Source organism: Paraburkholderia pallida, from assembly GCF_004524855.1.
GTDB classification, from domain to species: Bacteria; Pseudomonadota; Gammaproteobacteria; order Burkholderiales; family Burkholderiaceae; genus Paraburkholderia; species Paraburkholderia oxyphila.
The window spans coordinates 571417-1489046 of record NZ_CP038148.1; the positions used below are offsets into that span (position 1 = coordinate 571417).

Annotated in this window: 815 protein-coding genes, 17 tRNA genes, 6 rRNA genes, 13 pseudogenes and 6 riboswitches (2 of these 857 only partly in view); of the genes and pseudogenes, 500 read left to right on the forward strand and 351 right to left on the reverse strand. The window is 65.0% G+C overall.

Annotation, left to right across the window (positions count from 1 at the left end; genetic code table 11):
- The 4 genes from E1956_RS02505 to gatC form a co-directional block, all read right to left on the reverse strand.
- Positions 1 to 289: the beginning of a PPK2 family polyphosphate kinase gene (locus E1956_RS02505; RefSeq protein WP_134747115.1), read on the reverse strand. 548 nt of this gene lie to the left of the window's left edge; only the first 289 of its 837 coding nucleotides appear in the window; its start codon is at positions 287 to 289; its stop codon lies off the left edge, out of view.
- A 251-nt stretch (positions 290 to 540) separates the two neighbouring features.
- Entirely contained in the window at positions 541 to 2016 is a 1476-nt protein-coding gene (gatB, locus tag E1956_RS02510; RefSeq protein ID WP_134747117.1) for an Asp-tRNA(Asn)/Glu-tRNA(Gln) amidotransferase subunit GatB, read from the reverse strand.
- A gap of 3 nt (positions 2017 to 2019) precedes the next feature.
- A complete protein-coding gene (gatA, locus tag E1956_RS02515; RefSeq protein WP_134747119.1) occupies positions 2020 to 3510 on the reverse strand; it encodes an Asp-tRNA(Asn)/Glu-tRNA(Gln) amidotransferase subunit GatA in 1491 nt (496 codons plus the stop codon).
- A 169-nt stretch (positions 3511 to 3679) separates the two neighbouring features.
- On the reverse strand, positions 3680 to 3979 hold the full coding sequence (gene gatC, locus E1956_RS02520) for an Asp-tRNA(Asn)/Glu-tRNA(Gln) amidotransferase subunit GatC (protein ID WP_028217261.1): 300 nt from the start codon (positions 3977 to 3979) through the stop codon (positions 3680 to 3682).
- Between the two features lie 381 nt (positions 3980 to 4360).
- Here gatC and E1956_RS02525 point away from each other — a divergent pair, with 381 nt between their 5' ends.
- The 6 genes from E1956_RS02525 to E1956_RS02550 all read left to right on the forward strand — a co-directional run bounded on the left by E1956_RS02525 (position 4361) and on the right by E1956_RS02550 (position 12036).
- On the forward strand, positions 4361 to 5404 hold the full coding sequence (locus E1956_RS02525) for a rod shape-determining protein (protein ID WP_004189550.1): 1044 nt from the start codon (positions 4361 to 4363) through the stop codon (positions 5402 to 5404).
- Between the two features lie 169 nt (positions 5405 to 5573).
- A complete protein-coding gene (mreC, locus tag E1956_RS02530; protein ID WP_134747121.1) occupies positions 5574 to 6653 on the forward strand; it encodes a rod shape-determining protein MreC in 1080 nt (359 codons plus the stop codon).
- Positions 6653 to 7165: a rod shape-determining protein MreD gene (gene mreD / locus E1956_RS02535; RefSeq protein WP_134747122.1), complete on the forward strand. Its 513-nt coding sequence runs from the start codon at positions 6653 to 6655 to the stop codon at positions 7163 to 7165. The genes mreC and mreD overlap by 1 nt, the downstream gene beginning before the upstream one ends.
- Before the next feature lie 105 nt (positions 7166 to 7270).
- A complete protein-coding gene (gene mrdA, locus E1956_RS02540; RefSeq protein ID WP_134747124.1) occupies positions 7271 to 9754 on the forward strand; it encodes a penicillin-binding protein 2 in 2484 nt (827 codons plus the stop codon).
- Positions 9755 to 9763: 9 nt separating this feature from the next.
- Entirely contained in the window at positions 9764 to 10930 is a 1167-nt protein-coding gene (rodA, locus tag E1956_RS02545; protein ID WP_134747126.1) for a rod shape-determining protein RodA, read from the forward strand.
- A gap of 581 nt (positions 10931 to 11511) precedes the next feature.
- Positions 11512 to 12036, forward strand: coding sequence for a hypothetical protein (locus E1956_RS02550; protein ID WP_134747128.1), 525 nt, complete (start codon positions 11512 to 11514; stop codon positions 12034 to 12036).
- A 118-nt stretch (positions 12037 to 12154) separates the two neighbouring features.
- Here the strand turns inward: E1956_RS02550 and E1956_RS02555 are convergent, their stop codons facing one another.
- The 14 genes from E1956_RS02555 to def form a co-directional block, all read right to left on the reverse strand.
- On the reverse strand, positions 12155 to 12868 hold the full coding sequence (locus tag E1956_RS02555) for a tetratricopeptide repeat protein (protein WP_134750285.1): 714 nt from the start codon (positions 12866 to 12868) through the stop codon (positions 12155 to 12157).
- 41 nt (positions 12869 to 12909) lie between these two features.
- Positions 12910 to 13692, reverse strand: coding sequence for an HpcH/HpaI aldolase family protein (locus tag E1956_RS02560; protein WP_028223621.1), 783 nt, complete (start codon positions 13690 to 13692; stop codon positions 12910 to 12912).
- 198 nt (positions 13693 to 13890) lie between these two features.
- On the reverse strand, positions 13891 to 14334 hold the full coding sequence (gene queD, locus E1956_RS02565; RefSeq protein ID WP_134750288.1) for a 6-carboxytetrahydropterin synthase QueD: 444 nt from the start codon (positions 14332 to 14334) through the stop codon (positions 13891 to 13893).
- 23 nt (positions 14335 to 14357) lie between these two features.
- Positions 14358 to 14990, reverse strand: coding sequence for a 7-carboxy-7-deazaguanine synthase (gene queE, locus E1956_RS02570; RefSeq protein ID WP_134747130.1), 633 nt, complete (start codon positions 14988 to 14990; stop codon positions 14358 to 14360).
- Positions 14991 to 15149: 159 nt separating this feature from the next.
- Entirely contained in the window at positions 15150 to 15884 is a 735-nt protein-coding gene (queC, locus tag E1956_RS02575) for a 7-cyano-7-deazaguanine synthase QueC (RefSeq protein WP_167759961.1), read from the reverse strand.
- Between the two features lie 284 nt (positions 15885 to 16168).
- Positions 16169 to 16244, reverse strand: a tRNA-Phe gene (locus E1956_RS02580).
- Positions 16245 to 16309: 65 nt separating this feature from the next.
- Positions 16310 to 17005: a response regulator transcription factor EsaR gene (gene esaR, locus E1956_RS02585; protein WP_134747134.1), complete on the reverse strand. Its 696-nt coding sequence runs from the start codon at positions 17003 to 17005 to the stop codon at positions 16310 to 16312.
- Positions 17006 to 19441 (reverse strand): sensor histidine kinase, encoded by a 2436-nt coding sequence (locus E1956_RS02590; protein ID WP_134747136.1) that lies wholly within the window; start codon positions 19439 to 19441, stop codon positions 17006 to 17008. It abuts the gene before it with no gap.
- Positions 19431 to 20021 carry a DUF4390 domain-containing protein gene (locus E1956_RS02595; protein ID WP_134747138.1) on the reverse strand — a complete coding sequence of 197 codons (591 nt, stop codon included), beginning with the start codon at positions 20019 to 20021 and terminating at the stop codon, positions 19431 to 19433. Before E1956_RS02595 ends, E1956_RS02590 begins: the two co-directional genes overlap by 11 nt.
- A complete protein-coding gene (gene rsmB, locus E1956_RS02600) occupies positions 20018 to 21595 on the reverse strand; it encodes a 16S rRNA (cytosine(967)-C(5))-methyltransferase RsmB (RefSeq protein ID WP_134747140.1) in 1578 nt (525 codons plus the stop codon). Before rsmB ends, E1956_RS02595 begins: the two co-directional genes overlap by 4 nt.
- A gap of 228 nt (positions 21596 to 21823) precedes the next feature.
- Complete coding sequence (gene htpX / locus E1956_RS02605; RefSeq protein ID WP_134747142.1) at positions 21824 to 22681, reverse strand: zinc metalloprotease HtpX; 858 nt, start codon at positions 22679 to 22681, stop codon at positions 21824 to 21826.
- A 134-nt stretch (positions 22682 to 22815) separates the two neighbouring features.
- A complete protein-coding gene (locus tag E1956_RS02610) occupies positions 22816 to 23469 on the reverse strand; it encodes a LysE family translocator (protein WP_134747144.1) in 654 nt (217 codons plus the stop codon).
- Between the two features lie 160 nt (positions 23470 to 23629).
- The gene (fmt, locus tag E1956_RS02615) at positions 23630 to 24628 is read right to left on the reverse strand and encodes a methionyl-tRNA formyltransferase (RefSeq protein WP_134747147.1); all 999 of its coding nucleotides are present in this window, start codon (positions 24626 to 24628) and stop codon (positions 23630 to 23632) included.
- Between the two features lie 51 nt (positions 24629 to 24679).
- Positions 24680 to 25183, reverse strand: coding sequence for a peptide deformylase (def, locus tag E1956_RS02620; protein WP_028221529.1), 504 nt, complete (start codon positions 25181 to 25183; stop codon positions 24680 to 24682).
- Between the two features lie 349 nt (positions 25184 to 25532).
- Here def and dprA point away from each other — a divergent pair, with 349 nt between their 5' ends.
- From dprA to E1956_RS02635, 3 genes are all read left to right on the forward strand, one after another.
- Complete coding sequence (dprA, locus tag E1956_RS02625) at positions 25533 to 26774, forward strand: DNA-processing protein DprA (RefSeq protein ID WP_134747149.1); 1242 nt, start codon at positions 25533 to 25535, stop codon at positions 26772 to 26774.
- A 76-nt stretch (positions 26775 to 26850) separates the two neighbouring features.
- The gene (locus tag E1956_RS02630; RefSeq protein WP_134747151.1) at positions 26851 to 27228 is read left to right on the forward strand and encodes a thioredoxin family protein; all 378 of its coding nucleotides are present in this window, start codon (positions 26851 to 26853) and stop codon (positions 27226 to 27228) included.
- Positions 27229 to 27474: 246 nt separating this feature from the next.
- Entirely contained in the window at positions 27475 to 30126 is a 2652-nt protein-coding gene (locus tag E1956_RS02635; protein ID WP_134747153.1) for a DNA topoisomerase III, read from the forward strand.
- 127 nt (positions 30127 to 30253) lie between these two features.
- Here the strand turns inward: E1956_RS02635 and E1956_RS02640 are convergent, their stop codons facing one another.
- Together E1956_RS02640 and E1956_RS02645 are read right to left on the reverse strand one after the other, a co-directional pair.
- The gene (locus E1956_RS02640) at positions 30254 to 31357 is read right to left on the reverse strand and encodes a LysR family transcriptional regulator (protein WP_134747155.1); all 1104 of its coding nucleotides are present in this window, start codon (positions 31355 to 31357) and stop codon (positions 30254 to 30256) included.
- A 366-nt stretch (positions 31358 to 31723) separates the two neighbouring features.
- The gene (locus E1956_RS02645; protein ID WP_134747157.1) at positions 31724 to 33574 is read right to left on the reverse strand and encodes a phosphoenolpyruvate carboxykinase (GTP); all 1851 of its coding nucleotides are present in this window, start codon (positions 33572 to 33574) and stop codon (positions 31724 to 31726) included.
- A gap of 386 nt (positions 33575 to 33960) precedes the next feature.
- Between E1956_RS02645 and E1956_RS02650 the strand changes: the two genes are divergently transcribed.
- Positions 33961 to 34974 (forward strand): D-2-hydroxyacid dehydrogenase family protein, encoded by a 1014-nt coding sequence (locus E1956_RS02650; protein ID WP_028221535.1) that lies wholly within the window; start codon positions 33961 to 33963, stop codon positions 34972 to 34974.
- A gap of 73 nt (positions 34975 to 35047) precedes the next feature.
- Here E1956_RS02650 and E1956_RS02655 read toward each other — a convergent pair whose 3' ends face one another.
- Positions 35048 to 35968: a patatin-like phospholipase family protein gene (locus tag E1956_RS02655; RefSeq protein WP_134747159.1), complete on the reverse strand. Its 921-nt coding sequence runs from the start codon at positions 35966 to 35968 to the stop codon at positions 35048 to 35050.
- Positions 35969 to 36007: 39 nt separating this feature from the next.
- Positions 36008 to 36412: a PaaI family thioesterase gene (locus tag E1956_RS02660; RefSeq protein WP_134747160.1), complete on the reverse strand. Its 405-nt coding sequence runs from the start codon at positions 36410 to 36412 to the stop codon at positions 36008 to 36010.
- Between the two features lie 307 nt (positions 36413 to 36719).
- Between E1956_RS02660 and E1956_RS02665 the strand changes: the two genes are divergently transcribed.
- Together E1956_RS02665 and E1956_RS02670 are read left to right on the forward strand one after the other, a co-directional pair.
- Positions 36720 to 36795: transfer RNA gene (locus tag E1956_RS02665), tRNA-Lys, on the forward strand.
- A gap of 656 nt (positions 36796 to 37451) precedes the next feature.
- On the forward strand, positions 37452 to 37766 hold the full coding sequence (locus E1956_RS02670) for a DUF4148 domain-containing protein (RefSeq protein WP_134747163.1): 315 nt from the start codon (positions 37452 to 37454) through the stop codon (positions 37764 to 37766).
- Between the two features lie 387 nt (positions 37767 to 38153).
- Here E1956_RS02670 and E1956_RS02675 read toward each other — a convergent pair whose 3' ends face one another.
- On the reverse strand, positions 38154 to 38435 hold the full coding sequence (locus E1956_RS02675; protein WP_197732806.1) for a hypothetical protein: 282 nt from the start codon (positions 38433 to 38435) through the stop codon (positions 38154 to 38156).
- Positions 38436 to 38674: 239 nt separating this feature from the next.
- On the opposite strand from E1956_RS02675, the gene E1956_RS02680 reads away from it, so the two are divergent.
- Positions 38675 to 38992 carry a hypothetical protein gene (locus E1956_RS02680; RefSeq protein WP_134747165.1) on the forward strand — a complete coding sequence of 106 codons (318 nt, stop codon included), beginning with the start codon at positions 38675 to 38677 and terminating at the stop codon, positions 38990 to 38992.
- A 24-nt stretch (positions 38993 to 39016) separates the two neighbouring features.
- Here E1956_RS02680 and E1956_RS02685 read toward each other — a convergent pair whose 3' ends face one another.
- Positions 39017 to 39211 carry a hypothetical protein gene (locus tag E1956_RS02685; RefSeq protein ID WP_028221539.1) on the reverse strand — a complete coding sequence of 65 codons (195 nt, stop codon included), beginning with the start codon at positions 39209 to 39211 and terminating at the stop codon, positions 39017 to 39019.
- Between the two features lie 415 nt (positions 39212 to 39626).
- Here E1956_RS02685 and adh point away from each other — a divergent pair, with 415 nt between their 5' ends.
- The 3 genes from adh (at position 39627) to E1956_RS02700 (ending at position 42313) form a co-directional block, all read left to right on the forward strand.
- Positions 39627 to 41147: an aldehyde dehydrogenase gene (adh, locus tag E1956_RS02690; RefSeq protein ID WP_134747167.1), complete on the forward strand. Its 1521-nt coding sequence runs from the start codon at positions 39627 to 39629 to the stop codon at positions 41145 to 41147.
- 153 nt (positions 41148 to 41300) lie between these two features.
- Complete coding sequence (locus E1956_RS02695) at positions 41301 to 41681, forward strand: DUF779 domain-containing protein (RefSeq protein ID WP_043287849.1); 381 nt, start codon at positions 41301 to 41303, stop codon at positions 41679 to 41681.
- 152 nt (positions 41682 to 41833) lie between these two features.
- Positions 41834 to 42313, forward strand: coding sequence for an AraC family transcriptional regulator (locus E1956_RS02700; protein WP_134747169.1), 480 nt, complete (start codon positions 41834 to 41836; stop codon positions 42311 to 42313).
- Between the two features lie 344 nt (positions 42314 to 42657).
- On the opposite strand, the gene E1956_RS02705 is transcribed toward E1956_RS02700, so the two are convergent.
- Together E1956_RS02705 and E1956_RS02710 are read right to left on the reverse strand one after the other, a co-directional pair.
- Complete coding sequence (locus E1956_RS02705) at positions 42658 to 43071, reverse strand: hypothetical protein (RefSeq protein WP_134747171.1); 414 nt, start codon at positions 43069 to 43071, stop codon at positions 42658 to 42660.
- Positions 43072 to 43533: 462 nt separating this feature from the next.
- Positions 43534 to 43929, reverse strand: a complete 396-nt coding sequence (locus E1956_RS02710; protein ID WP_134747173.1) for a helix-turn-helix domain-containing protein — start codon at positions 43927 to 43929, stop codon at positions 43534 to 43536.
- Positions 43930 to 44027: 98 nt separating this feature from the next.
- Between E1956_RS02710 and E1956_RS02715 the strand changes: the two genes are divergently transcribed.
- The 4 genes and pseudogenes from E1956_RS02715 to E1956_RS02730 all read left to right on the forward strand — a co-directional run bounded on the left by E1956_RS02715 (position 44028) and on the right by E1956_RS02730 (position 47833).
- Positions 44028 to 44471 (forward strand): hypothetical protein, encoded by a 444-nt coding sequence (locus E1956_RS02715; protein ID WP_134747175.1) that lies wholly within the window; start codon positions 44028 to 44030, stop codon positions 44469 to 44471.
- Positions 44472 to 44638: 167 nt separating this feature from the next.
- Positions 44639 to 46204: a recombinase family protein gene (locus E1956_RS02720; RefSeq protein WP_134747177.1), complete on the forward strand. Its 1566-nt coding sequence runs from the start codon at positions 44639 to 44641 to the stop codon at positions 46202 to 46204.
- Positions 46205 to 46233: 29 nt separating this feature from the next.
- A pseudogene (locus E1956_RS02725) lies at positions 46234 to 46509 on the forward strand (ParB N-terminal domain-containing protein); the annotation flags it as partial.
- A gap of 1 nt (position 46510) precedes the next feature.
- Positions 46511 to 47833: a hypothetical protein gene (locus tag E1956_RS02730; RefSeq protein ID WP_197732807.1), complete on the forward strand. Its 1323-nt coding sequence runs from the start codon at positions 46511 to 46513 to the stop codon at positions 47831 to 47833.
- Positions 47834 to 48008: 175 nt separating this feature from the next.
- On the opposite strand, the gene gyrB is transcribed toward E1956_RS02730, so the two are convergent.
- The 3 genes from gyrB to dnaA all read right to left on the reverse strand — a co-directional run bounded on the left by gyrB (position 48009) and on the right by dnaA (position 53714).
- Positions 48009 to 50480: a DNA topoisomerase (ATP-hydrolyzing) subunit B gene (gyrB, locus tag E1956_RS02735; protein ID WP_134747179.1), complete on the reverse strand. Its 2472-nt coding sequence runs from the start codon at positions 50478 to 50480 to the stop codon at positions 48009 to 48011.
- 113 nt (positions 50481 to 50593) lie between these two features.
- Complete coding sequence (dnaN, locus tag E1956_RS02745; RefSeq protein ID WP_134747181.1) at positions 50594 to 51697, reverse strand: DNA polymerase III subunit beta; 1104 nt, start codon at positions 51695 to 51697, stop codon at positions 50594 to 50596.
- Between the two features lie 343 nt (positions 51698 to 52040).
- Positions 52041 to 53714, reverse strand: a complete 1674-nt coding sequence (gene dnaA / locus E1956_RS02750; RefSeq protein WP_232071234.1) for a chromosomal replication initiator protein DnaA — start codon at positions 53712 to 53714, stop codon at positions 52041 to 52043.
- Between the two features lie 422 nt (positions 53715 to 54136).
- Between dnaA and rpmH the strand changes: the two genes are divergently transcribed.
- The 4 genes from rpmH to yidC all read left to right on the forward strand — a co-directional run bounded on the left by rpmH (position 54137) and on the right by yidC (position 56858).
- On the forward strand, positions 54137 to 54271 hold the full coding sequence (gene rpmH / locus E1956_RS02755) for a 50S ribosomal protein L34 (RefSeq protein ID WP_004198824.1): 135 nt from the start codon (positions 54137 to 54139) through the stop codon (positions 54269 to 54271).
- Between the two features lie 65 nt (positions 54272 to 54336).
- Positions 54337 to 54804, forward strand: coding sequence for a ribonuclease P protein component (gene rnpA / locus E1956_RS02760; protein ID WP_232071236.1), 468 nt, complete (start codon positions 54337 to 54339; stop codon positions 54802 to 54804).
- A gap of 98 nt (positions 54805 to 54902) precedes the next feature.
- The gene (yidD, locus tag E1956_RS02765; RefSeq protein WP_043287862.1) at positions 54903 to 55133 is read left to right on the forward strand and encodes a membrane protein insertion efficiency factor YidD; all 231 of its coding nucleotides are present in this window, start codon (positions 54903 to 54905) and stop codon (positions 55131 to 55133) included.
- Between the two features lie 30 nt (positions 55134 to 55163).
- Entirely contained in the window at positions 55164 to 56858 is a 1695-nt protein-coding gene (gene yidC / locus E1956_RS02770) for a membrane protein insertase YidC (protein WP_134747183.1), read from the forward strand.
- Positions 56859 to 57025: 167 nt separating this feature from the next.
- Here the strand turns inward: yidC and E1956_RS02775 are convergent, their stop codons facing one another.
- Entirely contained in the window at positions 57026 to 57445 is a 420-nt protein-coding gene (locus E1956_RS02775; RefSeq protein WP_028221548.1) for a transcriptional regulator, read from the reverse strand.
- Between the two features lie 477 nt (positions 57446 to 57922).
- On the opposite strand from E1956_RS02775, the gene mnmE reads away from it, so the two are divergent.
- Both mnmE and E1956_RS02785 read left to right on the forward strand, forming a co-directional pair.
- Entirely contained in the window at positions 57923 to 59332 is a 1410-nt protein-coding gene (gene mnmE, locus E1956_RS02780) for a tRNA uridine-5-carboxymethylaminomethyl(34) synthesis GTPase MnmE (protein ID WP_134750296.1), read from the forward strand.
- Positions 59333 to 59504: 172 nt separating this feature from the next.
- Positions 59505 to 59819, forward strand: coding sequence for a DUF4148 domain-containing protein (locus E1956_RS02785; RefSeq protein WP_134747185.1), 315 nt, complete (start codon positions 59505 to 59507; stop codon positions 59817 to 59819).
- Positions 59820 to 60155: 336 nt separating this feature from the next.
- On the opposite strand, the gene E1956_RS02790 is transcribed toward E1956_RS02785, so the two are convergent.
- Positions 60156 to 61364, reverse strand: coding sequence for a Fic family protein (locus E1956_RS02790; RefSeq protein WP_134747187.1), 1209 nt, complete (start codon positions 61362 to 61364; stop codon positions 60156 to 60158).
- 466 nt (positions 61365 to 61830) lie between these two features.
- Here E1956_RS02790 and E1956_RS02795 point away from each other — a divergent pair, with 466 nt between their 5' ends.
- Positions 61831 to 62166 carry a hypothetical protein gene (locus E1956_RS02795; RefSeq protein WP_232071238.1) on the forward strand — a complete coding sequence of 112 codons (336 nt, stop codon included), beginning with the start codon at positions 61831 to 61833 and terminating at the stop codon, positions 62164 to 62166.
- 45 nt (positions 62167 to 62211) lie between these two features.
- Here the strand turns inward: E1956_RS02795 and E1956_RS02800 are convergent, their stop codons facing one another.
- On the reverse strand, positions 62212 to 62904 hold the full coding sequence (locus E1956_RS02800; protein ID WP_134747191.1) for a phosphatase PAP2 family protein: 693 nt from the start codon (positions 62902 to 62904) through the stop codon (positions 62212 to 62214).
- A 298-nt stretch (positions 62905 to 63202) separates the two neighbouring features.
- On the opposite strand from E1956_RS02800, the gene E1956_RS02805 reads away from it, so the two are divergent.
- The 3 genes from E1956_RS02805 to E1956_RS02815 all read left to right on the forward strand — a co-directional run bounded on the left by E1956_RS02805 (position 63203) and on the right by E1956_RS02815 (position 65296).
- Positions 63203 to 63403 carry a hypothetical protein gene (locus tag E1956_RS02805; RefSeq protein ID WP_134747192.1) on the forward strand — a complete coding sequence of 67 codons (201 nt, stop codon included), beginning with the start codon at positions 63203 to 63205 and terminating at the stop codon, positions 63401 to 63403.
- Between the two features lie 216 nt (positions 63404 to 63619).
- Positions 63620 to 63835: a hypothetical protein gene (locus E1956_RS02810; protein ID WP_134747194.1), complete on the forward strand. Its 216-nt coding sequence runs from the start codon at positions 63620 to 63622 to the stop codon at positions 63833 to 63835.
- Between the two features lie 432 nt (positions 63836 to 64267).
- The gene (locus tag E1956_RS02815; RefSeq protein ID WP_134747196.1) at positions 64268 to 65296 is read left to right on the forward strand and encodes a S1C family serine protease; all 1029 of its coding nucleotides are present in this window, start codon (positions 64268 to 64270) and stop codon (positions 65294 to 65296) included.
- A gap of 97 nt (positions 65297 to 65393) precedes the next feature.
- On the opposite strand, the gene E1956_RS02820 is transcribed toward E1956_RS02815, so the two are convergent.
- From E1956_RS02820 to E1956_RS02830, 4 genes are all read right to left on the reverse strand, one after another.
- Positions 65394 to 65771, reverse strand: a complete 378-nt coding sequence (locus tag E1956_RS02820) for an ecotin precursor (protein WP_134747199.1) — start codon at positions 65769 to 65771, stop codon at positions 65394 to 65396.
- A gap of 162 nt (positions 65772 to 65933) precedes the next feature.
- Positions 65934 to 66158, reverse strand: a complete 225-nt coding sequence (locus tag E1956_RS02825; RefSeq protein ID WP_134747201.1) for a hypothetical protein — start codon at positions 66156 to 66158, stop codon at positions 65934 to 65936.
- 91 nt (positions 66159 to 66249) lie between these two features.
- Positions 66250 to 66411, reverse strand: a complete 162-nt coding sequence (locus E1956_RS46020; protein WP_165976530.1) for a hypothetical protein — start codon at positions 66409 to 66411, stop codon at positions 66250 to 66252.
- A 279-nt stretch (positions 66412 to 66690) separates the two neighbouring features.
- Positions 66691 to 67317 carry a LysE family translocator gene (locus tag E1956_RS02830; RefSeq protein WP_134747203.1) on the reverse strand — a complete coding sequence of 209 codons (627 nt, stop codon included), beginning with the start codon at positions 67315 to 67317 and terminating at the stop codon, positions 66691 to 66693.
- Positions 67318 to 67871: 554 nt separating this feature from the next.
- On the opposite strand from E1956_RS02830, the gene sap1 reads away from it, so the two are divergent.
- Positions 67872 to 68213 carry a surface attachment protein Sap1 gene (gene sap1 / locus E1956_RS02835; protein ID WP_197732808.1) on the forward strand — a complete coding sequence of 114 codons (342 nt, stop codon included), beginning with the start codon at positions 67872 to 67874 and terminating at the stop codon, positions 68211 to 68213.
- A gap of 349 nt (positions 68214 to 68562) precedes the next feature.
- Positions 68563 to 69117, forward strand: a complete 555-nt coding sequence (locus tag E1956_RS02840) for a YaeQ family protein (protein ID WP_134747205.1) — start codon at positions 68563 to 68565, stop codon at positions 69115 to 69117.
- Between the two features lie 92 nt (positions 69118 to 69209).
- On the opposite strand, the gene E1956_RS02845 is transcribed toward E1956_RS02840, so the two are convergent.
- Positions 69210 to 69620: a VOC family protein gene (locus E1956_RS02845; RefSeq protein WP_134747207.1), complete on the reverse strand. Its 411-nt coding sequence runs from the start codon at positions 69618 to 69620 to the stop codon at positions 69210 to 69212.
- A 451-nt stretch (positions 69621 to 70071) separates the two neighbouring features.
- Here E1956_RS02845 and ada point away from each other — a divergent pair, with 451 nt between their 5' ends.
- From ada to E1956_RS02870, 5 genes are all read left to right on the forward strand, one after another.
- Positions 70072 to 71286 carry a bifunctional DNA-binding transcriptional regulator/O6-methylguanine-DNA methyltransferase Ada gene (ada, locus tag E1956_RS02850; RefSeq protein ID WP_134747209.1) on the forward strand — a complete coding sequence of 405 codons (1215 nt, stop codon included), beginning with the start codon at positions 70072 to 70074 and terminating at the stop codon, positions 71284 to 71286.
- 101 nt (positions 71287 to 71387) lie between these two features.
- The gene (locus E1956_RS02855; protein ID WP_134750300.1) at positions 71388 to 72320 is read left to right on the forward strand and encodes a DNA-3-methyladenine glycosylase family protein; all 933 of its coding nucleotides are present in this window, start codon (positions 71388 to 71390) and stop codon (positions 72318 to 72320) included.
- Between the two features lie 255 nt (positions 72321 to 72575).
- On the forward strand, positions 72576 to 74198 hold the full coding sequence (gene gshA / locus E1956_RS02860; RefSeq protein ID WP_134747211.1) for a glutamate--cysteine ligase: 1623 nt from the start codon (positions 72576 to 72578) through the stop codon (positions 74196 to 74198).
- 252 nt (positions 74199 to 74450) lie between these two features.
- Positions 74451 to 74957 carry a DUF859 domain-containing protein gene (locus E1956_RS02865; RefSeq protein WP_232071240.1) on the forward strand — a complete coding sequence of 169 codons (507 nt, stop codon included), beginning with the start codon at positions 74451 to 74453 and terminating at the stop codon, positions 74955 to 74957.
- A gap of 230 nt (positions 74958 to 75187) precedes the next feature.
- A complete protein-coding gene (locus tag E1956_RS02870) occupies positions 75188 to 75907 on the forward strand; it encodes an OmpA family protein (RefSeq protein WP_134747213.1) in 720 nt (239 codons plus the stop codon).
- 79 nt (positions 75908 to 75986) lie between these two features.
- Here the strand turns inward: E1956_RS02870 and E1956_RS02875 are convergent, their stop codons facing one another.
- Positions 75987 to 77555 (reverse strand): DHA2 family efflux MFS transporter permease subunit, encoded by a 1569-nt coding sequence (locus tag E1956_RS02875; RefSeq protein ID WP_134747215.1) that lies wholly within the window; start codon positions 77553 to 77555, stop codon positions 75987 to 75989.
- A gap of 192 nt (positions 77556 to 77747) precedes the next feature.
- Entirely contained in the window at positions 77748 to 78278 is a 531-nt protein-coding gene (locus E1956_RS02880; protein WP_134747217.1) for a MarR family winged helix-turn-helix transcriptional regulator, read from the reverse strand.
- Between the two features lie 233 nt (positions 78279 to 78511).
- On the opposite strand from E1956_RS02880, the gene E1956_RS02885 reads away from it, so the two are divergent.
- Positions 78512 to 78940 carry a hypothetical protein gene (locus E1956_RS02885; protein ID WP_134747219.1) on the forward strand — a complete coding sequence of 143 codons (429 nt, stop codon included), beginning with the start codon at positions 78512 to 78514 and terminating at the stop codon, positions 78938 to 78940.
- A 254-nt stretch (positions 78941 to 79194) separates the two neighbouring features.
- A complete protein-coding gene (locus E1956_RS02890; RefSeq protein WP_134747221.1) occupies positions 79195 to 80853 on the forward strand; it encodes an efflux transporter outer membrane subunit in 1659 nt (552 codons plus the stop codon).
- Between the two features lie 93 nt (positions 80854 to 80946).
- Here E1956_RS02890 and E1956_RS02895 read toward each other — a convergent pair whose 3' ends face one another.
- The 8 genes from E1956_RS02895 to gspG form a co-directional block, all read right to left on the reverse strand.
- Positions 80947 to 81726, reverse strand: coding sequence for a type II secretion system protein N (locus tag E1956_RS02895; RefSeq protein WP_134747223.1), 780 nt, complete (start codon positions 81724 to 81726; stop codon positions 80947 to 80949).
- 170 nt (positions 81727 to 81896) lie between these two features.
- Entirely contained in the window at positions 81897 to 82427 is a 531-nt protein-coding gene (locus E1956_RS02900; RefSeq protein ID WP_418789242.1) for a type II secretion system protein M, read from the reverse strand.
- The gene (gspL, locus tag E1956_RS02905) at positions 82424 to 83833 is read right to left on the reverse strand and encodes a type II secretion system protein GspL (RefSeq protein WP_134747227.1); all 1410 of its coding nucleotides are present in this window, start codon (positions 83831 to 83833) and stop codon (positions 82424 to 82426) included. The genes E1956_RS02900 and gspL overlap by 4 nt, the downstream gene beginning before the upstream one ends.
- A 34-nt stretch (positions 83834 to 83867) precedes the next feature.
- Positions 83868 to 84974 carry a type II secretion system minor pseudopilin GspK gene (gene gspK / locus E1956_RS02910; protein WP_134747229.1) on the reverse strand — a complete coding sequence of 369 codons (1107 nt, stop codon included), beginning with the start codon at positions 84972 to 84974 and terminating at the stop codon, positions 83868 to 83870.
- Positions 84971 to 85693 (reverse strand): PulJ/GspJ family protein, encoded by a 723-nt coding sequence (locus tag E1956_RS02915; RefSeq protein ID WP_134747231.1) that lies wholly within the window; start codon positions 85691 to 85693, stop codon positions 84971 to 84973. The genes gspK and E1956_RS02915 overlap by 4 nt, the downstream gene beginning before the upstream one ends.
- Positions 85694 to 85700: 7 nt before the next feature.
- Positions 85701 to 86069 (reverse strand): type II secretion system minor pseudopilin GspI, encoded by a 369-nt coding sequence (gene gspI / locus E1956_RS02920; RefSeq protein ID WP_134750302.1) that lies wholly within the window; start codon positions 86067 to 86069, stop codon positions 85701 to 85703.
- A 79-nt stretch (positions 86070 to 86148) separates the two neighbouring features.
- Entirely contained in the window at positions 86149 to 86631 is a 483-nt protein-coding gene (locus E1956_RS02925; RefSeq protein WP_232071352.1) for a GspH/FimT family pseudopilin, read from the reverse strand.
- Positions 86632 to 86803: 172 nt separating this feature from the next.
- Entirely contained in the window at positions 86804 to 87283 is a 480-nt protein-coding gene (gene gspG / locus E1956_RS02930) for a type II secretion system major pseudopilin GspG (protein WP_134747235.1), read from the reverse strand.
- Positions 87284 to 87487: 204 nt separating this feature from the next.
- Between gspG and E1956_RS02935 the strand changes: the two genes are divergently transcribed.
- On the forward strand, positions 87488 to 87901 hold the full coding sequence (locus tag E1956_RS02935) for a general secretion pathway protein GspC (protein ID WP_028220076.1): 414 nt from the start codon (positions 87488 to 87490) through the stop codon (positions 87899 to 87901).
- Between the two features lie 64 nt (positions 87902 to 87965).
- Here the strand turns inward: E1956_RS02935 and gspF are convergent, their stop codons facing one another.
- Genes gspF through gspD form a run of 3 tightly spaced genes read right to left on the reverse strand, consistent with a single transcriptional unit; the run spans position 87966 to position 93127 of the window.
- Positions 87966 to 89183: a type II secretion system inner membrane protein GspF gene (gene gspF, locus E1956_RS02940; RefSeq protein ID WP_134747237.1), complete on the reverse strand. Its 1218-nt coding sequence runs from the start codon at positions 89181 to 89183 to the stop codon at positions 87966 to 87968.
- Between the two features lie 18 nt (positions 89184 to 89201).
- Positions 89202 to 90710 (reverse strand): type II secretion system ATPase GspE, encoded by a 1509-nt coding sequence (gene gspE, locus E1956_RS02945; protein WP_134747239.1) that lies wholly within the window; start codon positions 90708 to 90710, stop codon positions 89202 to 89204.
- A 2-nt stretch (positions 90711 to 90712) separates the two neighbouring features.
- Positions 90713 to 93127: a type II secretion system secretin GspD gene (gene gspD / locus E1956_RS02950; protein WP_134747241.1), complete on the reverse strand. Its 2415-nt coding sequence runs from the start codon at positions 93125 to 93127 to the stop codon at positions 90713 to 90715.
- Positions 93128 to 93660: 533 nt separating this feature from the next.
- Between gspD and E1956_RS02955 the strand changes: the two genes are divergently transcribed.
- Positions 93661 to 94107, forward strand: a complete 447-nt coding sequence (locus E1956_RS02955; RefSeq protein WP_134747243.1) for a lytic transglycosylase domain-containing protein — start codon at positions 93661 to 93663, stop codon at positions 94105 to 94107.
- Positions 94108 to 94351: 244 nt separating this feature from the next.
- Positions 94352 to 95656, forward strand: coding sequence for a GTP-binding protein (locus tag E1956_RS02960; protein WP_134747246.1), 1305 nt, complete (start codon positions 94352 to 94354; stop codon positions 95654 to 95656).
- Positions 95657 to 95770: 114 nt separating this feature from the next.
- Here E1956_RS02960 and E1956_RS02965 read toward each other — a convergent pair whose 3' ends face one another.
- The gene (locus tag E1956_RS02965) at positions 95771 to 96049 is read right to left on the reverse strand and encodes an HU family DNA-binding protein (protein WP_006050811.1); all 279 of its coding nucleotides are present in this window, start codon (positions 96047 to 96049) and stop codon (positions 95771 to 95773) included.
- A 421-nt stretch (positions 96050 to 96470) separates the two neighbouring features.
- Here E1956_RS02965 and mnmC point away from each other — a divergent pair, with 421 nt between their 5' ends.
- The 7 genes from mnmC (at position 96471) to E1956_RS03000 (ending at position 106418) form a co-directional block, all read left to right on the forward strand.
- Positions 96471 to 98516, forward strand: coding sequence for a bifunctional tRNA (5-methylaminomethyl-2-thiouridine)(34)-methyltransferase MnmC2/FAD-dependent 5-carboxymethylaminomethyl-2-thiouridine(34) oxidoreductase MnmC1 (mnmC, locus tag E1956_RS02970; protein ID WP_134747248.1), 2046 nt, complete (start codon positions 96471 to 96473; stop codon positions 98514 to 98516).
- A gap of 1203 nt (positions 98517 to 99719) precedes the next feature.
- Positions 99720 to 100925, forward strand: coding sequence for a cation:proton antiporter (locus tag E1956_RS02975; RefSeq protein ID WP_134747250.1), 1206 nt, complete (start codon positions 99720 to 99722; stop codon positions 100923 to 100925).
- A 98-nt stretch (positions 100926 to 101023) separates the two neighbouring features.
- Positions 101024 to 102139 (forward strand): YbdK family carboxylate-amine ligase, encoded by a 1116-nt coding sequence (locus E1956_RS02980; RefSeq protein ID WP_134747252.1) that lies wholly within the window; start codon positions 101024 to 101026, stop codon positions 102137 to 102139.
- Positions 102140 to 102860: 721 nt separating this feature from the next.
- A complete protein-coding gene (locus E1956_RS02985; RefSeq protein ID WP_028220068.1) occupies positions 102861 to 103499 on the forward strand; it encodes a MarR family winged helix-turn-helix transcriptional regulator in 639 nt (212 codons plus the stop codon).
- 223 nt (positions 103500 to 103722) lie between these two features.
- A complete protein-coding gene (locus tag E1956_RS02990) occupies positions 103723 to 104460 on the forward strand; it encodes a glutamine amidotransferase (RefSeq protein ID WP_134747254.1) in 738 nt (245 codons plus the stop codon).
- A gap of 193 nt (positions 104461 to 104653) precedes the next feature.
- Complete coding sequence (locus E1956_RS02995) at positions 104654 to 105766, forward strand: NADH:flavin oxidoreductase/NADH oxidase (protein WP_134747256.1); 1113 nt, start codon at positions 104654 to 104656, stop codon at positions 105764 to 105766.
- A 160-nt stretch (positions 105767 to 105926) separates the two neighbouring features.
- Positions 105927 to 106418 (forward strand): SET domain-containing protein, encoded by a 492-nt coding sequence (locus tag E1956_RS03000; RefSeq protein WP_134747258.1) that lies wholly within the window; start codon positions 105927 to 105929, stop codon positions 106416 to 106418.
- Between the two features lie 126 nt (positions 106419 to 106544).
- On the opposite strand, the gene E1956_RS03005 is transcribed toward E1956_RS03000, so the two are convergent.
- On the reverse strand, positions 106545 to 108155 hold the full coding sequence (locus E1956_RS03005) for a sensor histidine kinase (protein WP_134747260.1): 1611 nt from the start codon (positions 108153 to 108155) through the stop codon (positions 106545 to 106547).
- 389 nt (positions 108156 to 108544) lie between these two features.
- Positions 108545 to 109231, reverse strand: a complete 687-nt coding sequence (locus tag E1956_RS03010) for a response regulator transcription factor (protein ID WP_027815974.1) — start codon at positions 109229 to 109231, stop codon at positions 108545 to 108547.
- Positions 109232 to 109234: 3 nt separating this feature from the next.
- On the opposite strand from E1956_RS03010, the gene E1956_RS03015 reads away from it, so the two are divergent.
- Positions 109235 to 109465, forward strand: a complete 231-nt coding sequence (locus E1956_RS03015) for a DUF3717 domain-containing protein (protein WP_134750304.1) — start codon at positions 109235 to 109237, stop codon at positions 109463 to 109465.
- Between the two features lie 124 nt (positions 109466 to 109589).
- Here E1956_RS03015 and E1956_RS03020 read toward each other — a convergent pair whose 3' ends face one another.
- Positions 109590 to 109964 (reverse strand): 4a-hydroxytetrahydrobiopterin dehydratase, encoded by a 375-nt coding sequence (locus E1956_RS03020; protein ID WP_256377758.1) that lies wholly within the window; start codon positions 109962 to 109964, stop codon positions 109590 to 109592.
- A gap of 145 nt (positions 109965 to 110109) precedes the next feature.
- Positions 110110 to 111018, reverse strand: a complete 909-nt coding sequence (gene phhA / locus E1956_RS03025; protein WP_134747265.1) for a phenylalanine 4-monooxygenase — start codon at positions 111016 to 111018, stop codon at positions 110110 to 110112.
- Positions 111019 to 111159: 141 nt separating this feature from the next.
- Here phhA and E1956_RS03030 point away from each other — a divergent pair, with 141 nt between their 5' ends.
- Positions 111160 to 111651: an Lrp/AsnC family transcriptional regulator gene (locus E1956_RS03030; RefSeq protein WP_134747279.1), complete on the forward strand. Its 492-nt coding sequence runs from the start codon at positions 111160 to 111162 to the stop codon at positions 111649 to 111651.
- An 80-nt stretch (positions 111652 to 111731) separates the two neighbouring features.
- Here the strand turns inward: E1956_RS03030 and E1956_RS03035 are convergent, their stop codons facing one another.
- Positions 111732 to 112259, reverse strand: a complete 528-nt coding sequence (locus E1956_RS03035; protein WP_028220061.1) for a class IV adenylate cyclase — start codon at positions 112257 to 112259, stop codon at positions 111732 to 111734.
- A gap of 215 nt (positions 112260 to 112474) precedes the next feature.
- Complete coding sequence (locus E1956_RS03040) at positions 112475 to 113362, reverse strand: LysR family transcriptional regulator (protein ID WP_134747282.1); 888 nt, start codon at positions 113360 to 113362, stop codon at positions 112475 to 112477.
- A 177-nt stretch (positions 113363 to 113539) separates the two neighbouring features.
- Between E1956_RS03040 and E1956_RS03045 the strand changes: the two genes are divergently transcribed.
- Positions 113540 to 115246, forward strand: coding sequence for a GMC family oxidoreductase (locus tag E1956_RS03045; RefSeq protein ID WP_134747285.1), 1707 nt, complete (start codon positions 113540 to 113542; stop codon positions 115244 to 115246).
- Between the two features lie 138 nt (positions 115247 to 115384).
- Here the strand turns inward: E1956_RS03045 and E1956_RS03050 are convergent, their stop codons facing one another.
- Entirely contained in the window at positions 115385 to 115627 is a 243-nt protein-coding gene (locus E1956_RS03050) for a hypothetical protein (protein WP_134747288.1), read from the reverse strand.
- A gap of 52 nt (positions 115628 to 115679) precedes the next feature.
- Between E1956_RS03050 and E1956_RS03055 the strand changes: the two genes are divergently transcribed.
- From E1956_RS03055 to E1956_RS03170, 24 genes are all read left to right on the forward strand, one after another.
- The gene (locus E1956_RS03055) at positions 115680 to 116459 is read left to right on the forward strand and encodes an ABC transporter ATP-binding protein (protein ID WP_028220058.1); all 780 of its coding nucleotides are present in this window, start codon (positions 115680 to 115682) and stop codon (positions 116457 to 116459) included.
- On the forward strand, positions 116456 to 117226 hold the full coding sequence (locus E1956_RS03060; RefSeq protein WP_134747291.1) for an ABC transporter ATP-binding protein: 771 nt from the start codon (positions 116456 to 116458) through the stop codon (positions 117224 to 117226). Before E1956_RS03055 ends, E1956_RS03060 begins: the two co-directional genes overlap by 4 nt.
- Positions 117227 to 117337: 111 nt before the next feature.
- Entirely contained in the window at positions 117338 to 118555 is a 1218-nt protein-coding gene (locus E1956_RS03065) for an ABC transporter substrate-binding protein (protein WP_134747293.1), read from the forward strand.
- Between the two features lie 129 nt (positions 118556 to 118684).
- Entirely contained in the window at positions 118685 to 119569 is an 885-nt protein-coding gene (locus tag E1956_RS03070; protein ID WP_134747295.1) for a branched-chain amino acid ABC transporter permease, read from the forward strand.
- Positions 119569 to 120540: a branched-chain amino acid ABC transporter permease gene (locus E1956_RS03075; RefSeq protein WP_134747298.1), complete on the forward strand. Its 972-nt coding sequence runs from the start codon at positions 119569 to 119571 to the stop codon at positions 120538 to 120540. The genes E1956_RS03070 and E1956_RS03075 overlap by 1 nt, the downstream gene beginning before the upstream one ends.
- 732 nt (positions 120541 to 121272) lie before the next feature.
- Complete coding sequence (locus tag E1956_RS03080) at positions 121273 to 122418, forward strand: ABC transporter substrate-binding protein (RefSeq protein WP_418789243.1); 1146 nt, start codon at positions 121273 to 121275, stop codon at positions 122416 to 122418.
- Between the two features lie 313 nt (positions 122419 to 122731).
- The gene (locus E1956_RS03085; protein WP_134747305.1) at positions 122732 to 123901 is read left to right on the forward strand and encodes an ABC transporter substrate-binding protein; all 1170 of its coding nucleotides are present in this window, start codon (positions 122732 to 122734) and stop codon (positions 123899 to 123901) included.
- Positions 123902 to 124146: 245 nt separating this feature from the next.
- Positions 124147 to 125202: a branched-chain amino acid ABC transporter permease gene (locus E1956_RS03090; RefSeq protein WP_134747308.1), complete on the forward strand. Its 1056-nt coding sequence runs from the start codon at positions 124147 to 124149 to the stop codon at positions 125200 to 125202.
- A gap of 4 nt (positions 125203 to 125206) precedes the next feature.
- Positions 125207 to 126994: a branched-chain amino acid ABC transporter ATP-binding protein/permease gene (locus E1956_RS03095; RefSeq protein WP_134747310.1), complete on the forward strand. Its 1788-nt coding sequence runs from the start codon at positions 125207 to 125209 to the stop codon at positions 126992 to 126994.
- Positions 126991 to 127740, forward strand: coding sequence for an ABC transporter ATP-binding protein (locus tag E1956_RS03100; RefSeq protein WP_167759963.1), 750 nt, complete (start codon positions 126991 to 126993; stop codon positions 127738 to 127740). Before E1956_RS03095 ends, E1956_RS03100 begins: the two co-directional genes overlap by 4 nt.
- Before the next feature lie 272 nt (positions 127741 to 128012).
- On the forward strand, positions 128013 to 129971 hold the full coding sequence (gene mnmG / locus E1956_RS03105; protein ID WP_134747313.1) for a tRNA uridine-5-carboxymethylaminomethyl(34) synthesis enzyme MnmG: 1959 nt from the start codon (positions 128013 to 128015) through the stop codon (positions 129969 to 129971).
- A complete protein-coding gene (gene rsmG / locus E1956_RS03110) occupies positions 129968 to 130666 on the forward strand; it encodes a 16S rRNA (guanine(527)-N(7))-methyltransferase RsmG (protein WP_134747315.1) in 699 nt (232 codons plus the stop codon). The genes mnmG and rsmG overlap by 4 nt, the downstream gene beginning before the upstream one ends.
- A gap of 156 nt (positions 130667 to 130822) precedes the next feature.
- Positions 130823 to 131593, forward strand: coding sequence for a ParA family protein (locus E1956_RS03115; protein ID WP_134747319.1), 771 nt, complete (start codon positions 130823 to 130825; stop codon positions 131591 to 131593).
- A gap of 19 nt (positions 131594 to 131612) precedes the next feature.
- Entirely contained in the window at positions 131613 to 132500 is an 888-nt protein-coding gene (locus E1956_RS03120) for a ParB/RepB/Spo0J family partition protein (RefSeq protein WP_134747321.1), read from the forward strand.
- Between the two features lie 101 nt (positions 132501 to 132601).
- Positions 132602 to 133690: an SLC13 family permease gene (locus tag E1956_RS03125; RefSeq protein WP_134747325.1), complete on the forward strand. Its 1089-nt coding sequence runs from the start codon at positions 132602 to 132604 to the stop codon at positions 133688 to 133690.
- A 285-nt stretch (positions 133691 to 133975) separates the two neighbouring features.
- Positions 133976 to 134620, forward strand: coding sequence for an ATP synthase subunit I (locus E1956_RS03130; protein ID WP_232071242.1), 645 nt, complete (start codon positions 133976 to 133978; stop codon positions 134618 to 134620).
- 187 nt (positions 134621 to 134807) lie between these two features.
- Entirely contained in the window at positions 134808 to 135659 is an 852-nt protein-coding gene (gene atpB, locus E1956_RS03135; protein ID WP_134747328.1) for a F0F1 ATP synthase subunit A, read from the forward strand.
- 68 nt (positions 135660 to 135727) lie between these two features.
- Entirely contained in the window at positions 135728 to 135997 is a 270-nt protein-coding gene (atpE, locus tag E1956_RS03140) for a F0F1 ATP synthase subunit C (RefSeq protein ID WP_028203308.1), read from the forward strand.
- A gap of 142 nt (positions 135998 to 136139) precedes the next feature.
- Positions 136140 to 136610 (forward strand): F0F1 ATP synthase subunit B, encoded by a 471-nt coding sequence (locus E1956_RS03145; RefSeq protein WP_133194826.1) that lies wholly within the window; start codon positions 136140 to 136142, stop codon positions 136608 to 136610.
- Positions 136611 to 136612: 2 nt separating this feature from the next.
- On the forward strand, positions 136613 to 137152 hold the full coding sequence (locus E1956_RS03150; protein ID WP_134747330.1) for a F0F1 ATP synthase subunit delta: 540 nt from the start codon (positions 136613 to 136615) through the stop codon (positions 137150 to 137152).
- Positions 137153 to 137211: 59 nt separating this feature from the next.
- Entirely contained in the window at positions 137212 to 138753 is a 1542-nt protein-coding gene (atpA, locus tag E1956_RS03155; protein ID WP_134747333.1) for a F0F1 ATP synthase subunit alpha, read from the forward strand.
- Positions 138754 to 138838: 85 nt separating this feature from the next.
- On the forward strand, positions 138839 to 139720 hold the full coding sequence (gene atpG, locus E1956_RS03160) for a F0F1 ATP synthase subunit gamma (protein ID WP_134747336.1): 882 nt from the start codon (positions 138839 to 138841) through the stop codon (positions 139718 to 139720).
- Between the two features lie 80 nt (positions 139721 to 139800).
- Positions 139801 to 141195, forward strand: coding sequence for a F0F1 ATP synthase subunit beta (gene atpD / locus E1956_RS03165; RefSeq protein ID WP_134747339.1), 1395 nt, complete (start codon positions 139801 to 139803; stop codon positions 141193 to 141195).
- Between the two features lie 109 nt (positions 141196 to 141304).
- A complete protein-coding gene (locus E1956_RS03170) occupies positions 141305 to 141730 on the forward strand; it encodes a F0F1 ATP synthase subunit epsilon (RefSeq protein WP_134747342.1) in 426 nt (141 codons plus the stop codon).
- A gap of 102 nt (positions 141731 to 141832) precedes the next feature.
- Here the strand turns inward: E1956_RS03170 and E1956_RS03175 are convergent, their stop codons facing one another.
- Positions 141833 to 142822 carry a hypothetical protein gene (locus E1956_RS03175; RefSeq protein ID WP_134747345.1) on the reverse strand — a complete coding sequence of 330 codons (990 nt, stop codon included), beginning with the start codon at positions 142820 to 142822 and terminating at the stop codon, positions 141833 to 141835.
- A 433-nt stretch (positions 142823 to 143255) separates the two neighbouring features.
- On the opposite strand from E1956_RS03175, the gene E1956_RS03180 reads away from it, so the two are divergent.
- A complete protein-coding gene (locus E1956_RS03180; protein WP_134747348.1) occupies positions 143256 to 144998 on the forward strand; it encodes an AMP-binding protein in 1743 nt (580 codons plus the stop codon).
- 860 nt (positions 144999 to 145858) lie between these two features.
- Here E1956_RS03180 and E1956_RS03190 read toward each other — a convergent pair.
- Positions 145859 to 146698, reverse strand: a complete 840-nt coding sequence (locus E1956_RS03190) for a transporter substrate-binding domain-containing protein (protein ID WP_232071244.1) — start codon at positions 146696 to 146698, stop codon at positions 145859 to 145861.
- A gap of 259 nt (positions 146699 to 146957) precedes the next feature.
- Between E1956_RS03190 and hemE the strand changes: the two genes are divergently transcribed.
- Together hemE and E1956_RS03200 are read left to right on the forward strand one after the other, a co-directional pair.
- Entirely contained in the window at positions 146958 to 148049 is a 1092-nt protein-coding gene (gene hemE / locus E1956_RS03195) for a uroporphyrinogen decarboxylase (protein ID WP_134747352.1), read from the forward strand.
- Between the two features lie 425 nt (positions 148050 to 148474).
- Complete coding sequence (locus E1956_RS03200) at positions 148475 to 150787, forward strand: primosomal protein N' (protein ID WP_134747355.1); 2313 nt, start codon at positions 148475 to 148477, stop codon at positions 150785 to 150787.
- On the opposite strand, the gene E1956_RS46025 is transcribed toward E1956_RS03200, so the two are convergent.
- A complete protein-coding gene (locus tag E1956_RS46025) occupies positions 150788 to 150937 on the reverse strand; it encodes a hypothetical protein (protein WP_167759964.1) in 150 nt (49 codons plus the stop codon). It abuts the gene before it with no gap.
- A 288-nt stretch (positions 150938 to 151225) separates the two neighbouring features.
- On the opposite strand from E1956_RS46025, the gene putA reads away from it, so the two are divergent.
- On the forward strand, positions 151226 to 155176 hold the full coding sequence (gene putA, locus E1956_RS03205) for a trifunctional transcriptional regulator/proline dehydrogenase/L-glutamate gamma-semialdehyde dehydrogenase (protein ID WP_134747358.1): 3951 nt from the start codon (positions 151226 to 151228) through the stop codon (positions 155174 to 155176).
- Positions 155177 to 155268: 92 nt separating this feature from the next.
- The gene (locus E1956_RS03210) at positions 155269 to 156417 is read left to right on the forward strand and encodes a branched-chain amino acid ABC transporter substrate-binding protein (protein ID WP_134747361.1); all 1149 of its coding nucleotides are present in this window, start codon (positions 155269 to 155271) and stop codon (positions 156415 to 156417) included.
- A gap of 121 nt (positions 156418 to 156538) precedes the next feature.
- Here E1956_RS03210 and E1956_RS03215 read toward each other — a convergent pair whose 3' ends face one another.
- The 8 genes from E1956_RS03215 to E1956_RS03250 all read right to left on the reverse strand — a co-directional run bounded on the left by E1956_RS03215 (position 156539) and on the right by E1956_RS03250 (position 168156).
- On the reverse strand, positions 156539 to 158263 hold the full coding sequence (locus tag E1956_RS03215; protein ID WP_134747364.1) for a thiamine pyrophosphate-binding protein: 1725 nt from the start codon (positions 158261 to 158263) through the stop codon (positions 156539 to 156541).
- 204 nt (positions 158264 to 158467) lie between these two features.
- On the reverse strand, positions 158468 to 159856 hold the full coding sequence (locus E1956_RS03220; RefSeq protein ID WP_134747366.1) for an L-serine ammonia-lyase: 1389 nt from the start codon (positions 159854 to 159856) through the stop codon (positions 158468 to 158470).
- 98 nt (positions 159857 to 159954) lie between these two features.
- Positions 159955 to 161001: an alginate lyase family protein gene (locus E1956_RS03225; protein WP_134750312.1), complete on the reverse strand. Its 1047-nt coding sequence runs from the start codon at positions 160999 to 161001 to the stop codon at positions 159955 to 159957.
- Positions 161002 to 161369: 368 nt separating this feature from the next.
- Positions 161370 to 164345, reverse strand: a complete 2976-nt coding sequence (gene gcvP / locus E1956_RS03230; protein ID WP_134747369.1) for an aminomethyl-transferring glycine dehydrogenase — start codon at positions 164343 to 164345, stop codon at positions 161370 to 161372.
- A 79-nt stretch (positions 164346 to 164424) separates the two neighbouring features.
- Entirely contained in the window at positions 164425 to 164805 is a 381-nt protein-coding gene (gcvH, locus tag E1956_RS03235; protein ID WP_134747373.1) for a glycine cleavage system protein GcvH, read from the reverse strand.
- Between the two features lie 70 nt (positions 164806 to 164875).
- Positions 164876 to 165994, reverse strand: coding sequence for a glycine cleavage system aminomethyltransferase GcvT (gene gcvT / locus E1956_RS03240; protein ID WP_134747376.1), 1119 nt, complete (start codon positions 165992 to 165994; stop codon positions 164876 to 164878).
- Positions 165995 to 166083: 89 nt separating this feature from the next.
- Positions 166084 to 166224: riboswitch (glycine riboswitch) on the reverse strand.
- A gap of 48 nt (positions 166225 to 166272) precedes the next feature.
- A riboswitch (glycine riboswitch) is annotated at positions 166273 to 166386 on the reverse strand.
- 99 nt (positions 166387 to 166485) lie between these two features.
- Positions 166486 to 166851 carry a hypothetical protein gene (locus E1956_RS03245; protein WP_167760022.1) on the reverse strand — a complete coding sequence of 122 codons (366 nt, stop codon included), beginning with the start codon at positions 166849 to 166851 and terminating at the stop codon, positions 166486 to 166488.
- Between the two features lie 255 nt (positions 166852 to 167106).
- Positions 167107 to 168156: an oxidoreductase gene (locus E1956_RS03250; protein WP_134747382.1), complete on the reverse strand. Its 1050-nt coding sequence runs from the start codon at positions 168154 to 168156 to the stop codon at positions 167107 to 167109.
- 465 nt (positions 168157 to 168621) lie between these two features.
- Here E1956_RS03250 and E1956_RS03255 point away from each other — a divergent pair, with 465 nt between their 5' ends.
- Complete coding sequence (locus E1956_RS03255) at positions 168622 to 170712, forward strand: UvrD-helicase domain-containing protein (RefSeq protein WP_134747384.1); 2091 nt, start codon at positions 168622 to 168624, stop codon at positions 170710 to 170712.
- Between the two features lie 114 nt (positions 170713 to 170826).
- Here E1956_RS03255 and E1956_RS03260 read toward each other — a convergent pair whose 3' ends face one another.
- A complete protein-coding gene (locus E1956_RS03260) occupies positions 170827 to 171726 on the reverse strand; it encodes a c-type cytochrome (protein WP_134747386.1) in 900 nt (299 codons plus the stop codon).
- Positions 171727 to 172079: 353 nt separating this feature from the next.
- Between E1956_RS03260 and E1956_RS03265 the strand changes: the two genes are divergently transcribed.
- Together E1956_RS03265 and E1956_RS46030 are read left to right on the forward strand one after the other, a co-directional pair.
- Positions 172080 to 172155, forward strand: a tRNA-Arg gene (locus tag E1956_RS03265).
- A gap of 146 nt (positions 172156 to 172301) precedes the next feature.
- Positions 172302 to 172586, forward strand: a complete 285-nt coding sequence (locus tag E1956_RS46030; RefSeq protein ID WP_167759965.1) for a pyocin activator PrtN family protein — start codon at positions 172302 to 172304, stop codon at positions 172584 to 172586.
- A 530-nt stretch (positions 172587 to 173116) separates the two neighbouring features.
- On the opposite strand, the gene E1956_RS03275 is transcribed toward E1956_RS46030, so the two are convergent.
- The 19 genes from E1956_RS03275 to E1956_RS03360 form a co-directional block, all read right to left on the reverse strand.
- The gene (locus E1956_RS03275; protein ID WP_134747390.1) at positions 173117 to 173455 is read right to left on the reverse strand and encodes a YggL 50S ribosome-binding family protein; all 339 of its coding nucleotides are present in this window, start codon (positions 173453 to 173455) and stop codon (positions 173117 to 173119) included.
- Positions 173456 to 173720: 265 nt separating this feature from the next.
- Entirely contained in the window at positions 173721 to 174188 is a 468-nt protein-coding gene (locus tag E1956_RS47660; RefSeq protein WP_134747392.1) for a discoidin domain-containing protein, read from the reverse strand.
- Positions 174185 to 175108 carry a hypothetical protein gene (locus E1956_RS03285; RefSeq protein ID WP_134747394.1) on the reverse strand — a complete coding sequence of 308 codons (924 nt, stop codon included), beginning with the start codon at positions 175106 to 175108 and terminating at the stop codon, positions 174185 to 174187. Before E1956_RS03285 ends, E1956_RS47660 begins: the two co-directional genes overlap by 4 nt.
- Positions 175109 to 175707: 599 nt before the next feature.
- Positions 175708 to 179133 carry a phage tail tape measure protein gene (locus E1956_RS03290; protein WP_134747396.1) on the reverse strand — a complete coding sequence of 1142 codons (3426 nt, stop codon included), beginning with the start codon at positions 179131 to 179133 and terminating at the stop codon, positions 175708 to 175710.
- Entirely contained in the window at positions 179130 to 179327 is a 198-nt protein-coding gene (locus tag E1956_RS03295) for a hypothetical protein (protein WP_134747399.1), read from the reverse strand. Before E1956_RS03295 ends, E1956_RS03290 begins: the two co-directional genes overlap by 4 nt.
- A gap of 7 nt (positions 179328 to 179334) precedes the next feature.
- On the reverse strand, positions 179335 to 180048 hold the full coding sequence (locus E1956_RS03300) for a S49 family peptidase (protein WP_167759966.1): 714 nt from the start codon (positions 180046 to 180048) through the stop codon (positions 179335 to 179337).
- 227 nt (positions 180049 to 180275) lie between these two features.
- Positions 180276 to 181226, reverse strand: a complete 951-nt coding sequence (locus tag E1956_RS03305; RefSeq protein ID WP_134747403.1) for a hypothetical protein — start codon at positions 181224 to 181226, stop codon at positions 180276 to 180278.
- 55 nt (positions 181227 to 181281) lie between these two features.
- Positions 181282 to 181563, reverse strand: coding sequence for a hypothetical protein (locus E1956_RS03310; protein ID WP_134747405.1), 282 nt, complete (start codon positions 181561 to 181563; stop codon positions 181282 to 181284).
- A 51-nt stretch (positions 181564 to 181614) separates the two neighbouring features.
- Positions 181615 to 182115: a hypothetical protein gene (locus E1956_RS03315; protein ID WP_134747407.1), complete on the reverse strand. Its 501-nt coding sequence runs from the start codon at positions 182113 to 182115 to the stop codon at positions 181615 to 181617.
- A complete protein-coding gene (locus E1956_RS03320; protein WP_134747409.1) occupies positions 182112 to 182687 on the reverse strand; it encodes a hypothetical protein in 576 nt (191 codons plus the stop codon). Before E1956_RS03320 ends, E1956_RS03315 begins: the two co-directional genes overlap by 4 nt.
- The gene (locus tag E1956_RS03325; RefSeq protein ID WP_167759967.1) at positions 182684 to 184351 is read right to left on the reverse strand and encodes a YfjI family protein; all 1668 of its coding nucleotides are present in this window, start codon (positions 184349 to 184351) and stop codon (positions 182684 to 182686) included. The genes E1956_RS03320 and E1956_RS03325 overlap by 4 nt, the downstream gene beginning before the upstream one ends.
- Positions 184315 to 184512 carry a hypothetical protein gene (locus tag E1956_RS46035; protein ID WP_167759968.1) on the reverse strand — a complete coding sequence of 66 codons (198 nt, stop codon included), beginning with the start codon at positions 184510 to 184512 and terminating at the stop codon, positions 184315 to 184317. Before E1956_RS46035 ends, E1956_RS03325 begins: the two co-directional genes overlap by 37 nt.
- Complete coding sequence (locus tag E1956_RS03330; RefSeq protein ID WP_134747413.1) at positions 184505 to 184807, reverse strand: hypothetical protein; 303 nt, start codon at positions 184805 to 184807, stop codon at positions 184505 to 184507. The genes E1956_RS46035 and E1956_RS03330 overlap by 8 nt, the downstream gene beginning before the upstream one ends.
- Positions 184804 to 185064, reverse strand: a complete 261-nt coding sequence (locus tag E1956_RS03335; protein ID WP_134747415.1) for a hypothetical protein — start codon at positions 185062 to 185064, stop codon at positions 184804 to 184806. Before E1956_RS03335 ends, E1956_RS03330 begins: the two co-directional genes overlap by 4 nt.
- 166 nt (positions 185065 to 185230) lie before the next feature.
- Positions 185231 to 185503 carry an XRE family transcriptional regulator gene (locus E1956_RS03340; RefSeq protein WP_134750314.1) on the reverse strand — a complete coding sequence of 91 codons (273 nt, stop codon included), beginning with the start codon at positions 185501 to 185503 and terminating at the stop codon, positions 185231 to 185233.
- 147 nt (positions 185504 to 185650) lie between these two features.
- Positions 185651 to 185962 (reverse strand): transcriptional coactivator p15/PC4 family protein, encoded by a 312-nt coding sequence (locus E1956_RS03345; RefSeq protein ID WP_232071246.1) that lies wholly within the window; start codon positions 185960 to 185962, stop codon positions 185651 to 185653.
- 10 nt (positions 185963 to 185972) lie between these two features.
- Positions 185973 to 186182 carry a hypothetical protein gene (locus tag E1956_RS03350; protein ID WP_134747417.1) on the reverse strand — a complete coding sequence of 70 codons (210 nt, stop codon included), beginning with the start codon at positions 186180 to 186182 and terminating at the stop codon, positions 185973 to 185975.
- A 109-nt stretch (positions 186183 to 186291) separates the two neighbouring features.
- Positions 186292 to 186999 (reverse strand): hypothetical protein, encoded by a 708-nt coding sequence (locus tag E1956_RS03355; RefSeq protein WP_134747419.1) that lies wholly within the window; start codon positions 186997 to 186999, stop codon positions 186292 to 186294.
- Positions 186996 to 188282: a site-specific integrase gene (locus tag E1956_RS03360; protein WP_134747421.1), complete on the reverse strand. Its 1287-nt coding sequence runs from the start codon at positions 188280 to 188282 to the stop codon at positions 186996 to 186998. Before E1956_RS03360 ends, E1956_RS03355 begins: the two co-directional genes overlap by 4 nt.
- 446 nt (positions 188283 to 188728) lie before the next feature.
- Between E1956_RS03360 and E1956_RS03365 the strand changes: the two genes are divergently transcribed.
- Positions 188729 to 189706, forward strand: a complete 978-nt coding sequence (locus tag E1956_RS03365; RefSeq protein ID WP_134747423.1) for a hypothetical protein — start codon at positions 188729 to 188731, stop codon at positions 189704 to 189706.
- A gap of 103 nt (positions 189707 to 189809) precedes the next feature.
- Here the strand turns inward: E1956_RS03365 and E1956_RS03370 are convergent, their stop codons facing one another.
- The gene (locus E1956_RS03370) at positions 189810 to 190718 is read right to left on the reverse strand and encodes a LysR family transcriptional regulator (RefSeq protein ID WP_134747424.1); all 909 of its coding nucleotides are present in this window, start codon (positions 190716 to 190718) and stop codon (positions 189810 to 189812) included.
- 255 nt (positions 190719 to 190973) lie between these two features.
- Between E1956_RS03370 and E1956_RS03375 the strand changes: the two genes are divergently transcribed.
- Positions 190974 to 191234 (forward strand): hypothetical protein, encoded by a 261-nt coding sequence (locus E1956_RS03375; RefSeq protein ID WP_134747426.1) that lies wholly within the window; start codon positions 190974 to 190976, stop codon positions 191232 to 191234.
- Between the two features lie 44 nt (positions 191235 to 191278).
- Positions 191279 to 193444, forward strand: a complete 2166-nt coding sequence (locus E1956_RS03380; protein WP_134747428.1) for a phosphocholine-specific phospholipase C — start codon at positions 191279 to 191281, stop codon at positions 193442 to 193444.
- Positions 193445 to 193668: 224 nt separating this feature from the next.
- Here E1956_RS03380 and fliT read toward each other — a convergent pair whose 3' ends face one another.
- The 4 genes and pseudogenes from fliT to E1956_RS47950 form a co-directional block, all read right to left on the reverse strand.
- Entirely contained in the window at positions 193669 to 193968 is a 300-nt protein-coding gene (gene fliT / locus E1956_RS03385) for a flagellar protein FliT (RefSeq protein ID WP_134747429.1), read from the reverse strand.
- 20 nt (positions 193969 to 193988) lie between these two features.
- Entirely contained in the window at positions 193989 to 195578 is a 1590-nt protein-coding gene (fliD, locus tag E1956_RS03390; RefSeq protein WP_134747430.1) for a flagellar filament capping protein FliD, read from the reverse strand.
- Between the two features lie 144 nt (positions 195579 to 195722).
- Positions 195723 to 196631 carry a flagellin gene (locus E1956_RS47945; RefSeq protein WP_472802075.1) on the reverse strand — a complete coding sequence of 303 codons (909 nt, stop codon included), beginning with the start codon at positions 196629 to 196631 and terminating at the stop codon, positions 195723 to 195725.
- Between the two features lie 204 nt (positions 196632 to 196835).
- A pseudogene (locus E1956_RS47950) lies at positions 196836 to 197411 on the reverse strand (flagellin N-terminal helical domain-containing protein); the annotation flags it as partial.
- Between the two features lie 347 nt (positions 197412 to 197758).
- Here E1956_RS47950 and E1956_RS03400 point away from each other — a divergent pair.
- Both E1956_RS03400 and rpsU read left to right on the forward strand, forming a co-directional pair.
- A complete protein-coding gene (locus tag E1956_RS03400) occupies positions 197759 to 198700 on the forward strand; it encodes an aldo/keto reductase (protein ID WP_134747432.1) in 942 nt (313 codons plus the stop codon).
- Between the two features lie 406 nt (positions 198701 to 199106).
- Positions 199107 to 199319, forward strand: coding sequence for a 30S ribosomal protein S21 (gene rpsU / locus E1956_RS03405; RefSeq protein WP_006401410.1), 213 nt, complete (start codon positions 199107 to 199109; stop codon positions 199317 to 199319).
- A gap of 118 nt (positions 199320 to 199437) precedes the next feature.
- Here the strand turns inward: rpsU and E1956_RS03410 are convergent, their stop codons facing one another.
- A complete protein-coding gene (locus E1956_RS03410) occupies positions 199438 to 199884 on the reverse strand; it encodes a hypothetical protein (RefSeq protein ID WP_134747433.1) in 447 nt (148 codons plus the stop codon).
- A gap of 288 nt (positions 199885 to 200172) precedes the next feature.
- Entirely contained in the window at positions 200173 to 200796 is a 624-nt protein-coding gene (locus E1956_RS03415; protein ID WP_134750318.1) for a DNA-3-methyladenine glycosylase I, read from the reverse strand.
- A 192-nt stretch (positions 200797 to 200988) separates the two neighbouring features.
- On the opposite strand from E1956_RS03415, the gene E1956_RS03420 reads away from it, so the two are divergent.
- A complete protein-coding gene (locus E1956_RS03420; protein ID WP_134747434.1) occupies positions 200989 to 201873 on the forward strand; it encodes a glucosamine kinase nucleotide-binding domain-containing protein in 885 nt (294 codons plus the stop codon).
- Positions 201874 to 201933: 60 nt separating this feature from the next.
- Positions 201934 to 202758, forward strand: coding sequence for a Cof-type HAD-IIB family hydrolase (locus E1956_RS03425; protein WP_134747435.1), 825 nt, complete (start codon positions 201934 to 201936; stop codon positions 202756 to 202758).
- Positions 202759 to 202899: 141 nt separating this feature from the next.
- Here the strand turns inward: E1956_RS03425 and E1956_RS03430 are convergent, their stop codons facing one another.
- A complete protein-coding gene (locus tag E1956_RS03430) occupies positions 202900 to 203625 on the reverse strand; it encodes a histidine phosphatase family protein (RefSeq protein ID WP_232071248.1) in 726 nt (241 codons plus the stop codon).
- 170 nt (positions 203626 to 203795) lie between these two features.
- Positions 203796 to 204542 (reverse strand): aquaporin Z, encoded by a 747-nt coding sequence (gene aqpZ / locus E1956_RS03435; protein ID WP_134747436.1) that lies wholly within the window; start codon positions 204540 to 204542, stop codon positions 203796 to 203798.
- 285 nt (positions 204543 to 204827) lie between these two features.
- On the opposite strand from aqpZ, the gene E1956_RS03440 reads away from it, so the two are divergent.
- Positions 204828 to 205124, forward strand: coding sequence for an H-NS histone family protein (locus tag E1956_RS03440; RefSeq protein WP_134747437.1), 297 nt, complete (start codon positions 204828 to 204830; stop codon positions 205122 to 205124).
- Positions 205125 to 205328: 204 nt separating this feature from the next.
- Here E1956_RS03440 and E1956_RS03445 read toward each other — a convergent pair whose 3' ends face one another.
- A complete protein-coding gene (locus E1956_RS03445) occupies positions 205329 to 206396 on the reverse strand; it encodes a glycosyltransferase family 4 protein (protein WP_134747438.1) in 1068 nt (355 codons plus the stop codon).
- A 609-nt stretch (positions 206397 to 207005) separates the two neighbouring features.
- Here E1956_RS03445 and flhD point away from each other — a divergent pair.
- The 17 genes and pseudogenes from flhD (at position 207006) to flhA (ending at position 226150) form a co-directional block, all read left to right on the forward strand.
- Entirely contained in the window at positions 207006 to 207323 is a 318-nt protein-coding gene (flhD, locus tag E1956_RS03450) for a flagellar transcriptional regulator FlhD (protein ID WP_134747439.1), read from the forward strand.
- Between the two features lie 422 nt (positions 207324 to 207745).
- Entirely contained in the window at positions 207746 to 208606 is an 861-nt protein-coding gene (gene motA / locus E1956_RS03455; protein ID WP_133194793.1) for a flagellar motor stator protein MotA, read from the forward strand.
- Positions 208607 to 208694: 88 nt separating this feature from the next.
- A complete protein-coding gene (gene motB / locus E1956_RS03460; RefSeq protein WP_134747440.1) occupies positions 208695 to 209813 on the forward strand; it encodes a flagellar motor protein MotB in 1119 nt (372 codons plus the stop codon).
- Between the two features lie 78 nt (positions 209814 to 209891).
- Positions 209892 to 210266, forward strand: a complete 375-nt coding sequence (locus E1956_RS03465; protein ID WP_028220575.1) for a response regulator — start codon at positions 209892 to 209894, stop codon at positions 210264 to 210266.
- Between the two features lie 54 nt (positions 210267 to 210320).
- The gene (cheA, locus tag E1956_RS03470) at positions 210321 to 212687 is read left to right on the forward strand and encodes a chemotaxis protein CheA (RefSeq protein ID WP_134747441.1); all 2367 of its coding nucleotides are present in this window, start codon (positions 210321 to 210323) and stop codon (positions 212685 to 212687) included.
- Positions 212688 to 212808: 121 nt separating this feature from the next.
- Complete coding sequence (gene cheW / locus E1956_RS03475; RefSeq protein WP_134747442.1) at positions 212809 to 213348, forward strand: chemotaxis protein CheW; 540 nt, start codon at positions 212809 to 212811, stop codon at positions 213346 to 213348.
- A 209-nt stretch (positions 213349 to 213557) separates the two neighbouring features.
- Positions 213558 to 215426 (forward strand): methyl-accepting chemotaxis protein, encoded by a 1869-nt coding sequence (locus E1956_RS03480; RefSeq protein ID WP_134747443.1) that lies wholly within the window; start codon positions 213558 to 213560, stop codon positions 215424 to 215426.
- A 75-nt stretch (positions 215427 to 215501) separates the two neighbouring features.
- Positions 215502 to 215696, forward strand: coding sequence for a hypothetical protein (locus tag E1956_RS03485; RefSeq protein ID WP_134747444.1), 195 nt, complete (start codon positions 215502 to 215504; stop codon positions 215694 to 215696).
- Positions 215693 to 216667, forward strand: a complete 975-nt coding sequence (locus E1956_RS03490) for a CheR family methyltransferase (RefSeq protein ID WP_134747445.1) — start codon at positions 215693 to 215695, stop codon at positions 216665 to 216667. The genes E1956_RS03485 and E1956_RS03490 overlap by 4 nt, the downstream gene beginning before the upstream one ends.
- Positions 216664 to 217485 carry a chemoreceptor glutamine deamidase CheD gene (cheD, locus tag E1956_RS03495; RefSeq protein ID WP_134747446.1) on the forward strand — a complete coding sequence of 274 codons (822 nt, stop codon included), beginning with the start codon at positions 216664 to 216666 and terminating at the stop codon, positions 217483 to 217485. The genes E1956_RS03490 and cheD overlap by 4 nt, the downstream gene beginning before the upstream one ends.
- Positions 217482 to 218648: a protein-glutamate methylesterase/protein-glutamine glutaminase gene (locus E1956_RS03500; protein WP_134747447.1), complete on the forward strand. Its 1167-nt coding sequence runs from the start codon at positions 217482 to 217484 to the stop codon at positions 218646 to 218648. The genes cheD and E1956_RS03500 overlap by 4 nt, the downstream gene beginning before the upstream one ends.
- A gap of 189 nt (positions 218649 to 218837) precedes the next feature.
- Entirely contained in the window at positions 218838 to 219233 is a 396-nt protein-coding gene (gene cheY / locus E1956_RS03505) for a chemotaxis response regulator CheY (protein ID WP_134747448.1), read from the forward strand.
- A 19-nt stretch (positions 219234 to 219252) separates the two neighbouring features.
- On the forward strand, positions 219253 to 219957 hold the full coding sequence (gene cheZ / locus E1956_RS03510; protein WP_232071355.1) for a protein phosphatase CheZ: 705 nt from the start codon (positions 219253 to 219255) through the stop codon (positions 219955 to 219957).
- 570 nt (positions 219958 to 220527) lie between these two features.
- Positions 220528 to 221034 (forward strand): DUF2844 domain-containing protein, encoded by a 507-nt coding sequence (locus tag E1956_RS03515; RefSeq protein WP_134747450.1) that lies wholly within the window; start codon positions 220528 to 220530, stop codon positions 221032 to 221034.
- Between the two features lie 56 nt (positions 221035 to 221090).
- Entirely contained in the window at positions 221091 to 222383 is a 1293-nt protein-coding gene (locus tag E1956_RS03520) for a DUF3443 domain-containing protein (protein ID WP_232071357.1), read from the forward strand.
- Between the two features lie 342 nt (positions 222384 to 222725).
- Positions 222726 to 223928 (forward strand): annotated as a pseudogene (gene flhB, locus E1956_RS03525) (flagellar biosynthesis protein FlhB); the annotation flags it as partial.
- A 122-nt stretch (positions 223929 to 224050) separates the two neighbouring features.
- On the forward strand, positions 224051 to 226150 hold the full coding sequence (gene flhA / locus E1956_RS03530; protein ID WP_134747453.1) for a flagellar biosynthesis protein FlhA: 2100 nt from the start codon (positions 224051 to 224053) through the stop codon (positions 226148 to 226150).
- Positions 226151 to 226219: 69 nt separating this feature from the next.
- Here flhA and E1956_RS03535 read toward each other — a convergent pair whose 3' ends face one another.
- Positions 226220 to 226462: a type II toxin-antitoxin system prevent-host-death family antitoxin gene (locus E1956_RS03535; protein WP_134747454.1), complete on the reverse strand. Its 243-nt coding sequence runs from the start codon at positions 226460 to 226462 to the stop codon at positions 226220 to 226222.
- 358 nt (positions 226463 to 226820) lie between these two features.
- Here E1956_RS03535 and flhF point away from each other — a divergent pair, with 358 nt between their 5' ends.
- The 5 genes from flhF (at position 226821) to E1956_RS03560 (ending at position 231733) form a co-directional block, all read left to right on the forward strand.
- A complete protein-coding gene (flhF, locus tag E1956_RS03540) occupies positions 226821 to 228950 on the forward strand; it encodes a flagellar biosynthesis protein FlhF (protein ID WP_134747455.1) in 2130 nt (709 codons plus the stop codon).
- Entirely contained in the window at positions 228943 to 229914 is a 972-nt protein-coding gene (locus tag E1956_RS03545; RefSeq protein ID WP_134747456.1) for a MinD/ParA family ATP-binding protein, read from the forward strand. Before flhF ends, E1956_RS03545 begins: the two co-directional genes overlap by 8 nt.
- An 18-nt stretch (positions 229915 to 229932) precedes the next feature.
- Positions 229933 to 230664, forward strand: coding sequence for an RNA polymerase sigma factor FliA (locus tag E1956_RS03550; protein WP_134747457.1), 732 nt, complete (start codon positions 229933 to 229935; stop codon positions 230662 to 230664).
- Between the two features lie 288 nt (positions 230665 to 230952).
- Complete coding sequence (locus E1956_RS03555; protein WP_134747458.1) at positions 230953 to 231273, forward strand: type II toxin-antitoxin system TacA family antitoxin; 321 nt, start codon at positions 230953 to 230955, stop codon at positions 231271 to 231273.
- On the forward strand, positions 231248 to 231733 hold the full coding sequence (locus tag E1956_RS03560; RefSeq protein ID WP_232071250.1) for a GNAT family N-acetyltransferase: 486 nt from the start codon (positions 231248 to 231250) through the stop codon (positions 231731 to 231733). The genes E1956_RS03555 and E1956_RS03560 overlap by 26 nt, the downstream gene beginning before the upstream one ends.
- Positions 231734 to 231835: 102 nt before the next feature.
- Here the strand turns inward: E1956_RS03560 and E1956_RS03565 are convergent, their stop codons facing one another.
- From E1956_RS03565 to flgA, 3 genes are all read right to left on the reverse strand, one after another.
- Positions 231836 to 232282: a flagella synthesis protein FlgN gene (locus E1956_RS03565; RefSeq protein WP_134747459.1), complete on the reverse strand. Its 447-nt coding sequence runs from the start codon at positions 232280 to 232282 to the stop codon at positions 231836 to 231838.
- 61 nt (positions 232283 to 232343) lie between these two features.
- The gene (flgM, locus tag E1956_RS03570; protein ID WP_134747460.1) at positions 232344 to 232718 is read right to left on the reverse strand and encodes a flagellar biosynthesis anti-sigma factor FlgM; all 375 of its coding nucleotides are present in this window, start codon (positions 232716 to 232718) and stop codon (positions 232344 to 232346) included.
- Positions 232719 to 232861: 143 nt separating this feature from the next.
- Complete coding sequence (flgA, locus tag E1956_RS03575) at positions 232862 to 234319, reverse strand: flagellar basal body P-ring formation chaperone FlgA (protein ID WP_197732811.1); 1458 nt, start codon at positions 234317 to 234319, stop codon at positions 232862 to 232864.
- A 227-nt stretch (positions 234320 to 234546) separates the two neighbouring features.
- Here flgA and E1956_RS03580 point away from each other — a divergent pair, with 227 nt between their 5' ends.
- From E1956_RS03580 to E1956_RS03650, 15 genes are all read left to right on the forward strand, one after another.
- Positions 234547 to 235122 carry a flagellar basal body protein gene (locus E1956_RS03580; RefSeq protein ID WP_134747461.1) on the forward strand — a complete coding sequence of 192 codons (576 nt, stop codon included), beginning with the start codon at positions 234547 to 234549 and terminating at the stop codon, positions 235120 to 235122.
- 142 nt (positions 235123 to 235264) lie between these two features.
- Positions 235265 to 235690 (forward strand): flagellar basal body rod protein FlgC, encoded by a 426-nt coding sequence (flgC, locus tag E1956_RS03585; RefSeq protein ID WP_134747462.1) that lies wholly within the window; start codon positions 235265 to 235267, stop codon positions 235688 to 235690.
- 163 nt (positions 235691 to 235853) lie between these two features.
- Positions 235854 to 236504, forward strand: a complete 651-nt coding sequence (locus E1956_RS03590) for a flagellar hook assembly protein FlgD (protein ID WP_134750324.1) — start codon at positions 235854 to 235856, stop codon at positions 236502 to 236504.
- A 35-nt stretch (positions 236505 to 236539) separates the two neighbouring features.
- A complete protein-coding gene (gene flgE, locus E1956_RS03595) occupies positions 236540 to 237799 on the forward strand; it encodes a flagellar hook protein FlgE (protein WP_134747463.1) in 1260 nt (419 codons plus the stop codon).
- A gap of 35 nt (positions 237800 to 237834) precedes the next feature.
- Entirely contained in the window at positions 237835 to 238593 is a 759-nt protein-coding gene (flgF, locus tag E1956_RS03600; protein WP_134747464.1) for a flagellar basal-body rod protein FlgF, read from the forward strand.
- A 44-nt stretch (positions 238594 to 238637) separates the two neighbouring features.
- A complete protein-coding gene (flgG, locus tag E1956_RS03605) occupies positions 238638 to 239426 on the forward strand; it encodes a flagellar basal-body rod protein FlgG (RefSeq protein ID WP_134747465.1) in 789 nt (262 codons plus the stop codon).
- Between the two features lie 197 nt (positions 239427 to 239623).
- Positions 239624 to 240253, forward strand: a complete 630-nt coding sequence (locus E1956_RS03610; RefSeq protein WP_232071359.1) for a flagellar basal body L-ring protein FlgH — start codon at positions 239624 to 239626, stop codon at positions 240251 to 240253.
- Complete coding sequence (locus E1956_RS03615) at positions 240247 to 241446, forward strand: flagellar basal body P-ring protein FlgI (protein WP_134747467.1); 1200 nt, start codon at positions 240247 to 240249, stop codon at positions 241444 to 241446. The genes E1956_RS03610 and E1956_RS03615 overlap by 7 nt, the downstream gene beginning before the upstream one ends.
- 9 nt (positions 241447 to 241455) lie before the next feature.
- Complete coding sequence (gene flgJ, locus E1956_RS03620) at positions 241456 to 242442, forward strand: flagellar assembly peptidoglycan hydrolase FlgJ (protein ID WP_134747468.1); 987 nt, start codon at positions 241456 to 241458, stop codon at positions 242440 to 242442.
- 250 nt (positions 242443 to 242692) lie between these two features.
- On the forward strand, positions 242693 to 243448 hold the full coding sequence (locus E1956_RS03625) for a flagellar brake protein (protein ID WP_134747469.1): 756 nt from the start codon (positions 242693 to 242695) through the stop codon (positions 243446 to 243448).
- 219 nt (positions 243449 to 243667) lie between these two features.
- Positions 243668 to 245686: a flagellar hook-associated protein FlgK gene (gene flgK, locus E1956_RS03630; RefSeq protein WP_134747470.1), complete on the forward strand. Its 2019-nt coding sequence runs from the start codon at positions 243668 to 243670 to the stop codon at positions 245684 to 245686.
- Positions 245687 to 245697: 11 nt separating this feature from the next.
- On the forward strand, positions 245698 to 246957 hold the full coding sequence (gene flgL / locus E1956_RS03635) for a flagellar hook-associated protein FlgL (protein WP_134747471.1): 1260 nt from the start codon (positions 245698 to 245700) through the stop codon (positions 246955 to 246957).
- A 187-nt stretch (positions 246958 to 247144) separates the two neighbouring features.
- Positions 247145 to 247537 (forward strand): hypothetical protein, encoded by a 393-nt coding sequence (locus E1956_RS03640; RefSeq protein WP_134747472.1) that lies wholly within the window; start codon positions 247145 to 247147, stop codon positions 247535 to 247537.
- Positions 247538 to 247874: 337 nt separating this feature from the next.
- The gene (locus E1956_RS03645; protein ID WP_167759971.1) at positions 247875 to 251654 is read left to right on the forward strand and encodes a beta strand repeat-containing protein; all 3780 of its coding nucleotides are present in this window, start codon (positions 247875 to 247877) and stop codon (positions 251652 to 251654) included.
- A 325-nt stretch (positions 251655 to 251979) separates the two neighbouring features.
- The gene (locus E1956_RS03650; protein WP_232071252.1) at positions 251980 to 253650 is read left to right on the forward strand and encodes a ShlB/FhaC/HecB family hemolysin secretion/activation protein; all 1671 of its coding nucleotides are present in this window, start codon (positions 251980 to 251982) and stop codon (positions 253648 to 253650) included.
- Between the two features lie 30 nt (positions 253651 to 253680).
- Here the strand turns inward: E1956_RS03650 and fliR are convergent, their stop codons facing one another.
- The 13 genes from fliR to fliF all read right to left on the reverse strand — a co-directional run bounded on the left by fliR (position 253681) and on the right by fliF (position 265845).
- Positions 253681 to 254472 (reverse strand): flagellar biosynthetic protein FliR, encoded by a 792-nt coding sequence (gene fliR / locus E1956_RS03655; RefSeq protein WP_134747474.1) that lies wholly within the window; start codon positions 254470 to 254472, stop codon positions 253681 to 253683.
- Between the two features lie 41 nt (positions 254473 to 254513).
- On the reverse strand, positions 254514 to 254783 hold the full coding sequence (gene fliQ / locus E1956_RS03660; RefSeq protein ID WP_028221867.1) for a flagellar biosynthesis protein FliQ: 270 nt from the start codon (positions 254781 to 254783) through the stop codon (positions 254514 to 254516).
- A gap of 10 nt (positions 254784 to 254793) precedes the next feature.
- The gene (gene fliP, locus E1956_RS03665) at positions 254794 to 255636 is read right to left on the reverse strand and encodes a flagellar type III secretion system pore protein FliP (RefSeq protein WP_134747475.1); all 843 of its coding nucleotides are present in this window, start codon (positions 255634 to 255636) and stop codon (positions 254794 to 254796) included.
- Positions 255637 to 256200, reverse strand: a complete 564-nt coding sequence (fliO, locus tag E1956_RS03670; RefSeq protein WP_134747476.1) for a flagellar biosynthetic protein FliO — start codon at positions 256198 to 256200, stop codon at positions 255637 to 255639. It lies immediately after the preceding gene.
- Positions 256197 to 256658: a flagellar motor switch protein FliN gene (gene fliN / locus E1956_RS03675; RefSeq protein WP_134747477.1), complete on the reverse strand. Its 462-nt coding sequence runs from the start codon at positions 256656 to 256658 to the stop codon at positions 256197 to 256199. The genes fliO and fliN overlap by 4 nt, the downstream gene beginning before the upstream one ends.
- Complete coding sequence (gene fliM / locus E1956_RS03680) at positions 256651 to 257649, reverse strand: flagellar motor switch protein FliM (RefSeq protein ID WP_134750329.1); 999 nt, start codon at positions 257647 to 257649, stop codon at positions 256651 to 256653. The genes fliN and fliM overlap by 8 nt, the downstream gene beginning before the upstream one ends.
- 96 nt (positions 257650 to 257745) lie before the next feature.
- Positions 257746 to 258255, reverse strand: a complete 510-nt coding sequence (gene fliL, locus E1956_RS03685) for a flagellar basal body-associated protein FliL (RefSeq protein ID WP_134747478.1) — start codon at positions 258253 to 258255, stop codon at positions 257746 to 257748.
- Positions 258256 to 258602: 347 nt separating this feature from the next.
- Positions 258603 to 260075: a flagellar hook-length control protein FliK gene (locus E1956_RS03690; protein WP_134747479.1), complete on the reverse strand. Its 1473-nt coding sequence runs from the start codon at positions 260073 to 260075 to the stop codon at positions 258603 to 258605.
- 109 nt (positions 260076 to 260184) lie between these two features.
- Complete coding sequence (gene fliJ / locus E1956_RS03695; RefSeq protein ID WP_134747480.1) at positions 260185 to 260634, reverse strand: flagellar export protein FliJ; 450 nt, start codon at positions 260632 to 260634, stop codon at positions 260185 to 260187.
- A complete protein-coding gene (fliI, locus tag E1956_RS03700; protein ID WP_134747481.1) occupies positions 260631 to 262397 on the reverse strand; it encodes a flagellar protein export ATPase FliI in 1767 nt (588 codons plus the stop codon). The genes fliJ and fliI overlap by 4 nt, the downstream gene beginning before the upstream one ends.
- Positions 262391 to 263071, reverse strand: coding sequence for a flagellar assembly protein FliH (fliH, locus tag E1956_RS03705; RefSeq protein ID WP_134747482.1), 681 nt, complete (start codon positions 263069 to 263071; stop codon positions 262391 to 262393). The genes fliI and fliH overlap by 7 nt, the downstream gene beginning before the upstream one ends.
- Positions 263064 to 264059, reverse strand: coding sequence for a flagellar motor switch protein FliG (gene fliG, locus E1956_RS03710; RefSeq protein ID WP_134747483.1), 996 nt, complete (start codon positions 264057 to 264059; stop codon positions 263064 to 263066). The genes fliH and fliG overlap by 8 nt, the downstream gene beginning before the upstream one ends.
- Complete coding sequence (fliF, locus tag E1956_RS03715) at positions 264049 to 265845, reverse strand: flagellar basal-body MS-ring/collar protein FliF (RefSeq protein WP_134747484.1); 1797 nt, start codon at positions 265843 to 265845, stop codon at positions 264049 to 264051. Before fliF ends, fliG begins: the two co-directional genes overlap by 11 nt.
- 260 nt (positions 265846 to 266105) lie before the next feature.
- Between fliF and fliE the strand changes: the two genes are divergently transcribed.
- The 5 genes from fliE to E1956_RS03740 all read left to right on the forward strand — a co-directional run bounded on the left by fliE (position 266106) and on the right by E1956_RS03740 (position 269563).
- Positions 266106 to 266441 carry a flagellar hook-basal body complex protein FliE gene (gene fliE / locus E1956_RS03720; protein WP_133199098.1) on the forward strand — a complete coding sequence of 112 codons (336 nt, stop codon included), beginning with the start codon at positions 266106 to 266108 and terminating at the stop codon, positions 266439 to 266441.
- Positions 266442 to 266626: 185 nt separating this feature from the next.
- Positions 266627 to 267073, forward strand: a complete 447-nt coding sequence (gene fliS, locus E1956_RS03725; protein WP_134747485.1) for a flagellar export chaperone FliS — start codon at positions 266627 to 266629, stop codon at positions 267071 to 267073.
- Complete coding sequence (locus E1956_RS03730; RefSeq protein ID WP_134747486.1) at positions 267070 to 267402, forward strand: flagellar protein FliT; 333 nt, start codon at positions 267070 to 267072, stop codon at positions 267400 to 267402. The genes fliS and E1956_RS03730 overlap by 4 nt, the downstream gene beginning before the upstream one ends.
- 212 nt (positions 267403 to 267614) lie before the next feature.
- Entirely contained in the window at positions 267615 to 269171 is a 1557-nt protein-coding gene (gene fliK, locus E1956_RS03735; protein WP_134747487.1) for a flagellar hook-length control protein FliK, read from the forward strand.
- Positions 269168 to 269563: an EscU/YscU/HrcU family type III secretion system export apparatus switch protein gene (locus tag E1956_RS03740; protein WP_134747488.1), complete on the forward strand. Its 396-nt coding sequence runs from the start codon at positions 269168 to 269170 to the stop codon at positions 269561 to 269563. Before fliK ends, E1956_RS03740 begins: the two co-directional genes overlap by 4 nt.
- A gap of 84 nt (positions 269564 to 269647) precedes the next feature.
- On the opposite strand, the gene E1956_RS47360 is transcribed toward E1956_RS03740, so the two are convergent.
- Positions 269648 to 269770 (reverse strand): hypothetical protein, encoded by a 123-nt coding sequence (locus E1956_RS47360; protein WP_256377760.1) that lies wholly within the window; start codon positions 269768 to 269770, stop codon positions 269648 to 269650.
- A gap of 393 nt (positions 269771 to 270163) precedes the next feature.
- Between E1956_RS47360 and E1956_RS46640 the strand changes: the two genes are divergently transcribed.
- The 3 genes from E1956_RS46640 to E1956_RS03755 all read left to right on the forward strand — a co-directional run bounded on the left by E1956_RS46640 (position 270164) and on the right by E1956_RS03755 (position 271815).
- On the forward strand, positions 270164 to 270700 hold the full coding sequence (locus tag E1956_RS46640; RefSeq protein WP_197732812.1) for a PAAR domain-containing protein: 537 nt from the start codon (positions 270164 to 270166) through the stop codon (positions 270698 to 270700).
- Positions 270693 to 271397, forward strand: coding sequence for a M35 family metalloendopeptidase (locus tag E1956_RS03750; RefSeq protein ID WP_134747489.1), 705 nt, complete (start codon positions 270693 to 270695; stop codon positions 271395 to 271397). The genes E1956_RS46640 and E1956_RS03750 overlap by 8 nt, the downstream gene beginning before the upstream one ends.
- Before the next feature lie 67 nt (positions 271398 to 271464).
- A complete protein-coding gene (locus E1956_RS03755; RefSeq protein ID WP_167759972.1) occupies positions 271465 to 271815 on the forward strand; it encodes an OmpA family protein in 351 nt (116 codons plus the stop codon).
- Positions 271816 to 272070: 255 nt separating this feature from the next.
- Here E1956_RS03755 and E1956_RS03760 read toward each other — a convergent pair whose 3' ends face one another.
- Both E1956_RS03760 and E1956_RS03765 read right to left on the reverse strand, forming a co-directional pair.
- On the reverse strand, positions 272071 to 273588 hold the full coding sequence (locus tag E1956_RS03760) for a coniferyl aldehyde dehydrogenase (RefSeq protein ID WP_134747491.1): 1518 nt from the start codon (positions 273586 to 273588) through the stop codon (positions 272071 to 272073).
- A gap of 35 nt (positions 273589 to 273623) precedes the next feature.
- A complete protein-coding gene (locus E1956_RS03765; protein WP_232071254.1) occupies positions 273624 to 275510 on the reverse strand; it encodes an isovaleryl-CoA dehydrogenase in 1887 nt (628 codons plus the stop codon).
- Between the two features lie 287 nt (positions 275511 to 275797).
- On the opposite strand from E1956_RS03765, the gene E1956_RS03770 reads away from it, so the two are divergent.
- Both E1956_RS03770 and E1956_RS03775 read left to right on the forward strand, forming a co-directional pair.
- Positions 275798 to 277441, forward strand: coding sequence for a GMC family oxidoreductase (locus tag E1956_RS03770; RefSeq protein ID WP_134747492.1), 1644 nt, complete (start codon positions 275798 to 275800; stop codon positions 277439 to 277441).
- A gap of 247 nt (positions 277442 to 277688) precedes the next feature.
- The gene (locus E1956_RS03775) at positions 277689 to 279425 is read left to right on the forward strand and encodes an OmpA family protein (protein ID WP_134747493.1); all 1737 of its coding nucleotides are present in this window, start codon (positions 277689 to 277691) and stop codon (positions 279423 to 279425) included.
- 124 nt (positions 279426 to 279549) lie between these two features.
- Here E1956_RS03775 and E1956_RS03780 read toward each other — a convergent pair whose 3' ends face one another.
- Positions 279550 to 280497, reverse strand: coding sequence for a LysR family transcriptional regulator (locus E1956_RS03780; protein ID WP_134747494.1), 948 nt, complete (start codon positions 280495 to 280497; stop codon positions 279550 to 279552).
- Positions 280498 to 280629: 132 nt separating this feature from the next.
- Between E1956_RS03780 and E1956_RS03785 the strand changes: the two genes are divergently transcribed.
- From E1956_RS03785 to E1956_RS03845, 14 genes and pseudogenes are all read left to right on the forward strand, one after another.
- Complete coding sequence (locus E1956_RS03785; RefSeq protein WP_134747495.1) at positions 280630 to 281091, forward strand: CidA/LrgA family protein; 462 nt, start codon at positions 280630 to 280632, stop codon at positions 281089 to 281091.
- 20 nt (positions 281092 to 281111) lie between these two features.
- Positions 281112 to 281834 carry an LrgB family protein gene (locus E1956_RS03790; protein WP_134747496.1) on the forward strand — a complete coding sequence of 241 codons (723 nt, stop codon included), beginning with the start codon at positions 281112 to 281114 and terminating at the stop codon, positions 281832 to 281834.
- A 326-nt stretch (positions 281835 to 282160) separates the two neighbouring features.
- Complete coding sequence (locus tag E1956_RS03795) at positions 282161 to 282931, forward strand: glycosyltransferase family 2 protein (RefSeq protein WP_134747497.1); 771 nt, start codon at positions 282161 to 282163, stop codon at positions 282929 to 282931.
- An 83-nt stretch (positions 282932 to 283014) separates the two neighbouring features.
- Positions 283015 to 283122, forward strand: a riboswitch (S-adenosyl-L-homocysteine riboswitch).
- Positions 283123 to 283155: 33 nt separating this feature from the next.
- Positions 283156 to 284574, forward strand: coding sequence for an adenosylhomocysteinase (gene ahcY, locus E1956_RS03800; protein ID WP_134747498.1), 1419 nt, complete (start codon positions 283156 to 283158; stop codon positions 284572 to 284574).
- Positions 284575 to 284727: 153 nt separating this feature from the next.
- The gene (locus E1956_RS03805) at positions 284728 to 285081 is read left to right on the forward strand and encodes a phage holin family protein (protein ID WP_028221843.1); all 354 of its coding nucleotides are present in this window, start codon (positions 284728 to 284730) and stop codon (positions 285079 to 285081) included.
- Between the two features lie 53 nt (positions 285082 to 285134).
- Positions 285135 to 285965 (forward strand): methylenetetrahydrofolate reductase [NAD(P)H], encoded by an 831-nt coding sequence (gene metF, locus E1956_RS03810; RefSeq protein WP_134747499.1) that lies wholly within the window; start codon positions 285135 to 285137, stop codon positions 285963 to 285965.
- Between the two features lie 225 nt (positions 285966 to 286190).
- Positions 286191 to 287687 (forward strand): annotated as a pseudogene (locus tag E1956_RS47665) (O-linked N-acetylglucosamine transferase, SPINDLY family protein); the annotation flags it as partial.
- A 307-nt stretch (positions 287688 to 287994) separates the two neighbouring features.
- The gene (locus E1956_RS47670) at positions 287995 to 288408 is read left to right on the forward strand and encodes an O-linked N-acetylglucosamine transferase family protein (protein ID WP_418789244.1); all 414 of its coding nucleotides are present in this window, start codon (positions 287995 to 287997) and stop codon (positions 288406 to 288408) included.
- 434 nt (positions 288409 to 288842) lie between these two features.
- Positions 288843 to 290479 (forward strand): annotated as a pseudogene (locus E1956_RS03820) (ABC transporter substrate-binding protein).
- 148 nt (positions 290480 to 290627) lie between these two features.
- A pseudogene (locus E1956_RS03825) lies at positions 290628 to 291639 on the forward strand (ABC transporter permease subunit).
- A 54-nt stretch (positions 291640 to 291693) separates the two neighbouring features.
- Positions 291694 to 292611 carry an ABC transporter permease subunit gene (locus E1956_RS03830; protein WP_134750333.1) on the forward strand — a complete coding sequence of 306 codons (918 nt, stop codon included), beginning with the start codon at positions 291694 to 291696 and terminating at the stop codon, positions 292609 to 292611.
- A 2-nt stretch (positions 292612 to 292613) separates the two neighbouring features.
- Positions 292614 to 293612, forward strand: coding sequence for an ABC transporter ATP-binding protein (locus tag E1956_RS03835; protein WP_134747501.1), 999 nt, complete (start codon positions 292614 to 292616; stop codon positions 293610 to 293612).
- On the forward strand, positions 293609 to 294610 hold the full coding sequence (locus tag E1956_RS03840) for a peptide ABC transporter ATP-binding protein (protein WP_134747502.1): 1002 nt from the start codon (positions 293609 to 293611) through the stop codon (positions 294608 to 294610). Before E1956_RS03835 ends, E1956_RS03840 begins: the two co-directional genes overlap by 4 nt.
- Before the next feature lies 1 nt (position 294611).
- Complete coding sequence (locus tag E1956_RS03845; RefSeq protein WP_232071256.1) at positions 294612 to 295934, forward strand: TraB/GumN family protein; 1323 nt, start codon at positions 294612 to 294614, stop codon at positions 295932 to 295934.
- A 9-nt stretch (positions 295935 to 295943) separates the two neighbouring features.
- On the opposite strand, the gene E1956_RS03850 is transcribed toward E1956_RS03845, so the two are convergent.
- Positions 295944 to 298055 carry a tetratricopeptide repeat protein gene (locus E1956_RS03850; protein ID WP_167759973.1) on the reverse strand — a complete coding sequence of 704 codons (2112 nt, stop codon included), beginning with the start codon at positions 298053 to 298055 and terminating at the stop codon, positions 295944 to 295946.
- Between the two features lie 238 nt (positions 298056 to 298293).
- Here E1956_RS03850 and E1956_RS03855 point away from each other — a divergent pair, with 238 nt between their 5' ends.
- Positions 298294 to 299103 carry a glycosyltransferase family 2 protein gene (locus tag E1956_RS03855; protein WP_134747504.1) on the forward strand — a complete coding sequence of 270 codons (810 nt, stop codon included), beginning with the start codon at positions 298294 to 298296 and terminating at the stop codon, positions 299101 to 299103.
- Between the two features lie 63 nt (positions 299104 to 299166).
- Here E1956_RS03855 and E1956_RS03860 read toward each other — a convergent pair whose 3' ends face one another.
- The 5 genes from E1956_RS03860 to pxpB form a co-directional block, all read right to left on the reverse strand.
- Positions 299167 to 300120, reverse strand: a complete 954-nt coding sequence (locus tag E1956_RS03860) for a DUF979 domain-containing protein (protein WP_134747505.1) — start codon at positions 300118 to 300120, stop codon at positions 299167 to 299169.
- The gene (locus E1956_RS03865; RefSeq protein WP_134747506.1) at positions 300117 to 300908 is read right to left on the reverse strand and encodes a DUF969 domain-containing protein; all 792 of its coding nucleotides are present in this window, start codon (positions 300906 to 300908) and stop codon (positions 300117 to 300119) included. Before E1956_RS03865 ends, E1956_RS03860 begins: the two co-directional genes overlap by 4 nt.
- A gap of 273 nt (positions 300909 to 301181) precedes the next feature.
- Complete coding sequence (gene pxpA, locus E1956_RS03870; protein ID WP_028223607.1) at positions 301182 to 301937, reverse strand: 5-oxoprolinase subunit PxpA; 756 nt, start codon at positions 301935 to 301937, stop codon at positions 301182 to 301184.
- A 202-nt stretch (positions 301938 to 302139) separates the two neighbouring features.
- Positions 302140 to 303219, reverse strand: coding sequence for a 5-oxoprolinase subunit C family protein (locus tag E1956_RS03875; protein ID WP_134747507.1), 1080 nt, complete (start codon positions 303217 to 303219; stop codon positions 302140 to 302142).
- Positions 303216 to 303908, reverse strand: coding sequence for a 5-oxoprolinase subunit PxpB (gene pxpB / locus E1956_RS03880; RefSeq protein ID WP_134747508.1), 693 nt, complete (start codon positions 303906 to 303908; stop codon positions 303216 to 303218). The genes E1956_RS03875 and pxpB overlap by 4 nt, the downstream gene beginning before the upstream one ends.
- A 145-nt stretch (positions 303909 to 304053) precedes the next feature.
- Here pxpB and E1956_RS03885 point away from each other — a divergent pair, with 145 nt between their 5' ends.
- Positions 304054 to 304566: a winged helix DNA-binding protein gene (locus E1956_RS03885; protein WP_134747509.1), complete on the forward strand. Its 513-nt coding sequence runs from the start codon at positions 304054 to 304056 to the stop codon at positions 304564 to 304566.
- A 60-nt stretch (positions 304567 to 304626) separates the two neighbouring features.
- On the opposite strand, the gene E1956_RS03890 is transcribed toward E1956_RS03885, so the two are convergent.
- Entirely contained in the window at positions 304627 to 305253 is a 627-nt protein-coding gene (locus E1956_RS03890) for a 5-formyltetrahydrofolate cyclo-ligase (RefSeq protein ID WP_418789245.1), read from the reverse strand.
- Between the two features lie 8 nt (positions 305254 to 305261).
- Between E1956_RS03890 and E1956_RS03895 the strand changes: the two genes are divergently transcribed.
- From E1956_RS03895 to E1956_RS03910, 4 genes are all read left to right on the forward strand, one after another.
- Positions 305262 to 307241 (forward strand): lytic transglycosylase domain-containing protein, encoded by a 1980-nt coding sequence (locus E1956_RS03895; RefSeq protein ID WP_134747511.1) that lies wholly within the window; start codon positions 305262 to 305264, stop codon positions 307239 to 307241.
- 111 nt (positions 307242 to 307352) lie between these two features.
- A complete protein-coding gene (locus E1956_RS03900; RefSeq protein WP_134747512.1) occupies positions 307353 to 308309 on the forward strand; it encodes a complex I NDUFA9 subunit family protein in 957 nt (318 codons plus the stop codon).
- Between the two features lie 121 nt (positions 308310 to 308430).
- Positions 308431 to 309078: a glutathione S-transferase family protein gene (locus tag E1956_RS03905; protein WP_134747513.1), complete on the forward strand. Its 648-nt coding sequence runs from the start codon at positions 308431 to 308433 to the stop codon at positions 309076 to 309078.
- A complete protein-coding gene (locus tag E1956_RS03910; RefSeq protein WP_134747514.1) occupies positions 309075 to 310331 on the forward strand; it encodes a multifunctional CCA addition/repair protein in 1257 nt (418 codons plus the stop codon). Before E1956_RS03905 ends, E1956_RS03910 begins: the two co-directional genes overlap by 4 nt.
- 98 nt (positions 310332 to 310429) lie before the next feature.
- On the opposite strand, the gene E1956_RS03915 is transcribed toward E1956_RS03910, so the two are convergent.
- Positions 310430 to 310624 carry a DUF2905 domain-containing protein gene (locus tag E1956_RS03915; protein WP_069264258.1) on the reverse strand — a complete coding sequence of 65 codons (195 nt, stop codon included), beginning with the start codon at positions 310622 to 310624 and terminating at the stop codon, positions 310430 to 310432.
- Between the two features lie 27 nt (positions 310625 to 310651).
- On the reverse strand, positions 310652 to 311908 hold the full coding sequence (locus tag E1956_RS03920) for a class I SAM-dependent methyltransferase (RefSeq protein WP_418789232.1): 1257 nt from the start codon (positions 311906 to 311908) through the stop codon (positions 310652 to 310654).
- Between E1956_RS03920 and E1956_RS03925 the strand changes: the two genes are divergently transcribed.
- From E1956_RS03925 to glmS, 5 genes are all read left to right on the forward strand, one after another.
- Positions 311880 to 312818, forward strand: coding sequence for an SDR family oxidoreductase (locus E1956_RS03925; RefSeq protein WP_134747516.1), 939 nt, complete (start codon positions 311880 to 311882; stop codon positions 312816 to 312818). The genes E1956_RS03920 and E1956_RS03925 overlap by 29 nt on opposite strands.
- 375 nt (positions 312819 to 313193) lie before the next feature.
- Positions 313194 to 313589, forward strand: coding sequence for a dihydroneopterin aldolase (locus E1956_RS03930; protein ID WP_028221681.1), 396 nt, complete (start codon positions 313194 to 313196; stop codon positions 313587 to 313589).
- A 3-nt stretch (positions 313590 to 313592) separates the two neighbouring features.
- A complete protein-coding gene (gene ttcA, locus E1956_RS03935) occupies positions 313593 to 314612 on the forward strand; it encodes a tRNA 2-thiocytidine(32) synthetase TtcA (protein ID WP_134747517.1) in 1020 nt (339 codons plus the stop codon).
- 206 nt (positions 314613 to 314818) lie between these two features.
- A complete protein-coding gene (glmU, locus tag E1956_RS03940) occupies positions 314819 to 316201 on the forward strand; it encodes a bifunctional UDP-N-acetylglucosamine diphosphorylase/glucosamine-1-phosphate N-acetyltransferase GlmU (RefSeq protein ID WP_134747518.1) in 1383 nt (460 codons plus the stop codon).
- 95 nt (positions 316202 to 316296) lie between these two features.
- Entirely contained in the window at positions 316297 to 318114 is a 1818-nt protein-coding gene (gene glmS / locus E1956_RS03945; RefSeq protein ID WP_134747519.1) for a glutamine--fructose-6-phosphate transaminase (isomerizing), read from the forward strand.
- A 108-nt stretch (positions 318115 to 318222) separates the two neighbouring features.
- Here the strand turns inward: glmS and E1956_RS03950 are convergent, their stop codons facing one another.
- A complete protein-coding gene (locus E1956_RS03950; protein WP_134747520.1) occupies positions 318223 to 318537 on the reverse strand; it encodes a hypothetical protein in 315 nt (104 codons plus the stop codon).
- A gap of 285 nt (positions 318538 to 318822) precedes the next feature.
- Between E1956_RS03950 and E1956_RS03955 the strand changes: the two genes are divergently transcribed.
- Positions 318823 to 319545, forward strand: coding sequence for an SIR2 family NAD-dependent protein deacylase (locus E1956_RS03955; protein WP_232071261.1), 723 nt, complete (start codon positions 318823 to 318825; stop codon positions 319543 to 319545).
- A 99-nt stretch (positions 319546 to 319644) separates the two neighbouring features.
- Positions 319645 to 320157, forward strand: coding sequence for a CinA family protein (locus E1956_RS03960; RefSeq protein ID WP_134747522.1), 513 nt, complete (start codon positions 319645 to 319647; stop codon positions 320155 to 320157).
- Positions 320158 to 320621: 464 nt separating this feature from the next.
- Here E1956_RS03960 and E1956_RS03965 read toward each other — a convergent pair whose 3' ends face one another.
- On the reverse strand, positions 320622 to 321533 hold the full coding sequence (locus tag E1956_RS03965) for a DMT family transporter (RefSeq protein ID WP_134750337.1): 912 nt from the start codon (positions 321531 to 321533) through the stop codon (positions 320622 to 320624).
- 305 nt (positions 321534 to 321838) lie between these two features.
- Between E1956_RS03965 and E1956_RS03970 the strand changes: the two genes are divergently transcribed.
- Positions 321839 to 322060: a hypothetical protein gene (locus E1956_RS03970; RefSeq protein ID WP_134747523.1), complete on the forward strand. Its 222-nt coding sequence runs from the start codon at positions 321839 to 321841 to the stop codon at positions 322058 to 322060.
- 213 nt (positions 322061 to 322273) lie between these two features.
- Here E1956_RS03970 and E1956_RS03975 read toward each other — a convergent pair whose 3' ends face one another.
- Together E1956_RS03975 and E1956_RS03980 are read right to left on the reverse strand one after the other, a co-directional pair.
- Entirely contained in the window at positions 322274 to 322558 is a 285-nt protein-coding gene (locus E1956_RS03975; RefSeq protein WP_134747524.1) for a hypothetical protein, read from the reverse strand.
- 75 nt (positions 322559 to 322633) lie between these two features.
- Complete coding sequence (locus tag E1956_RS03980; RefSeq protein ID WP_134747525.1) at positions 322634 to 323473, reverse strand: Mut7-C RNAse domain-containing protein; 840 nt, start codon at positions 323471 to 323473, stop codon at positions 322634 to 322636.
- A gap of 116 nt (positions 323474 to 323589) precedes the next feature.
- On the opposite strand from E1956_RS03980, the gene E1956_RS03985 reads away from it, so the two are divergent.
- A complete protein-coding gene (locus E1956_RS03985; protein ID WP_256377770.1) occupies positions 323590 to 324501 on the forward strand; it encodes an NAD(P)-dependent oxidoreductase in 912 nt (303 codons plus the stop codon).
- Between the two features lie 233 nt (positions 324502 to 324734).
- The gene (locus tag E1956_RS03990) at positions 324735 to 325103 is read left to right on the forward strand and encodes a response regulator (RefSeq protein WP_134747527.1); all 369 of its coding nucleotides are present in this window, start codon (positions 324735 to 324737) and stop codon (positions 325101 to 325103) included.
- A 380-nt stretch (positions 325104 to 325483) separates the two neighbouring features.
- Here the strand turns inward: E1956_RS03990 and argC are convergent, their stop codons facing one another.
- From argC to E1956_RS04005, 3 genes are all read right to left on the reverse strand, one after another.
- Entirely contained in the window at positions 325484 to 326431 is a 948-nt protein-coding gene (gene argC / locus E1956_RS03995) for an N-acetyl-gamma-glutamyl-phosphate reductase (RefSeq protein ID WP_134747528.1), read from the reverse strand.
- A gap of 254 nt (positions 326432 to 326685) precedes the next feature.
- Positions 326686 to 327267, reverse strand: coding sequence for a flavodoxin family protein (locus tag E1956_RS04000; protein ID WP_134747529.1), 582 nt, complete (start codon positions 327265 to 327267; stop codon positions 326686 to 326688).
- Positions 327268 to 327354: 87 nt separating this feature from the next.
- Positions 327355 to 327942, reverse strand: a complete 588-nt coding sequence (locus tag E1956_RS04005; protein WP_232071263.1) for a YbhB/YbcL family Raf kinase inhibitor-like protein — start codon at positions 327940 to 327942, stop codon at positions 327355 to 327357.
- Between the two features lie 312 nt (positions 327943 to 328254).
- On the opposite strand from E1956_RS04005, the gene E1956_RS04010 reads away from it, so the two are divergent.
- Entirely contained in the window at positions 328255 to 328956 is a 702-nt protein-coding gene (locus tag E1956_RS04010) for a response regulator (RefSeq protein ID WP_134747531.1), read from the forward strand.
- Between the two features lie 126 nt (positions 328957 to 329082).
- Here E1956_RS04010 and E1956_RS04015 read toward each other — a convergent pair whose 3' ends face one another.
- Positions 329083 to 329769 (reverse strand): orotate phosphoribosyltransferase, encoded by a 687-nt coding sequence (locus E1956_RS04015; protein ID WP_134747532.1) that lies wholly within the window; start codon positions 329767 to 329769, stop codon positions 329083 to 329085.
- Positions 329770 to 330199: 430 nt separating this feature from the next.
- Here E1956_RS04015 and E1956_RS04020 point away from each other — a divergent pair, with 430 nt between their 5' ends.
- Together E1956_RS04020 and E1956_RS04025 are read left to right on the forward strand one after the other, a co-directional pair.
- Entirely contained in the window at positions 330200 to 331558 is a 1359-nt protein-coding gene (locus E1956_RS04020; RefSeq protein WP_134747533.1) for an MFS transporter, read from the forward strand.
- A 347-nt stretch (positions 331559 to 331905) separates the two neighbouring features.
- Positions 331906 to 334191, forward strand: a complete 2286-nt coding sequence (locus E1956_RS04025) for an NADP-dependent malic enzyme (protein ID WP_134747534.1) — start codon at positions 331906 to 331908, stop codon at positions 334189 to 334191.
- Between the two features lie 137 nt (positions 334192 to 334328).
- On the opposite strand, the gene E1956_RS04030 is transcribed toward E1956_RS04025, so the two are convergent.
- Entirely contained in the window at positions 334329 to 337928 is a 3600-nt protein-coding gene (locus tag E1956_RS04030; protein ID WP_134747535.1) for an indolepyruvate ferredoxin oxidoreductase family protein, read from the reverse strand.
- A 410-nt stretch (positions 337929 to 338338) separates the two neighbouring features.
- Here E1956_RS04030 and E1956_RS04035 point away from each other — a divergent pair, with 410 nt between their 5' ends.
- Positions 338339 to 338536: a hypothetical protein gene (locus E1956_RS04035; RefSeq protein ID WP_134747536.1), complete on the forward strand. Its 198-nt coding sequence runs from the start codon at positions 338339 to 338341 to the stop codon at positions 338534 to 338536.
- A 145-nt stretch (positions 338537 to 338681) separates the two neighbouring features.
- Here E1956_RS04035 and hppD read toward each other — a convergent pair whose 3' ends face one another.
- Positions 338682 to 339779: a 4-hydroxyphenylpyruvate dioxygenase gene (hppD, locus tag E1956_RS04040; RefSeq protein ID WP_134747537.1), complete on the reverse strand. Its 1098-nt coding sequence runs from the start codon at positions 339777 to 339779 to the stop codon at positions 338682 to 338684.
- Between the two features lie 143 nt (positions 339780 to 339922).
- Between hppD and E1956_RS04045 the strand changes: the two genes are divergently transcribed.
- Positions 339923 to 340417: an Lrp/AsnC family transcriptional regulator gene (locus tag E1956_RS04045; protein ID WP_134747538.1), complete on the forward strand. Its 495-nt coding sequence runs from the start codon at positions 339923 to 339925 to the stop codon at positions 340415 to 340417.
- Positions 340418 to 340525: 108 nt separating this feature from the next.
- Here E1956_RS04045 and E1956_RS04050 read toward each other — a convergent pair whose 3' ends face one another.
- The 8 genes from E1956_RS04050 to paaA form a co-directional block, all read right to left on the reverse strand.
- Complete coding sequence (locus tag E1956_RS04050; RefSeq protein WP_134747539.1) at positions 340526 to 341191, reverse strand: GNAT family N-acetyltransferase; 666 nt, start codon at positions 341189 to 341191, stop codon at positions 340526 to 340528.
- A gap of 233 nt (positions 341192 to 341424) precedes the next feature.
- A complete protein-coding gene (locus E1956_RS04055) occupies positions 341425 to 342045 on the reverse strand; it encodes a TetR/AcrR family transcriptional regulator (RefSeq protein WP_134747540.1) in 621 nt (206 codons plus the stop codon).
- A 6-nt stretch (positions 342046 to 342051) separates the two neighbouring features.
- Complete coding sequence (locus tag E1956_RS04060; RefSeq protein WP_134747541.1) at positions 342052 to 342966, reverse strand: DUF1835 domain-containing protein; 915 nt, start codon at positions 342964 to 342966, stop codon at positions 342052 to 342054.
- 226 nt (positions 342967 to 343192) lie between these two features.
- On the reverse strand, positions 343193 to 344281 hold the full coding sequence (gene paaE / locus E1956_RS04065; RefSeq protein WP_134747542.1) for a 1,2-phenylacetyl-CoA epoxidase subunit PaaE: 1089 nt from the start codon (positions 344279 to 344281) through the stop codon (positions 343193 to 343195).
- 1 nt (position 344282) lies between these two features.
- Positions 344283 to 344810: a 1,2-phenylacetyl-CoA epoxidase subunit PaaD gene (gene paaD, locus E1956_RS04070; RefSeq protein ID WP_134747543.1), complete on the reverse strand. Its 528-nt coding sequence runs from the start codon at positions 344808 to 344810 to the stop codon at positions 344283 to 344285.
- Positions 344811 to 344863: 53 nt separating this feature from the next.
- Complete coding sequence (paaC, locus tag E1956_RS04075) at positions 344864 to 345670, reverse strand: 1,2-phenylacetyl-CoA epoxidase subunit PaaC (protein WP_134747544.1); 807 nt, start codon at positions 345668 to 345670, stop codon at positions 344864 to 344866.
- A gap of 10 nt (positions 345671 to 345680) precedes the next feature.
- On the reverse strand, positions 345681 to 345965 hold the full coding sequence (paaB, locus tag E1956_RS04080; RefSeq protein WP_134747545.1) for a 1,2-phenylacetyl-CoA epoxidase subunit PaaB: 285 nt from the start codon (positions 345963 to 345965) through the stop codon (positions 345681 to 345683).
- Between the two features lie 30 nt (positions 345966 to 345995).
- Positions 345996 to 346994 (reverse strand): 1,2-phenylacetyl-CoA epoxidase subunit PaaA, encoded by a 999-nt coding sequence (gene paaA / locus E1956_RS04085; protein WP_134747546.1) that lies wholly within the window; start codon positions 346992 to 346994, stop codon positions 345996 to 345998.
- 266 nt (positions 346995 to 347260) lie between these two features.
- On the opposite strand from paaA, the gene E1956_RS04090 reads away from it, so the two are divergent.
- From E1956_RS04090 to dsbD, 72 genes are all read left to right on the forward strand, one after another.
- On the forward strand, positions 347261 to 348520 hold the full coding sequence (locus E1956_RS04090; RefSeq protein ID WP_134747547.1) for an SGNH/GDSL hydrolase family protein: 1260 nt from the start codon (positions 347261 to 347263) through the stop codon (positions 348518 to 348520).
- Positions 348521 to 348974: 454 nt separating this feature from the next.
- A 16S ribosomal RNA gene (locus E1956_RS04100) occupies positions 348975 to 350502 on the forward strand.
- Between the two features lie 66 nt (positions 350503 to 350568).
- Positions 350569 to 350644, forward strand: a tRNA-Ile gene (locus E1956_RS04105).
- Between the two features lie 48 nt (positions 350645 to 350692).
- Positions 350693 to 350768 (forward strand) — tRNA-Ala (locus tag E1956_RS04110).
- A gap of 304 nt (positions 350769 to 351072) precedes the next feature.
- A 23S ribosomal RNA gene (locus E1956_RS04115) occupies positions 351073 to 353955 on the forward strand.
- A 193-nt stretch (positions 353956 to 354148) separates the two neighbouring features.
- Positions 354149 to 354262, forward strand: a 5S ribosomal RNA gene (gene rrf / locus E1956_RS04120).
- The 16S, 23S and 5S rRNA genes sit together here with 5 tRNA genes alongside, the layout of an rRNA operon.
- A 141-nt stretch (positions 354263 to 354403) precedes the next feature.
- A tRNA-Tyr gene (locus tag E1956_RS04125) sits at positions 354404 to 354489 on the forward strand.
- A 52-nt stretch (positions 354490 to 354541) separates the two neighbouring features.
- Positions 354542 to 354615: transfer RNA gene (locus tag E1956_RS04130), tRNA-Gly, on the forward strand.
- A gap of 16 nt (positions 354616 to 354631) precedes the next feature.
- Positions 354632 to 354706: transfer RNA gene (locus tag E1956_RS04135), tRNA-Thr, on the forward strand.
- A 108-nt stretch (positions 354707 to 354814) separates the two neighbouring features.
- Positions 354815 to 356005, forward strand: a complete 1191-nt coding sequence (gene tuf, locus E1956_RS04140; RefSeq protein WP_028371383.1) for an elongation factor Tu — start codon at positions 354815 to 354817, stop codon at positions 356003 to 356005.
- Between the two features lie 69 nt (positions 356006 to 356074).
- A tRNA-Trp gene (locus E1956_RS04145) sits at positions 356075 to 356150 on the forward strand.
- 38 nt (positions 356151 to 356188) lie between these two features.
- Positions 356189 to 356569 carry a preprotein translocase subunit SecE gene (gene secE, locus E1956_RS04150; protein ID WP_028222169.1) on the forward strand — a complete coding sequence of 127 codons (381 nt, stop codon included), beginning with the start codon at positions 356189 to 356191 and terminating at the stop codon, positions 356567 to 356569.
- Between the two features lies 1 nt (position 356570).
- The gene (gene nusG / locus E1956_RS04155) at positions 356571 to 357128 is read left to right on the forward strand and encodes a transcription termination/antitermination protein NusG (protein ID WP_028208939.1); all 558 of its coding nucleotides are present in this window, start codon (positions 356571 to 356573) and stop codon (positions 357126 to 357128) included.
- 179 nt (positions 357129 to 357307) lie between these two features.
- Positions 357308 to 357739 (forward strand): 50S ribosomal protein L11, encoded by a 432-nt coding sequence (gene rplK / locus E1956_RS04160; protein ID WP_028222170.1) that lies wholly within the window; start codon positions 357308 to 357310, stop codon positions 357737 to 357739.
- A complete protein-coding gene (gene rplA / locus E1956_RS04165; RefSeq protein WP_028222171.1) occupies positions 357740 to 358435 on the forward strand; it encodes a 50S ribosomal protein L1 in 696 nt (231 codons plus the stop codon).
- Between the two features lie 332 nt (positions 358436 to 358767).
- Entirely contained in the window at positions 358768 to 359265 is a 498-nt protein-coding gene (gene rplJ, locus E1956_RS04170; RefSeq protein WP_028222172.1) for a 50S ribosomal protein L10, read from the forward strand.
- A gap of 78 nt (positions 359266 to 359343) precedes the next feature.
- A complete protein-coding gene (gene rplL / locus E1956_RS04175) occupies positions 359344 to 359718 on the forward strand; it encodes a 50S ribosomal protein L7/L12 (protein ID WP_027821097.1) in 375 nt (124 codons plus the stop codon).
- A 369-nt stretch (positions 359719 to 360087) separates the two neighbouring features.
- Positions 360088 to 364194 (forward strand): DNA-directed RNA polymerase subunit beta, encoded by a 4107-nt coding sequence (gene rpoB / locus E1956_RS04180; RefSeq protein WP_134747548.1) that lies wholly within the window; start codon positions 360088 to 360090, stop codon positions 364192 to 364194.
- 21 nt (positions 364195 to 364215) lie between these two features.
- Positions 364216 to 368469: a DNA-directed RNA polymerase subunit beta' gene (rpoC, locus tag E1956_RS04185; RefSeq protein WP_134747549.1), complete on the forward strand. Its 4254-nt coding sequence runs from the start codon at positions 364216 to 364218 to the stop codon at positions 368467 to 368469.
- 242 nt (positions 368470 to 368711) lie between these two features.
- The gene (locus tag E1956_RS04190; protein WP_134747550.1) at positions 368712 to 369011 is read left to right on the forward strand and encodes a hypothetical protein; all 300 of its coding nucleotides are present in this window, start codon (positions 368712 to 368714) and stop codon (positions 369009 to 369011) included.
- Between the two features lie 578 nt (positions 369012 to 369589).
- Entirely contained in the window at positions 369590 to 369955 is a 366-nt protein-coding gene (gene acpS / locus E1956_RS04195; protein ID WP_134747551.1) for a holo-ACP synthase, read from the forward strand.
- Complete coding sequence (fabG, locus tag E1956_RS04200; protein ID WP_197732813.1) at positions 369916 to 370734, forward strand: 3-oxoacyl-ACP reductase FabG; 819 nt, start codon at positions 369916 to 369918, stop codon at positions 370732 to 370734. Before acpS ends, fabG begins: the two co-directional genes overlap by 40 nt.
- A gap of 15 nt (positions 370735 to 370749) precedes the next feature.
- On the forward strand, positions 370750 to 371346 hold the full coding sequence (locus tag E1956_RS04205; protein ID WP_043288434.1) for a hotdog family protein: 597 nt from the start codon (positions 370750 to 370752) through the stop codon (positions 371344 to 371346).
- Between the two features lie 12 nt (positions 371347 to 371358).
- Positions 371359 to 371664 carry an acyl carrier protein gene (locus E1956_RS04210; protein WP_134747552.1) on the forward strand — a complete coding sequence of 102 codons (306 nt, stop codon included), beginning with the start codon at positions 371359 to 371361 and terminating at the stop codon, positions 371662 to 371664.
- Positions 371665 to 371705: 41 nt separating this feature from the next.
- Positions 371706 to 372905 (forward strand): aminomethyltransferase family protein, encoded by a 1200-nt coding sequence (locus E1956_RS04215; RefSeq protein ID WP_134747553.1) that lies wholly within the window; start codon positions 371706 to 371708, stop codon positions 372903 to 372905.
- Between the two features lie 203 nt (positions 372906 to 373108).
- On the forward strand, positions 373109 to 375667 hold the full coding sequence (locus tag E1956_RS04220; protein ID WP_134747554.1) for a beta-ketoacyl-[acyl-carrier-protein] synthase family protein: 2559 nt from the start codon (positions 373109 to 373111) through the stop codon (positions 375665 to 375667).
- On the forward strand, positions 375667 to 376941 hold the full coding sequence (locus E1956_RS04225) for a beta-ketoacyl synthase N-terminal-like domain-containing protein (protein WP_134747555.1): 1275 nt from the start codon (positions 375667 to 375669) through the stop codon (positions 376939 to 376941). The genes E1956_RS04220 and E1956_RS04225 overlap by 1 nt, the downstream gene beginning before the upstream one ends.
- On the forward strand, positions 376922 to 378007 hold the full coding sequence (locus tag E1956_RS04230; protein WP_134747556.1) for a hypothetical protein: 1086 nt from the start codon (positions 376922 to 376924) through the stop codon (positions 378005 to 378007). The genes E1956_RS04225 and E1956_RS04230 overlap by 20 nt, the downstream gene beginning before the upstream one ends.
- A gap of 88 nt (positions 378008 to 378095) precedes the next feature.
- The gene (locus E1956_RS04235) at positions 378096 to 378803 is read left to right on the forward strand and encodes an ABC transporter ATP-binding protein (RefSeq protein ID WP_028222183.1); all 708 of its coding nucleotides are present in this window, start codon (positions 378096 to 378098) and stop codon (positions 378801 to 378803) included.
- Positions 378787 to 379473, forward strand: a complete 687-nt coding sequence (locus E1956_RS04240) for a hypothetical protein (RefSeq protein ID WP_134747557.1) — start codon at positions 378787 to 378789, stop codon at positions 379471 to 379473. The genes E1956_RS04235 and E1956_RS04240 overlap by 17 nt, the downstream gene beginning before the upstream one ends.
- Positions 379470 to 380798 carry an ABC transporter permease gene (locus tag E1956_RS04245; protein WP_134747558.1) on the forward strand — a complete coding sequence of 443 codons (1329 nt, stop codon included), beginning with the start codon at positions 379470 to 379472 and terminating at the stop codon, positions 380796 to 380798. The genes E1956_RS04240 and E1956_RS04245 overlap by 4 nt, the downstream gene beginning before the upstream one ends.
- Positions 380799 to 380838: 40 nt before the next feature.
- Positions 380839 to 381597, forward strand: a complete 759-nt coding sequence (locus tag E1956_RS04250) for an SDR family oxidoreductase (RefSeq protein WP_134747559.1) — start codon at positions 380839 to 380841, stop codon at positions 381595 to 381597.
- Positions 381598 to 381607: 10 nt separating this feature from the next.
- A complete protein-coding gene (locus tag E1956_RS04255) occupies positions 381608 to 382462 on the forward strand; it encodes an outer membrane lipoprotein-sorting protein (RefSeq protein ID WP_134747560.1) in 855 nt (284 codons plus the stop codon).
- Positions 382463 to 382543: 81 nt separating this feature from the next.
- A complete protein-coding gene (locus E1956_RS04260) occupies positions 382544 to 383935 on the forward strand; it encodes a lysozyme inhibitor LprI family protein (RefSeq protein ID WP_134747561.1) in 1392 nt (463 codons plus the stop codon).
- Positions 383904 to 384884, forward strand: coding sequence for an ACP S-malonyltransferase (locus E1956_RS04265; protein ID WP_134747562.1), 981 nt, complete (start codon positions 383904 to 383906; stop codon positions 384882 to 384884). Before E1956_RS04260 ends, E1956_RS04265 begins: the two co-directional genes overlap by 32 nt.
- 11 nt (positions 384885 to 384895) lie before the next feature.
- Positions 384896 to 385957, forward strand: a complete 1062-nt coding sequence (locus tag E1956_RS04270; protein ID WP_134747563.1) for a hypothetical protein — start codon at positions 384896 to 384898, stop codon at positions 385955 to 385957.
- A gap of 144 nt (positions 385958 to 386101) precedes the next feature.
- Positions 386102 to 387949: a DNA helicase RecQ gene (gene recQ / locus E1956_RS04275; protein WP_134747564.1), complete on the forward strand. Its 1848-nt coding sequence runs from the start codon at positions 386102 to 386104 to the stop codon at positions 387947 to 387949.
- A 289-nt stretch (positions 387950 to 388238) separates the two neighbouring features.
- Positions 388239 to 388619, forward strand: coding sequence for a 30S ribosomal protein S12 (gene rpsL, locus E1956_RS04285; RefSeq protein ID WP_027797953.1), 381 nt, complete (start codon positions 388239 to 388241; stop codon positions 388617 to 388619).
- Between the two features lie 187 nt (positions 388620 to 388806).
- A complete protein-coding gene (rpsG, locus tag E1956_RS04290) occupies positions 388807 to 389277 on the forward strand; it encodes a 30S ribosomal protein S7 (protein ID WP_134747566.1) in 471 nt (156 codons plus the stop codon).
- A 165-nt stretch (positions 389278 to 389442) separates the two neighbouring features.
- On the forward strand, positions 389443 to 391545 hold the full coding sequence (gene fusA / locus E1956_RS04295) for an elongation factor G (protein ID WP_134747567.1): 2103 nt from the start codon (positions 389443 to 389445) through the stop codon (positions 391543 to 391545).
- Between the two features lie 86 nt (positions 391546 to 391631).
- Positions 391632 to 392822, forward strand: a complete 1191-nt coding sequence (gene tuf / locus E1956_RS04300; RefSeq protein WP_028371383.1) for an elongation factor Tu — start codon at positions 391632 to 391634, stop codon at positions 392820 to 392822.
- 137 nt (positions 392823 to 392959) lie between these two features.
- Positions 392960 to 393271, forward strand: coding sequence for a 30S ribosomal protein S10 (gene rpsJ, locus E1956_RS04305; RefSeq protein WP_017777154.1), 312 nt, complete (start codon positions 392960 to 392962; stop codon positions 393269 to 393271).
- A 200-nt stretch (positions 393272 to 393471) separates the two neighbouring features.
- Positions 393472 to 394131, forward strand: coding sequence for a 50S ribosomal protein L3 (gene rplC / locus E1956_RS04310; protein ID WP_028222628.1), 660 nt, complete (start codon positions 393472 to 393474; stop codon positions 394129 to 394131).
- Positions 394131 to 394751: a 50S ribosomal protein L4 gene (rplD, locus tag E1956_RS04315; protein ID WP_028222627.1), complete on the forward strand. Its 621-nt coding sequence runs from the start codon at positions 394131 to 394133 to the stop codon at positions 394749 to 394751. The genes rplC and rplD overlap by 1 nt, the downstream gene beginning before the upstream one ends.
- Positions 394748 to 395062, forward strand: a complete 315-nt coding sequence (gene rplW, locus E1956_RS04320; RefSeq protein WP_028206513.1) for a 50S ribosomal protein L23 — start codon at positions 394748 to 394750, stop codon at positions 395060 to 395062. The genes rplD and rplW overlap by 4 nt, the downstream gene beginning before the upstream one ends.
- A 2-nt stretch (positions 395063 to 395064) precedes the next feature.
- Positions 395065 to 395892 (forward strand): 50S ribosomal protein L2, encoded by an 828-nt coding sequence (gene rplB / locus E1956_RS04325; RefSeq protein ID WP_028222626.1) that lies wholly within the window; start codon positions 395065 to 395067, stop codon positions 395890 to 395892.
- Between the two features lie 10 nt (positions 395893 to 395902).
- Positions 395903 to 396178, forward strand: coding sequence for a 30S ribosomal protein S19 (gene rpsS, locus E1956_RS04330; RefSeq protein ID WP_027797286.1), 276 nt, complete (start codon positions 395903 to 395905; stop codon positions 396176 to 396178).
- 12 nt (positions 396179 to 396190) lie between these two features.
- Positions 396191 to 396520: a 50S ribosomal protein L22 gene (gene rplV, locus E1956_RS04335; protein ID WP_004199272.1), complete on the forward strand. Its 330-nt coding sequence runs from the start codon at positions 396191 to 396193 to the stop codon at positions 396518 to 396520.
- Between the two features lie 11 nt (positions 396521 to 396531).
- Positions 396532 to 397317, forward strand: coding sequence for a 30S ribosomal protein S3 (gene rpsC, locus E1956_RS04340; protein WP_028222625.1), 786 nt, complete (start codon positions 396532 to 396534; stop codon positions 397315 to 397317).
- Positions 397318 to 397319: 2 nt separating this feature from the next.
- A complete protein-coding gene (gene rplP, locus E1956_RS04345) occupies positions 397320 to 397736 on the forward strand; it encodes a 50S ribosomal protein L16 (RefSeq protein WP_028222624.1) in 417 nt (138 codons plus the stop codon).
- Between the two features lie 10 nt (positions 397737 to 397746).
- Entirely contained in the window at positions 397747 to 397941 is a 195-nt protein-coding gene (rpmC, locus tag E1956_RS04350) for a 50S ribosomal protein L29 (protein ID WP_027819350.1), read from the forward strand.
- Positions 397938 to 398210, forward strand: a complete 273-nt coding sequence (gene rpsQ, locus E1956_RS04355; RefSeq protein ID WP_028222623.1) for a 30S ribosomal protein S17 — start codon at positions 397938 to 397940, stop codon at positions 398208 to 398210. The genes rpmC and rpsQ overlap by 4 nt, the downstream gene beginning before the upstream one ends.
- A 346-nt stretch (positions 398211 to 398556) precedes the next feature.
- Complete coding sequence (rplN, locus tag E1956_RS04360; RefSeq protein ID WP_028213345.1) at positions 398557 to 398925, forward strand: 50S ribosomal protein L14; 369 nt, start codon at positions 398557 to 398559, stop codon at positions 398923 to 398925.
- A gap of 9 nt (positions 398926 to 398934) precedes the next feature.
- Positions 398935 to 399243 carry a 50S ribosomal protein L24 gene (gene rplX, locus E1956_RS04365; protein WP_134747568.1) on the forward strand — a complete coding sequence of 103 codons (309 nt, stop codon included), beginning with the start codon at positions 398935 to 398937 and terminating at the stop codon, positions 399241 to 399243.
- Between the two features lie 16 nt (positions 399244 to 399259).
- Entirely contained in the window at positions 399260 to 399799 is a 540-nt protein-coding gene (gene rplE, locus E1956_RS04370) for a 50S ribosomal protein L5 (RefSeq protein ID WP_134747569.1), read from the forward strand.
- Positions 399800 to 399806: 7 nt separating this feature from the next.
- Positions 399807 to 400112, forward strand: coding sequence for a 30S ribosomal protein S14 (gene rpsN / locus E1956_RS04375; protein ID WP_027819346.1), 306 nt, complete (start codon positions 399807 to 399809; stop codon positions 400110 to 400112).
- A gap of 14 nt (positions 400113 to 400126) precedes the next feature.
- Positions 400127 to 400522 carry a 30S ribosomal protein S8 gene (gene rpsH, locus E1956_RS04380; RefSeq protein ID WP_124152991.1) on the forward strand — a complete coding sequence of 132 codons (396 nt, stop codon included), beginning with the start codon at positions 400127 to 400129 and terminating at the stop codon, positions 400520 to 400522.
- Between the two features lie 18 nt (positions 400523 to 400540).
- On the forward strand, positions 400541 to 401071 hold the full coding sequence (gene rplF, locus E1956_RS04385) for a 50S ribosomal protein L6 (RefSeq protein WP_133198512.1): 531 nt from the start codon (positions 400541 to 400543) through the stop codon (positions 401069 to 401071).
- A gap of 12 nt (positions 401072 to 401083) precedes the next feature.
- Positions 401084 to 401449, forward strand: a complete 366-nt coding sequence (gene rplR, locus E1956_RS04390; RefSeq protein ID WP_027819343.1) for a 50S ribosomal protein L18 — start codon at positions 401084 to 401086, stop codon at positions 401447 to 401449.
- 14 nt (positions 401450 to 401463) lie between these two features.
- A complete protein-coding gene (rpsE, locus tag E1956_RS04395; protein ID WP_028206522.1) occupies positions 401464 to 401982 on the forward strand; it encodes a 30S ribosomal protein S5 in 519 nt (172 codons plus the stop codon).
- An 11-nt stretch (positions 401983 to 401993) separates the two neighbouring features.
- Positions 401994 to 402176, forward strand: coding sequence for a 50S ribosomal protein L30 (gene rpmD, locus E1956_RS04400; RefSeq protein ID WP_007730608.1), 183 nt, complete (start codon positions 401994 to 401996; stop codon positions 402174 to 402176).
- Between the two features lie 31 nt (positions 402177 to 402207).
- Positions 402208 to 402642: a 50S ribosomal protein L15 gene (gene rplO / locus E1956_RS04405; protein ID WP_028222618.1), complete on the forward strand. Its 435-nt coding sequence runs from the start codon at positions 402208 to 402210 to the stop codon at positions 402640 to 402642.
- Between the two features lie 59 nt (positions 402643 to 402701).
- Positions 402702 to 404048 (forward strand): preprotein translocase subunit SecY, encoded by a 1347-nt coding sequence (gene secY / locus E1956_RS04410; RefSeq protein ID WP_028222617.1) that lies wholly within the window; start codon positions 402702 to 402704, stop codon positions 404046 to 404048.
- Positions 404049 to 404054: 6 nt separating this feature from the next.
- On the forward strand, positions 404055 to 404273 hold the full coding sequence (gene infA / locus E1956_RS04415) for a translation initiation factor IF-1 (protein WP_004521905.1): 219 nt from the start codon (positions 404055 to 404057) through the stop codon (positions 404271 to 404273).
- A gap of 20 nt (positions 404274 to 404293) precedes the next feature.
- Positions 404294 to 404410: a 50S ribosomal protein L36 gene (rpmJ, locus tag E1956_RS04420; RefSeq protein ID WP_027819338.1), complete on the forward strand. Its 117-nt coding sequence runs from the start codon at positions 404294 to 404296 to the stop codon at positions 404408 to 404410.
- A 35-nt stretch (positions 404411 to 404445) separates the two neighbouring features.
- Positions 404446 to 404811 carry a 30S ribosomal protein S13 gene (rpsM, locus tag E1956_RS04425; RefSeq protein WP_028222616.1) on the forward strand — a complete coding sequence of 122 codons (366 nt, stop codon included), beginning with the start codon at positions 404446 to 404448 and terminating at the stop codon, positions 404809 to 404811.
- 28 nt (positions 404812 to 404839) lie between these two features.
- Entirely contained in the window at positions 404840 to 405244 is a 405-nt protein-coding gene (gene rpsK / locus E1956_RS04430) for a 30S ribosomal protein S11 (RefSeq protein WP_006052224.1), read from the forward strand.
- Between the two features lie 153 nt (positions 405245 to 405397).
- A complete protein-coding gene (gene rpsD, locus E1956_RS04435) occupies positions 405398 to 406021 on the forward strand; it encodes a 30S ribosomal protein S4 (protein WP_028213336.1) in 624 nt (207 codons plus the stop codon).
- Between the two features lie 125 nt (positions 406022 to 406146).
- Entirely contained in the window at positions 406147 to 407124 is a 978-nt protein-coding gene (locus E1956_RS04440) for a DNA-directed RNA polymerase subunit alpha (protein WP_028222614.1), read from the forward strand.
- Between the two features lie 124 nt (positions 407125 to 407248).
- Entirely contained in the window at positions 407249 to 407641 is a 393-nt protein-coding gene (gene rplQ / locus E1956_RS04445; protein ID WP_124153000.1) for a 50S ribosomal protein L17, read from the forward strand.
- 220 nt (positions 407642 to 407861) lie between these two features.
- Positions 407862 to 408209 (forward strand): divalent-cation tolerance protein CutA, encoded by a 348-nt coding sequence (gene cutA / locus E1956_RS04450; protein WP_197732814.1) that lies wholly within the window; start codon positions 407862 to 407864, stop codon positions 408207 to 408209.
- A complete protein-coding gene (gene dsbD, locus E1956_RS04455; RefSeq protein ID WP_134747571.1) occupies positions 408202 to 410193 on the forward strand; it encodes a protein-disulfide reductase DsbD in 1992 nt (663 codons plus the stop codon). Before cutA ends, dsbD begins: the two co-directional genes overlap by 8 nt.
- A 111-nt stretch (positions 410194 to 410304) precedes the next feature.
- On the opposite strand, the gene hemB is transcribed toward dsbD, so the two are convergent.
- Together hemB and yihA are read right to left on the reverse strand one after the other, a co-directional pair.
- Positions 410305 to 411303 carry a porphobilinogen synthase gene (gene hemB, locus E1956_RS04460; protein ID WP_134747572.1) on the reverse strand — a complete coding sequence of 333 codons (999 nt, stop codon included), beginning with the start codon at positions 411301 to 411303 and terminating at the stop codon, positions 410305 to 410307.
- A gap of 395 nt (positions 411304 to 411698) precedes the next feature.
- Positions 411699 to 412364 carry a ribosome biogenesis GTP-binding protein YihA/YsxC gene (gene yihA / locus E1956_RS04465; RefSeq protein ID WP_134747573.1) on the reverse strand — a complete coding sequence of 222 codons (666 nt, stop codon included), beginning with the start codon at positions 412362 to 412364 and terminating at the stop codon, positions 411699 to 411701.
- 234 nt (positions 412365 to 412598) lie between these two features.
- On the opposite strand from yihA, the gene E1956_RS04470 reads away from it, so the two are divergent.
- The 5 genes from E1956_RS04470 to msrQ all read left to right on the forward strand — a co-directional run bounded on the left by E1956_RS04470 (position 412599) and on the right by msrQ (position 418848).
- Positions 412599 to 413270, forward strand: a complete 672-nt coding sequence (locus E1956_RS04470) for a c-type cytochrome (protein ID WP_134747574.1) — start codon at positions 412599 to 412601, stop codon at positions 413268 to 413270.
- A 125-nt stretch (positions 413271 to 413395) separates the two neighbouring features.
- Positions 413396 to 415609: a cytochrome c biogenesis protein ResB gene (locus E1956_RS04475; RefSeq protein ID WP_134747575.1), complete on the forward strand. Its 2214-nt coding sequence runs from the start codon at positions 413396 to 413398 to the stop codon at positions 415607 to 415609.
- Between the two features lie 63 nt (positions 415610 to 415672).
- Complete coding sequence (ccsB, locus tag E1956_RS04480; protein WP_134747576.1) at positions 415673 to 416908, forward strand: c-type cytochrome biogenesis protein CcsB; 1236 nt, start codon at positions 415673 to 415675, stop codon at positions 416906 to 416908.
- Positions 416909 to 417110: 202 nt separating this feature from the next.
- The gene (gene msrP, locus E1956_RS04485; RefSeq protein WP_134747577.1) at positions 417111 to 418112 is read left to right on the forward strand and encodes a protein-methionine-sulfoxide reductase catalytic subunit MsrP; all 1002 of its coding nucleotides are present in this window, start codon (positions 417111 to 417113) and stop codon (positions 418110 to 418112) included.
- Positions 418113 to 418137: 25 nt separating this feature from the next.
- The gene (gene msrQ, locus E1956_RS04490; RefSeq protein WP_134747578.1) at positions 418138 to 418848 is read left to right on the forward strand and encodes a protein-methionine-sulfoxide reductase heme-binding subunit MsrQ; all 711 of its coding nucleotides are present in this window, start codon (positions 418138 to 418140) and stop codon (positions 418846 to 418848) included.
- A 141-nt stretch (positions 418849 to 418989) separates the two neighbouring features.
- Here the strand turns inward: msrQ and lysA are convergent, their stop codons facing one another.
- On the reverse strand, positions 418990 to 420261 hold the full coding sequence (gene lysA / locus E1956_RS04495) for a diaminopimelate decarboxylase (RefSeq protein WP_134747579.1): 1272 nt from the start codon (positions 420259 to 420261) through the stop codon (positions 418990 to 418992).
- 46 nt (positions 420262 to 420307) lie between these two features.
- Positions 420308 to 420649 carry an LPS translocon maturation chaperone LptM gene (gene lptM, locus E1956_RS04500; protein WP_232071265.1) on the reverse strand — a complete coding sequence of 114 codons (342 nt, stop codon included), beginning with the start codon at positions 420647 to 420649 and terminating at the stop codon, positions 420308 to 420310.
- A 53-nt stretch (positions 420650 to 420702) separates the two neighbouring features.
- On the opposite strand from lptM, the gene cyaY reads away from it, so the two are divergent.
- The gene (gene cyaY, locus E1956_RS04505) at positions 420703 to 421020 is read left to right on the forward strand and encodes an iron donor protein CyaY (RefSeq protein WP_134747581.1); all 318 of its coding nucleotides are present in this window, start codon (positions 420703 to 420705) and stop codon (positions 421018 to 421020) included.
- 725 nt (positions 421021 to 421745) lie between these two features.
- On the opposite strand, the gene E1956_RS04510 is transcribed toward cyaY, so the two are convergent.
- Positions 421746 to 424202: a penicillin-binding protein 1A gene (locus E1956_RS04510; RefSeq protein WP_134747582.1), complete on the reverse strand. Its 2457-nt coding sequence runs from the start codon at positions 424200 to 424202 to the stop codon at positions 421746 to 421748.
- Between the two features lie 294 nt (positions 424203 to 424496).
- Between E1956_RS04510 and pilM the strand changes: the two genes are divergently transcribed.
- The 8 genes and pseudogenes from pilM (at position 424497) to ugpQ (ending at position 432846) form a co-directional block, all read left to right on the forward strand.
- Positions 424497 to 425510 (forward strand): type IV pilus biogenesis protein PilM, encoded by a 1014-nt coding sequence (gene pilM, locus E1956_RS04515; RefSeq protein ID WP_134747583.1) that lies wholly within the window; start codon positions 424497 to 424499, stop codon positions 425508 to 425510.
- Positions 425507 to 426202, forward strand: a complete 696-nt coding sequence (locus E1956_RS04520; RefSeq protein WP_134747584.1) for a fimbrial assembly protein — start codon at positions 425507 to 425509, stop codon at positions 426200 to 426202. The genes pilM and E1956_RS04520 overlap by 4 nt, the downstream gene beginning before the upstream one ends.
- Entirely contained in the window at positions 426199 to 427092 is an 894-nt protein-coding gene (locus E1956_RS04525) for a hypothetical protein (protein ID WP_134747585.1), read from the forward strand. Before E1956_RS04520 ends, E1956_RS04525 begins: the two co-directional genes overlap by 4 nt.
- Positions 427089 to 428793: pseudogene (locus tag E1956_RS04530) on the forward strand (type IV pilus secretin PilQ). The gene E1956_RS04525 and the pseudogene E1956_RS04530 overlap by 4 nt, the downstream one beginning before the upstream one ends.
- Positions 428794 to 428955: 162 nt before the next feature.
- On the forward strand, positions 428956 to 429510 hold the full coding sequence (gene aroK / locus E1956_RS04535; RefSeq protein ID WP_134747586.1) for a shikimate kinase AroK: 555 nt from the start codon (positions 428956 to 428958) through the stop codon (positions 429508 to 429510).
- Positions 429511 to 429552: 42 nt separating this feature from the next.
- Positions 429553 to 430635, forward strand: a complete 1083-nt coding sequence (aroB, locus tag E1956_RS04540; protein WP_472802074.1) for a 3-dehydroquinate synthase — start codon at positions 429553 to 429555, stop codon at positions 430633 to 430635.
- A 171-nt stretch (positions 430636 to 430806) separates the two neighbouring features.
- Positions 430807 to 431946: pseudogene (locus E1956_RS04545) on the forward strand (deoxyguanosinetriphosphate triphosphohydrolase); the annotation flags it as partial.
- A gap of 138 nt (positions 431947 to 432084) precedes the next feature.
- On the forward strand, positions 432085 to 432846 hold the full coding sequence (gene ugpQ, locus E1956_RS04550; protein ID WP_134747588.1) for a glycerophosphodiester phosphodiesterase: 762 nt from the start codon (positions 432085 to 432087) through the stop codon (positions 432844 to 432846).
- 118 nt (positions 432847 to 432964) lie between these two features.
- Here the strand turns inward: ugpQ and E1956_RS04555 are convergent, their stop codons facing one another.
- Positions 432965 to 433342, reverse strand: a complete 378-nt coding sequence (locus E1956_RS04555; protein WP_134747589.1) for an ElaB/YgaM/YqjD family protein — start codon at positions 433340 to 433342, stop codon at positions 432965 to 432967.
- 516 nt (positions 433343 to 433858) lie between these two features.
- Positions 433859 to 434578, reverse strand: coding sequence for an OmpW/AlkL family protein (locus E1956_RS04560; RefSeq protein WP_134747590.1), 720 nt, complete (start codon positions 434576 to 434578; stop codon positions 433859 to 433861).
- A gap of 188 nt (positions 434579 to 434766) precedes the next feature.
- On the opposite strand from E1956_RS04560, the pseudogene E1956_RS04565 reads away from it, so the two are divergent.
- The 6 genes and pseudogenes from E1956_RS04565 to E1956_RS04590 all read left to right on the forward strand — a co-directional run.
- Positions 434767 to 435456 (forward strand): annotated as a pseudogene (locus E1956_RS04565) (transposase); the annotation flags it as partial.
- Positions 435457 to 436112: 656 nt separating this feature from the next.
- Positions 436113 to 440813 (forward strand): glutamate synthase-related protein, encoded by a 4701-nt coding sequence (locus E1956_RS04570; RefSeq protein WP_134747591.1) that lies wholly within the window; start codon positions 436113 to 436115, stop codon positions 440811 to 440813.
- A gap of 128 nt (positions 440814 to 440941) precedes the next feature.
- Positions 440942 to 442408 (forward strand): glutamate synthase subunit beta, encoded by a 1467-nt coding sequence (locus E1956_RS04575; protein WP_134747592.1) that lies wholly within the window; start codon positions 440942 to 440944, stop codon positions 442406 to 442408.
- A gap of 270 nt (positions 442409 to 442678) precedes the next feature.
- Positions 442679 to 443227, forward strand: coding sequence for an RNA 2',3'-cyclic phosphodiesterase (thpR, locus tag E1956_RS04580; RefSeq protein WP_134747593.1), 549 nt, complete (start codon positions 442679 to 442681; stop codon positions 443225 to 443227).
- A gap of 251 nt (positions 443228 to 443478) precedes the next feature.
- On the forward strand, positions 443479 to 443904 hold the full coding sequence (locus E1956_RS04585) for a type VI secretion system amidase effector protein Tae4 (RefSeq protein WP_232071268.1): 426 nt from the start codon (positions 443479 to 443481) through the stop codon (positions 443902 to 443904).
- Complete coding sequence (locus E1956_RS04590) at positions 443901 to 444371, forward strand: type VI secretion system amidase immunity protein Tai4 (RefSeq protein ID WP_418789233.1); 471 nt, start codon at positions 443901 to 443903, stop codon at positions 444369 to 444371. The genes E1956_RS04585 and E1956_RS04590 overlap by 4 nt, the downstream gene beginning before the upstream one ends.
- Positions 444372 to 444420: 49 nt before the next feature.
- Here the strand turns inward: E1956_RS04590 and E1956_RS04595 are convergent, their stop codons facing one another.
- The 4 genes from E1956_RS04595 to E1956_RS04610 all read right to left on the reverse strand — a co-directional run bounded on the left by E1956_RS04595 (position 444421) and on the right by E1956_RS04610 (position 450067).
- Positions 444421 to 445809, reverse strand: coding sequence for a D-amino acid dehydrogenase (locus tag E1956_RS04595; RefSeq protein WP_134747595.1), 1389 nt, complete (start codon positions 445807 to 445809; stop codon positions 444421 to 444423).
- A 52-nt stretch (positions 445810 to 445861) separates the two neighbouring features.
- Positions 445862 to 447169 carry an MFS transporter gene (locus E1956_RS04600; protein WP_134747596.1) on the reverse strand — a complete coding sequence of 436 codons (1308 nt, stop codon included), beginning with the start codon at positions 447167 to 447169 and terminating at the stop codon, positions 445862 to 445864.
- 361 nt (positions 447170 to 447530) lie between these two features.
- The gene (locus E1956_RS04605) at positions 447531 to 448313 is read right to left on the reverse strand and encodes an SDR family NAD(P)-dependent oxidoreductase (RefSeq protein WP_134747597.1); all 783 of its coding nucleotides are present in this window, start codon (positions 448311 to 448313) and stop codon (positions 447531 to 447533) included.
- A complete protein-coding gene (locus E1956_RS04610; RefSeq protein ID WP_134747598.1) occupies positions 448310 to 450067 on the reverse strand; it encodes an ABC transporter ATP-binding protein/permease in 1758 nt (585 codons plus the stop codon). Before E1956_RS04610 ends, E1956_RS04605 begins: the two co-directional genes overlap by 4 nt.
- Before the next feature lie 288 nt (positions 450068 to 450355).
- Positions 450356 to 450469: riboswitch (TPP riboswitch) on the forward strand.
- Positions 450470 to 450640: 171 nt separating this feature from the next.
- Between E1956_RS04610 and E1956_RS04615 the strand changes: the two genes are divergently transcribed.
- The 28 genes from E1956_RS04615 (at position 450641) to tatC (ending at position 472853) form a co-directional block, all read left to right on the forward strand.
- Positions 450641 to 451858, forward strand: coding sequence for an FAD-dependent oxidoreductase (locus E1956_RS04615; protein ID WP_134747599.1), 1218 nt, complete (start codon positions 450641 to 450643; stop codon positions 451856 to 451858).
- A 131-nt stretch (positions 451859 to 451989) separates the two neighbouring features.
- Positions 451990 to 452187, forward strand: coding sequence for a sulfur carrier protein ThiS (thiS, locus tag E1956_RS04620; RefSeq protein ID WP_028218467.1), 198 nt, complete (start codon positions 451990 to 451992; stop codon positions 452185 to 452187).
- 94 nt (positions 452188 to 452281) lie between these two features.
- Positions 452282 to 453097, forward strand: coding sequence for a thiazole synthase (locus tag E1956_RS04625; RefSeq protein WP_134747600.1), 816 nt, complete (start codon positions 452282 to 452284; stop codon positions 453095 to 453097).
- Positions 453094 to 454203, forward strand: coding sequence for a thiamine phosphate synthase (gene thiE, locus E1956_RS04630; RefSeq protein WP_134747601.1), 1110 nt, complete (start codon positions 453094 to 453096; stop codon positions 454201 to 454203). Before E1956_RS04625 ends, thiE begins: the two co-directional genes overlap by 4 nt.
- Before the next feature lie 170 nt (positions 454204 to 454373).
- On the forward strand, positions 454374 to 455198 hold the full coding sequence (locus E1956_RS04635; RefSeq protein ID WP_133198478.1) for an ABC transporter ATP-binding protein: 825 nt from the start codon (positions 454374 to 454376) through the stop codon (positions 455196 to 455198).
- The gene (mlaE, locus tag E1956_RS04640) at positions 455195 to 455971 is read left to right on the forward strand and encodes a lipid asymmetry maintenance ABC transporter permease subunit MlaE (RefSeq protein ID WP_134747602.1); all 777 of its coding nucleotides are present in this window, start codon (positions 455195 to 455197) and stop codon (positions 455969 to 455971) included. Before E1956_RS04635 ends, mlaE begins: the two co-directional genes overlap by 4 nt.
- A gap of 93 nt (positions 455972 to 456064) precedes the next feature.
- Complete coding sequence (gene mlaD, locus E1956_RS04645) at positions 456065 to 456670, forward strand: outer membrane lipid asymmetry maintenance protein MlaD (protein WP_134747603.1); 606 nt, start codon at positions 456065 to 456067, stop codon at positions 456668 to 456670.
- Between the two features lie 12 nt (positions 456671 to 456682).
- Positions 456683 to 457681, forward strand: a complete 999-nt coding sequence (locus E1956_RS04650) for an MlaA family lipoprotein (RefSeq protein WP_134747604.1) — start codon at positions 456683 to 456685, stop codon at positions 457679 to 457681.
- A 178-nt stretch (positions 457682 to 457859) separates the two neighbouring features.
- Positions 457860 to 458492 (forward strand): MlaC/ttg2D family ABC transporter substrate-binding protein, encoded by a 633-nt coding sequence (locus E1956_RS04655; protein ID WP_134747605.1) that lies wholly within the window; start codon positions 457860 to 457862, stop codon positions 458490 to 458492.
- On the forward strand, positions 458489 to 458761 hold the full coding sequence (locus E1956_RS04660) for an STAS domain-containing protein (RefSeq protein ID WP_028218459.1): 273 nt from the start codon (positions 458489 to 458491) through the stop codon (positions 458759 to 458761). Before E1956_RS04655 ends, E1956_RS04660 begins: the two co-directional genes overlap by 4 nt.
- Before the next feature lie 258 nt (positions 458762 to 459019).
- Positions 459020 to 459946: an ABC transporter ATP-binding protein gene (locus E1956_RS04665; protein WP_134747606.1), complete on the forward strand. Its 927-nt coding sequence runs from the start codon at positions 459020 to 459022 to the stop codon at positions 459944 to 459946.
- The gene (locus tag E1956_RS04670; RefSeq protein WP_134747607.1) at positions 459943 to 460698 is read left to right on the forward strand and encodes an ABC transporter permease; all 756 of its coding nucleotides are present in this window, start codon (positions 459943 to 459945) and stop codon (positions 460696 to 460698) included. The genes E1956_RS04665 and E1956_RS04670 overlap by 4 nt, the downstream gene beginning before the upstream one ends.
- Before the next feature lie 27 nt (positions 460699 to 460725).
- On the forward strand, positions 460726 to 460965 hold the full coding sequence (locus E1956_RS04675; protein ID WP_028218456.1) for a BolA family protein: 240 nt from the start codon (positions 460726 to 460728) through the stop codon (positions 460963 to 460965).
- A gap of 108 nt (positions 460966 to 461073) precedes the next feature.
- The gene (murA, locus tag E1956_RS04680) at positions 461074 to 462336 is read left to right on the forward strand and encodes a UDP-N-acetylglucosamine 1-carboxyvinyltransferase (RefSeq protein ID WP_134747608.1); all 1263 of its coding nucleotides are present in this window, start codon (positions 461074 to 461076) and stop codon (positions 462334 to 462336) included.
- Positions 462333 to 463031: an ATP phosphoribosyltransferase gene (gene hisG, locus E1956_RS04685; protein ID WP_134747609.1), complete on the forward strand. Its 699-nt coding sequence runs from the start codon at positions 462333 to 462335 to the stop codon at positions 463029 to 463031. The genes murA and hisG overlap by 4 nt, the downstream gene beginning before the upstream one ends.
- 168 nt (positions 463032 to 463199) lie before the next feature.
- Positions 463200 to 464519 (forward strand): histidinol dehydrogenase, encoded by a 1320-nt coding sequence (gene hisD, locus E1956_RS04690; protein WP_028218453.1) that lies wholly within the window; start codon positions 463200 to 463202, stop codon positions 464517 to 464519.
- A 236-nt stretch (positions 464520 to 464755) separates the two neighbouring features.
- Positions 464756 to 465832: a histidinol-phosphate transaminase gene (gene hisC / locus E1956_RS04695; protein ID WP_134747610.1), complete on the forward strand. Its 1077-nt coding sequence runs from the start codon at positions 464756 to 464758 to the stop codon at positions 465830 to 465832.
- Between the two features lie 85 nt (positions 465833 to 465917).
- A complete protein-coding gene (hisB, locus tag E1956_RS04700; protein WP_028218451.1) occupies positions 465918 to 466505 on the forward strand; it encodes an imidazoleglycerol-phosphate dehydratase HisB in 588 nt (195 codons plus the stop codon).
- Positions 466506 to 466517: 12 nt separating this feature from the next.
- Positions 466518 to 467159: an imidazole glycerol phosphate synthase subunit HisH gene (gene hisH, locus E1956_RS04705; RefSeq protein ID WP_134747611.1), complete on the forward strand. Its 642-nt coding sequence runs from the start codon at positions 466518 to 466520 to the stop codon at positions 467157 to 467159.
- A 189-nt stretch (positions 467160 to 467348) separates the two neighbouring features.
- On the forward strand, positions 467349 to 468101 hold the full coding sequence (hisA, locus tag E1956_RS04710) for a 1-(5-phosphoribosyl)-5-[(5-phosphoribosylamino)methylideneamino]imidazole-4-carboxamide isomerase (RefSeq protein ID WP_028218449.1): 753 nt from the start codon (positions 467349 to 467351) through the stop codon (positions 468099 to 468101).
- Between the two features lie 261 nt (positions 468102 to 468362).
- Positions 468363 to 469136, forward strand: a complete 774-nt coding sequence (gene hisF, locus E1956_RS04715; RefSeq protein ID WP_134747612.1) for an imidazole glycerol phosphate synthase subunit HisF — start codon at positions 468363 to 468365, stop codon at positions 469134 to 469136.
- Positions 469137 to 469140: 4 nt separating this feature from the next.
- Positions 469141 to 469566, forward strand: coding sequence for a phosphoribosyl-AMP cyclohydrolase (hisI, locus tag E1956_RS04720; RefSeq protein ID WP_134747613.1), 426 nt, complete (start codon positions 469141 to 469143; stop codon positions 469564 to 469566).
- Positions 469563 to 469931, forward strand: a complete 369-nt coding sequence (locus tag E1956_RS04725; protein WP_028218446.1) for a phosphoribosyl-ATP diphosphatase — start codon at positions 469563 to 469565, stop codon at positions 469929 to 469931. The genes hisI and E1956_RS04725 overlap by 4 nt, the downstream gene beginning before the upstream one ends.
- A 111-nt stretch (positions 469932 to 470042) precedes the next feature.
- Positions 470043 to 470462 carry a DUF4870 family protein gene (locus tag E1956_RS04730; protein WP_418789246.1) on the forward strand — a complete coding sequence of 140 codons (420 nt, stop codon included), beginning with the start codon at positions 470043 to 470045 and terminating at the stop codon, positions 470460 to 470462.
- Positions 470463 to 470532: 70 nt separating this feature from the next.
- Positions 470533 to 470901 (forward strand): histidine triad nucleotide-binding protein, encoded by a 369-nt coding sequence (locus tag E1956_RS04735; protein WP_134747615.1) that lies wholly within the window; start codon positions 470533 to 470535, stop codon positions 470899 to 470901.
- A 250-nt stretch (positions 470902 to 471151) separates the two neighbouring features.
- Positions 471152 to 471394, forward strand: coding sequence for a Sec-independent protein translocase subunit TatA (tatA, locus tag E1956_RS04740; protein ID WP_134747616.1), 243 nt, complete (start codon positions 471152 to 471154; stop codon positions 471392 to 471394).
- A gap of 49 nt (positions 471395 to 471443) precedes the next feature.
- Positions 471444 to 472013 carry a Sec-independent protein translocase protein TatB gene (tatB, locus tag E1956_RS04745; protein WP_134747617.1) on the forward strand — a complete coding sequence of 190 codons (570 nt, stop codon included), beginning with the start codon at positions 471444 to 471446 and terminating at the stop codon, positions 472011 to 472013.
- 57 nt (positions 472014 to 472070) lie between these two features.
- A complete protein-coding gene (gene tatC / locus E1956_RS04750; RefSeq protein WP_134747618.1) occupies positions 472071 to 472853 on the forward strand; it encodes a twin-arginine translocase subunit TatC in 783 nt (260 codons plus the stop codon).
- 196 nt (positions 472854 to 473049) lie between these two features.
- On the opposite strand, the gene E1956_RS04755 is transcribed toward tatC, so the two are convergent.
- Complete coding sequence (locus tag E1956_RS04755) at positions 473050 to 474267, reverse strand: Do family serine endopeptidase (RefSeq protein ID WP_028218440.1); 1218 nt, start codon at positions 474265 to 474267, stop codon at positions 473050 to 473052.
- 19 nt (positions 474268 to 474286) lie between these two features.
- Between E1956_RS04755 and E1956_RS04760 the strand changes: the two genes are divergently transcribed.
- The 7 genes from E1956_RS04760 (at position 474287) to E1956_RS04790 (ending at position 479532) form a co-directional block, all read left to right on the forward strand.
- Positions 474287 to 475033: a Nif3-like dinuclear metal center hexameric protein gene (locus tag E1956_RS04760; protein ID WP_134747619.1), complete on the forward strand. Its 747-nt coding sequence runs from the start codon at positions 474287 to 474289 to the stop codon at positions 475031 to 475033.
- A gap of 284 nt (positions 475034 to 475317) precedes the next feature.
- A complete protein-coding gene (gene petA / locus E1956_RS04765; RefSeq protein WP_134747620.1) occupies positions 475318 to 475938 on the forward strand; it encodes a ubiquinol-cytochrome c reductase iron-sulfur subunit in 621 nt (206 codons plus the stop codon).
- Entirely contained in the window at positions 475938 to 477335 is a 1398-nt protein-coding gene (locus tag E1956_RS04770) for a cytochrome b (RefSeq protein ID WP_134747621.1), read from the forward strand. The genes petA and E1956_RS04770 overlap by 1 nt, the downstream gene beginning before the upstream one ends.
- Positions 477336 to 477359: 24 nt before the next feature.
- Positions 477360 to 478142, forward strand: a complete 783-nt coding sequence (locus E1956_RS04775) for a cytochrome c1 (RefSeq protein WP_134750345.1) — start codon at positions 477360 to 477362, stop codon at positions 478140 to 478142.
- 114 nt (positions 478143 to 478256) lie between these two features.
- The gene (locus E1956_RS04780) at positions 478257 to 478868 is read left to right on the forward strand and encodes a glutathione S-transferase N-terminal domain-containing protein (protein WP_027797364.1); all 612 of its coding nucleotides are present in this window, start codon (positions 478257 to 478259) and stop codon (positions 478866 to 478868) included.
- A 72-nt stretch (positions 478869 to 478940) separates the two neighbouring features.
- Positions 478941 to 479438 carry a ClpXP protease specificity-enhancing factor gene (locus tag E1956_RS04785; RefSeq protein ID WP_134747622.1) on the forward strand — a complete coding sequence of 166 codons (498 nt, stop codon included), beginning with the start codon at positions 478941 to 478943 and terminating at the stop codon, positions 479436 to 479438.
- Between the two features lie 18 nt (positions 479439 to 479456).
- Positions 479457 to 479532, forward strand: a tRNA-Thr gene (locus E1956_RS04790).
- Positions 479533 to 479600: 68 nt separating this feature from the next.
- On the opposite strand, the gene E1956_RS04795 is transcribed toward E1956_RS04790, so the two are convergent.
- The gene (locus E1956_RS04795) at positions 479601 to 482252 is read right to left on the reverse strand and encodes a type IIG restriction enzyme/methyltransferase (protein ID WP_134747623.1); all 2652 of its coding nucleotides are present in this window, start codon (positions 482250 to 482252) and stop codon (positions 479601 to 479603) included.
- A 311-nt stretch (positions 482253 to 482563) separates the two neighbouring features.
- Between E1956_RS04795 and E1956_RS04800 the strand changes: the two genes are divergently transcribed.
- Entirely contained in the window at positions 482564 to 483718 is a 1155-nt protein-coding gene (locus tag E1956_RS04800) for a methyltransferase (protein WP_134747624.1), read from the forward strand.
- 194 nt (positions 483719 to 483912) lie between these two features.
- Here the strand turns inward: E1956_RS04800 and E1956_RS04805 are convergent, their stop codons facing one another.
- Positions 483913 to 484233: a hypothetical protein gene (locus E1956_RS04805; protein WP_028218417.1), complete on the reverse strand. Its 321-nt coding sequence runs from the start codon at positions 484231 to 484233 to the stop codon at positions 483913 to 483915.
- Between the two features lie 387 nt (positions 484234 to 484620).
- Between E1956_RS04805 and E1956_RS04810 the strand changes: the two genes are divergently transcribed.
- Positions 484621 to 485490: a class I SAM-dependent methyltransferase gene (locus E1956_RS04810; protein ID WP_134747625.1), complete on the forward strand. Its 870-nt coding sequence runs from the start codon at positions 484621 to 484623 to the stop codon at positions 485488 to 485490.
- Positions 485491 to 485555: 65 nt separating this feature from the next.
- Here E1956_RS04810 and E1956_RS04815 read toward each other — a convergent pair whose 3' ends face one another.
- Together E1956_RS04815 and E1956_RS04820 are read right to left on the reverse strand one after the other, a co-directional pair.
- Positions 485556 to 486146 (reverse strand): DUF1415 domain-containing protein, encoded by a 591-nt coding sequence (locus E1956_RS04815; RefSeq protein WP_134747626.1) that lies wholly within the window; start codon positions 486144 to 486146, stop codon positions 485556 to 485558.
- Positions 486143 to 486841 carry a TetR/AcrR family transcriptional regulator gene (locus tag E1956_RS04820; protein ID WP_134747627.1) on the reverse strand — a complete coding sequence of 233 codons (699 nt, stop codon included), beginning with the start codon at positions 486839 to 486841 and terminating at the stop codon, positions 486143 to 486145. Before E1956_RS04820 ends, E1956_RS04815 begins: the two co-directional genes overlap by 4 nt.
- A 162-nt stretch (positions 486842 to 487003) precedes the next feature.
- On the opposite strand from E1956_RS04820, the gene E1956_RS04825 reads away from it, so the two are divergent.
- The 3 genes from E1956_RS04825 to E1956_RS04835 all read left to right on the forward strand — a co-directional run bounded on the left by E1956_RS04825 (position 487004) and on the right by E1956_RS04835 (position 490567).
- Complete coding sequence (locus tag E1956_RS04825; RefSeq protein ID WP_134747628.1) at positions 487004 to 488287, forward strand: MFS transporter; 1284 nt, start codon at positions 487004 to 487006, stop codon at positions 488285 to 488287.
- A 178-nt stretch (positions 488288 to 488465) separates the two neighbouring features.
- On the forward strand, positions 488466 to 489068 hold the full coding sequence (locus E1956_RS04830) for a nitroreductase family protein (protein WP_134747629.1): 603 nt from the start codon (positions 488466 to 488468) through the stop codon (positions 489066 to 489068).
- A gap of 236 nt (positions 489069 to 489304) precedes the next feature.
- A complete protein-coding gene (locus E1956_RS04835; protein ID WP_134747630.1) occupies positions 489305 to 490567 on the forward strand; it encodes an Hsp70 family protein in 1263 nt (420 codons plus the stop codon).
- A gap of 141 nt (positions 490568 to 490708) precedes the next feature.
- Here the strand turns inward: E1956_RS04835 and E1956_RS04840 are convergent, their stop codons facing one another.
- A complete protein-coding gene (locus tag E1956_RS04840) occupies positions 490709 to 490912 on the reverse strand; it encodes a cold-shock protein (protein WP_027797379.1) in 204 nt (67 codons plus the stop codon).
- Between the two features lie 431 nt (positions 490913 to 491343).
- Between E1956_RS04840 and E1956_RS04845 the strand changes: the two genes are divergently transcribed.
- Positions 491344 to 492939 (forward strand): APC family permease, encoded by a 1596-nt coding sequence (locus E1956_RS04845; protein WP_134747631.1) that lies wholly within the window; start codon positions 491344 to 491346, stop codon positions 492937 to 492939.
- Positions 492940 to 493044: 105 nt separating this feature from the next.
- On the opposite strand, the gene E1956_RS04850 is transcribed toward E1956_RS04845, so the two are convergent.
- The 7 genes and pseudogenes from E1956_RS04850 to E1956_RS04880 form a co-directional block, all read right to left on the reverse strand.
- Positions 493045 to 493839: a DODA-type extradiol aromatic ring-opening family dioxygenase gene (locus E1956_RS04850; RefSeq protein ID WP_134747632.1), complete on the reverse strand. Its 795-nt coding sequence runs from the start codon at positions 493837 to 493839 to the stop codon at positions 493045 to 493047.
- A gap of 160 nt (positions 493840 to 493999) precedes the next feature.
- Positions 494000 to 494623 carry a UbiX family flavin prenyltransferase gene (locus tag E1956_RS04855; RefSeq protein ID WP_043285054.1) on the reverse strand — a complete coding sequence of 208 codons (624 nt, stop codon included), beginning with the start codon at positions 494621 to 494623 and terminating at the stop codon, positions 494000 to 494002.
- A gap of 142 nt (positions 494624 to 494765) precedes the next feature.
- Complete coding sequence (grxD, locus tag E1956_RS04860) at positions 494766 to 495077, reverse strand: Grx4 family monothiol glutaredoxin (RefSeq protein WP_134747633.1); 312 nt, start codon at positions 495075 to 495077, stop codon at positions 494766 to 494768.
- A gap of 144 nt (positions 495078 to 495221) precedes the next feature.
- Positions 495222 to 496070 (reverse strand): peptide chain release factor N(5)-glutamine methyltransferase, encoded by an 849-nt coding sequence (gene prmC / locus E1956_RS04865; RefSeq protein WP_232071270.1) that lies wholly within the window; start codon positions 496068 to 496070, stop codon positions 495222 to 495224.
- Between the two features lie 42 nt (positions 496071 to 496112).
- Complete coding sequence (gene prfA / locus E1956_RS04870) at positions 496113 to 497195, reverse strand: peptide chain release factor 1 (protein WP_134747634.1); 1083 nt, start codon at positions 497193 to 497195, stop codon at positions 496113 to 496115.
- Between the two features lie 249 nt (positions 497196 to 497444).
- Positions 497445 to 498713 (reverse strand): annotated as a pseudogene (gene hemA, locus E1956_RS04875) (glutamyl-tRNA reductase); the annotation flags it as partial.
- Positions 498714 to 498740: 27 nt separating this feature from the next.
- Positions 498741 to 499487, reverse strand: coding sequence for a response regulator transcription factor (locus tag E1956_RS04880; RefSeq protein ID WP_134747636.1), 747 nt, complete (start codon positions 499485 to 499487; stop codon positions 498741 to 498743).
- A gap of 195 nt (positions 499488 to 499682) precedes the next feature.
- On the opposite strand from E1956_RS04880, the gene E1956_RS04885 reads away from it, so the two are divergent.
- The 3 genes from E1956_RS04885 to E1956_RS04895 all read left to right on the forward strand — a co-directional run bounded on the left by E1956_RS04885 (position 499683) and on the right by E1956_RS04895 (position 502557).
- Positions 499683 to 499946 carry a hypothetical protein gene (locus tag E1956_RS04885; RefSeq protein ID WP_134747637.1) on the forward strand — a complete coding sequence of 88 codons (264 nt, stop codon included), beginning with the start codon at positions 499683 to 499685 and terminating at the stop codon, positions 499944 to 499946.
- 69 nt (positions 499947 to 500015) lie between these two features.
- Entirely contained in the window at positions 500016 to 501830 is a 1815-nt protein-coding gene (locus E1956_RS04890; RefSeq protein ID WP_134747638.1) for an aminopeptidase P family protein, read from the forward strand.
- A 103-nt stretch (positions 501831 to 501933) separates the two neighbouring features.
- Positions 501934 to 502557 (forward strand): HAD family hydrolase, encoded by a 624-nt coding sequence (locus E1956_RS04895; protein WP_134747639.1) that lies wholly within the window; start codon positions 501934 to 501936, stop codon positions 502555 to 502557.
- Between the two features lie 91 nt (positions 502558 to 502648).
- Here E1956_RS04895 and E1956_RS04900 read toward each other — a convergent pair whose 3' ends face one another.
- The 4 genes from E1956_RS04900 to hmpA all read right to left on the reverse strand — a co-directional run bounded on the left by E1956_RS04900 (position 502649) and on the right by hmpA (position 508344).
- A complete protein-coding gene (locus E1956_RS04900) occupies positions 502649 to 503830 on the reverse strand; it encodes a DUF748 domain-containing protein (protein WP_134747640.1) in 1182 nt (393 codons plus the stop codon).
- Positions 503831 to 504004: 174 nt separating this feature from the next.
- Positions 504005 to 505669 carry an energy-dependent translational throttle protein EttA gene (ettA, locus tag E1956_RS04905; RefSeq protein ID WP_134747641.1) on the reverse strand — a complete coding sequence of 555 codons (1665 nt, stop codon included), beginning with the start codon at positions 505667 to 505669 and terminating at the stop codon, positions 504005 to 504007.
- Between the two features lie 39 nt (positions 505670 to 505708).
- Positions 505709 to 506803 carry a redox-regulated ATPase YchF gene (gene ychF / locus E1956_RS04910; protein WP_134747642.1) on the reverse strand — a complete coding sequence of 365 codons (1095 nt, stop codon included), beginning with the start codon at positions 506801 to 506803 and terminating at the stop codon, positions 505709 to 505711.
- 329 nt (positions 506804 to 507132) lie between these two features.
- A complete protein-coding gene (gene hmpA, locus E1956_RS04915) occupies positions 507133 to 508344 on the reverse strand; it encodes an NO-inducible flavohemoprotein (RefSeq protein WP_134747643.1) in 1212 nt (403 codons plus the stop codon).
- Positions 508345 to 508568: 224 nt separating this feature from the next.
- Here hmpA and E1956_RS04920 point away from each other — a divergent pair, with 224 nt between their 5' ends.
- From E1956_RS04920 to E1956_RS04935, 4 genes are all read left to right on the forward strand, one after another.
- Entirely contained in the window at positions 508569 to 509741 is a 1173-nt protein-coding gene (locus tag E1956_RS04920; protein ID WP_134747644.1) for a UbiH/UbiF family hydroxylase, read from the forward strand.
- A gap of 315 nt (positions 509742 to 510056) precedes the next feature.
- Positions 510057 to 510788 (forward strand): DsbC family protein, encoded by a 732-nt coding sequence (locus tag E1956_RS04925; protein ID WP_134747645.1) that lies wholly within the window; start codon positions 510057 to 510059, stop codon positions 510786 to 510788.
- 167 nt (positions 510789 to 510955) lie between these two features.
- A complete protein-coding gene (locus E1956_RS04930) occupies positions 510956 to 512746 on the forward strand; it encodes a M61 family metallopeptidase (RefSeq protein WP_134747646.1) in 1791 nt (596 codons plus the stop codon).
- A gap of 215 nt (positions 512747 to 512961) precedes the next feature.
- Positions 512962 to 513558 (forward strand): FMN-dependent NADH-azoreductase, encoded by a 597-nt coding sequence (locus E1956_RS04935; protein WP_134747647.1) that lies wholly within the window; start codon positions 512962 to 512964, stop codon positions 513556 to 513558.
- 115 nt (positions 513559 to 513673) lie between these two features.
- Here E1956_RS04935 and E1956_RS04940 read toward each other — a convergent pair whose 3' ends face one another.
- From E1956_RS04940 to rpe, 8 genes are all read right to left on the reverse strand, one after another.
- Positions 513674 to 514666 (reverse strand): uracil-DNA glycosylase, encoded by a 993-nt coding sequence (locus tag E1956_RS04940; protein ID WP_134747648.1) that lies wholly within the window; start codon positions 514664 to 514666, stop codon positions 513674 to 513676.
- An 80-nt stretch (positions 514667 to 514746) separates the two neighbouring features.
- On the reverse strand, positions 514747 to 515373 hold the full coding sequence (locus E1956_RS04945) for a CYTH domain-containing protein (RefSeq protein WP_134747649.1): 627 nt from the start codon (positions 515371 to 515373) through the stop codon (positions 514747 to 514749).
- 23 nt (positions 515374 to 515396) lie between these two features.
- Entirely contained in the window at positions 515397 to 516182 is a 786-nt protein-coding gene (gene trpC / locus E1956_RS04950) for an indole-3-glycerol phosphate synthase TrpC (RefSeq protein ID WP_134747650.1), read from the reverse strand.
- Between the two features lie 46 nt (positions 516183 to 516228).
- A complete protein-coding gene (trpD, locus tag E1956_RS04955; RefSeq protein WP_134747651.1) occupies positions 516229 to 517260 on the reverse strand; it encodes an anthranilate phosphoribosyltransferase in 1032 nt (343 codons plus the stop codon).
- 15 nt (positions 517261 to 517275) lie between these two features.
- Positions 517276 to 517857 carry an aminodeoxychorismate/anthranilate synthase component II gene (locus E1956_RS04960; protein WP_028218391.1) on the reverse strand — a complete coding sequence of 194 codons (582 nt, stop codon included), beginning with the start codon at positions 517855 to 517857 and terminating at the stop codon, positions 517276 to 517278.
- 14 nt (positions 517858 to 517871) lie between these two features.
- Complete coding sequence (gene trpE, locus E1956_RS04965; RefSeq protein WP_134747652.1) at positions 517872 to 519365, reverse strand: anthranilate synthase component I; 1494 nt, start codon at positions 519363 to 519365, stop codon at positions 517872 to 517874.
- Positions 519366 to 519882: 517 nt separating this feature from the next.
- Complete coding sequence (locus E1956_RS04970) at positions 519883 to 520590, reverse strand: phosphoglycolate phosphatase (protein WP_134747653.1); 708 nt, start codon at positions 520588 to 520590, stop codon at positions 519883 to 519885.
- Positions 520587 to 521288 carry a ribulose-phosphate 3-epimerase gene (rpe, locus tag E1956_RS04975; protein WP_134747654.1) on the reverse strand — a complete coding sequence of 234 codons (702 nt, stop codon included), beginning with the start codon at positions 521286 to 521288 and terminating at the stop codon, positions 520587 to 520589. The genes E1956_RS04970 and rpe overlap by 4 nt, the downstream gene beginning before the upstream one ends.
- Before the next feature lie 402 nt (positions 521289 to 521690).
- Between rpe and apaG the strand changes: the two genes are divergently transcribed.
- Positions 521691 to 522065 (forward strand): Co2+/Mg2+ efflux protein ApaG, encoded by a 375-nt coding sequence (gene apaG, locus E1956_RS04980; RefSeq protein ID WP_028208771.1) that lies wholly within the window; start codon positions 521691 to 521693, stop codon positions 522063 to 522065.
- A gap of 34 nt (positions 522066 to 522099) precedes the next feature.
- On the opposite strand, the gene E1956_RS46040 is transcribed toward apaG, so the two are convergent.
- Entirely contained in the window at positions 522100 to 522237 is a 138-nt protein-coding gene (locus E1956_RS46040; protein WP_028218387.1) for a hypothetical protein, read from the reverse strand.
- A gap of 208 nt (positions 522238 to 522445) precedes the next feature.
- On the opposite strand from E1956_RS46040, the gene mltA reads away from it, so the two are divergent.
- Positions 522446 to 523582: a murein transglycosylase A gene (gene mltA / locus E1956_RS04985; RefSeq protein WP_134750349.1), complete on the forward strand. Its 1137-nt coding sequence runs from the start codon at positions 522446 to 522448 to the stop codon at positions 523580 to 523582.
- Positions 523583 to 523760: 178 nt separating this feature from the next.
- On the opposite strand, the gene paaK is transcribed toward mltA, so the two are convergent.
- From paaK to paaN, 5 genes are all read right to left on the reverse strand, one after another.
- The gene (gene paaK, locus E1956_RS04990) at positions 523761 to 525059 is read right to left on the reverse strand and encodes a phenylacetate--CoA ligase PaaK (RefSeq protein ID WP_134747655.1); all 1299 of its coding nucleotides are present in this window, start codon (positions 525057 to 525059) and stop codon (positions 523761 to 523763) included.
- Positions 525060 to 525119: 60 nt separating this feature from the next.
- Positions 525120 to 525581 carry a hydroxyphenylacetyl-CoA thioesterase PaaI gene (paaI, locus tag E1956_RS04995; RefSeq protein WP_134747656.1) on the reverse strand — a complete coding sequence of 154 codons (462 nt, stop codon included), beginning with the start codon at positions 525579 to 525581 and terminating at the stop codon, positions 525120 to 525122.
- Positions 525582 to 525594: 13 nt separating this feature from the next.
- Entirely contained in the window at positions 525595 to 526386 is a 792-nt protein-coding gene (gene paaG / locus E1956_RS05000; RefSeq protein ID WP_134747657.1) for a 2-(1,2-epoxy-1,2-dihydrophenyl)acetyl-CoA isomerase PaaG, read from the reverse strand.
- Between the two features lie 325 nt (positions 526387 to 526711).
- Entirely contained in the window at positions 526712 to 527914 is a 1203-nt protein-coding gene (gene pcaF / locus E1956_RS05005; RefSeq protein ID WP_134747658.1) for a 3-oxoadipyl-CoA thiolase, read from the reverse strand.
- A 97-nt stretch (positions 527915 to 528011) separates the two neighbouring features.
- Complete coding sequence (gene paaN, locus E1956_RS05010) at positions 528012 to 529712, reverse strand: phenylacetic acid degradation protein PaaN (RefSeq protein ID WP_134747659.1); 1701 nt, start codon at positions 529710 to 529712, stop codon at positions 528012 to 528014.
- A 138-nt stretch (positions 529713 to 529850) separates the two neighbouring features.
- Between paaN and E1956_RS05015 the strand changes: the two genes are divergently transcribed.
- The 6 genes from E1956_RS05015 to rrf (E1956_RS05045) all read left to right on the forward strand — a co-directional run bounded on the left by E1956_RS05015 (position 529851) and on the right by rrf (E1956_RS05045) (position 536421).
- The gene (locus E1956_RS05015; protein ID WP_134747660.1) at positions 529851 to 530627 is read left to right on the forward strand and encodes an enoyl-CoA hydratase; all 777 of its coding nucleotides are present in this window, start codon (positions 529851 to 529853) and stop codon (positions 530625 to 530627) included.
- Between the two features lie 509 nt (positions 530628 to 531136).
- A 16S ribosomal RNA gene (locus tag E1956_RS05025) occupies positions 531137 to 532665 on the forward strand.
- 66 nt (positions 532666 to 532731) lie between these two features.
- A tRNA-Ile gene (locus E1956_RS05030) sits at positions 532732 to 532808 on the forward strand.
- Positions 532809 to 532856: 48 nt separating this feature from the next.
- Positions 532857 to 532932, forward strand: a tRNA-Ala gene (locus E1956_RS05035).
- A 304-nt stretch (positions 532933 to 533236) separates the two neighbouring features.
- A 23S ribosomal RNA gene (locus E1956_RS05040) occupies positions 533237 to 536114 on the forward strand.
- A gap of 193 nt (positions 536115 to 536307) precedes the next feature.
- Positions 536308 to 536421, forward strand: a 5S ribosomal RNA gene (gene rrf, locus E1956_RS05045).
- 162 nt (positions 536422 to 536583) lie between these two features.
- Here the strand turns inward: rrf (E1956_RS05045) and E1956_RS05050 are convergent.
- Positions 536584 to 537777, reverse strand: coding sequence for a M20 aminoacylase family protein (locus E1956_RS05050; RefSeq protein ID WP_134747661.1), 1194 nt, complete (start codon positions 537775 to 537777; stop codon positions 536584 to 536586).
- Between the two features lie 173 nt (positions 537778 to 537950).
- On the opposite strand from E1956_RS05050, the gene E1956_RS05055 reads away from it, so the two are divergent.
- Together E1956_RS05055 and E1956_RS05060 are read left to right on the forward strand one after the other, a co-directional pair.
- A complete protein-coding gene (locus tag E1956_RS05055) occupies positions 537951 to 540029 on the forward strand; it encodes a molybdopterin-containing oxidoreductase family protein (RefSeq protein WP_134747662.1) in 2079 nt (692 codons plus the stop codon).
- A 156-nt stretch (positions 540030 to 540185) separates the two neighbouring features.
- Positions 540186 to 541862 carry a long-chain fatty acid--CoA ligase gene (locus tag E1956_RS05060; protein ID WP_134747663.1) on the forward strand — a complete coding sequence of 559 codons (1677 nt, stop codon included), beginning with the start codon at positions 540186 to 540188 and terminating at the stop codon, positions 541860 to 541862.
- A gap of 145 nt (positions 541863 to 542007) precedes the next feature.
- On the opposite strand, the gene E1956_RS05065 is transcribed toward E1956_RS05060, so the two are convergent.
- A complete protein-coding gene (locus E1956_RS05065) occupies positions 542008 to 543201 on the reverse strand; it encodes a porin (protein ID WP_134747664.1) in 1194 nt (397 codons plus the stop codon).
- A gap of 312 nt (positions 543202 to 543513) precedes the next feature.
- On the opposite strand from E1956_RS05065, the gene coq7 reads away from it, so the two are divergent.
- The 18 genes from coq7 to lpxC all read left to right on the forward strand — a co-directional run bounded on the left by coq7 (position 543514) and on the right by lpxC (position 564118).
- A complete protein-coding gene (gene coq7, locus E1956_RS05070) occupies positions 543514 to 544218 on the forward strand; it encodes a 2-polyprenyl-3-methyl-6-methoxy-1,4-benzoquinone monooxygenase (protein WP_134747665.1) in 705 nt (234 codons plus the stop codon).
- 389 nt (positions 544219 to 544607) lie between these two features.
- Positions 544608 to 545036 (forward strand): division/cell wall cluster transcriptional repressor MraZ, encoded by a 429-nt coding sequence (gene mraZ, locus E1956_RS05075; protein ID WP_027818006.1) that lies wholly within the window; start codon positions 544608 to 544610, stop codon positions 545034 to 545036.
- A 17-nt stretch (positions 545037 to 545053) separates the two neighbouring features.
- Positions 545054 to 546007 (forward strand): 16S rRNA (cytosine(1402)-N(4))-methyltransferase RsmH, encoded by a 954-nt coding sequence (gene rsmH / locus E1956_RS05080; protein WP_134747666.1) that lies wholly within the window; start codon positions 545054 to 545056, stop codon positions 546005 to 546007.
- Complete coding sequence (ftsL, locus tag E1956_RS05085) at positions 546004 to 546366, forward strand: cell division protein FtsL (RefSeq protein WP_028220099.1); 363 nt, start codon at positions 546004 to 546006, stop codon at positions 546364 to 546366. Before rsmH ends, ftsL begins: the two co-directional genes overlap by 4 nt.
- Positions 546363 to 548267 (forward strand): peptidoglycan D,D-transpeptidase FtsI family protein, encoded by a 1905-nt coding sequence (locus E1956_RS05090; protein ID WP_134747667.1) that lies wholly within the window; start codon positions 546363 to 546365, stop codon positions 548265 to 548267. The genes ftsL and E1956_RS05090 overlap by 4 nt, the downstream gene beginning before the upstream one ends.
- Positions 548264 to 549829, forward strand: a complete 1566-nt coding sequence (locus tag E1956_RS05095) for a UDP-N-acetylmuramoyl-L-alanyl-D-glutamate--2,6-diaminopimelate ligase (protein WP_134747668.1) — start codon at positions 548264 to 548266, stop codon at positions 549827 to 549829. Before E1956_RS05090 ends, E1956_RS05095 begins: the two co-directional genes overlap by 4 nt.
- Positions 549826 to 551262 carry a UDP-N-acetylmuramoyl-tripeptide--D-alanyl-D-alanine ligase gene (locus E1956_RS05100; protein WP_134747669.1) on the forward strand — a complete coding sequence of 479 codons (1437 nt, stop codon included), beginning with the start codon at positions 549826 to 549828 and terminating at the stop codon, positions 551260 to 551262. The genes E1956_RS05095 and E1956_RS05100 overlap by 4 nt, the downstream gene beginning before the upstream one ends.
- A 20-nt stretch (positions 551263 to 551282) precedes the next feature.
- Complete coding sequence (gene mraY, locus E1956_RS05105; RefSeq protein ID WP_028220103.1) at positions 551283 to 552452, forward strand: phospho-N-acetylmuramoyl-pentapeptide-transferase; 1170 nt, start codon at positions 551283 to 551285, stop codon at positions 552450 to 552452.
- Between the two features lie 42 nt (positions 552453 to 552494).
- Entirely contained in the window at positions 552495 to 554012 is a 1518-nt protein-coding gene (murD, locus tag E1956_RS05110; protein ID WP_134747670.1) for a UDP-N-acetylmuramoyl-L-alanine--D-glutamate ligase, read from the forward strand.
- On the forward strand, positions 554009 to 555277 hold the full coding sequence (ftsW, locus tag E1956_RS05115; protein ID WP_134747671.1) for a putative lipid II flippase FtsW: 1269 nt from the start codon (positions 554009 to 554011) through the stop codon (positions 555275 to 555277). The genes murD and ftsW overlap by 4 nt, the downstream gene beginning before the upstream one ends.
- Positions 555274 to 556377 carry an undecaprenyldiphospho-muramoylpentapeptide beta-N-acetylglucosaminyltransferase gene (gene murG, locus E1956_RS05120; protein ID WP_134747672.1) on the forward strand — a complete coding sequence of 368 codons (1104 nt, stop codon included), beginning with the start codon at positions 555274 to 555276 and terminating at the stop codon, positions 556375 to 556377. Before ftsW ends, murG begins: the two co-directional genes overlap by 4 nt.
- Positions 556374 to 557768, forward strand: a complete 1395-nt coding sequence (gene murC, locus E1956_RS05125) for a UDP-N-acetylmuramate--L-alanine ligase (RefSeq protein WP_134747673.1) — start codon at positions 556374 to 556376, stop codon at positions 557766 to 557768. The genes murG and murC overlap by 4 nt, the downstream gene beginning before the upstream one ends.
- A gap of 5 nt (positions 557769 to 557773) precedes the next feature.
- A complete protein-coding gene (locus E1956_RS05130) occupies positions 557774 to 558727 on the forward strand; it encodes a D-alanine--D-alanine ligase (RefSeq protein ID WP_134747674.1) in 954 nt (317 codons plus the stop codon).
- 60 nt (positions 558728 to 558787) lie between these two features.
- Entirely contained in the window at positions 558788 to 559543 is a 756-nt protein-coding gene (locus E1956_RS05135) for a cell division protein FtsQ/DivIB (protein WP_028220109.1), read from the forward strand.
- Positions 559544 to 559570: 27 nt separating this feature from the next.
- Positions 559571 to 560803: a cell division protein FtsA gene (ftsA, locus tag E1956_RS05140; RefSeq protein ID WP_028220110.1), complete on the forward strand. Its 1233-nt coding sequence runs from the start codon at positions 559571 to 559573 to the stop codon at positions 560801 to 560803.
- A gap of 138 nt (positions 560804 to 560941) precedes the next feature.
- Positions 560942 to 562135, forward strand: coding sequence for a cell division protein FtsZ (ftsZ, locus tag E1956_RS05145; protein WP_133199161.1), 1194 nt, complete (start codon positions 560942 to 560944; stop codon positions 562133 to 562135).
- Between the two features lie 300 nt (positions 562136 to 562435).
- Positions 562436 to 562945, forward strand: coding sequence for a peroxiredoxin (locus tag E1956_RS05150; RefSeq protein WP_134747675.1), 510 nt, complete (start codon positions 562436 to 562438; stop codon positions 562943 to 562945).
- Between the two features lie 255 nt (positions 562946 to 563200).
- Complete coding sequence (gene lpxC / locus E1956_RS05155; protein ID WP_134747676.1) at positions 563201 to 564118, forward strand: UDP-3-O-acyl-N-acetylglucosamine deacetylase; 918 nt, start codon at positions 563201 to 563203, stop codon at positions 564116 to 564118.
- Positions 564119 to 564233: 115 nt separating this feature from the next.
- Here lpxC and E1956_RS05160 read toward each other — a convergent pair whose 3' ends face one another.
- The gene (locus tag E1956_RS05160) at positions 564234 to 564725 is read right to left on the reverse strand and encodes a DciA family protein (RefSeq protein WP_232071272.1); all 492 of its coding nucleotides are present in this window, start codon (positions 564723 to 564725) and stop codon (positions 564234 to 564236) included.
- Between the two features lie 489 nt (positions 564726 to 565214).
- Between E1956_RS05160 and secA the strand changes: the two genes are divergently transcribed.
- The 4 genes from secA (at position 565215) to E1956_RS05180 (ending at position 570800) form a co-directional block, all read left to right on the forward strand.
- Complete coding sequence (gene secA, locus E1956_RS05165) at positions 565215 to 568013, forward strand: preprotein translocase subunit SecA (RefSeq protein WP_134747677.1); 2799 nt, start codon at positions 565215 to 565217, stop codon at positions 568011 to 568013.
- A 174-nt stretch (positions 568014 to 568187) separates the two neighbouring features.
- On the forward strand, positions 568188 to 569429 hold the full coding sequence (argJ, locus tag E1956_RS05170; protein ID WP_134747678.1) for a bifunctional glutamate N-acetyltransferase/amino-acid acetyltransferase ArgJ: 1242 nt from the start codon (positions 568188 to 568190) through the stop codon (positions 569427 to 569429).
- A 79-nt stretch (positions 569430 to 569508) separates the two neighbouring features.
- Positions 569509 to 570381 carry an ATP-binding protein gene (locus tag E1956_RS05175; RefSeq protein WP_028220116.1) on the forward strand — a complete coding sequence of 291 codons (873 nt, stop codon included), beginning with the start codon at positions 569509 to 569511 and terminating at the stop codon, positions 570379 to 570381.
- Positions 570378 to 570800 carry an NUDIX domain-containing protein gene (locus E1956_RS05180; RefSeq protein WP_134747679.1) on the forward strand — a complete coding sequence of 141 codons (423 nt, stop codon included), beginning with the start codon at positions 570378 to 570380 and terminating at the stop codon, positions 570798 to 570800. The genes E1956_RS05175 and E1956_RS05180 overlap by 4 nt, the downstream gene beginning before the upstream one ends.
- Positions 570801 to 570908: 108 nt before the next feature.
- Here E1956_RS05180 and yacG read toward each other — a convergent pair whose 3' ends face one another.
- The 9 genes from yacG to E1956_RS05225 form a co-directional block, all read right to left on the reverse strand.
- Complete coding sequence (gene yacG, locus E1956_RS05185; RefSeq protein WP_134747680.1) at positions 570909 to 571106, reverse strand: DNA gyrase inhibitor YacG; 198 nt, start codon at positions 571104 to 571106, stop codon at positions 570909 to 570911.
- Between the two features lie 142 nt (positions 571107 to 571248).
- On the reverse strand, positions 571249 to 572004 hold the full coding sequence (zapD, locus tag E1956_RS05190; RefSeq protein ID WP_028220119.1) for a cell division protein ZapD: 756 nt from the start codon (positions 572002 to 572004) through the stop codon (positions 571249 to 571251).
- Between the two features lie 200 nt (positions 572005 to 572204).
- Positions 572205 to 572807, reverse strand: a complete 603-nt coding sequence (gene coaE, locus E1956_RS05195) for a dephospho-CoA kinase (protein ID WP_134747681.1) — start codon at positions 572805 to 572807, stop codon at positions 572205 to 572207.
- Positions 572808 to 572810: 3 nt separating this feature from the next.
- Complete coding sequence (locus tag E1956_RS05200) at positions 572811 to 573785, reverse strand: prepilin peptidase (RefSeq protein WP_197732816.1); 975 nt, start codon at positions 573783 to 573785, stop codon at positions 572811 to 572813.
- Between the two features lie 77 nt (positions 573786 to 573862).
- Positions 573863 to 575074, reverse strand: coding sequence for a type II secretion system F family protein (locus E1956_RS05205; protein ID WP_232071274.1), 1212 nt, complete (start codon positions 575072 to 575074; stop codon positions 573863 to 573865).
- On the reverse strand, positions 575071 to 576450 hold the full coding sequence (locus tag E1956_RS05210; RefSeq protein WP_232071276.1) for a GspE/PulE family protein: 1380 nt from the start codon (positions 576448 to 576450) through the stop codon (positions 575071 to 575073). The genes E1956_RS05205 and E1956_RS05210 overlap by 4 nt, the downstream gene beginning before the upstream one ends.
- Positions 576451 to 576516: 66 nt before the next feature.
- On the reverse strand, positions 576517 to 577842 hold the full coding sequence (locus E1956_RS05215) for an HlyC/CorC family transporter (RefSeq protein ID WP_134747683.1): 1326 nt from the start codon (positions 577840 to 577842) through the stop codon (positions 576517 to 576519).
- A 185-nt stretch (positions 577843 to 578027) separates the two neighbouring features.
- Positions 578028 to 578104, reverse strand: a tRNA-Pro gene (locus E1956_RS05220).
- A gap of 37 nt (positions 578105 to 578141) precedes the next feature.
- Positions 578142 to 579134 (reverse strand): polyprenyl synthetase family protein, encoded by a 993-nt coding sequence (locus tag E1956_RS05225; protein ID WP_134747684.1) that lies wholly within the window; start codon positions 579132 to 579134, stop codon positions 578142 to 578144.
- 299 nt (positions 579135 to 579433) lie between these two features.
- On the opposite strand from E1956_RS05225, the gene rplU reads away from it, so the two are divergent.
- The 4 genes from rplU (at position 579434) to proB (ending at position 582557) form a co-directional block, all read left to right on the forward strand.
- The gene (rplU, locus tag E1956_RS05230) at positions 579434 to 579745 is read left to right on the forward strand and encodes a 50S ribosomal protein L21 (RefSeq protein WP_007180329.1); all 312 of its coding nucleotides are present in this window, start codon (positions 579434 to 579436) and stop codon (positions 579743 to 579745) included.
- A 26-nt stretch (positions 579746 to 579771) separates the two neighbouring features.
- A complete protein-coding gene (gene rpmA, locus E1956_RS05235; protein ID WP_028220126.1) occupies positions 579772 to 580035 on the forward strand; it encodes a 50S ribosomal protein L27 in 264 nt (87 codons plus the stop codon).
- A 201-nt stretch (positions 580036 to 580236) separates the two neighbouring features.
- Positions 580237 to 581352, forward strand: a complete 1116-nt coding sequence (gene cgtA, locus E1956_RS05240; protein WP_134747685.1) for an Obg family GTPase CgtA — start codon at positions 580237 to 580239, stop codon at positions 581350 to 581352.
- An 86-nt stretch (positions 581353 to 581438) separates the two neighbouring features.
- Positions 581439 to 582557 carry a glutamate 5-kinase gene (gene proB / locus E1956_RS05245; protein ID WP_134747686.1) on the forward strand — a complete coding sequence of 373 codons (1119 nt, stop codon included), beginning with the start codon at positions 581439 to 581441 and terminating at the stop codon, positions 582555 to 582557.
- A gap of 128 nt (positions 582558 to 582685) precedes the next feature.
- Here proB and E1956_RS05250 read toward each other — a convergent pair whose 3' ends face one another.
- Together E1956_RS05250 and E1956_RS05255 are read right to left on the reverse strand one after the other, a co-directional pair.
- Positions 582686 to 583249, reverse strand: coding sequence for a CNP1-like family protein (locus E1956_RS05250; RefSeq protein ID WP_134747687.1), 564 nt, complete (start codon positions 583247 to 583249; stop codon positions 582686 to 582688).
- Between the two features lie 149 nt (positions 583250 to 583398).
- Positions 583399 to 584067 carry an RNA pyrophosphohydrolase gene (locus E1956_RS05255; protein ID WP_134747688.1) on the reverse strand — a complete coding sequence of 223 codons (669 nt, stop codon included), beginning with the start codon at positions 584065 to 584067 and terminating at the stop codon, positions 583399 to 583401.
- 263 nt (positions 584068 to 584330) lie between these two features.
- Between E1956_RS05255 and E1956_RS05260 the strand changes: the two genes are divergently transcribed.
- Positions 584331 to 586067, forward strand: a complete 1737-nt coding sequence (locus E1956_RS05260; RefSeq protein ID WP_134747689.1) for a proline--tRNA ligase — start codon at positions 584331 to 584333, stop codon at positions 586065 to 586067.
- A gap of 50 nt (positions 586068 to 586117) precedes the next feature.
- Positions 586118 to 586717: a MarC family protein gene (locus E1956_RS05265; RefSeq protein ID WP_134747690.1), complete on the forward strand. Its 600-nt coding sequence runs from the start codon at positions 586118 to 586120 to the stop codon at positions 586715 to 586717.
- A gap of 84 nt (positions 586718 to 586801) precedes the next feature.
- Here E1956_RS05265 and E1956_RS05270 read toward each other — a convergent pair whose 3' ends face one another.
- Both E1956_RS05270 and ffh read right to left on the reverse strand, forming a co-directional pair.
- Positions 586802 to 587353, reverse strand: coding sequence for a hypoxanthine-guanine phosphoribosyltransferase (locus E1956_RS05270; RefSeq protein WP_134747691.1), 552 nt, complete (start codon positions 587351 to 587353; stop codon positions 586802 to 586804).
- A gap of 176 nt (positions 587354 to 587529) precedes the next feature.
- Complete coding sequence (gene ffh, locus E1956_RS05275; protein WP_134747692.1) at positions 587530 to 588897, reverse strand: signal recognition particle protein; 1368 nt, start codon at positions 588895 to 588897, stop codon at positions 587530 to 587532.
- Positions 588898 to 589002: 105 nt separating this feature from the next.
- Between ffh and E1956_RS05280 the strand changes: the two genes are divergently transcribed.
- The 7 genes from E1956_RS05280 (at position 589003) to E1956_RS05310 (ending at position 597358) form a co-directional block, all read left to right on the forward strand.
- Positions 589003 to 590004: a cytochrome C assembly family protein gene (locus E1956_RS05280; RefSeq protein WP_134747693.1), complete on the forward strand. Its 1002-nt coding sequence runs from the start codon at positions 589003 to 589005 to the stop codon at positions 590002 to 590004.
- A 54-nt stretch (positions 590005 to 590058) separates the two neighbouring features.
- The gene (locus tag E1956_RS05285; RefSeq protein WP_134747694.1) at positions 590059 to 590427 is read left to right on the forward strand and encodes a PP0621 family protein; all 369 of its coding nucleotides are present in this window, start codon (positions 590059 to 590061) and stop codon (positions 590425 to 590427) included.
- Positions 590424 to 591062, forward strand: coding sequence for a 1,6-anhydro-N-acetylmuramyl-L-alanine amidase AmpD (gene ampD / locus E1956_RS05290; RefSeq protein WP_134747695.1), 639 nt, complete (start codon positions 590424 to 590426; stop codon positions 591060 to 591062). The genes E1956_RS05285 and ampD overlap by 4 nt, the downstream gene beginning before the upstream one ends.
- 543 nt (positions 591063 to 591605) lie before the next feature.
- Positions 591606 to 594590 carry a ribonucleoside-diphosphate reductase subunit alpha gene (locus E1956_RS05295; RefSeq protein WP_134747696.1) on the forward strand — a complete coding sequence of 995 codons (2985 nt, stop codon included), beginning with the start codon at positions 591606 to 591608 and terminating at the stop codon, positions 594588 to 594590.
- Positions 594591 to 595105: 515 nt separating this feature from the next.
- Positions 595106 to 596329, forward strand: a complete 1224-nt coding sequence (locus E1956_RS05300; protein ID WP_134747697.1) for a ribonucleotide-diphosphate reductase subunit beta — start codon at positions 595106 to 595108, stop codon at positions 596327 to 596329.
- Positions 596330 to 596423: 94 nt separating this feature from the next.
- Positions 596424 to 596741 carry a hypothetical protein gene (locus E1956_RS46790; protein WP_134747698.1) on the forward strand — a complete coding sequence of 106 codons (318 nt, stop codon included), beginning with the start codon at positions 596424 to 596426 and terminating at the stop codon, positions 596739 to 596741.
- Between the two features lie 29 nt (positions 596742 to 596770).
- The gene (locus E1956_RS05310) at positions 596771 to 597358 is read left to right on the forward strand and encodes a histone H1-like DNA-binding protein (protein WP_028220140.1); all 588 of its coding nucleotides are present in this window, start codon (positions 596771 to 596773) and stop codon (positions 597356 to 597358) included.
- Between the two features lie 317 nt (positions 597359 to 597675).
- Here the strand turns inward: E1956_RS05310 and E1956_RS05315 are convergent, their stop codons facing one another.
- The 10 genes from E1956_RS05315 to E1956_RS05360 form a co-directional block, all read right to left on the reverse strand.
- Complete coding sequence (locus E1956_RS05315; protein ID WP_028220141.1) at positions 597676 to 598152, reverse strand: outer membrane lipoprotein; 477 nt, start codon at positions 598150 to 598152, stop codon at positions 597676 to 597678.
- A 53-nt stretch (positions 598153 to 598205) separates the two neighbouring features.
- The gene (locus tag E1956_RS05320) at positions 598206 to 599147 is read right to left on the reverse strand and encodes a carbohydrate kinase family protein (RefSeq protein WP_134747699.1); all 942 of its coding nucleotides are present in this window, start codon (positions 599145 to 599147) and stop codon (positions 598206 to 598208) included.
- Between the two features lie 131 nt (positions 599148 to 599278).
- On the reverse strand, positions 599279 to 599779 hold the full coding sequence (gene tpx / locus E1956_RS05325; RefSeq protein ID WP_134747700.1) for a thiol peroxidase: 501 nt from the start codon (positions 599777 to 599779) through the stop codon (positions 599279 to 599281).
- Between the two features lie 102 nt (positions 599780 to 599881).
- Positions 599882 to 601057: a zinc-ribbon and DUF3426 domain-containing protein gene (locus E1956_RS05330; protein ID WP_134747701.1), complete on the reverse strand. Its 1176-nt coding sequence runs from the start codon at positions 601055 to 601057 to the stop codon at positions 599882 to 599884.
- A 112-nt stretch (positions 601058 to 601169) separates the two neighbouring features.
- Positions 601170 to 602066 (reverse strand): 50S ribosomal protein L11 methyltransferase, encoded by an 897-nt coding sequence (gene prmA / locus E1956_RS05335; RefSeq protein WP_134747702.1) that lies wholly within the window; start codon positions 602064 to 602066, stop codon positions 601170 to 601172.
- Positions 602067 to 602069: 3 nt separating this feature from the next.
- A complete protein-coding gene (gene accC, locus E1956_RS05340) occupies positions 602070 to 603437 on the reverse strand; it encodes an acetyl-CoA carboxylase biotin carboxylase subunit (protein WP_134747703.1) in 1368 nt (455 codons plus the stop codon).
- 148 nt (positions 603438 to 603585) lie between these two features.
- Positions 603586 to 604056: an acetyl-CoA carboxylase biotin carboxyl carrier protein gene (gene accB, locus E1956_RS05345; RefSeq protein ID WP_134747704.1), complete on the reverse strand. Its 471-nt coding sequence runs from the start codon at positions 604054 to 604056 to the stop codon at positions 603586 to 603588.
- A 103-nt stretch (positions 604057 to 604159) separates the two neighbouring features.
- On the reverse strand, positions 604160 to 604612 hold the full coding sequence (aroQ, locus tag E1956_RS05350) for a type II 3-dehydroquinate dehydratase (RefSeq protein WP_028220148.1): 453 nt from the start codon (positions 604610 to 604612) through the stop codon (positions 604160 to 604162).
- A 205-nt stretch (positions 604613 to 604817) separates the two neighbouring features.
- Positions 604818 to 605369: a TlpA family protein disulfide reductase gene (locus E1956_RS05355; RefSeq protein ID WP_134747705.1), complete on the reverse strand. Its 552-nt coding sequence runs from the start codon at positions 605367 to 605369 to the stop codon at positions 604818 to 604820.
- Positions 605370 to 605393: 24 nt separating this feature from the next.
- Complete coding sequence (locus E1956_RS05360; protein WP_134747706.1) at positions 605394 to 606038, reverse strand: UDP-N-acetylmuramate--alanine ligase; 645 nt, start codon at positions 606036 to 606038, stop codon at positions 605394 to 605396.
- 221 nt (positions 606039 to 606259) lie between these two features.
- On the opposite strand from E1956_RS05360, the gene mpl reads away from it, so the two are divergent.
- From mpl to mtgA, 5 genes are all read left to right on the forward strand, one after another.
- Entirely contained in the window at positions 606260 to 607651 is a 1392-nt protein-coding gene (gene mpl, locus E1956_RS05365; protein WP_134747707.1) for a UDP-N-acetylmuramate:L-alanyl-gamma-D-glutamyl-meso-diaminopimelate ligase, read from the forward strand.
- Entirely contained in the window at positions 607648 to 608268 is a 621-nt protein-coding gene (locus tag E1956_RS05370) for a YqiA/YcfP family alpha/beta fold hydrolase (protein WP_134747708.1), read from the forward strand. Before mpl ends, E1956_RS05370 begins: the two co-directional genes overlap by 4 nt.
- A gap of 105 nt (positions 608269 to 608373) precedes the next feature.
- A complete protein-coding gene (locus E1956_RS05375) occupies positions 608374 to 610539 on the forward strand; it encodes a ribonuclease catalytic domain-containing protein (protein WP_134747709.1) in 2166 nt (721 codons plus the stop codon).
- A complete protein-coding gene (gene aroE / locus E1956_RS05380) occupies positions 610536 to 611396 on the forward strand; it encodes a shikimate dehydrogenase (RefSeq protein ID WP_134747710.1) in 861 nt (286 codons plus the stop codon). Before E1956_RS05375 ends, aroE begins: the two co-directional genes overlap by 4 nt.
- A gap of 60 nt (positions 611397 to 611456) precedes the next feature.
- Entirely contained in the window at positions 611457 to 612272 is an 816-nt protein-coding gene (gene mtgA / locus E1956_RS05385) for a monofunctional biosynthetic peptidoglycan transglycosylase (protein ID WP_134747711.1), read from the forward strand.
- Between the two features lie 89 nt (positions 612273 to 612361).
- Here mtgA and queF read toward each other — a convergent pair whose 3' ends face one another.
- From queF to ilvA, 3 genes and pseudogenes are all read right to left on the reverse strand, one after another.
- Positions 612362 to 613186 carry an NADPH-dependent 7-cyano-7-deazaguanine reductase QueF gene (queF, locus tag E1956_RS05390; RefSeq protein ID WP_134747712.1) on the reverse strand — a complete coding sequence of 275 codons (825 nt, stop codon included), beginning with the start codon at positions 613184 to 613186 and terminating at the stop codon, positions 612362 to 612364.
- Positions 613187 to 613296: 110 nt separating this feature from the next.
- Positions 613297 to 614190 (reverse strand): annotated as a pseudogene (locus tag E1956_RS05395) (5'-nucleotidase); the annotation flags it as partial.
- A gap of 12 nt (positions 614191 to 614202) precedes the next feature.
- A complete protein-coding gene (ilvA, locus tag E1956_RS05400; RefSeq protein WP_232071278.1) occupies positions 614203 to 615729 on the reverse strand; it encodes a threonine ammonia-lyase, biosynthetic in 1527 nt (508 codons plus the stop codon).
- 562 nt (positions 615730 to 616291) lie between these two features.
- Here ilvA and E1956_RS05405 point away from each other — a divergent pair.
- The 18 genes from E1956_RS05405 (at position 616292) to E1956_RS05490 (ending at position 639110) form a co-directional block, all read left to right on the forward strand.
- The gene (locus tag E1956_RS05405; RefSeq protein ID WP_134747715.1) at positions 616292 to 620338 is read left to right on the forward strand and encodes a DUF3683 domain-containing protein; all 4047 of its coding nucleotides are present in this window, start codon (positions 616292 to 616294) and stop codon (positions 620336 to 620338) included.
- Positions 620339 to 620380: 42 nt separating this feature from the next.
- Complete coding sequence (locus E1956_RS05410) at positions 620381 to 620812, forward strand: HIT family protein (RefSeq protein ID WP_134747716.1); 432 nt, start codon at positions 620381 to 620383, stop codon at positions 620810 to 620812.
- A gap of 89 nt (positions 620813 to 620901) precedes the next feature.
- Positions 620902 to 621324 (forward strand): gamma-butyrobetaine hydroxylase family protein, encoded by a 423-nt coding sequence (locus E1956_RS05415; RefSeq protein WP_134747717.1) that lies wholly within the window; start codon positions 620902 to 620904, stop codon positions 621322 to 621324.
- 100 nt (positions 621325 to 621424) lie between these two features.
- A complete protein-coding gene (gene ubiE / locus E1956_RS05420) occupies positions 621425 to 622156 on the forward strand; it encodes a bifunctional demethylmenaquinone methyltransferase/2-methoxy-6-polyprenyl-1,4-benzoquinol methylase UbiE (protein ID WP_134747718.1) in 732 nt (243 codons plus the stop codon).
- A 36-nt stretch (positions 622157 to 622192) separates the two neighbouring features.
- A complete protein-coding gene (locus E1956_RS05425; RefSeq protein ID WP_134747719.1) occupies positions 622193 to 623203 on the forward strand; it encodes a Tim44 domain-containing protein in 1011 nt (336 codons plus the stop codon).
- Positions 623204 to 623324: 121 nt separating this feature from the next.
- Entirely contained in the window at positions 623325 to 623996 is a 672-nt protein-coding gene (locus E1956_RS05430) for a ubiquinone biosynthesis accessory factor UbiJ (RefSeq protein ID WP_134747720.1), read from the forward strand.
- A 3-nt stretch (positions 623997 to 623999) separates the two neighbouring features.
- Complete coding sequence (gene ubiB, locus E1956_RS05435; RefSeq protein WP_134747721.1) at positions 624000 to 625577, forward strand: ubiquinone biosynthesis regulatory protein kinase UbiB; 1578 nt, start codon at positions 624000 to 624002, stop codon at positions 625575 to 625577.
- 117 nt (positions 625578 to 625694) lie between these two features.
- A complete protein-coding gene (locus tag E1956_RS05440) occupies positions 625695 to 626354 on the forward strand; it encodes a methyltransferase domain-containing protein (RefSeq protein ID WP_134747722.1) in 660 nt (219 codons plus the stop codon).
- A gap of 192 nt (positions 626355 to 626546) precedes the next feature.
- On the forward strand, positions 626547 to 626900 hold the full coding sequence (locus tag E1956_RS05445; RefSeq protein WP_134747723.1) for an FmdB family zinc ribbon protein: 354 nt from the start codon (positions 626547 to 626549) through the stop codon (positions 626898 to 626900).
- 75 nt (positions 626901 to 626975) lie between these two features.
- A complete protein-coding gene (locus E1956_RS05450; protein ID WP_134747724.1) occupies positions 626976 to 627611 on the forward strand; it encodes a DUF502 domain-containing protein in 636 nt (211 codons plus the stop codon).
- 77 nt (positions 627612 to 627688) lie between these two features.
- Complete coding sequence (aspS, locus tag E1956_RS05455) at positions 627689 to 629494, forward strand: aspartate--tRNA ligase (protein WP_134747725.1); 1806 nt, start codon at positions 627689 to 627691, stop codon at positions 629492 to 629494.
- Between the two features lie 179 nt (positions 629495 to 629673).
- Complete coding sequence (gene nudB / locus E1956_RS05460) at positions 629674 to 630159, forward strand: dihydroneopterin triphosphate diphosphatase (protein WP_028217896.1); 486 nt, start codon at positions 629674 to 629676, stop codon at positions 630157 to 630159.
- A gap of 104 nt (positions 630160 to 630263) precedes the next feature.
- Positions 630264 to 631610: a cardiolipin synthase ClsB gene (gene clsB / locus E1956_RS05465; protein ID WP_167760023.1), complete on the forward strand. Its 1347-nt coding sequence runs from the start codon at positions 630264 to 630266 to the stop codon at positions 631608 to 631610.
- A 274-nt stretch (positions 631611 to 631884) separates the two neighbouring features.
- A complete protein-coding gene (locus E1956_RS05470) occupies positions 631885 to 632484 on the forward strand; it encodes a TetR/AcrR family transcriptional regulator (protein WP_028217894.1) in 600 nt (199 codons plus the stop codon).
- 85 nt (positions 632485 to 632569) lie between these two features.
- Positions 632570 to 634357 carry an acyl-CoA dehydrogenase C-terminal domain-containing protein gene (locus E1956_RS05475; protein WP_134747726.1) on the forward strand — a complete coding sequence of 596 codons (1788 nt, stop codon included), beginning with the start codon at positions 632570 to 632572 and terminating at the stop codon, positions 634355 to 634357.
- A 168-nt stretch (positions 634358 to 634525) separates the two neighbouring features.
- Complete coding sequence (locus tag E1956_RS05480; RefSeq protein WP_134747727.1) at positions 634526 to 636967, forward strand: 3-hydroxyacyl-CoA dehydrogenase/enoyl-CoA hydratase family protein; 2442 nt, start codon at positions 634526 to 634528, stop codon at positions 636965 to 636967.
- A gap of 34 nt (positions 636968 to 637001) precedes the next feature.
- Positions 637002 to 638201, forward strand: coding sequence for an acetyl-CoA C-acyltransferase (locus E1956_RS05485; protein WP_134747728.1), 1200 nt, complete (start codon positions 637002 to 637004; stop codon positions 638199 to 638201).
- A gap of 138 nt (positions 638202 to 638339) precedes the next feature.
- A complete protein-coding gene (locus E1956_RS05490) occupies positions 638340 to 639110 on the forward strand; it encodes an enoyl-CoA hydratase (protein WP_134747729.1) in 771 nt (256 codons plus the stop codon).
- A gap of 51 nt (positions 639111 to 639161) precedes the next feature.
- Here the strand turns inward: E1956_RS05490 and fdhD are convergent, their stop codons facing one another.
- Complete coding sequence (fdhD, locus tag E1956_RS05495; RefSeq protein WP_134750359.1) at positions 639162 to 640052, reverse strand: formate dehydrogenase accessory sulfurtransferase FdhD; 891 nt, start codon at positions 640050 to 640052, stop codon at positions 639162 to 639164.
- Positions 640053 to 640330: 278 nt separating this feature from the next.
- On the opposite strand from fdhD, the gene E1956_RS05500 reads away from it, so the two are divergent.
- Both E1956_RS05500 and E1956_RS05505 read left to right on the forward strand, forming a co-directional pair.
- On the forward strand, positions 640331 to 640825 hold the full coding sequence (locus E1956_RS05500) for a nitrate reductase associated protein (RefSeq protein WP_134747730.1): 495 nt from the start codon (positions 640331 to 640333) through the stop codon (positions 640823 to 640825).
- 189 nt (positions 640826 to 641014) lie between these two features.
- A complete protein-coding gene (locus tag E1956_RS05505; RefSeq protein ID WP_232071282.1) occupies positions 641015 to 644938 on the forward strand; it encodes an EAL domain-containing protein in 3924 nt (1307 codons plus the stop codon).
- Positions 644939 to 645069: 131 nt separating this feature from the next.
- Here E1956_RS05505 and E1956_RS05510 read toward each other — a convergent pair whose 3' ends face one another.
- On the reverse strand, positions 645070 to 645465 hold the full coding sequence (locus tag E1956_RS05510; RefSeq protein ID WP_134747731.1) for an acyl-CoA thioesterase: 396 nt from the start codon (positions 645463 to 645465) through the stop codon (positions 645070 to 645072).
- A 364-nt stretch (positions 645466 to 645829) separates the two neighbouring features.
- Here E1956_RS05510 and E1956_RS05515 point away from each other — a divergent pair, with 364 nt between their 5' ends.
- Positions 645830 to 647728, forward strand: coding sequence for an ABCB family ABC transporter ATP-binding protein/permease (locus E1956_RS05515; protein ID WP_134747732.1), 1899 nt, complete (start codon positions 645830 to 645832; stop codon positions 647726 to 647728).
- A 29-nt stretch (positions 647729 to 647757) separates the two neighbouring features.
- Here the strand turns inward: E1956_RS05515 and murU are convergent, their stop codons facing one another.
- Together murU and E1956_RS05525 are read right to left on the reverse strand one after the other, a co-directional pair.
- Entirely contained in the window at positions 647758 to 648483 is a 726-nt protein-coding gene (gene murU, locus E1956_RS05520; RefSeq protein ID WP_167760024.1) for an N-acetylmuramate alpha-1-phosphate uridylyltransferase MurU, read from the reverse strand.
- Between the two features lie 63 nt (positions 648484 to 648546).
- Entirely contained in the window at positions 648547 to 649596 is a 1050-nt protein-coding gene (locus tag E1956_RS05525; protein WP_134747733.1) for an aminoglycoside phosphotransferase family protein, read from the reverse strand.
- A 285-nt stretch (positions 649597 to 649881) separates the two neighbouring features.
- On the opposite strand from E1956_RS05525, the gene E1956_RS05530 reads away from it, so the two are divergent.
- The 4 genes from E1956_RS05530 (at position 649882) to rsmA (ending at position 655621) form a co-directional block, all read left to right on the forward strand.
- Positions 649882 to 652257: an LPS-assembly protein LptD gene (locus tag E1956_RS05530; RefSeq protein ID WP_134747734.1), complete on the forward strand. Its 2376-nt coding sequence runs from the start codon at positions 649882 to 649884 to the stop codon at positions 652255 to 652257.
- 102 nt (positions 652258 to 652359) lie between these two features.
- Positions 652360 to 653733, forward strand: a complete 1374-nt coding sequence (locus E1956_RS05535; RefSeq protein ID WP_232071284.1) for a peptidylprolyl isomerase — start codon at positions 652360 to 652362, stop codon at positions 653731 to 653733.
- Between the two features lie 23 nt (positions 653734 to 653756).
- On the forward strand, positions 653757 to 654779 hold the full coding sequence (pdxA, locus tag E1956_RS05540; protein WP_134747736.1) for a 4-hydroxythreonine-4-phosphate dehydrogenase PdxA: 1023 nt from the start codon (positions 653757 to 653759) through the stop codon (positions 654777 to 654779).
- 14 nt (positions 654780 to 654793) lie between these two features.
- A complete protein-coding gene (gene rsmA / locus E1956_RS05545; protein ID WP_134747737.1) occupies positions 654794 to 655621 on the forward strand; it encodes a 16S rRNA (adenine(1518)-N(6)/adenine(1519)-N(6))-dimethyltransferase RsmA in 828 nt (275 codons plus the stop codon).
- Positions 655622 to 655711: 90 nt separating this feature from the next.
- Here the strand turns inward: rsmA and panE are convergent, their stop codons facing one another.
- A complete protein-coding gene (gene panE, locus E1956_RS05550) occupies positions 655712 to 656665 on the reverse strand; it encodes a 2-dehydropantoate 2-reductase (protein WP_134747738.1) in 954 nt (317 codons plus the stop codon).
- Between the two features lie 207 nt (positions 656666 to 656872).
- On the opposite strand from panE, the gene gloA reads away from it, so the two are divergent.
- The 13 genes from gloA (at position 656873) to E1956_RS05615 (ending at position 673038) form a co-directional block, all read left to right on the forward strand.
- Complete coding sequence (gloA, locus tag E1956_RS05555) at positions 656873 to 657256, forward strand: lactoylglutathione lyase (protein WP_134750365.1); 384 nt, start codon at positions 656873 to 656875, stop codon at positions 657254 to 657256.
- A 582-nt stretch (positions 657257 to 657838) separates the two neighbouring features.
- Positions 657839 to 659248, forward strand: a complete 1410-nt coding sequence (locus E1956_RS05560) for an undecaprenyl-phosphate glucose phosphotransferase (RefSeq protein ID WP_197732817.1) — start codon at positions 657839 to 657841, stop codon at positions 659246 to 659248.
- A 148-nt stretch (positions 659249 to 659396) separates the two neighbouring features.
- Positions 659397 to 660485, forward strand: a complete 1089-nt coding sequence (locus E1956_RS05565) for a glycosyltransferase (protein ID WP_167759975.1) — start codon at positions 659397 to 659399, stop codon at positions 660483 to 660485.
- A gap of 144 nt (positions 660486 to 660629) precedes the next feature.
- A complete protein-coding gene (locus E1956_RS05570; protein WP_232071286.1) occupies positions 660630 to 661700 on the forward strand; it encodes a polysaccharide biosynthesis/export family protein in 1071 nt (356 codons plus the stop codon).
- On the forward strand, positions 661700 to 662137 hold the full coding sequence (locus E1956_RS05575; protein ID WP_134747741.1) for a low molecular weight protein-tyrosine-phosphatase: 438 nt from the start codon (positions 661700 to 661702) through the stop codon (positions 662135 to 662137). Before E1956_RS05570 ends, E1956_RS05575 begins: the two co-directional genes overlap by 1 nt.
- Before the next feature lie 96 nt (positions 662138 to 662233).
- Positions 662234 to 664477 carry a polysaccharide biosynthesis tyrosine autokinase gene (locus E1956_RS05580; protein WP_134747742.1) on the forward strand — a complete coding sequence of 748 codons (2244 nt, stop codon included), beginning with the start codon at positions 662234 to 662236 and terminating at the stop codon, positions 664475 to 664477.
- A 100-nt stretch (positions 664478 to 664577) separates the two neighbouring features.
- Positions 664578 to 665708, forward strand: coding sequence for a hypothetical protein (locus E1956_RS05585; protein ID WP_134747743.1), 1131 nt, complete (start codon positions 664578 to 664580; stop codon positions 665706 to 665708).
- Between the two features lie 207 nt (positions 665709 to 665915).
- Positions 665916 to 666944 (forward strand): glycosyltransferase family 4 protein, encoded by a 1029-nt coding sequence (locus E1956_RS05590; protein WP_167759976.1) that lies wholly within the window; start codon positions 665916 to 665918, stop codon positions 666942 to 666944.
- Positions 666941 to 668059, forward strand: a complete 1119-nt coding sequence (locus E1956_RS05595) for a glycosyltransferase (RefSeq protein WP_134747745.1) — start codon at positions 666941 to 666943, stop codon at positions 668057 to 668059. Before E1956_RS05590 ends, E1956_RS05595 begins: the two co-directional genes overlap by 4 nt.
- 144 nt (positions 668060 to 668203) lie before the next feature.
- Positions 668204 to 669145, forward strand: coding sequence for a glycosyltransferase (locus tag E1956_RS05600; RefSeq protein ID WP_134747746.1), 942 nt, complete (start codon positions 668204 to 668206; stop codon positions 669143 to 669145).
- Positions 669142 to 670542, forward strand: coding sequence for a UDP-glucose dehydrogenase family protein (locus E1956_RS05605; RefSeq protein WP_134747747.1), 1401 nt, complete (start codon positions 669142 to 669144; stop codon positions 670540 to 670542). The genes E1956_RS05600 and E1956_RS05605 overlap by 4 nt, the downstream gene beginning before the upstream one ends.
- A 4-nt stretch (positions 670543 to 670546) precedes the next feature.
- The gene (locus tag E1956_RS05610; RefSeq protein WP_167759977.1) at positions 670547 to 672004 is read left to right on the forward strand and encodes a lipopolysaccharide biosynthesis protein; all 1458 of its coding nucleotides are present in this window, start codon (positions 670547 to 670549) and stop codon (positions 672002 to 672004) included.
- 182 nt (positions 672005 to 672186) lie between these two features.
- Positions 672187 to 673038: a glycosyltransferase family 2 protein gene (locus E1956_RS05615; RefSeq protein WP_134747749.1), complete on the forward strand. Its 852-nt coding sequence runs from the start codon at positions 672187 to 672189 to the stop codon at positions 673036 to 673038.
- Positions 673039 to 673126: 88 nt separating this feature from the next.
- Here E1956_RS05615 and E1956_RS05620 read toward each other — a convergent pair whose 3' ends face one another.
- The 7 genes from E1956_RS05620 to E1956_RS05650 all read right to left on the reverse strand — a co-directional run bounded on the left by E1956_RS05620 (position 673127) and on the right by E1956_RS05650 (position 681776).
- Positions 673127 to 674023: a M48 family metallopeptidase gene (locus tag E1956_RS05620; RefSeq protein ID WP_134747750.1), complete on the reverse strand. Its 897-nt coding sequence runs from the start codon at positions 674021 to 674023 to the stop codon at positions 673127 to 673129.
- A 59-nt stretch (positions 674024 to 674082) separates the two neighbouring features.
- On the reverse strand, positions 674083 to 674844 hold the full coding sequence (locus E1956_RS05625) for a lysophospholipid acyltransferase family protein (RefSeq protein ID WP_134750369.1): 762 nt from the start codon (positions 674842 to 674844) through the stop codon (positions 674083 to 674085).
- A 47-nt stretch (positions 674845 to 674891) separates the two neighbouring features.
- Entirely contained in the window at positions 674892 to 675455 is a 564-nt protein-coding gene (gene gmhB / locus E1956_RS05630; RefSeq protein ID WP_134747751.1) for a D-glycero-beta-D-manno-heptose 1,7-bisphosphate 7-phosphatase, read from the reverse strand.
- A 33-nt stretch (positions 675456 to 675488) separates the two neighbouring features.
- Entirely contained in the window at positions 675489 to 677588 is a 2100-nt protein-coding gene (gene glyS, locus E1956_RS05635) for a glycine--tRNA ligase subunit beta (RefSeq protein WP_134747752.1), read from the reverse strand.
- Between the two features lie 16 nt (positions 677589 to 677604).
- The gene (glyQ, locus tag E1956_RS05640) at positions 677605 to 678612 is read right to left on the reverse strand and encodes a glycine--tRNA ligase subunit alpha (RefSeq protein WP_134747753.1); all 1008 of its coding nucleotides are present in this window, start codon (positions 678610 to 678612) and stop codon (positions 677605 to 677607) included.
- 299 nt (positions 678613 to 678911) lie between these two features.
- On the reverse strand, positions 678912 to 680618 hold the full coding sequence (gene lnt / locus E1956_RS05645) for an apolipoprotein N-acyltransferase (RefSeq protein WP_134747754.1): 1707 nt from the start codon (positions 680616 to 680618) through the stop codon (positions 678912 to 678914).
- A gap of 264 nt (positions 680619 to 680882) precedes the next feature.
- Positions 680883 to 681776: an HlyC/CorC family transporter gene (locus E1956_RS05650; RefSeq protein ID WP_028217873.1), complete on the reverse strand. Its 894-nt coding sequence runs from the start codon at positions 681774 to 681776 to the stop codon at positions 680883 to 680885.
- A 464-nt stretch (positions 681777 to 682240) separates the two neighbouring features.
- Here E1956_RS05650 and E1956_RS05655 point away from each other — a divergent pair, with 464 nt between their 5' ends.
- The 3 genes from E1956_RS05655 to E1956_RS05665 are packed head-to-tail and all read left to right on the forward strand — an operon-like array spanning position 682241 to position 683992.
- Positions 682241 to 682885: a CsgG/HfaB family protein gene (locus E1956_RS05655; protein WP_232071363.1), complete on the forward strand. Its 645-nt coding sequence runs from the start codon at positions 682241 to 682243 to the stop codon at positions 682883 to 682885.
- 44 nt (positions 682886 to 682929) lie between these two features.
- Positions 682930 to 683307, forward strand: coding sequence for a DUF4810 domain-containing protein (locus E1956_RS05660; RefSeq protein WP_134750371.1), 378 nt, complete (start codon positions 682930 to 682932; stop codon positions 683305 to 683307).
- Between the two features lie 10 nt (positions 683308 to 683317).
- Entirely contained in the window at positions 683318 to 683992 is a 675-nt protein-coding gene (locus E1956_RS05665) for a DUF799 domain-containing protein (RefSeq protein ID WP_134747756.1), read from the forward strand.
- 85 nt (positions 683993 to 684077) lie between these two features.
- On the opposite strand, the gene E1956_RS05670 is transcribed toward E1956_RS05665, so the two are convergent.
- From E1956_RS05670 to E1956_RS05690, 5 genes are all read right to left on the reverse strand, one after another.
- Entirely contained in the window at positions 684078 to 684866 is a 789-nt protein-coding gene (locus tag E1956_RS05670; protein ID WP_232071288.1) for a gamma-glutamylcyclotransferase, read from the reverse strand.
- Positions 684867 to 684903: 37 nt separating this feature from the next.
- Positions 684904 to 685365 (reverse strand): rRNA maturation RNase YbeY, encoded by a 462-nt coding sequence (ybeY, locus tag E1956_RS05675; RefSeq protein ID WP_134747757.1) that lies wholly within the window; start codon positions 685363 to 685365, stop codon positions 684904 to 684906.
- 34 nt (positions 685366 to 685399) lie between these two features.
- On the reverse strand, positions 685400 to 686515 hold the full coding sequence (locus tag E1956_RS05680; protein WP_134747758.1) for a PhoH family protein: 1116 nt from the start codon (positions 686513 to 686515) through the stop codon (positions 685400 to 685402).
- A 29-nt stretch (positions 686516 to 686544) separates the two neighbouring features.
- A complete protein-coding gene (miaB, locus tag E1956_RS05685; protein WP_134747759.1) occupies positions 686545 to 687918 on the reverse strand; it encodes a tRNA (N6-isopentenyl adenosine(37)-C2)-methylthiotransferase MiaB in 1374 nt (457 codons plus the stop codon).
- 212 nt (positions 687919 to 688130) lie between these two features.
- Positions 688131 to 689144, reverse strand: a complete 1014-nt coding sequence (locus tag E1956_RS05690) for a LysR family transcriptional regulator (RefSeq protein WP_134747760.1) — start codon at positions 689142 to 689144, stop codon at positions 688131 to 688133.
- Between the two features lie 177 nt (positions 689145 to 689321).
- On the opposite strand from E1956_RS05690, the gene E1956_RS05695 reads away from it, so the two are divergent.
- The 3 genes from E1956_RS05695 to ribB all read left to right on the forward strand — a co-directional run bounded on the left by E1956_RS05695 (position 689322) and on the right by ribB (position 692817).
- Positions 689322 to 690512 (forward strand): MFS transporter, encoded by a 1191-nt coding sequence (locus E1956_RS05695; RefSeq protein ID WP_134747761.1) that lies wholly within the window; start codon positions 689322 to 689324, stop codon positions 690510 to 690512.
- A gap of 237 nt (positions 690513 to 690749) precedes the next feature.
- Complete coding sequence (locus E1956_RS05700; protein ID WP_232071291.1) at positions 690750 to 691568, forward strand: helix-turn-helix domain-containing protein; 819 nt, start codon at positions 690750 to 690752, stop codon at positions 691566 to 691568.
- Positions 691569 to 691759: 191 nt separating this feature from the next.
- Positions 691760 to 691926, forward strand: a riboswitch (FMN riboswitch).
- A 171-nt stretch (positions 691927 to 692097) separates the two neighbouring features.
- Entirely contained in the window at positions 692098 to 692817 is a 720-nt protein-coding gene (gene ribB / locus E1956_RS05705) for a 3,4-dihydroxy-2-butanone-4-phosphate synthase (protein ID WP_134747762.1), read from the forward strand.
- Positions 692818 to 693199: 382 nt separating this feature from the next.
- On the opposite strand, the gene E1956_RS05710 is transcribed toward ribB, so the two are convergent.
- A complete protein-coding gene (locus E1956_RS05710; protein WP_134747763.1) occupies positions 693200 to 693886 on the reverse strand; it encodes an HAD family hydrolase in 687 nt (228 codons plus the stop codon).
- A gap of 322 nt (positions 693887 to 694208) precedes the next feature.
- On the opposite strand from E1956_RS05710, the gene E1956_RS05715 reads away from it, so the two are divergent.
- Entirely contained in the window at positions 694209 to 694574 is a 366-nt protein-coding gene (locus tag E1956_RS05715) for a hypothetical protein (protein ID WP_418789247.1), read from the forward strand.
- Positions 694575 to 694888: 314 nt separating this feature from the next.
- On the opposite strand, the gene E1956_RS05720 is transcribed toward E1956_RS05715, so the two are convergent.
- Entirely contained in the window at positions 694889 to 695086 is a 198-nt protein-coding gene (locus E1956_RS05720) for a hypothetical protein (protein ID WP_028217863.1), read from the reverse strand.
- An 885-nt stretch (positions 695087 to 695971) separates the two neighbouring features.
- Here E1956_RS05720 and E1956_RS05730 point away from each other — a divergent pair.
- Positions 695972 to 696805, forward strand: coding sequence for a ferritin-like domain-containing protein (locus E1956_RS05730; protein WP_134747765.1), 834 nt, complete (start codon positions 695972 to 695974; stop codon positions 696803 to 696805).
- Between the two features lie 123 nt (positions 696806 to 696928).
- Here E1956_RS05730 and E1956_RS05735 read toward each other — a convergent pair whose 3' ends face one another.
- The 4 genes from E1956_RS05735 to E1956_RS05750 form a co-directional block, all read right to left on the reverse strand.
- Complete coding sequence (locus tag E1956_RS05735) at positions 696929 to 698560, reverse strand: DEAD/DEAH box helicase (protein WP_134747766.1); 1632 nt, start codon at positions 698558 to 698560, stop codon at positions 696929 to 696931.
- A gap of 300 nt (positions 698561 to 698860) precedes the next feature.
- Positions 698861 to 699481 (reverse strand): PAQR family membrane homeostasis protein TrhA, encoded by a 621-nt coding sequence (gene trhA, locus E1956_RS05740; RefSeq protein WP_134747767.1) that lies wholly within the window; start codon positions 699479 to 699481, stop codon positions 698861 to 698863.
- A 211-nt stretch (positions 699482 to 699692) separates the two neighbouring features.
- Positions 699693 to 700988 (reverse strand): c-type cytochrome, encoded by a 1296-nt coding sequence (locus tag E1956_RS05745; RefSeq protein ID WP_134747768.1) that lies wholly within the window; start codon positions 700986 to 700988, stop codon positions 699693 to 699695.
- Between the two features lie 21 nt (positions 700989 to 701009).
- Complete coding sequence (locus tag E1956_RS05750; RefSeq protein WP_134747769.1) at positions 701010 to 701765, reverse strand: c-type cytochrome; 756 nt, start codon at positions 701763 to 701765, stop codon at positions 701010 to 701012.
- Between the two features lie 586 nt (positions 701766 to 702351).
- Here E1956_RS05750 and E1956_RS05755 point away from each other — a divergent pair.
- Positions 702352 to 703278 carry a copper resistance D family protein gene (locus tag E1956_RS05755; RefSeq protein ID WP_134747770.1) on the forward strand — a complete coding sequence of 309 codons (927 nt, stop codon included), beginning with the start codon at positions 702352 to 702354 and terminating at the stop codon, positions 703276 to 703278.
- Between the two features lie 104 nt (positions 703279 to 703382).
- On the opposite strand, the gene E1956_RS05760 is transcribed toward E1956_RS05755, so the two are convergent.
- Together E1956_RS05760 and dgoD are read right to left on the reverse strand one after the other, a co-directional pair.
- Positions 703383 to 703682, reverse strand: a complete 300-nt coding sequence (locus E1956_RS05760; RefSeq protein WP_134747771.1) for a hypothetical protein — start codon at positions 703680 to 703682, stop codon at positions 703383 to 703385.
- 367 nt (positions 703683 to 704049) lie between these two features.
- The gene (gene dgoD / locus E1956_RS05765; RefSeq protein WP_134747772.1) at positions 704050 to 705198 is read right to left on the reverse strand and encodes a galactonate dehydratase; all 1149 of its coding nucleotides are present in this window, start codon (positions 705196 to 705198) and stop codon (positions 704050 to 704052) included.
- Positions 705199 to 705319: 121 nt separating this feature from the next.
- Between dgoD and E1956_RS05770 the strand changes: the two genes are divergently transcribed.
- On the forward strand, positions 705320 to 706030 hold the full coding sequence (locus E1956_RS05770; protein ID WP_232071365.1) for a FadR/GntR family transcriptional regulator: 711 nt from the start codon (positions 705320 to 705322) through the stop codon (positions 706028 to 706030).
- A 131-nt stretch (positions 706031 to 706161) separates the two neighbouring features.
- Entirely contained in the window at positions 706162 to 707181 is a 1020-nt protein-coding gene (locus tag E1956_RS05775) for a sensor domain-containing diguanylate cyclase (protein ID WP_134747773.1), read from the forward strand.
- Between the two features lie 98 nt (positions 707182 to 707279).
- Here the strand turns inward: E1956_RS05775 and E1956_RS05780 are convergent, their stop codons facing one another.
- The 6 genes from E1956_RS05780 to E1956_RS05805 form a co-directional block, all read right to left on the reverse strand.
- A complete protein-coding gene (locus E1956_RS05780; protein WP_134747774.1) occupies positions 707280 to 708020 on the reverse strand; it encodes a class I SAM-dependent methyltransferase in 741 nt (246 codons plus the stop codon).
- Between the two features lie 228 nt (positions 708021 to 708248).
- Complete coding sequence (locus E1956_RS05785) at positions 708249 to 709643, reverse strand: MFS family transporter (protein WP_134747775.1); 1395 nt, start codon at positions 709641 to 709643, stop codon at positions 708249 to 708251.
- A gap of 316 nt (positions 709644 to 709959) precedes the next feature.
- Positions 709960 to 710036: transfer RNA gene (locus tag E1956_RS05790), tRNA-Met, on the reverse strand.
- A gap of 145 nt (positions 710037 to 710181) precedes the next feature.
- Complete coding sequence (locus tag E1956_RS05795) at positions 710182 to 711840, reverse strand: MFS transporter (RefSeq protein ID WP_134747776.1); 1659 nt, start codon at positions 711838 to 711840, stop codon at positions 710182 to 710184.
- Between the two features lie 294 nt (positions 711841 to 712134).
- Complete coding sequence (locus tag E1956_RS05800; protein ID WP_134747777.1) at positions 712135 to 713769, reverse strand: sensor histidine kinase; 1635 nt, start codon at positions 713767 to 713769, stop codon at positions 712135 to 712137.
- Positions 713770 to 713781: 12 nt separating this feature from the next.
- Positions 713782 to 714588, reverse strand: a complete 807-nt coding sequence (locus tag E1956_RS05805) for a response regulator transcription factor (RefSeq protein WP_134747778.1) — start codon at positions 714586 to 714588, stop codon at positions 713782 to 713784.
- 285 nt (positions 714589 to 714873) lie between these two features.
- On the opposite strand from E1956_RS05805, the gene recA reads away from it, so the two are divergent.
- The 8 genes from recA to E1956_RS05845 all read left to right on the forward strand — a co-directional run bounded on the left by recA (position 714874) and on the right by E1956_RS05845 (position 723866).
- A complete protein-coding gene (recA, locus tag E1956_RS05810) occupies positions 714874 to 715953 on the forward strand; it encodes a recombinase RecA (protein WP_028217845.1) in 1080 nt (359 codons plus the stop codon).
- A gap of 245 nt (positions 715954 to 716198) precedes the next feature.
- Positions 716199 to 716909 carry a recombination regulator RecX gene (gene recX, locus E1956_RS05815; protein ID WP_232071295.1) on the forward strand — a complete coding sequence of 237 codons (711 nt, stop codon included), beginning with the start codon at positions 716199 to 716201 and terminating at the stop codon, positions 716907 to 716909.
- 119 nt (positions 716910 to 717028) lie between these two features.
- Positions 717029 to 717721, forward strand: coding sequence for a DUF2889 domain-containing protein (locus tag E1956_RS05820; protein ID WP_134747780.1), 693 nt, complete (start codon positions 717029 to 717031; stop codon positions 717719 to 717721).
- A gap of 50 nt (positions 717722 to 717771) precedes the next feature.
- Positions 717772 to 718938, forward strand: a complete 1167-nt coding sequence (gene sucC, locus E1956_RS05825; RefSeq protein WP_134747781.1) for an ADP-forming succinate--CoA ligase subunit beta — start codon at positions 717772 to 717774, stop codon at positions 718936 to 718938.
- A gap of 98 nt (positions 718939 to 719036) precedes the next feature.
- Positions 719037 to 719918: a succinate--CoA ligase subunit alpha gene (sucD, locus tag E1956_RS05830; protein ID WP_134747782.1), complete on the forward strand. Its 882-nt coding sequence runs from the start codon at positions 719037 to 719039 to the stop codon at positions 719916 to 719918.
- A gap of 196 nt (positions 719919 to 720114) precedes the next feature.
- Positions 720115 to 720825, forward strand: coding sequence for a TerC family protein (locus tag E1956_RS05835; RefSeq protein WP_134747783.1), 711 nt, complete (start codon positions 720115 to 720117; stop codon positions 720823 to 720825).
- A 383-nt stretch (positions 720826 to 721208) separates the two neighbouring features.
- Complete coding sequence (locus tag E1956_RS05840) at positions 721209 to 721745, forward strand: pilin (RefSeq protein ID WP_256377771.1); 537 nt, start codon at positions 721209 to 721211, stop codon at positions 721743 to 721745.
- Between the two features lie 300 nt (positions 721746 to 722045).
- Positions 722046 to 723866, forward strand: a complete 1821-nt coding sequence (locus E1956_RS05845) for a PglL family O-oligosaccharyltransferase (RefSeq protein WP_134747784.1) — start codon at positions 722046 to 722048, stop codon at positions 723864 to 723866.
- 72 nt (positions 723867 to 723938) lie between these two features.
- Here E1956_RS05845 and moaC read toward each other — a convergent pair whose 3' ends face one another.
- Positions 723939 to 724418 (reverse strand): cyclic pyranopterin monophosphate synthase MoaC, encoded by a 480-nt coding sequence (gene moaC / locus E1956_RS05850; protein ID WP_134747785.1) that lies wholly within the window; start codon positions 724416 to 724418, stop codon positions 723939 to 723941.
- A gap of 181 nt (positions 724419 to 724599) precedes the next feature.
- Here moaC and E1956_RS05855 point away from each other — a divergent pair, with 181 nt between their 5' ends.
- Positions 724600 to 726477: a M48 family metalloprotease gene (locus tag E1956_RS05855; protein WP_134747786.1), complete on the forward strand. Its 1878-nt coding sequence runs from the start codon at positions 724600 to 724602 to the stop codon at positions 726475 to 726477.
- A gap of 46 nt (positions 726478 to 726523) precedes the next feature.
- Here E1956_RS05855 and E1956_RS05860 read toward each other — a convergent pair whose 3' ends face one another.
- The 5 genes from E1956_RS05860 to E1956_RS05880 form a co-directional block, all read right to left on the reverse strand.
- Positions 726524 to 727165: a DUF2946 family protein gene (locus tag E1956_RS05860; RefSeq protein ID WP_134747787.1), complete on the reverse strand. Its 642-nt coding sequence runs from the start codon at positions 727163 to 727165 to the stop codon at positions 726524 to 726526.
- Positions 727158 to 728276: a hydrolase gene (locus tag E1956_RS05865; protein ID WP_134747788.1), complete on the reverse strand. Its 1119-nt coding sequence runs from the start codon at positions 728274 to 728276 to the stop codon at positions 727158 to 727160. The genes E1956_RS05860 and E1956_RS05865 overlap by 8 nt, the downstream gene beginning before the upstream one ends.
- A 192-nt stretch (positions 728277 to 728468) precedes the next feature.
- Positions 728469 to 728915 (reverse strand): nuclear transport factor 2 family protein, encoded by a 447-nt coding sequence (locus E1956_RS05870; protein ID WP_134747789.1) that lies wholly within the window; start codon positions 728913 to 728915, stop codon positions 728469 to 728471.
- A gap of 313 nt (positions 728916 to 729228) precedes the next feature.
- Complete coding sequence (gene waaF, locus E1956_RS05875; protein WP_028217834.1) at positions 729229 to 730254, reverse strand: lipopolysaccharide heptosyltransferase II; 1026 nt, start codon at positions 730252 to 730254, stop codon at positions 729229 to 729231.
- A 240-nt stretch (positions 730255 to 730494) separates the two neighbouring features.
- A complete protein-coding gene (locus tag E1956_RS05880) occupies positions 730495 to 730689 on the reverse strand; it encodes a zinc-finger domain-containing protein (protein WP_028217833.1) in 195 nt (64 codons plus the stop codon).
- A gap of 545 nt (positions 730690 to 731234) precedes the next feature.
- On the opposite strand from E1956_RS05880, the gene E1956_RS05885 reads away from it, so the two are divergent.
- The gene (locus E1956_RS05885) at positions 731235 to 732434 is read left to right on the forward strand and encodes a phosphoglycerate kinase (protein WP_134747790.1); all 1200 of its coding nucleotides are present in this window, start codon (positions 731235 to 731237) and stop codon (positions 732432 to 732434) included.
- On the opposite strand, the gene E1956_RS05890 is transcribed toward E1956_RS05885, so the two are convergent.
- Complete coding sequence (locus tag E1956_RS05890) at positions 732431 to 732838, reverse strand: hypothetical protein (protein ID WP_134747791.1); 408 nt, start codon at positions 732836 to 732838, stop codon at positions 732431 to 732433. The genes E1956_RS05885 and E1956_RS05890 overlap by 4 nt on opposite strands.
- Between E1956_RS05890 and pyk the strand changes: the two genes are divergently transcribed.
- From pyk to E1956_RS05920, 6 genes are all read left to right on the forward strand, one after another.
- A complete protein-coding gene (pyk, locus tag E1956_RS05895; RefSeq protein ID WP_134747792.1) occupies positions 732837 to 734273 on the forward strand; it encodes a pyruvate kinase in 1437 nt (478 codons plus the stop codon). The two genes, E1956_RS05890 and pyk, sit on opposite strands and share 2 nt — an antisense overlap.
- A gap of 407 nt (positions 734274 to 734680) precedes the next feature.
- Complete coding sequence (gene fba, locus E1956_RS05900; protein WP_028217828.1) at positions 734681 to 735745, forward strand: class II fructose-bisphosphate aldolase; 1065 nt, start codon at positions 734681 to 734683, stop codon at positions 735743 to 735745.
- 301 nt (positions 735746 to 736046) lie between these two features.
- The gene (locus E1956_RS05905; RefSeq protein WP_134747793.1) at positions 736047 to 736937 is read left to right on the forward strand and encodes a phosphoribosylaminoimidazolesuccinocarboxamide synthase; all 891 of its coding nucleotides are present in this window, start codon (positions 736047 to 736049) and stop codon (positions 736935 to 736937) included.
- 45 nt (positions 736938 to 736982) lie between these two features.
- Positions 736983 to 737501, forward strand: a complete 519-nt coding sequence (gene purE / locus E1956_RS05910) for a 5-(carboxyamino)imidazole ribonucleotide mutase (RefSeq protein ID WP_133194364.1) — start codon at positions 736983 to 736985, stop codon at positions 737499 to 737501.
- Between the two features lie 152 nt (positions 737502 to 737653).
- Complete coding sequence (locus tag E1956_RS05915) at positions 737654 to 738871, forward strand: 5-(carboxyamino)imidazole ribonucleotide synthase (protein ID WP_134747794.1); 1218 nt, start codon at positions 737654 to 737656, stop codon at positions 738869 to 738871.
- Positions 738872 to 738884: 13 nt separating this feature from the next.
- Positions 738885 to 739934 (forward strand): L-threonylcarbamoyladenylate synthase, encoded by a 1050-nt coding sequence (locus E1956_RS05920; RefSeq protein ID WP_134747795.1) that lies wholly within the window; start codon positions 738885 to 738887, stop codon positions 739932 to 739934.
- Positions 739935 to 740022: 88 nt separating this feature from the next.
- Here the strand turns inward: E1956_RS05920 and E1956_RS05925 are convergent, their stop codons facing one another.
- The 3 genes from E1956_RS05925 to dacB form a co-directional block, all read right to left on the reverse strand.
- On the reverse strand, positions 740023 to 741405 hold the full coding sequence (locus tag E1956_RS05925; RefSeq protein ID WP_134747796.1) for an SGNH/GDSL hydrolase family protein: 1383 nt from the start codon (positions 741403 to 741405) through the stop codon (positions 740023 to 740025).
- A 165-nt stretch (positions 741406 to 741570) separates the two neighbouring features.
- Positions 741571 to 742506 (reverse strand): sterol desaturase family protein, encoded by a 936-nt coding sequence (locus tag E1956_RS05930; protein WP_134747797.1) that lies wholly within the window; start codon positions 742504 to 742506, stop codon positions 741571 to 741573.
- 558 nt (positions 742507 to 743064) lie between these two features.
- Complete coding sequence (gene dacB / locus E1956_RS05935; protein WP_134747798.1) at positions 743065 to 744828, reverse strand: D-alanyl-D-alanine carboxypeptidase/D-alanyl-D-alanine endopeptidase; 1764 nt, start codon at positions 744826 to 744828, stop codon at positions 743065 to 743067.
- 387 nt (positions 744829 to 745215) lie between these two features.
- Between dacB and E1956_RS05940 the strand changes: the two genes are divergently transcribed.
- The 6 genes from E1956_RS05940 (at position 745216) to E1956_RS05965 (ending at position 751231) form a co-directional block, all read left to right on the forward strand.
- Positions 745216 to 745878, forward strand: coding sequence for a response regulator (locus E1956_RS05940; RefSeq protein ID WP_028217821.1), 663 nt, complete (start codon positions 745216 to 745218; stop codon positions 745876 to 745878).
- Positions 745879 to 745894: 16 nt separating this feature from the next.
- On the forward strand, positions 745895 to 747196 hold the full coding sequence (locus E1956_RS05945; RefSeq protein ID WP_134747799.1) for an ATP-binding protein: 1302 nt from the start codon (positions 745895 to 745897) through the stop codon (positions 747194 to 747196).
- A gap of 211 nt (positions 747197 to 747407) precedes the next feature.
- Positions 747408 to 748919, forward strand: a complete 1512-nt coding sequence (locus tag E1956_RS05950; protein ID WP_134747800.1) for a DegQ family serine endoprotease — start codon at positions 747408 to 747410, stop codon at positions 748917 to 748919.
- A 455-nt stretch (positions 748920 to 749374) separates the two neighbouring features.
- Entirely contained in the window at positions 749375 to 749815 is a 441-nt protein-coding gene (locus tag E1956_RS05955; RefSeq protein WP_134750383.1) for a carboxypeptidase regulatory-like domain-containing protein, read from the forward strand.
- Positions 749816 to 749939: 124 nt separating this feature from the next.
- Positions 749940 to 750305 (forward strand): DUF427 domain-containing protein, encoded by a 366-nt coding sequence (locus E1956_RS05960; RefSeq protein ID WP_134747801.1) that lies wholly within the window; start codon positions 749940 to 749942, stop codon positions 750303 to 750305.
- Positions 750306 to 750502: 197 nt separating this feature from the next.
- Positions 750503 to 751231 carry a CoxG family protein gene (locus E1956_RS05965; RefSeq protein WP_134747802.1) on the forward strand — a complete coding sequence of 243 codons (729 nt, stop codon included), beginning with the start codon at positions 750503 to 750505 and terminating at the stop codon, positions 751229 to 751231.
- 12 nt (positions 751232 to 751243) lie between these two features.
- Here the strand turns inward: E1956_RS05965 and E1956_RS05970 are convergent, their stop codons facing one another.
- The gene (locus E1956_RS05970) at positions 751244 to 752305 is read right to left on the reverse strand and encodes a helix-turn-helix domain-containing protein (protein ID WP_134747803.1); all 1062 of its coding nucleotides are present in this window, start codon (positions 752303 to 752305) and stop codon (positions 751244 to 751246) included.
- A 213-nt stretch (positions 752306 to 752518) separates the two neighbouring features.
- Between E1956_RS05970 and E1956_RS05975 the strand changes: the two genes are divergently transcribed.
- Positions 752519 to 753154, forward strand: a complete 636-nt coding sequence (locus tag E1956_RS05975) for a cysteine hydrolase family protein (RefSeq protein WP_134747804.1) — start codon at positions 752519 to 752521, stop codon at positions 753152 to 753154.
- An 82-nt stretch (positions 753155 to 753236) separates the two neighbouring features.
- Here E1956_RS05975 and E1956_RS05980 read toward each other — a convergent pair whose 3' ends face one another.
- Complete coding sequence (locus tag E1956_RS05980) at positions 753237 to 753887, reverse strand: TetR family transcriptional regulator (protein WP_134747805.1); 651 nt, start codon at positions 753885 to 753887, stop codon at positions 753237 to 753239.
- 434 nt (positions 753888 to 754321) lie between these two features.
- Between E1956_RS05980 and E1956_RS05985 the strand changes: the two genes are divergently transcribed.
- The 3 genes from E1956_RS05985 to E1956_RS05995 are packed head-to-tail and all read left to right on the forward strand — an operon-like array spanning position 754322 to position 760421.
- Complete coding sequence (locus E1956_RS05985; RefSeq protein WP_134747806.1) at positions 754322 to 755584, forward strand: efflux RND transporter periplasmic adaptor subunit; 1263 nt, start codon at positions 754322 to 754324, stop codon at positions 755582 to 755584.
- Between the two features lie 15 nt (positions 755585 to 755599).
- Positions 755600 to 758875 carry an efflux RND transporter permease subunit gene (locus E1956_RS05990; protein ID WP_134747807.1) on the forward strand — a complete coding sequence of 1092 codons (3276 nt, stop codon included), beginning with the start codon at positions 755600 to 755602 and terminating at the stop codon, positions 758873 to 758875.
- 1 nt (position 758876) lies between these two features.
- Positions 758877 to 760421, forward strand: a complete 1545-nt coding sequence (locus E1956_RS05995) for an efflux transporter outer membrane subunit (protein WP_134747808.1) — start codon at positions 758877 to 758879, stop codon at positions 760419 to 760421.
- 194 nt (positions 760422 to 760615) lie between these two features.
- Here E1956_RS05995 and E1956_RS06000 read toward each other — a convergent pair whose 3' ends face one another.
- Complete coding sequence (locus E1956_RS06000) at positions 760616 to 762073, reverse strand: nucleobase:cation symporter-2 family protein (protein WP_134747809.1); 1458 nt, start codon at positions 762071 to 762073, stop codon at positions 760616 to 760618.
- 662 nt (positions 762074 to 762735) lie between these two features.
- Here E1956_RS06000 and E1956_RS06005 point away from each other — a divergent pair.
- The 6 genes and pseudogenes from E1956_RS06005 (at position 762736) to E1956_RS06025 (ending at position 767414) form a co-directional block, all read left to right on the forward strand.
- Positions 762736 to 764241 carry a xylulokinase gene (locus E1956_RS06005; RefSeq protein ID WP_134747810.1) on the forward strand — a complete coding sequence of 502 codons (1506 nt, stop codon included), beginning with the start codon at positions 762736 to 762738 and terminating at the stop codon, positions 764239 to 764241.
- Between the two features lie 25 nt (positions 764242 to 764266).
- Positions 764267 to 764437, forward strand: a pseudogene (locus tag E1956_RS46045) (S-(hydroxymethyl)glutathione dehydrogenase); the annotation flags it as partial.
- Positions 764438 to 764449: 12 nt separating this feature from the next.
- A complete protein-coding gene (fghA, locus tag E1956_RS06010; RefSeq protein ID WP_134747811.1) occupies positions 764450 to 765295 on the forward strand; it encodes an S-formylglutathione hydrolase in 846 nt (281 codons plus the stop codon).
- A gap of 150 nt (positions 765296 to 765445) precedes the next feature.
- The gene (locus E1956_RS06015) at positions 765446 to 765829 is read left to right on the forward strand and encodes a hypothetical protein (RefSeq protein WP_134747812.1); all 384 of its coding nucleotides are present in this window, start codon (positions 765446 to 765448) and stop codon (positions 765827 to 765829) included.
- 99 nt (positions 765830 to 765928) lie between these two features.
- Complete coding sequence (locus E1956_RS06020) at positions 765929 to 766372, forward strand: PIN domain-containing protein (RefSeq protein WP_134747813.1); 444 nt, start codon at positions 765929 to 765931, stop codon at positions 766370 to 766372.
- 4 nt (positions 766373 to 766376) lie between these two features.
- On the forward strand, positions 766377 to 767414 hold the full coding sequence (locus E1956_RS06025) for a patatin-like phospholipase family protein (RefSeq protein WP_134747814.1): 1038 nt from the start codon (positions 766377 to 766379) through the stop codon (positions 767412 to 767414).
- A 113-nt stretch (positions 767415 to 767527) separates the two neighbouring features.
- Here the strand turns inward: E1956_RS06025 and E1956_RS06030 are convergent, their stop codons facing one another.
- The 3 genes from E1956_RS06030 to E1956_RS06040 are packed head-to-tail and all read right to left on the reverse strand — an operon-like array spanning position 767528 to position 770272.
- Positions 767528 to 768310, reverse strand: coding sequence for a metal ABC transporter permease (locus tag E1956_RS06030; protein WP_134750385.1), 783 nt, complete (start codon positions 768308 to 768310; stop codon positions 767528 to 767530).
- Positions 768303 to 769292: an ABC transporter ATP-binding protein gene (locus tag E1956_RS06035; protein ID WP_418789235.1), complete on the reverse strand. Its 990-nt coding sequence runs from the start codon at positions 769290 to 769292 to the stop codon at positions 768303 to 768305. Before E1956_RS06035 ends, E1956_RS06030 begins: the two co-directional genes overlap by 8 nt.
- Before the next feature lie 11 nt (positions 769293 to 769303).
- Positions 769304 to 770272, reverse strand: a complete 969-nt coding sequence (locus E1956_RS06040; protein WP_134747815.1) for a metal ABC transporter solute-binding protein — start codon at positions 770270 to 770272, stop codon at positions 769304 to 769306.
- A gap of 425 nt (positions 770273 to 770697) precedes the next feature.
- Here E1956_RS06040 and E1956_RS06045 point away from each other — a divergent pair, with 425 nt between their 5' ends.
- From E1956_RS06045 to E1956_RS06070, 6 genes are all read left to right on the forward strand, one after another.
- A complete protein-coding gene (locus tag E1956_RS06045; RefSeq protein ID WP_232071297.1) occupies positions 770698 to 771510 on the forward strand; it encodes an L-iditol 2-dehydrogenase in 813 nt (270 codons plus the stop codon).
- Between the two features lie 79 nt (positions 771511 to 771589).
- Positions 771590 to 772924 carry an ABC transporter substrate-binding protein gene (locus E1956_RS06050; RefSeq protein ID WP_134747817.1) on the forward strand — a complete coding sequence of 445 codons (1335 nt, stop codon included), beginning with the start codon at positions 771590 to 771592 and terminating at the stop codon, positions 772922 to 772924.
- A gap of 170 nt (positions 772925 to 773094) precedes the next feature.
- A complete protein-coding gene (locus E1956_RS06055; RefSeq protein WP_407669939.1) occupies positions 773095 to 774015 on the forward strand; it encodes a carbohydrate ABC transporter permease in 921 nt (306 codons plus the stop codon).
- A complete protein-coding gene (locus E1956_RS06060; RefSeq protein WP_134747818.1) occupies positions 774012 to 774890 on the forward strand; it encodes a carbohydrate ABC transporter permease in 879 nt (292 codons plus the stop codon). The genes E1956_RS06055 and E1956_RS06060 overlap by 4 nt, the downstream gene beginning before the upstream one ends.
- Before the next feature lie 35 nt (positions 774891 to 774925).
- Positions 774926 to 775612: an HAD family hydrolase gene (locus E1956_RS06065; RefSeq protein ID WP_134747819.1), complete on the forward strand. Its 687-nt coding sequence runs from the start codon at positions 774926 to 774928 to the stop codon at positions 775610 to 775612.
- A gap of 99 nt (positions 775613 to 775711) precedes the next feature.
- A complete protein-coding gene (locus E1956_RS06070) occupies positions 775712 to 776821 on the forward strand; it encodes an ABC transporter ATP-binding protein (protein WP_134747820.1) in 1110 nt (369 codons plus the stop codon).
- 148 nt (positions 776822 to 776969) lie between these two features.
- Here the strand turns inward: E1956_RS06070 and E1956_RS06075 are convergent, their stop codons facing one another.
- The 5 genes from E1956_RS06075 to mutL all read right to left on the reverse strand — a co-directional run bounded on the left by E1956_RS06075 (position 776970) and on the right by mutL (position 784567).
- Entirely contained in the window at positions 776970 to 777923 is a 954-nt protein-coding gene (locus E1956_RS06075) for a sugar-binding transcriptional regulator (protein ID WP_134747821.1), read from the reverse strand.
- A gap of 103 nt (positions 777924 to 778026) precedes the next feature.
- A complete protein-coding gene (gene xylB, locus E1956_RS06080) occupies positions 778027 to 779508 on the reverse strand; it encodes a xylulokinase (RefSeq protein ID WP_134747822.1) in 1482 nt (493 codons plus the stop codon).
- A 163-nt stretch (positions 779509 to 779671) separates the two neighbouring features.
- Entirely contained in the window at positions 779672 to 781078 is a 1407-nt protein-coding gene (gene dalD / locus E1956_RS06085) for a D-arabinitol 4-dehydrogenase (protein ID WP_134747823.1), read from the reverse strand.
- A 359-nt stretch (positions 781079 to 781437) separates the two neighbouring features.
- A complete protein-coding gene (gene miaA, locus E1956_RS06090; protein ID WP_134747824.1) occupies positions 781438 to 782427 on the reverse strand; it encodes a tRNA (adenosine(37)-N6)-dimethylallyltransferase MiaA in 990 nt (329 codons plus the stop codon).
- Positions 782428 to 782434: 7 nt separating this feature from the next.
- Positions 782435 to 784567, reverse strand: coding sequence for a DNA mismatch repair endonuclease MutL (gene mutL / locus E1956_RS06095; protein ID WP_134750389.1), 2133 nt, complete (start codon positions 784565 to 784567; stop codon positions 782435 to 782437).
- A 354-nt stretch (positions 784568 to 784921) separates the two neighbouring features.
- On the opposite strand from mutL, the gene E1956_RS06100 reads away from it, so the two are divergent.
- Complete coding sequence (locus E1956_RS06100) at positions 784922 to 785614, forward strand: DedA family protein (protein ID WP_134747825.1); 693 nt, start codon at positions 784922 to 784924, stop codon at positions 785612 to 785614.
- A 157-nt stretch (positions 785615 to 785771) separates the two neighbouring features.
- On the opposite strand, the gene E1956_RS06105 is transcribed toward E1956_RS06100, so the two are convergent.
- Positions 785772 to 786584, reverse strand: a complete 813-nt coding sequence (locus E1956_RS06105) for a mechanosensitive ion channel family protein (protein WP_134747826.1) — start codon at positions 786582 to 786584, stop codon at positions 785772 to 785774.
- 358 nt (positions 786585 to 786942) lie between these two features.
- Between E1956_RS06105 and E1956_RS06110 the strand changes: the two are divergent.
- A pseudogene (locus E1956_RS06110) lies at positions 786943 to 787560 on the forward strand (ParB-like protein); the annotation flags it as partial.
- 108 nt (positions 787561 to 787668) lie between these two features.
- Here the strand turns inward: E1956_RS06110 and E1956_RS06115 are convergent.
- Positions 787669 to 788043, reverse strand: a complete 375-nt coding sequence (locus E1956_RS06115; protein ID WP_134747828.1) for a hypothetical protein — start codon at positions 788041 to 788043, stop codon at positions 787669 to 787671.
- Between the two features lie 413 nt (positions 788044 to 788456).
- Positions 788457 to 789374: a LysR family transcriptional regulator gene (locus E1956_RS06120; RefSeq protein ID WP_134747829.1), complete on the reverse strand. Its 918-nt coding sequence runs from the start codon at positions 789372 to 789374 to the stop codon at positions 788457 to 788459.
- A 106-nt stretch (positions 789375 to 789480) separates the two neighbouring features.
- Between E1956_RS06120 and E1956_RS06125 the strand changes: the two genes are divergently transcribed.
- From E1956_RS06125 to E1956_RS06135, 3 genes are all read left to right on the forward strand, one after another.
- Positions 789481 to 790044, forward strand: a complete 564-nt coding sequence (locus E1956_RS06125; RefSeq protein WP_197732818.1) for a cytochrome b — start codon at positions 789481 to 789483, stop codon at positions 790042 to 790044.
- 83 nt (positions 790045 to 790127) lie between these two features.
- Positions 790128 to 790715, forward strand: coding sequence for a YceI family protein (locus tag E1956_RS06130; protein WP_028223063.1), 588 nt, complete (start codon positions 790128 to 790130; stop codon positions 790713 to 790715).
- Between the two features lie 108 nt (positions 790716 to 790823).
- Positions 790824 to 791405, forward strand: coding sequence for a YceI family protein (locus tag E1956_RS06135; RefSeq protein WP_134747831.1), 582 nt, complete (start codon positions 790824 to 790826; stop codon positions 791403 to 791405).
- A gap of 215 nt (positions 791406 to 791620) precedes the next feature.
- Here the strand turns inward: E1956_RS06135 and E1956_RS06140 are convergent, their stop codons facing one another.
- The 10 genes from E1956_RS06140 to ydfG form a co-directional block, all read right to left on the reverse strand.
- Positions 791621 to 792067 (reverse strand): BspC domain-containing protein, encoded by a 447-nt coding sequence (locus E1956_RS06140; protein ID WP_134747832.1) that lies wholly within the window; start codon positions 792065 to 792067, stop codon positions 791621 to 791623.
- Positions 792068 to 792219: 152 nt separating this feature from the next.
- Positions 792220 to 792295, reverse strand: a tRNA-Lys gene (locus E1956_RS06145).
- A 119-nt stretch (positions 792296 to 792414) separates the two neighbouring features.
- Positions 792415 to 793164, reverse strand: a complete 750-nt coding sequence (gene ybgF, locus E1956_RS06150) for a tol-pal system protein YbgF (protein WP_134747833.1) — start codon at positions 793162 to 793164, stop codon at positions 792415 to 792417.
- A 23-nt stretch (positions 793165 to 793187) separates the two neighbouring features.
- The gene (pal, locus tag E1956_RS06155; RefSeq protein ID WP_134747834.1) at positions 793188 to 793697 is read right to left on the reverse strand and encodes a peptidoglycan-associated lipoprotein Pal; all 510 of its coding nucleotides are present in this window, start codon (positions 793695 to 793697) and stop codon (positions 793188 to 793190) included.
- A gap of 18 nt (positions 793698 to 793715) precedes the next feature.
- Complete coding sequence (gene tolB / locus E1956_RS06160) at positions 793716 to 795008, reverse strand: Tol-Pal system beta propeller repeat protein TolB (protein WP_134747835.1); 1293 nt, start codon at positions 795006 to 795008, stop codon at positions 793716 to 793718.
- Positions 795009 to 795132: 124 nt separating this feature from the next.
- Positions 795133 to 796140, reverse strand: a complete 1008-nt coding sequence (gene tolA, locus E1956_RS06165; RefSeq protein WP_134747836.1) for a cell envelope integrity protein TolA — start codon at positions 796138 to 796140, stop codon at positions 795133 to 795135.
- On the reverse strand, positions 796137 to 796583 hold the full coding sequence (gene tolR, locus E1956_RS06170; RefSeq protein ID WP_134747837.1) for a protein TolR: 447 nt from the start codon (positions 796581 to 796583) through the stop codon (positions 796137 to 796139). Before tolR ends, tolA begins: the two co-directional genes overlap by 4 nt.
- 27 nt (positions 796584 to 796610) lie before the next feature.
- The gene (gene tolQ / locus E1956_RS06175; RefSeq protein WP_028223071.1) at positions 796611 to 797288 is read right to left on the reverse strand and encodes a protein TolQ; all 678 of its coding nucleotides are present in this window, start codon (positions 797286 to 797288) and stop codon (positions 796611 to 796613) included.
- A gap of 154 nt (positions 797289 to 797442) precedes the next feature.
- A complete protein-coding gene (ybgC, locus tag E1956_RS06180) occupies positions 797443 to 797937 on the reverse strand; it encodes a tol-pal system-associated acyl-CoA thioesterase (RefSeq protein WP_028223072.1) in 495 nt (164 codons plus the stop codon).
- A gap of 65 nt (positions 797938 to 798002) precedes the next feature.
- A complete protein-coding gene (ydfG, locus tag E1956_RS06185; protein WP_134747838.1) occupies positions 798003 to 798749 on the reverse strand; it encodes a bifunctional NADP-dependent 3-hydroxy acid dehydrogenase/3-hydroxypropionate dehydrogenase YdfG in 747 nt (248 codons plus the stop codon).
- 245 nt (positions 798750 to 798994) lie between these two features.
- Positions 798995 to 799150: riboswitch (ZMP/ZTP riboswitch) on the forward strand.
- Between the two features lie 175 nt (positions 799151 to 799325).
- On the opposite strand from ydfG, the gene glyA reads away from it, so the two are divergent.
- The 7 genes from glyA to E1956_RS06220 all read left to right on the forward strand — a co-directional run bounded on the left by glyA (position 799326) and on the right by E1956_RS06220 (position 804046).
- Entirely contained in the window at positions 799326 to 800573 is a 1248-nt protein-coding gene (gene glyA, locus E1956_RS06190) for a serine hydroxymethyltransferase (protein ID WP_134747839.1), read from the forward strand.
- 18 nt (positions 800574 to 800591) lie between these two features.
- Complete coding sequence (gene nrdR, locus E1956_RS06195; RefSeq protein WP_028220157.1) at positions 800592 to 801074, forward strand: transcriptional regulator NrdR; 483 nt, start codon at positions 800592 to 800594, stop codon at positions 801072 to 801074.
- Between the two features lie 210 nt (positions 801075 to 801284).
- Entirely contained in the window at positions 801285 to 801821 is a 537-nt protein-coding gene (locus tag E1956_RS06200; protein WP_134747840.1) for a GspH/FimT family pseudopilin, read from the forward strand.
- Entirely contained in the window at positions 801818 to 802267 is a 450-nt protein-coding gene (locus tag E1956_RS06205) for a hypothetical protein (RefSeq protein ID WP_134747841.1), read from the forward strand. Before E1956_RS06200 ends, E1956_RS06205 begins: the two co-directional genes overlap by 4 nt.
- Complete coding sequence (locus E1956_RS06210) at positions 802264 to 803061, forward strand: PilW family protein (protein WP_134747842.1); 798 nt, start codon at positions 802264 to 802266, stop codon at positions 803059 to 803061. Before E1956_RS06205 ends, E1956_RS06210 begins: the two co-directional genes overlap by 4 nt.
- Complete coding sequence (locus E1956_RS06215) at positions 803058 to 803582, forward strand: pilus assembly PilX family protein (RefSeq protein ID WP_232071299.1); 525 nt, start codon at positions 803058 to 803060, stop codon at positions 803580 to 803582. Before E1956_RS06210 ends, E1956_RS06215 begins: the two co-directional genes overlap by 4 nt.
- Before the next feature lie 20 nt (positions 803583 to 803602).
- Entirely contained in the window at positions 803603 to 804046 is a 444-nt protein-coding gene (locus E1956_RS06220) for a type IV pilin protein (protein WP_134747843.1), read from the forward strand.
- A 32-nt stretch (positions 804047 to 804078) separates the two neighbouring features.
- Here the strand turns inward: E1956_RS06220 and E1956_RS06225 are convergent, their stop codons facing one another.
- The 3 genes from E1956_RS06225 to E1956_RS06235 form a co-directional block, all read right to left on the reverse strand.
- Complete coding sequence (locus E1956_RS06225; protein ID WP_134747844.1) at positions 804079 to 804555, reverse strand: DUF3318 domain-containing protein; 477 nt, start codon at positions 804553 to 804555, stop codon at positions 804079 to 804081.
- Between the two features lie 48 nt (positions 804556 to 804603).
- Positions 804604 to 804990, reverse strand: coding sequence for a phage holin family protein (locus tag E1956_RS06230; RefSeq protein WP_028220164.1), 387 nt, complete (start codon positions 804988 to 804990; stop codon positions 804604 to 804606).
- Positions 804991 to 805246: 256 nt separating this feature from the next.
- Positions 805247 to 805549, reverse strand: a complete 303-nt coding sequence (locus E1956_RS06235; RefSeq protein ID WP_028220165.1) for an ElaB/YgaM/YqjD family protein — start codon at positions 805547 to 805549, stop codon at positions 805247 to 805249.
- A 378-nt stretch (positions 805550 to 805927) separates the two neighbouring features.
- On the opposite strand from E1956_RS06235, the gene E1956_RS06240 reads away from it, so the two are divergent.
- Positions 805928 to 806566 (forward strand): peroxiredoxin, encoded by a 639-nt coding sequence (locus tag E1956_RS06240; RefSeq protein WP_134747845.1) that lies wholly within the window; start codon positions 805928 to 805930, stop codon positions 806564 to 806566.
- A gap of 125 nt (positions 806567 to 806691) precedes the next feature.
- On the opposite strand, the gene E1956_RS06245 is transcribed toward E1956_RS06240, so the two are convergent.
- A complete protein-coding gene (locus tag E1956_RS06245) occupies positions 806692 to 807882 on the reverse strand; it encodes an acyl-CoA dehydrogenase (protein ID WP_028220167.1) in 1191 nt (396 codons plus the stop codon).
- Between the two features lie 225 nt (positions 807883 to 808107).
- Here E1956_RS06245 and E1956_RS06250 point away from each other — a divergent pair, with 225 nt between their 5' ends.
- On the forward strand, positions 808108 to 808908 hold the full coding sequence (locus tag E1956_RS06250) for an IclR family transcriptional regulator (protein WP_134747846.1): 801 nt from the start codon (positions 808108 to 808110) through the stop codon (positions 808906 to 808908).
- 68 nt (positions 808909 to 808976) lie between these two features.
- Here E1956_RS06250 and argF read toward each other — a convergent pair whose 3' ends face one another.
- Positions 808977 to 809906, reverse strand: a complete 930-nt coding sequence (gene argF, locus E1956_RS06255; RefSeq protein ID WP_134747847.1) for an ornithine carbamoyltransferase — start codon at positions 809904 to 809906, stop codon at positions 808977 to 808979.
- Between the two features lie 535 nt (positions 809907 to 810441).
- On the opposite strand from argF, the gene E1956_RS06260 reads away from it, so the two are divergent.
- Entirely contained in the window at positions 810442 to 810789 is a 348-nt protein-coding gene (locus tag E1956_RS06260) for a DUF3579 domain-containing protein (RefSeq protein WP_134747848.1), read from the forward strand.
- A gap of 245 nt (positions 810790 to 811034) precedes the next feature.
- Here the strand turns inward: E1956_RS06260 and rpsT are convergent, their stop codons facing one another.
- A complete protein-coding gene (rpsT, locus tag E1956_RS06265; protein ID WP_134747849.1) occupies positions 811035 to 811307 on the reverse strand; it encodes a 30S ribosomal protein S20 in 273 nt (90 codons plus the stop codon).
- Positions 811308 to 811689: 382 nt separating this feature from the next.
- Here rpsT and murJ point away from each other — a divergent pair, with 382 nt between their 5' ends.
- Both murJ and E1956_RS06275 read left to right on the forward strand, forming a co-directional pair.
- Complete coding sequence (gene murJ, locus E1956_RS06270; RefSeq protein ID WP_134747850.1) at positions 811690 to 813240, forward strand: murein biosynthesis integral membrane protein MurJ; 1551 nt, start codon at positions 811690 to 811692, stop codon at positions 813238 to 813240.
- A gap of 5 nt (positions 813241 to 813245) precedes the next feature.
- Positions 813246 to 814085: a SirB1 family protein gene (locus tag E1956_RS06275; RefSeq protein ID WP_134750393.1), complete on the forward strand. Its 840-nt coding sequence runs from the start codon at positions 813246 to 813248 to the stop codon at positions 814083 to 814085.
- 98 nt (positions 814086 to 814183) lie between these two features.
- Here the strand turns inward: E1956_RS06275 and E1956_RS06280 are convergent, their stop codons facing one another.
- The 5 genes from E1956_RS06280 to lpxK form a co-directional block, all read right to left on the reverse strand.
- Entirely contained in the window at positions 814184 to 814942 is a 759-nt protein-coding gene (locus tag E1956_RS06280; protein WP_134747851.1) for a 3-hydroxyacyl-CoA dehydrogenase, read from the reverse strand.
- A gap of 169 nt (positions 814943 to 815111) precedes the next feature.
- Positions 815112 to 815774, reverse strand: a complete 663-nt coding sequence (adk, locus tag E1956_RS06285) for an adenylate kinase (RefSeq protein ID WP_134747852.1) — start codon at positions 815772 to 815774, stop codon at positions 815112 to 815114.
- 181 nt (positions 815775 to 815955) lie between these two features.
- Entirely contained in the window at positions 815956 to 816759 is an 804-nt protein-coding gene (gene kdsB, locus E1956_RS06290) for a 3-deoxy-manno-octulosonate cytidylyltransferase (RefSeq protein WP_134747853.1), read from the reverse strand.
- Between the two features lie 2 nt (positions 816760 to 816761).
- On the reverse strand, positions 816762 to 816965 hold the full coding sequence (locus tag E1956_RS06295; protein ID WP_133194435.1) for a Trm112 family protein: 204 nt from the start codon (positions 816963 to 816965) through the stop codon (positions 816762 to 816764).
- On the reverse strand, positions 816946 to 817998 hold the full coding sequence (gene lpxK / locus E1956_RS06300) for a tetraacyldisaccharide 4'-kinase (protein ID WP_134747854.1): 1053 nt from the start codon (positions 817996 to 817998) through the stop codon (positions 816946 to 816948). Before lpxK ends, E1956_RS06295 begins: the two co-directional genes overlap by 20 nt.
- A 573-nt stretch (positions 817999 to 818571) precedes the next feature.
- On the opposite strand from lpxK, the gene xseA reads away from it, so the two are divergent.
- Complete coding sequence (gene xseA, locus E1956_RS06305; RefSeq protein WP_134747855.1) at positions 818572 to 819942, forward strand: exodeoxyribonuclease VII large subunit; 1371 nt, start codon at positions 818572 to 818574, stop codon at positions 819940 to 819942.
- Positions 819943 to 820208: 266 nt separating this feature from the next.
- Complete coding sequence (gene sodB, locus E1956_RS06310; RefSeq protein WP_134747856.1) at positions 820209 to 820787, forward strand: superoxide dismutase [Fe]; 579 nt, start codon at positions 820209 to 820211, stop codon at positions 820785 to 820787.
- Between the two features lie 114 nt (positions 820788 to 820901).
- Here sodB and E1956_RS06315 read toward each other — a convergent pair whose 3' ends face one another.
- A complete protein-coding gene (locus E1956_RS06315) occupies positions 820902 to 821477 on the reverse strand; it encodes a hydrolase (RefSeq protein WP_134747857.1) in 576 nt (191 codons plus the stop codon).
- 62 nt (positions 821478 to 821539) lie between these two features.
- Here E1956_RS06315 and E1956_RS06320 point away from each other — a divergent pair, with 62 nt between their 5' ends.
- Positions 821540 to 822181 carry a TetR/AcrR family transcriptional regulator gene (locus E1956_RS06320; RefSeq protein WP_134747858.1) on the forward strand — a complete coding sequence of 214 codons (642 nt, stop codon included), beginning with the start codon at positions 821540 to 821542 and terminating at the stop codon, positions 822179 to 822181.
- A 4-nt stretch (positions 822182 to 822185) separates the two neighbouring features.
- On the opposite strand, the gene clpP is transcribed toward E1956_RS06320, so the two are convergent.
- Positions 822186 to 822830: an ATP-dependent Clp endopeptidase proteolytic subunit ClpP gene (clpP, locus tag E1956_RS06325; RefSeq protein ID WP_134747859.1), complete on the reverse strand. Its 645-nt coding sequence runs from the start codon at positions 822828 to 822830 to the stop codon at positions 822186 to 822188.
- Positions 822831 to 823042: 212 nt separating this feature from the next.
- Here clpP and E1956_RS06330 point away from each other — a divergent pair, with 212 nt between their 5' ends.
- Entirely contained in the window at positions 823043 to 824185 is a 1143-nt protein-coding gene (locus E1956_RS06330; protein ID WP_134747860.1) for a sigma-70 family RNA polymerase sigma factor, read from the forward strand.
- 10 nt (positions 824186 to 824195) lie between these two features.
- Here the strand turns inward: E1956_RS06330 and E1956_RS06335 are convergent, their stop codons facing one another.
- From E1956_RS06335 to E1956_RS06345, 3 genes are all read right to left on the reverse strand, one after another.
- Positions 824196 to 825464, reverse strand: a complete 1269-nt coding sequence (locus tag E1956_RS06335) for an EAL domain-containing protein (protein WP_134747861.1) — start codon at positions 825462 to 825464, stop codon at positions 824196 to 824198.
- 343 nt (positions 825465 to 825807) lie between these two features.
- Positions 825808 to 827256: a multidrug transporter subunit MdtD gene (mdtD, locus tag E1956_RS06340; RefSeq protein ID WP_134747862.1), complete on the reverse strand. Its 1449-nt coding sequence runs from the start codon at positions 827254 to 827256 to the stop codon at positions 825808 to 825810.
- A gap of 163 nt (positions 827257 to 827419) precedes the next feature.
- Positions 827420 to 828862, reverse strand: coding sequence for an aminotransferase-like domain-containing protein (locus E1956_RS06345; protein WP_134747863.1), 1443 nt, complete (start codon positions 828860 to 828862; stop codon positions 827420 to 827422).
- A gap of 252 nt (positions 828863 to 829114) precedes the next feature.
- Between E1956_RS06345 and E1956_RS06350 the strand changes: the two genes are divergently transcribed.
- Entirely contained in the window at positions 829115 to 829483 is a 369-nt protein-coding gene (locus E1956_RS06350) for a DUF2917 domain-containing protein (RefSeq protein WP_134747864.1), read from the forward strand.
- Positions 829484 to 829505: 22 nt separating this feature from the next.
- On the opposite strand, the gene E1956_RS06355 is transcribed toward E1956_RS06350, so the two are convergent.
- Positions 829506 to 830750, reverse strand: a complete 1245-nt coding sequence (locus E1956_RS06355; RefSeq protein ID WP_134747865.1) for a citrate synthase — start codon at positions 830748 to 830750, stop codon at positions 829506 to 829508.
- 122 nt (positions 830751 to 830872) lie between these two features.
- Between E1956_RS06355 and E1956_RS06360 the strand changes: the two genes are divergently transcribed.
- Positions 830873 to 832366 (forward strand): CoA transferase, encoded by a 1494-nt coding sequence (locus E1956_RS06360; RefSeq protein WP_134747866.1) that lies wholly within the window; start codon positions 830873 to 830875, stop codon positions 832364 to 832366.
- A 55-nt stretch (positions 832367 to 832421) separates the two neighbouring features.
- Here E1956_RS06360 and E1956_RS06365 read toward each other — a convergent pair whose 3' ends face one another.
- Positions 832422 to 833168: a GntR family transcriptional regulator gene (locus E1956_RS06365; protein ID WP_028220189.1), complete on the reverse strand. Its 747-nt coding sequence runs from the start codon at positions 833166 to 833168 to the stop codon at positions 832422 to 832424.
- A 156-nt stretch (positions 833169 to 833324) separates the two neighbouring features.
- On the opposite strand from E1956_RS06365, the gene E1956_RS06370 reads away from it, so the two are divergent.
- Positions 833325 to 834170, forward strand: a complete 846-nt coding sequence (locus E1956_RS06370) for an aldo/keto reductase (protein WP_134747867.1) — start codon at positions 833325 to 833327, stop codon at positions 834168 to 834170.
- 256 nt (positions 834171 to 834426) lie between these two features.
- Here E1956_RS06370 and E1956_RS46050 read toward each other — a convergent pair whose 3' ends face one another.
- The 11 genes from E1956_RS46050 to E1956_RS06430 all read right to left on the reverse strand — a co-directional run bounded on the left by E1956_RS46050 (position 834427) and on the right by E1956_RS06430 (position 848444).
- A complete protein-coding gene (locus E1956_RS46050; RefSeq protein WP_167759979.1) occupies positions 834427 to 835455 on the reverse strand; it encodes a hypothetical protein in 1029 nt (342 codons plus the stop codon).
- Between the two features lie 543 nt (positions 835456 to 835998).
- Positions 835999 to 838251, reverse strand: coding sequence for a dipeptide ABC transporter ATP-binding protein (locus E1956_RS06385; protein ID WP_134747869.1), 2253 nt, complete (start codon positions 838249 to 838251; stop codon positions 835999 to 836001).
- Entirely contained in the window at positions 838248 to 839114 is an 867-nt protein-coding gene (locus E1956_RS06390; protein ID WP_134750395.1) for an ABC transporter permease, read from the reverse strand. Before E1956_RS06390 ends, E1956_RS06385 begins: the two co-directional genes overlap by 4 nt.
- Before the next feature lie 43 nt (positions 839115 to 839157).
- Positions 839158 to 840198: an ABC transporter permease gene (locus E1956_RS06395; protein WP_134747870.1), complete on the reverse strand. Its 1041-nt coding sequence runs from the start codon at positions 840196 to 840198 to the stop codon at positions 839158 to 839160.
- Between the two features lie 29 nt (positions 840199 to 840227).
- A complete protein-coding gene (locus tag E1956_RS06400; protein ID WP_197732829.1) occupies positions 840228 to 841868 on the reverse strand; it encodes an ABC transporter substrate-binding protein in 1641 nt (546 codons plus the stop codon).
- Positions 841869 to 842274: 406 nt separating this feature from the next.
- Positions 842275 to 843336 (reverse strand): HoxN/HupN/NixA family nickel/cobalt transporter, encoded by a 1062-nt coding sequence (locus E1956_RS06405; protein ID WP_134747872.1) that lies wholly within the window; start codon positions 843334 to 843336, stop codon positions 842275 to 842277.
- A 23-nt stretch (positions 843337 to 843359) separates the two neighbouring features.
- Positions 843360 to 843869, reverse strand: coding sequence for a cupin domain-containing protein (locus tag E1956_RS06410; RefSeq protein ID WP_134747873.1), 510 nt, complete (start codon positions 843867 to 843869; stop codon positions 843360 to 843362).
- A gap of 202 nt (positions 843870 to 844071) precedes the next feature.
- The gene (gene fusA / locus E1956_RS06415; protein ID WP_134747874.1) at positions 844072 to 846180 is read right to left on the reverse strand and encodes an elongation factor G; all 2109 of its coding nucleotides are present in this window, start codon (positions 846178 to 846180) and stop codon (positions 844072 to 844074) included.
- A 325-nt stretch (positions 846181 to 846505) separates the two neighbouring features.
- Entirely contained in the window at positions 846506 to 847024 is a 519-nt protein-coding gene (locus tag E1956_RS06420; RefSeq protein ID WP_134747875.1) for a DUF192 domain-containing protein, read from the reverse strand.
- A gap of 248 nt (positions 847025 to 847272) precedes the next feature.
- Positions 847273 to 847491, reverse strand: coding sequence for a hypothetical protein (locus tag E1956_RS06425; RefSeq protein ID WP_084688206.1), 219 nt, complete (start codon positions 847489 to 847491; stop codon positions 847273 to 847275).
- Between the two features lie 356 nt (positions 847492 to 847847).
- Positions 847848 to 848444: a pseudouridine synthase gene (locus tag E1956_RS06430; protein WP_134747876.1), complete on the reverse strand. Its 597-nt coding sequence runs from the start codon at positions 848442 to 848444 to the stop codon at positions 847848 to 847850.
- A 499-nt stretch (positions 848445 to 848943) separates the two neighbouring features.
- Here E1956_RS06430 and icd point away from each other — a divergent pair, with 499 nt between their 5' ends.
- The gene (gene icd, locus E1956_RS06435) at positions 848944 to 850200 is read left to right on the forward strand and encodes an NADP-dependent isocitrate dehydrogenase (RefSeq protein WP_134747877.1); all 1257 of its coding nucleotides are present in this window, start codon (positions 848944 to 848946) and stop codon (positions 850198 to 850200) included.
- Between the two features lie 186 nt (positions 850201 to 850386).
- Here the strand turns inward: icd and E1956_RS06440 are convergent, their stop codons facing one another.
- Positions 850387 to 850968: a lipid-binding SYLF domain-containing protein gene (locus tag E1956_RS06440; protein WP_134747878.1), complete on the reverse strand. Its 582-nt coding sequence runs from the start codon at positions 850966 to 850968 to the stop codon at positions 850387 to 850389.
- Positions 850969 to 851691: 723 nt separating this feature from the next.
- Here E1956_RS06440 and E1956_RS06445 point away from each other — a divergent pair.
- Positions 851692 to 853311 (forward strand): multicopper oxidase family protein, encoded by a 1620-nt coding sequence (locus E1956_RS06445; protein WP_134747879.1) that lies wholly within the window; start codon positions 851692 to 851694, stop codon positions 853309 to 853311.
- Between the two features lie 134 nt (positions 853312 to 853445).
- Here E1956_RS06445 and cspD read toward each other — a convergent pair whose 3' ends face one another.
- Entirely contained in the window at positions 853446 to 853652 is a 207-nt protein-coding gene (cspD, locus tag E1956_RS06450; RefSeq protein ID WP_017776809.1) for a cold shock domain-containing protein CspD, read from the reverse strand.
- Between the two features lie 661 nt (positions 853653 to 854313).
- Here cspD and clpS point away from each other — a divergent pair.
- The 3 genes from clpS to E1956_RS06465 all read left to right on the forward strand — a co-directional run bounded on the left by clpS (position 854314) and on the right by E1956_RS06465 (position 858566).
- Positions 854314 to 854628 carry an ATP-dependent Clp protease adapter ClpS gene (clpS, locus tag E1956_RS06455; protein WP_028205276.1) on the forward strand — a complete coding sequence of 105 codons (315 nt, stop codon included), beginning with the start codon at positions 854314 to 854316 and terminating at the stop codon, positions 854626 to 854628.
- Complete coding sequence (clpA, locus tag E1956_RS06460; protein ID WP_028220202.1) at positions 854625 to 856916, forward strand: ATP-dependent Clp protease ATP-binding subunit ClpA; 2292 nt, start codon at positions 854625 to 854627, stop codon at positions 856914 to 856916. The genes clpS and clpA overlap by 4 nt, the downstream gene beginning before the upstream one ends.
- A 237-nt stretch (positions 856917 to 857153) precedes the next feature.
- Positions 857154 to 858566, forward strand: a complete 1413-nt coding sequence (locus tag E1956_RS06465) for an amino acid permease (RefSeq protein WP_232071305.1) — start codon at positions 857154 to 857156, stop codon at positions 858564 to 858566.
- Positions 858567 to 858633: 67 nt separating this feature from the next.
- Here the strand turns inward: E1956_RS06465 and dut are convergent, their stop codons facing one another.
- The 6 genes from dut to E1956_RS06495 all read right to left on the reverse strand — a co-directional run bounded on the left by dut (position 858634) and on the right by E1956_RS06495 (position 865994).
- Positions 858634 to 859080: a dUTP diphosphatase gene (dut, locus tag E1956_RS06470; RefSeq protein WP_134747880.1), complete on the reverse strand. Its 447-nt coding sequence runs from the start codon at positions 859078 to 859080 to the stop codon at positions 858634 to 858636.
- A gap of 32 nt (positions 859081 to 859112) precedes the next feature.
- Positions 859113 to 860117 carry an LLM class flavin-dependent oxidoreductase gene (locus E1956_RS06475; RefSeq protein ID WP_134747881.1) on the reverse strand — a complete coding sequence of 335 codons (1005 nt, stop codon included), beginning with the start codon at positions 860115 to 860117 and terminating at the stop codon, positions 859113 to 859115.
- Between the two features lie 67 nt (positions 860118 to 860184).
- Positions 860185 to 861414 (reverse strand): bifunctional phosphopantothenoylcysteine decarboxylase/phosphopantothenate--cysteine ligase CoaBC, encoded by a 1230-nt coding sequence (gene coaBC / locus E1956_RS06480; protein ID WP_256377763.1) that lies wholly within the window; start codon positions 861412 to 861414, stop codon positions 860185 to 860187.
- A gap of 40 nt (positions 861415 to 861454) precedes the next feature.
- Positions 861455 to 861982, reverse strand: coding sequence for a signal peptidase II (gene lspA / locus E1956_RS06485; RefSeq protein ID WP_134747882.1), 528 nt, complete (start codon positions 861980 to 861982; stop codon positions 861455 to 861457).
- On the reverse strand, positions 861982 to 864834 hold the full coding sequence (gene ileS / locus E1956_RS06490) for an isoleucine--tRNA ligase (protein WP_134747883.1): 2853 nt from the start codon (positions 864832 to 864834) through the stop codon (positions 861982 to 861984). Before ileS ends, lspA begins: the two co-directional genes overlap by 1 nt.
- A gap of 164 nt (positions 864835 to 864998) precedes the next feature.
- A complete protein-coding gene (locus tag E1956_RS06495; protein WP_028220209.1) occupies positions 864999 to 865994 on the reverse strand; it encodes a bifunctional riboflavin kinase/FAD synthetase in 996 nt (331 codons plus the stop codon).
- Between the two features lie 176 nt (positions 865995 to 866170).
- Between E1956_RS06495 and purN the strand changes: the two genes are divergently transcribed.
- The 5 genes from purN (at position 866171) to nadC (ending at position 872124) form a co-directional block, all read left to right on the forward strand.
- On the forward strand, positions 866171 to 866842 hold the full coding sequence (gene purN / locus E1956_RS06500; protein WP_134747884.1) for a phosphoribosylglycinamide formyltransferase: 672 nt from the start codon (positions 866171 to 866173) through the stop codon (positions 866840 to 866842).
- Positions 866839 to 868230, forward strand: coding sequence for an RsmB/NOP family class I SAM-dependent RNA methyltransferase (locus E1956_RS06505; protein WP_134747885.1), 1392 nt, complete (start codon positions 866839 to 866841; stop codon positions 868228 to 868230). The genes purN and E1956_RS06505 overlap by 4 nt, the downstream gene beginning before the upstream one ends.
- Before the next feature lie 420 nt (positions 868231 to 868650).
- A complete protein-coding gene (locus E1956_RS06510; protein ID WP_134747886.1) occupies positions 868651 to 869847 on the forward strand; it encodes a DesA family fatty acid desaturase in 1197 nt (398 codons plus the stop codon).
- Between the two features lie 232 nt (positions 869848 to 870079).
- Entirely contained in the window at positions 870080 to 871210 is a 1131-nt protein-coding gene (nadA, locus tag E1956_RS06515; protein WP_134747887.1) for a quinolinate synthase NadA, read from the forward strand.
- A complete protein-coding gene (gene nadC, locus E1956_RS06520; RefSeq protein WP_134747888.1) occupies positions 871210 to 872124 on the forward strand; it encodes a carboxylating nicotinate-nucleotide diphosphorylase in 915 nt (304 codons plus the stop codon). Before nadA ends, nadC begins: the two co-directional genes overlap by 1 nt.
- A 124-nt stretch (positions 872125 to 872248) precedes the next feature.
- On the opposite strand, the gene nadB is transcribed toward nadC, so the two are convergent.
- The 4 genes from nadB to radC all read right to left on the reverse strand — a co-directional run bounded on the left by nadB (position 872249) and on the right by radC (position 875555).
- Entirely contained in the window at positions 872249 to 873850 is a 1602-nt protein-coding gene (nadB, locus tag E1956_RS06525; RefSeq protein ID WP_134747889.1) for an L-aspartate oxidase, read from the reverse strand.
- Between the two features lie 215 nt (positions 873851 to 874065).
- On the reverse strand, positions 874066 to 874233 hold the full coding sequence (gene rpmG / locus E1956_RS06530; protein WP_027817504.1) for a 50S ribosomal protein L33: 168 nt from the start codon (positions 874231 to 874233) through the stop codon (positions 874066 to 874068).
- A gap of 10 nt (positions 874234 to 874243) precedes the next feature.
- The gene (rpmB, locus tag E1956_RS06535; protein ID WP_027817503.1) at positions 874244 to 874477 is read right to left on the reverse strand and encodes a 50S ribosomal protein L28; all 234 of its coding nucleotides are present in this window, start codon (positions 874475 to 874477) and stop codon (positions 874244 to 874246) included.
- 277 nt (positions 874478 to 874754) lie between these two features.
- The gene (gene radC, locus E1956_RS06540) at positions 874755 to 875555 is read right to left on the reverse strand and encodes a RadC family protein (RefSeq protein WP_167759980.1); all 801 of its coding nucleotides are present in this window, start codon (positions 875553 to 875555) and stop codon (positions 874755 to 874757) included.
- A gap of 171 nt (positions 875556 to 875726) precedes the next feature.
- On the opposite strand from radC, the gene E1956_RS06545 reads away from it, so the two are divergent.
- The 6 genes from E1956_RS06545 to E1956_RS06570 all read left to right on the forward strand — a co-directional run bounded on the left by E1956_RS06545 (position 875727) and on the right by E1956_RS06570 (position 881965).
- Positions 875727 to 876182 carry an FKBP-type peptidyl-prolyl cis-trans isomerase gene (locus tag E1956_RS06545; RefSeq protein ID WP_133194477.1) on the forward strand — a complete coding sequence of 152 codons (456 nt, stop codon included), beginning with the start codon at positions 875727 to 875729 and terminating at the stop codon, positions 876180 to 876182.
- A 5-nt stretch (positions 876183 to 876187) separates the two neighbouring features.
- Positions 876188 to 877147 (forward strand): 4-hydroxy-3-methylbut-2-enyl diphosphate reductase, encoded by a 960-nt coding sequence (gene ispH, locus E1956_RS06550; RefSeq protein ID WP_134747890.1) that lies wholly within the window; start codon positions 876188 to 876190, stop codon positions 877145 to 877147.
- A 1164-nt stretch (positions 877148 to 878311) separates the two neighbouring features.
- Positions 878312 to 879262, forward strand: a complete 951-nt coding sequence (locus E1956_RS06555; RefSeq protein ID WP_134747891.1) for a branched-chain amino acid ABC transporter permease — start codon at positions 878312 to 878314, stop codon at positions 879260 to 879262.
- Between the two features lie 16 nt (positions 879263 to 879278).
- Positions 879279 to 880448, forward strand: a complete 1170-nt coding sequence (locus E1956_RS06560; RefSeq protein WP_134747892.1) for an ABC transporter permease subunit — start codon at positions 879279 to 879281, stop codon at positions 880446 to 880448.
- 24 nt (positions 880449 to 880472) lie between these two features.
- Positions 880473 to 881249, forward strand: a complete 777-nt coding sequence (locus E1956_RS06565) for an ABC transporter ATP-binding protein (protein WP_028215777.1) — start codon at positions 880473 to 880475, stop codon at positions 881247 to 881249.
- Entirely contained in the window at positions 881249 to 881965 is a 717-nt protein-coding gene (locus tag E1956_RS06570; RefSeq protein ID WP_134747893.1) for an ABC transporter ATP-binding protein, read from the forward strand. The genes E1956_RS06565 and E1956_RS06570 overlap by 1 nt, the downstream gene beginning before the upstream one ends.
- A 96-nt stretch (positions 881966 to 882061) precedes the next feature.
- Here the strand turns inward: E1956_RS06570 and E1956_RS06575 are convergent, their stop codons facing one another.
- The 3 genes from E1956_RS06575 to E1956_RS06585 all read right to left on the reverse strand — a co-directional run bounded on the left by E1956_RS06575 (position 882062) and on the right by E1956_RS06585 (position 885178).
- The gene (locus E1956_RS06575; protein ID WP_134747894.1) at positions 882062 to 882532 is read right to left on the reverse strand and encodes a GNAT family acetyltransferase; all 471 of its coding nucleotides are present in this window, start codon (positions 882530 to 882532) and stop codon (positions 882062 to 882064) included.
- 19 nt (positions 882533 to 882551) lie between these two features.
- On the reverse strand, positions 882552 to 883736 hold the full coding sequence (locus E1956_RS06580) for an acetylornithine transaminase (RefSeq protein WP_134747895.1): 1185 nt from the start codon (positions 883734 to 883736) through the stop codon (positions 882552 to 882554).
- A gap of 410 nt (positions 883737 to 884146) precedes the next feature.
- Positions 884147 to 885178 carry a CDP-6-deoxy-delta-3,4-glucoseen reductase gene (locus E1956_RS06585; RefSeq protein ID WP_134747896.1) on the reverse strand — a complete coding sequence of 344 codons (1032 nt, stop codon included), beginning with the start codon at positions 885176 to 885178 and terminating at the stop codon, positions 884147 to 884149.
- A 148-nt stretch (positions 885179 to 885326) separates the two neighbouring features.
- Between E1956_RS06585 and E1956_RS06590 the strand changes: the two genes are divergently transcribed.
- Positions 885327 to 886400 carry an NAD-dependent epimerase/dehydratase family protein gene (locus E1956_RS06590; RefSeq protein ID WP_134747897.1) on the forward strand — a complete coding sequence of 358 codons (1074 nt, stop codon included), beginning with the start codon at positions 885327 to 885329 and terminating at the stop codon, positions 886398 to 886400.
- 33 nt (positions 886401 to 886433) lie between these two features.
- Here the strand turns inward: E1956_RS06590 and E1956_RS06595 are convergent, their stop codons facing one another.
- Positions 886434 to 886622 (reverse strand): hypothetical protein, encoded by a 189-nt coding sequence (locus E1956_RS06595; RefSeq protein ID WP_028215783.1) that lies wholly within the window; start codon positions 886620 to 886622, stop codon positions 886434 to 886436.
- A gap of 155 nt (positions 886623 to 886777) precedes the next feature.
- On the reverse strand, positions 886778 to 887485 hold the full coding sequence (locus E1956_RS06600) for a pseudouridine synthase (RefSeq protein ID WP_134747898.1): 708 nt from the start codon (positions 887483 to 887485) through the stop codon (positions 886778 to 886780).
- A 244-nt stretch (positions 887486 to 887729) separates the two neighbouring features.
- Here E1956_RS06600 and poxB point away from each other — a divergent pair, with 244 nt between their 5' ends.
- The 3 genes from poxB to E1956_RS06615 all read left to right on the forward strand — a co-directional run bounded on the left by poxB (position 887730) and on the right by E1956_RS06615 (position 890193).
- On the forward strand, positions 887730 to 889448 hold the full coding sequence (gene poxB / locus E1956_RS06605; protein ID WP_134747899.1) for a ubiquinone-dependent pyruvate dehydrogenase: 1719 nt from the start codon (positions 887730 to 887732) through the stop codon (positions 889446 to 889448).
- A gap of 316 nt (positions 889449 to 889764) precedes the next feature.
- Positions 889765 to 889998 (forward strand): DUF1902 domain-containing protein, encoded by a 234-nt coding sequence (locus E1956_RS06610; RefSeq protein WP_134747900.1) that lies wholly within the window; start codon positions 889765 to 889767, stop codon positions 889996 to 889998.
- Positions 889999 to 890193, forward strand: coding sequence for a type II toxin-antitoxin system HicA family toxin (locus E1956_RS06615; RefSeq protein WP_134747901.1), 195 nt, complete (start codon positions 889999 to 890001; stop codon positions 890191 to 890193).
- 267 nt (positions 890194 to 890460) lie between these two features.
- On the opposite strand, the gene E1956_RS06620 is transcribed toward E1956_RS06615, so the two are convergent.
- The 10 genes from E1956_RS06620 to hemN all read right to left on the reverse strand — a co-directional run bounded on the left by E1956_RS06620 (position 890461) and on the right by hemN (position 902753).
- Positions 890461 to 891171, reverse strand: a complete 711-nt coding sequence (locus E1956_RS06620; protein WP_134747902.1) for a hypothetical protein — start codon at positions 891169 to 891171, stop codon at positions 890461 to 890463.
- Positions 891172 to 891832: 661 nt separating this feature from the next.
- A complete protein-coding gene (locus E1956_RS06625) occupies positions 891833 to 892351 on the reverse strand; it encodes a hypothetical protein (protein ID WP_134747903.1) in 519 nt (172 codons plus the stop codon).
- A 511-nt stretch (positions 892352 to 892862) separates the two neighbouring features.
- Positions 892863 to 894419 (reverse strand): DUF1254 domain-containing protein, encoded by a 1557-nt coding sequence (locus E1956_RS06630; protein WP_134747904.1) that lies wholly within the window; start codon positions 894417 to 894419, stop codon positions 892863 to 892865.
- Positions 894420 to 894589: 170 nt separating this feature from the next.
- The gene (locus E1956_RS06635) at positions 894590 to 896065 is read right to left on the reverse strand and encodes a DUF1254 domain-containing protein (protein WP_197732819.1); all 1476 of its coding nucleotides are present in this window, start codon (positions 896063 to 896065) and stop codon (positions 894590 to 894592) included.
- A gap of 889 nt (positions 896066 to 896954) precedes the next feature.
- Positions 896955 to 898754: a DUF927 domain-containing protein gene (locus tag E1956_RS06640; protein WP_134747906.1), complete on the reverse strand. Its 1800-nt coding sequence runs from the start codon at positions 898752 to 898754 to the stop codon at positions 896955 to 896957.
- Positions 898751 to 899140 (reverse strand): hypothetical protein, encoded by a 390-nt coding sequence (locus tag E1956_RS06645; RefSeq protein WP_134747907.1) that lies wholly within the window; start codon positions 899138 to 899140, stop codon positions 898751 to 898753. The genes E1956_RS06640 and E1956_RS06645 overlap by 4 nt, the downstream gene beginning before the upstream one ends.
- A gap of 3 nt (positions 899141 to 899143) precedes the next feature.
- Positions 899144 to 899461, reverse strand: coding sequence for a helix-turn-helix transcriptional regulator (locus tag E1956_RS47520; protein ID WP_134747908.1), 318 nt, complete (start codon positions 899459 to 899461; stop codon positions 899144 to 899146).
- A gap of 319 nt (positions 899462 to 899780) precedes the next feature.
- Positions 899781 to 900995 (reverse strand): tyrosine-type recombinase/integrase, encoded by a 1215-nt coding sequence (locus tag E1956_RS06655; RefSeq protein WP_134747909.1) that lies wholly within the window; start codon positions 900993 to 900995, stop codon positions 899781 to 899783.
- A gap of 185 nt (positions 900996 to 901180) precedes the next feature.
- Positions 901181 to 901265, reverse strand: a tRNA-Leu gene (locus E1956_RS06660).
- Positions 901266 to 901367: 102 nt separating this feature from the next.
- A complete protein-coding gene (gene hemN, locus E1956_RS06665) occupies positions 901368 to 902753 on the reverse strand; it encodes an oxygen-independent coproporphyrinogen III oxidase (protein ID WP_134747910.1) in 1386 nt (461 codons plus the stop codon).
- Positions 902754 to 902983: 230 nt separating this feature from the next.
- Here hemN and E1956_RS06670 point away from each other — a divergent pair, with 230 nt between their 5' ends.
- The 3 genes from E1956_RS06670 (at position 902984) to E1956_RS06680 (ending at position 904910) form a co-directional block, all read left to right on the forward strand.
- Complete coding sequence (locus E1956_RS06670; RefSeq protein ID WP_134747911.1) at positions 902984 to 903274, forward strand: YkgJ family cysteine cluster protein; 291 nt, start codon at positions 902984 to 902986, stop codon at positions 903272 to 903274.
- Positions 903275 to 903336: 62 nt separating this feature from the next.
- Positions 903337 to 903960: a DUF1439 domain-containing protein gene (locus tag E1956_RS06675; protein WP_134747912.1), complete on the forward strand. Its 624-nt coding sequence runs from the start codon at positions 903337 to 903339 to the stop codon at positions 903958 to 903960.
- Between the two features lie 95 nt (positions 903961 to 904055).
- Positions 904056 to 904910 carry an undecaprenyl-diphosphate phosphatase gene (locus E1956_RS06680; protein ID WP_134747913.1) on the forward strand — a complete coding sequence of 285 codons (855 nt, stop codon included), beginning with the start codon at positions 904056 to 904058 and terminating at the stop codon, positions 904908 to 904910.
- A 109-nt stretch (positions 904911 to 905019) separates the two neighbouring features.
- On the opposite strand, the gene trmB is transcribed toward E1956_RS06680, so the two are convergent.
- The 5 genes from trmB to E1956_RS06705 all read right to left on the reverse strand — a co-directional run bounded on the left by trmB (position 905020) and on the right by E1956_RS06705 (position 907793).
- Positions 905020 to 905844 carry a tRNA (guanosine(46)-N7)-methyltransferase TrmB gene (gene trmB, locus E1956_RS06685; protein WP_134747914.1) on the reverse strand — a complete coding sequence of 275 codons (825 nt, stop codon included), beginning with the start codon at positions 905842 to 905844 and terminating at the stop codon, positions 905020 to 905022.
- Positions 905845 to 906161: 317 nt separating this feature from the next.
- A complete protein-coding gene (locus tag E1956_RS06690) occupies positions 906162 to 906371 on the reverse strand; it encodes a hypothetical protein (RefSeq protein ID WP_134747915.1) in 210 nt (69 codons plus the stop codon).
- A gap of 302 nt (positions 906372 to 906673) precedes the next feature.
- A tRNA-Gly gene (locus E1956_RS06695) sits at positions 906674 to 906748 on the reverse strand.
- Positions 906749 to 906828: 80 nt separating this feature from the next.
- Positions 906829 to 907392 carry a YggT family protein gene (locus E1956_RS06700; RefSeq protein WP_134747916.1) on the reverse strand — a complete coding sequence of 188 codons (564 nt, stop codon included), beginning with the start codon at positions 907390 to 907392 and terminating at the stop codon, positions 906829 to 906831.
- An 80-nt stretch (positions 907393 to 907472) separates the two neighbouring features.
- A complete protein-coding gene (locus tag E1956_RS06705; protein WP_134747917.1) occupies positions 907473 to 907793 on the reverse strand; it encodes an EthD family reductase in 321 nt (106 codons plus the stop codon).
- A gap of 1087 nt (positions 907794 to 908880) precedes the next feature.
- Here E1956_RS06705 and E1956_RS06710 point away from each other — a divergent pair.
- Positions 908881 to 909186 carry a hypothetical protein gene (locus E1956_RS06710; RefSeq protein WP_134747918.1) on the forward strand — a complete coding sequence of 102 codons (306 nt, stop codon included), beginning with the start codon at positions 908881 to 908883 and terminating at the stop codon, positions 909184 to 909186.
- A 107-nt stretch (positions 909187 to 909293) separates the two neighbouring features.
- On the opposite strand, the gene E1956_RS06715 is transcribed toward E1956_RS06710, so the two are convergent.
- The 3 genes from E1956_RS06715 to E1956_RS06725 form a co-directional block, all read right to left on the reverse strand.
- Positions 909294 to 909968: a LysE family translocator gene (locus E1956_RS06715; RefSeq protein WP_134747919.1), complete on the reverse strand. Its 675-nt coding sequence runs from the start codon at positions 909966 to 909968 to the stop codon at positions 909294 to 909296.
- 147 nt (positions 909969 to 910115) lie between these two features.
- Positions 910116 to 911591, reverse strand: coding sequence for an NAD-dependent succinate-semialdehyde dehydrogenase (locus E1956_RS06720; RefSeq protein ID WP_232071307.1), 1476 nt, complete (start codon positions 911589 to 911591; stop codon positions 910116 to 910118).
- A 128-nt stretch (positions 911592 to 911719) separates the two neighbouring features.
- Positions 911720 to 913309, reverse strand: coding sequence for a UbiD family decarboxylase (locus E1956_RS06725; RefSeq protein ID WP_134747920.1), 1590 nt, complete (start codon positions 913307 to 913309; stop codon positions 911720 to 911722).
- 557 nt (positions 913310 to 913866) lie between these two features.
- On the opposite strand from E1956_RS06725, the gene E1956_RS06730 reads away from it, so the two are divergent.
- Positions 913867 to 915084, forward strand: a complete 1218-nt coding sequence (locus E1956_RS06730; RefSeq protein ID WP_134747921.1) for a transglycosylase SLT domain-containing protein — start codon at positions 913867 to 913869, stop codon at positions 915082 to 915084.
- A 90-nt stretch (positions 915085 to 915174) separates the two neighbouring features.
- On the opposite strand, the gene E1956_RS06735 is transcribed toward E1956_RS06730, so the two are convergent.
- The 4 genes from E1956_RS06735 to ribBA all read right to left on the reverse strand — a co-directional run.
- Positions 915175 to 916368, reverse strand: a complete 1194-nt coding sequence (locus tag E1956_RS06735; RefSeq protein ID WP_134747922.1) for a pyridoxal phosphate-dependent aminotransferase — start codon at positions 916366 to 916368, stop codon at positions 915175 to 915177.
- Between the two features lie 83 nt (positions 916369 to 916451).
- Positions 916452 to 916886: a transcription antitermination factor NusB gene (gene nusB / locus E1956_RS06740; protein WP_028215801.1), complete on the reverse strand. Its 435-nt coding sequence runs from the start codon at positions 916884 to 916886 to the stop codon at positions 916452 to 916454.
- Complete coding sequence (ribH, locus tag E1956_RS06745) at positions 916883 to 917398, reverse strand: 6,7-dimethyl-8-ribityllumazine synthase (RefSeq protein ID WP_134747923.1); 516 nt, start codon at positions 917396 to 917398, stop codon at positions 916883 to 916885. The genes nusB and ribH overlap by 4 nt, the downstream gene beginning before the upstream one ends.
- Positions 917399 to 917452: 54 nt before the next feature.
- A protein-coding gene (gene ribBA, locus E1956_RS06750) for a bifunctional 3,4-dihydroxy-2-butanone-4-phosphate synthase/GTP cyclohydrolase II (RefSeq protein ID WP_134747924.1) crosses the window boundary here: on the reverse strand, positions 917453 to 917630 show its final stretch. 983 nt of this gene lie beyond the right edge of the window; the window shows 178 of its 1161 coding nt (coding positions 984-1161); the start codon falls outside the window, past its right edge — the gene reads right to left on this strand; it ends in the stop codon at positions 917453 to 917455.

Below are 917630 nucleotides of genomic sequence, written 5' to 3' on the forward strand. Positions count from 1 at the left end.
GGCCGAGCGGATCGACCTCGTGGAACACGCCGCGGATGGTGCCGTCCTTGCCGCTCGTGTCCATGCCCTGGAGCACCAGCAGCACGCGATGGTGGCTCTGCGCGTGCAGGCGCTCCTGCAGCACGTCGAGCTTGTCGCCGATTTCCGTGAGGCGCTCGCGGTCGCCGTCCTTGCTGCCGGTCGAGAACGGCTTCGCAGCCGGGTCGATCGCCTCGGGGGAGAAATCGTTCGCCTTCTTGTCGCCGAAATACGGCACGCGGAAATCGTCGAGACTCGGGGACTTTGCCATGCGTTGGACTCCTGTCGACCAGAGTTAGCGCTTTAGCTGTCGGCAGGAGTTAGTGCTTCAGCACTTACTCCTGCCCCATGCAAAGCTCTTACTCTGGTCCCATACAAGGTTCGTGGTTCGTGCTTGCCGCTTGCGGTACCGACACGCGCGTCGCTGCCGCCGCACCCAAAAACAAAGCGGCGTCGCACACATGGCGCGCCGCCGCCCTGGCGCGCGAACAGCCTTGAGCCGCCCGCTTCATCACAAGACTATCAGCCCAGCTTCTTTTTCAGCAGCTCATTGACCTGCTGCGGGTTGGCCTTGCCCTTGGTGGCTTTCATGGCCTGGCCGATCAGCGCGTTGAACGCCTTTTCCTTGCCGGCGCGGAACTCCTCGACCGACTTCGGGTTCGCCGCGAGCACCTCGTCGATGATCGCTTCGAGCGCGCCGGTGTCCGAAATCTGCTTGAGGCCCTTCGCTTCGATGATGCGGTCCACCGCACCTTCGTCGGCCGCCTTCTCGTCCCACATCGCCTGGAACACTTCCTTGGCGATCTTGTTCGAGATCGTGCCGTCGGCGATGCGCTGGATCAGCAGCGCGAACTGCGCGGCCGACACCGGCGAGGCGTCGATATCGAGGCCTTCGCGGTTCAACTGCGAGGACACTTCGCCCATCAGCCAGTTCGCGGCAGCCTTTGCCTGCGCGGCACCCGTCTTCGCGACGACCGCTTCGAAGTACGCCGCCATCGCCTTGCTCGACGTGAGCACGTTCGCATCGTACGGCGTCACGCCGTACTGCTCGACGAAGCGCGTCTGCATCGTCGCGGGCAGTTCGGGCATCTCGCCCTTCACGCGCGCGATCCACGCCGCGTCGATCACGAGCGGCATGAGGTCCGGGTCCGGGAAATAGCGGTAATCGTGCGCGTCTTCCTTGCTGCGCATCGAGCGCGTCTCGCGCTTGTCCGGGTCGTACAGGCGCGTTTCCTGCACGACGGTGCCGCCGTCTTCGATCAGCTCGATCTGGCGGCGCACTTCGTACTGGATCGCCTCTTCGAGGAAGCGGAACGAGTTCAGGTTCTTGATCTCGGCGCGCGTGCCGAATTCCTTCTGGCCGACCGGGCGCACCGAAACGTTCGCGTCACAGCGGAACGAGCCTTCCTGCATGTTGCCGTCGCAAATGCCGAGCCAGACGACGAGCGTGTGCAGCGACTTTGCATACGCAACGGCTTCCGCCGCGCTGCGCATTTCAGGTTCCGTGACAATTTCGAGCAGCGGCGTGCCGGCACGGTTCAGGTCGATGCCGGTCATGCCCGCGAAGTCTTCGTGCAGCGACTTGCCCGCGTCTTCTTCGAGGTGCGCGCGCGTGAGATTGATGGTCTTCTCGTACGCGTCCTTGCCGGCCTTCTCATTGGCCGGCACCTGGATCGTGATCTGCCCGCCCTGCACGACCGGAATCTCGTACTGGCTGATCTGATAGCCCTTCGGCAGATCCGGATAGAAGTAATTCTTGCGCGCGAAGATGCTGCGCGGCGCGACCGTGGCGTCGATCGCGAGACCGAAGCGGATCGCGCGCTCGACGGCGCCGCGGTTCATCACCGGCAGCACGCCCGGCAACGCGAGATCGACGGGGCAGGCCTGCGTGTTGGGCGCTGCACCGAACTGCGTCGAGGCGCCCGAGAAGATCTTCGACGCCGTCGACAGCTGCGCGTGCGTCTCGAGACCGATAACGACTTCCCATTGCGTAGTCATGCTTTACACCCCTGCCGGCGCCTTGCGATGCCAGTCGGTCGCGCGCTGGAAAGCGTCGGCGACCTGCAGCATGCGGGCCTCGTTGAAATAGTTGCCGACGATCTGCAGACCGACGGGCCGCTGCGCGTTCGCGCCCGCGCCGAAGCCGCACGGCACGCTCATGCCGGGCAGGCCCGCGAGGCTCGTGGAGAGCGTGTAGATGTCCGCGAGATACATCTGCAGCGGATCGTCGCCCTTCGCGCCGATGTCCCAGGCCACGCTCGGCGCGACCGGTCCCATGATGACGTCGCACTGCTTGAACGCTTCCTGGAAGTCCTGCGCGATGATGCGGCGGATCTTCTGCGCCTGCAGGTAGTAGGCGTCGTAGTAGCCGTGCGAGAGCACGTAGGCGCCCACGAGAATGCGGCGCTTCACCTCGGGGCCGAAGCCCTCGGCGCGTGACTTCTTGTACATGTCGAGCAGGTCGGTGTACTCGGCCGCGCGATGGCCGTAGCGCACGCCGTCGAAGCGCGAGAGGTTCGACGAGGCTTCCGCCGGCGCGATCACGTAGTAGACGGGGATCGAAAGCTCGGTCTTCGGCAGCGTGACTTCCACCAGCGTGGCGCCGAGCGATTCGTAGACCTTCAGGGCGGCGTCGATGGCGGCGCGCACGTCGTCGGCGAGGCCCGCGCCGAAGTATTCCTTCGGCAAGCCGATGCGCAGGCCCGCGAGCGGCTTGTCAGCGGTGGCGCTCGCGCTCCACGTCTGACCCAGGTGGCGCGCATAGTCTTCATCGTCGCGCGTGAGGCTCGTGGAGTCGCGCTCGTCGAAGCCCGCCATCGCGTTCAGGAGCAGCGCGCAGTCGGCGGCGCTTTGCGCCATCGGGCCGCCCTGGTCGAGCGACGAGGCGAACGCGATCATGCCGTAGCGCGAGACGCGACCGTAGGTGGGCTTGATGCCGGTGATGCCCGAGAACGAGGCGGGCTGACGGATCGAGCCGCCCGTGTCGGTGCCGGTCGCGGCGGGCGCGAGGCGCGCGGCCACGGCCGCGGCCGAGCCGCCCGACGAGCCGCCCGGCACCGCCTGCTTGTCCCACGGGTTCTTCACGGCGCCGAAGTGCGAGTTCTCGTTGGACGAGCCCATCGCGAATTCGTCCATGTTGGTCTTGCCGAGGCAGACCATGCCCGCGCGTTCGAGGCGCGCCACGACGGTGGCGTCGAACGGGCTCACATAGTTCGCGAGCATCTTCGAGCCGGCAGTCGAGCGCCAGCCGCGCGTGACGAACACGTCCTTGTGCGCGAGCGGGATGCCAGCGAGCGGGCCCGCGTTGCCGCTCGCGAGGAGCGCGTCGGCGGCCTTGGCCTGCGCGAGCGTCAATTCGGGATTGACGTCGACGAAGGCGTTCAAATCTTGATGCGCCTCAATCCGACCCAAATAATGCTGGGCCAGTTCGACGGCGGAGCATGCCTTCGCGGCCAGTGCGGCGCGCAGTTCGGTCAAGCTTTTGTCATGCATTGCGTGATTCCTGGAAGAACGTAACGGCGCGCCCACCACATCGTGCGCCGCCGGGAGCGCCTCGCGCGCGATTGCGGGCCGCGCCGCGCCGGATTCGGGTTTCCGCATTCCGGAAGTTAAGGTTATCTAACTCGAACTTCATCGAAAATGACGGGAAATGCGTGCGTGTTTACTCAATTACGCGCGGCACGAGGTAAAGTCCGTCCTGTACCGCGGGCGCGGGACGCTGAAAGGCGTCGCGGTCCACGGTTTCGGTCACCGCGTCCTCGCGCAGTCGCAGCGCGACGTCTTCGATCTGCTCGATCGGATGCGCGAGCGGCGCGATGCCCGTGGTGTCCACGGCCTGCATCTGCTCGACGAGCCCGAAGAAGTTATTCAGGCGCTCGAGCGTATTGCCGGCTTCGGCTTCGGCCAGTTCGAGGCGCGCGAGATGCGCGATGCGCTTCACATCGGTCAGGGTCAGGGCCATGCGGTCACCGGAAAAAATTGAGGCTGGGGCAGCGCGGAAAAAACGGTGCTGCAACAGCGATTTATCGCTCCGGATCCGGGGATGGAGGAAAGCCTCGACGAAGTCAAAAACTGCCATCCGGATCCTGCAAAACAGGCAAAATTATAAGGTATCATTACGCGTTCGACTCAAACCCGGACCGCCTTGCGCCCGCCTTTCACCCCTGATCGCAGCAATGTGCGCTCAGATGGCACTCAGCGTGGCCGACTCCGGTAACCATTCCCGCAGTTTCAGGCTCCTCGCGGCGGCGCTTTCCGCCCGTCCTGAGGCTGTTATTTTTTCCGCTGCCGCCCCGTGACCCGCTCGTCCCATGGTCGGCCACCAGCGAGACAGGATTTTTGAATGTTCGGTTTTCTTCGTAGCTATTTCTCCAACGATCTCGCGATCGACCTCGGCACCGCCAACACCCTGATCTACATGCGCGGCAAGGGCATCGTCCTCGACGAACCCTCGGTCGTCTCCATCCGCCAGGAAGGCGGCCCGAACGGCAAGAAGACGATCCAGGCAGTCGGCAAGGAAGCCAAGCAGATGCTCGGCAAGGTGCCGGGCAACATCGAAGCCATCCGCCCGATGAAGGACGGCGTGATCGCCGACTTCACCGTGACGGAACAGATGATCAAGCAGTTCATCAAGACTGCACACGAATCGCGCATGTTCTCGCCGTCGCCGCGCATCATCATCTGCGTGCCGTGCGGCTCCACCCAGGTCGAGCGCCGCGCGATCAAGGAAGCCGCGCACGGCGCCGGCGCCTCGCAGGTCTATCTGATCGAAGAACCCATGGCCGCCGCCATCGGCGCGGGCCTGCCGGTCTCGGAAGCCACCGGCTCGATGGTCGTCGACATCGGCGGCGGCACGACCGAAGTGGGCGTGATCTCGCTCGGCGGCATCGTCTACAAGGGCTCGGTGCGCGTGGGCGGCGACAAGTTCGACGAGGCCATCGTCAACTACATCCGCCGCAACTACGGCATGCTGATCGGCGAGCAAACCGCCGAAGCCATCAAGAAGGAAATCGGCTCGGCGTTCCCCGGCTCCGAAGTCAAGGAAATGGAAGTCAAGGGCCGCAACCTCTCGGAAGGCATTCCGCGCAGCTTCACCATTTCCAGCAACGAAATCCTCGAAGCGCTCACCGACCCACTGAACCAGATCGTCTCGTCGGTGAAGATCGCCCTCGAGCAAACCCCGCCGGAACTGGGCGCCGACATCGCCGAGCGCGGCATGATGCTCACGGGCGGCGGCGCGCTGCTGCGCGACCTCGACCGCCTGCTGGCCGAAGAAACCGGCCTGCCGGTGCTGGTGGCCGAAGATCCGCTCACCTGCGTCGTGCGCGGTTCGGGCATGGCGCTCGAGCGCATGGACAAGCTCGGCAGCATCTTCTCGTACGAGTAAGTGCACCGTGCCGCGCTGCGCGCAAGGGCAACGCAATTGACGCACACTTGGCGGCGGCGGCACGCCCGCTGCCGCACGGTCCGCAATGCGGCGCCCATCCCGGCGCCGCTGTTGCATTTCACGTTTCATCGTTAGTTTCACCGAACCGCATACGCGCCCGGCGCCGACCATGGAATACAGTCCGCCGCCTCTATTCAAGCAAGGCCCTTCGGCACTCGCACGGCTCATCTTCTTCGTCGTTCTGTCGCTCGCGCTGCTCGTCTCCGACGCCCGCTTCAAGACGCTCGAAGTCGTGCGCGGCGTGCTAGGCGCAGGTCTCTATCCGCTGCAACGCGCCGCCCTCGTGCCGCGCGACCTCTTCATGGGCGCAGCCGACCTCGCCGTCACGAGCGCCTCGTTGCGCCAGGACAACGCAAAACTGCACGCGCGCAACCTCCAGCTCTCGCAGCAAGCCAATGAGGCCGCCTCGCTCGCGGCCGAAAACGCGCATCTGCGCTCGCTGCTGCAACTTTCGCAACGCATCGGCGCGCAGACCACGCCCGCCGAGATCCAGTACGACACGCGCGACCCGTTCACGCAGAAGGTCGTGATCGGCGGCGGCTCGCAACAAGGCGTGCAGAACGGCTCGCCTGTGCTGAGCGAAGACGGCGTGATCGGCCAGGTCACGCGCGTGTTCCCGATGCAGTCCGAAGTCACGCTCGTGACCGACAAGGACCAGGCCGTACCGGTCGAGATCGTGCGCACCGGGCTGCGCAGCGTGATCTACGGCACGCCAAAGGGCGACTTGCTCGATCTGCGCTTCGTGCCGATCAGCGCCGACGTGCAAGTTGGCGACGAGCTCGTGACGAGCGGCCTCGACGGTATTTATCCGCAAGGGCTGCCGGTCGCGAAGGTGCTGCGCATCGACAAGCAGGCCGACACGGCGTTCGCACGCGTGATCTGCGTGCCGCTCGCGGCGGTGCGCGGTGCGCGCGAGGTGCTGGTGCTGCATTTCGTGGCGCAAGTGCCGCCGAATCCGGTCGAGGCTGCCGAAGCCGCTTCCGCCGCTGCGGCCGCCGACGCCAAGGACGCGAAGAAGAAAAAGCCCGCCAAGGCTGCGGCTGCGGACAAGAAGGCCGACGACAAATCGAAGTCTGCCGCTGCCAAGCCGGCTGCGAACGCGCCGGCCAATGCCGCAGCGAAGGCCCCGGCCAACACCGCGGCGAAGGCCCCGGCCGCCGCGCCCGCCAAGCCGCAGGGGGGCCACTGATGACGCGTCCGCAATACATCCTGCAGCCGGTCAATCCGTATTTCATCGCGTTCAGCCTCGCGGCAGCGTTTTTGCTGAACCTGCTGCCGTGGGGCAAGCTGCCGGGCATTCCGGACTTCGTCGCGCTCGTGCTGCTGTTCTGGAACATCCATCAGCCGCGCAAGGTCGGCATGGGCATCGCGTTCTGCCTCGGCCTCCTGATGGACGTGCACAACGCCAACCTGCTCGGCGAGCACGCGCTCGCCTACACGATGCTCTCGTATGGCGCGATCACGATTCACCGCCGCGTGCTGTGGATGTCGCTCGGCGTGCAGATGTTCGCCGTCACGCCGATGCTCGTCGGCGCGCAGGTCGTGCCGTTCGTGGTTCGCCTGTTGATGGGCGCGCCGTTCCCCGGCTGGGGCTATCTGGTCAGCGGCTTCGTGGAAGCCGTGCTCTGGCCGATCACCAGCATTGTGCTGCTGCTGCCGCAGCGCCGCCCCGTCGACCCCGACGACACCCGGCCCATCTGAGCGGCCGCGCGCCGCTCACCGTTGAAAGACGCAACCGATGACCCTCCCTTTCTACCGGCCCGCCGCAGCGCCTGAGCGAGGCGCGGGCCCCGGTGCTCTCCCCGCATGACCGAATTCAAGGACACCCAGCAGCAGCTCACGAAGTTCCGCCTGCGCGTCGCGGCGGCGGGACTGTTCGTGTTCGTCTGCTTCGGGCTGATCGCGTTCCGGTTCCTCTTTCTGCAGGTCTGGAACCACAGCAAATACTCGCTGCAAGCCGACGAAAACCGCATCTCGGTCGCGCCAATCGTGCCGAACCGCGGCATCATCACCGACCGCAACGGCGTCGTGCTCGCGAAGAACTACTCGGCGTACACGCTCGAAATCACGCCCTCGAAGCTCACCGACACGCTTGACAACACGATCGACCAGCTCTCGACGGTGATCCCGATCGATCAGCGCGACCGCCGCCGCTTCAAGAAGCTGCTCGAGGACTCGAAGAACTTCGAGAGCCTGCCGATCCGCACGCGCCTGACCGACGACGAAGTCGCGCGCTTCACCGCGCAGCGCTTTCGCTTCCCCGGCGTGGAGGTGCGCGCGCGCCTGTTCCGCCAGTACCCGCTCGGCACCACGGCCGCGCACGTGATCGGCTATATCGGCCGCATCTCGCAGCGCGACCAGGATCGCATCGACGACGAAAGCGACAAGAACGAGAGCGATCCCGAGCATTACGATCCGCGCCTCGATGCAAACAACTACAAGGGCACCGACTACATCGGCAAGATCGGCGTCGAGCAGAGCTACGAAACCGAGCTGCACGGCCTGACCGGCTTCGAGGAAGTCGAAGTGACGGCGGGCGGGCGCCCCGTGCGCACGCTCAAGCGCACCCAGGCCACGCCCGGCAACAATCTCGTGCTCTCGCTCGACATCGGCCTGCAGCAGGTGGCCGAGCAGGCCTTCGCGGGCAAGCGCGGCGCGCTCGTGGCGATCGAGCCCTCGACGGGCGACATTCTCGCGTTCGTCTCGGCGCCGAGCTTCGACCCGAACTCTTTCGTGGACGGCATCGACCAGCAGACCTGGGACGCGCTGAACAATTCGCCCGATCACCCGCTGCTGAACCGGCCGCTGCACGGCACCTATCCGCCGGGCTCGACCTACAAGCCGTTCATGGCGCTCGCCGCGCTCACGCTGCACAAGCGCACGCCGAGCTGGGGCTTCTCCGACCCCGGCTACTACATGTTCGGCGGCCACCGCTTCAACAACGACGTGCGCTCCGGCCAGGGCTGGATCGACATGAACAAGGCGATCATGGTGTCGAACGACACCTACTTCTTCATGCTCGCGCACGACCTGGGCGTGGACAACATCGCGAACTTCATGAAGCCGCTCGGCTTCGGTCAGCTCACCGGCATCGACATTGCGGGCGAGGCGCGCGGCATCCTGCCGTCCACCGAGTGGAAGCGCAAGGCCTATCGCAAGCCCGAGCAGCAGAAGTGGTACGAGGGCGAGACGATCAGTCTCGGCATCGGCCAGGGCTACAACTCGTTCACGATCCTGCAGCTCGCGCACGCCACGGCCACGCTCGCCGATAACGGCATTCTCATGAAGCCGCACCTCGTGAAGGAAATCGAGAATCCGATCACGAAGGCGCAGCAGCTCACCGTGCCGAGCGAAAGCGGGCGCCTGAACGTGAAGCAGTCCGATATCGACGTCGTGAAGCGCGGCATGGAAAACGTGACGATGAATCCATCGGGCACGGCGTACCAGGTGTTCCGCAACGCGCCCTACACCTCGGCGGGCAAGACCGGCACGGCGCAGGTGTTCTCGCTGCAGGGCGCCAAGTATCAGGCGCACGCGCTGGCCGAGCATCTGCGCGACCACGCCCTCTTCATCGCGTTCGCGCCCGCCGACAAGCCGCAGATCGCTGTCGCGCTGGTCGTCGAGAACGGCGGCTGGGGCGCGCAGGCGGCCGGCCCGATCGCACGCCGCGTGCTCGACTACTGGCTCATCGACCGCCTGAAGCCCGGCGTCGAGCAGGCAGCCGTGGCCCAGGCGGCCTCGGCCACGCAGGACGCTTCGACGCCCACGATCGGCGGTGCGCCGCAGGCCGCCTCGCAGGCCGCCTCGGAAAGCACCGCGACGCTGCCGGTCAAGGTTGCCGCGGGCTTCACCCCGCTGCCGATACCGGGCGCGGCTTCGGCCGCTGAAGCCGCTTCGGCTGCTGCCGCGGCATCGGCGGCTGAAGCAGCTTCGGCGGCATCGGCGACTTCGGGCGCTCCCGCCATGTCGGCACCGGGCAAGGTGCCGGCCGCTGCCGCTACCGCTGCGGCCAAATCCGCCAGCGCCGGCGCAAAAACGCGTCAGGCGCCCGCGCAACCGGTCACGCCCGAAGCGCCCAAGGGCACCGATGCCGTGAACGGCGGCACGTCGGCCAGCGCATCGGACGCCGCGGCCACCGACGGTGACGCGCCGGCGCAGCGGCCCGCCGCGACCGCGCTGCAACGCCATTTCGGCCCCGGTCCGCATCGCCCGCGCCGCCCCGCCAGCGCGCCCGAAGCGGCCACGCTCGCGCCGCCGCCCAAGCCCGCCACGGGCGGCATCGACGAGTAAGGAATTCCCATGCCTTTCTTCCAGTTCGACAAGATCGACAAGCGCGCCGCCCTCGAGGCGCTGCGCAAGATGTTCAAGGGCTTCGACCGCCCGCTCGCGCTCGCGGTGTTCCTGCTGTTGTGCGTGGGCATCGTCACGCTCTACAGCGCGACCCTCGACATGCCGGGCCGCGTCGAAGACCAGCTGCGCAACATCATGCTCACCTTCGTGCTGATGTGGGCGCTCGCCAACGTGCCGCCCACCACGCTGATGCGCTTCGCCGTGCCGGTCTACACGTTCGGCATCGCGATGCTGATAGCGGTCGCGCTATTCGGCCTCACGCGCAAGGGCGCCAAGCGCTGGATCAACGTGGGTGTCGTGATCCAGCCCTCCGAGATTCTCAAGATCGCCACGCCGCTGATGCTCGCGTGGTACTACCAGCGCCGCGAAGGCGTGATGCGCTGGTACGACTTCGTGGTCGGCTTCGTAATCCTGCTCGTGCCGGTGGCCCTGATCGCCAAGCAGCCGGACCTCGGTACCGCCGTGCTCGTGTTCGCCGCGGGCTTTTTCGTGATCTATTTCGCGGGGCTCTCGTTCAAGCTGATCGTGCCCGTGCTGATTGCCTGCGTCATCGCCGTGGCGTCGATCGCCGCGTTCCAGGACAGGATTTGCCAGCCGCAGGTGAACTGGCCGCTCATGCACGACTACCAGAAGCACCGCATCTGCACGCTGCTCGACCCCACCTCCGACCCGCTCGGCAAGGGCTTCCACACGATTCAGGCGGTGATCGCGATCGGCTCGGGCGGCCCGCTCGGCAAGGGCTGGCTCAAGGGCACGCAATCGCATCTGGAGTTCATCCCCGAAAAGCACACCGACTTCATTTTCGCGGTGTTCTCGGAGGAGTTCGGCATGGCCGGCGGGATCGTGCTGCTCACGCTCTACATGTGCCTGATCGCGCGCGGACTCTATATCGCCGCCAACGGCGCGACACTGTTCGGGCGATTATTGGCCGGCTCGCTCACGATGGCGTTCTTCACCTACGCGTTCGTGAACATCGGCATGGTGAGCGGCATCCTGCCCGTGGTGGGCGTGCCGCTGCCGTTCATGAGCTATGGCGGCACCGCGCTCACGACGCTCGGCGTCGCCATCGGGCTGATCATGAGCGTCGGGCGGCAAAAGCGGCTCATGCAGAGCTAGGCAATAACCCCTGCGCGTCCTGCGCGCACCGCCAAAGCGAGAGAATTTCGACGACTGCCAGCGTATGGCCTATGCATCGCATAGGCAGCTGATAATGTTTGTTGATGGTCGCCACTTCAATTCGGCTGGAATCGCGTAGCTTCCATGCCCGACAGAGAATCGTCAATTTTGTCTGTAGGACGATAAATTTGAAGAAATGAGTGGTAGGATTTCCCGTCAAGAGCTGAGCGATATTCAGTCATCGCACGATTGACTTGATTTGCGGAGTGTTGCGAGATAAGGCGGTTGCTACTATTCGCAGCATTGTAACTGAGCCGCAAGTCAAATCGAGGATGTTATGGCGTATGGCGCGACAATGGGCACGCAGCGATCCGGCTTGTAGATTTTGCTAGTGATAAACCGCTTGAGTTCATTCTAACCATGTCGGTGACTATCGCAGCGGCAGTTCTCATGTTGGCAATAATTTCAAGATGCATAATTTCGCCACTTGACCGTCTTAAGGATGCGTTTACGCTGGAGAGGCGGGAGTCACGAGAAAAGCCGCTGACGGAGGACGCACAACCTAGAGTGGAGGATGCAAAATGAGCGAAGCACTCAGGATTTTGCTCTGGACCAGTTCGATACTGATGCTGGTTGCGACATATCTTTTCTTTGTATTGCGCCTGGCAATAGCGGTACAGCCATACAGATTGAAGCTTGCGAGAGAAGGCGAGAGACTATCCATGTCGCCCGGGTTGACGGTATTTGATCGCGAGTATATTCGCTTTTGCCTGGATAATGCATATAACGGAGCTCTGGTATTTTCCGCCATCTTTGTTTTACCGCTATCAGGCATTCGCTTGATGATATCGAGGAATAGCAAAAAAACGGCTACCGAAATTGATGAAATCGAATTGCCCAGATCACATCATTTCGATCAGATATCGCGATTATTTTACTGTTCCGTTATCGCCGCCAATCCAGTTTGCGCACTGATTGTCGCCATCGAATTAGTCGCAATAGTATTTTTTGGCGTGTTGTGCGCAGGGAATCTCGAATTTCTTCGCCGAATTGCGGCAAGCGCTATTGCTTCAGAGTATGCCTCTGAAAAATTGATGCACACGTGACCGCAAGACATGGCGTGTGCTGCCTCGCAAAGCTCCCGATGAAATGCGCCGTCTTACACGGCGCATTTACATTTCCGGGATCGCTATGTGAAATCGATGATCGTCGTGTCCACTATGTCTATTGCGGCGCCGACTTCATCAGTTGCGTGCTCAACTGCTGATACTTGAGCCGCGCAACCGGATCGCCCTGCGCAGCCGCTGCCGCATAGTAGGCGCGCGCGACGTTCAGGTTCTTCGGCACGCCGTCGCCGCCGCGCTCGTAGAACGAGCCGGTCACGTACTGCGCCGTCATGTCGCCGCCTTCCGCGGCCTTCTTGTACCAGTAGAACGCCTGCTTGTTGTCGCGCGACGTGCCGCGTCCGTCGAGATACTGGTTCGCGAGCGCAAGCTCGGCCTGCACGTGGCCCTGCTTCGCGGCCTTCAGGAACCACTGATGCGCCTCTGCGGGATCCCGCTCGACGAAGTCGCCGTCGTCGTACATCTTGCCGTACACGTACTGCGCGTGTGACATGTTCGCGTCGGCGGCCTTGCGCAGCCATTTGCGGCCCTCGCCCACGTCGGCGGCGCCGCCTTCGCCGTTGACCAGCATCATCGCGTAGTTGAACTCCGCCAGCCGGTTGCCGCGTGCGGCGGCGGCCTGGAATCCGGCGCGCGCAGCGGCAAGGTTGCCGGCGTTGTAGTCGGCCACGGCATTGGCCGTCTGCGGATCGGACTTCGCATCCGCAACGGGCGTGGGCGCGGTGGCCGGCGCGGCGCTGGCCGCCCCAGCGGCGCCTGCCGCAGCCGCGAAACCGCTCGCGCCAAGCGCCGCGCCGGCGACACAAGCCGTCATCGCCACGCGGGCAAGTTGCGCCAGCAACACTTTCGGACGCCTCATGACCTTGCCTCCTGCAGCGCCTGGCGGGTCGCACGCATGAGCCAGATGACATCGGCGGCCAGCGCAACGAAGTTAAAGCCCATCTCGCGATACTGCTTCGCCTGCGCGGCATCCATCGCAAAGATGCCTGCCGCCACGCCCGCCGCGCGCGCGGCGGCAACGATGCGCGTCATCGCGGCAGCGACATCGGGGTGCTTCGAATCGCCGAGATGGCCGAGGCTCGCGGCCAGATCGGCGGGCCCGACGAAGAGGCAATCGACGCCCGGCACGGCCGCGATCTTCTCGACCTCGGCCAGCGCCGCCGCCGATTCGATCTGCACGATCGAGGCGATTTGCGCGTTCGCGCCATGCAGATAATCGCGCCGCATGCCATAGGCGGCCGCGCGCACCACACCCGCAACGCCGCGCTGGCCGTTCGGCATATTCGCATCGGGATATTGGGTGTAGCTCACCGCGCGGGCGGCTTCGTCGGCGGACGCCACGTTGGGGAACATCACCGTGCGCACGCCCGCGTCGAGCACGCGCTTGACGAACCACGGCTCGTTGGCCGGCAGGCGCACGACGGGCTCGGTCGGCAAATGTGCCGCCGCGATGGCGCGCAGTTGCGCGATGACGTCGCCGCTGTCGTTGGGCGTGTGCTCCATGTCGATCAGCAGCCAGTCGAAACCGGCATGCGCGAGCGCCTCGGCGGCGGTCTCGCTGCCCATCGAAAGCCACAGGCCATAGAGCGGCTCGGCTTCCTTGAGGCGTTCCTTGAGGGGATTGGTGAAGGTGCTCATCGCCGTGCTCCCGGCGAGGCTGCGGGACGCGCGCGTCCCGCGCGGGCCTGGCGGCCCGGCAGCGCCGCATCCGGCATGTCTCGCTCCGTTGTGTTATTGGGCCGCGCGTCGGATGCGTGGCCTTGCCGGAGCGATCATACCGCGACAAAAGTTCGCAGGCCGGGTGGAAAACCCGGGCTTGCGGGGCGCGATCGAACCTCAGTCGCGCGTGACTTCGGCCCAGCAGTTCGGCGTCTCGTACAGACGCACCTTGTGCAGCTGCAGATTCACGCCGTAATGCGCGTCGTAGACGTTCGCAAGAATCTCGAACGCGATGGCCGCGAGGTTCTCCACGGTCGGGATGCGGTCGATCACGACCGTCTTGTGGCCCGGCAGCGTTTCGAGGAAACCGCGCACCTGCGTGTCGCCTTCGAAGACGACGAACGCGTGATCCCAGAGATCGACGAGATGCTGGTTCGCGAGCGCCTTCACGTCGGCGAAGTCCATCACCATGCCACGGTCGGGCGCGCCTTCCGTCTCGACGGTGTCGCCTTGCAGCGTGATTTCGAGCACGTAGCGATGCCCGTGCAGGTTGCGGCACTGGCTGCGGTGGTCGGGGATGCGGTGGCCCGCGTCGAATTCGAGTTTTCGGGTGATCGTCAGCACGGCACTATTCGGAGCAAAAATCAGGGAATGTTCAGGTACTTGTGAGTCTGCATCGAAAGGCGCCATTGCGGATGGCGCTTGCACCAGTCGATGGCGAGTTTCGTGTTCAGGTCGCGCGACGGGCCGTCCATCGGCTGGACGAGGAAATACTCGAAATCGAGCTTCGCATAGTCGGCGAGGCGCTGGTTGTCCTGCGGGACCACGACCTTCAGCTCGTTGCCCTTGGTGACGACGAGCGGCGCGTCGGCCTTCGGGCTCACGCAGATCCAGTCGATCGTTTCCAGCACCGGCAGCGAGCCGTTCGTCTCGATGGCGATCTCGAAGCCGGCGGCGTGCAGCGCGTCGACGAACGGCTGGTCGATCTGCAGCATCGGCTCGCCGCCCGTGCAGACGACGAAGCGGTTGCCTTCGCCTTCGGGCCAGAGCGACGCGATCATCGCGACGAGCTCCTCGGGCGTGCGGTACTTGCCGCCGTTCTCGCCATCGGTGCCCACGAAATCGGTGTCGCAAAAACGGCAGACCGCCGCTTCACGATCTTCTTCGCGGCCCGACCACAAGTTGCAGCCGGCGAACCGGCAAAACACGGCCGGACGCCCGGCATTTGCGCCTTCGCCCTGCAACGTGTAGAAAATTTCCTTTACCGCGTAAGTCATGCTGACTGCCTGATCGTTTTCCCCGCGTGTCGACGCATGGGGAGCGGGTTATTTCGGGCGCTGATCGTCTGTTCGCGAGGCGCGCCGCCCGTGCGCGGCCCCGCTCGTACCGTCACGCGGCATCGCTGCCATTGCGTGCGGCTCGCACCCGTCATGGCTTCAGACCGGCGCTTCCGTCACCTTCTCGCCCGCCAGGTACGCTTCGTAGCCGCGCTTGCGCAGCTTGCACGCCGGGCACTCGCCGCAGCCGAAGCCCCACTCGTGAAGCTCGGCGCGCTCGCCCACGTAGCACGTATGCGTTTCCACGCGCACCAGCTCGACGAGTGCTTCGCCGCCGAGCGTTTCTGCAAGGCGCCATGTGTCGGCCTTGTCGAGCCACATGAGCGGCGTTTCGATCACGAAGCGGCTGTCCATGCCCAGATTGAGCGTGACTTGCAGCGCCTTCATGGTGTCGTCGCGGCAGTCGGGATAGCCCGAGAAGTCAGTCTCGCACATGCCGCCCACGAGGAACTTGAGCCCGCGCCGGTAGGCGATCGCCGCGGCGATCTGCATGAACATCAGGTTGCGGCCCGGCACGAAGGTGTTCGGCAAGCCGCTTGCCGCCGTTTCGATCTCGATTTCGCGCGTCATGGCCGTGTCGCTGATCGAGCCGAGCACGGCGAGATCGATCATGTGATCGTCGCCGAGACGCTCGCCCCACGCGGGGAACGCCTGCGCGATGGCCGCGCGAAAGCCGTCACGGCATTCCAGTTCGACGCGATGACGCTGGCCATAATCGAAGCCGAGCGTCTCGACGGTGTCGTAGCGGTCGAGCGCCCATGCAAGGCACGTAGCCGAGTCCTGGCCGCCGGAAAACAGCACGAGTGCGCCGTTCCTGGGTTCTGTTCGAGTCACCGTGAAACTCCGTGTTGAGAGGTTCCGCGCGGTCGCAAGCCCTGGAAACCCGCCGCACGGACCGGCCTGATCTGACATTTGCCGGCCAATGCAGTATAGGGCGCAGCTTTTTTGTGGATATCGGCGCCACTTTATACCGCTGATATCCCGACCGCATGGGTCGCGCCTGGCGCTCGACTGCATCTTCACTGCGAACGATGCCCGAACAGGGGACAACAACACCGCGAAACCAACCAGACAACGAAAAAGCCCCAGGAATCGTACGATCTCCTGGGGCTGCATTCTGGTGGCCTGGGGCGGAATCGAACCACCGACACGCGGATTTTCAATCCGCTGCTCTACCAACTGAGCTACCGGGCCAACGAAGAAAGAGGAGTATAGCGGGCCTGACGGAGCCGCGCAAGGGCTTTCGCAAAAAAGTTACTTCATTCGCCCTTGCTCTTGCCGAGGTCCACGCCGAGTTGCTTGAGCTTGCGGTACAGGTGCGTGCGCTCGAGGCCGGTCTTCTCGGCCACGCGCGTCATGCTGCCGTTCTCGCGTGCGAGGTGGTACTCGAAGTAGGCACGCTCGAACGCGTCGCGCGCGTCGCGCAGCGGGATGTCGAACGAGATCGACGCCACCCCTGCCGCAGTTGCCCCGCCCTGCGCGCCGTCGGCGCCCAGCACCGGTAGCGCCGCCGCCGACGCCACCACGGCCGGCCCGCCTGCCGAAGGCTTCGCGCCACCGGGCGCGCCGCCTGCCGGCACCGGCGCGGCGGTGCCGCGCGCGAGCCCCTGCTCGACCGCCTTAAGAAGCTTTTGCAGCGCGATCGGTTTTTCGAGGAAGTTGAGCGCGCCGATCTTGGTCGCCTCAACGGCCGTGTCGATGGTCGCATGCCCCGACATCATGATGACGGGCATCGTCAGTTCGCCCTGCGCGGCCCATTCCTTGAGCAGCGTGACGCCATCGGTGTCCGGCATCCAGATATCGAGCAGCACCAGGTCCGGCACCTGACGCTGACGGAACGCGCGCGCTTCCTGCGCGTCTTCCGCGAGCTCCACGACGTGTCCTTCGTCGCTGAGGATCTCCGAGAGCAATTCCCGGATGCCCATTTCATCGTCTACCACCAGGATGGTTGCCATTTACGCTGCCCTTGTCTGCACTGTTGCTTTTGATCCTTGCTCCGTTGCCGCGCGGCCCGCCGAGCCATGACCGCGTGTCGCGGCGGTGGCGTTCGGGCTGGTGTCGTCCGCCAGCTGGAGAAAGAGAATCGAGATCTGCGCGCCTTCGATCACATCGCCCGCTTTCATGCGATTGCGAATGTCGATGCGCGCGCCGTGCTCGTCGATGATCTTCTTGACCATCGCAAGCCCGAGTCCTGTTCCTTTGGACTTGGTCGTCACGTAGGGTTCGAACGCGCGCGTGAGAATGCGCGCCGGGAACCCGGACCCGTTGTCCGACACCGTGAGACGCACCGCCACGCGCGTGTGACCGTCCGCGTCCGGATCGCCGTATTCTACGGCCCGCGTCTCCAGCGTTACGCGTGGCGTCTCGACGTCGGCCACCGCGTCCTGCGCATTCTGCAAGAGGTTGTGAATGACCTGGCGCAGCTGCGTCGCATCGCCCCGGATGACCGGCAGCGTGGAGAGCTCGACCTTGATCGTGCTCTTGCCTTCCTCCGCGCCGTAGAGCGTGAGCACCTCGCTCACGAGGTCGTTCAACTGCAGGCTCGCGAGCACCGCCGGCGGCGTGCGCGCGTAATCACGGAAGTTGTCGACCATCTGCTTCATCGCCGCGACCTGATTGACGATGGTGGTCGCACCGCGCTTGAGCACTTCGGCGTCCGAGGGCGCGAGCTTGTCGGTGAGCTTCATCTGCAGGCGCTCGGCGGACAGCTGAATCGGCGTGAGCGGATTCTTGATCTCGTGCGCGAGACGCCGTGCGACTTCGCCCCACGCGACCGAGCGCTGCGCCGAGATCACGTCGGAGATGTCGTCGAACACGACCACGTAGCCCGAGGTCTGCATGTCACCGGCGTCGCGGCCCGTGTCGGAGACGAGGCGCGCGCCGCGCACGAGCAGCGTGAGTGGGTCGGTTTCGCCCGCCACCGGCACCGAGAACTGCTGCTGCCAGTGGCCATGGTCCACCTCGCCGCTATCGCGATCCGTGCGCGAGGCCTCCTGGTCGGCGAACGCCTTGCGCACCATCGCCGCGAAATCGCCGAGCGCCGCCACGTGATCGATCGGCAGGCCGAGCTGCGTTTGGAACGGGTGGCGGAAGATGCGCTCGGCGCCCGGGTTGGCCGTCGTCAGCCGGAACTGGCGATCGAACACGAACACGCCGGCCGTGAGGTTCGCGAGAATGCTCTCGAGATACGCCTTCGAATGTTCGAGCGCGACGCGGTTCTTCTCCACGGCCTGGCGCGCTTCGGAGAGCTGGCGCGTCATCGCGTTGAACGACTGCGTGAGGAAGCCCAGCTCGTCGCGCGACTTGATCTCTCGCTTGGGCGTGTAGTCGCCCTCGGTCACTTCCTTCGTGCCCTGCGCGAGCAGGAACAGGGGCCTCGCCAACTGGTTGCCGAGCGCGAGCGCCAGCATCATCGCGACGAAGGTCGCGAGAAACAGCGCGAGCGTGAGCGTGCCGATGTACATCTTGCGCAAGCCCGTGCGGCCCAGCGCTTTCTCCTGATACTCGCGGTAGGCGCGCTGCACGGCGTCGGCGTTGCGCGCGAGCGCGGCCGGCACCGGCTGTTCCAGTTGCAGGAAGCGTTCGGCGGGCTGCAGGTCGGTTGTGTTCGCATCGGGAATGCGCGTGACGACACGCAGGCGCAGCGCCCCCTTCGGGCCATGCAGATGCGGGTCCCCGTCGACTTCGCCTTCGATCGCCGCGTAGCCGCGCCCGCGCGCCTGATCGATCATCAGCGGCGTCGGCAGATCGGCCGGCATCAGCGAGGAGAAGTTGCTCGACGCCTGCGCGACCACGTGCATGTCCGGCGCCGCGCCCGACATGCTGCGCACCGGCTCGACGATGGTGGCGTCCTGCACGCCGAACTGGTCGCGCGCGCGCAAGAGCGTGAGCGTGGTGCCCGCGGCCTCGCCGTTCGCAATCTGCTCGGCCATCAGGCGGGCCTTGGTTTGCAGGTCGGAAAGCGAAGCGTCGAGCATGCCGCGCCCGAGATTCAGACCTGCCGTGAGCGCGGTCTCCACGTTCACGTCGAACCACGACTCGATCGAGCGCGAGACGAACTGATACGAGACGATGTAGATGATGCCGCCCGGCACCACGCCCACGAGCGCGAAGAAGAACGCGAGCTTGGCCAGCAAGCGCGTGCCGAACTTGCCGCGCCGCAGCCGCACGACAATCACGATCACGAGCGCCGTCACCACCGAGAGGAAGATCAGCGCGACGACGATGTTGGCCGCATAGAGCCAGCCGTAGTAGCGGTCGAAGAACTCGGTATTCGCGCTCGCGGCGGCAAGCAGCACGAGCAGCAGCGTCGCGGTGAACGCGACGGTGGAAACGAGCAGCCTGACGACGATGCTGCTGACACTGGTGGCGCGGCGCACTTTATTTAGCACGTTCGGTCACCGTGAAGTTAAAGCGCTTCCAGTCGGAAGCGAGGTTCCAGTCGCGGTTGTTGACCGCGTCGATCTGGAAGGGCTTGGGCATGAGCGCGACGTCGAGCTGCATGCGCACGGACGCCGTATAGGTCTCGCCCGGATGCACCTCCTTGCCATCGATCACGTGCCACGACGTGACGTGCTTGATGACGGCGAGCGCATCCGCGAGCGTCGAGAAGCCGAGCTGCAGCCCGCCGCTCGACACGCGATACTCGCGCGTAAGCGGCTGGAACGAGAGGCGGATGCTTTGCGAGACGCTCACGGGCTGCTCGTCGAACCAGTACCAGCGCGGGCGCGTGAGCTCGAAGTCGGTGGTGAAGTAGAGCGGAATGCCCTTGTTGACCGCGTCTTCCAGGCTGCTGTTCAGGTCGAAGTCGAAGCGGGCGTCGAGGCTCCAGCCCGAGCCGTCCGCCTGCAGCGAGGCCCGCTGCACCGAGATCGAATCGGCGCGCGCCGGCGTGACGGCCATGAAGCCGAAAGCCAGCGCGATCCAGATCAGGACCGCGAAGCGTAGCGGGAAGAAGCGTTTGATGGTCACCGTTTCTGAAAGCGCGCGTAGAAGAAGCCGTCGTGATCTGCGGTGCGATCGGGAACGGGGCGGGCGTCGTGCTGCACATCGGCATCCGGCCGCGCCACGCTGGCTGCGCCGTAGTCAGGCCCCCCGGCCGGCGCGCCGTCGGCCGCGGGCAACAGTTGCCCCGGCGCGTCCAATCGTACCGCATCCGCGTGGGTGCTTTCAAACCAGCTCGCCTGCGCCTCGCCTTCTTCGGGGAAGATCGAGCACGTCACGTAAAGCAGCTCGCCGCCTGGCTTCACGAGCGCCCACAGCGCATCGACGATGCGGCGCTGTTCCTGCACCAGGGCCTCGATATCGGTTTGACGGCGCAGCCAGCGAATGTCGGGATGACGGCGCACGATGCCCGAGGCCGAGCACGGCACGTCCGCGAGGATGCGGTCGAACAGCTCGCCTTCGAACCAGCTCTCAGGCGCACCCGCGTCGCCGATCACGACGCGCGCATGCCGCGCGGGATGCTGCGCTTCGTCATCCACTTGATCGGCCGCAAAGCCGAGACGCTCGAAGTTCTCGCCGATGCGCGCTGCGCGCGTGGCATCGCTTTCCAGCGCGATCAGGTCGATGTCGGCGAGTTCGAGCAGATGGCCGCTCTTGCCGCCGGGCGCCGCGCACGCGTCGAGCACGCGCATGCCGTCGCGCACGCCCATGATTTGCGCCGCGATTTGCGCGCCCGCGTCCTGCACCGAGACATCGCCGGCCATGAAGCCCGGAATGCGATCAACGGGCAGCGGCGCGGCGAGTCGCACGGCGTGCTCGCCGATCTGCGTCGCGGCGATGTGTTCCTCGCCCAGGCGCTGCAGATAGTCGGCGACGTTCGTGCGGCGCGCGTTCACGCGCAGCGTGAGCGGCCCCTGGGTGTTGCCCACTTCGAGAATCGCCTGCCAGCGATCGGGCCACGCGCGGCGAACCGCGTCGATCCACCATTGCGGATAGTTCCAGCGCGCGACCTCATTGGCCTGCGCAGCGGCGAGCGCACTCTCGCGCTCGCGCAGGAAGCCGCGCAGCACCGCGTTCACGAGGCCCTTCGCAAAGGCCACGTCGCGGCGCGCACCGATCGCGCGCACGGCCTGGTCGACGACGGTAAACGGCGTGTAGGCGGCGTGCGCCTCGTCGTCGACGAGCAGCGCCAGCGCGCACGCGAGCAGGTTCGTCACGGGCGGCGGCGGGGCCTTGCTCACGCGCTGCTTGATCAGCCAGTCCACGATGCCGAGGCGCCGCATCGTGCGATACGCGATGTCCTGCACGGCGCCTCGCGCCGTTGCCGCCATTTCGTGCGGAAGCGCGGCGAAAGCACTCGTGAGCGCCGCCGGCAGCGCCGCGCCCGCGCGCACCGCGGCCACGGCATGCGCCGCCTGGTCGAGCGCGAAGCCGAGCGAGTCGGGGGCCAGATGGACGGCCTGGTGTTGCGCGCTCTGATGCTGCCCCGTCTGACGCGGCCCAGCCCGGCGCGCCGCCGATGCGGGTTGCCCTGCACGCCTGGTGCGAGGCTGACCGGAAGAGGATGCGCCGGACGGGCGGCGGGAGGAGCTCGATGTCATGGAAAAACCGGAAGCGGGCCGCGGCAAGGCGCGGCGTATCGTACAAACGCGCGTACAAAAACGGATGCAAAAGCAAACCACAAGCGAGCCATTGTAGCGTGGCGTGGGCGCAACGCTGCTCGCCCGGCGCAATCGACGCGCGCTGACGGCGCCCGCATCTCACCTGGCTCGCGCCAATAAAAAAGGGCAAACCCGCAGGTCTGCCCTTCGCATGCGTGCCGCGCTGCTTCAGTCGAAGCGGCCAGTGCGCGCCATCTCCATAAGACGCGCGATGCGCTCTTCGGTGGCGGGGTGCGTCGAGAAGAGGTTCGCGATCCCGCCGCCCGCGAGCGGATTCATGATCATCATCTGCGCCGTGGCCGGATGCTGCTCGGCGGCCGGGAACGGAATGCCCTGCGCGTAGCGATGGATCTTGTCGAGCGCCGAAGCCAGCGCCTGCGGATCGCCCGAAATCTGCGCGCCGCCGCGATCGGCCTCGAACTCGCGCGAGCGCGAGATGGCCATCTGGATCAGCGCGCCGGCGATCGGTGCGAGCAGCGCCACGGCAATGCTGGCGATGAGGTTGGCGGGGCGGCCGTTCTCGTCGCGGCCGCCGAAGAACATCGCGAAATTGGCGAGCGCCGAGATCGCGCCGGCCATGGTGGCCGAGATCGTCGAAATGAGGATGTCGCGGTGCTTCACGTGCGCGAGCTCGTGGGCCATCACGCCTCGCATCTCGCGCTCGGAGAGCACGCGCAGGATGCCCGTGGTGGCCGCCACCGCCGCGTGCTCGGGGTTGCGGCCCGTGGCGAACGCGTTCGGTGCGTCTTCGTTGATCAGGTAGACGCGCGGCATCGGAATGTTCGCGCGCGTGGCCAGCTCGCGGACCATGCGGTAGAACTGCGGCGCCGTGGTCTCGTCCACTTCCTGCGCGTTGTACATGCGCAAGACCATCTTGTCCGAGAACCAGTACGAGAAGAAGTTCATGGCGAGCGCGAACATCAGCGCCAGCATCATGCCGCGATGCCCGCCGATCATGCCGCCAATCACGATGAAAAGGGCCGTAATCGCGGCCATCAACATCGCGGTCTTGACCCAGTTGAACATGTGCTGTGCTCCTTCACCCATCAGGGATCAAATCGTTGAACGCCCGCCACGGGCCCCGGCCATCATTGAGCGGTGGGGCGGCGAGCGCATTGTAAGCGATTTGTTAGATACGGACGGATCTGAAAAATTCAATCTCAGCGCGTGGCGGTGGCCAACCTCACGCCAAGGCCGACGAACGCCGAGCCCACCGTGCGGTCGAGCCATTTCTTGATGCCCGGCTTGCCGGAGAAGCGCTGCGTCACGCTCCCTGCAATCCACGCGACGAAGCTGTTCCAGATCGTGCTCATGACGACGAACACGACACCGAGCGCGAGAAACGCGAACACCTTGTGCGGGCTCGTCACGCTCACGAACTGCGGGAAGAACGACACGAAGAACAGTACGACTTTCGGGTTGAGCACGTTGGTCCAGAAACCCGAGAGGAAGAGCTGGCGCAACGGGCGCGGCGCGCTGGCGCGCGCGGCGGATTCCGCCGTCTCGGCTGCACTGGCCTGGGCTTGTTGTTTCGCGAAGATCAGGCGCACGCCGAGGTACACGAGGTAGCACGCGCCCACGAGCTTGATGACCGTGAACGCCGTGGCCGAGGCCGCGAGCAGCGCGGTCAGCCCGAACGCGCAGGCCAGCGCGTGCACACAGCAGCCCGCGGAAATGCCCAGCGCGGACACGAGCCCGGCACTGCGGCCTTGCGCGACACTGCGGCCGACGATATAGGCCGTATCGGGGCCCGGCGTGACGTTCAGGAGAAAGACGGCGACGAGAAAGAAGCCGAAATGAGTGATGCCAAGCATGACGTTTCCTGCAAAAGCGACTCGGAAAAAGGGATCGAGCCGCCCTGTGCAGCCGCCTCGCCGAATCCTCCAAATTCTAACGCGCGCAGCGGTATGTGCGTTGCCTCGCCGCGAGGCTGGATGCTCGACAGGCGAGGCCAGGAATCGCCTGATGCGGTGCTTATGCTGCGCCGGCGTCGGTCAGCGTGAAGCGCTGGCCGGCCGTGAGCGGCATGCCAGCGAGGAATTCGCGCGCCGGCAGACGCTTGCCGCCGGGCTTCTGCAGTTGCGTCACGCGCAAGGCGCCCTCGCCGCACGCCACCACGACGCCCGCGGGCGAGACGTCGAGAATCTGGCCCGGCGCAGCGTCAGCGGACACGTTCACGCCATCGGCCGGTTCGGCGGACCACAGCTTGAGCAGCGCGCCGTCCAGCGTGGCCGCGCCGCCCGGGAACGGGTCGAACGCGCGAACCTGCCGTGCGAGCGCCACAGCGGAACGGCGGAAGTCGAGCGCGGCCTCCTGCTTGCCGATCTTCTCGGCATAGGTGACGCCGTCGGCGGGCTGCGGCGTGACAGGCAACGCGCCGTCGCGCTCGAGCTGGGTCAGCCCCTCCACCACGAGCTGCGCGCCCAGCGCCGCGAGGCGGTCGTGCAGCGTCGCGGTCGTGTCCGTGGACGCGATGGGCGTGCGCACTTCCGAGATCATCGGGCCGGTGTCGAGGCCCGCGTCCATCTGCATGAGCGTGATGCCGGTCTCGGCATCGCCGGCCTCGATCGCCCGGTGGATAGGCGCCGCGCCGCGCCAGCGCGGCAGAATCGACCCGTGGATGTTGATACAGCCGTGCGGCGGAATGTCGAGCACTTCCTGCGGAAGGATCAGGCCGTAGGCGGCAACCACCATCACATCGTGCGGCGTCGCGCGCAGCAGGTCCAGCGCCGCCGCCGCCTCTTCCGGATACTTGCCCGCGCGCCGCAGCGAAGGCGGCTGCGCCACGGCAATGCCGTGCTCCTGCGCGTAGCGCTTGACCGGGCTCGCCTGGAGCTTCATCCCGCGTCCGGCGGGACGGTCGGGCTGGGTCAGCACGAGCGGCACGGCAAATCCCGCCTCGTGGATCGCGGCGAGCGCCGCGGCGGCGAATTCCGGCGTACCGGCAAAAATCACGCGAAGAGAATGGCTCATGGGCGCTAAAAGATCGGCAAGTGAAGAAGGGAGCGACGCGGCGCGCGAGACTTACATCGCGTGCTCGAGCTTCTTCATCTTGCTCTTGATGCGAGTCTGCTTGAGCGGCGAGAGGTACTCGACAAACACCTTGCCCATCAGGTGATCCATTTCGTGCTGGATGCAGACGGCGAGCAGCCCTTCGCAGTCCACCTCGTAAGTCTCGCCCTTCTCGTTGAGCGCCCGCACGCGCACCTTCTCCGCGCGCTCGACGTTGTCGTAGATGCCCGGCACCGAGAGGCAGCCCTCTTCGTGCACTTCGCGTTCGTTGCTCGCCCAGACGATTTCCGGGTTGATGAACACGCGCAGTTCGTCGTGCGCGTCGGAGACGTCGATCACCACGACACGCTCGTGCACGTCGATCTGGGTCGCGGCAAGGCCCACGCCGGGCGCCGCGTACATGGTCTCGGCCATGTCGGCGACGAGCTTGCGGATGCGGTCGTTGACCACCTCGACGGGCTTGGCGACCTTGTGCAGGCGCTTGTCCGGGTAATGAAGAATGTTCAGTAGAGCCATGGTTTGTCAGGTTCCTGGTTGGGCGCCGCGGACCGCGCGACAAAGGCAGCAAGCGCGGCAAGCGCGCGAACTGGCCGTTCGGCCAACTGGTGCGCCCCTTGCGGAATACAGAAGATAGTCGGACAGATACGAACGAAATGACCGGAATCAACACGCCGTCGGCGTCGGCCTCGCAAGCACTGCTCGCGCCCGTTCTGCCACTGCGCGAACGGAATCGGCACGAAATCCCGCAAAAGGCGCGACGCCCGCAGCACGCCGTGACGATGCGTCACAGCGTCGCAAATGAATTTCGGATGGTGAAAATTTTAACACGACGGGCCACGGTTCGCCCGTCGATGGAGAATCGCCGATGCACGCCACCTTGCCGCTCGGGGCCGACGAACTCAGCGCCTGGCTGCGCCTCGCGAACGCGCGGGGCCTGAAGCCGGCAGCGCTGCGCGCCCTGCTAGGCGCCTTCGGGTTGCCGCAGCATGTGCTCGCGCAGCCGTTCGAGTCGCTCGCGGCCGCTGCGGGCTACGAAGCGGCCCACGCCGTGCTGGCGCCGCCCGCAGCGAACTTTGCGCAGCAAGTCGCGGCCGTGGCCGCCTGGTGCGCGCTGCCCGGCAACGCGCTCGTCACGCTCGCCGATCCCGCCTATCCGCCGCGCCTCCTGACCATGCCCGACCCGCCGCCGCTTCTCTACGTGAAAGGGCGGCTCGATCTGCTGCATGCGCGCAGCGTCGCCGTGGTGGGCAGCCGCAGCGCCACGCCGCAAGCGCTCGAAGACGCCACGCGCTTCGCTCGCACGCTCGCCTCGGCTGGCGTGACAGTCGTCTCGGGCCTCGCACTCGGCGTGGATGGCGCGGCGCACCGGGGCGCGCTGGACGAACCCGGCGGCACCGTCGCCATCACGGGCACGGGCGCCGACCTCGTCTATCCCGCCGCGCATCACGCGCTCGCGACCCAGATCGCCGCGCGCGGCGTGCTCGCCACCGAATGGCCGCTCGGCACGCCCGCGCGCTCGGCGAATTTCCCGCAGCGCAACCGTGTGATCGCGGCGCTCGTGGAGGGGGTCATCGTGGTCGAGGCCGCCATGCGCTCGGGCTCGCTCATCACCGCGCGGCTCGCCAACGAAATGGGACGCGATGTGTTCGCCCTGCCCGGTTCGGTCCACGCGCCGCTTTCGCGCGGGTGCCATCGGCTGATCAAAGAAGGGGCGCAACTGGTCGAGACGCCGGAGGAAGTGCTCGAGGCGCTGCGGTTCACGCAGCCGGCACCGCGTGCGCGGCGTCCCGCTGCGCCCCGTGAGCGAAGTCCGGCATGCGCAATGACGCTTCCGCTCGAATTCGAAGCGCCGCCTCCCCGCCTGGCACAAGATGCCGCCCAGCCACGGCCGCCAGGCGAAGCGAGGCGCGCACCCGCCGCGCCGCTCGGGCCCGATGCCCGCGCACTGCTTGCCGCACTCGGCCACGCCCCCGCCACGCTTGAAATCCTCGCGCAACGCACCGACATGACCGAAGCGGTTCTGCAGGCCACGCTGCTGCGGCTCGAGCTGGCCGGACACGTGAGCGCGCTGCCCGGCGGGCGGTTTACGCGGGCGTCTCACGACTAGTCCGCCGCCGTGTTACATTCGCGCCAAACACCCGCCATACGCCCACACTATATATAAGAGAACGCAAGGAACGATCATGCCCGCGCTTGACCTCGACACCGACGCCGACCAGATCGCCGAGCGCGTCACCGACCGCGACACGCTGTTCGTCGCCTGTCTGTGCGCTCAGTGGTGCGGCACCTGTCGCGACTATCGGGCGACGTTCGACCGTATCGCCGAAGCTCATCCCGAGATCTGCTTCGCGTGGATCGACATCGAAACGCACGCCGACCGCTTCGACGACCTCGACGTGGAGAATTTCCCCACCATCCTGATCGAAGACGGTAAAGCGACCCGCTTTTTCGGCACGGTGCTGCCGCACGGCGCCGTGGTCGAGCGCATGCTCGCGGATCTCACCGCGCTGCCGGGCGTCGCCGATGCACCGAAGCTGCGGCCCGTGCTGGCCGAGGCGTAGCGCGCTGCAGCCGATCCCGGAGCGCCCCGCGAACGCCTTGCGAAGCGCAGGCAAGCAAGGTCACCGCGAGCGCAAGGCGGCACACATCCGATGACACGAAAATTGCCCTCGCTGCGCCATGTGCTATAAAGCGGTCGTTAAGCGAGAGGCGAAACGCGCCGCGCCGGCCCCGAAGCAAACTCAGACGGCATAGCCGCGGGGCGCGAACCCTATTCAAAGCCCGGAATCACCCACACACGACCAGTCATGTCCAAAGCCCTGATCATCGCCGAGAAGCCATCCGTCGCGAACGATATCGCGCGCGCTTTGGGCGGATTTACCAAGCATGACGAGTACTACGAAAGCGACGACTACGTGCTTTCGTCGGCGGTTGGCCACTTGCTGGAAATCGCTGCGCCCGAGGAGTACGAAGTCAAGCGAGGCAAATGGAGCTTCGCGCATCTGCCGGTCATCCCGCCGCATTTCGACCTGAACCCGATCGCCAAGAGCGAATCGCGGCTCAAGGTGCTCACCAGGCTGCTCAAGCGCAAGGACGTCACGCAACTGATCAACGCCTGCGACGCGGGGCGCGAAGGCGAGCTGATTTTCCGCCTGATCGCGCAGCACGCGAAGGCCAAGCAGCCGGTCCAGCGCCTGTGGCTCCAGTCGATGACGCCGCAGGCGATCCGCGAAGGCTTCACGAACCTGCGCAGCGACCACGACATGCTGCCGCTCGCCGACGCGGCCCGCTGCCGCTCGGAAGCCGACTGGCTCGTGGGCATCAACGGCACGCGCGCGATGACGGCCTTCAACAGCAAGGGCGGCGGCTTCTTCCTCACCACGGTCGGCCGCGTTCAGACGCCAACTTTATCGATTGTCGTCGAACGTGAGGAGAAAATTCGCCGTTTCGTCCCGCGTGACTATTGGGAAGTGCGCGCGGAGTTCGTCTGCGCCAAGGGCTTCTATGAAGGCCGTTGGTTCGACCCGAAATTCAAGAAAGACGAGTTCGATCCGGAAAAGCGCGACTCGCGTCTCTGGAGCCTGCCGGCCGCCGAGACCATCGTGGCCGCCTGCCATGGCCGCGAAGGCACGGTCACCGAGGAATCGAAGCCGTCCACTCAGCTCTCGCCCGCGCTCTTCGACCTGACGAGCCTGCAGCGCGAAGCCAACGGCCGCTTCGGCTTTTCGGCCAAGAACACGCTCGGCCTCGCCCAGGCGCTGTACGAAAAGCACAAGGTGCTCACCTACCCGCGTACCGACTCTCGCGCGCTGCCGGAGGATTACCTCGGCACCGTGAAAGAGACGCTCGAGATGCTCAAGGAGAGCAACAACTACCTGCCGCACGCGAAGCAGGTGCTCGACAAGGGCTGGGTGAAGCCGAACAAGCGCATCTTCGACAACTCGAAGATCAGCGACCACTTCGCCATCATCCCCACGCTGCAGGCGCCGAAGTCGCTTTCCGAGCCCGAGCAGAAGCTCTATGACCTCGTCGTGAAGCGCTTCCTCGCCGTGTTCTTCCCGGCGGCGGAGTACCGCGTGACCACGCGTATCACCGAAGTGGCCGGCCATCACTTCAAGACCGAAGGCAAGGTGCTGGTCGAGCCGGGCTGGCTGCAGGTCTACGGCCGCGACGCGGGCGGCGAGGACGCCAACCTCGTGCCGGTGCAGAAGGACGAGAAGGTCAAGACCGACAAGATCGCGGCGCATCAGCTCGTGACCAAGCCGCCTGCGCGCTACAACGAAGCGACGCTGCTCTCGGCGATGGAAGGCGCGGGCAAGCTCGTCGACGACGAAGAACTGCGCGAGGCGATGGCCGCCAAGGGCTTGGGCACGCCGGCCACGCGCGCGGCGATCATCGAAGGCCTGCTCGGCGAAAAATATCTGGTGCGCGAAGGCCGCGAGCTGATTCCGACGGCCAAGGCGTTCCAGCTCATGACGCTCCTGCGCGGCCTCGGCGTCGAGGAACTCACCGCGCCGGAACTCACCGGCGAATGGGAATACAAGCTTTCGCAGATGGAGCGCGGCAAGCTTCCGCGCGACGCGTTCATGCAGGAAATCGCCCGCATGACGCAGACCATCGTGAAGCGCGCGAAGGAATACGACTCCGACACCATTCCCGGCGACTACGCGACGCTGGAAACGCCGTGCCCGAACTGCGGCGGCCAGGTGAAGGAAAACTATCGCCGCTTCGCGTGCACGAAGTGCGAGTTCTCGATCTCGAAGATCCCGGGCGGTCGCCAGTTCGAAATTCCGGAAGTGGAAGAGCTGTTGCAGAACAAGACAATCGGCCCGCTCTCGGGCTTCCGCAGCAAGATGGGCCGGCCGTTCTCGGCCATCCTGAAGCTCTCCTTCGACGACGAGATCAAGAACTTCAAGCTCGAATTCGACTTCGGCCAGGACACGGGCGGCGAGGACGGCGAAGCGCCGGACTTCTCTCAGCAGGAGCCGGTGGGCGCGTGCCCGAAGTGCAAGGGCCGCGTGTTCGAGCACGGCATGAGCTACGTCTGCGAGCATTCGGTCGCGAATCCGAAGACCTGCGACTTCCGCTCGGGCAAGGTGATCCTGCAACAGGAGATCGCGCGCGAGCAAATGGCGAAGCTGCTTTCCGAAGGCCGCACCGACCTGCTGACGAACTTCAAGTCGTCGCGCACGGGGCGCAACTTCAAGGCGTTCCTCGTCAAGCAAAGCGACGGCAAGATTGGCTTCGAGTTCGAGAAGAAGGAGCCGAGCGCGAAGACTGCGGCCAAGACTGCAGCGAAGAAGACGACGGCCGCGGCTGCCACGGCGGAAACGGACGAAGCCGCGAACGACGCCGCCGAAACGAGCACGAAACCGGCGCGCAAGACGGCTGCCGCCAAGACCGCGCCCGCGAAAAAGACCGCTGCCCGCAAAACGCCGGCACGCAAGACCGGCTCGTAATCGGGTCCGTTTCGCGCACCGTTCAGCCGCCGCTCCCGGCGGCGTGCGCAAACAAAAAGCGCAGCTTCTCGCGAAGCTGCGCTTTTTTTATTGCCGTCCTGCCCCGCGCGCGAGGCGCCGCAACACCTTACAGCGGTGACAGCGCCGACGTACGCGCGCGCCCAGCAGCCACGCGTGGCGCCTTCGTCGCGCGCTCGCCTGGCGTGCTGTGGTGATCGTCGTCGAGCAAGCCGGAAACCGGCTCCAGGCCGTCGAACGCCTCGGGCACCGCCGGGTGCGCGGCACCGTTTGCCGGACGCGCAAGCCCGTCTTTGACCCACTGCTCGCCGAGCTGGCTGTTCGGCGTCTGGCTGAAGTGCTCGACGAGGTGGTCGATGAACGTGCGCACCTTCGCCGGCAAGTGGCGGCGGCTCGGATACGCGACGTTGATCTCGACCTGCGGCAGCCGATAGTCGCCGAGCAGGCGCACGAGGCGCCCGCGCGTCATGTCGCGCCCGATCAGGTAGCTCGGCAGGATCGAAATGCCCATGCCGAGCAGCACGAACTGGCGCAGCATCTCGGTGTTGTTCGCGACAATCACGTTGGTCGGGCGCACACGCACCTCGCCATCCGGCCCCGTGAAGACGCGCTCGTCGCCCCAGTACTCCGAGGGCAGCGAAAGCGACGGATGCTCCATCAGATGCTCGGGGCGCGTGGGCGTGCCGTGCTTCTCGAGATAGGCCGGCGTGGCGCACACGGTCATGCAGCCCGTCGTGAGACGGCGCGTGACGATGCTCGCGCTGCGCATCTGGCGCGCGGTCACGACGCCCAGATCGAAACCTTCTTCGACGAGATCCACCTGGCGGTCGACCAGCGTCACGTCGGGAACGACTTGCGGGTAGCGCTGCGTATAGGTCTGCAGCACGGGCGCGAGGTTATGCAGCCCGAAGACCACCGGCGCGACGATGCGCAGCGTGCCGACCGGCTCATGGTTGCGCGCCACCACCATCTGCTCGACATCTTCGAGCTCGTCGAGAATCTGGCGGGCGCGTTCGAGGTAGACCTGCCCGGATTCGGTAAGGGAAAGGCTGCGGGTCGTGCGATTGAGCAAACGCGTGCCAAGCCGCCCTTCAAGGTCGGCGACGTGACGCGTTGCAACCGCATTGGAGATATCCATCGCGGAAGCGGCCCGGGCAAAACTGCCGAGGTCGGCCACTTTGACGAATACTCGCATCGACTGCAAATGATCCATGTGACAACTCCTGCCTGTTACGGTCCGCCGAAAAACGGCGGCGGAAACCGCGAATTCTCCTACGACATGAGAAATCGTGCAGAAGTTGCCTAAGAATGCCGGAAATTCTTTGTAATTTTCGCGACTGTCACTCAAGACGCACTGTCAGATCGGCGATTGTTTCCCAAGCCGAAACAATTTTGCGCACTGCAGCGAAATATCCCGACGCCCGATGAACAGCGGCCGTACCGGGCTGGATCGGCGTGGCGCCTGGTGATCGGACCTCGAAAACGAAAAGCCGCCCGAAGGCGGCTCGTGTTTCCTGGTCTGGCCAGAAGGGCAGTGCACCAATGTTAGTGAGCACTCACCTTCATTTCACGCCGGCGCTCAAAAACGCGCTTCGAGTGCCTTGCGCGCATCGCTGAGCGCCTTCGGCAAGCCGTGTGCGAGCTTCTCGAAGAGTTCCGAGTGCAGCGCGAGCTCCTCGCGCCACGCATCGGCATCGACCGAGATCACCTGCTCGAACTGCGCCGGCGTGAAGTCCATGCCGCCCCAGTTCAGGTCGTCGTAACGCGGCGAAACGCCGAACGCATGGTCTTCGCCCTTGGCCTCACCCTCGATGCGGCGCACCATCCATTCGAGCACGCGCATGTTCTCGCCGAAACCCGGCCAGACGAACTTGCCGTCCGGACCCTTGCGGAACCAGTTCACGCAGAAGATGCGCGGCTGCGTTGCGCCCAGCTTCGAGAGGCGCTCGCCCACCTTGAGCCAGTGGCCGAAGTAGTCGGCCATGTTGTAGCCGCAGAACGGCAGCATCGCGAACGGGTCGCGGCGCACCACGCCCTGCTGCCCGGCCGCTGCCGCAGTGGTCTCGGAGCCCATGGTCGCGGCCATGTAGACGCCCTGCGTCCAGTCGCGCGCCTCGGTCACGAGCGGCACCGTGGTCGAGCGGCGGCCGCCGAACAGGAAGGCGTCGATCGCCACGCCCTTCGGATCTTCCCAGGCAGGATCGATCGACGGGCATTGCGAAGCGGGCGCCGTGAAGCGCGCGTTCGGATGCGCAGCCTTGCGGCCCGTTTCCTTGGCCGTAGCCGGCGTCCAGTCGTTGCCCTGCCAGTCGATCAGGTGCGCGGGCGGCTCGTCGGTCATGCCTTCCCACCAGACATCGCCGTCGTCGGTGAGCGCGACGTTCGTGAAGATCACGTTCTCCTTGAGCGTCGCCATGGCGTTGTAGTTGGTCTTTTCGCTCGTGCCCGGCGCCACGCCGAAATAGCCGGCTTCCGGGTTGATCGCGTAGAGGCGGCCGTCCGCACCGGGCTTGATCCAGGCGATATCGTCGCCGATCGTGCTGATTTCCCAGCCGTTCATGGCAGCCGGCGGGATCAGCATGGCGAAATTGGTCTTGCCGCACGCCGACGGGAACGCCGCCGCGACGTGATACTTGCGCCCTTGCGGGGAGCGCACGCCAAGAATCAGCATGTGCTCGGCGAGCCAGCCTTCGTCGCGGCCCATCGTCGAGGCGATGCGCAACGCAAAGCACTTCTTGCCGAGCAGCGCGTTGCCGCCATAACCCGAGCCATAGCTCCAGATCTCGCGCGATTCCGGGAAATGGACGATGTACTTCGTCTTGTTGCACGGCCACGGCACATCCTGCTCGCCCGCCGCCAGCGGCGCGCCCACGGTATGCACGCACGGCACGAACGCACCGTCCTCGCCGAGCACGTCGTACACGGCGCGGCCCATGCGCGTCATGATCCGCATGTTCACGGCCACGTACGGGCTATCGGAAAGCTCGACGCCGATATGCGCAATGGGCGAGCCGAGCGGGCCCATCGAGAACGGCACGACGTACATCGTGCGGCCGCGCATCGAGCCGGCGAAGAGGCCGTCCAGCGTCGAGCGCATCTCGGCGGGCGCCATCCAGTTGTTGGTCGGGCCGGCATCTTCCTTCTTTTCACAGCAGATGAAGGTGCGGTCCTCCACGCGCGCCACGTCCGAAGGATCGGAGCAGGCGAGATACGAGTTCGGGCGTTTCTGGGGATTGAGACGGCGCATCGTACCGGCGTCGACCATCTGCTGGCACAGGCGGTCGTACTCTTCCTGCGAGCCATCACACCAGACGATGCGCTCGGGCTGCGTGTGCGCCGCGATCTTCTGAACCCACTCAATCAGTTTCCGGTGCCGGACCCAGGCCGGCGCCTGGGCGGCTGCCTGAGCGGGGAAGTCGGGATGATTCATCGATATGTCTCCGTGAGGGCTGATAAAAATTCGAGTCGGGCCCTTTTCGACACTGCGTGCGAGAGGCACAACCGGTGCGAACGCATACCGCCGTTCGCGCAGTCGGGCAGGCCGTCAAGACCCTGTCAGCGAGGGTTCGCAACCGTCTGTAAAGCGGCTTGCGTCGTGACCCTTCAAGCTGATAAAAGGGGGGGAAATTCTCATTCAAATTGTGTCTGGCCGTATTGAGCGCCATCGCATAGAACAGCAATTGCAGTGCCCAGCTGTTCCGTGCACCGGAAGGCACCCTTGTATTCATACCAGCCTTCCGCGCGCTGCATAGTGGGATAACCACCAGATGAACACGAGTCGCACCGAGATGTGCGCCACCCCTCACCCAAGCTGCCATGAAAATTGCCATCCTTGACGACTACCAGGACGCCGTCCGCAAGCTCGACTGCTTTCAATTGCTTGCCGATCACGAGGTCAAGGTCTTCAACAACACCGTGCGCGGTCTCGGCCAGCTCGCAAGCCGGCTCGCCGAAGTCGACGCACTCGTGCTGATCCGCGAACGCACCCGCATCTCCTCGCAACTGCTCGACAAGCTCCCGCATCTGCGCATGATCAGCCAGACGGGCAAAGCCGGCCCGCACATCGACATGGCTGCCTGCAGCGAACGCGGCATTGCCGTGCTCGAAGGCACCGGCTCGCCGGTCGCGCCCGCCGAGCTCACGTGGGCGCTCATTATGGCGGCGCAGCGGCGCATTCCGCAGTACGTGGCCAACCTCAAGCAGGGCGCGTGGCAGCAATCGGGGCTCAAGACCTCGGCCATGCCGCCCAATTTCGGTCTGGGCCAGGTCCTGCGCGGCCAGACGCTCGGCATCTGGGGCTACGGCAAGATCGGACGCCTCGTGGCCGGCTACGGCAAGGCGTTCGGCATGCGCGTGATCGTCTGGGGCCGCGAGCACTCGCTCGAAGCGGCGCGCGCCGACGGCTATGAAGCGGCCGCCAGCCGCGAGGCGCTCTTCGAAGAGAGCGACATCCTCTCGCTGCATCTGCGCCTGCACGACGACACGCGCGGCATCGTCAAGCAGGAAGACCTGTTGCGCATGAAACCGACTTCGCTGCTCGTCAATACGAGCCGCGCGGAGCTGCTCGAAGAAAACGCGCTGCTTGGCGCGCTGTCGCACAACCGGCCGGGCATGGTCGCCATCGACGTGTTCGAGAGCGAGCCGATCCTGCAAGGCTACAGCCTGCTGCGCATGGAGAACGTGATCTGCACGCCGCACATCGGCTATGTCGAGCGCGAGAGCTACGAGCTCTACTTCGGCGCGGCGTTCCGCAACATCCTCGCTTTCGATGCCGGCGATCAATCGCACGTGGCGAATCCCGAAGCGCTGCAAGGCGGGCGCCGCCGCTAGGCGCGAGGCGCCGAAAGGACGAAAAAGGCGGCTCGGGCCGCCTTTTTTCATGTGCGTACGCAACGAGCCGCCATCACGCGTGCTCCGCCGCTGCGAATACCTCAGGCAGACGCTCGAGGAAGCGCTCGCCGTCCTGGGCACCGAGGTTGTAGGCGTGCTGCATTTGCAGCGGGCTCGTGTAGTCCCAGCTCGAAATCGGCACCTTGGCCGAGGGCTGCACATACAGACGCTGCTGCACGCCGGCCGCTTCGCCACCTGATCCGCCACCTGATCCGCCGCCGGCCGCACCCGTGCGGTGCTGCACGACGAACATCTGCGGACGCGGATAAAGTCGCGTCACCATCACGAGCACGCGGCCCGGCGTGTCGTCGAGCGCGCCCACGGGCACGTTGTCGACCATGCCGCCATCGAGCACCGGCCGCCCGTTGCGGCGCAGGACCGGCGTGAAAGGCGGCGTGCATGAGGACTGCAAGACGAGGTCAGCGAGATCGTCGACGCGCTCGCAATCCTGCGCGGTGACGAATTCCGGATGAAAGCCGAGCTTGCGCCCGAGCGTGGGATGCAGCGTCTTGCGGACGTGCTTTTCGATGTTGTACGCGATGAGCCCCGCCGCGACGGCGCTGCGCGCGCCCAGCCAGCGCGGCAGATGCGACACGCCGATGCGGATCTCGGGCGCGTCCTGCAGCCTGGTGAACTGCGGGCCGTAGATGTCGAGCAGCGCCTGGCGGTAGATGCGGTAGTGCGGAAAGACGGCTTCGCCGCGCAGCAGATTGCCCCAATAGGCGTTGCGCTTGTTGTGCTTGAGCGCTTCCTCGTAATAGCGCATGACCCACTGCGAGTCGCGCATGTAGAGCATGCAGGCGGTGGCCGCGCCCGCCGAGATGCCCGTGATCACGCGCGGGCGTATCTGCAGCTGCGGCTGGACGACGTCCCAGAACCCCGCCTGCCACCAGCAACGATTGCCGCCGCCGGCAAAGACAACCTGATCGAACATGCGCCCTCTAGCTCTCGATAACGTCCTGAAGGCAAGAGCTTAATCGAGCAGCGCGTAGGTCGAGGTCGCGTGGACGGCCATTCGGCCGTCTTCGTCGTAGAGTTCTATTTCACCGAACACCAGATTGCGGCCCATGCGGAGCACGCGGGCCGTGATCGTCACGTCGCCCTTGCGCACGGCGCGCATGAAGTTGGTGTTCAGCGCCACCGTGGTCATGGGCTTGAACTCGCCGAGCGCCGCGACAATGGCGACGATCATCGCCGTGTCCGCTGCCGCCATGAACACCTGGCCGCAGATCGAACCGCCCGAGTGACGCAGTTCGCCGGAAAACGGCAGACGCATCGTGGCGCTCTCCTCCGTGACTTCGACCGGCTTCAGCCCGAGCGCCTTGACCCACGGCGCCAGCACGCGCTCGAGGAGCGCGTCGATTGCCTTTTCGTCCATCGTCTTATGCCTTCTTGTCTGGAATTCACGCCGCACGGCGACGCCGCCTGACCCGGCGCATCGAATCGATCGGGCAGCGGATTTGGGAAGCACTACGCGGCTTGCCGGCTGGGAATCAGCGCGGTGTGGCGACATCATACCGGGACGCATCGCCGACGGCTCAACACGCCACTATGTCAAAGCGATGGCCGAAGCTCACCTGCCCTTCCGCCGTTGCGGGCCGCTACCGGCCGACAAGTATTTTTAGGAAATTTGCGAAAAGGTCTTGCCAACTCTCAAAAAGCCGGGCATAATCTTTCTTCTGTTGGGGGCGTTAGCTCAGTTGGTAGAGCAGCGGACTCTTAATCCGTAGGTCGAGTGTTCGAGTCACTCACGCCCCACCAGCAAATTCAAAGGGTTGCACGCGAAAGCGTCGCAGCCCTTTTTCGTTTTTCGGCTCATGTAATCAGCGTGTAGCCGCTTTGGGTGAATGCGCTCTCACGCCGCGCGGACGCGGCTACGCAAATCGTAACTGGGCGCGACAGAGACTCTACGGGCGAGGCAACCTCTCCATGTTCCCGCAACGCCTCATAGAACACGTGCTGTAAGCGGGTATTCAGTCCCAAAGATCGCTTTCGCGTTCTCTATTGCCGCCCTGATGACCCGCAGGGAGACATTGTGATTTCGGGATACCTTCACGATTCTCCGTTCAAGTAGATCCCGAAAGCCGATGACCTTCTGATCGAGCCCCGACAGTTGGGTCGTCCAAAGTGGCGGCCTCGCACGGTCCTTAGACGTATAGCCGACGGCCACCGGCTCCCCGCCGACGGACCTCTGGCGGCCGCAATCCGGGTTATATCCTCACCCGGCTTGCGGCCCGCAGTAACCCCATCGCCTTGCTGGACGGGCGTTTGCGCGGACGTGCCAAGATTCTGCTACCTGGCGGAAAGATGTCTTCGAATACTAGGCGTTAACCCTTAAACATGATCCTCCTAGACTTTGCTCATCGGATGCAGACAAGTTGTCGCACCGCCCACAAAAGTTATCGGAGGTAGTAATCATGAAATCCCTGATCCAGGCTGTTGCAGTTGCCGCTGCTCTTATCGTCCCCGTTGCTTCGTTCGCCCAGTCGAATGGCCCCGTGACCCGCGCCCAGGTGCGTGCGGAACTCGTTCAGCTCGAGCAGGCGGGCTATCGCCCTGGTGATGGCGATAATGCAACCTACCCGAAGCAGATCCAGGCCGCCGAAGTGAAGGTGGCTGCGCAGCAAGGCGCTGCAAGCAGTGGCTACGGCGGCGTCGCGAGCGGGTCGTCGGACGCAGGTCGTCCGGCTATGTCGAAGGCCGACTGGAACGCGATGTACAACCACCCGTAATCTGGTGGTATTGAACGTTTGAGCGAGTGCGGGCGGCGTTCACGCTGTCCGCACGAACGCGCGCTTTGACGAGGAGCGTTGCACGCTGTCGATTTCGCCGGGCGTCTTCCGCAATCCATGTCGTGTCGCGGGTTTCCGGCGCTCCGTGCAGCGTCTCTTTGGTCCGAATACCTCCGCCATCGGCCGCGCAACCCACCGACTATCGATTAACACCTTGCTTCGTCTGGCTCAATCAGGCACGCGAGATTTAACCTCGGCTCTCTCCGTAGATCGAGTGTTCGAGTCACTCACGCCGCACCAGCGAATTCATGTAAAAAGCCCGGTCATCGCGACCGGGCTTTTTGCTTTTCCGCGTCTGCCTTGCGCGGACCCGTGGAACAAGCCGATTCAAACCGCCGCCATGGCGCGGCTATCTCTCATGCGCACAGGCAGCCGCGCGACCTTGTTCGGCTCCGGCAGCCAGCGGCCGAGCGACTCAAAGCCGTCGAGCTGACGCAAAAGCGTGTCGACGGTAGCCAGCTGAACGTGGGTCAGGTGATTCTGCTTGAGCAGGGTGTGCAGCCGTTTGCGCCAGTAATCGACGCCCATGACCGGCTCTTCGAAGTCGCTCGCGAGCGAGAGCGGCATCACGCGCGCGATATGCGCGATTTCTTGTTCAACGAACGTCATGGCACACCCCGTAATGTCCGACAGTGTTTCTTATCGTATGACGGTACTGTAGGACGCCGGGACGGCGACGCCAGCCTACTCGAACGGATAGGTGCAAATCTGGCGCAAAAACCGAAGGCTGGCACGCGCTATGCTTTGCGCCCGACCAGACCGCGCCTGTGTTTTAAGACTGCTCCGATGGGGTTTTTCTGACATACATCAGATGATGGTGCCACTGAAAACACTCTGAGGAAGTTGTCATGCACGGGCATCCCACTGACAAACTCGTCGCCGGCGCAATCATGGGCGCCATCCTCACCGCGCTTCTCGTTGTGCTGCTAGTCTGGCTCGATTTTCCGTCGGACCGCCATTACAGCGCAGTCGTCCGGCTAGCCGTGCCGGCCCTGATATCCGCCTGCCTGCTGTTCCCGCGCCCGCTGCTGCACCGCACCGTACTGCGCGAGCGCCGCGACGCCGGCATGCTCGACGAAGACCTGAATCTGCTGCTCGTCGGCCGCGCGCTCGGTCTGATCGGCGGCCTGATCTTCGGTATCTCGCTCGCTTCCGAAATTCTCTAACGAACCGCCGGGCGCGCGCCCGGCTTAGAGGAACGGCTTGCCGTCCACCTGCTCGTAGACGACATTGCCCTCGTCGTCTTCGAACTGCTCGAGGTAATTGCGGGCACCGCACAGTGGGCAACGGAACAGCGGGCCCTGGCCCTCGTTCTTGATCACCACGTCACTCTGCTCCCACGGGGTGCCGCACGACTGATTGCGGCAGACGAATGTGCTCGACATGCAAACTCTCCTTGCTGTTACGGGTGCAAAGCCTACAGCATGCGCGCTCTGCGCGCCGCATTTTTCCCTCGCGGCACGGCGCTTTCTGCCTGCGCGCGCCCTCGCCAGCTCGCTGCCTTCGTATTGCGTGATGCTCGGCGCAGTGTTCCAAGCACCGTTCGCCGCCTGTTCCTTTTCTGAGCAGCCTCGTGGCGTGCTGCTCCGCCGCGGCACAGCGGGCACAGGCCGCTTCGTGCGCTCAGGCCAAGCCCGACGCCCGTCTTTCGATCCGATGATCCCGCAAACGCCCGCCGCACCGCGAATGCGTGCTCGCTGGCACGCTTCTGGCGTAACAGCGCTCCGGTTGCGCGGCCGTCAGCAGCATCGTGGCCTCCGCGCCCATCCATATCGACAGAGATCAGTGAGGAGCACGTAGATGAATCACGCGGACATGCAGTTTCTGAACACCGAGTTCCCCTACAAGAAGCAGTACGGCAATTTCATCGGCGGCGAATGGGTGGCGCCGCTTGGCGGCGAGTATTTCGAAGACATCTCGCCCATCACCGGCCATCCGTTCACCTCGATTCCCCGTTCGCGCGAAGCCGACGTCGAGCTCGCGCTCGACGCCGCGCACAAGGCCAAGGACGCGTGGGGCAAGACTTCGTCGACCGAGCGCGCCAACATCCTCAACCGCATCGCCGACCGCCTCGAGCAGAACCTGCACAAGCTCGCCGTGGCCGAAACCATCGACAACGGCAAGCCGCTGCGCGAGACGCTCGCCGCCGACATCCCGCTCGCCATCGATCATTTCCGCTACTTCGCGAGCTGCGTGCGCGCGCAGGAAGGCGGCATCTCGGAGATCGATCACGACACGGTCGCCTATCACTTCCACGAGCCGCTCGGCGTGGTCGGCCAGATCATTCCGTGGAACTTCCCGATCCTGATGGCCGCCTGGAAAGTCGCGCCCGCGCTGGCCGCCGGCAACTGCGTGGTGCTCAAGCCCGCCGAGCAGACGCCCGCCTCGCTGCTCGTGCTCGTCGAGCTGATTCAGGACCTGCTGCCGCCGGGCGTGCTCAACGTCGTGAACGGCTTTGGCCTCGAAGCCGGCAAGCCGCTCGCCTCGAGCCGCCGCATCGCCAAGATCGCTTTCACCGGCGAGACCACCACGGGCCGCCTGATCATGCAGTACGCGAGCCAGAACATCATCCCCGTGACGCTGGAGCTCGGCGGCAAGAGCCCGAACATCTTCTTCGCCGACGTGCTCGACCACGACGACAGCTACTTCGACAAGGCGCTCGAAGGCTTCGCGATGTTCGCGCTCAACCAGGGCGAGGTGTGCACCTGCCCGTCGCGCGTGCTGATCGACGAGAAGATCTACGACCGTTTCATGGAGCGCGCGATCAAGCGCGTGGCCGCGATCCAGCAAGGCCACCCGCTCGACCCGAAGACGATGATCGGCGCACAGGCCTCGCAGGAGCAGCTCGAGAAGATCCTTTCGTACATCGACCTCGGCAAGCAGGAAGGCGCGCAATGCCTGATCGGCGGCGAGCGCAACACGCTGGCCGGCGAGCTCGGTGACGGCTACTACGTGAAGCCCACGGTCTTCCGCGGCCACAACAAGATGCGCATCTTCCAGGAAGAGATCTTCGGACCGGTCGTTTCCGTGACGACCTTCAAGACCGAAGAGGAAGCGCTGGAAATCGCCAACGACACGCTCTATGGCCTCGGCGCCGGCGTCTGGACGCGCGACGGCACGCGCGCATACCGCTTCGGCCGGGCAATCCAGGCCGGACGCGTGTGGACCAACTGCTATCACGCGTATCCGGCGCACGCGGCGTTCGGTGGCTACAAGCAGTCGGGCATCGGCCGCGAGAATCACAAGATGATGCTCGACCACTATCAGCAGACGAAGAACCTGCTCGTCAGCTATAGCGAGAAGCCGCTTGGCTTCTTCTGATCGAGACGTCTGAGCGGCCGGGGCGAGCGGGCCGAGCGAATTGCCCGATCGCCCTGGCGCAGACGCATCGCGTGGCGCGCAAGTGGCGCACTCGAGCGTGCTTGCGCTGCTTCGCCCCCGCCGGCCCGACTACGAAGTCTGGAGAACCGCCTCATGGTTGCACGCGTTACCGCTACGCCGGCCGCGCTCGCACTGATCGAGCAGCTTGCGCGCGAGCACGGCCCCTTGCTCTTCCACCAATCGGGCGGCTGCTGCGACGGCAGCGCGCCCATGTGCTTTCCCGCCGGCGAGTTCATGGTCGGCAACGCCGACGTGCAGCTCGGCGAGATCGGCGGGATGCCGTTCTATATGACCGAGGCTCAGTTTGAATACTGGCAGCATACGCAGCTCATCATCGACGCGGTGCCGGGCAACGGCGGCATGTTTTCGCTGGAGCGGCCCACGGGGCTGCGCTTTCTCACGCGCTCGCGGCTTTACGACGACGAAGAAAGCGCGTGGCTTCAGGCGCATCCGGTGACGCGGGTCAGCCTGTAAGCGCTCGAGCGGCGCGTGTTGTACCCGCAGTGCACGAGGTACGGTAGAGAACGTCTCCCGAAGCGCGGTGCTATCTTGAAGCGCATGAACCTGCGCGTTCAAGCATCCGAACCTGCGCGGCCCGCGCGGCCGTCGAACCTGGAGACGCCACCATGCAACTCAGCGATGTAAAGCTCCTCGCCCTCGAACCGATGGACCTGCTAGCCGTCGGCCACGTGGGACCGTACATGAAGATCAGCGACGCGTTCTACACGCTCGCGCAGTGGCTCGGCGAGCGTCAGGTGCGCACGTCGGGCGCGCGCATGGTCGGCATTTTCTACGACGATCCCACCCAGGTCGAAGAATCGAAACTGCGTTCGAAAGCGGCGATTCATCTGCAGCAGGAAACGGACGTCGAAGTCATTTCGCCCGTCGAGAAGATCCATCTACGCGGCGGCGACCACGCGATGCTGCTGCACAAGGGTCCGTATGAGGGTCTCGGAGCCTCGTGGATGTGGCTCTACAACGAGTGGCTGCCGAAGTCGGGGCGCAAGGCCGATTTTTCGATGCCTTCGTTCGAGGTCTATTTGAATACGCCCGATGAAGCGGCGCCTGAAGACCTGCGCACGGAGTTGTATATCCGGCTGATTTGATGCTGCTTCATGCCGCCGGCGAAGGCGGATCCGGCGGCTCGAGGCGCAAGCGGCACGAGGGTTCTAGGGTTTTCTTAATTTATGTATACGTAAACGTAGTAGTAGTTAACAAGCCCCTGGGTTTCCTGTGGATAAGCGGGAAAAACCATTGAGTAAACAAGGCTGTGGATAATTCATAACTCTGCGGGCGTTAACGGGACAACACCAGGCTGCTGCTGGTAACTTTTCGGCCGTTTTCGCGGCGCCGAAGTTATCCCCGATTCGTGCACAGCGATTTCCAGGGGTTTTTCGCGCGTTATCCGCAGGCTTCTGTGGATAGCTTTGCGCCGGGTTTGCCGCGCCGCTCAACGATTGATCGGCTCGCAAAACGGCACCGCGTCGTCGAGCAGTTTGCCGTCGCCGGCGTGACCCATCGCTGTGTGAAGACGCACGGTTTTTACCTCGGTCGTGGTCGCCTTTTTCGGCTTGAGGCCAGGCCAGTGCGTCTCGTTCCACGTCGCCACCCAGTCGTAGCGATCCGGCGAGTCGGAGGGCACGAAGCGCAGATGAAGCACGCCATCGAAGTCCTCGCTGCAATGCGGGGAATGCTGGTATTCCTGCTCCGAAAAACAGGCGCGGATGCTCTTCCCGCAACTGAAGGGGACGCCCGCTACGCTCGCCTCTTCTGCATGCTTGCTGCCGGGCTTGAGCTCCACGAAATCGGCGTATTGCCATGAGCCGCCACCGCCCGAATAGGCCTCGTGCCATTGCGAGAGCACCGCGACCGCCGAGCGTCCCGGGCCGAGCGGATAGAGCGCGGGATAATGTGTGTGGTGTTCATCGGTTGGATGGCGGTTCTTTTGTTTTCAGAAACGACAAAGCCGGCACATGGCCGGCTTTGTCGTTCAAACGGAGTTACAACGTGTAGCGAGACTCAAAACGTGAGATTTCTAGGCCCGTCAAACAAGGCTCTGCGGATTGTGGGACGCATCCGTTGAGATTTGGCGAAGCATCGCGTGAGATTTTTTGCCACGCAACTAGGCCCGCATGAGAACGGCGTACCTTCCTTGCGAAGTTCTCCCATCACCATCTCCCATAGGGCCGTCGTGCCCGAATCACTGCATGCAGCGGATGCGTAATGCGCGACGAAGTTTCAAGCCGATTGCAAAGATGGATGTAACAGGGCGCCATTCCGGTGTCGATGTCGGGCTCAAAGTGCTTCGTAGCGCGCGACGGCCAGGTCATTCCTCGTCGGACGTCGATGCGTTATAGGCCTCTACTGCGGCCTCGCGGGTCGCCCGATACTCCAGCACCGATGCCTTCGTGACGAATCGGTCGCTCCCCTTTTCATGATGGAGCTCCAGTTTCCCTTGCTCCAGCAGCTTTGAGATGTGCGGGCGGGACGCGAATAGCAGGGTCGCCGCCTCGGCGATGGACAGGAAGTCGTCGGTATCATGCCGCCATACGGGATGCCGGCTCAGAACGTCAACGAGTATTGCCTCCACGCCGGCGGAGAGCTCGCGCCGAACGTCGGAAGGCAAACTGGCCCCAACACGCCTGAACATCTCGTCCATACGTACGCGCGCGAGCTGCACCGCGTCGGCAATTGATGGCGAAATTTTCCCGTCAGTCGACATATTGGCTCCCGGGCGGGGGTAGAAATTGAGTGTAGCCCCTTTGCGAAGACACCGAAATGCCCCAGCTGCGCCCGTCGCAATCCGAACTGGAGGGGCCCATGAAATCGACCCGCCTTTGTCTTGCTTGCGGCAACGCGTTCTTGCCGCTGCTGCATGTTCCCCGTCAGCGATATTGCTCCTCGAAAACGTGCCAGCGCGCCCGTCGACGCGACTGGCAGAACAGCCGGCTCCGTAACGACAGCGACTATCGCGACAACCAGGCCCGTGCGCAGGCGAAATGGCGCGCAGGTCACTCGAGCTACTGGCGCGAATATCGAGCTGCGCATCCGGCGTATTGCGAGCGCAACCGCAGTATGCAGAGGTTGCGCAATGCACGACGGAGTTTCAGGCCAATTGCAAAGATGGATGCCATCAGGCTCCCCCGGCCGCTGGGCTCCGGCTTCTACCTGCTGTCTCACGCGGATGATGCCAGCGTTGCAAAAATGAACGCGTGGACGGTCCACATAGCCGTGCTGTCTGCGCCGACAGCGCCACCGCCATGATTGCAAAGAGATGACTTGATACACATTGGTGTCGGGCCTGCTACCTTTACCTTGTCACCGTTCGCTTTCGAACGCGGCCTCCTGATGTGAAGCCGCGACGCTCGCATCCGACGCTCACTTGCGTCCGGTGCCTGCCGCGCGTTCGTGTCTGAGTTGCGGGGTGGAGCATGTCATTCAATAACGCGGATGCACCGGTCGTAGCGAATTCGCCTGCCGGGCGCGCAGCGGAGTACGTCCGCATGTCGACCGAACATCAGCAGTATTCGACCGAGAATCAGCGCGACAGGATTCGAGACTACGCAGCCCGCCGCGGATTCGAAATTGTCCGCACATATGCCGATGAGGGTAAAAGCGGTCTTCGAATCGACGGTCGGCAGGCACTTCAAAATCTCATTGCCGATGTGGTCAATGGCAACGCCGACTTCAGCGTCATCCTTGTCTACGACGTGAGCAGATGGGGACGATTCCAGGATGCTGACGAGAGTGCCTATTACGAGTACATCTGCCGCCGCGCTGGCATCCAGGTGGCGTACTGCGCCGAGCAGTTCGAGAACGACGGGTCACCTGTCTCGACTATTGTTAAAGGGGTAAAGCGGGCAATGGCCGGCGAATACAGCCGGGAGCTGTCGGCGAAGGTGTTCGCCGGCCAGTGCCGATTGATTGAGATGGGCTTCCGGCAAGGAGGGCCAGCTGGCTATGGACTGCGCCGCGTGTTGGTCGACGACCACGGTCTCATGAAAACAGAGTTGCGCCGCGGCGAACATAAAAGCCTGCAGACAGACCGGGTAATTCTCATGCCAGGACCGGAAAGCGAAGTGCGAACGGTCAACCTAATCTACGACTGGTTTATCGACGGGTCGCTCGATGAATACGAAATTGCCGCGCGTCTGAACGGTATGCACGTGCGGACTGACCTTGACCGGGAATGGACTCGAGCTACGGTACGGGAGGTCTTGACCAACGAGAAATACATCGGCAACAACGTGTACAACCGTGTGTCGTTCAAGCTGAAAAAAATGCGCGTGACCAACACACCTGACATGTGGATTCGAAAAGAAGGCGCATTTCAGGCAATTGTGCCAAGCGAGACGTTCTACACCGCTCAGGGCATCATGAGAGCGCGAGCGCGTCGTTATTCAAGCGAGGAGCTAATCGAACGACTGCGTAACCTGTACCGAAGTCGCGGGTTTCTGTCGGGTGTTGTGATTGATGAAACCGCCGGCATGCCGTCTACGTCGGTTTACGTGTACCGATTCGGAAGCCTGATTCGGGCCTACCAGGCAGTCGGTTTTACGCCTGGCCGAGACTATCGTTACATCGAAACCAACCGCTTCCTGCGGCAACTGCATCCAGAAATCGTCGCGCAAACGGAGACGAAAATCGCGGATTTGGGTGGCACGGTGATACGCGACCCGGCGACCGACCTGCTGACGGTCAATGACGAGTTCACAGCCTGCATCGTGCTCGCGCGCTGTCAGGCGCATGACAATGGCCGCAATCACTGGAAGGTGCGCTTTGATACCAGCCTTCTGCCGGACATCACGGTTGCCGTGCGGCTTGACCAGAAGAATGAATCAACCCTCGACTACTACCTGTTGCCACATCTGGATTTTTGCCAACCTCGCATTCACCTCGCCGACCGGAATCCAATCGAGTTTGAGAGCTATCGCTTCGATACGCTGGACTACCTCTATGGCATGGCCGAACGCGCCCGTCTCAGGAGAGTAGCGTGAATTCGCGGCAGCAGCTCGGAGAAATCCGGATGGTCCCCGTCGCCCAGATTGAAGTTATCAATCCGCGAGAACGGAACAGTCGGGTTTTCAAGGAAATCGTCGACAACATCAAGACCATCGGCCTTAAAAAACCTATCGTGGTCACGCCACGAGCCACAGCAGGCGGCATCGAAAAATATCTGCTCGTGTGTGGCGAGGGGCGATTGAAGGCATTCCGCACGCTCGGCGAAGCGACTATTCCCGCACTTGTGGTGAGCGTCAGCGATGAGGACGCGTTGGTCATGAGCCTGACGGAAAACATTGCGGTTGAACTCAGTGTTCTGCCTGTTGCCGCATTTCGACAAGAAGACGGCGGAGTCGGTTGTCGATGCCTTGATGAAGGGCGGAGATGACGAGACTCAAGCCAGCTTTGCCCGCGTGCTGGTTAATCCGCGGGAAATGGAGCCCAATCCGGACGTAACAGATGAGGTATGGGAAAAGTTCGAGTCGCTTCCTTCTCAGACTCGTCCGCAGAAGGGTGCCAAGCCGGCCAAGCGACTGACGGCACTGGCCCACGAGCTGGCTGTTGACGGATTGTTGCCAGCGGCGGGCAAAAAGGCCCACGCGGCCATGCACGAGGTGCTCGACGCCGCCCAAGAGAAGTTCAAGGACGACGTTATCGCTAGACGTCAGTCAGTCGTGACGGTTGACGGTACGACACTCCACGCCAATCTGCAGGACAAGAAAAAGTCGTTTGATGAATTCCACGAGGCTGCTGATATGGCCGTTATCGACGATTTCTTCCGTCGTGCCGCCCGTGTCTTCAGTCCACCTATCGCGCATTCATACGCGCAATTTCTGGCCGAGAAGACGGCTGACCTAGATGACCCAGACTCGCTTCTAGATGCGCTTGATGACGCACGGACCGACATCGCCGCACTGGGTCTAGTGTCCAATGTGCACCCCTTCTTCGATGTCGCTGCCGACAAGCAGGCCAAGGCCTGGCTGGAAGAATATCGGGCCGCCATCAAGAAGCTGTCGGACGACCGCCAGGAATCGTATCGCCAGATTCGAGAGATGAGCACCGAACCGCAAGATGTCGACTTGGTTCGGCCGGAAACGAAGGACGAGATGACTCAGGAGCGACTCGGCGATAAGAGCAAGAACCTAGATACATATGAGGACCATCTTCTCTGCGATGAGAATGGCAACTACCCCGCGAAATTGAATGACTGGGAAAAGGTTGTCCTCGGAAAGGAACGTAAGCGGAGTGGCTTCAAGTTCTGGTATCGGAATCCACAGCAGCCGAGTCAGTCGTCTTTGGGCATAGCGTACCTAAACGATGGCGAATACAGGATTGTTCGGCCGGACTTTATTTTCTTTGCCATTCTGGATGACGGTACAGTGGTGGCCGACCTAGTTGACCCGCATGGCACGCAGTACAGCGACGCGGTGCCAAAGCTGCGCGGCCTGGTGCAATACGCGGCAACTCATCCGACGGTGTTCCGGCGGATTGAATCCGTCGCGCAGGTGAACGAGAAATGGCGGGTGTTGGACCTGACCCGAGAGGATGTTCGTCAGGCTATCGCTACGACTACGTCGTCTGCGGCCGCGTTGTTCGAAAGCGAGATTGCCGACGACTATAGCTAACCCGAGTCTGGGAGTCTCACTGAAAAAACGGCCACCTCATAAAGGTGGCCGTTTTTCCTTCCGGAACAGCGCTTGGCTGGGTGCCATCAGTTGAGCTATCGGGACGCTTCATTCAATAAAAGTCTCAATGGATGCATCCCAAAATCTCACATTATGGTTCCCGCTACACAACGCCTCAAACGTCAATATTCCCCGCCCGCAGCGCATTGTTCTCGATAAACGCGCGACGCGGCTCCACATCGTCGCCCATGAGCGTCGTGAAGATGCCATCGGCGGCAATCGCGTCCTCGATCTGCACGCGCAGCAAACGCCGCACGGTCGGATCCATCGTCGTTTCCCAGAGCTGCCCGGGGTTCATCTCACCGAGCCCCTTGTAACGCTGCTTCGAGACATTGCGCTCGGCATCCGCGATCAGCCACTTCATCGCGCTCTTGAAGTTGGTCACCGCCATGCTGCGCTCGCCGCGCTTGATGAGGGCGTTCTTGCCGATCAAGCCCTTGAACGTATTGGCCGTATTCACGAGCTGCTGATAGTCGGCGGTGAGCTGGAACTCCTCGTCGATCACCGAGACCTTCACGTTGCCGTGATGACGGCGCTCCACGCGCAGCGAGCGCTGCTCGCGCACTGCGTCGTACATCGGCACGACCGTCACTTCGGGCTTCAGCGGATCGTCGCGCAACTGCGCTTCGAGCGCACGTGCCGAAGTCTCCGTGGAAGCTTCGCTCGACAGGTCGATCGACACGCCGTCCATGATCGCTTCGAGCGCACGCTCGTCATACAAACGCGAAAGACGATCCACCACGCCGCGCGCGAGCTGGTACGAACGCGCGAGCTCGCCCAGCGCGTCGCCGGAAATCGGCGTCGCGCCTTCGTTCGGCACGAGCTCCGAGCCCTGCAGCGCGAGGCGCAGCATATGCGCGTTCAGCTCCGTCTCGTCCTTCAGATAGCGCTCGTCCTTGCCCGCCTTGAGCTTGTACAGCGGCGGCTGCGCGATATACACATAGCCGCGTTCGATCATGTCCGGCATCTGCCGATAGAAGAACGTGAGCAGCAGCGTGCGGATGTGCGCGCCGTCCACGTCCGCGTCGGTCATGATGATGATGCGGTGGTAGCGCAGCTTCTCGAGGTTGTAGTCGTCCTTGCCGATGCCGCAGCCAAGCGCCGTGATCAGCGTGACGATCTGCTCGCTCGAAAGCAGCTTGTCGTAGCGCGCTTTCTCGACGTTCAGCACCTTGCCGCGCAGCGGCAGGATTGCCTGGAACTTGCGGTCGCGGCCCTGCTTGGCCGAGCCGCCTGCCGAGTCGCCCTCGACGATGTACACCTCGGACTTGGCCGGGTCCTTTTCCTGGCAGTCCGCGAGCTTGCCCGGCAGGCCCACGCCGTCGAGCACGCCCTTGCGGCGCGTCATCTCGCGCGCCTTGCGCGCGGCGTCGCGCGCACGCGCGGCATCGACGATCTTGCCGCAAATGGTCTTGGCGTCGTTCGGCGTTTCCAGCAGGAACTCTTCCAGCGCCTTCGCCACGACTTCCTCGACCGGCGCACGCACCTCCGAAGAAACCAGCTTGTCCTTGGTCTGCGAGCTGAACTTCGGCTCCGGCACCTTCACGGAGAGCACGCACGACAGGCCTTCGCGCATGTCGTCGCCCGAGGTCTCGACCTTGGCCTTCTTCGCGATTTCGTTATCGGCGATGTACTTGTTGATCACACGCGTCATCGCCGCGCGCAGGCCGGTCAAGTGCGTGCCGCCGTCGCGCTGCGGGATGTTGTTCGTGAAGCACAGCACGCTTTCGTTGTAGCTGTCGTTCCACTGCATCGCCACTTCGACGCCCACGCCGTCCTTCTCGCTCGACACGTAGAAGATGTTCGGGTGCAGGACCTGCTTCGCCTTGTTGATGTACTCGACAAAGCCCTTCACGCCGCCCGCGAAGGCGAAATCGTCTTCCTTGCCGGTGCGCTGGTCGGTCAGGCGGATGCGCACGCCGTTGTTCAGGAACGAGAGTTCGCGAATGCGCTTGGCGAGAATGTCGTAGTGGTACTCGACGCTGCCGAAGATGGTTTCGTCGGCCATGAAGTGCACTTCGGTGCCGCGGTTTTCCGTGTCGCCGAGCAGTTGCATCGGCGAGACCATGTGGCCGTCGCGCTCTTCGAGGATGCGGTTCTGCGGCACGCCACGGTGGAATTCCATGAAGTGCTTCTTGCCGTCGCGGCGCACGGTGAGGCGCAGAAAGCTCGAGAGCGCGTTCACGCACGAGACGCCCACGCCGTGCAGGCCGCCCGAGACCTTGTAGCTGTTCTGGTCGAACTTGCCGCCCGCGTGCAGCTCGGTCATCACGATTTCGGCGGCGCTGCGCTTCGGATCGTGCTTGTCGTCCATCTTCACGCCCGTGGGAATGCCGCGGCCGTTGTCGGTGATCGAGATCGAGTTGTCCGCGTGGATCACCACGTGGATGTCGTTGCAGTAGCCGGCGAGGGCTTCGTCGATCGAGTTGTCGAGCACTTCGAAGACGAGATGGTGCAGACCGGTGCCGTCCGACGTGTCGCCGATGTACATCCCGGGCCGCTTGCGCACCGCCTCCAGTCCTTCGAGGATCTGGATCGACGAGGCGCCGTAGCTGTTGTCGGGTTGCGAGTTGTTCGTATCAGTCATGGAATTTTCCGGTTCTGCGTACTGCCTGTGTTACTGCTCGAGACTTTTTCGAAAAGCCATAAAAACGCCAAAGGGGCGCAGCGCCCCCTGGTGTTCTTCTTCTGTCGCGCTTTTTAGATGCGCATTGGCATCACCACGTACTTGAATTCCTCGTTCTCGGGAATCGTGATGAGCGCGCTGGAGCTGGCGTCGCCGAGGCTCACTTCCAGCGTGTCGACCTTCAGGTTCGCGAGGACGTCGAGCAGATACGTGACGTTGAACCCGATGTCGATGGTGTCGCCCTGGTAGGCGATTTCCAGCTCTTCCTGCGCCTCTTCCTGGTCGGCGTTGGTCGACATGATCTTGAGCTGGCCCGGCTCGATGATGCAGCGCACGCCCTTGAACTTGTCGGACGTGAGAATCGCCGCACGTTGCAGCGAGCGTTGCAGCTCTTCACGGCCGATCTGGAAAGTGTTCTTGTGCGCCTTCGGAATCACGCGCTGGAAGTCGGGGAATTTGCCTTCCACGAGCTTCGAGACCAGTTCGACCTGGCCGAACGTGAACTTCACCTGCGTGGAGCCGATGTCGATCTGCAGCGAATCGTCGATGTCTTCCAGCAGGCGCTGGAGTTCGAGAATGGTCTTGCGCGGGATGATGACTTCCTGGCGCGCGAACGAGCCTTCGATCTTCATCGACGAGAACGCGAGGCGGTGGCCGTCGGTGGCCACGGCCATGAGCTGGTCGCCGTCCACGACGAGCAGCATGCCGTTCAGGTAGTAGCGGATGTCCTGCTGCGCCATCGCGAAGTAGACCATGCCGAGCAACTGGCGGAAGGTCTTCTGCGGCACGGAGAGGTTTGCGCCGAAGTCCTTCGCCTGGGCCACCGTGGGGAACTCGTCCGCGGCGAGCGTCTGCAGGGCGAAGCGGCTCTTGCCCGACTGCACCGTGAGGCGTTTGTCGGCGAGCGTGAGCGTGACCTGGCCGTCGGGCATCGCGCGCAGGATGTCGAGCAGCTTGCGCGCCGCGACCGTCGTGGCGACCTGGTCGTTGCCGACGCCGAAGTCGGCGGTCGTGGTGATCTGCAACTCGAGGTCGGTCGACAGGAACGAGACGTCGGAACCGGTTTTGGTGATCAGCAGATTGGCGAGGATCGGCAACGTGTGGCGGCGTTCGACAATGCCGCTCACCGTTTGCAGCGGCCTCAGCAGGTTATCGCGTTCGGTCTTGACCAGTTGCATAGAGTTCCTTCGTTGATGTGACGGTCTGCGCACCCCGTCCAGGGCTAGCGCCAGCATTGAGCCCAGCGCCACAAACCCTGGAGCCGCCCTGCAGCGCAGGCCGCGGCGTGAAATCCGCGCGGCAGCCTGGCCGCAGCGCGGTTAAACCCATATTGTGCCTGAAAACGGACCGCTTCCCTAAATTGGGGGCGATCCGCGCAAGAAACAGGTGGGCCGCGAGGACCCCGGCAGCCTGGCTGACGGGGCACCCGCGTTGTTCCAGACTTCTGTTCCGCGTGACTCGCTGCTTAACAGCCGCTTAGAGCCGGTTAGAGTCTCGGCTCTAACCGGCGCTCGCGAGGCGTCAGCCCTTGAGCGTCTGCTCGAGGACGTGCAGCTCGTGGTTGAGCTGGGCGTCCTTGGTGCGCTCGTCGGCAATCTTGCGCACGGCATGCAGCACGGTCGTGTGGTCGCGGCCGCCGAACAGCTCGCCGATTTCCGGCAGGCTCTTCTGCGTGAGCTCCTTGGCGAGATACATCGCGATCTGGCGCGGCCGCGCGATGTTCGCGGGGCGCTTTTTCGAGTACATGTCGGCGACCTTGATGCTGTAGAAGTCGGCCACCGTCTTCTGGATGTTTTCCACCGAAATCTGGCGGTTCTGCACCGTCAGCAGGTCTTTGAGCGCTTCCTTGGTCAGCTCGATGGAAATGTCGCGGCCATGGAACTTCGAGTACGCGAGGATCTTGCGCAGCGCGCCTTCGAGCTCGCGCACGTTCGAGCGCAGGTGCTTGGCGACGAAGAACGCCACGTCCTCGTTCAGGCTCACGCCTTCCGATTGCGCCTTGCGCATCAGAATGGCCACGCGCATTTCCAGCTCGGGCGGCTCGATCGCCACGGTCAGGCCCGAGTCGAAGCGCGAGATCAGGCGGTCGTCGATACCCGAAATTTCCTTCGGATACGTATCGCTCGTGATGATCACCTGCGCCTTGTTGGCCACCAGCGCCTCGAACGCGTAGAAGAACTCTTCCTGCGTGCGCGACTTGCCCGAGAAGAACTGAATATCGTCGATCAGCAGCAGGTCGAGCGAGTGGTAGTAGCGCTTGAAGTCGTCGAACGCCTTGCGCTGGTACGCCTTCACCACGTCGGACACGTACTGCTCCGCGTGGATGTAGCGGATGCGCGCACCCGGCTTGTCGATCAACAGCTGATTGCCGATCGCGTGGATCAAGTGGGTCTTGCCGAGGCCCACGCCGCCGTAGAGAAACAGCGGGTTGTACGAGATGCCGGGGTTGTCGGCCACCTGGATGGCCGCGGCGCGCGCGAGCTGGTTCGCCTTGCCGGTCACGAAGTTGTCGAACGTGAGCACCGGGTTGAGCTTCGAGCGCTCGTAGGTCGGGTCGGGCTCGCCGCTCGAGGCGGCCGCAGCCGCACCCTGCCCCGGCCGCCAGCCGCGGCGGCCTGCGGCGGCTTCGTTGGCGTCGAGGCTCGGCAGGTCGAGGTCGGCGGCGTCTTCGGCCGCCTGCGCGGCAGCAGCGTTTTGCGCCGCCGCGTGCGTCATGGCGGCAAGCGCCGCGGCGCCAGGGCTCGTGTAGGACGTGCCCGCCTGGGGCATGCCCGGGCGGGTCATCCCTGCTTGAGACATGCCCGTATGGGACATGCCCGTATGGGACAAAGCTGCCTGGTGTGTCAGATGTTGCGCCTGGGCCGCGGCGTGCGCGGTTTCTGCCGGCGCAGCGGCCAGCGGTGCGCGCGGCGCGGGCGCCGGTGCGACGTGCGGCGCACGCATGCCGGCCTTCGGGTCGAGGACGAACTGCACGTCGACAGGCGTCTGCCAGAAGTCGCGCGCCAGATCAGTGATCCGGCCCGAGAACTGGCTCTTGACCCAATCGAGCTTGAAGCGGTTGGGGGCGGCGATCTGCAGCGTGTTCGCCGCAGCATCGAAGGCAACCGGGGCCAACGGTTTAATCCACGTCACGTACTGCTGGGGCGTCAGCTCACGCTCCAGTAGTGCGGAACAGTGTTGCCAAAATTCGTTCATCGAGTTGCTGTGGTCGTTTTGTTTGCATGCATTGCGGTCGCGCCGCTTGTGTCGCACAAATGCAACGAGGCCCTGACGGGACGACGGCAAATGCTCCGGACGCCCGCGCGGCAAGGGTTTTGCGGCAAGCAGGCGGGCCAGAGCGGCATGCAGGATTCTTGGGATAGGCGAGATTCTAACGCCGAAATCCCTTCACCAGGAAGTTATCCACAGGGACGGATCAGCGCGGCGCACCCTGCTTCGCACATGTGGGGACAGGACCGCACCAGGGTCGATCCTGCTGTTGCGATGCTCTAACCTATTGACGGCCAACGAAAAACGGGATTAAATAGCGGGTTCCGCGAAAACCAATCCCTTGTACCACCGGCCATTGCTTTTTCCGCGATGCTCGCCGCGGTCAATTCTCAACAAGTGAGAGCAACATGAAACGTACTTACCAACCTTCCGTTACCCGTCGCAAGCGTACCCATGGCTTCCGCGTGCGTATGAAGACCGCCGGTGGCCGCAAAGTGATCAACGCACGCCGTGCGAAGGGTCGCAAGCGCCTCGCCATCTAAGCGCGCCGCTTGCCAGTTTTGTCGATAGCTTCGCTATCTGCACAATCAACGATAGCGGGCCTGACGTGAAACTGTCGGAAGAAGCGGACGACGCGCGCACTACCCTGTTGCGAACGCAGGCCGCTTTCCCGAAAGCCGCAAGGCTACTGAAAACGGATGAGTTCTCATCCGTTTTTCGTTTGCGCCCCTGGCGCCGCACCGAGCACTTCGTCGTGTATGGGCGGCCCACCGGCAAGGATGCGCGGCTTGGGCTCGTGATTGGCAAGAAGTACGCGCCGCGCGCGGTCACGCGCAACCTGGTGCGCCGCATGGCCCGCGAGGCGTTTCGCGTGCGCCGCGCGCAGTTCGAAGGCTTCGACCTGCTGCTGCGCCTGCACACGAAATTTGACCGCAAGGCCATGCCGGGTGCCTCGTCGCCACCGCTGAAGGCGTTGTGCCGCGCCGAAATCGAGACCTTGCTCGAGAAGGCGGCTCGCGAGGCCGGCAAGCGCCGCATGCATGAGTCTGGGCCGCAAGCGCCCGCCAGCTCATGACGAGCGCGCGCGAACCCGGCGTTCGCGCTGTGCGGGCCGCGCCCGACGGCACGGCTCGAGGTTCGTATTTCGATGCGGCGCAGTCCGGCCGCCACGCCATGCAAACGGTACTGATCGCGTTACTGCGTTTCTACAAGCTTGCCGTGAGTCCTCTGCTCGGCAACCGGTGCCGCTTTTATCCTTCTTGTTCCGATTACGCGCGCGAGGCAATCCAGTATCATGGCGCCGCGCGTGGGACTTACCTTGCCGCGAAGCGGTTGTGCCGCTGCCACCCGTTTTCGGCGGGCGGCGTCGACCTGGTCCCCCCTGCACCCCCGAAAAAGCGCTGACGCGCCACTCCATCGACACTGAGACAACGCATGGATATCAAACGCACCGTCCTATGGGTCATCTTCTTCATGTCAGCGGTCATGCTGTACGACAACTGGCAGCGCGACCATGGACGTCAGTCGATGTTCTTCCCGAGCGCGACGCAAACCCAGCAGGGCGCCGCCAGCGGCGCAGTGCCCACGAGTTCGGCGAACGCGGCTAACGCCGCGGCCGACCTGCCGGCCACCAGCGCGGGCCAGGCGCCCGCGACCACGGGCCAGCCCGCCGAAGCGGCCGCGCAGCTCGTGCACTTCCGCACCGATGTCTATGACGGTGAGATCGACACGCGCGGCGGCACGCTCGTGAAGCTCTCGCTCGTGAAGGAAGAGGACGGCAAGGCCAATCAGTACATCACGCTGTTCGACCACACCAGGGACCATACGTACCTCGCGCGTACGGGTCTGCTCGGCGGCGACTTCCCGAACCACACCGATGTGTACACGGCGGCCAACGGCCCGCGCGAGCTGAGCGGCGACGCCAATTCGTTCCAGATCAGCCTCGAGTCGCCCGAAAAGGGCGGCGTGAAGGTCACCAAGACCTACACGTTCACGAAGGGCAGCTATGTGATCGGCGTGGACACGAAGGTGCAGAACGTCGGCAGCACGCCGGTCTCGCCCACGCTCTACATGGAGCTCGTGCGCGACAGCCAGCCGGTGGAAACGCCGCGCTTCTCGCATACCTTCATCGGCCCGGCGGTGTACTCGAACGAGCATCACTTCCAGAAGATCTCGTTCAGCGACATCGACAAGAACAAGGCCGACTACGTGAACCAGGCCAACAACGGCTGGATCGCGATGGTGCAGCACTACTTCGCGACGGCGTGGATTCCGCAGCAAGGCGTGAAGCGTGACATCTACGTCGAGAAGTTCGACAACTCGCTCTACCGCGTGGGCGTGAAGCAGCCGCTCGGCACGATCGCGCCGGGCGCGACCGACAACGTGCAGGCGCAACTGTTCGCCGGTCCGGAAGAAGAGCGCATGCTCGAAGGCATCGCGCCGGGTCTGGAGCTCGTGAAGGACTATGGCTGGGTGACGATCATCGCCAAGCCGCTGTTCTGGCTGCTCGAGAAGATCCACAGCTATGTGGGCAACTGGGGCTGGGCGATCGTGCTGCTCACGCTGCTCATCAAGGCCGTGTTCTTCCCGCTCTCGGCTGCGAGCTACAAGTCGATGGCGCGCATGAAGGCGATCACGCCGCGCATGCAGGCGTTGCGCGAGCGCTTCAAGAGCGACCCGCAGAAGATGAACGCGGCGCTCATGGAGCTCTACAAGACCGAGAAGGTGAATCCGTTCGGCGGCTGTCTGCCGGTGGTGATCCAGATCCCGGTGTTCATCTCGCTGTACTGGGTGCTGCTCTCGTCGGTGGAAATGCGCGGCGCGCCGTGGATTCTCTGGATTCACGACCTCTCGCAGCAGGATCCGTTCTACATCCTGCCGGTGCTGATGGCCGTCTCGATGTTCATGCAGACCAAGCTGAACCCGACGCCGCCGGACCCGGTCCAGGCCAAGATGATGATGTTCATGCCGATCGCGTTCTCGGTCATGTTCTTCTTCTTCCCGGCGGGCCTCGTGCTGTACTACGTCGTGAACAACGTGCTGTCGATCGCGCAGCAGTACTACATCACGCGCATGATGGGCAAAGGCAAGACGAAGAAAGACGCCTCGCCCAAGAAGGACGCTGCCTGAGCGCGAGGGCGGCGCGAGACGCCGCCCTCGCCTCGCAACGAGGCGCACCAAAAATGAAGCCGCCCGGCAAAGCGCCGGGCGGCTTTTTATTTCCTGCGCGGGCGCTGCCTCGTGTGCGGCGTTTTGTCTGCTTGCCGTGCCAAAGCGCGGCCAGGCGATACTGCCCGCTAGAGCTTCTTGCCGCCGCCGTAGAACTGTGAGACCAGTTCTTCAACGAGGTAGCGGTGATGCACGCTCAGTGCCTCGATCTTCGAGGCCAGCTCGAGTGTTTCCTCGGAAAGTGGATATTTTTCGTCCGGCTTGCGTGGCTGGGGAGCGGCCAGTGCGTTGCCCGGCGACGGTCCATAGTGGAGCCAATGCACGTCTACGTCGAACCATTGCGCCAGTGTTTCCAGCTTGTCGTTGGTGGGAATGGTGCGGCCGCTCAGCCACTTGTGGGCAGTCTGTGGAGACACCGGCTGATCGCCGTGATGGCGCAGGTTGAACTTGTTCGCGAGGTCGGTGCTGCCACGCAGCTTTTCCGGGGCGCGCTTCATCGCGAACTTCAGACGTTCGGAGAAGGCGGCTTTTTCTTCGATGGTTGGCATGTTTTAAATTGTGCAGCCAGCATTCACCGAAGTTAGCAACCAATTGAGCGATATATAGCTTATGAAGGCTACATATCACCTGAAGTTGTCAGTAGCACAAGTACAGCGTGGTCCGGCGAGATGCCCCACCAGATCGGAGTTTTGCCCGATCGACAGGGTGTTTATTCCCAGAAATGCCAATTCATCTAGAGACTAATCTTATCTAAATTGAGATAAAGTCGGATGAGTCTCGATGGAAGTTTCGGGGGAAGCACGGGCACGCATCGCGTTACAATCCACGCACTTTCGCGGGCGCGGCCAGAGGATGTCGGCACGCTGCGTTTGGCCGCAGCACGCAGTCCACGCTTCGCCAACTGCACCTGGCCGGTTGCACATCATCGGCCGCACCTCGCCGGCCGCACCTCGCCGGCCACACCTCGCCGGCCGCACCTCGCCGGCCACACCTAACCTCGTCGAATCACGTTGATCCAGTCCACCATGCTCGCCACCGATACCGATCCCATTGTCGCCATTGCCACAGCGCCCGGACGCGGTGGCATCGGCGTGGTGCGAGTCTCGGCTGGCCGCGCGGGCGCCGCCGCCGCCGAGGTGCTGATGCAGGCGCTGACCGGCCAGACGCTGAGCGCGCGCCATGCCAGCTACGTGCCGTTCCTCGACGGCGCCGGCACCGTGCTCGACCGCGGCATTGCGCTCTACTTCCCGGCGCCGCACTCGTACACCGGTGAGCACGTATTCGAACTGCAGGGCCATGGCGGCCCGATCGTGCTGCAGCTCGTCCTGCAGCGCTGTATCGAGGCGGGCCGCGCGTTCGGCCTGCGCCTTGCCGAGCCAGGCGAGTTCACGCGCCGCGCCTTTCTCAACGACAAGCTCGACCTCGCGCAGGCCGAGGCTGTCGCCGATCTGATCGAAGCCAGCACGGAAGCGGCCGCGCGCTCGGCGGGCCGCTCGCTCGATGGCGCGTTCTCGCGCGACATCCACGCGCTCGTGGACGACGTCGTGACGCTGCGCATGCTCGTGGAAGCCACACTCGACTTCCCCGAGGAAGAGATCGACTTCCTCGAGGCGGCCGACGCACGCGGCAAGTTGTCGAACATTCGGGCGCAACTCGATCACGTGCTTTCGGAGGCGCGTCAGGGTGCGCTGTTGCGCGAAGGGCTCGCGGTCGTGCTCGCCGGACAGCCGAACGTGGGCAAGTCGTCGCTGCTCAATGCGCTTGCAGGCGCCGAGCTTGCGATCGTTACGCCCGTAGCCGGTACGACGCGCGACAAGATTTCGCAGACGATCCAGATCGAAGGCATACCGCTGCACGTGATCGACACGGCGGGCTTGCGCGACACCGAGGACGAAGTCGAGAAGATCGGCATCGAGCGCACCTGGAGCGAGATCGGTCGCGCCGACGTAGTGCTGCATCTGCTCGATGCGCGTACCGGCATGACCGCCGAGGACGAAGCGATCGCGGCGCGCTTTCCAGCGGGCGTGCCGGTCGTGCGCGTGCTCAACAAAACCGATCTGACCGGCGTGGCGCCCGAGGTGGCCAGGCGCCCGGCGGGCGAGGCGGGTGATGGTGCCGAAGTGTGCGAGGTGCGGTTATCGGCGAAGCAAGGCGACGGCGTTGCGCTCCTGCGTGCCGAGCTGCTGCGCATCGCGGGCTGGCAGGCGCACGGGCAGAGCATCTACCTCGCACGCGAGCGCCATCTCATTGCGCTGCGCACGGCGCGCGAGCATCTCGCGCAGGCGGCAGCGCACGCGGACCAGAACGCTCAAGCGCTCGACCTCTTTGCTGAAGAGCTGAGACTCGCGCAGGAGTCGCTCAATTCGATCACGGGCGAGTTCACGTCCGATGATTTGCTTGGGGTGATTTTTAGCCGGTTTTGTATCGGTAAATGACCCGTTGCCAAGCGTTGGCGACTTACGGGCACATGCCAGGATTCTGCTACCAGTTGGAAAGATGTCTTCGATTGCTAGGGGTTAACCCTCGACGGCGATCCTCCTAGACTTTGGGTCATCGGATGCAGACAAGTTGTCGCACCGCCCACAAAAGTCATCGGAGGTAGTAATCATGAAATCCCTGATCCAGGCTGTTGCTGTTGCCGCTGCTCTTATCGTCCCCGTTGCTTCGTTCGCCCAGTCGAATGGCCCCGTGACCCGCGCCCAGGTGCGAGCCGAACTCGTTCAGCTCGAGCAAGCGGGCTATCGCCCGGGTGATGGCGATAAAACGACCTACCCGCAGCAGATTCAGGCCGCCGAAGCGAAGGTCGCTGCGCAGCAAGGCGCGGCAAACAGCGGGTACGGCGGTGTCGCGAGCGGCTCGTCGGACGCAGGTCGTCCGGCTGTGCCGAAGGCCGACTGGAACGCGATGTACAACCACCCGTAATGCATTGATTTTGGACGCACAGGTGGGACGCCAAAAGTATCTGGCCTGAACATCGCAGTCTGAGCGCGCAGCACCCCAGCGCGTTCCTGTTTAAAGAACTGGCTCGCTAAGCGCGGCATTGTCCGGCAGCGGGCCAGCTGCATTTCGAATACCTCCGCCATTGGGCTTCCGATGGCTTCGCTCGGGCCTGATGGCCTGGGCGCTTTTTCAGATGAACCTCGCAATTGGACATCGTTCGATCGGATCGAATTGCCTCCGTCCAGTGGTGCGTGCCCATCATGCGACGGTTTTGTGCACTATCCGGTCAACTGTCGTATCCGGCTGAGTGACCATTAATTACTCTTCGGCTCTCTCTACGGACTCGAAATCGATCGACGCCTGATGAGCGGTCGGCCGTTCAAGCGGTGCCGGAATGAATCCGTGCTGCGCCAGGGATCTCATCACTCCACGAATCAGGTAGCTGTTTGCGAAACAGGCGACGTACGTCCTCGCGCCCTGCTCGATCGGCTGCAACATATTCCGCTCCACGAGCTTCTTGACCTGATACGTGCGTTGGTTCGGTGTTTGCCCCGCCAAGATGTCGGAAAAGTCAGCCGCCTTGACGGACTGGGCATTGATTGCCCGCCCGAGCATGGCCGCTTCGACCTTGGTTAGGAGTTGCCGCTCCTCTGCATACTCAAGCGCGGGGCCCAAAATGTTCTCTCGCAGGTACGCAAAACTCGTTAGCTGGTCGACCTTTCTTATCTCAACCAGAATCCCCTGGAGAACGTAGATGCACCACTCCTCCAGTCCTTCGTTAGTTCCCTGATCAGCCCGTCCGAGCATCTCATAGTATTTTTCACGGTCGTTGCAGAACACTGCGACCGGATTCAGTACCCAGCCGCCTTCCTTGACGTTGAATCCATACTTGATGAGTAGCGCGTAAGTCAGCAGGCGCACCACACGCCCATTTCCATTGCTGAACGGGTGAATCCAGCCAAACCGATGATGCGCCAAAGCGACTTTCATCAACCCATACTTGGGCTGATGCTGCTCGTTAATGAAGCCGACCAACGCCTGCATGTACTCAGGCACGAGGACAGCCTCCGGGGGCAAATGCGCGGATTGATTGATCCGGACTGCCCGCGTCCTGTAGGCGCCTGGAGTACGGTCGCCTTCGCGCGTGAGGTCCTTGACCGTCAGGGCATGAAGCTCGCGTATAAAGTGGTCCGTAATCGTGTCGCCGGGCTTCATCGCGTCGTCGATGTAGCTCATCGCCGCCTCGATATTCGCGATCTCGCGGAGCGGGTCGCTCTCTTCCTGCCGACCCTCGACCTTGCTCTCGATGTAGTCAGCCAGAGTTGTATGATTGCCCTCGATGCGAGCTGACCCCAAGCTTTCCAGGGTGTGGAAGATGCTTTTGAGCTGGAAGAAAATATTGGGAGGGGCGTCTCCCTGCAACTTGAGCCGGCGGAGGTGTTCAAGTTCCGTCAGCACATCGACCAATGGCGAGTCAAACGATGGGTTGAGGAGGCGTAGCTCGTGATGTTTGAACAGCGGGTCCATGATCTTGAATCGCCACGTGCAGGAACTTGAATTCTATTCGCTAACTCCTTGCTATATAAGAATTTTTCTAGTTGTCTCGCAGAATTTTTCTTGAATTGGCGTTGCGCGCAACTTGAAGCTATCTTGCCCGGATCTTGACGGGGGCGGACCAACCAGGGGAGCTGCAGGTTTTCAATGATGTAAAAGGGACAACAGCCAACGTTTCCGCCAGAGGCTCGATGCGCCGCTCGTCACAACTTCTGGCGAGGTTGCGGGACGTGCTTTGGGTACACATTCAGGTACACAAAATCCCTCAGAATTGATAACAGCCTTACTCAGCAAGCCTCAGCGGTTAGTCGCAAGGTTTTGTATTGAAATGACCGGACGCCTCACGTTACTCGAAGTCGACCCAATGAAACACCGCCCCATGACCCCCATCGTCGTATCGCTACTTTCAGCAGCCCTCGCTACCACGAGCGCGCTTGCAATGGCCGAGACACCCCCGGCCGGCAACACATCGAACGAATCGTGCGCCATCGGCTACGTCACCGGCGTGGGCGGTTCGGCGCAAAGCTTTCGCGAATACCAGTCGAGCGACAACAAATATCGCTACCTGGCCGACAACCCCATCCAGTGCCAGGTTTCCGAGGAAGGACGTGCGTCCAGCTGCGTTGGCGTCGTCAGTTTGCGCAACGAGCGAGTGAGCGTGTATGACGACAGCGGCGACACGACGATGTCGGTCGTCACGCGCGTGGAGCTCGAGCACGGCACTTATCCGGTGATCATCGTCGTACGCAAGCAGGACGTTCGCTGCGAGGAGTAAGCGCAGCGCAGGCGCTCCCACGCCCCTCCCCGCTGCTCACACCACTCAGACCACTTTCGAGACCGAATGCGCGAGCCGCAACAGGTCGTCGAACTGCGTGATCAGTTCGAAACACACGAGAAATGCGAGCACCGAAGCGGGTCCCGGAAAGCGCATCGTCAAGTGCAAAACCGGAGCGGCGGTGCGCGCGCGGACGGAGTCGCGCGTCAAGATCCAGGTAATGACGATGCCGATCGCGGCGCCCGCGAGCAGGTCAGTCGGGTAGTGAAAACCCAGATAGGCGCGCGGCAAGCAAATAAAGATCGCCGTATAAGCAAGCGCCAGCACACCTACTGCCCGCCAAACCAGAAATATCCCCATGGCAATCGCCGCCCATAGCATGGCGTGATCGCTTGGAAAGGAACTGAAGCCGGTTAATCCGCTATCTCTCAGCGATTCCATTGCAAAGTGCAAATGCAGATCCGGATTGAAGATCGGCCGCACCCTGAACGGCAGAAAATGCGCGAGAAAACGGCCGACAGCAAGCGCGATCAGGCCGCTCGCCACCGTTGCGATCACCATCTCGCGCCGCCAGTCGCGGCGCTCGCCGGGCTGAAACCACATCCACCACAGCAATGGAATCAGCAAAAAGCCTTTGAAGGTATAAAGGCCCGCGACCACCCTTACTGCACGGTCGGCGATTGGCGGGAGATGTATTTGTGTGAGGAAAGTCAGAATGACTGTGTCAAAAGCGTTCATTGATAATGGGCCATTCCGCTGATTTATTCATATGAAAAGCGGTCTGGCGCCAAAATCCAGACACACTATTTCGCCCCAAAGCTGCAAAGGGAACAGCGCATCGTAAATTCCGCCAAAATCCACAAAGGTAAGGAATCGAAAGCAAGTGTAAGTAGCGCGCGCCGCCGTGCGCTAGGCTGCGAAACCGTCTGGCCACGGCTCATGCCTCACCGGTCCTGCGGAGTCGTAAACTCTCGTCACATATCGTTTCGTTTTCCCGCGAAGTGCATGCCAACAATAGGTGCATTGGGAGAAAACGATGAAGACAATCCGACTCTGCTGCGCAATTGCGCTAGCCACAGGGCTTGCGAGCCTCGCAGGCTGCGTCGTCGCCCCGCCTTATGCCTATGCGCCGGCACCGGCCTACGGTTATGGCTATGCACCGGGCTACTATGCGGCGCCGTCCGTCGATATTGGGGTCGGCTTTGGCGGCTACTACGGCCATGGCTGGCGACGCTAAGTGCAACGGCACAACACCAGGATATGCCCCAATTCGAGCCTGCCTGGCGCGCAGTGGCAAGGCTTGACACGCCTGGTGACAAGGGTCTGGCGCCTGGGGCGCGCCGCCCTCCTCGCCCCCTATCTATTGTGATAGCTGTACACGCTTTTCCGGCGCACTAGAGTGGCAGAACGACGTATCCAACAATGAGATCTGGACACTTCCTCGGGGCGCACAGTGAAATTCATCGATCAAGAAATCGCGCACATCATGCGCGTCATGGTGCCATCGCTGCGCCCGGAGGGCACGATCCCCATTCTTTCGTTCGACTATTGGCACCGGCGCCTTTCGAATCTGCTCGATACCGCACAGCTCTCGCACGCCCAGTTTTGTACGATTGACTCGCTCATGACGCAACTCGAGCGCCTCCAGACAAGGCGCGCTGCGGCTTGAACGCACGACCGACCTGCCCGCCGCCTTCGTAGCGGCACAGCACAACCGATTGTCCTCGCCATGTAACCCGAGCATGGATTAGCCCGCCAATGAGCGGGCTTCTTTCTTTTCGGGCACCCCCCGCGATCGCGCCGGCGATGCCTTCAGATCCATTCGCAGACAAAAAAATGCCGCGGCAGGGGCCGCGGCCAAGAGCTTGCCACTACTAACTACGCGGCGCGAGGGGACGTCGCCGCCAAATCATTGTCGCGGCTCGCTTCTTGACCATCAATGGCCGAGCCGTCGATATGACAATCGTTAACCTTTGTGGCGACAAAGCTTCCGACCCTCGATGCGGGGCCTCCCGCAGCCTGTTTGTGCCATCGGCGAGCCCCTTGAAATTGCCGCGTGATCCCTGCATGTAGGGCTCACATTTATCGGAGAATTCTGATCGTGGGAAGCCGACCCTCCTTCATCGACGATCTCGCTCGCGACCTTTCGTCTGATGGCGCACGCCCTCGCGCTGAGGACGACGGCGCCCTCCTCGACGCCTATTCGCGAACCGTCATCGGGGCACTCGAACGTGTCCAGCAATCAGTCGCCCATATTGCCGTCGAGCGCAGAACGCCTGGCAACGCCGCCGTGCGCGGTGGCACCGGTTCGGGTTTTCTGTTTACGCCCGATGGCTATCTGCTCACCAATAGCCACGTCGTTCACGGCGCAAGCGCGTTGCGCGTCACGCTTGCCGACGGCTCGACCTATGACGCCGACCTTATCGGCGACGACCCGAGCACCGATCTCGCCGTGTTGCGCATCGGCGCAAGCGAGGTTCTGGCGCACGCCGAACTCGGCGAATCCGCGAAGCTGCGCGTCGGACAGATCGCGATTGCGGTAGGCAGTCCGCTCGGCCTCGCGCAAACCGTCACCGCAGGCGTGGTCTCCGCGCTCGGCCGTTCGCTGCGCTCGACCTCCGGGCGCATGATCTACGACGTGATCCAGACCGACGCCGCGCTCAATCCCGGCAATTCCGGCGGTCCGCTCGTGAATTCGGCGGGCCAGGTGATCGGCGTGAATACGGCGATCATCCCTGGCGCGCAAGCCATCTGCTTCGCCACGGCCATCGACACGGCGAAATGGGTCATCACGCAACTCTTCACTCACGGACGCGTGCGGCGTGCGCACGTCGGCATTGCCGGCACAACTGTGCCGGTCGCGCGCAAGGTGCAGCGTTATTTCGAACTCCAAACGACTAGCGGCGTGCGCGTGATGGAGATCGTCAAGGGAAGCCCGGCCGCGCTCGGTGGTCTGCGCGTGGACGATACGATCGTTGCGATCGACGGCCTGGCCGTCGATGGAATCGATGCGCTGCAGCGTTTGCTCGACGCTTCGCGCATCGGGCGCACGGTGGAGTTCACCGTGGTCCGGCTCACGCAAAAGCTGAATTTGCAGATCACGCCCGTAGAACAGGCGCTTCTGATCTAGGCGATGAGCGCGCTCACAGCTGCCTTCCGGTTTCCGGAAGGCAGCTGTGTGTCAGTGCGATCAATCCAAAATTGATTTGCACATCGAACTATCGGGTTTACCAACCGGCGGGCTGTCCGTAGCCGTCATCATACTGTGCGGGCGGCGGCGGTGGCGCAAGTTGTGCCGGCGCACACTGCACGTAGCGGCCAGAGTATTGGTCGTAGCAACCGCCTGGCGCCGGTGCGGGCGCGGCGACGTAGACGGGAGCCTGTTCCGCATAGACCGGAGCCACCGGCGCCGGCTCGGCATAGACCGGGGGCGGCGCCTGATAAACCACCGCTGGGGCGCTGTTGATCGCGGCACCCACTACCGCACCGATCAGCGCGCCGCCGACCAGCGCACCCACCACATCGCCGCCATGATCATGCGCGCTGGCCGGGCCAGCCGCCATCACGCATCCCGCCGTCAACAGTACGGCTGCAATCTTTCGCATGTTGTTCTCCTCGAGAACCGTTCGAATACATGCGTGGGATTGTGGGTGCGAAGCCCGGATACAGGTGCTGCAAGTAGTAACGACGAATTACGCGCGCAATGAATGACGTGGATGCCGGCCCAGTGCGTGGAAATTGACGGCAGGCACAGGCGCGCGCAACGATCATGCATCATCGCCAGGATGAGCAGGCAAGGTGCTGCGATCGGCTGTTTGCGACGCGCTGTGCGCGGCTTCCCCGGCAGAGTCGGATGCATCGGGGCCGCGCTCGTGCGCAACGCCGTCCTCACGCTTGCCGGCGCCAGGACAGAGCAGGGTAAGCGCTATGGAGCACACCATCAGCGCGAACAGCGAGAGGAAATACGCCATCCAGGAGAACTCGAATTCCACGAGTGCCTCCCACGCTCAAGCGCGTCCCCCCGCGTGGCGCGCGGGCCATTGGCCCGGGAATCAGCCCGGGCTGCAATCCTGCCACTGGAGCTCAGTGGTGCAGGATGCTACGCAGCGGATGACGCCAGTCGATATGAGGAGCCCCCGCTTGCACGCGCTGCCTATGCTCCTCGAGGATTTCGTCGGAAAACAGGAAGACGACGATGACGAGGGGTATAACCAGAAACGCGCCCAGTATTACGTGTTCGATCACGATAACCTCCTGGTTGTCAAGCGGTGCGATTCCATTGTAGCCGGAAAGCTACAGTGCGTGCGACAGGTGATTACCTGGTCTTGCGAGCGAAGGTGGGCCGCCGCACGCACACTGTGCCGCAGCGTGCGTGCCCGGGCGGTAATGGCCGAGCATGAGCGGGCCGGCGGACCCGGCCAGGCGCAGGCGCACGGCGCAAGACGAAGCCGCTGCACGGGTACGAGCCGCGCCAACCAGGTGCAAGCAGGGATTGCGAACCGGCGGGCCAAGGAGTAGGCCCGCTCAGGCCGCTGACTTCTTCCACACGGCGGCGAAAAGCCCCGCGCCGATCAACAGCGAACCGCCGGTGCGATTGACGAGACGCTGCACACGCGGGCTGCGCACCGCCTTGCGTGCGGCCGCCGCGAGCAACGCGTAGCCGAACGCATTGAGCGTGGCGAGGGTAAGGAACGTGGCCTCGAACACAACAATCTGGGACAGCGCGGCTGCATGTGGATCGATGAACTGCGGCACGAAGGCGACGAAGAAAATGATGCTCTTCGGATTGAGCGCGGTGACGGCGTAGGCGTGCGCGAAGATCCGGCCGGTACGGGTTTCGGAGGTATCGGGCGCATCTGCGGTGCTCACGGGCGCGCGCCAGAGCTTGATGCCCAGATAAATCAGATACGCGGCGCCCACCCACTTGAGCATCGAAAAGAGCGCTGCGGAGGCGGCCAGGATCACGCCGAGGCCGAGCATGGATGCCGTCATCGCGGTGAAGTCGCCAAGCGCGACGCCTGCGGTCGTCGCCAGCGCGTAGCGGCGGCCATGGCCAAGCGCATAGGACACGACGAGCAGGACCGTGGGTCCGGGAATGGCGACGAGAATGGCCGACGCGATCGCGAACGGCAGCCAGTGGGCGAGGGTCATGGGTTTCTCCAGTGAGGAAGCCCGATTTATCCACGAAGATTGCAGCCGCGCAAGTGAAGATGAAAGCGTATTTCACGCTTCGAGCGCCAGGCAGAACGACACCCCGGTGCGTGCCTGGCATTGTTTTTATTCTGCATTCGGTGACTAACTGGCGCGGCGCTCGAGCTGCCGAGCTTCGACTTGATGTGCACCGCGTCAAACGCACGGCCAATGTATTAAAGCACTTCATCCGCACGCTTTTGCGCGTGCACCCGAGCGGCATCTGCCTTGTCTCGCTAGGATGAGCGCCGGGCTTGATGGCATTCACACTCCAGCCAATCGCACGGGAACACAATCTGGGCACGTTTTAACGGCCCCTAAGCCCACTGTGGCAACGCATGGCTGCTGCACTCGCACACAAGTTCTTCTTGCACTCCTCTTGCCGTCTTCTAGATTAAAAAAGTTGGGTCGTGAGTGGAAGTTAAATACATAGCTAACCTGAGTATAAGCCCGCAGCTCTATCCGGGATCGGAGTAAGCCGTAAAGTGCCAGCTCTGATAAGACAGGAGGCAATCATGAAAATGCTATTCGCGATGACCGCATTCACCGCCGGTCTCTTTTGCGCCGTTTCCGCTCAGGCGCAGGATTTCGTCGTGAAACCCCAGCAAACCGTGCAGCTCAAGGCCGGTTCGTATGGCTGCCTCTCGAAGGACAAGCTCGACGCGGTCTCGATGCACGAGCAAGCCGGCGAGCAGCAGCAGGTGCAGGAATATTTCGCCGATTATCGTTGCCTCTCGACGCCTGAGAATCAGTCGTTCCGCGTCGTGCGTGTAGTGGGCCACGACGTCGAGTTCGTCAACGCGGCGAACGCAGACGATCAAGGCCTCTGGACCACCGACCGCTTCATCAAGCAGTAACGCCACGCAAGCTGGAGCCCGGCGCGCCTGGCAGCCGCCGGTCTCTACGCATCCCGCGCGGGCCATGCCGCTCGCGCAACGCCCGTTGTGCCAACGTTCCAATGGCGCGTGCCGCAAGCGCGTCGGGTCCATTCCACGCCGCCCGCCATGAGCGGCCGGCGCGCCCTGATCGGGTCTTCAATCGGCCCGTCCGCCTTGATCCCGTCATTGCACCGTCATTTTCGCGACCGACTATCCTGATGGCCCGGCGCACCGCTGTCCGATGATTACGGCACAGGATGTGCTGGAAACTCGCTATCATGTGCGGCTTTTGCGCGGCGCGAGACTCGCGCTGGACCCGGTACCCGGTATGGCACTCAAATCGACCATCTACAAGACAGAACTGCAGATCGCTGACATGGACCGGCATTACTACGCCGACCATGCGCTCACGATCGCGTGTCATCCGTCCGAAACCGACGAGCGGATGATGGTGCGCATCGCCGCATTCGCGCTTTTCGCGAGCGAGCGACTGGAATTCTGCAAGGGCCTGTCGGACGCCGACGAGCCCGACCTCTGGAGCAAGGACTACACGGGCGCAGTGCAGACCTGGATCGAAGTGGGGCAGCCCGACGAGCGCCGGATCGCCAAAGCGAGCTCGCGCGCCGAGGAGGTGATCGTGATCGCCTACGGCGGACGCACCTCGGAGATCTGGTGGCAGGGCGTGCGCGGCAAGGTGGAACGGCTGCGCAACGTGACCGTCTGGTCGCTGGGCGAGGGCGTGGCGGCGTCCCTCGGCGCCCTGGCGGAGCGCACGATGCGCCTGCAATGCACGGTGCAGGACCATGCCGCCTGGATCGGCAATACCGTGAGCGAGCCGGTCGCGGTCGAATGGACCGTCTTCAAGGCGCCTGAGAACGTTTAATTGCACAGCGGGGGCCGCGCGGGTCCCGCGCGAGGCGTCACATGAAGCTGGCCAGAGCCGAAGGGCTGCTACCGGCCGGCCAGACGAAGCCATCAACGCGCAGGCGGCCCTTTCAGTTCGACCATGTTGCCCTCAGGGTCGAACAGGTATAGCGACGGTCCAATTCCTTCTGCGCCGTTGCGGTCGACCACCTCACCCGGGCGCGCGCCCATCTGCGTGAGCCAGGCCGTGAGCGCCTCGCCATCGAAGGGCTCCACACGCAGGCACAGATGATCCATGTTGCCGGCCACGCTCGACGGCGCTGTGCCGCCATCGCGGTCGAGCGGTCCGCCGACTGCGGCGAGATCGACCAGCGAGCGGCCTGCGCGCAACTGCACGAGCCCTAATTTTTTATCCTCGCGCTCGACGCGGCAGCCCAGGACGTCGCAGTAGAAGCGCGTCATGGCAGCAAGATCCGCCGCGCGGATCACAACGTGGTCGATTTCGCGAATCTGGATTTGCATGACTCTTCCCGAAGTGACGCGTCTACACAGTGTAGGGGAGGGAGATCAGGCGGAAAATGGCGATGCGCGGTCACGGTGGCCCGGCCGGCCGTGCGATGGAATCGCTGGACGAAAAAAAGCCCGCTGCTGTGAGCGGGCTTAATCCATATCAGGAGGAGACATGGAGGAGACAGGAACAACTATACACAGCGGTCTGACGCGACGCAACAAGTTTTTAAGGGAAAACCCGCAATCGTGCCAAATTGCCGCACTTGATGTCGCACCCCTGTGGTAGTCGGGCAGCAGTGAAGTATCGGCGGCGTCTTGGCGGTGCCAGATCAGCCATCCGACCACACCTGGCCGGCCGTATCTCGTCCATAGCGTCTGAACGACAGCGCAAGATCCGGCAGGCCGTCATGCGTACAAGCCGCTACAGTGGGACCATCGAATCCGCCATTTCCGGAGTCACGAAATGAACGCCATCCCGACCGCCGCTCGCGGCGAATCCACTGCCGACTTCGACAGCGTGCATGCCTCGGGGTCTGCCACCGCATTTGCCACCGACAGCGAGCGCTGGGCCGCCATCGCAGCGCGCGACGCACGCGCCGACGGCCAGTTCTTCTACGGTGTGCGCACGACCGGTGTGTTTTGCCGCCCGTCCTGCGCGTCGCGCCTGCCGCGCCGCGAGAACGTCGAGTTGTTCGCCGATGCCGACGCCGCGCGCGCCGCCGGCTACCGCGAATGCAAGCGTTGCCGCCCCGGCGGCCTGCCGCGCGAGCTCGAGATCGTGCGCCGCGCCTGCGCCGCCCTCGACGCCGATCCGCAGGCGCGCCTCACGCTCGCGCAGCTCGGCGAGGCCGTGCATCTGAGCCCGTTCCATCTGCAGCGTCTCTTCAAGCGCGTGCTGGGCGTCTCGCCGCGCCAATACCAGGCCGCGCGCCGCGGCGCCGTGCTGCGCGACGCGCTCGCGCATGGCGCCGACGTCACGCGCGCGAGCGCCGACGCCGGCTTCAACTCGTCGTCGCGGCTCTACGAGAGCGTGGCGGGCGAGCTGGGCATGGCGCCGTCGGCGTTCCGCCGCAAGGGCGCGGGACTCACCATCCGCTATGCGAACGCGGCCACGCCGCTCGGCCGCGTGCTCGTCGCGGCCACGGAGAAAGGCATCTGCCGGATCGCATTCGGCGACGATCCGGGCGAGCTGAGCGCGAGCCTCGCCGCCGACTTCGCGAACGCGCGCTGCATCGAGGACACGGCGGGGCTCGCGCCGTTCGTCGCGCAAATCGACGCCTATCTGCACGGCCGGCGCGAGCGCATCGAGCTGCCGCTCGACATTGCCGCGACGGCGTTCCAGCAACGTGTCTGGGACGCGCTCCAGCGCATTCCGTACGGCGAGACGCGCAGCTACACGCAGATCGCCGAAACGCTCGGTGCGCCGCGCTCGGTGCGCGCCGTAGCGAGCGCATGCGCGTCAAACCCGGTGGCGCTGGCGATTCCGTGCCACCGTGTCGTGCAGAAGGGCGGCGCGCTCGCGGGCTACCGTTGGGGGCTCGCGCGCAAGGCGGCGCTCATCGATGCCGAGGCGCGGGCGGGCGAAGTACACGTAGCCGAACCAGGACTTGCCGATGATCCACCGGCGCGGGGCTCGAAGCGCGCCCGCGCCACCACCACGCCGGAAACCACCGCTTGAGCGCCGTCCTGCCGAACGAGCCGCGGCAGTCGCGAAACGCCGGCCCGCAGCCGGATGCCACCCTCGAGCTGCCGTTTCTCGCGCCGTACGACTGGCCGCGCATGCTGCGCTTTCTGGCGGGGCGGGCCACGCCCGGCGTCGAGACCGTGGAGGACGGTGCGTGGCTGCGCGCGATCGATTTCCAGGGCGCGAGCGGCACGCTGGCCGTGCGCCGGCATGCGCGAAAGCGCTGCCTCGTCGTCGAAATCGACGGGCCGGTGAGTGCTCATGCAGCCGCGCTTGCCGCGCCGCTCGCCCGCATCTTCGACGTAGCGGCGGATCCGGCTGCGATCGGTGCGGGACTCGCCACCGATCCGTGGTTCGCGCCGCTCGTGGCCGCGGCGCCCGGGCTGCGCGTGCCGGGCGCGTGGTCGGGCTTCGAGCTCGTGGTGCGCGCGATCGTCGGCCAGCAGGTCAGCGTGAAAGCCGCGACGACCATCGTGGGCCGCCTCGTCGAGCGCGTGGGCAAGCGCATCGACGGCCACGCGCACACCCGCACCGCATGGCGCTTTCCAACGCCGGCCGCGCTGGCCGCCGCCGACCTCGCTGGCATCGGCATGCCAGGCAAGCGCGTGGCCGCGCTACAGGGCTTCGCAGCGGCGGTGGCAAACGGTGAGCTCGCCATCGAGCGTGCGCTGGCGCAAGACGCCGCGCCTCGCGTGGCTAGCAAGCGCCGCAATCGTCCCGACGAGCCCAGCGCCGACACGGCCGCCGAGCGCGCCACACTCGACGCCATGCGCGCCGGACTGCTCGCACTGCCTGGCATCGGCCCCTGGACGGTCGAGTACGTGGCCATGCGCGCGTGGCGCGACGCCGACGCATGGCCCGCCACCGACCTCGTGCTCATGCAGGCCATCGCCGCGCGCGACCCCGCACTCGTGCGTGCGACGCAGCAGCGCGCGCGCACCGACGCGTGGCGGCCGTGGCGCGCCTATGCCGCGATGCATCTCTGGAATGAGATTGCCGATCGCGCTGGCGCGGCGCGCGGCGGCTAACGGTCTCGCGACACCCATCCGATAGCGGCGCTCGCGCGAGCGCGCGAACCGCTCGCCGATCCGCACACACGATCACGTCGGGCAATCGGGGCCAATGGCGGGCCATCGCGCGCACCGCCGGATCAGCCGCAAAACCCCGCCCGAAGGGGCCTCAAGCAGGTCTTCCGGCGAGATGTTAAAGTGCCCGCTACCGAAAATCCCTTGTCGGCGGCGTGCGCAGCACGGCGTCGCCGGCCAGAGCCCGACCTGCCTTCAATGCCAGATACGACCTCTACACGCACGAACGACGTTCTCACGCAGCGCCTTTCCGTGCTGAGCGCCGGGCCGCATCGCGACGCGCTCACGCGCGGCCTGCGCGGCATCGAAAAGGAAAGCCTGCGGGTGACGCGCGACGGCCATCTCGCCATGACGCCGCATGCAGCGGCGCTTGGCTCGGCCCTCACGCATCCGTCGCTCACGACCGACTACTCGGAAGCGCTGATCGAGATCATCACGCCCGCCGAACACGACGCGTCCATCACGCTCGCGAAGCTCGACGAGCTCCATCGCTATGTCTACGGCGTGCTCGCGCGCGATGGCGAGATGCTGTGGAACGAATCGATGCCGGGCCTCTTGCCCGACACCGACGACGGCATTCCCATCGCACGCTACGGCAACTCGAACATCGGCCGCCTCAAGTACGTCTACCGCATGGGGCTCGCGCTGCGTTACGGCCGCACCATGCAGTGCATCGCGGGCATCCATTACAACTATTCGCTTAACGAAGACGTGTGGCGCGCGCTGCACGCGCACGAGCAGTCCACCGCCACCGAGACGGACTATCAGTCGGAGCGCTACCTCGCGCTGATCCGCAACTTCCGCCGCACAAACTGGCTGCTGATGTATCTGTTCGGCGCGTCGCCGGCACTCGACGGGCGCTTTTTGCGCGGCCACGCGCATTCGCTCGACACCTTCGACGCGGACACGCTCTATCTGCCCTACGCGACGAGCCTGCGCATGAGCGACCTCGGCTACTCGAACACCACGGGCCAGTCCGCGCTGTGCGCCGACTACAACACGCTGCCGGGCTACCTCGACGCGCTCGCGCAGGCGGTGAGCCAACCGTATCCGCCGTACGAGGCGATCGGCACGCACCGCGACGGCGAGTGGGTGCAGATCAACACCAACGTGCTGCAGATCGAAAACGAGTTCTATTCGACGATCCGTCCCAAGCGCGTCACGTACCCCGGCGAACGGCCGCTGCACGCGCTCGCCGCGCGCGGCGTGCAATACGTCGAGGTGCGCTGCATGGACATCGATCCGTTCGAGCCCACCGGCATCTCGCTCGAGACGGCGCGTTTTCTCGACGCCTATCTGCTTGCTTGCGCGCTCGACGAGAGCCCGCTCCTGCCCGCGGCTGAATACGAGCAGGCGAACGAGAACTTCGGCCTCGTCACGAAAGAAGGGCGACGCCCGGGCCTCGAACTCAAGCGCGGCAACGAGACGATCTCGCTGCAGGATTGGGCGGCCGAGCTGTTCGCGAAGATCGAGCACAGTGCAGCCGTACTGGACGCGCTGCACGGTGGCGACGCGCATGCGCGCTCGCTCGCGACACAGCGCGCGAAACTCGCCGATGCGTCGCTCACGCCTTCCGCGCGCGTGCTGCAAACGATGCGCGAGAACCAGCAATCGTTCCTGCAATTTGCGCTCGCGCAAAGCGAGCGTCATGCGGCGCATTTCCTCTCGCGTCCGCTCGACACGCAAGCGATAGCACAATTCGAAGCGCTCGCGCGCGCGTCGCTGGATGAACAGGCGAAGCTCGAGCGCGAGGAAGTCGGCTCGTTCGACGCCTTCGTGACCGCGTATCGCGCCTACACGCTCAACCGCTACAGCGTTTGACCCGTTGCCATGCAGCGTTTTGCGCCGCATTTCGCGCGGCGCAAAACGCCATTGGCTGGCGCGTGACGGCAGCGCGCTGCGCCGCCCGATTCGGGCATCCCATTTGCTTGAAACACGGACGCGCGTACGCGGTCCAATGTTTTATGGGCATTGCGCGCCGAAACACGCGGATACATGCCGATGCCCCGCATGCCAATGACAAGACGACCGGGCCGCGCGCGACGCGTGCCCATTCAGGGAGGAACTCACGCGATGAAACGAACTCTGCCGATCCTGCTTTGCGCGGCGCTTGCGGCCTGCGCGCCGCGCGGCCAGGTAAATCCCGACGTCATGCAGATTGCCACTGCGCCGCTCACCTGCAGCGACAAGCCCCAGTGCGACATCTGGTGGCAGCGCGCCCAGGACTGGGTGCGCGGTCATTCGAAATACGAAGTGCAAACGGTCACCGACACGCTGATCCAGACCGCCGGCCCCGGTGGCGGCAAGCGCGCGCTCGCCTACGAAATCACGCGGACCCACAATAACGACGGCACGACCACCATCGGCTTCGCGGCGCATTGCGACAGCTCGCTCGGCTGCAAGCCCGACCCGTGGGCTGCGGGCGCGGCATTCAAGCAATACGTGCGCACCGGCATCGAGCAGCCAATCCAGGGCGCGGACAACGACCCCGCCGACACGAGCGCAGCTCCCGCTCAGGCGCCTGCTCAGGCGTCCGCATCGGCGGTGCCGGGCGCGGCCCCCACGGCCTCCTCGCCTTGAATCTGCGTGATGAATCTGTGCCCTGACGACGCACCGCGTCTGTCAGGGCCAGCGCCGCGAAGGAGACAAAGCGGCCCGCTCATCGCGATCGCGCGGAGTCCGAATCGAATCACTTCGATTGTGCATTTAAGCATTATCTGATTGGGTGACGTGTCGAGGGATCGTATCGTGGCACTGCTTCGGCGTGCGCCGGACGACAGTACATTCCTCTTCCATCATTCGAATCGAAAATGAAAATGCGACTTCTGCCAGCCAGCGCACTGGCTGCCCTTATCGTCGTCGCGGCTGGTTGCACGACCGCGTCAGGCCCGACCTACAACCTCGACATCGTGACGCTCGCCAACGGCACGCAAGCCTATCGCGTACAGTGTCTCGGCCTGCTCGAAAGCTCCAAGGCCTGTATGGCGAAGGTCACCGAGATTTGCGGCGACAAGGAGCCGCTGCGCGTCTCGTCCACGGATCGCGCCGTGTCGGGCTTCAAGCCCGAGAACGACCCGCGCGAGATCATGTTCATTTGCCAGGCGCCGCAGCCCGTTGTCCAGACGCCGCCGCCTCCGCCGCCCCCGGCGCAGCCGCAGGTCAACACGACGCCGCAAACCATCACGTTGAGCGCGGACGCCAACTTCGCCATCAACAAGTACGATCTGCTGCCGGCAGGCAAGCAGGCACTCGACAAGTTCATCGCAGACAGCGACGGCGTGAACATCGGCACGGTCGTGATCGACGGCCATACCGACTCCACGGGCTCGACCGCGCTGAACGACCGCCTCTCGCTGCGCCGCGCGCAAACCGTGCGCAACTACCTGCAGTCGCATGGCCTGCATGTCGGCCAGTATGAAGTGCACGGCTACGGCAAGACGCGGCCGATCGCATCGAACGCCACGGTCGAAGGCCGCGCGCAAAACCGCCGCGTCGAAATCAAGACCAGCGGCATCACGGCACGCCAATAAGCACGCGTCGTCACGCCTGCAACAGCGCACACCGCCCGCGCATCTCGCGCGGGCGGTCGCCGGGACCGTCAGCAGGCCATCAATGGCCCATTGCCGGTCCCGCTCCTTTTCTGGGCTTCGTGATCCAGACCAGCGCCGCAAGCACGATGAACACCGCGCACGAAATGCGGAAGAAGTCGTTGGTCGCCATCATGTAGCCCTGCGCCGTCACCACTTCATTGAGCTTCGCGGTCAGGCTCGCCCCCGCATAGCCCATGTTCTGCAACGCGTCGCTGTACGCATTCGTGTTTTGCGAATACACGCTCACCGACTCCGATAGCACCGCGTGATGATAGATCGCGGCGTTTTCCCAGAACGTCGTGCTCGCCGCCGTGCCAATCGCGCCCGAGAGCGTGCGCAGGAAATTGGACAGCCCCGAGGCGCTCGCTAGGCGTTCGTCGGAGATGCTCGATAGCGTGATGGTCGTCATCGGCACGAAGAAGCACGCCACGCCTATGCCCTGCACGAGGCGCGGCAGGATCACCGTGCTGAACGGCACGTCGAGCGTGAAGGTGGAGTTCCATAGCGATACGAACGCAAACACGATGAACGCGAGGCACGCCACCATGCGCAGATCGAGCCGGTGCATGTTGCGTCCGATCAGCGGCGAGAGCACGAGCGCGAGCAGTCCCACCGGCGCAGTCGCGAGGCCCGCGATTCCGGCCGTGTAGCCCATCACCGTCTGCAGCCAGAGCGGGAAGATTACGACCGAGCCGAAGAACGCCATGAAGCCGAACGAAATGATCAGTGCGCCGAGCGCGAAATTGCGGTCCCGAAAGAGCGAAAGATCGACGACAGGCTCCTTCTCCGTGGCTTCCCACGCGAGCATGAACGCCAGCGACACGGCCGCGATGATCGCGAGCGCGACGATGAACTTCGAGTTGAACCAGTCGCGGTCCTTGCCGAGGTCGAGCATCATCTGCAGGCACGACACGCCGATCACGAGCAGCGCGAGGCCCACGGCGTCGATGCGCTGCTTCGTGGTTTTCGTCTCGCGCCCGCGCAGCAGCAGGTACGCGCACGCGCCCGAGAAGAGGCCAATCGGCACGTTGATGTAGAAGATCCACGGCCATGTGTAGTTGTCCGTGATCCAGCCGCCCATGACCGGGCCGAAGATGGGCGCGACGATCACGGTCATGGCCCAGAGCCCCAGCGCGAGCCCCCGTTTCTCGGGCGGATAGGAGCGCATCAGGATCGTCTGCGACAGCGGCACCATGGGGCCGGAGACAAGGCCTTGCACGAGACGGCAGGCGATGAGCGTCTCGAAATTGGAGGCGAAGCCGCAGGCCGCCGAGGCGAACGTAAACAGGATCACCGAGAGCGTGAAGAGCCGCACTTCGCCCACCCGCCGCGCGAGCCAGCCGGTGAGCGGCACGGCGATCGCCGAGGCGACCGAGTACGAGGAGATCACCCACGTGCCTTCGCTATTGGCAACGCCGAGATTGCCGGAGATGGTGGGCACGGCGACGTTGGCGATCGAGGTGTCGAGCACCTCCATGAAGGTGCCGAGCGCGAGGCCCACGGTCAGCAGGGCGAGCGTGGCGCCGGAAAACGGTGCGGGCTGCGCGCTGGCAGGCGCGGGGGAAGGCGCGGCGGTGGAAGCGTCCATCTTCGGGGTCCTTGCTCAGCTTCGTCACTGATGTTTCTGGTTCAGGCGGACCATTGCTGCTGCAATGAGCTGCCCATAGGCGGCGGTCCGCAATTTCATGTCAAGGCATTGTCTGCCCAGACAGTAATCTATCCGCAATACGACGTGGTCGAGGCGATGTCTATTCAGCGCAAAGGTGCTGCGAAATCCGCCCTATATCTCGTCGCGATCTTCGCTGGATGCCCGGGATGGCCCATCCGTAGGGCTTTGCGCATGGCCGCACACCATCGTCGAATCGACGTCGTTCGCGATGAAACGTTGCAAAAGATGGACGAGCATCGTGACTTCGTCGGCGGAAAAGCCGCGCAACTGGTCGCTCATCACCGAGGCGACCCGATCCGGCAATTGCTGCGCCGCGTCGCGCCCAAGTGGCGTGAGCGCGAGCTCGACCACGCGGCGGTCGGCATGACTGCGCTGGCGCACGAGAAAGCCCTTCTTTTCCAGCCGGTCGAGCATGCGTGTCATCGAGCCGGTGTCGTACGACAGCACGCGCGACATCTCGTTGGGCGTGCTGGCACGCTCGAACCACAGCAGCAAAATCACGCCGATCTGCGACGACGTCAGCCCGAGCGGCGCAACGGCGCGGTCCATCCGCGCGGCCAGCACGTTGCGCGCCGTCGACAGGAAATAGCCGAGGCTCGGCTCGACACCGACCTTGTCTGGCACGTACGAGCCGTCGCTCATGGGGAAGTCGTTCTCATGCATCTCGAAGACAGGCGAATTCTAGCCCGTTATATGTCTGCCTGGGCAGGCAAATTGAGTGACGCATCGGTCATGGATTCGTCGCTATCGCAGCGTAAAAACAACAGCACAATTGATGCGATGCAAAGTATGTTGTGGTTTGATTGCATAGTCAATATTATGACAGGCAAGCACTTCGACTCCCGGTAATCCCTAATTCTCCTGTTCATTGCGCCATGCTGTACCTCAAAAACGCGCTCGGCGGCATCGGCCGCTCGGTCTCCTGCACTGCCCGTCTTGCCTTCGCGCAAACCGGCGGCGCGGCGCGTTGGCGCAAGCTCGCGGTCTACGCAGCGATGTTCGTCTTGCCCGGCGGCTCGATTGCCGTCGTGCTGATGATGTGGGCCGACCGCCGCCGCGCTCAGCGAGGCGAGGCCGCCGCCGCGGCCACCGGCGCCGTGATGCCCCGGGCAGCGGATTCGGCCGTGGTTACCGCGGCCATGAGCGCAGCGGCGGCCACCACGGCGGCAGCAAAAGCCGCCTGCTCCGGTGTCCAGGTAGCGTGCCGCCGGGCCAGCACCACGCGTGGCGCGCGTACGCGCGCGGGCACGGCAGCCCTTCACGCCGTCCATGCGCTGCGCCACTGGCGCCGTAACGACGCGTAATTTGCGGCCGGCGCGCCGTAACACATCCTCAGACACTTCCGGCTTACCCTTGCCGGTTCCGCGCTGCGCGCGGCGTGTACGCTACCATTGCCGCAATTTGCTGGCCCCTCGACTCGACTCGAGCCGGGCCGGGCGTAGCTCCGCACACAATGACAATGGCGCGCACCGCTGCGTGCTTGCGCGCGCTGGCCATTCGCGATTTTCGCCCTGGGCTTTTGCCTTGGTCGCCAGCCGCTTCGACAGGAATTCCTTGCATGTCTTGCCGTTTCGTCCATCCCGACCGCCATCTTCAAACGCCGAGCCGCCTGCGCGAAGGCACGCTCGCCGATGACGCCGCGCATGTCAGCCGCAGCGTGCGTCGCGCACCGAGGCTCGCCCTGCTATGCGCGGTGGCGGCGCTTGCGTTTCAGCTGAGCGGTTGCGCCGTGGGTCCCAACTATCACAAGCCGGCCGCCGCGGTGCCTGCGTCCTACAAGGAAGCCCCGGAAGGCTGGAAAGTGGCACAGCCGGGCGATACCACCGATCGCGGTCCCTGGTGGCTCATCTACGACGACGCGCAGCTCAACGGGCTGATGGATCAGCTCAACGCCAACAACCAGACCGTCGCGCAATACGCCGCCGCTTACCGCCAGGCGCGCGCGCTGGTGGGCGAGGCGCGCGCGGCGTATTTCCCGGTGGTAAGCGCCTCGTTCTCGGGTTCGCGCTCGCGCACCCCGTCTCGTGTGTCGAGTTCGAACAGCGGCTTTACGGGCGGCAGCTCGATCTCGAACAACGTCAATCTGGGCCTGGACGCCACCTGGGAGCCGGATCTCTGGGGCAAGGTGAGCCGCACGGTGAGCGCACAGGAAGCCGGCCAGCAGGGCGCCGCCGCCGACCTGGCGAACGCGCGCCTTTCCGCACAGGCCACGCTCGCGCAGACGTACTTCACGCTGCGCTCGCTCGACGCGCAGCAAAAGCTGCTCGACGACACCGTCGTGGCGTATCAGAAGTCGCTGCAGCTCACGCAAAACCAGTACGCGCAGGGTGTGGCGGGCCGTGCCGATGTGATTCAGGCGCAAACGCAGCTGCAGTCGGCACAGGCCGCCGCCATCGACAACGGCGTCGCCCGCGCGCAGGACGAGCACGCGCTCGCCGTGCTGGTTGGCCAGCCGGCCTCGACGTTCTCGGTTCCGCCGTCGCCGCTGACGGCCACGCCGCCCATCGTGCCGGTCACGATGCCCTCGGCGCTGCTCGAACGGCGCCCCGACATCGCCTCGGCCGAGCGCAAGGCCGCGGCGGCGAACGAGCAGATCGGCGTGGCGATCTCCGCGTTCTTTCCCACGCTGACCCTCTCGGCCAGCGGTGGCTTCGAAAGCTCGGTGCTCTCGCAGCTGCTCTCCATGCCGTCGCGCTTCTGGACGCTCGGGCCGTCGCTCGCGGGCACGGTGTTCGACGCGGGCTTGCGCAGCGCACAGACCGAAGCGGCGCGCGCGGCCTACGACCAGCAGGTCGCGGTCTACCGCCAGACCGTGCTGGCCGCGTTCCAGGACGTCGAGGACAATCTCGCGTCGCAGCGCATCCTCGCGCAGGAAATCGTGGTGCAGCAGCAGGCCGTGGAGTCGGCGCAGCACGCGCTGCAGATCGTCACGAACGAATACAAGGCGGGTACGACCGATTACCAGAACGTGCTGTCTTCCCAGACCACGGCATTCACGGCGCAGCAGAAGCTGGCGAGCATCGCGGGGCAGCGCATGGTGTCGTCGGTGGGCCTCGTGAAGGCGCTCGGCGGCGGCTGGGACGTCGCCCAGATGGATCGGGAAACGGGCGCTGTTGGAGCGCCCGCGCCTGTCGCGGCATCGGGCGTGCAAGGCTCGGTGCCATCCACGCACGGTGCAACGCAGGACGCGGCAGCGCAAGGCACCCGGTTGGAGTAAGCCCGCAGACGCACGTGGCGCCACGGGCTGTTCCGTGCTGATTTGTGCTGCTTCTGGCCGCCTTGCGCGGCTCGAGCTTGTGAACTACGAACCTCAGCGCAGGAAGGTCAACGCCACGGTTCCTTCCCCAGTGGGCCGTCCAATCAGGTTCAGCAATCCCGCCAGATTCTCTCGCTGATCGGGCGTTGCGCTCGCGGTGCCGTTGAACGACGCCGACGTGCGCGAGAATGTGCCGTGCCCATCGAGCAGCAACGGCCCCTTCTGCGTGCTCAGATCGAGCGTGGATGATGCCCCCTGCGCCTGGAGCACCGCCTCATACGACCCTAGCGGCTTCACCAGCGAGACGCGCGAGCTCATCTCTCCAAGCGTGACGGTGAGGCGCCCGAACGCATCGGTGCCGAATACGCGCCAGGGGCTCCACGCGAGGCGCACGTTGCCATCGAGATCGAGCGTGTTGAACGGCGCGCCGAGCCCCGCGAGCAGCGACGCGGGCACCGCGATCGCGCCTGGCGTGACGGTGGCGCCGCGCAACGTCGCTTCGACGTCGACGGGGTCGGGCATGGCCTCGGTCTGGCGCATCTGCATGCGCACGCGGCCCGTGAGGAGCGCCCAGAACGACGTGCGCCATTCGATACGGCCAGGCAGGAGCGTCGCCCCCTGCACGTCGTGGCCGGCGGCGAGCATGAGCGTGGCCGAGCCGCGCCAGAGCGAGCCTTGCGGATCGACGAGATTGATGTGGCCTTGGGTCGCGCGCGCGAACTGCGGCGCGATCCATGCGGCGGGCAGGCGTACAAGCAGCACCACGCCAACGGACAACACGGCTACGAAGAGCCATGGCAATACGGCGCTAGCGCGCCGCATCCAGTAAGACATGCTAAGGATCTCCTGTCGGCCGCACTTGGCGCTTTAGCTGTCGACCAGAGTTCGCGCGTTAGCGCGTTACTCTGGTCCCATGCAAAGCTCTTAGTGCGGTCCCATGCTTCGCGGTCGATCGGACTTGGAGCACAGCTCTTAGTCCAATCCCATGCAAAGCCGGCCCGCGCTCAACGCGCGTTCGCCGGCTGCAGCGACGCAGTCAAATCAACCTGACCGTCGGCCTTGAGCGCCGTGATGTGCGCCTCGACCACCTGCACCTTGTACTGCTTGCGCACGTCGTCGAGCCAGGCCGACCAGGCCGGGAACGATGCATTCTTCATCTCCACCTGCGCCGTCGTGCCGATCAGCTGCACTTGCGCGCCCGGCATGCCGTGGTCGGAGAGCGAAGCGGTGAGCGCGTCCTTCAGCGCCTGGCCGCCCGGCGCCACGCTCGCCGCCGCGCCCGCGAGCGCGCGGGCTTCGTCGGCCTGCGCGGTCATCTGCGCGAGCCCGCGCTGCAGCCCGGGCAGGCTCTCGCGCAAGCGCGCGCGACCGTCCGACGCCGGCTGCCACAGCACCGAATAGCCGATCGCCACAGCCAGCAACGCGCCACCCCACGTCAGGAGCCCTTGTTCGCGCGCCGTGCGCGCCTCCCAGAAGTTGCTCCACTGCTCGCTCAAGGCCTGAGCCCACGCGCCGTTCGAATCCGATGTCTTCACGATGCGCTCCTGATCGTCCATTTGCCGCTGCTGCTGTCCTGCGTGCCCGCAAGGCCATTGCGCGCGAGGCGCTTGTTGAGGTCGGCGTCGACATTGACGCCCGGCTTGAAGGTCACGTCGAGACGCCGGTCGTGGTAGTCGAGCGCCGCAATCCCGTTCAGAGGCACGGGCCCGAGCGAGCGTGCGAGGCCGTCGGCGAGCACGAGGAAATCGTCGGGCGAGGGCTCGCCCGCGGCGACGCGCAGCTGCGAGAGCTGGCGCGACATCTGCCCGGCGGGGTCGAGCACCACGGTGGTCTTCGGGAAGGCGTTGAGCAGCAATTCCGTCATCTGCGTGTTGATGGCGTCGCGTTGACGCGCAAGCATCAGCCACTGCACGTTCGCGCCGACGATCGCCACCACCAGCGAGGCCACCACCAGCGCGATGGGCACGCGCAGCCGGCGCAGCGTCGCGCGGTCGAGACGCCACGGCTGCACCGCGAACTCGAACTGGCAGAGGTCGAATTTGCAGGCGAGCGAGCGCTTCGCGAGCGTCTCGAAGCCGAGCGGCTGTGCGCCGGGCAGCGTAGCGGCGAGCGCGGCTTTCTCGGCGGCGCTCGAGGGCTCGCCCGGCACGCCGGTCAGCACGTAGCGCGTGACGCTCGCGTCGCCGGCCAGCGCCTCGACGGTCGCGGCGAGACTCGTCGCCGGCACCGCAAAGCCTTCCGCCGACGGGCCGCGCACGATCGTGAGCTCGAGCAGCGCGCCCAGCGCCGTTGCAGCGGCGCTGGCCGTGGACGTTGCCATGTCCGGCAGCAGCGCGGGCGCCGTCGACATGACCGGGCCGAATACGCAAGCCGTCACCGGAACGCTGGCGCTACCGGCCGCTTCTGCCGGTGCGGCGGACTCGCCCGCATGCGCGTCGGCGGTAGCCGCTCCGGGCTGCGTGGCGGCTGCCGGCGCGGCGCCGGCTTCCCCCTGGACGACGGGAACAGGCAGGCAGCACGCCACCGGCACCGCGCGCAGGTTGCGGTGCCCCGTGCCTGTAAAGGCCTCGACGAGGAAGCGGAACCAGCCGCGGTCCATGGCCGCGACGGTCTGCTTCCCGTCGGGCAGGCGCGCGGGATCCAGCGCGAGATGGCAAGTCTGCGGATCCTGGATCAGATGATCCTCGACGACGTTCGGCAGCGCCTGGCGCAGCCGCGGCCCTTTGAGCGGCGGCACCGTGGCGGCGACCGTGAGCAGGTCGCGCGCGGCGATCAGCAGCACGGTGGCGGAGGCCTTCGGCAAGAGGCCGAGCGCCGCGCGGCCCGCGCGCTGCGTCTGGCCCGCCTTGTCGAGCAGCACGAACGGCAACTCCGGCAACTGCCATTCCTGCGAGTGGACCGCCGGATCGCGCGGCGGCATCAGGACGATCAGCGTGCTCAAACGCACCTCTTTTCGATGTTGGACGGGTACGGTTTCATGGTTCGTCGCGCACGCGCACGATGCGCGTCGTATGGGTGAGCGGGTCGCGCCACACGAGCGTCTGGCGGTCCACGACGGCGCGCTCGTGCTGCACGCGCCCATGGACCAGAAAATAGCTCGTATTGACGTCGCAGAGCGTCGAATCGACGCTGCTCTGCGGGGCGCCGGCGCCTTGCAGCGCGAGCTGCACGTCGGCGAGGTTATGGAAAAACACCGTCTGGCGCCGCGCCACGAAGGCCTGCGCACTCGAGAGGCTCATGCCCGGCACGATCGCCGCAATCACCTCGGCGCTGGCCGTGTTCATGTTCACGGGCGTCGTGGTGGGCAGGATCGTCACGAAGGGGCGCAGACGCGCGACGGCGTCGGGCGTGAAACCCGGCACGTCGAGCAGCGCATCGACGCTCGTCATGAGCAGCGGCGCGACGGCGCTGTTGGTATCGGTGTCGGAGAGGCCGGGGTTGTCGGTGAAGTTCTCGCCGCCACCCGCGCCGCCCACGAGCTGTTGCGTGCTCGACGTGGTCGAGGCCGTGGTGCCGGTCTGAAAGCGCGTGATCGAATGGGCGAGCCCCGAGCGCAGATAAACGGCGGTGTTCTTCGCGAGCTGGCCGTTGAGGCCGAGCAGCTGCAAGAGCCGCGCGAACGCCTCGATCTGCGTGAGATTGAGCTGCAGCGCGCCGGGCGCGGCCGCCGACACGAGATTGCGCAGATTGAAGCGCGCCTGGGCGTCTTCGATGGAGCCGGAGAGCCAGGTGTCGGCGCCCTGTTGCTCGCGCGTCTCGCCGATCTGGCCGAGAAAGTCCGAAAGGCGCGTCTTCGCGACCGGCATCCCCCACGCACCGCCCAGGTACGTGATGCCCGGCGCGGTATCGGCTTCGGAGCGCAGCACGAGGCGCGTCCAGTCGAGCGCGGCGCGTGCAATCCATTGCCCTTGCGCGAGCAGCCGCTGATTCTCGATGCGGCGCACCTGCACCTGCTGGCGCCACAGCATGCCCGAGACGAGAATCGCGGCAAGCGCGACCACCAGCAGTGCGCTGATGATCGCGGCGCCACGAGCGGCCGGGCGAGCAAGGGAGCGGGAATGTCGATGCCGGTGCACGCTCATTCCCCCACGAGAAAGACGCGCGTGACCGGCCGGGCCAGTGAGCGGGCGCCGACGCGCACCTCGAGCCCCGTCACCACGCGCGGCACGGGGGCGTTGCCGAGTTGCGGCACCTTCACGCTGTTGGCGTTCGCCGCGATCTGTTGGCGCACCTCGTCCATGTTCGAGGTCCATCCTTCCTTCGGCAGGTAGAGCCGTGCGTCGATGGCGCCCACGCCCTGCATCATCGGCAAGGCGCTCCATGTGCCGCTTTCGCCGCCGCGCAAGGCGCGCTGCAGCTCCCCGAAGTTGGCGAGCGGTGGCGACGCGTAGCGCACGACCTGGCCGTTGCTCACGCGGTAGCGCACCACCTGCAGACGCGGCGGCGCGCCGGGCGGCACTGCGAACGCGCGCACGATCTGCAGCGCGCCGCCGTCGACGGAGACGGCGGGCGCGCCCGCTTCGTCGTCGCTGACGGCCTCGCGCGCGTCGATGCGCATCTGGTCGAACATCTGCGCGAACACGCGCTCTTCGGCCATCGAGCGCGTGACGACGTCGCGGCCGCGCACGATCTGGTCGAGGCCGCGCCACGACAAGATCGCGACCACGGCGAGAATCGCGATGGCGACGAGCAGCTCGATCAGCGTGAAGCCGGCGGCGCGGTGCGCGCGCACTGCGCCGGACACCGCGTGCCGGGCGTAGCGCGCAGGCGGCCGCGCGAGGGGCACGCGCTTTCGGCTCATCGAAACCTCACAGCGACCGGTTCGTCTCATTGCCGAGCACCGTGACGAGTTGCGCGAGATTGCCGTTGCGGCCCGGCATCGTCACCGAGACCTCCACGCGGCGGAAGACGGGATTGGGCGTGGCCGTGACGTGCTGCGTGCAGACGAGCTGCAGGTTGCCCTGCGAGCAGTCGAAGGTTTGCTCGCCGAGCTCGGGCCACGCATGCGCGAGACGCAGCTGCGCGAGCGCGTTGTCGGCGCTCCAGCCCGCGAGCAGGCGCTCATGCAGCTCGGCCTCGCTCGCCGCGAGGCTGCCCACCGCGCGCAGCGAAGCCGCGAGCGCGATCGCCACGATGGCGAGCGCAACCAGCACCTCGATCATGGTGAAGCCGCGCATCGCGGCGCGGCGCGGCGGCTGCCGGCGCGCAAGGCGCCAGGCCTGGGGGCGGGCGCCGCAACGGGGAACGATGCGCATCTCAGCGGACCTCATACCGGCCCGTGCCGGTCCCGACGATGGTGGCACGGCCCGCCGCGGAGAACAGCGTGATCTCGACCGGCTGCTCGACAGCCTCGGTGCCGAACACGACGCGGTTCGCATGGAGGTCGTCGTCGCCGCCGGGGTAGGTGATCGATACGCCCGTCACGCCGCCTTCCCACTTGCGCGGGCCGAGCAGGTCGTCGCGCAGCGGGCGCCAGCCGTCCTCGGTATGCACGTCGAAGCGAAATCCACCCTCGACGGGCTGCCATGCGATGGGGCGCGCACGCACCTGCGCCTCGTCGCCGGCGGATTCGAACAGCAGGGCGAGGCGCTGCGCTTCTTCGTTCAGATCGGTGCGCGGATTGCGCGTGAGCGAGAGCGAGGCGAGCGACACCAGCAGCCCCGCGATCATCAGCACGACCAGCATTTCCAGCAGCGTGAAGCCCGCCGAACGCGCGCGCGCCGCTTGCGCGGTGCGCATCGGCGTACGGTCGCGATAGCGGAAGGGGCGGGCGGGCATGGGGGTGAGGAACGCGAAGCAGGAGATGAACGGGAAACGAGGAGCGGGCGGCTCAAACAGGCATGGGCCGGGCACACAGGGCCGCCGTTTCACGCGGCGGCCGGCCCAATCAGTCCCGGTTCTCCTCAGTGCGCTATTGCCAGGACCCGATGTCGGCGTCGTTGCCTTCGCCGCCCGGCTTGCCGTCGGCGCCATAGCTGAAGACGTCGATCTCGCCGTGCACGCCCGGGTTCAGATACTGATACGGATTGCCCCACGGATCGTTGGGCAGGCGCTCCAGATAGCCGCCGTCCTTCCAGTTGTTCGGCACAGGGTCGGTGGTGGGCTTTTGCACCAGCGCCTGCAGGCCCTGATCCTGGCTCGGGTAGCGGCCGTTGTCGAGGCGGTAGAGCTTCATCGCCTGCATGATCGTGCCGATGTCCTGGCGCGCGGCGACGCGGCGGGCTTCATCGGGACGGCTCATGATCTTCGGCACGATCAGCGCCGCGAGAATGCCGAGGATCGCAATCACGACCATGATTTCGATCAGCGTGAAACCGCGCTGGCGACGTGCGCGCAGACGCTCGATTTCGGTGCGGCTGCGTAGCTCACGACTGTTGGCCCATATGGACATGAGTTCTTTCCCTCCTGGCGAATGATCGTTGCGGCGCACCGGTGTGCGCCCTGCATCGTCGTGCGCGCGAAACCCATGTTCGCGCTCACATGACGGGTCATTGTAATGTCACACGATGACGCGCCTGAGTACCGGGTCCAGACCCGAGTCGCTTACCCAATGTGCGCCATCAAAACGCCCCCAATACTTCGTACAATGGAGCGCATGAACCCACTGCAAATCCGCCTTCTGTCACTCGCCGCGTTCGCGGTGTTCTGCGCCACGGCCGCGTGGTGGACGCTCGAAATCGCCGCCTCGCGCGCCGCGCCCGTGCAGGCCGCCGCCGCCCAGGCGCCCGTCTCGGTCGCCGAGGCCGGCACGCTCTTTGGCGGCAAGCTCGAGCACAACGTCGTGCAGGACATCCACCTCTTCGGCATCCTCGCGCTCCAGCAGGGCGCGGCGGCCATCGTGAGCGTGGGCGGCGACCCGGCGCGAGCCATTTCGCTCGGCGGCCCCATCGGCCAGGATGCGACGCTCGCCGAAGTGCGCGCCCGCTCGATCGTCATCGACCGCCACGGCGTGCACTCCGAAATCTTCCTGCCGGCCAACGCCGCCGGCCCCACCATTTACGTGCGCTGATCCGCCCCGCGCGGCGCGGCGTCACGAGCCGCCGCGCGATTCGCTGCACAGCACTCCGCTGCGCTCACTGCACGAGGTTGTTCAGCTCGATGATCGGCAGCATCACCGCGAGCACGATCACCAGCACCACGCCGCCCATCGCCAGAATCAGCAGCGGCTCGAGCAGGCTCGTGAGAAACATCGTGCGCCGCTCGAGCTCGCGCGCCTCGCCTTCGGCGGCGCGGTCGAGCATGGTGGTGACGTCGCCGGTCGCCTCGCCCGAGCGGATCAGGTGCACCAGCACGGGCGGAAACGTCTTCGTATTGCCTAGCGCGCGCGAGAGCGACGTGCCTTCGCGCACGCGCACGATGGCGTCGTCCACGTTCGTGCGCATGGCGCGGTTCGAGAGCGTCTCGCCCGCCGCCTGCAGCGCGCGCAGGATCGGCACGCCCGCCGCGCTCAGAATGCCGAGCGTGCTCGCAAAACGCACCGTGTTGTAGCCGCGCACGAGCTTGCCTGCGAGCGGCGCCGTGAGCAGCCACCGGTCGAACGCGAGGCGCGGCCCGGGCCGGCGCAAGATCCCGCGCACGATCCACGCGACGATCGCCACCGCGATCAGCACGGCCCACCACCATTGCCGCACGAATGCCGAGAGCGCCATCATCACGATGGTCAGAAACGGCAACTGCTGCTTCGTGCTCGCGAACACGTTCACGACCTGCGGCACCACATAGCTGAGCAAGAACGTGACGATGCCGAACGCGATGATCGTGACGATCGTCGGATAGGTGAAGGCCAGCACGATCTTCTGCTTGAGCGCGTTGCGCTGCTCGATGTAGTCGGCCAGACGCGAGAGCACGATGCCGAGCTTGCCCGTGTGCTCGCCGGCCGCCACGAGCGCGCGGTAAATATCGGGAAAATCGCGCGGATGCTGCGAGAGCGCGTTGGCGAGCGAATGGCCGCCCAGCACTTCGGCGCGGATCGCGGCCATCAGCTCGCGGATGTAGTCGCGCTCGGCCTGCTCGGTGAGCACCGCGAGCGCCTCGCCAAGCGGCAACCCCGCCACCAGCAGGCTCGCGAGCTGGCGCGTGAGAATCGCCTGCTCGCGCTGCGAGAGGCGCCGCCCGAGCGCGAGGCGCTGGGCACGCGCGCCGCGCGTGCGGGTCGCCGCCGGCTCGACCACGAGCGGCGTGAGGCCCTGACCGCGCAACTGTGCACGCGCGCCGCGCGCGCTGTCCGCGTCGAGCACGCCTTTTTGCGCCTTGCCCGCGGCGTCGATCGCTTCGAAACGGAATGCCGGCATCGTGCTGATCGCCCCCGGTCAGGTGCCGCCGGTCACGCGCAGCACCTCTTCGAGCGAGCTCGTGCCCGCGTCGAGCCAGCGCTCGCCGTCTTCGCGCAGCGTGCGCATGCCCTGCGCGCGGCCCGCGGTGAAGATCTCGGCGTCGGCGGCGTTGCGGTGAATGAGGTTGCGGATCGGCTCGTCAATGAGCAACAGCTCGTACACACCGCGACGGCCCGAGTAGCCCGAATGCCCGCAACGGTCGCAGCCGACCGGATGCCAGCGCTTGCGCCCGTCGTCCTCCACGCGCTCTTCCTTGCACACGGGGCACAACTGGCGCACGAGACGCTGCGCGAGCACGCCGAGCAACGACGAAGCGAGCAGATAAGGCTCCACGCCCATGTCGGTCAGACGCGTGACGGCCGAAGCGGCGTCGTTGGTGTGCAGCGTGGCGAGCACGAGGTGACCCGTGAGCGAGGCCTGCACCGCGATCTGCGCGGTTTCCAGGTCGCGGATTTCGCCGATCATGATGATGTCCGGGTCCTGACGCAGGATCGAGCGCAGCGCGCGCGCAAACGTCATGCCGATGCGCTCGTTCACCTGGGTCTGGCCGATGCCCGCGAGGTCGTACTCGATCGGGTCCTCGACGGTCATGATGTTGGTCGTGGTGGTTTCGAGCCGCGACATCGACGCATACAGCGTGGTGGTCTTGCCCGAGCCGGTCGGCCCCGTCACGAGCACGATGCCGTGCGGCTTGGCGATCAGCCGGTCGAACTGCTTGAGCGTGTCGGCGGCCATGCCGAGCGCTTCGAGATTCAGGCGCTGCGCGTCCTTTTCCAGCAGACGCAGCACCGCGCGCTCGCCGTGGCCCGTGGGCAGCGTCGAGACGCGCACGTCCACGGGGCGTCCGCCTACGCGCAGCGTGATGCGGCCGTCCTGCGGCAGGCGTTTTTCGGCGATGTCGAGCTGCGCCATGATCTTGATGCGCGAGATCAGCGCGCCGTGCAGCGCCTTCTTCGGGCGCACCACGTCGCGCAGCGTGCCGTCCACGCGAAAACGCACCACCGAGGCATTCTCGAACGGCTCGATGTGAATATCCGAGGCCTGCTCGCGCGCGGCCTGCGTAAGCAGCGCGTTGATCATGCGGATGATCGGCGCGTCGTCTTCGGACTCGAGCAGATCCTCCACCTCGGGAATGTCCTGCATCAGGCGCGAAAGATCGACTTCGCCTTCCACCTCGCCCACCACCTGCGCCGCGCTGCCGTCCTGGCGTGCGTACGCCTGGTTGATCGCCTGCGCGAGCTCGTCCGCGGGCACGCGCACGAGCGAGATCGCCCCGAAATTGCGCGCGACTTCGGCGATCGCCGCGCCCGTGGTGCGCTCGCTGATCCACACCTCGAGCCCGTCGGCGTGCTGCTGCGCGACGAGGATCTGCCCGCTGCGCGCGAAGCCATACGGCACGAGCCGCGCCGCGACGGGCGAGGGCGCCTCGCGAGGCGCCGCGATCTCGCGCGCAGCCGCGCTGGACGGGCGGGGCGTGTCGGCCATGCTCAAGGCTGCACCCTCGGCTGGGCGGTGAGCGGTTGCTGCGCGGGCGGATATTGCGCAGGCGCCGTTGAAGGATAAGCCGGCTGCATCTGCGTGGCGTTTGTGGACGGCACCGCGTAGCTGGTGACACCAGGCGTCGCGGCCGGTGCTGCGCCAGCGCCGTTCGCGGGCGCGCCGGCAGGCGCCGCGGGCAGCGACCGTACCGCCTGCTCGCGCCGCATCTTGTCGAGATCGAACAGGTTCATTGTCGATCCGCCTTCATTCGGGCCAACCGGCATCGGCGGCACCACCGGGTCGTCGTTGTCCTTGATCAGGTTGTTATCGGACTTGTATGCGCCCGTCATGCCCTGGATATAGTCGTAGCGGTTCGAGGTCACCGCTTGCGCCGTGCTGCGGTCGTTGATGATCACCGGACGCAGGAACACCATCAGGTTGGTCTTCGCGCGCGTCTTGTTTTCCGAACGGAAAAGCTGGCCAATCCAGGGAATGTCGCCGAGCAGCGGCACCTTGCTGTTGCTGACCTGGTAGTTGTCCTGCATGAGGCCGCCAAGGACGATGATCTCGCCGTTATCGGCCAGCACGGTCGACTGGATCGAACGCTTGGTGAACTCGGGGCCGGCCGGGTTGGTCGACACATTGGTCGTGCCGTTGACGATGGCCGAGTCCTCTGTGTACAGCTGCAGCTTCAGGACGCCGCCGTCGGTGATCTGCGGCTTGATGTGCAGCGTCAGACCCACATCGACGCGATCGTAGGTGTTGAACGCCGAGCTCGTCGAGCCGCTCGTCAGATTCGAATACGAGCCCGTCTGGATCGGCACGTTCGTGCCGACGACGATCTTCGCCTCCTGGTTGTCGAGCGTGATGAGGTTAGGCGTGGACAGCACGTTGGCGTCGGCCGTTTGCGACAGCGCCTGCAGCAACGCGCCGAGCCCCTGCACGCCGAAGATGTTGTGGACCCAGCCCACATTCAGGCCCTGCTGGATGCCGCCGTTGGCGGCGAGCGCGCCCGCGAGGCCGCCGGTGGCGGCGCTGGCGGCCGCGGCCGCCGTCAGGTTGATGATGCTGTTGCCGCCGCCGGTGGCCAGATTGGTGCCGGCCAACACCGCGCCGGTGCCGATCTGCCACTGGATGCCGAGGTTGGCATTCGTGTTCGAGTTCAGCTCGACGATCAGCGCTTCGATATAGACCTGGGCGCGCCGCGCATCGAGCTGGTCGATCACGGAGCGCAGGTTCCGGTACACCGCATCCGGCGCCGTGATGATCAGCGAGTTGGTTGCCGCGTCGGCCTGGATCATGCCGCCCGGCTGATTGTCGTCGCCTTTGTCTTTGTCGCCGCCCAGAAACGGAGCTTCGTTGCTGCCGCCGCTGCCGCCCGACGCGCCGCCCGTCAGCGAGCTGCCTGACGACGTCCCGCCGCCGAACGAACTGGGCAGCGGCGGCGTGCCCGAAAGGCCCGTCGAGGTGCTGCCGCCGCCACCGCCGCCGCCACTGCTGCCGTAGCCGCCCGAGCTCTGGTTGAACCCGTTCGCGCTGTTGCCCGACGACGAGTCGTTGCCGCCTTTTCCCAGCATCCCGCGCAGGGTCTTGGCGAGCTGCACGGCGTCGGCGTTACGCAGCGTGACGACGTGCATGTTGCCCGGCATGCTCGTGGGCGCGTCGAGTTGCTTCGCCAGCTGGACCGCGGCGGACAGGCGCTGCGCATTCGACGCGCGCAGCATCAGCGAGTTGGTGCGCGGGTCGGCGACGACCGAAACCTTCAGCGACGGGTCCGATGCACCGATGGCGCCCGGATCGAGCATCTTCCCAATCTGCGGCGCGATGTCGAGCGCATTGGCGTTCCTCAGCGGCACCACCTGCACCTGCTGGCCCGCAGCCGTGTCCACGCCGGCAATGATCGCGGCGATACGGCGCACGTTGTCCGCGTAATCGGTCACGACGAGCGTGTTGTTGCCCGGATAGGCGGCGATGGTGTTGTTCGGCGAGATGAGCGGACGCAGCACGGGCAGCAGGTTGTTCGCCGACTCGTTCCTCAGCGTGAACACCTGCGTGACCACCTGGTCGCCGCGCGCCGAGGGCGAGTTGCCGACATAGGTGGGCACGCCCTGCAGCTTGGCGTCGGCCTCGGGCACCACCTTGAGCACGCCATGATCCTGCACGAGCGCGAAGCCCTGCATGCGCAGCGCCGATTGCAGCGTCTTGAGCGCCTGGTCCTCGGGCACGGGGTTCTCGGAGACGAGATTGAGCTGCCCCTTCACGCGCGGATCGACAATGATCGTCTTGCCGGTGGCCGCGCCGATTGCCTTCGCCACCTGATCGATGTCGGCGTTGACGAAGTTGAGCGTGACCTGGGCGTGCGCAACTTGCGCCGCCATGAGTCCGCTCACGAGCAGCGCCGTGGCAACGCGACGCAAAGCCATACGATTTATTCTCATGGGTGTCATATCGAAGCCGGGGACGGACGCCGCCGGCCGGTCGTACTTATCGTGCTCAACGTGCTCAAAGTGATCGTCGCGGCTTGTCAGGCCAGGCAGCCCGCGGAACACGCTCGCAAGGACCGGCTTGATCGGCCCATCGGCGCCGCTCCTCCCGGCACCGGACGACCATCAAAAAATGCAACAGTAGCAGCTTTTCGTGTCGAATTTGTCACAAAGAAATAACGTCTGGGGATTTCCTCTAACTTGCGACAACGCGCCGAGGCATTTTGTAAGGATTGGGAACGGCATCGGTCCGAAGTCACAGCGCTTGCGCGCCGGCGGTCTGCGCCTTCCCCGCGCGGCGGCGGCTCGCGTGCCGTTTGGCCGGCTTGACGCGACTTCGTCTGCCGGTATGATACGGGCGGTCCACTGAGCGCAATGCTCAGCGCAGAGTACGCAGGGCAGGCACGGGTTTTCCCCATATCGGGCGGAGCAGGCCGCCGGCCTCGCGTAGGGCAACGTCCTTCTGCCATCCCATGAAAAAGGTTGCATCCGCCACGATTGTCGCTGCCCTCACGCTCGCCGCTGTCTGTGCGAGCGCGCCGGCACGCGCCGACTGTTTCGACGAGGCGGCCCGCTACCAGAAGGTCAATCCGCTCATTCTGCGCGCCATCGCCTGGCAGGAATCGCACAACACGCCTGACGCATTGCACAGGAATGCGAACGGTTCGGTTGACTACGGTGTGATGCAAATCAACTCGGTTCATCTGCCAACGCTTGCGCAATACGGCATTTCGTCGAGCACGCTCATGCAGCCGTGCAAGAACGTCTATATCGCCGCCTGGCATTTGCGTCAGAAGATGAACAAGTACGGCAACACCTGGGCTGCCGTGGGTGCATACCACTCCGAAACACCGGCATTGCGCGATCAATATGCGCAGCAAATCGCCGCCATCCTGCGCAAATGGAAATTGATGCCCTGAGCGGTGCGGCGCTGGCCGTCGTGCCGCGAGAGCGCTAGCGCGGCCAGGCCGCCGCGCTGGGCGCAGGTCCTAAGCGCAGCCGCGCCAAGCCCGGGCCGGGCGCGCACCGACCACGATCCGTCAGCGCGCCGCGCGCGCATGGTGCAAAATGCAGGCTTGCGCCGCCCTGGCCGCCTCCGGCATCCGCCGCACGCCTGGCCGGTCCGCGCGGCCCGACTTCCCGCCTTTCTTATCGCACATTGCAATGAATCAGCCGCCACTGCCCGTCACCGTGCTCTCCGGTTTTCTGGGCGCGGGCAAGACCACGTTGCTCAACCACGTCCTCGCCAACCGCGCCGGCCTGCGGGTGGCCGTGATCGTCAACGATCTGGCCGCCGTCAACATCGACGCCACACTCGTGCGCGACGCCGCTGCACTCTTGCACGTCGAGGAACGGCTCGTCGAGCTGTCCAACGGCTGCATCTGCTGCACGCTGCGCGACGACCTGCTCGCCGAGATCCGTCGCCTTGCCGATCCGGCGCTAGCCGGACAGCGTTTCGACGCCATCCTGATCGAGTCGACCGGCATCGCCGAGCCCATGCCTATCGCCGAAACCTTCACCTTCGCGGATGAAGACGGCGCCACGCTCGCCGACATCGCGCGCCTCGACACGATGGTGACCGTCGTGGACGCCTTCAACTTCCTGCGCGACTACGCGAGCGCCGACCCGCTCGCCGAGCGCGGCGTCGCGGCGAGCGACAACGACGACCGCACGATCGTCGAATTGCTGATCGAGCAGGTGGAGTTCTGCGACGTGCTCGTGCTGAACAAAGCCGATCTCGTGAGCGCCGACGAACTCGCGCGCCTGCAGCGCATTCTCGCGCGCATCAATCCGCGCGCCGTGCAGGTGGTGAGCCGCTTTGGCGAAGTGCCGCTTGCCGAAGTGCTCAATACGGGCCGCTTCGACTTCGACGCTGCAGCGAGCGCGCCCGGCTGGCTCGCCTCGCTGCACGAGCATGAGCATGGCGACGACGACGCCGCGCACGCGCACCACAGCGAAGCCGACGAGTACGGCATCGGCAACTTCGTCTATCGCGCGCGCAAGCCGTTCCATCCCGAGCGTCTGTGGGCGCTGCTCAACCAGGAGTGGAAGGGCGTGCTGCGCTCGAAGGGCTTCTTCTGGCTCGCCACGCGCAACGACGTGGCCGGCTCGCTCTCGCAGGCGGGCGGCGTGTGCCGCCACGGTCCGGCGGGCACCTGGTGGGCCGCGCAACCGCGCGAGGATTGGCCGCAGGACACCGAGCTGGAAAAGGAGATCGCGGCCGACTGGTTCGGCGACGCGAACGATACGCGCATCGGCGACCGGCGCCAGGAACTCGTGATGATCGGCGTCGATCTCGACCGCGAGGCGTGGCAGGCGAAGCTCGAGGCGTGCCTCGTGACCGACGCGGAATTCGCCGCGGGCCCCGACGCCTGGCAGGCGTATGCCGATCCGTTCCCGTGCTGGGATTTCGAGGACGACGATCACGACCACGGCGGCGAAGGCGAAATCGTCCATGGCCACGACTGAGTCACCATGCTGCGAATCCGTGCATCCGGATTCGCGGCCGCCCGCTGCATGCCTGAATCCGGCGGGCGAAAAAAAACCCGCCAGGGGCGGGTGTCAACTTAAAGCGGCAATGCCTTAGCGCTTGTTGACGGCGTCCTTGAACGCCTTGCCAGCCGTGAACTTGACGGTCTTGGCTGCGGGAATCTTGATGGTTTCGCCCGTCTTCGGGTTGCGGCCCGTGCGTGCCGCGCGCTTGCCCGAGCCGAAGCTGCCGAAGCCGATCAGTTGAACGGCGTCGCCCTTCGACACCGACTTCTTGATCACTTCGAGGAGCGTGTCCAGCGTCTCACCGGTTTGTGCCTTGCTAGCGCCCGTCTGTCCTGCGACGGCGTCGATCAGTTCCTGTTTATTCATTGAGATGTTCCTTTCTGTGTTTAGGTTGACACGAACAGCGCGAACGCGCCGATTATACGGTCGCGTGCCGCGCCGTCGAGCAGCATCGGATCCGGGGCACCCCGGCGATTTTCGTTGCGGCGGCCAGCTTCGCCACGACGTCCGTGCTGCCGCTTCCCTGGGCGGCGCTTGCTATGATAGCGCAGCGCAAACCCAATAACGACAAGGGTTTCGAAGATTTAGAGGGGTTCGCGCGGGTTTTACGCGCCGCTCGCGGGTTTTTGACGGGCGGCGCATGGCAAAAGCACACCGCCGTGCGCAGATTTAACCTTCCCGGCGTTGCGCAGCGCCAACGCTTTGTGCCCGCAAACCCAATGCCCACGGGGCTTTGCCGCCGCAGTTCCCGCTTCGAAACCCACCGTTTCCAGCCAACGCGCAAGTCATGACTGCCACACTGATCCCCGCCACGCTCGCCTTCCGCGAAGACGGCACGCCGTATTCGCCACGCTTTGACGACGTCTATCACAGCACTTTCGGCGCCTTCGAACAGGCCGAATACGTGTTTTTGCGCGGCAACAACCTGCCCGAACGCTGGCAGAACCGGCGCATTTTCACCGTGCTCGAGACGGGTTTCGGCATGGGTGTGAACTTCCTCGCGACGTGGGCGGCGTGGCGCAATGCGTCCGCGCGCTGCGAGCGCCTGCATTTCGTCTCGGTGGAAATGCATCCGTTTTCGCGCGACGATTTGCGCGCGGCACTCGACGCGGTGGTTGCGCACGCACCGCATTCGTCGGGCACAGAGGGCACATCAGGCACGTCGATCGCGCGTCTTGCGCACGAGCTCGTCGACGCCTGGCCGATGCTCGTGCCCGGCACGCACCGGCTCGAGTTCGAAGGCGGACGCGTCACGCTCACGCTCGCTTTTGGCGACGCGCTCGAGATGCTTCCCAAAATGTGGTTACGCGCCGATGCGATTTATCTCGACGGTTTCGCCCCGGCGAAGAATCCCGAGCTCTGGTCGCCGGCGATCTTCAAGGCGCTCGCGCGCGTCGCGGGCGAGGAGGCCACCTTCTCGACCTGGAGCAGCGCAGGAGACGTGAAGCGCGCGCTCGAGCAGAACGGCTTCGAATACCGCAAGACGACCGGCTTCGGCACGAAATGGACGATGCTGGTCGGCCGCTTTGCGCCGCGCTGGCGCGTGCGGCGCTACGAGCCGCCGCTGCCGCTAGCGCTCACCGAACGGCATGCGCTGGTGATCGGCGCGGGGCTCGCGGGTAGCGCGCTGGTCGAGCGGCTCGCGGCGCGCGGCTGGCGCGTCACGCTCGTCGAACGGCACGCGGCGCCCGCGCGCGAAGCCTCGGGCAATCCCGCGGGCGTGTTCCACCCGCTCGTCTCACGCGACGACAGCAGCGCATCGCGCATCACGCGCGCGGGGTTTCTCTACGCGCTGCGGCGCTGGGCCGCGCTCGATGGCGCGGCGCAAAGATCCGCGCATGGCGCAATCGAGGCGCCGGTGCGCTCACATGCAGGACTCCTGCATCTTGCTACGGATGACGAATCACAGGCCGTCGCTGCGGCGCTCGCATCATTTGGCTATCCCGAGGAATTCGTGCGCGGCGTCGACCGCGCAGAGGCCGAGTCGATTGCCGGCGTCGCGCTCGCGCAGGGCGGCTGGTTCTATCCGCGTGGCGGCGCGATCGATCCGGCCTCGCTGTGCCGCGCGCAAATTGCCGCGGCGTGTGCGCTCCCGGATGCGCAAGTCGACGTCCGTTACGGCGTGCAAATCGAGCGCATCGAGCGCGCGGGCGACACCTGGCAAGTCTTCGATGAAAGCGGCACGCTCGTCGCCCAAGCGGGCGTGGTGATTTTCGCCAACGCGCACGACGCCGCACGGGCCGCCGCGCTCGACTTCGCCCCCACGCGCAGCGTGCGCGGTCAGCTCACGCTGCTGGACGAGAGCCCGCTCGCGTCCCTGCGCGTACCCGTGATCGGCGACGGCTATGCGGTGCCGCTGCCCGGTGACGTGACGCTCGCGGGCGCCACCTACGAAGTCGACGACACCGATATCGCCCTGCGCGAAGCCGGGCACGTGGAGAACCTCGAGCGCGTCGCGCAGATGCTGCCGGGCCTGCAAGTCGCCGCCGCGAATGCGGCGGCCGGCGCACATCCGCGCGTCTGGCAAGGCCGCGTGGCCTTGCGCTGCGTCACGAGCGACCGTCTGCCGATGCTGGGCCAGCTCGGCGACGAGGCCGCTGCACGGCGCGACGCACAACGGCTCTCCGGCGCGTGGCCGCTCGACTTGCCGCGCGCCCAGGGGCTCTACGGCGCGTTCGCCTTCGGCTCGCGCGGGCTCGTGTGGGCCGCGCTCGGCGCCGAGCTCATCGCCTCGCAGCTCGAGGGCGAGCCGTGGCCCATCGAACGCGAGCTTGCCGAACAGGTCGATCCCGCGCGCTTCCTGCAACGCGCCTTGCGCCAGCGCAGTCTCTAGTCAGCCGCGCCAGCGGCGCCCCACGCACGCAATGCGTGCACGCCATTTTCCATACGAATACCAGCACGGTTGTCCACGCCAGCCTGTGGATAACCGCGCGGATTGCGGGCAAATCCAATGTGGACGCGATGTGGACGTAAACGGGGTAACTCGACGCCCTGGTCTCGCGGCCCAAAAGTTACTCTCCGATGCCAGCCCGACTCTCACACGCTACGCATGCGGTTGTGCGAATGCCAAGCCGATGATTCACATAGGTATACAGGGGTTATCCACAGAAAAACCCCGCCTTTGTTAACTTCTACTACGTATACATACGGTAAACCGTAAACCCGAAGCTGACGCCATCGCCGTCGGCCACAAAGGCGCCCAAGGTGCGGCTGCGCCCGCTCGAAAACCGTTCGCCACCGAACAGGCGCAACGGTCATTTTTTCCTTATCGTCGGAAAAGGTCGTCGAACACGGACGCATTTACCGGCTTTGCCAACTTTGCCGGCAGATCGGGACAACTGCAAAAAAGCTATGGCACAATCGCCGTTCTTTTCCGCGTCATGCGCCACAACAGATGGCCGACGTGTCCAAGGAACGGATGCCGCTTGTCCTGAATCTGAGTGCTCAGGAGAGTCGGCAGCGTTCGTTCACCCAACGCGGGCGCTGACAAACCACAAGAAAGCGCCCGTACCGGCTGTTCGCCGCGCGAGCGGCGCCGGTGCAGAGCTTTCCCGCTGTTGTCCGTCGTGTCTGGCCGCCACCTGATCGGGTTGCGAGCCTGGGCGCCCCGTCTGTCAGCGCTTGCAGCGTCAAGAGCGTGGCATGGCGCACGGGGCCTGGCGCCCGACGCGATAACGCGGGCGCAACCGTAGCGCGAGGCGCCTCGCGCGGTTGCGTCGCCCGCGCTGCGCCGGTCCGGCACGCGGCTTGCCTGTGTGCCGGGCGCGAGATGTCAGGTGTAGTGATGTCGAGCCGGACAGCCGGACTGTCTTCTGTGTCGACCAGCGTGGTCGCTTTGGCTGCTGGCCGGAGTGCGTGCTTCAGCACTGATTCCGGCCCCATGCAAAGCGCTTGCTCTGGTCCCATGCAGAGCTGTCGATCGGACCCGGGGCTTCGGCCCTGGACCACAGTAAGTGCTTCAGCACATGCTGCGTGTCCCGCGAAGCGCCGGGGGCCGATCCCATGCAAGATGTTCTGCCAAGGAGAAGCCATTACGATGAAGTCGGCGTTTTCGTTCTTTCCGAGCTGGCCGCTGCAGCCAGACGGCATATTCTGGGCGGGGCTCGCGCTGCTCGCCGCCGGTCTCGTCGGCGAGCTGTGTTATCGCGCCTGGCGGCTGCCGCGTATTTCGGGCTACGCGATCATCGGGCTGATTGCCGGCTCGGCGGGCTTTGGCGTGATCGGCCTGGAAACGGCCGACGCCGCGCGGCCGCTGCTCGATGTCGCGCTCGGCCTGCTGCTGTTCGAACTCGGCAGCCGGCTCGACTTGCGCTGGATCCGCCGCAACCCGTGGCTCATCCTCTCGAGCCTCGCCGAAGCCACGCTGACCTTCGTGCTCGTGCTCGTCGTGCTGCTGTTCCTCTCGGTGCCGGCGATGGTCGCCATCGTCGTGGCCTCGATCGCCATGGCGACTTCACCGGCGATGGTGATCCAGCTCAAGACCGAGCTGCGCGCCGAAGGCCAGGTCACGCAACGCCTGCTCACGCTCACAGCGCTCAACAGCATGTATGCGGTCGTGATCGAAAAGCTCGCGTCGGGATGGTTGCACCAGGAGATCTATGGCAACGTTTTCGCCACCATCCTGCAGCCGCTCTACCTGCTGGTCGGCTCGATCGTGGTCGCCTATATCCTCGCGCGTGCCTGCACCTTGTTCTACCGGCACCTGAGCCCGCAGGACGAGCATTCGTTCGTCGCGCTGTTCGGCCTCGTGCTGCTGGCGATCGCCGTGGCGCACCTGCTCAAGCTCTCGACCATCCTGAGCCTGCTGGCCGCGGGCATCATCGTGAAGAATCTCGAGGCGCGGCCGCAATTGTGGCCACAGCATTTCGGCACCGCCGGGTGGCTGCTCACCGTGATCCTGTTCGTGCTCACGATGACCACCTTCGAATGGCACGACATTCTCGTCGGCGGCGTGGCCGCGGCGGGGCTTATCGTCGCGCGGTTCGTGGCGAAACTCGTCGGTGTGCTGATCTTCGCCAGGCCGAGCGGACTCGAATGGAAGCAGGGCGTCGCGCTCGGGATTGCGCTCACGCCCATGTCCGCGCTGGCGCTCCTGCTCGTGGAGGACACCTACGATCTTTACCCGTCGTTCGATCCGCGCCTGCGCGCGATCATGATGTGCGCCATCGTCGTGCTGCAGCTGATCGGGCCGTGGCTTGTCTACCGCGCGCTTGCGCTCGTCGGCGAACGCGGCGAAAAGTGAATGCGGCGGCCCCCGGCCGCCTGGTAACACCGCCCGCCGCCCGGCGCGCCGACATGACAATCGGCATCCCGGGCGGCGCGGCCGAAAGAGGGGATGTCATGTCACTGGAAACTTTTGTCGATTCGAAGCCGTTCACGTTCGGCGTCGAACTCGAAATGCAGGTCGTCAACACGCACGATTACGATCTGACCAAGGCCGGCAGCGACCTCATGCGCCTCATCAAGGATCAGGAGATCCCGGGCAACATCACGCCCGAGATCACCGAAAGCATGATCGAGCTCTCCACGGGCATCTGCACGCACCATGAGCAGGCCGTGGCCGATCTGCGCAAGATCCGCGACGTGCTGGTCGCCGCCGCCGACCGTCTGAACGTCGGTCTGTGCGGCGGCGGCACGCATGCGTTCCAGCAGTGGAGCGACCGGCGCATCGTCGATACGCCGCGCTTTCAGTACCTTTCGGAGCTGTACGGCTACCTCGCGAAGCAGTTCACGGTGTTCGGCCAGCACGTGCATATCGGCTGTCCGGACGCCGACAGCGCGCTGTTCCTGCTGCATTCGCTCTCGCGCTTCATTCCGCACTTCATCGCGCTGTCGGCATCGTCGCCGTACGTGCAGGGCGTGGACACCGGATTTCATTCGGCACGGCTGAATTCCGTGTTCGCGTTTCCGCTGTCGGGCCGCGCGCCGTTCGTGCTCAGCTGGGAGGAGTTCAAGGAGTACTTCTCGAAGATGGTGCATACGGGCGTTGTCAACAGCATGAAAGACTTCTACTGGGACATCCGCCCGAAGCCGGGCTTCGGCACGATCGAGGTGCGCGTGATGGACACGCCGCTCTCGGTCGAGCGCGCGGCCGCGATCGCCTGCTATATCCAGACGCTCGCGCGCCATCTGCTGATCGACCGGCCGATCCAGCCGCTCGAGGACGATTACCTCGTCTACACGTTCAACCGCTTCCAGGCATGCCGTTTTGGCCTCGCCGGCACCTGCGTCGATCCGCAGACGGGCGAGCGCCGCACGATTTCCGAAGACATTCTGGCCACGCTCGACAAGATCGCGCCGCACGGCGAGGCGCTCGGCTCAACGCGCGCGCTGGCCGAAATCGGCACGATCGCGCGCGCCCAGACCAACGATGCGACCTGGTTGCGCGGTGTGGTCGCCGAGGAAAAATCGCTGCACGAGGCGGTGCGGCAACAATGTTTGCGCTGGCGCGCCTGAGCGCGCGGGCTGGCCATCCGGCCAGGGCGGCGCGGGCCCGGCCGCGGGATGAGCAGGCCAGGTGTGCCATCCGGGCAACGTCGTAACGAGGGAAAGCGCACGAAAAAAGAGGGCAGCCCGCGGGCTGCCCTTGCATTTTTAGAGCGGTTCGCGGAATCTTGTGCTGGATGAAAAAAAGATTTTTTTGTCCCAGGCAAGATACCAGGGGGTTCTTATTTTTTTGATGTTCGCGTATACAGAGTCAATCGTTGCTGGCCTGATGGACCCCATCCTGTGGGTAACCTTCAAAATGCCTGAAAACTCAATGGCCTGCGTGCGCGGCTCACGGGTAGACTTCAGTTGCGCGAGCAGAAAAAATGAGGGATAACCAGGTAACGGTGGACGCCGATATTGAGCATCATCAAGATTTAGTCCACATACCAATGGTGTACTTACCAACTGGTTATCCACAATTCGCATTGGATAAGTTAGCTGTGCGATTCGCCACTCTCGCATAGAATATCGGTTTGCTGAGCAGGCGCGAGGTTGGGAAGGACACTTTGGGCCTGCAGGCGAGACGAAATGACTGTGCGCAGCGTGCGTTTCTTGCGCCGGCGAAGCAGGAATTTTTTGAGATGGTGCGGCCGATTTCCTGGAATCGGGCGCGAACTTTCCCACAAGGCCGTCGCCCGGTGCGGCGGCTGACGATGCAGCGCAAGCTGCCAATAACCAGCGAAAGACTATGAGCGAAGGCGTATACGGAGAGCAGGCAGCCGGGCGGGTGACCCATAGCCTGTTGCGACTTAGCACGGCAATGCGGAGCCAGGCGTGGGACTGGGCCGAAGGGGCAGGACTCACGCCGACCCAGGGCGAAATTCTCGTGCTGCTGATGCAGCGCAAGGGGCCGATGCGCCTCGGCGAGATCGCCCGTGAGACGGCGCTGACTGCCGCCACGACCAGCGATGCGGTGAGCACGCTCGAAACCAAGGGTCTCGTCGAAAAGCGCCGTGCGCTCGACGACGGCCGCGCGCTCGCGGTGCGCCTCACCGCGCGTGGCCGTACGGCCGCGAAGAAGGCCGCGCAATGGCCTGACTTCCTCTCGAAGGCCGTCGGCACGCTGCGCGCCGACGAGCAGTCGGCGGTCTACCGCACGCTGCTCAAGACGGTCTACGTGCTGGAGTCGCAGGAAGCCATGCCGCAGCATCGCATGTGCCTCACCTGCTCGCACTTCGAGCCGAGCAAGAACCCGAAGAAGACGCCGCATCGCTGCGGGCTGCTGAAGATCGACATGTCCGACACCGACCTGCGTCTCGATTGCTCGGTGTACGAACAGGCCGACGCGACGACGCAGAAGAAGAACTGGAAGATCTTCGCGGCGTAATGCTCCAGCGGGTCTGGCGGCCGTTCTCGGCTGCGTGACCCGCTCGCCCGAAGGATCCGGTTCTCGTCCGGTTTGGCCGTGCACGCGGCGCGTTTGCGCCGGCGTGCTTATCGTTGCACGCACGTGCGTGCTCCAGCGTGTGCTTTTCGTGTGATTCCGGCATGCATTCCGCATGCTGCTCGCGCGAGGCGTTGCATTGTGTAGCTGACCCAGGGATTTGCCGATGAATCGCGAAGTATTGGCCATTCGCCACGTATATTTCGAGGACCTCGGCAGTTTCGAGCGCGTGCTCGGCGAGCGCGGGCGTCCGGTGCGCTATGTCGATGTCGGCTTTGCGCGCGTCGGCGCGCTCAATCCGGTTTCCGCTTCATTGATGGTGATCCTCGGCGGTCCCATCAATGCCTGCGACGATGCACGCTACCCCACTCTTGGACCCATCGCCGGGCTGATCGAAAAGCGGATCGCCGCCGGTCTGCCCACGCTCGGCATTTGTCTAGGGGCCCAGCTCATCGCGCGGGTGCTCGGTGCGCGTGTCTATGCCGCCGGGCATCAGGAAATCGGCTGGACGCCGCTCACGCTGACCGAAGCGGGCCACGCGTCGGCGCTGCGGCACGTCGATGGTGCATCCTCCTCGATGCTGCACTGGCATGGCGACACGTTCGATCTGCCGCAAGGCGCGACGCGTCTCGCGTCCACGCCGCTGTGCGAGAACCAGGCGTTCTCGTGGGGCTCGCATGTGCTCGGGCTGCAATGTCATCCCGAAGTGCGCGCCGACCGCTTCGAGCCCTGGCTGATCGGCCATGCCGCCGAGATCGACGCGGCGGGCATCGACGTCAACGCACTGCGTGCGCAGACTGCCCACCACGGTCCGCGTCTCGAAGCGCAGGCGAGCCGCATGTTCGGCGAATGGCTCGACGCCGTCGACAACGCGAATACCAGCGTACCCGCGAAGTCGCCCTGAGGCTTCGGCCTCTTCTCCCTTTTCCAGCGCGCGCACGCTGGCTGCTGCGCGTCTTGCCCATGGCGTGCTTTGCGCTCGCTTTGCAGCGGGTTTGCGGCTGTTCTACTCCTGCGTCGCGCCTGTGAGCGTTGCCAGCGCCTCTCAAAGGCGCGTGCTATTCTCGAACGCTCCCACCACCGTTCGCACTCCTCCCATGAGCAAGCTCTTCACTCCGCTCGAGCTGCGTGGCGTGACGCTCGCCAATCGCATTGTCGTATCGCCGATGTGTCAATACTCGGCGGTGCGAGGTGAGGCCACCGACTGGCACATGATCCACCTCGGCCATCTCGCGCTTTCGGGCGCGGCGATGCTGTGCATCGAAGCGACGGCTGTCGAGCCGGACGGCCGCATCACGCCCGGCGACCTCGGCCTCTGGGACGACGTGACCGAAGCCGCACTCGAACCGGTGATCGCCGCCATACGGCGCTATTCGCCGATTCGCATCGCCATGCAGATCTCGCACGCGGGACGCAAGGCGTCGAGCCACGTGCCCTGGGAGGGCGGCCAGCTGATTTCCGTGGCCGACGGCGGCTGGTTGCCGCACGCGCCCTCCGCGCTGCCGCACAAGGCCGATGAAACGCCGCCGCTTGCGCTCGATACGGCCGGCCTGAACCGCGTGCGCAATGCGTTTGCAGCGACGGCGCGACGGGCCGCGCGGCTTGGCATCGATGCGCTCGAAGTCCACGCGGCGCATGGCTATCTGCTGCATCAATTTCTCTCGCCGATCGCCAATCAACGCACCGACGAATATGGCGGCTCGCTCGAAAACCGCATGCGCTTTCCGCTCGAAGTGTTCGACGCGGTGCGCGCGGAATTTCCGGACGATCGTCCGGTTGGCGTGCGGGTATCGGCAACCGATTGGGTCGAAGGCGGCTGGACGCCCGAAGACACGGTCGTGTTCGCGCAGGCGCTCAAGGCGCGCGGGGCGGACTGGGTCGACGTGTCGTCGGGCGGTGTTTCGCCGTTGCAGAAGATTCCACTCGAGCCCGGATATCAGGTGCCGTTCGCGCGCAAGGTGAAGCAGGAGACCGGCGTGAATACGGTCGCGGTGGGTCTCATCACCGATCCATTGCAGGCCAATCAAATCCTCGAAGACGGCGAGGCCGACATGATCGCGATGGCGCGCGCGATGCTCTACGATCCGCGTTGGCCATGGCATGCCGCCGCACAACTCGGCGCGAGTGTGAACGCGCCGCCGCAGTACTGGCGCTCGCAGCCTCGCGAGCACAAGGCGCTCTTCGGCGAGACGACGCTCGGCCAGCGCTGAACCGGTAGCGCCCGCGAGTGGCGCGCGAGTTGAACGGAAGAGGGGCTAACGTGTACGATGCCGGTTGCGGTGCGCGTCTCGATTGAACGCGTGCTCATGAGCGCGGCGCCGACAAGGCGCCGCGTTTGCATCGAAAGCTGACTTCACAAGGATTCATTCAATGAGTGTACGCAGGATCGTCGTGCGCCAGTCGGGCGTACACGGCAAGGGCGTATTTGCGGCCGGAGCGATCGAGGCTGGCGAGCGCCTGATCGAATACAAGGGCGAACGCATCTCGTGGAAGGAAGCATTGCGGCGTCATCCGCATAATCCCGACGAACCGAATCACACCTTCTATTTCGCCCTCGACGACGGCGACGTGATCGACGGCAAGGTGAGCGGCAACAGTGCGCGCTGGATCAATCATTCGTGCGCGCCGAATTGCGAAGCCGAAGAGATCGACGGTCATGTGTACATTCACGCGCTGCGCGATATCGCCGAAGGCGAGGAGCTCTTTTACGACTACGGCCTCGTGATCGACGCGAAGCAGACCAAGAAGCTCAAGCGCGAATACGAATGCCGCTGCGGCGCGCGCAAGTGCCGCGGCACGATGCTCGCCCCGCCCGAGGAGGGCAAGGGCGGCAAGGCGAAGAAGGGCAAGAAAAAGAAGTGAGCATGGCGGCCGGCGGGGCCGTGCATGCGTGTTGTCATTACCGCTGAAATGAATATGGGCCGCAAAAGTTGCGGCCCATATTTTTTCTGGATGCTGGACGCTGGACGTGAAGCGAATCGCGCCGCGTCAGTTATCGACCGGCGCCTGGTGCGTTGGCTTTTTCGCGGGCCATTGGGTCGATCGTGCAGATTGTGCGTCGGGAGTCGCTTGACGATCGTCGGCGTGCGGCGCACTCATGCCCAGCGCGTGATCGCCCGCCACCGTCTCCTTCGTGCGCTTTATCTGCTTGCCGTCTTTCGCTTCGAGTGCGGGACGGTTCGTGAGTGGCACGCGCACGATGAAACGCGCACCGCCTTCCGGCGCGTCTTCGTAGTGCACGCTGCCACGATGCAGCGTCATGATGTCGTGCACGATCGCGAGGCCGAGGCCCGCGCCGCTGTCCACGCCACTCTCGGTTTGACCGTCGCCGCGGAAGAAGCGCTTGAAGAGATCGGCCTGCTGCATTTGCGGCACGCCGCGGCCGTTGTCTTCGACGACGATCTCCGCCATCGGCACGCCATCGGCGAGCGTCTCGGTCACGGTGACGGTGATGCGCCCACCCTCGACGCGCGCGGGCGGCAAATACTTCAGCGCGTTGTCGAGCAGATTGGCGATGACTTCGCGCAGCAGCACGGGGTTGCCGCGCACCATCAGCGGCGTGTCGTTCTCGGGGTCGTCGAGGCGCTGGAAGCCGAGGTCGACGTGGCTCGCGAGCGCGCGCGGCACCCACTCGGCGCCGGTCTCGAATGCCAGCGCGGCCATGTCGATGTCGACGAAGCGCGCCGCCTGCTCGCCTGGCTCGGCGCGCGCGAGCGAGAGCAGCTGATTCGACAGACGCACCGCGCGGTCGGCGGCGGCGCGCAGCTCGCGCACGGCGTCGCTGACCTTCTGCGGCTCGCGTGCGTTGACCGCTTGCTCGGCATGCAGCTTGACGGCCGTGAGCGGCGTGCGCAACTGATGCGCGGCGTCGGCGATGAATTTGCGCTGGGCGTCGAGCGCGGTCTTCAGACGCCCGAGCAGTGCGTTGAGCGCACCGGTGAGCGGACGAATCTCGACCGGCACGAAGGTCTCGTCGACGGGTTCGAGGGAGGTGTGCGTCTGTCGATTGAGCGAGTCGGCGAGATCGGTGAGCGGGTTGAGCTGCTGGTTCACCACGCGCCAGACGATCGCCCAGCCGGCGAGCAGGAGCAGCAAGAGCGGCATCATGATCGCCACGAGGAATTCGGCGGCGATGCGCGCGCGGTGATGCACGGGCTGGCCCACCTCCACGACGATGGGATTGCCTTTGGCCTGCGGCACGCGCACCTGCGCGACGCGCACGCTCACGCCCTTGTAGACGGTCTCGAACACGAACGCATAGTGCATGCGGCGCACGTTGGTGCCTTGCAGCGGCAGGTCGTGGTCGCCGGCGATTTCGGTTTCACCGTCGCTGATGCGGTAGACGAGGTGCTCGACGGGGTCGGAGAACATCGCCTGGGCGAGCGGCGGCACAGTGATGGGCGCCTCGGGACCGGCGATCTGGATCTGTTTGGAAATGGCGGTGGCGAGGTCGGCGAGCGAACGGTCGACCACGTGCTGTGTGTATTGCCACGCGAGCCAATAGGCAATCAGGCCGCTCATCAGTGCGAGCAGCGAAAGGGGAGCGGCGAGGCGCCGCAATAGCGTGCGCCGCAGGCTCGTTGCGGCCGGTAGGGACATGGTCGGTTCGGGCGATGTAGGGGTCACGGGCGCGGCGCAGCGTCTTCGGGGCTGCGTGCCGCGCGGGCTCGGACCCATTTTACGCGGGTGGACGGGCGCGCGGCAGACCGGCGCTGGCCAGGGCGTCGCCGTGGCGCTTCGAGGTGTCTTCCGGGGGGCTGTTTGTGTGGCCGTATGCGTGGCCGCGCGACGCTCAGGCGTGCTGCGAGGCTGCCTGGCGGGCGCCACGGGCTTCAGCCTGGCGCGTGGCCAGGCTGGAAGCTCGAGCGGGGCGTGTGGGAGCGCATGCGGACATGCACTCCTGATCTGGCGCCTGACGGCGCGCGAGGGGGCTTGTGCGGCCCAAGCGGCCTTGGGTGCCTTGAGGGGCCGGAGGGGCCGGAGGGGCCTTAAGCGGCCTGGCGGATTTCCTGCAGCAGATAGCCGAAGCCACGCACCGTGACGATCTCGACACGGCAGTTCTCGAGCTTCTTGCGCACGCGGTGCACGTAGACTTCGATCGCGGTGTCGCCGAGATCGCCGCCGAAGTGCGTGAGGTGGTCCTGCAGTTGTGCCTTGCTCACGACGCGGCCATGACGCAGCAGCAGCATTTCGAGCACAGCGAACTCGCGCGGCGAAAGCTCGAGCGGCTTGTCGTCGTTGAAGATGCGGCGGTCGACGCCCGACAGGCGCACGCCGCCGAGCGAGACTTCGGGACGCGGCACGTCGCCGTGCGGGCCGCTGCGGCGCATCACGGCGCGAATACGCGCTTCGAGCTCGGCCGGTTCGAACGGCTTGAGCATGTAGTCGTCGGCGCCCGAATTGAGGCCCTGGACGCGGTCGTTCAGTTCGTCACGTGCGGTGAGCACGATGACGGGCGTGTGCCGGTTGCTCTGACGAAAGCGCGAGAGCAGCGTCATGCCGTCGATGCCGGGCAGGCCGAGGTCGAGAATCACGAGCTCATGCCGGTTCTGCGTCAGTGCCTGTTCGGCGAAGATGCCGTCGTGGACCATGTCGACCGTGAAGCCGGCTTGTTCGAGGCTGGACTGGATGCCGCGTGCGATGGGGCGGTCGTCTTCGATCAGAAGGAGTCGCATGGAATTCGCTCAAGTACAAATGGGTTTAGCAGTCAGGCATGCGCGATCAACTTCTGGCGCAACCGCTCGCCCTCGAGTGGCGATGAACTTGCGTTGTGCCAGGAGACGCGCTCCAGGCCCTATGCGCTGCTGATTGTACAGCGTCAGAACGTCATCTCACCGGAACGTTTGGACCCCATTGAAAGGGCTGCCTGGGAGTCTTACGTATCCTTCAAGAATGGCCTTCAAAGCTGAAGGTTTGGACGCCTGATACCCTGCATTATGCTTTCATTGCAGCGCGTTTGCGTGCTGCGCGCCGTACGGGCTTCTACCTGGCGCACGACGCACGATGCACGCAAAGCGCTTGCACGTTTTTTATTCAGGCAGAGGCCGTGAGCGGGCCGGGCGCGATCGAGTCGATGAAGCGCGCGAGTTCGATGTCGCGCGCCGTGAGGCCGTCGGCCTCATGGGTCGAAAGGGTGATTTCCACGCGGTTGTAGACGTTGAACCACTCGGGATGGTGGTTCATTTCCTGCGCCTTGATCGCCACGCGCGTCATGAAGCCGAAGGCTTCGTTGAAATCGGCGAAACGGAAATGGCGCTGAATGGCGTCGCGGCCCGCGACGGCGTCCCAGCCGCGCAGTTCGGCGAGTTGCGTGGCGCGCTCTTCGGATGTGAGTCGGTTGATCATCGTGGCACCTGTATGCGTTATGTCTGTTTCGGGCCCGGCAAACGCGCCAGGCCGATGAGCCATTTTTTCACGGATGTGCGCCACGCGCGAGCGCACCCGGCGGCGCTGCGGCAATTCGCGGCCGGCGGTCGGTCAGGTCGCTGGCGTGGCGCGTGCATGGCGTACGGGAAGCGCCGCCGGCCGTGCTGAGGCTCGCGGCGCCCGCCGCTCAGACGTCGCCGCCTTCGAGCCAGCCTTCGCCTGTGCCGCGGGTGTACACCGTGTCGCTATCCAGCACGTCGCCGGCGGTGTAGGGCTCCACCGCGATGAGCGGCGCGGGATCGGCGAGATGCGCGGCCATGCCGGCGCCAAGCGCGTCGAACAACTGCGCGAACGAGTCGATCACGAAGTAGGTCTTCTGGAACGTGTCGATGCGATAACGCGTGCGCAGCACGCGCTCGAGGTCGAAGGCCAGCCGGTTGGGCGCGGCGCTTTCCACGCTATAGAGCGACTCGCCCTTGCTCGACACGATGCCCGCGCCATAGATCTTCACGCCTTGTGTCGTGCTTGTATCGCCGCTTGTGTCACGCATCAGGCCGAATTCCACCGTGTACCAGTAGAGGCGCGCGAGCAGCGGCAGCGCGCGTTCGTCCACGGCAAGCGCGGCACGGCCGTAGGCGTGGATCGCATCGGCGAACACGGGGTCGGTGAGGAGCGGCACGTGGCCGAACAGGTCGTGAAAGCAGTCCGGCTCCTGCAGGTAATCGAGCTGATCGGGACGGCGCATCCACCACGTCACCGGAAAGCGGCGGTGAGCCAGGTGCTCGAAGAAGATGCGATCGGGCACGAGCCCCGGCACCGCCACGATGCGCCAGCCCGTGGCGGCCATCAGGCGCTCGCTCACGGCCTCGAAGTCGGGCACGTGCGCGACGTTCAGCCCGATCCGCTGCGCGCCTTCGATGAACGCCTCGCACGCGCGGCCTTCGAGCAGCGCCATCTGTCGCCGGTAGAGCTGGTCCCAGACCGCGTGATCGACCGCGCCATAGCGCTCGAGCGGCTGGTCGATGGTGAAGTCAGGGCGGGTTTCCAGGCCCGCGTCGAACTGCTCCTGCAGTTTCGCGGTGGCGGCGATGGCCATGTTCGTAACGCTCCAATAAAAGCACTTGCTGATACGCAAGTCTAGAGCGGTTCGAGCGCGGGATGCGCGCATTCTGGGTGGATATTGGCTTGTGTATGCAATAATCGAGCATCAATAAGTCAATCAATGCAGGATTTTTTCATGCTCGAACTCGATCACTTCGATCTCGCGCTGCTCGACGTTTTGCAGCGCTTCGGCCGCGCCACGCATCAGCAACTCGGCGAGCAGGTGCCGCTCTCGCCCTCGCAGATCGGCAGGCGGTTGCAGCGGCTGGAGGCTTCGGGCGTGATCGACGGCTATCGCGTCGTGCTGCGGCCCGAAAAGCTCGGCCTTGGCGTGACCGCGTTCACGAGCCTGAAATTGAAGCACCACGGGGATTCGATCATCGAGCAATTCCAGCAGCAGATCGACGTGCTGCCGGAAGTGCTCGAATGCCATGCCGTGGTGGGCGACGCCGACTATCTGCTGCGTATCGTGGCGCCGGATCTGAACGCGCTGTCGTCGTTCGTGATGAAGAAACTGATGCGGGTGCCCGGCGTGGACAGCGTGCGCTCGAACATCGTGCTCACGACCTTCAAGCGCAACGGCCCGCTGCCGCTCGGGCATCTGGAGCCGGGTGCGCCGGCGCCTTGATGCAAGCGCGGTGCGCCGCCGGGTGCCCCTGGGTCTCGTGAACGAGATCTGGTCACCGTCAGCGGGCGCTCATCGGATACTCAAGCCGCGGCGGCCGGCGTGTTGAGCAAATCGACGTAGGCTACGGCCACCAGATCGCTCTCATCCACGCCGAGCTGCCGGAACATGGCGTGCGCTTCGGCTTCGCCGCCTTGTTCGTCGTCCTCGGGCCCGAGCACCACTTCGAGCTCGACGAAGTCACCCAGCCCGTCCACGCGATCCAGATGGATGCGCGTGCGGCCGGCCAGATATACGTGGCGTTCCTTCGAGACGATGCCGCGCGTCGTGAGCGCCGTGGCGAGCAGCGAATGCATCGCCTCGGCATTGGTGACGGGACTGCGCGTGTAGTACGAGGCCTTCGGGCCGTCGCGGTCGTCGCGCTGGTAGAAGATCAGCTCGGGCGGCGTGCCGTCGTCGAACTGGCGCAGCTTCAGGCGTCCGCGCGGCACGTCGTAGAAGAAGTCCTGCTGGCGAAAGATCAGCGGTGCATCGGATGCGAGCTGGGCGGCACGCTCGCGCAGGGCGTCGAAATGACGGGCGCGGGCTTTGATTTCGATGTTGCGGGCCATGCAAGGCTCCTGTGGAACGGGGGAACGATAGGCGGGGGCGCGGAACGCTCCGCGCCTGGATGCCTGTGCTCGCATGAGTCAGGCGTGTGAAAAACGCGGAGCGAATAGCGAATCTAGCAAAACTTGTGTGACCGCGCTGTTACACCGACGAACAGCGCGCGTCGCGATAGATCAGACAAACACTGCGCCATGCGCCGCGCGTTCATGAGCGCGGCTCATATCGCCCACTGCGTCTCGATGACCTTGAGTGCAGCCGCGATGGTGGGCTCGTCGCGCCGCGCGGCCAGCGTGATGAAGGTGAGCTCGGTGGGCACCGTCACGCCTTCGACGATGGTGAGCGCATGGGCATGCGCCTCGGCGAGCGCGGTCGCGTCGCGCGCGAGCGAGAGACCCACGCCCGATTTCACGAGGTCGATCATCGAGGGCTCCTGGTCCACCTCGGCGACTTTCACGGGCTTCGCGTGCGCGGCTTCGAAGCGCACCGAGAGCAGCCGGTTGTGCGCCGATGCGGGCGGCGTCCAGATCCATGGCAGCGCTGCGAGCGCGCGCCAGTCGTGCGCACCCTTGACGCGGTCCTTCCAGCCGGCGGGCGCGAGCACGCGGTATTGAAAGCGCGTGAGCGTGATCGTGTGGAAGATGTCGGGGTCGGGGCTGGGCTGGCCGATGTAATAGCCCACGTCCAGTTCGCGCGCGCGCACCTGGTCGAGCACCCAGCCCGACATGCCGTGACGCAGTGCCGTCTCGATCTGCGGCCAGGTTTCCACGAGCTGATGCAGGAAGCCGCCGAGCCGCAGAAACGTGGGGTCGAGAATGGTGCCGATGCGCAGCCGCCCGCGCACCTCGTGGCGCAGCGCGGCGGCGGCGCGTTGCACGTCGCCGGCGGCGGTGAGCGCGCGCTCGGCGTGCGGCAGCAGCGCCTGTCCGTCGCGCGTGAGCACGAGGCCATGCGAGGTGCGGGTGAACAGCGTGACGCCCAGTGTCTCCTGCAGGTGCTTGATCTGCAGGCTCACGGCCGGCTGCGTCAGATGCAGGTGCGTTGCCGCGCGCGTGAGATTGCCCTCGCGCGCGACCGTCACGAACGCGCGTAACAAGGTCAGGTCCATGCGCTGATATTAACGCGCCTTATATCTCAGTTGAGGATTAATCATTGGATCGACGATACCTCGCGCGATTACGCTAATCGGTATCCATCGAGCGTTCGTTGTCTGTCGTTGCGCATGGCAACACGCAAAACAAGCATAAGCGCGGCATAAGCCGCCATGGCTCACAGGAGACACATCATGCCCGCACTGAGCGATGCATCGGCAGGGCGCCGCCTCGAAGGCGAATTCGACTACGTGATCGTCGGCGCCGGCACGGCGGGCTGCGTCCTCGCCAACCGCCTGACGCAAGACCCCGACGTCTCTGTTCTGTTGATCGAAGCGGGCGGCAAGGACGACTATCACTGGATCCACATTCCGGTCGGCTACCTGTATTGCATCGGCAATCCGCGCACGGACTGGCTGTACAAGACCGCGGCGGAGAAGGGCCTCAATGGCCGCGCGCTCTCGTATCCGCGCGGGCGCGTGCTCGGTGGATCGTCGTCGATCAACGGCATGATTTATATGCGCGGCCAGCGCGAAGACTACGACGCGTGGGCGCGTGTGACCGGCGACTCGGGCTGGTCGTGGGATGCGGTGCTGCCCGTGTTCCGCGGCAGCGAGGACTATCACGGCGGCGCGAACGCGTATCACGGCGCGGGCGGTGAATGGCGCGTCGAGAAACAGCGCCTGAAGTGGAAGATTCTCGAATCGTTCGCGCGGGCCGCCCAGGAACAGGGCATTCCCGCCACCGACGATTTCAATCGCGGCGACAGCGGCGGCCCGAACGGCGGCGTGGGCTACTTCGACGTGAACCAGAAGCGCGGCATACGCTGGAATACGTCGAAGGCGTTTTTGCGCGCCGCCATGAAACGGCCCAATCTCACTGTCGTCACGGGGGCGCTCACCGAGCGTGTGATCTTCGAGGGCACGCGCTGCGTGGGCGTGGAATATCGCGGCGACGTTGCGTATGTCGCGCGGGCGCGCTGCGAAGTCATCCTGAGCGCGGGCGCGGTGAACTCGCCGCAACTGCTCGAGCGCTCCGGCGTCGGCGATGCCGCGCGGCTTGCGCGGCTCGGTGTCGGTGTCGTGCAGGACTTGCGCGGCGTGGGCGAGAACCTCCAGGACCATCTGCAACTGCGCATGGCGTTTCGCGTGAACGGCGTGCGCACGCTCAACACGGCTTCCGCGCACTGGTGGGGCAAGCTGATGATTGGGATGGAGTACGCGCTGTTTCAGAGCGGCCCGATGTCGATGGCGCCTTCGCAACTCGGCGCGTTCGCCAAATCGGATGCGAATATGGCGCGCCCCGACTTGCAGTATCACGTGCAGCCGCTCTCGCTCGATCGCTTCGGCGAGCCGCTGCATCGCTTCAACGCATTCACGGCGTCGGTCTGCAATCTGCGGCCCACGTCGCGCGGCAGCATTCATGCGGTGTCGGCCGACCCCAAGGACGCGCCCGTGATTGCGCCGAACTATCTGTCGACCGAGGAGGACTTGCGCGTGGCCGCCAATGCCATGCGTCTCACGCGGCGCATTGCGGCTTCGCCCGCGCTCGCGCGCTATCGGCCCGAAGAGATTTTGCCGGGGCCCGCTTTCGAGAGCGAGGCGCAGTTGCGCGAGGCGGCCGGCAACGTGGGCACGACGATCTTCCATCCGGTGGGCACCTGCCGCATGGGCCGCGCCGACGATGCCGACGCCGTGGTCGATGCGCGTCTGCGCGTGCGCGGCGTGCAGGGTTTGCGTGTCGTGGACGCATCGGTGATGCCGTTCATCACCTCGGGCAACACCAATTCGCCCACGCTGATGATCGCCGAGCGCGCCGCACAGATGCTGCGCGAAGACCGTCGTGCGGGCGCGTCCACGAACGTGCGCAACGATGCCGCGGCATCGGCGACGCCTGCGTGAAGCGCACGCTTAACATCGGAGACCGGCACGTGAGCGAGCCAGGCGAGCATCGGACCTGAGCAGGATCGGGGCGCCGTCATTCACAACGGGCCTCAACAGGACGCGCGTTTCTGACCAGTATCCAGGACATGCGCCGCGTTAGCGGCGCATGCGCATGCGCACGTTTTGCGTGAAATTGTGATGCGTCGAACGCGTCGTCATCGCGGCGTCATCATGCTGCCATTTGTCGTCAAATAACGCGTCGTAGGCGCGTGGATATTGCCTCTCACCCGTAAGTGCAAATCCCAATGATTGCGCTGCATCATTGGCGAGACAATGGCGCGGAATGACAGAGCGGGCAAGCGCGCGCCCAAACATGGCGCGCCGTGCAAAGTCGTGCACAGCCCTGCACGAACGATCGAAGTGTTACGCCTTACTTCGCGTGGAAGGGGACATGATTCTCGGCGACACGATTCTGGAGACACGCGGCCTCACGAAACAGTTCAAGGGTTTCACGGCCGTCAACGGGGTGAACCTGCGCGTATGCCGCGGTTCGATTCACGCGCTCATTGGACCGAATGGCGCGGGCAAGACCACATGCTTCAATCTCCTAACCAAATTTCTCGTCCCGAGTGCGGGGCGCATTGTCTTTAACGGCATCGACATCACGCATGAGCGGCCCGCGCAGATCGCGCGGCGCGGCATTATCCGCTCGTTTCAGATTTCGGCGGTGTTTCCGCATTTGAGCGCGTTGCAGAACGTGCGCATCGGCCTGCAACGCCAGCTCGGCACCGCGTATCACTTCTGGAAGAGCGAGCGCTCGCTCGCCGAGCTCAACGACCGCGCCATGGACCTGCTCACCCAGGTGGGCCTCACCGATTTCGCCGACGTGCCGACCGTCGAGCTTGCCTATGGGCGCAAGCGCGCGCTCGAGATCGCGACGACGCTCGCCATGGAGCCCGAGCTCATGCTGCTCGACGAGCCGACGCAGGGCATGGGCCACGAGGACGTGGACCGCGTCACCGCGCTCATCAAGAAAGTGTCGAGCGGCCGCACGATCCTGATGGTCGAGCACAACATGAACGTGATCGCCGGCATTTCCGACACCATCACGGTCCTGCAGCGCGGCGAGGTGCTGGCCGAGGGCAGCTACGCGGAAGTGTCGAAGAACCCGCTCGTGGCCGAAGCCTATATGGGCAGCGCCGATGCGGCGCTCGCGGGGGCGCACGCATGAGCACTGTGACGGAGCGGGGGAACGAAGCGGCAGCCGATGCCGCGCCGGGCGAGAGCGCGCTCGAAATCGCGGGCCTGCAGACGTGGTACGGCGAGTCGCATATCCTGCATGGCGTCGATTTGTCCGTGAAGCGCGGCGAAGTCGTCACGCTGCTCGGACGCAACGGCGCGGGGCGCACCACCACGCTGCGCGCGATCATGGGCCTCACGGGCCGGCGCACGGGTTCGATCCGCATTGGCGGGCGCGAGACGATCCAGATGCCGACCTATCGCATCGCGCATTGCGGAGTGGGGTATTGCCCCGAGGAGCGCGGCATCTTCGCGAGCCTTTCATGCGAGGAAAACCTGCTGCTGCCGCCGGCGATCGGCATGAAGGGCACAAAAGGCGCGGGGGGGATGTCGCTCGACGAGATCTACGCGATGTTTCCGAATCTCGCGGAGCGCCGCAACAGCCAGGGCACGCGGCTCTCGGGCGGCGAGCAGCAGATGCTCGCCGTGGCGCGCATCCTGCGCACGGGCGCGAACCTGCTGCTGCTCGACGAGATCTCCGAAGGCCTCGCGCCGGTGATCGTGCAGACGCTCGCCCGCATGATCCTCACGCTGAAGTCGCGCGGCTACACGATCGTGATGGTCGAGCAGAACTTCCGCTTCGCGGCGCCGCTCGCCGACCGCTTCTATGTGATGGAGCACGGGCGCATCGTCGAGCGCTTCGGCATTGCCGAGCTCGAAGGCAAGATGCCGGTGCTGCACGACCTCCTCGGCGTCTAGATTTCATTTTTGCCTCGCGCGCGGCGGTGGACCGCGCCGCGCGAATTGTTTTGCCTCCGCTTGTTCATGGAGTGTTCCTGAATAACAACGTAACCAATGAAGGAGACTGCAATGAAGAAAACCACGTTCGCGCGGCTTGCGGGCCTGTTTGCTGCCTCGGCTGCCGTGATGGCGTTCAGCGCGGGGAGCGCGCAGGCCGCCAACGACGCGGTGAAGATCGGCTTCATCACCGACATGTCGGGCCTCTATGCGGATGATGACGGCCCCGGCGGCCTCGTGGCGATCAAGATGGCGGTGGCGGACTTCGGCGGCAAGGTGCTGGGCAAGCCGATCCAGATCGAGTACGCGGATCACCAGAACAAGGCGGACATTGCCGCGTCGAAGGCGCGCGAGTGGATGGACCGTGACGGTCTGGACCTGCTGCTCGGCGGCACGAACTCGGCCACCGCGCTCGCGATGAACCAGGTCGCGCAGGAGAAGAAGCGCGTGTACATCAACACCGGCGCGGGCACCGATGCGCTGACGAATGAGCAATGCACGCCGTACACGGTCCACTACGGCTACGACACGGTCGCGCTCGCGAAGGGCACGGGCCTCGCGGTGCTCAAGCAGGGCGGCAAGACCTGGTTCTTCCTGACCGCCGACTACGCGTTCGGCAAGTCGCTCGAGAAGAACACCGCGGACGTCGTGAAGGCGAACGGCGGCCAGGTGCTCGGCGAGGTGCGCCATCCGCTCTCGGCATCGGACTTCTCGTCGTTCCTGCTGCAGGCGCAGGCTTCGAAGGCGCAGATTCTCGGCCTCGCGAACGCGGGCGGCGACACGGTCAATGCGATCAAGGCCGCGAAGGAGTTCGGTATCAACAAGACGATGAAGACCGCGGCGCTGCTGATGTTCCTGCCTGACGTTCACAGCCTCGGGCTCGAGACGACGCAGGGCCTCGTGCTCACGACCGGATGGTACTGGGACCAGAACGACGCGACCCGCAAGTGGGCGCAGCGCTACTACGACCAGACCAAGAAGATGCCGTCCGAGCTGCAGGCGGCCGACTATTCGGCGGTGACGTCGTATCTGAAGGCGGTGCAGGCGGCCGGCACGACCGATGCCGACAAGGTCATGGAGCAACTGAAGAAGACCAAGATCGACGACATGTACACGAAGGGCGGCTATATCCGCGCGGATGGCGTGCTGATCCACGACATGTATCTGGTCGAGGTGAAGAAGCCGTCCGAGTCGAAGAAGCCGTGGGACTACTACAAGGTGCTGCAGACCATTCCGGGCGAGCAGGCGTACACGACCAAGCAGGAGTCGCGCTGCGCGCTCTGGAAGTAATTACCCCACGGCTTGCAGGATCCGAAGGGTAATGGCTGTGTGTCAGGCAGGCGGCACGCGTCGCGGCGAGGAGCCCGCGCCGCGTGCCGCGTGTGTGCGTAACCGTTGTTGGCATTCATGGCGGCTTTCATGACGATCTTTGGCATTCCGCTTCCGGCAATGCTGAGCCAGTTGTTGCTCGGGCTCGTGAACGGTTCGTTCTATGCGATCCTGAGCTTGGGCCTCGCGGTGATTTTCGGCATGCTCAACGTGATCAACTTCACGCACGGCGCGTTGTTCATGCTGGGCGCGATGCTCACGTGGATGGGTCTCGCTTACTTCAACCTGCCATACTGGGTGATGATCTTCGTCGCGCCCATCGTGGTGGGTCTCATCGGCATGGTGATCGAGCGCACGATGCTGCGGTGGATCTATCGGCTCGATCATTTGTACGGACTCCTGCTGACCTTCGGGCTCACGCTTGTGGTGGAAGGGGTGTTCCGCTCCATTTACGGCTCTTCCGGGCAGCCGTACGACGTGCCCGATGCGCTTTCGGGCGCGACCAATCTCGGTTTCATGTATCTGCCCAACTATCGCGCGTGGGTCGTGGTCGCCTCGCTTGCCGTGTGCTTCGCCACGTGGTTCGTGATCGAGAAGACACGCCTTGGCGCCTATCTGCGCGCGGGCACGGAGAATCCCAAGCTCGTCGAGGCGTTTGGCATCAACGTGCCGCTCATGATCACGCTCACCTACGGCTTCGGCGTCGCGCTCGCCGCGTTCGCGGGCGTGCTGGCCGCGCCGGTCATCCAGGTCTCGCCGCTCATGGGCCAGTCGATGATCATCACGGTGTTCGCCGTGGTCGTGATCGGCGGGATGGGCTCGATCATGGGGTCGATCATCACAGGCCTCCTGCTCGGCGTGATCGAAGGCTTCACGCGCGTGTTCTGGCCCGAGGCGTCCGCGACCGTGGTGTTCGTGATCATGGCGATCGTGCTGCTGATTCGCCCCGCTGGTCTCTTCGGCAAGGAACGGTGATGCAAAGAAAAGTGCTTTATGGCCTGCTGCTGATCGGTCTGATCGCGGCGCCTTTCATTGGCGCGTACCCGCTCTTCGTGATGAAGGTGCTGTGCTTCGCGCTGTTCGCCGCCGCGTTCAATCTGCTGATCGGCTACACCGGGCTGCTTTCGTTCGGGCATGCGATGTTCCTTGCGTCGGCGGGCTATACCACCGGCTACGCGATCCAGTCGCTCGGCTTCACGCCCGAGCTGGGCGTGCTGGCCGGCACGGCTGCCGCTACGCTGCTGGGGGCAATCGTGGGCATGTTCGCGATCCGCCGCCAGGGGATCTACTTCGCGATGGTCACGCTCGCGCTCGCGCAGATGGTCTACTTCGTGTTTCTGCAGGCGCCCTTCACCCACGGCGAGGACGGCTTGCAGGGCGTGCCGCGCGGCAAGCTGTTTGGGCTCGTCTCGCTCGACTCCGATCTCGCGCTGTATTACGTCGTGCTCGTGGTGATGGTGATTGCGTTCCTGTTGATCGTGCGGATCGTGCATTCGCCGTTCGGGCAGGTGCTGGGCGCGATCAAGGAGAACGAGCCGCGTGCCATTTCGCTCGGCTATGACACCGACCGCTTCAAGCTGCTCGCATTCGTGCTCTCGGCGGGTCTCGCGGGCCTTGCCGGGTCGCTCAAGGTCCTCGTGCTCGGTTTCGAGACGCTCGGCGACGCCTACTGGACCATGTCCGGGCTCGTGATCCTGATGACGCTCGTGGGCGGCATGGGCACGCTTTTTGGACCGCTGCTGGGCGCGGCGCTGATCGTCGCGCTCGAAGACCGGCTCGGCGACATCGGCACGGCGCTCGCCCATCTGACGGGCGTGGACTGGTTCCGCTCGCTCGGCGAGTCGGCGACGATCGTCACCGGCCTCATCTTCATTGCCTGCGTGCTGGCGTTCCGGCGCGGCATCGTCGGCGAGATCGTCGCGCGCGTGCGGCCGCTGCGCGCTTGAAGAGGGCGGCACGCGTGGTCTTTTGTTGCAGTCGGTGAGACAATCGGCGTTGGAGCGCCCCATTTGGGTGCCGCACTGCACCACTAGGGTAAATGCTAGTTGCCCGGAAGGGGCCTGAAGTTTAAAGTTCACCCAGTTCTGATGCACCGAATTTGCAGGTGGAGAACGAGGAGACAACTGAGGCACAAAGTGCCCGGACAAGGAAGCGCTGTTGGATGAGAGTCCAACAGCGCTTTTTATTTGTGCGTTAGTTTTGTGAGATGCGCACGCCTCGTTCTCCGGATTATCTTTTCCCCCTCCGCAGTTTCTTTTTTCCACTCGCATTACGCCCGCCTGGCGTCTGCCCGTTGTTCGCCCGCCGTTTGCCAATAATCGGCAGTTCCGCGCGAGTTTTTCCTCTCTTCGAATTACGCCAATTTCTCCGCAGAGCACAGAATTCCCGTCTCGCATGGCTCCGGACGTTACGCATTGCACTCGGCTTTGCACGTGCGTTGCGTTCGTGTTGTAAGCAATTGGAAAGCACTTGCCGCGCCAAACATCACTCCGTTACACTCGCCATTCGCCGACCATGCGGTCAGCATTATCTGCTGGCCGGGTTTCGCGATTCGGCGGTCAGTGAATCGCGCGTGAGCACACGAACGCTGCTAGTTTGAAATCCGGCAGCGCCGAAAATCCGGGGCAATAAAGAAAACGATTATCGAAGGAGTGGAGATGCAGTGGGTTTGGCGTTGGATGAGCGCGGCATGCGTCGCGACCGGGGTACTCGCGGCTACAGCAGGTGTGGCGCAGGCAGACGTGAAGATCGGCGTAACGCTGTCAGCCACGGGGCCCGCCGCCTCGCTGGGCATTCCCGAACGGAACACCATCGGCTTGTTGCCGAAGGAAATCGCGGGTCAGAAGATCGATTACATCGTGCTCGACGACGCCACCGATTCCACTCAGGCGGTGAAGAACGCGCGCAAGCTCACGAGCGAAGACCACGTGGACGCGCTGATCGGCTCTACCGTGGTGCCGAACTCGCTCGCGATGATCGACGTCGCCGCCGAAACGGCCACGCCGATGATCTCCATGGCCGCCGCCGCCTCGATCGTCGAGCCGATGGACGCGAAGCGCGCCTGGGTCTTCAAGACGCCGCAAAACGATCAGCTGATGGCCGGCGCCATCGCGCAGCACATGGCGGCGCACGGCGTGAAGACGGTGGCCTTCATCGGCTTCTCGGATGCCTACGGCGAGAGCTGGTACAAGGCGTTCGGCGCGGCGGCCGCGAAGCAGAACATCAAGGTCGTGGCGAGCGAGCGCTTCGCGCGCAACGACGCTTCCGTCACGGGCCAGGTGCTCAAGATGATCTCGCAGCATCCCGACGCCGTGCTGATCGCCGGCGCGGGCACGCCGGCCGCGCTGCCGCAGAAGACGCTCAAGGAGCGTGGATACGCGGGCAAGATCTATCAGACGCATGGCGTGGCGAACAACGACTTCCTGCGCGTCTGCGGCAAGGATTGCGAGGGCACGTATCTGCCTGCCGGCCCGCTGCTCGTGGCCGACCAGTTGCCGGCCACGAACCCCGTCAAGCAATCGGCGCTCGCGTACACGGCGGCCTACGAAAAGGCTTGGGGTGCAGGCTCGATCTCGACGTTCGGCGGCCACGCGTGGGACGCGGGTCTGCTGCTGCAGCGCGCGATTCCGGTCGCGCTGAAGGCGGGCCAGCCGGGGACGAAGGCGTTTCGCGAGGCGCTGCGCAAAGCGCTTGAAGAGTCGCATGACGTCGCGGGCGCGCATGGCATCTTCGACATGAGCGCGACCGATCACGCGGGCCTCGATCAACGCGCGCGCGTGATGGTGCAGATCACTGGCGGCAAGTGGAAGCTGGCCGGCGACTGAGTTTCACGAGGAACGCGCAGGCACATCAAGCAAGAAACCAAGAAAGGCACGCTCGAACGAGGTGCCTTTTTTGTTGCCGATGCAACGACGCCGTGCAACACGGCGCGGGTATGGAGCAGGGTGGTGCAGTAGACAAAACGGAACGCGCACCGTGCGCGCGGCGGCAAGTGCCGCGCTAGCGGGCAGGGAAAACCATGCATCACACGCGCGATCCCGATTACTACACTCAGAGGCCAGCGCCGGTTTACGAAGATCGTAGCAATCGGCGCGGGATGACTCGATAACACGCAGACAAAGCGTTTGGAGACGCGCAATGAAAACGAAGAAGTGGGTTTTGAGGTCGATTAGCGCGGGACTCGCAGCCGCGCTGATGGGCGTGGCAGGCGTAGCCGCCGCGCAGGTGAAGATCGGCGTGACGCTGTCGGCAACGGGGCCGGCTGCGTCGCTCGGCATTCCGGAGAAGAACACCATCGCGCTGCTGCCCAAGGAGATCGCGGGCAAGAGCGTGCAGTACATCGTGCTCGACGACGCCTCCGACACGAGCAAGGCCGTGCAGAACACGCACAAGCTGATCGACGAGGATCACGTGGATGCGATCATTGGCTCGTCGGTGACGCCGAATTCGCTGGCGATGCTCGACGTCGTCGCGCAAGGCAAGACGCCGATGATCTCGCTCGCGGCGTCGGCGGCCATCGTGCATCCGATGGACGACAAGCGCAAATGGGCCTTCAAGACGCCGCAGAACGACAGCCTGATGGCCGATGCGCTCGCGGGCTATATGGAGAAGCACGGCGTGAAGACGGTGGGCTTCATCGGCTTCACCGATGCCTACGGCGACAGCTGGTACAAGGAGTTCAGCGCGGCGGCGGCGAAGCATAACCTCAAGATCGTCGCGAACGAACGCTATAACCGCACGGATTCGTCGGTCACGGGCCAGGCGCTCAAGCTGATGTCGGCGAACCCCGACGCCGTGCTGATCGCCGGCTCCGGCACGCCCGCGGCGCTGCCCGCGACCACGCTCAAGGACCGCGGCTACAAGGGCAAGATCTATCAGACGCACGGCGTGGCGAACAACGACTTCCTGCGCGTGTGCGGCAAGGACTGCGAAGGCGAGCTGCTGCCCGCCGGCCCGATTCTCGTCGCCGATCAGCTGCCCGACTCGAACCCGGTGAAGCAGTCGGCGCTCGCCTATAAGGCGGCGTACGAGAAGGCCTATGGCGCAGGCTCCGTGGCGACCTTCGGCGGCCATGCCTGGGACGCGGGCCAGATGCTCCAGCGCGCGATTCCGGTCGCGCTCAAGACGGCGCAGCCCGGTACCGAGGCGTTCCGCGTGGCGCTGCGCGACGCGCTCGAGAACGTCAAGGAGCTGCCGCTCTCGCACGGCATCATGAACACCACGCCCACCGATCACAACGGCCTCGACGACCGCGCCCGCGTGATCGTGGAAGTCGTCAACGGCAAGTGGAAGCTGCAGAGCGAGTGAAGGGAGCGTAGCAACGTCATGACGTGACGCTGCGCGGGCGCGTAGTGTCACGTGAAACGCACTCGACACTCACAACACTCACGCTTCATTTCGGCCACCGACAATGGCCGCGCATCGCGGCCTCGCGGTGCGCTCCCGCAGTGCATCCTTGAACGCGGCGCAGCCTGTGTAGCTGCGCCGCGCGTTTTTCCCGCATCGCATCTTTTCCGACGGACCTGGTTTCACGCGCTACAGAAAGAGGGGTTATGGATTTATCGATCGCCGCGATCCTCGCGCAGGACGGCATCACCACCGGAGCGATCTACGCGCTGCTCGCGCTCGCCCTGGTGCTGGTGTTCTCCGTGACGCGGGTGATCTTCATTCCGCAGGGCGAGTTCGTCTCGTATGGCGCGCTGACGCTCGCCGCGCTGCAATCGCAGAAGTTTCCCGCCACCTGCTGGCTGCTCGTCGCGCTAGGCGCCGCGTGCTTCGTCGTCGAGACGGCGGGGCTCGTGCGGCATGCCGAGCGGCGCAAGCATGCGCCGCGCACGCTCGTGACGCTCGCGGGCAAGTATCTGCTCTTTCCCATTGCGCTCTACGTGCTCACGCGCGGCCTGGCCAGTCAGCAACTGCCCATGCTCGTGCAGATCGCGCTCACGCTAGCGATCGTCGTGCCGATGGGGCCATTCATTTACCGGCTCGCGTATGAGCCGATCGCCGAGGCGACCACGCTCCTGTTGCTGATCGTGGCGGTGGCGGTGCACTTCGCGATGGTCGGGCTCGGGCTCGTGATGTTCGGCGCGGAAGGTTCGCGCACGAACGCGTTCACCGATGCCACGTTCAACGTCGGGAGCCTCTCGATCTCGGGGCAGAGCCTATGGGTGATCGGCACGGCGGCGGTGCTGATCGTCGCGCTGTACGTCTATTTCGATCGCACGATCTCGGGCAAGGCGCTGCGCGCGACCTCGGTGAACCGGCTGGGCGCGCGCCTCGTGGGCATCGGCACGACTCAGGCCGGGCGGCTCGCGTTCACGCTCGCAGCAGGGCTCGGTGCGCTGTGCGGCGTGCTGGTGGCGCCGCTCACCACCATCTACTACGACTCGGGCTTCCTGATCGGCCTGAAGGGCTTCGTGGGCGCCATCATCGGCGGTCTGGTGAGCTATCCGCTGGCCGCCGCGGGCTCCGTGCTCGTGGGCCTGCTGGAGTCGTACTCGTCGTTCTGGGCGAGCGCCTACAAGGAAGTCATCGTGTTCACGCTGATCATCCCCGTGCTGCTGTGGCGCAGCCTCTCCACGCCGCATGCCGAAGAGGAAGAGGAGTGACGCGATGAAACGACTTGTTCTGCATAACCGCTTCTTCTGGCTGTTCCTCGTGGTCATGTTTGCGCTGCCGGTGCTGCCGCACCCCGTGCATGTGCCCGAATACTGGATCACGCTGCTCAACTACATCGGCCTTTATTCGATCGTCGCGATCGGGCTCGTGCTGCTCACCGGCATCGGCGGGATGACGAGCTTCGGGCAGGCCGCGTTCGTCGGCCTCGGCGCCTATGCGACCGCGTATCTGACCACGCAGTACGGCGTCTCGCCGTGGCTCGCGCTGATCGTCGGCGTCGTCATCACGGCGCTCGTTGCGCTCGTGCTGGGGCTCGTCACCATGCGGCTCTCGGGGCACTTCCTGCCGCTCGGCACCATCGCCTGGGGGCTCGCGCTGTTCTTCCTGTTCGGCAATCTCGACATGCTGGGCAAGTACGACGGGATCAACGGCATCCCGGTGCTCAACGTACTCGGCATCGACCTCGAATCGGGGCGCCATATCTATTACCTGATCTGGGTGGTCGTGCTGGCGTCAGTCATATCGGTTCAGAATCTGCTTAATAGCCGTACGGGCCGCGCCATCCGCGCGTTGCGCGGCGGCGGGCAGATGGCCGAGGCAATGGGTGTGAACACGGCATGGATGCGCGTCGTGATCTTCGTCTACGCGGCCGTGCTCGCGGCGGTGTCGGGCTTCCTCTATGCCCATCTGCAGCGCGCGGTGAACCCCACGCCGTTCGGCCTGAACCACGGCATCGAATACCTGTTCATGGCCGTGGTGGGCGGCGTGGCGCACGTTTGGGGCGCGGTGCTGGGCGCGGCGATCCTCACCGTTCTGCAAGATTGGCTGCAGACGCTGCTGCCGAAGCTGCTGGGCGAGAACGGCAATTTCGAGATCATCGTGTTCGGCATTCTGATGGTCTTGCTGCTGCAATACGCGCGGCGCGGCGTGTGGCCGTTCGTGGCGCGCTTCTTTCCTCGCGGGCCGCAGGCGCACGTGCCCGAGCACGCCGAACCCTTGCCGCAGCGCAGCAAGCCCGCCACGGGCGAATTGCTGCTGACCGTCGACAAGGCGCGCAAGCAGTTCGGCGGGCTCGTGGCCGTCAATGACGTGAGCTTCGAGGTGAGGGCGGGGCAGATCATCGGCTTGATCGGACCGAACGGCGCGGGCAAGTCGACGACCTTCAATCTCGTGACAGGCGTGCTGCAGCCGACCGGCGGCGCAATCACGTTCCGCGGCGAGCGCATCGACCGCCTGACTTCACGTGAAATCGTCGCGCGTGGCATCGGGCGCACGTTCCAGCACGTCAAGCTGCTGCCGACGATGACCGTGCTGGAGAATGTCGCGATCGGTGCGCATCTGCGTGGCCATTCGGGTGTGCTGCGCAGCGTCGTGAAGCTCAACGTCGCGGAGGAGGGCAGGCTGATGAGCGAGGCCGCCAGGCAGCTTCGCCGCGTGGGCCTCGAGCAGCACATGTACGACGAGGCCGGCAGCCTCGCGCTCGGACAGCAACGCATTCTGGAGATTGCGCGGGCGCTTTGCTGCGATCCGACCCTGCTGCTGCTCGACGAGCCTGCGGCCGGCCTGCGTTATCAGGAGAAACAACAGCTGGCCGGCTTGCTGCGCAGGCTGAGAGAAGAGGGGATGAGCGTGCTGCTGGTCGAACACGACATGGACTTCGTGATGAATCTCACCGACCGCCTGGTCGTGATGGAATTCGGTACGCGGATCGCGGAAGGATTGCCGGAAGAGGTGCAGCAGGACCCGGCGGTGCTCGAGGCTTATCTGGGCGGGGTGGAATGATGAGCGCTCCTGTACTCGAAGTCACCGGACTCGCCGTGCGCTACGGCAAGATCGAGGCGCTGCACAAGGCGGCAATCAAAGTGGGTGCGGGGCAGATCGTCTCCGTAATCGGCCCGAACGGCGCAGGCAAGTCCACGCTGCTCAATGCCATCATGGGCGCGCTGCCCGTCACGGGCCACGCCAGTGGCCGGATTGCCTATCTGGGCGAGGACATCGGCACGCTGCCCATCGAGCGACGCGTCGCACGCGGCATGTGCCTGGTGCCGGAGAAGCGCGAGCTGTTTGCTTCGATGACCGTTGAGGACAACCTCGTGCTCGGCGCCTACCGCCGCAAGCGGGCCGGCGAGCGCAACTTCCTCGACCAGCTCGAGCACGTGTTTCAGCTCTTTCCGCGGCTCAAGGAGCGGCGCGCCCAGGCTGCGGGCACGCTCTCCGGCGGCGAGCGCCAGATGCTTGCAGTCGGACGTGCGCTGATGGGCAAGCCGGATCTGCTGATGCTCGACGAGCCCAGCCTCGGGCTGGCGCCGCTGATCGTGAAAGAGATCTTCCATATCATCAGCGCGCTGCGGCAGACGGGCGTGGCGACACTGTTGATCGAGCAGAATGCGCGCGCTGCACTGCAGATCTCCGATTATGGCTACGTGCTGGAGACGGGCGATCTCGCGCTGGAAGGGCCGGCGGGCGAACTGGCGCAGAATCCACGGGTGATCGAGACTTACCTCGGCTTGGCCAAGAAACCGGTCTGATCTCGTCAACCTCTGCAGAAATAGGCGGCGTGTTTCACGTGAAACACGCCGCTTTTTAGAGTGGCGGCGCTCTGCGCGCGACCAGAGTAAGTGCTCTGCATGGGCCCGGAGTAGGCGCTGAAGCGCCAACTCCGGCCGACAGCGAAAGCGCTAACTCTGGTCGCGAAATTCGGGAGTGAACGGCCCAAAACCCGAAACCGTTATAATTCGCGCATACCACTTTTTTCTGAGAAGGCTCACGCGGTCCATTCGTCCGTGCGTGAGGTCCCGCCATGCTTTTTCCTACAGAATTTGACGTAATTGTCGTCGGCGGCGGTCACGCCGGCACCGAGGCTGCGCTCGCCTCCGCCCGCATGGGCGTCAAGACGCTCCTGCTCACGCACAATATCGAAACGCTCGGCCAGATGAGCTGCAATCCGTCGATCGGCGGCATTGGCAAGGGCCATCTGGTCAAGGAAGTCGATGCGCTGGGCGGCGCAATGGCCGCTGCCACCGACGAGGGTGGCATCCAGTTCCGCATCCTCAATTCGTCCAAGGGCCCGGCCGTCCGTGCGACGCGCGCCCAGGCCGACCGCATCCTGTACAAGGCGGCGATCCGTCGACGCCTCGAGAATCAGCCGAATCTCTGGCTGTTCCAGCAGGCGGTTGAGGACTTGATGGTCGAGGGCGACCGTGTGGTGGGGGCCGTGACGCAGGTGGGCATCCGCTTCCGGGCGCGTGCCGTGGTGCTGACGGCGGGGACGTTCCTCGACGGCAAGATTCACGTGGGCCTGAATAACTACACAGGCGGGCGCGCCGGCGATCCGGCGGCCGTGACGCTCTCGGCGCGTCTGAAGGAGCTCAAGCTGCCGCAAGGCCGCCTCAAGACGGGCACGCCGCCGCGCATCGACGGCCGATCGATCGACTTTTCGGTGCTCGAAGAGCAGCCGGGCGACCTCGATCCGGTGCCGGTCTTCTCGTTCCTCGGCAGGGCAGAGCAGCATCCGCAGCAGATTCCTTGCTGGGTGACGCACACCAACGAGCGTACGCACGACATTATTCGCGGCGGACTAGACCGCTCGCCTATGTATACGGGCGTGATCGAAGGGGTGGGGCCGCGCTATTGCCCGTCGATTGAAGACAAGATTCACCGCTTCGCCTCGAAGGAGTCGCATCAGATCTTTCTGGAACCGGAAGGCCTGACCACCAACGAGTTCTACCCGAACGGGATCTCGACGAGCCTGCCGTTCGACGTTCAGCTCGAGCTCGTGCATTCGATGCGCGGGCTGGAGCATGCCCACATCCTGCGCCCTGGCTATGCGATCGAGTACGACTACTTCGATCCGCGCGGTCTGAAGGCCTCGCTGGAGACGAAGGTTATCAATGGCCTGTTTTTCGCGGGCCAGATTAACGGTACGACGGGCTATGAAGAGGCGGCGGCGCAAGGCCTGCTCGCGGGTATCAATGCCGGCCTGCAGGTGCAGGGCAAGGACGCGTGGTGTCCGCGTCGCGATCAGGCATACCTTGGCGTGCTGGTCGACGATCTGGTGACGCGCGGTGTTTCGGAGCCGTACCGCATGTTTACGAGCCGTGCCGAATACCGTCTGAGCCTGCGTGAGGACAACGCCGACATGCGCCTGACGGAAATCGGCCGCGAGCTCGGTGTCGTCGACGACATCCGCTGGGACGCATTCAGCCGCAAGCGCGATGCTGTTTCACGTGAAACAGAGCGCCTGAAGTCGACGTGGGTGAATCCGAAGACGCTTGGTGCGGAAGAGGCGACCGCCCTCCTGGGCAAGCCAATCGATCGCGAGTACAACCTGGCGGATCTGCTTCGTCGTCCTGGCGTGAGCTATGACGGCGTGTGCGGTCTGCGCGAGGGTGCCTGCGCGCCGGAAGCACCGCTTGCCGACGACGAGGTCCTGCTCGCCCAGATCAAGGAGCAGATCGAGATCGGCATCAAATATCAGGGCTATATCGACCGCCAAGCCGACGAGATCGAGCGCAATGGCGCACAGGAGAATACGCGTCTGCCCGAAGGCATCGACTATGCCGAAGTGCGCGGCTTGTCGTTCGAAGCGCGCCAGAAGCTGAATCAATTCCGTCCCGAAACGATCGGCCAGGCGTCGCGCATCTCGGGCATCACGCCTGCCGCAATCTCGCTGCTGATGGTTCACCTCAAGCGCGGTCTCGGTCGCCGCCGTCAGAGTCCGTCCGATCAGGGCACCGACAACACGCCGGTGGCCCAATGACGGGCCGCGCACGGCAACCCGGCATCGCGGACCGCGACGCACTCGCGCAACTGCTGAAGGAGGGCGCGCAAGCGCTCTCCCTCGACTTGAGCGAGCGGCAGCACGAACAACTGTTGGCCTATGTCGCATTGCTGGCGAAGTGGAATGCCGTCTACAACCTGACGGCAATCCGCGATCCGCGCCAGATGCTGATTCAGCACATCCTCGATTCACTTTCGATCCTGCCGCACTTGCCCGCGCGTGCCGATGCCGCCGTGCTCGACGTTGGCTCGGGCGGTGGTTTGCCGGGCATCGTGCTGGCGATTGCGCGACCGGACTGGCAAGTGACATTGAACGACATCGTGCAGAAGAAGTCGGCGTTCCAGTCGCAGGCCAAGGCGGAATTGGGACTCACGAATCTGTCGGTAGTGACGGGGCGGGTCGAAACGCTGCGTCCCGGAGTCGAAGTAGCGAAAAAATTCGATTTGATCGTCTCGCGGGCATTCGCGGAACTCGCCGATTTCGTTACACTGGCCCGTCACCTCGTTGCGGACGGCGGAGCGATCTGGGCGATGAAGGGTGTACGGCCCGAAGGCGAGATCGAACGATTGCCGGCTGGCGCTCGCGCGGTGCAAACAATCCGCCTCACGGTGCCGATGCTCGACGCGGAGCGGCATCTGACCGAGGTGCTGGTCGAACCGGCAGCAGCGGTCTGATCGCTGACACAGTAGCGTGATTCACTGGCCGTGATGGCTTTGGCCTGGATGGCCCAGGCCAAATGGCCCAGGCCGAAAAGCCGAATAGCGCATCCGACAGAGGATGCGCTATAACGTAAGCAAACTTTTTAAGGCAGTAAAAGGGACACACGAAAGATGGCAAAAATCTTCTGCGTTGCGAACCAGAAGGGCGGCGTCGGCAAGACGACGACAACGGTCAATCTCGCCGCGAGCCTCGCATCGCAGGGACAACGTGTCCTTCTCATCGATCTCGACCCGCAGGGCAATGCCACGATGGGCAGCGGCATCGACAAGGCGGCGTGCGAGAACACGGTTTATGAAGTCCTCGTCGACGGCGTGACGGTGCCGCAAGCACGCACGCGGCCGGAGCAGGTGGGCTACGACGTGCTGCCTGCCAACCGCGAGCTGGCCGGCGCCGAAGTGGAGCTGGTGTCTGTCGAGCAGCGCGAGCGCCGCCTGCGGGCCGCGCTCGCACAAGTCGACGACGAATACGATTTCGTGCTGATCGATTGCCCGCCGGCGTTGTCCTTGCTCACGCTCAACGGTCTGTGCGCGGCGCACGGTGTCGTGATTCCGATGCAGTGCGAGTACTTCGCGCTCGAGGGCCTGTCGGACCTCGTCAATACGATCAAGCAGGTGCACGCGAACATGAATCGCGACCTGAAGGTGATCGGTCTTTTGCGCGTGATGTTCGATCCGCGCATCACGTTGCAGCAACAGGTCTCGGAGCAATTGAAGGAGCACTTTGGCGACAAGGTGTTCGACGCGGTGATTCCGCGCAACGTCCGCCTTGCGGAAGCGCCCAGCTACGGCTTGCCGGGTGTGGTGTTCGACCGCGCGTCGCGTGGTGCGCAGGCTTATGTGCAATTCGGCGCGGAAATGATCGAGCGCGTACGCGCACTCTGACGCAGACTGGAGAAGCACGATGAACGCAGTAGCACGGAAGAAGGGGCTGGGTCGAGGACTGGAAGCATTGCTCGGCGGCAGCGCGGACATCACCGAAGCGGTGAAGATCGATGGCGCGCCCAATACGCTTGCGCTCACGCAGATGCAGGCCGGCAAGTACCAGCCGCGTACGCGCATGGACGAAGGCGCGCTGCAGGAGCTTGCGGCGAGCATTCGTGCACAGGGGCTGATGCAGCCGATCCTCGTGCGTCCGGTCGGACCCGAGCGCTACGAGATCATCGCGGGCGAGCGGCGCTTCCGCGCGGCGCACATTGCCGGACTCAAGGAAGTGCCGGTGCTCGTGAAGGACGTGCCCGACCAGGCCGCCGCCGCGATGGCGCTGATCGAGAACATTCAGCGCGAAGACCTGAATCCGCTCGAAGAGGCACAGGGTATCCAGCGTCTGCTCGATGAATTCAGTTTCACGCACGAGCAGGCCGCCGAGTCGGTGGGGCGTTCGCGCAGCGCGGTGTCGAACCTGCTGCGCCTCCTGAATCTTGCCGCGCCGGTGCAGACCATGCTGCTCGCAGGCGATCTCGACATGGGCCACGCGCGCGCGTTGCTCGCGGTCGACGCGGCCACGCAGATCGTGCTCGCGAATCAGGTGGTCAACAAGCGCATGTCGGTGCGTGAAACCGAGAAGCTCGTTTCGACCACGACCAAAGCTGCGCCTGCGGTGAAGGCCAAGGCAGCGCACGACGGCGGCCGCGACACGCGTCGCCTTGAAGAGGAACTGTCTGATTTGCTGGCCGCAGCGGTCAGGATCAAGCTCGGCCGGCGAGGGCGCGGTCAGCTCACGGTCGACTTCGGCGACCTCGATGCACTCGACGGCATTCTCCTGCGCCTGCGTGGCGAGACTGCTGTTTGATTTGATGCACGTCCTGCACGTCCTGCACGTCCTTATTCCCGGTGCGTGAATCCGATGCTGCCACGCGCGGCCCGCTAAGCCTGCTTTGTCGGTTCGGCGCGATGGCACTCGCCGAGCCGGTTTTGTCGATACTCGTCGCCGCGCTCGTGGTGCTGCAAATTTGCGCGCCGCGCGCGTGGTCTACGCTTCCCGCGCTAGTCGACTGGCAAACGGTGATGACGCTCGCCGGCTTGCTGATTCTCACCAAGGCGCTCGAATATTCAGGATTCCTGACTTGGGCGGCGCATCGGCTCGTGCACCGGATTCGCTCCGAGCGAGCCCTTGCGTTCCTGCTTGTCGCGTTCGCGGCGGCGCTCTCGATGGTGGTGACGAACGATGTCGCGCTGTTCGTCGTCGTGCCGCTCGTGCTTTCACTGCACCAGCTCTCGCCGCTGCCACTAAAGCGATTTGTAATCGTGATCGCACTCGCCGTGAACGCGGGCTCGGTGCTCACGCCCCTGGGCAACCCGCAAAACCTGTTTCTCTGGCAACTGAGTGGTGCGTCATTTGGTCGCTTCGTTGCGGCGCTCGCGCCGCTGTGCGCGCTGCTGATGGTGCTGTTGTTCGCGCTTGCGGCGCTGCTTTTCCGGCCGAGGCCACTCGATTTGACGAAGGACGTGCAAATGCATCCCGTCGATCGCCCATTGGCTGGCGTCGCCGCATTGCTTTTCGTTGCATTCGTGCTGCTCGCCGATACGCATCGCGCGGGCATTGCGCTGGCCGGCGTCGGCGTGGGCTTCCTCATCTGGCGTACGCGCATCGTCCTGAAGATCGACTGGCTGCTGCTGTTGATCTTCATCCTGATGTTCATCGTATTGCGCAGCGCCGCCGCGCTACCGTGGATCCATCACGCCCTTGCGAGCCTCGAGTTGCAGGCCCCGCTACGCACCTACGCCGCGGGGGCCGTACTCTCACAGGCCATCAGCAATGTGCCCGCTGCCATCGTGCTGGCCGGCTTCACGCACGATTGGCGCGCGCTGGCGTTCGGTGTGAGCGTCGGCGGCTTCGGGCTCGCTATCGGTTCGCTGGCGAATCTCATCGCCGTGCGCCTCTCAGGCGAGCGTGGCGTATGGCTGCCATTTCATTTGATCGCGATCCCGTTCTGGGTGATCGCCGTATTCGGCGGCGGACTGGTGTTGTTTTTTCTCTGACGGAAAAACGACAAAGTAGCGTCACATTCGCCGTTCCAGGGTAAAATCGCGCCCCGTTTTGCTTGGCTCTCCTGACGGTCCCGCGCTTCCTTACAATTTGCGTTACCTGCGGCGTAATGGTGAGTTTTCCGCATGATGAAGTAGCATTTCATACGTGTTATTGAACGGCCTAAAGTCTTGAATTGGCTGCAACTATCGCTTACAATCGCCCGGATTTATTTGGTTGGCGGCGGCGTAAGCACGTTGCAAGAAATTAGGCGGAAGCCAAATATCCGGAATAACGCAATGGTGGGTCAGAGGCCAGACGAAGCGCCAGAGGCGCATGAAGGGCCCGATGGTCCACAACGCGGAACCGAAGCATCCAGCGAGAAGCAGGGTGCAGGTCCGGAGAAAGGAAAAGCCGCTACTGCGCGTCACGATCTCAATGCGGAGCCCAGCGCTGATCGCACCTCGGATCACAACGCGCGGTGGGATGAGTTGGACGCCGACCAGCAAGATAACAAAGACATCGTTCCGCTCACCCGGACCGAAGCCGAACAGCTCTTCGGCTCACAGGTGAGCCGCCCGTCGCGCGTCACGCCGTTTCGTGTCGTGGCAGCGCAAGTGGCTTTGTCCCTGGTTGCTGCGTTGTTGTGGTGGCTGTTCTATAAGCCATCGGGGGTGACTGCGCCGGGCGCCGTGGTGCTGTCCGCGCTCTTGGGCGGAGCGATCTGCTGGATACCCGGTGCGCTGTTCGCGGCGCGCCTGAAGCAGTTGAGCAAGGCCGGCACCGTGTTTAACTGGATGCTCGGCGAAGCATTCAAGATGGGGGCGACGATTGCGATGTTCGTCGCCATCGCGTTCTGGTACCGCGACGTGCAGTGGATCCCGTTGCTCGTCACGTACCTGATCGCATTGAAGACATACTGGATCGCGCTCGCGTGGCGCTGACCCGTCGCTGACATCGCGCCGCCTTTCGTGTGAAAGGCGTCGAGGCGATCGAAGCGGCAAGCGGTTGGCACATGTTGGAGTGAGACTCGATCCGAGGCGGTGCGTTCCCGCAATAGAGCATTGCGCGGGAGCGGCCTGGGCCAACTGGCCAGAACCGATTTTCGACAATTTGGGTGGTTTTAACGATATGGCAGCCAGCGAAGGAACGAGCGCTCCGGGTCCGTCCGAGTACATTGCGCACCACTTGCAGAACTTTGCCACCGCGCACCAGACGTCGATCGTCGACTTCCATGTATGGAACATGGATACGCTGTTCTGGTCGATTCTTTGTGGCCTTGTGACGATCCTCATCCTGCGCCTCGCCGCGCGCAAAGCGACCCCGGGCGTGCCGGGCCGCTTCCAGTGCGCCGTCGAGATGCTGGTCGAGATGGTCGAAGACCAGTCGAAGTCCATCATCCACGGCAATCGTGCCTTCATCGCACCGCTCGCGCTGACCGTGTTCGTCTGGGTCGCGCTCATGAACTCGCTCGACTTCATTCCCGTCGACCTGCCCACGCGCGTGATCGGCTGGCTCGGCCTGTCTGAAGTGTTCCCGCATCAGCGCATCGTCCCGACCGCCGACCTGAACGGTACGTTCGGCATCGCGCTCGGCGTGTTCGTGTTGATGATCTATTACAACCTCAAAATCAAGGGCGCAGGCGGCTTCGTGCACGAGTTGCTGTCGGCCCCGTTCGGCTCGCATCCGCTGCTCTGGATCCCGAACCTTGCACTGAACATCATCGAGTTCGTCGCCAAGACGGTTTCGCTCGCCCTGCGGTTGTTCGGCAACATGTATGCAGGCGAACTGCTGTTCCTGCTGATCGCGCTGCTGGGCGGTCTGTGGAGCTTCGGCGCGGACACGACGGTGCTTGGCTTCATCGGCCACGTGATTGCGGGCAGCGTCTGGGCGATCTTCCACATCCTGATCGTTCTGCTGCAGGCGTTCATTTTCATGATGCTGACGCTGGTGTACATCGGCCAGGCACACGACAAGCACTAAGTGCTCGTCAAACCAGATTTGCAGTTCTATAAATCCCCAGTTCCAGAAAATCTCACAAAGGAGTGATCATGCAAGCTTTCATCGCCAACATCCAGGGTTTCACGGCCATCGGTATCGGCATCATCATCGGCCTGGGTGCAATCGGCGCCTGTATCGGTATCGGCCTGATGGGCGGCAAGTACATCGAAGCCTGCGCGCGTCAGCCTGAACTGATGAACCCGCTGCAGACGAAGATGTTCCTGCTGGCTGGTCTGATCGACGCGGCGTTCCTGATTGGCGTGGGTGTTGCAATGCTGTTCGCGTTCGCCAACCCGCTGCTCTCGAAGCTCGCGGGCTAAGTTCCCTGGAAGGTTGCGCCCGACCTATAACGATAGATGCGGGCGCAGAGCGGAACGGGTGACGAGGCGCTGATCGAGTTTCACAACCGATGAGCGCCTTGCCGTTTCAACTCCCCGGAATAGCAACGTAAAAGGAAACACCGTGAATCTCAACGCAACCCTGTTTGCGCAAATGGTCGTGTTCCTGATCCTCGCGTGGTTCACGATGAAATTCGTGTGGCCGCCGTTGGTCAACGCCCTCGACGAGCGCTCGAAGAAAATCGCGGACGGCCTCGCCGCCGCGGAAAAGGGCAAGGCGGAACTCGAAGCTGCGCACAAGCGCGTCGGCGAAGAACTCGCTACGGCCCGTAACGAGGGCCAAAGCCGTATCGCAGACGCTGAGAAGCGCGCACAGGCCGTCGCAGAAGAAATCAAGGCCCAGGCCCATGCCGAAGCGGCACGCATCATCGCTCAAGCCAAGGCCGACGCCGACCAGCAGGTCGTGAAGGCACGCGAAGCACTGCGTGGCCAGGTCGCGGCACTTGCCGTGCAAGGCGCCGAACAGATTCTGAAGCGCGAAGTCGACCAGACGGCACATGCCGAACTGCTGAATCAACTGAAAGCCGAGCTCTGATCATGGCCGAACTTGCAACCATCGCCCGCCCGTACGCAGAAGCTTTGTTTGGTGTGGCCGAAGCTGGTGACATCGCCGCCTGGTCCACGCTCGTCGCGGAGCTGGCACAGGTTGCGGCTTTGCCCGAGGTGCTGTCGGTCGCGACGAGCCCGAAAGTGAGCCATGCACAGATCGTCGAGCTGCTGCTCGCGGCGGTGAAGTCCCCGCTGAAGGATGCGCCCGAGGCGAAGAACTTCGTGCAGATGCTGGTCGCGAATCATCGTCTGGAACTGCTGCCGGAAATCCACACGCAGTTCGAAGCGCTCAAGAACGCCAAGGCAGGCGCCGCAGACGCGCTGATCGTCAGCGCGTTCCCGCTTGAAGGCGCCCAGTTGAACGAGCTCGTCGCCAGCCTCGAACGCAAGTTCAAATGCAAGCTGAAGCCGGCTGTTGAAGTCGACAAGTCGCTCATCGGCGGCGTGCGCGTCACGGTCGGCGACGAAGTGCTCGATACCTCGGTCCGCGCGCGGCTCGCCAGCATGCAGGTGGCACTGACCGCCTGAGCGCCCATGCGTGGGCGCGGCGGCTGGCACGCAACAGAATTGAACATCAGGAGCGAATAATGCAACTCAATCCCTCTGAGATCAGCGAGCTGATCAAGAGCCGGATCCAGGGCCTCGAAGCGAGCACGGACGTTCGCAATCAAGGCACCGTGATCTCCGTGACCGACGGTATCGTGCGTATCCACGGCCTGTCGGACGTGATGCAGGGCGAAATGCTCGAATTCCCGGGCAACACCTTCGGCCTCGCGCTGAACCTCGAGCGCGACTCGGTCGGCGCCGTGATTCTGGGCGAGTACGAGCACATCTCGGAAGGCGACATCGTCAAGACGACGGGCCGCATTCTCGAAGTGCCGGTCGGCCCGGAACTGATCGGCCGCGTGGTCGATCCGCTCGGCAACCCGATCGACGGCAAGGGCCCGGTCAACGCCAAGCTCACCGACGCCATCGAAAAGATCGCCCCGGGCGTGATCTGGCGTGAAGGCGTGTCGCAGCCGGTGCAGACCGGTCTGAAGTCGATCGACGCGATGGTGCCGATCGGCCGTGGCCAGCGTGAGCTGATCATCGGCGACCGTCAGTGCGGCAAGACCGCGGTGGCCGTCGACACGATCATCAACCAGAAGGGCAAGGATCTCATCTGTATCTACGTCGCGATCGGCCAGAAGGCTTCGTCGATCCAGAATGTGGTGCGCAAGCTCGAAGAAACGGGCGCGATCGAGTACACGATCGTCGTTGCCGCTTCGGCTTCGGAATCGGCCGCGCTGCAGTACCTCGCGCCGTACGCCGGCTGCACGATGGGCGAATACTTCCGCGACCGCGGTCAAGACGCCCTGATCATCTATGACGACTTGACCAAGCAAGCCTGGGCATACCGTCAGATCTCGCTCCTGCTGCGCCGTCCGCCGGGCCGTGAAGCTTACCCCGGCGACGTGTTCTATCTCCACTCGCGTCTGCTCGAGCGCGCGGCACGCGTGTCGGCCGACTACGTCGAGAAGTTCACGAACGGCGAAGTGAAGGGCAAGACGGGTTCGCTCACCGCGCTGCCGATCATCGAAACGCAGGCAGGTGACGTCACGGCATTCGTCCCGACGAACGTGATCTCGATTACCGACGGCCAGATCTTCCTGGAAACCGACCTCTTCAACGCAGGCATCCGCCCGGCTATTAACGCCGGCGTGTCGGTCTCGCGTGTGGGTGGTGCGGCACAGACCAAGGTCGTGAAGAAGCTGTCGGGCGGTATCCGTACCGACCTCGCGCAGTACCGTGAACTCGCAGCGTTCGCGCAGTTCGCATCGGACCTCGACGAAGCGACCCGCAAGCAGCTCGAGCGCGGCCGCCGCGTGACGGAACTGCTGAAGCAGCCGCAATACCAGCCGCTGCAAGTGTGGGAACTGGCTGTCGCGCTGTTCTCGGCGAACAACGGCTACCTCGACGACATCGAAGTCAAGGACGTCCTGCCGTTCGAGAAGGGCCTGCGCGAATACCTGAAGTCGAAGCACGCCGACCTGATCGGCCGCATCGAGGACAAGAAGGACCTGTCGAAGGACGACGAGAACGCGCTCCACGCGGCTCTCAAGGACTTCAAGAAGTCCGGCGCATATTGATCCGTCCGGGAATCATTCACGATAAACGGACTGGGACCCGGGTCAGCGCTTCGGCGGTGACCCGGGTCGACAAAGGAGCAAAGCAATGGCTGGAATGAAGGAAATTCGCGGCAAGATCAAGAGCGTGCAAAACACGCGCAAGATCACCAAGGCGATGGAAATGGTCGCGGCGTCGAAGATGCGCCGCGCCCAGGAGCGCATGCGCGCTGCCCGCCCGTATGCCGACAAGGTCCGCGACATCGCTGCGCACATGAGCCGTGCGAATCCCGAGTATCGTCATCCGTTCATGACGGAAAACAACGATGCGAAGGCCGCCGGCGTGATTCTCGTCACGACCGACAAGGGTCTGTGCGGCGGGATGAACACCAACGTGCTGCGCGCGACGCTGCAGAAGTTCAAGGATCTGGAAGCATCCGGCAAGACGGTCGAAGCAACGGCGATCGGCAGCAAGGGCCTCGGTTTCCTGAATCGTCTGCGCGCGAAGGTCGTCTCGAACGTCGTGCACCTCGGCGACACGCCCCACCTCGAAAAGCTGATCGGCGCCATCAAGGTACAGCTCGACCAGTACTCGGAAGGCAAGCTCTCGGCGGTGTACCTGGCGTACACGCGCTTCGTCAACACGATGAAGCAGGAGCCCGTCATCGAGCAGCTGCTGCCGCTGTCGAACGAGCGCCTCGAAGGCCATGACGATGGCGCGACGCCGAAGTCGCAGTGGGACTACATCTACGAGCCGGACGCGCAAACCGTCGTGGACGAACTGCTGGTCCGTTATGTCGAAGCACTGGTCTATCAGGCCGTGGCGGAAAACATGGCGTCGGAGCAGTCGGCCCGTATGGTCGCGATGAAGGCAGCGTCGGACAACGCGAAGACGGTCATCAACGAACTGCAGCTCTCGTACAACAAGAGCCGCCAGGCCGCGATTACGAAGGAACTTTCGGAAATCGTCGGCGGCGCAGCAGCCGTCTGATAGTCGCGAACCGATTGCGAAACCGCGCCGGTGTTGAACCGGTGAGCGAGTGAAGAATTCAGGTATCTAAAGGAAAATCGATGAGTACAACTGCTTTGCCGGAAGGCAAGATCGTACAGTGCATCGGCGCGGTGATCGACGTGGAATTCCCGCGTGAGCACATGCCGAAGATCTACGACGCGCTCATTCTCGACGGGTCGGAACTGACCCTCGAAGTGCAGCAGCAGCTCGGCGACGGCGTCGTGCGCACCATCTGTCTGGGTGCGTCGGACGGCCTGCGCCGCGGCACCGTGGTCAAGAACACGGGCGAGCCCATCAGCGTGCCGGTCGGCAAGCCGACGCTCGGCCGCATCATGGACGTGCTCGGCCGTCCGATCGACGAAGCCGGTCCGATCGTCAGCGAAAACAAGCGCGCGATCCACCAGAAGGCTCCGGCGTTCGACGAGCTCTCGCCGTCGGCTGAACTGCTCGAAACCGGCATCAAGGTGATCGACCTGATCTGCCCGTTCGCAAAGGGCGGCAAGGTCGGTCTGTTCGGCGGTGCAGGCGTGGGCAAGACCGTCAACATGATGGAGCTCATCAACAACATCGCGAAGGAACACGGCGGCTTCTCCGTGTTCGCGGGCGTGGGCGAGCGTACCCGTGAGGGCAACGACTTCTACCACGAAATGAAGGACTCGAACGTTCTGGACAAGGTCGCGCTGGTGTACGGCCAGATGAACGAGCCGCCGGGCAACCGTCTGCGCGTCGCGCTGACCGGTCTGACGATGGCCGAGTACTTCCGTGACGAAGGCCTGGACGTTCTCTTCTTCGTCGACAACATCTACCGTTTCACGCTGGCTGGCACGGAAGTGTCGGCACTGCTCGGCCGTATGCCTTCGGCAGTGGGCTATCAGCCGACGCTGGCTGAGGAAATGGGCAAGCTGCAAGAGCGCATCACGTCCACGAAGAAGGGCTCGATTACGTCGGTTCAGGCCGTGTACGTCCCTGCGGACGACTTGACCGACCCGTCGCCGGCTACGACCTTCGGTCACCTGGACGCAACCGTCGTGCTGTCGCGTGACATCGCCTCGCTGGGTATCTACCCGGCAGTCGACCCGCTCGACTCGACCTCGCGCCAGATCGACCCGAACGTGATTGGTGAAGAGCACTACTCGATCACGCGCCGCGTGCAGCAGACGCTCCAGCGCTACAAGGAACTGCGCGACATTATCGCGATTCTGGGCATGGACGAACTGTCGCCGGAAGACAAGCTGTCGGTCGCCCGCGCACGGAAGATCCAGCGTTTCCTCTCGCAGCCGTTCCACGTCGCGGAAGTCTTCACGGGCTCGCCGGGCAAGTACGTGCCGCTGAAGGAAACCATCCGTGGCTTCAAGATGATCGTCGACGGTGAGTGCGATCACCTGCCGGAGCAGGCGTTCTACATGGTCGGCACGATCGACGAAGCCTTCGAAAAGGCCAAGAAGATCCAGTAAGGGTCGGGTGTCACGCGAAGGGCGCCGCGACGCAAGTTGAGGCGCCCCTGCAAGCACCTATCGGATAACCCCGCGTGAGCGGGGATGGACCCCCAAGGAGTCGACACATATGGCAGCAACCATCAAGGTAGACGTCGTCAGCGCCGAAGAGAGCATCTATGACGGCCAGGCGAAGTTCGTCGCGCTTCCGGGCGAAGCGGGCGAGCTGGGCATTCTGCCGGGCCACACGCCGCTCATCACGCGGATTCGTCCGGGTGCGGTGCGTATCGTGGGCGCGGACGGTGATGAAGAGTTCGTGTTCGTCGCGGGCGGCATTCTCGAAGTGCAGCCGGGCGCCGTGACGGTGCTCGCCGACACCGCGATCCGCGGCAAGGATCTCGACGAGGCGAAGGCCGCCGAGGCGCGCAAGCGCGCCGAAGAGGCGCTGCAGAACGCCGGCTCGAACCTCGAGTACGCAACGGCGCAGGCGGAGCTCGCCTACGCAGTCGCGCAGCTCGCGGCGATCCAGCGCCTGCGCAAGATGAATCAGCACTGATTTCGGCTCGTGCGCCTCGCGGCGCACAGCAGACGAAAGCGAAAGGGCTCCCCAAACGGGGAGCCCTTTTTCATGGGCTGTTCAGAACCTGGCAACGCAGGTTCAGCCGCGGCCGCTGCCGTTGAGCACGTCCACGCGCAGCACGCCCTGGCGTTCGGCGAAGTACCGCGTATTGGAGAACAGGTAGTCGCCTACCTGCACGTGCTTGAGGATCAGGTCGCGGCCGGCCGCCGTGAGCTTGGGGTCGGCGAGCAGGGCGTCGAGATCGGCCTCGGTGATGCAGTGCTGGTTCTCGTCGTCGCGCCAGTTTTCGCCTTGGCGCAGCGGGCCCTGCAGCTTGAAGTCCGAGGTGAACCAGGGCGAGCCGTCCAGCCGGTAGACGGTCATGCCGAGCGGCCAGATGCCCGCATCGTAGGTGTACTGCGGAATGATCTCGTGGATGAACACGTTGTTGCCCGACGTGAAGCCGTCGAGCCGCACTTTGCCGCCCGGACCCGTGACGCCAAGACGGATGATTGCGCGGTCGTTGGCGTTATCGGCGCGCGGCAACACGCCCAGATATGAACTCGTGGCAAGGAACAGAATGCCTTCCTTCTCCCTTTCGTCTGCGCCGCGCGTGAAGAGCTTGTTGATCTCGACGCTGAGCGACTTGTTGATGCCCACCACGTCGAACTCGGTCGTTTTTTCGCCGATCTCGAATGCGATGGCACCGTCGGCGTCGTCGAAGGGCCCGCGGCGCTCGCCGTCGAAGAGGGCTGTGAAGTCCCAGCCGGTGCGCTGGAAGTAGCGCAGCGAGACGCCGTCGCTCGCGCGCGCGATCACGAATTCGTAGAGCCAGTATTTGCCGGGTGCGCGTTGCAGCTCGACGGTGTTCGCGCCCACGACCATCAGCACGCCGCCGATCAGCTTGCTGGTATCGACGGCGCCTTGCGCATCGGCGAGATCGTTGTAGTGCCTGCCCTCGGGCACGACGCCGAACGCGTACTGAATGGTATCGGCGGGATCGGAATAGCCGTTGGCGTCGGAGCCGGGCACGCCGGCCCAGATTTTTTTGGATAAGCGGATGCGGCTGGAGGCGGCGCTGGTATTCATCGTTGCTCCTTGCTGGGGATGTCCTACGCTGGAAATTAATTTGGACTACATATGAATAAGGGGAAATAAAAGCATCGTCATAGATTGCCGAGACAAGCTTGAACGACATGACGATTTGAAAGCAAAGTAGATCGAACGGTCGTGCAAAAAAGGGGCAAATCCTCCGTTTGAACAAACCCGCGACGGCGCGCCACCGGGTGGCGGGATCCGCCCCGTCACGGAAAAGTCTCGCGGCGATGGTACAAACTACTTGACGTTTACGGAAAGGTAATGCGAAATCATGCCTTCGTGCCTGGCGACGACACGGTCGCAGGCGTCGGCCGCAGCCTATGCGCTGCGGGTAAAACTTGATGCTGCTGGCCGCGTGCGCAGTGGCACAATGGTTTTCAAATCCATTTCAATCGGGAGCGAGACTCCCGGGGAGACAGCCATCATGGCCATCGACGCAGCAGGTGCGCGCGAAGCGCTCATCGCGCCGAAAGACGGGCTTTCCTACGTGCGTGGAGCGGCCGATACGCCGCTTTCCGACGCTACCATCGGCACTTTCCTGCGGGAAACCACACAGCGCTTTCCTGAGCGTCCTGCGGTGGTGTTTCGCGAACAGGACATCCGCTGGACCTGGCGCGAGTTTGCCGAGGAAGTGGACGTGGTCGCAGCCGGCTTCCTCTCGCTCGGCGTTGCGCCGGGCGACCGGGTCGGCATCTGGTCTCCCAATCGCTTCGAGTGGCTGCTCACGCAGTTCGCCACGGCGCGCATCGGCGCGGTGTTGGTCAACATCAATCCCGCCTACCGTCTCGCCGAGCTCGAGTACGCGCTGAACAAGGTGGGCTGCAAGGCGATCGTCGCGGCGGAAAGCTTCAAGACCTCGAAGTACGTCGAGATGCTGCAGGCGCTCGCGCCCGAGCTCGCGAACGCGACGCCGGGCGACCTGCACGCGGCGAAGCTACCCGAGCTGCGCGCGGTGATCCGCATGTGCGACGCCGAGACGCCCGGCATGCTGAACTTCGGCGAGCTGATCGAGCGGGGCCGCGAGCGGCTCGAGCGCGACGGCACAGGAGAACTCGATGCGATCGACGCGACGCTCGTCGCCGACGATCCCATCAACATCCAGTTCACGAGCGGCACGACGGGCAACCCGAAGGGGGCCACGCTCACGCACCGCAACGTGGTCAACAACGGGCGCTTCATCGCCATGGCGATGCGGCTCAGCGAAGAAGATTCGCTCTGCATTCCGGTGCCGCTCTATCACTGCTTCGGCATGGTGCTTGCGGTGCTCGCGTGCGTCTCGGTGGGCGCGGCCATGGTGTTTCCGGGTGAGGCCTTCGATCCGCGCGCGACGCTCGAAGCGGTGGCCGAGGAGCGCTGCACGGCGCTGCACGGGGTGCCGACGATGTTCATCGCCGAGCTCGATCATCCCGACTTCGCGCGCTTCGATCTGTCGCGGCTGCGCACGGGCATCATGGCGGGCTCGCCGTGCCCGATCGAAACGATGAAACGCGTGGTGTCGAAAATGCATCTCGCGGAGATCACGATCGCCTACGGCATGACCGAGACGAGCCCGGTGTCGTTCCAGAGCTCGACGACCGACCCGCTCGACAAGCGCACGACCACGGTGGGACGCATCCAGCCCCACCTCGAGGTGAAGATCGTCGATGCACTCGGCAATATCGTGCCGGTGGGCGAGACGGGCGAGCTCTGCACGAAGGGCTACTCGGTGATGCGCGGCTACTGGGGCGACGAAGCGAAGACTGCCGAATCGATCATCGATGGCTGGATGCACACGGGCGACCTCGCGACGATCGACGCCGAGGGCTACTGCAATATCGTCGGGCGCTTGAAGGACATGCTGATCCGCGGCGGCGAGAACATCTACCCGCGCGAGATCGAGGAGTTCCTGTTCCGCCATCCCAAGGTGCAGTCGGTGCAGGTGTTCGGCGTGCCCGATGCGAAGTACGGCGAAGAGGTGTGCGCGTGGATCGTCCTGCGTCCCGGCGAGGTGGCCACGCCTGAAGAGATTCAGGCGTTCTGCCAGGGGCAGATTGCACACTACAAGATCCCGAAGTACATCCGCTTCGTCGACGAAATGCCGATGACGGTGACGGGCAAGGTGCAGAAGTTCGTAATGCGCTCGCGCATGATCGACGAGCTGAAAATCAGCGAGCAGAAGACCGCTTGAGTGTGCTTGATGCTGATGTTTCGCCGCGGCGCTAACGTGCCGCCGCGGCGAAACAACTCACGCGGATGAAACGCCAGTTGCTTTGCATGCCGAATGAACGGAGTGGCAATGGGCACAGCCGCGAATTAGCGATGGCGGGTTAACCCGGCAAGCGGCCAGATTACGAATTCCGGTGGTGGAGGTTTGTGCGCGCGATTATTCTTGCCATCACAACAACGGGTGGCAAAAAGCGCTAAACAGAGGGAATAGACGAAAAAAAAGCGGGCCTGGAGCCCGCTAAAAACCACACGCTACGGGGTTAGCGCGAGGAGACCAAATGAGGAGCCGGGTCTTGGTACGTTAAAACGCCGGTTACGGCTCCAGCAAGGATGCCCCCGGAAAGGGCTTCGGCTGACGCCGACCGGCTGGTGTATCGTGTCCGCTCACACTTGCACCGAGCCACATCCGTGTTGAAACCGTTGAAGGCATTGTGGGCGAATTAATGAACCTTGGCGGTAACAAAGTGTTTCAGGTTGTAACGCCCGTCAGATAAGGCTCTGCGGGATTTTTTGCCATCCTGAGCGTTTTTCGAAAGTCATTTTTACCTGCATTTTTTATTGCTGTCAGACGACGCGAAGACGTGAATTCGATGCGTCATTCTTTGTGCATGAAAAAAGTCCCGCCGTATGGGCATTGCACGAAATACCCCGCGTAAAAACGCAAATCGCGTACGCACATGCAGCATGGATTCCTGATTGAATCCGTGCGTGAAATGCAAGGATGGCGCATGCCGCACTGCAACGTGTGGTTGCAACTCCTCATACGAACTAGCGAATGACGTGGCGCCGGGTGAGCCCCGGCGCCGCTAATGCGCTGTCACATTACTTGAGCCATTTGTCCGAGATCGCCTGATACTCGCCGCTCGCGCGCGCGAGGTGCAGCCACTGATCGACGTACTGCTGGAACACCACGTCGCCGCGCGGCACCATCCATGCCTTCTCGCCATACTGGAACGGCTTGTCGGGATGCACCGAGCACAGCCCCGGGTTGAGCTTTTGCTGCAGTAGCGTTTCGGATGCGTCGGTGACCATCACGTCCGCCTTGCCCGCGAGGATCTGCTTGAAGATCGTCACGTTGTCTGGATAGACGGTGAGGTTCGCGTGCGGAAAAAACTGCTTCGCGAAGCGTTCGTTCGTGCCGCCCGGGTTCACGATCACGCGCGTGGAGGGCTGGTCGATCTGCGCGACCGTCTGATACTTGCTCACATCGTCGCAGCGCACGATGGGCGTCTTGCCGTCGACCTGATACGGCTCGGTGAAGAATGCGCGCTTCTGCCGTTCCAGCGTGGTCGACACGCCGCCCACCGCGACGTCGCATTTCGCGAGGAAGTCGTTCATCAGGTTCGACCATGTCGTCTTGACGAACTCGGCCTTCACGCCCAGCGACTTCGCGAGCGACTCGGTCATGTCGATGTCGATGCCTTCGAACGTGCCGTCCTGCTTGTAGAACGAGTAGGGCTTGTAGTCGCCGGTCGTGCATGCGCGCAGCGTGCCGCGCGACAACACATCATCGAGCCGCGAAGGCGTGGCGACGCCCGACGTAGCGACGCCCGACGTGGCCGCGCTTTGAGCAAATGCCTCGGGCGTGACGGCAACGCCGGCAATGCCGGCAACAAGCGCGGCGATCAATGAGCATGCGGCGGCGGCCTTCTTCTTGTTCATGCGGCGTGTCTCCTCTCTTATGGATGTTTCGATGTAATGGATCGGAAAGGCATCCGATCATAGCCCGCGCGCAGGCACGCGTTAAGCATGGACTGACCTGGTTGGCGCGCCTGCAAAGGGCGCCCGGATGCCCATGAGGTTTGCATGCGTCTCGCGCGGCGTGCGCTGCTTATCCCGGCCATCAGCGTCATGCCGTGGCGGCGGCTCCGGTAGAATGGCCGTCTGCTTTCGAATCTCGCGCGTCAAGCGCCTCCCGCCCGTGGCTCACACTCTTCTGAACGACACCTTCCTGCGCGCGCTGCTGCGTCAGCCGACCGAATACACGCCGATCTGGCTGATGCGCCAGGCGGGCCGCTATCTGCCGGAGTACAACGCCACGCGTAGCCGCGCAGGCAGCTTTCTCGGCCTTGCCAAGAACCCGGACTACGCGACCGAAGTGACGCTGCAGCCGCTCGAGCGCTATCCGCTCGATGCCGCGATCCTGTTCTCGGACATCCTCACGATTCCCGACGCGATGGGTCTCGGTCTCTCGTTCCAGGTGGGCGAAGGGCCGAAGTTCGCGCATCCGGTGCGCAGCGAAGAGGACGTCGCGAAGCTCGCGGTGCCCGACATCGGCGCGACGCTCGGCTATGTGACCGACGCCGTGCGCGAGATCCGCCGCGCGCTGACCGACGCGCAAGGGCGCCAGCGCGTGCCGCTCATCGGCTTCTCGGGCAGCCCGTGGACGCTCGCCTGCTATATGGTCGAGGGCGGCGGCTCGGACGATTTTCGCACCGTCAAGTTGATGCTCTATGCACGCCCCGATTTGATGGAGCGCATTCTCGAGATCAATGCGCAGGCGGTGGCCGCGTATCTGAATGCGCAGATTGAAGCCGGCGCGCAAGCCGTCATGATCTTCGACACCTGGGGCGGCGCGCTCGCGGACGGCATCTATCAGCGCTTCTCGCTTGCCTGGATCAAGCGCGTGGTGGCCCAGCTCAAGCGCGAGCACGATGGCGAGCGCGTGCCCGTCATCACCTTCACGAAGGGCGGCGGCTTGTGGCTCGACGAGATCGCCGAGACGGGCGTCGATGCGGTCGGACTCGACTGGACCGTGAACCTTGGCCGCGCGCGCGAACGCGTGTGCGATCGCGTGGCGCTCCAGGGCAACCTCGACCCGACGGTGCTGTTCGCCTCGCCGGCGGCAATCCGCGAGCAGGCGCGTGCGGTACTCGACAGCTTCGGTGCCCACCCGGGCCACGTGTTCAATCTCGGACACGGCATCTCGCAATTCACGCCGCCTGAAAACGTCGCCGAACTCGTCGACGAAGTGCATCGCCACAGCCGGGCTTTGCGCGCCGCGGCGGCGTGATTTTTTGTTGCGTCGCAACGAACTGGGCTCTGGGCACCAGGGTCTAGCCTCGCTCAAGAACCCATCTAGATGCCGTTGCGCCGCTGTCAAGACTTGACTTATACACACTTACCTCGTTGCGGCGCGCAAGAGGGAAAAATTGCCGCATGGCAGTAGCGATGCCTGTGAGCAATCATTCAGGCCCTTGACAGATAAGGGTTTCGGCGCTCCACGGCGATTTGTGCGGTGTCCCACATAATGACCCTGGAACCTTGTCGGCGGCGCGGGGCGGTCAAGTTCTTAACAAAGTTATCCACAGGCACGGCGCCGGGAGCGTGTTTGTTCTGCGGAATCCAAAACTTAGCGCGGAAAGTGAAGTTCTACTTTAACTTCGGGCGTCGGTGCGGCAGCGCACGGTGCGAGCGCCGTGTCCATCGGGGTTGCGCATGACGCCATGCTTCGTGCGCGTGGCGCTCGACCATCCGCTGCCCGTCCTCTACGACTACCGCTATCCGCCGGACGCTCCGCAGCCGCAGCCCGGCATGCTCGTGCGCGTGCCGTTCGGCCGTCGTGAGGCGGTGGGGCTGATCTGCGAAGTGAGCGCTCACAGTGACGTGCCGGCCAACAAGCTGCGCGACGTGAGCGCCGTGTGCGCGGAGTGCCCGCCGCTTTCGGCCCAATGGCTCGCCCTCGCGGGCTTCGCCGCCGACTACTATCAGCGCGGGCTCGGTGAAGTCGCGCTGCCGGCGCTGCCGCAGGCGCTGCGCGATCCGGCGCGCTGGCCGCGTCTGATGGCGCCCGAGGAGCGTTACCGGCTGCTGCCGGCGGGGCGCGAGGCCTTGCCCGAGGCGCTGCCCGCGCGCGCCCAGGCATTGCGGCGGCTTGCGCAGGCCCTGGTGGACGCGGGTGAGCTCGATCTTGCCGACGCGCGTGCGTTGCACCCGAAGGCCGCGGCCACGCTCGAATCGTGGCGCGAGGCGGGCTGGGTCGAGTACGAGTGCGTGGCGTTTGGCGCCGCGGGGCATTCGTCCGCCGGGAACGGGGGCGAAAACGAAAACCCTGCCGATGGTGCCAGAAACCCCGGCAGCGCCACCGAAGGCGCCGTTGCGGCCGCCGCGTTGCATCAGCTCAGTGCCGAGCAGGCCGTCGCCGTCGAGGCGATCCTCGAGGCGCGCGGTTTCGCGCCGTTCCTGTTGCACGGCGTCACCGGCAGCGGCAAGACCGAGGTCTATCTACGGGCGCTGTCAGGCCTGCTCGAACGCGAGCCCGATGCTCAGGCGCTCGTGCTCGTTCCGGAAATCAACCTCACCCCGCAGTTCGAGGCAGCGTTCCGCACGCGCTTTGCGGGCGTGTTGCCCGACGATGCCATCGTCACGCTCCACAGCGGCCTCGCCGAAGGCGAGCGCGCGCACCACTGGCTCGCGGCCCATACGGGCCGTGCGCGCATCGTGCTGGGCACGCGCCTCGCCGTGCTGGCCTCGCTGCCGCGTCTGGCGATGCTGGTGGTGGACGAAGAGCACGACCCTGCCTACAAGCAGCAGGAAGGGCTGCGCTATTCGGCGCGTGATCTGGCCATCTGGCGCGCCAAGCAGCTTGGCGTGCCCGTCGTGCTGGGCTCGGCCACGCCGTCGCTCGAAAGCTGGTGGCAGGCCGAGCAGGGCCGCTACACGCGCCTCACGCTGTCGCGCCGGGCCATCGCCGAGGCGGTGCTGCCGAGCGTCAAGCTGATCGATCTGGAAGAAGAGCGCCGGCGCGGCCGCGCCTCGTTCGAGGGCCTCTCAGGCCCGCTCGTCGCGGCGATGAAGGCGCGCCTCGAGCGCGGCGAGCAAAGCCTCGTGTTCCTGAACCGGCGCGGCTACGCGCCGGTCCTCTCGTGCGACGCCTGCGGCTGGGTGGCGGGCTGCCCGCGCTGCAGCGCTTACGTGGTGCTGCACAAGCCCGAGCGCGCGCTGCGCTGTCACCATTGCGGCTGGGAATCGCGCATCCCGCATTCTTGTCCGGACTGCGGCAACGTCGATATCGCGCCGATGGGCCGCGGCACGCAGCGCATCGAGGAGGCGCTCGCGAGCGCGGTGCCGGGTGCGCGGGTGCTGCGCATCGATGCCGACAGCACGCGCCGCAAGGGCAGCGCGCAGGCGCTGTTCTCCGACGTCCATGCCGGCGATGTCGACATCCTCGTGGGTACGCAGATGATCGCCAAGGGGCACGACTTCCAGCGCGTCTCGCTGGTGGGTGTGCTCAATGCCGATAACGCGCTCTTCTCGCACGATTTCCGGGCGAGCGAGCGCCTTTTCGCGCAACTGATGCAGGTGAGCGGCCGGGCGGGGCGCGCGGGCTTGCCCGGCGAGGTGATCGTGCAGACGCGCTATCCGCGCCATGCGATCTATCACGCGCTGGCGCGCCACGATTACGTGGGCTTTGCGAATTCGCAGATCGTCGAGCGTCGCGACGCGCATCTGCCGCCGTTCGTCTATCAGGCGCTGCTACGCGCCGAAGGACGCACGCTCGAGGCGGCGCTGGCCTTTCTCGCCGAAGCCGCGCAGGCGCTCACGGCGATCCCTGCCGCAGAGCGCGTCACCGCTTACGACGCCGTGCCGCTCACGATCGTAAAGGTCATGAACGTGCATCGCGCGCAATTGCTCGTGGAGAGCCAGTCGCGCGCCGCGCTGCAGGCGACGCTGCGGGCGTGGCAACCGGCGCTGCGCGCCTTGCGGGGCGTGCTGCGCTGGAACCTCGAAGTCGATCCGCTCGATATCTGATCAGCGCTTCATCGCGTGCGGCGAGTCGCCACGCCGGTCCCGCGTCACGCGCACTTTGCGCACGGCGGGCGCGGTCGCACCCCGAATGAACAACACCGCGCACAGCGCGCACATGCTCCAGACACCCGCTACTACCAGCCACTTTTCCATTTTTTGGTCCTCGCGCCAGATTCTTTGATCGGCCCCCGTTGATGTTTGTATAACGGCGCGGCGGCGGAATCGATTAGGGTTCACCTGATTGTTGTTGGCCAGGGAAAATACCGAGTGCAACGCGCCAGCCAATGCCGGCGGGCGTTGGCCGCAAACCCACGCCCCATAAGGCTCCGCGCGTGGTGCAACCAAGCCAGCCGGGTGGTTGCACCTTTTTATTGAGAGGGGTACGATTCGCGAACTTTTTGGTCTTTCGCCGGTGCGGGTCAGCCGGCATACGAAGGAAACATGGCTAGCACTACCCTTGGCGTCAAGGTCGACGACCTGCTCCGCTCGCGGCTCAAAGAGGCCGCCACGCGCCTCGAGCGCACCCCGCACTGGCTCATCAAGCAAGCCATCTTTGCCTACCTCGAGAAGATCGAGCACGGCCAGTTGCCCCCCGAACTGAATGGCCACGTGGGCGCCGCCGAGTTTGGCGAGGGCGCAACCGGCGAGAGCGACGAAGAAGCGGCGTCGCACCCGTTCCTCGAGTTCGCCCAGAACGTGCAACCGCAGTCGGTGCTGCGCGCGGCCATCACCGCCGCGTATCGCCGCCCTGAGCCGGAGTGCGTGCCGTTCCTGATCGGCGAGGCGCGCCTGCCCGCCAACCTGACCGGTGACGTCACGAAGCTCGCGACCAAGCTCGTCGAGGCGCTGCGCGCCAAGGGCACGGGCGGCGGCGTCGAAGGCCTGATCCACGAGTTCTCGCTGTCGAGCCAGGAAGGCGTCGCGCTGATGTGCCTCGCCGAGGCGCTGCTGCGTATTCCCGACCGCGCCACGCGCGATGCGCTCATTCGCGACAAGATCAGCAAGGGCGATTGGAAATCGCACGTGGGCCACGCGCCTTCGCTGTTCGTGAACGCCGCCACCTGGGGCCTCATGATCACCGGCAAGCTGGTGACGACCAACAGCGAGACGGGGCTGTCCTCGGCGCTCACGCGCATGATCGGCAAGGGCGGCGAGCCGCTGATCCGCAAGGGCGTGGACATGGCGATGCGCCTGATGGGCGAGCAGTTCGTCACGGGCGAGAACATCTCCGAAGCGCTTGCCAACAGCCGCAAGTTCGAAGCGCGCGGCTTCCGCTACTCGTACGACATGCTCGGCGAAGCGGCCACGACCGAAGCCGATGCGCAGCGCTACTACGCCTCCTATGAGCAGGCGATCCACGCGATCGGCAAGGCAGCGGGCGGCCGCGGCATCTACGAAGGCCCCGGCATTTCGATCAAGCTCTCCGCGCTGCATCCGCGCTACTCGCGCGCGCAGCAGGAGCGCACGATGAGCGAGCTGCTGCCGCGCGTGCGCGCGCTTGCCGTGCTCGCGCGCCGCTACGACATCGGCCTCAATATCGACGCCGAAGAAGCCGACCGCCTCGAGCTCTCGCTCGACCTGCTCGAAGCGCTGTGCTTCGACCCGGAGCTGCAGGGCTGGAACGGCATCGGCTTCGTGGTGCAGGCTTACCAGAAGCGCTGCCCGTTCGTGATCGACTACATCGTCGATCTCGCACGCCGCAGCCGACACCGCATCATGGTGCGGCTCGTGAAGGGCGCGTACTGGGATACGGAAATCAAGCGTGCGCAGGTGGACGGCCTCGAAGGCTATCCGGTCTACACGCGCAAGATCTACACCGACGTCTCGTACATCGCCTGCGCGAAGCGGCTGCTCGGCGCGCCCGATGCGGTGTATCCGCAGTTCGCCACGCACAACGCGTACACGCTTTCGGCGATCTATCACCTCGCGGGCCAGAACTACTATCCCGGCCAGTACGAGTTCCAGTGCCTGCACGGCATGGGCGAGCCGCTGTACGAGGAAGTCACGGGCCCGGTCTCGCAGGGCAAGCTGAACCGTCCGTGCCGCGTCTACGCGCCGGTCGGCACGCATGAGACGCTGCTCGCGTATCTCGTGCGCCGCCTGCTCGAGAACGGCGCGAACACCTCGTTCGTGAACCGCATCGCCGATGAAACCGTGCCGGTGAGCGAGCTGGTCGCGAACCCTAACGATGAAGCCGCGAAGGTCGTGCCGCTGGGCGCACCGCACGCGAAGATTCCGCTGCCGCGCAACCTCTTTGGCGGCGAGCGCCAGAATTCGATGGGCCTCGACCTCTCGAACGAGCATCGCCTGGCATCACTGTCTTCGGCGCTGCTCGCGAGCGCGCATCATCCGTGGCGCGCCGCGCCGATGCTCGCCGACGTCGATGCAGCCGTCGGCGCCGCGCGCGACGTACGCAATCCCGCCGATCATCGCGATCTCGTGGGCACCGTTGTGGAAGCAACGAGCGAGCACGTGAGCGCCGCGCTCTCGCACGCCGTGGTCACTGCGCCGATCTGGCAGGCGACGCCCGTGGAAGCGCGCGCCGACTGCCTCGCCCGCGCCGCCGACCTGCTCGAAGCGCAGATGCATACGCTGATGGGCCTGATCGTGCGCGAAGCGGGCAAGTCGCTGCCGAACGCCGTGGCGGAAATCCGCGAGGCCATCGACTTCCTGCGCTACTACTCCACGCAGATCCGCGAAGAGTTTTCGAACGACACGCATCGGCCGCTGGGCCCGGTGGTCTGCATCAGCCCGTGGAACTTCCCGCTGGCGATCTTCATGGGCCAGGTGGCCGCCGCGCTCGCGGCGGGCAACACGGTGCTCGCGAAGCCCGCGGAGCAGACGCCGCTGATCGCCGCCCAGGCCGTGCGCATCCTGCGCGAAGCGGGCGTGCCCGCAGGCGCCGTGCAACTGCTGCCGGGCGACGGCGAAACCGTGGGCGCGGCGCTCGTCGCCGATGCGCGCACGCGCGCCGTGATGTTCACGGGCTCGACCGAAGTCGCGCGCCTCATCAACAAGACGCTGTCGCAGCGTCTCGATTCGGATGGCCGTCCGATTCCGCTGATCGCCGAAACGGGCGGGCAGAACGCGATGATCGTCGATTCGTCGGCGCTCGCGGAGCAGGTCGTGGCCGACGTGCTGCAAAGCGCGTTCGACTCGGCCGGCCAGCGCTGCTCGGCGCTGCGCGTGCTGTGCCTGCAGGACGACGTGGCGGAACGCACGCTCGAAATGCTCACGGGCGCGATGAAGGAACTCGCGGTGGGCAACCCCGACCGCCTCTCGGCCGACGTGGGCCCGGTGATCGACACCGACGCGAAGCGCGGCATCGACACGCATATCGGCGCGATGCGCGAGAAAGGCCGCAAGGTCACGCAGATGCCCACGCCCGATAGCTGCGCGCAGGGCACCTTCGTGCCGCCGACGCTCATCGAAATCGACAGCCTCGACGAGCTCAAGCGCGAAGTGTTCGGGCCGGTGCTGCACGTGATCCGTTATCGCCGCAGCCAGCTCGACAAGCTGCTCGAGCAGATTCGCGCGACGGGCTACGGCCTCACGCTCGGCATCCATACGCGTATCGATGAAACGATCGCGCATGTGGTCGGCCGCGCGCATGTCGGCAATATCTACGTGAACCGCAACGTGATCGGCGCGGTGGTGGGCGTGCAGCCGTTCGGCGGCGAAGGGCTCTCGGGCACGGGGCCGAAGGCGGGTGGAGCGCTGTATCTCTCGCGCCTGCTGTCAAAGCGTCCGGCCGGTCTGCCGCAGTCGCTCTCGAAGGCGCTCGTGGTGGATGCGCCGCAGGAAGAGGCCGCGGACAAGCGCGCGCCGCTCTCGACGCACGCGACGCTCACCGCGTTGCGCGACTGGCTCATCGCCGAGCGCGAGCCGGCGCTCGCCGCGCGCTGCGACGGCTATCTGCAATACGTGCTTGCGGGCGCAACGGCTGTGCTGCCGGGACCGACGGGCGAGCGCAATACCTACACGCTTTCGGCGCGCGGCACGGTGCTGTGCGTGGCCTCCACGCCGACGGGCGCGCGTGCGCAGCTCGCCGTCGTGCTGGCCACGGGCAACCGCGCATTGTTCCAGGGCGCGGCGGGCGAGGCGCTCGTGAACGCGCTGCCGGCGGCGCTCAAGGCGCACGTCGCGGTGAAGAAGAGCGCCGATGCCGAGTTCGACGCCGTGCTCTTCGAAGGCGACAGCGACGAGCTGCTCGGCCTCGTGAAGGAAGTGGCCAAGCGTGGCGGCCCGATCGTCTCGGTGCAGGGCGTGGCAGCGCATGCGCTTGCCAATGGCGATGAAGACTACGCACTCGAACGTCTGCTCACGGAGCGTTCGGTCAGCGTGAACACCGCCGCGGCAGGCGGCAATGCAAACCTGATGACGATCGGCTGACCACAAGCCATACTGTCGACCGTCTCAGGACAAGGAAGCGGCAAGTCACGAGCTCAAGCCGCTCATTCGATACCAGGTACCAAGGAGAAAACATGCAACACACGATGAAACAGCTGGCAGGCGCGACGCTGGTTGCCGCCCTGTCGCTGGCGGGGACTGCACAAGCGCAGCAGGCAGAGGACGTCAAGATTGGTTTCGCCGGCCCGATGACGGGTGCACAGGCGCACTACGGCAAGGACTTCCAGAACGGCATCACGCTCGCGGTCGAAGACATGAACGCGACCAAGCCGGTGATCGGCGGCAAGCCGGTGCACTTCGTGCTGGATGCAGCCGACGACCAGGCCGACCCGCGCACGGGCACGACGGTCGCGCAAAAGCTCGTGGACGACGGCATCAAGGGCATGCTCGGCCACTTCAACTCGGGCACGACGATCCCGGCTTCGCGCATCTACGCGAACGCGGGCATCCCCCAGATCGCAATGGCGACGGCGCCGGAATACACGCAGCAAGGCTTCAAGACGACGTTCCGCATGATGACCTCGGACACGCAGCAAGGTTCGGTCGCGGGCACGTTCGCGGTGAAGAGCCTGGGCATGAAGAAGATCGCGGTGGTTGACGACCGCACGGCCTACGGCCAGGGTCTCGCCGACCAGTTCGCGAAGGCCGCGAAGGACGCGGGCGGCACGATCATCGACCGCGAGTACACGAACGACAAGGCCGTGGACTTCAAGTCGATCCTGACCAAGCTGAAGGCGCAGAAGCCGGACCTGATCTACTACGGCGGCGCGGATTCGCAAGCCGGTCCGATGGTCAAGCAGATGAAGTCGCTCGGCATCACGGCACCGCTGATGGGCGGCGAAATGGTGCACACGCCGACCTTCCTGAAGATCGCGGGTGACTCGGCGAACGGCACGGTGGCTTCGCTCGCGGGCCTGCCGATGGACGAAATGCCGGGCGGCAAGGACTACGTCGCGAAGTACAAGAAGCGCTTTGGCGAAGACGTCCAGACCTACTCGCCGTACGCCTACGACGGCGCGATGGCGATGTTCGCGGCCATGAAGGCGGCAAACTCGACGGACCCGGCGAAGTACCTGCCGTTCCTCGCGAAGACCAGCATGCCGGCCGTGACGACGAAGGATCTCGCGTACGACTCGAAGGGCGACCTGAAGAACGGCGGCATCACGCTGTACAAGGTGGTCGACGGCAAGTGGACGACGCTGCAGAGCGTGGGCGGCAAGTAAGCGCCTCGTTCGCGGTTGATCCGCGGTTGATGTGAAAAAGCCCCGCAGGCCTTAAAAACCTGCGGGGCTTTTGTTTGGATGCTCAACTTCGAAGGTGAGCCTGGTCAGGACTACTCGCGACTCACTGGCCGCGCGCCTTGCGACCCTGCTCGCGAATCTGCTCGAGCGTGGAGGCCGGCGTGCTCGCCTCCTTTGTCACGCGAATTTCGATGAGCGCCGGCTTGCCCGCATTGAGCGCGCGCTCGAGCGCCGGCGCGAATTGCGCCGTTGCCGTCACGACTTCGCCGTGCGCGCCGAACGACTGCGCAAATGCCGCGAAGTCGGGGTTCGTCAGCTGCGTGCCGTGCACGCGCTCCGGATAGTTGCGCTCCTGGTGCATGCGGATCGTGCCGTAATGCCCGTTGTTCACGACGATGAACACGACCGCGAGACCGTATTGCATCGCCGTCGCCAGCTCGGGCGCGGACATCATGAAGCAGCCGTCGCCGGCGAGCGCGACCACCGCGCGCTCCGGATACAGCGACTTCGCCGCAATCGCGGCAGGCACGCCGTAGCCCATCGCGCCGCTGGTGGGCGCGAGCTGCGAGCGGAAATTGCGGTACGAAAAGTGGCGATGCAGCCACGTTGCGTAATTGCCCGCGCCGTTCGTGACGATCGCGTCGTCGGGCAGGCGCGCGCGCAACTGCTGCATGACTTCGCCCAGTTGCACGTCGCCGGGCATCGGACGCGGCTCGCGCCACGAAAGATACGCATCGTGCGCGGCCTGAGCGGAGCCCGCCCACGCGGGCGCGGCGGGCGCGGGCAGGGCCGCGAGTTGCGCCGCGATCTCGGGCAGGCCCGAGACGATCGGCAGATCGGCGGCATAGACGCGGCCCAGTTCCTCCGCGCCCTGATGCACGTGGATGAGCGTCTGCTTCGTCTTCGGGATGTCGAGCAGCGCGTAGCCGCCCGTCGTGGCTTCGCCGAGGCGCGGCCCGAGCGCGAGCAGCACGTCGGCCTCGCGGATGCGCGCGGCCAGCGCCGGATTGATACCGAGGCCCACGTCGCCCGCATAGTTCGGATGATCGTTGCTGAGCGTGTCCTGGAAGCGGAACGCGAGACCCACCGGCAACTGCCAGTTCTCGATGAAGCGCTGCAGGTCCGCGCAGGCCTCGCGCGTCCAGCCGTGGCCGCCCGCGATCACGAAGGGCTTTTTCGCATTCGCGAGCAGCGTGCGCAGCTGTTCGATCTGCGCCGCCGAGGGCGAGGCCTGCACGCGCTGCGCCGCGGGCGCCGTGTGCTGGGCCTCCAATGCGGGAATCGCGCCGCTCAGCATGTCCTCGGGCAGCGCGAGCACGACCGGGCCGGGGCGCCCCGAGGTCGCGATATGGAACGCGTGGCTCAGATACTCGGGCACGCGGCGCGCGTCGTCGATCTGCGCGACCCACTTCGCCATCTGCCCGAACATGCGCCGATAGTCGATTTCCTGGAACGCCTCGCGGTCCATCTGATCGCGCGCGACCTGGCCGATCAGCAGGATCATCGGCGAGGAGTCCTGAAAAGCCGTGTGCACGCCGATCGCCGCGTGTGTCGCGCCCGGTCCGCGCGTGACGAGCGCGATGCCGGGCTTGCCCGTGAGTTTGCCGACCGCTTCCGCCATATTGGCCGCCGCGGCTTCATGGCGACACACGATGGTGTCGATGCGCGCGGTCTCGTCCGAGAGCGAATCGAGCACGGCGAGATAGCTCTCGCCGGGCACGCAGAACACGCGCTCGACGCCGTTGGCGACGAGCGCGTCCACGACGAGGCGCGCGCCGGTTACGGTCGCGGAATCAGAAACGCGGGCTGAATCGTTCGGCTGATGCATGACGGTCAAGTCTCCTTCGTTCGTTACGTGAATACGTTCGATCCAGATCCGATTGATCGGTGCGACACAAGCGAAACAAACTGCACAAACAGAACCGCCCGCGCGGCGCGAGGCGCGCATTCAGCGAGGCGCGCTCAGCGGCGCGCGGCCAGCGAGGCGCGCTCAGCGTCGCGCGGCCGGCGTCACGCGCTCAGCGCGCGAACATCAGCACTCGACGATGTTCACCGCGAGGCCGCCGCGCGACGTCTCCTTGTACTTCGTCTTCATGTCGGCGCCGGTTTCGCGCATCGTCTTGATGACGGAGTCGAGCGAGACGTAGTGCGCACCGTCGCCGCGCAGCGCCATGCGCGCGGCGTTCACGGCCTTCACCGAGGCCATGGCGTTGCGCTCGATGCAGGGGATCTGCACCATGCCGCCCACCGGGTCGCAGGTGAGGCCGAGGTTGTGCTCCATGCCGATTTCGGCGGCGTTCTCCACCTGATGCGGCGTGCCGCCCAGCACGGCGGCGAGCGCGCCCGCGGCCATCGAGCAGGCCACGCCCACTTCGCCCTGGCAGCCCACTTCGGCGCCCGAGATCGACGCGTTGAGCTTGTAGAGAATGCCGATGGCGGCGGCCGTGAGCAGGAAGTCGATCACGCCCTGCTCGTTGGCGCCCGGCGTGAAGCGCACGTAGTAGTGCAGCACGGCGGGGATGATGCCGGCGGCGCCGTTGGTGGGCGCGGTCACGACGCGGCCGCCCGCGGCGTTCTCCTCGTTCACGGCGATCGCGTAGAGGTTGATCCAGTCGATCATCGAGAGCGGGTCCTGTAGCGCGCGCTCGGGGTTGCCAGTGAGCGCGCGATAGAGCTGCGCGGCGCGGCGCTTCACCTGGAACGGTCCGGGCAGCGTGCCCTCGGCGTCGGGGTTGTTGATGCCGCAGCCGCGCGAGACGCACGACTGCATCACTTCCCAGATGCGCAGGAGCCCCGAGTGGATTTGGTCGTCGCTGTGCCAGACACGCTCGTTTTCGAGCATCAGCTGCGCGATGCTCTTGCCCGTCGATTCGCACAGCGCGAGCATTTCGGCGCCCGTACGGAACGGGTGCGGCAATTGCTGCACGGCGCCCAGCACCTTGGAGTTGGCCGCGCCCGCGGTGACCACGAAGCCGCCGCCCACGGACAGATAGGTGCTTTCGCGCAACGTCGCGCCGGCGGCGTCGAGCGCGCGCAGCTTCATGCCGTTCGGATGCTCGGGCAGCGCCTGGCGATAGAAGGCGATGTGCTCCTTCTGCACGAACGGGATCGGGTGTTTGCCGAGCAGCGCGAGCTGGCGCGAGTCGCGCACGGCTTCGAGGCGCTCGGAGATGGTGTCGGGGTTGACGGTGTCGGGCGCGTCGCCCATCAGGCCGAGCATCACGCCGCGGTCGGTGCCGTGGCCCTTGCCGGTGGCGCCGAGCGAGCCGTACAGCTCGACCTTGACGGACGCGGTGGACGCGAGCAGTCCGTCGCGCTCGAGTCCTTCGGCGAACATCAGCGCCGCGCGCATCGGCCCTACCGTGTGCGAGCTCGACGGCCCGATGCCGATTTTGAAGAGATCGAAAACGCTTACTGCCATGGGTACTGCTCCTGCTTCGTCTAGTCGGTTTCAGTGGGTGCCGTGCGCTGTGCTTCCTGTTCCGCCGCCGCCCCTTTCACCTGCACCTTGCGCGCTTTTCAGCGCGCCGGCAACGGCAGACAGACGGCCAGCCACGCCGGCGGCGTGGGCGCGAGACGCAGCGCGATCGGCATATAGCGGCCGTCCAGTCGGGCGGCCAGGTGATACAGCTCGGCGGCGTTCTTCGGGTCCCAGTCGCCGCTGTAGCCGGGCAACCCGGCTTCGCGGCGCTTGGCGTCGAACGGCACGCTCGAATGCACGAATTCCTCGTGCGTTTTTTCGCCCATCGCATAGGGCGTGAGCCAGTTCAGCGCGCTCGCGAGCGTGGCGCCATTGGCCGCCCGCTCGGGCAGCCAGTTGCGGTTGTGGCGGCGCGCGGCGAGCGCGGCCGTCACGAGCGGCTGCAGGTCGTAGGTCACGTAGTGCAGCGCGTCGCGCTCGGTGAAGTCGAGCGTCGAGCCGTCGGGCGCGACGTTGTCGCCGATATGCTCGATGAACAATCGCTGCGCCGCCGCAATCATCTTGCGGTTGTCGAGCGTGAACGCCGTCATCGCTATCAGTTTGACCCGATGGCTCTGCCAGTTGTTCGCGAAAGTGCCCTTGAGCGGACGCGGTTGCGCATCGACGTCGTTGATGTAGCCGTTCGCGAACTTGTTCAGGAACACCATCGTGGCGTTGCGCGTCTTCACGGGCAGCGCGCTCGCGGTCATGTCGTAGGCGAGGATCAGCCCTTCGAAGCGCGTTTCGTCGATCGGGTTGAAGCTCGGCTGATACGTCGTGACCCAGGCGAACAGAAAGCGGTCGACGAGCTTCAGATAGCGGTCGTCGCTCGTGGCGCGCCAGGCGAGCGCCGCGTTGCGCATCAGGTCGAGCTCTTTCTCGGCCTCCACGCTCTGGTCGTAGATGCCCTCGTGCGGGAGCGTGCCTTCCGTATGCAGCTTCGCAAGCGGATGCGGCACGTCGTTCACGTGCGCCTGCACGTCGGCCACGAGCGCTTTCACGCCCGGGTCGGCATTGATGCGCTCGCTCGACTGCAGGGCGGGAGCGGCGCAGAAGTTCATGGCCGCATGGGCTTGATTCGCCGTGCCCAGACCCGCAAGGCCCATGCCGACGAGCCAGGCCGTGGCGAGCGCGCGAGCGCTGCCGCGCCGCCGCGCGGAAACTGGCCCGGATGCCACTTCGAATACGCGTGCGCCGCCGCGCGTGTGCTGGCCCGAGGCACTCAATGCACCTGATGCAACTGAAGCCTTCGTGGCCTGCGTTGCCGCCGGGCCATGCCCAGCCAAGGCCGTTCCCACCATCCGCGCCATGCGCGACTCCCTGATTCAAGGCTGACAGGTGTGTGATGTTAACGGTTTGGCGAGGGTTTGCGGCGGCAAATGTGCTGCGCGCAAAAGCCGCCGCGGCTCCTCGCGGAGCGCGCGGCGGCTGTGCGGGCGGGTTTGGCCGGGTTGGCCGATCGATCGGGCGCGTTTTATTCGCCTTGTTGAGCGGACTCATCCGCGTATTCGCCGATCGGCACGCACGAGCAGAACAGGTTGCGGTCGCCGTAGACGTTGTCGGCGCGGCCGACCGGCGGCCAGTACTTCTGCGCGACGAGCGACGCCACCGGATACGCGGCCTGCTCGCGCGAGTACGCGTGCTTCCAGTCGTTCGCGACCACGACCGCCGCCGTGTGCGGCGCATGACGCAGCGGGTTGTCTTCCTTGTCCGCGCGGCCGTCTTCCACGGCGCGGATTTCTTCACGGATTGCAACCATCGCGTCGACGAAGCGGTCGAGCTCGTCCTTCGACTCCGACTCGGTCGGCTCGACCATCAGCGTGCCCGGCACCGGGAAGCTCATGGTGGGCGCGTGGAAGCCGTAGTCCATCAGGCGCTTGGCGACGTCGTCCACGGTGATGCCGCTCGAATCCTTGATGGGACGCAGGTCGAGAATGCACTCGTGCGCGACGAGCCCGCCCGGGCCGCTGTAGAGCACCGGGAAGTGGGGCGCCAGCTTCTTCGCGACGTAGTTCGCGTTGAGGATCGCGGTTTCCGTGGCGGCGGTGAGGTTGGCCGCGCCCATCATCGCGATGTACATCCACGAGATCGGCAGGATCGAGGCCGAGCCGTAAGGCGCCGAGCTGACGGCGCCAATGCCGTTGCCCAGATCGGACGAGCGCTTGTAGCCCGACGAAAGCTGGTTCGGCAGGAACTGCGCGAGGTGCGCGCCCACCGCCACCGGGCCGACGCCCGGCCCGCCGCCGCCGTGCGGAATGCAGAAGGTCTTGTGCAGGTTCAGGTGCGAGACGTCGCCGCCGAACTGGCCGGGGGCCGCGAGACCCACCATCGCGTTCATGTTGGCGCCATCCACGTAGACCTGGCCGCCGTGTGCGTGCACGATCTCGCAAACTTCGCGCACGTTGCTTTCGAACACGCCGTGCGTCGAGGGATACGTGATCATGATCGCCGCGAGCTTGGCCGCGTGCTGCTCGGCCTTGGCCTTGAGGTCGACGAGGTCGATGTTGCCTTGCGCGTCGCAAGCGACCACCACGACCTGCATGCCGGCCATCTGCGCCGAAGCCGGGTTGGTGCCGTGCGCCGAAGCGGGAATCAGGCAGACGTTGCGGTGGCCTTCGCCGCGCGACTCATGGTAGGCGTGGATGATGAGCAGGCCCGCGTACTCGCCTTGCGAGCCCGCGTTCGGCTGCAGCGAGACGGCGGCGTAGCCCGTGGCCGCCACCAGCATCTGCTCGAGCTGGTCGACCATCTCGCGATAGCCGACGGTCTGCTCGGCGGGCGCGAACGGGTGAATGCCGCCGAACTCGGGCCACGTGACCGGCAGCATCTCCGAGGTGGCGTTGAGCTTCATCGTGCACGAGCCGAGCGGGATCATCGAGCGGTCGAGCGCGAGGTCCTTGTCGGCGAGGCTGCGCAGGTAGCGCAGCATTTCCGTTTCCGAATGGTGGCGGTTGAAGATCGGATGCGTGAGGTACGCGCTTTCGCGCACGAGCGCGGCCGGGAACGTCACCGCTTGCTGCGCAGCGAGGGCGGCGTCGAGCGCATCGACCGACGGCGCTTCGCTCGCAAACGCGGCTTGCGCGAACACGGCGAGCAGATCGGCCAGATCGCCACGCGTGGTGGTTTCGTCGACGGACACGCCCACGCGCGTCTCGCTCACGCGGCGCAGGTTCATGCCGCGCGCGAGCGCTGCGTCATGCAGCGCCTGGGTGCGCGCGCCGGCTTCGAACGTGAGCGTGTCGAAGAACGACTCGTTCACGAGCGTGTAGCCGAGCTGCTTCGCGCCCGCGGCCAGGATCGCGGCCACGCGGTTCACGCGCTGCGCGATGCGCTTCAGGCCCTGCGGGCCGTGATAGACGGCGTACATGCTCGCCATGATGGCCAGCAGCGCCTGCGCCGTGCAGACGTTCGAGGTGGCCTTTTCGCGGCGGATGTGCTGCTCGCGCGTTTGCAGCGCGAGGCGCAGTGCCGGGTTGCCCTGGGCGTCGACGGTCACGCCGACGAGACGGCCCGGCATCTGGCGCTTGAATTCGTCCTTCACCGCGAGGTACGCGGCGTGCGGGCCGCCGAAGCCCATCGGCACGCCGAAGCGCTGCGAGTTGCCCACGGCCACATCGGCGCCCCATTCGCCCGGCGGCGTGAGCATCGTGAGCGCAAGCAGGTCAGCGGCGGCGATCACCGCGCCGCCCGCGGCGTGGATGGCTTGCGCCAGTTCGCGATAGTCGCGCACGTCGCCGTTCACGCCCGGATATTGCAGCAGCACGCCGAACGCGCCTGCGTTGGCGGCTTCAGCGGCGGGGCCGACCTTCACCTCGATGCCGATCGGCTTCGCGCGCGTCTTCACGACTTCGAGCGTTTGCGGCAGCACGTCGTCGGCGACGAAGAACACGTTCGACTTCGACTTGCCCACGCGCTGCACGAGCGTCATCGCTTCGGCGGCGGCGGTGGCCTCGTCGAGCAGCGACGCGTTTGAGATCGCGAGACCCGTCAGGTCGACGATCATCTGCTGGAAGTTGAGCAGGGCTTCGAGGCGGCCCTGCGAGATTTCCGGCTGGTACGGTGTGTAGGCCGTGTACCAGGCCGGGTTTTCGAGCACGTTGCGCAGGATCACGGCCGGCGTGTGCGTGTCGTAGTAGCCCTGCCCGATGTAGGAGCGGAACACCTGGTTCTTGTCTGCGAGCGCGCGCAGCGCGGCGATCGCTTCGGCTTCCGAGCGCGGCTCGCCGAAGGGGCCGAGCGGCAGCGCGTCCTTGCGGCGGATCGCGGCCGGAATGACCGCGTCGATCAGCGCGGCGCGCGAGGCGAAGCCGAGCGTGTCGAGCATCGCCTGCTGGTCGGCCGGGTCGGGCCCGATGTGGCGGGCGGCGAAGGCGTCGTGCGCTTCGAGTGCGGCGAGCGAAAGGGCCGAGAGCGGCGTGTTCATCAGACGATCCGGGTGTTCGAGCTTCATAGGGTTTCCTGCGGGCGCGGGCGGCGTGGGCAATGCGCGCGCCGCCGCGCCGTCTGGTTAAGGCGACTTCGCCTGCGTGTTAAGCGCCGATGGCCTTTTCGTAGGCGGCGGCGTCGATCAGCGCGTCGAGCTTGGCGTCGGCGGCCGGCTTGATCTTGAAGAGCCACGACTCGTACGGCGCGCCGTTCACCTGATCCGGCGTGTCGACGAGCGCGGTGTTCGATTCGACGATCTCGCCCGCGACCGGTGCGTAGATGTCCGAGGCGGCCTTGACCGACTCGATCACGGCAACGGCGTCGCCGGCGGCGACGGCGCGGCCCGCATCAGGCAGCTCGAGGAAGACGATGTCGCCGAGCGCTTCTTGTGCGTGGTCCGTGATGCCGATGGTCAGCGTGCCGTCGGCTTCGGTGCGGATCCATTCGTGCGATTCGGTGTATTTCAGATCGGCCGGGATGCTCATGGGTTGCTCCAGTGCGTGGTTCGTTATGACTTGAAAGAGGGGGGGCGTGCGCGGCTCGAATCCTTGCGGATCAGGCGACGAGCACCTTGCCGTTGCGCACGAAGGGCAGTTTTACCACGCTTGCAGGCAGGGCCTTGTCACGGATCTGCACCTGCACGACGTCGCCCGGCTGCACGCCCTGGGGCACGCGCGCAAAGGCGATCGATTCCTGCATCGTCGGCGAGAACGTGCCGCTCGTGATTTCGCCTTCACCGTGCGGCGTGAGCACCTTCTGGTGCGCGCGCAGCACGCCGCCGGCCTTGCCGTTTTCCTTCTGCAGAATCAGGCCGACGAAGGCCATGCGCGAGCCGTTTGCCTCGAGCACGGGGCGGCCGACGAACTCGCGCGGCTCCTTCATGTCGACGGTCCAGGCGAGGCCCGCGTCGAGCGGCGAGACGCTGTCGTCCATGTCCTGGCCGTAGAGGTTCATGCCCGCTTCGAGGCGCAGCGTGTCGCGCGCGCCGAGACCGCAGGGCTTCACGCCCTGGCGCTGCAGGGCGTCCCAGAATTCGCAGACGGCAGCGGCGGGCAGCACGATTTCGAAGCCGTCTTCGCCGGTGTAGCCCGTGCGCGCGACCATCAGCTCGCCGAACGGCGACGCTTCGATCTTCGCGGCGTTAAAGGGTTTGAGGAGTTCGGTGGCGCTGCGCGAGGAGGGCGCGACTTGCCAGACCTTTTCGCGCGCGCTCGGACCCTGCACGGCGACGATTGCGAGATCGCGGCGCGGAGTGATGGTGAGGCCAAAGCCGCCTTCGGCGTTGAGCTTCTCGAACCAGGCGATGTCTTTTTCGGCGGTGCCCGCGTTGACCACGGTGCGGAATTCGTCGTCGGCGAAGTAGTAGACGATCAGGTCGTCGATCACGCCGCCTTCGGGGTTCAGCATGCACGAGTAGAGCGCCTTGCCCGGCGTCGTGAGCTTGGCGACGTTGTTGGCGAGCGCGCGGGAGAAGAACTCGCGCGCCTTCGCGCCCGAGAAGTCGACCACGCACATGTGCGAGACGTCGAACATGCCGGCGTCGGTCCGCACCGCGCGATGCTCGTCGATCTGCGAGCCGTAGTTGACGGGCATGTCCCAGCCGCCGAAGTCGACCATGCGGGCATTGAGCGCGCGGTGCGAGTCGTTCAGCGGGGTGCGTTTGAGTTCGGTCATGGGGCCTCAGGCGGTCGCGAAAAATCGCGCGAAAACGAAAAAGGCCATGCAGGAAACGCCACAGGCACTATGCCTGGGGTCGGTTCTTGCATGGCCCCTCTGTCCTCGATACCTGAGAGATTGCGCCGTGTTGAATGCTGCTGGATGGCGCGCGCCCCTTCGGTGGGCAGCCTGAACGCCCGGGGCTCATTTGCCCAGCCGTTCTACTGCCGCTCTCCAGAGTTTCGGACTCGAAAGTCACACGCGGCGCACAGGCGCGCGCGAGCGATTCGGAGGTCCGGCGCGCACGGTCCTTTTGCCTGAGAGTTTGTGGGTTGCCCCTTCGGCGGCGCCGCGTTGCACCTGCCTGGTGGCGGGGTGCGACAAACGGCGCGCTCTCCCGGCGCGCGCAGCGATTGTGCGCGACGCTTGGCGGGTGTGTCAATGCGGAAAAAAACGGGGGCGGGGTGGCTCCCGGGATTGCCGACGGGGTTGCCGCCGGGGTTGCCGCTTTACTCGCCGATGGCGCGCGCCGCCGTGTCGAGCTCCTGGTTCAGCACGTGCTGCTCGTCGCCGGAGATGCCGCCGCCGTGCTGGGCCGCCATGTCGTGCGCTTCGCCGCGGATCGTGTCGAGGCGGTGATGGAACGCGGCGCCCTGGGGCGGCGGGTAGTAGCCCTGATTCACGCGCATGTCGATGCGGCGGCTCAGATTGTCGATGCGGCCGTCGACCTCGTGCAGGCGGTCCACCGCCACTTCATGCGGATTCGGGCCGGGGTTCACAACCACGGGACGCGGCGGCGGGGGCGGGTTGACCACGCAAGCGGCGAGCGTCGAGACGAGCGCGCCGACGGCGGCGTAGCGGATGGCACGGTTCAAACGGGTCATTGAGACTCTCCTTTTGGTCGCAGCTTTTAGTCGTTGTTGCTCGGTTTTTTTGCGTTGTATGTCGGCAAACGTGCCGCGCGCGCCACCCGATGACCGCGGCGCTGCATGCACTTGTAACGATTTGTTCACACCTTTCAATTGCGTCGGGCAAATGCAAGGTGCATGGGGTGCCGGCACGCGGGCGCTGAACGCCGGGCGAAGCGCCCGCGACCGCGCCAACGCGCGGTTTTGCGCGCGGGTCCGTTATCAAGCCGTGGGCGTGAACGCGATCGTGCGGCCTTCGGCGGCGCTCTGCGTGGCGATCTCGATGATCCTCATCACGTCGACGGCGTCCTGCGGGCTCACCGGGAAAGGCTCGCCATCGCGGATCGCGGCGGCGAGCGCGCGATAGAGATCCGCGTAATTGCCGGCGGCGTTGGGCACTTCGAGTTCGGTTTCCGTGCCGTCATCAGCCAGCATGTGCAGGCGGCCCGGCTCGTTGCCGTCGCCGAAACCGGGCTGGCCCGGGCGCAACCCCGCCTTGAGCTGATCTTCCTGCGTATCGAGCCCGTTCTTCAGATAGCTGCCGCGCGTGCCATGGATGACGAAGCGCGGCGCGAACGCGGCCAGTGCGCTTGCATGCAGCACGGCGTCGTGGCCCGGGTAGCGCAGCACGAGGTGCACGTAGTCGGGCGCGGTGGCGTGGTCGCGGCGCGTGTGGACGAACGCCGTGACCGACTCGGGCGCGCCGAAGAGCGCGAGCGTCTGGTCGATCAGATGTGGCCCGAGGTCATAGAGCAGGCCGCCGCCGCGTGTCGCGTCCTCGCGCCAGCGCTGGCGCACCTGCGGACGGAAGCGGTCGAAATGCGATTCGTAGTGCGTGACGCGGCCGAGCTCGCCGTTCGCGAGCAAATCGCGCACGGTGAGGAAATCGCCGTCCCAGCGGCGGTTGTGGAACGGCGCGAACACGAGGCCGCGCTGCTTCGCAATGGCGGCGAGCGTGCTTGCTTCCTCGGCGGTGAGCGTGACCGGCTTGTCGACCAGCACGTGCTTGCCGCGCTCCAGCGTGCGGCGCGCGAGCTCGTAGTGCGTGTCGTTGGGCGTGGCGATCACCACGCATTCGATGGCGTCGAGCGAGAGCAGGGCGTCGAGGTCGGGGACGATCGCGGCATCGGGATAGTCGGCCTGTGCGCGCTCGGCCTGGCTCGTCGCGATGGCGGCAAGCGTGGCCGCGCCGCTATGGGCGATCACGGGTGCGTGGAAGGTCTGGCCGGCGAAGCCATAGCCCATCAGGCCGATTTGCAGCGGTGCAGTCATGAAGCGCGTCCTCTTTCCAGCAATGAGGCGGCGCGGCGCGAGCCGTCGCCGCGGGTGGCGGGAGCCCGCCAAGGGGGCCTGCCATTGTGGCACGCGTGGCTGGCGCGTTGCACGGGCCAGGCGTGGCGAAAGTCTGGGGACGGATGGCGTGGGCGCAGGCGTGATGCGGCGGGCCGCCGTGGTTCAGTGCCGTGTGAGTGGGGCGAGTCGGTGGATGACGTCGGGGCCGCATCGGCGCGCAGCCGCCTCGTGTTAACATCGCAGCTCTCGCGTGAGAGGCCGCCGCGTTGTTACGCGCGCCTCGCGCCATGCGGTTTGCCGTGCTTCGCGCGCTCTCGTGCGCGGGCGCCGCGCCACGCAAGGATGAGCGCCCCCGGCCGGCCGCCTCCAGCTCGGCCCCCCGGCTGGGCGCCCCGCGCGCACGCCTCCCAGCTACACCACCCGTTTTTCTCCAATCCAGCAACGATGTCCGCAGGCCTGAATCCCGCCCAAAGCGAAGCGGTGCGCTACCTCGACGGTCCCTGTCTCGTGCTCGCCGGCGCGGGCAGCGGCAAGACGCGTGTGATCACGCAGAAGATCGCGCACCTGATCGAAGCGAAAGGCTTCGAGCCGCGCCATATCGCGGCCGTCACCTTCACCAACAAGGCCGCCGCCGAAATGCGCGAGCGCGTGGGCAAGCTGCTCGAAGGCAAGACGCTCACCACGCCCGGCAAGGAAGGCCGCAAGGTGCCGACCAACCAGCTCACGGTCTGCACGTTCCACTCGCTGGGCGTGCAGATCCTGCGCCAGGAAGCCGAGCACCTGGGCTTGAAGCCCCAGTTCTCGATCATGGACTCCGACGACTGCTTCGCCATGATCCAGGAGCAGGTGGGCTCGACCGACAAGGGCTTCATCCGCAAGATCCAGTCGATCATCTCGCTCTGGAAGAACGGCCTCGTGATGCCCGAAGAGGCGCTCGCGACCGCTTCGAACGAGGACGAGCATCAGGCCGCGATCGTCTACCGCAACTACATGGCGACGCTGCACGCCTATCAGGCGGTGGACTTCGACGACCTGATCCGCCTGCCCGCCGAGCTGTTCGCGAAGAACGAGCCCGTGCGCGAGCGCTGGCAGAACAAGCTGCGCTACCTGCTGGTCGACGAGTACCAGGACACCAACACCTGCCAGTACGAGCTGCTCAAGCTGCTGGCGGGCCCGCGCGCCGCGTTCACGGCCGTGGGCGACGACGACCAGGCCATCTACGGCTGGCGCGGCGCCACGATCGAAAATCTCGCGCAGCTCGGCAAGGACTATCCGAAGCTGCATGTGATCAAGCTCGAGCAGAACTACCGCTCGACGGTGCGCATCCTCACGGCGGCGAACAACGTCATCGCCAACAACCCGAAGCTCTTCGAGAAGAAGCTCTGGTCCGAGCACGGCATGGGCGACACCATCACCGTCACGCCCTGCAACGACGAAGAGCACGAGGCCGAGTCGGTGGTGTTCCGCCTCTCCTCGCACAAGTTCGAGCGTCGCGCGCAGTTCCGCGATTACGCGATTCTTTATCGCGGCAACTTCCAGGCGCGCATCTTCGAGCAGGTGCTGCGCCGCGAGCGCATTCCCTATGTACTCTCGGGCGGCCAGTCGTTCTTCGACAAGGCCGAGATCAAGGACATCTGCGCGTACCTGCGCCTGATCGCCAACCACGACGATGATCCCGCGTTCATCCGCGCGATCACCACGCCGCGCCGCGGGGTGGGCAATACCACGCTCGAAGCGCTTGGCTCGTTCGCGGGGCAGGCGAAGGTTTCGCTGTTCGAAGCGGTTTATATGGGCGGCATTGAGGCACGGCTCTCGGCGCGCCAGGTCGAGCCGATGCGCGTGTTCTGCGACTTCATGCAGCGGCTCGCCGAGCGCGCACACAAGGACCCGGCAACGGTCGTCCTCGACGACCTCATGGAAGCGATCCACTACGAGGCGTATCTGTACGACGCCTTCGACGAGCGCCAGGCGCAGTCGAAGTGGCAGAACGTGCTGGAGTTCCTCGAATGGCTCAAGCGCAAGGGGACGAAGCCTGAACAGGAAATCGGCGAAGACAGCGAAGCCACCGGCTACGACAACGCCGACGGCCTCGCCGACACCGGCAAGAACCTGATGGGCCTGATCCAGACGGTCGCGCTGATGTCGATGCTCGAAGGCAAGGACGAAGACCCGGACGCGGTGCGCCTTTCGACCGTGCACGCCTCGAAGGGCCTCGAGTATCCGCACGTGTTCCTGGTGGGCGTGGAGGAGGGGATCATGCCCCACCGCGGCGGCTCGGAAGACGACGTGATCGACGACGCGCGCATCGAGGAAGAGCGCCGGCTCATGTACGTGGCGATCACGCGCGCACAGCGCAGCCTGCATCTGAACTGGTGCAAGAAGCGCAAGCGGGCGCGCGAGACGGTGGTGTGCGAGGCGTCGCGCTTCATCCCCGAGATGGGACTGGACGATGCGCCGCCGCCGACGCCCGAAGAAGCGCCGATGTCGCCGAAGGACCGTCTCGCGAGCCTGAAGGCGTTGCTGCAGAAGGGCTGAGCGCACGCGCGGCAGGGATCGCTGCGTGGCAAATAAAAGGGCTGCATCTCGCGATGCAGCCCTTTGTCTTTTGTGTCTTGTGCCGTTGTCGCCCTTCGGCAAGTGAGCGTGGGCTTACTTCGCTGCGCTCACCATGTAGTCGACGGCGGCCTTCACGTCGGCGTCGGAGGCGCTCGAACCGCCTTTGGGCGGCATCTGGCCCTTGCCGTGCAGTGCGTAGTTGTAGATCTTGTCCATCGGATCTTTCAGGCGTGGCGCCCAGTCGTCCTTGTTGCCGAACTTCGGCGCGCCGAGCACGCCCGCAGCATGGCAGGCCTGGCAGACCTGCTCGTAGAGCGCCTTGCCCGCCTGCGAGGCGTCGGCGCTCTGGGTGGCGCCGCCTGCCGCCGGCGCGGACGCCTGCGGAAGCGCGGCGATGGCAGCGGCTGCGGCCTGCGCGCTGGCGGATGCGTCGGCGCCCGAAGCGGGCGCAGCGCCCGCCGCTGCCGACGCGCCTTGTGCGGCGCCCGGCGCGGGCTGGGGCGGGTCCTGGAAGCTCGCGCCGCCATGGTCGGCCATGTAGACGACCGCGCGGCGGATTTCGTAGTCGCTGTAGTCGTCGGGGCTCGTGCCGCCGCGCGGGGGCATCGCGCCCTTGCCGGAGAGCGCCGTTTTCCAGAGCGTGTCGAAGCCCTGGGAGATGCGCGGCGCCCAGTCGCCGGAATTGCCGAACTTGGGCGCGCCCGCGGCGCCGCTCGCGTGACACGCGGAGCAGACGGCCTGATAGACCTGCTCGCCCGTCTTGTAGACGCGCGGCGCGTTGGCGTCGCGCACCGACACCTGGGCTATGGGCGCGATGCGCTCGGTGATCTGCTGCGCGGAGAGTTCTTCGGTGCCTGCGCCCGTGCGCGTCGTGTTGTTGACGTAGTTGGCGAGCAGAATACAGCAGATGATGGGGACGGCAAACCCGGCGATGACAGCGGCGATCAGCTGGCCGGGCGTTTTGATCGGGGCTCCGTGGGGTGCTTCGCTCATGCTTGTCTCGTCTCCCGTTGGTATTGTGGTGAGCGGTACAGCAGGACGGCAACAGCCTTGCGATAGATCACGGACGATTATAGACGCAAGGTTTCGCGCCCGGTTGCCGCGCGCGGGGGCTCTTCAGCGGGCGTTTACCCGAGGTGGTGCGGCGCAGCGGCGGGTGTAGTCGTAAATGGTGGCGGATCGAGTGGTGTGTCGGTTGATCGCGCGCTGGCGGTAGTTGGCGCCGGGTGCGCCGGCAAGGGCCGCGCGGTGGACGCCGTCATCGAAACCGGGTATTCTCTCGGTCTCACTGCGATGATGCTGCTTCCCTGTTTTCTCGGGGTTGGCGGCAGTGTCCGCTTCTCAACGCGCCCGTAGCTCAATGGATAGAGTACTGCCCTCCGAAGGCAGGGGTTGCTGGTTCGATCCCAGCCGGGCGCGCCAAGTCTGACAAGGGTTTCCGCCCGATTCTCTCCCTCCCGAATTACTTCCGCTGGCCTGTTAGGGCACCAGTAGGGCAAATTCTGCGCAAGGAAAAGCACTCGTCGGGTTACCGGTGGCCTTGGCGGAACACTCTTCAGATTTTTGCCGTGTCTACTCTCGAACGACTTGAATCCCAGTTCAACGCAGCGCTCCTGCCAATAGAGGTGGTGCGCACGAATTTTTTCCCGCACCTCTCTGAGGACACTTTCAGCCGGCGCGCACGGGCCAATGACTTCGGGTTTCCCGTGATCCGCTCCGACCGGTCGCAGAAGGCCGCCATGTTCGTCCATATCGAGGACCTGGCAACCTATCTGGATGCGCGGCGTACCGTTGCAGCGCGCGAGCACGCCAACCTGGTCGATGCTCGGCCATCGTTGGCTTGCATTCCGTAGGTAGATTGCCCGAGTGAATTCCTCTGCCAAAAACCTATGCTGTTTGGGCGGCCCAGGCGACACTCCGAGCCGCGTGTGTGAATTGGAAAGCCGCAGATTCGCTCTGCGGTTTTTTTTGCACGGTAACTCCGGGCTATCGAATGAAAAGGCCCCGGCGCCTTCGCGTCGGGGCTGAAATTCCTGCTACGCCTACGGGGGAAGGTAGCAGGTGGCCGGGCACGAGGTGCCCAGCGAGTCAATTATGTGCCATGGGCCGCTGGCACATTCGCGCGAGTGAAAATGCTCGGTGGGTTAGGCCACAGATTGGTGGGCGCCGCGCCTAGATCTGAGGCTGCGCTTGCGCTGCGCGTGACGGCGCACACTGCGGTTATGCGGGGATATCAAATATCAACGCAGCAATCAGGAGCATGATCGAAAGGGCGAACACGACCGCCCCAAAAATAATCAGCAGATGGTGGTTCATCGCCAACGATTCGAATTTTCGGTGGCTGCAATCGTACAGCCAATGATCTGAAGTGATACTTAAGACCCTATTTTTCTACAGGATGCCAAGCGTCGGACAGTTCGCCTACTTCGATGCCTGCGAGCTCCGAGCGGCCATCAAGCCACTGTCGCACGAGTTGACGATGATCCTCTGTCGGCGACCCGCGAGCGGCGCTTGAGATCAGATACGCATCGAACTTATCGCTGGTCGACGCGGCAGTCATCATGCCGTTTGCCTCGACGAATTCCAGAAAGGAGTCGAGCAACGCGTCCAGCTGATCAACACTCGGCTCGAGTGTGAATCGTGCGGAAGCGGTAAATCCGAACTCCTGGAACTCCCCGAGGTGCAGTTTCTTGCGCTGTCGACGGTTGTGTCGTTTTGCCATTCGTCGATCCTCACGTTTTTGTCCATGCCGCCCTCATTGTCCTCCTTTCGAGTATGACAATGAAAAGCCCCGGCGGATCAGGCCGGGGCTGTGGGATTGCGCCGCTCGGCTCAGTCCGTGCACTGTGGCTCGAGCCGTTCCTCGATGGGTACCCGTCGACCGTATCTCTGGCACCGGATTTGGCCTGCATCCGGCGCTGGGGCGCGCACCCCCAGTCATACGCCGGCTCCGTTCGGGAATTCATTCAGACCTCCGCGGCCTGCTTTTATGAGAATGTGCGCGTCTGGCCGGCCGTCCACGACGGAATGCTGGATACGCTCCAGGCATTCGTCCACGTAGTGCCGTTGTCCGAATAATCCACGTAAAGCGATGCGGGATCCTCGCGGTAGGTATCGGGTCGCACCGTGTACACAACCTCCGCCACTGTGACCGCCGCCCCAGAGCCGAAGTCGCAAGCCAGCCAGTGGCCGCCGCTCGGCGGCGCAGTGCCGCCTGTGGTCCAGAAGGTGGATGGATTGCCGTCGACTGCGTTGGACGTGGGGTATCCGCTAATCGTTGCAGACGCAGTCATTGTTGACGACGGCGTGAGCATGTTCGACCCACCGATTGTCGCGTGCATAGCCAGCTCGGCGCAGGCCATGTAGTTCCCGGATTCATAGGTTGTGGGGCATCGGACGCGCCAGTATCGATGGCCACTACTTGAGCGGCGGTGCTTGGTGTATGCCGGAATCATGTCATGTCTCCGCCGAGGATCCACGTATTGGCCGCGATCTGCGTGAGCACGAGCGACGAGTACTGCGCTCGAGCCGTGAGCGAACTAGGGTTATTGACGGTCACGCCAGACCCTCCCGAAACAGTGGTCTGGCCCGCGCCAAGCTGCACGACCTGAATCTGTGTGCCGACGGGAAACGACACCGATGAATTAGGCGGCACGGTTAGCGTGTTCGCACCGGCATTGTTCATCGTGACGATGCCCTGATAGCCGTTGGCCGAGGGCGCGTCAGTGGCCGCGAGCGTGTACGAGGTGCCAGTCTGCGCGTTGACAGGAAGAACCGGTGGGGAGCTTCCGCCTCCGCTCGGCACGGCCCACGTAGCGTCCTCTCGCAGGTAGCGCGTACTGCCCGCCGTGGCGCCGGGGTCGGGCGCGGCGCCCGAGGCGTGGCCGCCGCCGGATGCGCCCATAACCGGCAGGTCTGCAGGCACCAATGCACGGAAGCCGGGCGCGGCGGCTGCGCCGCTGGATGGCCCCGCGTACACCTCGTTCGCTGGCTGCGTGCCGGCAGTGGATAGTTGGCTTATGGGCGCGTAGCTGCGCAAGTCTGTCCAGCTCGTGGTCGTCGTGGCGTTGGTGACAACTTGATAAAGCGGAATCTTGCCGGATGGGATGCCGGTCGTATTTACACTGACTGCGCCGGTCGTAGGATCCGCGAAGATGTAATTCGTGGCGCTGGGCGCCAGCGTCAATGTCCCGTTAGCGACGGCGCTATTGCCGTAGTAGCCGCCGTAGTAGCCCCATGTCAGCAGGCTGGTCGTGCTGTCATGACGTCCCCAAATCATCCCGGGACTGGCGGCATCAAATAATGCGTTGGCAACTGCCTCCTTGAAGGCCTGCGTCGCGCTGATCTGATCTAGTTGCGTAGTTGAGTTTGACATGCAGTTATCTCGCCAATTGAATTTTCATTGCTTCGTGTCGGCGCCCTGGCGAGCGCCATCCGAGCCATGCACACGATCTGATGTTTGATTTCCCTCGCTGTTGATTTCCGATATTGGCTTTTCCTTTGGCTTCCGACCTGCTCCCGGCCGAACCCCCCCGCGGTTACTGTGCTTCGCGGCCGTTTGATTACCGTCCGGTTTGATTGCTTTGATTTCCGCCGGCTTTTGCTTGGGTTTTCGACCCGCTCCCGGGCGCGAACCCCCGTGGGTATTGCGTTTTGCGGTCATCTGATTTCGCTCCTGTTCGATTTCCCGGCAAGTTTGATTTTTCGCATCCGCCATCAACATTCAAACAATCTAAAACCCTTTCCGGATAAGGCTTTTAGATTGTTTCGATTGATTAACAAAAACCAAAAAGGGGAATTTTTTCTCTGCGTGCGGGAACGCGCGGTGTCCCGCACTGCACAACGCTAGAGATTCGACCCGCCCTCCCCGCTGCCGATGGCGCTGCCAGCGACGACAATGCTGCTGCGCGCCGCTCGCGCGATGCGGTCGACGTCAGGCGTAATAAAGCGCGCGCCGGCGATGCAGCCGCGCCATCAGCCGTTCCTCCGCATTGCGATTTGCGCGTGCTCCATGACGGCGCGCGCCTGTTGGTTGGCGGTCGCCCGCGTAGTCCCCGGGGGAACAGTGATATTCATATTGAACATCTGCGACATGCCTGGCGTACCCTGTTGAGATGTTCCGCCGCCATTGACGGTCAGCGCGTGATTCGGGATGATCCTGCCGGATTGACTTGGCACAAAAACCTCCGGACCCTTCTCGCCGACGAGATACGGTGTCCCGGCATCGGTGGGACCGCCTGTGGCGAGCGCGCCGCCCAACCCCAAGAGTGCGGTCAGGCCAGTTGACCCGCTATCCGCCATGGCACCTGCAGTCACGGCATCCACCGACCCCGTCAGGGCCGCATCGGTGAACCCGAAGGCCCCCGCCATATCGCCACCGCCCAAGCTGCTGAGGATGCTGCCGAGTGTGTCGCTCCCATCTGTACTGAACGCGCCAATCAAGGTTCCAACCGTCATCGTCGCCACAGTTGCGTTGGCAGCGTTCAACGACGCCGTGTTCTGCGCGGCAGCACCGAATCCACCGAGCGCTTTCGGGATAGCCGGCTCGGCCATCGTCCCGAAACCCTTCGTCAGTTTCATCATGTTGTCGAGCGCATCGCCCGGCAGCGCGCTCGCCGTCGTCGCGGCGACACCTGGATGTGACGCGAAGAGTCCACCACCAATCGAGCCGCCGAACGAGGACAGATTCTCGAAAAACGACGACATCACGCCGTGAGTGGCCATCCGCGTGAGATCGGCTAGCATCCCGTCGACGAGGCCAGTAAAGCTGACCTTCCCTGTCGTCACGAATTTCACGACAGCATCTTCCATGCTCTTCATGCCCTGAGTTACCGCGTTCTGGGCTTGTGCCGAGGCGTCATGCGCGGAGTCAATATAGTTCGCGAAGGCAGTCGCCGTTCCGTTGGTCCAGTCATCCTGCTTTTGCTTCAGCGCAGCATAGTAGTCGTCGAAATCCTTGAGCGAGTCGTTCAGACCATCCTGAATTTTTTGCTTTTCCGCGAGGTACTGGTCTGAGCCGAGACTCCCGCTTTTCGCAGCCGCCTTGTCGAGCTCATCAAAATAGCGCTGATACTCACGGGAAATCGCGTTGATCGCCTGCACCTGCTTTTGCGCATCAGCTCCCATACCAAACGCATCGAGCTCGCGCCCATAGCCTTCGCGATTGCGCTCCTGGAAGCTCTCGATCTGCGCATTGATCTGCGTAGACTTCTCGGCGAGCTTCTGAATGTCATCGCGACGCTGGATCTCCTTATCGAGCTCAACGTTCATCTGCAATTGAGCGCGAATCGCATCCTGGTGAGCGATGAGACTCTTCTGATCGGCCGTAAGGGTCTTCTCCTTCCAGTCGGCAATCTGCTGATTGAACTTGACGAGCTCCTTCTGGGCCTCTGTCAGCTTGTCGGTCGTCGAGAGCTGGAGTTGCAGCTCTGCGCCCTGATCGTGAAGTTGCTGGATGAAGCGCGCCGCAGCGTCGTCGTGAAACGCCTTCGGAGTCGGGGTTTTGTGGTCCTTGTATTTGTCGTCGATCTTCGCTTCGTCCGCCAATTGCTGCTCGGGGCTAAGGTTGAGCGGTGTAGCGATCGTATCAAGGTAGGTCTGCATGTCCTTGGCACGCTTTTGCGCTGGCGTGGCAAATTGCTGATTCCAGGTGTCATACGCGTGCTTCGCGTCGATCAGCGCCTGTTGCTGGCGATCGGCACGCGCTTTTTCCTGAGCCTGCTTAATTGCGGCGTCCGCTCTAGCGTGAGCCGCAACGCGCTCAGCCTCGTCCTGATCCGACCATTGGCCAATGGGCGCGCGGGCGGCCTTATTGGCATCCATTCGCGCGGCGATCTCTCCGGGCGTCGCAGCGGCACCGAACGAGCCAATTGCTTCTACCGCACCGTCGATCATTGACTTGATATCGCGCCATCCCTTTAGGATGATGCCTTCGTTGGAGGCGATTTCTTTCGTCCGCTCGTCCATTGCTTTCGAGAATGCCTCGACGGCAACCTGCGCAGCGCCGGTGGCGTCGCCTTGTTTCTCGAGCGCGACAATCTGATCGTACGTGGCTTCAGTCAGATAGTGATATTGGTCGTTCAGTTTGACGGACGCCTTCACCGGCTCGTCGGCGAGTTTCGTGAACTCATCGACCATCTGCTTTACCGACACGCTCGTATAGGTCGCGGCGTCCGCGGCAGTCTTGCCCAGGTTCGCAATCTCTTCGCCCGTCAGTCGCCCCCTCGAGGCCAGCTCGGTGACAGCCTCCGCTGCCGTATTGAACGTCGCACCATTGGCCGTCGCTGCCGTCGCCATGTTACGCAGCTGGTCGGACGTCACACCCGCATAGTTGCCCGTCATGACGAGCGCTTCATTCATCTTCTCATTCTGCTCGGCGACGTACAGCATCGAGCCGCCGATCGCCGCGATCGAAATCGATAGCGGATTGAGCAGCAGATCCAGCGCGCCGGCCAGCGACAGAAATCGGGTGAACGAACCGGCAAGACGCGAGAAGTTACCCCTCGATGCCTCCCGTCCCATCACCATAATTTCGGACGTGATCTGGGATGTCGCTCCGTGCGCACCCCTCGCTGCCGCGGCTTCGGTCGCATATGCCGCAGCCATTTCCTCGCCAAGCGCAATCTGCTGCTTGCGCATCTCGATTTCCTTGGCGATCGCGCCGATCTGTGCAACCTCCGTCTCGGTATAGCCGGCCATCTGGGCGTCATAGACGGCCATCTGAGCCTCGGTGGCGGTCAGCGCCGTCAGTTGCCGGCCGAGCGCCTCCGTGACCTTCGCGGCGCCGTCGCTAATGACAGTCGATGCGACGGCCGCTCGAGCCGCAACCGAGGCCTGCGCCGTCGCGACGGCCTCGGACGATGCGGCGAACCGTTCGTTAGCGCGCTCGGCTGCCGTAGCCGCCGCAGCCACGTCCTCGACGCTTGCGGCGTACGCTGCGGCGGCTTCGCTTTGGTCCGTCATCGCCGCCGTGGCGGCGAGCGATGCCTTGACCATCTCGGAGATGCGCGCGGTGGCCTGCACCTCGGTTTCGCTCATTGCAACCGCGGCGCTGCCCGCTCCGCGCATTGCGACTTCCATTTCCTTGATGCGATCAACATAAGGGCGAGCCGCATCAGCTACGCCCATCTCCGCAGCTTTGAGTTCCAGCATTTGCCCGCGCGACAAGCCAATCGTCTCGGCCTGCTTGGTGAGGGCCTGCATGAACGTATTGATTTGCCGAACGCTTGCCTGACTACCGTTGGCGACGGCTTCATCAACCGCCTTTTGCGCGGAAACTGTGCGCGTGGCGGCGGCCTCCTGCGAGGCAAGGAAGGCCTCCGCACTGCGCTTGGCCCGCGCCATGCCAGCTTCATAGCCGGACGCGTCCACTGAAACACGGATAATTGTTTCATTGCTCACGAATTCACTCCATCGTCGTCAGATTTCGGGTTGGCCGAGTGCTCCCAGCCAGCGAGATATGCAGCGAGCAGCGTCAACACGATGAGTATGGCGCCGGCGACTGCGATGCCCCAGCCCGGATGGATGACAATGCCGCCAGCGAGAACCATCAGCCATCCCAGCAAAAGGCATACGTTGAAAATTTTGATATTCATGGCGGATTCAGAGGCTAAGCAGGTCGATTTCTCGGGCGTTGCGCATCGCCTGGGCTGAACGGCCCGAGCGGCCGCCGCGCGCGCTGCCTTGCATGCGACGGACGAGATCCTCGAACGGCATGACGCCGTCGATCATGCGCTGAGAGAGGGCATCGCGAGCGCCGAGCACGCGGCCCTGGCCCATTCCGTTGCGCACTGTATCGACCGTGACATTGCGCCCCTTGGCAACCGCTCGCGTGAACATTGCGTAATAATCCTGCGCGCGCTGCTCCTGATAGGCGACAGCCGCCGGCGTGAGGCCTTCGCTGAATGGGCTCATCTCTGTCTTGTATTTGCCTGCGCTGAACAACTGGATATCGACGCCGGCTATCTCCATCGCCTTCGCGATGTTCTGATATCCGGAATAGACGCCGATGCTGCCGACCTCGCCGCCGGGCGAACAATACGCCTCGGAGCATTGCGACAGCAGCCAATAGCCCGCCGATGCTGCGAGGCTCTGCGCGATGCCGACAACCGGCTTCGAGGCCTTTACGCGGTTGATCACGTCGCCGAGCTCGGCCGTACCATACACGCTGCCGCCCGGCGTGTTGAACACCATCAACACTTGCGAGACGCTATCGTCGTTCTCTGCATCGATGAGTTGCTGGCTGACCACGCGTGAGCTCGTTCCGCCGTCGCATACATCGATGTCGCCGGGCCACTCAACCAGCGCGCCAAACACGTTGACGACGGCGATGTTGCCGGCGCGGTTCGAATTTCTGCGCGACGCCGACGTCACTGCGGCGGCCGCCGCCGGCGCGGAAGACAGTCCGCCAGCAGTGTGCGACGCGAGCACGCCGGCGTATGCGGCCATGCGTTCCGGCATCATTGCCCACGGATGGGATAACGCCCATGCGATAAGGTGCGCATTCTTCATGAGAAATCTCCAAGGTTCACGAATGCGATTTGTTACTCGAGGTCGTCGAGTTCCTGGCTATGAAGTTGCCCTTGGGCAGAATGCCTCGTGCTGCCGCTCGCACGCGATCCCCGAACTCGACGCGGGCCCAAATCGCCGATAGTCGGAGCGCCGTTCGCGAATCTGCCGATTTCTGATTTATTGCGAGCGTGCCTTCTCTCATTCGCATCCTGAACCGGGGGGGTGTCATCGTTCGTCGCGGCGCCGGCCGCCTCCAATGCGTAGTAGCTGCGCAGGCGGGGACTGCTCAATTCCACATCGCCGTCAGCGTTGAGGATCGGGTAGGGCTGGGAAAACTGATCAAGCGTCGGGCGGATTTCGCGAGAGATGGCTTTCAACTGGTCATCGATCTCGGAACGCGACAGAGGCAGAAGCACCATTTCTTCAAGCTTCTTCTGCGCCTCTCTGAGGAGGCTCATAGCGGCCAGCACCTCCTTGTTGTTGGACTCCATCCTGATGTTGGGCTTGCCGGTTATCACGTTCCAGAAGCCCGTGTGCACAGGCGTTGCCTTCGCAAAATGATTGATCATGCTCAGCGCGTTGCCGATGTGCACGAAATATTCGTCCGTGCGGAGATCGCGAGACGCCTGGAGCTCAAGTCTGATGTCGAAATACTCTTTGTTTTTTGCTTGCTCAAGCGCGCTCACGGCCGCCACGGCCAGAGCATTCGCTTTTTCCGCTTCGCGGATCTGCAACTGAGAGCGCTCACGAAGCTCCTTCAGATTGCGATCAGCTTCCCAGCGTTTGGCGGCCGCCGCGTCGATCGCTGCATCGTGCGTGGCGTTCAGAGAATCGAGCCGCTTCTTGAGCTCGGCGCGACGCTCGACCCTGTACTTGTCGGCTTCCTCGAGCTTTCGCTGTCCCTCTGGGGAGTGGATCAGATCATTAAGCTTGCGCGCATCAGCTTCGCTGAACTGAGCCCGGCCGAAGTTGAGTAGTTTCATGTGATGTTCCAAAAATGAAGGGGACCGTTGAAATTGCGCTGGAGTGCGTGGCTCGCTATTGAGCAAGCACCCAGCCGGTGACGCCGAAGATGCGCCGCGGGCCCGGCTCAGGCGTCATCCAACAGTCAGCACCTTGGCTATCGACGCTGTATCGCGCCGGAACATATCGACCGATGTTCAGAACGCCAATGCACTGTGCGTGCGGAGCGCCATTGGCGCCGGGCGCGTCCGTGAGTTGGACCAGGCAGTTGCTCACTCCGCCAGCCGAATCGAAAAGCGGGCTGAGCTGCGCGTTTGCCGTGCTCGGCGCGTTCCAGGAAATAGGTGTTGCGGCCATGAGGACTCCTTAAATGTGTGATGAATTAACATATTGCCGCGATGCTCCTGGTTAGCCTGCTATTCGAAGCCTCTCAGACCCATCGCCCATCAATTCCTTGAAGCGAGTCTTGGCGGTGCTCTGTCTGGGATGCGGCAGTGGTGCGCCAGCATCGACCGCAGCTCGATAGGCGGCCATGGCTGTAGTGCACGTTCGACGCCTCACGATCTCGTCGAAGATCTCCCAGAATCCGTCGAATCGCACTGCAGAATTCGACCGATGCGCCCGGGCCGCGGCTCGCGTGAAATCGATCTCGAGTCGAAGGAGCCGCGTCTCGAGTTCATCAACGGATCTGAACGTGCGCGCCGCTACCGCCGGCACGAGATCGAGCGCGTTCCTATACGCCCTTTGATCGAGACTTCGGCTGAATTTACCCAACTCCGGGAGCGCGGCGCGTTGCGCACCGATCCGCCGAAGGAGTTCGTATGCGGTGGCGTTATCGCTGCGCTCGAGCTTTTCCATCATGGATTTCAGCTCCGCCGAGCTGTCGAACAGGTGTGGTGGTTTTTTCACGAACGCCCCCGATCCGCCAGCCTGCCATCCGTTGCGTTCCACGAGCGCCCGCGGATCGCTCGCGAGGCCTCACGCTCAGCTACGGCCGCGTTCAGACGTTCGCGAAAATGCGCCAAGTTCGGCAGTAGGTCGCTCAACGGGGCGCGCACCGCGCGGGCGATCACGTCATCGAGCAGCTCGCGTGGCCAGTACTCCGTGTCTGCCAGACGCTCGATCGTGTCGACCAGCTCGGCGCGCAGCCGTGCCACGTCGCCGGCGGCGAGGTATGGCGCCCACGGCCAGAATGCAGCCTCCCCGAATTTCTCCATGCGGCTATCCGGCGTAGGTTCAAAAGGTTCGGAAGGTTCAAGGGGATTGCCCGGGTCACGGTGCGCAGAATCATCAATGCGCTTACCAGACGCAGGTTCAAAAGGTTCAGAAGGTTGAGCGGCATTCCCCGGTGCTCGGCGCGCTGAATCCTCAATGCGCCCACTCACCATAGGTTCAAAAGGTTCATAACTGGTTTTCGAACCTTTTGAACCCTCACCCGGGGGCTGTTTCTCAGATTTGATCAGCTGCAGATACTTGTTCACGGGAGAACCTCCGGGTTAATCCGGTACACGGTTTTGCGGCGGCCGCCGGTGTCGAGCGTCTCCGGTAGGAGATACCCGAATTCGATGAGTACAGAGATCGCCTTGCCGACCGACTCAGCGTTCTCGAGGCGCGCCCAATGTTTGGCGTGGTAGACGTCGCGCGCAGCGAAGGCGTCGCCGATATCTCCGGCCTTGATGCGTTTCAGGAGAGCCTTCGCGCCCTCCATCTCCGCCAGCAATACCGATCCGTAAGCGCGTTCCGCGTGGCTGCGCAGATAAACACTCCATGCGAGCGCGCGCGCCATTGGCTCGACAGCAATGGGCCCAGCCCCGCCGTCTGCGAGGTGAAATATCAGTGCGAGCGATGGGATGAGCTTCCGGTATTTCGCGAGATGCGACTCCATTGCCGGATGCAGATCGCCGGCGCGGAGCTCGTTTTCCAGCTCGGTGCGCCATTCCACGAACATCGACGCTGCCTCGTCGCCGAGTCGCAGAAAGGGAGGGTTGCCGTCCGGTTCGCCGTTTGGCCCAGTGGGAACTTCCGCCAGCCAGGTCTCCACTGGGTCGGCATCGATCAGCCGCTGGAACACAGCGTGCGCGGTGTGTTTTGCCTCTGCGTCTGGCCAGCAATCGACGTTCTCCCACGTCTGGCGTGGTACATCGGGCCAGACGAGCACACCGAAACGCTGCACGAGACCATCGTCCGCCGCGCCGCCGGCGACCGCGCTGCGCAGATATTCCGATAGGCGCCCGGGCTGCGTCGAGCCGATCAGCGATAGGCAAACGGCCTCGATGCGCTGGTGCCCGCGCATGATCCGGTCCACGACATAGCCGTCGTTTCCGTTCCAGCCCGTCAGATAGAAGCCGCGGGCGCTTTCCTGCCCGTCGCGGTCGAGGCCCTTGAGCAGGCTCACCAGCTCGTCGCGAAAGACGCCGACGCCCTGAGGATTGTCCGCGCAGATCTCGCCCAGTTTCTCGACGGTCGCGTCATTGACAAGGTATCGGGTCAACTTTGGCGGCTCCAGCGCCTCGGCCTCATGAAGGTTGACCACGGCGTCCGGGTTCTTTTTGAGAGTCGCCATTGCCTTCTTCTCTGCAGCGTCCTGGCGCATCTTGCGGACTTTCGCTTCAGACTCGTGCAACGCGAGCTCATTCTCGAAGCGCTGGCTCGCCTCGAGATCGATCCGTTTCACGGGCGCGAGCACGGCGTTCATCGCCGGCGACTTCAGCACGCCCGGGCGGCCGACCAGCTTGACCCACTGATTGCCGTACTCAGTCCAGTCGTCGCGCAGCTTCGGACGCACGCCGACGCGTCGACCAATAACGATGCCGAGTGCGCCAATGATGGTCGCGCCGATGAAGTCCGGAGGGCATTGGACGCGATTCGCGATGTCCTGCGCCCACGGCTGGAGACTCCCGGGGAGGAGCGCCATATCGAATGGCTCTACCGGCTTCAGCGAGTCTGGTAGCGGCTCGGGCTTTGCCCATCCATTTCCCGTTTCCGCATGACCCGGCCCGCGCTGATAGAACGCGTCGCGGGCCGCATCCACTTCCGCGCGTTTTTTGGCGGCCTCATTCGCGGCTGCCGCGGCCTTAAAATCGAATGCTTTTAGGTAGTCGGTAACGGTCACAATGCCCCCTTCGATGCCTGATGCGCGAGCCATTCCTTCGCGCTCGTCACCACAAGATCCGTTACCCATTCCTGGTGCTTTGCCCATTCTTTCTGTCCCATCCTTTCGGCGCAGCGCCGCAACTCGCGTTCGATTGCCCGGTTCAGTCTGGCCTTGATCGCTAGGGGATCTGTCAATGATGTGGTCTTAGCCACGTTTCGCCCCCTTAACTTGTAAGCAATCCTCAATGCTATGAAGACGACAAGGCGCGTCGGCGGCGCGGAGATCAGCGACGGCCCTGTGAAGGTCGCGCTTCAGCAGCTTTTCGGCCAGATCGGCAAGCCCGTAAATAACCCCGAATGCGCCTTCGTCGGCCACCTGGTGTGCACCGTCGGGGTCGAGGCCTCTGGCCGCAGTGTGTAAGATTGCGCGAATGAGGCTCAGCACCTCGTGCTCTGAGGTATCGAACCGGCTGTATGCCTCTTTTGCTTTGATATTGGGATTGCTCATTGCGAAATCTCCCCCGCGTCTTTGATTGCCGCCTCGAGCAGATCCTGCAGCTCGGCCGTTTTGTCATTGAGCTCGTTCGTGAGCCACTCTAGGTAGAAGCGCCCAAGCTCGGCGATGCTGCGAGACGGGGCATCCGATGCGATGCGCTTGATAGCGTCGAATGCGTCTTCTGCGACGTTGAGGTCTTGGGCGAGCGCCGAGCGTAACGATTCGAGTCGGCCTTGTGCGGCGCGCAAATTGGTTTCGAGGCGGTTCATGCGCTCACCTCGTTGCGGGTGAGCTCGGCGAGGCGCAGCAGGGCGGCGCCAGTGATGTCGAGTGCGTCTTGGTAGGTGGGGGCGAGCGCAGCAGCGCGCAGTGCTTCGCGGACGATTGAGGAGGTGAGATCTTTCGGGAGGGCGGCCGCGAGCGTGCCGCCAGCAGTTACGACTTGTCCAACTCGATTTCCGCGCCGGCTGCTCTCATGCGATTCAGCACGCGCTCCAGCGTTTCCGGATCGAGCTCCAGCCGTGCCATCGCGAAGAACAGCATGTGCATGCTCATTCCACGCGAGTTGTTCGGATCTTCCGAAAGATAGCGACGCCACTGCCTGCCGTTGGCCAGTCCGAATAATTCGGCCATCTCGCCGCTGCTCTTGCCAAGCTCCGTCTTCGTGCGTTCGAGATCCTCTGCTGTCGGGGGAGTGTATTGGGTCATTTTGGGAATGCGCGCGCGCGAGCGCACGAAGGGTGATCTTCATGGGACGTTCCTTTCGGAGTAGCGAACCACACAGGGCGTGCGGCTCTATAAGCCCCAATCTAATACCCATTGGGTACTTCGTCAAGGGATTCGCGAGTCGGGTCATCAGATCGCTCCCTTGGGATCGACGGCACGCGCCGCCAGCATCAGTGCCTGGACAACTTCACCGATCTGCTCGGGGCGCAGCGACACGCCGGCGCGGCTGGGCTTGAACTCACCCGATTCGGTCGAGTACCAAACTCTCAAGTCGATGAGCACGCGGCCGCGATACTCGCTGACCGTCACGCGCAGGCGCTCGGAATCGGAGCGACGGATGTCGAGGAACTCGATCGGCGCCGCCGCTGTATCATCGAGGCGGGTCGTCGGGGTCGCGCTCTTGCCGGAGTCGCGGCCCTTTTTCATTTGTCGGGTCGTCATGGCATGCACCTCAAGCGATTGCGGTGCACTTGCTGCCATCGGCCTGCTGTTCAGACAGCATCCGGCTCTCCCAGGCCTCGGCGGCTCGCCGCGTAATGATGACGCGGCGCCCGAGGCGCATCTCCTGTGGGGCTTTGCCCTGCTGCTTCAGGGTGTAGTAGTGGACGCGGCTGATGTGGTAAGCCGCGCAGAACTGCGCAAGGGTGTAACTCGCTTCCATCGTTGATCCTCGCTAGTGGATACAAGGGATTGCTCTGATGAACAATCTGGAATCGAGTCTATGGAGCGGCCCCTTTGCCCGGTCCTAATTGGGATTGGCGCTTACCAAATTAGGATTTTTGTACTTCTTTCAACTTCGATGCGATTGTCTCAACGCTGACGGATTGCCCAGCCTGCTCGATATGGTTGGCGATCACCTCAGCTGCCTTGTATGGCGCGTTGGTATCCAGACCGTTTGCCGTGCACAGAGCGTTGATTATTTTGAGAAGCGTGTTTTTCTCTCGCGACGAAAGTGGCTTGTCGGAGTCGCTGTCTGGTACACCGTCATCGCAGAAGGAGCGTTCAAAAGCTTCCAGTGCGATCGCCCTTATAACAAGGCTGTTTTTCGGCGGAAAGTGTAGAAAGTCGTCGCTGCCGAACGGCTCATACAGTTCCCACAGCGTGCCGTTCTCATCTCGGACTAACGGGCCGCACAGATCGCCACTTTCGCCGCCCTTTCCGACGAAGGTCAGAATCCACCAAGCCCACGACGGGCATAGGTCGATCGGCAAATCGAAACCGCCAGCCATCGAACTACCCGGCTCGTCGGGCAGAGGCTCGGAGTAGACGTCCAAATGCGCGCCGCGGGGAAATGGGCAATAGACCGCCACTTTTCGCCCAAAGAAGGATCCGTCCATCATCCAGGAGACGCCAAGGTGCCCCTCCGCGACGAGTTGAATAACGTCCTCCTCCGAAACTGGTTCTTCAAGCGTGAGCGTCAAGCGGTCGGCGGCTTCTTTGAGGGAGTACCAGCTCTTGAGCCGATAGATTTTCCTCATGCTTGGCGCTCCGTTCCCACTGAGGTAGCTGGTCTATTCAATTTCGCGACGGCTGCCGATAAATGTTCGGGCGCGAGGTGCGCGTAGCGCAGCGTCATCGTCAGATCGGCATGGCCGAGCAGCTCACGTACCGTGTTGAGGTCCACGCCCGCCATGACGAGCCGGGATGCGAAATGATGGCGCATGTCGTGCCATCGAAAATTGGTGATTTCGGCGTCCTTCAGCAGCTTTTGCCAAGCCGTCTTGACGTCCACCCGCACGCTGCCGTCCGCGCTCGCAAACACGACAGCGTGACTGCACTGCTCGCGCCACGCCTTGAGCGTCGCAAGCGCCTCGTCGTTGAGCGGAATGTGCCGCTGCTTGCCCGACTTGGCAGAGGCATCGACTACCGTGAGGATCGCGCGGTCGAGGTCAACGTGTTGCCAGTCGAGCTTGAGCAGCTCGCCTTGTCGCAGGCCGGTGTTGATCGAGATCAGCACCGCGGGTTTGAGGTGATCGACAAACGCGACGCCGCGCAGATCCGGCATAAGTTCGTATCCGCGCCTCGCGCGCCAGGCGTTCGCGCTCTCGCGGGCTGCCCGTTCGCGCTCCTGGCGGGCGTCGAGTGCCGTGCGCAGGCGGGTTTCTTCGTCGTCTGAGAGCCAGCGCACCTTCCCGCTGGGCGCTTGCAATGCCTTGACCGTCCGCATGGGGTGTTCAGCTATCACGCCCCATTCGAGAGCGCGCGAGAACAGACCGCGCAGTGCCGACAGATCGCGATTGACGGTGGATGCACCAATTCCCGCCTTGAGGCGGCCGGAACGCCATTTCTCGATGATCCACGCATTGAAGTCCCCGAGCGGCTTGTCGAGATGCTCGGAGAACGATTTGCGCAGGCGCGCGAGCGTCGCGTCGCTGCTCCGTGTATTGGCCGTCAGCCAGTCGGCGTAACGGTCATCAATGAATTTCGCGAGGGTTGGCGTGCCGACGATTTTTTCGGCCTCTACCTTGCGTCGGCGCCGCTCGAGGACTTCCGCAACCGTATCGCCCTTCTTTTCCACATCGAGCAGTGACTTCTTCGCGAGCTCGCGCGCCTCCTTCGGGGTTAGATTCGGCCAATACCCAATCACGCGGCGCCCCTGCGAGCCGTCAGGCTTCGTCCAGCGGATAGTGAATGAGACGCTGCCCGCGGGCGTCACCTTGACGACGAAGCCGCCGAGGTCGGCGTCCACGTATTCCTGATATTTGCCGGTCGGTTTGATCGCGCGCAGGAAATCTCGGTCGATTTTGAATCTCTGCCCCATGCCCTAACCCCTGCCAGTTGGGCAAAAGTATAGCCTAGGGCAAAGTTAGGGCAAATCCTGCGCCGAACAGCCATTTATCATACTGAACGTGGGTGAGCTATCCATTTGATTTTTAAGGAGTTGGAAAACAGCCGCTTACCTCTAAAAACACGTTTTTTGACACTCCGAAGGCAGGGGTTGCTGGTTCGATCCCAGCCGGGCGCGCCACAAGATTCACGTAGATCCCCACAAAACACCGCCCTCCGGCAGATTGAATGCCAGGCGCATATTCTGTCGCCGCGCTCCGCTTACGCGTTGAGTTTCGCCCGGATTTGAACTAATTTCCCCAACGGACTCGCGTCGAAATTCGATACACCGTCCACGGCGTTCCGCTCTTGCAGCAGGCGACGCGACAGTGACCGACGCGGGATTCTCATGGGGAACAATTCGATTCCGGAGACCACACCATGCCGCGGCTAGTGATCCTGAATTTGGCAGACCCAGGGCAGATGGGGCCCGTAACGAGAGTGAAACGGGGGCTGGAGGCAAAAATCCAGGCCGGGCCCAGGACCGTGCTCGTTGGCGAGGATGTCGTTCCGATCCACGATCTATTCGACGAGCTCAAGGACTTGCAGGATGGAACGCCACTGGGGGACAAGCTAAAAGCGGCGCGCGACGACTGCGACGTCGCCGAAAAAATCTACCTGTGCACGCACGGCTTGGCGAACGATACCGAGCACGCCTTCGCGAAGGCTTCGGGTGGGGAAGCGCTAGGCACGTGGAAGGATTTCGGCAGACTGATCCGCAAGGTGCTGCCCAAGAGGAGCAAGCATTACAAAGTCGCCCTCGTCATGTGTTACGGCGCCCGAACCGACGAATATTACGCGAGAGACCTCGATCATCAGGGGATGATCCCGCTAACGCTGCTCAACACGAGTTTCGCGTACAAGATGTTCCACTATCTATGCAGCGACCATGGGCGCACGATGACCATGACCGCGAGAACCGGGGCGGTGGGCTTCGACGATACGACGGGTAAATCGAGCGTCGAGCAAGAAGCGGCGATCGATATCGCGCTCGAGAAAGAGGAATTTCTGCGCAGCCCGAAGATCGACCGGGTCATGAAGCAATGGGCAGCCTATAGACGCGCCATCGATAGCGACAAGGCGGCGCAAGAATGGCTCAAAATAGACAATAAATATAGAGACGACCCCAAGGCTTACGCGAACCCCTTTAACAAAAAGGCTGTCGCGGGCAAGGCATATCATCAGGCGCTCGCGCGCAAGATTGCGCTCGAGACGCAAAAGAGCGCATACCAGGACCTCCAGAAGTACGGGAAGCTGGTTTATACGCATATAGGCGGTACTCTGACGATCGTGAACAAATACGGCAACAACGGCGGGATAGGGCCGCAAACCGTTCTCTATACGGGTCCCTTTCTTTGATCGTTGGCGTTCCGGGGAACGGGACTCCCTGCTCCCTCTGAACCCCACCCGCCCCACACTGCGCGGACCGTGACGGTCCGCTCGCATTCCGCGAGCGCTCCCCTCAACACCCCACCGACGCCTCGCGCATTCGCTTCGACTGCTCGCCTCTGTCACCCCCCGGCGCGATGCACGCGAGAAACGCATCGATCGCCGGACTCTGGCGGCGCGCTTTCAGGAAATAGATATATTCGTCGATCGTCGTGTCGACGTCGCGCAGCGCGATCACGCGCAGATCCGGATGCCGCTCCGCTTCGCCGAGCGGAAAAATGCTCCCGCCCACGCCGTGCAGAATGGCTTCGCGAATCGCCTCGCGGCTGCCGATCTCCGCAAGCGAGGCCGGTGCGACGCCGGCCTTCGCGAGAATCTCCTCGGTGCAACTGCGCGTGACCGAGCCGGTTTCGCGGATCAGGAGACGCACGTCAGCGAGGCGCGCCGCGTCGATCGCCTCGAAGCGCGCAAGCGGGTGGCTGTGATGCACGACGAGCACGAGCGGATCGGTCGAGATCACGCGCCGCTCGAGCCCATCTGCATCACTGCGATGCGACGACACCGCGAGGTCGATTCGAAACTCGTGCAGCGCGTTGAGGATGTCTTCCGAATTGCCGATCCGGCAAGTGAGCGCGATGGCCGGATGCGCCTTCGAAAAGCGGCCGATCGCGTCCATGATGTAGTAGGGCCCCGTCGCGCCGATCCTCAATTGACCTTCGAACAGGCCGCCGACGTTGCGCAGCATGATATCGGCCTGAGCCTCGAAGTCGATCATCTGCTCGACGAGCGGCAAGAGCGCGATGCCGGTCTCGGTGACCGCGAGGCGGCGGCCGCTGCGATAGAACAGCTCGACGCCGTATAGCTGCTCGATCTGGCGAATTTGCGCGGCGATGGTTGGCTGACTCACGCCGAGGTGCCGCGCCGCACGCGTGATGCTGCCCTGGCGGACCGTCGCGTGGAACGCCTTCAACTGATCGAACAAAATCCTGTCCTCTTCTCCTCCGCACCCGCGCGACAGCGTAGCGTGCCGATGTGTCCGCCGCGTGACGCGCGCACGCTCCGGAAGATGCCGCGCTCGCGTGCAGTTGCGCACTCACCGGTCGATAGAGACGATTTTTCAGCAAGGCCTCAAACAAAAAAGCTGAGGTACACCGCAAGAAAGCTGGTGGAACCGGTCACTGCCGGGACATTCGCCAATGCGTTAATGGCCGCATTCGTCATCAACGGACTGCTTCTCATGCGTCGATTCGATATGCGTGCCCTCTGCGCCGCGCTGCTGTTTTCTCTCGTGCTCGCCGCGTGCGGCGGCGGCGACAGCGATGGCTCTTCGGCTTCGCCGAGCGGGAGCAACCCGCAAAGCAGCCAGCAGAACGCCCTGCAAAACAGCCAGCAGATGGCGGGCGCCGGCACGAATGCGGACGCGAGCGGCGAAGGCAACGCGCCGGGCGCCCCCGACATGCATTGGGCGCCCGACTCCAACGCGAGCGGCGCGCACTGATTCGCAGGACACCTCCACTTTTCCCCCCAATAACAGGATTTCCCATGTCGTCGAAAAACAGACGCGATTTCCTGCGCCTTGCTACCCAGTCGGCAGGCGCGATGGCTGCTTATGCGGCCTTTCCGCCCGCGATCCGCAAGGCGCTCGCCATGCCCGCCGCGACGCGCACCGGCACGATTCAGGACGTCGAGCACGTCGTGATCTTCATGCAGGAGAACCGCTCGTTCGACCATTACTTCGGCGGCTTGCGCGGCGTGCGCGGCTTCAACGATCCGCGTCCGCACCTGCTGCCCAGCGGCGCGCCGGTCTGGCAGCAGCCGCCCGCTTCGGTGCAGACGTCGCACTACCAGGCGCGCGGCCTGAGCCCGTCGGCGCCGTATGTGCTGCCGTTCTATCTCGATCCGCAGCAGACGACCGAATACCAGCCGGGCACGAACCACGGCTGGAGCACAGGCCACCTCGCGTGGAACGACGGCCAGTGGGACCAGTGGGTGAACCAGAAGCAGGACGTGCTGACGATGGGCTATCTGAAGCGCGCCGATGTGATGTACCACTACGCGCTCGCCGATGCGTTCACGATCTGCGACGCCTACCATTGCTCCGTCCACGCCGATACCGCGCCGAACCGCATCTACCTGTGGACCGGCACGATCGACTCGCGCAACATCTACGGCAATCCGCCGAACGGCCCGGGCATCGGCGAGCGCGATAACACGAACGGCTATACCTGGACGACGTATGCCGAGCGTCTCGAGAACGCGAACATCAGCTGGAAGGTGTACCAGGGCGGCACCGGCATCCCGGGCGACCCGACCGACAACTACACCGACAACTCGCTGATGTTCTTCAAGAAGTTCCAGGTGCAGGAAGGCGCGAGCGGGCCGCTCGTCGACAAGGGTGCGTCGAACCACACGCTCGCCGAGCTCAAGGCCGACGTGCAGGCGAACCAGCTGCCGCAGGTGTCGTGGATCGTTGCGCCGTACAAGTACAGCGAGCATCCGTCCGCGTCGCCGACCGACGGCGCGTTCTACATCAACATGGTCCTCGAGGCGCTGACGTCGAACCCAGACGTGTGGGCGAAGACCGTGTTCATCCTCAACTACGACGAGAACGACGGCCTGTTCGATCACGTCGTGCCGCCGGTGCCACCGCTCTCGAGCGGGCTGAACGGCGCGGGGATGATGTCGTCGAGCCTGCTTTCGAATATCGGCGATGAATACCTCGATCTCGGCAAGTATCCGCAGGAGATGGGACCGCTGATCCCGGGCGCCGATCCGGGTGGGATCCAGCCGATCGGCCTCGGCCCGCGCGTGCCGCTGATCGTGATCTCGCCGTGGTCCAAGGGCGGCTGGGTGTGCTCGGAGACGTTCGATCACACGTCGGTGCTGCGCTTCCTCGAGGCGCGCTTCGGCGTGCAGGAGCCGCTCATCAGCGAGTGGCGCCGCTCGGTTTGCGGCGACCTGACTTCCGCGTTCGACTTCTCGGGCAAGCCGGATACGTCTGCGGTGAGCTTCACGGTCCCACAGCACATTCAGACGGCCGGGCAGGCGTACCAGGTGCCCACGCCGCAGACGATGCCGACGCAGGAGCCCGGCACGCGGCCGGCGCGCGCGCTGCCGTACGAAGTGTTCGTTCACAGCCGGGTGAGCGGGCACGACGGCAATCTGTGGCTCGATTTCGCGAATTCAGGCAGAGCGGGTGCGGCGTTCTACGTCTATGACCGCCTGAATCCGACCAATCCGCCGCGTCGCTATACGGTCGCCGCGCGGGATAACTTCGCCGATTACTGGAGCACGACGGCTGCGCAGGGTGCGTACCATCTGGCGGTCTATGGGCCGAACGGCTACGTGTGCGAATTCCAGGGCAACGTGCAAGTCGCGGTTGATGGCCATCACGCGAATCCGGAAGCGCGTATTGGCTATGACGTGCGTAATCGACATGTGTATCTCGAGCTGCGCAATAGCGGTGGTGCTGCGTGCAGCGTCATTGTCGACAACGCGTATAGCAGCGCCAACTCGCGGCATTACACGCTGCGGCCCGGGCAGACGATGCAGGACCACTGGGAGCTCAGCTCGAGCCATGGGTGGTATGACCTGAACATCGCAGCGTCGACGGTCGGCGGCGCGTCGGATAAGGTCGTGCGGCGCTTCGCGGGCCACGTGGAGACGGGGCGGCCGAGCCAGAGCGATCCGGGGCCGGTGAAGGGGTGATCTGAAGGGGTAATAGGCGCGTTACGCGAGGGGTGCCGCGTGGCCGGTGTGTGATGCCGGCCACGCGGCTTTTGCGTTGCGATCCAGCGCGCCCGCTCGCCGCAGAACTTGCGTACGCGAAAAAAAGCCCGCGCGAGGCGGGCTGAGATGAACGAGCGCATCTGTCAGGACGCGATGAATTGTTGTTGTTCGGTGCGTATGGCGCGGATCGCCGCCTTTTGCGTTTAGAACTGTGCGACGCGTTGATACAGATTCGCGTTGCGGGTGGCCTGCATGGCGGCCTGGTATTCGGTGGTCAGTTCGTTTCTGGCGTTGTGCGCGGCTTGCGCAATTTGTGCATCGATGGCGTGGACCTGTTTCAGGACGTCGAGTGCGGCAGGCGTTTGCGTCGCACCGAGCGACATGAGCAGCGGCGAGCGCTCGCTCGCGAGCTGCGATGCCTGTTCCCATTCGCCCACGGCCGCCGCCTGTTCGATGGCCTTGGTGATTTGCCAGATACGGTCGATGTCGGCCGGTGCTTGCATGATGTGTGCCCTCGATCCCGTCAGCTCTTGTTGGTGGCCAGCGCGCCTGCACTGTTGGTGCCGCCGAACAGCTGCGTGAGGTATTGCTGATTGCTGTTCATCGTCGCCATCAGCGTGTTGAGCGCGGTGAACTGCGCGTTGTACATGCTGGTGAGCTGCGTCTGATAGCTCGTGAGCGACGTCTGTTGCGTCGTGAGGTTCGTCAGGTCCGTGTTGATCGCGTTGGTGCGCGTCTGGATGGCACCCGTGGTAGACAGATAGCCCGTAATGTTGTTGTTCAACTGCGCGGCAACGCCGTTGGTCGAACTGAACAGTGTGGCGATGGTCGACTGGTTGTTTTGCAGCGCGGTGTTCAGCGTGGCGTTATTGATCGAAAGCGAGCCATCCTGATTCAGCGTAATGCCGATCGCCGCCAGGCTCGTCGACGTGTTGCCGTTCTTCACGCCGTTCGCGACGATCGTGGCCAACTGGTTCTGCACCATGTTCAGCGTCGAGTCGCCGAGCAGCGGGCCCTGCGACGAGGCCGTCGAACTGTATGACGTGAGCGTGCTCATCGTCGTCACGAGCGTGTTGTAGAGCGTAACGAACTGGTTGATCGTGTTCGACTGCGAAGTCGTGTCCTGGGCGACGGTGAGCGTCTGTGGTGACTTGCCCGTGGTGTCGACCGACGCGGCGCTCAGGCTCAGCGTCACACCGGCAATCGCGGAGGTGACCGAGTTCGTCGAACTGGTGACGCCGGTGTTGTCGACCGTGAAGTAGGCGTCCTGTGCAGCCGTGGTCTGTGTCCAGTTGGGCGTGGCCGGGTTCCCCGACGACTGGACATTGCTGAGCGTCGACTGGTTGGCCTGGAGCTGCGCACTGGTCGCGCTTGCATTGCCGGTCAGCGAAGTGCCCGTGTTGCCCGTTACCGCAAGGCCGTTCAGTGCATCGCCCGTGGCCGTATCGCTGATCTGGACGCTGATGGCGTTCTGGGAGCCGGTCGAGTTCGCGTGCAAGACCAGGTGGGCACCATCGGCGCCGTTGACGACCGTGGCCGTCACACCCGGGTTGTTGCTCGCGCTGTTGATGGCTGCCGCGATGCCGGAAACCGTGCTGTTGGAGCTGTTCAGCGAAATCGTGGTGCTCGCGCCGCCGATGGACAGGGTCATCGTGGCCGGGCCCGAGGCAAGCGCCTGCGTTGCGGAATAGCCTTTCGACGTGAGCACCTGCGCGGTCGCGATCTGGGCGACATCGAGCGAATACGTGCCGGCGACGGCGCCACTGGCTGCGGTGGCCGTGATGCCGGTGCCGCTGGTGGTCGCGGTGAAAGCGTTGACAGTCGTGCCGTTCGAGAGGTTTGTGAGCCCGGCCTGCAATGCCGAAAGCGCGGCGGAGAGCGTGCCGTATGCGGAGATTTGCGTGTTGTCCAGCGACTGTTGCGCGGCTAGCGTTGCAGCCTGCCCTGCAATCTTGCTGTTGACGAGCGCCGTGACGAGCGAGTTCACGTCCATCGACGAATTGCCGGTCGAGCCGCTGATGATCGACTGTGCGGCTTCCTGCAGCGCCTGGTTGGTCGCTGCGGTGTTGGCCGCGACGGTATTCGTGACTGAGTTACCGGATACGGTGGACATGAAGAGGCTCCGTGCTTCGGCGATGCCGGGTGAATCGGTTCAGGTCTGAAAAACGCCAAACGGGAGACGAGGCTCCCGGTTGGCTGGCGTTCCGCGCACCGGGTATGGCGGGCGGGGCGCGGAACGCGTACTACATGAAGCGCATTACTGCAGGAGCTTCAGGATCTGCTGCGGCTGCGAGTTCGCTTGCGCGAGCACCGAGATACCGGCTTGTTGCAGAACCTGCGCCTTGCTCAGGTTCGCCGTTTCCTGTGCGAAGTCGGCATCCTGGATCGACGACTGAGCCGACGACAGGTCGGTCGATTGGGCTTGCTGCGTCGTGGTGATGGCCGTGAAGCGGTTTTGCGCCGCGCCGAGCGTTGCCTGCAGGTTGTTGACGGTGTTCAGCGCGTTGTCGATCGATTCCATTGCAGCCGACGCACCAGCTTGCGTGGAGATGTTGATATTCGAAACCGAGCCAACGTTGTTCAGCGCGTCGATGGAGCTACCAACGTTCAAGTTAGCCGTTGCAGCAGCAGCCGTAGCCGGATTCGACGTGCTTTCGCCCGTGGCCGTGTTGATATCGGCAGCGATGGTTGCACCGCCATGGGCAAACGTGTAGCTGGTTACGCCCGACGAATTGGTGGTCGCGGTTGCGTTACCGAAGATTTGCGCCATTGCGCTGCTGCTGAGCGCAACATTGTTTTGATCGGTGAACGTGAAGCCACCATTGCCGTCGGACTGCACGTTGATGCTGGTAAGCGCTGCGGTCGTGGTCTGAGTCGCCGAGTATTGACCACCCGACGATGCGTCGAGTGTCAGGTTCGACACCTTCGTGCCGCCAGTCAGCGCGCCACCGTTAGCCGCCATTGCTGCGGCGACGATAGCCGCGCCTGCCGTGGTTCCCGTATTGACCGTGTTACCGTTCTGGTCGGTATAGACCGGGGCAGCGGTAGTGCCAGTGTTGGTCAACGACGTGATTTCCGCCGTCGAGCCGTTGCTGTTCAGCGACAGGCCCGTCTGCGAAACGCTGCTGCCGTTCAGGGTCTGGGCCGCCACCGCATTCGTAGCCATGGACGTGCCGCCCGATGCGGCCTTATAGACAGCCTGAGCCTGAAGAACAACAGCATTCGTCGAGGGCGTGTTTGCAGCGATGGAAGCTGCGCTGTCGGTTTCCAGAACGGTTCCGTTCTGATCCTTGTACGTGACGTCACCGGCCGCGTCAGCCGTTGCCGTCACCGTCGTCGTCGGCGCTGCCGACGCGCCAGCGAATGCCGTACCGTTGGCGTTGAGGCTCAGGCCCGTGAACGAACCGAGCGTGTTACCAGCCTGGACGTTGCCCGTACCAATCTGCGCTGCCGACATGTTTTGCGTCAGGTTCAGGCTGATCGACTGGCCGACGTTGGCGCCGACCTGGAAGCTGACATTGCCCAGCGAACCGTTCAGCACGTTCATGCCGTTGTACGTCGTTTGCGACGCGATACGGTTCACTTCCTGGATCTGCTGCGCGACTTCCTGCTGCAGTGCCTGGCGGTCGGTATCGGTCATGCTGCCGTCCGAGGCTTGGGTCGCAAGCTGACGAATGGTCTGGAGACTCGAAGTCAGCGACGACAGGCCCGACGATGCCGTTTGCACCATCGACACGCCGTTGTTCGCGTTCGACACGCCCTGGTTCAGACCGTTGATCTGGGTCTGCATGATGTTCGAAATCGCGAGACCTGCTGCATCGTCAGCTGCGCTGTTGATGCGCTTGCCCGACGAGAGGCGCGTAATCGCTTGCGAGAGCGCGCTGCCCGAGCTGGTCAGGTTCTGCTGCGCGACGAGCGAGTTGATGTTGCTGTTAATTCCGAGCATGGAAATTCTCCTGGACGGGCGCTAAGCCCATTACACGCCACATTGGCTGCGGCGGTAGCACTCGTTCATTGCTGGCCGCCTCAGTGAAGGTTGACGGCGTGGGTAAAAAAAACTTGAGGGGCTCGCGCAAACAATTGCGACCTAATTTGCGTGGCGCATAAAAGAGGAGATTGGGAGGAGTTCGCGCTTCGATCCGCGGAGGCACACGTTTGCGCGTGAGTGATGCGGTGTAGTGCTTCGCGAAGCCTTGGCAAGCGCCTGCGAGCCTGCCTGGCCGCCTGCACCATCGCGCCAGCGGGCGTATCCTCAACCCTTTCTGCTCTCGTGCTCCCGAGGAGACTTCAATCATGGAACTACGCAGGATCGGCACTTCGGCCTTGCAGGTCGCGCCGCTCATGTTCGGCGGCAACGTGTTCGGCTGGACCGCCGACGAGGCCACCTCCTTCTCGATCCTCGACGCCTTCACCGACGCCGGCCTCAATTTCATCGACACCGCGGACGTCTACTCTGCCTGGGTGCCCGGCAACCAGGGCGGCGAATCGGAGACGATCATCGGCAAATGGCTCGCCAGGAGCGGCAAGCGCGAAAAGGTGGTGATCGCAACGAAAGTGGCTAAAGACCCGCGCCGCCCCGGCCTCTCGGCCGCGAACATCCAGGCAGCCGTGGAAGACTCGCTGCGCCGCCTGCAGACCGACTACCTCGACGTCTACTTCTCGCACGAGGACGACCAGAAGGTCCCGCTCGAGGAGACGCTCGGCGCCTATCAGCGCCTGATCGAAGCGGGCAAGGTGCGCGTGGTGGGCGCCTCGAACTACACGGGCGCGCGCATCGAGGAAGCGCTCGCGGTCGCGCACAAGAACGGGCTGCCCGCGTACCAGATCGTCCAGCCCGAATACAACCTGTACGATCGCGCGGCCTACGAGGCCGACATCGAGCCCGTGGCGCTCGCGCAGAAACTCGCGGTCGTGCCCTATTACAGCCTCGCGAGCGGCTTTTTGTCGGGCAAATACCGTTCGCGCGAAGACCTCGCGAAGAGCACGCGCGGTTCGCGCGTCGAGCGCTATCTCGACCATCGCGGGGTGCGCATCCTCGCGGCGCTCGATTTCGTTGCCGGGCGCCACAACAGCTCGCTGGCGGCCGTGGCGCTCGCGTGGCTGATCGCGCGGCCGAGCATCACGGCGCCGATCGCGAGCGCGACGTCGCTCGAGCAGCTCGATAGCCTCGTGGCCGCGGTGCGCCTGAAGCTCGATCCGGCGGACATCCAGGCGCTCAACGACGCGAGCGCCTGAACCCGGGACGCGCCCTTGCGAGGGGCGGAACGCGTTCATCCAGGAGTCCTGAAGGTGCGTGGCGGGCCCGCCGGACGGCGTTCGCCACGCAAGTGTCTGAGTAGAATCAAGAAAGTGTGGCTGGCAAGGTTTTTTCCTGATATGATTGGGAGTGAATTGAGATCTTTGCCTGTTTTGTTGCCGTGTTCGTTACTGTTGGCGGCCGCAAACCGGCGGTCAGGTGTGTTGCAGCAAGGTCTACCTGATCGCGTTCCGCTGTGAACCCCCTACTTCTCTTTTCCGGCCTCCGTGGCCGCCTTGCCTTTCGTTACGCCCCCATCGTGGCGAACGACCGGAGGGCCGGTGCGTGAATGGTGGTTGCCATTCGCGCCTTTGAACCGTATCAAGCGATTGAGTTAGGAAATACATGACGACGATTCTTCTGAAGGAAAACGAGCCGTTCGAAGTGGCCATCCGCCGCTTCCGCCGTGCAATCGAAAAGAATGGCCTGATCGCCGAGCTGCGTGAGCGTCAGTCTTACGAGAAGCCGACGGCCGTGCGCAAGCGCAAGAAGGCTGCTGCTGTGAAGCGCCTGCACAAGCGTCTGCGCAGCCAGATGCTGCCGAAGAAGCTCCACTAAGAGCCGCTTCAGCTTCCGCCAGACGGCGGCGCATGCTTCGCAAGAAGCTGCGCCGCCGTTTGCATTTCTGGCGCTGGTTTTTGGATTTCGGTTGCGCGACCGCGCGCCGCCCGGAGGCTCAGGCGGCGTCCAGAAGGCGCTGCGGCGAAAGCCCGAACTGCGCGGCGATCGACAGTAGCCGATCGTGCCACTCCCAGACGCCGAACACGTCGTGGACGTTCTGCAGGCAGCTCAGCAGATTCACGGTGTTGGGGTCGTAGATGTTGATGTGGGCGCGCAGAAGCGCCTTTTTCAGCGCGGCGACGCCGACGTCCATCCATGCGGGCACCTCGTTCGCCTCACGCGCGAGATAGCGCACGGGGATGCCTTCCATTGCGCTGATGTAGTCGCGCGCACGGATGAAACTGCCGACCGGACAGCCGCCGTAGTTGCGCGCGCCGCTGCTGTAACCGTTCCGATATGCTCCGCCGCCGCAAGGCAGAAGCGCTGCGCGCCCTTGTCCATGGAGGTGCGCCACGGCGCGGTCGAAAATCTCCTGATGAGTCAGGAAGTGCACGTTTTTCATTTCAGCCCCCTGCGCGACGCACAGCGGTAAGGCTCTGCAAATGCGCCGCTGCGTGCCTTGCGGCGCGCGCTCCCCGCGGCGGGCGGTCCCTTGTTGCGCCTGCTACCGGTGCAGCAAACCCGGACGCGCCGATCTCAGTTATAACGGCGCGCCACGAGAAAACCGTTAGGCCGCGCACCAAGGCAGGTGGAAATCGCGCAGATCCACAATTCGTACAACCCTGTAGCTGGGCCGCCCCGCTAGGCCATAGCCGATCCGGGGCTGTTTCAGGGCCGGCTAATCGCCGAGTCAGGCTCCGGCTGACGTGCGCGTCTTCGCGGCTGCGGGCTTGCCTTTGGACTTGGCCTTTAATTTGACGCCGCCAAGCGCTGCGCAGGTTTTGCGGCAGAAGCAGTCCCGTTCATGGTCGTTGACCATGCCCACCGCCTGCATGAACGCGTAGCAGATCGTGGTGCCGACGAACTTGCAGCCATACTTCTTGAGCGCCTTGCTGAGCGCGTCGGAGACTTCGGTGGATGTGGGCGCGTCGCGATACGAAGCAAGGTCGTTCTGGATGGGCGTGTCCTCGACGAACGACCAGACGAATGCCGCAAGCGAGCCGTGCTCGGCCTGGATTTGCTGTACGGCGCGCGCATTCAGAATGGCGGCCTCGATCTTGGCGCGGTTGCGCACGATCGAGGCATCCTGCATGAGCGCTTCGACGTGCTTTGGCGTGAAGCGCGCGACCTTTTCGACCTCGAAGTTGGCGAACGCGCGGCGATAGCCCTCGCGCTTGTTGAGGATCGTGGACCATGACAGCCCCGCCTGCGCGCCTTCGAGCACGAGCATCTCGTAGAGGTGCTGGTCGTCGCGCGAGGGCACGCCCCACTCCTCGTCGTGATATTGCACATACTGCGGCGACGCGCCGGCCATTACCCAGTTGCAGCGGTGTGTCACGTTGAGTTCTCCTTGCGAGTAGCCCGGCAAGGATAGCGGATTGGTCGTGCGCCGCCACCTGGCCGTCCGGCCAATTGTGCGAAAGGCGCTGAGCCGTTAGTCTCTGCGGCACGATTCAATGCTCGATAATCCTCAACTCACCGGCTCGCGCACGGCGCGGCAAACATCATGCAGAAATATTCCTGGTTGATCGGCGTGGATGGCGGCGGCACCGGCACGCGCGTCGCGCTGGGCGACGCTCAGGGCGCCGAGCTCGCGCGTGCGTCCGCGGGCCCGTCGGGGCTCGGGCTTGGCATCGCGCGCGCCTGGCAGTCGATCGAAGAAGGCGCGCGCGCCGCCTTTGCGCAAGCCGGGCTGGCGTTCGACTGGTCGCACTGCATGCTCGGCTGCGGCCTCGCGGGCGTGAACAATCCCGACTGGCTCGCCGCGTTTCGCGCCGCGGCGCCGCCCGTTGCAGGCCTCGCGGTCGAGAGCGACGCCTACACGACGCTGCTGGGCGCGCACGGCGGCGAGCCAGGCGTGGTCGTGGCGCTCGGCACAGGCAGCATCGCCGCCGCGCTCGACGCGCACGGCGTCTGCCGTATTGCGGGGGGCTTCGGCTTCCCGTCGGGCGATGAAGCTAGCGGCGCATGGTTTGGCCTGCGCGCGATCGTATGGGCACAGCAGTCGCTCGATGGCCGCGTCGTGCCCGATGCGCTTTCGCGCGCGTTGCTCGCCCATATCGGCGCGGTCGACCGCGAGAGCCTGATCGTCTGGCAATGCGCGGCCAACCAGACTGCTTATGCGAGCCTCGCGCCCGTGGTGCTCGCGCACCGCGATCACCCGTTCGTGGCGAAGTTGCTGGCCGAGGCTGGCGAGGCCGTGGCGCGCCTGATCGAGGCGCTCGATCCCGAAGCCGCGTTGCCAGTGTCGCTCGCCGGCGGGCTCGGCTTGCCGCTCACCGACTGGGTGCCGCAAGCCGTGCGCGAGCGGCTGCGCGCGCCGCTCGCCGACTCCACCTCTGGCGCCTTGCGGCTCGCGCATCGCGAGGCCGAGCGGCTTGGCGGCGCTTAGCGCCTGCGCTCCCCTTCAGGTGCTAGGATTGAGGGTTTCCCCCAGTCTCCCCGGATAGCCATGTACAAGGTCATCGCAACCGATCTCGACGGAACGCTGCTTAACGCCGACCATCAGCTGGATCCGTTCACGGTTGCCACGTTCAACAAGCTCCACGCGCAAGGGCTGCAGTTCATCATCGCGACTGGCCGTCATTATTGCGATGTGGCGAGCATCCGCGGCTTGCTCGGCATTCCCGCGTACCTGATCACGTCGAACGGCGCGCGCGTGCACGGCCCGGACGACGCGCTGATCCACGCGCGCAACGTGCCCGAGGCGGTCGTGCGCCGCCTGGTCGCCCCGGACACCGTGGGCGCGCATGGCCGCGTGATCGTGAGCCTCTTTACCGACAAGGAATGGTTCATCGACCGCGATGCGCCCGAGCTGCTCGCCTATCACCAGGATTCGGGCTTCACGTATCGCGTCGCTGGGGATCTCGGCGCGCTCGGCGGCGCGGGTGTCGCCAAGGCGCTCTATATCGGCGATCCGGCCGATCTTGCGCATGTTCAACGCAACCTCGAGCGCGAATTCGGCGACGCGCTCTATATCACCTACTCCCTGCCCGATTGCCTGGAAGTGATGGTCGCGGGCGTCTCCAAAGGGCGCGCGTTGAATGTCGTGCTCGAGCGTCTGAATGTGGATGCTGCGCGTTGCGTGGCGTTCGGCGACAACATGAACGACATCGACCTGCTCGAAACGGCCGGTCATCCGTTCATGATGAATAACGCGAATCCCGATCTGATCGCGCGTCTGCCCCAGGTGCCGCGCATCGGCAATAACTTCGAGGCGGGCGTCGCTCATCACCTGCGCAAGCTCTTTGCGCTGGATGACGAACTGGCGCGCTAAGCAGCACTAACCTGGCTGCGCTGCGTATCGGACATCGCGTGGCGCATATCGCGTGGCGCGGACGTGGCTATGGCTGTGTCGCGGACGCGAGTATGGCGCCTCAGTATGGGCGCTGGCCCTTTCGTCTGCCTCAGGCCTCGCCTATTGCGAGGCAGGAAGCGCCGCACACGGGCATTCGTCCGACCGTCCGTCGAGGCCCTCGCGGTCGTGGCTGAAGCGTGCGCTCGGCGTGGCGCCGCTCCAGTCGATGCGCACGACGTAGATGCTGTCGAAGTCGGCGCTCTTCCATTTGGGCACGTCGGACGCCTGTCCGCCATGCTCGGCCACGATCTTGCGCACCAGCGTCTCGATTTCACGGTGCTCCCATCCGACCAGCACCGTGCGGTTGCGCCACGCCGGATCGAGCAGCGCTTTTTCGAGGGCGTCGGTTTGGGCGTAGCCATAGGGCGTCTGAATCGGCAGGCCGAACTGGATGGCCGTGGGCTCGACGGTCGCTAGCGGGCGCACATAGTAATAGGTCTGTCCGCCGTCGTCCTTGCGTCCGCTTGGGTCCGGCGCATAGATCGCATCGGGCTTGCCGTACTTCGCCGCAATCACGGCGGGCAGCGCGAGCGCCCGGTTCAATCCCTTGCAATCGAGCTGCCCGAGTCCTGCGGCGGGCTTTTCGCCGTGACGCACGAAGACCAGTGTTTCGATGTCCTGTGTGCCTGCGGCGTGCGCCGTGCCCGCACTCGCGAGTGCGCCGCCGGTGGCCGCCGCGAGCAGCGTCACCAGAATCGCAGCACTACGCGCCACGGGGCGAAGCGCCTGAGCGTCGAGTCTCATCGCAACGGCGAAGCGGCCCAGTGGATGTCGTGAACGCTTCATGCTGTGCGCCTTGAGTTCGAATGAATGGGTCGCCCGATTCTAGCAGCGCCGCCGCAGCCACCTTGCGTGATTAGACATCTCGCTGGCGCGCGAAAAGGTCCGCAAAAAAAGCGAAAGTGAAAACAAAAACGGGCGCCGAAGCGCCCGCGTATCGAATCGCGTGAGGCTCGTTATGCCTGCACGCGTGCCTGCAGTTCCGCCACAGCTTCACGGCGACCCGCAATCATCGGATAGACCACGCCGGCGATCGCTGCGCCGATGATTGGCGCGACCCAGAACAGCCACAGCTGCGAGATCGCCTCGCCGCCTACGAAGAGCGCCGGGCCGGTCGAGCGCGCAGGGTTCACGGACGTATTCGTGACCGGGATCGAGATCAGGTGGATGAGCGTGAGGCACAGGCCGATGGCGATCGGCGCGAAGCCTGCGGGCGCGCGCTTGTCGGTCGCGCCGAGGATCACGAAGAGGAAGAACGCGGTCATCACGACTTCGCAGACGAATGCCGCGGCCAGCGTGTAGTGGCCCGGCGACTGATCGCCGTAGCCGTTGGTGGCGAAGCCGCTCGCGACGAGGTCGAAGCCCGGCTTGCCGGTGGCGATGCAGGCGAGCGTGGCCGCGCCGAGCACCGCGCCGACCACTTGGGCGACGACGTACGGCACGAGGTCACGCGCCGGAAAGCGGCCGGCGACCATGAGACCGACGCTCACCGCGGGATTCAGATGGCAGCCGGAAATATGGCCGATGGCGAATGCCATGGTGAGCACCGTCAGGCCGAATGCGAATGCGACGCCCACGAAGCCGATGCCGAGCCCCTGCACCGGGCCGTCGAAATGGGCGGCGAGCACGGCGCTGCCGCAACCGCCGAGCACGAGCCAGAATGTGCCGAAAAGCTCGGCGAGAAGTCGTTTGGATAAGTGCATTTCGTGATGCCTCAAAAAGGTATTTGACGGGCTTCCGGTAAAGTGTCGGCGCCAGGAAATGCCAGATTCTAGGGATTCACGAAAAGCGTGGGTGTGAAGGATTGTCAATTTCGCAGTAATTGCTCTCATTATTGCGGTAGATGCGTTCCGAGTGTGGCTTCGCGCACGCAATCGTTAAATGTCGCAATATCCCGATAAAGCAGTATTAGCCTCGATTGCTAATTCTCTTATTTACGTCTAATCTGCGTTCGAGTCAGTTAGATCGACAATGAAGGGGGGGAGGAAATGTCTCAATATTCAGATCTCAAGGCCCAGATCGCCAAACTTCAGGCGCAGGCCGACGAAGCGCGGCGCACGGAAATCGCCGATGTCATCACCATGATCCGCGAGAAGATCGTCGAGTACGGCCTATCGGCCCAGGACCTCGGCTTTGCGGCGGCCGCCAAGCGCGGACGCCCGCCCAAGAAGGCGCCGCTACCCGCGCGCTATCAGGATCCGAAGACGGGCGCGACCTGGAGCGGGCGCGGCAAGCCGCCCAAATGGATTGCGGGCAAGAATCGCGAGCGTTATTTGATCGCCTGATTGCCGTTATCTAAATGTCAGGTCGCGCGGTTCGGGGCGAGCGTCCCGGAACCGCACCGGTGCATTCGGTTATCCAAATAAAAAGAGCCGCATGAAACATGCGGCTCTTTTTTAGCTGTGGGCAATCGGGCTATTACGCTGTGCGCAAACGATTCACGCTGCCTTTTTTTGCCTTTTTATCTCAAAGTGAGGCATGCCGCGCATTCAGCCCGCAGCTGCAACACGGCGAAGCACAGGACGTCGCGTGGCTTCGATCAGCGCCGAATAGCTTTCGACGTAATTGCTGGCCATGGTGTGCGAGGTGAAGCGGCGCTCGAACTGCGCACGAATGGCTTCGCGCGAAAGCGTGTCGATGTTTTGCAACGCCGCCACGGCGCCCTGCACGTCCTCGCAGATATAGCCGGTCAGGCCAGGATCGATCACTTCGGGCACCGAGCCGCGGTTGAAGGCGACCACGGGCGTGCCGCACGCCATCGCCTCGATCATGACGAGGCCGAACGGCTCGGACCAGTCGATCGGGAACAGCAGCGCCTTGGCGCCCGAGAGGAACTCGGGTTTCTGCGCTTCGTTGATCTCGCCGACGAACTCCACGTGCGCCTGCGAAAGCAGCGGCTCGATCTCGGTCTTGAAGTAGTCCTGGTCGACCTTGTCCACCTTGGCCGCGATCTTCAGCGGCAGGCCGGAGAGCGCGGCGATCTTGATGGCGGTGTCCACGCGCTTTTCCGGGCAGATGCGGCCGAGGAACGCGAGATATTCGGGCTTGCGGCTGGTTTGCGGCGTGAGCAGGTTCTTCGGCAGGCCGTGGTAGATCGTGTTCAGCCAGTTGGCCTGCTCGAGAGGCTGGCGCTGCGAATCCGAAATCGAGATGACGGGCGCCTCGGAGAACGAGTCGAACACCGGCTGCAGCTCGGGCAGATCGAGGCGGCCGTGCAGCGTCGTCACGAACGGCGTGTCGAGCGTCGAGAACAGCGGGAACGGCAGATAGTCGAGGTGAAAGTGCAGCACGTCGAACTCGTGCGCCATTTGGCGTACACGCTCGAGCAGGACGATGTGCGGGGCGAGCGCGTCGCGGACTGTCGGGTCGAGGCGCAGCGCGCGCGGCCAGGCGGCCTCGAGTTTGGCCGATGTGACCGAATCGCCGCTGGCGAACAGCGTCACGTCGTGGCCGAGGTCCACCAGCGCTTCGGTCAGGTAGGACACGACACGCTCGGTGCCGCCATAGAGTTTCGGCGGAACGGCTTCGTAAAGTGGCGCAATTTGTGCGATTCGCATTGGCTAGATCTCCTTGGGCAGTTGCCGCGTGTCGTGCGACTGACAGCAAAAAGTGCTCGATCAGGCGCAATTGGCTGAGACGGGCACTGCGATATCGGGTTATCCCTGAGCTCGATTATCAACATTTGAATGCGCGAGACGAGTTGTTTTGCAATCACTTAATGTTGTTACAGCGGGAAACACCCGCTGTAAGCAGGCAATGCAAAGCGCGACGCCCGGGAGCGGGCCTATGCGCAATTGATGTGCCTGAACACGGCAATATGTTCAGACCCTGCGTACACATTTGAGACGCATCAATGAAAACGCTTTTATAATCGACAGACGATTAGGAAAATATGCCATGAGCATCATTTGGGCAGCTTTCCACCTCTCTTTTTTCCGGCTTGTCAGAAAAATTCCTACATAAAAAGGGAAATTTTTCTCGCAACGCGTCGCGGCATCCGTCCAATTTCCAATTGCGAGCACCCTCGCCACAATGCGTGGACGACCACTAAACGGGCCGTTCGCCTTGCCGCGCGCCAAATGCGCGCCTGATAGCGCCAGGACGAACGAGCAAACGTTTCCGTTACAGGCCTGACCAGCCGCTACGTTTCGAATTCGGGGGAATCCATGAGCGCGACGACGCCAAGCGACATGCTCAGCGAGATCAATGAAGTCAATTTGTCGTACCTGTTGCTCGCGCAACGGCTGCTGCGCGAAGACCGGCCGGCCGGGATGTTCCGCATGGGCCTCTCCGAGCAACTGGCCGACGCGCTGACCCGGCTCACCGCCGCGCAGACCGCGCGCCTCGCCGCATCCAGCCAGCTGCTGTGCCGCTTCCGCTTCGATGAGCATGCGATCCTGAGCGCGCTTGCCGAGAAGGGCAAAGCCGCGCAGATCCACGCCGCCATGCTCATGGCCGGCCAGGGCGTCGAGCAGGTCGGCTGAGCCGTCGGCCTGTGCCGTTGCGGCTGCGGCGCCTCGTGGGCGCAGGTCGGTCCGAGCCTCCCCACACCCGCCGTCCCACTCCCGCCGATCCCATTCCCGCATCCAACTCCCAACGATCCAACCCCGCCGCTTCAACTCCAGTCGCTTCAACCCATTTCGCACTCGCGGCCGTCCTGGCCGGGCATCGGCGGTCAAAAAAATAGCGACAGATTGCTGCCGGTGACCCCTCCGTGGGCATCCGCTCCGGCCACCCGCCACCCTCTCCGTGCGACGCGCCTTTCCGACCCGGCCCTCAAACGTTTGCCCCTGCGGTAAACACGCGCCCGCCCGGTCTCAAAGTTTTCCGCGCCGGTGCCGTAAACCCAATCAAGGGCGCGGGCCGATGGGGGCACGCGTCGCAATCTTCCAGTGAGGACCCGGCTGTGCTGATTATCGTGGGAACACTCGTGACGATCGTCTGCGTCTTCGGCGGCTACGCGCTGGAGGGCGGCCATCTGGGCGCCCTCATGCAGCCGATGGAGCTGTTGATGATCGGCGGCGCGGGCGTCGGTGCGTTCATCCTCGGCAACGGCATCAAGACGATCAAGGCCACGCTGCGCATCATTCCGTCGCTCTTCAAGGGCGCCAAATACAACAAGGACGTGTACATGGAGCTGCTCGCGCTGCTCTATGTCCTGCTCGCGAAGGCGCGCAAGGAAGGCACGCTCACGCTCGAAGCCGATATCGACGATCCGCAGAAAAGCCCGATCTTCACGCAGTACCCGAAGATCCTGTCCGACCATCACATCGTCGAATTTCTCACCGACTACCTGCGGCTCATGGTGGGCGGCAACATGAACGCCTTCGAGATCGAAAGCCTCATGGACGAGGAGATCGAGACGCACCACGCCGAGGGCGAGGCGCCCGCGCATGCGCTCTCGAAGGTGGGCGACGCGATGCCGGCGTTCGGCATCGTCGCGGCGGTGATGGGCGTCGTGCACACGATGGCGTCCGCCGACAAGCCGCCCGCGGTCCTCGGCGAGATGATCGCCCAGGCGCTGGTGGGCACCTTCCTCGGCATTCTGCTTTCGTATGGCCTGATCGGCCCGCTCGCGAGCCTCGCGGAGCAGCGCGTGACCGAGTCGACCAAGATGTTCCAGTGCATCAAGGTGACGATCCTCGCGAGCCTGAACGGCTATGCGCCCGCCATTGCCGTCGAGTTCGGCCGCAAGGTGCTGTTCTCGACCGAGCGCCCGTCGTTCACGGAGCTCGAAGAGCACGTGCGCCGCGTGAAGGCGAAGTAAGCGCAATAACGCGTATTGAGGCGAGGACGGCGACGATCATGAAGCACGAGAAGCTCGAGATGCAGGCAATGAAGACGGGGAGCGGCCGATGAGCGGCAACAAAGACCGCGCCATCGTGGTGAAGCGCGCCGCGCCGAAGAAGGGCGGCCATCACGGCGGCGCATGGAAGCTCGCGTACGCGGATTTCATGACCGCGATGATGGCGTTCTTCCTGCTGATGTGGCTGCTTTCGTCGGCGTCGACGGTGCAATTGCGCGGCATTGCCGACTACTTCAACCAGCCGCTCAAGATCACGCTCTGGGGTGGCGATCGCAGCGCCACGGAATCGAGCATCGTGAAGGGCGGCGGGCGCGACATCACCTCGGAGGAGGAGGGCATCACGCGCCGCAGCGACGGCATGAAGGCGCATGCGGACCAAACCGTCGCGCATGCCGACGACCAGTCGCAGAGCAAGCAGGAAGGCTCGCTCGAGCGCATGGAGCAGGTGCGCCTGCACGATCTGCAGGTCAAGCTGATGGCGGCCATCGAGGCCAATCCGGTGCTGCGCCAGTTCCGGCAGCAGATCCGCATCGACTCCACGCTGCAGGGCCTGCGCATCGAGATCGTCGATTCGCAGAAGCGGCCGATGTTCGCGACGGCGCGCGACGTGGTCGAGCCGTACATGCGCGACATCCTGCAGGCGATCGGCAAGACGCTGAACGACGTGCCCAACCGCATCGTCGTGCAGGGCCACACCGACGCCGTGCCCTATGCGGGCGGCGAGAAGGGCTATAGCAACTGGGAGCTTTCGGCGGACCGCGCGAACGCGTCGCGCCGCGAGCTGATCGCGGGCGGCATGGACGAATCGAAGGTGCTGCGCGTGCTCGGGCTCGCCTCGACGCAGAACCTGAACAAGGCCGATCCGCTCGATCCGGAGAACCGCCGCATCAGCATCATCGTGCTCAACAAGAAGTCCGAGGACGCCATGATGCACGACGACACCACGACCACCACGCTCTCCGACGACGCGGCGGGCTCGGGCAAGACGCTGCTGCCGGGCCAGGTGCCGGGGCTCGCGCCTGGCGCAGACAGTGCGCAAAAGGTGCCGCCGGCGCAGTTGCCCGGCACCGCGCCGGCGGGCATGAAGCTCACGCCCGTGGTTCAGTCCGTCGCGCCGGCGCTGGCTCCCGCGGCGCCCGGCATGCCGGGCAAGCCGCTCGAGCCGTGAGGCGCGGCGAACGGCAACGGTGCAGCGAACAGGCGAATCAGCGAGGGCGCGAAGTCAAGGCGCGCGAACGAGGAAGGAATGATCAGAAATATTCTGGCGATCGACGATTCGGCGTCCATGCGGGAGATCCTGCGTGCGGCGTTCGGATCGGCGGGATACGAAGTGACGGTGGCCAACGACGGCGAAGACGGGCTCGAGCACGCGCTCGCGCAGCGCTTCGATCTCGTGCTCACCGACCTGTACATGCCGCGCATGGGCGGGCTCGACCTGATCAAGCGCTTGCGCGCGAATCCGTCCTACCTGGAAACGCCGATCCTCGTGCTGACCACGGAATCGGACGAAGGCTTCAAGGCGGCGGTGCGCGATGCAGGCGCGACGGGATGGATCGAAAAACCGGTGGACCCGGAGCTGCTCGTCGATCTGGCGAGCGCGCTGGGCGAAACGAATACATGAGGCGCGCGGGCCAGCGTCCTACGCCGGCCACGCAATTATCGCGGTGAAAGAGCAATGACTCTCGATATCACTCAGTTTTATCAGACGTTTTTCGACGAGGCGGACGAGCTGCTCGCGCAGATGGAGCAGCTGCTCCTGAACCTGAACGTCGGCCAGCCGGATCCCGAGGATCTGGCGGCGATCTTCCGCGCGGCGCACTCGATCAAGGGCGGCGCGGCGACGTTCGGCTTCACGGCGCTCACCGAGACGACCCATATCCTGGAGTCGCTGCTCGACCGCGCGCGCAACAACGAGCTCGTGCTGCGCAAGGACATGATCGATACGTTCCTCGAGACGAAGGACGTGCTCTCCGACCAGCTCGGGGCCTACCGCGCGAGCGCCGAACCCGACGCGTCGGCCGCTGCCGCCGTGCGCGCCAAGCTCGAGCGGCTCTACGCGGAAAGCCGCGGCCTGGCCGCGCCCGCGCCGGTTGCCGCTGCACCCATTCCTGCGCCTGCTGTCGCACCGGTTGTGGCTACGCCGCGCGTCGCTACGCCGGGCGTCGCTACGGCCGCGTTTGCCTCCGCGTCCGAAGTCGATTCCGAAGAGGATCTCGAAGCCGCATTCGAAGCCAACCTGCCCGCCGCGATGGCCGCGCGCGCACCCGTAGCGCCTGGCGCGGCGACGGCCAGTGTCCCCGAGCACGTGGTGGATGAGGCGATCGCCGCCGGCCCGGCTGGCGGCGCGGCGGCCGGTGGGGCCGAGGGCCCGCACCTGCGCATCACGTTGCGCAGCGTGGGCGCGAAGGATCAGGAACTGCTCGCCGAAGAGCTCGGCAATCTGGGCCGCATTCTCGGCCAGATGAAGAACGGCGACGACCTCACGCTGTGGCTCGAAACCGACGTGCCCGCCGACGACATCGTCGCGGTGTGCTGCTTCGTGATCGACGAAAGCCAGATCGTGATCGGCCGCGGTGCCGCGCCGCAAGGCGAGGCCAGCTCAGCGCCTGTCGCGCAGGCGAGCGCCGTTGCTGCACCCGCAGCCGTGGCCGCGGTCGAGTCCATGATGCAGGTCGCGCCGACTGTCGCGGCAGCGCCTGCCGTTGCCTCCGCGCCCGCATCGCAAGTGCAGCCCGAAGCGATCGCTCCCGCAGCGCCCGCACCGGCAGCCGCGGACCACGACCGCAAGCCGCGCGCGGCGGCGGCCGCATCGTCCGAAGGCAGCTCGATTCGCGTGGGCGTGGAGAAGGTCGATCAGCTCATCAATCTCGTGGGCGAGCTCGTCATCACCCAGGCGATGCTGGCGGAAACCACCAGCAGCTTCGACCCGGCCCTGCACGACCGCCTCTTCAACGGCATGGCGCAGCTCGAGCGCAACGCGCGCGATCTGCAGGAAGCCGTCATGTCGATCCGCATGATGCCGATGGACTACGTGTTCAGCCGCTTCCCGCGTCTCGTGCGCGATCTCGCCGCGAAGCTCGGCAAGGAAGTGGAGCTGGTCACCTTCGGCCAGGCGACCGAGCTCGACAAGAGTCTCATCGAGCGCATCATCGACCCGCTCACGCACCTCGTGCGCAACTCGCTCGATCACGGCATCGAAACCGTGGAAGCGCGCCGCGCCGCCGGCAAGGACGGCACGGGCCAGCTCGTGCTCTCGGCCGCGCACCACGGCGGCAACATCGTGATCGAGGTGAGCGACGACGGCGCAGGCCTGCGCCGCGACAAGATCCTCGCCAAGGCGATCAAGCAAGGCATGCAGGTCAGCGAAACGATGACCGACGAAGAGGTCTGGAACCTCATCTTCATGCCGGGCTTCTCGACGGCCGAGCAGGTGACCGACGTCTCGGGCCGCGGCGTGGGCATGGACGTCGTGAAGCGCAACATCCAGTCGATGGGCGGCCACGTGGAGATCACCTCGCACGCGGGCAAGGGCACCACGACGCGCATCGTGCTGCCGCTCACGCTGGCGATTCTCGACGGCATGTCGGTGAAGGTCGGCAACGAGATCTTCATCCTGCCGCTGAACTTCGTCATGGAGTCGCTGCAGCCGCGCCACGAAGACATCTACACCGTCACCAACGGCGACCGCGTGGTGCGCGTGCGCGGCGAATATCTGCCGCTCGTGGCGCTGCACCAGGTGTTCAGCGTGGCGGACGCGCGCACGGACCCCACGCAGGGCATCGTCACCATCATGGAGACCGAGGGCCGGCGCTTCGCGATGCTCATCGACGAGCTCGTGGGCCAGCAGCAAGTGGTGGTGAAGAACCTCGAAACGAACTATCGCAAGGTGCACGGCATCTCGGCGGCGACCATTCTCGGCGACGGCAGCGTCGCGCTGATCGTCGACGTGGCCGCGCTGAACCGCGAGACGCGCGCTTCGCACGGCGTGAGCATGGGCGCTCATGCCGGTGCGAACGCGGGGGCGTTTGCCGAATTCGCGTAAGCGCGCATGCCGGCAAAAAGGCCGTGCGTGAAGGCGCACGGCAGATTGAGCAGCAGTACGAACAGCAGCAAGAGCAGCAGCACGGATCAACCAGGCATTACCCAACCGTTCAGGGGCTAACGTGGCAGAAGTCCAATCCATTCAGGGTTACGGCGCGCAGGGCGCCGTAGCTGGCGCGCACCGCCGCGACGCGCAACAAGCCGATGCAGGCGGCCAGGAGTTCCTCGTCTTTACGCTCGGCGCGGAAGAGTACGGCATCGACATTCTCAAGGTCCAGGAGATCCGCGGCTACGAGAGCGTGACGCGCATCGCGAACGCGCCCGAGTTCATCAAGGGCGTGATCAATCTGCGCGGCATCATCGTGCCGATCGTGGACATGCGCATCAAGTTCCATCTGGGCCGCGTCGAGTACGACCACCAGACCGTCGTGATCATCCTGAACGTCGCGCATCGCGTGGTGGGCATGGTGGTGGACGGCGTGTCCGACGTGCTCACGCTGCAGCAGGACCAGATCATGCCCGCGCCCGAGTTCGGCGCGACGCTCACGACCGAGTACCTCACCGGGCTCGGCACCGTGGACGGCCGCATGCTGATCCTGATGGACATCGAAAAGCTCATGACGAGCCGCGAGATGGCGCTGATCGACGCGCTCGGCGCATGAGCGCCGGTTTCGTCGGCTGAAACTCATCGGCTGAAATTCGGCAGGCAAAGGCAAGAAGCAAGGTTGCCACGGGGGGCGGGCCGCGAGGCCCGCAATAAATGAAGAGCGGAAAGCCGCCGGCGCGGGCAGTCATCAGCGCGGGAGAGAGCGGCGCACCGCCATGCCTTTCGGGCGTCATGCAACCGCCGCACAAGACAGGAGCAAACGAGATGTTGCACAGGTGGTCGATCCGCACGACGCTCACGGGCGTCGGAGTCATTCTGTTGGCGCTGACGGGGCTCGTCGGCGCGCTCGGGCTCGTCGCGCTCGGCAATGCGAGCGACTCGCTCTACACGATCGCGCGTGGCGACATTGTCGCGACGCACGCGCTCAGCGATTCGTCGTCGTATCTGCTGCGCGCGCGCGTCTCGCTCGACCGCGTGAACGCGCTGTACGCGGCAGGCCAGAACGACGAGGCCAAGAAGGTCATCGACCGCGCCGACTTTCTGCTCGGCAAGTCCAACGACGCGTGGAAGACGTTCCAGGCCGCGCCCAAGCAGGGCATCGATGCCGCGGCGCTCGACATGCTCAACACGAAGCGCGCGAGCTTGCTGCAAGACGGCGTGCAGCCCGAATTCGCGGCGCTGCGCGCAAACGATCAAGCGGCATACCACGCGATCGCCGACACGAAGATCAGCCCGATGTTCGTCGACTACGACGACTCGGCCGCGCCGATCGCCCAGCAGCTGCAGGACGGCGCGCAGGCGCGCGAGGAAAGCGCGCGCTCGGAAATCGCGGTGTTTCGCATGCTGATTGGCGCGGCGATCGCGGTGGCGCTCGTGATCGTGGTGGCGATCCGCTTCGCGTTGCGCGGCCTCATCGTGCAGCCGCTCGAAGACGCCGTGCAGTCGTTCGAGCGCATCGCGCAGGGCGACCTCACCGAGCGCATCGAGGTGTACAGCAGGAACGAGATGGGACGTCTGTTCGCGGGCGTCAAGCGCATGCAGGAGAGCCTCGTGACGCTGGTCACCGCCGTGCATACGGGGGCGGGCTCGATCGACGTGGGCGCGCGCGAGATCGCCATGGGCAACACCGACCTCTCGCAGCGCACCGAGCAGCAGGCCGCGTCGCTGCAGGAGACGGCGTCGAGCATGGAGCAGCTCACCGGCACCGTGCGCCAGAACGCCGAGAACGCGCGCCAGGCGAGCCAGCTCGCCGTCAACGCGTCGGACATCGCGACGCGCGGCGGCGTGGTGGTGGGCGAAGTCGTCGACACGATGCAGGACATCGCCGCGAGCTCGGCGAAGGTCGTGGACATCATCAGCGTGATCGAAGGCATCGCATTCCAGACCAACATTCTCGCGCTCAACGCGGCCGTGGAAGCGGCGCGCGCGGGCGAGCAGGGCCGTGGCTTCGCGGTGGTCGCGGGCGAGGTCCGGAGCCTCGCGCAGCGCAGCGCGAGTGCGGCCAAGGAAATCAAGGAGCTCATCAACGATTCGGCGCATAAGGTGCAAAGCGGATCGGAGCTGGTGGGCCGCGCAGGCACGACGATGGAGGAAATCCTTCAGGCCGTGCGCCGCGTGACCGACATCATGGGTGAGATCAGTGCGGCTTCGGTGGAGCAGTCGGGCGGCATCGAGCAGGTGAATCGCGCCGTCACGCAGATGGACACCGTCACGCAGCAGAACGCGGCGCTCGTTGAAGAGGCGGCTGCGGCCGCGGCTTCGCTCGAAGAGCAGACGCGCAATCTGCAAACCGTGCTGGCGACGTGGCGCACGAATGGCGGCGACCACAGTGCCCATAGCGGAGAAACGCGCGCGGTGCGTGCGGCGGGCTCGGTGGGGTCGGCGTCCTTGTCCATCGCGGCGGCGAACGCGCATGCCGTGAAGTCCGAGATCAAGGCGGCGCCGGCTGCAAAGCGCACATTGCCTTCTGCGGCCGTGAGCGCGAAGCCTGCGGCGACGGCTGACGCCGGCGCGGGGGCGAGCGCGATCGCGGCGAGGCCAAAGCAACGGCCGGCCGCCGCGGCGCGCGTGGAGCCGCAAGTGGCTAGCGCGGCGGCGCCCGTGAAGGACGATGGCGACTGGGAAACGTTCTGAGTAACCCGACCCGGCCCGAGCGGGCTGGCACATGCAAAAACTGACGCGACAACAAGCACGGTAACGAGCACGGCAATGCACATCAGCGCACAAGGACGGCAGGAAACGCACCGCAACGCAGCCCACGCGGCGGCGCAGGCGCTGCACGCCGCGCACGCATTGCAGGCGGGCGGCAATGCGGCGTGTTCCGGCGCGGCGCTGGCGGTGGCGGCAAGTGCAACGGCGCACGCGCAGGCAGGACGTGCGCGGCGCGCAGGAGCGGCGTCATGAAGGCGCTGCGCTTTTCCCGCACCGCCCGCACGGAATCGGCCGGGCGCGGCGACGCCTCGCGTTCGCCCGCGCCCGCCGCGGCGGCCTCGCTGGGCGACGGCGGCGCGCGCGATTTCGATTTCACGCCGGCGGACTTCGAGCGCATCCGCGCGCTGATCCACCGCCGCGCGGGCATCTCGCTCTCGGACCACAAGCGCGACATGGCGTACAGCCGTCTCGCACGGCGCCTGCGCGCGCTCGGGCACGACAGCTTCCGCGCCTATCTCGACGAGCTCGAGCAGCGCAACGACGCAGGCGAGTGGGAGGCGTTCACCAACGCGCTCACCACCAACCTCACGGCGTTCTTTCGCGAGGCGCATCACTTTCCGATCCTCGCCGAGTTCGTCAAGCGCCGCTCGCAAGTCTCGGTGTGGTGCTCGGCGGCGTCGACGGGCGAGGAGCCGTACTCGATCGCGATGACGCTGATCGAGGCGCTCGGCGAACGCGCCGCGCGCGAGGCGCGCGTGCTCGCAACCGATCTCGACACCCAGGTGCTCGCGAAAGCGGACGCCGGCGTCTATGCCTTCGACCAGGTCAAGCATCTCTCGCAGGAGCGTCTGAAGCGCTTCTTCCTGAAGGGCACGGGTGCGCACGCGGGCCTCGTGAAGGTGCGCCCGGAGCTGCGCCAGATGATCCGCTTCGAGCAACTGAATCTCACCGACGCGGACTACGGCTTGCGCACGACCTTCGACGCCATCTTCTGCCGCAACGTGATGATCTACTTCGACAAGCCGACCCAGGCCCAGGTGCTCACGCGCTTCGAGCCGCTGATGAAGCCGGACGGCTTGCTGTTCGCGGGTCATTCGGAGAACTTCACGTATGTGACGCAGGCGTTCCGCCTGCGCGGCCAGACCGTGTACGAGCGCGCGCAGGGTGGGGTAGCGGCGTCGAAGCAAGGCGCGAAGGCCGAACCGATGGGAGCGACCGCATGAGTGCCAGTCTTCCCATCGCGACCAACCGCTATTTCGACTCGCACTTCCAGCGCCCCGGCGTGAAGCTGCTGCCCAACGAGTTTTTCACCACGAACGACGACATGGTGCTCGTCACCGTGCTCGGCTCGTGCGTGGCCGCCTGCATTCAGGACCGCACGGCGGGCATCGGCGGCATGAATCACTTCATGCTGCCCGACGACGGCGCCGATGCGAACAACACGCTGCCCGCCGCCTCCGACGCGATGCGCTACGGCGCCTACGCGATGGAAGTGCTGATCAACGAGCTGATCAAGGCCGGCGGCCGGCGCGAGCGCTTCGAGGCGAAGGTGTTCGGCGGCGCGGCCGTGCTTGCAGGCATGACGACCATGAACATCGGCGATCGCAACGCCGCGTTCGTGCGCCGCTATCTGGCGACGGAAAGCATCCGCATCGTCGCCGAGGACTTGCAGGGCTCGCATCCGCGCAAGGTGGCGTTCCTGCCGCGCACGGGCCAGGTCATGGTCAAGAAGCTGCGCTTGCAGGAGGCGAGCGTGGCCGAGCGCGAGCAGCAACTCGCGCGGCAAACGCCCGAAGCGCGCGCCGAGCGGCTCGCGCGAGCCCGCGCGCGCGTGGAGCTGTTCGGCCTCGGCAGCGCGGCGCCTGGCGTCGGCAAGGCCGGCACGGGCGCGGGCAGCAGCGCCGCCAACGCCACCAGCAACGCATTTGCATCATCCGCGCCGCAGCCGGCGCGCTCGCGCATCGAGTTGTTCGGTGCGGGTTCGTCCGCGGCTCTGCGGCCATCCGGTCAAGACAACGCCAGGACAGTAGAGGAGGCGTGAACGCTGTGCAGAAAATCAAGGTTCTATGCGTCGACGATTCGGCGCTGATCCGCAGCCTGATGACGGAGATCATCAACGGGCAGCCGGACATGACCGTCGTCGCTACCGCGCCCGACCCGCTCGTGGCGCGCGAGCTCATCAAGCAGCACAACCCCGACGTGCTCACGCTCGACGTCGAAATGCCGCGCATGGATGGGCTCGACTTTCTCGAGAAGCTCATGCGCCTGCGGCCGATGCCGGTCGTGATGGTCTCCTCGCTCACCGAGCGCGGCAACGAAATCACGCTGCGCGCGCTGGAGCTGGGCGCCGTCGACTTCGTGACGAAGCCGAAAGTGGGGATTCGCGACGGCATGCTCGAGTACGCCGAAAAACTCGCCGACAAGGTGCGCGCGGCATCGCGCGCCCGCGTGCGGCCGGCCGCGCGTGCGGCAGCGCCGGCTGCTGCAGTGACGGCCAGCGCGGGCGCCGCCGCGCATGCGGCGCACCCCGCCGGCACGCCCGGCGCGCACGGCAGCCACGCGCCAGCGCCGGTGCACGCCGCGCCGATGCTCAACAATCCGCTCGTCTCGACCGAGAAGCTCGTGATCGTCGGGGCATCGACGGGCGGCACCGAGGCGATCCGCGAAGTGTTGCAGCCGCTGCCGCCCGACGCACCGGCCGTGCTCATCGCGCAGCACATGCCGCCCGGCTTCACGAAGTCGTTCGCGCAGCGCCTGAACGGGCTGTGCCGCATCACCGTGAAGGAAGCGGAGCACGGCGAGCGCGTGCTGCCGGGACACGCCTATATCGCGCCGGGCCACGCGCATCTGTTGCTGGCGAGAAGCGGCGCGAACTACATCGCCCATCTGTCCGACGAAGCGCCGGTGAACCGGCACCGGCCGTCGGTGGACGTGCTGTTCCGCTCGGCGGCGCTGCACGCGGGCAAGAACGCGATCGGCGTGATTCTCACGGGCATGGGCCGCGACGGCGCGGCGGGCCTGCTGGAGATGCGCCGCGCGGGCGCGTTCACGCTCGCGCAGGACGAGGCGAGCTGCATCGTGTTCGGCATGCCGCGCGAGGCCATCGCGATGGGCGCCGCCGACGAGATCGCGCCGCTCGCCGACATGAGCCGCCGCGTGATGACGCGCCTCGCCAGCATGGGCGAGCGCGTGCAGCGCGTGTAGCGAACGGCGCAGGCTGGACAAACGGCGCGGCGGCACGCAAGCTGCTGGGCCGCTTGAGGACGAAGCTTTGGCTGAGAGAGCGTGTGGCCATGCAAGGCGCACACGATCGATGACGATGAATCGATCCGGATGGGCGTTGGGCTCGTCTGGATCATTGCCCGGGTTTTGGCCTGGAGGAATGGAACCGAGATGGATAAGGGAATGAAGATTCTGGTGGTGGACGACTTTCCGACGATGCGCCGGATCGTCCGCAACCTGCTCAAGGAGCTGGGCTACTCGAACGTCGACGAAGCCGAAGACGGCGCCGCGGGCCTCGCGCGCCTGCGCGGCGGCAGCTACGACTTCGTGATTTCCGACTGGAACATGCCGAACCTCGACGGCCTCGCGATGCTCAAGGCGATCCGCGCCGACGCGACGCTCTCGCATCTGCCGGTGCTGATGGTGACGGCGGAGTCGAAGAAGGAAAACATCATTGCCGCGGCGCAGGCGGGCGCGAGCGGCTATGTCGTGAAGCCGTTCACGGCGGCGACGCTCGACGAGAAGCTCAACAAGATTCTCGAAAAGATGGCGAAGGCCGGGAGCTGACGTGAACGAGTTCACCGACGTGCAGCCCGCCGGGGCATTCGATGGCGCCGGCGCCGAAGCGGGCGAGTTCGCTTCGGACCGCATCCTCGCGCGCATCGGCCAGCTCACGCGCACGCTGCGCGACTCCATGCGCGAGCTCGGCCTCGACAAGCACGTGGAGCGCGCGGCCGAAGCGGTGCCCGACGCGCGCGACCGGCTGCGCTACGTCGCGAACATGACGGAGCAGGCGGCCGAGCGCGTGCTTTCCGCGATCGAGGTGGCCAAGCCGATGCAGGTCCAGCTCGAAAGCGACGCGAAGGCGCTCTCGGCGCGCTGGTCGACGTGGTACGACGCGCCGATCGGCCGCGAGGAAGTGCGCGCGCTGATGGACGACACGCGCCAGTTTCTGGAAGGCGTGCCGCAGTCCACGGGGGCGACCAACCAGCAGTTGCTCGAAATCATGCTTGCGCAGGATTTCCAGGACCTGACCGGTCAGGTGATCAAAAAGATCATGGACGTGGTCTACCTGATCGAGCAGCAACTGCTGACGGTGCTGGTCGAGAACATCGCACCGGAGCGGCGCGAGCAGTTCGCGGCGACGGCCGCGCTGCTCGCGGAGACGGCCGGCGCCACGGGCAGTCCCGAGACCCTGCTGAACGGCCCGCAGATCGATCCCGAAGGCAAGGCCGATGTGATGCAGGATCAGGCGCAAGTGGACGATCTGCTCGCGAGCCTCGGGTTCTAGCGCAGCGGCTTCTGACCACCCGGGACGGCTGTCGCGGCCGCTCGGGCAGACCACACAGTTAGTCCGCTCGGCCCGCCTGCTCGGGCAGTCCAACATGCTCCCCACTCAAGCAGCCGGTTCTTGCAGTCCCCGCCGGCCGCTTCCTCATGTTCAGGCCGCTGCTCATCTGCACGGCCTTGCTGCGCGCTTGATGGTCAGCAGGCCTGGCCGTGCGGCTAGCTCCCGAATGTCATGGCGCACAGGCATACTAGAGGCCGTTCGTTCATCACCGTCGTGGCGCGCGCCGCGGCGGTGCATCGCAGCGCTGCCAGCCGTTCCCCGTCAAGACGCCGTCCGTAGCCGCCAGTCGCAAGGCGCGGGCGCCGCGCGGAGGAGCGAGACCGAGAGAGGGGGAGGGTCATCTTGTATCCGCACACATCGATCGTTGTGTCTGCCGCGTCCCGCGCGTCTCACTGTGCCGGCCTGTCCGGCGCGCCGGACTCGTCCAGTTCGTCTTCCGTTTCGCTTTCAGCGCAGTCCCCGGTTTTCCGAGGCGCGGCATGGCGCCTCGCTGCTGCGCTCGTATGCGCAATGGGTACATGGGGAATCGCGCAGCCGGCCAGCGCCGCGCTGGGCGGCGCGCCCATGGCCACGCCCCCGGGCGCGAGCGTCAGCCTTCCAAATACCGCGATTGGCGCGGCGGGCCAGGGCGCGGCCTCCACGGTCATGCGCCAGGCGGCCCAGGCCAGTCAGTCAGCCAGTGCGTCCGCTTCCGGCGGCGCGGCCGCGTATACCGTGAAGCAGACCACGCTCGCGAACGGCACCGCCGTGCGCGAGTACGTTTCGCAGGCGGGCACCGTATTCGGCGTGGCCTGGAACGGGCCGCAGCCCCCCGATCTCTCCGCGCTGCTCGGCAGCTATTTCCCGCAGTACGTCGCAGGCGTGGAGGCCAATCGCGCCAGAGGCGTGCGCGGAATCGGCGCGATCGACAACAGCGGTCTCGTCGTGCACGCGGGCGGCCACATGGGCGCCTTCTCCGGACAGGCATGGCTGCCGCAGGCGTTGCCGGCCGGCGTCAGCACGTCCGATATCCAATAACGAACGGGAGGCGACGCGTGTCCAACTACGGAATCCCCAACGCCCTCGTTCGCGCCCTGCGTGAGCCGCGCTCCTTCCTCCTCGCCGTGCTGCTCGCGCTCGCGGCAGGCCTTGCCGCTTGCGGCGGCGGTGGCGGCAGCTCCAGCTCAGGCTCCAGTTCCGGCGGCTCCGGTGGCTCGAGCAGCTCCGGCGGCAACGGCACCGCTTCGCTGCCCGCCGGTCCCCAGCAGCAGCCCATTGCCGCCACGGCCGCGAACACCGTGCCGGTGACCGTGAACAGCGGCATCAACAGCAACTTCCCCAATATCCCCACCGTCACCGTGACGGTCTGCGTGCCAGGCACCGGCAACTGCCAGACCATCACCAACGTTCAGGTCGACACGGCCTCGTTCGGCCTGCGCCTGGTTGCTTCCGCACTGGGCAGTTTCAACAACACGTTGCCCACGACCACCAGCAACGGCAGCACGCTCGCCGAATGCACGGCGTTCGCCGACGGCTATACATGGGGCACGGTGCGAAGCGCCGACGTGAAAGTCGGCGGCGAGACGGCCAGCAACATTCCGATCCAGGTGATCGGCGACCTCGCGACCTCCACGGTGCCGCAGGCCTGCGCGAGCTTCGGGCCCTCGCAGAATTCGACCCAGGCGATCGGTGCGAACGGCATTCTCGGTATCGGCGTCTCGCCGTGGGACTGCGGCGCGAACTGTGCGAATAGCGCCTCCACGAGCACCTACTACGCGTGCCCGAGCGGCGGCAACTGCACTAACACGGCCGTCGCGCTGACGAGCCAGGTGACGAACCCCGTCTCGAAGTTCGCGGTCGACAACAATGGCGTGATCCTGCAGATGCCGCCCATCTCCAACAACGGGCAGGCTTCGGCTACGGGCACGCTGGTGTTCGGCATCGGCACGCAGTCGAACAACGCGATACCGACCTCGGTGCAGCGCTTTGCGACCAGCCAGTGGGGCGACATGACCGGCTCGTACAACGGGCAGGCGCTGCGAGAGACGTTCCTCGACTCGGGCTCGAACGGGATCTTCTTCAACGATAGCGCCATCGCGCAGTGCGGCGGCAATCTCGGCACGTTCTACTGCCCAGCCACGCCGCTCACGCTCAACGCGACGCTCACCGATGTCAACAACGCCTCGGGCACCGTGAGCTTCAACGTGGTGAGCGCATCCGTGCTGCTCAACGGCGGCACTAACTTCGCGTTGAACGATCTCGCCGGGCAGTTCGGCTCGAGCACGAGCCTCGACCTCGGCCTGCCGTTCTTCTACGGGCGCTACGTGTATTACGGGCAGGACCAGGCGATCAACGGCGGGACTCAGACGCCGTACGTGGCCTTCTGACGCGCTGTGCCGCCGCGCGTCCGCCGCAGTAGCGGCGGGCGCGCACCCCTTGCATCCCCGCCCGGCGCGCGCCGGGCACTTCCGATCGCTTTCGCCCCCCATTTCCCGCGCGGCTGCCTCGCCGGCCACCCGCCAGAGCTTCGGCTCGGCCTCGCGCCACGGCATCCCCACGCCGCCAGGGCAAAGCCTGCAGCGATCCCATCCCGCGAAATACCCCGGTTTCCCTGCCTTACTCCGCCGATCACCGCTTGCGCCGCGCGGCAATAATCGCTCTCACTGAAAAAGGGCGTGCGCCGTCACCGCAGGGGTGGCGGGCCGCGTGCGCCGCCGACCGGAGCATCCGTGGCAGAGGACAGCGACCTCGAAAAAACCGAATCAGCCACTCCCAAGCGCCTCGAAAAGGCGCGTGAGGAGGGGCAGGTTGCGCGTTCGCGGGAGCTTTCCACGTTCGCGCTGCTTTCGGCGGGCTGTTTTGGCGCGTGGCTGCTCTCGGGCACCATCGGCGAGCATCTGCAGACCATGCTGCGCGGCGCGCTCACGTTCAACCACGCGGGCGCCTTCGAGACGAAGCGCATGCTCACGGGCGCCGGTGTGGCCGCACGCGAAGGCCTGTTCGCGCTCCTGCCCGTGCTCGCGCTGACCGGCGCCGCCGCGCTGCTCGCGCCCATGGCGCTGGGCGGGTGGCTCTTCTCGACCCAGGCGCTGCAAGTGAAGTTCAGCCGCCTCAATCCGGTGTCGGGGCTCGGGCGCATCTTTTCGGTGAACGGGCCGATCCAGCTCGGCATGTCGCTCGCGAAGACGCTCGTGGTGGGCGTCATCGGCGGCTCGGCGCTGTGGATGCGGCGCGAAGAGGTCCTCGGCCTCGCCATGCAGCCGCCGCCGCGCGCATTTGCCGACGCGTTCCATCTGATCGCCGTGTGCAGCGCCACGACCGTCGCCGGCATGTTCGTGGTGGCCGCCATCGACGTGCCGTACCAGCTCTGGTCGTATCACCGCAAGCTGCGCATGACCAAGGAAGAAGTGAAGCGCGAGCACCGCGAGAACGAGGGCGATCCGCACGTGAAGGGCCGTATTCGCCAGCAGCAGCGCGCCATGGCGCGCCGCCGCATGATGACGCAGGTGCCCAAGGCCGACGTCGTGGTGACGAACCCGACGCACTTCGCCGTCGCGCTGAAATACGCCGATGGCGAAATGCGCGCGCCGAAGGTGGTCGCCAAGGGCGTGAACCTCGTGGCGGCGCGCATCCGCGAGCTGGCCACCGAACACAACGTGCCGCTGCTCGAAGCGCCGCCGCTCGCCCGCGCGCTTTACTACAACGTCGACATCAACCGCGAGATTCCCGGCCCGCTCTACGGCGCGGTCGCGCAGGTGCTCGCGTGGGTCTATCAGCTCAAGCGCTTTCGCGAGCACGGCGGCGACGTGCCGATGGCGCCCACCGACCTCGACGTGCCGCCCGAGCTCGACAAGGGCGCGGTGAGCGACGAAGACGCAGCCGAGGAAGCCGACGAGGCGCTCGCGCCCGGCGGCAACGCGCCGGGTGGCGCATCGGACGCGGCATCCGGCACCGCATCAAGCACCGCATCGAACACCGCCCGCAGCGCAAATCCCGGCGCGAACCGTAACGAAACGCGCAACGAAGCACGCGGCGCGAATGAAGGAGCAACAGAATGAACGCCCGCACCGGTTTCCTCGCGCGGCGCCCGGACGTGCTGCAAGGCACGAATCTGCGCGCACTCGCCGGACCGATCCTGATCTGCATGATCCTCGGCATGATGATCCTGCCGTTGCCGCCGTTCCTGCTCGATCTGCTGTTCACCTTCAACATCGCGCTTTCGGTGATGGTGCTGCTCGTCAGCATGTACACCATGAAGCCGCTCGACTTCGCGGCGTTCCCGAGCGTGCTGCTGTTCTCCACGCTCTTGCGCCTCTCGCTGAACGTGGCCTCCACGCGCGTCGTGCTGCTCGAAGGCCACACCGGCCCCGACGCGGCCGGCAAGGTGATCGAGTCGTTCGGTCACTTCCTCGTGGGCGGCAACTTCGCCGTGGGTATCGTCGTGTTCGTGATCCTGATGGTGATCAACTTCATGGTGATCACGAAGGGCGCGGGCCGGATCGCGGAAGTGTCGGCGCGCTTCACGCTCGACGCCATGCCCGGCAAGCAGATGGCGATCGACGCCGATCTCAACGCAGGCCTCATCAACGAGGAAGCCGCGCGCAAGCGCCGCACCGAGATCGCCCAGGAAGCCGAGTTCTACGGCTCGATGGACGGCGCGAGCAAGTTCGTGCGCGGCGACGCCATCGCGGGCCTGCTCATCATGGCGATCAACATCATCGGCGGCCTGATCGTGGGCGTCGTGCAGCACGGCATGCCGTTCGCCTCGGCGGGCGAGACCTACACGCTGCTCACGATCGGTGACGGCCTCGTCGCGCAGATTCCGTCGCTCGTGATTTCGACGGCCGCCGGCGTGATCGTCTCGCGTGTGGCGACCAACGAAGACATCGGCACGCAGCTCACCGGCCAGCTCTTCACGAACCCGCGCGTGATGATGATCACCGGCACGATCATCCTCATGATGGGCCTGATCCCGGGCATGCCGCACTTCGCGTTCTTGCTGCTGGGCGGCGGCGCGATCCAGCTCGGCCGCGTGCTCAAGAAGAGCGCCGAGGCGAAAAAGGCCAGCGCCGTGCTCGCGGACGTCCTGCCGGCCGCCGCCGCGCCGGTCGAGAACGCGGAGGCGAGCTGGGACGACGTGGCGCTCATCGACACGCTCGGGCTCGAAGTGGGCTACCGCATCATTCCGCTCGTCGACAAGAACACCGACGGCGAGCTGCTCAAGCGCATCAAGAGCATCCGCAAGAAGTTCGCGCAGGAAATTGGCTTCCTGCCGCCGGTCATTCACATTCGCGACAACCTGGAGCTGCGCCCGAACGCCTACCGCATCGCGCTAAAGGGCGTGGAAGTGGGCTCGGGCGAGGCGTTCCCGGGCCAGTGGCTCGCGATCAATCCGGGGCAGGTGAGCGCGGTCGTGCCCGGCACGCCGACCACCGACCCCGCGTTCGGGCTGCCCGCGATCTGGATCGACTCGAACATGCGCGAGCAGGCGCAGGTGTTCGGCTATACGGTGGTCGATTCGAGCACCGTGGTGGCGACGCACCTCAACCACCTCGTGGTGATGCACGCGGCCGAGCTGCTCGGCCGCCGCGAAGTGCAGGCGCTCATCGAGCGCGTGCAGAAGGACACGCCCTCGCTCGTGGACGACCTCGTGCCGAAGGTGATGGCGGTCACGACGCTGCAGAAGGTGCTGCAGAACCTGCTGGAAGAAGGCGTGCCGATCCGCGACATGCGCACGATCATGGAGTCGCTCGCGGAGCACGCGCCGCGCATGCCCGACGCGCACGACCTCACGGCGGCGGTGCGCATCTCGCTGGGCCGCGCGATCACGCAGCAGTGGTTCCCGGGCAACGGCGACATGCAGGTGATGGGGCTCGACGCCAATCTCGAACGCGTGCTCTCGCAGACGCTCACCTCCGGGCCGAACCCGGGGCTGGAGCCGGGTCTCGCGCACACGCTGCTCACGCAGACGGAGCTGGCGATGGGGCGTCAGCAGGCGCTGGGGCTAGCGCCCGTGCTGCTCGTGCAGCATGCGCTGCGGCCGATGCTCTCGCGCTTCCTGCGCCGCAGCCTGCCGCAATTGAAGGTGCTGTCGTATGCCGAGGTGCCGGATACGCGCAATGTGAGGGTGGTGAATGTGGTGGGGGCGGGGTGAGGGGGCTGAGGTCCGCGCTGCCCGAACTGGAAAAGGGCCCGCTCGATGCGGGCCTTGCCGCTTTTCAACTCACAGTTCGCTCAGCCTCACCGCGACCACGGGTTCTCCTTGGCGAGCTTTGACGAGGCGGCATAGCTCGATGTCTTCGAGCGTCTCGCATAGCGCGTCCCACAGTCCAACCGGCACGAGGAGCGCCACGGGCTTGCTGTCTTGCATTACGGTCACCGGACGATCTGCCGACGCGACGATTGCTTCAAGGCGGGTTTTCAGGTCTTCGATCTCGACTGATGCTTGCGGGATGAGCGTTTCCATCGTGCGGATTCTCCGTGGTGGAAGTGAGGGGGCTGGCGCCGGATCAACATGGCGCGGGTGTGCAACCTGGCGTGAAGACGCCACTCTATGAGCCACCCGCCGGCCTGTGCCTTGCGCCGAATCAAGCTCCGCGGTAGCCGTCGATCGACCTGCGCCGCCGCGCCGCGCGCAAGCACGCAGGCTTCCCCCATCCCCCGAATTACCCAGATTTCCCCGTCCTGATCCACCGATCGTCGAGGGCTCACCTTCGAAATAATTCCAACATCGGAGAAGGGCCCGCGAGAGCGCGCCAGGCTCGCAGCAATCCAGACGCAATCGACGGGCGGCACAGGCCGCTCACCTCAATCAGGGGCATAGCTTGAACATTCGCAAATTCATCGGTGGCACCAGCCGCGACGCTCTGCGCCTCGTGCGCGAAGCGCTGGGTGCGGACGCCGTTGTGCTGTCGAACCGCACGCTCGACGACGGCAATGTCGAAATCGTCGCGCTCGCGGACAGCGACCTCGCGGCCATCGCGCCGGCGGATGGTGGAGCGCCCTTCGGCGGAGCGCCCTCTGGCGGAGCGCCCTCTGGCGGTGCGCCCGCTGGTGGCGCGTCGTTCGGCAACGCCCAGGCACAAGGTATCGCGGGCTCGGCGGCAAAGTCACCGCGCGCAGCTCTGGGTGCACAGCCTGGCGCGAGCGTCGCGACGCCCGGCGTAGCGACGCCCGTGGGCAACCCCTACGCAAGCGGCGGCATGCCCGACGTGTTCTCGTCGGTGTTCGGCGCGAGCCCGGAAGTGGGCGCCGAGCGCGACGCGGCGGGGGCAAACGCCGACGCACACGACGAAGCCGACGGCAGCGACGACGCCACCGTCTCGTTCGCCCAGGCCACCCAGGCGAAGCTCAGCGCCGAAGCCCCCGAAGGCGCGGCGCAGCGGTTCGCGGCCTCGCGTGCCGCGGCTGGCCAGACCGCGCAGCAGTCGACGATGCCGCCGACCTCGCAGACGATGCAAGCCGCCCAGCCGTTCGGCGCCGCGAAGACCGCAGGCGCCGTGGGCCGCGAAGCCGCCGGGCGGCTCGAACAGGCCGCCATGCAGCCGTCTGCCGATCCGTCCGGCGCGCCGCGCACGATGGCCGAATCGAATCCCTGGCTGATCGACCACGCGCGCCGCATCGCGAGCCAGCAAGCGGGTCAGCAGGAGCCGGCGCTGCCGGCCGGCATCACGCCCGCGGCCGCCATGGCCAAGGGTCTCGGCGTGGCCGCCGATCCCATGCATCGCGCCGATGTCGAGGCGAGCACGCCCGACTGGGCCCGCCAGGCCGCGCACGTTGCGGCGCGCCGCGCCGCGCGCAGCATCGGCCAGAGCCCGGACGCAGCCGGCCCGGCGCCCGTAGCCCAGAACACCACGCATACCGCGCAGCCCGCACAGGCCACGCAGGCCGCACAGACCCCGGCCCCCGCCGCCGCCGCCGCGCCCAACACGGCGCAGACGGTGAGCGAAGCGATTCGCGCGCGCATCGAGCAAGTCGTCAACGAGACCGTGATGCACGAGCTCGCCTCCATGCGCGGCATGATGGAAGAGCAGTTCGCGGGCCTGCTGTGGGGCGAGCGCCAGCGCCGCAATCCGGTGCAGGGCACGCTCACGAAGCAGCTGTTCGCGGCGGGTTTCTCGGCGCAGCTCGTGAAGATGGTGGTCGACCGCCTGCCCGAGGTGGAAAGCGAGGAAGCCGCCATGCAATGGGCCCAGTCGGTGCTCGAATCGAACCTGCCCGTGCTCGAGGACGAAGAAGCGCTCATGGAGCACGGCGGCGTGTTCGCGCTGATGGGGCCGACCGGCGTGGGCAAGACCACGACCACGGCGAAGCTCGCCGCGCGCTGCGTGATGCGCTTCGGCGCGAGCAAGGTCGCGCTGCTCACCACCGACAGCTACCGTATCGGCGGTCACGAGCAGCTGCGCATCTTCGGCAAGATCCTCGGCGTCTCGGTGCACGCGGTGCGTGACGGTGCGGATCTGCAACTCGCGCTCACGGAGCTCAAGAACAAGCACATCGTGCTGATCGACACGATCGGCATGAGCCAGCGCGACCGCGCCGTGGCCGACCAGATCGCCATGCTGTGCAGCGCGGGCCGCCCGGTGCAGCGCCTGTTGCTCCTTTCGGCGACGAGCCACGGCGACACGCTCAACGAAGTCGTGCAGGCCTACCAGAGCGGCCCGGACAACTCGCCGCTCACGGGCTGCATCCTGACCAAGCTCGACGAGGCCACCAATCTCGGCAGCACGCTCGACACGGTGCTGCGCTACAAGCTGCCGGTGCATTACGTTTCGACGGGCCAGAAGGTGCCCGAGAACCTGTACGTGGCCACTAGCCGCTTCCTCGTGCGCAGCGCGTTCTGCGTGCCGCGCGACCGTTCGCCGTTCGTGCCGCACGAGGACGACATTCCCGCGCTGCTCTCCGCGCTCTCGACGCGTTCGAACACGCAAGCCCACGAGGTCCGGTTTGGATAAGTTTGTGATCGATCAGGCAGAAGGCCTGCGACGGCTGCTCGCGCGAGAAGGCTCGCGCGTGATCGCGGTGACGGGCGGCCCCGGCTCCCCGGGACGCACGACCGTCGTGATCAATCTCGCGGCCGCGCTGACCGCGCAGGGCAAGGATGTGCTCGTCATCGACGAATGCCTCGGCCCGCGCTCGGTGAGCGCGCTGCTGGGCGGGGTGCGCGGCGCGGGCGGCTCGGCGAGCAACTTCGCGGCGGTGATGCGCGGCGAGATGGCGATGGACGAAGCGGTGGGGCGGCATGCGCTCGGCTTCGGGGTGCTGGCAGCCCCGCGCGAGCCGCGCTTGCAGTACACGGACGCGCAGTTGCACACGCAACTGAGCAAGGTGCTCGCCGGTCCCGCCGATTTCGTGCTGATCGACGCGCAGCTCGACGCCGAAGGCGCGCTCTCGCCGCTCGCGATGCATGCGCACGACGTGCTGATCGTGATGCGCGTGGTCGCGCAGGCGATCACCGACGCGTATGCGTGCATGAAGCGGCTGCATTTCGCGCACGCGATCGGCCAGTTCCGCGTGCTCGCGAACCAGGTGGCGAGCGAGAGCGAAGCGCAGGTCATCCTCGAAAACCTCGTGTGCGTGGCGAGCCGCTACCTCACGGTGTCGCTCGAAAGCGCGGGCAGCGTGGCCGCCGACCCGCACATGCCGCGCGCGGTGCAGCTCGCGCGCTGCATCGTCGATGCGTTCCCGTCGACGGCCGCCGCGCGCGACTTTCGCCATCTGGCGGCCGAGCTGCCGCACTGGCCGATGCGTCCCGCGCTTGCGGCGTCGGCCGGCGCGCAGGCGCACCCGGAAAATCCGGCAGATTCAGCAGATTCATTCGTTTCATCCGTCACTGGCGTTCCATCCGCGCCTGGGCCGGCTCATGCGGGATGGCGGGCGGAATCGCCCGGGCAGCGCACAGCGCACCAGCACGCGTGACGGACATAGGAGAGCCAGATGTATAACGCTCAAGGAAAGATTTCGCAGGCCGAAGTCCTCGCGAAATACGCGCCGCTCGTGCGGCGGCTGGGACTGCAGCTCGTGGCGAAAATGCCTGCGAGCGTGGATCTCGACGACTTGATCCAGGCCGGCATGATCGGCCTGCTCGATGCGGCGAACCGCTACAAGGAAGATCAGGGTGCGCAGTTCGAGACCTACGCGAGCCAGCGCATTCGCGGCGCGATGCTCGACGAGCTGCGCAGCAACGACTGGCTGCCGCGCAGCCTGCGGCGCACCTCGCGCGAAGTGGAAAGCGCCGTGCACCAGGTGGAGCAGCGGCTTGGCCGCTCGGCGAGCGAGACCGAGATCGCCGATCATCTGCAGATGCCGCTCGACGAGTACCAGAGCATGCTGCAGGACCTGCACGGCAGCCAGCTCATCTACTACGAAGACTTCGACCGCGCCGCCGACGACGAGCCGTTCCTCGACCGCTATTGCGTCGATCACTCGGACCCGCTTTCGGCGCTGCTCGACGACAGCCTGCGCGGCGCGCTCGTCGAGGCGATCGAGCGGCTGCCCGAGCGCGAGAAGCTGCTCATGTCGCTTTACTACGAGCGCGGCATGAACCTGCGCGAGATTGGCGCGGTGATGGAGGTGAGCGAGTCGCGCGTGTGCCAGCTGCACAGCCAGGCCGTCGCGCGCCTGCGTACGCGGCTGCGCGAGATGTCCTGGGCGGGCACGGAGAATTAGTCAGGCGCGGCGTTGGGGCATTGGCGCTGACAGGGAGGGGAAAGCCGGAGTGCGGGAGCGCTCCGGCTTTTTTTCTAGTGTGCAGTGTGACATGAGTGGCGTCAATTTGGCACCATAGATGATATAGTGACGCCATACTGCAAGTGGAGATCGCAAAGCCCTGGCTGGATGCCCCTCATCATCGAGGAGCTTTGCCCCACGTCTCGCGCGCTCTCGCGCTTTGGAACTTCGGAGTCCCCATCCGCCAAACGATATAGGCGTGTGCTGGCGCCGAAAAAAGGACGAATAATGGCTATCGACAGCGGTGTGGAAAACTCCAGCCGGGGGCGAATCACGGCCCGGTTGAGTGCAGAAAAGCAGGAAATCCTGCAGCTTGCTGCAGATCTTTCGGGTAGTACGCTCAATCAGTTTATTGTGCAAGCCGCGCTTAGGGCCGCGGAGCAAGTCATCGAGCAGGAAGAAGTCATTCGTTCCATCCGCCTGACGATGGACGAATCGAAGCGCTTCTTCGCGTTGCTGGACGAGCCGGCGAAACCTAATGAGGCGCTGCAGCGCGCGATGGCACGCTTCAGGAAGAACAAGATTGGAAACGCAGATTCGTCAGCTTAGGGAGAACGACGATCGCAACAGCTTCGATTGCGGCGTTGATTCGATGAACGAATGGATTCGCCATGTAGCGAGCCAGCATCAGAAGAAAAATCTCTCGCGGACCTATGTCGCGACATTGCCTGTTGAAAGCAGAACGATCATTGGCTACTACGCGCTTGCCGCTACGTCGGTGCAAACCGATGGCATGCCGGGCGGCCGGCTTCCCAGGAATGTGTCCGCGGTGCTCCTCGCGCGGTTGGCTGTAGACGTCCAATACAAAGGGCGGGGCCTTGGCGAATACCTTTTGGCCCACGCGCTCGACATCGTGCTGACCACGGCCGAGGCTGTGGGTGTGCAGTGCGTCGTGGTCGATGCGCTCGACGAAAGCGCAGCGGGGTTCTACGTGAAATATGGCTTTGCGCCGTTCACCAATGTGCCGCGCAGGCTCTTCCTGCCTGTAGCGACGATCCGGCAGGCCTGAAATCGCCCTCGCCGGCATTGCCGCCATCTCCAAAAGCAAAAGCCGAAGCACCCTCGCTTCGGCTTTCGTCTTTTATGACCCGCGCGTCGCCGCGCCAGCGGCTTACAGCCCGAACGCCGGCAAACGCCCGTCGGGCCCGTACAGCATCGACGCGCCGTTGCCGGTTTCGCCGCGCAGGATCGCGAGCGCCCGGCGGTTATGTTCCATGCGCGTGCGCACCATCATGCCGATCGTGAGGTTCTGGCGGCGCGCGCGCTCGGTCGAGCCCTTGAGCAGGGCCCACTGGCCCGCGAGCCGCGCGTCGCCGTCGCAGGCCATCTCGATGCCCTTGCGCCCGCCCGGCAGGCCGAGTCCGGCCAGCTGCGCGTCGCGCGCCTTCTCGAGGCCCGCCATGCGCTGCGTGAGCGTTGTCTTCTCTTCGACGATCTGCGGCAGCGCGTGGATGCCGTCCGCCGTCGTGAGCGCCTTCTCCTCGAAGGCGAGCAGCGAGGCGAACGCCTCAACCGCGGCGTGTTCGTCGATCAATGTGGCGAGAAGAGCATCTTTCATCGGGGACCACCTGAAAATCCGTCATTGAGGGTCGGCGCGTGCTGCCGCGCGCCTGCGCCTCTTAGCTGCCCGAGGCCGGCTTCAGCAGGCCGCGGGCGGTTTCGATAATGCCGTCGGCGATCTTGCCGGTGTCGATCTGCAGCGTGCCGTTCTTGATGGCGTCCTTGATCGACTGGACCTGGCCCATGTCGATGTCGGCTGCGCCGCTCGCCGCGAGCGAACGCAGCGAAGAGGAAAGCGACGAAAGACTCACGTTGGCGTCTCCGCTAGTGCCCGCGCTCGCGCCAGCGCTGCTACCCGAAGCGATCGCGCTCGACGCGTTGCCGGATGCCGTGCCGCCGGCGCCCAGAGCGCTCGCGGATTCGCCTTGCTGCGTGCGCGCGGGCCCATCCTGGAGCGAGCGCGCGTCATTGCGGGTGGAGGTGTCGATTTTCACGATGGGGATTCCTGATCCGTATGGCCTTGATAACGGCAAGGGCCGGCGCGAACTTTAGCGCGAAAGTCCTGCCGTTACATGCTGTTACGTGTTCTACCGTACGTTCCGCCCCCGCATTTTTCGCTCGAGCCTCGTGTCCGTCCCTAAATCTGCACCTGCACCGTACCGGCGTCTTTCACGACACCGCTGATGATCTGCCCGCCGGCCGTGCGCACGCGCACCATCTGGCCGGGCGCGGCATTGTTGAGCACGCTGCCCTCCGAGGAAATCGTGAAGTTCGAGCCGACGGCGATCACCCTGACCGTCTGGCCGATCACCACCGACGAGGCGCTGCGCAGCATGTCCGTGCGCAGCGGCAGGCCCGCCGTGATGCGCGCGAGCGCGACGGCGCCGTTGGCTTGCGTGGGGTCGGTGATGATGGTCTGCGGCAGGCTCGCGAGATCGCCTTCGCGCGGCATGAAGTCGGCGGCCGAGAGCATCTGGCCGGCGTCGATCTGGCGCGCGGCCACGTAATAGGTGATATCGACGGCGACGCGCCCCACCACGTAGAGCGTCCACGGCTTCGCGCCGACACAGCGCACGCCCACGGTCGTGCGGCCCCACATGCGCGCGCCCGGCGGCATGAAGGGCTCGAGCGCGGCGCAGGCCGCGAGGCCGCGCGGGAAGACGGGGGGAACGGTCACGCTCACCTTGCCCGGCAGGCCTGCCGCCTGCTGCTGGAGGAAGGCGAGGGCGGTGGCGCGAATGCGCTCGCCGTCTTCCTGGCCGGGCGGCAATTGCGCGGTTTGGCCGTAGGCGACGGCGCTCGCGCTCGCGCTCGTGGCGGCGTAGGCATTGGCGGCCATCGCCGGCGTACGCGTCACCGGCACGGCGGGCAGTCGCGCGGCGGCGGCCGGCGGGGCCGTTTCGACGACGACGGGCGCGACCGCGCTCGACGGCGTGACGACGTTCACGCGCTGGAGCCCGCCCGCGCCAGCGTTGCCGTTCATGGCGGCGGGCGCGGAGGCATTCGCCACCGTACGGTTCACAGGCTGGCTTGCGGATGGATTCGCCGACGTGGTGACCTGCGAGTACGCCGACGGATTTGCCGGCGGCACACGCATCGGTTGCACGGCACGAGCGAGCGCGGGCCGCATGGCGGGCGCCGCGGGTGCGCCAGGTGTGCCGGGTGCGGGAATCGTGACAATCTCGGGCGCGGCATCGCTCGCGCGGCCGCGCTCGCCCGGCCCCGGGATCGTGATCATGCCCGGCTGGTTTTGCGCTTGAGCCGGGTCTTGTCCCTGGCCTTGTGCGTCGGCTTGCGCGCCGCGCGCGAGCATCGCCGCATTTTGCGCGTAGCCGTTGGCATAGGAACGGGTATCGGCGCCCATTGAACCGCCACCGCCCACGTTCGCCTTGCCCGGCTGCGCGAGCATCGCGCTCATCTGGGCGGCATCCGAGCCCGCGCGGTCGCCGGGGCCCGCAATGTAGATCTGCTGGCCAGGTGCTTCGCTTTGCGCGTGCGCGGCGCCGCTCATGCCGAGTGCGGCGGCGGCGCCAAGCGATGCCAGCGCTGCCAGCACTGCCGTGGGGCGTGCGCGGAAGTAGGCAGTCAGCGGCATCGTCGTTCTCCATTCATTGCATTGACACGCCTCGCATTCTAGGCGGCGGCCCCCGCGCGCTTACGTCGAATAGAGGGGGCCTTTACCGGCTATTCGTCCGATTGGTTCTTGTCAGGCGCGCCTAACATTCGTCTCCATGCGAAAAGGCGTTTGCGCCTCGCCCAGTTGCCCGATGCGCGATGCATGCGCCGAAGCAGCCCCTCATTTCGTGTCACGGAGAACGCCGGATGCTGGACAAACTCGACGCCGAATTCGCCTTTGGCCGCGAAGCGCTCGATGTACGTGCGACGCGCCAGGCGTTGCTGTCCTCGAACATCGCGAACGCCGATACGCCGGGCTACCAGGCGCGTGACGTCGACTTCTCTGCTTCGCTGGCGGGCGCGCTCAAGCAGGCCGGCGCGGCCATGCCGGGCGTCGCCACGCCGGGCGCGATGGCCATGACGGGCGGCACCGCCGGCGCAACGGGTGCAGCAGGTGGAGCAGGCACGGCCGGCGGCAACTTCCAGCCGCTCGCGCTGGCACAGCCCGCGGGCGTGACGAGCGGCATGTCGATGGCCACCACCGAGGTGGGCCACATGGGCGGCAACGTGAAGCTGATCCCGACCGGCGGTCCGGCCAACAGCTACACGAGCCCGCTGATGTACCGCAACCCGACGCAGCCCGCGCTCGACGGCAACACGGTCGACCTCGACACCGAGCGCGTGCAGTTCGCCGACAACGCCCTGCACTTCGAGTCGGGCATGACCGTGCTTTCGCAACAGATCAAGACGATGCTCTCGGCGATCCAGTCGGGTTCGAGCTGAGGCGCGGGCATCGACGCAGTCATCGATTGAAGCAGTACGGCGCAAGCCGCGGCGCAAATAGCAGCGCAAGCCGCCGCGCGCGCCACGCAGCAAACGTTAAGCAGGCAAAGACGCACCAGCCATCCGAGAGGTCAACGAAACCATGCCATCCCTGATGAACATCTTCAGCGTTGCGGGCTCCGCCATGACGGCGGAATCGCAGCGCCTGAACGTGACGGCGTCCAATCTCGCCAACGCCGACAGCACGACGGGCCCGGACGGCCAGCCCTACAAGGCCAAGCAGGTCGTGTTCGCGGTCAACCCGCTCGGCGGCGCGCGCACCGCGTCGGGCCAGCAAGTGGGTGGCGTGCAGGTGACCGGCGTGATCGACGACCCGACGCCCATGAAGCAGAGCTACGACCCCGACAACCCCGCCGCGGACGCGAACGGCTACGTCACGATGCCCAACGTGGACCCGGTGCAGGAGATGGTGAACATGATCTCGGCCTCGCGCTCGTATCAAGCCAACGTCGAGACGCTGAACACCGCGAAGACGCTGATGCTCAAGACCCTGACCATCGGCACCTGAAGCGGCGCCTGACGCATCACGCAAGACCAGGACCTGAAGCAGGCGCCAGCCGCACCCACGCCACACCGCAACATCGAGCGTATCCGAGGAGAACGCGTTGACCTCCAGCAACACCACCATCGGCGGCAGCTCCGCCACCGTGTCGCAGCAGCTGCTCGACACCATGAACGGCACCTCGTCGGCTTCGTCGAGCACGTCCTCGACCAGCGGCACGAGCGGCAGCGACCTGCAGCAGACCTTCCTGCAACTGCTCGTCACGCAGCTGCAGAACCAGGATCCCACCGATCCGATGGACAGCTCGCAGATGACCTCGCAGCTCGCGCAGATCAACACGGTCACGGGCATCTCGCAGCTCAACACGTCGCTCTCGTCGCTGTCGACGCAGCTCTCGGCGGGCCAGAACGCACAAGCGGCGCTGCTGATCGGCTCGACCGTGCTCGCGCCGGGCAGCAGCATGGCGGTGTCGAGCGGCAGCGCGCCGCAACTGGGCGTGACGCTGCCCGCGGCGGCCTCGGACGTGAAGCTCACGATCACCAACTCGGCGGGTCAGGTCGTCAACACGCTCGATCTGGGCGCGCAGTCGGCGGGCACGGTGCCCGTCACCTGGAACGGCACCGACTCCGCGGGCAACACCGTGGCCGACGGCACCTACACCGTCAGCGCGAGCGCGACGGTCAACGGCCAGGCGGGCACGGCCACGGCGCTCGTCGCGAGCAAGGTCCAGGGCGTGATCCAGCAATCGGACGGCACCGCGAGCCTCTCGCTCGCCAACGGCAAGACGGTCGCGCTCTCGGGCGTGGGCGCCATTCTCTAACACCTATCGAACACGACAGCGCGGAGTCAACACTCATGGGCTACCAGCAAGGATTGAGCGGCCTCGCCGCAGCGTCGAACGATCTCGACGTCATCGGCAACAACATCGCCAACGCGAACACGGTGGGCTTCAAGCAGAGCACGGCGCAATTCGCCGACGTCTATGCGAACTCCGTCGCCACCGCGGTCAACACGCAGATCGGTCTGGGCGCGGCACTCTCGCAAGTGCAGCAGAACTTCTCGCAGGGCACGATCACCACGACCGGCCAGGCGCTCGACGTCGCCATCAACGGCAACGGCTTCTTCCAGATGTCGAACAACGGCACCGTCACGTATTCGCGCAACGGCGTGTTCCAGCTCGACAAGAACGGCTATATCACCGATGCATCGGGCAACGACCTGATGGGCTACGCGGCCGGCACGAACGGCGTGGTGAACTCGGCGCAGACGGTGCCGCTTCAGGTGCCCACGACCAATATCGCGCCGGTCACGACGGCCAATATCACGGCGCAGCTGAACCTGAACGCGCAGTCGACCGCGCCGACCGGGACATCGGCGACGTTCGACCCCACCAACTCGAACACCTACAACTACTCCACTTCGATCACGGCGTACGACTCGCTGGGCGGTGCGCAGCAGATCAACATGTACTTCGTGAAGGGTGGCACCGACGCCGCCGGCAACCAGGAGTGGAACGTCTACGCGGGCACGCCGGGCAACGTTTCGACTTCGCCGGTGGGCACGATGTCGTTCAATTCGTCGGGCAACCTCGTGGCCACGGCGGACTCGACGGGCGCGGCGACCTCGATCGGCCAGATTCCGATTGCGATCAATCCGACCGACGGTTCGACCCAGAACCAGAAGATCACGCTGAACTTCACCGGCACGACGCAGTTCGGCAGCACCAACGGCGTGAACAACCTGACCCAGGACGGCTACGCGAGCGGCACGCTCTCGAACTTCTCGATCGGCTCGGACGGCAGCATCACCGGCAATTACTCGAACGGCCAGACCAAGACGCTCGGCCAGGTCGTGCTCGCCAACTTCAACAACCCGAACGGGCTGGAGAACCTCGGCGGCAACCAGTTCCAGGAAACGGCCGCCTCGGGCGTGCCGCAGGTCTCCACGCCCGGCAGCACGAACCACGGCTCGCTCACGGGCGGCGCGGTGGAGTCGTCGAACGTCGACCTCACGAACCAGCTCGTCGACCTGATCACGGCGCAGCGCAACTATCAGGCGAACGCGCAGACCATCAAGACCCAGCAGACCGTCGACCAGACGCTGCTGCAGATGTAAGCAGGCGCACGCACCTCCAACGCACCGGGCACATCATGGACCGACTGATCTACACCGCGATGACGGGGGCGAGCCAGGCGCTCGACCAGCAGGCCGTTGTCGCGAACAACCTGGCGAACGTCTCGACCACGGGCTTTCGCGCGCAGCTCGCGAATTTCCGCGCCGTGCCGATGGCGTTCGGCGACGGCACGACCGCGAACGACACGACCACGCGCACCTTCGTGCTTTCGGCGACGCCGGGCTCCGACATGACGCCCGGTGCGATTTCGCACACCGGCAACCCGCTCGACATCGCCGTGCAGGGCTCGGGCTTCATCGCCGTGCAGACCGCCGACGGCAACGAGGCCTACACGCGCGCGGGCAACCTGCACGTGGACGAGAACGGCCAGCTCGTGACGGCCAGCAACCAGCAGGTGATCGGCGGCGGCGGCCCGATCGCGGTGCCGCCGGGCTCGGCGGTGACGATCGGCAAGGACGGCACCGTTTCGGCGATCGCGCCGGGCAGCCCCGCCGACGCCATCGCCATGATCGACCAGATCAAGTTCGTGAACCCGCCCGCGGGCTCGCTCACGCGCGGCGACGACGGCCTCTTCCACACGGCCGACGGCAACCCCGCCGACGCCGACCAGACGGTCCAGGTGGCGACGGAGTCGATCGAAGGCAGCAACGTGAATCCGGTAGCGGCGATGGTGTCGATGATCGACAACGCGCGCCAGTTCCAGTTGCAGACGAGGCTGCTGCAAAACGCCGACCAGAACGACCAGAGCGCGAACCAGCTGCTCCAGTTCACCTAAGCCATATTGAAAAGGCGGCGCTCGCGCGCCGGGAGAAAGACACCATGAACCGATCGCTCTACATCGCCGCCACCGGCATGAACGCGCAGCAGGCGCAAATGGACGTGATCTCCAACAACCTCGCGAACGTGAGCACCAATGGCTTCAAGGGCTCGCGCGCGGTGTTCGAGGACCTCATGTACCAGACGCTGCGCCAGCCGGGCGCAAACTCCACGCAGACCACCGAGCTGCCCTCGGGCAGCCAGGTGGGCACGGGCGTGCAGCAAGTAGCCACCGAGCGCCTCTACACCCAGGGCAACCTGCAGCAGACCGGCAACTCGAAGGACGTGGCGGTCAACGGCGCGGGCTTCTTCCAGGTGCAGATGCCCGACGGCACGACGGCCTATACGCGTGACGGCTCATTCCAGACCAACTCGCAGGGCCAGCTCGTCACCTCGAGCGGCTACCCGGTGCTGCCCACCATCACGGTGCCCGCCAACGCCACCTCGCTCACCATCGGCAGCGACGGCGTGGTGACGGTGACCACGCCGGGCTCCTCGAACAACACCACCATCGGCTCGCTGCAACTGGCCATGTTCATCAACCCGGCCGGCCTGCAGTCGAACGGCCAGAACCTGCTTTCGGAAACGGCCTCGTCGGGCGCGCCCACCGTGACGACACCGGGCCTGAACGGCTCGGGCACGCTCAACCAGGGCTACGTGGAAGCCTCGAACGTGAACGTGGTGCAAGAGCTCGTGAACATGATCGAGACGCAGCGCGCCTACGAGATCAACAGCAAGGCGGTCACGACCTCCGACCAGATGCTGCAGACCTTGAGCCAGATGCAGGTTTGAGCATCGGCTTGAGCATCAGCTGAATCAGAGGCAATCGCTGAGCAGCAGTACCGTTCAGCACGAAAGAGTACGAAAGAGAAGTGGTGAAGAGCATGAGCCAGTCCGTCCGAAACAACTCTCGCAAGCGCGCGGCGCAAACGCCCGCGCAGGCGTTGCCGCGCGCCTCGGCGTCGTGGGCAGCGGCGCTCGCGCTGGCGATGCTGGCGGGCTGCGCCTATATCCCGAACCGGCAGCCGATCACGGCCCAGCCGATGACGGCCGTGCCGCCTTCGCCGCCGCCCAACAGCTCGCCGGGCTCGATCTACAACCCCGGCTACACGGGGCGGCCGCTCTTCGAGGACCAGCGTCCGCGCAATATCGGCGACATTCTCACCATCCTCATTTCCGAAAACATGTCGGCGACCAAGTCCTCGGGCGCCAACACCAAGCGCGGCGGCAGCACGAGCTTCAACGTGCCGAGCGCGGGCTTCGCGCCGGGCTTCTTCTCGCGCGCGAACCTCAACGCCCAGGGCGCGAACCAGTTCGACGCGACGGGCGGCGCGAATGCGTCCAACACCTTCACGGGCGTGATCACCGTGACCGTGACGAACGTGCTGCCCAACGGCAACCTGGTGGTCTCGGGCGAGAAGCAGATGCTCATCAACCAGGGCAATGAATTCGTGCGCTTATCCGGCGTGGTGAACCCGAACACCATCGCCGGAGACAACTCCGTGCTCTCGACCGATGTGGCCGACGCGAAAATCGAGTATTCCGCGAAAGGCGTGATCGACGAAGCCGAGACCATGGGCTGGCTGCAACGCTTCTTTTTGAATCTCGCGCCATGGTAAAGATCCGCTTCCGCTACACGCGCCGCTCGCGCGTGAAAGACGTGCTCACCGCGCTGGGCTTCGTGTTCGGTCTTGTGTTCGCATGCGGCGCGCTGCTGGCTTACGCCGTGCCCGCGCATGCCGAGCGCGTGAAGGACCTCGTGTCGATCTCCGGGGTGCGCGACAACCCGCTCATTGGCTACGGCCTCGTGGTCGGCCTCGACGGCACCGGCGACCAGACCACCCAGGCACCGTTCACGACACAGACGCTCGCGAACATGCTCGCGAACCTGGGCATCTCGATCAACAACACCTCGAGCTCGTCGGGGTCTTCGCAGACGCTCAACAACATGCAGCTGAAGAACGTCGCGGCCGTGATCGTCACCGCCACGCTGCCGCCGTTCGCGCGGCCCGGCGAGCAGATCGACGTGACCGTCTCGTCGCTCGCCAACGCCAAGAGCATTCGCGGCGGCACGCTGCTGCTCACGCCGCTCAAGGGCGCCGACGGTCAGGTCTACGCCATCGCCCAGGGCAACGTGGCGGTGGGTGGCGCGGGCGCCTCGGCCAACGGCAGCAAGGTGCAGGTGAACCAGCTGGCGGCGGGCCGCATCTCGGCAGGCGCCACGGTGGAGCGCGCCGTGCCTTCGCCGGTCGCGCAGGCGGGCGGCATCCTGCAGATGGAAGTCAACGACATGGACTACGACACGACGCAGCGCATCGTGGCGGCGATCAACAACATGTTCGGCGAGAACATCGCGCAGGCCGTGGACGGCCGCACGATCCAGGTGCACGGCCCGCTTGACCCCTCGCAGCAGGTGGGCTTCATCGCGCAGATCCAGAATCTCGATGTGCGCCCGGCGCAGCCGGCGGCGAAGGTGATCCTCAACGCGCGCACCGGCTCGATCGTGATGAACCAGATGGTCACGCTCGATAGCTGCGCAGTGGCGCACGGCAATCTCTCGGTGGTCGTGAACACGCAGACGGCGGTGAGCCAGCCAGGGGCGTTCTCGAACGGCACCACGGTGGCGACGCGCCAGTCGCAGATCCAGTTGAAGCAGGACAACGGGTCGCTCAAGCTCGTGACGGCGGGCGCCAACCTCGCGGAAGTTGTGAAGGCGCTCAACGCGCTAGGAGCTACGCCCGCGGACCTCATGTCGATCCTGCAGGCGATGAAGGCGGCAGGCGCGCTGCGCGCCGATCTTCAGATCATCTAAGGAAAGCGCATGGACAACTCGAATGTTGGCGGCAGCCTCGACCTCACGAACCGCTTCGCGCTGGACGTGCAGGGCTTCGACTCGATGCGGGCTGCGGCCAATGCGTCGCCCCAGCAAGGCGTGAAGATGGCCGCGAAGCAGTTCGACGCCGTGTTCACGCAGATGATGCTGAAAAGCATGCGCGAGGCGACCCCCGACGACGGTCCGCTCGATTCGAAAGACGGCGCGCAGTTCACCTCGATGATGGATCAGCAGCTCGCGCAGCAGATGTCGAACAAGGGCATCGGCGTGGCCAACGCGATGATCAAGCAGCTCATGCGCAGCATGGGCGGCGACGCCAGTGGCGCCGATGGCGCGGGCGGCGTTGGCAACGCCATGTCGGGCATGGCCGGCTCGGGCGGCAGCGGCAACGAAGGCAACATGGCGATGCTCAACGCGCTGGGCCGCGCCTACGGCAACGCCAACGCGAACGGCGCGCTCGGCAAGGGACAGGGCTGGGGCGCCAACAGCGCGCTCACCCCGCCCGTGCGCGGCAACGGCGACGAAAAAGTGGACGCCTTCGTGAACAAGCTCGCGGGCGGCGCGCAGCAGGCGAGCGCGGCCACCGGCATTCCGGCGCGCTTTATCGTCGGGCAGGCGGCGCTGGAGTCGGGCTGGGGCAAGCGCGAGATCATGAAGGCGGACGGCTCGACAAGTCACAACGTGTTCGGCATCAAGGCCACGAAGGACTGGACGGGCAAGACCGTCTCGACCATGACGACCGAATACGTGAACGGCACGCCGCACCGCGTGGTGGAGAAGTTCCGCGCCTACGACTCGTACGACGACGCCATGACCGACTACGCGAACCTGCTCAAGAGCAACCCGCGCTACGCCTCGGTGATCAACAGCTCGCACAGCGCGGAGAGCTTCGCGCACGGCATGCAGCGCGCGGGCTACGCGACCGACCCGCAATACGCGAAAAAGCTCATGTCGATCATGCAGCAAATGGCCTGACGGCCCGATCGCGCCGTGATCGCCGAACGCAAACGTTGCTTCGCCGACGTTATGCGCTTTTCGCGCGAAATTCCGGCGCGACCGTGGGCCAGGGCACGGAATATTTGCACGGAACCCCTAAATTTCTCTCGGCGCCTGCCGCTAATGCAGGCGAGAAGCAAAAGAATCAGGGGCGGCGAGAACCGCCCGGACGGCGCGCGGGGGCCCAGGCCGCGGCGCGCCGGCATGTCCACGAAATTCCGGCACGCCGATGAATACCGTTCATTCGAATCAACAGGAAGCCTCCGAGGGCGAAGTACCCGACTATGGCCGGCGCAACCCGCTGGAAGTCGGGGTGCAGCTGCGCAATCTCGTCACTCGCGGCGATTTCCTGACCCTGCAATACGGCGGTGGCCAACTGGTCACGCGCATTCTCGAGGTGAACACGCGCGAGCGCACCTTCGTGTTCGACTGGGGCGCCTTGCCCGAGCAGAACCGCGACGTGCTCGCGAGTACCCGGTGCCAGTTCCATGCCTCGCCCGACGGCGTGCGCGTGGAGTTCGTCACGGCCGCGCCGCGCGAGACCGAGTTCGAAGGCCGGCCCGCATTCGAAGCCGCGTTCCCCGAGGTGCTCTACTACATGCAGCGCCGCGAGTATTTCCGCGTCGATACCCCGGTGCTGGAGCCGTGCCTGTGCCGCGGCGCGCTGCCGGCGGACGGCCAGCGCTTCCAGTTCGAGGTGCACGATCTCTCGCTCGGCGGCATCGGCCTGCGCACGACGGACGAGCGCGCGGCGAACTTCGAGATGGGCCTGAAGCTCGCTGGCGTCGAGCTCGACCTGCGCGCGCACGGCATGCTGCGCGTGGATCTGGCGCTCGCGGTCCTGCGCTTCATCGACCTGCCCAACGGCGACCGGCGCTATCACCTCGGCTTCCGATTCGTGGCGCTGCCCGGCGCCGCGGAGAACAGCCTGCAGCGCTACATCACGCAGCTCGAAATGAAGCGGCGCGCGTTCCAGCGCGCCTGAGCGCCTCCGGGACGCGCCAGTCGTCCCCTCGATGCGCCGCGCATCGCTTGCGCGGCGCGTGGGGTAGCGCCTCGCATGCCAAACGTTTTCTTCGCGACTTTCCCCCCATTTTGCTGGATGCCGGCGCTCAATTTTTGCGCCCCGCTGCCGTTATTACGTTGGTTCACCCACGCGGCCGTTCGACCGAGGTGTCGGAAAGGCCGTCCCTGAGGATTATGCATGTCCAACATCTTCTCGATCGGGCTCTCCGGATTGCAGGCGGCCCAGATCGGTATTGCCACTGCCGGCCAGAACATCAGCAATTCGTCGACCACGGGCTACAACGTGGAAAGCGCGGTGTTCAGCGAAGCGAGTGGCCAGTACACGGGCTCGGGCTATATGGGCGGCGGCGTGACCACGGCTACGGTGCAGCGCGCCTATAGCCAGTACCTCACGACCGCGCTGAACAACGCGCAGTCGAGCAATAGCTCGCTCACCGCGTCGTACACGCTTGCCACGCAGCTCTCGAATCTCGTGGGCAGCCCGACCTCGGGCATCGCCTCGTCGATCACGACGTTCTTCTCGGGCCTGCAGAACGTGTCGAACTCGCCGTCGAGCGTGGCCACGCGCCAGACCGCGATCTCCGACGCGCAGTCGCTCGCCGACCAGATCAACGCCGCCGGCCAGCAGTACGACTCGTTGCGCCAGAGCGTGAATACGCAGCTCTCGAACGCCGTCACGCAGGTCAACACCTATTCGCAGCAGATCGCGCAGCTCAATACGCAGATTTCGCAGGCGAGCTCGTCGGGCCAGCAGCCGAACCAGTTGCTCGACCAGCGCGATCTCGCGGTCTCGAACCTCTCGCAGCTCGTTGGCGTGCAGGTGGTGCAGAACAGCAGCGGCTACAGCGTGTTCCTCGGCAACGGCCAGCCGCTCGTGGTGAGCGGGCAGAACTACAACCTCACGACGCAGCCCTCCGCTTCAAACCCCCAGGAGACCACAGTGGCCTGGCAAGGCCTGCCCGGCTCGACGGCCACGCCGCAACCGCTTTCCAGCGCGGCGCTGCAGGGCGGCACCGTGGGCGGCCTCGTCTCGTTCATGCAGAACACGCTGGACCCGGCGCAGGCGCAACTGGGCGCGATCGCCACGAGCTTCGCGGCGCAGGTGAACCAGCAGAACCAGCTCGGCCTGACGCTGGGCGGCACGCCGGGCACGGCGCTCTTCAACGTGGGCGCGCCGGTAGTCACGGCCAACCTGAACAATTCCGGCACCGGCACGGTCTCGGCTACGCTCACCAACGCGGTGAGCCCGCCCACCGACAACTACACGCTCTCGTATGCGAGCGGGACGTATACGCTCACCGACACCACGACCAACAGCGTCGTGGCCACGACCACTACGCAGCCGAGCGCCACCAATCCGTTCCCGCCCGCGAGCGCCAACTCCGGCCTCTCGATCACCTCGACGGGCACGATGAACGACGGCGACTCGTTCGCGATCCAGCCGACCGCGGGCGCGCTCGACAGCTTCGCCGTCGCGACGAGCGACCCTTCGGCGATCGCAGCCGCCTCGCCCGTGCTCGTGACGGCAGGTAGCGCGAACACGGGCACGGCCACCGTCACGCAGGGGCAAGTCACCGCGGGCTACGCGGTGGGCGCGAATGGCCTGACGCTGAACTATGCGGCGGCGGCATCGGGCAGCGGCGGCACGCTTTCGAACTTCCCGGCAGGCTCGACGGTGAGCGTGACGGTTCCCGGCTCGAGCACGCCGACGCAGTACACCATCACGAACAGCAGCACGACGGTCCCCTACGACCCGAGCACGGGCGCGACCATCGCCATCAGCGGGGACACCAGCGGCACGGCCAACAACGTGAGCTTCACGATGACGGGCACGCCCGCGAACGGCGACACCTTCACCATCGGACCGAACACGGGCGCCGCGCAGGACGGGCGCAACGCGCTCGTGCTCGCGAACCTCACCTCGGGCACCGCCTTCACCAATTCGCAGACGCTCACGAACGCGTACTCGAACTACGTGAACACGATCGGCAATACGGCGAGCCAGTTGCAGGCGTCGAGCACCTCGCAGCAGTCGCTCGTCACGCAGCTCACCTCGCAGCAGCAGTCGGTGCAGGGCGTGAACCTCGACGAAGAAGCGGCCAACCTGCTGCAGTACCAGCAGCTCTACCAGGCCAACAGCAAGGTGATCCAGACGGCGGCGTCGCTGTTCCAGACCCTGCTCGGCATATTCCAGTGAGGCGCTGACCCATGCGTATCGCGACTTCCCAGATTTATTCGGCCAGCCTCTCCACGATGGAGAACCAGCAGGCGCAGTTGCTCCAGGTGCAGCAGCAGATCTCGACGGGCGTCTCGCTCTCGACCCCCGCCGACAACCCGCTCGGCGCGGCCCAGGCCGTGCAGCTCTCGGCCACGAGCGCGACGCTCACGCAGTACGCGTCGAACCAGAACACGGCGCTTTCATCGCTGCAGCTCGAAGACTCCACGCTCTCCAGCGTGACGAGCACGCTGCAGGCCATCAGCCAGCAGATCCAGTCGGCGCTGAACGGCTCGCTCAACGACTCCGACCGCCAGGCGCTCGCCCAGCAGTTGCAGGGCGAACGCAGCCAGCTGCTCACGCTCGCGAACACCACCGACGGTCAGGGCAACTATCTGTTCTCGGGCTTCAAGAGCACCTCGCAGGTCTTCACGAACTTGCCGGGCGGCGGCGTGCAATACAACGGCGACCAGGGCCAGCGTCTGGTCCAGGTGGGCGGGTCGCGCCAGATCGCGGTGAGCGACACAGGCGCTGCGGTGTTCCAGAGCGTCTCGGCCGTGGGCTCGCAGGCGGTGGCCGCGGGCAGCTCGAAAAACGGGGGCACCGGCACGATCAGCGGCGTCACGGTGACCAATCCCGCCCAGGCCACGAACGGCCACCCTCTTTCGATCCAGTTCGGCAACGACCCTACCACCGGCGCGCTCACCTATTCGGTGATGGACAATTCGACCAATCCGGCTACGACGCTCTCGTCGGATCAGCCGTATACCTCTGGCTCGCCGATCGACCTTGGCGCGCCCGGCCAGGTCGGCATGACCGTGACGATCACGGGCACGCCTTTGGCAACGGATACGTTCTCTGTCACGCCGGCCACGACGCCGCAGAACAGCAGCATGTTCTCGACGATCGACAGCGTGATTGCCGCGCTGCAGACACCGGTGAACGGCAGCCAGAGCGCGGGCGCCAATCTCACGAATGCGCTGCAGGCCGGTCTCACGGCGATCGGAAACTCGATCTCCAATGTGGTCACGATCCAGGCCTCGGTGGGCGGGCGCGAGCAGGAAGTGAAGGCGCTGCAGACGGTCACGTCGACGAATTCGCTGCAGATTACGTCGAATCTGTCGGACCTGACGAGCACCGATATGACCGCGGCGATTACGCAGTACACGCAGCTGTCGAATGCGCTGACGGCTTCGCAAAAGAGCTTCGCGGCTACGCAGAATCTTTCGCTGTTCCAGTACATCAATCCCTGATCGGTTCGGGGTAGTTTCCGCACAAAAAAGCGGCGGTGCGCGTTTGGCGTGCCGCCGCTTTTTCGTTTGCGGCGAGCGTGCGCGACAGCCTGGCGGTATTCATCTGTTGACTATCGCGAACTTAATGAGATTGGCTCTCTCAAGGTGTGCGTAGCATCGCCAAGGATTAATTCCTTGAGGGCTGCCGATGTATCTCATTGTTAAAAAATCGGCAATCGCAATCGCAATCGCAATCGCAATTGCAGTGCTGGCGCTGATTTTTCTATTCATCACGCACCGCTCAGACTCGAGGGCCTATGACTGCACTCGAAGCACGTCGCCCAATGGCCGCTACATTGCGGAAGAGTGCACGCTCGACTGGAATCGCGGCGACAACCCCAAGTACGTCGGTCGCGTCTTTGATGCGGCATCGGGCAAGTTGATTGCCCGACAGATATTTCGTACTCCGGTGCCGGAGATAATGTGGGGCGATAGTTATCTCCTGTTTCAGCGAGGCGGTGACGGCGAAGGTCTGGTGAATCTTCCACCTTCGCGCTACGAGCGTATCAACGCTGCGTACTGGCAACTAACACAGTGGTAAAAGAACAAAGGCCTATCGAGGATTTCCTTCGGAAGAGGCGAAGATCCCCGGTGCGGCTACGCGGTAGAAGAGACAACACAGCGGCGGTGCGCCTACAGCGCACCGCCGCTTTTATCTCCGCGCCGCTGCCGCGCCCCTTGCCCAACTCCAGTCAGTGCGCGATTTTAAGAATCATCTTACGTTCCGCTTTCCTCGCCGCCAATAAGATCCTCAGGCTGCTTACGATTGCTTACAACGCATGCGTTTTGCTTTCGCAAGCAGTCCGAAGAGCTCCCGCGTGAGGAACGACCAAAGCGTCCCGCCGGGTAACGAAAAGAACTCGATACAAGGCCAGGAAATGAATTACAACAAATCCACCCGCCACAAACGCTCCCAATCGACACGGCAGCAGGCGTTCCGCCTCGCGGTCATGCCGGCCATGCTGGGCGCGGCGCTGGGCTACGCGAACGGCGCATGGGCGGTGCAGGGCGGGGTTGTCGCAGCGGGCAGCGGGACCATCAATACCTCGGGCAACAATACGACGATCACCCAGTCCACCGACAGGATGGTCGTCAACTGGACCAACTTCGACATCGCCAAAAACCAGGCAGTGGCGATCAAGCAGCCCAGCGCGACTTCGGCGGTGCTCAACCGCGTCGCCACGGCAACGCCAACACAAATTGACGGTACGCTGACGGCGAACGGCCGCGTCTTCGTGGTCAACCCCGCGGGCGTGATGTTTGGCAAGACGTCGACGGTGAACGTGGGGAGTCTCGTCGCGTCTACGCTGAACGTCGACGACAAGCAGTTCATGGACGGCGGCGACGCACGGGGCGTCATGAACCTGTCCGCGAATGGCGGTAGTGGCGTCGTCTCGAACGACGGCCAGCTGAACGCAACCGAAGCCGTCGTGCTGCTCGGCGCGAAGGCCACCAACCAGGGCACGATTCGCGCCAGGGACGTCACGCTCGGCGCGGCCGACGGCGTGGCGATGCAGATGAGCAACTCCGGATTCAAGGTCATGCTCGGGCGCGAGGCGCAGAACGCGCTCGCGGCCAATAGCGGCGTGATCTCCGCGAAGGGCGGCGACGTTCAGCTCAACGCCGCGGCAACGGGCGCGATGCTCGCAACGGTGGTTCAGAACACGGGCACGATCGAAGCGACGCGCGCGAGCTCCGGCGAGGGCGGCTCGGTGATCCTCGGTTCGCAACTCGATGGCAACGTCAGCGCGGGTGGCCAGATCACCGCCGGGCGCGATATCACGATCGGCTCCACGCCGGTGAGCTACCCCCCGTTCCTCTCCCCGTTTAACGCCAACACCGCGCCGACGGGTGGCGACTACGCGAGCGCCGGCCACAATGTGGTCGTCGAGAACGGCGCGACCCTGAACGCATCGCAAGGCGCGGTCACGATCGGGACCGCCGGCGGCAATGTCGTGTCGAACGGCCGTATCAACAGCGGCGGCGACGTCAAAATCGGCGCGGGCGGCGTTGGATCCCTCGCGGTCAACGGCGCGGTCAATGGCGGTAGCGTGTCGATGCAAGGCACGGGTGTCGACATCAATGGGGCGATTACCGCCTCGACGGGCGACGTGTCCGTCAAGGCCGATGCTGCGGGCCTGGGCAATCTGAACCAGAACGCGAACCTCACCGCGTCCAAGGGCTCGGTCCTGCTCACGGGCACCAACGTCCTGCAGAAGAACGGCGTCACCACCAATGCGGGTGACGGCATCTCGATCGGCGCGGGCGGCACGATCCAGGCAGCCAGGCTGATCGGCGGCGGCGACGTCCAGCTTGGCGCGGTGACCGGCCCCCTCGTGGTCAACAGCGCGATCAACGGGCGCAGCGTGTCCATGCAGGGCACGGGTGTCGAAACCAACGCATCGATCACCGCTTCGACGGGCGACGTGTCCATCAAAGCCAATGCCCTGGGCACGGGCGATCTGAAGCAGAACGCGGATATCACGGCGTCCAAGGGTTCGGTCCTGGTCACGGGCACCAACGTCGTGCAGAAAACCGGCGTGAGCACCACGGCCGGCAACGGCATTTCGATTGGCGCAGCGGGCACGCTGCAGGCAGCCAGGCTGAACGCTACCGGCGACGTCCAGATCGGCACGGCGGTTGGCCCCCTCGTGGTCAACAACGCGATCAATGGGCGCAGCGTGTCGATGCAGGGCACGGGTGTCGAGACCAATGCGTCGATTACCGCCTCGACGGGCGACGTGTCCATCAAGGCCAATGGCCTGGGCCAGGGCGATCTCAAGCAGAACGCGGATATCACGGCGTCCAAGGGCTCGGTCCTGATCACGGGCACCAACGTCTTGCAGAAAAACGGCGTCAACACCAATGCCGGCAGCGGCATTTCGATTGGCGCAGCGGGCACGCTGCAGGCAGCCAGGCTGAACGCTACGGGCGACGTCCAGATCGGCACGGCGGTCGGCCCCCTCGCGGTCAACAGCGCGATCAACGGGCGCAGCGTGTCGATGCAGGGCACCGGCGTCGACATCAACGCGTCGGTTACCGCTTCGACGGGCGACGTTGCCGTCAAGTCCAATGGCATGGGTGATGGCGATCTGAATCAGAATGCGAACATCACGGCGTCCAAGGGCTCGGTCCTGCTCACGGGCACGAACGTCGTGCAGAAGAACGGTGTCGTCACCAACGCAGGCGACGGCATTTCGATTGGCGCAGACGGCAACATCCAGACAGCCAGGCTGATCGGCGGCGGCGACGTCCAGGTTGGCACGCTGGAAGGCTACCTCGCGGCCAACAACGCGATCAATGGGCGCAGCGTGTCGATGCAGGGCACGGGCGTCGAGACCAACGCGTCGATCAATGCCTCGACGGGCAACGTGTCCATCGAAGCGGACGCCTTTGGCTCGGGCGATCTGAAGCAAAACGCGGACATCAACTCGTCCAAGGGTTCGGTCCAGCTCTGGGGCACCAACGTCTTCCAGAAGAATGGCGTCAACACCGTTGCAGGTGACGGCGTGCAGATCGGCGCAAACGACACCATCCTGGCGTCCAAACTGAGCGCCGGCGGCGACATCCTGGTCGGCACCGACTACGGCCCGCTGGCGGTCAACGGCGCGGTCAACGGGCGCAGCGTGTCCATGCAGGGCTCGGATCTCGAGATCAATGCGCCGATCACCGCCTCGACGGGCAACGTGTCCGTCAAGGCCGACGGCGCGGGCGAGGGCGACCTCAAGCAGTTCGCGAACGTGACGGCGTCCAAGGGCTCGGTCCTGCTTACGGGCACCAACGTCTTGCAGAAGAGCGGCGTCAGCACCACGGCGGGTGGCGACGTGCAGATCGGCGCAAGCAACACGATCCTCGCGCAACGGCTGAACGCCGGCGGCGACGTCAAGGTCGGCGCGTTGGGCAACGGTGCCCTCACGGTCAACGGCGCGGTCAACGGCCGCAGCGTGTCCATGCAGGGTTCGGGCGTCGACGTCAATGCGTCGATCACCGCCTCGACGGGCGACGTGTCCATCTCGTCGGACAGCGCGAGCGGCGGCAATCTGAAGCAGTACGCGAACATCACGGCGTCCAAGGGTTCGGTCTACCTCACGGGCTCCAACGTCGTGCAGGACTATGGCGTGAGCACCACGGCGGGTCAGGACGTGATGATCGGCACGAGCGGAACGCTTCAGACCGGTTCGCTGAGCGGCAAGACCGTCTCGCTCGAGGGCGACACGGTTTACCTGATTCGCGACGTGAACGCCGATGGCGATATCGTGGTCCATTCCACGAATAACGTCTGCGTCCCCGGCACGGGCTGCACGGACAGCAGCACGAAGGGCATCTACCAGCTCGGCAACGTGACCAGCCGCAAGGGCAGCGTCATGATGGCCGTCGATCCCGGCATCTCGTTCGATCCGATCACGGGCATCCCGACGATCTCGTATACCGGTCTGATCGGCCAGTATCCGACGTCGCAGACCCGCGCGGGCGTCGACGTCTCGCTGCGCGCGGTCGCTGTCTTCGCGGCCAATAACACGGCCGGAAAGACGCTCACGGTGGAATCTCTGGCCCCGACGTACTGGGGCAAGCTGAAGGCCCCGGAGATCATTCTGCCCACGCCCATCACCGTTTCGGATAACGGCAGCGGCAGCGACAGCAGTGCCGGCGGACGATAACCGCCGCATCGATCCCCGGTGATCGGCCAGGCGTGAGGCACGCTGGCGCCATCGGCCCACGCCGATCGCGCCAGCGGCCGCCCGCCTCCAGCCGGTCCCGCCGGATCGCACGATACGGGAGAGGCATGCATTGCCTCTCCCTTCATGGTTGGCGCACCCATTCCCCTGCGATTCCCGGCACCGCCGGCAACGTCTGCCGGATTGGCGCACGCCAGTTTGCACCCTTTGGGTCGCCTTGATTGGCCTCCTCGTTTTCCTTCGCACCTTGAAAGTCTCCAACCGGTACCGGCACCTTTGCCGTCGCCTCGGTCCCGCATGTCTGCCCTTGCTCGGCCTGACGGCGTGGCACGGCTCCGCCCATGCTTATGAGCCGCCCAGCGCCGGCGCGCTGCTGCGGCAGAACGCCGACACGACGCGTGGCATCGAAGGCGAATCCGCGACTGAGCGCGCCCCTGCCTTGCAATCATCGACTCCGGCCGAAGCGGCGCCTGCCGCGGGCGAGTTTGCCTTCGTCGTCAACGCATTCGATTTTGGCGGCGCGCTGTCCGAAGCCGAGCAGCAGCGTGTCGATGCCTTCCTCGCACCGTGGCATGGCCGCAGCGTGACGCTTGCGCAATTGCAGACCTTGCGCGACGAGCTGACGACGGTCCTCTACAACGGCGGCGATACGCTCGCGCGCGTGACGCTGCCGCCGCAGACCGTCACGGCCGGCGTCGTGCGCTTTGGCATCGAGCGCGGCCACGTCGAATCGATTGGCGTGGAAAACGGCTCGAAGGTGTCGACGCACCGGCTCAAGGCCATCCTCGGGAGTACCAACGAGAGCACGCCGACGCTGCGCGAAATCGAACGCAATATGCGCGTCGTCGAAGGCATTCCCGGCGTCGGCTCGGTGTCGTCGACGCTCTCGACGGGAACGGAGCCGGGCGGGACGATCGTCGATGTCGACGTCACGCCGGCCGACCGCTACTACGCCGCGGCGACCCTCGACAACTCGGGTTCGCGTCAGGCGGGGTGGCGCCGGGTGGGTGTTTCGGGCGGCGTCAACAACGTGCTCGGCCTGGGCGACCAGTTGCAGGGGACGGTCTACTTCACGCCGCGTTTCATGCAGACGAGCGCCGGCGAGGAAGGACGCACGCGTCTCGGCCGTGTGTCCTATGACATGCTGACCGGCTTGGGCGCGAGCCGCGCGGGTGTGGCGTACTCGCACGTCGACTACAAGCTCGGCGAGGAGTTTAGCGGCCTGGGCACAGGCTCGGCCGACGTCGTCAGCCTGTACGGCTCCACGCCGGCGATTCGCACCGCCAACGCGAGTCTCGACCTCGGCGCGGGTTTGGAGGCATGGGATTCGACCGACGAAAAATTCGACAATATTCTCGAGAGCCGGCAACGCAGTCTCGTGGCCTCACTGCGCGCCGACGGCAATTACTACGGCAATTGGGGCGCACGCAGGAACGTGACGCAGTACAGCGTCGTGGCGAGCCGTGGCGAGACGAGGCAGAAGGAATACGACTTTGGCACCAGCGATGCGCCATATCTCGATCGCCGCTACGACTTCTACAAGCTCGAGCCGTCCGCCACATTCATTCAATCGCTCACGTCAACCACGCAAGCCTCGCTGGCGGTCCGTGGCCAGTGGGCCAGCCGGGCGCTGGACGGTTCGCAGCGGCTCGGGCTGGGCGGGCCATCGGCGGTGCGCGCGTACGACCAGAACGCGGCGGCCGTGGACGACGGCGTGATTGTTTCCGTCGGCGTGAGCCAGTTCATCCGGCCGCTGCCGGGCACCGCGTTGCAGATTTTCTATGACGACGCGCGCGGCAGAATGCGCAACGATGGCGCCATGACGGGGGCATCGGTGCACCTGCAGGGCTACGGGATTGGCGCGAGCTATAGCGGCAAGCATGTGTCGGCGCAGATCAGCTACGCACTGCGGGCAGGCCAGGGGCCCGAGCACGCGGCGCGCCAGCAGACGTGGGTGACGCTCACCGCGTTGCTCTAGGGGCACGAGTGCCGCGGCATCGCAGGCACTTCACGGCCCCGGCCTGAGCCCCGCCGCCACGCGCCCCATCTGATCGATGCCGCTATCGAAGAGCCGCGCGAAGTAGGGAATCAGATTGGGCATCATCATCTGAATCAGCAGCAAGCCCACGAGCATCGTAAGCGCAAAGCCAATCTGAAAGATCCCGATCTGCGGCGCCGCGCGATTGAGGATGCCGAGCGAGATATTGGTGATGAGCACCGCCACCACCACCGGCAGCGAGAGCAGCAGCCCGCCGCTGAACACCGTCGCGCCCCAGCCCGCGATCAGCCGGTAGCCATTGCCCGAAAGCACGTTGGCCGACACCGGCACGCTATGGAACGTCTCGACTAGCGCGGCAATCATCTGCAGATGCCCGTCGAAGACGAGAAACGCGAGCATCGCCATCATGTTCAGCCACGAGGACAGCGCGGGCGTGGACGTATTGGCCTGCGGGTCGAAGAACGACGCGAAGCCGAGCCCCATGCCGAGGCCCATCATGTCGCCGGCTGCCGTCACCACGGCGAACACGATCTGCATCGTGAATCCGAGCGCCGCGCCAATCAGAAACTGATTGACCAGAATCCACACGCCTTCGGCCGAAAACGCCGTAACTTGCGGCATGGGATCGAGCGTGGGCGCGACGATCAGCGTGATGAACGCGGCAATCCCGATCTTGACGCGCGTGGGCACCGAGCGGTGGCCGAGCACGGGCGCCACGGCCACGAGCGCGAGAATGCGCGTGAACGGCCAGAGGAACGCGGTGAGCCAGAGATTGAGCTGCGCGTAGGTGACGGTGAACATCGTGAGAGAGCCGAAGCGTGCGCGCGGTCTAAAAGGCGCGCTTAGCCCGCAAGCGACGGAATGCTCGCGAACATGCGATGCATGTAATCGACCATGGTGGTGAGCATCCACGGCCCGGCAATCACGAGCGTCACCGCAATCGCGATGAGCTTGGGGATGAACGAAAGCGTGCTTTCGTTGATTTGGGTGGCCGCCTGGAAGAGGCTCACCACGAGACCCACCACGAGCGACACGAGCAGGAGCGGTGCGGCCAGCAGCAACGCCACATACATCGCTTCGTGCGAAAGGGTCATGACGGTTTCGGGCGTCATCGCAAGTTCCTCAGGTGAAGCTCTGCGCGAGCGAGCCGATCAGCAGTTGCCAGCCGTCCACGAGCACGAACAGCATGAGCTTGAACGGCAGCGAGATCGTCGCGGGCGACACCATCATCATGCCCATCGACATCAGCACGCTCGCCACCACCATGTCGATGATGAGAAACGGAATAAAGATCGTAAAGCCGATCTGGAAGCCCGTCTTCAGCTCGCTCGTGACGAACGAGGGCACGAGCAGCGTGAGCGGCACGTCCTCGGGGCCCTGCATGGGCGCGGCGTGCGAGATGCGCGCGAACAGCGCGAGGTCCGACTCGCGGGTCTGGCGCAGCATGAAGGTCTTGAACGGCGCGACGCCGCGCGCCACCGCGTCGTCCATCGAGATCGTGCCGGCGGCGAACGGCTTGTAGCCGTCGTTATAGGCCTTGTCGAGCACGGGCGACATCACGAACATCGTGAGGAACAGCGCGAGGCCCACGAGCACCTGGTTGGGCGGCGTGGTCGTCGTGCCGAGCGCCTGGCGCAGCAGCGAGAGCACGATGATGATGCGCGTGAAGCTCGTCATCATCAGCACCATCGCGGGGAGGAACGACAGCATCGTGAGCAGCAGCATCGTCTGCACGCTCAGCGAATACGTGGTGCCGCCGTTGGGGCCCGGGCTCGTGTTGAAGGCCGGCAGGCCCTGCGGCTGCGCGGCTTGTGCGTGAGCCAGGTGCGGCAGCAGCAGCGCCGCGGCGCCCGCGCCAAGCACGAGCGCGACAGGCAAGGCCGCGCGCGAGAATCTCACGATCGAGGAAGTGTGCGCGCGAGCGTGGCCGCCCGCGAGCGCGTCATGATGGGTGCTGCCGTGCATTTACTGCGCTCCGCCGTCGTGACGCGTGAAACGTTTGCCTGCTTCGTGTTTCAGCGCGTCACGAAAGCGCTGTCCGAAGGTGCCCTGAAGGGCGGCGGAGCCGGCAGCCATGCCGGCAGAGGCGGGCAGCTCGCCCGCGGGCATCGTGTGCAGGAGGCGCACGTTGCCGGGCGCGGCGCCGAGCACGAGCCAGGTGTCGCCGATCTCGACCACGGCCACGCGCTCCTTGCCGCCGAGCGAGGCGCCGCCCACGGTCTTCACGAGCGCGCTCCTCGGGCCGTGCTGCAAGCCGAGGCGCCGCGCCAGCCATGCGCAGCCGAATACCACGCCAATCACGAGCACGAGGCCGAACACGGTTTGCAGCACCGCGCCGAAGCCGAGCGACGGCACCGCGCTGCCCGCGATCACGGCCGATGCGCTCGATGCCGAGCGCGCCGCCTCGTTCACGGCCTGCAGGTCGGCGGCCTGCGCGGGCAAGGCGGTAAGCCCTGCGCCTGCGCTGGCCAGCGCGAAGACGGCAGATGCAGCAGCAGATGCAGCGGCGGATGCAGCAAGGCGTTTCATCGATTCAGCTTCCGGATGCGCTCGGAGGGCGTGATGATGTCGGTGAGGCGGATGCCGAACTTGTCGTTCACGACCACCACTTCGCCCTGGGCGATCAGGCAGCCGTTCACGAGCACGTCCATCGGCTCGCCGGCGAGGCCGTCGAGCTCCACCACCGAGCCCTGCGCGAGCTGCAGCAGGTTGCGGATGGCGATCTTGGTGCGGCCGAGCTCCACGGTCATCTGGACGGGAATGTCCAGAATCATGTCGATGTCGTTGCGCGTCGAGTTCGAATCGACCTTCGAGAGCGGCTGGAACACGGCGGCGGGCTGCGCGGCCACTTCGTGGCTCTCGTGGCCGTTCTGCTCGGCGAGCGCGGCGGCCCAGTCGTCCATCGCGTCCATGGCATCGGGCGCGCCGGCGGCGGCTTGCTGACCCGGCACGGGCTCGTCCCCTTGCGTGGCGTTCACGTCACTCATATCCACCTTCCTTCATCGTGTCGGCTGCGCTGATCATCTTCTGGACCCGCAACGCGTATTGACCATTGAAAATTCCGTAGCCGCATTCCATCACCGGCACGCCGTCCACCTTGGCGACGATGTGCTCGGGGATGTTCATCGGCAGCACGTCGCCCTTCTTCATATTCAGGATCTGCTCGAAGGTGACCGGCACCTGCGCGAGATCGGCGGTGAGCTCCACCTCGGCGGCCTGCACCTGCTGCGAGAGCACGCGCACCCAGCGGCGGTCCACGTCGAGCACTTCGCCTTGCAGCGGCGAGGAGAGCACGTCGCGGATCGGCTCGATCATCGAGTAGGGCATGCAGATGTGCAGCGTGCCGCCCGTCGTGCCGAACTCGATCGAAAACTGCGTGACGATCACGATCTCGTTGGGCGTCGCCACATTCGCGAACTGCGTGTGCATCTCCGAGCGCACGTACTCGAACGTGAGCGGACGCACGCTCTTCCACGCCGTGGTGTAGTGATCGAACACGAGATTGAGCAGCTTGCCGATGATGCGCTGCTCGGTCTGCGTGAAGTCGCGGCCTTCGACGCGCGTATGAAAGCGCCCGTCGCCGCCGAACAGGTTGTCGACCACGAAGAACACGAGGTTCGGGTCGAACACGAACAGCGACGTGCCGCGCAGCGGCTTCACGTGCACGAGGTTCAGGTTCGTCGGGATCGGCAGGTTGCGCGTGAACTCGCTGTACTTCTGCACGCGCACGGGGCCCACGGAAATCTCGGCGGTGCGGCGCATGAAGTTGAAAATCCCCACGCGCATCAGACGCGCGAAACGCTCGTTGATGATCTCGAGGCCGGGCATGCGCCCGCGCACGATGCGTTCCTGCGTCGCGATGTTGTACGGGCGCACCCCTTGATGCTCGGTCTGGGTCGACTCGATGTCGACTTCGCCGGTGACGCCTTTGAGGAGGGCATCGACCTCCTCCTGCGACATGAACTCGTCGTGACCCATGCTCATGATGCCAGGCTCCGGATTGGCTGCGTCGTGCCCGCGCACGCGGCATGCGGGCGAACGCGCGGGTTCATGTTGAGCGTGCTCATGCTGCGCTTACTGGACGACGAATTCGGTGAACAGCACGTCTTCGACGCGGGCGGGCGTGCCGCGCGGGTCGCTGGGCTGCGCGATGAGTTTCGCGAGCTCGGCGGCGAGCGCGCGCTTGCCGTCGAGCGGCGCGAGATCGGACGGATGCTTGTTCGAGAGCGCGAGCAGCACGCGGCTGCGGATCTCGGGCATGCGCGCGACGAGTGCGTCCTGGGTGGCCTGGCTGTCGAGCTTGAGCGTGAGGCCAACGCGCAGATAGTGCGTCTCGCCGTCGTCGGACTGGAGGTTCACGGTCATCGGCTCGAGCGCGTAGTAGACCGGCACGGCCGGCGGCGGCGGCGCGCTCGCGGCGGCCGGCTCGCTGGCCGCGTGGCGCGACATGAAGAACCAGACGCCGCCGCCCGCAGCGCCTGCGGCAAGAATCGCGATCAGCGCGATGAGAAGGATGCGCTTGAGCGGTCCGGGTTGCGCGCTCTGGGGCGCGGCTTGCGGGGTTGCGGTCGGGGTCGTCGCCATGTCGGTTGTGAGCCTGGATGAGCTTTGGGTGAGTCCGGTGTTGCGGATGTCGGGGCCGGAAGGCGTGCGCTCGCATTCATTCCGGCAGCCTGCATTGTTCCGGCTTTTGGCTTACAGCGATGGGAGGAATAGACGGGGGATTTGCGGCTATCTCCTGGCTTTGTGCCGCGCGCGCGGGCAAGCGTGGGCGGCCAGGCGCGGCGGGCACGATGCGCGCGGCATGGTTGCGCGCGCATGCACACCGGCTCGCGCACGGGCAAGACCGGCGCGGCCGCGCCGCCTGAAGCCTCGGGGCCTTGATGCCCCGGTGCCTGCGTTGCGCCTTGCGGCGCGCGCTACGTCATGCCTCAGGCAAACGTGTCGATCAAGCCCTCGGTGCGCTGCGTGGCCGTCGTGGCGGCGCTTGCGGTGCTGTCCGCGCCTGCTGCCGAGCCGATGCCGGCGGCGCCGCCCGAGCGCGACGCGCGCGAGCCGCCCGAGCCACTGCCGCTGTCTTGCTGCGCCTGCTGGTTCATCTGGCGCGAGAAGCCGTCGCTCACGCTCGCGCTGCCCAGGCCGATGCCGTTCTCCTGCATCTGCTCGCGCAGCTTCGGCAGGGCGGCTTCGACGGCCTCGCGCACCTGCTGATGCTGCGAGACGAACAGCGCGTGCGCATGGTTGTCGGCGACTTGCAGCACGACCTGCAGCGGCCCGAGGTCCTTCGGATTGAGCGTGAGCTCCGCCGACTGCTGGTGCGCGTTCGAGAGGAACACCACTTTTTGGCTCAGCGCGTCCTCCCAGTCCGAGGTGCCCACTTGCGGGGCGAGCGTGGTGGACGCCGCCGCCGCCGCGGCCGGGTTGGCGCTGGCGCTCTGGGTGGCCTGGGTCGCCTGGGCCTGAGCCGCGGCTGCGGCGGCGGCCTGGGTGGCGGCGAGCGCGTCCGTGGCGCTGCTCGATGCGGCCGTTTGCGTGGACGCGGCCTGCTGCGTCGCCGCTGCCGCCGCGGCAAGCGCGGCGTTGGCGTTCTGCGTGCCGGCGTCGGTCGCCGTGGCGGCGATGGACTTCGCGGTGCCGTCGGTGGCGCTCTTGTCGTCGACGCCGGTGCCCAGGGTTTTGGCCTTCGCCTGCGTGCCCATGTGCGCCGCGAAGCTGCTCGCGATGGTCGCCCCGTTCGAAGCCGTGGCCTGCGCGGCGCTCGCCACGTGCGTGTTCAGCGTGGCCGCGCCGCCGCGCAGCGTCGAGAGCGCGGCATTGAGCGCGTCGCCGCCGGTGCCGGTGCCGTCGCCGGCCGCGCCGTTGGCATCCGTGCCTGCGGCTCCGGTTGCGGCCGACGCCACGCCAGCGAGCGTGGCGTCGGCGGCCTGGGCGGCGGCGTCGCCATCGCTCTGGGCCTGCTGCGCCGCCTGCTGGGCTTGCTGTGCCTGAACCTGCGCCGCGGCGGCCTGCGAGCCCGCGGCTTCGGCCTGCTTCTGGCGCGCATGGGCGTCGCCGGCGCGGTGGTTGCCATTCGACGCGTGCTGCGAGTCGTGCGCCGAAGCGCCGTTATTGGCCTGCTGCGCTGACTGGGACGATTGAGAGGATTGCGACGCATGCTGCGTGGCCGCCGCGCTCGCGCTGTTGTAGGCCGACGAGATCGACGCATTCGCCTGCGCGCCCTGCTGTGAGCCGCCTGCCTGCAGGCCCGGCATGTTCTGCGCGTTTTGCGCGGCGATGCTTTGCTGCAGCGTTTGCGCGAAGCCCTGGCTCGCGAAATCGGACGGGCTCGCGCCGTTGCTGTTGCTGCCCGTGGCGGCGTCCACGGCGGCGCCGAACATCGAACTGACTGCGGATAGAAGCGACATGCTGTCTGCTCTCTTGAACGTGATCTGGACGCGCCCGGAGCGTGTCTCCAGGGAGAAACCCAGGCGCGTCCCGGCTATGACATGAGCGCGCGCGGCGCTCGCGCCCGCGTCATGAATGCGAAGTGCGCATGCGCAGCACGCGGGCGGCATGCTCGTCGGCGTCACGCTGTTCGCGGCGGGCGTCCTTGAGCGCTTGCACGTCGTCCTGGCGCGTCTGCAGCACCTCGTACGAGCCGAGCTTCTGCTTGCTGCGCTGCCAGTCGGGCTTCGCTGCCTCGACGCGCTGCGTGGCCTGCTCGAGCATGCGGCGCTGCTGGTCGATGGCGGCGTCGAGCGTGTCGATGAATGCCTGGAAGTTGCGCACATTGCCGGCGGCCATGCCCGTGCGCGCCGACTCGGTGAAGCGCGCGTGATACTCGTCGCGGTAGTCGATCAGCGCCTTCAATTGCTTCTCGATTTCCACGCGCTCGCGCTGGACGCGCCCGAGCCGTTGCGTCGCGGCATCGACATCGTCCTGCGCGAGGCCGATGAGGGTCTGCAGCGCGTTCTGTTTGGTCATGTTCTCGCTCCCTGGCCGTTACCCGAAGTGTTGCCAATTAGCGCGCCGAGCATCTCGACGCTTTGTTCGTAGTTCGCGGTTTCGCGAAAGCCCTGCTGAAGAAAGGCCTCGATGCGCGGATAGAGCGCGATCGCGCGGTCGAGCACCGCGTCGCGCCCGCTCACGTACGCGCCCACATTGATGAGGTCGCGGTTGCGCTGGTAGCGCGAGAGCATCTGCTTGAGCGCGCGCGTCTGGTTCAGATGCCGGTCGTCGATGAGCGCGGTCATGGCGCGGCTGATCGACGCCTCGATGTCGATGGCCGGATAGTGCCCCGCCTCCGCGAGCGCGCGGGAGAGCACGATATGGCCGTCGAGAATCGCGCGCGCCGAGTCGGCGATCGGGTCCTGCTGGTCGTCGCCTTCGGTAAGCACGGTGTAGAACGCCGTGATCGAGCCGCCGCCCGCGGGGCCGTTGCCGGTGCGCTCGACGAGCGCCGGCAGCTTCGCGAACACCGAGGGCGGATAGCCCTTGGTCGCGGGCGGCTCGCCGATCGCGAGCGCGATCTCGCGCTGCGCCATCGCGTAGCGCGTGAGCGAATCCATGAGCAGCAGCACGTGCTTGCCCTGGTCGCGGAAGTATTCGGCGAGCGTGGTCGTGTAGGCGGCCGCCTGCATGCGCAACAGCGGCGAGACATCAGCGGGCGCGGCCACCACGATCGAGCGTGCGCGTCCGTCCTCGCCCAGGATCTGCTCGATGAACTCCTTCACTTCGCGGCCCCGCTCGCCGATCAGGCCGATCACGATCACTTCGGCGCTGGTTGCGCGCGCCATCGTGCCGAGCAGCACCGATTTGCCGACGCCCGAGCCCGCGAAGAGGCCCATGCGCTGGCCGCGCCCGACCGTCAACAGCGCGTTGATCGCGCGCACGCCCACGTCGAGCACCTTGTGGATCGGCTCGCGGTTCAGCGGGTTGATGACGGGCGCGGTGAGCGGCGCATCGGCTTCGGTATTGAGCGGTCCGAGGCCGTCGAGCGGGCGGCCCGAGGCGTCGAGCACGCGGCCGAGCAGTCCCCAGCCCACCGGCAGGCGCTTGGCGCCCGACATCGGGTCGGCGATGGGCGCGCTCTCGAGCGGCCAGACCCGCGCGCCGGGCAACAGGCCCGCGACTTCGGTGGTCGGCATGAGAAAGAGCTTGTCGCCGGCGAAGCCCACCACCTCGGCTTCGGCCATCGGCAGCGAGCTGCCCGGCGGCAGCTCGATCATGACCTCCGCGCCCACGGCGAGGCGCAGCCCCACGGCCTCGAGCACGAGGCCCGCGGCGCGCGTGAGGCGCCCGCAGCCGCGCAGCGGCAAGGCCAGCGCGTTGCGTGCGCGCACGCTCGCGAGATGCGCATTCCAGGCGCCAAGGTGAGGATTGCTGGGGTCGTAGTTCGGCGGCGGTGTGTAGGGCGCCGTGCGCGGTGCGGCGTAGGGCAGGGACTCGGCGGCGTGCGGCGCGTGGGAAGCTTCGGCGGCCGAGCCGGCTCCGGCGGCAACGTCGGCCATCCCGGTTGCGTCCGCCGCCGCGTGCCGTTCGCCGGCGCTCGCTTGCGCGCCCTGCAGTGCCTGCGCATCGGCGTCGTGCGGAGCCTGCGCGTCGTCGCCCACCAGCACGCCGTGCGTTTGCGCCGGGTCGTGCGCGCCAGGCCCGAACGATGCCAGCGCGAGCTCCTGCTCGAGCGGCGTGAGGCCGCCCGTGTGGATCGCCTGGTGCACGGTCTGGTGCAGCGTCGGGTTTACCATGGCCGTGCCTTGCCGAGCGCCGCCGCCACGCGCTCCCAGCGCGTGCCGATGGCCGCGTCCGTCTCGCCGGTCGCCGACTGCGCGCGGCAGCCGCCGCGCTCGAGCGCCGCGTCGGTGCGCACGGTCCAGCCGCGCGTCTGCAGATCTTCCATCAGATACGCCTCCACCACCGGCAGATCGGCGGGGCTCACCACGAGCTGCGGCGATCCCGCGAGCTGCGGCTCGTGCGCAAGCACCTCGCGCGCCGCGGCCAGCAGCGCCGTCGGGTCGTGCTGCACGTGCTGGCGCACCACCTGCTGCGCAATGTCGAGCGCGAGCTCGACGAGCGTGTCGGCCACGCCCGCTTCGGCCGTCTGCAATGCATCGGCAAAGCGCTGCGCGAGCTGCGCCAGTTGCCGCGCCTGCACGCGCGCTTCTTCGCGCCCTTGCTCGAAGCCCTGCTTGTGGCCCTGGTCGTAGCCGGCCTGGTAGCCGAGCGCCTGGCCCGCCACGTGGCCGGACGTGAGGCCCTGTTGGTGCGCCGAGTCGCGCACGCGCTGCAGCTCGGCCTCGAACGCGGCCGTCTCGTCGGGCGTGGGCGGCGGCGGGGGCGGCGGAGGCGGGTCGAACGACGCCATCTCCCAGCGCTGGTACGCCGAGCGCGCGCGCTGCATCTGCGTTGCTTCGTCAGACATAAGCGTCTTCCGCCTTTCCGCCGATCACGATCTGGCCGCTTTCAGCAAGGTTGCGAACGATCTGAAGGATACGCCGTTGCTGCGCTTCGACCTCCGAAACGCGCACAGGGCCGCGCGCGTCGAGATCTTCGGCGAGCAGTTCCGCGGCGCGCTGCGACATGTTCGAGAGGAACTTGGTGCGCAGCGCGGGCGGGGCGCCCTTGAGCGAGATGATCAGCGACTCCGACTCCACTTCCTTGAGCAGCAACTGGATCGCGCGGTCTTCGAGGTCGAGCAGATTCTCGAACACGAACATCTGGTCGATGATCTTCTGGGCCAGCTCGGCATCGTACTGGCGCACGTTCTCGATCACGCCTTCCTCGTGCTGGCTGGTCATGAAGTTGAGGATCTCGGCGGCCGTGCGGATGCCGCCCATCGGGCTGCGCTTCAGGTTGTCGCTGCCCGAGAGCAGCGCCGTCAGCACGTCGTCGAGCTCGCGCAGCGCCTGCGGCTGGATGCCGTCGAGCGTCGCGATGCGCAGCAGCACGTCGTTGCGCAGGCGCTCGGTGAAGCACGAGGCGATCTCGGAGGCCTGGTCGCGGTCCAGATGCACGAGGATCGTGGCGATGATCTGCGGATGCTCGTTCTTGATCAGCTCGGCCACCGAGCCCGAGTCCATCCACTTGAGCCCTTCGATGCCGCTCGTGTCGCCGCCTTGCAGGATGCGGTCGATCACGGCGCCGGCCTTGTCCTCGCCCAGCGCCTTGGTGAGCACGCTGCGGATGTAGTCGTTCGAGTCGAGCGAGAGCGCGCTGTGCTGCTCGGCTTCCTTCACGAACTCCTGCAGCACGCCGTCGATCTCTTCGCGCTTGACGTTCCTGAGCGCGGCCATGGCGGCGCCGATCTTCTGCACCTCACGCGGGCCGAGGAACTTGAAGACCTGCGCGGCCTCTTCCTCGCCAATCGACATGAGCAGCAGTGCGCTCTTGGTGGCTCCTTCAGCGTTCATCGTTCACCCAGCTCTTGACCACGGTTGCGACGATCTTCGGATCCTGGCGCGCGATGCTGCGCGCGAATTCCAGGTTGCGTTCGAACTTGTGCTTCTCGTTCTCGAGGGCGAGGAGGCCGTTGTCGCTATCGGCTTCGCCCGTGCCTTCGAGCCTGTCGAGGGCCGGCAGGCCGTCGAGCAGGATCGGCTCGCCGTCGCTGGAAAGCGCGGGCGTGGCGGCAGCCGGGGCGGGCGGCGGGAAGGCGCGGCGCAGTGCCGGCTTCACCATCACGAAATAGAGGAACAGGGCCACCGCGCCGATGCCGAGCCAGGTCGCGATCTGCTTGGCGAGCGCGATCATGTCGGGCTGGCGCCACCACGGCAGGTTCGCGCCTGGGTCGACTTCCTGCTGGAACGCGGCGTTCACCACGTTCACCGAGTCGCCGCGCTTTGCGTCGTAGCCCATGGCGTCCTTCACGAGCTGCTCGACCTGCGCGAGTTTCTGCGCGTCGAGCGGCTGCATGGTGGCGTGGCCCTTGGCGTCCACCTGCTGCTGATAGTTCACGACCACGGCCACCGAGAGGCGCTTGATGTCGCCCGCCGCCTGCTGGAAGTGGCGCACGGTCCGGTCGAGCTCGTAGTTCGTGGTGGTGTCGCGATGATCCGAGATCGGCGTGGTGGGGGCCGCGCCGTTCGCGTTTGCGCCGGCCGCCACGGCGATGGGCGCCGAAGCCGGCTGCGGCGGCGTGTTCGAGAGCGCGCCGGGCACGCCGCCGGCATTGGCCTGCTGCGCGTCGGTGGCGATGCTCTGCTGCTGGCTGCGGATGGCGGCCTGCTGCGGGCTGCCGTTCGGGCTGTAGTTCTCCGAAGTCTGCTCGAGCTTCGAGAAGTCGAGGTCGGCGCTGACCTGCGAACGCGCGTTGCCGGCGCCGAACAGCGGCGCGAGGATCGCGTCGATGCGCGACTGGGTGTCGTGCTCGACCTGGCGCACGTACTTGAGCTGCGAGGCGTCGAGGCCGGCGCTGGTGGCGCTCTGCGTGAGCAGGTTGCCGTCCTGGTCGACCACGGTGACGTTGCGCACCGGCAGATCGGGCACGGCCGAGGCGACCATGTGCGTGATGGCGGCCACCTGGCCGTCGTCGAGCACACGGCCCGGATACAGATTGACGAGCACCGAGGCCGTGGGCGCCTCGCGCTCGCGCACGAACACCGAGGGCTTCGGAATGGCCAGGTGCACGCGCGCGGACTTCACGCTCTGGATCGATTGAATCGTTTGCTCGAGCTCGCCCTCGAGCGCGCGCTGGTAATTCACCTGCTCGGCGAACTGGCTGATGCCGAACTTCTGGTTGTCCATCAGCTCGAAGCCCACCGAGCCGCTCTTGGGCAGGCCCTGCTGGGCGAGGCGCAGGCGCATTTCGCCCACCTGCTCGGACGGCACGAGGATCGCGCCGCCGCCATCGGAGAGCTTGTAGGGCACGTTGGCGGCCTGCAGCGCCGTGATGATGGCGCCGCCATCGCGGTCCGAGAGGTTGCTGTAAAGGACCTTGTAGTCGGGCGCGCGCGACCAGAGGATGAGCCCGGCGACCACGGCGACGAGCACCGCCACGGCGACGATGAGCGGTGCCCGCGGATTGCCGCGCACCTTGCCCAGCGACGAAAGCGAACCCAGGCGCTGCGCAAAGCCGCCGCCCAGGTCCTCCGCGGCGCCGCCTGCCACGCCGGCAGCGGCCGCGCCCGTGGCGGCGCCGCTGGTGGCGAGGCCCACGCGGGCGTCGGGGTTGATCAAAGAGTTGGCAGACGAATCCATGCGACGGGTTTCTCCGGGAGACTTGCTGTCCCGCAGCGCGGCATACGCACGGCGGAAACTTTCACGACAGCGATTATCCGGGGGCCGTGGCAAGCCGATTGCGCGAATAGAGCCGGGTTTTCCCCCTAGTTTCGGGGCTTCCCGAATGGGCGAATTGCTATGCTCCTCACCAGATTCGGCGCTCTGTATGCGCGCCGGGTTGGCCGGGCGGCGGCATCCGCCCTCGCACTACCCCTCTTTGAATGAAACGTGGAGCAAACATGACCGTGCCAGTCAACCCACTCACGTCGGCCCTCGCGCAGATGCAGTCCATGGCCACGCAGGCGGCGAGCGGTTCCGCCGCGGCCGACGGCGGCTCGGGTGCGGCCACCGCGGGCGGCTTCGCCGCGGCGCTCAAGGCGTCCCTCGACAAGATCAGCGGCGACCAGCAAAAGGCCGTCGGCGAGTCGCAGGCGTTCGAGATGGGGGCCGGCAACGTTTCGCTCAACGACGTCATGGTCGACATGCAGAAAGCCAACATCGGCTTCCAGTTCGGGCTGCAGGTGCGCAACAAGCTCGTTTCGGCCTACACCGACATCATGCAGACCCAGGTGTGAAGGCCGCGCCGCGCCCTGCGTGAGATTCGTGCGCGATTGGTCCGATTCGTCCGATTTATCGGGCGCGTCCGACTAAAGCTTCTCCTGTCCCGTTCCGATAACACGGCTAGAACCGGCTCGCGCCACCAGGCGCCAGGGGCCGGATGCACCATATCCATAGCCGCACGTTCGAAGGAGAAGCGCCGATGTTTTCCCCTGCACAATCTGGAGCCAACGCTTATGCACGCGTGGGTGTCGAAACAGGGATCATGGGCGCAAGTCCGCACAAGCTCATCGCGCTCCTGTACGAAGGCGCGCGCAAGGCGATCGCACAGGCCCGCATGCATCTGCAGATGGGCAATGTGGGGCCGCGCGGCGAGGCGATCGGCAAGGCCATCCGGATTGTCGAAAGCGGGCTTCAGCTGGCGTTGAACGTGGAGGCGGGCGGAGAAGTCGCGCAGCGCCTGAACGCACTCTACGGTTACATGACGAAACGCCTGCTCGAAGCGAACATTCAACAGAGCGAGTCCATGCTGGTCGAAGTCGACCGGTTGCTGGCGACGCTCGAGGAAGCCTGGTTGGGGATTGGGCCGGAAGTGGAGCGGATGGCCAGAGCGGCATCCGGACCGGTGTCCGGTTCATTGACGAGATGAATTCGAAAGCAGACTACTTTGCCCGCTACGAGGCGATTGCGGCGGTGTCGGGGCAGATGCTCCATGCCGCGCGCGGCGCACACTGGAACGAGCTGATCGGGCTCCAGGAGGAGTACCGGCACCTGGTGGACGCGCTCAAGAACGCCGATTTCGGCATGCGGCTCACGGCACCCGAGCGCACGCGCAAGTACGAGCTGATCCGGCAGATCCTCGCCGACGACGCCGCGATCCGCGACCTCGCGAGTCCGTGCATGGCGCGCCTGGCGGCGCTCTTTCACGGCTCCACGCAGCCGACGCGGGTGTTGCAGGAGCTGTACGGCGCGCGGTAAGGGGCGCGTCGGGGGCGGCCGGGGCCGGTGAGCGCCCAGCGGGCGGGCGCGGACGGACGTCGAGGCAGGCGGACGAAAGCGCGGCGCCCCATGCCAGGCGCCCGCCGACACCTGCCCGTTCTGGCAGCACGAACCAGCGAGAAGTTTGACCACGCCGCGCAGCCGCTTGGGCCGCGCGGCGCCTAACCGGGCCCGCGCGGGCCACGCTCCGCATGAACGGAATCGATACGAGCGCTGCGGCGCTGCTCGCGAGCCGCATAGGCGCGCTGGGCCCGAGCGGCTCCCAGAGCAGCGCGGGCGCCGCGCAGACAGGTGTTTCCGCGCTCACAGGCGGTGTTGCCGCGCTGGCCGACCCGCAAAGCGCAAGCTCCCCCCAGGCTTCGGCGCAGACGGTGCTCTCGGCAGTCGCGCTTGCGCTCGACGCGATCATCCGCTCGGGCGGCGAGGCCACGCCCGCCGTGGTCGGGCGCGCGCCGATCTGGACCGATCCGGCGGCTGCCGGCGGTGCACCGTTGGGCGACGCCGGCTCGCTGCCGCTGCCGGGCCTCGCCAATCCCGCGGGGCAGACACTCACGACCACCCAGGCCCAGTCGATGGAAGCCGCGCTGCTCGCCGATCTGGCGGTGGAGGCGGCGCAGGCGGGATTGCCAGGCGGTGCGCAAGACACCGATGGCGCTGCCGGCGCGGCAAGCGCAAATGACGGCACGGCCGGCGCGCAGGGCGCCGCGTCCACGCCGCAAGGCGCGCAAGCCGCCCAGGGGGTGGCACTCGCCGCGCAATCCGGCCCGGTCGCGGCGCTGGCCGCCACGCTCGCGCAGACCGTGGCGTCGAGCGGGCTCTTCTACGAATCTCATCTCGCCCAATGGCTGCGCGGCCAGCGCACGCCCGGTGAGCTCGCCGACGAGCCGCAGAATCGCCTGACCGGCGACGGCGCGCAATTGCCGCTCGACTGGAGCCAGGCCGCGGACGACATCGACGACGTGCTGTGGACCGATCTGCCCGGCGCCGCGCAGCAGGGCGCGCGCACGGCCAGCACCGCCAGCGCGGCGGGGACGGCGGCGGCCCCCGGCGCGCGCGGCGAAGCCAATGCCGCTGCGTTCGCCCAGGAGGCCCTCCGCGAAGGGGGCCGCACGGTATCGGCGCTCGCCGACACGCTGCTGCCCGCCGCCCGTGCGCCCGCCGGGGCGGGGACCGGCGTCGGCGTGCACGAGGCGCTGCTGCCGCTGGTGCGCCAGCAGCTCGACCTGCTCGCGACGGGCGAATTCCGCTGGACCGGCGAGGCGTGGCCGGGCGCGCGGCTCGACTGGACCATCCAGCAGGACGATGACGAGCGCTTCGATCCCCGCAACACGCGCGCCGGGCGCAGCGCCGACGACGACGAAACGCCATGGCGCACGCGTCTCACGCTGGCGCTGCCGGCGCTGGGCACCGTCGACGCGGAGCTGACGCTCGCGGGCGCGACGCTCGCGGTGCGCGTGCAGGCGAGCCCGGGCGGCGCGCAGCGTCTCACCGCGCACAGCGAAGCGCTGCGCGGGCGGCTCGAGGCGCTGGGGCTCGCGCTCGCCGGGCTGTCGATTCGCGAGATCGGTGGCGCGGGCGGCACGATGGGCATGGACGGCGCGCGGGCCGCCGGCGCGTATGCGCGCACCGCCGCGGCGCAGGCGGGCGACGCGCATGCAGGCGGCCCCGCCGACGCGCACGCGGCGCCCACTTCACACGCGGCCGATGCGCCGCACGCCACGGACGCTACTGACTGGGAGCTCGGATGAGCCGCACGCACCGCCGGAGCGCCGCCGCGCTTGCTTATGACGACCCCGTCGCGCGCGACGGCGCGCCGCGCGTGGTCGCGAAGGGCTATGGGCTCGTCGCCGAAATGATCGTGCAGCGCGCGAAGGAAGCGGGCCTCTACGTGCACGAAGCGCCGGAGATGGTCTCGCTGCTGATGCAGGTGGATCTGGATTCGCAGGTCCCGCCGCAGCTCTACCAGGCCGTGGCCGAGCTGCTCGCATGGCTGCACGGACTTGAAACGGCGGAAAGCGAGGCGAGGCAGGCAAAAGCGGCCGCGGCGCGAGACGCGCAAGCAGCGGCGGCGCAATCGCGGCTGCCGGACGCCAAGGCGCTAATGGGCAACCCATTGCGCTGGCCCGCGCTGCCGCGCTAGCAACATACCTCGTCTTCAAGTTTCAATGTGCCAGGGCAAACGCATCGCGTGCCGCCTGAATCGGCAGACTGGTTGCCTTAACGGTCAGTAGTGGACACCTGCATCGACAAGCTTCTGTGCAATGTCCATCTGGCAACCCGTCACGTCGTTCGTCACGCCGCCGCCCTTGAGTAGTTGAGCATCGAGTAGCGGGGGAATGGCCGTCATCTAGCTACCGGCGCCCGAGAGAATCGCGCAGATCACCAAAGGCTTGCTCGGTGGTCAGCACGTCATGTATGGCGTCTTTTCCAGGCAAAAGTCCGAGCAAACAACCCACTGGGCGTGATTACAACCTCTCGTTATCCATTTTGAAGTTTGGTCGAATTGCTACGTGAGCGAGGTATCTTCACCCTGATTCGGACAAATCTTATGTTGCCGATTCAATAAAGGGTGTACCTATCGAATTCCGGGAGGAATTTAACCCGCTTCGTCGCCGGTCCCCCACCGAGCCGGTCATTTTCGCGTCTACTTCGAGGAGGTATGGAAATGTCGAATCAGCAGGAACGGAAAGGCGGCAAGTATGTGAGGCTCGATATCGCTACGCTCGAGGGAGAAGCCTAAATGCGTATTCCTGTTGTCAGGGACGGCGATCCCACAACTACGGGCGGTAACGTTATAGCGACAAAGGCCAAGATTCACGATCATGGGAAAAAGATTGCCCTGCATCTTGAACACGCGACATGTGGAAACTGCGACGGCTCGTGGCCCATGTTTGGCACAGGTGACAAGATGAGCGACCACGGTACGCCGGTGGTAATCCAGGGCGATAGAATCTTATGTCCTTGCGGCAAAAATCGCGTTTTTGCGCGTGAAGATGTTGGCGTCTTCATTCACAAAACCCTCGAGGCTAAACGAATTAATCGCGACGGCGCGAAAATTCTCGCGCACAGCGCTCCAACGCATGAAATCTACGACGAACAATACACGCTCAAGGACGGAGACGGTCGAACGCTTGCGGGCATGCGCTATCGGATCGTTACAACTAGCGGGCGCGTTATCACTGGCACAACAAACGGGTTGGGCGAAACTGAACGGATTGCGACTGATGGAACAGAAAGACTGAAATTCTACACAACAGGAGGCGTTATCCATGAGTAAATTTTCAAGTGGTAACGAATACGGATTCGAGACGAACGAAAGCGAAGAATGGTTCGAAGTGCATTCGAGTGCGGTAACGAATACGAACCCCGGATCAATGGTCTATGTGACTATTGACACCACGCCGATTTGTTCGAATATGACCGATATCGAATTTCGCAGGACGGTTCTTGCGTTGCGCGATGACGCTGTAAAGGTGATTCAGCAACGACTGAAGGAATTAGCCGCATGGGGACCATCCGCACAGGAGCGCGTACGAACATGGTTTGGGTCGACTGACGCTGCTACACGTCAGACGCTCATTACTGGTTTGAACGCGCTAATACCGGTAATGAACGCACTCAGAGGCTGGAATTTCGTTCGACCGGATTCATACATGGACCGTGCAACTGGCTGTGTTCCGAACAGAAAGAACATAAGCGGCGAAGCGGCGCATGTATGCCGACCCGATACAGCTACGCATACGATCGCGATTAGGGAAACCTTTTGTACGATGCCGAACAAGAGTGCGGCAACAATGGATTCAAAGCAGCTCACCCTTGTTCACGAATGCACCCACTTTATCGATACCTTTGGATCAATCGACTACAACAACACCTATGGACAATTTCTCGGTAAGCGCCTCGCACAAAGCGAACCCGCAATGGCACTCCAGAATGCGGACAATATCGCTTGGTATATCCTATGCGCTGACTAGCCTTGTCGCAGTGTCCTTGCCATGTGTCGCTAACGCATGCAGTTTTGCTTTGCAGTACGGTGGCAAGATGGAGCGCAATGTAACCGATCTATCAAATGTGGATCGTTTGAGATTAGCGGATCTGCTTATAACCGTTCTCGATAGTGCCGCAAAAGAAGGCCCTGTCGTCATATACGGCTTGGCTGACGAACGCGAACGCGATGCCTCTCTGACTGCACGTAAGCGTGCTCAATCGGTTAGCGACTATCTTGAGAGGTTAGGCGTTACGTCGAGCCGGATAAACATCGACACCAAAATCTGGCACGCTGGCTCTCAGGCGCCAATCAGCGAACGCAATCAAATTGAGGTCGAATTCGAACCAGAATGCGGGCCGAACGGCTGCGAAAATCCCTGTGGTATCTCCACGCAGAAGCAATAGCATTGCCATGCTGTCCCTGCTACGGCAGGGTTTTCACCCGAGCCTGCCGGCACGATCCAATTAACCAGAATCGTGCAGTGCTAGCCGGACAGGTCGAGCAGACAGGCGTTGGCCGGTAGCACTTTACCTGTGCGCCATTCATGGTTGCGGCTATATTTCCGACGGCGTGCGTGCAATAGCTTGGGTAAGGAAGCATCGGATATGAAGCGGTCGCTTTTGACCTTGTGGGTTACTTCCGTTGCCCTCCCATCGCATCTAGAACTTCAACATTACGCGAATCAGCAGCTTGAACAGCCTGCCGTAGGGCGGCGCGATCAGGCCGCGTGCATTGACGCGCGCCTGCGTGAACACAGGCTTCATCCGCGAGAACGTAGCGAAACCCTCGTAGCCGTGATACGCGCCCATGCCGCTCGCGCCGACGCCGCCGAACGGCAGCCCCTCGGCCGCGATGTGCATGAGCGTCTCGTTCACCGACATGCCGCCCGCCACGGTCTCGTGCGTCACGCGCTCGACGGTGCGCGCATCGTCGGCGTAGAGATAGAGCGCGAGCGGCCGCGCGCGCTCGTTCACATAGCGCAGTGCTTCTTCGAGTGAATCGTAGGGCACGAGCGGCAGCAGCGGCCCGAAGATCTCCTCCTGCATCAGTGCCGTGTGAGCGGGCGCGCCCGTCACGATCACGGGCGCGAAGCGCCGCGTGGCGGCGTCGCGGGGCCCGAGCGCATGCAGTTGAGCACCCTCGGCCTGCGCTTCGTCGGCGAGGCGCTCGAGCCGCTCATAGTGGCGCGCCGAAATGATCGAGGTGTAGTCGCGGTTGTTCGCGAAGTCGGGATAGAGTTCGCCAAAGCGCGTGCGCGCGCGGGCGATGAAGGCGGCCTCGCTGCCGCGCGGCAGCAGCACGTAATCGGGCGCGATGCAGGTCTGCCCCGCGTTGAGCGTCTTGCCGAGCAGCAGGCTGTCGACGGCGTAGTTCAAGCGCGCGTGCTCGCCGATCAGCACCGGCGACTTGCCGCCCAGCTCCAGCGTGACCGGCGTGAGGTTCGCGGCGGCCGCGCGCATCACCTCGTGGCCGACGCGCGTCGAGCCCGTGAAAAGCAGATGATCGAACGGCAGCGCCGTGAAGGCGGCGCCCACGGCGGCGTCGCCGTTCACGACCGCCACGTGGTCGCGCGCGAAGGTCTGGCCGATCAATGCCTCGAACAGCGCCGAGGTGCGCGGCGTAAGCTCCGACATCTTGATCATCGCGCGGTTGCCCGCCGCGAGCGCGCACACGAGCGGGCTCGCGCCGAGCAGGAGCGGATAGTTCCACGGCACGACGATGCCCGCCACGCCAAGCGGCTGCGGCACGACGCGCGCGCGGCCCGGCGCGAGCCATTTGCCGGCGCGGCGGCGTTGCGGGCGCATCCAGCGCCCGCCGTGCTTGAGCGCACCGTCGATCTCCTGCTTGAGCACCACGAACTCCGCGAGCGCCACCTCGGCTTTCGAGCGCTGGCCGAAATCGGCGTTCATCGCTTCGGCTAGCGCGTCCTGATGCGCGAACAGCACGTCGCGCAGCGCCCGCAGGTTGCGCGCACGCTCGCTCCATGAGGGAAACGGCGCGCGCTGATGGGCCTCGCGCTGCGCGGCGAGCAACGCATGCAGCGATTCGCGCGGGTCGCCGGGGTTGCCGGGGTTGCCCGTCTGGCCGGAAGTCGTGCTCTGCGCGCCGCGGCTGAGGCCGCCGCCGCTGTCGTTGCCGTCCTGGCGTGCGAGTGCTTCGGGCAGATCCTGCTTCATGGTCGGTCCTTGTGAGGATGGCGCGACGCCGCCGCTCACGCCGCGAGGTAATCGGTCGGCAACGCTCGCGCGATCAGCGCCGCGTGATCGAAGCGCGCGGGCAGCGTGCCGAACACGCGCCCACAGTCGGCGTCATGCTCGTCGAGGCGCGTGGCGATGAACGCCTCGGCCACCTCGGGCGGCCCCGCGCGCAGCAGCATGCCCTGCGCGATCAGCACGATCTGCTGGGCGATATGCCGCGCGCTGGCCTCGCGCGAGCCGGGCGCGCCGTTGAGCAGCGCCGAGAGCCGGTCGAGCGCCGCCGAGAGCGCCGCATGCCCCGCCGCCTCGCGCCGCCACGCGAGAAAGAGCATCTGCGCGGCATCGGCGTCGCGCTCGAGCGCGCGCAGCACGTCGAGGCACATCACGTTGCCCGAGCCTTCCCAGATCGAATTGACGGGCGCCTCGCGGTAGAAGCGCGCCATCGGCCCTTCTTCGACGTAGCCGTTGCCGCCCCAGACCTCCATCGCTTCGCCGGTGAAGGCGAGGGTGCGCTTGCAGACCCAGAACTTCGCGGCCGGCGTGACGATGCGCCGCCAGGCGCGGGCCACGAGTGAGCGCTCGCTCTCTTCCGCGGCGGTTCCGGTTGCATTGGCGTCATTCGCGTTCGCGCTTTCTTCGAACGCCTGCGCGAGCCGCATGAACAGCACCGTGGCGGCCTCGGACTCGAGCACGAGATCGGCGAGCACGTTCTGCATCAGCGGTTGATCGGCGAGCGCACGGCCGAACGCGCTGCGGTGCCGCGCGTGATGGATGGCCTGCACCAGCGCGGCACGCATGAGCGCCGCGCTGCCGATCACGCAGTCGAGCCGCGTGAAGTTCGCCATTTCGATGATGGTCGCCACCCCACGCCCCTCGTCGCCGATCATCACGCCGTACGCGTCGAAGAATTCCACCTCGCTGCTCGCGTTCGAGCGGTTGCCGAGCTTGTCTTTCAGGCGCTGCACGTGGACCGCGTTTTTCGTGCCGTCCGGCTTGAAGCGCGGCACGAAGAAACACGAAAGACTCTCATGTTCCGTGGTGCGCGCGAGCACCAGATGCGCGTCGCACTGCGGCGCGGAGAAGAACCACTTGTGGCCGGTCAGCAGATACTCGGCGCCGCGTCCGCTGGCGATGCCCTCCGGACGCGCCTGCGTGCGGTTGCTGCGCACGTCCGAGCCGCCCTGCTTTTCGGTCATGCCCATGCCGATCATCATCGAGCGCTTGCCGGCGAGCGGCACGTCGCGCGCGTCGTGCTCGCGCGTGTAAAGGCGCTCGCGCAGCGTGTCGAAGAGGGCAGGCTCGCGCTGCAGCACCGGGATGCTCGCGAACGTCATGGTCAGTGGGCAGAGCGATCCCGATTCGAGCTGCGCATGCAGGAAATAGCCGGCGCAGCGCGCGGCCATCGCGCCCGGACGCGGCTCCGAGAACGGCAGCGCATGCAGGCCTTCGGCGCGCAGCAGCGCGAGCAGCTCGTGCCAGGCGGGATGGAATTCGAGTGCGTCGATGCGCTCGCCGCGCGGGCTGTGCGTATGCAACTCGGGCGAGTGGCGGTTGGCGAGATCGGCCAGCGCGAGCGTGGACGCCGCGCCCAGCGTTGCGCCGTGGCGCACGAGCGCCTCGCGATGCCAGCCGGCTCCGGCGCGCGCGAGCGCTTCGCCCAGCGCGCAATCGGTCGTGAAAAGGTTGTAATCGGCGAGCGGCGGCGCCTGATTCGTAACCGCGTGAGTGGTGCCGGGGCGATGGGCGAGCGTTTCGACGCCCGACGTAGCGACGCCCGGCGCCTCTGCGTTCGACGTCTGCGTTGTGTCCATCTTGCCGCTGCGGTCCGTCGAGTCCATCTGCGTGTCTCCATCGGCGGCGCGCGAGCGCGCGCGGCCAAACAATGCCGATCTGCGGTCCATGTGCGCGCCAGCGCTCCCTGTGCTGCTTGCCGGAATCTTTCAGCGCGCGCGGCTGAACGGCCTTTCATGGTAGCCGTCTGGCTGACGCCTACGTCACCCGAGGATTAGAGGAAAGGTTCTGACATAAAAGCTGACCTCAGCCTCGGACGCTTCCTACAATGCGCGAAAAAGCGAAATCGAACGAGCGTGCATCTAGCGTGCCTCAAGCGCGTTTTGCATGCAACGCCCCGTGCATGGGACCGGCATCCGTGCTGAAGCGCCGACGCCGGCCGACAAAGGGAGGAGGCATGCAATACGACTACGTCATCGTAGGCGGCGGCTCGGGCGGCGCATCGCTCGCCGGGCGGTTGGCCGAGCGCTGTCCCGAGGCGAGCATCGCGCTGATCGAAGCGGGGCCGCACACCGCGCGCAATCTGTTCGTCAACATGCCGTTGGGCGTCGCGGCGCTCGTGCCGCGGCGCACGAAGAACAACTACGCCTACGAGACCGTGCCCCAGCCGGGTCTCGCGGGCCGCCGCGGGTATCAGCCGCGCGGGCGCGGCTTCGGCGGCTCGAGCGCCATCAACGCGATGATCTATACGCGCGGCCATCCGCTCGATTACGACGAATGGGCGCAACTGGGCTGCGCGGGCTGGGCGTGGGACGACGTGCTGCCGTATTTCCTGCGCGCCGAGGACAATTCGCGCGGCGCCAGCGCGTGGCACGGCGCGGGCGGACCGCTCGGGGTTTCCGATCTGTGCGAGCGCAATCCGGTGGCTCAGCGCTTCGTGCAGGCCGCGCGCGAGGCCGGCTTTCCCCTCAGCGATGACTTCAACGGCGCCGGGCAGGAGGGCGTGGGCTTCTATCAGGTGACCCAGCGCGGCGGCGAGCGCTGCACCGTGGCGCGCGCCTATCTGTATGACCCGTGGCCAGGCCAGCCGCGCACGAATCTCCATCTGATCGCCGATGCGACTGTGCTGCGCGTGACCTTCGACGGCGCGCGCGCTTCGGGCGTCGAGATAGCGCGCGACGGGCGCACCGAAACGCTAGAAGCGCGCGCCGAGGTGATCCTCGCGGCGGGCGCGTTCAATTCGCCGCAGCTCCTGATGTGCTCGGGCATCGGCCCCGCCGCGCAACTGCGCGCGCATGGCATTGCGGTGCGCCACGACGCGCCCGAGGTGGGCCGCAACCTGATCGACCATATCGACTTCACGTTCAACAAGCGTGTGTATTCGAGCGAGGCCGTGGGCTATTCGCTGCGCGGCGGCGCGAAGATGGTGTCCGGCCTCGTGCGCTATCTGCGGACCCGGCGCGGCATGTTCACAAGCAACGTGGCGGAAGCGGGCGGCTTCCTGAAGAGCCGCCCGCAGCTCGACCGGCCCGATCTGCAACTGCACTTTTGCACGGCGCTCGTCGACGACCATAGCCGCCGTCTGCACTGGGGCCACGGCTACTCGCTGCACGTCTGCGTGCTGCGCCCGGCGAGCCGCGGCACGGTCACGCTCGCGAGCGCCGATGCGCGCGTGGCGCCCGTGATCGATCCGCAATTCTTCTCCGATGCGCGCGATCTCGATCTGCTGGTAAAGGGCGCACGCCTCGCGCGGCGCATTCTCGATGCGCCCGCGCTCGCGCAGATGGGCGGCCGTGAGCTCTACACGCATGCGGACCAGAGCGAGGCCGAATTGCGTGCGGCCATCGCGGCGCATGCCGACACGATCTATCACCCCGTCGCGACCTGCCGCATGGGCGGCGACGCGCACTCGGTCGTCGATCCGCAATTGCGCGTGCGCGGCGTGACGCACCTGCGTATCGCCGATGCCTCGGTCATGCCGGCGCTGATCGGCGGCAACACCAACGCGCCGACGGTGATGATCGGCGAGCGCGCGGCCGACTTCATCGCCGCGAGCCGGCGCGCCGGCAACGCGGCGCACGGCGCAACAGTCATCGCCTGACGCAGATCCTCCTGTTCCCGTACAAGTTGACAGTCTTTCGTGCGAAGCATCGAAACGAGGCGCAGCGCTCCGGCGCAAACCGCCTCGTTTTGACATTGCATTGAAGAAGAAAAGGCCAATCGATGGCTTTTCGTCAAAGAGTGTGCGGCACATGCGCCAGGCGCATTTTCGAGATTTCGGACTCCCTATAATCGCGCGGCATCTGGGCGTGTCAGTTGGCGCGTCCGCGTACTGGAGGAACCGCTCGATGAGCATCAATGTCTTTCAATTGCTGGAAACGGTCCTGAGCGACGACGTCGTGCGTACGCTCGCCGGCCGCTTCGGCCTCACACCCGACCTCACCCGCAAGGTCACGAGCGCAGCGGCTCCGGCCATCGTCGCCGCCATCATGCATCGCGGCAGCACGCCCGAAGGCGCGCGCGGCCTCTTTTCCGCCATCATGTCGCCGGACGTCAACGCGCTGATCGGCAAGCAGCTGCCCGAGATGCTCTCGAGCACCTCGGGCCTGAGCCAGCTGGAAACCGCCGGCCGCGAGCTGATCCAGAAGACCGCGGGCGTCAACGTCGGCGCACTCGCCGACGCGGTGGCCGCGCAAACCGGTGCGGCGCAGTCGACGGCGTTCTCGCTGACCGGCGTGGTCGGCGCGGCGGTCATGGGCATCCTGAAGCATCATTTCACGGGTTCGCAGGGCATGGTCGGACAACTGCCCACGCTGCTTGGCCATCAACTTTCGTCGGTCAATGCAAACCTCACCGACCGCCTCGCCCAGGCCGTGGGCCTCGGCACCGCGGCCAGCTTCGCAGGCTCGATTCTCACGCGCCTGAAAGATGTCTCGACGCATCTCGATCATCCGCAGCCGGCCGTGCGCCCGATTCCTGCCGCCGTGCCACCGCAGACCGCCGCAACGCCGCCGATCGAGCCCGAGAAGCGCGGGCATTCGTGGCTGTGGTGGCTGCTGGCCGCCATCGCGCTGATCATCGCGTTCTTCGCGCTGCGCTCGTGCCAGCGCGACGACGCCGCCGAAGACACGCAGGCCAGCGCCGCTTCGGCCGCTTCGGCCGTGGCACCGGCGGCGCAAGCCGCATCGGAAACGAGCGCGCCCATCGCGCTGCCGGCTTCGCAGGCCTCGGAGGCCGAGCCGGCCTCCAGCGCTGAAGCGGCTTCGGCAGCGAGCGCCGCCGCACCGGCGCCGACCCAGGACTCGCACCTCTCATTCACGGTCGACAAGGCCGGCGTGCCGACGGTCACCGCCACGGTGGGCACCGAGGCCGAGAAGGCCCAGCTCCTCGACGCGCTCACGAAGAAGTTCGGCGCCGGCAAGTTCGACGCCAACGTGACGGTCGACGCCGCAACCAAGCCCGCTGCATGGCTCGCGCACCTCGACGGCCTGCTGCCGCTGCTCGCGCTGCCCGGCGCCGAAGTCAAGATCGACGGCTCGCACGTCGAGCTGAGCGGCACCGCGGCCAACGCGCAGCTCGGCTGGCTCGACAAGCTCAAGGCGCTGTTCGGCTCGGGCTTCGACATTGGCGTGTTCAACGTGCAGCAGGCCGTGGCCGACGCCACGCAATCGTTCCGTGACGCCATCAAGGGCCTGTTCGGCTCGGAGGCCTCGTGTGCTTCCGCCGATATCGTGAAGGTGTTCAACCTGCAGGTGGTGAACTTCGCGACGGGCAGCACGAGCATCCCGGCCTCGGCGGGCGAAGACCTGCGCCAGTCGGCCAAGGTGCTCAACGCCTGCGCGAAAGAAGGCAAGCCGGTCAAGATCGAAATTGCGGGCTATTCGGATAACGTCGGCAACGCGGCGAGCAACCTCGCGCTTTCGAAGCGCCGCGCGCAAGCCGTGCGCACCTACCTGGTCGCGCAAGGCGTGAGCGCGTCCACGCTGACCGCCGAGGGTTACGGCGACGCCAAGCCGCTCGAGAGCAACGACACCGAAGGCGGACGCTTTCACAACCGGCGCATCGAGTTCGTAGCACAGCAGTAAGCGCAAAAAGCGTTACGCGGCGCAGCGCGAGAGAGACCACCTAAAAAACGCGTAGAGAGCCGTCCGGCGTGGGCCGGACGGCTCTTTACTTTGCACCGCTACGCGATGCAGGCGCGCCCATGCGTCAGCGCGCCCCGGCGGCCGGCTTTTCGAGACCCGGCGGGCGCACGAAGTCGTCGAGGAAGGTGGACGGCTTGCCGTATTCCGCGCGCGCCACCTCGAGCCACGCGCGCGCGGCGTGCGAAAGATAGCTGTTGCGCTTCCAGCCGATGGCCATGTCCCACGGCACTTGCGGATCGGTGACGGGCAGGCAGGTGAAGCGCGCCGCGTCGAGCCGGCGCACATACGGCGCGGGCAGCAGCGCAATGCCCACGCCCGCGAGCACGAGCGCCGCCATCAAGTCCCAGTGGCCGCTGCGGCCCACGATCTGCGGCGTGAAACCCGCCGCGCGGCACGCGGCGAGCACGACATCGTTCAGCGCGAGGCTTTCCCCATAGAACACGAACGGCTCGCCGGCGAGATCGGCGAGCGGCACGCTGGGCGCGCCGTCCCAGCGCGAGTCGCGCGGCGCGACCAGCCACAGGAGTTCGTGGGAGATCGGCAGCACGTCGATCTGCTCCGGATCGACGGGCAGCAGCACGCCGCCCAGCTCGAGCTCGCCGGAGATGAGCGCGGCCTCGATCGCGCGCGAGCCCTGCTCGAAGAGCTTGAGCTCGATCTTCGGATAGCGCTGGCGGAACGCGGCGATGGCCGGCGTGAAGAGCGAGCCGCCCATCGGCGGGATGCCGATCGTGAGCTCGCCGCGCCCGAGCGTGTCCAGATCGGCGAGCTCGGCCTGCAGCTGCGCGTATGCGGCGAGCACGTCCTGGCCGCGCTGATAGACGATGCGCCCAGCGTCGGTGAGCACCATCTGGCGCGCGTCGCGCAGCAGCAGCGGCGTGCCGGTCTCGTCCTCGAGCGCCTTCACCATCTTGCTGATGGTGGGCTGGGTCACGTGCAGCTGTTCGGCGGCGGCGGTGAAGCTCTGCTGCCGCACCACCTCGATGAAATAGCGAAGGGCGCGCAATTCCACGGTTGTGTCTCCTGTCTGCCTGTGAGGGCGTAGTATTCCATTATGGAATGCAATCGATAAATCTAAGTCATTTTATTTATGCTGCGCTGCACCCTATACTGACTTCCATTCCACTGTCACTTAGGGTTTGCCATGACTTCTCCGACGATCTCCGCACGGACCCCGCAAACGGGTGGGCTGGCGCGCGTTGGCCGGATTGCGGCGCAGTCGGCGCTGCTCGCCGGGGTCTGGTTCGCCGCCGACGCGCTCGTGCGCGCCGCGCATCTGCCCGTGCCGGGCGGCGTGGTGGGACTCGTGCTGCTGCTGGCGCTGCTGTTTTGCGGCGGCGTGACGCCGCGCTGGGTGAAGGCGGGCGCCGACTGGCTGCTCTCCGACATGCTGCTGTTCTTCATCCCGGCCGCCGTGGCGGCCGTGCAATACGGCGGGCTCTTTCGCGCCGACGGCTGGCGCCTCGCGCTCGTGGTGGTGGGCGGCACGCTGATGGTGATGGTGGCCGTGGCCTTCGCCGTGGAGCAGGCCGCGCGGCTGGAGCGCCGTCTCGCGCTGCGCCGGGTGCGCGACTCGCGCCACTCGCGCCACGTGGCGCGGGCCTGAGCGTCACGCCGGGGTCAATCATGAACACGTTCTACGCCTCCCTGTTCGCCGACGACGCCTCGCGGCTGATCGCCGCCGGCTGCTTCGTCCTCACGGTCGCGCTCTATTTCGCCTCGAAGGCGCTCTACGCCCGCTTTCGCTCGCCTTGGCTCACGCCGCTCGTCGCGGTGCCGGTGGTGCTAGGCGCGATCGTGCTGCTGCTGCACATTCCGTATCCCGTCTACTTCCAGGACACGCGCTGGCTCATGTGGCTGCTCGGCCCGGCCACCGTCGCGTTCGCCGTGCCGATCTACGAATACCGCGAGCTGCTCAAGCGTCACTGGATCTCGCTGACGGTGGGCGTGACGGTGGGCATCGTGGTGGCCGTGGGCGGCTCGCTCGTGCTCGCGAAGCTGCTGCATCTGTCGCCCGAGCTGCAGCGCAGTCTGATGACGCGCTCGGTCTCCACGCCGTTCGCGCTCGCGGTCTCCGACAAGATTCACGCGCCGCGCGACCTCACGGCGCTCTTCGTGATCGCCACGGGCGTGTGCGGCATGCTGTTCGGCGAACTAGTGCTCGGCCTCGTGCCGCTGCGCACGCGGCTGGCACGCGGCGCGCTCTTCGGCGCGGCGGCGCATGGCGTGGGCACCGCGAAGGCGCGCGAACTCGGCAGCGAGGAAGGCGTGGTCGCGAGCCTCACAATGATGATCGCGGGCGTGGTGATGGTGCTGCTCGCGCCGGCGCTGGGCTTCCTGCCGGTTTAAGGGGGCCGCCCAGGTCGGGCGGCGATCCGTGGGGCCGCCCAGGTCGGGCGGCAATCCGTGGGGCCGCCCAGGGCGGGCGGCGATCCGTGAAGCTGCAAGCGGCGCGGCGGGCATCCGTCGGGCCGCCGTCGGTCGGACGGCGATCTGTGCGGCGTAAATCCAGGGGGCGGCCATCCGTGGGCCCACAGGCGGCGCGACCGCCATCCGCGCAGTCGCCCGCCACGGTGTGCCGTTGCGTCGCGGCCACGCAGGAATTCACGATACCGCGATACGCCTATGATCCAGCCTGTTGCCGCGGATCATGCGGTTCATTGCCGCCGCCTCTCATGTCCCCCATTTCGATCATCATCCCGTGCTTCAACGGTGCCGCCACGCTGGCGCGTGCGCTGGAGAGCTGCCTCTCCCAACGCGAAGCCACACAACTCTTTGTCGTCGACGACGGCTCGTCCGACGCCTCCGCCTCCATCGCCGAGGCCCATGCCATGCGCGACGCGCGCATCCGGCTCCTGCAGATGCCGGCCAACGGCGGCGCGGCGCGCGCGCGCAACTGGGCGGCGCTGCACGCGGCCACGCCGCTGCTCGCCTTCCTCGACGCCGACGACGAATACCTGCCCGGCGCACTCGCCGCCGCCCATGAGCACATGGAACAGCACCCGCACGAAGCGGCGATCCGCCTCGACGTCGAATACGTGGGGTTTCCCGAGCGGCTGACGAAGCATCCCGATTTCGGGCAATACGCCGCCGTGCTCAGCAACACGGTGCCGAGCAGCCTCGTGATCCGCCGCAGCGCCTTTCTCGCGCTGGGCGGCTTTCCGATGGACGAATTCTTTCGCCGCCACGGCGGCGAGGACGGCGCGCTCTCGTGGACGCTGCGCGAGATCTTCGGGCAGCGCCGCTTCACCGGCGCGAAGCAGGTGCGCATGCACTACCACGAGGGCATTCATGCGGAGCGCTTTTTGAATATCCAGATGGGCTTCGCTGAAGCGGACCCGGCCACGACGGCCGAAACGGTGCGATGCTCGCAAGCCTTTCTCGACGCCGCGGTCGCGAGCGTGAAGCAGGTGCGCGCGCTCGATCTCGCGCAGCCCGATCGCTGAATCCGCACCCGGCGCACCCGCCGCACCGCGCGGGCACAACTGCGCCGCGCGGGCGCCATCTCGTTTTGCTACAATCACGCCTCGTCTTCGAGGAGCGTTGCGACGGATTTTCTGTGATCCGCCAGGCTCGAAGGCGCTCAATACGGTTGCATTCCCCGAATCGACCGCACTGAAAACGGCGCTCACGTCTTTAATTTCTAGTCACTTTTAGAAAGGAGGGCGTGATGAACGCCGCAATTCCGCAAGATCAAGCCAACGATTTCGTCGTCGCCGATATGGCACTTGCCGGCTGGGGCCGCAAGGAACTCGACATCGCCGAAACCGAAATGCCCGGCCTCGTGCAGACGCGCGAAGAGTACAAGGCGCAGCAGCCGCTCAAGGGCGCGCGCATCGCGGGCTCGCTCCACATGACGATCCAGACCGGTGTGCTGATCGAGACGCTGACGGCGCTCGGCGCGGACGTGCGCTGGGCCTCGTGCAACATCTTCTCGACCCAGGATCACGCCGCCGCTGCCATCGCAGCGGGCGGCACGCCCGTGTTCGCGTTCAAGGGCGAATCGCTCGACGAATACTGGGAGTTCTCGCACCGCATCTTCGAATGGCCGAACGGCGAATTCGCCAACATGATCCTCGACGACGGCGGCGACGCAACCCTGCTGCTGATCCTCGGCTCGAAGGCTGAAAAGGACCGCTCGGTCATCGCCAAGCCGACCAACGAAGAGGAAGTCGCGCTCTACAAGTCGATCGAGAAGCACCTCGAGATCGATCCGCAGTGGTACTCGAAGCGCCTCTCGCACATCAAGGGCGTGACCGAAGAAACCACGACCGGCGTGCACCGCCTGTACCAGATGGAGAAGGAAGGCCGTCTGCCGTTCCCGGCGATCAACGTGAACGACTCGGTCACCAAGTCGAAGTTCGACAACCTGTACGGCTGCCGCGAATCGCTCGTGGACGGCATCAAGCGCGCGACCGACGTGATGATCGCGGGCAAGATCGCAGTCGTGGCCGGCTACGGCGACGTGGGCAAGGGCTGCGCGCAATCGCTGCGCGGCCTCGGCGCGACCGTGTGGGTCACCGAAATCGATCCGATCTGCGCACTGCAGGCGGCGATGGAAGGCTACCGCGTCGTGACGATGGAATACGCCGCCGACAAGGCCGACATCTTCGTGACGGCAACGGGCAACTACCACGTGCTGAACCACGATCACCTGAAGGCGATGCGCCACAACGCGATCGTCTGCAACATCGGCCACTTCGACTCGGAAATCGACGTCGCTTCCACGCGCCAGTACCAGTGGGACAACATCAAGCCGCAGGTCGATCACATCATCTTCCCGGACGGCAAGCGCATCATCCTGCTGGCCGAAGGCCGCCTCGTGAACCTCGGCTGCGCCACGGGCCACCCGTCGTTCGTGATGTCGAACTCGTTCACGAACCAGACGCTCGCGCAGATCGAACTGTTCACGCAGGGCGCGAAGTACGAGAACAAGGTGTACGTGCTGCCGAAGCACCTCGACGAGAAGGTCGCACGCCTGCACCTCGCGCGCATCGGCGCGAACCTGACCGTGCTGTCCGACGACCAGGCGTCGTACATCGGCGTCGACAAGAACGGTCCGTTCAAGCCGAACCACTACCGTTACTAATCGAAACAACGCGACACAACGCGACACAACGCGGCCCTCATTTTTAAGCCGCGTTTAAGCGACCCGCCCGATGCTGTGATCACGCCCGTGCGCTGCGCCTTTCGTGGCCGCGCATGGGCGGGCACACACCACAACGACGCAAAAGGAGTTTCCATGACCGTGCTGCTGACCTGGCTGATCAATGCGCTCGCGCTCCTGATCATCACCTGGCTCGTTCCGTCGATCCACGTGCGCAGCTTCGGCACCGCGCTGATCGTCGCGCTCGTGCTCGGCCTCATCAACGCTGTCCTGCGTCCGGTGCTCATCCTGCTCACGCTGCCCGTGACCATCCTCACGCTCGGCCTGTTCATCCTCGTGGTGAACGCGCTGTGCTTCTGGCTGGCGGCGTCGCTGCTCAAGGGCTTCGAGGTGTCGGGCTTCTGGTCGGCGTTCTTCGGCTCGATCCTCTACAGCATCGTCTCCTGGCTGCTCTCGGCGCTGATCTTCGGCAACCGCAGCCTCGGCTGACGACAGTCCGGGCCGAAGCGCCAAGTTTCGGCCGGCTCATTACGAAAGCGATCATGAAACCGATCGAACTCTCATTCGAATTCTTCCCGCCGAAGACCCCGGACGGCGTCGAGAAGCTGCGCGCCACGCGCGCGCAACTGCTCACGCTCAAGCCGCGCTTCGTCTCGGTGACCTTCGGCGCGGGCGGCTCGACGCAGCAAGGCACGCTCGACACCATCGTCGACATCGCCAAGGAAGGCGTCGACGCGGCCCCGCACCTCTCGTGCATCGGCTCGACCAAGGAAAGCCTGCGCGAGATCCTGCGCCAGTACCGCTCGCACGGCATCCGCCACATCGTGGCGCTGCGCGGCGACCTGCCTTCGGGCATGGGCGAAATGGGCGAGCTGCGCTATGCGTCGGAGCTCGTCGCGTTCATCCGCGAGGAAACCGGCGACGCGTTCCATATCGAAGTGGCCGCGTATCCCGAATATCACCCGCAGGCGCGCTCGCCGCGCCACGACCTCGAAGCGTTCGCGAAGAAGGTGAAGGCCGGGGCGAACTCGGCCATCACGCAATACTTCTTCAACGCCGACGCGTACTTCCGCTTCCTCGAGGACGCGAGGAAGCTCGGCGTGGACGTGCCCATCGTGCCCGGCATCATGCCGATCACGAACTACACGCAGCTGATGCGCTTCTCGGAGATGTGCGGCGCGGAAGTGCCGCGCTGGGTCGCGAAGCGCCTGGAAAGCTTCGGCGACGACCGCGAATCGATCCGCGCATTCGGCCTCGACGTGGTGACGGACCTGTGCCGCCGCCTCATCGAGAACGGCGCGCCGGGCCTGCACTTCTACACGCTCAACGCGGCGGGCGCGACAAAGGCGATTTGCGAGCGGCTCGATTTGTGAGCGACTGAGCAACGCCTGAGTCCCTGGCCAGCCGCCACTCGCGCGGCGCCATGCGAACCGCGCGGCACCCTTCACGAGGGGCCGCGCGGTTTTTATTTGCGCGGGCTTTGCGGCTTGGGCTCGTGATGTACGTCAAGAAACGCAGACGGGACGCTGCCGATAATCGAAGGTTTTTATCCGCGTGGCCGCGCAACGACAGTCGTCGTGCGCGGCAAGCCCTGGCGCATGACCACTTCCGCTCCCGAGATCAAACCGCAAGCCGGCACCTTCGCCGACGCCGTCGCCGCATGGCGCGCCGGCGCACTGGACGAGGCGCGCACGCGCTGTGCACGGCTCATCGCGGCCAATGCACAGGATGCCGATGCATGGCATCTGGCCGGCATTCTCGAAACGGCGCGCGACCGGCGGGCGGCACGTACGCTGATCGAGCGCGCGCTCGCGCTGCGCGAAGACCCCAACTTCCTCGTGAGCCTGGCCCTCACCTATGACCCGGCCACCGAGGCGCAGGGCGCCTTCGCGGCACTAGAACGCGCGCTCGCCATCCGTCCGGATTTTTCAATCGCGCTGAACAATCTCGCGAATCTGTACACCGCCCAAGGCGACTTCCCGCGCGCGCTGGCGGCCTTCGAGCGCGCGCTCGCGCTCACGCCCGACTACGCGGGCGCGCACTACAACTACGGCAGCGCGCTGTTCGCGAGCGGCGACGCGGCGCGCGCGGAGGCGCCGCTGCGCCGCGCCGTGGCGCTCGACGCGGGCTATGTGAACGCCTGGAACAATCTCGCGAACGTCCTGATCGCGTTGCAGCGCACGGATGAGGCCATGGCCGCGCTCGACCATGCGCGCACCCTCACGCCCGAGTCCGCCGACGTGCTCACGAATCTCGGCTGCCTGCTGCGCGCGCGCGGCCGCCACGCCGAGGCGCAAGCGGCACTGGAGCGCGCGCTCGTGCTCGCGCCGCGCAACGCGTCGGCGTGGAATAACCTGGGCAACGTGCTGGTCGACCTCTCGCGCATCGACGCGGCGCGCGCCGCGTTCACGCGCGCCCTCGAGCTGAAGCCGCGTTTCGCCAGCGCCTGGAGCAATCTGGGCAACGCGCACAAGCACGCGGGCGACATCGAGTCCGCGCTCGCGTCCTATCGCGAAGCGCTCGCCTGCGAGCCCGGCAGCATCGGCGCGCATAGCAACTACGTCTACGCGCTGATGTTCGCGACCGACGACGGCCACACCATCCGCTCCGCCGCCGGGCAGCTTTCCGCGCAACATGAAGCGGCCCTGCTCGCGCAGCCCGTGGCGCACGCGACGGTGCCCGATGCGGTGCGGCGTTTGCGCATCGGCTATGTCTCGCCGGACTTTCGCACGCATTGCCAGATGCTGTTCACGACGCCGCTGTTCCACCATCACGACCATGCGGCGTTCGAGATCGTCTGCTATTCGAGCGTCGCGAGCCCGGACGAGGTGACAGCGCGCCTCGCCGCTCACGCCGACCTCTGGCGAGACGTGCGCGAATTCGACGACGCGCGGCTCGCCCAGCAGATCCACGCGGACCGCATCGACATTCTCGTGGACCTGACCATGCACATGGACGGCGCGCGGCGCCTCATGTTCGCGCGGCGGCCCGCGCCGGTGCAGGTGGCGTGGCTCGCTTACCCGGGCACCACGGGCAGCGCGGCGATCGGCTGGCGGCTCACCGATCCGTGGCTCGACCCTGTCGGCGCGCCGGGCGTGGACGATCAGTACACCGAGCGGTCGCTGCGCCTGCCCGATGCCTTCTGGTGCTACGACGCGCTCGCGCCCGGCATCGAGGTCACCGGGCTGCCGGCGCTGGCCGCAGGACACGACGGCCACCTCACGTTCGGCTGCCTGAACAACCCCTGCAAGCTCACCGGCGCCACGCTCGCCCTCTGGGCGGGCGTGTTCGCGGCGCTGCCCACGGCGCGGCTCGTGCTGATGGCGCCGCCCGGCGCCGCACGCGAGCGGCTCGTGGCGCGCCTGGGCGCGCCTGGGCGCGCATGGCGTCGATGCGGCGCGCGTGCGCTTCGCGGGCTTTCAGGCGCGCGAGGACTATCTGCGCACCTGGGCGCAAATCGACATCGCGCTCGACACGTTTCCCTACAACGGCCATACCACGAGCCTCGACGCGTTCTGGATGGGCGTGCCGGTGCCCACGCGCGTGGGCCGCTCGGCGGCGAGCCGCGCCGGCCTCTCGCTGCTCGCCAACCTGGGGCTGCCGGAGCTGGCCGCGCACACCGATGCCGCGTACGTCGAGATCGTGGTGTCGCTCGCGCGCGATCCGGCACGCCTCGCCACACTGCGCGCGGGCCTGCGCGCGCGCATGGCGGCCTCGCCGCTAATGGACGGCGCACGCTTTGCGCGCAATATGGAAGCGGCTTACCGGCTCATGTGGCGCGACTGGTGCGAGCGCGCGCGGCCGGTGAGCGCCTGAAATCGCCCTCGAGGGGCGTCGGGGAGTGGCGGGGAGCGGCCAAGTGCCCCAGGCTGGCTCCGCGAAGCCGCCAGGCAGGCACCGGTTGCCCGCGAAACTGCAAACGGAATAACGGCGCGGTAAGGTCCACTGGCGGTGAGCGCCCGCTACGGCTGGCGCGCCGTTTGCGCATCGGCCCGCCATGAAATGCGCGAAACGCGACAGAAGAACGACGAAAAAGCAGCAAAAACGCAATCGGCGTACGTTCTGACAGCAGACCGGGGGCGATCCGGGCAATTTCGCGCAACTCGGCTCCGGAAGCCGCTCGCAGCAAGGCTGTCAACCAGGCATTTCCTGCTCGCAAAGGTCATTTTGGCCGGCTTGTGAGCGCGGGGAGTGCTCTTGTAAGATCGCGCTACGCCGGCTCACGAGGTCGGCACCGAACTGGAGGAAACATGAAAGAAAACAAACTGTTGCGTGTCGCACGACTGACATCGCTCGTGGCGCTCGCAGCGGCATCGATTGGAGGCGCCTCCCTCGCGCACGCCGCGGGCAGCATCCCGAACAAGACGCTCGTCTACTGCTCGGAAGGCAGCCCCGCCGGCTTCGACCCGGCCCAGTACACGACCGGCACCGACTTCACCGCGAATACGTTCACCGTCTACAACCGCCTCGTCGAGTTCGAGCGCGGCGGCACCAAGGTCGAGCCGGGTCTCGCCCAGTCGTGGGACGTTTCCGCTGACGGCAAGACCTACACGTTCCACCTGCGCCATGGCGTGAAGTTCCAGACCACCTCGTACTTCAAGCCCTCGCGCGAGTTCAACGCGGACGACGTCGTGTTCACGTTCGACCGCATGCTCAACCCGAACAACGCGTTCCGCAAGGCCTACCCGGTGTCGTTCCCGTACTTCACCGACATGGGCCTCGACAAGCTGATCGCCAAGGTCGAGAAGGTCGATCCGTACACCGTGAAGTTCACGCTGAACGAGCCGAACGCGCCGTTCATCCAGAACATGGCGATGGAATTCGCGTCGATTTTGTCGGCGGAATACGCGGACCAGCTGATGAAGGCCGGCAAGGCCGCCGACATCAACCAGTATCCGCTCGGCACGGGCCCCTTCATCTTCAAGAGCTACACGAAGGACGCGACCATCCGTTTCGATGGCAATCCTGATTACTGGAAGCCGGGCGCCGTGAAGCTCTCGAAGCTGATCTTCTCGATCACGCCGGACGCCAGCGTGCGCGTGCAGAAGATCAAGCGCGACGAGTGCCAGAGGTGATGACCTATCCGCGTCCCGCGGATATCGCGCCGCTGAAGGCCGAGTCGGGCATCGCGATGCCCTCGCAGCCGGGCTTCAACCTCGGCTACCTGTCGTACAACGTCGAGCACAAGCCGCTCGACAAGGTCGAAGTGCGCGAGGCGCTCGACATGGCGATCAACAAGAAGGCGATCATCGACTCGGTGTACCAGGGCGCGGGCCAGGCGGCGACCAACCCGATGCCGCCCACGCAGTGGTCCTACGACAAGAGCCTGAAGGCGAACCCGTACGACCCCGAGAAGGCCAAGGCGCTGCTCGCGAAGGCGGGCCTCGCGAGCGGCTTCGAGATCACGCTCTGGGCGATGCCGGTGCAGCGCGCCTATAACCCGAACGCACGCCTGATGGCCGAGATGATCCAGGCCGACTGGGCCAAGATCGGCGTGAAGGCCAAGATCGTCACGTACGAGTGGGGCGAGTACATCAAGCGCGCGCACGCGGGCGAGGACGACACCATGCTGATCGGCTGGACGGGCGACAACGGCGACCCGGACAACTGGCTCGGCACGCTGCTCGGCTGCGAGGCCGTGAACGGCAACAACTTCGGCAAGTGGTGCTACAAGCCGTTCGACGAGCTGGTCCAGAAGGGCCGCCAGACCTCGGACCAGGCGCAACGTACGAAGTACTACATGCAGGCGCAGCAGATCTTCGCGCAGCAACTGCCGTTCTCGCCGATCGCCCACTCGACCGTCTATCAGCCGGTCAGCAAGAAGGTGATCGACATGCGCATCGAGCCGCTGGGCTACGCGCGCTTCGACGGCGTCGGCATGCAGTAATGTTGGTCGCGTAGTGTTTCACTCACTTTCGCTCAGTCAGCACCTACACGGAAAACTGTCGAAATAAGGTCCGGCGACCGGGGTCACGAGCCCCTGTCGCCGGTTGCGTTTCATTCGTTTCATTCCAGGCTTTAAGGGGGAACACCACATGTTCCGCTTCGTATTGCGCCGCATCGGCATGGTGATACCTACCTTCATTGGCATCACGCTGCTCGCGTTCGCGCTCATCCACCTGATTCCGGGCGACCCCATCGAAGTGATGATGGGCGAGCGCGGCGTCGATCCGCAAATGCATGCCGAGGCGATGCACCGCCTGGGGCTCGACGAGCCCCTGCCGATGCAGTACGTGCACTACGTCTGGCACGCGATGCACGGCAATCTCGGCACCTCGATCATCACCAACACGAGCGTGATGGGCGAGTTCCTCGCGCGCTTTCCCGCCACCGTCGAGCTCTCGTTGTGCGCGCTCATGTTCGCGCTCATCGTGGGCCTGCCCGCCGGCGTGTTCGCGGCCTTGCGGCGCGGCACCGTCGTCGATCACGGCGTGATGGGCACCGCGCTCACCGGCTACTCGATGCCGATCTTCTGGTGGGGGCTCATCCTCATCATGGTGTTCTCGTCCGCTCGGCTGGACGCCGGTCTCGGGGCGCATCGCGGTGGAGTACGACATTCCGCACGTGACGGGCTTCATGCTGATCGATTCGCTCCTGCCCGGCACCGACGAAGGCGCGTTCAGGTCGGTGCTCTCGCACCTGATCCTGCCCGCGATCGTGCTCGGCACGATTCCGCTCGCCGTGGTCGCGCGCATGACGCGCTCGTCCATGCTCGAAGTGCTGCGCGAGGATTACATCCGCACCGCGCGCGCCAAGGGCCTTTCGCCCCTGCGCGTGATCGTCGTGCATGCGCTGCGCAATGCGCTCATTCCCGTGGTGACCGTGATCGGCCTGCAGGTCGGCACGCTGCTTGCGGGGGCCGTGCTCACCGAGACGCTGTTCTCGTGGCCCGGCATCGGCAAATGGCTGATCGATGCGATCAGCCGGCGCGACTATCCGGTGGTGCAGGGCGGCATTCTCATGATCGCGACGCTCGTGATCGTCGTGAACCTGTTCGTCGATCTGCTGTACGGCGTGCTCAATCCGCGCATTCGACATACGAGGTAATCACGCCATGACGATGCAAATCCCGCAATCCATTCATCGACTCGTGGAGGCATGATGGCTGACATTCAGAACACCGTGCCTCGCGCCGTCACGCCGCCTTCGGGCCGCGCGCTCGTGCTGCGCGAATTCTGGGCGAACTTCTCGCGCAACCGGGGCGCCGTGGGCGCCGGCGTGATCGTGCTGCTGCTCGTTTTCCTGGCGGTTTTCGCGCCGCTGATCGCGCCGCACAGCCCCATCGAGCAATACCGCGACTTCGTGAAGATCCCGCCCGCCTGGCTCGACGGCGGCAACTGGAAGTTCATTCTCGGCACCGACGAAGCGGGTCGCGACATCCTCTCGCGCCTGATGTACGGCGCGCGGCTGTCGCTGTGGATCGGCTGCGTCTCGGTGCTGCTCGCGCTGATTCCGGGCGTCGTGCTCGGGCTCGTGGCCGCGTTCTTCGAGAAGTGGGCCGACACGCCCATCATGCGTCTCATGGACGTGCTGCTCGCGCTGCCCTCGCTGCTGCTCGCGGTGGCCGTGGTCGCGATCATCGGCCCGGGCCTCACCAATACGATGTTCGCGATTGCGATCGTCGCGCTGCCCGGCTATGTGCGTCTCACGCGTGGCTCGGCTTTGGGCGAACTGCACAAGGAGTACGTGACCGCCTCGCGCGTGGCCGGCGCCGGCACGCTGCGGCTGATGTTCTCGCAGGTGCTGCCCAACTGCACGGCGCCGCTCATCGTGCAGGCCACGCTCGGCTTTTCGTCGGCGATTCTCGACGCGGCCGCGCTCGGCTTCCTCGGTCTCGGCGTGCAGCCGCCCAAGGCGGAGTGGGGCGCGATGCTCGCCTCGGCGCGCGACTACATCGACAGCGCCTGGTGGATCGTCACGATGCCTGGTCTGTCCATCCTCATTTCGGTGCTCGCAATCAATCTGCTCGGTGACGGGCTGCGCGACGCACTCGATCCCAAGCTGAAACGGATGGCCTGATCATGAATAAAGAACTGCTAACCATCCGCAACCTGGCGGTGAACTTCAACGGCCTGCCGGCCGTGGACCGCGTGAATCTTTCCGTGGCGCCGGGCGAGGTGCTCGGCATCGTCGGCGAATCGGGCTCGGGCAAGAGCGTGACGATGATGGCGCTGATGGGCCTCATCGACGCCCCCGGCAAGGTGAGCGCCGACTCGATCACGTTCGACGGCCGCGACCTGCTCAACGCCACCGGCAAGGAGCGCCGCCGCATCGTCGGCAAGGACATCGCGATGGTGTTCCAGGACGCGCTATCGAGCCTGAACCCGAGCTACACCGTCGGCTATCAGATCAAGGAAGTGCTGAAGCTGCACGAGGGGCTGCGCGGCTCGGCGCTCAACGCGCGCGCGCTCGAGCTGCTCGACCAGGTGGGCATTCCCGACGCGAAGAACCGCATCGACAACTTCCCGCACCAGATGTCGGGCGGCATGAACCAGCGCGTGATGATCGCGATGGCCGTGGCCTGCAACCCGAAGCTGCTGATCGCCGACGAGCCCACCACGGCGCTCGACGTGACGATCCAGGCGCAGATCATGGAGCTGCTCGTGCGCCTGCAGAAGGAGCGCGGCATGGCGCTCGTGCTGATCTCGCACGACCTGGCCGTGGTCTCCGAAGTCGCGCAGCGCGTGGCCGTGATGTACGCGGGCGAGATCATCGAGACCAACCGCGTGCCCGATATCTTTTCGCGGCCGCATCATCCGTACACGGAGGCGCTGCTCGCGGCGATCCCCGAGCACAACAAGGGGGCGATGCGGCTGGCCGCGCTGCCCGGCATGGTGCCCGGCCGCGACGACCGGCCCAGCGGGTGCCTGTTCGCGCCGCGCTGCAAATACGTGGTGGACGACTGCATGAAGGCGCGGCCCGCGCTCGGCCCGGTGGCCGATGAAAGTGGTTACGCACAGGTCCGCTGCATCAAGCCGCTGAACGCGACGGCTCAACCCATCCACGGAGGCGCGCGATGAACGCAGTCCAGCAACACGCGGCTCATGAAGACGACAAGGTGCTCGTCGCCGAGGATCTCAAGAAGCACTACAGCGTCAAGCGCGGCATGTTCGGCACGGGCACCGTGAAGGCGCTCAACGGCGTGTCGTTCTCGCTCACGCGCGGACGCACGCTCGCGGTGGTGGGCGAGTCGGGTTGCGGCAAGTCCACGCTCGCGCGCCAGCTCACGATGATCGAGCCGCCCACCGCGGGCAAGCTCACCATCGACGGCGAGGACGTCGCGCACGCGAACGGCGAGAAGATCGCCGCGCTGCGCCGCCGCGTGCAGATGGTGTTCCAGAACCCGTTCGCCTCGCTCAATCCGCGCAAGACCGTCGAGCAGACGCTCGGCGAGCCGCTCGCGATCAACACCCAGCTCACGGCGAGCGAGCGCGCCGACCGCATCGCGCACATGATGCGCATCGTGGGCCTGCGGCCCGAGCATGCGAAGCGCTATCCGCACATGTTCTCGGGCGGCCAGCGTCAGCGCGTGGCGATCGCGCGGGCGATGATCCTCGACCCGCAGATCGTGGTGGCCGACGAGCCGGTCTCGGCGCTCGACGTGTCGATCCAGGCGCAGATCCTCAATCTGTTCATGGACCTGCAGGAGCAGTTCCGCACGAGCTACGTGTTCATTTCGCACAACCTGGCCGTGGTCGAGCACATCGCCGACGACGTGATGGTGATGTACCTGGGCGGCGTGGCGGAGCTGGGCGACAAGAAGACGGTGATCGGGCGGCCGCGCCATCCGTACACACGCTCGCTGCTCTCCGCGACGCCCGCGATCTTCGAAGCGGACCGGCATGTGAAGATCAAGCTCGAGGGTGAGCTGCCTTCGCCGCTGAACCCGCCTTCGGGCTGCACGTTCCATCAGCGCTGTCCGTATGCGATCGAGCGGTGCCGCAAGGAAGTGCCGCTGCTTCGCGAAGTGGATGGGCGTCAGGTATCCTGCCATCGTGCAGAGGAGGTGGGGGAATAGAATGCCTGAAGCGACGGCGGCGCGTCGTTTTACGCGCCGCCCGCTAAGGGGCGGCCGTCGCGCCGCATTGAAAAGACCAGCTCGGGGAGGCGCCATCGCGTTTTTATGTGCGCTGTTGTGTGCGCAGTCACGGGTGCGCTCCTGGCTGCGTTCGTGGCTTCGTGCGGCGCTGGCCGCGGCGCTCGCGCTGGCCGTTGCCCTCGGGCCTTCGCTCGACCGTCCGCTGCGGCTCGCGTGGCTGCAAGGCACGGTGCATGACGGCACGGACCCGGCGTGGCACGCGCGGCTGGCTGCCGCGTCCCGCTTCAGCGGCATCTTGCCGCAGACGCGCGCATTCATGCCCAGCGCGCTGGCCGCGGCCACCGCGGCCAACACGCCCGGCATGCATCCCCCCATTCCGGCTCCAAGCCTGCCCGGCTTCCACTCGCCGCCCCCCATGCCGAGCTACGCGTCGGGCACGACCGCGGGCGGTCCGGTGCGCACGCAACCGGCGCGCATGCCGTTCTACGTCGCCACGCGCGGCACCACCACGATCTATCTGCTCGGCACGCTGCACGTGGGCGACCCCGCCGACTACCCGCCGAACCAGCCGTTCCGGGCGCCGATCCTCGCGGCGCTCAACGCCTCGCCGACGCTCGCGCTCGAACTCTCGCCCGACGACCTGCTCGTCTCCCAGGACGACGTCTCGAAATATGGCGTGTGCCGCAAGCCCTGTTTGCAGCAGCTCCTGCCCGAGCCGCTGTGGGCGAAGCTGGCGGCGCGCCTGCGCGGCAATCCTGAGGCGCTTGCCGAGATCCGCAAGATGAAGCCCTGGCTCGCCTCGCTGCTGGTGGAAACCTATGATTCGCTGAGCGCGGGCCTGCAGACCGAGTACGGCACGGAGGCGCAGTTGCAGAACGTGTTCCTGCGCCTGAAAGGGCGGCGCATCGTCGGACTGGAGACGCTCGGCGAGCAGATGCGGGCGTTCACGTACCTGAACCTCGCGCAGCAGCGCGAGATGCTCGCCCAGGATCTCGCGCAGACGCCCGCGCAAAACGTCGCCGACGTCCAGACGCTGCTGCGCCTGTGGCGCGTGGGCGACGCCGACGCGATCGCGGCCTGGGACGCCGCGCGCACCGAAAAGCTCGCGCACGATCCGCGCGTGGCCGCTTCGGTGGATAACCGCATCGTCTACGAGCGCAACCGGCGCTTCGTCGCGCGCATGCAGCAGTATGCGGCGCCCAACAAGCCGCTGTTCGTCGCGATTGGTGCGTTGCATCTGGGCGGCCAGAAAGGCGTGCTCCAGTTGCTGCGCCAGCGCGGGTTTGCGGTCGATCCGGGCTAAGGTCGAGCTTTACGGTCGATCCGCGCTGAGGTCCAGCTCCCCGTTTTCCGCTTGGGCGGGCGCCGGCCCTGGCGCTTTTTGCGTGGCTTGTTGCCTCGCTTCATGTGCCGCATCTTGGGATTTCGACACGGATTTTCGCGCGCCCGCGCGTTTGGGCTTTTCGGCGAGCGCCTCACGCAATTCATCTAGCGCCGTCTGCCAGTCGCCCACTTCGCGCTGGCGGAAGAGCCGCGCCGTGGGATACCACGGCGAATCCGCGCGCTTTTCGAGCCAGCGCCATTCGCCGTTCGCGGGCACGAGGATCCAGACCGGCTTGCCGAGCGCGCCGGCCAGGTGCGCGACCGAGGTGTCCACGGCAATCACGAGATCGAGGTTCATGATGAGCGCGGCCGTGTCGCCGAAGTCGCGCAGATCGTCGGTGAAGTCGTGGATCGTCGCGTCGCCGGCCAGCCCCGTGAGCTGCGCGCGGGCCGCCTCGCCCTTTTGCAGCGAGAACCAGCTGATTTTCTCGAGCGCGAAGAGCGGCCGGAACGCGGCCAGCGCCACCGAGCGGTTGCGGTCGTTGTAGAAGCCGGGATTGCCGCCCCAGACGAGGCCGATGTTGCGGTAGCCGGCGGGCTTGCGCACGGCGGGTTTTTCCCCTGCCTTTGAAGCCGGTGTGGCGGTGGCATCGTGCGCCGCCAGCGCGGCGCCGTCCGGCGCCTTGCGGGCCTCGCGCGCGAGATCAGCCGCCATGGCGGCCTGCACGCGCGGCTTCCACGCTTGAATGTCGACCTCGCGCGCGAACAGATAGGGCACCGTGGCCGGAACCGTGTCGAGCTCGGTGCCGCACGCGGACGGCGCGCTCATCACGTACAGCCAGTAGTCGTAATCGCCGGCCGGCGTGCCGGTCCACGCGCGGTGCACGCCCGGCACCGACTGCGCAAGCAATTGCAGGGTCTGCGGCACGCACACGTCTACGCTCGCGCCGCGCGCGGCGAGCGTGCTCGCATAGCGCACGAACTGGATCTGGTCGCCGAAGCCCTGCTCGTGCACGAGCAGCACGCGCTTGCCCTCGAGCGGCTCGCCTTGCCACTCGACCATGCCTTCGATATCGAGCGGCGCATAGTCGCAGGCGCGCCAGCGCCGGGCGTACTCGGCCCAGCCCTCGCGATACTCGCCGCGCTTGAGCTTGAGCCAGACGAGGTTCTGGCGCGCGTCGGCGTGCTGCGGGTCGAGTTCGAGCGCGCGCCGGTAGTAAGGCTCTTCCTCGTCGTTGCGCCCCTGCGCGCCCAGCGCAGCGCCGAGGCACACGAGATTCGCCGCGTTCGGCTCGAGCTCCACCGCCTTGCGATAGCACGTTTCCGCCGCCCGATAGTCGCCGGTTTGACCCAGCGCCGTGCCGAGGTTCACCCAGGCGGCCGCGTAGCCGGGCGCCAGCTCCACGGCCCGACGGTATTGCGCGATGGCGGCGGCATCGTCGCCGAGTGCGCGCTGCGCGTTCGCGATATTGAAGTGGATGGCCGCGTCGGCGGGCGCGAGCGCGAGCGCTTCGCGGTAGCTGGCGAGCGCTTCCTCGTAACGGCGCAGCCTCGCGAGCACGCTGCCCAGATTCACGAGCGCGTTCACGGAGGCCGGCGCCAGCGCGAGCGCCGCGCGGCAGTGGCGCTCCGCGCCCGCGTAGTCGCCCGCTTCGCGCAGCGCGAGCGCGAGGTTGTTGTGCGCATCGACGAAACCAGGGGCGAGGCGCAGCGCTTCGCGCAGGTTGTGCGCCGCTTCGGCGTGCTGGCCGAGCGCGAGCGCGGCGAGGCCGCGGTTGCTCCAGCAGACCGCATCGGTGGGGGAATGCGCGAGCGCGCGGTCCATCAGCGCCAGCGCGCCGCGATGGTCGCCGCGCTGATGACAGACGACGCCCCAGTAATGCAACGCATCGGCATGCGCCGGATCGCGCTCGACGAGCGCGCTGTAGATCGCTTGCGCTTCATCGAGGCGCCCCGCGCTGTGCGCTTCGAGTGCGGCGGCGAGGCGCGCGGCAGGCGAAGCGTCGGGCGCGCCGGGATCGGTGTGTCCGGCATGTTCGTCAGGCGCAGAGGAAGCGGCGGAATCAGCGGAATCGGTAGAACCGGAGGCGTTCGAAGTCATGGCGATGTGACGCGGCCAGGGCGCTTGTGCGCTGGACACGCATCTGACCGGATTGGGGAGAACCATAAAAGATAAGGGTCCGGCCCCGCCGCATCGATAAGAAAACTCCGAAAGCGATGGGGACAATGATCGAATCGCTAGGCGAGCCGCATACGGGTTCGCGCTTTAGTGGGTTTTCGATTTCGGTTCGTATGAGGCGGCTCTACGATGCACTTTTTTGTCTGTCCAGGACCGCAACATGACGACTTCACCGATTGCCAGGACCGACGCGCCCGTTGTCAGCGTCATCACCCCGACCTGGGAGCGCGAGGCCATGCTGCAGCATGCGTACCGGTCGTTCGCGCATCAGGACCTGCCGGCCTGCGAATGGATCGTGATCGACGACAGCGAGCGGCCCAGCGCATTCATGCAGGGCCTCGACGACGCGCGCGTGGTGTATCGCCATCTGCCGCAGCGCATGAGCGCCGGCGCCAAGCGCAATCTCGCGGTGGCGCTCGCGCGCGCCGAGATCATCGCCCATTTCGACGACGGCGAATACTATGCGCCGTCCTATCTGCGCACCATGTGCGCGCAGTTGACCCAGCAGCGGGCCGATTTCGTCAAGCTCAGCGCGTTCTTTCTGTATAGCCGTGTGTACGGCCAGTTCGCGTGGTGGGATTTGCTGCGCAAGAGCGGGCTGCATTTCCACTGGAGCGCGCAGCCCATGACGGCGCTCAACTTTCCCGCCGACCACAAGGCGTTCGCCAACAACCATTCCGGCTACGGCTTCAGCTACGTCTACACGAAGCGCCTGTGGGCCGCGGGCCCGTTCGAATCGTGCTCGCTCAACGAGGACGGCAAATTCCTGCAGGTCGCACTCGAGCGCGGCGCGAACCTCGCGCACTTCCCCGACGACGTCGGCCTGTGCCTGCATGTGCTGCACGGGTGCAATACGTCGGCGAGCTTTCCGCAGTACCTGCTGCCCGAAGCGCTCGTGACGCGGCATTTCCCGCAGTTCGCGCAGTTCGGCGCGACGCTGCGCGCCGCGCCGCCCGAACGGCAAGCGTGAGCGGACCCACCAGGACGCCGGCCCGTGCCGGCGCCCTGGCTCGAACCGCTGCGTCCGGCCCGCTCAGAACCCGAGCACGTTCAGCAGCACGATGTTGGCCGCGAGTATGCAGAGCCCCGTCGGCACCTGCACGCGGATCACCGCGTTCTTGTCGGGCAGCTCCAGCAGCGCGGCGGGCACGATGTTGAAATTCGCGGCCATCGGCGTCATGAGCGTGCCGCAGTAGCCCGAGAACATGCCGATCGCCGCCATCATCGCGGGATTGACGTGGAAGACGCCCACCAGCACGGGCACGCCCACGCCGCCCGCCATCACCGGAAACGCGGCGAAGCCGTTGCCCATGATCACGGTGAACAGCGCCATGCCGATGCAGTAGACGGCCACGGCCACGAAGCGCACGTCCATGTTGATGTACGAAGTGGTCACGTGCGCGACCGCCTTGCCCACGCCGGCGTCCGAGAACACGAGGCCCAGCATGCCGAGCATCTGCGGCAGCACGGCGGCCCACGACAGCGCGTCGACGAGACGGCGCGTCTCGCGCATCGACTGGCCGACGCTGTCGCGCGTGATGAGGCAGGCGATGCCGAGCGCGATCACACAGCCGATGCCGAAGCCAATCAGCGTGACGTTCTTCGGATCGACGAGCGGCGTCGTGCCCACCACGAGATGGCTGGCCGCCAGGGTGAGCACGACCGTCACGGCGGGGATCGTGAGCGCCGGCACGAAGAGCTTGTTGCCGAGGCGCTTCGCGCTCGCGAGCCGTGCCTCGAGCGAGGGCACGCTGGGCTTGCCCGCGGTCACGCCGCCAAAGCCGGCGATCAGCGCCATGGCGAGCACGAGCACGCCCGCGACTTCGGCCGGCAGGCGGTCGCCGATCAGGAAGATCAGCGCATAGAGCAGCCAGAAGCCGCCCGCCGTGAAGCGGCGCGGATGCTCGCGGTCGAGCACGATCATGCCGCCGACGATCAACAGCACGACGCCGAGCAGCCAGAAGAGCCAGTTGAGCGTGATCGTCATGCTTCGTCTCCTTCGCGATCCGGAGTGGGCGCTTTGGCGCCTGCTCCGGTCCCGGGCAGAGTCGCCGAGCCCGCGGACTGGCCCACCGCTGCGCGCCGGATGCCGCCCAGCTCGCGCTCGAGCTTGCGGTCGAGCAGCCACAGGCGCGCGCCGTGAATCAGGAACGCGCAGATCGCGGTGGGAATGCCCCAGAGCGCAACGTGGATCGGCTCGACGGAAACGCCGGCTTCCCTGAGCAGCGTGACCATCAGCACGATCGCGCCGAACGCCACGAAGATGTCCTCGCCGAAGAAGAGGCCCACGTTGTCGGTCGAGGCGGCCCAGGCGCGCAGCTTGTAGCGCACGGCGTCGGGGAGCTTGCCGAAGCGGTTCTCGGTGGCGCCTTCGGCCATCGGCGCGATCAGCGGACGCACCATCTGCGGATGGCCGCCGAGGCCCGTGAGCCCGACCGCGGCGGTCAGCTCGCGCACGAGCAGGTAGACGATCAGCAGACGCCCGGCCGTGGCCGCCTTGATCTTGCCGATCCAGATCTGCGCGCGCTCGCGCAGGCCGTGGCGCTCCGAGAGCCCGATCACGGCGAGCGGCAGCAGGATGATGAGCGGGATGTTGCGCGTCTTCATGAAGCCGGTGCCGATGGCGGCGAGGATCTTGCCGGGCGGGAACCCGGCGGCGAGGCCGGTGGCGATCGCCGCCGCGGCGACGATCAGCATCGGATTGAAGCGCAGGACGAAGCCGGCGATGATCACAGCCACCCCGATGAGCGGCCATAAGTTGACGGTGCTCTGCATCTCTTTGTCTCCATTTTTTATGTGCGTCGTTATCGCCGCGCCCCGATGCCTCATGTGCTTCGGGGCGCGGTAGTGAAACGTTGCGCGCACGCGGGTGGCGTGGCGCAGCGCTCTGACTGCCCGGCTCTTGGTGGCCCTGTTTTTGCCTCTGTGCTGCCTGTTTGCTGCTTGTGTACGGCTGATGTGCTGCTTTTGCGCTGTTGACGTGCTGCTGATGTGCTGCGAGTGTCCTTCGATGCGCGGCGCATGCACCGGCTGCTTCGCGCGATGCGCTCAGGCCTCGGTCACGCCCGCCGCGCGCACGCCGATTCCGGCCTCGTCGAGCGCCGCGCGGATGCGCCGCGCGAACTCGAGCGCGTGTGGACCGTCCCCGTGCAGGCAGATGGTCTGCGCGTTCAGCGGCACCCATGCGCCGTCCACGGCCTGCACGCGCTGCTCGCGGATCATCGCGAGCGTGCGCGCGAGCACGACGTCTTGATCGTGGAGCAGGGCGCCCGGCTCGCTGCGCGGCACGAGCGAGCCGTCGGAGCGATAGCCGCGGTCGGCGAACACTTCCTCCACGGCCACGAGCCCGGCCTCCCGCGCGGCGACCACGAGCCCGCTGCCCGCGAGCGCGAACACCGTCACCGAAGGATCGAAGTCGTGCACCGCGGAGACGATCGCGTCGGCGATCTTCGCGTCGCGCGCGGCCTGGTTGTAGAGCGCGCCATGCGGCTTCACATGCGCGATGCGCCCGCCCTCGGCCTGCGCGATCGCCGAGAGGGCGCCGAGCTGATACAGCACGCCCGCGTAGATTTCCTCGGCGGGCAAGTCCATCTCCTTGCGGCCGAAGTTCTCGGGGTCGTTGAAGCTCGGGTGCGCGCCGATCGACACGCCTTTCTCCACGGCCCAGCGCACGCACTCGCGCATCGCGTTGGCGCCGCCCGCGTGCCAGCCGCACGCAATGTTGGCCGAGCTCACGAGGTCGAGCAGCGCCTCGTCGGAGCCGCAGCCTTCGCCGAGATCGGCGTTCAGATCGATGGTCGTCATGGTGTTTCTCTCCGTATTGCCTGGCGCCCGCTCATGCCTCGTTGTGCCTGCTTGTGCCGGGTTTTGCCTGGCCGCGCAGCGCGCTCCGATGCGGTGGCCGCGCCCCGTGCCTCGCTCGCGGCCTTGCGGGTTGCCTGATAGTGATTGGATTCGCGACGTTGGGCGGCGGTGCCCGCAGCGCCGGAAGTTCGCACCGCCCGCATCATGCGCCCGAACCCTGCGCGCTCGCGCTGCGTGCGCGCCGGCTCGCGTGGCGCTCGTCCTGCATGGCGATCGCGGTATCGATCTGCTGCAAGTAGGCCCGTTCCTCCTGCAGCGCGCGGCGCGCGACGGCCGCCGTCGCCTCGACGAAGCGCAAGCCCGCCGTGAGCCGCACCTGCGCGAGCTTCCACAAGTCGGCGCGGATTATGGCGCCGATCTTCGGATAGCCGCCGGTGGTCTGCGCGTCGCTCATCAGCACGATGGGCTGGCCATTCGGCGGCACCTGGATCGTGCCGGGCAGGACGGCGTGCGAGAGCAGGTCGGTGCGCGCCGCCCGCTCGAGCGGTGTGCCCTCGAGCCGGTAGCCCATGCGGTTACTGTTGGGCGTGACGCGCCATTCGTCGGACCAGAAGGCGCGCTGCGCCTCGGGCGTGAAGCTATCGTACTCGGGGCCGCGCAGCACGCGCACGGGCGCGGCCCAGCTCACGCCGTCCGGATGGCGGCCGCGCCGGTGATGCGCCTCCTCGGGGTAGACGAAATTGCACAGGGCGGGCGCCTTCACGCCGAACGGCGGCGCGCCGGGCGCGAGCGACACGCGCTCGCCGCCCGCCGCGAACGAGGCGCCAATGGCGAGGCGGTCGCCGTCCTTGAGCGCGCGGCCCGCGAGCCCGCCGAAGCCGGCCGCGAGGTCGGTGCTGCGCGAGCCGAGCATCGGCAGGACGTCGATGCCGCCCGCGACGCACACATAGGCGCGCATGCCGCGCTTCGCGCCACTGAGCATGAGCTCTTCGCCCGCCGCGACCGGCAGGCTCCACCACGACCACACCGGCTTGCCGCCGAGCGTCGCGCCGAATTCGGTGCCGGTGATGGCCACGCGCGTCGCGCGCGCGAAGCGCAGCGCCACCGGGCCGAAGGTGATTTCGAGCCCCGCCGCGTCGTGCCGGTTGCCGACGAGGCGGTTGCCCACCTCGATCGCGAGCGTGTCGAGGGCGCCGCCGGTGGCGACGCCGAGATGCCGGAATCCGGGCCGGCCGAGATCCTGGACCGTGGTGAGCAGGCCTGCGCGCAGGACTTCGATCATGCGTGGGTCTCCTCGACGGGGGTTTCGCTGAGGCTCGCGATGACGAAGCGCACGCGGTCGCCGGGCATCAGCAGCGTGGGCGGATTGCGCGCGGGATCGAACAGGGCGAGCGCGGTGCGGCCGATCAGCTGCCAGCCGCCAGGCGCCTGCGCGGGATAGATCCCGGTCTGCTCGCCGCCGATGCCGACCGACCCGGCGGGCACGGCCAGGCGCGGCTCGCGCCGGCGCGGCGTGTGGAGCGCGGCGTCGAGTCCGCCGAGATAGGCGAAGCCCGGCTGAAAGCCGAGGAAGAACACGGTGTAGACGCCGGCCGCGTGACGCGCGGCGACGTCGGCGGGCGCGAGCCCGGTGTGTTGCGCGACGGCGGCGAGATCGGGGCCCGCCGCGCCGCCGTAGCTCACCGGGATCTCGACTTCACGGCCCTCGGGCGCGCCCTGCGCGGCATCCTCTGCCTCGTGCCATGCTGCTTCGAGCGTGGCGGCGAGCGCCTCGGCTTTGGCGGCGAGCGCATCGAAGGTGATCGTCAGATTGTTCATGCCGGGCACGACTTCGCGCACGGCGTCCCAGCCGCGCGCGCGCGCGGCCACGGCCCAGATGCGGCGCTGGACCTCGAGCGTGGCGGGCGGCGGGGTCTCGCAGACGAGAGCCTCGTCGCCGAGGAAGTAAATACGGGGAACAGGATGGCGCATGATTTCAGGGGCCGGCGACGGACTTTTGTCAGTGTACATTCTCGACAATTTATCGATAAATTCTCAATGAGCGTTTGTGCCAGGCGCGACGCGCGTACGACCTCACTACACTGGCGGCACACCGTTTCGACCACAGGTTTGAGTCATGTCGCGCCAGCCGACCAAGATCGTTTCGTCCGAGCATCTCGTCTCCGAGACGAGCGCCGAGCTCTCCGAGCTCGAGTACGCGCTCATCATGGCAAGCAATGCGTTCAACCGCTGGATGGTGCGCTGCATGTCGGCGGCGGGCGCAAAAGACATGACGCCGATCGAGGTGTCGCTGCTCCATCACGTGGGTCACCGCGAGCGCCGCAAGAAGCTCGCCGACATTTGCTTCGTGCTCAATATCGAGGATACGCACGTCGCCACCTATGCGCTCAAGAAGCTGGTCGCCCGGGGCCTCGTTGAGAGCGAGAAAAGCGGCAAGGAAGTGTTCTTTGCGGTGACGCCGGCGGGACGCGAGCTGTGCCTGCGCTATCGCGACGTGCGCGAGAGTTGCCTGATCGCCACGCTCAAGGAGAGCGGCCTCACCAATCAGCAGATCGGCGATGCGGCGCAATTGATGCGCAATGCGTCAGGGCTCTACGACACGGCGGCGCGTGCGGCGGCCTCGCTCTGAGCCGTTGGCGCCGCAGCGCGCAACGCAACGCGCACCTCAACACGCACTTCGGCGCGCAACTCAGCGCGTAGCGAGACGTCCCGCGAGATGCGCGCCGGCTTCGGTGACCACGGCGTCGAGCGGCAAGTCGTGCGCGCCGCGCTCGGGCACGCCCTCGTCGATGCGGCACGCTTCATAGGCGATGCCCACAGTGAGCGGCAACGTCTCGCCGGGCCAGGCGGCGAGCGTGCGGTCGTAATAGCCGCCGCCATAGCCGAGCCGGTAGCCGTCCAGGTCGAATCCGAGGCAAGGCACGAGCAGCAAGTCGGGCAGGGCCGCTTCCGGCGAGGCCGGCTCGGGAATGCCGTGATGGCCTTCGCGCATCGGCGCGCCCGGGGTCCAGAAGTAGAAGTGCAGCGGCGTGTGGCGCTCGGGAATGGCGGGCAGCGACGCGCGGCGCGATGCATCGGCGGCGAGCCAGGAAGCGATCCATTCGCGCGCGTCGAACTCCCCGGGCAAGGGCCAATAAAAGCCGATCGAACGCGGTGCGACGCGGCCGATCAGGGTATCGAGATGAGCGCTCAGCGCCGCATTGGCGCTCGCCCCGGAAGCCGCCGCCAGACGCACTGCGCGAAGTCGTGTACGCCACGCCTTTTTGGATTCGGCCGTGGGGTTGCATGCTATGCTTGGGTTCACCTCGCGCTCCAGAAATAACGATGTCCAAACGCCTTGTCCGAGTATATCGCGCGGTCGGTCTTGCACTGGCCGCCGCGGCACTCGTCGCATGCAGCACGGCCGATGCCGTGAGGCCTGTCGCCCTGCCAGTGGGGGCCGCGCTGGCGCCCGACGATCAAACCTTCATCCAGCTTCGCGAAGCCGCGCGCAATAACGACGCTGCGCGCGCCGCGCAACTCGCTGCGACGATTCCGGATTATCCCGCGCCGTCCTACCTCGAATACTTCCAGTTGAAACCGCAACTGTTCGATTCGCAGGGCCACGCGCGCGTGGACGCTCCTGACGCGCCGGTGCTTTCGTTCCTGCAGCGTCACGACGGCGAGGCCATCGCCGACCGCCTGCGCAACGACTATCTGCTCGTGCTGGGCGCGCGCCACGACTGGACGAATTTCGACAAGCAGTATCCGCGCTTCGTGCTCAACGACGACACGCAGGTGAAGTGCTACGCGCTGGAGTCGCGCGCGGCGCGCGGCGACAACGTCGCCAACGACGCGCGGGCGCTGCTCACCGAGCCGCGCTATTACGGCGACGGCTGCGTCGACCTCATCACCGCGCTCGCCATCAAAGGCCAGTTCTCGGACGACGATGTCTGGCAGCAGATCCGCCTCGCCTACGAACAGAACCAGACCTCGACGGGCGCGAAGCTGCTCGACGGCCTCGCGCAGCGTCCCGACCCCACGGCGTTCAGCGAGGCGGTCAGCACGCCGCCGCTCACGCTCGCGCGCGGCGTGGGTGCGGACCCGCAATCGCATCAGCTCGCGCTGCTCGCGCTCACCGTGATGGCGCGCAACGACCCCGCCGTGGCGGCCACCACGTTCGCGGCGGTCGCGCCTTCGCTCACGTCGCCCGAGCGCGCGATCGGCTGGGGCACGATCGGCTATCAGGCCGCGCTCAAGCGCATGCCGGGCGCGCTCGACTGGTATCGCCTCTCGGCCAACGCGCCGCTTTCGTATCCCGCCTACGAATGGCGCACGCGCGCGGCGCTGCTCGGCGGCGACTGGACCATGGTGCGCTGGTCGATCGAGCAGATGCCCGCGGCGCTGCGCGCGCAGCCCGCGTGGGTCTATTGGCACGCGCGCGCGCTCAAGCAGGCGGGCCAGGCCGATCTGGCGAACCAGGAGTTCGCGTCGATCTCGCAGGGCTATAACTTCTACGGCCAGCTCGCGACCGAAGAGCTCGGCCAGAAAATCACCATTCCGCCGAAGACCACGGTCAGCGACGCCGAAATCGCCCAGGTCGCGCAAACGCCGGGCTTTGCACTCGCGCAGCGCTTCTATGCGCTGAACCTGCGCCTCGAAGGCAACCGCGAATGGAACTGGCCGCTGCGCGGCATGAGCGATCGCCAGCTGCTGGCCGTCGCCGAATATGCCAGGCGCATCCAGCTGCTCGACCGCACCGTCAACACGGCCGACCGCACACAGACCGAGCACGACTTCTCGCTGCGCTATATCGCGCCGTTCCGCGACGTGGTGGAGCGCGACGCGCAAACCAACGGCCTTGACGTCGAATGGGCCTACGGCCTCATTCGCCAGGAGTCGCGCTTCATCCTGAACGCGCGCTCGGGCGTGGGGGCGAGCGGCCTCATGCAGATCATGCCGGCCACGGCGCAGATGGTGGCCAAGAAGATCGGCATTGGTCCGCTCTCGAACGATCAGCTCAACGACCTGAACACCAATATCCTGCTCGGAACGAACTATTTGTCGATGATCTACAATCAGTTCGACGGCTCCGCCGTGCTCGCCACCGCGGGCTACAACGCCGGACCGGGGCGCCCGCGCCAGTGGCGTGCTTCCTTGCCGCGCGGCGTCGAGGGCGCCATCTTCGCGGAAACCATCCCGTTCCAGGAAACCCGCGATTACGTGAAAAACGTGTTGTCGAACACGGTCTACTATGCGGCGCTGTTCGAAGGCCGTCCGCAATCGCTGAAGGCGCGTCTCGGCTATATCTCGCCGCTGCAGTGAGCGTCATGCGGCGCTGCTCGCGTGAGCCGCGCCGCTGGACGTAACCGCCCCCGTGCGGTCCCCGGCGCGTGGCGCGGGCGTGAAGCACGAGAGTGCACGAGGAGGTCGAAGATGAGACATCAAGCCATCGCGGTCATCGGCGGTTCGGGATTCATCGGCAGCCACCTCGTCAACGCGCTCGTCGAGGCGGGCAAGGACGTGCGCGTCGCCACCCGGCGGCGCACCCATGCCCGCCACCTCACCCTGCTTCCCGTCGACGTAATCGAGGCCGACGTGACCGATCCGGTCGCGCTCGCGAGCCTCGTCGAAAACGTCGACGCCGTCATCAATCTCGTCGGCACGCTCAATGGCGGGCACGGCACGCCCTACGGCCCCGGCTTCGCGAAGCTGCACGTCGAGCTGCCCACCAAGATCGTCGCCGCCTGCGAGGGCAAGGGCGTGCACCGCTTGATCCACGTGAGCGCGATTGGCGCCGACCCGCGCGGGCCGAGCATGTATCTGCGCTCGAAAGGCGACGGCGAGAAGGCCGTGCACGCCTCCACCTCGCTGGCCACGACGATCTTGCGTCCGTCCGTCGTGTTCGGCCCCGACGACACCTTTCTCAACCGCTTCGCGGTGCTGCAAAAGCTCTTCCCGATGATCCCGCTCGGCATGCCGGACGCGAAGTTTCAGCCTGTCTATGTCGGCGACGTGTCGAAGGCGATCGTCAATGTGCTCGATCTCGACGCCGCGAGCGGGCACACTTATGAAATCGGCGGCCCGACGGTCTACACGCTCGAGCAGCTGGTGCAGTACTGCGGCGACGTGGTGGGCCGTCACGCGCGCATCATGCGGCTGCCCGATGCGTTCGCGTGGCTGCAGGCGCTCTCGTTCGAAATGGCGCCCGGCGTGCCGGTGCTCACGCGCGACAATCTCGATTCGATGAAAGTCGACAGCGTGCTCAGCGGGCCGCTCGCGCCCGAGCTGGGCGTGGAGCCCGCGAGCATCGAGACGATCGCGCCGCTCTATCTCGCCGATGCCTCGCTGCGCTCGCGCCTGAACATCTTCCGGGCTAGCGCGCACAGGTAGGGGCAACGCCGCGCGCGCAGCCGGCAGCAACATCGCTGTACCCACGAAGCGGGCCACGAAACCTGGCGTGAAGCCGGGCGCGTGGCGCTTTCCAACCTTGACTCTTTATTCAACGGTAAATATGAAGCTCGTCATTGGAGACAAGAACTACTCGTCGTGGTCGATGCGCCCCTGGGTGCTGATGACGCATTTCGGCCTTCCGTTCGAAGAGGTGCTGATCGAGCTCGACCGGCCCGAAACGAAGGGCGCGATTCTCGAGTTCTCGGCGTCGGGCAAGGTGCCTTGCCTCATCACCGACGACGGCCTCGCCGTGTGGGACTCGCTCGCGATCGCCGAAACGCTCGCCGAGCGCTTCCCGCAGCACGCCCTGTGGCCGCGCGACGCGAACGCGCGCGCGCGAGCGCGCAGCGTGAGCGCGGAAATGCATTCGAGCTTCGTCGATCTGCGCTCGAACATGCCGATGGCGATCCGCACCTCGAAGCCGGGCGCGGGCGCCACGCCCGGCACGCTCGCCGACATCGCGCGCATCGACTCGCTGTGGAGCGCCTGTCTCGACGCCAGCGGCGGCCCGTTCCTGTTCGGCGAATTCAGCATCGCCGATGCGATGTACGCGCCCGTCGTGATGCGCTTTAACAGCTACGCACCGCAGCTCTCGCCGAAGGCGGCCGCCTACGCGGCGCGCGTGACGGCGGCGCCGGCCGTGGCAGCGTGGATCGAGGCCGCGCGCAAGGAAACCCGTCGCATCGAACACGACGAACCCGACGCATGAAGATCTACGTGGTAGGCGGCGCGATCCGCGACGAGATGCTGGGCCTGGCCGTGCGCGACCGCGATTACGTGGTCGTGGGCGCGACGCCCGAGCAGATGGCCGCGCAGGGCTATCGTCCGGTGGGCAAGGACTTTCCGGTGTTCCTGCATCCGCAGACGCAGGAGGAGTACGCGCTCGCGCGCACCGAGCGCAAGACGGCCGCGGGCTATCACGGCTTCCAGTTCTTCTACGCGCCCGACGTCACGCTCGAGGAAGATCTCGCGCGCCGCGATCTCACGATCAACGCGATGGCGCGCGAGGTCCAGCCCGGCGGCGTGCTGACCGGGCCCGTGGTCGATCCGTTTGGCGGTGCGAACGATTTGCGCGAGCGCGTGTTCCGCCACGTGAGCGAGGCGTTTCTCGAAGACCCGGTGCGCATCCTGCGAGTGGCGCGCTTTGCGGCGCGCTTCGCCGATTTCACGGTCGCGCCCGAGACCATGGCGCTCATGCAGTCGATGGTGGCCTCGGGCGAAGTCGACGCGCTCGTGCCCGAGCGCGTCTGGCAGGAAGTCTCGCGCGGGCTCATGGAAGACAAGCCCTCGCGCATGTTCGCGGTGCTGCGCGAATGCGGCGCGCTCGCGCGCGTGCTGCCCGAGGTGGACAGTCTCTTCGGCGTGCCGCAGCGCGCCGACTATCACCCCGAGGTCGATACCGGCATCCACGTGATGATGGTGATCGACCATGCCGCCGCGCAGGGTTATGCGCTGCCGGTGCGCTTCGCGGCGCTCACGCACGATCTCGGCAAGGCCACCACGCCCGAGGACGTGCTGCCGCGCCACATCGGCCACGAAGGGCGCAGCGTCGACCTCCTCAAGCCGTTGTGCGAGCGCCTGCGCGTACCCAACGAATGCCGCGATCTCGCGCTGCTCGTGGCGCGCGAGCACGGCAACGTGCATCGCGTGATGGACATGGGCGCGGCCGCGCTCGTGCGCATGCTCGAGCGCAGCGACGCCCTGCGCAAGCCCGCGCGCTTCGCCGAAGCGCTACAGGCCTGCGAGGCAGATTTGCGCGGGCGCCTGAACTGGGAAAACGCGCCTTATCCGCAGGCGGAGCGGCTGCGCGTGGCGCTCACCGCGGCGCGCGGCGTGGACGCGGGCGCGATCGCGCGCACGATCACCGAAGCGGGCGCGGGCAACAACGCCGCGGAGAAGATCAAGGAAGCGGTGCATCGCGCGCGCGTTGGCGCGGTGGAAGAAGCGCTGCCCGCCGGGTGACGAGGCGTGACACGTTGAAGCTCGAAACGGCGCACCTGTGCGCCGTTTCCACGTCTGGCGCCCATCTTGGCACCTGCCGTGTCAGAATCGTCGAGCGCTCAGAGCGCGCGCACGAGAAACGAAAGCGCCATCGAGAGCACGAGCGTCGACATGAACGGCAGCGGATATTCGCGGCCAAAGATGCGCAGCGTGATATCGCCGGGCAGCCGGCCGATGCCGAGCTTCCTGAGCCACGGCTGCGCGCTGGAGAGAATCGCAACGGCGATAAAGGTGGTCAGGAACCAGCGGATCATGGTCGGCCCGTAGTGGTTGGATGACGCTCAGAGCGTGTGGCTGCGGTCGCCGCGCGCGAAGGCGGCGATCGTCGCATCGATGCCGCGCGAGAACGCGATCACCTTGAAGAGCTCGCCCATCTCCGCCTCCGAGACGAGCTTCTGCACCGCGTTCGCAGCCGGCAAAAAGCGCGCGGCGTCGTGCGGATCGATCTCGCCCAGCACCTCGGTAATGCCGGCGTTCATCAGGAAGCGCGCCTGCGAGGTATACCCGAGCAGGTCCGCGCCCGCTTCGACGCCGGCCTGCGCGATGCCGCTGAATTCCACGTGCGCGGTGATGTCCTGCAGGCCGGGGTAGAGGAACGGGTCGCCGTGTGCGCGGTGGCGATAGTGGCACATCAGCGTGCCTTGCACGCGCTGCGGATGGTAGTACTCGCCGCGCGGAAAACCATAGTCGATGAAAAACGCCGCGCCGCGCACGAGCATCGTGCAGATCGTGCGCGTGAAGGCGAGCGCGGCCTCGTGCGTTTCCGTCACGTAGTCTTCGCTGCCCTCGATGTCCGCGAGCACGCTGCCGGGCACGCTCTGCGCCCAGTCGGCGTCGAGTCCGCTCATGGCGGGCTGGTCCGCGAACTGGAATGCGCCGTCGCCGTTCACGCTCACACCGCGCTCGTGCCACACGGCGTCCTTGCGCGCGAAGAGGCGCACCGGCATCGCGTCGAGCACTTCGTTGCCGATCACCACGCCTTCGAACTGCGCGGGCAGCGCGTCGAGCCACTGCACGCGAGCGGCCAGATGCGGCGCGAGTCGCTCGATCGTTTCGCGCTGGCGTTCGCGCAACTCGCCCGAAAGATCGACGATGGCGTACGTGTCGAACGGCACGCCCAGCGCCTCGAGCGCGAGCATCACGCCCGCCGCGAGCCGCCCCGTGCCTGCGCCGAATTCCATGAGCGCGCGCGTGCCGCTTGCCGCGAGCGCTTCGCCCACGGCGCGCGCGAGCGTGGCCGCGAAGAGCGGCGACATTTCGGGCGCGGTCACGAAGTCGCTGCCATCGTCGGCGAACAGCCCGAACTTGCGCGCGCCACCGCTGTAATAGCCGAGCCCCGGCGCGTAGAGCGTGCGCTCCATATAGCGGTCGAACGGCAGCCAGCCGCCCGCCGCGGCGACGTCGGCGCGCAGGGCTGCGGCGAGCGCCTCGGACTGCGCGAGCGCGATCGGCTCGGGAACAGGTAAACTAGCGGGTTCGTGAGCTTTCGGATTCATCCCGGCATTGTAAATGAGCGCAATCGGCGCAACATCGGGCATCGGCCCGTCCGGCGGGGCCTCGAACGCGGCTGGGCACGATGCGCCGCGCACGGCCCAGGGCAAATTGACATCCGACCCCGCATCGAACGTGAACCCGTCATCTGAATCGCACGCGCATTCGAGCGCCCGCGCGGCGGCGCGCGTGATCCTCGTGACCGGCGGCGCGCGCCGCATCGGCCGTGCGTTTTCGCTGGGCTTTGCCGAGCACGGTTGGGACGTCGCGGTGCATTACGGCGATTCGCAAGCGGAGGCCGATGAGGTCGTCGAGCAGATTCGCGCCATGGGCCGCCGTGCGGTCGCGTTGCACGCCGACCTGGCCAACGAGGCGCAAGTGGCGCGCCTCGTGCCGGATTGCGCCGCGGCGCTCGGCCTGCCCGCGTGCGTGCTGAACAATGCGTCGCGCTTCGAGGAGGACACGGCGCGCGACGTCGGCTATGCGAGGCTGCAGCATCTGATGGCGATCAACGTGGGCGCGCCGCTCGTGCTCGCGCGCATGCTGTGGGAAGCGACGCCCGAAGCCGCGCTGCAGGACGAATCGCTGCGGACCTGTGTGATCAACGTGCTGGATCAGAAGCTGTACAACATGAATCCGGACTACTTGTCGTACACGCTGACCAAGGCCGCGTTGCAGAATGCCACTGTCGCGCTTGCCCAAGCGCTTGCGCCGAAAATGCGCGTGGTGGGTCTCGCGCCCGGCCTCACGCTGCAGTCGGGCGACCAGACGCCGGAGAGCTTCACCGCCGCGCACAAGGTCACGCCGCTCGGCCGCGCGTCGCGTCCCGCCGATCTCGTGGAGGCCGCGCTGTATCTCGCGCAGGCTTCGGGTGTGACCGGCTCGACGCTGGTGGTCGACGGCGGCCAGCACCTCGTGCCGCTGCCGCGCGACGTGATGTTTTTGACGGGCGCCTGAGCGTCGAAGGCGCCGGTTGCGTCGGTCATTAAAAGTGACCGAATGAAATGCAACTAAATGCAATTGCCGTTGCCCGTCCACACGCGCATGCGAGCATGCGCCGGAGCGGGCAGGGGCAGCCGGGCTGCGACGCAGCCTCGCAAAGACGATGGCGAGGCCGGCCCCAAAAAGGCTGAAAAAGACCGAAAGGGCCGATAAAGCCTGAGGCGCCCCCAAGGCCCGCTGGCAAAAGAATCAACCGGACCCCTGGGCCCGGACCCGCGCGAGGGCGCGCGCCATGCCGCCGCCCGCACGCTTTGAAGATCAACCGCATGACCCGCCGGGCGCTGGCGCCCGTGCGCCAGGCAACGCACGCTTTTATCGACTGGAACGAACATGTCCGCCGTACTCCTGCATCCCCGGCTCGCCGACTGCCGCCGGCTCTTCTTGCGCAACTACGAAGTGCACATCAACATCGGTGTGCATGACTTCGAAAAACGCGGCGAACAACGCGTCGTCATCAACGTCGACCTGTTCGTTCCGCTCGCGTCGACCACGCCGCACGAAGACAAGCTGCGCGAAGTCGTCGATTACGACTTCATGCGCGCGACCGTCGCCGCACGCGTGGGCCAGGGCCATATCCATCTGCAGGAGACGCTCTGCGACGACCTCGCCGCTGCGCTGCTCTCGCACGAGCTGGTGCGCGCCGTGCGCGTGTCGACCGAAAAGCCCGACGTGTATCCGGACTGCGACGCGGTGGGCGTCGAGGTCTTTCGCATCAAAGAGGACTGATTCATGAACGCCCCCGAAACGCTCGCCGCCGCGCAGGCCGCGAGCACCGAAGTAAGCCCGGAAGCGAGCCCCGAAGCCGCGGCCGACGCTTCCTCCGCAGACACTGGCCGCCGCGCGCTCACGCGCCGCGAGCAGAAGGAAGCCTACGAGAACAACAAGTTGTTCAAGCGCATCGTGCGCCAGGTCGGCGAGGCGATCGGCGACTACAACATGATCGAGGAAGGCGACAAGGTCATGGTGTGCCTCTCGGGCGGCAAGGACAGCTATGCGCTGCTCGACGTCCTGATGCGCCTGCGCGAGCGCGCGCCGATCAACTTCGAGATCGTCGCGGTGAACCTCGACCAGAAGCAGCCCGGCTTTCCCGAGCACGTGCTGCCGGCCTACCTCGACAAGGTGGGCGTGCCGTACCACATCGAGAATCAGGACACCTACAGCATCGTCAAGCGCCTCGTGCCCGAGGGCAAGACCACCTGCTCGCTGTGCTCGCGCCTGCGCCGGGGCATTCTGTACCGCGTGGCGGGCGAGCTCGGCGCGACCAAGATCGCGCTCGGCCACCATCGCGACGACATCCTCCAGACGCTGCTCCTGAACCTGTTCTACGGCGGCAAGCTCAAGGGCATGCCGCCCAAGCTGCAGTCGGACGACGGCAAGAACATCGTGATCCGGCCGCTCGCCTACGTGAAGGAAACCGATCTGGAGAAGTACGCCGAGCTGCGCGAATTCCCGATCATTCCGTGCAACCTGTGCGGCAGCCAGCCTAATCTCAAGCGCGCGGAAATGAAGGCGCTGATCCGCGAGTGGGACAAGCGCTTCCCGGGCCGCGTGGAGAACATGTTCAACGCGCTCGGCAATGTCGTGCCTTCGCACCTGATGGACGCCACGCTGTTCGGCTTCAAGGATCTGCGCACGACGGGCGTGGCCGACCCGGCAGGCGATATCGCGTTCGACGAGGAGCCGTGCTCGACCGACTCGCCCGCCGGCGACGGCGCGGCGCTGAAGTTCACGCCGCTCGACGAGCTCTGAAACAGGCCGCAGGCGGCGTAGCTTCGGCGCTGCTTGCAAAACCGAGTCGGACCCCAAGGCGGCCAACGAGGGCCGCCTTTTTTGCGCCTGTCGCAAGTGTGTAAAAGAGTGTTCGGCGCCGGGGCAAACGCCCGCCGGCAGGCGGTGTTGGGGATACCCCCCATGCTAAAATCGTGCGCTTCATTCCCTCTTAAGTCACCGATGCAATGAACATCGTGATCCTCGCGGCAGGCATGGGCAAACGCATGCACTCCGCACTGCCGAAAGTGCTCCATCCGCTCGCCGGCCAGCCGCTTCTCTCGCACGTCATCGACACCGCTCGCAGCCTTTCGCCCACGCGCCTCGTGGTCGTGATCGGCCATGGCGGCGAAGCCGTGCGCGCCGCCGTTGCCGCACCCGATGTGCAGTTCGCCGTGCAGGAGCAGCAGCTCGGCACGGGCCACGCGCTCGCGCAGGCGCTGCCGTTGCTCGATGTGAATCAGCCCACGCTGGTACTCTACGGCGACGTGCCGCTCACGCGCGCCTCCACGCTCAAGCGCCTCACCGATGCCGCGGCCAAAGCCGGCCAAAACGGACACAAGGCAGGCTACGGCATCCTCACCGTGACGCTCGACGATCCGACCGGGTACGGCCGCATCGTGCGCGGCGCGACCGGCCAGGTGCTGCGCATCGTCGAGCAGAAGGACGCGAGCGACGACGAACGCCTCATCGACGAAATCAACACCGGCATCGTCGTGACGCCCACCGCGCCGCTGGCGGGCTGGCTCGCGGCGCTCGGCAACGACAACGCACAGGGCGAGTACTACCTCACCGATGTCGTGGAAGCAGCGATCGCGGCGGGTCATCCGGTCGTCACCGCGCAGCCTGATGCGGAGTGGGAGACGCTCGGCGTGAACAGCAAGCAGCAGCTCGCCGAGCTCGAGCGCGTGTACCAGCGCAACGCCGCCGATGCGCTGCTCGCCGCCGGCGTGACGCTCGCGGACCCCGCGCGCTTCGACCTGCGTGGCTCGATCAGCTGTGGGCGCGACGTGTTCATCGACGTGAACTGCGTGTTCGAAGGCCTGGTGACGCTGGCCGATAACGTGCGCATCGGCCCGAACTGCGTGATCCGCGACGCCGTGATCGGCGCGGGCACGCGCGTGGATGCGTATACGCATATCGAGAGCGCGACGGTTGGCGCGCAGGCCGTGCTCGGTCCCTACGCGCGTCTGCGCCCGGGCGCGCAGCTCGCCGACGAAGTGCACGTGGGCAACTTCGTCGAGGTGAAGAACGCGAACATCGGCCACGGCTCGAAGGCCAACCACCTGAGCTACGTAGGCGACGCCGACGTGGGCGCGGGCGTGAACATCGGCGCGGGCACCATCACCTGCAATTACGACGGCGCGAACAAGCACCGCACGGTGATTGAGGACAACGTGTTCGTAGGCTCCGATACGCAGCTCGTCGCGCCCGTGCGCGTGGGCCGCGGCGTGACCATCGCGGCGGGCACGACAGTGTGGAAGGACGTGCCCGAAGACACGCTCGTGCTCAACGAAAAGACTCAGATCGCGAAAACCGGCTACGTTCGGCCGGTGAAGCACAAACGCTGAAAGAACAGCTGAACAGCAGGACATTCCGGGCGCCGCGCGCGTGAGCATTCATCGCAGCGCGGCGCCCCGCCTCTCATTGCAAAGGACCGAACTCCATGTGCGGCATCGTCGGCGCAGTTGCGCAACGTAATATCGTTCCCGTTCTCATCGAAGGCCTGCGGCGGCTCGAATACCGCGGCTACGACTCGTGCGGCGTGGCCATCGTCACGGCCGAGGGCCCGCAGCGCGTGCGCAGCGTCGCGCGCGTGGCCGAGCTCGACGAGCAGGCGCGCGAGACGCGTTTCGAAGGCGTCACGGGCATCGCGCACACGCGCTGGGCCACGCACGGCGCGCCCACGGTGAACAACGCGCACCCGATCTTCTCGAGCAATGCGCTGGCGATCGTGCACAACGGCATCATCGAGAACTACGAGTCGCTGCGCGAGATGCTGCGCGGCAAGGGCTACGAGTTCGTCTCGCAGACCGACACCGAAGTCATCGCGCACCTGATCCACAGCCTGTACAAGGGCGACCTGTTCGCCGCCGTGCGCGAAGCCGTGCAGCAGCTCTCGGGCGCCTATGCGATCGGCGTGGTGCACAAGGACCAGCCGCACACGGTGGTGGGCGCGCGTGCGGGCTCGCCGCTCGTGGTGGGCTATGGCGAGGGCGGCAACTTCATCGCCTCGGACGCGCTCGCGATTGCGGGCAGCGCGAACCGCGTCAGCTATCTGGAAGAGGGCGACGTCTGCGAGATCTCGCTCGAAGGCGTGCGCATCGTCGATCGCGCGGGCCACCCGGCCGAGCGCCCGGCGCGCGACGTGCAGGCCTATAGCGGCGCGGTCGAGCTCGGCCCGTATCGCCACTACATGCAAAAGGAGATCTTCGAGCAGCCGCGCGCGATCTCCGACACGATTCCCGCCGATGTCGCCTTCGATCCCGTCCAGTTCGGCGAAAACGCGGGCGAGGTGTTCAAGGGCATCGACAGCATCCTGATTCTCGCGTGCGGCACGAGCTACTACGCGGGGCTGACCGCGAAGTACTGGCTCGAATCGATTGCGAAGATCCGCACCGAAGTCGAGATCGCGAGCGAGTACCGCTATCGCGAGTCGGTGCCCAATCCGCGCTCGCTCGTGGTGACGATCTCGCAGTCGGGCGAAACCGCCGACACGCTCGCGGCGCTCAAGCACGCGCAGTCGCTCGGCATGGAGCACACGCTCGCGGTCTGCAACGTGGCGACGAGCGCGATGGTGCGTCTCACGGAACTGAAATTCCTCACGCACGCGGGGCGCGAGATTGGCGTGGCGTCGACCAAAGCGTTCACGACGCAGCTGGTGGGCCTGTTCATTCTAGCGGTGACGCTGGGCAAGCTGCGCGGCCACGTGGATGCGCAGCAGGAAGCGGCGTACCTGAAGGAGCTGCGCCACCTGCCGGCGGCGCTCAACGGCGTGCTGGCGCTGGAGCCGCAGATCATCGCTTGGTCGCAGGAGTTCGCGCGCAAGGAAAACGCGCTGTTCCTCGGGCGCGGGCTGCACTATCCGATCGCGCTCGAAGGCGCGCTCAAGCTCAAGGAAATCTCGTACATCCACGCCGAGGCCTATCCGGCGGGCGAACTCAAGCACGGGCCGCTCGCTCTCGTGACGGAGGCGATGCCGGTGGTGACGGTCGCGCCGAACGACGCGCTGCTGGAGAAGCTCAAGTCGAACATGCAGGAAGTGCGCGCGCGCGGCGGCCGTCTCTACGTGTTCGCCGATGCCGATACGCATATCGCGAGCGAAGAGGGCATCCACGTGATCCGCATGCCGGAGCACTACGGCCAGCTCTCGCCGATCCTGCACGTGGTGCCGCTGCAGTTGCTCGCGTATCACACGGCCTGCACGCGCGGCACCGATGTGGACAAGCCACGCAACCTCGCGAAATCGGTGACGGTGGAGTAAGCAGCGAGGGCGCGGCAAACCTCGCCGCGCCCTCGCCAGAGCTCACCCCGCTCACATCCCTCAAGACATCCGCATCTCGGGGCGCGTGCGCCCCCATCTCCCGCCTTCTTAATCGTCGTCGTCGTCGTCGTGATGGTGCTTGTGCCAGCCGCGATGGCGTCCGTGATCGTGGTCACGGTGGTCCCAGTCGTCATCGTCACGATAGCCGTAGCCATAACCATAACCATAACCATAGGCCGGTGCCGCATAGGCGGGCGCGGCGTACGCGACCGGGGCGTCCTCGTAGACCACGGGCGGCGGCGCCGCGTAGACCGGCGCAACAGGCACGCCGAGCATCACGCTCAGGTCGGTATGCGCCGACGCCTGGCCGCACGCCGCGGCGAGGGTCACTCCGAGAGCGGAGAGAATCAGTGCGCGTTTCATGGTGCTTCCTCGTCCTTTGTCATCATGTGTCCGGACGCGGCGATGCGTCCGAGAATGGCGGGATACTAGAGACTGGAATCGCTCCAAGGTGCTACGGCATACGCTCTGCTGTAACCGTCTGTAAAAATCCCGCGGCGCGCGGTTTGCCTGCGCACGTGCCGCCGCCCACTGCCGCAAGACGGGACGCGGCGTCATAATGGCGCCGATCGAATCCAGGAGATGAAAGTGGCCGATTTGGAGCAACCCCGACAGGCATCCGGGCAGCCAGCTCGTCAGGAGGGCCGCTTGCCCCGTCTGTACGTGTTTTCTGGCGCGGGGCTCTCGGCGGAAAGCGGGATCTCGACGTTTCGCACGGGCGACGGCATCTGGACGCACGCGAGCATCGACGAGGTCTGCAACTACCACACGTGGCGCCGCAACCGGCCCGCGGTGTTCCGCTTTTATAACCAGCGCATTGCAGAGTGCTCGGGCGCACGCCCGAACGATGCCCATCGCCTGCTCGCGCAGTGGCAGAACACGTGGGGCACGGAGCGCGTGCACCTCGTCACGCAAAACATCGACGACATGCTCGAGCAGGCCGGCGCGCGCCAGGTCACGCATCTGCACGGCGACATGATTTCGCTGCTCTGCACCGACTGCGACTATCGGTTCCCGAGCGGCGGCGGCGCGCTCGATCCCGGCGCTGCCTGTCCGTCGTGCGGCCAGGTGGACAGCGTGAAGCCGGGCGTCGTGTTCTTCAACGAAGCCGCTCCCGAGTACGAGACGCTCTGGCGCATTCAGCAGGCCATGACCGACGACGATCTGTTCATTGCCGTGGGCACGGCGTTCGAAGTGATTCCACCCGAGCGGCTGCTGCCGCCCACGCGCTACGGCCGTTACGCGCGCAATATGCTCGTCGATCCCGCGCCGCGCCGCACGGAGTTCTTTGGCGTCGTCGAGCACGAGCCGGCGACCGTCGGCTTGCGCCACCTCGAACCGGCCATCGAGCGGATGATGGAAGGCGGCTAGCGCAGCCGCGCTCGGATCGCCTCAAGGGCGTGCTGGCTTCGCGGCCGCACGCCTTTTTTGTTGCCTTCTTTTGTCGCCTTCAACAGGGCCCCACGAACCATGAACATCTCGAAGCAGATCGTCGGCTATCTGCACTCGCGCGCGCTCGTGCTCGCGAGCATCGAAACCTGCACGGCCGGAGCGATGTCGGCCATGCTCGCCGACGTGGCGGGCGCGCACGGATGCCTCGATATCGGCGTCATCGTGCATACGCACGCTGCATTGGCGGGGTTGCCAGGCACGCTCGCACAAGCGGCGGTGGAGACGGATGTGCCGCCAGGTGAGCCACTCGCCCGCACGCTGGCCGAAGCGCTGCTCGTGCAGCGCGCAGGGCACGCGAACGTGGCGCTCGCAAGCATCGGGTGGCTGGCGCCGGAGCAGGAGGGCAGGGCGCCAGCCACGCATAGCTTTGCATGGGCGTGCATGCATCGCGGCGCGGTGGTTTCGGCAAGCGAGACCGTGCTCTTTTCCGGGCGTCGCGCGGAGATCAGGCGTTCCATTGCGCGTCGCGCGTTGCTGGGTTTGCCGCGTTTTGTCGATGCGACTCTCGCTCGCGATGCACCTGCATCGTAATGTTGCGTCGGGCAGCGCAAGTTATCTAATAAGAGTTATGAATATCTATATGTATACGTAGTAATAGTTAACAAGCCGTGGCATTTCCTGTGGATAACGCGGTATTTCTTATTCAGTTCAATTCGATGCGATCCGGACAGGCATGCGGACAATCGCTGTATGCATTTCGAACATTGCGGATAACTTTTGGGCCTTCGGTAGACGATGTGAAGTTATCAAGAAGTGATCCACAGTTCGTTCGCCAGGTCATCCCCAGATTATCCAGAGCTTGCCGTGGATAACTTGCCTGTCGACACGATATCCCCACGCGGAAGGCACAAAGCGCCCTCGACATGTGGATCGAAACTGCCGGAAGCCGTGCAAAAAAAAGCGCCGCCCGCAGGCGACGCTATTCATGTGCAAGAGAATCGAATCGGCTTCGATAAAACTCAGATCGAATGCAGGTCGAGTAATTTGCCGCGCATTCAAGCGGATTCCGCGGGCTGGGTCTCGTGCGCGTGAACGCGGCCGCGCGTGGTCGGCAGCAACTGGCAGGCGAGCAAGCCCACGAGCATCAGCGCGCAGCCCACGAGTGCGCGCGCACTGAGCGTCTCGCCAAGCACGACCCAGCCGGCGATCGCCGCGAACACGCCTTCCATGCTGAAGATCACAGCGGCATGCGAGGGCGCCGCATCGCGTTGCGCGACCACCTGGAACGTGTAGCCCACGCCCACGGAAAGCGCGCCGCCGTAGAGGATGGCGGGCGCCGCGCGGGCGATGTCGGCGAGATGCATCGGTTCGAATGCGACCCCAACGACGAGGCAGAGGAGCCCGCAGACGACGAACTGCACGATCGAGAGCGCGAGCGGGTCGTGACGCGGCGCGTAGTGGCCCACGAGCATCACCTGAATCGAGATGACGAACGCGCAGCCGAGCTGATACCAGTCGCCGTACATGATCGAAAAATGCTCGTTGATGCTCAGCAGGTAGAGCCCGGCCGCCGCGAGCGCCGCGCCGATCCACGTGCCGGGGCCGGTGCGGTGACGCAGCAGCACGCCCAGCATCGGCACGATGACGACGTAGAGCGAGCTGATGAACCCCGCGTTGGCGATCTTCGTGTAACGCAGGCCGATTTGCTGCAGCGAGATGGCCACGGCGAGCACGAGCCCGAGCAGCGCGCCCGAGCGCAGCAGCGCCGTGTCGAGCCGGCGTGCGGGGGCCGCTCGATCGCGCCCTTGCCGCATGCGCTGCAGGTAGCCCGTTGCGAAGACGAATGCCGACACGACCGCCGCGCCCAGCAGGAAGCGCAGACCGGTGAAGAGGAACGGACCGATTGTGTCGAGGCTCAGTCGCTGCGCGACGAACGCGGAGCCCCAGATGATGGCGGCGGCCAGCATCAGCAGATTGGCGCGCAGGTGGTGGTTGGCGGATTTCAAGCGGAATTCTCGGATTTGGCGTGATTCTGCCGCGGAAGGCAGGTGCGCAAGACGAACAGCCGTGCGAAACCTCGATCGTATCCGAATTGAAAGCAAAATGTCTCACTGACAAGACACCGGCCCAATTACGGATGACAAACCGCCTACGCTGCGTAATACTGCTTCGCGCGAATCGCCCGCCCAGATCGGCCAGCGGACCGTTTCGCCGTACTGCAAAGCTAATTCACAACGTGCCGGTCATACTTGTCAGGTTTGGGGAACAACAGATGAAAAAGATTCTCGCCTCGCTCATCGCAGCATCCGTCGCACTGATTTCGGCTCAAGCTTTTGCTCAGGAAGCATCGGGCGCCGCCGCGGCTGCTCCGGCTGCCGCCGCTCCGGCAAAGGCCAAGAAGCAGCACAAGAAGCTCAAGCACCACGGCAAGCGCGCGCCCGTGCAGGAAGCCGCTTCGGCCGCAGGCACGAGCGACAAGGGCGCGCAGCAGTAAGGCGCCCCATCCGGCCCGCGCGGCAACGAAGCCGCAGGCGGGCAGCGGAAAGAAAAAACCAGAGCCGATGCTCTGGTTTTTTTGTCCCCGTTTTTCGCGCGTTATGCGACGCGCGATGGGGCGTTATAGCGCGCTACAGGGCGCTAAATGGCGCTATGGGGCGCTATGGGGCACACAACCCGCACGTCATGCGCGAGTCGCGGCGTCTCGCGTTCAAGACGCGTCGTGCGCAAGCCCGGCTTCGAGCAGCTCGGTCAAAAGGCCGGTCAGACCTTGCGGATGATCTTCCGCGCGCGCCTTCAGCTTTTCCACGAGATCGGCGTTGAGCTTGCACGCGAACGGCACGAGGCCCGCGGCCTGGTCGAGCTTGCGCTGCTCGCGGCGGTCGAGCGCCGCGGGGGTCGAGCCCTTGCCGAAGCGGTCGGGGCCGGCCTTGTTCGTCGATTGCATCAGTTTCAGCGCCTTGTTTTTCTCAAGGTCGAATTTTTTCATGGCCATGGGTTCGGCTCCGAGGTTGGGCAGTGGCGCGCATTGTACGCAAACGCCTGCGCGCGTCCATCGCGGCGACGCGCATCAGGGCGTGGCGTCGCCGTCCGGGTCGTGCTGTTCATCGGGCGAAGTGGCATGTCCACCGGCTTGCGCGGCTGGCGGCGTACCGTCGCGCGCGCCATTGCGCGTGCCGGCCACGTCGTCGATCAGCGCGCGCATCCGTCGCCAGTGCGAGCCCTCCCAGAACACCCGCTCGCAGACGTCGCAGGTGACGAAGCGCGCTTGCCGCTCGAATACGCCGTCGGGCACGCGCGAGCGCACCTCGCCGGGCGCGATGCGCCGCAGCGGCGCATTGCAGGTCAGGCATAGCCGGAACGGCTGCACGCTCGCGGCGAGATCGAGCCGCTCGAACAGTTCGTAGAGCTGGGCGCGCGGCTTGAGCGCGCGCACGTAGCAGCCGTGCGTGATGCTGCGCCGCTTGAGGAGCTCGCGGTCGCGCGTGAGGACGATGCGGTGCTCGGCTGCGGCGAGCGATTCGATGGCGTCGTCGGCGAAATGGTTGTCGTAGAGGGTGTCGAAGCCGGTGAGCCGCAGCAGTTGCGCGAGGCCGCCCAAATGGGCATCGGCGATGAAGCGCATGTCCCGCAGCGGGCTCGCGCGCACGCGCAGCAGGGGCCGGATGTCGAGCGCCTCGAACTTTGGATAGACGGCCACGCGGTCGCCGTCCGCGAGCGGATGCTCGAATCCCACCGACTCGCCGTTCACGAGGATCAGTTCCACTTCGGTGTGCGGGACCCCGAGCGCCTCGATCATGTGTTTCGCCGTGGCGTTGCGCGCGCACGGGCAACTGAACGCGCGCCGGCGCAGCGGCCGCGCGAGAAAGTCGTTCAGCTCCTCGTAGAAGCGGAAAGTGGCGGTGACCATGGCACCAGTATCGCACCGCCGCTACGTCCCTGGCGTGCTCTGCTGGACGACGGGCGCGGCGGCTTCGCAATTCGCTGCAGCGCCGCGCGCACTGTGCTTTACTGCCGCTTGACATCATCAGGCGCCACCCAGGGCGTCTCCTCAAGGAGCAGACGATGGATATCGGCTTTATCGGCCTTGGCGAAATGGGGGCTGCAATGGTCGCCAACTTGCTGAAGGCGGGACACACGGTGCGCGTCTGGAACCGCACGCCGGAGAAGGCAGAGGCGCTGGCCGCCGCGGGCGCACGCGCGGTTGCGGCGCCCGCGGAGGCGTTCACCGGCGACGCCGTGATTTCGATGCTCGCCGACGACGCGGCGCTGCGCGAAGTGGTCGACGCGACGCTGCTCGAGCACGCGCCGCGCGGCCTCGTGCACGTGAACATGGCGACGATTTCGGTGGCGCTGGCCGAGACGCTCGCGCGCGAGCACGCCGAGCTCGGCCTGCACTACGTCGCCGCGCCGGTGCTCGGGCGGCCCGACGCCGCGGCGGCGGCGAAGCTCACGATCATCGCGGGGGGCGCCGCCGAGGCCATCGACCGCGTGCAGCCGCTGTTCGACGCGATCGGCCAGAAGACCTGGCGCATCGGCGCGCTGCCGCAGCAGGCGAACGTGATGAAACTCGCCGCGAACTTCATGCTGGCGGCGGCAGTGGAGGCGCTCGGCGAGGCGGCGGCATTGCTGGGCGGCCATGGTGTGGCGATGCGCGACTTTCTCGACGTGGTCACCGCCGGGCCGTTTCCGGGCCCCGTCTACGCGGGCTACGGCGGCATGATCGCGGAAGACCGCTACGAGCCGGCGCTCTTCAAGGCGCGCCTCGGCCTGAAGGACGTGCGGCTCGCGCTGGCGGCCGCCGACGCGGTCGCGACGCCGCTGCCCGTCGCGAGCGTGCTGCGTGACAGCCTGCTCGAAGCCGTTGCGCACGGCGACGGCGAGCGCGACTTTGCGGTGCTCGGCAAGGTCGCGGCGCGCCGCGCGGGCCGCGCCTGAGCGGTGCGAGCACCGGTGGGCGTTCGAAGTGGCGAATCGCGTCGGCGGGGGGCGAACAAGGGAGCGAGCGGTCCGGTTTGCCGGTCAAAATCCTCAGACGACCGCTCGTTGACGCACAAAGCCCGGCCGGGCCGCGGTGGATAATGTGGAACGAATAAGACGCCTGAGAGCAAGGCGTCGAGCCACGCGAGCGGACGGGGAACGATGCAAACCAGTGGGAACGGAGACGGCGGATGGAGACGCGCATCCTGATCGCCGATCATGACGAGAAGTCGCTGGCAGGGCTCGGCACATTGCTGGCCGACCTCCAGTACGCGACCGCCATGGCGAAAACACTCGATGACGCAGCCGAAGCCGCTGCGCGCTTCATGCCGGACGTGGCGATCGTTGCGCTGTCGCTCGCGCCCGACGATGAGCCGGCCGCTCTCGCAAGGCGGCTGCGCGAAGCCTGCGGCGCACGCGCGCCGCTACTGATCGCGCTGAGCGGCTGGGGCGAGTCGCGCCATCGCGAGCAGGCGCTTGCCGCCGGCTTCGACGTGCATCTGGTGCGGCCAGTGGGGCTCGACCAGTTGACGTTCATTCTCTCGATGGTCGCCCAGTAGGCTTTTTCGGGGCCCATCGGGCTCCCTCGGCCGCCATTCCCGCGGTTCCGGACCCGCGCCCCGTTATCCGGGTAATCCTGATGCCTCATTTTGTTGCTTATTAGCAACGTTCAGGGTCCACACTACTTTACATGTTGCGTCGCACCAAGTAGTTCGCTATACTTGTTTCTGTCTCCTCCATGTCTCCTCTGATATGGATTCAGCCCGCCAAGCATGGCGGGCTTTTTTTTGCCCGTACGATTTGCGTCGCAGTCAGCCGGTGCGAGCCAGCGCCTCCCGCAAGCGCCGCCCATAAACAAAAAACCCGGCGCTTTGCAGTGCCGGGTTTTTCGCTTTAGCCGCCGCGGAGATGCCGGCGGCTCGCCTGAGCCCTCTAGCCTTCAGGCATTCAGGCCGGTGTCCTCCGCCGCGCCGATGGCGAGATTCATGCACTGGATCGCGGCGCCCGAAGCGCCCTTGCCCAGATTGTCCAGACGCGCGACGGTCACGAACTGCTCGTCGTTGCCGAACACGAACAGGTCGACACGGTTGGTGTCGTTGTTCGCCTGGACATCGAACATGCCCTCGTCGAGGTTGGCTTCGGCGTTGAACGGCATCACACGCACGAATTTTTCGCCGCCGTAGTACTCGGCGTAGAGCGCCAGCACGTCTTCGGGCTTCGCGCGGCGCGTGAGCTGCTGCGGCGAGTAATAGGTCGTGACCGCGAGACCCTTGTAGAACGGGCCCACGATCGGCGTGAACACGGGCGCGCCTTTCAGGCCGCCGTGGAACGCCATTTCCGGCAGATGCTTGTGCGTGAGGCCGAGCGCGTAGGGGCGCGGGCTCATGAGCTTCGCGTTGCCGCCGGCCTCGTACTCCGCAATCATCTTCTTGCCGCCGCCGCTGTAGCCCGTGAGCGAGTAGGCGTGCGCCGCGAAATCGGGCGCCACGAGCCCCGCCTCGACAAGCGGACGCATGGCCAGCACGAACGCCGAAGCGTGGCAGCCCGGCACGGCAATGCGTTTGGCGTTGCGCACGCGCTCGCGCTGCGCGCGGGTCAGCTCGGGCAGGCCGTAGGCCCAGTCGGCGTGGGTGCGGAAGGCCGTGCTCGCGTCGATGAGCACCGTGCGCTCGTTTTCGACGAGCGAGGCCGACTCGCGCGAGGCGACGTCGGGCAGGCACAGGAAAGTCACGTCGGACGCGTTGATGAGACGGCGGCGTTCCTCGACGTCCTTGCGCTTCGCTTCGTCGATGCGCAGGATCTCGACGTCGGCGCGCTCAGACAGGTATTCGAAAATCTTCAGGCCGGTCGTGCCTTCCTGTCCGTCGACAAAAACTTTCGTGCTCATCTCGGTCTCTCTGAAACTCGGGGATTGCGGGCGCTGCCTGCCGCGCCGGCGAAACGTGCCGCGCGGCGCTCACCCATGCGGCGCCGGAACGGTATTTTAAGACCGATGGCGGCTCGAGGTGCGGCAAGCGGTGGAAAAAAATCGGGAGTAACCCGTAAGGCTGGGGCTGGCCGCAGCCTTGGGGCGCGAAGGCCTCGCGCTCACTTTGCGCGAGGCGCGTTTAGAAGATATGACAGCGCGAGGCCGCGCGCGTTTCAGGCCGCGGCGGCGCGCCCGGCCAACCAGCGGGCCGTGACCGCGGCGACGCGCGCGCCGAAGGCCCGCGCGGTTTCGAGATCGCCGGCGGGCGGCGCTTCGTCGGGCGACGCGTCGGCGGGCGATTGCGCGAGCAGGCCCGTGAAGCCGCCCACGAAGTTCAGGTCGTCGCGCGTGGCGGCCTTCGTGTTCGCGGGCATCATGCCGGTGCCCGACCAAATCATGCTGTGCTGCATGGCGAGCGTCACGAAATACTGGATGGTCGAGAACTTGTCGCCGTTCATCGTGGCGGAGTTCGTGAACCCCGCGGCGATCTTGTCTTTCCACTTCTGCGTGAACCAGACCTTGGAGCTTGCGTCGGCGAACTTCTTGAAGTCGGCGGACGGACCGCCCATGTAGGTGGGCGCGCCGAACACGATGGCGTCGGCGGCATCGAGCTCGGCCCAGCCGGCATCGTCGATCTCGGCGACGGCCAGCAGCTTCGCATCGGCGCCCGCGTTTTGCAGGCCGTCGAGCACCGCCTCGGCAAGTTTTTTCGTATGGCCGTAGCCGCTGTGATACGCAATGACGATTCGAGACATGTAGGGCTCCAACAGAAGGTTGGACGACAGGAAGAGAGCGCTGGCCGCGCGGTGACATGTTAGCCGGAGCCGTGTGCCCCGCGTCTTTCAGCGTCCGTACGTGACGGTGATCTGCGCGCTGCCGAGCGCGGCGCCGTGGATCGCGTGATCGAACACGGCTGCGGGAGCGCCGGGGGCGAGCGCAAGCTTGTCGACGCCGAGCGCATAGACGGTCACGACGTACCGGTGCGGTTTGCCCGGCGGCGGACATGGGCCGCCGTAGCCCGCACCGCCGAAGTCGTTGAGCGCTTCCAGCGCGCCGAGCTGCTTGAGCGCACCCGAGGCGCTGGCGTTTTCGGGGAGTGCATTCACATGCGCGGGAATGTTGGCTGCGGCCCAGTGCCACCAGCCGGAGCCCGGCGCATCGGGATCGAACATCGTGACGGCGTAGCTGCGCGTTCCTGCCGGTGAATTGCGCCATGTCAATTGCGGCGAACGATTCGCGCCTGTGCAGCCGCTCTCGTTGAACACCTGTGATGCGGCAACCTGTGCGCCATCGCGAAAGTTCGTGCTGCTGAGCGCAAACGTGCTTTGGGCGTGAACATCCGCACACGCCAGTGCGATGAGAAGGAGGCCTGTAGCGAGGCGGCCAATCGTCCGCGCGTTGATGGCGCGCGCACCCTTTACAGTCGGCAACGCAGAACGCGTAGTCTGACAGGCAAGGTCGTGTGAGACGCGCATAGTCCAGTTCTCCTGTATGTTTGTCAAAGACGCGTGACACACCGCCGACGGCTCGTTTCGAATTGTGCGCGGGATCGAACTTCGTTCAATATAACGGCAATAAGCGCGCGCGTTTTGGCCGCCTGACGGCTGCGCGCGCGCGGAAATCGGCTATAGTCGCCTGCTTTCCTGCCCACACAGGAAGCGACTTTATCGGGGGTGTGGGGTGTCTCGGGCAGATGGCCGATCAGAAAGAAAGACAAGCAGGACTGTCTCCACGGAGGGGTGATGCAGCAGCAGCCAATCAGGGTCGTAGTCGCGGACGATCATCCGGTGATCTTGTTCGGCGCGGAGCATGCGCTGCTCAAGTTTCCGGGCATTCAGGTCGTCGGCCGAGCCCGTCAGTCCACCGAACTGATCAAGGCGCTGCAGACCACGCCCTGCGATGTGCTCGTGACCGATCTCGCGATGCCGGGCGGCCAGTACGGCGACGGCCTGCCGCTCATCGGCTATCTGCGCCGCAACTTCCAGGACATTCCCATCGTCGTCCTTACGATGCTCGAAAATGCGGCGCTCCTGAAGCGCCTGGGCGAGCTCGGCGTGATCGCGGTGGTCCACAAGTCCGACGACCTGAGCCATATCGGCCTCGCGGTGCAGCACGTGAGCCGCGGTCTCGAATATATGAGCCCGCAAGTGAAGGTTGCGCTCGAATCATTGCGCATCAATAGCGGCGGCAAGAACGAGGAAGTGATCCTCTCGAAGCGCGAGCTCGAAGTGGTGCGGCTTTTCGTGTCCGGCATGACGATCAAGGAAATCTCCGAAAAGCTCAATCGCAGCATCAAGACGATCAGCACGCAGAAGAACACGGCCATGCGCAAGCTCGGGCTCGATCGCGACTCGGAGTTGTTCCAGTACGCGCAGAGCAACGGCTTGCTCAATCTCTCGTCGCATGCGCCCGAAGACGGCGCGGCCGGTGGAGCCGTGTCCTGAGGGCACACGGCCTCGGCGCGAGATTGCGCGAGGCATGAAAAAAGGCCATCGCCCTTGCGGGCAGATGGCCTTTTTGCTTGAGCGGGGCGCGCTGGCGGGGGAGCCCGGCGCAGCGCGCTCGCGGGCTTACTGCGGTGCCGCGGTCGCGCCGCCGTGCGCCGCCGACCATTCGGCCGGTGCGTGCAGGAATTTCTCGACTTCGTCGAGCGTCTTCGTTTCGAAGTAGCCCGATTCCTTGGCGACGCGCAGCACATCCCACCACGTGGCGAGTGCATGCAGGTCGACGTCGATGTCCTTCAGAACCGAGACGCTTTCCTTGAAGATGTTGTAGTGGAACAGCACGAAGCAGTGATTCACCTGCGCGCCGGCCGTGCGCAGCGCGTTGATGAAGTTGATCTTGCTGCGGCTGTCCGTGGTCAGGTCCTCGACCAGCAGCACGCGCTGGCCTTCGGTGAGCAGACCCTCGATCTGCGCATTGCGGCCAAAGCCCTTCGGCTTCTTGCGCACGTACTGCATCGGCACCATCAGGCGGTCCGCGAGCCACGCCGCGAACGGGATGCCCGCGGTTTCGCCGCCGGCCACGGCGTCGATCTGCTCGTAGCCGACGTCGCGCAGAATGGTTGCCTCGGCCATTTCCATCAGGCCGCGGCGCACGCGCGGATACGAGATCAGCTTGCGGCAGTCGATGTAGACCGGGCTCGCCCAGCCGGAAGTGAAGATGAAGGGCTTTTCGGCATTGAAGTGCACGGCCTTCACTTCGAGCAGCATTTTCGCGGTTGCGTCAGAGATCGTCTGGCGATCGTAGCCTGTCATGGGCGAATCCTTGGATATGAGTGAAGTGCGGGAGGTGGGCGCTCGCGTGGGCCCGATGGCGCTGGCACGGCGAATCCGGACGGTATGCGCCGGAACTCGCGATGCGCGGCCAGGATGGCGTCGATCGTCTGAGGTTTGGCTTCAGGCGACTCGCTCGCTCCGGGCGGCTTCTCTTGCGCGCGTAGCCCGGTATTTTACCCGACTTGACGTTCGCCGACGAGTCGCACTGACAGTGTCTGTTGCAGCGTCTGGCGGCTTTGTAGGGTGGGATCAAGGCATGGCCCGCCCGAGGAGGCCGCTCGCGCGCCGCCTGCGCCGTGGCCCGAATCCCTGGCGCCCGGCCAGGCTGTTGCGGTTGTGGCTGCGCGGGCCCGCCAGTAAACTCACGCCGGTTTTCGCCGGGCCCGCGCCCAACAAGAGGATTGTCCGAATGACCGCCGCTTCTCGTCCCGAACCTCGTCCCGAGCCGCCTACCGAGGCGTCGGGACTCACGCCCGCCGATACCGCCATCGCGCCCGCCGCCATCCCGCACACGAGCGATAACGCCCATGCGGCGCAGCCGAGCGGCCACGCCGTGCGCGCGCTCATCGCTTCGGTGCTCGGCTACGCGATGGACGGCTTCGACCTGCTCATGCTCGGCTTCATGCTGCCCGCCATCAGCGCGGAGCTGCATCTCTCGGGTGCGCAAGCTGGCTCGCTCGTCACGTGGACGCTCGTGGGCGCGGTCGTGGGCGGCATCGTGTTCGGGCTGCTCTCGGACCGTTTCGGGCGCGTGCGCGTGCTCACCTGGACGATCCTCGTGTTTGCGGTGTTCACCGGACTCTGCGCACTGTCGCGCGGCTACGCCGACCTGCTCGTCTACCGCACGATTGCCGGCATTGGGCTCGGTGGCGAGTTCGGCATTGGCATGGCGCTGGTCGCCGAGGCCTGGCCCGCCCAGTTGCGCGCGCGGGCGTCGTCGTATGTCGGGCTGGGCTGGCAGGTGGGCGTGCTCGCCGCGGCGCTGCTCACGCCGTGGCTCTTGCCCGTGATCGGCTGGCGCGGCATGTTCGCGATTGGCCTCCTGCCCGCCGTGGTGTCGTTCGTCGTGCGCCGGGGCGTGGAAGAACCGGAGCTGTTCGTCGCGCATCAGGCACGCATGGCACAGGCTCGAGCGCAGACGCCGGCGCACGCGCGCGGCGCATGGCTGCGCGCGCTCGGCCTGCTGGTCGCCGACGCCCGCACGGCGCGCGCGAGCCTCGGCGTGACGGTGCTCTGCTCGGTGCAAAACTTCGGCTACTACGGGCTGATGATCTGGCTGCCCGCCTACCTTTCGAAATCCTTTGGCTACTCGCTGACGAAGTCCGGCCTCTGGACCGCCGCGACCGTCGCCGGCATGGCGCTCGGCATCTGGCTGTTCGGCGTGGCAGCCGACCGCTTCGGGCGCCGGCCCGCGTTCCTGTTCTATCAGGTGGGGGCCGTGGTGATGGTGTTCGTCTATGCGCACTTGAGCACGCCATTCGCGCTGCTGATTGGCGGCGCGGCCATGGGCGTGTTCGTGAACGGCATGATCGGCGGCTATGGCGCGCTCATTTCGGAGCTCTATCCGACGGCCGCGCGCGCCACCGCCCAGAACGTGCTCTTCAACATCGGCCGGGCCGTGGGCGGCTTCGGGCCGCTCGCCGTTGGCGCGATGGCGGCCCGCTATTCGTTCACGGCGGCGCTCGGCATGCTGGCGGCCATTTATGTGCTGGACATACTCGCGACGCTTTTTCTGATTCCTGAACGGCGCGGCGCCGCGCTCGAGTAAGCCCCGGAGCGGGCGGGACGGGCATACCGGGGGTAGGGGTGCGGCGCAACGCCGCATCTCTCGTTGCGTGGGACGTCATCTGTGATGCCACATGGGAGTCGCATCGGGGTCGTAAGGGGCCGCATTGGGTGCGCATAAACAGCAAGCGCCACGGCCATTTGCGGGCGCCACAAATTCCCGGTATCAGTCTTTGACCCGACTCGCCGCAATCATGGCGGGGTGTACACTAATCCCCCGCCATTTCGCCCGCGCCGTTCCGCCTATGGTTTGGCTGCGAGCGCCGCGCGAACCGGCGGGCCTACGAACATAAAACTTCTCTCGTCTCTCACGTCCTGGCAGGCCCGAAAATGGATGAACAACTGAAGCAAAGCGCGCTCGCGTATCACCAGAATCCGAAGCCCGGCAAGATTTCGGTCACGCCCACCAAACCGCTCTCCAACCAGCTCGATCTGTCGCTCGCGTATTCGCCGGGCGTGGCCGCGGCCTGTGAGGCGATCCACGCCGAGCCGCTCGATGCGCAGAAGTACACCTCGCGCGGCAATCTGGTCGGCGTCGTGACCAACGGCACGGCCGTGCTCGGCCTCGGCAACATCGGCCCGCTCGCGGCCAAGCCCGTGATGGAAGGCAAGGGCTGCCTGTTCAAGAAGTTCGCCGGCATCGACGTGTTCGACATCGAGCTCGATGAGCACGATCCGGACAAGCTCGTCGAAGCGATCGCCATGCTCGAGCCCACGCTCGGCGGCATCAACCTCGAAGACATCAAGGCGCCCGAGTGCTTCTACATCGAGCAGAAGCTGCGCGAGCGCATGAAGATCCCCGTCTTCCACGACGACCAGCACGGCACGGCCATCATCGCCTCGGCGGCCATCCTCAACGGCCTGAAGGTCGTGGGCAAGGAACTCGGCAGCGTGAAGCTCGTGTGCTCGGGCGCGGGCGCGGCGGCTATCGCGTGTCTGGACCTGCTCGTGAAGCTGGGCCTGAAGAAAGAGAACATCCTCGTCTCCGACTCGAAGGGCGTGATCTACGAAGGCCGCGGCAATCTCGATCCGTCGAAGCAGCGCTACGCCGCCAACACCGACGCGCGCACGCTCGGCGACGCCATCAAGGCCGCTGACGTGTTCCTCGGCTGCTCGAGCGCGGGCGTGCTCAAGCCCGAGATGGTCAAGGAGATGGGCGACAAGCCGCTGATCCTCGCGCTCGCGAACCCGGAGCCGGAAATCCGCCCCGAAGAGGCGAAGAAGGTGCGCCCGGACGCGATCATCGCCACGGGCCGTTCGGACTATCCGAACCAGGTCAACAACGTGCTGTGCTTCCCGTTCATCTTCCGCGGTGCGCTCGACGTGGGCGCGACCACCATCACGGAAGAGATGAAGCTCGCGTGCGTGCGCGCGATCGCGGAACTCGCCGAAGAAACCGACCAGGGCGACGAAGTGGCGAAGGCCTATGAAGGCCACACGCTCGAATTCGGCCCCGATTACCTGATTCCGAAGCCCTTCGATCCGCGTCTGATCATCAAGATCGCGCCGGCCGTGGCCCAGGCCGCGATGGATTCGGGCGTCGCCACGCGTCCGATCCAGGACATGGACGCCTACCGCGAGCAGCTTGGCGCGACCGTCTACCGTACGGGCATGGTGATGCGCCCGGTGTTCGCGGCGGCGAAGGCCAACAACGCGCGTATCGTGTTCGCCGAGGGCGAGGACGAGCGCGTGCTGCGCGCCGCGCAGTTCGTGCTGAACGAGAAGATCGCCAAGCCGATCATCGTGGGCCGTCCGTCCGTGGTGGAAATGCGCCTGAAGAAGATGGGCTCGAAGCTGCGTCCGGGCACCGACTTCGAGATCGTCGATCCGGAAGACGATCCGCGCTTCCAGAAGAGCTGGCAGGCGTACCACGAACTCGGCGCGCGCCAGGGCATCACGCCTGAGGTCGCCAAGGCGTCGGTGCGCAAGTTCAACACGCTGATCGGCGCGATCCTCGTGCATCTGGGCGACGCGGACGGCATGATCTGCGGTCTCGTGAACAGCTTCGACTATCACCTGAAGTACATCGAGCAGGTGCTGGGCAAGGCCGCCGACGCCGACAACTACGCGGCGATGAACCTGCTGATGCTGCCGGGCCGCAACCTGTTCATCAGCGATACCTACGTGAACGAAGTGCCGAGCGCCGAGCAGCTCGCCGACATGACGATCCTCGCCGCGCGCGAGATCGAGAAGTTCGGCATCGCGCCGAAGGTCGCGCTGCTCTCGAGCTCGAACTTCGGCAGCGTGCGTTCGTCGACCTCGCAGCGCATGCAGGCCGCGCGTCAGCTGATCGCGCAACGCGCGCCGCAGCTCGAAGTGGATGGCGAAATGCACGGCGACGCGGCGCTCTCCGAGCTGATCCGCAAGCAGTCGTTCCCGGGCACGACGCTCACGGGCGAAGCGAACCTGCTGATCATGCCGAACGTGGAAGCGGCGAACATCGCGTACAACCTGCTGAAGGTGGTGGGCGGCGAAGGCGTGACGGTGGGCCCGTTCCTGCTGGGCGCGTCGAAGCCGGTGCACATCCTCACGCCGGCGGCGACGGTGCGACGCATCATCAACATGACGGCGGTGGCTTCGGCTAATGCGACGGTGAACAAGGCCGCCGCGCGCTAAGCGCAGTGCAGCGAGGTCACTGACGCCTCCGAGGCGGCGGCGCGTTACGGCGCGCCGCTGGCCGCACCAATGAGAAGGGCGCTCCGCTTTCGGCGGAGCGCCCTTCATTTTTTACGGCTTCATCGCGAAAGCCAGGATCAAGCAGCGTGCCGCGCCGCCCCGTTCTCCGGCGAGCGCCACTTCGCGAGCAGCGTCGCCCACTTCGCGCGCGTGGCCTTGAGGTTGTTCTCCTTCACGTGGCCATAGCCGCGAATCGCATCGGGCAGATTCGCGAGCTCGAGCGCGAGCGGGAGATTCGTCTCGCTCAATCCGCCGACGATTTCGCGCACGAACGCCTCGTACTCGCCGATCAACGCGCGCTCGTGGCGGCGTTCCTCGGTGCGGCCGAACGGATCGAGCGCCGTGCCGCGCAGGAACTTGAGCTTCGCGAGCACGCGCATGGCCGTGAGCATGCGCGGACCATACTGCTTCTTCACCAGATGGCCCTTGTCGTCGTGCTTCGCGAACGACGGCGGCGCGAGGTGGAAGTTGAGCTTCCAGTCGCCCTCGAAGCTCGCTTTCAGCTTTTCGACGAACGCCGGATCGGCGTAGAGACGCGCGACCTCGTACTCGTCCTTGTACGCCATCAGCTTGTGCAGGTTCTTCGCCACGGCTTCAGTGAGCGGTTGTCCGTTCAGGCCGCCATCGGGACGATCGAGCTTTGCTTCCGCGCGCCGCACTTCATCGACGAAGCTGCGATAGCGCTGCGCGTAGGCCTCGTTCTGATACGCGGCGAGATACTGCGCACGCTTCTCGATGAGCGTGTCGAGTGACTTGGGCGTATGCAGCGCGACGATCTTCGCGCCGCCGGCATCGGCGTCCTGCGCGGGCTGCTTCACGAGCCGGTCCACGGCCTCCCGGTCGTGCGCGACGCGCCGGCCCCATTCGAACGCCGCGAGGTTCTTCTCGACCTGCACCGCGTTCAACTCGATCGCGCGCGTGAGCGACTCGTGCGTGAGCGGCAGCCAGCCGCGCTGCCAGGCGTAGCCGAGGACGAACGGGTTCGTGTAGATCGCGTCGCCGAGCAGCGCGAGCGCGTAGCGGTTCGCATCGACGGTGGCGACGTTCTCGGTGCCTGCCGCCGCGCGCACGTCGGCTTCGGTGTTGGAGCCCGGGAACTGCCACTGCGGATTCTTGATGAACTCGGCCGTGGGCGTGGGTGCGCTGTTGAGCACCACGTTGGTGGCGCCGGCCTGCATGCGCGAGACGCAGTCGTCGCTGGCGGTCACGATGGCGTCGCAGCCGATCACGAGCTTCGCCTCGCCCATGGCGATGCGCGTCGCGTGGATGTCGGTCGGCCGGTTGGCGATCTGCACGTGGCTCATCACCGCGCCGCCCTTTTGCGCGAGGCCGGTCACGTCGAGCACGGTCACGCCCTTTGCTTCGAGGTGCGCGGCCATGCCGAGCAGCGCGCCGATCGTCACGACGCCGGTCCCGCCCACACCCGTCACGAGCACGCCGTAGGGCTGGCCGATCCCGGGCACGTCGGGCGTCGGCACGGGCGGCATCGCGTCGCTCACGACACTGTTCGACTTCGGCTTGCGCAACTGGCCGCCTTCGACCGTGACGAAGCTCGGGCAGAAGCCCTTCACGCACGAGAAGTCCTTGTTGCAGGTGGACTGGTTGATCTGGCGCTTCGTGCCGTATTCGGTGTCGAGCGGCTCGACCGAGAGGCAGTTCGACTGCACCGAGCAGTCGCCGCAGCCTTCGCAGACGGCCTCGTTGATGACGACGCGCTTCGCCGGATCCGGATACGTGCCGCGCTTGCGACGGCGGCGCTTCTCGGTTGCGCAGGTCTGGTCGTAGATCAGAATGGTCGTGCCGGGGATCTCGCGCAGCTCGCGCTGGATGGCGTCGAGCTGATCGCGATGGTGGATCGTCACGCCCGGCGCGAGCGTGGTGATTCCCTGATACTTCTCCGGCTCGTCGGTCACGATCACGATCTTCGCGGCGCCTTCGGAGGCGAGCTGATGCGTGATCTGCGGCACGGTGAGCACGCCGTCCACGGGCTGGCCGCCCGTCATGGCGACCGCATCGTTGTAGAGGATCTTGTAGGTGATGTTCGCCTTCGAGGCGATTGCCGCGCGGATCGCGAGCAGGCCCGAGTGGAAGTAGGTGCCGTCGCCGAGGTTCGCGAACACGTGCTTGTCGTTCGTGAATGGCGCCTGGCCGACCCACGCCACGCCTTCGCCGCCCATCTGGCTGAAGGTGCTCGTGCTGCGGTCCATCCACACGGTCATGTAGTGGCAGCCGATGCCGGCCATTGCGCGCGAGCCTTCGGGCACGTTGGTCGACGTGTTGTGCGGGCAGCCCGAGCAGAACCACGGCTTGCGCTCGGCCTGCACGCGCGGCTTCGCGAGCGCCTTCTCCTTCGCCTCGATCACGGCGATGCGCGCCGCGATGCGCGCGCGCACGTCCGAGGGCATCTCGAACTTGTCCAGACGCGTGGCGATGGCCTTGGCGATGATCGCGGGCGAGAGCTCGTAGTGCGCGGGCAGGAGCCAGTTGCCCATCGGCACCGACCATTCGCCGCCGGCGCCGTCCTTTTCGTCGAACTTGCCGTACACGCGCGGACGCTGCGCATCCGGCCAGTTGTAGAGCTCTTCCTTGATCGCGTACTCGAGAATCTGGCGCTTTTCCTCGACCACGAGAATCTCTTCGAGCCCGCGCGCAAAGGCATGCGCGCCCTGGGCCTCGAGCGGCCACACGCAGCCCACCTTGTAGAGCCGCAGGCCGATGCGCGAGCAGGTTTCGTCGTCGAGGCCGAGGTCGGTGAGCGCCTGGCGCACGTCGAGATAGGCCTTGCCGCCGGTGATGATGCCGAAGCGCGCATGCGGCGAATCGATCTCGATGCGATCGAGCTTGTTCGCGCGCACGTAGGCGAGACCCGCATACCACTTGTAGTCGAGCAGACGCGCTTCCTGCACGAGCGGTGGATCGGGCCAGCGGATGTTCAGGCCGCCCTCGGGCATCGCGAAATCTTCCGGAAGGATGATCTGGGTGCGATGCGGATCTATTTCCACCGACGCCGACGATTCGACCACATCGGTCACGCACTTCATCGCCACCCAGAGGCCCGAGTAGCGGCTCATCGCCCAGCCGTGCAGGCCGAAGTCGAGATATTCCTGCACGTTCGAGGGGAACAGGACCGGCAGGCCGCAGGCCTTGAAGAGGTGCTCGGACTGGTGCGCGAGCGTGGACGACTTGGCGGCATGGTCGTCGCCGGCGAGCACGAGCACGCCGCCGTGCGGCGACGAGCCGGCGGAATTGCCGTGCTTGAACACGTCGCCGCTGCGGTCGACGCCGGGGCCCTTGCCGTACCACATCGAAAACACGCCGTCGTATTTCGCGGACGGGTACAGGTTCACCTGCTGCGAGCCCCACACGGCGGTCGCGGCGAGGTCTTCGTTGACGCCGGGCTGAAAAACGATTCCGTGAGCGGCGAGATGCTTTTTCGCCTTCCAGAGGGACTGATCGAGACCGCCCAGTGGCGAGCCGCGATAGCCGGAGATGAACCCCGCGGTATTGAGACCGGCGGCCTTGTCGCGTTCCTGCTGGAGCATCGGCAGGCGCACCAGCGCCTGGATGCCGCTCATGTAGGCGCGGCCGCGTTCGAGGGTGTATTTATCGTCGAGCGTGACGGAAGCGAGTGCGGCTTCGAGCGAAGCGCGCTGACCGGCGTCTAGCGGGGCATTCATTATGTGTCTTCCTCCATCCAACCAATCCGTTGTGGGATCGCCAGAACTTCAAGGCCTCAGCGTCTTGTGAACGCGTCGGCCGGGGCTCGCCATCATGGCTTCTTTTAATCGATGGTAGCACTCGGGCAAACCCGCCGCCTCCACGGGAAACCCTGCATGAATCATGCGAGCCGAGACGCTCTGTCGGGCTCGATTCGTCAGTCTCGTAAGAGCCCTGAAGGGCCCGTGTAACAAAGGATGTATCGGAGTTTCGTGTGAAGTAACAGCGTGTAAAAGTTGCACCGTGGCGGAACCGCTCTTGAATATCCTGTCTAACTCCCTCACCTGTGCGAGCCGCGACGCGCCCCGATTCATTCAGGGTGCGAACGTGGCATTGCCCAGTGACAGGCAGTCTGAAAAAGGAGTACCGCATGAACAATCGACATATCCAGACCTTTCTGACGGTTTCGGCCGCGTTCTTCGCCATGAGCGCGCCGCTGCATTCGAATGCCCGCACCCAGAGCGGCACGAATGCATCGACCGCGTGCGCGCAGTACACGCTGTGCACGAAGGCTGATTCGAGCGCCGTCGTCCCGTCGGCGCAGGCCGAGCAGAGCGTCAAACGTTAATCCTGATGCCGCGCTGATCCGCGCAGCATTCCATTCATCCGAATCCGTGGCCGAGGTGTGCGGCGGCGGATTCCAAAGCTAAAAAGGGCGAAGATCGTGCGATCTTCGCCCTTTTTTATCTTGAAATCGCGGATTTCCGTGAAGTTCAGGCCTTGTCTTTCACCACACCGCGGCGGATCTGGTCGAGCTCGATCGATTCGAACAGCGCCTTGAAGTTGCCTTCGCCGAAGCCCTGATTGCCCTTGCGCTGGATGATCTCGAAGAAGATCGGGCCGATCTGGTTCTCCGTGAAGATCTGCAGCAGCAGGTCCTCGGGCATGCCGTCGACGAGGATCTTGCGCTTCTTCAGCTCATCGAGCGGCTCGCCGTGGTTCGGGATGCGGCGGTCCACGAGCTCGTAATACGTGTCGATCGTATCGAGCAGCGCGATCTTCGAGGCGCGCAGGCCATCCACCGTGCGGTAGATGTCGTTGCTGCCGAGCGCGATGTGCTGAATGCCTTCGCCGTGGTACGCGTCCAGATATTCCTGGATCTGGCCGGCCGTCTCGCCGCCTTCCTCATTGATCGGAATGCGGATCTTGCCGCAGGGCGAGGTCATCGCCTTCGACTTCACGCCCGTCACCTTGCCTTCGATGTCGAAGTAGCGAATTTCGCGGAAGTTGAAGAGGCGTTCGTAGAACTCCGCCCATTCGTTCATGCGGCCGCGGTGCACGTTGTGCGTGAGGTGGTCGATGTAGGTGAGACCGTGGCCGACCGGATTTTGATCGGCGCCCGCAATCGGCTCGAAGTCGACGTCATAGATGCTGATGTCGCCGATGCTGCCCGGCGCCGCGCCATTCTTGCCGCGCCAGCGGTCGACGAAATAGATGAGCGAATCGCCGATGCCCTTGATGGCCGGGATGTTCAGCTCCATCGGGCCGGTCTTGTTGTCGAAGCCCCATGCGCCCAGTTCGAGCGCGTGCTTGTAGGCCTTGGCGGCGTCCTGCACGCGGAACGCGATCGCGCAGATCGACGGGCCGTGCAGGCGCGCGAAACGCTGCGCGAACGAATCCGGTTCGCCGTTGACGATGAAGTTGATATCGCCCTGACGATAGAGCGTCACGTCCTTGTGGCGATGGCGCGCCACGGCGGTGAAGCCCATGTTCTCGAACAGCTTGCCGAGCGCCTTCGGGTCCGGTGCGGTGTATTCGATGAACTCGAAGCCGTCGGTGCCGACGGGGTTTTCCCAGGTTGGAACGTGCATGCTTGTCTCCTTGGCAATCGCGGAATGCTGATGTCGTGCGGCAAAGTGTAGCTGTCCAGATTGGGAGAAAACTTGCGAGTTGGATCGCTTGTCCAGCTATTTGCGCTATAAACTGCCTCTATTGAGTTATTGGACGGCAGAAAATGGCGAGCATCGAACTGGACGCAATCGACCGGCGAATTCTGGCGATCCTTCAGGAGAATGGCCGGCTCTCGAATCAGGAAATTGCCGAACGCGTGAATCTCTCGCCGAGCCCGTGCCTGCGGCGCATCCGGCGGCTCGAGGAGACTGGCGTGATACGCGGTTACGTCGCGCTGCTCGACGCGCAGAAGCTGGGGCTCGACCTGCTGGCCTACGTGAACGTGCGGCTGGAAAAGCGCGGGCCCACGGCAGCGGGGCGCGAAGGGGTCACGCACGCGGAGCTGTTTCGCGCGGCGGTGCAGACCTGGCCGGAAGTGGTGGCGTGCCACGCGATGACGGGCGACATGGATTTCCTGCTGCGCGTGCAGGTGGAGGACATGGCGCACTTCTCGCGCTTCGTGCAGGACCAGTTGCTGCACCACCCGTCGGTGATCGATGTGAAGTCGAGCTTTTCGCTCCAGACCTTCAAGGAGACGACGGCGCTACCGATCTTGTGAGAAACGCGGTGAGATTCGCTGCGATCTCGGGGAAGATGAGCGCCCCCAGATGTGAAAAAAGCGGCCGAAGCCGCTTTTTTCAATTTACTTCACCCAATGGGGCAGGAGTCATGCCGCGACCGCTTGGGGGAGGATCGTCTCGATCAGCCGGGAGGCCTGGCGCGCCTGACGCTTGAGTGCATAGTCGAATACGGCGGCCTGCTCCTGGAGCATTTCCGCGATGATGCTGCTCTGATCGGCCGGCTCGAGCGACAGATACGCGTCGGCTTCGCCGTAGGCGTACTCGATCTTCATGCCCGACTTCTTCGCGATGTGCATCATCGTGGAGTTGCGCGACAGGCAGTGCATGTAAAGCGTGGTGACGTGCGTGTTGCGGCTGCGGATAGCGGCACGTTCGAACAGCTTCGTGCCGATGCCTTGGCCGCGTGCGCTTTCGAGCACGGAGACGCCGAATTCCGCCGTGCGGCCGTTGCCGTCTGCCGGCAGATAGGCCAGATGGCCGACGCCCGCGAGCTGCAGCTGATGGTCGAACACGCCGAACACGGTGTCGCGCGTGAAGTCCATCGAGCGGACATAGTTCTCGATCACATGGTCCGGTGCGGCCTGGCCGAAGCGCAGGAGGCGATCCTCGGTGTCGAGCGCGAGGAAGTGGCTCAGCAGACGCTCGCGGTCGGCGGAGGTGAGGACACGCACCATGGCAGGCGAATGACCGGACGACAGCGAGCGGCCCGACGGCAGGATCGGCTCGTTGATGGGGGTCGAATGCTTGTTCATGATGGGTTCTCCTTAGAATGCGAGGTACGGCGCACTATTGATGCGCCGCAAAACGAATTCTAGCGGAAACCCTGGGTGCGATCTAGGGAAAACCCGTATTCTGGATCCGAGGGTTGCGTCTAATCGTCAAGATTATACGCGTAAGTTATTGATTTTAAACGTGTATGTTTTTTGGATAGCTTGACGCGTCAACTGTTGTGTCGGCACATCTTATTGCGCCGCATCAATCTGATCTAAATATTCGAGGGTTGTCCGGCCGCCTTCAGGCCGTGGTCAATCACCTCGATGACCTGCTCGGCGAAGTCCTGGTAGGCCATGCGGCCGCCCGGCTTGAGCCAGGTGAAGGTCCAGTTGATCATGCCGAACACCATCATGGTCAGCGACGTCTGGTTCTCTGCCGTGACGCGGCCAGGGTAGGCACGTGCGAGCTGACGCGTGAACGCGGCGACCACGTCGCGCTGGCGGTTCAGAATGATCTCGCGCTGCGCGTCGACGAGATACTTCACGTCGTTGAGCAGGGCCACATGACGGCTGTGCGAGGTCTCGTACTCGACGAGGAACGCGCGGATCAGCTCGGCGAACGTCTCGCGCTCGTCGAGGCCCCGCCGCTGGCTGGCCCCTTCCACTTCGGCGATGATCAGCATCAGCCGCTTCGTGTAGCGGTCGAGCAGATCGAAGAGGATGGCTTCCTTGCTTTCGTAATAGTGGTAGAGGCGCGCCTTCGAGGTGCCACTTGCCGCCGCGAGATCGGACATCGACGTGCTCGGGTAGCTCGTTTGCGCGAACTTGGCGGCCGCAAGCTCGAGGATCTGGTCGCGTTGGGTTTCGTGGTCGGGCGCTCGGGTGCGTGCCATGGAGTGTCAGCGGGAAAGGGAAAGATGGGCCGCGGCGTGCGGGAGCGCGGGGCGCGCAGCGCCCGATCGATGGGCCGTTGTTGCTGTGATGGTTTCGGTGGCGCTCGCCCGTGCGGCGCACAGGTCTTCGCGCAGGCGCAGCTCGCCCGCCGCGGCCAGCTCGCGCAGGCGCCAGAGCACCGCGGGCTCGCCGACCGTGAAACCCGCGCCGGCCCGCACGAGCGCCGCGCCAAGCGTGTCGCATGCGAGCCAGGGCGCGCCGGCGGCGTCGGCCGCGTTGGCCGGGGCGCTGGTTGGCGTTGCCGCGCCAAGGATCTCGAGGATCAGTGCGTCGAGGTCGGCCCACGTGCCGCTCGTGAACGTATTGTCACGCCAGCGGCGCGTCTCGCCGTTGGCGAATTTTGCTTCTTGCCATTCGAGCGCGAGCCGCGTGATGCGCAGCACCGAAATCGGCGCAGCGTCCGGCAGACGCGCCTGCAGGCGTAGCGCGGCGGCGTCGGGCGGCCCGGCGAGCTCTTCCGCCGCGAGGCGCACCTCGTTCAGGCGCTGCGGCGCATTGCGCAGCCGGTAGCAGACGCGCCGCAGCGCGAGCTGGTCGGCGGCGTCGTGCGTGTGCCAGACCACCACGTGGGCGTCGCTGGACGCTACGGCGGCGAGCGCCGCGCAATCGTCCTGGGCGAGCGTCTCCGGCACGCCGCCAAGGCGTTGCCAGAAAGCCGCGCGCTGCGTGGCGCCCGGGTCTCCCGCCTCGTCGATGTCGCGCAGCGGGCCGACCGTCAGGTCGTCGGCCAGCGCGATTACGCGCTCGGCCGGACCCGCTGCGGGGGCGGCTGCGCCGCGGCGCGAGGCTTCACGGGCCGCGAGGGCCTGACGCAGCGCGGCCGCTGCGGGCTCGCCTTGGATGAGGTGGATCGTGGTCATCGACAACTCGTTGCGCTCACCTTGAACGCCGAATACGCCTGGGAGCGTGCAAAAGACAAAAGGGGCCGCCCGCGGATGTGCAGCGCTGCGCTGCAACACCGGCGGGCGGCCCTAGTGTAAGCGGATCGCCGGAGGGCCGAAAGCGTGTCGTTGTTCTAAGGCGTATTCCTGTTGCCGCGTAGTACCGGACGGCGTCGCCCAGTGCGAACGCGGCCCGCCGCTTGCGTTACCGCTCGTCGAAGCTCACGACCACACGCTCGCTGACCGGATGGCATTGGCAGGTGAGCACGAAACCGTCTTTCACTTCCTGCTCTTCGAGCGTGTAGTTCTTGTCCATCTTCACCTCGCCCTCGAGCACCTTCGCGCGGCAGGTGCAGCACACGCCGCCCTTGCACGCGTAGGGCAGTGCAAGTCCCGCCTTCAGGCCCACGTCGAGCAGGCTCACGCCCTCGTAGGGCAGACGCAGCTTGCGCTTCTTGCCGTCGATGACGATCTCCAGATCGGCCGCCGGCGTGTTTTCGGTGATCTCGACCGCCGGCACGCCTGCTTGCGGCAGCGGCGAGCCGAAACGCTCGACGTGCACCTTCTGCTGCGGCACACCGGCTTCCTTGAGCGCGCCCTCGGCGGCATCCATCATCGGCGCGGGGCCGCAGATGAACGCCTCGTCGATTTCGTCGGCCGGCAGCAGCGTCGCGAGGAACTCGGCACATTTGGCCTGATCGAGCACGCCGTTGAAGAGCTCGACGTCCTGGAGGTCGTCGGAGAGCACGTGATAGAGCCGGAAGCGGTCCATGTACCGGTTCTTCAGGTCTTCCAGGTCTTCGGCGAACATGATCTGGTCGACGCTGCGGTTGCCGTAGACCAGCGTGAACGCGCTGCGCGGCTCCGTTTCGAGCGTCGTCTTGATGATCGCGAGCACCGGCGTGATGCCCGAGCCGCCCGAGAACGCCACGTAGTGCTTGCCGTGCTCGGCGTTCAGGTGCGTGAAGAAGCGCCCGTCGGGTGTCATCACATCGATCTCGTGACCCGGCGCGAGCTGGTCGAACGCGAAGTTCGAGAAACGCCCGCCGCGCACGCGCTTGATGCCGATGCGCAGTTCGCCGTCACGGTCGTAGTCGGTCACGCCGACGCAGATCGAGTACGAACGGCGCGTCTCCTCGCCCTCGATGTGGGTCTTCAGCGTGACGAACTGCCCCTGGGTGAAGCGATACGCGTCGCGCAGCTCGGGCGGGACTTCGAAAGCGACAGAGACCGCGTCCGCGGTTTCGGGCCGCACTTCGCGGATGCGCAGCGAATGGAATTGCGGAGTGGCCATATCAGTACGGTTTGAAGTAGTCGAAGGGTTCGCGGCAGTCGATGCAGCGGTAGAGCGCCTTGCACGCGGTCGAGCCGAATTGCGCGAGGCGCTCGGTATGGTGCGAGCCGCAGCGCGGGCAGGCGGGCGCGGGCAGCGGTTTCGGCATGAACGTAATCGGCTGCTCGCCGGCGGGGACGCCGCTGCCGCAGTTGCCCGTGGGCGGCGCGATACCGTAGGCGCGCAGCTTTTCGCGCGCCTCGTCGGTAATCCAGTCGGTCGTCCACGCCGGCGCGAGGGTGGTCGCGATGCGGTACGGCGCAAGCTCGGCGATATCGAGCGCGTGAGCGACGTCCTCGGCGATCTGCGACATCGCCGGGCAGCCCGAATAGGTCGGCGTGATGACCACTTCGATCAGGCCGTCGGAGGCGCGGCGCACGTCGCGCAGGATGCCCAGTTCGCGGATCGACACGACCGGGATCTCCGGATCGGGCACCGTTTCCAGCACTTCCCAGGCGCGCTCGAGCGCGTGATCTGCTGTCGCTTGCATCGTGACTTCCTCTGTTCCTGCGGGTGGCGGCGGGTCGGAAACTGCGCGCCTGCTTACCAGCGCGCGTCCGGATGCTGGCGCGCGAGGCTCTGCATCTCGGCGAGCACGTAGCCCATATGTTCCGAGTGCTCGCCGAGCTTGCCGGTCGTGACGTGCTTCACTTGCGCGGGCACGGTGAGCGTCGCTTCCTCGAACGCTGCTTCCACGTCCGCGCGCCACGCGGCTTCGAGCTGAGCGGTGAGCGGCGCGATGCCGGCTTCGGCCACGGCGGCCTCCACGGCGTCGGTGCTGAAGAACTCGCGCGTGTAGGGCATCAGCCAGTCGAGTGCGTCCTGGGCGCGGCGGTGCGATTCATCGGTGCCGTCGCCGAAGCGGATCAGCCACTCGCGCGCATGGTGCACGTGGTAGCGCGTTTCCTTGATCGAGCGCTCGGCGATCGCGGCCAGCTGCGGGTCGGCGGAACGCAGCAGCGCGGTCCACAGATGCGCCATCAGCGAGGCGTAGACGAAGTTGCGCACGATCGTCACGGCGTAATCGTTGGCCGAATGCGTCGTGCCGGCGAGCGGGCCGAAATGCGGCAGCTCGGCGAGCGTGTAGTTCGCGAACTCGCGCTCGGCGCGGAAGTAGGCGTAATCGTCCTCGGTGCGCTCGCGGCCGGTGAGCGCCTTTTCGAGCGTGGCGGCGTGCGTGTAGAGCAGGCGCGCCTGGCCGATCAGGTCGAGGCTCATATTGGCGAGCGCGATGTCTTCTTCGAGGATCGGGCCGTGGCCGCACCATTCCGTGTTGCGCTGACCGAGGATCAGCGCCGTATCGGCGAGGCGCAGCACGTACGCAAGTTGTTCGGGCGTGGGCGTCGTCATGTTGGCGCTCTTACATGTGGTTGACTTCGTCGGGCAGCGTGTAGAACGTCGGGTGGCGATAGATCTTGTCGCCGGCCGGCTCGAAGAGCTCGGCCTTCTCGCCCGGATCCGACGCCGTGATCGCCGACGACGGCACCACCCAGATGCTCACGCCTTCCTGACGGCGCGTGTAGACGTCGCGCGCCATGCGCAGCGCCATCGAAGCGTCGGAGGCGTGCAGGCTACCGCAATGCTTGTGGTCGAGGCCCTGCTTGCTGCGCACGAACACTTCCCAGATCGGCCATTCCTTGTTCATCGTGGATCTCCTTCCTGATTCCAATATTGGTTACGCGGCGTGCTTTTCGGCGCGCTGACGCTGCTTTTCGGCATGGGCGAGGGCGGCTTCGCGCACCCACGCACCTTCGTTGTGCGCCTTCACGCGCGTGCCGAGACGCTCGCGATTGCACGGGCCGTCGCCGTTCACGACGCGCCAGAATTCTTCCCAGTCGATCGTGCCGTAGTCGTGGTGGCCGCGCGCCTCGTTCCATTTCAGATCGGGGTCGGGGAGCGTGACGCCGAGCACCTTGGCCTGGTCGACCGTGGCATCGACGAACTTCTGGCGCAGATCGTCGTTCGAGATGCGCTTGATGCCCCACTTGGCCGACTGGCTGCTGTGGACCGAATCGGCGTCGCTCGGGCCGAACATCATCAGCACTGGCCACCACCAGCGGTTCACCGCTTGTTGGACCAGCTCGCGCTGCGCTTCGGTGCCGGCCATCATGGCGAGCAGGGCGTCGAAGCCCTGGCGCTGGTGGAACGACTCTTCCTTGCAGATGCGGATCATTGCGCGGGCATACGGCCCGTAGGTGCAGCGGCACAGCGGGATCTGGTTCATGATCGCCGCGCCGTCGACGAGCCAGCCGATCACGCCGACGTCGGCCCACGTGGGCGTCGGGTAATTGAAGATGCTCGAGTACTTCGCCTTGCCGGCGTGGAGTGCGTCGACCAGTTGATCGCGCGAAACGCCGAGCGTTTCCGCCGCGCTATAGAGATAGAGGCCGTGGCCCGCTTCGTCTTGCACCTTGGCGAGCAGGATCGCCTTGCGCTTGAGGCTCGGCGCACGCGAGATCCAGTTGCCTTCCGGCAGCATGCCGACCACTTCCGAGTGCGCGTGCTGCGAAATCTGGCGCACGAGCGTCTTGCGGTAGGCTTCGGGCATCCAGTCCTGCGGCTCGATCTTGCCGTCCGCGGCCATGATGGCGTCGAACTGCGCCTGCTCTGGCGCCGCCGCGTCCGCATCGAGCGGGGCGACATTGCCGGGAATGTCGAGGGATTGCGTGTACATGGAGACGCTCTCGTCGGTGTTGGGTATGGCGCAGTATAAACCAACCGACCGGTCGGTCAATCAATTTTTTGCGCCTGGTCAAAAAGAGCCGATGTCAGAAGCGGAGATCGGCGCTTCGTTCCTGAGTTTTAGTGGATCGACAGGCGGTTATCGCAGATTTTCCGCGTCGCTTGCATCGTCGTCTTTGTCAGGGCGATGGAAGGTCGCGGTCCGGGCTCTGGGGCACAATGGGCGCTTTGCCTGCTCACTCCCTCACTCGCTCCCGGATGAAGATTTCCCTTGCTCCCATCGCGGCCGGCGCCGCGTTGCTCGCCTCGTTCGCTTTTTCCGCACCGGCCCTCGCCGAACTGCCTTCCGGCGCCCCCTGGGTGACGAGCTGGGCGACGGCGCTCCAGTCCATCCCCCAGCGCGAGGCGCTGCCGCCGCTCTATCGCGCTCCGGACGTCGCTGGGCGCACGGTTCGGCAAATCGTCTACCCGACGCTGGGCGGCGAAGTTGCCCGCGTGCATATCAGTAACCTCTATGGGCGCACACCGCTCGTGATCGAGGCGATGGCGATTGCGCCTTCGGCTGGCGGCGCGGCGGTCAGCGGGGCGGAGACGGTGCGGGTGACGTTCGGCGGACGGGCGATGGTGTCGTTGCCGCCCGGTGCCGAGCTCGATAGCGATCCGGTTCGGATCGGCTTGAAGCGTGGCGCGCCTTACGCGATTAGTACCTATATGGGGCCGCAGCAAAACATGGTCGCGTGGCACCGTGTGGCGAGCCAGCTGAATTTTGTGTCCCGGCCTGGCGATCACGTGGCCGATCCGTCGATCGGCGCGTTCACGCAGCGCTTCACGCAATATGCGTGGGTGACGGGGCTCGCGGTCGAGGCGCCCGGGGCGTCGACGATTGCTGCGATTGGCGATTCCATCACCGATGGTATGCGCTCGTCGCTCAATGAGAACCGGCGCTGGCCGGATGCGCTGGCGCGCCGGCTCGCGCGCGAGCAAGGCGCCAATCTGGCCGTGATCGACATGGGGATCAGCGGCAACCGGTTGCTGAGCGATTCGCCGTGCTACGGCGAGGCGCTCGAGCGCCGCTTCGAGCGTGACGCGCTGCGCCCAGGCGTGCGGACGGCCGTGCTGCTGATCGGCATCAACGACATCAACTTCCAGGCGATGCCGCCGCGCTCGGGCCTCGACTGCGATTTCCCCCATACGCACGTGAACGCCGACGACCTGATCGCCGGGTATCGGCGCGTGATTGCGGCGGCGCATGCGCGCGGCGTGCGCATCTTGGGCGCGACGCTCACGCCGGCCTCGCTGCCGCCGGAGCGCGAAGCGATCCGTGCGAAGGTGAACGAGTGGATCCGCACGAGCCATGCGTTCGATGGCGTGGTGGACTTCGATGCGGCGCTGCGCAACCCTGCCGATCCGCTGCGCCTGCGCCGGGAATACGACAGCGGCGATCACATTCACCCGAGCGACGCGGGCTACGAGGCGATGGCGAATGCTGTGCCGCTGGCGGCACTGGCCGGAAAGTAAGGATTTCGCACGGAGGGGGGCTTGCGGATCGGCTTCGCTGGCGTTAAGATTCGCCCCCTTCGCTTCCTGCGGTACCGGCAGCGAAGCCCGCCGCGAGAAACGGCGGGGCGCGTGACCGACAGCTTTTCAGCAGTGACTGCAAAAAAGATGTTGACGAAACGCGAAAGAGTCTGCATAATCTCGTTTCTCTGCTGCTGACGCAGCAACGCAGAAAACGCCGGGCAGTAATGCAGTAAGCCGGTGAGTTTCGCGATCGCTCTTTAAAAATTTACAGCCGATAAGTGTGGGCGCTTGATGAGTTTCAGCGGCCTGACGGTCCTTCGGGGCAGTCAGGAGTAGCGAAAGTATCAAGAGTCTCACACTAAAGTAAGTCAGGTTTTTGAATTTATTCAAATTCCTGTCAGCTTTGAGTGAGCGACCGGTTTCTAACGAAACCGAAAACAGTAACAGGTTTGAACTGAAGAGTTTGATCCCGCTCAGATTGAACGCTGGCGGCATGCCTTACACATGCAAGTCGAACGGCAGCGCGGGAGCAATCCTGGCGGCGAGTGGCGAACGGGTGAGTAATACATCGGAACGTGTCCTGTAGTGGGGGATAGCCCGGCGAAAGCCGGATTAATACCGCATACGATCTACGGATGAAAGCGGGGGATCGCAAGACCTCGCGCTATAGGGGCGGCCGATGGCGGATTAGCTAGTTGGTGGGGTAAAGGCCTACCAAGGCGACGATCCGTAGCTGGTCTGAGAGGACGACCAGCCACACTGGGACTGAGACACGGCCCAGACTCCTACGGGAGGCAGCAGTGGGGAATTTTGGACAATGGGGGCAACCCTGATCCAGCAATGCCGCGTGTGTGAAGAAGGCCTTCGGGTTGTAAAGCACTTTTGTCCGGAAAGAAATCCTTTTCGATAATACCGAGAGGGGATGACGGTACCGGAAGAATAAGCACCGGCTAACTACGTGCCAGCAGCCGCGGTAATACGTAGGGTGCGAGCGTTAATCGGAATTACTGGGCGTAAAGCGTGCGCAGGCGGTGATGTAAGACCGATGTGAAATCCCCGGGCTTAACCTGGGAACTGCATTGGTGACTGCATCGCTGGAGTATGGCAGAGGGGGGTAGAATTCCACGTGTAGCAGTGAAATGCGTAGAGATGTGGAGGAATACCGATGGCGAAGGCAGCCCCCTGGGCCAATACTGACGCTCATGCACGAAAGCGTGGGGAGCAAACAGGATTAGATACCCTGGTAGTCCACGCCCTAAACGATGTCAACTGGTTGTCGGGCCTTCATTGGCTTGGTAACGTAGCTAACGCGTGAAGTTGACCGCCTGGGGAGTACGGTCGCAAGATTAAAACTCAAAGGAATTGACGGGGACCCGCACAAGCGGTGGATGATGTGGATTAATTCGATGCAACGCGAAAAACCTTACCTACCCTTGACATGTACGGAATCCTGCTGAGAGGTGGGAGTGCCCGAAAGGGAGCCGTAACACAGGTGCTGCATGGCTGTCGTCAGCTCGTGTCGTGAGATGTTGGGTTAAGTCCCGCAACGAGCGCAACCCTTGTCCCTAGTTGCTACGCAAGAGCACTCGGGGAGACTGCCGGTGACAAACCGGAGGAAGGTGGGGATGACGTCAAGTCCTCATGGCCCTTATGGGTAGGGCTTCACACGTCATACAATGGTCGGAACAGAGGGTTGCCAAGCCGCGAGGTGGAGCCAATCCCAGAAAACCGATCGTAGTCCGGATCGCAGTCTGCAACTCGACTGCGTGAAGCTGGAATCGCTAGTAATCGCGGATCAGCATGCCGCGGTGAATACGTTCCGGGTCTTGTACACACCGCCCGTCACACCATGGGAGTGGGTTTTGCCAGAAGTGGCTAGTCTAACCGCAAGGAGGACGGTCACCACGGCAGGATTCATGACTGGGGTGAAGTCGTAACAAGGTAGCCGTATCGGAAGGTGCGGCTGGATCACCTCCTTTCCAGAGCTCATCGCTTAAGCTTGTTAAAGCGCTCACACTTGTCGGCTGTAGAAAAGACAGACTCAGGGGTCTGTAGCTCAGTCGGTTAGAGCACCGTCTTGATAAGGCGGGGTCGATGGTTCGAATCCATCCAGACCCACCAATTTGTCTGCGGTGGCTGACTGATCAAAACCCCTGAAGTTGCATGACTGGGGGATTAGCTCAGCTGGGAGAGCACCTGCTTTGCAAGCAGGGGGTCGTCGGTTCGATCCCGTCATCCTCCACCAATCCTCAATGCCTAGTGTCCGGTAGAAACACAAACCGGGTATTACGCATTGGCGATTGAGCCAGTCAGAGCGATGTGAGTAAAACCATATCGGCTGTCGTTCTTTAACAATCAGGAAGAAGTAGTAAAGAGATTCATTCGAAAGCGGGCAGAGATGACCGTCGAGTAGATGAATCAGGGTTGTGATTGTATCAATGTATTTTTAAGTGATCGAAAGATTGCCTTGAAATACGGCGCAACACGAATACTCAACCTGTAATGAGTGGTCCGACGCGAGCAATCGCCGCAAGACACACCCGTTATAGGGTCAAGCGAACAAGTGCATGTGGTGGATGCCTTGGCGATCACAGGCGATGAAGGACGCGGTAGCCTGCGAAAAGCTACGGGGAGCTGGCAAACAAGCTTTGATCCGTAGATGTCCGAATGGGGAAACCCACTCCGTATGGAGTATCCATGGCTGAATACATAGGCCATGTGAAGCGAACGCGGCGAACTGAAACATCTAAGTAGCCGCAGGAAAAGAAATCAACCGAGATTCCCAGAGTAGTGGCGAGCGAAATGGGACCAGCCTGTACTCTTTATCTGTATTGTCAGCCGAACGCTCTGGAAAGTGCGGCCATAGTGGGTGATAGCCCCGTAGGCGAAGGCAGTATGGAAGAACTGGGTGTACGACAAGTAGGGCGGGACACGTGAAATCCTGTCTGAAGATGGGGGGGGACCATCCTCCAAGGCTAAATACTCGTGATCGACCGATAGTGAACCAGTACCGTGAGGGAAAGGCGAAAAGAACCCCGGGAGGGGAGTGAAATAGATCCTGAAACCGCATGCATACAAACAGTCGGAGCCTCGCAAGGGGTGACGGCGTACCTTTTGTATAATGGGTCAGCGACTTACATTCAGTGGCAAGCTTAACCGAATAGGGCAGGCGTAGCGAAAGCGAGTCCGAACAGGGCGTTCAGTCGCTGGGTGTAGACCCGAAACCAGGTGATCTATCCATGGCCAGGTTGAAGGCACGGTAACACGTGCTGGAGGACCGAACCCACTAACGTTGAAAAGTTAGGGGATGAGCTGTGGATAGGGGTGAAAGGCTAAACAAACCTGGAAATAGCTGGTTCTCTCCGAAAACTATTTAGGTAGTGCCTCGTGTATCACCTTCGGGGGGTAGAGCACTGTCATGGTTGAAGGGTCCATTGCGGATTACTTCGCCATAGCAAACTCCGAATACCGAAGAGTGCAATCACGGGAGACAGACATCGGGTGCTAACGTCCGGTGTCAAGAGGGAAACAACCCAGACCGCCAGCTAAGGTCCCCAAATATAGCTAAGTGGGAAACGAAGTGGGAAGGCTAAAACAGTCAGGAGGTTGGCTTAGAAGCAGCCACCCTTTAAAGAAAGCGTAATAGCTCACTGATCGAGTCGTCCTGCGCGGAAGATGTAACGGGGCTAAGCTATATACCGAAGCTGCGGATGCGTGCTTTGCACGCATGGTAGGAGAGCGTTCTGTAAGCCTGCGAAGGTGCATCGGAAGGTGTGCTGGAGGTATCAGAAGTGCGAATGCTGACATGAGTAGCGATAAAGGGGGTGAAAGGCCCCCTCGCCGTAAGCCCAAGGTTTCCTACGCAACGTTCATCGGCGTAGGGTGAGTCGGCCCTAAGGCGAGGCAGAAATGCGTAGCTGATGGGAAGCAGGTCAATATTCCTGCACCATTGTTGAATGCGATGGGGGGACGGATCGCGGAAGGTTGTCCGGGTGTTGGAAGTCCCGGTCCTTGCATTGGAGAAGGCGCTTTGGCAAATCCGGGCGCGGAATTCAAGGGTGTGAGGCCAGTCTCTTAGGAGACGAAGCAACTGGAAGTGGTTCCAAGAAAAGCCTCTAAGCTTCAGTTCAACAGTGACCGTACCGCAAACCGACACAGGTGGGCGAGATGAGTATTCTAAGGCGCTTGAGAGAACTCGGGAGAAGGAACTCGGCAAATTGGTACCGTAACTTCGGGATAAGGTACGCCCTGGTAGCTTGACTGGCTCGCGCCAGAAGGGTGAAGGGGTTGCAATAAACTGGTGGCTGCGACTGTTTAATAAAAACACAGCACTCTGCAAACACGAAAGTGGACGTATAGGGTGTGACGCCTGCCCGGTGCCGGAAGATTAAATGATGGGGTGCAAGCTCTTGATTGAAGTCCCGGTAAACGGCGGCCGTAACTATAACGGTCCTAAGGTAGCGAAATTCCTTGTCGGGTAAGTTCCGACCTGCACGAATGGCGTAACGATGGCCACACTGTCTCCTCCCGAGACTCAGCGAAGTTGAAGTGTTTGTGATGATGCAATCTCCCCGCGGCTAGACGGAAAGACCCCATGAACCTTTACTGCAGCTTTGCATTGGACTTTGAACCGGTTTGTGTAGGATAGGTGGGAGGCTATGAAGCGTGAACGCCAGTTTGCGTGGAGCCGTCCTTGAAATACCACCCTGATCTGTTTGAGGTTCTAACCTTGGTCCGTTATCCGGATCGGGGACAGTGCATGGCAGGCAGTTTGACTGGGGCGGTCTCCTCCCAAAGGGTAACGGAGGAGTACGAAGGTACGCTAGGTACGGTCGGAAATCGTGCTGATAGTGCAATGGCATAAGCGTGCTTGACTGCGAGACTGACAAGTCGAGCAGGTGCGAAAGCAGGTCATAGTGATCCGGTGGTTCTGTATGGAAGGGCCATCGCTCAACGGATAAAAGGTACTCTGGGGATAACAGGCTGATACCGCCCAAGAGTTCATATCGACGGCGGTGTTTGGCACCTCGATGTCGGCTCATCTCATCCTGGGGCTGTAGCCGGTCCCAAGGGTATGGCTGTTCGCCATTTAAAGAGGTACGTGAGCTGGGTTTAAAACGTCGTGAGACAGTTTGGTCCCTATCTGCCGTGGGCGCTGGAAGTTTGAGGGGGCCTGCTCCTAGTACGAGAGGACCGGAGTGGACGAACCTCTGGTGTACCGGTTGTGACGCCAGTCGCATCGCCGGGTAGCTATGTTCGGAAGAGATAACCGCTGAAAGCATCTAAGCGGGAAACTCGCCTCAAGATGAGACTTCCCCGGGGACTAGATCCCCTTGAAGGGTCGTTCGAGACCAGGACGTTGATAGGTCAGGTGTGGAAGCGCAGTAATGCGTTAAGCTAACTGATACTAATTGCCCGTAAGGCTTGATCCTATAACAGGTGTGTTTCGCAATGAGTTAGCGCTTCAGCGCTTACTCAGTGCAACCCCCGAAGGGGGCACGAAATACACAGGTTGAGAGATCGCGTGTTGTGCCGGAAACAACACAACCCCAATCAGCAAAAACCTCTTTACGCTTCTTCCAGATTGGCTGTGGCGCACTAAATGCGACGCAGCAACCCGTCAAGCCTGATGACCATAGCGAGTCGGTCCCACCCCTTCCCATCCCGAACAGGACCGTGAAACGACTCTACGCCGATGATAGTGCGGATTGCCCGTGTGAAAGTAGGTAATCGTCAGGCTCCTTATTGCGAAACCCCGGCCCTAAAAAGCCGGGGTTTTTGCTTTTCCGCTCTCCCTATAAGTGAGAGCGTTGTGGGTTCGGCGCCGAACAAAGTGCTTGACACTGATCGGAACTTACCCCATAATCATCAGTTCTCTGCGGAGGGGTGCCCGAGTGGCTAAAGGGGGCAGACTGTAAATCTGTTGGCTTACGCCTACGTTGGTTCGAATCCAACCTCCTCCACCAGAATTCAGCTGTAGTTGTTAGTGTCGGGAATCGACAGTAGTCAGCAAACTTCGCGGGTGTAGCTCAATGGTAGAGCAGAAGCCTTCCAAGCTTACGACGAGGGTTCGATTCCCTTCACCCGCTCCAGCGAAATGAAGTAAATGCCCATGTGGCTCAGTGGTAGAGCACTCCCTTGGTAAGGGAGAGGTCGGCAGTTCGATCCTGCCCATGGGCACCAGCCGGTATCTAGCAGGCCTCAGAGGCCTCGCATCGAGCAGGCAGCAGCAACCAGTGATTGTTTGCGCGCCCCGCGCAACGTACGGAAAAATCCTCTTAGGAGTCGAAAATGGCCAAGGGTAAGTTTGAGCGGACCAAGCCGCACGTGAACGTGGGCACGATCGGTCACGTTGACCACGGCAAGACCACGCTGACGGCAGCGATCACGACGGTTCTGACCGCGAAGTTCGGCGGTGAAGCGAAGGCGTACGACCAGATCGACGCAGCGCCGGAAGAAAAGGCACGTGGTATTACCATCAACACCGCGCACGTCGAGTACGAAACGGCTAACCGCCACTACGCACACGTCGACTGCCCGGGTCACGCTGACTACGTGAAGAACATGATCACGGGCGCGGCACAGATGGACGGCGCAATCCTGGTGTGCTCGGCCGCTGACGGCCCGATGCCGCAAACGCGTGAGCACATCCTGCTCGCCCGTCAGGTTGGCGTGCCTTACATCATCGTGTTCCTGAACAAGTGCGACATGGTCGACGACGCCGAGCTGCTCGAGCTGGTCGAAATGGAAGTGCGCGAGCTCCTGTCGAAGTACGACTTCCCGGGCGACGACACGCCGATCATCAAGGGTTCGGCCAAGCTGGCGCTGGAAGGTGACAAGGGCGAACTGGGTGAAGTGGCGATCATGAACCTGGCCGACGCACTGGACACGTACATCCCGACGCCGGAGCGTGCAGTTGACGGCGCGTTCCTGATGCCGGTGGAAGACGTGTTCTCGATCTCGGGTCGCGGCACGGTGGTGACGGGTCGCGTCGAGCGCGGCATCGTCAAGGTCGGCGAGGAAATCGAAATCGTCGGTATCAAGCCGACGGTGAAGACGACCTGCACGGGCGTGGAAATGTTCCGCAAGCTGCTCGACCAGGGTCAGGCAGGCGACAACGTTGGTATCCTGCTGCGCGGCACGAAGCGTGAAGACGTGGAGCGTGGCCAGGTTCTGGCGAAGCCGGGTTCGATCACGCCGCACACGCACTTCACGGCTGAAGTGTACGTGCTGAGCAAGGACGAAGGCGGCCGCCACACGCCGTTCTTCAACAACTACCGTCCGCAGTTCTACTTCCGTACGACGGACGTGACGGGCTCGATCGAGCTGCCGAAGGACAAGGAAATGGTCATGCCGGGCGACAACGTGTCGATCACGGTGAAGCTGATCGCTCCGATCGCGATGGAAGAAGGTCTGCGCTTCGCAATCCGCGAAGGTGGCCGTACCGTCGGCGCTGGTGTGGTTGCAAAGATCATCGAGTAAGTTTTTGCCAGTCTCGTTGATCGACTAGTGGTTTCGGGGTTGGCTTAGCCGCCAACCCCAAAATGGTTTAGGGGTATAGCTCAACTGGCAGAGCGTCGGTCTCCAAAACCGAAGGTTGGGGGTTCGATTCCCTCTGCCCCTGCCAACTTCTCGCGCCTGTGGCGCGTTGTTCTTTAAGGTGTTATGGCGAATCCTTCCGTCGAAACTGTTAATACTTCCAGCGACAAGCTGATGCTTGCGGCGGGCGTATTGTTGGTTGTGGCCGGGTTCGTAGGGTTCTACTGGCTCGGTAGCCAGGAGTGGTATGTCCGCGGTGCGGCGCTCGCAGTGGGCGTGATCGCGGGGGTGGTAGTCGGTCTTCTTTCGGCGCCCGGCAAGAGCTTCATCGCGTTTGCCAAAGACTCGTACAAGGAAGTTCGCAAGGTCGTCTGGCCGACTCGCAAAGAGGCCACGCAAACGACTCTGGTGGTCTTCGGTTTTGTGCTGGTAATGGCCATCTTTCTCTGGGTTTGTGACAAATCCATTGAATGGGTGATTTTCTCGGCGATTCTGGGTTGGAAATGATATGAGCGATACACCGGCATCCCCGAGCGGAAAACGTTGGTACGTGGTGCACGCCTACTCTGGTATGGAGAAGAGCGTGCAACGTGCGCTTCAGGAGCGCATCGAACGTGCTGGCATGCAGGACAAGTTTGGCCAGATCCTCGTTCCGACTGAAGAAGTGGTCGAGGTGAAGGGTGGTCACAAATCGGTGACCGAACGTCGTTTCTTCCCGGGCTATGTCCTGGTCGAGATGGAAATGACGGATGAAACGTGGCACCTCGTGAAGAACACGGCAAAGGTGACGGGTTTCGTCGGCGGGGCGCGCAATCGCCCGAGCCCGATTTCGCCGCGCGAAGTCGAAAAGATCATGTCGCAGATGCAGGAAGGCGTTGAGAAGCCGCGCCCCAAGACCCTGTTCGAAGTCGGCGAGATGGTCCGCGTGAAGGAAGGCCCGTTCACGGACTTCAACGGCAGCGTCGAAGAAGTCAACTACGAAAAATCGCGCGTTCGGGTCTCCGTCACCATTTTTGGTCGCGCCACGCCGGTCGAACTCGAATTCGGCCAGGTCGAAAAGCTGTAAATCGAATACGACGGATCGCATCTTTGGTGCGGTCCGTTTTTCCGCGCTTACGGTCCGCGTGATGGCCGTAGAGGAGCGTCAGTAGCCCAGTCGGCTGAGCCTGTCGGCACAGTGAAGATTGCGGCGAAAGCGCGCTACCACTCACCTGAACGCTCACGCGTTCCAATGAGGTTTTCAACATGGCAAAGAAAATCATTGGCTTTATCAAGCTGCAGATTCCTGCAGGTAAAGCCAACCCGTCGCCGCCGGTCGGCCCGGCACTGGGCCAGCGCGGCCTGAACATCATGGAGTTCTGCAAGGCGTTCAACGCGCAGACTCAAGGGATGGAACCGGGTCTGCCGACGCCGGTCGTTATCACGGCTTTCGCGGACAAGAGCTTCACGTTCATCCTGAAGACGCCGCCGGCCACGATCCTGATCAAGAAGGCAGCGAAGGTCGACAAGGGTTCGGCCAAACCGCACACCGACAAGGTCGCCACGATCACGCGTGCGCAGGCTGAAGAAATCGCCAAGACCAAGATGCCGGACCTCACGGCAGCGGATATGGACGCAGCGGTCCGCACGATCGCTGGTAGCGCCCGTTCGATGGGCATCGTCGTGGAGGGCGTGTAAATGGCTAAGGTTTCGAAGCGTCAAAAGGCACTCGCCGCCAAGGTCGACAGCCAGAAGCTGTACCCGATCGTCGACGCACTGTCGCTCGTGAAGGAATGCGCTACGGCGAAGTTCGACGAATCGATCGACGTCGCAGTCCAGCTCGGCATCGATGCAAAGAAGTCGGACCAGGTCGTTCGTGGTTCGGTCGTTCTGCCGGCAGGTACGGGCAAGTCGGTTCGCGTTGCTGTGTTCGCGCAAGGCGAAAAGGCTGAGCAAGCCAAGGCAGCAGGCGCTGAGATCGTCGGCATGGAAGACCTTGCTGAGCAGATCAAGGGCGGCAACCTGAATTTCGACATCGTGATCGCTTCGCCGGACACGATGCGTATCGTCGGTACGCTCGGCCAGATCCTCGGCCCGCGCGGCCTGATGCCGAACCCGAAGGTCGGCACCGTGACGCCGGACGTCGCCACCGCGGTCAAGAACGCGAAGGCAGGTCAGGTGCAATTCCGCGTCGACAAGGCCGGTATCATTCACGCGACCATCGGCCGTGCATCGTTCGAGCCGACCGCGCTGCGCAGCAACCTGGACGCGCTCCTCGAAGCGCTGACCAAGGCGAAGCCGGCAACGAGCAAGGGCGTGTACCTGCGCAAGATCGCTGTGTCGAGCACGATGGGCGTTGGCGTTCGCGTCGACCAGACGTCGCTCGCAGCGTAAGCGTCGCAATAGTTTTGCCGCGTTGAGGTTCGAAACGAAGCTGGGTCGGATCGCAGCGCGGATTTAAAGGGCTTTGGGCGGTTGGGCGGTGGCAGTCGAGCATCGCGCAACCGGTTGTCAAAGACCGTTGGCGGAAGTGCAGCAGTTGGGTGCTTCCTTAATGTGAAGCCAACGCAGATGGCGAACCCGAAAAGGTTTTGAAGTGCGAAAGCGAGTGAAAGAGGGCGGAAACGCTCCCGATTGCAAGCTGAGTTGCTCCAGACTGGTCGGTCGCCGTTGTTGAACGCGGCACACGTAGCGAAAGTGAAGTGTGTCGAATCTGGAGGTTAACCGTGCCACTGAACAAAGAAGGTAAGCAGGCCGTCGTGGCTGAAGTCTCCGCGCAAGTCGCGAAGGCTCAGACCGTGGTGTTGGCCGAGTATCGTGGAATCGCGGTTGGCGATCTGACCAAGCTGCGCGCGAAAGCGCGCGAGCAACAGGTGTACCTGCGCGTGTTGAAGAACACGCTGGCGCGTCGCGCTGTCGAAGGTACCCCGTTTGCTCCGCTGGCAGAGCAGATGACTGGCCCCCTGATCTACGGCATCTCGGAAGATGCCATTGCTGCTGCGAAGGTCGTCAACGACTTCGCGAAGGGCAATGACAAGTTGGTCATCAAGGCTGGTTCCTACGAAGGCAAGGTGATGGACAAGGCAGGCGTGCAAGCGCTGGCCAGCATCCCGAGCCGCGAAGAACTGCTCTCGAAGCTGCTGTTCGTTATGCAAGCTCCTGTTTCCGGTATGGCGCGCGCCTTGGCCGCGCTGGCGGAAAAGAAGCAAGCAGAAGCGGCCTGATTTCAGGCTAGCGAACGAACACAGGCGAGCGAGAAGGATCGCTAGCTGTTTCCGAATTCAAATCTGGAGTAATTTCAAATGGCAATCGCAAAAGAAGACATCCTCGAAGCCGTTGGCTCGATGTCGGTTCTCGAACTGAACGAACTGGTCAAGGCATTCGAAGAGAAGTTTGGCGTGTCGGCAGCTGCTGTGGCAGTCGCTGGCCCGGCAGGCGGCGGCGCTGCTGCTGCTGCTGAAGAGCAGACCGAATTCACGGTCAACCTGCTCGAAGCCGGCGCAAACAAGGTTTCGGTCATTAAGGCCGTTCGTGAACTGACGGGTCTCGGCCTGAAGGAAGCGAAGGACCTGGTTGACGGTGCACCGAAGCCCGTGAAGGAAGCGGTGCCCAAGGCTGCTGCTGAAGAAGCGAAGAAGAAGCTGGAAGAAGCCGGCGCGAAGGCTGAAATCAAGTAAGTTTCAGCGCGCTGTGCGAAGGCTGGCGGTTTTTACACCGCCGGCCTTTTTGTGCTTTGTGGGTTCTGCGTTTTTGTGTTCGATTTTTGATGATCGGAGGCGGGATGCGGGACCCAGAAGCCAAAGAAAAACGTCTTACGCAGGGTGTGATTTGGACCGCCTGTGCGCACGACGCTTCTCTTTGTCTTCTGAAGCGACTGCAGAAGGCAAGTTTGGTCGGGCAGCGGGCAAGTTATGACAAGCCGGTATCCGCTGCCGTCAGCCAGCGGTTGGTAGAGGCCAACCACCAAGCTTCCAGGGCTCGCGCAGCCATCGGGTCTCAGTCGGTGAACACTCGGGTCGTCCTACCCGCCGTGATTCGGAGATCGTATGCAATATTCCTTCACCGAGAAGAAGCGTATTCGCAAGAGTTTCGCGAAACGCCCCATCGTTCACCAAGTTCCTTTCCTGCTGGCTACCCAGCTTGAATCATTCAGCACGTTTCTGCAAGCAGAAACGGCGAGCGCACAACGCAAACCGGAAGGTCTGCAGGCTGCGTTCACGTCCGTTTTTCCTATTGTTTCCCATAACGGCTTTGCTCGTCTAGAGTTCGTGAGCTACATGCTCTCGTCGCCGGCATTCAACATCAAGGAATGCCAGCAACGGGGCCTGACGTACTGCTCGGCGCTTCGCGCCAAGGTGCGTCTCGTGCTGCTCGACAAAGAATCGCCGAGCAAGCCGGTCGTGAAGGAAGTGAAGGAGCAGGAAGTGTACATGGGCGAAATTCCGCTCATGACGCCGACGGGCTCGTTCGTCATCAACGGCACCGAGCGTGTCATCGTCTCGCAGCTGCACCGCTCGCCTGGCGTGTTCTTCGAACACGACAAGGGCAAGACGCACAGCTCGGGCAAGCTGCTCTTCTCGGCACGTATCATTCCTTACCGCGGTTCGTGGCTCGACTTCGAGTTCGACCCGAAGGACGTGCTGTACTTCCGCGTCGACCGTCGCCGCAAGATGCCGGTCACGATCCTGCTGAAGGCCATCGGCCTCACGCCGGAACAGATCCTCGCGAACTTCTTCGTGTTCGACAACTTCTCGCTGATGCCGGAAGGCGCGCAGATGGAGTTCGTGCCGGAGCGTTTGCGTGGTGAAGTCGCGCGCTTCGACATTTCCGATCGCGATGGCAAGGTCATTGTCCAGAAGGACAAGCGGATTAACGCGAAGCACATCCGCGACCTCGAAAACGCGAAGACGACGTTTATTTCGGTCCCCGAAGATTATCTGCTCGGCCGCGTTCTCGCGAAGAACGTCGTCGACGGCGATACGGGCGAAGTGATCGCGAACGCGAACGACGAAATCACCGAAACCGTGCTCGACAAGCTGCGCGAGGCGAAGATCAAGGACATCCAGACGCTCTATACGAACGATCTGGACCAGGGTCCGTACATCTCGTCGACGCTGCGTATCGACGAAACGGCCGACAAGATGGCTGCGCGCATTGCGATCTATCGCATGATGCGTCCGGGCGAGCCGCCGACCGAAGAAGCGGTCGAGGCCCTCTTCAATCGTTTGTTCTACAGCGAAGAAGCGTACGACCTCTCGAAGGTGGGTCGTATGAAGTTCAATCGCCGCGTCGGCCGTGACGAAATCGTCGGCCCGATGACGCTGCAGGACGACGACATCCTCGCGACCATCAAGATCCTCGTCGAGTTGCGCAACGGCAAGGGCGAAGTGGACGACATCGACCACTTGGGCAACCGTCGCGTGCGTTGCGTGGGCGAACTGGCGGAAAACCAGTTCCGCGCGGGTCTCGTGCGCGTTGAACGTGCAGTGAAGGAACGCCTCGGCCAGGCCGAAAGCGAAAACCTGATGCCGCACGACCTGATCAACTCGAAGCCGATTTCTTCGGCGATTCGCGAGTTCTTCGGTTCGTCGCAGCTTTCGCAGTTCATGGACCAGACCAACCCGCTCTCGGAAATCACGCACAAGCGCCGTGTTTCCGCACTGGGCCCGGGCGGTCTGACGCGTGAGCGCGCAGGCTTCGAAGTCCGCGACGTGCACCCGACCCACTACGGCCGCGTGTGTCCGATTGAGACGCCGGAAGGTCCGAACATTGGTCTGATCAACTCGCTCGCTCTGTACGCGCACCTGAACGAATACGGCTTCCTCGAAACGCCGTATCGCAAGGTCGTGGACAGCAAGGTGACCGACCAGATCGACTACCTCTCGGCGATCGAAGAAGGCCGTTACGTGATCGCTCAGGCGAACGCGGCAGTGGCCGACGACGGCACGCTGACCGACGAACTCGTCTCGTCGCGTGAAGCGGGCGAAACGCTGATGGTCACGCCGGACCGCATCCAGTACATGGACGTGGCGCCGTCGCAGATCGTCTCGGTTGCAGCTTCGCTGATTCCGTTCCTCGAGCACGATGACGCGAACCGTGCACTGATGGGTTCGAACATGCAGCGTCAGGCCGTGCCTTGCCTGCGTCCGGAAAAGCCGGTCGTCGGTACGGGTATCGAGCGCACGGTTGCGGTCGACTCGGGCACGACGGTTCAGGCGCTGCGTGGCGGCGTGGTGGACTACGTCGACGCAGGCCGTATCGTGATTCGCGTGAACGACGATGAAGCTGTCGCCGGTGAAGTCGGCGTGGACATCTACAACCTCATCAAGTACACGCGTTCGAACCAGAACACGAACATCAACCAGCGTCCGATCGTGAAGATGGGCGACAAGGTTGCTCGTGGCGACGTGCTGGCTGACGGCGCATCGACCGATCTGGGCGAGCTCGCGCTCGGCCAGAACATGCTGATCGCGTTCATGCCGTGGAACGGCTACAACTTCGAAGACTCGATCCTGATCTCGGAGAAGGTGGTGGCGGACGACCGTTACACGTCGATCCACATCGAAGAACTGAATGTCGTTGCACGCGACACGAAGCTCGGACCGGAAGAAATCACGCGCGACATTTCGAACCTCGCGGAAGTGCAGCTTGGCCGTCTCGACGAGTCCGGCATCGTGTACATCGGCGCGGAAGTCGAAGCGGGCGACGTGCTCGTGGGCAAGGTCACGCCGAAGGGCGAAACCCAGCTCACGCCGGAAGAAAAGCTGCTGCGCGCGATCTTCGGCGAGAAGGCTTCGGACGTGAAGGATACGTCGCTGCGCGTGCCCTCGGGCATGAGCGGCACGGTCATCGACGTGCAGGTGTTCACGCGCGAAGGCATTACGCGTGACAAGCGCGCGCAACAGATCATCGACGATGAACTGAAGCGCTATCGCCTCGACCTGAACGACCAGCTGCGTATCGTGGAAGGCGACGCGTTCCAGCGTCTCGCGCGCATGCTCGACGGCAAGGTCGCGAACGGCGGTCCGAAGAAGCTCGCGAAGGGCACGAAGATCGACCAGGCGTACCTGGAAGACCTCGACCACTACCACTGGTTCGACATCCGCCTCGCGGACGAAGAAGCAGCGGCGCAGCTCGAAGCCATCAAGAACTCGATCGAAGAAAAGCGTCACCAGTTCGATCTGGCGTTCGAAGAGAAGCGCAAGAAGCTCACGCAAGGCGACGAACTGCCGCCGGGCGTGCTGAAGATGGTCAAGGTGTACCTCGCGGTGAAGCGCCGTCTGCAGCCTGGCGACAAGATGGCAGGCCGTCACGGTAACAAGGGTGTCGTGTCGAAGATCGTCCCGATCGAAGACATGCCGTACATGGCCGATGGCCGTCCGGCAGACGTCGTGCTGAACCCGCTGGGCGTGCCGTCACGGATGAACGTGGGTCAGGTTCTCGAAGTGCATCTGGGTTGGGCCGCGAAGGGTCTGGGCTGGCGTATTGGCGAAATGCTCGCGCGTCAGACGAAGGTTGCGGAGCTGCGTGAGTTCCTCACGAAGATCTACAACGAATCGGGCCACAAGGAAGACCTCGACAGCTTCAGCGACGACGAAATCCTCGAACTCGCGAAGAACCTGCGCGAAGGCGTGCCGTTCGCAACGCCGGTGTTCGACGGTGCGACCGAAGAGGAAATGGGCAAGATGCTCGATCTGGCGTTCCCGGACGACATCGCGCACAACCTCGGCATGACGCCGTCGAAGAACCAGGTGCGTCTGTACGACGGCCGCACGGGCGAAATGTTCGAGCGTACGGTGACCGTGGGCTACATGCACTACCTGAAGCTGCACCACCTTGTCGACGACAAGATGCACGCGCGTTCGACGGGTCCGTACTCGCTCGTCACGCAGCAGCCGCTGGGTGGTAAGGCGCAGTTCGGTGGCCAGCGTTTCGGTGAGATGGAAGTGTGGGCGCTCGAAGCGTATGGCGCTTCGTACGTGCTGCAGGAAATGTTGACGGTGAAGTCCGATGACGTGACGGGCCGGACGAAGGTGTATGAGAACCTCGTCAAGGGCGACCACGTGATCGATGCAGGCATGCCGGAATCCTTCAATGTGCTGGTGAAGGAAATCCGCTCGCTCGGTATCGACATCGACCTCGACCGCAACTAATCGGACTACGGAGAGAAGGCAATGAAAGCTCTGCTCGATCTATTCAAGCAAGTCCAACAAGAAGAAGTTTTTGACGCGATCAAGATCGGTCTGGCCTCGCCGGACAAGATCCGCTCGTGGTCGTTCGGTGAAGTGAAGAAGCCGGAGACCATCAACTACCGTACCTTCAAGCCGGAACGGGATGGCCTGTTCTGCGCGAAGATCTTCGGGCCGATCAAGGACTACGAGTGCCTGTGCGGCAAGTACAAGCGCCTGAAGCACCGTGGCGTGATCTGCGAGAAGTGCGGCGTTGAAGTCACGCTGGCGAAGGTGCGCCGTGAGCGCATGGGCCACATCGAGCTGGCCTCGCCGGTCGCGCACATCTGGTTCCTGAAGTCGCTGCCGTCGCGTCTGGGCATGGTGCTCGACATGACGCTGCGCGACATCGAGCGCGTGCTGTACTTCGAAGCATATGTGGTGATCGAACCGGGCATGACGCCGCTGAAGGCGCGGCAGATCATGACCGAAGAGGATTACTACAACAAGGTCGAAGAGTACGGTGACGAATTCCGCGCCGAGATGGGCGCGGAAGGCGTGCGCGAGCTGCTGCGTGCGATCAACATCGACGAACAGGTCGAAACGCTGCGCACCGAGCTGAAGAACACCGGCTCGGAAGCGAAGATCAAGAAGTACGCGAAGCGCCTGAAGGTGCTCGAGGCCTTCCAGCGTTCGGGCATCAAGCCCGAATGGATGGTGCTCGAAGTGCTGCCGGTGCTGCCGCCCGAACTGCGTCCGCTGGTGCCGCTGGACGGTGGCCGCTTCGCGACCTCGGACCTGAACGACCTGTATCGCCGCGTCATCAACCGTAACAACCGTCTGAAGCGTCTGCTCGAGCTGAAGGCGCCGGAGATCATCGTCCGCAACGAAAAGCGGATGCTCCAGGAAGCGGTTGACTCGCTGCTCGACAACGGCCGTCGCGGCAAGGCGATGACGGGCGCGAACAAGCGTCCGCTGAAGTCGCTCGCCGACATGATCAAGGGTAAGGGCGGTCGTTTCCGTCAGAACCTGCTGGGCAAGCGCGTGGACTACTCGGGCCGTTCGGTCATCGTGGTGGGTCCAACGCTGAAGCTGCACCAGTGCGGTCTGCCGAAGCTGATGGCGCTCGAGCTGTTCAAGCCGTTCATCTTCAACAAGCTGGAAACGATGGGCGTTGCCACGACCATCAAGGCTGCGAAGAAGGAAGTCGAGAACCAGACGCCGGTGGTGTGGGACATCCTCGAAGAGGTGATCCGCGAGCATCCGGTCATGCTCAACCGTGCGCCTACGCTGCACCGTCTTGGCATTCAGGCTTTCGAGCCAGTGCTGATCGAAGGTAAGGCAATCCAGCTGCACCCGCTCGTTTGCGCGGCGTTCAACGCCGACTTCGACGGTGACCAGATGGCTGTTCACGTTCCGCTGTCGCTCGAAGCGCAGATGGAAGCGCGCACGCTCATGCTCGCCTCGAACAACGTCCTGTTCCCGGCCAACGGCGATCCGTCGATCGTGCCGTCGCAGGATATCGTGCTGGGCCTGTACTACGCCACGCGCGAAGCGATCAACGCGAAGGGCGAGGGCATGACGTTCACGGGCGTGTCGGAAGTCCTGCGCGCCTACGAGAACAAGGAAGTCGAGCTGGCCTCGCGCGTCAACGTGCGTATTACCGAAATGGTCCACAACGAGGACAAGTCGGAAGGCGCACCGGCATTCGTGCCGAAGATCTCGCTGTACGCGACGACCGTTGGCCGCTCGATCCTGTCGGAAATCCTGCCGCCGGGCCTGCCGTTCTCGGTGCTGAACAAGCCGCTGAAGAAGAAGGAAATCTCGCGTCTGATCAACACCGCGTTCCGCAAGTGCGGTCTGCGCGAAACGGTGATCTTCGCGGACCAGCTGATGCAGTCGGGTTTCCGTCTGGCAACGCGCGCCGGTATTTCGATCTGCGTGGACGACATGCTCGTGCCGCCGCAGAAGGAAACCATCGTTGGCGAAGCCGCGAAGAAGGTGAAGGAATACGACCGCCAGTACATGTCGGGTCTCGTCACCGCGCAGGAACGCTACAACAACGTGGTCGACATCTGGTCGAACACGTCGGAAGCGGTCGGCAAGGCGATGATGGAGCAGCTCGCGACGGAACCGGTCATCGACCGCGACGGCAAGGAAACGCGTCAGGAATCGTTCAACTCGATCTACATGATGGCCGACTCGGGCGCGCGGGGTTCCGCAACCCAGATTCGCCAGCTGGCGGGTATGCGCGGCCTGATGGCGAAGCCGGACGGCTCGATTATCGAAACGCCGATTACCGCGAACTTCCGCGAAGGTCTGAACGTGCTGCAGTACTTCATCTCGACCCACGGTGCACGTAAGGGTCTGGCTGATACGGCACTGAAGACCGCGAACTCGGGTTACCTGACGCGTCGTCTCGTGGACGTCACGCAGGATCTCGTGGTCGTCGAGGACGATTGCGGCACGTCGAACGGCGTGGCGATGAAGGCCCTCGTGGAAGGCGGTGAAGTCGTCGAAGCGCTGCGCGACCGTATTCTCGGCCGCGTTGCGGTGGCGGACGTCGTCAATCCTGAGACGCAGGAAACGATCTACGCCTCGGGCGACCTGCTCGACGAAGACGCAGTTGAGACGATCGAGAGCCTCGGCATCGACGAAGTGCGCGTGCGCACGCCGCTCACCTGCGAAACGCGCTATGGCCTGTGCGCCTCGTGCTATGGCCGCGACCTCGGCCGTGGTTCGCGCGTGAACGTCGGCGAAGCCGTCGGCGTGATCGCGGCGCAGTCGATCGGCGAACCGGGCACGCAGCTCACGATGCGTACGTTCCACATCGGTGGTGCGGCATCGCGTGCGGCAGTCGCTTCGTCGGTGGAAGCCAAGTCGAACGGTACTGTGCGCTTCACGGCGACGATGCGTTACGTCACGAGCGCGAAGGGCGAGCAGATCGTCATCTCGCGTTCGGGCGAAGCCATCATCGCCGACGATCACGGCCGCGAGCGCGAGCGTCACAAGGTGCCGTACGGCGCGACGCTGCTGCAGCTCGACGGTGCGCAGATCAAGGCCGGTACGCAGCTCGCGACGTGGGATCCGCTCACGCGCCCGATCATCACCGAGTACGGCGGTACGGTGAAGTTCGAGAACGTCGAGGAAGGCGTGACCGTGGCCAAGCAGATCGACGACGTCACGGGTCTGTCGACCCTCGTGGTGATCGACGTGAAGCGCCGTGGTTCGCAGGCTTCGAAGAGCGTGCGTCCGCAGGTGAAGCTGCTCGACGCGAACGGCGAAGAAGTGAAGATCCCGGGCACGGAGCATTCGGTGCAGATCGGCTTCCAGGTCGGCGCACTGATCACCGTGAAGGACGGTCAGCAGGTTCAGGTAGGTGAAGTGCTCGCACGTATCCCGACCGAAGCGCAGAAGACGCGTGACATTACCGGTGGTCTGCCGCGTGTGGCGGAACTGTTCGAAGCACGTTCGCCGAAGGATGCAGGTATCCTGGCGGAAGTCACAGGTACGACGTCGTTCGGTAAGGACACGAAGGGCAAGCAGCGTCTCGTTATCACGGACCTCGAGGGCAACCAGAACGAGTTCCTGATCGCGAAGGAAAAGCAGGTGCTGGTCCACGACGGTCAGGTCGTCAACAAGGGCGAAATGATCGTGGACGGCCCGGCCGATCCGCACGACATCCTGCGTCTGCAGGGTATCGAGGCACTGTCGCGCTACATCGTGGACGAAGTGCAGGACGTGTACCGTCTGCAGGGCGTGAAGATCAACGACAAGCACATCGAAGTGATCGTGCGTCAGATGCTGCGCCGTGTGCAGATCACCGACAACGGCGATACGCGTTTCATCCCTGGCGAACAAGTCGAGCGTTCGGACATGCTCGACGAGAACGACAAGATGATCGCGGAAGACAAGCGTCCGGCGACGTACGAGAACGTGCTGCTCGGTATCACGAAGGCATCGCTCTCGACCGACTCGTTCATTTCGGCGGCATCGTTCCAGGAAACGACCCGCGTGCTGACCGAAGCGGCAATCATGGGCAAGCGCGACGATCTGCGTGGCCTGAAGGAAAACGTGATCGTCGGCCGTCTGATTCCGGCCGGTACGGGTCTCGCGTTCCACAAGGCGCGCAAGGCGAAGGAATCGTCGGATCGCGAGCGTTTCGACCAGATCGCAGCGGAAGAAGCGTTCGAGTTCGGCACGCCGGAAACCCCGGCTGCAGAGCCGCAGCCGCAGCAGCCGCACACGACGGACGAGTAAGCTTCTGGCGAACCTGGTTCGCCATCGGCTGAAAGTGCTGGATGAAATCCGCCCGGGTCAACCGGGCGGATTTTTTTTTGCTCACGCCAACCGAGGCGCGGCATTTTGTCATCGGGAACGTTCGTACACGCAACTTCCCTGCACGGGGTAGCCGCCCATGCTAATGTGGCGCCTCGCGCGGCCCGCGCGTCTGTCGGACGGGCTTTGTCGTGTAACTTTTACCCATTCCGGAGGCGTGAATCATGTGGGTTGTTGGAGTCGGTCTGATTTTGAATCTCGTGGCGTCGGTCGGGATCTTCTCGTATCTGCTGCATCACGTCGGCATCCAGCCTGCCGCGATGTTCTTCGCGACTTTCCTGGTCGTATGGGCCCTCATCATCATTGGCTTCATCATGCAGCTCGCGGGGAAAACGCGTATTGGCGCGCTGCTGATTTCGATCGGATCACTGGTCTTTGTGCCCGTCGGGCTCGTCGCGATCATCGGCAGCATTCGGGTGGCACGCAGGCAAAGTAACCCGTCGGCTGGCGGCCGTACCGTCTGAATTGATCATTTGCACCCGATGCCACGCTCGTGGCATCGGGTATTTTCAGGATGTCGGCACGCTTAATATATATCGCTATCCTAATTAAAAGAATAATTACTACAATCGGTGTTGCTGCTTCTGACGCATCTTGATTAAAGGTGCAACCTAACCAATTGGTTTGGCTTCTTATAATTTCCTTCTTTCTCACCGGTCTTACGGTGAATTCCTCGATTCATATGCTGCGTGGCTCGATCGATATGCCCGCAATCACGCCGAATTCTGCGATTAGAAAGATCCAATCAAGAGAAATTCCTAAGCGACGGTTGTTCTTTACGGACACTTTTGTGTTGAGGTAAATCAAATCGCAGGTCGAATCGCAGAAAATTTACATTTCCCTATTCTCTAACTTTCCTCTAGCGACTAAAGTTGCGAAATACTGTAGTTCACGCCAGATGAAAAGCGCATGCTTCCAGATAACGGCTCGTTGAGCCACAAATCGAGAAGCGTTTCGCGATAGCAGCACAACAAAGACCAAACAATGCCGGCGGCAGCAGCGGCTTCAATTCAAATAAAGCGTACGGGGTATATCGTTAGATATGCGAATTGGTATAGACATCGTTGAAACGGAGCGGATCGCTCAAGCCATGGCGCGCAGCGGCGATGCATTCGTCGGCCGCCTGCTCTGCGCAGAAGAAATGCAGGCCCACGATCAGCCAGCGAATGTCGAGCGCGTCGCCGGCATCTGGGCCGCCAAGGAAGCCGCAGTGAAAGCACTCGGAACCGGCTTTCGCAACGGCATCATCTTTCACGATATCAAGATCCTTCACGACCCGCTTGGAAAGCCGTATTTCGAGTTTTCGGGGGAGTTCGACAGGGTAATGCGACTCGAAAATTTGAAGACATCTATTTTGACAATCTCGCATTGCAAAACGCATGCGGTCGCGGCTGTCGTGCTCGATTAATAAACTCGAAACATAAGAAGATTATGGCTATTTATCCAGAACTCGAAGGTAAGACCGTCGTGGTGACCGGCGCCAGCGGTGATCTCGGTGTGGCGATTTGCCGAAAATATCTCGCGCTCGGCAGTAAAGTGATCGCGCTCTACAACAATACGAAGGCCAGTCTCGACGCACTCGCAGCCGAGTCCGACTACGCGAGCCGGCTGACGATCGCGCAGTGCGACGTTGCAAACCGCGACGATGTCGAGCGCTTGCGCGTCGAACTGGAGCAGCGCATCGAGGCCGTCGACGTACTCGTCAATAACGCGGGCATCAACAAGGACAACCTGATCTCCACCATGACGTTCGAAGAGTTCGACGACGTGGTGCGCGTCAATCTCCATGGGACATTCAACATGACCCAGGGGATGCTGCGACTGATGCGGCACGCGACACAAGCCAGTGTCGTGAACGTGACGTCCGTTGCGGGGGTGACGGCGAGTTTCGGGCAGTCCAACTACAGCGCATCTAAAGCGGGCATCTCCGGCTTTACGCGCTCGATTGCGAAAGAGCTAGCCTCAAAAGGGGTCCGGGTCAACGCGATTGCGCCCGGCCTGATCGAATCGCGAATGGTCAAGAAGGTGCCGCGCCACATCGCACGGACCATTTTCGACGCCATTCCGCTGAACCGCTTTGGGCGTCCGGAAGAGATTGCCGAGGTGGTCGCGTTTCTCAGTTCCAACGCCGCAAGCTACATCGTCGGGCAGACGCTGGTGGCCGACGGTGGTCTTGTAATGCGTTAATTTGCGGAAATTTTCATGTCCAAGCTAGAACGAAGTCTTCTGCCTGCGCAGCAGTTGTTTGAGATCGGCGTGTGGCGATCCCCGATATTCATGGTGGACCGCATTGCCGATATCGTGACCGGCTCCAAGCCCAGTATTACCGTTGTCAAGCACGTCACGTTCAACGAGTCGTATATCGCCGGCCACTTTACTGACAATCCGGTCATGCCCGGCGTGATGATTGCCGAGATCTTTGGTCAGGGCGGCGAGTATTGCACGTTCTTCAGAGATGTCTGCGAGCAATATGCGCAGGAAACGGGGCGTGTTGCCAAGCGATTCGAAGACGTGGCGGAAATCCTCAGTACGCCTGATGGAAAGCGCATCATCAGCGAAATGCGCGCCAAGGCGATCGGGTTTCTCGCCGCCCAGAACATCAAGTTCAAGAAGGTCGTCTATCCGGGCGACACGATCTATGTCGACTGCCGGTTAGCGTTTTCCGATGCCCAAGGGTTCAATCACTTCAACGTGGAGGCGCGTGTCGGCCGTCACGTCGCTGCCGAGGGCACCATCATCAATTTCCGGACCGACCGGGACAAGATCGGCGGCAATGTTGCTGCCGGAATCTCACGATAAAGAGCGAAAAAAATGACCAACACTACGATATTGGACGATGTCGAGCGCCGCAAAGTTGTGCTTGAAAAGCTCAAGGCGGGGCTGATCCAGCGTCTCAATCTTCCCCAGACCGTCGAGCAGATCGATGACGATACGCCGCTGTTCGGCAGCGGCCTGCGTCTGGACTCCGTCGACGCAACTGAAGTGTTCGTGCTTCTCGACGAAACCTTTGGAATTCGCGTGTCGGAAGGCGACGAACCCGCCTATCTGCGAAGCATCAATACGCTTGCGTCGTTCATTCTGGAACGCAGCAAAGACGCGAAAGCGACCGCAGCCTGACGAAGTCCGATCCAAACTCGACGTTAAGAGACGAGCAAGCTATGACGAACCTGAAAGACATGCATATCAGCCACGGCGCAAAGATGGGCGTGCGCAATGGTGTTGAAATCCCGCTGAGCTATGGCGATACCGCGCGCGAAATCGCCGCCGCCCGCAAGCATATTCTGCTGACCGACTATTCCCATATGGGCCTCGCCGAAATCGCCGGCGAAGATGCCTATGAAGTGCTCAACACGATCGTCGGCGGCGACGTTTCCGCGTTGCGCGACGAGCAGGGCATGTACACGGTGCTGCTGGACGAGGAAGGGAAGATCATCACCGACGTCTACATCCTCTGTGACGAAGAGCGCTTCATCGTCATGACGGAATGGCTGAAGGGAGACGAACTGCGCGACCTGATGCAGGCCGCTGTGGATCGCTATAAGGACGAATTCAGCGAAATCGACGGTGTGAAATCGCTGGATGGCGAACGCGGCGTGCTGCATTTCGAAGGCCCCTACTCGTGGGAGCTGATGGCTGAGATGTTCGGCATGGACGTCGTCGGCTTGCCGTTCCATGAATACATGTTTGTCGAGCAGGACGAGATCCTCTTCCGCGCGGGCAAGCACGGCGAATTCTCGTACAAGCTCGTCGTGCCGGTGGCGCGATTTGCCGAGGTATGGGAACAGGCCCTGGCAGCAGGCGAGAAATATGACATGGTCGTCGGCGGCCTCGAGTACCAGCGCCAGGTACGCATCGAGAATCCGTGCTGGGATCCCTCGGCCCTCGCTGCCTACTCGCGTTGCCCGGTCGAACTGCAGATGCAGTGGGCGCTGCGCTACACGAAGGACGATTTCATTGGCAAGAGCGCAATCGAGCAGCGTCTTGCACAGGGCGTGACCCGTCGCGCAGTGGGCTTCGAGGCCCATGGCGAGAACGCCGCGGCGGCAGCGCCGGGCGACGCCGTCTATTTCGGCGACAAGAAGATCGGCGAAGTGATGGTGTGCGGCACGATCGCTGAAGACGGCCGCCATGTGGGCCGGGCGATGTTGAGCGAAGCGCTTGCCTATGCGGATGTTGGCCCGCTGCGTCTGGTGACGGTAAAGGGCGACGCCGAGCTCAGAACCACGGCGATTCCGTTCCTGCGCAACTTCAGCTTCATGGTCAATCCGTCCGAGCACAGCTACGTCGATCCGGCGAAGCCGAAGCATTTGCTCGAGCAAATCGAGCGCAAGAAGCAGGCTCAGGCCGCAGCGAACTGAGCGTCGAGCGATGTAGCTCACGCAGGCAACGAGTAGTCATAAAGACTGCCTGATCGATCCGCCGGCCGGATGGTGCGGGCGGATCGACAAGCAGCCCCGGTGAGCGGCGGTCAAGCGATTTTGCATCGGACTACATATTAATTGATGCCAGATCGGAAAGCCCAGGAATATCGGGTCCGGGAAGAGATAAAGTGGAAAAAAACATGCAAACGCAGCGTAAGCGGGTCGTAGTCACGGGGATGGGGCTGATGTCGTCCATCGCCGATAACGTGGACGAATTCAAGGAAGCGCTTTTCAACAAGGTCTGTGGCATTCGCCCGAGCGAACACTATCAGCCCTGGTTCGACGGCGCGAATGCGTCGGAAGTCTTGCGGGAGGTCGTCTACGAAGATCTGCCGGCTGAGCGCGCGGAATTGCTCGACAAGGCGGCGCTCTGGGCCTACAAGGTCGGTCACGAAGCGCTCAAGCGTGCGAATGCGTCCTCCGCGGAATTGCGCGAGAAGACGGGTCTCGTCATCGGCATCTCGTCCGCGGGCACCGAAGCCTATATGCCCATTCTTGAAGAGAATTACGAAATCTTCTCGCTCAAGAAGATCGTCGTCTCCGGCAGCTTCGCTTCGCCCAGCGCGATTGTCTCGGCACTGCTCGGCCTGAAGGGCGGTTTCGAGATGGTGGCTACCGCCTGCACCGCGAGCACCAATGCTATCGGCATGGCATTCGACCAGATCCAGAACGGCAAGAATCCGGCCGTACTCGTGATCGGCACGGAACCGCTCTATCTGCCTACCTTCGCTGGCTTTTACGCGCTGCACGCGATGAAGCGCGGCCCTGCGAGCCCGTTCTCCGGTGAACCCGGCATGTCGATCGGCGAAGGCGCCGGCGCGCTCATGCTCGAAGAGTACGAGCATGCGGTGGCCCGCGGCGCGAAGATTTATGCCGAGATCGTTGGGTATGCAACATCGGGTGACGCGTTCCACGAAACCGCTCCCGATCCGCGTGCGGAAGGCGCGGTCCAGGTGATGCGCTCGGCGCTCAACAATGCGGGCCTGCAGCCGCATGACATCCAGTACATCAACGCCCACGGCACAGGAACGGACGCCAACGACCGCTCCGAAACGCTGGCGATGAAGAAGGTGTTCCCCACCATCGCAGATATTCCTGTGAGCTCGACGAAGGCCTATGTGGGGCACAACATCGGCTCGGCCGGCATCATCGAACTGATTGCCTGCTATCTCACCCTGCCTGAAAAGAAGATTCTGCCGACGCTGAACTTCACCGTGCCGCGTCCCAACTGCGACCTGAACTACGTGCCCAACGAGTTTCAGTCCGCGGACGTCGGCGTGTTCATGAAGAACAACTACGCGTTCGGCGGCAACAACTGCTGCGTTATCTCGAGCACGCGTGCGGGTATCGTGCCGGCAACGTCGTACGAACCGAAGCGGGTTGGCATCACGGGCATGGGCGCAGTGGCCTCGGCGGGCCACGACCTCGACGAAATCTTCGACGTCGTGTGGAACGGCAAGCCGTCCGGCCGCAAGGTCAAGCTCACTGGCGAGGTCAAGGAGAGCCACTCGTTCGCGGGCCTCGTGGACCACCCCTCCGTGCGCGAGAAGGTGAAGCAGTATCTGCTCAATATTTTCAGCCCGGATGTCGTCAACTCGCTCGGCGAGCGCTATATCTGGGTGCACACGGTCGACAATCTCGACCCGCGCAAGTATCTGCGACGTTTCGACGAGCGCAAGGCCGATCCCATTTGCACCTTCGCGCTGCTCGCCCTGACTCAGGCGCTCAAGGGCGCGAGCCGGAAGATCCGGCGTGACGGTCACGATCTGGGGCTGGTGCTGGGCATGTCCAAGGGCCCGCGCACGAGCGTTGAAACCTACATGCGCAGCATGATTCCTGAGCCGACGAAGGTTCGCACCTCGGAATTCCCTGGCGCGCTGATGAACGCGATTGCGACCTTCTGCTCGATCACCGAAGGTATCAAGGGCTACAACACGACGCTGGCGACGGGCAACAACGCGGCCTTCGGCGCCCTCGGTTATGCCTATGAGCTGGTTCGCCAGAACCTTCAGCCCCAGGTGATCGCCGGCGGCGCCGATGAGCGGCCGATGCAGTTCTGGTCATACCTGCAAACGCTCAACGACGGCATGCAACTGGAGGACCATCCCGAGGCGTATGAAGTCTACGGGGAGAACGGCAAGGGTTACCTGCTGGGCGAAGGCGCGGGCATGCTCTTCCTGGAAGACATCGAGCACGCCAGGGCGCGCGGCGTGGAGGTGCTTGCGGAGATCCTCGGCTACGGCAGGGCCTGTGACGCCGCCTATTTCGACCGCGACGCAATCGAGCCGCGATGCGCATCGATCACGACCTCGATCCGTCATGCGCTCGACGAGGCCGGAATCGGCATCGACGAGATCGACCTCGTTTGCGGCAACAGCGACGGCACGGCGACCAACAACGCCGCCGAACTGGGAGCGATTCGCGCCGTCCTGGGCGAGCGCGTGGGGCAGGTGCCGGTCGTCAACTACAACGGCTACTTCGGCAACGTCGAGTCGTGTAGCGCGATGCTGAACATGATTGTCGTCCTCGAAATCATGCGCCGCGGCGAAATTCCGCCGATTCCCTATACCCGGACGTTCAGCGCCGACGACATTCAGTTCGTCACGTCGCTCCAGCGCAAGCAGGTGCGCACGGCGCTGGTTCTGGGCGCAACGGAAGGCGGCAACCACTACGCGTACGTGATCCGGGCAGGTGCCTGATGGCGATGCGCACCGTCCCGGTGACGATTCGCGGCGCCGGACTCGAATGCGCTTACGCGCGCAGCCCCGGCGAACTCGTTCGTCGGCTGGCTGCCGGCGAGAGCGTGGCTACGCGGCCCTGGTTCGCGAGCGAACGCGAGGCCGCCGACCTGCGCCTTCCCGGTAACCCACATCACGCGGCGTTTTTCGTCGGGGAGGCCGAGCGGCTGTCCGTGATGGAGCGCGCGCAGCAAGTGCTGGAGCGTGTGATCGCGCAGGCGCTGCAAGGCTCGAACCTCGACGAGGCTGCCCTTCGCGGTCCGGACGTGCGCGTCTATGTGGCCGGGCACGGCATGCGCCCCGACATTGGGGACTTCGCCGGCTATGAAAACCGCAACGATGACGAAGATCTGCTGTATTTCCCGAAGCTCAAGGGGTTGAGTGTCGCGAGCTACGCGCAGGACGAGCTTGCCCACCGGCTCGCGGTCCGGTACCGGCTGGCGGCACCGCCGGTTCCGATCTATACGGCCAGTTGCTCCGCCATGTCGTCGCTCTACCTCGCCTGGCAGGCGATCCGCGCGGGCTTCGCGCGCAGGGCACTCGTGGTCGGGTGGATGCAATACACGCTGCAGGACATCGTATTCATGGGCGGCCAGGGCGTACTGGGCGTCGGCAATTCGCAGCCGTTCTCGGCGCAGAGCGGCGGCATGTTGCCGGCGGACGGCGCGTGCGCGCTCCTGCTCGAGGCCGCCGACGACACCACCGAGGCGGCAACGTCCCCCCGGATACAGATCGCCAGCTGTGTCGCATATCAAAGCAGCGGAGAAGCGCGTAGCGCAATCACAGCGGATTTTCGCGCGATTGCCGCCACGATGGAGCGCGCACTCGAGGGCGCCGCGCTCAAGCCCGAGGACATCGCATGCGTCGTTCCGCATGCCAATGGCACGCCGGCGAGCGACAAGTCCGAGGCCATGGCGATCCTGAAGATCTGGGGAAAAAAAGGCGTGCCTGTCGTGACGTACAAGGGGCAAACCGGCTACATGTCGGTCTGCAGCGGGCTGCTCGATCTGTTTGCGATCAGCGACGCGCTCGTGAAGCAGCAGGTGCTTCCGGCGCAAACGCGGCTGCCTTTGGACGACACGTTGCAGATCGATTTTCACGTCAATCGCGCAGCGCTGCCGCTTGCCGGCGGCGCGATCTTGAAGAGCACACTCGGTCTCGACGGCTCCATTGTCGCGTGTGTCTTGACGCAGGGGCCATTGCCCGGAGGTTTGCATGAAGTGCGCAGTTCCTGATAGCGCGATCGGCGTGATCGGGATAAGCACGGTGGAAAGCGGTCATGCCTTCGTCCCCTTCGAGCCGAGCTGGTTCAACGCCACCGAGGCGCGTTTTTTCAAACAGGCGCAGCGCCGCCAGGCACAGCAGGAATGGCTCTTTAGCCGTTTCGGCATGTCGGGTGACGGTGTGGACAGCGAGCAGATGCGCCGGGCGGCGTATCGCGACGCGTTCAATGCGTTGGCGAAGGTTTGCCGAAATGCTTTCGACCAGGTCGGCCGGAAACTGGAAACACAGATTCGCAAGCAGCGGTCCGCATTCGTTTATTTCGACGCGTGGGGAGAGACGGCCACGTTCGAGGGGACGAATAGCTGGCGGGACGTCATCAGTCTCGACATGCTTCCGAAGCCGATTCTTCGCGACTACGGAATCCGGAACTTCTCGTGCAAGGTGCGCGGGGAGCGCAACGGTTTCATCCACGCGGTTCGTTTGGCGTCCGATCTGCTGAATTCCGACGAGATGGACACGGTCGTGGTAGCCGGTCTGTTTCGCAGCCTGCCCATCATGGTGCTGTCTTCGGCGGCAGAGCGTGTGGCATTGCACGGCGCAGCGCGATCGAAGCTGGCCAGTCCGTGCCCGAGCGTCGAGCGCGCCGGTTGTGTCGTTCTGCGCAAGCACCCTGCACAGGGCATGTCGCTCGCCATCACGTCATATAGCCAGTTGCCGGAGAGCCCGCAGCGTGCGCGCGACGAGCTCGCCCGAACGTGGGCCGCGCGTTGCAACGACCGCACCGCATACGTCATGGCTGGCCTGCATCCGAGTGCCGCCATGCGCGAGCTGGAGCGCGATGCCTATGCGGCCTCCGCGGCTTCTACGGCCGCTGCGCCCGGCAAGCGCTATCTCTCGGTTTGCGATGTCTACGGCGACAGCGGCTGCATGAACCCCATGCTCGCGCTAACCCATTTGACCAACGCACCGGACTGGAGAACGGGCAGCCACGCCCTGATCAGCGCGGACGACGGCCGCGGCGGCGTATGGGCCATGGAATGCTGGAACGACCCGCATGGGGCGGAGGCACTTGAATGAACAACCCGTGCGATTTCGCTTTTGAACTCACGCGCAGCCCGCGTAGTGCCGCCATGCGCGGCCGGCAGGCGGCATTGGAGATGCGTTCATGACCATTGACGTACAACCCCTGCCGATCGTCCAGATGCAGGGCGCCGGCAAGCGCTACGGAAGCGGCGCCGGCGCGGTGCACGCGCTGCAGGGCATCGACCTCACGATCCGGCCGGGCGAGTTCGTCGCGTTGTGCGGGCCGTCGGGCAGCGGCAAGAGCACGCTGCTCAATCTGATGGCCGGCATCGATGCGCCAACCGAAGGACGCGCGCTGCTCCTCAATCACGATTTCGGGAGCTTGAGCGACGTTGCGGCAGCTCAGCTGCGCGCGAAGACGATTGGCTTCGTGTTCCAGTTCTTCAATTTGTTGCCGGTCCTCAGCATATTCGACAACGTCTACTACCCGTTGATGCTCAACGGGCACAGCCGCGCGGATGCGCGCGACGAGGTGATGTCGATGCTCGAGCGCGTGGGTCTGATCGCGCATTACAAGCGCAGGCCGGGCGAGCTCTCCGGCGGGCAGCAGCAGCGTGCCGCGATTGCGCGCGCGCTCGTGAAGCGCCCGGCTCTGGTGGTCGCGGACGAGCCGACGGGCAATCTGGATACGCACACGGGCGAGGAAATCGTCGACTTGCTGCTCGACATGAACAAAGAACTGCAGACCACGTTCGTCATCTCCACCCATTCGCTGCAATTGAAGGACAGGGCGCGACGTGTCATTGAGATCGAGGACGGGAGGCTCAAACGAGATGGGCAGCAGAACTAAGGCGCTTTGGCGCGGAGCCATCTGCGTGGCGTTCTTCGCGAGCGCGCAGGCCATGGCGGATAACGCAGCGAGCGACGCGTCGCGCAGCGCGGCGATGCTGGCCACGCTGAGTACGCAGACCGTGGGCAATGCCCGCGCGCAGGCAATGCTCACAATCGCGCAGCGCAAGACGGGCTCGGACCTGGACCACGCGGTGTCGGCGCTCAGGACGACGCTCATGCGCGATCCGGCGGACCTGGACGCGAAGATGTACTACGGCTATGGCCAGTTGCGTCTGGCGCTTCAGTACCTGGCTAACAAGAACTTCATGCAGGCCGCCGAGCGTGCGAAGCAGGGCTTCTTCTACGTCGACGAGGCGGCGGAAAGTGCGCCGGACAACTGGCGGCTGCGCTACCAGCGCACGCGCGTGGACGCGTTCTCGCCGCCCTCGAATGGACGCTGCGTGATTGCGCTCAAGGACACGGCCTTCCTCGAGTCGGATGCGGAGGTGCCGCGCGAGCTGATGCCGATGATCGGCGTCATGCGGGGGCGTGCACAGGATGCATGCCGCAAGGGCTCGTCGCTGGGGGGCGGCAATCCGGAGCAGGCGTCCACGGTCGCGCCCGCGCCGCCGTTGACGCCGGCCGAGATCGCCAACGTGCTGGAACCCATCGTGAAGGAGCAGCGGTGACCACTGCATTGTTCTATCTTTCGAACGCCGTGATGGTCTATGCCCTCGCGGTTGCGCTTGGTGCCTGCCTGTGGCGCCGCACCGATCTTCAGTATGTCTTTCTGAATCTGTTTCGCCAGCGCCGGCGTTCGGGCATGACGCTGCTCGCCATCGTCCTCGGTGGTGTCGCGGTCTTTCTGTTCGGCGGCTTTGTCGACTATTCCTTCTGGGCTTTGCGCGAGCAGACGATCCGCACGAACGTCGGCCACATCCAGCTCTACGAAAAAGGGTATCTCGAGAGCGGTGCCGCAGTCGGAACCATGACGCATAGCATTGCCAACTATGACGAGATCGCACGCATCCTGCGCACCGATCCCGTGATCGGGCCACATATCAAGACCGTGACCGGACGCATCGAGTTTTCGGGAATCATTTCCCGCTATGAGAGCGGTGTGTCGACGTTCTTCTCGGGTGTGGGCGTCGAGCCCGAAACCTCGCTCGAGCTCGGTGCGCTCGATCGTGTGGTGTCCGGCAGCGACCTCTCGCGTATCCAGTCGAAGGGCGTGACGATTGGCTCCGGTGTCGCCGCCGCCCTGAAGGCAGGCTACGACGACTACACCGACATGCTCGTCGTCACGCCGGGCGGCGGGCAGAACGCGATGTCGGTCCAGGTGCGCGGCGTGTTCGCCTCGGGCATCAAGGAGTATGACGACACCACCATCAAGCTGCCGCTGAAGACGGTGCAGCAGTTGCTGCAGACCTCGAACGTCAGCCGCATGATCATCCTGCTCGACAACACGGACTACACCGACGCCGCCATGCGGCGCATCGACGAGATCATCAAGGCGCGCAACCTGCCGCTCGAAGCGCGCCCGTGGACCGATCTTGCCGTGTTCTATCACCAGGTCGTCAATCTGTTCGAAGGCATCTTCTTCTTCATCAAGGCGCTCGTCAGCGTGATCGTGGTCTTCATGATCGGCAACACCTTGATGATGAGCGTCGTCGAGCGCACGCGGGAGATCGCGACGCTGCGCGCGCTCGGCCTCACGAAGCGCCACGTGGGCCGGCTCTTCATGCTCGAGGGCATCGTGATCGGTTTGCTGGGCGCCGCGATCAGCGTCGTGCTCGGGATCGGCATTGCCGAGCTCATCAACATCAACGGTGTGCCCATGCCTCCGTCGCCGGGCTACACCCAGGGTTATCTGGCGTTTGTCATGTGGACGGGCGATTACCGGCTGTTCTGGTTCGCGTGCGCGCTGCCGCTGGTCACCGCGGTGATTGCCTCGATCATGCCGGCGCGGCGCGCTGCGAATCTTGTCATTGCCGAAGCATTCAGGTTCGTTTGAACCACATTTCAACGTTTATCAACGACAAAAGGAAATACAGATGAAAAAGCAGCAACGGGTTCTGATTACGGGCGCGGGCCGCGGCATTGGCTTCGCAATTGCTCGACTGCTGGCCGCCGAGGGCTACGACCTCGTGTTGAACTATCGATCGGAGCAGGGCAAGTCGATTGCGAATCTGCAGCGATTCCTGCAAAGCGACGAGGCGAAGGGTGTCGATATCCGGCTCGCCAAGGGGGACATTGCGGAGACCCGCGATATCGAGAACATGATGAAGGCGCTGCGTGCCGAGGGCGTCGAGCAGATCGATCACCTCGTGCTCAATGCCGCGAGTTCGCCCTTCAAGCCGTTCCTCGACATGAACAAGTTCGACTGGAAACTGCTGCTCAACAGCAACCTGGTCGGCAACGTCGCCTGCGTGAACGAAGTGGTGCCGATGATGAAGGACGGCGGCACGATCTGCATTCTCTCGAGCATGGGCAGCCGCGTCGTGATGCCGAAGTATCCGCTCGGCATCATGAAGTCGGCGCTCGAGAATCTCGTGCGCTACCTCGAAGTCGAACTTTATGACCGCAATGTGCGCGTCAACGGCGTCTGCGCCGGTCTCGTCAACACCGACATGGGGCCGATTCTGAAGGAAATGTGGCCGGAAGCCGTTGCGCGCTTCGAGGCGGGCCATCGCCGCTGGGCAATCGAACCCGAGGAGGTCGCGGAAATCGTGTCGTTCCTGATTTCGCCGAAGTCCTCGGCGATCCGCGGCGCGACGGTGCTGGCCGATCTGGGCGGCGGACTGTCAGCCTGAGGAGACGCCGATGAAACACAGGAAAGTAGCGCTTGTAGCGGCGTTGCTGGTGGGTGCGGCATCGGCCGCGTCGGCAGACGAAGCGGTGCCGCTCGCGCTGCCGTCTTCCGCCGCCGCGACAGCAGCGCCGGCGAGCGAAAACGGTGCCCCCGTGCAGCAGGACGCCCAGGCCCAGCACATCATTCGCATGGCCGATCGCGTGCGCGCGCCGGATCAGCCGTTCCGCTATACGGTGAAGCTCAACGAGTTTCAGGCCGGCAAGAGCGTGAACCAGCAGACGCTCGATATTTCGATGCGCTTCTACAAATTCTCGGAACGTGCGCCGAAGGGCGACGCGCGCGCGCTCGTGCGCTTTGTCGAGCCGGTCAGGGACAAGGGCAAGGCCATGCTCTCGGACTACGAGAAGATGTGGTACTACGCGCCGGACCTGCGCAGGCCGATCCCGATCTCCAAGCAACAGCGGCTCATTGGGCAGATCTCGAACGGCGACGTTGTCGCGGCGGATTTCGACTATTCGTATGTCTCGCAACTGCAGGGCGAGGAGCCTTGCGGCAAGGCGGTGTGCTATCGCCTCACGTTGCAGCGTCGCTGGCCGTTCGTGACGTATCCGAAGATCATGTACTGGGTCGAGAAAGACACGTTCTATCCGTATCGAGCCGACTTCATGTCCGATTCCGGCGTGGTCATCAAGCGGTCGTACTACAGCGATTTTCGTCCGGAGATCGGGCAGATGCGCCCGCATCGGATCGTCGTTGAGGATTCACTTCGTAAGGATTACTACACGACCATGGACTATTCCGATGTGCGTTACGAGTCGCTGCCGGAAAGCTACTTCCAGATCGACTATCTCATGCGGCTGAACTGATCCGCGCGAACCTCCGCGGTTCGGGTGGCGCGCGGATTGGCCGATAAAGGCGTCATCGTTTGACATGACAGGACAGGGATAGTGAAGAACCGGTTAGCACTAACGTGTTTTGCCGCGCTGGGGGCGCAGTGGGTCGCGACGCCGGCGCATGCGTTCGACTGCGCTTCCGCGCGCGGCTACGTGGGGCTCGAGGGTGACGACGCGCTCTCGCGCGACAGCTTGTGGGGCAGCGATTCGTCGCCCAGCAATTTCACCGTGAATGGCTATGCCAGCGGGACCATTTCGTGTCAGCTCTCCGAGCAGATCAGCGTGAAGGCGTCGGGGGCCGCGCAATATGCGATGGACACGGAAGATCCCGGCACGCTCGACGGCTCGAAGGACAGTGGCGTCGCCATCCTGAACGAGGGGTACGTCACCTGGAAGCCCTCGGAGCAGATCTTCCTCGACGTCGGCAAGATCGAGCGCAATAACGGCAATCTGTTTTCGCAGAATCCGCTCGACGTGGTGCGCAATACGTCGGGCAATCTGCGCTCCACGCTCGTCAGCAACGGCGACACCAACCGCTACGGGTTCTACCGCGAAGGGTCGGTGGGCGTGGGCGTGAGTGCGTACAACGATCACGGCACGATCGACCTCGCTTATTTGCCGAAGCTTGCGAGCAACAGCGACCAGGCCCAATCCGCGGAAAGATGGGGCACGCTCGAGCGCACCAACTCCAACAACCGCTTTTACGCGGCATTCACGTCTTCGGCGCTGAGCAATTTCAATCCGACTGTCGCGGCGGTGGTGGGCGACTACAACGTGCTCGGCGTGGGGACCAGCGGCTATTTGATGGACAACCTGATGCTGGGCGTGCAGGCGTCGGTCAGCAAGGGGCAGCGCTGGCGCCATTTGAACATGGCCAAGGCGGAGGCCATCCGCTCGTACCAGAACGTCGGCGATCCCTTTTCGATCGACCGGGACGGCGCGCTCACCGATATCGCTGTTGGCCTGCGCTACACCGACTCCGAGCGCAGGGAATATGGCATCGAATATTACGGCCAGAGCCAGGGTTACAGCCGCAACGAATGGAAGGGCTACTTCGATACGGTCACGTTCATCAATGGCGGCTATGCGAAGGGCTTGCCGAGCGCCGTCGCCTCGAATCTTGCTTCGGGCTACGACCAGTACTCGAGTCTGTTCGCGTCGGAGACGGACAACGCGAACCGGGCGAACAACCTGCTCGGCAAGCACTATCTGACCGTGTTCGTCAGTTCAAAGAAGCAGGCGCTTCGCAAGCTCGACTGGACGGCTTCGGTGACGACGAACCTGGTCGACGGCAGTGCGTATGCCAACGCACGCCTGAGCACCTTCGCAAGCAATCACGTCGAGCTCTACACGGGGGCGTCGATGAGTTTCGGGTCGAGCCGTTCTGAATTCGGTCAATTCGGCAGGAGGGGGTATGTTTATGCAGGAACGCGAATCATCGTTTGAGCGCGTGATCTCCGATCACGTCTTTCTGTTTCCGGGGCAAGGCAATCCGGCGATCGGCATGGGCGCCGAGGTATGTGACGTGTCGCCCGTCACGACGGCCGTCTGGGACTGCGCGAGCGACTTCTCGGGCGTTGACGTGCGCAAGCTGTGCCGCCGCGGGCCGATGACGCGGCTCACGCGCACGCGCTTTCAGCAGCTGGCGGTGACCACGGTCAGCGTCGCGATGTTTGAGCGTCTGCGCGAGTTCGCGACGATCGAGCGGCCGGTGTTCGCCGGGCACAGCGCGGGCGAATACGCCGCGCTCTATGCCGCGGGCGCCTTCGATCTGCCGACGCTCTTCAAGGCGATCACCGCGCGTGCCAATCTGATGGAGGAGATGGCCGAGGCGAGCGACGGCGTGATGTACGTGGTGAAGGGGATCGACCGCGCCACGCTGCAGGGCCTGCTCGACGAGTCGGGCGCGGGCGCTGGCGTGCAGATTGCCAACGACAACTCGCCGCGTCAGCAAGTGCTTTCGGGAACGGCGTCGGACGTCAAGGCGACGATCGCGGAGGTGCAGCGCCGCGGTTACGACGTCGTGAAGCTGCCAGTCAACGGCGCATGGCACAGCGTGCTGATGGCCCCGGCCGTGCCGCGTTTGCGCGAGGCACTTCGCGCGCTGGCGGTGCGCAAGCCGGTGCATCCGGTGTACATGAACCTGAGTGCCCGCGTTGAGGCGGACGTGGACGTGATCGTCGAGAACCTCTGCGACCATCTGACCCATACGGTGCGCTGGCGGGAAACGATGGAGACGATGCTGGCGGGCGGCCGCACGCGCTTCGCCGAGATGGGCGCGAAAAGGATGCTCGCGCATATGCTCGCGTCGCATTACCCCGCGGGCGCGCAACTCGACGTCTCCTGCTTCGACGACTGGTCCGCGCAGCGCGAGCCAGCCGAGTCCGTCTGCTAAGCGAGGTCGCGATGGTGCCGAGTTCCTCTGAATACATCAGGCGCCGCGTGGTGGCGATCATCGTCGTGACCGGCGTGATTGCCACCGTACTGGTGTCCTCGCTGACGCGCAACGCGCCCGGCCTTTCGGTTGCGCAGGCGATCGCGGGGCTCGGCATGATTACCGCGTCGATTTTCTTCGCCATTGCCCGGGACAGTGGCGGCTACTGGTTTTACGCGATCCGTGCGGGCAAGGTGTTCGATCCGAATCCGGTCTTCCCGGGCGATGCGCAAGACCGGACCTGGCAGGGCGCCCTGATCCGGAATCCCTGGATGGCAGCCGTCGTGGGCTTCGAGCTCGCCGCGCTCATTTGCCTGCTTGCGCACGCGCTCGTTCCCCGGCATCTCATTGTGTTTGCCTGGTGCTACACGATCGTGTTGCTGCCCGCGGCGACGGTAGGCTTTTCACTGCTGGCCGCACGCGCTGGCGCGCAGGATGCGCTCAGGATCCTGAGCGGCAAGCACGCCTTCGCGCGTCCGCAGCATCGTGCGATTCAGTTGGTGGCCGCTGACGTTTTGATCGCCATTACCACCAATTTCGCGCTCGTGCTGCCGGTTCGGCACAAGGCGGCGTATTCACTGGAGCACGGTTACGGTTATCCGCCGTTTGTCGTGGCCTTTGTCATTTTGCTGCTGATCGTGTGCGGGTTCATGCTCGCCTTCGCCGCGCGCTCGCGGCGCGCCACGCTGGCGGGCGAGTTGCTGATGGGCAAGGCGGATGGCCAGTTCGTCTCGCTCGCGGGGACGCCGTCACGTTGGCTCGCCGTGTCCAGATTCCGCCGCTATGCGTTCTACCTCGCTTCGATCGTCGTCTGGGCGGTGCTCGTGTGCGCGGCATTCGCGAAATGGGCGCCTTCACTGGGCTTTGTTCCGCTTTATTGCGTTGCCCTCTTGCCGCTGTTGCTCATGTATGCGCTCGAGCGATGCGCGGCGATGCACCGCGATCTGGCCGAAGCGCAGGACGCCGAGCGTAGTGTGCTGATGACGTTCAGCTACGAGAAACTGCCGGGGCTGATCGAGGAACGCATGACGTAACGCGCCGCGCCTCGCCGGGTGGTGCGTGGGGCGGTGCGGCAGCCCGCCCCACTGCCGTTTGGCCAACGTCGCGGAGATTGGCGGTCGCGGCGGGTGCGGGTTGGTAAAATGCGGCAACCCCGCCTTGTCACGTGTGCCGCCTTCATGTCCCGCTCCCTCGAAATTCTCAACGAAGTCTTCGGTTATCCCGTCTTTAGAGGGCAGCAGGCCGAGATCGTGGAGCATGTCGCGACGGGCGGCGACTCCCTGGTGTTGATGCCCACGGGCGGCGGCAAGTCGCTCTGCTATCAGATCCCCGCGCTCGTGCGCCACGAAGCGGGCCATGGCGCCGGCATCGTGGTGTCGCCGCTCATTGCGCTGATGCAGGATCAGGTGGCCGCGCTCACCGAAGTCGGCGTGCGCGCCGCCTACCTGAATTCCACGCTCACCGGCGCCGAAGCCGCCGCCACCGAGCGCGCGCTGCGCGAGGGCGACATCGACCTGCTCTATGTCGCGCCCGAGCGTCTCATGACGCCGCGCTTTCTCGATCTGCTCGAGCGCGCGCGCATTGGCCTCTTTGCGATCGACGAGGCGCACTGCGTGTCGCAATGGGGGCACGATTTCCGGCCCGAGTACATTCAGCTCTCGGTGCTGCATGAGCGCTTCCCGGACGTGCCGCGCATCGCGCTCACCGCTACGGCGGACGCCATCACGCGCGACGAGATCGTCCACCGTCTCGCGCTCGACGACGCGCGCATCTTCGTGTCGAGCTTCGACCGCCCGAACATCCGCTACCGGATCGTGGAGAAGGACAACGCGCGCACGCAGCTGCTCGACTTCATCCGCGCGGAGCACACGCGCGCCGACGGCACGACCGACGCGGGCGTTGTCTACTGCCTCTCGCGCCGCAAGGTGGAAGAAACCGCGGAGTGGCTGAAGGGGCAGGGCGTGCGGGCATTGCCCTATCACGCGGGCATGGAGTTCGAGGTGCGCCAGAAGCACCAGGAGATGTTCCAACGCGAAGAAGGCGTGGTCATGTGCGCGACCATCGCGTTCGGCATGGGCATCGACAAGCCGGACGTGCGCTTCGTCGCGCACCTCGACTTGCCGAAGAGCGTGGAGGGGTACTACCAGGAAACCGGCCGCGCGGGCCGTGACGGGCTGGCGGCCAATGCATGGATGGCCTATGGCCTCGGCGACGTCGTGCAGCAGCGCAAGATGATCGACGAGTCCGACGCCGACGAGCAGCACAAGCGCGTCCAGACGGGCAAGCTCGACGCGCTGCTCGGCCTGTGCGAGACGGCCACGTGCCGGCGCGTGCGCCTGCTCGCGTACTTCGGCGAAGAGAGCAAGCCCTGCGGCAACTGCGATACCTGCATCGAGCCCCCGGCCACGTGGGACGCCACGCGCGAGGCGCAGATGGCGCTGTCCTGCGTGTTCCGCGCGCAGCGCGCGAGCGGTTTCAACTTCGGCGCCGGCCACCTGATCGACATTCTGCGCGGCAACCGCACCGAGAAGATCATGCAGCGCGGGCACGAAAAGATCTCGACCTTCGGCATCGGCTCGGCGCTTTCCGAGGCGGAATGGCGCGGGATCTTCCGCCAACTGGTGGCGTTCGGCTACCTCACCGTCGATCACGACGGGTTCGGCGCCCTCGTGCTCACCGAGGCAAGCAAGGCCGTGCTCAAGGGCGAGCAGCAGGTCACGATGCGCCGCTATGTGAAGCCCACGCGCACGCGCGCCTCGTCGAGCCGCACCAGCGAACGGGCCGATCCGACCCTCGGCATGAGCCCGCGCCAGCGCGCGCGCTGGGAGCGCCTGCGGATGTGGCGCACCGAAACCGCGAAGAGCGAGGGCGTGCCCGCCTACGTCATCTTCCACGACGCCACGCTGGCGGAGATCGCGCGCAACGGCCCCGAGTCGGTCGACGAACTGCGCGATATCCCCGGCATGGGCGTGCGCAAGCTCGAGCGCTTTGGCGAGGAGCTGGTCGAGGTCGTCGGCGACGACTGAGCGCAGCGATTCTTCATCGCCGCCGCATCGGCATGGCAGCGCGTCACGCCGCCACCACATCCTCCGTCGTCCGAAATGCCGCAAGCCGTTGACTCGCTTGGTATTTTCGGAATATCATGTTGGGTTCCGGTTTCTGGAATGCTTGCGCACGTCGGTTAGTTTGACTAATTCGTCGGCTGATCGGCGCGATAAAAAGCCAGCTTTTTCGGTTTCCGGAGTTCGATACGCAGGTTTTTCCGCTTTGCCCGGAAATAAATGCGTCGATTTTGTTCAATTTCAGGAATAAACAATGCCAACCATCAATCAACTGGTTCGCAAAGGCCGCGCTTCGGAAGCTACGAAGAGCAAGAGCCCGGCCCTGCAGGACTGCCCGCAGCGTCGCGGCGTGTGCACCCGCGTGTACACGACGACGCCGAAGAAGCCGAACTCGGCACTCCGTAAGGTCGCCAAGGTTCGTCTGACGAACGGTTTCGAAGTGATTTCGTACATCGGCGGTGAAGGCCACAACCTGCAGGAACACTCGGTTGTGCTGATCCGCGGCGGCCGTGTGAAGGACTTGCCGGGTGTGCGTTACCACATGGTTCGCGGCTCGCTGGATACCCAGGGCGTCAAGGATCGTAAGCAGGCTCGTTCGAAGTACGGCGCGAAGCGCGCGAAGGCTGCGAAGTAAGCATCAGGTGTCGTCGTGCTCGCGAGAGTGCCGGCGATAAAAGCGACAGGTGCCGGATTCGCCGGTGCTGTCGAGTAAGTGGTCACCCGACCAGGCTGGTAAGTCGTGAGATGAATCGGGTTAGTTGGTGGCCGCGGAGCGCAAAGGGATCATCCCGCGCTTCAACTGAAAAGTTAAAGGAAGAAACATGCCGCGTCGTCGCGAAGTCCCCAAGCGGGAAATACTGCCGGATCCGAAGTTCGGCAACGTTGATGTAGCCAAGTTCATGAACGTGCTGATGCTCTCCGGCAAGAAGTCGGTTGCCGAGCGCATCGTGTACGGCGCTTTCGAACAGATCCAGACCAAGGGTGGCAAGGACCCGCTGGAAGTGTTCACTGTCGCGCTCAACAACGTGAAGCCGGTGGTCGAAGTGAAGAGCCGTCGCGTTGGTGGTGCGAACTATCAGGTTCCGGTCGAAGTGCGTCCGTCGCGTCGTATGGCATTGGCGATGCGTTGGCTGCGTGAAGCCGCGAAGAAGCGCAGCGAGAAGTCGATGGCCCTGCGTCTGGCAGGTGAACTTTCGGAAGCGGCTGAAGGCCGTGGTGGCGCAATGAAGAAGCGCGACGAAGTTCACCGGATGGCAGAAGCGAACAAGGCGTTCTCGCACTTCCGCTTCTAAGAGAAAACCCCTGCCGGGGTTTGCTCAAATAGCGGAAAAAAATTCCGGGCGGGTGCGCTTATCAGGCGCCTCGCCCGTTTGTGTTCAGGCGTGTTGGGATCGACCCGGTCGGGATAGGCCTGGTCAGGAACGATCCCGGCGCGCACCTCCCCATAGAGGATCAAAGTGGCTCGCAAGACTCCTATCGAGCGCTACCGCAACATCGGTATTAGCGCTCACATCGACGCCGGCAAGACGACGACGACCGAGCGCATTCTGTTTTACACCGGCGTGAACCACAAGATTGGTGAAGTTCACGACGGCGCTGCGACCATGGACTGGATGGAGCAGGAGCAGGAGCGTGGCATCACGATCACCTCGGCTGCTACCACCGCGTTCTGGAAGGGCATGGGCGGCAACTATCCCGAGCACCGCATCAACATCATCGACACCCCGGGCCACGTTGACTTCACGATTGAAGTCGAGCGCTCGATGCGCGTGCTCGACGGCGCGTGCATGGTCTACTGCGCAGTGGGCGGCGTTCAGCCCCAGTCGGAAACCGTGTGGCGCCAGGCGAACAAGTACAAGGTTCCCCGTCTCGCGTTCGTCAACAAGATGGACCGTACCGGCGCGAACTTCTTCAAGGTCTACGACCAGCTGAAGAACCGCCTGAAGGCAAACCCGGTTCCGGTCGTGGTGCCGATCGGCGCTGAAGAAAACTTCAAGGGCGTCGTCGACCTCCTGAAGATGAAAGCGATCATTTGGGACGAAGCGTCGCAAGGCACGAAGTTCGACTACGTCGACATCCCGGCTGAACTCGTTGACACGTGCAACGAGTGGCGCGAAAAGATGATCGAGTCGGCAGCTGAAGCCAGCGAAGAGCTGATGGAAAAGTACCTCGGCGGCGAAGAGCTGACGGAAGCCGAAGTCGTCAAGGCGCTGCGCGACCGTACGATCGCGTGCGAAATCCAGCCGATGCTGTGCGGCACCGCGTTCAAGAACAAGGGCGTGCAGCGCATGCTCGACGCCGTGATCGACTTCCTGCCGTCGCCGGTGGACATCCCCCCGGTCACGGGCGAGCTCGAAAACGGCGAGAAGGCAGAGCGCCGCGCAGCCGACGACGAGAAGTTCGCAGCACTCGCGTTCAAGATCATGACCGACCCGTTCGTCGGCCAGCTGATCTTCTTCCGCGCGTACTCGGGCATCGTCAACTCGGGCGACACCGTGCTGAACTCGACCAAGGGCAAGAAGGAACGCCTCGGCCGTATTCTGCAGATGCACGCGAACAACCGTGAAGAAATCAAGGAAGTTCGTGCAGGCGACATCGCTGCAGCCGTTGGCCTGAAGGAAGCGACCACGGGCGACACGCTGTGCGACCCGCAAAACCCGATCATCCTGGAACGCATGGTGTTCCCGGAGCCGGTGATTTCGCAGGCCGTCGAGCCGAAGACCAAGCCTGACCAGGAAAAGATGGGCATCGCCCTGAACCGCCTGGCGCAGGAAGACCCGTCGTTCCGCGTCCAGACGGACGAGGAATCGGGCCAGACCATCATTTCGGGCATGGGCGAGCTCCACCTCGAAATTCTGGTCGACCGTATGAAGCGCGAATTCGGCGTGGAAGCGACCGTCGGCAAGCCGCAGGTTGCCTACCGCGAAACGATCCGCGCGACGGCGAAGGACGTGGACGGCAAGTTCGTCAAGCAGTCGGGTGGTCGCGGCCAGTACGGTCACGCGGTCATCACGCTCGAGCCGAACGAGCAAGGCAAGGGCTACGAGTTCCTGGACGAGATCAAGGGTGGTGTGATTCCGCGCGAATACATCCCCGCGGTCGACAAGGGTATCCAGGACACGCTGAAGGCTGGCGTGCTGGCGGGCTTCCCGGTCGTCGACGTCAAGGTTCACCTGACGTTCGGTTCGTACCACGACGTTGACTCGAACGAAAACGCGTTCCGCATGGCCGGTTCGATGGCGTTCAAGGAAGCGATGCGCAAGGCGCAGCCGGTCATTCTCGAGCCGATGATGGCTGTCGAAGTCGAAACGCCGGAAGACTACATGGGCAACGTGATGGGCGACCTGTCGGGCCGTCGCGGTATCGTCCAGGGCATGGAAGACATGGTTGGCGGCGGCAAGATCGTTCGCGCCGAAGTGCCGCTGTCGGAAATGTTCGGCTACTCGACGTCGCTGCGCTCGCTCACGCAGGGCCGCGCAACGTACACGATGGAATTCAAGCACTACGCAGAAGCACCGCGTAACGTGGCCGACGCGATCATCAGCGCGAAGGCGAAGTAAGCATCGGCGCAAAAGCGAATCGGGCATGAGCCCGGTTCGCATCGCACAACGACACCGATTCACCACTTTTTTGAAAGAAGAGAAACATGGCAAAAGGTAAATTCGAACGGACCAAGCCGCACGTGAACGTGGGCACGATCGGTCACGTTGACCACGGCAAGACCACGCTGACGGCAGCGATCACGACGGTTCTGACCGCGAAGTTCGGCGGCGAAGCGAAGGCGTACGACCAGATCGACGCAGCGCCGGAAGAAAAGGCACGTGGTATTACCATCAACACCGCGCACGTCGAGTACGAAACGGCTAACCGCCACTACGCACACGTGGACTGCCCGGGCCACGCTGACTACGTGAAGAACATGATCACGGGCGCGGCACAGATGGACGGCGCAATCCTGGTGTGCTCGGCCGCTGACGGCCCGATGCCGCAAACGCGTGAGCACATCCTGCTCGCCCGTCAGGTTGGCGTGCCTTACATCATCGTGTTCCTGAACAAGTGCGACATGGTCGACGACGCCGAGCTGCTCGAGCTGGTCGAAATGGAAGTGCGCGAGCTCCTGTCGAAGTACGACTTCCCGGGCGACGATACGCCGATCATCAAGGGTTCGGCCAAGCTGGCGCTGGAAGGCGACAAGGGCGAACTGGGTGAAGTGGCGATCATGAACCTGGCCGACGCACTGGACACGTACATCCCGACGCCGGAGCGTGCAGTTGACGGCGCGTTCCTGATGCCGGTGGAAGACGTGTTCTCGATCTCGGGTCGCGGCACGGTGGTGACGGGTCGCGTTGAGCGCGGCATCGTCAAGGTCGGCGAAGAAATCGAAATCGTCGGTATCAAGCCGACGGTGAAGACGACTTGCACGGGCGTGGAAATGTTCCGCAAGCTGCTCGACCAGGGTCAGGCAGGCGACAACGTTGGTATCCTGCTGCGCGGCACGAAGCGTGAAGACGTGGAGCGTGGCCAGGTTCTGGCGAAGCCGGGTTCGATCACGCCGCACACGCACTTCACGGCTGAAGTGTACGTGCTGAGCAAGGACGAAGGCGGCCGCCACACGCCGTTCTTCAACAACTACCGTCCGCAGTTCTACTTCCGTACGACGGACGTGACGGGCTCGATCGAGCTGCCGAAGGACAAGGAAATGGTCATGCCGGGCGACAACGTGTCGATCACGGTGAAGCTGATCGCTCCGATCGCGATGGAAGAAGGTCTGCGCTTCGCAATCCGCGAAGGTGGCCGTACCGTCGGCGCCGGCGTGGTTGCAAAGATCATCGAGTAAATCGAGTAGAATACTCGGCTTGCTGTAGAAGTTGACGTATCCAGGGACCGGCCTGCGGCTCTCCGCCGCAGGCCGGTCCTACGCTCTTTATCTAGTCTGGCGGCGCAAGTCCGCCTCGCTCTTTTCAAGGAATTGTCATGCAGAACCAAAAAATCCGTATCCGCCTGAAGGCTTTCGACTACCGCCTGATCGACCAGTCGGCAGCTGAAATCGTCGATACGGCGAAGCGCACGGGCGCCATCGTCCGCGGTCCGGTGCCGCTGCCGACGCGTATCCAGCGTTTCGACATCCTGCGTTCGCCGCACGTCAACAAGACCTCGCGCGACCAGCTCGAAATCCGCACCCACCTGCGCCTGATGGACATCGTCGACCCGACGGACAAGACCGTCGACGCGCTGATGAAGCTGGACCTGCCGGCTGGCGTGGACGTCGAAATCAAGCTGCAGTAAGAGTCTCCAGCGCTGTCGAGTTAGCCTGACAGCGCTAAGTCTTTGATTGCTTGCGGAAAACGAGAAAGGACGTTATACTTGACGTCTTTTCGCGCGTTTGCGCAAAAAATCGGTGTGTCCCTTTCGGGCCTTTACCTCGAAAACACGCCGGTACTTTGTAAATTAGCCCCGACCAATCGCAGTCGGGAATGGAGAAAACGATGAGCCTTGGACTCGTAGGTCGCAAGGTTGGCATGACCCGTATCTTCACGGCGGATGGGGACTCGATTCCCGTTACCGTGCTGGACGTGTCCGACAACCGCGTGACGCAGATCAAGACTGTTGAAACCGACGGCTACACGGCCGTTCAGGTTGCGTTCGGTACGCGCCGCGCATCACGCGTGACGAAGCCGCTCGCAGGTCATCTCGCCAAAGCTGGCGTTCAAGCCGGTGAAATCCTCAAGGAATTCCAGATCGACGCCGCCAAGGCTGCCGAACTGTCCGCTGGCGCTGTGATCGGTGTGGAACTCTTCGAAGAAGGCCAGAAGATCGACGTGCAAGGCACCTCGATCGGTAAGGGCTACGCCGGTACCATCAAGCGTTACAACTTCGCATCGGGTCGTGCTTCGCACGGTAACTCGCGCTCGCACAACGTGCCGGGCTCGATCGGTATGGCGCAGGATCCGGGTCGCGTGTTCCCGGGCAAGCGCATGACCGGTCACATGGGTGACGAAACCGTGACGGTGCAGAACCTCGAGATCGCCCGTATCGACGCAGAGCGCAAGCTGCTGCTCGTGAAGGGTGCCGTGCCGGGTGCAAAGGGCGGCAAGGTTTTCGTGACGCCGGCTGTCAAGGCCCGCGCCAAGAAAGGAGCGCAATAATGGAACTGAAGCTCCTGAACGCTAATGGTCAGGAAGGCGCAGCAGTTAACGCGTCGGACGTCGTGTTCGGCCGTGACTACAACGAAGCGCTGATTCACCAGATCGTTGTCGCCTACCAGGCGAACGCGCGCAGCGGTAACCGCGCGCAGAAGGACCGCGAGCAGGTCAAGCACACCACCAAGAAGCCGTGGCGTCAGAAGGGTACGGGCCGCGCTCGTGCCGGTATGTCGTCGAGCCCGTTGTGGCGTGGCGGTGGTCGCATCTTCCCGAATTCGCCGGAAGAAAACTTCTCGCACAAGGTCAACAAGAAGATGCATCGCGCAGGCCTCTGCTCGATCTTCTCGCAGCTGGCCCGCGAAGGCCGCATCTCGGTCGTCGAAGAGCTGTCGCTCGAAGCGCCCAAGACGAAGCTGCTGGCCGAAAAATTCAAGGCCATGGGTCTCGAATCCGTGCTGGTCATCACCGACACGGTCGACGAGAACCTGTTCCTGGCGTCGCGCAACCTGCCCCACGTGGCAGTCGTTGAGCCGCGCTTTGCCGACCCGCTCTCGCTGATCTACTTCAAGAAGATCCTGATCACGAAGGCAGCGGTCGCCCAGATCGAGGAGTTGCTGTCATGAGCGAGATTCGCAAGAACGATCATCGTTTGATGCAGGTCCTGCTCGCGCCGGTGATCTCCGAAAAGGCGACGCTGGTGGCGGAGAAGAACGAACAAGTCGTCTTCGAAGTCGCGCCGGACGCGAACAAGCAGGAAGTCAAGGCTGCTGTCGAGCTGCTGTTCAAGGTGGAAGTCGAGTCCGTCAATGTGCTGGTCCAGAAGGGCAAAGCCAAGCGCTTTGGCCGCTTCAACGGCAAGCGCAAGGACGTGAAGAAGGCGTATGTCTGCCTGAAGCCCGGCCAGGAAATCAACTTTGAAGCGGAGGCCAAGTAATCATGGCAATCGTGAAAGTTAAGCCGACCTCGCCGGGTCGCCGCGCGATGGTGAAGATCGTCAACAAGGATCTGCACAAGGGCGCGCCGTACGCACCGCTGCTCGAAAAGCAATCCGTGAAGGCGGGCCGTAACAACAACGGTCACATCACGACGCGTCACCAGGGTGGCGGTCACAAGCAGCACTACCGTGTGATCGATTTCCGTCGTACGAAGGATGGCATCCCCGCGAAGGTGGAGCGTCTCGAGTATGACCCGAACCGTAGCGCGAACATCGCGCTGGTTCTGTACGCAGACGGCGAGCGCCGCTACATCATCGCGCCGAAGGGCGTGACGGTTGGCACGCCGCTGATGTCGGGCTCGGAAGCGCCGATCAAGGCGGGTAACGCCCTGCCGATCCGCAACATTCCGGTCGGTACGACGATCCACTGCATCGAAATGCTGCCGGGCAAGGGCGCGCAGATCGCGCGTTCGGCTGGTACGTCGGCGATGCTGCTGGCCCGTGAAGGCGTCTACGCGCAGGTTCGTCTGCGTTCGGGCGAAATCCGCCGCGTGCACGTCGAGTGCCGCGCGACGATCGGTGAAGTCGGCAACGAAGAGCACAGCCTCCGTCAAATTGGTAAGGCTGGCGCGAACCGCTGGCGCGGTATCCGCCCGACGGTCCGTGGCGTTGCAATGAACCCGGTCGACCACCCGCACGGTGGTGGCGAAGGCAAGACTGCGGCTGGTCGCGACCCGGTGAGCCCGTGGGGCACGCCGACGAAGGGCTATCGCACCCGCAGCAACAAGCGCACGACGAGCATGATCGTCCAGCGCCGTCACAAGCGTTAAGGAGTAGGCAATGGCACGTTCTATTAAGAAAGGTCCGTTCTGCGACGCCCATTTGCTGAAGAAGGTTGAGGCGGCTGCAGCGACGCGCGACAAGAAACCAATCAAGACCTGGTCGCGTCGTTCGACGATCCTGCCGGACTTCATCGGCCTGACGATCGCCGTTCACAACGGCCGTCAACACGTTCCGGTGTATGTCACGGAAAACATGGTCGGCCACAAGCTTGGCGAGTTCGCACTGACCCGTACGTTCAAGGGTCACGCGGCCGACAAGAAGGCCAAGAAATAAGGGGCAATCAAGATGGAAGTGAAGGCAATTCATCGCGGTGCCCGCATCTCGGCGCAGAAGACGCGCCTTGTGGCTGACCAGATCCGCGGTCTGCCGGTCGACAAGGCACTGAACGTTCTGACGTTCTCGCCGAAGAAAGCGGCTGGCATCGTGAAAAAGGTTGTGCTCTCGGCGATCGCAAACGCGGAACACAACGAAGGCGCAGACATCGACGAGCTCAAGATCAAGAGCATCTACGTCGACAAGGCGGCTTCGTTGAAGCGTTTCACCGCGCGCGCCAAGGGCCGCGGCAACCGCATCGAGAAGCAATCCTGTCACATCACTGTGACGGTCGGGAATTAAGGAGCCATACGATGGGACAGAAAATTCATCCGACTGGCTTCCGTTTGGCCGTCAGCCGCAATTGGGCTTCGCGCTGGTACGCGAACAACAACAATTTCGCGGCGATGTTGAAGGAAGACATCGGTGTTCGTGAATACCTGAAGAAGAAGCTGAAGAACGCTTCGGTGGGCCGTGTTGTGATCGAGCGTCCGGCAAAGAACGCTCGCATCACGATTTACAGCTCGCGCCCGGGTGTGGTGATCGGCAAGAAGGGCGAGGACATCGAACTCCTCAAGGCCGAACTCCAGAAGCGCATGGGCGTTCCCGTTCACGTGAACATCGAAGAAATCCGCAAGCCGGAAACCGACGCGCAGCTGATCGCCGACTCGATCACGCAGCAGCTCGAGCGCCGCATCATGTTCCGTCGCGCCATGAAGCGCGCGATGCAGAACGCGATGCGTCTGGGTGCCCAGGGCATCAAGATCATGAGCGCCGGCCGTCTGAACGGTATCGAAATCGCACGTACCGAGTGGTACCGCGAAGGTCGAGTGCCGCTTCACACGCTGCGTGCTGACATCGACTACGCAACCTCGGAAGCGAAGACGACGTACGGCATCATCGGCGTGAAGGTTTGGGTCTACAAGGGCGACACGCTCGGCCGCAACGACGCACCGGTGGTGGAAGAAGTCGCCGAAGAAAAGCGTCCGCGCCGCAACGCGCGCCCGGGCGATCGTCGTCCGCGCCGTGATGGCGAAGGCGCGCCGGGTGCCCGTCGTGGCGCACCGCGCCGTGGCGGTGACGGCAAGACTGGAGAATAACGATGCTGCAACCGAAACGCAGGAAGTATCGCAAAGAGCAGAAGGGTCGTAACACCGGCGTCGCAACGCGCGGCAACGCGGTTTCGTTCGGTGAATTCGGCCTGAAGGCTATCGGTCGTGGTCGCCTGACCGCGCGTCAGATTGAAGCAGCGCGTCGTGCAATGACGCGTCACATCAAGCGTGGCGGCCGCATCTGGATCCGTATCTTCCCGGACAAGCCGATCTCGCAAAAGCCGGCGGAAGTGCGTATGGGTAACGGTAAGGGTAACCCTGAGTACTACGTCGCAGAGATCCAACCGGGCAAGATGCTGTATGAAATGGATGGTGTGTCCGAAGAACTGGCCCGTGAAGCCTTCCGTCTGGCTGCAGCCAAGCTGCCGCTGAAGACGGTCTTCATGGTTCGCCAGCTCGGCGCCTAAGGAGTTAATGATGAAGGCATCTGAACTTCTTCAGAAAGACAAGGCCGCGCTCGATCAAGAGCTGTCGGACCTCTTGAAGGCGCAATTCGGCCTGCGCATGCAACTCGCGACCCAGCAGCTCACGAACACGAGCCAGCTGAAGAAGGTTCGTCGCGACATCGCACGTGTGCGGACCGTCCTGACTCAAAAGGCGAACCAGAAATGAACGAAAGCGTGAAAACCTCGCTTAAGCGGACGCTGGTCGGCAAGGTCGTCAGCAACAAGATGGACAAGACGGTCACCGTTCTGGTCGAGCGCCGCGTCAAGCACCCGATCTACGGCAAGTACGTCGTGCAGTCGAAGAAGTACCACGCGCACGACGAGTCGAACACGTACAACGAGGGTGACCTCGTGGAAATCCAGGAAACCCGTCCCGTTTCGAAGACGAAGGCCTGGACCGTGTCGAAGCTGATCGAAGCAGCACGCATCATCTAAAAAGTGATGCAACATCCCGGGGAGCCTTTCTCCGGGATGCAGAAGTAGTTGAAATCGCTAAAGATTTCGCTTGCGAGACCAAGATTATCGAGTTATAGTCTTGGTCTTCCCTCTTTATGGGCTCGTTGTTGGCAAAGCAATGGGTGAAAGTAGTGGGGGAGGTGGTTCGGGCGCCAGTCCGGATCTGCAAGATTCACCGGAATGCGATGGCCGGTTTCGTTTGCCGTCGCTGCTGTTCTAACCCAAGCAGCTGAGCGGTCGTTCTAGTGGCGGCGCGGCTGACGGGACCAAGACTGACCGGATGTGCCATGGTGGTGCAACCGGATTAAGTTGGGAAAGATAAACCATGATCCAGACCGAAACTCGGCTTGAAGTAGCCGACAACACGGGTGCGCGTGAAGTCATGTGCATCAAGGTGCTCGGCGGCTCGAAGCGTCGTTATGCCAGCATTGGCGACATCATCAAGGTGAGCGTCAAGGAAGCAACGCCGCGCGGGCGCGTGAAGAAGGGCGAAATCTACAACGCTGTTGTGGTTCGCACCGCCAAGGGCGTGCGCCGTCAAGACGGCTCGCTGATCAAGTTCGATGGCAACGCCGCCGTGCTTTTGAATACCAAGCTTGAGCCGATCGGCACCCGCATTTTCGGGCCGGTTACGCGTGAGCTGCGTAGCGAACGATTCATGAAGATCGTTTCGCTGGCGCCGGAAGTGCTGTAAGGAGTCGCGATGAACAAGATTCGCAAGGGTGACGAAGTCATCGTCGTCACTGGCAAAGACAAGGGCAAGCGCGGTGTCGTGGTGGCCATCGGTGCAGAGCACGTCACTGTCGAAGGCATCAACATCGCTAAAAAGCATGTGAAGCCGAACCCCATGAAGGGTACGACGGGTGGCGTGGAAGCCAAGGCAATGCCGCTGGCTATCTCGAACGTCGCACTGGTCGACGCGAACGGCAAGCCGTCGCGCGTGGGCATCAAGGTCGAAGGGGACAAGAAGGTTCGTTTCCTGAAGACGACCGGTGCTGTCCTGAGCGCCTGACGCTGCGGAGTAAAAAATGGCACGTTTGCAAGAATTTTATAAAGAGAAGGTCGTTCCTGGCCTGATCGAGAAGTACGGTTACAAGTCGATCATGGAAGTGCCGCGCCTCACCAAGATCACCCTGAATATGGGTGTGGGTGAAGCCGTCGCTGACAAGAAGGTCCTCGAGCACGCCGTTGGCGACCTCACGAAGATCGCCGGTCAGAAGCCGGTCATCACGAAGTCGCGCAAGGCAATCGCCGGCTTCAAGATCCGTGAAGGTTATCCGATCGGCACGATGGTCACCCTGCGTGGCCAGGCGATGTACGAATTCCTCGACCGTTTCGTGACGGTTGCGCTGCCCCGCGTGCGCGACTTCCGCGGTGTGTCGGGCAAGGCGTTCGACGGCCGTGGTAACTACAACATCGGTGTGAAAGAGCAGATCATTTTCCCCGAAATCGACTACGACAAGGTTGACACGCTGCGTGGGCTGAACATCAGCATCACGACGACCGCGAAGACCGACGAAGAAGCAAAGGCACTGCTCGCCGGCTTCAAGTTCCCGTTCAGAAACTGAGGTTACCGTGGCTAAACTGGCACTGATCGAACGTGAAAAGAAGCGCGCTCGTCTGGCAGCGAAATTTGCGCCGAAGCGCGCAGAGCTGAAGGCGATCATCGACGACCAAAGCAAGTCGGAAGAAGAGCGTTACGCAGCTCGCCTCGAACTGCAACAACTGCCGCGCAACTCGAACCCGACCCGCAAGCGTAACCGCTGCGCGATCACGGGTCGTCCGCGTGGTACGTTCCGCAAATTCGGTCTCGCACGTAACAAGATTCGTGAAATCGCGTTCCGTGGTGAGATCCCTGGCATCACCAAGGCGAGCTGGTAATAGGAGAAACATAAATGAGCATGAGTGATCCTATCGCCGATATGCTGACTCGCATCCGCAATGCGCAGATGGTCGAGAAAGTTTCGGTTGCTATGCCCTCGTCGAAAGTGAAGATTGCGATTGCGCAGGTTCTGAAGGACGAAGGTTATATCGACGACTTCGCGGTGAAGACCGAAGGTGCGAAGTCGGAATTGAACATCGCGTTGAAGTACTACGCTGGCCGTCCCGTTATCGAGCGCATCGAACGCGTCTCGAAGCCGGGTCTGCGCGTGTACCGCGGCCGCAACGACATCCCGCAGGTCATGAATGGCCTGGGCGTTGCGATCGTGTCGACGCCGAAGGGTGTGATGACGGACCGCAAGGCGCGCGCAAATGGCGTCGGCGGCGAAGTTATCTGCTACGTCGCCTAAGGCCTAAGGAGAAGAAACATGTCTCGAGTAGGTAAGAGCCCGATCGCGCTGCAAGGCGCAGAAGCGACGCTCAGCGACGAGAAGATTACCGTCAAGGGCCCGCTGGGTACGATTTCGCAAGCTGCGAACCGCCTCGTGAAGGTGGTGAACGACAACGGTACGCTCAAGTTCGAGCCGACCGATGAAAGCCGCGAAGCCAATGCGATGTCGGGCACGATGCGCGCGATTGTCGCGAACATGGTGCAAGGCGTGACGAAGGGTTTCGAGCGCAAGCTGACGCTGGTTGGCGTCGGTTACCGTGCTCAAGCGCAAGGCGACAAGCTGAACCTGTCGCTGGGTTTCTCGCACCCCGTGGTGCACCAGATGCCGGAAGGCGTCAAGGCCGAAACCCCGTCGCAAACGGAAATCGTGATCAAGGGGATCGACAAGCAGAAAGTTGGCCAGACCGCTGCCGAAGTGCGCGGTTATCGCCCGCCGGAGCCCTATAAGGGCAAGGGTGTGCGTTACGCCAACGAGGTCGTGATCCTCAAAGAAACGAAGAAGAAGTAAGGGTGCGCAATCATGGATAAGACTCAATCTCGCCTGCGCCGCGCTCGTCAGACGCGTCTCAAGATCGCTGAGCTGCAGGTCGCGCGTCTGGCCGTGCATCGCACGAACACGCACATCTATGCGCAAGTGTTCTCGCCCTGCGGCACCAAGGTGCTGGCCAGCGCGTCGACGCTTGAAGCCGAAGTGCGTGCGCAACTGGCTGACCAGTCGGGCAAGGGCGGCAACGTCGCCGCTGCCTCGCTGATCGGCAAGCGTATTGCAGAAAAGGCTAAGGCCGCCGGCATCGAATCCGTCGCCTTTGACCGCTCGGGTTTCCGCTATCACGGCCGCGTCAAGGCGCTGGCTGATGCTGCGCGCGAAGCCGGGCTCAAGTTCTAAGGAAGGAATTCGTCATGGCAAAGATGCAAGCGAAAGTTCAGGCTGACGAACGCGACGACGGCCTTCGTGAAAAAATGATTTCGGTCAACCGCGTGACCAAGGTCGTGAAGGGTGGCCGTATTCTCGGCTTCGCCGCACTGACCGTGGTTGGCGACGGTGATGGCCGCGTCGGTATGGGCAAGGGCAAGTCGAAGGAAGTGCCCGTCGCTGTCCAGAAGGCGATGGAACAAGCTCGCCGCAACATGTTCAAGGTGCCCCTGAAGAACGGCACCCTGCAACACGAAGTGCACGGCAAGCACGGCGCATCGGTCGTCCTCCTCGCTCCGGCGAAGGCAGGTACGGGCGTGATCGCCGGCGGCCCGATGCGCGCAGTGTTCGACGTGATGGGCGTGCAGAACGTCGTGGCCAAGAGCCACGGTTCGACGAACCCGTACAACCTCGTCCGTGCGACGCTGGACGGTCTGCGCAAGCAGTCGACCCCGGCCGACATCGCGGCGAAGCGCGGCAAGTCCGTCGAAGACATTCTGGGCTAAGGGTGGGTACCATGTCTGATAAAACTGTCAAGGTTCAGCTCGTCAAGAGCCTGATTGGGACCCGCGAATCGCACCGTGCCACCGTGCGCGGTCTCGGCCTGCGTCGCCTGAACTCGGTCTCCGAGCTGCAGGACACGCCGGCTGTGCGCGGCATGATCAACAAGGTCTCGTACCTCGTCAAGGTCATCGGCTAAGCGGTCGACCAGAAGACTCCAGGAGTTGAAAATGGAATTGAATAACCTGAAGCCGGCAGAAGGCGCGAAGCACGCAAAGCGTCGCGTCGGCCGCGGCATCGGCTCCGGCCTCGGCAAGACCGCTGGCCGTGGTCACAAGGGTCAGAAATCGCGTTCGGGCGGCTTCCACAAAGTCGGCTTCGAAGGCGGTCAGATGCCTCTGCAGCGTCGTCTGCCCAAGCGTGGCTTCACCTCGCTGACGAAGGAATTCGTCGGTGAAGTGCGCCTCGCCGACATCGAGAAGCTGCCGGTCGACGAAATCGATCTGCTGGCTCTCAAGCAGGCAGGCCTCGTTGGCGAAATGACCCGCAGCGCGAAGATCATCGCCACCGGCGAAATCAAGCGCAAGGTCGTGGTCAAGGGCCTGGGTGCGACGAAGAACGCGCGTGCTGCGATCGAAGCAGCAGGCGGTTCTTTTGCCGAGTGATTGTGAGTGGTGCGTGCGGGCTTGCCCGCCGTCACTAACATCTGCATCGGAGAAGCTACTTGGCTAACAGCCCGAGTCTCGCAAAAACCGGTCGCAGCGCCCCGAAGTTCGGCGACCTGCGCCGGCGTGCAATGTTCTTGCTGCTGGCGTTGGTCGTTTATCGTATCGGTGCGCATATTCCGGTTCCCGGTATTGACCCGGACCAACTGGCGAAGCTCTTTCAGAGCCAGTCGGGCGGCATCCTGGGCATGTTCAACATGTTCTCGGGTGGCGCACTGTCTCGCTTCACGATCTTCGCGCTGGGTGTGATGCCGTATATCTCGGCGTCGATCATCCTGCAGCTGATGGCGATCGTCTCGCCGCAGCTCGAGGCGCTGAAGAAGGAAGGGCAGGCCGGACAACGCAAGATCACGCAGTACACGCGGGTCTTCACGGTGGTGCTGGCAACCTTTCAGGCTTTCGGCATCGCGGTCGCGCTGGAAAACCAGCCTGGCCTCGTGATCGATCCGGGCATGGTGTTCCGCCTGACGACGGTCGTGACGCTCGTGACGGGCACGATGTTCTTGATGTGGCTTGGTGAGCAGATCACGGAACGCGGGCTTGGCAACGGCATTTCGATCATCATCTTCGGCGGGATCGCAGCGGGCTTCCCGAACGCGATCGGCGGTCTCTTTGAACTGGTTCGCACCGGCTCGATGGGCCCCGTCTCGGCGATCATCATCGTGGCGTTGATCGCGGCCGTGACGTACCTGGTGGTGTTCATTGAACGCGGCCAGCGCAAGATCCTCGTGAACTATGCGAAGCGTCAGGTTGGCAACAAGATTTACGGTGGGCAGTCGTCGCACCTGCCGCTCAAGCTGAACATGTCGGGCGTGATTCCGCCGATCTTTGCATCGTCGATCATCTTGTTCCCGGCAACCATCCTGAACTGGTTCAGTTCGGGATCGCGATCCGGCTGGTTCGCAGACACGCTGCACAATGTGGCCGAAGCCCTCAAGCCTGGCCAGCCTGTGTACGTGTTGCTGTATGCGTTGGCGATCGTCTTCTTCTGCTTCTTCTACACCGCTCTGGTGTTCAACAGCAGGGAAACGGCCGACAACCTGAAGAAGAGTGGCGCGTTCGTACCTGGCATCCGCCCGGGCGATCAGACGGCTCGCTATATCGACCGCATCCTCACGCGTCTGACGCTGGCCGGTGCGATCTATATCGTGTTCGTCTGCCTGCTGCCTGAGTTTCTGGTGCTGCGCTGGAATGTGCCGTTTTATTTTGGTGGAACGTCGCTGCTGATCATTGTCGTCGTCACAATGGACTTCATGGCGCAGGTGCAGTCGTACGTGATGTCGCAACAATATGAATCGCTGCTCAAGAAGGCCAACTTCAAGGGCGGCGGAGTCCCGATGCGGTAAGGACCTATGGCCAAAGACGATGTAATCCAGATGCAGGGTGAGGTCATCGAAAACCTCCCCAACGCGACCTTCCGGGTGAAGCTGGAAAACGGCCATGTCGTTCTAGGGCATATTTCCGGAAAAATGCGGATGCACTACATCCGCATTCTCCCGGGCGACAAGGTGACGGTTGAGTTGACGCCTTACGATCTGTCGCGTGCGCGGATCGTGTTCCGGGCGAAGTGATTTAGAAAAAGGGTAATATCATGAAAGTGATGGCATCGGTAAAGCGCATTTGCCGCAACTGCAAAATCATCAAGCGCAACGGCGTCGTTCGCGTGATCTGCAGCTCGGACCCGCGCCACAAGCAGCGTCAAGGCTGATTAGCGCGCTTGCGCTTTTTGTTTGAGGAAAAACAATGGCTCGTATTGCAGGGGTTAACATCCCGAACCACCAGCACACTGAAATCGGCCTGACGGCAATTTTCGGTGTTGGCCGCACGCGTTCGCGCAACATCTGCGTTGCCGCGGGTGTGCCGTTTGACAAGAAGGTCAAGGACCTGAACGACGCGGATCTCGAAAAGCTGCGTGAGGAAGTGGGCAAGTTTCTCGTCGAAGGCGATCTGCGCCGTGAAGTGACGATGAACATCAAGCGCCTGATGGACCTCGGCTGCTACCGCGGCGTGCGCCATCGCAAGGGCCTGCCCCTGCGTGGCCAGCGTACGCGCACCAACGCACGTACGCGCAAGGGTCCGCGCCGCGCAGCACAGTCGCTGAAGAAGTAAGCGGAACTGACAGTTACAGGAAAACGTAATGGCTAAGGCTTCGAACAACTCCGCGGCGCAACGCGTTCGCAAGAAGGTCAAGAAGAACGTCGCCGAGGGCGTGGTTCACGTTCACGCGTCGTTCAACAACACCATCATCACGATCACCGATCGTCAAGGCAACGCACTTGCCTGGGCAACCTCGGGCGGTCAGGGCTTCAAGGGTTCGCGCAAGTCGACCCCCTTCGCAGCTCAGGTCGCAGCCGAGTCGGCTGGCCGTGTCGCGATGGAATACGGCGTCAAGAACCTCGAAGTGCGTATCAAGGGCCCCGGTCCTGGCCGCGAATCGGCGGTGCGCGCGCTGCATGGTCTTGGCATCAAGATCACCGCGATCTCCGACGTGACGCCGGTCCCGCATAACGGCTGCCGTCCGCCGAAGCGCCGCCGCATCTAAGGCGTCGCTTTAGCCGATCGCCTGAGCCGCCGGTTTCGGCGTCCCAGGCTCTCGGCGTTATTGAATTGACTAAGCCCACCGTTCGGTCCAAAGGGCCGGACTAGCGCGAAATCGACTTAGGTCTCGCGTGATCAATTATCGAAGGAAAGCAACGTGGCACGTTATATCGGCCCGAAGGCCAAGCTGTCCCGCCGTGAAGGCACCGACCTCTTCCTGAAGAGCGCACGCCGCTCGCTCGCTGACAAGTGCAAGCTTGACAGCAAGCCGGGTCAGCACGGCCGCACGTCGGGCGCTCGTACGTCCGACTACGGCACGCAGCTGCGCGAAAAGCAAAAAGTGAAGCGTATCTACGGCGTGCTCGAGCGCCAGTTCCGCCGTTACTTCGCGGAAGCTGACCGTCTCAAGGGCAACACCGGCGAAAACCTGCTGCAACTGCTCGAGTCGCGTCTCGACAACGTCGTGTACCGCATGGGCTTCGCATCGACCCGCGCTGAAGCGCGTCAGCTCGTGAGCCACAAGGCTCTGACGCTGAACGGCGTCGTTGCGAATATCCCGTCGATGCAAGTGAAGGCAGGCGATATCGTTGCGATTCGCGAAAAGGCGAAGAAGCAAGCGCGTATCGTCGAAGCGCTGTCGCTGGCTGAGCAAGGCGGCATGCCGGGTTGGGTCGCGGTCGATGCGAAGAAGTTCGAAGGCACGTTCAAGGGCATGCCGGAGCGCAGCGACATCGCTGGCGACATCAACGAAAGCCTGATCGTCGAATTGTATTCGCGTTAATCGGATTGACGGCCGGGGTAGCCTCTGTGCTTCGCGCAGGAGGTGGCCTCGGCTGTTTTTTTCAGGTTGTTGCCATTCTCAGCCTTATCGGTGTAACGAGCCGAGGGTATTGAAAAGGAAAACCTATGCAAACCAGTTTGTTGAAACCCAAGATCATCGCTGTGGAATCGCTCGGCGAGAACCACGCGAAAGTGGTCATGGAGCCGTTCGAACGCGGTTATGGCCACACCTTGGGTAACGCGCTTCGGCGTGTGCTGCTGTCGTCGATGGTGGGCTACGCGCCGACCGAAGTGACGATCGCAGGCGTCGTGCACGAATACTCGACGCTCGATGGTGTGCAAGAGGACGTGGTCAACCTGCTGCTGAACCTGAAGGGCGTGGTGTTCAAGCTGCATAACCGTGACGAAGTGACGGTTACGCTGCGCAAGGAAGGCGAAGGCGTTGTCACCGCTGGCGACATCGAGCTCTCGCACGACTGCGAAGTCATCAACCCGGAACACGTGGTTGCGCATCTGACGAAGGGCGGCAAGCTCGACGTGCAGATCAAGATCGAGAAGGGCCGTGGCTACGTGCCGGGCAACGTGCGCCGCTACGGCGACGAGTCGGCCAAGATCATCGGCCGCATCGTGCTGGACGCGTCGTTCTCGCCGGTTCGCCGCGTGAGCTACGCCGTCGAAAGCGCGCGTGTCGAACAGCGTACCGACCTCGACAAGCTCGTGATGAACATCGAAACCAACGGCGTGATCTCGCCTGAGGAAGCGATCCGCCAGTCGGCGCGAATCCTCGTGGATCAGCTGTCGGTGTTCGCTGCTCTGGAAGGCACGGAAACGGCCGCGGAAGCGCCGTCGCGTGCACCGCAGATCGACCCGATCCTGCTGCGTCCGGTGGACGATCTCGAACTCACGGTTCGCTCGGCGAACTGCCTGAAGGCCGAGAACATTTACTACATCGGCGACCTCATCCAGCGCACCGAGAACGAGCTGCTCAAGACCCCGAACCTGGGTCGCAAGTCGCTCAACGAGATCAAGGAAGTGCTCGCTTCGCGCGGTCTCACGCTCGGCATGAAGCTCGAAAACTGGCCGCCGGCTGGTCTCGACAAGTAAGTCATGTGGCACGGACGCGGATTTTCCTTTAGAATCCGCGTCTTGCCTTTTTCACGTACCGGCCCGTGCCTCATAAAGAGGCGATAGAAGAGCTGGACCAAAACTTTGTTTCAAGGAAATTGAAATGCGTCACCGTCATGGTCTGCGGAAACTGAACCGCACGAGCAGCCACCGTCTGGCAATGCTCCGTAACATGTCCAACTCGCTGATCGAGCACGAAGTCATCAAGACGACGCTGCCGAAGGCGAAGGAACTCCGTAAGGTTGTCGAGCCCCTCATCACGCTGGGCAAGAAGCCGTCGCTCGCAAACCGTCGTCTGGCGTTCAACCGCCTGCGCGATCGTGACTCGGTCACGAAGCTGTTCGACGTGCTCGGTCCGCGCTTCGCGAACCGTCCGGGCGGCTACCTGCGTATCCTGAAGTTCGGTTTCCGTGTTGGCGACAATGCGCCGATGGCACTGGTCGAACTGCTCGACCGTCCGGAAGTCGCGGATGAGAACGTCCAGGAAGCGGAATAAGCTTTCAGTCGCTCAGTCCCAGATTGAGCGGCGCGCAAAAAAGCCAGGCCTAGCCTGGCTTTTTTGTTTTTGGCCGCGGATTAAAACGGCCTGCGGCGCGTTTGCTGTCTGTCACCGGTTCGTACGCTGATGGCGCATGAACGAAGCCAATCGATGCCGGTGGTACGATAACGTTCTGCCTCAGGCGCCCCTGGCTCTCGCGCCGCGGGTGCGGGGCACCATGCCGGAGTTCGTCGTGACCCTCAATGTGACCCTGATGCTGACCACGGTGCCCGACGAGGACACCGCCGAGAAGCTGTCGTCGACTGCGCTCGAGGCGCGCCTCGCGGCTTGCGTGACGCGCCTGGGCGCAGTCCACTCGCAGTACCACTGGCAGGGCAGGATCGAGTCCGGCGACGAGGTCCAGCTGCTTTTCAAGACGAGCCTCGCGCGCGCGGCCGAGCTCGAACAGTTCATCCAGACCCAGCATCCTTATGAGACGCCCGAGATCCTCTCGTGGCAGGTCACGGCGTCGAACGCCTACGGCCAATGGGTCAATGCCGAGACACAGCGCCCCATTCATGTCTAACCGCTTCGATCGGCGCCTGCGCGCCGCGCCGTACACTTCGTTTCTGGCTTTCCTCGCATTCGTAGGCTGCCTGTTGCCGCTGCTGTTCGGTGCGGCGACCGCCCGTGCCGACGACGATTTCCTGCCGCCCGACCAGGCCTTCACGTTCAGCGCGAGTGAAGAGCCCGGAGTCGTCGACGTCCATTTCAAGATCGCCGATGGCTATTACATGTATCGCGAGCGCTTCGCATTCGCGACGCGCAATGGCACGGCCACGCTCGGCGACGCGCAGATCCCGCCCGGCCACGTCAAATTCGATCCGACGTTCAACAAGAACGTCGAAACCTACCGCAAGGAGCTGACGATCCGCGTGCCGGTGAAGCAGGCCAGCGGCGCGTTCGATCTTGCGGTGACCTCGCAGGGATGCGCCGACGCGGGCATCTGCTATCCGCCGGCGGAGCACGTCTACCACGTGAGCGGTGCGGCGCTGCAGGCTGCAGCGGGTGGGCAAAGCGCGGTGCCGGCCGCGGGCGGCAACGGTGCGCAGACTGCTTCGGTTGCCCCTTCGGCGCCAGCGGATGACGCGCAGCAGCCGTGGTACGAACGCGCGACAAGCGCGGACTACGCGCAATCGCTGCTACAAGGCGGCGGCTTCTTCGCCGTGGTCGGCCTGTATTTTCTCGCGGGGATCGTGCTGAGCCTGCTGCCCTGTTCGTATCCGATGATTCCGATTCTGTCGGCGATCATCGTGGGCGAGGGCGCACAGGTCACGCGCGCGCGCGGCTTCACGCTGTCGTTCGTCTATGTGCTCGGCATGGCGCTCGTCTACACGGTGCTCGGGATTGCTGCCGCGCTGGTCGGGCAGAGTCTCGGCGCGTGGCTGCAGAACCCGTGGGTGCTCGGTGCGTTCGCCGTGCTGCTTACCGCCTTTGCGCTGATGCTGATCGCCGGCTACGACATCGCGCTGCCGCAGCGCTGGCAGGACGGCGCGTCTCGCGCCTCGCAGGGACGCTCGGGTGGCAAGTTCGTGGCCGTCGGCGTGATGGGCGCGCTTTCCGCTCTGGTGGTGGGCGCCTGCATGACGGCGCCGCTCTTCGCCGTGCTCGCCTTCATCGCGCACACGGGCAACGCCGTTCTCGGCGGCGCGGCGCTTTTCGCGATGGGGATCGGGCTTGGCGTGCCGCTCATGATTATCGGCTTCGGCGCCGGCACGCTGCTGCCGCGTGCGGGCACATGGATGGACGGCGTGAAGGTCTTCTTCGGCGTCGTGCTGCTTGCGGCTGCGCTTTGGATCGTGTGGCCCGTGCTGGGGGCGAGCGCGCAAATGCTGCTGGCTGCGCTCTGGCTGCTGCTTGCCGCCGCCGCGCTGGGGCTCTTTACGCCGAATGCGAGCGCGTCCAACGTCTGGCGCCGTCTCGGCCGCGGCGTGGGTGCGGCGTTGGCGATCTGGGCCGCGACGCTCATCGTCGGCCTCTCGGCGGGCTCGACCGATCCGCTGCGTCCGCTCGCCGTGCTGGCCGCGCGCGTGGGCGGCGTTGGCAACGGTGCAACGCAGACCGCTGCTGCAGCCGAAGCCGATGCGCTGAGCTTCGCGCCGGTGCGCTCGTCGGCGCAACTCGATGCGGCGCTCAAGGCGGCGGGCAAGCCTTCGATGCTCGACTTCTACGCCGACTGGTGCGTGAGTTGCAAGGAGATGGAGAAGTTCACGTTCAGCGACCCGCGCGTGCAGGCGCGCCTCGCGCAGCTCGGCCTGTTGCGCGCCGACGTGACCGCCAACAGCCCCGACGACCAGGCGCTGCTCAAGCGCTTCGGCCTGTTCGGGCCGCCCGGCATCATCTTCTTCGACGCGAGCGGCCAGGAAGTGCTGCGCGTGGTGGGCTACGAGAACGCGGACAAATTCCTCGCCCGGCTCGACCGCGTGGCGGCGCAGGGGCCGTCGCAGGCACCGTCGGCGTCGGCGGCTCCGGCTCGCTCCACGCTTTCCATCCTCACCGGGAAATCGTAAGTACGCCGCACGGTCGCCCGCGCTACGTTGCACAGCGCGCTGCGCAAACAAAAAGGCACGTCATTGCGACGTGCCTTTTTTGCATGGGCCTCGCGCGAAGCGCTGCGCCGCTTACTTCTGCGCGCGCAACAGTCGGGCGGCGTCGAGCGCGAAGTACGTGAGGATGCCGTCCGCGCCCGCGCGCTTGAACGCGAGCAGCGACTCCATCATGACCTTGTCGTGGTCGAGCCAGCCGTTTTGCGCGGCGGCCTTGAGCATCGCGTATTCGCCGCTCACCTGGTACACGTAGGTCGGGAAGCGGAACTCGTCCTTCACGCGGCGCACGATGTCCAGGTACGGCATGCCGGGCTTGACCATCACCATGTCGGCGCCTTCCTCGATGTCGAGGCGCACTTCGCGCAGCGCCTCATCCGAGTTCGACGGATCCATCTGGTAGGTCATCTTGTTGCCCTTGCCCAGATTCGATGCCGAGCCCACGGCGTCGCGGAACGGTCCATAGAACGCCGAAGCATATTTGGCCGAGTAGGCCATGATCTTCGTGTGGATGTGGTTCTCGCTCTCGAGCATCTCGCGGATCGCGCCGATGCGGCCGTCCATCATGTCCGAAGGCGCGACGATGTCGACGCCCGCTTCGGCCTGCGTGCGCGCCTGCGCGACGAGGATCTCGACCGTTTCATCGTTGATGACGTAGCCGTTTTCGTCGATCACGCCGTCCTGGCCGTGGCTCGTGTACGGGTCGAGCGCGACGTCGCACAGCACGCCCAGATCGGGGAAGCGCTTCTTGAGCTCGCGCACGGCGCGCGGAATCGTGCCGTCGGGGTTGGTCGCCTCGATGCCGTCGGGTGTCTTCAGCGCCGGATCGACGGCGGGGAAGAGCGAGAGCACCGGAATGCCGAGCTCGACGCACTGCTCGGCGACGCCCATCAGCAGATCGATCGAGACGCGCTCGACGCCGGGCATCGATGGCACGGCTTCGCGCACGTTGGTGCCCGCGACCACGAACACGGGATAGATCAGGTCATTGGTGGTGAGGAGGTTTTCTCGCATCAGGCGGCGCGAGAAGTCGTCGTGGCGCATGCGGCGCGGACGATGATGCGGGTAGAAGCTCATGTCGGGAGATTATCTTGAAACAGAGCGCGTCCAGGCGCGCAGGAAACTTTTCAGGACAATGGTATATCATACCGATCGAGCGAGGCGCCTGGCGCCAGACTCCCCGCTTCTCCTCCCTGAGCGGGTGCCTGTCGTTTTTCGATAAGGCTGTTTAACCCGCCGGCATGTACGGCGGGTTTTTTTATGTGCGGCCGAAATGTGCCATGCGTGCCCGCCAGGGGGCGCAAATGTCGTCGAGCGTCCCGATATGTGGGTTTGGGCACATAGCCGTGCAGAAAAGTCGCAGGGGAGGGACGGGCGGCGCAGGGCGCAAATGGGCGGCTTTGGCGACGTGGCCGCCTGATTCGCGGAGCGGCGCGGCGCCTGCGGCAGGCGCGGGCGCGACGGGTTTCGTCTTACTTGGTGGGGGCGGCGGCTTCAGCGGCGTTCGATTTGGCATCGGGCACGATCCAGCTTTCGATGACCTCGTGCGCTTCGTCGAGCCCCACACGCTTGAGCGCCGAAAAGAGCTGCGCGCTCAGCTTCCCTTCATAGCCCGCTTTGCGGTATTCGTCGAAGGCCTTGTTGGTCGTGCGCAGCGCCAGGACGCTCTCTTGACGCGTCAATTTGTCGCATTTCGTGAGAAGCGCGTGGATGGGCTTTCCGGTCGATGCGAACCACTCGATCATGCGTCGGTCCAGCTCGGTGAGCGGACGGCGCGCGTCCATCATCAGCACGAGGCCGGCGAGCTGCGCACGCGTTTGCAGATACACCGAGAGCAGGTGTTCCCAATGCGCCTTCGCGGCTTCCGGCACTTCGGCATAGCCGTAGCCCGGCAAGTCGACCAGGTAGCCTGCGGGATCGTCGGCGTTGCCCACCGAAAAATAGTTGATGTGCTGCGTGCGGCCTGGCGTCTTCGATGCGAAGGCGAGGCGCTTCTGGTTGCACAGCAGGTTGATCGCCGTGGATTTGCCTGCGTTCGAGCGCCCGGCGAACGCGACTTCGGGCCGCGCGGTGGCGGGCAGGTCGCGCAAATGATTCACCGTCGTAAAGAAACGGGCTTGATGCAGCAGGAAGGCCATCGTCAGGACCACATTGTGAAATAAGCGAGGCGGCGGGTCCGCCAGGCCCCGGGATGCCGGGAAGGATTGGGAGATATCGGGGAGAGGCCCGACTGGCGCCGTGGCGCCTTGCGCGCTATTGTACAATGCGATGGTTTACTGAATACCGGCGAAGCCAGCGCGGGGCTTTCGAGGTAGACGGTCGCTGTCGTATTTGCAGAACCTGATTCCCACAAGACGAAACAAGGTGCGCGAATGAATCGACTGGGCAAGTCCTTCAAGTTACTCCAATTTGCGATAGTTGCGACAACGGCAGGTCTTGCAGCAGGTGTTTCGATGATGGCGATGGCAGCCGAGCCGGCTCCGGCCAAGCCCGATCTCGCCCGTGGACAGGCCATTGCAGGGCAAGTCTGCGCGGCCTGTCATGGCGCCGACGGCAATAGCAGCGGCGGCGCGTATCCCAAGCTGGCCGGCCAGCACGCCGAATATCTCGTCAAGCAGCTCAAGGATTTCAAGCCACAGCCCGGTGGCAAGCCCCCTGCGCGTAATAATCCCATTATGGTTGGCTTTGCCAGCGCGCTTTCCGATCAGGATATGATCAACGTCGCGGCCTGGTTCGAGTCGCAGACGCCCAAGCCCGGCTTTGCCCACGACGCGAAGACCGTGCCGGTCGGCCAGAAGATCTGGCGCGCCGGTATCGCCGACAAGGGCGTGCCCGCGTGTGCCGCGTGTCACGGGCCGACGGGGCAGGGCATTCCGGTCCAGTACCCGCGTCTCTCGGGCCAATGGTCGGAATATATCGTCGCGCAACTGCAGGCGTTCCAGCAGCACACGCGCAACAACAACGAGCCGATGCGAGAAATCGCGCACCGTCTCTCGGACGACGAAATCAAGGCTGTCGCCGACTACGCGGCCGGTCTGCATTGAAGCCCGTCTAGCGTCGGGCAGTCGAAGAACAAGAAAAGGGTGTGGGCGCCGCGTCGATGCGGCGGTCCTGCACCCTTTTTTGCTGTCGTGCGCAGCTGAAAAGTGCAATGAGAAGCGGAGTTTGAATGAGCGTCACCACGCAGGGTTTGCAGTTGAATATCCGCCAGAGAGCGGTCAGAAGCGCCGTTGAGCTGCTCAGTTCGATGCGCTTTGCCATCGCGCTGCTCGTGGTGTTGTCCATTGCGAGCATCATCGGCACGGTGCTCACGCAGGACGACCCGTACCCGAACTACGTCAACCAGTTCGGCCCGTTCTGGGCCGATATCTTCCGTTCGCTGAGCCTCTACACGGTCTACAGCGCCTGGTGGTTCATGACCATCCTCGGCTTTCTCGTGGTGTCGATCTCGCTTTGCGTGATCCGCAACGGCCCGAAGATGATCGCGGACATGAAGAGCTGGAAGGACAAGGTCCGCGAAGGCAGCCTGCGCGCGTTCCATCACAAGGGCGAGTTCGCGCTCGAAGGCGCCACGCGCGCCCAGACGTCCGCCACGCTCGGCAAGCTCGCGCAGCGCCTCGGCTACAAGTTCGTCACCCGCGAGACGGAGGGCGCAACGCTCATCGCCGCCAAGCGCGGCGCGCTCACGAAGATCGGCTATATCTTCGCGCACCTCGCCATCGTGGTGATCTGCGTCGGTGGCCTGCTCGACAGCAATCTCCCGATCAAATTCCAGATGTGGCTCTTCAACAAGACGCCCATTCAGAGCAACGCCGTCATCAACGACATTGCGCCCGAGCACCGTCTTTCGACCTCGAACCCGACCTTCCGCGGCTACGCGTGGGTGCCCGAGGGGCAGTATGTGTCGACGGCCATCCTGAACCAGCCCAACGGCTCGCTCATCCAGGACCTGCCGTTCTCGATCCAGCTCAACAAGTTCATCGTCGATTACTACTCGACCGGCATGCCCAAGCTCTTCGCGAGCGACATCGTCGTGATCGATCACAAGACGGGCCAGCGCATTCCGGCGCGTATCGAGGTGAACGAGCCGTTCGAGTACGACGGCGTGTCGATCTATCAATCGAGCTTCCAGGACGGCGGCTCGCAGATGCAGATGACGGCCTGGCCCATGGCCGGCGCGAGCGCGACGAGCTTCCCGTTCGGCGGCACGATCGGCAATTCGGCGCAGCTAAAGTTGCCCGCGGGCGAGAGCGTGCCGGGTGTGGACGGCCAGACCATCGAATTCGCCGACTTCCGCGCGATCAACGTCGAGAACGTCTCGAACGGCAGCGGCCAGAACGACGTGCGCGGCGTCGCGCATCAGACCCTCAAGGAAGCGTTCGACGAGCGCCTCGGCTCGGGCGCGAAGAGCTCGAAGCCGCTCGACCTGCACAACGTCGGGCCGTCGGTGCAGTACAAGGTGCGCGACAAGGACGGCCAGGCACGCGAGTACAACAACTACATGCTGCCCGTCGACGTGGGCGGCGCGCGCATCTTCCTCGCGGGCATGCGCGAGAACCCCGACGAGCCGTTCCGCTACCTGCGCATCCCCGCCGATAGCGGCGGCACGATGAAGGAGTGGATGCTGCTGCGCGCTGCATTCGAGGATCCGGCGCTGCGCGCGCAGGCCGCGCACCAGTTTGCCCAGCGCTCGGTCCCCGATTCGAACCGCGAGTTGCAGCAGCATCTGGAAGACAGCGCGCTGCGCGTCCTGACCCTTTTCGCGGGCGCCGATCCCTCGATGCAAGTCGCGCCGGGTATGAGCAAAGCCGCGCAGGCAGCCGGCTTCCAGGCGGTGGCGGCATTCATCGACAAATCCGTGCCCAAGGATCAGCAGGAAAAGGCCGCGGGGCTGCTGTTGCGCATGCTCGAAGGCGCGACTTGGGACCTCTGGCAGCTCGCGCGCACGCAGGCCGGCGAGCCCGTGCTCACGCCCGATGCGCAGTCGGCGCGCTTCGTGCAGGACTCGATCAACGCGGTTTCGGACAGCTTCCTGTATGGATCGCCTGTCTATCTACAACTTGATTCATTCAAGCAGGTGCAAGCTTCGGTATTTCAGTTGACACGCGCACCGGGCAAGAAAGTCGTGTATCTTGGCAGCCTGTTGCTCGTGCTTGGGATCTTCTCGATGTTCTACGTGCGCGAGCGACGTCTGTGGTTCTGGCTGAAGGACCGGAGCGAGGCCAGCGGCAAGGGCGTTGACGTCATCATGGCGATGTCGACCGCGCGCCGCACCCTCGACTTCGAGAAAGAGTTTGCCCGTACCCGCGAAGCGGTCTCCCGTGCCTTGGGCACGAAACCCGAGACCCGCGCAGGCGACGGCGGGACGGACCGTACCCCTTGATCCACGCGCCCTTCAAACGAAGGACGCGATCCACGGAAACTCACGATCGACACCGGTAAGCCCATGGACTTGACTCAGGTTACTTCTTCCGCGCAAACGAGCCGCGCCGACCGCGCGGCTACCGCCGCGGCGCGCGACGCAGCGCTCGCGCATGATCCCCACGCAGAGGCCTTCTTCGACGAACGCCCGTTCCTGCGCCGTCTCACGGCGCTCGACTGGCTGTTCGCGCTGGCGCTGGTCGTGGGCGCGGGCTTCGCGCTCTCGCGCTACCACGCGCACATGAACTACTACGACAAGCTGGTGCTCTGCGGCACGGTGCCGGCGCTCGTCGTGCTGGGCTGGCGCTGGAAGCCGGCGCGCCTCTTGATGGCGGCGATCGCCGTGCTGTCGATCGGCGCGATCCAGATCTATCAGGGGGACCTCGCGCGCGCCGATCAGGCGTTCTTCCTCAAGTACTTCCTCTCGAGCCAGTCGGCCATCCTCTGGATGAGCGCGCTCTTCGTGCTCGCGACGTTCTTCTACTGGGTCGGCCTGCTCTCGCGCTCGCCCTCGGGCGGGTCGATCGGCTCGAAGCTCACGTGGGCGGCGGTGCTGATGGGCTTCGTCGGCCTGATGGTGCGCTGGTACGAGTCCTACCTGATTGGCGCGGACGTCGGCCATATTCCCATCTCGAACCTCTACGAAGTGTTCGTGCTGTTCAGCCTGATCACGGCGCTCTTCTATCTGTATTACGAAAAGCACTACAACACGCGCGCGCTCGGCGCCTTCGTGCTGCTCGTGATCAGCGCGGCCGTGGGCTTCCTGATGTGGTACTCGATCTCGCGCGACGCGCAGCAGATTCAGCCGCTCGTGCCCGCGCTGCAAAGCTGGTGGATGAAGATCCACGTGCCGGCGAACTTCATCGGCTACGGCAGCTTCGCGCTCTCGGCGATGGTGGGCGTGGCCTACATCATGAAGGAGCGCGGCGTGCTGGCGGACCGCCTGCCCGCGCTCGACGTGCTCGACGACGTCATGTACAAGTCGATCGCCGTTGGCTTCGCGTTCTTCACGATCGCCACGATCCTTGGCGCGCTGTGGGCCGCGCAGGCCTGGGGCGGCTACTGGAGCTGGGACCCGAAGGAAACCTGGGCGCTGATCGTGTGGCTCAACTACGCGGCGTGGCTGCACATGCGCCTCATGAAGGGGCTGCGCGGCGGCGTGGCTGCCTGGTGGGCGCTCACGGGTCTGCTCGTCACGACCTTCGCCTTCCTCGGCGTGAACATGTTCCTCTCGGGCCTGCATAGCTACGGCAAGCTGTAACGCCCGGTAATGGCGTGCTGTGTAACCGCAGCCGCCCGCGCAACGAACTAACCGCTGGATGCCTCGCGCTCCGGCGGTTTTTTATTGGCCGGGCGGGAAGGATTGTGGATGGCGCGTGTTTGCCCGTTAGTGGTGGGCCCAGAACGGCGCGCGGGCGCGGCGGGTTCTATCCTTAATGGACGGCCGGGACAGGAGCAACAACATGTGGATCAAGCGCAGCAGCAGGATCATCCTCAACGGCGACGACATCGCCGCGAGCGAGATCACGCCGCAAAAGGTGTACGAACAGCGCCGCCGGATCATGAAGGCGGCCGGCGCGCTCGCGCTCGGCGGCGTCACCGGAATGTTCGACGTGCGCGATGCCTTCGCGGAATATGCGTCGCCGGACCCGAAGGCGCTCAAGCTCGGCGCGAAGACCAACACGAAGTTCGTCGCGCTCGACAAGATCACGCCGTACAAGGACATCACGACCTATAACAACTTCTACGAGTTCGGCACCGACAAGGGCGATCCGGCCGAGAACGCGCACACGCTGCGCCCGCGCCCCTGGAAGGTGAGCGTGGAAGGCGAGGTGAAGAACGCGAAGGTCTACGACATCGACGAGATTCTCAAGCTCGCGCCGCTCGAGGAGCGCGTGTACCGGCACCGCTGCGTGGAAGGCTGGTCGATTGTGGTTCCGTGGATCGGCGTGTCGCTTTCCGAGCTGATCCGCCGCGCGCAGCCTACCGGCAACGCGAAATACGTGCAGTTCATCACGCTCGACGACCGCTCGCAGATGCCCGGCCTCGCCGACCCGATCCTCGATTGGCCGTACTCCGAAGGATTGCGCATGGACGAGGCGATGAACCCGCTCACGCTGCTCACCGTTGGCCTCTACGGCCAGGTGCTGCCGAACCAGAACGGCGCGCCGGTGCGCGTGGTGCTGCCGTGGAAGTACGGCTTCAAGAGCGCGAAGTCGCTCGTGAAGATCCGCTTCGTGGAGAAGCAGCCGCCAACGAGCTGGAACACCTACGCGCCCAACGAATACGGCTTCTACTCGAACGTCAATCCGAACGTCGATCACCCGCGCTGGAGCCAGGCGACGGAGCGGCGCATCGGCGAGGACGGCTTTTTCACGCCCAAGCGCAAGACGCTCATGTTCAACGGCTACGGTGACCTGGTGGCGTCGATGTATCAGGGCATGGATCTGCGCAAGAACTTCTGAGAGCGACGCGGCAATGGAGCAACCCATGGAATCTACGACCGTTTCGCCGCGCGTGGTGGCCGGCGGCACGAAGAGCGCGACGAGCCCTCGCGCGGCGCAGGCGAGGCCGGCAGTCAGCGGCCCGCGCTGGCTGCCGTGGGCGAAGGCGGCGGTGTTCGTCGCGGCGTGGTATCCGCTCGCGCGCATCGTGTTGTTCGGCGTGACGGACCGGCTCGGCGCCAATCCGATCGAGTTCATCACGCGCTCGACGGGGCTGTGGACGCTCGTGTTCCTCTGCATCACGCTCGCGGTCACGCCGCTGCGCCGGATGACCGGCTGGAGCGTGCTGATCCGCTTTCGGCGCATGCTCGGGCTCTACGCGTTCTTTTACGCCGTGCTTCACTTCACGACGTACGTCTGGTTCGACAAATGGTTCGACGTGGCCGCGATGCTCAAGGACGTCGGCAAGCGGCCCTTCATCACGGTGGGCTTCGCGGCCTTCGTGCTGCTGATTCCGCTCGCGATCACCTCGACGCGCGCGATGGCGCGCAAGCTCGGCCGCCGCTGGCAGACGCTGCACCGGCTGATCTATGCGATCGGCGTGCTCGCGATCCTGCATTTCTGGTGGATGCGGTCGGGCAAGCACGATCTCGTGCTGCCGAAGCTCTATGGCGCGATCATGGTTGCGCTGCTCGGCTGGCGGATCGGTGTGTGGCTGATCGCGCGGCTAAAGGCGCGTGCGGCGATGCGCTTGTAGCCGTCCGGCACGCGGGGCGCAAGCGCGGGCAGCACAACTCGGTTGACTGAGTTCGGCTAACCACGAGCAGCCAACAAAAAAGCGACGCACGATGGCGTCGCTTTTTCACATTCAGCGCGGGCTCGTTGCGCCCGGCGCCGCTCAATCCGGCAGCAGGTGCTCGCCCGCGAGCAGTTGCTGCACCGTCTCGCGCTCGCGCGCGACGTGCACGCGCGTGCCGTCGACCATGACTTCGGCCGCGCGCGGGCGCGTGTTGTAGTTCGAGCTCATCACGAAGCCATACGCGCCCGCCGAGCGGATCGCGAGCACGTCGCCGGCCTCGATCGCGAGCGAGCGCTCGCGGCCCAGCCAGTCGCCGCTCTCGCACACGGGGCCGACGATGTCATAGGTGGGCGCGGCGCCTGCGCGCTCAGTGACGGGCTCGATGGCGTGATACGCCTCGTACATGGCCGGGCGTGCGAGGTCGTTCATCGCGGCGTCGACAATCGCGAAGTTCTTTTCCGCGCCGGGCTTCAGGAACTCGACGGTCGTGAGCAGGATGCCCGCATTGCCAACGAGCGAGCGGCCCGGCTCGAAGTACACCTCGCGGGTCTTGCCCGTTTTCGCGCCGTGCGCCTCGATGCGATCGAGCACGGTGCGCACGAATTCGCCGATATCGGGCGGCGTTTCGTCGTCGTAGCGGATGCCGAGGCCGCCGCCCACATCGATGTGGTGGATCTGCACGCCGTCCGACTCGATCTGGTCGACGAGCTCGAGCACCTTGTCGACGGCGTCGAGATACGGCGCGACTTCGGTGATCTGCGAGCCGATATGGCAATCGATGCCAACGACGTGCAGATGCGGCATGGCCGCCGCAGCGCGGTAGGTCGCGCGCGCCTCGTCGAAGGCGACGCCGAACTTGTTCGACTTCAGGCCCGTGGAGATGTACGGGTGCGTCTTTGCGTCGACGTCCGGGTTCACGCGCAGCGAGACCGGCGCCTTCTTGCCCAGCTCGCCCGCGACGGCGTTCAGGCGGTCGAGTTCGGGAATCGACTCGACGTTGAAGCACTTCACTCCCGCTTCGAGCGCCATGCGCATCTCGTCGGGGTGCTTGCCCACGCCCGAGAACACCGTGTTCGCCGCCTTGCCGCCCGCGGCGAGCACACGCGCGAGCTCGCCGCCCGAGACGATGTCGAAGCCCGCGCCCTCGCGCGCGAACACGTTGAGCACGGCGAGATTGCTGTTCGCCTTGACTGCCACGTGCACCGTGGCGCGGCGGCCCGCGCAGGCGTCCGCGTAGGCGTGCCATGCGGCGGTGAGCGCCGCGCGCGAGTAGACGTAGAGCGGGGTGCCGTACTGTGCGGCGAGATCGGCAGCAGACACGCCTTCGACGAAGAGCGTGCCGTTGTCACGGTGAAAAGCGGGCTGGGTCATGCGAGCGTCTGGTTGAGTCGGTGCGGGTTTCTGCTCAGGCGGCTGCTTACTGCGCCGGGGCTGCAGCGGAAGCAGGTTGCGCGTCGCTGGCGGCCGCGGGCGCGGAATTCAGTTCGGCATCCGGGGACAGCGAAAGCGGCGTGCCCGACGTGTCGGGCAGCTCGCCGGCTTGCACGCCCGAGGCCGGCATGGCGGTTTCGGGCGACGGCTGCGCGTTGTCGTCGGGCTGCGTCTCGAAATTAGGCTTCTGCGGCAGCGGCGGCACGTTGGGCATGTAGAGCGGACCCTTCTGGCCGCAGCCTGCCAACGAAAGCGCGGCGACAGCGCTGACGGCGAAAGCGGCTAGAATCTTGCCGGTCGTCGATACGCGGGGCGTCCGTGCGCGCATCCTGAAATTGACACGCATAATTGTCCCTGAATGATTAACCGGTGGAGTTTAGCATGCCAGATAGTGACTACCTGAGCCGCGCGGAGGCCGTGCTGGCGGCGGTGGAGCGCGCCGTGGACGAGTCCGATGCCGATATCGAACTCGAGCGCAGCGGCAACGTTCTGACGCTCGAATTCGAGAATCGCACGAAGATTATCGTGAATTTGCAGCCGCCGATGAGCGAGATCTGGATCGCGGCCAAGGCGGGCGGGTTTCATTACCGGTTCATCGACGGCGAGTGGCGCGATACGCGCACGGGCACCGAGTTCTTTTCGGCGCTCACCGCCTATGCGACCGAGCAGGCTGGCGAGCCGGTCACGTTCAAGCCGTAAGACGACGGCTGAGGATGGCGCGCGGGCCTGTGCGTCGCGCTGTCGCCAAATGCGAAAACAGCCAGCGAAACTGAACTAAAGTCGGCTGGCTGTTTTCGTTGTGGCAGGAACTGCGCTTGGTCCCGCCGTCACGCCTTACCTACACAAGATGGACAGAGTCGCACTCCCCGTCGACGTGTTAAGTCCATCATTAACGTCCACGCTGGCAGCGGCCGTGATATATCCCAATTGAGATGGCGCGTTGGCGAAGCATGTGAAGTTCGCGGTCGTTGCACTCGTTGGCGTGATAGAGATATTCTTGCCTTCCCAGACAAACCCCTGAGCCCCCCCGCGTGGAAAATTCCCGATCTGCCCGGAAGCAGTGCAGGTACCGGAAGCGCCGGCGGAGCAACTCAGCGTCACATTACCCGGCGAGGGCACCATTTGGGCTGTGGCCGCGCCGGAAGCTGCAGCAAACGCGCAAGCAACTGCGCTTGCGATCAGAATTCCTCGGAATTTACCAATCATTTAGATATCCTTATTTTGATGAGCGAGAGGCCATCATAAATAGCTAGATATCTCATAAATAAAGCTCGCCCTCGAACGGTGTTCCTTCTTGCGAGATATCAAGGAGACGGGCCACGAAGCTGCTTGGCTGTGTCAGAGCGGCACTGCGCGTTGATTGAGCAAGAAAAAGCCGCCGTGCGAACACGGCGGCTTCCCGGTACAACATCGGCCAAGTGCGCTCAATGCCCGCGGAACAGGTTCATGATGTCCTCCTTCTCCTTCGCGTTGACCTGCTCGGGCGCCGGAGCCTGATCGCCGCCCGCGCCCGAGGCGCCGCTCGCCTGGGCGTCCAGCGCGGCCTGGCTGATGCCCACCGTCGAAACGAAGCCGCGGCCCGGCGTGGCGTCGGCGTAGTAAAGCTCGTCGCCGAGCGTGACGACGCCATCGGGCATCGGCATCTTGTACTCGGGCACGCCGTTGAGCGCCTTCTGCATGTATTCGATCCACACGGGCAGCGCGAGGCCGCCGCCGGTCTCCTTGTCGCCGAGGCTGCGCGGATTGTCGTAGCCAATCCACGCAATGGCCGCGAGCGTGTGCTGATAGCCCGCGAACCAGGCGTCGCGCGAGTCGTTGGTCGTGCCGGTCTTGCCGCCGAGGTCGGTGCGCTTCAGCGCGTTCGATTTCGCGCCCGTGCCGCGCTGCGCGACGCTCTGCAGCAGGCTGTTCATGATGTACGCATTGCGCGGGTCGATCGCGCGCGGCGCGTTCTGCGCCGCCACGAGCGGCTGCGCCTGCGCGACCACCATGCCGCGCTGATCGGTGACTTCGGCGATCAGATACGGATTCACGCGATAGCCGCCGTTGGCGAACACGGCATAGCCGCCCGCCATCTGCAGCGGCGTGACGAGACCCGCGCCGAGCGCCATCGGCAGATAGGCCGGATGGCGGTCCGCATCGAAGCCGAAGTGCGTGATGTATTGCTGCGCGTACTTCGTTCCGATGTGGTTGAGAATGCGGATCGACACGAGGTTCTTCGACTTCATGAGCGCGGTGCGCATGGTCATCGGCCCGTCGAAGCCGCCGCCATAGTTCTTCGGCTCCCACGCCTGGCCGCCCGTTTCCGCGGCGCTGAAGAAGAGCGGCGCATCGTTGATGATGGTGGCCGGTCCCAGACCCTTGTCGAGCGAGGCCGAGTAGATGAACGGCTTGAAGCTCGAGCCCGGCTGGCGCCACGCCTGCGTGACGTGGTTGAACTTGTTCTTGTTGAAGTCGAAGCCGCCCACCAGCGCGCGGATGGAGCCGTCCTGCGGCACGATGGAGATGAACGCCCCTTCGATCTGCGGCAATTGCGTGATCGACCATGCGCCGGCGCTGCTTCCCGCGCTGTTTCCCGAGCCATTGCGCATGACGCGGATGATCGCGCCCGGCCGGATCCGCTGGCTCGGCTGCGCGCGCGCGCTCAAGTTGTATTGCGCGAAGCGCAGGCCGTCGCCGGTGATGGTGGCGGTGTTGCCGTCCATAAAGGTGGCCTGCACCTCCTTGGGGCTCGCCGACGTGACCACGGCCGCAACGAGCTCGCCGTTGTCGGGGTGTTCGAGCAGGGCGTCGTCGATGGCCTGCTCGCGGTCGTCGGCGTCGCTGGGCAAGTCGATGAAGGCCTCGGGCCCGCGATAGCCGTGACGCCGCTCGTAGTCCATCAGCCCCTTGCGCAGCGCGCGATAGGCGACGTCCTGGTCGGCCGAATCGATGGTCGTGACCACGTTCAGGCCGCGCGTGTAGGCCTCTTCGTGATATTGGGCGTACATCATCTGGCGCACCATTTCCGCCACGTACTCGGCGTGCACGCTGAATTCCTTGCCCGCGCCCTTGACGACGAGCGGCTGCTGCGCGGCCTCGTCGTATTGCTGCTGGGTGATGTAGTGCAGCTCGAGCATGCGCTCGAGGATGTACTCCTGACGCACCTTGGCGCGCTTCGGATTGACGACCGGGTTATACGCCGAGGGCGCCTTGGGCAGGCCCGCGAGCATCGCGCATTCGGCGAGCGTGAGATCTTTCAGATCCTTTCCGAAGTACACGCGCGCCGCGCTTGCGAAGCCGTAGGCGCGCTGCCCCAGATAGATCTGATTCATGTACACCTCGAGAATCTGATCCTTGGAGAGCTTCGACTCGATCTTGTACGCGAGCAGCATCTCGTAAATCTTGCGCGTGTAGGTCTTCTCGCTCGACAGGAAGAAGTTGCGCGCCACCTGCATGGTGATCGTGCTCGCGCCCTGCGAGGCATGGCCATTGGTGAGCGCGACAAAACCCGCGCGCGCGATGCCCGTGAGGTCGACGCCGCCGTGCTCGTAGAAGCGCGCGTCCTCGATCGCGAGGATGGCCTTCTTGAGGTTGTCGGGCACGTCCTGGATATGGACGATGTCGCGCCTCTCCTCTCCGAATTCGCCGATCAGCACGTGGTCGCGCGTGTAGATGCGCAGCGGCACCTTCGGGCGATAGTCGGTGAGCGCGTCGAGCGAGGGCAGGTTCGGCGTGGCGACGATGAGCGCATAGCCGAGCACGAGCACCATGCAGGCGGCGGCGCCCGCAATCAGACCGAAAAAGCCGATGAGCAGCTTGAACCACCACGGCCGCTTGCGCTTGGGCGGCGCGGGCGGCGTGGGCGGCGGAACAGACGAGGGAGGCTGAGCTTCTTGCATACGGACACCGGAAAAACAGTCCCGCGATTATAGCCGGCCGCCCTGGTGCGCTTTCGGAATGCTTACGTCTGGTGCGTGGTGAGGCTGGGTGAGGCGGGGCGGTGGTGTCGGCGGAACGGCCTGGACGCATAGACGCACTCTAGCCCTGTCTCGAAGGCGCGAGAAGATCGCCGCAGGCCGGCCACACGTGGATTGGCCATCTGGACGAGTGTGCGCGGCACGCGCCGCTTCGCACAATTTCCCCCTGAGCGCGTCGCGAATGGTTCGCGGCGCGACGCACAAGGGAGGAATCCGATGAGCTTGCTCAATCCGTTGTTGCTGGGTGCGCGCCGTTATGGCGCGGGCATCGACGTGGGCGCGCGCGGCGTCACGCTGGTGGTCCTGAGTCAGCGGCTGTTCGGCGGCGGGCCGCTGCGCATCGAATGGCTGGGGCGTGTGCCGCTCGCGCGCGAGGTGCTCTCGGGCGCGGAGATCGTCGATCGGCCGGCGCTGGTTAGCGCGTTGCAGGAGGTGTTCGGCGCGCTGCCGCCCGCCTGCGCTCAGGCCTCGCTGCGTTGCGCGATGGCGCTGCCCTCGGGGGCGACGCTGCTTGCATCGGTGCCGCTCGCGCGGTTGGCGCCGGTGCCTGCGGGAGCAGCCGCGCGGAAGTTGGACGCATCGGGTCTCTACACGGAGCTCGAGCCGCTCGTGCTGGCCGAGGCGGAGCGCGTGTCCGGCATCGAGCGCACCGAGCTCGCCGTGGACTGGCGCGTCGGCCCGCTTGGGCTCGAGTGCGGCGTAGCGTCCATGCACGAGGCGCAGGTCATGATCGCGGCGACGGCGCGCGCCCATCTGGAGGCCCGCATCGAATGCGCCGCAATGGCGGGCGTCGCGTTGTGCGCAGTGGACGACGAGGCATACGCCGCGCTGCGGGCGATGCGCCACGCCGCGGCGTTCGAGCTGCCGTCACACGAGGCCTGGGTGGCGCTGTGGATCGGCGCGGATGGCGTGCACGGCTGGTTCGTCGCCGAGGAATCGGTCGTGCGGACCATGCGCTTTCCGGCGCTCGAGCACGTGGATCTCGTCGAGGCCTTGCGTGACCTGGCGCAGGCCGAGGAGACGGGCTGCGCATTCGTGGCCGGCGATCTTGCCATGCTGCACGGCGTGCATTTTTCGCTCGCCGATATCGGCGATGTGCTCGGCTGTCCCGTGCTGCCGTTCGAATGCGGACCGCTCGCCGACGCCGACCGGCCGCTCGACGCCAATCTGCTGAACGACCCGTCGTGCGCCGTCGCGTTCGGCCTCGCCATGCGCGGGGTGGGCGAATGAGCGCGGGGGCGGGCAGCGGGCACGCGGCGCCGGTCGGTGCGCGCAATGGCGGGGCCGTCGTGCCGGGATCGGACATTGGCGGATTCAACTTGCTGCCATGGCGGCAGGGCGCGATGCGGCGCCTGCGCAGGCGCCGCGCACTCGAATGGCTGGCGGCGCTGATCGTGGGCGGCGCATGCGGCAGTGCCGCGGCGGGATGGCAACTGCTCGACCGCACCCGGGCGGAGACGGCCCGCGAGGCGGTGGAGCAACAGCTCGCGCGTCTCGATGCGCCGCTGACGCTGGCGCGCAAGCTCGCACGCGAAGCCGACGAGCGGCGCGCCGCGCGCGCCGAGGCGCAGCAGCGGGCGAGGCCGCTCGCGCACGTTTTTGCGCTCATCGAGGCGTTGTCGCAGGCGCGCACGGCGGGCGTGGTCCTCGAGCAGCTTGCGCAGCGCGCCGAAGAAACCGAGCTGCAGGCGAGCGCGGCCGACGAAGCCGCGGCGGCCGCCTGGCTTGCGCGCCTGCACGCGCTACCAGGGATCGCGGCGGTCAACGTGCGCGAACTGAAGCGCGCGCAGGAGGGTGCGCTTGCGCGTGAGCGCGCGGCACGTAGCGCGCCGATTCGGGTGGCGGTGCGACTCGCTTGGCAGGGCGCGGCGGCAGACGCAGGCGGCGCAACGCGTGGGGTGGTTGTGAAGGGGGCGAAATGAATGCCGCAATTGGGATACGCGCCCGTCCTGTTGGACGCTCACGCGCGCTTGGACTTGTGCCCGAACTCTTGCGCGGCTGGCTGCCCTTGCACGCGTGGAGCGGCCGGCGGCGTGCCGCCGCTGCCGTGGCGCTCGGCGCACTGGCCGCGGGACTGATGGGCGGCGCCTGCGTGGTCCTCGATCTCGGTGGCGGGCTGGCGGCGCAATCCGCGCTGGCCGATGCCAACGCGCGGCTCGCGGACGCGCGGCAAACGCTGGCGCGTCTGCCTGCCTTGCAGCGCGACGCGCAGGACTGGCCGCAGCGCGTGCGCGACGGCAACGCAGCCGGTGACATCCGCGGCGTGTCGGAGCTGGCGGCGCAGGCCGGGCTGGTGCTGATCGCACTGGAGCCGGCGCCCTCGGGCGGTGCCGGGGCAAAGGAGCTTCGCACAACGAAGCTGGTTGCTTCAGGCAGCTTCGGACAGCTGCGTGCTTTCCTCGAAGGACTTGCGGCGCTGCCCGAGCTTGCCGTACCTGCGGAGCTCACCGTCCGGCGCAGCGGCGGGAGCCTGGCGGTCTCGGCCATGCTGCAGGTGTTTGACGGACTGCCCGCTGTCTCCATTGCGCGCAACGACGAAGAAGGCGGCGCGCTTGCCGATCCGTTCGCAAGCCACTTCGCTGGAGCCCAAGGTGCCGCGGGGGCTCCGGGCGGAGCTGCGATGCGCCTCGCCGGCGTGCTGGTGGAGCGCGGCCGGGCCGTTGCCCTTGTCGAAACCACCGAAGGCACGGTGGCCGTGCAGGCCGGCGCCACGCTTGGCGGCGCGCGCGTGTCGAGCGTGGATCCGGCGCGCGTTGTGCTCGCGCTCGACGGTGCGACGCACACCCTGGGCTGGGCGGAGGACGCCAAATGACAATCGGACAATCGGCGCGTTTGGGCGCGAGCTTGTCGTGGCGTGCGCATGCCGTTCGTCGGACGACCCACTTGCTCATTTGTGCGCTCGTATTGATCGCGCAGGCCACATGGGTCACGCCCATCGCACGCTGCGCCGTGCCGCCGCCGCTGCCGGCGTGGCGCCAGGCCGCCGTGCCGGTTGCGCGTTACGAGGTGCCGCCGCTGCCGCCAGGCGGAGCGGGCGGGGAGACCGATGCGCCGACTGGCTGGGTCGCGAATCCGTTCGTGCCTGCAAACGGCGCGCAAGCCGCCTCGCTGCCGGGCGCGGCCGAGGAAGAGCGCGTCGATCCGGCAATGTCGCGCGCGGGGCCGGCGCCCGTGCTAACGCCAGCGTCAGCAGCCGGTGCCGCCACGCCCGACGCGACTCCACTGCTTGAAGGGCCGCCCGTGCCGCTGCGCGCGCCTGCGCGCCTGAGTGACGCGTCGCCGGACCAGGACGGCCTGCCGCCCGACCGCCCGATCTCGCTCAATTTCCAGCGCGCCGAGCTTTCGGCCGTGCTGCACGCGTTCGCGCAATTTACGAAGCTGAACATCGTCGCGAGCGAGCGAGCGCGTGCGTGGCCAGGTCACGCTGCGCCTCGACCGCGTGCCGTGGCGCGCGGCCTTCGATTTGCTGCTAGTGTCGAACGGTCTGGCCATGGAGCGCACCGGCCGCGTACTCTGGGTCGCGCCAGCGGCGGACCTTGCTGCGCGCGAGCGCCAGCTCTTTGAAGCGCACGCGCGCGCCGCCGAGCTGGAGCCGCTCGCGAGCCGCGCGTTCGAACTCCAGTACGCGCGCGCTGAAGACCTGCGCCGGATCCTGACTGGTTCCGGCACGCAGCGCGCGCTTTCGAAGCGCGGCGCCGCCGTGGCGGACGCGCGCACGAATCTGCTGTTCGTCACCGATTTGCCGGCGCGCCTGGAGCAGATCGCCGATCTCATCCGGCGGCTCGACGCGCCCGCACGCCAGGTGCTGATCGAGGCGCGCATCGTCGAAGGGGATGAAGGCTTGTCGCGCGAACTGGGCGTGCGGCTCGGCCTCTACCCGACCGACCCCGACGCCGTTGCGCGTGGGCTGCACGGCAGCACGGCTGGCACGGTCTACGACTTGCCGGCGGGGCCGCTCTCCGGCTTTGACGCCGCACAGCTCGGCCTCACGCTGCTGGCCGCGCGCGCGACACGCCTGCTCGATGTCGAACTGAGCGCGCTGGAAGCCGAGGGGCGCGGGCGGGTGGTGTCGAGTCCGCGCGTCGTGACGGCCGACCGCACCAAGGCCGTCGTCGAGCAGGGCACCGAGCTGCCGTATCAGGCCAAGGTCGGGCAGGGCGTGTCGGGCGTGCAATTTCGCCGCGCCACGCTCAAGCTGGAGGTCGAGCCGCAGATCACGCCCGACGGTCGCGTGATCCTCGACCTCGACGTGGCCAAGGACAGCGTGGGCGAGCAAACCGCCGCGGGGCCGGCGATCCACACCAAGCATGTGCAGACGCGCGTGGAAATCGAGGACGGCGGCACGGTCTCGATCGGGGGCATCGACGCGACCGACGACCGGGACGATGTGACGCGCGTCCCGCTCCTGGGCAAAATACCGTTTTTGGGCGCGCTTTTTTCGCATCGCGCCCACCGCGACAGACGCAGCGAACTGGTGGTGTTCATCACGCCGCGCGTGGTCAGCGGGGACTAGATGCGGGGCGCGGGCACAGGCTGCACATGAGGCTCATGGTTTGGCCCCCAATCTGCGCCGTGCCGCGCGGCCCCCTGAAAAGGGCCGGAGCGCGGGCGCCGCAGGCTCGACAACGCCGCCGCTTTGCCAGTAAGCTGCGGCACCAACCTTTCGTAGGAAACGCTGCAAGTGCGGGACGCAAACGCCAATGTATTTTTCGTAGGGCTCATGGGCGCCGGCAAGACGACCGTGGGCCGGGCGGTCGCGCGCCGGCTTGAGCGTCCGTTTTTCGACTCCGATCACGAGATCGAGGCGCGCACGGGCGCGCGCATTCCGGTGATCTTCGAAATGGAAGGCGAGGCGGGCTTTCGCGATCGCGAGGCGCAGATGATCGACGAGCTCAGCGCGCGCGAAGGCATCGTGCTCGCGACGGGCGGCGGCGCCGTGCTGCGGCCCGAGAACCGCGCGGCGCTCAAGGAGCGCGGCTTCGTCGTCTATCTGCGCGCGCATCCGCACGATCTGTGGCTGCGCACGCGGCGCGACAAGAACCGGCCGCTGCTGCAGACCGAAGACCCCAAGGGGCGCCTCGAAGCGCTCTATGAGCAACGCGACCCGCTTTATCGCGAGGTCGCCGATTTCGTGATCGAGACCGGCCGGCCATCGGTGAACGGCCTCGTCAACATGGTGCTGATGCAGCTCGACATGGCCGGCGTCGCCCGAACCCCGGCTCGCGAGTAGGGTGCTCCTGCACGCGCCACCCATCCTGAACGTATGCCTCGCATGATTACCGTCAACGTCGAACTGGGCGACCGCGCCTACCCCATCCACATCGGTACCGACCTGATTGGCCAGACGGCGCTGTTCGCGCCGCATATCGCTGGCAAGTCGGTCACGATCGTCACCAATACCGTCGTCGAGCCGCTTTACGGCGAGAAGCTGCGCGCCGCGCTCGCGCCGCTCGGCAAGGACGTGCACACGGTCGTGCTGCCCGATGGCGAGGCGTACAAGAACTGGGAAACGCTCAATCTGATCTTCGACGCGCTGCTCGGCGCGCGCGCCGACCGCAAGACCACGCTGATCGCACTGGGCGGCGGCGTAACCGGCGACATGACGGGGTTCGCCGCCGCCTGCTATATGCGCGGCGTGCCGTTCATCCAGGTGCCCACGACGCTGCTCTCGCAGGTCGATTCGTCGGTGGGCGGCAAGACGGGCATCAACCACCCGCTCGGCAAGAACATGATCGGCGCGTTTTATCAGCCGCAGGCCGTGATCGCGGACATCGGCGCGCTCTCCACGCTGCCGCCGCGCGAGCTGGCGGCGGGCGTGGCCGAAGTCATCAAGACGGGCGCGATCGCCGATGCCGAATTCTTCGAGTGGATCGAGGCGAACGTCGAGGCGCTCAACCGTTGCGAGCCCGAGGCGCTCGCGCACGCAGTGAAGCGCTCGTGCGAGATCAAGGCTTCGGTGGTGGCCGCTGACGAGCGCGAAGGCGGCCTGCGCGCGATCCTGAACTTCGGCCACACCTTCGGTCACGCGATTGAAGCCGGTCTCGGCTATGGTGAATGGCTGCACGGCGAGGCGGTGGGCTGCGGCATGGTGATGGCGGCCGATCTCTCGGTGCGGCTCGGCATGCTCGACGAAGCCTCGCGGGAGCGGCTCGTGCGCGTGGTGAAGGCGGCGAAGCTGCCCGTCGAGGCGCCTGCGCTCGGCGCCGGGCGCTACGTCGAGCTCATGCAGGTCGACAAGAAAGCCGAAGGCGGCGCGATCAAGTTCATCCTGCTCGAGCGCTTCGGGCAGACGCAGATCGGCCGCGCGCCCGATGAAGCCGTGCAGGCGACGCTCGCCGCCACCGTGAAGGCCTGAATCCGGCGCTTCGAATCGCGGGCCGACTCGTGGCGTGAACCCGGGGCGTGAACGAACGCGGCCCGCGTCCGCAAGGCCGCGGCCGCCCCCATTGAGATCTTTGCGGAGGAACCGTTGAGCGACACCCGCAGCGACATTCGAGGCGACGCCCAGACGCCGCGCATGAGCGCGACGCTTGCCGCGTTCGACGCGGGGCTCGCGCCTTATGCGGCGCATGCCTCGCAAACGCGCGGCCGCCGCTTCGCCGAGCCGCCGCCCGCCGCGCGCAGCGAATTTCAGCGCGACCGCGACCGCATCGTCCATTCCACGGCCTTTCGCCGGCTCGAATACAAGACCCAGGTGTTCGTGAACCACGAAGGCGATCTCTTTCGCACACGGCTCACGCACAGCCTCGAAGTCGCGCAGATCGCGCGCTCGGTCGCCCGCAACCTGCGCGTGAACGAGGATCTCGTCGAGGCTATCTCGCTCGCGCACGACCTTGGCCATACGCCGTTCGGCCATGCGGGCCAGGACGCGCTCAACGAATGCATGCGCGAGCATGGCGGCTTCGAGCACAATCTGCAGAGTCTTGCCGTTGTCGACGAGCTCGAGGAGCATTACGGCGCGTTCGACGGCCTGAACCTGTGCTTCGAGACGCGCGAAGGCATCCTCAAGCACTGCTCGCGCGAGCACGCGCGAGGTCTGGGCGACTTGGGCGAGCGCTTCCTGCTCGGGCGGCAGCCCTCGCTCGAGGCGCAGATCGCCAATATCGCCGACGAAATCGCCTACAACAACCACGACGTGGACGACGGCTTGCGTTCGGGGCTCCTCACCATCGATCAGCTCGCCGAGGTCGAGCTCTGGCAGGCGCATTACGAAGCCGCGCGCGCCGAGTATCCGCACATCGAAGGGCGGCGCCTCGTGCACGAGACCGTGCGGCGCATCATTAACACGCTGATCGTCGACCTGATCGAGGAGACGAGCTGCAATCTCGCGAGGCACGCGCCGCAGTCGCTCGACGACGTGCGCGCTGCGCCCCCGATCGTCGCGCACAGCGAGGCTATGGCGGAGCAGGCCGCCGCCCTCAAGCGGTTTTTGTACCGGAATTTGTACCGGCACTACCGCGTGATGCGCATGGCGAACAAGGCGCGGCGTGTCGTGAAGGGGCTCTTCGAGGCGTTTTCCGACGATCCGCGGCTGCTGCCTCCGGCATACCAGATGCCCGACGAAGCATCGCAGCCGCGCCAGATCGCGCATTACATCGCTGGCATGACTGATCGCTACGCGCTCAAGGAGTACCGGCGCCTGTTCGTCGTCTCGGACGATGTTTGAGGCGATCGTGGCCAGGCTGACCGTGTCCAGGCGGAGCGGGGCTAGACCGACCGTGTCTGGGCCGACCGCGTCTAATCCGACCGCGTCCCAATCCGCCGCACGCACCGCTGCGCGAATCCCCTTTCCGGAGTCCAAACGATGACAAACTGGCCGTATCCGCGCATTGCCGCGCACCGCGGCGGCGGCACGCTCGCGCCCGAGAACACGCTGGCGGCCCTGTGCGTCGGCGCTGGTTTCGGGCACACGATGGTGGAGTTCGACGCCAAGCTCTCGGCCGACAACGTCGCGTTCCTCCTGCACGACGACACGGTCGAGCGCACCTCGAACGGACGTGGCGCGGCTGCGCAGCTGCGCTACGCCCAGATCGCGGCGTTCGATGCGGGCAACTGGTGCGATCCGCGCTTCGAAGGCGAGCACATGCCGACGCTTGCCGAGGCAGCGCAGTGCTGCCGTGAAGAAGGGCTGGCGGCGAACGTGGAGATCAAGCCGTGCCCGGGGCGGGAGGTGGAAACGGGCCGCATCGTCGGCGCGGAGACGGCGCGGCTCTGGCGGGCGCTGTGGTTGGATCAGGCGGCAGCGCCGCCGCTGCTTTCCTCGTTCTCGTTCGAGGCGCTCGTGGCGGCGCGCGAAGCCGCGCCGGATCTGCCACGCGGCCTGCTGTTCGAGCGCGTGCCCGACGACTGGCGCGAGCAGACAGCCGCGCTCGGCTGCGTCTCGCTGCACGCGAGCCATCGGTATCTGGACGAGGCGCTCGTTCGCAGCATCAAGGAAGCCGGCCTGTTCATTCTCGCCTACACGGTGAACGACCTCGAACGCGCGCGCCTGCTCGCGAGTTGGGGCGTGGACACCCTCTGCACCGACCGCATCGACCTGATCGGGCCGCACGCGCTAGACGACTAGCGCGGCTTCAGGCCCGCTGCAGACGCTTTTTGCGCGACCGGCTCAGGGTTGCCGGGCGCGCTAGCCCATCCATCGATGCAGACCGACCAATGGGCGGGCCGCGTCGCCAGATACGGCCTTAACGCAGGCGCGAGAGTATCGCGCCTGTGACCAGCGCGACGCCGCCTACGATGGCGATCGCTTGCCACGGATTCGCGTGCACGTAGTCGTCGGCCTGGGTCATGGCTGCGTCGGCATGATCGCGCGTGGCGGCGCGCGCGACTTCGAGGCGTTCGCGCGCGGAGTCGAGGCGCTTGCGAATGTCGGCGCGCAACACCGCGGCGTCGGCTTGCGTGCCTTCGCTCAGCGTGGTTTCCAGTTCGGCGAGCAAATCCCGCAGTTCTTCGGCGATGTCGGCGGCTGCGCTGCGGCCGCGGCGCGCAATGCGCCGCGCGTGGCGGCCCGTGCGCGTCCAGGATTCTCCGATGGCGTCTCGCGTGTTCGGAAATGCGCTCATGAATGGCTCCGTTAGTGAAAACACAGGTAGAGGGCTCGCGGCGCCCGCGCAAAAAAAGCGGGACAGGCGAGGACAGGTGTACGAGTATTGCGCATTTCGGGTGCCCGGCGCGCCAAGGTGCGCAGGCGAAATTTCGCGCGGCCCACGCTGGCAGGGCCTGTCCGGCTGGGCTCACCCGGAGGGGTATCGCGGCCGCTGAGCTGCCGGTGCGCGGCGCTTGAGCGGGATTTGGGAGGCGCTTGGGTGGCACTTGGGCGGCAAATCGGTGCACCTTGTTTGCGACAAATGATTACGGGGACAGCACGGATTTTCCGAGAGGCATAGAATCAAGAAAAGCCAATCGGGATGTCAGAGGTAGTCGCCGTTGAGGTAGGGGAAGGTGGGGCGGCGGGAGGTGCCGCTCTCCGTCGGGCGCCGCGAAGGCGGGACGGAGAGCCTGGGCTGAGGAAGGCTGAGGCGGGTTGCTGCGAAGTTACCGTGCAGTCGCTGTGCAGCTGCTTTGAAGCGCGCCGGCGCTTAGAACATGTAGCCGACCTTCAGGTAGGTGACGAGCGGGTTCAGGTGAATCTTGGCTTCGGACTGCCGCACGGTGCCCAACTGGTTGTTCGCGACGGTGTTGAACGTCGCGGTCACGTTGAGAGGGACGTACGACAGCGAGAAACCGGCAAACCAGTGCTTCGTGAAGTTGTAGTTGAAGCCCACATTAAATACGGGCGCCCAGGAACGATCCGTCGAAGTGCTGGTCGGACCCCCAAGTACGCCTTCTTCGAACGTGGTGTTCGTGATGTGGGCGTCGGTGAACCAGGCATACGTGAAACCGATGCCGGCATAAGGACGGAATTTGGCATCAGGCTTGTTGAAGTAGTACTTGAGCAACAGTGCCGGGGCCCACAGGCGCGCTTCGCCGAGCTTGCCGAACTGGCTGAAGGTGCCGCTGCCGGAAAGGTCGAACTTCGGCGGAATGCCCAGTTCGGCTTCGGCAGCGAGGCTGTCGGTGATGAAGTAGCCGAGGGAGATGCCCAGCGTGTCGGACGTGCCGACACTGGCGCCCGTGTTCGGGATTGAAAGATTGACAGGCCTGCCGCCTGCGCTGTCGAGCTTGAGCGCGTCGCTGCTGTCCTGCGGCATGAAACGGAACCACCCCGTTGTAACGTAGAAGGTGTTGGCCGATTGTGCGTAAGCCCCCGACATGCAGGCGAGCGCGGCGGTCGCTGCCAGCGCCTGTTTTAATTTCATATATGTGCTCCTCCATTAAAGGCCCGCTCATTATGAACACAACGTTTGCAACAAACCATAGACGACCGCTAGAGCTTTTTCCCTAAGCGCCGCGAGCGTTCCGCTCGAGCCGTGATGCCCGCGAGAACGAGGGCTGGCGCGGCCTGGCGGGCATGCGGGTATTTACTAACGTACCAGGAAAATCGAGCATGGCACGGCTTGCACGTCTTTATGTTCCCGACCAGCCGCAGCATGTGATTCTGCGCGGACTGGACCAGCAGCCCGCTTTCGTCGACGACCAGGATTACGAACTGTTCATCGACTGCCTGAAGGCGGCGGCGCGCGATCATCATCTGGCGGTTCATGCGTGGGTCTTGATGCCCGGCGCGGTGCAACTGCTCGTCACGCCCTCTGACGAATCTAGCCTTCCCAAGGCGATGCAGGCGGTCGGCAGACGCTACGTGGCGCATTTCAACCGCCGCTACGCGCGGCGCGGCACGCTCTGGGAGGGGCGTTATCGCGCCACGGTCATCGAGGGCGAGCGCTTCTTCCTGCTGGCGAGCCGCGTCGTCGAGCTTGCGCCGGTGCGCAATCACCTCGTGGCGGCGGCCGAAGACTACCGATGGTCGAGTTATCGGCATCACATCGGGCTGACTGTAGACAGCCTCATTACCGATCACCCGCTTTACTGGGCGCTCGGCAACACGCCGTTCGAGCGCCAGCGCGCCTATCGCGAGCTCTGCGAGCAGCCGTTCGACGAACGCGAAACCACGCAGCTTATGCAGGCCACCCTCAAGGGCTGGGTGCTCGGCAGCGACACCTATCGGGAGTGGGCTTCGCGCACGGCGAACCGGCGTGTCTCGCCGCTGCCGCGCGGGCGGCCGCGCAAGGTGCGCGAAGCGCCCACGGCGGCAGGCGCTCCGGGCGCACAGGGTGCACCGGGAGTCAGTGCGTTCGGCGCGGCAGCGACCGCTGCTGCGAGCGGCAGCGCGGCTGCACAGAGCGCGCCCCATGCTGACAATCAATCGAACCCTAATTATCCGCCACCGGCGGGTGCACCCTCCGGCGCGCACGCGGGAAGTCATGCCGGCACCCATGCGGATAGTGGTACTGGCGCAACGCCAGGGACAAATCCGGGTGGCGCGGGGGGGCATTCGTCGGGTTCGACATCATCCGGTTCGAGTGGCGGCACCAGTTCGTCGCCGGTGCATCAGGAGCACAAGCCCGGCACTGGAACGCATTAATCGGCTTCCAGATCAAGGGTTTAGGCGAAGAAACGGCATCTGCGGATGCCGTTTTATTTTGCCCCAACATGATACGACCCCAATAAAATTGCTGTGCGATGCACCATCATGAAAATTGGGGTCTAACCATGCGAATTTATTTGCCAGGTGCTTGATTCGTCGCGTATATTCGCTTTTCGGCTCTCCTGGACGCACAACGCGGGAAGCCAGCATCGCCCGCGCAACGCCGTACAGCGGTCACGCAAGCGGCGGGAAACTAAAAAAGTACGGAATCAACGGCCATCCCCTGGCCATTCTTGGACGGTGTCCCCATGAACGATCACCTGCAGCGCGCCGCGGTGCCCGCCGCGCAAGGTCTGTATGACCCGCAAAACGAACACGACGCCTGTGGCGTCGGCTTCGTCGCCCATATCAAGGGCAAGAAGAGCCACGAAATCATTCAGCAAGGCCTGAAGATTCTCGAGAACCTCGACCACCGGGGCGCCGTCGGCGCCGATCCGCTGATGGGCGACGGCGCGGGCATCCTGATCCAGATTCCGGACGCGTTCTACCGCGAAGAGATGGCCAAGCAGGGCGTGACGCTGCCGCCGTTCGGCGAGTACGGCGTCGGCATGATCTTCCTGCCGAAGGAACACGCCTCGCGTCTCGCCTGCGAGCAGGAGCTCGAGCGCACGGTGCGCGCCGAAGGCCAGGTCGTGCTGGGCTGGCGCGATGTGCCGGTCGACCACACCATGCCGATCTCGCCCACGGTGAAGGCGAGCGAGCCGCTGATCCGCCAGATCTTCATCGGCCGCGGCAAGGACGTGATGGTCACGGACGCGCTCGAGCGCAAGCTGTACATCATCCGCAAGACCGCGAGCCACCGCATCCAGGCGCTCAAGCTCAAGCACGGCAAGGAATACTTCGTGCCGTCGTGCTCGGCGCGCACGGTCGTCTACAAGGGCCTGCTGCTGGCGGGTCAGGTCGGCGTGTACTACCGCGACCTGCAAGATGAGCGCGTGGTCTCGGCGCTGGCGCTTGTGCACCAGCGCTTCTCGACGAACACGTTCCCGGCGTGGGAGCTGGCTCACCCGTACCGCATGATCGCCCACAACGGTGAAATCAACACCGTGAAGGGCAACGTGAACTGGCTGAACGCCCGTACCGGCGCGATCGCCTCGCACGTGCTGGGTGACGACCTGCCCAAGCTGTGGCCGTTGATCTACCCGGGCCAGTCGGACACGGCTTCGTTCGACAACTGTCTCGAACTGCTGGTGATGGCAGGCTACCCGCTCGTCCACGCGATGATGATGATGATCCCGGAAGCCTGGGAACAGCACACGCTGATGGACGAGAACCGCAAGGCGTTCTACGAATATCACGCCGCGATGATGGAGCCGTGGGACGGCCCCGCTGCGATCGCCTTCACCGACGGCCGCCAGATTGGCGCGACGCTCGACCGTAACGGCCTGCGTCCGGCGCGCTACATCGTCACGGATGACGACCTCGTCATCATGGCGTCGGAAGCCGGCACGCTGCCGATCCCCGAGTCGAAGATCGTCAAGAAGTGGCGCCTGCAGCCGGGCAAGATGTTCCTGATCGACATGGAGCACGGCCGCATCATCGACGACAAGGAACTGAAGGACAACCTCGCCAACGCGAAGCCCTACAAGAGCTGGATCGACGCTGTTCGCATCAAGCTCGACGAGATCGAGCCGAAGGCGGAAGACGTCGCCACGGCGCGCGCCGAAGCCGCCGCGCTGCTCGACCGTCAGCAGGCGTTCGGCTACACCCAGGAAGACCTCAAGTTCCTGATGGCGCCGATGGCGATGTCGGGTGAAGAGGCTGTCGGTTCGATGGGCAACGACTCGCCGCTGGCGGTCATGTCCAACAAGAACAAGACGCTCTTCAACTACTTCAAGCAGCTGTTCGCGCAGGTCACGAACCCGCCGATCGACCCGATCCGTGAAAACATGGTGATGTCGCTCGTGTCGTTCATCGGCCCGAAGCCGAACCTGCTCGACACCAACAACATCAACCCGCCGATGCGTCTCGAAGTGTCGCAGCCGGTGCTCGACTTCAAGGACATCGCGAAGATCCGCGCGATCGAGCAGTACACGGGCGGCAAGTTCAGCTCCTACGAGCTGAACATCTGCTACCCGGTGGCCTGGGGCAAGGAAGGCATCGAGGCGCGTCTGGCGTCGCTGTGCGCGGAAGCCGTCGATGCGGTCAAGTCGGGCTACAACATCCTGATCGTCTCGGACCGCCGCGCGTACCGCGACAACGTCGCGATCCCGGCGCTGCTCGCCACCTCGGCGATCCACTCGCACCTCGTGCAGCACGGTCTGCGCACGAGCACGGGTCTCGTCGTGGAAACGGGTTCGGCGCGTGAAACGCACCACTTCGCGCTGCTCGCGGGCTTCGGCGCGGAAGCCGTGCACCCGTACCTCGCGATGGAAACGCTCGCGCAGATGGCGCAGGGCCTGAAGGGCGATCTGTCGGCGGACAAGGCCGTCTACAACTTCACCAAGGCAGTGGGCAAGGGCCTGCTCAAGGTGATGTCGAAGATGGGCATCTCCACGTACATGTCGTACACGGGCGCGCAGATCTTCGAAGCGGTCGGCCTCGCGGACGACCTCGTGCAGAAGTACTTCAAGGGCACGGCCTCGAAGGTGGGCGGCATCGGCCTCTTTGAAGTGGCCGAAGAAGCGATCCGCATGCACCGCGACGCGTTCGGCGACAACCCGATCCTCGCGAACATGCTCGACGCGGGCGGCGAGTACGCGTACCGCGTGCGCGGCGAAGACCACATGTGGACGCCGGACGCGATCGCCAAGCTCCAGCACTCGGCGCGCAGCAACTCGTACCAGACGTACAAGGAATACGCGCACCTCATCAACGACCAGACGAAGCGTCACATGACGTTCCGTGGCCTGTTCGAGTTCCACTTCGACCCGACGCGCGCGATCTCGATCGACGACGTCGAGCCGGCCAAGGAGATCGTCAAGCGCTTCGCCACGGGCGCGATGTCGCTCGGCTCGATTTCGACCGAGGCGCACGCCACGCTGGCCGTCGCGATGAACCGCATCGGCGGCAAGTCGAACACGGGTGAGGGCGGCGAAGACGAGAAGCGCTATCGCAACGAATTGCGCGGCATTCCGATCAAGAATGGCGACACGATGCAGTCGATCATCGGCCCGGAAGTCGTGAAGGACATCCCGCTGAAGGATGGCGACTCGCTGCGCTCGAAGATCAAGCAGGTTGCGTCGGGCCGCTTCGGCGTCTCGGCCGAGTATCTGTCGTCGGCGGACCAGATCCAGATCAAGATGGCGCAGGGCGCGAAGCCGGGCGAAGGCGGTCAGCTGCCGGGCCACAAGGTTTCGGAGTACATCGGCAAGCTGCGTTACTCGGTGCCGGGCGTGGGTCTCATCTCGCCGCCGCCGCACCACGACATCTACTCGATCGAAGACCTCGCGCAGCTCATTCACGACCTGAAGAACGTGAACCCGGTTTCGTCGATCTCGGTCAAGCTGGTCTCGGAAGTGGGCGTGGGCACGGTGGCAGCGGGCGTCGCCAAGGCGAAGGCCGATCACGTCGTGATCGCCGGCCATGACGGCGGCACGGGCGCCTCGCCGCTCTCGTCGCTCAAGCACGCCGGCACGCCGTGGGAACTCGGCCTCGCGGAAACGCAGCAAACGCTGGTGCTGAACCAGCTGCGCGGCCGCATCCGCGTGCAGGCCGACGGCCAGATGAAGACGGGCCGCGACGTGGTGATCGGCGCGCTGCTTGGCGCCGATGAATTCGGCTTCGCGACGGCGCCGCTCGTCGTGCAGGGCTGCATCATGATGCGCAAGTGCCATTTGAACACCTGCCCGGTCGGTGTCGCCACGCAAGATCCGGTGCTGCGCGCGAAGTTCTCGGGCCAGCCCGAGCACGTCGTCAACTTCTTCTTCTTCATCGCTGAGGAAGTGCGCGAAATCATGGCGCAACTGGGCATCCGCAAGTTCGACGACCTCGTCGGCCGCTCGGATCTGCTCGACACCCGCAAGGGCGTGGAGCACTGGAAGGCGAAGGGCCTCGACTTCTCGCGCGTGTTCTATCAGCCGCAAGTTGGCGCTGAAGTCGCGCGCAAGCACGTCGACACCCAGGACCACGGTCTGGACCGCGCGCTCGATCACACGCTGATCGAGAAGGCCAAGGCCGCGATCGAGAACGGCGAGCACGTCTCGTTCATCCAGCCGGTGCGCAACGTGAACCGCACGGTGGGCGCGATGCTCTCGGGCATGGTCGCGAAGAAGTACGGTCACGACGGTCTGCCCGACGACTCGATCCATATCCAGTTGAAGGGCACGGCGGGCCAGAGCTTCGGCGCGTTCCTCGCACGCGGCATCACGCTGGATCTGGTCGGCGACGGTAACGACTATGTCGGCAAGGGCCTCTCGGGCGGGCGCATCATCATCCGTCCGACCAACGATTTCCGCGGCAAGTCCGAAGAAAACATCATCTGCGGCAACACGGTGATGTACGGCGCACTCGAAGGCGAAGCCTTCCTGCGCGGCGTGGCGGGCGAGCGTTTCGCGGTGCGTAACTCGGGCGCGACGGCGGTTGTCGAAGGCACGGGCGACCACGGCTGCGAATACATGACGGGCGGCACGGTGGTCGTGCTCGGCGAAACGGGTCGTAACTTCGCGGCGGGCATGTCGGGCGGTATCGCCTACGTGTACGACCCGGACGGAACGTTTGCCGGCAAGTGCAACAAGTCGATGGTCGCGCTCGACCCGGTCCTGCAACAGGCCGAACAGGAGCGCACCGTGGACCGCGCGCTGTGGCACACGGGCCAGACCGATGAAGCGCTGCTCAAGGGACTCGTCGAGCGTCACTTCCAGTTCACCGGCTCGCCGCGTGCGAAGGCGCTGCTGGAAAACTGGGATTCGGCGCGCCGCCAGTTCGTGAAGGTGTTCCCGACGGAATACAAGCGCGCGCTGGGCGAGCTCGGTGCGAAGAAGGCGAGCCAGGAAGAACTGGCCGCTTGATTCGCTGACTGAGCCGCGACGACGACATCAAGACGAAGGAGCGCCCGCTGCGCGATTTGAGTTACAAGAACTCGCGCGGCGGCGGGCGCTGTCCCCCTCACCGAATAGATTAGATAGACGAGAGCCACATGGGTAAGGCAACCGGTTTTCTCGAGTTCGAGCGCCAGCATGAGGCGTACGAAGCACCGCTCACGCGCGTGAAGCACTACAAGGAATTCGTGGCGGCGCTCTCCGACGCCGACGCGAAGGTCCAGGGCGCGCGCTGCATGGACTGCGGCATCCCGTTCTGCAACAACGGCTGCCCGGTCAACAACATCATTCCGGACTTCAACGACCTCGTGTTCCGCCAGGACTGGAAGAGCGCGATCGAAGTCCTGCACTCGACCAACAACTTCCCCGAGTTCACGGGCCGCATCTGCCCGGCGCCGTGCGAAGCGGCGTGCACGCTCGGCATCAACAACGATCCCGTCGGCATCAAGTCGATCGAGCACGCGATCATCGACAAGGCCTGGGCCGAAGGCTGGGTCGCGCCGCAAGTCGCGAAGCACAAGACTGGCAAGAAGGTTGCCGTGGTCGGCTCGGGCCCCGCGGGCCTCGCCGCCGCGCAGCAACTCGGGCGCGCCGGCCACGACGTGACCGTGTTCGAGAAGAACGACCGCATTGGCGGCCTGCTGCGTTACGGCATTCCCGACTTCAAGCTGGAGAAGTGGCTGATCGACCGCCGCATGCGCCAGATGGAAGCCGAAGGCGTGACGTTCCGCACCAACGTTTTCATCGGCAAGGGCGAACTGCCGGCGCACATCGGCAATACGGCCAAGCAGACCATCACGCCCGATGAGCTGAAGGAACAGTTCGACGCCGTGGTGATCGCTGGCGGCTCGGAAACGCCGCGCGATCTGCCGGTGCCGGGCCGCGAGATGCAAGGCATCTACTACGCGATGGAGTTCCTGCCGCAGCAGAACAAGGTCAACGCCGGCGACAAGCTGGCCGACCAGCTCGTGGCCAAGGGCAAGCACGTGGTCGTGATCGGCGGCGGCGATACGGGCTCCGACTGCGTCGGCACGTCGAACCGTCACGGCGCGAAGAGCGTCACGCAGTTCGAGCTGCTGCCGCAGCCGCCCGAGGAAGAGAACAAGCCGCTCGTCTGGCCGTACTGGCCGGTCAAGCTGCGCACGTCGTCGTCGCACGAGGAAGGCTGCTCGCGCGACTGGGCAGTCGCCACGAAGCGTTTCGAAGGCAAGAACGGCAAGGTCGAGAAGCTGATCGCCGCGCGCGTCGAGTGGAAGGACGGCAAGATGGTCGAAGTGCCGGGTTCGGAGTTCGAAATGAAAGCCGATCTCGTGCTGCTCGCCATGGGCTTCACGCAGCCGGTCTCGCCGGTGCTCGAAGCGTTCGGCGTCGAGAAGGACGCGCGCGGCAACGTGCGTGCCGCGACCGAGGGCGAGAAGGCGTACTACACGTCGGTCGACAAGGTCTTCACCGCCGGCGACATGCGCCGTGGCCAGTCGCTCGTGGTCTGGGCGATCCGCGAAGGCCGTCAGTGCGCGCGCTCCGTCGATGCGTTCCTGATGGGCAGCTCGGAGCTGCCGCGTTAAGGCGGGAGAGAGCCTCTAGAGCGCCGTAGCAAATCAACACGCAGTGGTAGCACCGTCAAGCCGGGCAGCCTGTAAAGGTTGTCCGGCTTTTTTTCGCCATTTGATTGGCGTCTTTTGACGCGTTTCTCGACGATCGACATGCCAGATGCGCGCATCTCCAGTGATTTTTCGCGCTGCCGGTCTGCCTTGCTGCGGGTTGTCACGGGCGCACCCCGTCGTGCCGGCGGGTTACCATGATGCGGTTGCTCCTCATCCCGAGGCCTGCCGATCATGTCCGAAGCCCGCGAGATCGATCAATGGCGGCGCTGCTTCGTCGCGCTCGCGCCCGATGCGCCCTCGCGTGACGCCCTCGCCGCGCTCGACGTGCCGCCCAACGCACGCCGGGTGCCCTATGCGCAACTGCATCTGACGGTGGCGTTCATCGGCGCGATGTCGTTCGTGCAGGGCGAGACGCTCGCGCAGCGTCTCGCCGAGCATGCGGCGCCTCTGCCGCCCGCGCCGGTCACGAAGATCGAATGCTGGCCGGGTCGCGCGCAGCCGCGCCTGATGGTGGCCGTGCTGGCCATGTCCGAAGCGTTCACGGCACTCGACTGGCGGGTACGTTCCTTGATGGGCGAAGTGGGCTTGCCGCTCGATGCGCGCGCGTTCCGGCCGCACATCACATTGGCGCGCTTCGCGCGCGACGCGCGCGGTGCGCCACCCGATGGGATGGCGCAGGCGCTGCCGCCGCTGCGGTTCACTTCGCTCGTGCTCTATTCGAGCACGCTGGCGCGACAGGGCGCGCGTTATGAGGCGCTGGCGAGTGTGGCCATCGGCTAACTTGCTTCAAGGGTGTTTCTCCCATTAATCGATGCGAGTATGGGGGTGATTAGATGCGCGTCAATGTCAATAAAATCAGCTATACAGACAAATGCTTATGATGAGCTTTTGTCGATGCCGGAAAACCGACGTCGGCTTTGAGCGGTAAATATCCCTCAACCATAAAAGGATGAATAATGGGTCGACCGTCATTTTCAGCGGCTTGGGCAGCTTCCATACGAATTTACGACCCCGCGAACTCCGCGGCCAGGGTGGCTCAATTGATTGGCGGCAACGTCGAAAAGAATATTGATAACCCGGATCCGGGACTGCGATGGAGCAATACCTGTGCAGTCCGCATGAGTTACATCTTGAATCAGTCCGGTCTCGTCATTCCGGCCATTCCGGGGAAAACCGTGTCCGGCGCAGACAAGCGTCAGTATTTTTTTCGTGTGAAAGACCTCATTACCTATCTCAAGCGGCAATGGGGGCAGCCGGAGGTCATTCAATATCCGCCATCGGGCGGTGGAGCACTTGCAGGGAAAAGAGGGGTAATCCTGTTTGAAGTTTCCGGGTGGTCAGACGCCGCTGGGCATGCGACGCTGTTCAACGGCAGTACCTGCTACGACCATTGCTACTTCAACGAACCAGAAGCGAAATATCGCACGGACCGCGCAAACTTCTGGAGTCTGTCGTGAAGAGGGGGCTGCGGATTGGCCTGCTAGCCGTGGCGACCCTCACTCTTTGGGCGTCAATCGGTCATGCAAAAGACGAGATGCATACCTCGCCACAAGCGGCGACGCGCACCTACGCGCAGAACTTCAAAGACATGGTTCTGGCTACCTGCATAGCCACCGCTTACAAGAACGACAAAGACGCTGCAATCGATGCGGGGAGTAGCGTCAGCGCGTTACGCGACTGGACTTATTACGACCTGGATAAGGCGCCAGATGTAATCAAGGCTTTGGTTGAAAGTTACCTTGCGCGCGATTATCACAATCCCCTGGCCGACGCAGAAACAAAGGACGTCAGATTCGACATGCTTAAATGCCTCGACCTGTATCACAGCACGGAGCTGGATGCGCAGGTCAGGCGACTGGTCAGCAAGCCTAATCACACGTACCGGCAGGACAACCCGAAACCGGCGAATACGCAAGCTCCTTGACAGGAAGGCGGCTGACCCGGGTTCGATCCACAAGCCGGCCTCGCGTCACTCAACCCGCACCCCGCCGCCGATACCGCTCCAGCGTCAACCCATCCAGATCGATCTCCGGCGCACGCCCGGCGATGAGATCGGCGACCACCTGTCCCGAGCCCATCGACATCGCCCAGCCGGTCGAGCCGTGGCCGACGTTCAGCCACAGCCCTTGCACGCCCGAGGGGCCGAGCAGCGGTGCGCCGTCGGGCACCATCGGCCGACGCCCGACCCAGAACTGCGCGGAAGAAGGCGTGGCCGCGTGCGGGAACCAGTCGTCGAGCACTTTCATGAGCGTGTGCAGCGCCTGCTCGCGCAGCGTCGTGCGGTGGTTGCCGAGCTCCGCCGTACCGGCCACGCGCAAGTAGGGCCCGAAGCGCGTGATGGCCGTCTTCAGCGACTCGTCCATGAGCGCGGCGCGCGGCGCCTTCTGCTCGTCGACGACGGGCAGCGTGGCCGAATAGCCCTTCACCGGATAAAGCGGCACCCGCACGCCAAGCGGCGCGAGGAGCGTCGCGCTCTCCACGCCCAGTGCGACCACGACGGCGTCGGCGGCGAGGGTCTGCGGCTCGGTATCGGCCACCTCGTTCAAGTCGGCGGGGCGCAGCACTTCGGCGGGCGCGCGGCGTTGCTCGCGCCGCTGCTCCCGCAGCTCGCGGCGGTTGTTCGCCGTGCGCCGCCCCGGCACGGACCGCACGCGCACGCCGCTCACCTTGCCGCCCGCGGCTTCGAGCGCAAGCACTTCGGTGTCGAAGACGAACTTCACGCCGCGCTGCTCGCACACGGCGCGCAGCTCGCGCGTGAAGCGTGCGCAGTCGCCGGCCTCGTCGTCGGGCAGATAGATGCCGGCCACGGGCTTCACGCGCGACCACGCGAGGCCCGGCTCGACCTGCGCGCAGCCCGCGGCGTCCAGCTCGCGGTAGACGATGCCTGCATCGCGCAGCACGCCCAGCGCCGGTTGGGCGAGTTCGACGTCGTAGTCGCTGCGAAAGAGCTGCAGATAGCCCTGGCTGCGCCCGTACTCGAACGCGTGCTGCGCACGGAACGCGTGCAGGCAGGTGCGGCTGTAATAGGCGATGCGCTGCATGCGCTGCTTGTTCACGCGAAAGCGTGCGAGGTCGCATTCGCGCAGCCAGCGCGCGATCCAGCGCCACTGCGCGGCGTCGAGCGTGGGCCGGAAAATGAGCGGCGAGGTGGGCTTGAGCAGGTACTTGAGGAGCTTGGCCGGCATGCCCGGCGCGGCCCAGGGCGTGACGTACCCGGGCGCGATCACGCCGGCGTTGCCGAAGCTCGTGCCGAGCGCGACGCCAGGCTCGCGCTCGATGACCGTGACGTCGCAGCCCCTCTCGCTCAGGTAATACGCAGTAGCGACGCCGATCACACCGGCGCCGAGGACGATCGTTTTCATGCCGGTCGTAGTGAGTGAGGCGGGGACGGACGGTATTGCAGCACGTTCGGGCTCATTGTGCAGCGGAGTCCGCAGAGGGGTGGGCGGGCGCGGGCGGGTTGCCTGTCGCCGCTCCGGCTTCGGCCAGCACCTTGCCCTTCGTTTCGGGCAGGCACAGCGCGGACACGATCACGAGCAGATAGCCGGCGCCGGCCACGGCGCCGATCGCCTTCACGAGCGTCGTGGTCTGCGCGAGCGTGCCGACGAGGATCGGAAAGAACGAGCCGAGGCCGCGCCCGAGGTTGTAGCAGAAGCCCTGGCCCGAGCCGCGGATCGCATTCGGGTAGAGCTCGGACAGATACGCGCCGATCCCCGCGAAAATGCCCTGCACGACGATGCCGAGCGGAAAGCCGAGCAGCAGCATGGCGGTATCGGTGATGGGCAGCATGGTGTAGGCCATGCCGAGCGCGAACGAGCCGATGGCGAACAAGATGAAGGACGCGCGCCGCCCGATCTTGTCGCAGAGAATCGCGCCGACGATATAGCCCATGAACGAGCCGACGATCAACACGATCAGATAGCCGCTCGTGTTGAACACCGACAGATGGCGCACGGTTTTCAGATAGGTGGGCAGCCACGTGGTGATCGCGTAGTAGCCGCCGAGCATGCCGGTGCACAGCGCGCTGCCGAGCAGCGTCGTGGCGAGGTGCGCGGGCGCGAAGATCTGCAGGAAATGGCCGTGTGTTTCGCCGCGCTCACGGGCACGGCGCGTTTGCAGGAACACCTCGGGGTCGCTCACGTTGCGGCGCACGTAGAGAATCCACAGCGCGGGCAGGATGCCGATCCAGAAGCACGCGCGCCACGCGTACTGCTCCGGCAGCAGGGCGAAGAACGCCCAGTAGAGGATGGCGGCGGCGCCCCAGCCGAACGACCAGCTGCTTTGCACCGTGCCCACGGCTTTCGCGCGGTGCTGCGGCGAGCGGATCGTCTCGGCCATCATGATCGTGACAACCGACCATTCGCCGCCGAAGCCGATGCCTTGCAGCGTGCGCGTGGCGAGCAGTTGCCAGAACGAGTGCGTGAAGCCGGAAAGACAGGTGAAGAGCGCGAACGTGGCGATGGTCCATTGCAGCACGCGCACACGGCCGTAGCGGTCGGCGAGGATGCCCGCGAGCCAGCCGCCGAGCGCCGAGGAGATCAGCGAGCTCGTCGCGATCATGCCCGCCTCGCTCTTGGTCATGCCCCAGGCGGCAATGAGCGTCGGGATCAGAAACGAGTAGATCATGAAGTCGAACGCGTCGACCGCATAGCCGCCGAAGCCGGCGTAGAGCGTGCGACGCTCGCGCTCGTTCAGCTCCCTGAACCACTGAAAAGATCCCATCGCGTTGTCTCCCCCTTGTTGTTGTGCGCGCAACGACTGATGAAGCAGGCAGTCGCGCACGCGGTGTCCGGCACATCGGGCAGCGGGGATGGGTGATGCACAGCGCGCATAAGACGCGCTTGGGCCCGCCGGGGCCTGTCTCGGCCCCGGCGGGCGCCGCTGCAGGCGCTCGAACTGCGCTATTTTACGGTGCGATGTGCCGCGCCGGCCAGGGAAGATGAAAGCTGGGCATGTTGTGGGGCAAACGATGCCCGCCTGGGGGCGGTTGCTGGCGTGCTGCCGTGCGCGCTTCGGGGCGCACTTGCTTGCTCGTGGCGGCTCGCTTCTGGGCTTGCTTCGGGGGCCGTCGTTGCGCCGGCGCTCAGCCCAGCGTCAGCCCGCCATCGACGTGGATCGTCTGCCCGGTGATGTGGCGGGCGGCGTCCGACAGCAAGAAGGCGATGAGTTCGGCGATGTCGGCGGGCTCGGCCACGTGGCCAAGCGGCGTCGCCTCGGCGGCGCGCGCCCACGCGGGGGCGTTTTCGGGCGTCGGGCCCTTGTCCTTGCGCGTGTAGCCGGGCGCCACGCAGTTCACCGTCACGCCGTGCGGCGCGAGTTCGGCGGCGGCGCTTTTCGCGAGCGACTCGAGCGCGGCCTTGGCCGCCGCGGTAGCGGCGAACGGCGCGTCGGCGCGGTAGCGGTGCGCGACGAACGAGCTCACCGCCACCACGCGGGCGTGCGCCGAGCGCGTAAGCGCCGGCTGCGCCTCGCGCACGAGCGCCGCGAACGCGGCTGGCATCGCGGCAAAGGTGGATGCAAGCGTGTCGGGCTCGAGCGCCGCGAGCGTCTGCCGCTGCGCATGGCCCGCGTTGGCAATCAGTTGATCGAGCGTCGAAAAACGCGCAAGCGCAGTTTGAACGAGCTGCGCAGCCGCGCCGGTAGCGGCCAGATCGGCGCAGGCCGTCGCGCAGGTGGCGCCTTGCGCCTCGCACTCTGCCGCGACGGCGGCAAGCCGCGCACGCGCCGGCGCGTCGGCGCCGCGCGCGTGCAGCATCAGCGCGACCCCGGGCGCGGCAAGACGCCGGGCGAGCGCCGCACCAATACCCGAGCCCGCGCCCGTGATCAGGACCACACGCTCGCTATGGGCGCCGCGCCCTGCGCTCATGCCGCGACCCGCTCTTCAGGCATGCGCTCGATTTCGAGTGTCTCGTGATGGTAGGCCGCGAGCGACTCGCGGTGCGCCACGCTCACGATCGCCGCCTTCGGCAGGCGCTCCATGAAGACCTTGTACAGACGGCTTTCGTTGTCGGGGTCGAGCGCGCTGGTCGCTTCGTCGAGGAACAGGTAATCGGGCTTGTGCAGCAGCACGCGTGCGCCCGCAAGCCGCTGCTGCTCGCCCGGCGAGAGCACGCGCGTCCAGTGCGCCGACTCGTGCAGGCGCCCCACATAGTCTTCCAGGCGACAGGCGCGCAGCGCCTCGCGGCAGTCTTCGTCGCTATAGTCGCCGGCGGGCGAAGGGTAGGTGAGCGCGGCCTTGAGCGTGCCGATCGGCAGATAGCTCTGCTGCGGGATGAACATCATGCGCGCGTCCACGGGGGCGTCGATCGAGCCCTCGCCGAACGGCCAGAGGCCCGCGAGCGCGCGGATCAGCGTGCTCTTGCCCGCGCCCGACGGGCCGCGCACGAGCCAGCGCGAGCCGGGCTTGATGGCGATGTTGCGCACTTCGGAGAGCGGCGTGCCGTTGGGCAGCGCGAGCTTCAGATGCTCGGTGGTGAGCTCGCCCGCGTCGACGAAATGCAGGTTGATGCCGCCGTGCTCGGTCGCGGGCGAGATGCTTTCTTTCAGGCGCGGCGAGTGCACCACGCGCACGAATTCGCGCAGACGGTTGACCGTGGCGCGCCATTCGACGAGGGTGGAGTAACTGTTGATGAACCACGAGAACGAGTCGCTCACGGTGCCGAACGCCTGCGAGATCTGCATCAGCACGCCGAAGGAGAAGGCGCCCGCGAAGTAGCGCGGCGCGGCGACGACGATCGGAAAAATGATGGCGATCTGGCCGTAGAAGCTCAACACGAAGGTGAGGCGCTTCGTGTACTTCATCACGCGCCACCAGTTGTCCTTTATGTGCGCGAACAGGCCTTGCGCGTTGTTGCGCTCGGTTTCCATGCCGTCGTAGAGGGCGATCGGCTCGGCGTTCTCGCGCAGGCGGATGAGGCCGAAGCGGAAGTCCGCCTCCACTTTCTGTTGCTGGTAGTTGATCGACACGAGCGGGTGGCCGACCTTCTGGATCACGAGCGAGCCGAAAACGGCGTAGAGCGCGGCGGCCCAGACCATGTAGCCCGGAATCGTGATGGGCGTGCTGCCGAGCGCGAAGGTGAGCGCGCCCGCGAGCGACCAGAGGATCGTGATGAACGAGACCAGCGTGACGACCGTCGAGAGCAGGTCGAGCGTGAGCGAGAGCGTGGTGGTGGCGAACGATTGCAGGTCGTCGCTGATCCGCTGGTCGGGGTTGTCGGCGAGACGGTCGCGCTCGATGCGGTAGAACGCGCCCTGGCCGAGCCAGTCGTTCAGGAAGCGCGTGGTGAGCCACTGGCGCCAGCGAAAGCCGAGCATCTGGCGCAGATACCGTCCGTACACCGCGAGGATGATGAATCCGAACGCGAGCACGGTGAAGATCACCAGCAGATGCGGAAACTGTTTGACGTCCTTGTTTTGCAGGGCGTTGTAGAAGTCCGCGTTCCAGCTGTTGAGCCGCACGTTGATCCACACGACGGCGAGGTTCATCGCGATGATCGCGGCGAGCAGACCCCAGGCGAACCAGCGTTCCTCGGACACCCAGTAGGGCTTGATCAGACTCCAGGCCGTGATCTTGTGATGCTCGTTCTGATCCGGCGTGGCGCGGGGAGTGAGGTTGGTCATGTGCGTCCTGATGTTGTGCCGGCCCGCGGCCGGAATAGACGATACCCGCCGTACGCGGCGCCCTGGCGCTGCGATTGTGTCCCGAACCGCTTAAGCGAGTCTTAATGGCGCGCGTGGCTTCCGGTCGCCTTGCGCGCGGTCTCGCGACGGCTGCGTGTGGGGTTCGACATTGTCTCACCGCTCGCGCGAACTGGGCGTTTCGCACCGGTTTGGGCATTGTGCCAGAGCACAAACGCCTGCCACCCGGCCGCGTTTGCGGCGCGCGCGCCTTTTGTGGTCTAATGACCGCTGACGAAACAGGGGTGCTTCACCGGTATGCCTGACATGCCGCAGTGAGGCTGAGAGAGACCCTTCGCACCCGATCCGGGTAATACCGGCGCGGGAAGTTTCCGGAAAGTCTTGCTCGCGCCATTGATCAGTCGATTCGACTGAATTCGTTCAGGCGTCCAGATTCCCGCCGGGCAGCACGTGCTGCGCATATCGTTTTTGCGCTTCGCGTTGTTTGCACGGCCGGCCTTGCCAGCCGGTTTCGTCCTTGGGTACGCATGCTAGTTGCCGTACGAAAGGGATACGATGACCGCCTCTTCTGCACCTTGTTCTGATCATTCCCCGGTTTCGACCGGCGGCCAGACGCCCGCGCGCGCCTCGTCAGCAGTGCCTGATTTCGCAGTGCTTGGCGGTGGCCTATGCGGACGCCTCGTTGCGTGGCGCCTCGCGGGCGCGGGGCATCGCGTGGCGCTCTACGAGCGCGGCGGGCCCGAAGGCGGGGAGTCGGCCGCCTGGATCGCGGCAGCCATGCTCGCGCCGCTCGCCGAAGCCGCCGTCGCCGAGCTATTGATCACCGAGCTGGGCGTCGCCTCGCTCGACACCTGGCCGCGCATTCTCGCCGAGCTGCCCGAACCCGTGTTTTTCCAGCGCAACGGCACGCTCGTGGTCTGGCATCACGCCGACCGCACCGAGGCGCCCCTGTTCGAGCGCCGCGTGCGCGCGAACGCGCCGCGCGAGCTTGCCGATGCGAATTTCACGACCCTGCAGGGCGCGCAGCTGGACGCCGCCGAGCCGGCGCTCGCCGGGCGCTTCGCGCGCGGCTGGCTGCTGGGCGGCGAAGGGCAGCTCGACAACCGTCAGGCGCTGGCGGCGCTGGCCGCGGGCCTCGCGCAGCGCGGCGTGGAAACGCACTGGCACACGAGCGTGGACGAAGCGAGCCTGCCGCGCGCACGCGTGACGATCGACTGCCGGGGGCTTGGTGCCAAGCCTGCGCTGCCGGCGCTGCGCGGCATTCGCGGAGAAGTGGCGCGCGTGCACGCGCCGGGCATCGGCCTCACACGGCCCGTGCGCCTGCTGCACCCGCGCTATCCGCTCTATATCGCGCCGAAACAGGACGATCTCTATGTGATCGGCGCGACCGAGATCGAGGGCGAGGACTGCTCGCCCGTGAGCGTGCGCTCGGCGCTCGAATTGCTGAGCGCGGCGTTCGCCGTGCATCCGGCGTTCGGCGAGGCACGGATTCTCGAGCTCAATTCGCAGTGCCGACCGACGCTGCCCGACCATCGTCCCGCGCTCATCTGGGACGGCGGCCGGGGTGACGGTGACACCTTGCGCGTGAACGGGCTCTATCGCCACGGCTTCATGATCGCGCCCGCCGTGGCCGACGAAGCGGTGCGCGTCGCCCAGGCGCTGCTGGCTGGCCGGCTTAACGATGCCGACGCCTTCGAGTCGCTGCGTGGCGAATCGCGCTGGGCGTCGATGCTGCACGCTCGCGACACGCAGGGCGCGCATGAGCCCGCTTGACATGCCTTGAAGAGGCTCGAGTGCATTCGAGGGCCGGTCGTTACTGTTGGCCCGCGAGCGCGACACCGCAAACAGAAGATGAGGCGCATCCATTGCGCCTTGCCGGAAACAACGTAGTCAGACGAATTGCCATGGATATTCAGATCAACCAGAAGCCGCTCACGCTGCCCGAAGGCGCGACCGTTGCCGATGCGCTTGCCGCATTCGGTGCGCGTCCGCCGTTTGCCGTCGCCGTGAACGGCGATTTCGTGACGCGCACCCAGCACGGTGCGCGCACGCTTTCGGCGGGTGACCGCCTCGACGTCGTCAGCCCGGTGGCCGGCGGCTGATCGCGCGCGATCAGCACGCTTTTATCGCTGCTCCAGTTGCGGCTTTAGCTACCGCGCGCCGCCCGTCCGACGCCACCCGCCCAGGATTCACGCCATGACTACCATCCAGACCGCCGACGCTCTCACGCTCTACGGCGAAACTTTCTCGAGCCGCGTGCTGCTCGGCACGTCGCGCTATCCGTCGCTGCAAGCGCTCTCCGATTCGATGGAGGCCGCGCGCCCCGGCATGATCACCGTCGCGCTGCGCCGCCAGATGAACGACGGCACCGCCGTTGCCGGCTTCTTCGACTTGCTCAAGCGCCACGGCGTGCCCTTCCTGCCGAACACGGCGGGCTGCCTCACCGTGAACGAGGCGGTGACGACCGCGCATATGGCGCGCGAAGTCTTCGAGACCGACTGGATCAAGCTCGAGCTGATCGGCGACGACTACACGCTGCAGCCGGACCCGGTGGGCCTGATCGAAGCCGCCTCGCGTCTCGTGAAGGACGGCTTCAAGGTGCTGCCGTATTGCACCGAAGACCTCGTGATCGGCCGGCGTCTGCTTGACGCGGGCTGCGAGGCGCTGATGCCGTGGGGCGCGCCGATCGGCACGGGCAAGGGCGTGATCAATCCGTACGGCCTGCGCGTGCTGCGCGAGCGGCTGCCCGACGTGCCGCTGATCGTCGATGCAGGCCTCGGCCTGCCGTCGCATGCGGCGCAAGTGATGGAGTGGGGCTTCGACGGCGTGCTGCTGAACACGGCCGTGGCGCAGGCCACGCATCCCGAGGCGATGGCGCGCGCGTTCGCGCTGGGCGTCGAGGCGGGCCGCACCGCCTTTCTCGCCGGGCCGATGGCCGAGCGCGAGGCGGCCGTGGCGAGCACGCCGGTGGTCGGCATGCCGTTCTGGCATCAGGATGGAGGCAAGCAATGACCGAAACGCTGCGACTCAAGGACCGCGAGTTGTTCTGGCCGCCCGCGGACGAGCTCACCGAAACGGCGGAGCGCATTCGCGCCCGCCTCGGCGACTGGGCGCCGACGCACGCCCCGTGGCGCCTGTGCCTCACGCCGCCCGACGCGCCCAATGGCGGCGACCTGATCGTCGTGACCGACGCCGGGCCGCATCTCGCGAACATCGCGCGCTGGATGACCGATGGAGCGGGCGTGATCGAGGCTGCCGGTACGCCGGCGTCCGGCCGCGCGACGCTGCACCTGGGTGGCGAGCGCTATGCGCTCGAAGGCGCGCTTGCCGAAGACTGGATCCCGGCGCTAGCGGCGTTCCTCGACTGCGGCTTCGATCCGCACGACGCGCTCGTGCTGGCGCTCGCCTGGCGTGACGGCGACGAGCAGCAGGAGGACGCCTGGCCCGTCGACATCGCGCGCTTTCCGCGTGTGCTCGGCCTGCCGGCAGCGCCCGCGCAGCCGTTCGCGCCGTGTCCCGCGAAGCTCGGCCTCTATCCGGTGCTGCCCACCGCCGACTGGGTCGAACGCGTGCTCGACTACGGCGTGAAGACCGTGCAGCTGCGCAGCAAGCAGCCGAAGTCCGCTGCGCTCACCGAGGAAATCGCGCGCTGCGTCGCGGCGGGCCGCAAGCACGACGCGCAACTGTTCATCAACGACCACTGGCAGGCGGCGATGGCTGCGGGCGCATACGGCGTGCATTTGGGGCAAGAGGATCTGCGCGAGGCGGATCTGGGCGCGCTCGCCGCCTCGGGCATCCGCCTCGGTCTGTCCACGCACGGCTACTTCGAGATGCTCACAGCGCTGCATTTCCGGCCGAGCTACATCGCGTGCGGCGCCGTGTTCGCCACCACGACCAAGGCCATGCCGACCGCGCCGCAGGGCCTCGCCCGCCTCGCCCGCTACGTGAAGCTGCTCGACGGCGTGGTGCCGATGGTCGCGATCGGCGGCATCGACTTCGCCGCGCTGCCCGCCGTGCTCGCCACCGGCGCGCCCAGCGCAGCGGTCGTGCGCGCGGTCACGGAGGCCGCCGACCCGGCTGCCGCCGTTGCTGCGCTGCGCAACGCGTTTACGCAATAATTAGCCCGCCTCGCCCTCGGCCGCGCACCCAGATGCGGCCGTCGGCGAGGAGCGAGCCGCGGTGTCCCTCCGGGGTTGCCCGACTTGCATCAAGGGGCTTGGGCGTGTCACGGCAGCATTCCCACGATGGCCCTATAATCCGGCCTTCGTGTAAATGGACTGTCTGCTACGTGCCCTCAAACTCTGAGACCCTTCTGGAGCTGCGCGACGTCGACTTCGGTTATGGCGGCGACCGGCTCGTCCTGTCCGGACTGAACATGCGCTTTCGGCGCGGTCAGGTGGTCGCGGTCATGGGCGGCTCGGGCGGCGGCAAGACCACGGTGCTGCGCCTGATCGGCGGCCTCGTGCGCGCCCAGCGCGGCCAGGTGCTGTTCCATGGGCAGGACATCGGCGCGCAATCGCGTGAAGGCCTCTACGCGCTGCGCCGAAAGATGGGCATGCTGTTCCAGTTCGGTGCGCTGTTCACCGACATGTCGGTGTTCGAGAACGTCGCCTTTGCACTGCGCGAACACACCGACCTTCCCGAAGAGCTGATCCGCGACCTCGTGCTCATGAAGCTCAATGCCGTGGGGTTGCGCGGCGCGCGCGATCTCGCGCCCTCGGAAATTTCGGGCGGCATGGCGCGGCGCGTGGCGCTTGCGCGCGCCATCGCGCTCGATCCTGAGCTCATGATGTACGACGAGCCGTTTGCCGGTCTCGACCCCATTTCCCTTGGCATCACCGCGAACCTGATCCGCACGCTGAACGACGCGCTCGGCGCCACGTCGATCCTCGTCACGCACGACGTGCCGGAATCGTTCGCGATTGCCGACTACGTTTACTTCCTCGCGAACGGCCGCGTCCAGGTGGAGGGCACGCCCGCCGAGCTGCGCGCCTCGACCGACCCGATCGTGCGCCAGTTCATCGACGGCGCGCCGGACGGCCCGTTCCGCTTTCACTACCCTACGAACGTCTCGCTCGACGCGGACTTCGGCATTGGCGGAGGCCGCTCATGACCGGCGCCATCAGCTCGCTCGGCCGCGCGGTTCTCGACTCGATCGCGCGCGCGGGCCACGCCACGCGCTTCTTCGTGCGCCTCGTGCTGGAATTCTTCCCGCTGTTGCGCCGTCCGCGCCTTGTCACGAAGCAGATCCACTTCGTCGGTAACTATTCGCTGCTCATCATCGCGGTGTCGGGCCTGTTCGTCGGCTTCGTGCTGGGCTTGCAGGGCTACTACACGCTCAACCGCTACGGCTCCGAGCAGGCGCTCGGGCTGCTGGTCGCGCTCTCGCTCGTGCGCGAGCTCGGCCCGGTGGTCACGGCGCTGCTGTTCGCGGGCCGCGCGGGCACCTCGCTCACGGCCGAAATCGGCCTCATGAAGGCGGGCGAGCAGCTCACGGCCATGGAAATGATGGCGGTCGACCCCGTGCGCGTCGTCGTGGCGCCGCGCATGTGGGCGGGCGTGATCGCCATGCCCATTCTGGCGGCCATCTTCAGCGCGGTCGGTATTCTGGGCGGCTACGTGGTGGGCGTGCTGCTGATCGGCGTGGACGCCGGCGCGTTCTGGTCGCAGATGCAAGGCGGCGTGGACGTCTGGGCCGATGTGGGCAATGGCGTGATCAAGAGCATCGTGTTCGGCTTCGCGGTGACGTTTACGGCGCTGTATCAAGGCTACGAGGCCAAGCCCACGCCCGAAGGCGTGTCGCGCGCGACCACCAAGACCGTCGTGTACGCGTCGCTCGCGGTGCTGGGGCTCGACTTCCTGCTCACCGCGCTGATGTTCAGCTAAGGATTTCGCGCGGGCGCGCGCCGTGACGGCGCGGCGCCCGGGCTGCGCGGCCGGCGCCCCTGCATGGCACCGCCGCAACGGATTCTCATTGGGATGACGATGAAAAAGACTGCTCTCGACTTCTGGGTCGGCCTGTTCGTGGTGCTGGGCTTCATTGCGCTGCTGTTTCTCGCGCTGAAGGCCGGCAACATGAGCTCGCTTTCGTTCCAGCCGACCTACGCGGTCAAGCTCAAGTTCGACAACATCGGCGGCCTCAAGCCGCGCGCGCCCGTGAAGAGCGCGGGCGTGACGGTGGGCCGGGTGGCGTCGATCGGCTTCGACACGAACACCTATCAGGCGCTCGTCACGATCAACCTCGACCAGCAGTATCAGTTCCCGAAGGACACGTCGGCGAAGATCCTGACCTCGGGCCTGCTCGGTGAGCAATACATCGGGCTGGAGCCGGGCGGCGACACCGAAATGCTCAAGGCTGGCGACACCATCTCCATGACGCAGTCGGCGATCGTGCTCGAAAACCTGATCGGCCAATTCCTCTACAGCAAGGCGGCCGATTCGGGCGCCGCGAAGTCAGGCAACAGCTCGGGCAGCAGCGCCGGCAACGGCGCGAGCGCAGCAAACGGGGCCGCGGGCAGCGAGAGCGCCGCACCGGCTCCAGCACCCGCACCGGCACCGGCCGGCTCGGGCGCGGCAGCGCAATAAGGAGAATAAAAGATGATGACCATTCGCATGCGCGCGATCACGATTGGCGTTGCGGCGCTTACGCTGACGGCATGCTCGACGGTGCAGACGCCGTCGAAGGACGACCCGTGGGAAGGCTTCAACCGCACGATCTACACCTTCAACGACAAGGTCGACCAATACGCGTTCAAGCCGGTTGCGCAGGGCTACGTGAAAATCACGCCGCAACCGGTGCGTAACAGCGTGACGAACTTCTTCTCGAATATCGGCGACGTCTACAACGCAGCGAACAACTTCCTGCAGCTGAAGATCACCGATGGCGTCGAGGACATCATGCGGATCGTGATCAACACGGTCTTCGGCCTGGGCGGTCTGTTCGACGTGGCGACGCTGGCCAAGCTGCCCAAGCATGACCAGGACTTCGGCCTCACGCTCGGCCACTACGGCGTGCCTCCCGGCCCGTATCTCGTGCTGCCGTTGTTCGGCCCAAGCACGGTGCGCGACGGCGTAGGCCTCGTGGGCAACTACTTCATCAATCCGCTCACGTACGTGGATCCGCCGGCGCTGTCGTGGGGCCTGTACGGTCTGGACGTCGTCAACACGCGTGCGAACCTGCTGGGCGCGAGCGACCTGCTCGAAGGCGCGGCGATCGACAAGTATTCGTTCTTGCGCAACGCCTATCTGCAGCGCCGCCAATACCAGCTCTCGGACGGTCACGCGTCGAATAACCTGCCGGATTACGGCGAGGGTGCGCCGCCGCCGAACTACGGCGAGCCCGAAGAGGGCGCGGCGGGCGCGGCGGCTCCCGCATCGGGCGCTGCGCCTACGGCAGCCGGCATGGCGCCGGCCTACCCGAATGGCGCGACCACGGCCCCGGCCACGCTGGAAGGCCCGGCCGGCGCCGCGGCGAGCATGCCTGCATCCGGCGCGCAGGCGCCGACGGGCGCTTCCGGCGCCGCCGTGCCGGGCGGTCAGTACATTCCGCCGGCGCGTATCGGCATTGGCGCGCCCGGGCTGCTGCGTTTGCATTGATCACGATATTCGGCGCGGCGCACGGCGTCGCGCTGGCACTCTGCAAGCGCTTAAATCTGACGTAACAAGCTGAAACGCTTGTCGCAGTTTCCTGGCATTGTTTGACTCGGTGTCCTGGCGCTCGCGTGATATCGTTGACCTCCAACGGGGCGTTGTTCCCCAACTTGCAGGACTCGCTATGAAAAAATTCTTTCTGTTCCCGTTTTTCGCCATGTTTTTTGCGTTTGCCGGCGCAGCCTCCGCGCAAACGATCGACACCAGCAACCCTGACGCGATGATCCAGACGATCACGCAGCAGGTCATGGACCAGATCAAGGGTGACAAGTCGATCCAGTCCGGCGACATCAGCAAGATCACGGCGCTCGTGAACGAGAAGATCCTGCCGTACACGGACTTCCGCCGCACGACGCAACTCGCCATGGGCCGCAACTGGCGCACCGCGACGCCTGACCAGCAGCAGCAGGTCATCGAGCAGTTCAAGACGCTGCTGATCCGCACGTACTCGGGCGCACTCGCCCAGGTGCGCGACCAGCAGATCCAGTACAAGCCGTTCCGCGCGAACCCGGACGACACCGACGTGGTGGTCCGTTCGACCGTCATGAACAACGGCCAGCCGATCGAGCTCGACTACCGCCTGTACAAGACGCCGCAAGGCTGGCGCGTGTATGACATCAACGTGCTCGGCGCATGGCTGATCCAGGCGTACCAGCAGCAGTTCCAGGAAAAGATCCAGCAGGGCGGCGTGCAAGGTCTGATCACCTTCCTCACGCAGCGTAACCAGCAGCTCGCCGCCGGCAAGGCCAGTTCGTGAGCGAGCGCTTCGCCACCGGCGCCACGCTGAACCTCGAGAGCGCGAAGGCCGCGCTCTCGACGGGTCTAGCGCAAATCGCAGCCGGCGCCAGCGCCGTCGATTGCGCGCCGCTCACGCATTTCGACTCCTCGGCGCTTGCCGTGCTGATCGCATGGCAGCGTGCCGCGCACGAGCGCGGCGTTATCCTCAGCGTTCTCAATCTTCCCGCCGCGCTCGCCTCCCTCGCGCGCGCTTACGGCGTCGAATCGCTCCTTCACGAGCGACATTGACGCGCGGCGGCCTCGCGGCCACGTCGGCAGAGCGCACCGCTCGGGCCCGATTGCCGCACGCCGCCGCTTCCGCTTTCGAGTCCAAGCCAGGCCCAGGCCGGGCTTTCCGACTTGGCCTATAATCAACCGTTTTTTGGGCGCTGCCGCGGTGATCGTGGTATCGAAGCAGACGGCACGAGCCGTCCCCAAATTCTGGTCATCCCCGCAGCATTGATGCTTTTATCAGCCGCGCCGTTCACGACGGGCGGCGCCTGAGTCATGCCAGCCATAGAAATCCGCAACGTCAAGAAGCGCTACAAAGAGCTCCAGGCGCTCAAGGGCGTCAGCTTCACCGTCGAAGAGGGCGAGTTCTTCGGGCTGCTCGGCCCGAACGGCGCGGGCAAGACGACGCTCATCAGCTGCCTCGCAGGCCTCGGGCGTGCCGACGAAGGCTCGATCGCCGTGCGCGGTCACGATGTCGTCGGCGACTACCGCAACGCGCGCCGCAATCTCGGCGTCGTCCCGCAGGAACTGGTCTTCGATCCGTTTTTCACGGTGCGCGAGACGCTGCGCATCCAGTCCGGCTATTTCGGCCTGCGCAACAACGACGCGTGGATCGACGAGATCATGGCCAACCTCGATCTCACCGAAAAAGCCGACGTGAACATGCGTGCGCTCTCGGGCGGCATGAAGCGCCGCGTGCTGGTGGCGCAGGCGCTCGTGCACCGGCCGCCTGTGATCGTGCTCGACGAGCCCACCGCAGGCGTCGATGTCGAACTGCGCCAGACGCTCTGGAAGTTCATCGCGCGCCTGAACCGCGAAGGTCACACCATCGTGCTCACCACGCACTACCTCGAAGAGGCGGAGGAGCTGTGCGACCGCATCGCCATGCTGCGGCGGGGCGAGGTCGTGGCGCTCGAGCGCACCAGCACGCTGCTGCAGCGCTTCGCGGGCACGCAGCTGTTCCTGCGCTTCTCGGAAGGCGTGCTGCCGACCGAGCTGCGCCCGCTCGAAGTCGAAACATCGAATGGCAACGGTCACCAGCATCTGCTGCGCCTCGCGAGCTACGACGACGTCGAGCGCATCCTCGCGCTGTGCCGCGCGAACGGCTGCAAGCTCGAAGAAATGGAAGTGCGCAAAGCCGATCTGGAGGATGTCTTCGTGCAGGTGATGAACGGACCTGAAGTGATCGAGGGGCTGGCATGAGCGGCTTCCGTACCCTGTTCTACAAGGAAGTGCTGCGTTTCTGGAAGGTCGCCTTCCAGACCGTGCTCGCCCCGGTCATCACCGCGCTGCTCTATCTGACGATCTTCGGCCACGCGCTGCGCGGCCACGTGGAGGTCTACCCGGGCGTCGAGTACACGAGCTTCCTGATCCCCGGCCTCGTGATGATGAGCGTGCTGCAGAACGCGTTCGCGAACTCGTCCTCGTCGCTCATCCAGTCGAAGATCACGGGCAATCTCGTATTCGTTCTATTGCCGCCGCTGGCCGCCTGGGAGATGTTTGGAGCTTACGTGCTCGCTTCGATCGTGCGCGGCCTCGCCGTGGGCGCAGGCGTGTTCGTCGTGACGATCTGGTTCATTCCGATGAGCTTTTCCGCGCCGCTCTACATCATCGCCTTCGCGGTGCTCGGCTCGGCGATCCTCGGCACGCTCGGCCTGATCGCCGGGATCTGGGCCGAAAAGTTCGACCAGCTCGCGGCGTTTCAGAACTTTCTCATCATGCCGCTCACGTTCCTTTCTGGCGTGTTCTATTCGACGCATACGCTGCCGCCGGTCTGGCGCGAAGTGTCACGGCTGAACCCGTTCTTCTACATGATCGACGGCTTCCGGTACGGTTTTTTCGGCTTGTCCGACATTAACCCGCTCGTGAGTCTCGCGATCGTTTTCGTCTTTTTCGTGGTGCTGGCCGCGCTGGCGATGCGTCTGCTCGCGAGCGGCTACAAGCTGCGCCACTAAATGCAATCCAGGCAGGAGCCCCACACCATGTTGCCGACTCCGGAACAGGTCAAGCAGTACATCTCGGCAGGACTCGCGTGCGAGCATCTCGAAGTCGAGGGCGACGGTCAGCACTTCTTCGCGACGATCGTGTCGTCGGCGTTCGAAGGCAAGCGCCTGATCCAGCGCCATCAGCTCGTTTATGCAGCGCTCGGCGAGCGCATGCGCGAAGAAATCCACGCGCTCAGCATGAAGACGCTCACGCCCGCCGAATGGCAGAACGCATAATCTGGAATCTCAGTGCGAATTACCCAGGACAATGGCGTCGCCGCGAGCGGCGCCGCACAACATGACGCGACGCCGCAAGCCGGCCGCGCCGATCAGGAAACCTCAGGCATGGATAAACTCGTCATCGTCGGCGGGCAGACGCTCGCAGGGGAAGTGACCGTTTCGGGTGCGAAGAACGCGGCGCTGCCCATTCTCTGCGCAGGCCTTCTGAGCGCGGAACCCGTTCATCTGGACAATGTGCCCGACCTCCAGGACGTGCGCACCACGCTCAAGCTGCTCAACCAGATGGGCGTGCGCACCGAGCAGGACGGCCACCGCGTGCAGCTCGACGCCTCCAAGGTCGACAACCTCGTCGCGCCGTATGAGCTCGTGAAGACCATGCGTGCGTCGATTCTCGTGCTCGGGCCGCTCGTCGCGCGCTTCGGCGAGGCGAAGGTGTCGCTGCCGGGCGGCTGCGCGATCGGCGCGCGCCCCGTGGACCAGCACATCAAGGGCCTGCAGGCGATGGGCGCCGAGATCACCATCGAGCACGGCTTCATCGAGGCGCGTGCGAAGCGCCTGAAGGGCGCGCGCATCGTCACCGACATGATCACGGTCACCGGCACGGAAAACCTGCTGATGGCCGCCGTGCTCGCCGAAGGCGAAACGGTGATCGAGAACGCCGCGCGCGAGCCCGAAGTGGGCGACCTCGCGCATCTGCTCGTCGCGATGGGCGCGCAGATCGAGGGCATCGGCACCGACCGTCTGGTCATCCAGGGCGTGGACAAGCTGCACGGCGCGAAGCACACGGTCATTCCCGACCGCATCGAAGCGGGCACGTTCCTGTGCGCGGTCGCGGCCGCGGGCGGCGACGTCACGCTGCGCCAGGTGCGTCCGCATATCCTCGACGCCGTCACGGACAAACTGCGCGAAGCGGGCGTGACGATCGAAGAGGGCGACGACTGGATGCGCGTGCGCATGCACGAGCGCGCGCGCGCCGTGAACCTGCGCACCTCGGAATATCCGGCGTTCCCGACCGACATGCAGGCGCAGTTCATGGCGCTCAACACGATCGCGGACGGCACCTCGCAAGTGGTCGAAAACATCTTCGAGAACCGCTTCATGCACGTGCAGGAGCTGAACCGCCTGGGCGCGCACATCACGATCGACGGCAAGACGGCGCTCGTGGCTGGCGTCGAGAAGCTCTCGGGCGCGAAGGTGATGGCAACCGATCTGCGCGCTTCGGCGAGCCTCGTGATCGCGGGCCTGTGCGCCGACGGCGAGACGCTCATCGACCGCATCTATCACCTCGACCGCGGCTACGACCGCATGGAAGAGAAGCTGAACAAGATCGGCGCCAACGTGAAGCGCATCAAGGGGAACGCGGCATGAGCACGGTCGAATCCAGGCCCACGCCGGCCGCGGCGGCCGGCGCGCCGCTCACGCTGGCGCTCTCGAAGGGCCGCATCTTCGAAGAGACGATGCCGCTGCTCGCCGCCGCGGGCGTCGAAGTGACCGAAGATCCGGAAACCTCGCGCAAGCTGATCCTGCCAACCACCGACCCGAACCTGCGCGTCATCATCGTGCGCGCGACCGACGTGCCCACCTACGTGGAGTACGGCGCGGCCGACTTCGGCGTGGCGGGCAAGGACGTGCTGCTCGAGCATGGCGGCGGCGGCCTCTATCAGCCGATCGATCTCGACATCGCGCGCTGCCGTCTCTCGGTGGCCGTGAAGGCGGGCTTCGACTACGCCAATGCCGTGCGCCAGGGCGCACGCCTGCGCGTGGCGACCAAGTACACGGAGGCCGCGCGCCAGCACTTCGCGGCCAAGGGCGTGCACGTCGACCTCATCAAGCTCTATGGCTCGATGGAGCTCGCGCCGCTCGTCGGCCTTGCCGACGCGATCGTCGACCTCGTCAGCACGGGCGGCACGCTGCGCGCGAACAATCTGGTCGAGGTCGAGGAGATCATGGAGATCTCCTCGCGCCTCGTCGTGAACCAGGCGGCGCTCAAGCTCAAGCGCGCTGCGCTGCGGCCGTTCCTCGACGCGTTCGAACGCGCGTCGCGCGGCGCGCAGGCAGCGTGATCGAGCCGCCGGATTCGGCGGCTCGATCCAGCCACTTGAGTTGGCTACCTGAGTTGGCCACTTGAGTCGGAGTTGGCGACCTGAAGAAGCTCGCACGAGCGAGCCGGGCGACGCCCGCGCGGAGCACCCGATGCGCCGCGCCCACAACCGTTACGGATGGATATCAGCATGGCTATCACGATGCGCAAACTCGACTCCAGCGCCGCAGGCTTCAAGGCGGCGCTGCACGCGGTGCTCGCCTTCGAGGCGAGCGAAGACGAGGCCATCGAGCGCTCGGTCGCGCAAATCCTCGCCGATGTGAAGGCGCGCGGCGACGCCGCCGTGCTCGACTATACGAACCGCTTCGACCGCCTGAACGCCACGAGCGTCGATGCGCTGGAGCTGCCGATCAGCGAGCTCGAGGCGGCGCTGGAAAGTCTCGAGCCCAAGCAGCGCGCGGCGCTCGAAGCGGCGGCCGCGCGCGTACGCGGCTACCACGAGAAGCAGCGCATCGAGTGCGGCTCGCATAGCTGGCAGTACACCGAAGCGGACGGCACCGTGCTCGGTCAGAAGGTCACGCCGCTCGACCGCGTAGGCCTTTACGTGCCGGGCGGCAAGGCCGCGTATCCGTCGTCGGTGCTGATGAACGCGATTCCCGCACGGGTCGCGGGCGTGCGCGAGATCATCATGGTCGTGCCCACGCCCGACGGCGTGAAGAACCCGCTCGTGCTGGCGGCGGCGCTGCTCGGCGGTGTCGACCGCGTGTTCACCATCGGCGGCGCGCAGGCCGTGGGCGCACTCGCCTATGGCACGCGCACCATCCCGGCCGTCGACAAGATCTGTGGCCCGGGCAACGCCTATGTGGCCTCGGCCAAGCGCCGCGTGTTCGGCACGGTCGGCATCGACATGATCGCCGGCCCCTCCGAGATCCTCGTGCTGTGCGACGGCACGACCGATCCGCGCTGGGTCGCGATGGACCTGTTCTCGCAGGCCGAGCACGACGAGCTCGCGCAATCGATCCTGCTGTGCCCGGACGACGCGTTCATCAAGCGCGTGCAAGACGCGATCGACGAGCTGCTGCCTTCGATGCCGCGCGCCGAAGTGATCGCCACGTCGCTGACGAACCGCGGCGCGCTCGTGAAGGTGCGCGACATGGCCGAAGCCTGCGCGATCGCCAACGACATCGCACCCGAGCACCTCGAGATCTCGGCGCTCGAGCCGCAGAAGTGGGGCGCCGAAATCCGCCACGCGGGCGCGATCTTCCTTGGCCGCTACACGAGCGAAAGCCTCGGCGACTACTGCGCGGGGCCGAATCACGTGCTGCCTACGTCTCGTACCGCACGTTTCTCGTCGCCGCTCGGCGTCTATGATTTCATCAAGCGATCGAGCCTGATCGAAGTGAGCGCGGAAGGCGCCCAGACGCTCGGCGAGATCGCGGCGGAACTCGCGTATGGCGAGGGCCTCCAGGCCCACGCGCGCAGCGCCGAGTACCGCATGAAGCAAAGCTGAGACAGGGTGGAGGCAGGACGGCGCGCATGAGCTTCCTGTGCGCCGCGCCCCCGAGGAGACGTTTGCAAGCATCGGCGCGCCAGGCGCACGCAGGCCAGCGCCCGATGCCTGGAACACCGAAATAACCCGCGCGCCCGTAAACGGGCGCCAACCAGGACGGCCCTGCAGCGCTGCGGCACTGTAGTCAGGCTGGCCGTCCGTGCCGGCTCCACGCCCTGCGCGCGAGCCAATCGACAATGACCACACCACACGACATCATCCGCCCCGATGTGCTCGCCATGACGAGCTATCCGGTCCCCGACGCCGCCGGCTTCGTGAAGCTCGACGCCATGGAGAACCCGTACTCGCTGCCCGCCGATCTGGCCGCGCAACTGGGCGAGCATCTCGCGGGCGTGGCGCTGAACCGCTATCCGGCGCCGCGTCCCGAGGCGCTCATGGCGAAGCTCAAGACCGCGATGCGCGTGCCGCCCGAGTGCGACGTGCTGCTCGGCAACGGCTCGGACGAGATCATCAGCATGATCACGATGGCGTGCGCGAAGCCGGGCGCGAAGGTGCTCGCGCCGGTGCCGGGCTTCGTGATGTATGCGATGTCGGCGAAATTCGCCCAGGTGGAGTTCGTCGGCGTGCCGCTCAAGGCAGACCTGACGCTCGATACCGAGGCCATGCTGGCCGCCGTCGCCGAGCACAAGCCGGCCGTGATCTGGCTGGCGTACCCGAACAACCCCACGGGCACGCTCTTCGCCGACGCCGACATCGAACGCATCATCGAAGCCGCGGACGCCGCTGGCGGCCTCGTCGTGATCGACGAGGCCTATCAGCCGTTCGCGCAGACGAGCTGGATGCCGCGCGCGGGCGCGTTCGACAACGTGGTCGTGATGCGCACGATGTCCAAGCTCGGGCTCGCGGGCATCCGCCTTGGCTACCTCGCGGGCCGCACTGCATGGCTCAACGAGTTCGACAAGGTGCGCCCGCCGTATAACGTGAATGTGCTGACCCAGGCGGCCGCCGATTTCCTGCTCGACCATATTGGCGTGCTCGACGCGCAGGCCGCCCAGTTGCGCGCGGATCGGGCGCAACTGGCCGCCGCAGTGGCGAAATTGCCGGGCGCCGAAGTGTTCGAAAGCGCCGGCAATTTCCTGCTCGTGCGCGTGCCCGATGCCTCCGCCGTGTTCGATACGCTGCTCACAGCGCGGGTTCTGGTCAAAAACGTGAGTAAAATGCACCCATTGCTCGCGAATTGCGTGCGCCTGACCGTTGGGACCCCCGACGAAAACGCGCAGCTGCTCGCCGCCCTGAAGCTCGTGCTCAAGTGAATCGTTCCGGTCGTTTCGAAGCGCCCAGCGCTTCGAGCTCCATTCTCTGAACCCTCCTGTTACAGGTTGTTTGAAGGAAATTGCCATGCGCGTCGCGCAAGTCGTTCGCAACACCAGCGAAACGCAAATCCGCGTGAAACTCAATCTGGACGGCACCGGCGAGCAAAAGCTCGCGACCGGCGTGCCGTTTCTCGACCACATGCTCGACCAGATCGCGCGACATGGTCTGATCGATCTCGAAGTCGAGGCGCATGGCGATACCCATATCGACGACCACCATACGGTTGAAGACGTCGGCATCACGCTGGGCCAGGCGGTTGCGCAGGCCATCGGCGACAAGAAGGGCATCCGCCGCTATGGCCATGCCTACGTGCCGCTCGACGAGGCGCTCTCGCGCGTGGTGATCGACTTCTCGGGCCGTCCGGGGCTCGAGTTCCACGTGCCGTTCACGCGCGCGCGCATCGGCACGTTCGACGTCGACCTGTCGATCGAATTCTTCCGCGGCTTCGTCAATCACGCCGGCGTGACGCTGCATATCGACAATCTGCGCGGCCTGAACGCACATCACCAGATGGAAACCGTGTTCAAGGCCTTCGGCCGCGCGCTGCGCCAGGCCGCCGAGCTGGATGAGCGTCAGGCGGGCAAGATTCCGTCGACGAAGGGCAGCCTGTAAGCGGTATCCGAGATGAAAACTTCAATTGCGATTGTGGATTATGGGATGGGCAACCTGCGTTCGGTGGCCCAGGCGCTGAAGCAGGCCGCGCCGGAAGCCGACGTGCAGATCGTCGAGCAACCGGAAGCGATCCGCGCAGCCGACCGCGTCGTGCTGCCGGGTCAGGGCGCGATGCCCGACTGCATGCGCAGCCTCGCGGAGTCGGGCCTGCAAGATGCCGTGCTTGAAGCCTCGCGCACCAAGCCGCTGATGGGCGTGTGCGTGGGCGAGCAGATGCTGTTCGACTGGAGCGCCGAGGGCGACACGAAGGGCCTCGGCCTGCTGCCGGGCAAGGTCGTGCGCTTCGCGCTGGAAGGCCAGGTGCAGGACGACGGCTCGCGCTTCAAGGTGCCGCAGATGGGCTGGAACCGCGTGCGTCAAACCCGCGCTCACGCGCTGTGGGACGGCGTGCCCGACGAAAGCTTCTTTTATTTCGTGCACAGCTACTATGTCGTGCCGGCCGACGCGGCTCATACGGTCGGCGAAACGCCTTACGGCGCGGCCTTTACCTCGGCGGTGGCGCGGGATAACATCTTCGCCACCCAATTTCACCCGGAAAAGAGCGCCGCAGCGGGCTTGCGCGTCTATCGCAACTTCGTCCACTGGAACCCGTAATTCACGCGCGGCGTTGCCGGCTCGGATCACCCAGGTCAGTCCTGCAAGCGTTGTGTGCGCCCGAAGCCGATTTACATCAGCAAGGCCGCCGAAAGAGTTGTACTAAACTAGCGCAACGGCGTCGGATCGGGCCTTTCCCGACCGTTGCCGGCTGATTTCAACCACATTCCCAGACATCACCCGATTGCTATGCTGCTGATTCCGGCCATCGATCTCAAAGACGGTCACTGCGTACGCCTGAAACAAGGCGATATGGACCAGGCGACGATTTTCTCCGAGGAACCAGCGGCCATGGCCCGACATTGGGTCGAGCGCGGCGCGCGGCGTCTGCACCTCGTCGATCTGAACGGCGCGTTCGCAGGCAAGCCGAAGAACGAAGACGCGATTCGCGAGATCATCGCGGAAGTGGGCGACCAGATCCCCGTGCAGCTGGGCGGCGGCATCCGCGACCTCGACACCATCGAGCGCTACCTCGACGACGGCCTCTCGTACGTGATCATCGGTACGGCGGCGGTCAAGAACCCGGGCTTCCTGCAGGAAGCTTGCACGGCGTTCGGGGGCCATATCATCGTCGGGCTCGACGCCAAGGACGGCAAGGTCGCCACCGACGGCTGGAGCAAGCTCACGGGCCACGAAGTCGTGGACCTCGCGCGCAAGTTCGAGGACTACGGCGTCGAGTCGATCATCTACACCGACATCGGCCGCGACGGCATGCTGCAGGGCATCAATATCGAAGCGACGGTGCGCCTCGCGCGCGCGGTGAAGATTCCGGTCATCGCGAGCGGCGGCCTCTCGAATCTTGCCGACATCGACGCGCTCTGCGAAGTCGAGGACGAAGGCGTCGAAGGCGTGATCTGCGGCCGAGCGATCTACTCGGGCGATCTCGATTTTGCCGAGGCGCAAACGCGCGCAGACAGCCTGCGCGAATCGGACGACGCTTGAAGCGTCGCGTGGACGGGGCCTCCCGAGCGGAGGCCGAGTCCTGCGGGGCTTTTGGAGTCCTTTTTGGTCCGTTGGGTCCTTCGGGTCCTTTCGGGTCCTTCGGGGGCCCCGGTGCGACCGGCAAGGGCGGGCCGCGCGCCGTCGGCGGCGAGTCGCCGCTCCTGGCCGCTTGTTCGCCGGCTAATTTCGCGATAACCGCTATCGCGCGACAATGGGCGTAGCTGCTGCGGTCCCGGCACGCCCCGGAATATCGGCAAGATCATGGCTCTACCCAAACGCATCATCCCCTGTCTCGACGTGACTGCCGGACGGGTCGTCAAGGGCGTCAACTTCGTCGAGCTGCGCGACGCGGGCGACCCCGTCGAAATCGCGCGCCGCTACGACGACCAGGGCGCCGACGAGCTCACCTTCCTCGACATCACGGCCACCTCGGACGGGCGCGACCTGATCCTGCCGATCATCGAAGCGGTGGCCTCGCAGGTCTTCATCCCGCTGACGGTGGGCGGCGGCGTGCGCGCCGTCACCGACGTGCGGCGCCTGCTGAACGCGGGCGCCGACAAGGTCGGCATGAATTCGTCGGCGGTGGCCAATCCGCAGCTCGTGCGCGATTCCGCCGATAAATACGGCTCGCAGTGCATCGTCGTCGCCATCGACGCGAAGCGCACCTCGGCGCCGGGCGAAGCGCCGCGCTGGGAAGTCTTCACGCACGGCGGCCGCAAGGCCACCGGCATCGACGCCGTCGAGTGGGCGCGCAAGATGGCCGAGTTCGGCGCGGGCGAAATCCTGCTCACGAGCATGGATCGCGACGGCACCAAGAGCGGCTTCGACCTCGCCCTCACGAGCGCGGTGTCCGACGCCGTGCCGATTCCCGTGATCGCCTCGGGCGGCGTGGGCGGTCTGCAAGATCTCGCGGACGGCATCGTCAAGGGCCATGCCGACGCCGTGCTGGCGGCGAGCATCTTCCACTACGGCGAGCACACGGTTGGCGAGGCCAAGCGCTTCATGGCCGATCAGGGCATTTCGGTGAGGATGTGACGCCATGAGCAATGCACAAACCCACGACATCGCGAAGGCCGGCTGGCTCGACAAGGTCAACTGGGACGCTAACGGCCTCGTGCCCGTGATCGCGCAGGAAGCCACGACCGGCGACGTGCTGATGTTCGCGTGGATGAACCGCGAAGCGCTGGCCAAGACGGTCGAGCTGCGCCGCGCGGTGTACTTTTCGCGCTCGCGCCAGCGCCTGTGGTTCAAGGGCGAGGAGTCGGGCCACGTGCAGCACGTGCACGACATTCGCCTCGACTGCGACGAGGACGTCGTGCTGCTCAAGGTCGAGCAGGTGTCGAACATCGCGTGCCACACAGGCCGTCACTCGTGCTTTTTCCAGCAATTCGAAGGCACCGTCGACGAAGGCCGCTGGGTCGCCGTCGATCCCGTGCTGAAAGACCCCGAACACATCTACAAATGACGCAACTGAACACCAACGACACCCTGCTGCGCCTCGCGGCGGTGATCGATAGCCGCAAGGGCGGCGACCCGGACGCTTCCTACGTCGCGCGCCTGTTCCACAAGGGCGACGACGCGGTGCTCAAGAAGGTGGGCGAAGAGGCGACCGAAGTCGTGCTGGCCGCGAAGGACGTGCGTCAGGGCGGCGCGCCGAAGGCGCTGGTCGGCGAAATGGCCGATCTGTGGTTCCACTGCCTCGTCACGCTCTCGCACTTCGACTTGAGCCCCGCCGACGTGCTGGCGGAGCTGGAGCGCCGTGAGGGGCTCTCGGGCCTCGAGGAGAAGGCGCTGCGCAAGAGCCGCGAGCGCGAAGAAAACGGCGAATGACGCTGCGGGACTGAATTCGGGCCGCGGATTCGGGTCGAATTTTTGGGTCGAGTCATCTGACCGATACTGGCCCAGGTGACGCACGCGAGGCGTACGTCACCGCCGACCTAACTGGAGATGCCGCACATGTCCACACCCGGCGATTACCCGCCTCCTGCCTACCGCGCCCCGGAGCGAGATCCGCTCGACGCGGATCGTCTGCGTAGCCTTCGCACCCTTACGCACGTGCTCTACGGGCTCTACGCGATCTTCTTGCTAACGGGTGGCGTGACCGTGCTCGTGGCGATCATCATCAACTACATCAAGCGCGACGAAGCGGCGGGCACGCCCTACGAGCAGCACTTCACGTGGCAGATCCGCACCTTCTGGCTCGGGCTCGCCGGCACGCTGATCGGCGGCGCACTCTTCGTCGTCGTGATCGGTATTCCGATTTTGTGGGCTGTCGGAATCTGGACGTTGTACCGTATCATCAAAGGCTGGCTGTACCTGTACGACAACAAGCCGTTGTCCGATCCACGCGCGTGGTTCTGACGCCGCGGCAGATTGGGACCGTGCGCGGAACCCGACACGTTTTCTCCTCATACGGCGGCCCAGGAGCACCATGAGTCACGACCGCAGCACCTGTCTCTTTTGCAAGATCGCCGACGGCCTGATCCCCAGCACGCGTGTCTATGAAGACGACGAGTTCATCGCGTTCCGGGACATTCGGCCTGCAGCACAAACTCACGTGCTGGTGATTCCGCGCCAGCATATCCCTACCCTCGCGGACTGTGGCGAAAACGAAGCCCCGCTGCTTGGTAGAATGTTTGTATTGGTCGCGCGGCTGGCCAGGGATCTGGGCGTGTCCTACACGGGTGGCGAGACCGGCTATCGCACGGTGGTGAACACGGGGCCAGGCGGCGGCCAGGAGGTCTATCACCTGCACGCGCATCTGCTGTCTGGACCGCGTCCGTGGCAGCGCATGGGATAGGCCGGGCGCCTGCGCGACAACGGCAAGACGGCGGAATGCCAGGGGCGGCTGAAAAAGGGCACGTTGCCATGCAGCCGAAATACCTTGCAGTTACCATACCGGGCACGCAGCCCGGCAACCCGCCAGGCGCGCCAGGCATGGTGCCACGCCGGGCCAGTCGATCGGCACGGGCGTCAAGAAGCGCGTTCGCGCGACACGGTTTTTTCGCTACGCATGAGGCGTGGCAACGGGGTTAAGGAGAGTTTTGATCATGGGTTCGTTGAGCATTTGGCACTGGCTGATCGTGTTGTTGATCGTGGCGCTCGTCTTCGGTACGAAGAAGCTGCGCAATATCGGCAGCGATCTGGGTGGCGCGGTGAAGGGTTTCAAGGAAGGCATGCGCGAGGGCGAGGAGTCCGGCGCCGATCCGCAAAAGCGCGAGCTGCCGAACAACGGCGGCACCGTCGATGTCGACGCCAAGGACAAGACCCCGCGTTCGAACGACTTCCGCTAAGCGCGGCAGCCGTTATTTCCCGCCCCAAGGCTGACGGAAAGCTTCATTCATGCTCGATCTGGGTCTAACCAAGATGGCGCTGATCGGCGTCGTCGCGCTGGTCGTTCTCGGACCGGAACGGCTGCCGCGCGTCGCGCGTACGGCCGGCGCCCTGTTCGGCCGCGCGCAGCGCTATATCAACGACGTCAAGGCGGAAGTCACGCGCGAGATCGAACTGGATGAGTTGCGCCGCATGAAGGGCGAATTCGAACAGGCCGCGCAAAACGTCGAGAAGACCGTTCACGATAACCTGCACAAGCAGGAGACCGAGCTGAACGAGGCCTGGAACGTTGGCACGGGCGGGGCGCCCAGCATCGCGGGCGGCGCCGCTTCGGACCCGGCGCAAGGCAACGCGTTCGGGATGTCCGGCACGGCCGACGCTTCGGGCGTCACGTCATGGCGCTCGAGTAACGCGTCTAACGCAACCGGCGGCAAACGCAAGAACTGGCGCGTGAAGCAAACGGCAACGCCCACGTGGTACAAACGCGCGACGCAGCGACGCACGCGCGTGCAATCGGGTGCCGCGCGCGTCGCGCAGCACACGCCGGCCAGCTTGCGCCGTCCCACGCGCTTCTTCTGATGCTCCGATACCGCAGTCGAGTCTGAACTTGTCCATCTCCAACCCCCGAGGGCCGGTGTGAGCGACCCCCAACAAAGACAGGACGAGGGCACTGAAGAGACCTTCATCTCGCACCTCGTCGAGCTGCGCGACCGCATTATTCGCGCGGGCATTGCCGTGATCGTCGTGTTCGTCGGGCTCGTGTACTGGGCGCCCGACATCTTCAGGCTGCTCGCCCGCCCGTTGATGCAGAACCTGCCGCGCGACGGCAAGATGATCGTCACCGACGTGACCGGCTCGTTCTTCGTGCCGATGAAGGTGACCATGCTCGTCGCTTTCGTGATCGCCTTGCCGGTCGTGCTCTATCAGATCTGGGCATTCGTGGCGCCGGGCCTCTATCAGCACGAAAAGAAGCTGGTCGGGCCGCTGGTGGCGAGCAGCTATACGCTGTTCCTGTGCGGCATGGCGTTCGCGTATTTCGTGGTGTTTCCCACCATCTTCCGCGTGATGGCGCATTACAACGCGCCGCTCGGCGCGGAGATGACCACCGATATCGACAATTACCTGAGCTTCGTGCTCACGATGTTTCTCGCGTTCGGTGTGACCTTCGAAGTGCCGATCGTCGTCGTGCTGCTCGTGCGCATGGGCGTGCTGACGGTCAAGAAGCTCAAGGAGATTCGTCCCTATGTGATCGTCGGCGCGTTCATCGTTGCCGCGGTCGTCACGCCGCCGGACGTGTTTTCGCAACTCATCCTCGCGCTGCCGCTGATCGTGCTGTACGAGGCGGGGATTATCGCGGCCAGACTCTTCATCGGGACCGGCGAGAAGAAGGCGGTCGACGAGACCGAGGCAACGAGCTGACGGGACGCACCAAAGGCACGCGGGCCCGAAGCCGCTAAAGTCCAAAAAGAAAGGCCGCGAACGGTGACGTTCGCGGCCTTTTTTGCTTTCTGTTGCTCGCGCTTCACTTCGCGGCGCAGGCGAGGGCGAGGGCGCCAGTCAGCGAAGACGCGCTGACGGCAACGTGAGCGGTGAGCCCACGTCGCGCGCGTGCCGGTCAACCTCCGTCGTCGTCGCCTTCTTCGTCCTGGTTCGCGGGCTGCTTCGGCGGCGGCGGGCGCTTGCCGATCATCACGTCGAGGTCCATGTCCTTGTTCTTGCGCACGAGGTGGACCTTGGCGCTGGTACCCGGCTTGATCTGCGCGATGACGTTCAGCAGACGTGTGGTGTCGGTGATCGCTTCGCCGTTCACCGCGGTCAGGACGTCGCCCGGCTTGATGCCGGCCTTGTCGGCGGGGCCGCCCTGCAGCACGCCCGCGACGATCGCGCCCGACTTCTGGTTCAGCCCGAACGACTCGGCGATCTCGGGCGTCACGTCCTGCGGCTCCACGCCGATCCAGCCGCGCGTGACCGAGCCCGTCGTGATGATGCTCTCCAGCACGCTGCGCGCCGTGGAGACGGGAATGGCAAAGCCGATGCCGAGCGAGCCGCCCGAGCGCGAATAGATGGCCGTGTTAATGCCGAGCAGATTGCCGTTGACGTCGACGAGCGCGCCGCCCGAGTTGCCCGGGTTGATGGGCGCGTCGGTCTGGATGAAGTTCTCGAAGGTGTTGATGCCGAGGTGATTGCGCCCGAGCGCGCTGATGATGCCCATCGTCACGGTCTGGCCCACGCCAAACGGGTTGCCGATGGCGAGCACGACGTCGCCCACGCGCGCCTGATCCATGCGTCCGAGCGTGATGGTGGGCAGATTCGGCAGGTTGATCTTGAGCACGGCGAGATCGGTCTCAGGGTCGATGCCGATCACCTTCGCGTTGGTGGTGCGGCCGTCGGAGAGCGCGATTTCAATCTGATCCGCGCCGTCGATCACGTGCTGGTTCGTTAGAATGTAACCGTCCGGACTGACAATGACGCCCGAACCGAGGTTCGCCGCAGGCTGTTCCTGCTGCTTGCGGTTGTTATTGGGATTGCCGAAAAAGTAGCGGAATAGCGGGTCGTTCTGGCGTGGGTCGGGCGGCAGCGACCCGTCCTTGCTCGAGAATACGTTGACGACCGCGGGCATCGCCTTCTGGGCCGCGTCCGCATAGGAGCCTTGTGCGGGGCCGCCGCCAATGCCCGGCGCCACCTCCCGCAGGGCAACGATCGGTTCCGCGAGCTGCTTGCCGAGTTGCCCCTGATGCTGGAGCCATTGCGGCTTGAGCGTCGCGATGATGAACATCAACGCCAGCAGGACCGTCACCGCCTGGGCGAAGAACAGCCAAAAGCGTCTAAGCATCTGAAGATTAGAGGATTATATGGATCGGATCGAACTGGAATTGTATCTGAACAATCTTCTGGAATCCGCGCGGTTCAAGGACTACTGCCCGAATGGCCTGCAGGTGGAGGGGCGGCGGCGCGTGGAGAAGATCGCGACCGGCGTCACGGCCTCGCTTGCCTTCCTCGAAGCGGCGCTGGAGTGGGGCGCCGACGCCGTGCTCGTGCACCATGGCTATTTCTGGCGCAACGAGCCGCCGCAGATCACGGGGCGCAAGTACCACCGCCTGAAAGCGCTGCTTGCCAACGACCTCAATCTGTTTGCCTACCATCTGCCGCTCGATTGCCATCCCGAGCTGGGCAATAACGCGCAGTTGGGCGCCAAAATGGGCTGGATCGGCGAAAAACGCTTCGGCGACCAGGATCTCGGCTGGATGACCACGCTGCCCATGCCGATCACGCTCGCGCACTTCACGGCGCAGGTCGAGCGGACGCTGGGCCGCACACCGCTCGTGCTCGGCGACCCCGATTGGGAGCTGCGCCACGTGGCATGGTGCACGGGGGCGGCGCAAGGCCTCTTCGATGCGGCGATCGAGGCGGGCGCCGATGTCTACCTGACCGGCGAGATCTCGGAGCCGACCACCCATACCTCGGCCGAGAGCGGCGTGGCGTTCCTTGCCGCGGGCCATCACGCCACCGAGCGGTTTGGCGTGCAGGCGGTGGGCGCGCACCTGGCGGAGGCGTTCGACATCGAGCATCTTTTCATCGATATCCACAATCCCGTTTGAGCGGGGTGGTTTGAGCGGCGCAATCGAGCGACCGGCTGCCTTGATGCTTCGCCCGATTGACTCGCGGCGAAGCGCATCGGTGTGTCTTATTCAGTGGGCATTTACAACATGAAAAGAAAATGGCCCCGTTTTCTGGGGGAAAACCCCGAGTTATCAAGGACTTCGCCCGCTTTTTGGCGAACGCCCCTTGTAAATGCCAACTCCATTCGCGCAAACTAGCGTTCGGCAGCACCGCGGGAAAGCTGGCGTGACGGAAAAATCCAACTCAGAAGTGGGGCGATGTGATGCGAGACAATGAGAACGACCGCGTCGATGGCAGCCGCCGTACCTGGCTGATTGCGACGTCCGTAGCAGGTGGCATAGGAGGCGTTGCCACTGTCGTACCCTTCGTAGCTTCGTTTGCACCATCAGAAAAAGCCCGCGCTGCCGGCGCGCCGGTCGAAGTCGACATCACGGGACTCGAACCCGGCTCGATGATGACCGTGGCCTGGCGCGGCAAGCCCGTGTGGATCCTGAACCGCACCGAGCGGATGCTGGCCGATTGCAAGAAGGCCGACCCCGAGCTGGCGGACCCGAACTCCGAGCATCCGTTCTCCATGCCGATGCCGGATTACTGCAAGAACGAATTCCGCTCGCGCGCCGAGCACCAGAACATCCTCGTGGCTGTGGCCGTGTGCACGCATCTGGGCTGCACGCCCACGCCGCGCTTCCAGGAGGGCCCGCAGCCCAACTTGCCCGACGACTGGCCCGGCGGCTTCCTGTGCCCGTGCCACGGCTCCACCTACGATCTCTCCGGCCGCGTGTTCAAGAACAAGCCCGCGCCGCAGAACCTCGACATCCCCCGCTACATGTTCACGTCCCCGACGCAGATCGTGATCGGCAAGGACGAACAAGGAGAAGCGTGATGGCCACGGGACACGAAAAGGAAGTGGACACGACGAGCGCGTCTTCGGGGCTGACCGGCTGGATCGACAAGCGCTTTCCGATGACGTCGACCTGGAAAGCGCACGTCTCCGAGTACTACGCGCCGAAGAACTTCAACTTCTGGTACTTCTTCGGCTCGCTCGCGCTGCTGGTGCTGGTGAACCAGATCGTCACCGGCATCTTCCTCACCATGAACTACAAGCCCGACTCGACGCTCGCGTTCGCGTCGGTCGAGTACATCATGCGCGAGGTGCCGTGGGGCTGGCTGATCCGCTACATGCACTCCACGGGCGCTTCGATGTTCTTCGTGGTCGTGTATCTGCACATGTTCCGCGGGCTGCTGTACGGTTCGTACCGCAAGCCACGCGAGCTCGTCTGGATCTTCGGCTGCGCGATCTTCCTGTGCCTGATGGCCGAAGCGTTCTTCGGCTATCTGCTGCCGTGGGGCCAGATGTCGTTCTGGGGCGCGCAGGTGATCGTGAACCTGTTCTCGGCGATTCCCTTCATCGGCCCGGACCTGTCGCTGTGGATCCGCGGCGACTACGTGGTTTCGGACGTCACGCTCAACCGCTTCTTCGCCTTCCACGTGATTGCGATCCCGCTCGTGCTGATCGGGCTCGTGATCGCCCACGTCGTGGCGCTGCATGAAGTGGGCTCGAACAATCCCGATGGCATCGAGATCAAGGAGAAAAAGGACGCGAACGGCATTCCGCTCGACGGCATCCCGTTCCACCCGTACTACTCCGTGCACGACTTCATGGGCGTGTGCATCTTCCTGATGATCTTCGCGGCGATCATCTTCTTCGCGCCGGAGATGGGTGGCTACTTCCTCGAAGCCAACAACTTCATCCCGGCCAACCCGCTGCAGACGCCGCCTGAGATCGCGCCGGTCTGGTACTTCACGGCGTTCTACGCGATGCTGCGCGCCACGACCGACCCGTTCAAGATCGTGCTGATGATCGTGATCGCGCTGCTCGGCCTGCTTGCACTCGTGCGCGCGCGCGGCAAGTGGCGCGCGGGCCTGCCGGTGCTGGCGATACTCGTGGTCCTCGCGATGGCCTTCACGGAGTCGAAGTTCTGGGGCGTCGTGGTGATGGGCACGGCGGTGATCTCGCTCTTTTTCCTGCCGTGGCTCGACCGCGCGCCGGTGAAGTCGATCCGCTACCGGCCGATGTTCCACAAAGTGTTTCTCGCGATCTTCGTTTTCGCGTTCCTGACGCTTGGGTTCCTCGGCACCCGGCCGCCATCGCCGGCGGCGACGCTGATCGCCCAGATCTGCGCACTCGTCTATTTCGCATTCTTCCTCGGCATGCCTTTCTGGACGCGGCTTGGCACCTTCAAGCAGCCGCCCGAGCGCGTGAAGTTCAGGCCCCATTAATCAAAGAGCGAGGAAGACATGATGATGAAATCTCTCTTTTCGACGCTCGCACGGGCAACAGGCACGGGTGTCGCCGGATTGGCGCTGGCATGCGCGATGGGTTTGGGGGTGGGATCGGCGCTTGCGCAGGAAAACATTCCGCTCGACCGCGCACCCGATAACGGGGAAAATCTTGCTTCGCTGCAACATGGCGCGCAATTGTTTGTAAACTATTGCCTGAATTGCCATAGTGCGAACCTGATGCGCTACAGCCGGCTGGAAGCGATCGGCATCCCGCAGAAGCAGATCGAAGATAATCTGCTGTTCACGACGGACAAGGTCGGCAACACGATGTCCATCGCGTTGCGCCCGGACGACGCCAAGGCGTGGTTCGGCGTGGCGCCGCCGGACCTCTCCGTGGAGGCGCGCGCGAAAGGGCGCGACTGGCTGTACACGTATCTGCGCAGCTTCTACCGCGACGACACGCGTCCGACCGGCTGGAACAACATGGTGTTCGAGAACGTGAGCATGCCCAATGTGCTCTGGCAACTGCAGGGTGTGCGCACGGCGAAGTTCGAAGACATGACGGACGAGGAAACGGGGGAAAAGATCCACCGTTTTGTAGGGTACCAACAGGTCACACCGGGGAAGCTTTCACCGGTGGATTATGATTCTGCTGTGGCCGACCTCGTTGCATACCTTGGCTGGATGGCCGAGCCGGAGCAGAAAACCCGCAAGCAGCTTGGAGTCTGGGTGCTCCTGTTCCTCGGCGTTCTGAGCTTTTTCGCGTGGCGACTGAACGCCGCGTACTGGAAAGATATCAAATAATCACGTCCTGACCGACGTGGGGCCGGTGCGACGAGACACCGCCTGACAGTCTTGCGACAGTCAGACGGTGTTTTTGCCCGCCGGCCTTTTGGGTTTATTGAGGAAATGTAAATCATGATGGTTCTGTACTCCGGCACTACCTGCCCGTTCTCCCAGCGCTGCCGGCTGGTGTTGTTCGAAAAGGGCATGGACTTCGAAATCCGCGACGTCGACCTGTTCAACAAACCGGAAGACATCGCCGTGATGAATCCGTACGGTCAGGTGCCGATTCTGGTCGAGCGCGACCTGATCCTGTACGAATCGAACATCATCAACGAGTACATCGACGAGCGCTTCCCGCACCCGCAGCTGATGCCGGCTGACCCGGTCCAGCGTGCCCGCGCGCGCCTGTTCCTGCTCAACTTCGAAAAAGAGCTGTTCGTGCACGTGAGCACGCTCGAAAACGAGAAGGGCAAGGCGGCCGAGAAGAACCACGAGAAGGCGCGTCTCGCAATCCGCGACCGCCTCACGCAGCTCGCGCCGATCTTCCTGAAGAACAAGTACATGCTGGGCGAAGAGTTCTCGATGCTCGACGTCGCGATCGCGCCGCTGCTGTGGCGTCTGGATCACTACGGCATCGAGCTGTCGAAGAACGCCGCGCCGCTCATGAAGTACGCCGAGCGTATCTTCAGCCGTCCGGCCTATATCGAAGCGCTGACGCCTTCGGAAAAGGTGATGCGCCGCTAAGCCGGTGTTGTAACAGGAGGCGGCGGCCACGGGCTGTTCTGCTGGCTGTGCCGCCTCGTCAGAGGATTGTTGATGCAAGAGATTTCCACCAAGCCGTACCTGCTGCGCGCGCTGTACGAGTGGTGCACCGACAACGGCTTCACGCCGCATATCGCGGTGCGGGTCGACAACCGTACGCGCGTGCCGCGCCAGTTCGTGCGCGACGGCGAGATCGTGCTGAACATCAGCTTCGAGGCGACGAGCCAGCTGCAGATGGGCAACGAGATGATCGAGTTCCACGCCCGTTTTTCCGGCAAGTCGCACAAGATCGAGGTGCCCGTGTCGAACGTGCTCGCGATCTACGCGCGCGAGAACGGCCAGGGCATGGCGTTCCCGGTCGACGCGCCTCCCGGCGATGCCGATGACGTGCTGCCTTCCGCGCAGGAGCATGACGAAGACGCGGTGCCCGTTGCTGCGGATGTGACGGATGAGGCATCGACGCCGGAGCCGGCAGTCTCGGCGCCCGAGAAGGACAAAGGCGACGACGGTGCAGCGAAGGGCGGAAAGGGCCACCTTAAGATCGTGAAATGAAGTAGAATAGCGGGCTACGCCGGCTTAGCTCATCTGGTAGAGCAGTTGATTTGTAATCATCAGGTGGCGGGTTCGAGTCCTGCAGCCGGCACCAAATGCATCGAAAACGGGTTACAGCTCATGCAGCTGTAACCCGTTTTTCGTTGGGAGCTAGTGGCTTCGCTAGCGTCTCCCGCCGAGGCTCTCGATCAGCGCAATCTCTTTCTCTCCCAACCCATACGCCGCGTAAAGCACAAAATCGATCTCCTGCGCTAGCGCCTCGCATTGCGCTCGATTGCCCGATTGGTTCAACTGCAGCAATACGTCCACCATGCGCACGATTTCCGCCCGCACTCCCGCGTCCGCAGGCACCGGCAATGCGTCGATCATCGCCTTGGTGAACGCCACGCCGCCGTTATAGCTCGACGCCCCAAAGCGTGCGCGCGTGACAAATCCCGCGAGCGGACAATTGAGCACCGCGGCCGCGAATTTCAGCAGATTCTCATCGTCGGAGCACAGGATCAGGGTTGTCTTGCCGGGGATCGTATCGCCGGCGAGATCGAGTGTCGCGTGCAGATGCGTGAGGCCTTTCACGATCACCTTTTTTGCGTCCGCCCTTGTGCGGTAGCTATTCGCAAAGGTTGCTGCGAAACGCGAACGCTCGACCGTAGGCTGCGCGTAGCGGCGACCGAGATAGGTCATCGGCTTGCTGTGCCAGCGCGAGGCGTAACGGCCCAACGTGCCGGTGTTGACCACGCGATAGTGACGACGCGCGTCGAAACCCTCTTGCGCTTCATCGATCAACGGCGCGAGCCGGTAAGCGTCTGATGTCGCGCACGCGTTCTCGCAGCGCAGCAGCGAGCCCAGCGCTGGGTGCGCGCGTATGAGTCGCTGGACGAACGCGTAGTGGGGCGAGAGCAGCGCATCGAGCGCCCACGGCGCTTCCAGGTCGCGTTTGCGCACACGCGCGAGCGGCGTCAGCGTTGTGCCTTCGAGGCGAGCCGTTTCTATGCAGTCCGTACCGGACTTGCGATAAACGGTCACGATCGAATCGACCATCGCGCGTTCGAACACATCGCGGCCCAGCGCGACGACGCGTGCGATCTTCTCGAGATGGTGCGAGCGGAACGCGGCGCCGAAGGGCTTCGCGAGCCATTTGTCGGGCGTGAGGAAGGCCATCGTCCCGTGTGGTGCGGTGAGCGCGAGGCCCAGTTCCATGAAGACGATGTAGAGGTCCCAGTTGCCGCGCGCGCTCGGCCAGCGCTGGGTGAGTGCTTCACGCAGCGGCTTCTGGCCTTCGTTGATCATGCGTTCGGAATCGATGTAGGGCGGGTTGGCAATCACGGCATCGAAGCCCTTGGACGCGTGATCGCCGACGAAAATCGCGGGGAATTCGCGTTGCCATTCGAAGGCGTCAGACCCGGCCGCGGGGGCAACGCGCGGCGCGGTATCGGCAGGCGTAGAGTCCTCCCGTTCTGCATCGAAAGCGATGCAGGACAGCGCGGCGTTGCCCTGCTTCAAATGGGCTTTGAGATTCGGTAGCGTGGCGAAAGCACCTTCGTCGTCGTACGCGGCATGCGCGAGCAATTCGAACGCGAGGCGCAGGCGTGCCAGGCCGAGCGCTTGAGCATCGATATCCACGCCGAAGAGGTTGCATTCGACGATCGCGCGCTTCTCGCGATATAGCGCGGCGTCGATGCGCAGTTGCTGTGCACGCGTGCCGTCATTGGCACGTTCGACGACAAGGCGGTCCTCCAGCGCTTCGAGACGCAATCCCGCGAGTGCATGATCTTCCCGATCGTCGAACAACCCGAGCCGCGATTTGATCGCGAGCAATTCGTCCAGTGCGGAAGCGAGCAGATGCCCGGTGCCCACAGCCGGGTCGCACACGCGCAACGCAGCGAATATCGCGCGTGCTTCTTCGCGATCCCTGATTGATTCGGATAGCTGATCGATGGTCGTGCAATGCCAGCCCTGGACGCGATTGAAGCGCCCAAGCACCGCGCCCGCGACGGCTTCGCGCGCAAGGAACATGGCGATGCTGCCCGGCGTGTACCATGCGCCGTCGCGGTAGCCATTGAGCTTTTCGAAGACGAGGCCGAGCGTCGCGGCGTCGACGCGCTTTTTGTCTGTGCGCGCGTTTGCGTCCGCATTCGCGTCGAACCCGAACTCGAACGCATCGAGGAAATCAAGCAGCTCAGTGGCCGTATTGCGCGCGTGAGGGGGCAGCGCGGAATCGAGCGAGCCGAGTGTGATCGCATGCTCCACGAGATCCGCGGGCTCGAACGTCGAGCCATCAAAGCGCGGCAAATGCGGGTGGCGACGCGGCGTCCCGCCTTCAGCCGCGCTATTGCCGAGTACTTCGCGGCAGAGCGTATCGAGATCGGCGAATGTGGGAATGCGCTCGCTGCGCATGAAGGCATAGGTGGGGTCGCCGTCGTGCAGCACCAGCAGGCGCGCCTCCAACAGCTTGAGGAGCATGACGCGGCCGATCCAGGCGATGCAAAGCCGCAGCGCCGTGCGAAAGGTGAGCGCTTCTCGATCCAGCGCACAAGTCTGGTGGTGCGCGCTCGCCGTGTTCAACGTTCGCGCTTCGCTCGCTTCCATGCGAGCGATTGCCAGCTCGACAAGCGCGCCGGACCGGCGCTCATCGGGCGCGCAACGCGCAACGACAGTCTTGCCGCTTGCCACGCCTTCGTCCAGGCCGGCGATCCGCAGCAGCCCGGCGTAGAAGTCCGCGTCGAGTCCGGCGCGCCTCGCGCTCCTTGTGCTCGCGCTTCGTGGACCGGTGCTGCTCGCGCGTTTCGCACGACTAGTCTGATTCGTCTCTGCCATGTTCTGGTTTGTGCGCCCCTGCGCGGATTGCCGCTCATTTTACTGGCCATGCGCTGCCGTTCGTTCTATGCCGCTTGGCCTGTGCCATCGGGCTCGGGCCATTCGGCGTGGGTCATCTGGCGTGGACCATCGGGCCAGGGACATCTGGCTCGAACCATCCAGCCCGGTCGACATGCGGGCGGCACCGCGCGATGATGCCGGCATGCCGGTACGATGGACGTCCCGGCGCAACGCAGGGTCGTGCTCTGCTATATGATGGCGCCGCATATCGAGGCGCGCCGTCACGGCGAGCCGTTAAGCATCCGAATCCTATGACCGACTTTCCCACCTTGAGCTGGCCCGACACGGACGGCCCGCGCACCGTTCGCTGGCGTTCGGAGGCGGGCGTGCCGGCGCCCAGGCGCGTGGTCGTTGCCGACGACCGCACGACGGCCGACGCCGCCTACCGTCTCGCCTGCGAAGGCACCGCGCTGTTGTGGCGCGGCGACTACCAGAACGCGCGGCAACTGCTGCAAGCCATGGCGCGCCGCGCGGAGCACAAGCCGCGCAAGCCCGCCGCCGCGCCGAAGCCGGCGGCTACGCCGCTCGAGGCGTTTCATCTGCATCGCCAGGCGCAGGCGCAGCGTGCGCGCACGCTCGGCATGGTCCTGCTCCCGCTAGAAGGCGATTACTCAATCCCGCTGCGCCGCGCACCCGATGTCAAGCTCGCGTGCGAGCAGGCGTGGGGCGCGCCTGATGGGGCGCCTTCGGCGGTGTCGCTGCGCGAAGTTCTCGGCTTGATCGGCGCCTACGAATGGCGCAAGAAGGGCGTGGAGGTTCCCGCGCTGGGCGGTGCACGGATCCACCCCTGCTACGGTGTCTTTTCGCCGGTGCGCGGCGAGTACCTCGATCTGGTGGCGCGTGTGCCGTTGCCGTCGCTGGAACGGGCTTTTGATATCGGCACCGGTTCGGGCGTGATTGCCGCGGTGCTGGCCGCGCGCGGCGTGAAGCACGTCATCGCCACCGATCAGGACGCGCGAGCGCTGGCCTGCGCGCGCGAGAACCTCGCACAACTCGGCTATGGCGAACGCGTGGAAGTGATCGAGGCCGACTTGTTCCCGGCAGGGCGCGCACCGCTCGTGGTCTGCAATCCGCCCTGGGTGCCGGCGCGGCCGGCGTCGCCCATCGAATACGCCGTGTTCGATCCGGACAGCCGCATGCTGCGCGGTTTTCTCGCCGGCTTGAAGGACCATCTGGAGCCGGGCGGCGAGGGTTGGCTGATTCTCTCCGATTTTGCGGAGCACCTTGGCTTGCGCACGCGCGAAGCGCTGATGGAGATGATCGCCCAGGCCGGTCTAGAGGTAGCCGGGCGCGAAGACATCCGGCCGCGCCATCCCAAGGCGAGCGACCCCAACGACCCGCTTCACCGGGCGCGCGCGGCGGAACTCACGTCGCTGTGGCGTCTGAAGGTGCGTGCCGGGTCGTAAAGGGGTAAAGGGGGCAGAGGGGGCAAAGCGAGAATAAAGGCAAAGCCGCCGCATGCCGATTCGGGCGGCCAAAAAAGGAGATGGCCCGGCGAGGTGCCGGGCCCGCGACTGTGGCAGGCGCTGCCGCCTGCCCGAAAAGCCGCTTCCGCGGCGCGCTTCGACGGCCCTTGGCCAGCCGGGCCAGATCAGCCAGACTAGCCTGGGTAAGCCTCATCGACCCTAAGGCCGGCGAGCTTGAAGATCACCCTGAGCGTTTGCGGCTTGATGTCTCTGCGCGCTGCCAGCGCGGACATCACGAAATCGAGCACTTTGGCGTACTTCAGCAGGATCAGGCAGCTCTCGAGATCCGCCGCGCCGTCGCGCATTTCCTCAGCAAGCCGCAGCATCTCGACTGAGATGTCGCGGGCCATTTCCAGCTCCAGTTGCTGCTTTTCCGTCCACTCGGGCACTTCTACGAGCCTGGCCAGCAGTTCCTGAAATTTTTGCTCCGCATTACCGTCCGGTATCGTGTTCATTGCATGCCCCATGCAGGGTCGCGCAGCACCGTGCGTCATCGCGCAGCGGGGTCTGCGCCGTACCTGTGTCATCGCTTCCTGTGAACCCGGAGCGACCTCCCATGCGCGCATTCCCGGTCCGTCGCCGGTGAGTCGCGCCCCAAATTGGTCCTTTCTGGACGCGGCAGCACAGCGCCGCCGCGTCTCTTTTAATCAACCCCTCCCTGCCGTCCGGACGTGGGTCAGCGATCCGGACGCTTGAGTCTTCCAGCAGTACGACATTCGGGCCGTCCCCTCTGGACTGCGGCCTCTTTGAGCTTTTTACGTAAAATGTCAGATCTGGTTGCCTCGTTCCGTCGCCTTCCGCACGTTTCGGGGTAATTGACGCCCCTTTTTAGTGCCGCCCCGATGTCAAGCAAGACTTACGAAATCCGTCCGAACCAGTCGATCGAACTCCTGAAGGAGCTCCATATCCTGACGCGCGACGGCAAGATGAACCAGGACAGCCGCCGCAAGCTCAAGCAGGTCTATCACCTGTATCAGTTCATCGAGCCGCTGCTCAATGAGCTCAAGCAGGACGGCCACGACGTGACGCTCGTCGACCACGGCGCGGGCAAGTCGTATCTTGGTTTTATCCTGTACGACCTCTTTTTCAAGGAGCTGCGGGACAAGTCGCAGATCTTCGGCATCGAGACGCGTGACGAGCTCGTGCAGCGTTCGCGCGAGCTCGCGCAGCGGCTCGGCTTTCCCGGCATGTCGTTTCTCAATCTTTCGGTGGCCGATTCAATTACGTCCGCGCAACTGCCGCCCACGGTCGATATCGTCACGGCGCTGCATGCCTGCGATACCGCCACCGATGACGCCCTGCGCTTCGCGCTCAAGAAGCACGCGCGCTACATCGTCGTGGTGCCGTGCTGTCAGGCCGAAGTGGCGGGTGTGCTGCGCCGGAACAAGGGCAAGTCGCTCGGCCAGGCGCTCACGGAAATCTGGCGCCATCCGCTGCATACGCGCGAGTTCGGCAGCCAGATCACCAATGTGCTGCGCTGCCTGCAACTGGAGGCGCACGGTTATCAGGTGAGCGTGACGGAGCTGGTGGGCTGGGAGCACTCGATGAAGAACGAGCTCATCGTCGCGCAGTACAAGAATTTGCCGCGGCGCCGGCCCACGGAGCGTCTCAACGAGATCCTCGATACGTTCGGGCTTGCCGAGCTGCGCGAGCGCTTTTTCGTCGATGGCGACGATGCAGTCGAGCCGGCCGATACTTCGAGCGCAGGCTAGGGCCTGTTATCAGCGTGAACAGGCCCTGGGCGCTCATCCGGCAGCCTTCAAGCTTGCGATGAGGCTCAGTCCTCGTCGCGCTTCGCCATCCAGGCGCGCCAGCCGTCGAGGCCGAGGCGCCGCAGCGTTTCCTGATTGTGTTCGTAGATGTCGGCGGCGTCGGGGAACGCGTCCACGGCGCGCTCGATGCTGGCCTCGCGCAGGAGATGGAGGATCGGATACGGCGCGCGGTTCGTGTAGTTCTCGATGTCCTCGGGCTCGGTGCCTTCGAACTGGTAGTCCGGATGGAAGCTCGCAATCTGCAGCGTGCCTTCGAGACGCAGCTGGCCGAGCAGCAGGTCGGCGAAATGGAGCGCGTCGTTGTAGTCGAGGAAGTCGGCGAGTGCGTGCGGGAGGATCACCAGTGTCGTGTCGAGCTGCTCCGGGTCGGCATCCGCGAGGATGCGCAGTTCGGTTTCGAGGTCGGTGAGCACGCCTTCGAGGTCGGTCGCCTCGCTGATCGCGTAACGGATCTGGCCCTTCACGTGCACGCTCTTCGCGAATGGACAGAGATTCAGGCCGATCACGGCCCGCGTGAACCAATGGCGGGTGGCGGCGAGGATTTCTGCGTGGTCGGGCTGGGCGCCCGTTGCGCGGGGAGCGGCGGTGTCGGTCATGACGGCATTTTACCGGTGGCGGCGACGGCACCCGACGCCCCACACGCTGCATCGATCAGCAGTTTCGCCATGCGCGGCGCGGCGAGAATCGGCCCGCAGCCGGGCCCGTAGGTCTGGCTGGCCGCGTAGATGCCTTCGATCAGCAACGCGAGTTCGTCGGCGAGCGCGGCGGGATTGGCCGCATTGGCGGCGCGCACGAGCTCGCTTAGCCGCGCGACCAGCTTCGACTTGTTCGCGGTCACGCTTTGCCGCGCCGGATGCGTGGCGTCCGGAAACTCGGTCGAAACGTTGACGAACGGGCAGCCACGGTAGTCAGGCGCCGACGCACGCTGTGCGAGGTCCTCGAAATACTGGACCAGTTGCCTTCTCGGATCGCCGGGATGCTTCGCGATGCTCGCCTCGAAGCGTTCGAAGAAGCGCTCGTCACAGCGCTTCAAATACGCGACCACCAGATCGTCCTTCGACGAGAACTGCCGGTAGAGGCTCATCTTGTTGACGCCCGCGCGCTCGACCACGGCTTCGACGCCCACCGCGCGCACCCCTTCCCGATAGAACAATTCGTCCGCCGCGATCAGCAGGTGCTCCTGGGCGCGCGGCCCGGCCGTCTGGGTGCGCGCGCGGCTCGTGCGGCGCGCGGCGTCGGGTGCGGCGGAGCGGGGGGAGGCGGCGTCCTCGCGTTTGGGCAGATTGGACATTTTTGGCATCTCGTCATCGGGGTTACGCTTGACATGTTACCGAGCGGTCACTACTATCGCAACACACTTGTGACCGGTCGGTAACAATTCGTGCGGTCTGCGAGCTGGCAGGGCAGAAGAAACTCAACGAAGCGGGCTCCAGATGGAGCGACAGGAGCACGGATGAACTGGGCAGCGAGAATGGTCGGCGGGCGTTTTCACTACGGATGGCTCGTCGTGGCAGTGGTGTTCCTCGTGCTGCTGGCGGCCGCCGGCACGCGCGCGACGCCGAGCGTGATGATGGTGCCGCTCGAGCATCAATTCGGCTGGAGCCGCGCGACGATCTCGCTGGCGATTTCGGTGAACATCGCGCTGTACGGGCTCATGGGGCCGTTCGCGGCGGCCGCGATGCAGCGCTTCGGCGTGCGGCCCACGCTGCTCGCGGCGCTCGCAACGATGGCGGCGGGCGTGGCGCTTTCGGCGCTGATGACGCATCCGTGGCAGATGATCCTGATCTGGGGCGTGATGGTGGGCGGCGCGACGGGTGTCGCGGCGCTCTCGCTTTCGGCGACCGTCGTCACGCGCTGGTTCACCACGCATCGCGGTCTCGCGCTGGGCATTCTCACGGCGAGCTCGGCCACGGGGCAGCTCGTGTTCCTGCCGTTCCTCGCCGCGATCGCCGAGAAGCACGGCTGGCAGTCGGTGGTGCTGGTGGTCGCGGTGGCGGCTGCTGTCGTGCTGCCGCTCGTGGTGTTCCTGTTGCCGGAGCGGCCGGCCAGCATGCAGCTGCGCCCGTACGGCGAGCCGCATGACGCGCCCATCGCACCGCCGGCGCCGCAGCAAAATCCGATCAAGCTTGCGTTCGGCGCGCTCACATCGGCCAGCCGTACGCGCGATTTCTGGCTGCTGTTCTTCAGCTTTTTCATCTGTGGCGCGAGCACGAACGGCTACGTTGGCACGCACCTGATCGCCATGTGCGGCGACTATGGCATGACGGAAGTGCAGGGCGCTTCGCTGCTCGCGACGATGGGCATCTTCGACCTCTTCGGCACGACGCTCTCGGGCTGGCTCTCCGACCGCTTCAACGCCCGCGTGCTGCTGTTCTGGTACTACGGGCTGCGCGGCCTGTCGCTCATCTATTTGCCGCACGCGTTCGGGATCGACTTCTTTGGACTGCCGATCTTCGCCGTGTTCTACGGTCTCGACTGGATCGCGACCGTGCCGCCGACCGTGCGTCTTGCCACCGACGTCTACGGCAAGGAACGCGCGCCGATCATTTTCGGCTGGGTGGTTGCGGGCCACCAGCTGGGCGCGGCGTTCGCGGCTTTCGGCGCGGGCCTGCTGCGCTCGAGCCTCGGCACGTACACGGTGGCTTCGATGATCTCGGGCGGCCTTTGCCTGATCGCCTCGTTCCTGGTGCTGCGCATCAATCGCGGGCCGCGGGCGGTCGGCGTGCAGACGGCCTGAGGCGGGGCGAAGGCGCCAGGTGCGGGCGCGATCGGCACCCTCGGGCGCCGCGTCGCAGCCCGATATGCCGAAACGTCGAAGTCGATGCGGCACTTTCGATGCTCAAGCGCGTTTCACACGGCACAGGTATCCTGTTTGCCCCGGGCAAGCGCCCGCAACCTTCCAGGACAGACAAGGCATGACGAAGCACAAACCCGCACCGACAGCCGTGCCCATCCACGAACTGATTGCTGGCCGCTGGAGCCCGCGCGCCTATTCGAGCGAGCCCGTCTCGCGCGAGGCGCTGCACGCCGTGATCGAGGCCGCGCGCTGGGCGCCGTCGGGCTACAACCTGCAGCCGTGGCGCTTCATCGTATTCGACCGCTCGGCCGATGAAGTCGCGTTCAAGCGTGCCTTCTCGACGCTCGTGCCGTTCAACCAGCAATGGAATGCGCCCGCCCCGATCCTGATCGCGGTGACGGCGCAGACGCTCAACGCGAAGGGAGAAGTCAACCGCACGGCGCAGTACGACGCCGGCGCGGCGGCCATGTCGCTGGTGCTGCAGGCCCATGCGCTGGGACTGGCCGCGCACCAGATGAGCGGCTTCGACGTGAACGCGTTCCGCAAGGAATTCGCGCTGCCGAACGATGTGGAGCCGCTCGCGTTCATTTCGATCGGCCATTACGGCGACGCTGAAAAGCTCGATCCCGTGCTGCGCGAGCGCGAGAAGGCGGAGCGCACGCGCTCGGCGGTAGGCGAGATCGCTTACGCGAACGCGTGGAAGCAGCCGTTCAAGGGCTGAGGCTTGCTGTCCGCCGCTGATCGATGAAGCAAAGGCGGACGCAAACTCGACAATAAAGGCGCTGGCAAGCGCCGCAGCAGCAATGCAACAGAAGAGAAAACGCGCGGCACGAGCCGCGCGTTTTTTCCTTGCGGGGACGCATCACCGCCCATCGGTTGCCCCGCGCCGCGCTTTCGTGATACAAAGCCGGTCCTCCCAGCCTTCCTCCTTGCGCGCGTCCGCTGCGCGTCATTGCCATGACCCCGTTTTGCGCGATCGACTTCGGTACTTCCAATTCGGCCGTGGCGCTGCCAGGCGCCGCACCGGGCGAGGCCATGCGCCTCGCGCCCGTGGAAGGCACGCACACCACGCTGCCCACCTCGGTGTTCTTCAATACCGACGAGCACACCCGCGAATTCGGCCGCGCGGCGCTCGCCTCCTATATCGATGGCTTCGACGGGCGCCTCATGCGCTCGATGAAAAGCATCCTCGGCTCGCCGCTCGCGGAAAGCACGACGGATCTCGGTGATGGCAGCGCGATCCGCTACACGGAAATCATCGCGATCTTTCTGGATCACCTGAAGCGCAGCGCCGAGCGCTGCTCGGGAGCATCGATTACGCGAGCGGTGCTGGGCCGCCCGGTGTTCTTCGTCGACGAAGATCCGCGTGCCGACCAGCTTGCGCAGGACCAGCTCGAAGCGGCCGCGCGTTCCGTGGGTTTCAAGGAGATCGAGTTCCAGTACGAGCCGATTGCGGCGGCGTTCGACTACGAGTCGCGCCTGACCGATGAGGGCCTCGTGCTCGTGGCCGACATTGGCGGCGGTACCTCGGACTTTTCTCTCGTGCGTGTCGGGCCGCAGCGCATGACGCGTCTCCAGCGCAAGGACGACGTGCTCGCCCATCATGGCGTGCACGTGGCCGGCACGGATTTCGACCGCCGCGTGGAGCTGGCGACGATCCTGCGCGAGCTCGGCTACCAGTCGCTCGATCCGGAAGGGCGCGAGGTGCCGAACCGCGTCTATTTCGATCTCGCGACCTGGCACCTCATCAACACGGTCTATACCCCCAAGCGGGCGGCCGAGCTCAAGCTCATGCGCCACCTGTATTGCGACACCGCGTACCACGACCGCCTGATGCGCGTGGTCGAGTGGCGTCTGGGCCACGCGCTGGCCGCGCACGCGGAGGAAGCGAAGATTGGCGTGTCGGCGGGCGGGGAGACGATGATCGATCTGGAGCAGGTGGAAGCCGACCTGCGCCTCGCGTTCGACGACGCGCAGCTGATCGATGCCGGCCGCGAGGAAACGCGCCGCATCGTGCAGGCTGCACGCGACACCGTTCAGGCGGCCGGCGTGGCGCCGGGCGCGGTGAACGCGCTCTACTTCACGGGCGGCTCCACGGGCCTGCTGTTCCTGACTCAGGCGCTTGCCGAGGCCTTCCCGCAGGCGCAGCCCGTGTTCGGCGACCGCCTCGCCAGCGTGGCGACGGGGCTGGGCATTCACGCTCAGCGACTGTTCGGCTGAGCCTCTGCCGTCTCTCAGCAAAACCACCAGGCGATAAAAAACCCCACCTTCGAGAAGAAGCGTGGGGTTTTTCGGTAAGCTTGCCAGTCAGGACCAGAGGTTGGTGTCCCGACGGTCAGAGCCGACGATCAGAGCGGGTACTTAGACCGGCTTGATGTTTGCGGCTTGCTTGCCCTTCGGGCCCGTGCGGACTTCGAATTGAACCTTTTGGTTCTCTTGCAGCGTCTTGAAGCCGTCAACCTTGATTTCCGAGAAGTGCGCGAACAGATCTTCGCCACCGCCGTCCGGGGTGATAAAGCCAAAGCCCTTAGCGTCATTGAACCACTTGACGGTACCGGTTTCCATATTACTTTCCTAAAAATGAATGAAGGCCGAAGCCAAAGAGGTGCACGAAAATCAAGGAAGGGGGATGGGACCAGCCGGAGTACCGTTGATGGGCGAACTACGAAAGACCTATTCACACTCGCCGCTTGAAATCCTGCTCGGACTTTATACGGCTTATTGGCAGGAAGGTCAACTAGCACCCAGGGAATCTCCATATATTTTTACAGCGGGGTCGAAACAATGTCTTACAAAGCTTGCTAAGTCGCTGTTTTTTTTGTAGTGCCAGTCAATTTTTGACGCCTTTTGATGGTGCAACCGTTAAACTACGCGCCGCGCACGAGTTGCGCCTTCGGGCGCAATCTGACCGCGCGCAGGTGCGACCGCCGTGGGAACCCCGCCCGCACAACAGACGGGGCAAGCGGAGTCGAACTGCTCTTGAAACAGGAGAAGACGTGAAAAGTTCTATTCAACGGAACATCGGCCCGTTCGCGCTGATGTTCACCGGCCTCGGGTCGATCATCGGTTCGGGCTGGCTGTTCGGCGCGTGGAAGGCGGCGAAAATTGCAGGTCCGGCGGCCATCTGCGCCTGGATCATTGGCGCCGTGGTTATTCTCGCGATTGCGCTCACCTACGCCGAGCTTGGCGCGATGTTCCCCGAATCGGGCGGCATGGTCCGTTATGCCCGCTACTCGCACGGCGCGCTCGTAGGCTTCATCAGCGCCTGGGCGAACTGGATCGCCATCGTTTCGGTGATTCCGATCGAAGCCGAGGCCTCGATCCAGTACATGAGCACCTGGCCCTATCCCTGGGCGCACGCGTTGTTCGTCGACGGGTCATTGACGCATTCAGGGCTCGGGCTCTCGGCGATTCTCGTGATCATTTACTTCATGCTCAACTATTGGGGTGTGAAGCTCTTCGCGCGTGCCAACAGCGCCATCACGATCTTCAAGTTCATCATCCCCGGTCTCACGATCGCGGGTCTGATGGCCACCGGTTTCCACCACGAGAACTTCGGCCAGTCGACCGACTTCGCGCCTTATGGCTGGTCGGCGGTCTTCACGGCTGTGGCCACCAGCGGCATCGTGTTCGCGTTCAACGGCTTCCAGAGCCCGATCAACCTCGCCGGCGAAGCGCGTAATCCGTCGAAGAGCGTGCCGTTCGCGGTGATCGGCTCGATCCTCTGCGCGCTCGTGATCTACGTGCTGCTGCAAGTGGCGTATATCGGCGCGGTCAGCCCGTCGGACGTCATGAAGGGCTGGAACACGTTCAATTTCAAGTCGCCGTTCGCCGAACTCGCGATCGCGCTGAACCTGAACTGGCTCGCGATCCTGCTCTACGTGGACGCGTTCGTGAGCCCCAGCGGCACCGGCACGACCTACATGGCCACGACCTCGCGCATGATCTACGCGATGGAGCGCAACAACACGATGCCGAAGATGTTCGGCAACGTGCACCCGTTCTACGGTGTGCCGCGCCAGGCGATGTGGTTCAACCTGCTCGTCTCGTTCATCTTCATGTTCTTCTTCCGCGGCTGGAGTTCGCTCGCGGCGGTGATCTCGGTGGCGACGGTCATCTCGTACCTCACCGGCCCGATCGCCCTGATGGCGCTCAAGCGTGCCGCGACGGATATCGAGCGTCCGCTCACCGTGCCGTTCATGAACGTCATCGCGCCGTTCGCGTTCGTATGCGCTTCGATGATCCTGTACTGGGCGAAGTGGCCGCTGACCGGCGAAATCATTCTGCTGATGGTCGTCGCGCTGCCGGTGTACTTCTACTTCCAGGGCAAGGAAGGCTGGGCCGGCTGGGGCCAGGATCTGAAGGCTGCATGGTGGCTGTGCGCCTACCTGCCGACGATGGCGGTCCTCTCGCTGATTGGCAGCAAGCAGTTCGGCGGCCACGACCTGATTCCCTACGGCTGGGACATGCTGGTGGTTGCGATCATCTCGCTCGGCTTCTACTACTGGGGCGTGAACTCGGGTTATCGCACGCCGTATCTGAAAGAGCGTGACGAGCACGACGAAGTGCTCGAAGGCATCGGCGCGCATTAAGCAGTGCACGCTGTCCGGTAGCGCGGCCCGCTGATGCGGGCCCGCCACAAACAAGGCCCGCCTGAAGCGATTCAGGCGGGCCTTGTTGCATGGTGCGTCGGGGCGTTACTGGACCGCGGTGCCGAATACGTAGTTCGTCATTGCCAGCGCGCGCTGGTAGGTGCCGAGCGACTGCACGCCTAGCGTGTAGTCGTCGTCGGCGGCGCCGAGCGCGGCGAAGACCGGCAGCAGATGCTCGTCGGTGGGATGCATGAGCACCGCGTGCGGCGCTTGGCGGCGGTAATCGAGCAGCGCGTCGATGTCGCGGGCGGCGAGGCGCGCTTCGAACCAGTCGGTGAATTCGGCCACGCGCGGATCGGCGTCTTCCGGCCGCGCCGAGAAGTCCGCGGCACGCAGGTTATGCGTGATCTGGCCCGATCCGATCACCATCACGCCTTCTTCGCGCAACTCGCGCAGTGCGCGGCCGATTGCGAAGTGGTGGGCGGCGTCGGCGCGCGGCTGGATCGAGAGCTGCGCGACGGGCACATCGGCGTCCGGGAACATCAGCAGCATCGGCACCCAGGCACCGTGGTCGAGGCCGTACGCCTCTTCGTCCACCGGGACGCCCTGCGCGCGCAGCAGCGCTGCCGCGCGCTGCGCGGTCTCGGGCGCGCCGGGCGCGGGGTACTGGATCTCGTAAAGCGCGCGCGGGAAGCCATAGAAGTCGTGGATGGTCTCGGGCTGCTCCGCCGTGCTCACGGTGGGCTTGAGCGTGTTCCAGTGCGCCGAGAGCATCAGCACTGACTTCGGACGCGGCAGGTGCTGCGCGAGCGTCGTAAAGCCGCCCGACGGCAGCGACGGATCGATCGGCAGCGTGGGCGCGCCGTGCGAGAGAAACAGGGTGGGCGTACGGGTGGTCATGATCGTGGGCGGCTTGGGCTGCGTCAGGCAGCCGGGAAGTTTCGTGTTGCGATCAATATAAGACTCTACCCGCGCGAATTAAACGGGGCATCAGTGAATTGATTGTGTCGCCGATGTTGATAATCGGCCCCGCTGCCGCGGCTCGGGCGTGGCGCGACAGTCAGTCCGCGGCGCCGCGCAGGCCGGGCCACGCCGGGGAGAGCGCCGGGCCGAGCGCGAACAGATCGAGCACGCGCGCGACCGTGTGATCGACCATCTCGTCGATGCTGGCGGGCTGGTTGTAGAACGCCGGCAGCGGCGGAAAGATCACGCCGCCCATCTCGGTCACGGCGGTCATGTTGCGCAGATGCGCGAGATTGAGCGGCGTCTCGCGCACGAGCAGCACGAGGCGGCGGCGCTCCTTGAGCGTGACGTCGGCGGCGCGGGCGATCAGGTTGTCGGAGAGGCCGTGCGCGATGCTCGCGAGCGTCTTCATCGAGCAGGGCGCGACGATCATGCCGTCGGTCGCGAACGAGCCCGAGGCAATCGTGGCGCCCACATCGCGTACCGAATGCACGACATCGGCGCGCGCGTGGAGGTCGTCTTTCGTGAGCTGCAGCTCGTGCTGGATGTTGAGCCAGCCAGCCGACGAGATCAGCAGATGAGTTTCCACGCCGCCAAGCCGCCGCAGCGTGTCGAGAATGCGTACGCCGTAAATCGCACCCGTGGCGCCCGTGATCGCGATGATCAGCCGGCGCGGAGCCGTCTGCGGATGGGAGGGCGGGGCAAAGGGTGTGGCGTTCACAAGAGACGAGGCGCGAGAAGATCGCGAAAGATGGCGTGTTTTCGGCGCGGAAGCGACTCGAAAACGCGCTGAATGAACGAGGCGAAGCAGGGGGCAAACGAAAGCGGCGGGCATGCGCCGCGCCGCTTCGCTTCGAATGGCTTTACGCCGCGGCGAACAGTTGCTGCAGTTCGCCGTTCTGGTACATCTCCATCATGATGTCCGAACCGCCGATGAATTCGCCCTTCACGTAGAGCTGCGGGATGGTCGGCCAGTTCGAGAATTCCTTGATGCCCTGGCGAACCGCGTCGTCTTCGAGCACGTTGACGGTCTTGAACTCGTCGACGCCGCAGGCTTTCAGGATTTGCACCGCGCGGCCGGAGAAACCGCACATCGGAAACTGCGCGTTCCCCTTCATGAAGAGGACGACGGCATTTTCGTCGACGATTTGCTTGATGCGCTGTTGGGTGTCCATGTCTGACCTTGGGATTGATAGATGCTGAAAACGGTGAATGCAGAGTGAAATGATAGCGGATTTCGCCTGCGCGGGCCGGCCGCACCCTGGCGGTGCGGCGGCTGCGCGGCTTCTTGCCGGCGTGCGTGCCGGGGCCGCTCGCGGCTAGCCCGCCTGGCGTGCTCCGCTGATGCGCTCGATGCCGGCCAGATCCTCCCTGGAGCCGACATCGGCGAAACCTTGTGCTTCGAGCAGCGCGCGCACGGCTGCAGCCTGATCGTAGCCGTGCTCCATCCAGAGCACGCCGCCCGGCACGAGACGCGCCGGAGCGCCGGCGACGATCGCGCGCAGGGCCGTGAGGCCGTCGGCTTCGTCGGTGAGGGCGCCGCGCGGCTCGAAGCGCAGGTCGCCCTGCGCGAGATGCGGGTCGCCGCTCGCGATATAGGGCGGATTGCTCACGATGACGTCGAAGCGCAACGCGGGATCGAGCGCGTCGTACCAGCTGGCGGCCACGAAGGTGAGCGCGCCGCCGGGGCGCCGCGCATCGAGCAGCCTGGCGGCGTTGCGCGCGGCCACGTCGAGCGCGGCCTGCGACCGGTCGACGGCCCAGACGCGCGCATCGGGCCGCGCCGAGGCGATGGCCACGGCGATGGCGCCGCTGCCCGTGCCGAGGTCGAGCACGCGCGGCTGCGGGCGGCCTTCCATGGCTGCCAGGGCAGTTTCGACGAGAAGCTCGGTTTCCGGGCGCGGAATCAGCACGTCGGGCGTGACGTCGAAGTCGAGCCCGTAGAACTCGCGCGTGCCCACGAGCTGCGCGATAGGCTCGCCCTGCGCGCGGCGTGTTTCTAGTGCGCGGTACGTGTCTATTTGCGCGGCTTCGAGCGGGCGTTCGCCACGCGTGATCAGCTCGGTGCGGCGCCAGCCCAGCACGTGCATGAGCAGGATGCGCGCCTCGAGTGCGGGCAGCGGCGAGGCGCGCAGCAGGAAATCGGCGGTGATGGCGGGCGTGCTCACGACAGGGCGGTGGCGGCGGTGCGGGCCGTGCTCAAAGCGCGCTCAATCCGCGTCGCCGAGCGAGGCCAGCTGCTCGGCCTGATGCTCGGAAACCAGCGCGCCGATCAGCTCGTCGAGATCGCCGTCCATGATCGCTTCGAGGCGATAGAGCGTCAGGTTGATGCGGTGATCGGTGAGCCGCCCTTGCGGGAAGTTGTAGGTGCGGATGCGCTCCGAGCGGTCGCCCGAGCCCACGAGGCTCTTGCGCGTGGCCGCTTCCTTCGCGTGCTGCTCCTGGTACTGCTTGTCCTTGATGCGGGCGGCGAGCACCTTCAGCGCACGGTCCTTGTTCTTGTGCTGCGAGCGGTCGTCCTGGCACTCGACCACGATGCCGGTCGGCAGGTGCGTCACGCGCACGGCCGAGTCGGTCTTGTTGATGTGCTGGCCGCCCGCGCCCGAGGCGCGGAACGTGTCGATGCGCAGGTCGGCGGGATTGATCTCGACTTCGCCGATCTCGTCGGCTTCGGGCATCACCGCCACCGTGCACGCCGAGGTATGGATGCGGCCCTGCGTTTCGGTGGCCGGCACGCGCTGCACGCGGTGGCCGCCCGATTCGAACTTGAGCTTCGAATAGGCCGCCTCGCCCGCGATGCGCACGATCACTTCCTTGTAGCCGCCCAGATCCGACTCGCTCGCCGACATCATCTCGATCTGCCAGCGGCTACGCTCCGCGTAGCGCAGGTACATGCGCAGCAAGTCGCCCGCGAACAGCGCCGACTCGTCGCCGCCCGTGCCCGCGCGGATTTCGAGGAACACGTTGCGCTCGTCGTTGGGGTCCTTGGGCAGCAGCATCATTTGCAACTCGTGCTGTAGCCGCGCCATGCGCTCGCGGGCCGCCTTCACCTCTTCTTCGGCGAAGTCGCGCATCGACACATCGGCGAGCAGCTCTTTGGCTGCCGCTTCGTCGGAGAGCGCACCGCGCCACTGCGCGTAATGCTCGACGACCGGCCCCAATTCCGCATGCTCGCGCGTGAGCTTGCGGTACTGGTCGCGGTTGGACGTCACGTCGGGACGGCTCAACAGGTCGTTCAGCTCGGCCAGGCGGGTAGTCAGCTGGTCGAGCTTCGATTGCATGCTCGTTTTCATCGGGCGGTGCGGAGCGGGCTCCGGAAAGGACTGCGGGAAAGGGGCGGCGGGCTGGGAACCCTGTCTTGCGGATGCATGCCGCGCTTGTGGCACGGCTCGCGCTGGCGGCGAGAGCCGCTAACGGTAACGGTCGGAGGAGCCTGCGGAGGCGTCCGGCGTGTTCAGGTCGTTCGAATTGTTCGAATCGTTTGATGCAGCGGCTTCGGACGATGCGTTGGATGCCGCATCGCCGCCCTTGGCGGACTGGCCATGGCGGTAGAAACCGCTCATCAGTTCGATGAGCGAATCGCGGCTCTCGCCGCTCGACGTGTTGAGCGCGTGCGTCGGGCCGTGAATCAGCTTGTTGGTGAGCGACTGCGACAGCGCTTCGAGCACAGCGGCGGGGTCGTCGCCGCGCGCCAGCAACTTGCGCGCGCGCTCGAGCTCGGCGCGGCGCAGGGCGTCGGCCTGAGTGTGCATGTGGCGGATGACCGGCACGATGCTGCGCGAGTCGAGCCACTGCATGAAGTTCGCCACGCGCGTTTCGATGATGGTCTCCGCCTGCGCCACGGCGGCCTGGCGCGAGGCGTTGCCTTCGCGCACGATCGCCCCGAGGTCGTCGACGGTGTAGAGGAACACGTCCTCGAGCTGGCCGACTTCGGCTTCGATGTCGCGCGGCACGGCGAGGTCGACCATGAAGATCGGGCGGTGACGGCGCGCCTTCACCGCGCGCTCGACGGCGCCCAGACCGATGATCGGCAGCGTGGACGCCGTGCACGACACAATGATGTCGAACTCGTGCATGCGCGTGGGCAGATCGGAGAGCGGAATCGCGTGGCCGCCGAAACGCTCGGCAACATTGCGGCCGCGCTCGGCGGTGCGGTTGGCCACCACGAGCTCGCGCGGCTGCTGCGCCGCGAAGTGCGCGGCGCACAGCTCGATCATCTCGCCCGCGCCGATGAACAGCACGCGCTGATTGGCGATCTTGTCGAAGATGCGCTGGGCGAGGCGCACGGCGGCGGCGGCCATCGAAACCGACTGCGCGCCGATCTCGGTGGTGCTGCGCACTTCCTTCGCCACCGCGAAGGTACGCTGGAACAACTGGTTCAAATAGGTGCCGAGCGCGCCGGCCTCGGTTGCCGTGCGCACCGCGGTCTTCATCTGGCCGACGATCTGCGTCTCGCCGAGCACCATCGAGTCGAGCCCCGACGCCACGCGGAACGCATGGCGCACGGCCTCGGACTGCGGCAGCGTGTAGACGTGGGGCGCGAGTTCCTCGGTGCGGATGCCGTGGTAGTGCGAGAGCCATTCCACTGCGGAATCGCGCGAGCTGTGCGCGTCGGTCGCGCAGTAGAGCTCGGTGCGGTTGCAGGTGGAGAGGATGGCGGCTTCGGGGGCGCTCAGGCTGCGCCGCCCGCCGGACCACGCGTCCTTGAACAGCGCGAGAGCAGGCTTGATCTGTTCGAGCGGAAACGCCACGCGTTCGCGCAAGGCGACGGGCGCGGTGTGGTGATTGATTCCGATCGTTAGAAGCTGCATACCGTGGGGCGATGATTTAGGCGGATATTATAACTTTTCCGCGCTTCTGACATTCGCGTCGGCAGTGTCAGCCTCCTCCTCATTTGATATAGGTAACCGCTCCAGCTGGTAGCCGTAACCATACAGCGTTGTCAGACGCCAGCCTTGCTCAGGCCCAAGCTGCAATTTGCTGCGCAGGCGCGAGGCGTGCGTGTCGAGCGTGCGCGACCGAACGTCGCGGTTCAGGTTCCAGACGGTTTCGAGAATGCGTGCCCGGGAAACGGGGCGCGATGCGTTGGTGAACAGCAGCAGCGCGAAGCGGAATTCCTTCGGCGTGAGCGTGACGGTCTGGCCCCTGAACGACACCGCATAGCGCGCCGAATCGAACAGATAATCGCCGAAGCCGTGGCGCGCGCGGTTGCGCGGACGGCGCACGCCGGCGCGGCGCAGCAGGGCGTCGATGCGCGCGAGCATTTCGGGGCCGCGCACGGGCTTGGCGATGCAGTCGTCTGCGCCGGCTTGCAGGCTCGCGACGATCTCGCTTTCGTGCGGCGAGGCCATCAGCACGATGGCGGGCAGGCCCGGCAGCAGGCGGCGCGCACGGGGGATGAGTTCGTCGCCGCCGAGGTCGCCGCACCACGAGGCGGCCATCAACAGGTCGAAGGCGTCGTCTTCGAGCGCTTCGACGAGCGGGGCTCCCTGGTGGAAATGCCGGCACGCGTGGCCGCCTGAAATGAGCAGACGCTCGATCATTTCGGCCTGGCGCGTGTCTGGTTCGACAAGTGCGATTCGCATAAGAGTGTCCAGCCGATGAGGCCGGGCGCGCTTGCCTTGCGCCATCCCGCCCCCTACACTCAACCGCTACGCGTGAAGCGCCGAGCCGACCGTTTTCCAGTAAAAATACTGTTGTAAAAGAGACTAAAGAATGCTATCCGCCGTACCGCCACAGTCCTATCGGACTCTTCCGAAAATCCTTAGGACTGAACGCTGATGGGCTGGTCTGGCATCGTCGTGCTCGGGCTCGCGATTGGCTGCGCGGGGTGGCTCTTCCATCCCCTGCGCCGGGCCTCCGGTCCCGCAGGCAAGTCGCTCGCGTTCGCCGTCGCGGCCGCGCTGGCCGGCGCCGCGCTCGCGAAGGCCGCAGGTCGCGCCACCGGACTCTTCTACGATGGCGAACTGCTCGAATGGCCCGTTTGCACGGCGCTCGCCTTTGTCTTTGTCGCTGTGTCGGTCGCGCTGCGCGCGCGTCGCTAACGAATAACCAGCCGTTCTCGCAATGGAGCGCTCCCACGAGGCGCGCCTCTTACTCTCGCAGGTGAAAACATGAACGCCCGACTTCCCGAAACGTCCACGATCCCCGAACGCATTGCCGCGCTGCGCGCCGCGATGACGAGCGCGGGCATCGACGCCACGCTGGTGCCGTCCGCCGATCCCCATCTCTCCGAGTACCTGCCGGGCCGCTGGCAGGGGCGCGAATGGCTCTCGGGCTTCACGGGCTCGGTGGGCACGCTCGTCGTGACGAAAGACTTCGCGGGTGTGTGGGTGGACAGCCGCTATTGGGTGCAGGCCGAGCGGCAGCTCGCCGGCACCGGCATCGAGCTCATGAAGATGATGGGCGGCCAGCAGAGCGCGCCGCACATCGACTGGCTCGCGCGCAACGTGCCGGCGGGTGGCACGGTCGCGGTGGACGGTGCGGTGCTTGGCGTGGCGTCGGCGCGCGCGCTGGCCGAGGCGCTCGACGCGCGCGGCGTGAAGCTGCGCACGGATCTCGACCTGCTCGACGCCGTCTGGAGCGGCCGCCCCGCGTTGCCGCTCGCGCCGGTCTACGAGCACGTCGCGCCGCACGCGGACGCGCAGCGCACGGGCAAGCTCGCTCAGGTGCGCGGCGCGATGCAGGAGAAGGGTGCGCACTGGCACTTCATTTCGACGCTCGACGACCTCGCGTGGCTTTTCAACCTGCGTGGCGCCGACGTGAACTACAACCCGGTGTTCGTCGCGCATGCGTTGATCGGGCCGGATCAGGCCACGCTCTTCGTCGCCGACGGCAAGGTGCCGGCGGACCTCGAGCAATCGCTCGCGCGTGACAACGTGCGCGTCGCGCCTTACGCGCAGGTCGCGGATGCGCTGGCGGCGCTGCCCGCGGGTGAGTCCTTGCTCGTCGATCCGCGCCGCGTGACGTTCGGGCTGCTGCAGGCGGTGTCCTCAGCCGTGAAGCTCGTGGAGGCCGTCAATCCGAGCACGTTCTTCAAGTCGCGCAAGACGGCCGCGGAAGCGGAGCACGTGCGCGCGACCATGGAGCAGGACGGCGCGGCGCTCGCCGAATTCTTCGCGTGGTTCGAGGCGGCGCAGGGCCGCGAGTCGATCACCGAGCTCACCATCGACGAAAAGCTGACGGCTGCGCGCCAGCGCCGCCCGGGCTTCGTCTCGCTCTCGTTCGGCACGATCGCGGCCTTCAACGCGAACGGTGCGATGCCGCACTACCACGCCACGCCCGAATCGCACAGCGTGATCGAAGGCAATGGCCTGCTGCTGATCGACTCGGGTGGCCAGTACCTCGACGGCACGACCGACATCACGCGCGTGGTGCCCGTGGGCACGCCGAGCGCCGAGCAAAAGCGCGACTTCACGCTCGTGCTCAAGGGCATGATGGCGCTCTCGCGTGCGCAGTTTCCGCGTGGCATCCGCTCGCCGATGCTCGACGCGATCGCGCGCGCGCCGATCTGGGAAGCGGGCGCCGACTACGGCCACGGCACGGGGCACGGCGTGGGTTATTTCCTGAACGTGCACGAAGGCCCGCAGGTCATTTCGCACTATGCGCCGGCGGAACCGTGGACAGCGATGGAAGAGGGCATGATCACCTCGGTGGAGCCGGGTATCTATCGGCCGGGCAAGTGGGGCGTGCGCATCGAAAACCTCGTGTTGAACCAGAGCGCTGTAACCACGGAATTCGGCGACTTCCTGAATTTCGAGACGCTCACGCTGTGCCCGATCGACACGCGCTGCATCGATCTGGCGCTCCTGCGCGAAGACGAACGCGAGTGGCTCAACGCGTATCACCAGACGGTGCGCGTGCGCATCGCGCCGCACGTCTCGGGCGACGCGCTGGCGTGGCTCGAAAAGCGCACGCAGCCGATCTGACGCGACGCACGCACCCGGGCCAAACCGGGTGCGATCAAGCGGGTGCAATCAAGCGGAATGCAAAGCGGAACTGGGTGCGGAACATAAGGCGGAGCGCAAAGGCATGGCGATCAAGGCGGTGGTGTTCGACTTCGGCGGGGTGCTGGTGGACTGGAGCCCCGAGTATCTCTATCGCAAGCTGATTCCCGACGATCAGGAACGCCGCTGGTTTCTCACGCATGTCTGTGCCATGGACTGGGTGGTGCGCCAGGACGGCGGCGAGCCGATCGCGGTGGGCACCGAAGAGCTGGTCGCCCGGTTCCCCGAGCACGAGGCGCTCATTCGCGCGTTCTATGAGCGCTGGCACGAGATGATCGGCGGGCTGCTCGAAGGCGGCGTGGCGACTTTCGAGCGTCTGGAAGCCGGCAACGTGCCGATCTTCGGCCTCACGAACTGGTCGGCGGAGACGTTTCCGTGGGCGTGGGAGCGCTTCGGCATTCTGAGGCGTTGCCGCGACGTCGTCGTCTCGGGGCGCGTGAAGCTCGTGAAGCCCGATCCGGCGATCTTCCACGAAATGTTCCGCCGCATCGAGGCGCAGTTGCCGGGCGTGACGCCCGGCGAGCTCGTCTTCATCGACGACAGCGCGTGCAACGCCCAGGCCGCCACGGCGCTCGGCTGGCACGGCGTGCATCACACGAGCAACGCAAGCACCGACGCGAAGCTGCGCGAGCTCGGCTTGCCGGTCTGAGGGCGCGTCTGCGCGCGCCCGTGCACCTGCTACGCGTACCCGCGCCCTTGCGCGTACCAGAGCGCACCCGCACGAGCGGGCGGCGAGCCACCTATTTCGATGCCGGCGCCGGCGCGGCCGGCTGGCCCAGCAGGTTGCGCAAAGCGTCGGCGATCCCCTTCGCGGTCTGCCCGGCGCCTTTCGCAACGCCTTCCGCGCTCACACCCAGCGCCTGTGCAAAGCCTGCGCGCAGCTCCGTCATCAGGCTTTCGTTGAGCTTGAACTTCGGGTCGCGCAAATTCCCGTCGAGGACGAAATGCAGCGTGATGTCGCCCTTGTGCGTCTTGAGCGCGGCCACGGCGGCGCGTGTCGGGATCGACAGGAAGGTGTCGACGGGGTTGGCGCTCTCCTTGAGCTGCAGGTTGTGCAGCGTGACGGCGCCCGGCGCGTGCAGGCGATAGCCCTTCACGGTCGCGCTCAGATCGAGGTCGAGCGTGCCGCCGGTCACGTCGGCCTGCGCGCCGGCCTTCTTCAGCAAATACGGATCGATCGTCCGGATATCGACGCCGCGCAGCGTCGTATGCGTTTGCGAGTCCTTGCTCGCGATCTGCACCCAGCCTTCGAAGCTGACGCGGCCCGTGTGCGTGGGGCCAACGACGCTGCCCGTGACCGAGACGTTCGTGGGTTCCGCGAGCGCGGGCAGGTGCACGTGATCGACGCTGCCTTGTGCGCGATTCACCGTCACGTGCCACGGTGGCGTGCTGATTGAGCGGTCGTAGAACTCGAACACGCCGTTTTCGAAGCCGATGTGGTCGATGACCTTTTCGCGCGGGAGCATGCTTTCGCCCGCTGCGCCGCTTGCGCCACTCGTGCCGGACCCGGGCGCGGCGCTTTGCGCCAATGCCGCGCGCAGATTCGGCAGCAGCACGATGGACCCGTTCGCACGGCGCACGACCGTCATCGTGAAGTCGTGCACGGTCACGTCGCGGATGTGCACGCGATGCGCAAGCAGCGCGCGCAGGTCGGGCGCGATCGTGATGCGCGCGGCGTGGAGCGTGTCGGCGGTGGGCCAGTTGGGTGGCGGTTTCAGGCGCACGCCGGTCAGCTCGATGGAGGTGAGGTCGAAGGCCACCTCGATGTGCGCCGCCGTGCCCACGGGTGCGAGCGCGCGCTCGACGTAGGACTTCGCCTCGCGTTGCAGCGCATAGAGCGCGCCGAATGCCGCGAGCAGCGCGAGTAGCACGACGGCGATCGCCGCGATGACCCAAGCCCTTTTACGGGGCAACATCGCCATGGGGATTCCTCGCGGTGGTGGGGACGAAAGGGCTAATGCAGTACTCACGCGGGACACCCGCAGACGCCTTCGAGCAACCGCCATGCCGCGCGCGCCGCAAAGCAGAACGGCGGCCCGCGGGCCGCCGTTCTTTCCCTTCGCCAGATTCGATCGCCGGATGCACCGGCGTGTCGATTACCGGCTGATCGGCTTGTAGCGCAGACGCTTCGGACGCGCCGCTTCCTCGCCGAGGCGCTTGATCTTGTCGGCCTCGTATTCCTGATAGTTGCCGTCGAAGAACGTGACCTGCGAGTCGCCTTCGAACGCGAGGATGTGCGTGGCGATACGGTCGAGGAACCAGCGATCGTGCGAGATCACCATGACCGAGCCCGCGAATTCGAGCAGGGCGTCTTCGAGCGCGCGCAGCGTTTCGACGTCGAGGTCGTTCGACGGTTCGTCGAGCAGCAGGACGTTGCCGCCCGAAATCAGCGTCTTGGCCAGGTGCAGACGGCCGCGTTCACCACCCGAGAGGTTGCCGACGATCTTCTGCTGATCGCCGCCCTTGAAGTTGAAGCGGCCGATATACGCACGCGACGGCGTTTCGTACTTGCCCACCGTCAGCACGTCCGCGCCGCCCGAAACTGCTTCGAACACGGTCTTGTCGCCTTCGAGCGCATCGCGGCTTTGATCGACGTAAGCAAGCTTGACCGTCGGGCCTTGCACGATCTCGCCCGAATCCGGCTGTTCCTTGCCCGTGAGCATGCGGAACAGCGTCGACTTACCGGCGCCGTTCGGCCCGATGATGCCGACGATCGCGCCCGCCGGAATCTTGAAGCTGAGGTCGTCGATCAGCAGACGATCACCGTAAGACTTGCTGACGTTCTTGAACTCGATGACTTCGTTGCCCAGACGCTCGCCCGCCGGAATGAAGATTTCCTGCGTTTCGTTGCGCTTCTGGTAATCGGAGCTCGACAGTTCCTCGAAGCGCGCGATACGCGCCTTCGACTTCGCCTGGCGGCCCTTCGGGTTCTGGCGCACCCACTCCAGTTCCTTCTTGATCGCCTTCTGGCGTGCCGATTCCGTCGCTTCTTCCTGCTTCAGGCGCTCTTCCTTCTGGTCGAGCCAACTGGAGTAGTTGCCCTTCCAGGGAATGCCGTGGCCGCGGTCGAGTTCGAGAATCCACTCGGCGGCGTTGTCGAGGAAGTAGCGATCGTGGGTCACGGCGACCACGGTGCCCGGGAAGCGCGTGAGGAACTGCTCGAGCCACTCGACCGATTCGGCGTCGAGGTGGTTGGTCGGCTCGTCGAGCAGCAGCATGTCGGGCTTTTCGAGCAGCAGCTTGCACAGCGCGACGCGGCGCTTTTCACCGCCCGAGAGGTTGCCGATCTTCGCGTCCCAGGCCGGCAGACGCAGCGCGTCGGCGGCGATTTCGATCTGCTGTTCCGCGCTGCCATCGGTGGTCGCGAGGATCGCTTCGTACTTCGCCTGCTCGGCGGCGAGGGCGTCGAAATCGGCGTCCGGCTCCGCATAAGCTGCGTAGATCTCGTCGAGCTTCTTCTGCGCGTTGAACACGTCGCCCAGACCCTCTTCGACCGCTTCGCGCACGGTCTTTTCGGGGTCGAGTTGCGGCTCCTGCGGCAGGTAGCCGATGTTCAGGTTGGGCATCGGCGTGGCTTCGCCTTCGATGTCCTTGTCGACGCCGGCCATGATCTTGATGAGCGTGGACTTGCCCGAGCCGTTCAGGCCGAGCAGGCCGATTTTCGCGCCCGGGAAGAACGACAGCGAAATGTCCTTCAGGATCTGGCGCTTGGGCGGCACGATCTTGCCGACCCGGTTCATGGTGAAGACGTATTGGGCCATGAGAGTGTCTTTGGAAACGGGAAGAAAAAGGCGTTGCGCTTAAACGTTGAACAGGAAGTTCATCACGTCGCCATCGTGCACGACGTATTCCTTGCCTTCGGCGCGCATCTTGCCGGCTTCCTTCGCGCCGGTTTCGCCCTTGAACTGGACATAGTCGTTAAAGGCGATGGTCTGCGCGCGGATGAAGCCGCGTTCGAAGTCGGTGTGGATCACGCCCGCTGCCTGCGGTGCCGTGTCGCCCACATGGATCGTCCACGCGCGCACTTCCTTCACGCCCGCCGTGAAGTACGTTTGCAGGCCGAGCAGCTTGAAGCCCGCGCGAATCACGCGGTCGAGGCCCGGCTCGTCCATGCCCATGTCGGCGAGGAACGCGATCTTGTCTTCGTCGTCGAGGTCGGCGATTTCGGCTTCGATCGCCGCGCACACGGCCACCACCGGCGCGCCTTCGGCTTCGGCGTGCTTGCGCACGGTTTCCAGGTAGGGGTTGTTCTCGAAGCCGTCGTCCTTCACGTTCGCGACGTACATGGTCTTCTTCGCGGTGATCAGGCAGAACGGCTTGAGCAGCGCCTGCTCGTCCTCGTTGAGGTCGAGCGCGCGAACGGGCTTCGCCTCGTCGAGCTGCGCGCGCACTTTCTCGAGCACGGCCACGAGCTTTGCCGCTTCCTTGTCGTTGCCCGACTTGGCGGCCTTCGAGTAGCGCGTGAGCGCCTTTTCGACGGTGCTGAGGTCGGCGAGCGCGAGCTCGGTGTTAATGACTTCGATGTCGGCGAGCGGGTCGACCTTGCCCGCGACGTGGATGACGTTTTCGTCCTCGAAGCAGCGCACGACGTGCGTGATGGCGTCGGTTTCGCGGATGTTCGCGAGGAACTGGTTGCCGAGGCCTTCGCCCTTGCTCGCACCGGCGACGAGACCCGCAATGTCGACGAACTCGACCACGGCCGGCACGACGCGCTCGGGCTTGACGATCTCGGCGAGCGCCTTCAGGCGCGGATCCGGCACTTCGACCACGCCGACGTTCGGCTCGATCGTGCAGAACGGGTAGTTTTCAGCCGCGATGCCGGCCTTGGTCAGCGCGTTGAACAGGGTGGACTTCCCGACATTGGGCAAGCCGACGATGCCGCATTTGAGGCTCATGGAAAACCTTTTTGAATCAGTTGGTTACGGCTGGTCGTCGTGTCGCTGGAGGTCCGGCGATGACCGGAACGCGACAGCCGCAAGGGGAATTCGGGGACGAGACAAAGCATACGCATGCGGCCACGAGGCCCACGAATTCGTACGGATTTTGTGCTCGAAAAGTGGCAATTGTAACCCGTTCGGGGGCGTTGATCGCCGTGGGGCGGGGCGACTTCAAGGACGCAGCCGGTCCTCGCCGGCTGCGACGCGTGAGAACGGCAAGCCCCGGCAGGTTGCATCCGCCGGCAGGCGCTTCCCGAGGGCGTTCTGCCCCTTTTGCCCGCGTTCGCCTATTCGGCGAACAGGTCCGGGCCGAACACCTCATAGTGGATCCTGGCTTCACGAACGCCCAGTTCCTTGAGCGCGTCGTGCTGCATCCGCATGAACGGGATCGGGCCGCAGATGTAGTAGTCGGCTTCGGGCAACAGGATTGCGTTCTTGATCGCCTTGATGTCCACGAGCCCGGCATGATCGAACTCCCGGCCTTCGACATCCTGCGGCAAAGGGTCGTCGTAGAACACGATCAGGCTGAAATTGGCATACGTCCTCGCGGCCTCGCGCAGCCGGTCGCGCATGGCGTGCACGCCGCTGTTGCGCGCGCCGTGTACGAACACCACGCGCCGTTGCGGGTCCTGGATGGCTTGCTTGAGCATGCTGATCATCGGCGTCAATCCGACCCCCCCGCTGATCAGCACGATGGGCGTCTTCGCGTCGACGTCGATATGGAAGCTGCCATACGGCGCGGCCAGCTTGATCTCGTCGCCGACGTTGACGTGGTCGTGAAGCAGGCACGAGACGTAGCCCGGGGGATTGGGGCCGCCGCTCTCGCGCTTTACCGAGATGCGGTAGCTGTGGCCGTTCGGCGTGTCCGAGAGGCTGTACTGGCGAATCTGCTGCAAGCCCAAGGCCGGCACCTCGACGGCGACACTGATGTACTGGCCGGGCTCGAAGTTCACGACCGGCTTGCCGTCGACCGGCTCGAGAATGAACGATGTGATCACGCTGCTTTCGGGCCGCTTTTCACGCACGACGAAGCTGCGCCAGCCGGTCCAGCCGCCCGGCTGGCCGGCGGAGCTCTCGTACAACTGGCTTTCCATGCCCATCAGGACATCGGCCAGATTTCCGTAGGCCTGCGCCCATGCAGAAATGATGTCGTCGGTGGCGGCGGCGCCCAGCACTTCCTTGATCGCAGCCAGCAGGTGCTCTCCGACGATGGGGTAGTGCTCGGGCCGCACGCCGAGACTCGCGTGCTTGTTGGCGATGTTCTTCAGCACGGCCATCAGGCTGCTCGGGTCTTCGATGTTCTCCGCATACGCGTAGACCGCGCGGGCGAGCGCCTGCTGCTGCTGGCCCTGCTCCTGATGCGCCATGTTGAACACGTTTTTCAGCTCGGGATGGGCTTCGAACAGGCGCTTGTAGAAGTGCGTGATGATGTCGTAGCCGTGATCGGCCAGAACCGGTGCGGTGGCCTTGACGATGTCCTTCGTCTTTTGGGTCAGCATGGCTTGTCCCTCTGTGGCAATGGAATGGCTGCGTTCAGTGAAGCCTAGGCAGTGGTTCGTGCGTCGACAAGGCGGGTCGGAATCGAGGCCTGATTGTGCTGTAAGACGGGGTGTTGCGCGCTCGTTCAGCCCCCGGCCCGCGACACCTCACCACGCCTTTGCCTCACCGCAACCGGCCGCCCATCCGGCCCTGTCAGACTACCCCCCGCAGCTATAATGCGCGGATGACTTCAACCAACCAGACCTTTGACGTTGCCGTGATCGGCGGCGGGCTCGTCGGCAAGGCGGCGGCGCTCGCGCTGACTCAGGGCGGCCTGCGCGTGGCGCTGCTCGCGCAACCGTGCGCGCCGCTGCCCGCCGGCGCCGTTTTCGATGCGCGCGTCTATGCGTTCTCGCGCAGCTCGCACGCGCTGTTCGAGCGGCTGCGGGTCTGGCAGGCCGTCGACGCCGCGCGCCTCACGCCCGTCTACGACATGCGCGTGTTCGGCGACGCCGCCGCGGAGCTGCACTTTTCCGCGTATCAGGCGTCGGTGGCGCAGCTCGCCTGGATTGCCGAGTCGTCGCTGGTGGAGCGCGCGCTCGACGCCGCGCTGCATTTCCAGCCCAATCTCACGTGGATCGATGCGCGCGCGCAGACGCTCGACGTGAAGCCCGACGCCGCCGTGATCGGTCTTGCGAACGGCCGCACGATCGAGGCCGATCTGGCCGTGGGCGCCGACGGCGCGCATTCGTGGGTACGCGCGCAGATCGGCTCGAAGGTCGAGCGGCGCGACTACCGGCAGACCGGCGTGGTCGCCAATTTCCGCGCAGAAAGGCCGCACGGCGAATGTGCCTACCAATGGTTCCGGGACGGCGAGATCATTGCGCTGCTGCCTCTGCCGGACCGGCATGTGTCGCTGGTTTGGTCGGCGCAAACGGAACACGCCGATGAGCTGCTCAAGCTCGATCCGCAGCAGCTCGCCGCCGAAGTCGAGCGCGTGACGCAGAAGCTGCACGGCGCGCTCGAGTGCGTCACGCCCGCGCGCGGTTTCCCGCTGGCCTTGCAGACCGTCGATCGCCTGATCGCGCCCCGTGTCGCGCTGGTCGGCGACGCCGCGCACCTGATTCACCCGCTCGCGGGGCAGGGCGTGAACCTGGGCCTGCGCGACGTGGCCGCGCTCGTCGACGTCATCACGCAGAAGGAAGCATTTCGTGACATCGGCGATACGGTGCTGCTGCGCCGTTACGAGCGCGGCCGCCGCGAAGACATCCAGAAGCTCGTCATCGCCACCGACGGCTTGCAGCGGCTCTTCTCGGTGCCCGGCACGCTCGCGCGCGTGCTGCGCAACACCGGCATGGCGTTCGTCGGGGCGCAGCCGCTCGTCAAGCGCTGGCTGGTGGCGTCGGCGCTCGGCTGAGCAGCGAAGCCGCGGCGCAGCGGCGTGCTCGCCGTCTCGCCGTCCTGGAGCGGGCCCTCGCGGCACCGCCCCGTCGGACTCCACCCGTTGCGCCATCAACTGCGCCCGTCACAGCGGGTATTTCGGTTGCTTCCGTTCAGGGGAGCTTAGAATGGGCGTATCTGGCCATGGGCCACGCACGGATCGAGCGCAGGAGTCGGGCGCATGCATCAAGATGAGGCCGCAGCCTCGATCCATCGCCGCCATGCCCGAATTTCACCCGGAACGCAATGTGCGCGATTTGCGCCAGGCGTCCCAGAATCAGGAAAGCATCACATGCAAAAGCGTATTCGCATTGCCGCGATCGTGCTCGCGGCGGTCGCCTCGGTGCTCGGCTGCTCGGCGCAGGCCGACCAGACCACCGACAAGATCAAGGCCGCACTGCAGTCGCGCCTCGGGGTGGACGGCGGCGACATCAAGAGCATCACGAAGGCGCCCATGGCCGGCCTCTACGAGGTGAACCTCGGCACGCAGATCATCTACAGCGACGCCAACGGCGATTACGTGCTCACGGGCGACCTCGTCGATACCAAGGCGCACCGCAACCTCACCGAAGCGCGCCTCGCCGAGCTCAACAAGGTCGACTTCTCGAAGCTGCCGCTCGAGAACGCGGTGAAGGTCGTGAAGGGCAACGGCAAACGTCAGATGGCCGTGTTCTCCGATCCGAACTGCCCGTACTGCCATCAGCTCGAAAGCACGCTCAAGTCCATCGACAACGTGACGGTCTACACCTTCCTGTACCCCGTGCTGTCCGACGACTCCACGGCGAAGGCGAAGTCGATCTGGTGCTCGACCGACCGCGCGAAGGCGTGGGAGTCGTGGATGGTCGACCGTAAAGCGCCCACCGCCTCGGGCAGCTGCAACACCGCCGCGATCGACAGCAATCTGAAGCTCGGCGCGCGAATGAACGTGACCGGCACGCCCACCGTGATCCTGGCGGACGGGACGCGGCTGCCGGGCGCGGTCAGCGCCGACCGGCTCGAAAGCGCCTTGAGCGCCGCGCGCTGAAGCCCCGACCGAACCTGCCGGCCGCTCTTTGCGGCCGGTGTCTTTTTTGTCCACCGATTATTCCGAATGCTCGCGATTGCCGCGCGTGAGCCCGCCTTGCAGGCACCGGTTGCCTGTGGCGCAGCGCTCGGCGCAATCGCTCATCGAAACCGTCACCGATCCTGCCGATGAAGCCGATCCGATACACCATCGTCCCGAAGAACCCCGCCGCGCACCTGTTCGAAGTGACGCTCACCGTCGAGGACCCCGCGCCGGACGGCCAGCGCTTCATGCTGCCCGTCTGGATTCCGGGCAGCTACATGGTGCGCGAGTTCGCGCGCAACATCGTCACGGTGCGCGCCAGCAACGAAGCGGGCCGCAAGGTGCGCATCAGCAAGACCGACAAGCACACCTGGCAGGCCGCGCCCGTGAAGGGCGCGCTCACGCTGCGCTATGAGGTCTATGCGTGGGACATGTCGGTGCGGGCGGCGCATCTGGACGACACGGTCGGCTTCTTCAACGGCACGAGCGTGTTTCTCGCGGCGCTCGGCCATGAGGGCGCGCAGCACGTGGTCGACATCCAGCGCCCCGACGGCCACGCGTATCGCCACTGGCGCGTCGCCACCGCGCTCGCGGAGGCGCGCGGCACCAAGCGCTACGGCTTCGGCGAATACACGGCGTCGGGCTACGACGAGCTGATCGACCACCCCGTCACGCTCGGCGAATTCACGCTCGCGAGCTTCAAGGCGCACGGCGTGCCGCACGACATCGTGATCGCGGGCCGCGTGGTGGCGCTCGACACCGAACGCCTCGCCACCGACCTGAAGAAGATCTGCGAGGCGCAAATCGCGCTCTTCGAGCCGCGCACGAAGCGCGCGCCGATGGAGCGCTATGTGTTCATGACGCAGGCCGTGAGCGATGGCTACGGCGGCCTCGAGCACCGCGCGTCCACGGCGCTCATCTGCAATCGCACCGATCTGCCCGTGAAGGGCAAGCCCGAGACGACTGACGGGTATCGCACGTATCTCGGCTTGTGCAGCCACGAGTACTTCCACACGTGGAACGTGAAGCGCATCAAGCCCGCCGCGTTTGCGCCGTACGACCTCACGCGCGAGGACTACACCTCGCTGCTGTGGCTGTTCGAGGGCTTCACCTCTTACTACGACGACCTGATGCTGCTGCGCAGCGGCCTCATTTCAGTCGATGACTACTTCGGGCTGCTCGGCAAGACCGTCGGCGGCGTGCTGCGCGGCACGGGCCGCCTGAAGCAGAGCGTCGCCGAAAGTTCGTTCGACGCGTGGGTCAAGTATTACCGCCAGGATGAGAACGCGTCGAATGCGATCGTGAGCTACTACACGAAGGGCTCGCTCGTCGCGCTCGCGTTCGACCTTTCCATCCGCGCGCAAACCAATGGCCGCAAGTCGCTCGACGACGTGATGCGCCTCTTGTGGCAGCGCTATGGCCGTGACTTCTATCGCGGCAAGCCGGTGGGCGTGGGCGAGGACGATGTCGAGGCGCTGATCGCCGAAGCAACGGGTGTGGAACTGGACGGCCTGTTCGCCGATGCCGTGTACGGCACGCGCGATCTGCCGCTCGCCACGCTGTTCGAGCCGTTCGGCGTGCAGCTCGAAGGCGAGCCCGAGCGCGGCGCGAAGCCGTCGCTGGGCGCGCGCCTGCGTGGCGGCGCCGAGGCGACGCTCGCGGTCGTCTACGAGGGCGGCGCGGCGCAAAAGGCGGGGCTTTCGGCCGGCGATGCGCTGGTCGCGCTCGACGGCCTGCGCGTCACCGGCGCGAATCTCGACGCGCTGCTCGCGCGCTACCAGCCCGGCGCCAAGGTGGAGATCCACGCGTTCCGCCGCGATGAGTTGCGCGTCGCGCGTCTGACCCTCGATACGCCCGAGATCGCGCGCTACAAGCTCAGCGTCACCGACAAGCGGCCGGCGCCGCGCGCGCTGCGCGAGCGCTGGCTGGCTGCCTGATCGCAGGCGCGGCGGGCGCACGGCCCGCGACCGGAAACCAGGGCGGCAAGCAAGGCGGCAGGGCCATCTGGCCCGCCGCCTTTCTTTTTGCCTTCGCGATTGTTCTATCGTTGCAACAATCCGTCATCGGCGGCCTACTTTTTCGCAGCACGGCAAAAAAACACAATGGCTTCACTCGCGCAACGTTGCGCAACTGAGACCCCGAAGGAGCCACCATGACCACGATCCTGCAAATCAATTCCGCCGCCCGCTCGCAAGGCGCCCAGTCGACGCAACTCGTCAACGAACTGACGAACAAGCTGCAACAATCGAACGCGGGCGCGAAGGTTGTCGCGCGCAACCTGCAAGCCGAGCCGCTGCCGCACCTCGACGACGCCATTCTTGGCGCGTTCTTCACGCCGGCCGAGCAGCGCACGCCGGAGCAGCAGGCCATCGCCGCACGCAGCGAAGCGCTGATCGCCGAACTGCAAGCCGCGGACGTTATCGTGATCGGCGCGCCGATGTACAACTTCGGCATCTCGTCACAACTGAAGACGTACTTCGACTTCATCGCGCGAGCCGGCATCACGTTCCAGTACACGGCAACCGGCCCCGAAGGCCTCGTGAAGGGCAAGAAGGTGTTCGTGGTTTCGGCGCGCGGCGGCAAGTACCATGGCACCCCGCACGACAGCCAGACGCCGTACCTGAAGTCGTTCCTCGGCTTCCTCGGCATGACCGACGTGAGCTTCATCTACGCCGAAGGCCTGAACATGGGTCCGGAAGCAGCCAGCGCAGCGCTCGCGAGCGCGCGTGAGGCGATTGCAGCGGCCTAAGCGGCTGCGCTTCCCTCGAAGCGATGGCGATGCAGTGCTTCATTGCGCTGCATCGCGAGCCGCAAAAACGCCACGAAGCGAGCTTCGTGGCGTTTTTCGTTGTGCGTGGCGCGCTTCAGGCGAGCACTTCGGCGGTGTCCGGCAGGCGCCAGTCGATGAGCGTGCGGCCGTGCGCCGCCAGGTAGTCGTTGGCCTGCGCGAAATGTCCGCAGCCGAGGAAGCCCCGGTGCGCCGAGAGCGGTGACGGATGCGGCGCCTCCAGGACGCAATGCTGGCCCGCGCCGAGCAGCGCGCGCTTGTTTTGCGCATGGGCGCCCCACAGCATGAAGACGAGATGCTCGTGACGCGTCGCGAGTTCGTGGATCAGCGTGTCGGTGCAGCGCTCCCAGCCGCGCTTCGCGTGGCTCGCGGCGTTCGCGCGCTCGACGGTGAGCACCGTGTTGAGCAGCAGCACGCCCTGACGCGCCCACGCGTCGAGGCAGCCGTGCGCCGGCGCCTCGATGCCGAGGCTCGCCGCGATCTCCTTGAAGATGTTGCGCAGCGAGGGCGGCGTGCGCACCGCCGGCGGCACCGAGAACGCGAGGCCATGGGCCTGCGGCGTGCCACGGTCGTCGCCGTGGTAGGGGTCCTGGCCGAGGATCACCACTTTCACTTCGTCGGGCGAGGTGAGGCGCAGCGCGCGGAACACATCGGCGGGATAGACGGTCTTGCCGGCGGCGCGCTCGTCGTCGACGAAGCGGCACAGCGGCGCGTAGGCATCGCTCGCGATGAACGGCGAGAGCAACTCGCGCCACGCAGTGGGCAGCGCGGCGAACTGGTCTTCGAGACGCGTGATCGCGGGGTTCGCGTCGGACGCCGCTTTGGACGCGGCTTGGGACATTGGGGGCGTATCAGGCATGGCTGCTGCGGATTGGCTGGCGGATAGCGGGGCTGCTGCGGGCGCGGGGAATTCGTCGTCGTCGAAGAGCGAGAAGATCGTGATCTGGCGCGGATCGACTTCGGGCGCGGACGTTTCGTCGAGCGTGGCCAGCGCCACCTCTGGCGCTTCGTCGTCGAAGAGCGAGGCTTGCGCTGGCGCCGCGGCGCGCGTGTGTTTCGTGGAGGTCATGGGCGGCAAGTGTCGCAAGAATCGCGCGGCGATTCAATCCGGCTGGGTTCGCAAAGGGCACACCGCGTGTCGCGCCGTGCTCAGCCTTCGCGTAGCTTGTAGCCGCGCTGCGCCTTGCTGATATCGTCGGGCGCGAGGCCCGGCAGCGCCTGCGTCAGAGTTTTGGCGAGCGTGCGCAGCGCGGCTTCGTCGCCGCCTTTCAGCTCGAGCTCGATTTCGCAGATCGGCGCGCGGCGTAACGTGCCGTTCACGTCCGCGGTGATCTCGCCCTGATCGATGGCGGCTTCCACTTGCGCGCCATCGACCTCGAGCACCCACAACGTGCGCGTGAAGTCGGTGCGAAAGAGCGGGATCAGCGCGGCGGCGGCCTGCGTGAGGGCGGTCGAGACACCCGCTTCGTCGCACTCCTGCAACAGCCGCTCGATCTCTAGCGCCTCGCCCGCGACGGGCATTTCCCACTCGTGCCGCTCATGCAGCCCGCTCTGCGCGACGCCCACGGTCTTGAACGTCTGCAGCCAGCCTTCGGGCGCCCGGCGCAGCCGCAGCGCGCTCTTCGCGCGCGCGAGCGTGAGCGACGGCGTGTCGAAGTAGATGTTCTCGAGCCGCACCGCACGGCCCGGCACGCCGGCGCGCGCCTCGAAGAGACGCAGCGCCGCTTCTACCTGGTCGCGCGGCAGCGCGAGCTTGATTTCGCGTTCGATAGCCATTGCTGCTTTTCACTTACCTGCGATCAGAAGAACATGCGCGCGAGTTCCGCGCCCGGCTGCTCCGCGCGCATGAACGCTTCGCCCACGAGGAACGTGTGCACCGAGAGCGCGCGCATTTTCTCGACATCGGCGCGCGAGAGAATGCCCGACTCGGTCACGACGATGCGGTCTTCGGGCACGTCATCGAGCATGTCGATGGTGGTTTGCAGCGTGGTCTCGAAGGTGCGCAGATTGCGGTTATTGATGCCGATAAGCGGCGTCTTCAGCGTGAGCGCGTGCTCGAGCTCTTCGCGGTCGTGCACTTCGACGAGCACGGCAAGACCCAGCGAATGCGCGAGCGCTTCGAGGTCGCGCATTTCACCAGGCTGCAGCGCGGCGGCGATCAGCAGGATCGCGTCGGCGCCCATCGCGCGCGCTTCGACGATCTGGTACGGATCGACGATGAAGTCCTTGCGCAGCACCGGCAGATTGCACGCGGCGCGTGCGGCTTCGAGGTAGGCGACGCTGCCCTGGAAGAACTGCACATCGGTGAGCACGGAAAGGCACGCCGCGCCGTGCTCGGCGTACGAGCGCGCGATTTCGGCGGGCTGGAAGTTCTCGCGCAGCACGCCTTTGGAGGGGCTCGCCTTCTTGACTTCGGCGATCACGGCCGCCTGGCCGCTCTCGTGCTTCGCGCGCAAAGCGCCGACGAAGTCGCGCAAGTCGCGCGCGCTCGCCGCGAGGCGCAGTTCTTCGAGCGGTGCGCTCTGCTCGGCGGCGCGGACTTCTTCGCGCTTCACCGCAATGATTTTTTCGAGGATGTCGCTCATGGCTATCGGAGAAATTCGGGCAAATACGGGCAAAAACAGTGTTCGATCAGCGTTTGAACTGTTGCGTGAAGCGTACCAGTTCGTCGACTTTGGCGCGCGCGCGGCCGCTCGCGAGGGTCTCGCGCGCGAGCGCGATGCCGTCGGCGATCGAGTTCGCGACGTTGGCCGAATAGAGCGCCGTGCCCGCATTGAGCGTGACGATCTCGCGCGCCGTTCCAGGCTCGTTCGAAAGCGCACCGAGCAGCATGGTCTTCGATTCGTCGGCGTTTTCGACCTTGAGCGAGCGGTTCGAGACCATCTGCATGCCGAAGTCTTCGGGATGGATCTCGTACTCGCGAATCTCGCCGTCCTTCAGCTCGCCCACGAGCGTGGCCGCGCCGAGCGAAACTTCGTCCATGCCGTCCTTGCCGTACACCACGAGCACGTGCTTCGCGCCCAGACGCTGCATCACGCGCACCTGAATGCCGACGAGGTCCGGGTGAAACACGCCCATCAGCTGATTGGGCGCGCCGGCCGGATTCGTGAGCGGGCCGAGGATGTTGAAGATCGTGCGCACGCCCAGCTCGCGGCGCACGGCGGCAATGTTCTTCATCGCCGGATGATGGTTGGGCGCGAACATGAAGCCCATGCCCGTCTCGGCGATCGATGCGGCCACCTGGTCGGGCTGCAGGTCGATGTTCACGCCGAGCGCTTCGAGCACATCCGCGCTGCCCGACTTGCTCGATACGCCGCGGTTGCCGTGCTTGGCGACCTTCGCACCCGCCGCTGCCACGACGAACATCGAGGCCGTGGAGATATTGAAGGTGTGCGAACCATCGCCGCCCGTGCCGACGATATCGATGAAGTTCGAGTTGTCCTTCACCTCGACGTGATTCGCGAATTCGCGCATCACGGTCGCGGCCGCCGCGATCTCGCCGATGGTTTCCTTCTTCACGCGCAGGCCGGTGATGATGGCCGCCGAGAGCACGGGCGAGAGCTCGCCGCGCATGATCATGCGCATGAGGTGCAGCATCTCGTCGTGGAAGATCTCGCGGTGCTCGATCGTGCGTTGCAGCGCTTCTTGCGGGGTAATGGACATGGTCGTGGCTCCGTTTTACGCGCTGCGCGCCTTCGACTGCTTCAGGAAATTCTCGAACAGCGCGTGGCCGTGCTCGGAGAGGATCGATTCCGGGTGGAACTGCACGCCTTCCACCTCGAGTTCGCGGTGACGCACGCCCATGATTTCGCCGTCCTCGGTCCATGCCGAGACTTCGAGGCAGTCGGGCAGCGACTCGCGCTCGATCGCGAGCGAGTGATAGCGCGTTACGTTGAAGTGCTTCGGCAGGTCGGCGAACACGCCCTTGCAGTCGGTTTCGATCTGGCTCACCTTGCCGTGCATGATGGTCTTCGCGCGCACGACGCGCCCGCCGAACGCTTCGCCGATGGCCTGATGGCCGAGGCACACGCCGAGAATCGGAATCTGGCCGGAAAACTCGCGCAGCACGTCGAGCGTGATGCCCGCGTGCTGCGGGTTGCTCGGTCCGGGCGAGAGGCAGATGCGCGCCGGGTTGAGCTTCGCGATTTCGTCGAGGGTGATTTCGTCGTTGCGATACGTGTGGACGTCTTCGCCAAGCTCGCCGAAGTACTGGACGATGTTGTAGGTAAACGAATCGTAGTTGTCGATCATGAGCAACATGGTCTTGTCTCCGCTCAGAAGTCGCTGTCGAGGCCGTCCTGCACCTGCTCGGCGGCGCGCAGCACGGCGCGCGCCTTGTTCTCGGTTTCCTGCCATTCGGACTCGGGCACCGAATCCGCGACGATGCCCGCCGCGGCCTGCACGTACAGATTGCCGTTGTGGATGAGGCCGGTGCGGATCGCAATCGCGAGGTCCATCTCGCCGTTGAACGAGAGATAGCCAACCGCGCCGCCATAGAGACCGCGCTTCACGGGCTCGAGCTCGTCGATGAGCTCCATCGCGCGCACCTTGGGCGCGCCCGAGAGCGTGCCGGCGGGGAAGGTCGCGCGCAGCACGTCGTAGTTCGTCATGCCGGGCTTGAGCTTGCCTTCCACCGAGCTCACGATGTGCTGCACGTGCGAGTACTTTTCGATGACCATCTGGTCGGTTACCGCCACCGAGCCGATCTCGGCGATGCGGCCCACGTCGTTGCGCGCGAGGTCGATCAGCATGACGTGCTCGGCGATTTCCTTCGGATCGTTGAGCAGCTCGGTCGCGAGCTCGGCGTCGCGCTCGGGCGTGTTGCCGCGCGGACGCGTGCCCGCGAGCGGACGGATCGTCACGATGCGGTCTTCGCCGCGCTGTTCCTGGCGCACCAGAATCTCCGGCGAGGCGCCCACCACGTGGAAGTCGCCGAAGTTGTAGTAGTACATGTACGGCGACGGGTTCAGCGAGCGCAGCGCGCGGTAGAGCGAGAGCGGATTGTCGCGATACGGCTTGGAGATGCGCTGGCCGACCTGCACCTGCATCAGCTCGCCCGCGGCGACGTATTCCTTCGCCTTGCGCACGGCGGCGAGGTAGTCGTCCTTCTTGAACTCGCGATAGGTCTCGGTGCGCACGCTCGCCGAGGTCACCGGCGGCTGCACTGTCGTGCGCAGGCGCTGCTTGAGTTCGCGCAGGCGGTGCTTGGCCTTCGTGTAGGCCTCGGGCGTTTGCGGGTCGGCGTAGACGATCAGGTAGAGCTTGCCCGCGAGATTGTCGATGACCGCGACTTCCTCGGTTAGCAGCAACTGGATATCGGGCAGGCCGAGGTCGTCGGGCGGGCAGGTATCGGCGAGCTTTTTCTCGATGTAGCGCACCGCGTCGTAGCCGAAGTAGCCGGCGAGACCGCCGCAGAAGCGCGGCAGGCCGGGGCGCTGCGCGACCTTGAAGCGCGCCTGGTATTGCGCGATGAATTCGAGCGGATCGCCGTCGTGCGTTTCCGTGACCTGGCCGTCGCGCACGACTTCCGACACGCCGTTGCGCGTGCGGATCAAGGAGCGTGCGGGCAGGCCGATGAACGAGTAGCGCCCGAAGCGCTCGCCGCCCACCACGGATTCGAGCAGGAACGAGTTGGCGCCGCCGCGCTCGGGCTGCGCGAGCTTCAGGTACAGCGAGAGCGGCGTTTCGAGATCGGCCAGCGCTTCGGCGATCAGCGGAATGCGGTTGTAGCCCTCGTTGGCGAGGGACTGAAATTCGAGTTCGGTCATGTTCCGATCCTGTGCGTGCTGCCGGTCGCGACGTCGGGTGCGGGCCCAGTGCGGCTCAAAAAGGGGCGCGGCGTGTGCGCGATGGCGTCTGTTTTGAGTGCTTGATTGCGCTGGCGAAACGTTCGTGGCTCATGTGGCTCATGCTGCCCGGCATCGCGAAACGCTTGCCAGGCCGGTTGCGGCATCGCGGCGACGGGTGCGAGGCGTAGGCGTTAGCGTGCCCTGGCAGGTGGGCCGCGTCGAGGACAACTTACGGACGACGAAACCACACGCAAGGACAGCGAAACACCACGGCCAGACCAGCCGACGGGTTAGCGCAACAGTTTAGAGTCGAGACACGCGCGAAAGCGCAGCGAAGTAAAAAACGGAGCTGAAGAAGGGCTTGCGCGCGACTTCAGCGAACCTCGGGAGAGGTTAGCGCGACCAGCGACGCCAGGGCCAGGCTCCCCGGTCGATGCTGCTCAGACTCCGTTTTTTATTCAGAAACATGAGGATAAGGTGACTGTAAGTCGAGAACTTAGGTCAGAAGATTGTGCGCTGCGACCGCCTTGGCGGCGTCGAGCAGCGAGGCAACTATACCATCCGACTCAATTTTTTGTACAGGCTGGCCGTGATTGTAGCCGTACGGCACCGTGAGCGTGGCCATGCCCGCCGCGCGGCCCGCAAGCGCATCGTTCTCCGAATCGCCGATGGCGACCGCCGCTTGCGGCGCCACGCCCAGACGCTCGCATGCGGTGAGCATCGGCAGCGGATCGGGCTTTTTCTTCGCCAGGCTGTCGCCGCCCAGCACGACCTCGAAGTACCGCGCGAGGTCGTATTGCTGCAGCAGCTCCACGGCGAAGCGATACGGCTTGTTGGTCACGCACGCGAGCTTGATGCCCGCGTCGCGCAGCGCGGCGAGACCCGCTTCCACGTTTGGATAGAGGCGCGTGTAGCTGCCGTTGATCTTCGCGTACTCGTCCTGGTAGAGCGCGAGCGCCTCCTCGAAGCGCGCCTCGACGTGCTCGGCATGAAAGCGCGGCGCGAGTACGCTGCGGATCAGATGCTCCGAGCCCTTGCCCACGTAGCCCATCACTTCCTCGCGCGTGGTTTCCTCCGCGTCGAGCTGCGCGAGCATGCCGTTCAGGCCCGCGGCGAAGTCGTCGGCGGTGTCGACCATGGTGCCGTCGAGGTCGATCAGCGCCGCTTCGATGCGCGGCGCCTTGAACTGGACGGCCGCGCTCATTGTGCGTTGCCGGCGTTGGCGCTCACGCTTGCGAGCTGCGCGCGCATCTGGTCGATCACGGCCTTGTAGTCGGGCTTGCCGAAGATCGCCGAGCCGGCCACGAAGGTGTCCGCGCCCGCCGCCGCGATTTCGGCGATGTTGTCGACCTTCACGCCGCCGTCGACTTCGAGATGAATCTCGCGGCCCGTGCGCGCGGTGTAGGCGTCGATCTTCGCGCGCGCCTCGCGCAGCTTGTTGAGCGCCTCGGGGATGAACGACTGGCCGCCGAAGCCCGGGTTCACCGACATGATCAGGATGAGGTCGAGCTTGTCCATCACGTGGTCGAGGTAGTTCAGCGGCGTGGCCGGGTTGAACACGAGACCGGCCTTGCAGCCGTGGTCGCGGATCAGCGAGAGCGTGCGGTCGATATGGTCCGAGCCCTCGGGGTGAAAGCTGATCAGGTTCGCGCCGGCCTTGGCGAAGTCGGGCACGATGCGGTCGACGGGGCGCACCATCAGATGCACGTCGATAGGCACGTTCACGTGCGGGCGGATCGCCTCGCACACGAGCGGGCCGATGGTCAGATTCGGCACGTAATGGTTGTCCATCACGTCGAAGTGGATCCAGTCGGCGCCGGCTGCGACGACGTTACGGACTTCCTCGCCAAGACGCGCGAAGTCGGCGGAAAGGATGCTGGGAGCGATGCGGAATTGCGTCATGGCGGCAATCGGAAAACTGACGGAAAAACCGTATTTTACCGTCAGGGCGCCGCGCGCCAGTTTCCTGTGTTGTTGTTCGGTTGGGGAGGGCGGAACGTTCGGGCGCCGCGCAGGCAGCGCGCTGGCGGGCGAACTGCCCGTTGGATTTCGCGGTTGCGGGCGGCATGCGGGCCGCTCTCGCGCGTCGCGTTACGGTGCGCCGCGGGTCCGAGCCCGGGCTGCGCCGGGTTGCGGGTGCCGTCCGCATCAAGCAGAATGCTCTTCCATGTGCCCCGCAGGGCGGGCGCCACGCGCGCCCGGCGCCTTGTGCAGAGGGCGTCTCGACGATGATGGCCACGCGCGCCGGGTGTGCGCGTGCGCCGACCGTAATACCGGCCGAAAGGCCCGGCAATTGGAACAGGGATGAGCCAGTACGAATTCAGCGTGACCTCGCAGGTGCGCTACCTGCCCGAAGAATCGGACCCGGAGCGCAGGCAATACGCCTTCGCGTACACGCTGACCATTCGCAACACCGGACAGGTGAGCGCGCAGCTCATCGCGCGGCATTGGGTCATCACCGACAGCGAAAATCACGTGCAGGAAGTGAAGGGACTCGGCGTTGTCGGGCACCAGCCGCTTCTGAAGCCGGGCGAGCAGTTCGAGTACACGAGCTGGGCCGTGATCGCCACGCCCGTGGGCACCATGCGCGGCGAATACTTTTGTGTGGCCGAGGACGCCGAGCGCTTCGAGGCGCCCGTGCCTGAGTTCGTTCTACGCATGCCGCGCACGTTGCACTGAAAGTCTTTGAACCGATATTCGTATTCGGGGTCTGCTAGTCACGCCGGTCGCGCGAGGCTTGCTTTTTCCTGCCTGACGCGGTCCACACAACGATGAAAATCAACAGGAACAGCGCAAGGAGCGCTTCCAGTCCAAATATGAGCATCGGGTATTCGTCGAGCAGATCTGACATGGTGGCATCCATCGAGAACAATGATTGTAGGCGGGATTCGGGACGCGAATGGGGGCCTGGCGTGACGGCCGCGTTGACTCCCTCACCGGCGGCCGCGTTGGCGTCAGATTGTGCGCCAGAATCGGACCACAGTTTCGGCGTGATCCCGGGATTAACGGCCGCGCGTGAACGTGCGCGCCGCCTTTTCGCGAGCCACAGTGCGACGCGGCTGGGTAGTCGGGTTTGCAGCCGAGTTGGCAGCCGGATTGGCGGCTGGTTCGGCGCGCTTTCGCTGGCGGCACTGCTCGCCGCGTGCGGCGGCCCGAGCTACGTGCGCACCACCGCGCCCAAGGGCGCACCCACGCTGCCCGGACAGATCGCCGCCGCGCGTCTCACGCCGGTTGCGTGGCAGCAGGTGCCGGGCTGGCAGGACGATTCGCTGATCGGCGCCACGGCGGCGCTGCGCGAGAACTGCTCGCGCCTCGCGCGCGACCCGCGCTGGCAGCGCGCGTGCACCGCGGCCTTGCAACTCGACGATCTCGACGCCGCCGGCACCCGCACATTCTTCGAGACGTACTTCACGCCCTATCAGTTTGCGAACAACGACGGCACGCTGGACGGTCTCGTCACCGGCTACTACGAGCCGCTGCTGCACGGCTCGCGCACGCGTCACGGCATCTATCAGACGGCGCTGTATCGCTGGCCTTCTGGCTATCGCGCGGGCGCCGCGCTGCCGCCGCGCGCGCAGCTCGAGCGCGCGGGCATCCTGAACGGCAACGAGCTCGTCTGGGTCGACGACCCGATCGAAGCGTTCTTCCTGCAAGTGCAGGGGTCGGGGCGCGTCGTCATGGAAGACGGCAGCGTGATGCGTGTGGGCTTCGGCGGCACCAACAATCAGCCGTATAAATCGATCGGCCGCTGGCTGCTCGACCGCGGCGAGCTGACGCCGGCGCAGGCCACCATGCAGGGCATCAAGGCATGGGCGCGCGCGAATCCGACGCGCGTCGACGCGCTGCTCGACACCAACCCGCGCTTCGTGTTCTTCCGCGAGATGCCATCGGGCGAAGGCGCCGCGCAAGGTGGTGCCGACGGCCCGATTGGTGCGCTGGGCGTGCCGCTCACGCCGGAGCGTTCGATCGCGGTCGATCCGTCGTCGATTCCGCTCGGCACGCCGGTCTTTCTTCAGACCACGCGTCCGCTGACGAACACGCCGCTGAACCGGCTCGTGTTCGCGCAGGACACGGGCACGGCGATCAAGGGCGGCGTGCGTGCCGACTACTTCTGGGGCCTCGGCGACGACGCCGGCGATCTGGCCGGCAAGATGAAGCAGGGTGGCCGCATGTGGCTGCTGTTCCCCAACTCCTGAGCCTCGCGCGGGACGCGCGCATGTGAAAAAGCCGGCACATCGTTGCCGGCTTTTTTTCGTTACCGTGCCGATCGCCCGCTTGCGGTGCGATTAGCACGATGGGCGCGCGACTTCCTGTGCGGAGCGCGCGCACGGGGCAGCTTACTTCGGCCGGTTGTCCATCACGCGCTCGGGCAGCTTACTTCGGCCGCTTGTCGATCACGCGCCTGGCCTTGCCCACGGAACGCTCGATGCCGTTCACTTCCAGCACATTCACCTGCGCCGTCACGCCGATCAGCGACTTGATGTCGTACGCGAGCGCCTTGCGTGCGGCATCGAGCGCGCCATAGTCGGGCGCGGTTTCGGGGCAGGGCTCGCAGTTGAGCGTCATGACGTCCATCGGACCTTCCTTGGTCAGGATGATCTGATAGTGCGGCGCCAGTGCATGCTGCTTGAGCAGCAGTTCCTCGATCTGCGTGGGGAACACGTTCACGCCGCGGATGATGAGCATGTCGTCCGAGCGGCCCGTGATCTTTTCCATGCGGCGCATGGTGCGCGCCGTGCCGGGCAGCAGACGCGTGAGGTCGCGCGTGCGATAACGGACGATGGGCAGCGCCTCTTTCGTGAGCGAGGTGAAGACCAGTTCGCCGAACTCGCCGTCGGGCAGCACTTCGCCCGTTTCCGGATTGATGATCTCGGGATAGAAGTGGTCTTCCCAGATCGTCGGGCCGTCCTTGGTTTCGGCGCACTCGGAGGCCACACCGGGGCCCATCACTTCGGACAGACCGTAGATGTCGACCGCCGTGATGCCCATGCGCTGCTCGATGGCCGCGCGCATGTCGTTGGTCCACGGCTCAGCGCCAAAGATGCCGATGCGCAGCGAGCACGTGGCCGGATCAATGCCCTGGCGCTCCATTTCGTCGGCGATCGCGAGCATGTAGCTCGGCGTGACCATGATGATGTCGGGGCGGAAGTCCTGGATTAGCTGGACCTGCTTTTCGGTCTGGCCGCCGCCGAACGGAATCACCGTGAGGCCCGCGCGCTCCGCGCCGTAGTGCGCGCCGAGACCGCCCGTGAAGAGACCGTAACCGTAGCTGATATGCACCTTGTCGCCACGCCGCGCGCCCGCCGCGCGCACCGAGCGCGCGACGAGATTCGCCCAGGTGTCGATGTCGCGCGCCGTGTAGGCCACGACGGTCGGCTTGCCGGTCGTGCCCGACGACGCGTGAATGCGCGAGATCTGGTCCTGCGGCACCGCGAACATCCCGAACGGATAATTGTCGCGCAGGTCCTTCTTGGTCGTGAACGGGAAGCGCGCGAGGTCGGCGAGCGACTTCAGCTCGGACGGGTGCACGCCGGCTTCGTCGAACTTCTTGCGATAGACGGGCGAATTCTCGTACGCGTGATTGAGCGACCATTTCAGCCGTTCGAGCTGAAGCGCCGCGAGTTCGTCGCGGCTGGCCGTTTCGATGGGCTCGAGCGGCAGCGGGGTAGTCATCGATGTCTCCTCAAACTTCACTTAATGGAATGCGGTTCGTGCGGATCGGGACGCGCCGCGTTACTCCGCAACGGGAATCACGTTGCCGCGAATCTGCGCGGACTTGCCTCTGAACATGGCGACGGTTTCGCCTGCGCGGTTCGTCACGCGGATGTCGTAAATGCCGTTGCGCCCGGACAGCACCTGCTGGACGGCTTCGGCGGTGAGTTCGTCGTCGGGCTGAACCGGCCGCAGGAACTCGATCGAGCAGCCCGCTGCGACGGTGTTCACGTTGTATGTGTTGCAGGCGAACGCGAAGGTCGAGTCGGCGAGCGTGAAGATCAGGCCGCCGTGGCAGATCTGGTGGCCATTGAGGAACTCGGGGCGCACGGCCATGCGCAAGCGCGCGTAGCCTGCGCGCACCTCGAGCAGTTCCATGCCGAGCGCGCGGCTGCAGCCGTCGGCCTCGTACATGGCTTGCGCCGTGGCACGGGCGAGTTCGTCGGGCGTCATGTCGGCGAGCGTCGTGGCTTGTGTGGACATCGATGCGTTCATATCAACGCCCCTCGAAGCGCGGCGCGCGTTTTTCGATGAAGGCCTGCACGCCTTCGGCGTAGTCATGCGACGCGCCCAGCTCGCGCTGCAGGTCGCGCTCGAGATCGAGTTGCTGATCGAGTGTGTTCGTAGCCGAGGCGCGCAGCGCTTCACGCGTGGCGACGATCGCGCGCGTGGGCTGCTTCGCGAGTTGTGTGGCGAGCGCAGTAGCGGTCGTCGCGAGTTCGGCGTCGTCCGTGACCTGCCAGACGAGGCCCCAGCTTTCGGCCTTTTCGGCGCCGAGCTTGTCGCCCGTCATGGCGAGGCCGAGCGCGCGCGCCATGCCCACGCGCTTGGGCAGGAACCACGTGCCGCCCGAGTCGGGCACGAGGCCGATCTTCACGAACGCCTGAATGAAGCTGGCGGAGCGCGCGGCGAGCACGAGGTCGCAGGCGAACGCGAGATTCGCGCCCGCGCCCGCCGCAGTGCCGTTGACGGCCGCGATGACGGGCATCGGCAGCGCTTGCAGGCGCTTGATCAACGGGTTGAAATGCTCTTCGATGAGCGCGCCGAGGTCGGTCATCGCGCCGGGCGTGAAATCGAGGTCGGCGAGATCCTGGCCGGCGCAGAAGCCGCGGCCGGCGCCGGTGAGCACGAGTGCGCGCGCGCCGGCCGCGGCGACTTCGTCGAGCGCCGCGGCGAGCTCGCGGTGCATCGCGCGGGTGAAGCTGTTGAGCTTGTCCGGGCGGTTCAGCGTGATCGTGGCCACGCGCGTGGATGTGTCGATTTCGACGCGGATCGCATCGTAGGGCATCGGTTGTCTCCTTTGTCGACCAGAGTTAGCGCTTTAGCTGTCGGCTGAGGTTAGTGCGTCAGCACTTACTCCAGCCCTGTGCACGGCGCGTACTGTGGTCACATGCTTCGCGGTGGGCCGCAACCGGCGCTTTAGCGCTGAGTGAGGCCCCAAGCAAATCGGTCGATCGCACCTGGTGCTTTAGCTGTCAGCCGGAGTGAATGTTTCAGCACTCGCTCCGGCCGCATTCAAAGCGTCTGGTGCGACCCCATACAAAGCTGTCTCCCAAGGCGGGTTCGCCGCGTACTTCACCCGGCGGGTACCGCGCCGTTCCTTTCCTTGCTGCTCAGACGCGCTCGATCGCCAGCGCGATACCCTGGCCGACACCGATACACATCGTGCAAAGCGCGTAGCGTCCTTGGGTGCGCTCGAGCTGATGCAGCGCAGTCGTGACGAGCCGCGCGCCCGATGCGCCGAGCGGGTGGCCCAGCGCAATGGCGCCGCCATTCGGGTTCACGCGCGGGTCGTCGTCGGCAATGCCGAGTGCGCGCAGCACCGCGAGGCCTTGCGACGCAAACGCTTCATTGAGCTCGATCACGTCGAACTGGTCGAGCGTCATGCCCAGTTGCTTGAGCAGCTTTTGCGTGGCGGGCGCGGGGCCGAAGCCCATGATGCGCGGCGCGACGCCGGCCGTTGCCATGCCGAGCACGCGTGCGCGGCGGCGCAGGCCATACTGGCTCGCAGCTTCCTCATTGGCGAGCAGCAGGGCGCAGGCGCCGTCGTTGACACCGGATGCGTTGCCGGCGGTGACCGTGCCATCCGGCTTGACCACGCCCTTGAGCTTGCCGAGCGCTTCGAGCGACGTCTCGCGCGGATGCTCGTCGAGCGTCACGCGCACCGGATCGCCTTTCTTCTGCGCGATCTCGACCGCGACGATTTCCTCTGCGAGCGTGCCGTCTTTCTGCGCCCGTGTGGCCTTCTGCTGGCTGCGCAGGGCGAACGCGTCCTGATCGGCGCGGCTGATGTCGAACTCGACCGCGACGTTTTCCGCCGTTTCGGGCATCGAATCGATGCCGTATTGCTGCTTCATCAGCTTGTTCACGAAACGCCAGCCGATGGTGGTGTCGTAGACGGCGGCGTCGCGCGAGAAGGCCGATGCGGCTTTGCCCATCACGAACGGCGCGCGCGTCATGCTTTCCACACCGCCCGCGATCATCAGGCGTGCCTCGCCGGCCTTGATGGCGCGCGCGGCGCTGCCGATGGCGTCGAGGCCCGAGCCGCACAGCCGGTTGAGCGTGCCGCCGGGCGCATCCGTGGGCAGGCCCGCGAGCAGTGCGGCCATGCGCGCGACGTTGCGGTTGTCTTCGCCGGCCTGGTTGGCGCAGCCGTAGAGCACGTCGTCGAGCGCGCTCCAGTCCACGCCGGGGTTGCGCTCGATGAGCGCGCGAATGGGCACGGCGCCGAGGTCGTCGGCGCGCACGTCTTTCAGGGCGCCGCCGTAGCGGCCAAACGGAGTGCGAATCGCGTCGCAGATATAGGCTTCGGTCATCTCGGATTCCTGCGGCATGAGCGCGGAAATGCGCTCATGCCTTGCATGCTAGAGGGACGGGGAGTGGGGCGCCATTCGGCCAAACGGCATAGACCGTTCAGCCGACTGCAACGGGAGCCGCTTTCGGTTCAACATGAACGCGGCTCTGAACCACGCGGAAGCGGTTCGCCACGAACGCGGCGTCGGCCAGCGCGGCGTTCGCAGCCGGGTTTGCGCCGGTGCCGTGGAAGTCCGAGAAGGCCGCGGACTGGTTCACGAACACGCCGCCCGTGAGGTTGATCGACAGCGCCACGCCGCCGGTGATCGCGGCTTCGTGGGCGGCTTCGATCACGGCGTCGTCGGTGCTGTAGACCGAGAGCGTGAGCGCGCCATGGTCGCGTGCAGTTGCGCCGGCCATCTCGAGCGACTGCGCGGTCGAGTCGGTGGCGATCACGAACGAGATCGGGCCGAACCATTCGCGCGTGAACGAGGTAGCGTCGCGCGCGGCGTCGAGCGAGAGCACGAGCGGCGTGCGCACGCGCGCGCCGGCGAATTGCGGGTGCTCGAGCGACTGGCTGTCGGCGAGCACGGTGCCCAGCTTGCGCGCTTCGTCGATGCGCGCCGTGACGCCTTCGTTCTGGATCGCGCCGAGCACTTCCACGGCGCGGGCCGGATCGGCCACGAACTTCTGTACCGCGCCGGCGATCGCTTGCGCGACGGCCTCGAAGCTCACGTGACCATCGGCGGTCTGAATACCGTCGCGCGGCACATAGATGTTCTGCGGCGCCGTGCACATCTGGCCCGAATAGAGCGAGAGCGAGAAGGCGATATTGCGCGCGGCGGCCTTCAGGTCAGCCACGGAGTCGATCACGATCTGGTTCACGCCGGCCTTCTCGGTGTAAACCTGCGCCTGGTGCGCGTGCTGTTCGAGCCAGTCGCCGTTCTGCGTGCTGCCGGTGAAGTCGATCAGCTTGATCTCCGGACGCAGCGCGAGTTGCTGGACGAGTGCGCCGTCATTGGGATCGGTGGCGAGCAACGTGACCACGTTCGGATCGAAGCCGGCTTCGCGCAGCACCTCGCGCGCGATGCGCACGGTCACTGCGAGCGGCAGGATCGCGCCCGGATGCGGCTTGACGATCACCGCGTTGCCCGTCGCCAGATCGGCGAACAGGCCGGGGTAGCCGTTCCAGGTCGGGAACGTGCAGCAGCCGAGCACGAGACCGGTGCCGCGCGGCACGACGGTAAAGCGCTTTTGCATCGCGAGCGGCGGGTTCTTGCCTTGCGGCTTTTCCCAGTGCGCGTCGGCGGGAATGCGGCGCAGCTGGTCCCAGGCGTAGGTGACGGCTTCGAGCGCGCGGTCCTGAGCGTGCGGGCCGCCGGCCTGGAAGGCCATCATGAACGCCTGCCCCGTCGTGTGCATCACGCTAAAGGCGATTTCGAAGCTCGCGCGGTTCAGGCGCTCGAGGATTTCGAGGCTCACGCCCACCCACGCCTGTGGGCCGGCGGCGCGCCAATCGCGTTGTGCCTTTTGAGCGGCTTCGATGAGTTGATCGGGTGTCGACTTCGGATAGCGCGCACCGAGCGCGAAGCCGAACGGCGACGTCTCGCTGCCAACGGTTTCGCCGGTGCCCGGCTGGTCGAGTTCGAAGGTGCGATTCAGGTGAGCTTTGAACGCGGCTTCGCCGTCTGCAGTGGCGGATTCCCCGTACACTTTGGGGCTCGGCATTTCGGCGAACGGGCTCCAGTAGCCGCGCGTCTCGATGGCTGCAAGCGCTTTTTGCAGCGTGGCTTCGTGCTTGGCGAACAACGGATTTGTCATGGCTCAACGTTGATTGAGAGGTTGGAGGAGGCCCGTGCCAATTAATTGACCGACCGGTTGGTTGGTGAATGTTAGCATTAGTCAAACTTCGGCGTGAAAAATTTTTTTGGGGACTTTTCTTTGAAGGAAGGAGGACGTATGGGGTACGAAAACATCCTGGTCGAGACGCGTGGCAAAGTCGGCCTGATCACGTTGAACCGTCCGAAGGCGCTCAACGCGCTGAACGACGCGTTGATGGACGAACTGGGCGCCGCGCTGAAGGCGTTCGACGCCGACGAGGGCATTGGTGCGATCGTCATCACTGGCAGTGAGAAAGCGTTCGCGGCGGGCGCCGACATCGGCACGATGGCGACCTACAGCTTCATGGACGTCTATAAGGGCGACTACATCACGCGCAACTGGGAGACGATCCGCACGATCCGCAAGCCGATCATTGCGGCGGTCGCGGGCTTTGCGCTGGGCGGCGGCTGCGAACTGGCGATGATGTGCGACATCATCCTGGCCGCGGACACCGCGAAGTTTGGGCAGCCCGAAATCAAGTTGGGCGTGATCCCCGGCGCCGGCGGCACGCAGCGCTTGCCGCGTGCGGTGTCGAAGGCGAAGGCCATGGATCTGTGCCTGACCGCTCGCATGATGGATGCGGCGGAAGCGGAGCGCGCGGGCCTGGTGTCTCGCGTGATTCCTGCGGCGGACCTCCTGAACGAAGCGCTTGCCGCGGCCACGACGATTAGCGAGTACTCGCTGCCCGCGGTCATGATGGCCAAGGAGGCGGTCAATCGCGCGTACGAAACGACGCTCGCCGAGGGGGTGCACTTCGAGCGCCGGATGTTCCACTCGCTCTTTGCGACCGAAGATCAGAAGGAAGGGATGGCGGCCTTCGTGGAGAAGCGCAAGCCCGTCTTCAAGAACAAATAAGTAGCGACACCGTGTGCGCTGGCGGCTGCGAGCGGGTGGCAGCTGCCGGCGACAGACGGATTTTTTCGTCTACCCCTTGCGGCGTGGGCACGGGGGCGTTAAGATTCGCCCCCTTCGCTTCCTGCGGTACCGGCAGCGAAGCCCGCCGCGAGAAACGGCGGGGCGCGTGACCGACAGCTTTTCAGCAGTGACTGCAAAAAAGATGTTGACGAAACGCGAAAGAGTCTGCATAATCTCGTTTCTCTGCTGCTGACGCAGCAACGCAGAAAACGCCGGGCAGTAATGCAGTAAGCCGGTGAGTTTCGCGATCGCTCTTTAAAAATTTACAGCCGATAAGTGTGGGCGCTTGATGAGTTTCAGCGGCCTGACGGTCCTTCGGGGCAGTCAGGAGTAGCGAAAGTATCAAGAGTCTCACACTAAAGTAAGTCAGGTTTTTGAATTTATTCAAATTCCTGTCAGCTTTGAGTGAGCGACCGGTTTCTAACGAAACCGAAAACAGTAACAGGTTTGAACTGAAGAGTTTGATCCTGGCTCAGATTGAACGCTGGCGGCATGCCTTACACATGCAAGTCGAACGGCAGCGCGGGAGCAATCCTGGCGGCGAGTGGCGAACGGGTGAGTAATACATCGGAACGTGTCCTGTAGTGGGGGATAGCCCGGCGAAAGCCGGATTAATACCGCATACGATCTACGGATGAAAGCGGGGGATCGCAAGACCTCGCGCTATAGGGGCGGCCGATGGCGGATTAGCTAGTTGGTGGGGTAAAGGCCTACCAAGGCGACGATCCGTAGCTGGTCTGAGAGGACGACCAGCCACACTGGGACTGAGACACGGCCCAGACTCCTACGGGAGGCAGCAGTGGGGAATTTTGGACAATGGGGGGCAACCCTGATCCAGCAATGCCGCGTGTGTGAAGAAGGCCTTCGGGTTGTAAAGCACTTTTGTCCGGAAAGAAATCCTTTTCGATAATACCGAGAGGGGATGACGGTACCGGAAGAATAAGCACCGGCTAACTACGTGCCAGCAGCCGCGGTAATACGTAGGGTGCGAGCGTTAATCGGAATTACTGGGCGTAAAGCGTGCGCAGGCGGTGATGTAAGACCGATGTGAAATCCCCGGGCTTAACCTGGGAACTGCATTGGTGACTGCATCGCTGGAGTATGGCAGAGGGGGGTAGAATTCCACGTGTAGCAGTGAAATGCGTAGAGATGTGGAGGAATACCGATGGCGAAGGCAGCCCCCTGGGCCAATACTGACGCTCATGCACGAAAGCGTGGGGAGCAAACAGGATTAGATACGGTAGTCCACGCCCTAAACGATGTCAACTGGTTGTCGGGCCTTCATTGGCTTGGTAACGTAGCTAACGCGTGAAGTTGACCGCCTGGGGAGTACGGTCGCAAGATTAAAACTCAAAGGAATTGACGGGGACCCGCACAAGCGGTGGATGATGTGGATTAATTCGATGCAACGCGAAAAACCTTACCTACCCTTGACATGTACGGAATCCTGCTGAGAGGTGGGAGTGCCCGAAAGGGAGCCGTAACACAGGTGCTGCATGGCTGTCGTCAGCTCGTGTCGTGAGATGTTGGGTTAAGTCCCGCAACGAGCGCAACCCTTGTCCCTAGTTGCTACGCAAGAGCACTCGAGGGAGACTGCCGGTGACAAACCGGAGGAAGGTGGGGATGACGTCAAGTCCTCATGGCCCTTATGGGTAGGGCTTCACACGTCATACAATGGTCGGAACAGAGGGTTGCCAAGCCGCGAGGTGGAGCCAATCCCAGAAAACCGATCGTAGTCCGGATCGCAGTCTGCAACTCGACTGCGTGAAGCTGGAATCGCTAGTAATCGCGGATCAGCATGCCGCGGTGAATACGTTCCCGGGTCTTGTACACACCGCCCGTCACACCATGGGAGTGGGTTTTGCCAGAAGTGGCTAGTCTAACCGCAAGGAGGACGGTCACCACGGCAGGATTCATGACTGGGGTGAAGTCGTAACAAGGTAGCCGTATCGGAAGGTGCGGCTGGATCACCTCCTTTCCAGAGCTCATCGCTTAAGCTTGTTAAAGCGCTCACACTTGTCGGCTGTAGAAAAGACAGACTCAGGGGTCTGTAGCTCAGTCGGTTAGAGCACCGTCTTGATAAGGCGGGGGTCGATGGTTCGAATCCATCCAGACCCACCAATTTGTCTGCGGTGGCTGACTGATCAAAACCCCTGAAGTTGCATGACTGGGGGATTAGCTCAGCTGGGAGAGCACCTGCTTTGCAAGCAGGGGGTCGTCGGTTCGATCCCGTCATCCTCCACCAATCCTCAATGCCTAGTGTCCGGTAGAAACACAAACCGGGTATTACGCATTGGCGATTGAGCCAGTCAGAGCGATGTGAGTAAAACCATATCGGCTGTCGTTCTTTAACAATCAGGAAGAAGTAGTAAAGAGATTCATTCGAAAGCGGGCAGAGATGACCGTCGAGTAGATGAATCAGGGTTGTGATTGTATCAATGTATTTTTAAGTGATCGAAAGATTGCCTTGAAATACGGCGCAACACGAATACTCAACCTGTAATGAGTGGTCCGACGCGAGCAATCGCCGCAAGACACACCCGTTATAGGGTCAAGCGAACAAGTGCATGTGGTGGATGCCTTGGCGATCACAGGCGATGAAGGACGCGGTAGCCTGCGAAAAGCTACGGGGAGCTGGCAAACAAGCTTTGATCCGTAGATGTCCGAATGGGGAAACCCACTCCGTATGGAGTATCCATGGCTGAATACATAGGCCATGTGAAGCGAACGCGGCGAACTGAAACATCTAAGTAGCCGCAGGAAAAGAAATCAACCGAGATTCCCAGAGTAGTGGCGAGCGAAATGGGACCAGCCTGTACTCTTTATCTGTATTGTCAGCCGAACGCTCTGGAAAGTGCGGCCATAGTGGGTGATAGCCCCGTAGGCGAAGGCAGTATGGAAGAACTGGGTGTACGACAAGTAGGGCGGGACACGTGAAATCCTGTCTGAAGATGGGGGGACCATCCTCCAAGGCTAAATACTCGTGATCGACCGATAGTGAACCAGTACCGTGAGGGAAAGGCGAAAAGAACCCCGGGAGGGGAGTGAAATAGATCCTGAAACCGCATGCATACAAACAGTCGGAGCCTCGCAAGGGGTGACGGCGTACCTTTTGTATAATGGGTCAGCGACTTACATTCAGTGGCAAGCTTAACCGAATAGGGCAGGCGTAGCGAAAGCGAGTCCGAACAGGGCGTTCAGTCGCTGGGTGTAGACCCGAAACCAGGTGATCTATCCATGGCGGTTGAAGGCACGGTAACACGTGCTGGAGGACCGAACCCACTAACGTTGAAAAGTTAGGGGATGAGCTGTGGATAGGGGTGAAAGGCTAAACAAACCTGGAAATAGCTGGTTCTCTCCGAAAACTATTTAGGTAGTGCCTCGTGTATCACCTTCGGGGGTAGAGCACTGTCATGGTTGAAGGGTCCATTGCGGATTACTTCGCCATAGCAAACTCCGAATACCGAAGAGTGCAATCACGGGAGACAGACATCGGGTGCTAACGTCCGGTGTCAAGAGGGAAACAACCCAGACCGCCAGCTAAGGTCCCCAAATATAGCTAAGTGGGAAACGAAGTGGGAAGGCTAAAACAGTCAGGAGGTTGGCTTAGAAGCAGCCACCCTTTAAAGAAAGCGTAATAGCTCACTGATCGAGTCGTCCTGCGCGGAAGATGTAACGGGGCTAAGCTATATACCGAAGCTGCGGATGCGTGCTTTGCACGCATGGTAGGAGAGCGTTCTGTAAGCCTGCGAAGGTGCATCGGAAGGTGTGCTGGAGGTATCAGAAGTGCGAATGCTGACATGAGTAGCGATAAAGGGGGTGAAAGGCCCCCTCGCCGTAAGCCCAAGGTTTCCTACGCAACGTTCATCGGCGTAGGGTGAGTCGGCCCCTAAGGCGAGGCAGAAATGCGTAGCTGATGGGAAGCAGGTCAATATTCCTGCACCATTGTTGAATGCGATGGGGGGACGGATCGCGGAAGGTTGTCCGGGTGTTGGAAGTCCCGGTCCTTGCATTGGAGAAGGCGCTTTGGCAAATCCGGGCGCGGAATTCAAGGGTGTGAGGCCAGTCTCTTAGGAGACGAAGCAACTGGAAGTGGTTCCAAGAAAAGCCTCTAAGCTTCAGTTCAACAGTGACCGTACCGCAAACCGACACAGGTGGGCGAGATGAGTATTCTAAGGCGCTTGAGAGAACTCGGGAGAAGGAACTCGGCAAATTGGTACCGTAACTTCGGGATAAGGTACGCCCTGGTAGCTTGACTGGCTCGCGCCAGAAGGGTGAAGGGGTTGCAATAAACTGGTGGCTGCGACTGTTTAATAAAAACACAGCACTCTGCAAACACGAAAGTGGACGTATAGGGTGTGACGCCTGCCCGGTGCCGGAAGATTAAATGATGGGGTGCAAGCTCTTGATTGAAGTCCCGGTAAACGGCGGCCGTAACTATAACGGTCCTAAGGTAGCGAAATTCCTTGTCGGGTAAGTTCCGACCTGCACGAATGGCGTAACGATGGCCACACTGTCCTCCCGAGACTCAGCGAAGTTGAAGTGTTTGTGATGATGCAATCTCCCCGCGGCTAGACGGAAAGACCCCATGAACCTTTACTGCAGCTTTGCATTGGACTTTGAACCGGTTTGTGTAGGATAGGTGGGAGGCTATGAAGCGTGAACGCCAGTTTGCGTGGAGCCGTCCTTGAAATACCACCCTGATCTGTTTGAGGTTCTAACCTTGGTCCGTTATCCGGATCGGGGACAGTGCATGGCAGGCAGTTTGACTGGGGCGGTCTCCTCCCAAAGGGTAACGGAGGAGTACGAAGGTACGCTAGGTACGGTCGGAAATCGTGCTGATAGTGCAATGGCATAAGCGTGCTTGACTGCGAGACTGACAAGTCGAGCAGGTGCGAAAGCAGGTCATAGTGATCCGGTGGTTCTGTATGGAAGGGCCATCGCTCAACGGATAAAAGGTACTCTGGGGATAACAGGCTGATACCGCCCAAGAGTTCATATCGACGGCGGTGTTTGGCACCTCGATGTCGGCTCATCTCATCCTGGGGCTGTAGCCGGTCCCAAGGGTATGGCTGTTCGCCATTTAAAGAGGTACGTGAGCTGGGTTTAAAACGTCGTGAGACAGTTTGGTCCCTATCTGCCGTGGGCGCTGGAAGTTTGAGGGGGGCCTGCTCCTAGTACGAGAGGACCGGAGTGGACGAACCTCTGGTGTACCGGTTGTGACGCCAGTCGCATCGCCGGGTAGCTATGTTCGGAAGAGATAACCGCTGAAAGCATCTAAGCGGGAAACTCGCCTCAAGATGAGACTTCCCCGGGGACTAGATCCCCTTGAAGGGTCGTTCGAGACCAGGACGTTGATAGGTCAGGTGTGGAAGCGCAGTAATGCGTTAAGCTAACTGATACTAATTGCCCGTAAGGCTTGATCCTATAACAGGTGTGTTTCGCAATGAGTTAGCGCTTCAGCGCTTACTCAGTGCAACCCCCGAAGGGGGCACGAAATACACAGGTTGAGAGATCGCGTGTTGTGCCGGAAACAACACAACCCCAATCAGCAAAAACCTCTTTACGCTTCTTCCAGATTGGCTGTGGCGCACTAAATGCGACGCAGCAACCCGTCAAGCCTGATGACCATAGCGAGTCGGTCCCACCCCTTCCCATCCCGAACAGGACCGTGAAACGACTCTACGCCGATGATAGTGCGGATTGCCCGTGTGAAAGTAGGTAATCGTCAGGCTCCTTATGCAGTACGTCCAGAACCCCGGTGGCTCCGAAAGAGCACCGGGGTTCTGGCGTTTACGCGGCTGAAAAACGGCAAAACACGCACACAACAAAAACGAAAAAGCCGTCCTGCGAGCGACACAGGACGGCTTTTTTCGTTGAAACCGCAGTCAATCGCCTATTTTTGGGCGAGGAATTTCGTTGCCAGATGCACCCAGTATGACGCTCCAACCGGCAACAACTGATCGTTGAAGTCATAGCTGGCGTTGTGCAGCATGCACGGACCGGCGCCGTGACCGGCCTCGCGATGCCCGCCTTCCCCATTGCCGAGGAATGCATAGCAACCGGGCTTTTCCAGCAGCATGAAGGAGAAGTCCTCGGCGCCCATGGTCGGCTCGACGCTATCGTCGACACGATCGGCGCCTACGACTTCTCTCATCACTTCAGCCGCGAACTGGGCCTCTGCGCTGCTGTTCACCGTCGGCGGATAGTTGCGATGGAAGGTCACGTCGACGGAACACTCGTACGCCTCCGCCGTGCTCTCGACTATCTTGCGCAGACGCGTCTCGATCAAATCGAGCGTTTCCGTCGTGAAGGTGCGCACCGTCCCCGCAAGCCAGGCCGTATTCGGCACGACATTCACCGCGTCGCCGGCGTGGATCTGCGTAATCGACAGCACAGCCGTATCGAGCGGCTTCTTGTTGCGCGTGATGATGCTTTGCAGCCCGTTGGCGATCTGCACCGCCGTGAATACCGGATCGCGTCCGTTGTGCGGCAGCGCGGCATGCGAGCCTACGCCTTTGATTTCGATGCGAAACTCGTTGCTCGACGCCATGATCGGCCCTTCGGTCACGCCGAAGTGTCCCGCCGGCATGCCAGGCCAGTTGTGAATGCCGAACACGGCGTCCACGGGAAAACGCGTGAACAGCCCGTCTTCGATCATGGCCTTCGCGCCCGCGCCGCCTTCCTCCGCTGGCTGGAAGATGAACACGATGGTGCCGTCGAATTGGCCATGCTGAGCGAGATGCTGCGCCGCACCGAGCAGCATCGCGGTATGGCCGTCGTGGCCGCATGCATGCATCTTCCCTTCGTGGCGGGAGCGGTGCTCGAACGTGTTCAGCTCTTGAATGGGCAGCGCATCCATATCGGCGCGCAACCCAATGGCGCGCGTGCCGCTACCGCGCTTGAGCACGCCGACAACGCCCGTTTTTCCCAGCCCGCGATGCACTTCGATGCCCCATTCCGCGAGCTTCGATGCAACCAGTTCGGCGGTTTGGGTCTCTTCGTAGCGCAGTTCCGGGTGGGCGTGGATCGTTCGTCGTAGGCCCTGAATTTCGCCTTGGGCGGCCTGGATTTCCGGGATCAGTTTCATGACGGACAGTGCTCGAGAAAGTGGGCGCCCGCCCTCGCAGTGAGGCGGGCCTGGACGAACCATTCTACGCCGAACCTTTTTTTTCGCGGCAACCCGGCGGGCACGTGGCGGCGCCGCACGCCGGACATAATAAAATCGCGGTATCGAGACCACCTTCCATCGACGGATTCCTCATGAATGCCCGAGCCGAATTTGCCCGCGCAGTCTGTCCCCACGACTGCCCCGACACCTGCGCGATGCGCGTGACCGTCGAGGACGGCAAGGCCATCAAGGTGAGCGGCGACCCCGACCATCCGCCGACACAAGGGGTGCTCTGCACGAAAGTGACCCGTTACGCCGAGCGCGTGCATCACCCGAAGCGTATAACGCAACCGATGAAGCGCGTCGGCCGCAAGGGGGAAGGGCGCTTCGAGCCGATCAGCTGGGACGAGGCATGTGCGATTGCGGCTGCGCGCCTTGGCGAGATCGCGCAACGTGTGCCCGAAGCCATCCTGCCGTATAGCTATGCCGGCACGATGGGCCTCGTGCAAGGCGAGAGCATCGCACAGCGTTTTTTCCACAAGCTCGGCGCTTCACGGCTAGACCGCACGATCTGCGCGGCCGCGGGTGCAGCGGGCCTGCGCTATACGTATGGCTCGAGCTTGGGCATGCTCACCGAGCACTTCGCCGAGAGTGAAGTGATCCTGATCTGGGGCGCGAATCCGATTGCTTCGAACCTGCATTTCTGGACGCGCGCGCAGGAAGCCAAGCGCAACGGTGCGAAGCTGATTGCGATCGATCCGTATCGCTCGCTCACGGCGGAGAAGTGCCATCAGCACATCGCACTGAAGCCGGGCACCGATGGCGCACTCGCGCTCGGCATGATGCACGTGCTGATCACCGAAGACCGTCTCGATCACGAGTACATCGCGGCGCACACGCATGGCTTCGAGCAGTTGAAGGCGCGCGCGCTCGCCTATGCACCTGCGCGCGTCGCGCAGATCTGCGGCATCGAGGAACAAACGATCGTCGATCTGGCGCGCCTCTATGCTTCCACGCGCAAGGTGGCGATCCGCATGAATTACGGCCTGCAGCGCGTGCGCGGCGGCGGCAATGCGGTGCGCGCAATCGCCTGCCTGCCGGCACTGACCGGCGCCTGGCGCGAGCGCGCCGGTGGCGTGCTGCTTTCGTCGTCGGGTTGGGCGCCAATCAATGGGAACGCGCTCCAGCGTCCCGACCTGATTCCTGGTTGGCCGAACCATCAGCCGCGCATCGTCAACATGAACCAGATCGGCGATGCGCTCACGCACGCGGGCGACGCCACGTTCGGCCCGAAGGTCGAGGCGATCGTCGTGTACAACTCGAATCCGGTGGCGGTCGCGCCGGAGTCGGCGAAGGTGGCGGCGGGCTTCGCGCGCGAGGATCTCTTCACGATCGTGCTCGAGCAGTTCCAGACCGACACCGCGGACCACGCCGACTTGCTGCTGCCCGCCACGACCCAGCTCGAGCACCTCGATGTTCACAAGTCCTACGGCCATACCTACGTGATGGCCAATCTGCCGGCTATTGCGCCGGTGGGGGAAGCGCGTCCGAACACCGAGATCTTCCGCTCGATTGCGCGCGCAATGGGCCTGACCGAGCCGGCGCTCTTCGAGAGCGACGAAGAGGTGGCCGCGCACGCGTTCGACTGGAGCGATCCCGCATTCGCTGGCGCCGATTGGGCGAGGCTCAAGCAGGACGGCTGGGTGAAGTTGAATATCGCCGACGCGCCATTCGCCAACGGGGGTTTTCGCACGCCCACGGGCAAGTGCGAGTTCTACAGCGAGGCGCTCGCGAAGGCCGGCCTCGAGCCCGTGCCCGACTACCTGCCGCCGTACGAATCAGCCGACGGTGCGCCCGAGCTGGCCGCACGCTACCCGCTCGCGATGATTTCGCCGCCCGCGCGCAATTTCCTGAACAGTACCTTCGTGAATGTCGAGAGCCTGCGGGCGACCGAAGGCGAGCCGCATCTCGATCTCCACCCCGCCGATGCCGCGCGACGCACCATCGCGGACGGCGACCAGGTGCGCGTCTTCAACGACCGTGGGTCGATGCATGCGCGTGCGCGCGTCTCCGAGCGTGCGCGCGAAGGCCTCGTGGTCGGCCTGTCGATCTGGTGGAAGAAGCTCGCACCGGATGGCCGCAACGCAAACGAAGTGACGAGCCAGGCGCTCACCGATCTGGGCGGCTCTGCGACGTTTTATGACTGTCTCGTGGAAGTCGAACGCGCGTAAGCCCTGAACAAAACGCCTTGAAGCCCCCCGCAAACGCGCTTGCCGTGGTTCGAGGGGGCTTTCTAACTCGCTGATTTGCGGAAGAAAAACGCGGGTTGCATGCTACGATCAGCGTTTTAGCACGACCATTCGAAAATATTCAGGAGGAGACGCCGCATGGATAAAGTCTGGCTGAAATCGTACCCACCCGGCGTTCCCGCGGAAATCGACCCGAGCCAATATGCGTCCATCACGGCGCTGCTCACGGAGAGCTTCAACGCGAACCGGTCGAAACCCGCGTTCGCGTGCATGGGTAAGGCCATCACCTACGGACAGCTCGACGAACTCTCGAAGCGGCTCGCCGCATGGTTCCAGTCGCGCGGCATTGCGCCCGGCGCGCGCATCGCGATCATGATGCCGAACGTGCTGCAGTATCCGGTCGCGCTTGCCGCGATCCTGCGCGCCGGCTATGTCGTCGTGAACGTGAACCCCCTCTATACGCCGCGCGAGCTCGAACATCAGCTCAAGGACAGCGGCGCCGAAGCCATCATCATCCTCGAGAATTTCGCGGCGACGCTGCAGGCAGTCGTCGCGCAGACGCGCGTCAAGCACATCGTGGTGGCGTCGATGGGCGACCTGCTCGGCACACTGAAGGGCTTCATCGTGAACTACGTTGTGCGCCACGTGAAGAAGATGGTGCCTGCGTGGAGCCTGCCGGGCCACGTGCGCTTCAACGCCGCTGTCTCGGCCGGCGCGCGCCTCACGTTCAAGCCCGTCGAGCAGAAACCCGAAGATGTCGCGTTCCTCCAGTACACGGGTGGCACGACCGGCGTGTCGAAAGGCGCCACGCTGCTGCATCGCAACCTCATCGCGAACGTGCTTCAGTCGGCTGCGTGGACCCAGCCCGCGCTCGCGCGTCTGGCCGCCGGCACCCAGCCGGTCACGGTTGCGGCGCTGCCGCTCTATCACGTGTTCGCGCTTACCGTCTGCGGCCTGCTGACGATGCGCACGGGCGGCCTCGCCGTGCTGATCCCGAATCCGCGCGACATCGCGGGCATGATCAAGGACCTGCAAGGCTATTCGATCACGACCTTCCCGGCAGTCAACACGCTTTACAACGCGATCCTCAATCACCCCGATTTCGACAAGCTCGACTTCTCGCATCTGCTGGTCGCGAACGGCGGCGGCATGGCCGTGCAGGAAGCCGTGGCGAAGCGCTGGTACGAGCGCACGCAGACGCCGATCGTCGAAGGCTACGGCCTGTCGGAAACCTCGCCCAGCGTGACCTGCAATCCGACCGACGCGACCGAGTACACGGGCACGATCGGCCTGCCACTGCCGTCGACGGAAATCTCGATTCGCGACGACAACGGCAACGAACTGGGCATTGGCGAAGCGGGCGAGATCTGCATTCGCGGTCCGCAGGTGATGGCGGGCTACTGGCAGCGTCCGGAAGAAACGGCGAAGGTCATGACCGCCGACGGCTTCTTCAAGTCCGGTGATGTGGGCGTGATGAACGCGCGCGGCTATGTGAAGCTCGTCGATCGCAAGAAGGACATGATTCTCGTCTCGGGCTTCAACGTCTATCCGAACGAGATCGAAGATGTGGTCGCGAAGCTGCCGGGTGTATTCGAAGTGGCAGCCGTGGGCGTGCCCGACGCGCACTCGGGCGAAGCGGTGAAGCTCTATATCGTGAAGAAGGACCCGGCGCTCACCGAGAAGGACGTCCTCGAATACTGCAAGACGCAGCTGACCGGATACAAGCGGCCGAAATTCATCGAGTTCCGCACCGACTTGCCCAAGAGCAACGTCGGCAAGATCCTGCGGCGCGAATTGCGCGAAGTGCACGCGTAAGTCTCCGCCGTCACGCACGCACCGAAGGCCTGCCCGCAAGGGTGGGCCTTTTGTTTTGGGCGCGTGAAGAGAGCCGGATGGCGCCGGACGCGCCAAAGAAAAAAGGCGCCCGCAGGCGCCTTCGAGACTGAAACGGCTGTTCTTCTTAGAACTTGTGACGGATACCGATACGCGCCGTGAACACGTTGTCGTTGCTCGACGGCGTGAGGCCGTTGATCGAGGCGACAGCCGGGTTGCCGAGCGAGTCCGTACCCGAAGCGTGCTGGTACACGCCGATCAGGTAGACGTCCGTGCGCTTGGACAGGAAGTAGTCCGTGCCCAGCGAGTACTGATAGTACTTCGCGCCGCTCTGGCTCGTGCCGTTCGCCAGCGTGACGCTGTTGCCGTCCGTGTAGTCGAACGCGAAGCCAGCCAGCAGAGCCGGCGTGACCTGATACTTGAAGTTCGCTTCGACGTTGTTGAACGTGGCGTTCGAGCCGCGCTGATACTGCGACGGGGACACACCGGCGACCGAACCCAGATTGCGGAAGCTGACGTTCGAATACGTCACGCCGAACGTGGCCGCGCCGAACGTGTATGCGCCGCCTGCGCCAATGACCTGGTACGTATTGGCCGTCGAGAAGCCGCCGTACACGGTGTTGGTCGATTCAGCAGCGTTCGAGAGCGGCGAGGAGCTCGTGCTGTTGTTGAAAATGCCGCCGAAGTTGTTCGGCGTGCGTGCGTTCAGGTAGCCGACGCCCAAGGCCAGCGGACCGTTGTTGTAGCCTGCGCCCAACGACCAGATCTGGTTCTGCGAGAAGTTGCCTGCCTGGCCGCCAAAGCTGTACGTGCCGCCGAACGTCAGGCCCGCATAGTTCGCGCTCGCGAACTTGACCGTGTTGTTCGTACGGTACGCGTTGTTGAAGTTGTCGAGGTCTTGCGGGTGAGCAGCGAGGTAGCCACCCCACTGGTCGCCGGCTTCGAGCGGACCGACGTAGTCGACGACGGAGTCATACTGGCGACCCAGCGTAACCGTGCCGTATTGGCTGCTGCTCAGGCCGACATAAGCCTGGCGGCCAAACATCAGGCCACCCTGGCCGAGCTTGCCGGTGTTCACGTCGAAGCCGTTTTCGAGCACGAAGACCGCTTTCAGGCCACCACCGAGGTCTTCAGCACCGCGCAGGCCGAAGCGGCTGCCTTGCATCACGCCGCTCGAGAGGTTGTACAGATGCTTGCCGCCCGAGTTCGTGTTGATGTTGAAACCTTCGTCGATGATGCCGTACAGCGTGACGCTGCTCTGAGCGTGAGCAACGCCCGCGAACGCGCCCAGCGCAGCAAGCGCGAGAAGCGACTTCTTCATTGAATGATCTCCAGTGTTTTGCGACTTTTATGCGTCTTGTTAGCGAGGCCAATTTATTGTCTAGCGGGGGCCCGGCCATCCAACTTCGCGAGAAGTTGCCCGTAATGTAACAAACCGTTTATGTCGAACAAAGGAAAAGCCGGGCAGCACGTAAGTACCTGTTTCGTTTACACAACATGGTCTAAAATATGCGCCTGAAATCGGCGCTGCCCCGGATTGACGGCGTGCTGCGAGTTCCTGTAGTGGTTTAGAACGTCCGGTCGGTCGGGTTTTTGTGCGATCCGCGTTGCAGTAGGTACGGAGGGAGGTTGGATGACGTTTGACGAATTGATTACCGAGTTCGATCGGGGCCTGCGCTCGATCACCGGGGTGTCGCGCATGTCGCGGCCCATGCCGCAGCCTTCTGCCGCCCCTGCCGATCTTCCGGCCGCTGCCGTGGATTGGTCCGCGTCGCCCGAATCATTCGAAGCGTCCGGCTCGGCTGCGACGCAGGCCGGCGAGCTTACCCCTGCGGAGTGCGCGCACGCGGCGGGTCTCATGCGCGTGAATCACGTAGGCGAAGTGTGTGCGCAGGCGTTGTATCAGGCGCAAAAGCTTTCGGCGCGATCGCCCACGCTCAAGGCTGCGTTCGACCAGGCTGCACGTGAAGAAGAAGACCATCTCGCCTGGACCGCGCGCCGCCTCGAAGCGCTCGACTCGCGCCCGAGCCTGCTCAACCCGCTCTGGTATGCGGGAGCGCTCGCTATCGGTCTCGCGGCTGGGCGTCTTGGCGACAAGATCAGTCTTGGCTTCATGGCCGAAACCGAGCGCCAGGTGGAGCATCATCTGGACAGCCATCTCGACGCGTTGCCGCCCGCCGACGTGGAGTCGCGCGCGATCGTCGAGCAGATGCGCACCGACGAGATTGCCCATGCGAAATCGGCCACGGATCTGGGCGGTGTCGATTTGCCGCTGCCGGTGCGCTCGCTGATGCGCGCTGCCTCTAAAATCATGACCCGGACCGCGTACTACATTTGATATGTCTTCGCGGACCGGTACACTAATCCGGTCCGCGCAAGTCTCCGGTTTTCACCGCTTTCAGTCGCCCGAATTAATCCCCGCCAAGTCCCCGCACCACCACGGTTTTCTCCGTGCATTTCACGTATCACCTTCACAACCTTCGTTAGCTCATTCATTCATAACGGTTTTTGGCTTTTTGTCTGACTTGAACAAGCGCCGCTAAGTCCTTGTTCTATCGGATAAATTTCGTCAAAAAACGCACCACCCACCTTGACCCTCGTGGGGCCTTCCTCTAAAGTGGGAGACAGTGTGAGAAAGTGTATTTTTGTGTGATTTCAAAGACGCATTCGGGTAAATTTCCTGAGATTTAGGCGGGCGGCGATCAGCGCCGCGCGAGGGGGAGCAAATTGTTCCAGGGGGCGTCGGCGCTGACACTCGATGCGAAAGGACGGATGTCGATTCCGTCCCGCTATCGGGACGCGCTGCAACAACAGGCAGAAGGCCGGGTGACGATCACCAAGCACCCGGACGGCTGCCTGTTGCTATTTCCGCGCCCCGAATGGGAAGTGTTCCGCGCGAAAGTCGCGGCATTGCCGATGGACGCGCACTGGTGGCGCCGCATTTTTCTGGGCAATGCCTCCGACGTCGATCTCGACAGCGCGGGCCGCGTGCTCGTCTCGCCTGAATTACGTCTTGCAGCAGGAATGGAAAAGGAAGTCATGCTGCTTGGCATGGGTAGTCATTTTGAGTTGTGGGATGCGCAGACCTACGCCGCCAAGGAACAGGCGGCGATGGCGCAGGGCATGCCCGACGCCTTGAAGAATTTCACGTTCTGATCGCGGTTTAAAACGCTATGGCATCTGCGATGGGACAGGGACTGCAGCATCGCACGGTGCTGCTCGATGAAGCGGTCAACGCGCTGGTGACGCGCGCGGACGGCATTTATGTGGACGGCACGTTCGGGCGCGGCGGGCACAGTCGCGCGATCTTGGGCCGGCTCGCCGAAGCCGGGCGTCTGATCGCGTTCGACAAGGACCCGCTGGCGATCGCCACGGCGCAGCAAGTGGGCGACGCGCGCTTCTCGATCGTGCATGAGAGTTTTGCTTCGCTGCGCGACGCCCTGGCGGCGCGCGGGGTAGGGCGTGTGTCGGGCGTGTTGCTGGACCTCGGCGTGTCGTCGCCGCAAATCGACGACCCGGAGCGCGGTTTCAGTTTCCGCGCCAATGGTCCGCTCGACATGCGGATGGACCCGACGCGCGGCGAGTCCGCCGCCGACTGGCTCGCGCGGGCCACGTTGCAAGAACTGACGGAGGTGATTCGAGATTATGGGGAAGAACGGTTTGCTTTTCAGATTGCAAAGGCGCTTGTTGCTCGCCGGGCAGAGTCCGACCGTCTCGGGCCTCTCGACAGCACGGGCGAGCTTGCCCAAATCGTGGCTAACGCCGTCAAAACCCGTGAGAAGGGTAAGGATCCGGCAACCCGCACCTTTCAGGCTATACGGATTCACGTCAATCAAGAGCTTGCGGAGCTGCAAGTCGTACTAGAAGCAGCGTTGTCGTTGCTGGAGCAGGGGGGGCGGCTCGTGGTCATCAGCTTTCATTCGCTGGAAGACCGGATCGTGAAACGGTTCATGCAGGCGCAGTCCACCGCGCCGGCGCTCGACCGTCGCCTGCCGATCCGCGCCGTCGACCTGCCCAGCCCGCCTTTGAAGCTGCTTGGGCGCGTATTCGCGAGCGATGAGGAAGTCGCCGCCAATCCGCGCGCCCGCTCGGCCGTGATGCGCATTGCGGAGCGCGTCACGCCATGAACCGTCTGAATATTTTCCTGCTGATCGTCGTCATGGGGTGTGCGCTGTCGGTCGTCAACGCCACCAATCAGCAGCGTCAGATGTTTTTCCAGTTGCAACGTGCGCAGTCGCAGGAGCGGCAGCTTCAGCAGGACTACGCACAGCTTCAATATCAGCAGAGCGCGCTGTCGCGGACGTCGCGCGTCGAACAAATCGCTACCGATTCGCTCAAGATGCAGCCCGTGACGACCGGACGCACGCAATATCTGACACTCGCGCCAGGCGCCGCGAGCGCTGCTGACGCGCCCGTGCCCACCTCCGCGCCGGCACAGGGCGCGGCCGCCACCGCCACGAAGGGCCGCCGTGGGGGCACGCGATGAAAAAAGGCAATAACCGCAAGAGCGTCGCCTTTACCCCGAACCCGATTCTCTCGGTGCGCCTGCCGATGTGGCGCTCGAAGTTCGTCGTCTTCATGCTGTTCATGGCGTTCGTCGCGCTGGCCGCGCGCGCGTTCTGGATTCAGGGGCCGGGCAACGCGTTCTATCAGAAGCAGGGCGAGAGCCGCTATCAGCGCACGATCGAAATGCCCGCCACGCGCGGCAAGATTCTCGACCGCAACGGCCTCGTGCTCGCCACGAGCCTGCCCGTGCGCGCGATCTGGTCAATCCCCGAAGACGTGCCCGACGATCTCGGCGCCGACAAGCTCACGCAGCTCGGCACGCTGCTGGACATGTCGACCAAGGAACTGCGCGCCAAGCTCTCCGAGGACAAGACCTTCGTCTACGTGAAGCGCCAGGTGCCGCTCGACGTCGCGCAAAAGGTCGCGGCGCTCGACATTCCCGGTGTCTATCAGCGTAACGAATACAAGCGCTTCTATCCCGAAGGCCAGGTCACCGCTCACCTGATCGGCTTCACCAATGTGGAAGACGAAGGGCAGGAAGGCGTCGAGCTCTCCGACCAGAAACTCCTCGCGGGCGTGCCCGGGATTCGCCACGTCATCAAGGACCGCATGGGCCATATCGTCGAGGACGTCGACGAAACGGTCGTGCCGCACAACGGACAGGACGTCGAACTGTCGATCGACAGCAAGATCCAGTACATCGCCTATTCGAACCTGAAGGCGGCGGTGGAGAAGTTCAAGGCCAAGGCCGGTGCGGCGATGGTGGTGGACGTGCGCACGGGCGAAGTGCTCGCGCTCGTGAACTATCCCACCTACAACCCGAATGACCGCACGCACCTCACGGGCGAGCAGCTGCGCAACCGCATCCTGACCGACGTGTTCGAGCCGGGCTCGATCATGAAGCCGTTCACGGTGTCGCTGGCGCTCGATTTGCATCGCGTCTCGCCGACTACACTGGTGGATACGGGTGGAGGCCACTTCACGCTCGATGGCGCAACCATCACCGACGACGCCGGGTTCGGCGTGCTCACGGTGGGCGGCGTGATCCAGAAGTCGAGCAACATCGGCGCGACGAAGATCGCCATGACGCTCCGGCCCGAAGAAATGTGGAACATGTATACCAGCATCGGTCTCGGACAGGCGCCGAAGGTCGGGTTCCCCGGCGCGGCGGCGGGCCGTCTGCGTCCGTGGAAAAGCTGGCGCCGCATCGAGCAGGCGACCATGTCGTACGGCTATGGCCTGTCCGTCTCGCTGTTCCAGCTCGCGCGCGCATACACGGCCATCGCGCACGACGGCCAGATCCTGCCGGTGACGATCTTCCGCCACCCCGGCGACGACCAGCCGGTGGTCGGCACGCAGGTCTTCGCGCCCACCACGGCGCGCGAAGTGCGCACGATGCTCGAGAGCGTGGTTTCGAAGGACGGCACCTCGCCCGACGCGGCGGTGCCCGGCTACCGCGTGGGCGGCAAGTCGGGGACGGCGTACAAGCACGGTCCGCACGGCTATGACCACTCGAAGTACCGCGCGTCGTTCGTCGGCATGGCGCCGATGCCGAATCCGCGCATCGTGGTCGCGGTGACCGTCGACGAGCCGACGGCCGGCAGCCACTTCGGCGGCGCGGTGTCGGGCCCGGTGTTCTCGGGCATCGTCGGCGACACGCTGCGCTCGCTCAATGTGCCGCCCGATATGCCGGTCAAGCAACTCGTCGTGTCCGACGACAGTGCTTCGGCCGCCGCTGTCGCCAATGCGCCGTCGTCCGCTTCCGCGCCCGCCGCAACGGTCAAGCGCGTGGCGAACGGCCCGGCAAGCAAGACCCCCGTCGGCGCGCGTCACATGACCGTTGCCGACAACGCGAAAAACCGTCCCGGAGTCGTCCGATGAGCGCCACGCGCACCCAGCATCCCGCGCACCGGCAGATCGCGGACGCGCTCGCGTGGCTGCGCGCGCGCGTCGCGCCCGAAGCCGATCTGCACGCCGACACGCGCTCGCTCAAAGCGGGCGACGTGTTCCTCGCCTACGCCGTCGAAGGCGCCGACAACCGCTCGCATATCGAAAACGCGCTCGCGCGCGGCGCGGCGGCTGTCGTGTATCAGCCGGAAGGCTATGCGGGCCAGTTCGACGCGGCGCAGGCGCAAAACGCGCTCGCCGTGCCGCAGCTCGATGTGCTCGCGGGCGAGATCGCCAGCGGCTGGTACGGCAACCCGAGCGACGCGATGCTCGTGGTCGGCGTGACCGGCACGAACGGCAAGACCTCGTGCAGCCAGTGGGTCGCCTCGGCGCTGACGGCGATCGGGCAGAAGTGCGCGATCGTCGGCACGCTCGGCAGCGGCTTTCCAGGCCAGCTCGTGCATACCGGCTTCACGACGCCCGATGCGCCGCAGCTTCAGCGTTCGCTCGCCCAGCTGCGCCAGCAAGGCGCACAGGCCGTGGCGATGGAAGTCTCGTCGCACGCGCTGCACCAGGGGCGCGTGAACGGCACGTCGTTCAACGTAGCGATCTTCACGAATCTCACGCAGGACCACCTCGACTATCACCGCACCTTCGAGGCCTACGAGGCTGCGAAGGCGCGGTTGTTTGCGTGGCCGGGCCTGCACGCAGCCGTGATCAACGCCGACGACGCAGCGGGCCGGCGCCTGCTGTCCGCCACGCGCGGCAAGCTGCGCACGATTGCCTGCGCCGTGACGACGCCCGCCGCGGACCTGCCCGCCGCCGATGCCTGGGTGCGCGCGAACGCCGTGCGCGCGACGGCCACGGGCACGGCGTTCCATCTGGAAACCTCGGACTGGGGCGAGGCGAACGTCGAAGTGCAGACGCTCGGTCTCTTCAACGTGAGCAACCTGCTGGGCGTGCTCGGCGCGCTGCTCGCGGCGAACGTGCCGCTCGTCGCGGCGCTCAACGAGCTCTCGAAGCTGCAGCCGGTGAACGGCCGCATGGAGCGCCTGGGCGGGCGCACGGATCACGACGAGCCGCTTGTCGTGATCGATTATGCGCACACGCCCGATGCGCTCGAAAAAACGCTCGACGCGCTGCGCCCGATCGCTGCGGCGCGCGGCGGCCAGCTCGTCTGCATGTTCGGCTGCGGCGGCGACCGCGACGCCACCAAGCGTCCATTGATGGGCGCGATCGCCGAGCGGCTGGCCGACCAGGTCGTCGTCACGAGCGACAACCCGCGCAGCGAATCGCCCGCGGCGATCATCGACCAGATCGCCGGCGGCATGCGCGAGCCCGCCAGGGCGCGCCGCATCGAGGACCGCGCGAGCGCGATCCTGCAGGCGGTGCGTGGCGCGGCAAAGGAAGACGTCGTCGTGCTGGCCGGCAAGGGGCACGAGGCAACTCAGGAAATCATGGGCAAGAAGCGCGCGTTCTCGGATCAGGATCACGCGCGGCTTGCTCTCGCAGCCCGTCCGACATCGGATCGGCATGGGCGCGGAGGGGGGGAATGACCATGCTGACCCTGCGCGAAGCAGCAGCACTGATTCCGGGCGCGAGCGTGCTCGGCGACGAGAACGCAACCTTCGAGCGCATCGCAACCGATAGCCGCACGGCCGGCCCCGGCGATCTTTTCGTGGCGCTCAAGGGCGATCGTTTCGACGCGCACGACTTCCTGTCCGAAGTGGCGGGGCGCCACGTGAGCGCGGCACTCGTCTCGCGCAGCCCCGGCGACTGGCGTATGCCCGCGCTGCGCGTGGACGATACGCGCACGGCGCTGGGCGCGCTCGCGCTCGGCTGGCGGCGCCGTTTCACGATGCCGCTCGTCGCGGTCACGGGCAGCAATGGCAAGACCACGGTCAAGGAGATGATTGCGTCGATCTTCGCGGCGGCAGTGGGCGAAGACGCGCGGCTCGCGACCGCGGGCAATCTGAACAACGACATCGGCGTGCCGCTTACGCTGTTGCGCCTGAACGCCGCGCACAAGCTGGCGGTGGTCGAGCTCGGCATGAACCATCCGGGCGAAACGGAGCTGCTCGCGAAGTTCGCGGAGCCCACCGTCGCGGTGGTGAACAACGCGCAGCGCGAGCACCAGGAGTTCATGGCGACGGTGGAAGCCGTTGCGCTCGAGCATGCGAGCGTGATCCATGCGCTCAAGCCTGAAGGCACCGCGGTATTTCCCGCAGACGACGCCTACGCCAGCATCTGGCGCGTGGCGGCCACGGGTTCGCAGGTGCTCGATTTCGCACTGCATACAGAGGAGCGCGCAGTCGAGGCGGCGGTGACGGGCAAGCAAGTGATCGGCGCAGGCAAAAACGCTAGCGCAAACCGCCTCGCGATCGCCACGCCTGAAGGTCAGTTCGAAGTCGAGCTGCAGGTGCTCGGCGCACACAACGCACACAACGCGCTCGCGGCCACGGCGGCGGCGCTCGCCGCGGGCGTCTCGCTCGACGCAATCCGCCGCGGTCTCGAAGCGTTCGAGCCCGTGAAGGGCCGCTTGCAGGTCAAGCGCGCGGCGCTTGGGGAACTCGCGGGCGCGCTGGTGATCGATGACACCTACAACGCGAATCCCGATTCCGTGCGCGCGGCCGTCGACGTGCTGGCCTCGCATGCATCGCCGCGCGTGCTGGTGCTCGGCGACATGGGCGAAGTCGGCGACAACGGTCCCGTGTTTCACCGCGAAGTAGGCGCTTACGCGAAGGAGCGCGGCATCGACGCGCTCTACACGCTCGGCGACGCGGCGCGCGACATCTCGGCGGCATTCGGCGCAGGCGCGCTGCACGCCGCCGGTGTGCCTGAGCTGGTTCGCGCGCTCGCCGGCGCCGGCTACGGCGCAGGCGCAACGATCCTCGTGAAAGGCTCGCGCTTCATGCAGATGGAGCGCGTGGTGGCCGCCCTCACGAATCCGCAACCCCCTGCACCGGACGCAGCGTCCGGTGCGCACTGAAATTCGAAGGAATACAAGGCATGCTACTGGCGCTGGCGCAATGGCTGCAGAATGACGCAAGCTTCTTGCGCGTGTTCAGTTATCTGACGTTCCGTGCGGTGATGGCGACCATCACCGCGATGGCGATCGGGCTTTTCTTCGGCCCGTGGGTGATCCGTAAGCTCACCGAAATGAAGGTTGGCCAGGCCGTGCGCACGGACGGCCCGCAGACGCACCTCGTGAAGTCGGGCACGCCCACCATGGGCGGCGTGCTCATTCTGATGGGCATCGCCATTTCGACGCTGCTGTGGGGCGATCTCACGAACCGCTTCATCTGGATCGTGATGCTCGTGACCTTCGGCTTCGGCGCGATCGGCTGGGTCGACGACTACCGCAAGGTCGTCTACAAGGACCCGCGCGGCATGTCCTCGCGCGAGAAATACTTCTGGCAGTCGGTGATCGGCCTGTTCGCGGCGGTGTATCTCGCGTTCAGCGTCTCCGAGGCGAGCAACGTGCGCGTGTTCGATCTCTTCATGGCGTGGGTGAGGAGCGGCCTCTCGATGGGCCTGCCCGCACGCGCCGACCTGTTGCTGCCGTTCCTCAAGTCGATCAGCTATCCGCTTGGCGTGTGGGGCTTCATCGCGCTCACGTACTTCGTGATCGTTGGCGCGAGCAACGCCGTGAATCTCACCGACGGCCTCGACGGCCTCGTGATCATGCCGGTCGTGCTCGTGGGCGCTTCGCTCGGCGTGTTCGCCTACGTGATGGGCAGCTCGGTCTACTCGAAGTACCTGCTTTTCCCGCACATTCCCGGCGCGGGCGAACTGCTGATCTTCTGCTCGGCGATGGGCGGGGCAGGGCTCGCGTTCCTCTGGTTCAACACATATCCGGCACAAGTGTTCATGGGCGACGTGGGCGCGCTCGCGCTCGGCGGCGCGCTCGGCACCATCGCCGTGATCGTGCGTCAGGAAATCGTGCTCTTCATCATGGGCGGCATCTTCGTAGCCGAAACGCTCTCCGTGATGTTGCAGGTCACGTGGTTCAAGTACACGAAAAAGCGTTACGGCGAAGGGCGCCGCATCTTCAAGATGGCGCCGCTTCATCACCATTTCGAGTTGTCCGGCTGGAAAGAGACGCAGGTGGTCGTGCGCTTCTGGGTCATCACGCTGATGCTGTGCCTGATCGGCCTGTCGACTTTGAAGCTGCGTTGATCGGCACCACGGGTTCAACCAGGTAAGAAAGGGAAGCAAGCGATGTTTGGCGAGAAGTTTCGGGATCGGCAAAAGCCGATGGTGCTCGTGCTGGGGCTCGGCGAATCGGGGCTCGCGATGGCGCGCTGGTGCGCGCGCCATGGCTGCCGCCTGCGCGTCGCTGACACGCGCGAGACGCCGCCGAATTTGCCCGAGCTCGCCGCGCGCGGCATCGACGCCGAGTTCGTCGGCGGGCCGTTCTCCACGGCGTTGCTCGAGGGCGTCGAGCTCGTCGCCATCAGCCCGGGTCTCTCGCCGCTGGCCGAAGACCTCGTGCCGCTGATCGCCGCCGCGCGCGAGGCTGGCATCGAAGTCTGGGGCGAGCTCGAACTCTTCGCGCAGGCGCTGCGCCATCTCGGCGAGAGTGGCTACGCACCGAAGGTGCTCGCCATCACGGGCACGAACGGCAAGACCACCACTACGAGCTTGACGGGCATGCTCTGCGAGCGCGCGGGCAAGCGTGTGGCCGTGGCCGGCAACATCAGCCCGGCGATGCTCGACAAGCTCGCCGAGGCGATCGACAACACCGCGCTGCCCGACATCTGGGTGCTCGAGCTCTCGAGCTTCCAGCTGGAGACGGCGCACAGCTTCGCGCCCGACGCGGCGGCGATCCTCAACATCACGCAGGACCATCTCGACTGGCACGGCGGCATCGACGCTTACGCGGCCGCGAAGGGGCGCATCTTCGGCGCGCAGACCACGCGCGTGCTCAACCGCGACGACGCGCGCGTGATGTCGCTCGCGAGCGTTCAACAGAGCGGCAACGCGAAGATCGTGACCTTCGGGCTGAACGAGCCGCAGCGCGAAGGCGACTACGGCATCTCGCGCGACAACGGCATGCTGTGGCTCGTCGAGGCCCACGATCGCGACGCCACGGACGAGCCCGTCTCGCCGCGCCGCCGCAAGCAGCTCGACGCCGCGCCCGTGAATCTCGCGATGAAGCGGCTGATGCCCGCGGACGCGCTGCGCATCCGCGGCTTGCACAACGCGGCGAACGCACTCGCGGCGTTCGCGCTCGCTCGCGCAATCGATCTCGCGCCCGCGGCGCTGCTGCACGGCCTGCGCGAGTATCGCGGCGAGCCGCACCGCGTGGAGTTGATCGCGTCGATCGACGGTATCGACTACGTGGACGACAGCAAGGGCACCAACGTCGGCGCGACGGTGGCGGCGCTCGACGGCCTCGCGCAGCGCGCGGTGCTGATCGCGGGCGGTGACGGCAAGGGCCAGGACTTCGAGCCGCTCGCGGCGCCGGTGGCGCGCTGGTGCCGCGCCGTGATGCTGATCGGCCGCGACGCGCCCCAGATTCGTGCGGCGCTCGAAAGCACCGGCATCGCGCTCAGCGACCACGCCACGCTCGAAGACGCCACGCGCGCGGCCACGGCGCTCGCCGAGCCGGGCGACGTCGTGCTGCTCTCGCCGGCGTGCGCGAGCTTCGACATGTTCAAGGGCTACGCCCATCGTGCGGCCGTATTTCACGACACGGTGGAAGAGATCGCCGCAGAACGGGGGACGATGATATGAGCTGGTCCGAACGGTTCGGCGCGCGCCTGTCGCGCGACACGAGCGGCGGCGCGCAGAGTCAGGCGGGCGCCGGCGCGCGCTCGGGCGGCATTTCGAGTGCCGTCAGCGGCGTGCGTCCCGCGCGCTCGCGCATGCTCGACTACGACTACTCGCTGCTGTGGGCCGTGATCGCGCTGCTCGGCCTTGGCGTGGTGATGGTCTACTCGGCCTCGATCGCCATGCCCGATTCGCCGAAGTACGCGTCGTACCACGACTACGCGTTTCTCGTGCGCCATATCGTTTCGCTCGTGATCGGCACGATCGGGGCGCTCGTGGCGTTCCGCATTCCCGTTTCCACCTGGGACCGCTACGCGCCGAAGCTCTTCCTCATCGCCCTGGTGATGCTCGTGATCGTGCTGATCCCGCACATCGGCAAGGGCGTGAATGGCGCGCGGCGCTGGATTCCGCTCGGCGTGTCGAACATGCAGCCTTCGGAAATCATGAAGCTCGCCGTGACGATTTACGCGGCGAACTACACCGTGCGCAAACAGGAATACATGCACAGCTTCGCCAAGGGCTTCTTGCCGATGGCGTTCGCCGTGGGCGTGGTGGGCGCGCTGCTGCTGCTCGAGCCCGACATGGGCGCATTCATGGTGATCGCTGCGATCGCGATGGGCGTGCTGTTTCTCGGTGGCGTGAACGGCAAGCTGTTCGGCGGCCTCGTGGCCACGGCGGTCGGCACCTTCACGCTGCTCGTGTGGGCGTCGCCGTGGCGCCGCGAGCGGATCTTCGCGTACCTCGATCCGTGGGACGACCGCTACGCGCAGGGCAAGGCTTATCAGCTCACGCACTCGCTGATCGCATTCGGTCGCGGCGAGTGGTTTGGCGTAGGACTCGGCGGCAGCGTCGAGAAGCTCAACTATCTGCCCGAAGCGCACACCGACTTCATTCTCGCCGTGATCGGCGAGGAACTCGGCTTCGTGGGCGTGCTCGTCGTGATCCTGCTGTTCTACTGGATCGTGCGCCGCTCGTTCGAGATTGGCCGCCAGGCGCTCGCGCTCGACCGCACGTTTGCGGGGCTCATCGCGAAGGGGCTTGGCGTGTGGTTCGGCGCGCAGGCGTTCATCAACATGGGCGTGAATCTCGGCTTGCTGCCGACCAAGGGTCTCACGCTGCCGTTCGTGAGCTATGGCGGCTCGGGCATTTTGCTCAACTGTATTGCTATCGCTGTGTTGCTTCGCGTGGATTATGAAAATCGTGTGCTGATGCGTGGGGGGAAGGTATGACCGCAGCAACGCGCACGCTCATGGTGATGGCCGGCGGCACCGGGGGACATGTGTTCCCGGGGCTCGCCGTCGCGCATCGCATGGAGCAGTGGGGCTGGCGCGTGGTGTGGCTCGGCAATCCCGCGGGCATGGAAGCGACGCTCGTGCCCAAGCACGGCATCGCCATGGAATACGTGCGTTTCGGTGGCGTGCGCGGCAAAGGGTTCAAGACCAAGCTGATGCTGCCGTTAAACCTGCTGCGCGCGTGTACGCAGAGTCTCGCAGCGCTGCGCCGTGTGAAGCCCGACGTCGTGCTCGGCATGGGCGGATACATCACGTTCCCGGCGGGCGTGATGAGCGCGCTCTCGGGTCGTCCGCTCGTGCTGCACGAACAGAATTCGATCGCGGGCCTCGCGAACAAGGTGCTCGCGAAGCTCGCGAGGCGCGTGCTCGTGGCGTTCCCCGGTGCGTTGCCGCACGCCGAGTGGACCGGCAACCCGATCCGCGCGGAGCTCGAGCACGTGGTGCAGCCGCAGGCGCGCTACGCAGCGCGCAGCGGTCCGCTGCGCGTGCTGGTGGTGGGCGGCAGCCTGGGTGCCGCGGCGCTCAACGAAGTCGTGCCGCGCGCGCTTGCGCAGCTCGCGCCGGCTGAGCGTCCGCACGTGGTGCATCAGGCGGGCGCCAAGCATATCGACGCATTGCGTCAGAACTATATCGATGCCGGAATCGAACCCGGTGACACGGCGCAGCTCGTGCCGTTCATCGACGACATGGCAAGCGCTTACGAAAACGCGGATCTCGTGATCTGCCGCTCGGGCGCAATGACGGTGGCCGAGATCGCGGCCGTGGGCGTGGCGGCGCTGTTCGTGCCGTTCCCCTACGCGGTCGACGACCACCAGACGACCAACGCGGCGTTCCTCGCGCAACAGGGCGCGGCGCGTGTGGTGCAGCAACGCGAGCTTTCTGCAGAGGCGCTCGCGGACTGGCTCAAGCAACAAACCAGAGCATCTCTGGCTGACATGGCCGAGCGCGCCCGCGCGCTCGCAAAACCCGACGCCGCCGATCAGGTCGCGCGCATTTGCGCAGCCGTGGCGGGCGCCAGTCCGGGAGGAAAGCAATGAAACACATCGTCAAACATATCCATTTCGTCGGCATCGGCGGTGCGGGCATGAGCGGGATCGCTGAAGTGCTCGTCAATCTCGGCTATCACGTGAGCGGCTCGGACCTCACGAAGAACGGCGTCACCGACCGTCTCGCCGCGCTCGGCGCGCGCATCGCGATTGGCCACGACGCGGAGAATATCGAGGGTGCGAATGCGGTGGTCGTCTCCACCGCGGTGCGCAGCGACAATCCCGAAGTGCTCGCCGCGCGCCATCGTCGCATTCCGATCGTGCCGCGCGCCGTGATGCTCGCGGAACTGATGCGCCTGAAGCAGGGCATCGCGATCGCGGGCACGCACGGCAAGACCACGACTACCTCGCTCGTCGCGAGCGTGCTGGCCGCGGGCGGGCTCGACCCGACCTTCGTGATCGGCGGTCGGTTGATCAGCGCGGGCGCGAACGCGCGCCTCGGCACGGGCGATTTCATCGTGGCGGAAGCCGACGAATCGGACGCCTCGTTCCTGAATCTTTTCCCGGTGATCGAAGTCATCACGAACATCGACGCCGATCACATGGACACCTACGGGCACGACTTCGCGCGCCTGAAACAGGCGTTCATCGAATTCACGCATCGCCTGCCGTTCTATGGCATTTCGGTGCTGTGCGTCGACGACCCGAACGTGAAGGAAATCCTGCCGTTCGTCTCGAAGCCGATCATCCGCTACGGCTTCGCGCCCGATGCGCAGGTGCGCGCGGTCAACGTGATGGCGCGCGAAGGCAAGATGTACTTCACGGCGATGCGCGAAGACGCGCCGTCGATCGACATCGTGTTGAACCTTCCGGGTACGCACAATGTCCAGAACGCACTGGCCGCGATCGCGATCGCGACCGAGCTCGAAGTGAAGGACGCGGACATCCAGCGCGCGCTCGCGGAATTCAACGGCGTGGGCCGGCGCTTCCAGCGCTACGGCGAAATTCCGGTGAACGGCGGCGGCACTTACACATTGATCGACGATTATGGCCATCACCCCGTGGAAATGGCCGCGACGATTGCTGCCGCACGCGGCGCATTTCCTGATCGCCGTCTCGTGCTGGCGTTCCAGCCGCACCGCTACACGCGCACGCGCGACTGCTTCGAAGATTTCGTGCGCGTGCTTTCGACGGTCGACGCGCTCGTGCTGACCGACGTGTACGCGGCAGGCGAAGCGCCGATCGTGGCCGCGGACGGCCGCGCGCTCGCGCGCGCGATCCGCGTGGCGGGCAAGGTCGAGCCGGTGTTCGTGGAAACGGTGGATGAAGTGCCGGACGCGCTGGCCGCAGTGGTCCGCGACGGCGACGTGGTGATTACGATGGGTGCGGGTTCGATCGGCGGCGTGCCGGGCCGGATCGCGCAACAGGAACAAAAGGCGTGAGTGACATGAGCAGTATCGATCCCAATTTCGATCCGAAGCCGTTCGGCAAGGTGGCGGTGTTGTTCGGCGGCGTGTCCGCCGAGCGCGAGGTGTCGCTCAAGTCGGGCACGCTCGTGCTGCAGGCGCTGCAAAGCGCCGGCATCGACGCGCATCCGTTCGATCCGTCCGAGCGGCCGCTTTCGGCGCTCAAGGACGAAGGCTTCGTGCGTGCGTTCAATGCGCTGCATGGCGGCTATGGCGAGAACGGCCAGATCCAGGGCGCGCTCGACTTCTACGGCATCCGTTATACGGGCACGGGCGTGCTCGGCTCGGCGCTCGGGCTCGACAAGTTCCGCAGCAAGCTCGTGTGGCAGCAACTGGGCATTCCCACGCCGCCGTTCGTCGCGGTGCTGCGCGGCGACGACTACGCCGCGCGTGCGCCCGAGATCGTCGCGAAGCTGGGCCTGCCGCTCTTCGTAAAGCCGGCGAGCGAAGGCTCGAGCGTCGCGGTCATCAAGGTGAAGTCGGCCGAAGCACTGGTGCCCGCGATCGAAGAGGCCGCGAAGCACGACAAGATCGTGCTGGTGGAGAAGAGCATCGAAGGCGGCGGCGAGTACACCGCGTGCGTGGCCGGCGACCTCGACCTGCCGATCATCAAGATCGTGCCGGCGGGCGAGTTCTACGACTACGACGCGAAGTACATCCTCGACACCACGCAGTACCTGATTCCCTGTGGCGTGGCGCCGGAGAAGGAAGCAGAACTGAAGAAGCTCGCACGCCGCGCGTTCGACGTGCTCGGCTGCACCGACTGGGGCCGCGCCGATTTCATGATGGACGGCCAGGGCAATCCGTACTTCCTGGAAGTGAACACGGCGCCGGGCATGACCGACCACTCGCTGCCGCCGAAGGCCGCGCGCGCGGTGGGCATCGAGTATCGCGACCTCGTCGTGCGGGTGCTCGCGCTCACGCTGAAGGATTGAACCGCTAGATAACCTCTGACCAACGAATTGCAGTCCGCGCATTGAATCGACAATCTCGACATGTGGAATAACGTACGCCAGCTCAATCTCGCCGCCAACGCGTTGCACGCGCTGCTCGTGCTCGCGCTCCTGGCGGCCGGTGGCTACTGGCTCGTGCAGCGTCCGAATTTCGCGCTGCGCGAGATCCGCATCGAGGGCGACACCGAACACATCAACGAACCGACGGTGCGTGCGAGCGTGGTGGGCCGCCTCAAGGGCAACTTCTTCACCGTCAATCTGGACACCGCGCGCGCCGCGTTCGAGCAGATGCCGTGGGTGCGCCATGCGAGCGTGCGCCGCGTGTGGCCGAACGCGCTTGCGGTGAATCTGGAGGAGTACAAGCCGCTCGGCACGTGGGGCAGCGACCAGCTCGTGAGCACCGATGGCGAGCTGTTCACCGCGAACCAGGGCGAGCTCGATGGCGACTTGCCCGCATTCGACGGCCCGGACGGCACCGCGCCCGAGGTGGTCGCGCGTTATCACGACTTCCAGAAGTGGTTTGCGCCGCTCGGCCTCGAGCCTGACGAGGTGACGCTCTCGCCGCGCTACGCGTGGACGGTGAAGCTCTCGAACGGCATGGAGGTGGAGCTCGGGCGCGAGCGCAATGCCGAGACGCTCGCCGAGCGCACGCACCGGCTCGTCGTGGCATGGACGCCGCTCACGCAACGTTGGGGGAAAGAGATCGAATATGCGGACTTGCGCTATCCGAACGGTTTTGCGATTCGGGCGGCGGGCATGCGCTTCATCAGCGACACGCCGGCCCCGGGGAAGAAGTAACAGCACATCACACGCAACGAGCACGATATGAGTAAAGACTATAAGGATCTGCTGGTCAGCCTCGACATCGGGACGGCGAAGGTGGTGGCCGTCGTCGCCGAAATGAAGGGCGATGGCCATTACGAAGTCATCGGCCTTGGCCAGAGCGAATCGAAAGGTCTCAAGAAGGGCGTGGTGGTGAACATCGAGGCCACGGTGCAGTCTATCCAGCGTGCGCTCGAAGAAGCGGAACTCATGGCCGACTGCAAGATCACTAACGTGTTCACCGGCATCGCAGGCAGCCATATCCGCAGCTTCAATTCGAGCGGGATGGTTGCCATCAAGGAAAAGGAAGTCACGCAGACGGACGTCGCGCGCGTGATTGAAACCGCGAAGGCGATCAACATCCCGACCGATCAGCAGGTGCTGCATATCCTCACGCAGGAATTCATCATCGACGGTCAGGAAGATGTGCGCGAGCCGATCGGCATGAGCGGCATCCGCCTCGAAGTGAAGGTGCACATCGTCACGGGCGCCGTGAGCGCGGCGCAGAACATCGTGAAGTGCGTGCGCCGCTGCGGTCTCGAAGTGAACGACCTGGTTTTGCAGCCGCTGGCCTCGTCGCTGGCGGTGCTCACCGACGACGAGAAGGAACTCGGCGTGGTGCTGGTGGATGTGGGCGGCGGCACGACCGACATCGCGATCTTCAGCGAAGGCGCGATTCGCCATACCGCGGTGATTCCGATCGCGGGCGACCAGGTGACGAGCGACATCGCGATGGCGCTGCGCACGCCGACGCCCGACGCGGAAGACATCAAGGTGAGCTATGGCATCGCGAAGCAGGCGCTCGCGGATCCGGACGAGATGATCGAAGTGCCGGGTCTGGGCGAGCGCGGTCCGCGCACGCTCTCGCGCCAGGCGCTGGCGGCCGTGATCGAGCCGCGCGTGGAAGAGCTGTTCTCGCTCGTGCAACAGGTGGTGCGCGAGTCGGGCTATGAAGAATTGCTGAGTTCGGGCGTCGTGCTCACGGGCGGCGCCGCGATGATGCCGGGCATGGTGGAGCTCGGCGAAGACATTTTCTTGAAGCCGGTGCGCATTGGCGTGCCGGAGTACGCGGGCGGTCTCGCCGACGTCGTGCGCAATCCGCGCTATTCGACGGCGATGGGCCTGCTCGTCGAGGGCCGCGCGCAACGTATGCGCGGTCGCAAGGTCGCGGTGCAGTCGGGGTCGATGGGCCAGGTCTTTTCACGCATGAAAGACTGGTTCCTCGGCAACTTCTAAAGCGGCTCACGTACGCGAAGGGCAAGAGCAGAGACCGAATTAGCGCTGGTGCCGGCGGCTGGCGCGCAGGGGCGGGTTGCCCGACTCACCCCTGAATAACGGCCGAGGTGCGGATATCTTTTTCTTGACGGAGGCAACATGGAATTCCAGATGCTGGAAACGGAAACCAACGGCACCATCATCAAGGTGGTGGGCGTCGGTGGCGCTGGCGGCAATGCCGTGCAGCACATGATCAACCGCGGCGTGCAAGGCGTCGACTTCATCGTGATGAACACGGACGCCCAGGCGCTCTCGCGTTCGCGCGCGCCGGCCGTGATCCAGCTGGGCAACACGGGTCTGGGCGCCGGTGCGAAGCCGGAGATGGGCCGTGCGGCGGCTGAAGAAGCACGTGAGCGCATCGCCGACGCACTGCGCGGCGCGCACATGGTGTTCATCACCGCCGGCATGGGCGGCGGCACGGGCACGGGCGCGGCGCCCGTGGTCGCACAGATCGCCAAGGAAATGGGCATTCTCACGGTGGGTGTCGTGAGCAAGCCGTTCGAGTTCGAAGGCGGCAAGCGCATGCGCGTGGCAGAAGCCGGCTCGCAGCAACTGGAGGATCACGTCGACTCGCTGATCGTCGTCCTGAACGACAAGCTGTTCGACGTGATGGGCGATGACGCCGAGATGGACAAGTGCTTCCAGTGCGCGGACGACGTTCTGAACAACGCAGTTGCAGGCATCGCCGAAATCATCAACGTGGATGGCCTCGTGAACGTCGACTTCGAAGACGTGAAGACGGTCATGGGCGAGCAGGGCAAGGCGATGATGGGCACGGCCACGGTGGCCGGTGTCGATCGCGCGCGCCTCGCGGCCGAACAGGCCGTGGCGAGCCCGCTGCTCGAAGGCGTGGATCTCTCGGGTGCGCGTGGTGTGCTGGTCAACATCACGTCGAGCCGTTCGCTGCGTCTCTCGGAAACGCGCGAAGTGATGAACACCATCAAGAGCTACGCGGCCGACGACGCCACGGTGATCTTCGGTGCGGTGTACGACGATGCAATGGGCGACGCGCTGCGCGTGACGGTGGTGGCGACGGGCCTCGGCCGTGCGGCGAACAAGCAGCAGGCAGCGCCGATGACGTTGCTGCGCACCGGCACGGACAATCATCCGATTGCCGCCGCTCAGCACTCCTACGCGCCGCAGCAGGGCCACACCGCCGACTACGGCGCGCTCGACACGCCGGCTGTCTGGCGCACGTCGCGCGACACCGCGGCTTCGCACGTGCAGGCGCTGCAGGAAAAGGGCGTCGACACGTACGACATCCCGGCGTTCCTGCGCAAGCAGGCCGACTGAAGCGGGCTGCGAGCGAGTTCCAGCTGCGGCGCGGTGCGAATGTAACGGTGGGTGCACCCGCTCGCAGACGGAACGGCCGGCATGACGTAGCAATGACGGTGAGAAGAACCTCGACGCCGCATCCGCGAGGATGCCTGGCAGGGCGGCCTGTCCGCCGCGTTTTGACGCGCGGCAAAAAGGTGCAGGCAATCCGTGCCGGTAGCACAATGGCGAGGTCTTCGGCGCGAAGTTTCCAACTGCGTGGCCAACCGGGTTGCCAGCGTGCCGGGGCGCTCTGCGCATCGATGTGAAGGACGAGTCATGATCAAAGTGGGTGATACGCTGCCCGACGCAACGCTCTTCGAGCTCATCGAAGACGAGCGTGCGGGCTGCACGCTGGGGCCGAACGGCTTTGGCGTGCGCGAGCAGACGGCGGGCAAGCGCGTGGTGATCTTCGGATTGCCGGGCGCCTTTACGCCGACTTGCTCGGCAAAACACGTGCCGGGGTATGTCGAGCAGTACGAAGCGCTACGCGCGGCGGGCGTCGACGAAATCTGGTGCGTGTCCGTCAACGACGCGTTCGTCATGGGCGCGTGGGGGCGTGATCAGCGGACCTCGGGCAAGGTCCGCATGATGGCCGACGGCAGCGCGGCGTTCACCCGTGCGCTCGGTCTGGAGCAGGATTTGTCGGCGCGCGGCATGGGGGTTCGCTCCCAGCGCTACGCCATGGTGATCGAAAACGGCGTGGTCAAGACGCTGAGTCTCGAAGCACCGGGCAAATTCGAAGTCAGCGATGCAGCGAGCATACTCGCCGCGTTGAGCCCAACATGAGCGCATTTGCCGCGCCTGCGTTGCCTGAGCGCAACGAGCCGGCGGCGTAAATGTGACGGGCTATTACTGCGAGCCGTGCGGGCCGCTGGCCGGGAACGCCTCCGTTCCGGTCATCGGCCCGTCTTCCATCCCATTCGCGTAACAACGGGAAACAGATTGTCATGCCCGCGGCGACAACGGATGCGGCAGACTTGGAGTATAATTCGTGCTATGAATTATAAAGTCCCGATTGGGATTTTCAATGAGCAGAAAACTATGTTGAAGCAGCGAACCATCAAATCGATCGTGAAGACGGTCGGCATCGGCCTGCACTCGGGCCGCAAGGTCGATCTGACGCTACGCCCGGCGGCGCCGGACACGGGCATCGTGTTCTCGCGCGTGGATTTGCCGACACCGGTGGACATTCCCGCGTCGGCGATGTCGATTGGCGATACGCGCCTCGCTTCGGTGCTGCAAAAGGACGGCGCACGCGTCTCCACGGTCGAGCACCTGATGTCCGCGTGCGCAGGTCTTGGCATCGACAATCTCTACATCGACGTCACCGCGGAAGAAATTCCGATCATGGACGGCAGCGCGTCGTCGTTCGTGTTCCTGATCCAGTCGGCCGGCATCGAAGAGCAGAACGCACCCAAGAAGTTCATCAAGGTGAAGAAGCCCGTGGAAGTGCGCGACGGCGACAAGTTCGCCCGCCTCGACCCGTATTTCGGCTTCAAGCTGAAGTTCACGATCGACTTCCGCCATCCGGCCGTGGACAAGACCGGCCAGGCGCTCGAAGTCGATTTTGCGAATACGTCATATGTGCGCGAGATCGCGCGTGCCCGCACCTTCGGCTTCGCGCACGAAGTCGAGATGATGCGCGAGCTGGGTCTTGCGCGCGGCGGCAGCATGGACAACGCGATCGTGCTGGACGAGTACCGCATCCTCAACAACGACGGCCTGCGCTACGACGACGAGTTCGTGAAGCACAAGATGCTCGACGCGATCGGCGACCTGTACGTGGTTGGCCATCCGCTGCTGGCTTCGTACGATGCGTACAAGTCGGGCCACGGTCTGAACAACGCGCTGCTGCGCGAGCTGCTCGCGCATGAGGACGCGTACGAGATCGTCACGTTCGGCGATGCCCAGAAGGCGCCGCGCGGCTTCGGCTACGACGCGCAGACGGCGTTCGCGTGACATTGGTTTGAGGTTGGTTTGATTCGTGCGCCGGTCGTTTGCACCGGCCGCGTAATGAAAAAGGGTGGCTCGATGCCACCCTTTTTTACATTCTTTCCTGACTTTTCGGGCTTGCTCAGCGCCCTCTCAAATGGCGCGCGGCCATCTTCGCGAGCGCTTCCTGCAGCGGCGAGGGCGGCAGGTTTTCGCTGAGCGCGGCGAGCGCCGCGGCGCCTGCCGGCGTCATGCGCGCCTGCTTCGGCGAGGGCGGCTCCTTCACCGCCTGCGGGCGCACGCGGATGCGCACACCGTCGAGCGGCCAGCCGCGCGCCTGCAGGTCGGCCACGAGGCGCGGCTCGAGATGCCGCAGCCGTGCCGCGAGCGCATTGTGCGCCGCGAAGAGGGCCAGCTTGCCGTCCTTGATGAAGCCGGGTTCCACGCTCGCGGCCAGATAGTCGGGCAGCAATGTGTCGAGGTCGCGCTGGATCGCCGCGATCTGCTCGACGCCGGCGCGCAACGGTGCGAATGCGTCGGTGCGGCTCAACACTTCGGTGAGCGGTTGCGGTGCGCGCGGCGAGGCAAATTTGCGCGATTTGCCCGACGTGGCCGAAGCGCCTGATGCACGCACGCCGGCCGTACGCGCACCAGCGGCTGCGGCATCCGGCCTTGAAAACGGCGAGAAACGGCTCATGTGACAGGAAGAGGAGGCGCGCGGGCTGCGCGGCATTGCCGTCATTGTAGCCTGCGTACTTGGCCTCGATGCGCCTTGCCGCCGTTCGGCCAGGACCGCCAGGCCGCAAGCTGCCGGGCCCGCTGGACGAATGCGCCGGAGGGCCGCGACATGCGGCTGCGGCTGCGTGCTTCGACGGCTCGCAAGGCGCGTCAGCGCGGGCGTTGCGCACGACATCCTTCAAGCGGCTGACACGGGCGGCGACCAGGGTGCGTGCTAAAATGCCCGATTCGAATCCACCAATTTGGGCTTAAGCCGCCGAGGTCCTTCCGATCCGGGTGCGTGGCGCGAGAATCGTTTGCAAACCTGGCGAAATCCGGGTGCTCAAGGGCCGCAAGCGAATTGCGCAGGAATCCCGGCCGAAGCCGCGACGCAGACACCGATCCGATGACCACCGGTTTCTTACAGAAAATCTTTGGCAGCCGCAATCAGCGCCTGATCAAGCAATATCAGAAGATGGTCGCGGCGATCAACGCGCTCGAACCGACGATCGAGCAATACACCGACCAGCAACTGCGCGCGAAAACGGCCGAGTTCCGCGAGCGCGTGGCCAATGGCACGTCGCTCGACGAGCTGCTGCCCGAGGCGTTCGCCGTCTGCCGCGAGGCCAGCAAGCGTGTGCTGAAGATGCGCCACTTCGACGTGCAGCTGATCGGCGGCATGGTGCTGCACTACGGCAAGATCGCCGAAATGCGCACGGGCGAGGGCAAGACGCTCGTCGCCACGCTGGCGGCGTACCTCAATGCCCTGTCGGGCCGCGGCGTGCACGTCGTGACCGTGAACGACTACCTCGCGCAGCGCGACGCCGAGTGGATGGGCCGCCTCTATAACTTCCTCGGTTTGTCCGTCGGCATCAACCTGTCGCAGATGGACCACGCCATGAAGCAAGAGGCGTACGGCGCGGACATCACCTACGGCACGAACAACGAGTTCGGCTTCGACTACCTGCGCGACAACATGGTCTACGAGACCGAGGCACGCGTGCAGCGCGCGCTGAACTTCGCCGTGGTCGACGAAGTGGACTCGATCCTGATCGACGAAGCGCGTACGCCGCTCATCATCTCGGGCCAGGCCGAAGACCACACCGAGCTTTACGTGCGCATGAACGCGCTGCCGCCGCTGCTCGAACGCCAGATCGGCGAAGAGAAGGCCGACGGCACGGGCGTCGAGAAGCCGGGCGACTATACGCTCGACGAAAAGGCACGCCAGGTGTTCCTCACGGAGTCGGGCCACGAGAAGGCCGAGCGCATGCTCGCCGAGTGGGGCCTGATCGGCCAGGGTGAGAGCCTGTACGCGCCGCAGAACATCACGCTGATGCACCACGTGTACGCCGCGTTGCGTGCGCACACGCTGTTCTTCAAGGACCAGCATTACGTGGTGCAGAACGGCGAAGTCGTCATCGTCGACGAGTTCACGGGTCGTCTGATGTCGGGCCGCCGCTGGTCGGATGGCCTGCACCAGGCCGTGGAAGCGAAGGAACACGTGAAGATCCAGAGCGAGAACCAGACGCTCGCCTCGATCACGTTCCAGAACTACTTCCGCATGTACGCGAAGCTCTCGGGCATGACCGGCACGGCAGACACCGAAGCGTACGAATTCAACGAGATCTACGGCCTCGAAACGGTCGTGATCCCGACCAACCGCGTGCCCAAGCGGATCGACAAGCAGGACCAGATCTACAAGACGGCCAAGGAGCGCTATGACGCGGTGATCCGCGACATCCGCGAGTGCTACGAGCGCGGCCAGCCCGTGCTGGTCGGCACCACGTCGATCGAGAACTCGGAAGTGCTCGCCGACCTGCTCGTGAAGGCCGGTCTGCCGCACGAAGTGCTCAACGCGAAGCAGCACGCGCGGGAAGCCGCGATCGTGGCCGAAGCCGGCCGTCCGAAGCGCATCACCATCGCCACCAACATGGCGGGCCGCGGCACCGACATCGTGCTGGGCGGCAACGCCGAGAAGCAGGCCTCGTTCATCGAAGCCGACGAAGCGATTCCCGCCGACGAAAAGGCGCGCCGCATCCAGCAGCTCAACGACGAGTGGCAGACGCTGCACGATCAGGTGAAGGCCGCTGGCGGCCTGCACATCATCGGCACCGAGCGTCACGAGTCGCGCCGTATCGACAACCAGCTGCGCGGCCGTGCGGGCCGCCAGGGCGACCCGGGCTCGTCGCGCTTCTATCTGTCGCTCGAAGATCCGCTGCTGCGCATCTTCGCCGGCGACCGCGTGCGCGCGATCATGGACCGCCTCAAGATGCCGGAAGGCGAGGCGATCGAGGCGGGTATCGTCACGCGCTCGATCGAGTCGGCGCAGCGCAAGGTCGAAGCGCGCAACTTCGACATCCGCAAGCAGCTGCTCGAATACGACGACGTGTCGAACGACCAGCGCAAGGTGATCTACCAGCAGCGCAACGAGTTGCTCGAGGCGCACGACATCACCGAGACCATCGGCGCGATGCGTCATGGCGTGATCACGGACATCGTGCGTCAGTTCGTGCCGCACGGCAGCATCGAAGAGCAGTGGGACGTGCCCGAGCTCGAAGAAGTGCTGCGCAACGAGTGGCAGCTCGACCTCGCGATTCAGGAGATGATCAACGAGTCGTCGTCGATCGACGCCGATGAGATTCTCGAAGCCGTGCTGGCCGCCGCCGACGAAGCCTATGAGCAGAAGGTCGCGCTCGTGGGCCGCGAATCGTTCAGCGCGTTCGAGCGCTCGGTCATGCTGCAGACGCTCGACCGCAGCTGGCGCGAGCACCTCGCGGCGCTCGACCACCTGCGCCAGGGTATCCATCTGCGAGGTTATGCGCAGAAGAACCCGAAGCAGGAGTACAAGCGCGAGGCGTTCGAGCTCTTCGCCGCGATGCTCGATGCCGTGAAGACGGAAGTCACGCGCATCGTCATGAACGTGCAGATCCAGTCGCCGCAGCAACTGGAAGAAGTCGCCGAGCAGATGGACGAGCAGGGCAGCCATCTGGTGGACAACGTCGAATTCCGTCACGCCGAATTCGCCGAAGCCGAAGCGGCGCCGATAGCCGCCGCGCCCGTCGCAGCGGACGCCGCTGCGGCCATGGTTGGCGCAGCGATGAGCCACGCGCATGCGGGCGACAGCGTGCCGAAGGTCGGCCGCAACGATCCGTGCCCGTGCGGCAGCGGCAAGAAGTACAAGCAGTGCCACGGCAAGATCTCGTGATGAGCATGACGGCGCGAACTTGTCTTCAAGCTCGCGCCGCTCGCCGCATTACGCGGCTTGACCGTTGATTCCGGTGGCCCGCATATTTCAGGCGGGCCTTATGTTTTGAATCCGCAATGCCGGCCCGGCTGACAGACGCCACGGCCGGCATTGCCTTTTCGACAGGTCGCCACCATGGCTGTCAATTTCCCCTCGATCGATCCCGCTCAACTTCATCCGGTCGCCGGCGTGACGCTCGGCTGGGCGGAAGCCAACATCCGCAAGCCCAATCGCAAGGACGTCTTGGTGATCTCCGTCGATGAAGGCGCGAGCGTCGCGGGCGTGTTCACGCTCAACCGTTTCTGCGCGGCGCCGGTGACGGTGTGCCGCGAGCATCTCGCGAAGGTGCGCGCGGGCGGCAAGGGGATCCGTGCGCTGGTGATCAACACCGGCAACGCGAACGCGGGCACCGGCGAGCCGGGCCTCGTGAACGCACGCGAGACCTGCGACGCGCTCGCGCGCCTCGCGGGCATCGAGCCTTCGCAGGTGCTGCCGTTCTCGACCGGCGTGATTCTGGAGCCGCTGCCGATCGACCGTCTGAAGGCGGGGCTGCCCGCGGCGCTCGCGAACCGCAAGGAAGCGAACTGGTACGACGCCGCGCAGGCGATCATGACGACCGACACGCTGCCGAAAGCCGCTTCGCGCCAGGTCTCGATCGACGGCCACACGGTCACGCTCACAGGCATCAGCAAGGGCGCGGGCATGATCAAGCCGAACATGGCGACCATGCTCGGCTTCCTCGCGTTCGATGCGAACGTCGCGCAACCCGTGCTCGACGAGCTCGTGAAGTACGTGGCCGACCGCTCGTTCAACTGCATCACGATCGATGGCGATACCTCGACCAACGACTCGTTCATCCTGATCGCCTCGGGCAAGTCGAGCCTGCCGGCGATCACCTCGACCGATTCGCCCGCTTATGCCGCGCTGCGTGACGCCGTGACCGAAGTCGCGCAAACGCTCTCGCAACTGATCGTGCGTGACGGCGAAGGCGCGACGAAGTTCATGACCGTGCAGGTCGAAGGCGGCAAGGACGTGGCCGAGTGCCGTCAGATCGCGTACGCGATCGGCCACTCGCCGCTCGTGAAGACGGCGTTCTACGCGTCCGATCCCAACCTGGGCCGCATTCTGGCCGCCATCGGCTATGCGGGCGTGACCGATCTCGATGTCGAAAAGATCGACCTCTATCTCGACGACGTGCTTGTTGCCAAGTCCGGCGGGCGCAACCCCGAGTACCGCGAGGAAGACGGCCAGCGCGTAATGAAGAAGAGTGAGATCCTGATCCGCGTGCTGCTCGGCCGCGGCGATGCGCAGGCCACCGTCTGGACCTGCGATCTCTCGCACGACTACGTGAGCATCAACGCCGATTACCGGTCCTGATACGGGTCCTAACTGCGGGTCGCGACCGCGCTTCTACAGGCGGTCCTGACCGCGATTCCTGATTGCAAGCTCGATTCCCATGGACAAGCTCGAACAGTTTTTGACCCGCGCCGAAGCGCTGCTCGGCCGCCTTGAAGCCGTGCTGCCGCCGTCCGCACCCGAAGTCGACTGGAGTGCGGCCGTCGCGTTCCGCTGGCGCAAGCGCCAGGGCCGCGGGTTCCTGCAGCCGGTGCCGGCCATCTCGACGATCTCGCTCGACGACCTGCAGAACATCGACCGCCAGAAAGACCTCATCGACCGCAACACGCGCCAGTTCGTGCAGAAGAAGCCCGCGAACAACGTGCTGCTGACGGGCGCACGTGGCACCGGCAAGTCGTCGCTTATCAAGGCCTGCCTGAACGCGTACGCGAAAGACGGCCTGCGCCTGATCGAAGTCGACAAGGACGATCTGCACGATCTCGGCGATATCGTCGACCTGATCTCGAAGCGCCCCGAGCGCTTCATCGTCTTCTGCGACGACCTCTCGTTCGAAGAGGGCGAGTCGGGCTATAAGGCGCTGAAGGTGGCGCTCGATGGCTCCGTGGCCGCGCAGTCGGACAACGTGGTGATCTATGCGACCTCGAACCGCCGCCATCTGCTGCCCGAGTACATGAGCGACAACGAGTCGTACAAGCACATGCCCGACGGCGAGATTCATCCGGGCGAAGTGGTGGAAGAGAAGATTTCGCTCTCCGAGCGCTTCGGCCTTTGGGTGAGCTTCTATCCGTTCAAGCAGGACGACTATCTGACGATCGTCGGCCACTGGCTGCGCCACTTCGGCTGTGGCGACGCCGAAGTCGAGTCGGCGCGCGGCGACGCGCTCGTCTGGGCGCTCGAGCGCGGCTCGCGCTCCGGCCGTGTGGCGTGGCAATTCGCGCGCGACTGGTCGGGCAAGAAGGCGCAAGAGGCATGAGCGATCAGGTGAAGGACCCGGCTGCGCCGGCGCGTCCGGTGACGGAAGTCGCCGTGGGCGTGCTGGTGCAGCCCGACGGCCGCTATCTGCTGGCCCAGCGTCCCGAAGGCAAGCCCTATGCGGGCTACTGGGAGTTCCCGGGCGGCAAGCTGGAAAAGGGCGAGTCCGTCGAGGCCGCACTGGCGCGCGAACTGCACGAGGAACTGGGGATCGACGTGACAGCGTGCCATCTGTGGCATACGCTCGAGCACGATTACCCGCATGCCTATGTGCGGCTCTACTTCTGCAAGGTCACGGCGTGGACCGGCGAGCCGCATGGCCGCGAAGGGCAGGCGTTCGTCTGGCAGTCGCTGCCTGCGAGTGTCGAGCCGCTGCTGCCCGCGACGATTCCTGTGCTGGAGTGGCTGGCGGCGGAGTGAGCCTGCCTCCGTTCCAGAAAGACGAAAGCCGCTGTGCGAAAACGCGCAGCGGCTTTTTTTACGTCTCGCGCGCAAGCGTGAGACGGCGAGTGACGGCGGCGGACGCGCTTACTGGCGCGTGTCCGTGGGCGGCGCTTCGTCGTCGGGCGGCGTATCGTCTTCGTTGCCGCCGATCCGATACTTTTCGGCGGCCCAGGCGCCGAGATCGATCTGTTTGCAGCGTTCGGAGCAGAACGGGCGGAAGCGGTTTTCCGGCACCCAGCGGACATCCTTGCCGCAGGTGGGGCATTTGACAACGGTGGTCATTCGGTCGAACGGTCTGTGGGTCTGTGACTTGGTGCCGCCTCGCATGGCGGCGCCGAGATTCGCAAAAAATAGCAAACAACGCAGCGCTTCAGCCGGCGCGCAATTCGCGTGCCTTCACGGGTTGTACCTCACGGGCTGACCCTCACAGGCTGCACAGCGTGAGCTGAAACGGTACGTCCTGATCGACGGCACGCGGACGCAGATCGCCGTCCTGCACGGTGAAGCGCACCCAGAGCATGTACTTGTTGGCGCTTGCTTCGGGAATGACGCGCAATTCCGGTGCCACGCGCACCTGCATCAGCTGATACGTGCGGCCCGAAAGCATTTGCTGATAGCTGCCCTGCATGGCCATCACCTTCGATGCCTGACCGGACTCGCGCGCAAGACGCAGCACGATGCTCGCGGCGTCGCGCAGCGGCAGGAGCGGCGTGACCCACTTGGCGATATCCTGGCGGCGCTGATCGGGATGCAATTGCTGCCATGCGTAGTACGAAGGTAAATCGAACTTGCAGGTGCCGCCCGGAATGATTGCGCGGCTACGGATGCTGGTGAGCCATTCGTTGTCCGCAAGATGCTGGCCGGTCTTGCCCTGCATCTGCGTGAGACCCGCGAGCGTCTGCTCGATCTCGCCAAGGACGGCTTCGAGTGCGTTCTGTTCGATGCCGGGATTGCCGCGGAACGGTGCGAGCGTCTGACGTTGCCTTTCGAGTTCCTTCATGAGGTCCGACTTGAGGTCGGCGCGGCCAGCGACTTCCGCGATTTCGAAGAGCGTCGTGAGCGCAACGTGATGTTCCCTCGGGTCCTCCTGGGTCAGGAAAAACGTGAAGCGCTCGAAAAGATCTTCGAGGCGCAGCAGCGTCCGGATTCGCTCGTTGAAGGGATACTCGTAAAGAATCAAGCGCGCTCGCCTCGGACGTGGTCGGTAAAGGATTGCAGGACATTCTAATGCCGCGAGTCTGCGGTCGCAATCGCGCGCAGCCCGTGCCCGCGCCTAATTCAGGGCATTTTCCTGACGAATGCCGCAGCCTTGTGCCGCGAAGTGCCGTGAAACGGAGAACCCCGCCGCGCATGCGCTTTGACCAGCGCTTTTACCCTTCGTTACGCGCGTGACAGTGCGAGGTAGCGCTCGTGCAGCGTCTGGACATCCTGAGCGAGTGTTTCGAGCGTGGCGCCGTCGTTGACGATCACGTCGTCAGCGGCGGCAAGGCGCGCTTCGCGCGTGGCCTGGCGCGCGATGATCGCGAGCACCTGCTCGCGCGTGAAGCCGTTGCGGCGCATCACGCGTGCGATCTGCGTTTCCACGCTGCAATCCACGGCGAGCACGCGATCGACACGCGTTTTCCAGCTGCCGGATTCGACGAGCAGCGGCACCACGACGATCACATAAGGGCCGTTGGCCTCGCGCGTTTCGCGCTCCGTTTCGGCGCGAATCAGCGGGTGCGTGATGGCTTCGAGGCGCTTGCGCGCCGCCTCATCGCCGAACACGAGCGCGCGCATGCGTGCGCGGTCCATCGAGCCGTCGGCGGCGACGAATTCAGGGCCGAATTGCGCGGCGATGGCGGCCATGGCAATACCGTGCGGCGCGGTGATGCGGTGAGCGATCACATCCGTGTCGACGAGCGGCACGCCACGCGCCGCGAACAGATCCGCGACAGTGGATTTGCCGCTGCCGATACCTCCAGTCAATCCGACCGCAATCATCGGTCAATTCCCCCACGCAAAAACTGCATAAAGCGGTGTGCCAGAAAACAGCGTGACGAGTGCGCCCACAGCGAGATACGGCCCGAAGGGCAGCGGCTCTTCGAAGCGCATGCGTCCGCTCAAGGTGGCGGCGAGGCCGACCACGGCACCGGTGACCGCGGCGATCACGACGATCTGCGGCAGCGCAGTCCAGCCGAGCCAGGCGCCGAGCGCGGCGAGCAGCTTGAAGTCGCCGTGTCCCATGCCTTCGACGCCGCGCAGCAACTTGAACAGCCAGTAGACGCACCAGAGTGCGAGATAGCCCGCCACGGCGCCAATCACGGCGGTGTGCAGATCGGCGAACGTTTCTGCGAGATTCACGAGCAGGCCGGCCCAGATGAGCGGCAGCGTGATCGCGTCAGGCAGCAGTTGGTGTTCAAGGTCGATGGCGCTCGTCGCGATGAGCGTCGCGCATAGCGCGAATGCGGCAAGTGCCTTGCCGGTAGGGCCAAACGCGAGCAATGCACCGGCCGCGCACACCGCGCCAGCGAGTTCGATCAGCGGATAGCGCACGCTCACGCGCGAGCCGCACTGCGAGCAGCGGCCACGCAGCGCGAGCCAGCTCGCAACGGGAATGTTTTCCCACACGCGCAACACGTGACCGCAATGCGGGCAGGCGCTGCGCGGCAGCCACAGGTTGTAGCGGGCGGGCAGGCCGTCGTTTGCGCTGTCATGTGCGCTGTCGTTTCCGAAGAGCTCGCCGCTCGTGGGCGCGTGACCGAACGCCTCGGCGGCATCGGCGCGCCATGCACGCTCTAGCATGATCGGCAGTCGATGCACGACCACATTGAGGAAGCTGCCGACGACAAGACCGATCACGATCGCGAAGCCCATCAGCATTCCGGGCGGCAGCGCGCCGAGGGCGGCGGCAAAGGAGGCGGCCGTATCGATGGACGTTGCCGGCGCAAGCGACGCGGCACGGGCAGTCGAATCCATCATGGAAGACGCGGGTGCAGCAGCGGCGGCGGACGAAAGGAGGACGGACATGAGTGGAGAACCGTAATCTGGCAGCGATGCTACACCACGTTGCCGAGTTGAATGATGGGAAGATACATGGCGACGACGAGGCCGCCGACCAGCGCGCCGAGCACCACGATCACGAGCGGCTCGCACAGGCTCGCGACGAGCGCGATCTTTTCGTCCACCTGACGGTCTGCGAGCGCGGCCACGTCGAGCAGCATGGCGTCGAGCGCGCCCGATTCCTCGGCGACCGCAACGGGCTGGATCACGTCCGCGGGAAAGCAGCCGGCTGAGCGCATGGCCGAGGCGAGCCGCTCGCCGTGCCGCAGCCGCGCGCTGATATTCGCGCTCGCGGCGTCGAAGAAGGCGTTGCCGCTGGCGTGCGTAAGCGAGTCGAAGGCATCGGCGAGCGGCGTGCCGGCGGCGAGCAGTGTGCCGAGTGCGCGGCTCCAGCGTGCGGCGCACAGTGTAGTGAGCAGCGCGCCCACGAGCGGCAGCGCGAGCACGATGCGCCCGAACCTGAGGCGAGCCGCTTCGGAGCGCCGCAACAGCGCGTGCAGGGCGAACGTCGCGCTGGCGGCGCAGCCGGCGGCAGGGACGCTCCAGCGCGCGGCGGCCGCCGAGAGCATCAGCACGAACTGCGTGGGGGCGGGCAGCGCCGCGCCGAAACCTTCGAAGATCTGCTTGAAGGTGGGCACGACCCAGACCAGCAGCGCAGACGTAATGGCGAGTGCGAGCAGCAGCACCGCGACCGGGTAGGTGAGTGCCGCGCGTACCTTGGCGCGTTGCGCGGCGGCGCGCTCACGGTCGTCGGCGATGCGCGCGAGCACGGCGGCGAGCGCGCCCGAGGCCTCGCCGACAGCGACGAGCTGACAGTAGAGCGGGCCGAACCGTGAAGGATGCTGCGCGAGCGAATCGGAAAAGCGCATGCCCGCCGTAATCTCGCGCGCGAGCGTGGCGGCGATGCGGGGCAGGCCACGCGGCCCCGGTGCCTGCGCGAGCAGTTCGAGCGCGCTCGCGAGCGGCAAGCCGGCGCGCAGCAGACTGGCGAGCTGGCGCGTGAAGCGCGTGATGTCGGCCTGGCTCGCGCGCGGCTGCGGAGCCGGGCCGCGCCGCTCCAGCGCAGTGGCGGTGATGCGCTCGCGCTTGAGCACGCTACGCGCTGCCGCGGCATCGAATGCGATCAGCGTGCCGCTTCGCGTCGCGCCTGCCGCGTCGAGGCCACGCCACGCGAAGCGCCAGTCGGACGCGGGCTGAGCGTGCTTCACGATGGCGCGTCCGTTGCGCAGAGCGCTTCGGCGAGGCTCGTCGTGCCGTCGCGCACGCGGGCAAGCGCCGCGTCGCGCAGCGTGGCCACGCCTTCCGCGCGGGCCTGGCGTGCAATCTCGTGTGCGCTGCGTTGCGCGACGATCAGCTCGCGCATGGCGGTGCTGACCGGCATCACTTCATGAATGCCAACCCGTCCCCGGTAGCCGATGCCGTGACACGCCTCGCAGCCGCGCGCAGCAAATGGCTGCGATGGTTGCGGTGCTTCGCCCTGGTCGTTGTCGAGACCGGCCGCGCTGAGCGCCGCCGCCGATTCCTCGGATCGCACGCGGCACTTCGCGCACAAGCGTCGCACGAGCCGCTGTGCCGTGACGAGCCGCAACGCCGCCGCGAGGTTATACGGTTCGACGCCGATGTCGATGAGCCGCGCGACCGCAGCGGGTGCGTCGTTCGTATGCAGGGTGGAGAGCACGAGGTGGCCGGTCTGTGCGGCCTTGACCGCGACGCTGGCGGTTTCTTCGTCGCGGATCTCGCCGATCATGATGACGTCCGGATCCTGGCGCAGCAGCGCGCGCAACGCCAGCGCGAAGGTGAGCCCGGCCTTCTCGCGCACGTTGACCTGATTGATGCCGGCGAGCTGAATTTCCGCGGGATCCTCGACAGAGCACAGATTGCGCGACGCGTTGTTGAGCATCTGCAGAAAGCAATAGAGCGACAGGGTCTTGCCACTGCCGGTCGGACCCGTGACCAGCACGAGCCCGTGCGGTGCGCCAATCGCCGCGCCGAGCGTTTGCTGCTGCGTTTGATCGAGGCCCAGCGCGGCGAGCGAGAGGTCGGCAGGCAAGGCTTCGAGCCGGCGCAGCACGAGCTTTTCACCGTGCAGCGTAGGCAGCGAATTCACACGGTAGTCCTCGTGCGCCTGCGTTTCGCCGCGCGGCGAGAGCCGCAGGCGCCCGTCCTGGGGAATGCGGCGCTCCGCAATGTCCATGCGCGCGAGCACCTTGATGCGCGTGACGAACGCATCGCGCAGGTGCGCTGGCGGCCGCGCGCTCTCGTGCAGCACGCCGTCGATGCGCAGGCGGATGCGCCAGCCGTGTTCGAGCGGCTCGACATGCAGATCGGAGGCGTTGCGCCGTGCGGCTTCGCGCAGCGTCTCGGCGAGCAGGCGCACGGCCGGTGCGTCGTCGGGGACAATGGAGGCAGGTGCCGAGGCAGGCGCAGCAAGGCCACTGCGCACGGCGCCACCGGTAGTCGCGCCGTCGGTGACAAGCGCTGCACAGGCACGCGCACCATGCGTGGCATGCGTACTGGAACAATCAGGAATGGAAAACATCGATTGCCGGCCCGAAGCCGCGTGAGCGAGAGACGGCTTCATCATCGGCTGGCGCGAGCGTGCGCGCCATTCAGCCGAACGGCTAACGCCCGTTATTAGCGTGAACAGGCCCTAGCGCCCCGGCAGCAGCTTCTTCGCCTTCTTCAGCGCCCCTGTGGCTTTGTTCGGCTTGGTGCCCGGTTTGAACAGCTTGACCGTGCGCACCGCCTGATCGTCGCTGCGCAGCACTTCGAGTTTCACGTCGCCGATCTGCAGGCACACGTCGCCTTCGGGAATCTCCTCGAGCACTTCCAGGATCAGGCCATTGAGCGTCTTCGGGCCGTCTGTGGGCAGCTTGATATGCAGCCAGCGATTGAGCTCGCGCAAAGGCATGCTGCCCGGCACGATGCATTCGCCCTGATCGTTCCAGCCGCCGCGCCCGGTGCCGCTACGCGGCATCGTGCTCGTGAATTCACCGATCAGCTCTTCGATGATGTCCTCGGGCGTGACGAGTCCTTCCATTTCGCCGTATTCGTTCACGACGAGCGCGATGCGATGCCGGCTTTCCTGGAAGTACTGAAGCTGCTGGAACGCGGGCGTACCGGTAGGCACGAAGTACGGCTCGGCGAGCAGCTCGCGCAGCGTCTCGCGCTCGAATTCCTGGTTGTGCAGCGCAGCCAGCGTCTTGCGTACGTGCAGCACGCCAAGCACGCGGTCGATGTCGCCTTGATAGACCACGAGCTTGTTGTGATAGCAAGTTTCGAGCTGATGCAGGATGTCGTCGAGCGGCGCGTCGTAGTCGAGCGCCTCGATGCGCCGGCGCGGAATCATCACATCGTCGACGGTGATGTTCTCGAGATCGAACAGGTTCAGCAGGATGCTGCGGTGCTTGGTGGGCATGAAGCTGCCCGATTCGAGCACGATGGTGCGCAACTCCTCGGTCGAGAGCCGCTGCTCGTGCGCCTTGCTCGTGTTGATGTGCAGCACGCGCAGGATGCCGTTCGCGAAGATGTTCACGAACCAGATGAGGGGCTTGGTCACGCGCATGAGCGGCGCGATCAGCAGGCTCGCCGGCAGCGCGATCTTCTCGGGAAAGGTGGCGCCGACAATCTTCGGCGTGATCTCCGCAAACACGATGATGAGAAACGCGACGATGCCGGTCGCGATCGAGAGCACCAGGTTGTCGTGACCGAACGTGTGCAGCGCGATCGAGGTGGTCAGGACCGGGATGATGGTGTTGAAGAGGTTATTGCCGATCAGGATGACCGAGAGCAGCAGGTCGGTGCGCGCGAGGAGCTTCTGCGTGGTCTTCGCGCCCAGCGTGCCGTGGTTCGCGAGATATTTCAGCCGATGGCGATTGAGCGCCATCATCGCCGTTTCGGAGATGGAGAAGAAGCTGGAGCAGATGAGCAGGACGAAGATGGCGCAAATCTGCGCCCATAAAGGGAGGTGGTCCACGCGTCGAGAAAGAGAGGGGAGCGGATGAGGAAACTATAACAGAGGGGTGCGGCGGCACCGGCGCATCCGGCGCGCGCGCTGGCCGTACGGACAAGGCATACGGAGGCTTGGGCGAAACGGCTTCCGGACGACGAGCGCAGGCGAAAAAAAAGCCGCGCAATCATGCGCGGCTTTTTCCGAGATTCTGGTCGGGGTGAGAGGATTCGAACCTCCGGCCTCTACGTCCCGAACGTAGCGCTCTACCAGGCTAAGCTACACCCCGAATTTACTGCTGGACTCTCAAACCCGCTTCGTCTTCTTCAAGACTGGCGCGTCGTCGAGTAAGAACATAATTCTAGCAGGCTCTCTTTGTATTGGGAAGAGGGAAATGACGAAATTGCTGCGGCAGCTGCTTGAGCCTCGGCCTTCGCGCATTGCAGCGTGTGATCGAGCGCACCCGAACGCGTGATGGCCGCGAAGATTTCGTCGAAGCGCGCCGTGCCGCCTTGCTCGATTGCCTCGCGCGCGAGCGCTGCCTCGGCAGCCGTGCCGTGCTCGATCAGCCAGATGAGCGGCAGGGTGGGCTTGCCTTCGCGCAGGTCGTCGCCGGCGTTCTTGCCCATCGATTCCGCAGTGCCGGCGTAGTCGAGCCAGTCGTCCATGATCTGGAATGCCGTGCCGATGCGCCGGCCATATTCCGCCGCCGCTTCTTCCGTGCGCGCATCCGCCCCCGAAAGCACCGCGCCCAGTTGCGCTGCCGCCTCGAACAGCTTGGCCGTCTTGTAGCGGATCACCTGCATGTAGCGGCCGGTGTCGACGTCGGCGTCGTGCATGTTCAGCAGCTGGAGCACTTCGCCTTCGGAGATGATCGTCGTGGCCGCCGAGAGAATCTCCATCACGCGCATCTTGCCCACGCCCACCATCATCTCGAACGAGCGCGAATACAGGTAGTCGCCCACCAGCACGCTCGCGGCATTGCCGAACAGGGCGTTGGCCGTCTGGCGGCCGCGCCGCAGGTCGGATTCGTCGACGACGTCGTCGTGCAGCAGCGTGGCCGTATGGATGAACTCGACGACGGCCGCGAGCACATGGCGCTGCGGGCCACGGTCGCCGAGCGCGCCGGCCACGAGCAACAGCAGGGCCGGACGCAGTCGCTTGCCGCCAGCACCGATGATGTACTCGGAGATCTGGTTGATCAGCATCACCTCGGACGCCAGACTCTGCCGGATGACACGGTTGACCTGCTCCATGTCACTGGCGATGGGCGCGAGCAGGGTGGCTGCGCTGGGGGAATGGGTGGCGGTGGACGACATGATGGCAAATATAGGTAGTGCCGCGGATTATAAGGCGAATCGGCGGCGCGCCGGACGCTGCCCTGCCGTTTGGCCAGGGTTTCGTCGATGCTTCCCTCTATTCGGTGCGCATTGCGCTGCGCCGTGCGAGGTGCGATGGGGCGTGTGCCCGCGCCCCGCGAGGCGGGCTTCGCGCCGGGCGGCCGGCGGGCGTTGAACGGCCGTTGTCAATACCTTTTGACCGCGCAGCTAACTCTATGTATAATCTAAGGTTTCTTGGCGCGCAGTGCGCCCGGAATTATTGAAGAGTGAGGTTCTCAATGTACGCGGTCATAAAAACCGGTGGCAAGCAGTACAAGGTTGCCGTTGGCGAAAAACTTAAAGTAGAACAGATACCGGCTGACATTGACGCAGAAATCACGCTCGACCAGGTTCTCGCAGTAGGCGAAGGCGAATCGATTAAGTTCGGTACGCCGCTGGTCAGTGGGGCTTCCGTCAAGGCCACCGTTGTGTCGCAAGGCCGACACGCCAAAGTGACCATCTTCAAGATGCGTCGCCGGAAGCACTACCAGAAGCATGGCGGCCACCGCCAGAACTACACCGAACTGCGCATCGACGCGATCAACGCGTAAGCGCACGCTGGTAAAGGAGCAAACAAATGGCACACAAAAAGGCAGGCGGGTCGTCACGTAACGGCCGCGACTCAGAGTCGAAACGACTTGGCGTCAAGGTGTTCGGCGGCCAGGCAATCCTCGCAGGCGGCATCATCGTTCGCCAGCGCGGCACGCGCATGCACCCGGGCCTGAACGTCGGCATCGGCAAGGACCACACGCTCTTCGCGCTGGTCGACGGCCACGTCTCGTTCACGACCAAGGGCGCAGCGAACAAGCACACGGTCAACGTCGTCCCGGCAGCGGCCTAAGTACTAGCCCGTTCGCAATCGACGCAAAGAAAGCCCCGCGAAGTTTGCGGGGCTTTTTGCTTATGCGCTTGCCTGACTGGAGCAGCCGGCAGTTCGGCCCTGGCCACATGGCCCAGGCCAAATGGCCCAGGCCGTTCAGCCAGGTTGGCTGACAGCGGCGGCTGCGGGCAAAATAACGACATTCACGGGACGGAGTTACTCATGAAGTTCATTGACGAAGCGAAGATCGAAGTCATCGCCGGCGATGGGGGCGATGGCAGCGCGTCGATGCGACGCGAGAAGTTCGTCCCGTTCGGCGGGCCGGACGGTGGCGACGGCGGGCGCGGCGGCAGCGTGTATGCGCTGGCTGACCGCAACATCAACACGCTCATCGACTACCGCTATACGAAGAAGCACCTCGCGCGCAACGGCGAAAACGGCCGCGGCGCGGACTGCTACGGCAAGGGCGGCGACGACATCACGCTGCGCATGCCGGTGGGCACGGTCATCACGGATCTCGACACGGGCGAGCTGATCGCCGACCTGACCGAGCACGACCAGCGCGTGATAGTCGCGAAGGGCGGCGCGGGCGGCCTCGGCAACCTGCATTTCAAGTCGTCCACCAACCGCGCGCCGCGCCAGAAGACCGACGGCAAGCCGGGCGAGCGTCGCATGCTCAAGCTCGAGCTCAAGGTGCTGGCCGACGTCGGCCTGCTCGGCATGCCGAATGCGGGCAAGTCCACGTTCATCTCCTCGGTGTCCAACGCCAAGCCGAAGATCGCCGACTACCCGTTCACCACGCTCGCGCCGAACCTGGGCGTGGTGCGTGTGGGCCCGAGCAAGAGCTTCGTGATCGCCGATATTCCGGGCCTGATCGAAGGCGCCGCCGAAGGCGCGGGTCTCGGCCATCAGTTCCTGCGCCATCTGCAGCGCACCAACCTGCTGCTGCATCTTGTCGACCTCGCACCGTTCGACGAAAGCATCGACCCGGTTGCGGAAGCGAAGGCCATCGTCGAAGAGCTGCGCAAGTATGACGAGACGCTCTACGAAAAGCCGCGCTGGCTCGTGCTGAACAAGCTCGACATGGTGTCCGCGGAAGAGCGCGCGGCACGTGTCGCCGACTTCGTGAAGCGTTTCGAATGGGACGGTCCGGTTTTCGAAATCTCGGCGCTCACCGGGCAGGGCTGTGAGAATCTTTGCTACGCGGTGTACGACTACGTCTCCGCGCATTCGGACGCGCGCCGCGCTGCCGAAGCCGAGGATCTCGCTTCCGACGTGCGCTTTCGCGAGGGCGCCCAGGGCCAGAACGATCAGGGCGCCGCGCAGTCGCAGGAATAAATCGCCGTACGCGCCGGTGTGCGGGCCGCGCCGGCAGCGTCAAGGAAACATCACGCGTCATCAGTCATGTGGGGAGACAGCGCAGCATGCGTTCCGTCATCGCCGATTCCCGGCGTCTGGTAGTGAAAGTCGGTTCGAGCCTCGTCACGAACGATGGTCGTGGGCTCGATCACGCGGCCATTGGCCGCTGGGCCGCGCAGATCGCGGCACTGCGCGCGCAGGGCAAGGAAGTGGTGCTCGTGAGTTCGGGCGCCATCGCCGAAGGCATGCAGCGTCTTGGCTGGACGAAGCGCCCGCGCGAGATCGACGAGCTGCAGGCCGCCGCCGCGGTCGGCCAGATGGGGCTCGCGCAGGTCTACGAAAGCCGCTTTGCGGAGCATGACATTCGCACCGCGCAGATCCTGCTCACGCACGCCGACCTTGCGGACCGCGAGCGCTATCTGAACGCGCGCTCCACGCTCCTCACGTTGCTGCGCCTCGGCGTGGTGCCGATCATCAACGAGAACGACACCGTGGTCACCGACGAAATCAAGTTCGGCGACAACGACACGCTCGGCGCGCTGGTGGCGAACCTGATCGAAGGCGACGCGCTCGTTATCCTCACCGATCAAACGGGCCTCTACACCGCCGATCCGCGCAAGGATCCGACCGCCACGCTCGTGCAGGAAGCCGACGCGGGCAAGCCCGAGCTCGAGGCGATGGCTGGCGGCGCGGGTTCGAGCATTGGCCGCGGCGGCATGCTAACGAAGATTCTCGCGGCCAAACGCGCGGCGCATAGCGGCGCGAACACCGTGATCGCGAGCGGCCGCGAGGCCGACGTGCTGGTGCGGCTTGCCAACGGTGAGGCGATCGGCACGCAACTCATCGCGCGCACCGCGCGCATGGCCGCGCGCAAGCAATGGATGGCCGATCACCTGCAGGTGCGCGGCCACGTCGTGATCGACGACGGTGCCGTGCAAAAGCTCACGGCGGACGGCAAGAGCCTGCTGCCCATCGGCGTGGTCGGTGTGCAGGGCGCCTTCGCGCGCGGCGAGGTGATTGCGTGCCTGAACGGCGCGGGCCGGGAAGTCGCACGCGGGCTCACCAACTACAGCAGTGCCGAAACGAAGCTCATCCAGCGGCGTCCAAGCGGTGAGATCGAGAGCATCCTCGGCTACATGCTGGAGCCGGAGCTCATCCACCGCGACAATCTCGTGCTGATCTGAGCGCGCTCGCATCTGCGCTTGGCAGAGGCGTTCTCTGGATGAAAAAGCCGCAACGGTCCTCGACCGTTGCGGCTTTTTTTCTTGGCCCTCAGGCTCGCGCGGCCCGAGGTCGCGCGAGCGTCCGGGTGTCAGCGCACGAGCGACGACTGCGTGCGCCCGTAGCGCAGGTTCTCGACGATCGTCGCAGCCTTCGCGACCGGCATCTTGTTCGCGCAGAAGTAGTCCTGATAAAGCGCCGAGTGATAGGCGTTGAGCGTGCCATTCTCGATGCGCGACCAGTCGTTCGCCACGGTCTGGTCCCAGCCGTTGTGATCGGCGTTCAGGCTCGCGTAGAGGCGCCACTCGTAGGTATCGCAGCGGATCCCTTCGTAGTTGATGTTGCGCGCGCCGTTCGGGCTCGTGATCACGATCGTGTAGCGCACGACGCCGTCAGTGCCCACGGTGAGCGAGGCCGGATCGATCGAGAACTTCAGCGGGGTATTGTTCGAGACGTCGAAGCCGAGCAGCTTCGAATCCGCCTGCGGCAGCGCCGGCAGCCCATCGAGCTTGTTTTCCTGCCAGTTGCCCTTGCGATCGAACAGGTAGACGAAATCACTGTCGTCCTTGTTGGTGGGGCGAGAGCTGCCGCAACCGGCCAGCAGGACGCTACTTGCGGCCGCGGCGCACACCGCGGCAAGAGCCAATCGTTTCAAATTGATATTCCTTCGATGCACCGGCGCTGCGCGAGAGGAGCGCGCGGCGCCACGGATGCGAACCGCCGCGCACGGCGCCGCGCACGATGTGCGTGGCGCCGGCGCTGCCGGTCCGGGCGTTCAGTGCGACGTCGCGAGCCTTGTCTGTCTTACCGCTGCTCGCCCGGCGCAGGCTCGATCATACTCCCCGCCGCACCGCAGTCGCTTTCGAGCACGGTCTGGCTCGCGGCATCGGCAAGCGATGGCTCGAGCTGCACCGCCTCGGCGTGCGCCGACGTGACGATGCGCGGATAGCGCACCTCATGACCGTGCACGCCGCCACCCCGTGCGGGGCGCGGCATGGCCGGGCGCCGCAGGAAGCGCGACAGCTCGGTCAAGGCGAGCTGATAGACGTCGCGCTTGAACTCGATGACCGCTTCGAGCGGCACCCAGTATTCGTTCCAGCGCCACGCATCGAACTCGGGATGCTCTGTCGCCCGCAGGCAGATATCGCAGTCGCGCCCGACCATGCGCAGCAGAAACCAGATCTGTTTCTGACCGCGATAATGGCCGCGCACTTCGCGCTTGATGAACTTGTCCGGCACCTCATAACGCAACCAGTCGCGCGTGCGACCGACGATCTTGACGTGCTCCGGATGCAAACCGGTTTCTTCGTGCAACTCCCGATACATTGCCTGCATGGGGGTCTCACCATATTTGATGCCCCCTTGCGGAAACTGCCAGGAATGTTCGCGAACCCGCTTGCCCCAAAACACCTCGTTTCGCGCGTTCAAGAGGATGATGCCGACGTTCGGGCGAAACCCCTCACGATCCAGCATACAACCACCTTCGAATCCTTTAAAATTGCTTTGATTATAAACAGATAACGGCCCTTCCGCACCCGCTGGCCATCCGCGCCCTGGAACATTGGACCGAGCATTGGACCGATTTGCGAAGCGCGAGCAAACCGCGCCGGCCGCAAGGCCGTCCGATGTCATCGCCGCGGCGCCTTGGGCGTTGTCATAATGTCGGGTCTGTGAACTCCACCGTTGGACACTTTCGGGCGGCCCATCACCGGGCTGCCGCCTTTGGAAAACTCTGAATGAAAGCCTCCCGTTTCTTTATTGGCACCCTGAAGGAAGCGCCGGCTGACGCCGAAATCGTCAGCCACAAGTTGATGGTCCGCGCAGGCATGATTCGCCGCATCGCGGGCGGTATCTACAACTATCTGCCGATCGGCCTGCGCTCGATCCGCAAGGTCGAGCAGATCGTGCGCGAGGAAATGAACCGCGCCGGCGCGATCGAGCTCCTGATGCCGGCCGTGCAGCCGGCCGAGCTCTGGCAGGAGTCGGGTCGCTGGGAGCAATACGGGCCAGAACTGCTGCGCTTCAAGGACCGCAAGCAGAGCGACTTCGTCATGGGACCGACGCACGAAGAGGTCGTTACCGACATCGCGCGCGGCCAGATCAAGAGCTATCGCCAACTGCCGGTGAACTTCTATCAGGTCCAGACCAAGTTCCGCGACGAAATCCGTCCCCGTTTCGGCGTGATGCGCGGCCGCGAGTTCATCATGAAGGACGCGTATTCGTTCGATAAGGACGTCGACGGCCTGAAGCTCTCGTATCAGAAGATGTACGACGCCTACGTGCGCATCTTCACGCGCCTGGGCCTGCATTTCCGCGCGGTCGCGGCCGACAACGGCTCGATCGGCGGCAGCGGCTCGCACGAATTCCACGTGATCGCGGAAACCGGCGAAGACGACATCGCCTATTGCCCGACGTCGGAATTCGCGGCCAACGTCGAAGCGGCCGAAGCGCTGCCGCTCATCGCGACGCGCGGCGCGGCCACCGAGCCGCTCACGAAGACCCCGACGCCGGGCGCGGCGAAGTGCGAGGCGGTTGCCGAGATGCTCGGCATTCCGCTCGAGCGCACCATCAAGTCGATCGTGCTGGCAACCGAGAACGAAGGCGCCGAGCCCACGATCTGGATGCTGATGCTGCGCGGCGACCACGACCTGAACGAGATCAAGGCGGGCAAGCTCGAAGGCCTCGCGGGCTTCCGCATGGCAACCGAAGCCGAGATCGTCAAATGGTTCGGCACGCCGCCGGGCTACCTCGGGCCGCTGAACACGAAGAAGCCCGTGAAGGTGATCGCCGACCGCACGGTCGCGAACATGAGCGACTTCGTGGTGGGCTCCAACGTCGTGGACTTCCACACCACGGGCGTGAACTGGGGGCGCGACCTGCCGGAGCCGGTCGTCGCCGACATCCGCAACGTGAAGAAGGGCGACCCTTCGCCGGACGGCAAGGGCGTGCTCGACATCTGCCGCGGCATCGAAGTGGGCCACGTGTTCCAGCTCGGCACCAAGTACTCCGATGCAATGGGCGCGACCTGCCTCGCCGAGAACGGCAAGCCCGCACCCATGCAGATGGGCTGCTACGGCATCGGCATCACGCGTATCCTCGGCGCGGCGATCGAGCAGAACTTCGACGACAAGGGCATCATCTGGCCGGAATCGATCGCGCCGTTCCAGGTTGTGGTCTGCCCGATGGGCATGGACCGCAGCGAACTCGTGCGCGAGCACGCCGAGCGCGTCTACGACGAACTGCTGAAGGCCGGCGTGGACGTGATCCTCGACGACCGCGGCGAGCGTCCGGGCGTGATGTTCGCCGACTGGGAGCTGATCGGCGTGCCGCATCGTCTTGTGATCGGCGAGCGCGGCCTGAAGGAAGGCAAGATCGAGTACCAGGGCCGCCGCGATGCCGAAGCAACGCTGCTGCCGGCCGAAGAGGCCGCGCAGTCGGTGGTGCAGAAGATCCAGGCCGCACTCGCCATCTGATGCCGACGCAGATGCCGATGGCCAACCTGAGCTAAAGGAGCGCCGCGAACGTGGAATATAGCTTCCTGTCCGCGACGGTCCTGCTGCTGCTCATTACCGATCCGCTCGGCAACATCCCGCTTTTCATCGGGTGTCTGCATCATGTGGCGCCGGAGCGCCGCGTGGTCGTGATCCTGCGCGAAGTGGCGATCGCGTTCGTGATCCTGCTCATCTTCATGGTGGCCGGCAACGCCTTCCTGAGGATGATGGGGCTCACGGACACGTCGCTGCGCATCGGTGGCGGCATCGTGCTGTTCCTGATCGCGCTGCGCATGATCTTCCCGCATCCGGGTGGGCCGTTCGGCGGCAGCGACAAGGGCGGCGAGCCGCTCATCGTGCCGCTCGCGATTCCCGCGCTCGCGGGGCCATCGGCGCTCGCCACGGTCATGCTGCTCACCTCGCAGGCGCCGGGCAAGCTGCTCGAGTGGATTGGCGCGCTGGTCGTGACGATGGCGATCTGCGCGATCGTGCTGGTGCTCGCGGAGCGTATCCAGCAATGGCTCGGCGAGCGCGTGGTGACGGCCTTCGAGCGGCTGATGGGCCTCGTGCTCGTGGCGATTTCGGTGGAGATGATCCTCGCCGGGATCAGCACGTTCGTGCATCACCTCTGACGCCGTAGCTTCGCGCCGGAGACAAAAAAAGCAGCCCGCGGGCTGCTTTTTTCATGGTGCTTCGGGATTGCCGATGCCGGCGCATCAAGCGCCTTCGGTCAGCGCCCGGATGGTCGGCAGATTGCGCCAGTAACCCTTCGCGTCCATGCCGCAGCCGAACACATAGCGATCCGGCACCGAAAAACCGCAATAGTCCGGATGCAGCGGCTTCGTCTTCGGGATGATCTTTTCGCACAGCACCGCCGAGAGGAAGCGCTTCGCGCCCATCGCGAGGATGCGGTCGCGGATCGCGGCCATGGTTTCGCCTTCATCGAGGATGTCGTCGAGCACGAGCACGACACGGTCCTTCACCGACTCGCGCGGCGCCACGCGCCACTGCATTTCTGCGCTGCCCTTGATGGCGTTGCGATAGCGCGTGAGGTGGATGTAGTCGAACTCGAGCGGGAAGTCCAGATGCGGCAGCAGCATGCCGGTGAACACGGCGGCGCCGCCCATCACCGACAGCACGAGCGGAAAGTCTTCGCTGATCTCGGCGCGGATGGCTGCGGCCATCTGGCCGATCGACGCATTGACGTCGCCCTCCGAAACGATCTCTTCGGAGTGGCGGAAAATGTGGAGAGCTTCTTCGCGATTCATGACTCTGGCGGGGCAGTGGCTGTAGCTATTCAGTTTGGAAAATAACGGCGGCGCGCGCTACAGCAAAAACCCGCGCATGATAAGTCCAGTTCGCGCGCCGTGTCGTGTGGTGCCGATCCCGCGGACTGCCCGTGCGCGATGCGACGCGCGGCCCGCCAGATCGTCACAATCAACCATCAGCGCATGCCGGGCATCATGCCCTTCATGCCGCGCATCATTTTCTGCAGATTGCCGCCCTTCAGCTTCTTCATCATGGTGCGCATCTGGTCGTACTGGTTCAGAAGGCGGTTGACCTCCTGGACCTGCACGCCCGCGCCGGCCGCAATGCGACGCTTGCGCGTGGCCTTGATGAGCTCGGGCTTGGCGCGCTCGGCGGCCGTCATCGAGTTGATGATGCCTTCCATGCGGCGCATCTGCTTCTCGGCCTGGCCCATGTCGGCGCCCGAGGCGGCTTGCTGGAACTGTGCGGGCAGCTTGTCCATGAGCGACGAGAGGCCGCCCATCTTCTTCATCTGCGAGAGCTGCGCGCGGAAATCGTTGAGGTCGAAGTCGCCGCCCTTCTTGACCTTGTCGGCGAGCTTCTGCGCGGCTTGCACGTCCACGCCGCGCTGCGCTTCCTCGACGAGCGCGAGAATGTCGCCCATGCCGAGAATCCGGTTCGCCATGCGCTCCGGATAGAACACTTCGAGGCCGTCGAGCTTTTCCGCGACGCCGACGAACTTGATCGGCTTGCCGGTGATGTGGCGCACGGAAAGCGCCGCGCCGCCGCGCGAATCGCCGTCGAGCTTGGTGAGCACGACGCCGGTGAGGGGCAGGGCGTCATTGAACGCCTTGGCCGTGTTGACCGCGTCCTGGCCGAGCATCGCGTCCACGACGAAGAGCGTCTCCGCTGGCTTGAGCGAGGCGTGCAGCGCGGTGATCTCGTTCATCATCGCCTCGTCGATACCGAGGCGGCCGGCTGTGTCGACGAGCAGCACGTCGTGATAGTGGCGCTTGGCCCAGTCGACCGCCGCATTGGCGATGTCGACGGGTTTTTGATCGGGTTGCGAGGGGAAGAAGTCGGCGCCGACCTGCTCCGTGACCGTCTTCAACTGCGCGATAGCGGCAGGACGGTAGACGTCGCAGGAAACGGTGAGCACTTTCTTCTTGTACTTCTCGCGCAGGAGCTTGGCGAGCTTGCCGACCGTGGTGGTTTTACCGGCGCCCTGCAGGCCCGCCATCAGGATGACCGCGGGCGGCGTGACCGCGAGATCGAGCTCGACGGCCTTGCCTTCGTAGTCGCCGCCGATCACGGCGGTCAGCTCGCGCTGCACCACGCCGACGAGCGCCTGGCCAGGCGAGAGGCTGGCGATCACTTCCTCGCCGAGCGCCTTTTCCTTCACCTTGGCGATGAACTCGCGCACGACGGGCAGCGCCACGTCCGCTTCCAGCAGCGCGAGGCGCACCTCGCGCAACATTTCCTGCGTGTTGGCCTCGGTCAGCCGGGCCTCGCCGCGCAGCGTCTTGACGACGCGCGCCATCCGTTGAGTGAGATTGTCGAGCATGGGGAGCGGTGAGCAGTGCGGCCCGGCACGCGCGCGCGGAGGCGGGAATCGAGGGCGATTCGTCGCGATCCGTCGTTCTGAGGGGGCCTATAGTAAACTTCGAACATGGATATTGTACTGTATGCCCTCACCGTGCTCCTGTACGGCGGTTTGTGCGCCGCCGACTGGCGGGCATTGCGGCGCGCGAGCGTCGCGCCGCTCTTTGGCAGCGTGCCGCCGGTTCCGGTGACGGTTGCCGCGGGCGCATCGGGCGTGCCCGCCGGTGCGGGCGATGGCGCGCCGCGCGCGCGCAACTTCGGCCCGCTTTCCCGCGGGCTGCTCTTCGTTGCGCTCGCCGCGCACGGCGTGCTGCTGCACATGACGATCTTCCCCGCCAACGAAATGGTGTTCGGCTTCGCGTTTGCGTTGTCGGCCATGTTCTGGCTCGGCGCGGTGATCTACTGGATCGAGAGCTTTTTCTTTGCGCTCGACGGGCTGCGTTTGCTGCTGCTGCCGCTCGCTGCGTTCGCGTCAATCCTGCCGCTCGTGTTCGGCGGCGTGCGCGTGCTGCCGTACGCGGCCGCGCCGATGTTCAAGCTGCACTTCGTCATCGCCAACGTCGCCTACGGGCTGTTCGCGATCGCCGCGCTGCACGCGGTGCTGATGCTCGCGGTGGAGCGCCGTTTGCATGCGCTCAAGGGCGCCGGGTTTCAGCGCAGCGTCGGTGGTCGCGGCAACGGCGCGGGCAACCGCAGTGGCAACGGCGGCGGTCATCTCGGCGGCGGCTGGCTGTCGAACTGGATCGAGACGCTGCCGCCGCTCCTCACGATGGAGAAGCTGCTGTTCCGTCTGATCAGCGCGGGCTTCGTGCTGCTCACGGCCACGTTGGTCTCGGGCATCGTGTTCAGCGAGCAACTGATCGACCGTCCGCTCTCGCTCGATCACAAGACGGTGTTCGCGATCCTCTCGTGGCTGATGTTCGGCTCGCTGCTCACCGCGCGCAAGATTTCCGGCTGGCGCGGCCGTGCCGCGCTGCGCTGGGTGATCGCGTCGTTCGTAGCGCTTCTGCTCGCGTACGTGGGCAGCCGCTTCGTGTTCGAGGTGCTATTGCACCGTCCTGTTGTCTGAGGCGCTCGCCTTTTTGCTGGCGTACAGATTCACACGCTGATTCGTGCTGATTCCATGAGACAGATTCTTCTCCTGATTCTGCTGTTCCTCGTCGGACAGTGGTTCTTCAAGTCGCTGCGCAACTCGCAGCATTCGCGTCCCGGTGCCGATCCGCGGCAAGGCGGCTCAGGCGCGTGGCGCCAGGGCAACGGCGCTGCGGGCGGTCCTTTCGGTACGCATGGCCCGGGCGCTTCGGCTGGTAATGCGGCTGGCAACGCGGCTGGCAAAGGCGCGCTGCCCGAGCCGATGGTCCGCTGCGCCGAGTGCGGCGTTCACGCGCCGCGCAGCGAGTCGGTGAGCGTGGGCGTGCAGAGCTTCTGCTGCGCCGAGCACGCACGCACCTACGACGCGCGCAAGACTGGCCAGGACCGTCCCGCGCGATGAGTGCAGCGCCGTCCTCCGGGTCGCCCGCGTACGAAGTCGATGCGCAGGGCTGGGTAGCCGCCGCGCGCCGCCTGCCTACACCCAACTTCGAAGCGCGTCCCGCCGGTGCGGTGCCGACGCTCATCGTCGTGCACAACATCAGCCTGCCGCCCGACACCTTTGGCGGCCCCGAGATCGCCGACCTGTTTCTCAATCGCCTCGACTGCGACGCGCATCCGTATTTCGATGCGCATCTGCGCGGCGTGCGCGTCTCCGCGCACTTCGTGATCCATCGCGACGGCACGCTCGAGCAGTTCGTCTCGTGCGCGCAGCGCGCGTGGCATGCGGGTCTGTCCAGGTTCTTCGGGCGCGAACGCTGCAATGACTTCTCGATCGGCATCGAGCTCGAGGGCAGCGACACGCGCGCGTTTGAGCCCGCGCAATATGCGACGCTCGCGCCGCTCGTCAGGGCGCTCGCCGCGCACTATCCGATCGATGCCCTCGCGGGGCATTCGGATATCGCGCCGGGCCGGAAAACCGATCCCGGCCCGCATTTCGACTGGGCGCGTCTGCAGCGCGAGACGCAACTCGGCGATGCTTTCTTCCCCTACATCCACCCGCCCATCGCAAACGACGAACGCGACGCGTCGTCGTGACGCACGAGCAAAGCCTCTAAACCCTTGGCCGTTGCACACGAAACGAGCACATGTCGCGTGCGCAGCGAGGGTGTACGCGCGCTCCTGACGAACCACTTGCAGATGTGTCCGGCGGTAACGCCCGCGCCGTCTGGGGTGTCATCTTGTCAAGATGGAACCACTAAAAAAAGGCGTTTGATCGTCTTGGAAGTTCCACTATACTTTGTTCCCGAAGCACGGCCTTACACCATATGTTGTGTTGTTCAGCGGCGCCCCGCTCTGACGAGCATGGCGCCGCACGCATTAGTGGCACAGGAAAATTGTGCGGTGCAGCTGGCCGAGAAACCGGCGCACCGGCTGTAATCGAGAAAAAAGGTCCAGCCAATGATCGCGGCATCCACGATGAAGACCGAAGCGTTCCGTGACTCATCTGCCTTGCCGCATCCGGCAGCCTCGCCAGGCTGGCTTTTCTTCTCCGCCGAATCGACCGCGCACACGGGGGCGCGGCGTCCGTAATAACTCGCGAAAACCCTTCGCTCATTTCCAGGACCAGGAGCTTTGCACATGCAAACGACCGATAACGTCTCGACCCAGTACGAAGGCGCGCCTGCCGCACGCACGCTGGGTGGCCAGCCGCAGGACGGCCAGGCCGGCGCGACGCAGTTCGCCGACCACAAGGTGATCCGCCGTAACGGCAGCGTCGTGGGCTTCGAGCCGTCGAAGATCGCCCTCGCGATGACCAAGGCATTCCTGGCCGTCAATGGCGGGCAGGGTGCGGCGTCGGCTCGCGTTCGCGAGCTCGTCGAGCAACTCACGCAGAACGTCGTGCGCGCACTCGTGCGCAGCCGTCCGAACGGCGGCACGTTCCACATCGAAGACATCCAGGATCAGGTCGAGCTCGCGCTGATGCGCGGCGGCGAGCACAACGTCGCACGCGCCTACGTGCTGTATCGCGAGAAGCGCAACCAGGAGCGCGCACACGCACCGGAAGCGGCAGCGGCAACGCCCGGCATCAACGTCACGGACAACGGCGTGACGCGTCCGCTCGACATGCACGCACTGCGCGCGCTGATCGCGTCGGCCTGCGACGGTCTCGGCGATGCAGTGAGCGCAGATCCGATCGTCGCAGAGACGGTGAAGAACCTCTACGACGGCGTGCCGATGTCGCAGGTCTATGACTCGGCGATTCTCGCGGCGCGCACGATGATCGAAAAGGACCCGGCATACAGCCAGGTCACCTCGCGCATCCTGCTGCACACGATCCGTCGCGAAATTCTCGAAGAGGAAGTGACGCAAGCCGACATGGGCTGGCGCTACGCGGAGTACTTCCCGCAGTTCATCAAGCGCGGCGTCGAAGCAGGCCTGCTCGACGACAAGCTCCAGCAGTTCGACCTGAAGCGTCTCGGTAACGCGCTCGACGCGGGCCGCGACCTGCAGTTCGGCTACCTCGGCCTGCAAACGCTCTACGACCGCTACTTCCTGCACGTGCACGGCACGCGCATCGAGATGCCGCAGGCATTCTTCATGCGTGTCGCGATGGGCCTCTCGCTCAACGAGATCGACCGCGAAGCGCGCGCGATCGAGTTCTACAACGTGCTCTCGTCGTTCGACTTCATGTCGTCCACGCCCACGCTGTTCAACTCGGGCACGCACCGCTCGCAGCTCTCGTCGTGCTACCTCACGACGGTCGCCGACGACCTCGACGGCATCTACGAAGCGCTGAAGGACAACGCGCTGCTCTCGAAGTTTGCCGGCGGTCTGGGCAACGACTGGACGCGCGTGCGCGCGCTCGGTTCGCACATCAAGGGCACCAACGGCAAGTCGCAAGGCGTCGTGCCGTTCCTGAAGGTCGTGAACGACACGGCAGTCGCCGTGAACCAGGGCGGCAAGCGCAAGGGCGCGGTGTGCGCGTACCTGGAGTCGTGGCACCTCGACATCGAAGAATTCCTCGAGCTGCGCAAGAACACCGGCGACGACCGCCGCCGCACCCACGACATGAACACGGCGAACTGGATTCCCGACCTGTTCATGAAGCGCGTGATGGAAGGCGGCGACTGGACGCTGTTCTCGCCCTCGACCTGCCCGGATCTGCATGACAAGTTCGGCGCCGAGTTCGAGCAGGCTTACACGGCTTACGAAGAGAAGGTCGCGCGCGGCGAGATCAAGCTGTTCAAGAAGATCCCGGCGGCGCAGATGTGGCGCAAGATGCTCGGCATGCTGTTCGAAACCGGCCATCCGTGGATCACGTTCAAGGACCCGTGCAACATCCGTTCGCCGCAGCAGCACGTGGGCGTCGTCCACTCGTCGAACCTGTGCACGGAAATCACGCTGAACACCAGCGACACCGAAATCGCCGTCTGTAACCTGGGCTCGGTGAACCTCGTCGCGCACATGGTCGAACAGGCCGATGGCACGTACGCGCTCGACCACGACAAGCTCAAGCGCACCATCAGCGTGGCGATGCGCATGCTCGACAACGTCATCGACATCAACTACTACGCGGTGTCGAAGGCGCGCAACTCGAACCTGAAGCACCGTCCGGTGGGCATGGGCATCATGGGCTTCCAGGACTGCCTGCACGTTCTGCGCACGCCGTTTGCTTCGCAGGAAGCCGTGGAGTTCGCCGATCGCTCGATGGAAGCCGTCTGCTACTACGCGTACTGGGCGTCGACCGAGCTGGCAGCCGAGCGCGGCCGCTACTCGACCTACCGCGGCTCGCTGTGGGATCGCGGCATCCTCCCGCAGGACACGCTCAAGCTGCTGGCCGAGCAACGCGGCGGCTATGTGGAAGTCGACTCGAGCGAGTCGATGGACTGGACCTCGCTGCGCGAGCGCATCGCCACGCACGGCATGCGCAACTCGAACTGCATCGCGATCGCGCCCACGGCCACCATCTCGAACATCATCGGCGTGTCGCCGTGTATCGAGCCGACGTTCCAGAACCTCTATGTGAAGTCGAACCTCTCGGGCGAATTCACGGTGGTGAACGACTACCTCGTGCGCGACCTGAAGGCGCGTGGTCTGTGGGACGAAGTCATGGTCGCCGACCTCAAGTACTTCGACGGCATGCTCTCGCGCATCGACCGCATCCCGGCCGACCTGCGCGCGGTGTACGCGACGGCGTTCGAAGTGGATCCGACGTGGCTTGTCGAAGCGGCTTCGCGTCGCCAAAAGTGGATCGACCAGGCGCAGTCGCTGAACATCTTCATGGCGGGTGCATCGGGCAAGAAGCTCGACGAGATCTACAAGCTCGCCTGGATCCGCGGCCTGAAGACCACCTACTACCTGCGCACGATGGCGGCCACGCACGTCGAGAAGTCGACGGTCGCGCACGGCGCGCTCAACGCCGTGCCGACGGGGGGTAACGGTGGCGGTGCGGGCAGCGCAGGCGGCGCTGGCTTCGGTGTCGCGGGTGGTGCCGGCAACGGCGCGGGCTCGAGCGTGATGCAGGCGGCGCCGGCGGTGGAAGCCGCACCCGAAGCGGACGGTCCGGTGTGCATGATGCGTCCGGGCGACCCCGGCTTCGAAGAGTGTGAAGCGTGCCAGTAAAGCGGCAGCGCGATGCAACATCGCGCGTCGCATGTGCGTCCGACTGCAGGACCGCAAGCAGCACGGCAGCATCAGTAGTCAGTAGTAAACAGTAGGTAGTCGACGTAATGGGCGGCGCGCGCAATGTGCGTCGCCCGACTCTCCCGGCGGCGCGCGGCACGCGCGTTGCGACGCGCGCAAGAGAAGCGAAAGCGGCGCGCAAAGAAGGGATGCACGAAGCGCGTAACAGGAAGGAATCCCTGGAGTTTCACGCGCGAGCAAACGGCGCGCAGCGAACCCACCTTCACTCGCGCTCACGATGTCGCGAAGACCAACGAGCAGCCTCGCAAGTGCGATGTTCAAGCGACGATGACGCGATGCTCAAGCACCGCTCACACGACGCAATCGACACAGAGCGACAACAAAGTGTTGTATCGAGGTCGCAACGCGAATCGAAAACAGGAATTTTCGTGTGCGAACCCTTTTATCGCGCATGAAAAGATGGTACAAACCGATCTAAATTGATGGTGACATTTATGCTCAACTGGGATGACGAGAACACGGCCGTAACTCCGTCGAGCGGTGCGCAGCAAAACGCAATGCGCAACCTCGCGGGTGAAGCTGTCTCTGTTCCGCAAACGCAGTTCGGTCTGCGTTCGGCTCCTCAGTCTTCTTCGGCGCAAAACATCTTCTCCGCCGACTTCGCAGTCGCACCGCCGCCGCAGGCGCCGGTCTCGACCGAAGCCCGCGTGAATGTCGCCGACAAGCGCATCATCAACGGCCAGACCGACGTGAATCAGTTGGTGCCGTTCAAGTACAAGTGGGCCTGGGAGAAGTACCTTGCCGGCTGCGCGAACCACTGGATGCCGCAGGAAATCAACATGTCGCGCGACATCGCCCTGTGGAAGGACCCGAACGGTCTGACCGAGGACGAGCGCCGCATCGTCAAGCGTAACCTCGGCTTCTTCGTCACCGCCGACTCCCTCGCCGCCAACAATATCGTGCTCGGCACCTACCGGCACATCACGGCGCCCGAATGCCGCCAGTTCCTGCTGCGCCAGGCGTTCGAAGAGGCGATCCACACGCACGCTTACCAGTACATCGTCGAGTCGCTGGGTCTGGACGAAGGCGAGATCTTCAATGCGTACCACGAGGTCAAGTCGATCCGCGACAAGGACGAGTTCCTGATCCCGTTCATCCACGTGCTCACGGACCCGGCGTTCAAGACCGGCACGCTCGAAGCGGACCAGGCTCTGCTCAAGTCGCTCATCGTGTTCGCCTGCATCATGGAAGGCCTGTTCTTCTATGTGGGCTTCACGCAGATCCTCGCGCTCGGCCGCCAGAACAAGATGACCGGTGCTGCGGAGCAGTATCAGTACATCCTGCGCGACGAGTCGATGCACTGCAACTTCGGCATCGACCTGATCAACCAGATCAAGCTCGAGAACCCGCAGCTGTGGACCCCGGCGTTCCGCGCGGAGATTACCGAGCTGTTCAAGCATGCGGTCGATCTCGAATACCGCTATGCTGAAGACACCATGCCACGCGGCGTGCTGGGTCTGAACGCGTCGATGTTCAAGAGCTATCTGCGCTTCATCTGCAACCGCCGTTGCCAGCAGATCGGTCTCGATACGCTGTTCCCGAACGAAGAGAACCCGTTCCCGTGGATGAGCGAGATGATCGACTTGAAGAAGGAACGCAACTTCTTCGAGACGCGCGTGATCGAATATCAGACGGGCGGTGCGCTGTCTTGGGAATAACCCGGGCGCACTGCGGTACCAGGTCTTTTGGGGTTGCCGTGAGGCGCCATGCGGGCGCCTCGACCGGCATGATGATTAGGAGCAGGAACGCCTGATGCAAAGCGTGCCCGGAGCCAGGCTGGCTCATCTACGTGCAAGGCACTTTGCGAACCCTTCAGTGGGATGGGCAAACTTCCCCCCGGAAAAGGGCGTGGGTCGTGTGACCCGCGCTTTCAACGAACATTGGCCGGTGTCGGTATCCGACGCCGGATCGATTTGGCGCGCGGTGCCTCGTGGCACGGCGCGCCTTACCGCATTCATTAGCGTAAGCGCGCGGGATCAGCGTACGCCGATGAATAGCCCGCTTCGTAGTGTGCGCCGTGAGAAGCGTTCGCGGGAAGCGGGTTTTGACGAAGGGTGTAGTTTGAACTGACTCTCATCTGAACCTGAAGGAGAAGAAAAATGGCTACTGCCAAGAAGAAACCGGCGGCTAAGAAAGCCGCAGTGAAGAAGGTTGCAGCGAAGAAGGCCGCTCCGGCGAAGAAGGCCGCAGCGAAGAAGGTCGCGGTGAAGAAGGTTGCCGCCAAGAAAGTCGCCGTGAAGAAGGTTGCTGCGAAGAAGGCAGCACCGGCGAAGAAGGCCGCAGCGAAGAAGGTTGCAGCGAAGAAAGTCGCCGTGAAGAAGGTTGCTGCGAAGAAGGCAGCACCGGCGAAGAAGGCCGCAGCGAAGAAGGTCGCAGCCAAGAAAGTCGCGGTGAAGAAGGTTGCCGCGAAGAAGGCCGCGCCGGCGAAGAAGGCCGCTGCCAAGAAGGCGCCTGCGAAGAAGGCTGCTGCCAAGAAGGCCGCGCCTGCGAAGAAGGCTGCCGCCAAGAAGGCTGCGCCTGCGAAGAAGGCTGCCGCGAAGAAGGCTGCCAAGAAGGCACCTGCGAAGGCGGCCGCTGCCGCGCCTGCTGCCCCCGCTGCTGCACAACCGGCCGCGCCGGCAGCAACGGTGAAGACGGCGCTGAACCCGGCCGCAGCATGGCCGTTCCCGACTGGCAGCCGTCCGTAAGCAGTACGAGCCGAAGCGCGCGAGAGTCAGTCAAAACGCACGCTTCGGTGGCTGGGCCTGGCGGTGACCCTGCGGGTGAATCCGCAGGTGTGCTCGCAAGGCCCGCTCCCCATCCCGTCGCCGGGTTTGTCCGCGACGGGATTTTTTTCGTCTGCACGCCTGATTCACCTGCCTCTCATGCGTGCGCCGTGCAAGCCGCGTGGGGCGCGGACATGAAAAAAGGCGCATGCACAGGGGAGCACATGCGCCTGAGGTTCCGCAGGAGGGCGCAAGGCGCCGCTGCGGTACAGGGGAAACCGGGTTGTTGTTACAGGTGACTAGTGCGTCACACGCGTCACGCCACCGCTCGAGAGCAGGCGCACACGGTCGCCGGCCTGGAAGACCTCGCCCGTGGCCGATTGCGTGATGGCGCGGTAGTCGCCGTTGTCGAGGCGCACCGTGATCTCGAGGCCGTCGCGCATGGCCACGCCGTTCTCGACCGCGTTGCCGGCCACGGCGCCCGCGATGCCGCCGATGATGCCGGTGATGATCGAGCCCGTGCCGCCGCCGATCTGGCTGCCCGCCACGGCGCCGAGCGCGCCGCCGCCCACCGCGCCGAGTCCGCTCGGCTGGCCGTTGTTGGAGCTGATCTTCACCGCGCGCACACTTTCGACCGTGGCCATGCGCACGGTGGCTTCGCGTTGCGCCTGCGAGGCGGTGTAGACATCGGCGGAACTGCTGTTATACGCGCAGCCTGTCATGGCGAGCGAACCCGCGATCATCACGGCGACCATCAGACGACTTGTTGTTTTCATTTCCCGTAACTCCAATGAGTGCCGCCTACGACGAAGGGTGGCGGCACCCGGATTCAGAGCGGCAACTCGTAACCGAACGCCGTCTTGAATCGTTCTTTGATTTGCGCCTTCGTGGGCGCATAGTTTTGCGGGCCAAGATGCTCGATCTTCAGCGCGCCCATGAGGCTCGCGAGACGTCCCGTAGTGGCCCAGTCGAGGCCGTTCTCGATACCGTAGAGCAGGCCGCCGCGGAACGCGTCGCCGCAACCCGTGGGGTCGAGCACCTGCTCGGCCTGCACCGGCGGAATTTCTTCCATGCTGCCGCCGTGGTAGATCTGCGAGCCGTGCTCGCCGCGCGTGACGATCAGCGCGTCGACGTGGCTCGCGATCTCGTCGAGTGACCAGCCGGTGCGATGGCTGACCAAATTGGCTTCGTAGTCGTTGACCGCCACATAGGTCGCAAGTTCAATGGCGCGTCGAAGCGACGCACCGTCGAACAGCGGCAATCCTTGACCCGGATCGAAGACAAACGGGATGCCCGCCTCCGCGAATTGCTCCACGTGCTGGACCATGCCGTCGAAGCCGTCCGGGGCGACGATACCGAGCTGGATGCCGGGCGCTTCGTCGGCGCGGTTCAGGTGCGATTGCATCATCGCGCCCGGGTGGAAGGCCGTGATCTGGTTGTTCTCGAGGTCGGTCGTGATCATCGCCTGGGCGGACCACGTGTCGGGCAGCACGCGCACGTGCGCCTTCGAGAGTCCGAGCGTGTCGAGGCGCTCGAGGTAGGGTTGCGCATCGGCGGCGCCGACCGTCGCCATGATGCGCGCGTCGCCGCCCAGCAGATGCAGCGAGTAGGCGATATTGCCCGCGCAGCCGCCGAATTCGCGGCGCATCGTCGGCACGAGGAAGCTCACGTTCAGAATGTGCACCTGCTCGGGCAGGATGTGCTCCCGAAAGCGGCCTTCGAAAGTCATGATGTTGTCGTAGGCGAGCGAGCCGCAGATCAGCGTAGCCAAGGCGGGGATTCCTGTAATGCGTGTGGTGGAGAGGGCGGCGCGGCGCGAGTGCCGCAGCGAGTGCCTGGCGAGTGCGATAGAGCCGGCATGGCGCCGGGACTCAATCCAGCTCGCGCGCGCCGCGACAGGGATTACTTCAGTGCGGCAAGTGCGGCGTCGTAGTTCGGCTCGTCCTTGATTTCGCTGACGCGCTCGGCGTAGACGACGTTGTCGTTCGCGTCGATGACCACCACGGCGCGCGCCGTCAGGCCGGTCAGCGGGCCGCTCGTGACGTCCACGCCGTAGGCTTGCGCGAACTCATGGCCGCGGAAGGTCGACGCCGTGACGACGTTCTCGATGCCTTCGGTCGTGCAGAAGCGCGCAGCGGCGAACGGCAGGTCGCCCGAGATAACGACGACGGCCGTGTTGTCGAGCTTGCCGGCGGCTTCGTTGAACTTGCGCGTGGAGGTGGCGCAGACCGGCGTGTCGAGGCTCGGCACGATGTTCAGCACCTTGCGCTTGCCGGCGAAATCGGCGAGCGCGACGGGCTTGAGGTCCTTGCCGACGAGCGAGAACGCGGGGGCCTTCTGGCCGGCCGTCGGGAAGGTGCCGGCGACGTCGATCGGGTTACCGCCTAGCGTGACTTGACTCATGATGTGCTCTCCGAATGCAGTGCTGTTGTGGTGAAGGGCGCACCCGGCTTCGGCCGGGTGCAGGTAACGCGCGCCCGCGTTGACGGGCGCCGGCGCGGTAGTTCAGGGGTAGAAGATTTCGATGCGGAAGTTCGACGCGACCACGTTGCCGGTGTCGAGACGCACGATCATCGTCTGCGTGCTCTGCGCGGGCAGGCCGGCATCGATGGGTGTGCCGGGCGGCGCGTAATCTTGCGGCCACAGCACGCGGCGCACGACGATGTTGTTCTGGCGGTCGAGCAACGTGAGCTCCATGGCCGGATACGCGAGCGCCACGTCGAAGCGGTTGTGCAGCGGCACCTTCAACTCGAGGTGATGCGGGTCGTCCACCTGGCGCAGGTCGGACGGCTGGACCTGGAGACCGTCGATGTCGCGTGGCGCTCGCACGTGGCAGCCGAGCTGCGCGCAGGCCTGCTGATACAACGGTTGCGAGGCGGGCCAGGAGACCATGATGGTTTCGCGCAGCCACCAGGCGATCTGTGCGGCAAGCGTCGCGAGCAGCACGAGCGCGATCAGCGCGCCCACGATGCGCCAACCCGTGCGCCGCTGCGCGCGAACGGGCGCTTCACGCGTGACCGCGAAGGGCTCGCCCCCCATCTTGGGTTCGAGCGCGGTGAACGCGGGCACGGCCGACGAATCGGCCGGTGCGCGGTGGAATGCGGGCTCGGGGTCGGCATGAGGGCGGTGAATTGCTTCGTTCGCCGAAAGGGTCGGTTCGATGTGACCGGATGCTCCAGATCCTGCGGGGAATGCCGCATCGTGTCCGATGGGCTGCGAAAGCGTGGGCTCTTCGTGAGCGCTGCGTACTGCTTTCGGGGTGACCCCGGGGGCGAGGCCTGGGCGTGGCAGATGGCTGGCGTCGTACTGCAGGCCCGGATCGAGTTTGCTGTCCGGAGGGACCGCCCAGGGGTCCCAGGCGCGTCCCGAGAAGTTGGGTTCGTGCGACGGCGTGGCTTCTTTTGCGACGGACGCAGGTTCGCTTTGCGGTGCTTGTTCGGGGGCTTGCGCCGGTGTCTGGGCAGGTATCGGCTGTGGCGCAGTCAGGCTTGCCGCTATATCGGCCGCGACGGGCGTGGCCAGATCGAAATCGCCGTTTTCGGGCAGCTCGTACAGGCTGCCCGACGCGTCGAACGCTTCCTGACAATGCCCGCAGCGCACGAGGCCGCGGCGCGCGGCGAGGTGCGCCGGCTGGATACGGAAGACGGTTTCGCAGAAGGGACAGCGCGTTGCCAGAAGCATGTGTGCCGTGGAACCGGAGGGTTGGCGATACGCCATTCTACTGGCAATCCGCGGCGGTCTACGACTTCCCAGGTCGCGCTTGGGGCGCGACCAGATCCCGCGCGCGCCCTGTCTACGCGCGCCGTGTGCCGGCGAGGCAGACCCAGCCTTCGTGCTCGCGCCAGACCGAAATATCGATCCAGCGTGCGTAGACCTCTGCGACTTCCTCGGCCTGGCGCGCGAGGATGCCCGAGAGCGCGAGCCGTCCACCCGGCTTCACGCGCGACGAAAGCATCGACGCCATCAGCTTGAGCGGATTCGAAAGAATATTCGCGACGACGATGTCGAACTCGCCCGCGGGGCAGTCGTCGGGCAGGCCGTAGGTGACCTCGGCGTGATTGCGCTCGCTGTTGTGGCGCGCCGATTCGACCGCTTGCGGATCGATGTCGATGCCGATCACCGGATTCGCACCGCACTTCTTCGCGAGGATCGCGAGGATGCCCGAGCCGCAGCCGTAGTCGAGCAGCGAATTGCCGGGCTGCACGTGCTGCTCGAGCCACTCCATGCACAGCCGCGTGGTGGGGTGGCTGCCGGTGCCGAACGCGAGGCCCGGATCGAGCTCGAGCACGAGCGCGTCCGGATCGGGCGCGTCATGCCACGAAGGCACGACCCAGATGCGCTCGCCGATCGGAATCGGATCGAACTGCGATTGCGTGAGCCGCACCCAGTCCTGCTCTTCGACTTCGCGCAGCGAGAACTTCGGCGTTTCAGTGAGGCCCAGCTCGTTCGCGGCCGCCGCGAGCAGCACGGCGGGATCCTGATCGTTGCCGATCAGCGCGATCACGCGCGAATGCTGCCAAGCGGTGCGCTCGGGCGTGAGACCCGGCTCGCCGAAGAGCGGCTGCTCGTCGGGCGTGTCGGCGTCGGCGTCTTCCACCGACACCGAGAGGGCGCCAAGCTCGAGCAGCGCGTCGGAGAGTTCCTCCGCGCGGTCACGCTCGAGCTCGACGATCAGTTCCCGATAGCTCATGAATTACGCTTCGTCCTTCTTCACAGCCTGACGCTCGGCCAGACGGCTTTCGAGGTAGTGAATGCTCGTGCCGCCTTCGACGAACTTGGCGTCGAGCATCAGCTCACGGTGCAGCGGAATGTTGGTCGAGATGCCTTCGACGACCATTTCCGACAGCGCGATGCGCATACGCTGAATCGCCTGCTCGCGCGTCGCGCCGTAGGTGATCAGCTTGCCGATCATCGAATCATAGTTCGGCGGCACGAAATAGCCATTGTAGGCATGTGAATCCACGCGCACGCCCGGGCCACCCGGCATGTGCCACGAGGTGAGACGGCCCGGCGAAGGCGTGAACTTGAACGGATCTTCGGCGTTGATACGGCACTCGATCGCGTGGCCCTTGAGCTGGATGTCGCGCTGGCGGAACGCGAGCTTTTCGCCGGCCGCGATGCGGATCTGCTCCTGCACGATGTCGATGCCGGTGATCTGCTCGGTGACCGGGTGCTCGACCTGTACGCGCGTGTTCATCTCGATGAAGTAGAACTCGCCGTTCTCGTACAGGAATTCGAACGTGCCCGCGCCGAGATAGCCCATCTTCTTGCAGGCGTCGGCGCAGCGGTCGCCGATGCGGTCGAGCAGGCGGCGCGCGATGCCCGGCGCCGGCGCCTCCTCGATCACCTTCTGGTGGCGGCGCTGCATCGAGCAGTCGCGCTCGCCGAGCCACACGGCGTTCTTGAACGAGTCGGAGAGCACCTGAATCTCGATGTGACGCGGATTCTCGAGGTACTTCTCCATGTAGACCTGCGGGTTGCCGAAGGCGCGGCCCGCTTCTTCCCTGGTCATGTTGACCGCGTTCACGAGCGCCGCTTCCGTATGCACGACGCGCATGCCGCGGCCGCCGCCGCCGCCCGAGGCCTTGATGATGACCGGGTAGCCGATCGAGCGCGCAATCTTCACGATCTCTTTCGGATCGTCGGGCAACGCGCCTTCCGAGCCCGGCACGCACGGCACGCCGGTCTTGATCATCGTCTGCTTGGCGGTGACCTTGTCGCCCATCATGCGGATCGTTTCCGGGCGCGGGCCGATGAACGTGAAACCCGATTGCTCGACGCGCTCGGCGAAGTCGGCGTTCTCGGAGAGGAAGCCGTAGCCGGGGTGGATCGCTTCGGCGTCGGTGACTTCGGCCGCGCTGATGAGCGCCGGCATGTTCAGATAGCTCAAGTTCGAAGGCGCCGGGCCGATGCAGACCGCCTCGTCGGCGAGCTTCACGTACTTGGCTTCCTTGTCGGCTTCCGAATAGACGACGACCGTCTTGACGCCGAGCTCGCGGCACGCGCGCTGGATGCGGAGCGCGATTTCGCCACGATTGGCAATGAGGATTTTTTCAAACATGGTGGGTATTCGACTCATCAATGGGCGCCGCCAGTCGCTCGAGCGGGCACCTCAGCGGATCGGTCGCGTGCGTCGCCATCTTCGGGCGCCAAACGCGACAAACGCGGCGCGGCCAGCAAAAGAAGGCCACCGCCGCGCGCAGAAAAGCTTAGGCGATCACGAAGAGCGGCTGGCCGTATTCGACCGCCTGACCGTTTTCGACGAGGATTTCCTTGACCACGCCGGCCGCGTCCGACTCGATCTCGTTCAGGAGCTTCATCGCTTCGATGATGCACAGCGTCTGGCCTTCCTTGACCGTGTCGCCCACCTGGACGAACGGATCGGCGCCCGGCGACGGTGCACGGTAGAACGTGCCGACCATCGGCGAGGTCACGACGTGGCCCTGCGGCACGACCGGCGCGGCAGCGGCGGGGCTCGCTGCGGCTTCGGCCGCGTGAGCGGGCGCGGCGAGCGGGGCGCCGGCCATCGGCGCGGCATATTGCGCGACACCCGGCTGCACGTAAACCGGCGGCGCATTCTTGACGATGCGCACCTTGCCTTCGCCCTCGGTCACTTCGAGCTCCGAGATGCCCGATTCGGAGACGAGGTCGATCAGAGTCTTCAGCTTACGTAGATCCATGGTGCAGCCCCTTTGCTTTGCATACGTGAGTACCCGGGCGCGCGCGCCCCGGCACGGGTTTGGTGTTGTCTTGCAGAATGCCTCAGGTCTCTCGCCGTCGAGCTCACGCGGCCGAACCGGCGGCGAGCCGGTCGAGCGCGTATTCGAGCGCGTAGAGATAACCCTTCCAGCCGAGGCCGCAGATGACACCCTCGGCCTGGTCGGAGAAATACGAGTGGTGCCGGAAGGCCTCGCGGCGATGGACGTTCGAGAGGTGAATCTCGACGAACGGAATGCCGACGCCTGCCAGCGCGTCCCGGATTGCCACGCTCGTGTGCGTGTACGCCGCCGGGTTGATCAGGATGAAATCCGTCTGCTCGCTGCGGGCCGCCTGAATGCGGTCCACCAGCGCGCCTTCGTGGTTGCTCTGAAACGTTGCCAGCTCCACGCCGGCATCGGCGGCACGGTCGGCAAGCGCCTGATCGATCTGCGGCAGCGTCACGCGCCCATAGACCTCGGGTTCCCGGGTGCCGAGAAGATTGAGGTTGGGGCCGTGCAAAACCAGCAGTCGCGTCATGGTGGCTTCTTTTTCCGTGGAATTGCGCGAACTTTAGCGCCGATTAGAGAAATTTGTCTAGTTTTCCAAACGGATGATATGGCCCCGATCATGGGCCCGGCGACGCGCGCGGGCCGATCTTCCGTCAACTACCCTAAATTCGGCAGCAAAAAGTGCCTTACGGCCGTTAAGCTCCGGTCAATTATTCCGCGGCGTTTGGGGCATGTCAGAGTGTATCAAGGGTGTGACGCAGCTCGTCCATCTTGATTTGGCCTAATTTTGTCGCACGTACCGTGCCGTTCGCGTCGATTACGACGGTGTAAGGCAAGCCGCCCGCGGCGTTGCCGAACGCGCGCGCGACGTCCGCGCCGCCGAATCCGGCAATGTAGATGGGATAGTCGACCGGGACTTTCTGGAGAAAGGTTTTGATGTTGGCGGCCGAATCGACGCCGAGGCCGACGAACTGGATGCCTTTCTTCGCGTACTCGCGCTGCAGTGCGGAGAGTTCGGGCATCTCTTCGACGCACGGCCCGCACCACGACGCCCAGAAGTTCACCACGATCGGGTGGCCTTTATAGATAGCGAGCGACTGGGCCTTGCCGTCGGGGTTGGTCACGGGAGCCGACCAGAGCTGGCCGACCGCATCTGGCCTGGCCGCGACCGAGGCCGCGTCGGCGACGCCGGTGTTGCCGCTGTTTGCATAGTGTCCCGCCAGGATGCCGCCGCCGGCTGCCACCGCCGCCACTGCGACGCCGGCCAGAATCCGCTTCGTGTTCATTGCTGCGCTTAAGCTCTATATGAGTCAGGTGGTGGAGGAGGTGGCGCCGCTTTCGTTGATCAGCGCCTGGAGCGCCTGCGCATTCGCGCGCGGCAGACGCCCGCGTGCATCGGCGCGCACGGCGCCGCGCAGGTCGTCGGTATTGTAGAGTGCCACGTGAATGCCGACCGGCTCTTCAACGCGCGATGGCTGCCACATGAAGCTGAACGTTTCCACGTAGCCGCGCGCAGCGAAATGACGCGTTTCCGAGACGTCGTACTGCACGTTCGCGTTCAGGAGCCAGATCGCGACGTCCTTGGCGTTGTCGCAGAAGATCTGCAGATGAATATCCGAGTGCTCGCCGGCCGTGCCGTTGAGCACCGCGCCGGTGAGGAACGGATTGAACGACTCGAGCCGCCGCATCCATTCGAGCGCGATCTCGCGCAGGCGCCGCAGGATTGCCGGCTGGTACTCGCCCTGAAAGAGGGCCTGATATTCGCGGATCTCGTCTTCGATCTGGTCGTTGTCGGGCAGCCAGGCGCCTTCGATACGCGTGTCCCCCACCACCTGCCGCGCGGCCTTGCGTTTGGCGGTGGCGTAGTCGAGGCCATCCTCGGCGATCATCCTTGCTGCCGCGATGGCGATTTCCTCGCGCACGCGCTGGGGATCGAAATGTGATCTGCGAACCATTCGTCCATCATACTAGAGATCGCCCGGCGTCCTGTTCGGCGCCCATCCGGGCTTGACTCAGGGCGCATCGTCTGTTCAACGGCCCGCCGCGGCGAAAAAGCCGCAGGGCGTCGGGTACAATACCGTTCTTTGCTCCGGCGGCTTGCGTCGCCGTCTTCGCTGTACCCATCCCTAAAAACCGTTTTAACCCGTTCACGACGCCCGCGCGGCGCGACAGGCTTATGCACATCCATATCCTCGGCATCTGCGGCACGTTCATGGGCGGTCTGGCCGTGCTCGCGCGCAGCGCGGGCCACACGGTGACCGGCTGCGACGCGGGCGTGTATCCGCCGATGAGCACCCAGCTCGAAGCGCAGGGTATTCGCCTGATCGAGGGTTACGACGCGAGCCAGACCGAGCTCAATCCCGATCTCTATGTGATCGGCAACGTGGTGACGCGCGGCAATCCGCTGATGGAGGAGATCCTCAATCGCGGCCTGCCGTACACGTCGGGGCCGCAGTGGCTCGGCGAGCACGTGTTGAGCGACAAGTGGGTGCTCGCCGTGGCGGGCACGCACGGCAAGACCACGACGAGCTCGATGCTCGCGTGGCTGCTCGAAGACGCGGGCCTGAACCCCGGCTTCCTGATCGGTGGCGTGCCGCTGAACTTCGGCATTTCGGCGCGCCTCACCGACTCGAGCTTCTTCGTGATCGAAGCCGACGAGTACGATACGGCGTTCTTCGACAAGCGCTCGAAGTTCGTCCATTACCGTCCGCGCACCGCGGTGCTGAACAATCTCGAATTCGATCACGCCGATATCTTCCCCGATCTCGCCGCCATCGAGACACAGTTCCATCATCTCGTGCGCACCATTCCGGGCGTGGGCCGCGTCGTCTCGAACGGGCGCAGCGACGCGCTCGATCGCGTGCTCGCGCGCGGCGTGTGGAGCGAGGTGGAGCGCTTCGGCGTGGATGGCGGCTGGCAGGCGCTGCCGGCCGAGCAAGGCGTGCCGCTCGACGAACGCTTCGCGGTCTATCACAACAGCGAGCGCGTGGGCGTGGTCGACTGGCAGATCCAGGGCGAGCACAACCGCATGAACGCGCTCGCGGCGATTGCCGCCGCGCGCAGCGTGGGCGTGCCGCCCGCGCAGGCCGCGCAGTCGCTCTCCAGCTTCCGCAACGTCAAGCGCCGCATGGAAGTGCGCGGCAGCGTGGACGGCGTGACGGTGTACGACGACTTCGCGCACCATCCCACCGCGATCGAAACGACGATCGCCGGGTTGCGCACGCGCGTGGGCAGCGACAATACGCGCATCCTCGCCGTGCTCGAGCCGCGCTCGAACACGATGAAGCTCGGCGTGATGAAGGCGCAACTGCCGGCGAGCCTCGCCGATGCCGACCTCGTGTTCGGCTACGGCGCGCCGAGCGGCAAGGACGCGCTCGGCTGGGACCTCGCGGGCGCGCTCGCGCCTTTGGGCGAGAAGGCGCGCGCGTACCACGACATCGACGCGCTCGTGAAAGCCGTGGTGGCGGCCGCGCGTCCCGGCGACCAAGTGCTGGTGATGAGCAACGGCGGATTCGGCGGCGTGCATCAGAAGCTGCTCGATGCGCTGTCGGCGCGGAGAGCGGCGTGATCGTCTATCTGCACGGATTCCGTTCGTCGCCGCAATCGTTCAAGGCGCGCTTGCTGGACGCACGCCTCGAAGCGCTCGGGCGTGGCGACGAGTGGCTGTGCCCGATGCTGCCGGTCTCGCCGGTGGAGACGGTGGCGCTTGTCGAGCGCGAGATCGCCGCGCGCGCGCAGGCCGGCGAGCGCATCACGCTGATCGGCAGCTCGCTGGGCGGTTTCTTCGCCACGCATCTGGCCGAAAAGCACGGCTGGCACGCCGTGCTGCTCAATCCGGCGGTGACGCCGGAGCGCGACCTGTCGAAGTATCTGGGCGAGCAGCCGCTCTGGCACGGCGGCGGCAGCATCGTCGTCGAGCCGCGTCATCTGGAAGAATTGCGCGCGCTGGCCGTTACTCAGGTGACGGAGCCCCAGCGCTACTATCTGATCGCCGCGACCGGCGACGAAGTGCTCGATTTTCGCGAGATGCTCGCGCATTATCCGGGCGCGAGGACGCACCTGATCGAAGGCAGCGACCACGGCATCAGCGAATTTGCCGACTACGTCGACGACGTGATCCGCTTTTGCGATGCGCCGCCCGGCGGAGCGCCCTCTGGCGGAGCGCCCTCTGGCGACGCGCCTTGATGCGTCGCCTGTTCGCGCCGAGCGCGCGAACGCCTATATGTATACAGCAACACCGCCTGGGCGCATCGCCCCCGCGGTCCAAGCAAGTCTGAACGAGAGTGTTGAGTGAACGTCTTCTTTGAGGAATCGGGCAGTTTCAAGGCGGGCAGCGTGCTGTCGCGCCAGGGCGATGCGTTTCAGGTCGAGTTGCCGGGTGGGCGGCGCGCCAAGGTGCGCGCGAAAGACGTGCTGATCGAGTTCGAGAAGCCCGCCGCCGGCGATCTGCTGGAGCAGGCGGACGCCGCCGCACAGGAAATCGATCTCGATTTCCTGTGGGAATGCGCGCCCGCCGACGAATTCGCGTATACGGCGCTCGCGAGCGAGTACTTCGGCGAATCCTATGGCCCGGTCGAGCGCGCCGCGCTCGTGCTGCGTCTGCACGGCTCGCCCGTGTACTTCCGCCGCAAGGGCCGTGGCCAGTATCAACGCGCGCCCGAAGATCAACTGAAGATGGCGCTCGCGTCGCTCGAACGCAAGCGTCAGCAGGCGCTCGTGCAGGCGGGCTACGAAGAGGATCTCAAGGCGGGCAAGCTGCCCGAGGCACTCAAGGACAAGGCGCTGGGTCTCCTCACGAAGCCCGACAAGAACACCATCGAATACAAGGCGCTCGAGGCGGCCGCGGCTGCGCGCGGTATTTCGATGCCGCGCCTGATGCTCGAATGCGGCGGCATCGCCACGCCGCGTGCGCTGCATGAGGCGCGTTTCCTCGCCGAGTTCTTTCCGCACGGCACGGGCTTTCCGGGCGTGGAAGTGGGCGCGCTGCCCGACGATCTGCCCGACGCGGCGGACCATGTGCAGGCCTTTTCGATCGACGACGTCACCACGACCGAAATCGACGATGCCTTCTCGATCGAGCATCTCGCCGACGGCCGCGTGCGCGTTGGTATCCACATTGCGGCGCCGGCGCTGGGCATCAAGCGCGGCGACACGGCTGACACGGTCGCGCGCACGCGCCTGTCGACGGTGTACATGCCCGGCGACAAGATCACCATGCTGCCCGACGATTTCGTCGATGCCTTCACGCTGAAGGAAGGCGGCATGCGCCCGGCGCTCTCGCTCTACTCGATCGTGAACCGCGAGACGCAGGAGATCGTCGCCACGGAGACGCGCGCCGAGCGCGTGTTCGTGAAAAGCAACCTGCGCCACAACACGCTCGACGAAGTCGTCACCGAGGAAACGCTGGCTGCGGGCACGGGCGACTATCCGCACAAGGACGACATCGCCGTGCTGTGGCCGTTCGCGCAGGCGCTCTTCGAGAAGCGCCAGCAGGCGCGCGCGGGCTACGGCCTGCGCCGCGAAGTGCAGCGCAATACCGACTACAACTTCTACGTGGACGGCGAGCACGTCACCATCACGCCGCGCCGCCGCGGGTCGCCGCTCGACATGATCGTCGCCGAACTGGCGATTCTCGCGAACTCCACGTGGGGCGCGTTCCTCAACGATCACGGCGTGCCGGGCATCTATCGCTCGCAGCGTGCGTTCGGCGCGCCCACGGGCCCCAAGCGCACGCGCATGCAGACCAACGCCGCGCCGCACGAAGGCCTGGGCGTCGCGCAGTACGCGTGGAGCACCTCGCCGCTGCGCCGTTATGTCGACCTCGTGAACCAGTGGCAGTTGCTCGCGTGCGTCGAGCACGGCGTGGCCGCCAAGCTGGTCGCGCCGTTCAAACCGAAGGACGCCGATCTGTTCGCCGTCGTGCAGGGCTTCGACGAGACCTACACCGCCTACGCCGACCATCAGCGCCGCATGGAGTACTTCTGGTGCCTGCGCTGGCTCCAGCAGGAAATGCGCGGCGAAGGCAACGGTGAAGCCCGCCGCGAATTCCCGGCGACCGTCGTGAAGGACGATCTCGTGCGCTTCGAGGAAGTGCCGCTGCTCATGCACGTGCCCGCGCTCGGCGTCCACGCGCGCGGCACGCGCCTGATGATGGAGGTGATGTCGATCGACGAGCTGACGATCGAGGCGTCGGTGCGCATGCTGCGCGTGCTCGACGCGCCGGTCGTCACGAGCGGCGCCGAGGCCGAAGAGGATACGGGCGAGGACGAAGAGCTCATCGAAGCCGCTGACGAATCCGCGCAAAGCGAAGCCGAAGCGCTCGCCGAAGCCGATGCGCCTGCCGATGCAAGCGCATCAACCGACGCAGCCGAAGGCGAGGGCGGTGCGCAGGAGGGCGAGGAAGTGCAGCAATCCGCGCATTTGAACGAACATCACGCCACGGAGCCGCGCGCATGAGCGCCGAGCCGATTCAGCGCGATCGCTATGCGGTGGTCGGCAATCCGGTCGCCCATAGCAAGTCGCCGTATATCCACGCGCAATTCGCGGCCGAGACCGGCGAACCCGTCGACTATGAGCGCTTGCTCGCGCCGCTCGATGGCTTCGTCGAGCACGTGCAGACGTTTCGCGCAGCGGGCGGCCGCGGCCTGAACGTGACCGTGCCGTTCAAGCTGGAGGCGCATGCGCTGGCGAACAGGCTGTCGCCGCGGGCGGCGGCGGCGGGCGCCGTGAACACGCTGCGCTTCGACGAAGACGGCATTTTCGGCGACAACACCGATGGGTTCGGCCTCGTTCGCGACATCGAGGTGAATCTGGGTGTCTCGCTCAAGGGCGCGCGCGTGCTGTTGCTGGGCGCGGGTGGTGCGGCACGCGGCGTCGTGCTGCCGATGCTCGAGCGTCAGCCGCGCGAGATCACGATCGTGAACCGCACCGCGCAAAAGGCGCATGCGCTTGTCGAGCAGTTCGAAGGCGCCGCTCGCGAGTTCGGTTGCCTCATCAATGGCGGCGGTCCGGACGCGGTCGACGCCAAGCCCTACGACGTGATCGTCAACGCGACGGCCGGCAGTCTCGACGCGGCGCTGCCTGAGTGCGACGCCCGCGCGTTCGGCACGGGCACGCTCGCCTACGACATGATGTATGGCGCCGAACCCACGGTGTTCATGCGCCACGCCGAGTCGCTGGGTGCGCGCGCATCGGATGGGCTCGGGATGCTGGTGGAGCAGGCCGCCGAGTCGTTCTTCGTGTGGCGTGGCGTGCGCCCTGACGGCGCGCCCGTGCTTGCCGCGCTGCGCAAGCAGTTGGCAGCGCAAGCCTGATTCGCGCCTGCCGGTCCCAGAGCCGGCACAGAACCACACCAACAGGGGAGTCGCGACGCCATGCGTAGAGAAGCCTCGGGTCCGCGCGCAGCAGGACTCGGTGAAGGACGACACGACGCACAGCGCGAAGGGCATTTCGACCATGGCGTTGCCGCGCTGAGCGCCAAGCGCCCCGGCGCGTTGCGGTGGCTCGTCTACGCGGTGCTGGTGTTCGGCGTCGCGTGGCTCGCGACGCAGCTCTTCTACTTCGCGCAGATCGCAGTCTGGAATTTCTCCGATCCGCAGTCCACGGCCTTCATGCGCACCGACGAGGCGCGTCTTTCCGCCGATCGTCCCGACCTCGACATCCAGCACCAGTGGGTGCCGTACGACCAGATCTCGCGCAACCTGAAGCGCGCGATCATCGCGTCCGAGGACGCCAACTTCGTCAACAACAACGGCTACGAAACCGACGCCATCCTGCAGGCGTGGGAGAGAAACAAGAAGCGCGGCCACATCGTGCGCGGCGGATCGACGATCACGCAGCAACTCGCGCGCAATCTGTTTCTATCGCGCGAGAAAAGCTATATCCGCAAGGGCCAGGAGCTCATCATCACGTGGATGCTGGAGACGCTGCTCGACAAGGAGCGCATCTTCGAGATCTATCTGAATTCGGTGGAATGGGGCAACGGCGTCTATGGCGCGCAGGCTGCCGCGCGCTACTACTACCGCACAACGGCAGCGAAGCTCACGCCGTGGCAGTCGGCGCGGCTGGCGGTGATGCTGCCGCAGCCGAAGTATTTCGACGAGCATCGCAACTCGCCGTATCTCGCGCAGCGCTCCAGAGTAATCGCGCGCCGTATGGGCGCCGCGGAACTCCCGCCGTCGTCGCAATAGCCTCGGCGGCTTCGGTCGCGACTCACGCATAAAACGAAAAAGCGCCGGACGAACCGGCGCTTTTTTCGTCAACTTCCCGCTATAGCCCCTTACTGCCGTGCAAGCCGCGCGTTATCCGGCATCGGCATGTTGAAGTTGGTGCGGAACGGATTGATGTCGAGGCCGCCGCGCCGCGTGTAGCGCGCGTACACCGCGAGCCGGTCCGGTTTGCACTCGCGCAGGATGTCCATGAAGATGCGCTCGGCGCATTGCTCATGAAAGCCCGTGTGGTTGCGGTACGAAATGATGTAGCGCAGGAGGCCCGCCTGGTCGATCTGTGGCCCCACGTAGTGGATCTGCACACTGCCCCAGTCGGGCTGTCCCGTCACGGGGCAGTTCGACTTCAGCAGATTGGAGAACAGCGTCTCTTCCACCGGCGACTCGTCTAACGCGGCCTTGAGCAGCGTCGGGTCCGGGTGATAGACCTCGGTGTCCAGGTCGAGACGGTCGAGCGAGAGGCCGTCGAATTCCTCGAACGGAATCTTGCCGAACGCGCCCGGCTGATCGAGCCGCACAGAAACCGGCGCGCCACAGGCCGCCGACACGTCGCGCTTGATGGTATCGCGCACGACCTCGGCAGACTCGAACGGCGTTTGCGCGAACGAGCCCAGATAGAGCTTGAACGACTTCGATTCGACGATGTTGGGCGAATCGGCGGGAATGAAGAACGTGGCGATGGCAATCTGCGGCTTGCCGCGCGCGTTGAGCCAGGACAGCTCGTAGGCGTTCCAGATATCGGTGCCGAAGAAGGGCAGTTGCGCGCCAATGCCGATCGCCTCGCGCGCAGCCGCGCGCGGGATCGGAAACAGCAGCGAGGCGTCGTATTGTTCGGTGTACCTGGCGGCCTTGCCGAGCGGAGATTGTTCGGGAGTCATGATGCGCTGGTTTCAGTTGGTGCGTCTTTCGGTGCGTCGCTCGACGCTTCGTTCGTTGCGCCCGCGCGCGCCGTGCGGCTTGCGTCCACAGCACTGGCGGCGGGCGCGGGGTTCGCCACGCCGCTTGCCACGTGACCGGTCGCTGTGACTGAGCGGGCCGATTCGCAATGGCGGATCTGGTCGTCGAAGAAAAAGTCGGGTTCGAACTCGCGCAGGAACGGGCCTTTGTCGAGTCCGCCGAGGAACATCGCTTCGTCGATTTCGATGTTCCAGGCCATCAGCGTACGGATCGCACGCTCGTGGGCAGGCGCGGAGCGGGCGGTCACGAGCGCGGTGCGGATGCGCATGGTGGCGTTGGCATCCGCGAGCTTCTGCAGCCGGTTGAGCGCTTCGAGCAGCGGCTTGAGCGGCCCCTGCGCGAGCGGAAGCTCGCAGTTGTCGCGCTCGTGGCTCACGAAGGCGCTCAAGCCCTCGTGCTGGAAGATCTGCTCGGCTTCATCGGAAAACAGCACCGCATCGCCGTCGAACGCGATGCGAATCTCGCGCGCGTTGCGTTCCGACATTGTCGCCGATTCTGGAAAGACGCGTGCGGCAGGGAAGCCGGCGTCGAGCGCGCCGCGCACGTCCTCGGGATTCGCCGAAAGAAACAGCGAAGCGTTGAGCGGCTTGAGGTAGCGCCACGGCTCGCGTCCACGCGTGAACACGCCGCGCTGGATGTCGAGTTTGTGCTCGCGGCACGAGCTGAACGCGCGCAGCCCGCTGATGGGATCGCTGCGCGAGAGGATCACCACTTCCACATGATGGGCGCCGTTGTTCAGCGCGAGCAGCTTGCGGATCAACGCGAACGCGACGCCGGGCCGTGCGGGCACGTGCAGGCGTTCGCGCTGCAGCGCCTCGTAGTCGCGCAGATCGCCGGTCTCGTAGACGCGGTTCTCCTCCTCGAAGTCGAAGAGCGCGCGCGACGAGATGGCGACGACGAGCTTGTCGGAGAGCGAAACGGCCATGATCGTCGTGCTTTAGGCGAGGAACAGACGATAAGCCGGGTTCTGCGTCTCTTCCCAATGCGGATAGCCGAGTGTGGCCAGGAAGCGGCGGAACTCCGCGTCCTCGGCCGATGGCACCTGAATGCCCACGAGGATCGAGCTGTAGTCCGCGCCCTGGTTGCGGTAGTGGAACAGGCTGATGTTCCAGTTCGGCGCCATCGACGAGAGGAAGCGCATCAGCGCGCCCGGGCGCTCCGGGAACTCGAAGCGGAACAGCCGCTCGTCGTGCGCGAGCGGCGAGCGTCCGCCCACCATGTAGCGGATGTGCTGCTTGGAGAGTTCATCGCCAGTGAGATCGACGCACGGGAAACCGTGATCGACGAAGGCCTGTGCGATGGTCTGCGACTCGCCGCGGTTGCGGATCTGCACGCCCACGAAGATGTGCGCGCGCTCGGCGTCGTCGATGCGGTAGTTGAACTCGGTCACGCTGCGCGTGCCCACCAGCTCGCAAAAACGCTTGAAGCTGCCGCGTTCCTCGGGGATCGTCACCGCGAACACCGCCTCGCGCGCCTCGCCCACCTCCGCGCGCTCGGCCACGAAGCGCATGCGGTCGAAGTTCATGTTCGCGCCCGAGGTGATGGCCACCAGCGTTTTGCCCGCGACGCCCTCGCGCTCCGCGTACTGCTTCGCGCCCGCCACGGCCAGCGCACCCGCCGGCTCCAGCACGCTGCGCGTGTCCTGGAAGACGTCCTTGATCGCGGCGCACAGCGCGTCGGTGTCGACGGTGAGCACGTCGTCCAGATATTGCTGGCACAGGCGGAAGGTTTCCTCGCCCACGAGCTTGACCGCCGTGCCGTCCGAGAACAGGCCGACTTCGCTCAACTCGACACGCTGACCCGCCTTCATCGACTGCGCCATCGCGCACGAGTCGTCGGTCTGCACGCCGATCACGCGGATCTCGGGGCGCACCGCCTTCACGTAGGCGGCCACGCCGGCCGCTAGGCCACCACCGCCGATCGGCACGAAGATCGCATGAATCGGGGCCTGATGCTTGCTGAGCACTTCCATCGCCACCGTGCCCTGGCCGGCGATCACATGCGGATCGTCGAACGGATGCACGAAGGTCAGGCCGCGTTCCTCCTGCAGGCGCACGGCGTGCGTGTAGGCGTCGCTATAGGATTCGCCGGCCTGCACGACCTCGACGGTGGGGCCGCCATGGGCGCGGACGGCATCGACCTTGACCTGGGGCGTGGTGATGGGCACGCAGATCACGGCCTTCACGCCGAGCTTCGCGGCCGAAAGCGCCACGCCCTGGGCGTGATTGCCGGCCGAAGCGGTGATCACGCCACGCTCGAGCTGCTCGGGCGTCAGGTGCGCCATCTTGTTGTAGGCACCGCGCAGCTTGAAGGAGAACACCGGCTGGTTGTCCTCGCGCTTGAGCAGGACGGTGTTGCGCAGGCGTGCCGAGAGGTTCGGCGCGCGCTCCAGCTCGGTCTCGCGGGCCACGTCATAGACGCGGGCGGTGAGGACTTTCTTCAGGTAATCGTCGTGGGAGGCCATGCTGGGGGCGCGCCAGGCGCGAGATTTGACGGGAAAACGTAAATGATAGCGCCAATGATCATGCCAACAGCAGGCTAACAGCGGACCAATCCCCGACCCTTCGGACGGCGAATTCATTGGCGCACGCCTGTGTCGTGCCCGCATCACGGGCTTGTCGCGTTGATGACCGACACTCGTGTCGCGCGTCTGCGAAGTTCCCGACCGCCGTCAGCGCAGGCGCGGATCATGCGTTAAAATCGCTTTTTGAAACAAGGATCGGAAGATGCACAGGCAGATTCGGACAGCCCATTTGATGCCCGCGCGGCGCGAGACCCGCCCCGCGGCGCAGCGGCACGTCCGGCACGCACGATCGTGCCGCTAAGTCCGAACGTCGGGGAACCCATCGGCGTGAGTGCAGCCGCCATGCTTCCCCACCCCTAAAGTCCGCTATCAGCCAACAGCGCGCCAGCCGCGAGCCACCGGCGGACACGATTTCAGAATAGCGCCCCACGCGCCCCGTCAGCGTCCGCCATGCAAGGCATCGAGCCACATGCGCGGGGCTGGCACAAAGAGTCGTCCAACCATGAACGCACCTCAAGTTTTCGATCCTCACGGCGCCGCCGCCGCCGTGGCAACCGACATCGAACCGCGCTTGCGCGAGATTCCGTATAACTACACGTCCTTTTCGGATCGCGAAATTGTCATCCGCCTGCTAGGCGAGGAAGCATGGAACGCGCTTGCCGAGCTGCGTGCCGAACGCCGCACCGGCCGCTCGGCGCGCATGCTCTACGAGGTGCTCGGCGACATCTGGGTCGTGCGGCGCAACCCGTATCTGCAAGACGACCTGCTCGACAATCCGAAGCGCCGTGGGCTCCTGATCGAGGCGCTGAACCACCGCCTCGCCGAAATCGAGAAGCGCCGCCGCGCCGACCTCCAGGAGCACGCCGACCAGGAAGGCGTGGACCGCGCCGCGCGCGTGGAAAAGCTCGTGAACGCCACGCGCCGCGCCATCGACGACTTCGCCGCCGAATTCGAAAAGATGGCCGACCTGCGCCGCCGCGCCACCAAGGTGCTCGGCCGCCGCACGCAGAAGGACAACATCCGTTTCGACGGCCTCTCGCGCGTCTCGCACGTGACCGACGCGACCGACTGGCGCGTGGAATATCCGTTCGTCGTCTTGACGCCCGACACCGAAGTCGAGATCGCCGGCCTCATCAAGGCCTGCTTCGAGCTCGGCCTCACGGTGATCCCGCGCGGCGGCGGCACGGGCTACACGGGCGGCGCGGTGCCGCTCACGCCGTTCTCGGCCGTCATCAACACCGAAAAGCTCGAGCAGCTCGGCCCCGTCGAGATGACCGACCTGCCCGGCGTGGACCGCAAGGTCGCGACGATTTTCTCGGGCGCGGGCGTCGTCACGCGCCGCGTGACCGAGGCCGCCGATGCCGCGGGCTTCGTGTTCGCCGTCGACCCGACTTCGCTCGACGCCTCGTGCATCGGCGGCAACGTCGCGATGAACGCGGGCGGCAAGAAGGCCGTGCTCTGGGGCACGGCGCTCGACAACCTCGCCTGGTGGCGCATGGTCGACCCGCAGGGCAACTGGCTCGAAGTCACGCGCCTCGACCACAACATGGGCAAGATCCACGACATTCCCGTCGCGCGCTTCGAGCTGAAGTGGTTCGACGGCGAGCATGCGCCGGGCGAAAAGCTGCTGCGCACCGAATGGCTCGACATCGAGGGCAAGCGTTTCCGCAAGGAAGGCCTCGGCAAGGACGTCACCGATAAATTCCTGGCTGGCCTGCCGGGCGTGCAGAAGGAAGGCTGCGACGGTCTCATCACGTCCGCGCGCTGGGTGCTGCACAAGATGCCGGCGCACACGCGCACGGTGTGCCTCGAGTTCTTCGGCCAGGCGCGCGAGGCGATTCCGAGCATCGTCGAGATCAAGGACTATCTGTTCGAGACCTCGAAGCAGGGCGGCGCGATTCTCGCCGGCCTCGAGCATCTGGACGAGCGCTATCTGCGCGCCGTGGGCTACGCGACCAAGAGCAAGCGCAACGCGTTCCCGAAGATGGTGCTGATCGGCGATATCGTCGGCGACGACGCCGATGCCGTGGCCACCGCCACCTCGGAAGTCATCCGCATGGCCAACGGCAAGAGCGGCGAGGGCTTCGTGGCGGTTTCCGCCGAGGCGCGCAAGCGCTTCTGGCTCGACCGCAGCCGCACGGCCGCGATCGCGAAGCACACCAATGCGTTCAAGATCAACGAAGACGTCGTGATCCCGCTGAACCGCATGGGCGAGTACACGGACGGCATCGAGCGCATCAACATCGAGCTCTCGATCAAGAACAAGCTGCAACTCGTCGATGCGCTCGAAGCGTTCTTCAAGGCCGGCAACCTGCCGCTCGGCCGCAGCGACGACGCCAGCGAGATTCCTTCGGCGGAGTTGCTCGAAGACCGCGTGCAGCAGGCGCTCGACCTGTTCAAGCGCGTGCGCGAGCGCTGGACCTTCGTGGGCGAGAAGCTCGACATGTCGCTGCGCGAGGCCCAGCACTATCTCGTGCAACTGGGCTACGAGGCGCTGGCGGAGAAGTTCGCCGACCGTGTCGACGTTCAGCCGGACGCCACCGTCTTTCACATCACCCAGGACCGCACGGTGCGCGTCTCGTGGAAGCAGGAAATCCGCGCGGAACTACGCCAGATCTTCAACGGCGGCGAATTCAAGCCGATCCTCGACGAAGCCCAGGCGATCCACAAGAAGGTGCTGCGCGGCCGCGTGTTCGTGGCGCTGCACATGCATGCCGGCGACGGCAACGTGCACACCAACCTTCCGGTCAACTCGGACAACTACGAGATGCTGCAGGACGCGCACCACGCGGTCGCGCGCATCATGAAGCTCGCACGCTCGCTCGACGGCGTGATCTCGGGCGAGCACGGCATCGGCATCACGAAGCTCGAGTTCCTCACCGAAGAGGAGATCGCCGAGTTCCGCGCCTACAAGCAGCGCGTGGACCCGGAAGGGCGCTTCAACAAGGGCAAGCTGCTCGACGGCGCCGACCTGCGCAACGCCTACACGCCGTCGTTCGGCCTGATGGGCTACGAGTCGCTGATCATGAAGCAGTCCGACATTGGCGCGATTGCCGAGTCGGTGAAGGACTGCCTGCGCTGCGGCAAGTGCAAGCCCGTGTGCGCGACGCACGTGCCGCGCGCGAACCTGCTCTACAGCCCGCGCAACAAGATTCTCGCGACTTCGCTGCTGGTCGAGGCGTTTCTGTATGAAGAGCAGACGCGCCGTGGCGTGTCGATCAAGCACTGGGACGAGTTCAACGACGTGGCCGACCACTGCACGGTTTGCCACAAGTGCGTGACGCCGTGCCCGGTCAAGATCGACTTCGGTGACGTCACGATGAACATGCGCAATCTGCTGCGCAAGATGGGCAAGAAGAAGTTCAACGCGGGCAACGCGGCGGGCATGTTCTTCCTGAACGCCACCAACCCGCAGACCATCAACCTCGCGCGCGAGGTGATGATGGGCGTGGGCTACAAGGCGCAGCGCCTCGGCAACGACATTCTCAAGAAGGTCGTGAAGAAGCAGACCGCGCATCCGCCCGCGTCCACGGGCAAGCCGGCCGTGGTCGAGCAGGTGATCCACTTCGTCAACAAGAAGATGCCGGGCAACCTGCCGAAGAAGACGGCGCGCGCGCTGCTCGACATCGAGGACAACAAGATCGTGCCGATCATCCGCAATCCGAAGACGACAAACGTCGATTCGGAAGCGGTGTTCTACTTCCCGGGCTGCGGTTCGGAGCGGCTGTTCTCGCAGGTCGGTCTTGCCACCCAGGCGATGCTCTGGGAAGCGGGCGTGCAGACCGTGCTGCCGCCGGGCTATCTGTGCTGCGGCTATCCGCAGCGCGGCTCGGGCCAGTACGACAAGGCCGAGAAGATCGTCACGGACAACCGCGTGCTGTTCCACCGCGTCGCGAACACGCTCAACTACCTTGATATCAAGACGGTGGTGGTGTCGTGCGGGACCTGCTACGACCAGCTCGCCGGTTATGAATTCGACAAGATCTTCCCGGGCTGCCGCATCATCGACATTCACGAGTTCCTGCTCGAGAAGGGCATCAAGCTCGATGGCGTGTCGGGCACGCGCTACATGTACCACGACCCGTGCCACACGCCGATCAAGACGATGGACCCGGTCAAGCTCGTCAATGAGTTGATGGGCGCCGAGAAGGACGGCTACAAGATCGAGAAGAACGAGCGCTGCTGCGGCGAATCGGGCACGCTCGCGGTCACGCGCCCAGACATTTCGACGCAGGTGCGTTTCCGCAAGGAAGAGGAAATCCGCAAGGGCGCGGCGAAGCTGCGCGGCATTCCGATCGTTGGCAACGGCGCGAACGGGGTGCAGCCGGCCACGCCGCAGGAAGCGGGCGGGCAGGGCAGCACGCAGGATGTGAAGATTCTGACGAGCTGCCCGTCGTGTCTCCAGGGCCTGTCGCGGTACAACGAGGACGCCAACATCGAAGCCGACTACATCGTGGTGGAAATCGCCCGACATGTGCTTGGCGAAAACTGGATGGCGGACTACGTTCAGAAGGCGAACAATGGCGGAATCGAGCGCGTGCTGGTTTAATGGCAGCGCAAAATTTTCCGTAACACGGGTTCGAGGACGACGATGGGATGCGTATTCTGCAGTGAAGAAGGCGGCGATGTGCTGTGGGAAGACGAGCGTATGCGCGTCGTGCTCGCGACCGCCGAAGCCGACTATCCCGGCTTTTGCCGGGTCATCTGGAATACGCATGTCGGCGAGTTCTCGGATCTGGGGCTGGATGACCGGGAACATCTGATGCGGGCGGTCTACGCGGTCGAGCGCGCGCTGCGCCGCGTGATGCACCCATCGAAGGTGAACCTCGCGAGCCTTGGCAACCAGGTGCCGCACGTGCACTGGCATGTGATTCCGCGCTTCACGAACGACGCGCATTTTCCGATGTCGGTGTGGTCGCCGCGCCAGCGCACCGTCTCGGAGGCGATGCTCGGGCAGCGCCGCGCGCAGGCGACGCTGCTGCGCGACGCGGTCCGTCAGGAAATCGAGCAGGCGCTCGCCTGAGCGTGCTGCGCTGCGCGGGCACGACTGCGTGCTCGTGGCAGCGCGCGCAGGCGCGTGCCGGCGACGCTGAAGGAGAGACATAAACAATCATGAGTGGACTGAAATCCGATACGCCGGTGCCGACCGGCGTCGTGGTGCACGCGCTGTCGCGCGTACTCGAACTGCAATACGGCAATGGCGAGAGCTACCGCATTCCATTCGAGCTGATGCGTGTCTATACGCCCTCGGCGGAAGCGCGCGGCCACGGACCCGGCCAGGAGACGCTGCAAACGGGCAAGCGCGAGGTCACGATCACGGCGCTCGAAGGCGTGGGCAACTACGCGCTGCAGCCCACCTTCTCCGACGGCCACAGCAGCGGCATCTACTCCTGGGATCAGCTCTATGAGCTGGCGACGCGCCAGGACGCGCTCTGGGCCGAGTATTTCGCCAAACTGAAGGCCGCGGGCGTCGAGCGCGACGCCCCCATGGCGGCCCAACCCCATGGCGGTGCAGCACACGGCCACTGCCACTGACGCTTCCTGTTACGATCCTGCCCGCCGCGGCGCCCACGCGCCGCACTTCATCACATAAGACCGGACACGATCCGGTCAGACCCGCGAAAGGACGAGCGCGATGAGCAAAACCCACTTCGGCTACGAAACAGTCGACGAACAGGACAAGGCGAAGAAGGTGGCCGGCGTGTTCCATTCGGTCGCCTCGAACTACGACCTGATGAACGACTTGATGTCGGGCGGGCTGCATCGCGCCTGGAAGGCGTTCACGATCGCCCAGGCGAACGTGCGGCCGGGCGCGCGGGTGCTCGACATCGCGGGCGGCACGGGCGACCTTTCGATGGCGTTCGCGAAGAAAGCGGGCCCGACCGGCCAGGTCTGGCATACCGACATCAACGAGTCGATGCTGCGCGTGGGCCGCGACCGCCTGATCGACAAGGGCGTGATCACGCCCGCGCTGCTCTGCGACGCCGAGAAAATTCCCTTTCCGGACAACTATTTCGACGTGGTGACGGTGGCCTTCGGTCTGCGCAACATGACCCACAAGGATGGCGCGCTCGCCGAGATGCGCCGCGTGCTCAAGCCGGGCGGGCGCTTGCTCGTGCTCGAATTCTCAAAGGTCTGGGAGCCGCTCAAGAAGGCCTACGACGTCTATTCGTTCAAGGTGCTGCCGTGGCTGGGCTCGCGCTTCGCACAGGACGCCGATAGCTACCGCTATCTCGCGGAATCGATCCGCATGCATCCCGACCAGGAAACATTGAAGACGATGATGGAACAAGTCGGCCTCGATGCCGTCAAATATTACAATTTGTCAGCTGGCGTGGTAGCCTTACACGTCGGCACAAAGTATTAGTGTTCCCAACTCTCTGTCTTTAAAGGAAATTCCGCCATGTCTGAGCCCCGTAGTATTGCTTCCAAAAAGCTTTCAGTGTCGTGGGCCAGGCGGATCGGAATCCTGGCCGTGATCGGCGCGATCGTGGCGGGCAGCTTCGCCTCGCTCGACGCCGAGGCCCGCCGCATGGGTGGCGGCCGCAGCATCGGCAAGCAGTCGTCGGTGGCCTCTCAGCGCAGCACCACGCCGCCGCCCGCGCAGCCGAGCCCGACCAATCCCGCACAGCAGGCCGCGAGGCCCGCTACGCCGGCGCCCACGCCCACGCCCGCTCCGGCGCGCAACCGCTGGCTCGGACCGATCGCGGGTCTCGCGGCCGGCCTCGGCATCGCGGCGCTGCTCTCGCACTTCGGCCTTGGCGAGGCGTTCGCCGGCATGATGGCGAACATGATCGTGATCGCGCTGATCGCGTTCGTCGCCATCTGGCTGATCCGCAAGTTCATGAGCCGCCGCCGTGGGCCGCAGCCCGCGTTTCAGACGGGCAGCGCAGGCCTGCCGCCTTCCGGCGGATTGAGCCAGATGGGTGGCTACCAGCCGCAGGAGCCGCGTTACACGGCGCCGCCTACGGGCCAGTACCTCGCGCCGGAAGCCAATCCGCTCACCACGCCGCAGATCGAAACGGCGCCGGCCGTGCCGGCGGGCTTCGACACCGAAGCGTTCCTGCGTAACGCCAAGGTCTACTTCGTGCGCCTGCAGGCCGCGTGGGACGTGGGCAACGTCGAGGACATCCGCGAATTCACGACGCCCGAGATGTTCGCCGAGATCCGCGTGGACCTCGCGGGTCGCGGCACGCAGCCCAATCAGACCGACGTCGTTCAGCTCAACGCCGACCTGCTCGCGGTGGAAGAGCGCGGCAACGAATATCTCGCGAGCGTGCGCTTCTCCGGCCTGATCCGCGAAGAGGCGGGCGCGGCTGCCGCGCCGTTCATCGAGATCTGGAATCTCTCGAAGTCGCGCAGCTCGGGCGAGGGCTGGCTGCTGGCCGGCATCCAGCAGGTCGAAACGCATTGATCCCGCGCTGATGCGGCGTTGATTGCGCGCCGCCGGATCGCGGCGCGATCGGACGGCGCGAACGCTACAATAGGAACCCGCGCGAGCTTGAAGCCCGCGCGGGTTTCTTTATTCCACGCCGATGACTCTCGCCGCCAAGCCCTTCGCCGCCGCCGTCAATCACCTGCTCGCCCGCGAATCGTGGGCCCGTGACCGCCTCGCTCCCTATGCCGGCAAGACCGCGCGTCTGTCGTGTCCGCCCGTCGTGCTCACGCTGCTCGTGCAGCCCGACGGCTACCTTGCGGCAGTCGACGAGCACGACGCGCAGCGCGCCGATGTCGAGCTCTCGCTGCCGGCCGGCGCGCTCTCTTCGTATGTGCAGGGCGGCCAGTCCGCCGTCATGAAGCACGTGAAAATCGAGGGCGACGCGGAATTCGCGCAAATCATCGGCAAGCTGGCGGAGCACTTGCGCTGGGAGCCGGAAGAGGACCTCGCGAAGCTGATCGGCGACGCGCCGGCTTCGCGCGTCGCGACGCTTGCGCGCGCCGTGCATGAGCAGGCGTTGCGCACGGGGCGCAACGTGCTCGGCTCCGTCACCGAATATCTGCTCGACGAGAATCCGCAGCTCGTGCGGCACGCCGAGCTCGACGGCTTCAATGCGGAGCTGTCACGCGCGCGTGATGCACTGGCGCGCGTGGAGAAGCGCATCGAGCGCCTTGAACAAAAATCACAAGCGCGGGGCGCCCCGAATGGCGCCCAAGCGGCGCCGTCGGGCGCCGCGCCGCGCGGCCCGAGCCAGACAACAGGCCTCTAAGACATGCGTTTTCTGCGTTTCCTGAAGATCTTTTTTACGGTCATCCGCTTCGGTCTCGACGAAATGATGCTGAGCCGGATCAATGACCGGCGCGTCAGGCTGCTGCTCCGCATCACCACCATCGGCCGCAAGTTTGATCAACCGCCCGGCGTGCGTCTGCGCCTCGCCCTCGAAAGCCTCGGGCCCATCTTCGTGAAGTTCGGCCAGGTGCTCTCCACGCGCCGCGACCTGTTGCCGCTCGATATCGCCAACGAGCTTGCGAAGCTGCAGGATCAGGTCCCGCCGTTCGAATCGCAGGTGGCGATCGACATCATCGAAAAATCGCTGGGTGCGCCTGTTGACACGCTGTTCGACGAGTTCGAGCGGGTGCCCGTGGCGAGCGCCTCGATTGCGCAGGTGCACTTCGCGAAGGTGAAGTCGGGCCAGCATGCGGGCAAGGCCGTGGCGGTGAAGGTGCTGCGCCCCAACATGCGGCCCGTGATCGATTCGGACCTGCTGCTGCTGCGTGATCTCGCCGTCTGGGCCGAGCGGCTGTGGGCCGACGGCAAGCGCCTCAAGCCGCGCGAGGTGGTGGCCGAATTCGACAAATACCTGCACGACGAGCTCGACCTCATGCGCGAGGCCGCCAACGGCAGCCAGCTGCGCCGCAACTTCGTGGGCCTCGACCTGCTGCTCGTGCCGGAGATGTACTGGGAGTTCAGCACGCCCAATGTGCTCGTGATGGAGCGCATGGTGGGCGTGCCGATCAGCCAGGTGGACAAGCTGCGCGCGGCGGGCGTCGATATTCCGAAGCTCGCGCGCGAGGGCGTGGAGATCTTCTTCACCCAGGTCTTTCGCGACGGCTTCTTTCACGCCGACATGCACCCCGGCAACATCCAGGTGAGTCTCGACCCGGCGCATTTCGGGCGCTATATCGCGCTCGACTTCGGTATCGTCGGGGCGCTCTCGGACTTCGACAAGAACTACCTCGCGCAGAACTTTCTCGCGTTCTTCAAGCGCGACTATCACCGCGTCGCGACACTGCATATCGAATCGGGGTGGGTGCCGCCCACGACGCGCGTCGAGGAGCTCGAGAGCGCCATTCGCGCCGTGTGCGAGCCGTACTTCGACCGCGCGCTCAAGGACATTTCGCTGGGCCAGGTGCTGCTGCGCCTGTTCCAGACCTCGCGCCGCTTCAACGTGGAAATCCAGCCACAGCTCGTGCTGCTGCAAAAGACCATGCTCAACGTCGAGGGCCTCGGGCGCTCGCTCGATCCGGAGCTGGATCTCTGGAAGACCGCCAAGCCCTATCTGGAGCGCTGGATGACCGAGCAGATCGGCTTGCGCGGCTGGTATGAGCGCTTCAAGATCGAGGTGCCGCAGTGGAGCAAGACGCTGCCGCAGTTGCCGCGCCTCGTGCATCAGGCGCTGCTGCATCGTCAGGACCCGGCGCATCTCGCCAATGACGACACCATTCGCCAGATTCTGGCCGAGCAGCGCCGCACCAACCGCATGTTGCAGGGCCTCGTGGTGTTCGGCGTGGCGGTGGGGGTGGGCATGGTCGCGGCGCACGTGTGGCTGGCTTGGGCCTATGGCGGCTGAGGCTGACCAGCAGGCCCAAAGCAGGCATATAGCAGGCATATAGCAGGCGTATAGCAGGCGTATAGCAGGCGTATAGCAGTAGCAGGCGCATCAGCCCCGCAGACAAGGAGTGAGACGATGAGCGAACCGACCCTTCCCCAGCAGCCGGGCGAGGTGCCCGAGTTCGAAACGCGCGACCCCGGCGAGCGCGAGTTCTGGAACGAACGCTTCGAGCGCGGCTTCACGCCGTGGGATCAGGCGGGTGTGCAGCCGGCCTTCGAGGCCTTCGCAGCCGCGCATCCGGCCGCCGCCGTGCTGATTCCCGGCTGTGGCAACGCCTGGGAGGCGCGCTGGCTGGCCGAGCGCGGCCGCAAGGTGCGCGCGATCGACTTCGCGCCGTCGGCGGTGGCGAACGCGCGCGCCGCGCTCGGCGATTTTGCGGATGTCGTCGAGGAAGCGGACTTTTACGCCTACGAGCCGCCTTTCGCGACGGATTGGGTCTTCGAGCGCGCGTTCCTGTGCGCGCTGCCCAAGGCGCACCGGCCGCTCTATGCGCAGCGCATGGCCGCGCTGCTTGAGCCCGGGGCGCTGCTGGCGGGTTTCTTCTTCCTCGGCGACACGCCCAAGGGGCCGCCCTTCGGCATTGATCGCGCCGAGCTGGACGCGCTCCTCGCGCCGTATTTCACGCTGCTCGAGGATCAACCCGTGGAAGGTTCGCTGCCCGTATTCGTCGGCCGCGAGCGCTGGCTCACGTGGCAGCGCAACGACGCTCCGGCCACGGCGCAGCACGCTGGATAGCGCCGCCCAGCCCGACCGCAGGTGAAAACGCAGGCCCGCACTTGATCGGGCGCAAGCCGCCCCCAACTGCAGCGAAGCCGCTTTGCGCCAGGCTGGCCCGGCAAATGCCGGGCCAGGGGCGCGTTTCCGGCTATAATTCAAGGCTTTGCAAGCTTTTATCAGAATTTCACTCGTTTCATCAGGAAAGAGATCATGCCGATCTACGCTTATCGCTGCGAGTCGTGCGGCTTCGACAAGGACGTGCTGCAAAAGATCAGCGATGCGCCCCTGACGCAGTGCCCGAGCTGCGGCGCGGACACATTTCGCAAGCAGGTCACCGCGGCCGGCTTTCAGCTGAAGGGCTCGGGCTGGTACGTCACCGATTTCCGTGGCGGCAATAACGGCAAAAGTGCTGGCACGAGCGCTGCTGCAACCGGCGCCAAGTCAGACGAGGGCGCGTCGTCGTCCGAAGGCAGCAAGCCCGCGGGCGAGAGCGCAAGCACCGCAACGCCTGCGGCCGCAGCCACACCCGCGAGTTCGGCGCCCAGCACGTCTGGCTCCACCTGAAACCCTGCTGCCCGGCTCCCCGGAGCCCGGCGGCGCCAAGCGCCGCGCCTCGCGCGCGGTCCGGATGGCGTGTACATGACGACGATCAAGAAAGCGACCTTCAAATCGGTATTCCTGACCGGCCTGCTCGTGCTGGTGCCGCTGGCCCTGACGCTGTGGGTGCTCAATCTCGTCATCGGCACGATGGACCAGACGCTGCTCCTGCTGCCCACCTCGTGGCGTCCCACGGTGCGCCTGCCCGGTCTCGGCGCGGTGCTCACGCTCGCGTTCATCTTCGTGGTGGGGCTGCTCACGCATAACTTCATCGGCCAGAAGCTGGTCGAATGGTGGAATGCGCTGGTGCGCCGCATCCCGGTCGTGGGACCGCTGTACAGCAGTATCCAGCAGGTTTCCGATACACTGCTTTCCAGCAATGGCAATGCGTTTCGCAAGGCACTCCTGATCGAGTATCCGCGCAAGGGCTCCTGGACCATCGCGTTCCTCACCGGCATTCCGGGCGGCGACGTGGTGAACCATCTGCGCGAAGAGCACGTGAGCGTGTACGTGCCGACCACACCCAATCCCACCTCGGGTTTTTTCCTGATGGTGCCGAAGAGCGAGGTGATCGAGCTCGACATGACGGTCGATGCCGCGCTCAAGTATATTGTTTCGATGGGCGTCGTCGCGCCTGCCGCGAATCCTGTGCGGCGCCCCATCGACCCCCCGCTTTAATACCGGACGCCGCGCCGGCTGCCCGTATGTCACGCGCGGCCGTCCCGTTCATTCATGCATAACGAAAGACGAACATCATGTCGATGAGATCTGAATACTGCGGTCTGGTGACCGAACAGCTGCTGGGCCAAACTGTTTCGCTGTGCGGATGGGTGCAACGCCGCCGCGACCACGGTGGCGTCATCTTCATCGACCTGCGCGATCGCGAGGGCCTCGTCCAGGTCGTCTGCGACCCGGATCGCGCCGAGATGTTCAAGACTGCCGAAGGCGTGCGCAACGAGTTCTGCGTGCAAGTGAAGGGCCTCGTGCGCAACCGTCCCGAAGGCACGGTCAACACGAACCTCACGAGCGGCAAGATCGAAGTGCTCTGCCACGAGCTCGTGGTGCTGAACGCATCGGTCACGCCGCCGTTCCAGCTCGACGACGACAACCTCTCGGAAACCACGCGCCTCACGCACCGTGTGCTCGACCTGCGCCGCCCGCAGATGCAGCACAACCTGCGTCTGCGCTACCGCGTGACGATGGCCGTGCGCAAGTATCTCGACGCGCTCGGCTTCATCGACATCGAAACGCCGATGCTCACGAAGAGCACGCCGGAAGGCGCACGCGACTACCTCGTGCCGTCGCGTGTGAACGCTGGCCAGTTCTTCGCGCTGCCGCAGTCGCCGCAGCTCTTCAAGCAGCTCTTGATGGTGGCGAACTTCGATCGCTACTACCAGATCGTCAAGTGCTTCCGCGACGAAGACCTGCGCGCCGACCGTCAGCCCGAATTCACGCAGATCGACTGCGAAACGTCGTTCCTCGGCGAACAGGAAATCCGCGACCTGTTCGAAGACATGGCGCGTCACGTGTTCAAGGAAACGATCGGCGTCGAGCTCGATGCGAAGTTCCCGGTCATGCCGTATTCGGAAGCCATGAGCCGCTTCGGCTCGGACAAGCCGGACCTGCGCGTGAAGCTCGAGTTCACCGAGCTGACCGACGCCATGAAGGATGTCGACTTCAAGGTGTTCAGCGCACCGGCCAACACGAAGGACGGCCGCGTCGCGGCGTTGCGCGTGCCCAAGGGCGCCGAGCTTTCGCGCGGCGACATCGACGGCTACACGGAATTCGTGCGCATCTATGGCGCGAAGGGTCTCGCGTGGATCAAGGTCAACGAAGCGGCGAAGGGCCGTGACGGTCTGCAAAGCCCGATCGTCAAGAACCTGCACGACGCCGCGATCGCCGCGATCCTCGAGCGCACCGGCGCGCAAGACGGTGACATCATTTTCTTCGCGGCCGACCGCGCGAAGGTCGTGAACGACAGCCTCGGCGCGCTGCGCCTGAAGATCGGCCATTCGGAGTTCGGCAAGGCCAACGGTCTCGTCGAGAAGGGCTGGAAGCCGCTGTGGGTGATCGACTTCCCGATGTTCGAGTACGACGAGGAAGAAAACCGCTACGTGGCCGCGCACCACCCGTTCACGAGCCCGAAGGACGAGCACCTGGAATACCTCGAAACGGATCCGGGCCGCTGCCTCGCGAAGGCTTACGACATGGTGCTGAACGGCTGGGAAATTGGCGGCGGCTCGGTGCGTATCTATCAGGAAGACGTGCAGAGCAAGGTGTTCCGCGCGCTCAAGATCAATGCGGAAGAAGCACGCGCGAAGTTCGGCTTCCTGCTCGACGCGCTGCAGTACGGTGCGCCTCCGCATGGCGGCATCGCGTTCGGTCTCGACCGCATCGTCACGATGATGGCCGGCGCCGACTCGATCCGCGATGTGATCGCGTTCCCGAAAACGCAGCGTGCACAGGATCTGCTCACGCAGGCGCCGAGCCCGGTGGACGAGCGCCAACTGCGCGAGCTGCATATCCGTCTGCGTCAGCCCGAGCAGAAGCCGGCGCAGTAAGCGACACCGCGGCGTACGCATGAGCCGCAAGGCGGCGCTTGCGTCACGCAACGCAACACAGAAAAGGCGCATCGTGCGCCTTTTTTGCTTTTTGCGTTAAATTCATTACTAAAGCGCCGCGCGTTTTACCCGCGCGTCGCGCCACGCATCCCCCAGACGCACCACCGCGCTCCATCGCCATGCAGAAGCCGCCGAAGATTCCGCAATCCGTACTCGTCGTCATCCACACGCCGCGGCTCGAAGTCCTGATCATCGAGCGCGCCGACCGGCAGGGCTTCTGGCAGTCGGTGACGGGTTCGAAAGACCGGATCGACGAGCCGTTCGCCGAGACGGCCGTGCGTGAGGTGGCCGAGGAAACGGGCATCGTCGTTGGCGCGCCGGGCGTGCCGGAGCACGCGCTGCGCGACTGGCGCCACGAGATCGAGTACGAAATTTACCCGGTCTGGCGCCACCGCTATGCGCCGGGCGTCACGCGCAACACCGAGCACTGGTTCAGCCTGGAGGTGCCCGAGGGCACGGTCGTCACGCTCGCGCCGCGCGAACATGTTGCCTGGCGATGGCTGCCTTTTGAAGAGGCGGCGGCGCAGTGTTTCTCGTGGTCCAATCGCGAGGCGATCCTGCAACTGCCCGGGCGCCTCGAGCAGCTTCGTGGAGCGCTCACGTGAGCGACACCAGCACCGAACGCGGCAACGGCGCAGGCAATGGCGCAAGCAATGGCGCGGGCAAGAGCGCCGGCGACAGCGCCGCCGGCACCGACTCGCGGCGCGTCGTGCGCTTGCGCGAGGCCCTGCTGGGCCGGCGCTATCGCTCGCGCTACCGCTTCACGAGCGGCAACGAGGTGCGCCTGTTCGGCTCGGGCGCGGACCTCTTTGGCGCCATGATCGAGCGCATCGACGCCGCTACACGCGATGTCGCCATCGAAACCTATATCTTCTGCGACGACGACATCGGCCGCGCGCTCTCCGCGGCGCTCGTGCGTGCGGCGCAGCGCGGCGTGCGCGTGCGCATCATCACCGATGGGATCGGCACGCCCCATCTCGCGCAGTTCGACACCTGGCTTGCTGCCGGCGTCGAGCATCGCGTCTACAACCCGCATATCTTCGGGCGCTTCGGCTTTTCGCGCACGCATCGCAAGCTCGCCGTGATCGACGACCAGTACGCGTCGTGCGGCGGCATCAACGTGATCGACGATCTGGAACAGGACGGCAAGACGCTGCCGTATCCGCGCTGGGATTTCGCCGTCGCGCTGCACGGGCCCGTGGTGGTGGACGTGCGCGTGGCGTTCGAGCAGCAGTGGCGGCGCATCCGGCTCGGCCATCGGCCGCCGCTGCCGGCGGGTTCGCTTTCGCCAGGGGTGCCCGCGAGTGCGGGCTACATGGCGCCGCATCCGACCGGGCACACGATCGAGCGCTCCACCCAGATGGTCGACGACGCGCTGCGCGCCCTCGCGCCCGCCGTGCGCTCGGGGCCCGCGGCCCGCCTCTTTACGCGCTTGCGCGAGCGCCTGCGCGCGAGCGTGCGCGACCCGCGCGTGGCGCGAGTGCCCTGCGTGGCGTTCGTCGCGCGCGACAACGTCGTGAACCGGCGCGCGATCGAGAAGGCCTATCTCGACGCGATCGGCGAGGCGCGCAAGGAAGTGCTGCTCGCCAATCCGTACTTCATGCCGGGCCGGCGGCTGCGCCGCGCGCTGCTCGAAGCCGCGCAGCGTGGCGTGGCCGTCAAGCTTTTAATCGGACGAAAAGAATTTGCCGTGCTCGATTACGGCGTGCCGTTCCTCTACCACCAGCTGCTGAGCGCCGGCGTGCAGATCGCCGAGTACGAGAAGACCATGCTGCATGGCAAGGTCGCCGTGGTCGATTCGAACTGGGCGACCGTCGGCTCTTCGAACCTCGACGCGCTCTCGCTCGTGCTCAACAATGAAGCCAACGTGCTGCTCGTGCTGCATCCGCAGATCCAGCAGCTGCGCGATGCCATTCTCGGCGCGTTCGAGGAGTCGCCGCAGATCGACCGTGCACGCTACGAAGCGCGGCCCTGGCACGTGCGCGCGCTGAACTGGCTCGCGTGGTCGTTCTATCGCGCGACCATGAAGCTGCTCACCGTGGGCGGCTACGACTAGGGCGCGTTCCCGGCATAAAGAGGCCCTGCGCGCCAGGCACCGGGCATGCGTGCCTGCCATACGAATCGTCAGGCTTGCAATCCAGAAATGTTCGCTTGTGCATCGCGCGCGATGCCCGAAAATTAGAGTACCGGCTAGAAATCGGTTTCTAATAAAGTTCTTGTTTTCGCGAGCGGCTGTCTTCAATAATAGTACGGCCGTTCGATTTCATTCCGGCCCTGATGTGAGCGGTTGTTGTGAGCATCTCGGCTTCATCGTTACGGTAAATAAAGCTATGCGAAAAGGCGAACAGACACGAGCCGCCATTCTGGATGCAGCACTCGACCTCGCGAGCCGCGACGGACTGGAAGGTCTGACGATTGGCCTGCTTGCCGAGCGCATGCAGATGAGCAAGAGCGGCGTCTTTGCGCACTTCGGGTCGCGCGAGGACCTGCAGGTCGAGGTGGTGCGCGAGTATCACCGCAGATTCGAGGAAGAAGTCTTCTTTCCGAGCCTGCGCGAACCACGTGGTTTGCCGCGTTTGCGTGCGATGGTGTCGCGGTGGATCGAAAAGCGCATTCACGAGGTCACGACCGGCTGCATCTACATCAGTGGTGCGGTCGAGTACGACGACCGGGCGGACAGCCAGGTGCGCGAGCAGTTGGCGGCGAGCGTGACGACGTGGCGCGCGGCGCTGATGCGGGCGATTTCGCAGGCGATTGAAGAGGGGCATTTGCGCAAGGACACCGATCCGGCGCTGATGCTGTTTGAACTGTATAGCGTGACACTCGGTCTGCATCATGACGGCCGCTTCCTGCACCTGCCGGATGCGGTCGAGCATACGTGGGCCGCGTTCGAAAAACTGATCGTTTCGTACCAGACCGTCAGCCAGTAGCGGCCGGGCGCGCGTGAGCGCAGCAGCGGCACATGGCGGTACGTGATAGGCCCGAAACTTCAGGCTCATTCCAGGGAGAGAAGATATGGGACAGTACACCGCGCCGCTGCGCGACATGCAATTCGTCCTGCACGAACTGCTGGACGTGGAAGGCGAAGTCAAGCAGATGCCGAAGCACGCCGACCTCGACGCCGACACCATCAACCAGGTGCTCGAAGAAGCCGGCAAGTTCTGCTCGGAGGTGCTGTTTCCGCTGAACCAGGTTGGCGACCGCGAAGGCTGCACCTATGCCGGTGACGGCGTCGTGACCACGCCGACGGGCTTCAAGGAAGCGTACGCGCAATACGTCGAGGCCGGCTGGCCGGCGCTCGGCTGCGATCCCGAATACGGCGGCCAGGGGCTGCCCGCGTTCGTGAACAACGCGCTCTATGAAATGCTCAACTCGGCGAACCAGGCGTGGACCATGTATCCGGGTCTCTCGCATGGCGCCTATGAGTGTCTGCACGCGCACGGCACGCCCGAACTCCAGAAGACCTATCTGCCGAAGATCGTCACGGGCGAGTGGACCGGCACGATGTGCCTGACCGAGCCGCACTGCGGCACCGACCTCGGCCTGCTGCGCACCAAAGCCGAGCCGAATGCGGACGGCTCGTACGCGTTGTCCGGCACGAAGATCTTCATCTCGGCCGGCGAGCACGACATGGCGGCCAACATCGTTCATCTCGTGCTCGCGCGTCTGCCGGACGCGCCGCCGGGAACCAAGGGTATTTCGCTGTTCGTCGTGCCGAAGTTCGTGCCGACCGCGGCCGGCGAGCCGGGCGAGCGCAATGGCATCAAGTGCGGCTCGATCGAGCACAAGATGGGCATCCACGGCAACGCGACCTGCGTGATGAACCTCGATGGCGCGAAGGGCTGGCTGGTCGGCGAGCCGAACAAGGGCTTGAACGCCATGTTCGTGATGATGAACGCCGCGCGTCTGGGCGTCGGCATGCAGGGCCTCGGTCTCACCGAAGTCGCCTACCAGAACTCGCTCGTCTATGCGAAGGAGCGCCTGCAGATGCGCTCGCTGACCGGCCCGAAGGCGCCCGAAAAGGCCGCCGACCCGATCATCGTGCATCCGGACGTGCGCCGCATGCTGCTCACGCAGAAGGCCTGGGCCGAAGGCGCGCGCGCGTTCACGTACTGGTCCGCGCTGCAGATCGACAAGGAGCTCTCGCACGGCGACGAAGGCGAGCGCAAGGAAGCGGCCGATCTGGTCGCGCTGCTCACGCCGATCATCAAGGCCTTCCTCACCGACAACGCGTTCGAGAGCACCAACCTCGGCATGCAGGTGTTCGGCGGCCACGGCTTCATCTCCGAATGGGGCATGGAGCAGTACGTGCGCGACGCGCGCATCAATCAGATCTACGAAGGCACCAACACGATCCAGTCGCTCGACCTGCTGGGCCGCAAGGTGCTGGGCGACATGGGCGCGAAGCTCAAGAAGTTCGGCAAGCTCGTGACGGATTTCGTCGAAGCCGAAGGCATCAAGCCGGAGATGCAGGAGTTCGTGAATCCGCTCGCCGATATCGGCGACAAGATGCAAAAGCTCACGATGGAAATCGGCATGAAGGCGATGCAGAACCCCGACGAAGTGGGCGCCGCTGCGGTGCCGTACCTGCGCACGGCGGGCCACCTCGTGTTCGCGTACTTCTGGGCGCGCATGGCGCGCATCGCGCTCGACAAGGAAAGCTCGGGCGATCCGTTCTACAAGTCGAAGCTGGCCACGGCGCGTTTCTACTTCGCCAAGCTCCTGCCGGAGACGGCGACCTCGATTCGCCAGGCGCGTGCGGGTTCGAAGACGCTCATGGAAGTCGACGAAGCGCTGTTCTAAGGTGCACGGCGCGCGCTCGGCGCTTGTCTCGCAGCGCGCGCCATCGACATCGCATCACCGAATGCCCGGATGCGGCGCCCACGGCAACAACAACCACAACGCCGGAACGACGACAGGCGCCGCCGCCCCCCGATTTATCCAACATTGCGGTTCTGCTGGAGGAACAACGTGAGCAATCTCAATATTCGCAAGGTAGCCGTGCTCGGCGCCGGCGTGATGGGCGCGCAAATCGCGGCGCACCTGATCAACGCGCGCGTGCCCGTGCTGCTGTTCGATCTGCCCGCGAAGGAAGGCCCCAAGAACGCCATCGCGCTCAAGGCCATCGAGAACCTGAAGAAGCTCTCGCCCGCGCCGTTTGGCGTGAAGGACGACGCGCAGTACATCACGCCCGCGAACTACGAAGACGACATCGCGAAGCTCGCGGAATGCGACGTGGTGATCGAGGCGATCGCCGAGCGCATGGACTGGAAGCACGACCTCTACAAGAAGGTCGCGCCGCACCTCGGCCCGAACGCGATTTTCGCGTCGAACACGTCGGGTTTGTCGATCACGGAGCTGTCGCAAGGTTTCGACGACAACCTCAAGGCGCGCTTTTGCGGCGTGCACTTCTTCAATCCGCCGCGCTACATGCACCTCGTCGAGCTGATCCCGACGACGCATACGCAGCCCGCCATCCTCGACCAGCTCGAGACGTTCCTCACGAGCGTGGTGGGCAAGGGCGTGGTGCGCGCGAAGGATACGCCGAACTTCATCGCGAATCGCGTGGGCATTTTCTCGATCCTCGCGGTGATCGCGGAGGCGAAGAAGTTCGGCCTGCGTTTCGACGAAGTCGACGACCTCACCGGCAGCCGTCTGGGCCGCGCGAAGTCGGCGACGTTCCGGACCGCTGATGTGGTGGGCCTCGACACCATGGCCCACGTCATCAAGACGATGCAGGACAACCTCAAGGACGATCCGTTCTTCCCGGTCTACGAGACGCCGGCGGTGCTCGCGGGCCTCGTGGCGAAGGGCGCGCTCGGCCAGAAGACGGGCGGCGGCTTCTATCGCAAGGAAGGCAAGGCGATCAAGGTGCTCGACGCCGGGAAGGGCGAGTACGTCGACGCGGGCGGCAAGGCCGATGAGCTGATTGGCCGCATCCTCAAGCGTCCGGCCGCCGAACGTCTGAAGCTGCTGCGCGAGACGCAGCACCCGCAGGCGCAGTTCCTGTGGGCGATCTTCCGCGACGTGTTCCACTACATCGGCGTGCATCTGCAGTCGATCGCCGATAACGCGCGCGACGTCGATCTCGCGATCCGCTGGGGCTTCGGCTGGAACGAAGGCCCGTTCGAGGGCTGGCAGGCCGCGGGCTGGAAGCAGGTGGCCGAGTGGGTCAAGGAAGACATCGACGCGGGCAAGGCGCTTTCGAATGCGCCGCTGCCGGCATGGGTGTTCGAAGGTCCTGTCGCCGAGAACGGCGGCGTGCATGGCGCCGAGGGCTCGTGGTCGCCGGCTGAGGCGCGCTTCGTGCCGCGCTCGAATCTGCCGGTGTACGAGCGCCAGGTGTTCCGTGCCGGGCTCGTCGGCGAGACGGGCGCGCGCGATCCGAAGACCTACGGCAAGACGCTGTTCGAGAACGAAAACCTGCGCGCCTGGGTCGATGACCGCGCGGGCGAGGACGACGTCGTCATCGTCTCGTACAAGAGCAAGATGAACACGATGGGGCCGGGCTTGCTCGACTCGCTCGTGAAGGCTATCGAGATCGCCGAAGACGGCTACAAGGGCCTCGTGATCTGGCAACCCACTTCGCTGAAGCTCGGCGCCCCTGGCGGCCCGTTCTCGGCCGGCGCGAACCTCGAAGAGGCGATGCCCGCGTTCATGATGGGCGGCGCAAAGGGCATCGAGCCGTTCGTGAAGAAGTTCCAGGACACGATGCTGCGCGTGAAGTACGCGAACGTGCCGGTCGTCACGGCCGTGTCGGGCATCGCGCTTGGCGGCGGCTGCGAAATCATGCTGCAAAGCGCGAAGCGCGTCGCGCATATCGAGAGCTATGTCGGCCTCGTGGAAGTGGGCGTGGGTCTCGTGCCTGCTGGCGGCGGCCTGAAGGAAGCGGCGATTCGCGCGGCGGATGCGGCGCAGGCGATTGGCGCGGTGCCGAGCGACCTGCTCAAGTTCCTGCAGAAGTCGTTCGAGAACGCGGCGATGGCCAAGGTCTCGGGATCGGCGCTCGAGGCGCGCGCGATGGGCTATCTGAAGCCGTCCGACACGATCGTCTTCAACGTGTTCGAGCTGCTCGACACGGCCAAGAAGGAAGCGCGTGCGTTGTCGGCCGCCGGTTACCGCCCGCCGCTGCGCGCGACGCAGATTCCGGTCGCGGGCCGCTCGGCCATCTCGACCATCAAGGCCTCGCTCGTGAACATGCGCGACGGCCGCTTCATCAGCGACCACGACTTCCTGATCGCGAGCCGCATCGCCGAGGCGGTGTGCGGCGGCGACGTCGAGGCGGGCAGCCTCGTCGACGAGGAATGGCTGCTCAAGCTCGAGCGCCGCGCCTTCGTCGACCTGCTCGGCACGCAGAAGACGCAGGAACGCATCATGGGCATGCTGCAAACCGGCAAGCCGGTGCGCAACTAAGCGGCACGGCACGATAAACGGATCGGAGTTACAGATGAGCAAACAGTTGCAGGACGCATACATCGTCGCCGCGAGCCGCACGCCCATCGGCAAGGCGCCGCGCGGCGTGTTCAAGAACACCCGCCCCGACGAGCTGCTGGTGCACGCTATCAGGTCGGCGGTGGCGCAGGTGCCGGGGCTCGACACTCAGGTGATCGAAGACGCCATCATTGGCTGCGCGATTCCCGAGGCGGAGCAGGGCCTGAACGTGGCGCGCATCGGCGCGCTGCTCGCGGGGCTGCCGCAGAGCGTGGGCGGCGTGACCGTCAACCGCTTCTGCGCGTCGGGTCTCACGGCGCTGGCGATGGCCGCCGACCGCATTCGCGTCGGTGAGTCGGATGCGATGATCGCGGGCGGCTGCGAGTCGATGAGCATGGTGCCGATGATGGGCAACAAGCCCTCGCTCTCGCCGCATATCTTCGACCGCAACGAAGATATTGGCATTGCTTACGGCATGGGCCTGACGGCCGAGAAGGTCGCGGAGCGCTGGAAGGTGAGCCGCGAGGCGCAGGACGCGTTCTCGGTCGAGTCGCACCGCCGCGCGCTGGCCGCGCAACAGGCCGGTGAGTTCAAGGACGAGATCGCGCCGTACACGGTGCTCGAGCGTTTCCCGGATCTCGCCACGGGCGAAGTGATGGTGAACGAGCGCCTGGTCGCGCTGGACGAAGGCCCGCGTGCGGAGACGTCGCTCGAAGGTCTCGCGAAGCTGCGCCCGGTGTTCGCGAACAAGGGCTCGGTCACGGCGGGCAACAGCTCGCAGACTTCCGATGGCGCTGGCGCGCTGATCGTCGTCTCCGAGAAGGTGCTCAAGCAGTTCAACCTCACGCCGCTCGCGCGCTTCGTGAGCTTCGCGGTGCGCGGCGTGCCGCCGGAAATCATGGGGATCGGCCCGAAGGAAGCGATTCCGGCCGCGTTGAAGGCCGCGGGACTCAAGCAGGACGATCTCGACTGGATCGAACTGAACGAGGCGTTTGCCGCGCAATCGCTGGCGGTGATCCAGGACCTCGGCCTCGACCCTTCGAAGATCAACCCGCTCGGCGGCGCGATCGCGCTGGGCCACCCGCTCGGCGCGACGGGCGCGATCCGCGCTTCGACGGTCGTGCACGGCCTGCGCCGCCGCAACTTGAAGTACGGCATGGTGACGATGTGCGTCGGCACCGGCATGGGCGCGGCGGGCATCATCGAGCGGCTGTAAGCGCTTGGGCCTTTAGCGCATAGGCTTTATCGACACGGTTCGCAGGCTTCACGGTCTGCGAACCGTTTTTCGTATCGGGCTCGCGAGGACGTCGAGTTCGGCATGGATCAGCTTTGCATGGGACTTGGGGACAACGACATGAGCAACGAAATCCTGATCGCGCGCGAAAACGGCGTGCTGACGATCACCATCAACCGGCCCGAGCGCAAGAACGCGCTCACGCCAGCGATGTATCAGGCGATCGCCGAGGCGCTCGCTTCGGCGCAAGAAGACGCCGCTGTGCGCGCCGTGCTGCTGCGGGGCCACGCCGGGATCTTCACGGCGGGCAACGATATCGAGGACTTCCTGAAGTCGCCGCCCACCGGCGGCGATCAGCCCGTGAGCCGCTTCCTGCAAGCCATCGCGACCTTCGAGAAGCCGCTCGTCGCGGCCGTGGCGGGCGCGGCCATCGGCGTGGGCACGACGCTGCTGCTGCATTGCGATATGGTCTATGCCGCCGATACGGCGCGCTTCGCCATGCCGTTCGCGCAGCTCGGCCTGTGCCCGGAGGCCGCTTCGTCGCTCTTGCTGCCGCGCGTGGCGGGCTATCAGGGCGCGGCGGAAAAGCTGCTGCTCGGCGAGACCTTCGATGCTGCGGAGGCACACCGCATGGGCTTCGTGAACCGCGTGCTGCCCGCTGCCGAGCTCGATGCGTTCGTGAGCGCCCAATTGACGAAGCTCGTCGCGCTGCCTGCTTCTTCGCTGCGCGTGACCAAGGCGCTCATGAAACGCGCGAGCGAGCATGAGATCAAGACGCAGATGGACGAGGAGTTCGTGCATTTCGGCAAGATGCTGCTCGCGCCGGAAGCGCGCGAGGCGTTCACCGCCTTCCTGCAAAAGCGCAAGCCGGATTTCAGGCAGTTCGACTAAAGACGCGGCGCCGCGGCGCGCGCTTTAGCTGGCTTGGCGAGCCTGGCTGAACTAGCTCGCTTGGCCGGCGTCCGGCGCGGCGTGCGCCGCCGTGTCGTAATCGACATAGCCGGACTCGCGGCAGAAGCTCACGAGCCGCAGCCCGGCGCGCTTCGCGATGGCGATGGCGAGCGTCGAGGGCGCCGAGATGGTCGCCACCATCGGGATGCCCACGCGCGCGGCCTTGCGCACCAGCTCGTAGCTCGCCCGGCTCGAAAGGAAGACGAAGCCCTGCTGCGTGTCGGCGCGCTCGATCACCAGTTGGCCGATGAGCTTGTCGAGCGCGTTGTGGCGGCCCACGTCTTCGAACGCGCGCAGGATTGCGCCGCTTGCGTCGCACCAGGCGGCGGCGTGCAGCCCGCCTGTGAGCTTCGTGAGCGCCTGATGCTGGGGCAGTTCGCGGGCGGCGCGCGCGATGGCGTCCGGCGCGAGGCGCGCGAGGAAGCCCGTATCGGGCACCGTTTCCGGTTCGAGGTCGAGCAAGTCGATGCTTTCGATGCCGCACACGCCGCAGCCGCTGCGCCCGGCCAGCGCGCGGCGCTTTTCCTTCAACTCGACGAACGCCTGTTGCACGACCGTGAGATGGACCTCGGCGTGCGGCAAATCGTCCGAATCCGGCTTCGCGTACCAATAGACTTCGATGTCCTGGATATCGGCGTTGCGGCCGACGATGCCTTCCGAGATGGCAAAGCCCACCGCGAACGCTTCGAGATCGCGCGGCGTGCACATCATGACGGCGTGCGAGATGCCGTTGAAGACGAGCGCGACCGGCCATTCCTGGCCCACGTGATCGGCGAGCGTTTGTACCGTACCGCCGCGGTGGCGATGCACGCGCAGCTCGACGGCGCCGGGCTGGCCTTCGGTTTCCAGCGGATTCGGCGCGGCGGCTGCCGCGGCGGGCAAATCGGGGTTCGGGCGGGAATTCAAGCGGGGTGCTCCATCAAATCCATGTGCGTCTGTGTGCTGCGTGGTGTTGCCTTGGGCTTCCTTGCATGGCGCGCAAAGCCAGGCCGCCGGGGCGTTGCGCGGGTCCGCGCGGGGATGCTCTTGACGCGGAAGGTTCTAAAATACCTCAAGCGGGCCCCTTTCGCTGTCGTCCAGCTGCGCTCCGGCTTGGCATCCGAATGGGTCTGGATGGGTCCGGATGCGTTCGGATTGGCCCGCTTCGCGAGGATAACGCCATGGCATTGAACGACGCTCCGCTGCTGTTCCATTACGAGGTCAAATCGTCGGAAGACCTCACTTTCATCCCCATGTGCGTGCGCTTCAATCTGGATCGATTCGGGTTGCGCATCTCGCTCGCACAGTGGCAGCTGCTGCCCTACGAGGACCGACGCCTGCTCGCGCGCTTTCCCGTCGACGAGGACACCGAGATCGAGCCGAATTTCGATCACGCGCTCTTCGAGATGCTGCGCACCCATGCCAACGTCGAGCCCGAATGGTTCGCGCCTGAGGAGGCGCCCGCGTGGCGGGACGCCAATACCGTGCCGGGCGGCATCGCGAATCAGGCGGCACTTGCGAACCTGCGCGAGCCGGCCGTCGACGACTGGGCCCGGCTTGCGCCGTTTCAGCGCTATGTGCTGGCCAAGCTTGCGCGCAAGCCCGAGGCGAATCACGATTTCGTGCCGGCGATGCAGGAGTTCGGGCTGGCCGCGCCTCGCCAGGCGGCGCCTTGATTCGTGCCAGCAGCCGAGCCATCAGCCGTGTCTTGATGAGCGCCAAGCCAGGCGCTCGCGCTTTTTCCTAAAGCCCTTGCCGCTCGTTGCCGTTATCCGGAATGGCGCACCGCGCGCCAGCCTGTCGCGCGCAGGTCGTTAGCAGCCTCTCCGTGCCCGCCCTACGGGGACGAACGACGTTCGGCATTCATGAATCTTCATTATTCGAAGCGGCACCTCATCAACCTGTTGGTCGTTGCCGCTGCCGTGGGCGCAAACGCTTTCGTGGCCTGGGCGCAGATCGACGCGCAGCGCGAGATCGACCAGCGGGCCGCACAGGCCGCGCGCGTGCGGCAGGATCTGGATCGTTTGAGCAGGGCGCTGGGCAGCGGGCTTACCGCGCTCGGCCGCTTCGAGGCCGACGGCGTAGCCGAACCGCCCGGCGCGCGCGAGGCCCGCGCGGCGGAACTCGACAATACGGCGCAGGCGTTGCGCGCCGAACTGGCGGCAGACCCGGCGCTGGCGAAACGCTTTGAGAGCGTGGCGGCACAAGCCTCGCGGCTCGCCGGCGAGATCGACGACACGCTCGCCCGCGCACAGGAGCGACTCGCCGATGCCCGCGTGCAGGCCAGTGCGCAGCAAGCCGAGGCTCAGGAAGCGGTGGCGGCGCAAGGCGGCACGGCGCCGGCTGGCGGCGCGCGGGATACCGGGGGCGCTGCGGCGGCGCCAGCGCATGGGCGCGAGTTGTCGTCGTGGGGCAAGACGGGCGGGGCCGTATCGAGTCTTGTTGCGCCGTATTCGGGCAATGCAGGCGTGCCGGCATCGAGTCTTGTCGAGCCTTATGTGGGCAAGCAGGGTGTGTCGACGCCAAGCCTTGCTGCGCCGTATGCAAACAAGCCGGGCGCGTCGACCGCGAGCCTAGCTGCGCCGTATGCAAACAAGCCGGGCGTGTCGGCTGCGAGCCTTACCTCGCCGTATTCGAGCAAGCCGAGCGCGTCGACAGCGGGCCTTGCTGCGCCGTATGCGAGCAAGCCGGGCGCGTCGGTAGCGGGCCTTGCTGCGCCGTATTCGAGCAAGCCGGGCGCGTCAGCACCGAGCCTCGCTGCGCCGTATTCGAGCAAGCCGGGTGTGTCAGCAGCAGGCCTTGCCGTGCCGTATTCGACCAAACCGGGCGTGTCGGCAACAAGTCTCGCCGCCCCATATTCGAGCAAGCCGGACGCACTGGCATCGAGTCTTGCCGATCCCTATGCGAAAAAGCCGGCGCTGCCGGCATCGAACCTGGCCGAGCCGTACGTGAGCGGCACAACCGTCGCGAACACGGCCGCCCAGCCCGCGGTTGCCCAAACCGCCCAAACCGCCCAAACCGCCCAAACCGTGCAACCGGCCGCCGCAGATCCCGCGCTGGCCAGCGTTGCGCCGTGGGTCGCGAGCGAATACATCCGCCTCGACACACGGGCCGACCGCGTCGACGCCAGGCTCTCGTCGTTGCAGGGCGAGCAGGACCGCGCGCTCGCCAGCGCGTTCGCCGAGTCGTCGAGCGCGGGCCGCCGCGCCTCGATTCTGCTGATCGTGACGATGCTCGCGGGCGCGGCACTGCTCATCTACACCTTCGGCGCACGCGAGAACGCCGCGCGCGAAAAGCTGCGCGCGCTCGCTGGCATGCGCGCGCGCAACGAGCGCTTTCAGGGCCTGTTCGACGCCCACCCGGTGCCAATGTACGTGTTCGACCGCGAGACGCTGCGCTTTCTCGCGGTCAATGCGGCGACGATCCAGCAATACGGCTACAGCGAGGAAGAGTTCCTCGCCATGACGATCCGCGAGATCCGTCCGGCCGACGACGTCACGCGGCTCGAACAGCATCTCGCGCGCTCGGACACGCTCACGCAGAACGTGCGCACGATGGCCGGCATCTGGCGCCATGTGCGCCGCGACGGCTCGCTCATCAGCGCCGACATCTCGCACCACTCGCTCGTCTTCCAGGGCCGCGCAGCGGTGTTCGTGCTCGCCGACGACGTGACCGAGCAGATCAAGGCCGAGGTCGAGGCGCAGCGCTCCAACCAGATGCTCGAGACGGTGATCGACAACATCCCGCAGCGGATCTTCTGGAAGGACGCGCAATCGCGCTATCTGGGCTGCAACATGACGTTCGCGCGCGATGCGGGCCTCGCTTACCCCGAGCAGATCGTCGGCAAGACCGACGACGACTTGCCATGGCGCGCGTATGCACTCGCCTGGCATGCGCAGGACCGCGACGTGATCGAATCGGGCCTGCCGCGCATCAACTTCGAAGAAGAGCTGACGATCGACGGCTTGCACCGCACCACGCTCACAAGCAAGCTGCCGCTGCTCGACGGCGATGGCCGCGTGATGGGCGTGCTCGGCAGCTACTCGGACACCACCGAGAGCAAGCGCGCCGACCTCGCGCTGCGCCTGCAAAGCCGGGCACTCGACGCCTGTGTGAACGCGATCCTGATCACCGGGCCGGGGCCGGGCGGCAGCAACCTGATCGAGTACGCGAATCCGGCGTTTCGCCGCATCACCGGCTACGATCCGGCCGATGTGATCGGTCAGGACTGCCGCTTCCTGCAACGCGACGACCGCGACCAGGAAGGGCTCATCGCCGTGCGCCAGGCGCTGCTCGCGAACCGCGAGGTGAGCGCCGTGCTGCGCAACTACCGCAAGGACGGCGCGCTGTTCTGGAATCAATTGCTGATCGCGCCGGTGCCGGACCTCGACGGCGGCATCACGCACCATATCGGCATCATCAACGACGTGACCGAGCTGATCCGCTATCAGGAGCAGCTCGAATACCAGGCGAACTATGACAGCCTCACGCAGCTGCCCAACCGCAACCTGCTGCGCGACCGCCTCCAGCAGGCGCTCGTCTCGGCGCAGCGCCACGCACGCGGCGTGGCCGTGCTGTTCATCGACCTCGACGGCTTCAAGAACGTCAACGACAGCCTCGGCCACAGCGTGGGCGACCGGCTGCTGGGCGTGGTGGCCGAGCGGCTCACACGCTGCACGCGCACGAGCGACACCGTTGCGCGCCACGGCGGCGATGAGTTCGTGATCGTGCTCACAGATACCATCGACGAAAAGTCGCTGATCGGCTGGATGGAGCGCGCGCGCTCGATGATCTCGGAGCCGGTGTGGATCGACGGCACCGAGCTCTATGTGGGTTGCAGCATGGGGGCGAGCGTGTATCCGCAGGACGGCAACGACGCCGAAGCGCTGCTCAAAAAGGCCGACGTGGCCATGTACCGCGCGAAGGAGCTGGGCCGCAACACGTTCCAGTTCTATCAGCCCGAGATGAACGCGAGCGCGGGCGCGCGCATGAACCTCGAGCGGCGCCTGCGCCGCGCGCTGCGTGACGGCGAGTTCCTGCTGCACTACCAGCCGCAGGTGGAGATCGAGGGCGGGCGCATCGTCGGCATGGAGGCGCTCGTGCGCTGGCGCGATCCGGAGGCGGGGCTCGTGTCGCCGGCGCAATTCATTCCGGTGGCGGAGGAGAGCGGCCTGATCGGCCCGCTGTCCGATTGGGTGCTGCGCGAGGCCTGCCGGCAGAACCGCGCATGGCAGGACGCGGGGCTGCCGCCGGTGCGCGTGTCCGTGAATTTTTCGGCGAAGACGTTCCACCAGCGCGACATCACCGAGCTGGTGAAGGGTGTGCTTCAGGAGACGGGGCTCGACCCGTGCTGGCTCGAAATCGAGCTCACCGAAAGCACGCTGATGCGCAACACGGAAGAGGCGGTCTCGATGCTCAACGCGCTGCACGAGGCGGGCGTGGGGATCGCCATCGACGACTTCGGGACCGGCTATTCGAGCCTGAGCTATCTGAAGCGGCTGCCGGTGGACCGGCTCAAGATCGACCGCTCGTTCGTGGCGGATATCGGCAACAGCAGCGACGATGAGACCATCACCGCGGCCATCATCGCGCTCGCGCATGAGCTGCGGCTGCAGGTGATCGCTGAAGGGGTGGAGACGTCGCAACAGTTCGCGTTCCTGCGCGAGCGCGCGTGCGACGAGCTGCAAGGGTATTTCTTCGCGCCGCCGATGCCGGGGGCTGAGGCTGCGGCGCTCTTGAGCGCGAGCCTGGCCTACGAGGAGGGCGGGGGGCTCGCGTGGCCGGCTTGATCTGCCTTCAGACGGCCTGATGCAAGCCGGCCGGGGCGTGCGCGCGGCAAGCCCGCGCGACAGGCCCGGTCATGCGAGCACGTCTGCGGGCGGGCCCGCGGTTCATTTGTCCGAACCGCGCGGGCCGGATCTTACTCGATCGCCGGAAGCGCACGCGGGCGGCGGTCGGCGCCCGTGGCCACGTAGGTGAGCGTTGCTTCGGTCACCTTCACGACTTCATCGCTCAGACGCATGCGCTGGGCGTAGACCTCGACCTCGACGGTCACCGAGGTCGTGCCGGTCTTGACGATATCGGCATAAAAGCTCAGCAGGTCGCCGACGAACACCGGCTGCTTGAACAGGAACGAGTTCACCGCGACGGTCGCGACGCGGCCGTTGGCGCGCCGGCTCGCCGGAATCGAGCCGGCGATGTCGACCTGCGACATGATCCAGCCGCCGAACACGTCGCCGTGGACGTTGGCGTCGGAGGGCTGCGGCACGACGCGCAGCGCCGGCGACTTCTGGGGGAGCGGGGAAGAGTCGGTCATCGGAGATCCATGAAAAGGGCTGGAGCAGCAGGGGGCCAACGGCAGGGCAGAAACGGGACGCAGGCGGCACAAAAGCACCGCCTCATGGCCTGATCGTGGCAGCACACGGGACGCGGCGCGCCGTGGCACGGGGCTGTTGCACGCGCCAGTCGCCGTCAGCGGGGCGCGCTGCCTTCTGCGACAATACGGTGTCAGGAATTGTACGGGAAAGCGGCAGACGCGGCGGTGCAGCCAGAAGGGCAAAGCATCGATCCGGCGCGCTGCGCAACCCGTCGTCCATCTCCCCCAACAATACGCCGTGCTTCCCGCGCGCGCCCTTGATGCTCGAGGCGCCCGCCAGTGACACGCCCCTGGTCGCCCGTCCATGCGCCGCTTTCCCGCCTCCAACGAACCCGCGCCGCCCGCCACCGGGCCGCGCAACGACTGGCAGACCATCGTTTCGCTGCTGCCGTATCTCACTGCCTACAAATGGCGCGTGGCGTTCGCGCTCACCTGCCTGATCGGCGCGAAGGTCGCCAACCTGGGCGTGCCGATCGTGATGAAGCACATCGTCGACAATCTCGCGGCCGTACGGCACCTCACCGCGCTCGGGCGCGCCGAGCACGCCCCCGGCATCGTGCTGATGGGCGGCGTGGGGCTGCTCGTGGTGGCCTACGCCGTGGTGCGCCTCTCGACGTCGCTTTTCACGGAGCTGCGCGAGATCCTCTTTTCCAAGGTGACGGAAAGCGCCGTGCGCCAGCTCGCGCTCAAGGTGTTCCAGCATCTGCATGCGCTTTCGCTGCGCTTTCATCTGGAGCGCCAGACCGGCGGCATGTCGCGCGACATCGAACGCGGCACGCGCGGCATCACGCAACTGATCTCGTACTCGCTCTACAGCATCTTGCCGACGCTCGTCGAAGTGGGCCTCGTGCTGGGCTTCTTCACGGTGAAATATGAGGCGTACTACGCGATCGTCACGCTCGTGGCGCTGGCCGCGTACATCGTGTTCACCGTGAAGGTGACCGAGTGGCGCACGCATTTTCGCCGCACGATGAACGAGCTCGATTCGCGCGCGAACTCGCGGGCGATCGACTCGCTCATCAACTACGAGACCGTGAAGTACTTCGGCAACGAAGCGTGGGAGACGCAGCGCTACGACGAGAACCTGCGCCGCTATCGCGCGGCGGCGATCAAGTCGCAGCAGTCGCTTTCCGCGCTGAACTTCGGGCAGCAGGCGATCATCGGCACGGGGCTCGTGTTCATCCTGTGGCGCGCGACGCAAGGCGTGATGGCCGGCAAGCTCACGCTGGGCGACCTCGTGCTCATCAACACCTTCATGCTGCAGCTCTACATTCCGCTGAATTTTCTCGGCGTGGTGTATCGCGAGCTGAAGCAGAGCCTCACCGACATGGACCGCATGTTCACGCTGCTGACCGTCGCGCGCGAGGTGCCCGATGTGCCGGGCGCGCCGGCGCTCGCGGTGCGCGGCGGCGAGGTGCGCTTCACGCACGTGAATTTCGCCTATGAGCCCGCGCGCCAGATCCTGCACGACGTGAGCTTCACCATTGCGGCCGGCACGACGACGGCGGTCGTGGGCCACAGCGGCTCGGGCAAGTCCACGCTCTCGCGCCTGCTGTTCCGCTTCTACGATATCGACAAGGAGACGGGCGGCGCGATCACGATCGACGGCCAGGACATTCGCGACGTGACGCAGGATTCGCTGCGCGCGTCGATCGGCATCGTGCCGCAGGACACGGTGCTCTTCAACGATTCGATCTATTACAACATTGCCTACGGCCGGCCTGAGGCGAGCCGCGAGGAAGTGATGGCGGCGGCGCGCGCGGCGCACATCCATGCGTTCATCGAGAGCCTGCCGAAGGGCTATGACACGCCGGTGGGCGAGCGCGGGCTCAAGCTTTCGGGCGGCGAGAAGCAGCGCGTGGCGATCGCGCGCACGCTGCTCAAGAATCCGCCGATCCTGCTGTTCGACGAGGCGACCTCGGCGCTCGATTCGCGCTCGGAGCGTGCGATCCAGCATGAGCTCGACCAGATCGCGCGCGAGCGCACGACGCTCGTGATCGCGCACCGGCTTTCGACGGTCGTGCACGCGCAGCAGATCATCGTGATGGATCACGGGCGCATCGTGGAGCGCGGCACGCACGCGGAGCTGCTGCGTGCCGAAGGCCACTATGCGCAGATGTGGGCGCTGCAGCAGCAGCGCGCGAGCGAAGCGGACCGCGCCGCGGGCGAGCCGGCTCAGGTTGCCACTGAGCGCGGACGCTGAACGCGGACGAGCCGTGGACCAACCGCGGATCAGCCGCGCTGCGTCGCGCGCAACGCGGTGTCGAGCGCCGCGAGTTGCGCGGGCGTGCCCACGTTCTCCCAGTGCCCCTCAAAGAGCTCGCCGCTTACGCGCTTCGCCGCGATGGCCTCGCGGTAGTACGGCGTAAGCGCGCGCTTCTCGCCACGCGGCAGGCTGCGGAACATGCGCGTGTCGTAGAGGCCGATATTGCCGAAGGTGTAGCGCGGCGCGCCGTCTAGCGCGAGCAGGCCGTCGGCGCCGAGCGCGAAGTCGCCGGCCGGGTGAAAGGGCGGATTGGGCACCATCACGAGATGCATGCCCGGTTCGGGCTGCGCCGCGAGCGCCGCGGCGCGCGCGTTCAACGCGCCGAAGTCGTATTCGCTATAGACGTCGCCGCTCACGGCGAGAAAGACGGCCGGCTCGCCCGCGGGCTCGAGCAAGGGCAGCGCCTGTGCGATGCCGCCCGCGGTTTCGAGCGCGTCGGTCTCGGCGGAGTAATGCAGCTGCACGCCAAAGCGCGCACCGTTCCCGAGCGCGGCCTCGATCTGCGCGCCGAGCCACGCGTGATTGATGACGACGCGCGTATAGCCCGCCGCCGCGAGCCGCTCGATCTGCCAGACGATGAGCGGCTTGCCGCCGACTTCGAGCAGCGGCTTCGGGCAGGTGTCGGTGAGCGGGCGCATGCGCTCGCCGCGCCCGGCGGCGAAGATCATCGCCGTGCGCTCCGCCGTGTCCATTGCAGGGGCACGCGTCATGAATTCGACCTTGTTGTCATGAATGATTGAGGAGAGCCTGCGCGCTCAGAACGTGTAACCGACGTCGGCGCTCGTGCCTTGCAACTCGTCGATGAGCCGCGCGAACGGCACAAGCGGACGATAGCGGTGCGCGACCTTGCCCGCGTAGTCGAGAAAGCGCGGCAGGTCGGCCATGTAGTGCGGCTTGGCGTCCCGATAGTTGATGCGGCAAAAGAGGCCCAGCACCTTGATGTGGCGTTGCAGGCCCATCCATTCGAGCTGGCGGTAGAACTCGCCGAAGTCCGCATCGACGGGCAGCCCGGCCTTCTTCGCATGCTCCCAGTAGTACGCGAAGCAGTCGAGCTCGAACTCCTCGTCCCAGCTCAGGAACGCGTCGCGCAACAGCGAGGCGATGTCATAGGTGATCGGGCCGTAGACCGCGTCCTGGAAGTCGAGGACGCCGGGGTTGGGCGTCGCGATCATCAAGTTGCGCGGCATGAAATCGCGCAGCATGAAGACCTGCGGCTGGGCGCGTGCGCTCGCAATCAGCAGCGCGAAGGTGCGATCGAGCACGCCGCGGGTGGCCTCGTCGACCTTGCGGCCCAGATGGCGCTCCAAAAACCACTCGGGCATGAGCTCCATCTCGCGACGCAGGAACGCCTCGTCGAACGCCGGCAGCACGTCCTCGCGCGAGGCGAGCTGGAAGCGGATCAGCGCGTCGATGGCGTCGCGCATGAGCGAGCGCGCCTGAGGGCCGGGGCCCGCATCGGTGAGCGCCTTGAGGTAGGGAGCCGTGCCGAGATCGGTCACGAGCATGAGACCGGCATCGAGATCGACTTCGAGCACGCGCGGCACGTGCACGCCGGCCGCCTCGAGCAGCTGCGCGATCTGCACGAACTCGCGGCACTTTTCGGGCGGCGGCGCGTCGACGGCGATCAGCGTGGCGCCGTGCGTGCCGGCGCTCGCGAGGCGGAAGTAGCGGCGAAAGCTCGCGTCGGCGGAGGCCGGGGCGAGGGTGGTGAGATCGAGCGCGTATTTTTCTGCGTGGCCGGCAAGCCAGGCGGCGAGCAGGTCGCGGCGGGCATCGGCCGGGGAAGACGGGGCTGTGAGGGTCATGAAAACCAGAGGCAAAATCAGTGGATCAACGTCTTGCCATATAATACCCCACGACTTTTTTGACGCGACTCGCGCCAAAGCCCGCATGACGGTTCGCTCGCCACACTTATCGCCAGTCCATCGTCCGATGAATTGTAAATAATTGTGCGCGAAGTTGCCTTGATCGTTGCTTCGACCGTCGCCCCGCTCCGGTTTCTCGCCCGGGCCGGGGTCACGAGGCCGATGCACTGGCAGTGGAGCCGTGATGGGCGGGCAGGCTGACGGGCCGATACGCCAAAACCATACATGCCGCCCAGACAGTTTTTCCAGACGATCTCCAAAAGTGACGACGGCGTGCCGGGCAAGCGGCGGCTCATCGCGGCGCTCGTGGCCATGCCGGGTCTCATGCCCGCGCTCGCGCACGCGCAGCTTGCGGGCGACGCTGCGCAGCCCCAGCGGCTGGACGACGCGTGGAGCCTGCGCCTTTCCCCGCAGCTCGAGGACCATCCGAACGCGCCTGGCCAGCGGCCGGCGACGTTCGTGCTCGGCGATTCGGCCACCGGGACGTCGGGCACCGACACTGCCGTCAAGGGCTCGGCCGAGCTGCGCCAGGGCACCAACGTCATCAAGGGCGATGCGCTGCACTACGACGAAGACACCGACATGGCCGACGCCTACGGCAATGTCGTCGTCAACCAGAGCGGCACGACCTTCGCCGGTCCGGAAGCGCACCTGAAGGTCGAGGCGAATGAGGGCTTCATGTCCACGCCGAAGTACCACTTTTCGGTGACTGGCGGCTCGGGCAGCGGCGAGCGCGCCGACCTGCTCGACAGCGAGCGCTCGGTGCTCACCAACGGCACCTACACGGCCTGCCAGTGTTCGTCGGATCCGGCCTGGTATATCAAGGGCACCGAGTTCGACTTCGACACGGGCGCCGACGAAGGCGTCGCGCACAACAGCGTGCTGTTCTTCCAGAACGTGCCGATTTTCGCGAGCCCGTGGTTCTCGTTTCCGCTCTCGGGCGATCGCCGCAGCGGCCTGTTGCCGCCGACGTTCTCCGTGAGCTCGACGAACGGCTTCGAATTGTCGATGCCGTATTACTTCAACATCGCGCCGAACCGCGACCTCACGCTCACGCCCGAGATCATCTCGAAGCGCGGCGTGTTCATGCAGGCCAACTACCGGTATCTCTCGACGAACTACTCGGGCACGATCACCGGCACGTTCCTGCCCGACGACGCGATCACGAAGACCAACCGCTACGCGCTGTTCATCCAGCACAACCAGAACTTCGGCAACGGGTTCGGCGGTTACATCTACTACAACAAGGTCTCGGACAACACCTATCCGGAAGACCTGGCGTCGCCCGCCAATCAGTTCCTGAACGGCACGCAGACGCTGTACCAGCAGGAAGCGGGCATCACGTACAACAACGGGCCCTGGTCCGTGCTCGGCCGCTATCAGCACTGGCAGACGCTGTCGCCGTCGGTCGCGCCGTATGGCCGCGAGCCCGAGCTCAACGTGAAGTACGCGAAGTACAACGTGGGCGGCTTCGACTACGGCATGGAAGCCGACTACTCGCGCTTTCGCATCACGACCGCGGATGCGACCGAAGGCGACCGGGTCGTCTTCAACCCGTACGTGTCGTACTCGCTCACGGGGCCAGGTTACTTCGTCACGCCGAAGGTGCAATGGCACTTCGCGGACTACAACCTGAGCAACATCGGCAATGACGTGCCCACGGGCACGCCCAAGAGCTTCACCGAATCGATCCCCACCTTCAGCTTCGACACGGGGCTCGTGTTCGACCGCTCGGTGCATCTGTTCGGCACGGATTACATCCAGACCCTGGAACCGCGCCTGTACTACGTCTACACGCCGTACCGCAACCAGGAGTTCGCGCCCCTTTTCGACACCGCTGATGCCGACTTCGGCCTGGCGGAGATCTTTACGCCGAATACCTTCGTCGGCAACGACCGCATTGCCGATGCGAACCGTCTCACGGCGGCGCTGACCACGCGCTTCATCGACGCGGCCTCCGGCGACGAGCGCGCGCGCTTCGTGATCGCGCAGCAGTACTATTTCACCGACCAGCGCGTTACGCTGATCCCGGGCGAATCGCCCGACACGGGCACGGCGCATTCGGACCTGATTGCCGGCATGTCGCTGAAGATCGGGGGCGGTTTCGCTTCGGAAACGGCGTTCCAATATAATGCCGACCAGGGCCAGCTGACCAAGGCGAGCGTGGGCTTCGGCTATAGCCCGGGGCCGAGCCGCGTGCTCAACGTGGCCTACCGGTACACGCGCGAGAACAGCAGCACGCTCGACAATCAGCCCATCAACCAGATTCTGATTTCGGCTCAATGGCCGTTCTCGCATCGGGTGTACGCTGTGGGCCGCTTCAATTACGATCTGAACGGCCACAAGGTTGTCGACGGCCTGCTCGGCATGCAGTACGACGCGGATTGCTGGGCGCTCGGCGTCGGCATCCAGCGCTACGCGAACGGGATCAACACCACGGGCGGGAATAATTCGGCCACGCGTTTTCTGGCGCAGCTGACGCTCAAGGGGCTGTCGAACGTGGACAACGGCCTCGTCGCGGCGTTCAAGGCCGGCGTGCCGGGCTACACGCAGCCGCCGGGGCAACCGCCTCTGCCGTCGCGCTTTACGGATTATCAATAACGCGTGAACCGGCGCATGCGGCCCCAGAGCCTCGCGAGCCGGTGCAGTGCGGAGTCGGTGGCATAGAGACGGGCGAAGCGGCCCGCCAACTTTGGAGTATCTGTGGGAATCATGAAAAAGCTTCGCCTGGCAGCGTTCGCTGCGAGTATCTTCGCCGTCGCGGGACTGTTGCCGGCCACGCCGGTATTCGCGCAGGGGCTCGCGCCCGCCGCCGCTGGCCAGACGGCCGACACGATCGCGGCGGTCGTCAACGACGGCGTGATCACGCAGCGTGAGCTCGACAACCGCGTCGGGCTCATCACGCGCCGCCTGAACCAGCAGAACGCCCCGGTTCCGCCCATGGACCAGTTGCAGGCGCAGGTGCTCAACCAGATGGTGCTCGAGCGCATTCAGCTGCAAAAGGCGAAGGAAGACGGCATCTCGGTCGACGACGCCGCCGTGCAGCGCACCCTCGAGCGCCTCGCCCAGGCCAACGGCATGGACCTCGCCACCTACCGCGCGCGCATCGAAGCGGCCGGCGTGCCGTGGGACACGTTCCAGAAGGACGCGCGCACGGAGCTCACGCTCTCGAAGCTGCGCGAGAAGGAAGTGGATAGCAAGATCTCGGTCTCGGACGCCGAAGTCGCGAACTACATTGCCAGCCAGCGCGGGCCGAACGCAGGCCAGCAAAATGACCTGCACTTCGAGCACATCCTCATCAAGGCGCCGCTGAACGCGTCGCAGACCGATATCGAAGCCGCGCAGAAGAAAGCCGACGATCTCCTGAAAGAGGCGCAATCGGGCAGCAAGTTCTCGAGCCTCGCGAAGTCGAACTCGCAGGCGGCCGACGCCAGCAAGGGCGGCGACATGGGCTTCCTGCCGCCCTCGAAGCTGCCGCCCGAGTGGGTGACGGCTGCCTCCACGCTGCGTCCGGGCGAGGTGAATCCCTCGGTGATCCGCACCAATGACGGCTTCGAGATCGTCCGCCTCGTCGAGCGCCGCCAGGGGCAGGGCACGAGCGCCTCGGCACCGCAACTCGTGCAGACGCACGTGCGCCACATTCTGCTGCGCGTGGGTGACGGCATGTCCGAGCCGCAGGCGCGCGAGAAGCTGCTGGAAATCAAGAAGGAAGTGCAGGCGGGCGGCGACTTCGCCAAGTTTGCTCACACTTATTCGCAGGACGGCTCGGCCTCGCAAGGCGGCGACCTCGGCTGGATCAGCCCGGGCGAAACCGTGCCCGAGTTCGAGCGCGCGATGAACACGCTGCAGGACGGTCAAATCAGCGACCCGGTGCGCACCGAATACGGCTATCACCTGATCCAGGTGTTGGGCCGCCGCGAAGCGGAAGGCTCGGTTGCGCAGCAGATGGATCTCGCGCGCCAGGCCATCGGCCAGCGCAAGGCGGAGCAGGCTTACGCCGACTGGCTGCGCCAGTTGCGCGACACGGCCTACGTCGACTACAAGATCAGCGGCCTGACGCCGCCGCAGACGCACTGACCCGCCCAGCAAGGAACCGCGCCGTGAACGCTCCCGCCACTTCGTCTTCTGCGCCGCGGGGGCCGCGGCCGGTCCGCATCGCCATCACCACCGGCGAGCCGGCCGGCGTGGGTCCCGAACTCACCGCCGCGGCGCTCGCAGGCGCCTCGGCGCATTGGCCTGGCGCCGAATTCGTCGTGCTCGGCGACGAGACGCTCATGGCGCAGCGCGCCGCAGCCTCCAACGTCGACTGGGCCGCCGTGCTGGCGGGCCAGCACGTGAGCGGCGAGCACATCGCGCTTGCCGCGCCGGTGAAAGCCGGCAAGCTCGACGCCGCCAACGGTCCGTACGTGCTCGCGCTGCTCGACCGCGCCATCGACGGCGCCATGGCGCACGAGTTCGACGCCATCGTGACCGCGCCGCTGCAAAAGAGCACGATCAACGATTCCGGCGTGCCCTTTACCGGCCACACCGAATACCTTGCCGAGCGCACGAAGACACCGCGCGTGGTCATGATGCTCGCGGGCACTGGCGCGCGGCCCTTGCGCGTCGCGCTGGCCACCACGCATCTGCCGCTCAAGGACGTGTCGGCGGCGCTGACCATCGACGGATTGATCGAGACCCTGCGCATCGTCGATCACGACCTGCGGCACCATTTTGGCGTGGCCGCGCCGCGCATCCTCGTGACGGGCCTGAACCCGCACGCGGGCGAGAACGGCTACCTCGGGCGCGAGGAGATCGACGTCATCTCGCCGGCGCTCGCGAAAGCGACGGCTGAAGGCATCGACGCCCGCGGCCCGTATCCCGCCGATACCCTGTTCCAGCCGCGCTACCTCAACGAGGCCGACTGCGTGCTGGCGATGTTCCACGACCAGGGCCTGCCGGTCCTGAAATACGCAACCTTCGGCGAAGGCATCAACGTGACGCTGGGCCTGCCGATCGTGCGCACCTCGGTCGATCATGGCACCGCGCTCGACCTCGCCGGCACGGGCCGCGCGGACGCGGGCAGCCTGATCGCCGCCATCGACACCGCCGTTTCGATGGCGCGCCACCGGCGCGCCATCTGATTAACCAGACCAAGATGTCCAATAGCAGCAGACAGCACCAGGGCCACTTCGCGCGCAAGCGCTTCGGCCAGAACTTCCTCGTCGACACGGGCGTGATCGACTCGATCGTCGACGTCATTCGCCCGCAGCGCGGCGAACGCATGGTCGAGATCGGGCCGGGCCTCGGCGCGCTCACCGAGCCGCTGATCGAGCGCCTCGCGACGCCCGAGGCGCCGCTGCATGCGGTCGAGCTCGACCGCGACCTCATTGCGCGCCTCACCAAAAAGTTCGGGCCGCTGCTCGAACTGCATGCGGGCGATGCACTCGCGTTCGACTTCGGCTCGCTCGCCGCGCCGGGCGACAAGCCCACGCTGCGCATCGTCGGCAACCTGCCGTACAACATTTCGAGCCCGCTGCTGTTTCACCTGGCCACGTTCGCGGAGCGCGTGATCGACCAGCACTTCATGCTGCAGAACGAAGTGGTCGAGCGCATGGTGGCGGAGCCGGGCAGCAAGGCGTTCAGCCGCCTCACGGTGATGCTTCAGTATCGCTATGTGATCGACAAGCTGCTCGACGTGCCGCCCGAGTCGTTCCAGCCGCCGCCCAAGGTGGATTCAGCCATCGTGCGCATGATTCCGTATGCGCCGCACGAACTGCCGCAAGTGGACGGGGCGATTCTCGGCGAACTCGTGACGGCCGCGTTCTCGCAACGCCGCAAGATGCTGCGCAACACGCTCAGTGATTATCGCGACCGGGTGGATTTCGAGGCGCTCGGCTTCGATCTCGCGCGCCGCGCGGAAGACGTGCCAGTGGAAGAGTACGTGCGCGTCGCCCAGGCGCTGGGTAAGGCGCCAGCAGCTTAAGGATCTTTAAGCATCAGGGGACAGGGCGGCGCGCTCGGTCTTCCAGACGGCGACGCTCGCGCGTTACCGTCTGCTTTGCTTAATAAGAGGTCAACCCGCTTCCGGGCGTTGTGCCTCGTACGCCTTGAGCTGGCTGTAGACGATCCGCAGCACCGAAAGCTCGCTCGACGCGCGCTGCGCCGCGCCACCGCGCCGGATCAGGTCGCCCAGAACGTGGTCGGCCTCGATGCGCGCGCCGTTCTGCACGTCACGCAGCATTGAAGCGGTGAGCGTCGAGCCGGTGGCGAACAGCATCGCGCGCGAGCGTTCGACGAAGCTGTCTCGGACCGCGTGGTCGTGCTCGGCGGCCACCGTGCGGCATTCCGCGAAGAGACGCTCGACCGTTGCCGCGCCGTCAGGCGTCGCGACAATGACGCCGACGGGCGCGCGGAACAGACACGTGCTGCCCGCGAGCGTCGCAAGGAACACCCACTTTTCCCACATTTCCTGCAGGATTTGAGCGCTGGCCTTCACGTTGAAGCCGGCGTTGCTGAACGTATCGGCGATGGCCTGTACACGCGGCGAGATGCCGTTGCCGAGTTCGCCGAACGTGATGGCGTGCGCGTCGTTCAGATGGACGATTTCGCGCTTCTCATTGAGCGTGGAGGCGATCAGACAAACGCCACCGAGCACGGCCTGCGTGCCAAACCGCGCCTGCAGCACGTCCAGATGGCGCATGCCGTTGAGCAGCGGCAGGATGACCGTTTGGGGCCCGACGGCCGCCGCGAAAGAATCGATGGCGTTGTCGAGGTCGTACGCCTTGCAACTGAGCAGCACGACGTCGAATGGCTGCACGCTCTGCGACTCGAGCGCTTCGCGCGTCACCGTCTTCGGATCGCGCAACGTGAGATCGCCGCCGTGCGGACTGCGGATCACGAGGCCATCCTTGCGCAACTGCTCCGCGCGCGCCTCGCGCACCAGAAACGTTACATCGCGTCCCGCCGCGGCAAGGCGTCCGCCGAAATAGCCGCCCGTCGCTCCCGCACCTACCACCAGAATCCGCATGTCGACTCCTTTGCTTCCTTTCATTGTCAGTAACGCCGGCCGGTGACTGCGTGCATCGGCACCGGCCGTTTCGAGATGGCGTCCATGCTAGAGCAAATCGGTGCGGCCTGCTTGGGGCGGCTTGGCTGGCGCATCCTGCTGGCGTCGGCAGGGCGAGCGGGATTTTGGTACAGTCGCGTTTTTGACGACGGCAAAACGGAGTACACGATGCGCCTTCTGCACACGATGATCCGGGTTGGCGACCTGGACCGATCGATCAAGTTCTATACCGAATTGCTCGGCATGAAACTGCTGCGCCGCGATGACTATCCCGATGGCAAGTTCACGCTGGCGTTTGTCGGCTATACCGATGAGCGCGATGGCACGGTGATCGAGCTTACGCATAACTGGGATACGCCTGCTTATGACCTCGGGACTGGCTTTGGTCACCTGGCGGTGGAAGTGGATGATGCTTACGCCGCCTGCGAGAAGATTAAGGCACAGGGCGGTACCGTGGTGCGCGAGGCCGGTCCGATGAAGCATGGCTCGACGGTGATCGCATTCGTGACGGACCCGGATGGGTATAAGATCGAGTTTATTCAGAGGAAGTAGGGATTGTCCTTGCGGCGATATCGGATTGTTCTGATATCGCCGCTGTGTTTGTCAAAAAGCATTGCCATTTAATGAATCGCTCGACAATAGAGAATTAATAAAAGGCGATTTGTACAAATTTAAATCTTCATCCTGAAGATCGAATGAAAATTCGGACGGTATTAGAAGGCGTTCGCTAGCGCTGCAAACTCTTGCTAAGCCCGAGAATATTATTTTCTTGCGTATAGCATAAGATACAAATCGATACAAATATTTTGACATCCTAATTTAAAGATGATTGGGTGCCATCTCATAAGCTGCGGGATGCGTATCGGCGTGAATATTGAGACAAATTCTGGACATTCCGGCGCCGTTCCTGGTGCCCATTTCAGAGCATTCCTATATACGTAAAAGTAGCAATAACCGAGACTCCGCATTCGGCCCTTAAGCAGAAACCGGTTCGGTGAAGCGCACAACCGTGTATTCGGCAGCGCGTGAACCGGTTGCAGGAAGCTCAAGGTGTCCTTGACCAGTCCTGTTCACACCAGTGTGGACCGGCTGCATCGTACCTACTGCGTTCTCTGCCCCGGCGAAGAAGAGTCTATGCATTCGACCATCCATACTGATGCTTCAGTAGCTATCCGAAATGGCGGCATATTCGCGCGTTTGTCCGATGTGGTTGCAATCGCAGGTGGCGCACTTCTGACAGCCCGTGCGCCGGGGATTTCCGATGGCGCTGGCTACGACAGCGCTCTGGTTGCGTTTTCCATGCTGCTGACACTTGTGCTCTTCCCGTCGTGGGGGATGTACCGTGTTGTTCGCCGGCGTCTCTTCTGGCGCTGTGTCTGCGTTCCGGTACTTGCGTGGCTCTTTGTTCTGGCTGCCTCCTGCGTGGTGGTTGTAGCGCTGCATCGCTCATACCATCCTGCTACGGACTGGCTCAGGGAATGGGCCTTCATTTCGGCTGCCGGGTTGGTACTGTCCCGACTGGCCGCACATGTGATCTGTTTGCGGTTGACCCGACAGGATACCCACACGTCCACGGTAGCCGTTGTGGGTGACATTGCAAAGTGCCGCCATCTGATGCGCAAGATCAGCGCGACGCCGGAGTCGGTTTATCGCGTGACAGCGGCTTTCGATACAGATCCGGGTGCCGATGCTACCCCGCTTGGTTTGCCGACCTTCTGCGATCGGGAAGCGTTTGCTGCCTACGTCCGCAGTGCACATATAGAAGAGCTCTGGCTCGCCGTGCCGCTTTCGGAAGGACAGACAATCGTTCCCTTCGTCGAACTGTTCCGTAACGACCTGATCAACATTCGCTTCATACCGGATGTGAGTGGGCTGTCGGTTTTCGATGTCAGGATGGCCAACCTTGAAGGTACGTCGGCGATCAACCTTGTGGCCTCACCGATCGCTTCGCATTCGCTAATCAGCAAGGAAATTTTTGATCGTGCGTTTGCGCTGTGTGCCTTGGTGGCGCTCGCGCCGGTTTTCTTTGCAATCACGTTGGCTGTCAAATGCTCGTCGCAAGGGCCCGTGTTTTTCACGCAACGGCGCAAGGGAGCGAACGGCAAGATCTTCAGCATCTACAAGTTTCGCAGCATGCGTGTGCATGCGGATGCCTCCGGCGTGGTCAAGCAGGCGACTCGCAACGACCCGCGTGTGACGCGTGTTGGTGCATTCCTGCGACGGACGAGTCTTGACGAGCTGCCGCAGTTCTTAAATGTTCTGCGTGGCGAAATGTCTGTTGTCGGGCCGCGGCCTCATGCGATCGAACACGACAAGCTGTATCAGGACATCGTGGATGGCTATATCCATCGATATCGGATCAAGCCGGGAATTACCGGCTGGGCGCAGATCAATGGCTTTCGTGGCGAGACCGATCGCATCGAAAAGATGCAGGGACGTGTAGCGCACGATCTTTATTACCTTAGCAACTGGTCCTTCTGGCTGGACATTCGCATCGTCATGGCCACGATATTCAAAGGGCTGGTTCATCGCAATGCATATTGAAGGCCCTGGAAACCGTAGCGGTAACTTGACTGCAATACAAAGATTAGACGGAATCAACCGTAGTTTGATGCCGATTTTGGAAAAAATCGAGGCGAGCGCTGACTCGATATCGTATTCCATCCTAGAAAGCATAGGATTACGAAATAAAATGCGAAAAATTCTCCATATAACCGAGTCGCTTGGTGGTGGAGTGCTTCACTGCGTCGCGCTGTTGGCAAACGAACAGGCGAGAGCCGGGCACAGCGTGACTCTGGTGCATTCAGTGCGATCTGACACACCATCCGAGTCGGAGCTCGTACGTATGTTCGACAATTCGGTGCGGCGGATTGTACTGCCGATGAAGCGAGAAATTGGCCTGTCCGATTTACGTTCGTTTGTTTCCGTCCTGGGAGTTGTGTGTCGAGGAAAATTCGATGCCATACATTCGCACTCTTCAAAGGCGGGGGCGCTGGTTCGTGTAGCTTCCTTTATGACGCTACAGATCCGCAAGAGTTGTTATTCGCCGCACGGATTTTCGTTCCTGCGCCGCGATGTTCCGGAAAAGCAGCAGCGCCTCTTTCTCATGGTGGAAAAGACACTGCATAGATTGGGCGGAAAAATTGCAGCTTGCTCGCCTACGGAAAAGTTGTATGCAGAGCAATACCTAGGTGAGGGGCGTGTTTATCTACTCGAGAACGCCATCGATACCGCTTTGATCAATGAGACGAGGCGTAATGGCCAGCGATCAACTCCGCGCGTGGTGACGGCAGGGCGAGTTGCCTATCAAAAGGCACCGTGGCGATTCGTTGAGCTTGCGCGCCGTGTGGCGCCGCACGAAGCTGAGTTCGTCTGGCTTGGCGACGGTGACAACACGGCGAAGCGCGAGTGGTTTGCAAATAGTCGTGTATTGGTCAGCGGGTGGCTCGATAAACAACGTCTCATGGGAGAGTTGACGGATTCCGATGTGTTCGTTCTGACGTCACTTTGGGAGGGCATGCCGATAGCGCTCATTGAGGCGCAAGCAATGGGCATTCCGGCCGTAGCGACAAATATCGTTGGGAACAAGGACGTCATCGTCCACGGGGAAACCGGATTTCTCGCGGGTAACGACGAAGAACTTCTGCATTACACGAAAAAGCTCCTGAGCGATCCACAACTGCGTCAGAGCATGGGCCGCGCTGCGCGGCGGAACGCCGTCAATCGCTTTAGCAAGGACAGGTTCCTGAAGGAATCTGTACTCATCTACTTTGGTGCATAACGCACGCGTGGACACGTCATCTTTCGCTTGTCGGGTTTCGTGTCCTTCAGGGATTTACTGGTTTTCATCATGAGACGTTTTAGTTGGGCTGCTCTTCTATCTCTAGCCATGGTTGCATTGACTGCCTGCACATTGGTGCCCGGTATGCAGTATCGCCAGGCTGCACTTGATCCGCGTGAGCCTGCGCGGATTCCGGACGTTACCGCGATTACACCGGAACTCATCGAAAGTCAACGTGCGGCCGCAAGGGAGTATGAGCAGTCCAAGGTCGAAAACCTGTATCAGCCATTAATCGAAAAGCAGGGTGACTATCGGATCGGTGTCAACGACGTATTGTCAATAACTATCTGGGACCACCCCGAATTGATCGCACCGAATTTGACTTACACCATTGGTCAGTCTGGTGCTGTGTTGCCGACTGTCTCTGGTTCATCTGTACCGCTGGCTGGATTCTCCGTAAGCGCCGATGGCTATATCCAGTTGCCGTACGCGGGACAGGTCAAAGTTGCCGGGCTGACAGAGAGTGAAGCACAGCGAGTCGTCGTGAAGAGACTCATACCCTATATCCGTAATCCGCAGGTGACGTTGCGCGTGGGTGCATTTTTGAGCAAACGGGTCTACATCGGCGGGGAGGTCAAGACGCCGGGTGTCGCAGCGATTACCAATGTACCGATGAATCTCCCAGCTGCAATCGGTGCTGCCGGTGGTGTGCTGGATACTGGCGACGAAAGTCGTATTGCCCTAAGCAGGGACGGGAAGGTACACGAATTAGATTTACCGCAAATGGTAGCGGATGGCATTAACCCCGCCAAGATCATTCTTCACGACGACGATCTCGTTCGTATATTGCCGCGTGAGAACTACAAGGTCATGGTGACTGGTGAAGTATTGCAGCCGAAACCAGTGCTCATGCGCAATAACGGAAAACTCACGCTAAGCGAAGCGCTCGGTGAAGCTAATAGCGTGCGCCCCGATACCGCCGCACCCAACGCGATATATGTGATTCGAGCGACCGCGGACCCGGCGATGCCTCAGGTCTACCAACTCAACGCGAAGTCGCCAGTGGCGATGTCGCTCGCGGAAGACTTCGAGCTTAGGGCGAAAGACGTCGTTTATGTCGATACAACGGGACTCGTGCGTTGGAATCGTGTGATCAGCTTAATTGCCCCTACAGCGAATTCGGTTTATGTGGGCGAACGCATTGGGAGCTATTGATGATTCGTTCGATCCTCACAGTCTGCGTTGGAAATATTTGTCGCAGCCCAATGGCAGAAGGGCTGCTTCAACAGCGCCTTCCGAACATAGAGGTCAGTTCCGCGGGGATTGGTGCGCTTTCCGGTCGGTCCGCAGATCCCATTGCAATTGATTTGCTGCGAGAAAGAGGGTTGGATATCACCTCACATCGAGCCAGGCAAATATCTGATTGGATGTGCCGTAAAGCTGACCTGATACTCGTAATGGAAGCTGCACACAAACGAGTGATTGAGCGTACGTACCGCAATGTTCGAGGAAAACTGTTCTTGATAGGGTATCACGGAAAATTCGATGTATTTGATCCATACAGACAGGGCCGGGAGCGATTCGAAGCCTGTCTGAACATGATCGCGTGTGGCGTCGACACTTGGGCCGCACGCATCGAGGCCATAGGCTGAAAAGGAAAATGCGTAGGTGCCGGTTGAAATGAACAGTGTGCGACGGTACGAGTCTCAACCGGCTAATTTATTTGCCAATCTAGAAGCAATGATTCGATGAATACGCGTAATCAATCGATGCCATCAGGTGTCGAGAAACCCGAGATGGACCTCGGATATTACCTGGATATAGCAATCAGCAGCCGCTGGTTCATCGCAGCAATTGTGGCGGTGTTTTTCTCCATCGGCACATTGTATGTATTCATGGCGACGCCTGTTTATCGGGCTGACATCATGCTACAGGTCGAAGACAGTTCGGACGGAACAGCGGGCGGAAACCTTGTTTCCAATGTTTCGTCACTATTTCAGGTGAAATCGGTTACTGCCGGGGAAATTGAAATTCTTCGATCTCGGCTTGTAGTCTCTCACGCGGTCGACAAACTTCGCCTATACATTGACGCATCGCCTCGTTACTTCCCGCTGCTCGGCCGATGGATCGCGCACCACAAACAACATCTGTCCAATCCTGGAATTTTTGGAATGGGTGGCTTTGTATGGGGTGGGGAATCCATTGACGTTGATCGATTTGACGTACCCGAAACGCTCGAAGGCGAGCGCTATTTCATCACCGCGCTTGGTAACGGCCGTTATCGTATCAATGGCGCCGGGTTCGACACGCCGTTCGAAGGGCAAGTTGGAAAAGCAGAAACGTTTCGCTCGACCCACGGCACGATCTTCCTGACGGTTACGTCCTTGAATGGCAATCCCGGTGCTCGATTTACCATCGTCCGGATGTCGCGTCTTGGGATGATCGAAAGCATTCAGAAGAAACTCGACATCCAGGAAAAGGGCAAGCAGCGATCTGACGTTATTGGTGCGGCGATGCGGGGTGCCGATCCAGTTCTGATCAGCAATATCATGAATGCTATTGGTGCTGAATACGTCCAGCAGAATGTCGATCGTAAGTCTGAAGAAGCCGCAAAGTCTCTGCAATTTCTTGATGTTCAGTTACCTAAACTGAAGGCCGCGCTGGAAAACTCGGAACAAAGCTACAACAAATATCGCCAAATTCATGGAACGATCGACATTGGAGCAGAAGGAAAACTTGCTCTACAACAATCGATTGACGCACAGGCACAGATGCTCGCACTAAAGCAACGACGCGCCGATTTGTCGACACGCTTTGGCCCGGAACATCCGAGCATCATCGCCATGGACCGTCAGATTGGAGAGTTAGAAAAGGTGTCTGGCAGTGTTGATTCGCGTATCGAAGGGCTGCCTGTGACACAGCAGGACGTTGTGCGATTGGAACGTGATGTTGAAGTCAGTAGGGAATTATACCTTGCACTACTTCAAAGTTCACAACAGTTGAGCCTCTTGAAGGCGGGCAAGGTCGGAACGGTACGTTTAGTCGATACAGCTCCCGTACCGGAGGTGCCAGTTTGGCCTATCAAACTTTTAGTGCTTCCAGTCTCAATATTGGTTGGCCTTGTTGTCGGGCTGGTGGTGGCCATTTTAAAAAGCACGTTCTTTGGCGGTATCGCTGATCCGATGGAAGTCGAGCAGCAGGCAGGTCTGAGCGTTTATGCAACGATACCCCAGACTGATCTTCAACAGGAGCTCGTCAAAAGAGCCGACGCGCAGTTGCCCGATGTGTCAGTTTTGGCATTGGCGTATCCAGACGAACCCGCAGTCGAAAGTTTGCGTAGCTTGCGCACTGCGCTTCAGTTTGCCCTGCTCGAGGCGAGCAACAATGTTGTCTTGCTGACCGGGCCCGCGCCGGGCGTAGGGAAGTCCTTCATCTCTGCCAATATTGCGGTATTGCTTGCCTTGATCGGAAAGCGCGTCGTACTGATTGACGCGGATTTGAGAAAGGGGCACTTGAATCGGTATTTCGGTGAACAACGACATGGTGGCTTGTCGGAATTGTTGTCCGGTAGTTTACAGGTCGCCTCCGTCTTGCGAAAAACGTCGGTGAGCAACCTTGACATCATCTCGACAGGCGCCATTCCGGCTACGCCTGCCGAGCTGCTTCTGGGGGCGCGTCTCGGCGATCTCATTGCCGAATGCTCGAGGACCTACGATCTCGTAATCATCGACGCTCCGCCTATCCTGCCGGTGACTGACGCCGCTATTCTTGCATCGCACGCTGGAACGACATTCCTCGTCGCTCGCGCCGAGGCAACGAAGATGGGCGAGCTGGTCGAATCCGCACGTCGTATAAAACTGGGCGGCGGCATCGTGACCGGTGTGTTGTTGAATGGCATTCGTGAGGCGTCTGGACGATATGGTTATGGTGCAAAACACGGCCACTATCGATATGTCAAGTATGACTACGCACCCCAACGCGACTTAAGCTAGTACTCCAAAGAGCTATGCAGGTTTGAAGGCCCATTCTGTTTGGTTTGGTCGAGACGATCATGACGTTGAACTTCGTCGATTACTAAATGAGGGGAATACTTTGATCAAGGCGAACACGCCGGGATATCGTTCGTTGATGATAAGACGCAGAAATAAGAAGATAGTACAGGCGTTTATCGTCCTCTGGATTCTGGCTTGCCTATGCTTTTCTCTCTTCGCACAGGACGTCTTGCCAGCCAAGTATCTGTTTGATGCAGGAAACATCGCGTCTCGTTTCGGCTATGTTGATCAATTTGCTGTCGGAGAGGCCTACGACAACACCGCGCTATTCTATGAACTATGCCTTCTATCGGAGTCGCAACATCTTGCGGCATTTGTTACAACATTGTTATTTAGTTTTTTCATTCTGAAGTGCGGAACATTCGCATCGCAGATGGATTGGGGGGCGATGCATAGCTTGCTACTATTTACGTTCATATGCGTCGTGAGTGCCGTATATCTCGGACAGTACTCCAAGGAAGCGACATCCATGTTGATTACGATGTCGTTCTTTGGGTTGTCGAATACGATGCGTGGACGCGTGGTCTGGATGCTGATCGCATGTATATATGCAACATACTTTCGAGCATATTGGGTTCCCGTTGTTATTCTGTACATCTACTATGGATTTGTGTTGAAGAGAAGCAGGAGCATAGTGGTATTTCTTTCATCTATTGCGATTGCCATCCTGCTTCTTGCATTGGCGTTCAAGGCGATTCTTGGTGTAGATCTAGCTTACTACAGGTATATGGTGAACGACACGCGAACTTACGACGCCAATGCAAACACGATGATCGTTCCTTTGCTTCCCACCGGTGGGATCGGATTGGAGTGGTTAAATGGTGTTGTTCAGTATCTATTGATGTTCTTTCCAATTCCGTTGATATCCGGAAATCCGCTGTATCTGGCTTTTGTCGCTATCATCGGATCGATAGGAGTACGGATATTTATGATTTCGAGAGCCATACTCCATAGCGATCTCGATCGAAGAACGCTGCAGACTGAATGTCTGGCTTTGGTGGTGTCGTTTGTCACGGTTCAGAGCATTTTCGAACCAGACTACGGTTCCTACATACGACATCTGCTACCAATGTTGCCGCTCGTGCTCTATGTGATGTGTGTCGGAAGTTCGCCTTGGCATGTCGGGAAGAATGTGGCACGCAATCGAGAAGGTTCGCTGGCCACGCCTTGAGGTCGTCAGTAGAGCCAGAGTGAATCCGGGAAAGCAGGATTCGCAGATGACCAACAAAAAAAGCGAGATGCTCGAAGCGAGCGCCGTCGTAGGAAAATTCTGGAAAACGCAATGAGAGTGTGTTTTTTTATAGCGGAGATGGAGGGATTTGGGGGGACCCAGCGAGCCAGTTCGACTATCGCGAATGCATTGGCGGCGATGCCGGACGTGAGCGAGGTCATGCTGTTAGGCTTGATGGGACACGCGGAGAGTAGTTTTGTGCTTCATGAGCGCATAAAGAGTGAATCCCTGTTCAAGAAGTGCGGGCCAATGACGAGCCGCTACCCGATCGCAGTCCATCGACTTAGAAAGTATCTCCAGCGCAACCACGTTGATGTGTTGGTGGTCGTTGAGTCATCGCTGAGTTTTTATGCGATTCCCGCACGATTCGGTTTAAAAACTCGCCTGATCTGTTGGGAACACTTTAATTTCAATGCGGATGGCGGGCGCAAAAAAAGGGTAGTCGCGCGTTATCTTGCTGCGATGTTTGCCGACGACGTTGTGACCTTGACACGGCGCGATCAGGCGCTATGGGAGCAAAGGACGTGTACGCGTGCAAATATCGGGGCGATCGCCAATCCGGTCGGTCAATTGAATTACGAGCCGATTTATCCTGTTGGGTCGCGCACAGTGCTGGCCGTAGGTCGTCTGGACCACCAGAAAGGCTTTGATATCTTGCTCGAAGCGTGGGCGTGTGTGGTCGAACGCGATCACGCGGCGTCGTGGAATCTCGTGATCGTCGGAAATGGTGAGCTTCGGAAGTCGCTCGATGAGCAGATTGTGAGGCTCGATTTGGACAGGTCAGTCACCATTCACCCAGCTACCTCCGATATTCGAAGCAAATACGCTCAAGCAGCAATCGTATGTTGTTCCTCGCGCTATGAGGGTTTGCCGATGGTGCTGATCGAGGCCCAACAACATGGGGTGCCGGTAGTATCGTTCGATGTCGATACTGGTCCTCGCGAAATTGTCCTGAACGGCGAAACTGGTCTGCTCGTGCCACCGGAAGACCGCGAGTCTTTAGCGAATGCACTATGTGACCTGATGTCGGACGAACGAAAGCGTAGCGCTATGTCGAAGAGCGCCATTCGACATAGCACTCGCTTCCACACGGAGAATGTCATAGAGCATTGGAGGAGATTGCTCGCGCTTCCGTCGAGCACGTGCGAATCAGTCGATTGTGGACATGCGTCATGAGGATTGCTCTTGTTAGCACTACATTCACAATCGGCGGCGCCGAGAAGCAGGTGCGCGATCTGGCGGCGATGTTCGCTCGAGAAGGGCACGAGGTCTTGATCGTTTCCTGCAAGGGGCCAACCGAGCAGGATGTTCCCGAGGGTGTGGACCTCGTTGAACTTCAGGGAAAGAAGTCAGTTTTGGGCCTGCTTTCGGTTGAGCTGGGGCTCGTGCGTGTGCTGCGTGCGTGGAGGCCCGATGTTGTTCACGGCCATATGGTCGTGGCGAATATTTTGAGCCGGTTTGCTTCAATTTTCATTCCGAGAGTCATTGTAGTCAGCACTGCGCATAGCATTGACGAAGGGGGCGGAAGGATACGGTTGTGCGCGTACCGGCTCACCGACTGGCTCGCCGATTTGACGACAAATGTCAGTCGGTACGCCGTCGATCATTACATTAGAGTTAAAGCATGTCGTGCAAACAAGATTCGCCTCGCTAACAACGGTATTGATTTTGAACGCTTTACGTATTCATCTGCTCAGCGCAATTACTTGAGGAACGAATTTGGGCTCACGGCAGCCACGCCGGTTTGCCTTGCAGTTGGCCGATTGGTGGAAGCAAAGGATTACCCTAATCTCCTTCGGGCGTTCTCAAGTGTCGTTCAGGCGATACCTGCGGCACAGCTCTTCATAGTAGGAGATGGACCTTTGGCTGCATCGTTGAGATCTCTCGTCGACGAACTGGATCTTTCCCGGTCGGCTCGGCTGCTTGGCAAGCGCACGGACATTCCAGAATTGATGAGTTGTGCGGATTTGTTCGTATTGAGTTCGTCATGGGAGGGATTTTCTCTCGTGGCGACAGAGGCTATGGCGTGTCTGCTTCCAGTGGTTGCGACGGATTGTGGGGGCATCGTCGAAAATCTCGATGGATTTGGCCGGTTAGTGCCTGTGCGCAACAGCGCGCGCCTTACGGAGGCAATCCTTGAAGAGTTGGACACAACTTGGGAACGTGGCGGAGCAGAGCTTGAGCGTGCACGTCTTCATGCGATGCGCCGATTTTCGATCGATGCGATCGCGCGGCAATGGATTGAGACATATCGAGAACTTGGCAAGAAACGAGGTTTAAACATGGATTGAGTAGTGGAGCGACAGTAGGTTTGTCGCCTCACCACACGACATCGAAACCGGTGCCAGATAGCTGGAATTTCTGCACATGTGCGCTTCCAGTGAGCCCGAGTCGATGTGCACCGTCTGAAATATCGTCAATTAAGGGAGTTATCGATGAATGACTTAGTGACTTCGTCCGGGCCTTTGGTCAGCGTCTACATCCCGACGAAGAACCGTCTTGTCCTGTTGAAAAGAGCAATTAACTCGGTCTTTGAGCAGACGTATCCTCGCATTGAGCTGATCGTTGCTGACGACGGATCCACCGACGGCACGCGAGAACTTCTTTCCGAAATGGAGGTGGCAGGAAAGCTGCGTGTGATCATGATGCCGGAGAGCAGAGGCGCATGCGCCGCACGGAACGAAGCGATCAAGATCGCAAGCGGCCAATTTGTGACGGGTCTTGATGACGACGATTACTTCATGCCTAACCGGATCCAGGCGTTTGTTGACTGCTGGAATCGCCTTGCTACGCATGATGGGGTGGCCGGACTCTTCGACTCCATGCGATGGCCTAGACCTGGAATGGAGCGGGTGTTATTTGATCGCGACAGCGCGGACCCATATGACTTCGTGCGAGGCAACGCGGTCGGATCACAAGTGTTTTCGCCGAAAGCCTGCTTTATCGAGGCCGGACTGTTCGATGTTCAGATGCCTATGTGGCAGGACTGGGACTTGTGGTTCCGCATGGCTAAAAAATTCGGTCGATTTATCGGCATACGTGAATGTTCATACGTGATCGACACCAGCCATAGCGGTCCGCGAATCTCTACAAAGCCGGAAGCGATGATTCGCTTGGGGGCGAAACGGTTCGCCGACAAGAACTTCGGTGGGAACTGTCTTGCAGCTTTTCGCCTCAGGAAAGGTTTTGTGGACTATGAGCAAGTTCGTCTCACACCTGTTGAAGTCGCAGGCCTGATTGCACTAGGTTACTGGGGGCCAGTAATTAAATATTCGCTTCGACGTGCGCTGGGCAATCAACGATATTACCGGCTCAAATGTTGGGTGCATACGAAGATGCATCGCGGAACCTCAACTCAAGGACAGCTTCAGCCATGAAAATCACCATTATCGGTACCGGCTACGTCGGCCTCGTCACCGGGGCGTGCCTTGCCGAAATCGGTCACGACGTGTTCTGTCTCGACGTCGATCCGCGCAAGATCGATATCCTGAACGGCGGCGGCGTGCCGATCCACGAGCCGGGCCTGCTCGAGCTCATCCAGCGCAACCGCAAGGCGCGCCGCATCACGTTTTCCACCGACGTCGCCGCGAGCGTCGAGCATGGCGAGGTCCAGTTCATCGCCGTGGGCACGCCGCCCGACGAAGACGGCTCGGCGGACTTGCAGTACGTGCTCGAAGCCGCGCGCAGCATCGGCCGCTACATGAACGGCTTCAAGGTGATCGTCGACAAGTCGACGGTGCCCGTGGGCACCGCCCAGCGCGTGCAGGACGTGCTCGCCGAAGAGCTTGCCAAACGCGGCCTCGGCGCGAGCAACCAGCATCGCTTCTCGGTGGTCTCGAATCCCGAGTTCCTGAAGGAGGGCGCGGCCGTCGACGACTTCATGCGCCCGGACCGCATCATCATCGGCATCGACGAAGATGCGAACGGGGAGCTCGCGCGCGAAAAGATGAAGCGCCTCTACGCGCCGTTCAACCGCAACCACGAGCGCACGATCTACATGGACGTGCGCTCGGCCGAATTCACGAAGTACGCGGCCAATGCCATGCTCGCGACGCGCATCTCGTTCATGAACGAGATGGCGAATCTCGCCGACCGCGTGGGCGCCGACATCGAGTCGGTGCGCCGCGGCATCGGCTCCGATCCGCGCATCGGCTATCACTTTCTTTACGCGGGCTGCGGCTACGGCGGCTCCTGCTTCCCGAAGGACGTGCAGGCGCTAATCCGCACGGCCGCCGAGTCGGGCCAGCACCTGCGCATCCTGGAAGCGGTCGAGGACGTGAACCACGGCCAGAAGGACGTGCTCGTCGACAAGATCGTGAAGTCGATGGGCGCGGACCTCACGGGCAAGCACTTCGCGGTCTGGGGTCTCGCCTTCAAGCCGAACACCGACGACATGCGCGAGGCGCCGAGCCGCCGCCTGATCGCCGAGCTGCTCGCGCGTGGCGCGACGGTCTCAGCCTACGATCCGGTGGCCACCGACGAAGCGCGGCGCGTGTTCGCGCTCGATCTCGCCAACGCGCCGGATCAGCACGCGCGCCTCTCCTTCGCGGCGAGCCAGGACGACACGCTCGCGGGCGCGGATGCGCTCGTGATCGTCACCGAATGGACGGCATTCAAGGCCCCCGACTTCGAGTATCTGAAAGAGGAGCTGAAGGCGCCGCGCATCTTCGACGGACGCAATCTTTATGAACCGAACGCACTTCGAAATGCGGGGATCGAGTACTACGGCATTGGGCGGCCTGTTTCGACGTTCGACTCATTTACTGAGGCTTGACGCCATGTCGAACGTTAATGGCACACTGCGGCGGAGTGTGCTGATCAATATGGTTGGCCGCTATAGTAATATCGTCATTCAATTGATTGTGACGGCAGTACTGGCACGTGTATTAAGTCCCAAGGAATTCGGCTTGATGGCGGTGGTGGGTGTCATCGCGGTCTTTCTGTCATTTCTTAGCGAAATGGGTTTGGGGCCGGCGGTGGTTCAGTTTGACGAACTGCTATCGAAGCAACTTGCGGGTTTATTTTGGCTTACGGTAGTCGTTGGGGGATGTGCTGGTCTGGCTCTATCATTGAGTGGTCCCCTGATCTCTAATTTTTACGGGGACGGAATTTATTCGAGCATTGCGAACGGAATTGCCGTTAATGTCGCATTCTCATGCTGGGCCATTGTTCCGCTTGCACTTCTGAGAAGGCGAAAACGCTTCCACACCATCGCACGTATAGAAGTTGTCGCGGCGGCTTTTTCCGGCATTTGCGCAGTGTGGTCGGCCTTGCACGGTGGCGGTGTTGGTGCGTTGGTCCTCAAAGGCACTAGCAACGCTTTCTTTATTTTTCTGTTTAGTGTAGTCCTTGCAAAGCCACCATTTTGTGAGCCTACGTTATTACGGATGGGGCACGTTTTTTCTTATTCCGGGTATCAATTTCTTTTTAATTTTTTTAATTATTTCACGCGTAACGCGGATAAATTATTGATTGGGAAGTATCTTGGATCAATTCCGCTGGGTCTCTATGATATGTCTTATCGGTTGATGTTGATGCCGATATCGAATTTGACGCACGTAATCACCCCGGCAATACAGCCTGTGTATGCTGAATACGCCAAGAATCCAGTGATTATTTTCGAATCGTATCAGAAGCTCGTCAGAATATTGGCGATAGGGGGAGGGTTCGTAGGGGCTATGTGTCTGGGGTGTGCCCCCGAGATCATTCTACTGAGCTACGGAAAGCAATGGGCAGCTGCTGTCCCTGTGTTCTCAATATTTAGCCTTTCTATTACAGTTCAGGTGATTTTATCGTCAACGGGATCGGTATTTCAGGCATTGGGAAAGACCAAATTGTTATTTGTGACGGGTGTTTTCTCCACTGTTACGACTGTCTCAGCCATTGTTGTCGGAATTTTTATTGGTGATCTGAGGGTGCTTGCATCGATGGTGGTCGCCAGTTTTTTCATTAATTTCATACAAGGATTTTATGTCTTGACGAAATTCGGGTTTGAGCGAGCAACCTATGATCTGTTTTTTCCCAGTATGCGCACGCTTGTCGGTGTGGCGGTCATGAGTATCATCGCAATAGGACTGCGTGAGCAATTTCCGCCTATTTCAAGTGAAGTTCTGGTCCGATTTATTGGGAAGGCAGGGGTGATTGGCGGTCTCTATTTTGTGATGATCTGTATATCGGGTGATGCAACATTCATTCGTGGGGCCGTTGCGTTGCGGTCACGAAGGCTCGCTAAGTAATTGGTCGTATGGTACATGCACAACTGCTTTGTCTATGGCGAAGTGATAGTTGATTTCTCGAATTCTGGATTCTCGACGGCGTCGATCGCACGCAAGAAAGTGATCGGTTTAAAATGGACATGAAGATTCGACGTTTTTGCGCTTATATATTCAATAAAGTCCGAAATCAATTGGACAGGCTGATGCCAATCTATGTAAATTCAAAATATTCGCTTCGGATATGGCTGAAGTCACAAGAGCACGATCTCCCAGGAAAGTTGATTATCAGTCTTACGTCCTATCCACCTCGATTTCGAACTTTGCATCTGACAATAAAAAGCTTGTTAGTGCAACGCGTGCGGCCGGACATCATCGAATTATGGGTCGCAGAAAATGATTACCCAATGCTGCCATGTGACGTCACTAAATTGATGAAGGACGGTCTCGTTATTCGTCAGTGTAAAGATCTGCGTTCCTATAAGAAAATTATTCCACGATTGCAGTTCTCCCAGTGTGATTGGGTTGTCATAGCTGACGACGACTTATATTATTGGTCTACGTGGCTGAAGGAGTTGACCGATGCAGTGAACCCTGACAGGCTGGAGGTAATTTGCTCGCGTTGCCATCGGATCAAGTTTGAACATAAATTCATTCCCGCACCGTACATCAGCTGGGATTTCGATGTTCTTAGTCCTTCAGGCAATGATGTGATTTTTCCTACCGGCGTCGGAGGCGTACTTTACCCGCCAGGCTCCTTTTATAAGGACGTCTGTAATCACAATCTATTTATGCGGCTTTGCCCAACTGGCGATGATATTTGGCTCTTCTGGATGGCCGCCATCAATGGGGCAACTTTCAGAAGATCTGCGGCTCGCCATAGGCAGATCGTGTGGGCGGGGAGCCAAGAATGTGCATTGTTCAAGCAGAATGCGGTGTTTGACAATCAGAATGATCGGCAAATTTCCGCCATGATGAAAGAATATGGATGGCCAATCGCCGTTGCGGCGATAACGGTCGACTCACAGACAACCAGAGGATTAGTGAGCGGGGCGTAGGTGTACAGTTTCAGTGATTCATTACCGAACTGCGACGGATCATTGATGAAAGGCTTACACGTGGTCCGGAGAAGTTAGAGTACTCCCCTCACATCCCCGGCACCATCTCCGGCGGATGCTGCTTAAGCTGCTTCCTGGCCTCACGAAACTCAGGAAAAATCGACTCCACGGTCTGCCAGAACCGCGGACTATGGTTCATCTCGCGCAAATGCGCGAGCTCATGCGCCACAACATAGTCCACTACCGAAAGCGGAAAATGAATCAACCGCCAGTTGAGCCTGATCCGCCCTTCACTCGAACAACTCCCCCACCGCGTCATAGCCGAAGAAAGCGCATAAGACCGAAACGTAACGCCAAGCTTGGCAGCATAAACCGCAAGCCGTTCCCCAAAAACCCGCGTAGCCTCTCCCTGAAGCCACCCAGTCACGCGGTCCTTGATCTGCTGCGCATCCGCATGCAGCGGCAGCGGCAACGCCAGCACGCGCGTCTCCTGATCAAACGCCAGCACAGCAGCCCCAAGCCTCACCCGCAGCGGCTTCCCGAGAAAAGGCAACTCCGCACCATCCCCCCATTCCACACGCGGCAACGCGCGCTGTTCAACCCGCGTCTGCCACTCAATCAGCTTCGCAAAGATCCATCTCTGCTTCTCAGCAATCGCAGTTTCAATATCCGCAATCGTCACCCACCGAGGCGCCGTAATCGTGAGCCCGGTCCCATCGATAGCAAACCCGATCGACTTGCGCGAAGACCGCTTGAGCCGATATTGCAGCGTGCGCGCCCCCAGCTCGAGCGTGCGCAGCCGCGACCCATCAGGCGCAAGCGGCCCAGAGGGCGCCTTGAAAGGCGACTGCGTGTGAGAAGGAGCCGCAGAAAACGGCAACGAAGGCGAGGGCGTACCACTCGTCGCCGGCTCCGCAAAGAGCGGCAAATCGAGTTGCCCGTTATCGAGCGCCGCAGTAGGGCGCGGCGGAGGTGACTTCTGCATCGTCAGTCTTGTTGCGGGATTGCGCGCGTGGCGCGCTCGGCCGGCTTACCGCTGGAGCGTCAAACACTCGCGGCGTCCGCCGAAGCGCCGTCCGTCTCGCGATAGGCGTCCGGATCGATGCGCCGCATTTCGGCCTCGATCCATTGCTCCACACGCGTATTCACCTGGTCGGGCGTGAGTCCGGTTGTCTCGATCGGCTTGCCGATCGACACCGTGACTATACCCGGATACTTGATGAACGAGTTACGGGGCCAGACGTGTCCCGCATTGTGCGCGATCGGCACGACGGGCGCACCGGTGGAAATCGCAAAGCGCGCGCCGCCGGTCTTGTACTTGCCCTGCTTGCCCACCGGCGTGCGCGTGCCTTCGGGGAACATGATGACCCACGCGCCTTCGGCCATGCGCGCCTTGCCCTGGCGTATCACGGAGGCGAACGCGTACTTGCCTTCCTTACGGTCGATGTGAACCATCTTCAGCATGCCCAGCGCCCAGCCGAAGAATGGCACGAACAGCAGTTCGCGCTTGAAGACATAGCACATCGGCCGCGGCATCAGCGCGGGAAACGCGAGCGTTTCCCAGGCCGACTGGTGCTTCGAGAGCAGCACGGCCGGTCCGTTGGGCAGGTTCTCCCAGCCTTCAATGCGGTAGCGGATGCCGTTGAGCCAGCGCGCGACGAACAGGGTCGAGCGGCACCAGCCCACGGCCATCCAGTAGCGCCGCGCGGCGTTCATGAACGGGAACGCGATGAAGCACGCCGTCGCGTAAGGGATCGTGTAGACGATCAGATAGATGAACAGCAGCAGGGAGCGGATGAAGCGCATCGATTGGGACCGTTCGGAGGGCAGGGCGGCAGTGGGCCAGTGCGGTGTCAAGCCGGCTCGTTCGCGAGGAAGTCGAGCACGAACGCGCGCAGGTCGGCGTGCACTTTCGTGCCTTCGGGCAGGCCGCCCGCTGCACGCGTCTTCTCGCCCTTGCCCGTTAGCACGAGGTGCGTGGGAAAGCCAAGCACCGCGCCCGCTTCCAGGTCGCGCAGCGAATCGCCAACCACGGGCGTATCGGCGGGCTCGATCTCGAAGCGGTCGGCGATCATCTTGAGCATGCCGGGCTTGGGCTTGCGGCAGTCGCAATGATCTTGCGCGGTGTGCGGGCAGAAGAACACGGCGTCGATGCGCCCGCCCACCGCGGCGGCCTGGCGTTGCATCTTCGCGTGCATTTCGTTGAGCGCCGTCGTGTCGAACAGGCCCCGGCCGATGCCGGACTGGTTCGTCGCGATGGCCACACGATAGCCCGCCTGGTTAAGGCGAGCGATCGCTTCGAGGCTGCCCGGAAGCGCGATCCATTCGTCGGCCGACTTGATGAACGCGTCGGAATCGACGTTGATCACGCCGTCGCGGTCGAGGATCACGAGTTTGCGGCTGGTGCTGGTCGGCATGGCGTCGTGTTCAGTTGAGGGTCACGACGGTCATCACGCGGCGAGGCGCGAGATGTCGGCCACGCTGTTCATCTGGCGATGCAGCGCCCTGAGCAGCGCGAGGCGGTTCGCACGCAGCGCCGGGTCTTCAGCGTTCACCATCACGTCGTTGAAGAACGTGTCGACGGTTTCGCGCAGCGCCGCGAGCGCCGTGAGCGCGCCCGTGTACTCGCGCGCGGCCAGTTGCGTCTGCACGCGCGGCGTGACCTGTTCGAGCTGCGCGAAGAGGGCCTTTTCCGCGTTTTCCACGAAGAGGGCGCTCTGCACGCCTGCGTCTTCCACACCCTCGGACTTCTTGAGGATGTTCGAGATGCGCTTGTTGGCCGCCGCGAGCGAGGCCGCTTCTTCGAGCGCCGCGAATTCGCGCACGGCGTCGAGTCGCGCGACGATGTCGTCGAGGCGCGTGGGGTTCATCGCGAGCACCGCGTCGATTTCCTGCGCCGCGTAGCCGCGTTCGCGCAGCAGGCCGCGCAAGCGGTCCATGCAGAATTCGTAGATCGCTTGCGTCGATTCCGTCACCGCTTCGATGCCGGCAAATTGCGAGTACGTGGTGCGCAGCAGTTCGACGAGGTCGAGCGGCAGTTGCTTTTCGACCAGGATGCGCAGCACGCCCAGCGCGTGACGGCGCAGCGCGAACGGGTCCTTTTCGCCGGTCGGCGCGAGGCCGATGCCCCAGATGCCCACGAGCGTTTCGAGCTTGTCCGCGAGCGCGACGATCGTGCCTGTGGCCGTGCCCGGCAACGTGTCGCCGGAGAAGCGCGGCTGGTAGTGCTCGGTGCACGCGAGCGCCACTTCTTCCGACTCGCCGTCGTGGCGCGCGTAGTAGGTGCCCATCGTGCCTTGCAGCTCGGGGAACTCGCCCACCATGTCGGTCAGCAGGTCGGCCTTGGCGAGGCGCGCGCCGCGTTCGGCGAGCGCGATGTTGGCGCCGCACATCAAGGCGATGGCGCCCGCGAGCGCTTCGAGGCGCTCCACGCGCAGCAACTGCGAGCCGAGCTTGTTGTGATAGACCACGTTCGCGAGCAGCGGTACGCGGTCGGCCAGCGGCTTCTTCTTGTCCTGCTCGAAGAAGAACTTGGCGTCTGCGAGACGCGGGCGCACGACGCGCTCGTTGCCTTCCACGATCTCGCCCGGCGTCTCGGTCTCGATGTTCGAGACGATCAGGAAGCGCGAGCGCAGGCGGCCTGCGTCGTCGGTGAGCGCGAAGTATTTCTGGTTCGTCTGCATCGTGAGGATCAGGCATTCCTGCGGCACTTGCAGGAATTCGTCCTCGAACTTGCACGCGTAGACGACCGGCCATTCGACGAGCGAATTCACTTCGTCGAGCAGCGCTTCGGGCATCACGACCTTGTCGTCGCCGGCCTGTTCGATGAGCTGTTCGCGGATGGCTTCGCGGCGGTCCGCGTAGCTCGCGATCACGTGGCCTTTGTGCTGCAGCGTGTGCGCGTAGTCGTCGGCGCGCGTGATGGCGACCGGGCCGTGCGAGAGGAAGCGGTGGCCGCGCGTGGTGTCGCCGGCGTCGATGCCGAATGCCGTCACGGGCACGATCTGGTCGCCGTGCAGGACCGTCAGGCGGTGCACGGGGCGCACGAACTGCACGTTGCTGCCGTCCGGGCGCTGGTACGTCATGACCTTCGGGATCGGCAGCTTGGCGAGCGCTTCGTCGAGCACGGCCTGCAGGCCGTCGGCGAGCGTGGCGCCCGGCGCCGAGTAGCGCAGGAAGAACGCTTCGTTCTTGCCATCGCTGGCGCGTTCGAGGTCGCTCACGGGGAAGTCGGGGAAGCCGAGCGCCGCGAGCTTCTTCGCGAGCGGCGCGGTGGGCTGGCCGTTGGCGTCGAGCGCGACCGAGACGGGCAGCACTTTTTCGCGCACCTGCTTTTCGGGCGCGACGCTGCGCACGTTCTTGATCGTCACGGCGAGGCGGCGCGGCGTGGCGAAGCGTTCGAACGAGAGGTCGCCTTCGATCAGGTCGCGCGCGGCGAGGCGCTGCGCGATGCCTTCGGCGAACGCGTCGCCAAGGCGCGCGAGGGCCTTCGGCGGCAATTCCTCGGTCAGCAGTTCAACGAGGAGAGTGGCGTGATGAGCTTGGGTCATTGTTCTGGAGATCCGGTCATTCCTCGTCGAACTTGCGTTCGACCTTCAGCGGCGGCGCCCAGGCGGGCATCGCGGCGTCCTGTTCGTCGGTGGTCAGGCCCGGCACGCCGTGCACCGGATTGCCGAGCATCGGGAAGCCGAGCTTCTCGCGCGATTCGTAGTACGACTTCGCCACGTCGCGCGAGAGCGCGCGAATGCGGCCGATGTACGCCGCGCGCTCCGTCACGGAGATCGCGCCGCGCGCGTCGAGCAGGTTGAACGTGTGGCCGGCCTTGAGCACGAGCTCGTAGGCGGGCAGTGCGAGCTGCAGGTCGATCATGCGCTTCGCTTCGCCCTCGTACGCGTTGAAGAACGTGAACAGCAGGTCGACGTTCGCGTGCTCGAAGTTGTACGTGGATTGCTCGACTTCGTTCTGGTGGTAGACGTCGCCGTAGGTGAGGCGGCGCAGCTCGGGGCCGTTCGGGCCTTCCTCTTCCCACTCGGTCCAGACGAGGTCGTAGACGTTCTCGACCTTCTGCAGGTACATCGCGAGGCGTTCGAGACCGTAGGTGATTTCGCCGAGCACCGGTTTGCAGTCGATGCCGCCCACCTGCTGGAAGTAGGTGAACTGCGTGACTTCCATGCCGTTCAGCCAGACTTCCCAGCCGAGGCCCCAGGCGCCGAGCGTGGGGTTCTCCCAGTCGTCTTCCACGAAGCGCACGTCATTCTGCTTCAGGTCGAAGCCGAGCGCCTCGAGCGAGCCGAGGTACAGGTCGAGGATGTTCTCCGGAGCCGGCTTGAGCACCACCTGGTACTGGTAGTAGTGCTGCAGGCGGTTCGGGTTCTCGCCGTAGCGGCCGTCTTTCGGGCGGCGCGAGGGCTGCACGTAGGCCGCGCGCCACGGCTCGGGGCCGATCGCGCGCAGGAAGGTGTGGACGTGCGAGGTGCCGGCGCCGACTTCCATGTCGATCGGCTGGAGCAGCGCGCAGCCCTGCTTGTCCCAGTAAGACTGGAGCGTCAGGATGATTTGCTGAAACGTGAGCATGTGTGCCTGCAGTGTCTTTTAGGGCGAAAGGCGTGGGCTGCGGCGGCGAGGGCGGCCACGCGCGGCCGGGTGTGGCTTTCGGCGCGTGGCGGCGTCCCTTGCGTGCTGCGGTCCCGGCCCCCGGTCAGGAGGGGCGGCCCGGTGCTAAAACCTTGAATTTTACCGGATTGGCGGGGCGTTGAGACCGCTGCGGGGTTCCGGGGGAATTTCTGTGTTGACGCTGCGCCGCAGCGGCATCGATTGCCGGTGCCGTAACGAAGTCGCGGCAGCCACGCGAGGGGCCGCCGCTTCGCGTGTCGTCACGCCTTCTTGCGCCCCAGCCGGGACGGCCCGAACGCAAAGCCGAGCGCCAGCAACAGCAGCGATACGGCGATCACGATGTCGTTGCCGCTCCTCACATAGGGCGTGAAGCCTTGCGTGCCTTCCACGCGCACGTCGAGCGAGCCCACGGTGAAGCTGGGCAGGCGTGCGATGACGTTGCCGTGCGCGTCGATGGCGGCGGTGGCGCCCGTGTTGGTCGCGCGCAGCATCGGCCGGCCGGTTTCGAGCGAGCGCATGCGCGCGATCTGCAGATGCTGGTCGAGCGCGATGGTGTCGCCGAACCAGGCGAGGTTCGTCGAGTTGATGAGGATGCCCGGCGAGGTCGGGCTCTCGCGCACGGTGCGCGCGATTTCCTCGCCGAAGATGTCCTCGTAGCAGATATCGACGGCCACCGGCTGGTTGTGCACGAGAAACGGCGGCTGCACGGGGGCGCCGCGCGCGAAGTCGCCGAGCGGGATGTTCATGAGGTTCACGAACCAGCGGAAGCCCCAGGGCACGAATTCGCCGAAGGGCACGAGGTGGTGCTTGTCGTAGCGGTACAGGCCGTTGTGCCCCGGCGTGATGCCGAACAGGCTGTTGGTGTAGTCGACCACGCGGCCGTCCGGCGTGATGGTGCCGCCCACGGCGCCGAACAGGATTGACGTGCCGGTGCCGTCGGCGAATGCGCGGACGTCGCGGCCGAACTTTTCGGGGATTTCCTGCATGAGCACGGGAATTGCGGTCTCGGGCGTGACGACGAGGTCGGCGGGCTTTTCGGTGATGAGCTTCTGGAATTCGGCGAGCGAGTCCACGAGGCCGGATTCGGAGAACTTCATGTCCTGCTTCACATTGCCTTGCAGGAGGCGCACGTTCAGCGGCGTGTTTTCGGGGTGCGTCCAGTTGACGAGCGGCAGCAGCAAGCCCGCGGCGATCACCGCAATGGCGGCCACGACAGGCGTAGCGATCCCGCCGCGCGGCGCGCCGCCGGTCGCAGGCGCGAGCGCATCCGCACGCGTTTTGCGCACCTGCACGAGCGCCTGCACGGCCAGCGCCGCGACGAGCGCGAGCACCCAGCCCACGCCATAAACACCGACGATCGGCGCAAATCCGGCGAGCGGCCCGTCCACCTGCGCGTAGCCGCTGGAAAGCCACGGGAAGCCGGTGAAGACATAGCCGCGCGCCCATTCGCCGAGCGCCCATGCGCTCGCGAATGCGAAGGCGCCGTGCCATGTCGGCGAAAACGGCAGCGTGCCGTTGCTCACGCGTGCGTTGCTCGCGTGGCCCGCGCAGAACGACCAGACGAACGCGGCAAGCGCCGAATAGAGGCCCAGGTAGAGCGAAAAGAGCACGACCGCTGCGCCCGCGAGCACGGCGGGCATGCCGCCGTAGAAGTGCATGCTCACGTAGAGCCACCAGATGCCGCTCACGAAGTTGCCGAAGCCGAATGCCCAGCCGGTGAAGAGCGCGCTCTTCCAGCCCGTGGTGCGCGTGAGCCAGAAGTAAAAGCCCGCGAAGATCGCGATTTCGAGCCAGCCGCCGTGCGGCGTGGGGGCGAACGAGAGCGTGTTGAGGGCGCCCAATGCGGCCGCGGCGAGGTAATGCCATGCGGGCAGGGCGCGGCGCGCCGCAGTGTCGCTTTTGCCGGCGGAGGCGGTGTCAGCGGTGCGCGCGCCGTTGCGCGCGCGGGAATCGATCGGTTCAGCCATGAATGTGCTTGGGCGCTGCAGTCCGACTGCAGGGGCGCTCGGGGCGCGGGTTGCAAAACGTTCGCAGCACGCGCCGTGCGTGCAGCGAGCGCAACGATAGCATTTTCGCGCGTCGGCAATGTGTGGCGTCGGGGTGGTCGATTGGGGACCGATCACACGCGGCTCGCGCTATGCGCGCCACAAGGTAAAACGCCGGCCCAGGGCCGGCGTCGTCCGAAGCGCGTAGCGCACCGATAGCGCTTAAAGCGCTAAAAGCGCGCGATATCAGGTCCCCGGCGGCTGCAACGCGGCTTCGCGCTGGCCCGCGAGCGGATCGCGGCGCACGAGCAGCATGTGCACCTGGCGCGCGTCGGCGCGCAGCACCTCGAAGATCAGGTCGTCGATGCGCACTTTTTCGCCGCGATGCGGCACGTGCCCGAAATGGTGCGTGACGAACCCGCCGATGGTATCGACTTCATCGTCCGAGTAATGGGTGCCGAACGCGTCGTTGAACTGCTCGATCTCGGTGAGCGCGCGCACGCGGAAGCGCCCGTCGGGCGAGGCGATGATGTTGCCGCTTTCCTCGTCGAAGTCGTACTCGTCCTCGATGTCGCCGACGATCTGCTCGAGCACGTCCTCGATCGTGATGAGGCCGGCCACGCCGCCGTATTCGTCCACGACGATGGCAATGTGATTGCGGTTCTGGCGAAAGTCGTGCAGCAGCACGTTCAGGCGCTTGGACTCGGGGATGAACACGGCCGGGCGCAGCATGCCGCGCACGTCGAATTCCTCTTCGGCGTAGTAGCGCAGCAGGTCTTTCGCGAGCAGCACGCCAATCACGTTGTCGCGGTTGCCTTCGTAGACGGGATAGCGCGAGTGCGCCTTGTCCAGCACGAACGGGATGAACTGGTCGGGGGTCTCGGCGATGTTGATCGCATCCATCTGGGCGCGCGGCACCATGATGTCGCGCGCGCAGAGCTCGGACACCTGAAATACGCCCTCGATCATCGAAAGCGAATCGGCGTCGATCAGATTGCGCGCGTGCGCGTCCTGGAGGATTTCGAGAAGCTCGCTGCGCGAGTCGGGCTCGGGCGAGATGAAGTCGGTCAGCCGCTCGAGGAGGGAGCGCTTTTCCTGCGGTTTGTCGGTTTGTCGTCGACTGGGATAAGAGTCGTTCATGGTGGTGCGCCCTGGGCCTCTTGAGGGCTGGGCGCGCTGTTGCGGATAGGAAAGGATACAACATGCGTGTGGCGCGCCTGTGTAGGGCATGCCCGCAGATCAATCCTAACCTGGATGCTGGGTAGCCGCGCGGTCGAGAAAACCCGGTGACCGCCGCTTCCATGCCGCTTTCACGCCGCGCGCAGGCCGGCGTCATCGCGCACGCGTCCATGGCGCTTGCCCTATTTCGCGCGAATCCATGGTGTCGGATTGGATCGATTCCGCGCTCCACTTTGACTGGCGTCATTTCCTGAGTGGTGTTTGACAATCTCCTTTCAGTGATGGCGCTCTAATTCGCCTCTTGGTGCGGGACGCAATCGTCCTGCGTGTCGATGGCCGGACTAGCGGTCCGGTTCAAGAGCGAATGGAGACTCATTGTGCAAGTGTTATCGAAACAGCGTACGAAGCGGTGGGCGGCATGGCTCGTGCCGCCGCTGCTCGTCATTTTGTCCGGCTGCGCGACCGAAGCGTCGCGCACGCTGGCCGTCCCTGCAGTGGCGGTGGCGAGCACACCCTACGCGGGCAAGCCCGTGCCGGTTGCGGTCGGCAAGTTCGACAACCGTTCGAGCTACATGCGCGGCATTTTCACGGACGGCATCGACCGTCTGGGCGGCCAGGCCAAAACCATCCTGATCACGGCGCTCCAGCAGAGCGGGCGCTTTAACGTGCTCGACCGCGACAACCTCGATGAGATCCGCCAGGAGGCCGGCTTCACGAAGCAGGCGCAGGCGGTGAAGGGCGCCCGCTACATACTCACCGGCGATGTGACCGAGTTCGGCCGCAAGGAAGTCGGCGACCAGCAGCTGTTCGGCATCCTTGGGCGCGGCAAGAGCCAGGTCGCTTACGCGAAGGTGAGCCTCAACGTGGTCGATACGCTGAGCTCGGAAGTCGTGGCTTCGGCGCAGGGCGCGGGCGAGTACAGCTTGTCGAACCGCGAGGTGATCGGTTTTGGCGGTACCGCGAGCTATGACTCGACGCTCAACGGCAAGGTGCTCGACCTCGCGATCCAGGAGGCCGTCAATCGCCTCGCCGAACGCGTCGACGCGGGCGCGCTGGCCGCCGTGAAGTGACGGCGGCGCAGATCAACACGGTTAGAACGAGAGACCAACACATGATGAAAACCACGAATACGCGGCGGCGTGCCGGTGTGCCGCTCGGCGTCGCTTTGGCCGTCGCCGGCGCGCTGCTTGCGGGCTGCGCGACGCGCTCGCAACCCACGCTCTATCAATGGGACGCCTATCAGCCGCAGGTCTACGCGTACCTGAAAGGGCAGGCGAGCCCCGAGGAGCAGATCGGCGCACTTGAACAGGCGCTCCAGCAGATTCGCGCGAAGGGCAACCGGCCGCCGCCCGGCTTCCACGCTCACCTTGGCGCGCTCTACGCGAGCGTCGGCAAGGGCCAGCAGGCGCAGCAGGAGCTGCTTGCGGAGAAGGAGGCCTTCCCCGAATCGTCCGCATACATGGACTTCTTGCTGAAAAACCTTTCGAAGTAGGCGACTGAACATGCTCAATTTTTCGTTTCTCAAATGCGTGCCGGTGCTCGTGCTGGCCGCCTTGCTCGCGGCATGCGCGGGGCCGCAGAAGCAAACCACCGACTACACCGCGTTCAAGAGCGCAAAGCCGAAATCGATTCTCGTGCTGCCGCCGCTGAACGAGACCGCCGATGTGAACGCCACGAATGGCATGCTCTCGCAGATGACGATGCCGCTCGCGGAGTCCGGCTACTACGTGCTGCCCGTTGCCGAAGTGGCCGAGACGTTCCGCCAGAACGGCATGACGATGCCCGCCGACATCCAGGCCACGTCGCCGAAGAAACTGCGTGAGATCTTCGGCGCCGATGCGGCGCTCTATACGAAGGTGACGCAGTACGGTGCCGTGTATCAGGTGGTGGATGCCAACACGATCGTGGCGGCATCGGCCAGGCTCGTCAGCCTCGATAGCGGCGACGTGCTCTGGCAAGGCGCAGCGAGCGCCAACGGCAAGGAATTGGGCAACGTCGACTTTGGCGGGGGCAGCCTCGTCGGCATGCTGGTGCAAGCGGCGGTCAAGCAGGTCGCGCATTCGCTTTCCGACGAGAGCCAGAAGGTGGCCGGCCTGACGAGCCAGAAGCTGCTCTCGGCGGGGCCGCCGAACGGACTTCTGTACGGTCCGCATTCGCCGAAGTACGGCAGCGATTGAGCTGCCTGCGTGATGCGTGTGTTGCGCGTGAAGTGGGGTAGCGTGCGCGCGATCGCGCAGAGGGCGAGCGTGGCGCTCGCCTGACTCACGCGCAGCGCGCGAGCAGCCGCTCCAGCGCCCGGTCGGGCATGCCGCTCTCGCGCAAGGCCTCCACGGTGCGCCGCACGTAGTCGAGCGTCGTGCCGTAGCGGCCCTCGGCGCAGCCGAACACGGTGCGCACCGTGTTTTCATCGAGCTTGCCCGTGTAAGTGGGCACATCGCGGCGCATGACGAAGGCGAGTGCCGCGACGCGCCGGCCGTCGGCGAGCGCGCAGGGCAGCCAGGCGGGCCGATACGATCCCATCGGCATTTCACGGCGCCAGAGCGCTTCCAGATGCGGCATGACGCCATCGGCGGCCAGCCGAAAGGCCACGCCGGCGCATGAGCCGCCACGGTCGAGCGCGAGCACGAGGCCCGGCTGCTCGGGCGTGCCGCGATTCACGCGCGACCACAAATACAGCCCGCGGTGGTAGCCGTGCACGCGAGAGCGCACGTTTTCGACGGTCGGCAGGCCAGGGTTCCAGATCAGCGAGCCATAGCCGAACAGCCAGATGTCGCTCGTGCGGTCCCATTGCTGGAGCGTGCAGTCGAGCGACGCGCGCAGTTCGTCTTCGCTGAGCAGGCGCGGCTCGCCAAGCGAGGGCGGATAGCCGGGGCAAGGCAGCGCCGTGCTGGCGCGGGACACCGGCTCGGCGGGCTTGCCGCCCGTGGACAAGGGCGTCTCGCCGGAGGCTGCGGCAGGCTCGCCGCCAGAGGGCGCACCGCCAGAGGGCGCACCGCCATCCATCAGCGGGTCGGAAACATCACCGGAATCGTTCGCGCGCTTGTCGTTCATATCGGACGTGGCAGGGCGGGCAAGACCAGCCGAGGCCTTACTTGTACGGATCGGGAAAGCCGAGCGAGTTGAGGACTTCGGTCTCGATGCCTTCCATCTCTTCGGCTTCGGCGTTGTCCTCGTGATCGTAGCCTTGCGCGTGCAGCGTGCCGTGCACGAGCAGGTGCGCGTAGTGCGCCGAAAGCGGCTTGCCCTGTTCGGCGGCTTCCTTCTCCACCACCGGGCAGCAGAGGATCAGGTCGCCCGTCACGGGGTCGTCCTCGCTCTCGGCGTAGGCGAAGGTGAGGACGTTGGTTGCGTAGTCTTTGCCGCGATACTGGCGGTTGAGCGTGCGGCCTTCTTCGGCGTCGACGAAGCGCACGGTCAGCTCGGCATCGGCGAAGAGGGCGGCCTTCACCCACGCCGCCACGGTCGCCCGTGGCAGCGCGGCCTTGTGCTCGGGAAACGCCTTCGCGGCGGGGAACTGCAGGTTCAGTTTGAGTTTCGGTGCGCGGGGCATGGTGCGTGGTGGCGTGTCGTCTCGGGCGTGTGCGTCAGCGCGCGTCGCCGTTGCCTTCGTCCTTCTTCGAGTGCGCGTCGTAGGCCTCGACGATACGCGCGACGAGCGGATGGCGCACGACGTCCGCGCTCGTGAAGCGCGTGAGCGCGATGCCGCGCACGTTGGCGAGCACCTGCTGCGCCTCGATCAGCCCGCTCTTGTGGCCGCGCGGCAGGTCCACCTGGGTGGTGTCGCCGGTCACGACGGCCTTCGAGCCGAAGCCGATACGCGTCAAGAACATCTTCATCTGCTCGGGCGTGGTGTTCTGCGCCTCGTCGAGGATGATGAACGCGTGATTGAGCGTGCGTCCGCGCATGTAGGCGAGCGGCGCAATCTCGATCATCTGGCGCTCGAACATCTTCGCGGTCTTGTCGAAGCCGAGCAGGTCGTAGAGCGCGTCATACAAAGGACGCAGATACGGGTCCACCTTCTGCGCGAGATCGCCCGGCAGGAAGCCGAGGCGCTCGCCCGCTTCCACGGCCGGACGCGTGAGCACGATGCGCTTGACCTGGTCGCGCTCGAGCGCGTCCACGGCGCAGGCCACGGCGAGATAGGTCTTGCCCGTGCCCGCCGGCCCGATGCCGAAGGTCACGTCGTGCGAGATGATCTGCTTGAGGTACTCGCGCTGTGCCGGCGTGCGGCCACGCAGGTCGGCGCGGCGCGTGTAGAGCTTCGGACCGAGCTCCTCGACGTCGACGCCTTCGCGCGCCGGCTCGTCGAACGGGTGATCGGGGTCGCCTCGGAAGCGCGGGTCGATCTCCGTGGCGTCGTTGACGCCGTTCGCCCGCAGCCCGCCGTTGCCGCTCGCGCGCGCATCGTTGGCGGGGTGTCCCGCGAAGCTACCGGGATGGCGCGCTTCGACCAGCGCGAGCTGGATGTCGTCGACGGAAAGCGGATCGCGTGCCTGGTTGTAGAAGTTTTCGAGCGCGGCGAGCGCGAGTTTCGCGCCACGTCCGCGAATCGAGATGCGATGGCCGCGCCGTGCGAGGGTCACGTCGAGCGCCTGTTCGATCTGCCGCAGGTTTTCGTCGAGCGGGCCGCAGAGATTGGCGAGCCGCGCGTTGTCGTCGCGCGGCGCGGTGAATTCCAGATGCTGCTGATTGGGCTTCAAGGTATCAGTGAACTCCGTTCAGGCGCTGATCAGTGCGTGAGCGCCGAAGTGTCCTCGTGCGCGAGCACGAGCTCGCCGCGCAGCGAGTGCGGGTAGGCGTGGTTGATCTTCACGTCGATCATCTGGCCGATCAGGCGTGCGTGCGAGGCGAGCGGCGCTGGGAAGTTCACGACGCGGTTGTTCTCGGTGCGGCCCGAGAGCTCGCTCGGGTCCTTGCGCGACGGGCCTTCCACCAGAATGCGCTCGACCCGGCCGAGCATCGACTGGCTGATGCGCTGCACGTTCTCTTCGATCGTGGCCTGCAGGTGCTGCAGGCGTTTGAGCTTGACCTCGCGCGACGTGTCGTCGTGCAGATTCGCAGCCGGCGTGCCGGGGCGCGGGCTATAGATGAACGAGAAGCTCGTGTCGTACTTCATCTCCTCGACGAGCGCCATGGTCTTCTCGAAGTCCTCTTCGGTCTCGCCGGGGAAGCCCACGATGATGTCCGTGGAGAGCGACAGGTCGGGGCGAATCGCGCGCAGCTTGCGGATGACCGACTTGTATTCGAGCACGGTATAGCCGCGCTTCATGGCCATCAGCACGCGGTCCGAGCCGTGCTGCACGGGCAGGTGCAGATGGCTCACGAGCTTGGGTACCTTCGCATAGGCGTCGATCAGGCGCTGCGTGAATTCCTTCGGATGCGAAGTGGTGTAGCGGATGCGCTCGATGCCGGGGATGTCGGCGACGTATTCGATCAGCGTGGCGAAATCTGCGATGTCTTGGACGCCTTGCGTGAGTGCGCCGCGATAGGCATTGACGTTCTGGCCGAGCAGCGTGACTTCGCGCACGCCCTGGTCGGCGAGGCCGGCGACTTCCGTGAGCACGTCGTCGAGCGGGCGCGAGACTTCCTCGCCGCGCGTATAAGGCACGACGCAATAGCTGCAGTACTTCGAGCAGCCTTCCATGATCGAGACGAATGCGCTCGGGCCTTCCACGCGCGCGGGCGGCAGGTGGTCGAACTTCTCGATTTCGGGGAACGTGATGTCGACCTGCGCGCGGCCCGAGGCGCGGCGCGCGTCGATCATCTGCGGCAGGCGGTGCAGGGTTTGCGGACCGAACACGAGGTCGACGTAGGGCGCGCGCTGCACGATGGCCGCGCCTTCCTGGCTCGCCACGCAGCCACCCACGCCGATCAGCAGGTTCGGGTTCGCTTCCTTCAGTTCGCGCACGCGGCCGAGGTCGGAGAACACCTTCTCCTGGGCCTTTTCGCGCACCGAGCAGGTGTTGAAGAGGATGACGTCCGCGTCTTCGGGGGTATCGGTCTTCACGAGGCCTTCAGCGGCGCCGAGTACGTCGACCATCTTGTCGGAGTCGTACTCATTCATCTGGCAGCCAAAGGTCTTTACATAAACTTTCTTGGTCATCGGGGTCGCCGTTCGCAGTGGTTTACCTGGGGGCGTCGTCCGGTTGATGCACACGTGCACTTCGGGACTACGGTGATAAAAAGAGGGCTGAAACAGGGGCCGGGCCGCGCGGGCCGTGGCGCACCCAATAGGGGCGATTCGCGTGCTTTTGCGTATTTTTGCCGCCAGTTTGCGGCGCGAATCGTCATTCAGCGCAATCCAGCATTATAGCCTTATGCGCCGACGCGGTTGGGTCGACGGTTGGGCCCTCGCGCTGCCCGCGGCGCGTTGCGGCGCGGCTCTCCGGGCACCGCATCGTCGGTGCAGGGCACGAGCGCATCGAGCTCGCCGGCGGTCTGCGCGAAGCGCCCGGTCAGGAACTCGAGCAGCGCCCGCACGCGCGGCGCGAGAAAGCGGTTGCGGTGGTAGAGCGCGTGCAGCGGCGCGTCCGGGTAGCTCCAGTCCGGCATGACGATCTTCAGGCGCCCGGCGCGCAGGTCGTCGGCCACGTCCCAGATCGATTTCACAGCGAGGCCGTAGCCGCACAGCGCCCATTGGCGCGCGACCGCGCCGTCGGTGGTTTCGAGCGCGTCTTCCAACGGCACCGTGTAAGTCTCGGTTTGCCCATCGCGCGTGAAGCTCCATTCGTTCACCGGCCCGGCCACTGAGCTGATCACGATGCAATCGAATCGGGCCAGATCGCCGGGCTCGTGCGGGACGCCCTTGCTTGCGAGGTACGCGGGCGAGGCGCAGAGCACGCGCCGGTTCGGCGCGAGCGGCCGCGCCACGAGCGAGCTGTCGGCCGGCGTGCCGAAGCGGATCGCGAGATCGATGTCATCGAGCACGAGATTCGAAATGGTGTCGGTGAGCGTCAGCGCGAAGCACACTTCGGGGTAGAGCGCCCGGAATTCGTCGAGCCATTTCATCAGCAGATTGCGGCCGAAGTCCGAAGTCGCCGAGATGCGCAACTTCCCGCGCACTGCGTTCTGGCCCTCCTGCAGCGCGGCCTTGGCGTCGTCGAGCGAGCGCAAGGCGTGCTCGCTGCAGGTCAGATAGAGGCGGCCTTCGTCCGTCAGCCGCAGCTGGCGGGTCGTGCGCTCGAACAGGCGCGCATGCAGCTCCGCCTCGAGCCGCGCGAGCCGGGCGCTCGCGGCCGCGGGCGTGAGCCCGAGCTTGCGGCCTGCGGCCGAGAGGCTGCCGAGCCGCGCCGCCTCCACGAAGAGGCGCACGTCGCCGAGATTGTCCATGGCGATTATTCGATCACAATTGAAAATGCTTCAAATGCTACGCCAATTATCAAATTGACGAGTGGCCGCGACAATGCGTGTGTTTTCCTGGGCAACGCTGGATTGACGCCGCACCGACGCCGGACCACCTCGTGCGGCGCGCGCCATGCGAACCCAGGCTGCCATTCGGAGATTTCGATGCCCCTTCCCTTGCTCGCGCTGGCGATCAGCGCGTTTGCCATCGGCACCACAGAGTTCCTGATCATGGGCCTCTTGCCTGACGTCGCGCGCGATCTGAGCGTGACGATTCCCGCCGCGGGCCTGCTCGTGTCGGGCTACGCGCTCGGCGTCGCGGTCGGTGCGCCGCTGCTCGCCGTGCTCACGAGCCGCATGCCGCGCAAGCTCGCGCTGCAGTTGCTGATGGGCGTGTTCATCGTCGGCAACGTGATGTGCGCGATCGCCGGCAACTACACGCTGCTGATGGTCGCGCGCGTCGTGGCTTCGTTCGCGCACGGCTCGTTCTTCGGCATCGGCGCCGTGGTGGCGGCCTCGCTCGTGCCGCAGGAGAAGCGCGCGAGCGCCATCGCCATGATGTTCACGGGCCTCACGCTCGCCACCGTGCTTGGCGTGCCGTTCGGCACGGCCGTCGGCCAGCAGTTCGGCTGGCGCGTCGCGTTCTGGATCGTGAGCGGGCTGGGCGTGGTTTCGCTGATCGGCGTGACGGCGCTGGTGCCGAACCGCCACGACACCGCGCCCGCGAGCCTCGGCCACGAAGTGCGCGTGCTGCGCGACCCGCAAGTGTGGCTCGCGCTTGGCATGACGGTGCTCGGCTTTGGCGGCGTATTCGTCGTGTTCACCTATATCGCGCCGATTCTCGAGCAGGTGAGCGGTTTCTCGCCGCGCGGCGTCACGCTGATGCTCGTGCTGTTCGGCGCGGGCCTCACGCTCGGCAACACGCTTGGCGGCAAGCTCGCGGACCGCGCGCTCATGCCTTCGCTGATGGGCATACTCGCGGCGCTCGCCGTGGTCATGGCGATCTTCACGAAGACGAGCCACGCGAGCGTGCCCGCAGCGATCACCGTGTTCGTGTGGGGCATCGCCGCGTTCGCCACCGTGCCGCCGCTGCAGATGCGTGTGGTCGCGAAGGCGTCTGCGGCGCCCAACCTCGCATCGACGCTGAACATCGGCGCGTTCAACATGGGCAATGCGATGGGCGCCTGGCTCGGTGGCCTCGCGATCACGCACGGCATCGCGCTCGCGGCGCTGCCATGGGTGGCCGCGGCCGTCGCGATTGCAGCACTCATCCTCACGTGGGCGGCGGCGCGCCTGGACGCGCGCAAGGCGCCGCTGCGCGCCGCGGGCATGGCTGTGCGGCAGGACGCCTGCTGAGCGGCAGAGCGAGGCCGCGGCCATCCGCGCGTGGCCGTAGCCATCCCGCACGCGGCGGCGGCTGGGCGCGCCCGGCGTGCGCATATATCGCCACGACGCAAAAGCATTCCCGAAATCGCGCTCTGCAATGCTGATAACAGTGTGAAGATAACTTCGTTGGGCGTGGCCGGACGCGATGCTAGTCTTGCCTCCATTCAAGCACTTGCGCCGGTTCACGGCGCGTCTGGGAGGCATGCCATGCATTCAACGCTCGCGCTCGTGAGGGACGCGCAGGCCGATCGTCCGGTCACGTATCGGAGTGCGAATCATCTCGCCGATGATCGACAGGTCGTCGATCCGCATATCGATCGCAGAACTGACGAACGGGATGAGCAGGATCTCGCCGCCCATGCGTCCGCGGGTTCGAACGGCGCCGCGCGCGCCGACGGTCCTTTCGATGCGCTCGAATATCTCGTCGGCGTGAACCTGGCGCGCCTGCGTGCCGAACGCCAGCTCTCGCTCGACGCGCTCGCCCGTGCATCGGGCGTCTCGCGTGCGATGCTCGCGCAAGTGGAGTCCGCGCGCAGCGTGCCGTCGATCAAGGTGCTCTGCAAGGTGGCGGCGGCGCTCAAGGTGTCGGTGTCGGCGTTCTTGCGGCGGCATGCGGTGAGCGGCTTCGAGCATCTGCCTGCCGAGCGCGCGTCGCGCCGCGTGAGCGCCGACGGACGCTACTCGGCGCGCGCGCTCTATCCCGAGGACGGTCCCGCCGCCGCCGAGTTTCACGAGTTGCGCATCGCGCCGCTGCACACCGAGCCGGGCACGCGCCGCGCGCCGGGGACGACCGTGAACCTCGTGGTGAGCGAAGGCACGCTCGAAGTGAGCGTGCATGACCGGCGCCAGTTGCTCGCGACGGGCGATGCGATCGTGTTCGACGCGGACCAGCCGCACAGCCTGCGCAATCCCGGCGACACCGAGGCGCGCGTCTTTCGCGTGACGCTGAACGCCGAAACGCCGCCGCGCTGGGATGCGCCGCTGCCGGGCGGCGCACCGGCGGTCGCGCCCGCTCAGGTTGAATGAGTGCGATGTTGCGCACTGCGGCATACGCCGCGCGTTTCACAGTGGCGGCTCGCACGCACCTACCCACGGCGCGCTCGGGCATCTCGCCGTGCACAAGACATGGCGCGCGGCGGCTGGCTACGGTTTTTTTTCCGCGCTGCACGATGGCGCGCTCTGTTGTATCCTTTGCCGGCCGGGTCAACCGGTAATCAGTGCGTCTTCAGGGCGGGGTGAAATTCCCCACCGGCGGTATGCCGGCCGCGCCGCAAGGCAAGGCCGACGAGCCCGCGAGCGCCTGCGCAGCGTTTTTCGCGCAGGGTCAGCAGATCTGGTGCGATGCCAGAGCCGACGGTCATAGTCCGGATGGAAGAAGATGTGCAGATGGTCATGTTTGCCCATCCGCCGCGGCTTTTCAGCCCGCGCCGGCCTGCGCGCGACGCCCTGGCGTCGTGTTCCGGCGGCGCGCGTCCGATGCCGCGCGCCGGGGATTCCTGTCTGTTTGCAATGCCCTGAAACGTTTTTCGCCCAACTCTTGCGAGGAGCGTTTCACATGTCCTTTACCCGCAATGCTGTATCTGTCGAGCCGCTGCTCGACGCCATCGACGATCTTCCCCTGCTCGACACCGAACCGGTGCCGCCCCGCATTGCCGCCGCGCTGCAGGCCATGCGCGAAGGCCGTCCGGTCGTGCTGCAGGACGACCACGACCGCGAAGACGAAGCCGATCTCGTGCTGGCCGCCGAGCGCATCACGCCCGAGACGATGGCGCTGTTCATCCGCGAATGCAGCGGGATCGTGTGCCTGTGCCTGTCCGACGAGAAGGTGCGCGCGCTCGAGCTGCCGCCGATGGTTCCGCATAACGAAAGCCGCAATCGCACCGCGTTCACGGTGTCGATCGAGGCGCGCGACGGCGTGAGCACCGGTGTGTCCGCTGCCGACCGCGTGACGACGATCCGCGCGGCCATCGCCCCGAACGCGAAGCCCGCCGACATCGTGCGCCCCGGCCACGTGTTCCCGCTGCGCGCGCAGCCGGGCGGGGTGCTGGCGCGCCGCGGCCATACCGAAGGCACCGTCGATCTGGCCGTGCTCGCGGGCCTCGCGCCTGCCGGCGTGCTGTGCGAGCTGATGAATCCGGATGGCACGATGGCGCGCGGCCAGCAGGTCGACGATTTCGCGAAACTGCACAACCTGCCGATGCTGACGATCGCCGAGCTGGTGGCGTTCCGCGAGTCGCTTGCGCTGGCGCGCGAGCGCTGCGCCGAGCTGGCGTGAGGCGGACGGCGCCGCTGGCCGGGAATGCGCTTTGGCGCGTTGGCCGGCACACCGCTAGCATCACCGTTGTCATGACGGCGCGTCGGCCAGCACACCGCTAGCATCACCGTTGTCATGACGGCGCGTCGGCCAGCACACCGCTAACATCACCGTTGTCATGACGGCGCGTCGGCCAGCACACCGCTAGCATCACCGTTGTCATGACGGCGCGTCGGCTAGCACACCGCTAACATCACCATTGTCATGACGGCGCGTGGCCTTGCGGCTCACGCGCCACTTGTCGTTCTGCGCGCTCAAACGCCGGCGAGGGGTAACGCGTGGTTACGCCTTACAGTTACGGCCGCAGTTACTGCCACGGTTACGATCGCAGTTACGGCGGCGCTTACGACTGTTGATCGCCGAATTCGCCGCGCACGCCGGCCTCGACGAGCGCAGGCAACTCATCCATGTGCTTCATGATGCGCGTGATACCCATCTCGCGCAGCACGTCGGCATAGCCCGACGGGATATGGCTCGCGCCGACGAAGGCGATCGTCTTCATGCCCGCCGCGCGCGCGGCGTTCAGGCCCGAAAGGCTGTCCTCGACGACGAGGCAGCGCGCCGGCTCCACGCCGAGCGCCGAGGCCGCGTGCAGATAGATGTCCGGATAGGGCTTGGGCCGCTCGACCTGCTCGGCGCTGAAGATGCGCTCGCCGAAGATCGCGTCGAGCCCGGCGCGCCGCACCGAAGCGTGCACGCGCGTGAGCCGGCTGTTCGAGACCACGGCGGCCGGCAGCGTGACCTGACGCAGCGCGTCGCGCACGCCGTTGATCGGGCACACCGATTCGGCGATGGCGACTTCGCAGTTGTGATCGATCGTCTCGAGAAAATGCTCGGGCAGGGTCAGATTGAAGCGTGCCGCGACATCGGCGAGAAAACGCGAGGTCTGCTGGCCGAAGGCGGTCGCCACGGCGGCGCGGAAGTCGACACCGGGAAAGGTGCGGCTGAGCGTATCGAAGAGGACGTGGTCGGCAATGACTTCACTGTCGACGAGTACGCCGTCGCAGTCGCAGATGAGATGGTCGATCATGCGCAAGACGAAAGTGCGGGAGGCTGGATGGCCAGGCCAGGCGGCGAGGCCGCGTGAGCCGGCAAGGCGGGAAGGTTGAAAACGCCATGATACGTGCTTTTGCAGGGGCCGGACGACGGGCGTGGCGACCCTCTTATCGGGGCTCGCGGCGGGTGGGCGCGTGCACGGCCAGGACGCGCCATGGCGCTTTGGCCGTACGGCCAGGGTGTGGCGCGCGCCGCGCGATGCGACAATAGCCTGCATGATCGAAACCGCCCGAAACCCGTGGATCAAGGGCATCGAGGGCAATGAGGACAAGGGGAACGCTATGCGTGGACTTGCGATGATCGGCGCAGCGGTGCTGGCCGCCGCGTGTGCCGGATGCGCCAATACATCGGGGCTCATCGGCGGCTGGCGCGCGCCGCCGTTCGCTCAGTTGCAGCAGACGTGCGGCCAGCCGACCGACTACGGCGCCGACACGCAGGCCGTCTATTCGGCGGTCTATGACGCCTGGGTGGCCACCCGCCACGGCAAGCTGCCCCAGGCGCAGTTCTGCAGCTTCCAGACGGGTCTCGCGCAACAATACGCCGCCCACGGCGCGCTCGCAGACGCGCAGGGGCGCAACCAATGGGTGACGTATCTCAACGAGCAGCGCGCCCAGGCGCTCTCCTGGCGCGCATCGGCCGATTCGACCCTGCGCGGCGGTTGAGCGCAGCAGGGCGAGGCGGGTAGAACCGGAATCGACTGAGAGCATTCACGCGCCGGGCCGGGCAGGGCAAGCGCCCCGCGCCGCGCATCCTCTGGATGCTCGGGCGCGGAAAAAAATGGTCACGCGGGCATGAAGCGCGCGGGTCCGCGTGACCATGCACTGCAGGCGAACGTCTACAGCCGTGCGCCTGCATCGGGGAAGGTCTCGACAAACCACGCTGGCGGACGGTTCCCGCGTCCGCGCGGGTCGAGAAAAATTAGCGAAGCATCAGCAGGGGAATCAGGCCGGCGCGTGAGAACCGCCTGCCCGTCCCGTTATGAAAATCGTTTGATGGCGCGCAACGCGGAGTCGCCGATTTCTGTAAGTCGCCATTGCTGGAGGCCGGAAGCGAGCCGCTCCAGTTGGACGAGCTGTCGTTCGAGGAGGGCGTCGAGTTCTTCGCGTTCCATGTCGATCTGGTTAGGGGCGTCCTTCACTAGCAGCAGGGTGGCGAATTCATGCGGACTCAGCATCGTTCTCTCCATGTTGCCGCATCAGAGGTCGTGCATCGCGGCCCGCGGGGCGGCGTGACGACAATCATGCGGTGGGCGTGAGCGAAAGCCTGCAACAGCGCGCGAGGTGCCGGATGTGCGGTCCTTTGGCTGTCATGCGTCACGGCAAGTGGCGACAAACAGTCCAAACGGCATCCAGCCCGGATCGGCGCCGGGGAACTGGAGTGTAGTCAACCGCCCTGCGTTGTACAAACCACACCCCGAAAATATTCTGTTTGACATTCCGTGCCCGCCGCGGCGGTCGTGCCGTGCGCGCAAATCCTTGATTTCACTTCAAGTTCTTGCCGCAGCGCGCAATGCCCAGACTGGCGGATTCGATTCCGGTGCAAATCCGCGCAGGGTTCTCCGATCGCACGGGGCCGCAATCGTGCCCCATCAGTTCGTGCATGTGCGGGGCCGTCAAGCGGGTAGCGTGGAGGTATTCCTCGGTTCCGGGGCGGCCGCGGGTGTAATGGCGCACGATGTCGCGCGTGCGTTTGCCGCGAGCGCGCGTTCACAGACGCGTCGCGGGGCATGCCGGGCCCGCCGGATGCGGCTTTGCGGGGATCGGGTATGCGCAGGCGCGGCGGAATGCGCCTTGCGTGAAGCGGTCGATGCCTCTGCCGCGATGCCCATGAGTGCCGGATGAAGGCATGACAATGCGCTCGCAGGCGCCTTACAAGTTGACTCTTCCCGGAACTGCGGCAAGCGGGATCGGTCTGTGCTCTCAGACTGCAGCTTCGCGAAACAACAGCTAAGATGAAGTAATCACGGCTGGTACCTTTCACTACGCGGCGGGAACGCAAGACCGGGTCGCCAAACCGGTGGCGTGCCGCGCACAGAGCTACCGCTTTGGAGCACGACAGAATGCGCAACGACATTGAACCTGGCCATGTGATGCCCTGGCGCATCGAAGATATCGACCTTACGCGGATTGACCGTCAGCGTGCCCGAGCCAACGAAGACCTGCTGCTGCTGCTCTGTGCGTCCTCGTTCATTGAAAGCGGCTCGGACCTTTACACGAGCAACCTCAGTGTCTTCTTCAATGGCGATCCCGAAGTCTCCGAGTGGCTCAACAACGAATGGGAGCACGAGGAACTTCAGCATGGCCGCGCGCTGAAGACCTACATCCAGTACGTGTGGCCCGAATTCGACTGGGACACGGCCTTCCAGAATTTCTTCGAAGAGTATTCGAAGACCTGTTCGTTCGAGGAGTTCGAGCGCACGCGGGCGCTCGAAATGGTCGCGCGCTGCGTGGTGGAGACGGGCACGGCTACGCTCTATCGCGCGATTGGCGAATGCTCGGACGAGCCGGTGCTCAAGGAAATCACCGACAACATCCGCAGCGACGAAGTGCGCCACTACAAGCACTTTTTCCGCTACTTCAAGAAGTACAACCAGGTCGAAGGGCACGGGCGTCTCGCCGTGCTCGGTGCGCTCACGCGTCGCGTGATGGAGATCAAGAACGAGGATTCGGAGATCGCATTGCGTCACGTGTTCGCGATTCGCTATCCCGACCGTGTGAAGGATCACGCCTACAACCGCGAGCTCACGGCGCGCGTGAACAAGCTCGTGCGCCACAATCTTTCCGCCGATATGTGCGTGAAGATGCTGCTCAAGCCGCTCGACATTCCCGCGAAGATTCAGCCGAGCGTGCACTATCCGCTCGCGAAGATCACGCAGCACGTGTTCTTCCGCTGAATTACGCCCCATGCACGCGCCAGTAGGCGCATCTTGCCAGGCAGAAAACACAAAGGCCCGCTAGGAAGCGGGCCTTTGTACTTGCACTTGCGCGAGGCATCGCTCGCGCGGCGCCAATGTCGATTAACGGTCGCGCTGGCCGTTGCCGTCACGGCGCGAGCCGCCCGGACGGCCGCCGAGCAGTGCGCCCGGATTCGATTGGGGCTTGCGCTGCGGACGGCCCAGCGCGCTTTCGTGCGACACGCCGCGCTGGCTTTCGCGGCGCGTGTGTTCGGCGCGGCCGCCCTGTGCGCCGTGATTCGCGCCTTGCTGCTTCACCGGCTTGGCCGTGCGCACGCCGTTCGGCGCGGCGGGCTTGGCCGGGCGCTGGCCGCCGTTGTTGCCGACGCCGTTGCCGCCGCTGTTTTGGCGATTGCCACCCCCGTTGGCCGACTGCGCGCGGTTGCCCTCACGGCCACCTTCGCGATTGCCGCCACGCGAGTCGCGTGCCTGTGCAGGCTTGGCTGCCGCAGCACTGCCCCCATTACCTGCCGCGCCGCGTCCCTGACCTTGCCCCTGACGCTGCCCGCGCCCTTGCTGCTGGCCACGGCGCAGGATCGGCTCGGGCTTCGCGTTCGGGTCCGGCTCGAAGCCCGCAATGACCTCTTGCGGCACCGGGCGCTTGATGAGCCTTTCGATGTCTTTCAGAAGCTGATGCTCGTCCACGCAGACGAGCGACACCGCTTCGCCCGTCGCGCCCGCGCGGCCCGTGCGGCCGATGCGGTGCACGTAGTCCTCGGGCACGTTCGGCAGGTCGAAGTTGACCACGTGCGGCAGCTGGTCGATGTCGATGCCGCGCGCCGCGATGTCGGTGGCCACGAGCACCTGCAACGTGCCGTCCTTGAATTCGCTCAAGGCGCGCGTGCGGGCCGACTGGCTCTTGTTGCCGTGGATCGCGAGCGCGCTGATGCCGTCCTTGGTGAGCTGCTCGGCGAGACGGTTCGCACCGTGCTTGGTGCGCGTGAACACGAGCACCTGGAACCAGTTGTGCTGGCGGATCAGATGCGTGAGCAACTCGCGCTTGCGGTCGCGATCGACGGGGTAGACCTTCTGCGCGACCGTTTCCGCCGTGGTATTGCGTCGCGCGACTTCGATGAGCGCGGGCGAGTCGAGCAGGCTGTCGGCGAGCGCCTTGATTTCGTCGGCGAAGGTGGCCGAGAAGAGCAGGTTCTGGCGCTTCGGCGGCAGCTTCGCGAGCACGCGCTTGATGTCGTGGATGAAGCCCATGTCGAGCATGCGGTCGGCTTCGTCGAGCACGAGGATCTCGATATGCGAGAGATCGATGGTCTTTTGCTGCATGTGATCGAGCAGGCGGCCCGGCGTCGCGACCACGATGTCCACGCCGCGCTTGAGGGCGTCGATCTGCGGATTGATGCCCACGCCGCCGAACATCACCGTCGATTTCAGCTTCAGATACTTGCCGTAGGCACGCACGCTTTCCTCGACCTGGGCGGCCAGCTCGCGCGTGGGCGTGAGAATGAGCGCGCGCACGACGCGTTTGGCCGTAGCGGCCGGCGGCATGTCGGTCAGACGCTGCAGGATGGGCAGCGTGAAGCCAGCGGTCTTGCCGGTGCCGGTCTGGGCGCCGGCGAGCAGGTCGCCGCCGTTCAGCACGGCGGGAATGGCTTGCGACTGGATGGGCGTGGGAGTGGTGTAGCCAAGCTCGTTGACAGCACGGACCAGCGGTTCGGACAAGCCGAGAGAATCGAAAGACATAAAGACCTGTTGTATTGCAGTGGCGCGAGCGGCGCGGCGCTGCCGGTTACGGCGCGCCGCGGGCGCTGCGGATGCGCCCGCTCGCGTTCATTCGGACGGCGCGCCAGTGCGCGCGCCGCGTGTCGACGGTCTATGCAGACCCGCCGGCTGGCGTAAAGTTGCATCGCGCGGCCGCGGACACTGCGGCCGCCGCGCGATGGTCTTCGCATTTGCTTCGTGCGCCTGGCTCGCCCGGTGGCTGACCGGGGTTGCCTTGGGGTTGCACCCCGGGGTTGCCCGATGTGGCCCCGGCGGGGTGCATCAAGCGACGTAGCCCGCGACGCTCACGAATTGACAGACGCTCCCGGCGAGCACGAACAGGTGCCAGATACCATGTCCGTGCCGGATGCGTTCGTCGTTGACGAAAAAATAAATGCCGACGCTATAGACGATGCCGCCTGCCAGCAGCCACGCCGTGCCGGCGGCCGGCAGCGCCCCGATGAGCGGCTTGACCGCGACCAGCGCGAGCCAGCCCATCACCACGTAGAGCACCATCGAAAGCACGCGCGTGCGGCGCCCGAGCGTGAGCTCCTGGACAATGCCGAGTGCGGCAAGCCCCCAGCTCACGCCGAAGAGCGACCAGCCCCACGGCCCGCGCAGCGTGACGAGCGAGAATGGAGTATAGCTGCCCGCGATCAGCAGATAGATCGCGGCATGATCGCACTTCTGCAGCACGGCCTTCACGCGCGGCCCGCGCACGCCGTGATACAGCGTGGAGACGGTGTACAGCGCGCACAACATCGCGCCGTAGACGGCAAAGCTCACGACCTTGTACGCGTCGTGATCGAGCGCCCCGAGTGTGACGAGCGATACCAGCCCTGCGACCGACAGCAACGCGCCCACGAGGTGCGTAATGCTGTTCAGACGCTCACCCGCGTTCATGACGACAACTCCTTGTTCTTCTTGCTCCAGCAATAGCGAAGGGCGCAGCCGGCGGTGCTTTGCCGGCTGCGCCCTTGTCAGGCAGACGCCACTATAGCAGTAACGACCAGCCAGGGCCGCCGTAAGCGCTAAAGCGCTAACGGCGGCCGCCGGCTCTGCATGGGACAGGAGTAAGCGCTAAAGCGCTAACTCCGGTCGACACAAACGCGCGTCAGTCGAGCGGCGCGGAGCGCAGATCGGCCACCTGTTGCGGGGACACCGGCGTGCCCTTGTTGCCCCACGTCATGCGGATGAACGTCACGACCGCCGCCACCTCCTGGTTGGACAGCGCTTGTGCGAACGGCGGCATGCCGTACGGGCGCGGATTGCCCTGCGTGCTGGGCGGATAGCCGCCGTTGAGCACCATACGGATCGGATTCACAGCCGATTTCATCTGGATCGACTGATTGTTCGCGAGCGGCGGGAAGTTCGGCGGCATGCCGAGGCCGTTTTCCGCGTGGCACTTTGCACACTGGTCATGGTAGATCTTCTGACCTTGCTGTAAGAGTTCGCCTCCGAACGCTTCGGATGTTTCCATCTGCATCTGCTCAGGCGCTTCCTTCTTTTGCGGAATCGTCTTCAGATACGTCGCCATCGCCTGGATATCGTCTTCCGAGAGATATTGCAGACTGTTATGAATGACGTCCGCCATCGGGCCGAACACCGCGCCGCGTTCCGAGACGCCGGTCTTCAGCAGGCTCGAAATGTCCTTGATGTCCCAGTCGCCGAGGCCGCCTTCACTCGAGGTGAGCGAGGGCGCGTACCAGTTCTGCAGCGGGATCAGGCCACCCGCGAACGCCGACGAGTTGACCGGCCCGCCCATCATGTTGATCGACGTGTGGCACATGGCGCAGTGGCCGAGGCCCTCGACCAGATATGCGCCGCGGTTCCACTCGACCGATTTGGTCGGGTCGGGCTTGTACTCGCCTTCACGGAAGAACAGCGTGCGCCAGCCGATCAGCAGATTGCGGTTGTTGAACGGGAACTTGAGCTCGTGCGGGCGGCTCGGCGCGTTCACCGGCGGCACCGAGCGCAGGTACGCGTAGATCGCGTCCGAGTCGGCGCGCGAGACCTTCGTGTAGCTCGTGAACGGGAAGGCCGGATAGAGCAGGCTGCCGTCCTTCGAGCGGCCCGTGTGCATGGCGCGATAGAAGTCGTCGGCGCTCCACTTGCCGATGCCGTACTGGTCGTCGGGCGTGATGTTCGGCGTATAGAGCGTGCCGAACGGCGTCGCCATCGGCAGGCCGCCCGCGAAGAGCTGGCCGCCGCGCACGGTATGGCAGGCGACGCAGTCGCCTGCGCGCGCGAGATACTCGCCCTTCTTGATGAGATCGGACTGATCGACGGGCGTGGCCGCCTGCGCCGAGCTGTTGCGCAGATAGTCGTTGCCGGTCCACAGCACCGGCACGAGCGCGGCGAGGGCGGTGACGACGACTGCGGAAAGTGCGAACAGGGACTTGCGGTTCATATGGCTGTCTCCCCCGGCGCCTTATTGCGGTTCGCTGCCGCAAGCAAGCGGCGTCTTCAACGAGCCAGCCGCTGCCGGCACGGGATTTTGCGGCGCGCTTTGCGTCGAGAGCCAGGCCGCGACCGCGTTCACGTCATCGTCCGTGAGGCGCGTGGCGACCTCATGCATGCAATCGGGCGCCTTGGCGTGGCGCGAGCCCGAGCGCCAGGCGCCGATCTGCGCGCTGATGTAGTCCGCATGCAGGCCGACGAGACCCGGAATGGCCGGCTGCATGCCCGTGAGCTTCATGCCGTGGCAGGCCGCGCACGCGGGCACCTGCCGCGCCGGGTCGCCGTGCAGCACGATCTCGCGGCCGTGCGCGAGCGTGCTGTCACCGACCGTCGGCTTCGAAGGCGGCGGATAGGGCGGCCGCTGCTGCGAGAAGTACGTCGCGATCTCTTGCAGGTAGTCGTCGGAGAGATAGGTGACCAGGTAATTCATCGGAGGGTACTTGCGGCGGCCCTCGCGAAAATTCATCAACTGGTTGTACAGGTACTCCGCCGGTTTGCCGGCGAGGCGCGGGAAGTAGTCGTTGTCGGTCCCCTGGCCGTGCGAGCCGTGACATGCGGTGCAGCCCTGGACGCGCGATTCTATCGTGTCGGGGGCTTTGGGCTGTGGGGTCTGGGCGGACGCTGCGCTGAACATTCCGGTCGTGCCGAACAGCAATGCGGCCAAGAGCGGCGCGGCGAGCGGAATGAGCGGTCTGGAGATACGTCTTGGGGACACGCGTGACTCCATTCTTTATCGTGGACCTGACCAGGCTTCGAACGACCCGGCTTGTAGGCTGCGCGCGATGAAAGCCGTAGACCGTGCGCGCTGCGGCGACGCAGCCGATTCTATCATCGCGGCCTGATAGTGACCATTTGCCACACGTGTCACGCAGCCGCCTGCGCGGACACGATTGCGGCAGAGGGTCGCAACGTCGCCGGTTATGATTCTGCACCTGTTGGCCGATCCGTGACTCGGGATTGACCCTGCTTGCGCGTTACTGCATGCCATGCGCATCGACGGTGCTGGACGCGCGTTGAAAGTGTATGCGAAGCGCCGTTGAACCGATCGCTACGATGGCTATCGAAGCAGGCACGTCTTGAAACGGCGCGCACGCGGGCACGCAGGCGCGATTTCGTCACGGTTGCGTCATGCAATGGCGTCGAGCCTGCGCCATTGCGCCAACGTTGATATCGATTCCACCTTGTTTTCTTGTTGTTTCCTTGCCACTCGTCTCGATGACTCCAATTGCACTTTCCCTTTCGATGCTGCAGGCACGCGCCGCAGACTTCGCCCCGCTCCTCGTCCGTCATGAACGCAAGGAGGACGCGCTCCGATGAAAGCTGACTGGCTGTGGATCGGGCAGGTCGCGATGGCCGCCCTCGTGAACATCGCCTACGCGTTTGCACTGGGCTCGACGCTCTATGGCGCGTGGCTCGAGAAGGACGCGCGCAGTGCGGTCGCGCCTGCGCGGCCCGCGTGGCTGCGCGCGCAAATATCGCTGCGGGCGGCCTCGCTCGTGCTCGTGATTGCACTCGCAATCTGGCTGTTGTACGAAAGCGCGTCGATCAGCGGGGGGACCTTGCCTGACGCATTCGGCGTCGTGCCGACGGTGCTCGCGCAAACCCACGTGGGTCACGCATGGAGCGTTGCGTTCGCGGGCGCGCTGGTGGTGCTTATCACGGCGCTGATGCAGGCCAGCCCGCTGCGCGACGGCGTGCTGTGGCTCGCGCTCATCGCCATCGCCGCCGGGCGCGCGGGACTCGGCCATGCCGCCGACGCCGGATTCGCCTCCGCGGCGCTCGGCCTGCACACGCTGCACGTGCTGAGCGCGAGCGCATGGAGCGGCATCGTGATGGCGGGCGGCCTGGCCGTGCTGCCGGCGCTGGGTGCATCGACGGCGCGCGGCGTGTTGATCCGCACGGCGGGGCAGGTTTCGAACGTGGCGCTCTTCGCCGTGGGGCTCGTGCTCGCGACGGGCGTGTTCAATGCCGTGCGCGGCACCGGCGGCTCGTTCGAAGCGCTCGCAACGAGCGCGTGGGGCCACGTGCTGATCGCCAAGCTCGCGCTCGTGGTGCTGGCCATGCTGCTGGGCGGCTTCAACCGCATGGTGGCGATGCCCGAGCTGCGTCGCGCCGCGTCGACGGGCGCAGCGCGCCGCTTCGTCAACGTGCTGCATCTCGAAGCGCTGGTGATGATGGCCGTGCTCATCGTCGCGGCCGTGCTCGGGCACAGCGTGCCGGGCTATGTGTTGCAGGGCTGAAACGTCGGGCGAGGTTCAGGTATCGATACGCGCCTGTGTATCGGGCACGCGCCGGCGCATTGCTCGCGCGTTGGCGCGCAGCGATGCCGTGCGCTGGCGCAGCGTCACTCGTAGCCGAGCCGATGACTGAGTATGGGCGAGAAGAAGAGGGCGATGGCACAGCCGATGCCCTTGCCCTCGAGCTCGGCGAGCGCGAGCACCGACGAAGGATGCGCGATCAGGTCGATGAGCTGCGGCGCGCACCACAGGACCGCGACGCCGATGAAGCTCTGCTCGACAACGAGGATGCGCCAGCCGCGGGTGCACGCGACGGCGGCCACGATCACGCGCAACAGGCCAAAGACAACCAGGGCGCCGACGGCGGCCTGTTCGCGGATCAGATAGTCGGGGAGCATCGCTTCCATGGGGTTCCCTGCGGCGGGGTAGGGGTCTCGCAGGGAATTCAGCAAGGAGCAGGCCAGAGAGGGCCAGGTCGCGCCGCACGTTGCGTGCGGGCAGTGCGCGAAGGGCGCCGGCGCCTTGCGCGGCGAGCCTTCGCAGGCGCTTTCGCTATGTGCGAAAGCGCCATAAGCGGCAACGGCTCGAAGGCGGTGTGCGGCTGTCGGGCCGTAAAGAGGCCTCAAACGTTACGGCGCTGAAACGCGACGCCGTCAGGGCGTCACGTAACGCGCATGGCACGACTGCAAGCGCGTCTGATTCCCGGGAGCGCCGGGGGGCATGCAACTCGGTGCCGCTTTCTCGATCACGCTGATGAATTCGATCGCTTCGAGATCACCACTCGGCGACGCTGCCGTCCTCGTGACGCCACACCGGATTGCGCCAGCGATGCCCCGTCTTCACCATCTCGCGCACCTTCTCCTCATTGACCTCGATACCGAGGCCAGGGCCCTGCGGAATCGACACGAAGCCGTCTTCGTACTTGAAGACCTCGGGGTTCCGGATGTAGTCGAGCAGATCGTTGCCCTTGTTGTAGTGAATCCCGAGGCTCTGTTCCTGGATGAACGCGTTGTAGCTCACCGCATCGATCTGCAGGCAGGTTGCGAGCGCGATGGGCCCGAGCGGACAGTGCAGCGCAAGCGCGACGTCGTAGGCCTCGGCCATGGCGGCGATCTTGCGGCACTCGGTGATGCCGCCCGCGTGCGAGGCATCGGGCTGGATGATGTCGACATAGCCGCCCGCGAGGATGTGCTTGAAGTCCCAGCGCGAATAGAGACGCTCGCCCAGCGCGATCGGCGTGCTCGTCTGGTTGACGATGTCGCGCAGCGCCTCGACGTTCTCCGAGAGCACCGGCTCCTCGATGAACATCAGCTTGTACGGATCGAGCTCCTTCGCGAGCACCTTGGCCATCGGCTTGTGCACGCGGCCATGAAAGTCCACGCCGATGCCCACGTTAGGACCCACGGCCTCACGCACCGCCGCGACGTTGTTGATGACGCCTTGAACCTTGTCGAAGGTATCGATGATCTGCAGCTCTTCGGAGCCGTTCATCTTGACGGCCTTGAAGCCGCGCTCGACCACGGCGCGCGCGTTGTTCGCGACGTCGCTCGGACGGTCACCGCCGATCCACGAATAGACCTTGATCTTCTCGCGCACCTGGCCGCCGAGCAGCGCATGCACGGGCACGCCATGATGCTTGCCCTTGATGTCCCAGAGCGCCTGGTCGACGCCCGCGATCGCGCTCATCGAAATCGGGCCGCCGCGATAGAAGCCCGCGCGGTACATCACCTGCCAATGGTCTTCGATGAGCAGCGGGTCCTTGCCGACCAGATAGTCGGCGAGCTCGTCGACGGCGGCTGCAACCGTGTGCGCGCGGCCTTCGACAACAGGCTCGCCCCAGCCGATGATCCCCTCGTCCGTTTCGATCTTGAGAAAGAGCCAGCGGGGCGGCACGACGAAGGTTTCGAGCCGGGTGATTTTCATGCGGTGTCTCCTTTTCGATGAAGCATCAGGTCGAGGAGCCCATGCTACTGCAAAAATCGCCTTTAAGTGCTATTAATAGTATTATTTCGCGAAAGCTCCCAGTATCTGGGCTTTGACGACTTTGGCGACGGACATCACACCCGGGAGAACGGCGATTCAGCGCGATCTGCATGGCACGGTGGCATTCGAACTCGGCAGCGCGATCCTGCGCGGCGACTACGCGCCCGCCGAAATACTGCCCCGCGAGGCCGAACTCATGGCGGCCTTCGACGTGAGCCGCACCGTGTTGCGCGAGGCGTTGCGCACGCTCACTTCGAAGGGGCTCGTGGAATCGCGGCCGAAGGTGGGCACGCGGGTGCGCGAGCGCGCGGCGTGGAACCTGCTCGATGCCGACGTGCTCGACTGGTACGCGCGCGTCGCGCCGCCGCTCGCGTTTGCGCTCAAGCTCCAGGAAATGCGCGAGATGATCGAGCCGTTCGCGGCGGGACTGGCCGCGAGCGCGCACGATGCGCACGCACTCGAGCGGCTCGCGCACGCGCACACGGCGATGGCGCAAGCGCGCAACGTGGACGAATGGGTGCGCGCCGACCTGCGCTTTCACCTGGCCGTGCTGGCGGCGTGCCGCAACGAGCTGCTGGTGCCGCTCGGCACGCTGATCGAGCGCACGCTCGAAGGCCAGTTGCGCGTGAACGCCAAGCGCGCGGAGGTGTTCAACGCGGCGCTGCCCGACCACACGGCGGTGTTCGAGGCCATCGGCCAACGCGATGCGCACGCGGCGCGCGCCGCGATGGCGGCGCTGCTGCGCGTGACGCGCGAGCGTATCGAAGGGTGAGGGCAAAGACGTCCGGGTTTGCTATCCTCTCGGGCGTCGTGCCAGTACCGTGCCTTTCCCGCGCCTTTCGGCGTGCTCAGGTACTGCCATCCCGCACCGCAGTCCGGCAAATTCCGCAAACGTTTGATGCAATGAAAGACGGCGATCCTCGACTCGATAACGCAACGCTTCTTGAAATCATCCGCGCGCAATCCGACATCGCGCGCCTTGGGCTCGATCTCGGCGGCGTGATGGCCTTCGTCGCCGAGCGGGCCGAACAGCTGACCGGCGCGCAAGGCGCCGCGGTCGAGCTCGCCGAAGGCGCCGACATGGTGTACCGCGCGGCCTCGGGCAGCGTCGAGAACATGCTGGGCCTGCGTCTCGCGCGCGAGACGAGCCTCTCCGGGCTGTGCGTGAGCACGGGCGAAATCCTGCGCTGCGACGACTCGGAAACCGACCCGCGCGTGGACCGCGAAGCCTGCCGGCGCGCGGGGCTGCGCTCGATGATCGTCACGCCGCTCAAGCATCTGGAAACGACGGTGGGCGTGCTGAAAGTGGTGGCGCCCGAAGTAGACGCATTCGGCGAAGAGGATATCGAGGCGCTCTCGCTGATCTCCGGGCTGATCGCGGCCGCGATGTTCCATGCCGCGCGCTACGAGACGAGCGAGCTTTACTTGCAGGCCACGCACGATGCGCTCACGGGCTTGCCGAACCGCGCGCTGTTCTACGACCGTCTGCGCCAGTCGGTCGATCTCGCGTCGCGTTCGGCGGGCGGGCTGGGTGTGCTCAATCTCGACATGGATGGCTTGAAACCGATCAACGACCGGTACGGCCACCGGGCCGGAGATGCGGCGATCAAGGAGACGGCTGCGCGTATTGCGAAGAATTGCCGCCGTGTGGATACGGCCGCGCGCGTGGGCGGGGATGAATTCGCGATGATCCTGCCCGGCATCGGCACACGTCTGGATGCCGAGGCGCATAGCCGGAGCATCGAGGCGAAAGTGCGCGAGCCGTTCGAGTTCGAGGGGCGGCCGATCGAGCTGGGTGTGAGTGTGGGATTCGCGGTGCTGCCCGAGGACGGTGTGGAGATGACCGGCCTGATCGATCGCGCCGATCAGGCGATGTATCAGGCGAAGCGGGGGAGGAAGGGGGGGGTGAGGCGGTGCGGGTGACGAGCCACTCGCTTTTTTGCATTGGGTGGCGAATTTTGCGCAAGCTTCACCTCGCAATGACACTCACCCACGCCAAGAATGGTCGCCACCGCCCGGCGCTAGCGCTGCTCCCTCGACAGGGCTCTGACCAGGGTATTGGCACGCATGGGTCTAACGAAATTCGCCCCATCGCTCGTCATGTGCGGCTCGAACGCGCAACGGACCTTGCTGATTCGCTCTGGCGTGAGCTGGAAATCGCTGTGCGTGACACGCATGACCTTGCGTTCGAAGTCGTCAAAGTCCAGAAACCGGACGGGGACGCGGTAGTGCGTTTCTCTCGCGCGGTCCCAGCGTGAATCTTCCGATGCGCGCACGAGCGCGTCGAACGCGGCTTGCCGGACATTTTCCTCGTCGTGAAACAGACGGATGATTTCGTTCAGTTCTCCCGCAAAGACGGGTTCGGCGAAATACGCGACTCCGCCCGGCCGCAGCACGCGGTGAATTTCGCTCAGTGCCTGATCGAGCAATGCGCCGGGTACGTGGTGAAGCGACTTGAACATCAGCACGGCATCGAACATCTGCGCTGCAAACGGTATGGCTTCGGCGGGGCCGCTGAGATACGTGATGTTGTCGTGGCGATTGCGCAGCTGGTTCTTCTCGAGTTGTATCGCGTCGATCTCCAATGCGCAGACCTTGGCGTCGGGCCAGGTGTCGGCGATTCGCCGCGTCATGTCGCCGGTGCCACAGCCGATTTCCAGTATGCTACGCAACTGTCCCTGCGCGTGTAGCGGCTCGAGGGCGTCTTTCAGAACCGCAATCTCATCGCGGATGTCGCTGCAGTAAGGATCGTAGAGCTGCATGGGTCGAGATCATCGAGGTTGAATGGAGTGAGTCGTCTCGTGTGTCAGCGGTCAGCGGGTGCAGGCATCGTGAGAAGACTGCGCGAAAACCGCGAGACCATCGCGGTAGGGGATCTACGCTGCGCACAATGCGCAGCGTAGTTCGCCACGCCCGGTGAAGACAAGTTCCAGGGCGACAGAGCCCCTCGCAGCGCGCCTGTCTTCCTCCACACGGGCGCTACGCGTGCATTAGCGCAAGCCTGCGTTTTGCTCGACCTGGCCGTCACCGTCCAGATAACCGTGCTTGCGCAGGTCGGGCATCAGCCAGGCCGCCAGGAACGTGAGGGCGGCCATGAGTGCCACATAGTAAAAGAACGCACTTTCAACGTTGATGGAGCGCAGCCAGAGGGCGGCGTATTCGGCGGTACCGCCGCACAGGGCGTTGCCAATCGCGTTGGGAAAGCCAACGCCCAGCGCGCGCACGCTTGGCGGGTACAGATCCGCCTTGAGAATGCCGGTGACGGGGGTATAGAAGGCCGCGATCACCATGCCGACCATGACCAGCCCGAATGCGATCCAGGGGCTGGTGGTTTGCTTGAGCGCCATCATCAGGGGCACGACGACCACCGCAGCCAGTGCGCCAAACAGCATCATCATCGCGCGTGTCCCGATGCGGTCGCCCAGCAGGCCGAACACCGGCTGCAGCAACATGAAGATGACCAGGGCCGAGGTCATGATCAAGCTGACGGTCTTGGAGTCGATACCCGAGGACACGACCAGGAACTTCTGCATATAGGTGGTGAAGGTGTAGAAGAACAGCGAGCAGCCCATGGTGATGAACAGCGTCACGAACACGGCCCACTTGTGCGGCAGAAGTCCCCGAATCGAGCCCGCTTCCTTGCGTTTGGCCTCCTTGGCGTCCAGCGTTTCGATCATCGAGCGGCGCAGATAGACGACCACGACTGACGAGATGGCGCCGATGAAAAACGGAATCCGCCAGCCCCATTCATGCATGGCGTCCTTGTTGAACAGATGCTGGAGCACCGTTATGGTCAGCAGTGCTAAAAGTTGACCGCCAATGATGGTGGCGTACTGAAACGAGCCATAGAAAGCGCGGTTGCCCTTGCTGGACACCTCGCTGATGTACGTGGCGCCGGCGCCATACTCCGCGCCCACCGACAGGCCCTGAGCCAGTCGGGCGATCAGCAGCAGCACGGGGGCCCAGCCGCCAATGCTTTCATAGGTCGGTATGACGGCGATGCCGAGGGAGCCAGCGCACATCAGGAAAACCGACAGAATCATTGCTCTCTTGCGGCCATGGGTATCCGCAATGGCGCCAAAGATCCAGCCGCCCAGCGGGCGCATGAGAAAGCCGACGGCAAAAATGCCGGCGGTTGCCATCAATTGGCTGGTTTGATCCCCCTTCGGGAAAAACTGGGACGCGAAATAGATCGCCGTATAGGCGTAAATGAAGAAGTCGTACCACTCCACCAGGTTGCCGGAGCAGGCGCCTACGATGGCGCGAATGCGTCGAGCAACGGGGAGAGAGCGAACTTGCTCCGCTGGATTGGAAAGTTCAGAAAGGGTCAAGGACTGGTCTCCTTTTATTAGTGTGTCGCCGGAGGTCACGCACCGGCGGGGCATGCTTGCCGCGCAATGATCGGTAGCGGTCGCACCGCGATGATGACTCCGTCTCAGAACGACTTGGGCAGGCCGAGGATGCGCTCGGTCAGACAAGCGTAAATCAGGTTCGTGGAGGCAGCCTGATTTCTGGAGCACGCGAGGGGGGGGGCTTGCGGATGCCGGTGGGGTTGAAGCGGGTCGAGGCTTAGGGCGGATGCTTGCGCGAGTGGCGGCAATCCGGACGGCTCGACCTGGCTTTGCTGTATGGCGAATCAGGCGATCCGGAAGTGAAAATGAAAAAGCCCGGTAGATCTTTGATCTACCGGGCTTTCGCATTTGGTGGCGAATCAGGGATTCGAACCCCGGACCTGCGGATTATGATTCCGTCGCTCTAACCGGCTGAGCTAATTCGCCGAAGAAGACGAATTATGACAATGCACCCGGAGGCTGTCAACCCCCATCGCCATCTTTTTTCAAGATTCTCCAAAGCCACCGGTGAGGCATGGCAGAACTCAAAGCCCGAGGCCCCAACCGGCGGAGAACTACGAATACAAACGCATCAATCCTGCGCGTAGATATCCGAGTCCTTGGTTTCCTTCACGAACAGCATGCCGATCACGAAGGTTGCGAGCGCGATGACGATCGGATACCAGAGCCCCGAGTAGATATCGCCCTTGGCCGCCACGATCGCGAAGGCCGTCGCCGGCAGGAAGCCACCGAACCAGCCGTTGCCGATGTGATAGGGCAGCGACATCGACGTGTAGCGGATGCGCGTCGGGAACATCTCCACGAGCATCGCCGCGATTGGCCCGTACACCATCGTCACGAAGATCACGAGGATGGTCAGGATCACCACGGTCATCGGCCAGTTGAGCTGCGCCGGGTCGGCCTTGTGCGGATAGCCTGCCGATTTCAGCGCACCCGAGAGCGTCTTCTCGAACGTTGCGCCCGCCTCCTTCGCGCCAGGCGCCTTGCCGTCGAACGTATCGATGGTCGTGTCACCCACCTTGATCTGCGCGAGCGTGCCCGCCGGCGCAGCCACGTTCGAGTAGTTCAGGCCCGCCTTCGAGAGCGCGCTCTTGGCAACGTCACACGAGCTAGTGAACTTCGAGGTGCCCACCGGGTTGAACTGGAACGAGCATTCGTCCGGGTTCGCGATCACCACGATCGGCGCGCGTGCCGTTGCGGCTTCGAGCGCCGGGTTCGCGAAGTGCGTAAGCGCCTTGAAGAGCGGGAAGTAGGCGAGCGCGGCGATCAGGCAGCCGGCCATGATGATGGGCTTGCGGCCGATCTTGTCCGAGAGCGCGCCGAAGAACAGGAAGAACGGCGTGCCGATCAGAAGCGCCAGGGCGATCAGGATGTTGGCGCTCGCGCCGTCCACCTTGAGCGTCTGCGTGAGGAAGAACAGCGCGTAGAACTGGCCCGTGTACCAGACCACGGCCTGGCCGGCCGTCACGCCGATCAGCGCGAGGATCACGACCTTGAGGTTCTTCCATTGGCCGAACGCTTCGGAGAGCGGCGCCTTCGAGACCTTGCCCTCGGCCTTGATGCGCTTGAAGGCCGGCGACTCGTCGAGCTGCAGCCGGATCCACACCGAGACTGCGAGCAGCAGGATCGACGCGACGAACGGAATGCGCCATGCCCACGCGCCGAACTGCTCTTCGCCCACCGTCGTGCGCACGCCGAGGATCACGAGCAGCGAGAGGAACAGGCCGAGCGTTGCCGTAGTCTGGATCCACGAGGTGTAGAAGCCGCGGCGTCCGGGCGGCGCATGCTCGGCCACGTAGGTGGCCGCGCCGCCGTACTCGCCGCCGAGCGCGAGACCCTGCAAGAGGCGCATGCCGATGAAGATCACGGGCGCGGCAATGCCGATCGACGCGTAGCCCGGCAGGAAGCCCACCACGAAGGTGGACAGGCCCATGATGACGATGGTGACGAGGAACGTATGCTTGCGGCCCACGAGGTCGCCGAGGCGACCGAACACGATCGCGCCGAACGGCCGCACCGCGAAGCCCGCTGCGAAGCCGAGCAACGTGAAGATGAAGCCCGCGGTGGGGTTCACGCCGGAGAAGAAGCTTTTGCTGATGTAGGCCGCGAGCGAGCCGGCCAGGTAGAAGTCGTACCACTCGAACACCGTGCCTAGCGACGACGCGAAGATCACGCGTTTTTCGTCGCTGGTCATCGGCGTGTGTGAGACTTGTCCGCCAACGGTTGCCATATGTGTCTCCATTTCTTGATATGCCGACGTGCTGGTCGGGGCCGCCCGAGAGGCGGTCCTGCGAAGCATTATTGGAATGGAAACTTACGGGGTTCTGACGGCGGAGGGGCTTTTTTGAGACTCGTACTGGACCTTTGATGATTCGCTAATTTCAGGCAATTAACAATGGACGGTAGTTAACATTCGTCCATTTGCCTCTATCTGACGAGTTCGTGCGGATTGAGCGGGTGCCGGCTAAGGGTAAGTCCCATCCCCATTTCCGGCCGCCTTGCCGTCAGTTTCGACCGGCTGGCGTCAATTTGCGCCGCGTAGACGCAGCGTCACGCGTACCAGCGTGCCGGCAAGACGCGGTTCGAGCTGATAGACGTTGTCGTCGATGGCGAGCGTGCCGCCGTGCATCGTTGCGATCTCGCGCACGATCGCGAGCCCGAGGCCGCTGCCCTCGCCATCGCGCCCGAGGATGCGATAGAAGCGTTCGAGCACGCGCTCGCGCTCGGCCGCGGGAATGCCGATGCCGGTGTCCTCCACCTCCAGATGCACCACGCGCGCCACGGGCTCGGGCCGCACGCGCACGGTGATGCGGCCGCCGGCGGGCGTGTAGCGGATCGCGTTGTCGATCAGGTTCGAGAGCATCTCGCGCAGCATCACGGGGTTGCCGTCGACTTGCACCGGCGCCGCGCGGTGCTGCGCGGCGTGCTCGCTGCTCTCATCGTGCTTGTCGTCGAGGTCGTGCTCGGGGCCTTCGTAGCCGAGGTCCATCTGCTTGGCGAGCGCGGGCTGCACCCAGTCGCGCACCGCGTGACGGGCTACGTCGGCGATGTCGACGGGGATGAAGATTTGCCCCGTCATGCGGTTCTCGGCGCGCGCGAGCGCGAGCAGTTGCGTGACGAGCCGCGCGGCGTGCTCGGAGCTCGTCGCGATCTGCTCGAGCGAGCGGTGCACTTCGGCGGGCGCGTCCTGGCGCAGCGCCAGTTCGGCCTGGGTGCGCAGGCCCGCGAGCGGCGTCTTCATCTGGTGCGCCGCATCGGCGATAAAGCGCTTTTGCAGCTGCATGTTCTGTTCGAGGCGCGTGAGCAGGTCGTTGAACGACGTGACGAGCGGCTCGATTTCGGGCGGGGCGCGGCGCGCTTCGAGTGGCGAGAGGTCGTCAGGGCGGCGCATGCGGATGTTCGACTGTAGCGCGTGCAAGGGCGCGAGGCCCCGCGAGAGGCCGAACCAGACCAGCAGGATCGCGAGCGGCAGGATCACGAACTGCGGCAGGATCACGCCCTTGATGATGTCGTTGGCGAGCGTGCGGCGCTTGTCGAGCGTCTCGGCCACCTGCACGAGCACGGGCTGCGAGCCCGCCAGATTCGGCAGCTCGACCGTCGTATAGGCCACGCGGATGTCGATGCCGTGCAGCATGTCGTCGCGGAACTCCACGAGGCCGGCGGGCGGGCGGTCGTCGTCGCGCGGCAGCGGCATCTCGCGGTCGCCGCCCACCAGCTCGCCGCGGCTGCCGAGCACCTGGTAGTACACGCTGTCGACGTTGTCGGCGCGCAGGAAGTCGCGCGTGGAGTCGGGCAGCGTCAGCTCCGCCACGCCGTTGACCGGATGGATCTGGCGCGCGAGCACGTAGGCGTCGGTTTCGAGCGCGCGGTCGAACGGCCCGTTGGCGATCGACTTGGCGACGAGATAGGTCACCGCGATGCTCATCGGCCAGAGCAGCAGCAGCGGCGCGAGCATCCAGTCGAGGATCTCGCCGAACAGCGAGCGCGGGCGCGCCGCGGCGGCTTCGGCTTCGTCGGGCGGGGCGAACGGGTTGGCGTAGCGGGCGTCGCGCGCCTCGTCGTCGAGCGCGCCAGCCTCGTCTGCGGACCGCGCGGCGGACCTTGGCGAGGCGCCGGACGTGGCCGGCGCGGGGCGTGCGGCGGGAGCGGGCTCGGCCATCGTTGCGCCTGGCTATTTGTAGTAGTGGCTGGCCGGCATGGCAGGTGGCGCGGCGTCGCCCGGGAGATTGGCGTCCGGCGTATCGGTGGGCGTTGCCGCTGCGGAATTTTCCGTGGCCGTAGCCGGTGTGATTACAGGCGCGTTCGCCGGATTCGCCTCCTTTTCGAGGCAGTACCCAAGCCCGCGCACGGTCACGATGCGCACGCCGCCCGTTTCTAGCTTCTTGCGCAGCCGGTGCACGTAGACCTCGATGGCGTTGTTGCTCACTTCCTCACCCCATTCGCAGAGGTGATCGACGAGCTGCTCCTTCGAGACGAGCCGGCCGAGCCGCTGCAGCAGCACTTCGAGCACGCCGAGCTCGCGCGCCGACAAGTCGAGCACCTGGTCGTTGATGCGCGCCACGCGCCCGACCTGGTCGAACGCGAGCGCGCCATGGCGCACGACCGTGGGGCCGCCGCCCGCGCCGCGCCGCGTGAGCGCGCGCACGCGCGCCTCGAGCTCGTTGAGCGCGAAGGGCTTGGCCATGTAGTCGTCGGCGCCGAGGTCGAGGCCTTTCACGCGCTCGTCCACGCTGTCGGCGGCGGTGAGGATCAGGACGGGGAGGGTGGAATTGCGCGCGCGCAAGCGGCGCAGCACTTCGAGGCCTGGCATTTTCGGCAGGCCCAGATCGAGGATCAGGAGGTCGAACGACTGCATCGACAAGGCCGTATCGGCATCCACGCCATGACGCACGTGATCAACGGCATAGCCCGACTGGCGGAGTGATCGGACGAGGCCGTCCGCGAGTATGCTGTCGTCTTCGGCAATGAGAATTCGCATGTGCGCCAGCGTCGCCAACGAAGCGCTTTGAAGCCCGCGTTTGGCTGCCCGTTGTGCGCTTCGCTTTTGCGCGCAGCGCTCCCGGCAGGGGGCGAGCCCGGTGAGCGTCGGGCGGCGGTCTCCGAAAATTCGCGGTTTCGGCACGCAGGTTTGATGAAAACACGCTTGCCAAAACCACTGTTTTTTTATACAGTGTCTGCGTTCACGCGTATGTGCCCGGGGTTTGTCACCAGCGGCATGCACGCCTCGTCACCAGACGCCGTTCATCATAGCAAAGGACGATTCATGGAAGATAGCAAGAAAGGCTCGGCTGGGCTGACTGCTGAAAAGAGCAAGGCGCTGGCTGCCGCGCTCGCGCAGATCGAAAAGCAGTTCGGCAAGGGGTCGATCATGCGACTCGGCGACGGCGACGCGGTCGAAGACATCCAGGTGGTCTCCACCGGCTCGCTCGGCCTCGACATCGCGCTCGGCGTGGGCGGCCTGCCGCGCGGCCGGGTGGTCGAGATCTACGGTCCGGAATCGTCGGGCAAGACCACGCTCACGCTGCAGGTGATCGCCGAATTGCAGAAGCTCGGCGGCACGGCGGCGTTCATCGACGCGGAACACGCGCTCGACGTGCAATACGCTTCCAAGCTTGGCGTGAATGTGCCGGAGCTGCTCATCTCGCAGCCGGACACGGGCGAGCAGGCGCTCGAAATCACCGACGCGCTCGTGCGCTCGGGCTCGATCGACATGATCGTGATCGACTCGGTCGCGGCGCTCGTGCCGAAGGCCGAAATCGAAGGCGAAATGGGCGACTCGCTGCCGGGTCTGCAGGCGCGTCTGATGTCGCAGGCGCTGCGCAAGCTCACGGGCACGATCAAGAAGACCAACTGCATGGTCATCTTCATCAACCAGATCCGCATGAAGATCGGCGTGATGTTCGGCAACCCGGAAACCACCACGGGCGGCAACGCGCTCAAGTTCTACTCGTCGGTGCGTCTGGACATTCGCCGTATTGGCTCGATCAAGAAGAACGACGAAGTGATCGGCAGCGAAACGCGCGTGAAGGTCGTCAAGAACAAGGTCTCGCCGCCGTTCCGCGAAGCCGTGTTCGACATCCTCTACGGCGAAGGCATCTCGCGTCAGGGCGAAATCATCGACCTCGGCGTGCAGGCCAAGATCGTGGACAAGGCCGGTGCGTGGTACAGCTATAACGGCGAGCGCATTGGCCAGGGCAAGGACAACGCGCGCGAATTCCTGCGCGAGAATGCGGATATCGCTCGTGAGATCGAAAACCGCATCCGCGAATCGCTTGGCGTGAGCACGATGCCGGCCGGCGCCAACGACACCGGCGAAGTGGAAATCGCGGACGAAGAAGAATAAGTCCCGAAGTTGAGTTCTGAAATCGGCACCAGAGAGTCAGCACTACCGTGATGCGCAAGGGTGGGTCCGCCTCGGTGCCGCATGATGTGGCCACTTCTGCGGCAACATCCGCGGCGCCTTCTCCCGCTTCGGACGAGGCGGAGCACCCGCGTGAGGCGCGGCGCGCCACGCGCCGCGATCCCGCGCGCACCGACACGCAACGTACCGACACACCAAGCCGCGACGCCCATGCGGGCGCTCGCGGCTTGGCGCATTCAACACCCCACGATCTGGACGACGAAGGCGGGGCGGTATTCGAAGTGCCGTTCGAGGCATTTTTCGATGCGTCCGCGGCGGGGTCGTCCGAAGCACCACACGAATCGCAGCACGAAGCGCAGCACCGCGAAGCGCACCACGAACCCCCGGCGCCAGAAGCCGACCGCTACGAGCGCAGCTCCACCTCGCGCATGTCGCGCAACGCTCGCAAGAACGAGACATCGAGCAAGCAGCGTCCCGAGCGCTCGCTCAAGGGGCGTGCGCTCGGCTATCTCTCGCGCCGCGAATACAGCCGCGCGGAGCTTTCGCGCAAGCTCATGCCCTACACCGAAAACGCCGACGAGCTCGAAGCGCTGCTCGACGCGCTCGAACGCGATGGCTGGCTCTCCGACGCCCGCTTTGCGGAAAGCGTCGTGTATCGCCGTGCCGCGCGCGTGGGGGCGGGGCGCATCGTCAGCGAGCTCAAGCGTCATGCCGTGGGCGACGCGCTCATCGAAGAAGTGAACGCGCAGTTGCGCGAGACCGAGCTCGCGCGTGCCCGCGCCGTCTGGCAGAAGAAGTACGGCCAGTTGCCCGAGACGCCCGCCGAGCGTGCGCGTCAGGCCCGTTTTCTGGCCGCGCGCGGCTTTTCGATGTCGATCATCGGCAAGATTTTGAAGGGCATTGAAGACAGCTTCGATGGCGAGTGGCCGGAAAACTGATTCGGCTGGCTCAAAAACCGCTTGTGGCCATGTCCTGGTGGACGCTGTGGGTTCGCCGCTGTCTCAAATACCCGGTATGCTAAAATCGAGAGGTTTTCCTGTCCGGTCTTACCTCTAGCATGCCGCTTTCTTCGCCAGCGCCTCGCCAGTTGCGTCATCAGCGCGCTATCCGGGCAGTCGCCTATGAGCGCGAAGACGGTCTATGGGACATCGACGCGTGTCTGACCGACCATAAGCCACGCGACGTGCCGCTCGCCGCCGGTGTTCGGCCCAACGGTTTGCCGATCCATGAACTCTGGCTCCGCATCACGATCGATCGCAAGCTCAACGTCGTCGACGCAGAAGCGTCGTCCGACTGGGTGCCTTATGACGGTCAGTGCCAGAACGCCAATCCCGCCTATCGGGCCCTTATCGGGCTCAATCTCCTCCAGAATTTCCGCCGCGAAGCGGGCCGGCTCCTCGCCGGCACGGCCGGTTGCACGCACCTCACCGAAATGTTGGGCGTGTTGCCGACTGTCGCGATCCAGGCATTCGTCGGAGCAGTGTGGGATACATCGAAAGGCACGCCGGGCGAAGCTTCCGGACCGGAATCTGGCAAGACTGCCGACGGCGCAGCCGCTGGCGAAAAACCGCCTTTCCAGCTCGGCCGCTGCCACGCGCTGCGGTTCGACGGCGAGGCGGTCAAGCAGTTTTATCCGCGCTGGTATGGCCATGCGCCGCGTTCAGTAGAGCGTGGCGCGGAAACCGCCAGCGTGCGCGAGAAGCCCGGCCCGAGCCACGAGGGCAAGGCCGACGCCATTGCGCATGAATAACAACAGCGGAATCGAAGTTCACTCCAACTCTCAGACTGAAGGAATCACGCATGAAGATTCACGAGTACCAGGGTAAGGAAATCCTGCGGAAATTCGGAGTCGCCGTCCCGCGCGGCATCCCGGTGTTTTCGGTGGATGACGCGGTCAAGGCCGCTCAAGAGCTCGGCGGCCCGGTGTGGGTCGTCAAGGCGCAGATTCACGCGGGTGGTCGCGGCAAGGGCGGCGGCGTGAAGGTGGCGAAGTCGCTGGATCAAGTGCGCGAATACGCGAGCCAGATCCTCGGCATGCAGCTCGTCACGCACCAGACCGGTCCGGAAGGCCAGAAGGTCAACCGTCTGCTGATCGAAGAAGGCGCTGACATCAAGCAGGAACTGTATGTCAGCCTCGTCGTCGATCGCGTGTCGCAAAAGATCGTTCTGATGGGTTCGAGCGAAGGCGGCATGGACATCGAAGAAGTTGCGGAAAAGCATCCGGAACTGATTCACAAGGTCATCGTCGAGCCGTCGACGGGTCTGCTCGACGCTCAGGCCGACGACCTCGCCGCGAAGATCGGCGTGCCGGCTGCTTCGATTCCGCAAGCCCGCACGATCCTGCAAGGCCTGTACAAGGCATTCTGGGAAACCGACGCGTCGCTGGCCGAAATCAACCCGCTGAACGTCACGGGCGACGGCAAGGTCATCGCACTCGACGCGAAGTTCAACTTCGACTCGAACGCGCTGTTCCGCCACCCGGAAATCGTCGCTTACCGCGACCTCGACGAAGAAGATCCGGCTGAAGTCGAAGCCTCGAAGTTCGACCTCGCGTACATCTCGCTCGACGGCAACATCGGCTGTCTCGTGAACGGCGCGGGCCTCGCGATGGCCACGATGGACACCATCAAGCTGTTCGGCGGCGAGCCGGCGAACTTCCTGGACGTCGGCGGCGGCGCGACGACCGAGAAGGTCACCGAAGCGTTCAAGCTCATGCTCAAGAACCCGGGCCTGAAGGCGATCCTCGTGAACATCTTCGGCGGCATCATGCGCTGCGACGTGATCGCGGAAGGCGTGATCGCCGGTTCGAAGGCCGTGAACCTGAATGTGCCGCTCGTCGTGCGCATGAAGGGCACGAACGAGGACCTCGGCAAGAAGATGCTGGCCGATTCGGGCCTGCCGATCATCTCGGCGGACAGCATGGAAGAGGCTGCGCAGAAGGTCGTCGCGGCTGCCGAAGGCAAGTAATTTTCAGCGGACACGAATGGCGTGGTGACGGCGCGAACACCGCAACGCAAGAAGCGGTCTGGCGCGACGCATGACGCCAAACGAACAGAGGTCAATACATGTCGATTCTGATCAACAAAGACACCAAGGTCATCACGCAGGGCATTACCGGCAAGACCGGTCAGTTCCACACGCGCGCCTGCCGTGAATATGCCAACGGCCGCGAAGCATTCGTCGCGGGTGTGAACCCGAAGAAGGCCGGCGAAGATTTCGAAGGCATTCCTATTTACGCGAACGTGCGTGAAGCGAAGGAAGCCACCGGCGCGACCGTTTCGGTCATCTACGTGCCGCCCGCAGGCGCAGCTGCAGCGATCTGGGAAGCGGTGGAAGCCGACCTCGATCTCGCGATCTGCATCACGGAAGGCATCCCCGTCCGCGACATGATCGAAGTCAAGGACCGTATGCGCCGCGAAGGCCGCAAGACGCTGCTCCTCGGCCCGAACTGCCCCGGCACGATCACGCCGGACGAGCTGAAGATCGGCATCATGCCGGGTCACATCCACCGCAAGGGCCGCATCGGCGTCGTGTCGCGTTCGGGCACGCTGACGTATGAAGCAGTCGGCCAGCTGACGGCACTGGGCCTCGGCCAGTCGTCGGCAGTCGGTATCGGCGGCGACCCGATCAACGGTCTGAAGCACATCGACGTCATGAAGATGTTCAACGACGATCCGGATACGGACGCCGTGATCATGATCGGCGAGATCGGCGGTCCGGACGAAGCGAACGCCGCTTACTGGATCAAGGACAACATGAAGAAGCCGGTGGTTGGCTTCATCGCGGGCGTCACGGCGCCTCCGGGCAAGCGCATGGGCCATGCCGGCGCGCTGATCTCGGGCGGTGCGGATACGGCCGACGCGAAGCTGGAAATCATGGACGCCTGCGGCATCAAGGTGACGCGCAACCCGTCGGAAATGGGTCGTCTGCTGAAGTCGATTCTGTAATTTCAGATTTCGTTGACGCTCGCGCATCACGCATGCGCGGGCGGTCGGCGTTTTTTGATATGCTTGCGGAAGCCTTTCATGAGGTTTCCGAACAAAGGCGAGGGAGCCAGTCATGGCTGCCTCGCTTTTTTATTGGCGCGCCCATCATGACTTTTGAGCGGACGCGCCTTGTTGCCGCACTCACGCTCCCGCCTTCATGCTCGAGTTCTTCACGTCGCTCCACTGGGGCGCGGTCATTCAGATCATCGTCATCGACATCCTGCTCGGCGGCGATAACGCCGTCGTGATCGCGCTCGCCTGCCGCGACCTGCCCGCGCAGCAGCGCCTGCGCGGCATCGTCTGGGGCACTGTCGGCGCGATCGTGCTGCGCGTCGTGCTGATCGCCTTCGCGGTCGTGCTGCTCAACGTGCCGTATCTGAAGTTCACGGGCGGCCTGCTGCTGCTGTGGATCGGCGTGCGCCTGCTTGCGCCTTCGCATCTCGAGCATGCCGATGTGAAGCCCTCCGACAAGCTGATCGGTGCGATCAAGACCATCATCGTTGCGGATGCAGTGATGAGCCTCGATAACGTCGTGGCCATCGCAGGCGCCGCCGAGGCCGCCGACCCGCGCCACCGTATCGCGCTCGTGATCTTCGGCCTGATGGTCAGCATCCCGCTGATCGTGTGGGGCAGCCAGCTCGTGCTGAGGCTGCTCGACCGCTATCCCGTGGTGATAACGCTGGGCGCCGCGCTGCTCGGCTGGATCGCGGGCGGGCTGATCATTAACGATCCGGCCGGCGACCGCTGGCCGCTGCTCGATACGCCTGCCGCCGAATATGGAATGAGCGTGGCGTGCGCGCTCTTCGTGGTCGCCCTCGGCCATCTGCTCAAGCGCCGCAATGAGCGGCGCACGCAGGGCTCGCGTTGAGCGCGATGATGGAGCCTTGCCGGTGGCTCTGAGCGAGCCATCGTGTGGACCACGGCGTTGGTCATCGCGCCGATCGATGCACCGACAGCACCGCGCCTAAGCCATCCGGCCGACTGCTGCGCAGACGGGGCCGCCGATACGATCGAAGCGCCTGTTCACCTTTTCGTGAGCAGGCGTTTCTCGTTTCAGGAGCCCTGATGATGATCGTATCTCCATCCGTTTCAGCTTCCGGCCCGCGCGCATCGCGCGCCGCCGGGCCGTGTGCTTCGCGCGTCTGTGCCGCGCAGGCTTTCGCCACGCCCGCCATTGCCACGCCTGCGTTTGCAACACATGGGTTTGCCAGCCACGCCGCGGCTACACTCGCGCGGTCCTGCCGGGCGTTCGTGCGTCTCGCGAGGCGCTGGGCCGCGCCTGGCTTCACGCTCATCGAATTGATGATCGTGCTGGCCATCGTCGGGGTGATCGCCGCGTATGCCATTCCTGCGTATCAGGACTATCTCGCGCGCAGCCGGGTAGGCGAGGGCCTCTCGCTCGCCTCCGCCGCGCGGCTTGCGGTGGCCGAGAACGCCGCGAGCGGCAATGCGTTCGGCGCGGGCTACACGACGCCGCCGGCCACGCGCAACGTGACCTCCGTGCGGGTGGACGACACGACCGGCCAGATCACCGTGGCGTTCACCGCTCGCATCGCACCCGAGGGCAGCAATACGATCGTGTTGGTGCCCTCCGTGCCCGATAACGCCGAATCGCCCACGGCGCGCGTGGCGCTCACGCAAGGCAGCGTGCAGGGCGGCACGCTCACGTGGGAGTGCTTCGCGGGCGGCAAGTCGGCTTCGTCGCTTGGCGAGCCGGGTACGGGACCGACGCCTGCAGATGCGGCCACGCTGCCTGCCAACCTGGCGCCGCCGGAGTGCCGCGCCTGAGCATGCATAAGGTATGCGTAGGGCACGTTTCAGGCACGCATAAGGAACGCATAAGGAACGCATAAGACCGCTTGCAAGCGCACCGGACTCCATGAGGGCGTCCGGTGCGCAATCGCTCGCTCGCGTGCCGCTATGCATTACGCACGCTGCACCAATGCGGGGCTGGCGCGCAATGCGGGGCGTAAATATCGTAGCCGTGGCACGTTCGGGCGAATTTCGTCCGTCTGCTGTCCGCAAACCTTCAGCACAGGGAGGGAAAAGTTTTGTATAGTGCGCCGGTTGCTGACGCCCCCCAATCCCATGCCTTCTTCTTTTGCGCGTTACCTTACGTTCGTCTTGCTGGCCGTTGCGTTGATCCTGCCTTATGCAGTCGTCGCACACACCTATCCGATCCCGACGTTCTACGCTGAATTCACCGCGCTCGCGCTCTATCTGCTGGTCGGCGCCGGGGTCTGGCTGCTGGTGCGTTCCGCGCGGCCGGCCATCGAGTTCAGATCGCCCGTGGTCGCGCTCGTGCCGCTCGCCTTCGGCTTGCTGCTCGTCGCGCAGACTTTCGTGCTGCCGGTCGCCCAACCTTCGATGAACTGGCTGGGCGCGGGCTATCTGCTGGCCGCCTTCATGGCCGTTCACGCGGGCTACGGCATCACGCGCGTGAACCTCACGCGCGCGGCGATGGTGTGGGGCGCCTGGGCGCTCGTGATCGGCGGCCTGTTCGCGGTGTTCTGCCAGGTCATCCAGCTTCTGCATCTCGAAGCCAAGGTCACGCCGCTCGTCGTCGCCTATAACGTGCAGTTCGACCGGCGCCCGTTCGGCAACATGGCGCAGGCCAATCACCTCGCGACCTATATCGCGTTTGCGACGGCAGCGGCGCTGTATCTCGTGCAGACGCGCCGGCTGAACGTCCTGCTGTGGGTCGTGCTGTCGGTGATCTATTCGGGCGGCCTGGCGCTTACCGTGTCGCGCGGCCCGTGGCTGCAGATGGCCGTGATCGTCGTCGCGGGGTTCTGGATGGCGCTTTCCGCGACGCGCGGCGTGCGTGCCGAAGACGAGGCAGGCAATACCGCCGGCGCAGGTGCGTGGGCCGGCAGCGCGCGTGCCTGGGTCGTGCCCATCGTGCTTTTCGCGATCTTCTTCGCCGTGAATGGGTTCGTGCGCTGGGCCAACGTCCACTATCAGTTGCAGCTCGACCAGTCGGCGGCCGACCGCTTCAAGGACGCCGGCCAGATCGCGCCGCGTATCGCCCTGTGGCGCTACGGCTGGACGATGTTCAAGACGCATCCGCTGCTGGGCGTGGGCTGGGGAGATTTCCCGATCCATCAGTTCGAGCTTGCGCGCAAGCTGGGCGGCGTCGAAATCGCCAACAACTCGCACGATATTTTCATCGACTTGCTGGCCAAGACCGGCGTGCTGGGCTGCGCGATCGTCGTGCTCGGGCTCGTCGCCTGGTTCGTGCGCGCGCTGCGTGCGCCGCATACGGCAGAGCGCATTTTCGGCTTCGCGCTGATTGGCGCGCTGGTCATGCATGCGCTCGTCGAGTATCCGCAGCAGTACATGTTCTTCCTGCTGCCCGCGATGTTCGTGTTCGGCCTGCTCGAGACCAGGCCGCTGCGCTTCGTGTCCCCGGGCGTCACGCGCGCCGTGTATGCGGTGGTCGTGTTCGGCGGGATCGCGTCGCTATGGCCGGTGGTGCGCGACTACAACCGCGCAGAAGTGCTGTATTACGGCTCGCATCCCGCGCAAGAGTATGCGGAGGAGCCGTCGCTCCTGTTCCGCGCCTGGGGCGATTACGGTATGGCGACACTCATGCCAGTCAACGCCGCGGAGCTCGCCACCAAACTCGCCGCGCACGAGCGCGCGATTGCGCTGCTGCCGGGTGAGACCGTCCTGCGCCGCTATGCCGCGTTGCAGGCACTCGACGGAAATATGGATGGTGCGTTCGATACGGTCGAGCGCCTGAAGATCTTCGCGCTGGAGCTTCATGACTGGCCCACGCAATTGGCCTCGCTCTACAGCCTGTGCGACGACGAGCCGACGCTCGCGGGTTTCAAGGCCGCGCTGCTCAAGAAGTACGGCCCGCCCACAACGAAGGTCGACGAAGACGAAGACGATTCGGACGATTGATTGTTTGGCGCCGCGGCTGAGCCTTCGCTCGCCGCGGCGCAGCTGAACACGCCTCGCGCGCGGCGCAGTGCCTTACCCCTGCGCTACCCAATCCCCCGACTTCCCGCCGTGCTTCTCCAGCACTTTCACATCGGTGATCGTCATGCCGCGGTCCACCGCCTTGCACATGTCGTAGACCGTCAGCAGGCCCACCTGCACGGCGGTCAGCGCTTCCATCTCCACGCCAGTGCGGCCCAGCGTTTCCACCTGTGCCGTGCAATGCACGCCCGGCAGTGTCTCGTCGAGCGCGAAGTCGACCTTCACGCGCGTGATCGCGAGCGGATGGCACAGCGGAATCAAATCGGAGGTGCGCTTGGCGCCTTGAATCGCGGCGATGCGCGCGACGCCGATTACGTCGCCTTTCTTCGCGTTGCCGTCGCGCACCAGCGCGAACGTGGCGGGCAGCATGCGGATCGTGCCGCTCGCTACGGCGATGCGTTTGGTCTCGGCTTTGCCGCCGACGTCGACCATGTGCGCGTCGCCTGCGGCGTCGAAATGCGTGAGTTCGGGCATGATGGGTTCTCCGTGAAGGGCGCTTATCTTAACAGCGCGGTGCGTGGGCGAGACCCGGGCGCGTGGACCTATGCTAGTCCACGCTTGCGCATCCGAGGGCAGGAATAGCGGGCCACGCGGCTACAATTGCCCGGTGGCTGGCCGCCGAGCCGGCAATCCGCTTTTCCAGATCTTGTCACCGATGCATCTGAAACGGCTGCTTGCTGCGTCGCTTTGTGCAACGCTCGCCGTTCCTCCGCAAGCGTACGCGCAGGCGCCGGGCGGTAGGGCGGGGGCATCGGCTGCGCGTGCTGCCGTGCTTGATTTCGGTGTGGCGAGCGCTTCCGCGTCCGGCGCGGCCGGGCCGAACGCAGGCAGACCGCCGGCCGGCAAAGCGGGCGTCGCAACGCCGGGCGTCGCTACGCTCGCACCCAATGCGGCCGCGCTCGTGAGCGGCCCGCTCGACGACGAGGCCGACCCCGTCATTCCTGCCTCGATTGCACAGGGCGTATTCGGCACGTATGGCGGCGCGCAGAGCCGCTTCGGCGCAGCCGGATCGGGGCAATCCGCGAATTCGTCAGGAACCTCCGGCAACGCCAGTGCACGCTCGCCGGCCTGGGTCCCGCAACTGCCCGATCTCGGTGACGGCTCGGGCGGCGCACTCACGCCGCAGGCCGAGCGCCGCATCGGCGAGCGTGTGATGCGCGAGATCCGGCGCGACCCCGACTACATCGGCGACTGGCTCGTGCGCGACTATCTCGACTCGGTTGCGGAGCGCCTCGCGGCGTCGGCGGCGGCGCAGTTCATCGGCGGCTATCGGCCGGATTTCGATTTGTTCGCCATGCGCGACGGCCAGATCAATGCGTTCTCGCTGCCGGGCGGCTTCATTGGCGTGAACACGGGGCTGATCGTGTCCACGCAGACCGAGTCGGAGCTCGCCTCCGTGCTCGGCCATGAGATGGGACACGTGCTGCAGCGGCATATCGCACGCATGCTCTCGCAAAGCGAGCGCAGCGGCTACGCCGCGCTCGCGGGCTTGCTGTTCGGCATCCTCGCGGGCGTGCTGGCGCGAAGCGGCGACCTCGGCAGCGCGATCGCCATCGGCAGCCAGGCCTATGCTGTGGATAGCCAGTTGCGCTTCTCGCGCGCCGCCGAGCACGAGGCGGACCGCGTCGGCTTCAAGTTGCTGGCCGGCGCCGGCTACGATCCGTGGGGCATGGTGGCGTTCTTCGAGCGGCTCGACCGCGCGTCGATGAGCGACGCCGGCGTGCCGGCCTATGCGCGCACGCATCCGCTCACCGTCTCGCGAATCGCCGACATGCAGGATCGCGCCCGCCGCGCGGATTATCGGCAGCCGCGCCAGTCGCCCGAATACGGTTTCGTGCGCGCACGCGTGCGCGTGCTGCAGGACCGCTCGCGTGGAGATTACCTCGACGAGATCTCGCGCATGCGCGCCGAGATCGAGGATCGCGTTGCGCTCAATGTGGCGGCGAACTGGTACGGCATCGCCTTTGCGCAACTGCAGGTCGAACGCTACGACGACGCAGCGGCGTCGCTGGCCAATGCGCGGGCGGCATTCACCCGGGTCGAGGCGGCGGAGGGCGGCAAGGCGCCTCGCGCGCCGCGTAGTTCGTCGAGCCTCGACGTGCTGGCCGCCGAGATCGCGCGGCGCGCGGGCCGCACCGACGAAGCCGTGCGGCTCGCGCAGGCCGCGCATGCGGCGTGGCCCGCGTCCCACGCGGCCACTGACAGCCTGTTGCAGGCGCTGATCGGCGCGCGCCGCTTCAAGGAGGCGCAGACGCTCGCGCGCGGCGAGGCCGAGTCCGAGCCGCGTCAGGGGGCGTGGTGGCAGTACCTCGCGCAGTCGAGCGCGGGTCTGGGCGATCTGCTCACACAGCGGCGCGCGCTCGCGGAGAAGTTCGCGCTCGATGGGGCGTGGCCGTCGGCGATCCGGCAGCTCAAGGAGGCGCGCGACATGAAGTCGGTGGGATTCTACGATTTGTCGACGATCGACGCGCGCCTGCACGAATTCGAGGCGCGCTACAAGGAAGAGCGTGCGGAGGACAAGGACAGCGGATGAGCGGCGCGCGCGGATTGGCGCGTAACGCTCGCCGCCTCGGCTCAGCTCAGCGCGCAGCCTTTTCCGCTTGCTCCGGACTCGGCACGAACGCGAAGCGCGCCGGCACGTCTGCGCGTGCGATGGATTGCAAGGGCAGCGCGCTCCCGGCGCGCCAGTGAAACGTGCCGCTCGCGCCATCCTCGGCGAGCGTTGCATGCTCCGTGAAGCCGTCGAGATCGTGATCGTGCAGCAGTGCCACACTCGCAGGCGCGGGAGCGGCGACATCGGCGACATCGGCGACATCGGCGCTTGCGCCTGCCGTATCCGGCAGCGCGCGCTCGAACAGCACGCTACCGTGCTCGTCCACGTACACGGCGGCCGGCTCGAATGGCTGGCCCGTTTGATCGGTGAGCGTCAGCGCGCCGCCGTTCGCGCTCGCGAGGCGCACGACCCACGGCGTGTATTCGAGCTCGACATAGACGCGCTGCGGCCCGTTCTGGAAGAACCACTGGCCGTTCGCGTCGCGCTCGTAATTGCGATTGATGAACCCGATCAGCGCCTCGTGCCGGATCGGCGTGCCGGGCGCCCCTTGAGCCTGGTCGGCTTCGTCGCGCAGGCGCCAGTGGCCGCGCGCGTCGAGCAGCAGCCAGCCGGTGCAATGAGGAACGTTGGGCCAGCGCGCGAGCGCCTGCTTGACGATGTCATCCATGAGTCGTGGGGAGGTGAGGCGAGAGATAGCGGGTCACGCGCTGTGCGAGCCAGTCGCTGCGGCCCGGAAACGGCCCCGTCATGAAGCCGACGTGGCCGCCGCCTTCGGGCTGGTCGAGCTCGACTGCGGCGCTCACTTCGTGGCGCGCGGGCAGCACGTCGCCGGGCAGGAACGGGTCGTTGCGCGCATTGATGAGCAGCGTCGGCACGACGATCTCGCCGAGCTTCGGACGAACCGTCGCGCGGGTGTAGTAGTCGTGCGCGCTCTGAAAGCCATGCAGCGGCGCGGTCACGACGTCGTCGAATTCGTACATGTTGCGCGTCGCCAGCACGGCTTGCGGGTCGAACAGGCCCGGATACTGCTCGAGCTTTTGCAACGCCTTCACTTTCAGCGTCTTCAGGAAGCTGCGCGTGTAGATCATGCCGAAGCCGCTTGCGAGCATCTTGCCGCCCGCGTGCACGTCGAGCGGCGCGGAGATCGCGGCCGCGGCGCTCACGATCCGCGCGTCCTCGCGCTGCTGCGCGAGCCAGTGCAGCAGCACGTTGCCGCCGAGCGAAACGCCGGCCGCCACGAGCGGGCCCGTGTGACGCGCCGCGAGACGGCGCAGGACCCAGTCGACTTCGGCGGCATCGGCGAGGTGGTAGAAGCGCGGCAGGAGGTTCATCGGCCCGCTGCAGCTACGGAAGTGCGGGATCACCGCGTGCCAGCCGCGCGCATGCGCGGCCGCTGCGAGCGCGCGGGCGTAGTGCGAGCCCGAGCTGCCTTCGAGGCCATGGAACAGGACGAAGAGTGGGGCATCGGGCCGGGCGCCCGTCGCAGTTTTTGCATTGGCGCCCGCAGTGGCTGCGCGAGGCGCGTCGACCCAGTCGAGATCGATGAAGTCGCCGTCGGGGGTGTTCCAGCGTTCACGCCGGTAGGCGGGCAGGGGCAGGTGCGAGAACAGCGCGGGAATGATGGTCTGGATGTGCGCGCCAGGCAGCCAGAAGGGCGCGCGGTAGGTCGAGCCGGCCTGCGGGTAACCGCTCGCACTGTTCAGGACCGACGTTGCGGCGCGTCTTGCCGCTTCGTCGTTTCTTGGGCTCATCGCCGCTTCGTCGCCTGTCGTGCTCATGGCCATCCCCTGTCGACTCGAGCAGGCGCTTCAGTTGTCGGCTGGATTCGTGCTTTAAGCTCGACTCCAGTCCCATGCAGCGCTCCGGCTCTGGTCCCGTGCAACTTGTTGCTTTCTACTGCGCTTTCACTTTCTGCTACTGCTGTCCTGCTTCGTGGCGCGCCCGTTCCCTGCTTCCCGCTGCTATCCGTGTCAGTGCAATGCGCCCTGGCCGTGGCGCAGCCTCGCGGAGAACTGGCTGGCTGCGTCGTCGGGCATGCGGCTCGCGTGAATGTGCGCGATGCGCCACTCGCCGCGCTCATGCACCATCACATAGGTCGTGAAGACCATCGCCGGAATCGCGTTCGGATCCACGGGGCGATGCGCCTCCACGATTGCATAGACCACCGTGCCGAGGCTGTCGTAGACGCGTATGTCGAGCGGCTCGATCGACACGGGCGCCGCTTCGAACTCTGCGGCGAGGCCGGCGCGAATGTCGGACAGGCCGTGCAGATGCGCGCCCTCGGCGCTGATGCAGCTCACGAACTCCTCATCGATCCACAGGCCCATCAACGCGTCGATATTGACCTCCGCGATGGCCTGATAGTACGCGTTGAGAGTGTCCGCGGCGGCTTCGAAGATGTGGGCAAAACGTGGCATGGCTCGTTGATCTGATGCGCTTCTTGCGCGGGTTGGCGTTTGCTTCGGCGATTGCTTCAGTTGCGATGCGCGAGACCTGCGTTGCGGCTGGCAGCCGCGAGCATGCCGCGATCGCGAGACAGGCCTGTGACGCCCCGCTTCGTTGCGCGTTACCTGAATTGGGCGCGCGCTCGAGGCACCGCGTCGGTGGCGTGCCGCACATCCGCAGCGCGAAGCGCGTGAGGCGTGCCGGGTGTCGTCAGCCTCCAGGCGGGCTGAAGGCAAACCGGATGGGCCACGCGCGACACGCGCCACCGCGCCGGGTTCGGTGCGGCTAGCGCTGGGCGACCAGCATACCGCGCAAATCGTCGAAGACCTGTTCCGGGCTCAGTTCGCGCAGGCAGTTCAGATGCCCGAGCGGACACTCGCGCGCAAAGCAGGGACTACAGTCGAGATGAAGCCATTGTACCTTTGCAAGCTCGGACAAGGGCGGCGTGTGGCGCGGATCCGTCGATCCGTAGAGCGCGACCAGCGGCCGGCGCAGCGCCGCGGCCACGTGCATGAGGCCCGAATCGTTGGTGACCACGGCGCTCGCGCGCGAGATCAGCGCGCAGGCTTCGCCGAGCGCGGTCTGGCCGCACAGGTTGCGCACGTTCGGGGCCTTGTCGGCGATGGCCTGGGCGAGCGGCGCGTCCTTGGGCGAGCCGAGCGCGACGATCTGCGTATACGGGAACGACTGTCCGACCATGCGCGCGAGCGCCGCGAAATGCTCGGGCGGCCAGCGCTTGGCGGGACCGTATTCGGCGCCGGGGCAGAACACCAGCAGCGGCACGCGCGTGTCGAGATTGAAGCGCGCCGAGACGCGCGAGGCCTCGTTCGGATCCGCTTCGAGGCGCGGCATCGGCAGGTCGTCGGGCACGGTGGCGCCGGGCGCGTAGGCGAGCGCCGCATAGTGCCTGACCATGGGCGGGCGCTCGTCCTTGGGCGGATTCGTGTGGCGCACGTTCAGGAAGCCGTAGCGGCTCTCGCCCGTGTAGCCGATGCGCAGCGGGATGTTCGCGAGCCACGGGATCAGCGCGGACTTCAGCGAATTCGGCAGCACATAGACCGCGTCGTAGCGCTCGGCGCGCAGGTCGCCGGCCAGTTGCCAGCGACGCAGCAGCTGCAGCTTGCCGTGGGCGAGGTCGGTGGCGTAGACGTCGCGTATCTCGGGCATGCGCTCGAGCACGGGCGCGACCCAGGTGGGCGCAAGCGCATCGATATCGATGCGCGGATGCAGTTTTACGAGCCGCGAAAGGAGCGGCTGCGCCATCAGTGCGTCACCGATCCAGTTCGGTGCAATTACCAGCGCGCGGCGCATCGGGAGTCAGGGTCCGGAAAAAGGGCAAGGATTTCGCGCGCGCTTTGGCCACTTCGGGTCAGAGCGAGCGCGCGAAACGCGGTTAGGGGAGACAGGGACGCGGCCAGGGCCTGCGATGCGATACAGCGCGAAATACGGCGCGAGGCATCCAGAGCATCGCCGGCGTGCACGTGCCCCGGCCGAAGCCGGTGCTGGCCCGCAGGCGCGCCTCGAGTCGCCGGAGTCGCCGCAGTGGCCGGCTTAATGGCCGTGCACGACCTCGCCGTCACGCAGCTTGTAGCGGGTGCTGCAGTACGGGCACTTCGCTTCGCCGTGCGTCACGTCGATAAAGACGCGCGGATGATTGCTCCAGCGCGGCATCGACGGATTCGGGCAATACGCGGGCAGGTCCTTGGCCTTCAACTCGACCAGCGGCATTTCCTTGAGTTCGCTCATGAGGATGATTCTCTGTGTATCAATGGGGCGCAGGCGGCGGGCCGTCTGACCAGCGCGCGCCAGTGCGCGCATATCTCGTTGTCTGTCGCGCCATGCCTGGTCGCGCGCGTCACTCACGCATGCGCCAGGCAAAGAGAGCCATTTTAACGTCATTTGTGCGCCATACGCGCGCTCGCGGGCGCGTGCGGCGGGGTTTCGGGGCACTTTCGTGGCGTTGAGGCAGAGGGTCCGGTTAGCGGGGCCGGATGGATGCGCTTGCCCCGGCCGTGCCCGTCAGGTCGGCGCGGCGCATGCGCAAATACGCGAGATTCGCTGAGCACGCCTCAGATCATCCTGGCTATCGGCTAAAATACCGATCTCGCAATTCGATGCTGGCCTCGCGCCCGGCGCCGAGCAGCGACCCGCAGCGGCGCCAGCAGGGTGAGCAACCGGCAGCCGCGCGGATCCCGCGCCGCGCCCACCGCGCCTTCGCCGCCCGCGCCCTCGTTGCGCGCGGCACCCGCATCGGCTTGACACCGCCTTCCCACCATCAAGCTGACATGTCCATGAACAAGGTTCTGCGTCTCTCCGATCTGATCTCCGAAGGCAAGCTCAAGGGCAAGCGGGTGTTCATCCGCGCCGACCTGAACGTGCCGCAGGATGACCAGGGCAACATCACCGAAGACACCCGCGTGCGCGCTTCCGTGCCGGCCATCAAGGCGGCGCTCGACGCCGGCGCGGCCGTCATGGTCACCTCGCACCTGGGCCGTCCGACCGAAGGCGAATTCAAGCCCGAAGACTCGCTCGCACCCGTCGCGAAGCGCCTCGCCGAGCTGCTCGGCCGCGACGTGCCGCTCGTCGCCAACTGGGTCGAAAACGGCGTGAACGTTGAGCCGGGCAACGTGGTCCTGCTCGAAAACTGCCGCGTCAACAAGGGCGAGAAGAAGAATTCGGACGAGCTCGCACAGAAGATGGCGAAGCTCTGCGACATCTACGTCAACGATGCTTTCGGCACCGCGCACCGCGCCGAAGCCACCACCTACGGCATCGCGAAGTACGCGGGCATCGCCTGCGCGGGCCCGCTGCTGGCGGCCGAGCTCGACGCGCTCGGCAAGGCGCTCGGCGCGCCCAAGCGCCCGCTCGTGGCGATCGTCGCGGGCTCGAAGGTCTCGACCAAGCTCACCATCCTCAAGTCGCTGGCCGAGAAGGTCGACCAGCTGATCGTCGGCGGCGGCATCGCCAACACGTTCATGCTGGCGGCGGGCCTGAAGATCGGCAAGTCGCTCGCCGAAGTCGATCTCATCGACGATGCGAAGGCCATCATCGAAGCGGCGCGCGCGCGCGGCGCCTCGGTGCCGATCCCGACCGACGTCGTGACCGCGAAGGAATTCTCGCCGACGGCCAAGGCCGAGACGAAGAACGTGGCCGACGTGGCCGACGACGACATGATCCTCGACATCGGCCCGGTCACGGCCAACGCGCTCGCCGCGCAGCTCGCGCAGGCCGGCACGATCGTGTGGAACGGTCCGGTTGGCGTGTTCGAGTTCGACCAGTTCGGCAACGGCACGAAGACGCTCGCGAGCGCCATCGCGAATTCGGGCGCGTTCTCGATCGCCGGCGGCGGCGACACGCTCGCGGCCATCGCGAAGTACAACATTGCCGACAAGGTCAGCTACATCTCGACCGGCGGCGGTGCGTTCCTCGAATTCCTCGAGGGCAAGAAGCTGCCGGCAGTCGAAGTGCTCGAAACCCGGGCGGCTGGTTAAGTGGCGCCGCGCGCCCCGGCCGGTAAAGCGGCGAAGGTAGCCAAGGTGGCAAACGCCACCCAGGCCGCCAAGGCCAGGGCTCCTCGCGCCAGCGCGGCCAGGCCGCGCACCGCCGCCGGGGCCGCAACAGATGTCAATGACGTAAAAGACGCGAAAGAGCAGGGGCGCGCAGCGCCCCTCGCAGATACAGATACCGCGCGGGCGAACGCGACGCCCGCCGCGGACACGGACACAAGCAACAGAAACGCCGCGCCAGTCTCGCCGACTGACGCCGCGCCCTCGAAGAAAGCGACGCCGGGTATGACCGGTGCGCGTTCCGGCCACGCCGTATCGGCGCCCGAGCCGGCCAGCACATCTCGCAGCAACGGTTTTTCCAGCGATCCTTTCCAGACGAGGAGACTCATGCATCGCGCCACCAAGATTGTTGCCACCATCGGTCCGGCTTCCAGCACGCCGGATATCCTGCTGAAAATGATCCGCGCGGGATTGGACGTGGTGCGCCTCAACTTCTCGCACGGCACCGCCGACGACCACCGTCAGCGCGCCGAAATGGTGCGGGAATGCGCCCGCCAGGCCGGCCGCGAAGTTGCGATCATGGCCGACCTGCAAGGCCCGAAGATCCGCGTAGGCAAGTTCGAGAACGGCAAGACGATGCTCGAGCCGGGCAGCCCCTTCATCCTCGATGCCGAGTGCGAGCTCGGCAACGACGAGCGTGTCGGCCTCGACTACAAGGACCTGCCGCGTGACCTGAAGCCCGCCGACGTGCTGCTGCTCAACGACGGCCTGCTCGTGCTCGACGTCGTGCGCGTGATCGGCAGCGAGATCCACACGACCGTGCGCGTGGGCGGCGAGCTCTCGAACAACAAGGGCATCAACCGCCAGGGCGGCGGCCTCACGGCGCCCGCGCTCACGGCGAAGGACATGGAAGACATCCGCACGGCGATGTCGCTCTCCGTGGATTTCGTCGCCGTGTCGTTCCCGAAGAACGCCACCGACATGGAAATGGCGCGCCAGCTCGCGAACATCGCGGGCGCGCCCTACGGCGTCAAGCCGAAGATGATCGCGAAGATCGAGCGCGCCGAGGCCATTCCGGCGCTGCAGGAGATTCTCGATTCGTCCGACGGCATCATGGTCGCGCGTGGCGACCTGGCCGTGGAAGTGGGCAACGCCGCGGTGCCGGCGCTGCAAAAGCGCATGATCCGCATGGCGCGCGAGTCGAACAAGCTCGTGATCACGGCCACGCAAATGATGGAGTCGATGATCCACGCGCCGGTGCCGACGCGCGCCGAAGTCTCGGACGTCGCCAACGCGGTGCTCGACGGCACGGACGCCGTGATGCTCTCGGCCGAATCGGCGGCGGGCAAGTATCCGGTGCAGACCATCGAGGCCATGGCCGCGATCTGCGTGGAAGCGGAGAAGTCGGAGCAGTCCGAGCTCGACAAGGATTTCCTCGACCGCACCTTCACGCGCATCGACCAGTCGATCGCGATGGGCGCGCTGTTTACTGCCTACCACCTGGGCGCGAAGGCGATCGTGGCGCTCACGGAGTCGGGCTCGACCGCGCTGTGGATGTCGCGTCACTGGACCCACGTGCCGATCTTCGCGCTCACGCCGCGCACCGGCAGCGAGCGGGCCATGTCGCTCTACCGCAATGTCACGCCGCTGCATCTGGACACCAGCAGCGACCGTGACACGGCGCTCCAGCAGGCCATCGAGGTGTTGGTGAGCAAGGGGTACGCTGCGCGCGGCGACATGATCGTGCTGACCGTGGGCGAGCCGATGGGCCAGCCGGGCGGCACCAACACGCTGAAGATCGTGCGGGTCGGCGACGTTTTCTGAGTTCGCGGCGATTTTTTTCGCTTTTTTTTCGAGACTCGCGAAATCGTGAGGTTGGCGCCTGTCGGTGAGTAACCGCTGGCATCGATTGGTATCAAAATGGTATACGATCGGTGCCAGATAGGTGCCAGTTAGGCGTCTTTTCGATGCAGTTGCGGCCCGTACGCGCTTGAGGCAGCGTGCGGGCTGTCAACTCTTTTTGCATCTTCTAGCCGATTTGACGCCCTGATACGCCAATTTCATGCCAGTTCGTTTTTTTGGCGGCGGGAACCCGGCGGCTTCGCGATAAAATCATGTAATTGAGCCCGCGCCTTGTGACGCGGGCGGTGGCCGCCAGGCCACCCTCGACCGGTCGCGCAAGACGGCCGGCGGCACGAAGCAATTCGTTTCAAATCATAGGAGTAGCAACAATGCCTCTCGTTTCAATGCGTCAACTGCTCGACCACGCGGCTGAACACGGCTACGGTCTGCCGGCGTTCAACGTGAACAACCTCGAACAGGTTCAGGCGATCATGGAAGCGGCCAGCCAGGTCGGCTCGCCGGTGATCATGCAAGCCTCGGCCGGCGCGCGCAAATACGCGGGCGAGCCGTTCCTGCGCCACCTGATCGAAGCGGCGGTCGAGTCGTATCCGCATATCCCGGTCGTGATGCACCAGGACCACGGCCAGTCGCCGGCAGTCTGCATGGCCGCGATCCGCAGCGGTTTCACCAGCGTGATGATGGACGGCTCGCTCGAAGCCGACGGCAAGACGGTGGCTTCGTACGAGTACAACGTCGACGTTTCGCGCAAGGTCGTGGAAATGGCGCACTCGATCGGCGTGACGGTCGAAGCGGAACTGGGCGTGCTCGGCTCGCTGGAAACGATGAAGGGCGACAAGGAAGACGGTCACGGCGCCGAAGGCACCATGACGCGCGAGCAGCTCCTGACCGACCCGGAGCAGGCTGCCGACTTCGTGAAGCTCACGCAGTGCGACGCACTGGCGATCGCCATCGGCACTTCGCACGGCGCCTACAAGTTCTCGAAGAAGCCCACGGGCGACATTCTGTCGATCCAGCGCATCAAGGAAATCCACGCACGCATTCCGAACACGCACCTCGTGATGCACGGTTCGTCGTCGGTGCCGCAGGAACTGCTGGCTGAGATCCGCGAGTTCGGCGGCGACATGAAGGAAACGTACGGCGTGCCGGTCGAGGAAATCCAGGAAGGCATCCGTCACGGCGTGCGCAAGATCAACATCGACACGGACCTGCGTCTGGCGATCACGGGCGCGATCCGTCGCTATATGTACGAGAACCCGTCGAAGTTCGACCCGCGCGACTACCTGAAGCCGGCTCGCGAAGCCGCGAAGAAGGTCTGCGTGGACCGCTTCCTCGCGTTCGGCTGCGAAGGCCAGGCTGGCAAGATCAAGCCGGTCTCGCTCGACAAGATCGCTGAGAAGTACAAGTCGGGCGAACTCGCGCAGATCGTCCGCTAAAGCGGGGCTCTGTGCCAGACGCGCTGGTTGAGTCCGGTAGCGCCTTGCCGGCCGCACCTCGCCGGCCGCACCTCGCCGGCCGCACCTTGCCGGCAGCGTCTGTAGTCGTAAAAAACATCGCCGTTTCCGCCTGTTTTGGGGGAACGGCGATGGGCTTTTCTGGGTTTTTTGGCTAGTTTTTGGTTTACCCTCGCAGTACCTTCAGAATCCGGTTCCCCGCCGCGGATCGACGCCGCGTTTTGCGGGCCGCGAGGTTTCCGGATTTGCCCGTTTTCGATTGTCCTTTTAGCGAATCACGACGATGTCTACCCTCTACGAATCCACGCTCCGCTCGCTGCCGCTCCTCGGCCGCGGCAAGGTCCGCGACAACTATGCCGTGGGCGACGACAAGCTGCTGATCGTCACGACCGACCGTCTCTCGGCGTTCGACGTCATCATGGGCGAGCCGATTCCGCGCAAGGGCGAGGTGCTCAACCAGATGGCCGACTTCTGGTTCGAGAAGCTCAAGGACGTCGTGCCGAACCACCTCACCGGCATTGCCCCCGAGACGGTCGTAGCCGCCGACGAAGTCGAGCAGGTCAAGGGCCGCGCCGTGGTGGTCAAGCGCCTCGAGCCGATCCTCGTCGAGGCCGTGGTGCGCGGCTATCTGGCCGGCAGCGGCTGGAAGGACTATCAGGCGACGGGCGCCGTGTGCGGCGTCGAGCTGCCGCCGGGCCTGCAAAACGCGCAAAAGCTGCCCGAGCCGATCTTCACGCCGGCAGCGAAGGCCGAAATGGGCCATCACGACGAGAACATCACGTACGAAGAGATGGAGCGCCGCATCGGCACCGAGCTCTCGCGCACCATCAAAGAGATTTCGATCAAGCTGTACAAGGCAGCCGCCGACTACGCGGCCACGCGCGGCATCATCATTGCCGACACCAAGTTCGAGTTCGGTCTCGACAACAACGGGCAGCTCTACCTGATGGACGAGGCGCTCACCGCCGATTCGTCGCGTTTCTGGCCCGCGGATCAATACCAGGTGGGCTCGAACCCGCCGTCGTTCGACAAGCAGTTCGTGCGCGACTGGCTCGAAACCCAGCCGTGGAAGAAAGAGCCGCCGGCGCCGAAGCTGCCCGACGAAGTGATCACGAAGACGTCGGCGAAGTATCAAGAGGCGCTCGAGCGCCTGACGGGTCAGAAGCTGGCGTAAATCAGGCTGGCGTAAGTCGGCGCAAAGAGGGAAGAAGGAAGCACAATGAGTGAAGTTCAGACGGCTCACCAGCATGCGGCGCCGCTCGTCGGCGTGTTGATGGGCTCCAGCTCCGACTGGGATACGATGAAGCACGCGGTCGCGATCCTCCAGGAGTTCGGCGTCGCGTACGAGGCGAAGGTGGTCTCGGCGCATCGCATGCCCGACGAGATGTTCGAGTACGCGGAAAAAGCGCGCGAGCGCGGCCTGCGCGCGATCATCGCGGGCGCGGGCGGCGCGGCGCACCTGCCGGGCATGCTGGCGGCCAAGACCACGGTGCCGGTGCTCGGCGTGCCCGCGGTCAGCAAGTATCTGAAGGGCGTGGACTCGCTTCACTCGATCGTGCAGATGCCCAAGGGCGTGCCGGTTGCGACCTTCGCCATCGGCGAGGCGGGCGCGGCCAATGCGGCGCTGTTCGCCGTATCGATGCTCAGCGTGACCGATTCCGAATACGCGAACAAGCTCGCGGCCTTCCGCGTGCGCCAGAACGAAGCGGCGCATGCGATGGTGCTGCCGGCGCTGTGATTGCGGCGCGCGACAAGCGCATGAAGTGACATCGTCGAGGCGGAAACTGGCGGGGCAGCGCGTTCCCGCCTGTTGCCGTTGCGACGTTAAACCTCGGTCTGGCCCGCGCGACGTCCCCCGCGCGCCGCGGCCAGCCCTGACCGACCACGAAGATGACTCCTGACAACTCTCCGGTTTCACCGATCCTGCCCGGCGCCTGGTTGGGCATGGTGGGTGGCGGCCAGCTCGGCCGCATGTTCTGCTTTGCCGCTCAGGCCATGGGCTATCGCGTCGCCGTGCTCGATCCCGACGCGACGAGCCCGGCCGGCACCGTCGCTGACCGGCATATCTGCGCGGCCTACGACGACGAAGCCGCGCTCACCGAGCTGGCGCGCCTGTGCGCGGCCATCTCGACCGAATTCGAGAACGTGCCCGCGGCGAGCCTCGACACGCTCGCGAAGTCGACCTTCGTGAGCCCGGCCGGGCGCTGCGTGGCCGTGGCGCAGGACCGTATCGCCGAGAAGCGCTTCATCGCGGCTGCGGGCGTGCCGGTTGCGCCGCACGTGGTGATCGAGTCGTCGCAGGCGCTCGCCGCCATCGGCGACGAGGCGCTTGCCGCCGTGCTGCCGGGCATCCTCAAGACCGCGCGCATGGGCTACGACGGCAAAGGCCAGATCCGCGTGACCAACGCCGAAGAGGTGCGCGAGGCGCATGCGTCGCTCGGCGGCGTGCCGTGCGTGCTGGAGAAGCGCCTGCCGCTGAAGTTCGAGGTGAGCGCGCTGATCGCGCGCGGCGTGAGCGGCGCGAGCGTGGTCTATCCGCTTGCGCAGAACACGCACCGCAACGGCGTGCTCTCGCACACCATCGTGCCCGCGCCCGACGCGAGCGCGGTGCTCGTGCAGCAGGCGCAGCAGGCCGCGCTGCAGATTGCGGCCAGGCTCGGCTACGTGGGCGTGCTGTGCGTGGAGTTCTTCATTCTCGAGGACGGCTCGCTCGTCGCCAACGAAATGGCGCCGCGCCCGCACAACTCGGGCCACTACACGACCGATGCGTGCGCGACGAGCCAGTTCGAGCAGCAGGTGCGCGCGATGACGGGCATGCCGCTCGGCGACACGCGCCAGCACTCGCCGGCCGTGATGCTCAACATCCTCGGCGACGTGTGGTTCCCCGCCGGTGCTGGTGGCGCGAAGGCGCCCAAAGGCGCTGCGCCCATCACGCCGCCCTGGGACCAGGTGGCGGCGATGCCGTCCGCGCGCCTGCATCTGTACGGCAAGGAAGAGGCGCGCGCGGGCCGCAAGATGGGCCACGTGAACTTCACCGCACCGACGCTCGACGAAGCGCGCGCGGCCGCACGCGATTGCGCGCGGCTGTTGCATATCGTCACGAGCTGAGTTGGGTCGCACTATGTCCGATCAGCAGCAAGGCGGCCACGCCGGCACGCCTGAATTGACCGCCGCCGACATCGAGCAAGCCGCCGCGTTGCTCGACGCCGGCGAGCTGGTCGCGTTTCCCACCGAGACGGTCTATGGGCTCGGCGGCGACGCGGCGAGCCCCGCAGCCGTCGCGCGCATCTATGCCGCGAAGGGCCGGCCCGCCAATCATCCGGTGATCGTCCATCTGCCACCGGGCGGCGACCCGCAGTACTGGGCCGCCGAGTGGCCAGAGGCCGCGCAGAAGCTCGTCGAGGCCTTCTGGCCTGGCCCGCTCACGCTGATCGTCAAGCGCCATGCGCGCATTCCCGACGCGGTGAGCGGCGGCCAGGATTCGGTGGGCTTGCGTTGCCCCTCGCATCCGGTGGCGCAGAAGCTGCTGGCCGCGTTCTCGAAGCGGCGCGGCGGACATGGCGGCGTAGCGGCGCCCTCGGCGAACCGCTTCGGCCACGTGAGCCCGACCACGGCGCAGCATGTGCGCGACGAGTTCGGCGCGGCCGTGCACGTGCTCGATGGCGGCGCTTGCGACGTCGGCATCGAGTCGACGATTCTCGATCTCTCGCGCGGCTTCCCGGCATTGCTGCGCCCGGGCCACGTGAGTCCGCTCGATATCGCGCGCGTGCTGGGCGAGGCGCCGCGTCTGCCCGACGGCTCGGACGCCACGGCGCCGCGCGCATCGGGCACGCTCAAGGCGCACTACGCGCCGCGCACGCCGCTCGCGCTGCTGCCGTTCGAGGCGCTGGAGCCGCTGCTGGCCGCCGCGCGCGACGCGGGCGAAACGGTGGCGCTGGTGGCGCGCGGCTCACGCGCGGGCGCCTGGGCGAGCGCCGCGAACGTGCATTTCGTAGCCGCGCCGGAAGAGCCGCAGGTCTATGCGCGCGAGCTCTATGGTCTGCTGCGCGTGCTCGACCGCGCGAACGTCTCGCGCATCCTGATCGAAAAGCTGCCCGAGACCCTCGAGTGGATCGCCGTGAACGACCGCCTCGGGCGGGCGGCCGCCGCCTTCGAGGCGCAGCAGGACTGAGTACAAACCCCTCTCGCGCAATGAAAACACCCCACGACCCTGGCGGGCCGTGGGGTGTTTTTTTGCCGGGAGGCCCGGCGTGTGACGCTTACTGCGGTGCCTTGCCGATGCCTGCGTTAGCCAGCTGCGTTTCGACGAACGTGGCGAACTGGGCGTGCAGCGCGGTGGTCGGGTGGAAGAGATCCGCGAACATGTACGTCGTGGGCGCGTTGGCCGTCGTCAGCGTCTGCGGCGAGCAGAACAGCGACGAGCCGAAGGCCTGGCCGTATTGCGCTGCCGCTGCGTCGAGGATGGGCTGCGGCGTCGTGGGCGGCAGCCCGAGCGTGGCTTGCGGATTGGCCAGCGCATAGTTGGTGGCGTCGGTTTCCATCTGCGTGAGATTGCAGGCGGTACCGGTGTTCGTCACGGTGAAGCCGAGGCTGGCCGCGTTCTGGACCGACTGGTCGATCCACGAGAACGTATCGATCGGAACGACCTTCTTGGCCGCGAGCGACGGCTGCAGACCCTGCAGCAGCGCGAGGTTGTACATGGCCGCAACGAGCGACAGTGCCTGGTCGGGCGCGTTCGCGGAGCCCGGCGTTGCACCGACGCTCGAATCGGCGGCCAGCGCCGCCGGCGCCTTGCCGATGTCGGGCACCGTCGCGACCGCGACCTTGGCCGTGCCGGCGATCTGCGTGTTGACGAGGTTGGCGAGCGTGCCGGCAGCGGTGAGGATCGGCAGGACCGACGCGAAGTCCGTGCTGGCGTTCGGATCCGTGGTGACGATGGTCAGCGCGATGGCGGCGGGCACGAGTGCCTGGGCCTGGGCGGCCGTAAAGCCTTCTGCGACCAGTTGTTGAAGTGCCTTTTGCTGGGTTGCGGGGTCGCTGGCGGCCGCCGCGAAGTTGGCCTTGGCGAGGCCGGTGGCGAACGCCGTGAGTCCTGCGCCGTTGTTGTCGAGCAGCGCCAGGATTTCGTTCGAGCCGCCTTCGACGAGCACGAGCTGATTGGCATTGAAGCTGCCGTGCTGCGCCAGATACTGGCTGACCTGCCAGGTCAGCGGCTGCTCGCTCGCGGCCGGAATCGGGGCGCTCGTATTGGCGACACCGCCGGTCGAGACCATCGCACCGCCTTGCGCGTAGTCGAGGCCGCCCGTGGCCGTCAACGGCACGCCGAAGCCGCCTTCGAAGGCCGGCGTCAGCGAATTGCCGAAGTACTCGGAGACCTTTTGCGCCCAGACTTCGCCCGGGTTGGTCGTGAAGCGGCCGCCACCGAAGCCCGGCAGAATCTGCTCCGAATACGTGCCCGCGTCGGTGAGGCTCGTGCCGAATGCCACCACCTGCAGGCTGACGCCGGACGGCGGCGGCGTGCTCGCGCTGCTGCTACTGCTGCTACCGCCGCCGCAAGCGGCGAGGAGCGCGAAAGCGGCGCTCGCGAGAGCGATCTGGGTGGCGCGCACGAGCGTACGGTGTCTCGGTCCTTGTTGCTTCATATTCACTTCATCTCCTCTGTTTGTGGCTTGTGTTGCCATTGCCTGATGCCAGCTTCTGATGCTGCCAATGCTGCGGATGCCTGTGTCGCCAGGTCTTGCCGCTCGTTGTGGTGAGTCGAAGTGGCGTGGTCCCCCAAGGTCCTCGCCATCAGACTACGCAATCTGTCATGTTTTGTGCGACCCGATGTCACCCGTGGTGTTGTTTTCCGACACGGATGTTCGTATTCCTCGTAAGCCCGAGGCAAGCTGTGCCGCGTCCCAGCGCGCGCACCAATCGGGCGGCGCGAATAGCGCAGCAAGCCGCGTGCGCCAGTCGGGCATGCGCGCGAAATCACGCGCCATGTCGAGCCATTCGTGAAAGCTCGCCTTGAGCGGGTTGTAGGTGTCGAGCGGCTTGACGATGCCGTAGACGGGCGGCTCGTGCGCGTCCTCCGCGACGTAGCTGCCGAACAGGCGGTCCCAGATCGCGAGCACGCCTGCGTAGTTGCGGTCGATGTATTGCGCATTGCGCGCGTGATGGACGCGATGCATCGACGGCGTGTTGAGCACGTATTCGAGCCAGCCGAGCTTGCCGATCGCCTGGGTGTGCACGAAGAACTGGAACGCGAGATTGACGAGCACGATGCCGACGATCTGCATCGGCGGAAAGCCGAGCATGGCGAGCGGGATCCAGAAGACCCACATACCCGCGACGGGGTACATGAGGCTTTGGCGGAACGCGGTGGAGAGGTTGAGCCGTTCCGACGAATGATGGACGACGTGCGCGGCCCAGAGCCACCGCACGCGATGGCTCGCGCGGTGGAACACGTAGTAGAGCAGGTCCTGGGCGACGAAGAGCGCGAGCCATGCGCCGAGGCCGGGCTGCCACGAGACGATGCGCCAATGGCGGTAGACGTAAGCGTAGACGGGGATGGCCACGAGCCAGGCGAGCTTGTCGGTGCCCTGATGCATGAGCGCGAGCGCGGCGTTGCAGAACGTGTCGGGCCAGCTATAGAGCGAGGCGCCGGGGCGGGTGCGGGCGAGATGCCAGGCCTCCCAGCCGATGCAGGCGAGAAAGACGGGCGCGAGGGCGAGCAGCAGCCATTCAGCGTCGAACTGCACGAATCTCGTCCTCCTTGTCCCGTGTGCGGCGCTGGCGAGTCAGCGCGGCATTGTTGTGTTTTGTCGATCGCACCTGGCGGGACCCCATGCAAAGCGCTTGGTCCCATCCCATGCAAAGCTCGACAGCTTGCGCGTCGATGTGGGTCCAGACAGGGTGCGGTTAGCCGTGGGTGTGCGCATATTCTTGCGCGCTACCCGACTTTGCCCGTCAGAGTACACGTCCGACGCACGCGGCGCGTGGGGCTTTGCTAGAGGAAATCTTCGGGCGGTGTGATTTCGAGCGGCATTCGGGCAGTGGCTCGATATGCGCATTCGGGCTGCCTGGTGGCGTGAAGTGCGCTCGGAACGGCAAGCCGATCCATGTGAATGGCGCGCACGGAGGAGGGGGCACGCGAGCGACGGGAGATCGTGGACGGAGAGAGGGAGAGTCAGCGCGCCGGCTAAGCGGCGAGGATGAGGGCAAGCCGTAAGGCCAGGCGTGCGCCCCGAACGGGCGGCGCATGCTGCCGATGCGCCGCCCGCTTCGCGCGCCAGGATCCGTCTGGCGCGCTCACGCGATCAATGCGCGCTGCGCTGCTTCTTCGTGGCCTTGCGCTCGGCGGCCTGGCTCGTCTTTTCCGCCTTCGTCACGTGGCCGGCGCGTGCTGCCTTCGGCGCGCGCTTCGGATGCGGATCGACGTACACGGGCTTCTCCTCGGGCATGCCCTGGTAGACCCATTCGAGCAGCGCGTCGTGCGCGGCGCGCGCGGCTTCGGCATGCGGGTCGTTGATGAGGCTCACGACGATCCAGCTCTCGCCGTTCTGCGTGGCCACATAGCCCGCGATCGCGCGCACGTCGCGCAGCGTGCCGGTCTTGATGTGCGCGTTGCCGTCCACGCCCGCGTTGTTCAAGCGGTTGCGCATGGTGCCGTCCACGCCCGCGATCGGCAGCGAGTCGATGAACGGCTGCGCCACCGGGCTCGCGTTGGCGGCTTGCAGCAGACTCGCGAGCGAGAGCGCGCTGATGTGCTCTTCGCGCGAGAGGCCGCAGCCGTTGTCGAGCACGAGCTCGGGCATGTTGAGGCCGCTCTTGCGCAAGAACGTGGTGACGGCGGTGGAGGCCTTCGCCGTGGTCGCGGGCGGTTTCTCCTCGACGGCGCCGAGCGTGAGGAACAGATTGCGCGCCATCACGTTGTTGCTGAACTTGTTGATGTCGTGCACGACGTCCGCGAGCGGCGGGCTCTGATGCACGCCCAGCAGACGCGCGCGCGGCGGCACGACGCCTTCGCGCGTCGTGCCCGCAAAGGTGCCGCCCGCTTGCTGCCAGAGCGCGAGGAAGCCGTCGGCGAAGAAGGTGCTGTGATCGACGGGCGCGGCCATGTTGAGCGTGCGGTCGCCGCAGCCCAACGCGTAGTTGCCCGCAAAGCTCGCCGTGACGACGCCGTTCGCGCCCGGCGTGACTTGCGGGCTCGGCAGTAGCCCGCCGCACTTGCCGCCGCGCTCGCGGATCTGGTTGTCGATCTGCCATTGCGCGACGGGCGGCACCACGTCGATCGAAACGCCCTCGCGCGAGGGCGAGAACGTGAACGAGAGCGCCTTGAATGCGTACATCAGCGGATCGGGGCCGACGTTGTAGGGCGCGTTGTTGTCGCCGTCGAACGAGGGCAGGTCGCGCGTGGAGGCGTCGAACTCGCTCTTGTCGAGCACGAGCGAGCCTTCGATGCGCACGATGCCGGTCGCGCGGACCTTCTGCACGAGATCGATCAGCTCCTCGGGGACGAGCTTCGGGTCGCCCGTGCCCTTGATGTAGAGGTTGCCGTGCAGCGTGCCGCTCGCGTCCACGTCGCCGTCGGTGTAGGCGCTGGTCTTCCAGCGGTAGTCGGGCCCGAGCATTGAGAGGCCGCTCCAGGTGGTGACGAGCTTCATCGTCGAGGCGGGCATCATCGGCTGGCCCGCGTTGACGGCGACGCTCGGCTGGCGGTCGCCCACTTTTTCGATCACGACGCTCACCGACGAAAGCGGCACGTGCGCGCGCTCGAGTCCCGCCATCACGCTGGGCGGCAAGACGGTGCTGACGTTGACCGTGGGCACGCGCGCGCCCGCGGGCTGGGCGTGGGCCGGCGCGCCGGCGAAGGCTGTCGTGAGCGCGGCGCAGGCAAGCGCGAGCGCGAGGGGGCGCGGCGCACGGCGGCGGCGCGCGTCGACGCCAACGGTTGCGGCTGCCACGATGACGGTCGCGGCGGCAGGCTTTGCGGCGGCCTTGGCCGCGCGCGTGGCACTCGGTGTGCGCGGGGTGCTCAGGCGGAACAGGGTACGAATTCGGGACAGCGAAACGGGCGGCATGAAGAGCGTTGGACGAGGGCAGGCAATGCGGGGGCCGCGCGCGGCGCTGCTCGCCCGGGCGGGCTTTTCGCGAGTGTCGTGCGCGGACGCGGAAAACGGCTGGCGCGTGGCTTTTGCGATGCGCGCGTCGCCTTGCATGCCAACCGGAGACAACTGAAAGGGCGCGTTCGCATCGCGGCGCCGCGCGCCGCAAAAGCGCACATTGTAAAGACCTCGCGTGGCGTGCGCGCATTGGTGGCGAGAAATGTGGGAAAAGGTCGCGTCAGCGCAGGACGGAGCCCGGCTTCCGCCCCGACGGCATGCGGCGGGTGTCGAGGCGCTAGAATGCAGCCATCGACATTCACTTCAGGCGCGGCGCCGCGCGCGCCGCCTGGCCAATTCATTACGATGCGCATACTGCTAGTCGAAGATGACCGCATGATTGCCGAGGGCGTGCGCAAGGCGCTGCGCGGCGAGGGCTTCGCGGTCGACTGGGTCGAGGACGGCGAGGCCGCGCTCTCGGCCGCGAGCGGCGAAACCTACGATCTGATGCTGCTCGATCTCGGGCTGCCCAAGCGCGACGGCCTCGACGTGTTGCGCACGCTGCGCGCGCGCAGCGTGGCGCTGCCCGTGCTGATCCTCACCGCGCGCGACGCCATTGCCGACCGCGTGAAGGGCCTCGACGCCGGCGCCGACGACTACCTCATCAAGCCCTTCGATCTCGACGAACTGGGCGCGCGCATGCGCGCGCTGATCCGCCGCCAGTCGGGCCGCAGCGATTCCACGATCCGCCACGGCTCGATCACGCTCGATCCCGCCTCGCACCAGGTGACCCAGGACGGCTCGCCCGTCGCGCTCTCCGCGCGCGAGTTCGCCTTGCTGGAGGCCCTGCTCGCGCGCCCCGGCGCGGTGCTTTCCAAGACCCAGCTCGAAGAGAAGATGTACGGTTGGGGCGAGGAGATCGGCAGCAACACGGTCGAGGTCTATATCCATGCGCTGCGCAAGAAGCTCGGCGCCGATCTGATCCGCAACGTGCGCGGCCTCGGCTACATGATCGCGAAAGACGCGTGAGGACGAGCGCCACCCGATGAGTTCGATTCGCAGACAACTGCTGTTCTGGCTGCTCGCGATCGTGGTCGCGGGCGTGAGCCTCGCGGGCTGGCTGATCTATCGCCAGGCGCTGGCCGAAGCCAACGAGCTGTTCGACTACCAGTTGCAGGAGATTGCGGCCGCGCTGCCCTCCGAGCCGTTCAACGAGATCCTCAGCTCGCGCGACACCGGCACCGAGGGCATCGTCCTGCAAATCTGGAACCGCAATGGCGTGCTGATGTACTACTCGCATCCGCGCGCGCCGCTCGCGCCGCGCGCGGAGCTCGGCTTTTCGACCGAGCGCACCGACCGCGGCGACTGGCGCGTCTATGGCGCGATCGTCGGCGACAACGTCGTGCAGCTCGCGCAGCCGATGACAGTGCGCAACCGGCTCGCCGCGAACGTCGCGTTGCGCACGCTCTGGCCGCTGATCGTGCTGCTGCCGTTCCTCGGCCTGGCCGTGTGGATGGTGGTGGGGCGGGGCCTCAAGCCGCTCTCGCGCGTCGCGCGCGCGCTCGACACGCGCCACCCGGAGGCGCTCGAGCCGCTGCCCGAGCAGCGCCTGCCGCGCGAGGTCACGCCGCTCGTGCATGCGCTCAACGCGCTGCTCGAGCGCCTCGCTCAGGCAATCGATACGCAAAAGGCCTTCGTGGCCGACGCCGCACACGAATTGCGCACACCGCTCGCGGCCGTGCAGATCCAGGCGCAACTCGTTGCGCGCGCAAGGGATGACGAAACGCGCCGCGAAGCGATCGGCGACCTGCAGGCGGGCGTGACGCGCGCCACGCGCCTCGCCGAGCAACTGCTCGCGCTTGCGCGTTCGGAGCCCGACGGTCACGCGCGTGCGCAAAGCGTCGACCTGCATGCGCTGCTCGATGATTGCGTGCTCAACTATGCGCCGCTCGCCCAGCAGCGCGGCGTGGACCTCGGCATCGAGGAGAGCGCCGACGCGCACGTGCACGGCGACGCCGATGCCCTGCGCGTGATGTTCAACAACCTGCTCGACAACGCGACGAAATACACGCCCGCGGGCGGGTGCGTGGACGTGCGCCTCGTCGTGGACGACGGGCATCCGCTCGTGCGCATCGAGGACAGCGGGCCGGGCATTCCCGTCGAGGAACGCCCGCGCGTGTTCGACCGCTTCTATCGCGTGGGCCCGAATGCGAACCGCGCGCGCACGGACGTATCGGGCACGGGGCTCGGTCTCGCAATCGTGCGCCGCATTGCCGATCAGCACGACGCCACGATCACGCTCGGCGATTCGCCGGCGGGCGGCTTGCAGGTGGAAGTGCGGTTTTGAGCGTTGCGCGCGCGGCGTGCCTTGAAGCTTCCTTTTTGCTTTCAACGTGCGCGCGTGGCGGGCGCGCCGCAGCCCTGGCGGCGCAGCTCGAAGGTCCCCGCAAACGCCCTGTGCACGGGACTTTGCGGTTTGGTTCCCCGCTTAAGACTCCTTTAAGTGATACCGCTTAATCTTCGTTACGTCGTGACAGTACCCGCGCAAGGAGTCCGCTATGAATACCAAAGTCATTACCCGCAGTGCCGTGGCCATCGCCGTTGCCGTCGCGTTGTCGGCGGGCTACGTGGCCGGGCGCCGCGACGTGCCGCCGCCCCAGGTCATCACGCAGGCGCAGGCCGCCGCGTTGATGCCCGCCGAAGCCGCGGCCAAGACCGGCATTCCTGACTTCTCGGGCCTCGTGGAAACCTACGGCCCGGCGGTCGTCAACATCAGCGCGAAGCACGTCGTGAAGCAAACGGCCCTGCGCGGTGGTGGTAGCGGCGGTGCGCAGCAATTGCCGATCGATCCGAGCGATCCGTTCTACCAGTTCTTCAAGCACTTCTACGGCGGCATGCCCGGCATGGGCGGCGGCGACGGCGGCGGCATGCAGCCCGACACGCCGAGCACGAGCCTCGGCTCCGGCTTCATCATCAGCCCGGACGGCTACATCCTCACGAACGCGCACGTCGTGGACGGCGCGAACGTCGTGACCGTGAAGCTCACCGACAAGCGCGAATTCAAGGCCAAGGTCGTGGGCGCCGACAAGCAGTCCGACGTCGCCGTGCTCAAGATCGATGCGAAGGATCTGCCGACCGTGAAGATCGGCGACCCGCGCCAGAGCAAGGTCGGCCAGTGGGTGGTGGCGATCGGCTCGCCCTACGGCTTCGACAACACCGTGACCTCGGGCATCATCAGCGCGAAGTCGCGCTCGCTGCCCGACGAGAACTACACGCCGTTCATCCAGACCGACGTGCCGGTGAACCCCGGCAACTCGGGCGGCCCGCTCTTTAATCTGCAGGGCGAAGTGATCGGCATCAACTCGATGATCTACTCGCAGACGGGCGGCTTCCAGGGCCTTTCGTTCGCCATCCCGATCAATGAGGCGATGAAGGTCAAGGACGACCTCGTCAAGACCGGCCACGTGAGCCGCGGGCGCCTCGGTGTCGCGGTGCAGTCGATGAACCAGACGCTCGCCGACTCGTTCGGCATGGACAAGCCGCGCGGCGCGCTGGTGAGCTCGGTGGACTCGAACGGACCGGCCGCCAAGGCGGGCCTGAAGCCCGGCGACGTGATCCTTGCCGTGAACGGCGAGCCCGTGGGCGACTCGTCCGACCTGCCTTCGCTGATCGCGGGCATGAAGCCGGGCACGAAGGCCGACATTCAGGTATGGCGCGACAAGTCGACCAAGGACTTCTCGGCGACGATCGGCTCGCTCACCGACAGCAAGGTCGCCTCGAACGACACGCCGCAGTCGCAGATGCAGGGACGCCTCGGCGTCGCGGTGCGTCCGCTCACGCCGGAAGAGAAGAGCAACAGCTCGGTCGATCACGGCCTGCTCGTCGAACAGGCGGCCGGTGCGGCGGAAAACGCCGGCATCCAGCCCGGCGACGTGATCCTCGCGGTGAACGGCCGCCCCGTGACGAGCGCCGATCAGCTCAAGCAGATGATCGCGCACGCGGGCAACAGCATCGCACTCCTGATCCAGCGCGACGACGCGCAGATCTTCGTGCCGGTCGATCTCGGCTGATCGAAGTTTCGAATCGCTCCAGCGGCCTGGTGCGCTTCATACCGGGATTTTCCGGGCCGCTTTTTCACTGCCGCCGTGGGCCTCGCGCCCCGGCGGCAGTTTTCTTTGCTGCGGCGTATTCTGGGTGGCTCTCGTCCGATTAAGCGGGCATGCGGTTTGCGCGGGTTGGATCTCGAAGCAACTCGTAAGGAGCAGTCACGATGAAGAGGTTCCATAAAACGCGTCCCGTCCTTTCGAGCGTTGCGCTCGCGGCTACCCTGACCCTCGGCTTCGCGGCCGGGGCGGCAGCGCAGCAAGGCAGCGTGCCGATGCAGCAGGGCGGCGCACCGGGGCAGCAGGTGCCGCCGCAGCCAGGCGGCGCGCCGGTGCAGCAGGTGCCGATGCAGCCGCAAGGCGCCCCGCCGGTGCAGCAAGTGCCGATGCAGCAAGGCGGCGCACCGATGCAATCCATGCAGATGCAGCCGGGCGGCGCCAAAGGCGCCACGAACGGCATGAATCCCACCAACGGCACGGTGGGCGGCACGTCCACCGATAACTCGAGCGCCGGCAACACCAACGGCGGCGGCATGCCGCAAGTGCAGCAGCAGGGCGGCGTCGAATATGTCTCGGGCGGTGTCGGTCTCGACGAGTCGAAGGCGCTGCAGGCCGCGCGCTCGCAATGGCCGCTCTCGCTGCGCTTCACGGGCCGCAATGCCGAGTTCCTCGCCGACGTGCATGTGCAGATCGTCGACGCCCACGGCGCGAGCGTGCTCGATACGACCTCGCGCGGGCCCTACATGCTCGTGCGCGTGCGCCCGGGGCGCTATACCGTGCACGTGAGCCATGACGGCATCAACAAGACGAGCGCCGTGACCGTAGGCTCGAACGGCAGCGCCCGCGCGTCCTTCATCTGGTGAGCCGGGGCGGCGCGCGCGGCGCTCCGAATTCGCGCAAGCCGCCAGAGTTTCGCCGATAATGAAGCCACGGGTCTGCCGTGGCTTCTTGTGAGCGCGGCGGCGCCCATCGATCAGGGAGCAGACCATGACGGTCGAACCGGATGCCGGCCATCGCATCGATATTGTCGTGAACCGTCACCGCGTGCGCGTGATCCACGGCGGCATCACCGTCGCCGACACGCTCGCGGCGCTCACGCTCGTCGAAACCGGCAATCCCGACGTCTACTATTTCCCCCGCGCCGACGTGAACATGGCGCGGCTCGAACGCTCCGCGCGCACCGACGCGTGCCCGCACAAGGGCGAGGCGTCGTACTACCACCTGCACACCGAGGATGGCCGCATCGAGGATGCCGCCTGGAGCTACGAGGTGCCGCTCGATGCCGTGCGCGGCATCAAGGGCTATCTGGCGTTCCGGCTCGGGCTCGTGGACCGCATCGACCAGACTTCCTGAGCGCCTCCGGCCCGCGTGCCGGGGCAGGAGAGCGCCCGGCCGGGCTCGCTGCGCGCCCGGCATCGCGCGCTAGCCTCAAGAAACGAAATTGAGCGCCGATAGATGTGCTGACGTACCAAACGAACCGAACGACCCGGGCAAACTGATTCACCCGAGCGACGCAAACGAACTTCTCGAACTGCCACCGGGGAGCCGCCATGGAACTGAACGACGCGTTGAGGATTCCGCTTGAGCCGTCTGCCGTCTGGCAGGCGCTGCAGGACGCTACGCTCGTGCGGGCGAGTCTGGAGCATTGCGAGTCGTTCCGGCGTCTTGGCGCCGGCGAATACGCGCTCACGCTCACCGTGCCGCTCGGGCCGCTGCGCGCGCGCTACGAAGTGCGCGCTCACATCGCCAGCGATGTCGCGACGGTGCCGCTCACGCCGCGCCGCGTGCTGAGCTTTCGCGCGCGCGCCGATGGCATCGGCTCGTTGCGCGGCCAGATCGACGTGGCCTTGCGCGAGGAGGAGCCCGCGGGGGCGGGCGAGGGCGCGAGCACGCGCATCGACTATTCGGTTTGGGCCACGCTGACCGGGCCACTGGGCGAGTTGCCGCCGCGCCAGATCGAAAACGCGCTGCATGAGCTCGCCGACGAGTTCTTCACCGAGTTTTGCGCCGTGGTGGCGGCCAAGCACGGACAGGCGCCGAATCGCGCGCGCGGGGACACGCCGCGGCGCCAGCATGTGTTTCTGCGGCCCATCAATCTCGCGGCGGTCGCGCGGCGCGCGCATCTGCTCCCGCACGCGGGCGGCACGCTGTCGGGCCGCGCCGCCAGCACGCTGCATCACGAGCCCGCGCCGCACGCCATGCCGAGCTGGGCCTGGGCCGCGATGATCTTCTTCGTCGCCTTGCTGTTCTACGTGGCGCGGCACTTCGCGGAAGGCTGAGCCCGCGCGAAATCACGTCCCGCGAAATTCCCGCCGCCATGCCGACGGCGAGGTTCTGAACGCCTCCACGAAATGCTGCCGCAGCGACGTGGCCGAGCCGAAGCCCGCGCTCTGCGCGATGGCGTCGATCGGCTGGTCGGTGCTCTCGAGTAGCTGCTGTGCGCGGGCGAGCCGTTCGCCGAGGAGCCACGCGCTCACGGTGGCGCCCGTCGTCAGGCGGAACTGGCGGGTGAAGGTGCGCCGGCTCATGAGCGCACGCTGCGCCAGCGAGTCGAGCGTATGCGGCGTGTCGAGATGCGCGCGGATCCAGTCGAGCAGGCTCGAAAGCCGGTCGCCGCGCCCGCGCGCCGCCACGGGCTGCTGAACGTACTGCGCCTGGCTGCCCTGGCGATGCGGCGGCACCACGAGCCGCCGCGCCACGTAGTTCGCCGCCTGTGTGCCGGCGAGGCGCCGCAGCAGATGCAGGCAGCAGTCGAGCCCCGCCGCCGTGCCCGCCGAAGTGAGGATGTCGCCGTCGTCGACGTAGAGCACGTCCGGGTCGAAGCGCACGCGCGGGAACTGGCGCGCGAAGGCGTCGGCGGCGGCCCAGTGCGTGGTGGCCGGGCGGCCGTCGAGCAGGCCCGCGTGCGCGAGCACGAATGCACCGAAGCACAGGCCCACGAGCACCGCGCCACGCGCATGCGCCGCGCGCAGGGCATCGCACAGGGCGGCGGGCGGCGCTTCTTCGGCGTCACGCCAGCTCGGCACGACGACCACATCGGCGTCTTCGAGCGCGTCGAGGCCGTGGGACGCGCCGATCGTGAAGCCTGCCGTCGTCGCGAGCGGCCCCGGTTCGGCTGCGCAAACGATCAGCTCGAACGGCGGCACGCCACCCTCCGGGCGCGGCTCGCCGAACACGATGCAAGGCACCGAGAGATGAAACGGGATGACGCGATCGAACGCGACCACGGCAATGCGGCGCGCGGGCGGTGCCGTTTGTGCCGTTGGTGCCGTCGGTGCGGCAGGTGCCGGCTGAGCGGCGGCGCTGGCACGGGGTGCGGAGCCCGGTGGCAGGGGACGGGGAACGGTAGACATCGATCGCCTCGCGAGTCGGGAGGGGCTTGGGCGTGCAGCATTGACCCACATTTGGCCCAATTCTAGCGAAAGTTGTCATTCGGGCCACTGGGCGCGTCCGGCGCGCCGGTCAACAATGCCTCCATCGCAGCCGAGCCGCCTGGTCAGCCGCGAATTCCCCCGGATTCCCACCCGGATTCCCGTCAGGCTCATATCGAAGAAGGAGGTATCGCCATGTCCGCAACCCCCCGCCGTGCGCTGGTCGTCATCGACGTGCAGAACGAATACGTCACTGGCGATCTGCCGATCGAATACCCGGACGTCCAGACGTCGCTCGCCAACGTGGGCCGCGCGATGGACGCCGCGCGCGCCGCCGGCGTGCCGGTCGTGGTGGTGCAGAACTTCGCGCCCGCCGACTCGCCGCTGTTCGCGCGCGGCAGCGTCGGCGCCGAGCTGCACCCCGTGGTGGCCTCGCGCGAACGCGATCATTACGTGGAAAAGGCGTTGCCGAGCGCGTTCGCGGGCACCGATCTGGCCGCATGGCTCGCCGCGCACGGCATCGACACGCTGGCCGTCGCCGGCTACATGACGCACAACTGCGACGCGTCGACCGTGTTCGATGCGACGCACGCCGGCCTCGCCGTCGAGTTCCTCGAGGACGCGACCGGCGCGGTGCCCTACGAGAACGCGGCGGGCGCCGCGAGCGCCGCGGAGATCCACCGCGTGTTCAGTGTGGTGATGCACTCGCGCTTCGCCGCCGTTGCGAGCACCGATGCATGGATTGCCGCGCTCGAAGCGGGCGTGCCGCTGCAGCGCGACAACATCTACGCCTCGAATCAGCGCGCTCGAGCGAGTCACGTGACGGCTTGATGCCGGCCGGCAGGGCGGGCTGCGGCCGCAAGCGCAGCCGCCCTCGCAAGCTCACGCGCCGCTCCGCGCTTGCGGCGCGGCACTATTCCTTCGCCGCCGGATCGACGCGCAGCGCCGGGCTGTAGCGCAGCGCGTCGAGCATGGCCTCGACGTGCTGTTCCGCGTTGTGCGCCACGTCGAACATGTCCGGCAGGGTCGCCATGTCGCGCAGCGCGCCCGTGATGAACGAGTGCAGCACGCGCGCCGCGCGCGGAGCATCGAGATTGGCCGGCAACTGCCCCTTGGACATCGCGTTGCGCAAGCCTTCCTCGATGCGCATCAGACCCTCGCGCATGTTGCCCTGATGGCGCGCCATCACGGGCCCCATTTCCTCCACGAACTCGCACTTCAGAAACAGGATCTCGAACACGCGGCGGCGCCGCGCGTCGGTGGCGGTGTCGCGCAGGCACAGCACGCACAGGTCCTTGATGCGCCCGAGCGGGTTGAGCTCGTCCGGGTCGACCGTGGCCGCCTTCATCTCGTCGAGCGGCAGGATCACGCGGTCGAACATGGCCGTGAAGAGATCGCCCTTGTTCTCGAAATGCCAGTAGATCGCCCCGCGCGTGACGCCGGCGGCCTGAGCGATATCGGCGAGCGAGCTGCGCGAGACGCCCTTTTCGAAAAAGACGTGCTCGGCGGCGTCGAGAATGCGGTTGCGCGTCTCCAGCGCTTCCTCTTTCGTGCGTCGGACCATGGCGGGTTACTGCTCAGTATGTGGGTTATGAGGGTTGGAAGTCATCTAAGAGCCAGATCAGCAAAGCACTGATTTGCAATACGGGCGCCGTGCGCCGAAAGCCCTTGAGTGAACGTTCTAGCGGAATGATTCGTTCTTATACATTCATTCGCGAATGTATCTATAATACCACCCCACCACCTGGGCACCTCAAGAATTGATGTCCGGTTAATATCCGTCACTGGTCAAGTGGTCGTAGAAACCCCAATGCGCGCGTTCGCTAACGTTGCGCGTCGAGAAATCGCCCGGATGGATGTTGCTGACCGGTCTCGCGCCATTCCAGAAGTGCCGGGTTTTCCGTCAGGTATCGCCAGATGCTGGCGTGCGTCGTCGCCCTCCTTCGGGAAGGGCGCCGCACGCTGCTTTTATTGTCAGTTATAGACAGAGGTCGCTCCATGCGCGTCGAACGGGTTCCATTCCGCCTTATTACCTTCGCGACGGCTGCCGTAGTGCTCGCAGCGTGCGGGCAAAAGCAGTCCGCGCCGCCGCCGCAAACCCCCGAAGTCGGTGTCGTCGCCGTCCAGCCCACCTCGGTGCCGGTCGTGAGCGAGCTGCCGGGCCGCACCAATGCCTTCCTCGTCGCGCAAGTGCGCGCGCGGGTCGACGGCATCGTGCTGCGCCGCGAGTTCACCGAAGGGGCGGTCGTGAACGCGGGCCAGCGCCTGTACAAGATCGATCCGGCGCCGTACATCGCCACCCTCAATAACGCCAAGGCCTCGCTTGCGAAGGCGAAGGCGAATCTCGTCACGCAGAACGCACTCGTCGCGCGCTACAAGGTGCTCGTCACGGCCAATGCGGTCAGCAAGCAGGACTACGACAACGCGGTGTCCGCGCAAGGCCAGGCGCAAGCCGACGTCGATGCGGGCAAGGCCGCGGTCGACACCGCACAGATCAATCTGGGCTACACGGACGTGCTCTCGCCCATCACCGGCAAGGTCGGCATCTCGCAGGTCACGCCGGGCGCCTACGTGCAGGCGAGCCAGGCCACGCTGATGTCCACCGTGCAGCAGATGGACCCGATGTACGTGGACCTCACGCAGTCGAGCCTCGACGGCCTGAAGCTGCGCCGCGACGTCGAGTCGGGGCGCCTGAAGACCAATGGCCCGAATGCGGCCAAGGTCACGCTCGTGCTCGAAGACGGCCGCACCTATGCGCAGCAGGGCAAGCTCCAGTTCACCGACGTCACGGTCGACCAGACCACCGGCTCGGTCACGATCCGCGCGCTGTTCCCGAACCCCGACCGCGTGCTGCTGCCGGGCATGTTCGTGCGCGCGCGCATCGACGAAGGCACCAACGACAACGCGTACCTCGTGCCGCAGGTGGGCGTGCAGCACGACCAGAAGGGCCAGGCCACGGTGCTGGTCGTCGACGACAAGAACAAGGTCGTGGTCCATCCGATCGTCACGTCGGGCACGCAGGGCCAGGACTGGGTCGTCGAAAGCGGCCTGCAACCGGGCGACCGCGTGATCGTGCAGGGCACCGAGAAGGTCCACCCCGGTACGACCGTGAAGGCCGTGGACGCGCATCTGCCGCCGCCGCCCCCGCCGGGCGCGCCTTCGGCGGATGAGGCGACGGCCTCGGGCTATGCGAACGCAGGGGCGTCCGGCGCATCCGCGGCCAGCGCTGCGTCCGCACCCACCGCCTCCGCTGCGCAATAACAGGGAGCCTGCTTCATGGCAAAGTTCTTTATCGATCGCCCGATTTTTGCATGGGTGATCGCGATCATTCTGATGCTGGCGGGCGTGGCGTCGGTGTTCACGCTGCCGGTCGCGCAGTATCCGACCATCGCGCCGCCGTCCATCCAGATCAGCGCCAACTATCCGGGCGCGTCGGCGAAGACGGTGGAAGATACGGTCACCCAGGTGATCGAGCAGCAAATGAGCGGTCTCGACCACTTGCTGTATCTCTCGTCGACTTCTGACGACTCGGGCACGGCCACCATCACGCTGACCTTCGCTGCGGGCACCAACCCGGACATCGCGCAGGTGCAGGTGCAGAACAAGCTGCAGCTCGCCACGCCGGTTCTGCCGCAGGTGGTGCAGCAGCTCGGCATCAGCGTCACCAAGTCGAGCAGCAGCTTCTTGCTCGTGCTGGCGTTCGTGTCCGAAGACGGCAGCATGACCAAGTACGACCTCGCGAACTACGTGGCGTCGAACGTGAAGGACCCGATCAGCCGTATCGACGGCGTGGGGACGGTCACGCTGTTCGGCTCGCAGTACGCGATGCGCGTCTGGATCGATCCAAACAAGCTCACGAACTATCAGCTCACGCCTAGCGACGTCACGGCCGCGATCACCGCGCAGAACGTGCAGATTGCGGGCGGCCAGCTGGGCGGCACGCCTTCGGTGGCGGGGCAGTCGTTCCAGGCGACCATCACCGAATCGACGCTGCTGCACACGCCCGAGGAGTTCGGCAACATCCTGCTGAAGGTGAACCAGGACGGCTCGCAGGTGCGCCTGAAGGACGTGGCGCGTATCAGCCTCGGCGGCGAGAACTACAACTTCGACACCAAGTACAACGGTGCGCCGACCGCCGGCCTCGGTATTCAGCTCGCGACGGGCGCCAACGCGCTTGAGACCGCGAAGCTCGTGCGCCAGGAGATCGACAGCCTCTCGAAGTACTTCCCGCACGGTCTCGTCGTGAAGTACCCGTACGACACGACGCCGTTCGTGCGCCTGTCGATCGAGGAAGTGATCAAGACGCTGCTCGAAGGCATCGTGCTGGTGTTCCTCGTGATGTACCTGTTCCTGCAGAACCTGCGCGCGACCTTGATCCCGACGATCGCGGTGCCGGTGGTGCTGCTGGGCACGTTCGCGATCATGGCGGCGGTGGGCTTCTCCATCAACACGCTGTCGATGTTCGGCCTCGTGCTCGCGATCGGCCTGCTGGTGGACGACGCGATCGTGGTGGTGGAGAACGTCGAGCGGGTGATGGTGGAAGAGGGGCTCGGGCCGAAGGAGGCCACCCGCAAGGCGATGGGCCAGATCACCGGCGCGCTGGTGGGCGTGGCGCTCGTGCTGGGCGCGGTGTTCGTGCCGGTGGCGTTCTCGGGCGGCTCGGTGGGCGCCATCTACCGGCAGTTCTCGCTCACGATCGTGGCGGCGATGGCGCTATCCGTGATGGTGGCGCTGATTCTGACGCCGGCGCTGTGCGCGACCATCCTCAAGCCGATCCCGAAGGGCCACCACGAAGAGAAGAAGGGCTTCTTCGGCTGGTTCAACCGGAACTTCGAGAAGAGCCGCGACAAGTATCACAGCGGCGTGTACCACGTGATCAAGCGCTCGGGGCGCTGGCTCATCATCTATCTCGCGGTGATCGTCGCGGTTGGCCTCCTGTTCGTGCGCCTGCCGAAGTCGTTCCTGCCCGATGAAGACCAGGGCACGATGTTCGTGATCGTGCAGACGCCCTCGGGCTCGACCCAGGAAACCACGGCGCGCACGCTCGCCAACATCCAGAACTGGTTGCTCAAGGACGAAGGCAGCATCGTCGAGTCGGTGTTCACGGTGAACGGCTTCAGCTTCGCGGGCCGCGGCCAGAACTCCGGTCTCGTGTTCGTGCGGATGAAGGACTACAAGCAGCGCCAGCACGCGGACCAGAAGGTCCAGGCCCTGGTGCGCCGCATGTTCGGGCACTACGCGGGCTACAAGGACGCGATGGTGATTCCGGTGAATCCGCCTTCGATTCCTGAACTGGGCACGGCCTCGGGCTTCGACTTCGAGCTGCAGGACCGCGGCGGCGTCGGCCACGAGAAGCTGATGGAAGCGCGCAACATGCTGCTCGGTATGGCCGCGAAGGACCCGACGCTCGCACTCGTGCGCCCGAACGGCCTGAACGACACGCCGCAGTACAAGGTGGACATCGATCGCGAGAAGGCGAACGCGCTGGGCGTGACCGCGGCGGCAATCGACCAGACCTTCTCGATCGCGTGGGCATCGCAGTACGTGAACAACTTCCTCGACGTCGATGGCCGTATCAAGAAGGTGTACGTGCAGTCCGACGCGCCGTTCCGCATGACGCCGACTGACATGGACATCTGGTACGTGCGCAACAGCACGGGCGGGATGGTGCCGTTCAACGCGTTCGCGACCGGCCACTGGACCTACGGGTCGCCCAAGCTCGAGCGTTACAACGGCATCTCGTCGGTGGAAATCCAGGGTCAGGCGGGCGCGGGCAAGTCGACGGGCCAGGCCATGACGGCCATGGAGAAAATCGCGGCGAAGCTGCCCGCGGGCATCGGCTACGAATGGACGGGTCTGTCGTTCCAGGAAATCCAGTCGGGCTCGCAGGCGCCGATTCTCTACGGCATCTCGATCCTCGTCGTGTTCCTGTGTCTTGCGGCGCTCTATGAGAGCTGGTCGATCCCGTTCTCGGTGATCATGGTGGTGCCGCTCGGCGTGCTCGGCGCGCTGCTCGCGGTGACGCTGCGCGGCCTCGAGAACGACGTCTTCTTCCAGGTGGGTCTGTTGACCACCGTGGGTCTCTCGGCGAAGAACGCGATTCTGATCGTGGAATTCGCGCGCGACCTGCAGGCGGACGGGAAGATGGGACCGATCGAGGCGGCGCTCGAAGCTTCGCGACTGCGTCTGCGGCCGATTCTGATGACGTCGATGGCGTTCATTCTCGGCGTGCTGCCGCTCGCGATCAGTAACGGCGCAGGCTCGGCTTCGCAGCACGCGATCGGCACGGGCGTGATCGGCGGGATGCTGACCGCCACGTTCCTCGCGATCTTCTTGATCCCGATGTTCTTCGTCGTGATCCGCGCGAAGTTCGCCGGCGAGAAGGAAGACGCCGACACGGCGCTTGCACACTACGAAGAGCACCACGCGCACGACCACGACGACGAGAACGGCGGCAACGCCGGCTCGAGCGGTGGCTCGGGTGGCTCAAGCGGCGGCGGCTCGGGTGGACCGGCTGGCGGCGGCAACGGCCAGGGCAAGGAAGGACATTGAGATGCATAAACTATCGGTAATTGCAGTGGCCGTTGCAGTGGCCACCACCGTCCTCGCGGGTTGCACGATGGAGCCGCGCTATCACCGGCCCGATGCGCCGGTGTCGCAGACCTTCCCGCAGGGCGGCGTCTACGCGACGCAGCCCGGCGCGACCGGTGAGAGCGGCCAGTCCGGCCGCAGCGCCAACGGCGCCGTGGCCACCGACATCGGCTGGCGCGACTTCTTCGTCGATGCGCGCCTGCAGGAGCTGGTCGCGATCGCGCTGAAGAACAACCGCGATCTGCGCGTCTCGGTGCTCAACGTCGAGGCGGCGCGCGCGCAGTATCAGATCACGCGCGCCGATCTGTTCCCGGCCATCAACGGCGTGGGCACGGACACGCGCACGCGTGTGCCGCGCGATTTGCAGAGCACGCCGAACAACCCGTACAGCGTCTATAACGTGGGCGTGCAGGCGTCCTGGGAAATCGACTTCTGGGGGCGCGTGCGCAGCCTGAAGGACCAGGCGCTCGCGCAGTATCTGTCGACGGCGCAGGCGCGCAAGGCGGCGGAGATCTCGCTCGTCTCGCAAGTCGCCGACCAGTACCTGACGATGCTCGCCGACGACGACCTGCTGAAGGTCACGCAGGACACCCTCAAGACGGCGCAGGACTCGTACAACATCACGAAGGCGCAGTTCGACACTGGCACCGGCACCGAGCTCGATCTGCGCCAGGCGCAGACCGTGGTCGAGAACGCGCAGGCCAACTTGCAGGCGCAAATGCGCGCCCGCGCGCAGGCCGAGAACGCGCTCGTGCTGCTGATTGGCGAGCCGCTGCCGGCGGATCTGGCGCAAGGCATGCCGCTCGACGGCCAGAACCTGCTCACCGACATCCCGGCGGGCCTGCCGTCCGACCTGCTCACGCGGCGTCCGGACATCATGGAGGCCGAGGAGACCCTGCTCGCGGCGAATGCCAATATTGGCGCGGCGCGTGCGGCGTTCTTCCCGAAGGTCTCGCTCACGGCGGCGTTCGGCACCGAAAGCCTGTCGCTGGGCGGCCTCTTCAAGGCGGGCACGGCGGCGTGGAGCTTCGCGCCGCAGATCACGATGCCGATCTTCGAAGGCGGCGCGAACATCGCGAACCTGCAGCTCGCGAACGTGCAAAAGCGCATCGAGATCGCCAACTACGAGAAGGCGATCCAGTCGGCGTTCCGCGAAGTGGCCGATGGCCTCGCGGCGCGCGGCACCTACGATCAGCAGATCGGGGCGCTCGAGCGCAGCACCTTCGCGAGCCAGCGCGGGCTCGACCTTGCGGAGCTGCGCTACAAGAACGGCGTGGACAGCTATCTGCCGGTGCTGGCCGCGCAGACCAGCCTGTACACGTCGCAGCAGGCGCTCGTCACGGCGCGGCTCGCGCGGCTCACCAACCTCGTCGATCTGTATCGTGCGCTCGGCGGTGGCTGGATCGAGCACGCGGGCGAGACGCCGCGCCCGGCCGATGCGCCGGTCGACTACGGCGCGGCCAGCGCGCCGGCGGCGGCCTCGGCGCCGGCCGCAACGGCGGGTTGAGCGACGCGAACGCAGACTCAGCTTGACGGAGTAGAAACGAAAAACGCCACGGGAGACCGTGGCGTTTTTTTATGGCCATCCGCAATGCAGGCCGCCCAAAACAAAAAAGGCGTCACGGTTTCCCGTGACGCCAAACCAGCAAAAGGCCCCGGCACGTGTGACTCTCACCCGGCCGGGGCGCCTCTCGCGTCGACTCAGTGTGCCGCGGTGCGCGGCATGCCCTGTCCCGCTTCCGGTGCTTGATCGGCTTCGTGCGACTGGGTGCCGTCGAAGTCGTGACCGACTTGGTGGATGTCGTGTTCCGCGGCGCGCTCGCTCTTTGCGCCGTTGAAAATCAGGTTGAGGATCACTGCCGAAACCGAGGCCAGCAGGATGCCGCTATGCAGGAGCGGCGAGAGTGCGGGCGGCAGCTGCGAGAAGAACTTCGGCGAGACCACCGGCACCATGCCGAAGCCCACGCTCACGGCGACGATGAACAGGTTGTGGTGGTTCTTCACGAAGTCCACCTTCGAGAGCACCTTGATGCCGTTTGCGGCCACCATGCCGAACATCACGAGGCCCGCGCCGCCCAGCACGAAGGGGGGCACCGAGGCGACGATCTGCGCCATCTTCGGGAACAAGCCGAGCGTCACGAGAATCACGCCGCCGGTTGCGCAGACAAAGCGGCTCTTCACGCCCGTCACACCGATCAGGCCGACGTTCTGCGAGAACGAGGTATGCGGGAACGAGTTGAAGATGCCGCCGATCATCGTGCCCAGACCGTCGACACGCAGGCCGCGAACGAGCGTTGCCTGATCGACCGGACGATCGACCATGTCGCCCACTGCGAGGAACATGCCCGTCGACTCGATGAAGGTCACGAACATCACGATCACCATCGTCACGATCGGAAGGACGTGGAATTTCGGCAGGCCGAAGTGGAACGGCATCACGAAGCCCACCCACTGTGCGTGCGCCACGCCGTCGAGGTTCACGCGGCCAATTGCGAAAGCGATCGCGAAGCCCGCCACGATGCCGAGCAGCACCGAGATATTGGAGATGAAGCCACGGCCGAACTTGTTGATGAGGAGAATCAGCATCAGCACGGCGAGCGACAGGCCGAGATAGACCGGGTCGCCGTAGTTCGGGTTGCCCACGCCACCGGCGGCCCAGTTGATGCCCACTTCCATGAGCGAGAGGCCGATCACCGCGATCACGGTGCCCACCACGACAGGCGGGAAGAAGCGCAGGAGCTTGCCGATCATCGGCGATATCACGATGCCGATCGCCCCGGCCGCGATGGTGGAGCCGAAGATGTCGAGAATGCCGAGCTGCGGGTTGGTGCCGATGGCGATCATCGGGCCGACCGAAGCGAACGTGCAGCCCATGATGACGGGCAGACGGATACCGAAGATCCACAGGCCGAGCGTCTGGATCAGGGTGGCGATACCGCAGGCGAACAAGTCGGCGCTGATGAGGAACGCGACCTGGTCTTTCGGCAGACCAATGGCGCCACCGACGATGAGCGGCACGGCGACCGCGCCCGCGTACATCACGAGCACGTGCTGAATGCCGAGTGTGAGAAGCTGGCCGAACGGCAGGCGCTCGTCTACCGGGTGAACCTGGGTGCGCGCCTGACCGGCTGCCGCCCTTTCGATACCCTGGGGATGCATGTCGTCTCTCTCCGTCTTTCGTTTCAGAATATGGCCTCCAAGGTATTCGCGACGAAAAGAAGCAACAAGACCACTGGAGACTATTCCGTGCTTTCCGGGGGCGATATGCGCGCGGGGTGCGCGGCCCGTCATATCGGGGTACGATCAGACGGTTTGGAGGACGGTGCGCGCCCGGATCGCGATGCTGCGCCGCATCGTAGAAACGCCTGTGCGACGTTCTGACGCGGCAATAAGCCCGTTTTTCAGGCGGTTTCAGGCGTTAGACAGCATTGCGCCGCTTTGCGTGCCGTGGAAGCGGTGGTGCCGTCCGCTCACATGAATGGGCAATGTCGCGAGAAGTCAAGCGCCAGTCGGACCCTCGTACATATGGCCGACCCATTATGATCTATATTTCGCTTTCCGCATGTGAGCCATTTCGCATGTCGAGATAGACCCCTGGGTTAACCCGCGAATGCATGCATTTCGCATGATTTTGAGGCGCCTGCGAGCCCCTCGATTCACCTCCGCCGGCCTCGCCTGTAACACGGTCTCACGGCATGAATTTCTGGCCGCTATCATGGCCCTTTTATAGTCCATTATGGCCGTCCCGGTTCGCCCTGTTCAACGAGCGGCATCGATGAGCGGCACGCGCCAACCTCAACCTTTTCCCCAAGCCACTTCGCATGAACGGATCGCAGACGCGCTTTCTCGGTATCGATCTCGGCACCGGTTCGCTCAAAGTCGCCATCGTCGATGAGACGCTCGCCGAGCGTGCCGCCGCGAGCATTCCTTATACGCTCGAGACGCCGCTGCCGGGCTGGGCCGAGATCGACGTCGAGCGCTGGTGGGACGCGCTCGTGCGCGCGTGCGAGCGCTTGCCCGCGAGCGAGCGCGAGTGGGTGCGCGCGATCGGCTTCTCCGGCCAGATGCATGGCGTCGTGCTGACCGACGCAGCGGGCCGTGCGCTGCGCCCCGCCATGCTCTGGCCCGACACGCGTGCGCGCGCGTTGCTCGATGCCTGGCCCGATAGCGAAGACCATCCTCAGCCGAATCCCGTCGCGCCCGGCATGGCGGGACCGCTGCTCTATTGGCTGACGCTGCACGAACGCACGACGGCCGAGGCCGCGCGTTGGGCGTTGCAGCCTAAGGACTGGCTGCGCGTCCGTCTTTCTGGCGGGGCGGATGAAGCCTTCGTGGCCGATCCGTCCGACGCCTGCGCGACCGCGCTGGCCGCGCCCGACGGCGCGTGGGATGTCGCGCTGATCGAGCGGCTCGGGCTGCCGGCGCGCTGGTTCGCGCCGCTCGCACCATCGTCCGCGCCGTGCGGCACGCTTTGCGCGGAGGCCGCGCGTGTCCTCGGCTTGCCCGCCGGCATCGTGCTCGCGACGGGCGCCGGCGACACGCCGTGCGCGGCGCTCGGCAGCGGCTTGCACGAAGACGGCGACGCACTGCTGACCACGGGCACGGGCGGCCAGATTGTCGTGACATCGATCGTAGAGCCGCCTGCGCGGCGCGGTCTGCATCGCTACCGGTCGGCGAGCGGCGGCTGGTACGCGATGGCCGCGATGCAGAATGTCGGCGTCGCGCTCGAGGCGGCGCGCGGCTGGCTGTCCTGCGATTGGGCGCAAGCCTACGAAGAGGCCTTCGCCGTGCCGCCTTCGCAGACGCTCGCGTTCCTGCCGTACCTGAGCGGCGAGCGCTCGCCGTGGCTCGACCCCGCGGCGCGCGGCGGCTGGCTCGGCGCGGGCCTCGGCGACACGCGCGGCGTGCTGATGCGCGCCGCGTTCGAAGGCGTGGCGTTCGCGTTGCGCGCGGGACTCGACGCGTTGCGCGGCGTGCCCTCTGCGGCCGGCGCGGGCGATCTCGGCGAAGGCGGCGCGCCACATGCGCCGATCGCCGTGCTCAAGCTCGCGGGCGGCGGCTCCGTCGATGCGCGCTGGCGCCAATTGCTCGCCGATGTGCTGGGCGCGCAGCTCGACGCGATCGACTGTCCGAATGCGGCTGCGCGTGGCGCGGCGATGCTGGGCGGCGTCGCCTGCGGGCATTGGCGCATGGACGAACTCTCGGCGTTTGCGCCCGCCTCAACCCGCGTGGCAGAGCCGCGGGCCGACGCCGCGCTGGCGCAGCGTTACGCGCGCTTCATCGATCTGTATGGCCGTGTGCGGACGTGGTTCGCGCCGGTGTCGTAGCAATTGCATCGCATAACTGAACGATGGCGGCGGGCATGGGCGCACGAACGTGCCGAAACTCGCCGACAGGTTCACGGCAGGTAAGATCGACATCGACGACCGGAACGCGCGCACGTTGTGCCGCGACCGGATCGACGAGGGCTTCGACCTGATGAAGCAGGGCGAGTCGATTCGCTCTGTTGTCCTTTACCCATAGCGAGGGCTTGAGATGCTGGACCAGATTGAAGAGCACGCCTGTTACGGCGGCGTGCAGCGCATCTACAAACACGATTCGAAAGCGATCGGCCTGCCGATGCGCTTTTCGGTCTACCTGCCGCCGCAGGCGCGCGAGCGCAAGGTGCCAGGGCTGTTTTATCTGGCGGGTCTGACCTGCACGGAGGAGACGTTCCCGATCAAGGCGGGCGCGCAGCGCTTCGCCGCGCAGCATGGCATCGCGCTGATTGCGCCCGACACGAGCCCGCGCGGTGCGAACGTGCCTGGCGAAGCCGAGGCCTGGGACTTCGGCGTGGGTGCAGGTTTCTACGTCGATGCCACGCGCGAGCCGTGGTCGAAGCATTGGCGCATGTATTCGTACGTGCGCGACGAGCTGCGCGAGGCCGTGACGGCGAATCTGCCCGTGGACGGTGCGCGGCTGGGCATCTTCGGCCACTCGATGGGCGGGCACGGCGCGTTGACGCTCGCGCTGCGCAACCCCGATATCTACCGCTCGGTGTCGGCGTTCGCGCCGATCGCGGCGCCTACGCGCTGCCCGTGGGGCGAGAAGGCGTTCAGCGGCTACCTGGGCGAGGACCGCGAGGCCTGGAAGCAGTACGACGCGAGCGAGCTGGTGGGCAAGGCCGCGCACAAGTTCGAAGCCGGCATCCTCGTCGATCAGGGCCTGGCGGACGCGTTCTTGCCGAACCAGTTGAACCCGGACGTGTTCGAAGCCGCCTGCAAGGCGGCGGGGCAGCCGCTCACGCTGCGCCGTCATGTGGGGTACGATCACGGCTACTTCTTCATCCAGAGCTTTATCGAGGATCATCTGGCGCATCACGCGCGGGTGCTGCTGAAGTAACGCTAATGCGCTGACGATGTTCGAAAAGGCCTCCACGCTGCGCGTCGAGGCCTTTTTCATTCGCGTATCCGACCCCGCGTGAAACTTTGATATCTGGTCAGGTTGGTACTAGAATCTGGTCAGGTAGGTCTTCTTTGGAGTCATCCAGTCATGCGCGCATCCCTCATCGATCCCGAAGCCAGCAAGGAATCCGCCGAGCGGCGCATGGATGATTTCCAGGCGGCCGTGAAGGCGATTGCCGCGCGCGTGGGCGCAACCGACGTCAACGCCGTGGGCACGCCCATTTCGGCATTCAAGACGAATTATTCGAGCGTGCTGAGGCGCGTCAAATCGGGCTCGGTCGAGATCGTCAACCAGGGCCCGGAGCCATTCATTATTCTCGGCCTCGATCAGGCCGTCGCGCTGATGTCCAACACGGTCAGCGACCGCACCGTGGCCGAAGTGTTCGCCGGGCTCCCTTCGGTGTCGGCCTCGGGCAAGCTGCCGCGCGACGTATCCATCGAGGCCGTGGATCATTACCGCGTGCCGCGCTGAATTTGGCGGCGCAGTTCATCGGACCAGTACGCCAGTCGGCATGCCGCAGAGGCACGCCGCGCAAAAAACCAATAAAGGCCGTCCATGCCGAGATATTTGTTGGGCACGAATACGCTCATCGACATGTGCGTTGAAGACACCGCCTCGCGTAAATGGATCGAGGGCGGGGTGAAGGCGCGTGATATCAACCTCAGTGTCATCAGCGTCGCGGCCGCGCGCCAGGTGATCGCCCGGCACAAGATGAGCGAGCCGCGTCGTGCGGCGTTCAAGAAGGCGCTCGAAGCGCGCCTTGCCGCGCTCGTCGACGACGGCTCCGTCATGCTGCCGTTCGGCGAAAGCGAGGCCGCGCAATGGGAGCAGTGGCGCGGTCATCATCCGCTCGAAATCGACAAGGCCGGTACGCGACATCCGGTCGGCCAGGACACGCGCATGGTGATCGCCACCGCGGTGGCCAACGGCTGCACGCTCGTCGAGCCCGAAGAGGTGTACCACCGCGAGCTGCGCAAGCTCCAGGTGGGCGTCGTCTCCCTGCTCGAGGAATAGGCCATTGAGCAGCCCATCGAATAGCACCGCGGATACCCCGTCGAATCCCGCACTGGACGACCCGTTCCGAGTGCCCGATGGCCGGCTCACGCCGGCCCCCGACTGTCTGCGCGTGCTGAGCCTCTCGGGCGGCGGCTATCGCGGGCTCTACACGGCGCGCCTGCTCGCCCGCATCGAGGCCAGCGAGAAGTTCGGCGCGGGGCCGATCGGCGCGCGCTTCGACATGATCGCCGGGACCTCGGTGGGCGGCATTCTCGCGGCGGGGCTCGCGGCCGGCGTGGCCGCCAGCGAGCTATACGCGATGCTCGCGCAGTGGGGGCCGTCGATCTTTCCGAAGCTCTCGCTGCGCAAGCTGCAGAAGCTCTTGAGCAAGAAGGTCTACGCGGCCGAGCCGCTCGAGGCGGCCATCGTCGCCTGCCTCGACGGCTGGGCCGGCAAGACGCTTGCCGAGATCGACAAGCCGCTCATGCTCACGACGGTGAGCTGGTCGCTAGGCGAGTTGCGCCTCTTGAGGAGCCGAGGTCTCGCGGGCGACGCGGCGGACACCTGCACGTTGCTCGAAGCGGCGCGCGCGACCTCGGCGGCCCCCGCGCATTTCCCGGCGCTGATGCTCGACGACGACTGGCACGTGGACGGCGGCCTCGCCGCGAACTGCCCCGACGCGCACGCGCTCGGCGAGGCGCAGCGGCGCGGCGTGCCGGTTCGCATGCTCGGCGTGGGCACCACGGGCGTGCATCACAAGAGCGTGCCGAGTCGCCTGCCGCTGCGCGGCCTCTACTGGGCGCAGCCCGCGCTCGATCTGAGCATGCAGGCGCAGGAGCGCATGGCGCAGGCCATCTGCATGCGCGAGCTCAAGGCAAGCTATCTGCATCTGAACAGCGAGGTGGGCGGCGACCAGCAGATCCTGCGCGATCTCGACATGGCGGCGTCCGACGCCACCGTGGCGCTCACGCGGCTCGCCGATCAGCGCTTCGAGGCGCTCTGCGCGCGGGCCGACGAGTCGCGCCGGCTGCGCTTCATCATGGGCGATGGCGAGATCTGAGCCCGGGCCGTCGGAAAGCCGGAAAGCGAAACGGCGTTGCTCCGTGAGGAGCAACGCCGTTTTCGTATCGTCGCTTTCGCGTCGTCGTCTGGGTATGCGCGCGCCGAGAGGGCTCAACGCCGCCCGATCAGGCTCGCGCCGTAGACGAGGGCCGCAAGCGCCGTGATCCAGAAGCTCGTCGGCCAGTCGGTGTAGTAGGCGAGCGTGACGCCGATCCACGCCTGCGCGAGCGCGAGCAGCGCGGCGAGCACGACGCCGGTCGAGAGGCGCGTGGTGAGATTCTGCGCGGCGGCGGCGGGGCCCACCATCAGCGTGAAGACGAGCAGCACGCCGACGATCTGCGTGCACGCGGCCACGGCGAGCGCGGCGATGGCGAGAAACAGCACCGAGACGAGCCGCAGCGAGACGCCTTTGGCCTCGGCCAGCTCTGGCTGCAGCGAGGCGAACAGCAGTGGCCGCATGATGGCCGCGAGCGCAGCGAGGCTGGCCACGGCCAGCGCCGCGAGGATGCCGAGCGTGTCGCGGTTCACGCCGAGCACGTTGCCGAACAGGAGCGCCGTGACCTGGGTGGCGTAGGCCGTGAAGAAGTGCAGGAACAGCAGGCCGAAGCCGAGCGCGAGCGAGAGGATCACGCCGATGGCCACGTCGCGGCCCGCGAGCTTTTCGCCGAGCGCGCCCATCGACACGCCCGCGGCGAGCGTGAAGCCCACCATGCCCCATATCGGCGAGACACCGAGCAGCACGGCGCCCGTGGCGCCCGTGAAGCCGACGTGCGAGAGCGCGTGGCCCGCGAAGGTCTGCCCGCGCATCACCAGAAAGTAGCCGACGATGCCCGCGAGCACCGCGACGATGCCCGACGCCGCGAAGGCGTTCACCATGAAATCGTATTCAAGCATCGTGCGTGTGGCCGTGGGTGTTGTCGTTGTCGTCGTTGCTGCCGTGATCGTGACTGTGGCCGTGCGCGTGGCCATGGTCGTGTGCGTGATCGTGCTCATGCTCGTGGTCGTGCTTTTCGACCTCGACGTCGCCCGACATCACGAAGATACGGCCCTTCATGCGCATCACCTCGATAGGCGAGCCGTAGAGCCGCGAGAGCACGGGCGCGGTGATCACTTCATCCACGCTGCCGAGCGCGGCCACGCCGTTGCCGAGATAGAGCACGCGGTCGAGCGAGTTCAGGAGCGGATTGAGCTCGTGCGCCGAGAACAGTACCGCGATGCCGAGCTCGCGTTGCACGCGGCGCACGAGTTCGACCACGCCGCGCTGGTGATGCGGGTCGAGGCTGATGAGCGGCTCGTCGAGCAGCAGCAGCTTCGGGTCGCCGAGCAGGCATTGCGCGAGCAGCAGGCGCTGGCGCTCGCCGCCGGAAAGCTCGGAGAGCGGGCGGTCGGCGAGCTTCGTGGCGCCCACGAGATCGAGCACGCGCGCGACGTCGGCGCGCGTGGCGGCGTCGGCGCGCGGGAGGCCCCAGCGGTGGCCATCGGCGGCCATCGCCACGAAATCGCGTCCGCGCACGCGGCGGCTCGCGAGCGCGGTGCGCGTCTGCGGCATGTAGCCGATCTTCGCGTTGCCGCGCGCCACGGGTTCGCCGAGCACACGAATCGCGCCGTGCGCAGCGCTCACGAGGCCGAGAATCGCCCGCATCAGCGTGGTCTTGCCCGCACCGTTCGGTCCCAGCACGCCGATGAATTCGCCCTGGTTCACCGCGAAGTTGGCGTCGCGCAGGATCGTGCGATCGCCGAGCGTGAGCGTCACGCCCGCGAGCGTGAGCACCGGCTGCGGCGCGCGGTGCGTGTCGTGCGCCGCAGCCGTGCGTACTTCGGTTGCGCGGTGAGAGGGCGAGGCCTCGGTCATTGCCTGGGTTCCCTGTACGGACATGGTTACGGTCATTACTTCTGTGCCAGCGCCGTTTGCAGCGCGTCGAGCTGCGCGAGCATCCAGTGCTGGAAGTTCATCCCGGCGGGCTGCGTCTCGGTCACGCTCACGGTCGGCACCTTCGACTGCTTCGCGATGCCGAGCATGCGTCGCGTCATCGCTTCCGTTGCCTGGCTGTTGTAGATCAGCACACGCACGCGGCGCTCACGCAGGTCGCGCTCGAAAGCCGCGATGTCCGACGCGCTGGCCTCGGTGTCGTTCATCGTCGCCATCTGGAAGCGCATATTGCGCATGTCGAGGCCGATCGCGTCCGACATATAGCCGAACACCGGCTCGGTCGCCGTCACGGGCAGGCCCTTGTACTGACCGCGCAGGGCCGCGACCTTGTCGTCGAGCGGCTTGAGCGAGCCGATAAACGTCGCAAGGTTGGCATCGTACACGCTCTTGTGCGCCGGGTCTGCCGCACCGAGCGCGGCGCTCACGGCGCGCGCGACCGCGGGCATCGTTTGCGGGTCGTACCAGAGGTGCGGGTTGTCGCCGGCCTTCTTGCCGACCAGATCCGCCGCGACGATGACCGTGCGCTGGCCGCCGCCGGTGGCGCCGAGCAGCTTGGTCATCCACGGATCGTAATCGGCGCCGTTGTAGACCACGACGCGCGCGTGCTGCAGTGCGCGCGCGGTCTTCGGGCTCGCTTCGAACAGATGCGGGTCCTGGTCGGGGTTGCTCATGATGCTCGTCACGTTCACGTACGTGCCGCCGATCTGCTTGACGACGTCGCCGTAGAAGTTCTCCGCCGCCACCACGGTGAGGGCGGCGCCCGGAGCGTCGGCCGCACGGGCGGCTTCACACGGGCCGAGCAGTGCGCCGAGCGCGAGGCATGCCGCCACGACGGGTGCGGCCGCGCGCCTGAGCGCGGCTGTGGCGTGGGAGAGCCGGCCGGGCAGGCGCGGAGTCAGGCGGACTGCACGGGTGATAGCGGGCATGGTTCTATCCTTGAATGAGCGGTGAGAACGTGGCTTGAATGGCATCCGGACGCGACGCGGCGCCGCCCGGAAGAGGCGGGGCGCTACGGAAGCGAGATGATATAACGTATCACATTGGTTGGCGAGTCAGTACCCTCGCAAACTGCCGGGCAGCCCATTCATTGGCGGTGCTAGCCCGAACGCCTCTCCGATCCGCCCCTGTCCGCAAAGCGGGCGCGCCAAATGCTCCTGCGCCGTTGAGCAGCCCTTGCGCGTCGCACCATCGAAATCTGATGTGATCGCGTATGTCCGCCTTGACATGCGTGCGCCTGTGTCCGATCATTCGATCACTAACAGAGCAAATGTTCACACATCGAGCGATAGTTCAAGCGGTTGCCCGCGGCAGCGCATCGGCGGCTCGACGAACGCAAATGGAGACAACCCCTGTGGCACATTCCGCGAACCCGGCGGCAGGACGTTTGCAGGACAAGGTGGCCGTGCTCACTGGCGCGGCGAGCGGGATCGGCGAGGCGGTCGCGCGGCGCTATCTGGACGAAGGCGCGCGCTGCGTGCTGGTGGACGTGAAGCCTGCCGACTCGATCGCCCCTGCGCTAACCGCCGCCGGGTCTGTCTACGCCGATCGCGTGCTCCCCTTTAGCGCGGACGTCACGCGCCGTGAGGACATCGAGCGCATCGTCGCGGGCACGCTCGGGCGCTTCGGCCGCATCGACATCCTCTTCAACAATGCGGCGCTCTTCGACATGCGCCCGCTGCTCGACGAATCCTGGGACATCTACGACCGCCTCTTCGCCGTGAACGTGAAGGGCATGTTCTTCCTGATGCAGGCGGTCGCGCGTCAGATGGTCGAGCAGGGGCAGGGCGGCAAGATCATCAACATGTCGTCGCAAGCAGGCCGGCGCGGCGAGGCGCTTGTTTCGCACTACTGTGCAACCAAGGCCGCGGTGTTGAGCTACACGCAGTCGGCGGCGCTCGCGCTCGCGCGGCACAAGATCAACGTGAACGGCATTGCGCCGGGTGTGGTCGATACACCGATGTGGGATCAGGTGGACGCGCTGTTCGCGCGCTACGAGCACCGGCCGCTGGGCGAGAAGAAGCGGCTTGTGGGCGAGGAAGTGCCGCTCGGCCGAATGGGCTTGCCCGCGGATCTCACCGGCGCGGCGCTTTTTCTCGCGTCGGCCGACGCTGATTACATCACCGCGCAGACGCTCAACGTCGACGGCGGAAACTGGATGAGCTGAACGCCCTCCGGAGCTTGTCCGGCGACTTCAACCCATGCAGCACGACATAACGCAGCAAACAACGAAAGGAGACAACGCCATGAAAACAGCCATTCGGAGCGCCGCCTGGCGCATAGGTCGCGCGACAGGCGCGCTCGCCCTCGTTGCCGCGGCGGGCGCGGCACATGCGCAGTCCGTCACGATCGCGATGTTGAACAACCCGGACATGCTCGAGCTGAAGAAGCTCTCGCCGGCGTTCGAGAAGGCCAATCCGGGCATCAAGCTGAACTGGGTGATCCTCGAAGAGAATGTGCTGCGCCAGCGCGCCACGACCGACATCACGACCAATAGCGGCCAGTTCGACGTGATGATGATCGGCACCTACGAGGCGCCGCAGTGGGGCAAGCGCGGCTGGATCGTCCCCATGACGAACCTGCCGGCCGAGTATGACCTGGACGATGTCGTGAAGACGGCGCGCGACGGTCTCTCGTACAACGGCACGCTTTACGCGCTGCCGTTCTACGTCGAAAGCTCGATGACGTACTACCGCAAGGACCTGTTCGCGGCCAAGGGCCTGACGATGCCCGCGCAGCCGACCTACGACCAGATCAAGCAGTTCGCCGACAAGCTCAACGATCCGTCCAAGGGCACCTACGGAATCTGCCTGCGCGGCAAGGCCGGCTGGGGCGAGAACATGGCGTATGTGACGACCGTCGTGAACACCTTCGGCGGCCGCTGGTTCGACGAGAAGTGGCAGGCGCAGCTCACCACGCCCGAGTGGAAGAAGGCCGTCAACTTCTACGTCGATCTGCTGAAGAAGGACGGCCCTCCGGGCGCGAGCTCGAACGGCTTCAACGAGAACCTCACGCTGATGTCGTCGGGCAAGTGCGCGATGTGGATCGACGCCACGGTCGCGGCGGGCATCCTCTACAACAAGCAGCAGTCGCAGGTGGCCGACAAGATCGGCTTCGCGGCGGCGCCGACCGAAGTCACGCCGAACGGCGCGCACTGGCTGTGGTCGTGGGCGCTCGCGATTCCGAAGTCGTCGAAGTCGCAGGACGCCGCGAAGAAGTTCATCGAATGGGCCACTTCGAAGCAATACGTCGAGATGGTCGCGAAGGACGAGGGTTGGGCTTCGGTGCCGTCGGGCACGCGCGTTTCGACCTACCAGCGCCCCGAGTACAAGCAGGCCGCGCCGTTCTCGGACTTCGTGCTCAAGGCGATCCAGACCGCCGATCCGACTCACCCGACCTTGAAGCCGGTGCCGTACACGGGTGTGCAGTTCGTCGGGATTCCTGAGTTCCAGTCGTTCGGCACCGTGGTCGGCCAGAGTGTCGCCGGCGCCGTGGCGGGCCAGATGAGCGTCGATCAGGCGCTCGCGGCCGGCAATGCCGCCGCCGACCGCGCCGTGAAGCAGGCCGGTTACCAGAAGTGAGCGTAGTCGGGCGCCGTCTTGCAGCGCCATTGCAGTAGCAGCACAGCAGGAACGCAGGGCGCGCCGGGCCGCAAGGCACGGCGCACCTCTCGCGAAAGAGATGCGGCGCCGCGCCCCGAGCCGCCGCGTAACAGAGAAGGGTGGTCCTCATGCGTCATCTCCATCTTCCCATGCCTATATTCAATCGAGCGCGAGCGCCTCAGCCGCAGCACGTGGAGACGCGCCGTTCGGCGTCGCGCTGGCTGGTTTCGCCATCCGTTGCGGTCTTGTTGCTGTGGATGACCATTCCACTCGCGATGACGATCTGGTATTCGTTCACGCGCTATAACCTGCTCAACCCCGATCTCAAGGGTTTCGCCGGCCTCGACAACTACAAGTTCCTCGTCACCGACCCGTCGTTCTGGCCGTCGATCTTCCACACGGTCGAACTGATCGTGGCGGTGCTCGTGATCACGGTGGTCGGCGGCGTGCTGATGGCGGTGCTATTCGACCGCAAGTTCGTCGGGCAGGGCATCGCGCGCCTCTTTGCCATCGCGCCGTTCTTCGTGATGCCCACGGTTTCCGCGCTGATCTGGAAGAACATGATCCTGCATCCGGTCTACGGGCTCGTGGCCATCGCGATGCGCGCGATGGGCATGACGCCCATCGACTGGTTCGCCGTCTACCCGCTCACCGCGGTCATCATGATTGTGGCGTGGCAGTGGCTGCCGTTCGCGTTCCTCATTCTGTTCACGGCGATCCAGTCGCTCGACCAGGAGCAGAAAGAGGCGGCGAAGATCGACGGCGCCGGCGCGATCGCCATGTTCTTCTACATCACGCTGCCGCACCTGCGCCGCGCGATCGCCGTGGTGGTGATGATGGAGAGCATCTTCCTGCTCTCGATCTTCGCGGAGATCTATACGACCACGAGCGGCGGTCCCGGCAACGCGACCACCAACCTCACTTACCTGATCTACTCGATGGGCCTGCAGCAGTTCGACGTGGGTATCGCGTCAGCGGGCGGCATTCTCGCCGTCGTGCTCGCGAACATCGTGTCGTTCTTCCTCGTGCGCATGCTCGCGCGCAACCTCAAAGGGGAGTACGAAAAATGAGCCAAGTTACCGCTTCGCCCGTACGCGCACCCGAGTCGTCGCATGCCGCCAACCGTTCTTCGCCGCTCCAGTTCATCGCGCGCGTGGTGCCGGGGCTGCTTGCATGGGTCATCGCGCTCGCGCTGTTCTTCCCGATCTTCTGGATGACGATCACGGCGTTCAAGACCGAGCAGCAGGCGTATATCCCGTCGCTGTTCTTCATCCCGACGCTCGACAGCTTCCGTGAGGTCTTCGCACGCAGCAACTACTTCGCGTTCGCATGGAACTCGGTGCTGATCTCGGCGGGCGTGACGATCGTCTGCCTGATCCTGGCCGTGCCGGCCGCCTATGCGATGGCGTTCTTCCCGAACCGGCGCACCCAGGGGATTCTGCTGTGGATGCTGTCCACCAAGATGATGCCTTCGGTGGGCGTGCTCGTGCCGATCTACCTGCTGTGGAAGAACTCCGGGCTGCTCGACACCGTGAGCGGACTCGTGATCGTCTACACGCTCATCAATTTGCCGATTGCGGTGTGGATGGCCTACACGTACTTCAACGAGATCCCCAAAGACATTCTGGAAGCCGGGCGCATGGACGGCGCGGCCACCTGGCAGGAGATCGTCTATCTGCTCATGCCGATGTCGGTGCCGGGGCTCGCGTCCACCGCGCTCCTGCTGATCATCCTTTCGTGGAACGAAGCATTCTGGAGCATCAATCTGTCGAGCTCGAATGCGGCGCCGCTAACCGTCTTCATCGCCTCGTACTCGAGTCCCGAGGGGCTGTTCTGGGCCAAGCTCTCGGCGGCCTCGCTGCTGGCGGTGGCGCCCGTGCTGATCGTCGGCTGGCTCTCGCAGAAGCAGCTCGTGCGCGGTCTCACGTTCGGCGCGGTCAAATAAAGCGGCTACCAACAAGAAACACAAGGACGAAGCCCATGACCATTCAGGTCCTGATTTGCGACTGTGACGGCGTGCTGATCGACAGCGAAGCCGTGGCCGCGCGCGTGCTGGTGCGCGAACTCGAAGCGCGCTGGCCAGGCGCTGCCGTCGCGCCTGTGCTGATGCCGCTGCTCGGGCAGCGCATCGAGCGCGTGCTCGGCGGCGCGAGCGAGGCGCTCGGCCGGCGGCTGACGCCCGCGGACGTCGATGCGATCCGCGCCGTGGCCGAAACGGAGGCGGCGCAAGCGCCGCTCTTTCCCGGCGTGAGCGCGGCACTGGAGGCCATCGCGCTCACCAAGGCCTGCGCGAGCAACAGCTATGCGGCGGTGGTCCGCAGCGTGCTGGAGCGCAATGACCTCACGCGCTTCTTTGGCGAGCGCATCTATTGCGCCGATATGGTGGCAAAGCCGAAGCCCGCGCCGGACGTGTATCTCGCGGCGGCGCAGGGGCTGGGCGTGGCGCCAGAAGCCTGTCTCGTGGTGGAAGACAGCGTGACGGGCGTGAGCGCGGCGCGCGCGGCCGGCATGACGGTGCTGGGCTTCGTGGGCGGCGCGCACGTGGGTGGCGAGGCGCATGCGCTCGACTTGCGCGACGTGGGCGCGCAGGAGATTTTCGACGACATGCGCATGCTGCCCGCGCTCGCGGCGCACTGGATGCAGAAGGCGGAGGCGCGCGCACATTGAGCGCGGCTTCGCGGCAAACCGAATCGTGATCGTATTTTGATCGAGTCGCGGTAGCAGGGCATGCCCCCTGGGACACCGCAACGAATGGAGACACACATCATGGCAAGCGTGATCCTGAGAGACGTACTCAAGCGCTACGACGAAACCGAAGTGCTGCGCGACGTGAACCTCGATATTGCAGACGGCGAGTTCGTCGTGTTCGTGGGGCCGAGCGGCTGCGGCAAGACCACGCTCATGCGCATGATCGCGGGACTCGAAGACATCAGCGGCGGCGACCTGACGATCGACGGCGCGCGCATGAATGACGTGCCGCCGGCCAAGCGCGGCATTGCGATGGTGTTCCAGTCGTACGCGCTTTATCCGCACATGACGCTCTACGACAACATGGCGTTCGGCCTGAAGCTCGCGGGCTCGAAGAAGGACGAGATCGACGCGGCGGTGAAGAACGCCGCGAAGATCCTGCACATCGACCATCTGCTGGACCGCAAGCCGAAGCAGCTTTCCGGCGGCCAGCGCCAGCGCGTGGCGATCGGGCGCGCGATCACGCGCAAGCCCAAGGTCTTCCTGTTCGACGAGCCGCTCTCGAACCTCGACGCGGCGCTGCGCGTGAAGATGCGCCTCGAGTTCGCGCGCCTGCACGATGAACTGAAGACGACGATGATCTACGTGACGCACGACCAGGTCGAGGCCATGACGCTCGCCGACAAGATCGTCGTGCTTTCGGCGGGCAACGTGGAGCAGGTCGGGAGTCCGAACCGTCTCTATCATGCGCCCGCGAACCGGTTCGTGGCGGGCTTTATCGGCTCGCCGAAGATGAACTTCCTCGACGGTGTCGTGCAGCAGGTCGAGAGCGACGGCATCGTCGTGCGCTATGAAACGGGCGAGACGCAGAAGGTCGCGGTGGAGCCGCGTGGCGCGCGCGAAGGCGATAAGGTCACGGTGGGCATTCGTCCCGAGCACATGCACGTGGACTCGGGGGAGTACGGCGTGAGCGTGAAGGCGAACACGGTTGAGTCGCTCGGCGATGCGGCCTATCTATACGCGGAGTCGCCCGTGGCGCCCGATGGCCTGATTGCGCGGATTCCGCCGCTGGAGCGGCACGAACGCGGCGCGACGATGAAGCTCGGCGCAACGCCCGATCATTGCCATTTGTTCGATGCCGATGGACTTGCGTTCGAGCGCCGGTTCGCGCAGCAGATGGCGGCTTGAGACACAGGCGCCGCCTCGCAGGGCGAGGTGGCGCAGCAACGGTTGTCGCAGAGGGGGCCTCTTGGACGAGGCCTTATATGCCCGCTTTCGAGCGGGCTTTTTTGCATCTGGCTTTTGCGTTCGGTGTCGGCGCCGCTTTGCAGCCCCCTCAGCCCTCATCCCCCAACGCCGCCCGAGCGCACTCCTCATCGGTCACGAGCCCCGAAAGCCAGCCGCCCTTGAGCGCCGCGATCACCGCCTCGCGCTTGCGCGCACCGCCCGCGAAGCCGATGGTAGGACGCTTGGGCGGCGAATCCAGATAGAGGCTCGTCACGCGCCGCCCCGTGGGCGAGTCCACGCGCTTGCCGCTCGCATCGATCGGCAGGCCTAGCATTTCCGCAATCGCGCCCAGGCCCATCAGCTCGTGCACTTCCTCCGTGGTAAGAAAGCCGTCCTCATGCAGCGGACAATGCTCGCCGATATTGCCGATGCCGACGAAGGCCACATCCGCTTCGCCCGAGAGCGATTCGACGATGCGATAAAGCCGGTGATTGCACCATTGCGCGCGCTCGGCCTCGGTGTCGGCGATGAGCGGCGCGGGAAGCAGGAAGTGCTTGCCGCCGGTTTTCTCGGAGATGTGCAGGGCCACGTCGTAGCGGTTCGACGAGCCGTCCTGCGCGATCGCGCCCACCATCGAAACGAGGCGGTGCTGCGGCCGCTCGAGCTGCGCGATCTGATCGACGGCGGCCTTCAAGGTGCGCCCGCTGCTCACCGCCACGACCATCGGCCGCTCTTCGGTCAGATAGCGCTCCATCACCTGCGCGCCGGCCACCGCGAGCTTGCGGTCGATGGCCTCCTGCGTATCGCCGTCCACGGGGACCACTTCGCACACCGACAAGCCGTAGCGCTTCGAGAGCCGGTCCGCGAGCGCAAGACAGTCGGCCAGTCGATGATCGACGCGCACGCGAATCAGGTTCTTCTCGACGGCGAACGCGACAAGGCGCTGCGCGACCGGGCGCGACACCTGGAGCTTTTCGGCGATCTCGTTCTGGGTGTTGCCGGCCACGTAGTAGAGCCAGGCGGCGCGGGTGGCGAGATCGAGTTTTTCGGTGGACTTGGGCACGGTGTTCGTCGGGGCGGGCTGCAGTGCGACTGCGTGAGCGGGATGGCCTGGTTGCTTACGTTTGCCTTGTTCGAGCGAGTGTACTGGAAACCCTCTGCCGTGCTTAAGCGAGTCTTTCGCGCGCGGGATCGAACAGCGGCCGCACGTGCCGGTAGAGCGAGCGATAGGCTTCGAGCCGCTCGCGCAGCGCGGCGTGGCGCGCGGCATCGGGTGTGTATTCGGCGGCAACGGGCGCCTTCGTCAGCACCTCGTCGAACGCGCCGCCGGCCGCGAGCCAGCCGAGGCGCGCTGCGCCGAGCGCCGCGCCCGTCTCGCCGCCGCCGTGCTGGCGCGTGGGCGTGTCGAACGCATCGGCCGCGAGCTGCGCCCAATACACGCTGCGCGCGCCGCCGCCGAGCATCGAGAGCGGGCCGACTTCGGTGCCCGCCGCGCGCAGGGCGTCGAGGCCGTCGGTGAGCGCGAGCGTCACGCCTTCGAGCACGGCGTAGCCGAGCAGCGCGCGGTCGGTCGCGTGGGTCATGCCGAAGAACACGCCCTGCGCATAGGGGTCGTTGTGCGGCGTGCGCTCGCCCGAGAGGTAGGGCAAAAAGAGCGGCGCCTGCGCGAGCGTTTGTGGCGCGAGGCGTTCGACTTCGGCGAGCAGCGTGGGCTCGTCGGTGCCGGTGAGCTTGCAGACCCAGCGCAGGCAACTCGCCGCCGAGAGCACGACGCTCATCTGATGCCAGCGCTCGGGAATCGCATGGCAAAACGCGTGCACGGCCGAGGCCGGATTCGGCCGGAAGCGGTCGCCGATCACGCACAGCACGCCCGAGGTGCCGAGCGAGACGAAGCCGTCGCCGGGCTGCACGGCGCCGATGCCGATCGCGCTCGTGGCGTTGTCGCCGCCGCCCGCCGCGACCACCACGTCCTCGCGCAGGCCGAACTCGCGCGCGACCGCGGGCAGCAGCGTGCCCGAAGGCGCGCTACCTTCGGCGAGCGCGGGCATCTGCGCGCGCGTCATGTTGCAGGCGTCGAGGAGCGCATCGGACCAGTCGCGTCTGGCGACATCGAGCCACAGCGTTCCCGCCGCGTCGGACGGATCGGAGACCTTGCCGCCCGTGAGCTTCAGGCGCAGCCAGTCCTTGGGCAGCAGCACGCAGGCGGTCTTGCGAAAGAGGGCGGGCTCGTGGCGCGCGACCCACAGCAGCTTGGGCGCGGTGAAACCCGGCATCGCCAGATTGCCGGCCACGCGATGCAGTTGCGGCGCGCGCGCGGTGAGCTCGGCGCATTCGTCGACGGCGCGCATGTCGTTCCAGAGGATCGCGGGGCGCAGCACGGTGTCGTGCTCATCGAGCAGCACGGCGCCGTGCATCTGCCCCGAGAGGCCGATGCCGCGCACCTGGGCGAATTCATGCGGATGCTTCTCGCGCAGCGCGGCGAGCGCGCGGCGCGTGCCGTCCCACCAGTCGGCGGGATCCTGTTCGGCCCAGCGCGGCTGGGGGCGCGAGACCGTGAACGGCGAGCCGGCGGTGCCGATGGCGCGACCGTCGGGGGCGAGCAGCAGGACTTTTACTTCGGAGGTGCCGAGGTCGATGCCGAGATACATGGGCGCGCGCGAAATTCGTTAGGGTTGAGGCGCTACTTTAGCCGCGCGCGCCGGGCTGCGCCATGGGCGCCGACCCAGGGACGCGGCGCACGCAGCACGGCATCGCGAGCGTATGAAATGGGAAGCTGGTAAACACGCAACGCGAACGCCGCGCGATGCGTATTCAGACGCTGCAGCCGCGCTTCGCGAGCCATGCATCCACGCGCGCGAGCGCGTCGCGCAGGGCGCTTGAGAGCGGCGTGCTGCCCGCGAGGCTCCCCCAGAGCAGCTTGTCGGCGCAAAACGCGGCGAGCGGATCGGGGGCTTCGAAGAGGCGGCGCACGGCGGCCTCGTCCATGACGCCGTCCTGATACTGGAACGGCAGCGTGCCCTTACTCCAGCGTTGCAGGAAGCGCAGGAACAGCGCAGGCAGGACGGCCGTGGCGGCCGGCGCGGCGCCGGCAGCGATGCGCTGCGCGAGGGTCGGCGCGATGAAGCCGGGGATCTTCGAAAAGCCGTCGGCGGCGACGCGCTGATTCGTATCCTGGATGTACGGATTGCTGAAGCGCTCGAGCACGACGTCGCGGTATTTTGCGAGATCGAGCGGGCTCGGCGTGAGGCACGGGATCACGTCCTCGCTCACGTACTCGCGCGCGAAGCTGCGGATGTCAGCGTCGTTCGTCCCTTCGTGGATGTAGTCGAGCCCGACCAGCGTGCCCGCCCACGCAATGCAGCTATGGGTCGCGTTGAGGATGCGGATCTTGGCCTCTTCGTACGGCATCACCGATTCGACCATCTCCGCGCCCGCGCGCTCCCATGCGGGACGCCCCGCGCAGAAGTGATCCTCGATCACCCACTGGATGAACGCCTCGCCCATCACGGGGCAGGCATCGTCGACACCGGTTGCGGCCTTTACGCGCTCGCGCACGTCGGGCGTCGGGCGCGGCGTGATGCGGTCGACCATCGAGTCGGGGCAGGCGGTGTGGGCATCGAACCAGTCGCGCAGTGCCGTCGCGCCGCGGAGTGCGAGGAATTCGCGCATGCCCGCGTGAAAGCGCTTGCCGTTGCTGCGCAGGTTGTCGCAGGTCTGGAGCGTGACGGGACCGCCGCCGCGCGCCATGCGCACTTCGAGTATTGCGGCGAGTGCGCCGTAGATCGTGGTGCGCGCACCGTTGAGGTCGGCGGCGATGTCGGGATTCGCGGTATCGAGCCGGTCGTGCTCGTCGAGGTAATAGCCGCCTTCGGTCACTGTGAACGCGATGATCTTGCAGGCCGGATCGGCGCCGGCTTCGATCAGCGCCGCGAGGTCGGCGGACCACGGCAGCACGCGCGTGATCGAGCGGATCGTTTCGTAGGCGCGCTCGCCCTGCGGCGTGACCGTTTCGAGCGTGTAGGCGCCATGCTGCGCGGCGAGCGCGTCCATGACCGCGTTCATGTCCGGGCGGATGTTGCCGACGGTGAGCGACCATGCCGGCTCGTCCGGCTTGCGCGCGAGATTCGCGCGATGCAGATACCACGCCTGATGCGCCCGGTGAAACGACCCGGCGCCGATGTGCAGGATCACGTTCGCGTTGCTGCGTTCGCTGTCCATGTCTGTCTCCTGATGGGGCGGCCATGCGCGCTTGGCGTGCGCGTCTGTGCGCTGCTCGATGAATTCGGGCGTACTGGATTTTGAGCAATTGCTCAATTGATGAACGAATGATCGTATTCGGCGGCGCGAAAGTCAAGACAGCTTCGGCAGGTTTTTGGTGACGCGTCGCGATGGCTTCGCCGTGCGTGAGCGCGCGCAAGGGCGCGCTGGGCGGACACACGGCGGCGATGCCGTGGCGCACCAATGAGGGCGCGGCGGCGTACAGGAGGGCAGACGGGGCAACGCGCGCGGGTAGCGCGTGCGGCTTGGGTGCGGGAGCAGGCTCGCGCGCCGGCGGCAATGCCGGCGGCGCGAGAACCTCAGCCTTGCGTGCTGGTCACTGCCGAGATGGCGGCGACGGCCTGCGCGGTCGCGTCGGCCGCGCAGCAATCGACGACGATGCGCTCGGGCATCGCGCGCAGCCAGGTGAGCTGGCGCTTGCAGAGCTGGCGCGTGGCGAACACGCCCTTGTCGCGCATGGTGGCGTAATCGATGGCGCCGTCGAGGTATTCCCAGGCCTGGCGATAGCCGACGCAGCGCATCGACGGCAGGTTCGGATCGAGGTCGCCGCGCGCGCGTAGCGTTTTCACTTCATCGAGGAAACCGGCGGCGAGCATGGCGTCGAAGCGCTGCTCGATGCGTTGGTGCAGCACGCCGCGATCCGACGGCTCGAGCGCGATGGGCACGAAACGGTAGCGCGCCGCTTCATCTTGCGTGGAATCCGGGCGGGGCGCGGCGAGCAGCGCCGACATCGGCTGGCCCGAGAGCATGAAGATTTCGAGCGCGCGCTGGATGCGCTGCGAGTCGTTTGGCGCGAGGCGCGCGGCCGTGGGCGGATCGACTTGTGCCAGGCGCGCATGGAGCGCGGGCCAGCCGTCGCGCGCGGCTTCGGCGTCGAGCTGCGCGCGCACGGTGGGGTCCGCGCCGGGCAGGTCGTTGAGCCCCTGGGTGAGCGCCTTGTAGTAGAGCATCGTGCCGCCCACGAGCAAGGGCACGTTGCCGCGCGCGAGGATCTCGCCGGTCACGCGCAGGGCGTCGGCGCGAAAGTTCGCGGCGGAGTAGGCCTCGGCGGGGTCGACGATGTCGATCAGATGATGCGCGGCCGCCGCGCGCTCCGCGGCGCTGGGCTTGGCCGTGCCGATATCCATGCCGCGATAGACGAGCGCCGAATCGACACTGACGATCTCGACCGCGCGCCCGGGTGTGGCAGAGGCCTGTTCGGCCGCATACGCGAGCGCGGCCGCCGTCTTGCCCGACGCCGTGGGCCCGAGCAGGCACGCGATGGGCAATGCTTCGTTGTCTGGCTTCATGACTGCTTCACTGGCCGCGCATGAAGAGCCGGTCGAGGTCGGCGAGCGTGAGCTGATACCACGTGGGCCGGCCGTGATTGCACTGGTCGGCGCGCTCGGTCGCTTCCATCTGGCGCAGCAGCGCGTTCATCTCGTCGAGCGTGAGGCGCCGGTTCGCGCGCACCGCGTGATGGCAGGCGAGCGTGCCGAGCATCTCGTGCTGGCGCTCGGTCAGCACGCGCGAGCCGCCATAGGCGTGCAGGTCGGCGAGCACGGCGCGCGCGAGCGCCTGGAGATCGGCGTCCTTGAGCAGCGCGGGCACCGCGCGGATCGCAATCGAAGTGGGCGACAGCACCGCGAGATCGAAGCCGAGCGCTTCGAGCGTGGCCTTTTCTTCCTCGACGGTGCCGGTTTCCACGGGATCGGCCGTCATCGAGACGGGGATCAGGAGCGGCTGGACCGCCAGCGAGCGCTCGGCGAGCGCGTCTTTGAACTGCTCGTAGAGGATTCGTTCGTGCGCGGCGTGCATGTCGACGATCACGAGGCCGCGCGCATTCTGCGCGAGCACGTAGATGCCGTGCACCTGGCCGAGCGCGAAGCCGAGCGGATGGTCGTCGCGGGCGTCGAAGGCGGGCTGGGGCGCCTGCGTGTCAAAGGACGCGCCTTCTCGTGCGAGCGCGTCTTCGGCTTGCGGCACGGTCGCGCCTTGCGCGGTGCCGGCGCCTACGTCCTTGCGGCCGAACAGGGCGTCATAGAGCGCGAGCGGCTGCGCGACGGGCAGGCTGCCTTGCGTCATGCGCGACTGGCGCAGCCAGGTGTTGCCGCCACCGCTGCCACCGCCGCCCAAGCCGCCGGATCCTGCCGAGCCGCTCGATCCGAACCCCGACGCACGGCCCCCCGCGCCGCCGGAGAAGCCGCCTCCCGCGCCGCCGAAGCTGCTGGCGACGCTGGCGGTGCCGAATTTGCCCGGCGGGTTGAAGCCCGCGGGCGACGTACCGGCGACGCTGGCGCTACCCGTAACGCCCGCAGCCAACCCGGCGGACGCGCCTAGCACGCCGGCACCCGGCGCGGGCCGCGGCTCGATCAGCGCGGCGTGGCCGCCCGAGGTGGTCTCGGGCGATGCCCCCGCATGGCGGGCGAGCGCGCGCTGCACGGCATGGAACACGAACTGGTGAATCGAGCGCGAGTCGCGAAAGCGCACCTCGATCTTCGACGGATGCACGTTCACGTCGACGGCCTCGGGCGGCAGGTCGAGAAACAGCACATACGACGGATAGCGGTCGCCGTGCAGCACGTCTTCATAGGCGGCGCGCACGGCGTGCGTGAGCAGCTTGTCGCGCACGAAGCGGCCGTTCACGAAGAAGTACTGCTGGTCGGCGCGGTTGCGGCTCGCCGTGGGCAGGCCCGCGCAGCCGTAGACGGCGAGCGGCCCTGCGCGCTCTTCGAGCGGCAGATGCGCGGTGGCGAAGGTCTCGCCGAGTATCTTCGAGACGCGCGTGGCCGGATCGCTCGCGTTCCAGTGCTCGATGGCGCGGCCGTTGTGCAGCACCGAGATCGCCACGTCGGGCCGCGCAAGCGCGCTGCGGCGGATCATCTCGAGGCAGTGGCCGAGCTCGGTCTGCTCGCTCTTCAGGAACTTGCGGCGCGCGGGCGTGTTGAAGTACAGCTCGCGCACTTCGATGGTGGTGCCCTGGCCGCCCGCGGCGGGCGAGAGCGCGCCCGTATGCGCGTCGATCTTCACGGCGTGCGCGGCGCTGGCCGGGCGGCTCGTGATCGACATCTCGGCGACCGAGGCGATCGAGGCCAGCGCCTCGCCGCGGAACCCGAGGGTGGCGACGCTTTCGAGTTCCGCGAGCGAGCGGATCTTGCTGGTTGCGTGGCGCTTGAGCGCGAGCGGCAACTCGGCTTCGGGGACGCCACAGCCGTCGTCGGTGATCGAGATGCGCTTCACGCCGCCTTCGTCGAGCAGGATGCGCAGCGTGCTCGCGCCCGCGTCGAGCGCGTTTTCGAGCAGCTCCTTCACGACCGAGGCGGGGCGCTCGACCACTTCGCCCGCGGCGATCTGGCTGATCAGCTGGTCGGGCAGCGCCTGGATCGCGCGCGCGGGCTGCGCGGCGCGCGAGGCGTGCGCCGGGTCCGCGGCGGTCGCCGTGGGTGCCATGGTTGCGTTAGCGGCTGCGCTGTCGGCAGAGTCGGGCGTGCGCTCGGGGGGGGCACCGGCGCCGGCAAGGTCGGAATTCGAAGACATGCGCGCAATTATAGCGAGTCGGCGCGGGCTGCCCTGGCGCGCGCTTGCGTCCCCGGTTTTGCCGACGTTCGAGGCGCTTTCGGTGCGCATTCGGCGGATTTTTGCCGATTTTCGAGCGAATTTTTCGTGACGACGGGCACTTTCGGTATCATGGCGCGGTCAATTTTGCTTCTCGCGCAACACCGGCCGCGCGCGTCCCATACGGGCATGTCCCACACGGGCATGTCCCGAACGGGGCGAGCGGGCCACGACCGATAAGGGATACTTTTGGATACGCTGCTGCAGTTTGCCAATCTTGTCTTGCACATCGACAAGTTTCTCGGAGTCTTCATCCACCAGTACGGTGCCTGGGTTTATGCGGTCCTGTTCCTGATCGTGTTCTGCGAAACCGGGCTCGTGGTGCTGCCATTCCTGCCCGGCGATTCGCTGTTGTTCATCGGCGGCGCGTTCGCGGCCACGCACGAGATGAACCTCGGCCTGCTGCTGATCCTGCTGATCGTGGCGGCCGTCACGGGCAATACCGTCAACTATCTGATTGGCCGCGCCATCGGCCCGAAGGTGTTCAATACGCGCATCCCCGTGCTCGAACGCTTCCTCGACCGCGCGGCACTGCAAAAGACCCACGACTTCTACGAACGCCACGGCGGCAAGACCATCGTGCTCGCGCGCTTCATTCCGGTCGTGCGCACCTTCGCGCCGTTCGTCGCGGGCGTCTCGCAGATGAGCATGCAACGCTTCCAGCTCTTCAATATCGCGGGCGCGCTGTTCTGGGTGCTGCTGCTCGTGCTGCTCGGCTTCTTCTTCGGCAACATCCCATTCATTCGCCAGTACCTCAACGTGATCGTGCTCGTGGGCATTGGCGCGGCGATCGTGCCGGTGCTCATCGGCGGGCTCTGGAAGATGACGCGCAAGAACACGAACGGCAGCACCGTGCGCGGCCCGAACGGCAACCGCAACTAACTCAATACCGCTGAGCGCGACCAGGCGCGTGCGTGCGAGCGGTTCGCACGCGACGGTGGCCTGGCCGGCTCGAAATGAAAAACGGCATCGCCCGCGAGGACGATGCCGTTTGTTTTTGCGCGGCGCGCTTGGGGCCGGTTATTGGCGCGAACAGGCCCTAACCGACACGGCGAATGATGGACGGCGTTTCCGGCGTCGGGAAGCCGGCGTCCCTGAAGGTCTCGACGATCGCGCGATTAGTGTCGAAGTACACCTGCCAGTAGTGATCGTTGTTCGTGTAGGGGCGCACGCAGAGGAGCGGTCCTTCGGGCGTGAACGACAGCACCTCGACGTCGGGCGCGGGATCCTGCGCGACGTTCGGGATGTTCGCGAGCACGGCGCGCAGCCGGTTGGCCGCATCGACGGGATCGACGCCGTTGGCGATCTTCGCGGTCAGCTCGACGCGGCGCACGGGCGTCGCGCTGAAGTTCGAGATGGTGTCCGAAAAGATCTTGTTGTTGCCGACGATGTTCACGACGTTGTCCGGCGAAATGATGGTCGTGCCGAAGATGCCGAGCTCCTTCACGGTGCCCGTCACGCCGCCCGCCGTCACGAAGTCGCCCACCTTGAACGGCCGCAGCACCTGCATGAAGACGCCGGCCGCGAAGTGCGCGAGCAGGCCGCCCCAGGCCGTGCCGATGGCGAGACCGAGGCCCGCGAGCAGCGCCGCGAACGAGGTGGTCTGCACGCCGAACACCTGGAGAATGGCGAGCACCAGCAGCAGGTTCAGGACGCCGGAGAGGATGGAGCTCAGGTAGTGCGCGAGTGTGGGATCGACACGCTGGTTGCGTGAGAGCACCTTGCGCAGCAAGCCGGCGATGAGATTGATGACCCAGCGCCCGACGATCCACAGGACGATCGCCGCCACGACCTTGGTCCCGAAGTCGATGCCTCGGGTCATGATGAATGAGCGAACAGTTTCGAGATCCAAGATGCCCTCGCTTGATACGGTGATTGAGCCGGATAAGACGCGCGAACTGCAAGGAACTGCGGGTGATGCGACGACGCGGGACGACTGTGCAACCGGGGGCAAAGCTGGCGGGCGTAAGACGGGCCATTGTGGATACTGGCGCACCGTCGCGTGCTCGCTGGTGCATTTATAGGCCAAGCGGCGCGAGCGTGCAACGAACGTGCCCGCTCGCCTGGGGGTTGACCCCACGCAGCTTGTGCGCAAAGCGGGCCCGCGCGCGGCTCATTTCATGCTCAATGCATGAAGGTTAGGCGGTATCGTTGCGCGTGCGGCATTGCCACAGTCAAAACATCACCAAGACACCATCGAGGAAAGCTTCATGATCCTGTCGAACAATACTGATCTCCATCTCATCACCGTGAATCTCGAGGAACTGCGCCCGACGCAGATCACGGTCGGCTTTCGCGAGGTCAACGCCAAGCGCGAGCACTGGAAGACGCTCGACAAGAAAGGCCGCGCCGCGGCCATCGACAACCACTGGTTCCCGGCCGTGCTCGGCCCGAAGCAACGCTACTTCGTGGTCGATCATCACCATCTCGGGCTCGCATGGCTCCACGAAGGCGTGCCGAGCGCGCGGGTCACGGTCATCAAGGACCTCTCGTGGCTCGATCCCACGATCTTCTGGCGCATGATGGAGCACAACCAGTGGGTGCATCCGTTCGATGCGCAAGGGCAACGCTGTGACTATGCGGCGCTGCCCAAGCAGCTTTCCGGTCTGACCGACGACCCGTATCGCAGCCTCGCGGGCGAACTGCGCGTGGCGGGCGGGTATGCAAAGGACACGACGCCCTTCAGCGAATTTCTCTGGGCCGACTATTTGCGCCAGAAGGTGAGTTCCGCGAGCATGCAGAAGAACTTCGACAAGGCGCTCACCGATGCACTCGCGCATGCGCACGACGCCGATGCGCGCTACTTGCCTGGCTGGTCCGGGGTCGTGCCGCCCGCGGGCGCGACGCCCGCTGCGCCTGCCGCACCTTCTGCAGCCGCCGGATCCGGCAAGGGCAAGAAGAAAGCGTGAGCGGCGGGTGAGTGCGCCAGGGCGTGCTCACATCGGCAGCGTCGACTTGGTGTATGGCGACGTCTTGATCTCGAGCCCGTCGGGCTGCGTCGCGGGGCGTGCGCTGCGCCGGTATCCGAGGCGCGCGAGCGCGATGGCCAGCACGGCCGCGAGCAGGTACGCGCTCGCGCGCGCAAGGAACGTATCGGCCGGCTTGTGGTTGCGCCAGGGGCCGCCCGCATCGGCGAACACGAGGAAAGTGAGCGCGGCGTCGAATACGAACGCAAGCGCGATCACGCCGATATACACGCGCGTGCCGTGCACGCGCAGATCGGGGCGCATCGCGCGCACGATTCCGCACGTCAGTTGCACGGCGGCGAGCAGCGCGAGATTGGAAAGCAGGCAGCAGACGAAGGTGTACATGAGACGTATCGGACAACGCACAAAAAAGGCGGCCGAGGCAGTGCGTACAAGCGGCGCAGCGCGTGCCGGGCAGGCGGCCCGCGCCGTGCGGTTTGCGCGCTAATCGCGGATCGTTCGTGAATCGGCTGCAAGTCGGTCGCGGATCGACCGCAAATCGGTCGCCATCGCGGCGCGATCATGGCACGACGACGTTTCTCGAAAAATGGGCCTCACGCGAGTTGCAGCGCGCCTCGCGGCGCGCATTGGCGCGAGCGCGCCGTGTGGCGCGGTTCAGGCGGATTTGTGAAGCATTGTCAGGCGGCGGCGCGAGGGTTGTATCGACGCAACTGGGCGCAAAAGTTGCGGCGCAACGCCTGGGCAGCGATGCGTGCCGCTTGCGCTTGCATCGCGCCCGCTGCGGATTCGGCAGGCGTTCAGAACGCGTCGGCCAGCATCGCGAGAGGCGGCGTGCCGCTCGCGAGGTAGTGGCAGAGCCACTGGCACGCGGGGCCCGTTGCGGCGTCCGTGCGGTGGATCAGCGTGATGTTGTAGTTCACGAGGCCGCGGTCGGCGAGCGCGATGCGCACGAGGCGCCCGGCTTCGAGATCGGCTTCGACGAGATGATGCGGCATCGAGCCCCAGCCGAGCCCCGCGAGCAGCAGGCGGTGCTTCGCGCCCAGGTCGCCCAGCTTCCATGCGCGGTTGCTGTACACGCCGAAGGTCTGGCCGAGGGTGAGCCGGCTGCGGTCGGTCAGCACGAGCTGGGTGTGCTCGCGCGCGTCGGAGATGCGCACGGGCTGCGCGGCCAGCGCGAGCGGATGACTCGGCGCCGCCACCAGCACGAGCTCGACGCTGCCGATCGCGCGCGCCTCGATCACGTGCGGCCAGTTCTGGTTCGGCCCGCTGATGCCGATTGCGCAGTCGCCGTCGAGCACGAGCTTGAGCACGCCGCCAAGCGCCTCCATGGTGAGGTTCAGGGCCACGGTCGGAAAGGCCAGCGCGAACGCCTGCAGCGCCTCCACGAGCCGCTGGGACGGAAACATCACGTCCACGGCGACCGAGACCTCGCCTTCGAGCCCGCGCTGCAGGCCGGCTGCCTTGGCGTTAAGCTGACCCATCAGCAGATCGAGACGGCGCGCATCGGCAAGAATCGCGCGCCCCGCGGCCGTGAGCTCGGGCTTGCGCTTGCCGCGCTCGAAGAGGGCGACGCCGAGCAGCGCCTCCAGGTTGGCGATCGTGTAGCTCACCACCGATTGCGCGCGATCGAGCTGACGCGCCGCCGCCGAGAAGCTGCCGGTTTCCGCCACGGCAATCAGCGCGCGCAGCTGTTCGAGACTCGGCGAGCGGTCCATGATCGACCTATCGAAAAAATGGATGGTAATGATCCATTTTAGACGATTGTTTGAATAGCTGACGCCGGGTTAAAGTGCGCGTTCCCTGTTGAGGATGTCCATGTCGATGAATCGTTCCGTCAAGCCCACCGGCCGCTACAGCGGCGTCGCCATGCTGCTGCACTGGCTGATCGCCGCGCTGATCGTCTGGGGTTTTGCGCTCGGCTGGATCATGACCGACATCCCCGGCATCACGCCCACCAAGCTGCGCTACTTCTCGTGGCACAAGTGGATTGGCGTGACGGTGCTCGCGCTCGTGCTGGTGCGCATCCTGTGGCGCGCCACCCACGCTTCGCCAGCGCTGCCGGGCAACATGGCCGGCTGGGAGCGCGCCGCCGCGCACGCGGGCCATTTCGCGCTGTACCTGCTGATGGTCGCGATTCCCGTGACCGGCTATTTCTATAGCTCCGCGGCGGGCATCCAGGTCGTATACCTCGGTATCTGGCCGCTGCCCACGATCATCGGCCCCGACACGGCGCTCAAGGGCGTGCTGCGGCTCGTCCACATCTCGCTCAACTACACGCTGCTCGCCGTGGTCGTGCTGCACGTGCTTGCGGTCGTGAAGCACCAGTGGCTCGATCGCCAGAACATTCTTGCGCGGATGCTGCCGTTCGGCACGCCGCGCGACTGAGCCCGGCGTGCAGCGGCGTGCACTTGAAGCGGTGCGCGCCCGGCTTCGTCGTCCTTTTACCGCTCACAGCGAACCGATTGCTCATGATCCAACGTCTTGCCTCCAAAGTTTCCGTTGTCGCGCTCGGCGCGGCGCTTGCCGCCGGCGCGGCGTTCACCGCCTCTTTCGCCATGAACGCGGACGCCGCGGCCGAAGCCGCGAAGAGCTCCGTCTCGGCCGTGTTCAAGCAGATGAACGTGCCGGTGGAAGGGCGCTTCAACCGCTTTAACGCCGACGTGCATTTCGACCCGGCCAACGCCGCGGGATCGAGCGCAAAGCTCGACGTCGAGGTGGCGAGCTTCGATCTCGGCGCGCCCGACTACAACAAGGAAGTGGCCGGCGACGAATGGTTCGACGCCGGGCACTTCCCGCACGCCACCTTTGTCTCCACGCAGATCAAGGCGGGCGCGAACGGCGCGTATTCGGTCGCGGGCAAGCTCACGATCAAGGGCAAGACGACCGACGTCGTCGTGCCGGTGCAGTACCACAAGGACGGCGCCAACCAGGTGTTCGACGGCGCGCTGCCCATCAAGCGCCTCGCCTACGGCATTGGCTCGGGCGAGTGGAAGGACACGTCGATCGTCGCCGACGACGTGCAGATCAAGTTTCACATCGTGACCGCCGCGCACTGACGCGCGCTGGTTAATCGTTTCATGCGGCGTTTGAGTTGCCGCTTTGCGCGTCAAATTATTCGCCGCATTTCATTTCGCCGTTTTACTCGCATCAGGACTGACGCTTTCATGAAGATCACTTTCATTGCTGCCGCTGCGCTGGCAGCCGCCATTGTCACGCCCGCGTTCGCCGCGCCCACGACGTACAACCTCGACCCGTCACACACCTTCCCGAGCTTCGAAGCCGACCACTTCGGCGGCGTCTCGGTCTGGCGCGGCAAGTTCACGAAGAGCTCGGGCACCGTCGTGCTCGACCGCGCGGCAAAGACCGGCACGGTTGACGTGACCATCGATGCCTCGTCGATCGATACCGGCAACCCGACGCTCGACAAGCACGTGAGCTCGGCGGAATTCCTCGATGCGACCAAGTACCCGACTGCTGTCTATAAGGGAACGTCGATCAGGTTCGACGGCGACAAGCCGGTTGAAGTGATCGGCACGTTCACGCTGCACGGCATCACGAAGCCGCTGAATCTCAAGATCGATTCCTTCAAGTGCATCCAGAACCCGATGCTCAAGCGCGAAGTGTGCGGCGCCGACGCGACCGCTCAATTCGACCGCTCCGACTACGGCATGGACTTCGGCAAGACCTATGGCTTCAAGATGGCCACGACGCTGCAGATCCAGGTGGAAGGCATCAAGGCTGACTGAGTCCATGAGCGGACGCTGCGCTTGAAGGCAGCGTCCACCGCAGCTCATAGTAGCCCGTGCGCGTGTTGCGCACGGGCTTTTGTATCTGCATCGCCTGTGTGTTCCGCGTGCGCTGGTCAACCTGCGGGCAATGCAAGCGGTGGCGGAAACTGAGTAGAACCAGGCAAATTGCGAGTAGTCCGCGAGCGCAAGAACCCGCACTCGTATAGCTGAACTTAGTGGATGGCCGAGCCTTCGTTCTCCGCGCGCGGCGTCAGCGCGACATCGACGACTTGCGAGTGCCAGATGCCGCAGGTCGCCTTCACGGGCACCCAGGCGTACTTGCCGCGCACTTTGGCAAAGCCGCGCAGATGAATGAGCGTGTCGATGGGCGAGGCGTGCTCACTGGCGCCCGGCGACGAGACGCGCGTGATGGCGCCTTCAGGAACGGGCGTTTCGATGTGTGCGGTGAGCGCGCGCCGATCCGGCACGAGCAGCGAATCGTAGCGCTGGCCATGATGCACCCACTCGTCGAGCGCGGCGACGCAGTTCACGACGACGTCGGGCACGCGAATGCGGCGCAGATATTCGTAGCCTTCGGGCGGGGTTTGCATTTGCGCCTGTACGCGCAGACTGATCCAGAACAGCGCGAGCAGGGCGCAGGCGAGAGTCGAGAACTTCATGATGACGTGGCCTGTGCGGCGAAGAGGGGGCAGCGGGGAGGGGGAGTATACACGGTGACGCGCGGAGGGCGCAGCGAGGGCGGCCAGGGCGAAAGCAGGTGCTACAAAGCAAAAAGCCCAGTCGCGAGGACTGGGCTTTCTGATTGATTCTTTGGTAGGCCGTACGGGATTCGAACCTGTGACCAACGGATTAAAAGTCCGCTGCTCTACCAGCTGAGCTAACGACCCAAAAGAGAAGCGAGAGTATAGCGATGCTCTCAGCGGGTGTCAACCTGTGCGGCCCGATTGCCGAAACCCAAATCGGGCGCACCCGGGATACGCACAATCATGTCCGAGCCGGGCAGCGCTTATTTGAGCTGTGACAGCTTGCTCTGCGCCGTCTGCGCCACATCCGAGCTGCCGTACTGCGAAACGATCTGCTCGAGCGTGCGCTTGGCCGCAGCCTTTTGCCCCTGCTCGATCTGATTGTTCGCAATCGCCAGCAGCGCCTCGGGGGCGCGCGGATGCTGCGGATAGTTCTTGACCACGTTCTGCCACGTCGCGGTCGACCCCTTATAGTCCTTCATCGCGTAGAGCGCGTTGCCGAGCCAGTATTGCGCGGTCGGCTGGTACGGGCTCTGCGGATACTTCGAGATGAAGCTGCGGAAGGCCGAAGCCGCCTTGTTGAAGTCGCCGCTGCGAAACAGTTGTGAAGCGGCGTTGAACGAATCCGTCTCACCCGGCTGAACCGTGCCCTGCACGCCATCCACGGTTTGCTGCTGCGGCTCGAACTTCTTGAGACGCGTATCCAGATCCGTGTAGTAGTCCTTCTGCTGCTTCTGCAGGGTCGCCAACTGGTTCGCCATGTCCTCGTTCTGTCCGCGTAGCGTCGCGACCTGCTGGTTGAGCTGGTCGAGGCGGTTGGACTGATCGAGGATCGTGCGCTGGGCGGCGGACAGCTGGCTAGACAGATTGTCCGTTTTCGCGCGCAGGTCGAGAATCGCCTGGCGCGCCTGATCGTCATCGAAGAGACCCGCGTGAGCCGGCAGCGCCACGAAGGCGGCACCGGCTACGCAGGCGGCTGCGGCAAGGCGCAGCGGGGAGAAACGGTGCGACATACGCCCCTTCATCCAATACTCAATTACTGTTGGTACACGAGGTCAGCACGGCGGTTCTGCGACCACGAAGCTTCGTCGTGGCCCAGCGCGACCGGCTTTTCCTTGCCGAGGCTGACAGCTTCCATCTGCGAATCGCCCACGCCGTCGAGCGCGAGGACGCGGCGGACAGCTTCAGCACGCTTTTGGCCCAGTGCCAGGTTGTACTCGCTCGAGCCGCGCTCGTCGGTGTTGCCCTGGATCAGGACGTGACGCTGCGGATGCGTCTTCAGGTACTGCGCGTGAGCTTGCAGCAGCGACTGGTAGTCGTCCTTGACCGAGTAGCTGTCGAAGTCGAAGTACACGCTGCGCTTGGCGAGCGGGCTGTTCGGGTTGTCCAGATCGTCGACGTTCACCTGGGCAACGGCGTTCGGGTTCGGCTGGGTGCTCATCGCGCCCGTGTTTTCGTTTTCGCCGGTCTTCACGCCCGACTTACACGCGGCCAGCGTACCGATCATCATGACGGCCAGGGCCAGGCGGACTTTATTCGACATCATTGTTGCTCTCCTGAAGTGTTATTGCATGAAAGGACCCCAGGACGGCTCGCGTACGATGCCGCCCTGAACGGACAGGATTTGCCGCGTCCGACCGTCGGTCGATACGGCAGCCAGCACGCCACGGCCGTTCACCTGAGTGGCGTAAAGAATGTACTGACCGTTCGCCGCGAAGCTGGGCGATTCGTCGTGTGTGGTGTCGGTGAGCGCCGTGGCGACGCCGGATTGCAGATCTTGAATGTACAGCTTAAATCCGCCGCCCGTGCGTGAGATGTACGCCAGTTGCTTGCCGTCGGGGCTGATCTTCGGGCTCGTATTGTAGTTGCCGGTGAACGTCACGCGCTGGGCTGCGCCAGCGTTTTCGCCCTGGGCCGGCATCTTGTAGATCTGCGGCTGGCCGCCGCGGTCGCTCGTGAAGTAAATCCAGCGTCCGTCAGGAGAGTAGGTGGGTTCCGTGTCGATCGTCGTGCCTTGCGTGAGGCGGCGCAGACCGGAGCCGTCGGAATTGACGGCGAAGATCTGCGTGTTGCCCGTACGCGACAGTGCGACGGCGAGCGTGCGGCCGTCCGGCGACCATGCCGGTGCCGAGTTGTTGCCCTTCTGGTCGGAGATCATGACGCGCCGCCCCGTGGGCAGGTCATGCACGTAGACGATGGGCTTTTTCTTTTCGAAAGAAACGTAGGCGACCTTGGTGCCGTCAGGCGACCAGGCCGGCGAGATGATGGGCTCGGGGCTCGAGAGCGCGATGTGTGCGTTTTGCCCGTCGGAGTCCGAAATCTGCAACTGGAAGCGGTTGCCCGTCTTGATCACATACGACAGACGCGTGGCGAACACGCCGCGGTCGCCGAGCAGCTTCTGATAGATGTAATCCGCGACCTTGTGCGCGGTCATGCGCAGACCGCTCGGCGGGCTCTGCAGCACGAGGCCGCCGAGGCTTTCGCCCTTCACCGTGTCATACAACTTGAAGCGCACTTCGTACTGGCCGTTGGCGAGCTTGTTCACGCTGCCCGCAACGAATGCGTTGGCGCCCTTGGCCTTCCAGCTGCCGAGATCGACCGAGTCGTTCTCCGAGATCGGTGCGCTGCCGGCGTCAATATTGGTGAATTTGCCGCTGCGGGCGAGGTCGGCGCGCACGATGGCGGCGACTTGCTCCGGAGAATTCGCATCGCCCGCGAAATTTGCCGTGGCGATGGGGAACTGGGTGGCGCCCACGCCGGTGACGAGGACGTTGAGTTGTGCGTTCGCTGCGCCGCCGACTGTAATCAGGCAAGACGCGACGAGCGTTCGCAGGCCAAGCTTCGTCATCAAACTCATACTGTGCTGTTTCCTGAAAAAGCGATTTTTGTCACACCGAAGAACAGCAGACAGACCCGAAAACATTCGAATCGTTCCTGGGCCTGCTGCCATGCATCGGCTTCCCGGTGCCCTGTTTGCGCGGTCAACCTGCCGGGCGCAAAGTAATTTTAAAGCTCGACGGTGTCTTGCCGTCCGTGTCAAGCGGCATCGGGTCCGAGCGCTGGACCGCACGCAACGCGGCCTCGTCCCACTGCGAATTACCGCTGCTCCGCGAAATCGTGGCCGAAAGCAGCGTGCCGCTTGGCGAGCAATGCACCGCGACTTCCGTTTCCAGACCCGACGTCTCGCCCGCCCAGATAATGTTCGGACGCACGCGCCGGCGCACCTTGTCCGCGTAACCCGGCGAAGCTGCGTTGCCGCCCGAGCCGCTGCCGGTGCCGCTCTTCGCGAGACCGTTGCCGCTCGTGCCTTCGCCGCCACCCATCGAGCCTTGCATCTGCGCGATGCGCGCGCGCCGTTCGGCGTCGAGCTTTTTCGCCTGGGCATCGGCTTGCGCCTTGGCCTTGGCGGCCTTTTCGGCGTCGGCCTTCTTCTGCGCGTCGAGCTTCGCCTGCTTTTGCGCTTCTTCCTGCTGCTGCTTCTTGAGCGCTTCTTGCTGTTGCTGCTGCTTGAGCTTGTCGGCGGCGGCCTGCTGTTCCTGCTGCTCCTGCTGCTGTTGCTTGAGCTTTGCCTGCTTCTGCTGCAAGGCGAGCTGCGCGGCCTGCTGGGCCGCGAGCTGCTGCTGGCGCTTCGCGTCGGCTTCCTGCTGCGCCTTCAGACGCTGCTGCTCGGCCAGTTGCGCTTCGCGCGCCGCTTCCTGCTGCTTACGCTTTTGCCGTTGCAGCGCGATGTCCGCCTCTTCCGTTTGCGGCGGAGGCGGGGCAGGGGTGACCGGCACGGGCGGCGGGGGCGCAGGCCGCGGCGTCGACATATCCGGCACCTCGGTCCAGAGTTCCGCCTCTTCACCCGCCGGCGTGCTGTTCTGCCAGTGGATGCCGTGATAGAGGAACAAGCCGAGCAGCACGTGCATGACCACGGCGAGCGCGACAGCACGTCCCGTGCCCCGCTCGCGCGGAGGCTGCAGCGGATACGAATCGTTGTTCCGGATCATTGCGATTTGACGAGCAGTCCGACACGTTTGACGCCGTGCGACTTCAGGTCGGACATCACGTTCATCACCGTCTCGTACTTGACGGACTTGTCGGCTGCGATCACCACGGGCTGGTCGGGATGACTCTGCTCGCGGTCGGTGACGAAGGCGTTGAGATCGGCGCGCGACATGCTTTCCTGCTGCGTGGCGCCGGCATCATCCTTATAGCGTACGCTCAGATTGCCGTCAGGGCGAATATTGACCACGACGGGCGGCACCTGCTGCTGCTGGCTTGCGCCGCCGACGGTCGGCAGGTTGACGATGGACGGCGCGACCAGCGGCGCCGTCACCATGAAAATCACGAGCAGCACCAGCATCACGTCGATATACGGCACGACGTTGATGTCGGCCATCGCACGACGCGAGCGGCTGCCTCGCATACTCGAACGGGTTGAGCCTCCCATCTTCGACTCCTTGCTGACTGGTGAAGATTAGTGGGCCTGACGCTGCAGGATGTTCGAAAACTCTTCGATGAACGTTTCGAAGCGGATCGCGAGGCGGTCGATGTCGTGCGCGTAGCTGTTGTACGCGACCACCGCCGGAATGGCGGCGAACAGACCGATCGCGGTGGCCGTCAGCGCCTCGGCAATGCCGGGCGCGACGTTCGCGAGCGTGGCCTGCTGCACGTTCGCGAGGCCGCGGAATGCGTTCATGATCCCCCAGACCGTGCCGAACAGACCGATATACGGACTCACCGAGCCGACCGACGCGAGGAACGAGAGGTTTGCTTCGAGCGCATCCATTTCGCGCTGGAAGGCGGCACGCATCGCGCGCCGTGCGCCGTCGAGCACGAGGCTCGGATCGTTCAGGCGCTTCTCCTTGGCCTTGAGGAATTCGCGCATGCCCGACTCGAAGATACGCTCGAGCGCGCCGATCGTGTGACGGTTGTTGGCTGCGCTCTGATAGAGCGCCTGCAGGTCGCCGCCCGACCAGAAGTCGCGTTCGAAATTCTCGGTTTGCGTGCGCGCGCGGCGGATGGCAAACCACTTGCGGAAGATGAAGGTCCAGGAAATCAGGGACAGCAACAGGAGCAATCCCATCACCGCCTGTGCCAGTACGCTCGCATTAAGGACGAGAGAAAGGATCGACAGATCTTGTGTAGTGTTCATAGAGGTTCTTGGTAACGTCCCGCAAGGGGCGAGCGGCTGCAAGGCAACGCGAATTTTTCCGAAGGCAAATGGAAAGGCGTCGCGCCGCTGCAACCGAACCCAGCTTGGTCCTGAATCGACCGACGCGAGTTCACCGGCGTCGTATCAACGGCATTTACTGCGCCGCCGTTGACACACCCGGCAAGACTTTCTTCATGCCCCGCTCCAAAGCTTCAAAAACGTGCTCTGGAATGGGCGCGGGGCGCATTTCTGCACCATTCACGCAGGCAATGCGAATCTTTCCGATCACTAACAGCGTGTCGCCGCGCCATGCAGTTTGCATGAAATCGACCGAAGCGCGGCCCAGCTTTTCCACACGGCTGACGATCGTCACGACGTCGTCGAGACGGGCCGGCGCCCGGTAGTCGAGCGTGGTGCTGCGCACGACGAAGAGCTCGCCGGATTCCTCGGCGAGCTTGTGCTGGTCGACGCCGCACGCGCGCAGCCATTCGGTGCGCGCGCGCTCGAAGAACTTCAGGTAGTTCGCGTAAAACACGATGCCGCCGGCATCGGTATCTTCGTAATAGACGCGTACCGGCCAGGTAAAGCCGGCTGCGGCCCGTGATGGGGTCGCATCCGGGTTGCGGGTAGATCTTTCCATGCCGCGCATTCTACCGGAACGCGTAGTCGCCACGCCGTTCGTACGACTGAATCACGAAAGTAAAATGTAATGTTTTAGCCTCGATGGACGCTGAGCCCGGCGAAGGCCTGCGCGACCGGCATCAGCTCGATCGTATTGATGTTCACGTGCGCGGGACGCGTGGCGATCCAGTAGATGGAGTCGGCAACGTCCTCTGCGCTGAGCGGTTGCACATCCTTGTAGACGTTGGCGGCTTTCGAGTCGTCGCCGCGAAAGCGCACGCTGGAGAATTCCGTCCCGCCGCACAGGCCGGGCTCGATATTCGTCACGCGCAGCGCGGTGCCCGCGAGGTCCGCGCGCAGATTGAGGCTGAACTGGCGCACGAACGCCTTGGTCGCGCCGTAGACATTGCCGCCCGGATACGGCCAGCTTCCCGCCGACGAGCCCAGATTGACGATATGGCCGCGGTTGCGCGCCACCATGCCCGGCAAGAACGCATGGGTGACCCGCACGAGACCCGCGCAGTTGGTGTCGATCATGGTCTCCCACTCGTCGAGATCGGTCTTGTGCGCGGGTTCGACGCCGAGCGCGAGGCCGGCGTTGTTGACGAGCACGTCGACTTCGGCAAATTCGGGCGGCAGCGCGGCCGGTGCGGCTTCCACGGCGGCGCGGTCGCGCACGTCGAGCTCGACCGGCAGGAGGGCGTCGCCCAGCTCCGCGGCGAGGGCGTCGAGGCGGTCCTTGCGGCGCGCCGTGGCGACGACGCGGTGGCCGCCCTTGACGAAGGCCCGGGCGATAGCGGCGCCGAATCCCGCGGATGCGCCGGTGACGAAGACGATCATGGTTGCTCCCTGGTCTGTGGAGGGCAAAGAAAGGGGAGAGCCTACTTGCAATGCGGCGCTGCGGCAAGGAAGCGGCAGAACACGCGCAAGGCGCGCCGCAACGAGGGGCGCATTGCCGTGCACAGCCGGGTTTTTGGGGTGCGTTTGCCGGCCCTCGCACAAGGGCTCGGGGCGCAGCATTGGGCGGCCACCGTGGCCGCCTCCCAGGTTGCCTATTCCGGTCGCATCCAATACACTAACGCGCTCAATCCCTGCGTGACTGGCGATAGGGTCCCTGAATGGCAACGGTTGTAATAATTGCCCTTCAAGCTGCGTTTGGCGCGGCTCAAACAGGGGCTCAAGGTGGAACGACCCACCGTGAAGCGCAGGGTGCCGTTTTGCCGTTCGCCTGGGCAGCCAAGTTTTGCGCGCTTCATCAAGCGCTGCTGGGCCTTCACGGGCCGTGGCTGTCCTGCCTCGCGTGTGCGGCACCTTCTTCCGCCACGTCAAGGCTGGCCTCTTCGCCAGCAGCGCCGCGTACCCGCTACGCGTTCCGCGCGAGACCCGGTCAACCTGAACACACTTAACGGAACCCGTATGTTTGACAGAGCCGAAAGCACCATCGCCAACGTCGATCCCGAACTCTTCAAGGCGATCGAACTCGAGAACCGCCGCCAGGAAGAGCACATCGAGCTCATCGCGTCGGAGAACTACACGTCGCCCGCGGTCATGGCCGCGCAGGGTTCGCAGCTCACCAACAAGTACGCCGAAGGCTATCCCGGCAAGCGCTACTACGGCGGCTGCGAATATGTGGACGTCGTCGAGCAGCTCGCGATCGACCGCGTGAAGGAACTGTTCGGCGCGGAAGCCGCGAACGTTCAGCCGAACTCCGGTTCGCAGGCGAACCAGGGCGTGTTCTTCGCCATGCTCAAGCCGGGCGACACCATCATGGGCATGAGCCTCGCACACGGCGGCCACCTCACGCACGGCTCGCCGGTCAACATGTCGGGCAAGTGGTTCAACGTCGTGAGCTACGGCCTGAACGAAGCCGAAGACATCGATTACGAAGCCGCCGAGAAGCTCGCGCAGGAGCACAAGCCGAAGCTGATCGTGGCGGGTGCCTCGGCGTTCGCGCTGCGCATCGACTTCGAGCGTCTTTCGAAGATCGCGAAGAGCGTGGGCGCGTATTTCATGGTCGACATGGCGCACTACGCGGGCCTCGTGGCCGCGGGCGTCTACCCGAACCCGGTGCCGTTCGCCGACTTCGTCACCACGACCACGCACAAGAGCCTGCGCGGCCCGCGCGGCGGCGTGATCCTGATGAAGGCCGAATACGAGAAGCCGATCAACTCGGCAATCTTCCCGGGCATCCAGGGCGGTCCGCTCATGCACGTGATCGCGGGCAAGGCCGTGGCGTTCAAGGAAGCGCTCTCGCCGGCATTCAAGGAATACCAGCAGCACGTGGTCGAAAACGCACGCGTGCTGGCCGAAACGCTGGTCAAGCGTGGCCTGCGCATCGTCTCGGGCCGCACGGAAAGCCACGTGATGCTGGTGGACCTGCGCGCGAAGAAGATCACGGGCAAGGCTGCCGAAGCCGTACTGGGCGCCGCGCACATCACGGTGAACAAGAACGCAATCCCGAACGACCCTGAAAAGCCGTTCGTGACGAGCGGCATCCGCCTCGGCTCGCCGGCGATGACCACGCGTGGCTTCGGCGTGAAGGAAGCCGAGCAGGTGGGCAACCTGATTGCCGACGTGCTCGACAATCCGGAAGACGCCGCGACGATCGAGCGCGTGAAGGCGCAGGTCGCCGAGCTGACCAAGCGTTTCCCGGTCTATCGCTGATCCAGGCTGTAATCCATCATGCGCTGCCCTTTCTGCCGGCACGAAGACACGCAAGTGGTTGACTCGCGCGTGTCCGAGGACGGCGCCGCCATCCGGCGCCGCCGCCGCTGCCCGGCCTGCGACAAGCGTTTCACGACGTACGAGCGGGTCGAGCTGGCAATGCCGGCGATCGTCAAGAAGGATGGCAGCCGCACGGAATTCGACCGCCGCAAGATCATGGCGAGCATGCAACTGGCGCTGCGCAAGCGGCCCGTTGCTGCCGACGCGATCGACGCGGCGGTCGCCCGCATCGAGTATCAACTGCTCGGCAGCGGCGAGCGCGAAGTGCGCAGCGAGCGCCTTGGCGAGCTCGTGATGGGCGAGTTGCGCGAGCTCGACAAGGTCGCGTTCGTGCGTTTTGCCTCCGTGTACCGGCGCTTCGAGGACGTCTCCGAATTCGAGGACGTCATCGAAGAGTTTCGCCGTGCAAGCGGTGCTGCCACGCCGCCGAAGAAGCGCTGAGCGCTTGCGCGTTTCATCTGGGCGCTTGCGCGTTTGCTCCGAGCGTTCGCGCATTTTCCTTCCCCGCATTTTTCCTTCTCCCTGCCGTTGCCCGTGACCTTTGCATTGTCGCGGGAGGGCTCCGCGCGCATAAGCTGGCCGTTCGGCTAATTGTTCCGTTTCGCATTCGTCCGTAAAGTGACTGCAATCCCTCGACGATAAGGATTGCAGATGAAATGCGCCGGCTTCACGTTGATCGAAACGATGGTCGTGATCGTACTGCTTGCCCTGTGCGCCACGGCTACCGCGCCCACGTTCGCATCGTGGCGCACGCGCGACCAGGTCGATGCGCGCACGAACGCGTTACTCGGCTCGCTCGCCTACGCGCGCAGCGAAGCGATCCGGCGCAAGGTGCGCGTGAGCGTGTGCCGTATCGACGCCACGCGACATTGCCTGGCGGCTGGCAAGAGCTGTCCGTCCGGGCGGGCGGACTGGTCGTGCGGCTGGGCCGTGATAGCCGAACGCGCGGGCGTGCTGTCGTTGCTACGTGCGCAGCCCGCGCTCGATGAGATCGTCGTGGCGTCGGGCTTGACGGCGCTCACGTTCACACCGCCTGCGGGGCAGGCGATCGGCAGTCTGCGCAACTTCGAGATCGCGCCGCGCGCCGCTGCCGCTTCAATGCGGGGGGCGGGGTGGCGGCGCTGCATACGCGTTGCCGCGGGTGGGCGCGCGCGTGTGAGCGACGGTGCATGCGGAGCGGCGTCATGAGCATGCGAAGCGGGCATTTTCGGCGGAGTCCGCGCATCGCGCGCGGCGCGGCTTTGCTCGAAGTCGCGCTGGCGATGGCACTGATGTCGATGTGCGGATTGGGCTTGCTGGGTGCGCAGCTCGGCCTGGCGCGCCATGCGGTTGCCTCCGCCGTACGGGCGCGCGCCGCGTTCGCCGCCGACGCCATCGCCGAGGCTGCGCTGGAAGGGGGCACGGCGCCTCGCGACCAATGGAAGGCACGCGCTGCGCTCGTCGTGCCCGATGGGCACGCAAGCGTGTCCACTACGGCAGGCGAGGCCTCGCTAGTCGTGCTGACGTGGGCCGCGCTGCGCGACGAGGCCGCGCCTCGCTCGCCGCCGACCGCCGACGGATGCGAAGAGGCCCAAGCCGGCGGCGCGGAACCGGCACAAGGGCGAGCCTGCGTTGCGCTCGCGTTCGTCCAATGAAGCGCGCTGTGCCGCGCTCGTGGGCCAGCGCAGGGCACACGTTGCTCGAATTCACGATCGCCGTGGCGCTCGGTCTCGTCGTGATCGCGGGCGCGCTTGCCGCGTATCGCTCGCAGCGTCAGGCGTTCGCAGCCGCGATCGACGCCGCGCATATCCACGAAGCCGGCGTGAACGCGCTGACGCTCATGGGCGAGCAGATCCAGATGGCCGGCTTCGTAGGCGCCGACGCTGCGGCGGGGCTCACAGGGCCACCGATCTTCGGCTGCAGCGCCGGGCGTCCCACGGGTGCCAATGCGAGTTGGACCTGCGAGGCGCTTTCGAATCGCTCGGATGGCGTCGCGGTGCGCTATCGGGGCGACGCAGAATCCACCTGGCTGGCCGCGAATGGCCAGGTCACCGATTGCCTCGGGCAGGCGGTCGGGCCGCCTGCGACCGAGGTGCTCAATCGCTTTCATGCCAAGGCGAGCACCTCGACCGGCGAGCCCGAGCTCTACTGCGAAGGCTCCGGCAAAGCCGGTACGGCGCAGCCGCTCGTGGAGGGCGTCGAGCGCATGCGTGTGCGTTACTGGCTGGCGGGCGCCGCGCAGGCCGTGGACGCCGCGGCGCTCTCGCGCGACCAATGGGACTCGGTCGTGGCCGTCGATCTATGCGTGCTCGTGCGCGGCGCGCCGTTTGCCAGGCGCGTGCGCTACGTCGATTGCGATGGCGCGTCGGTCAGCGCCGCGGATGGCCGAGCGCGGCAGGCGTTCTGGCGTCACGTGGCGCTGCGCAATGTGCTGGCGGCGCGCTCATGACTTTCGCCGCGCGGTGTTCGCGTAACCGGCGCGTGACTCAGTACGGCGTCGCGTTGCCGGTCGTATTGTTGATCGTTTCGATGATGCTCGCCTCGGCGTCAGCGTGGTTCGAGGCGGCGCTGTTCGAGGCCCGCAACGCGGGCGCCGTCATCGATCAGCTGCGCTCCTTCCGTGCGGCCGAAGCGGCGCTCGTGCTCTGTACGCGCGCACTGGCGGACAGCACGGCGATAGCGCCATCGGCGCCGGCCCAGCCGGGCGAGCCGCAGGGCTGGCGCCGTCAGGACGTGTTCGAGGCGCAGGCCACGGCGCCCGTACGGTCGTGGCCCGGTTCCGCGAGGCCGCCGCAGTGCCTCGTCGAGGCGTGGCGTATCGAGGCGCGGCCAGCCGTGCGCGCATTTCTGGTGACGGCGCGCGGATTCGGTTCTACGGACGACGCGCAAAGCTGGTTGCAGTTGCAGCTCGTCCTGGAGGGCACGCGCATCGAGCGTCATTGGCGGCGCGTCGTAGCGAGGCCGTTTTGACCACGGCAAAAGGAGGGGAGATGCAACGCAGTGGGCGTGGCTTCAGCTTGCTCGAACTGGTCGTCGCGCTGGCGGCGATGGCCATCGTCGCGGCTTTCGCGTTGCCGGGATGGCGCAATCAGATCGCGCGCGGGCATCGGATCGATGCCGCCGCGGCGCTCTACCGCGCGGCGCAATTCGTTGATGCACAAAGTCCGTCGCCGGCTTCGCTCCCTGATGGCATGGATCAGGCGCCGCCGGGGGGCGCGTCGGTTTATCGGCTGAAACTCCTGGCAGCAGACGAAACGAACGGTGGTTATACGATCGTGGCCACGCCCACGGAAACGGGCCCGATGCGTGACGATCCATGCGGCGCTTTCACGCTCGATGCGAATGGCACGCGCGGCAATCAGGCGCCTGGTCTCACGAATGCGGCCGCGCCCGTGACGGCTCCCAATTCGCGCGAATGCTGGCGGGACCGATGAGCCGCGTAGCGCAGGCCGGCTTGAACGGCGCTTTAGCCGGTGATGTCGTCCTCTTCGGACGCGTAGCGCCGCGCGCCGCCGTTTGGCGCGCCGCGCTGGCGGCGCACCTGCTGCCAGATGCGCCAGGCTTCCCACGCCGTGAGCGCCAGGCCGCCCCATTTCACGACCGGACGGGCAGCCGAAGCGACGCTCTCGCGCAGCGGCTTGGCCAGCACGAGCGAGGCGATGGAGCTCAAGAGGGGATATTGCTTGAGCAGATTGCCGAGACCGGCGCCCACGCGGCCCACGTTTGCGCTTTTGCCGCCGAAACCCGGCACGAGAAAGCGCAGCCAGCTGAAGTGCGTGACGGCCTCGCGCAGCTCGACAACCGAGGCCGCCATCTCGGCACGCTCGACGCTCGCGCGCACGATCAGCAATTCCTTGCGCAAGGCGCGCAATTGCGGCGTCGACAGGTCGCGGGTACGCGTGCGTTCAGGGCGAAAGGCGTTGTCCGGTCGGGGTTGGCTCATGGATTGGGTTCGGGCTTGGGTGCGCGGCAGGCGATTGGCAAATGTGGGTTAGGGCTTGCGAAGAATTTCACGATCCTTCTCGAATTCTTCAAGCGTCGCCTGGAAGACGAGCGGCGCATTGCGCAGGCCACTGCGCGCTTTCAGGCCGCAGATGAGCGCACCGAGCGCGTAGAAGATCGTGATCCCGGCGAGCGCTTGCCAGCGCCAGGTGTCCCAGAAAGCGATCGCGACGAGCGCGGTCAGCGCGATCAGCGCCATGGCCCCTAGCAGCATCGACGCGAGTCCGAGGAACAGCACGCCGAGCAGGCGTTCCTTCTCCTCCGCCAGTTCGATGCCGATCAGCTCGAGCCGCGTGTGAAGCATCGCGAATGCGGAGCCGAGGAGACGGCGCACCGGTCCGTGTTCTTGTCGCTGCGAGTGGGTGTCTGTCGTCATGGCGAATGCGGTTGGCGAGCGCGTGTGCGCGCGAGGCGAATGCGCGAGGAAAGCGCCCAGAAAAGACAGGCCGGTGCAGCGCACCGGCCTGCAGGCTTGTGTTCGGCCGCGTAGCGCTCACGTAACGGCCACGGTAGACCCTGTGGCGCCGGGCTGGTGTGCCCGGCTCGCCGTGAACGCTGCGCATCGTCAGCCGCCTTGCGCGGGCCGCCCACGACACGTGGTGGCGAGCGCTGCGCGGCTGCACACCGCGTTGCTACTTGCGGTTGATCAACAAGCCCACGAGAACGCCCACTCCGGCGGCAATGCCGATCGACGTCCACGGATGCTCGTGCACGTAGTCGTCGGTGGCGCGCGCCGCCTTTTTGCCTTTCTCGACCACGACGACCTGAACATCGGCCGCCTTTTCCTTGGCTTGCTTCAGGCGCGTGAGGGCCGTTTCGCGAAGCTCCGAAGCACGCTCGCCCGTGGCGCTCGCTGCTTGCTTGAGCAGGTCCTCCGCATCCGCGAGGACGGTTTTGATATCCGACATCAGCCTCTCCTTGTTGACCTCTGACATTGACTAGCTCCCATCGTGTCACATCACGCGTGAATCGTAACAAAGATACGAGCGCTGGCAAGCTTGGCTGGCCGCCGCCAGGCAAGAATTCCGCACGATTCGTTCCTGCGGGCTCGCCTGGCGGCTATCCAGCGGATCGCGTGGCGCTGCCTTGCGCATGCTGTGAGCGCACTGGCATTCACAGTAAAACAAATGGAGTTGATCTGGTACTCAAAGTTTCCGCGATCGTAGCCAAAATTACCAAAACTCATAACGGTCTGACCCGATGTTCGTTCGCGGGGCCTGAGCAGACCCTGTATGCTTGAATGTAGTAAATGTCCACTGGATCAACGGGCCGTGCGCAACGGCTGGTCCACCACGTTCAAAGGAAACCGCACCATGAGTCTGCGTCTTGGCGATATTGCACCCGACTTCGAACAGGATTCGAGCGTTGGCCGCATCAAATTTCATGATTGGCTCGGCAATAGCTGGGGCGTGCTGTTCTCGCACCCGGCCGACTTCACGCCGGTCTGCACGACCGAACTCGGCTTGACCGCGAAGCTGAAGGACGAATTCGCGCAGCGCAATGTCAAGACGATCGCGCTTTCGGTCGATAGCGCGGAGTCGCACAACGAGTGGATCAAGGACATCAACGAGACCCAGGCGGCGAGCGTCGGCTTCCCGATTCTTGCCGATGGCGATCGCAAGGTCTCCACGCTGTACGACATGATCCACCCGAACGCGAATGAGACGTTCACGGTGCGTTCGCTCTTCGTGATCGATCCGAACAAGAAGGTGCGCCTCATCATCACGTATCCGGCGAGCACGGGCCGCAATTTCGACGAAGTGCTGCGCGTGATCGATTCGCTGCAACTCACCGACAACTATCAGGTCGCCACGCCCGGCAACTGGAAGCAGGGCGACGATGTCGTGATCGTGCCGTCGCTGAAGGACGAAGAGGTTCTCAAGCAGAAGTTTCCGAAGGGCTACAAGGCAGTGCGTCCGTATCTTCGCCTGACGCCGCAGCCGAACAAGTAAGGCAAGTCGCCCGGCCACGCTGCGCATCGCGCGCGGCACGCAGCGCGGGGGCAAGAAAGCAAAAGCGCCGCACGAGTCGACTCGTGCGGCGCTTTTTCATACGCCAACGGCTGCGAGCAGCGCGTTTAGAAGAACGCCTGGATACCCGTTTGAGCGCGGCCGAGGATCAGCGCGTGGATGTCGTGCGTGCCTTCGTAGGTGTTCACCACTTCGAGGTTCACGAGGTGGCGCGCCACGCCGAACTCGTCGGAGATGCCGTTGCCGCCCAGCATGTCGCGCGCGAGGCGTGCGATATCGAGCGACTTGCCGCACGAGTTGCGCTTCATGATCGAGGTGATTTCGACCGCCGCCGTGCCTTCGTCCTTCATGCGGCCGAGGCGCAGGCAGCCTTGCAGGCCGAGCGTGATTTCGGTCTGCATGTCGGCGAGCTTCTTCTGGATCAGCTGGTTCGCAGCCAGCGGGCGGCCGAACTGCTTGCGGTCGAGCACGTATTGGCGCGCCGTGTGCCAGCACGCCTCGGCGGCGCCCAGCGCACCCCAGGCGATCCCGTAGCGTGCCGAATTCAGACACGTGAACGGACCGCGCAGGCCCTTCACGTCCGGCATGATGTTCTCTTCGGGCACGAACACTTCGTCGAGCACGATCTCGCCGGTGATCGACGCGCGCAGGCCCACCTTGCCGTGGATCGCCGGTGCGGAAAGACCCTTCCAGCCCTTCTCCAGAATGAAGCCGCGGATGTCGTCCTTGCCGTCTTCCTCGAGCTTCGCCCAGACGACGAACACGTCGGCGATCGGCGAGTTGGTGATCCACATCTTGGCGCCCGAGAGCGAGTAGCCGCCGTTCACCTTCTTCGCGCGCGTGACCATGCTGCCCGGATCGGAGCCGTGGTTCGGCTCGGTCAGGCCGAAGCAGCCGATCCATTCGCCGCTCGCGAGCTTCGGCAGGTACTTCTGCTTTTGCGCTTCCGAGCCGAATTCGTAGATCGGCACCATCACGAGCGACGACTGCACCGACATCATCGAGCGATAGCCCGAGTCGACGCGCTCCACTTCGCGCGCGATCAGGCCGTAGGCCACGTAGTTCAGGCCGGGGCCGCCGTATTGCTCGGGGATTGTCGGGCCGAGCAGGCCGACTTCGCCCATTTCGCGGAAGATCGAGGCGTCGGTCTTTTCGTGACGGAACGCTTCGAGCACGCGCGGCGCGAGCTTGTCCTGCGAATAGGCAGCGGCGGCGTCGCGCACCATGCGCTCGTCTTCGGTGAGCTGCTGGTCGAGCAACAGCGGATCTTCCCAATGGAACTGGGCATGTGCGGCCATGGTGTCTCTCCTGTGTCGATCAGCGTTGGCGCTCGAGCTGTCGGCCGGCGTGAGTGCTTCAGCACTGACTCCGGCCCCACGCAGAGCACTGACTCTGATCGCATGCAAGTGGGTTGCAATCTCTCGAAATGGGCAATTTGCGCTTGACTGAAGTTCCGCTATGCGGAACAATGTTTTGCAAATTGATCCTAGTGTATCACCAGCCCGCTCATGTCTGCACCTGAAATGAATGCATCTTCATCGTTTTCCTCCGCGCTGGCAGAGGGCCCGATCGACGAGCGCAAGTTCGTCGTGGCGCTCGCGCGCGGGCTCGAACTGCTGCGCGCCTTCCGGCCCGGCGAGACGCTGCTCGGCAACCGCGATTTCGTCGAGCGCACCGGCTTGCCGAAGGCGACCGTCAACCGGCTCGCGTACACGCTCACCATGCTCGGCTATCTGCGCTTTGACGAGTCGCTCGGCAAATATGCGCTCGACGCCGGCGTGCTCTCGCTGGGCTTCGCCTTGCTCGCGGGCACGGACACGCTCGAGCTCGCGCGCCCGCACATGCGCGTGTTCGCACGCGAGGTGGGGGCGGCGGTGTCGTTGGGATGCCGCGACGGTCTCGATGTCGTGTACCTCGAGACCATCCGCAGCGAGACGGCGCTCACGCTGGGGCTTGCCTCGGGCTCGCACCTCTCGATGCTGACGAGTTCGATGGGGCGCGCGTACCTCGCGGTGCAGCCGCTCGACGTGCGCGCGGCGCTCTTTGCGGAGCTGGAAAAGGTGGCCGGCGCCGACGGCCCGGCCCAGGTGGCGGCGGCCAAGCGCGAGATCGAGGTCTTTGCGAAAGAGGGCGTCTGCTATTCGTTTCGCGACTGGCACGAAGACGTCAACGCCGTGGCAGTGCCGTTTCGCGAGCCGCGCGAGCGCCGCTGGCTGGTGCTCAGCTGCAGCGGGCCGGCTTCGTCGATGGGGCCGGACGTGTTTCGCGAACGCGTGGGGCCGCTCTTGAAGTCTCTGGCGCGCAGGCTCGGCGAGACGGTGTGATCCGCATTGCAGCAGGTGAAAAAAAGCCGACCCGAGGGTCGGCTTTTTGCTTGGAGCGGTGCGCCGGCTTAGTGGTTCAAGCGGCCGAGCAGCAGGAACTCCATGAGCGCCTTCTGGACGTGCAGACGGTTTTCCGCTTCGTCCCAGACCACGCTTTGCGGACCGTCGATGACCTCGGCGCTGACTTCCTCGCCGCGGTGCGCGGGCAGGCAGTGCATGAAGAGGGCGTCGGGGTTGGCGCGCGCCATCATTTCGGCGTCCACGCACCAGTCGGCGAAGGCCTTCATGCGCACCTCGTTTTCGGCCTCGAAGCCCATGCTGGTCCAGACATCGGTGGTCACGAGGTCGGCGCCCGCGCAGGCTTCGTTCGGGTCTTCGAAGACCGAGTAGAAGGGCGCGCTTTCCGGTGCGACGAGAGCGGGGTCGAGCGGGTAGCCCGGCGGTGTGGAGATGCGCAGCTTGAAGTCGAGGATCTGCGCGGCTTCGATCCACGTGTAGAGCATGTTGTTGGCGTCGCCCACCCACGCCACGGTCTTGCCGCGGATCGGGCCGCGATGCTCGTAGTACGTGAAGATGTCGGCCAGCACCTGGCAGGGGTGATATTCGTTCGTGAGACCGTTGATGACCGGCACGCGCGAGCTTTCGGCAAAGCGCTGGAGAATGTCCTGGCCGAACGTGCGGATCATGATGATGTCGACCATGCGCGAGATGACCTGCGCCGAATCCTCGATGGGCTCGCCGCGGCCGAGTTGCGTGTCGCGCGTGTTCATGAACACGGCGTGGCCGCCCAGCTGGAAGATGCCTGCCTCGAACGAGAGGCGCGTGCGCGTGGAGCTCTTCTCGAAGATCATCGCCAGCGTGCGGTCGTGCAGCGGATGATAGGTCTCGTAGTTCTTGAACTTGCGCTTCAGGATACGCGCGCGCTCCAGCACATATTCATAATCGTCAAGGGAGAAATCCTTGAACTGCAGGTAATGGCGTATGGTCCGGGAGGTCATGAAACGAAAACGGCGCCCGATCCGGCCTCGAACTGCAGGATTGGGCCGGCGACGCCGCTGCGGTTGGTGGTAAGTCAATGCAGCATAAAGGATTTTGCGCACTTTGACGAGTCGGCCCGGAGGGATGGCCAGGGCAGGGGCAGCTTCGGCGCCGGGTGTCGCACGAGCCGGCGAGGGCGGGTGCGGATTACCACCAAGTGTCTTATGTGCGGTGCGTCAAAAGAGCTGCTGCGCTATAATCTCAAAGATTTTTCACGCACGACGGCGGGCTCGACGCGCAAGGCGCGGGGCTCGCGGGAGTGGTCTGTGCGCTGGCCGGCAAATGCGTCGCACGTTCGATGTGGCGTCGCACCGGTCGAGGTGCGCGAACGGCCTCTCCCCTCTCCATTGGACTGTATTTGCGCGCGGCCATCGGGCGAACTGCCCGCGGCTGGAGCTCCGCGGCACAAGCGCGGGCGACGCGCTCGTGCTCTAGTTTCAGCTGCATAAGCGCACCGCGGCAGCGCGGCGCCGCGCAGTCATACAGGTACCCTACATGGCCGACGAAGCTCCAACCGAATACTTCATTCAAGGCATCACCAGTAGCGGGAAGAAGTTTCGCCCGAGCGACTGGTCAGAGCGCCTGGCGGGGGTGATGTCGAGCTTTGGCCCGAAGGCGTCGGCCAATGCGCGCGGGCCGAACGCCTATCTGCGCTATTCGCTCTACGTGCGGCCGACGATGATCGGCGACCTCAAGGTCGTGGTGCTGGATTCGCGCCTGAAGGATGTCGAGCCGATGGCCTTCAACTTCGTGATGAGCTTCGCGAAGGACAACGATCTCGTGGTGACCGAGGCGTGCGAACTGCCGCTCGATCACGCGACGCAACAGGGTGGCGGCCGCTGAGCCGAAAGATATCAAGTGTGCCGCAAGGCGCGCGAAGCAGAGCTGGGTGGTCCGCCACTTCGTTCGAGAGACCCGCTGCGGCGGGTTTTTTTGCGTCCGCGCGGGGCACGGTGGAAATCGCGCAGGAAGAGGGTGTAGCGCTGTGGCCGACCCGTGGCATAAAAGGCCACAAAAAAACCCGCCGAAGCGGGTTCTTTATTGCAGCAGAGTCAGGAAGCGCCCGCCGTGGCGGACGGCCCGAAACTTTACTGCGCAGCTTGCATTGCCTTGACGGCAGCAGCCAGACGGCTCTTATGACGAGCAGCCTTGTTCTTGTGAACAATCTTCTTGTCGGAGATGATGTCGAGCGTCTTTGCCGAGGCCTTCAGAATTTCTGCGGCCGCTGCCTTGTCGCCGGCGTCGATTGCCTTGCGGACAGCCTTGATAGCGGTGCGGAACTTCGAGCGCAGCGCCGAGTTGTGCGAGTTTGCCTTGACGGCCTGACGGGCGCGCTTGCGTGCTTGTGCGGAATTTGCCATGTTGGTTCCTTATGTTTCGAGAGCGCCAGCCGCTGACGTTCGGTCAAGCGGGACAACGCTCTTTGCCTGGATTTGAACTTGCGGGAACGATTGCCCGAAAGCGCAAAACGGTATTTGCCGGGCTTGCCGGCCGCGCCTTTTGTGCCGAAGCGCAAGGGCCATGAGATTCACGGCCGCTTCTCACTTCCTTTCCAAGACGCGTTTCCGAGGCGAAACTCGAAACCGCGAATTATAGCAACAAAATCATGGACGTGGCAATCGCGAGTCAACTGGCGGGAGGGGGCCCCCCAAAGCCCGCACCGGGCTGCCGCGCCGCCGCAGTGACGGCCTTGACGCCGCGCTTCGGCGAAGGACCGGGCGGGACCCGTATAATAAGCGCCCCATGAATCTATTCCGAGCCCTGCTGACGGTCAGCGGCTTCACGCTGCTGTCGCGCGTGACCGGACTGGCCCGAGAAACGCTGATTGCCCGCGCATTCGGCGCGAGCCAGTACACCGACGCCTTCTACGTCGCGTTCCGCATCCCCAACCTGCTGCGCCGGATCTCGGCGGAGGGCGCGTTCTCGCAGGCCTTCGTCCCGATCCTCGCGGAGTTCAAGAACCAGAAGGGGCACGATGCCACGCGCGATCTCGTCGACGCCACCTCGACGGTGCTCGCGTGGGCGCTCGCTGTCCTCTCGGTGCTCGGCATCGTCGGCGCGACCTTCGTCGTGACCGTGGTCGCCTCGGGCCTGAAGAACGACGGCCAGGCGTACCAGCTCGCCGTCACGATGACGCGCATCATGTTCCCGTACATCGTGTTCATCTCGCTCACGTCGCTCGCGTCCGGGGTGCTCAACACGTACAAGCAGTTCTCGCTGCCCGCGTTCGCGCCGGTGCTGCTCAACGTGGCGTTCATCACCGCGGCCGTGGCGTTCGCGCCGCACATGAAGCAGCCGGTCTTTGCGCTCGCGTGGGCCGTGATCGTCGGCGGCGTGCTGCAGTTCCTCGTGCAGCTGCCGGGCTTGAAGAAGATCGACATGATGCCGCGCATCGGCCTCAATCCGGTCAAGGCGCTCGCGCATCGCGGCGTCAAGCGCGTGCTCGCGAAAATGGTGCCGGCCATGTTCGCGGTGTCGGTCGCGCAGATCAGCCTCATCATCAATACGAATATCGCTTCGCGTCTGGGCGCGGGCGCGGTCTCGTGGATCAACTACGCCGACCGCCTGATGGAGTTCCCCACGGCGCTGCTGGGCGTGGCGCTCGGCACGATCCTGCTGCCGAGCCTCTCGAAAGCGCACGTCGATGCCGATCCGCACGAATATTCGGCGCTGCTCGACTGGGGCCTGCGCGTGACCTTCCTGCTCGCGGCGCCCTCGGCCGTCGCGCTGTTCTTCTTCGCCGAGCCGCTCACGGCCACGCTGTTTCACTACGGCAAGTTCGACGCGAACTCCGTCGTCATGACGGGCCGCGCGCTGACCGCTTACGGCGTCGGGCTGATCGGGCTCATTCTCATCAAGATCCTGGCGCCAGGCTTCTACGCGCGCCAGGACATCAAGACGCCCGTGAAGATCGGCGTGGGCGTGCTCGTCGCCACGCAGCTCAGCAACTACATTTTCGTGCCGATCTTTGCGCATGCGGGCCTGACGCTCTCCGTCGGGCTTGGCGCGTGCATCAATGCGTTGCTGCTCTTCATCGGCCTGCGCCGCCGTGGCATCTACATGCCGTCCTCGGGCTGGGCCACCTTCTTCGTGCAATTGCTCGGCGCATGCCTCGTGCTCTCGGGCGCGATGCACTGGTGTGCGATCAGCTACGACTGGATCGGGCTGCATCGTGAGCCGCTCGCGCGCATCGCGTTGCTCGCGGCCTGTCTCGTGCTGTTCGCGACGCTATATTTCGGTATGCTTTGGCTCATGGGCTTCAAATACGCATACTTCAAGAGGCGCGCGAAGTGATCACGATGAACACGCGGGTGCTGGACTATTTCAGCGCGCTGGTGGCCGACGACGACAGCCTGCCGCTCACCGAAGCGGCGCTGGCGATCGCGCAGGACGCCTACCCGGACCTCGACCTGCAAGGCACGCTCGCCGAAATCGACGAGCTCGCGCTGCGCGCGAAAAAGCGCATGCCTGAGGGCGCGGACTTGCGCCAGCAGGTCACGTTTCTGAACCGCGTGTTCTTTCGCGAGATGGGTTTCGCGGCCAATCTCAACGACTTCTTCGATCCCGACAACAGCCATCTGAACGTCGTGCTCAGGCGCCGGCGGGGTATCCCTATTTCGCTCGCGGTGATCTATCTGGAGATCGCGGGCCAGCTCGGGCTACCGGTGCAGGGCGTGTCGTTTCCGGGGCATTTCCTGCTGCGCGTCTCGCTGCCCGACGGCGACGCCATGCTCGATCCCACGACCGGTCGCGCGCTCTCCGAGTCCGACATGGTCGAGATGCTCGAGCCCTACGTCGCGAACGCGGGCGACTCCGTGGCGCGCGCGCTGCGCATGCTGCTCGAGCCGGCCACGCGGCGCGAGATCGTCGCGCGCATGCTGCGCAACCTGAAGTCGGTGTATCTGCAGACCGAGCGCTGGGAGCGCCTGCTCGGCATCCAGCAGCGGCTCGTGATCCTGCTGCCCGAAAGTATCGAGGAGGTGCGCGATCGCGGTTTCGCGTATGCGCGCCTCGATTACCTGCGACCGGCGCTGGAGGACCTCGAGCACTATCTCGACGAGCGCCCCGATGCCGAGGACGCCATGGTCGTCGAGTCGCAATTGCAGGAACTGCGCCAGCGCACGCTCGACAACGATTGACCGGTGGCGCAAGCATGCGCTTTCCGCAGACGAAAAAAAACCCGCGAAGATTGAATTCGCGGGTTTTTTTTACGCCATGCGCGGGCGCGCGCGGCGTCTTACTTAGGCTGCATGCGAATCGCGCCGTCCAGACGAATGACCTCGCCGTTGAGCATCGGGTTCTCGACGATCTGCTTGACGAGCATCGCGTACTCGTCGGGCTTGCCGAGGCGCGGCGGGAACGGCACCATCGCGCCGAGCGCATCCTGCACTTCCTTGGGCATGCCGAGCAGCATCGGCGTTTCGAAGAGGCCCGGGGCGATCGTCATCACGCGGATGCCGTTCCTCGAGAGATCGCGCGCGATCGGCAGCGTCATCGCCACGACGCCGCCCTTGGAGGCCGCATAGGCCGCCTGGCCGATCTGGCCGTCGTACGCGGCCACCGAAGCGGTGTTGACGATCACGCCACGTTCGCCGCCTTCGTTGGGCGCGGTCTGCGCGATCGCGGCGGCCGCGAGGCGGATCATGTTGAAGGTGCCGATCAGATTGACCGAGATGGTCTTGCTGAACGCGTCGAGCGGATGCGGGCCGTCCTTGCCGACGGTCTTGATGGCCGGCGCGATGCCCGCGCAGTTCACGAGGCCGCGCAGCGTGCCGAGCGCGGTGGCGGCGGCCACGGCGCGCGCGCCGTCTTCCTCGCTCGCGACGTTGCATTTCACGAAGGTGCCGCCGAGTTCCCTGGCGAACGCGTTGCCGGCTTCCTCATTGAGGTCGGCGAGCACGACCTTGCCGCCTTCGGCCACGATGAGGCGTGCGCTGGCCGCGCCGAGGCCCGATGCGCCGCCGGTGATCAGGAATACGTTGTCGCGGATTTGCATCTGTCTTCCTCCTTGCTGCTCGATGAATATTTTTTCTGCGGCGTGGCCCTGTGACGGACCCGCTCGCGACTCATCGGCAAAGAGGAGCAGAACGAGGGCAGGACCGGCCGGACGGGGAGGCCGGCGCTAGCACCGGCCTCCCCGTCCGGCGCGGCCGGCAAGAGACGTTTTACTTGAGCGCGTCGAATGCGCGGTTGCGGATTTCCTCGACGCTGCCGAGACCGGCGATGGCGCGGTACTGCGGCGCCTTCATGCCGTTTTCCTCGCCGCGCCTGGCCCAGTCGCTGTAGTAGGCGATGAGCGGCTTGGTTTGCGCGACGTACACGTCCAGACGCTTGCGCACGGTCTCTTCCTTGTCGTCGTCGCGCTGGACGAGCGGCTCGCCCGTCACGTCGTCGACCATGTCCTGCTTGGGCGGGTTGAACTTCACGTGGTACGTGCGGCCCGATGCCGGGTGCACGCGGCGCCCGCTCATGCGCACGATGATCTCGTCGAACGGCACGTCGATCTCGAGCACGTAGTCGATGGCCACGCCGGCCTCTTTCATGGCTTCGGCTTGCGGCAGGGTGCGCGGGAAGCCATCGAACAGATAGCCGTTCTCGCAGTCGCAGTCCTGCAGGCGTTCCTTCACGAGGTTGATGATCAGCGCGTCGGGCACGAGCTCGCCCGCGTCCATGTAGCGCTTGGCCTCGACGCCGAGCGGCGTGCCGGCCTTGACGGCCGCGCGCAGCATGTCGCCCGTCGAGATTTGCGGAATGCCGAACTTCTCTTTGATGAAGTTTGCCTGGGTTCCTTTGCCCGCGCCGGGGGCACCCAACAGGATCAAACGCATTTCTACTTTCTCCGATCTGTGTGAATTCTTGCGGCGCGGCGGCTGCCCTCGGGGGCGGCATCGGCGGCGTCGTGCGTCTCCTCACCAGCAGGCCAAATGGGGGAACCCCCCACGCACAAAGGCTTCTACGGCTCGCGCAAACAACCGATTATGCCATGGGATTTTCGGCCCACGGCCGCTATTAAGACCGGAATAACGCCTGCACGCGGGCGAGGTCGGCGGGCGTGTCGACGCCGGGCGCCGGCGCTTCGGCCGTGACGAGCACCGCGATGCGCTCGCCGTGCCACATCGCGCGCAGTTGTTCGAGCGCCTCGACCTGCTCGATCGGCGAGTGCGTGAGCGAGGGGTAGCTGCGCAGGAATTTCGCCCGATACGCATACAGACCGATATGCCGGTAAACGGTCGCCGGAGCCGGCGGGGCGGGCATGGCGGCCAGATCGAGACGCGCGGGCGACCAGTGCGGCTGCCAGGCGTCGCGGGCCCAGGGAATGGGGGCGCGAGAGAAGTAGAGCGCCACGCCGCGCGCGTCCAGCACGACCTTCACGACGTTCGGATTCAGGATCTCGTCGGGGGCGGTGATGGGGTGCGCCGCGGTGGCGATCGCGCACTCGGGATGCGCGGCGAGGTGCGACGCCACGTCGCACACCAATGCGGGGTCGATCAGCGGCTCATCGCCCTGAACATTGACCACGATCAAATCATCGTTCCAGCCAAAGTGCTCTGCAACTTCGGCGAGGCGGTCGGTGCCCGAGGGGTGATCGGCGCGCGTCAAGACGGCTTCGAAGCCGTGCTCGCGCGCGGCGTCCAGCACGCTCTGGGCGTCCGAGGCGATCAGCACCTGTTGGGCGCCCGAGGCGCGGGCGCGCTCGGCCACGCGCACGACCATCGGCTTGCCGCCGATGTCGGCGAGCGGCTTGTTGGGCAGCCGGGTGGACGCGAGACGCGCCGGCACGACGGCGATGAAAGGCTGTGCGGGCGCGGCCATGCTCAGGCGCCGCTCGGGCCGGCCGGATCGACGGGCGTGCCTTCGACGGTCTGGCGCGCCTCGTCGACGAGCATGACGGGAATGCCGTCGCGAATCGGGTAGGCGAGCTTGTCGGCGTTGCAAATCAGCTCTTGCGCGGCGCGGTCGTAGCTGAGCGGGCCCTTGCAGATCGGGCAGACCAGGATTTCAAGCAGACGAGCGTCCACGGAGTTTCTCCACAACCAGAGTAATGAGGCGATGATCGAGCGCGGCTTCGACGGGGACGACCCAGATGCGCGCGTCGTTCCAGGCCCCCAATTTTACGGCATCTTTTTCGGTGACCAGGATCGCGTCGGCAACGACCTCGCTGAACGGGTTGGCCGCGTAGTCGTAATGGTCGGGCAGCGCGAGCGTCTGCGGCGCGAGGCCGGCCGCCCGCAGGGTCGCGAAAAAGCGTTCAGGCGAGCCGATGCCCGCGGCCGCCACGACGCGCTGGGCCGGCTGGCCCGGCGTGCCTTGCGCCGCGAATTGCGCGAGCGGCCGGCGCAGGGCGGGATTCGCGAGGTGCCAGGCCTCGCCGGGCTCGAGCCTGAGCGCGAAGGTGTTCGGCCAGTCGGGCAGCGTGCGCTCGAACGGATTGTTGACGAGGGTGGCGTCGCGCCGCCGCGAGAGCGGCTCGCGCAGCGGCCCGGCGGGCAGCAGAAAGCCGTTGCCGCCCAGCCGGTGATCGAACACGACCAGCTCGGCGTCGCGCGCGAGGCGGTAGTGCTGCAGGCCGTCGTCGCTGACGATCACGTCGACGTCGCGGTGCGCCGCGCACAGCGCCTGCGCCGCCGCGACGCGGTCGGGCGAGACCCACACCGGCACGCCCGTGCGGCGCGCGATGAGCAGCGGTTCGTCGCCGCACGCGCGGGCAGACAGGGACGCCGTCACCGGCGTCGGACGCGGCACTTTCGCGCCGTAGCCGCGCGAGACGACGCCGGGCGTATAGCCAGCGGCGCGCAGCGCCTCGACGAGCGCGATCACTGTGGGCGTCTTGCCGGTGCCGCCCACCGTCACGTTGCCGACCACCACGACCGGCGCGCCCACGCGTACCGCCTTGAGCCAGCCGGCCGCATAGGCTGCGCGGCGCGCGCCGCTCACGGCGGCGAACACGACGGAGAGCGGCGCGAGCGCCCAGGCGAGCGCCCCGCGTTGCTGCCACTCGCGTGCAAGGCCCGCTTCGACGCGCGCCTTGAAATCGCTGACAGGACCGCTCATCGGCGTGTGCCGCGCGCGGGCCTTGCGTACCTTGCGTACGGAAGGCACCGGAGGCTGACGGACAGAACGGGCATCGGAGCGGTTCTCCAGTTCGAGGCGCGCGCCGCATTAAAGGGTAAAGGGCGCCGCCGGGATAGCAAGGACGGCGTTTTCGGGTTGCGAACGGGCCGTCGTGAACCCGGCACTCTAGCGCGGGTGAGCGCAGGGCGGCAAGCTGCAAGGCCACGCAAGCGACGCCCGATCAGCGGTAATGGGTCCGCGCACCGAGAAAAAGCAGCCTGTGGATAACTTTGTGGAGAAAGCGGGTGGCGGCGCCCGGAAAAGCCCGCAGATAGCCTGTCTCATCGGTGTCATGCTTTATTATTGGGATAAAAAGTGTATTTAAATCAATGGGATGGCGCGGTTTTTCAGCAATTTTTACGGAATTGCAGCAAATATGTCACATGACGGAGTCGATGTGGACACCTCGCAGCCCTTGTTCGATGGGAGCGCTTCCTGCTGGACTGCCGCACCCCGAACGGTCTATCGTCTGTCCGGGCTATTTTCGACCCATCGTTCACTCACGTCCTGCTCATGAATTCCGACCGCTTTTCTTCCGCATCCGGCGGCGACGTCGTCGTCCCGGTTTCGGCGCTCAACCGCGCGATCGCCTCGATGCTCGAACGTTCGTTTCCGCTCGCGTGGATTTCCGGTGAAGTCTCGAACTTCACGCGCGCCGCGAGCGGGCACTGGTACTTCTCGATCAAGGACGCGCAGGCGCAAATGCGCTGCGTAATGTTCCGCGGCCGCGCGCAATACGCCGAGTTCACGCCGCGCGAGGGCGACCGCATCGAGGTGCGCGCGCTCGTCACGATGTACGAGCCGCGCGGCGAGGTGCAACTGAACGTCGAGGCGATCCGGCGCACGGGGCAGGGGCGTCTGTTCGAGGCGTTTTTGCGCCTGAAGGCGCAGCTGGAAGCCGAGGGGCTCTTCGACCCCGAGCACAAGCGCGCGTTGCCCACGCATCCGCGCGCGATCGGCGTGATTACGTCGATGCAGGCGGCGGCGCTGCGCGACGTGCTCACGACGCTGGCGCGCCGGGCGCCGCACGTGCCGGTGATCGTTTATCCGGCGCCTGTGCAAGGCGCGGGCTCGGCGGAAAAACTCACGGCCATGCTCGATGCCGCGAACGCCCGTGCGGAAGTGGATGTGATCGTGCTGTGCCGTGGCGGCGGCTCGATCGAGGACCTCTGGTCGTTCAACGACGAGACGCTCGCGCGCGCGATCGCTGCGAGCGCGATTCCCGTGGTGAGCGGCGTGGGCCACGAAACCGATTTCACGATCGCCGATTTCGCCGCCGATGTCCGGGCGCCCACGCCCACCGCCGCTGCCGAGCTCGTGAGCCCGCAGCGCGTGTTGCTGCTGCGCGAGCTGGACCAGCGCCACGCCGCGCTCGCGCGGGGCTTCGGCCGCTTGATGGAGCGCCGCGCCCAGCAGCTCGACTGGCTCGCGCGCCGCCTCGTTTCGCCGGGTGAGCGGCTCGCGCAGCAGCGCACGCATCTGCGTCAGCTGGCAATCCGGCTGGCTTCGGCGGGCTCGCGCGCGAGCGCGCAGGCGCGCGCGCAGTTCAACGTCGTGCAGATGCGCTGGCAGCGCATGCGGCCCGACGCAGCGGCGCAGCGCGTCCAGGTGGAGTCGCTCGGGCGGCGCCTCGAAGCCGCATTCGCACGGGAGCGCGAGCGCGAAACAACGCGCGTTGCCGGGCTGGCGGCGCGCCTCGAAGTGCTCAGCCCGCAGCGCACCTTCGAGCGCGGCTACGCGGCGCTGCTCGACGCGCAAAGCGGCGCGGCCGTGCGCTCGCCGGCCTCGCTCAAGCCGGGCAAGCGCCTGACCGTGCATCTCGCGCAGGGCAGCGCGGACGTCGCGCTCGCCGACGTGCAGCCGAGGCTCTCCGAAGGCTTCTGAAATGGGGCGCGCGTTGGTGTCTTTCGCGCACCTTGCGACGCTCCGCGTGCCGTGTTGCAGGCCCGCTCGCAGCGGGCGCGGCGCTTGCTGAAAAGCCCGCGCAATCGCTGCGCAACAGCTGCATTAGCGCTGCATAAAAGCCCTGCGAAACCGATGATCGGCATAATGTCCACGCGTTTGCGGGGTTATTCCAACTCGCCTACAATCGAGTGCTCCATGCCGGTTATCACGCAGAACTCCCCATAACACGACGAAGGAACCGCATCATGTCATTTACGCTCCCGCCGCTGCCGTTCGCGAAGAACGCCCTCGCACCGACCATGTCGGAAGAGACGCTTGATTACCACTACGGCAAGCATCACCAGGCCTACGTGACGAACCTGAACAACCTCATTCCGGGCACCGAGTTCGAAAACCTCTCGCTCGAAGAGATCGTCAAGAAGTCGTCGGGTGGCGTGTTCAACAACTCGGCCCAGGTCTGGAATCACACCTTCTTCTGGAACTGCCTCTCGCCGCAAGGCGGTGGCGCACCGTCGGGCGCGCTCGGCGACGCGATCAACGCCAAGTGGGGCTCCTACGACGCGTTCAAGGAAGCCTTCACGAAGGCTGCAGTCGGCAACTTCGGTTCGGGCTGGACGTGGCTCGTGAAGAAGGCGGACGGCTCGCTCGACATCGTGTCGACCAGCAACGCCGCCACGCCGCTCACGACGGACGCCAAGGCGCTCCTCACGATCGACGTGTGGGAACACGCTTACTACATCGACTACCGCAACGCGCGTCCGAAGTTCGTCGAAGCGTTCTGGAACATCGTGAACTGGGACTTCGCTGCGCAGAACTTCGCTTAAAGCGCCGCCGGTTCCCGCGCTGCCCGATGCGGGCGGCGCAGAAAAAAGCCCTCGATGCGAATCGAGGGCTTTTTGTTTTGGCGCCCGTTTTGTGAGCGCGCTTTCGAAGCGCGGTTACGCGAGCGCGGCAAGCGCTTCCTGCGTCGAGCGCACGTGCCCCATGTGGCGGAACAGTTTCTCGAACGTGAAGCGGTGCATCTCTTCGTTCAGCGCCGAGGTGGCGTCTTCGACGAACACGAGCTTGAAGCCCTGGTCGAAGGCCGCGCGCGCGGTGGACTCCACGCCGAAGTTGGTCGCGATGCCGCCGATCACGATGGTGTCGATGCCGCGGCGGCGCAGCTGCTGCTCGAGGTCGGTGCCGTAGAACGCGCCCCACTGGCGCTTCGAGACGACGACGTCGCCATCCTGCGCGCCGATCTCCGGCACGAGCTCGGAAGCGATGGCGGGTGCCGCCGGGGCGTCGGGGGCGCGCGTGGGCGCGTCGGCCGGCATCGCGAGGAGGTCGTTGAGCAGCACGCGCACCCAGACGACGGTGCCGCCTTTGGCGCGCAGCGCATCGGCGAGGGTCTTCGCGTTGGCGACCACCTGTGCGCCGGCATGGGGCGCGATGGGACGGCTCACGATGCCGTGCTGGAGATCGATCATCACGAGCGCAGTCGTGCGCGGGTTGAGAGAAAGGGCTTGCGTCATGGTTCACCAATATGTGAGGATGGCCTCACATATCATACATGAATGTGAGGGAGGCCTCAGTTATGGCGGTTGCACCGCTGCGGCGCAAAACCGTGCCGAATGAAGCCGCGCGGCGCGTGCCGCGCCAGGAACGCGCCGCGCGCACGCTCGATGCGCTGCTCGAAGCGGCGGCGGACGCATTTGCCGAGCGCGGCTTCGAAGCCGCCACGATGACTCACATCGCGCAGCAGGCCGGTGTCTCGATCGGCGCGGCGTACCAGTATTTCCCGAACAAGGACGCGCTTGCGCTCGCCTTGCGCCAGCGTTACGGCGACGAAATGGACGCGCGCTGGAGCGCGCTCGTCGAGGCGCAGGCACAGGCAAGCGGCGAGCTGCCGCTCGCGCAGCTCGCCGAACGGCTGCTCGACATGATGGTCGAGTTGATGGATGCGTACCCCGCGTATCTGCCGCTGCTTTCCGTCTCGCTGGACTTTCGTCGCGACGCGGCGGCGCGCAACAAGCTGCGCCAGCGTTTCGCGACGCTGTTCAGGCGTTACAACGCGGCGCTCGGCGCGGACGACGCCTACCGCGTTGCCGAGGTCATGCTGCAGGTCATCAAGAGCCTCAATCTGCTCTATGCGAGCGCGAAGCCGAAGGAGCGCAAGCTGCTGGTGGCCGAGTACAAGGGCGTGCTGGCGGCCTGGCTCGCCGTGCGGCTCGCGTGAGCCCTCAGCGCGGCACGGCGTCCTCGCGCGACGCGAGCACGCGGTCGATCAACCCGTATTCTGCCGCCGCCTCCGCCGACATGAAGTGATCGCGGTCCGTGTCGCGCGCGATCTGCTCGATGTCGCGGCCCGTGTGCGCGGCGAGCATCGTGTTCAGGCGCTCGCGTAGATAGAGCACCTCGCGCGCCTGCAGCTCGACATCGGCGGCGGTGCCCTGGCTGCCCCCCGAGGGCTGGTGGATCATGATGCGGGCGTTCGGCAGTGCGAAGCGTTTGCCGGGCGCGCCCGCGGCGAGCAGAAATGAGCCCATGCTCGCTGCGAAGCCCGTGCATAGCGTGGAGACGTCGGGCTTCACGAACTGCATCGTGTCGTGGATCGCGAGGCCGTCGTAGACCGAGCCGCCCGGCGAGTTGATGTAGAGGCTGATGTCCTTCTCCGGATTCTCGGCTTCGAGAAAGAGCAACTGCGCGACGACGACGCTCGCCGTCTGTTCTGTCACCGGTCCGACCAGAAACACGATGCGCTCGCGCAAAAGGCGCGAGTAGATGTCGTAGGCGCGCTCGCCGCGGCCCGAGATTTCGATGACGGTCGGAACCAGATTGAGCGCGCGCGGCGCGATTGCTGCATGATGCTGAGCGGTGGGATGCATGAAATTCCTCGCGTTTGGGGGATCGGGAGCCGCGCCGTTGCGCTGCTTCCCCCAGACGCTTGCCGCACGTCGCGCGTGACGACAATTTTTTTGCGCGAGGCTGTCACATCGGCGCGCTGCCGGTCGTCTCACGGGCGAGGGCGGCGTGGGCCGTCCGCGGAGAACCGGCGCGGCACAGGCGCGCGAGGCGCCAGCGAAGAGGAGCGGAGCGAATGACCCAGGTGATCGACGAATTGGATGTGCGAGACGTGCGCATGATGCGCGATGCCGCGCAGGCGAGCGCCGCAGCGCCGCAAGGTTGCGCGCCCGAAGGCGAGCGGAGCGTGATGGCGCTCGAAGCACCGTCCGGCACGCCAGGCGGCGCATGGAGCGAGAGCCGCCGCGCCGCGGTCTTCGACAAGGAGCGGGCGCGCTTGCTGGCGTTGGCCATGCGTGTGCTGGGCAGCCGTGCCGAGGCCGAGGACGTCGTGCAGGACGCCTGGTTCCGCTGGCGCGAGGCCGACGTGGAGGCGGTGCGCGTGCCGCAAGCGTGGCTCGCGACGGCCGCGGTGCGCCTCGCGATCGACCGGCTGCGCAAGCAGCGCCGCGAGCGAGCGGGCGAGCGCGAGATGCCCGGCGCCGGGTTCTGGCCCGACGACTGCGCGCCTTCGGCGGAGGAGGCGGGCCTGCGCGCCGCGCGTCTCGCGGACGGGCTGCTGATGCTGCTCGAGCGCCTTGGGCCGCTCGAGCAGGCTGTCTTCGTGCTGCGCGAGGCGTTCGATTGCGATTACGCGGAGATTGCCGCGCTGACCGGTTGCACGCCCGCGCATTGCCGCCAGATTGTGCGCCGCGCGCGCGTGCGGCTGGCGCGCGAGCCGGCGCTCAGGCCCGTTGCGCCCGCCGATGCGGCGCAGCACGCGCTCACCGTCGAGCGGCTGCGCGAGGTGCTCCATGCGCAGGACCGCGCGGGCTTGATGGACTTGCTGGGTGCGACCGCGACGGCGCTGGTGGCGGCGGGTGCGACGGCAGGCACGGCGGGTACGGCAGGCACGGCGGCGGACACCGTGCCGGCGCGCAGCTTGCGCGCCGGGACCGGGGCCGTGGCGATGTCGGGCGTCGCGCGCGCGCCAATGCGCCGCCTGCGTGCCGAGATGCTCGCGCTCGATGGCGAGCCGGGCGTTGCGCTGGTGGCCGAGGACGGCGAGCTGGCCGCGTGGCTGCACGTCGTCGTGGCCGACGATGGACGCCCCGCGCCGGTGGTCTGCGTGGCCGCGACCGCGCGCGGGAGCGCATTGCAGGCGGCCAATCGACTATTCGGAGGCGCGGCGATCCGTTCGCTGCTCGCGCAGCTCGCCCGATCGCTCGAGCCAGCCTGAGCGCGCGGGGCTACCGCGAGGCGGCTTCCCAGTTGATGTCGACGCACAGCACCTGCAGGCCGTGCGCCGTTTGCGCGGCGATCGAGGCGGTCACGCACAGGTGCGCCTCGTTGATCGACAGATAGGGCGGCGTGAACTGCACGCTGCCGGGCGCTTTCATCGCGCCGATGAAATAGGGCCGGCGTTCCCAGCTCGCGCCCTCGGAGTGCAGGAGCGGCCGGAAGCGCTTGGCGCGCTGCGTCGCGCGCCCGTCGGGCAGCACGTTGTCGCCGATCTGGCGGCCCGAGGCGTCCAGCAAGAAGCTGCGCGCCGTCTCGGCGAGGCCGAGCAGCGGCAGCGTGGCGTCGGCCATGCTCACGCCCGCGGCGAGCTGTGCCGCTGCCGCTTCGAGCGCCTTCACGTAGGGCGCGAGGCGTGCGCACTGGGTCCGCTCGCGCGCGCTCACGCGTTCGCGCAGCCGCGCGGAGAGATCGTCCATCAGGCGCGCGGCAGTTGCGGGCGGGACGGGCTCCACGTCGGGGCGCGCGAAGTACGCGCCCTGCACGAAGTCGGCGTTGCTTTCCAACGCAATCAACGCGTCGCGCTCGGTCGAGAGTCCGCCCACCAGCACGAGTTGGCCGGACTCGTGCAGCATCGAGACGAGCCCCGGCAGCACGCGCTCGATGTGCGCGTGGCGGCTCGCCTGCGCAAGCAGGCTGCGGTCGAGCGTGACGATATCGGGCCGCAGATGCCACACGCGGTCGATGTTCGAGTGCTTGGCGCCAAAGCCGTCGAGCGCGATCACGAACCCCGCCTTGCGCAAGGCGTCGATGATCTCCGCGAAGCGCGAATTCTCCCCGCCTGCCTGCTCCGAGACCTCCAGCACCACGCGCTGCGGCTGCAGCCCGAGCGCCTTGATGCCGGCGAGCAGGGCGTCGCCATAGCTCGTGTCCATCAGCGCGGCGGGGTGCAGGCTCAGGAAGAGCCATTCGTCGTGCGAATCGAAGGCGTTGAAGTTGCCCAGGTGCAGCGATTCCGCGAGGCGGCCGAGCTCGAGCAGGTCGCCGCGCCGCGCGGCCTGCGTGAAGACTTCCTGCGACGGCACCTGGTCGCCATGCTCGTCGTGTGCGCGCAGCGACGCGTGGTAGCCGATCGCGCGGCGGTGGGCGACCGAGAACACCGGCTGGAACACGCTGAATACGGTGTATCCGCCGTAGAGCACGGTGCGTCGTGCGCCTGCTTCGCCCGCGACGGGACGCGACTGAAAGCCGGGGGGATCGAGTTCGATCATGCTGGTCATAGGGCTGGGTGGCGCGCGCGACAAACCGTGCGCGCGAATCTCGAGTTTACATTACTGGATAGCTGTGCAAAAAGTATGCGCATTGAGACACATGGCGGATCGGGCCATGCGCGCGGGATATCGGCTATTTCGAGACTGCGTGCGAGGGTGGTCAGGCACTCGTGTGGCGCCTCAGTGCCGCTCGCGCGCACCGTGGACATCGCTGCGTGCACCGTTGCAGTGCGGTGCGCAGCGTGGCGCCCTTTGCTTCAGGCGCGCTCCGTGGAACGGCCGGGGCTGCGGATGTGCGCCGCGTGTGTGCCCTGGTGTGCCCTGGCGTGGCCTTTGTGCGGCGCCCGTTGCTTCAGGTGCGCTCCGAAGGATCGGTCTTCTTCGCCGTGCGGCGCACGTCGTCGGAGAGCTGGGCGAAGATCCACGACGAGGCCGCCGTGATGATGCCCACGCAGACGAACGTCGCGTGGAACGCCGGAATCACGGTCGAGCCCGTGGCATTGTGGATCAGGCCGGTGAAGGTCGTCAGCAGTGCGCCCGCAACGGTCACGCCGAGGCTCATCGAGAGCATCTGCACGAGCGAAAAGAGGCTGTTGCCGCTGCTCGCGCCGCCCATGCCGAGGTCCTTGAGCGTGAGCGTGTTCATTGCCGTGAACTGCATCGAGTTCACGCCGCCGAATACGGCTAGCTGCACGATGCGCAGCCACAGCGGCTCGTTGGGCGTCGAGAGCGTGAAGCTCGCCATCATGAGCCCGACCAGCACCGTGTTGGTCACGAGCACGCGCCGGTAGCCGTGGCGCGTGATGAGATAAGTGACGAGGCGCTTGGAGCCCATGCCCGCCGCGGCCACTGGCAGCATCATGAGGCCCGCTTCGAAAGGCGTGTAGCCGAGCGCGACCTGCAGCAGCAGCGGAATCAGGTACGGCATCGCGCCGCTGCCGATGCGCGCGAACAGGTTGCCGAGCAGCCCCACGCAGAACGTGTGGATCTTGAAGAGATCGAGCGAGAAGATCGGCGTTGTTGCCCGCGCCGCATGCAGCCCGTAGGCCACGAACGCCGCGAGCGACACGATCAGCATCACGAGCACGGTCGCCTGCGGGATGCCGAGCTCGGCGCGGCCATCGAGCGCGACCGAGATCGTCACCATGCCGGTCACGAGCAGCAGGTAGCCCGGCACGTCGAAAGCCGGCGTTTCGGGGTTGCGGCTGTCGGGCATGAAGATGAAGGTGGCCACGCAGCCCGCCACGCCCACCGGCACGTTGATGAGAAAGATCCAGTGCCACGAGGCGATCTGCACGAGCCAGCCGCCGAGCGTCGGGCCGATGAGCGGGCCGATCAGGCCTGGAATCGCCACGAACGAGAGCGCGGGCAGATAGCGCTCGGCGGGAAACGTGCGCAGCACGGCGAGACGCCCCACGGGCAGCAGCATCGCGCCACCCACGCCCTGCACGATGCGCGAGAGCACGAGCTGGTTCAGCGTGTGCGCGCTCGCGCACAACAGCGAGCCGATCGTGAATACGAGGATCGCGCCGAGAAACACGCGGCGCGTGCCGAGCTTGTCGGCGAGCCAGCCGGAGACGGGGATCATCACCGCCATCGTCAGCGAATAGGCGATCACGACCGATTGCATGCGCAACGGCAGTTCGCCGAGACTCGTCGCCATCGCGGGCAGGGCCGTGTTGACGATGGTCGAATCGAGCGTCTGCATGAAGAAGCCCGTGGCGACGAGCCACAGCATCACGGACAACTTGCGGGCGGAAGGCGTGGGTGTGGAGCTGGACGAGGCGGTGGATTCGGACATGGGAGAAGGCAGGCGCGCAGGCGGTGGCTGGCAGCCGCCATTGTAGTGAACCCGGCGATCCGGCGTGCGTCTGGCGCCGCGCGGCACGTTGCGAGCCGGGTTTGGCCTGCGCTCCGAAAACAGCGCGAAATCAGGCCGAACTCAGGCCGGAATCACCCTGGAATCACCCCGGAACGCGCGCGGCCGCTGCGAAGAACGCCTGCGCGCGCGGGTCGAGCGCGAACGCCACGTTGATGCGCAGCCACGGGCTCGGCTCGCCATGGGGCCGGAAGTGGCTGCCCGGCGACGCGCTCACGCCAAACGGCTCGCCGCAGGGGACGAGCCGCGCCGAATCGTCGACGTGCGGCACGCGCGCCCAGATGAACTTGCCGCCGCTCTGCGCGTACGGGCGCACGCCGGCCTGCGCCGAGGCCGGCCCCGCGAACAGCTCCCAGCCGTGCTCTTCGAGCGTGCGCGTAGCCGCGCCGAGCGCTTCGGTCATGCGACGGCGCAGCCTCTCCAGATACTTGCGGTACGCGCCGCGCTCGAGCAGCGTGGCCGCCACGGCCTGCGTGAAGCGCGAGCCGCTCAAGCTCGTGAGCGCCTTGATCGATGCGAGGTCGCGCACGATCGCCGGATTCGCGACTACATAGCCGATCCGCAGCGACGACGAGAGCGTCTTGGAGAGCCCGCCCACGTAGATCACATGCTCGAACTGGTCGAGCGCGGCGAGGCGGTCGGTGGGGTCGGCCTGGAAGTCGGCGTAGATGTCGTCTTCGACGATGGTGAAGCCGTGCTCGCGCGCGAGCTGCAGCAGGCGGAACGCAATGGGCGGCGAGACGGTCGTGCCGGTCGGGTTGTGGAACACCGTGTTGATGAAGAAGGCGCGCGGGCGATGCTGCGCGAGCAGCGCGTGCAGATGCTCGAGATCGGGGCCGCTCGCCGTGCGCGTGACGCCGACGAGGCGCACGCCGTGCAGCTTCAGCAGTCCGTACAGGTTGTAGTAGCCCGGATCCTCCACGAACACCGTGTCGCCGGGCTTGAGCATGTAGCGCATCAGGAGGTCGAGGCCCTCGCTCGCGCCTTCGGTGATGAGGAGCTGCTGGGCGTCGGCGGCGATGCCGAGCGGCGCGAGCCGGTTGCGCAGATGCTCGCGCAGCGTGGCGTCGCCCAGCGGCGAGCCGTAATCGACGAGACTCGACGGGTTGGTGCGCGAGACGTGGCGGATCGCCTGGCCGATCGCCTCGATGTCGCGCCATGCCTGCGGGATCGAGCCGCTGTCGAGCTGCAGCGTCTCGCCGGGACGGTTGAGCTGGCTGAGCAGGTGGCCCGATTCGTCGGCGGCGTTCGAGGGGTCGCAGATGCCCATGCCGGACAGCCCCAGGCGCGCGTGCTCGCTCACGTAGAAGCCCGAGCCGTGCCGCGAGTCGAGGTAGCCGAGCGAAACCAGCCGGTCGTAGGCCTCGATCACGGGAAAGCGGCTGATGCGGTAGTCGGCGGCGAACTGGCGGATCGAGGGCAGGCGCGCGCCCGGGTGCGCGGCGCGCGAGCGGATCCACGTCTGCACGCCAGCGACGATCTGGTCGGTGAGCGGGACGCCGCTGGCGCGGTCGAGTTCGAGTTTCATGCGGGCCTCGCTGGGATGCCTGGTTGTTGCCTGGCTGTCACCTGGTCGTTGCGGGAGAAGGCGATCAAGTGTCCGGTTTTTCGACTGCACAGTTCCGGATGAACTGTTCGGAACTGTGCATGGGATCGCTTCACGCTGACGGCAATAATGCGCTAACCGGGAAGGCCCTTCAAGCCGCTTCTGCATGCGATTTGGCGTGCGCTGGAGGCGGCCTTGGCCCTGACCCGCAAGTCATCAGCAAGGAGCACGGCAATGCGCGAAATCCGTATTTTCGAACTTGAGCACGGCGAGCCCGCCGAGACCTGGCGGCTCGCGCAAGCAATGCAACTGCACGTCAGCGAAGGCGAGCTCTGGCTCACGCTCGGCGGCGACGCCGGCGACTACTGGCTGCGAGCCGGCGAGTCGATGCGTCTCGAGGCCGGTGCGCGCGTGTACTTGAGCGCGGGGCGCGAGGGCGCGCGCTTCATGCTTGCGCTCGGCGGCGCGTCGGCCATCGAGGGGCGCGACGTGCGTGCGGCGCCGGCGCGGCCCGACCAGGGGACGGGCGGTCTCGTGGGATGGCTCGCGCAGGAACTGCGCGAGCGTGCGGAGAAGCTGCAGTGGGGCGCACGCGCGGCATGAGCCGAGTGCGGCGTTGCGCGCCTCAACTCGCGTCGCCGAATTCGCCTATATAGCGCGCGCGTGGCCGGATCAGGCGCCCATCGGCGTTCTGCTCCAGCGCGTGAGCGATCCAGCCCGTCACGCGCGCCGCAGCGAAAAGCGTGAACGCCGCGCCGCGCGGCAATGCCAGCACACGTTCGATGGCTGCGAGCGCATAGTCGAGCGTGGGCCGCGCGCCGGTCGTTTCCATGACGGCGTGCGCGAGCGCATCGACTTCGTCCATCGGCGAGCGGGCGCTCGCGTGCTGCGCGAGCATGTCGAGCAACAGCCGCGCGCGTGGATCGCCTTCCGGATAGAGCGGATGCCCGAAGCCGGACAGCTTTGGCGTCGCGCCGAACTCGTCCGCCGCGAGCCGCTCGCCGAGATAGCGGTGCAGATCGTCCGCGTGCGCGGCCTCTTCGAAGAGCGCCGCCACGCGCGTGGTTTCGCCGCCGTGGCGCGGGCCGCCGAGCGCGGCGAGTCCGCCCGCCGCCGCGCCGAACAGGTGCATGCCCGTCGAGGTGATGCAGCGCACCGCGAACGTCGAGGCGTTGAGCTCGTGATCCGCGCACAGCACGAGCGCCGCGCGCAGCAGTTCCGCCTGCGTGCGCGAGCGCACGCCCCAGGCATGTGCGAGCTGGCGGTGCAGCGGCTCGCTGGAAGGGGCCGCACAGATCAGCGCCGCAGCCAGCAGGCGCATGAGTTGCGCACCGGTGTCGAGCTGCGCGTCGCGGCCCTGCGCCCAGATGCGCGGCATTTGCGCGGCGGCGGCCGGCAGCAGCACGAGCGCGCGTTCGAGCGGGGAATGCGCGCTCCAGAGCTTGAGCCACGCCGACCATTGCGCGACCGCGATCGGCGCCGCGCTCGCCTCCAGCACGCGGCGCGCCGGGCAGCCCCAGAGCAGCGCCGCGACCTCTTCGAGCGAGGCGTGGCGTGCGAGCGCGACGGCGTCCTGGCCGCGATAGAAGAGCTTGCCGTCCGCGATCAACGTGATCGACGATTCGAGCACAGGCACGCCCCAATCCAGCACCTTTTGCGCGACCTTGCCCGCGCGCTTGCCGTCGGCCTTGCGGCGCGCGAGGCGGCGCACTTCGGCGGCGGCGTAGCGGCGCGATTGAGGGCCGCCGCCCTCTGAGGCATCGCCCGCGGGCGACGAGGTGAGCATGCCGCGGCTCACATAGGCGTAGAGCGTGGCCCGGCTGATGCCGAGCGCGGCGGCGGCTTCGGCCGCGGTCATATAGCTGGACATGGTGGCGCGCCTCGTGAAACCAGAAAAATCGATCTATATTGATCATCATAATCAAGATTGATTCGATTGCAGGCACGCTTTTAACCTGTTTGCACTTTCCCCTAGCCAACAGGACGCACGCCATGACGCCCCGCGACGCGCTCGAACACCTCTGGATGCTGGCCCATCCCCACGACAGCGCCGAAGACCTTAAGGCGGCGCTCGGCTCGATCGACATCGCCGGCGACGATCCCGGCCTGCCTTCGGTGTTTCGCGTCGGCACGCTCGCGGCGGCGAGCATCGGCGGGGCGGGGCTGGCGGCGGCGCGCTTTCACCGCTTGCGTGGCGGCGCCGAACAGCGCGTCGGCATCGACGTGCGCCGCGCGCTCGCGGCGTTTCGCAGCGAGCGCTATCTGAGCGTCGATGGCGGCGCACCGTTCGAATTGCGCCATCCCGTGACGGGCTACTTCCAGACGCGCGATGGCCGCTGGATTCAGTTGCACGCGAACTTCGCGCACCATCTGCATGGCATCCTGCGCGTGCTCGGCTGCGGCGAGAGTCGCGACGACGTTGCACGCGCGATTCGCACGAATTGGGACGGCGCCGCGCTCGACGAGGCGCTCGCACAGGCGGGGCTCTGCGCGGCGCTCGTGCGCACGCCGCGCGAATGGGCCGCGCACGAGCAGGCGCGGGCCGTGGCGGGCCTGCCGCTCTTCGAGATCGAGCGCATCGGCGATGCCACCGACAGCGGAGGTGGTGCGGCGAGCGCACCGAAGGCCGGCGCGCGGCCGCTCGAAGGCGTGCGCGTGCTCGACCTCACGCGCATCATCGCGGGGCCGGTGGCGGGGCGCGCGCTCGCGCATCATGGCGCCGACGTGCTGCTCATCAACGGCCCGCATCTGCCGAACATCGCGCCGCTCGTGATCGACAACGGGCGCGGCAAGCGCTCGGCCACGCTCGATCTGCGCGAGGCCGCGGACCGCGCGCAACTGCATGCGCTCGTGCGCGACGCCGACGTGTTCTTGCAGGGCTACCGCCCCGGCGCGCTGGCGGCGCACGGCTTCGCGCCCGAGGCGCTCGCGCGCGAGCGGCCCGGCATCGTGTGCGTGTCGATTTGCGCGTACTCGCATCGCGGACCGTGGCACGAGCGGCGCGGCTTCGACAGTCTCGTGCAGTCGGCGAGCGGGATCGTCTGGACCGAGAGCGTGGCGGCAGCGCAGGGCGGCGCGATGCCGGTCGCGCACGACGATGCGCAGGCCGGCGGGTCATTCATCGCCATGCCTTTCGATGCGCCGCGTCCGCTGCCTTGCCAGGCGCTCGATCATGCCACCGGCTATCTCGCCGCGTTCGGTGCGATGGTCGCGCTCGCGCGGCGCGCACAGGAGGGCGGAAGCTGGCACGTGCGCCTGTCGCTCGCGCAGACGGGCCGCTGGCTGCAGACGATGGGCACGCTCGCAGAAGGCCAGCGCGCGCCCGATCTGCGTGCGCAGGATCTCGCCGATTGTCTCGAGGAGTCGGCCACGCCGTTCGGCCGCGTGCGCGCCGTGGCGCCCGCCGAGCGGCTCGAACGCACTCCGGCGTTCTATGCGCGGCCGAGCGTGCCGATCGGGACCGACGCGCCGCAATGGGCGGGGTGAGGGGGCGAGAGACCGCACTGATGCATGCCGCCTGGCTGAGTCGCTGCTGCGTTGCCTATTTGCGCAGCTCGGCGACGAAGTCGTAGTAGTCGTTGCGGCAGTACGTATCGGTGAGCTCGATGGCGCGCTGATCGGCGGTGTAGCCCACGCGCGTGATGAGCAGCAGCGCCTCGTTCGGCGCGATGCTCATCTGCCGCGCGATCTCCTCGCTCGCGTTCACGGCGCGAAAGTGCTGCAGCGCGCGCACGATCGCGAGGCCGCGCTGCTCGAGAAAGCTGTAGAGCGAATCGCCGATGGCGCCCGGATCGGGAATCAGCGCGGCGGGGAAGGTCGAGTTCTCGACTGCCATGACGATGCCGTCGGCCAGACGCAGACGCTTCAGACGCGTCACGGCCGCGGCGGGCGAGAGGCCGAGCTGGATCACCTCGTCGCGGCTCGCGGGCTGGATCTCGCGCGAGAGCCAGCGCGAGCTCGGCGTGAAGCCGCGCTGGCGTAGCATCTCGCTGAAGCTCGTGAGACGCGAGAGCGGATCTTCATAGCGCGGCGTGATGAAGCTGCCGGCGCCCTGGGTGCGGCGGATCATGCCTTGCTCGACCAGCAGCGCGATGGCCTTGCGCGCGGTGATGCGCGAGACGCCGAGCGCATCGGCAAGTACCCGCTCGGAAGGCAGCGCCTCGCCGGCAGCCCAGCGGTTTTCGTGAATCGCATCGCTCAGCTTGCGCGCGAGCTGCAGATAGAGCGGCGTGTCGTTGTCCGGGTCCGGGCGCAGGCCGCGCCAGCGGTCTTCCGTGGGAGCGTTCATGGGAGGCAGGCGTGAGAGGCGAACGGCAATTTTATGTCATAGGTGGCGTGGCGAGGAAATGATGGACTTACTCGTCGACGCATGACCCCGTGCCGCGCGAGGCGATACACTGGCCGTTCGCTGCAAGCGCAGATTTTGCATGGGACCGAAAAGCACATGACCACTGAAATTGCCAGTATCGCGCTGCCGGGCGGCGAACGTATCGCGAAGCTCGGGCAGGGCACGTGGGAAATGGCTGAGCGCGCGTCGCGTCGCGCCGACGAAATCGCTGCGCTGCGCGAGGGCGTCGCGCTCGGCATGACGCTCATCGACACCGCCGAAATGTATGGCGACGGCGCGACCGAAACGCTCGTTGGCGAAGCGCTGCAAGGACTGCGCGAGGACGTGTTTCTCGTGAGCAAGGTGTATCCCCACAATGCGAGCCGGCGCGGCGTCGAGCGGGCCTGCGAAGCCAGCCTGAAGCGCCTGAACACCGACCGGCTCGATCTGTATCTGCTGCACTGGCGCGGCGGCGTGCCGCTCGAGGAGACGGTGCAGGGCTTCGAGGCGCTCGTGCGCGCGGGCAAGATCCGCTACTGGGGCGTGAGCAACTTCGATACCGAGGACATGGAAGAGCTCTTCGAAGTCCCCGGCGGCGACGCCTGCGCGATGAACCAGATTCTCTACAACGTCGCGCGGCGCGGCCCCGAGTACGACCTGCTGCCCTGGAGCGGGGCGCGCGGCATGCCGTTGATGGCGTATAGCCCCGTCGATCATGCGCGTTTGCCCAAGCGCTCGCCGCTCGACGACATCGCGGCCCTGCATGGCGTGTCGATCTATCAGGTGGCGCTGGCGTGGGTGCTGCGCCAGCCCGATGTCTGCGCGATTCCGAAGGCGGGGCGCGTCGATCACGTACGCGACAATCGCGCCGCGCTGGATCTGGTGCTGAGCGCCGCGGACCATGCGGCGCTGGCCGCGTACTTCAAGCCCCCGCGCAGCAAACGGCCGCTGGAGATGCTGTAGCGCGTACGCGGGAAGCCGAAGCGAAGCGGAGGAGGCGCGCCGCCGTTGCACGTGCCGTTGTGCGGATGCCGATGCGGAAAAGACGCTGCCGGATTGCGAGTCCGTGGAGTGCGCGCAGCGGCGACAGGCTTCCGGCGACCGGCGGCGGCGCCCGGCCGGGGGACCGGGACGCCGCCGCCGTTGCCCGGAATGACGCGACCGGCCGTCGCGCCAATTCGGAGTGGTTGCGGCGGGAGGTTCGCACCGCCGTGCGAGCTCAATGACCGCCGCCTTTGCCGCCACCTGAGCCGCCGCCGTACCCGCCGCCCGGGCCGCCCGACGGTCCACCCTTGCCGAATCCTCCACCGAAACCTCCGCCAAAGCCGCCGCCGAACCCTCCACCGAAGCCGCCTCCGAAGCCGCCCGAGGGACCGCCTGACGGGCCACCCGAGGGACCGCCGGAAGGACCACCGGAGGGGCCGCCATGAGCGCCGCCGCAACCGCAGCCACTTGAACTGCCGCCGCTCGAACTTCCGCCGCTCGAACTTCCGCCGCTCGAGCTGCCACCATTCGAGCTGCCACCACTCGAACCCCCGTTGCTGCCACCGCTCGAACTTCCACCGTTCGAACCGCCGCTGTTGCTGCCACCGCTCGCGCTTGCGCCGCTCGAACTGCCGCCGTTGTTGCCGCCGGCGTTGCTACCGCCACTCGATCCACCACCGTTGTTGGCACCGCTGGCGTTGCTGCTGCCACCGCCCGAGTTGCTCGAGCCGCTGCTAGCGCCACCGACACCGGAGGAGCCGCTGCCGCGCCCCGGCCCCGAACTGCTGCCGGAGCTCGGGCCGCCCGACGCCCCGGCGCTCGCGGAACTCCCCGTCGATCCGCCGCCACCGCGGCCGCAGTTGCCGGCACTGCCGCCATAGCAGTTCTTCGGCTCGAAGACGATTGCGGCATCGTCTGCCGCGCTGGCCGTATCCGCGGTGGCCGTACCCGCGGTGGACTTGCCCGAGCCCGCCGTATCGGCGCCAGCGGTATGGCCCGGATCGGAGCCCGAGGTCGTTGCCGATGGCGCAAGAGCCCCAGGCGGAGCGCCTTCATCCGGCATGCCGGCGTCAGTCGTGCCGGCCGCGCCGCTCGCAGGCAGCGCGGCGTCGGCGACGATCACCCAGCTCGGAGCCGTTGCATTGTCGGCGGCCTGTGCGCCTACGGCCGGCAGGAGCACGCTGGCGCCTGCCGCGCCGATGGCAACGATTGCGAGTCCCCGGCTAATCCCGTAGCAGTACTGATAAAGAGTGCTGTTTTTCATTGCTTCCTCCCGGGGAGCGATAGCGTGTACCCGCTTCGCTTCTCTTGCGCCTTGTGTCCGGCGCTGCACCGCTCGTGCGCAGGCGCCGTCCCCCGTCAGGCTAAAACCGCTTCGCGCCGACGCGCGCTTCATGCCGTGCGTCACAGCCTCGCCGGCGCGGGCGGTAGACCTGGCACCCGGACGGTTTCCCGCCGGCTAGCCGGCTTACACAGGACTCCTTGCCGATTGTCGGAGCCCGTGCTCGGGGCGGCAGAAAGCAAGCGCATCATGCGGGCCGGCCATCCGTTCGCCCGGCGCGACGAACTGCGCGCTTCGCGCAGATTTCACACTGATGGGCGGCGACCGGATGCCTGGTCTCGATGTAGCGAGTTCTGTGCCATCGGTCCGGGAAGTCCGCGTGTGGCGGACTTAACAATCTCCCTACGATCTTGAGGCTAACAAAGTCATTGAAAACGTTTCGATGATGAAACGCATGCGCCTGGAGGGGGCATTTGCGTTGCAAAAGCGGACAACGCAACGAGTTTTGTCTGACCTTCGCGCGGATCAGGGATCGCTATGCGCAGGGTCGGTCTCGGCCTGGAGTTCGCGCAGTTGCGCAGCCGGGATGTGGCAGCGGATGCGATGGCCGTCGGCGTCCGCTTCGAAGGGCGGCGCTGCCTCGTCGCAGATCGCGCCGAGCTTGCGCGGACAACGTGCGCTGAAGATGCAGCCTGCCGCGCCACCTGTAGCGCCGCGCGGCATGCCGCTCGCGGGCGTGTCGGCCCAGCCATCGCTTGCGGACGTGTCGCGAGCGAGCAAGCCAGGGTTCAGCAGCGTTTCGGTATAGGGATGACAGGGGCCGTTGAGCACGGCGCTGGCGGGACCGCTCTCGAGCACGCGGCCCGCGTAGAGCACCATGACGCGGTCCGCCAGATAACGCACCACGTCGAGGTCGTGCGAGATGAACAGATAGCTCACCCCGCGCTCGCGCTGCAGGCGTGCGAGCAGATTCAGGATCGCGGCCTGCACCGAGACGTCGAGTGCCGAGGTGGGCTCGTCGCAGATCACGACGCGCGGCTCGCCCGCGAATGCTTGAGCGATCGCCACGCGCTGCTTGAGGCCGCCCGAGAGCTGCCGCGCGCGTGACGCGAGGTAGCGCACCGGCACGCGCACCGCTTCGAGCAGCGCGGCGACGCGCGCCGCGTTGCGCGCTTCGGCGTCTTCGTCCGCGTGCGCGCTGGAGCCTTCTTGTTGCGCATCGTTTGCGGCACTGCGCTGCGCGTGGGCGAGCGCGCGCCCCACGAGGCGCCTCACCGGCAGCGCGCGATTGAGCGAGGCGTCGGGATGCTGGAACACGATGCGCATCGCCTGCAACTGCTGTGCGTCGCGCCGTGCGAGCTGTTCGGCTAGCGGCTTGGCGTCGAGCTCGACCGTGCCGCCCGGGTCGGCGGCATGCAGGCCGAGCAGGAGCTTCGCGAGGGTCGTCTTGCCGCTGCCCGACTCGCCGACGAGGCCGAGCGTTTCCCCCGCGCGCAACTCGAGCGAGACGTCGTCGAGCACGCGCTGGGCTTGCGAGCCGCGGCCGAAGGTGCGCGAGACATTCGCCGCGCGCAGCACCACTTTCGCGTAGCGTGCGTCTGGCTCGCTGCGCGTTTCTTCAGCTTGTTCGTTTGTCTGCAGGTTCGACTGTACGACGGGCTGCGCAATTGTCTGTGCATTAGCACGCATATCGGCGATGCCGGGCGCGGCGTTCGCTTCGGCGATATCGGCCACGTCGGCGGCGGGCAATTCGACGGCCCGCTCGTGATAGTGGCAGCGCGACATCTGCTCGCCGTGCGCCGCTTCCATGCGATGCGGCGGCGGCGCGTGCTCGCGGCAGCGCGCGTCGGCGAGGCGGCAACGCGGCGCGTAGACGCAGCCGTGCGTGAGCGTGCCCGGCGCGGGCAGCTCGCCCGGTATCGTGTCGAGCGCACCGTGGGCCTTGTTGCGCCCCGGCGCCGGCAGGCAGCGCAGCAGGCCCACCGTGTACGGATGGCGCGCGCGTGCGAACACGTCGTGCGTCGCGCCTTCTTCCACGAGCCGCCCCGCGTAGAGCACGCCCACGCGCTCGCACATCCTGCGGATCACGGCCAGGTCGTGGCTGATGAGCAGCACCGCCATGCCGAGTTCCGAACGCAGTTGCGCGATGAGTGCGAGCACTTCGGCTTCGACGGTGGCGTCGAGGCCCGTGGTGGGCTCGTCGAGGATCAATAGCGTTGGGTTCGAAGCGAGCGCCATCGCGATCACCACACGCTGCTGCATGCCGCCCGAGAGCTGATGCGGCCAGCTCGCCATCACGCGCGCCGGGTCGGCGATGCGCACGCGCTCGAGCATCGCGTACGACTGCGTGAGCGCGTCGGCCGGGGCCACGCCGGCGGCTTCGAAGGCTTCGCTCAACTGCCGGGCGATCGTGAGCGTCGGGTTCAGCGCGCTCGCCGGGTCCTGATAGACCATCGACACCTTGTGGGCGCGCAGCATGCGCAGCCCTTCACGATCGAGTGCGAGCACCTCGACACCGGCGATGGTGATACGCCCCGCCTTGACGCGCCCGTTGTGCGCGAGATAGCGCAGCGCGGCGAGCGCGACCGTCGACTTGCCGCAACCCGACTCGCCGACGAGCCCATACGCTTCACCGCGCTTGATGCGCAGCGAGACGTCGGTGAGCACGTCGCGGTCCTTGCCGCGCACGCGGTAGGCCACCGTGAGCCCGACCAGCGCGAGCGCGTCGTCGGCGCGCGGGGCGCTGAAGGTGGCGAGGGCGGGGCGCGGCGGGTTCATGAGCCGAGCACCTCGGCGAGGCTGTCGGCGATCAGGTTGACCGCCACCACGAGCGAGGCTATCGCGAGCGCGTCGAACGCGACCGCCCACCACGCGCCGCCCGCGAGCAGCGTGTACGACTCGGCGAGCGCGAGGCCCCAGTCGGCGGAAGGCGGCTGGATGCCGAAGCCGAGAAACGAGAGCGTGGCCACCGCGAAGATCGCATAGCCGAGCCGCACCGTTGCTTCCACAACGATCGGCGGCCAGACGTTCGGCAGGATCTCCGCGAACATCACGTAGTACGCACGCTCGCCGCGCAACCGCGCGGCGGCCACGTAGTCGAGATGGCGCTCGGCGAGCACGGCGGCGCGCACCGTGCGCGCGACGAGCGGCGCAAAGGTGATGCCGATCACGAGCACGACGGCGAGATTCGATGCGCCCACGGCCGCGAGCACGAGCAGCGCGACGATCACGAGCGGCAGCGCGAGCACGGCGTCGAGCGCGCGCGCAACGAGCGTGCCGGCCCAGCCTTCGACATAGCCGGTCAAGAGGCCGAGCGCCGTGCCCGCGAGCGTGCCCGTCAAGGTGGCGAGCGGGGCGATCGTGAGAATGTCGCGCGCGCCCACGATCACGCGCGAGCAGATGTCACGGCCGAGCTGATCGGTGCCGCACCAGTGCGCGTGATCGGGCGGCAGGAGCGAGCTGAGCGGGTCGGACGCGTAGGCGTCGTAGGGCGCGATCCAGGTGCCCGCGAGCGCGCAGACGATCCACGCGAGCAGGATCAGCGCGCCCAGCACGAACGTGGGCGAGCGCAGCAGGAGGCGCAGCACGGCCACGAATGGCGCGGGGCCGGCCAGCGCGTCGTGCGCGGTGACGTCGTTCATCGATTCGGATACCGTATCGTACATGCGCGTTCCCGTGAGCCCATCAAGCCCCCTTATGCGCGCGCAGCCGCGGATCGAACAGCGCGTGCAACAGGTCGGCGCCGAGGTTCGCGAGCGTGTAGACGAGGCCCACCGTGAGCACGCCCGCTTCGAGCAGCGGAAAGTCCTTCGCCTTCGCCGCGTTGTAGATCAGCGAGCCGATGCCCGGATAGCGGAACAGCGACTCGACCACCACGAGCCCGCCGATCAGATAGCCGAGCTGCGTGGCCGCCACCGTCACGCTCGGCAGGAGCGCGTTGCGCAGCACGTGGCGCACGATCACGACACGGCGCGGCAGGCCCTTGAGGATCGCGGTGCGGGTGTAGTCGGCTTCGAGCGCGTCGAGCATGCCCGCGCGCGCGATGCGCGCGAGATAGCCGAAGAACACGAGGACGAGCGGCAGCACCGGCAGCACGAGATGGCGCAGCGTGTCGAGCATGCCCGCATCGGACGGCGCGACCGCCTCGATCGGCAGCCAGCGCAGCCACACGCCGAACACGAGGATCAGCGCGATCGACGAGACGAATTCCGGCACCGCGCTCGCGCACAGCCCCAGCGTGCTGATGAGCCGGTCGAGCCAGCGCCCGCCGTGCAGCGCGGCCCACACGCCGCCGCCGATGCCGAGCGGCACGACCACGACGAACGCGAGCAGCCCGAGCTTCGCCGATTGCAGGAGGGCGTCGCCCACCAGCGGCGCGACCGGCTCGCGGAAGGTCCACGAGGTGCCGAAGTCGCCGCGCAGCGCGTGGCCGATCCACGTGAGGTACTGGTCGAGCAGCGGGCGGTCCGCGCCGAGCGCGTGGTTGAGCGCCGCCACGGCGCGCGCGTCGGCGAGCGGGCCGAGCACCGCGCGCCCAATGTCGCCGGGCAGCAACTGGCCGCCCGCGAACACCAGCACGGAAAGCAGCCAGAGCGTGAACAGCGCCCACAAGGCGCGCTGCGCGAGAAAGCGCGCGGCGCCCCTGCCGCGCGCCGCGCGCAGCGCGCGTGCGCCGGGCGGATAGCGCGGGTTCGATGAGGGCGGTCTCGTCAGCGGTGTAGCCATCGGACTCCAGGTGCAGGCATGGCCGGCGCTTACGCCGCGAGCGTGGCGCGGTCGAAATAGAGCTGCGCGAGCGCCGTGAAGTGCACGCCCGAAAGCGCGGTGCGCTGCGCGATTAACTGGTCGTAGAAGTACGGAATGATCACGGGCGTCTCGTCGAGCAGCAGCGTCTGGATCTGCGCGGCCACCTGCTTTTGCGCGGCCACGTCGAGCGTCGCCGCGAACTGCCCGACCAGTTTGTCGTACTGCGCATTGCGAAAGTGCGCCGCATTCCACGTGCCGCCGCTCGTGAACGGCGCATTGAGGAACACGTTGGGCACGCCGCGATGACCGTAGTCCGTGATCCCGAGCGGCGAGTCGAGCCAGTCCGATTTGCCGTAGGTGCCCGCGCCGTAGTACTGCGACTGGCTCTCCACCTTCAGCGCGATGCGCACGCCGATCGCCTTCGCCGCGTTTTGCACGACCACGGCGAGATCGGGAATCTCCATGTACTTCTCGGTCGTGAGCGTGACGTCGAAGCCGTTGGCGACGCCTGCCTGCGCGAGCAACTGGCGTGCCTTGGCCAGATCGATCTTGCGCTGCGGCACTGTGCCTGCCGTCGACGGGAAGATGGGCGCAAACGGGCTGTCGTTGCCGAGCACCGCGCGGCCCTTGAAGAGCCCGCGCACCATCACGTCGCGATCGAGCGCGAGCGCCAGCGCCTGACGCACGCGCTTGTCCTTGAACGTTGGCACGTCGTTGCGCATGTGGATCTGCCGGTGCGCGCTCGAGCGCACGCCAATCACCTTGAAGTCGGGATTGTTCAGGATGCCGATGCCGCCCTGCACGGTGAAGGTGCCCATCACATCGGCCTGATGGCCCTGCAGCGCGAGGATCTGCGCCTGCTCGTCGGCGTAGAACGCGAACTGCACGCGCTCCGGGAGCGCCTTCTCGCCCCAGTAGGCGTCGTTGCGCACGAAGCTCGCGCCGCGCCGCGTCTCGTAGCGCTCGAGCTTGAACGGCCCGGTGCCGATAAAGCTCTTTTCGTAATTGCCCGCGTAATTCGCGGGCAGCAGCACGGCGTTGTAGTTGTCCGAAGAAACGTAGTAGGGGAAGTTGCCGTTGGGCGCGTCGAGATGGAACGCGACGGTATGCTCGTCGACCAGCTTCGTGCCGCCCTTCGAGAGCACCCCCTTGAGCACCGAGAGCGCCGCCGAGCCGCTTGCCGGATCGGCGAGGCGGTCGAACGTGGCCACCACGTCTTTCGCGCCGAACGGTTGGCCGTCGTGAAATTTCACACCGGGGCGCAGCTTGAAGGTCCAGACGTCGGCCTTCGCGTTGGGCTGCCATGAGAGCGCGAGGGCCGGCTGCAGTTGGCCGTTGGCGTCGTCGTTGGCGAGGAACTCGCCGGTCTGGTTCAAGAGGCACAGCGCGCCCGCGTCGGTCACGGTGAGCGGGTCGACCGCGCCCGCCGGCATCAGGTGTGCGACGCGGATGGTCTGACTGCCGGGCCTGGAAGCGCCCGATGTGCCTTGAGCGCGCGCGCCGCGTGGCGCGACGAGGCCGCCACCTGCGAGCGCGAGGCTCGAAAGCCCGAGCACGCCGGCATAGCGCAGCAACTCGCGGCGCGTGAGGCGGCCGGCGAGGAATTCGTCGATAGCATGGTTGCCGTAGTCGCCGGCGTCACGGCGCAGCGCATCGACCCCGCGCGCGGCGGTCGGAGAGGGCGCTTGAGCCGATTGGAGCAAGTCAGGCGAGCGAGGCGAAGGCGCCGACTGTGAAGGCAACGCTGGCGACGACTGCGGCTCTTGCGAAGAGAGCGACGAACGCGGCGAACGCGTGAGAGGGCTAGGCTGCGAGGGCGGCTGACGTTTCATCGGCGCGGGTTTCCGTGCGGTTCCGTGGAGGGGCGCGGCCGCCATGGAGGCGGCTGCGACAGCGGCATGCGGTACGGCAGACGACGAGTAGCGTCCAGTTTAGGCGCTTTCGGCCATGTTCGGCCAGATGCCCGTAGCACGGGTTGTACCGGGTTGCGTGCGAACGCGGCGAGTTGCAGGTGCGAGCGCGTGCGCCATACGCCAGTGCGGATGTTCTGCGGCTTTAGCGAACGCTCGATCCCGCGCAGGCCGGCCGGCGCGACCGATGGAACAGCACCGAGCCGATCCAGCACGCGATGAAGAGCGCAACGAGCGCGTAGCCGATCTCGCCGAAGCGCGCGTTCACATCGGCCACGGCCGACCACAGGCCACCGCTCGCACCGAGCTTCTCGCCGATGAGTCCCGCTGCCTCCACGCCGCCGATCGCGATCGCCACGAGCGCCGAGACGAAGGTAATGCTCGCGTTGTAGACGAGCTTGCGCCTGGGATCGTCCATGGCCCAGCCGTAGGCGTGAACCATCAGCACGTTGTCGGTGGAATCGACGAGCGTCATGCCCGCGGTGAAGAGCGCCGGGAACACGAGGATCGAGACCATCGGCAGGCCCTTGCCCGCTTGCGCGGCGGCGATCGCGAGCAGGCCGATCTCGGTGGCCGTGTCGAAGCCGAGGCCGAACAGCACGCCCACCGGATACATGTGCCAGCTCTTGCTCACGAGCGCGAAGAGCGGCCGCAGCGCGCGCGTGAGGAGTCCGCCGGGCGCGCGGGCTTCGGCGGCCTGCGCCTGTGCATCGACCGCCGCGGTTCCATCGCTCCGCTGCGCATGGCGATAGCGGCGCCAGACGTCGCGCAGGATCACGAGGTTCACGCCAGCGATCAAGAGCAGGAAGCTCGACGACACCAGCGTGCCGACGGTCGAGCCGATCTCGTGGAACTGCTCGAAGCGCCCATGCAGCGCGAGCGCGGAGAGCGCGATGCCGACGGTGGCCGCGATCACGATGCTCGAGTGTCCGAGCGAGAACGCGAGGCCCACGCCGAGCGGGCGTTCGCCGCGCTGCATGAGCTTGCGCGTGACGGCGTCGATGGCGGCGATATGGTCGGCGTCCACCGCGTGGCGCAGGCCGAAGCCATAGGCGATGACGGCGGTGCCGAGCAGAAGCGGATAGTGGCGCAACGCGATCAGCGCCCACGCCCAGGCCGCCAGATTCGCGCCGATCAGGACGGCGTAAAGCGCAATGAGGCGCGAGCGTAACGGTTTAGCGGTTGCGGGCGGGGCGGAAAACGTCATGCGCGATGGACGATGAGGGCGAATCAATGCTCGTGCGGATGGCGATGAATCGGATCGACCCAGTAGACCGTTTCCGGCGCTTCGACGGCGTCGATGTTCAGGTTTACGACCACGGCTTCGTTGTCGCTGCGCACGAGCACGCATTCGAGCGGCTCGTCGGTGCTCGCGTTGATCTCCTGGTGCGGCACGTAGGGCGGCACGAAGATGAAGTCGCCGGGGCCGGCTTCCGCGGTGAATTCGAGGTGCTCGCCCCAGCGCATGCGCGCGTGGCCGCGCACCACATAAATCACGCTTTCGAGCGCGCCGTGATGATGCGCGCCCGTCTTCGCGTTCGGATGGATCGTCACGGTGCCGGCCCAGATCTTCTGTGCGCCCACGCGCGCCGCATTGATGGCGGCGGCGCGGTTCATGCCGGGCGTTTGCGCCGTGTTCGTGTCGAGCTGGTCGCCGCGAATCACCTTGACGCCGTTCTCGCGCCAATCGGGCTTGTCTTCGTGCGAGTGCTCATGATCGTGCTCATGGTCGTGACTCATCGCGGTGTCTCCTTTCGTGGGCTGCGGCTGCACAGCGGGGTCGCAATATTGTGGCACGGTCAATATTGCGCCGCTCAGGCGTGCGTCGCTCGCGTGAGCGAGCACTCAGCAACCTGTCGCAACGCGCATGAAAAAGCCCGCCCCTGGCGGGACGGGCTTCGAACCAGCCGCCTCGCGCGAATGCGAGGCCTGCGCGGAGGGCCTACTGCTTCTTCGCGTTGATGACCGCTTCGGCCACGTTCTGCGGCGTTTCCGCGTAGTGCTTGAACTCCATCGTGTAGGTGGCGCGGCCTTGCGTGAGCGAACGCAACGAGGTGGAGTAGCCGAACATCTCCGAGAGCGGCACTTCGGCGCGCACGATCTTGCCGCCGCCGCCCGCGATGTCCTCCATGCCCTGCACGATGCCGCGGCGGCTCGAGAGGTCGCCCATCACGTTGCCCATGAAGTCCTCGGGCGTCTCCACTTCGACGGCCATCATCGGTTCGAGCAGAATCGGCTTGGCCTTGCGCATCGCTTCCTTGAAGGCCATCGAGCCGGCCATGCGGAAGGCGTTTTCGTTCGAGTCCACGTCGTGGTACGAGCCGAACGTGAGCGTGACCTTGGTGTCGACCACGGGGTAGCCCGCGAGCACGCCGGCCTTGAGCGTCTCCTGAATGCCCTTGTCGACGGCCGGGATGAATTCGCGCGGAATCACGCCGCCCTTGATCGCGTCGACGAACTCATAGCCCTTGCCCGGCGGCTGCGGCTCGAGCGTGATGACCGCGTGCCCGTACTGGCCGCGTCCGCCCGACTGCTTGACGAACTTGCCTTCGACATCTTCGATCTTGTTCTTCACGGTCTCGCGATACGCGACCTGCGGCTTGCCGACGGTCGCTTCCACGCCGAACTCGCGCTTCATGCGGTCGACGAGAATTTCGAGGTGCAGCTCGCCCATGCCCGAAATGATGGTCTGGCCGGATTCCTCGTCGGTCTGCACGCGGAACGACGGATCTTCCTGCGCGAGGCGGTTCAGCGCGATGCCCATCTTCTCCTGGTCGGCCTTGGTCTTGGGCTCCACGGCCTGCGAGATCACGGGCTCGGGGAAGATCATCTTTTCGAGCACGATGGCGTGCGCCGGATCGCAGAGCGTGTCGCCCGTCGTGGCCTCCTTCAGGCCCACCGCCGCTGCGATGTCGCCCGCGCGCACTTCCTTGATTTCCTTGCGCTCGTTCGCGTGCATCTGCAGGATGCGGCCGAGGCGCTCACGCTTGTCCTTGGTGGCGTTGAGCACCGTGTCGCCCGAATTCACGACACCCGAATAGACGCGGAAGAAGATCAACTGGCCGACGAACGGGTCGGTCATGATCTTGAACGCGAGTGCCGAGAACGGCTCGTCGTCGCTCGGGTGGCGCTCGATTTCCTTGTCGTGGAGGTCGTGGCCCAGAATCGCGGGGATGTCCACGGGCGAGGGCAGATAGTCGATCACGGCGTCGAGCATCGCCTGCACGCCCTTGTTCTTGAACGCGCTGCCACAGAGCATCGGCACGATCTCGTTGGCGATCGTGCGCTTGCGCAGCCCGGCCTTGATTTCCTCTTCGGTCAGGCTCTCGTGGTCGTGCAGATACTTCTCGAGCAGCGTTTCGTCGGCTTCAGCGGCGGCTTCGACCATCTTTTCGCGCCACTCGTGCGCGAGCTCGACCAGATTCGCGGGGATGTCCTCGTACTCGAACTTCACGCCCTGGCTCTCGTCGTCCCAGACGATCGCCTTCATCTTCACGAGGTCGACCACGCCCTGGAAGTGGTCTTCGGCGCCCACCGGAATCTGGATGGGCACGGCCACGCCCTTCAGGCGCTCGCCGATCTGCCGCTGCACGCGGAAGAAGTCCGCGCCCACGCGGTCCATCTTGTTGACGAACGCAATGCGCGGCACCTTGTACTTGTTCGCCTGGCGCCACACGGTTTCCGACTGCGGCTGCACGCCGCCTACGGAGTCGTACACCATGCAGGCGCCGTCGAGCACGCGCATGGAGCGCTCGACTTCGATGGTGAAGTCGACGTGTCCCGGGGTGTCGATGATGTTGATGCGGTGCTCGGGATAATTGCCGGCCATGCCTTTCCAGAACGCGGTGGTCGCAGCCGAAGTAATGGTGATGCCGCGTTCCTGCTCCTGCTCCATCCAGTCCATGGTCGCCGCGCCGTCGTGAACTTCACCCAGCTTGTGATTCACGCCGGTGTAGAAAAGGATGCGCTCGGTTGTCGTGGTTTTGCCGGCATCGATGTGAGCGCTGATCCCGATGTTGCGATAGCGCTCGATGGGAGTCTTGCGAGGCACGGTGATCTCCTTGGAATAACGCGCCATGGAAAGTGCCGGGCGGCGCGCGGCGCGGCCTGCGCGCGGTCCGGCAGTCCGTGCGGCGGCGTGCTCGGGGTGTTTCAGGGGGCTTCGAGCAGGCGGCGCCACACGGCGGATTACTAGGATAGCGCTTGCGCGGCGCTTTTGCTGGGACAGCGTCGGCGCGCGAAAACGCGTCTTGCCGGGGCGCCGCGGCGCGGGCAGGCGGGGTGGGAGCGGGAGAGCGCTGCGCGGGGCAGTTGCACTGCGCGTGCACTGCGGCACGACTGCCGCCCGGCGGCGGCGAGTCGCACTGCCTGCGTGCTTACTGCAGCGGCGGCAGGCCGTCGATCTTCATGCCGGGTTTGATGCCCTTCGCGGTGAACCAGCCCTTGCTCATTTCGAGCGCATAGGTGCCGTTATTGCGCGGGCAGTGGTTGTTGGTCGTTTCGGCCTGCATTTCGTCGATGTCGGTGATCGTGCCGTCGGCGCGCATGAACGCGATCGACAGCGGGATCAGCGTGTTCTTCATCCAGAAGCAGTGCACGGCGTTCTCGCCGAACACGAACAGCATGCCTTCGTTCGGCGCGAGCTGCGTGCGATACATGAGACCTTGCTCGCGGTCGGCGTCATTGGCCGCGACGGCGGCGTCGATGACGAACATGCCTGCGGTGAGTTTCAGGTGCGGAAAGTCGCCGGGTTGCTTGGCGCCGGGGGGCATCTGCTGGGCATGCGCGACGCTGCTGGTGGCGGCCGTCGTCAACGTGAAGGCCGCGACGGCGGCAAGCGGCAATGCAACGGCAAGCGCGCAACGCGCGATGAGCGGGCGCAGGGAAAATCGCACGAGTGAACTCCTTGCTTGAGAATAATCCGCGCATGTTACGCGAGTGCGTCAGCGCGGGTCAAAACTTGCGGCAACAGGCGGACGATGCGTGACGCGATGCTTGTGGGCGTTGCCACGGCGCAGGGCGCGTTCGACGCTGAATGGGGGGATGCAAAAACAAAAAGGCAGAGTGCCTTGCGACACTCTGCCTTTCGCACGCAGTGAAGATCGGCAAGATGGGCCGTTCTTCGAAGCGCTTTACAACAGGCTTACTCCGAAGCTGCCGAAGCGGCTTCTGCCTTAGCTGCCTTCTTGTGCGACGACTTCTTGTGCGACGACTTCTTGTGCGTCGACGACTTGTGTGCCGTCGAAGCAGCAGCCGGAGCTGCTGCCGTTGCAGCTGCCGGAGCAGCTTCCGGAGCCGAAGCTTGTGCGAATGCAGCCGATGCGAAGAGGCCAGCGACCAGAGCAGCGATCAGTTTGTTCATTTTGTGAATCCTCAGCTTGAGTTAATTAACCAAGTGACCCGGTTATTGGAGTCAGGTCGGTAAACGTGCCATCCACCTTTCGGTTGACAGTCTCGATCGACAAATTCAGAACAAATTCGCGAACGTGTCTGCCAGCGGTCGGGACCGTGCATTGCTACACGAGGACCCGTAAGGCTGAATGCCGGATAGCTTCGGGCGGCATCTGCGTGAAATAACGCATGGTTTCGCGTACCGGTTGACGCGAAATTTTTATTTGCTTCGTCACGCGCCCAATCCGCATGGCGACGCAAACACATTTCGCACGAGTGCGATGCGTGCAGCAGGGCGTGAAAACAGTAAAAGTGCTTGCGCAACAGTCACTTGTGCGCGTTGCGCGTGGGCGTCGCGCGGTGCCAGGGCGCATCGGTGGGCACCTCGACACTCGCACCGGGTGCGAGGCCCAGCGAAAAAATATCGAGCGAGCCGATCGCGACACGCACGAGACGCAGGGTCGGAAATCCCACCGCCGCGGTCATGCGCCGGACCTGGCGGTTCTTGCCTTCGCTGATGGCCAGCTCGATCCACGTGGTTGGAATCGCCGCGCGGTAGCGAATGGGCGGCGTGCGGGGCCACAGGAGATCGGCGTCGGCATCGGCGATTTTTTTCGCGCGGCACGGCTGTGTCACGAAATCGCCGAGATCGACGCCGCGCTCGAGCGCGGCCAGCGCATCATCGCCCGGCGCGCCTTCGACCTGCGCCCAGTAGCGCTTCACGAGCTTGCGCCGCGGTTCGGCAATGCGCGCTTGCAGCGCACCGTCGTCGGTGAGCAGCAGCAGGCCTTCGCTGTCCGCATCGAGCCGGCCAGCCGGATAGACGCCCGGCGTCTTGACCCAGTCCGCAAGTGACTGGCGTGTTTCGTGCGGCGAGAACTGGCAAATCGTGCCGAACGGTTTATTGAGGGCGATCAAGCGCATGGCGGATAGAGCAAGCGTATAAACGGGTAGAAGCGGGAGCAGGAGCGCGTCGCGATATTAATGCATAATGAGCCGCGACGAGTCTCAAGTCTTATATAAGATATAAGACATTGAGCATGGAATGCCGCTCATGGAATGGTCCAGAAGGCGGGTCGTGAGCCGGTCCGTGGCCGCCGTGCGCGCGCTGCGGCGCAGCAAGAGCGCGTCGCCGAGGCGGCGGCACGTGCGTTCGGGGCGTGGGCTAGAATAACGTCCAGACCCTGGCGCCGCCCGCCGCATGCAGGCCGCAGGTTTCATGCTGCGCGGGATACGCGAAAGCGCCGCACAGCCGCACAGTAGACGCACGAGAATTCGAAGCAGCGCGGCCGTCCGCGCCGCTTCGGCACGCACGCACGGCAATCGTACCCGTTCGAGTCTGTCCGGATCGGGCCCGCAGCCGGCGCAACCGTTTTCGATTCAAATCGCGGTCGACAGACCGATCCCTCTACTGGAGTTGATCATGCCGTATCAGCACATCAAGGTCCCGGCTAGCGGTGAGAAGATCACCGTCAATCCGGATTTCTCGCTCAATGTCTCCGATCAGCCGATCATCCCGTACATCGAGGGTGACGGCACCGGCGTCGATATCACGCCGGTCATGCTCAAGGTGGTCGATGCGGCGGTCCAGAAGGCCTACGCGGGCAAGCGCAAGATTCACTGGATGGAGATCTACGCGGGCGAGAAGGCCACGCGCGTCTACGGCCCGGACGTCTGGCTGCCCGACGAGACGCTCGAAGTCGTGAAGGAATACGTCGTGTCGATCAAGGGGCCGCTCACGACGCCGGTGGGCGGCGGCATCCGTTCGCTGAACGTGGCGCTGCGCCAGCAACTCGACCTCTACGTGTGTCTGCGTCCGGTGCAGTACTTCAAGGGCGTGCCTTCGCCGGTGCGCGCACCCGAGAAGGTCAACATGGTGATCTTCCGCGAGAATTCGGAAGACATCTACGCGGGTATCGAGTGGCCGGCGGAATCGGAAGGCGCGAAGAAGATCATCAAGTTTCTGCGCGAAGAGATGGGCGTCTCGAAAATCCGCTTCCCGGAGAGTTCGGGCTTGGGGATCAAGCCGGTCTCGCGCGAAGGCACGGAGCGGCTCGTGCGCAAGGCGATCCAGTACGCGATCGACAACGAGCGCCGCTCGGTGACGCTCGTGCACAAGGGCAACATCATGAAGTTCACCGAAGGCGCGTTCCGCGACTACGGCTACGCGCTCGCGCAAAAGGAATTCGCGGCGGAGCTCATCGACGGCGGCCCGTGGATGAAGATCAAGAATCCGAAGACGGGTGCAGACATCGTGATCAAGGACGTGATCGCCGATGCGTTCCTTCAGCAGATCTTGCTGCGTCCGGCCGAGTACGACGTGATCGCCACGCTGAATCTGAACGGCGACTACATCTCCGACGCGCTGGCGGCGCAAGTGGGCGGCATCGGCATCGCGCCGGGCGCGAATATGTCGGATTCGGTGGCGATGTTCGAAGCGACGCACGGCACCGCGCCCAAGTATGCGGGCAAGGATTACGTGAATCCGGGCTCCGAGATTCTTTCGGCGGAAATGATGCTGCGCCACCTCGGCTGGACTGAGGCGGCGGATCTCATCATCGCTTCGATGGAGAAGTCGATCCTGCAAAAGCGCGTGACCTATGACTTCGCGCGGCTCATGGAAGGGGCGACGCAGGTGTCGTGCTCGGCTTTCGGGCAGGTGATGATCGACAATCTGTAAGCGAAACGCTGCACGTTCGCACCATTGACGACCCAAACCCCGGCAGACCGAAATGGCTGTCGGGGTTTTTTCATTTCTCCTTGTCTGGTGTCTATCTTGAATTATTTCGAACTGCGAACTTATCGAGATAGTGTTATCTGCGAAATCTGGTATGCGGCATGATCCGAGTCCCGGGGCGGCGAATGCTTAATCGCTGAGGCGCGTAATCTTCTGCCCTTGTACGCCGAGTCCGGCCATGATGCCGGATTGACCGTAAATGAATGCGTAGACGTCGGAGCGTGCGGTGGTGGTGCTGAAGTCCGTGGCCATGCCCGAATCGGCAACGACGACGCTCGGCCCGACGCCGACCGACCAGCCTTCGGAGCTATTGAGATACTGCATCGATTGAGGCGTCGTCAGAAACATGGCTTCGGAAAAGTCCTGGGCGCCTGCCTGCAGACCCCACGAGAGCGTGCTGGAGTTGTAATAGCCCAGGACTTCGCCCTGAGCCGAGAACAGCACGCCGTTGCCGCCCGAGCCGCCGAGCAGGAAACCCGCCTTCAGGACACTGGGAAAGACCAGGATGCCGGCGGACTTCGATCCAAGCGCCCTGGCGGCCGGCGTGGTCTCGTAGAGCGTATTCAAGGCTTTGCGGGCCGCCTGTTCGAGTTGTGCGCGCGAAGACGCTTCACCGGTGGCGGAAGTGGGGGAATTCGTGAGGGTGGTCGAGCAGGCGGCAACGAGCAGAGCAGAAAGGAGCGTGGCAACGCGTACGGATTTCAGTGACATGATTAGGGGTGCTCCGTTTTTGTATGGGCAGCGCTCGCCGGAACATGGCACTTGCATGGCACTTTTTCAGGCCGGCGAGCCCGCAACGATCTTATCGAGCACGTCTCGCGGTTTCCTTGTCGTACTCGCGGCCGCGGTACGATCTGGCGCGTGTCACGAAGCGACTGTGCGCTATCATGATGTGCATCAATTGAGTTCCTTCGCCGCTTCGCCAAGCATGACTGTCCTGTGTCGTCTCCTCCTTGTTGGGCTGCTTGCGCTCTTCGCCATGAGTGGCGCGAGCGCGTGCGAGTCCATGCAGCGAGGTGCAGGCTTGTCGCCTGTTCCGCTTGCCGCGCACTCGGTCGTCGCGACGGGCGATCATTGCGGCGTAACGGAACACGCTGGCTCGCACAGCGGCTGCATTGGCCACGCGAGCGGTTGTGCCGTGGGTTGCTGCGTGCATTGCGGCGCGTCGCCTACCGGAACGCGCATTGGTGCAGGCCTGCCCGGCCGCTCTCCACGTTTTGCGCTTGCCAGCGCATTGCGCGCCGGTATCACCCACGCGCCTCCGTTACCGCCTCCGATCGTCTGAACGCGGGCACTCCGTGTCTTGGCGGAGTCGGCCCGATGCATGCCCGAGGGGCTTCGTCGCGCAGTGGTGCGCACGCGAAGCCATTGGCCGCACGCGCGCCGCGCTCTCATTGCGCGTCGCGTCGTCAGGTGTGTTTGAGGATTTCATCGATGAAACGCAGAACTTTTTTGTCCGGCGCGTTGAGCGCCGCTACGGCGTCGCTGTTTGCGCGCCCGCTATGGGCCCAGGAGAGCGGGCACGCGATGCATGGCATGTCCGGCATGGGCGAGATGGGCGCGATGTCCGGCGCCATGATGCACGCGCAGGCGCCGCTTGCGGCTGCCGACGCCTTGCCCGCCGGCGCGCCGCTGGCTGCGCTGCGCACGCTCGAGAACGAGAGCCGCGAAGCGGGGCATTTCCGCGCGACGTTGATCGCCCGGCCCGTGGCGCGGCCATTGCTCGCTGGCCAGGCGCCGACCACTTTCTGGCAATACGACGCGGGCACCGCCGGGCAGGGTGACGAGACCGGCCCCGGGATCGGCCCAATGATCGACGTGCGCGAAGGCGACACGGTCGAGATCCGCTTCGTCAACCGGCTGCCGCAACCGTCCACGATCCACTGGCATGGCCTGCCCGTGCCGCCCGATCAGGACGGCAATCCGATGAACCTCGTGGCGCCGGGCGCCGAACGCGTTTATCGGTTTACGCTGCCCGAGGGCAGTGCCGGCACCTACTGGTATCACCCGCATCCGCACATGCTCGCGTCCGAGCAGGTGTTTCGCGGGCTCGCGGGCCCGATCGTCGTGCGCGCCGCCGACGACCCGCTTGCCGCCTGGCCCGAGCGCCACCTGTTCGTCTCCGACCTCAAGCTTGCCGCCGACGGCACGATTCCCGCGAACGGCATGATGGACTGGATGAACGGCCGCGAAGGCCAGTTCGCGCTCGTGAACGGCGCGCGCGAGGCGCGCATCGAAGTCGTGCGCGACGAGCGCTGGCGCGTCTGGAACGGCTGCAGCGCGCGCTATGTGCAACTTGCATTCGACGACGGCCGCGCCTTTGCGCACATTGGCACCGATGGCGGCCTGCTTGCCGCGCCGCGCGAGGGAGTGACCTCGCTGCTGCTCGCGCCGGGCGAGCGCGCCGAGCTGATCGTGCGCGCGGGGCGGAGCGCGTCGCGTGCACGCCTGATGGCCGCGCAGTACGACCGGCGCAAGATGGCGATGTCGCACGGCAGCCTGCCGCCCACGCTAACGGTCGCGCTGGCGCAGGTGCAATTCGCGCCGCGTGGCGAGGCGCCGATGCTCGCGCTTCCAGCGCAATTGCGCGCGCTTGCGCCGTTGGCGCCGGGCGGCTCGCCCGCGGCATCGCTCCCGCAAAAATCGGTGGTATTCAGCGAAGCCATGGACATGCACGCGATGCACCAGCCAGGTGCATCAAAATCGGGGATGCCCCAAGGCATGCAATTCATGATCAACGGTGAGACATACGATCCCGCGCGCATCACGCTCACGAGCCGCCGCGGCGAAGTCGAGCAGTGGACGATTGCGAACCACACGGACATGGACCATCCGTTCCATCTGCACGGCACGCAGTTCCAGGTGCTCTCGCGCGAGACGGGCGGCGTGCGCGCGGACGAGCCGTATCTCGCATGGCGCGATACCGTCAATGTGCAGCCGGGGGAAAGCGTGCGGATCGCGACCGTGCAGCACGCCGCGGGCGAGCGCATGTTCCATTGCCACATCCTCGAGCACGAGGACCTCGGCATGATGGGCACGCTGCGCGTGATCTAGCGCACGCATGGTGAAATCCGCGTGAAAGCGGGCGGGCGCGGTGTCGAACGAATGGTTTGACGCGCCCGGGCGTTTGCCCAAAAAGAAACCCGGCCTAAGCCGGGTTTCTTTCTCAGGTACAAGTACCGAACAGATCAGGCCGCTGCCTGAATGTTCGATGCCTGCTTACCCTTCGGGCCTTGCACGACCTCGAAGCTCACCTTCTGACCTTCTTTGAGGGTCTTGAAGCCATTCATCTGGATGGCCGAAAAGTGAGCGAACAGATCCTCGCCGCCTTCATCCGGCGTGATGAATCCGAAACCCTTCGCGTCGTTGAACCACTTGACCGTACCGGTTGCCATACCAACTTCCCCTGTAACTCATGTCACTACCACGAGCAGTTCGAAAAGCTAACAGATCGCATGTTGCGACCGCCCCCTCCTCACAAGCTCACCAACGGCATTTTTTCGAAAATAAAGGCGGTTGAAAAAAGTGCCAGCTTGATTGTTGAGGCTCTTTATTCTGCTGTCAAGAATATTTTGAGACGTTCCCTGGCGCGTTGTAAAGAACGCATTTCCAGGGTTTTTCCGGCTTTTCTTGCGCCTCTGTCCGTCAGGAATCGCAGCCGGTTGTCGACGCATTCATCGGGTTCGTTTTTTATCCGTTCCGAGTTGCACGACCTGTCTTGAAAAGTCGCATAATCGACTCACATGGGATGCACCGCAGCACGAAATCTGACAGCGTGCGTGCGGATGCCGACAGTAGCTGCCCACGTGCTCGCGCCGGTTGTGCGATACTCGATTCGACGGTGGCCCGAAAGCTGCTGGCACAATGGTTCGAACCGGCCCCGCAGCCGGGCGCCTGGCACAGTGTGGTTTGAAGTGTGGCTTGGGCGAGGCTGATCGAGTCCGGAACGGGGATCTGCGCCAGGATTGTCCGCGAGGCGCAGCGGCCCGGTTCACCGGACGGCCGGTCGGGTTTCGGCAGGATTGCGGGCCTGTCCGAGTTGTTTAGAATGGGTGTATGGCAATTATCCCGGACAAGCAGGATTCAACTGTAGTGGAGCGGCAGGAGCAAAAGGTCAAACCGCCCTCCATGTACAAGGTCGTGCTGATGAACGACGACTACACGCCGATGGAATTCGTCGTGATGGTCGTGCAGGAATATTTCAATAAGGACCGCGAGACCGCAACACAGATCATGTTGAAGGTGCATCGCGAGGGCAGGGGCGTTTGTGGGGTCTATACGCGGGACATCGCGTCGACCAAGGTTGAGCAAGTCGTTACCCATGCAAGGCAAGCGGGACATCCGCTGCAGTGTGTGATGGAGGAAGCATGATTGCCCAGGAACTGGAAGTCAGCCTGCACATGGCGTTCATGGAAGCACGTCAGGCGCGGCATGAGTTCATTACGGTCGAGCACTTGTTGCTGGCGCTGTTGGATAACCCAACGGCGGCGGAAGTGCTGCGAGCGTGCGCCGCGAATATCGAAGACCTGCGACAGAACCTGCGCAACTTTATTCACGACAACACCCCTACGGTTCCCGGCACGGACGACGTCGATACGCAGCCGACGCTCGGGTTCCAGCGCGTGATCCAGCGCGCGATCATGCACGTGCAGTCCACTTCCAACGGCAAGAAGGAAGTCACGGGCGCGAACGTGCTGGTCGCGATCTTCGGCGAGAAGGACTCGCACGCGGTGTACTACCTGCAGCAGCAGGGCGTCACGCGTCTGGACGTGGTGAATTTCATTTCGCACGGCATCGCGAAGACCGGCAGTGGCGAAGCCGCCAAGGCCAGCGACGCGAATGCCGAAGCCGAAGACGCGGCAGGCCAGAAGGAAACCCCGCTCGCCCAGTTCACGCAGAATCTGAACCAGATGGCGAAGGACGGGCGCATCGATCCGCTGATCGGCCGCGAGTCGGAAGTCGAGCGCGTGGTGCAGGTGCTGTGCCGCCGCCGCAAGAACAATCCGCTGCTCGTGGGTGAAGCCGGTGTCGGCAAGACCGCGATCGCGGAAGGCCTCGCCTGGCGCATCACGCGTGGCGAAGTGCCGGACATTCTCGCGGATGCGCAGGTCTACTCGCTCGACATGGGCGCGCTGCTGGCGGGCACGAAATATCGCGGCGACTTCGAGCAGCGTCTGAAGACGGTGCTCAAGGAACTCAAGGAGCGTCCGCACGCGATTCTGTTCATCGACGAGATTCATACGCTGATCGGCGCGGGCGCCGCTTCGGGTGGCACGCTCGATGCGTCGAACCTGCTCAAGCCGGCGCTGTCGTCGGGCACGCTCAAGTGCATCGGCGCGACCACCTTCACGGAATACCGTGGCATCTTCGAGAAAGACGCGGCGTTGTCGCGTCGTTTCCAGAAGGTCGATGTGGTCGAGCCCACGGTCGAGCAGACGGTCGCGATCCTGCGGGGTCTGAAGTCGCGCTTCGAGGAGCACCACGGCGTGAAGTATTCGTCGGGCGCGCTCAATGCGGCGGCTGAGCTTTCGGCACGCTTCATCACCGACCGTCATTTGCCCGACAAGGCGATCGACGTGATCGACGAAGCGGGTGCGGCGCAGCGCATCCTGCCGAAGTCCAAGCAGAAGAAGACCATCGGTAAGAGCGAGATCGAAGAGATCATCTCGAAGATCGCGCGCGTGCCGGCGCAAAGCGTGTCGCAGGACGATCGCAGCAAGTTGCAGACGCTCGACCGCGATCTGAAGGCCGTGGTGTTCGGCCAGGACCCCGCCATCGACGCGCTCGCGGCTTCGATCAAGATGGCGCGCGCGGGTCTGGGCAAGACCGACAAGCCGATCGGCTCGTTCCTGTTCTCCGGCCCGACCGGCGTTGGCAAGACCGAAGTGGCGCGCCAGCTCGCGTTCACGCTCGGCATCGAGCTGATCCGCTTCGACATGTCGGAGTACATGGAGCGCCATGCGGTGAGCCGTCTGATTGGCGCGCCGCCGGGCTATGTGGGGTTCGACCAGGGCGGTCTGCTCACCGAAGCCGTCACGAAGAAGCCGCACTGCGTGCTGTTGCTCGACGAAATCGAGAAGGCGCACCCGGACATCTTCAACGTGCTGCTGCAGGTGATGGACCATGGCACGCTGACCGACAACAACGGCCGCAAGGCGGACTTCCGCAACGTCATCATCATCATGACGACGAACGCGGGTGCCGACACGATGAACAAGTCGACGATCGGTTTCACGACCCGGCGCGAGCAGGGCGACGAAATGGCCGACATCAAGCGGCTGTTCACGCCCGAGTTCCGCAACCGGCTCGACCAGACGATCAGCTTCCGTGCGCTCGATGAGGAAATCATCATGCGCGTGGTCGACAAGTTCCTCATGCAGCTGGAAGACCAGCTGCATGAGAAGAAGGTCGACGCGCTCTTCACCGACGCGCTGCGCAAGCATCTGGCCAAGCACGGTTTCGACCCGCTCATGGGCGCGCGGCCGATGCAGCGCCTGATCCAGGACACGATCCGCCGTGCGCTCGCCGACGAACTGCTGTTCGGCAAGCTCGTGAACGGCGGCCGCGTGACCGTGGACGTGGACGCCGAGGACAAGATCCAGCTCACGTTCGACGCGCAGCCGGCGCCGCGCAATCCGGAAGCGGTGGAAGTGGAGTAAGCGGCGCGAAAAGCGCGCAAGCCTCAAGGCGCAACGGCGTAGCTCGATATGGGCTACGCCGTTTTATTTTGAGGATAAATATCAGGAGTCCGAAATAATTTGGATCACCCGTTGCGCGAACCGGAACCGCGGCGCCAAGGCCGATGAGCCGCCACAAAGTAAAATAAGGGTTTATCTCGCCGTCGGCGTTTTCACGCGCAGCGCCTCCGAGCGTCTGCGCAAAGCAGGGGTGCAATTGTGGTACCACGTAAATCGGGCGCGTTCGACTCTATCGTCGAGCGCGAGCAGGGGCTGCGCCAGGGCTTGTCCGCGGGCCAGATGACGATGATCGCCATCGGCGGCGCGGTGGGCACGGGGCTCTTTCTCGGCAGCGGTTTTGCCATCAGTTTTGCCGGGCCGGGCGTGCTCGTGTCCTACGCCATCGGCGCGCTGATCGCCTTGCTGCTGATGGGCGCGCTGGCCGAGATGACTGTCGCGCATCCCACGTCGGGCTCGTTCGGCGCGTATGCCGAGCACTATATCGGCCCGCTCGCCGGCTTCGTCGTGCGCTACGCGTACTGGTCCGCCTATGTGCTCGCCGTGGGCACCGAAGTCGCGGCCATCGCCATCTACATGAAGTTCTGGTTCCCGCACGTGCCGGGACTCTACTGGATCGTCGGGTTCTCGGCGGCGCTGATCGTCGTGAACGCCATGAGCGTGCGCGCCTACGGCACCATCGAGTATCTCTTTTCCAGCCTCAAGATTGCCGCGATCGTGGCCTTCATCGTGCTGGGCGCCTGGTTCGTGTGGCGCGCCCCCGCCGCTTCGGGCGTGGGGTTGGCGAACTATACGTCGCACGGTGGCCTGATGCCGAAGGGCTGGTGGGGCGTCTGGGTGGGCACGATTGTTTCGCTTTTCAGCTATCTGGGCGTGGAAACGATCGCGGTTGCCGCGGCGGAAGCCAGGGACCCGGCACGCGCCGTCACGCGCGCGTTCCGCGCCACGGTGCTGCGCCTCGTGCTGTTCTATCTGCTCACGCTCGCGCTCATGCTGGCCATCGTCCCCTGGACGCAGGCGGGCGGCAACGAGAGCCCGTTCGTGAAGGTGATGGCCGAGACCGGCGTGCCGTACGCGGCCGGCGCGATCAACTTCATCGTGCTCGTTGCGGCGCTCTCGGCCATGAACAGCCAGCTCTATATCACCACGCGCATGATGTTCAGCCTCTCGCGCGCCGGCTACGCGCCGGCGGCGTTCGGGCGCCTCACGCGCCAGGGCGTGCCGACGGCGGCGCTCTCGCTTTCGACCATCGGTATTGCGGTGGCGGCCGTGCTCAACGCGCTCTGGCCGCAGGCGGCGTTCACGCTGATGATGTCGATCGCGATGTTCGGCGCGATGTTCACGTGGCTTATGATCTTCGTGACGCAGATTTTCTTCCGCATGCGTCATGGGCGTGACGGGAGCGCACCGCTCCAGTTCCGCATGTGGGGCTTTCCGTTCACGAGCGTGCTGGGCGCGCTGCTGATGCTCGGCATCCTGTTCGGCACGGCGTTCACGCGCGAATTCCGCATGACGCTGGCGTACGGGCTCGCGTTCCTGGCGGTGCTCGTGGTGGTGTATGCGCTGTGGTATCGCCGGCTGCAACCGGCGGCGCAAACTCAAGGGTCGCTCTAAGACGCTCCAGAAGCAAAAAAGCACGCCGCGGCGTGCTTTTTTGTTGCGTGCTGCGCGTGCGTGACGCTCAGTGCTTGCCCGTGCTGCCGAAGCCGCCCGCGCCGCGCTCGCTCTGCTCGAAGTCGTCGACGATGTTGAATTGCGCCTGCACCACCGGCACGATCACGAGTTGCGCGAGGCGCTCCATCGGATTGAGCGTGAACGTGGTGTGGCCGCGGTTCCAGGTGGAGATCATCAGCTCGCCCTGGTAGTCGGAGTCGATCAGGCCAACGAGGTTGCCGAGCACGATGCCGTGCTTGTGGCCGAGGCCCGAGCGCGGCAGGATCAGCGCCGCGTAGCCGGGATCGGCCAGATGGATCGCGAGGCCGGTCGGCACGAGCTTCGTTTCGCCCGGCTCGAGCGTGATCGGCGCTTCGAGGCAGGCGCGCAGGTCGAGGCCCGCGCTGCCCGGCGTCGCGTAGTGGGGCAGCTGGTCGCGCATGCGTTCGTTCAGGATCTTGATGTCGATTTTCATGAGGCTCCGATTCGCTCGGGGTCAGGGTTAGGTCAGTTTCGAGGCAGCTGAAAGGCCTCGGCGAGAAGTTCGTAGGAGCGCAGGCGCGCCGCGTAGCTGCCTGCGACGGTCAGCACGATGAGCTCGTCGGCGCGGAAGCTGTCCTTGAGCGCGAGCAGGCGCTCGGCGACGCTCTCGGGCGTGCCGATGACGCTGCGCGGCTTTTCGCGGTCGATCACGATTTGCTCGCGCTCGCCATATTCCTGCGCGCGGCCCTGTTCGAGGCTCGGAATGGGCGCGTTCAGGCCGTAAGCCATCTGCACGCGGCGCAGGTCGACGGCCTTTTCGAGGTCGGCGGCTTCGGCTTCGGTATCGGCGCAGATCGCGAACACCGCGCACGCCAGGTACGGCTTCGCTTCGTGGCCCGGCTGGAAGGTATCGCGGTAGGCATGGGCCACGAGGTGCCCGAAATGCGCGTTGATGAAATGCGCGAACGAGAAACGCAAGCCCAACTGCGCCGCGAGCGTGCCGCCGAAGTCGCTCGAGCCCAGCACCCAGAGTTGCGGGCGCGTGTCGATCTGCGGCTGCAGCACGACGCCGTGCGCGAGGTGGTCGGCGGCGAGCGTGCCGTCCATCAGGCCGACGAGATCCTGCACCTGCTGCGTGAACTGGTCGCCGCGGTTGTACGCGCCCGCTGCGACGGCCTGCGCGGTGCGCATGTCGCCGCCGGGCGCGCGGCCCACGCCCAGGTCGACGCGTCCAGGGAACAACGCTTCGAGCATCATGAACTGCTCGGCGACCTTGAACGGGCTGTAGTAGGGCAGCATGATGCCGCCCGAGCCGATGCGGATGCGCTGCGTCACGCTGCCGAGGCGCGCGAGCATGACTTCGGGAGCGGGGTTGCACACGCCCAGCAGGCCATGGTGCTCGGCGCACCAGTAGCGCGTGTAGCCGAGGTCGTCGGCGAGCTGCGCGAGTTCGACGGTGGCGGCAATGGCGTCCGCCGCGGTGTGCCCGGCGATCACGGGCGACTGGTCCAGCACGGAAAGCAGTGTCATGGCAGTACTGCTCCTTCACTTCGTTCGCGGCGCGGCGTGCCGGCACTCAAGTGCGCCGGCGCGCGCGTCACGAGATGATGCTCGGGTCGGGCAAACGCCGCGCGATCTCGGCGATCAGCGTCTGCGCGAGCGCTTGCTTGGCCGCGCGCGGCAGCGGCGTGCGGCCGCCGGCCTCGAACAGCACGACTTCGTTGTCGTCCCGGCCGAACGTGAGCGGGCCGAGATTGCCGATCAAGAGCGGCACTTTCTTGCGTGCGCGCTTTTCTTCCCCGTGCACGTCGAGGTCGCCGCTTTCGGCGGCGAACCCCACGCAAAACGGCGGATTCGCCATGGCCGCGACCGAAGCCAGAATGTCGGGGTTCTCGACGAAACTGAACGTCGGCATGCGGTGCTCGGCGGTTTTCTTGATCTTGTGCTCGGCGACGTGGTCGACGCGCCAGTCGGCCACCGCCGCCACGCCGATGAAGACATCGGCATCGCTCGCCTCGCGCATCACCGCGTCGTACATCTGCTGCGCGGTCTGCACGTCTTCGCGCCAGACGCCCCACGGCGTGGGCAGCGCAACGGGGCCCGCGATCAGGTGCACGTGGGCGCCGGCCTGCTGCGCCGCGCGCGCGAGCGCGAAGCCCATCTTGCCGCTCGAACGGTTCGTGATGCCGCGCACCGGGTCGAGCGGCTCGAAAGTCGGTCCTGCCGTGATCAGCAGCTTACGGCCTGCCAGCACCTTCGGCGCGAAGAACGCGACGATGGCCTCGTAGATCGCTTCCGGCTCCAGCATGCGCCCGTCACCGACCTCGCCGCAAGCCTGCGGCCCTGAGTCGGGGCCGAGCGTTTCGATGCCGTCCGCGCGCAGTTGCGCGACGTTGCGCTGCGTGGCCGGGTTGCCCCACATCTGCCGGTTCATGGCCGGCACGACCAGCAGCGGGCAGTCGCGCGCGACGCACAGCGTGGAGAGCAGGTCGTCGGCGAAACCGTGCGCGAGCTTCGCGAGGAAGTCGGTGGAGGCGGGCGCGATGACGATGGCATCCGCGTCGCGCGAGAGGTCGATGTGCGCCATGTTGTTGGGCACGCGACCGTCCCACTGGCTCGTGTAGACGGGCCGCCCCGAGAGCGCCTGCATCGTGACCGGCGTGATGAACTGCGTGGCCGCCTCGGTCATCACGATTTGCACGGTCGCGCCGGCCTTGGTCAACAGGCGCGTGAGCTCCGCGATCTTGTAGCAGGCGATGCCACCCGTCATGCCGAGCACGAGGTGGCGCCCAGCCAATTCACCGGGGTTTGCAGCGGAGGTGTTCAAGTCAGGTCTCCCCTTTCTCCGAGACACGCATTAGTGACGATCAGCGCGCGCTGCGCACGCGCCGCAATTCGTCGAACACCAGCAGGATGGCGCCAACGGTGATCGCGCTATCGGCAACGTTGAACGCCGGCCAGTGCGACGAACCCAGGTGGAAGTCGAGGAAGTCGATCACATGGCCGTACATCAGGCGGTCGAGCACGTTGCCGAGCGCGCCGCCGAGGATCAGCGCGAGCGCGGTGCAGAACAGGCGCTGCCCCGCATGGCGCTTGAGCAGGTAGCAGATCACCAGCGCCGCGACCACGCCGAGCGCCGTGAAGGCCCAGCGCTGCCAGCCGCCCGCCGCCGCGAGGAAGCTGAACGCCGCCCCCTTGTTGTAGACGAGCACGAGGTTGAAGAACGGCGTGATCACGCGGCCCTCGCCGTAGCTGAACACCTTGGAGATGGCGATCTTCGTGAGCTGGTCGGCGAGGATCACGATCACCGCGATGCCGAGCCACGGCACGAGCGTGCCGCGCGCTCCGTTCGCACCGCTCGACTTCGACTGTTTCGGCAGGGTCGTCTTGGCCATTATGCCGCGCTCCGCGCTTCGCCGTTGCCGAACAGATTGACCACGCAGCGGCCGCACAGGCCCGGGTGCTCCGCGTTCGCGCCGACGTCTTCGCGGTAGTGCCAGCAGCGCTCGCACTTGAGGTACTTCGAGGTGACGACTTCGACGCCTTCGTCGGCTTCGCTCTCCACCTTGACGATTTCGGCCGCCGAGGTGATCAGCACGAACTTGAGGTCGTCGCCGAGCGTGGCGAGTGCATCGTAGCGCGCGCCGCTGGCCAGAATGCGCACCTCGGCCTGCAGCGACGAGCCGATCTGGTTCGCCACGCGCGCCTCTTCGAGCGCCTTCGTCACGTTGCCGCGCACGTCGCGCAGCAGCGTCCACTTGGCGATCAGCTCGGGCGCCTGGGCGATGTCCGGGAACGCGTGGAACGTCTCGGTGAAGATGGTCGTGCTTTGCGGCTGGAACACCTTCCAGGCTTCCTCGGCCGTGAACGAGAGGAACGGCGCAAGGATGCGCAGCAGGCTGTGCGTGATGTGGTGCAGCGCGGTTTGCGCGGCGCGGCGCGCGGCCGAATCCGGCGCGCTCGTGTACAGGCGGTCCTTGAGCACGTCCAGATAGAAGCCGCCCAGGTCTTCCGAGCAGAACGTCTGGAGCTTGGCCACGACCGGGTGGAACTCGTAGCGGTCGTAGTGGGCCAGCACGTCGCTTTGCAGCGTGTGCGTGAGCGCGACGGCGTAGCGGTCGATTTCGAGCCACTGGTCGGCGGGCAGCGCGTGCTTCTCGAAGTCGAAGTCCGAGAGGTTCGAGAGCAGGAAGCGCAGCGTGTTGCGGATGCGGCGATAGCCTTCCGTCACGCGCTTGAGAATTTCCTCGGAGATCGCCAGCTCGCCCGAGTAGTCGGTCGAGGCAATCCACAGGCGGATGATTTCCGCGCCCAGACGGTTCGCGACCTCATGCGGATCGACGCCGTTGCCAAGCGACTTCGACATCTTGCGGCCTTCGCCGTCGACGGTGAAGCCGTGCGTGAGCAGGGCGTTGTAGGGCGGGCGGCCGTCGAGCATCGAGGCCGTCAGCAGCGACGAGTGGAACCAGCCGCGGTGCTGGTCCGAGCCTTCCAGATAGAGGTCGGCCGGGAACTGGAGCTCGTCCTTGTGCGAGCCGCGCAGCACGTGCCAGTGCGTCGTGCCCGAGTCGAACCACACGTCGAGCGTGTCGCGGTTCTTCTCGTACATGTTGGCGTCGTCGCCGATCAGCTCGCGCGGATCGAGCGTCTGCCAGGCCTCGATGCCTGCCTTCTCCACGCGCTTCGCCACTTCCTCGAGCAGCTCCAGCGTGCGCGGATGCAGTTCGCCGGTTTCCTTGTGCACGAAGAACGCCATCGGCACGCCCCATTGGCGCTGGCGCGAGAGCGTCCAGTCGGGGCGGTTTGCGATCATCGAATAGAGGCGCTGCTTGCCCCACGACGGGTAGAACGCCGTCGCCTCGATGCCTTCGAGCGCCGTCTCGCGCAGCGTCTTGCCGCCGTCCTTGGGCGTGACGTCCATGCCCGCGAACCACTGCGAGGTGGCGCGGTAGATGATGGGCGTCTTGTGGCGCCAGCAGTGCATGTAGCTGTGCAGGTACTTTTCGCTGCGCAGCAGGGTGCCGGAGGCGTCGAGCGCGTCGACGATCTTCGGGTTCGCGGCCCAGATCGTGAGGCCGCCGAACAGGGGCAGCGATTCGATGTAGCGGCCGTCGCCCATCACCGGGCTGATGATGTCGGAGTCGGCCATGCCATGCGCCTTGCACGACACGAAGTCTTCCACGCCGTAGGCGGGCGCCGAGTGCACGATGCCCGTGCCGGTGTCGGTTGTGACGTAGTCGCCCAGATAGATGGGCGAGGTGCGCTTGTAGCCCGGATGCGCCGAGGCGAGCGGGTGATTGAAACGCAGGAGCGAAAGCTTCTCGCCCTTCGTGGTGGCGATGATCTTGCCGGTCAGGCCGAAGTCCTTCATGCAGGCTTCGACGCGCTCAACGGCCAGGATCAGGAGACCGCGCTCGGTGTCGACGAGCGCGTAGTCGATCTCCGGGTGCACGTTGAGCGCCTGGTTCGACGGGATGGTCCAGGGCGTGGTGGTCCAGATCACGATGCCGCCTTCCTCGCGCGGCAGGGCGGCGAGGCCGAACGCCTTTGCCGTCTGCTCGGGCTGCGCGAACGGGAACAGCACGTCGATGGTCGGATCGGTCTTGTCCTTGTACTCGACCTCAGCCTCGGCGAGCGCCGAGCCGCAGTCGAAGCACCAGTTCACGGGCTTCAGGCCCCGGAACACGTAGCCCTTCTCGATGATCTTCGCGAGCGCGCGGATCTCGCCCGCCTCGTTCACGAAGTTCATCGTCTTGTACGGGTTGTCCCAGTCGCCGAGCACACCGAGGCGCTTGAAGCCAGCCTTTTGCGTCTCGATCTGGCCCGCGGCGTACTCGCGCGCCTTCTGCATCACTTCCTGGGCCGGCAGTGACTTGCCGAACTGCTTCTCGATCTGGATTTCGATCGGCATGCCGTGGCAGTCCCAGCCCGGCACGTAGACCGCGTCGTAGCCCGCGAGATTGCGCGCCTTGACGATCATGTCCTTCAGGATCTTGTTGACCGCGTGGCCGAGGTGGATGTCACCGTTCGCATACGGCGGGCCGTCGTGCAGGATGAACTTCTTGCGGCCCTTCGAGGCTTCGCGGATCTGCTTGTAGACGCCTTTTTCTTCCCACTCCTTGACCCATTGCGGCTCGCGCTTGGGCAGGTCGCCGCGCATCGGGAACGGGGTGTCCAGAAGATTGACGGGGTACTTCGATTCGGACTTCTGCGCGGCTTTGCCGGAGGATGCTTTCTTGTCGCTCATGGTGAGATCACGTGGAATTCGGGGGATGCTCGGCGTCAGCATTGCGGCCAGGCCGCGCAACCGTCGCCTCGGGCGCCGCACGCGGCTGTAAGTTCGCTCGCGGCGCCTGGGGGCGGGGCAACCCGCGCCGCGCACGCCAAGGGCGCGCACGCACGGGCCGCAGGTCACCTAATTCGGTCGGTGGCCGAGGTGGCGAAGCCGGTGGAGCGGCTGCCGGTTACATCGATGCCTGCGGCGGCGAACCACGCGCGGGCGTTCGTCACGTCGCGTGCAATCGCGGCGGTAAGCGTTTCGAGGTCGGCGAACTTCTCCTCGTCGCGCAACTTCTTGAGGAACTCGACGCGCACGAGCTTGCCGTAGGCGTCGCCGTGCCAGTCGAGCAAATGCACTTCGAGCAGCACGCGGCCCGAGTCGTCCACCGTCGGGCGCAGGCCGAGGCTCGCGACGCCGGGCAGCGGATGGTCGGCGATACCGTGCACCTGCACGACGAAGATGCCCTTGAGCGCCGGGCGCTTGTGGCCGATCGGCAGGTTCAGCGTGGGAAAGCCGAGATCGCGGCCGAGCTTCAGGCCGTGGGTGACGTGCCCGCTGATTTCATAGCCGCGGCCGAGCGAGGCGCGCGCCGCGTCGAGGTCGCCCGCTGCGAGCTGCGTGCGCACGGCGGAGCTGGAGATGCGCACGCCCGAGGGGTCGGCCACGGTCGCCATCTGCTCGACTTCGAAGCCGTGCTCGCGGCCCGCGGCCTGCAGCGAGGCGAAGTCGCCCGCGCGTTTCGCGCCGTAGCGGAAGTCGTCGCCGATCATCATCCAGCGCGCGTGCAGGCCGCCCACGATGATGCGCTCGACGAACGCATCGGGCGACTGGCTCGCGAACGTATGGTTGAAGTGCTCGACCACGACGCGGTCCACGCCGTTCTCGCGCAGCGCTTCGAGCTTGTCGCGCAGCATGGCGATGCGCGGCGGGGCGCTGGCCGGATTGAAGAACTCGCGCGGATGCGGCTCGAAGGTCATCACGCAGACGGGCAGACCGCGCGCGTCGGCGGCTTCGCGCACGCGCGCGAGCAATGCCTGATGCCCGCGGTGGACACCGTCGAAGTTGCCGATGGTGAGCGCGCAGGGCGCTCGGCTTTCGGCGTTGGGAAGACCGCGGAAGACTCTCACGATAGCGGAACCTGGAGGAACCTGAGGGAACCTGGAAAAGTGCGCGCGGGCCATGCGCGCCGATCGAGACCGGTTATGCGGCCACGGCCGCGACTAAACAGGAGATTATAAACGCACGCGACGACGATCGCCGCCGCGCGAGCGTCCAACGCCTTCCCCGATGATAAAATCCGCGGATGAAAAATCTCGTCATTCTGATTTCGGGGCGGGGCAGCAACATGGAGGCCATCGTGCGCGCATGCGCGAGCGAGGCCTGGCCGGCGCGCGTCGCCGCCGTGATTGCCAACCGTCCCGACGCCGCGGGCCTTGCGTTCGCGGCGTCGCACGGCATTGCCACGGCGGTCGTCGACCACCGCCAGTATCCCGATCGCGCCTCCTTTGATGCGGCGCTCGCCCAGGCGATCGACGGCCATGCGCCGGACCTCGTCGTGCTCGCCGGCTTCATGCGCGTGCTGACCGAGGGCTTCGTGCAGCATTATTCGGGTCGCATGCTCAATATTCATCCTTCGTTGCTGCCGAGCTTTCCGGGCTTGAAGACGCACGAGAAGGCGCTCGACGCGGGCTGCCGCGTGCATGGCGCCACGGTCCATTTTGTCACGCCGACGCTCGATCATGGCCCGATCGTGGCGCAGTCGGTCGTGCCGGTGCGCACGGGCGACGACGCCGCGGCGCTCGCCGCGCGCGTGCTCAAGACCGAACACGTGATTTATCCGCGTGCGGTGCGCTGGTTCGTCGAAGGGCGCCTCGCGCTCGACGGCGAGCGCGTGACGCTCACGCCACCCGAGCCCCAGTGGCTCTTCCTTGACGATATGAACGCGAACGCACAAACCGCCGGGGAGGGCGCATGAGGCTGCATGGTTTTCTGATTGGACAAACCGAGACGTTGCTGGCCGACGTCCTCAAGTTCACGGGTCCCGCCGACGCGGTGACGAGCCGTTTCTTCCGCGAGCACCCGAAGCTCGGCCATGCCGAGCGCGGCGTGATCGCCGAGGCGGTGTTCGCGGTGCTGCGCCGGCGCATGGAGTTCGCGCACCTGGCAGAGAGCGGCACCGGCAGCCCGACGCGGCGCCTCACGCTGCTCGGCCTGATGGCGACCGCTGGCCGTTCGGCCATCCGCCCGTTCGTCTCCGACGCCGAGGCCAGCTGGCTCGAGCACGTCGCGAAGATCGATCCGGCGAGCCTGCCGCAGCGTGTGCAGCTCAATTTGCCCGAGTGGATCATGAAGGCGCTGGAAACGCGCTTCGACGCCGCCGAGCTCGCTCAGCTGGCCGCCGCCTTGAATTATCCGGCGCCGCTCGACCTGCGCGCGAACCCGATCAAGGCCAATCGTGACGAACTGCTGCGCGCGCTGGCCGAGTCCGGCATCGAAGCGGGCGAGACGCCGTTCGCGCCGTTCGGCGTGCGCGTGACCGGCAAGCCCGCGCTCTCCAAGCTCGACGCGTTCAAGGACGGCTGGTTCGAGGTGCAGGACGAAGGCAGCCAGCTGCTGTGCTCGCTCGTCGCCCCGCGACGCGGCGAGATGGTGGTGGACTTCTGCGCGGGCGCGGGCGGCAAGACGCTGGCGCTTGGCGCGATGATGCGCTCGACGGGCCGCCTTTACGCCTTCGACGTGTCCGAGAAGCGCCTTGCCAAGCTCAAGCCACGCCTCGCGCGCAGCGGCCTCTCCAACGTCAATCCGGTGCTGATCGACAGCGAGCACGACGCCAAGATCAAGCGCCTGATCGGCAAGATCGACCGCGTGCTCGTGGACGCGCCGTGCTCGGGGCTCGGCACCCTGCGCCGCAACCCCGACCTCAAGTGGCGCCAGTCGCCGGAGTCGATCGCCGAGCTCGCGCCCAAGCAGCTTTCAATTCTTACGAGCGCGGCGCGCCTGCTCAAGCGTGGCGGCCGTCTCGTCTACGCGACCTGCAGCATTCTCGAAGCCGAGAACGAGGCGGTCGTGAAGCAGTTCCTCGAGGCGCATCCGGATTTCGTACTGGTGAGCGCGCGCGAGGCGCTCGCGGACCAGCGCGTGGGCCTCGACACCGGCGAGTACCTCTCGATGTGGCCGCACCGCCACGCGACGGACGGCTTCTTTGCCGCCGTGCTCGAGCGCCGCGGCGAGGCACAGCCCAAGGCGAAGAAGGCGGGCGCCGCCACGACGCCGGACGAGGCAGCCGCGGAAACCGAAGCCGCCGACGCCATTGCCCGCGCGCAGGAGTCCGAGGCCAGCGAGCCCGACGCCGCGCTGGAATAAGCGAGCGGTAGTGGGTAAAAACGCGGGGCCGTCCGGTGCAGACTGGACGGCCCCGCGTCGTATGTGCCGCCTGATGAAAATGGGGTGCGGATGCCGCAGCACGTGCCTCGGCCGCAGCGGGGCGTTCGAGCCACTTAAGGTGAGGTTAAGGCGTACCTGTCATTCTGATCGTGACGCCAGGCGGCGAAAGGCTAGATGGGGCCGGAAGGCACAGAAAAGGCTTCAGGAAGTGTGGCAAACCGTCACAAAAAGCGATCCAGAGATTGACTCGGCCGCCATTAGGGAAAAAAATCTCTATTTGTTACAAACACTTGGAACGGTTCTAGTAGAATGCCGTCCAACCCCTTCTGGTCACTTTCATTTTCTTGACATCGGCGCGGTGCTGAAAGGGCGGCGCGCTTCGTTTCACGGGTACATACCTTGTTGAATTCCCTGCTTGATTTCCTCGCCCACGGGGTGCTGCATTTCTCGTGGTGGCAGATCGTGCTGTTCGTGGCCGTGGCCACCCACATCACGATCATCGGCGTGACGGTGTATCTGCACCGCTGCCAGGCGCACCGCGCGCTCGATTTGCACCCGATCGCCAGCCACTTCTTCCGTTTCTGGCTGTGGATGACCACGGGCATGCTCACGGGCCAGTGGGCCGCCATCCACCGCAAGCACCACGCCAAGTGCGAGACCGAAGAAGATCCGCACAGCCCGCAAACGCGCGGCATCTGGAAGGTGCTGCTCGAAGGCGCCGAGCTCTATCGCGCCGAAGCGAAGAACGAAGAGACGCTGCGCCGTTTCAGCCATGGCACGCCCAACGACTGGATGGAGCGCAACGTCTACACGCGCTACCCGATCCTCGGCGTGAGCATCATGATGGTGATCGACGTCGCGCTGTTCGGCGTGGTCGGCCTGTCCGTGTGGGCCGTGCAGATGGCGTGGATCCCGTTCTGGGCCGCCGGCGTCGTGAACGGCCTTGGCCACTTCTGGGGCTATCGCAACTTCAACTCGTCGGATGCGAGCACGAACCTTCTGCCGATCGGCATCATCATCGGCGGCGAGGAGCTGCATAACAATCACCACACCTTCGCGACTTCCGCGAAGCTCTCGAACAAGTGGTACGAGTTCGACATCGGCTGGATGTACATCCGCATGATGCAGGCCGTCGGTCTCGCGAAGGTCAAGAAGGTTGCGCCCACGCCGCGCCTCACCAAGGGCAAGCTCGTGGCCGACCACGAGACGCTCCAGGCCGTGCTCTCGAACCGCTATGAAGTGATGGCGAGCTACGCGAAGGCCGTGAAGCAGGCGTATCGCCAGGAGCTCGCGCATCTGAAGGAAGTGGGCGAGCGCGAGAAGTACAAGGTCATGCGCGGCGCGCGCAAGTGGTTCGACAAGGAAGAAGCCAGCCTGAACGAGCCGCAAAAGCGCCAGTTGCCGCAGATCTTCGCGAACAGCCAGAAGCTGCGCACGTACATCGAGTTGCGCAGCGAACTCGCGGCAATCTGGGAGCGTTCGAGCGCCTCGCGCGAACAGTTGCTCACGCAGCTCCAGGATTGGTGCCATCGCGCCGAGCAAAGCGGCATCAAGGCGCTCCAGGAATTCGCGTCGCGTCTGCGTCGCTACGCCTGATTCTGCGGATTCGCAGGTTCGCGGTGGCCAATGCGCCCTGCGTGAATCTCGAAAAAATCCATTAGAATCCAGGTACGTCACAAAACCCCGCGCTGGCGGGGTTTTTCTTTTGGGGCCGCGGAAAAGCCGGTGTCATGCACCGATCTGAAGCCGTGGCGATCGGCAGGGCTGCAACTAGAGCATGGGGTCGGAGTCACGAGCGTTGCTCGAACTTTGGCCGACAGAGGAGATCATGAGTCAGGCAATCAGGAAGGTCGAATATGACCGGCCGCAGGGTGCCGTCTGCAGCGTCGGACAGGCGTGGGCGAAGGTGCCCGACGCACCCAGCGCGGCAGAGCGCGTTGCATTGAAGGAGCGCATTCGCGCGTTGCTCAAGCGCGAAAAGGCGGTGCTAGTCGCGCACTATTATGTCGATCCTGAATTGCAGGAGCTGGCGGACGAAACGGGCGGCTGCGTGGCCGATTCGCTCGAGATGGCGCGCTTTGGCCGCGATCACGAAGCGCAGACGCTCGTCGTGGCTGGCGTGCGCTTCATGGGTGAGACCGCCAAGATTCTGAGCCCGAACAAGCGCATCCTGATGCCGGACCTCGACGCGACCTGCTCGCTCGACCTCGGTTGTCCCGTCGACGAGTTCTCCGCGTTCTGCGATGCGCATCCCGATCGCACCGTGGTGGTCTACGCGAACACCAGCGCCGCCGTGAAGGCGCGCGCGGACTGGATGGTCACGTCGTCGATCGGCCTCGAGATCGTGGCCGATCTGCACGCGAAGGGCGAGAAGATCCTCTGGGCACCGGACCGCCATCTGGGCAACTACATCCAGAAGAAGACCGGCGCCGACATGCTGCTGTGGCAGGGCTCGTGCCTCGTGCACGACGAGTTCAAGGGCATCGAGCTCGATCTGCTGCGCGCCGAGTATCCCGACGCCAAGGTGCTCGTGCACCCCGAGTCGCCCGAGGCCGTGGTCGCGCTGGCGGACGTGGTCGGCTCGACCACGCAGTTGATCGACGCCGCGGTGAAGCTCGACGCGCAGCGTTTCATCGTCGCGACCGATCTCGGCATCCTGCACAAGATGCGCCTTGCCGCGCCGGGCAAGACCTTCATCGAGGCGCCCACGGCCGGCAACAGCGCGACCTGCAAGAGCTGCGCACATTGCCCGTGGATGGCCATGAACGGCCTCACGAATCTCGCCGACGTGCTCGAGCGCGGCCACAACGAGATCTTCGTCGACGCTGCGCTTGGCGAGCGGGCGCGCCTGCCGATCGACCGCATGCTCGCCTTCGCGGCCGAGCACAAGCGCCGCGTCCAGGCGAGCGGCGACCTCGCGCGCGACACGGCGTTGTTTTCGCAGGTGGGGGCGGCCTGATGACGAATTTGAAGGAAGGCGCGCGGGAGTTGCGCGCAGCGGAGGCCGTCGCGCCCGTGCTCGACGAAGTGCGTGCGCAGTATGGTGCAGCGTTCGATGCCGCGATCGCGCGCAATGTGGCGGATGCGCTCGAGGAAGACGTCGGGCCCGTCGACCAGACGGGTCGCCTCGTGCCCGCGGACGAAGTGCGCGACGCGCGCATCATCTTGCGCGAGGACGCGGTGCTGTGCGGCGTGATGTGGTTCGATGGCGTGGTCAAGCGCGTCGATCCGCGGATCGAGGTGCGCTGGCACTATCGCGAGGGCGAACGCATGGCGGCGGACACCATCGTGTGCTCGCTGCGCGGCCCGGCGCGCTCGCTGCTCACGGCCGAGCGCAACGCGATGAATTTTCTGCAGCTGCTCTCGGGCGTGGCGAGCGTGACGCGCCGCTACGTCGACATGATTGCGCATACCCAGGCGCGCATCCTCGACACGCGCAAGACGCTGCCCGGCCTGCGCCTCGCCCAGAAGTACGCGGTGCGTGTGGGCGGCGGCGCCAACCAGCGGCTCGCGCTTTACGACGGCATCCTGATCAAGGAAAACCACATCGCGGCGGCGGGCGGTGTCGGCGCGGCGATGGACGCGGCGATGGCCCTCGATGCGGGCGTGCCGATCCAGATCGAAGTCGAGACGCTCGAACAGCTCGATGTGGCGCTCGCGCATGGCGCGAAGTCGGTGCTGCTCGACAACTTCTCGTTCGAGATGATGCGCGAGGCGGTCAAGCGCACGGCGGGGCGCGCGGTGCTCGAAGTCTCGGGCGGCGTGAACTTCGACACGGTGCGCACGATTGCGGAAACGGGCGTGGACCGCGTTTCGATCGGCGCGCTGACCAAGGACGTGCGGGCCACGGACTACTCGATGCGGATCGTCTGAGCGCGCCGCGTTTCAAGCGCCGAATGAACAAAGGCCACCTCGCGAGAGGTGGCCTTTTTGCTGGGCCACGCAGGGCCGAAGGGGCCGGTGAGCCGTCGTGCCATCGCGCCCTTGTCCCGTTGCTTTACGCCACGGTGCGATTGCGCACGCGCTCCGGCGAGAGCACGCTTGGCAGCGCCTTGGGGAGCGTGCCCGGCCAGTCGCGGCTGTAGTGCAGGCCGCGGCTCTCGCGGCGCGAGCGCGCGCTCTCGACGATCAGCGACGCCACGTCGACCAGATTGCGCAGCTCCAGCAGATCGCGCGTCACGCGGAAGTTCGCGTAGTACTCGAGAATCTCGTCGCGCAGCAGTGCGAGGCGGTGTTGCGCGCGCTCGAGGCGCTTGTCCGTGCGCACGATGCCCACGTAGTTCCACATGAGGCGGCGCAGCTCGTCCCAGTTGTGCGCGACCACGACTTCCTCGTCGGAGTCGGAGACGCGGCTTTCGTCCCAGTCGGGCAGCGGGGCGTGCGCGCCCGCGCCGAAGCCTTCGGCCTCGATCGCCTCGGCGGCCGAACGGCCGATCACGAGGCATTCGAGCAGCGAGTTGCTGGCGAGCCGGTTGGCGCCATGCAGGCCCGTGTACGACGTTTCGCCGACGGCGTAGAGCCCCGCGAGGTCGGTGCGGCCGGCCAGGTCGGTCACGACGCCGCCGCAGGTGTAGTGCGCGGCGGGCACGACGGGGATCGGCTCCTTCGTGATGTCGATGCCGAACTCGCGGCAGCGCGCGAGGATCGTCGGAAAGTGCTCTTCGAGAAACGCGGCCGGCTGATGGCTGATGTCGAGATGCACGCAGTCGATGCCGTGCTTCTTGATCTCGAAGTCGATCGCGCGGGCGACGATGTCGCGTGGCGCGAGCTCCGCGCGCGCGTCGTGTGCGGGCATGAAACGCGTGCCGTCGGGCAGCCGCAGCACGCCGCCTTCGCCGCGCACGGCTTCGGAAATCAGGAACGACTTCGCGTGCGGGTGGAAGAGGCAAGTGGGGTGGAACTGGATGAACTCCATGTTCGCCACGCGGCAGCCCGCGCGCCAGGCCATGGCAATGCCGTCGCCGGTGGCCGTGTCGGGGTTGGTCGTGTAGAGGTAGACCTTGCCTGCGCCGCCCGTGGCCAGCACCGTGTGCGGCGCCTGGATCGTCACCGTGCGGTCGTTCTGCAGATCGAGCGCGTAGAGGCCATGGCAGCGGCGGCCCGGCAGGCCGAGACGATCGGACGTGATGACGTCGATCGCCTGGTGGTCTTCGAGGATCGTGATGTTCGGATGCTGACGCGCGCGCTCGAGCAGCGTCTGCACGACAGCGTGGCCGGTGGCGTCGGCGGCGTGGATGATGCGCCGGTGGCTATGGCCGCCCTCGCGCGTGAGATGGAAGCCGAGCTCGGCGGCGGCGTCCTTCGTGAACGGCACGTCCTGGCCGATCAGCCACTCGATGGCTTCGCGCCCATGCTCGACGATATAGCGCGTGGCCGCCTCGTCGCACAGGCCGCCGCCGGCGACGAGCGTGTCGTCCACATGGTTCTCCACGCTGTCGGCCGAATCGAGCACTGCGGCGATGCCGCCCTGCGCCCGGTCGCTCGCGCCCTCGGTCATCGCGCGCTTGGCGATCAGCACCACGCGGCGCGTGTCCGCGAGGTTCAGTGCGACGCTCAGTCCCGCCAGCCCGCTGCCGACGATCGCTACATCGAAATTCATGGTCCTGCCTCTCCGTCTCTCTTGTTTTGCTGCTTCGTGCCACCTGGAGCCGCGCTGCGGCGCCTTTTGCCGGTGACGTGCGCACAGGCGGCGGGTGAATCGGCAAGCATACTCCGAGAGGGGAGCGGACGAAAAGCCGCACTTGCGGCGCAAAAAGAAAAACCCCGCCAAGAGGCGGGGTTTTTCTGTCTTCGTCTGGCTCGAAACCCGATCAATTACTTGATCTTGGTTTCCTTGTACTCGACGTGCTTGCGAACAACCGGGTCGAACTTCTTGATCGACATTTTTTCCGGCATGTTGCGCTTGTTCTTGGTGGTCGTGTAGAAGTGACCCGTGCCTGCGGTCGACTCGAGCTTGATCTTGTCGCGAATACCCTTGGCCATGATTTACTCCTTAGATTTCGCCGCGTGCGCGCAGGTCTGCGAGCACGGAGTCGATGCCGTTCTTGTCGATCAGGCGCAGGCCTGCGTTCGAGATGCGCAGACGCACCCAACGGTTTTCGCTTTCAACCCAGAACCGGCGGTTTTGCAGGTTCGGGAGGAAACGGCGCTTGGTTTTGTTGTTAGCGTGGGAAACGTTGTTGCCGCTCATCGGCGCTTTCCCAGTGACTTGGCATACACGTGCCATGAGTGCACTCCTACGGAAATTCTGAGTTCGAGAGCCGCTTAAGTTTCCCAGGCGAGAAATGGCCGGAATAAGAGCGCGCTCACGTATGGATGAGAGACAACCTCGAACCCAGGCCATATTTCCCCTGGAATGCCGCGACGGGCTTCGGAACAGGGTTGGAAATAGGCAAACCGTAAGTCTAGCAGAAAAATGCCTGGAAAATCAAACCCGATTTGCAAGTGCCGTGGTGTCGGTGCATAGGCCAGGCCATTGCAAAATGGGTTCCGATGCTGATGGATCAATCGAGGCCGTGGCGGGCAAACGAAAACGTCTCCTGCGTGCCGATGATCAGATGGTCCACGAGCTGGACTTCCACGAGTGCGAGCGTTTCGCGCAGCACCCGTGTCAGGCGCCGGTCGCTCGCGCTCGGCTGGACCGCGCCCGAGGGATGATTGTGCGCGACGATCAGGCTGGCGGCATTGAGCATCAGTGCGCGCCGGACGATTTCGCGCGGATAGACCGCCATGCGCGTGAGCGAGCCGCGCGTGCTCTCTTCGGTGCGGATCAGCCGATGTCGCACGTCGAGAAAAAGGCAGACGAACACTTCATAGCCCCGTCCGCCGATCAGCAGGCGAAGATAGTCTTCCACCGCGCCGGGCGAATCGATCAGCGGCTTTTCTTCCAGTTGCTCGGCGAGCGCGCGCCGGGCGAGCTCGAGTACGGCGACGAGCGTCGAAGCCTTGGCTGGCCCGATGCCGCGCAGGCTCTCGAATTCCTCGCGCTGCGCGTCGAGCATGGCGCGCAGCGACCCGAAGTGCCCGAGCAGCGACCGCGCAACGTCGAACACGTCATAGCCCGGCAATCCCGAGCCGAGCAGGAGCGCGACCAGTTCGAGGTCGGAGAGCGCGGCCGCCCCGGATTCGAGCAGGCGTTCGCGCGGCATGACGCCGTGCCGTGCCTCGGCGCGCTCTGCGCTTGCAACGGGAGCGACTGCGACTGCTTGCGCCGCGTCGCGCGCGAGGGCGATGGGCGGCGCTTCAGCCGCCCCGGCAGCGGCGCCGTCGCGCCAAAGCGGCTTGCTACAGGCGATTTCGATCATTCGATCTCCTCGGGGCGGGCGGGGCGCGCACCATGCGCGCGGCCGCCGCCCAGCAACTATGTGGCTTACAATAGGGCTTTCCCGACCGCGCGAAGGCGGCCGGACCGGCCCCTTGAGGGCGCCTCTCGCGCGCACGCGCTGCGCTCGCGCCCAGACGAATACGAGTACCGCATGAGCATCATCGACATCTCCGAGGTGAAACCCGGTTCCCACGTCACGCTGAACTACCGGCTTTCGCTTGCCGATGGCACCGAGATCGTCAATACGTTTGTCGACCGCCCGGCTACGCTGCTGCTGGGCGTCGGGCAGCTTTCGCCGCCGTTGGAGAACATTCTGCTGGGTCTGAAAGTGGGGCACCACTCCACCTTTCAGCTAGAACCCGGCGTCGCTTTCGGCCAGCGCAATCCCGATCTGATCCAGCGCGTGTCGCTCAAGACGCTGCGCGATAACGCCATGATCGGCGAGTCGTTCAAGCCCGGCGACCTCATCGAGTTCAACGCGCCCGACGGCGGGCGCTACGCCGGCGTGCTCAAGGAGGTGAACGAGACCTCCGCGCTGTTCGATTTCAACCATCCGCTCGCAGGCCAGGCGGTTGCGTTCGAAGTGCAAATCATCGGAATCCTTTAAAGCCCATGACCACGGACACGTCCCTTCTCGCCGACACCGAAATCCTGCTCGCCCAGCCGCGCGGGTTTTGCGCCGGCGTCGACCGCGCCATCGAGATCGTCGAGCGGGCCATCCAGCTCCACGGCGCGCCTATCTATGTGCGCCACGAGATCGTCCATAACGCCTACGTCGTCGAAGACCTGCGCAAGAAAGGCGCGATCTTCATCGAGCAGCTCGATGAAGTGCCGCCCGGCAACACCGTCATCTTCAGCGCGCACGGCGTGTCCAAGGCCGTACGCGCCGACGCCGAGGCGCGCGGCCTGCGCGTCTACGACGCGACCTGTCCGCTCGTGACCAAGGTGCACGTCGAAGTGGCGAAGATGCGCGACGAGGGCCTCGACATCGTGATGATCGGCCACAAGGGACACCCGGAAGTCGAAGGCACGATGGGTCAGGCGCATGAGGGCATGTATCTGGTCGAGGACATCGCCGACGTTCAGGCGCTCGATCTGCGCGATCCGCAGCGCGTGGCCTTCGTCACGCAAACCACGCTGTCCGTGGACGATGCCGCCGAGATCATCGCCGCGCTCAAGGCGCGCTTTCCCGAGATTCGCGAGCCCAAGAAGCAGGACATCTGCTACGCCACCCAGAACCGCCAGGACGCGGTCAAGTTCATGGCGCCGCAATGCGACGTCGTGATCGTGGTGGGCAGCCCGAACAGCTCGAACTCGAACCGCCTGCGCGAAGTGGCCGAAAAGCGCGGCATCCCCGCCTATATGGTGGATGCGCCCGAGCAGATCGATCCGCGCTGGCTCGAAGGCAAGCGCCGCATCGGCCTGACGGCAGGCGCGTCGGCGCCGGAGGCACTGGCGCAGAAGATCATTCAGCGTCTGCACGAGCTTGGCGTGCGCAATGTGCGCGCGCTCGAGGGCATCGAAGAGAGCATCGCATTCCCGCTGCCGCGCGGTCTCGGGCAGCCGGCCTGAACACCGGGTCTCACCCCGGTTTCGCCGTAAAGCGCGCCAGGTGGCGCGCTTTTTTTATTCCCGCTGAAAACAAAAGTGCGCACCCTGCGCCATTAAATAGGGAAGTATCACGCGAAACGTGAGGTAAACCACGTTGCTACGGCCCGGTCGTATTAGTGTTTTCGCTATAGGGCAGGGTCGAATTTCGCGGTGTGACCCCTTTATCTGAAAGATTCGACCGCTTCCAATCCTGCGCGCATCGGTCCGGTGCGAAATCTCAATATTCACTTAAATGCATGTGGCCGGATGTTCGATGCCCGTCCCATAAGGCATAGCGCCACGCCGAAACAACACTTGATGCGAGCCATGCCAGATTTCGGTGCAACTGGTGCACGAAAATATGGCGCAACCTCGGGTGCAACCATACGCGTCCTCTTATTTCAAAAATTGGTTGCAATGCAGGAAAACCCTGTCGGTCCAACAATATTGCTGGTCGCATAATTGGAGTTACAATGCGCGCGTTCTGGGGGCCGAACGGGCTCGCGAGGCCCTACAGGCAAGCATTTCGGAAGGCGCAGGAGACCTGATTAATGCAAGTCGAGTTTGCTTTTGCCGCGTCTTCGGCGGCTGCGGTTGCAACGCGCCCAGTGTGGTTCTTCCGCAGTGCCGAAACAGGCATCAGCGCAACATCGATGATTGGCACGCATGTTGCGTATGCAGGCGGCACGAATGCGGTTTTCGTGACGGACCAAAAGGTTCTGGCCAATGCTGCCGTAAACGGTAGCGCGGCAGGGACGCAGGGTCCGTCTGCCGGCTTGCCCGAAGCCGTGCGCGGTCATGCGGTGTCTTTCGACGCCGCGGGCCACGCCTGCGCCAAGGGCAGCCCGAAAGTGGGAGTCATGACGTATGACGCACGCAAGGCGGGCCGTGAGGCCCGTCGCGCAAGCGTCGTCGCGAAAGTGACAGGTAGTTGAACCCGACGGCACCGAACCATCCGACGGTGCCGTTTTTGCATCCACTTCCGGCGAGCAGGCAGCTGCAACACAGCGGCAACGCGATCCGGACGTGGCCAACCTTTACCGGTCTTTTACTTCAGTACCCGAGAGTGTCGTTGCGGTTCCGTAAAACATCGCCCACCGGCCGATGACGAGCGCGAATCCGGTCGCACGGGCAAAGGAGCATTAAATGGATATTTTCATCCAGCAGATCCTGAACGGGCTGGTGCTTGGCAGCATCTACGCCATCATCGCGCTGGGCTACACAATGGTGTACGGGATTCTGGGCATCATCAACTTCGCGCACGGCGACGTGCTCATGGTGGGCGCGATGGTGGCGCTTTCCGCGATCAACGTGCTGCAGAATCACTTCCCGGGCCTCGGGAACATCCCCACGCTGTGCATTGCGCTCGTGATCGCCGCGATTGTGTGTGCCTTCGTCGGGTACACGATCGAAAGAGTCGCGTACCGGCCGCTGCGGCGCGCGCCACGTCTCGCGCCGCTGATCACCGCCATCGGCGTGTCGATCCTGCTGCAAACGCTCGCGATGATGATCTGGTCGCGTAACCCGCTGGCCTTCCCGCAGCTGATCTCGACCGATCCGATCAACGTGATCAAGGCGACCGACACGGGCGTAGGCGCCGTGATCTCGCCGACCGAGATCGTGATCATCGCCGTCGCGTTCATCGTGATGGCGGGCCTCTTGCTCCTCGTGCACAAGACCAAGCTCGGCCGCGCCATGCGCGCCATCGCCGAGAATCCGAACAATGCGAGCCTGATGGGCGTGAACCCGAACTTCGTGATCTCGGCCACCTTCATGATCGGCTCGGCGCTTGCCGCGCTGGCCGGCGTGATGATCGCCTCCGAATACGGCAACGCGCACTTCTACATGGGCTTCATTCCCGGCATGAAGGCGTTCACCGCGGCGGTGCTGGGCGGTATCGGCAACCTGGGCGGCGCCATGGTGGGCGGCGTGCTGCTCGGCCTGATCGAGCAGCTCGGTGCGGGCTACATCGGCGGTCTCACCGGCGGTGTGTTCGGCAGTAACTATCAGGACGTGTTTGCGTTCATCGTGCTGATCATCGTGCTCGTGTTCCGTCCGTCGGGGCTGCTGGGCGAACGTGTTGCGGACCGTGCATAAGAGGGGGTAGCACAACATGACTTCTATTCAACCGATCGAGCCGTCGACGACGCTGATCCCCGAGAAGAACACGACCAGGACCCTCACGGTCGGGATCGTGACGGCCATCGTCGTGGCCGCGCTGCCCTTCGTGGTCGGCGCCGCGGGCGGCAACTACTGGGTCCGCGTGCTGGACTTCGCGATGCTCTACGTGATGCTCGCGCTGGGCCTGAACGTCGTGGTGGGCTTCGCTGGCCTGCTGGACTTGGGCTACATCGCGTTCTATGCGGTGGGCGCCTACGTTGCCGCGCTGCTGACCTCGCCCCACCTCACGACCCAGTTCGAGTGGATCGCGCACATGTTCCCGAACGGCCTGCATACGCCGTACTGGATCGTCGTGCCGTGCGCGATGGGGCTCGCCGCGTTTGCGGGTATCGTGCTCGGCGCGCCGACGCTGCGTCTGCGTGGCGACTATCTCGCGATCGTGACCCTCGGCTTCGGGGAAATCGTTCGTATCTTCATGAACAACCTCGACCGTCCGGTGAACATCACCAACGGGCCGCAGGGCATCACGGGCGTGGCGCCGCTGCATGTCGCGGGCATGGACCTCTCGCAGCCGCATACGATCTTCGGTTTCACGTTCACCGCGGTGTACTGCTACTACTACGTGTTCGTGCTCTGCGCGCTGCTCGTGATCTGGGTGTGTACGCGTTTGCAGCACTCGCGCATCGGCCGTGCATGGGCCGCGATCCGCGAAGACGAAATCGCCGCCAAGGCCATGGGCATCAACACCCGTAACGTGAAGCTGCTCGCGTTCGCGATGGGCGCGTCGTTCGGCGGCCTCTCGGGCGCGATGTTCGGTGCGTTCCAGGGTTTCGTTTCGCCGGAGTCGTTCACGTTCTGGGAATCGGTCGTGGTGCTCGCCTGCGTGGTGCTCGGCGGCATGGGCCACATTCCGGGCGTGATTCTCGGCGCGGTACTGCTGTCGATCTTCCCCGAGTTCCTGCGCTCGACCATGGGGCCGCTGCAGCACGCGCTGTTCGGCCACCAGATCATCGATACCGAAGTCATTCGCCAGCTGCTCTACGGTCTCGCGATGGTCGTCATCATGCTCTACCGCTCGGAAGGTCTCTGGCCCGCGCCGAAGCACGAGGACAAGATCGCGAAGATTGCGAAGCGTACGAGCAAGAAGCCGGTGCGCGCCTAAACGACAGGACGGGAGATACAGCATATGAGCAACAACCAGATCCGCCTGTCCGTGAAGGGCGTGAACAAACGCTTCGGCGGCCTGCAGGCACTCTCCGATGTGGGCCTGCAGATCGAAGCCGGCACGATCTACGGCCTGATCGGCCCGAACGGTGCGGGCAAGACGACGTTCTTCAACGTGATCACGGGCCTCTACACGCCGGACTCGGGTGAGTTCCGGCTCGACGGCGACACCTACACGCCCACCGCCGTCTATCAGGTGGCGAAGGCGGGCATCGCCCGCACGTTCCAGAACATTCGCCTGTTCGGCGGCATGACCGCGCTGGAAAACGTGATGGTGGGCCGCCACGTGCGCACGAAGCACGGCCTGCTGGGCGCGGTGTTCCAGACGCCGGCCGAGCGCAAGGAAGAGCGCGAGATCAAGGAGCGCGCGCTCGAACTGCTCGAATACGTGGGCATTTCGCAGTACGCCGACTACACGTCGCGCAACCTCTCGTACGGCCACCAGCGCCGTCTGGAAATTGCGCGCGCGCTCGCGACCGATCCGAAGCTGCTCGCGCTCGACGAGCCGGCGGCCGGCATGAACGCGACCGAGAAGGTCGAACTCACGCGCCTGCTCGACAAGATCCGCGCCGATGGCAAGACCATCCTGCTGATCGAGCACGACGTGAAACTGGTGATGGGCCTGTGCAACCGCATGACAGTGCTCGACTATGGGAAGGTGATTGCCGAAGGCCTGCCGCACGACGTGCAGAAGGACCCGAAGGTGATCGAGGCATATCTGGGCGCGGGAGTTCACTGATGGCTACACCGGTTCTGAAAATCAAGGGCCTGCAGGTCAACTACGGCGGCATTCAGGCGGTCAAGGGCGTGGACATGGAGGTCCAGCAGGGCGAGCTCGTCACGCTGATCGGCGCGAACGGCGCGGGCAAGACCACCACCATGAAGGCGATCACGGGCCTGAAGCCCTACTCGGCAGGCGACATCGAGTACATGGGCCAGTCGATCAAGGGCGTGCCGGCGCACGAGCTGCTCAAGCGCGGTCTGGCGATGGTGCCGGAAGGCCGTGGCATCTTCGCGCGCATGTCGATTGTCGAGAACATGCAGATGGGCGCGTACCTGCGCAACGACACGGACGGCATCAAGAAGGACGTCGATCGCATGTTCGGCTTCTTCCCGCGCCTGAAGGAGCGCGCGGCGCAGCTCGCGGGCACGCTCTCGGGCGGCGAGCAGCAGATGCTGGCGATGGCGCGCGCGATCCTCAGCAAGCCGAAGCTTCTGTTGCTCGATGAGCCGTCGATGGGTCTCTCGCCGATCATGGTTGAGAAGATCTTCGAGGTGGTGCGCACGATCTCGTCGGAGGGCATCACGGTGCTGCTCGTCGAGCAGAACGCGCGTCTTGCGCTGCAGGCGGCGAATCGCGGCTACGTGATGGACTCGGGTCTCGTGACGATGGAAGGCGACGCGAAGAAGATGCTCGACGATCCGAAGGTGCGCGCGGCGTATCTGGGTGAATGAGTGGTAGCGGTCTTCGTGACCGCGAAAGAACGAAAGCCGCATGGACCTGAGGTCCATGCGGCTTTTTTCATGGTACGGCGAGTAGAGCGCCGGTAGCTACGCGCTTGCTTCGGATTCCTGCATGCCGAGCCGCTTGCCGAGGCTCACGACCGCATCGGCGCGATAGCCGAGCGCGTCGTAGAACGCGAGCACGTCGGGCTTGCTGCTGAGCACCTGGAGATTGAGCTTCGGGCACCCGATTGCGGCGAGCGCATGCTCCGCATGGCGCACGAGCCGCGTGCCGATGCCGAGCCGCCGCGCATCCTCCGCCACGGCGAGCGAATAGAGCCAGCCGCGATGGCCGTCGTAACCCGCCATCACCGTGCCGACGACCGCGCCGCCTTCGCTATCCTCGCCGCGCACCGCCACGAAGAACAATTCGGGCTGCGTACCGAGTTTGTTCGCGATCGACAGGCGCGGATCGCGGTGCGGCCGGCCGGTGTCCCCATATTCGGGAAACGCGTCCAGCCACAACGCGAGCACGGCGTCGGTATCGGCCACAGTGAAGGTGCGGATCGAAATGGACATGGGGCGCCTTGTTGCCTGCTTACAGCGAATCGAGCACCGTACGCAGCATCGCCATCATCTGGTCGATCTCGTCGTTCGTCACGTTGAGCGCGGGCATGAAGCGCAGCAGATTCGGGCGCGCCGCGTTCAGCAGCAGGCCGTCCGGTTGCATGAGACGCGCCTTCTCGACGATCTCGGGGCCGATGTCCTTGCCGAGCAGCAGCGCGCGCAGGAGACCTTCGCCGCGCTCGCCCTGGAAGCCGCGCTCCGCGGACAGTTCCAGCAGCTTCTCGCGCAGATACTCGCCGCGCGCACGCACGCCTTCGAGGAAGCCCGGCGCGACCAGTTGCGAGATCACCGAATGCCCCACGGCCGTCATCAGCGGGTTGCCGTTGTAGGTGCCGCCCTGATCGCCCGCTTCGAACACCGTGATTTCCTTCTTTGCGAGCAGTGCCGCGAGCGGCACGCCGCCGCCGATGCCCTTGCCGAGCGTCATGATGTCCGGCTCGATGCCCGAGAGCTCGTAGGCGAAGAGGGTGCCCGCGCGGCCGCAGCCGCTCTGCACCTCATCGGCGATCAGCAGGATGCCGTGCTTTTTCGTAAGCGCGCGCAGTTGCTGCATGAATTCGCGCGTGGCGGGAATCACGCCGCCTTCGCCCTGGATCGGCTCGAGCATCACGGCGACGGTCTTGCCCGTGATGAGCTTCTCGACCGAGGCGATGTCGTTGAGATCGGCCTTCGGGAAGCCCGGCACCTGCGGCGCGTAGATCGTGTCCCAGCCCGGCTTGCCGCTTGCCGACATCGTCGCGAGCGTGCGGCCGTGGAAGCTGTGGTCGAACGTGATGATCTCGTAGGCGCCGTCGCGGTGCTTCTTGCCCCACTTGCGCGCGAGCTTGATCGCGCCTTCGTTGGCTTCCGCGCCGCTGTTGGCGAAGAACACCTTGTCGAAGCAGCTGTGCTCGGTGAGGAGGCCGGCGAGCTTCGCCATCGGCTCGTTATAGAAAGCGGGCGACGGGTTGATCAGCAGGCGCGACTGCTTTTCGATCGCCTCGATCATGCCTTCGTTGCAATGCCCGAGGCTGTTGACGGCCCAGCCCTGGATGAAGTCCAGATATCGCTTGCCTTCGTTGTCGTAGAGCCACGACCCCTTGCCATGCGTGAAAACGATTTCGGGCCGGTTGGTGATGTACATCAGCGACTCGATCGGGTACTCGGAAAAATTCATGGCAACGGGCTCCGCGCTGGGACTGCAATAAGGGTGGGAAAGAAGCCGTCAAAACCGGCAGACAAACAAAAAGCCACGGACTGGCCGTGGCTTTCGTGATTCGAACTACATGTGCGTTGGGGGTTCAACCCACTTGCAACGCGCGTCCGCGACCGAGCCAGGCCCTAAAGATGGGGCAGGCGTCGACGTCGGAGAGCGGACAGGATGCAGTTCATGGGCGCAAGAATACGACAAGGGCGGCGGCGCTGTAAACCGTCAATGTGCCGATTTGCTTCGATCAGCCGAAGAAATTTTCGTGACGGCGCGCCAGCATGCTTACCGGGGTGCGCCACTACGCGCGCAAATGCGTAAAGGCATTGCGCGCGCAACGGGTGCGCGGCAGGGGCACACGGCGCCTGCCAGTGCGCCGCTCAGACGGGGTTCGCGAGGTCCGCGGCGCTCGTGAACGAGTCCGCGTAGAACTCGTCTTCGGGCAGTCCATGATGCTGCGAGAAGTCGCGCTGCGCCGACTCCACCATCACCGGCGCACCGCACGCGTAGACCTGATAGGCGGAGAGATCGGGCAAATCCTCGATCACGGCGCGGTGCACGAAGCCCGTGCGGCCGGTCCAGTTGTCGTCGGCGGCGGGCTCGGAGAGCACCGGCACGAAGCGGAAGTTCGGGATGTCCTTCGCCCACTGCTCGGCGAGATCCAGTAGATACAGGTCCTTCTTCTGACGTGCGCCCCAGTAGAGCGTCATCGGGCGGTTCAGATTTTTGTGGACCGCGTGCTCGACGATCGCCTTGAGCGGCGCGAAGCCGGTGCCCGAGGCGAGCAGCACGATGGGCTTTTCGGAATCCTCGCGCAGGAAGAAGGTGCCGAGCGGCGCCTCGAAGCGCAGGATGTCGCGCTCCTTCATCTGCGAGAAGACGTGGTCGGTGAACTTGCCGCCCGGCATATGGCGGATGTGCAGCTCGAGCGGGCCTTCCTCGTGCGGCGCGGTGGCCATCGAGTAGCTGCGGCGCGTGCCGTCCTTGAGGATGAACTCGAGGTATTGGCCCGCGAGGTACTGCAGACGTTCGTTGGCGGGCAGTTGCAGCTTCAGGACGACGACGTCGTCGGCTTTGCGCTCGATCGCGGCGATGCGGGTCGGCAGCTTGCGCACCTGGACGTCACCGACGCCCGCCACTTCGCGGATATCGATTTCGAGGTCGGTCTGCGCCGTCGCGCAGCAGAAGAGCGCCATGCCGCGTGTTTTCTCGTCGTTCGAGAGCGCCGAAGCGGCGTGCGCGCGCTGCTCGACTTCGCCGCTGCAGACCGTGCCCTTGCACGAGCCGCAGGCGCCGTTCTTGCAGCCGTACGGCAGGCCGACGCCCTGGCGCAGGGCCGCGTTGAGGATGGGTTCGTCGGGTTCGACCTGGAACTGCCGGCCGCTTTGCTTGAGCGTTACGTTGAAGACCATATTCGAGAAGGCTTGAGTCTGAAATCCGGGAGATTGAGCTGGGTTGCGGCTCGTTTCGCCGATGTTCGGCGTGCTTGAGCCTGTCTGAGCGTGTTTCGGCCTGCTCGGGCCGTCGCCGCACGACGCCGGCGGCTAAAATGGGTCCACCATGATTGCCACACGAACCTTGCGCCGTGCGCGCATCCTCATTGTCGGTTGCGGCGACGTCGGTTTGCGCTGCGTCGCCCAGTTGCAGGCGCGGCGCAGCCGACCGCGTATCTTCGCGCTCACGCGCCGCCCGGAGCAGACCGGGACGCTGCGCGCCGCGGGCGCGGTGCCGGTCGCCGGCGACCTCGACGTGCGGGCACGCCTTGCGCGCCTGACCGGGCTCGCGAGCGTCGTGCTCCACCTCGCGCCACCCGCCAAAGACGGCGACGACGACCTGCGCACACGCAGGCTGATTGCGGCGCTCAAGACGCGTCGGCGCCCGGCGGCGCGGCCTGCCCAAAGCGGGGCATCGCGCCGCGCGGTGAGAGGCGCGTCAGCGTTTGCGCCAAGGCCGGCAAAACCGTCGACATCGACGCGTACAGTGCGTCCGAAATCGCCCTCTATTGTACCCGAGCGCACCCGCCGCGCCGCCCATGGCCACCCCGCGCGACCCACGCTCGTCTACGCGAGCACCACGGGCGTCTACGGCGACTGCGGCGGTGCACGCATCGACGAAACCCGCCCGGCGCGGCCTGCCAACGCGCGCGCGAAACGGCGCGTGGCGGCCGAGCGGCAGTTGCGGCGCGCAACGGCGCGCGGCGCGCTCAAGGCAACGATCGCCCGCATTCCCGGCATCTACGCCGGCAACCGTCTGCCACTCGCACGGCTCGAGAAACGCACACCGGCGCTGCTCGAGCAGGACGACGTCTACACGAGCCACATCCACGCCGACGATCTCGCGGCCATCCTGCTGCGTCTTGCCACGCACGGACGCCCGGCGCGCGTCATTCACGCCAGCGACGATAGCGAACTGAAGATGGGGGACTATTTCGACCGCGTGGCGGACGCGTTCGGCCTCGCGCGCCCACCGCGCATCAGCCGCGCAGAGGCGGAGCACGAACTCGATCCGACGCTGCTATCGTTCATGCGGGAATCGCGCAGGCTCGCCAACGCGCGGCTCAAGCGCGAACTGCGCGTGCGCCTGCGCTATCCCGATGTGGATGCTTTTTTGCGCACGCTGCCGCCGCACCCGTGAGCTCGGGCCGGCGGCGCGGCGCAAGCGTGCCGTTCACGTGATTGCCGGCAGCGCTTCGAGCAAGAGGAAGCAGAACAGGGCCCCGATGAGCGCCCCGATCAGATTCGGATGGTATTGATGCCGCAGATGCATCGACGCCAGCAAGCCGCCAATCAGAATCGCCCCCAGCGCCATGAATGCCATCAACACGAAAGAGATTTCGAATGAGCCGTTGATGATCATGATGCCCCTCCTTGCAACTTGTAATCGTTGTTGAGTCGAGTATAGGGCGGAACGTCTGGAAGGGCATGCTGCGGCGCGGCGCAATGAGGGGCGAAGCTGCGCGCGTGAGTGGGCGAACGCACGAAGGGCAGGCCGTGCGCGGCGTGCGCCGTGGTTTACCCCGGGTTGCGCAGCGCGTCGAGCGCGGCCGCATCGAGCCATTTCCATGCACCCGGGGCCAGATCCTCAGGCAGCGCGAAGCCGCCGATGCGCTCGCGATGCAGCGCTTCCACGCGGTTGCCCGCGGCGGCAACCATGCGCTTGACCTGGTGGTACTTGCCTTCGAGCACGCTCAATTCGAGCTCGTGCTCCCCGCGCGCATGCGCGGCAACGGCGGCGCTGGGTTCGCGCTCGCCGTGCAGCAGGACGCCTTCGCGCAGCGCCTGCAACTGCGTCTCGTCGAGCGGATGGCGCGTGGTGGCCACGTAGACCTTGGGCACCTTGCGTTTGGGCGAGGTGAAGGCGTGCACGAACTGGCCGTCGTCGGAGAGCAGCAGCAGGCCGGTCGTGTCCTGATCGAGACGTCCCACGCACTGCACGTTGCGCGCGGCGAACTGCGGCGGCAACAGGTGAAACACGCTCAGATGATGCTGCGGGTCGCGCGAGCACTCGTAGCCCGCGGGCTTGTTCAGCGCGAGGTAGGCGTGGGTGTGGAACGGCCAGGGCGAGCCGTCGACGCTGAACACGAGGCCTGCGGTATCGAAGGTGGCGAGCGGATCAGCGCAGGGCTGGCCCGCGACGGCCACACGCGCGTCGAGGATCAGGCCGCGGCACTGGCGGCGCGTGCCGAAGCCCTGGGAGAAGAGAATGCTTTCGAGGTTCATGGCGGGACGCCAGCGGCTACAAACCGCAGCATTTTAGCGAACGCCAGCGTGCCACCCGCGCACATGCCCGAATCGAATCCGTTTTTCCACGCGTGATGCCGCGATGACGCATGAGGTGCCGTTCTTTGGGCGTTCCGGTTGAGACACTTCACGGCGTGTCTCGCGCGGATGGCGTAACGTATCGCAACGCACCGGCCGACGCGTGAATCGCGCGCCGCACCTGACAGTTCACGAGGAGAACGGCATGGCGAAGACGATCGCGGATTATTTGGCGAAGACGCTCGAAGCAGTGGGCGTCGAGCGTATCTGGGGCGTGACCGGCGACAGTTTGAACGGGCTCTCGGCGAGCTTGCGCAAGCTCGGCACGATCCGCTGGATGCATACGCGGCACGAGGAAGTCGCCGCGTTCGCGGCGGGCGCGGAAGCCGCTGCGACCGGCCGGCTTGCGGTATGCGCGGGCAGCTGCGGCCCTGGCAACCTTCACCTCATCAACGGGCTGTACGACTGCCATCGCAATCACGCACCGGTGCTGGCCATTGCCGCACATATCCCGTCGACGGAAATCGGCCTCGGCTACTTTCAGGAAACCCACCCGACCGAGCTCTTTCGCGAATGCGCCCATTACGTGGAGCTCGTGACGAACGCCTCGCAGTTTCCGCGCGTGCTCGCCACGGCGCTGCGCACCGCCATCGACCAGAAGGGCGTGGCCGTGATCGTCCTGCCCGGTGACGTGGCGCTGCTCGACGGCCCGGAGGAAGAGCCTGTCTGGGCGCAGCATGCGCGGCCCGCGACGCTGCCGGCTTCCGCGGATCTCGACCGGCTGGCGGACCTGCTCAACCGTTCGGAGGCCGTCACGCTGCTGTGCGGCAGCGGCTGCAAGGGCGCGCACGACGAAGTGGTGGCGTTCGCCGACGCCCTCGGTGCGCCGACCGTGCACGCGTTGCGCGGCAAGCAATATGTCGAATGGGATAACCCGTATGACGTGGGCATGACGGGGCTGATCGGCTTCAGCTCCGGCTATCACGCCATGATGTCGTGCGACACGCTCGTGATGCTCGGCACTGACTTTCCCTATCGCAACTTCTATCCCGAGCACGCGAACATCGTGCAGATCGACCGCAACGCGGCGGCGCTGGGCAAGCGCGCGCCGCTCACGCTCGGGCTGATCGGCGACGTGCGCGAGACTTTGCGCACGCTGACGCCACGGCTCACGCGCAAGACCAATCGCCATTTCATTGAACGCGCGCGCGAGCACTACGCAACTGCGCGCAAGGGACTCGACGACCTTGCGCGCCCGGCGCCCGCGGGCAAGCCGCTGCATCCGCAATACGTGACCTCGCGTGTCGACGCGCTTGCCGCCGACGACGCGATCTTCGCCGTCGATGTCGGCACGCCGACCCTCTGGGCCGCGCGCTATCTGACGATGAACGGACGCCGCCGCCTGCACGGCTCGTTCAACCACGGCTCGATGGCGAACGCGATGCCGCAGGCGCTGGGCGCGCAGGCTGCGCATGCCGGGCGCCAGGTGATCTCGCTGTCGGGCGACGGCGGCCTTTCGATGCTGCTCGGCGACATTCTCACGGCGCGCCAGCTCGATTTGCCGATCAAGATCGTCGTCCTGAACAATGGATCACTGGGCTTTGTCGCGATGGAGATGAAGGCGGGCGGCTACGTGGAAACGGGCACCGATCTCGTGGCGACCAATTTCGCCGATATCGCGAAAGGGGCGGGCCTCTTCAGCGTGCGCGTGGAGACTTCGGAAGCGCTCGACGACGCATTGCGCGAGGCGTTCGCGCATGACGGCCCGGCGCTCGTGGACGTGGTGACGACCAAGCATGAGCTGGCGATGCCGCCGAAGCTGCAGTGGGCACAGGCGAAGGGGTTCAGCCTCTATATGCTGCGGGCGGTGTTGAGCGGGCGAGGGGACGAGGTGGTGGAGCTGGCGCAAACCAACTTGCGCTGATTCGCTGTGGCCGGCCTGCAGGGATTGTGCGCCGGCAACAAAAAACCCGCGAAGCGTTGTGCTGTCGCGGGTTTCTGTCCTTCACCGGTGCTTGCCGGAATATTCTTTGGTCGGGATGCCGTGATGATTCTATCGATCCATCCCTATATGATCAGAGTCTTGTTTTTGATCCATTCGGTGTCAAATTGCTACTGTGCGGAGCCGCACGGAGCCAGTTGTGACACACTGCAACAGTCCTGTTGGCCTACGTACAGCTAGCTAAACTTCTGTGTAAAATTGCCGGAAAACCACTACTAACCCCAATGGAGAGCGCGACATGAAGCAAGTGCATGTGACGGCCTTCTGGGATGCGGAAGCAAGTGTCTGGGTCGCTGAAAGCGAAGATGTCCCTGGTCTCGTCACCGAGGCTGAGGACATGGATTCCCTGATGAAAAAACTTGAGGTTCTTATCCCCGAATTGCTTGACGAAAATGGCTACCCCGATGGAGACGAGGTGCCGTTTGAGCTTAATGCAAAGATCACGGGAACCGCGCATCGGATGGCCGCTTGAATGTCCGACTTTACGCCGGAAGTGAAGAAAATCCTCGAAGCTTACGGATGCCGGTTCAAACGTCACGGCAAAGGGGATCACGACATCTGGTACAACCCACGTACTGGAAGGTCATTTCCGGTTGATGCCCACATTAAATCCCGCCACACGGCGAACGGCATCATGAAGCAAGCAGACATCGATCACAAATTCTAAGCCCCGCCCCGTGCGGGGTTTTTCACTTGTGGGGAGGCGACTCAAGGGTCTTCGTGGTTTGGCAGGGGCGTCGCTTGTCACAAGAGTGGAATACGTTGCAGCACGCGGCTAACGCCGGGCCTCGTCAATCTGCTCGATGCGAGGCAGGCCGCACTTCTTTAGGCGCGACGTGCCGGCCGCAAGGCGGCCTTCGGTATGGAACTGGACCACAAGGCGGGCAATACTCAGTTCACTCTTGGTATCGAGCGCCAGATAAGTTCCGCCGGCCTACTTGAAGACCATACCGTAGCGCAGAAACAGGTGCCTCTGCGCCGGCCGCATGGCACTGCATGCGCGCCGAAAGCGCGCGGGCGCGCGTCGCCGGCGGTGCCTGCCACGGAGGGGCTGGAAATCTGGGGGAATGCTCTCTACGCCGTCAAACACAGACGGCTGGCGGCGCGCCGCGGCCTCTGCTCGAGCGAGGCGCGCATCGAGTGTGGCCGACTGGATCGCGAAATATCGGGCAAGCGCATTGGTGTCGCTGTCGAACTGGCCGAACACGTGGTAGTAGGCGACCGCCTCGGAGAACTGGCCGTGGATTACTTGCGTGAATTCAGCGGCGTCTTCCTCGAGCTCCATCGCAATCTCTGGCTCGTAGTTCCTCGGGCCTGCGAGGTGGGCGGAAACGGCACTCCCGCTGAAGTTGCCATCGTCGTCTCGCGCCTCTTGATCGAGCCGGACAGCAAAGCGCATGGCGCGATTAACGAAGCGGCCAAAGAGTTTGTGCAACTGCGCCACAATGGTCTCTTGCAGATCTATGTCTTCGGGCTCGACTTCTCCACCGCGATCCGCCTTGATCTCTTCGGCGATGATCCACGCTTCGCTCTTCAGGTCATCGACCGAATGCTCACCTTGAGTAAGGCTGGCGATGTGTCGCAGATGCTTGAGCATCGGGGCGATGAGCCTATCGAAAAAGGTTGCGTCGTTCTGCTGGGCCATGGCATCGCCTTTCGACAGAGGGGGCTGTACGACCGGCAGTCTATTCCGGTGCCATGGCATTTGATGTGCGACGTTCGAGCGCGCCAGCGTCGCTGGCCGCTCCATCGGTACCCGACTCGCAGGCGCCCCTCGCGACTTGTGCATCAGCGAAGCCTGTACGTGGCCTGCAGGACGATCCAGAGTCGACGCCCTTACCGCAATCGCAAACCGGAAGTTGGGCGCTCGTTGCGCCTCGGCTACTGCTCTCGACGACAGTATCAGGCAGCCCCTCGTTAATCGGATTCGCGCAATGAACGGCTATGTTGGCGAAAGTTGGCGAAATCGGAATGCGGGACGCAATTGAGCGCCGACGATTCTTTTTCCACATTGCTTTCCCGGTATGTACCACCAGGGTCCCGCAGGCCCAGAAAGCAAAAAGCCCGATCAGAGTAGATCGGGCTTAAGTGCTTGAATTTGTTGCTGGTGCTCGGGCCGGAATGAAAAAAATCATGCTATCTCAATACTGGCGGGGCTATATCGCGTTTTAAGTTTTGAGATACCACCAAAAATACCACCGGGCAGGACAGGCTACCCCGCTTCAGGGCGCTATCGTCGTCACTTGTCGGATGCTTTCCCAAGGATTCTCGTCGAGCGCCATCGACGCGATGCACGGTGATCCACGTCACTTCTTTCGCCAGTCACCGAGCCAGCCGCCTTGTTTTCGCTCATCCCTAGCGGGTGGGTGCTGCCTCTCCGCTTCTGCCTGTTGTCGTCGCTCGGTCGCGTTTGTGTCCGTAAAACTACTCGGTCGGGTTGAGTTCTCCCAAACCGGCAGTTTCTGCCGCTCAACCTCGGCCTGCGCACGGTTCAAGTCGGTTCGGCTCCGGGCTCCACGCTGCAGCAACAACAGTTCCAGCAGCATCCCTTGCGCCACCGGATCGCCGGCGCCCGCCGCGGTCGGGGTCTCGGGTTTCGCTAAGGTCTCCCGTATTTCCTCGCCTGTCTGGGCCTGCCTGTTGCCTAGAACGTGAACCGTTTCTATCAACTCCTCTACTCGGGCCTGGAGGTTCAGCATCCCATCCGACTGGCCATCGAACAGGACGGCGCGGACGTATTTCGAGATGTCGCCGCCCGATCTGACTTCAAGCTCGGCCCGCTCTGCGACGGTGCATCGGACTGTGAATCGTGTGTGGTTGGTCATAGTGTGACAAGTGTTGCAGACATTGTGTGCCAGTTTTCAGCCAATCAAACCCATGTCCGACAGGCATTTCATGATTTTGCGTCGGACGCTTGTCGGACGCAAATTATCGGCATTTTTTAGATCGAAATCGCGGGAACCCTTGCTGGGCAGTGGTTTTCCGGGTTTTGCATGTGCCGAAGGCACTTGCGTACTGTGTATGGCTCGTTAAGGGCAGTGATCGACCAGAAAAACAGTGAGGTGCCGGGACAGTTACGGGCAGATTGCGTGGTCAGAAACACGTTTCGACTCGTTGCCCAACACCTTTCCTGTCTTCGGCTCTGAGGGACGACCTATGCCTTTTGCATGCGACGCCCGACGACGATCGTCTATGCTCGGCGTCGGGCTCTGTGCGGCCAAATTCGGACGTCCATTTACACCATCTACCGACCGTCCGAGTGTCAGCTTTGACCTCGGGTACGGTCGGTACGGGATTAGCTACGAACTGGGTAGTGCGTTCGCCTGCGCCGTTCCACTACTGCGAAATGCGCTTGACGTCGTCAGGCTTCCAGGTCTGGTTGAAGAAAGCCTCCTTGGGGCTATACAGGCGCAGGATGATGAAATAGCCCTTGTTTGGCACGGTCTGCACCCAGTTTGCTTCCTTCCCGGCCGGCGCCTTCGGTCCAAAGTAGAGGTCATAGGAGCCGTCCGCATTCGGCGCTGGCTTGTCCATCGAATTCAGGGATGGCAGTGGCTGACCGTTGTCCAGGCCGGATCCCGTGATCGGGTCGTAGACCGTCACTGACCAGAAGTTGGCCGCAGGGATATTGGGCGGCAGATGGAGTTGATACGTCGAGCCGCCCTGCAGCAAGTTGCCGTCCGAGTCGCGCCATGTCGACGGATACTTGGCGCCCTTCTCGACCATATCGACGACCATTCCAGGACTTGCAGCGTAGGCCGTTGTGAAATAGGCGTCGCGCTGAATCAGGTTCGTGAAGGTGCCGCTCGCCTGGAATTGCGGATTCTGTCCCGCGAAAACATTTTCCCACTGCCGGTCGGGATAGTATTTCCCGCCCGGCTGGGTGCTCAGAGCGTCCCAGATCTCCGTCTTGCTCATCTTGAACGCCGTTTTGGCGGCCTTATCCAGAAGCTCTCGCTGTCGCGCAGTCGGCTGGAAAGGTTGGCCCTTCTGAATGCCGATCGCCGCCATCATGCCGCGCCAATCCATGTCCGCGGGGTCGACGGTCTCCTGCTCGACAAAACGCGCGAGCATGTCGAAGTAGGCGCCGTCGTGGGGAAACAGCATGTTCGCCGGATCGGTCGAGCCGTTGGGGAATTGCATCGGCACTGCGGACTCACGTTTGCCGTACGGATAGATGTGCGTAGCGGCGACCAGGTCGTTCGCGGGCTTCAGATCCTTCGGGTCGGTGAAGAAGACCCGGAAGAAGACGAGCACGTTGTTGGTACGCGACCGGTAGACGTAGTAACCCTTCGGCGTCGGGCGATCGTAGTTCCACGGCACGATCAGATACTTGCCGCCTTTCCCGGCATCGGGACCGACAAAGCCAAAATCGCCGCTATACGCCTTCCCGCCAATGGTGGGGCCGGTAAGCGGGCGCTGGAAAAAGTCATCCAGTATCCCCTGCGTCTTGGGAGGGACGTCGACGACGATCGGTCCGTCCTTGGCCAGGTTCACGTAGCCCATCGCATACAGGCAATCGGAATTCGGTGTGGTCACCTTCGTCTTTGCGTTCAGCCGCTGCTTCCAGACCGGCAACACGTTATAGCCCGCGCCATAGGTCTTCTCCGAGCCCTCCTTCATGGCGAACAGGTTCACGGCCGGCAGCGACCACAGGTAGACCTGTACGGCGCGTTGGAAATACAACTCTTCGCTGAGCGCTTTGGCGGAATCCGCCGTAGGAAAATCACCCGCGAACGGCGCATTGGCCAGCGCGTCGCGGCTCGACTCCAGCGTCTGTGCAAGTGTGTTCTGTGCCGATGCGTGGCCAGCGTAGGCCGCCGTGCCCGAAATGAGGAGCGCAATGGCGCAGCGCAAGAGACGCGCCGATCGGTTCAGTTTGTTCGGATTCATTCGTTTGCCTCATCGAAGCGAAGGATGCTGCGCAGTTGTCGCCATGCGGGTTGTTGAAAATGGCGCAACCGCTAGATCCTCACCCATCAGTCATTGAAATTGAAGCGTGGCTCGCGCTGCGTCGGCGGCCACGTCACGGTTCATCTACTCGGCCATGGCGATGACCGGCATTAAACAAGCTGGAAATCGTTGAGCTTGAACGCTTTGGTGTTCAATGCCTCGGTTGGACCATAAAGACGCATGGCTGGGAGTGGACGCTTGCCCGCCGTCGGGATCCAGTTGGACTCCAGCCCTTTCGGCGCCTTGGGACCGACGTACAGCGTCACGCCGCCATCCGCATTTTTCTTCATGGTGTCGAGGTCGTAAGACGAAAGCGTCGTGCGGTTGGACTCGCTGTAGATGAACGCATTCGTGGCCCGGTCATATACGGTGAGCGCCCAGAATTGCTTGACGGGCATTTGCGCCGGGACGTCGAGCTTGTATAGCTTTCCAGCCTCAAGAAGATTTCCGTTGCTGTCCGCGACGGCCATCAAATACTGGGTGGCGGGATCCGCACTCAGGACCCTTGGCATGTACGTGCACCAGAAGTATTCAGCCGCCCGGTTGATCAGGTCGATCCTGTCGTCGTACACGAAAGTGAAGGTCTTGTTGTCGTCGGCTTGAAGAAGCGAAGCGTAATGCCGGTCCGGCCAGAACAGCTTTTCTCGCGGGAAATGGTCGTACCAGTGCTGCAGATAGAACCACGCATCAATCGCCGCCTGGCGCATGGCCTTCTTCGTCGTTTCATCGGGCTTGAAAGGCTTGCCCTTTTCGATACCTAGCGAGGCGAGCATGCCCATCATGATCTTGTCATGAGGATTGACAGGCTCGACGCTCATGATGGCGTGCATGTCGTCGAAGTGCCGTTCATCAAAAAACGGAAGCGTGGGGTAGCGATCGTGGATGGGATCGATGAAACGCTGCTTTGGCGGATTCGCGGCTTCCGATAGGTAGTACATGCGTAGCCGCTGCGCATAGTGATAGGCGTCCGCCGCGGTCTTGCCCGGCGCACGCACGGAGCGAAATGCCAGCGCGATCCGGAAATTGGGCGAGGCAACGTGGATATAGCCCTTGGGAACGGAGCCCTTGTAGCCAGGCGCGGTGAAAAGAAACTTCGCACCTTTGCCCTTGTCGAGCCCTGAAGGCCCCACGTCCGCGATCGTGAACTGCCAGGCATCGACAACCTGTCCGTAGACGCTGCCTTCGGCACCGGCGGCGGGGACTTCCAGCACCACGGGCCCTTTTCGCAGATCGGTAAATGCCGAGATGTATGGTGTCGTGCTATTCGCGGTGATTGCTTCGAGCTTCGGCGTAGCCGGCGCTGAATAGGAAATGATGTCGTTATCCTTGACACCCAGATTGTCGAAGGCCGCCCGCCGGAAACTGTAGATCGCAATCGCGGGCATGTTCCACAGAACCGCTTCGAACGCGCGCTGATACTTGATCTGGTAGTCAAAGTCCTTGATCGAGGCAGTCGAGCCGGCGGGAGGTTGGCCACCCAGCGGCTCCCCGGGGCTACCCGCTCCCGACGCCAGAGGCGTCGGCGCCTCTTCGGCGACGACATTCGGGCTATTGCCCACAGTTGCGACCCCCGCCACCATTGCCATGCTTATGCGGTGAAAGTCTCTACGCGAAAGTGTCATCGTTATGCCCTCTGGGGATGCCGGCAGCCTGTTATGCGCTGGCAGTAGCGCTGCAGGCGCGTAATCTTGAAAGAATTAGATACTTCCAGACAAATGCCCATTAGGGCAAAGGGCAACGAGATTGCCCTTTGGGGCAATCTCGCGAGCCATACAAGTGAAGAGGGCATGCACCGGGTCCACAGGCTCCGACGCACCCTGCCAGGGATGCTCATAAACCGAAGGAGGGAAAAATCGAGGTGTTGAATTACCGCCACTGACATCGGGTGAAGGGGAGGTACCAATGCCGACCGTTTGCATGGCGAATTCAACGTCGACTTCCCCCCAGACAAGGATGAGCGTGCGTCCGCTCTGCCTTTACAAAGAGTCGTTGACGCGCAGAACACTGTCGGTCCGCTCAGGGTCGACACACGCCACACGTGACCTGCAAACGGTCAAGGGACCCAATCTCGCAACGCAACATGTCCCGCGAACGTCAACCTCCGAATCCGAATACCTGCCTTTCCACACTTTTCTCAATGGTTGGGGGTTTGGTGGGTAGAGCGCACCGCCGATCATTTAGTGCGCCGACGCAGTCGGCGGGATTCAGCCTAGTCGGCTTATCGCTTACGACTTCCTCTAGTATATTTTTTGCACGTTCTCGCCGTTCCACGCGTTCTAGCCTTATGCATCAAGGGTTTGCGGCGGAACGTTCCCGATGATGCAGGCGTTCGGGACGTTTCATGAGGGCCGCACGCAATGGATTCTGGAACGTCTGTAACACCCACACGTTCCGCCGACGTTCCGGCTGAAATCCTTGCCAGATACGGGTGGAGCACATGGAACGCGTGGAACGTCTCGAAAATCTCGCACTTCATTAGCTCACCCCATCGAGTTGCAGTGGATCGATGTGATATAGGCGTTTTTTGCCTTCCGGCGTGTTGGTCGGCTTCGCGTCCTCCTTCTTGCTCTTCCCTGCGAGCGCGCCCGCGTCATCAATCGCCTTCAAGGCGCGGTGGAAGTCATAGCCCTTCGTCGCCTCACGCAGACCGCCTGACGTGAACAGGTACAAACGCCGTTCGCTGTCCTTTTTCCAGTACCCGGCCCGGTCTCGCACCGCATCGGCGCTTCCCTCGATGTTCGAGAACCGGCTATCGCCGTGACGGTCGATAAAGTCGGCCACGGCGCGCAGGATGGCCGCGTGCTCGGAGTTGCTGCCCGATGCGCCACGCTGGCCGCGCCACAGGTTGAAAGCGTGCAGCGCCGCTGCGGTCGGCGTGTCCTTCTCCCAGGGCGTGACAGCCCACGATGCCGACAGCTCCCCGGCAAGCGCGCACAGGGCGAACGTGCGGGCCGCGCGTCGCTCTTGATCCGATCCTTCAGGGAATCGCTTGATGATCCAGTCGAGCGAATCGGACAGACGAAGCCCGCCGCGCAGCTTAGCAACAAGGTGTTTGATAAAGCGCGGCCCGGCGTGGCCGTAGTGGTTGGCGGCAAGGTTGCGCACCTCGTCGGACAGCACACCGCCAGATGCGCGCCCGTGTAGGTCATCGAAGATGCCGTGCTTGCCACTAACCGGCACGTCGAGGATGCGCACAGCTTGCCCGGCCTTCGCTTCAATGCCGCCAGCCGCCATGCGCGCCCCTACCGTCAGTTCCCCTGTGGATAGCAGGAACGCCCGCCAGCGCGCCGCCTGTCGTGCCTCGCCGGAGCGGTTCGCCCGCGTCTTGCCCACACCGTTGATAAGCGCATAGGCGGACTCGTAGAGGCTGCGCGGGTCAATCTCTCCGATCTCATCAAGCGCCAGAAGGGTATCGGAGTGCATCGCGCCCGCACCCTCAAGACCGTTTGCCGTCGCGCGCCATGTGCGCTTGAACTGAGTGCCGCCCCACGCGCTGATACTCGCCGTCAGTGCTGTTGTTTTGCCGCTCGATGAATCGCCGAACAGGTGCGCGCCGCCGCCGTCGATGTTGAGCGGGTGCAGCAGCGGGCCAGCAAACGCCGCCGACATGGCGAACATCAACATGGGGTTTCCTGCCGCCAGCGCGGCCAGCGTGCCCCAGCCCTCGAACGTCCCGGCCACGGCATAGGAGGCGGTGCGGCCCGATGCCTGAAACCAGATGTCATCCGCGCCGATCACGCCGTCAGGCAGCACAAACGCATCGTCGTGCCAGCCGGTCACGCTGGCGGCGCGCATGGTCAGCTTCGGATGCTGGTTGATGATGTAATCGGTGATGCCGCCACGGTTGCGCAGATCGAACGTGACGCCCTCGCTGAGCAGCTCGGCGCGCACCTCGTTACCGTCACCCGCGAGCATTGCCATCGGCATCGCCCACCGCTTGATGCGTCCGGTGGATGGCGACAGCATCTCCAGCAAGCGCCCATAGCCGCCGTCCTCACGGTTGCGCGTGACGGCTGTCACCCACATCGGCGAACAGATCCACTTGTCGAGCAGCTCGGGCGGCTCGTCGGCTTTGCCCAGCTTCATGCCGTGGTAGTACACGCCCGGTTTGAGCGTGACGCCCTCGATCTCCTGCCAGTCGGAATAGGCACGCCAGCATGGGCGCATGTCGAGTGCGGGATAGTTGGTCTCTGCATCGGCGGGCCCGGCTGCAATCGCCGCATCGTTGCCGGGGATGCGGTGCGGGGTCGCGGCGAGTTTTTGCTGACGGGTCATTGCAGGTCTCCCGTCAGTCGCGGGCGCAGTGTTGCGGCGTAGTCTGCCAGCATTGCCTTGCGCTCGGCGTAAGCCTTGCCCGAACCAATCAGCGCGGCATCACGCACCTGTAACTTGGTCAGTACGCGCAGATCGGCTGCAGTCATGGCGTCACGATCCAGCGGCCCAGCCACACCGCTGAAGGCCCGATTCACGAGGCGGATTTCGTTCGCGTAGTGATGCGCCCGAGTTGTCTTGCCCTCAGCCTCACGGGTCAGTACCAGCATCTCGCGCAGCAGCGCGAAACTGGTTGCGGCGTCACGGCGGGCTGAGTGGTAATCCAGCGCGTTTGTCGAGGCTGCGCTCTTCGTGGAAGTGTGGCCCTTTTTATTTCGAATCGTCGCCATCGCTCAGCCCTCCGCATCGGCAGGAACGAGCGCCACAGCTTGCTTGCGGACTTGCTTCGGACCGGTGGGCGGTGTCTCGCTTGCCGGAGTATCGGCGGCTTGCGTTGCGGCTGCGTCGGCGCGGTAGTTCGCCGGATCGGCCAGAAATTCCTCGATTGAACTTTGGCGCCAGCCGACAGAACGTGGTCCAAGTTGGACAGCGGGAGGGAAGGTTTTCGCAGCGATGCGCGCATAGATCGTGGAGCGCGAAAGGCCGGTTGCGGCCTCAACCTGTTTGCGGCGTAGCATAACGTTGAGGGTGGGTTGAATCTGTCCAACCATGGGTCACTTCCTCTCAAAAGTGGCCGGAGTCGTTTCACCATGCGGGCGTGTGACAAGTGTTGACAACGCGCGAGCGCGCCTTTAGTATCACGCCGTAGTCGATGCTTTAATGGTATCGACTAGGTGTTCCGGGAAAGGGACTCCAGTTATAAAAATGCCGCCCTTGGTGTTCGAGCACTTCAGGGCGACGCTCAATAGGCCTCCAATGCGAGGCCTTTCGTGCTTGCGCGTTCCAGCACGAGCCGAAGTGTAACCTAGAATTTTGCACTTGCCCTAAATTGGGGGCGAACTTGCAAAGCCCGCCCATCATCCCCGCTGTCTAGCCTGCCAGTTGCAGGACTGTCGCGCCGGCTTTGAGCCTGTCCAAGTAGTCCGCCCATACCTGCATCATCGCCCGCCGATCCTTGATAAACCGCGTGCGGTTGTACGCGCCGCCCAGGTTGTCCGGTACGGCGTGCGCGAGCTGGTGCTCGATAACCTCCGGTTTTTGTTCCAGCTCCTCGTGCAGGATCGTGCGCGCCATCGCGCGAAAACCGTGGCCGGTGATCTCCGTTTTCGTGTCATAGCCGAGCCGGCGCAAGGCGGCGTTGATGGCTGCCTCGCTCATCGGCCGGTTCCGGTCGCGTGCGCCGGGGAACACGTAACGCCCGGAGCCGGTGAGCGCGTGCAGCTCTCGCAGGATCGCGACGGCCTGCGCGGAGAGCGGCACAAGGTGCGGTGTATCTGTCTTACTCACGAGATAACGCCATTCGGCCTTGTCGAGGTCGATATGCTCCCATTCCGCCTTGCGCAGCTCGCCAGGGCGGACGAACAGCATCGGCGCCAGCTTGAGAGCGCAGAGCACGGGAAACGTGCCGCCGAAGCCATCGAATGCGCGCAGCATTTCGCCCACTTTGGCGGGCTCAGTGATGGATGCGAAGTGCGTCGTTTGTGCTGGTGGTATCGCGCCGAGAAGATCGCGCGCCGGGTCCGCCTTGCACAGACCTTCCTTGATGCCATAGCGGAACACGCGGCTGATTTCACCGCGCAGACGGTGCGCCGTGAAGCGTGCGCCGCGGCTGTCCACGCGCTTGAGCACGTCAAGAATATCCGGCGCTTCGATTTCGGCAACCGGGCGCCTGCCTAGCCATGGGAATGCGTCGTTCTTGAAGCGAGCCAGCGTCTTGTCATACTGCGCGGGCTCGACATAGGGGCGACGTTCGTCCATCCACGCCAGCGCGACGGCTTCGAACGTGTTGATTGCCGCCAGGCGGGCCGCGCGCTTGTCCGCCTTCTTCGCCTCGCCGGGATCGATGCCGGCCGCTAGCTTCTCTTGCGCCTCGTCGCGCTTCTTCCGAGCCGCCGCCAGTGACACGGCAGGGTAGACGCCGAGCGCAAGCGTCTTGTCCTTACCGTTGAACCGGTAGTTCATGCGCCAGTACTTCGCGCCGGACTGGGCGATCTGGAGGTACATGCGTCCGCCGTCAGACAGGCGGTTACCGGTGCCATCCGGGTTGAAGCGGGCATTCCTGATCTGGGTGTCGGTCAGCGGCATGGTGGTATGTCCGGTGGTATCGCTGCGCGAAATGTGGTGGTAACTCGCCTAGTGCCACCAAAAATACCACCCGATACCACCGGCTGTCCACGGATCAAACCGGAACACCCAGGAAAGAAAAAACCCGCGAAGCCTTATGCTATCGCGGGTTTCTGGACTTCACCGGAACTTGCCGGAATATTCTTTGGTGCCTCGGGCCGGAATCGAACCGGCACTCCTTTCGGAACCGGATTTTGAGTCCGGCGCGTCTACCAATTTCACCACCGAGGCAGTTTTCGCCGCCTGCTCTTAAAACAGACGCTCGAAGTAGCGGCAAATTATGGCGTAAATTTGCGGCCGCGGCAACCATAGACGTTAGCCCGGCGACAATGCTCAGATCGTGCGCGAAAAGCGCTCAACCTGCTGGGACCCGAGGTAGCGGTCGAACACCATGGCGATATTGCGCACGAACATGCGCCCGGCGGGCAGCACTTCGATCCGGTCGGAACTGCGCGCGACGAGACCGTCGACTTCGAAGGCGCGCAGCCGTTCCAGCTCGGGAGCGAACACGGCCGGGAAGCGTACCCCATAGGCCGCCTCGAATTCGTCGAAGCGCAACTCGAGATTGCACATCAGCTCGGTGATGATGTCGCGGCGCAGGCGGTCGTCGGAGCTCAGGCGCACGCCGCGCGTCACGGCGAGCCGCCCGGCGTCGATGGCGGCGCCATAGCCCGGCAGATCCTTGGCGTTCTGCGCGTAGACGTCGCCGACCTTGCCGATCGACGAAGCGCCGAAGCCGATCAGGTCGCACTCCGCGCGCGTGCTGTAACCCTGGAAATTGCGATGCAGCGTGCGCTGAGCCTGGGCGCGCGCAAGCTCGTCGGTGGGCAGCGCGAAGTGATCCATGCCGATATAGACGTAGCCTGCGTCGGTCAGCTGCTCGACCACGAGCTGCAGCAGCGCGAGCCGCGTGGCCGGTGAGGGCAGCGTGGCGGCGTCCATCTGGCGCTGCATCTTGAAGAGCTGCGGCATGTGCGCGTAGCCGAATACCGAAATGCGCTCGGGTGCGAGCAGCAGGATCGTGTAGAGCGTGCGCTTGAAGCTGGCGACGCTCTGATGCGGCAACCCGTAAATCAGGTCGACACTGATCGACTCGAAGCCGTTCGCGCGCGCCGTGTTCATGACGTCGACCGTGAGCTCGAGCGGCTGGACGCGGTTGATCGCGCGCTGCACGACCGGATCGAAGTCCTGTACGCCGAGGCTCAGCCGGTTGAAGCCGAGCGTGCGCAGATGTTCGATGGTTTGCACCGACGCCTCGCGCGGATCGATCTCGATCGAGTATTCCCCTTCGCTGTCGGGGCGCAGCGCGAAGTGCTCGCGCGTGGCGGCCATCAGCGTGCTCATTTCCTCCAGCGAGAGAAACGTGGGGGTGCCGCCGCCCCAATGCAGCTGTGAGACCGGCCGCGTGGTATCGAACAGCGCCGCCTGCAGTTCGATTTCGCGCACGAGTTGCTGCACGTACGGTTTCGAGCGCTTGCGATTTTTTGTCGCAACCTTGTTGCAGCCGCAATAAAAGCAGACTGTGTCGCAGAAGGGGATGTGGAAGTACAGCGAGAGGTCGGTTTCCGCTGCGCCGGGATCGGCCGCGGCGTGCCGGTAATGATCGAGATCGAAATCGTCGCGGAACTGCAGCGCGGTGGGGTAGGACGTATAGCGTGGGCCGTTTGCGCCGTATCTGGCCAGCAGATCGGGACGAAACAGAAGGTCGGTGTCGCTCATGCGGGGACTCTGGGATGGCCGGCGCGGCACCCGCAGTGCGCCTCGCGGCATCCATGGCGGGGCGTCTTGATGCGCCTGATAAGCTCAGTGTAAGAGTCCGTTGATCAGGATGTTTGTGTAAAAAGGTCGCATCTTGCGATGGCACAATGTGAAGTGTTGTTTGCCGTGGTCGCGCTTGCGCCGGGCGATGGTCCTTTTTTGAATCTGTAACAGTCTGGTTTCAGGAAGCAGTGGTGAGTGCCGGTTCCCCTTTTCCCGCGTCCGCGCATGCATGCCGCCGCGGTTGCGGCGCATGTTGTATCGCGCCGTCCATTTCGAGTCCGATTCCCGGCATGCCGCACGGCAAGCCCGCGGGCGTGCGCTGCGTGCAACTCGACGAGGACTTGCAGTGCAAAATATTCGGCTCGCCGTTGCGTCCCGCGTGCTGCTCGGGTCTGCAGCCGCAGGCCGAGATGTGCGGCGCGTCGCGCGAGGAGGCGCTCATCTGGATCGAGCGTCTCGAAGCCGCCACCAGGCCGTAGTTGTGCCGCCCGGCGCCCGCTGAAACCCGTCGTCCCCACATCGTCCATTAAGGAGATTTCGAATGATCCGACGCGCGACGCGCGCCTCTTCCCCTTCGCGCAACCCCGACACGCCTCGCGCCGCCCGACGGGCTTTCGTGCTCTCGGCCTGTGCGGCGGCCTGCACGGCGATGTCGCTCGGCGCCTGCGCGTCCGGCATCTTTCCCTTCATCCCCGATCACTACACCTTTTCGCAGCAGCAGGTGCAGGGCGCGGTGCAGCGCAAGTTCCCGTACCACCGCTCGGTGCAGCAGCTTTTCGATGTGACGCTCGCGAACCCCGTCGTCACCCTGCTTCCCGACCGCAACCGCGTGGCCGTGCGTGTCGATGCGCATCTCGAAAGTCCGCTGATGCAGGAGCCGGTGAGCGGCGTGTTCACGCTCTCGAGCGAGCTCGCCTACGATGCGCCGAGCCGCTCGGTCATCCTGAAGTCGCCCTCGGTCGACAGCGTCGATATGGCGGGCGGCGCCGCCATCTATGCGCAGCAGGTGAACGCCGTTGCCGCAGTGGCCGCCACCCAGCTGTTGGCCAACTATCCCATCTACACGTTCAAGCCCGATCAGCTCCAGTTTGCCGGCGTTAATTACGAACCCGGTACAATCACCATCCTTACAAACGGCATACGCGTGCAGATCGTCGAGAAATAAGCGACGGGAAGCTCGCCGCGCGCAGCCGTCGGCGGGCGGGCGCGCAAGTGCCGTACGGTCCCCCCGACGCAATTTTTTCCGCAAGGGGAGTGGGGATGGACTGGATTGTGACGTGCAAGGCCCTGATTCTGGGCATTGTCGAGGGGCTGACGGAATTCCTGCCGGTCTCGAGCACCGGGCACCTGATCGTGGCGGGTAGCGTTCTCAACTTCGACGGCGAGTTTGAAAAGACCTTCGACGTCGTGATCCAGCTGGGCGCCATCCTCGCCGTGTGCTGGGAGTTCCGCCGCAAGATCGGCGCCGTAGTGACGGGCCTGCCCACGCGGCCCGACGCGCGGCGCTTCGCGCTCAACATCGTCGTCGCGACGATTCCTGCCGTGGTGCTCGGCCTCTTGTTCGAGAAGGCGATCAAGTCGGTGCTGTTCTCGCCGGTGCCGGTCGCGTTTGCGCTCGTCGCGGGCGGGTTGATCATCCTGTGGGTGGAAGGGCGCCGGCGCGCGGGAGCGGGGGCGGGGGCCGGCAACGCGCCGCCGCCTGCGCGCGTGAATTCTCTCGACGACATTTCGTTCTTCGACGCGCTCAAGGTCGGCTGCGCGCAGTGCTGTGCGCTGATCCCCGGCATGTCGCGCTCGGGCTCGACGATCATCGGCGGGATGCTGTTCGGCATCGAGCGGCGCGTGGCCACCGAGTTCTCATTCTTCCTCGCGATTCCGATCATCTTCGGGGCGACCGTCTACGAAATGCACAAGACCTGGCAGACGCTCTCGGCCGACTGGCTCGGGCTCTTTGGCGTGGGCTTCGTCGCCGCGTTCATCAGCGCGTTCGCCTGCGTGCGCTGGCTCCTGCGCTATATCGCCTCGCACGATTTCACGGTGTTCGCCTGGTATCGCATCGCGTTCGGGCTCGTGATCCTGCTGTTCGGCTATGGCGGCGGCCTCGACTGGCAGTGATGCGTGGCAGTGACGCAATATGCAGCGACGCTGGAACCGGCGTCGCCGGAAAGCAAAACGGGCGCCGCGGCGCCCGTTTGTCTTGATGGTCGTGCTTGCCGCCGACGCGTCAGCCCGCGCGGCGCTTGAACACCAGATCCCACACGCCATGACCGAGCCGCAGGCCACGGCGCTCGAACTTGGTCACCGGACGATAGTCGGGGCGCGGCGCGTAGTCGGCGGCCGTGTTCTCGAGCGCGGTCTCGGCGCCCAGCACTTCGAGCATCTGTTCCGCATAGTTCTGCCAGTCGGTCGCGCAGTGCAGGTACGCGCCCGGCTTCATGCGCGAGATGAGCAACTGGACGAACTTCGGCTGGATCAGGCGGCGCTTATGGTGGCGCGCCTTGTGCCACGGGTCGGGAAAGAAGATGTGCACACCGTCGAGGCTCGCGGGCGCGATCATCTGTTCGAGCACTTCCACGGCGTCGTGCTGAATGATGCGGATGTTCGTGAGGTTCTGCTCGCCTACCAGCTTGAGCAGCGCGCCCACGCCCGGCTCGTGCACCTCGACGCCGAGAAAGTCGTCGTCCGGGCGCAGCGCGGCGATCTCCGCGGTGCTGGCGCCCATGCCGAAGCCGATCTCCAGCACGCGCGGCGCGTGGCGGCCGAACACGGCGTCCCAATCGGCGGCCTCGGGCGTGTAGGGCACCACAAAGCGCGGGCCGAGTTCGTCGAGTGCGCGGCGCTGGCCGGTGGAGACGCGCCCGGCGCGCGTCACGAAGCTGCGGATGCGGCGCAGGTGCAGGCCTTCATCGGCGCTTTCAGTGCTCGCCTGAGCGTCTTCTGCCGAGGCATCGGGCGCAGCCGTTTCCTGCGACGGGTTCGCGGCGTGGTCATCCGCGTTGGCGGGCGGCGTGCAGCCAGTGCGGGCTGCGTCGTTCGGATCGTGGTTCATCTTCGAGGACGGGAGGTGAGGGCAGCGGGCTTCGCGGTGTCGGGCACTGTCGGCATGGCGCGCAGTGTTACCTGGATAGCGGCGTTCAAACGTTCGCGCCGCGTTGGACGGAAGGTTCGCGCGTGGACGCTGGCGGCGGTGCGGGGCACATGGCTGCAGATCGCCGCCGCTCGCAGCTGGCCGGAGCCGCATCGGGCAAACCCGGCGCGACGCCGCGCCCGGTTGCGAAGCCGCCGCGCATTATAGCAGCGCGGCCCTGCGTGGCTTTAAGCGGCCTGGCGGGGTGCGTGGCCTCGCGGGCTCTCTGGCAGGCGGATTCAGCCCGCTGCCACCGTCACGTGCATGGGCGTGGGCGCTTTCAGCTCGAACTCGTCGACGCGGCCTGCGCGCACGTCGAACAGCAGGCGCGTGAGATCGGCCACCAGGGCCTCGTGATGCTGGGCGTCGGCGGACAGTTGCTCCTGGGTATTGGCCAGCAGCGTGGTGCGTGCTTTCACGATCAGCGCGATCGCACTGCGGCGAGACATGAAAAATCGTTCCATCGATAACGGCCTGCGCGGATGCGCAGGGTAAGACACGGGGCTGCCGCGGGAATACATCGCCTGCAAGTGCTGATGCTAGCGCATCGACAAGCCGGTCTGCAGCGAATCGTGCAGCGGCGGATCTGGGCGGAAATCGCTGGAGTGGCCCATGGCCACTGCCCACCAGAGGTTACTGGCGTGACGACGCGGTTATGAATCTCAGGGAAACCGGGACGCCGGGCAGATCGGCTGGCAGGGGAGATGCCGCGGCGCCTTGCAATCATGCATGAGGCCGCGATGTGAATTCGTGGAGCGGGCGATGGGAATCGAACCCACGTCTCCAGCTTGGGAAGCTGGGGTAATGGCCATTATACGACGCCCGCAGAGCGCGCCATTTTACGCGGAATTCACCGGGTTGTGCAATCACCCGCGTCCCGCGTTGCCGCGGGACGCGGGTGCGGCGTCAAATTCCGAACAGCGTGAGCGAGACCGCCGCGCGCGTGACGACCATCAGCAGCACCTGGACGATCACGAACAGCAGAATCGGCGAAAGGTCGAGTCCGCCGAAGTTCGGCAGCACGCGCCGAATGGGATTCAGGAACGGCGCCGTGAGTTGGAGCAGCACGGGCATCGCAGGCGAGCGCGGGTTCAGCCACGAGAGCAGCGCCATCAGAATCGTGAGCCAGATGAGCAGATTGAGCGCCCACTTCACGAGCGTGAGCACGGCGACAATCAGGAGCGTGGGCAACAGACCGAGCGGATCGACGCCCGCGAGCCATACCATCAGCAGCACATAAACGATGGCGGCAATCAGCGCGGCGACGACACCGGCCCAGTCGATGCCGCGCACGCCGGGAATCACGCGGCGCAGCGGCAGCACGAGCCAGTTGGTCGCTTGCTGGATGGCATGCGTCACGGGGTTGTAGGGCGGAACGCGGACGAACTGCAGCCAGACGCGCATCAGCAGGGCGGCGCCGAACAACGTGAAAATCGTGTTGAGCAAAAAGCGGGCGATATCGCCGAACATCGGTGTTTTTTCCTTCTTGTGATGAGTGACGGTGCGTGGCCGCAGGTTCTGGGCGTGTGGTCTGCGGCCCGCGGCGCGAATCAGACGGTAACCTTGATTTCGCTGACCAGGATCGTGCCATTGCCACCGTCGGTATAGTTGGGAATGTCGTCGACGAGCACCTTCTGATGCAGCTTGAACACGGCGTAGAAGTCATCCAGCGTGTCGAACAGGAAGTGCCCGGCTGCGACGTAGGGCGGCGGCGTGCCCGGCGGCCCCGCGTTGATCCCGATGTCGATCGACCAGCCCTTGAGCGTGTCCCCGAAAAGCTGCGCGGCGAGCGGCATATGTCGCGCGGCGTAGTACTCGGTGTCGAATCGGCCGTTTTCGCGGTAAGGATAAAGGATGCTGACCTTGATCATTGTGCGTTCCTGTCGATGAATCCCGATGCGCGCCGCTTGCAGCAGGCGTGCGCGCGCCGTTTGCCACATTACCACGGCTTACGCCTTGCCAGTGTGGGCGCGAGGCGTCGGCTGCCCACTCGATGCACACGGGATTCCGGTTGTTTTTCCGGCTAGCGGCTAAAGTGAGTTGAGGCGCCCGTGCAAGGTCCCGCGTCGCGCAATGTTCGCTGACGTACCGATGCAACAGGCGTGGTCCGATTAAAAGGGATGTGAGGAAAGGCGGCCGGCGAAGGCGAGTGTGTGGCAAACATGGGATCCGGTCGGCGAGCACAGGCCGTCGGGCGCGCGGTGGCGCTCGGGGCCTGCTGCATAGCGGCTTTCGCGCAGCATGGGGACCGCGCGATTAACAGGTCCCACGCGATATGTCACGCACCTGCGGCTATCTCGCAACACTGCGGTCGTTGTTCGCAAACCTGCGCACAATGCTTCTATGGCTCCGGTTTCGTTGTTGCTGTCGTGCAATTGGGTTGTTTCCTGTCGGTTGTCCGATTCGGGAGGTCACCATGAGCATCTTCGCTTACCGAAAGCATCTGCGGTTTCTCACGCGCCATCAGCGTCGCCGCTGGTGGGATCAGAGGAAGCGTCTAACGCCTCGCGTACAGATTAGCGGCGCGTACGTTCCGCCCAACGTCACGCGCGAGTTCACCTACGTGAAAGTCGGATAGCGCCGCTGCTCGTTCTCTTGCGATCTCTACGATGCCCGGTCCGTGGACCGGGCATCGTCGTTTCAGGCCCGTGAACACGCCGCCCCAACCAATTTGTAATGAAACATTACCTGCCTTTCTGGCGTCGTGTGCGAAGTTGTCGGTAACTATGACCGGGTGATTGGCTCGGGTGGCCTGCAAGGCTCGATGCACTGCCGTTTCGGCCTTTCGTCGGCAGAAGTTTGCGGCATTGCCTTGATTCAGCGTCAAGAAGCCTGCATCTGCGATTGCAATTTGCAACAAATGGCAACCTTTGACGGCTTCCGTTTTAGATAGAGTCCATGTGTGGGCTGTGCCCGTCATGTGGAGCGACGCCGTCGTCGGCCGCCAGGAGAAGAGAAGTGAAAAAGACCGTTTCGTTTATCGTTGCCGCTGTGCTGGGTGTGGGGCTCGTCAGCGCAGCCGAGGCGCACGTTTCGGTGGGTATCGGTATTGGCATTCCCGTTGCACCGGCTTATCCGGTCTATGCTGCTCCGGTCTACGCACCGCCTCCGCCCGTGTACTATGCGCCGCCGCCGCCGGTGGTCTATGCGCCGCCGCCCGCGGTCGTTGTCGGCGGTTATGGTGGCTATGGCTACTATGGCCATCCGTACTGGCGCCATCATGGCTACTACCGTGGCTATCACGGCGGCTGGTACCGCCACTAAGCTCGGCGGATGATGCCGGGTGGCCCAGCCGCCACCCGCTCGAAGTTTTCTGTAACGGCGCAACGCCGGCTCATGCCGCGTTGCGCCGTTTGCTTTTCAGGCACGCGTCACGCGGCGCCCGTAGTCTGGACGATCAGATCGCGGTAGCCGTGCACGATCACGCTGTATGAGAAGTACGCGAACAGCAATGCCGACAGCACGTGGCATGCGCGCAGCAAGCCCGCGCCGGCGCGCTTGCGGCCATGGCTTGCGAGGCCGCACAGGAAGAGCGTCCAGCCCAGTCCTCCCAGGAAAAAGCCGACGAGAAACACGGCCGCGGAGCCCGCGGTCGTGGCGCCCGATTTCGCGATGAGCGCGCCGCCCACGGCCGCGAACCAGAGTATCGCGCTAGGCGAGGACATGGCGAGCAGCACACCGCGCGCGAAGCTGCGCCACGGATTGGGCTTGGCTATCGCACTGTCAGCTTCGCCTTCCACCGGCGGCGCGGCAGCCGGATTGAGCGCTTCGCGCGCCATCTTCCAGGTGAGCATCAACAACAGGGCTGCACCGCCGATCCACACGACCCAGCGCACCGCATCGAATTGCAGCAGCGCCGCCATGCCGGCAAGCGCGAGCGCGGCGTAGGCCAGATCGCCGAAACAGGAGCCGATGCCGAGCCAGAAGCCCGGCCTGAAGCCGTGTGTGAGCGTCAGCGAGATGCACGCGACGTTGACGAGGCCGATGTCGAGGCACAGCGAGAGCGACAGAAAAAAGCCGTCGGAAAGCAGGGAAAGGTGAGGCATGTAACGTTGATTGTTGTTGTGCCGCGCCGCCCGGCGCGAGGGATGCGTGACGGGCGGCGCGGCGTGTGTGCGCCGCTCGTTGGCGGCTTCGGAGTAAGCGGTTCGAACGGCGCTCAGTGGTACGGGTGTGGCACCTGATCGGCTCGATCAGACGCCCATGCACAGATACTTCAGCTCGACATATTCGTCGATGCCGTACTTCGAGCCTTCGCGTCCGAGCCCCGACTGCTTGACGCCACCAAACGGCGCAACCTCGTTCGAGATGAGCCCGGTGTTGATGCCGACCATGCCGTATTCGAGCGCTTCCGCCACGCGCCACACGCGGCCAATGTCGCGGCTATAGAAGTAGGAGGCGAGGCCGAACTCGGTGTCGTTCGCGAGGCCGATCACTTCGGCTTCGTCGCTGAAGCGGAATACGGCGGCGACCGGGCCGAACGTCTCCTCGCGTGCGATCAGCATGTCGCGTGTGACTTCAGCTAGCACGGTCGGCTCGACATAGCGGCCTTCCATCACGTTGCCGCCCGCGACAAGCTTCGCGCCCTTCGACGTCGCATCGCCGATATGCTGCGTCACCTTCGCAACGGCGGCATCGTCGATCAGGGGTCCCTGGTTGATGCCGTCCTCGAAGCCGTTGCCGACCTTGATCTTGCGCGAGGCGGCGGCGAGCTTTTCGACGAACGCGTCATAGACCTTGTCGTGCACGTAGAAGCGATTCGTGCACACGCAGGTCTGGCCCGCGTTGCGGTATTTCGAGATCACGGCGCCTTCCACCGCGGCGTCGATGTCGGCGTCGTCGAACACGATGAAGGGCGCGTGGCCGCCGAGCTCCAGCGCGATTTTCTTCACGGTCGGCGCGCATTGCTGCATGAGAATGCGGCCCACCGGCGTGGAGCCCGTGAACGATAGGTGGCGCACGACATCGCTTTCGCAGAGCGCCTTGCCTACCTCGATCGAATTGGCCGAGTCGGCGGTAATGACGTTGAAGACGCCTCTCGGCACACCCGCGCGCTGCGCGAGCTCGGCGAGCGCAAGCGCGCAGAGCGGCGTCTGCTCGGCGGGCTTCACGACGATTGTGCAGCCCGCGGCGATGGCGGGCGCGACCTTGCGGGTGATCATCGCGACCGGGAAATTCCACGGCGTGATCGATGCGCATACGCCGATCGGCTGCTTGAGCACGACGAGCTTGCGGTCGGCCGCCGGACTCGCGAGCACGTCGCCGTTCACGCGCTTGGCTTCCTCGGCGAACCATTCGAGGAACGAGGCGCCATAGAGTACTTCGCCGCGCGCCTCGGCGAGCGGCTTGCCCTGCTCGGCGGTCATGATCGCGGCGAGGTCGTCGGCGTGCTCGATCACGAGGTCGAACCAGCGGCGCAGCACGGCCGCGCGCTCCTTGCCGGTCTTGGCGCGCCAGCCGGGCAGGGCGGTGTGCGCGGCGGCGATGGCGCGGTGCGCTTCGGCGGCGCCGAAGTCGGGCACGCGGGCGATTTCCGTGTTGTCGGCGGGGTCGAGCACGGCAAAAGTCGCCGCGCCGCCGCTCCATTCGCCGTCGATCCAGGCGCGCGTCTTGAAGAGTGCGGGATCCTTCAATTGCGTCAGGCGTTCGGATGCGGACAGGCTCATCATCGTGTCTCCTCAATGCGTGAGCGGCGCGGCCCGAAGCGGGCCGTATCGCGGTGAGCGCGGCGTCGCGAAGGCGTCGCGGATGTGCGGCAGATCAGCGGGCAGCGTGGCGGGCCGCAAGCCCGCGATCCTCAAGCGCGCCCGAGTCCGAGTTCTTCGTAAAGTCGGTCGACGCGCGTCTTCACGTCCTCGGTCATCTCGATGGCGCGGCCCCATTCGCGGTCCGTTTCACCGGGCCACTTGTTGGTGGCGTCCAGGCCCATTTTCGAGCCGAGGCCCGCAACCGGCGATGCAAAATCGAGATAGTCGATCGGCGTATTTTCGACGAGCACCGTATCGCGCGCCGGATCGATACGCGTGGTGATCGCCCAGATCACTTCCTTCCAGTCGCGGATGTCCACGTCGTCGTCGACCACGACAATGAACTTCGTATACATGAACTGGCGCAGGAAGCTCCACACGCCGAACATGACGCGTTTTGCGTGCCCGGGATAGCTCTTCTTCATTTGCACGATCGCCATGCGGTAGCTGCAGCCTTCGGGCGGCAGATAGAAGTCGGTGATCTCCGGAAATTGCTTCTGCAGCAGCGGCACGAACACTTCATTCAGTGCGACGCCGAGCACGGCCGGCTCATCGGGCGGCTTGCCTGTATACGTGGAGTGATAGATCGCGTCGCGGCGCATCGTGATGCGTTCGACCGTGAAGACAGGAAACCACTCCTGTTCATTGTAATAACCGGTGTGGTCGCCGTAGGGGCCTTCGAGCGCGTGCTCGTACGCGGCGCTCGCGCCTTTCGTGGGCCGAGGCGGCGCGCCTGCGGGCGCAGCCTCTTGTGCACCGCTTTGCGCGTGATCGTGCGGATAGATGAAGCCTTCGAGCACGATCTCGGCGCGCGCCGGGACCTGGAGCGTGTCGACGCCGGGCGTGAGGCACTTCGCCAGTTCGGTGCGCGCGCCGCGCAGGAGGCCCGCGAACTGGTATTCGGAGAGCGTGTCGGGCACCGGCGTGACGGCGCCGAGGATGGTGGCTGGGTCGGCGCCGAGCACGACCGCCACCGGGTAAGGTTTGCCAGGGTTGCGCAGCGCGAATTCACGGAAATCGAGCGCGCCGCCGCGGTGCGCGAGCCAGCGCATGATCAGCTTGTTGCGCCCGATCAACTGCTGGCGGTAGATGCCCAGATTCTGGCGCGTCTTGTTCGGCCCGCGCGTGACCGTGAGGCCCCAGGTGATGAGCGGGCCGGCGTCGCCGGGCCAGCAGGTCTGGATGGGCAGCTTCGCGAGATCGACGTCGCTGCCTTCCCAGACGATCTCCTGGCAGGGCGGGGCGCTCACGGTCTTCGGCGCCATGTCCCAGACTGCCTTGGCGAGCGTGAGCAGCTTGCCCGCATCCTTCAGGCCGCGCGGCGGCTCGGGTTCCTTCAGTGCGGAGAGCAGGCGCCCCACGTCGCGCAGCGACTCGAGCGCCGCGCCGTCGCCGGCGCTCTCGGGCGCGTCGATGCCCATGCCGAGCGCGACGCGCCGCGGCGTGCCGAACAGATTGCCGAGCACGGGGAACGCATGGGTCGCGCGGCTCTCGAATAGCAGGGCGGGGCCGCCGGCGCGCAGCACGCGGTCGCAGAGCTCGGTCATTTCCAGCACCGGTGAGACGGTCTGCGGCACACGGCGCAATTCGCCGAGCGTCTCCAGGCGACCGACGAAGTCGCGCAAGTCTTTGTATTTCATCAGGATAGGGTCGGAGCCGCAGCGCGCGGCTGGTGCAGAGGCAAGACGATTGTCGATTTTACCTGTGTTACTTGACGCACGCTGTCAGTCATAGTGAGTAACCGGCCGCAGACGCGCTTGGTACGTGGCTCTGCCCGGATTGAACACTGTTCATCATTACAATTAGTTATAGATTTGACATTCTATAGTGTTGACGATCTATTAGAGCCTGCTAGAATCCGTCCACACTGGTTGCAGGGCTTGCAATTTTTAGCCACCGTCCCGGTCCTTCAGACGCAACGCGTCGCCGTTTAGCCGATTCCCTGCACGGCTCTTCACGGTCTAGATTGGTTGTCTTCGCCGGCGCCTCTTCGCGCCGGCTGTTCGCGTGAGAACTCCCCACGCGCGCCCAAGGCGTGCCCAGTAGTTCGGAAGGGGTTCCACCTACGGCGTTCTTGCCGTTTTCCCGACACCGCTGCCGCACCAGCCAGGGCGCGCGGTGTCTTGATCCTGCGATTGGCAACAGGCCTCGCGCCGACTTCGGTCGCCGGATCATGCAACATGGGGAGATCCGTTAGATGAATACCTGGTTATCGTGGTGGCGCGCCGACGAGCGTCTCGCTCCGGGGCTGCGTGCGCTGCTGCGACGTGGCACGCGTCTGAGCCACCACTTGTTCAGCATTGTCGGCGGTTGCGCCGTCCTGGTCGCGCTCGCCATCTGGTTGCTGCCCTCGTGGCGTGGCACGCTGGCCGCACGCATGATGCCCTTTGTCACTGCTGCCGTGCAGGCGGGTCCCGCGCGTCTGCTGCAGGGCAATCCGCTGCCTGCGTTCCCGCAGCCCAACGCCGGAACGGACGAAGACGGCAACGCCGACGGTGCGACCCTGCCCACGGCGCTGCTTTCCGACGCCGGTGCGCCTGGCGCGAACACGACGAGCGCCGATGTTGCGCCCGGCGGCTCGAACGGCACGGTGGACCACGTCGCGAACAGCGTCTCCAAGGGCGGCATGGCCACGCTCGACGCGGTCACGCTCAACGGTCTCGATCCGCGTTCGCTGCCGAGCGTCGGCACGCTGGCGCGCATGATCCCGTCGCAGCGCATCGCGCCCGACGCCCGTGACGACCGCGTGCTGGTCTCGGCGCGTGAACAGGCGCTCGTCGCCACCTATATCGCGCGCCGCTATCGCGTGGCGCAGGAGCCCGTCGGCGAGCTCGTGAAGGCCGCCTTCGACACCGGCCGCGAAGTGGGTCTCGATCCGCTGCTGCTGCTCGCGGTCATGGCGATCGAGTCGGGCTTCAACCCTTACGCCGAAAGCGGCGTGGGCGCGAAGGGCCTCATGCAGGTCATGTCGAAGGTCCATTCGGACAAGTTCCAGTACTTCGGCGGCCAGCGCGCGGCGCTCGATCCGCTCGCGAACATCAAGGTCGGCGCACTGGTCCTGAAGGACTGCATCGCGCGCGGCGGCTCGCTGCCGGGCGGCCTGCGTCTGTACGTAGGCTCGACCTCGCCGGACGATGGCGGCTACGGCGCCAAGGTGATGGCCGAGCGTGGGCGTCTGCGCGACGTGGCCCGCGGCCGCAACGTGCCGATCAACGGGCCTCAGGCGCCCGCCACCACCACGGCCAGCGCGCCGGTGCAGAAGGTGGCGAGCGTGAACGGCGATAAGCGCGTGCACGTGACGCTCGACAACGCGCATGCGCTGGTGGACAAGTCCGCCACGTCCGACAAGGCGCCCGAACAGGATGACGCCAGCACGGCGGCCCAGAAGCACAGCCAGCCCGAGCTCGGCGCGTAAGGCTTCATCGCGAAAGGGCGGACAAGACGAAAAAGGCACCCTCGGGTGCCTTTTTCTATTTCTTCTTCGATTCCTGCCCTGGTTCGGGGATCAGCGGTTGAAAAATGTTCTCAACCGCTCGACGGCTTCTTCGAGCCGCTCGTAGGCCGTGGCGTACGAGAGCCGCACATATTGGCGCGGCGCGGCCACGCCGAAGTCCATCCCCGGGACTAGCACCGTGCCCGCGTCGTGCAGTATGGCGCGCGTGAGCGCGTCGCTGTCGCCGGCAGCCGGGTGATTGACGCTCGTGCAGTCCGCGTAGACGTAGAACGCGCCGTCGGGCATCACGGGCACCGTGAAGCCGAGCGATTCGAGCGCGGGCGCGATGAAGTCGCGGCGGCGCTTGAACTCCAGCCGGCGTGCTTCGTAGATGTCCAGCGTCTGCGGCTCGAAACAGGCGAGCGCCGCGTGCTGCGCGAGCGCCGAGGCGCAAATGAACAGATTTTGCGCGAGCTTTTCGAACGCGCCGACCAGCGACGGCGGGACCACGAGCCAGCCGAGACGCCAGCCCGTCATGTTGAAGTACTTCGAGAAGCTGTTCACGGTCACCACGTCGTCGCCGAAGGAGAGGGCGGAGACGGGGTGTGCGTCATAGCTCAAGCCTTGATAGATCTCGTCGACGATCGTGAAGCCGCCGCGCGCACGCACGGTCTTCACGATGCGCGCGAGCTCGTCGGGCTCGATCGACGTGCCGGTGGGGTTCGACGGCGAGGCAAGCAGCACGCCGCGCGTGCGCGGCGTCCACAGGCGCTCGACGTCGCTCGCGGTGAGCTGGAAGCGCGCTTCGGGGCCGCTCGGCACGAGCACGGGCTTGCCTTCCGCGGCGGCGACGAAGTGCCGGTTGCACGGATAGCACGGATCGGGCATGAGGACTTCGTCGTCGCGATCGACGAGCGCCGTGCAGGCGAGCAGCAGCGCCGCCGAGGCGCCGGCAGTCACGACGATGCGCGCGGGATCGACCTTCAGGCCGTACGCGTGCTCGTAATGCGCGGCGATCGCCTCGCGCAGCGCGTGGATGCCGAGCGCGCTCGTGTACTGCGTGACGCCGCGGCGCAATGCAGCGGCGGCGGCCTCGACCACGGGCTCGGGCGCCGTGAAGTCCGGCTCGCCGATGCCCATATGGATGATGTCGCGTCCGGCGCGCTCGAGCTTCGCGGCCTCCTTCGCCAATTCCATGACGTAGAAAGGCTGGATTTCGTCGACGCGCGCGGCAAGCCGCAGCAGCGGTTCGGCAACGGTGTTCATGCGGGTGTTTCCAGTGCTGGCTGGCGATGCGGCGCGCGGGGAGTCGGGGGCCTGACGGCCCGGCTCCACGCGCCGTATTGCGGTTACGACTTGCGGGCGGCCTGGGCCTCGGTGGCGCGCAGTTGCGCCGCGAGCTTGTCGAGCACGCCGTTCACATACTTGTAGCCGTCCGAGCCGCCGAAGGTCTTCGTGAGCTCGACCGCCTCGTTGATGACGACGCGATACGGAATGTCGACGTGGTGCTTGAACTCGTAGGTCGCCACGAGCAGCACCGCCCGCTCGACGGGCGAGAGCTGCTCGATCGGACGGTCCAGACACGGCGCGATGGCGGCGGAGAGCTCCTCCGATTCGCGGATCACGCCGTGCAGGAGCGCGTCCAGATGCTCATGGTCGGCCTTGTCGTAGCCCTGCGAACCGCGCAACTGCGCGTCAATCTCGCCGGCGGGCACACCCGACAGCAGCCACTGATACAAGCCCTGCGTGGCCAGTTCGCGGGAGCGGCGGCGCGCGCTCTTCATTGCTGTTCCTCTTCGTCTTCCTCGTCTTCTTCGTCGTCGTCGCCGCCGTCGAGCTGCTCCAGCGCCACCGTGAGGTTCGCCATTTCGACGGCGACGCGTGCGGCGTCACGACCTTTTTCAGTCATGCGCGCAACGGCCTGCTCGTCGTTCTCGGTCGTGAGGACCGCGTTGGCGACCGGCACGCCGAAGTCGAGCGCGATGCGCGAGATGCCCGCGCCGCTTTCGTTCGAGACGAGCTCGAAGTGGTACGTCTCGCCGCGCACGACCGCGCCGAGCGCGATCAGGGCGTCGAACTGGCCGCTTTCGGCGAGCTTTTGCAGGGCGAGCGGGATTTCCAGCGCGCCTGGCACGGTGACGAGCAGCACGTCTTCGCCCGTGACGCCGAGGCGCTCGAGTTCTTCGATACAGGCGTCGGCGAGGCCGTTGCAGACGGGTTCGTTAAAGCGCGACTGAACGATGCCGATGCGCAGTCCGTCGCCGTCGACGTTCGGTTGGTATTGTCCGATTTCCATGTGGTGTCCGTAGGTTCGGTTGAGCGTGGTGACGCGTAAAGTGGGGCCTGCGGCTTAATGCGCTGCGCGGTCAGCCGTTTCCGGCGGGCAGGGTGCTTCGGTTTCGCTGCCTGGCATCGGCACGAAGCCGGTGACTTCGAGCCCGTAGCCCGACATGCTGCCGAGGCGGCGCGGCTTGGAGAGCACCTGCATGCGGCCCACGCCGAGTTCGCGCAGGATCTGCGCGCCGATG

Coding starts and splice junctions, on each gene's coding strand:
- E1956_RS06555 (WP_134747891.1), top strand. CDS start 878,312: ATGGATATTTTCATCCAGCAGATCCTGAACGGGCTGGTGCTTGGCAGC.
- E1956_RS05985 (WP_134747806.1), top strand. CDS start 754,322: ATGCGCGTCGAACGGGTTCCATTCCGCCTTATTACCTTCGCGACGGCT.
- fliQ (WP_028221867.1), bottom strand. CDS start 254,783: ATGACGCCCGAAACCGTCATGACCCTTTCGCACGAAGCGATGTATGTG.
- rpmH (WP_004198824.1), top strand. CDS start 54,137: ATGAAACGTACTTACCAACCTTCCGTTACCCGTCGCAAGCGTACCCAT.
- E1956_RS05710 (WP_134747763.1), bottom strand. CDS start 693,886: ATGATCGACCATCTCATCTGCGACTGCGACGGCGTACTCGTCGACAGT.
- pxpB (WP_134747508.1), bottom strand. CDS start 303,908: ATGCGCCATCCTGTTCCCCGTATTTACTTCCTCGGCGACGAGGCTCTC.
- E1956_RS05050 (WP_134747661.1), bottom strand. CDS start 537,777: ATGAAACTGATCCCGGAAATCCAGGCCGCCCAAGGCGAAATTCAGGGC.
- E1956_RS06055 (WP_407669939.1), top strand. CDS start 773,095: ATGCCTATATTCAATCGAGCGCGAGCGCCTCAGCCGCAGCACGTGGAG.
- grxD (WP_134747633.1), bottom strand. CDS start 495,077: ATGGACACCCAACAGCGCATCAAGCAAATCGTCGACGAAAATGCCGTC.
- E1956_RS04830 (WP_134747629.1), top strand. CDS start 488,466: ATGACGAAGCACAAACCCGCACCGACAGCCGTGCCCATCCACGAACTG.
- coq7 (WP_134747665.1), top strand. CDS start 543,514: ATGACGTTTGACGAATTGATTACCGAGTTCGATCGGGGCCTGCGCTCG.
- E1956_RS02805 (WP_134747192.1), top strand. CDS start 63,203: ATGAAGACAATCCGACTCTGCTGCGCAATTGCGCTAGCCACAGGGCTT.
- rplB (WP_028222626.1), top strand. CDS start 395,065: ATGGCAATCGTGAAAGTTAAGCCGACCTCGCCGGGTCGCCGCGCGATG.
- E1956_RS02880 (WP_134747217.1), bottom strand. CDS start 78,278: ATGAGCGACGGCTCGTACGTGCCAGACAAGGTCGGTGTCGAGCCGAGC.
- E1956_RS02975 (WP_134747250.1), top strand. CDS start 99,720: ATGAAGTCGGCGTTTTCGTTCTTTCCGAGCTGGCCGCTGCAGCCAGAC.
- E1956_RS03325 (WP_167759967.1), bottom strand. CDS start 184,351: ATGGCTCGCGCATCAGGCATCGAAGGGGGCATTGTGACCGTTACCGAC.
- E1956_RS02985 (WP_028220068.1), top strand. CDS start 102,861: ATGAGCGAAGGCGTATACGGAGAGCAGGCAGCCGGGCGGGTGACCCAT.
- E1956_RS05580 (WP_134747742.1), top strand. CDS start 662,234: ATGAATACGCGTAATCAATCGATGCCATCAGGTGTCGAGAAACCCGAG.
- E1956_RS06505 (WP_134747885.1), top strand. CDS start 866,839: ATGAGGCTGCATGGTTTTCTGATTGGACAAACCGAGACGTTGCTGGCC.
- E1956_RS06705 (WP_134747917.1), bottom strand. CDS start 907,793: ATGATCAAGGTCAGCATCCTTTATCCTTACCGCGAAAACGGCCGATTC.
- E1956_RS02630 (WP_134747151.1), top strand. CDS start 26,851: ATGCCCGCGCTTGACCTCGACACCGACGCCGACCAGATCGCCGAGCGC.
- flgJ (WP_134747468.1), top strand. CDS start 241,456: ATGGACAACTCGAATGTTGGCGGCAGCCTCGACCTCACGAACCGCTTC.
- E1956_RS04815 (WP_134747626.1), bottom strand. CDS start 486,146: ATGACCGACACCGCCGCTCCCCGCGCAACGGGCGCCCAGCCCGACCAC.
- E1956_RS06115 (WP_134747828.1), bottom strand. CDS start 788,043: ATGTACACCTTCGTCTGCTGCCTGCTTTCCAATCTCGCGCTGCTCGCC.
- E1956_RS05755 (WP_134747770.1), top strand. CDS start 702,352: ATGAAAGCTGACTGGCTGTGGATCGGGCAGGTCGCGATGGCCGCCCTC.
- glyQ (WP_134747753.1), bottom strand. CDS start 678,612: ATGCTCACGTTTCAGCAAATCATCCTGACGCTCCAGTCTTACTGGGAC.
- E1956_RS06585 (WP_134747896.1), bottom strand. CDS start 885,178: ATGGTCTTCAACGTAACGCTCAAGCAAAGCGGCCGGCAGTTCCAGGTC.
- ispH (WP_134747890.1), top strand. CDS start 876,188: ATGACCACGGACACGTCCCTTCTCGCCGACACCGAAATCCTGCTCGCC.
- kdsB (WP_134747853.1), bottom strand. CDS start 816,759: ATGGCCGCGCCCGCACAGCCTTTCATCGCCGTCGTGCCGGCGCGTCTC.
- E1956_RS04575 (WP_134747592.1), top strand. CDS start 440,942: ATGGGTAAGGCAACCGGTTTTCTCGAGTTCGAGCGCCAGCATGAGGCG.
- tuf (WP_028371383.1), top strand. CDS start 354,815: ATGGCCAAGGGTAAGTTTGAGCGGACCAAGCCGCACGTGAACGTGGGC.
- ilvA (WP_232071278.1), bottom strand. CDS start 615,729: ATGGCCTCCCACGACGATTACCTGAAGAAAGTCCTCACCGCCCGCGTC.
- E1956_RS05835 (WP_134747783.1), top strand. CDS start 720,115: ATGCTCGAGTTCTTCACGTCGCTCCACTGGGGCGCGGTCATTCAGATC.
- E1956_RS06395 (WP_134747870.1), bottom strand. CDS start 840,198: ATGGCTACACCGCTGACGAGACCGCCCTCATCGAACCCGCGCTATCCG.
- E1956_RS04935 (WP_134747647.1), top strand. CDS start 512,962: ATGACCACGATCCTGCAAATCAATTCCGCCGCCCGCTCGCAAGGCGCC.
- fliR (WP_134747474.1), bottom strand. CDS start 254,472: ATGTTCACCGTCACCTACGCGCAGCTCAATCTCTGGCTCACCGCGTTC.
- ugpQ (WP_134747588.1), top strand. CDS start 432,085: ATGACAAACTGGCCGTATCCGCGCATTGCCGCGCACCGCGGCGGCGGC.
- E1956_RS04755 (WP_028218440.1), bottom strand. CDS start 474,267: ATGCTTAGACGCTTTTGGCTGTTCTTCGCCCAGGCGGTGACGGTCCTG.
- gspK (WP_134747229.1), bottom strand. CDS start 84,974: ATGAGCGTGCACCGGCATCGACATTCCCGCTCCCTTGCTCGCCCGGCC.
- E1956_RS04050 (WP_134747539.1), bottom strand. CDS start 341,191: ATGAACAAGCATTCGACCCCCATCAACGAGCCGATCCTGCCGTCGGGC.
- E1956_RS04510 (WP_134747582.1), bottom strand. CDS start 424,202: ATGCAAGAAGCTCAGCCTCCCTCGTCTGTTCCGCCGCCCACGCCGCCC.
- E1956_RS05750 (WP_134747769.1), bottom strand. CDS start 701,765: ATGGAGTCACGCGTGTCCCCAAGACGTATCTCCAGACCGCTCATTCCG.
- E1956_RS05865 (WP_134747788.1), bottom strand. CDS start 728,276: ATGAGCACGACAGGCGACGAAGCGGCGATGAGCCCAAGAAACGACGAA.
- paaN (WP_134747659.1), bottom strand. CDS start 529,712: ATGACAAATCCGTTGTTCGCCAAGCACGAAGCCACGCTGCAAAAAGCG.
- paaA (WP_134747546.1), bottom strand. CDS start 346,994: ATGTACACGCAATCCCTCGACATTCCCGGCAATGTCGCCCCGCTCGAT.
- E1956_RS05310 (WP_028220140.1), top strand. CDS start 596,771: ATGGCTACTGCCAAGAAGAAACCGGCGGCTAAGAAAGCCGCAGTGAAG.
- E1956_RS02830 (WP_134747203.1), bottom strand. CDS start 67,317: ATGACCCTCGCCCACTGGCTGCCGTTCGCGATCGCGTCGGCCATTCTC.
- lpxK (WP_134747854.1), bottom strand. CDS start 817,998: ATGAGCGGTCCTGTCAGCGATTTCAAGGCGCGCGTCGAAGCGGGCCTT.
- E1956_RS05845 (WP_134747784.1), top strand. CDS start 722,046: ATGCCTTCTTCTTTTGCGCGTTACCTTACGTTCGTCTTGCTGGCCGTT.
- E1956_RS03210 (WP_134747361.1), top strand. CDS start 155,269: ATGCAACACACGATGAAACAGCTGGCAGGCGCGACGCTGGTTGCCGCC.
- E1956_RS06050 (WP_134747817.1), top strand. CDS start 771,590: ATGAAAACAGCCATTCGGAGCGCCGCCTGGCGCATAGGTCGCGCGACA.
- rpsM (WP_028222616.1), top strand. CDS start 404,446: ATGGCTCGTATTGCAGGGGTTAACATCCCGAACCACCAGCACACTGAA.
- E1956_RS04970 (WP_134747653.1), bottom strand. CDS start 520,590: ATGAGCGCGGCCGTCCAGTTCAAGGCGCCGCGCATCGAAGCGGCGCTG.
- E1956_RS06370 (WP_134747867.1), top strand. CDS start 833,325: ATGACCACTGAAATTGCCAGTATCGCGCTGCCGGGCGGCGAACGTATC.
- E1956_RS03975 (WP_134747524.1), bottom strand. CDS start 322,558: ATGGCCATGAAAAAATTCGACCTTGAGAAAAACAAGGCGCTGAAACTG.
- ahcY (WP_134747498.1), top strand. CDS start 283,156: ATGAACGCCGCAATTCCGCAAGATCAAGCCAACGATTTCGTCGTCGCC.
- E1956_RS04235 (WP_028222183.1), top strand. CDS start 378,096: ATGACCATTGACGTACAACCCCTGCCGATCGTCCAGATGCAGGGCGCC.
- E1956_RS05090 (WP_134747667.1), top strand. CDS start 546,363: ATGAAAAAAGGCAATAACCGCAAGAGCGTCGCCTTTACCCCGAACCCG.
- E1956_RS03965 (WP_134750337.1), bottom strand. CDS start 321,533: ATGCTGGCCGCCGCCATCATCTGGGGCTCCGCGTTCGTCGCGCAGCGA.
- E1956_RS06440 (WP_134747878.1), bottom strand. CDS start 850,968: ATGTCACTGAAATCCGTACGCGTTGCCACGCTCCTTTCTGCTCTGCTC.
- E1956_RS02955 (WP_134747243.1), top strand. CDS start 93,661: ATGAAAAAGGTTGCATCCGCCACGATTGTCGCTGCCCTCACGCTCGCC.
- gloA (WP_134750365.1), top strand. CDS start 656,873: ATGCGCCTTCTGCACACGATGATCCGGGTTGGCGACCTGGACCGATCG.
- lysA (WP_134747579.1), bottom strand. CDS start 420,261: ATGACCCAGCCCGCTTTTCACCGTGACAACGGCACGCTCTTCGTCGAA.
- E1956_RS03075 (WP_134747298.1), top strand. CDS start 119,569: ATGCAAAGAAAAGTGCTTTATGGCCTGCTGCTGATCGGTCTGATCGCG.
- E1956_RS02875 (WP_134747215.1), bottom strand. CDS start 77,555: ATGGACGCTTCCACCGCCGCGCCTTCCCCCGCGCCTGCCAGCGCGCAG.
- nadB (WP_134747889.1), bottom strand. CDS start 873,850: ATGAATTTCGATGTAGCGATCGTCGGCAGCGGGCTGGCGGGACTGAGC.
- nadC (WP_134747888.1), top strand. CDS start 871,210: ATGACGAATTTGAAGGAAGGCGCGCGGGAGTTGCGCGCAGCGGAGGCC.
- coaE (WP_134747681.1), bottom strand. CDS start 572,807: ATGATTGCGGTCGGATTGACTGGAGGTATCGGCAGCGGCAAATCCACT.
- E1956_RS04570 (WP_134747591.1), top strand. CDS start 436,113: ATGAACGATCACCTGCAGCGCGCCGCGGTGCCCGCCGCGCAAGGTCTG.
- E1956_RS05595 (WP_134747745.1), top strand. CDS start 666,941: ATGAGGATTGCTCTTGTTAGCACTACATTCACAATCGGCGGCGCCGAG.
- E1956_RS03350 (WP_134747417.1), bottom strand. CDS start 186,182: ATGGAAGCGAGTTACACCCTTGCGCAGTTCTGCGCGGCTTACCACATC.
- flgA (WP_197732811.1), bottom strand. CDS start 234,319: ATGCCGCTGACTGCCTACTTCCGCGCACGCCCCACGGCAGTGCTGGCA.
- E1956_RS04190 (WP_134747550.1), top strand. CDS start 368,712: ATGTGGGTTGTTGGAGTCGGTCTGATTTTGAATCTCGTGGCGTCGGTC.
- trmB (WP_134747914.1), bottom strand. CDS start 905,844: ATGAACCACGATCCGAACGACGCAGCCCGCACTGGCTGCACGCCGCCC.
- rplP (WP_028222624.1), top strand. CDS start 397,320: ATGCTGCAACCGAAACGCAGGAAGTATCGCAAAGAGCAGAAGGGTCGT.
- lspA (WP_134747882.1), bottom strand. CDS start 861,982: ATGGCCAAGACGACCCTGCCGAAACAGTCGAAGTCGAGCGGTGCGAAC.
- E1956_RS05995 (WP_134747808.1), top strand. CDS start 758,877: ATGCATAAACTATCGGTAATTGCAGTGGCCGTTGCAGTGGCCACCACC.
- E1956_RS06205 (WP_134747841.1), top strand. CDS start 801,818: ATGAGCATGCGAAGCGGGCATTTTCGGCGGAGTCCGCGCATCGCGCGC.
- E1956_RS05565 (WP_167759975.1), top strand. CDS start 659,397: ATGCGAAAAATTCTCCATATAACCGAGTCGCTTGGTGGTGGAGTGCTT.
- E1956_RS05775 (WP_134747773.1), top strand. CDS start 706,162: ATGAAAGACGGCGATCCTCGACTCGATAACGCAACGCTTCTTGAAATC.
- E1956_RS05855 (WP_134747786.1), top strand. CDS start 724,600: ATGCATCTGAAACGGCTGCTTGCTGCGTCGCTTTGTGCAACGCTCGCC.
- E1956_RS04945 (WP_134747649.1), bottom strand. CDS start 515,373: ATGGCTATCGAACGCGAAATCAAGCTCGCGCTGCCGCGCGACCAGGTA.
- queF (WP_134747712.1), bottom strand. CDS start 613,186: ATGACTCCCGAACAATCTCCGCTCGGCAAGGCCGCCAGGTACACCGAA.
- E1956_RS03220 (WP_134747366.1), bottom strand. CDS start 159,856: ATGGCAGTAAGCGTTTTCGATCTCTTCAAAATCGGCATCGGGCCGTCG.
- E1956_RS03035 (WP_028220061.1), bottom strand. CDS start 112,259: ATGGCCCGCAACATCGAAATCAAAGCCCGCGCCCGTCATTTCGACGCC.
- fliP (WP_134747475.1), bottom strand. CDS start 255,636: ATGCACGGCAGCACCCATCATGACGCGCTCGCGGGCGGCCACGCTCGC.
- E1956_RS06125 (WP_197732818.1), top strand. CDS start 789,481: ATGAATCGTTCCGTCAAGCCCACCGGCCGCTACAGCGGCGTCGCCATG.
- fliM (WP_134750329.1), bottom strand. CDS start 257,649: ATGGGTCACGACGAGTTCATGTCGCAGGAGGAGGTCGATGCCCTCCTC.
- E1956_RS06595 (WP_028215783.1), bottom strand. CDS start 886,622: ATGATCATCAACGGCTCATTCGAAATCTCTTTCGTGTTGATGGCATTC.
- radC (WP_167759980.1), bottom strand. CDS start 875,555: ATGATCGAAATCGCCTGTAGCAAGCCGCTTTGGCGCGACGGCGCCGCT.
- argJ (WP_134747678.1), top strand. CDS start 568,188: ATGGCTGTCAATTTCCCCTCGATCGATCCCGCTCAACTTCATCCGGTC.
- mraY (WP_028220103.1), top strand. CDS start 551,283: ATGCTACTGGCGCTGGCGCAATGGCTGCAGAATGACGCAAGCTTCTTG.
- E1956_RS05890 (WP_134747791.1), bottom strand. CDS start 732,838: ATGAGTCTCCTCGTCTGGAAAGGATCGCTGGAAAAACCGTTGCTGCGA.
- E1956_RS04060 (WP_134747541.1), bottom strand. CDS start 342,966: ATGACCACGATCCACCTCATCCAAGGCGAGCCCGCAGCGGCCGCGCTG.
- glyS (WP_134747752.1), bottom strand. CDS start 677,588: ATGACCCAAGCTCATCACGCCACTCTCCTCGTTGAACTGCTGACCGAG.
- E1956_RS05060 (WP_134747663.1), top strand. CDS start 540,186: ATGGATAAAGTCTGGCTGAAATCGTACCCACCCGGCGTTCCCGCGGAA.
- gatC (WP_028217261.1), bottom strand. CDS start 3,979: ATGGCCCTGACCCTGACCGATGTGAAGCGCATCGCGCATCTCGCGCGC.
- rsmA (WP_134747737.1), top strand. CDS start 654,794: ATGTCCAATAGCAGCAGACAGCACCAGGGCCACTTCGCGCGCAAGCGC.
- E1956_RS05620 (WP_134747750.1), bottom strand. CDS start 674,023: ATGCAGAAGTCACCTCCGCCGCGCCCTACTGCGGCGCTCGATAACGGG.
- E1956_RS03740 (WP_134747488.1), top strand. CDS start 269,168: ATGAGCCGCACGCACCGCCGGAGCGCCGCCGCGCTTGCTTATGACGAC.
- E1956_RS02995 (WP_134747256.1), top strand. CDS start 104,654: ATGAGCAAGCTCTTCACTCCGCTCGAGCTGCGTGGCGTGACGCTCGCC.
- dprA (WP_134747149.1), top strand. CDS start 25,533: ATGCACGCCACCTTGCCGCTCGGGGCCGACGAACTCAGCGCCTGGCTG.
- E1956_RS05735 (WP_134747766.1), bottom strand. CDS start 698,560: ATGTCTTTCGATTCTCTCGGCTTGTCCGAACCGCTGGTCCGTGCTGTC.
- cheY (WP_134747448.1), top strand. CDS start 218,838: ATGGATAAGGGAATGAAGATTCTGGTGGTGGACGACTTTCCGACGATG.
- E1956_RS03515 (WP_134747450.1), top strand. CDS start 220,528: ATGGGTACATGGGGAATCGCGCAGCCGGCCAGCGCCGCGCTGGGCGGC.
- rsmH (WP_134747666.1), top strand. CDS start 545,054: ATGGCATCTGCGATGGGACAGGGACTGCAGCATCGCACGGTGCTGCTC.
- rodA (WP_134747126.1), top strand. CDS start 9,764: ATGCCTTTCTTCCAGTTCGACAAGATCGACAAGCGCGCCGCCCTCGAG.
- E1956_RS02870 (WP_134747213.1), top strand. CDS start 75,188: ATGAAAATGCGACTTCTGCCAGCCAGCGCACTGGCTGCCCTTATCGTC.
- E1956_RS02555 (WP_134750285.1), bottom strand. CDS start 12,868: ATGACGGCTTGTGTCGCCGGCGCGGCGCTTGGCGCGAGCGGTTTCGCG.
- clpP (WP_134747859.1), bottom strand. CDS start 822,830: ATGCATCCCACCGCTCAGCATCATGCAGCAATCGCGCCGCGCGCGCTC.
- E1956_RS03285 (WP_134747394.1), bottom strand. CDS start 175,108: ATGTCAAACTCAACTACGCAACTAGATCAGATCAGCGCGACGCAGGCC.
- paaK (WP_134747655.1), bottom strand. CDS start 525,059: ATGACTACCCCGCTGCCGCTCGAGCCCATCGAAACGGCCAGCCGCGAC.
- E1956_RS06120 (WP_134747829.1), bottom strand. CDS start 789,374: ATGGACCGCTCGCCGAGTCTCGAACAGCTGCGCGCGCTGATTGCCGTG.
- E1956_RS03855 (WP_134747504.1), top strand. CDS start 298,294: ATGACGACTTCACCGATTGCCAGGACCGACGCGCCCGTTGTCAGCGTC.
- E1956_RS05605 (WP_134747747.1), top strand. CDS start 669,142: ATGAAAATCACCATTATCGGTACCGGCTACGTCGGCCTCGTCACCGGG.
- E1956_RS06690 (WP_134747915.1), bottom strand. CDS start 906,371: ATGTCTCGCCGCAGTGCGATCGCGCTGATCGTGAAAGCACGCACCACG.
- E1956_RS04205 (WP_043288434.1), top strand. CDS start 370,750: ATGTCCAAGCTAGAACGAAGTCTTCTGCCTGCGCAGCAGTTGTTTGAG.
- E1956_RS06260 (WP_134747848.1), top strand. CDS start 810,442: ATGGCCGACGAAGCTCCAACCGAATACTTCATTCAAGGCATCACCAGT.
- def (WP_028221529.1), bottom strand. CDS start 25,183: ATGGCTCTACTGAACATTCTTCATTACCCGGACAAGCGCCTGCACAAG.
- E1956_RS05100 (WP_134747669.1), top strand. CDS start 549,826: ATGACCATGCTGACCCTGCGCGAAGCAGCAGCACTGATTCCGGGCGCG.
- mutL (WP_134750389.1), bottom strand. CDS start 784,567: ATGGCACCCACGGCGACCGCCGCGGACCCGGCGCACGCCTCGCGCGCC.
- E1956_RS47520 (WP_134747908.1), bottom strand. CDS start 899,461: ATGGTTGGACAGATTCAACCCACCCTCAACGTTATGCTACGCCGCAAA.
- E1956_RS02785 (WP_134747185.1), top strand. CDS start 59,505: ATGAAATCCCTGATCCAGGCTGTTGCTGTTGCCGCTGCTCTTATCGTC.
- E1956_RS03840 (WP_134747502.1), top strand. CDS start 293,609: ATGAACGCAGTCCAGCAACACGCGGCTCATGAAGACGACAAGGTGCTC.
- rplU (WP_007180329.1), top strand. CDS start 579,434: ATGTACGCGGTCATAAAAACCGGTGGCAAGCAGTACAAGGTTGCCGTT.
- E1956_RS05330 (WP_134747701.1), bottom strand. CDS start 601,057: ATGCTTCTGGCAACGCGCTGTCCCTTCTGCGAAACCGTCTTCCGTATC.
- E1956_RS05690 (WP_134747760.1), bottom strand. CDS start 689,144: ATGGACAATCTCGGCGACGTGCGCCTCTTCGTGGAGGCGGCGCGGCTC.
- E1956_RS03260 (WP_134747386.1), bottom strand. CDS start 171,726: ATGAGCGAAGCACCCCACGGAGCCCCGATCAAAACGCCCGGCCAGCTG.
- E1956_RS05625 (WP_134750369.1), bottom strand. CDS start 674,844: ATGCGCTTCATCCGCTCCCTGCTGCTGTTCATCTATCTGATCGTCTAC.
- E1956_RS04655 (WP_134747605.1), top strand. CDS start 457,860: ATGAAAAAATTCTTTCTGTTCCCGTTTTTCGCCATGTTTTTTGCGTTT.
- E1956_RS47660 (WP_134747392.1), bottom strand. CDS start 174,188: ATGATTCCGGCATACACCAAGCACCGCCGCTCAAGTAGTGGCCATCGA.
- esaR (WP_134747134.1), bottom strand. CDS start 17,005: ATGGCAACCATCCTGGTGGTAGACGATGAAATGGGCATCCGGGAATTG.
- E1956_RS03170 (WP_134747342.1), top strand. CDS start 141,305: ATGGCAGCAACCATCAAGGTAGACGTCGTCAGCGCCGAAGAGAGCATC.
- glmU (WP_134747518.1), top strand. CDS start 314,819: ATGAACATCGTGATCCTCGCGGCAGGCATGGGCAAACGCATGCACTCC.
- E1956_RS02655 (WP_134747159.1), bottom strand. CDS start 35,968: ATGTTCGATCAGGTTGTCTTTGCCGGCGGCGGCAATCGTTGCTGGTGG.
- aroQ (WP_028220148.1), bottom strand. CDS start 604,612: ATGACGCGACTGCTGGTTTTGCACGGCCCCAACCTCAATCTTCTCGGC.
- mrdA (WP_134747124.1), top strand. CDS start 7,271: ATGACCGAATTCAAGGACACCCAGCAGCAGCTCACGAAGTTCCGCCTG.
- E1956_RS03960 (WP_134747522.1), top strand. CDS start 319,645: ATGAACATCTCGAAGCAGATCGTCGGCTATCTGCACTCGCGCGCGCTC.
- miaB (WP_134747759.1), bottom strand. CDS start 687,918: ATGACCAAGAAAGTTTATGTAAAGACCTTTGGCTGCCAGATGAATGAG.
- E1956_RS02650 (WP_028221535.1), top strand. CDS start 33,961: ATGAAAATTGCCATCCTTGACGACTACCAGGACGCCGTCCGCAAGCTC.
- E1956_RS04600 (WP_134747596.1), bottom strand. CDS start 447,169: ATGGGATCTTTTCAGTGGTTCAGGGAGCTGAACGAGCGCGAGCGTCGC.
- E1956_RS06625 (WP_134747903.1), bottom strand. CDS start 892,351: ATGACCAACCACACACGATTCACAGTCCGATGCACCGTCGCAGAGCGG.
- fliD (WP_134747430.1), bottom strand. CDS start 195,578: ATGTCCACCGTATCCGGTAACTCAGTCACGAATACCGTCGCGGCCAAC.
- E1956_RS03095 (WP_134747310.1), top strand. CDS start 125,207: ATGAAACGACTTGTTCTGCATAACCGCTTCTTCTGGCTGTTCCTCGTG.
- E1956_RS03400 (WP_134747432.1), top strand. CDS start 197,759: ATGGAACTACGCAGGATCGGCACTTCGGCCTTGCAGGTCGCGCCGCTC.
- E1956_RS05285 (WP_134747694.1), top strand. CDS start 590,059: ATGAGACAGATTCTTCTCCTGATTCTGCTGTTCCTCGTCGGACAGTGG.
- mnmG (WP_134747313.1), top strand. CDS start 128,013: ATGCTTTTTCCTACAGAATTTGACGTAATTGTCGTCGGCGGCGGTCAC.
- ubiB (WP_134747721.1), top strand. CDS start 624,000: ATGCGTTTTCTGCGTTTCCTGAAGATCTTTTTTACGGTCATCCGCTTC.
- E1956_RS03065 (WP_134747293.1), top strand. CDS start 117,338: ATGAAGAAAACCACGTTCGCGCGGCTTGCGGGCCTGTTTGCTGCCTCG.
- E1956_RS05525 (WP_134747733.1), bottom strand. CDS start 649,596: ATGACCCTCACAGCCCCGTCTTCCCCGGCCGATGCCCGCCGCGACCTG.
- E1956_RS05560 (WP_197732817.1), top strand. CDS start 657,839: ATGCATTCGACCATCCATACTGATGCTTCAGTAGCTATCCGAAATGGC.
- E1956_RS04525 (WP_134747585.1), top strand. CDS start 426,199: ATGAATGCCGCAATTGGGATACGCGCCCGTCCTGTTGGACGCTCACGC.
- motB (WP_134747440.1), top strand. CDS start 208,695: ATGAGCGGCAACAAAGACCGCGCCATCGTGGTGAAGCGCGCCGCGCCG.
- E1956_RS03040 (WP_134747282.1), bottom strand. CDS start 113,362: ATGGACCTGACCTTGTTACGCGCGTTCGTGACGGTCGCGCGCGAGGGC.
- metF (WP_134747499.1), top strand. CDS start 285,135: ATGAAACCGATCGAACTCTCATTCGAATTCTTCCCGCCGAAGACCCCG.
- tolR (WP_134747837.1), bottom strand. CDS start 796,583: ATGGGAGGCTCAACCCGTTCGAGTATGCGAGGCAGCCGCTCGCGTCGT.
- E1956_RS02845 (WP_134747207.1), bottom strand. CDS start 69,620: ATGCAAATCCAGATTCGCGAAATCGACCACGTTGTGATCCGCGCGGCG.
- murC (WP_134747673.1), top strand. CDS start 556,374: ATGAAACACATCGTCAAACATATCCATTTCGTCGGCATCGGCGGTGCG.
- lnt (WP_134747754.1), bottom strand. CDS start 680,618: ATGGCTGAACCGATCGATTCCCGCGCGCGCAACGGCGCGCGCACCGCT.
- adh (WP_134747167.1), top strand. CDS start 39,627: ATGAATCACGCGGACATGCAGTTTCTGAACACCGAGTTCCCCTACAAG.
- fba (WP_028217828.1), top strand. CDS start 734,681: ATGCCTCTCGTTTCAATGCGTCAACTGCTCGACCACGCGGCTGAACAC.
- E1956_RS04250 (WP_134747559.1), top strand. CDS start 380,839: ATGAAAAAGCAGCAACGGGTTCTGATTACGGGCGCGGGCCGCGGCATT.
- E1956_RS04805 (WP_028218417.1), bottom strand. CDS start 484,233: ATGAACACGATACCGGACGGTAATGCGGAGCAAAAATTTCAGGAACTG.
- fliF (WP_134747484.1), bottom strand. CDS start 265,845: ATGGATTCGTCTGCCAACTCTTTGATCAACCCCGACGCCCGCGTGGGC.
- secE (WP_028222169.1), top strand. CDS start 356,189: ATGGCGAATCCTTCCGTCGAAACTGTTAATACTTCCAGCGACAAGCTG.
- ychF (WP_134747642.1), bottom strand. CDS start 506,803: ATGAGCCTCAAATGCGGCATCGTCGGCTTGCCCAATGTCGGGAAGTCC.
- murU (WP_167760024.1), bottom strand. CDS start 648,483: ATGGACACGGCGGAGCGCACGGCGATGATCTTCGCCGCCGGGCGCGGC.
- E1956_RS02675 (WP_197732806.1), bottom strand. CDS start 38,435: ATGACGTTCGTTGAACAAGAAATCGCGCATATCGCGCGCGTGATGCCG.
- mlaE (WP_134747602.1), top strand. CDS start 455,195: ATGACCGGCGCCATCAGCTCGCTCGGCCGCGCGGTTCTCGACTCGATC.
- rpmD (WP_007730608.1), top strand. CDS start 401,994: ATGTCTGATAAAACTGTCAAGGTTCAGCTCGTCAAGAGCCTGATTGGG.
- tolQ (WP_028223071.1), bottom strand. CDS start 797,288: ATGAACACTACACAAGATCTGTCGATCCTTTCTCTCGTCCTTAATGCG.
- msrQ (WP_134747578.1), top strand. CDS start 418,138: ATGGAATCTACGACCGTTTCGCCGCGCGTGGTGGCCGGCGGCACGAAG.
- ribB (WP_134747762.1), top strand. CDS start 692,098: ATGTCCTTTACCCGCAATGCTGTATCTGTCGAGCCGCTGCTCGACGCC.
- aroB (WP_472802074.1), top strand. CDS start 429,553: ATGATTACCGTCAACGTCGAACTGGGCGACCGCGCCTACCCCATCCAC.
- E1956_RS05700 (WP_232071291.1), top strand. CDS start 690,750: ATGCATTCAACGCTCGCGCTCGTGAGGGACGCGCAGGCCGATCGTCCG.
- panE (WP_134747738.1), bottom strand. CDS start 656,665: ATGCGGATTCTGGTGGTAGGTGCGGGAGCGACGGGCGGCTATTTCGGC.
- E1956_RS06590 (WP_134747897.1), top strand. CDS start 885,327: ATGATTGCCACACGAACCTTGCGCCGTGCGCGCATCCTCATTGTCGGT.
- E1956_RS03120 (WP_134747321.1), top strand. CDS start 131,613: ATGAACGCAGTAGCACGGAAGAAGGGGCTGGGTCGAGGACTGGAAGCA.
- gatB (WP_134747117.1), bottom strand. CDS start 2,016: ATGACTACGCAATGGGAAGTCGTTATCGGTCTCGAGACGCACGCGCAG.
- E1956_RS05470 (WP_028217894.1), top strand. CDS start 631,885: ATGCGAAAAGGCGAACAGACACGAGCCGCCATTCTGGATGCAGCACTC.
- E1956_RS05670 (WP_232071288.1), bottom strand. CDS start 684,866: ATGAACGACAAGCGCGCGAACGATTCCGGTGATGTTTCCGACCCGCTG.
- E1956_RS03645 (WP_167759971.1), top strand. CDS start 247,875: ATGAATTACAACAAATCCACCCGCCACAAACGCTCCCAATCGACACGG.
- E1956_RS06655 (WP_134747909.1), bottom strand. CDS start 900,995: ATGCCGCTGACCGACACCCAGATCAGGAATGCCCGCTTCAACCCGGAT.
- E1956_RS05575 (WP_134747741.1), top strand. CDS start 661,700: ATGATTCGTTCGATCCTCACAGTCTGCGTTGGAAATATTTGTCGCAGC.
- E1956_RS03420 (WP_134747434.1), top strand. CDS start 200,989: ATGCAGAAATATTCCTGGTTGATCGGCGTGGATGGCGGCGGCACCGGC.
- E1956_RS03875 (WP_134747507.1), bottom strand. CDS start 303,219: ATGATCGAAGTCCTGCGCGCAGGCCTGCTCACCACGGTCCAGGATCTC.
- E1956_RS46040 (WP_028218387.1), bottom strand. CDS start 522,237: ATGTCAGATCTGCTCGACGAATACCCGATGCTCATATTTGGACTGGAA.
- E1956_RS02610 (WP_134747144.1), bottom strand. CDS start 23,469: ATGCTTGGCATCACTCATTTCGGCTTCTTTCTCGTCGCCGTCTTTCTC.
- E1956_RS03580 (WP_134747461.1), top strand. CDS start 234,547: ATGCTGGACAAACTCGACGCCGAATTCGCCTTTGGCCGCGAAGCGCTC.
- E1956_RS04215 (WP_134747553.1), top strand. CDS start 371,706: ATGACGAACCTGAAAGACATGCATATCAGCCACGGCGCAAAGATGGGC.
- E1956_RS05425 (WP_134747719.1), top strand. CDS start 622,193: ATGTCTGAGCCCCGTAGTATTGCTTCCAAAAAGCTTTCAGTGTCGTGG.
- hisH (WP_134747611.1), top strand. CDS start 466,518: ATGAAAACTTCAATTGCGATTGTGGATTATGGGATGGGCAACCTGCGT.
- E1956_RS05925 (WP_134747796.1), bottom strand. CDS start 741,405: ATGAAGCAACAAGGACCGAGACACCGTACGCTCGTGCGCGCCACCCAG.
- E1956_RS03805 (WP_028221843.1), top strand. CDS start 284,728: ATGACCGTGCTGCTGACCTGGCTGATCAATGCGCTCGCGCTCCTGATC.
- ftsW (WP_134747671.1), top strand. CDS start 554,009: ATGAGCTGGTCCGAACGGTTCGGCGCGCGCCTGTCGCGCGACACGAGC.
- fliG (WP_134747483.1), bottom strand. CDS start 264,059: ATGAACGCTGAAGGAGCCACCAAGAGCGCACTGCTGCTCATGTCGATT.
- E1956_RS02670 (WP_134747163.1), top strand. CDS start 37,452: ATGAAATCCCTGATCCAGGCTGTTGCAGTTGCCGCTGCTCTTATCGTC.
- rplC (WP_028222628.1), top strand. CDS start 393,472: ATGAGCCTTGGACTCGTAGGTCGCAAGGTTGGCATGACCCGTATCTTC.
- E1956_RS03765 (WP_232071254.1), bottom strand. CDS start 275,510: ATGGACCGCAGATCGGCATTGTTTGGCCGCGCGCGCTCGCGCGCCGCC.
- E1956_RS06725 (WP_134747920.1), bottom strand. CDS start 913,309: ATGAAATACAAAGACTTGCGCGACTTCGTCGGTCGCCTGGAGACGCTC.
- E1956_RS04795 (WP_134747623.1), bottom strand. CDS start 482,252: ATGGCAGAGACGAATCAGACTAGTCGTGCGAAACGCGCGAGCAGCACC.
- fliE (WP_133199098.1), top strand. CDS start 266,106: ATGACCGTGCCAGTCAACCCACTCACGTCGGCCCTCGCGCAGATGCAG.
- E1956_RS04725 (WP_028218446.1), top strand. CDS start 469,563: ATGACGCAACTGAACACCAACGACACCCTGCTGCGCCTCGCGGCGGTG.
- murD (WP_134747670.1), top strand. CDS start 552,495: ATGTTTGGCGAGAAGTTTCGGGATCGGCAAAAGCCGATGGTGCTCGTG.
- E1956_RS04665 (WP_134747606.1), top strand. CDS start 459,020: ATGCCAGCCATAGAAATCCGCAACGTCAAGAAGCGCTACAAAGAGCTC.
- E1956_RS46790 (WP_134747698.1), top strand. CDS start 596,424: ATGCAAAGCGTGCCCGGAGCCAGGCTGGCTCATCTACGTGCAAGGCAC.
- E1956_RS05795 (WP_134747776.1), bottom strand. CDS start 711,840: ATGGCAACCGTTGGCGGACAAGTCTCACACACGCCGATGACCAGCGAC.
- mtgA (WP_134747711.1), top strand. CDS start 611,457: ATGCGTAGAGAAGCCTCGGGTCCGCGCGCAGCAGGACTCGGTGAAGGA.
- ampD (WP_134747695.1), top strand. CDS start 590,424: ATGAGTGCAGCGCCGTCCTCCGGGTCGCCCGCGTACGAAGTCGATGCG.
- E1956_RS03125 (WP_134747325.1), top strand. CDS start 132,602: ATGGCACTCGCCGAGCCGGTTTTGTCGATACTCGTCGCCGCGCTCGTG.
- pyk (WP_134747792.1), top strand. CDS start 732,837: ATGCATCGCGCCACCAAGATTGTTGCCACCATCGGTCCGGCTTCCAGC.
- E1956_RS03250 (WP_134747382.1), bottom strand. CDS start 168,156: ATGACTGCACCGCTGCAAATCGGCCTGATGGGCTATGGCTTCGCCGGC.
- dacB (WP_134747798.1), bottom strand. CDS start 744,828: ATGCCGCCCGTTTCGCTGTCCCGAATTCGTACCCTGTTCCGCCTGAGC.
- E1956_RS05095 (WP_134747668.1), top strand. CDS start 548,264: ATGAGCGCCACGCGCACCCAGCATCCCGCGCACCGGCAGATCGCGGAC.
- E1956_RS03930 (WP_028221681.1), top strand. CDS start 313,194: ATGTCCGCCGTACTCCTGCATCCCCGGCTCGCCGACTGCCGCCGGCTC.
- E1956_RS02820 (WP_134747199.1), bottom strand. CDS start 65,771: ATGCGAAAGATTGCAGCCGTACTGTTGACGGCGGGATGCGTGATGGCG.
- E1956_RS03950 (WP_134747520.1), bottom strand. CDS start 318,537: ATGAAACGCGCACTGATTCTCTCCGCTCTCGGAGTGACCCTCGCCGCG.
- xseA (WP_134747855.1), top strand. CDS start 818,572: ATGAATTCCGACCGCTTTTCTTCCGCATCCGGCGGCGACGTCGTCGTC.
- fliK (WP_134747487.1), top strand. CDS start 267,615: ATGAACGGAATCGATACGAGCGCTGCGGCGCTGCTCGCGAGCCGCATA.
- sucC (WP_134747781.1), top strand. CDS start 717,772: ATGAAGATTCACGAGTACCAGGGTAAGGAAATCCTGCGGAAATTCGGA.
- E1956_RS02635 (WP_134747153.1), top strand. CDS start 27,475: ATGTCCAAAGCCCTGATCATCGCCGAGAAGCCATCCGTCGCGAACGAT.
- E1956_RS03835 (WP_134747501.1), top strand. CDS start 292,614: ATGAATAAAGAACTGCTAACCATCCGCAACCTGGCGGTGAACTTCAAC.
- E1956_RS03330 (WP_134747413.1), bottom strand. CDS start 184,807: ATGAGCAATCCCAATATCAAAGCAAAAGAGGCATACAGCCGGTTCGAT.
- E1956_RS06405 (WP_134747872.1), bottom strand. CDS start 843,336: ATGACGTTTTCCGCCCCGCCCGCAACCGCTAAACCGTTACGCTCGCGC.
- rsmG (WP_134747315.1), top strand. CDS start 129,968: ATGACGGGCCGCGCACGGCAACCCGGCATCGCGGACCGCGACGCACTC.
- gspE (WP_134747239.1), bottom strand. CDS start 90,710: ATGGCCGACACGCCCCGCCCGTCCAGCGCGGCTGCGCGCGAGATCGCG.
- E1956_RS06250 (WP_134747846.1), top strand. CDS start 808,108: ATGAATGCATCTTCATCGTTTTCCTCCGCGCTGGCAGAGGGCCCGATC.
- E1956_RS04090 (WP_134747547.1), top strand. CDS start 347,261: ATGAAGATTTCCCTTGCTCCCATCGCGGCCGGCGCCGCGTTGCTCGCC.
- yacG (WP_134747680.1), bottom strand. CDS start 571,106: ATGACCACCGTTGTCAAATGCCCCACCTGCGGCAAGGATGTCCGCTGG.
- E1956_RS04760 (WP_134747619.1), top strand. CDS start 474,287: ATGGATCGGATCGAACTGGAATTGTATCTGAACAATCTTCTGGAATCC.
- E1956_RS03550 (WP_134747457.1), top strand. CDS start 229,933: ATGTATAACGCTCAAGGAAAGATTTCGCAGGCCGAAGTCCTCGCGAAA.
- E1956_RS05500 (WP_134747730.1), top strand. CDS start 640,331: ATGGCATTGAACGACGCTCCGCTGCTGTTCCATTACGAGGTCAAATCG.
- E1956_RS06700 (WP_134747916.1), bottom strand. CDS start 907,392: ATGTTCGGCGATATCGCCCGCTTTTTGCTCAACACGATTTTCACGTTG.
- E1956_RS02645 (WP_134747157.1), bottom strand. CDS start 33,574: ATGAATCATCCCGACTTCCCCGCTCAGGCAGCCGCCCAGGCGCCGGCC.
- E1956_RS03180 (WP_134747348.1), top strand. CDS start 143,256: ATGGCCATCGACGCAGCAGGTGCGCGCGAAGCGCTCATCGCGCCGAAA.
- E1956_RS04850 (WP_134747632.1), bottom strand. CDS start 493,839: ATGACCACCCGTACGCCCACCCTGTTTCTCTCGCACGGCGCGCCCACG.
- E1956_RS06200 (WP_134747840.1), top strand. CDS start 801,285: ATGAAATGCGCCGGCTTCACGTTGATCGAAACGATGGTCGTGATCGTA.
- E1956_RS04025 (WP_134747534.1), top strand. CDS start 331,906: ATGGATGAACAACTGAAGCAAAGCGCGCTCGCGTATCACCAGAATCCG.
- E1956_RS06600 (WP_134747898.1), bottom strand. CDS start 887,485: ATGAACCTCGAAAGCATTCTCTTCTCCCAGGGCTTCGGCACGCGCCGC.
- nusB (WP_028215801.1), bottom strand. CDS start 916,886: ATGAAGAGCGCGCGCCGCCGCTCCCGCGAACTGGCCACGCAGGGCTTG.
- E1956_RS03900 (WP_134747512.1), top strand. CDS start 307,353: ATGAGACATCAAGCCATCGCGGTCATCGGCGGTTCGGGATTCATCGGC.
- flgL (WP_134747471.1), top strand. CDS start 245,698: ATGCGTATCGCGACTTCCCAGATTTATTCGGCCAGCCTCTCCACGATG.
- fliT (WP_134747429.1), bottom strand. CDS start 193,968: ATGCAAGCACCGGCCGACATCGACCGTATCTGGCAAATCACCAAGGCC.
- rplW (WP_028206513.1), top strand. CDS start 394,748: ATGAGCGAGATTCGCAAGAACGATCATCGTTTGATGCAGGTCCTGCTC.
- atpG (WP_134747336.1), top strand. CDS start 138,839: ATGGCTGGAATGAAGGAAATTCGCGGCAAGATCAAGAGCGTGCAAAAC.
- E1956_RS06635 (WP_197732819.1), bottom strand. CDS start 896,065: ATGGCAATGGTGGCGGGGGTCGCAACTGTGGGCAATAGCCCGAATGTC.
- E1956_RS05570 (WP_232071286.1), top strand. CDS start 660,630: ATGCAGTATCGCCAGGCTGCACTTGATCCGCGTGAGCCTGCGCGGATT.
- E1956_RS05360 (WP_134747706.1), bottom strand. CDS start 606,038: ATGGTTCGCAGATCACATTTCGATCCCCAGCGCGTGCGCGAGGAAATC.
- E1956_RS04210 (WP_134747552.1), top strand. CDS start 371,359: ATGACCAACACTACGATATTGGACGATGTCGAGCGCCGCAAAGTTGTG.
- E1956_RS05065 (WP_134747664.1), bottom strand. CDS start 543,201: ATGAAGAAGTCGCTTCTCGCGCTTGCTGCGCTGGGCGCGTTCGCGGGC.
- mpl (WP_134747707.1), top strand. CDS start 606,260: ATGCACATCCATATCCTCGGCATCTGCGGCACGTTCATGGGCGGTCTG.
- E1956_RS03060 (WP_134747291.1), top strand. CDS start 116,456: ATGAGCACTGTGACGGAGCGGGGGAACGAAGCGGCAGCCGATGCCGCG.
- yihA (WP_134747573.1), bottom strand. CDS start 412,364: ATGGCCTTCCTGCTGCATCAAGCCCGTTTCTTTACGACGGTGAATCAT.
- xylB (WP_134747822.1), bottom strand. CDS start 779,508: ATGTATCTCGGCATCGACCTCGGCACCTCCGAAGTAAAAGTCCTGCTG.
- E1956_RS05660 (WP_134750371.1), top strand. CDS start 682,930: ATGAAAACCACGAATACGCGGCGGCGTGCCGGTGTGCCGCTCGGCGTC.
- gmhB (WP_134747751.1), bottom strand. CDS start 675,455: ATGCCGACCAGCACCAGCCGCAAACTCGTGATCCTCGACCGCGACGGC.
- E1956_RS06335 (WP_134747861.1), bottom strand. CDS start 825,464: ATGACCAGCATGATCGAACTCGATCCCCCCGGCTTTCAGTCGCGTCCC.
- E1956_RS03030 (WP_134747279.1), top strand. CDS start 111,160: ATGCTCGAACTCGATCACTTCGATCTCGCGCTGCTCGACGTTTTGCAG.
- waaF (WP_028217834.1), bottom strand. CDS start 730,254: ATGCGCCGCGCGCTGGTAATTGCACCGAACTGGATCGGTGACGCACTG.
- E1956_RS03625 (WP_134747469.1), top strand. CDS start 242,693: ATGAATACCGTTCATTCGAATCAACAGGAAGCCTCCGAGGGCGAAGTA.
- E1956_RS03910 (WP_134747514.1), top strand. CDS start 309,075: ATGAAGATCTACGTGGTAGGCGGCGCGATCCGCGACGAGATGCTGGGC.
- ribH (WP_134747923.1), bottom strand. CDS start 917,398: ATGGAAATCGGACAATACCAACCGAACGTCGACGGCGACGGACTGCGC.
- E1956_RS05210 (WP_232071276.1), bottom strand. CDS start 576,450: ATGATGAAGCCGTCTCTCGCTCACGCGGCTTCGGGCCGGCAATCGATG.
- E1956_RS05260 (WP_134747689.1), top strand. CDS start 584,331: ATGAAAGCCTCCCGTTTCTTTATTGGCACCCTGAAGGAAGCGCCGGCT.
- E1956_RS03850 (WP_167759973.1), bottom strand. CDS start 298,055: ATGACTTCGAACGCCTCCGGTTCTACCGATTCCGCTGATTCCGCCGCT.
- aspS (WP_134747725.1), top strand. CDS start 627,689: ATGTCGATGAGATCTGAATACTGCGGTCTGGTGACCGAACAGCTGCTG.
- E1956_RS05015 (WP_134747660.1), top strand. CDS start 529,851: ATGGGGTACGAAAACATCCTGGTCGAGACGCGTGGCAAAGTCGGCCTG.
- E1956_RS46025 (WP_167759964.1), bottom strand. CDS start 150,937: ATGGAAAAGTGGCTGGTAGTAGCGGGTGTCTGGAGCATGTGCGCGCTG.
- E1956_RS06575 (WP_134747894.1), bottom strand. CDS start 882,532: ATGTCCATTTCGATCCGCACCTTCACTGTGGCCGATACCGACGCCGTG.
- E1956_RS03225 (WP_134750312.1), bottom strand. CDS start 161,001: ATGGGCCTTGCGGGTCTGGGCACGGCGAATCAAGCCCATGCGGCCATG.
- dnaN (WP_134747181.1), bottom strand. CDS start 51,697: ATGCAACTGGTCAAGACCGAACGCGATAACCTGCTGAGGCCGCTGCAA.
- E1956_RS03175 (WP_134747345.1), bottom strand. CDS start 142,822: ATGAATACCAGCGCCGCCTCCAGCCGCATCCGCTTATCCAAAAAAATC.
- trpE (WP_134747652.1), bottom strand. CDS start 519,365: ATGACCGAACTCGAATTTCAGTCCCTCGCCAACGAGGGCTACAACCGC.
- E1956_RS05915 (WP_134747794.1), top strand. CDS start 737,654: ATGACTCCTGACAACTCTCCGGTTTCACCGATCCTGCCCGGCGCCTGG.
- paaD (WP_134747543.1), bottom strand. CDS start 344,810: ATGCAAGCGACAGCAGATCACGCGCTCGAGCGCGCCTGGGAAGTGCTG.
- E1956_RS03085 (WP_134747305.1), top strand. CDS start 122,732: ATGAAAACGAAGAAGTGGGTTTTGAGGTCGATTAGCGCGGGACTCGCA.
- tatA (WP_134747616.1), top strand. CDS start 471,152: ATGGGTTCGTTGAGCATTTGGCACTGGCTGATCGTGTTGTTGATCGTG.
- E1956_RS06475 (WP_134747881.1), bottom strand. CDS start 860,117: ATGACACTGCTTTCCGTGCTGGACCAGTCGCCCGTGATCGCCGGGCAC.
- pcaF (WP_134747658.1), bottom strand. CDS start 527,914: ATGACCGAAGCCTATATCTGCGACGCGATTCGCACTCCGTTTGGCCGC.
- ybeY (WP_134747757.1), bottom strand. CDS start 685,365: ATGCCCCGCGCACCGAAACTCAAACTGAACCTGCAGTTCCCCGCCGCG.
- E1956_RS02990 (WP_134747254.1), top strand. CDS start 103,723: ATGAATCGCGAAGTATTGGCCATTCGCCACGTATATTTCGAGGACCTC.
- E1956_RS03360 (WP_134747421.1), bottom strand. CDS start 188,282: ATGGGGCAGAGATTCAAAATCGACCGAGATTTCCTGCGCGCGATCAAA.
- gyrB (WP_134747179.1), bottom strand. CDS start 50,480: ATGACTGATACGAACAACTCGCAACCCGACAACAGCTACGGCGCCTCG.
- E1956_RS05130 (WP_134747674.1), top strand. CDS start 557,774: ATGAGCAGTATCGATCCCAATTTCGATCCGAAGCCGTTCGGCAAGGTG.
- E1956_RS04220 (WP_134747554.1), top strand. CDS start 373,109: ATGCAAACGCAGCGTAAGCGGGTCGTAGTCACGGGGATGGGGCTGATG.
- E1956_RS05980 (WP_134747805.1), bottom strand. CDS start 753,887: ATGGTCCGACGCACGAAAGAGGAAGCGCTGGAGACGCGCAACCGCATT.
- E1956_RS06570 (WP_134747893.1), top strand. CDS start 881,249: ATGGCTACACCGGTTCTGAAAATCAAGGGCCTGCAGGTCAACTACGGC.
- infA (WP_004521905.1), top strand. CDS start 404,055: ATGGCCAAAGACGATGTAATCCAGATGCAGGGTGAGGTCATCGAAAAC.
- nusG (WP_028208939.1), top strand. CDS start 356,571: ATGAGCGATACACCGGCATCCCCGAGCGGAAAACGTTGGTACGTGGTG.
- E1956_RS05295 (WP_134747696.1), top strand. CDS start 591,606: ATGCAAACGACCGATAACGTCTCGACCCAGTACGAAGGCGCGCCTGCC.
- E1956_RS05695 (WP_134747761.1), top strand. CDS start 689,322: ATGCCCCTTCCCTTGCTCGCGCTGGCGATCAGCGCGTTTGCCATCGGC.
- rpsC (WP_028222625.1), top strand. CDS start 396,532: ATGGGACAGAAAATTCATCCGACTGGCTTCCGTTTGGCCGTCAGCCGC.
- E1956_RS03775 (WP_134747493.1), top strand. CDS start 277,689: ATGAGCATCAATGTCTTTCAATTGCTGGAAACGGTCCTGAGCGACGAC.
- E1956_RS06360 (WP_134747866.1), top strand. CDS start 830,873: ATGACGCCCCGCGACGCGCTCGAACACCTCTGGATGCTGGCCCATCCC.
- E1956_RS03340 (WP_134750314.1), bottom strand. CDS start 185,503: ATGACCCAATACACTCCCCCGACAGCAGAGGATCTCGAACGCACGAAG.
- thpR (WP_134747593.1), top strand. CDS start 442,679: ATGTCCGAAGCCCGCGAGATCGATCAATGGCGGCGCTGCTTCGTCGCG.
- E1956_RS04020 (WP_134747533.1), top strand. CDS start 330,200: ATGACCGCCGCTTCTCGTCCCGAACCTCGTCCCGAGCCGCCTACCGAG.
- E1956_RS04000 (WP_134747529.1), bottom strand. CDS start 327,267: ATGTCTCGAATCGTCATTGCGTATCACAGCGGCTACGGCCATACGAAA.
- atpB (WP_134747328.1), top strand. CDS start 134,808: ATGGCAGCCAGCGAAGGAACGAGCGCTCCGGGTCCGTCCGAGTACATT.
- E1956_RS02965 (WP_006050811.1), bottom strand. CDS start 96,049: ATGAATAAACAGGAACTGATCGACGCCGTCGCAGGACAGACGGGCGCT.
- gatA (WP_134747119.1), bottom strand. CDS start 3,510: ATGCATGACAAAAGCTTGACCGAACTGCGCGCCGCACTGGCCGCGAAG.
- E1956_RS06275 (WP_134750393.1), top strand. CDS start 813,246: ATGAACACGCGGGTGCTGGACTATTTCAGCGCGCTGGTGGCCGACGAC.
- E1956_RS06580 (WP_134747895.1), bottom strand. CDS start 883,736: ATGAATTTTTCCGAGTACCCGATCGAGTCGCTGATGTACATCACCAAC.
- E1956_RS02840 (WP_134747205.1), top strand. CDS start 68,563: ATGGCACTCAAATCGACCATCTACAAGACAGAACTGCAGATCGCTGAC.
- flgC (WP_134747462.1), top strand. CDS start 235,265: ATGCCATCCCTGATGAACATCTTCAGCGTTGCGGGCTCCGCCATGACG.
- E1956_RS05805 (WP_134747778.1), bottom strand. CDS start 714,588: ATGCGAATTCTCATTGCCGAAGACGACAGCATACTCGCGGACGGCCTC.
- E1956_RS02560 (WP_028223621.1), bottom strand. CDS start 13,692: ATGAGCACCTTCACCAATCCCCTCAAGGAACGCCTCAAGGAAGCCGAG.
- rpsH (WP_124152991.1), top strand. CDS start 400,127: ATGAGCATGAGTGATCCTATCGCCGATATGCTGACTCGCATCCGCAAT.
- yidC (WP_134747183.1), top strand. CDS start 55,164: ATGGATATCAAACGCACCGTCCTATGGGTCATCTTCTTCATGTCAGCG.
- miaA (WP_134747824.1), bottom strand. CDS start 782,427: ATGAAGCCAGACAACGAAGCATTGCCCATCGCGTGCCTGCTCGGGCCC.
- dut (WP_134747880.1), bottom strand. CDS start 859,080: ATGAAAATCGACATCAAGATCCTGAACGAACGCATGCGCGACCAGCTG.
- E1956_RS03200 (WP_134747355.1), top strand. CDS start 148,475: ATGACGCCATGCTTCGTGCGCGTGGCGCTCGACCATCCGCTGCCCGTC.
- acpS (WP_134747551.1), top strand. CDS start 369,590: ATGCGAATTGGTATAGACATCGTTGAAACGGAGCGGATCGCTCAAGCC.
- fliS (WP_134747485.1), top strand. CDS start 266,627: ATGTTTTCCCCTGCACAATCTGGAGCCAACGCTTATGCACGCGTGGGT.
- E1956_RS02890 (WP_134747221.1), top strand. CDS start 79,195: ATGTCTTGCCGTTTCGTCCATCCCGACCGCCATCTTCAAACGCCGAGC.
- atpD (WP_134747339.1), top strand. CDS start 139,801: ATGAGTACAACTGCTTTGCCGGAAGGCAAGATCGTACAGTGCATCGGC.
- E1956_RS04960 (WP_028218391.1), bottom strand. CDS start 517,857: ATGTTGCTCATGATCGACAACTACGATTCGTTTACCTACAACATCGTC.
- fmt (WP_134747147.1), bottom strand. CDS start 24,628: ATGAGCCATTCTCTTCGCGTGATTTTTGCCGGTACGCCGGAATTCGCC.
- E1956_RS04880 (WP_134747636.1), bottom strand. CDS start 499,487: ATGCGAATCGCACTTGTCGAACCAGACACGCGCCAGGCCGAAATGATC.
- E1956_RS47360 (WP_256377760.1), bottom strand. CDS start 269,770: ATGACGGCCATTCCCCCGCTACTCGATGCTCAACTACTCAAGGGCGGC.
- E1956_RS03440 (WP_134747437.1), top strand. CDS start 204,828: ATGTCTCAATATTCAGATCTCAAGGCCCAGATCGCCAAACTTCAGGCG.
- E1956_RS05415 (WP_134747717.1), top strand. CDS start 620,902: ATGAGTGGACTGAAATCCGATACGCCGGTGCCGACCGGCGTCGTGGTG.
- E1956_RS06065 (WP_134747819.1), top strand. CDS start 774,926: ATGACCATTCAGGTCCTGATTTGCGACTGTGACGGCGTGCTGATCGAC.
- E1956_RS06320 (WP_134747858.1), top strand. CDS start 821,540: ATGGCGGTTGCACCGCTGCGGCGCAAAACCGTGCCGAATGAAGCCGCG.
- purE (WP_133194364.1), top strand. CDS start 736,983: ATGAGTGAAGTTCAGACGGCTCACCAGCATGCGGCGCCGCTCGTCGGC.
- E1956_RS03415 (WP_134750318.1), bottom strand. CDS start 200,796: ATGGCCGGCGCGTCGCCGCAGTATGTGCAATATCACGACGAGGAGTGG.
- thiS (WP_028218467.1), top strand. CDS start 451,990: ATGGATATTCAGATCAACCAGAAGCCGCTCACGCTGCCCGAAGGCGCG.
- E1956_RS03345 (WP_232071246.1), bottom strand. CDS start 185,962: ATGACGACCCGACAAATGAAAAAGGGCCGCGACTCCGGCAAGAGCGCG.
- E1956_RS06015 (WP_134747812.1), top strand. CDS start 765,446: ATGCGCGCATCCCTCATCGATCCCGAAGCCAGCAAGGAATCCGCCGAG.
- E1956_RS05475 (WP_134747726.1), top strand. CDS start 632,570: ATGGGACAGTACACCGCGCCGCTGCGCGACATGCAATTCGTCCTGCAC.
- rplQ (WP_124153000.1), top strand. CDS start 407,249: ATGCGTCACCGTCATGGTCTGCGGAAACTGAACCGCACGAGCAGCCAC.
- E1956_RS03770 (WP_134747492.1), top strand. CDS start 275,798: ATGCAATACGACTACGTCATCGTAGGCGGCGGCTCGGGCGGCGCATCG.
- E1956_RS03445 (WP_134747438.1), bottom strand. CDS start 206,396: ATGCGAATCGCACAAATTGCGCCACTTTACGAAGCCGTTCCGCCGAAA.
- E1956_RS05445 (WP_134747723.1), top strand. CDS start 626,547: ATGCCGATCTACGCTTATCGCTGCGAGTCGTGCGGCTTCGACAAGGAC.
- tpx (WP_134747700.1), bottom strand. CDS start 599,779: ATGAGTCAAGTCACGCTAGGCGGTAACCCGATCGACGTCGCCGGCACC.
- E1956_RS03485 (WP_134747444.1), top strand. CDS start 215,502: ATGCACATCAGCGCACAAGGACGGCAGGAAACGCACCGCAACGCAGCC.
- E1956_RS04605 (WP_134747597.1), bottom strand. CDS start 448,313: ATGAGCGCAGGGCGCGGCGCCCATAGCGAGCGTGTGGTCCTGATCACG.
- tatB (WP_134747617.1), top strand. CDS start 471,444: ATGCTCGATCTGGGTCTAACCAAGATGGCGCTGATCGGCGTCGTCGCG.
- hppD (WP_134747537.1), bottom strand. CDS start 339,779: ATGCACGTTCCAACCTGGGAAAACCCCGTCGGCACCGACGGCTTCGAG.
- E1956_RS05600 (WP_134747746.1), top strand. CDS start 668,204: ATGAATGACTTAGTGACTTCGTCCGGGCCTTTGGTCAGCGTCTACATC.
- E1956_RS06645 (WP_134747907.1), bottom strand. CDS start 899,140: ATGGCGACGATTCGAAATAAAAAGGGCCACACTTCCACGAAGAGCGCA.
- E1956_RS06385 (WP_134747869.1), bottom strand. CDS start 838,251: ATGAACCCGCCGCGCCCCGCCCTCGCCACCTTCAGCGCCCCGCGCGCC.
- E1956_RS04675 (WP_028218456.1), top strand. CDS start 460,726: ATGTTGCCGACTCCGGAACAGGTCAAGCAGTACATCTCGGCAGGACTC.
- E1956_RS02865 (WP_232071240.1), top strand. CDS start 74,451: ATGAAACGAACTCTGCCGATCCTGCTTTGCGCGGCGCTTGCGGCCTGC.
- E1956_RS04925 (WP_134747645.1), top strand. CDS start 510,057: ATGCAAAAGCGTATTCGCATTGCCGCGATCGTGCTCGCGGCGGTCGCC.
- E1956_RS04810 (WP_134747625.1), top strand. CDS start 484,621: ATGTCAAGCAAGACTTACGAAATCCGTCCGAACCAGTCGATCGAACTC.
- ybgF (WP_134747833.1), bottom strand. CDS start 793,164: ATGTCGCACCGTTTCTCCCCGCTGCGCCTTGCCGCAGCCGCCTGCGTA.
- E1956_RS03365 (WP_134747423.1), top strand. CDS start 188,729: ATGCCGCGGCTAGTGATCCTGAATTTGGCAGACCCAGGGCAGATGGGG.
- E1956_RS05820 (WP_134747780.1), top strand. CDS start 717,029: ATGCCGCTTTCTTCGCCAGCGCCTCGCCAGTTGCGTCATCAGCGCGCT.
- E1956_RS05730 (WP_134747765.1), top strand. CDS start 695,972: ATGCGCAACGACATTGAACCTGGCCATGTGATGCCCTGGCGCATCGAA.
- E1956_RS03750 (WP_134747489.1), top strand. CDS start 270,693: ATGAGTAAATTTTCAAGTGGTAACGAATACGGATTCGAGACGAACGAA.
- E1956_RS05720 (WP_028217863.1), bottom strand. CDS start 695,086: ATGCTGAGTCCGCATGAATTCGCCACCCTGCTGCTAGTGAAGGACGCC.
- E1956_RS03355 (WP_134747419.1), bottom strand. CDS start 186,999: ATGAGGAAAATCTATCGGCTCAAGAGCTGGTACTCCCTCAAAGAAGCC.
- queE (WP_134747130.1), bottom strand. CDS start 14,990: ATGACTTACGCGGTAAAGGAAATTTTCTACACGTTGCAGGGCGAAGGC.
- paaE (WP_134747542.1), bottom strand. CDS start 344,281: ATGGCCACTCCGCAATTCCATTCGCTGCGCATCCGCGAAGTGCGGCCC.
- E1956_RS06430 (WP_134747876.1), bottom strand. CDS start 848,444: ATGCGCTTGATCGCCCTCAATAAACCGTTCGGCACGATTTGCCAGTTC.
- gspG (WP_134747235.1), bottom strand. CDS start 87,283: ATGTCCATATGGGCCAACAGTCGTGAGCTACGCAGCCGCACCGAAATC.
- E1956_RS03830 (WP_134750333.1), top strand. CDS start 291,694: ATGGCTGACATTCAGAACACCGTGCCTCGCGCCGTCACGCCGCCTTCG.
- poxB (WP_134747899.1), top strand. CDS start 887,730: ATGGCGAAGACGATCGCGGATTATTTGGCGAAGACGCTCGAAGCAGTG.
- ydfG (WP_134747838.1), bottom strand. CDS start 798,749: ATGATCGTCTTCGTCACCGGCGCATCCGCGGGATTCGGCGCCGCTATC.
- ada (WP_134747209.1), top strand. CDS start 70,072: ATGAACGCCATCCCGACCGCCGCTCGCGGCGAATCCACTGCCGACTTC.
- E1956_RS05785 (WP_134747775.1), bottom strand. CDS start 709,643: ATGCCCCGCCGGTGCGTGACCTCCGGCGACACACTAATAAAAGGAGAC.
- murG (WP_134747672.1), top strand. CDS start 555,274: ATGACCGCAGCAACGCGCACGCTCATGGTGATGGCCGGCGGCACCGGG.
- paaC (WP_134747544.1), bottom strand. CDS start 345,670: ATGACGACGCCCACGCCCGAACAACTTGCGTACGTGCTGCGCCTCGCC.
- aqpZ (WP_134747436.1), bottom strand. CDS start 204,542: ATGCACTTATCCAAACGACTTCTCGCCGAGCTTTTCGGCACATTCTGG.
- E1956_RS03610 (WP_232071359.1), top strand. CDS start 239,624: ATGCTGGCGGGCTGCGCCTATATCCCGAACCGGCAGCCGATCACGGCC.
- E1956_RS05920 (WP_134747795.1), top strand. CDS start 738,885: ATGTCCGATCAGCAGCAAGGCGGCCACGCCGGCACGCCTGAATTGACC.
- E1956_RS04835 (WP_134747630.1), top strand. CDS start 489,305: ATGACCCCGTTTTGCGCGATCGACTTCGGTACTTCCAATTCGGCCGTG.
- petA (WP_134747620.1), top strand. CDS start 475,318: ATGCGAGACAATGAGAACGACCGCGTCGATGGCAGCCGCCGTACCTGG.
- E1956_RS04520 (WP_134747584.1), top strand. CDS start 425,507: ATGAGCGCGGGGGCGGGCAGCGGGCACGCGGCGCCGGTCGGTGCGCGC.
- pal (WP_134747834.1), bottom strand. CDS start 793,697: ATGATGTCGAATAAAGTCCGCCTGGCCCTGGCCGTCATGATGATCGGT.
- E1956_RS04840 (WP_027797379.1), bottom strand. CDS start 490,912: ATGGAAACCGGTACCGTCAAGTGGTTCAATGACGCTAAGGGCTTTGGC.
- E1956_RS05650 (WP_028217873.1), bottom strand. CDS start 681,776: ATGAACGACTCTTATCCCAGTCGACGACAAACCGACAAACCGCAGGAA.
- E1956_RS03730 (WP_134747486.1), top strand. CDS start 267,070: ATGAATTCGAAAGCAGACTACTTTGCCCGCTACGAGGCGATTGCGGCG.
- E1956_RS06365 (WP_028220189.1), bottom strand. CDS start 833,168: ATGAACGCTCCCACGGAAGACCGCTGGCGCGGCCTGCGCCCGGACCCG.
- rpsL (WP_027797953.1), top strand. CDS start 388,239: ATGCCAACCATCAATCAACTGGTTCGCAAAGGCCGCGCTTCGGAAGCT.
- E1956_RS03150 (WP_134747330.1), top strand. CDS start 136,613: ATGGCCGAACTTGCAACCATCGCCCGCCCGTACGCAGAAGCTTTGTTT.
- E1956_RS06280 (WP_134747851.1), bottom strand. CDS start 814,942: ATGCAAATCCGCGACAACGTATTCCTGATCACCGGCGGCGCATCGGGC.
- rpmG (WP_027817504.1), bottom strand. CDS start 874,233: ATGGCCAAGGGTATTCGCGACAAGATCAAGCTCGAGTCGACCGCAGGC.
- E1956_RS05490 (WP_134747729.1), top strand. CDS start 638,340: ATGAGCAACGAAATCCTGATCGCGCGCGAAAACGGCGTGCTGACGATC.
- flgF (WP_134747464.1), top strand. CDS start 237,835: ATGGACCGACTGATCTACACCGCGATGACGGGGGCGAGCCAGGCGCTC.
- rplL (WP_027821097.1), top strand. CDS start 359,344: ATGGCAATCGCAAAAGAAGACATCCTCGAAGCCGTTGGCTCGATGTCG.
- E1956_RS03045 (WP_134747285.1), top strand. CDS start 113,540: ATGCCCGCACTGAGCGATGCATCGGCAGGGCGCCGCCTCGAAGGCGAA.
- fliO (WP_134747476.1), bottom strand. CDS start 256,200: ATGAAACGCCTTGCTGCATCCGCCGCTGCATCTGCTGCTGCATCTGCC.
- murJ (WP_134747850.1), top strand. CDS start 811,690: ATGAATCTATTCCGAGCCCTGCTGACGGTCAGCGGCTTCACGCTGCTG.
- E1956_RS06315 (WP_134747857.1), bottom strand. CDS start 821,477: ATGACGCAAGCCCTTTCTCTCAACCCGCGCACGACTGCGCTCGTGATG.
- E1956_RS05960 (WP_134747801.1), top strand. CDS start 749,940: ATGACGGTCGAACCGGATGCCGGCCATCGCATCGATATTGTCGTGAAC.
- rpsT (WP_134747849.1), bottom strand. CDS start 811,307: ATGGCAAATTCCGCACAAGCACGCAAGCGCGCCCGTCAGGCCGTCAAG.
- fliH (WP_134747482.1), bottom strand. CDS start 263,071: ATGTCTGACGAAGCAACGCAGATGCAGCGCGCGCGCTCGGCGTACCAG.
- E1956_RS03565 (WP_134747459.1), bottom strand. CDS start 232,282: ATGAAAGATGCTCTTCTCGCCACATTGATCGACGAACACGCCGCGGTT.
- E1956_RS05055 (WP_134747662.1), top strand. CDS start 537,951: ATGAATGCCCGAGCCGAATTTGCCCGCGCAGTCTGTCCCCACGACTGC.
- E1956_RS04015 (WP_134747532.1), bottom strand. CDS start 329,769: ATGACAGGCTACGATCGCCAGACGATCTCTGACGCAACCGCGAAAATG.
- recQ (WP_134747564.1), top strand. CDS start 386,102: ATGTCCCGCTCCCTCGAAATTCTCAACGAAGTCTTCGGTTATCCCGTC.
- E1956_RS03535 (WP_134747454.1), bottom strand. CDS start 226,462: ATGGAAACGCTCATCCCGCAAGCATCAGTCGAGATCGAAGACCTGAAA.
- E1956_RS03305 (WP_134747403.1), bottom strand. CDS start 181,226: ATGAAACTACTCAACTTCGGCCGGGCTCAGTTCAGCGAAGCTGATGCG.
- dsbD (WP_134747571.1), top strand. CDS start 408,202: ATGTCTAACCGCTTCGATCGGCGCCTGCGCGCCGCGCCGTACACTTCG.
- fliL (WP_134747478.1), bottom strand. CDS start 258,255: ATGGCGACGACCCCGACCGCAACCCCGCAAGCCGCGCCCCAGAGCGCG.
- E1956_RS06220 (WP_134747843.1), top strand. CDS start 803,603: ATGCAACGCAGTGGGCGTGGCTTCAGCTTGCTCGAACTGGTCGTCGCG.
- E1956_RS04225 (WP_134747555.1), top strand. CDS start 375,667: ATGGCGATGCGCACCGTCCCGGTGACGATTCGCGGCGCCGGACTCGAA.
- E1956_RS03080 (WP_418789243.1), top strand. CDS start 121,273: ATGAGCGCGGCATGCGTCGCGACCGGGGTACTCGCGGCTACAGCAGGT.
- trpD (WP_134747651.1), bottom strand. CDS start 517,260: ATGTCCATTACCCCGCAAGAAGCGCTGCAACGCACGATCGAGCACCGC.
- msrP (WP_134747577.1), top strand. CDS start 417,111: ATGTGGATCAAGCGCAGCAGCAGGATCATCCTCAACGGCGACGACATC.
- gspF (WP_134747237.1), bottom strand. CDS start 89,183: ATGCCGGCATTCCGTTTCGAAGCGATCGACGCCGCGGGCAAGGCGCAA.
- E1956_RS06140 (WP_134747832.1), bottom strand. CDS start 792,067: ATGAAGTTCTCGACTCTCGCCTGCGCCCTGCTCGCGCTGTTCTGGATC.
- E1956_RS05945 (WP_134747799.1), top strand. CDS start 745,895: ATGAGTTCGATTCGCAGACAACTGCTGTTCTGGCTGCTCGCGATCGTG.
- E1956_RS02680 (WP_134747165.1), top strand. CDS start 38,675: ATGCACGGGCATCCCACTGACAAACTCGTCGCCGGCGCAATCATGGGC.
- E1956_RS03335 (WP_134747415.1), bottom strand. CDS start 185,064: ATGAACCGCCTCGAAACCAATTTGCGCGCCGCACAAGGCCGACTCGAA.
- aroE (WP_134747710.1), top strand. CDS start 610,536: ATGAGCGCCGAGCCGATTCAGCGCGATCGCTATGCGGTGGTCGGCAAT.
- E1956_RS03215 (WP_134747364.1), bottom strand. CDS start 158,263: ATGCATCAGCCGAACGATTCAGCCCGCGTTTCTGATTCCGCGACCGTA.
- E1956_RS04045 (WP_134747538.1), top strand. CDS start 339,923: ATGGCGAGCATCGAACTGGACGCAATCGACCGGCGAATTCTGGCGATC.
- murA (WP_134747608.1), top strand. CDS start 461,074: ATGGATAAACTCGTCATCGTCGGCGGGCAGACGCTCGCAGGGGAAGTG.
- nadA (WP_134747887.1), top strand. CDS start 870,080: ATGAGTCAGGCAATCAGGAAGGTCGAATATGACCGGCCGCAGGGTGCC.
- E1956_RS03915 (WP_069264258.1), bottom strand. CDS start 310,624: ATGATCCGCTGGTTCCTGACCACCTTTATCGCCGTTGCGATTCTCTCC.
- recA (WP_028217845.1), top strand. CDS start 714,874: ATGGAAGATAGCAAGAAAGGCTCGGCTGGGCTGACTGCTGAAAAGAGC.
- E1956_RS05870 (WP_134747789.1), bottom strand. CDS start 728,915: ATGCCACGTTTTGCCCACATCTTCGAAGCCGCCGCGGACACTCTCAAC.
- E1956_RS03865 (WP_134747506.1), bottom strand. CDS start 300,908: ATGCAGAGCACCGTCAACTTATGGCCGCTCATCGGGGTGGCTGTGATC.
- E1956_RS05515 (WP_134747732.1), top strand. CDS start 645,830: ATGCGCCGCTTTCCCGCCTCCAACGAACCCGCGCCGCCCGCCACCGGG.
- E1956_RS02685 (WP_028221539.1), bottom strand. CDS start 39,211: ATGTCGAGCACATTCGTCTGCCGCAATCAGTCGTGCGGCACCCCGTGG.
- E1956_RS06565 (WP_028215777.1), top strand. CDS start 880,473: ATGAGCAACAACCAGATCCGCCTGTCCGTGAAGGGCGTGAACAAACGC.
- clpS (WP_028205276.1), top strand. CDS start 854,314: ATGGCAATTATCCCGGACAAGCAGGATTCAACTGTAGTGGAGCGGCAG.
- tuf (WP_028371383.1), top strand. CDS start 391,632: ATGGCAAAAGGTAAATTCGAACGGACCAAGCCGCACGTGAACGTGGGC.
- E1956_RS02660 (WP_134747160.1), bottom strand. CDS start 36,412: ATGGACGAAAAGGCAATCGACGCGCTCCTCGAGCGCGTGCTGGCGCCG.
- E1956_RS04610 (WP_134747598.1), bottom strand. CDS start 450,067: ATGACCAACCTCACTCCCCGCGCCACGCCGGATCAGAACGAGCATCAC.
- E1956_RS06545 (WP_133194477.1), top strand. CDS start 875,727: ATGAGCATCATCGACATCTCCGAGGTGAAACCCGGTTCCCACGTCACG.
- E1956_RS04780 (WP_027797364.1), top strand. CDS start 478,257: ATGATGGTTCTGTACTCCGGCACTACCTGCCCGTTCTCCCAGCGCTGC.
- E1956_RS03980 (WP_134747525.1), bottom strand. CDS start 323,473: ATGGTCACCGCCACTTTCCGCTTCTACGAGGAGCTGAACGACTTTCTC.
- accB (WP_134747704.1), bottom strand. CDS start 604,056: ATGGATCTACGTAAGCTGAAGACTCTGATCGACCTCGTCTCCGAATCG.
- E1956_RS04255 (WP_134747560.1), top strand. CDS start 381,608: ATGAAACACAGGAAAGTAGCGCTTGTAGCGGCGTTGCTGGTGGGTGCG.
- E1956_RS03295 (WP_134747399.1), bottom strand. CDS start 179,327: ATGAATATCAAAATTTTCAACGTATGCCTTTTGCTGGGATGGCTGATG.
- E1956_RS02720 (WP_134747177.1), top strand. CDS start 44,639: ATGTCATTCAATAACGCGGATGCACCGGTCGTAGCGAATTCGCCTGCC.
- E1956_RS05760 (WP_134747771.1), bottom strand. CDS start 703,682: ATGGAAGCGATGCTCCCCGACTATCTGATCCGCGAACAGGCCGCCGTC.
- rpsJ (WP_017777154.1), top strand. CDS start 392,960: ATGCAGAACCAAAAAATCCGTATCCGCCTGAAGGCTTTCGACTACCGC.
- E1956_RS03845 (WP_232071256.1), top strand. CDS start 294,612: ATGCCTGAAGCGACGGCGGCGCGTCGTTTTACGCGCCGCCCGCTAAGG.
- E1956_RS02640 (WP_134747155.1), bottom strand. CDS start 31,357: ATGGATCATTTGCAGTCGATGCGAGTATTCGTCAAAGTGGCCGACCTC.
- hisI (WP_134747613.1), top strand. CDS start 469,141: ATGAGCAATGCACAAACCCACGACATCGCGAAGGCCGGCTGGCTCGAC.
- ftsL (WP_028220099.1), top strand. CDS start 546,004: ATGAACCGTCTGAATATTTTCCTGCTGATCGTCGTCATGGGGTGTGCG.
- E1956_RS04595 (WP_134747595.1), bottom strand. CDS start 445,809: ATGAAAACGATCGTCCTCGGCGCCGGTGTGATCGGCGTCGCTACTGCG.
- E1956_RS03640 (WP_134747472.1), top strand. CDS start 247,145: ATGTATCTCATTGTTAAAAAATCGGCAATCGCAATCGCAATCGCAATC.
- E1956_RS02800 (WP_134747191.1), bottom strand. CDS start 62,904: ATGAACGCTTTTGACACAGTCATTCTGACTTTCCTCACACAAATACAT.
- E1956_RS03790 (WP_134747496.1), top strand. CDS start 281,112: ATGAACACGTTCTACGCCTCCCTGTTCGCCGACGACGCCTCGCGGCTG.
- ccsB (WP_134747576.1), top strand. CDS start 415,673: ATGGACTTGACTCAGGTTACTTCTTCCGCGCAAACGAGCCGCGCCGAC.
- E1956_RS05990 (WP_134747807.1), top strand. CDS start 755,600: ATGGCAAAGTTCTTTATCGATCGCCCGATTTTTGCATGGGTGATCGCG.
- rplF (WP_133198512.1), top strand. CDS start 400,541: ATGTCTCGAGTAGGTAAGAGCCCGATCGCGCTGCAAGGCGCAGAAGCG.
- E1956_RS05410 (WP_134747716.1), top strand. CDS start 620,381: ATGGGATGCGTATTCTGCAGTGAAGAAGGCGGCGATGTGCTGTGGGAA.
- ftsZ (WP_133199161.1), top strand. CDS start 560,942: ATGGAATTCCAGATGCTGGAAACGGAAACCAACGGCACCATCATCAAG.
- E1956_RS05315 (WP_028220141.1), bottom strand. CDS start 598,152: ATGAAAACAACAAGTCGTCTGATGGTCGCCGTGATGATCGCGGGTTCG.
- E1956_RS04230 (WP_134747556.1), top strand. CDS start 376,922: ATGAAGTGCGCAGTTCCTGATAGCGCGATCGGCGTGATCGGGATAAGC.
- nudB (WP_028217896.1), top strand. CDS start 629,674: ATGCAGAAGCCGCCGAAGATTCCGCAATCCGTACTCGTCGTCATCCAC.
- E1956_RS06040 (WP_134747815.1), bottom strand. CDS start 770,272: ATGCCCGCTATCACCCGTGCAGTCCGCCTGACTCCGCGCCTGCCCGGC.
- ftsA (WP_028220110.1), top strand. CDS start 559,571: ATGAGTAAAGACTATAAGGATCTGCTGGTCAGCCTCGACATCGGGACG.
- paaG (WP_134747657.1), bottom strand. CDS start 526,386: ATGCCCTACGATGCGATCCGCGTCGAAATCGACACATCCACGCGCGTG.
- E1956_RS06610 (WP_134747900.1), top strand. CDS start 889,765: ATGAAGCAAGTGCATGTGACGGCCTTCTGGGATGCGGAAGCAAGTGTC.
- E1956_RS03275 (WP_134747390.1), bottom strand. CDS start 173,455: ATGGCAAAACGACACAACCGTCGACAGCGCAAGAAACTGCACCTCGGG.
- E1956_RS03555 (WP_134747458.1), top strand. CDS start 230,953: ATGGCTATCGACAGCGGTGTGGAAAACTCCAGCCGGGGGCGAATCACG.
- rpsE (WP_028206522.1), top strand. CDS start 401,464: ATGGCAAAGATGCAAGCGAAAGTTCAGGCTGACGAACGCGACGACGGC.
- E1956_RS06350 (WP_134747864.1), top strand. CDS start 829,115: ATGCGCGAAATCCGTATTTTCGAACTTGAGCACGGCGAGCCCGCCGAG.
- E1956_RS04440 (WP_028222614.1), top strand. CDS start 406,147: ATGCAAACCAGTTTGTTGAAACCCAAGATCATCGCTGTGGAATCGCTC.
- E1956_RS02525 (WP_004189550.1), top strand. CDS start 4,361: ATGTTCGGTTTTCTTCGTAGCTATTTCTCCAACGATCTCGCGATCGAC.
- E1956_RS04625 (WP_134747600.1), top strand. CDS start 452,282: ATGACTACCATCCAGACCGCCGACGCTCTCACGCTCTACGGCGAAACT.
- E1956_RS47945 (WP_472802075.1), bottom strand. CDS start 196,631: ATGGCTACGAATGCGGTGGCGGCCCAGACCCTGAACGGCAGCAGCGTT.
- E1956_RS04560 (WP_134747590.1), bottom strand. CDS start 434,578: ATGAAATTAAAACAGGCGCTGGCAGCGACCGCCGCGCTCGCCTGCATG.
- E1956_RS46050 (WP_167759979.1), bottom strand. CDS start 835,455: ATGAAAAACAGCACTCTTTATCAGTACTGCTACGGGATTAGCCGGGGA.
- ffh (WP_134747692.1), bottom strand. CDS start 588,897: ATGCTCGACAATCTCACTCAACGGATGGCGCGCGTCGTCAAGACGCTG.
- E1956_RS04940 (WP_134747648.1), bottom strand. CDS start 514,666: ATGACCTCCACGAAACACACGCGCGCCGCGGCGCCAGCGCAAGCCTCG.
- E1956_RS03760 (WP_134747491.1), bottom strand. CDS start 273,588: ATGAAGCAGGATCTGCCCGAAGCACTCGCACGCCAGGACGGCAACGAC.
- E1956_RS03885 (WP_134747509.1), top strand. CDS start 304,054: ATGTCGCGCCAGCCGACCAAGATCGTTTCGTCCGAGCATCTCGTCTCC.
- E1956_RS03490 (WP_134747445.1), top strand. CDS start 215,693: ATGAAGGCGCTGCGCTTTTCCCGCACCGCCCGCACGGAATCGGCCGGG.
- E1956_RS04265 (WP_134747562.1), top strand. CDS start 383,904: ATGTTTATGCAGGAACGCGAATCATCGTTTGAGCGCGTGATCTCCGAT.
- E1956_RS46640 (WP_197732812.1), top strand. CDS start 270,164: ATGCGTATTCCTGTTGTCAGGGACGGCGATCCCACAACTACGGGCGGT.
- E1956_RS03615 (WP_134747467.1), top strand. CDS start 240,247: ATGGTAAAGATCCGCTTCCGCTACACGCGCCGCTCGCGCGTGAAAGAC.
- E1956_RS06000 (WP_134747809.1), bottom strand. CDS start 762,073: ATGCATCCCCAGGGTATCGAAAGGGCGGCAGCCGGTCAGGCGCGCACC.
- E1956_RS06615 (WP_134747901.1), top strand. CDS start 889,999: ATGTCCGACTTTACGCCGGAAGTGAAGAAAATCCTCGAAGCTTACGGA.
- E1956_RS03005 (WP_134747260.1), bottom strand. CDS start 108,155: ATGTCCCTACCGGCCGCAACGAGCCTGCGGCGCACGCTATTGCGGCGC.
- E1956_RS04735 (WP_134747615.1), top strand. CDS start 470,533: ATGAGTCACGACCGCAGCACCTGTCTCTTTTGCAAGATCGCCGACGGC.
- E1956_RS05450 (WP_134747724.1), top strand. CDS start 626,976: ATGACGACGATCAAGAAAGCGACCTTCAAATCGGTATTCCTGACCGGC.
- E1956_RS03430 (WP_232071248.1), bottom strand. CDS start 203,625: ATGAAGCGTTCACGACATCCACTGGGCCGCTTCGCCGTTGCGATGAGA.
- E1956_RS04475 (WP_134747575.1), top strand. CDS start 413,396: ATGAGCGTCACCACGCAGGGTTTGCAGTTGAATATCCGCCAGAGAGCG.
- lptM (WP_232071265.1), bottom strand. CDS start 420,649: ATGCGCGCACGGACGCCCCGCGTATCGACGACCGGCAAGATTCTAGCC.
- E1956_RS02980 (WP_134747252.1), top strand. CDS start 101,024: ATGTCACTGGAAACTTTTGTCGATTCGAAGCCGTTCACGTTCGGCGTC.
- E1956_RS05610 (WP_167759977.1), top strand. CDS start 670,547: ATGTCGAACGTTAATGGCACACTGCGGCGGAGTGTGCTGATCAATATG.
- argF (WP_134747847.1), bottom strand. CDS start 809,906: ATGACCTCCCGGACCATACGCCATTACCTGCAGTTCAAGGATTTCTCC.
- hisB (WP_028218451.1), top strand. CDS start 465,918: ATGCGCGTCGCGCAAGTCGTTCGCAACACCAGCGAAACGCAAATCCGC.
- fliN (WP_134747477.1), bottom strand. CDS start 256,658: ATGAGTGACGTGAACGCCACGCAAGGGGACGAGCCCGTGCCGGGTCAG.
- E1956_RS03055 (WP_028220058.1), top strand. CDS start 115,680: ATGATTCTCGGCGACACGATTCTGGAGACACGCGGCCTCACGAAACAG.
- E1956_RS06240 (WP_134747845.1), top strand. CDS start 805,928: ATGAGTCTGCGTCTTGGCGATATTGCACCCGACTTCGAACAGGATTCG.
- E1956_RS05955 (WP_134750383.1), top strand. CDS start 749,375: ATGCAGCCGGGCGGCGCCAAAGGCGCCACGAACGGCATGAATCCCACC.
- E1956_RS06245 (WP_028220167.1), bottom strand. CDS start 807,882: ATGGCCGCACATGCCCAGTTCCATTGGGAAGATCCGCTGTTGCTCGAC.
- E1956_RS04470 (WP_134747574.1), top strand. CDS start 412,599: ATGAATCGACTGGGCAAGTCCTTCAAGTTACTCCAATTTGCGATAGTT.
- E1956_RS04825 (WP_134747628.1), top strand. CDS start 487,004: ATGAACTGGGCAGCGAGAATGGTCGGCGGGCGTTTTCACTACGGATGG.
- tolB (WP_134747835.1), bottom strand. CDS start 795,008: ATGAGTTTGATGACGAAGCTTGGCCTGCGAACGCTCGTCGCGTCTTGC.
- rpmJ (WP_027819338.1), top strand. CDS start 404,294: ATGAAAGTGATGGCATCGGTAAAGCGCATTTGCCGCAACTGCAAAATC.
- E1956_RS05430 (WP_134747720.1), top strand. CDS start 623,325: ATGACTCTCGCCGCCAAGCCCTTCGCCGCCGCCGTCAATCACCTGCTC.
- flhD (WP_134747439.1), top strand. CDS start 207,006: ATGAGCGCGACGACGCCAAGCGACATGCTCAGCGAGATCAATGAAGTC.
- E1956_RS05405 (WP_134747715.1), top strand. CDS start 616,292: ATGAACGCACCTCAAGTTTTCGATCCTCACGGCGCCGCCGCCGCCGTG.
- E1956_RS03310 (WP_134747405.1), bottom strand. CDS start 181,563: ATGGCCGCAACACCTATTTCCTGGAACGCGCCGAGCACGGCAAACGCG.
- E1956_RS06235 (WP_028220165.1), bottom strand. CDS start 805,549: ATGTCAGAGGTCAACAAGGAGAGGCTGATGTCGGATATCAAAACCGTC.
- E1956_RS05965 (WP_134747802.1), top strand. CDS start 750,503: ATGGAACTGAACGACGCGTTGAGGATTCCGCTTGAGCCGTCTGCCGTC.
- E1956_RS06215 (WP_232071299.1), top strand. CDS start 803,058: ATGACTTTCGCCGCGCGGTGTTCGCGTAACCGGCGCGTGACTCAGTAC.
- E1956_RS04270 (WP_134747563.1), top strand. CDS start 384,896: ATGGTGCCGAGTTCCTCTGAATACATCAGGCGCCGCGTGGTGGCGATC.
- lpxC (WP_134747676.1), top strand. CDS start 563,201: ATGTTGAAGCAGCGAACCATCAAATCGATCGTGAAGACGGTCGGCATC.
- E1956_RS03070 (WP_134747295.1), top strand. CDS start 118,685: ATGACGATCTTTGGCATTCCGCTTCCGGCAATGCTGAGCCAGTTGTTG.
- rpe (WP_134747654.1), bottom strand. CDS start 521,288: ATGACGCAATTCCGCATCGCTCCCAGCATCCTTTCCGCCGACTTCGCG.
- dalD (WP_134747823.1), bottom strand. CDS start 781,078: ATGGACAGCGAACGCAGCAACGCGAACGTGATCCTGCACATCGGCGCC.
- E1956_RS06230 (WP_028220164.1), bottom strand. CDS start 804,990: ATGACGACAGACACCCACTCGCAGCGACAAGAACACGGACCGGTGCGC.
- E1956_RS06030 (WP_134750385.1), bottom strand. CDS start 768,310: ATGCTTGAATACGATTTCATGGTGAACGCCTTCGCGGCGTCGGGCATC.
- E1956_RS03020 (WP_256377758.1), bottom strand. CDS start 109,964: ATGGCTCATCGGCCTGGCGCGTTTGCCGGGCCCGAAACAGACATAACG.
- E1956_RS04785 (WP_134747622.1), top strand. CDS start 478,941: ATGCAAGAGATTTCCACCAAGCCGTACCTGCTGCGCGCGCTGTACGAG.
- gshA (WP_134747211.1), top strand. CDS start 72,576: ATGCCAGATACGACCTCTACACGCACGAACGACGTTCTCACGCAGCGC.
- gspD (WP_134747241.1), bottom strand. CDS start 93,127: ATGGCTTTGCGTCGCGTTGCCACGGCGCTGCTCGTGAGCGGACTCATG.
- rplN (WP_028213345.1), top strand. CDS start 398,557: ATGATCCAGACCGAAACTCGGCTTGAAGTAGCCGACAACACGGGTGCG.
- cheA (WP_134747441.1), top strand. CDS start 210,321: ATGACTCTCGATATCACTCAGTTTTATCAGACGTTTTTCGACGAGGCG.
- rpoC (WP_134747549.1), top strand. CDS start 364,216: ATGAAAGCTCTGCTCGATCTATTCAAGCAAGTCCAACAAGAAGAAGTT.
- E1956_RS03905 (WP_134747513.1), top strand. CDS start 308,431: ATGAAGCTCGTCATTGGAGACAAGAACTACTCGTCGTGGTCGATGCGC.
- rpmB (WP_027817503.1), bottom strand. CDS start 874,477: ATGGCACGTGTATGCCAAGTCACTGGGAAAGCGCCGATGAGCGGCAAC.
- ttcA (WP_134747517.1), top strand. CDS start 313,593: ATGAACGCCCCCGAAACGCTCGCCGCCGCGCAGGCCGCGAGCACCGAA.
- E1956_RS05150 (WP_134747675.1), top strand. CDS start 562,436: ATGATCAAAGTGGGTGATACGCTGCCCGACGCAACGCTCTTCGAGCTC.
- E1956_RS06390 (WP_134750395.1), bottom strand. CDS start 839,114: ATGAACGACGTCACCGCGCACGACGCGCTGGCCGGCCCCGCGCCATTC.
- icd (WP_134747877.1), top strand. CDS start 848,944: ATGCCGTATCAGCACATCAAGGTCCCGGCTAGCGGTGAGAAGATCACC.
- E1956_RS04035 (WP_134747536.1), top strand. CDS start 338,339: ATGAACAATCGACATATCCAGACCTTTCTGACGGTTTCGGCCGCGTTC.
- E1956_RS04775 (WP_134750345.1), top strand. CDS start 477,360: ATGAAATCTCTCTTTTCGACGCTCGCACGGGCAACAGGCACGGGTGTC.
- mnmC (WP_134747248.1), top strand. CDS start 96,471: ATGACTGCCACACTGATCCCCGCCACGCTCGCCTTCCGCGAAGACGGC.
- pxpA (WP_028223607.1), bottom strand. CDS start 301,937: ATGACGACCATCGATCTGAACGCCGATCTCGGCGAAGGCTGCGGCTCC.
- apaG (WP_028208771.1), top strand. CDS start 521,691: ATGAGCCAGTACGAATTCAGCGTGACCTCGCAGGTGCGCTACCTGCCC.
- nrdR (WP_028220157.1), top strand. CDS start 800,592: ATGCGCTGCCCTTTCTGCCGGCACGAAGACACGCAAGTGGTTGACTCG.
- E1956_RS03375 (WP_134747426.1), top strand. CDS start 190,974: ATGCGTCGATTCGATATGCGTGCCCTCTGCGCCGCGCTGCTGTTTTCT.
- E1956_RS03380 (WP_134747428.1), top strand. CDS start 191,279: ATGTCGTCGAAAAACAGACGCGATTTCCTGCGCCTTGCTACCCAGTCG.
- mreC (WP_134747121.1), top strand. CDS start 5,574: ATGGAATACAGTCCGCCGCCTCTATTCAAGCAAGGCCCTTCGGCACTC.
- E1956_RS03010 (WP_027815974.1), bottom strand. CDS start 109,231: ATGCGACTCCTTCTGATCGAAGACGACCGCCCCATCGCACGCGGCATC.
- fghA (WP_134747811.1), top strand. CDS start 764,450: ATGCTGGACCAGATTGAAGAGCACGCCTGTTACGGCGGCGTGCAGCGC.
- E1956_RS05180 (WP_134747679.1), top strand. CDS start 570,378: ATGAGCGATCAGGTGAAGGACCCGGCTGCGCCGGCGCGTCCGGTGACG.
- mnmE (WP_134750296.1), top strand. CDS start 57,923: ATGCTCGCCACCGATACCGATCCCATTGTCGCCATTGCCACAGCGCCC.
- E1956_RS04555 (WP_134747589.1), bottom strand. CDS start 433,342: ATGAGCGCATTTCCGAACACGCGAGACGCCATCGGAGAATCCTGGACG.
- rpsG (WP_134747566.1), top strand. CDS start 388,807: ATGCCGCGTCGTCGCGAAGTCCCCAAGCGGGAAATACTGCCGGATCCG.
- pilM (WP_134747583.1), top strand. CDS start 424,497: ATGAGCTTGCTCAATCCGTTGTTGCTGGGTGCGCGCCGTTATGGCGCG.
- ileS (WP_134747883.1), bottom strand. CDS start 864,834: ATGAGCGACAAGAAAGCATCCTCCGGCAAAGCCGCGCAGAAGTCCGAA.
- flhA (WP_134747453.1), top strand. CDS start 224,051: ATGAACGCCCGCACCGGTTTCCTCGCGCGGCGCCCGGACGTGCTGCAA.
- E1956_RS06675 (WP_134747912.1), top strand. CDS start 903,337: ATGATCCGACGCGCGACGCGCGCCTCTTCCCCTTCGCGCAACCCCGAC.
- E1956_RS02695 (WP_043287849.1), top strand. CDS start 41,301: ATGGTTGCACGCGTTACCGCTACGCCGGCCGCGCTCGCACTGATCGAG.
- putA (WP_134747358.1), top strand. CDS start 151,226: ATGGCTAGCACTACCCTTGGCGTCAAGGTCGACGACCTGCTCCGCTCG.
- E1956_RS02960 (WP_134747246.1), top strand. CDS start 94,352: ATGAATCAGCCGCCACTGCCCGTCACCGTGCTCTCCGGTTTTCTGGGC.
- hisF (WP_134747612.1), top strand. CDS start 468,363: ATGGCTCTACCCAAACGCATCATCCCCTGTCTCGACGTGACTGCCGGA.
- E1956_RS03755 (WP_167759972.1), top strand. CDS start 271,465: ATGGAGCGCAATGTAACCGATCTATCAAATGTGGATCGTTTGAGATTA.
- fliI (WP_134747481.1), bottom strand. CDS start 262,397: ATGGTAAACCCGACGCTGCACCAGACCGTGCACCAGGCGATCCACACG.
- E1956_RS04030 (WP_134747535.1), bottom strand. CDS start 337,928: ATGAATGCCCCGCTAGACGCCGGTCAGCGCGCTTCGCTCGAAGCCGCA.
- rplO (WP_028222618.1), top strand. CDS start 402,208: ATGGAATTGAATAACCTGAAGCCGGCAGAAGGCGCGAAGCACGCAAAG.
- E1956_RS03480 (WP_134747443.1), top strand. CDS start 213,558: ATGTTGCACAGGTGGTCGATCCGCACGACGCTCACGGGCGTCGGAGTC.
- E1956_RS03100 (WP_167759963.1), top strand. CDS start 126,991: ATGATGAGCGCTCCTGTACTCGAAGTCACCGGACTCGCCGTGCGCTAC.
- E1956_RS03000 (WP_134747258.1), top strand. CDS start 105,927: ATGAGTGTACGCAGGATCGTCGTGCGCCAGTCGGGCGTACACGGCAAG.
- E1956_RS05255 (WP_134747688.1), bottom strand. CDS start 584,067: ATGCTGGATCGTGAGGGGTTTCGCCCGAACGTCGGCATCATCCTCTTG.
- hisG (WP_134747609.1), top strand. CDS start 462,333: ATGAGCACGGTCGAATCCAGGCCCACGCCGGCCGCGGCGGCCGGCGCG.
- rpsK (WP_006052224.1), top strand. CDS start 404,840: ATGGCTAAGGCTTCGAACAACTCCGCGGCGCAACGCGTTCGCAAGAAG.
- E1956_RS05940 (WP_028217821.1), top strand. CDS start 745,216: ATGCGCATACTGCTAGTCGAAGATGACCGCATGATTGCCGAGGGCGTG.
- E1956_RS04670 (WP_134747607.1), top strand. CDS start 459,943: ATGAGCGGCTTCCGTACCCTGTTCTACAAGGAAGTGCTGCGTTTCTGG.
- mlaD (WP_134747603.1), top strand. CDS start 456,065: ATGACGATGAAAAAGACTGCTCTCGACTTCTGGGTCGGCCTGTTCGTG.
- cheD (WP_134747446.1), top strand. CDS start 216,664: ATGAGTGCCAGTCTTCCCATCGCGACCAACCGCTATTTCGACTCGCAC.
- E1956_RS04055 (WP_134747540.1), bottom strand. CDS start 342,045: ATGGCACGCACCCGAGCGCCCGACCACGAAACCCAACGCGACCAGATC.
- E1956_RS06355 (WP_134747865.1), bottom strand. CDS start 830,750: ATGTCCAGCTATATGACCGCGGCCGAAGCCGCCGCCGCGCTCGGCATC.
- E1956_RS03970 (WP_134747523.1), top strand. CDS start 321,839: ATGAAAAAGATTCTCGCCTCGCTCATCGCAGCATCCGTCGCACTGATT.
- E1956_RS04885 (WP_134747637.1), top strand. CDS start 499,683: ATGGGCTGGTCTGGCATCGTCGTGCTCGGGCTCGCGATTGGCTGCGCG.
- E1956_RS04900 (WP_134747640.1), bottom strand. CDS start 503,830: ATGGCGATGTTGCCCCGTAAAAGGGCTTGGGTCATCGCGGCGATCGCC.
- E1956_RS05175 (WP_028220116.1), top strand. CDS start 569,509: ATGGACAAGCTCGAACAGTTTTTGACCCGCGCCGAAGCGCTGCTCGGC.
- E1956_RS04895 (WP_134747639.1), top strand. CDS start 501,934: ATGGCGATCAAGGCGGTGGTGTTCGACTTCGGCGGGGTGCTGGTGGAC.
- E1956_RS05715 (WP_418789247.1), top strand. CDS start 694,209: ATGATCGGCGCAGCGGTGCTGGCCGCCGCGTGTGCCGGATGCGCCAAT.
- E1956_RS06060 (WP_134747818.1), top strand. CDS start 774,012: ATGAGCCAAGTTACCGCTTCGCCCGTACGCGCACCCGAGTCGTCGCAT.
- flgG (WP_134747465.1), top strand. CDS start 238,638: ATGAACCGATCGCTCTACATCGCCGCCACCGGCATGAACGCGCAGCAG.
- sucD (WP_134747782.1), top strand. CDS start 719,037: ATGTCGATTCTGATCAACAAAGACACCAAGGTCATCACGCAGGGCATT.
- E1956_RS04770 (WP_134747621.1), top strand. CDS start 475,938: ATGGCCACGGGACACGAAAAGGAAGTGGACACGACGAGCGCGTCTTCG.
- dnaA (WP_232071234.1), bottom strand. CDS start 53,714: ATGAACGAATTTTGGCAACACTGTTCCGCACTACTGGAGCGTGAGCTG.
- E1956_RS04240 (WP_134747557.1), top strand. CDS start 378,787: ATGGGCAGCAGAACTAAGGCGCTTTGGCGCGGAGCCATCTGCGTGGCG.
- E1956_RS05780 (WP_134747774.1), bottom strand. CDS start 708,020: ATGCAGCTCTACGATCCTTACTGCAGCGACATCCGCGATGAGATTGCG.
- rplX (WP_134747568.1), top strand. CDS start 398,935: ATGAACAAGATTCGCAAGGGTGACGAAGTCATCGTCGTCACTGGCAAA.
- E1956_RS03785 (WP_134747495.1), top strand. CDS start 280,630: ATGACTTCTCCGACGATCTCCGCACGGACCCCGCAAACGGGTGGGCTG.
- E1956_RS06425 (WP_084688206.1), bottom strand. CDS start 847,491: ATGAACAAACTGATCGCTGCTCTGGTCGCTGGCCTCTTCGCATCGGCT.
- E1956_RS03925 (WP_134747516.1), top strand. CDS start 311,880: ATGAGCGCAATCGGCGCAACATCGGGCATCGGCCCGTCCGGCGGGGCC.
- E1956_RS06070 (WP_134747820.1), top strand. CDS start 775,712: ATGGCAAGCGTGATCCTGAGAGACGTACTCAAGCGCTACGACGAAACC.
- argC (WP_134747528.1), bottom strand. CDS start 326,431: ATGAGCACGAAAGTTTTTGTCGACGGACAGGAAGGCACGACCGGCCTG.
- E1956_RS03795 (WP_134747497.1), top strand. CDS start 282,161: ATGTCCCCCATTTCGATCATCATCCCGTGCTTCAACGGTGCCGCCACG.
- E1956_RS05200 (WP_197732816.1), bottom strand. CDS start 573,785: ATGATGGATTCGACTGCCCGTGCCGCGTCGCTTGCGCCGGCAACGTCC.
- E1956_RS02885 (WP_134747219.1), top strand. CDS start 78,512: ATGCTGTACCTCAAAAACGCGCTCGGCGGCATCGGCCGCTCGGTCTCC.
- flgK (WP_134747470.1), top strand. CDS start 243,668: ATGTCCAACATCTTCTCGATCGGGCTCTCCGGATTGCAGGCGGCCCAG.
- E1956_RS06730 (WP_134747921.1), top strand. CDS start 913,867: ATGAATACCTGGTTATCGTGGTGGCGCGCCGACGAGCGTCTCGCTCCG.
- paaI (WP_134747656.1), bottom strand. CDS start 525,581: ATGTCCACACAAGCCACGACGCTCGCCGACATGACGCCCGACGAACTC.
- E1956_RS06630 (WP_134747904.1), bottom strand. CDS start 894,419: ATGAATCCGAACAAACTGAACCGATCGGCGCGTCTCTTGCGCTGCGCC.
- E1956_RS06640 (WP_134747906.1), bottom strand. CDS start 898,754: ATGACCCGTCAGCAAAAACTCGCCGCGACCCCGCACCGCATCCCCGGC.
- atpE (WP_028203308.1), top strand. CDS start 135,728: ATGCAAGCTTTCATCGCCAACATCCAGGGTTTCACGGCCATCGGTATC.
- E1956_RS06005 (WP_134747810.1), top strand. CDS start 762,736: ATGAACGGATCGCAGACGCGCTTTCTCGGTATCGATCTCGGCACCGGT.
- rplE (WP_134747569.1), top strand. CDS start 399,260: ATGGCACGTTTGCAAGAATTTTATAAAGAGAAGGTCGTTCCTGGCCTG.
- E1956_RS06330 (WP_134747860.1), top strand. CDS start 823,043: ATGACCCAGGTGATCGACGAATTGGATGTGCGAGACGTGCGCATGATG.
- adk (WP_134747852.1), bottom strand. CDS start 815,774: ATGCGTTTGATCCTGTTGGGTGCCCCCGGCGCGGGCAAAGGAACCCAG.
- hisD (WP_028218453.1), top strand. CDS start 463,200: ATGGCTATCACGATGCGCAAACTCGACTCCAGCGCCGCAGGCTTCAAG.
- E1956_RS06560 (WP_134747892.1), top strand. CDS start 879,279: ATGACTTCTATTCAACCGATCGAGCCGTCGACGACGCTGATCCCCGAG.
- E1956_RS03410 (WP_134747433.1), bottom strand. CDS start 199,884: ATGAAAAACGTGCACTTCCTGACTCATCAGGAGATTTTCGACCGCGCC.
- hisA (WP_028218449.1), top strand. CDS start 467,349: ATGCTGCTGATTCCGGCCATCGATCTCAAAGACGGTCACTGCGTACGC.
- rpmA (WP_028220126.1), top strand. CDS start 579,772: ATGGCACACAAAAAGGCAGGCGGGTCGTCACGTAACGGCCGCGACTCA.
- E1956_RS04890 (WP_134747638.1), top strand. CDS start 500,016: ATGAACGCCCGACTTCCCGAAACGTCCACGATCCCCGAACGCATTGCC.
- E1956_RS03690 (WP_134747479.1), bottom strand. CDS start 260,075: ATGTCGCTTCTATCCGCAGTCAGTTCGATGTTCGGCGCCGCCGTGGAC.
- hemN (WP_134747910.1), bottom strand. CDS start 902,753: ATGAGCGACACCGACCTTCTGTTTCGTCCCGATCTGCTGGCCAGATAC.
- hemB (WP_134747572.1), bottom strand. CDS start 411,303: ATGAGCTTCTACCCGCATCATCGTCCGCGCCGCATGCGCCACGACGAC.
- rplA (WP_028222171.1), top strand. CDS start 357,740: ATGGCTAAGGTTTCGAAGCGTCAAAAGGCACTCGCCGCCAAGGTCGAC.
- E1956_RS05950 (WP_134747800.1), top strand. CDS start 747,408: ATGAATACCAAAGTCATTACCCGCAGTGCCGTGGCCATCGCCGTTGCC.
- E1956_RS05355 (WP_134747705.1), bottom strand. CDS start 605,369: ATGAACACGAAGCGGATTCTGGCCGGCGTCGCAGTGGCGGCGGTGGCA.
- E1956_RS04800 (WP_134747624.1), top strand. CDS start 482,564: ATGACCGACTTTCCCACCTTGAGCTGGCCCGACACGGACGGCCCGCGC.
- E1956_RS05510 (WP_134747731.1), bottom strand. CDS start 645,465: ATGACCGACTCTTCCCCGCTCCCCCAGAAGTCGCCGGCGCTGCGCGTC.
- E1956_RS05885 (WP_134747790.1), top strand. CDS start 731,235: ATGAACAAGGTTCTGCGTCTCTCCGATCTGATCTCCGAAGGCAAGCTC.
- ybgC (WP_028223072.1), bottom strand. CDS start 797,937: ATGCGCGGCATGGAAAGATCTACCCGCAACCCGGATGCGACCCCATCA.
- yidD (WP_043287862.1), top strand. CDS start 54,903: ATGCAAACGGTACTGATCGCGTTACTGCGTTTCTACAAGCTTGCCGTG.
- E1956_RS05505 (WP_232071282.1), top strand. CDS start 641,015: ATGAATCTTCATTATTCGAAGCGGCACCTCATCAACCTGTTGGTCGTT.
- E1956_RS06345 (WP_134747863.1), bottom strand. CDS start 828,862: ATGAAACTCGAACTCGACCGCGCCAGCGGCGTCCCGCTCACCGACCAG.
- E1956_RS05270 (WP_134747691.1), bottom strand. CDS start 587,353: ATGAATCGCGAAGAAGCTCTCCACATTTTCCGCCACTCCGAAGAGATC.
- glyA (WP_134747839.1), top strand. CDS start 799,326: ATGTTTGACAGAGCCGAAAGCACCATCGCCAACGTCGATCCCGAACTC.
- E1956_RS02775 (WP_028221548.1), bottom strand. CDS start 57,445: ATGCCAACCATCGAAGAAAAAGCCGCCTTCTCCGAACGTCTGAAGTTC.
- E1956_RS04820 (WP_134747627.1), bottom strand. CDS start 486,841: ATGTCCAATCTGCCCAAACGCGAGGACGCCGCCTCCCCCCGCTCCGCC.
- E1956_RS03465 (WP_028220575.1), top strand. CDS start 209,892: ATGATCAGAAATATTCTGGCGATCGACGATTCGGCGTCCATGCGGGAG.
- E1956_RS02855 (WP_134750300.1), top strand. CDS start 71,388: ATGCTGCGCTTTCTGGCGGGGCGGGCCACGCCCGGCGTCGAGACCGTG.
- E1956_RS06680 (WP_134747913.1), top strand. CDS start 904,056: ATGGACTGGATTGTGACGTGCAAGGCCCTGATTCTGGGCATTGTCGAG.
- E1956_RS06225 (WP_134747844.1), bottom strand. CDS start 804,555: ATGAGCCAACCCCGACCGGACAACGCCTTTCGCCCTGAACGCACGCGT.
- accC (WP_134747703.1), bottom strand. CDS start 603,437: ATGTTTGAAAAAATCCTCATTGCCAATCGTGGCGAAATCGCGCTCCGC.
- E1956_RS03895 (WP_134747511.1), top strand. CDS start 305,262: ATGTCCAAACGCCTTGTCCGAGTATATCGCGCGGTCGGTCTTGCACTG.
- gcvT (WP_134747376.1), bottom strand. CDS start 165,994: ATGACCGAACTCAAACGCACCCCGCTGAACGACTCGCACCGCGCGCTC.
- flgE (WP_134747463.1), top strand. CDS start 236,540: ATGGGCTACCAGCAAGGATTGAGCGGCCTCGCCGCAGCGTCGAACGAT.
- E1956_RS02795 (WP_232071238.1), top strand. CDS start 61,831: ATGGCCGAGACACCCCCGGCCGGCAACACATCGAACGAATCGTGCGCC.
- E1956_RS03130 (WP_232071242.1), top strand. CDS start 133,976: ATGGTGGGTCAGAGGCCAGACGAAGCGCCAGAGGCGCATGAAGGGCCC.
- E1956_RS04615 (WP_134747599.1), top strand. CDS start 450,641: ATGACCGCCTCTTCTGCACCTTGTTCTGATCATTCCCCGGTTTCGACC.
- hmpA (WP_134747643.1), bottom strand. CDS start 508,344: ATGCTGACCCAAAAGACGAAGGACATCGTCAAGGCCACCGCACCGGTT.
- clpA (WP_028220202.1), top strand. CDS start 854,625: ATGATTGCCCAGGAACTGGAAGTCAGCCTGCACATGGCGTTCATGGAA.
- prmA (WP_134747702.1), bottom strand. CDS start 602,066: ATGAGCTATCGGGAACTGATCGTCGAGCTCGAGCGTGACCGCGCGGAG.
- E1956_RS03920 (WP_418789232.1), bottom strand. CDS start 311,908: ATGCCCGATGTTGCGCCGATTGCGCTCATTTACAATGCCGGGATGAAT.
- E1956_RS02715 (WP_134747175.1), top strand. CDS start 44,028: ATGAAATCGACCCGCCTTTGTCTTGCTTGCGGCAACGCGTTCTTGCCG.
- dgoD (WP_134747772.1), bottom strand. CDS start 705,198: ATGAAAATCACCCGGCTCGAAACCTTCGTCGTGCCGCCCCGCTGGCTC.
- rpsS (WP_027797286.1), top strand. CDS start 395,903: ATGGCACGTTCTATTAAGAAAGGTCCGTTCTGCGACGCCCATTTGCTG.
- E1956_RS05880 (WP_028217833.1), bottom strand. CDS start 730,689: ATGAGCGAACTCAAGGAAATGCCGCTGGTCGAGTTGAAGGCCAAGGAC.
- E1956_RS06715 (WP_134747919.1), bottom strand. CDS start 909,968: ATGCCTCACCTTTCCCTGCTTTCCGACGGCTTTTTTCTGTCGCTCTCG.
- E1956_RS05800 (WP_134747777.1), bottom strand. CDS start 713,769: ATGGCCGAGCCCGCTCCCGCCGCACGCCCCGCGCCGGCCACGTCCGGC.
- rpsU (WP_006401410.1), top strand. CDS start 199,107: ATGACGACGATTCTTCTGAAGGAAAACGAGCCGTTCGAAGTGGCCATC.
- atpA (WP_134747333.1), top strand. CDS start 137,212: ATGCAACTCAATCCCTCTGAGATCAGCGAGCTGATCAAGAGCCGGATC.
- cspD (WP_017776809.1), bottom strand. CDS start 853,652: ATGGCAACCGGTACGGTCAAGTGGTTCAACGACGCGAAGGGTTTCGGA.
- mreD (WP_134747122.1), top strand. CDS start 6,653: ATGACGCGTCCGCAATACATCCTGCAGCCGGTCAATCCGTATTTCATC.
- paaB (WP_134747545.1), bottom strand. CDS start 345,965: ATGAACAAGGAATGGCCGATCTGGGAAGTGTTCGTGCGCAGCAAGCAG.
- E1956_RS03190 (WP_232071244.1), bottom strand. CDS start 146,698: ATGAACAAGAAGAAGGCCGCCGCCGCATGCTCATTGATCGCCGCGCTT.
- E1956_RS05665 (WP_134747756.1), top strand. CDS start 683,318: ATGCTCAATTTTTCGTTTCTCAAATGCGTGCCGGTGCTCGTGCTGGCC.
- E1956_RS05970 (WP_134747803.1), bottom strand. CDS start 752,305: ATGTCTACCGTTCCCCGTCCCCTGCCACCGGGCTCCGCACCCCGTGCC.
- E1956_RS05485 (WP_134747728.1), top strand. CDS start 637,002: ATGAGCAAACAGTTGCAGGACGCATACATCGTCGCCGCGAGCCGCACG.
- tolA (WP_134747836.1), bottom strand. CDS start 796,140: ATGATCCGGAACAACGATTCGTATCCGCTGCAGCCTCCGCGCGAGCGG.
- cgtA (WP_134747685.1), top strand. CDS start 580,237: ATGAAGTTCATTGACGAAGCGAAGATCGAAGTCATCGCCGGCGATGGG.
- rplK (WP_028222170.1), top strand. CDS start 357,308: ATGGCAAAGAAAATCATTGGCTTTATCAAGCTGCAGATTCCTGCAGGT.
- fliJ (WP_134747480.1), bottom strand. CDS start 260,634: ATGACCAAACAGAACGCGCTGCAGACCCTCATCGGCCTCGCGCAGGAC.
- E1956_RS05300 (WP_134747697.1), top strand. CDS start 595,106: ATGCTCAACTGGGATGACGAGAACACGGCCGTAACTCCGTCGAGCGGT.
- rpoB (WP_134747548.1), top strand. CDS start 360,088: ATGCAATATTCCTTCACCGAGAAGAAGCGTATTCGCAAGAGTTTCGCG.
- E1956_RS03090 (WP_134747308.1), top strand. CDS start 124,147: ATGGATTTATCGATCGCCGCGATCCTCGCGCAGGACGGCATCACCACC.
- htpX (WP_134747142.1), bottom strand. CDS start 22,681: ATGTTCAACTGGGTCAAGACCGCGATGTTGATGGCCGCGATTACGGCC.
- E1956_RS04920 (WP_134747644.1), top strand. CDS start 508,569: ATGACTTCAACCAACCAGACCTTTGACGTTGCCGTGATCGGCGGCGGG.
- cyaY (WP_134747581.1), top strand. CDS start 420,703: ATGCCAGATAGTGACTACCTGAGCCGCGCGGAGGCCGTGCTGGCGGCG.
- gspI (WP_134750302.1), bottom strand. CDS start 86,069: ATGCGCGGCTTCACCATGATCGAGGTGCTGGTTGCGCTCGCCATCGTG.
- E1956_RS06735 (WP_134747922.1), bottom strand. CDS start 916,368: ATGAACACCGTTGCCGAACCGCTGCTGCGGCTTGCCGCGCGCGTCGAC.
- rsmB (WP_134747140.1), bottom strand. CDS start 21,595: ATGACATCGAGCTCCTCCCGCCGCCCGTCCGGCGCATCCTCTTCCGGT.
- gcvP (WP_134747369.1), bottom strand. CDS start 164,345: ATGAAGCTCGAACACCCGGATCGTCTGATGAACACGCCGCTCTCGGCC.
- E1956_RS05530 (WP_134747734.1), top strand. CDS start 649,882: ATGCCGCCCAGACAGTTTTTCCAGACGATCTCCAAAAGTGACGACGGC.
- thiE (WP_134747601.1), top strand. CDS start 453,094: ATGACCGAAACGCTGCGACTCAAGGACCGCGAGTTGTTCTGGCCGCCC.
- E1956_RS02710 (WP_134747173.1), bottom strand. CDS start 43,929: ATGTCGACTGACGGGAAAATTTCGCCATCAATTGCCGACGCGGTGCAG.
- E1956_RS06445 (WP_134747879.1), top strand. CDS start 851,692: ATGAAACGCAGAACTTTTTTGTCCGGCGCGTTGAGCGCCGCTACGGCG.
- trpC (WP_134747650.1), bottom strand. CDS start 516,182: ATGAGCGACATCCTCGAAAAAATCATTGCGGTGAAGCGCGAAGAAGTC.
- E1956_RS04930 (WP_134747646.1), top strand. CDS start 510,956: ATGAAGCCGATCCGATACACCATCGTCCCGAAGAACCCCGCCGCGCAC.
- ubiE (WP_134747718.1), top strand. CDS start 621,425: ATGAGCAAAACCCACTTCGGCTACGAAACAGTCGACGAACAGGACAAG.
- E1956_RS03425 (WP_134747435.1), top strand. CDS start 201,934: ATGTACAAGGTCATCGCAACCGATCTCGACGGAACGCTGCTTAACGCC.
- hisC (WP_134747610.1), top strand. CDS start 464,756: ATGACCACACCACACGACATCATCCGCCCCGATGTGCTCGCCATGACG.
- E1956_RS06620 (WP_134747902.1), bottom strand. CDS start 891,171: ATGGCCCAGCAGAACGACGCAACCTTTTTCGATAGGCTCATCGCCCCG.
- E1956_RS02550 (WP_134747128.1), top strand. CDS start 11,512: ATGAGCGAAGCACTCAGGATTTTGCTCTGGACCAGTTCGATACTGATG.
- prfA (WP_134747634.1), bottom strand. CDS start 497,195: ATGAAAACGAGCATGCAATCGAAGCTCGACCAGCTGACTACCCGCCTG.
- ettA (WP_134747641.1), bottom strand. CDS start 505,669: ATGGCCCAATACGTCTTCACCATGAACCGGGTCGGCAAGATCGTGCCG.
- E1956_RS06130 (WP_028223063.1), top strand. CDS start 790,128: ATGATCCAACGTCTTGCCTCCAAAGTTTCCGTTGTCGCGCTCGGCGCG.
- E1956_RS02915 (WP_134747231.1), bottom strand. CDS start 85,693: ATGAGCCGAAAGCGCGTGCCCCTCGCGCGGCCGCCTGCGCGCTACGCC.
- glmS (WP_134747519.1), top strand. CDS start 316,297: ATGTGCGGCATCGTCGGCGCAGTTGCGCAACGTAATATCGTTCCCGTT.
- E1956_RS06410 (WP_134747873.1), bottom strand. CDS start 843,869: ATGAGTCACGACCATGAGCACGATCATGAGCACTCGCACGAAGACAAG.
- phhA (WP_134747265.1), bottom strand. CDS start 111,018: ATGGCCATCGCCGCCACCGCGAAACTGCAGGAGCAGTTCGACGCGGGC.
- cutA (WP_197732814.1), top strand. CDS start 407,862: ATGCCGGAGTTCGTCGTGACCCTCAATGTGACCCTGATGCTGACCACG.
- purN (WP_134747884.1), top strand. CDS start 866,171: ATGAAAAATCTCGTCATTCTGATTTCGGGGCGGGGCAGCAACATGGAG.
- E1956_RS05975 (WP_134747804.1), top strand. CDS start 752,519: ATGTCCGCAACCCCCCGCCGTGCGCTGGTCGTCATCGACGTGCAGAAC.
- sap1 (WP_197732808.1), top strand. CDS start 67,872: ATGAAAATGCTATTCGCGATGACCGCATTCACCGCCGGTCTCTTTTGC.
- trhA (WP_134747767.1), bottom strand. CDS start 699,481: ATGAACGCGGGTGAGCGTCTGAACAGCATTACGCACCTCGTGGGCGCG.
- rplD (WP_028222627.1), top strand. CDS start 394,131: ATGGAACTGAAGCTCCTGAACGCTAATGGTCAGGAAGGCGCAGCAGTT.
- E1956_RS05860 (WP_134747787.1), bottom strand. CDS start 727,165: ATGGATGACATCGTCAAGCAGGCGCTCGCGCGCTGGCCCAACGTTCCT.
- E1956_RS05135 (WP_028220109.1), top strand. CDS start 558,788: ATGTGGAATAACGTACGCCAGCTCAATCTCGCCGCCAACGCGTTGCAC.
- E1956_RS05225 (WP_134747684.1), bottom strand. CDS start 579,134: ATGTCGTCCACCGCCACCCATTCCCCCAGCGCAGCCACCCTGCTCGCG.
- E1956_RS03860 (WP_134747505.1), bottom strand. CDS start 300,120: ATGACGATCACGCTCAACTGGCTCTTCTGGCTGCTCGGCGTCGTGCTG.
- E1956_RS03590 (WP_134750324.1), top strand. CDS start 235,854: ATGAACGGCACCTCGTCGGCTTCGTCGAGCACGTCCTCGACCAGCGGC.
- E1956_RS05615 (WP_134747749.1), top strand. CDS start 672,187: ATGCCAATCTATGTAAATTCAAAATATTCGCTTCGGATATGGCTGAAG.
- moaC (WP_134747785.1), bottom strand. CDS start 724,418: ATGCCCGAACTCACGCATTTCGACGCCGCAGGCGACGCGCACATGGTC.
- E1956_RS05905 (WP_134747793.1), top strand. CDS start 736,047: ATGTCTACCCTCTACGAATCCACGCTCCGCTCGCTGCCGCTCCTCGGC.
- E1956_RS06035 (WP_418789235.1), bottom strand. CDS start 769,292: ATGTCCGTACAGGGAACCCAGGCAATGACCGAGGCCTCGCCCTCTCAC.
- proB (WP_134747686.1), top strand. CDS start 581,439: ATGCGTTCCGTCATCGCCGATTCCCGGCGTCTGGTAGTGAAAGTCGGT.
- E1956_RS04010 (WP_134747531.1), top strand. CDS start 328,255: ATGCAGCAGCAGCCAATCAGGGTCGTAGTCGCGGACGATCATCCGGTG.
- E1956_RS06720 (WP_232071307.1), bottom strand. CDS start 911,591: ATGATGAGCCTGTCCGCATCCGAACGCCTGACGCAATTGAAGGATCCC.
- E1956_RS05280 (WP_134747693.1), top strand. CDS start 589,003: ATGGATATTGTACTGTATGCCCTCACCGTGCTCCTGTACGGCGGTTTG.
- E1956_RS03115 (WP_134747319.1), top strand. CDS start 130,823: ATGGCAAAAATCTTCTGCGTTGCGAACCAGAAGGGCGGCGTCGGCAAG.
- mdtD (WP_134747862.1), bottom strand. CDS start 827,256: ATGTCCGAATCCACCGCCTCGTCCAGCTCCACACCCACGCCTTCCGCC.
- sodB (WP_134747856.1), top strand. CDS start 820,209: ATGTCATTTACGCTCCCGCCGCTGCCGTTCGCGAAGAACGCCCTCGCA.
- gcvH (WP_134747373.1), bottom strand. CDS start 164,805: ATGAGCATCCCGGCCGATCTGAAATACACCGAATCGCACGAATGGATC.
- E1956_RS05745 (WP_134747768.1), bottom strand. CDS start 700,988: ATGAACCGCAAGTCCCTGTTCGCACTTTCCGCAGTCGTCGTCACCGCC.
- rpsQ (WP_028222623.1), top strand. CDS start 397,938: ATGAACGAAAGCGTGAAAACCTCGCTTAAGCGGACGCTGGTCGGCAAG.
- E1956_RS02700 (WP_134747169.1), top strand. CDS start 41,834: ATGCAACTCAGCGATGTAAAGCTCCTCGCCCTCGAACCGATGGACCTG.
- rpmC (WP_027819350.1), top strand. CDS start 397,747: ATGAAGGCATCTGAACTTCTTCAGAAAGACAAGGCCGCGCTCGATCAA.
- E1956_RS02790 (WP_134747187.1), bottom strand. CDS start 61,364: ATGGACCCGCTGTTCAAACATCACGAGCTACGCCTCCTCAACCCATCG.
- E1956_RS02925 (WP_232071352.1), bottom strand. CDS start 86,631: ATGCGCACCGCGCAAGCGGCGCGCGCGCGTTCGGCGGGCTTCACGCTG.
- E1956_RS03990 (WP_134747527.1), top strand. CDS start 324,735: ATGGAGACGCGCATCCTGATCGCCGATCATGACGAGAAGTCGCTGGCA.
- E1956_RS05440 (WP_134747722.1), top strand. CDS start 625,695: ATGAGCGAACCGACCCTTCCCCAGCAGCCGGGCGAGGTGCCCGAGTTC.
- E1956_RS06210 (WP_134747842.1), top strand. CDS start 802,264: ATGAAGCGCGCTGTGCCGCGCTCGTGGGCCAGCGCAGGGCACACGTTG.
- E1956_RS06135 (WP_134747831.1), top strand. CDS start 790,824: ATGAAGATCACTTTCATTGCTGCCGCTGCGCTGGCAGCCGCCATTGTC.
- rplV (WP_004199272.1), top strand. CDS start 396,191: ATGGAAGTGAAGGCAATTCATCGCGGTGCCCGCATCTCGGCGCAGAAG.
- E1956_RS03255 (WP_134747384.1), top strand. CDS start 168,622: ATGTCCGCAGGCCTGAATCCCGCCCAAAGCGAAGCGGTGCGCTACCTC.
- secA (WP_134747677.1), top strand. CDS start 565,215: ATGACCACCGGTTTCTTACAGAAAATCTTTGGCAGCCGCAATCAGCGC.
- rplR (WP_027819343.1), top strand. CDS start 401,084: ATGGATAAGACTCAATCTCGCCTGCGCCGCGCTCGTCAGACGCGTCTC.
- E1956_RS02935 (WP_028220076.1), top strand. CDS start 87,488: ATGAACCCACTGCAAATCCGCCTTCTGTCACTCGCCGCGTTCGCGGTG.
- E1956_RS02895 (WP_134747223.1), bottom strand. CDS start 81,726: ATGTCTTACTGGATGCGGCGCGCTAGCGCCGTATTGCCATGGCTCTTC.
- E1956_RS04650 (WP_134747604.1), top strand. CDS start 456,683: ATGATGACCATTCGCATGCGCGCGATCACGATTGGCGTTGCGGCGCTT.